Here is a 922746-nt window from a genome sequence, read left to right as displayed (position 1 = left end):
GAGTTTTACTTTAAGGCCAATCAGGAACAATTGCATATCTTTTCGGATGGGCAGTACGATCTGGAATTTCGCCTGGTTCCGGTGTTAGGCGTTAACTTCTCGGATGACAACAAATTAGAAGCCGGCCTGGATTACCGTATTGATGGTTTTATTGAATCGGCGGCTACCAATACTCTATTCACCACCCTGAGCTGGTTCAGGGCTTTCTGAGTCGCCCCCTTTGGCGCAAGGGTATAGATATGAGGGTCTTGCTTGTGTCGAGCGCATCACGCAGTGAACTCTCTAGGGTGCAACCCAACAGACTGTAGCATATATCCCCAACATCAGCGCCACCTCCGGCTTGAGCAGGAGCACATTAGCCATGAGTATGATCTGATGGCTTTGGGGCAAAAATAAAGGGATGCATTCCGGCACCCCTTTTTCCAATACATTCTGAATTAAAATAGATCACCCATTCGCCACATTGTAGTCATACACATGGGGGCTAAGGGAGCTTATGGGGTTGTAACCGGGGGAGTTAAGGCTTCCACCCAGTGACTGCACGACGGCGCAGCAGGCATTCATGGCGGTCTGCAGGGCGCCTTCTGTCCAGCCTCCTGTCCAGGAGATGCTGTCGCCGGCGAGGTATACCTGGCCCTGGGTGGCTTTTGCCGCCTGCTGGTAGTGGTAGAAGGCGGTTTGTACGTAGTGGTCCTGACCGGGGCGGTTTAGCTTAAAGGCACCGTAGTAGTAGGGCTGAAGCTCCCAGTCGATCATTTGTACATTGTTCTCATAGTCGTTATTGAGTGGGTACAGGTTTGCGGCGAAATCAGGCGCAAAGGGCATGATGGCCTTGCGCAGCATAGCGAGGCGCTTTTCGGGGTTTTGGAAAGAAACCTGCTTGATGGACTGGTCGCCCCATACGTATGATACGAGTACGACACCGTACTGTCCGCCATAGTCGAGGGTGTATAGGTTGGCGGAGAGTGAGTCGCTGAGGATACAGCGTGTCTGATCGCTTAGGCCTTCCCAGAATTTTGTCTCTGTGCGGATGAAGGTCTTGGAAGAGTTCATGATATGGATGTCACGAATAGATTGGGCAGCCTCAGGGGGCAGTGTGGGTTGGTAAGGAATGTTGTTCTGAGTGAATTCCGAAAAAAGCCCGAGGTTGGCGTCGATCTCCATGGCGCGCTGGGTGGTGGCTACTATGACGCGGTCAAATGTGCCGAGCTGCTCACCACTGGGTGATAGGATGGCTATTTTGTCTCCCTGCTTATAGACTCCGCCGACGGGGGTATTGGTCTGGCAGTGGCTGGCAACGGTGGTAGTGCCGCCATGGGGCAGGGAAACTTCGGTATTGTACAGGTTATAGGCAACTTCTTCTATACCGCTGGGTACGAAAACCTGGTTGGACTCAAGGCCATTGATTACCAGCCGGATAATTTCGAGGAATCCGGCTTCATACAGGGGGCCGAAGCCTCCGAATCCGGCTCCTAGGGAGGCGAAGCGCTCGTAGTCTTCGGGGTAGTTCCAAGTGGTGCCACCGGGAGGGTTGGGCCCGTTGAAGATGGTAACGAGGCCATCGAAGAGGCTTTTGTTGTTAAAGACATCGAGGTACTTTTTCCACTCAGCTACAGGGTCGAGGGTGGTGTTTAGGGGGGTGCCTTCTTTGTCCAGTTGCATGGCCTTTTCAAGCTCAGCGGGGGCGGCGAGGACTACGGTTTGCTTATTGCCAGCGGCGTCTGTATAGGTTACTGTAGCGCCATTATCGATGAGGGCATTCCAGCCGGTATAGACATTGTCAAACTCATCGGGTACGTTTCCTCCGGCAGGAATACTATGGGTACTGTTCTTATAGCTAATGATGGTATTTACTGAAAGGGGATCCGGAAAGTTGGGGGTTGTCGGGATGTTAAACTCTTTGAAGTAGTCAAAGAGCAGTTCTTCGGAAGGGGGAAATCGCATGGCGCCCAGCTCGGCTATTTCGGGGCTACCTTCTTCAAACTTTTTGCTGTAGAGGCGACCACCAATGCGTTGGCTGGCCTCAAAGAGGGTAACGTCTACCCCACACTTAAGTAGCTCATAGGCTGATGAAAGTCCTGCGAGTCCGGCGCCGATAATAGCGACCTTAGGGGTGGGAACTGAAGAAAAGCTGCCTATTTTTCCTTGTGATAATGATTTCCACCTGCCGTATGAAAACTCAGGGGTGTCTATGTATTTGTAAAAGGCGGGCTGTTGGTCTGCCTTTAGCAGGTGGGTACGTCGTCGGTTGGGAATTAACCAAGCCATAGTGATTTAATATTTTTTGGTGTCAAACTATGGGGGTTAATTGTGTGGGCTGGCATAATATAACCGGGAAGTACAGGGGGTGTACTGTTTTTTTAATTATTTGACGAAGGAAAGGAAGTGAGGGTCAAAAAAGCCCCCCTAATTAAAGTGGAGGGGTTTTTACTGCTTATTTGTTTAGGGTTACTGTAGGTAATATCCCTGGATGCGGCTGTCAGTGCGAGCAATGGCACGGCCGGTGATGCAGCTTCCGTTCCAGTTGCCTTCATTTACATGGATCTGAAATATTTATACAGGCTGGTCATGGGTAAATGAAGCGTATGTTACTGTGTGGATATTTTTTCATGTAAGAGTAACCCGGGCTTTATATTGCTTATCCACTGAGTTTGTATCTTTCTTGTGTTTAGCGGCACCTGAGGCGACTACCTGCCACTATCTGTCTGTGATTTTTCTCTCTGCCTCGCCGTTGAGCTATTTCATTTTTTCAATTATACAATCAACCACAACCTCATGAAAAAGAGTTTTACCTTTTTGATGGTGGCTGCTTTAACGGCGGTTACCACAGTTGCCAGTGCCCAGGAATTCTGGAGTGGCACAAAAAACACAACTTCTAATATCAGCCGGACGGGCGATATCTCTGTCCGGGATATTACGGCTACGGGTGGGGACCTGAGGCTTGGGGCTACTCTGATTCAATCATCGGGTTCTGATGACCAGGATTTACGGTTTTTCCCTGAAGACGATGTCGTGTTCGACCTTACCTCCAGTCCTAATCCCGGTTTTATCATTACGGATAACGGGTCTACGACCTTTTTTGTCGAAACGGATGATGATGTAGTAGGAATCAACACCTTTCAGCCACTGGGTACGCTGGACGTACGTGGGGATAACCTGATCCTTACCCGGCCGGGAGTGAGTGGCTTTAACCTGGCCTCTAACCGCTTCACCGCTCTTGGAGAGTCCGGGGGGACGCAAGGGGCTATAAACGGATGCGATATATATGGCTTCCGGTCGCAGCTTAGCACGAGCAACTTCATCAATGTAGGGGTGACATCTTTTAGCGCACCTACTATCTCGTGGGAAACGACGCGTTTTGGTGACCGGCTGGACTTACGGGTGGATAACTCTACGACATCCTGCGGTACGCTGGTGGCACAGTTTGGCACAGGCACCTACGAGCTTATTGTATACGGTAATGTACTGGCGAGCGGAGGAAGCTTCATTACGTCTGACGGCAGGCTGAAGCGTAACGTAGCTGCAATAGAAAGTCCGCTTGATAAGGTGCGTAAGATGGAGGGTACTACGTATGAATACAAAACGGATGAGTTTGCAGAAAGAAGCCTGCCGGAGGGACTGAAGCATGGCTTTATCGCTCAGGACCTGCGTAACGTGCTTCCGGAAGCTGTAATAGAGGATGAGGAGGGCTACCTGGCGGTAAATTATGATGCGGTGATCCCGGTATTGGTAGAAGCTGTAAAGGAGCTGGATAAGCAAATGCAGACTAATCGTGACCTGCAGCTTCAGCTAACGGAGCTGAAGGCGGAAGTAGAGGCCCTGCGTGAGGGGGGCTCTTCGGATGAAAACGCGGGGTTTGGAAGGGCCAAGCTGTTTCAGAACACGCCTAATCCCTTTAATGTGGAAACGACGATAGCTTATGAGCTGCCAGCGAGCACGGGCAATGCGGAATTGTATATATATGATATGCAGGGTAAGCAGGTGGCTTACTTCAATAACCTGAAGGCTGGTGCTGAGGGGGTGAGAATAGAGGGTAGCCGCCTGGAAGCAGGCATGTACCTGTACACGCTCATAGCTGATGGCAAAGAGGTGGATACGCGCCGCATGATACTGACCCGATAAGAGAACAAGACAGACGCATCGATAAGAAAGGCTGCCCCGGGGTGGCCTTTTTCTATGCTACAGTAGTGACATGTGGCCCTGCCTGCAGAAGGCAGGGGTTAATATGCTATTCTTTATTACGTACCATTGCTTAAATGCATAGGGTCAGTCTACTTGGCAGGCTGATCAACTGTATGTGCTATGCTTCGTACCTTATTTAAACGTTCTATTGGCTGTGTAATACTATCTGGTGGTATACTGGCCTGTAGCCAGCCCAAGGCTATGGCCCTTGAGGATACCTCTACCCAACCCGATACTGTGACGGACAGTCCTACCCGTCCTTATGAGGTGCCCGATACGGTGCCTTTTCGTAAGGGCGACCGGTGGGGGTTTGTGAATCAGGCGGGTGATACGGTGATCCAATTTGAGTACGGTTTTACAACCCCCTTCGTGGAAGACCGCGCCTCGGTTTTCGATCGTAATGTGTGCTTTGGTACTTACCTGGACCGCGAGGGTAAGCCCATTACTCCGTTTATCTATGACAAGGTGGTACTCTTTCAGCACGGTCTTGGACGGGTAAAAGCAGCGGGTAAATGGGGTGTTTTTTTAAGGGGAGTATTTTAGCAGGCAGTAGTTTCATAAAAAATATGCAACTATTCAAGCCCTGAAGGCTCCTTACTTTTATTGATTGACTGACCGAAACGGGAAGGTGGTTTTTGACCTATCTGGAGAATTATGATCTGGTGTTGTATCGGGAAAATGGTATGATGGGGCTTATGACGATAGATCAAAAAGATATTTATCCAGCCACAATCAAAGGAATTGAACTTGATATAGATGGTGATTACGGGCTTCTTCTAACTGACTTTCCGAACGGAAAGGCTGGATATATTGATAATAAGGGGAAGGAATATTTTTATGACTGACAGGCAAGGTTGTGAGATAATAATTACCTCCTGATGAGAGGCTCAAAACACTTATCTTTATTACGTCCGGTTGTTCGGTTGGCCTGATAGGTTGTATTTTGTCCCCTTAAAAATTAGACCCTGTATGTACTCCGGCTTAATAAAGGTCTCTGTGATAATGCTCACGCTGCTGTGCAGTGTGATTGCCTGTAGCCAGCCCAAAACAGAGGCTTCAGAAAATTCTACCTCTACCCAAACTGATACTGCCATGGAGAGATCGACCCGCCACTACGATGTACCCGATACTGTTCCTTTTCGTAAAGGTGACCGCTGGGGATTTGTAAATCAGGCGGGCGATACGGTGATCCCCTTCGAGTACGGCTTTGCTTCTCCTTTTGTGGAAGACAGGGCCTCTGTATTAGATCGTAATACTGGCTTGGGTACCTACCTGGATCGCGAGGGTAAGCCCATTGCTCCGTTTATCTACACCAAGGTTGTTCCTTTTCAGCATGGCTTGGGGATCATTATGCTGGATGGCAAATGGGGTGCACTCAATAAGGATGGGGAAGAGGTGATCACGGCGGAGTATGAGCGGCTATTTTTACATGACATCCCTATGCATGGCTATATCTATGCGAAGCATGGAGGTAAGTGGGGGGTAATTGATCAGCAGGGGAGAGAAGTAAAGCCGTTTATTTATGATGAGATAGGTCAATTGAAAACTGGTGATGATGATCTTATCTCCGTTAAATTAAATAGCTCATACGGGTTTATGGGTAAGAATTTAGAATGGGTAATTCCACCAAAAGAGGGCCGGTATTTCCCGGGACAGTTTAATGATGGCCTTATCCCTATAAGAGAAGGAAATCTTTCCGGGTTTTTAAATGATAAAGGACGGGAGGTGATACCGCCTCAGTACTATGAAGTTGGCAACTTTGGGGAAGGCCTTGCTCCTGTAAAAGTTAATCTTAACGATAAGGTGTGGTATTTCATCGATACTCAAGGGGAGAGGGTTAAGGAAGTGGAAGTTTACAGCATGGGGTACTTTAGTCATGGAGTGGCTCCTGTAGAATTTCAGGATGAGACGGAGGGCTATCTGAACAAAAACTTTGAAGTTATTTTTAAAGGTAATTACTGGCTTAATGATTTTGAGGATGGGTATGGTGTGATCAGCCAGAAGGACGGAGACGGTCTTTTCGGGGCAGTTGATGAAAAGGGTGATACTTTTCTCGAAGTAAAATATGAATATTTACAGTATAGGAAGGAATATGATTTATTTGTTTTCTGGGAAAATGGCCTAAAAGGTTTAATGACTCCAGACAAAGAAATTGTTTTTCCTGCGGAGGCCAAGAATATTGATTGGACAACGAAATGGTATGAGAACCTTGTACTGATTACGACTCCTGATAATAGGGAGGGGTATATAGACTTAAATGGAAGGAAGTATTACAGTAACTAGCTCTTTTCTTTTTATAAAATACTCTCTAGAAAATCCCCGAGTCCACCAGGTTGTTGCAACACCTCTTTCATCAGGTTATCCAAAGAGGCTTCTGACGGAGTATTGGTTAGCATCTCTCTGACAAATTGGTTGTTTACGAAACTTTGAACGACAGATAAAATATTCTGCTCGTAGGTTACTCCGGCAGTAAGACGCGCATCAATTTTAAGTTTGGCGCCTACGGCAGCGGAAGCTCCACCAGCTATGCCACCTTCTATGGAGAAATAAGCACTCCCATCGACTATCTTATCAGGGCCAAAAAGCTGGCCTACCAGCCTATTGAGAGCCCTATTATTTAACCCTCTTAGCTCTTGTTCGGCACCGTTAACAATCATTTGCAGAAGTGTAGTAGCTTTATTAAAAATTGACCCTTCTGTATTTATTGTCTGTTCTGCTATTCGTGTCAATTCGGTAATCATCCTATCCGACAAATTACTGAGGTCAAAGGTAAGAGTCAGGTAGCCATTGACAGTGAGGCCAAAGTTTTGATAGCCTTCCCTGTTTAGTAAAGCATTGAAGCGGTCCTGCCCTCTTAGGGCCCGCTCAAAAGGTGCACTGAACAGGGCGTGGTTCAGGGCCATTCGTTTTGTGATCCTGGTACTTTTTACCAGGTCTTTAAAGGTGTCCTCTGTCAGTGTGAGGTTCCTTAGCGCCTCGGTACCAGCCTGCATGGCCTCTCCTCCGTCCATTTCTATTTCAGAGCCTGAGCCGGCATAGTAGTCGAGCTCGCCACTCATGGCCACGAGGCTCACCTCGGGGCTGGACCAGGCTGGGTTGTCTGAGGTATGGTCTATGGTGGTCTTGATTTTCACCCCCACGCCCTGCTGCAGCCCAACAGTGGGCAGGGGGATAAGGGGCAGGCTGATGTTGAGGTTGGCGAGGGCGCTGCCTTCAATGAAGAAGGTGGCGGACTCCTTTTTGGGTTCGTATGTACCGGTATCAGGGTTCCTGTGATTCTCGCGGCCATACTCTACGCCAAAGCGTCCCTCGAGAGCCAGTTGGGCATCGGCACCGAACTCCGGACCGAATAGGCTCTTGAGGAAGTCCATCGGTTTGAAGGGGTTGAGGTCGTACACGCTGGCCTGCCCACCGGGGGCTCTATCCTGCTGATTCCAGGTCTCGGAGTAGTTTCTGCCACCGCTTTTCCTCAGTCCGGCAAATACCCCGGCATTGGCTTCGCCCCTTGCTCCTACGGCCACCTTGGCTTTGGTAATGTAGTCGGCGGGGTTTATCTGCAGATAACCGAGGGTATCGAGGAAGGAGGCGACCTTCATGGCCATGCTTCCTTCGGTATTGGTGATGGTGGCGAGGGCAGAGATGACGGCCTGGTCTTCTTTAAAAGGAAAGTGATACTCCAGCAGCCCGTAAAGGGTGCCATAGGCTCCGGCGTTTGCCGAAGCGGAAGCACCTACACCTGTACGGCCTTCTTCTCCTTTATTTCTTCCCATAAAATAGCCTGCCCCTACGCCTACCTCTACACCGGCGGCAAGGTCGAGGCGCTTTTGTACCATGAGGGTATCTTCGTCTTTGCGGTAGAAATAGGTGCCAAGCCCTAAGTCACCGGAGGGGGCTCCGAAAGTGAGGCCTATGCCTGCATCCAGTGTGAGGCCCAGGCCTACCGGCCAGTACGTGTCTACTGCTTCTACTACTTCCTGGGTAATACTGCCGGAAACACCAGGGAGTAACTCCCAGCGTGAACCACTGCTCACGACTCCTTCGAGGCTATTGGCAAAATCCTCGCCGGGTATCCAGATGTCCCTTCCTTCGAGGATCACAATTTTGTCGTAGTTGACCATTCGCCGGGTGGCGTAGGTCTCTTCTCCTTCTACATATATGCTGATGTTGCCCTCCTGGTCATTATGAGGGTTGTTGAATTTCAGGATGACATTGGCATAAAACCTCCTGTCTTTATCGCTGCCGTAGTAGGCATTGATGATAGCCTCGAGGGTTTCGCCGGGTTGTATGTGGTGCAGCCGTGCGCTGGGGTCGGGCATAGGACGGTTCATGGCCAGGTTATTAAGCTGGGTAAAACCTGTACGGCCATCGGGTAGCTCAACTTCTGCCCAGCCCGGATAGGTAATGCGCTTGAAAAATACGCGGTCATTCCGTTTGAGGGTGGCTATCTGGGTGCCGCTGGCATCCTCTTCGTGGTATATGGTGCCGTCCGCCCTCATGACTGTATTGCGGGGTTCAGGGGCATTGGCTGTCACGACTACTGTTTCCAGCAGATGCTGTACCTTATTATTGTCAACATAGCCGCTTACTTCGCGGCCTTCCACCTGTACCCTGACGTAAATAAGACCTGCTGTGCCGGCTCTTATCTCTAATAGTCTGGCGGGGGCATTGATCTCTTCTACCACCTGATCACTCATGAGGCTTTTGAATACGAGTATAGATGCTCCATCGGGGACGAGGTAGGCGCCAGGGGCTTCCTCATCCAGCGTATCACTTGGGCCGCTGGTATTCTCGGCCTCACTCATCTGCTGGCGGGAGGTACTTTTTAGTTCAGCGAATGAGGCTGGTGTGATGAGACGGGATACTTCTCCCTGGCTGAAGCTTCTTTGCCACTTTTCTATACCTTCTATTATACCGGGAATGTTACTGGCCGGTACGCTGCGGTTGGTCATAACCAACTGCCCGCGGTAGTAATCGGCCATGTATTTTTCCTCCCAGTAGGAGTCGCTATCGATGAGTCCGAGGGCGTAAAGGTGATTTAATAAGAGGGTGACATCATCGGGGTCATTGTCTCCTCCTAGCCCGACGGAGCCCCGGAGTGTATTGAGGCTAGTAAAATGACTATACCTGCTGTCTAATTCAGCCCTGCCCTCTCTTGCAGAGGTTTCGGCCTGAGCGAGGGCATTTTCCTGCTCGGCATAGCCTGTTTCAAACTCTTTTGCGGGTTCTCCCATAGCCGGATATCAAAAATTTCTTCTGTATACATTGCCCAGGCGCTTCTGGGGGCTTTTCTGCACCATGTCATCGGTGGTGACTTCGTATTTCATGCCGCGCTTCTGGAATTCTGTTTTCAGATAAGGCTCGACCATATCAAAGGTTACCATTTTCGTGTCCTGGTCGAGGGCCTCAATGATCACATCTGAAGTTATATTATGGATGTTGGAGCCGGTAAGCTGATAGTTGCGGGCGAGCTTTTGTGCCAGGCTCTCTTCGTAGGCGAAGGGGGCAGGAAGGGTTTTCTCCCAAAGCAGAAGCCGTTCTGCCTCGGTAGGGAACTCAAATTTTATTTGCCTGCGGATACGGCGCTGAAATGCTTTGTCAAATGACTGCTGTACATCGTTTACATTGGTGGCGAGTATGACGATGCCCTCAAAGGCTTCTATCTTTTGAAGCAAAAAGGCGACTTCCTGGTTGGCGTAACGGTCTTTGCTGTCTTTTACTTCTGTTCTTTTGCCGAACAATGCATCTGCCTCATCGAAGAACAGGATGCAGTCCTGGCCATCAAACCGGTCGAATACGCGCTCGAGGTTTTTTTCGGTCTCCCCGATGTATTTGCTTACAATGCGGCTTAGGTTTACGATATACACGGGCATGCCGTATTTTTTGCCGATGGTGCGGGCGGTTACCGTCTTACCTGTGCCGGGTTCCCCGCTGAATATGACGACATAGCTTGTTTTAAGTCTTTTGCGAATATCACCAAGGGCTCTGAGCTTATGCCTGTTACGGATGAACTTGGTGAGGTCTTCGAGCTCTGCTTTTACCTTGTCCGGTAGCACTACATCCTCAAAGCTTAGCGGTGTTTCGGATAAGGTAGCAGGAAAATCGGTTTCATTGTCCAGGCGGGGATATGGCTCACCGATGAAGTAATCCAGAAAACGGTCGTCTATTTCAACCTCACGATGGGGAAGGGCCATTGATTCCGTACTCCCGGTAAAACGTAAAATGTCATCACGGAAAAGGCGATGCTTACCATGAAGTACGTGCCGGTAATGTTGTATGAGAACAGGGTCATTTCCTGAAAGTAGAAACCATATGGTACGTACGGTGGGTGTAAAGCTTATGCTGCGCTCCCGGACGTTGCCGCCAAACCGGTACTGCAGGGCTGTATCCTTAAATTTTTCAGTGAAGGGGAGTAATACTTCAGGCTTATACACTGCGGCGATACCGAGGGCCAGGGCAAGCCTTTCGGAAGGGCCCCACTCGTATTTTTCCACAAAGGCCATGTAATGGGTACCTTCTTTTAGGTCAGGAGCATGGGCTATGTCTTGAAAATCGATCTTTGCTTCCGGCTTAGTGAGGCGAAATACGATTATACGGGATAGCCAGTCCAGTTCGGACTCGACCTGTAAAATGTCTTTTTCTGCGAGATGATGAGTCACCGTTGAACCATATTAAGGTATGCAATAGCCTACGAAATTACGTTTAATACCATTTGGAGGAAGGTGAAAATGTGACTTATGTAATGAAAATCTAACTATTTATGAATTGCGGGATATGCTAAAAGGATGGCTGAAGGGTGTAATGAGGGCTTACGCTTTCATATAATTAGCAGGGCCTGACTTGCTTCATTTTACTGTTTATTAGCCATTAATAGTCAACTATCTGTATCAAATAATAGTACGTTTGGAAATGTACTTGCATGATTTTGATGTATGACTTCTCCGTATCGAACAGGATGGAAAAAGGGTAGGTTTTTATTGGATAAAAAAGTTGTATTTTAGCAGGTGAAATATCGTACTGCTATCTTTATTATCTGCTATTTTTTTAACTTTTTCTTTTATAGTATGGCATACTGCCTTTTTTAAAAAAAATTATAATGCCTATCACTCAAGCCTCTTTACGCACGAAAAACATAACCGGCTATTGCTTCGTAAGAATCATGATGAATGCTTTATCGCTTAACCAGTGAAAGATCATGATCGGATGTCTGGTAGTAGCCCCCATGTACCCACGTTAGGACCGCTGTTTAACTATGCAGATGAAGGTATGTGCCTTATCAAAATGGTTTTTGATGAGGAGGGTGAGCCTGTGGACTTTATCTTTTTAGAGGTAAACCCCAACTTTGAGTCACATACAGGGCTGAAGGGTGTAGCGGGTAAGTCTATCCTTGAGTTAATTCCTGACTATGACGCTGATTCGCTTATTACCTATGGCCGGGTAGCTGAAAAGGGTGAGCCCGTTAAGTTTGAAAAATTTTCAGAGCACCTAGGTAAGCGATGGTTTTCCATCAATGCCTTTCCGGTGGGCTCCCGGGATTCGGGGCTTGTTGGGTTAGTGTTTAAGGATATTTCGGAATCTAAGTCAACTGAAATTGCTCTTGAGCAGAGCGAAGACCGGTTTCAGAATCTTTTTAATTCTATTTATGAAGGGTTTTGTGTAATCAAGGTACTATTTGATAAGCACCACAATGCTTATGATTATCAATTCATAGAATCAAATCCTGCTTTTACGAAGCATACGGGGCTGATAGATCCTGTAGGGAAAACAGCTCTTGAATTGGTTCCGAACCTGGAAAAACACTGGATAGAAACCTATGGAAGGGTGGCTACTACGGGGGAGCGCATTCGGTTTGAGCAGGGCTCTGAAGCATTGGGGAGGTGGTTTGATGTAGAAGCCTTTAGCGTGGGAAATGAGGGTTATGTAGCCCTGTTATTTACGGATATCACTAAAAGGAGGAAAGCTGAAATCGCACTGAAAGAAAGTGAAAAGCGATTTCGGACTTTTGCGGATACTGCACCGGCTCCGTTATGGGTCACAAATGCTCAAAGCAAGTGTACATTTATTAGCCAGGAGTGGACTGAGATTACGGGTATGCCTTATGAGGAATCACTGGGGTTTGGGTGGCTTGATGCTGTTCATCCGGATGATTTTGAAGAAATCAGGAAGGATTTTCTGGAGTATAACAGGCAGGAGGTTCCGTTTCGGCTGGAGTATAGGTTGAGGCTGAAGAGTGGTGAATACCATCATGTGATAGATGCAGGTAAGCCTACCTGGGATGATCAGGGAAAGTTTTCTGGGTATGTGGGATCTATCATAGATATAGACGACCGAAAAAAGGTGGAAGAGGCCCTTCGTGAAAATGAGGCACTGGTGAATACCACCATGGATCAATTACCGGTAGGTGTGTCAGTAGCCGCGGCGCCGAGTGGCGAACTACTCTTTCAAAATGAAGCAGCTAAGCAAATTCTCGGTCATGACAAGATCGAAACAAAAAATATAAGCGGATACTCTCGTTACCATGCTCTGCATAGGGATGGTACTCCCCTGAAATATAACGAATACCCTTTGGCAAAAGCTCTTAAAGGCATCGTTACTCAGCAGGAGGAGGTATTATATAGAAAAGGGGATGGCTCTCTGATTACCTTGATTATAAATTCTGCACCGGTACATGATGATAAGGGCCGGATCATAAGAGGGGTTAGCACTTTCCAGGATATTACTGAATTAAGACGTGCACGGGAGTCGGTAAAGCTTAGTGAGGCACATTTGAAGTTGATAATGGAAAGTGCGACTGACTATGCCATATTCACCATGGATACTGATCTTTACATAACGGATTGGAATGCAGGGGCTGAGCAGATAATAGGTTATGATAGGGAAGAGGTGATGGGTAAAAGTGGAAATATCATTTACCTTGATAATGGTGGTGAAGATAAACTAAGTAATAAAGCCAGAATAGCCCAGACAAAGGGAAAAGTAGAAAGTGAAGGTTGGTACCGGCGCAAGGATGGCAGCCGTTTTTATGGCCGGGGTACTATTATGCCGCTTAGAATTAAAGGGGAAGACTATCCTGGATATCTCAAGATTCTCACGGACTACTCAGAAAGACGGGAAATGGAAGAGGCACTGCGTCGGGCCAAAGAGGAGGCGGAAAAGGCCTCTAATGCCAAGGATGAGTTCCTTGCTCATATGAGCCACGAGATACGCACCCCTCTCAATGCGATCATAGGCTTGTCAAATCTTCTTATGCATAAAAATCAGGAAGGCCAGTTGGCAGAAGATATTAACACAATCAAATTCTCCGCTGATAATCTGCGTATGCTGGTGGATGACATTCTTGACTTCAGTAAAATACAAGCCGGCAAGATAGATATTGAGCATACTCCATTAGACTTAAGAAACCTTCTTCATAGCCTGGAAAAGGCGCATTCTCTTCGTGCAGATGAGCAGAACAACAAGCTGGTTCTGACTATTACTGATGATGTACCGGAGATCATCTGTACGGATTCCCTCAGGTTATCTCAAATAATTAATAACCTGCTTAGTAATGCTATCAAATTTACGGAAAACGGTCACGTATGGCTGAGTGTGAGGGTTTCCGCACAGGAAGATAAAACTGCATGGCTCGACTTTGAAGTAAAGGACACCGGATGTGGGATACCCGCTGATAAACAATCGCTAATTTTTGAGAAGTTTATTCAGGCAGACATCTCTACGGTACGTAATTATGGAGGCACCGGTCTTGGCTTGTCTATAACTAAGTTGCTTCTGGAGATAATGGGTAGCAGTATTCATGTTTCCAGTACTGTAGGTGAGGGCTCGTCATTTTATTTCAAGTTGCCAGTAGAGATTTGCCAGCCTGTCGAGAACCGTGATACTGATACTAAGGGACATGGGGAGGAAGCATCAGGAAAGCTGCGTCTCCTGATAGTGGAGGACTCTGAGATTAACCGGATGGTGCTTTTACAGTTCCTTGAACTTTGGGGTGAGTTTGAGACAGATGAGGCGATTAATGGTATGGAGGCGATGAATAAATGCGCCGCTTCTGTATACGATGTTATTCTCATGGATGTGCGCATGCCCATCATGGATGGATATCAGGCTGCGCAGAAAATTAAAAGTCAAAAGGATAACGCCAATGCCAGTACACCGATAATTGCTCTTACTGCTGACACCCCTGCCGAGCTAAAGAAGAATGCAGAGGCAAACTATTTTGATGATGTCATTACCAAGCCATTTGACCCCGAGGATCTGAGAGCAAAGATCTTTGCGCATGCGGCAAAAGACAGGGTTTCTGTTCCTGTGATTGCGTTGCCGGAGACCTATCCTTCCAGCAGAGGCTTTTTTAGCAAGAGGGTTACGCCAGAGCCTTCCTTACATAAGATAAATGAGCTGTTCAGGGGGAATATAGAAGGTATGAAGAGGTTAATCAGAAATACGCTTCATGATTTTGAAAGCTTGTATGATGAATACTTGCTGGCTTTGGAACAACAAAACCCTGGCTTGATGAAAGAGCTATTACACGTAAGGAAGCCGATGCTTGATTTGCTCGATTTGACCCAGGTTGTTCACCGGCTTGATAGCATAGAGGTAAGTGTCAGCCAGGGAGTAGACCAGGCTGGAATGGAGATACTAGTGGAAGAAAGTAAAACGCTTATGCGGAATGTAATCGACTCGGTTAGGTTGAAATTGGAGAAGCTTGAAGAAAGTTAGAAGGTAGGTCGTGGGTGAGGGAAAAATGATATGTCGCCTTGGGATTGAAACAGAGCAGCCCGCTTAGATAAGCGGGCTGCTCTGTTCATATAGATAATAAGGTTTTAACGACAGCCGATAGTGTAACTTCTGCCACCATAGCTTACGGTACCGCAACTGCGGGGGGCGCTACCACGCTGGTGAAGCACACCGGCAATGACGGGAGAGGCCATTGAAGTGCCGCTTATAGTCGCATATCCACCACCGCGATAAGTGCTGGTAACACTACTGCCGGTTGCAATATAATCCACAGGGGTGCCATAATTTGAAAATGAAGACCACCCTTTGCTGCATGTCATACTGGCCACTGTAAATACATTCGTCAGATTCTGACATCCCGGATCATAGTAAGCTGCGTCATCTGCAGAGTTACCGGCAGCCAGGGCGATAAGTGACTGGTCATTCAGCCTTTCCAGCGCACTGCGGTAGGCACTAGTACTAGAGCATCCTGTGCGGTAGCGCGGCCCGAGGCTCATATTAACGACATCTCCGGTTATATCATTTTGAGCGACATAATCCATACCACTAATAATTGTGGAAGTACTGGTGCTGCCTGAAGAGCCGAATACATCCACGGGTACTACAGGAGCCCCTGCAGATACACCAACTACGCCTATTGAGTTGCTTATGGCGCCTGCGATACCTGCTACATGAGTACCGTGTCCGTTGCCATCATCCGGGCTGCCATCCACGAAAGCTCTGCCATATTGTGTATTTACATTCAGGTCCGGGTGGTCTAGATCTATCCCGGTATCTACAATCCATATAAACAGGTTGCTTCCGGCACCGCTACCAAAGCCGCCGGCATTAGATATAGCACAAGTCGTCGTTTGAGCAGCGTTGGATGAGGCACCAGATGCTTTTACATACTCCTCTGCAGTATATACAGCTTCAACGTCATGGTCCAGCGTGACTACGCGGTCTTGTTCTACATAGGCTACGGCAGGGTTGTTACGAAGGCTCTCTACTTCTTCTGCAGTGAGTTTTGCGGAGAATCCGCTCATTACGGCTGAATAACGCGCCAGTATATTCTCCTGTCGGATGTTGGCTTCGGTGGCTACCTTTTCAATGTGGGCATTGACCGTACGGCGGCGATCTGAAGCATATTTTTTCTTTTCTTCCCTGTCTGTAAATGTTGGTTCTCCAATCCGGCTACCAGGCGTACTTTGATCTTTAAACACGACAATATATTGGTCAGGAATTACCGAATTGTCCTGTAATACAACCGGCTGTTCTACCGGTGAAACATTTTCTTCGCTACATGAGGCAAAGCCAAATGATGCTGTGAGTCCGGCCAATAACCAGCCCGTAAGTTTTGTTATTTTCATAGCATTCAAAATAATGTTAGTTGATGCTATCAAATTATTAGCGGGTTCCTTTATTTGCAAATAAGTCGCATTAAAATGAGGTCTTTAAACAAAAAATGAGGGCTATCACTCAATATTAATATAACTATAAAGCTAAAATGCATTAAATTTATATCATAATTTATTTTTTAAAATGCAATTGGATTGCATTTTTGGATAGAGAGGTGATCTCCTGTGGTCTTGCAGAAAATGATTTGTATCTGAGGGTGAGAGAATTGTATAGATAGGGAAATAAAAAGCTGACTAATATCGGCCTTTTTTTAGTAGTGGGAACAGGACTCGACCCTGGGTCTGTCCTTCGACCATAGCCGTCAAGCTAGGGATGTAAAGAGTTTTAAAAATAGTCTATTGGCCTATCCGAGCCCTCTTGGAGGAACGGTTCAAAAAGGACGTAATGCTTCATGGGTCAAGATTGGGCCGGCATTCCGGCCATAGCCGTCAAGTTAAGAATGTAAGTGGCTAAAAAATAGAATGTTAGCCATTCTCCATCAGTCAGCTGACTGACGGGGACGGTTCAAAAAGCCAGAGTATTTTTTGAACCAAGGTTGGACCGGCATTCCGGTGGAATAGCATTAGAAGCTGCCGTAACTGGCTGCTTTAAGAAGCATTCTGCAATACATGCCCTCCCCTGATTAGAAAACGCTGGAAGGTTTTCTAATCTGTCCCCGAAATTCGGGCCTCTCCCACGGGAGAGGAATCGCTGCTTAGCTATACCGACTCAGCTCTCACAAATCCAGCTAATCAGGGCTAGATTTTGCATAAATGGGCGCCGGTACGTTTTGCCGATAGGTAGTTTAAAGGAGTCAATGTCCATATGAGAATGGCTTATGCTACCTATGCTGTTCACCCATACTAGTGCGGGGTTGAGCAGTAATATAGGCCCTTAGCTTGACGGCTATGATCCTACGACGGGTAATAGCCTTTGTGCTAATCATTGGATTCTCTGATGAAGCTTCTACCCCGGCTGGACTTCAGTTGTTTTTTCCTCAGCATTGCTATTAAACTGTTCGGTATGTATGATTTCCCAAGGCCTGAACTTAATAGTCCACCTTTTTTTGCCAGCTTGTTATGAGAGAGAATTCTTTGCCGTAGATCAGACGTATAGCCTGGCCGATGTAGATTTTATCGAAAGCTTTTGCGTAAATAACGTAAACGGTGAACATCAGTGTAGAGGGTATAAATGCAAAAAGGCCGACCAAGTCGACCTTTTCTTAGTAGCGGGAGCAGGACTCGAACCTTCGTCCGTCCTACGACGGATAAGAGCCCTTTGTGCTAGTTTTTGGGTAAAATGGATTCTCTGATAAAGCTTCTTCCCCGGCTGGACTTCAGTTGTTTTTCCCTCATCATTGCCTCGGCTTTAGTACTGAACTGTTCAGTGTGTATGATTACCCATGGCCTGAACCTAATAGTCCACCCTTTTTTTGCCAGTTTGTTATGCGATAGGATTCTTTGCTGAAGGTCAGACGTATAGCCGATATAGATTTTATCGAAAGCTTTTGCGTAAATAACGTAAACGGTGAACATCAGTGTAGAGGGTATAAATGCAAAAAGGCCGACCAAGTCGACCTTTTCTTAGTAGCGGGAGCAGGACTCGAACCTTCGTCCGTCCTACGACGGATAAGAGCCCTTTGTGCTAGTTTTTGGGTAAAATGGATTCTCTGATAAAGCTTCTTCCCCGGCTGGACTTCAGTTGTTTTTCCCTCATCATTGCCTCGGCTTTAGTACTGAACTGTTCAGTGTGTATGATTACCCATGGCCTGAACCTAATAGTCCACCCTTTTTTTGCCAGTTTGTTATGGGATAGGATTCTTTGCTGAAGGTCAGACGTATAGCCGATATAGATTTTATCGAAAGCTTTTGCGTAAATAACGTAAACGGTGAACATCAGTGTAGAGGGTATAAATGCAAAAAGGCCGACCAAGTCGACCTTTTCTTAGTAGCGGGAGCAGGACTCGAACCTGCGACCTTCGGGTTATGAGCCCGACGAGCTACCAACTGCTCCATCCCGCGATGTTGTTTTCCCTAATGGGATTACAAAAGTAGGAAAATGTTTCTACTTTCAAAAATTCTAACGTGAAAAATTAAATAAAAGTTACGTACATCGGTTAATTATCTTGTAGGTAGGTTGTTTCACTCTTGAACACTCTGGCATCTACCCAAAATGTTTGTAATTTTCATATTGCAATTCCTAAACAGGTATCCGTATATACTAATCGCATTTATCTTATGTCGGACATAATGACACCGCAAGCTTCTTCAAAAAATAAAGTGCTGCATGACTACTCGCCTAGTCTGAATTTTTACCGTAGTGATGTGATCTTCCGGCATGTGATCTCTAAAGAACTTAAACCTGGTACGTTAGAAGAGATTAATGACCGACTGGAAGAGTTAGGTGAGAGGGCTGCCACTGAAATGGACGCCCTGAGTCTGCAAGCGGATAAGCATGGTCCTGAACTGGTGAAGAGGAATTTTCTGGGTGAAACAGTGGATGAGATACGTTTTCATCCGGCTTATGAATCGCTGACGCGCCTGGCTGTGAAATCAGGTATGTTTTCCCTGAAGTGGGACCCTCAATACAGGGAGCGTTTTGGGCCTGAGAGGCACCGGGTAGGCTTTGCGCCGGGCTTTTTGTTTACGCTGGTGGAAAATGGCCTTTACTGCCCGCTTTGCATGACGGACGGGGCGGCCAGGCTGGTAGACAAGTACTGTGCCGATGAGGACCGGGAGCGTCTTATGCCGCATATCTGGACAGAAAATGCAGAAGACCTTTATACGGGGGCTATGTTTCTCACTGAAAAGGCAGGTGGATCGGATGTAGGGGCCAACCTTGTTAAAGCGGTGCATGAAAAGGATGACTACTACCGCCTGTATGGTGAAAAGTGGTTTTGCAGTAATGTTAATGCTGAGGTCATATTTGCCCTGGCGCGTACGGATGATAGTGTGCAGGGGACCCGGGGTCTTTCTATATTTCTTGTGGAACCGACCCTGCCTGATGGTTCTAAGAATGACCTAAATATTGTACGGCTCAAAGACAAGTTGGGTGTACGAAGCATGGCCAGTGCGGAATGTGTCATGCAAGGTACGCTTGCCAGGCGTGTGGGTGCTGAGGGTGAAGGTTTCCGGATAATGACCGATATGATAAATCTGTCACGGCTGTATAATTCTATGTCAGCTATAGGAATGACGCGCAGAGGACTGGTAGAGGCCTATACTTTTTTGAAGCATCGCCATACCTTTGGTGCGGAAGCTCTGGACCATGCCTTGGTCAGGGGTAAACTGGCTGAGCTGGCTGCACTCTATAATGCAAACTTTTATATGACCTGGCGTGCTATCAGGGCACTTGACAATGCTGATAATGGTAATGAAAGCGAAACTCATTTGCTCCGGCTACTTACCCCTATGCTTAAGCGTTGTACGGCGGCTAACAGCGTGTACAGCATTCGTGAAAGTATGGAGCTGATGGGAGGCATGGGGTATATAGAGGATGGGGTAATCCCTAAGTTTATGCGGGATAGTATGGTATTGCCTATATGGGAGGGTGCTGGTAATATTATGCTGCTGGACATGCTACGGGCAACAGCCAAGTCGGATGGCTTTAAGCATCTGTGCACAGAAATAAGTACTACTCTTGCTGGTTGGTCGCATCCCCAGGCGGCTGAATGTCTTAATCTGCTTCAGAATCTGATTAACTTAGCTGCTGCTCTTACGGATAAAGATGCTGATACCATGCAGTATTCGGCAAAGCCCCTATTCGAAAAGCTGACCCTTCTTATGCAGGTCAGTGTGCTGATTTCCTATAATGATGAGGTCAGCTCAGCGTGGATTGAGCCTTCGGTAAATACCTTGCTAAGAATGCTTTTCCCGGAGGGGCTTGGCATTCAGAGTCCGCCGGACAGAGGGACTGTGGAAAAAATGGTTGGCTGGGACATTTATAAATAAGGGTTGGTGGTAGCGGCTGATCTGGCTAGTTTTTGGCAAAAAGTTTCCTAACTACGAATTGAAGTAGATAGCTTCAAAAGTGGGGTTGTGCCAGATTGGGAATAATTTCTGTAGTAACAGGCTCTTGCTAAAGTCTATTTCATATTGTCGTTGTGAGTCTTCAGAAGATTTACACAAGTCACCTTTTACTTTATATGGTGAAGGGAGATCGTGTGCTAATTGGTGAAAAATTATTATTTTATCACAGCATTTAGGTTTTAGCGGAAAAGCATTCCTGAATAGAAGGGTGGCGAGGCTTTATTAAATAAATGTGATCAGAAATTTCAGAGGAAAAACTGTCGTGACCTGACCGTAAACTTAGCCGTCTAAATTTTACATAGAGGTTAATGAGGCTTTATCGCTAGTTTTTACTATCGGAATACATTTAGGAAAACCTTATTATGTATGTCTAACGCACCTCGGGCCCGGCAACTCCATCTATCACTTTATTGGTTTGCCGCCGGTATTTTTCCCCTTACCTTTTTAACTAAAGGGGATATTGTTTTGTATCTGAACGGATTGCACACGCCCTTTACAGATTGGTTTTTTAAGAACGCTACCTACCTAGGTGACGGAATAGTTTTCGCTCCCACCATCATCGCTTGTCTATTTATCAGGTTCCGGTACGCTATCATAGCCGCCGGTGCAGGTCTGGTACACTGTGTCCTGGTAGCATTGTGTAAGCGAATAGTATTTGGCGGTGTGCCTCGGCCGGCAGCATGGTTCACTAATGCCGATGCGCTTCATTTCGTGCCTCATGTGCAGGTTCATACCCACATGTCTTTTCCCAGCGGGCACACTGCCACTGCATTTGCACTCGCTCTCTTTATTAGTTTGATAGGGCAAAACCGCTGGCTTACATGCTTCATGCTCAGCATGGCTACTGTAATAGGCATTTCACGGATCTATTTGCTACAGCATTTTTATGTGGATGTGTATGCCGGTATGGTGCTGGGTACTTTCTCTACCCTCTTGGTATGGCAGCTTTGTCATGCTTTTTCATTTTTCAACCGTACTGATGCAAGGCTTACACTTGGTGTGAGCATGCCCCGTCCTTCTCACTTATCTGAAACCAAGCCCTGACCTTCTTTTGGTCTGCCTTTAAATATTATGGTGGTATGCAAATCGAAAAGGTCTTTGCGCCTGAAGACTTCCACGGCAGGCTTATTCTGAAGTAAGTCGCCTAGCTTGTCTTTTCGGCTTATGATAAGCGCTTCCGGATCCGCCCTGAGCAGCGAATCCAGTACAGTCTCGGAGGGTATTCTAGGTATAACCTTTCCATAATGAAAGGCGTATGCTGCATTCATTCTTTCGTAATAATATATTTTCGGGGCGTAGGCCTCTAATATTTTACGCGAGTGGTATACGGGATTGGTGCGATCTATAGGAGGAAGCACCACGTACATGATGATCACGAACGTGGCAATGAAACTTCCTGCAAGTACATATATTGTTCTCTCGACTTTGTTTTTCTTATATAACACCAGTGCGACAATAGCCCCAATAGGTAATAGCAGGAGGTAAAAAGCCAGATGGCTCAGGTGATTGAGGCCTTTATCCTGCTCCAGACCAAAATAAGCAGCGAGGGGCAATATCATTGTCAGAAATACCAGTGCATATAAGGCTGTTGCTATGTTTTTTGGTTGCTTAATTCGCTCCGGAATTCTATTCAGGTAGCTTCCCAGTACTATAGCAAAAAATGGTATTGCAGGTGAAAGGTAACTGGGTAATATGGTTCGTGAGAATGAGAAGAATAGAACAATGGCTGTACCACAGGAAAGTGCAAAAAATGTAAAATGGTCGTATTTACGCGCCTTCCATAATTCAATTACCGCCTGTGGAATGAACACGCTGAAAGGCAGAAGCGCAGCAAAAAGTATGACAATGGCCGAAAATGGAAAGCCTCCATGACCTTCCATAGTAGAGGTAAATCGCTCAACATTCTGCTTAAAAAAGAATTCCCTAAGCCATTCGCCATCTGTTTTAAGGCCTACGAGATAATACCACGGAAATGTAACAATAAGGATGATGAGTAAACCCCACCAGGGTGCCAGTTTCTTAACGTTAGGCCAATTGAACTCTTTACGGAACAGAAAGAACAATAATATGCCGAAGGCCGGTAACATCACAGCAATAGGCCCTTTTGCTAAGAAGGCAAGCCCGAGGCAGGTGTAGCCAGCTATCATATAGCCGGCATGTTCCCGTTGCCAGGCACGGTACAAAAATAGAGTACCCAGCATCATAAAAGCTATAAGGTAGGGGTCTGGCACGGACAAGTGAAACTGTATGCCAGCCATTAGAGATGCGAGCATTATCAGGGAGGCATAAAAAGCTGAGCGTTCGTTTCGGTAGTGCTTCGTGAAGAAATAGACGATCAGAACAGTGAACACACCCATGAACGCTGAAAAAAATCGTGCGGTAAATGGAGTGGTACCACTGACTGCATAAGCTGCCATCATAAAGTAATAGTGTAGAGGAGGCTTTTCAGTTCGCAGGTCACCATTGTAAGTGGGAACGACTAAATCGCCACGTTCATACATTTCGCGGGCGCAGGTAGCGTTTTTTGCCTCATCTAATATGTAGATAGAAATACCGTTGATATTACTGTAAAATACCAAAAGGCTAAGCGATATAATAATGGCTATTCGAAGCATACATCAGACCTTAGTGAGTGAAAAGGTAATGTTAACCAAAATGCAAAAACAACTCTGACCACTGGGTATGATGTTATTGTAAATTGTATTTAATAATTATATAACTGCTGGCTTTTAGCGGCTTAAGGTAGCATGTGTAGTTTTAAGCATGGTATCATTATAGCGAGCTATACCGGTTTATATTTATACTGTTTTACGCAAAGGGAGTTCGTAGTGTAAAGGTTCAGTTGCGTAAGCTTGGTGCCTTTCGATACGGTGTAGGCCATGTCTTGAGGGTTATGTGTGTCCTGATCCCGTTTATTCAAAAGCTTTACAGAAGACCTATTCATCTTTTCGCTCTTAAGGGTCTTATCATACTGAGGATGAAAGATATGAATTTTTATCTTCCTATATTAAAACACTTAGGAAGGGTGTATGGTAGTGGTCTATCCTTTTTCTTCGCTTTCTTTTCTGCTAGCAGGAATCCGGTCTACCCCTTCTGGCTTCTAGCCGGGCTAGTTAACAGCTTTAAATAGGTGGCTCTTAAACAAAATAGGAAATATCTAAAACCAGGGCTTAAAATAGCAGGTACTATTGCTTGTCTGGCCTTTGTCGCATGTAACATACAATGGCGGCAGAGTATTGATATTCTGCGTCGTGCAAATTTATGGTGGTTACTATCGGCCCTGATCGCTCTCAACCTTTCACAGGTAGTTAGTGCAAGGAGGTTGCAGTTCTTTTTTGATCTGTTATATATAAGGATTACTGCTTTCCAAAACTTGTTGCTTTACTATCGCGGTATGTTTTTTAACCTATTGCTGCCTGGTGGTATAGGCGGGGACGGATACAAAGTATTTTACATCAAAAAGTGGTTCGGCCAGCGGCCCGGGCCGGTTATCAAAGCCCTGATCACAGATAGGCTTAGTGGCCTAGTAGCAATTATAGGCATCATATTACTATTGGTAAACTGGCTTGCCGTATCCTTTGAATGGCGTCTGCTTTCAATCGGAGGCCTTATTCTGATTTATCCTCTCTTTTACCTGTTTCTCTGGCTGTTCTTCAGGAAGTTTTTGCCCATATTCGGCAGGGTTAACATTCTTGCCATCTGTGTCCAGGTGCTTCAGGTTCTTAGTGTGATATGTTTATTGGCTGCACTTGGCAATCCCAATGGCATTCATATCTATGTGCTATTATTTCTCGTTTCAAGCATCGCTTTTGTAATACCTATATCCGTAGGGGGTCTTGGATTAAGAGAAGTGGTATTTTTGTACGGGAGCCGTTTTTTTATGTTCGATGAAGAGCTGAGCGTGACCGTTAGTCTGATGTTTTTTATGCTAAATGCGCTGAGTTCCCTGCCCGGTGCTTTTCTCAGTATGGAACCTAAGGATAAATCGTCTGGTACAAATGTAGTTGCAACTGATCACTGAAGTCTGGGAAGATAGGAAAATAAAATAGCCCGGCCTGGCCGGGCTATCAAGAACGGAATCACTCCGATTCTTTTCGATTCACACCATTACTAAGATAGTAAATTTCCCGGTATTCCAAACACCTGTTAGGATTAAGGTGCGTAAGAATGGGTGTCTTCTTACTTGTTCTGATATGTTTCAAATCTAATGCTCGCTACCTTTCGAAGTCGTATCGCATCTTAAAGCCGCTATTTTTCAATGGGTCGCCAGGCGTAAGTTTTATCAGGAATTGGCGGGTTTTGGCGGGTACGTTAAATTCCAGTGGAAGAGGTTTGCCAGCAGATAAGTTAGTCAGATCCAGGTGTAGCGTGCCTTCAACTGTTTTGCCTTTACCATTTTCCGCATACAGCAATATGGTATTATCTATTCGCTCGGCTTTTATGGTGAAGTCACCGGTAGCGGCGACCATTTGGTTATTTTTCTCAAGTTCTTCCACATCAATTTCCTCCTCCGATACCACCTCAAAAGATGGTTTTCCGGGGTGGGTGGCGTAATAGAACTTACCCTGTTTTACTTCCACCGGCTTCCCGGCATGGCTTCTGAACTTTACGGGCACTGTAGTGTGAAATAGCTTTTCGGCCTTGTATACCATGAAATGAAGGTGTGGGCCACTACTAAAGCCTGTATTACCACTTTTAGCGATTAGCTGCCCTGCTGATACTTCTTCACCTACCTCTACTGTTACCCCATATTGCTTGAGGTGGGCATACTCGCCAAAAGTGCCGTCTTCGTGCAGGATAATCACTTTGTTACCATGCTTTTCATATGCGGGATTAGCACCGCCCCGATTGCTGTCTTCACGCACCTCCACCACCAGGCCACCGCGTGCGGCGTATACAGGCTCGCCTTCTTTCATATGAAAATCAACGGCATGAAGGTTCGCATGGCTGAATTTGCCAAAGTATCCCTGATCCACTCTTCGTTTTTCGCCATGCGCAAATGGAAAATGGTAAAGATACCCGTCAGGCTTGGCTGAAGGGTCGCCTTTGAGAAAACTGAAAGAATACTTAAGGCGCATAGTGCCTTCGCCGGTAGGTACGGCCTTAAAGAGAAATTTTTGTTTTTCTTTTCCGTCCACCACAAAGAAGTAAGGGAGGGGGACGCCTACTTTCAGGTTCTCCTTTTGGGTAAATGATATTTCTACCTGGTAGGGGCTATAGCTTTCATTATCCGCATAGAAAAGGTAGGCTCCATCTTCACTTTTTTTATAATAAACTTCCGGCTCATCTGTGGCAAATGCAGGCAGGCTTAGGAGGGTAAAGACTATAATTGTATAAAAGGCTTTCATAGACCATTGCTTCTGGATTGCTAACAATAAAAGTGCACCAATTATTTCTTTTTCAGGACATTAAATTACCCAAAACCTTACTTCTCCCTATCTGGAAATGATATCATTGACTTATTTTTCCTGTATACATTTACTTTTTGGCCGGTGGATAATCTCTTATTGGTGGTTCTGATAAGGAGAGTGACATCTTCGGAGATTACCTCTATTTCTGAAAATGCGCCCTGATAGGTGATGCGTTCAATGGTAAAGGGGCCGTGGGATAGTGGCTTAACAGTAAGTGATTCAGGCCTGTAGCCGCTTACCTTGCCAGGCCCTGCAGGTAGTGCCTCACCCTTGGTAAGGCTAAGCCATCGTTCATTCTCTAGTATTGAAATACCCCCCATTAGCCCCGCCACTTCTTCCGTAGCAGGCTGTTCATAAAGTATTTGTGGGGAGTCTGTTTGTACCAGCTTCCCGTCTATAAGCACCCCCACGCGGTGGCCGACAGCCATAGCTTCACGCGGGTCGTGTGTAACGACTATCATCCCTTTGCCCGCCATGCTTACTTCATCACGTATTATGTGATAAAGGTGTGCCTTCAATAGGGCGTCCTGCTGACTTAGAGGCTCATCCATTAAAATGAGAAGGCTTTCGTCGGCAAGTGCTCTGGCTAAAGCCAGTCGCTGCTTTTCACCACCACTCAGGGTATGCACCGGTTGTGTAGCAATGTGGTTTAGTCTCACTGCCTTCAGTAGCCGGGCCGTTTCTTCCCTGCGGTATTCTGCTGTGTAGGCTCTTAGGAGCATGTCTACATTTCCCTCTACCGTGCGGTTAGCCGCCAGGTCAAAACTCTGGTGTACCATACGGATTGCCTTATTCCCCGGGATGAGTTGTTCAGAAGGATCTTCCAGCTTCTGGCCAGACAATGCTATCCAGCCTCTATCAGGTGATTCTAATCCGGCCAGCAAGCGCAGGAGTGTTGTTTTCCCGGCACCGCTTGGTCCTACTATCGCCATACTTTCACCTGGCGGGAGGGTCAGGCTCAGGTTTTTTATGGCTTGTGTGCTTGAAAAGGTTTTACTGACTTCTCTTGCGTCCAGCAATGGTGTTTCCGGCATGGTTACAAAATTACGAATTAGCCGGCACAGAATGGTAGTATGCTAACGGATTCTAAGACGGTAACGGGCACGGGAAGGTACAGCCATGCCCTGTTCAAAAGCAGGTTGCCACCTGGGGCCGTTTTCCATAGCTTCAATCAGTTCTTTGTCAGCTACCTCATTTATTCCTTTTATGACCTCAAAGTCTTTAAGTTCCCCGGTTTCAGTCACAGTAAACTCCAGCACGATACGGCCGTCCGGCAGATTGCTTAGCTTTTGACGCAGATACGTTTTGTAAGCGCTATACCCTCCGCCAGGGGCAGCATTAGACCTGGCAGGTAGCTCACGACCATCCTCGCCTACCGTTTTCACTTCATTGCCCCGAGCACTCAGGGTGACTACGAGGTGCTCCCTGTTCGCTACAGGGACATCCAGGTCGCTAATACCGCGGTAGCTAAAACGGAGTATGTCGGTAGGTTCGTCTACTGTAATTTTAAAGTCACCTTGCCGGTCAGTGGTAAATGACTTATCCGTCCCTAAAATGGAAATGGTGACATCATATAAGGGAGCTCCGTTGCCGGATAGTACGGTGCCATACACAAGATGTACCGGCACCTCATCTGTAGCCTCCGCCACCAAAGCCTCTTCTGTGTCGAGGGCGTCCTTGTTCCGGGCCATGGCCATCGCCTCCTGGTGCTTTTCTTTTCGGGCCTGCATCATGCTATCAGCATAGAGGGCCAGGTCGGCGGCTGCAATTTGTGGCTCTTCATGGGTACTAAAGGAAGCAGAAGAAGCAGTTTCCTCCACAGGCTCCAGTTCTTCCTCTATACTATTAGCCGCTATGAGCAATTCCTCCTCAACTTTTTCGGTTACGGATGGGGCTTCTGTCGGCTCATCTATTTCCTCTTCATCAGGAACTTCGATAATTTCTCTTACGTCCCTGGTTTCCGGACCACTGGCGGGGGGACGGTTATTTTCTACAGGTTTCGCCCTTTCTGTCTGTGTGACAGGGGCTTCCTTTTCAGGGGTTTGCATGGCCAGCATGCTATCCGGGCTTCCGTAGCGGCTTTCTAATATAAAGAGGGAAGCAGCAAAGGCGGTAAGCATGATAAGTACTGCTGCTGCGGCCTGCCAATAAGGTAGTTTGACGTGAATCGGGTGAGAGGTGGCTCCGGGTATGTGAGTACGCAGGTCTTTTCGGAGCGCGGCCAACCCTTTGTCAAATTCTGCGTCACCTGCTTGGCTTATGCCCTCCAGTGCTTCAGCCTCAAAGGGGTTTGCATCGAGGTAAGCTTGTACTTTTTCCTTATCAGGAGATGGCAGTGCCCCCTGGCTATACAATTGCATGGCCCGCAGGGTCAGCTCTCCGCTGGTAGTGAAAAGTTGTGTTTCTCCCGTACTCATGCCCTTTTCTCCAGGTAAATTTTAAGGTTTCGTTTACCGTTTTGAATATAGCTCTTCACCTTTTTCAGGTCATACCCAGTCATGTCCGAAATGTCTTTATAACTCTTACTTTCCAGGTAAAAAAAGCGCAGACAGGTTGCTTGCTCGGGGGGCAATTCCTGAAGCCCCGACTCAAGCTGCTGCAACATGGCCTCCTTCTCTTCTGCCTCTTCCACCCCTGCGGTATCCTCTTCAGGGTAATACATATGCCTTAACTCTGCCTCGTCATGCTGCTTTCTTTTTCGTAGCAGGCCCAGGCAGTAGTTTTTGGTAAGCACATGCAGCCACGGCTTAAAGCGGTCTACCTCGTGCCGGGCAGCCTCCTTAAGCAGCTTTTCGAAGATTTGCATGCCTGCATCGCGGGCGTCTTCCTCGTTTTTCAGGTATTTCAGACACACACCATACACCAGGTGCAGGTACCTGTCAAAGAGCCTTCCGAGGACATCCGCATCACCTGTTTTTTTAAACAGGGCCAGCATCTCTTCGTCGCTTGCGTCTTTTTCCTTTTTAAACCTATTCCATATAAACATGTACGGACCGGGTTCTGGTAATCAGATCATGGGTTTTTGCCCTGGTAAGATGCACGGTTTTCTATATTCCATAAAAAATACGCTGAAAAAGTTTTTTATGGAATCTTGTTTTCGCCTGCATCTTCCTTCCAAAGATCACGCACTATGAAAACATTAAATCACGCTTTTCTTCTTTTTACAGCCCTGGCACTTAGTATCCCGGCTGCTCTGGCTCAGCATACCGTTACGGGCACTGTCACCGAGGCAAGTTCAGGAGCTGCCATGCCTGGCGTTTCTGTCATCATTAGAGGTACGGCTAATGGTGTCATAACCGATACGGCAGGACGATATGCCATTCAGGTGCCCGCAGATAGTTGCCACCTTCGGTTTATGTATGTGGGGTTTAAAACAATTACTAAGCCGGTAAAAAAGCGAAAAGTAATAGATGTAAGTCTGGAAGAAGATGTGGAACAGTTGCAGGAAGTTGTCATAACAGCTCAGCGTATAGAAAGGGAGCAAAAGGCTTTGGGCTATGCTATAAGTGAAGTGGCTGATGAAGAAGCTGTTTTTGATCAGTCCTTGTCGGGAAGAGTTGCCGGGGTGAATATATCCGGAGGCCCTCACAACACAGAAAGCTATGCGGAAGTGGAGGAAACAGGTTTTCGTACGGCCCTCCGGCAGCCATTAAGTACCTTTTCTGCCGATGTGGATGCGGCATCTTACAGCAACATGCGCCGCTTTATCAATGATGGCATGCTGCCTCCTCAGTATGCTGTAAGGGTAGAGGAGATGATCAATTATTTTGACTATGAATATAACCAGCCGGAAGGGGAGCACCCGTTTGCTGTGAACCTGGAGCAGGCGGAGTGCCCCTGGGCGCCAGGTCATCGGCTTGTAAAGATAGGCGTTCAGGGCAGGGTTATGGAGAATCAGTCTCTGCCCCTTTCCAACCTGGTTTTTCTGCTGGATGTCTCCGGCTCAATGGATGAACCTCACAAATTGCCTCTATTAAAGTCTGCATTCAGAATGCTGACTTCCCAGCTCAGGCCTCAGGACAGGGTATCGATAGTGGTGTATGCAGGAGCTGCAGGGGTGGTGCTGCCGGCTACAGCCGGTAATAATAAAGATGCTATAGTTAACGCTCTGGATAGACTGGACGCCGGCGGCAGTACAGCAGGTGGCCAGGGTATAAGGCTGGCGTATGATATTGCTGAGAAAAACTTTATTAAAGAAGGTAATAATCGTGTGATCCTTGCCACTGACGGGGACTTTAATATTGGGGAAAGCAGTAATGGGGCCATGCAGAAGCTTATAGAGGAAAAGAGGGAAAGTGGTGTTTTTCTGACGGTACTGGGCTTCGGAACAGGTAATTATAAAGATGACCGGATGGAGCTGCTAGCTGACAAAGGCAACGGCAACTATGCTTATATAGACAATATACTGGAGGCAAAGAAAGTGCTTGTGAATGAGATGGGCGGCACGCTGGTGACGATTGCCAAGGATGTGAAGTTTCAGGTGGAGTTTAACCCTGCCTATGTAGCCGGCTACCGCCTGATAGGATATGAAAACCGTCGTTTAAATGATGAAGACTTTAACGACGATAAAAAAGATGCCGGTGATATCGGTGCCGGCCACAGTGTTACCGCTCTTTATGAGATCATCCCTGCCGGGGTGGCGTCAAGCTTATTACCCGAAATAGACGCTCTTAAATACCAGAAAGAAAATAAGGAGGGTGCACGTAATGGCGAGTGGATGAATATAAAGCTCAGGTATAAGCAGCCCGAAGGGCATAAGAGCGCCTTGTTGGAAATGCCTCTTATGTGTGGGAGTGAAAAGCCTCTAAGTAAAGTAAGCGAAGACTTCCGGTGGGCAGCGGCAGTAGCTGAAGCCGGACTGTTGCTTAGCGGCTCGGAGCTTGCCGGAACAGCCTCCCTTATGCACGCCATTAGTATGGCACGGTCAGCCAGGGGGGCTGATGAGCACGGCTACAGGATAGAATTTATCAACCTGATGGAAGTGGCCTCAGGACTTTATGAGAGCGAACTGGAAGCGAAGAAGTAAAAAAGGGCTTCTTTACATAAAGGCAGCGGCTACTCCATAAGGGGAGTAGTCGCTCTTTTTTTTAGTGCGGGCTGTTTTCGTTAGTGCCTTTCACCTTATCGTAATCCATATTTTTTCCCGGAATGGTGTTTCCTGGTCCCTGTGCATTTGTTACCTGAGAGCTGCCTTCGTATGAGTCATGGTTTTGGTCAGAAAGTCCGCCCTCTCTCTTATTAATATCATCCTGGCTGGTGCCGTGTTTTAGGTTACTCACGCCATAGTATGTAAGCATTTCGTCACGATCTTCCTGACTCCATTTACTTACCTTGTCTTTATCAAAGTGAGGAGCGTTTTCAATCTTTTCCTTAGTGGTGTTGATGTGAATTTTCCCTGTATTAGGGTTGATATCCACACTTTTGTAAGGGACTACAAAATAATCTTTACCTATGCCCAGTATGCCACCGGAGCCTACCACCAGAAACTCCACTTTTCCAGATGTACGGTCCAGGATTATTTCTGAGACAGAACCGTAGGTGTTGCCTACTGAATCTTGTATGCTTGATGATTGGAGGGTTGCATAATTAATTAGGTTATCTGTACTCATGATTGGTTTCTGTTTGGTTATCATTCTATTAACCCTTTAGCCAGGATTCAGTTTGTTTATCTATTGCTTATTATTCCTTAACAAAGTATTAGTGCTTGTGAGTATTTGTTTATCTATAGTTGAACAAAATAAAAAAGCACCGAAAAATTTCCGGTGCCTTTTCTAACTACCACTATACGCATCAAAATTCTTACTAAACCTATATTTGGCTATTTAAGCCGTGTTGTTCTTTTAAATCCATCTGATATTTCTAACGGGAGCTAGCCGTAAAGAGTTTACAAAAGCAGGTAAAATTTCAAAAAAATGTTTAAGTTTTTGTTAAACAAGCTAAACAGGATTCTTGGTCATCTACCTATATTTGTGCAGCGTTCCCTTTAAAATTCGTCATTAACCATATTTTTACGATTTTTGCCCCGGAACACAGATACCCTTACATGAATTGGCTACAGTTACTTACCGGGGACGAAAAGCAAAACGGAGAATCATTCGGGACAGGGCGAAGTGCCTTTGAACGGGACTATGACCGCATCGTTTTCAGTCACCCTTTCCGGCGGCTTCAGGACAAAACACAGGTTTTTCCTCTGCCTGAGCATAGCTTCGTGCATACTCGTCTCACACACAGCATAGAGGTAAGTAGTGTAGCGCGCTCACTTGGCAAAGAAGTTGGAGAGAAAATACTGCAAAAAGAGCATGAACTGACAAATAAAGGGATTAACCTGTATGACTTCGGTGCAATTACAGGGGCAGCCGCTCTAGCACATGATATAGGTAACCCCCCTTTCGGACACAGTGGAGAAGATGCTATCTCAGATTTTTTTCGGCATCACCCCAAGGTTTCAGACCTGAGCGGGCTCTACTCAACTGCGCAGTGGGAAGACCTTTGCAACTTTGAAGGAAATGCTCAGGGTTTCAGGCTACTGAACCAAAAAGGGTATCAGGGGCTGAAGCTTAAAGCCCCAACTCTTGCGGCATTTACAAAATATCCTCGCGAATCACTGATGAATGAACAGGATAAGAAGCGCCGTAGCCAGAAGAAATACGGGTTCTTTCAATCGGAGAAGGAGATTTTTGCCGACATAGCGCGCTCGCTTGGCCTGAGAAAGCTAGGAGGAGAAGAAGAAATGGCCTGGTGCCGCCACCCTTTGGCATTTTTGGTAGAAGCAGCAGATGATATATGTTATAATGTCATAGACCTTGAAGATGGTTGCCGTCTGGGTTTTGTGTCATTTGAGGAAGCCCGGGATCTTTTGGCTGACCTGTTGGGGGATAGTTATGACGCATCCAAGCTGGAAAGGTATCGCAGTGTCTCTGAAAAGATAGGTACGTTGAGGGCTCTTGCTATCGGTCGTCTTATCGGGCAGTGTACAGACTTATTTATAGAAAAGGAAGGTGACATTCTGAGCGGAGCTTATGACACGTCGCTTACAGATGATATCCCTGCGAGCAATACATTAGGCCGTATCAGTGCTATTTCAGTAGAAAAAATATACCGGGCCCAACCAGTAAAAGAGCGAGAAATGGCAGGGTTTGAAGTTTTGGGCGGATTGCTAAGCGCTTTTATCCCTGCTGCGTTTAGCACGGCCGGCCTTAAGGACCTGTTTGGTAACAGCAAAAAGCATACTGTCGCTGCCCGCTTGCTTCCTGAAGAGGTACACTATGCCATAAAAGAGGCGGACAAAGATGCTTACCGCATTACATTGGCTATAGTGGACTATGTAAGCGGTATGACTGACCGCCATGCTGTTAGTGTCTACCGCAGGCTCATGGGGATCAGCCTGCCGGTAGTCTGAAGGAAACTTTAGCGGGTTCCCTGTGTTTGATTGCTGTGTTTGTTGTTGCTATACTACAGCCATCAGGCCTTTCTCAAGCACAGAAGACGTATTTTACCTCACCAATGGTACATGCCAGCACGGAAACTCCCTGTGGAACAAATAAATTTGTACCTTTGACGCCCTTAACATAAATGTGGACAAAACTCGCCCATATAGTATTTAGCTACAGGCTCTACCTGATCCTTCTTTTGGCAGCTATCACTGTCTTTATGGGATTTCAGGCCAGCCGTATCGAGCTCAGCTACGATTTTGCCAAGATCGTTCCTTCCAACGATCCTGACATGGTGTATTTTCAGGAGTTCAGAGACCTTTTCGGCGAAGATGCCAATATCCTGGCCGTGGGGGTTAAAGACAGCGCACTATATGAAGCTGACAATTTAAGGCGATATAAGGCACTGAGTGATGAGATTACTGCTGTAGAAGGGGTCAAAAGCGTGCTTAGCCTACCTTTACTGCAACGCCTTGAGCGAAACTCTCAGGAAAAACGGTTTGATCTTGTGCCTCTCTTCCCCACTATTCCGGAGAGCCAGGGGGAGGTTGACAGTTTGCTTCGCGATGTACGTGATCAGCGGTTTTACACGTCGCAGGTGGTGAACCTTGAAAATGGGGCCACACTCATGCTGGTAGCCATAGAAAAGGCGACGCTTAACTCTGAAGACCGGCTAAGGCTGGTGCAGGATATCGTAGACCTGGGAGATGGGTTCACTGAAAATACCGGCATAAAGCTGCACTTTGCGGGGCTGCCCTTTGTTCGGTCCATCATAGCGAGTAATGTAAAAGATGAGCTCAACATGTTTCTCATGCTGAGTGTGCTGATTACAGGGCTTATTCTCCTCTTTTTTTACCGCTCATGGGATGCTGTTATCTTCCCTCTCATCATGATCGGCATCATGATCGTTTGGTCATTGGGCACCATAGTCTTACTCGGGTATAAGATTACTCTGCTAACAGCCCTTATTCCTCCCCTGATAGTCGTCATAGGCATTCCCAATAGTGTTTACCTGCTTAATAAATACCACCAGGAGTTTAACCGGCATGGTAATAAGATGCGGGCTCTTAGCCGGATCATACGGAAGATAGGACTTGCCACGCTGATCACAAATAGCACCACCGCAATAGGTTTCGGTGTACTTGCCTTCACGGATATTACTATACTGCGGGAGTTTGGTGTAGTGGCAGGCATAAACATTTTCGCCACGTTCTTTGTAAGTATCATTTTTATCCCGGCCATCTTCAGTTACCTGCCAGAGCCTAATACCAGGAAACTCAAGCACCTCCATTTTAAGGGGCTTGATAAGTTCCTTACGGCTATAGATTTGCTTGTTCACCGCTACCGCTACCGCGTGTTCTTTATTACTGCAGTGCTGGTCGGGGCAGGGGTGTACGGTATGTACCAGATACAATCTGTATCATATATGGTAGATGATATTCCGGAGGATAGTGAGATCAGAACGGACCTTGCTTTTTTTGAGGCGAACTTTAGCGGCGTTATGCCTCTGGAAATTATTGTGGATACGGGTAAGCGCCGAGGGGTCCTTAGGTTAAGTAATTTGCGTAAGATCGAGGAGCTGGAAGATTTTCTTGCCGATCAGGAATATTTGAGTACACCCGTGTCGGTAGTAAGCTTTATTAAAGCAGCTCGCCAGGCTTTTTATAATAACAACCCCGCTTTTTACGCCTTGCCCACTAACCAGGATAAAAACTTTATACTTCGATACCTGCGCGAGCAAAGTGATAGCTCAGGTCTGCTCAGCTCATTCGTAGATAGCACCGGTCAAAAGATCAGGGTAAGCCTTAAAATTGCCGATATCGGCTCGCTAAAAATGGACAGCCTTATCGGGAGGGTTGTTGAGCCTAAGGTGGCAGAAATATTTGAAGGTACGGATATAGAAGTAGGTATCACCGGTACCACCCCGCTATTTATAAAAGGCAATAACTTTCTCATTGATAACCTTCGCACCAGCCTGCTATTAGCCTTTGCTTTGATCAGTGTAATCATGGCCATGCTCTTTGGCAACATCCGGATGATACTGATATCTCTGGTACCAAACCTGGTACCTCTTATACTCACTGCGGGTATTATGGGCTTCGCAGGTATTCCTTTGAAACCAAGCACAGCCCTTATTTTTAGTATTGCATTCGGTATTTCAGTGGATGACAGTATTCACTTCCTGGCTAAATACCGGCAGGAGCTTTTTGCTAATAACTTCTTTGTTCCCCTTGCTATTAGTAAGAGTGTCAGAGAAACAGGTGCAAGTATGATGTACACATCGATCATACTCTTTGCGGGCTTCATCATTTTTGCCTTTAGTGACTTCGGCGGTACGGTTGCCCTTGGTTTTCTCACAAGCACCACCCTGCTTATAGCCATGTTTACCAATCTTATTCTGCTGCCTATACTACTCATGACTTTCGATGATGGAAAAAGACGCAAAGACTTTCATCCCCTTATCGAGCATTATGAGGAGTTCTATCATGAGGCAGAAGACGAGGAGATAGATGTGGACAAGATAAGGGTAGAGAAAAGTGAGCAAGGAGAGGGTAATTCCTGAAAAGGCATTATTTCCTGCCAAAGAACACTTTGTCTTAAGTTTTCGTATAGCCTGAGATAGGCCGGAACCCATCCTCTGTTTATCTGCTTACATTAAGGGTGTAAATTTTCTATATTTGTCGGGTTTTTGATAAAAGCGATCTCGTGAAATATCCTGAATACAAGAACATAGACTACGCAGCACTGGCAACAGACGTGCTCAGGTACTGGAAAGAAAATGATATTTTTCAAAAGAGTATCGACTCCAGAAGTGAAGGCGATGCCTTTACTTTTTATGAAGGCCCCCCCTCTGCCAATGGTACGCCGGGTATTCACCACGTAATGGCGCGTGCAGTCAAGGATGTATTCTGCCGGTATAAGACGCTGCAGGGTTTCCAGGTGAAGCGTAAAGGTGGCTGGGATACTCACGGACTTCCCGTGGAACTGCAGGTTGAAAAAGAGCTGGGTATCACCAAAGAGGATATTGGTAAGAAAATTACCGTTGAGGAGTATAATCGCCACTGTCGTGAGGCGGTCATGAAATTCAAAGATCAGTGGGATAAACTCACTGAGCAGATGGGCTATTGGGTAGATCTGGATGATCCGTACATTACCTTTGATACGGACTACATGGAAAGCCTGTGGAGCCTGCTGAAAAAATTATATGAAAAAGGCCTCCTGTATAAAGGCTTCACCATTCAGCCTTACTCACCTGCAGCCGGTACCGGACTCAGCTCCCATGAGCTGAATCAACCAGGTGCCTATCGTGAAGTCAAGGATACCTCCGTTACCGCCCAGTTTAAAGTTAAAGGGAGCAGCCAGGATTTCTTTATTGCCTGGACTACGACCCCATGGACACTGCCCAGCAACTCTGCGCTGGCGGTAGGCAAAAACATTACTTATGTGAAGGTGCGTACCTTCAATCAATACACTGGTGAGCCCATCTATGTCATCTTAGCGAAGGATCGCATATACTCGTACTTTAATAAAAAGCACGAGGACCTAACGCTGGAAGACTACACGCCAGGCGATAAAAAGATACCTTTCGATATACTGGAAGAAATGAAGGGCAGTGACCTGGTAGGTATGGAATACGAGCAGCTTATGCCGTATGTAAGCCTTCCTCACCCTGCCTTTACGGTGATAGCCGGTGACTTCGTTACTACAGAAGATGGCACCGGTATTGTGCACCTTGCCAAACCTTTCGGGTCAGATGATTTTCGTGCTCTGGAGCAAAATGGCATCCCGGGTATGTTCCTCAAAGATGAGGAAGGGTATGAGGTGCCACTGGTAGATAAGCAAGGTCGCTTTCGCCCGGAGGTCAAAGACTTTGCCGGTATGTACGTGAAAAATTACGACGGCCAGGATGAAAGCGACCCTGACTATAAGTCTACTGACGTACTTATTGCCATAAAACTGAAAGAAGAAAACAGGGCGTTCCGCGTTGAAAAATACGAGCACAATTACCCCCACTGCTGGCGTACTGATAAGCCTGTACTATACTATCCTTTGGATAGCTGGTTTATCAAAACCACTGAATACAGGGATAAGCTCATAGCGCTGAATGATACTATAAACTGGAAGCCAGAAGCTACCGGCACGGGCCGCTTTGGCAACTGGCTCAAAAACCTGGTGGACTGGAATCTTAGCAGAAGCCGTTACTGGGGTACACCCCTGCCAATCTGGCGTACTGAAGATGGTAAGGAAGAGGTTTGTATCGGAAGCATAGCCGAGTTAAAAGATGCGGTGAATAAAGCCAATGAGGCTTTCCCGGCTGACTCGGAGCTTATTGATAAAAATAACGAGGCCATTGCCAAGAATGACCTTCACAGGCCATATGTAGACGACATCGTTCTTGTGAGCCCATCAGGCCAAAAAATGCACCGTGAGGCTGACCTCATCGATGTGTGGTTTGACAGCGGTGCCATGCCATATGCCCAGTGGCACTATCCGTTTGAGGGGCATGATGCCTTTGAGGGTAATTTCCCCGCGGACTTCATCGCTGAGGGTGTAGACCAGACCAGGGGGTGGTTCTTTACCTTGCACGCTATAGCAGGTATGCTATTTGACAGCGTGGCTTACAAGAATGTAATCGCCAATGGCCTTGTGCTTGATAAGAACGGGAATAAGATGTCCAAGCGTCTGGGCAATGCCATAGACCCTTTCAAGACGATAGGCAAATATGGGCCTGATGCCACACGTTGGTACATGATCAGCAATGCCAATCCCTGGGATGATCTTAAGTTTAACTTAGAGGGTGTTCAGGAGGTGCAAAGGCGCTTCTTCGGTACGCTACAGAATACTTATAACTTCTTTGCTCTTTATGCGAACCTTGATGGCTTCAGGTTCGAGGGTGGTGAAATACCCTACGAGCAGCGAACCGAGTCTGATCGCTGGGTTCTTTCCCGGCTCAACTCATTAATAAAGACCACCGCGAATGCGTATGATGATTATGAGCCTACGCGGGCAGCAAGGGCCATTCAGGACTTTGTAACGGATGAACTTAGTAACTGGTACGTCAGGCTGAACAGAAAGCGTTTCTGGAAAGGAGAATACAACGAAGATAAAAAAGCAGCTTACCAGACGCTCTATACCTGCCTGAATACCATGGCCAGGCTCATGAGCCCCATTGCCCCATTTTATGCTGAGAATCTCTACCGTGACCTTAACGGCGTAACCAGTCAGGATAATGCTGAGAGTGTACACCTTACGAGGTGGCCGGAGGTAGCAGATGCACAAATAGATAAGGCGCTGGAGACCAAAATGGATGGTGCACAAAAAATCAGCTCACTTGTACACAGTCTGCGCCGTAAGCATAACCTGAAAGTAAGGCAGCCTCTCTCACGGATTCTCATTCCCGTTTTAAGTAACGAGGATAAGGAAATGCTTCAGAGCGTAGATAACATAATCATGAATGAGGTAAACGTGAAAACGGTGGAATACATCGACGATACCTCCGGCATCCTTACCAAAAAGATTAAACCTAACTTCCCGAGGCTTGGCAAAGAATTCGGGCCTAAGGTTAAAGAGATAGCGGCTGCTATTGGTGATTTTGGTCAGGAGGAGATTATACAGCTAGAGCGTAATGGTCAGATAACTCTTCAACTATCAGATGGGGATCTGGTTCTTATGGCAGACTATGTGGAGATATCGTCAGATGATATCCCGGGGTGGTCTGTGGCTAATGATGGCCGGTACACGGTAGCTCTTGATATTACTCTCTCCGATGAGCTCCGTCAGGAAGGAATAGCACGGGAGCTTGTAAACCGGGTTCAGAATCTTAGAAAAGATATGGGGCTCGATGTACAGGATAAGATCAAAATCAGCGTTGAGAAAAACCAGGACCTTGTGAATGCGGCTCTTGATGCGAATAAAGAGTATATCTGTCGTGAAACCCAAGCGCTCAACCTTGATATGCCGGAAACCTTGAACGACGGAAAGGTGTTGGAAATGGACGACCTCGTATTAAAGGTGAGGATAGACGTCTAAATATTCACTATTTTGTAAGGAAAAACAGGCAATAGATGGCGGGAAAATTTAAGTACACCAAATATTTTATCCTCAGCTTCGTCGTGATCCTAGTAGATCAGGTAGTTAAGTTACTGGTGCACTATAATATGGTGCGTGGTTCTGCTGGCGAGATACCTGTCATTGGAGATTGGTTCAAGCTTCATTACACTCTCAATCCTGGTATGGCCTTTGGTATAGAACTCGGCTTTGAGTATGATAAGCTCGTTCTTACCCTGTTTCGTCTGGTGGCAATGTGTTTTATCGCCTTTTACCTGTATCTGCTTGCTAAACGCCGCGTACATTCAGGTTTGCTTTGGAGCATAGGCCTTATTTTAGGAGGCGCTGTAGGGAATGTGGTAGACAGTATCTTCTACGGTAAATACCTTGGGCTTACTTCCAATGATGCCCCTACCCCCTGGTTTCACGGTAAAGTAGTCGATATGTTTTACCTGGATATTTGGGAAGGACAGGTAGCTTCCTGGGTGCCTTTCATCGGTGGCGATTACATGTCACTCTGGCCCATATTCAATGTGGCCGATGCCGCTATTTTTGTAGGCGTTGCCACGATTCTGATTATGCAGAGGCGTTTCTTCTCTGAGCCATCATCAGCAGATGAAGTTGTTGCAGAGTCTGTGGCCGAAGGGTCAGATACTAAAGAAAATGTTGGGGCCGGCTCTGTAGCCTGATAATATTAATCAATGCCCGCAGATTCTCTATCTGCTGCAAAAAAAAGCTCCCGGACAGGCCTGTCCGGGAGCTTTTTTTATTTAAAGGTTTTATGCTTTACTGGACAATCAGCCTAAGGGAGTCTGATTGCGTACGCACCTTCAGCCATTCCTCCATCTTTTGTAATACTGTCCGCCGCTGCCTGGTTGCAAAGTTCGCATAGGCAAACGTAACCTGGCTCACGTTCAGTGAATCAATGGTGGCTATGGGCGCGACTGACAGGCTAAACTCCTTCAGGCCCGGGTACTGCACCTTTACCTCCCGGCAGATGTCATCAAAAGCCACCTGGCGCCCTTTCAGCAGCGTAATCTCTTTCTCCAAAAAAGCGATCTTATCATTCTTATCATTTAGTGCCTGCTCATTTTTTCGGTATAGCTCCTCTATGATGCCTGCTTTCACGCTCTGATTATATTTTTCCAACACATCCTGGCTCAGGTTATCTTCTTCGTCCTCATAGCCCTGATGCACTACCAGGGTAGTGCCCTCCAGGCTATAGGTGCCTAGCTTCTGACTGGCGTGGTTAATAATCTCCTTCGATACCGGCGCACCGAACAGCGTAATCTCTATTCGGCTGGTATCATCTGAAAAGGTAAACTCCCGGCTTATTACCGGAGAATTGTCAAATGCCAGTTCGTTTGATACAAAGAGCTGTGCATTACGTTCGAATATACTTCGCCTCACCACCTGATAAGCTGTAAAAAAGCTCGGTAATATGGTAAGCAATACAAAGAATGAGATAATGGACTTCACTCTTCTTTCTCTTGCCTCGTCTACAAAAACCTTCTTGGGGTACTTCAGATACCTTACGATCAGGAAAGTGGAAAGGCTTATGAATACAGTATTTATGAAAAACAGGTAGAAAGCACCGAAGAAGTAATATAGGTTGCCTGTAGCCAGGCCATAACCAGCCGTACATAAAGGAGGCATCAGCGCTGTTGCTATAGCCACCCCTGGTATAGCATTACTTTTTTCTCGCCGTGACCCGGCTACAATACCCGCCAATCCACCAAATACAGCTATCATCACATCCCATAACGTAGGGGTGGTTCGTGCCAGCAATTCTGACTGGGCATCGCTAAGCGGGGAGATCATAAAATAAATAGTAGAGGTAAGTACGGAAATAACCACAGCCACAGCCAGGTTCATTACCCCCTTTTTTATCAATTCCAGATCATTGATTCCCATACCTAGCCCGATGCCCATTATCGGCCCCATGAGGGGAGAGATAAGCATGGCCCCGATTATTACCGCCGTGCTGTTAACATTAAGGCCGATGGAGGCAATAAAAATGGCAAAAATGAGAATCCACAGGTTTGCGCCGCGAAATGGCACCCCCTTTTTGATCTCTTCGATCGTTTTTTCCTCATCTGCTTTGTCCTCTTCCAGGTTTATTAACCTTTTGACAAACCTAAATACCACCCCCGCAGCGCCGTAGCCCGGTCTTCTTGTTCTTTGAGGGGTTTCAGACGGTTTTTCTTTAACTAACGTCAAGTTTTAATTATTTAGCTAGGTATCATACGTAAAAAAAAGAATAGGAGTGCTTTACTGAACGAATTAAATCGTAAACCGTGTTTATCCTCCTGGTAAAAAGCCGTAAATTCAGCTGCCAAAATCTTTTACTTTTATGAACAGACTTGCATCCAAAGGGCTACTTCTATTCCTTCTTATCGTACTATCATTTCAATCCAGCCACGCCGTAGAGGGCATGTGGCTTCCGCACCTTCTTTCCAATCTTAATGAAAAGGAGATGCAGGATTTAGGCATGAAACTTACCGCAAAAGATATTTACGATATCAACGAAAGCAGCCTCAAAGATGCTATTGTAAGTTTTGGCGGGTTTTGTACCGGAGAGCTTATATCACCAGAGGGCCTGATACTTACTAACCACCATTGCGGGTATGGTCAGATTCAGTATCATAGCTCTGTGGAAAATGACCTGCTTACAGACGGCTTTTGGGCTATGAGCAGGGAGGAAGAGTTACATAACCCCGGCTTGTTTGTGTCCTTTATTGTAAGAATAGAGGATGTGACCGATCAGGTGCTTGAGGGTGTCACTCCAGGTATGTCTGAAGAGGACCGGGCCACTCTCATAAAAGATAAAACCCGAGCGATTACAGGTCAGGCTACGGAAGGGACTCACTATGAGGCCCGGATTAAGCCTTTTTATTATGGTAACGAATATTACATGTTTGTTACCGAGACCTATAGGGATGTCCGCCTTGTAGGAGCGCCTCCCAGCTCTATAGGCAAGTTTGGTGGCGATACAGATAACTGGATGTGGCCGAGACATACTGGTGACTTTAGCCTGTTCAGAGTTTATTCCGGACCTGACGGAAAGCCGGCTGAATACTCAGAGGATAATATTCCCCTTAAGCCCCGCCACTTTCTCCCTGTGAACCTCGGTGGTGTAGAGCCAGGTGATTTTACTATGGTGTTTGGATTCCCAGGCACTACAGAGCAATACCTGACCAGCCATGCGGTAGAACAACTCACCAGTGAGATAAACCCTACTCGGATTAACATACGGCAGGTAAAGCTCGATATACTGGATGAAGCAATGGCTAACAGTGACGAGAACAGGATTAAATATGCCAGCAAATATGCCGGTATAGCCAACTATTGGAAGAAATGGATAGGAGAAAATAAAGGGCTTGAGCGGCTGAATGCCACCCGGAAGAAGAGGGAAGAGGAAGAAGCTTTTGATGAATGGGCCAATAGTGGGGGTCGCTCAGGTAAGTATGGAAATGTCATTACTCGGTTTGCCGAAATATATGATGGAGAGAATGAGCTAAATATGGCATACAATACCATTCGCGAAGCCATCCTGAGGCTGGATATTGCCGCCCTTTCCAGGCGTCTGGATCAATATGCTAGTGATGAAAGCATGTCGCGCGAGGATATAGAAGCCTACATAGACCGCTTTTATAAGGACTATGATGTAGCGACCGAGCAAAAGCTTACGGCAGCTATGCTGGCTAAATACCGGGAAAATGTGGTGGGCCAGTTCCAACCTACTACCTTTACTGAACTTCTGAATGAGAAAGATGGCGACTATGAAAAACTGACGGCTTATTTATTTAATGAGTCAGTTATCGACGAAAAAGAAGAACTGCTCGCATTTCTGGATAAAAATAAGAAAAAGAGAGTAGGCAAGAAACTCAGGAAGGATCCGCTGTTCAGCTTATACAGGGACTTTGCATATATATACAACGAAAAAATTCAGCCCAGGAAAAGAACAACAGATGCCGAGCTGGACGAGCTGTACCGGACATACATGGCCGGTCTGAGAGAGATGCAGGAAGATCGACGGTTCTACCCTGATGCCAACGGTACACTCAGAGTCGCATATGGTCAGGTAGAAGGGTATGAGCCTGCGGATGGAGTAGAGTATCTGCACTACACGACTTTGGAGGGAATTATGGATAAGGAAGATCCGGACAATGCAGAGTTTGTGGTGCCGGCAAAGCTTAGAGAGCTTTACCTTAAGAAAGAGTATGGCCCCTATGGACAGGATGGTATGATGCCGGTGTGTTTCACTGCCTCCAATCATACTACCGGAGGCAATAGTGGTAGCCCCGTTATTGACGCTGAGGGTAGGTTAATAGGTATTAACTTCGACAGGGCATGGCAAGGCACGATGAGTGATATAATGTTTGATCCAGAGATGTGCCGTAATATCTCTGTGGACGCGCGCTATATTTTATTTATCATCGATAAGTTTGCCGGGGCCGGCCATCTTATAAAAGAGATGAGTCTTGTGAATACCGGAAGCCCTGTGCCAGCCGATTCTGCTGAGTAAGTACTCAGGTGGGTATTTAAGGGTATTCCGTTAGAAAAATACAATTTTAATTTTATATTTAAGCGGTATAACCTTTACCAGCACATATTAAGTGATCAATTTAATTAAGGTGTTTTTCCCTCCAAAGACAGGTTATAAAACAGGCTATTTGCTTGAAAATCAGCCATGAACAAAAGGTTGCTGACATGTTTTCTTGCCCTCATGCTGGTGGGGCAGTTTCTCCAGGTCAAAGGCCAGGTAGACAGCCTATATTCTATTCTGCATTCTTCAGATGATGAGGCAAAAGTAGAGGCGTACCTTGCATTGACTGAGTATTTCAGGAATGTCAATACTGATTCAGCCTTATTATATGCAAGAAAAGCGCTTGATCTGGCGGTTTCTTCCAATAAAAAAGGCAAAGAAATAGAGGCGCTGTATAATCTGGGGCTTATATACAGGTACAAGGGCGACTACGAAGCGGCAGACAGCAGGCTTAATGCCGGGTTGAAAATGGCTCGAGAGGAAAACGACACTACCTACCAGGCTTACATATTAGGCGGGCTGGGTGTGGTTTATTATAACCAGGGGGCCTACGAGGAGGCAATTGATTATTACAATGAAGCCATTAGCCTATCCAAAGAAATCAATGATATTAGTTCCGCATCATTGTATAATAACATTGGGCTGATTTACGAAGAAAAAGGAGAGTACGACGAAGCCATTAAGTACTATGAGCAGTTGCGTGACATATCTGTGCAACTGGACAATGAGAGAGGCTATGCAACTGCACTTAATAACATAGGCCATATATACAGCAAAAAGGGTGATTATAATACGGCTCTTCAGTACTTCGGTGAGGCCCTTGATAGCCGGAAAGCGGTAGGCAACGAACGGGGCTACGCTAAAACTCTGGGGTATATTGGGGAAACGTACTTTAAGCAGGGGCGCTACGCCGAGGCACTCTCTACGCTGGAAAGTTCCCTGAGGCTTAAAAGAGAAAATCAGGATTTGCAGGGTGAAGCCACAACGCTGCAAACATTGGGTGAGTTGCACCTGCGTCTTGGTAACTCTAAGGTTGCTCTTGATCATTACCTGCAAGGTATGTCCATTGCTGATGAGATCAACGCGAGGACTAACCTTCTCCACATTTACGATGGGCTCTGGCAACTTTATGAAGACCTTGGGGATTATCAGAATGCCTTCCAGTACCAGTACCGGTATATGAATCTGAAGGATAGCATTCATAATGAAGAGCTGGAACTGAAGGTAAATAAGATGGAGTCCCGCTTTGAACTTGAGAAAAGAGAAAAGGAACTGGAGCTTAAAGAGCAAGACATACAAATCAAGCAACTTCAGATAGAGAATAATCAGTTCATTATCTACCTTCTTATCATAAGCGTGCTTCTGCTTGGAGGGCTAGGCGCCTTGTATTTTAGCCGGTACCGTATTCGTACCCGTACTAATGACATGCTCCGGAGACAAAATGAAGAAATTATTCTCCAGAAAGAGGAAATAGGTAACCAGAGGGATAAAATTGCTGAAACTCAGAAGATCATTGAAGAGAAAAACGAAAAGCTTAGCCGTATCAATCTCGAACTGGAGGCCAAGGTACAGGAGCGGACTAGGGAGCTACAGAAATCGTATCATGATCAGCTTATTGTAAACCAGGAACTGGATACCTTGGTGTATAAAACCTCCCATGACATTCGTGGACCTCTCGTAAGTATGAAGGGCCTTTGTAACACCGCCCTGATGGAAATCACAGATGATACGGCTAAGTGTTACCTGCAGCTACTGGATAAGACCAGTAAGCAGATGAATAAAATACTGGATCGTCTCATCAGCTACAATTATATCAAGAATAAGCTACCTGAAGGTGAGCAAGTCGATGTAGTTAGTCTTATTCGGAAAACGAAAGATTCTCTCGCCAATCTGGACAGCTATTCAGATGTGACCTTCTTTCTGGACATGCCAGATGATGTGAAGTGGTTTACGGATAAGCAGCTTATTACCACTATAGTAGAGAACATTCTTGAAAATGCCATTATTTTCTCAAGCCAGCTTCATGACTCTCCAAGTAAGGTAAAAGTAAAGGTTAGTGTAGAGAAAAACCTCCTGTATGTTACTGTTTCCGATAATGGAATAGGCATCCCCGATGATATCAAGGAGCAGATATTTACTATGTTTTTCAGAGGAACAGAAAGATCCTCAGGTTCCGGTATGGGGCTGTATATCTCCCGGCTGGCAATAGAAAAACTGGGAGGGGATTTAAGGCTGGATACCGAAGGTCAGTGGACTACATTCGAGATAGCCATCCCTCAGCTATATGTAGGGTCTCAGGTAGTACTATAATCTCAATTCAGATACCCTCGTCTCCTGCTAGTTCTTCGTTTCCTTCTCTTCCCTGGCGGTCCGGGTCCTCACTGTCAAACTGATCATCAAGACGATTACCTATAAGTCCTTCAAGATCTGTTAGCCGGTCATGATGCCCGCTGACAATTGATAAAAGGTTACGAATAAGCTCAGAACCAAAAAATGATGAGAAAATATGTGTAGCCGGTCCCATTGTTGAGTTACATTTAGGTATGTGTGCTATATCTGATCCAAAAATACCCATACCGTAGCCCTGCTCCAAATCCGGGTTTCCGGTATAATGTTACATTGTTCTACTGACTATATGGTTGGTTTGATGCACTCTATACAATTTAACAGAAATTAAATTCTTATCAAGAATTCATATTCTAAAATTGCATGTTATCAATACGAGCAAAGTTTCTCCATTATTGCCTCTCCGTTGGTTGAAAATCAATTTTTCATACTCCTTCCGGAGACAGTATTCAAAATTCCCATACATATAAATACCATGAGGAAAGGGTATGTATCATTCAAGCCAATATTGGGTGACATAAAGGCATTGCAACTCAGGAATAGCCATAAGAGCCCTACTGCGGCTAATACCCTTGACCTTGGTACTTCCATACCATTATCCGCTATAACCCGCTCCTTGAGGTAGTAAAGAATAGTAGGTATGGACAGTAGCGTCACCACGGCTATGAAGTATAGCTGAAGCTCCTTTGGGTAAACAGAAATATCTCTGGTGACCAGACTGGCCGCCACTCCTGTGATAAGCGCCATTAGTGCGAAAAGGTAATGAGATAATCTGCGGTCAGGCAGCCGTGCATCCAGCCAGAAAGCCAGGCCCACTATCGCGCCAGCATATACTGAGCCGCTCCACGTCAGCCACGCTGTTAAAAATAAAATAAAGGCTGACTCTGGTAATGTTGCCCTCTTGCCTGTTGAGCGATTGATTACTCTCAGGCTCATAAGTGCCACCAGTAAAAGCATGAAGTCCGGATTGTTAAATAAACCCCATGAAATAAGGCTGACAAAAGCAGCTATCAGAGCCGACCACGGCCTTGCCGGATCGCCCTCACGACCTATAGCCCAGGTTATAAATACAGTTACGGGGGCACCAGCCGAAACCCAAATAATATCCCATAACCCGGAGGGTTCAGTGAAATACTTCCAGAAAAATGCCAGAGGAAAAGCAGCGAGGGCAAAAAGGGCAATGATTCTGTTATGTGTATCAGACCAAACCAGGGGGCGTCCAAGGGCTGGGCTGAACCATTTTGAATTTTTACTCATAACCTACAAAACAGCCTGCTCGGTGGAGGGTTCAGTAAAATTATTAAAGTAAGATTATCTCACTAACAAGATCCGGCCCATACTTTTCTCTTATACGGTTAAGCAAAATATCCTTTCCATAGCCCATTTGATGCTTTAGCGGTGCAGAGCCAACTTCCACGAACATCACATCTTTTTTAAAGAAAATCTTAGTAGTACGTCTGGCAATAGTATTACCGGCTATTTCATGCCAGTTTGCTTTGAGATGAGTTTGAGAATAGCGGCTATTCAGACGGTAAGCATCAAGCAACTCATTCATCGCATCTTTAAGTGATACCGTATCTGATTTTCTTGCCCCGAAACCCTTTTTGTTGCCTTTTTGCATAGCTTCAAATATACGGGTTTTCCCTGCCGGCTCTTTCTTCCCGCAAGGTTTTTATATCGAAGAAGAGGGGGGATTCACTGATGTGTTCAAATACCTTCTTAGTTCGCTCAGGGCGGGCTTCTGTCAAAAATACCTGTCCGAACCTCCGGGCTGTGATCATACCCACGAGGTGGCTGATCCGGGAGTCATCCAGTTTGTCGAAGATGTCATCTAGTAGTAAAAGTGGTTTGAAGCCCTTTTTGTCAGTTAGGACATCAAATTTTGCCAGCTTCAATGCTATCACAAATGATTTCTGCTGGCCCTGACTACCAAATTTTTTTAAGGAGTGATCATCTGTCAGGAAAGTGAAATCATCTTTATGTATCCCTTTATTCGTACGTTGCAGCATCAGGTCACGATCGCGACTCTTCCTGAATTTTTTTTCGAAGTCGTCCCCTGTCACCTCTGTTTGGTAGGATAAAGCTACCTTTTCTTTGCCGTCTGACAGTTCCTCATAGTGCCGTACAAACAGCGGAGAGAACTCTTCGATAAAATCCCTTCTTCGTGCCCCCAGCCTGATAGCCCCTTCTACCAACTCCCTATCATATACATCCAATAACTCCCCGTCAAAGTATTTTCTGTTTTCAAATTGCTTGAGCAACTCCTGCCGGCGTTTCAGAACCTGGTTATATCGGATGAGGTCATCAAGGTAGCGTGCATCAATTTGTGAGATTAGCGAGTCAAAAAAACGTCTTCGCCCTTCACTACCTCCCTTTACAAGCTCTGTGTCGTCCGGGGCGATAAGAACGGCAGGAAACCTGCCGATATGTTCACTAATCTTTTCATACGGCGTTTTATCATGCAACACCTTTTTTTTCTGGCCGGATTGTATCTGGCACTGGATCGTCACAGCCTTTTTATCCGAGGTAAACACCCCTCTAAGCATAAAATACGATGAGTCGTGCCTTATATTTGAAGAGTCAGTGCTGCTAAAGGCACTCTTTGTGAGAGATAAATAATAGATAGCATCCAGAAGGTTAGTCTTACCGGAGCCGTTAGGTCCTGTGAAGCAGTTTATTCCTTGGTCAAAATCGAGTGCCAGCGATTCGTAATTCTTGAAGTTGAGCAGTTCGATCTTTTCCAGATACATTAATTTTATAAGTTGGGCCTATCTATTATTTTCGCGAGGCGAGCCCCGCGGGGCGAACTATTCGCAATACCGTCAGTTTTTGAAAAGGTAGTGAATTTTTAATCACCGTATTATGGCAACTGAAACCGGATCAAAGTCCAAAAGTAAGAAAACAGCAGCGAAAGATAAGTTCTCAAAAGAGACATATATGAATTGGTTTGAGAGCATGCTGCTCATGCGCCGGTTCGAAGAAAAAGCAGGCCAGCTTTATGGTCAGCAAAAAATCCGAGGGTTCTGCCATCTTTACATTGGCCAGGAAGCCTGTGTGGCAGGTGCCGTATCCGCTCTGAAAAAGGGAGATAAATACATTACTGCCTATCGTGACCATGCTCACCCTATTGCCCTTGGGTCTGACCCAAAAGCAGTAATGGCAGAGCTTTTTGGTAAGGCTACAGGTATTGTAAAAGGTAAGGGTGGATCCATGCACATGTTTGATAAAGAGAACCATTTTTACGGAGGACATGGCATCGTAGGCGGACAGATTCCTCTAGGTGCCGGAATTGCTTTTGCAGAGAAGTATCGTAAATCAGACAATCTCTGCATCTGTTACATGGGGGATGGAGCAGTTCGCCAGGGAGCCTTTCATGAAGCCCTTAACCTGGCCATGACCATGAAATTACCTGCTATTTTCGTTATTGAAAATAATGGATACGCCATGGGAACCAGTGTTAAGCGTACCTCTAACGTGACTGAATTACATACCCTGGGCGAGTCTTATGATATGCCAAGCGCTGCAATAGATGCCATGAGTGTGGAGGATGTTCACAATGCTGTGGAAGAAGCAGCCGAAAGAGCCAGAAAAGGCGAAGGACCTACTCTTTTGGAATTTAGAACATACCGCTACAAAGGCCACTCTATGTCTGACCCTGCAAAATACCGCACAAAAGAAGAAGTTCAGGAGTATAAAGACCGTGATCCGATAGAGCAGGTCAGAAAAGTCATACTTGACAAGAAGTACGCCACAGAAGATGAATTAAAAGAAATAGACTCTAAGATCAAGGATCAGGTAAAAGAGTGCGTTAAGTTCTCAGAAGACTCAGATTGGCCTGATCCTTCTGAGGTGTTTAAAGACGTTTATGCTGAAAATGACTACCCATATATCAAGGATTAAAAAGCATAAGGTTCATAAATTATATTTTTCTGTTAAATTTGCAGCCTTAAAGCTGTGAATGATGGTGAAGAAAACCTCTAAAACGTCTTCTAATTCCGGAAATGAACTTCTGGAAAACCCCGAAGCCCTGAGAGAAGGGATCGGTCGTACAGAATCTTTTCTTAAAAGTAATGCAAAGCTTGTAGGCATTATCGGCGGAGTTGTGGCTCTTGCTATAATAGGCTACTTTGTATACCAGTACACTATGGCGAGCAAAAGCCAGGAGGCTGCGGAAAAGATGTACCGTGCTGAGTATTACTTTGGCGTTGATAGCCTTGACCAGGCGCTGAACGGAGACGGTTTCTACCTTGGGTTTATCGATATAATTGAAGATTACGGCAGTACTAAAGAGGGTAACCTTGCCAGATTTTATGCCGGATCTATCCTCCTGCAACAGGGAGAGTATCAGAATGCGATCAGCTACCTGGAGGAGTTCTCTGCCAGCGATCTTCTGCTGCAGGCAAGAGCTTACGCCCTGATCGGTGATGCTAATATGGAACTCAATAAGTTTGAAGAGGCTGCTAATGCTTACGAAAAGGCTGCCAACTATAAGCCTAATGAGTCTTTTACACCCATATATCTTGCCAAGGCAGGTTTTGCCTATGAGAAGGCAAATAATAATACCGCTGCTGTAGATATGTATAAGCAGATACTGGATGAGTATCAGGGCTCTGCAATCTATCAGGATGCCCGAAAACAGCATGCGCGTCTTCAGGCAATGGCATCAGAATAAAAGTCTATCAAAGCAATATTCAAAGGGATGCAGGTGCCAAAGCCTACATCCCTTTTTTTATATATTTTTTATGGCTAGCAATCTCAAAAACCTCAGCGAATATTCAGATAAGAACCTTTCGCTAGATCTCCGCAACAGACGTTTTGCTGTAGTGGTATCCGAGTGGAACGAAGAAGTGACGGAAGCGCTTTATAGCGGGGCTGTAGAGACCCTTAGAGAGCATAATGTTCCTTCAGAAAACATTCTTCGAAAAAATGTCCCAGGTAGCTTCGAGCTAACTCTTGGCGCCCAGCTTATGGCTCAGCAGGACCGTATTGATGCTGTGATTTGCCTGGGCTGTGTCATTCAGGGTGAAACCAGGCACTTCGACTTTATATGCCAGGCAGTGGCACATGGAATAACCAATGTAGGGCTCAAATACAATAAGCCTGTGATATTCGGTGTACTTACTCCTGATACAATGCAGCAGGCCCTGGACCGGGCAGGAGGAAAGCACGGTAATAAAGGAGATGAAGCGGCTATTACAGCCATAAAAATGCTAGGATTTAATAGCGAGGCGGTATGATGAAGGTGATGAAATTCGGTGGTACTTCAGTAGGTAGCCCCGAACGAATGAAATCAGTAGCTAAGCTGATCACGGAATCTCCGGAGAATAAGATTGTAGTACTTAGCGCTGTTTCAGGAACGACCAATGCACTTGTAGAAATTACAGCCGCTCATAAGAGTGGTGTGGATGCTAATGCCCTGATAAATAACCTTAAAGAGCAGTATGACAAGTTTTGTATTGAGTTACTCCAGACAGAGCCATACAGGAATGAAGCAGCGAGGATTATAGGTGAGCATTTTGGCCGAATTCAGGCAATCCAAACCGGTCCTTTTTCCGGTACAGCCGAGAAGGAAATATTAGCTCAGGGTGAGCTTATCAGTACCAGGCTTTTTGATCTGCTTCTAAAGGAAACCGGGATAGCAGCCAAGTGGATTCCGGCGTTGAGCTTTATGCGGCTTGATGAAGAAGGCGAGCCAAGGATAGGTTACCTAAACGAAGAGCTTACAAAGATTATCCGGAATAATCTGGAAAACCAGATATTCCTGACACAAGGATTTATCTGTAGAAATCATGAAGGGGAGATAGACAACCTGAAGCGCGGGGGGAGCGACTACACGGCGTCCCTTATAGGTGCTGCTATCAATGCCACGGAGGTACAAATATGGACTGACATTGACGGGATGCATAATAATGATCCCAGAATAGTGGATCGGACCTTCCCTATTGCCGAATTGTCCTTCGATGAAGCAGCAGAGCTTGCCTATTTTGGTGCAAAAATTCTACACCCGAGTAGCATTTTGCCGGCACAGAAATACAACATTCCGGTCAGGTTGCTGAATACGATGGCCCCGGAGGCTCATGGAACCAAAATCTATGCGCGTAAAAAGGACGGGGGTAGTCAGATTAAAGCTATTGCTGCAAAGGATGGTATCACTGCTATAAAAATTAAAAGCAGCCGGATGCTACTGGCTTACGGCTTCCTTAGGAAAGTATTTGAAATATTCGAGCGTTACAAAACGCCTATCGATATGATCACCACTTCAGAAGTGGCCTTATCGGTTACGGTGGATGATAACACCCATGTCAAAGCCATAGAGCAGGAGTTAAACTACTATGGAGCTGTTAACGTAGATCACGACCTGTCGATAGTGTGTATAGTAGGTGACTGCGTCGCAGAAGCCCACGGGGTGGCAAGTCAGGTCATTCAGGCCCTTGATGATATTCCCCTGAGAATGATTTCTTACGGTGGTAGTAAAAACAATATCAGCCTGCTTATTGAAACATCCTATAAAAACAGGGCGCTTCAATGTTTGAACGAGCAGCTATTTACCTTTCCAGAAAAGTAAACCTATCAGGTAAACGCAAAGAAGATAAGCCATACCACTATATATAACGGTACGAGGATAATCAGGCTAAAGCGGAGTATGTAACCAAAGAAGGAAGGCATTCTGATACCTACCTGCTCCGCTATTGACTTCACCATGAAGTTAGGGCCATTGCCGATATAGGTCATAGCCCCAAAGAATACTGAAGCAATACTGATTGCCTTCAGGTAAAGTACCGAATCATAATATTCGCCCGCGGCAAAGTTGCGGACCTCTTCTACATTTTGTATCGAGGTATCTACAGAAGCCATAGCTGCAGCCAGGAAGTTCAGGTAAGTAGGTGCATTATCCAGGAACCCTGAAAGAATCCCCGTACCCCAATAAAGTGTATTGTGAGAAATGAGCTCACGGCCTCCCTCCGATTTGGCAAACTCACCTACTAGTTCCAGGGCCGGCATCATGGTACCAAAGATTCCTATAAATATAAAGGCCACTTCCCGGATAGGTTCAAAATTGAATTCATTGCCGTTGATAGCTTCCTTATTAGCGAAACGGTAGGAGAGGTAAGCGACCGAAAGCATAATTACCTCCCGGATGTAGGAGAACTTCACCCCGTCGTATTCAATACCAGGGACCCAATCAAATACATTTGGGTCAATGAACACGCTCACAATGACTACTGCGAGCCAAAAAAAGTTTTTTGACCCTGTTATGCTTAGCTTACCGGAGTAAGGCTTTACAAGCTCCGGATCTTCCAGATCTTCACCCTTGTTGCGCTTATCTATGATATAAAAAATTACAGCAAGAACTGCCAGGGCGAATACCCAGGCAACTACATTATGAGTAAGCGTCCAGAAGAAGGGTACTCCTTTAAGGAAGCCTAAAAATAGCGGGGGGTCACCTATTGGAGTCAGTGATCCACCGATATTACTCACCATGAATATGAAAAAGACAATATGGTAAGCCTTTATTCTTCCTTCATTCAGGCGTATGAATGGCCGGATTAGTAACATTGAGGCACCCGTAGTGCCGATAAGGTTAGCGATCACTGAACCAATCAGAAGCAGGGCCACATTAGTCATGGGGGTAGACTTACGGTCTACCTTGATCATGATGCCCCCCGACGCTACATAAAGTGATGCCAGCAGACTGATAAACTGAACATATTCAGCCAGGGCGTGAATAGGCCCATGTACATTATGCAGGGCAAACAAATAGTAAATCACTACTAATGTTGCCAGTATTACAGAAATAAGGGGGTATCTCTTGTGCCAGAAGTGCTCATAAAAAAGTGGTCCTGTCGCGATCATGAGCAGAAGCAGGACGAAAGGGATTACCAGCCAGCCGGGAGGGCCGTGGTGTTCTCCTTCTTCGGCAGAATGATCGCTGCTCTCCGCTTCATGCGCCTCTTCCTCATTGTAAAGGGAATATACATCCCCTTTTTCGTCTGCCTGTTGTGCTGTATCCGGATTGGTTTGTGTTTGGTTCTGTGCAATGAAAGCGCTTTGCTGTACCTGTGCCTCTGAGGCAATAGGTGTCAGATGAGCTACTAATACACAAAATAAGAAAATAAATTTCCTCATCAGGTCTGTTTTAATCCTTTGCTCTGCAATGTGAAGAGCAATATAGCTGGCAGCAATGTTTGACGAACTATGATGCCGTACCGATCGCAGGCAAAATACGAGGATTATGCCTGCGATCCACCCGGCAAACAAAATTTATACTAACTGGCGAAGGGCCACTTCGTAGGAAGCATTTGTGAGCATGTTTCGCTCCGGGTTACTCTCATGAGTCATGAGTAACGCTTTCCTAATGACTTCGGAAGTATCGTGAAAAATACTTTCGTCAGTGGCTATCGACTGATCCTCCATCAGGTAAGCAAATACCCTGGCCATGCCGCAGTTTGCGATAAAATCCGGAATAAGTGACATTTTTTCATCTGCCATCTCAGCCGTTTCCCCATAAAAGATTTCAGGATCTTTAAAGGGCACATTTGCCCCACAGGAAATTACTTCTACCCCCGCCTTTGCCATACGCTCCACCTGGTCAGCGGTTACTAACCTTGAGGCAGCAGCAGGTATGAAGATATCCGCCTGTATGTCCCAGATTTTTTCATTAACCTCCTCAAAGGACAAGAGGTTTGAACCTTTTAGTGTATTACCTACTCTATTTATAAAGAGTTGCCTTACTTCTTCGTAAGGAATGCCCTCTTCCCGGATGATTCCTCCATCCCGATCAATGATGCCTACTACCTTTACCCCACGCTTGGACAGGTAGTACGCGGCAGAGGCTCCTACATTTCCAAATCCCTGGATGATGGCTTTTTTACCCTCCGCATTCGATTGCTGCCAGATATCATAATAATGAAATACGGATTCGGCTACACCAAATCCAGTTATCATATCAGCAACCGTATATTTCTCCTCTACAGAAGGGCTAAAGTTTCGATCTTCGAGAATTTTTGAAACTCCATGCCTGAGTTGACCAAGCTTTCTGATTTTTTCAGGTTCGGTAGGGGTGAAATGTCCGTTTACGACGCCTTCCTGGGGATGCCATAGCCCAAAGCTTTCCGTAATAGGAATAACTTCATCTATTTCATCCACATTCATGTCCCCCCCCGTACCGTAGTAATTTTTCAGGAGAGGAATCACTGCCTTGTACCATCTTTCCAGCACACCCCGTTTGCGAGGGTCATGCGGATCAAAGTTGATACCTGATTTTGCGCCGCCGATCGCAGGTCCGCTAACCGTAAACTTTATTTCCATTGTTTTAGCCAGAGACTCCACCTCCCTGCGGTCCAGTCCCTTCCTCATGCGGGTACCACCACCGGCTCCACCGCCCCGAAGGCTGTTTATTACCACCCATCCTTCAGCTTCGGTTTCAGGGTCGTTCCATTCAAAAACAATTTCGGGTTTACGTTTTTCAAATTTTTCGAGTAAGTCTCTCATTCGATAGGAATGCAATTTTTCGCCCAAATCTACAAAAATTATTTACGAGGAAAGAAGCGGGCTTATTGTACCTCCGCTGCATGCCTGTCTTGCTCCGGTTACAGAAGGCAGGCAATTTATCTCTCCGCGTTGTCTGAGCACAGCCAGAAAAGCGAAGACAATTGCTTCTTTGTACGATATAAGGGTGTCTTCAGGTTTAAAAACTTCTACTCGTGTGCCTTTACGGATGCAGGTCATTAAGAAATCGTTAAAAGTTCCCCCTCCTGTGCAAAGCATTCGGGCACCTGTTTTGCGTTTAGTGGTAGCAAGCCCGGTTTGCTCTCCTATGTGCAGGCAAAAAGTATGCATGCGGTCTTCCAGGGGAATATTCTGATCGTCAGTCAGCGGGAAAACATGTTCACTAACCCACTCATACCCCAGGCTTTTGGGAGGTCGCAGGCTGAAATATTGTAAAGAGTTTAATTTTTTCAGTAAACCGTAATCGACCTGACCAGAGGCAGCTTTTTTACCTTTATCATCATATGGCATTCCTGCCTCCCCAGCCAGGCGGTTCAATACCATGTTAGCGGCACAGAGGTCAAAGGCTATTCTTTGTCCGTCTTTTTGAAAACTGATATTGGCAATTCCTCCAAGGTTCAGGCAATAGTCCATATTGCCAAACAATAATTCATCGCCAATGGGGACTAGGGGAGCACCTTGTCCTCCCAACGCTACATCCATCCCACGGAAGTCACTTATCACCGGCAATGAGGTAGCTGCGACAATTTCTGCGCTATACCCTATCTGATACGTAAGGCCCTTATCCGGTTCATGAAATACTGTATGGCCATGACTTCCTATAAGCTCAGGCTCAAGATTATGCTCTGAAATGAAACCCTTCACCTGTTCCCCCATCCATTGGCCCAATTTACGGTCAAGCCTCACAAGATCAAGCCCTTGCATAAACATCGCCTCTTTGAGCTTTCCTGCCAGATCCTCTGGAAAAGAACATGTATTGACCGCCTCTATCTCAAAATTCCATCCACTGCGGTTTTTCACAAAAATGCAGCATGCCATATCCAGCCCGTCCATCGAAGTACCAGACATCAGGCCAATCGCCCTGTATACCATAAAAAAACCTTTATATTTACGCTGCTAGAATTAAGTTCGATTGCTGAATATGCATATTGTCGTAGATATCGGCAACACCAGGATAAAAACCGGAGAGTTTATTGGGCAGAAGATGTCCGTGACTCACATATTTGACACCTTAGATGAGTGCAGGATCTATCTACAGACAGTGAAATGGGATGCTGCAATTGCCAGTTCTGTGTCTACGGACAGCAGAGAACTGTTCGCCTGCTTTTCTGAGAGTCATAAGGTCATCTATTTTGATCATACAACCCCTATCCCGCTTACGGTAGCTTATCGTACGCCTCACACGCTAGGGCTTGACCGGTTAGCAGCGGCCTGCGGTGCTGCTACCCTCCACCCTGCAGAAAATAGCTTAGTGATAGATGCAGGTACGAGCATAACCTATGAAATAGTTGAAAAAGGGAGGGTTTATCTTGGAGGAGCTATTTCCCCGGGATTAAATATGCGGGCCAAAGCCTTACATAATTTTACAGCCAGATTACCGTTGATAGAACTCCCGGAGGAGGCACCACTGATAGGTAAGGATACTAAAAGCTGCCTGGAAAGTGGGGTTTTAAATGGTGCCAGGGGAGAAATCAGGGATTTTATTCGGATGTACCGCGAAAAGTTTTCAAATTTGCGAATTATTATCTGCGGGGGTGATGCCAAATATTTCGAATCTGTATCCGAATCTCCCGTTCTGCTAGTCCCCGGATTAGTTCTGTTGGGTTTAAATGCAATACTGAATTATAATGTACAAAAAAACGGTTAGGCTTGTCATACTGGCGGTCCTATCGGTCACCTTTTGTGCCCAGGCACAAGTGGCTAATTCGCCTTACTCTATTAGAGGGTTAGGCAGTCCGCAGTCTGCTAATCTTATTCATAACCGTGGTATGGGTGGTGTAGGCCTTTCTTCAGGGCGTGCGTGGAATCTTAATCTTAAAAACCCGGCCCTTTTACCCGTAAACTCCCTTACTACCTTCGAAGCCGGCGTAAGCGCTGAATACAAAAGGCTTAGTAATGTTAACACAACTAACGAAGAGACCAGTGGCAGGTTAGACTACCTCGCTGTGGGCATTCCAATTAAACCAGGCAAAGCCACGCTGTCTCTTTCATTGCTTCCTTACACGATTACGAACTACAGTATAAATGCCACCAGTACCGTAAGGGGCACCAATGAGCCTGTAGACCTCGAATTTAACGGGGAAGGCGGTGTGAATAAGGTGTCAATTTCCGGAGGGTACCAGCCTTTTAGCTTTCTTTCCTTCGGCCTGACAGGTTCTTATCTCTTCGGTACAATAAACGAAGAAGCCCTCACCGAGCTGCCTGATCAGCAAACCTTCAGCAATATTGCTGTTAATGAGCGAACAACGGTATCCGATGTAACCATGGGCTTCGGAATACGCGGCATCATACCCGTTGGGGAGAAAAATTCTTTTAACATCGGTGCTACGATAGATAGTGAGTCTGACCTGAAGGTACGCAGACTGCTCACAATTGAAAGAAGAAGACTTACTTCTCTGGTAGTAGATTCCGATACAGTTTTCAACAATACTGAAGGGTCTGTGGTTGTTCCTCCTCGTATAGGTATCGGTTTATCCTATCAGGTAGGGGCTAAGTGGACATTTGGTGCTGACCTGGAATACCAGGATTGGTCTGAGTACCGGAACGCCAGCGGTGAGAATGAGGACATGAGAGAGTCTTACAGAGCCGCCGCAGGTCTGGAGTGGACCCCTGATCCGAGTTCGGTAAACAGGTACCTGGAAAGAGTAACCTATCGCCTCGGCGGTAACTTTGAAAATACACCTTTTAGCTTTAATGGGAGACAGATCGAAAAGTTTGGCATCAATTTTGGCGCTACATTCCCAGTGAGCAGGGTATCCAACCTGAACATGGCTTTCGAATACGGAAGACAAGGCAGTACGGATAACAACCTCATTGCTGAGGAGTTTTTTAAACTGAGCATTGGCGTTACGTTTAATGACAACTCTTTCAGCTTCTATAAAAACATCAGGAAATTCGACTAAAGGGAAAAATCATGAGACTAAAAGTAATCCTAAGTACAGTTGTAGCCTTCATGATGCTGCAAAATGTACAGGCGCAGAATGGCTGGAACTGGCCTGAAGATGAGAAACTTCGCAAAGAAGCAGAGACTAAAAACGTTCTTTATTCAGATCATCTGAGGAACGATAACTATAAAGCGGCTAAAGCACCGCTGGTATGGCTATTGAAAAATACGCCTGACCTGAACGCTTCTATTTATATAAATGGGGCTAAAATATACGAAGCACTTGAGGCAGAAGCCTCTTCTGAAGAAGAGAAGTTTGTTTTGCAGGATTCAGCATTGTTGATGTATGACCTCAGGATCAAGTATTTTAATGACAAGTCCAATGTGATGAACCGTAAGGCTTATACTGCCTATAAGTTTTACAAGGACAGACAAGACAAGTATCCTGAATTGTATTCAATTCAGAAAGAAAACTTCGACCTGAATAAAGAAGAGACTCACCTGAATAACTTTATCGGTTATATGGATGCCATCAGACGGTATAAAGCAACTGGCGGTGAAATAACCGACGAAGAAGTGATCCAGGTTTATGATGAAGTAAACGAAGCCCTTAAAGCTAAAGGTGGTCACGAGAAAATTCAGGAAGGCGTGGATAAAATATTTGCAGCTACTGTAGATATTGATTGTGACCTGATAGAGAATAAGCTTGGACCAAGATTCCTTGAGGATACTTCTAACATTGACCTGGCTACAAACATCATCAAGCTTTCTTTTGTAGGTAAATGTCTGGACAGCGAAGTATTTCTTCAGGCTGCTGAGGTAGTTCACAGGAATGCTCCTGAGTACGCTCTTGCTAAACTCATTGCTGTAAAAGCACTGCAGGCAGATGACTACGACAAAGCTGAAGAGTACTTTAAAGAAGCGATCAGCCTGACTGAGGATAATACCAAGAAAGCTGATATTTATGTATCAATGGCTGAAATGTCAGCGAAAAGAGGTAGAAAGTCCGATGCAAGATCATATGCGATGGATGCTGTAGAAGCAGACCCTAGCAAGCGTGAGGCTTACAACCTGATCGGTACACTTTATTTCAATAGCTTTGATGCCTGTAAAGGTGGCCAGAGTCGTGTACAAGACCGAGCAGTATTCCTGGCTGCATACGATATGTATCGCAAAGCCGGAAACTCTCAGGGTATGGCCAATGCAAAAGCTCAGTTCCCTAGCAAAGAGGAGGTATTTACTGAAAATATGCAGGTGGGTCAATCAATAAGCGTAGGATGCTGGATAGGAACTACAGTATCTCTGCAGACAAGAGACTAGTTATATTATAAGCATAAAAGTAACGGTCAGGAACAACTTCCTGACCGTTATTCGTTTGTGACAAAAATATTCGAATGTTTACGAGTAGACGACATACATTTCTATCATTGATGCTCATGGCAATAGTTGCTGTAGCTACTGCCTGCTCAGACGACAGCAAGGCCTTGGAAGAAATGAAGCCTTATGAAGGGCCTATGCTGGAAATGGACAGCGTGGAAACGCTATTTAGCGATTCAGCAATTGTGCGGGTCAGGCTGGTGGCGGGCAAAAGGCTTGACTTTCGTAATGGAGACAGTGAGTACCCAGAAGGCGTTTACATTGAGTTTTTTGGCCCCGACGGGAATTTACGATCCACACTCAGATCGAACAAAGGCTTCTACCATGGGGAAACTAACCTGTACCAGGTAGATGGTAATGTTGAAGTTATAAACGAACAATCAGAAAAACTTAATACTGAACAGCTTTTCTGGAATCCTGCCGATGAACAGGTTTATACAGAAAAATTTGTCCGAATTCAGAGTGACGGACAACTTCTCATGGGAGAAGGTTTGCGGGCTGAGCAGGATTTCAGTAGTTATGAAATCATGAAGCCCACTGCCAATATCGATATGGAGCAACAATGAAACTTTTAGATGCGATTTTGCTTGCCCTTGCCGCAGGTTTCTTTATTATTGGTGTTCATCAGACTATAACTGCCGGCATAGCCTATTCCTACTGGCCTCTTATGCTGGCGTTGGGCATGTTATACCTTTTCCAATACAGAAAAAAGAGTGGAAAATCATGATGAAAATTGCCATGCAATGTCAAGTGGCCTAATTTAGGTCTGGTACAAGCCAATGGAATACAGTTACCTCATCATTATCCTTATCACACTGGCCTTCTCCGCCCTGTTTTCGGGTATCGAGATTGCTTTTGTATCTGCCAATAAGCTTCATATTGAACTGCAAAGTAAACAAGGGGCCCTTGCAGGGCGTATCTTGTCCCGTTTTATGCAGAGGCCGAGTAAATTTATCGGTACTACTCTGGTAGGAAATACTATAGCCCTGGTAGTATACGGCATATTTATGGCTCGCCTCCTCGAGCCCTATATAGCTGAGGTTTTAGCAGGCTCCGCTGTATTAAGTAACGACATTGTTATTCTGCTTACCCAAACCTTTATCAGTACAGCAATAGTACTTGCCACTGCCGAGTTTACCCCTAAGAGCCTATTCATGCTCAACCCTAATCTATTACTGGCTGCTTTTGCTCTCCCTATGCTGGTAATATACTACCTGCTCTATCCTATAGTGTGGATAGTGACAGGCCTTTCCCGTTTCGTTATCACCAAAGTGTTTCGGTTGCCATATAGTGAGGATAAGCCGGTTTACAGCCTGACGGACCTTAACCACTTTATTCAGCAACAGACCTCAGTACCTAATGAGGAGACTGAGCAGGAGGTTAATACTAAAATATTAAATAATGCTCTTGAATTTAAGACGGTACGTGTGCGGGAGTGCATGATTCCCCGGACTGAGATTGTGGCTGTGGATATTGAAGATGATATTGAGGTGCTCACCAAAGCTTTTGTGGAAAGCGGTCATAGTAAGATATTGGTTTATCGTGAAACCATAGATGACGTTATCGGCTATTGCCACTCACTGGAGCTATTTAAAAAGCCGAAAGAGATCGGAAGCATTCTTACCCCGGTGATAATAGTGCCGGAAACCATGCTGGCAAATGAGCTTATGATCCAGTTCATTACAGAGAGGAAGAGCATTGCGCTGGTAGTAGATGAATTTGGCGGCACCTCCGGGATCGTCACGCTTGAGGACATAATCGAAGAAATATTCGGAGATATTCAGGATGAGCATGATGTGGACGATTGGATAGAACAAAAAATTGATCCTAATACCTATTTGCTGAGTGCCAGGCATGAAATTGACTATCTCAATGAGCGGTACGAATGGCAGATACCGGAAGGGGATTATGATACACTGGGAGGCTTTATCATCAATACTACAGAGAATATTCCCTCGATTGAGGACATTATCGTAATCCCTCCATTTACATTTACGGTGGTGGCTATGGAAGATAACCGCATCGATATTGTAAAATTATCCCTGGATGACAGCGTTTCGGAACTTTAGACGTCCCGGGAGGTATTTTGATTTTACCTTTTAATGTTCTTATTTTGCGGGCTCTTTTACGGCAAAAAAAATGGCTTTAATTAACAAAATAAGGGAAAAGACAGGTTTGGCAGTAGGTATTATTGCCTTCGGTTTGATCCTGTTTCTATTGGGCGGAGACTTACTCAGCCCCAATTCAGCACTCATGGGTGGCGGGCAGGACCGCACTGTCGGCGAAATAGCCGGCAAGGAGATATCCTATGAAGAGTTTCAATCAGAGCTTGACGTGCAGATTGCTGCTTTTCGCAGCCGTATGCAGCGTCAGCCTTCCGAAGCTGAAATGGCCTCTCTGCGTGAGCAGACCTGGACCAGAATGATCAATCGTTATGGTTTTGGTGGTGAATACAGAGACCTGGGTATTCAGGTTACGGAAGATGAGCAAATTGACATGGTGCAAGGTGAAAATATTCATCCCTATGTTAAAATGCAGCTCGGTGTTGAGAGTGCAGAAGAAGTAAAGCAACTGCTTGCCAGTCTGCCACCTGAATATCAGCAACAATGGACCATGATGGAACAGGAGATTGTGGCTGCCAGGCTTAGAGAGAAATATGAGAACCTCTTCCTGAAAACTAATTATGTGCCTTCCGCAATGGGTAAGGAGGAATATGCCAAACAAACTGCCACGGCAGAGGCTAAATATCTTTACGTGCCATTCTATGCTGTTGCAGATTCATCTATGAGTGTATCGGAGCAGGAAATGAGGCATTACATTGAGGAACATCCCAGCGACTTTGAAGTAGAAGAGTCACGCTCTATAGAGTTTGTAACTTTCAGCCTTCAGCCTACTGCCCAGGATTCTGCCCTTGCTACGGAAGAGCTATCACAGATAGCGAGTGAGTGGGCTAATGCAGCAGATGACAGCCTGTATGCTATGGGCCGTACCGATTCAGGTAATCCTGTAGAAGTATTTAATCAGGGCAATCTTCCTGCGAACCTCGCAGATGAAGCCCCTCTTGAGGATGGCCAGGTTTACGGGCCGTACTTAAATGCGGGTAATTTTGTTCTGTATAAGGTTCTTGACCAATATGAAGATACAGTATCTGCTGCACGCGCCAGTCATATCCTTATTCGTACTCAGGGGGATGAAACTGCTGATGCTGCTGCTCGTGAAGAAGCACAGACATTGTTGAGAAGAGCCCTGGACGGAGAAAACTTTGCTAACCTGGCCAGACAGAACAGCGATGACGGCTCTGCTAGTAATGGCGGCGATCTGGGCTGGTTTACGGAAGGTCAAATGGTTCCCGCCTTTAACGATGCTGTATTCAATGCCAGTGAAGAAGGTGTGATAGGAGAGTTGATAGAAACTAACTACGGCTATCACATCATCAAAGTTAATAACCTGAAGAGTAATGCCGCCTACAAAGTAGGCGTGATCAACCGTGAGATACTTCCCTCTGCGGAGACTCAGGATGATGCATATATGAGAGCAAGCCGTTTTGCTGCCAGTGTTGAGAATTACGACCAATTTGTGCAAGCAGCAGAAGAGGAGGGACTCAGAGTAATGAAAGCGCCTCGCGTAGGTAAGAATGACAGACGCCTTGGTGCAATAGACAATGCCAGAAATGTTATCCGGTGGGCATTCCGCGATGCTTCTGTAGGCGACGTAAGTGCTGAGTTTGAAGTAGGTGATAATTATGTAGTCGCTGCCGTAAAGGGTAAAACAGAAAAAGGCCTGGCTCCACTTGCTGATGTTGAGATTCAGGTGAAAAAGAAAGTGCAGGATCAGAAAGCTGCACAGCAAATAATAGAGAACCTGGAAAGTCTGAATACCGAAGATCTCGATGCCATGGCTCAGGAATATTCTGATGCGAAGGTATATTCTAATAGTAACATCAAGCTGAATAGCAGTTCACTGCCTTCTGTAGGGTTTGCTCCGGTAGCTATTGGTAAGATATTCGGACTGAATGAAGGAGAAGTAAGTGAGCCATTCCAGGGAGAAACCGGCGTGCTTGTCGTAAAGCTGGAAGCAAAGACTGAAGCTGGAGAAATTGCTGACTACACTAACTACATCAATGAAATAGCGCAACAGCGTGGTGGACGTATCTCATTTGATATTGCAAACGCAGTTAAAGAGCTGTCAGATGTAGAAGATGAGCGTTACAGGTTCTATTAATAGCTAAAAGAACACGATTATATAGGAGAGCTGCCATATGGTGGCTCTCTTTTTTTGCATCAGCTAATTGAGGAATTTAATTTAATACAGAGCTGTTAGGACTTATGCAGAACCTCCGGGTGAGGTTTGTCGTAACTCCTTCAGGCAAGTTTAGAGAAAGGAAGCAAATATGTCTGCCAGAAAATTTGATTTTGACTCTTTCCAGCAAAAGCTGGATGACCAGTTTAGCTGGCCAACCTTATACATGTTTAAATTTATAGTGCCGGCAGGAAAAGAGGGGGAAGTGGAAGCGCTTTTTCCTAAAAACGAAAGCACTAATAAGCCTAGTAAAAATGGTAACTACATCAGCGTAACGACTAAGGCAATGATGCCAAGTAGCGATGAAGTTATAAGAATTTATAAAGAGGCTACAGGAATAGAAGGGCTGATAGCCCTTTAAAATAATAAAGGCGGATAAACATCCGTCTTTTACTTTTATAGATGAACTTCAAGAAGCTCTTTCAATTCGTTTCTTACTTCATCAGCCGATATACCATCAGCCGGAGCTGTTACGATTGCCTTCAGTAAGTCGCCGACAATGTAAGGAGGTAAGTCCAGCTTCTCGGCGTACTCAGAGGTGACCTTCAACTCATCGTCTTCAACTACTCCATCCAGATAAATCATGTACACCAGATCGTATACTCTCTCCAAAGCTTGCTGCTTATTAGCAGGCGGAGTATAATCCGGTTGTTGTTTTATTTCCTCTAGCCGGGCAGGGTCTACGTCTAGCTGCATACTCCATTTTTCCAGGCACTTCAGAGAAACTTCATTTCTAAGAGACTTGTCTATCAGAAACAGGGAGTATATGTTAAAGAATGTGGAGGCGATCCTCCCGTAGTTCTGTTCCAGTGGAGTCATAATTTAGTGCTAGGTTATTAAACAAATTTAATAACTTCGCTGGGTTATATAGCAGAATTGTATAATTAAATTAACGAACAGAAGCACCTGGAGGTGTCCTTCATGTAAATATGTCAAATGGCTGACCGGTTAAAAGTCCTATTGTGCATTAGTAAATTGCTGCTTTTTATGGCGTGGTTTTTCTCATGCGGTCCTAATGAAAAGGCAGGACAGGATGAGCGGATCCAGAAAGTTAAAGTAGATTCCCTACCTCTGGCAATTGATAATGCAATAACTGATAAGCCGGATACTACCCCTGGCCAGGCAGCTCCTGATTTGATGGCAGAGGACAGCACCATGTTTAACCTTCTCGTAGATACCTACGAGGATCCTGATCGTAATGCTTGGCAAAACCCTGAGTTGGTTATTAATAAAATTGAGTCTCCTTTTGATAAAACAGTTGCCGATATCGGAGCCGGTACCGGATATTTCACATTTCGCTTAGCCCGTTGGGCCAGGAAGGTGATTGCACTGGAAGTAGATCCTGATTTTGTGGCCTATCTTGAGGAAAGAAAACAGGACGTTCCTGAGGCTATTGCTGATCGTATAGATATCAGGCTTACCCCTGCTGACAGTGCAGCCCTCGAGCCAGGGGAGGCAGATGTGGCCCTGGTCGTTAATACGTATTACTTCCTGTTTGACAGGGTGGAGTATTTTCAGAATATTCGTAAGTCCCTTTCAGATGATGGTATGGTGATAGTGGTTGATTATAAGGATAAAGAACTTCCTGTAGCATCTGCATATGTGCGTCGCATAAGCTGGGAAAAGGTCAAGACTGAGTTGCAGGATGCTGGTTACCAAAACATCCGTGTGGATACTGTAAGTCTGCCTTATCAATACATAGTGGAGGCCTTTCGGTAGTTGGAACAAAGCCCGCAGGGCGGGGTTGTATGACTGTTCTAATCATCAAATCATTTACAGATATGTGGAAAGAAGAAGATAACAAGCTAAAGAAAACCTTTGAGTTCAGCGACTTTGTAGAAGCTTTTGGTTTTATGTCGAGCGTGGCGATTGTGGCAGAAAAAATGAACCATCATCCAAACTGGAGTAACGTATACAATACGGTTAGCTTTGAACTGAACACTCACGATGCCGGGGATAAAGTCACTGACAAAGACCACAAACTAGCCAAGGAAATAGATAAGATAGCAAAACAGTAAGTGTGAACTTGAGAGTCCTTCGATTCTGACCGGACAATAAAAATTCCGTACATTTGGCCGTAATGCAGGAGGACACTTCATTATATTTAGTACCTACCCCCATAGGAAACCTGGAGGATATCACCTACCGCGCCGTACGGATACTGGGTGAGGTGGACACCATACTGGCAGAAGACACCCGCACCAGCGGAAAACTTTTAAAGCACCTTCATATCCGAAAACCCCTTCAGAGCTATCATGCCTTTAATGAACATCAAAGTGCTGAACGCTTTGTGGAACGTATGAAGGGAGGGGAAAAGCTGGCGCTTATTAGCGATGCGGGTACTCCGGGTATTTCTGACCCTGGTTTTTTATTGGTGCGTCACTGCCTGGAGCATGATTTGAAAATTGAATGTTTGCCCGGGCCAGTGGCTTTTATACCTGCCCTCGTAAAATCCGGCTTACCTAATGATCGATTTACATTTGAAGGATTTTTACCTCATAAAAAAGGCAGGCAGACACGGATAAAAAATCTGGTAGAGGAAGAACGTACAATGGTGTTTTATGAAAGCCCTCACCGTTTGCTTAAGATGCTGCAACAGATGGCTGAAGCTATGGGGGCAGACAGACCTGCTTCGGTTAGCCGTGAACTCACCAAAATGTATGAGGAAACGAAAAATGGCACCCTGCAGGAGCTAATCGAATATTTTACCGAACACCCTATAAAAGGAGAGATCGTTGTTTGCGTCCAAGGTAAGAAGTAGCCAGGTATACCCGCTTGTACTGGCCCTTTCGTCGTCCCTTATGTTCTGGCTGGCATGGCCTACCATGCCCCTTACATTTTTGTTGTTCATAGCATATGCCCCTTTATTAGCCCTGGAGGACTTTTATGCGCAATCAGAAAAGCCTAAGGCAGGACGTAAGTTCTTTTGGTACCTATATCTGAGCTTTTTCTTGTCAAACCTCCTCACCACCTGGTGGGTGTATTATGCTACTTCAGTAGGCATGGTAGCTATGGTGCTGGCAAACAGCCTGCTAATGTGTCTGCCCTGGCTTTTATTTCGATATACCAAAAGAGCGGCGGGTGCCGGATGGGGGTATTTTGGCCTCATTCTTTATTGGATCACATTCGAATACATACACCTGAACTGGGATCTGAGCTGGCCTTGGCTTACGCTTGGTAATGGTTTTGCCATGCGGGTATCATGGATACAATGGTATGAGTACACGGGAGTATTCGGCGGGACGCTTTGGATTTTACTCGCTAACCTGGCTTTTTACTTTGTGTTCTTTTATGGGGATGCCATTTTCAAGGGTATTATTCGCTGGCGAAGCCTGATTTATACCCTCATCTGGATTATGATTCCGATGGGCATAAGCTTGTATGTTTACTATGGTTATGAAGAGCAGGGTACCCCTACTGAAGTAGTGGTGCTACAACCTAACATAGATCCATACACGGAAAAGTTTGTGGGTACAGTCAACTTTATCCCCTTCGATGAACAGGTAAGGCGCTTTACAGGCTTATCTGAGTCAAAGATCACCCCTGAAACGGACTTTGTCGTATGGCCTGAAACAGCCATAGATAAACAAATTAATGAAGATGCGCTTGAAATAGACCCTATCATCAGGCAAATCAAAAGGTTTAAGGCCAGGCATCCGCAGGCTGCGATGGTGACGGGGGTTACCACACAGATCGTTTACCGGTCACAAGCCGATGCCCCTCCCACAGCAAGACGTTCGCGTAATGCAGACATTTATTATGATGTGTTTAACACAGCCCTCTTCGTAGGAAATAAGAACGAGAGTGTAGCTTATCATAAATCCAAGCTGGTACCAGGAGTAGAAATTATGCCCTACCCACAGGTACTGGGTGTTATCAGTGAAGTTATTTTTGACCTTGGCGGTACCAGTGGCGGTTTTGGCCGCCAAAAAGAGCGTACGGTGTTTTATAACTCTGATAGCATTGGTGTAGCCCCTTCTGTTTGCTATGAGTCTATCTATGGTGACTTTATGAGCCGTTTCGTAAGGAATGGCGCCAATCTTATCTTCATCATTACCAATGATGCATGGTGGGGTGATTCGGATGGGTATAAGCAACACCTGCATTATGCTTCCCTGCGGGCTATAGAAAACAGGCGTAGTATCGCCCGCAGTGCTAATACAGGCATCAGTGCTTTTATTGATCAAAAAGGGGACATACATAAGCCTACAGAATTTTATACGCAGGCTGTGATCAAAGATACCATACTGGCAAGGGAAGACCTGACATTCTATAGCAAGCATGGTGATTATCTGGCCCGCACGGCAGCTTGGCTGTCAGTGTTTGTATTTCTGGCCGCATTTGTAAGAAAAAGAATAGTGTAGCATGACGATACCTTCTATAGATATACTGCATAAAGTAGTGGCTGTAGCCAAAGAAGCCGGTTCTTTTATCAGGAAAGAAAGTGAAAGCTTTGACCGGGATGCCGTAGAGCATAAAGGCTTTAATGACCTGGTAAGCTATGTGGACAAAACGGCCGAAAAGATTATAGTAGAAGGGCTGAAAGGTGTGCTTCCCGGAGCGGGATTTATTGCAGAAGAAGGTACTGGTGAGCAAAACCCTGAAGGACCTAACTGGATCATTGACCCCCTGGATGGCACGACAAACTTTGTGCATGGTATCCCGGCCTTTGCGGTAAGCATTGCCCTCTATGATGCTGGTGAACTCACCCTTGGTGTTGTTTATGAAGTAATAGGAGACGAATGTTTTTCTGCTCTGAAAGGGTCAGGTGCCTGGCTTAATGATAAGCCCATCAGGGTTTCTCAGGCAGCCCGCCTTGAGTCCGGCCTTATTGCCACGGGGTTTCCTTATGCAAAATTTGATCATATGCCCCAGTACCTGGATGTACTTACCGAATTTATGCGAAGTACTCACGGGGTTCGGCGAATAGGTAGTGCTGCCATAGACCTGGCCTATACGGCTTGTGGGCGCTTCGAAGGTTTCTTTGAGTATGGACTGAAGCCATGGGATGTAGCAGCCGGAATACTGCTGGTAAAGGAGGCAGGTGGAGAGCTCTCCGATTTCACAGGGGGAGATCAATATCTGTTTGGAGGTCAGATCGTAGCCGCAAATGCCCTGCATAATGACATTCTGTCTGTGATCAGGAAACAGTGGCCCGAAGATGAAACCAGAATGAAAAGCTAACCGTTCATCACGTATATGATCCAGGAAATAGGCGTATTTATTCTCTTCGGCGTAGCACTTTTCTACTTATTGCGTACGTTTTTTGCCAGTGTACCCTCTGGTGATAATGACAGCCCTTGCGGTACCGCTTGCAAGGGATGTGGGGCTGTGGACTTTAAGTCCCTTGAAAAGAAGATGGAGAAGGACCGGAAACTTCAAAAGGCAACAGCCGAGGCCTGAGGCGCTTCAGGCCCATACTTTGGTGCCCTCTGTACAGTTTTTACAGATATCAATTTCGCTTCTGGAGGTGAGCAGGGCCTTTCGGAATGCATCATAAGATCCGGATTGCCATATCTCTTTAAACGTAGAGTTCTCTTCCACACTGCCGAATACGTGAGTAGCGTCTTTATCAAAGCAACAGGGAACTACGCGGCCATCCCAGGTAACCACTGAACTGTGCCACATTTTCCAGCATTGGTTAAGCATTTTATTTTTTAACTCCCACCTACCATCATTCTTCCGCTTATACCGGCTGTATTTATCGATGGTGGGAATGAGGGGTGACCCATTTTCATAGTCATAGATCTGGGCCGTTTTAAAGCGTATTTCATCAACGCCCGCCTCTGATGCCAGCCTTTTCACCTCTTCCGTTTCGTGCTCATTAGGTTTAACCACCAAAAACTGAAAGATTATATGTGGGGTGTTGCTTTTGAGCTTCCTTTTCCATTCCACCAGCCTTTTCGTCCCCTCCAGTACTTTTTCCAGAGATCCTCCGATCCGGTAAGACTCGTAGGTCTCCTGGGTGGCGCCGTCTATGCTTATGATTAAGCGATCCAGCCCTGATTCGATTGTACTACGGCACCGGGCATCAGTAAGATAGTGGGCATTAGTGCTGGTAGCAGTGTATATGCCTTTGCGGCTGGCATAATTCACAAGTTCGGAAAACTGTGGATGAAGGTAGGGCTCACCTTGAAAATAGAGCAACAGGTAAAGCAGGTCCGGAGATAGCTCGTCTATTACCTTCCGGAAAAGATCGACAGTCAGCATACCGGTAGGGCGGCTGAATTTTCGCAGACCGCTGGGGCACTCAGGGCAGCGCAAGTTACAATGCGTCGTCGGTTCTACAGACAGGGCAACAGGCATACCACTCAATATGGGCTTGCCGGATAGCCTTGACCGGTAGTAGCTGCCCAGCACCTTTGCGGCATTAAGCACGCGTCGGACAGTAAGCTTGCCCCCCAGATTAACCATGTCATGAAATCTTCCTTTCACTCCTGAAAGATATGGTGTGAGATACGTATCGCCAAGCGGGAACCAGCAAAATGGCCATTTAGTTGGGAAGTAGTATATTACCAGGAGTTTTACCCTTACATTTCAGATATGAAAACCCCTGAAGACTTTGCTATACCTACCGAGCTGACGAGGATGCTGGATATCAAATATCCCGTTATCATGGCTCCGATGTTTCTGGTATCTAATGCCGCTATGGTGAAGGCTGCTGGTAGTGCGGGCATTACAGGGGCCATGCCTGCACTGAATTACCGTAGTATTTCTCAGTTAAAAGAGGCCTTACGAGACATGAAGGAGAACGGTGACGGCCCTGTGGGCATTAACCTCATCGTAAATAAGTCTAACTATAAAATGCGGGAGCAGCTTCATGCCTGTATAGACGAGGGGGTAGACTATTTTATCACCTCTCTGGGAAGCCCCGCTGAAGTCATAGAAGAAAGTAAAAGAGAGGGAGTCAAAGTGTTTTGTGATGTGACAGACACTGCCTATGCCACCCGGGTGGAAGACCTGGGGGCTGATGCCCTCATCGCTGTAAATAACGAAGCCGGTGGGCATGCAGGCAAGCTATCGCCGGAGGAACTGATCCCTGCTTTGAGAGAAGTATGTAGCATCCCTGTTATTTCCGCCGGAGGCGTGGGCACAGGAGCCGGGCTGGACAGAATGCTTAAGCTTGGGGCATGTGGCATAAGCATGGGAAGCCCTTTTATCGCTACTGTAGAAAGCCGGGTGAGTGATGATTATAAGCAGGCAGTAGTAGACTATGGGGCCGGTGACATTGTTATGACCACTAAGTTAAGTGGTACACCATGCACAGTGATTAATACACCCTATGTACAGGAGATCGGTACCAGCCAAAACCTCCTCGAAAGGATACTTAACAGCAATAAGAGACTGAAGAAGTGGGCAAAAATGCTGACTTTTTATAAAGGGATGAAACTGCTCCAAAACGCCGCATTTAGTGCTACGTATAAGTCCGTATGGTGTGCCGGTCCTTCTATTGCTCACGTGAACAGTATAGAACCAGTGGCAGCAGTAGTTGACAGAATTGTAAATGAATACTATCAAATACGAACCGCCAGTGTTATAGACACCAAATAACTGTACAGCTTCAGCTATAGCGCATGAAACTTATACGTCTCATTATAAAGCTTTTTCTCATTGCCGGAATTCTCTTCCTGTTATATCTGGGGTGGGAGTATGTGAAAGTTACCCTGGGTAATAACCGTAGTGAGGACCCTACTACGGTTGAGACAGGTACCATACTCAGGAGAATGGAGACAATGGGTAAACTAGAACTGGTAAAATTTACCATGCAGGAGGTGGTTGAGGTCAAAAAAAGGAATGATTCCTATCTTGGCATATTCCCGGTTCCGGATAGTAAGATTCTCGTAGTTACTAGTGGAGAGGCGGCTGGCTGTGTAGACCTTACCCGCATTATAGCTTCGGATATTTACCAGGAAGGCGACACCATGATCATACAGTTACCTGAGCCTGAGCTTTGCTATTTTAAAGTTAACCTTCAGAACTCAAAGGTATACTCGCTGGATAAAGCCCTATGGATGGAAAATCCCTCCGGTAATTTGGTGCAGAGAGCCTACCGTGAAGCAGAACGGCAGGTCAAAATATCTGCCATAAAAGGCGGAATACTCGAACAAACAAAAACCGGAGCCGAACAGGTACTGGTGCCATTACTGGAACAAATGACAGGTAAGCATGTGATACTCCGCTTTCCTGAACAAGTGGCGCCCACCTACCTGGAGCCACCTGTGAGAAACTGACCTATGGCAGGTGATTATCCATAGCCTCACGGATAAGCTCGTTCTCAAACCCCCGTTGAAGCAAAAAGCGGGTTACCTTCTGCTTTTTTTGTAATGCCGGTTGGCCCTTCAGAGTGGCGGCTTTTTTTATTAATAGCTCATTGAGGAGCTCTTCATAGGCTTCATCCGGTGTGGCATTATACAGTGAGGTCTCCAATACGGTCGGCTCTACCTTATGGGCCCGCAGGTGCTGACGAATCTTAATACGGCCCCATTTCTGTAATCTGAATTTATCGTGCACAAAGGCAGAGGCAAACCGTTCCTCATTCAGAAAGCCCTCATCACGAAGTTTTTCCACGACCTCTTCAGCTACCTCCTGTGAGACACCTTCCTTTTTAATTTTATCAAAAACCTCCCGGGGCGATCGCTCACGATAAGCACAATATGATGCCATACGGTCGCAAAGCTGGGCGATTATTTTGTTATGGTTTTCTTCTGCTTTACTCATGCGGTTGGTCATATGAGTGGTTTGCGTAAATTAGCGCTCTTAAAATTGATGGTTACTTGAAGAATAAGAAAGCGCTAGCCCTACTTTTTACTGCCAACGGCATCTCCGGCTTTGCGCAGGGAGTATCATTACTTAGTATTCCCTGGTATTTTGCTCAGCAGGACCTTTCTAATAAGTTTAATCTGGCCTATGCTATTATCACCTTCCTCACCATGTTCTGGGGCCTGGTGGCCGGCACTATCGTAGATCGCTTCCCGCGAAAAAGGGTTTTTTTAGGCACTAATTTGACGGAAGGCCTTATTGTCGGGGTCATTGCCCTGTATGGCTGGTACCTCGGTGATCTTCCGGAGATTTTCATTCTTATCGTATTCGCCATAACGCTTTTTGGCTTTTATATTCACTATCCTAATCTCTATGCCTTTGCCCAAGAGATCAGCCCCCCTGAGCAATATACCCGTATTACTTCATGGATTGAGATTGTCGGGCAGTCCACTAATGTCGTGGCCGGTGCACTGGCGGCCGTTCTGTTGGAGGGGGTAAACCTGCATACGGAAGTGGCCCTGCCAGGTATCACCATACCCGTGAACATCGTAATTGAAAAGTGGACTATCTACGAGGTGTTTACTATGGATGCCTGTACATATGGCCTTTCCCTTATCCTGATAGCAGCCATGAAGTATGTGCCCTATGATGAGCGCGAGGTAGAGCTGGGGTCATTTGTAAAACGGCTCAGGAGCGGTTTCAGCTACCTGATGGCGAATAAGCTTATCCTGCTTTTCGGGTTTTTCAGCTACAGCGTTTTTGTAGTAATGCTGGTTAAGCTCAATGCCATGATGCCCATTTACATAGACAAACACCTGAATGAGGGAGGAGATGTATATGGCATAATGGAAATGCTCTATGCAGTAGGTGCCTTAAGTGCCGGTATTTTCATTTCGTCACTGGTAAGGGGTATGAAAGTAACCAAAGCTATTATTATGCTGATGCTGCTCGCCACCACAGCGCTGTGGTTGAGTGCATTCACTCAGAGCACGAAGATATTTTTTACCGTGGGCCTTATGATAGGCTTTGCTAATGCCGGAGCCAGGGTACTTCGGCTAACGTACATATTCAACCATGTGCCCAACTACATTGTGGGCCGGGTAAACAGCCTCTTTAGCCTTACCAATGTATTGATGAGAACCATCTTTATCTCAATATTCTCTTTTACCTGGTTCTCAGAAGGGAGCAATATCACATGGGCCTACTTTATCATGGGCTGCTTCACCCTGTTTTCAGGCCTAATGCTGGCACTGAATTATAAAAAGCTGGTGACAAAGGACTGAGATCAAAGAATAAAAAAAGCGGCCTCATAGCCGCTTCATTTTACTTCGTTTTTTCTGCCGGGGCATCACTTTTTATATAACCCTTTCTTTTTAAGATTGTCTCTGTGAATTTCCGCTCATTGTCCGTATTAAATATGCGGAAAGGCAGATAGATCATTTGCGCCTTACTGATGATAAGTAGAAAGTGATCCCCCCCTTTTCGTGCTTTCTTGATATTGTCCCAGGTGATAGGCATCCCCTGGCGGGGGTTTATCTTCATAAGCACCTGACGACTGTCTATCTCGTAGCTCATTCTTTCAAACAGTATTTTAGACTGTTCCATCTGAGTTACCCCTGCAAACTGTATAAGCCAGAACAGGAAGTAAAGGATCAGGCCAATAACCGCACCGGTTATCCACCAGTGGCTGGGTACAAAAAAGTATCCGCTGCAAATAGCCAGGAATATTAACCCTACCCACCACTGCTCCCGCAGAATATTGGCCATAGCGGCTTTTATATAGGTACCAGGCTCGAGTTTATATTTTTTCGTTTTAACGATCATCGTAAAATCTGATATTTAAAATGCTTTAAGGCTCATGTCCAGTACGCCCGCCGAATGAGTTAGGGCGCCAACAGAAATAAAGTTCACACCTGATTCGGCTGCAGCGCGAATGTTTTGCTCCGTAATCCCGCCCGAAGCTTCAGTCAGGCAGCAGCCATCAATAATCTTAACAGCTTCAGCCATAGTTTCAGGTGTCATATTGTCCAGGAGAATAGTATCTACCTGGTTCGTTGAAATTGCTTCACGTACTTCATCCAGATTGCGCGTTTCCACTTCGATTTTCAGGTCCAGGTCATTCTCTTCCAGATACTCGCTGGTAGCGGCCACCGTCTTCCTTATGCCTCCACCAAAATCAATATGATTATCCTTTAACATGACCATATCATACAGACCGAACCGATGGTTTGTTCCGCCACCAATAGCCACAGCCCATTTTTCCGCTATCCGGAAGTTAGGCGTGGTCTTGCGGGTGTCCAGCAGGCGTGCACCGGTACCGTCAATGAGTTTTTTGAGGCCGCGGGTATAGGTAGCGATACCACTCATGCGCTGCATGCAATTGAGGGCCAGTCGCTCAGCGGTGAGAATACTGCGCGCGGGGCCGCTAATGATAAATGCAATGTCACCTTTGTTGACATTTTCACCGTCTTTTTTGTGCACCTCCATGCTCAGGGTACGGTCCACGTATCTGAAAATAGCGCGGGCCATTTCCACTCCGGCAAGTACACCGTCCTGCTTTATGATCAGGCGCGCTTGGCTGGCTGCACCGGCAGGTACGGATGCCAGAGATGAGTGGTCTCCTGCTCCTGACCCTGTTCCAAGGTCTTCTTCAAGTGCCTTTTTAATGAAGGCATTGAGGGTGTCGTCTTTTAAGTAGGGCAATTTCACGGTGCAAAAATAAAAAAGGCACTGAATATTTCAGTGCCTTTATACTATTTAGCGTTCAGAACAGCTACATCAGTCCTGTTCATCTATAAAATCGATCTTAAAAATCCTTAATTTACCTTCGAACTCCTTTATCCTTAACAAGATACTGTAGGTGCCGTTGTCATAGGTGTATTCTCCGATGGCATAAAGCTGGCCATCTTTGGAGCTACCCTGATGTTTATAAATGAAATTTCGGGGAGGATTTTCTTTAAAAAAGTCCTTCAGGACATATTCTGCCTGCGTACGGCTGTAGCTTGACATTTCTCCGTAGAAATAAAGCTCTACTACGTCATTCAGGTACAGGCTAAGCTCTTTGGAAGAGCCTGACTTTATGGCCGCCCGGATATCATTCATCACCTCGCTCTGTGCCTGTAACTGCATGGGGAATGCCCAGGCAGCGAATATGAGCATCAGAATGGTTCTTTTCATTACCTTTATGGTCATTGCACCTATGGTTGCTTATTACACGAAAGGATTCGCTAAAACTATGCCAATTCCTTTTAACTCTCAATTTTTAGAAGGAAAATTGTACTCAAAATACTACATCGGGTAATTACTTACAATTTTTTGCCACACCAAACACGCTCTCACAATGAATAAAAAGGTCATACTTATCATAATGGATGGATGGGGAATAAGCGGTAATGATGAAGTATCTGCTATTTCGAAAGCCAATACGCCATTCGTTGATAGCCTCTATCACGATTATCCGCATTCTCGCCTCGAAGCATCCGGCAAGGCCGTGGGCCTCCCGGCAGGGCAAATGGGAAACTCTGAGGTGGGTCATATGAATATAGGGGCCGGCCGCATCGTTTACCAGGAGCTGGAGCGTATACATAAGTCCATTTCAGAGGGAGATATGGCACGTAATGAGATCCTGACCAAAGCGCTGGATCATGCAAAAGATAAAGGAAAGAAAGTACACTTTATCGGATTAGTATCTGACGGAGGTGTGCATTCCCATATTGATCATCTGAAAGGACTCCTGAGTATAGCCGCGGATAAAGGGCTTGAGGACAACGTATATGTGCATGCTTTTACAGATGGCCGTGATACTGACCCTAAAGGGGGGACTGGCTACCTCCAGGACCTGACCTCCCATATGAAAAATAGTACCGGCAAGCTGGCTACCGTAATAGGAAGATACTATGCCATGGACCGTGATAAGCGATGGGAGCGTGTAAAGCTGGCCTATGATGCTATGGTAAAAGGCCAGGGAGATGTGAAAGCCACCGATGCTGTAGCCGCCCTCAAAGAAAAGTACGCAGCAGACGAGACAGACGAGTTTATCAAGCCTATCGTCATGACAAATGAAGATGGCAGCCCGGTAGCTAAGATAGAAGAAGGTGATGTAGTGATCTGCTTTAATTTCCGTACCGATAGGGGGAGACAGATAACCATGGCGCTCACCCAGCAAGACTTTCCTGAGCAGGACATGAAAAAGCTGGACCTCTATTATGTGACCATGACCCGCTACGACCAATCGTTTAAAGGCGTGGAAGTCATCCTGGAAAAATCTAAGGCTGAAAACACATTGGGCGAAGTACTTGCCAGGCATGGTAAAAAACAGATCCGGATAGCCGAAACAGAAAAGTATCCGCATGTGACCTTCTTCTTTAATGGCGGTCGCGAAGAGGAGTTTGAAGGCGAGGAAAGAATACTCTGCCCGTCCCCCAAAGTAGCTACCTATGACATGAAGCCTGAGATGTCTGCGTACGAAATTCGTGATGCCATAGTCAGCAAGCTCAGGGAAGGTGAAGTAGATTTTGTTTGCCTTAATTTTGCCAACCCCGATATGGTAGGTCACACCGGTGTGTTTGAGGCAGCCGTTAAAGCCTGCGAAACCGTAGACCAGTGTACAAAAGCAGTGGTAGAAGCTGCTATGGATAACGGCTATACCAGCATAATCTTCGCTGACCATGGCAATGCAGACTACATGATCAATGATGACGGAAGCCCTAACACAGCCCATACCACTAACCTTGTGCCCTGCTTTATCGTAGACAGTGAGCTGAAAGATATTAATATGAAGGACGGCAAACTCGGAGATATCGGGCCCACCGTTCTGAAGCTGATGGGTATAGAGGCGCCTGCAGATATGACAGGCGAAATATTATTTGAGTAAAAGCAATGAAGAAGTTAGCCCTCGTTTTTTTAGGAGTAGTGTTCTTTACAGTTCTAACCAGCGGATGCAGTGCCGAAAGCAGCCGGGACAAGGAATCAGGTAAAACCTATGCTGATATAGAAGGGCTGATCATGAGCCAGGTGCAGCAGTTTACCGAAGAAGGAGCTACCCTTGAAAAAACGGCCATGGTAGATGGTAGTGAGGAAAGCCAGGTATACCAGCCCGACTCTATGGGGTGGGTGCGTGAGCTTGGCTTTTTCAGGCAGGTGGATATGAATAAGCCTGCTTACCGGCTGGCATATGACAGTGTGGTAAATACCGCTAATGGTCGCAGAGAGGTCACTTATAATGCCCGGTATCCGGAAGAAGTTCCTGTGCAAAAACTCCGGGTAGTTTTTGCGGGCAGTGAGGTACGAAAGCTGGAAGCCGAGTTTCTGGAACGTAATGAACTGTACAGTACCTTCAGGAGAATGGAGGCCGAGTTTGACCAGGCAGAAGTAAAAGGCCTGCCCGGCCGCCTAAACCGGTATTACCTGGAAGGGGGGCACAAGATCATTTTCCGCGACTCCATCACCTATCAGATTGAAGGGCGAATTCGTTAGAGTTTCAGGAGTGCCTCGAAAAAGCTCAGGTTTTCTTTTTTATCCTTTACCACCAGCAGGGGGAGTGTCCGCGTATATCCGGCAAGCTTATCAGCCACACTACCTAATAGCAGAGAGGCAAGTGCTGTACGGCCTTTGCTCCCTACGATCATCAGGTCGGCATTAAGCTCCTTGCTGGCATCATAAAGCTTATCAGCAGGCGACTTATCATCGTCCAGCTTTATCAGTACATTTACTTTATCCTGGTAATCCGGCAGGTACTTTTTCAGAAACTTGTCAGCATCCTTTCGGGCGTTCTCTACCATGATCTTTCCGAATTCCTCGTACGATTTTCCCGTTTTATGATAACCCGGAGGCACATGGGTCACATGCACCAGGTGCAGTTTTGCACTGCTGGATTTAGCCAGATCATAGGCCTCCTCCAGAGCAATAGCAGAGTGCTTACTATAGTCACTGCTTACAGTGATATCCTCCAGCTTGGCTTCAAAGTTTTCCGGCACAAACAAAATACTGCAGGGAGCAATGCGTGAGAGCCTGCTGCCCAGAGCGCCGGTTCCCTTCATTTCCTGCTTGCGGCCTACTATCACCAGGTCTATGTTTTTTACCTTGATCCATTTCAGGATGTTTTCACCCGGATTACCCTCCTGCGCCTCCACCTCAATAGTACAATCGTAGTCAAAGTAGCGATCCAGCATGTCTTTGATACTATGTTCCAGAGTCTCATCTACCGGAGCTATTACATCACGGTACTCCGCACCAATGTCATCAGGTAGCTCCAGCGAAGGGGAAACATGCAGGAAGTAGATTGCATCTGCATTGATATTCTTTGCGAGAAAGGCGGTATAGCGGACGAGGGTATCGTCCATGGCAGTCAAATCAAGGGCGACAAGCAGACGTTTGTAGGCGTACATAAGTAAAAAAATTAGATCATGTGCAACTAAACATTAACCAATGTAAATTCAAAACGGCACTGGAAAATCGATATTGAATTAAGAGCCGGTACTAAAAAAGGCTATTCGCATTGCGAATAGCCTACTAATTAATTTATCGTAAAGAGGCCCGCTCTAAAAGAAATAGCCTACTGAAAGTCCTGCATTATTCAGGTCAAAGCCGAAGTCGAATTCTTCCTCTACTAATTCTTCACTGTCAAATTTCTGTACATCCACCATGTAATTGATGACAGCCATTTTGGCTTCCAGGGTAAACCGATCGCCCAGTACGAATACCAGACCCATACCAGCATTGAATCCCCAGCGATTTCTATCATACGTGGTAGTAGATTCCTGGTTGTTAGCCAAACCCTGTGTATCAGTAGTGGATCCGAATAGAAGAGGAACCGATACTTCTGGTGAGAAATAAACCTTTTCGCCCACCGGAGTGAAGAACTTTATCTTAGGAGCTATTCCGTAAAGATTAGTGGTTTTGATCTGGTATGGGGAGTTAGCCATAACTTCCTGCTGATATTTTTCATGAACCAAACCCGCAGCAAGTCCAATAGAAAAATAATCCCCGGTCATGAAGTTAATCTCCGGCATTACGGTGACCTGATGTGTCCTGTACGTCTCAAATCTGTCCGTGTTATACATCACGGTACCCGAAACGTACTTATATCCCTGACTTATCTGGCTAAAGCCTGCTTGTGAGAGCAATAATAGACTGAAGAGAAGTAGAAGTTTTTTCATCAAAATGATCTGTTTTAAATAAAAGACACCCCTGCACAACTGGTCATCGCTCAGTCGAAAAAGGTTCATTCAGAATGCAACAATAATATTATTAGACGAGGGGCTGGTTGAGGATTACAGGAATGGTAGAAATAGTTTATTCCTGGTAAAAACGGCACAAATATACAACTCTTTTATTTTACTTCCGTAAAAATTGGCTTCCGGGTAACATTATCACTTATTTTGCACCCTGTAAACCAAACCACCTGTAATTGCTGTTAACTCAGGTATGGGAAAACGACGAGGGCAGACTCTGCCAGAGGCTGAAAAAAAGCCCCTTAATAAGGAAGGATTTAAGAAACTAGCCGGAATATTCCGTTACATGATGCCCTATAAATGGGCTTTTCTGGCTGGAATGGTTTTTCTGTTCGTGTCCAGTGTATCAGTATTGGGCTTTCCTTATCTCTCCGGTGAACTTGTAGATGTTACTGAAGAGGACATTGGCCGGTTAAACACTGTCGGTGGATATTTCATCGGTGTATTAGTTATACAAGCTATAGCATCCTACTTTAGGGTGTACCTTTTTAGTTATGTGAGCGAGAACTCCATGGCTAACCTTCGCTCAGACCTTTATCAGCGTTTAATGACCCTGCCCCTCTCTTTTTATGACGAGCGGCGGGCAGGCGAGATCATCAGCCGCATCACCTCAGATGTCTCTGCCCTCCAAATGACCTTCAGTACTACCCTGGCAGAGTTTTTCCGGCAGATTATTACCCTGATCGGAGGCATTATCCTATTACTTCTGATCTCTACCAAGCTTACCCTATTCATGCTGGCCACCTTCCCGGTCATGATTATTATTACACTGGTTTTCGGAAGATTCATTCGTAAGCTGGCTAAAAAAACCCAGGACACCCTGGCAGACTCTAATGTGATCGTAGAGGAAACACTACAGAGTATACAGGTCATAAAATCATTTACTACAGAACTATTTGAAATAAACCGTTACCGCAACAAGCAGAATGAAGTAGTAATGGTGGCTATGAAAAATGCCAAGTACAGGGCAGGTTTCATCAGCTTTATTGTATTCGCTCTGTTTGGTGGCATTGTAGGAGTTATGTACTACGGTGGGCGCATGGTCCAGCTTAACGAAATATCCATTGGCGAGCTCGTAAAGTTTGTCCTTATTACCCTGTTTGTTGGCGGATCCATGGCAGGCCTCGGAGATATCATGGGGCAGATTCAACGCGCCATAGGCTCCTCAGAAAAAGTTCTTGAGATTATTCATCTGACTCCCGAATTCAAAGCATCCCTGGCAGATAAGCCCTCTTTGAAACTGCAGGGTGGCATTAATTTCAGGAATGTTCACTTTACCTATCCCACCCGCCCCGATGTAACAGTATTATCAGGTATAGACCTGCGCATAGCCCCCGGTGAAAAGGTGGCCCTGGTCGGGCATAGCGGCGCCGGTAAGTCTACCATCATTCAGCTTCTCCAGCATTTTTATAATCTGAATGAAGGTGAGATCATCGTTGATGGACGTAACATCACCGAATACCCCGTGTGGGAATACAGGCAGCACTTTGGCCTCGTGCCCCAGGAAGTTATCCTGTTTGGGGGTACCATCAGAGAAAATATCGGATATGGTAAGCCCGATGCCAGTGAGGATGAAATCCGTGCGGCGGCGGCAAAAGCAAATGCCCTTAGCTTCATAGAGTCATTTCCTGAGGGGCTGGATACAGTAGTGGGAGACAGAGGCATTAAGCTGTCCGGTGGGCAACGTCAGCGCGTAGCAATAGCCCGGGCTATACTTAAAGACCCTACCATCCTTATCCTTGATGAAGCCACCAGTTCCCTCGATGCAGAAAGTGAGGCACAGGTTCAGGAAGCCCTGGATGAGCTCATGAAAGGCCGCACCACCATAGTGATTGCCCACAGGCTGGCCACTATTCGTAAAGTAGACAGAATCTATGTCCTCGATCAGGGGCGTATTATAGAAAGCGGCACCCACGAAGAATTGCTGGGAAGTGGTGAAGGAACTTACAGTAACCTCGTTAAGCTTCAGCTTCAGGAAGAATGACCCCTGGCCCTAAGCCACTCCTCGATCTCAACGTAATTTTCAAAAATCTTATCCGCAGGCAGGCCGCTCAGGTCTTCCAGTTCCTGCCCGCTAAATGTGCCCGCCAGCCCTATCACCATCGCATCCGCATGCCTTGCCGCCAGTATGCCGTTAGGTGAATCCTCTATGGCAAGGCAGTCTTTTAAATCAACCCCCAGTTCTTTAGCCGCCTCCTGAAAGAGTGAAGGGTCCGGCTTGCCCTTGCCTGAGGAAGCAAAGAGCACCGGCGCCTGAAACTGCCTGGTGAAAGAAATTTTTTCATCCATTTTGGTAAAGAGCTCCCGGTCCATAGAGGTAGCAATAGCCAGTTTGAAATTATTTTCGGCATAAGCATAAAAAGACTCAAAGCCCTCTTCATACGCCAGTCCTTTATCAATCAGATCCGCCAGAAAGTCGCGGATGCGTTTAGCTATGTACGTTTCATCATCTTTAATGTACTCCGGGTATCGTTTCTTTAGTTCAGCCGCACATTCCTCCAGCGTTCGACCGGCCATTTCAGGCTTAAGTCTGACACGATTGTAATCGACTCCATATTCGCTTAATAGTAAGCGTAGGCACCTGTCCCAGGAGTTTTCTGACGTGATGATGCTTCCCTCAAGCCCGAAGATAATCGCATCTATATGACCGGTCTGTTCTTCCATACAAAGATATAGTTAACTGGCAATCCAGGTTTTAAAGTGAGGTACCCGTTCCCGGCTCACGATTAGTTCATAGTCACATGGTGTGTCGAGTATGACCTTCAGGCGACTATTTACATAACTCTTGGCCTCAACTATGTTCTCTGCACAGACAAAAAACTGCCTGTTTATTCTGAAAAATTTTTCCGGATTTAACAAGCTTGTTTCGAGCTCCTCCATTGTATGATCAATAAGGTACTTTCTTCCATCCGGCTTAGTATATATATAAACCGACCGCCCTTCAGCCCTAATATAGGCTACCTCATCAACGTTCCTGACCTTGAAGTTGCTGCCGTTTCGTATGACAAACCGTTTACGATACTTCCCAAACAATCCGCTCCGTAAGGTTTCCACCATACCCTCAGAAAACCTCGCGGGCTGGTGGTATATATCCTGATATTTTTTAATAGCTAATTCCAACTCCTTAGGATCAATCGGCTTTAACAGGTAGTCAACACTGTTAACTTTGAAGGCGTCCAGGGCATAAGTATCATAGGCCGTAGTAAATATGACCGGCGATGGTACGCTGGCCTTTCTGAAGATATCCAGGCTCAGCCCGTCAGACAGTTGTATGTCCATAAATGACAGATCAGGAGTAATACCGGATTCATTGTAGAACGATACGGCATCTTCTACAGAATCTAATTTTGCCACTACTTCGACATCTTCCCGGGTAGCATTGATCATTTGCTCCAGGTGATCCGAGGCCAGTGGTTCATCTTCTATAATGACAACTTTCATTGGTCTTTGGAAATAAGCGGAAGTTTAACCTTAAAGGTATCAGGGCCCGACTGTACAGATACCTCTCTTTGACTTATAAACTTATAGCGCTGTTTTATGTTGCTCAGGCCTAGGTTCGTCGACTCCGGTGGTGTTTCTTTCAAATTCAGCGTGTTTTCCACCACAAGCCATGCGGGTAAGGCATCATTACCTTCCAGGTATATCGATATAGTCATCGGGTGTTTAGAAGAGACCACATTATGTTTTATTGCATTTTCAATAAGCATCTGAAGAGACACCGGTGCTATATACACCTCCGCAATGTGACCCGCCACCTCGTTATTTATCCTCAGGTTTTCGCCGAACCGGATACGAAGAAGATACAGATAGGCATCTATAAATTCCAGCTCCTGGCTAAGCGACACCTTCTCACCCTCCTGATGATATAGCAGGTACCGGTATACTTTAGATAACTGCCTCAGAAAGGTAGCAGCAGTATCCGGGTCAGCATATACCAATGAAGAGAGAACATTGAAGCTGTTAAATAAAAAGTGGGGGTTTATCTGATTTCGGAGTGATTCAAACTGAGCCTCTGCCGTAGCTTTATGCGCCTGCTCAGCCTGCAACTGACTTATCTTATACTGTTTCATATAGTACACAATCCCATGAATACAGTTAAGAAAAAGATTTATCCGAAAGGCAAAGCTAAAGGCTAGCTTAGCCTCCGTTAATACACTCGGCAATGCCTCACCGGTAAGCACTATAAAAAAGCTGAGCGTGAGGATAGTAATAAGTGTTACAGAAATAAGGGATAGTAGAAAAAATATGATAAGCGGGTTCGCCTTTCCTCTGAAAGGCACCTTATTATTTCTAAGGCGCCACTCTATATACCTGTTTCCTTCCCAAACCGTGAGTACTATACCTGAAATAATAAAAAATAGGATTACCTGATCCAGCATGCGGTTATCCAATAGCTGATCTCCTTCCGTAAACAAGATGTTAAAGTAGGAGTAAACAGCCAGTGCAAGAACCAGTAAGTATCTGTATTTTATATAAAACATGTCAGATAGTAATCAGGCTGTGGTAAATCCATTTGGGTATAAAAAATAGCCCGCACGCATGCACGGGCTATTTAATATGAATTTTAATAGATCACTAATTTGATCTCTTAATTCTCATCATCTTCTTCTCCGCCATTATCTACCAGGTCAAAAGGTAGCAGCACATTATCTATCGCATGGATCACACCATTAGTAGCCTTTACATCGGCAATAATAATGTTCGCATCCATATTATCATCTTCCCTGTCTACAATCGTCAGATTATCGGTTACCTGGATAGAGATACTAGAGTATAGGGTTGCCGGAGCATTATTGTTAAGCAAATCTACACTAAAGAAAGGTACTATAATCACATGGTATTGCAGTACATCCGTTAATACCTCCACAGGTATATCCTCCAGTTGTGAAAGATTAGTAATATTCAGAAGCTTCATAAACGCCTCATCCGTAGGAGCAAATACAGTCAGGTTGGCTTCAGGGTTAGATACCGCGCCCAGGAAGTCAAAACCACCCTCATTAGTAGCACGGGTGAGCGCAGCAAGCAATACATTAAACTCACCATCCTCATCCGTTCCTTCAGCTTCACCACTGGCATACATCTGAACGATTTCTGCTATGGTCATAGTAGGCGGCATCAGTACTCCTTCAGGAAGCACATGAACCGTTCCCTGGTCTGTCATAATATTAGCCGGATCCAGTTTCGTATCACCATTTATGTAGAACATACCGTTCAGCCTGCTGAAGTACAGCTCATAATTATCACCTAATAATGTATGTGCCGACACCTGGTTTACAGGAGCCTCATAGTCCGCATCCAGCATAGCTACAAGGTCACCCGCAGGAACATTAACAGGCAGTACATGGTACTTTAATACCCTTGCCAGAGTTTCCCCGTCAAGATCATCTACATTAATACCTGCATTCTCAAATGCCTGGTTAGTTGGCGCAAATAACGTAACACCATCAGCCGCCAGCAGAGCGCCAAGCAAATCTGCTTTTACTACCGCTGCTACCAGCGTCGTAAAATCTTTACTGAAGTAAGCAGGCTCAACTACAGTACCTAATATACTCTGTACAGAAGGAGGCACCAGTACACCGCCAATCTGATGGATTACACCATTGTTCGCTTCAATATCAGCTTCCTCCACCATCACAGCAAAGTCACCTGGGTTAAGCGTTACCATGCCGCCGTCTATCATAACAGTAATATCCTCACCCAGCATAGTTGTAGCTGCAGTACCATCCATCAGTTCACCAGACATCACACTTTCACCCAGGATATGATACATCAGAATATCTTCCACCACACCCGTAGGAATGTCGCCCAGCTCTACATCCAATAGCATAAGCAGGTTAGCAAATGCCTCATTGTCCGGAGCAAAAAGAGTAAGGTCTGCAGACGGATCAGATGCTGCATTCAGCAGAGCGTCATAATTGCCACTTGTCAGTATAGCTTCCAGAGTAGACAGATTGTCTCTGTTTACCACCTCTTCGGCAATAGAACCCATAGACATATCCTCCTCATGATCCATTACAGCATTTACCACATGGATAATACCATTACTCGCCTCAATATCTGCTGCCAGTATACGAACGTTACCATTAAGTAAAAATGAATCTCCCTGGCGTGCAACAGTTATATCACTTCCGCCAAGTGTAGTCAGTGTACCATTCTCCAGATCACCTGCGCGGAGCTGACCTGCCACTACATGGTTAAGTAATACATTTTTGAGTACGTTTTCAGGGATATCATTTAGTGATCTTCCGTTAAGGAATGTGTTAAACGCCTCATTGTCCGGTGCAAATACTGTGTAGCTTTCAGTACCGCGCAGTAGTCCCGATACCTCTTCTATATCAGCAGAAGCAGCCTCAAATGAAGATAGCTCCGGGTTCTCAGCAATAACTTCCGACAGGTCATTATCCTGAGTTAATGGTGAGTCATTATCATCATTACAAGAAGCCAAAAAAAATAGTCCTGCCAGGAGGGCCAGCCCGTAGCCCCGGGTGCAGACATGTGTTAAAGAGTCGATGACTTTGTTCATTGCATTAGTTTAATTTTAAGGTTGACATTAGATACTGCATCAACCTTACGTGTACCCATTTGTATGTCAGTAACTTAAAAAACACCAGGCCCAACGGCATGAACGGTAGTCCTATCGCTATGAGTTGTAGTGTATACGTTTTATTTTGGAATGAGAGAGTGCAGAAGTAGTAAAAGAGGGATAAGTATTAATCTTAGTACCCCAAAAAACATAACCTTTTAAAAAAATAAGGGCTGAAATAATAACAATTCCTATCCGTGTTAGCTTTTTCATATGAATATTATTTCAAGAAATATATGCTTAAGAGCTATTCTTGTCGAGAATTATTATGAGTTCGTAGAAAATATATATTATATTAACGGCCTGATAGTGTTAAGTAATTTTATTTTGGAAATATTTACATTCATACTTTAATATTTTTTCGCCGATGACTAACGAAGATTTACTTAGCCAATTGTATGAGAAGCGGGCTGAGCTTATGAAGCAGCTCGAAGCTCTCGAAAATGCAATTGTTGGCTTTGGTGGCGACCCGGCCACCGGCAAGGAAAAGAAGCCTCGCAGAGGCCGTACACCTGGTAGCACAAGTACTGCCAGTAGCGGAACCTCCACAGGAGGTAAGGTAGGCCGTCCTTCTAAAGCTAACAAACCTATAAAAGTACCTTCAGAATACAGTGAATCACTGACCTGGAAGGGCAAAATCATTTATGTGCTCGATGAAAAGGGCGCTATGATTACTAACGATATTGCCGCAGAGATTGTAGATAAGGAGCCTAAACTGGACCTTGAAAAAACAACCGCTGCCATTCGTATCGCCGCTTCTGATCTTAAGAAAAGAAATCAGATCGGTTACCAGCAGGTAGGTAATAAATACAAATACTTCCTGTTTGATAAATAATCAAACCTCACCCGGAGACATCTGATCTCCGGGTTTTTTTATTTAAAGTATTTCTTATACCAGTATTGAAACACAATCATACCCCATACCCTCGCATGTATGTCTCCCGGGTTAGCTGAGTATAATTGTTTTTTCATACCCTGTATCGCCTCAGTATTAAATATCCCCTGATCAGCTATAAAGTCATCCCCCAGCAGATCATTATCAATCATCCCCCTTAGCTCCCCTCTAAACCATTTTAATAAAGGTACCTCAAAGCCATGCTTTGGTCGCTTATATAATTCAGCAGGTAATATATCCCTGAATGCATCCTGAAGAATACGCTTCTTCATTCCTGCCCCAATCTTATATGATTCAGGAAGACCAAAAGCATACTCCACTACCCTGTGATCCAGAAACGGTACCCGTACCTCAAGGCTGTTAGCCATTGACATACGGTCCACCTTTACAAGCATGTCATCCGGCAGTACCAGGTGCACATCCGTGTATAGTATTTCGTTTATATCCCTTCCCTTTTTTATATGCTGCAGCAGTTTTTTCTGCCGTTGCAGAGCTTCATCCCTGTTCAGGTGGCCTTTACTCTCTTCAGAAAGCATATTCATTGCTTCCCCCTCCTCTGTAAAAATCGCCCACCGCCAGTATCGTGTATCAGCTGGTAACTTCATACCCTCAGCAAACCGGCGCAACTGCCTCACCCTATTAGTAAGCTTCCCTTGTCTGGACTGAGGCATCAACTTCCACAGAGGCAGCAGCGCTTTAATTAAGTCCGGTGCCAGCCCCCCCTTGGCAGCCCTGTAAAAAGCCATATGCTTATTATAACCCGAAAAAAGCTCATCAGCACCATCCCCCGAAAGCGCCACCGTGGCAATTTTCCGTGTTTCCCGGCTCAGAATATACACCGGTAAAGCCGAGGAGTCAGCAAAAGGCTCATCCAGGTAGTCCAGCACCCCATGCAGGTGCGCATACAGATCATTATTCGTCAGCGAGAATACAGTATGTTCAGTCCTGAACTTATCCGCCACCAGTTTCGCATACTTTGTCTCATCAAAAAACGGCTCGTCCCTGTACCCGATGCTAAATGTATTAAGGCCCTGTACATGGCGCGAAGCGAGTGAAACGATGGCCGAAGAGTCTATTCCGCCACTCAGAAAAGCCCCAAGGGGCACATCAGCAACCAGCCTCTTACATACTGAATCCTCCAGCAGGTTCACCAGTTCCCTCTGGCATGCCTCATAGCTTCTCTCTGTGTTAGTCCTTTCCCCCCCGTATGGTACAGTATAGTACCTTTCTGAGGCTATCTCCCTTCCCCCTATGGTTAAATAATGTCCCGGCTCCAGCTTATACACATCCTTTAGTATAGTGTGAGGAGAAGGGATATAATTTAACTGCAGGTAGTGATAGAGAGATTCAAAATCAATAGAGCGGGGGATATGGTAAGCAAGCAGGCTTTTAATCTCTGAGGCAAAGACCACCTTATCCTCATCAGCATAATAGTATAGAGGCTTTATGCCCATTCGGTCCCTCGCTATAAATAGCGAGTCATCAGATTTATCATGAATAGCAAAGGCAAAAAAGCCATTCAGTCTATCAAGGCAGCCCCTCCCTTCATTAATATATAAGTATAGCAGCACCTCAGTATCAGTGTGAGACTGAAAAGCCTGCCCCTTATTCTCCAGGTCCTTACGAAGCTCCCGGTAGTTAAATATCTCACCGTTAAAAACGATAGTATACCGTCCCGATATATCCGACATAGGCTGATGCCCGTCATGACTGGTGTCTATAATCGATAACCGCCTGTGGCCTAACCCCACATAGTACGTATCAAAAAGCCCCTGATCATCAGGTCCCCTTGAACTTAGTTCCCTCGTGGCAGAGGAGAGATTAATCATATGCACTCTGCCTACTTCATTGAATGCTCTTATTCCGGTGATCCCACACATAGCAGGCAAAAATAGGAAACCTTTTTTTGGATAAGGCATAACTGTATAAAATACACCATGGTAAGCGTTGTAACAACGGTCAGATATCAGTGGAAAGCCTTTAGATCAACGCGTTAAAGAGTTTCCCGAAATTGTAAGGGGAAACCCTTAATTTTGGTGTATGTTTTGGAATAAAAATGCAAATAGCTGCATATATCCCTCTTCAGGTCACAGGTCAATCCATGTTTTACTTATTCTGAAGTAAATTAAGTGTAATTAAAATCAAATTCACTTAATGCTATGAGAAAGAATGTTTTGAGGTGGCTAGTGCTACCCATGAGTATGGTTCTGGCCCTTGTTTTAATGCAGCGCTGCCAGTTTAATGAAGAAGATTTTTCTGAATCCGGCCAGCCCGGCCCCCAGGAAAGTGCGGTAGCAGTATCAGACGAATTACGGCAGAAAGTCAACCTCACTTTCGTAAATGCTGATAAAAGCGCTACAAACCAGCCCTACAAAGCCACAATTAAACTTAATGATCCCGCCGGGCAAGTACGCACAGCAGGCGGTCAGGCACAGGCCAGTATCACTACCGATCATGGCCTCATATCACTAGCCCTTACGGATAAAGCCAACCTACCCTATTCATTTTCTATAGATGTCAGTTCGTCAGGATTTGTTCCCCAGACCAGAACGTTTATCATCAGTGATAATAAACCGGTGGCAGTAGAGGTACGTATGATCGAGGTAGACACTAAGATGGAAGGGATAAGCACAGCCAGTGGTAGCTTCCCTATCCTTAACGGTCAGGCTCAAAACCAGATCATTTCACGTACCCAGGGAGCCAGTCGTGAGTTCTTTACTATCAGAATTCCTGCCGGCACGCGGTTCCTGGATGCAAATCGTCAGGTAATACCAGGTAACAACCTGCAGATCAATAGCCGCCTCTTCGCCTCAAGCAGCTCGGCTGCCATGGATGCTGCCCCTGCTCCACTTTCCACACCAAATGTTTTTGCCAGAGGGGGCCAGGAGCCTATCGGTAGTATTGATAGCCCTGTACCCTTCCGTTCCCTCGGTATGACCGATGTAAATATGTGGGTAGACGGGGTGGAGGTTAAATACTTCTCCAACGCCATTAACTTTGAGTTCGAACTGGATCAGAAAACCACAACCGGTCCTAATGGACAGCCCCTTAAAGAAGGTATGACCGTAGACTTCTGGAGCTTTGATGAAGAACGGGATGCCTGGGTCAATGAAGGCCAGTCCATGGAGTTTCGCCGTAGTGAAGAGACCCAAAAACTGGTAGCTATTGCCAGAGTAACCCACCTTAGTACCTGGAACCTGGATTATAAAGGGACCGTATGCCCTGATCTGACGTTTAACTTCACCGCCGCCCCCGGAACCTATAAGTTTGAGATCCGGAGTGCGTCTAACGGACAAAAAGTAACGGCATATGCTCAGCGCAATATTACGGTAGGTGCTTCCGGAACCGAGAGTATCACCCTTCGTAACCTTCCTGCCGACCTTGGTAACCTCGTTATCCTTGTTTTTGACTCTAGTGGCAATTTACTTGAATCCAGAACATTCACCCCCTGTGGCAGCTTTGGTGATATCGACGTGACCAGTGCACAGTGTGTTAACCCTACTAACGTAACCGTGGTGTGTTCAAATGGTGCCAGCCCCGCCGGCATTGCTATTGGTTACAATACCTTCCCTGGTAGTGCCACTAATATACTAGGAGTAACGAATGCCAGTGGCCAGTTCACCGCCTGCGGATTGTTGAATGGCAGTCCTATAAATCTGCATGCCTTTGTTAATACCCCCGTCAGCCTCAATGGCTACTCTTGGGGCAGTAACGGCAGTAACGGTACCATCAGTGTCACAGTAAACGCATCCGGCGACCTTACCATCACTTTACCTTGCCTGTAATCTCCGGATTACAAAACCTAGTACAATATTCAGGCCTGCATATGCAGGCCTGTTTTTTTATTGCCTTTCTATCCTGCTGGTTCTCTGCCTATAAATCCGTACCTTTGCCGCTCATTTGCAGTTAAGACATGATCGCAGCTAATAACATAAGGCTTCAGTTTGGGAAGCGCATTCTATTTGAAGACGTCGATATACGCTTTACAGAAGGCAATTGCTATGGCGTTATAGGGGCCAATGGGGCTGGTAAAAGTACCTTCCTCAAGATTCTTGCCGGTGAAGTAGATGCCAACTCTGGCCACGTCACCTTAGATCCCGGCAAACGCATGGCCGTACTAAAGCAGGACCACTCCGCTTTTGATGAGCATCTTGTCATACACACCGTAATGATGGGCCATGAGAAGCTCTGGAACCTTATCCAGGAAAAAGACGCCGTCTATGCCAAGCCCGACTTCTCCGAAGAGGACGGTATCCGCGCCTCAGAGCTGGAGGCCGAATTTGCCGAGATGGACGGCTGGAACGCCGAACCCGATGCTGCCGCCCTGTTAAGTGGACTCGGTATCAACGAGGCCGATCATTACAAAAAGATGGACGACCTCAGCGGTAACCAAAAAGTTCGCGTGCTACTTGCCCAGGCTATTTTTGGTAATCCCGATGTCCTTATTCTCGATGAGCCTACCAACGACCTTGACATCCATACCGTAATGTGGCTTGAGGACTTCCTTCTTGATTTCAAGAATACAGTAATCGTAGTCTCTCACGACCGTCACTTCCTCGATACCGTTTGTACCCATATCGTGGACATCGACTTTGGCAAAGTCAAGCTATATACCGGTAACTACAGCTTCTGGTATGAGAGTAGCCAGCTTGCCGCCAAGCAGCGCAATGCTGCCAATAAGAAAGCCGAGGAGAAGAAAAAAGAACTGCAGGAATTCATTGCCCGCTTTAGCGCCAACGCCGCTAAGAGTAAGCAAGCAACCAGCCGCCGTAAGTTGCTGGATAAGATCAATGTTGACGATATTCAGCCCAGTACCCGCCGTTACCCTGCCGTTATCTTTCAGCAGGAGAGAGAGGCCGGTAACCAGATATTAGAAATTAAAGGGCTGACAAAATCAATAGAAGGAGAAACCCTCTTCAAGGGCCTCGACCTCTTCGTTAATAAGGGAGATAAGATAGCCGTACTCAGTAAAGATAGCCGGGCCATTACCGCCTTCTTCGAGATTCTCATGGGCGATCTCCAGGCCGATGCAGGAGAATTTAAGTTCGGACAAACCATCACCACCGCCTATCTGCCCAATGAAAACGGAGAGTTTTTCGAAGGCGTCGACAAAAACCTGATGGATTGGCTGCGACAGTATGCCGAAGGCGAGGCAGATGACGTATTCATCCGCGGCTTCCTCGGCAAAATGCTCTTTACAGGCGAAGAAGTAATGAAAAAAGCCAAGGTGCTTTCCGGTGGTGAAAAAGTAAGGTGCATGCTGTCACGCATGATGCTTTCAGGCGCTAACCTCCTCATACTCGATGAGCCTACCAATCACCTTGATCTCGAGTCTATCCAGGCCCTCAATAATGCCCTCAGCGATTTCCCCGGCACCATCCTCTTTACATCGCATGACCACGCTTTTACACAGACCGTGGCTACACGTATCATAGAGATCAGCCCCAAGGGAATGCTCGATAAGCTTATGGAATTTGATCACTATATTGAGAGTGAAGAAATAGCCGCCCAGAGGGAGGCTCTATACGCCTGATTTAAGGCAAATAGAAAAACCTCAACTAATCCGCATAAAATGCCCATCAAGGCTGTTTTATGCGGATTTTTTTTAGGGCCAGACCTGCATAGCCCCAGCCGGCAGTTCAGCTACCGCAACGGTAAGTCTAACACAGCCATTAGCGCCTTTTCCAAGCCCCTCAAGGCCACGTTTTAGCTATACCTGCGCCCGTGATATGAACCCCGGCGGTATATTCCCTGATCAGCCCATCTACCTGCCCCAAACAGAATCAGAAATAATCCTTGTCAATATCGTAGACGGTGACCGCAACCTAGTCATTTCAGCCTCCCCCCAGTGGAACAGACTCAATGCCTATATAGAATAGAGCAGGCCGAATACCTGAGCCAGTAAAGTGGCGGATATGCCCACCGGAACCATCAGCCCCTGGTTTAACCTGCTTAATGTAAAGGTTCTGCAGAACCTCAACTTCAAGCAGGCGCTAAGGCCAATACCATTCAGCTAAGCTTCGATATCCTCAATGTAGGCAACCCCACAGTCACTGGCGCATACGCCAGACATTTGCTTATTACAGCCCCCTTACCTGGACTATGGCGAAAATACCCCGCAGTTCCAGTAAAATGGAGCCCATGCTACCTTCGTCAGTGCCGTCGGCCTTGCCAGTCCCTGTAGACCTCAGGTCCGTATCAGGCATTGGTACAATCAGTAGCACATAATTACAAGCCGGTATAACCATAAATAAAACTATATGGCCGTTGATGATATTGATAAATATTTTTTCCGTTTACAATGTTCTTTTTTACTTTAAATCAACCCTAAACATATAAACATGAAAAAACTATTTTAATGTTAACCATCGTGGCTATTCCTGCACTGGCAAGTGCGCAGGTAGGAAAAGGCAGAACCTTCCTTAGCGGATCTACCTCCTTTAATAGCTCCTATTACTATTGCAAATGAAGGTGATACAAAAGGATTTGATATTTCTATTTCACCCAAAGTAGGAAAAGTAGTCGCTGAAAACCTTATTCTGGGTATAAATGCCGATTTGGGGTATTCTAATTTCTCCACTTCAAATCAAAGCAGTGATGCTATAGCCATTCTCGGAGGTCCCTTCATCCGGTACTATTTTTCCGACAGTTATGTGACCCCCTTTTTTGAAGCGGGTGCCGGTATCGGAAAATCATGGAGTGGATTAGATGCCAATCTCTTCTCAGCAAATGCTAGAGGCGGCCTAGCCGTATTTGTGAATGACAATGTCGCTATTGATATCGGACTGGGATATACCTACTTTAGGTCAAAAGTGTTTATAGATGCAGATTTTATTGATGTCGAACCCGCTCACCAGGGTAATATCAATTTGTCTCTAGGAATTTCCGTCTTTGTAGATTAAGGAAAAACCTTTTCAAATACATCAAAAGCAGAGTCACTGGCTCTGCTTTTTCGTTTTCCATTACTTTCTGGAAAGCTCTCCATCAGTTTTTGACATATTAATCCTGATAGTCAATACCTATAGCCCCACAATTAATACCCGTCAGTTATTGATACTAACGTTAGGTATTTGTACTTTTACAATATAGTATTCCCTCTAACCCGTCTATTGTTTCCGGTTTTCCGCCAATTTTACCCCTATAAACCTTCGCTTCTGATTCGCTACTCCTTCGCTTATTGTTTATGTAGCGTTCAGCTTAGGTTTTACTAGCGTTCGGTCAGGCATGGTAGCATTACCAATTTTGTACTATTTTTATGCGTGTGCTGTTTCCTGGTTTTTACTCTTACAACACGATTCCAGTAAATACCCTTAGTAAACCACACAATTAGGCATTTCAGGATAGAAACCAATTCACTAAATTTGCCTCCGTAAAATTAAACCTGAAATTAACTATGGGAAGGGCGTTTGAATACCGTAAAGCCGCCAAAATGAAGCGTTGGGGAAAAATGGCAAAACTATTCCCCAAGCTGGCCAAAGCAATCACCATTGCTGCAAAAGAAGGCGGACCTGACCCTGAGATGAACCCCAGGCTCCGCACCGCCATACAAAACGCCAAGGCAGAGAACATGCCTAAGGATAACATTGATAATGCGATCAAACGCGCAGCAGGGCGTGATGCCACCGATTACACAGAGGTAAACTACGAAGGCAAAGGGCCCCATGGCGTGCTCATATTTGTAGAGACCGCTACGGACAATACCACACGCACCGTAGCCAACGTCAAGAGCTACTTCAATAAGTCCGGAGGCACTATGGTCCCCACAGGTTCACTCGAGTTCATGTTCGACAGAAAAGCCGTGTTTGAGTTCGAAATGCCAGAAGGTATGGAGCGTGACGACCTCGAGCTCGAGCTAATCGATGCAGGTATGGAAGACATGGAAGTAGAAGAAGACGGTAAAGTATATGCCTATTCAGACTGGACCGAATTTGGTGCGATGACCAAAGCCCTCGAAGGACTTAACATCGAGATACAAAAAAGTAACCTGCAGCGCTTTCCTACTACCCCCGTAGAGTTCACTGATGAACAAATGGAGGACATAGCCAAGCTACTTGATAAGATTGAAGAAGATGATGACGTACAGGCCGTGTTTACAAATATTCAGTAAATACCCTGCGGATCACATACCAACCGCTGCCCCCGGCAGCGGTTTTTTTTATAAGAAAAAAAAGGGGATATTAAATTACAGGTGTCTTACAGTCAGATGGTTTGGTGATTTATTTAACGGGCTGCATAGGTGCCGCCTGCATTGGAATTTCTAATTTTTCACTAAACACTATATGCCATGAAAAAGACAGTTTTCATTGCCTTTTTAGCCTTGCTTTTCACCGGGGCTTCCCTCAGTTTTACTACATCTGAACCCAGTCCCCGGGAGGAAGGCAACGCCACATTTTATTCCTGTCCCAGCGGGCAATCCACCATTCAGGGGTGTGTTTTTGAAGTAGACGGGTGCTATTTCGTAAATACAATAAATGGACGGACCATTTCCGTAAGCCTGTACAATTTCCCCGCTATTGGCGCAGGAGATCAGGTGTCACTCACCGGCAATTGGCAAACAGATGCAGATTGCAGCAATTGCCTCCTTAATGCTAATAGCGTAACAGACCTTGGAGATTGTAATTAATCTTTGGTCAGATAGCAGTTGATCTTTATAAAGAGCCATATGATAAATTGGCTCTTTATTTATTTTAAAATTACAATCTCCTGAGAAAAAAATTATTCAAAAATGCGTTTGATTAGCATTTGCCCCCTTCCTCCCAAATGCGACAGGCAAGGTAAATGCCTGTTAATTATATACTTGCAAATGAGCGAATTATTCAATAATTTGATTAAGTTTGAAATATAATTGCAGAGGCATAAAAACGGCCGCTTATAACATTAATACCAAATAAGTGTTTCCCAGTCCGGTAAAAATCACCGTACAACTTCGCAAAGCCCGACAGGAGCTGGAACGGAAGTTGCTTAAAAGCGACCTTATAGGCCTGCTCAGACTGATGGATTCCGATGAGCTTTATTCTGATTTGCTGCAAAAGCATCAGTCCAGGCTTATCAGTAGTGATTATTTCGTTTCCTGGTACGCACGGAAAAGAGCCTCCCTCTTGTACACCGACTTTGATAAGCGCGAACTCACCCGTCTGCTGGACCATCCCGACTACCAGCACCTGCAGCGCCATATTTATTACGCCCTTTCGCACATGTGTAAAAACAGGTGCGATCAGCAATTATATCAGTTTCTGTTAGAGCGCCTCCAGCACGAAGAACATATCCCAAATAAGCTTGCCCTTCTAAGCGGAATGGGAGAAATAGGCAAAGGCAGAAAAGAGTTTCCCGAAGCCATTGTAAGCCAGATGAACAGTCGCAATGTAGCTCTGAAGCTGCAGGCCATTGGCGCTCTCCGTAATTGCAAGCACCCTAATATTGAGAGCCTTCTTATAAGGAAGTTCAAATATAGCCGTAGCTATAAAGTAAAGATGGCTATCTGCTTTACCCTCGAAACCATCGGTACACGTCACTCCCTCACCGTCCTTAGGGAATCTGCCCAGCATACCACCGACATGCATTTCAAAGGAATCCTCACACAAAGCATAGAGAAGATCAAAAGTCGCGTGGTGAAGGCTAACCTTAGTGTCGCATAAAAAAACACCGGCAGCAATACTACCAGTGTTTTCCCATAAACCGGTTCGTTAATTACTTGCGAATAAGACGAACTACCTTATCCTCTGCTTCCCCCTCCTGCTCTATCCGGATTAAATAAGCCCCCGGGCTTAACTTGCTTACCGCTTTTGATAAATCCTGCTTGTAATCCCCTGCTGCCAGGTGTTTTTCCAGGATCATTTCCTTTCGTTTGCCCGACAGATCATAGAGCGCCACACTCACCTTACCCTCTTTTCCTACACTAAACATCAGGTCTACTTCTTCCCCTCCTGAAGGGTTCGGCACAATTAGCGCTTCTATCCGGGCCTTTGTCCCTTCGCCATCCATGCGGCAGTTGTTTACCGGGTTCACGGTCATATCCAGGTTGCCCGGGCTACTCCAGTTGTCTGCCGCATCTTTAGCCAGGCTCTTTACCTTACAGCTTGCAGAAACCCCATCTGGGGAAGGAAAGCGCGCGTCTCCACCATACTGGCCACATGCAAAGCTGCTTACCGTTACCGTCCGGTTTCCCGCGCTTCGTGATTTATACACCTTCAGGTCATCAAATTCCACCCCCGCTTCACCAGTCCTCAGCGAAATATAATTACCCGAAGATATAGGAGAGGGATCCGTCCATGTCAGTGCAAACTTGTTATTAATATACACCCTCAGCACACCGCTTATAGGGTCATAAATGATCTTATAGTCCACCCACTGGCCCGTAGCCACATTTATGCCTTCCTTTTTCACAAACGTCAGTTCAGGCGCCACATCATTCGTTTTGTAGATCAGCACCTCCTGCGTGCTCAGGTTAAACCACACCAGGTAGCCCTTACCCCGCTCACGGTGCGTATTGCTGCTCGACATAATGTGCATACCAAACTTCTGCGGTCCGCTCGTGCTCACCATGCGGCTCGCAAAGTGATACAGGTAAGGCGCAAGAGCCGTCTGCGAAAGGAAAGTCGTCAGCCCCGTGTTAGTAGGCGTTGCATCCGACTGGTACAGCCTGCCAGTCGCCGTCTCCGACCAGCTACCCCGCCAGTCACTGTTAGGGTCATTCGCTGCACCTATCGTATAATCACTGAAGATAGATTCGTCCCCGAAGTTATCATTATAGAAACCATTGCCCCGGTTCGCCCTCCAGGCCTCTTCACGCCACTCCAGTACCTGGTAAAAGCGGTCCGTGATCGTACCCGCATCGCTGTCTGTAAACGTGACTGAAAAGTTAGACGTCACACTCGTACTGCTCGTTGAGATAGTCGCTACCGGCGCCGTGTTATCAGGCTGTCCCACTGTAATACCATCCGTCAGGATGTAGTTTTCTATCTGAAAGTCCACACTCGTGATCGCATTATCACCGTTCACATCAAACCAAAGCGAAAGCTGAAGATCATACGTACCCTGGCTGGCGCCGGAAGGTACCCTAAAACTGCGGCTATGGCTGCTCGTGCCATTAGGCACACTCACCTTCTTATCGTTAGCCGCATCACCCCCTATCCCTGCTATACTTGCCCCCAGCATTATTCGCGGCTGTAACGTAGAGTAATTTCTCAGGTTGTATGTGATCGTCGTGCTGCTGCCCGGGGCCACCGTACTTGCACTCAGACTCCCACTCTGTATTTCGATAGGACCCGTCAGGTAAGCAGACCCCGGATTGTAGTAGTGGTTACAGATCCAGGCAAAGTCTTTGCCGTCCTGCGACCAGAACTGCGTACCGAACTGACACATGCCCCGGCCATGGCCAAAGCTCGCCCGTCCCGAACAAAGCGGATCATAGATACACGGCCATGATGAGCCTGTGCCCGCATAGCCATTACCACAACCACTATTGTTATTCTCAGAAGAGTACTCCGCAAAAAAGAAGCTGTTATTCTTCTCTACCATAATACCCGCCGTATAGGCAGCCGCATCTACCGTGCTTTGAGCCACGTCACTGTCCCAGGCCTGGCGGCATGTGTTGTTCACTATATCCCAGTTCGTCGCTACCGGATTGTATACATGATAGGCACCGTAAGTACGGTAAGCCACCGCCCCCGCACGGTGCGAGTTGGGCGTCCAGCTAGGGTACCATTCGTCATTTACACCGCTGCCTACGTAATCCTCCAGTGAGTATACCACCACATTAGAACAGCTTGTCCGGCAAGAGCAGCCAGTACCAATCCGGATAGATGAAGGCGGTGCCTGAAAGTAAATGCGACCATTACTGTTCGCAGTAATCTCATCCATTTTGCGCTGTTGTCTTTCCTCATAAGCCTGCTGGTCTGTCGTTTTACCCATATTGCCTTCATGGTCCAGCTCTATACCAATCTTGTCGCTGCGGCTATCCATCACTCGGCCGTTATCTTCCCGGCCAGCTTTATTCATGCCTATCTTAAATATAAAAGCCTCTGCAAAAGGGCGAAAGTCCGCTATCCGGTACCCACGGTAGCCCGGTTTGGTCAGCAGTATCTCCGTTTCATCCGGCAGGCCGTTCTCATTACGCTTGCCAGGTACAGTTTCCAGCTTAAAGTAGCCGCTTTCATCCGTAGTCGCTACCCCCCCTTTCAGGTTTACCTTTACACCCCACAGCGGATTGCCTGTGTCCTCGTCTCGCACGAAGCCTTCTACCATCGTTACCTCTCGTTCCCTGGCACTGCGGCGTTCATTTACCTCACGCCCCGGCTTCCCCTCGCCCTCCGGGCGGCTCATCTGTATATCCGCATTGATAGACTCCTCACCCCTCAGCGTAAAGTGCGTTCTCATTTCCTCATGGCCTGGTGCCACTATAGTAAAGTCATATGCCCCTTCGCTCCCCGAAAAAGTTGCCGTACCATACGGTGCCGGTAGTTCCTCTATCAATTGCTTCCCCTGCCATACACGTATTGTAGCCTGCTTTAGACGGAAGCCTGTAAATTCATCATTTACCCGGAAAGTAATGCCCCCTCCGGATTGTGCATACCCAGACAGTGTGAGTAGCCAAAGCGCCATCATGCCCCATAGGCCGTAAAAGATATGTTTCATAGCTGTATGTTTTTAGAAAAATGATTTGATATAAGAACAGACCCCGGAGCCACCAAGGGCTCCGAAGTCTGTTGTGGATTGGTTGAGGTCAGGCGGTTATTCCTTTATCAGCCTGATAACCTTATCCGGTGAGCCCGCTGCTTCCATACGGATCAGGTACACCCCTGGCTGCAGTCCCGATACCGGCTCGCTCACATCCAGGCTGTGCTCGCCCGCACTGAGGTAGTCGCTCAGTAGTTGTACCTTTTTGCGTCCCGTCATGTCAAACAGTGTCAGCGTGATAAGACCTGCCTCCTGCTGATGGAACATCACGTTTACACGACTGCCATTATCCGCCGGGTTAGGCATGATCTGCATGTCTATGCCTTCATCCTCACTGTTCAGGCTAAGGCGGCAGGTGCTGGAAGGCGTCACCACCACATCCAGGTTACCCAGGTTACTCCAGTTGTCGCCACAGTCCTTGCTCAGGCTTTTCACCTTACAACTTGGCGAGGTGCCGTCCGGTGAAGGAAAGCGGGCATCACCACCATATTGGCCACACCCAAAGTTACTTACCGTTACCGTCGCACTGCTACTGCGCGACTTATATACCTTCAGGTCATCAAACTCCACAGCCGCTTCGCCCGTACGCAGCGAGATATAGCTACCCGTCTGAATAGGTGAGGAGTCCGTCCAGTTCAGCACCTGGTTATTATTTACAAATACATCCAGCCTGCCCGATATAGGGTCATACATAATCTTATAGTCTGCCCAGAAACCCGTGCTTACGCTTATAGCTTCTTTCTTGACAAAAGTCAGCTCCGGCGCCACATCATTCGTTTTGTAGATCAGTACCTCCTGCGTACTCAGGTTAAACCACACCAGGTAACCCTTGCCCCGCTCACGGTGCGTATTGCTGCTCGACATTATGTGCATGCCGAACTTCTGAGGGCCGCTCGTACTCACCATACGGCTCGCAAAGTGGTACAGGTACGGAGCCAGCGCCGTTTGCGAAAGGAAAGTCGTCAGACCCGTGTTCGTAGATACCCCATCAGACTGGTATAATCTTCCGCCTGAAGTTTCAGACCAGTTCCCTCTCCAGTCGCTGCCAGGGTCGTTAGCCGCTCCTATCGTGTAGTCGCTGAATAGAGACTGGTCACCGAAGTTGTCATTATAAAAACCATTACCCCGGTTACCGCGCCATTCGTTATTCCTCCACTCCAGTACCTGGTAGAAGCGATCCGTGATATCCCTATTATCAGAGTCAGAAAAGCTTACCGAAAAGTTAGAAGTCGCCGATGAAGGTCCTGTGATAGAAGTAACCGGATTCTGCGCGTCATTTGCACAACCACCGCCACACACCACAGGCACATTGCCACTCGTATAGCGGTAAGCCTGGCGGGGAGTACCCTGTGCTTCTACAAAACTAGGATAGTGCAGGCTGCTGCCCCCCGGCGAGCGCCATTCAAAGTGCAGGTGGTCACCCGTGCTATTACCCGTAGTACCGCCGTCGCCTACCACTTCACCTTTACCCACACACTGGCCCACGCTTATATTGGCATAAGAGGTAAGGTGCGCATAGTACGTTTGAGTACCATCTGCATGTTCCAGCACCACCAGGTTTCCATAGCCCCCCGTATACGCCTTTGTGATCACCGTGCCTTCCGCTGCCGCACGTATCGCATCATACACACCATTTGGCGTGTCAAAGTCGATAGCCACATAACTGTGAGGAGTAAAGCCCGTATAAGGAGAGCCGCAATAACCCTGGCTCGTTTGCGAGCCCGTAGGCGCCGGTGAGCCGTGGCGAGACACACAGTAAGACGTGCCGTTGTCCCACGGCAGGTAAAAGTCTATCGTTTGCGTAAGCGCATTTTCAAGAGAACCTTTGCGACCTGCCATATCCTTTTTATCAGGATCCTCCTCCTCCAGGCGCAACAGTTCGTCACGGTCTGTCTTGTCTGCCACCCATCCGGTGACAAAATGCGGCACACCAGCCTCACGGCTTAGTACCTCCACAGCTTTTTCCTCCACCGAATACCTCAGCACCTCGTCTGCCGTATAGTGGATTTCATTTTTTTTGTTCTCAGTCGTACCCAGGTACAAAAACGCTTTTCTATCAGGGCTTATCACCGGTGTGGATACCGTATTTTCCCCTGAAATAACCTTTTCAGCCTCACCCGTGACCAGGTTGTAGCGCCAGACCCCTTCGTGATTCCAGGGGCTATTGAGTATTACCGCCTCAATATATACCTCATCTGGGGTGGAAGACCATGCAATAGGGCGAAAAGCATATCCTTTATCCGGCGCAGCCCCCTCGTCAAAGACCTTCACCTTCTCTCCGGTGGCAGCGTCAAACAGGTATAAGCTGTAATTTGTACCCATTTGCTCGCGCTCCATGTAAAGCCACTCATCAGCATACGGGCTTTTCAGCGCCTGAAAAAAAACGTAACCCTCAGCCGTTACAGGCTGAGTCCTCATTTGAGTAGGGAAGTGGGCCACCTCTGACGTTTCCACTACGGCAGACCGCCTTACTTTCATGCCTGCACCCAGTGCGGTAAGGCTCGCATCATCACCTGTTGTGGAATATAACACGTCCCCCTTGTGAAAGATAGCCCGGGGCTTTTGAGCTACCGCGATGGTACTTGCCATAGCCATTAATAGCACCAGCAGCATGCTGCCCGCATAATAAAGATGTTTCATAACTGGAATGATTACAATGGTGAATAAAAAAACATGTCCGGGCAGTGTCCCGGACATGATGATTGGTATGTTTTTAACGCTTTACCGCGCGGATTACACGGTAACCGTTGCTTGTTTCAATTTGTATCAGATAAGTACCTGCTGCCAGCTTGTCGAAGTAGCCACCTATTTCTACTGCATGCCTGCCACCTTCCTGTGTTTCTTCCCGCACAGTAGCCAGGCGACGACCATTCGTATCCGTGATCCGGATTGACACCTTACTGCGGTCAGCAAGGACATAGTGTATGCTCGAGTGACCTTTCACCGGGTTCGGCATCAGTTCAACCCTTTCACTTACCTCATCGCCCATTTTGCACGTAGCACACGGCGTAACCCGCACATCCAGATTACCGAAGTTGCTCCAGTTATCTGCCCCATCCTTCACATAGCTTTTGACTTTGCAACTCGGATCCGTGCTGTTTGGCGGAGCAAAGCGAGCATCACCCCCATAATTACCTGCCGCAAAATTGCTGACCGTTACCATAACATTACCGCTGCTGCGCCACTTGAACACCTTCAGGTCATCAAACTCTACAGAAGCCTCCCCTGTACGTAGCGAGATATAATTACCTGTTTGCACCGGTGAGCTGTCCGTCCAGTTCAGCACCACCCCGTTATTAATGTAAACCCTCAGGTTGCCACTTATAGGGTCAAAGTAAATCTTGTAGTCGTTCCAGTTTGTCTCCGTCACACTGATCGTCTCTTTCTTTACAAAAGTCAGTTCAGGTGATACATTACTCGTCTTGTAGATCAGCACCTCCTGTGTGCTCATGTTAAACCATACCAGGTAGCCCACCCCACGTTCACGGTGCGTATTACTGCTCGACATAATGTGCATACCAAACTTCTGTGGACCGCTCGTACTCACCACCCTGGCCGCAAAGTTGTACAGGTAAGGCTTCAGAGCCGTTTGTGATAAGAAGGTCGTAATGCCTGTATTAGTAGCCGTCGTATTAGACTGCCTCAGCCTGCCATCACTTGTTTCCGTCCACGTCCCCCGCCAGTCGCTGGTAGGGTCACTGGCATCACCTATCGTATAGTCGCTGAAGATAGACTGGTCTCCGAAGTTATCATTGTAGAAACCATTACCACGATTACCGCGCCACTCGTTATTTCGCCATTCCAGTACCTGGTAAAACCTGTCAGTCACCCCCACATTATCATTATCCGAAAATGTAACCGTAAAATCATCCGTAGGAGATGTTGCCGATGTAGATATGTTCGTCGTAGGAGCTTGGGTGTCATTGGAGTTACAGCCGTTATTTATGATCGATTGAATGTTGTTCCGTATCGTAGACATATAAGCATACAGGTTGCCCCCCGGGCATGTAGTACACCCATCGTTGTCCCGGTGTCCGCATACATTCGCCAGACTGCCCCCCACACTGTAGTGATAAGAAGACCCCGTAGGGTTTATACCGTTCTTACTCGCTTTCCAGGCAAAAAGATCCTCTATAGCCCGCATGCCTGCCGCAGCAGGTGAGTAAATAGAGTAATCCCCCATGTAGCACACAGCCATGGTATAGCTGTTTTCACCACAGAAGTGTGCGCCGATTACGTTCTCGCCACGGCCTTCATAGAGCGTACCGTCAGGAGCCGCCAGGAAGTTGTAGCCAATATCCGACCACCCGTTATTATCCATGTGGTAATTCTGGATACTGCGTACCACAGCCGCCCAGTTAGACCGGTAAGGCGAGGCCCCGCCACCCTCGTGGTGGATGACCAGGTGAGTCACGTTCGTATAACTGTAACCACTTCTCGGCGCACGCGCACCCCACCCACTCCGGCTCACCGTGGCAGGCTTAGGGCAAGTCGCGCTTGTGCGCTGTCCCCTAGGTGATTCCGCTTTTTTAAAATCCTCCTCTTGCTCCCCGGGGCTGTACAGGTTAAACTGCATCTTTTCCAGCACAGGGTTCATATCCCCAAATGCCAGGAGGGTGATTCTGAAGCGAACCTCCTCCGTAGTAGGATCGAGGTACTGTAGCTGAGTTACCAGCTTGCCACCCTCATCACCATCAGCATGGCCATCGAAGCCAGCCTCTTTCCAGTCCGACCATTCACCATTTTCCGCATGCTGGTATTCAAACTTCAGCGTGTAGTCCTCAAGACCTGTTCCCCACAGCGTGGCCGCCAATGTGATAAACGGCTTGGCATTCGTAATACCTACCGCAATAACCTCAGAGGTAAACTGGCCAGCCGCCTTATCTGATAAAGCCAGGCGATTGGCCGCAACTTTACGCCCGCTCTCCGTGCGTACATCCTGGGTAAAGTCGATCATCTTCTCCATTTTGCCTTCCCCGGGGATCGTATTTTCCTGGGCCATAGCCTGTCCGGCCACCAGCAAAATCAATATGACATAGCGTAGTTGTTTTAACATAACATCTGTTTTGGGTTGAAAATATAATACAAGGGTATACGCCCCCGCTTATGGGGCTCAAAATGCGTTCAAGGCAGGTTTCAGGTCCTCAGATCAGGACTATGTAGGCAAAGACCTGTATGCAGACCTTCTTCAGAGAGTTATGAGAATAAGCTCTTTTTAGAGTTTGTGGAGATCATAGCGGTTTGAGTTTGTTGTAATGCAAATATAAACACAATATTTCTGTATAATAAAATTCAAAATATGATATTCTTTATATAGTTCAATGTTTTGTTTATTTCATATTGAAAATAAGTGAATTACGCGATTAGTTAATTTAATTAGCCAATAATAGTAATCGGTATAACGGTATTATATTTACTTGTTTAATGCATTATTCAAACGTTTTCGGAGATCGAATTAAATTTAATATTAAATAATTATTATAATCAACATTAACCTTTTTTATAATAGAGTCCCTCCTGCTCCATGAAAGGCATAGCCATTAAGCTAAGGTGTAAAGACCTGTAATTAGCTAGCAGTACTGCAATTCCCCTCCCCCAAGGCATAGCCGTCAAGTTAAGCACACAAATTACTGTAAATCAATTAATAAGAAGTTAGTCCCCTTTTGGGACTGGGGACGCACACGTCGGGCAGGCGCAGAAATTTACTTTGGAATGGCAATAGCTCACGCCGGGGTGGGTCCAAAGCTGGAGCAATAATCCATTATTTCAGCTTAGACCTACAGTCTAACCCAGTCGCCTGCGTACTCCATCTGAAAGACCCCAGCTCCGGAATCTTTATTTGAGTTCCAAATGGCCATTTGAGGCCGAGTCGGTCGCGACCCCGGCTCCCAGGAGGGTAATTTACATTGGATCAACTCTTAGCTTGACGGCTATGCTCCCCCAGGGAAGAGGTCCGACTTTCGGGGAATGGGTGGTTAACTTGACGGCTATATCATGTAAGGGGCTTTTTATCTTTACTCTCCTGAATACGATTTACAACCCTTATCCACAAGTCAGACCTGCTATATTTGCCCTTGGTCCTTTCATACATTCATAACCAAGCCACCAGTGAAAGAAGACATTCAAGTAAATAATGTAAGGCTAAAAGTCTGGCGTAAGCCCGGGAAAACACAAAAGCCCACCATCGTTTTCCTGCACGACTCCCTTGGGTGCATCCGCCTCTGGCGCGATTTTCCCCAAAAGTTGGGAGAAGTTACTGGCTGCAGCATACTAGTCTATGATCGCCAGGGGTATGGCGGATCAGCTCCTTTTGCAAACGTGGAGCGGCAAAACGACTACCTCGAAAAAGAAGCCGATTTGCTCCGGGATCTTTTGAATAAATGTGGTATTCACGAGGCCATTTTATTCGGCCATAGCGATGGGGGAACTATTGCGCTTATCGCAGCCGCAAAATTTGCTTCAACCGTTAAAGCCATTATTACCGAGGGAGCCCATATTTTTGTAGAGGACTTAACGCTGAAAGGGATACGCGCGGCTGTGCAACAATACAATAGCACCGACCTCAGGCAAAAGCTTCAAAAATACCATGGTGATAAAACCGAGGCTGTTTTTCAGGCCTGGACCCGCATCTGGCTAAAGGACAGTTTCAGGAACTGGACCATTGAAAATTTTCTGCCTCACATACAATGCCCTTCTCTCATCATTCAGGGCAAGAAAGATGAGTTCGGAACGCTGCAGCAGGTAGAGGGTATACTGGATAATGTAAACGGCCGTGCAGAAAAGCTCATTATACCCGATGTGGGTCATACCCCGCACCGCGAAGCAGAATATGTCGTGCTTGAGAGTGCCTTACGATTCATCAATAGCCTCGACCTGCCAAAAGAATAAGGTTGCGCCTCCCTATGAGACGTGCTGATCAATCAGGATCACATTCCCATCCGGGTCAGCCAGCATCAAACTCGCCGGGCCGGATTTCTCTTCGTCTGCCTCAGCCATCAGTTCCACACCTTTTGCTTTAAGCGACTGCTGGATCGCCCTGATGTCATCGAACCCATCCACCAACTGGGCGTTTTGGTCCCAACCCGGATTGAATGTAAGCAGGTTGCCCTCAAACATTCCATGGAAAAGGCCGATAAGCGTCTCGCCGTTTTTCATGATCAGGTAGTTCTTTTCTTTTTCGCCCGCAAACACACTGAAGCCGAGCTTTTCATAAAAGGATTTACTCTTTTCGAGGTCTTTTACACTAAGACTAATAGAAAATGCGCCTAGTTCCATGGGGTAGGTAGGTTAGTGGTAATGATTTTTGGCATGCCGGGCATTGCCTGATACGTTAAGATAGGCATTAGTCGGTGCCTACCCTAAAAACTTCCCTAATTCTGCAGGTTGGTATAATAACCATCCGGTGAGGCTATACCTGTCTTTGAAAGACTTACGTACTGCGTGTGGCACCACAGCACTTTTAAACATCACGCACCGCCCCCCGATGGGTTCTACAATTACTGAGCTACCGTCTGCGACAAATATTTCCAGTTCACCCCCGTCGCCCTTTTGCCAATCGTCATTCAGATAAATGATCATCGAGATCATACGGTTGTTACGGCCCTGAAACTGGTCCAGGTGCTTATCATAATGACCACCAGGAGGATAATTGGCAAAATGAAACTCATAACCTGAGAGACTCAGAAAGCAGTACCTGTTAAGGACATAAATAGATTCATCCACCACTTCCCAGAACGGCTGCAGTGCAGTATCCCGCTTCCTGTCCAGCCAGTACGTCTGGTCACCCCTGATTTCAGTATGCAATGATTTCTGCGCCAGCGCTCCGATACGAGCCTGCGAAAAGTGAGGAAGCTTAGCCTGAAATTCCGCACGGACCTTTTCGTATGTGTCACCGTCAAAAAATTTATCGATGATCACATAATCCTGGTCAGCAAGCTCATCCATCCAGGAAAGCCACAGATCCAAATCTTTTTTTATTTCCAATCTCTTTATATAAGCCCGCCAAGTTAGCCCTAAAAGCAATACCTGCTACCAGTTGCATGTCTTTTAAATCTTCTATCCATACCCTAACCGTATCACCCTCCTCTATAATAGTACTTTTCCCTTTTTCCTCTCCATTACCCTCCTATAGCCATCCTCTAGTCATCCCATAGTCATCCTATAGTCAGACAGTGCATAACCCGTACCTTGCATAATTGTACTATAGATTGATAGCCTCTAAAGACTTCAGTTTCCTCACGGCCTTACATAAGAAAAGCCAGTCTCCAGATAAAGACCGGCTTTTCCCCACGCCGCATGGGCTATAGGTCAGTTTCCTGCTAAATCCCACTCGCAGAAACTACCTCTACCGAGTAAGTCGCCACAATCCTGCCCTTCACCGTTATATGCACATCATAGTGTCCTTTAGAGCCGAATGAGTGCGACAATATAAAACCACCTTTTCTCTTCTGAATGATTGGCTGCATATCCCTGTCAGCTATCCTCAGCCCTACAGCCCCTTCCAGTCCCGGCGCCACCTCAAAGCCCACCTTCCAGGGAGTTCCCTTGGCCACTTGCTGCCTCATTTTGTCCCGCTCCGGCTTAAAACCAAATTCACACGCCGGTTTATAACTCAGCGGCCCGCTCAGAAAGTCCTCCAGCGCAGGAGGCTCATTCAGCAACGTCCACCCCACATCTTCAGGATAATGATTCAGAATAAATAATTCCGGCTCTACCAGAAAGTACACATCATCATCATAGGCAGACACAACACCGCCCTCCCGGATATAGCCACTAGACCATGTAGGATCACACAAATACCACACCCCATCCAGCCGGATCGCATTCCACGAATGATTTACCAGAGCCTCCCCATCCACATTCGAGTTTGCCGTGCGGCCATATCCATTGATCAGTTCCGCTTCCAGGCCCACATGCCTCGCTAGTTCACGGAGTATATAGGCATACCCCGTGCATAGCGTCGCATGGTGTTTTCGCAGGCGTTTAAACACAAGAGGGGCAAATTTCCGCTGCCACTCCGCCAGCTTCTCCGGTTCACTCTGCCATTTTACCTGCTTACGGCGGTTCCGTAAGTACAGCCCGTAATCATTAGTGATATTCGTACAAACCCACCTATATAGCGCACGAAACCTCTCCTTATCCCCCTCCAAACCCTGCGTAAGCTTATGCGCCAGCAAGGCAGGGTGGTCCAGCGAATGCCCCGGGAATAGCCCCGCCATACTATCCGCCCGCGCATAGTCAGCTTCCCCCTGGCCCTTCGCCGGAAGCATGCCCATACAGCCACAAAGCCATAATATCAACAGGGCTATCTTCCTCATCGCACCCTAGTCAAACCACCCCTTCACCATGCTCCAAAACCCTCCGGAGGCCGAACCCGAAGCGTACACCTCATCACTCGCCAGGTCACCCGCGATCTCATTGTACATTGCCATCTTCACCTCCAGGCTCTCAGGCACCTCACTTCCTATCACATACTCCTGAGTCTCAAAACCTACAAAACTAAATACAATCACATCGCCCTCCGATAACTTTCGCGGAAACCTGAACCCGCCCGAAGCATCCGACACAGTACCCACGCCGGGCTCATCTTTCAGGAAAATATTTGCAGCCGGCAAAGGTTCCCCATATTCATCCAGTATCACCCCTTTAACCGTTTCAGAGCCTGGGCTCCCCGGCTGTTGTGCATACACATCCGCAGTACCTCCCATACAGAGCATTGCCACCAGTACGGCACAGAGCAATTTCGCAGAAGCAAGGACAGAGAATGATCTGTTAAGTGAGGCAAAAAGCATTGATGCCCCGGACCTAATTAGCAGTAAGCCTGCTGAAGTTTTCATAGTGTTCTTCATATCTTTTATGTTTTCTTTACAGACGGACTATTCCGCAAGATTCCATAAGCCTTGTGCAGATTTTTCCTGTGTAAAGTCAATACCGGAAGAGACCAAAACAGGAATGACTCCTTAACTTTATCAAAGGCCAGGCGAATCGCCACATGGCAATCGCTCCTTTTTACCCGATAAATATGTACGTAAACCTTGAAACAGAACGGCTCAGGCTCAGACCCATAGACCTCACTGATGCCCCCTTTATGCTAGACCTGGTCAATTCCCAAGGGTGGCTCGAATTTATTGGTGACAGAAAGGTCGCTAATGAGAATGATGCCAGCAGATACATCCAAAAAATGCTCGATAGCCCAGAGTACTACTACAATCTCTTTGAAGATAAACACACACGCCAGCCACTCGGTATAGTCACCTTTCTTATGCGGGCCAATCAGCAGTTTCCTGATCTCGGATTTGCTATTTTGCCGGAATACGGTAAAAATGGCTATACACTCGAGGCCAGCCGCGCCTACCTCCACCATATACTCACCTCAGGAGCCTACCCCAACATTATAGCCATCACCATTCCCCAAAATCAGAGTTCCATTAGCCTGTTAAGAAAGCTCGGGTTCTCCTATAGGCACCCATTCCAGGACGGCCAGCATACCCTCTCCCTTTTTAGTTTGAAATAAACCAAATGGCAATTTCAGCTTGGCATAAACCCCTGGGCAGATATTCTTCGTGTATTAGAACAATACCGATAACTGCATATAATAGCGAATACCTTCATGAAAGGAGAGTGGCTTAGTACCTACACGAGCCAAGCATTTTAATCGGTTTATTAGCCTGAATTGCAGACATATTGGATTCCCTTTAAAGGATGCCGCACATTTAAATAGTTGGTCCGCCACATCATTATTTCCCCTCATAAGAGAGAAATAAAAGCCTGCAGCCGTACACCCGATTCGCTTCCAAAAAAACCATTATCTTATTAGTTTTAGCCGAAGAAATACAATCGAAATACACACGGTTAGTTTATCAGGTTGTTGTAAGCATTGCCTGAAAAGCCAGATCCCATAAATAGCTTATTTGGCTTTTGCCAAGGCTGACTAATAAGAGAAATGATAATGAAAAATGAAGCTCATGCAAGAATTAGAATAAATCAACTACTTCAAGAAGCAGGATGGAGATTCTTCGATAATGAGGAAGGGGAAGCAAATATTCTACTTGAGAACCGAGTAAAGATTACACAAAAAGAAATTGACGCCTGGGGAGAGGATTACGAAAAGACTAAAAACGGTTCGCTTGACTTTCTGCTGGTAAACAGCCAGAACAAACCCATTTGCGTATTAGAAGCCAAAAAGGAAAGCCTGCACCCCCTGGTCGCCAAAGAACAAGCAAGAAAATACGCCAAGACCGTTGGTGCACAATATGTAATTCTATCTAATGGGATCGTCCACTACTTTTGGGATGTAACCAAAGGTAACCCCGAGCCGATTTACAAGTTCCCTTCTCCTACAGAAATCGGTGCCATCAAAGCATGGAATCCCGACCGGAGTGCGCTGGCCAGTGAAGAAGTTACGAATGATTATATCGCTTCCATACAGATGCCTGACTATGCGGAGGGGCCGGAGTGGAAGGGCACACCTGAGGCCAGCAAAGATTTTGTCTGGACCAACCAACTCCGGTTTTTAAGGTATTACCAAATCAATGCCATTGAAGCACTGCAAAAGGCGGTGGCAGAGGGTAAAGACCGTTTTCTTTTTGAGATGGCTACCGGCACCGGAAAAACCCTGACCTCTGCTGCGGTGATCCGTCTGTTTCTGAGAACCCAGAATGCACGGCGGGTTTTGTTTCTGGTAGACCGTTTGGAACTGGAAGACCAGGCCTGGAAAGCCTTTACCCAGTACCTCAAACCCGATTACAGCACCTTCATTTATAAAGAACACAAAAGCGACTGGCACAAAGCGGACATAGTGGTGACGACTATTCAGTCGCTGATGTTTAATGACAAATACCGCCACGAATTCTCACCAAGGGATTTTGACCTGATCATATCCGACGAGAGCCATCGTTCCATCTCAGGAAATGCCAGAGCCGTTTTTGAATATTTTCATGGGTACAAATTAGGACTCACTGCCACACCCAGGGATTACCTGAAAGGCGTAGACCACGATAAGGTAAAGGAAAATGATCCGAGAGAAATAGAGCGGAGGATGCTGCGGGATACCTACGCCACTTTCGGCTGTGAGGGCGGCGACCCGACTTTCCGCTATTCACTGCTGGATGGCGTGAAAGACGGCTATCTCATTAACCCCCGGGTATTGGATGCCCGGACAGAAATCACCACCCAACTGCTTTCTGACGAAGGCTATGCCGTAGCCATTACCACTGAAGAAGGGGAAGAGACGGATACCTTTGTCTCCCGCGATTTTGAAAGGCGATTCTTTTCTGAAAAAACCAACCGCATTTTCTGCCAGACATTTTTGGAAAATGCCCTTCGAGACCCCATCACCAACGAAATAGGCAAGACCATCATGTTTGCCGTAAGTCAGAACCACGCCCGCAAGCTCACGGAAATACTTAATGAGTTTGCCGAGCAGCTTTATCCTGGCAGATACAACTCTGACTTTGCCGTGCAGGTAACCTCACAGATAGATGATGCCCAGCAGATGACCATCAACTTCACCAATAACAACCTGAGCGGTAAGACAAACTGGCTGGAAGGGTACAAGTCTGCTAAGACCAGGGTTTGCGTAACGGTGGGTATGATGACCACGGGTTACGACTGCCCGGATCTGCTGAACATCTGTATGATGCGGCCTATCTTTAGTCCTGCAGATTTTGTGCAGATAAAAGGCCGGGGCACCCGCAAAAATACATTTGAATACACCTTCAAAAACGAGCTGAACGAAAAAGAAACCCGGCGGCATGAGAAAGAGGTATTCAAACTTTTCGACTTCTTTGCCAACTTCGAATACTTCGAAGAGAAGTTCGACTATGACGAAAAACTAAAACTACCCAAACCAAAAAGGCGGGGCGGTGAAATCATTGACAGTGGTATAGACATAGACAAATACACCAGTTACCGGCCAGACCCTTTGATGACGGTCAGGGAAGAGCAGATCGGTTATGAAGGCATGAAGATCGACCGCATGTTGTTCAAAAAATTTGAGGACCGCATCAAAATGGACGACATCATCAGGAAAAATGTGGAGCTTGACAACTGGGAGTACCTGATCAGCCATATCCAGCACGAGATCTTTGACAAACCCGAAGAATACTTTAACCTGGAAAAGCTGCGCAAAGCAGCCAAGATCGACCGTAAAATTTCTATCCGTGAAGTGGTGGAAAAGATCTTTGGCATCATCCCAAAATTCAAATCCAAAGATGAATTGCTGGAAGAAGAGTTCGATAAATTCATTTCCATTTATCCGCCGGAAGAAGACGTAAACGTGAGAGCATTAAAATATTTCTTCAAGGCCTACATTATTGATCAGGACATTAGAAAGATCATTACCACAAAAGACTTTCATGCCTTGCAGACTAATCCGACTCTGAATATTTCCCAATTCAAAGAAGTGACCCCTAAGTACCGGGAGGTAATTCCGGTTTACATTAAAGATTATGTAAACCTTGACGGATTTGCCGCCTGATGAACCAGAAAAACAGAAAATCGCCCAGATTAAAAAATTGGGATTACGGCAGAGACGCCGCCTATTTCATCACCATCTGCACCAAGGATCGCGAAAATTTTTTCGGTGAAATAGTAAACGGCAAAATGCATGTCTCACCTGCAGGGGCCATCGCCCACGTGTTGTGGCATGAAATAAAAAACCATGCAAAACACGTAGAATTGGGTGAATTTGTGGTCATGCCCAATCATATCCACGGAATTTTGATATTGGACCGGAATGGCGGGGATTTTGGTAAAAATATCGGTAGGGACGTTGCCGGTTTTGGTGGGAACGTTTCCGTTGATGGTAGGAACGTTGGCGTAATTGGTAGGGACGTTGCATGCAACGTCCCTACCAATTACGTTCCCACCAATAATAATGACAACGTCCCCACCAATACCAATACCCCCACCAACCGCCCCACAGAATCAGGAATGGACCCATTGAAAAATGAACGAATGGCCGCCATTTCCCCGAAATCAAATACCGTTTCATCCATTATTCGATCCTACAAATCGGCGGTAACCAAATATTGTAACCGGTTGGGGTTGGCATTTGCCTGGCAATCCCGTTACCACGACCACATTATACGAAACGATGAATCCTTTCATCGCATTGCTGAATACATCATTAATAACCCCCTGAATTGGTCTGATGACCGGTTTCATAGATAGATCATATGCTTGATACCTCTACCAAAAAAAGAATAGATGACTGCCGGGATATTCTGGTGGGTAAACTGCCGGACCCAAAGGCACAGATAGAGCAGATTACCATAGGCCTCATCTATAAGTTCATGGACGACATGGACAAGGAGGCTATTGACCTGGGGGGCAGGGCAAAGTACTTCTCTGATTTTACAGTGCCCGACCCGGCGTTTCCCGACGACCGGACAAAAGATAAAACGGTTGAATTCAGCCGGTATGCCTGGGATAAACTGTTCGACACCCGGGTAACGGCGGCCGAAATGCTGCGCCTGTATTCCGATGCCATAGAGGGCATGGAGAAGAATCCCAACATACCCCAACTGTTCCGCGATATATTCAATAATGCTTATCTGCCCTACCGGGACCCGGAGACCCTAAAGCTGTTTCTCAAAACCATCGGCGAGTTTGAATACACCCACAGCGAAAAACTGGGTGATGCCTTTGAATACCTGCTTTCCGTTATGGGCAGCCAGGGCGATGCCGGGCAGTTCAGAACGCCCCGGCACATCATCGATTTTCTGGTGGCGATCATCGACCCTGATAAGGGCGATACCATCCTGGACCCGGCCTGCGGTACCGCCGGATTCCTCATCTCCGCCTACAAACACATTCTGCTTAAATACACCAAAGCCAACAAGGAAGGCCTCAGCATTTATGAGTATAATAAGCTGGAGAAAAAGCCTTTCACCAACCTGGGGGATCGCTTAACACCCGACGACCGAAAAAAGCTGATCCAAAATTTTACGGGCTACGACATATCACCCGATATGGTGCGGCTGAGCCTGGTAAACCTCTACCTGCACGGCTTCACCACCCCGCACATAAATGAATACGATACCCTGAGCAGCGAAGAGCGATGGGATGAAAACGCTGATGTGGTACTCGCCAACCCACCCTTTATGAGTCCGAAGGGAGGTATACGGCCGCATAAGAGATTTACCATTGACAGCAAGCGTAGTGAAGTGCTGTTTGTGGACTACATAGCCGAGCACCTGACCCCCACGGGCAAGGCCGGCATCATCGTACCCGAAGGCGTCATCTTCCAAAGTGGAAAGGCCTACAAGGCGCTGCGCAAAATGCTGGTGGAAGATTACCTCTATGCCGTGGTGAGCCTGCCCGCCGGGGTGTTCAACCCTTACAGCGGTGTGAAGACCTCCATTCTACTTATGGACAAAGTCCTGGCTAAACAACGCAACGAAATCCTGTTTGTCAAAATCGACAATGACGGCTACAACCTGGGCGCTCAACGTACAGCGGTAAAGGGCAGCCAGTTGGAAGAGGCCATTGCCCTGACGCATGAATTTGCCGCATCAAAGGAGATTCCCGACTCTCTGCTCGCCCACGCCGTTTTAAAAACCGAAATAGCGGCGAATGGAGATTATAATTTGAGCGGGGAGAGGTATAGAGTCCAAAATATTATTAACTCTAATTATCCATTTACGAACCTCGGGAATATATGCTCAAATTATGATGGTAAAAGAGTTCCTATAACTCAATCAGTTAGGCAAGCAGGTGATTATCCGTATTATGGTGCATCAGGTATAGTCGATTATGTTTCAGATTATTTGTTTGATGAAGACTTATTACTCGTATCAGAAGATGGGGCAAACTTATTGACAAGAGTTACACCTGTTGCATTCTCAGTTTCAGGCAAGGTTTGGGTTAACAATCATGCGCATGTCTTAAAGTTTGAGTCCCAATCCACCCAGAAATATGTTGAATACGTATTAAACTCAATGTCTTTAGAGCCCTATATCACAGGATCTGCTCAACCTAAACTAAATCAGAAGGCCCTTAAATCAATAAAAATCCCCCTTCCGCCCTTATCCATACAGGAAGAAATAGTAGCCGAAATAGAAGGCTACCAAAAAATAATAGATGGTGCCAAAGCCGTAGTCGCCCACTACAAACCCAAAATAGACATCGACCCGGATTGGAAGATGGTGGAGTTGGGTGAAATTTGTGATAAATTTCAATATGGCAGTTCAAAAAAATCTCATTCAATAGGTGAGGTGGTTTGTCTTCGAATGGGGAATATTCAAAATGGCGAAATTGATTGGTCTGATTTGAAATATGCGCCGGATGATGAAGAGTTTGAGAAATATCTCCTGAAGTCTGGCGATGTACTATTTAACAGAACTAACAGTCCAGTGCATGTAGGTAAAACGGGAATATATAGAGGGGAAAAAAAGGCCGTGTTTGCTGGTTATCTAATTCGTTTAATATATAAGAGAGAATTAATCCTAGGAGATTACTTGAATTACTGTCTTAATACGAAAGAAGCTAAAGATTTTTGCCAAAGAGTTAAAACTGATGGAATAAATCAGTCTAATATAAATGCAAAAGTGTTAGCTACGTTTCAAATACCACTACCCAATATCGAAACCCAGCACCAAATCGTTGCTCAAATCGAAAAAGAGCAAGCCTTAGTGAATGCCAACAAGCAGCTCATTGAAATCTTTGAGCAGAAGATAAAGGATAGGATTGCCAAAGTCTGGGGTACTTCCGCAAGCTCAGAATAGGGTAGGTAATGGCAGAGCATTTTGACATATTGGACTACCTGTCCACTAAGTTTAAGATCATAAACGAGCAAGAACTCATAGCAGTAAATTTACCGAGGGTATATGCAACCACTAATACTCAGAATGATCAATAACTTGCTGGGCTCCCCCGAATATATGACAACTCAACGCCCCTGGTGTGTTTATTTAATTGGTATGCAACATTTAAAAAACCCCGTACATGACAATAAACAAGGCTGAATTTTGGGATTTAAACTATTATGAAAATCCACCTTTGACTGATAAAATGATTAAGCAAGCGGAAGCAGAGTTAGGAGTAAAACTACCTGATTCTTTTCTTGATTTACTTAAAATCCAAAACGGTGGATACACAAAAGGATTTGCCTTTCCGATGACTAAAAAAACTACATGGTCCGATAATCATGTGCCTTTGACTGAATTGTTCGGGATTGTGTTGGACAAAGGATCAGAATCAGCTCATAATATTATGCAATCTGGCTATATGACTCAGGAATGGGGACTGCCAGAGAAACAGATTTTATTAACAGGTGATGGACACTGGTGGATTACCCTTGATTACCGACAAGGCAGCATTCCGACTGTTAGGTGGATTGACTGTGAATGTGGAGAAGATATTCACATTGCCGATTCTTTTAACGATTTCTTTAATGGGCTATTAAGTGAAGATAAGTTTGCTGATTAAATAGATTAAGTAGAAGGGGAAAAAGGTAAACAACTAAGTTTTAAGCTACCTTTCATATCCCTCCAAAACAAAAAAGCCGATCCCCTTACGAGAATCGGCTTTTGTTCTAAGTGGAGATAGTCGGAGTCGAACCGACGACCTCTTGCATGCCATGCAAGCGCTCTAGCCAGCTGAGCTATACCCCCAATTGCTAAATGGTTGGCAAATATAGAGATATTTTTAAAATATCAAAAAGGCCTCCGGGCCCTCACAAAAATCTTTTTATAGTAATCAGAGAAGATATTGTTCTCAGTAACCCCAAGAGACGTGCTCGCATGGATAAATCGTACATCGTGGCGTCCGTTTACCTCAGTAACCATACCCGCGTGAGTGACCTTGCGTCGCCCTTTTTTAGCAGCAAAGAACACCATATCACCCGGTTTAAGCTCGTATATACTCACCTTCTTTCCATATTTACTTTGAGCTTTTGCCGTGCGCGGTATGGCTATCCCTGCTGCCCCGTAAGAAGTGATCAGCAGACCCGAGCAATCCATTCCCGAGCGTGTGGTGCCTCCCCATCGATAAGGAGTGCCAGTGTATGAGCGTGCTGTGGAGATAGCCGTATTGACCTTATTATCCCTCACCCGTGCCTTTTTGCCTGCACCACACCCAAAGCTAAAAACCATCAATAGTATCAGCAGCCCATTTAGCCACCCGCCTTCCTTAGTATATCTCTCCATTTCCACACTGTTTAATGATGTTCCTCTTCCTGCAGCTACTACCCCAGCGCATGTATTTCCGGGTGGCTTATTTGCCCCCCCGTCGTAGCCACCTTCACCAATACAATACCGATAGCCACCGACCCAATCAGGCATACCATGAACAGCAAATCGGCCAACTTCCTGTTTTTACCATCCGCAATAATTGAGACCAGAGCCAGGCCACCCAGACATACCATAAGCCACTGAGCAGTCTCTGCCTGCTCTTCGTGCTCGTGGATCAGTTCATGAGATACCCCCTGTTTTTCCACGATCTCTTCTGCTTCCTCACCAGTGGCTACCACCGGTATCACCATTCCTGCAGACAATAGCAGGACAATCAGCCCCGCCTTTTTTATAGGTTTACTACTTCCAAAAATACCCGCCACTAGAAAGCCGGCGGCAAAAAACGTACCTAATACAGGAATATGGTTTAGTACCAGGTGCCAGTGTGCTGCATTCATATATAGTCAGGTTTTTGTTCGAAATATAGCCTAATATTAAATCAGTGTCCAGTTATCATTAAATTTACCCCTGTAAACTATAGCTAGATGCATAACCTGCCCCAAGAATTTCTATCCCGAACCCGGCAATCCCTACAGGAAAAATCTCCGGCATTTGTGCAGGCCCTGGAGCGCCCCTGGCGATTGGAGTATAACCTAAACGGAAAGCCGGCACGCTTATGAGTACAGGTTCTTCCCTCATAAGGTGCTGGCCGAAGGCCTCTTCCTCACCGTATTGAGAAAGCATTCAGGCCCAAGAAAAGATGCCATACCCAGGAATAAAAGAAAAAGGCCGCCTCTCAGGTCAGCGTTGCTTCACGTGCAGAATACGAAGAAGTCCCTCCCTGGCTCAGTACCCCATACCGCAAGCCCATGCTAAAGTTTATGGATAGGCTGATCCAGCCTGCAGCTCCGCCCGAAGCCATTGAAATACTTAACTGCAAAGCGTCTCAGAATAAGATCAGCAAGCATTACCGTGGCCGAGGTAAAGAAAAAGAACATCGCCCTCCCTCATAGCCTGGCCCTTTCCTTAGTGGTTCAGGATAATGCTTTTGACCGCCTACCCCTTAGCCAGTAAGCAGCCGTTGATTACCTGATGAAGAACGACACCTTTTTAGAAGAGGTGTCCACAGCCCCCTACAAAAGGTAGTTTTACCCGCCTATCAAAGGATACCCCTTGGCTTTGCCAAAAAAGGTCGGCAATCGCGCCAATAATTATTTCCCAAAGGAGTGGCGCATCCGGAAAAGCGTTGATCCGGACCGTTTTTTTCACCCTTACAGACCTCGGAGAGACTATTCTGTAAGCTGAAACAAAATACTTACCTTTGGATTAAGTGCCGGCAATAAGCAGCCGGATATCCTAACCACTGTGCTGAAGAATATGAACAAGATCAACCTGGGAATAATAAAGGAAGGAAAAGTACCTGTAGACCATCGCGTCCCTTTTACACCCCAACAGGCCGCTAACATAGACCAGACCTACCCCAATGTTTCCGTCTGGTGCCAGAAGTCCGATATCAGATGTTTTGAAGACAAAGAATATCAGGAAGCCGGCATTCAGGTAGTTGAAGACATGAGCCATTGTGATATTCTCTTTGGCGTAAAGGAAGTGCCCATCCGGGAGTTAATAGCCGGTAAAACCTACTTATTCTTCAGTCATACCATCAAAGCCCAGTCCTACAACCGCGAGTTGCTACGCGAAATACTTAAAAAGAACATAACCCTTATTGACTACGAGGTTCTGACCGATACCACTGCCAGGCGATTAGTGGCCTTTGGGCGCTATGCCGGTATAGTGGGCGCTTATAATGGTATACTCACATTTGGCAGGCGGTTTGGCTTGTTCAATCTGAAAAAAGCCTCTGATGCCTTCGACCTTCGCGAACTTACCACCGAATATAGCAAGGCAGCATTGCCACCCATTAAGATTGCACTTACAGGCAGTGGCCGGGTGGCAGGAGGAGCCATGGAAGTGCTAAATGGCATGGGGATTAAGCAAGTCACCCCCCAGGAGTTCTTAGAGCAAACCTTTAATGAACCTGTCTATGCCCAGCTTAAAAGCCTGGACTACAACCGCCGAAAGGACGGGCAGGAAAGAGAGAAAGGCGACTTCTACTTAAGCCCTGAGGCCTATACCTCCGACTTTGGCAAGTATGCTAGGGTGGCAGACATGCTTATTGCTTCTGCTTACTGGGATCCTGCAGCTCCGAGGCTCTTTACTGAAGAAGACACCACCAACCCCGACTTCGCTATTAAGGTCATTGCGGATATTACATGCGATATAGAAGGCAGCATACCCACCACTAAAAAAGCCACCACCGTTGCCGATCCGGTCTATGACTATGACCCGTCAACCCGTGAGATTAAACCCGCCTATAGTGGCAAAGAACATATTTCGGTGATGGCCATAGATAACCTGCCCTGTGAGCTACCCAGAGATGCTTCTGAAGACTTTGGGAAAGACCTGCAGCTGCATATTCTGCCTCACTTATTAGGAAGTGACGAGGATAGTATCATCGAGCGCGCAACCATTGCCAAAGATGGCCATCTCACATCCCGGTACGCTTACCTTGAAGCATATGTCAGTGGAGGGAGCGGCGATGCCGTGCCCGTATAAATAAAAAAGGAGGCCACCCTGGTGGGCAGCCTCCTATAAAATAGTACATCCTTTTAGCTTAAGCGTTGACCAGACGGTTGTCCTTCATTTCCTCCTTAAGCTTCTGTATCTTCTCATGATCAAATTTTGAGATCACATAAGAGTTTCCGGCCTTATCGTGCCAGCTTCTCCTGCTGTCGCTGAAGTGTGAAAAAGCCTCAAAGGGCACCAAACGTACCAATGACCTGATAATTACCTTGCCGGTTGAAAGCTTTTCACCATTTTCATCAACCACAATAGATTTTGTGATCATCTTACCCGGAGTCTGCTGGAACAGTCCCTCAAAAAGCACATAAAACCCTATGAATATGCCGTATTCCAGAAGTAAGCTTATCGGTCCTTCTGACAGGGCATATAATAGTCCATCTATATCGAAGCCTAATACCTCCGATAATATACCCAGGCCTACCCCCAGAATCAGAAAGCCCATATAAAACACAATACTGTCAATGAGAAAGTGCGCAAAACGTTTGCCCCGGCTCACCTGCTGCACCAGGCCCGAAACACTTGAGGAAAGTATGGAGCGTTGCTCTGTTTCCGATGACAGATAATGGTCGCAGGATTCCATAAAGTCCGGCTTCTCATTAGTAAGCCCGCATACTAAACCCGTTTCCGGATTAAACTTCTTGTTCTGACAGACCTTGCAATAGCTTAGTCGATACTCCTGATTCATGTTTATTTAAATTTTTACATAAACCTAAATTTAAGAATCCTTTACCGGGCGAAGGGTGCATTTTTAAACACGATCTTACAAAACGCTGATTTACAGAAAATTTATACCTATAACCATTTCTTCTTCTTGAACACGAATATCATCCCCGCAGTGATCACTATGTTTAGTACCCATACCATCGTGTAGCCGTACTCCCAGTCCAGCTCAGGCATATGCTGAAAGTTCATGCCATATATACCCGCAATGAACGTTAGAGGGATGAAGATAGTGCTTATCAGCGTCAGCACCTTCATTACACCATTCATTTGGTTGCTTAAAGTACTCTGGTACAGATCCAGCATAGAGTTTAGCACATCGCGGTACGTCTCTACTGTGTCAATTACCTGTATCGTGTGGTCATATACGTCCCGCATAAATAGTCGTGTCTCCTTTTTGAGAAGAGGCAAAGGGTCCCTCTCCAGTTTGTTCACCACCTCACGTAGCGGCCAAACCGATCTGCGCACATGCAACATCTCCCGTTTTAGAGTATAGAGAGTATTCAGATCCTCCTCTTCCGCCTCATGCAGTAGCTCACCTTCCAGCTCAGCCATCAGGTCACCAAACCGCTCCAGGATCACATAGTAGTAATCCACCACTGTATCTATCAGCACATATAGCAGGTAATCCGATCCTGACTTCCGTATCCTGCCCCTGCCTATCCGCAGGCGGTTACGTACCGGACCAAAGTTATCACCTTTTCTCTCCTGGAATGAAAGTACAAAATCCTTACCCAGCACAAAGCTAACCTGCTCCGTGTGTACCATTTCCTCCTCGTCCAGTAAAGTGAACATTTTCAATACCACAAAAATGTAGTCGCCATTATCCTCCACTTTTGGGCGCTGGTCCTGGCTCAGTATGTCCTCTATGGTAAGCGGGTGAATATTATAGGCTTCACAAAGCTGACGCACCTCATCCGTGTGTGCCGTGCCATCAAGATTGATCCACACCTTACAGTTAGTCTTTTTCTCGTGGACCAGTAATTCGGGGACTGACGTGAAGGTAGTCTCCTCCAGTTTATCCACATTATACTCGTAAAAAGAGATGTGAAGCGGCTCCCGGGCTTCGTCTCCGGTGTACACAGCAGTACCGGGCGGAAGCCCCACCTGCTTGATGGCATTTTTAAAAAAGTTCTTCATTAAGCTAAGGTCACAGGCAAAAAAAAAGCGATGGAGTTAATCCATCGCTTAAATATATTGGTTACTTACCGTTTATCCATTCATAGATATAAGGAATTCTGCATTGTCGCGGGTGCCTTTCATCCTGTCGAGAAGGAATTCCATAGCCTCATTAGAGGTCATGTCTGCCATGAACTTGCGAAGTATCCACACACGCTGCAGTTCTTCTTTGTCCATAAGCAGGTCTTCGCGCCGAGTACCGGAAGCAGGTACATCAATAGCAGGATAAACACGCTTGTTGCTGAGCTTACGGTCAAGCTGCAGTTCCATGTTACCCGTACCTTTGAATTCCTCAAAGATCACCTCATCCATTTTAGACCCAGTCTCGATCAGAGCCGTAGCGATGATCGTAAGTGACCCGCCGTTCTCAACGTTTCGGGCAGCTCCGAAGAAGCGCTTAGGCTTATGCAGTGCATTGGCATCCACACCACCGGAAAGAATCTTTCCACTGGAAGGTACCACCGTGTTATAAGCTCTTGCAAGTCGTGTGATAGAATCCAGCAGGATGACCACATCATGTCCGCACTCCACCATTCTTTTCGCTTTTTCCAGTACGATGCTGGAAACCTTAACGTGGCGTTCCGCCTGTTCGTCAAATGTAGAGCTGATTACTTCAGCCTTTACACTGCGGGCCATATCCGTTACCTCCTCAGGACGCTCATCGATCAGCAGGATCATGAGGTATACTTCAGGGTGGTTTTTCGCAATCGCATTCGCGATCTGCTTAAGCAGCACTGTCTTGCCTGTTTTAGGCTGGGCTACGATCATACCACGCTGGCCTTTACCGATAGGGGAGAACAGGTCCAGAATACGGGTAGAGAAGTTATCCGGCTTGTGGCTCAGGTTAAGCTTTTCCTCCGGGAACAGAGGAGTCAGGTACTCAAAAGGTACTCTGTCACGTATTTCCTCAGTTGTCTTGCCGTTTACAGACTCCACGCGAAGCAGGGCAAAGTATTTCTCTCCCTCTTTTGGTGGACGAATCTGCCCTTTCACGTTATCACCCGTTTTCAGGCCAAAAAGTTTTATCTGGCTGGGAGATACGTAAATATCATCAGGGCTCGCCAAGTAGTTGTAATCACCCGAGCGAAGGAAGCCGTAGCCATCCTGCATGATCTCCAGTACACCCTCATTAGTGATGATGCCGTCAAATTCTTTTACGCTGACGGGGCGTACCTTCTTATCATCGTCACCTTTAGACCCTCTGCCACCCTGGCGGTCTCCTTTGCGGGAGTCACCACGATTCGAGTCGTTCTGACGTGACTCATTTTTGTTATCGCCTCTTCCACCATCATGCTGGCTGTCATCGCCTCCTTTGGCGTCGCTCCGACTGGAGTCACCCTTGTTAGAATCGCCTCCCTTGGCGTCGCCTCTGTTGGATTCGCCTCTGTTAGATTCGTTCCGACCGGAGTCGCCTTTGTTAGAGTCGCCTCTGTTAGAGTCGCTTTTTTTAGCTTCAGACCTGCCTGAATCATCGTCACGTGATTTCCTGCGGTCATCACCCTTTTTAGCCTCGCTTTTGCCACCATCCTCTGCTTCAATATTAAAACTGCTCAGCAGATCCTCTTCATCTGACCCCTTACCAGAGTCTTTTTTAGAGGGCTTGGTTTCTTTAGCGGGTTTTTCCTCTGAAGGGCTCTCATCAGGTGTACTGGCCACGTTTTCACGCTTTACGCGCTTTCTGCCTTTGCTTTCTGATTTACGAGGTTCTTTCTCCTCCTTTTTCTCTTCTTTGGACTGGTCGGAGTCATTAGAATTAGAAGGCGTGTTGGTGGGCTTTTTGGGAGGGAGGTCTTTTTCGGGAGTTACGGCCTGCTGATCAAGGATTTTGTAGATAAGTTCCTTTTTTGGTAGCCGCTTATAGTTTTTTACACCCAATTCTTCGGCAATTTCCTTGAGTTCGGAAAGAAGCCTGACATTCAGTTCTTCAATATTGTACATAAATGATTAATAAAGACTTACCGTTAGCGCGGATGGCTAGCGTGCGAAATGCGTTAAAACGAAGTTAAATCTTAACTAAAAAAAAGAAAAGTAAGAAAAAGAGATTAGTTAGATTGTGAACGGGTTTAAACCGTGTTTGACCCTGCAATAATATAGATAGACCTAAAAAATAGCAAGGCTTTACCCATTTATAAAATTTTACATGCCTGCCATAATATCGTCAATCATTCCGATTTTACCATAATTGACTTATTTTGCAGATCAAAAACGTAACCGATTTTACATGCTTGTAGTTTCCAATATCAGGGAAAATAAAGAGAAAATTATCCGAGGTCTGGAGAAAAAAGGTGTAAAAAATGCCTCTGACCAGATTAAAAAGGTACTTAATGCCGATCAGAATAGGCGCGAATCGCAGGCCAAACTGGATGAAGTATTGGCTGAATCTAACCAATATGCCCGTTCCATAGGCAAACTCATGAAGGAGGGTCGAAAGGATGAGGCAGAAGAAGCCAAGAAAAAGTCCGGAGAACTTAAAAAGTCAAGTAAAGAACTTGGCGAATCTCTGAGCAAATGGGAAAACGAGCTGAAGGAACTGCTTTATGCCCTGCCCAATACAGCACATGAAAGCGTACCAGACGGTAATTCCGAGGAGGATAATGAAGAAATAGAGCGCGAAGGCGATACAAATGATATGGGCGATGATGCCCTTGCACACTGGGACCTGATCAGAGAGTATGATATCATTGATTTTGATCTTGGTGTAAAAATCACCGGCGCTGGGTTTCCTGTATATAAAGGTCAAGGCGCCAGGCTGCAGCGGGCCATGGTTAACTATTTCCTCGACCAGGCCACGGAGGCAGGTTATATGGAGGTACAGCCCCCTATTCTCGTTAATAAAGAATCCGGATACGGCACGGGTCAGTTGCCTGATAAGGATGGCCAGATGTACCACATGCAGGACGACGACCTCTATGTTATCCCTACCGCCGAAGTCCCCATAACGAATATGTTCCGTGACCTCCTCATGGATGAAAAAGAACTTCCCATAAAGTGCGTGGGCTATACCCCATGCTTTAGACGGGAGGCAGGTAGCTGGGGTGCCCATGTACGGGGATTGAACAGACTCCATCAGTTTGACAAGGTCGAGGTCGTTCAGATAAGAAAGCCTGAAGAGAGCTACCAGGCCCTGGAGGAAATGAAAGATCATGTAGCGAAGCTTCTGCGCAACCTTGGGCTGCCCTTCCGGATATTACGTCTGTGTGGGGGCGATCTGGGCTTTACCTCTGCCATCACCTACGACTTTGAAGTATACAGCCGCGCACAGAAGCGGTGGCTCGAGGTCAGTTCAGTAAGTAATTTTGAAGACTACCAGGCTAACCGGCTTATGCTTAGGTATAAGGGAGAAAGCCGTAAACCTGTCTTGCTGCATACCCTAAATGGTAGTGCCCTGGCACTACCACGTGTGCTGGCCGCTCTTCTGGAAAATAACCAGGTAGAACAAGGCATCACAATACCCGAAGTACTGCGCCCATACTGCGGCTTCGAAAAGATTACCAAATAATCACTGGTCTGAATAACCATTTCATTATTCACTCAAAGATGAAGAAAAACAGATTATTAACGTACAGTCTCCTTGCCGGCTTGTTTGGAATTTATTCCTGCCAGTCCGTTACAAACGAGACCACAGAGACTGATATATCATTTGAACCGATAGAGGTGTCATACCCCGAAACCAAAAAAGTAGAAGTAACCGATGAGTACTTCGGTACTGAGGTGGCAGACCCTTATCGCTGGCTTGAAGATGATCGTTCTGCCGAAACCGAAGACTGGGTAAAAGCTCAGAACGAGGTCACATTTAACTACCTTGAGCAAATTCCATTCCGGGAGGATATCCGTCAAAGACTCGAAAAATTATGGAACTATGAGCGCTATACCACTCCCAGTAAAGTAGGAGACTATTACTACTTCTACAAGAACGATGGCTTGCAGCAACAGAGCGTGCTTTATCGCTCCACAGAAGTCGACGGCCAGGGTGAAAAAGTGCTGGACCCGAATAACTTCTCTAACGAAGGCACTATTTCCCTGGCTGGTACAACCTTTTCTCCTGACGGGGAAAAAATGGCCTTTTCAGTATCTGTTAGCGGATCAGACTGGAGAGAGATCTATGTAATGAACATGGAAGACCTCACAGTAATGCAGGATACCGTCCGGTACGTCAAGTTTTCGAATATTGCCTGGACCAATGATGGATTTTACTATAGCCGCTACCCCAAACCAAGCGAGGAAGACCGCCTAAAGGGGCGTAATGAATTTCATAGTGTCTTCTTTCACAAGCTGGGTACTCCCCAGTCTGAAGACAGGCTGGTATTTGAGGACAAGGAGCACCCCCTCAGAACTACCACCGCTTACGTTACAGATGATGAGCGCTTCCTGATCGTATCGTCTTCGGAGGGCACCAGTGGTAATAACCTGCGCATTAAAGACCTTACTAAAGAAAATGCTCCCTGGGTACAGGTAGTGGATGATTTTGAAAATGATCACTACGTAGTAGGTAATAACGGAGACAACCTTATGCTCCTTACTACCAGAGAGGCCCCTAATAAACGTCTGGTAAATTTCACACTTGACAATCCTGAAGAGTGGAAAAACCTTATTCCAGAGCAGGAAAAATTACTGCAAAGCGTTAATGCCATAGGAGATAAGCTTTTTGCTGTTTTTCTGGAAGATGCCCATAGCGCCGTATATCAGTATGATAGTGAAGGTAATATGGAAAAGCAGGTGGAATTGCCTGGACTTGGTGTAGTATCAGGTTTCGGAGGAGATAAGGAAGACACCGAAACGTTCTATACCTTCTCTTCATTCACCGTTCCGTTTGAAATATACAGGTACGACCTGGGTACTGGTGAAAGCAGCATGCTACGCAAGGCAGACCTTGATTTCGATGCAGACAAATTCGTTACCAAGCAGGTATTTTATACCAGCAAGGATGGGAAGAAAGTCCCCATGTTCATTGTGCATAAGAAAGGGCTTCAACTGGATGGTACCAATCCCACCTGGCTATACGGATATGGTGGCTTCGATATCAGTGTAACCCCCAGATACAGCACCTCCACACTCGTGTGGCTGGAAAATGGTGGCGTATATGCCCAGGCCAACCTCCGCGGAGGAGGTGAATATGGTCAGGAGTGGCATGAAGGAGGCATGAAGCTCAACAAACAGAACGTATTTGATGACTTCATCTCCGCTGCAGAGTATCTGGTGGAGGAAAACTATACCAATAAAGATAAGCTCGCTATCAATGGCCGCAGTAATGGTGGTTTGCTTATCGGTGCTACAATGACGCAGCGTCCTGATCTTTTCAAAGTTGCATTCCCGGCCGTAGGCGTACTCGATATGCTTCGGTATCATAAGTTTACTATTGGGTGGGCTTGGGCCACAGAATACGGGGCCAGTGACGACAGCACCCAGTTTGCTAATCTTTTTAAATACTCACCCCTGCATAATCTTGAAGAAGGTGTGGCTTACCCTGCCACTATGATCACCACTGCCGATCATGATGACCGCGTGGTACCTGCACACTCATTTAAGTTTGCTGCTACACTGCAGGAAAAGCATGAGGGCGAAAACCCCGTACTTATCCGTATCACTACTGATGCAGGGCATGGGGCAGGTACGCCTACCAGCAAGCTAATAGAGGAGGCGGCTGATATGCTCTCATTTGCCTGGTACAATATGGAAGTTGCTCCTTCTTTGAATGATAATTCAGAAAACCCGGAGACCACAGAATGAAAGTAACCATTAGAAAAGGCGTACAAGAGGATTTGCCTGCTGTAATGGGGCTTATTCAGGAGCTTGCTGTTTATGAGAAAGCTCCCGATGAGGTAGAAAACACTATTGAACAAATGCAGATCGAGGGCTTCGGCCCTCAGTCTGTTTTTGAATTTTTAGTGGCAGAGAAAGAAGGTACCATTATAGGCCTGGCATTGTATTTTTACAGTTACTCTACCTGGAAAGGCAAGTGCCTTTATCTGGAAGACCTGGTCGTAACCGAATCAGAAAGAGGTAGCGGAGTTGGCAGGCGGTTATTTGATGCAGTCGCAGAGGTAGCAAAAAATGAAAATGCAGGCCGCATGCAGTGGCAGGTTTTGGACTGGAACGAGCCAGCAATAGGCTTTTATAAACAACTAGGGGCCGAGTTGGATGGCGAGTGGATAAACTGCAAACTGCGGAGAGAGCAATTGCAGAACTATACACCCGCCCCGGCCAAAGATTAATCCACAGACTCAAGAATAGTGCGGAACGCCATGGCTTTTTCTCCATAGCGATCTGTCACATCTTTTTGCAGCCGCGGCCCATGTGTCGCCATATATTGCTGCAGTTTGCTTAGAGAGTCCGTAAAGTATTGGATGCAGTAAGTAGAGCCGTCAGGCTCTTGCTTTACCAGGCGCAGAAAACGGTGGCCTGTAAATGTTCCTGTGTTCATCACATCAGGAATGTGGGTGTCCTTCATATAAGACATCCAGTCATCGTGAATGTCGTGGTTCACACTTACCGTCACATTGTAAATAACCATAGAGGGTAATTCTTTGCTTTTCTGCAAAACTACAAGAATTTACCGGAAACGATTTTCCCTCATAACCGGCCTTTTGAAAACAGGTGTAAAATATGGCTGCATATTATTCTGAAAATAAGACTGTTTCAACCCGGGGAGGCACAGATAAAAAGCTCTTTATGGGGGCTGTTGCCTTGTTGGTTGCCATGCATCTTGCAGGCCTGATAGGATATATGCACGAAGACCTCAGAGGACTGTTTTTATTACTCACCCCATTCAACCTGCTGTGCATGACGGGTATTTTACTTTTTTTTCAGCAGGAAAAGAACAGGCAATTCGGCCTCTTCGTCATCTCAGCATTCGTTATTGGTTTTTCCGCGGAAGCTGTCGGTGTAAACACCGGTATACTGTTTGGTGACTATCAATATGGAGCCACCCTTGGGCCGGGCATTAAGGGTGTTCCCATAGTCATAGGGTTTAATTGGGTAGTACTTACCTGTGTCAGTGGGGTGCTGTGTCAGTCACTCCCCGTGCCCTCCACCGTAAAGGCACTTTTCGCTTCTGCACTTCTGGTACTGCTGGACGTTTTCATAGAACCCGTAGCGGTCTTTTTTGATTTTTGGGCCTGGAAGGGAGGCGTCATTCCATGGGGAAATTATGCAGGATGGTTTGCGGTAGGGTTTGTTATTTTGCTTATCTTCTACAAGCTAAAATTCAACAAACAAAACCCTGTGGCTTTTCCCGTGTTTGTAATACAGCTTTTATTCTTTCTGAGCCTCTTTATTTACGTGAGTATTGTTTAAATAGCATTAAACAATGGCTAAAATCTCAGGTTATGCAACTAATTAATGGTGTTGGTATTTTGCTGTTGAGCTTCATTGGTATGGAGCTGTTTAGTTGGGCATTTCATAAATACGTCATGCATGGTTTGCTTTGGAGTATCCACAAGACACACCATGTGCCTGGCAAAGGGTTCTTTGAGTTAAATGATTTGTTTTCCCTGCTATTTGGCTCCATTGCTGTAATAATGATCGTTTCAGGTATTAGCGAGCTCAACGCCTGGTTCTGGATAGGTTCAGGTATTACCCTGTATGGAATAGTGTATTTCGTCCTTCACGATATGATCATTCATAGAAGAGTAAAAACGGATGTAAAGCCTGGCGGTACCTACCTGCGTGGTATTGCTAAAGCACATAGAGATCATCATAAGTCGCCGGAAAAGAACGGAGCCGTATCATTCGGATTGCTCGTCGTGGCAAAGCATTATTTTGGCAGAAGGAAATAAAGTGAAGCAATAAAGACCTGGTTATAAAAATTTCTGGTAGTGAGTACATATTCTATAAAGGACTTAGAACACCTTAGCGGGATCAAAGCCCATACGCTAAGAATATGGGAGCAACGGTATAATTTCCTGAACCCCAAACGGACCGATACAAATATTCGCTACTATGATGATAAAGACCTCAAACTCATACTCAATGTTTCTCTGCTGAAAGATTATGGGTTTAAGATCAGCAAGATCGCCAAAATGGATGAGGAGCAGATGCTCGTCGAAGTTATCAAGATCACTGAAAAGAACCTCAAGTACCCTGATCAGATACACGCCCTTACACTTAGTATGATCGATCTTGATGAAGATCGATTCGAAAAGATCATGTCTACCAACATATTGCATCTTGGGTTTGAAAGTACCATGATCAATATAATCTACCCCTTCCTTTCCAAGATCGGGGTACTCTGGCAAACCGGCGCTATTAATCCGGCTCAGGAGCATTTCATAAGCAATCTGGTGCGACACAAGATTATTGTCGCTATCGATGGGCAGTTTGTTTCCTCATCCAAAGAAACCAGTAAGTATCTGTTTTTTCTTCCGGAAGGAGAACTGCACGAGCTTAGTCTTTTATTCTGTTATTACCTGGTTAAGAGCAGGGGTTACAAAGGTATATACCTCGGGCAGACACTTCCTTTCGAAGACCTGGTTTCAGTTTATGATATTCACAAGCCTGAATATATCGTCAGTATTTTTACCTCTTCTCCAAGGCAGGACGAGGTTCAAAATTATATAAACAAACTTTCAGATTCATTTTCCGAAAGCCAAATCATTCTCTCCGGATACCAGGTAGCAGCAGGCCCGGTAAACCTGCCTGATAATTGCCAATCCTTTTCCAGGATCGAAGAATTCATTAGTTATATCTCGGAGATTGAACAAGTTTTGGAGTCTGACAATGAGCGGGCTTAAAACAATGTAAGATTTTTCTGCACTTTACACGGAATTGAAAATTTTGTTTAAGGTTTTTTAAAAAAAACTAACCAAAACAGTAACCCTGTCTCAGTTGCTCCCGTAAATATGTATGAAAGCGATCAATTATATTTGTTTCGTTAATTACTCTGAGAAGGAGTAATTTAATTTCAAAAAAATATTATTTTGAATAGACCTTCATAGCCTTAGGCTAAATTTTTTAATTGAGGTCATTTTTTATTCGTTAGATAAACTTTTTAACCATGACAGCACTCGAATTCAGTTATTCAATCAACAAAATGTGTCGTTCTCTAAAGCCATTTGCCCTTAAACTTACTAAGGATATGGAAGAAGCTAACGACTTACTTCAGGAAACTGTTCTAAAAGCTTTTACTAATCGCGATAAGTTTACAGATGGTACTAACCTGAAGGCGTGGTTATACACTATCATGAAGAACACCTTCATTACCAATTATCAGAGAATGGTAAGAAGAAATACCTTCATTGATACTACGGATAATCTACACTACATTAACTCTTCTAATAATACTACGGATAATCTGGCCTACAGTAGTTTTGCTCTGAAGGATATTAATGATGCCATTAAAAGTCTGGATGATGCGTACCGTACGCCTTTCATGATGCACTTCCGTGGATTTAAGTATCATGAAATAGCTGACAAATTGGAAATACCTATTGGTACTGTTAAAAATAGAATTCATATTGCCCGTAAAGAGCTTAAAGGTCAGCTTAAGAATTATTCAAGGCGGTGAGTTCCCCTCATATTAGATGAGTAAAAAACATAATCTAATTGTTATTGGGTCAGGTTTCGCAGGCTTATCAGCCGCGACAAGCCTGGCCCAACTTGGTTTTGATGTAACCCTGATCGAAAAGCATAAGGTACCCGGTGGGCGCGCCCGAAAGTTTAGTGAGGCAGGGTTTACTTTTGATATGGGGCCCAGTTGGTATTGGATGCCCGACGTGTTCGAAGAATACTTCGGACGCTTCAATAAAAAACCCTCCTATTATTATGAACTCATAAGACTGGACCCTTCTTACTCAGTATTTTTCGGCCATGATGAAGTAATGCACGTGCCCGCCGATTATGCCGAACTTCTGAAGATGTTCGAGAAATACGAGAAAGGCAGTGGACAAAACCTTGACCGTTTTCTTAATCAGGCAGCATATAAATATGAGGTGGGCATGAATAAGCTTGTAAAAAAGCCCAGCCGCTCATTGACCGAATTTGCCAGTCTGAGACTGCTATACGACGTTCTGCGTATGGATGTCTTCAAATCCTTTAGCTCTCATGCACGGAAGTTTTTCTCAGACAGTAAATTATTGCAACTGGTAGAGTTTCCGGTACTGTTTTTAGGAGCTACCCCACAAAACACCCCTGCCCTCTATTCACTGATGAATTACGCAGATATGAAGCTGGGTACCTGGTACCCAGCCGGAGGGATGCATAAGATCGTAGAGGGGATGGTGGCCCTTGCTGAGGAAATGGGTGTAAAATTTAAGTTGGGGCAGGAGGTCAAGTCCTTTATTTTTAATGAAAATAAAATAACCGGTGTCGAGACCGATCAGGAGACCCTTTCGTGCGATGGCGTGATCAGCGGGGCTGATTATCATCACACTGAGACAAACCTGCTGCCCGGCTCCCTGCGAAACTATTCTGATAACTACTGGCAGAAGAGAACCATGGCGCCTTCATCTCTTATTTACTACCTGGGAGTGAATAAGCGCGTTAAAAACCTTCTGCATCATAACCTGTTTTTTGATCAGGACTTCGGTAAACATGCCAGGGAAATATACGATCAGCCCCAGTGGCCGGAAAACCCGCTCTTTTATGTAAGTGCACCGGGTAAGACCGATCCTACTGTGGCCCCCGATGGCATGGAAAATATGTTTATTTTAATACCCGTAGCACCTGGATTGAATGATACCCCTGAGATCAGGGAGAAATATTACCACATGGTGATGAGTCGCCTGGAAGCCCTGACCGGTGAACGGATCAAGGAATACGTAGTGGTAAAAAAGACCTATGCGCACAGAGATTTTATAAATGACTACCATGCCTTTAAGGGCAATGCTTATGGGTTGGCCAATACCCTTAAACAAACCGCGATACTAAAGCCTTCGTTTAAAAATAAGAAGGTGGCCAATCTATACTATACCGGACAGCTCACTGTACCTGGCCCTGGTGTGCCTCCCAGCCTTATATCCGGGCAGTTAGTTGCCGGTGAGGTTGCTAAGGAGAGCAGGCATTGGTAATTTTTTAGTTTTTAACTGTAGCCATGGATCTATACTCACTGACCACTTTCAAATGCAGTAAGCTCATCACTGAGCACTATAGTACATCGTTTACGCTTGGTATAAAGACACTGCATAAAAAACTACATTATCCCATTTTTGCTATCTACGGTTACGTGCGCTATGCTGATGAGATCGTAGATACTTTCTATGACCATGACCAGGCCGGCATGCTCACCCGCTACCGTGAAGATACCATTCGTGCATTAAAAGATCGAATCAGTACCAACCCGGTATTGCACTGTTTTCAGGAGGTAGTCCATAAGTACGATATTGAGTTCGAGCTCATAGAGGCATTTCTGGATAGTATGGAGATGGACCTTCACAAGACCCAGTACAGTAATAGCCAGTACGAGAAGTACATTTATGGGTCTGCAGAGGTAGTAGGACTCATGTGCTTACGCGTATTTTGTGAGGGAGACACGGAGCTGTTCGAAAGACTGAAAGAGCCCGCAAGAAAACTCGGTGCAGCCTTTCAGAAAGTAAACTTTCTCAGAGATGTCCAGTCTGATTTTGAAGAAAGAGGACGAGTATATTTTCCCGGGGTGGACTTTACTCAATTTTCCCTGGAAGAGAAATGTAGAATAGAAGAAGATATACAAAACGATTTTAACCAGGCTTTTGAGGGTATTCTTAATTTACCAAAAGAAGCCCGGTGGGGTGTGTACCTCGCGTATAATTACTATCTCAATCTCTTTAAAAAGATTAAACGCTGCAATGCCTCCCAAATCCTGAGCGAGCGTATCCGTATCCCAAACCAGCGTAAGTTTGCGCTACTCGTTCAGACCTATTTCCGTCACCAGTTCAACTTCATGTAATGAGCATTTCACCAATGAAAAATCTGCGTGTGGAAATAGACGCAAATAGCGGGTTTTGCTTCGGTGTAGTCTATGCTATTGAGATGGCAGAGGATATACTGGAAGAAGAGGGCAGGCTTTACTGCCTCGGAGATATTGTGCATAATGATGCAGAAGTGGAAAGGCTGCAACGAAAAGGCCTTGTTATCATTGACCATGAAGAATTGCTTAGTCTGCGCAATGAAAAAGTCCTGATCCGGGCTCATGGAGAGCCCCCCTCTACATATAAACTCGCCAGCGAAAATAATTTAACCCTGATCGACGCCAGCTGCCCCGTGGTATTGAAGTTACAGAACCGGATCCGTAACAGCTACAGCCGGGGAGAAAAAATCTATATATACGGAAAGCATGGACACGCTGAGGTCAAAGGACTACTAGGACAGACCAAAGGAAAAGCTACCGTATTTCAGGACGTGACTGAGCTCAAGGGCAAAGATATTCCTCAAAAAGTTACCTTATACAGCCAGACCACTAAAAGCACAGACAGCTTTTACAGCATGGCCGAAAAGCTGAAAAGTGCCGGTACCGAAGTTAATGTGAATGATACCATATGCCGTCAGGTAAGCAACAGAGATAAAGAACTCAGAGATTTTGCCGACAGGTTCGATAAGGTGGTATTTGTAAGTGGTACCAAATCCAGCAATGGCAAAGTGCTCTACCAGGTATGTAAAGACCGGAATGATAATACCTTTTTTGTATCTTCCAGCGGTGAGCTTGACCCAGAGTGGTTTCAGACCAATGAATCTGTGGGAGTGTGTGGTGCTACCTCCACCCCCATGTGGCTGATGCAGGAGGTACGTGACAGGCTCCATACCTTATAGAGTAAGTCTTAATGAAAGCATACTGGAAGAGACATACCGGCGCATGGATCGGCCTGGCTATCATAGCCCTGTGGGTACTCTCTCTGTCCGTATGGCTGACCATCCCGGTGAGCTTTAGCTCGCCATGGATATATATTGGTATTTTGGTGCAGACCCACCTTTATACTGGCCTGTTTATCACCGCTCACGACGCCATGCATGGCGTCGTTTCGGCCAATCGCCGCGTGAATAAAATCATAGGCTTCACGGCCGCCCTCTTATTTGCCTATAACTGGTATCCCAGGCTTCACAGGAAACACCACCAGCACCATCGTTTTGTGGCTACCGAAGAGGACCCGGATTATCATAAGGGAGGCTTCTTACCCTGGTACATCAGTTTCGCCCGACAGTATGTGGTTATCTGGCAGATAGTTGCCATGGCAGCGACCTATCACACCCTGTTGCTCTTTTTTGATAGGCCAAATCTCATCCTTTTCTGGATCATACCTTCAGTATTGTCCACTTTGCAGTTGTTTTACTTTGGTACCTACCTGCCGCACAAAGGAGAGCACAGCGAGAATAATAAATACAAGAGCAGGTCGCAATCCAAAAACCATGTGATCGCATTCTTTACCTGCTATTTTTTCGGGTATCACTATGAGCATCACGCAAGTCCCGCCACACCCTGGTGGAAGCTATGGAAGGTTAAAGAAAAGTTCCATACCCACAAATCATAAGGTATTATGTCAAAAGATCTGACCTGGAAGGATTTTCAGAAAGTAGATATCAGAACAGGGACCATCATCAAGGCTGAAGTATTTGAAGAAGCCAGAAAGCCTGCTTACAAAATGGTCATAGATTTCGGTGAGCTGGGACATAAGAAAACCTCCGCGCAGATCACCGATAAGTATCGTCCCGAAGACCTCATCGGAAAGCAAATAGTAGCGGTCGTCAATTTCCCCCCTAAGCAAATAGCCAATATCATGAGTGAATGCCTTATACTTGGTGCTATGGAAGACGATGGAGTAAACCTACTGCAGACCTCACTACCTGGCAAGAACGGTACCAGAGTTGGCTAAAAGAAAGACTACCCTCGCGAGTAGCCTTATACGTTTTAGTTCATACAAGGTACAGGACCGCTGCATCCCGGTCCGGCCACGCTGTGGCATCCTGCCGAATCATCGCAGTCCCATTCCGTACACGCATCCCCTGCGCGGGTAGCACACGAAGTAGAATTTGCACAGATAGGATATGCCGTACATCCTACCTCAACAGTAGCTCCACCGCGCATTCGTGTCATACTCGATTGCGTAATGAAGCTATTGATTTCCAGTTGCTTTAGGCTTAGCTTCTTCTTCATAGACTTTAGATGGTTAGGTTTAAAATAATATTATAATATAACTAATTATCCGGCTTAGCAGGAATCCTATCCGTAGAAATTCCGTAAAAACACTTTGAACCAAAACCGTGAAATCAGGTATTTATACCCATATATTTTTTGAATAAATTCATGAGCAACCAAGCCCCCTACATCCCCCGGGACCTGAGCTGGCTTTCATTTAATTATCGTGTATTGCTGGAGGCAACCGATAAGTCTGTTCCCCTTTTTGAACGTATCAAATTTCTGGCTATCTATTCATCCAACCTGGATGAGTTTTTCAGAGTGCGCATAGCAAGTTTGCGCCAGGTAGATGCATTAGATAAGCCCGATATCAAAAAAGCCCTATACCATATGCCCCAAGAGGTATTGGATAGCATATATGAAGAGGTAAATAATCAGCAGGATGAATACGGCAGAATATTCAGGGAGGAAATCCTGCCCGAATTGTTTGATAATGATATTCATCTCTACCAGAATGAAAATATTCGCCCGGAGCACAGGGCCTTTGTCGTCAGGTACTTCCGTAGTAAGGTGCTTTCATATCTCCAGCCCACCATTCTTAGCCAGGGTAAGAAGGCTCCCTTTCTGGAAAATAGGGCTATATACCTCGCAGTGAAGTTACAAAAGCCCGGTAGTAACCATGTGACTTACGCCCATCTCAATATTCCATCCGGTGAGTTGCCGCGTTTCATAAGTATTCCCCAGCCCGGCCATACACAGTACCTCATCATGCTGGATGATATCATCAGGTATAACCTGACGGCCATATTTCCCGGATACATAATACTTGGCTGCTACAGCATAAAGCTAAATCGCGATGCAGACTTGGCTATTGAAGATGAATTTAGCGGAGACCTCGTCAATAAGATCCGCACCCAACTCGATCAGCGTGAAATCGGACCCCCCTCCAGGTTTCTTTATGATTCTGAGATAGATCCTGACCTGCTGGACTTCCTGGTCGAAAAGTTCAAGCTGAATGAAAAAGACCTTGTCTCAGGAGGCCGGTACCATAATCTTTACGATCTTTTCAGCATACCTGAGCCTAAGAAAGAATCTCTTACCTACCACCCCCTTGCTGCGCTACATAAGCCTGCACTGGAAAATATTGTTTCCCTCTTTGATGCCATAGACAGTGAAGACAGAATGCTTCACTTCCCCTACCAAAGCTACGACTATGTGCTCAGGTTTTTTAATGAGGCCGCCATCGATCCTGCTGTCACCCATATCAAGGTCACCCTCTACAGGATAGCCCACAACTCCTTTATAGCGAATGCACTGATCAGCGCTGCGCGTAATGGTAAGAAGGTTACCGTCTTTGTAGAGGTGAAGGCCCGGTTTGATGAGGAAAACAACCTCCGCTGGGCAGAAAAGATGGAAAAGGCTGGCGTAAGGCTTATCTATAGCATACCCGGACTTAAAGTTCATGCCAAGGTTGCCCTGGTACGCCGCAGAGATGAGGAAGGCAATAAGAAGCACTACGCATTTTTTGGCACCGGCAACTTCAATGAAAACACGGCCAACATATACGCAGACCACGGCCTTATGACCTCACATGCAGGTATGACTGATGAACTAAATAATGTATTCAAATACCTGCACAAGCGTAAAATACCTAAGGAAGAATTCCGGCACCTGCTGGTATCACAGTTTAACCTGGATACCCGCTTCGTCAAAATGATCGATAAAGAGATCGCCGCGGCAAAAGAAGGTAAGCCCGCCTCTATCATCATTAAGCTCAACAATATAGAAGAGCGCCATATGATCGACAAACTATATGAAGCAAGTCAGGTAGGCGTGGATATCCAGCTCATTGTAAGAGGCATTTGCTGTCTGAGGCCTGGGGTGAAGGGGCTCAGCGAAAATATCAGAGCCATACGTATTGTAGACCGCTTTCTTGAGCATGCACGGATCTTTATTTTCCATAATGGTGGCTCAGAAAAGATGTATCTTTCTTCAGCCGACTGGATGAGGCGTAACCTGCATGATCGCATTGAAGTAGGCTTCCCTCTATATGATCCAAAGCTAAAGGCTGAAATACGTAAGCTGATAGATCTGCAGCTACAGGACACCTGTAAAGGGAGCCTGCTGGATAAGCACCTGGTCAATCACCCTATTGTAGGTAGAGAAGACTGTCAGGTGCGCTCTCAAATGGATTTTTACGAATGGCTCAGGAGCCAGGAGGATAACACCCTGCCAGACCTGAACTAGTAAGCAGGGAAGAAGCCGATCGCTATGGCAAAAGACAATACAGCTATCACGAATCCATACATAAATATAGTATAAGACACCCGCAGAAGCTGGTATTTCCTGCCCAGCACCTTGCCCAGGAAATAGATGTCTTTAATCATGCTGCCATACAGAAAGTCACGATCCTTCATGATCTCATTAACCCCCCAGTGGAAGTCATCCAGCTGCATCCGGTGAAAATTACCGAAGAATAACAGGTTTGTGCGCCGCTGGTGGATATCATCTTTAGTAAACCGGCCCGATGTAATATTAGGCCTCGTGGCAAGCACAGAAAAAATGATTGTCAGCAGGCACACCGTAGTCATGATGATCGTGGGAATGATCAGGTTCGGATAGTCTTCGAACTTACGGATCAGTACCGACACCAGTATAGAGACTATGATCGCATTTATTGAGATCATAATGTTCGCCTTATTATCCGCTATTGCACTCAGGTCTATGTGGTTTCTTGAGGTAGTCCTGAACATCGTTTCTATACCCCTGTCCGGTCTTTTGTCCTTTTTCGCTTTGAGCTTGGCTACCTTTTTCTCCAGCTTTTTGACCTTCTTCGACTGCTTCTTTTTCTTCTTCTTTACCTTACTTTGTAAGTCCTCCAAATTCTGCCTCTTGCGCTCAGATAGGATATTACGGCCGTAATCCGTGAAGTAAGAATGAATCTGAAAAAACTCCACATTCTTATTTAACCACTCCTTTTTCTTCAGCTTTTTGCCCAGTACCGTATCCACCTCCTTGCGCAGCAGCTCCGACTTCTCCTCAAAAGTATCCGTGCTCAGGTGGTACAGGTCTGCATCGCAGAGCACCTCCTCCAGTTGGTTTTTAGGGTCGTGTGGCATGCGTGTAGCCCTGATGCACCCTGAAACTTTTTCTATTAGCTTTTTATCCGCCTCCTGCTCTTTAAGGAATTTGCTTCCTATCTCCACACTTCGCTCCTCATGGTCATCGCAGCTTTCTGCATACCCCAGGTCGTGGAGCCATGCCGCTATCAGTACTATTTCAAACTCATCCTCTTTCAGTCCGGTATGCTCGCCTATTTCCTTTACTGCTTCTACCACATCTACCGTATGGTCCAGGTTATGATAGGAAAAATCACCACCCACTTTCTCTTCAAAGTATTTTTTGCTGAATGACTGAGTTTTGTCTAATAGTTCCGTTTCTGGGATCATACAAGTCGTTAAGTCGTTGATGGCATTTACAACAAATCACTTTTTGTCAGGGTATTTTGTAAACAAAAGCGCTTTTTACACGTAGTTGCCATTATGTAAATTATCGTAATTTAGGCCTTTCAGGCTAGAATTCACCCTCAATTCTTTTACGTAACTATTTTTATAAGGATATGTCGGGCCATCCAAGAAAAAAAAATATGTACCTGATCGTAATCATTCTCACTACATTATTCACCCCTTCCTGCCACGAACGAGTGAATCATAAGGGGGAGTTTGATTATGAGGAAGTTAAGGATTCATTCTTCTATGATCTCAATGAACCGGACGACCGGTTTGAACTACCTGCTGATCTTGAAGAAATAAGTGGCCTTACCTGGCTGGATGACGGTATGCTAGGTGCCATTCAGGATGAAGTCGGACATATGTTTTATATCAGTGCCACTACCGGGGAAGTAGTCAATGAGATCAAGTTTGGTACCGAAGGCGATTATGAAGGGGTTGAAAATGTAGAGGACATTCTTTTTGCCATCAAAAGCAATGGTAAGCTATACCGCTTTCCAGTAAGCGATGAGGATGTGGAAGGCGAGCTTTTTGATAACCCCCTCAACATCAAAAATAACGTAGAGGGCCTCGGCTACTGGCCTGAGCGCAACATGCTGCTGATAGGCTGCAAGGAAGATCAGAAGATCGATGAGGACGATCTGGAGGACTATGAAGATGAACAGGGAATTGAAGAGGATGACGACGACGAAAAAGAATACAAAGATGATTACCTCATTTATGGATTTGACGTATCAGAAAACCGCTTTATCACCAACCCAATTCTGGCAATAGATGAGGATGACATCGAAGACTTCTTTGAGGATCGCTACAAAGGCGAATTCGAGGGAGATAAATTTGCCATCTCCGGAGTAGCCTTCCATTCTTTGGAAAAAAGGCTCTATCTCATTAGCTCCGCCGCCAGAATGCTAATGATTGTAGATATGGAAGGCAATGTAACAGGGATGCATCCCCTGGACAGAGACGTACTCCGCCAGCCAGAAGGCCTGTGCGTGGCACCTGATGGCACCCTCTATATAGCAAGCGAAGGCAGGGGAGGTGATGGCTATTTTGTCCGGTATCGTTACCGTAAGTAATAGATCATATCAGGGCCGGAAGGCCCTGACCATACGTGGCTTGCCTTGCATATCCGGCAAGCATTCCACCATCTTATAGCCCTGCTCACGGTACAATGCCACCACTTCCATGCCGTATGACTCGTGTATTTCCACGAAGAGCCCGCCACCCTCTCTGAGGTGTAAAAGAGCTAACTCACCTATGCGCCTGTAGAACAGTAGCGGGTCCTCATCCGGTACAAATAGAGCCATCTCTGGCTCATACACCGTTACCCGCTGCTCCATACTCTTTTTTTCCTTCACCGGAATATAAGGCGGATTACTCACCACAGCATCCAGCTCACTGGTCGGCAGAGGCTCTGCCAGCACATCCAGTTGCACAAACTGTAGCTTAGCTCCCAATCGGTCAGCATTATCTTTGGCCACCTCCAGCGCCGCCTCTGATACATCAAGCGCCATAATCTCCGCCGCGGAGTGCTCCAGCGCCAGGGTGATACCAATACATCCGCTACCCGTGCCTATATCCACCGCCTTCAGAGACCTACCCTTGTAGGTACTCAATACAAGGTAAACAAGCTCCTCGGTCTCCGGACGGGGTATCAGTACATCCCTGCCTACACGGAAATCGCGGCCATAAAAAGCTCCCGCACCCAAAACATGCTGTACCGGTATATGTGCCAGGCACTTTTCTACAGCTTCCCGGAGCTTATGTTGCATGCTTGCATCTATCTCCATTGACTCATCCAGCAGGATATTCCTCCGACTAATACCTAAAACCCCTTCTATCAATAACATTGCCACACTGTCATTTTCGGGAGATTCATAAACCCCTTTCAGACTTTTCGCTGTGTCACGGAATATTTCCCCGGCCTTTATTTCCAATGCGTAGGTGTTTAATGATTAACGGATCATTATCGTCAGGTAAAGGGGTAAGGGCGTCTTTGCCACTTAAGAAGAAGTTATGCCTTACCTTCTCCGCAAAAGTACATACTTTATTTTGTCAAATCCTCCCCAATAACTTATCCTCAGGGAAAAACAACAGATACCAGAAGCAGGGCAGCAATGCGGTTCTTCCAAAAAATAACCTCATCCTGCTACCATTTTATCTGTAGCCTTCTAGTTTTGCCCTATGGATATGAGGCCAACTGATGAAAGGTATATGCAACGGGCGCTCGACCTCGCCATTCTTGGTCTGGGTAGTGCGCGCCCCAACCCTGTGGTAGGGTCTGTTATTGTGCATGACGACCGCATAATCGGTGAGGGTTGGCACCAATCCTACGGTGGCCCCCATGCAGAAGTACACGCCGTCGCCAGTGTCGCCGATCACGCCCTGCTACCCCATTCCACTGTTTACGTTACCCTCGAGCCCTGTGCCCACTATGGCAAAACCCCTCCCTGCGCCGATCTCCTGATTGAAAAAAAGGTGGGTAGGGTAGTAGTTTGTAACGAAGACCCTAACCCCTTGGTAGACGGAGGAGGTATAGCACGTATCCGGGCCGCAGGCATACCCGTAACCGTAGGTGTACTCGCTGAAAAGGGAGAGTGGATTAACCGGCGGTTTTTTACTTTTATGCGTAAAAAACGCCCCTATCTGGTGCTTAAATGGGCTCAAACCACCGATCGCTTCACTGCCAGAGAGGATTATTCCAGCAAATGGATCAGTAATTCCCTTTCAAGAAAAATTGTACATAAGTACAGAGCTGAAGAGCAGGCCATAATGATCGGTAGTAAAACCGCTGCTTATGATAACCCGCGCCTGGATATACGCGACTGGACAATGATTTCCTCAAACCCCGTACGAATTGTAATTGACCGTCAAAATCGCTTAAGATCAAGCCATCCCGGGTTGCATCTTTTTGATGGCAACGCCCCTACCATTCTCTACCATTGCGGTGAACCTGCCCCCCAGGCTGAAACCTATACAGAAGTAGCCCTGCCGGCCCGTGATTTTATACAGGAGATGATGACCGATCTGCACCAGAGAAATATTCAGTCCATTCTGGTAGAAGGGGGCAGTACCCTGCACCAATTACTCCTGCAGGAGAACCTTTGGGACGAGATGCGCGTATTTACCGGCAGGCAATCCTTTGGTAAAGGAGTTGCCGCCGCTCCGGTTAAGGGCACGGTAGCAGGCATACAGCACCTGGACGGTGACCAGTTAACAATCTATATAAACGATAAAACCGTACCTGCATAAGGATAAGTATATGGCAGAAACGCTGATTTTACCTGAGAGTAAAGAAAAGAAAGAAGTCTACGAGACCATTATTCCACAGATAGAGGCACTGATAAGCGGCGAAACTGATTACGTAGCCAATATGGCCAATGTTGCTGCAGCCCTGAGAGAGGCTTTTGGCTTTTTCTGGGTAGGCTTTTATAGTGTGAAAAATGGCGAACTCGTCTTAGGTCCCTTTCAGGGCCCCATAGCCTGTACCCGCATCCGTAAAGGAAAAGGGGTGTGCGGTACCTCCTGGGACAAGGCAGAAACCATCGTTGTTGAAGACGTCGATGCCTTTCCTGGCCACATTGCCTGCAGCAGTGCCTCACGCTCCGAAATTGTGGTACCTGGCTTCAATCAGCAAGGAGAGGTCGCTTTTATTCTCGACATAGATAGCGACGAGCTGGGCAGTTTTGACGAAGCTGATAAAGAAGGACTGGAAAAGCTTATGCGTAGAGTAGAAAAGCTTCTTCAGTAACAGTGCAGATGCCTGTAATGTAAAAGAGCGCAGGGCCGACAGGCCCTGCGCTCTTTTACTTAAATGCTTTAAACCTTTATTAGGAAGTAAGTTCCGCAAGTACCGTGCGGCCACCTTTAGTCTTATCTCCGATATTTACAGTTACTTTTGAGTCTATCGGTAGCAGCACATCCACACGCGAGCCAAACTTAATAAAGCCAAACTCCTGTCCCTGCTCTACCTTGTCCCCTTCATCTATATACCATTTGATTCGGCGAGCCATAGCTCCTGCTATCTGACGCATAAGTACCTCTACGCCCGAGGGTGTATTGATCACAATAGTAGTTCGCTCATTATCCGTACTACTTTTGGGGTGCCATGCCACCAGGTATTTACCCGCGTGGTATTTAAAATACTTTATCACCCCGGCCACCGGGTTGCGGTTCACGTGCACATTTACAGGCGACATAAAGATTGAGATCTGAAGCCTGCGCCCTTTAAAATACTCCGGTTCTTCCACCTCCTCTATCACCACCACCTTTCCGTCCGCAGGAGCCAGTACGTGTTTTTCATTTACCGGCGAGGTGATGCGTGGGTTACGGAAAAACTGCAGTACCAGTAAATAAAGAATGATACTACCTATGGTGACAAGGCCCTCTACCGTTTCATTTGAAGAGTAAATATATACTACTGCGTTGATGATTAGTAGCAAAGTAAACATGGCCAGTAATAGTGAACGGCCTTCCTTATGTATGGTCATGGTATTCTCGGTATAAAAATAAAATAGCGCAAACTCCGTAAGCCTGCGCTATAATACTGTCTCGGGAGTTATTATTAAAAACCTCCGCGGAACTTATATGTTTTGGCTACTTTATCGATGGCTACGATATAAGCCGCTATTCTCATTGATACCTTGTATTCAATTGATGTGCGGTACACATTGTCAAAGGCTTCCTTCATAATCCTGTCTGAGCGACGGTTTACACGCTCGCCAGTCCATTTATAGCCCAGTCGGTTCTGCACCCACTCGAAGTAGCTTACAGTTACCCCTCCAGCATTAGCCAGAATGTCGGGGGCTACCATAATGCCTTTATCATTGATGATATTATCAGCACGGGCCGAAGTAGGGCCGTTGGCACCCTCCACAATAAGCCTCGCCTTAATGCGCTCGGCATTCTGTATAGTGATTACATCCTCCTTAGCCGCAGGAATCAGCAGGTCCACGTCCAGTTCCAGAAGCTCGTCACCACCAATTTTTTCTGCACCTTCCATGCCCTCCAGCGAGCCGTTGTTTTTATTACGGTACTCTATGGCCTCATGGATCTGAATGCCTTTAGGGTTATAGTAGGCTCCTGAAAGGTCAGAGATAGCGACTACCTTCAGCCCGCGCTCTTCCAGCAGCAGGGCTGCGAAAGAGCCAACGTTACCAAAGCCCTGTACAGCACACGTAGCGCGGTAAGGGTTAATCTTCAGTTTCTCCATAGCAGCCAGGGCCGACACCATCACTCCGCGACCGGTAGCTTCCTGTCTTCCCAGTGAGCCTCCAAGGACCAGAGGTTTACCCGTAACCACGGCGTTTTCCGTACGCCCGTATGAGCGGGAGTACTGGTCCATCAACCAGGCCATTTCTCGGGGCCCTGTTCCCATATCAGGTGCAGGTATGTCACGATCCGGTCCGAATATCTCTATGAGGGCGGAGGTAAAGGCACGAGTGAGGCGCTCTATCTCGCCCGCAGACATCTGACGCGGGTTACAGCGAATACCCCCTTTGGCACCCCCGTATGGTATATCCACCACCGCACATTTCCAGGTCATCCAGGCCGCCAGGGCCTTTACCTCATCCAGGTTTACACCCATGTCGTAGCGAATGCCACCCTTAGATGGCCCCAGAATATTTGAGTGAATGACGCGGTACCCTTCAAATACCTGAATGGAACCATCGTCCATGGTGATAGGGAGTGATACCAACACCTGCTTGGCAGGTGATTTCAGTACGTTATAAATCTCATCGTCCAACCCCAGCGTTTGTGCTGCGATGTGAAACCTGGACATCATCGATTCAAAAGGGTTCTCCTTATCCTTAATAGGAGCAGGTTCGATATAGGCCATACAGACTCTTTCAGTTGATTACCGAATACGTTTGCAAAGTAACGAAATGCTCATGAAATAAAAGCGAAATCAATGAACAATGTAACGGCAGTATTTCAGAATAATTTTAAGAATGTGGCAATGAATGGCGCTGCCAGAAGTAGCCCGTCAAAACGGTCCAGAAAGCCTCCGTGCCCCGGGATACCGCGGCCAGAGTCTTTTATCATAATACTCCGTTTAAAGAGGCTCTCAACCAAGTCACCGTAGGTGCCGGCCACTACTATTATGCCTCCTATACAAAGCCATTGCCAGTCAAACAGATCCAAATAAAAATACGCTACGGCAAAAGCCATCCCCATAGCCGTGATAGCACCACCAATACTACCCTCCCACGATTTTTTGGGAGAGACGCGCTCAAACAGCTTCGTACGCCCGAAGTTTACCCCGGCGAAGTAAGCCCCTGTGTCACTGGCCCATAGGATCAGCAGACAGCCAAGTATGATCTCATGGCTGTAATAACCCTGGCTATATGCACACACATTGAGCAATGAAAAAGGCAGTGCTACGTAGATTATACCTAAAAAAGTAAAAGCAATGTTAGTAAAGGGCTTTTTATCAGCCTTGCGATAAAGTTTAATAAAATAGACGAGACTCAGGGGAGGGAATATGAGAAAGTAATAAGAGGCAGGTAGCGTTTCGCGTTCTACCAGAAAGCTCAGCGAAAAAAGACACATTCCGGTAAATGTCCCCCACGTTTTGAGAGGGATCATCCCATCAATACCTACCAGTTTATAAAACTCTAATTGAGTTAGAGTGCATAGCGCCAGCAGTGTAACAAAATACGTCCACTCGCTGGTGATCAGGGATACCACCACTATGATAACACCCACTATGGCCGATAAAAGCCGCTGTTTTAAATTACTTAAATTACTAAAACTCGATATCATTCTTTATGATTTGGTGAGCTCCATCCGCCTCATTTCGTATTACAGAGACCTCGTAGTCACCTGTAGTACCGTAAGCTGACTCTTTTTTATTAAGCAGCACCGGGTTGAGCCCTTTTTTTTCCAGGATGTCGGTGACCATCTGCGCCCGGTATTCTTCCGGCGAGCGGTACACAGTTTCCCAGCTTTCTTTATCATTATGTTCCCCAAAAAGCCTTTTGAAAAAGACGGTACCTGCTATAGCCAGTACAGCCGCTATAAGTAGGGAACCCGTGGGGAGCGTTTCGGTTGCAGAAAAGTCAACATCTATAACCCCTTGCTGCACCAGGTACAGTGCAAGCAAAGACAAAAAGTTGTTGATAAAGTGGGCCAGCATGGCATAAACCATGTTTCCTGACCAAATATACAGATAGCCAAAGAGAGCCCCTAATAGCAGTCTGGGCACAAACCCGTAAAACTGCATATGCACAGCACTGAATAGAAAGGCCGAAGCCCAGATACCCACATGGATATTGCCAAACCACCGGGCTATCAGATTCTGAAAAATTCCTCTGAAAAGCAACTCTTCACCTATCGCAGGTAGTATAGCCAGTACCAGAACCGTCAGTAGAAAATACCCCGGACTGCTAAAGTCCGTTAGAAATTCCGTCATACGCATGGCCGTGTCTTCTGCATTCTTCATCCACGCCTCCACAGGCGCAAGGCCCTCCGGAAGAGTAAGCCCGGCATTCCATTCGATAAAGACACCATTCACCTGCATATAGAAAAACGTGATAGCTGCACAAAGCAGTAAGGCTCCCGGTTTTGCATTTCGCGTATTAAAGAAATACCCCGGATGAACTTTATCGGTCACAAGTAAGTATAGCAAAGGGGCGATGATGAAAGCACCGAATGAATTAATTCCCTGGAAAAGCAGGATTCCCGTTTTGGCCTCAGGAAAGGCCGAAGGGTTGGTCAACATCTCATTCATAGTGTTGACATCCAGGCCTGAAAGGGGTAATAGGGCCAGTATACCCAGCATGGGGCCTATAAAAATAATGCCTCCTACAAAGAACAAAATCGCCACTATTAGAGAAAGCCAGGGCGGTCTGTGCATAGAAAGCGGTGCAAGGCTGTCCATTTTAATCATATTGGCGTAAATTTACTGGAAAAAAGGAAATATAAAATTGGTACGAATAGCTGACCTCGAACTGGGAGAGTTTCCCCTGCTGCTTGCTCCGATGGAAGATGTGAGTGATCCGCCTTTCCGGGCCGTGTGTAAAGAGAACGGTGCAGACATGATGTATACGGAATTCATCTCCTCCGAAGGGCTGATCCGTGATGCGGTCAAAAGTGTGGAAAAGCTTGATATTTACGATTATGAGCGACCGATAGGCATTCAGATATTCGGCGACAAGATAGACTCTATGCGGGAGGCGGCAGCCATTGCCGAAGAAGCCCGTCCCGAGCTGATCGACATCAATTATGGCTGTCCTGTAAAAAAGGTAGCCTGTAAAGGCGCCGGAGCTGGCATATTACAGGACCTGCCAAAGATGCAGAAAATGACTGCCGAGATTGTAAAGCGCGTAAACCTGCCCGTAACTGTTAAGACACGCCTCGGCTGGGATGACAGTACCATCAAGATCAAAGAAGCAGCCCTGCGACTGCAGGATGCCGGCATCAAGGCCCTTACCATTCATGGCCGCACGCGCAAGCAAATGTACAAGGGAGTCGCTAACTGGGAATACATCGCCGAAGTAAAAAATATGCCTGAGATAGAGATCCCCATCTTTGGCAATGGTGATATCGACAGCCCCGAAAAAGCCCTGGAGTATCGTAATAAGTATGGTGTGGATGGCATTATGATTGGCCGGGCCGCTATCGGGTACCCCTGGATTTTTAACGAGATCAAGCACTATATGGCTACCGGTCAGAAACTGCCCGCTCCCACACTGGAAGAGCGTGTAAATGTCTGCAAAAAGCACCTTGAATTCAGCCTTGAGTGGAAGGGGGATAAAAAGGGCCTCTTTGAAATGCGCCGGCATTATACCAACTATTTCCGGGGCCTGCCTAACTTCAAACCTTTCCGTATGGTGCTCGTAGAATCAGAGTCACCTCAGGAGGTGATCGATACCCTTGACAAGATCAGGGAGGCATACACGTTTGAAGCCGTTTAGTAATGAACATACCTTTTCTGGGCAATAGCCGCAACGGCCTTGCCTGGTTTTTACTCATTTTTCTTGCCCTCATCTGGGGCAGCTCCTTTATTCTTATCAAGAAAGGCCTGCAGATCTACAGCCCCGGTGAAGTAGGGGCATTACGTATATTCAGTGCCGCCATCTTTTTAATGCCTCTAGCCCTCAAGCCACTAAGGAACCTTAGTGGCAGAGAGTTCTTCCTGCTATTTGTGGCAGGCCTGGTGGGTAGTTTCTTCCCTGCCTTTCTGTTTGCAAAGGCCCAAACGCAGCTAAACAGCAGCGTTACAGGCGTACTTAATGCCCTCACGCCACTGTTCACCCTGATATTCGGTGCCCTGCTCTTTGCAAAGCCTATAAATCGCCAGCAATCAGTCGGCTTATCGTTAGGTTTTATAGGTACCGCTATCCTGGTGCTCGCCGGATCAGGAGGTGACTGGTCAGACCTGAATTATTACGCCTTTTTTGTCGTGATGGCCACCATCTGTTACGGCATCAATGTCAACTTCATCAAATACAACTTTGAAGGCATGAGGCCACTGGTCATCACATCCGTGTCCCTCCTTTCCGTGGGGCCTATTGCCGCCATTTACCTGTTTGGCTTTACAGGGTTTTTAGCGAAGACTACCTCCACCCCGGGCGTTTGGCTGCCCCTTGGCGGTATTTTAGCCTTAGGTGTGGTGGGCACTGCCCTTGCCCTTATCATTTTCAATAAGCTTATCAAAATGAGTACCCCTGTTTTCAGCAGCTCAGTTACCTATATCATCCCAATAGTCGCCCTTTTATGGGGCGTATTAGACAATGAGCAACTTCTTCCTGGTCACCTTCTGGGTACAGTGGCTATCATACTCGGCGTATGGCTGGCCAACCGGCCAAAGAAAAAAGCGCAAAAGGCCATAGTATGATCTAGAGTGTGAAACCGCTCGTGATAATTGCCCCGGCATGTCCCAGTCAGTCAGGCGCGACCAATTAAATGATTAAAAGGCCTACCCATAGCCGGATGACCCCATGCTATTTATTGCCTCTTAATCACCCTCCTTTTCCGAGTACTTTTGCTTCAGCTCCACCGATTTCGCCGCCTTACGGCTTGTACGGATATTTAAGAATTCCACAAACAGGGAGAAGAAGATAGCAAAATAGATATACCCCTTAGGGACATGCTCCCCCCAGCCGTCAAGGATCAGCATAACCCCGATAAGAAGCAGAAAGGCAAGAGCCAGCATCTTTAAAGTAGGGTGTTTGTGTATAAAATCGCTTATCCTCTTAGCAGCCAGCAGCATTACGCCTATAGAAATGATTACGGCCGCCACCATTATCCAGATGTTGTCTACCAGCCCAATCGCCGTAAGGATACTATCAAAACTGAAGACTATGTCCAGCAGAATGATCTGAAAAATAACCTGGCTAAACCCGCTCACCCGTACATTCTTCTCTTCCTCCGTTTCCCCTTCCAGCTTACCGTGTATCTCAGTGGTGCTTTTGTAGAGCAGGAACAGGCCGCCCGCCATCAAAATAAGGTCACGCCCGCTAAAATCATGATCGAATACCGTAAACAGGGAAGACTGCAGGCCTACAAGCCAGCTTATAGCAAACAACAGCCCGATCCTTACCAGCAGCGCCAGTAGCAGACCTATCACCCGGCCCCTTTGTTGCTGGTGCTCCGGAAGTCTCGCAGTGAGTATAGAGATGAAAATAATATTATCAATACCCAACACGATCTCCATGAGGGTAAGAGATAAAAAACTGATAATAACATCACCGGAGAGCATGGTTTCCATATCAAAAAAGCATTAGTGGCTACAATGATAAACAATAGTGCTAAAAACAAGTAATGGATTGCACCTTCTGAAAAGGGTAATAGCAGAAAGCCCGGAATGTTTTCCGGGCTCTAACTGACACTAACACAATGAAGGTAAGTGTGCTTCGGGTGACAACAAATAATCGTGTTCCCCATCCCGAAGTAGTCTTACAAAATTGGATACAACTTATCCATTATTCGAATAATAATCATCGCAAAAGATGAATTTTATTCGTTGAAACGCATATTTCCTTAATAATTTGATAGGATATGAAAAAAGTGCTATATCCGAAGCAGATTTAACCCCTGGACGGGACTACTTAATGCTCAGTACGGCTGGTAAAGTCTGAAATTATGCCTAACCGATCACAAGCTTCTGGCCCGGTTTGATCTTATTTGTCTTCAGGTTATTCAGCTCCTTGATCTTTTCGATGCTTAGCCCCTGATACTTTTTAGAGATACTCCACAGAGAGTCCCCGGGTTGTACATGATAATACTTTTTCCCACCTGAGGAGGTGGTCACAGGTTTAGAAGAAGATGTAGATGCGCTGGCAGTAGACATACTGCGTCCGGGCCACACGTAAATATTCAGGCGTTGGTTTACACGGATCAGGTTTCCCCTGATGTTGTTCCAGGCACGTATGTCTGCCACACGCACCCCGTATCGCTGTGCAATAGAGCCAAGCACCTCACCGCTACGTACGCGGTGCGTCATGTGCTTACGGCCATAAGTGCTACCAACAGAGTGGCGGGCCAGGTACTCCAGCCGGTCACGTCCTACCCTGGATGCACTGTCCAGAAAGGCTACACGGTTACTGTCCAGCAACTCCTTTACATCACTTGGTATACGGATAGGGTATTTACTTATGTCGTCCGGCACGGCTGCACGGTAAAGCGCAGGGTTCATTTCCTTCAGGTCATCCGGGCACAGCCCCACCAGCGATGAAAGCGTCGCCAGGTCAACGTAGTGGTCTACCAGTATCGTGTCCTGCTCCATAGCATAACGGTACTCCTGAGGGTGCAGGTTATGCTCTTCATGATAGTTCATCATGTACGTTACCGCCACAAACTGAGGCACATACGAGCGGGTTTCTCTAGGCAGGTAATCGTATATTTCCCAGAAGGTCTTCTTATAGCCTGAGCGGCGTATAGCCCTTCTCACATTACCCGGCCCGGCATTGTATGAAGCCAGAGCCAGCTCCCAGTCATTAAACTGGCGGTAAAGGTCCTTCAGGTAGGCACAGGCAGCCCGCGTGGCCTCATCAGGGTCCATACGCTGATCAATATAGAAATCCTGGTGAAGCTGAAAGTAACGGCCTGTAGCCGGCATGAACTGCCAAAGCCCGACAGCACCTACACGCGATACAGCGCCGGGCGCCAGTCCCGATTCCACTATGCTCAGGTACTTAAGCTCATCCGGTAGCCCATATTCAGCCAGGTATTTCTCAAATAATGGGAAGTAAACCGTGCTGCGTTCTATCATCAGGCGAGAGTAGTCGCGGTCACGGACAGTAAAATAATCAACGAATGATTTAACGCGCGGGTGAAAATTAAGTGGAATTTCATTCTCTATACACTGCAGGCGATCTTCCACCAGGTCATAGCTGGCATCAGGTATATAGTCGTAATCATACTCCGGATAATAAAGCTCCTCATCCTCTTTTGCTTCTGTCATGAAGTCATTTTCGGCAGAGGGCAGTTGCGCCAAGCCTGTCAGATGACTAAATACGACAAGAGAGAAGATGATATATAGTTGCTTCATTTACAGAGAGTATAGTTACTGGTTTTATCACTTACGCTTACAGCGCCTAAATATTTTGCAAAGGCGAGCAAATCCTGCTCTTTAAAAGAACCGGCCATTACCTGCAGCCCTATCGACAGTCCATCACCGTCCCGCCCGACGGGAACAGATATGGCAGGTATGCCGGAAACAGAGGCCTGTACCGTATAAAGGTCAGCCAGGTACATCTCCAAAGGATTATCTGAATGCTCACCCAGCCCGAAAGCCGTCGTAGGAGTCGTGGGGGAGATAAGAAAATCATATTCCTCCAGTAGCTTTGCCGTTTCATCACAAATAAGGCGACGCACCTTCTGGGCTTTGGTATAATACGCGTCGTAGTAGCTTGCACTCAATACGAAAGTGCCCAGCATAATACGCCGCTTGACTTCTTCACCGAAACCTTCGCTCCGCGTCAGCTTATACATAGTTTCCAGGTCATGCCCGTTTTCACTCCGGTAGCCATACTTTACTCCGTCATACCGTGACAGGTTAGAACTCGCCTCGGCCGTCGTAAGTATATAGTAGGTGGGCAATACATAGTCCAGTAAGCTAAACTCGACCGGCTCTACTGAATGCCCCTGTTCCTTCAGGAGGGCTATTTTCCGCAGAGTAGCATCCTTCACCTCTTCGCTGAGCCCATCATGGTCAAGCGTATTGGCTATATAGGCGATACGGTACGTGCGGTTGTTATCCAGATGCCTGCTGTAAGCTGGTACCCCTTCACGTGATACAGTACTGTCCTGCTCATCTGCCCCGGCGATCACCTCCAGCATCAGAGCACAGTCCTGAATACTTCTGCTAAAGACGCCAATCGTATCAAATGAAGAGGCATAGGCCACCAACCCATAGCGGCTTATGCGTGAATATGTTGGTTTAAGGCCGTATACACCACAGAAGGCAGCCGGTTGTCTTACAGACCCTCCCGTATCCGAGCCAAGCGAGAGCAGGCACATATCAGCCTGTACACTCACCGCAGAAGCTCCGGAACTCCCTCCCGGTACACGGCTTTCATCGTCAGCATTAAGAACCGCGCCGAAAGCCGAGTTCTCATTTGACGAGCCCATGGCAAATTCATCACAACTCTGTCTGCCTATGACAATCGCATCTTCTTTCAACAGACGATCTACCGCTGTGCCGTTAAACTGAGATACGAACCCATCGAGTATGCGGCTGCTGCTTTGCAAGCCGTGATCCTTGTGGCAAAGTACATCTTTAAGGCCCACTACCATACCCGCCAGTTTACCGGCGGTGCCGTCAGCTATCCGTTGGTCTACCCGGCGGGCAGCCTCACGGGCCTCTTCTGCATATACTTCCAGAAAGACATTGAGGTGCGCCTTTTCGCGGATATTCTTCAGGTAGTGTTCTACCAGCTTCTCACAGGAAGTAGTACCTGCCTCTATGTCCTTCCGGATCTCACTCAGGGAATCGTAACGCATGTATCAGTTCGCTGTTTTTTCGGTCTGAGTCGAACCGGTGCTAGCCTGGTCAGCATGAGTAGTGGCAGAAGGCGCGTGCTTTCTGTTACTATTATTACTGCTGCTGTCCTCATCCCCCCTGTAGTCGATCTCATCTTTGATCTCCTTGGTGGCATCCTTAAACTCACGAATGCCGCGGCCCATACCACGCGCAAGCTCAGGGATCTTTTTGGCCCCGAAGAGCAGTACGAGCACAGCAATGATCAGGAAGACCTCCCAGCCGCCTAACCCGCCTAGAAATAAAAAGACCATTTGCATAATTTAATTATTATTCTGGTGTAAATCGTCTAGTAAACGAATGGTAAAGATACGGAGAAAGCACCTGAACCCAAACGGGATACAGACGCATTTTCTCTTATGACCTTACAAAGGATTTGGGTAAGGAAAAGTTCGCCTAAACTCGCTTATTTAGCATTAAGCCAGTCCTGAGGGTTCAGGTTGCTGTTGTTTTTCCAGACCTGAAACTGTACCTCAGATACCCCGTCGCGGTCAGTATATACCTCCCCTATGGCCTGGTTTGTGCTTACCGTTTCGCCTGTTTTTACGTTTGCCGTCTTCAGTTTAGCATAAACCGTATAATAGTCACCATGCTGCAGGATCACAATACTTCCCATGCCCGGCACATAGGCCACTTTCGTTACTTTTCCATTAAAAACAGCACGTACAGGCTCGCCTTTATTTGTCTGAATATCAACACCTTGGTTTTCTATTGTGATCCCTTTCAGCACCGGGTGCGGCTGCTTGCCAAACCGGCCGGAGATGAACCCGCTCGATACAGGCCAGGGTAATCGCTTCTTGTTATTAGCAAAAGAGGCGCTCAATGCCCTCGATTCAGAAGCTGAAGAGGCTACGGCATTCTTCTTTTTGGCCATTTCCTCCTTCACAATCTCCGCTATGAGCGTTTCCAGGCGTTGTACAGCCTTTTTGCGTTCGGCCACCTCTTTTCTCAGCTTATCTTCCTGTCTCGATAGCTGGCCTACCACCGTGTTTTGCTTATTGCGAAGCGCCATCATATTAGCGTTTTCCTGAATCTGCTCGTTCAGCAGATCGTTCTTTTCTTCAGTTTTCGCAACGATCGTGTTTTGCTGTGAGGCAAGGGTTTTCTGTACCAGCTTGATCTTATCAGCCTGCTTCCGGCGTGCCACACCGTACTGCTCCATATACTTCAGCCGCATGTAAAACTGCCTGAAGGTAGAGGCACTGAACAGATAAGCCAGGCGGCTATTATTGTGGCGCGCCTTTTGAGCACTGTACAGCATCATAGAGTACTCCTTCTTTAAGTTATCCAGGTCACTCTCCAGGGCTTCCAGTAATATCTCTATCTCCCCGATCTCCTCCCTGAGCAGGTCCAGCTCCTTATTAATCGTACGGATCATCTCCTGCCGTACCTCAAGCTGCCTGTTTAGTGCATTAAGCTGGCCCAGTGTAGCCTGCTTTTCACTAGCCGTTTGTTTCAGGATACGTTCCACCTCCTGAATCTTAGTGAGGTTTTCTTTTTTCTCCTTTTCCAGCTGCGACTTGGATTTTTTTTGAGAATAGCCATCCAGGGGCGTCAGAAATACCGCCAGAAAAATAAATATGCCGCACGTGATCAGACTTTTCTTAAAGCCGCTCATATTTATTCGGAACGTTGAAGGGAAAACGTAAAGGCTTTTCTTCTATAACAGCCTTATTATGCTCTATAGTGATCTGCAGGTTAAGCAGGTCCCCGCTACCCTTATTGTAAGATAAGGAAATCATTCCGGAAAAGGGAAAGGCATGATCATCCAACATCGAAAAGTCACCGTAATTAAGCACCAGGCTATTAGGCGAGTTATCCTCTACCACCATCACCTTTTCCACTTTCATAGTTTTGGCGCTCACATAATTCTGTATTCTGAGGCTGTCCTGGCGCTGCTCCAGAAAGAAAAAATCCTTCTGCCGTGTGACATCTTCAGAGTCCACAGAGTCCCGGTCTACAAGTAAATTTCCCAGAAACGCCGACTGAATGATATTATAATCAATGCGCATTCCGAATTTTTCGCTCAGCTCATCATAATCATACACCAGCAGCTTTTTCTCCAGTCGGTTAAGGATCACCATTGAGTCTTTGGTGATAAGGCCGCGGGCAGCCTCTATACCCAGTGCAGCGTTGACCGATAGCCAGATAACGCTGTCCTTCTTAATCCGTACGTTAGCATTGGTATTCAGATCCTGTTCGTTGTCCTTAAACCGGATCTTTGTTTTGGTAGAAAAGTAGTCGAAGTCTATTTCCTGGACCTCAAGCTTGTTTCGATCCAGAAAATTCCAGTTGATGCCAGTAAATTTCTTGCCGCATCCGCTTAGTAAGAGAACACAAAGAGCAAGGCACCACAGGCTGTATTTATTCATATAACTTTCGGTCAGCTATCTTTTTGTCGATCAGGTCAGAAGTGTCATCCATACCTTTGGCTTTCTGCCATTGTATCACCGCTTTGTCAGTTTCACCGAGCTTGAATAGCACATCCCCGTAGTGTTCGATAATGGTGCCGCTAAGGCTACCGTCATCTGCTTTTATTGCCCTCTCCAGAAATCCGCGTGCCCCTTTATAGTCCCCCTGTACATAGAGTACCCAGGCATGCGTATCCAGAAACGTAGGGTTTTCCGGGTTTCGCTTTACCAGCTTAGCCGACATTTTTCGTGCCAGATCGAGCTTATCCTTTCGCAAAGAAAGGTAATAGCTGTAGTTATTCAAAACGTGGTCATTGTCCGGATTATAGTCCAGAGCCGCCTCATAAGCCATGTCAGACTTATCATAGTTACCCATGAAGTGGTACACATCACCAAGCTGGCTGTTGAAGATGCTCTGCAGGTCCAGGTTAGACGATGACAGCTTCTTGCCTCGCTCCAGTGAGTAAGCCGCCTCGTCATAGTTCTTACTCATTAAATGAGCAGAGCCATTGAAAAAATAGAAGTTGGCCTGGTTAGGGAAATATTCCAGCGCATCTTCCGAGTAGTTGATCAGGCTGTCAGTCTCCCCAAGTTCATACTGTATACTCAGTATGTTCTGCCATACATTATAGTTGCTGTTATCCAGCCCTATAGCCTTTTTATACATGTGCAATGCCTTCTGCTTTTCATTCAGCGCAAAGTACATGTCGCCGTTGATCGTCCAGGCATCAGCTTCTTCCGGGTGTGACTCTATAAGGCTTTCCCCTATCTGAGTGATCAGCTCTGTATCCTCCTGAGACTCCATGCGACTCAGGTAGTAAGCCAGTGTCTGTACCTTGGTATCAAGGGGCACCTGGTCGCCCTCAAGCGCCATTAGCATCTGCTGTCCCGCCTTTTCCTCTTCCCCATTCTGGCGGTAAGCTTCTGCAAGCGCCAGGCGTACCTGGTTTTGTTCAGGGTATTCCTGCAGGTATTCTTCCAGGTAAGTCGCAGCTTCATCCGCACGCTCATTAGAAATAAGCACATCAGCAAGAGCATTTACAAACTCAGGCTCCCCTTCGTACATTTCCACCAGTTGCTTGCCTATGCGCACAGCCTCATCCAGCTGGTTAGTCTGCAGGTACAGGCGCTGCTTTTGTATAAGCAGTTCGGGTGAGTCTCCGAATATGTTGCCTGCCTTTTCATATGTGCTGAGAGCGCTCTCAAAATCACGCTTCATAAGGTAGAGCCCGGCCAGTTCGAAGTAGTACTCCTCCGTATGGTCAATCGTCTCCATCATCTCTTCTACCAGGGCAATGGCTTTACCCAGATCACCCTGCTTGCCGGCCACATCTGCAGCCAGCAGGTAGAAGTACTTATTGTTCTTTTCAAGAGAAAGAGCCTTGTCTATATGGTAAGAGGCTTTTTCCAGCTCCTCCGTTATAGTAAAGATCTCAGCTATTTTATAGTGTACGGCTGCATTATCCGGAGACAGTTCCAGTGAGCGCTCAAACAGCACCTTAGCCTTTACATAGTCTTCCAGGATAAAATATTTCTCCCCTTCCACAAAGTAATACTCTGCCTCCTGCTGTTTCATTTCAGGAGTTTCCTTGCTCTTTTTGCGTTTTTGCGCACTTGCAGGAGTAATAGAGACACTTAAAAGGAAGAAGAGGGCCAGCACCATGCTGGCCTTTATTAAGCCGTTTATCATATTAAATCAAGTTCACTGGATGATCTTGTTGTAATCTCCAACGCTAAAATCATCCGGTCTGGTTTCGTACGTTACGAAATTTCCTATCATTGAATTCTCCATATTAGCATTTCGTACCGTCGTGTTCGTCTGCACGATCGTGTTCCGTATGCGGGAATCTTCTATGACCGTATCATCTCCAATAGAAACGTGCGGACCTATCACGCTGTTGTGTATACGTACGTTTTCTCCTATATACACAGGAGGTATGATTACGCTGTTCTCAGTAGAGGCACTTTTGGCTATCAGATCCTTATCCTTAATAAACTCCAGGTAGCGCTGGTTAGTGTGAACCGTCACGTCTTTATTGCCACAGTCCAGCCATTCGCTCACTTCTCCTGTGGTAAAAGTAGCGCCCTTCTTAAGCATATTATCCAGCGCATTCGTAATCTGGTATTCCCCCTTGTCCTTTATATCGTTATCCAGCAGGTAGCGAAGTTCCTTACGCAGGAAATCCCCGTCCTTGAAGTAATAGATCCCGATGATAGCAAGGTCTGATACAAACTGTTCAGGCTTCTCCACAAAGTCAGTGATCTCCTTTTGCTCATTAAGCTTTACTACGCCAAATGCCTTAGGGTCTTCCACCTTCTGCACCCAGATGATGCCATCCTTATCAGGGTCAAGGGTGAAATCTGCCCGGAAAAGAGTATCGGCAAAGGCCACTATGATGTTGCCCTGCATGATCTCCTCTGCGCACAGGATCGCGTGAGCCGTACCAAGAGCCTCTTCCTGGTAAAAAATATGGCCTTTGGCACCTACCGAAGAAGCTATCTTCTTAAGTTTTTCCTCTATCTCCTTACCAAAGCTCTCTTTAATAATAAACCCGATCTTCTCGACCTTCTGATTTACCACTTCCGCGATGTCCTCTACCAGGCGATGCACGATCGATTTGCCGGCGATGGGTACAAGAGGTTTGGGGGTGGTAAGGGTATGTGGCCTTAGGCGACTGCCCATCCCGGCCATAGGAATAATAATGTTCATTTGTTCAGAGGTTGTATTTCCTAGTTTTCAATTAAAAAATAAAATAGAGGCTGTTTGTTTACCTAGTTTTTACCCGTACTGCCGTATCCACCGGCTCCGCGCACGGTATCACTCAGGGCCTCAACTGGTTGCCACTCTATAGTTTCGTGTTTGGCCACTACCATTTGCGCGATGCGCTCACCGTTTTCCACAGTATATGGTGCATTGCTCAGGTTTACCAGTAACACCTTTATTTCGCCACGGTAGTCCGCGTCTATAGTGCCGGGGCTGTTCAGTACAGATAGTCCATGTTTATAAGCCATACCACTACGCGGCCTGATTTGTGCCTCGAAGCCATGGGGAAGTTCTATAAACAAGCCAGTGCCCACCAATGTGCGCTCCAGGGGCCCCAGAGTAACAGGCTCCTCCAGGTTAGCCCGCAGGTCCAGGCCCGCAGAGCTTTCCGTCTGGTAAGCTGGCAGCTCATGAGATGAGCGGTTAATCACATTTACTTGCATAAAAAAAGGATATGTCTTTTACAGTAAAAATCGCTAGGATGTGGCTCCGGCTTTACGCAGATTTTTCCTTTCCAGTAGGTATAAGGCAAAAATATACGCAATCGTAAGCAGAATATTTAAAGTATAGTCGTAAAGCTGGTTTTCCAGTTCAAAGAAAAACTCAAATGCCGCCAGCCCGCTGGCAGCAAGCAGATGCCAGAATAAGGGAGCCCAGCGGTAGGGGATAGGGTAGTACTTTTGGCCCAGATAGTAGCAAGCCACACACATACTTACAAAGCAGAGAATAGCTGCTACCGCAGATCCATAATAGCCTATGACAGGGATAAGGGCCAGGTTTCCTGTCACAGTAACCCCTGCCCCCAGCAGGCTCAGCCAGGTGCCGTAGTGCGTCCGGTCAGATAACTTAAACCAAATGCTCAGATTGATATACACCCCGTAAAACAACTTGGCAAAAAGCAACAGGGGAACCACGTTCAGCCCTATCTTAAACGCCTCACCTTGCAGGAAAAAAGACCCCAGTAACTCACGGTTCAGGCTTACCCCGATAAACAACACCAAAGACGTAAGGAAGAAGTAGTGCAGAACCCTCGCAAACAATTGAGGACTGTCTTTCTCCTTGGCCGTACTGAAAAAGAAAGGTTCACCGGCAAACCTGAAGGCCTGCGTGGCCAACACCATCAGTACACTGAGCTTAAATGCCGCGTAGTATATACCCAATACTTCCCTGCTCGTAAAGCCAGGCATAAAATCCGCCGGCAACAACTCTTCCAGCAGGATCTTGTCAAGCTGGTCATTAGCTATACCCGCTATACCCATCAGAAAGATCGGAAAAGCATAAGGAAGTAATGACCGCAGCAGGTTTTTAGGTAAAGTAAAGCGAAAGCGCAATACCTCCTTATACAGCATGAACAGGACAAGTACAGAGCCTACCAGGTTAGCAATGAATACAAAGTCCAGTTTGCGGTCATAATTCAAAATGTAAGCTGCCAGGCCCTCCTTTTCCAGCCAGTGCCATTCCACCATTTTAGGAATCAGGTATAAGGGCAGCAGGTTGAGCGCTACCATCACCCCTATACTGATCGTGCGGATGAGAGCAAACTTAAGTGGGCGGTTTTGCTGTCGAAGGCTGGCAAAAGGTATGGCCACCATGGCATCAAACAGTAATATGATGCCTAGCCACGTCACCAGATGAGCACTCTGAGGAGTGTCCAGCCAGTTCGCTATTCCCTGGGCATTGAGCAGAAGCAGCGTAGTGGAAATCGCACTAATGATCAGGATCACACTCCCTGTCGTACGATATATCTCGTCATGGTCCGTATCATCCCGCGACACAAAGCGAAAATAAGCCGTTTCCATCCCAAAGGTGTACAGGATATTAAAAAAAGCGACATAGGCATATAGCTTCGCCATGATACCCATCTCGCTTTCAGCAAGTACTTCTGTATGTAGAGGAGTAAGGAAAAAAACGAAAACCCTGGCTAAGATGCTGCTGACTCCATATAGCGCGGTCTGTCCCGCCAGTTTTTTCAGTGCACTCATACCAGGGACCCCTCAGGGAATGTGATTATTCTCCTTTGAATTCGGCCGGTCTCTTTTCCAGAAAAGCAGCAGTGCCTTCTTTAAAGTCTTCGGATTTGCAGCAGTTAGAAAAGCTGTTGGCCTCCGTCTGGTAGCCGTTCTCATCACCGCTGAAGTAAGCGTTAACACAGTTTACAATCATGCCCACTGCCAGAGGCGCTTTGCCCATGATTTTTTCCAGCATTTCGCGGGTACGGCTCGTAAGAGCCTCTCTGTCTTCCACTACATGGTTTACCAGGCCCAGCGCTCTCGCCTCCTCGGCACCGATCATATCCGCCGTCATCATAAGCTCCAGTGCCTTCCCCTTACCTACAAGTTGCGTAAGGCGCTGAGTGCCTCCATATCCCGGTATAATGCCCAGGTTTACCTCAGGTTGGGCAAATTTTGCATTTTTAGTAGCCACGCGAATATGACAAGCCATAGCCAGCTCGCAGCCTCCACCCAGTGCATAGCCGTTTACGGCAGCAATCACAGGTTTGTGGCAATTTTCTATGAGAGAAAAAACCTCCTGGCCATTTTCTGCAAATTTACGGGCGTTCATTTCGTTGAGCTCAGATATTTCGCTGATATCAGCCCCCGCCACAAAAGCCTTTTCACCGGCTCCTGTTAAGATCACCCCCTTTATCTCTTTCTCATCGTACACGCGCTGGAAGATATTCCTGATCTCCTCCACGGTAGCCAAATTTAGGGCATTTAGCTTGTCCTCACGGTTAATGATGATGGTGAGAATGCCATCTTCCTCCTGGATCAGTAGATTTTGATAGTCTGCCATGAGATTTTTTATGCGATAAAATTTACCCAAATATAACAGGTGGCCTAAACATCACAAAGGACCGCGCCTCTTCCTGCTCCTGAGTGCACATAACAGAAGCATCCGGACCAAGGCCCCACCGGAGAGCCCTACCCCTGTTACACAGCCTGTTTTCCTTTTTTAAAGGGTTATTTTAAAATTAAGCCTTCTTTACGGATCAAAATGAAAGTGGATTTGTTATATCATACCACAAGTACCTAAGTATGCCGGGTATCCGGCCATTTTTTAAACTATAATGAAAAGACAGCCACAGCATCTTATTTTTTGGGTAGGACTATTGTGCCTTATTACCGTTTTCGAAAGTCAGGCCCAGCCCCACAGTTATTTTATAGGGGTCAAAGGAGGGCTTAACTTTGCTTGCCTCACCTACTCCCCCGAAGCCGAGGATGAAAGCATTCACACCGGCTTCTCAGGTGGGTTATTTGCTGAGATGAGACACACTGATAATTTTTCCATCCGTACAGAATTGCTATACTCTGAAAGAGGCAGCCGCTCCGAATGGGAGATGGGGGACGAACTCATCATTAAGAATATAAACCTGCAATATGCTGACTTTGTCCTCCTCGCCTCCATTGACCTGGGAGAGAGCGGTTACTTTGAAGCAGGCCCCTATGCAGGGTGCCTTATTCGCGGCAGAATGCGTGTAGAACCTGGTGGGTTAGATGATCCTGTGCCCCTTCTCTCAGATCATGACTTCCGCCGCATTGATTATGGAATCGCTGCCGGGCTGGGGTTTCGTTTTGGTCAGCTAATGATTGGAGCAAGGTACTATTACGGTCTGGCTGATGTAGCAAGGTCCGCCACGGCCAGGTCTATGCTGGACAGTGGGAGAAACAGAGGTATACAGCTAACAATAGGGGTAGGTATTTAGCCTTAAGGCACCCCATTAATGAAATACCTTATGATCATAGGAGAAGGCCATCCCTTCAGGCTGATCCAGATTATTTTCAAACTTAGTGCCCCGGATATCCTCCCAGGAATAGCCATTCTCTCGAATATTTGCAAGCCAAAGGCCCCTTCTCTTCTTTAAGCCCTTATAGATAGTGTTTATGTCAGAGTCCTCCCTGTTACGTAATGCTATGCCCGTACCTTCTGCCACCACATCCAGATCGGGTAAGGGAGGCGTGTCATCTGCAGGCGCCGTATACTTCAACGTACTTAGATACTGCGTAAGCGCTCGCCTTATCACCCGCAGGTCAGTCATTTCAGGTCTTTTATCCTCGGGAATGTGAAACAGGAATATATTCAGCGCCTCATCCAGGCTGCACATCTTCAATACAATATTATCATGAGGGCTATTATTATGCATATAGTGCAAAATAGGGTACGAGAGGTGGTTACGCGAATATTCGAACACCATCGCAGCCAATGATCCCAGGTGATTCCCCAGAGACTTGAAATCCTCACCATTATAGCTCTGAACCACTATCTGCTCAGGACTTTCCCCCAGGGAGGCAAGGTAGATGCTCACCTTCCTTTTTTGGATCATATTCGAGATCACCGGCACCAGGTACGTAATAGACATTGTTATCAGCATGATTCCCACCACGCTCGCCAGGGCAGTCACTATCCGCCAGAATTTGGTAGAAGCCACGAAGTCCCCTAATCCGCTGGTAGACAAACTGAACCCTACAAAATAGACCACGTCCCAGAATTCCGCCGGGTACTTCTCCGTACCATGGATAACAGAGTAAGGGTCCGAGAGAAAGATAAGAGTAAAACCTGCCCAGCTGGAAAAAATCCACGTCAGCGACATGCAGAACATGATCGCAAAACCCATGTAGTTTAGCACCGGGGAGGTCCCTTTTTTTCCTGCCAGCAGAAACATGATACCATACACGCCACGGCTAACCTTACGTGTAAGCAAGCCCTCCTTATTCGGGATAAAGGCGGTAAAACAGAAATCGATCAAAGTAAGCAGTACGAGCGCTACCCCACTTATGTGAATAAGTATAGAGAGAGGTTCCTGTGGCATATAGTAATAGTGATAACTATATGGGAAAACGCCTTTCCTTCCACATTGTTAAGGGAGACTCGCCAACACGATGGCTTGTAGCCGGAATTCATATTTGAGCCTGATTCGTATATTTAAGTAAAATGTCACCCCGCAGATGCTGGATACTTCACTAGAGTCTTCCAATTTTTACTTTCTGATGGCCGTAATCCAGGGTCTCGTTCTTGGTACGATACTTATCAGCCGGTCAGTGCGGGTCGCAGGCAAGGCAGATAGGGCCGGTAAGGAGACCCCTGTGCCGCAGTTTCCCGCCTTGTTTCTCGGAGTGCTCATCATACTTTTTTCCCTGATCCTGCTCCACGCCGTGTTGGAAGAGTCCATTCATATGTACAATGCCCGGTTCCCTGTCCCTATCTCCTTTGGTCTGGCAGTGGGCCCGATTGCATACTTTCACATCCGGTCGCTTGTACACCCGCGGTTCAGGTGGCAGCCGGCCTTCCTGCTTCACTTCATTCCTTCCCTATTGGTAGATGGAGTTCTCTTCATGGCTTTTTTCACTTATACAGCCAATCATGTAGAGTGGGCGCTCGCTCATATTCCGGCAATACAGATGGTTTCACTGGTCATTAACGCTTTTGGCCTCATTCAACTATTTGCCTACCTGGTGGCCGGCATCCGGCTGCATACCCAGGCTGGTGATCTTCGCCCCAGGGCATACCATAAAGGGGTAAAGCGTTGGCTTAAAATCTTTATAAGAGTGTGGGCGGCCATACCCGCATTTTTACTCCTGGTAATTCCCCCGGCCATGATTTTTATTCAGGAACTTGACCAAAACACCTACCTCATTTACAAGCCCATGGGCCTTTTACTTAGCCTCGCTATATATGGGCTAGGCTATCACTACCTCATCAGCCACTTTGATGAGGTGGGCCAATATCTATCCAGAGCTCGCAGTATGAAGTATTCCGTGGCCGAACTGGAAGACCGAAGCTGCCAACTGACCCGTTTTTTGACCAATGAAAAACCCTACCTCCGGCAGGATCTCACGGTGAAATCTTTATCCGGGCTATTGGGCTGGCCCGAAAAGGAGGTTTCCCTGGTGATCGGCCAAGGTCTGTACACCACATTTAATAACCTGATAAACCAGTATCGGGTAAACGAATTTCTCCGCCTGGCAGGAAGGGATGATACCACCCACCTATCTATTATGGGTATCGCCTTTGAGGCAGGCTTTCGTTCCAAGGCCTCTTTTTACCGGGCCTTCAAAAAGGAAAATGGCCTCACCCCGACGGAGTTTTTAGCACAGAAGGCAGCCTCTTAGGTGTCAAATACTGTTTTGAAACCTCTTCAATTGGCGTGCATCGCTTGAAAACGCTTCATTTGACCATTATCATTTTCACTCAAACTACACAATCGATGATGGTCAAAAGACTCATATTTTTCTTCGCATGCCTATGCCCTCTATCCTGTTATTGTCAGGCGCAGGAGAACAGACTCACAACAACCGATACGGTCGTTACCTCCTCTGAGGGAGTAAAAGTGAAGGTACAATTCGGTATCCTGAAAGTGCCTGAAAACCGGGATGCTGCTCATTCAAGGCTTATCGATATTCATTTTGCCTTAATGAAAACCACCAGTGCGGGCATCACCCCGCCGCTTATTTACCTGGAAGGAGGCGGTAGCCCATCTTCTTGGCAGGCTAAGGATCCCCATTACCTCACGGACTGGTTACCTTACCTGGCCCAATCAGATGTGTTGCTTATAGACCAGCGAGGCACCCATGATCGAGACCTGGTTTATATTTGGGAGGGTGAATTCCCTACTGATGTACTGGTAAGTGAAGACAAGGCAGCCCGGCATTACCAGAAGATGGCCACCCGGGCCCTCGAAGTATTCCGGGAGAGGGGGGTAGATGTGACAGGCTACCATCTGGCTGAAAATGCACGGGACGTGGAGGAAGTCACTGCAGCATTAGGTTTGGAAAAGTTCGCCCTATTTGGGTACAGCTACGGTACCCGAATCAGCCTCATGCTGCTGCAGGCCCTGCCCCGCCGCATAAGCCGGGCTGTGCTCGCTGCCACAGATGGCTTAGATCAGTCTTTTAACCTTCCGGCAGATGCAGACGCCCATTTTGCGAAGTTGTCCGCAATGGTAGCAGCCGATACAGCCCTCAGCCGGGATATTCCTGATTTGGCCGCTTTACTTAGACAGGTAATGCAAAATCTCAAAAATGAGCCCGTAGAGGTTACAGTCACCCACCCCCTTACAGGTACGAGCCATCAAATTCTTGTAGGTCCGCTGGGTCTTGCTCTTATCCTCCGGATGGACATGGACGATGCGACCGATATCCCTGTGATACCCCGCCTGCTGTATTCCCTAAGTAAAGGCAATACCAAAATCCTCCGGTGGTTCGTACAGAAACGCATCGTTTACTTTCTGGCTGTGCCGGCAAATGGACTGAGCCAGGGGATTGAAAGTGGTGTAGCGCCTAATCGCAGGCAAAAGATCAGGCGACAAGCCCACAGTAGTTTGTTCGGAAATTCGGTAAACTTCCCCTTTTATCTGGTGCTGGATACATGGCCTAAAACCCGCGAACCACTTATTTCTTATGTCGATACTCTGACCGTACCGGTATTATTCATTAGCGGTGAACTGGATGCAAGAACCCCACCCTCCCAGGCACAGGAAATAAGAAAACGCTACCCCAGTTCAGCCCATCTCGTAGTAGAAAATGCCGGGCATGAACAGTTGCTTTCACATCCGGAAATAAAGAAAAGGGTCATGCAATTCCTGAATGGCAAAGGTCTGAAAGATGAGCAAATCCATGCAGGGTCGATTCTCTTTATACCTCTTACGGGGAGTGATTTACCTGAGGCTCACCCTTCACTGGAGTAAGGGTTACCCCTCATACTGCCCCGGGTGTATGTATCAATAAGGCGGGGCTAATCTCCCAAATAGCCCTTGCCAAGTCTCTTGTAAGTTGGTTTTAAGTACATTATAAGGGATTTGCAGCGTGTGATTCTGCACTCTCAGCCAGTCTGTCTGGTATTTTTTGACCTTTGAATTAACAACTAAACTCATGAAACATCCTTTGACCAGCCTCTCTCCATTTTGGCGAGACTTTTCTATTCGTACAAAAACAATTGTCATAACCCTAAGCCTTATTATAGGTAGTTGCTTTTACGCCACAGCCCAGAATCTGATCTGGGAAGAAAACTTCGACGGCACTACCTTAGACCCGGAAGTCTGGACCTACGATGTAGGCGTGGGCGTGTGGAACTGGGGAAATAACCAGGAACTGCAGCTCTACACCGACCGCAGCGAAAACGTTTACCTTGAAAACGGCAACCTCGTCATTCAGGCCCTGCGCGAAAACCGCGAAGGATACTCCTTTACCTCTGGCCGGGTAAAAACAGAAGGCCGTGTAGAGCTGAAATATGGTATCATAGAGGCCCGGATCAAAATGCCTGACCTGGCAAATGGGCTCTGGCCTGCTTTCTGGCTGCTCGGTAGTGAAAATGTATGGCCAGCCTCAGGTGAACTCGATATTGTGGAGATGGGTACCGCCGACGCCATAGCCGCCGGCAAAGTAAATAACCGCGTAGGCGCTACTGCCCACTGGGATTATGAAGGCAACTACGCCGGGTATGGCGAAACCTATGATGCCGCAGCCGACCTTTCCCAGGACTACCACATCTACAAAATGTACTGGGATAGCACAGTGGTAAAAGGCTACATCGACGATGTCGAGTACTGGTCTTTTGACATAAGCCCCTCCGGTTCTTCACTGGAAGAGTTTAAGACCCACCCCTATTTCATTATTCTTAACCTCGCCGTAGGTGGTATCTTCCCCGATATCTACGACCCCGCAGGCATCACCGCTCCCCTGCCTGCTAAAATGTACGTGGACTACGTGCGCGTATATGAAGTGCCCGGAGCAGAGATTTACACCCCCGGCGCCAATAGCTACACAGGCACCTTTGGTATCTATACTGAAAACACACCCGTAGATAACTCCCTCACCTTCGGTACCGATGCAGACCTGTTCCTGTGGAACAACCTGACCGCTACCACTACAGCCCCTTATGAAGGCAGTGAAGTAATGAGCTTCCGCGCCGAGGCCGGTAACTGGTTTGGCATGGGCATAGCCTCAGACCCCTTAAACATGTCAGCCTTCTCTGACGGCTATTTGCGTATGCACGTAAAGACCACCAGCACCGCCACCTTTGACATAGGCGTTAGCAGTGGGGCAGGAGATAGCTTCATTACCTTTGTAAATGGCGAAAACCTATACGGACTCGTACGTGACGGGCAGTGGCACGAAGTAGCCATACCCCTCAATGCCTTTAATAATGTAGACTTTGTATCCGTGAGCCAGCCCTTCATGTTCAAAGGAGACCCTCCCGGCGCCCCCGTTGAGATAGCCTTTGACAATGTCTATTGGGAAGAAGGCCCTGCACGCCCCGTGCCCACAGGTACCAACTTCGGTATACTAACCGAAACAGCCTCAGTAGCCTCCGAACTTAGCATGCCACAGGATGCTGACATATTCGTTTGGGAAAATACCCTGCAGGAAGTCAGCCAGGCACCATACGAAGGCAGCGAGTCACTGGCCTATACCTCTGCCCCCGGCCTTGCCTGGTTTGGTATGGGAATCAAAGCCGCTATCAAACATGACCTTAGCGGATTTGCCGATGGCTCCCTTCATTTTGCCCTTAAGACATCCTCCACCACCCCTTTCAGCATAGGCATGAAAAGCGGTAATGTAGATGGCATAGGACAAGGCTGGGTAGAGTTCCGGAATGGCAGCGACCCCTATGGATTCGTTCGTGACGGCCAGTGGCACCTTGTCGAAATCCCCCTTTCAGACTTCTCCAATGTAGACCTTACCGCCGTTAATCAGTTCTTTCAGCTACTGGGTACCGAAGGCGCTATTGGCAATATCGAAATTGATGACATATACATAAAAGGCACCAGTACAGGTAGCCAGAACCCCGACCCTGATCCCGACCCCGAAACCCCTGTTAACATCGCCCTTAATAAGCCTGCTACCAGCAGCAGTTCCGAAGGCGCAGGCCTGGGGGCTGCCAATGCAGTAGACGGAGACCTTGCCACCCGCTGGAGTAGTAATTTTTCTGACCCCCAGTGGATACAGGTCGACCTCCAAAATACCTACGACATCAGCAGCGTAGCACTACAGTGGGAGGCAGCAGCAGCAGCCAGCTACCGCATAGAAGTCTCTGCCGATGGCAGTAACTGGAACCAGGTGTATAGCACCACCTCCGGCGATGGTGGCCTTGACAGCCTTAGCCTAAGCGGGACAGGGCGCTACATCCGCATGTACGGCACCAGCCGCACCACCCCCTATGGCTATTCACTTTATGAGTTCAGAGTATATGGTACCCAGGGAAGCACCACACCACCTTCGCCACCAGCTACTACCTGCACCGGTAATGGGCCTAATAGCACCGGCAGTGGGGTGGACTATACCTACGAGCTGGACGGTAAGACCCTTACCTTCAAACCTGCTCGTGCAGGCGTAGGGAGCAACCTGGTTATTCTCTATCTGCGCAAGAACAGCAGCTCAGCCACCTTCCCAGGATATGCACTAAGTGCAGATGGTAGCGGAAACTTTGTCAGTGAGTTGAATGCTGTCGACGGAGATCAGATAGACTTCTACTACACCTATAGTGTCCCCGAAGGCGGTGAGCGCAATAGTGCCGCCTCCTACCATGAAGAAACAGTAGGGCAATGCGGCAGCGTGGCACGGCTTTCGGCGCCGGGCACCCCTGCCGATACATTTGAAATATTTCCTAACCCTGCGTTAAACCAACTGACAGTGAGAGCCCCCGCAGGTAATGATAAAGCCACCATACTCATACTGGGCGCTGATGGACGTCACATCAGAACCCACACGCTTAACAGCACACAAAAGCGTATGGATGTAAGCCAGCTACAGCCCGGCCTGTATTTCCTGCGCATCATTTGCCAGGAGGGCACCACCACCAAGAGTTGGGTGAAGGAATAAGTACCCGGTTCCTAGCCTGATCTACAGGCCGGCCATTGGCCGGCCTGTTTTTTTTATCCGGCATCTGAGTAAGCCACCTGTTTCTATCATTAATACCAATACTACAAAGAACCGTGAGCCTCCAAATCGCCCCTTATAGCGGAAAGTAATAGAGTTCAAAAAGAATCATCTATATTGTATATTTCTAATACTGATATTTTTCTTATTTTTGAAATACCCCCAACTTTCTCTCCTCATCACGTAGTCTATCTCCGTTCCAAATCCGTCGTAGGTCCGTTGCTTCTCCGTTACGAGTAGAGGCATTCCACGTATATCCCTTAAGGATTCCTTATCGAACCTTCCTACTGTAATTTAATTGTATTATTCTAATGATGATGCGTTCGTTCAATGGGCCCCCTGTTTTAATTGATCTCATTTTTCCGTATAATGCTTAACTGATTTCAACCCTATTTTTTGGCAACAGCATAAACCCGACCCCTCGGCTGCCATTTTGTGTAAGCAGCCCTGTAAACAACCCCATAATGCTTTGCCATGTCAAACGATCATACCAAGGGACTATACTGTCCCCAGCTAGAGCATGATGCCTGCGGTATCGGCTGTATTGTTAATATAGACGGCCGCCGGGAGGCACGCACCATACAGGATGCGCTCGATATGCTGGAAAATATGGAGCACCGCGGTGGTACCGGTGCCGACCCTGAAACAGGCGACGGCGCTGGTATTCTATTGCAAATGCCCCACGACTTTCTTTCTGAAGAATGCCGGAAGCAAGGACTGCAACTTCCCCCGCCCGGTCGCTACGGTGCCGGCACCATCTTCTGGCCCGTCATGAAAGAAGTACGCGAAGCCTGCCGCGAACTATTTGAAAAAGAAGCAACCGGCATGGGCTTTCAGGTGCTCGGATACCGAGAAGTACCCGTCAATAAAGCCATACCCGGAGCCGGTGCCGCAAGAGTGGCCCCTTTTATCGAGCAGGTATTCCTCACCCATCACGACGGGCTCACCTTCGATGACCTCGAGCGTAAGCTTTTCGTCCTGCGTAACCACATCACCCACACCATCGGGCGAAACCACATTCATGGGAATAACGGAGAGTTCTACATGGTAAGCCTCTCCCACAAAACCCTCATCTATAAAGGACAATTGCGTACCAATCAATTGCGCCCATACTATACAGACCTGCAGGAAGAGCGCATGGCCTCAGCTTTTGCCCTCGTACATTCACGCTTTAGCACCAATACCTTTCCAAACTGGAAGCTAGCCCAGCCCTTCCGCTACCTGGCCCATAATGGCGAGATCAACACCATCCGGGGTAATGTCACCAAGATGAAATCCAAAGAGGCCATGATGCGCTCCCGCAGCTTTACCGATGAAGAGCTCAAAAAGCTCCTCCCCGTAACAGACCCGGAGCATTCCGACTCCGCCAACCTCGATGCCCTCGTAGAAATGCTCGTGCTTAGCGGCCGTTCCCTGCCCCACGTAATGATGATGCTGGTACCCGAAGCCTGGCAGGACAACAAGCTCATGGACACCAAGCGTAAAGCCTTTTATAAATACCATGCCTCCCTTATGGAGCCGTGGGACGGACCTGCTGCCCTCATCTTTACCGATGGCAAAATGGTAGGTGCCACCCTCGACCGTAACGGACTCCGTCCTGCCCGCTACTGCATCACCACCGACAACAGACTTATCGTTGCCTCAGAAGCCGGCGCACTCCCCGTCAGAGAAGGCCAGATACTGAGAAAAGGACGAATTCAGCCCGGCCGCATGCTCGTAGCCGATTTAGAAAGAGGCCGTGTGCTCCATGATGAGGAAGTAAAACGCGAAGTAGTTACCCGGCAGCCCTATGGCCAGTGGATAAAAGAGCAGCGCATTAAGCTACGTCTGCTTCCCGGACCCATCCATGTGCCTTCCGGTGTAGATGATAATATGCTCGAAACCTACCAGAAGGCCTTCGGATATACCCGCGAAGACCTCAACACCATACTACTACCCATGGCTGCCAGTGGTAAAGAACCTGTCGGTTCCATGGGAGCAGATACCCCCCTCGCCGCCCTTTCCGATCAGAGCCAGCACCTCAGCAGTTACTTCAAACAGCTTTTTGCCCAAGTTAGTAACCCGCCCATCGACCCCATACGGGAGCGGCTCGTTATGTCCCTTTTTACCCGCGTCGGAGAGAGCCTCAACATATTAGATGAAACACCCGAGCACACCCGCCAGGTACACATTTCCCACCCCCTCCTTCTCAATGGAGATCTCCAGAAGCTCAGAAACCTCTCCAACAGAGGCTTTCCCTATGGCATTATAAACGCAACTTTCGATGTGGAAGACCCTGATGGCCTCGAAGCCGGAGTTAATGCCATTTGTCGCAAAGCCGAGCACCTTGTGCTGGATGGAAAAAAGCTCTTGATCATCAGTGACAAAGCCATCTCACCAAACCACGCAGCCATACCCTCCCTCATGGCCACCGGTGCAGTCCATCACCACCTCGTCAGAAAAAGACTGCGTACCAAGGCCGGCATAGTCGTAGAAGCCGGTGATGTGCGCGAGACCCACCACGTAGCCACCATCATAGGCTATGGCGCCAGTGCCGTAAACCCCTACCTCGCCCTGGACACCCTCGCCAGGCTTAATGCAAAAGGACTGGTAGAAGGGTCTCCATCCACTGAGGATGTGTTTTCTAAATACAGGAAAGCCATTGGATACGGACTGCTCAAGGTACTCTCCAAAATGGGTATCAGCACCCTCGCCTCCTATCAGTCAGCCCAGGTATTTGAAATACTCGGCCTCAACAGCCGCGTCGTAGACAAGTGCTTTGCAGGAACAGTCAGCCGCATAGAAGGGCTTGGCTTTAAAGAAATTGCCCGCGAAATCATCGTACGGCATAAAAAAGCCTTCGGGCAGGAGACCGAATCCGCCGGCCTTAACACCGGCGGCCTCTACCAGTGGAAAAGGCGCGGTGAAAGGCACCTGTTTAACCCCACCACCATTCACCTGCTACAGCATAGCACCCGTACCAATAACTTCCAGGTATACCAGCGCTATGCCCGGCATATAAATGACCAGGTCAAAGAAGCCTTTACCCTTCGAGGCCTGCTGGACTTTAAAGAAGTACAGAGCATCCCCCTCCAGGAAGTGGAGCCCGCCAGCGAGATCTTCCGCCGCTTCGCTACAGGTGCCATGTCATTCGGCAGTATCAGCCATGAGGCCCACAGCACCCTAGCCATAGCCATGAACCGCATAGGCGGTAAAAGTAATAGTGGCGAAGGAGGAGAGGACGAAGCCCGCTTCGAGCGCCGTCCCGATGGCGACTGGGAACGGTCCGCCATTAAACAGGTAGCAAGTGGGCGCTTCGGAGTCACCAGCTACTACCTCACCAATGCCGAAGAGCTGCAGATAAAAATGGCCCAGGGCGCCAAGCCCGGAGAAGGCGGTCAGCTACCCGGACATAAAGTAGATGACTGGATCGGCCGTGTACGCCACTCCACCCCCGGGGTCGGGCTCATTTCCCCTCCGCCCCATCATGACATATACAGCATTGAAGACCTTGCTCAGCTTATTTTTGACCTTAAAAATGCCAACCCCAAAGCCAGGATCAATGTAAAACTTGTTTCCGAGGCAGGCGTAGGCACTGTCGCCGCCGGAGTCTCAAAGGCCAATGCCGATGTAGTGCTCATATCAGGAGCAGACGGAGGTACAGGCGCCTCCCCCCTCAGTTCCATACGCCATGCCGGGCTACCCTGGGAGCTTGGCCTTGCCGAAGCCCACCAGACCCTCGTTAAAAACGATCTGCGGAGCCGCATCACCGTCCAGGCCGATGGCCAAATGCGTACCGGGCGCGACCTTGCCATAGCCACCCTCCTCGGTGCCGAAGAGTGGGGCATCAGTACCGCCGCCCTCGTAGTAGAAGGCTGCATCATGATGCGTAAATGCCATCTCAACACCTGTCCCGTAGGCATTGCCACCCAAAACCCCGAACTGCGCAAACTATATACAGGCGACCCCGATCACATTGTAAACTTCTTCACCTTCCTTGCCGAAGACCTGCGACGCATCATGGCCAGTCTCGGCTTCCGCACCATCAACGAAATGGTCGGCCGCTCCGACCTCCTGCGCATGCGGCCGGACGTAAACCACTGGAAATATCGCCACCTCGACCTTTCCCCCATCCTATACAGAGAGTTTGTCCCCGATAACATCGGCGTCTACAAGCAAATAGCCCAGGACCACGGCATTAGCGAAGTGCTAGACCGCAGGCTTATCGCCCGCGCAGAAGAAGCCCTCGAGCAAGGAAAACCTGTGCGGGAAACCTTCCACATCCGGAATACAGACCGTACTACCGGCGCCATGCTCTCCCATGAAGTATCCCTTAGGTATAAAGGAGAGGGGCTCCCCGAAGACACCATTGACTATGCCTTCTATGGTTCCGCAGGGCAGAGCTTTGGCGCCTTTTTAGCCCCCGGCATCACCTTTAGTTTAGAGGGAGAGGCCAATGATTACTTCGGAAAAGGCCTTTCAGGAGGTAAGCTCATCATTCGCCCCGCTCGTGAGGCCACCTTCCCCGCCGAAGACAACATCATAATCGGAAACGTAGCCTTCTACGGAGCCACCCGTGGCAAAGCCTTTATCCGTGGTATGGGCGGTGAGCGCTTTGCCGTACGTAACTCCGGCGTAGAAGCCGTGGTAGAAGGCGTCGGAGACCATGCCTGCGAGTACATGACCGGTGGGCGCATTGCCGTGCTTGGCCCCGTAGGCCGTAACTTTGCTGCCGGCATGAGCGGAGGCATCGCCTATGTGTACGATAAAAAAGGCATATTCAGCACCCTCTGCAATAAAGAAATGGTCAGCCTCGACCCTGTCGAAGACAGTGACGCTACCTATCTGCAAGACCTCATCAGAGAACATAAAATGCACACAGAAAGCACGCGGGCAGAGGAGCTCCTGGCAAACTGGACCCAAGAGGTACGCCACTTCGTCAAAGTAATCCCCCATGAGTATAAAGCAATAATAGAACAGAGCAAAGACAACGTAAAAATGGCAGTGTAATGAGTAAAGACGGATTTTTAACCTACGACAGAGAATTGCCACAGGCACGCCAGCCTAAGCAGCGAACCGCCGACTTTAAAGAGATATACCAGCCTTTTCCAGAAGAAAAGACCCGGCAGCAGGCTGCACGATGCATGGATTGCGGCGTACCCTTCTGCCACAGCGGATGCCCCCTCGGCAATATCATCCCTGAGTTTAATGAAGCAGTTCATGAAGAGCGCTGGGGCGAAGCTGCCGCCATCCTGCTGTCCACCAATAACTTTCCCGAGTTTACAGGCCGCATATGCCCCGCCCCCTGCGAGGCATCCTGCGTATTAGGTATCAATAAGCCTCCCGTAGCCATAGAGCATATAGAGAAAACCATTGCCGAGAAAGCCTTCGCCATGGGCCTCGCCGGTTCCGGGGCTCCCCGTACACGCACCGGTAAAAAAGTAGCCGTCATCGGTAGTGGCCCCGCCGGCCTGGCAGCCGCTGCACAGTTAAATAAAGCAGGCCACTGGGTCACCGTCTTCGAGAGAGATGACCGCCCCGGTGGACTCCTAAGGTACGGTATCCCCGATTTTAAACTGGAAAAGTGGGTTGTCGATCGTCGCATCAGCCTCATGCAACAGGAAGGGATCAGGTTTCGGACCGGCACACACGTAGGCATAAACCTCCAGCCCGCAGAGCTGCTCGAAAACTTCGATGCCATAGTGCTCGGCACCGGAGCCACCAAACCCCGTGACCTCCCCATTCCCGGAAGAGAGCTTAGCGGCGTTCATTTTGCCATGGATTTCCTTACCCCTCAGAACAAGCTTATCGCCGGAGACAATCAGGCAGGCATCAGCTACATTTCCGCTAAAGATAAAGACGTCATTGTCATAGGCGGTGGTGATACCGGCGCCGATTGCATTGGCACCTCACACAGACAGGGCGCTTCATACGTTGCCCAGTTAGAGATCATGCCCAAACCAGCAGCCCACAGAGGTGACCAAGACCCCTGGCCCCTCTGGCCCATGACCCTCCGTACATCCAGCAGCCATGAAGAAGGCGGCAGCAGAGCATGGAGCATTACCACCCGCTCCTTCATCGGCAATGAACACGGCAAGCTCACCGGCGCCGTTGTAGCCGACCTCGAGTGGTACACCGAAGATGGTAAGCGTAAATTCAGAGAAGTACCCGGCTCCGAGCGAACAATCCCCTGCGATCTTGCCCTCCTCGCCATCGGATTCACCTGCGGTGAACCCACCCTGCCTCAGCAATTGGACCTGGAACTGGATGAACGCGGGAATATCAAAACCCAGCGCTACCAGACCAATATTCCCAAAGTATTTGCCGCCGGTGATGTCCACCGTGGCCAGTCCCTCGTCGTTTGGGCCATATCCGAAGGCCGCGAAGCCGCCTGGGAAGTAGACACCTTCCTCACAGGCAGTTCTTCCCTCGAGCGAAAAGATGACTCCTATATGATCATGAGATAAGTTCTTTAAAATACTCCGCCTGATAATAATACCCCCTTGGTGTGGCATAGCCGTCAAGCTAAGCACCTTCCCCTCCTGTGGTAATAGGAGAGGTCCGGCTTCCGGTGGTCCGGCACACCGGTGGTTCGGCACACCGGTGGTACATGCAGCAAATGGCAAGAGAGTAATCATTTCAGTATACTACTACTTTTAACCTGATGCCGGCGTGAGGAAGTATTCGTAGCCTCCTAAAGCCAGCGCACCAAGGATTAACAAGGGATGTCCCTGATCGCTGGTGTCTTCAGGCCAAAAGCTGTATTGAGGCTTAACCCCGGAGGGGTGCCGCCTTTGTAGCTAAAAAACCATTGGTAATATTGAGTCCCATAGGGACTCAGCCCTGCACCCAGGCCCCTTATTAATCTACCCTATCAAAAAGGTAATCCGGATTATATTCTATATTAAATTTGTCCAACAGCTGGATGTACTCCTCCCGGAACGTCCTTTTCGCATGATGTTGAGGCTGGTTTCTGATATATTTTGCCACTGTATCGATCTGGCTACGGCTATAGCTAAACGCCCCATAACCTGACTGCCAGGCAAATTTTTGGTCGTAAATCCTTTTTTCATTTATCCATTTAGAGGTATTTGACTTAATTTTCTGGACCAATGAAGAAATAGATTGGTCGGGATTGTGTCCGATAAGAAGATGGCAGTGATCAGGCATACAGTAAATTGAAATGAGCTTACTGCCGCTTGAATGAACGATTCCTGTCATGTATTTCTGTACCTCTTCTCTTTTCCCCTCAACAATAATACTTTTGCGGCCTTTTACAGCGAAGACAATATGTATATAGAGCTGCGTATAAGTGTTTGGCATTGCATAGCTGTTTTATAAACTGCGAATGTAATGCCCTTTACAATTTCACGCCAGGATTTGTAAGATACGCCGTCCCGCTGGGACTTAATAAAGCCAAAAACGATGTGATATCTACAAACACATCGACCCTCCGGGTCTTGTGGAACGATCGTTATTATTATGGCCGGGGCATATTTCACTTCGATAAAACCCCATAGGGGTGATATATTTGTAGCTAATAAAGCTACAGTCCACAAGTTCCATAGGAACGACATGTCTGCAACGCTTCCGATCGGTTTGCCCATTGTCACAGAGATGTTGCAGGAAACATGTTGTCCCGCTGGTACTATAAAGTCCGTATAATAAAAACTCTATAGACATGGCAGCCCTCCGGGCTTTTAAAAAGTGTCTTTGAGCCGGACTGGTCTGATACCTAGCGAATCCCGTTAGAGGTGCCGTCTTTGTAGCTCATTAGGATATCAGTTAATCCTAAGCCCCGTAGGGACGAAGCTCAACATCCATATTTCAAGGGAAGACGATAGACAAAAGAGGACACTCAAACGAGGAGCCTCTTTTTGATAAATTGCTTTTAATAACAATTTGCATTATCTACCGAATAGATCTTTTTCCCTGCCGGACAAAGTCCATTATCTCCTTTGCCTTTATAGGCTTTTCATTTCGATAAGACCTGGTTCCGATTTTTGTAAAAATAATTTCACTATTCCCCCGCTTGGCTGCCGCAATGACATTTTAGAATAGAGGCACTTTTATTTCCATAGGTTAACTATGTTAATTGAGAGAAAGAACCTTTAAGCTAAACCCCGGAGGGGTGCAGCCTTTGTAGCCCAATAATCCATCGGTAATATTGAGTCCCATCGGGACGCAGCCCTGCAGAGAGCTTTATTACCAGACCAACCACACCCGAAAACAAAAAAACCTCCCGGCAGGGGAGGCTTTGATAAATTTTATTCAATAACGAGAATTAACCGGCAGGTAAATTCTTCCCGAGCTGCAAAATCATCTCCTCCGACATTCTATCCAGGTCATACGCCGGCTTCCAGTCCCAGTCCGCCGCCGCCCGGCTGCTGTCGATACTGTTTGGCCAGCTATCCGCTATGCCCTGCAGCCGCGGCTGCAGATCATATCCCATCACAAAATCAGGGATATACTTACGGATACTTTTGGCAATTTCATCCGGCGTAAAGCTAAAGGCCGAAAGATTATAACTGGACCGTACCGAAATGCGGTCCGGGTCAGCCTCCATCAGCTCAATAGTAGCACGGATTGCATCATCCATATACATCATCGGCAGGCACGTATTACTCTTCAGCGGGCACAAGAACTCCTCACCTCTCACCGCCTTATGGTATATATCCACTGCATAATCCGTAGTGCCCCCTCCCGGGAGTGCCTTGTAGCCAATCAGGCCCGGATAGCGCAGGCTGCGTACATCCACCCCGAATTTCTTATGAAAATATTCACACCAGCGTTCACCAGCCAGCTTACTGATTCCATACACCGTATCCGGATCCATAATGCAGTTTTGCGGCGTATCCGTGGCAGGCGTGTGGCTACCAAATGCCGCGATAGAGCTGGGCCAGTATACCTTACTTAGTTTAAGGTCCCGGGCCATTTCCAGCACATCCAGCAGCGTCTGCATGTTTAGCTTCCATGCCCCCATCGGGTTTCTTTCTCCTGTAGCAGAAAGAGTGGCTACCAGTTGGTACACCTGGGTTACCTTATTAGAGCGGATAGCCTCTTCCACCCCTTTCGTGTCCGTGGCATCAAGCTTGATAAAGCGACCCCGGTCCGTTTCAGGTTCACGGATGTCCGAGGCAATCACCCGGTCTTCCCCGTGCTGCTTCCGCAGCGCGTCTACAAGGTCCGAGCCCACCTGGCCAGAAGCGCCTATTACTAGGAGAGTTTGCATGTTGCTTATTCGTTTTTTGGGTGTGCGAAATTATAAATAATCCTCATCATCCGAAACAACCCCTCTTTGTACCAGTACTCAAATGTGTATATTTGCCTGCCATGAGTGAAGAGTTCGTCACATACCTGACTAAAAAGCGCATTGATGCGGAAGTTTTTTTTCGTGAAGAGCCTCATGTAGCCGCTGAGTGGGAGCGTCTGTTTATGCAAATGCACCCCGACAGCTTTACCGCCCAGAAACTCTTTCTCATTAATGGCATACGCAGGCAGTTTCCCCTTTCCGAAGAATCCGGAGAGAAACCTGCTGCCACTAAAAAAAGCATAACTCCCAAGATTAAACGATCCTGACGATATGTTCGATACCTTAAGACCCAAACTGCAAAAAGAGCTGGCCGAGATTAAAGAAGCCGGTCTTTATAAAGACGAGCGGATTATCACCACCGAGCAAGGCGCCGTAATCAAAACCACTGCCGGCCGTGAGGTAATCAACTTTTGCGCAAACAACTACCTTGGACTTTCCAGTCACCCCAAAACCCTGGAAGCAGCCCAGAAAACCCTTCAAACCCATGGCTATGGCATGTCATCCGTACGCTTTATTTGCGGCACCCAGGACATCCATAAAGAACTCGAAGAAAAGATCAGTAAGTTTCTTGGCACTGAAGACACCATCCTGTACGCAGCCTGCTTCGATGCCAATGGCGGCGTATTCGAGCCCATCCTCGGCCCCGAAGATGCCATTATCTCCGATACCCTAAACCACGCCTCTATCATAGACGGCGTCCGCCTCTGCAAAGCCAAACGCTTCCGTTACGTCCATAATGATATGGCCGACCTTGAAGCCAAGCTTAAGGAAGCCGACCAAGCCGGTGCTGAAAATAAAATCATCGTAACAGATGGCGTTTTCAGTATGGATGGCACCATTGCCCAGCTAGATAAGATCGTCGAGCTTGCTGAAAAATATAAGGCCCTCGTCATGACCGACGAGTGTCACTCCACCGGTTTTATGGGTAAGACCGGCCGCGGCGTGCACGAACACTGTGGTGTAATGGGTAAGATAGACGTAATCACCGGTACCCTCGGCAAAGCCCTTGGTGGTGCCAGTGGCGGATTCACCAGCGGGCGTAAAGAGATTATCGATATACTGCGCCAGCGCAGCCGCCCCTACCTTTTCTCCAATACCCTCGCACCTGCCATTACCGGCGCGTCCATCGCCGTGCTCGATATGCTGAGCGAGACTACCGAACTTCGGGATAAGCTCGAAGAGAATACCCTCTACTTCCGGGAGAAAATGACCGAGGCAGGCTTCGACATCAAGCCCGGTGTGCACCCTATTGTCCCCGTTATGCTCTATGATGCCAAGCTTTCCCAGGAGTTTGCAGAAAAGCTGCTTGAGAGAGGTATTTACGTAATAGGCTTCTACTATCCCGTCGTACCTAAAGGTCAGGCACGTATCCGTGTGCAGATCAGTGCCGTACACGACCGCCAGCACCTCGATAAAGCCATCAACGCCTTCAAAGAAGTAGGCGCCGAGCTTGGTGTGCTCAAGTAATTAGTCAGAAATCAAGTATACATGAAGCTGCCTCAGACACGGGGCAGCTTTTATTTTTTTATTGATCGTCCCATTCGAAGAACTCTTCCTCCTCCAGCTCTACAGACTCCTTTTCCCGTCCCTTATTTTTAAAGGCCGCTTTCAGTTCCTCACCCTCACGGCGGATATCCTTCTTGATCTTCTCCTCCACCGCTTCCGTATCATACCCTATCCGGTAGTCGCTCGTCGTACCCCGTATAAACAAAAACAGGTGGCTGCCCCGCTGCTCATTCGCTACCGTTTGCCTGTATTGCTGCCTTCTCCCTCCCAGTATCCGGCGCAGCGGCACCTTTACATGGTAGTCTATATGCTGATCAAATGTATGTGTGCCGTCTATCGTTAGCGTAGATACATTAGACCTCACCTCCATACTCGGTATGTGGATCGTCTGATTATTAATAAAAATATCGTTTTCTATATCGCTGAATCGCAGATTTGAAAGACTCTCTTCCTCTACAAAGGCCGAGAGGCGCTGCATAGGCTCAAAGTCATTCAGCTCCCCATTACGGATACGCGCCCGCACCTGCGACTCAAAGGCCTGCTGGTTAAAATGCAGCTCACTATCAAACACCATATGAGACAAAGCCGTCGCATATAACTGGCCCTTCAGGTTTTTATCCACCAGCCAGTCCTGGTTAAAGTTTTCAAAAATGTAGAAGATGCTGTCAATATCTATCCTGTCAAACCGTGCATCCGTATCCACCACCACATACTGCGGCCGGCGAGCGTCCACCGTCCCGTTCAGCCTCATAGTACCTCCGGCCGCCTTCACCTGTCCGTTCGTCAGTGTCGCCCGGCTATTTCTCACCCGCAGGCCACCCTTTATCTGCTGGCCATGAAAGCGCCTTACCTTCAGGTTGCCCACCTCACAGTTAATGTCCAGGTCCAGCTTTGGCGATATCTCAAAATGATACTTAGGCTTATCAGATGCCTGATAGTCATCCTGCACCAAGTGCCCCGAGAGCAGCTCGTTCAGGTCCAGCATGTCAGACACCATGTCCGCCTCTATTCGTAGCGACTGGTTATCAAATAGCAGGAACGAGATGATATTCTTAAAAAAGCCATTCAGCTCAAAATTACTACTGCCTATGCCCCCCGTAAAGTCACTGACCGCTATGTCATGTTTATTGAAAAGAAAGTGTCCCGTAAATTTCTCAAAAGGCAATTCACTTCCCTCCAGCCTGAAGCCCACATCCTTTAGGCGCACGTCCCCCGATAGCTTCACCCTGTTCACCCGCTGTATCTCCTCCATATCCGCCAGACGTCCGTCAAAGTCCACGTCAAGCCGCACATCCCCTTTTGCGTGATGCATCCGTTTAGGCTTAAACGTATTGACAAGCTGCCCCGCATCAAATAGCCCCTCAAGGTGACACTTCAGGTAGTAATCATCCAGATTGCTAAGCTCCATCCAACCACTAAAAGGCTCATTATCCACCGTGCCCTTCAGAGGGTTTATTTTCAGTACGCTGGATTTATTATTGCGTCCCGCCCCATTAGTAAAGTGGCCCTCAAAGGCCATATTTTCTATCCTCTTACTGTATTCCGGGTGAAAAAGAGATGTGTTTTCCGCAGAGAAGTCCACATTTACCTTTGGTGTCTTCCCACCAGACATATCCCCCTCAATAAGCGCCACAAACTTTACGTTTCCCTCACTCTCATAAGCCTTTAGCTGCTCATAAGTCCTTTGAGGAAGAAGGGAAAACAATGCCTTTAATGTACTATTAGTCGCCTCAGCCCTGATGTTTATCAGATCAAGAGAACCCCACTCGTACGTGCCGTTTACCGTAAACATCGCATCATTCACCTGGATGTCCGAGGGCAGGATCTGCAGGTGCTTCAGGCTGTCTTCATAGACCAGGTTCGCCGTCAGACGAAGAGGTTTTTCAATAAAAAATGTGTCCTGGTCCACCCCGATACCCGAACAAAGCCAGTGCCCGTTCGTCGCTATCCTGTATTCAGATCCGTTAATGTCAAGTTCAGCCGCCGCCTGCTCGGCAAAAAGACGATGATTTTGCCCACCGGCGGGATCAAGATAAGTCACTGATATACGGTCCAGGCCTATATCACTCAGCCGGAATGCACCTCCCGATGCACCCCCCTCTGTTTTTTTAAAGATCAGATAATTCTCCGTACCGTCCGGAGCCCGGTGCAGGTATACCTCACCCTCCTTCAGCATTACCTGATCGATCACCATCTCCCCCTGAATAAGCTTCCAGAGATTCAGCAGGCCATAGATCCGGTCTACCTTAGCCAGCGGCTTTTCCGTTCTCGGGTCTGCACCCTGTATCAGTACATCTTCAAGCGTTAGGCTTACTTCGGGAAATCTGTCAAAAAGGGAAAGGCTGATTTTTTTAACCTCGACAGGGGAGGAGAGGCTCTTATTCGCTTCCCTGATAAAATAAGCTACCACCTTGTCCTGGTTGTACCAGACAAGCGTTGCCGCTACACCCACTATCATAAACAGGGCAAGCACCGTCCAGAGAATAATCCGCTTAAGCTTTTTCAGAGAAGGAAGAGTGTTTAAATATCACTTGTCTTACTAATAAACGGCCTAAAATGTTCTTCAATTGTGGCCGTTATTGGCAATTTACGCAAAAAATAAGGCCTGTTTTCCATTCTGTAAGAAATCAGGGTGAATTCTTCCTCACCAAAGCCTGCCATTCAAAAGTATATAGCTGGTATACTATTCATGAGTGACTTATTTTTGCATGAACCTGAAACCCCCTGCATGAAGTTCCTCCTCATTTCAGCTGCTGTACTTTTCGGAGCATACAAGCTCTATTACAGCCTCAGACCACGTCATACTGCTCCGGCCGTTTTTCCTCTAAAGCCCGAGTATAAGCGAATATTAGCAGAAAGCTTCCCCTACTACCAAAAGCTACCCTCCCGGCTCAAGGGAAAGTTTGAAAGGAGAGTAATGAGCTTTATACTCCGCAAAAGATTTATCTCCCGCAGCAAACAGATACCCGTCGTAACCTCCGAAATGAAAGTCCTGATTGCTGCTTCGGCTGTGCAGCTTACCTTTGGCCTGCCATACGTCGAACTCATCCATTTTTATAAAATTCTGATTTATAGTAACGACTACTACAGCCATATCAGCAGAAGGTACCATAAAGGAGAAACCAACCCTATGCATGGCATCATTGTATTTAGCTGGAATAATTTCTCACACGGCCTGTTTCCTCATGATGGCATAAACCTGGGATTGCATGAAATGGCACATGCACTCCGGCTTGAGAACAGCATACGTAACGGTGAGCATAACTTTCTTGACAGCAGGGCCCTGAGCCACTGGGAGAAGCTTGCTGCTAAGAAAATAGCAGTCATTCAGCAGGGAGACAACAGGTTTCTCAGGGATTATGGCGGAGTTAACCAGGAAGAGTTCTTTGCCGTTTCTGTTGAGGCCTTTTTTGAAGTGCCCGACGCCTTCCTCTCCAACCTGCCCGAACTTTACCATGCCATGGTAAAGTTACTTAAGCAAGACCCCCTCAATCTTGAAAACCTATATCTGAAATAGCCCCCTATACCCTCTTGAAACCGGTATCCATAATTACTTATCTTTGCCTTTTTGTCTGAATATGGAAATTACAGGAGATAATAAACTTAAGAAAATAGTCGTCATAGGCGATAGAGTACTAATCCGGCCTAAGAAAGACTCAGAGAAAACCGATAGTGGCCTGTTTTTGCCCCCCGGTGTGCAGGAAAGAGAGCGTGTCAGAAGCGGCTATATTATGAAAACCGGCCCCGGTTACCCACTGCCGGCCCTCACCGAAGACGAACCGTGGAAGGAAAAAGACGAAACCGTAAAATATATTCCGCTACAGGTTAAGGAAGGAGACCACGCCCTCTTTTTACAGAAAGACGCCATAGAGGTAGTATACGAAGGAGAAAAGTATTTTATCGTACCCCAGGCCTCTATACTCATGCTTGAGCGTCACGAAGACCTGTTCGATTAAGCTAATACAGAGGCATTTCTTTATCCACTGCCCTCGCCCACGCATCAATACCTCCGTCCAGGTTATATAAGTTGTCAAAACCCCCGTTTTCCTCCAGATACATGATGCAATGGGCGCTGCGGATACCATGGTGGCAATATACCACCACCGGACAGCCCGTTTTGATTTGTGCCGCAGCCTTAGGTATTTTGTGCATTGGTATCCAGTCCGCATCAGGCAGGCGACATATGTCCCACTCATCCTGTTCCCGGACATCGATGAGTTGTACATCCTCATTTTTCTCTAGCCAGTCGTGCAGGGTCAGGGGGTCTATGCGTTTCATCCGTAAGAATTCTGCCTTTTAGGTAAGTTAGTTTTTTTAAAATGAATTTTGAAGCTATTTCCCAAGCTATTGCAAAAGCAGCCTCTGCCATGACCTGGGTAGAAGCCGTTGCCGTCGTTCTCGGGCTGTTGTACCTTATCCTCGCCTCCAGAGAAAGTCTCTGGTGCTGGCCAGCCGCACTTCTTAGCGTCTGTCTCTATATATACATATGCCTTAATGCAAAACTCTATAGTGAGACCGGCCTGCAGTTCTTCTATTTAGCCATGGCCATATATGGGTGGTATTCATGGAAAAATGGCAGTCAGTCCCGGAATGAAGAGTTGCCAATCACCGTCTGGCCCCTACGCTACCACATAGTGATTATTCTGGCAGGTTCACTTATTACCATTCTGGCAGGGTACATTATGGATAACCAAACAGATGCCGCTCTGCCCTATATGGATGCATTTACCACCGTGTTCAGTGTCATCACCACCATTATGGTCACCAGGAAAGTACTCGAAAACTGGCTTTACTGGATTATAATCGATGGGGTAGGGGTGTACATGTATTTCCAGCGGGAACTGTTTCTTACCTCCCTGCTCTTCCTCATCTATGTAGGGATAGTCATCTACGGCTATTTCGATTGGCAAAAAAGAATGCAGACTGCCACCGCATGATCAAAGTTGTCATTACAGGTCCCGAGTCTTCAGGTAAGACCACTCTGGCCAGTTCATTAGCTCACCATTACCAGGTACCACTCGTTCCGGAGTATAGCAGGCAATACCTCTCCCGTATTTCCGGTCCATATACTGAAGAAGATTTGCTGGTTATAGCCAAAGGCCAGGTGTTTAATGAAAAGCAAAAAGCCTCCCTTTGCCCCGGTCTTCTTATTTGCGACACTGATATTACCGTCATCTCTATCTGGAGCTTGGAAAAATTTCGCCGCATAGCTCCTTCCCTTGCCGACCTGGAAGTTAGCACCACCTACCACCTCACCTTCTTGTGCCGACCCGATATACCCTGGGAGCCGGATCCCTTACGGGAAAATCCCCATGACCGGGACCGTCTTTTCATCCTTTACAAGCAGAGACTCAAAGAGCTCAGGAGGCCATTCACAATTTTGGAAGGTAGCGAGGCAGAGCGGCTTCATACCGCTCTAAACATCATAGATAATTTGATTTAACCCTGCTTCCTACATACCTTTGCCGAATAATTCAGGGGTGTCCGCGTCTGCGGGCTGAGATTATACCCATTGATTGCCTTCTAAGGCAGTCAGGAACCTGATCCGGGTAATGCCGGCGTAGGGAGTTAACTCTTTTCAGTTCGCCATCCGGCACGTCTCGGTCGCGTTCACCCCACATGCCATAAATGACTATACTATGGATACTGTCAGGGTAGCGCTGGACTGGACACCGAATACCATACATTCAGGCTTATTCTTAGCTAAGCATAAAGGCTATTACAAGGCTGAGGGACTTGAGGTGAATCTGGTTTCTCCTTCAGCAGATGAATATGCTCTTACTCCCGCTAAAAAACTGGCCCTGGGTCAGGCCGATGTAGCCATTGCCCCCTCAGAGTCCGTAATCAGTTACTTTATCCATTCCGAATACGAAAAGCTGGTAGCCATTGCTGCCATTCTTCAGCAGGATGTCAGTGCCATCGTTACCCTCAGTGTTAGTGGCATCGATAGTCCTGCCCAGCTTGATAATAAAGTTTATGCAAGCTACAATGCCCGCTATGAAGGGCTGATACTCAAAGAAATGATCCGTAATGCCGGTGGCAAAGGGGAGGTGAAGGAAATTACCCCTCCCAAACTCGGCATTTGGGATACCCTGATCACCGGAGAAGCCGATGCCACCTGGGTGTTTATGCCCTGGGAAGGCCTCAAAGCCGAACGTCGCGGAGTTAGCCTCCACCCCTTTCGTATGGACGATTACCAGGTGCCCTATGGCTATTCACCTGTTTTACTGGCTTCTTACTCTGCCCTTAGCAGGGACAAAGAAAAGCTTTCACGCTTTATTCGTGCTACCGCAAAGGGATATATAGAGGCAGCTTCCAATCCTGAAGAGGCTGTGGACAGCCTGCAGCAACTTTCAAATCATCCATCCTTGCAGGACAGAGATTTTCTACTTGAAAGCCAGCGTAGGATATCCTCCTATTATTTAAATGAAAAAGGCCGCTTTGGCATCATGGAAGAACAGAGGTGGGAGCGATTTATCGATTTCCTTTTTGAGAAAGGCATGCTGGAAGAGCAGGCCTACGCTACCATGAAAAAAGAAACCTTATATACAAACGAACTACTGGAGGGCTGAAACAACCTTCCGGTAGGGACATTCTCGGGGGTGCCCGGTACGGGCTGAGAGAATACCCATTGTCCTTAACACGGACAAACACCTGATCCGGGTAATTCCGGCGTAGGGAATGAGAAACGGCAGAGTACTCCCCACTCCTGCCATTGTCGTACTTCATTTTATACTAAACTATGCAAATGTGCATTCGAACGAAGGCTGCTTCAGCCTTGACACTTCTATTTTTAATAGTTGCCACTGTGCCTTTATTGGCACAGAAAGGTAGCTTTAAGGTTACCGGCCGTGTGCTTGATGCCGGCGATAACCAGGGTCTTCCCGGTGCCACACTGGTGATTCCTGAAACAGGTCGCGGACTAGTCACCGCTGCCGATGGTAGCTTCTCTTTTAGTCTGCCCGCAGGACAGTATACACTGGAAGTCCGCTTTATCGGGTACCAAACCGTTACCCGTAGCCTTACTCCTGGTAAAGCGCAGGATCTTACCATCACCTTGCAGGAGTCAGATATCCTTACCGATGAGGTAGTCATTACCGGCGTAAGGGCATCAGCCAAAACCCCCGTTACCTATACCGAGGTAAGCCGGGAAGAACTGGACAAGCAAAACCTTGGGCAAGACATTCCCTACCTGGTGAATCTTGAGCCTAGCGTGGTCGTTACCTCTGATGCCGGGGCCGGAGTAGGCTATACAGGCATCAGGATTCGGGGTAGTGACCCAACCCGGATCAACGTCACAATAAATGGTATTCCCCTCAATGATGCCGAGTCACAGGGTGTATTCTGGGTAAACATGCCCGATTTTGCCAGCTCCGTAGAGAACGTACAGATTCAGCGTGGAGTAGGTACTTCCACCAACGGCGCAGGAGCCTTCGGAGCCACTGTTGACCTCAATACCCTGGACCTTAATCGCCAGGCCTATGCCGAACTACAGAACGGCTTTGGTAGCTTTAATACCTGGCGGCACACCGTAAAGGCAGGTACAGGCCTGCTCAACGACCGCTTTGCCGTAGATGCCAGGCTCTCAAAGATCACTTCAGATGGCTACATAGACAGAGCCTCTTCCGATCTGCAGAGCTATTACCTCTCAGGAGGCTATTATGGTGAGAAAAGCCTTGTGAAACTTAACGTATTCAGTGGCAAGGAAAAAACCTACCAGGCCTGGTACGGAGTACCCGAGTCCCTCGTTGAGTCAGATCCTACCTTTAACTTTGCAGGTACGGACAATTTTCAGCGTGAAGATCCTTATGATAATGAGACAGATAACTATCAGCAGGATCACTATCAACTCATCTATTCCTACGAGGCCAATCCAGAACTCAGCTTTAATGCCGCACTCCATTACACCTACGGACGTGGCTACTACGAGCAGTTTAAGGTCAGCGACGATCTAGCCGATTATGGGCTCGATTACCCGGTGATCGGTGATTCTATCATTACCAACTCAGACCTCATCAGGCGTCGCTGGCTTGATAATGACTTCTACGGAGGAATTTTCTCTGCTGACTACCGGCCAACTGAAGCCCTGCAGTTTATTGTAGGCGGCGGATGGAACCGTTATGACGGCGACCACTTTGGTGAGATTATTTGGTCGCAGTTTGCCGCCGGCAGTGAGATCAGAGACCGTTATTATGATAATAATGCCGTCAAGGAAGATTTCAATGTTTATGGTAAAATGTACTACGAGTTCACCCCTGGTCTCAATGCTTTTATTGATCTCCAGTATCGTAGCGTAGACTATTCCTTCCTTGGCTTTGATAATAACCTCAACAACGTTCAGCAAAATGACCAGTTGAACTTCTTTAATCCCAAAGCCGGTGTCACCTACCTTTGGGATGACAGAAACCGTGCCTATGTCAGCTTTGGTATCGCTCACCGCGAGCCAAACAGGGATGACTACACACAGAGCACCCCCGACAGCAGGCCACGTGCTGAACAATTGCGCAACCTGGAGCTTGGCTACCAATACCGTGACGACAGGCTCATGTTCAATGCCAACTATTACCTGATGGATTACAAAGACCAGCTTGTACTTACCGGAGAGGTGAATGATGTGGGCGCCTATATTCGTACCAATATCGCCGACAGCTACAGGACAGGAATAGAACTGCAGGCAGGCTACCTGATACTGCCCAACCTTCAATTGAATGCCAATGCCACATTCAGCCGTAATGTCATCGATAGCTTCACCGAGTTTATCGATAATTATGACGAAGGAGGCCAGGAAGCATCCGAATATAGCGAAACAGCCATAGCCCTTTCACCAAACGTGATTGCCGGTTCCCAGCTTACCTATTACCCACTTGCAGGCCTGGAGCTTAGCCTCCTCAGCAAGTACGTAGGCAAACAATACCTCGATAATACAGAAACGGAAGCCCGTTCTATTGACGCCTACTTTGTGAACGATCTGAGAATTCGTTATTCCATCAAGCCTAAGTGGATGGAAGAAATATCCTTCTCCCTGCTCATCAATAACATACTTGATGAGCAGTATGTATCCAACGGATACACCTACGGCTACATAACAGGGGGGCAGACCATCTACGAAGAATACTATTACCCACAGGCAGGTACGAACTTTTTGTTCGGTACCACCTTTAGGTTCTGATGAGTAAGCGGTTTATACCCTTTTATGACATACGTAAATACGACCGGGTATTGGTAGTCGACAGCTACCACCCGGCCGCATTTACCCTCTCTCACTGGCGTGGTGCCCCCATCCACCCCGGTATTCACGATGATACCAGCACCGGCATCGTCCTTAATGCCCTCAAAGCAGGTATCCCCCAATTAGACTACCCCCATATCACCAATAATCACTTCGATATAGATGGATTTTTGGGCGTGTGGGCCCTCTTTAATCCAAGCCTTGCCCTTCAATATGAGGAAGTGCTAAGGCAAATGGCCCGCCTTGGCGATTTCCGGGAATTATATCCCGCTGCACCACAGGCAGACATTTCCCTGAAGCTGGTCTGCTGGATCAATACAGTAGAAAAAAGGAAATTCTACGGACCCTTTGAGGCCCCTGAGCACCAGGACAAAGAAGCCATTCTCTGTGTGCCTAAATACACCTATTTCCTGCAGCACTTCCGTGACGTCCTGTTAAATACAGAGCATTACATCAGTGATTATCACCAGGAATACCAGCGGGTAATTGCCGATATGCAAATGATTCGTTCACAATCCAGTAATTGTAGTGATTATCCGGAGCTCGGCCTGCGAATAGTTCAAACCCCTCAGCCGATACATTATTATGCTTTATTTCACGAATCTATACCCTACTCCATTATTGTGAGTATATATGATGAGGGCAGATACGAACTGGAATATAAGTATATAACCTGGGTTGATACCGGAAGGAATACCTACCCCCGTCTTAAGTTAAGCCCTCTGGCGCAAAGGCTTTCATGCCTGGAGCCGCACGGGAAAACCTGGCGGGCAGATAGCATTTTTGACACAGGGCCGATTCTCAGAGTTAATGCAGGAAAGCTGAGTAAAGCACAGCGCTTTGATCATCCCTACAGGCGTGTTATAGCACCTTCCGATATTCCCAAAGACGTATTTATTAAAGAAGTAACAGGTTATTTCTCCCGTTACCTTAGTGGTCTCCCTAAAAAAGACCTCTGGACCTGGAAGGAAATGCGGGAAATAAACGATAGCTTATCTTTGAGCTGAATTCATCGTTATGTCCAGTCACCATTTCGTAAGGGAAGATCAGGAGCCCGCACTGCTTGTCTATGACTTTCACATCACCAGTGACCATTATCTGCTTGGTCAGCTTTTAGAATGGAGCCCCCATGTATTTGCGGATGTTCCGGTGGCCGAACGGCTGCTAAAAGCTGGTTTTAAAGTCGATACCATCCTTTACAATACCCTGAAAGAAAAGGAAAAAGCATCAGCGTTACAGGATACGCAAAGACATATTACCCTTAACCAGGTTCCCGGTGTCGCATCAGCTTCCGGTAAACTCTCCGTCCACCTGCAGCATATACCTCAGGACGATATCAATGTATTAAACCCTCCTATTTCATCTTTACCCGACCTCTTGAGGTCCACCCCTAAGGGAACACTCGCTTTATATTGGGACAAGAAGAAAGCCGTGTTAAACAATAGGGGGAAATATAGAAAATGGCTGCCAGAAGGCACCAGGCTTGAAGTTGGTATAACGGCAAAGGTAAATAGCTCTATCCAGGTCACAAACCTCGTGAGTGTAGGTATGGAGGGAAGCTTTCCTTCTGCGAGGGCCTATCGGGTTAAAAGAAATGGGATGGTAAGCATCCACTGTCACCATGACTTTGTAGTGCTTGAGACAGGGCCATAAAAAAAGCCTCCTGCTGTTGAGCAGGAGGCTTTTAAATTCTTAAGAGGATAAAATTAGTTGAATTTGTATCCTACAGAAACCTGTATCACACCATTTTTGATGTCAGCGGTTTCACCTTCTACATCTTCAAAAATGCTTGAAAGACCAAGGTCATAACCTGCTGTGATGTTCAGGCCGCTGGGAAGCTCATATCCAAGACCAGCATTCAAACCTAATGTAAGAGTTCTCAGGTCTTCTATGTCTTCTTCTTCGCTCTCGCCATCAGCCTCAGCTTTGTAAGTACCACCCAGGTTAAGTCCTAGTCTGGGGCCTACAAATACGTTAAAACCTTCAGCTACATAAATTCTTGCAAGAACAGGAACGTCGATGTAGCTCAGGTTTATTGACTCTTCTACAGTAGTACCGAATATTTCAGTCTCAGCAGAAGCACCTTTCAGAGAGAAAAGTACGTTAGGCTCAAGAACAACCATGTCGCTAAGAGCGAACTGTGCGAAACCACCTACGTGGAAGCCGATTTTAGAATCCAGGTCGCCTGCATCATCACCATTAAGGCTGGCAATGTTAACTCCACCTCTAAGACCGAAGCTAGCGTCCTGTGCGTTAGCGGTAGCCACAGCCATGAAAGCAATAGCTACTACAAGAAAGATCTTCTTCATGTTTAAAAACTAATTTGATTTTTGATGTTGCAAATCAATAGATAACCGAGGTGCCGTACAATTTTAAATTTCAGCAAAACTTACGGACGGTCAAATGCAGCAATATCCACTAATAATCGTTTAGTGTTTAAACAACTATAAAATAATCAATTATTAATCGAGGGATGATACTTTTATAATAAGCTGTAAACCAGTATGATGTATGATTTCATGTGAATTATTCAGTGAAGTAAAAAACGTTTGAGATGATTTCATCTTATTGATTTTATTGTCATTACATGAAGAAAAAAGACAAATAGCACATCATAAAATAAAAAAAGCCCCTCTTTCAAGGGGCTCTTACTTAAATATTATTACCTGGTTTTACAGGAGTAAAATCAGTAATAGAATAACAATTAATGCTGTACCACCGATATAAACACCGCCGCTAACAGCCTCAGCCTTCATGGCTTTTTCAATGTCTTTGACCTCTCTTCTTAGTTCACGTTTCTCTGACCTGTCAAGATCATCTTTGTCCATGGCCTTGATTTCAGTCAGGCGCTCGTTCCATTCAAAAAACTTTTCCTGGCTTTCTGCCGGCATGTCTTTGAATTTCTCTTTGTCGATAAATTCAGGCAATGCCTCCACCTTATCCTCAATAGTATTAGCCAATACCGGTGAAGCGAAAAGCATCAATGTGAAACATAGTGTAAAAAAATATTGAGCCGTTTTTTTCATGGTTCTAAATGTTTTATGAAAAGTCCCTCAATTAACCTGCGCTTGTCAAAAAATGTTATAGGTTATTCTGCTCTTGTTTTAATTTTTCTGAGAATATTTGCTTTAGTTTTTTCACCTTAGGGAGTATAACTGCCTGACAATAAGGCTGGCTAGTGTAATTGTTGTAATAATCCTGATGCGCGCCCTCCGCAGCATAAAAAGTTTCTAAGGGTGATATCTCCGTTACTATTGGTGCACCGAATATATCTTCCTCTTCCAGCTTTTGTTTATAATACACCGCCTTCTTACGTTGTTCTTCGGTGTGGTAGAAAACAGCAGAGCGGTATTGAGTACCTACATCGTATCCCTGCCTGTTAAGCGTGGTAGGGTCATGAGTTTTCCAGAATACTTCCAACAGCTCATCATAAGTGATTACTTCCGGGTCGTAGGTTAACTGGACTACCTCGGCGTGTCCGGTTACACCATTACATACCTCTCTGTAGGCCGGGTTCTTTATATGTCCGCCGGAATAACCTGATACAACCTTCTCTACACCCTTCAGGCGTTGAAATATAGCCTCAGTACACCAAAAGCATCCCGATCCAAATGTTGCCTTTTCCATTACTACCGTATTTCTGTTAGTTTCTTATTAAACGGACCGCAAATGATAGGGTTAATAAAGGGATGGTTTTCAAGCAGTAATGATCGGCGTTGAACGGTCATTTATGTAGATTTCAAGTGCTCCTAGGCAAACTATTTACGCTCGTAGTGGAACAGTTTTATTTGTAGGTTCAAATAATTTTGTATCTTAGCCTATCAAATCAGCTAGTATAATGCAGAAATATTTTTCAAAAAACCTCCGCTTTTTAAGAAAAAAGCAAAATCTCACCCAATTAGACCTTGCCGAATTTTTAGGCAAGACTAAAGGACTAATAAGTTGTTACGAAAAGGGTACCGCAGAGCCTGGCATGGATGTCCTGCTGCGAATTTCCCATAAGCTCGGAGTGAACCTTCACGACCTCTGCACTAAGGACTTGTCTACGGATGAGAAGTTCCTTACTCAGGGTGAGCTTACCCCTAATCTGGATGACTTCAAGGAAAGGCTAAGTTTAATAAAACAGAGAAACGCTAAGACAGATGTTAATGGGAGCTATAGTGAAGCTGTACATCTTTCAGAAGAAGTAATAGAGTTTCTTCAGAATATGGATAAGAGGCTTCTTGATGCCAGCTCCGAATTAGAAAGCGTATTAAACGCCCTTCGGAAGTAATCTTTTTCCAGGAATATTTATTTCTACTTTTCCGATTTTCCTCTCCCAGGAGGTACTGGGTCATACCCGTGTCCTCCCCAGGGGTGGCAGCGTGAGATACGCTTTATCGCCAGGATAGTACCCCTGCCAGGCCCATGAATCTTTATGGCTGTAAGGGCATACTGAGAACAGGTAGGAGTGTATCGGCAGCTTGCCGGAAAGTAAGGTGAAATACCATATTGATAAAATCGTATGGCTGCATTAAGCAGCCATACGATTAGTCTTTTGAGTAGGTGGAATAGCCTCATTCAGAAAAGTATCATTTGAAGTGCGGTTGCCTGATCATAGCAGCATAAGGCAAAATATCTTCTTCCTCGATACTTTCAAGCGGTTTGTGTACATTAAATGTCACCACAGGATTATAGCTGAATACATCCAGTACGCATATCTTGGTCACTTCTTTCAAACGGCCGCCACTATCTACATAAGATTGATAGCTTACCATGATATTCCTGGCGTTAAACCGTGGTTTCCCCTTCAGCTTTCTCACAGCTTTTTTTATCCTGCTGGCTGCTTCTGACTGCTCTAGAGAGTAAAACTTTTCAGGCTCGTTATACATCGTTTTGTAAAATTGACTCGGTAAGACCTCCTTGTTTTGTACTATGTTGCTTTAACGCCAAAGCCACCCCAAAAAATCCCACCCTTCCGAATTTTTCACATAAAAAAAGGAATGCACACAAGCGCATTCCTCCAGACTAATCTCTGTATCTGCTTATCGTTCAGTACCTTGTTGCTGGTAGGTGCTGGCATTATTGTCCCCTGTCCATAGATTATTTTCCTTGTTTATATCCGCCAGTCTTTCCGTAGGGTCTATTTCTATACTCTCAATCTGAGATTTAGGCTTATTGATAGAGATACTGTAATACGGATACACCCATGGCCAGTCCTCCAGGGTTGTCCGCTTCAGTCCCATGGTTTCGTTCTTCTCTCCACGCATTATCTGAAGAGGCATGTAAAACAGTTCTTTACTACCGTCAGTATAGGTAACCACTACATCAATAGGCATGGGCATTTTGCCAATACGCTCCAGTACAACCTCCGTTTTATTGCCGGCCTCGTTTACATCACTTATACCATAGTCTATCGAATTAGTGGTGGATAGCCAGTGCTCCAGGTACCAATCCAATACCATTCCGCTTTCCTTCTCCATCAGGCGGATAAAGTCATCGGGAGTAGGGTGCTTGAGCTTATAAGTATTAAAATACTTCTTGAAGGCCTCATCAAAGGTGTCTTTTCCTATTACATAACTAAGCTGGTGCAGGAATACATTGCCCTTTGAATAAGCATTCGTTCCGTATCCACGGTTAGTGCTATAATAGTCACTGGGTGTGCTCAGTGGCTCCTCTTCATCAGTACCCACTATATTAAAGTAACTGCGATAAGCCCCTGCATGAGGGTTGTTTCTCGAGCCAGTTAATAACTGATCCATAACCACATCTTCAGCAAAACTTGTGAACCCCTCATCCATCCAGGGGTACTTAGCTTCATTAGTAGCCAGTGCCATCTGGTACCAGCTATGGGCTATTTCATGTACAGCCACATTGACAAGGCTTTGGATCTGGCGCTCACCCGTAATCAGGGTAGCCATGGCATATTCCATGCCTCCGTCACCTCCCTGTATCACTGAGTATTTGTCCCATGGGTATTTCCCAAACTCCTTATTCATTATCTGAAACGTCTGCGTTACAGCCCCTTGTAGCACCTTCCAGTTTTGAGTGATGGTGTCATTTTCTGGCTGGTAAAAGAAGTGTACCTCCGGACCATCAGGCACCTGTACCACCTCGTGCGTGTAGTCAGGGTCAGCCGCCCAGGCAAAGTCATGTACATCAGGTGCTTTAAAATGCCAGGTCAGCTCCTTGCCCCTTCTTTTCACCTCGCCCTCAGCATATCCGTGGCCTACCTCATCAGGGTTTTGCAGGTACCCGCTTGCAGCCACCACATATTCAGAGTCCAGTGTGATCTTTACATCAAAATCACCCCAGACACCATGAAATTCCCGGGCTACATAAGGGTCAGGGTGCCAGCCCTGGTAGTCATATTCAGCCATTTTAGGGAACCACTGCGTCATGCTATACCGAATGCCTTCACTATTGTCTCTGCCAGACCGTCGAATCTGCTTAGGTACCTGCCCGGCAAAGTCCAGGGAAAAAGTAGCCTTCTTACCTGGCAGAATGGGCTTGGTCAGCGTTACCTCCAGCACCGTCCCTGATACTTCGCTCGTCAGCTTTTTGCCATTCATACTCAGAGAGGTCACATTCAGATATCCGTATTCATCCTCCTCCAGGTTATAGATACGATCCTGTACCCGGCGATCAGGATCTGGCAGGTTACGGCTGCGCACATCCATCATACTTCCCGGCTTAAATGCATTCGGGTATAGGTGGAAATATACATTGAATAGTGTGTCAGGGCTGTTATTGTAGTATTCGATCTTTTCAGAGCCCTCATACCGGTTCGTGTTTACATCCAGGGAAACATCGATATTGTATTCTGCACGCTGTTGCCAGTATGAGTCGCCAGCTGCCATGCTGGCAAAAGTAGACATCGCAAGCGCAAGCGCCGTTAGAAAAGTCTTATGCATCTCGACTTTATATTTTTTAGTAAGTAATAAGCAAAAAAACACTTCAAATTAGGGGAAAGTATCATGCTTTCAAATCCATTTACAAAAATGGACAGAATACAAAAAGGTTGGCTGGTCAAATGTTTTAGCGGAAATACAATAATTCTATCTTTGAAAGCAGGCACCGGAATTACCCCGGGCCATTTTGCGTTAGCAATGGAAGACACAGATTTAAATGAGTAAAGCAGCTACTATACTGGATCATTACGATCTGAGAAAAACAAAATGCCGGGAGGATGTACTGCGGTTTTTTATAAGTAATGCCGAATTAGCACTTTCCCAGCAGGAGATATTCTATCATCTGCAGCAGCACTACGATCGCGCTACACTCTACCGAACGCTAAAAGCATTTGATGAAAAGGGTATGATCCATCGTGTCAACCTCGCTGGGTCTGAAACCAAGTACGCGCTGGATCAGGCTGTACTAAAAGAGAAAGATCGTTTTCAAAGCCACATTCATTTTCAGTGTGAGAAATGTGAAAAAACTGTTTGCCTCTCAGAGTTTCCCATTTATGAGCCCTCACTTCCTGCAGGCTATGAGAAAACTAAAAGTGAATTTTTAATCACTGGTACCTGTAAAGAATGTAACTCAACAGCATAAAAGGAAAAAGGCCCTCACCGAGGGCCTTTTTCACAAATAAATTCCAAATCTATCTTAATTGATATAACAAATATAGTCTAGCTGCAATTGATATGCAATAATTTCAGGCAGTAATAAATCAGTTGACAGTGTAAAGTTTGTTTTAGGGCTGATATGTGACCCAAAATGAATTTTTTTAATTCAAAACTACTTTATACATTTGCAACAATGTCGCATTTATTTACGTACATTGTAAAAGACTTTCGGGTCTGAAGGGGATAGTAGCAGCCTCATGTTTGGCTATCAAGTGCTCACCCCGGAAACTATTTTATCATAGTTTCGGTAAGCATGCGACTTAATTGCAAACGCTATATGCAGAGAAAAGGACGTTCGGACATTATGGGAATAATCAGTTCAGGCTTGTGTATCATGCATTGTCTGGCATTCCCCGTTTTCCTTGCTGCCACTGGTAATTCAGCCGCCTGGCTTGAGCATTCCTTTCACGGGCTGGATTACCTATTCGTAATTCTTGCCCTCATCGCCATTTACTTTTCCACACGCAACCTGGATCGGCAGTGGCTTCAGTATGCCATGTGGTCATGCGGCCTTTTGTTTTCAGTTATGGTTGTTTTACATACATACGGTGCGGCATTCCGTGTGGTTGGCCTTTTCGCCTCACTTCTGCTGGTAGTGTTTCACCTGATCAATGTTTTCTGTTATCGCCGAAATAAAGCCTGTTTCAGATGAAGGTTGCGGGTAATGACTGCATAAGTCATTAACCAGTTCAGACACCTTCCTGGCTAATTCAGGTAATACGTCGTCAGGGTCGCGAAACTGCACATCCTGTACCTGCCAGTAATGCACCTTGTCAGTATATTCAGGAAAATAATGAGTTACCATCGGCCGATGTTCAGCCTCGTCCATAAATATCAGAGCCCGGTACCCTCCGAAGTCCTCCTGCTTTAGCTGAACCGGTTCCCGAACTACCTCAGGCCACGGAATATTCAGTGCATCCAGATAGGCCAGCGTATGCGGGGATATAGGTCCCGTATTACGTTTAATAAAAGCCTCAAGTCCTTTGCTATATGCTCTTAGCGAAAGCCCTTCTTGTTTGGCATAATGATTAAATAGTATCTCAGCCAGCCTGCTCCGGTAGTAATTGCCCGTACAAATGAATAATATATCGCCCATAGCCAAAATATTTTTCAAAAGGTAAGGACACTACCGGCAAATGCTAGGCAGCTAAATACGATTACCCTATCTATGTAATATAATTGTATTATTTACAGAGATGAAATGATTCAATAGTCATCGTCTTCATCCTCGTCGTCAAGGCCGGGAGCATCCATAGAGAACATGCTACTCAATAAATCCTTGAATTGAGTGCCTTTTAGTATTTGCTTTTTGCTTAATTGGCTATATTCTGATAAACCATGGAGCGCAAATTCCATGAGAAAATACCTGAAGTTTCCTTCCTCCTTTTTGTGTATTTCCTTTACCAGGTTAGAAAGGCCTGGGACAGACTCAAGCTTTTCATGATAAGTCTCCTCACTATCATCGTACATCAGATCCAGCACATTGCCTTCTCCAAACCACTCGACCACCTCCCGGTAAGGGTTCTTATCCTTTTGCTTTCTGAATTCATCCGGGTCCGGAAATAAAGTAGCAAAGCGTGTCCTGATTGCCTTACCAATGAGGTTATGCGCCACGATGCCTGCACCTTCCTGTTCACCCTCATATACCAGCTCTACCTTTCCGGTGATAGCCGGTACCACCCCATGAAAATCAGTAAGTCGCACATGCGTATTACCCTCATCATTTACCAGGCGCCTTCTTTCGGCAGCAGCTACCAGGTTTTCAAAAGCAGAAATGGTGAGCCTGGCCGATACCCCGCTTTTGGGGTCAACATATTCACTGTCACGGGCCTCTATAGCCACCTGCTCGATAAGGTCACGGGCCTCGTCAAACACAAAAACAGCCTCTTTTTGCTCTCCCTGCAGATTAGCCTCTTGCTCTGTGATCTTTCGGCTTATATCCAGGCTCATAGGATAGTGCGTTATGATCTGACTGTCAATACGGTCTTTCAGAGGAGTAACTATACTACCCCTGTTCGTATAGTCTTCAGGGTTGGCTGTAAATACAAACTGGATATCCAGGGGTAGACGCAGCTTAAATCCCCTGATCTGCATGTCACCCTCCTGAAGTATATTAAAAAGGGCTACCTGTATCCTCGCCTGAAGGTCAGGTAGCTCATTTATTACAAATATCCCTCTGTGAGAGCGTGGGATAAGGCCATAATGCAGTACCCTTTCATCAGAATAAGGCAGCTTAAGTGTGGCTGCTTTTATAGGATCCACATCACCCACCAGGTCCGCCACACTAACATCCGGGGTGGCAAGCTTCTCCGTATACCTGTCGCTGCGGTGCAGCCAGCTTACAGGAGCATCATCACCCATCTCCTTCACCATGTCATGTCCATGACGACTCAGAGGTTGCATAGGATCATCATTGAGCTCTGAGCCCTTCAGCACGGGGATGTATTCATCCAGCAAATGCGTCATCATGCGGGCTATCCGCGTTTTGGCCTGGCCACGCAGTCCCAGCAGGTTCATGTTGTGCATGCTGAGTATGGCGCGTTGTATATCAGGTATTACCGTATCTTCATATCCCCAGATGCCCTCAAATACATTTTCTTTTTTTCGCAGTTTCTCTACCAGGTTGTCCCGGAGTTCCTTTTTAATTGACCGGGGCGAGTAGCCTGTGGCCTTTAGCTGACCCAGCGTATTGATCCTGTGCAGTTGGTCGGCATTCAGATCCTTATATTCTGTCATAAAATGAATTGGCTCTTAGCGGTGTGAAATGTGTTAAAAGTTCTTTCGGCGGTTTCGTCGGTAGTCTTCAAAAATCAGGTCGCCCAGGCCTTTAAGGCTGCTATAGTAAGCATTTCCATTGTTTACCTCTGTAAACTCCTGCACAAATTGCTTTAGATAGGGGTCGCTGGCGATCATAAACGTAGTAACTGGAATATCTAGTCTGCGGCACTGTGCAGCCAGATTCAGCGTCTTATTAAGTATTTTCTTATCCAGGCCGAAGCTGTTTTTGTAGTACTTAATACCCACTTTCAGACAGGTAGGCTTCCCGTCCGTGATCATGAATATTTGCTTGTTCGGGTTCTTCCGTCTTCTCAGCAAGTCCATTGCCAGCTCAAGCCCTGCCACCGTATTCGTATGGTAAGGGCCCACCTGCAGGTAGGGAAGATCTTTGATCTCTATTTGCCAGGCATCGTTTCCAAATACAATAATATCCAGGGTATCCTTCTTATATTTCTGAAGAATCAGCTCCGATAGTGCCATTGCCACTTTCTTGGCAGGAGTAATGCGATCTTCCCCGTAAAGTATCATCGAGTGACTGATGTCGATCATCAGTACAGTGCTCGTCTGCGTTTTGTATTCATTCTCCATCACTTCCAGGTCATCCTCCGTTATCCGGAAGTCACCCAGCCCGTGGTTAATCTGAGCATTTCGCAGCGAGTCTGTCATAGATATCTGATTCAGCGTATCGCCAAATCGATATTCCCTTCGGTCTGTGTTTGTTTCATCACCAGAGCCGCTGTAAAATGTTTTATGCTGGCCTTTCCCTGACTTTTTTAGCTTGCCAAATATCTCCTCCAGGGCACTCCTGCGTATGGTTTGTTCACTTTTGCCGGTAATCTCAAAGCGACCCTCCGGATTTTCATCCGTAATATATCCTTTACCCTTAAGGTCATCGATAAAGTTGCCCATGCCGTACTCATCAGACGTGATATTGTACTGTTTGTCCAGGTTATTTAGCCAGGCAAGGGCTTCGGACACATCACCGCCGGTAATGGTCACCAGTTGAAGAAATATTTTCAGAAGACTCTCGAAGTCCGCATTCTGACCCGATTCTTCAGGAACGAACTCACTAAACCTGTATCCTAACATACTCCTTTGAACGATATTCGGTGTCCTTTGTTACCCCCGCTTTTAACTACCTGACCCGCAGCCCTTATTTTTCCATTTGAAGATTTTGAATTAAAAGCTGAATAAAATATAGGAAATCGCCATAAAGTAAATGGATGTAATAAATGGATATTTTCCGAACGGGTGGAATCATCTGTCAGGCTTACTTTTGTTAATGTGATTCGGGATGTTGATAGCGAGGAATGGTTGAGCCGGATCATATTAATAAAACTGATTCACTGGCTATTTAAATTAAGATCATTATGAGGAAGTTTATCGTATTCGCGGGGATTATCGGATTGTTTGCAGTTTCTTCTTGCTCTTTCAAAACTTGTCCCACCTACACAAAACAAAATGTAGAGCCTGTAACTGAGACTTCGCAGGAGCGCGTTTAAAAAATATTATTGTACACTCAAAGTAGTGTATCCGGTATCTATTTTTTGCTGGTATTCTGATGGATAGAGACGGACGCAGCATCAGGCTCAGTCTCGTTTCTTGATTGGTAGTACATGCGTCTCACCCCCTTGTGAGCGTACGTAGTAGTCACACTGACCGTCCTTACCATTCCTCGTCTGTCCATCATAATCGCATTATCTGGATCACGGGTACCTTCATCGTAGTGAAAGGTGCGGGCCGTCCGCACCATATATCTTTCACTATCCTCATTTTCGGAAAGGTTATGGATTGCCGGTATCCACTCTGCCTCATACCAGGCTTCAAACCAGCTTTCCCTTTCCATCCGGATATCTGCCGGGTATAATGGCACAGAAGACCATATTTTGGGCTTATCCAATGCAAAACCTGATGCATGCATAGTCTGACCATCCCATACGTATACGTTACCCTCCGGCTCTTCTATTGATACTATCGTGAAAGGCTCTATTCCCTCAAACCGGTACTCATGGGTAAAGGCAAGGCTGTTACTGTGCTGTAACGCGTCAATCATTACCAGTCCCCGGCTCTTCTTATAAGGAGGGTTTCGTTCATGAGGCTCAAAAGCCCCGTTAAGTACACACATAGTTCGCCCCTTTGCTGACAGCCCTATCCACGTACCTCCCGCTTCCATATCTTTCGGATACACTGTTGCCTCATTATCCAAAAAGTGAGGAAATGTAGCTGGCCTTCTCAGCGGAGATTCATCACGGCTTTGCGTGAGTATGTAGCCCCCCTTCAGAGGTAGGTAAGTTATAGTACACACAGTCCTGTTTACGTAGAGTTAATACTACGGTTGCTGCGCGGAAGGCTCATACGTAAAAGTAAGTGGATCCGGATACTCAAACGTATAGGTAAGCTCATCCCTTAATTTATCCCCGTTTACCACCTTATAATCCGACCGGCCGTCAGCATTAAATTCCGGTTTTTCAAATCCGAACTGCTCGCTGTTCCGCAAGTAAACCTCCTTTCGGGTCGGGTGCTCCGGAGCTACTGCATTAAATGTGCCGGGAAAGCAGCAATCACCTTCACAGAACTTTGCCAGTATGTTTACCAGGTCCCTCCGGTGGATATAGTTCACCGGTACCTGCCCCGTAGTAAGGCCCTTCTTGCCGGTAAAGTACTTACCCGGAATCCGGTTTGCCCCCATCAGCCCCGCACTTCTGAGTATAATGCTTCGTTCAGGAAAGGCGTTACGCCAGGCCTCCTCCGCCCGGTATAGCACTTGCGATCTGTCGTCTGTAGCAGTGGGTGTCTCCTCCGTGACCTTACCATTCGTGTCAGGGTATACCCCTGTACTGCTTATCATAACTACCTGTCGGGCCTTATCCTTAAGCGCCTGCCTGGCAGCTCTGGTCATGGCCTCTACATAATCATCCCCCGCCACACCCTTCCGTAATGAAGGAGGTACGGAGACAATAAGGATATCACAATCATAAAACCCACTGCTGTCAGCAGGTGGGTTATGGATATCCAATAAGTAAGGTTCAATACCTTTGGCAGAAAGCAACTGTATCTTTTCAGACGAGGTAGTGCTGCCTCTGACAAAGTAGCCCCGGCTTATAAGTAATTCAGCCAGAGGTAGGCCTACCCAGCCACACCCCAGTATGCTTACTGTCTTTTTATAGTTAGTTGGTTCATGCATAATAAAAAAAACCACCGCTGGGGTGGTTTTGATTTTATTTATTCTTTTTAGGCAAAGTGCCAAATACATAGTCCCAGAGAGGAGTACTTACACCAAATGCCCGGTCCGGATCTTTATAATGGTGAATGCCATGGTTGATCCAGAGTATTTTTAGGAAGTTTTTTGGGGGCTGGAAGGCGTGAACTGAATAATGCACACCCAGATACATGGCATAACCTACCAGAAAACCAGGGAGAAACGCAAATACAAAGTCACCTATAAAGTAGTGTAACACAAAGAAGAGGGCTGCACTGATGGTACCACTAAGGAGGGGCGGCATAGCCAGGCGATCCTTATCTCTTGGGTATTCGTGGTGTACACCATGAAACTTATACTGGATCATTTCTTTGCGTGGAGTGTCAGTAAGCATGTGGAATACATACCTGTGCACCTGATATTCGATAAACGTAAATATAAGTAACCCAGCCAGAAATATGCCTATAACCAAAACCGGGCTAAGAGAGGTAGCCGTAAATGCGTGATAGAGCATCCATGTAGAGAAACCACCAAAAATAAGCAGAGGGATAGAAATATGAGTCCGTGATAGCTGCTCCAATAAGGGGTTATTGAACAGCTGCTTACTCCCCTTATTACTTGGTTTGATTTTTTTATGTAAGTCTGTTTGTGCCATGTTTACCAGCTAGAGAATCGAGTTCAAATTTAAAAAATTGATCCGGTTAAAAAAGATATTTTAAAAACATCCGGTCAGCTACATTCACTACTGGCCATATTCCGGGGTTAAACGGCCGCCACCTGCCCTGTAACATCTTCAAAAACGCGGCGATACATTTCTTCATACAAAGGTAGCACATTCTGAACATCAAACTCTTTCGCCCTTTCCAGTGCGTTGTGCTTAAACGTGTCCAGGTTGGCATCGTCCAGTATAAAAAGGGCTTTTTCGGTCATGTCATCTATGTCACCTACTGCGCAGGCAAAGCCAGTTACACCATGAATATTGAGCTCCGGCAGCCCCCCGGCATTTGATGATATTACCGGCACTTCACACGCCATGGCTTCTAATGCCGCCAGGCCAAAACTTTCTTTTTCACTGGGCATAATAAATAAGTCAGCCACCGAAAGTACCTCCTCCACCGCCTCCAGTTTGCCCAGAAAGCGTACGTCCTGGCAAGTGCCCATCTCACGGCAGAGTTTTTCTATCCGTGGACGCTCAGGGCCATCCCCCACCATCAGCAGTTTTACCGGCATTTGTTGCCGGATGTGATAAAAGATGCGGATCACATCATCTACCCTTTTCACTTTCCTGAAGTTAGAGGTGTGCACTATAAGCTTTTCACCCTCCGGACATATAGCCGTTTTAAAATGATCTTTCTTCTGTTTTTTAAAGCGATTCAGATCAATAAAGTTAGGGATTACATCAATATCTTTAGTGATATTAAAGTGGCGGTAGGTGTCCTCTTTGAGGTCTTTTGATACGGCACTGATGCCATCACTCTGGTTTATGCTGAATGTTACCACCGGTGCGTATGATGGGTCCTTGCCCACCAGCGTAATATCCGTACCGTGCAGGGTCGTCACCACGGGTATTTTTATGCCGTGGGTAAGAAGAATCTGTTTGGCCATATAGGCCGCAGAAGCATGCGGTATCGCATAATGTACATGTAGCAGTTCCAGGTTTTCGTGGCGCACCACATCCACCATCTTGCTCGCAAGGGCCAACTCATAAGGAGCATATTCAAAAAGCGGATAACTGCGAATATCCACTTCGTGGTAGAATAAATTTTCGTTAAAAAAGTCAAGTCGTGTCGGCTGAGAGTAAGTGATGAAGTGGACCAGATGTCCCTCTTTTGCCAACGCCTTACCCAACTCGGTGGCTACTACACCACTTCCGCCAAAGGTCGGGTAACAAACGATGCCTATTTTCATTGTACATTATTTTCCCGGAGCATTTCGTAGCTCATCATGGATTCATAGATCACATCCTGGATTCTAGTACGGATATTCTCCTTGATAAGTTTTGTATTGGTGGCATCAGGGTATATCCGGTTAGATAAAAATACATAGATAAGCCCATGCTGCGGGTCAGCCCAGGCGGCAGTGCCCGTAAAGCCGGTGTGGCCAAAGGTGGCCGGAGAAGCGTACCGCCCCGTAGGACCATCATCCGTTTCCAGGTTAGGTTTGTCCCACCCAAGTCCGCGGCGGTTATCCTCTTTCTGCTTTTTCGAAAACTCCTCAATAGTGGCACCGCTCAGGTAATTTACCCCTCCGTACATGCCACCCTGCAGGTTCATCTGCATCAGTATAGCCAGATCCATCGCGTTGCTGAACAGGCCCGCATGGCCGGCCACGCCCCCTATCATAGCCGCTCCCTGGTCATGTACAAAGCCTCTTACCAGCGTATTGCGGAAATAAGTATCATTTTCAGTAGGAGCTATTCGCTCTACAGGCATTTTACATAATGGCTGATAAGTAAGAGTACTCAGGCCAAGAGGGTTATAAAAGTTTTGCTCAAGAAAGCTCTCCATCGGCTGGTTAAGCTCCCTTTCCACGATCTTTTTCATCATGTAGTAACCCAGGTCACTATAGCGGTACGTATAAGATTTAGTCTTTCGGTCCTTGGGCAGAAGGTCAGATTTTATCGTCCACTCATATACAGAATCCTCCAAACTGGTAGAAGCGTATATGCCATTGCTGACCGCTTTTGGAAAACGCTCATTAGGGTAGATGCTATAAAATCCTGGCTTGGGCCCGAAGTTGTCTACCGTTTCCTTCCAGTAAGGAATATAAGGCTGTAGCCCTGCCTGGTGTATCAGCACATCCCTTAGCCGCGTATTGCGCTTATTGGTTTTTTTAAGCTCAGGCAGGTAGTGGCTAAGCTTCTTGTCCGTATCCAGGCGGTCACGGCCGTGCAGAAACATCATTGCCTGCAATGTGCCCGCTACCTTAGTGATAGAGGCCAGGTCATATACCGTAGCATTCGTTACCGGGTTCAGCCGCTCATAAGTCAGGTGCCCGTAAGCTTTTTGATGCACTACTTTGCCATTCCGGATGATCACTATCTGGCAGCCGGGCATAGCCCCCATTTCAATACCCTCTTCCACGATATGGTCGATGTTCTTAAGTACGGCCGAATTCATGCCAGCGTCTTCCGGCATACTGAATCCTATCCGGCCTATCGGGTCAGTCATTTGCCCCTGGTTCACTTCAGCATATTCACTCGCAGTCACCGGCAGGACCCCTCGTGCGGGTAAGGCTCCGAATATAACCTGTGGCACAATACTGAGAGTATAAGGGTTGTCTTCGTAAGCACAGATGAGGTGATCAAACGTATCGAATTGCTCCAGTGCGTAGGGATTACCGAAAGTGGCCAGTATCACCTTCGTTTCCTTACCCAGTTGCCTCAGGAAAAAGATGTCAGCAGAATCCAGCCCGTAATTTTGCCTGCGTGAGTTCCGCATGTCCCGTAATCCTACAACTACAGTTTCATATTGAGACAGCTGCTCAAACAGCGAGGTATACGCCTCCATATCGTCCCCTCCCTTCTTCATATGGTAATGAGTAAAAGGAGCATATTTACCTAACGTCTCCTGGAAGATATTTTCCTCATCACCTCCTACCGTAAGGCTCGCAAAAGTCAGCGTGTCCAGGTGAGTAACAGGCAGAAAATTATTACGGTCTCTTACAAGTGTAATAGACTCCTCCAGCAACTTCTGCTTCAAAAGGTATGCTTCAGGAGTATTGAGTCTTTCTAAAAGGCCCTGAGTCTCTATGAGCTTATAAGGCCTATGCAGGCCGGCCCAGTATTTTGCTGCCAGCACCTTTTTCACGCTCTTGTTAAACTCTTTTCGGTTTACCGTGCCACGGCGTAGTCCCGTCTTGATCTTTTTAATAGCATCAGGCACATCCTCCACAAGTAACAGCACATCGTTGCCCGCTTGTAATGCCTTAAGGGCTACCTCCCCCGGCTTAAAGTATTTGGCAACCCCTTTCATGTTGAGCGCATCCGAGAACACCAGACCGTCGAAGCCAAGCTCCTCCTTTAGCAGGCCCTTAATAATCTTTGGGCTCAAAGTGCTGGCCTGGTTAGGTGTGGCATCAAGGGACGGGATATATAAATGAGCCACCATTACACTCATGATACCCTCATCAAATAACTCCCGGAAAGGGTACAGCTCCAGGCTGTCAAGCCGCTGACGGCTACTTCGAATCACAGGCAAAGTCAGGTGTGAATCAGAATTAGTATCTCCATGACCGGGAAAATGCTTGGCCGTAGCGATAATACCATTATCCTGCAGGCCACGCATATAAGCCCCGGCCAGGCGGGCCACCTTGTATTTATTTTCGCCAAATGAACGGTAGTTAATAACCGGGTTTTCCCGGTTGCTATTAATGTCCACTACCGGGGCAAAGTTGACATGAACACCTAGCTCCTCGCATTGCCGGGCCACTTCCGCACCCATTTTATAGACCGGGCTTTCATCACGTAATGCACCCAGGGTCATCTGGTTGGGGTAACCGATAGTGCTGTCCAGCCTCATTCCCAGCCCGTACTCCAGGTCCATGCTGATCATAATAGGGGTCGCGGCAGCCAGTTGATATCGGTTGGTAAGTTTTGCTTGTGAGATCGGATCACCTTGAAAAAAACAAATTCCTCCTATATTGTAGGTGCGTACCAGGCTCTCGATTTCCTGGTAGTGAGACTCAGACCGGTTAGAATAGCCGGCCACTGTAATCAACTGGGCAATTCGCTGGTCATCACTCAGCTCATTGAATACACTGTCCACCCAGCCGTTTTGTCTGGCAGTATCGGTATTTTCAGCATCATTAGCTGGAAAGATAAAGGCGGAGAGGAATGCCACTAACAACACCAGCAACACACAAACTTTTTTCAACATACAGGCGTTTCCAATTTACCGTCTAACGAATATGGTTTAAATTTGTAACGATCGAATTTAAAAAAAATGTTAAAATTTCCCTTTCAGGGCCGCCTTCCTAGAAATCAACGGTTTAATATTGATCCCAGGTTCTATGATCCTGTAAAAGAGGATATTCATAAGCGTAAGATGGAGATTAAACGCGAATTAGAACAGAAAAAATCCCCGGATCAATACAGGGAAAGTATTATTGAAGATAGTTTTCGCCAAAGAGCAAGAGAAAACAGGAAGACCAGCACCCTTCAGATCGTTTTGATGGTGACCCTTTTGGTTTTCGCCGTTCTTTACTTGTATTTTTAAGCAAAATTTGTGCTTTAGACCTAAGCCTTGGGTAAGTAATTTTTTCCTGGCTTTTTCAACCCCTTGTTCATGTCGGACATTATACGCCTCCTCCCAGATGCGCTAGCCAATCAGATTGCGGCAGGAGAAGTAGTCCAGCGCCCTTCCTCAGTACTGAAGGAGCTTCTGGAGAACGCAATCGATGCAAAGAGTACTCAGATTCAGGTGATCATTAAAGATGCTGGTAAGTCACTCATCCAGGTGACTGATAATGGCATTGGTATGTCTGAAACAGATGCCAGGCTCAGCTTCGAACGGCATGCAACCTCCAAAATTCGTGAGACAGAAGACCTGTTCCGCATTCGCACAATGGGCTTTCGTGGTGAAGCGCTCGCTTCCATAGCCGCCGTCGCTCAGGTAGAGATGAAATCACGCCGCAGTGAGGATGAACTCGGCACATGCATTGCCGTAGAAGGCTCCGAAGTGAAAAAACAGGAGCCTGTACAGCTCACCCAGGGCACCACTATTTCCGTAAAAAACCTTTTTTTCAACGTCCCGGCCCGCCGTAACTTCCTGAAGAGCAACCCGGTGGAAATGCGCCACCTGAATGACGAATTTCAGCGTGTGGCACTGGCCAACCCCGAGGTGTCCCTGTCCATCTATCATAATGATCTGGAGATATACAACCTGCCAGGAGGCAAGCTTAGCCAGCGGATTGTAGGCCTGTTTGGTAAAAACTACCGTGAGCAATTGGTGGCGGTAACCGAAGATACCACCCACCTGAATGTACACGGATATATAGGCAAGCCGGAGTTTTCTAAGAAGACACGCGGCGAACAGTTCTTTTTCGTCAATAACCGATACATTAAGAATAACTACCTCAACCACGCAGTGGTCAATGCCTTTGAAGGGTTAATGAGAGATGATCATTACCCTTTCTACGTATTGTACATCGAGATTGACCCTACACATATTGATATCAATGTTCATCCCACCAAGACCGAGATAAAATTTGACGATGAGCGCACCGTCTATGGCGTAATTCGGGCAGCCGTAAAGCAGGCCCTGGGTACCCATAATATTGCCCCTTCACTGGATTTTGATCAGGATGTTAACTTCTCCGCGATCGGTAGCGGCCCTTCAGCCCCTTCTTTTAGCGATAAGGACTTTGACAGCAGGGGAGGAGAGTCCCCCTTCCGGTCTGCCCCCAGAGAAGTCTCCATGCCCCGCTTCCCCGATAAGCGTGGCTTCGATAGAGAGTGGCAGAAACTATACGAAGGCCTGGAGGATGAACCCGCACAGTCCGCTCCCCGCACAGAGGGAATGAGCCTTACCCTGGAGAGTGCGGCCAACCGCATGGAGGGTGCCGGCGGAGGCTCAGAAAAAACCCATGCAGATGCACAGGTGGTTTTTCAGATACACCGCCGGTATATCTGTACACAGGTCAAGTCAGGCATCATGCTGATAGACCAGCAGCCTGCACATGAGCGTATCATGTTTGAGAAATACCTCGAAACCTTAAGCAGCCAGTCCGGAGCCAGTCAGCAATCCCTGTTTCCGCAGACAGTCACATTAAACCCTTCTGACTTTTCTCTCGTAATGGAATTGTCGGATGAGATACACGCGCTAGGGTTTTCATTTGAGCCTTTTGGCCACAATGCACTTATTATCAATGGGGTACCTGCAGATGTGCAAGGCCAGAATGAAAAGGAGCTATTTGAGGGGCTGATAGACCAGTATAAAGACTTCAGGTCACAGCTTTCCCTGGATAAGTACGAGAACCTGGCACGGTCTATGGCAAAGCGGGCAGCCGTAAAACCTGGCCAGACGCTGCAACCCGAAGAAATGAGAGCCCTGATAGACCAGTTGTTTGCATGTTCTAATCCCAACTACAGCCCGGATGGCGGGCAGACGTTTGCCTTATTATCGATGGATAAGATAGGTAGCTTTTTTAACGCATAACTACCATAGCATAAGCCTATGTTCAGATTTACTCCTGTTGTCAAAATGCTCCTTATCATAAACGTGGCCATGCTGCTGCTGAATTTGTTTTTAGGAGGAGCAGTTAATAAACTTTTTGCGCTATATACATTCCGGACCGAAAACTTCGCCTTCTACCAGTTCTTCTCCTACATGTTTTTGCATGCAGGATGGTGGCACCTATTCACCAATATGTTTGCCCTTGTCATTTTTGGGCCTCTCCTTGAGCAGAAATGGGGGGCTAATCGCTTCCTCGCCTTTTATATTGCCGTAGGGGTAGGGGCCGGTGTACTCTATGGGGCATGGAACTACCACGAGCGGCAATCTTTTGAAGAAGATGTGCAGACATACCTCGCAGAGCCCACTCCCACTAACTTCTACGCCTTCCTGTCTGAAAATGTCCCCAGATACAGCCAGGACCCCCGCCTGAGTGGCCTTGCTAATGAATATGACAGAAATCCTGAAAGCCTCCAACTAAGGCAACAGACGAAGCAGGTAGCCACTCAGCTATTTAATGTGCTTGGCCGTACCAGTGGCATGGTCGGAGCTTCCGGGGCTGTGTTTGGCATATTGGCCGCTTTTGGCCTGCTATTTCCAAACCTCATGCTGGTATTGCTGTTTCCTCCTATACCCGTCAAGGCCAAATACCTTGTCATTGCCTACATGTTCTTTGAAGTATATGCAGGTCTGCAGCGTGCGCCGGGTGATAATGTTGCGCACTTTGCACATATTGCAGGCGCTATTGTAGCGTTTGTAGTAGTGAAACTAATCTGGAAAGAAAAACGAGTATACTAACCATGTTCAGTGGTATTTTTAATAGTGTAAAAGAAAATTTTCGCAGGCCTAATAATGCGATCATACAACTCATCATTATCAATGTGGTAATGTATGTATTGCTCGGCGTACTCGGTGTCGTACTCCGGCTCAGTGGCGCAGGAGGTATATTTGCTGTAATCCACGACCAGTTCGTCATCCCTCCCCTGTTCGAAGAGTTTATCCTCAGGCCATGGACCATACTTACCTATGCCTTTGCGCATGACCTGTCAGGTATATTCCACATCCTCTTTAATATGCTCTTCCTATACTGGTTCGGGCAGATCGTGCAGGAGTACCTTGGCGGACAGCGCGTCATTAACCTCTACATCCTGGGAGCACTCGCAGGGGGATTCCTATACCTCATAGCCTTCAATACCATCCCTTATTTTGTAGGCAGGAGTGGTTTCCCCGGCATGGTGGGAGCTTCTGCAGCCGTATATGCCGTTACTATCGGCGCAGCCACCCTCCGTCCCGATCATTCTTTCTTCCTCATATTCCTGGGGCCTGTTAAGATTAAGTACATAGCCCTCTTTTATGTGATTATCAGCATAATGGGCCTGGTAGGGCCTAATGAAGGAGGTAACCTCGCCCACCTGGGTGGTGCGTTTATGGGCTGGCTTTATGTGTCGCAGCTTCAGAAAGGGAGAGACTTTGGTAGCTGGATCACCCGTATCAGCGATTTCTTCCGCGAGCGCTTTGGAGGCAGGTCCCGTATCCGCGTTACTCACCGTAAGCAAAAGAAAAGCAGCAATAGCAAAAGTAGCTCACGCACTTCCTCTCGTTCCTCAGCAGGCTACAATACTCCTCAGGATGAGATAGACGCCATACTGGATAAGATCAATGATTCAGGATACGAAAGCCTCACTAAAGAGGAAAAGCAAAAGCTATTCAATGCCGGCAAATAGACCGTATTCAATTGAGGGCTCAAAAAAAAAAGAAGAGGCTGGCCGCGGGAGCGGTCAGCCTCTTTCCATTTACGAAGTTGCACTCAAATAGGATTAGTACCTGTTCTCCATCTTTTCCATTTCGTCCTCAAACGTCTTCTTGAACTTCTCGTAATCATAATCGATACGCAGTTTCTGGTCCTCAGTCAGCCTTTCATTGATGGCCTGTACCAGATCATCACCACGAAGTTCAATAGCCATATACGTCTTGTATGTATTAGACTCAGTCTTAGTCTGCTTCTCGCAGATAGTACGGGTACCTGACAGCACCTGATTGATTACCTGACGGCTAAGGCCTTCGAAGCGCTCCTCAATGTCCTCTACATTGTTGGCTTCCCGGCTGTTTACATAGTTATCCAGCACCGCCTTCATCGTCACCTGAATGCTACCTGCAAGTTCCTCGCGGGCATTGGCCGTTGCCTTTTTCTTAGCGGTCATCTGATCCATGCTTTCACCAATCGCGTTAGCACGGAAGTGCTTCTTGTCGCTGAAGTATTCATCGCCTGAGCAGTATACGCTCACCAGCTCCTCACCCTTAGGCAAAGCTTGTTTTTTGCCACATCCTGCGGCTACGGCCAAAAGCACGAACAGGGCCATGCCGCTGAGAGTAATGTTGAAGATAGAGTTTTTCATGTCCGTTGAATTTAAAAATGATTAATTACTTCCCCTGCTATAATCACCTGAGGGGCTAGTTCCTTTATATGTCTGATATTTTATGCGCTGTTCCACTTCTTTTGCTGCAAGCCGTCTGGCTTCGCTCAGAGAAGTGTGCACACCTTTTGCTTCGTTCATATCCCATTGTCTCGGGTATCCGTTGCCCCCTACAGGGCTTAGCACCACCGATGGGCTGCACCATACCGTGTACATACCATACCTCACATCCTGTCGCCAGGCTATTTGCAGATCCGCTATCCACTCCGCTTTTTCCGGCGATGGTGCGAGTACAAACCCCGCTCTTTCCAGTGCCCTGCTAACTTCACCTGTCAGCCTCACCGAATACGTATCCGCCGCCGGCTTCAGGTAGATAGCACTTTGACTGGCGGGTATGGCCACCTGTTGGCTATGGCGCAGGTTAGAGAGTACAGGAAGCAGGTGAAGGTATTCACCAAAGTCATACCGTACTTCTATCTGGCTGGCTGTTTCGCTAAGGTTCACCTCTCCATTGGTAGGTATACCATAGCGTTTGGTGCCCAGTGCATCACGTACTACAATTTTCAGGCCACTTGCAGGCATCTCCACATTTTCCGTTCGGAAAGTTGCCTCAAGTACCAGGGCTGCCGGCTCTCCCGGCCAGCGAGGACCATTATCAATGTGTCTGGCGCTAAGTTTCAGCCCTCCTGCCAGTCCTATGGCCCTATTATCTACCGACTGCAGGCTCACCCCCTCACGGTTAGCTTCCGGAAACGGGAGCAGAGCCTCGCGGGCCTTTCCGAGAAAATTGAATGCCTGATGCAGCTGGCCGTTTGCCACTGCCTGTGCCGACTGGTCTATCCACTCCGAGGCAGAGGTGAGCGCGTTCGCCTTTTCCCGCGCCCGCCAGTCTTCATAGTCCGCCCGTGACAGGCGATAGTAGACCCAGAGATGCGTAGCGTCCTCCCAGCTATCTACCGGCTCGTAGTCACGCAAATGCTCCAGACTTTTTGTTCGTACCAGTGACTGCCACTGTTCTTCAAAGTAACGCCTGTTCGTTTCACTCACATAGTGCGTGGTAGTACTCTTTACCTCCACACTTATCTCACTCGCCATATCCTCCAGGGCAAGTTGCTTGGCCACGCGGTAGTTATCCTCACCCGGTCGCTTGGCTACGGTTGCTATGCCTATGTAGTAGGCTGCATCCATAGGCCTGCGCTGTACCCATGCCGGGGCTGGCCTGCCATCTCCCGTTCCCGTACTGGTAAGGGAGGGAGCGCAGGCCCCCGCCCATAGCAGAACCAGGAAACTGAGAAGAATTATGTCATTGCCTGGACCTTTCATATTTGTCTAATTGCTTCGCTACATCGGCAGATACCTCCTCGAATAAGCCCGTGGAGAGTGACTCCATATGCAGCCCTTTGCCTCCGGGGTGCTCGATCATGTCATCCAGACGGCTCTTTTCCTCACCACTCAGCAGTACCCTGCCGTTTTTCTTAGGGTAAAGACCGTCTTTATCCCCCTTATAAGTAATGTAGCCCTCTTCAGCCTTTGTTTCCTTTGTGAGGATGTCACTCCCCAGTATCTCGCCTGTTTCTGACGATATCAGCAGGTACTGAAAGCTCATTCGGGCACTTGCCACGCGCACATTCTCCACATAGGTGGTATCCCTGAATTTCCTTTGCTTATCCTTTGTATAAGGGTCAGTAGTGTAGTATTCGGCATACCCCTCCTTCTGGCTCTGCTGCCAGTTTCCCTTCGATACTGAAAAGGAGATCACTTTGCCGATAAGCACACTTTTCACCCCGATAAGTCTGCCCGCCTGGGCGGCTGTTTTCTGATCGAAGAGACCAGACATACCCATCTTTTGCTCCTGTAGTATGTACTGCGTATGCTGGCGGTCCACCACCTTTATGTAGGGGTTTCGCTTATCATTGATGCTACCCAGCACATACGCCGCAAGCTTGTCCTCTATCATGCGCTCACGGGTAAGGTTATGAAATGGCAGCATAGCCACCGTTAGCATTAGCTGGTCTTCCGCCTCTGTTTTGATGGCAGAAGCATCCTTATAGGCAGGGTCTATGCCTTCTATTCTGTCCAGTGCTGACACAGCTTCGCGGTAGCGGCCGTATTGCATCGCCTGTGAGGCCTGCATGTACAGAGGTTCCAATACCACCACCTGACGCAGTTTAGGTGTGTCACGGTAGTCGCCATCCAGTGTATACAGTTCATTCAGTACCTGCTTGGCTTCATCAAACTGGCCGACATCCATTCTGGCCACCGCCCTGTCATATAGCTCCTGCTTATACTCTTCAAAAATATCATCGTATAGTGTCTGGTAGTGAGCCGGCCTTTCCAATCTTACAGATACGTTAGCAGCACTTTTGTACAACTCGTCCGCCGTGCGGTAAGCATACACGGCCGTAGCCCGGTCACCTGAAGCACTCGCCTTGTAAAAATCTCCTAAGATGACATCCAGGTACTGCTGGCCACTTCGGCGCAGACCTCTGCGGGCCTCTTCATTATGTAGCTCCTTTTGCAAGGCTTCAAGGTAATACTGGGACGCTTCCTTATATAGTCCCTCCCTGTTGGCCAGGTCGCCCCTCTCAGTAAGCTTTTTTGAGCTTACACAGCCTGCACAAACCAGGAGAAGAATAAGTGCAGCGAGACGATAATTTAATCCGTTCATGATTGAAAAGGGTATAGGTTCAACTCATATACAGTTTTTTTCCGATTCGCTTCCGAAGGGGAAGCGGCCTGCGACCAGCGTTGCGCAACCCCGAGGGCCTGGCCGGTCATTCATTGAAGGGACGTCCGTTTGTGTTTAACTAAAAACAAATTGTATGCCACAACCGCGGAAAGTTCCCTCAAAGAGTAAAATTTTTTAGAAATTATATCCTTCCTTTAGCAGGCCAGCCGCCTGCTTCGCAAAGTAGGTTAGTATAATATCCGCCCCTGCACGGCGTATGGCTAGTAATTTCTCCATCATACACCGGTTTTCATCCAGCCAGCCCCGTTCAGACGCAGCTTTGATCATAGAGTATTCACCACTCACGTTGTAGGCCGCTACCGGCAGGGTAGTAGTTTCGCGCAGCAAGGCGATGATATCAAGGTAAGCCAGCGCAGGCTTCACCATAAGCATATCCGCACCCTCCGCTTCATCCAGCATCGCTTCGCGTATGGCCTCACGGCTATTCGCCGGATCCATCTGGTAAGTTTTCTTATCACCCGACTTCGGTGCAGAGTCCAGCGCATCTCGGAAAGGGCCGTAGTATGCGCTGGCGTATTTAGCTGTATAAGACATGATGCTCACCTCACTGTACCCTGCCTCGTCCAGGGCCTGGCGTATGTGTCCCACCCGTCCGTCCATCATATCACTGGGGCCGATGATATCTGCCCCCGCCTGCGCCTGAGCTACGGCCATTTTACCAAGTATGTCCAGCGTTTCATCATTAAGTATGCGGCCATCCTCCACGATGCCGTCATGGCCATCCGAGCTATACGGGTCCATCGCCACATCAGTCATGATGCAGGCCTCAGGAAATTCTTTTTTTACGGCGGATAAAGCATGCAGGTAAAAGTTTTCCTCAGCGTAGCTATAGGTGGCATACTTATCCTTATGCTCATCAGGTACAGCAGGGAAAATATCGAAAGACATGACCCCCAGTTTCATGCACTCTTCGATCTCTTTCAGCATCAGATCTATCGATAGCCTGTAGATGCCGGGCATGCTGGCTACCTCCGAGCGCTGGCCTTTTCCGGACAGCAAAAACATGGGAAATATGAATTGTGAGGCAGAAAGGCTGGTTTCGCGCACCATGTTTCGCACAGCGGCAGACTTGCGGTTTCTACGGGGTCTTTGAAGCATAGTTTGGGCCTGATCTTGGTTTTAACGCAAATTAAAGCCTAATGCGCTGGTACCCAAAAGTGTAGTGTAATTTGAAAGTAAGGAATTGATATCAGTAGACACATTCAGATAAATTATTGCAGGATAGAGAGGCTTACCACATGCTGCGGCAGACAAAAAAACAGGGAGGAGCAATAAAAAAAGCCCGGGCGATGCCGGGCTGTACAATTCGTTATTTTAAAAATCGGATAGTAAGAGGATATCGGTAAAAATTGCCCTTATCCACCTCCACAGCCGCTACTATCGTCAGTATTAAGGATACGATACCCACCGCCATCATGGCAAAGATACCTATAACCACTATAATCAGGATAGAGGAAATAAAGATATATAGAGTCATACTTAGCTGAAAGTTCATTACCTCCTTGCCATGTTCATCAAGGCTGGCATATTCATCCTTCTTTGCCTGCCAGATAATTAGCGGGGCAATGATATTGCCAAAGGGAATAATAAACCCGGCCAGGCCGGAAAGGTGGCACCACAGCGCCCACTGCTTTTCATGAGGGGGGATAGGGCTTCTACGCTGGTCCTCTTGGTCGGTCGTTATAGGGGTAATTCTTTCCATGGTCTATTTTACGCAGAATATACAAAAGTGGTACCGGATTTTTACCTAACCCACTCTTCCTTTTGTAGCCGGGCCTCAAAGGGTAAGAATGGACCCTACCGGATCCGGTCTACAGAGCGCACCAGCCGTTCATCACGACGGATGAAGCGGTTAGCAAAGCTATTGAATAGCATAGCCACAAATACACTATAGAATGCAACACCAAACGTGCCGAGCTGATCAGGCAACAGCGCCGGCTCGCCTATTCTCAGAATTATATAAATGCTGATACCAATTATAGCCATAAACAAAATCGTGTTCGCAAAGCCAATCTTGATCTGTAGCAGCCGGTTATCATATCGGAATACCTCATAAAGCGCCAGTGCCCCTGCCAGTATCGAAAGCCCCATCAGGTACCATACCGATGTCGTCTCTTCGGTCATGTCCCCGGATGCATCCATAAAGGCAAGCGTAAGACTCGAAAGGGTGATCATTTCACCCGTCTGAGGATCTGCTTTTTCCCAGATGAGAAAGAGGTTAAATAAAACCATGCATATCACTATGCCTATTAGAAAGAGCGATTGGACTCTTTGGATCATTATCTTATCAGGTTAAATTGCGCCGTAAAGTAAACATAAAAGGCAGGAAAATGAAAGACGCTTACATTGCAGATATCATCCGGACACCAGTGGGCAAATTTGGCGGCACCCTCGCAAGCGTACGCCCTGATGACCTCGCCGCGCATGTTATCAGAGAGATCGTGGCCCGTAATCCCGGCCTTGACACCTCCGCTATTGAGGATGTGATCATGGGCGCAGCCAACCAGGCTGGTGAGGATAACCGCAATGTAGCCCGCATGGCCCTTCTTATGGCAGGCCTGCCTATGGAAATTGGTGGCGTGACAGTAAACAGGCTCTGCGCCTCAGGCCTCCAAAGTATTATGGACGCAAGCCGCGCCACCATGCTTGGTGAGGGAGAAGTTTACCTGGCTGGCGGTGTCGAGAGTATGACCCGCGCACCCTATGTCATGAGTAAGCCCGAGCAGGCCTTTGCCCGTGATCAGAAGGTATATGATACCACCATTGGCTGGCGTTTTATAAATCCTAAACTCGCAGAACTGCACCACCCCTTCGCCATGGGCGAAACAGCCGAGAATGTAGCCGATGAGTGGAAGATCAGCCGCAAAGAGCAGGATGAGTTCGCTCACAGCTCTCAGGTAAAATACCAGCAGGCCTTTGAAGCAGGTAAGTTTAAAGATGAGATCGTACCTGTTCAGATTCCCCAGCGCAAGAAAGACCCCATCATCTTCCAGGCTGATGAGCACCCTCGCCTTTCCTCAGTGGATGTGCTTAGTGGTCTCAGAGCCGCCTTTAAAAAAGACGGTTCCGTTACAGCAGGTAACAGCAGCGGCGTCAATGACGGCGCTGCCATGAGCATAGTCGCTTCAGAAGATAGCCTTAAGCGATTCGGCATTAAACCTATGGCGCGGGTGGTTTCCGTAGCCATAGCCGGTGTAAGGCCGGAAACAATGGGCATAGGCCCCGTCCCTGCTACACGTAAAGCCCTGAAGCGGGCCGGCCTCACTATTCAGGACCTCGATCTGATAGAGCTTAACGAAGCCTTTGCCAGCCAGTCCATTGCATGCATGAGAGAGCTGGAACTTGACCCTGCAAAAGTAAATGTAAACGGCGGTTCTATTGCCATAGGGCACCCCCTGGGAGCCAGTGGCACCCGTATATCTGCTACCCTTCTTCATGAAATGAAGCGACGTGGCGCCCGCTATGGACTGGCCACTATGTGTATCGGAGTAGGCCAGGGGGCGGCTATAATCTTCGAAAATGTATCTTAATTGCCAAATTCAGTAGTAAACAGGCCACTAGCTGCCGGTTAGTGGGCAATTTTTTCTCCGGAAAATAAATATGCCGGAAAAAAGGAAATTAATTATCCACTTACTTCGTTACACATTTTTCCCGGGGCATGTAACAGCCTCATGCCCGGGCTTCGCAAAATCAGGAATTTACCGAAAAAAGGCACTTTCATCCACAAACCCATTTAAATGCTCTTATATTTAAGGGCTTAACCATATCACACTATATGAAAATGCAGGCCGTAAGGTTTAATAATCATAATCAACCCGAGTTTTTCAGTGCATTGAGAAAAAGGGTAAATAGCTACTTCAAAGAAAATAATATCTCAAAGTATGCAAACCGCAGCATGAAAGTAAAAACTGCCTTCATGCTGGCGCTGTACTTTGTGCCCTTGCTGGTACTCGTCACCGGTCTTGTAAGCTCCTTCTGGAGCATGATGGTCATGTGGGTGCTCATGGGCTTTGGTATGTCAGGTATAGGTACCTCTATTATGCACGATGCAAACCATGGGTCTTACAGCAAGAAAGCATGGGTCAATAATGCGCTCGGCTATATGGTAAATCTCATCGGGGGCTACCACGTGAACTGGAAAATACAGCATAACGTACTGCACCACTCCTATACCAACGTGCACGGCCATGATGAAGACATCACCAATGCCGTGATGCGATTTTCCCCGGACCAGGCCCACAAGAAAATGTACCGGTTTCAGTTGTACTATGCTCCCTTCTTTTACAGCATCATGACATTATACTGGCTGGTCAGCAAAGACTTTGAGCAATTGGTCAGGTATAAGAAAAACAGCCTGCTCGATAAGCAGGGCGTTTCCTTTGGCGGCGGACTTACCCATGTGATACTCAATAAAGTCGGATACCTCGTGATCACCCTCGTCGTACCTATGCTTGTGCTTTCCGTAGCGTGGTGGCAGGTACTTATTGGTTTTGTAGTGATGCACCTTATTTGCGGTCTGTTGCTTGCGCTTATATTCCAGCCCGCTCACGTACTTGAGGAAACCGAATTTATGATGCCCGATGAGGCAGGGAGCCTTGAAAATCACTGGGCCATACACCAGATGCGTACCACTTCAAATTTTGCTCACCGCAGTCGTATCTTTAGTTGGTTTATTGGTGGGCTCAATTACCAGATCGAGCATCACCTGTTCCCTAATATCTGCCACGTCCACTATAAAAAAATCTCCAGGATCGTTAAAGAAACAGCTGAGGAGTACGGTATACCATACTACCAGCATAAGACCTTCGTGCATGCACTAGCCAGTCACTTCAGGTTACTTAATGATCTCGGCACCGGTCGCTATGACCGCAAGCTTGCCACTGCAGGCGCCTGATAGCCAGGCAGCACAGCCATAAAATACAAAACCCCGGCTCCTGTAAAGGGCCGGGGTTTTTCTATATGCTACGTATAGAGTTCGGTTATAAATAGCTTTATTTAAAGTTCCTTAGGTAGTGGAATTATATTATTAACCGTATAACCTGGTGATTGTTTGCTGACAAGTCTTCAGTATGGGAAATGACTCCGTAAAGGCGGGTGGGTCAGAGGGTGTTGGTAGGTAGATAAAGAAAAGATCAGATATCCTGTTGCATTCTATTATTCTATAACTCAATTACCCTATTACTCATCAATTCCCCCCTTCAAAATTCACCTATTAAAAAAGGCACCCGCCTTCCGACCAGCACCCCGTCTCCCTATCCAACTCATAACTAAACACTCAAAACTCTATTATTCAATAACGCTGTTACTCATCAATTCACTCACTACCCAACCCTCTGCTATCCGCCACAAGTCGCGATTAATCGCGCCTCTACGGGTATACAGCATAACTTCTTAACTCAACACTCTCTCATTAAACAGGCACCACCAGCCGCAGGCACAAGCCTTCAGTATAGTGCTGTACCATGTCCGAATATCCATTATACTCTTTGGCCATGCGTATAGCATACACCGCCGAGTCTGGTATCACGGGCAGGTTGGCCCCCCATAAGTCTACATTAGCCTCCGAAGGGTCATTGTCCCTCACCGTCGCCTCTATCCGGTCATCATAGTAGTCCAGGTGTACTACTATTGCCGTAGGCGTCCGGTCAAATATCATGTGCATCATTACCTGCAGCACCGCCAGTGTTATGTCCTCTTCCACACGCAGCGGGTAGCGCCTGTCCGGATCGCTGCAGTATACCTCCACTACATCCAGCGTCTCTTTTATGATAAACCTGAAGTATCCGTTTACCGAGCCATATATCCCCCGCTCCGCCACTATATCATCATGTAGCAGGTGGCGCATTGCCTGCATCGCCTTCCCTCCGCGCGAGGTCAGTATGATCGCATCCTTCACCGCCAGCACCTCTTCTACAGGCAGGTCCTGCACCAGGTCAAGCAGCCTCATCGCATGGACGAATAGCTTACGCTGTGGCTCTACCAGGGCCAGTGCCGTTGTTTTTTCCAGCAGGGACCGGTTACAGCGATATAGCGTACGTTTCAGTTCGTGCTTTCGCTGCACATAGTATCGTACCGCCAGGCCGCGGTGCAGCTTTTCCGTAGCCGCCATTACCGCCCGGGTATTGTGTATCGCTGTTTGCAGTTGCCGCGCCCGTACATACGTTAGCGCAACATACACACCCAGTGCCACGGCCGGCATAGCCCATATAATCAGGGGAATGGTAAGAAAAGTACCCATTGCAGGGAGAGTCAGTTAAGATAGATCAAAGAGTTTTTGCTACGCCTCAGGCATCTGCGGGTCATTCCCCCTCGGTGCCGCCCTTTTGGTTGCGCTTACGGTGTATGTCATGCTCATCGGGCGGGGCAGGTTTATGGATAGCATTCGCCAGGGGAAAAAGCTTATTCAGGCGTTCCATGCTTTTGCCCACCTCGTCATACATGTGCATCATGCGCTGGTGCATTATACCCAGCAGCTTATCATAGCGGCGCATAGGGCCCTGGTTTAGCAGGAACATCACCAGCACACAGGCCATCAGCACCACGCTGGCCAGTATCGCATAGCGCTTGAGGTCATAGGCAAACCTGTTTTCCTCATGGGTCACCAGCAGCTCATCCAGTGCCCGGTCTTCCAGCATGGTACGGTAGTCCAGCTCTGCCTTGTGCACACCCACGTGGTGGCTGTTTTCAAGGCTTGTTTTCTCCATTCTCAGCGCCTCGTTTTCATAGCGAAAGTGGTTCAGTTGGTCATTATTCAGTTGGGCGATAGTGCTCAGATTATTATAAAGCTGCGTTTTGGTCTGGTGGCTTATATTCTCCAAAGCCGTACCCTCCAACCCTGCGGCCAGAGCCTTTTCATACTCCCCTTTCAGTTTATGTAGGTGAGATAAGTCCAGTTGTACCATAGCCATACGCTCTTGGTTGCCCGCATACCTGAATAAACCACCTGCCGTTTTATTGGCCTCTATTGCCCGTTCATAAGCTCCCAGCCGTTCATACAGCAGGCCTTCTTTTTGTAGTACCTCTCCCAGCTTTTCTCTATCATTAAGTTCCTGCGCCAGGGACTTGCCTTCCCCTATGATTCGGCGCGCTTCATCGTATGCTTTCGAATCTATAAGGGGCAATGTTAGAGCATTCATCAGCTTAAGAGTGGCTACCTTGTCTCTTTCCGCTTTAGCAACAGACATCCCCTCAGTATAGCTACTTATTGCCTTATCATACTGCTGGAGCTCATAGTAAAGTACCCCTTTGAGCTTTAGTACACTTACCTGAAAAGAAGCAGGTATTTCATCTAAGTGTATCTTATTAAGGTATTGAATACCCTTTTCCGGCCAGCCAGTCTGTTGAAAAATAAGTGAAATAGTGTAAAGACTATAGCCTGCTTTTTCAGGCTCTCGAGTCTCTAAATAGCTTTCATAAGCTTCAAATAAAAACGGAGTGGCCTCAGTATACTTCCCAAGAGCATAAAGGTGATGACCCTTGGAGTAGTTTAGTGCCCCAATATCCTGTACTTTTTCTAGCTTATGACTGGCAATCTCATATTCTTGTTGGTGATAAGTAGCTTTTGTATTGTCTTGCAGTCTATAAAGATAAACCCATTGCAACACGTTATGGCTGTTCTGTATGCCCTTCAGGTAGTATTCGGCTTTGGCTATTTCCAGTGCTTTTAAAGCAGCTTGTTCTGCCTCCTTAGGGTCGGTCTCGTATGTGGCGCGGGCAGTGCTTATCAGGTGATCAACCCTGGCATAGGGGTTATCGAGCGCTTCCAATGGGCTTATGGCTTCCTGATCAGCGCAGGCCAGGCTTAGAAGCAAAACACCAAGGAGTGCAGGAAGTAGTAGTCTCTTCATTATCGCTGGTTGGTTTCTGATCGTATTTAAGATATAGGTAAGCGCCTAGCGTAGGCAGACGTATCATCCGGCCATACTGGTGGCGGGGTTGGTTCAGTCCCCATTCCTCCACCATCTCCTCCGGTAGTACCCCCTTCACCGGTTCCGCCAGTAAGGGCAGGTATAGTTTCCGGCCTTAGCCGGTAGCTGTGTAGTGTGCTGATTGTTCGCATGGAGTGTAGGTAAATTAAGCTGGTGGTGAATATAATCGGGCTGAACTAGTGTCATCCGGCCATATAACGGGCGGTAAATCCGGTTCACCTGAACCACCTCCGTTACTGCCGGTAGTACCCCCTTCACCGGTACCTCCGGTAAGGGCGGGCATAGTTTCCGGCCTGAGCCGGTAGCTGTGTAGTGTGCTGATTGTCTTCGTTTTCATGGCATTATCTTAGCTATACAGTATTTTTTCCTTTCTAAATATAAAGAAAATAGCCCGTATCGCGCACGGCATGCAGGGCATTATTCAGATACCGCAGCCGCATATTAGCTCCCAATCTATACATATTTTGCCTATGCTTCAAGCTACGCGGGTGGAAAATATCCCGCCTATTTAGCACAGGGTGCTAATAAGCTACACAAGGCATTCATTTTTAGTATATCATCTGGGTGCGGTCTTATGCTATTATTCTATTCACCAGTTGTCGCTTTTCTGCTATACGCTACAAGTCGCGATTAATCGTACCATAGGCATCCCCAAGGGGACGCCTCTACGGGTAAACAGCATTGAATCATTCCCCCATTCAACATTCACTCATTAAAAAAGGCACTAACCCTCCGGCCAGCACCTTACTTATTTACTCTGTTACTCAATTACTTCATCAATTCAATCACCGTAGCTATTCCGAGATTAACGAATGACTCTGAGGTCAAACCGGTCATCGGTTACCCGTACAGTATCACAAGTCTCGTTCACGGCGGTGTATTCAAAGGTGCCCGACACATATTTTTCAAAAGGATTGTACTCCACAATCTCCACCCAGCCCTCGATATTGTCCCAGGCGCGGTAGTCGCAGACATTTTCGCCGCTACCAATTCTAAATATCATATCAGAAGAAGGCAGATGAAAGGCTTTTTCTTCAGCATTATAGGGTAGTATACCAATACTCAAATGAGCCTCGGCATCTCTAAAATTAGCACTGATAATCATGCTCTCCCATACACTATAACCTGCCAAAGCATCCGGGTAATAACTCACAAAAGCTTCCCCATTCACCAGGCAGCCAAAGGTGCCTTTGCCTTCGGTGGTAAGCGGGGGCAGTTGCTCTATGGGGGGATAGGCGCGGGCCTGGGGTTATCGTCATCGCCTCCGAACAGGAAACAGCCGGGGAGTATAAGCAAGACGACAATGAAGCAGATGCTGGTATGCTATAGGGTTGATGGCGGGTAAGCAGAGAGTATTTGAGCGAGGCCCATTCAATTAATCAATAACCCTGTTACTCAACAGTTCTATTACTCAATTACCTCGTCACCATACTAAGGGCAAGTCAAACCGGCCATCCGTTACGCGTACGGTATCGCACATCTCGTTCACAGCCGTGTACTCAAAGGTGCCCGACACGTACTCATCGAATGGGTTGAAATCGCTTACTTCTACCCAGCCCTCGATATTGTCTACCTCACGATAGTCACATGCTTCCTCAGCATTACCCATACCAAACTGCATAGCTCCATCTGGTGATATAAATCTAATTTCTTCCCTATTGTATGGTTCAATGCGGATACTAATACTAGCATCTAGGCTTCTGAAATCAGATTTAATAATCAAACTTTCCCAGGCGCTGTAATCAGCTAAGGCATTGGGGTAATAACTCACAAAAGCCTCTCCATTGACCAGGCAGCCAAAGGTGCCTTTGCCTTCGGTGGTGATCGGGGGCAGTTGCTCTATGGGGGGGATGGGCGCGGGCGCGGGGTTATCGTCATTGCCCCCGAACAGGAAGCAGCCGGGAAGTATAAGTAAGGCAACAATGAAGAATATGCTGGTCAATCGGTACATGGCTATGCTGAATTAATCGTGGTAAATATACGGGTATTTTTCCGATAGGTATGACACGTAAAGAATAGGGAAGCCCTTTAGACTACCCTATTCTACTGCTAGTATGCTTATTCAATAATAAGTTGCTCGGTCACGGAGCCGCCCTTCCACCATAGCTCGATGGTGTACAGGCCTGCGGGCAGGTCGCTCACGTCCAGGGTGCTTGTGCGCTCGTGGTTCTGCTGCTTTAGTACCGTCTGCATGCGGTTATCGCGTATCCGCACGCGGTAGAGGTTACGGCCGGGCTGCTGCTGCGCCTCCGGCGGAAAGCGTACCGTAATCACATTCCCCGCCGGGTTGGGGTAAAACTCCGGCAGCACGCTGCGCTCGGTGGGGTTGCCCGGCCCTTCGCAGGGGTCTGTGACCGTACCGCAGGGCCCGGAACTACCTCCGCAGCTATAGCCATTGCCGCTGACGCATACATCGATGTAGTCGGTAGCGAAGTTGCAGCCGTTGCGCAGCTTGACCATGACCCGGGCGGTGCCGGTGGTGGTGGGGGTGATGTTGGCCTTCCAGCCCAGGTTTTGTACCTGCCAGCCTTCGGGCACCAGCCACTCGTAACTCTCCACATTACTCACGGTAGAGACGTAAAAGGTGGTCTCGGAGCCCAGCGAGAGGGTCCTGCTGCCCTGCAGCTCGCCACTCAGGGCCTGCTGGTCCAGGTCGCCTACGCTCAGGTAAGCCGTAGGGGTACGGTAGGTGCCGCAGTCGCCGGCATTTAACCTTACATTTATGTCATAGACCACTCCTGTCATGCCTTCGGGTGTACGTACAGTGAGGGTATTGCCGCTTTCGGCAATGAGCTCCAGGCGCTCATCGGCGATCCAGGTGAGAGGAAAGCCGAAGGGATTATTGACGGACAGGGTGACCTCATCACCGCTGCACACGGTGCCGGGCAGGCTTACCTCCGGCCGCCAGCCGCAGCGGCCCGCGCAGGGCTGGCCCAGATTCAGCCCCTCCAGTTCGTCCGCCAGCCACCTGCCTTTAGTCTGGGACAGCAGCAGGTGAGGCTGGTTGGTGACGTTCTCGGTGATGTAGTTGACCATGGGGGTTTGCAGGCCGGTGGGCATGGCCGCCGTGCCGCTGTAGCGCAGGTAGAGCGCCTCCTGCGGGGGCAGGCTGCCGTCCGGCTCCTGTACGTCCAGCGCGCTTACGGTAGGCACAAAGCTGAACTCGGTGACGGGCAGCAGCTCCAATACCTCTTCGGGTACTTCCTCATCCACGGCGCTCATGCCCATGGTGCCTCCGGGGGCATTGTCCAGGGGCAGCATGCCGGCCTGGCTGTTTATATTCACATCCGTTAGCGCCTGGCTCACAGGTATGGTCCACAGGATCTTTTTCTCCATCCATACCTTATTGCGGTAGATGCGCGCGGGGCCGTCATCGGGCAGGGCATTGAGTTTGATGTCCCACTTCAGGTCGTTTTGGGTGGTCACTGGCCCCAGTACAAACAGCCCCGGGCGGTTAGTGAGGGGTGTCAGGGCCGTACCGAGCAGGTTCCACAGATAGGGCAGGCTGTAGGTGCCGCTGAGCTGAAAAAGGGAGGTACCGGCGGCAAAGGCCTGGCGGTCGCCGCACTCGTGCCCGTTAGCCAGGGCGACCATGCGCGTGCGGGCGGGATCTACAAAGGGATACTGCCGGGTAAACTCAAGTCCCCTCAGGTCAATGGGATCAGCATCGAGGGCCACGGTGTTGCCTTCGTTACGGGCCTGGTAGCGGAGCAGGGAGTTGGCGCCGTAGGAGTTCAGCACGTCCATGCCCGTTTGTATGGCGGGAAGCATTTCGCGTACCAGCAGCTTTTTGCCCAGCAGGCCAAACACCGGCCCTACCTTGAGCTTGAGGCCGGCGACGTGCTTGAGGCCAAGCTGAAAGGCGACGGGTATGTTTGCTCCCTGATAGGGCACATCGTTATTGATGAAGAGGCTTATCTGGTGGTCATAGTCCTGCTCTTCGGCGAGGAGCATGGCATTAGCGCCCTGTATGCCGCCCATGCTCAGGCCCAGCATGACGTTGGGCTCGGTGCTGCCTGCCGCGGCTTTGTCGTCGTTGACGGCCTGTATCACCTGCAGCAATATGTTCATATTGGGGCTGTAGATGTCGCTGCCGTCCACCCAGTCCACAAACACAATGTCGTAGCCGTTCTCTTCGAGAAAGTCGGAGAGTAACTGCCCTTCATAGTCAATATTAATAATCCTGGCCAATCCTCCATTATTCTGATTTTCGATAAAATCATCTACGTCATAATTCTGGGTGGGGTCGTCCGGTGCGATCAGGTGCCAGGGGTCGAAGCCCTCTACGACAATGAAGGGCTTGCGCAGCACGCCGTCATTATTGGCGTACACGCGCGTGACGACGGCCTCGGGCTCCAGGAAGCTGAAGACCTCCACATCCCGGGGGTTGCCGGCGTAGCGGGTGGCGGGGGCACTCTTGGCCAGGGCGGGTACCCCGCTTATCTGCACCTGGGTATAGGCCTCGCGCAGGGTGCCGTCAGCATGGCTCATGCGCAGCCGTATGTCCTTGCGGCCGTCGGCCCCATACCAGGCATGCACGGGGCTGTTCCAGCTTACCGTCCGGTAGCCGCTGCCGTCGCCCAGGTCTACGCTGAGGGCGGGCAGGGGCGTGCCGGTGTTAGTAAAGTAGAGGCTGTCCACAAACACAAAGGTCTGGGAGGGGCCGCGGAGTTGGTTGCGGCGGGGCACCATGGCCACGGCGTGCGCGGTGGTAAACGGATTGCCTTGCTTATGGACCACCTGCTCATTGATGATTTCCACATAGCCTCCCGGCAGGGCATCGGTGCGGAAGCGCTGGTAGGCATAGTCCATCACGGGCATGGTGACCGGGCTGCTCACACCGTTATCGCCCAGGGTTTCAGTGACGGCTATGGCACTCTGCATGATGCGCTGGTGCACGACGGCGGGCTCCTGCATGGTGTAGGTGCTGAACTGCATGCTGTACAGGGAGGCGTAGAGGGCCTGCCAGCCGAGGTAGTCGGTGGCGGCGGTAGTGCCCGCCTGGCCCTGGTAAGGGGTGACATCGGCGAGGTTATAACCATAGTCATAGAGCAGGTTGCTGGGCACATAGGCCGGGTCTACCTGCGCAAAGATGTGGCGCATGCGGTCGTGCACGTCATCTTCTGCCTGGGCCAGGGCGGTGAGGCTAAAGCACAGCCCGGCCACCATAGCCAGCAGGCTACGTGATAAATTTCTCATTTTAATGATTTAGTTAATATTAGAATGTATGTAGTTTCAGGATAGGGGACCTATATCGCCTAGCGGCTTTCATGTTAAAATCCGCAAGGCGATATAAAGGATTTGCCTCATTAATGATAAATCGGCATAATAATATGCGGTCGCAGGTTACTGAACTTAATTATACTGACATAGCTGCTGGCTCGAGTAATGATTACCAGACTAAGCGCAGGTCAAAGCGCCCATCGGTTACACGTAGGGTATCGCACCGTTCATTTACAGAGGTGAACTCAAAGGTACCGGATACAAACTCTCCTGCAGCGTTGAAGTCTGATATATTAACCCACCCTTCTATAAAATCGTAGAAAGGATAATCACAATCGGGATAGTTGGAATCCCAAATTGAATAAAAAGCAGACGAATCAGGTAATTCGCGATACCCTTCTTCTCTATTATAGTCTCTTAGAGGAATACCGATCGTACTTTCTGGAGAGCGTGAATCTGCACTTAATATCATGTAATCAATCACAGTATAATCCGCCAAAGCATCCGGATAATAACTCACAAAAGGCTCTCCATTCACGAGGCAGCCAAAGGTGCCTTTGCCTTCGGTGGTGAGGGGGGGCAGTTGCTCTATGGGGGGGATAGGTACGGGCTTGGGGTCATCGTCATTGCCTCCGAACAGGAAACAACTGCTTAGCATACTGCCTGCCAGGCAGATAAGGAGGTACAGGCTGGTCTTCTTTATCATAGCTTATTGGTTCTGAGGTAAATTTACTCATTTTTTTTCAATAGAGTTGGGGAGTGGTTAATGAGTGAATGATAGAGTAACAGAATAATAGAGTAATTGAGTTGGGGGTGGTAGATGGATGGGGTGGCGGATGGCTGAGAAGTTAATGAGGGAATGAGTGAATGATAGAGTAACAGAATAATAGAGTAATTGAATTATTGAGTGATGAGTTGTGAGTTTTTAGTGGAGAGTAGCAGATTGATGGAGATTGGAAAGGTAGAATAATAGAGTAACAGAATTATTGATTAATAGAGTAATTGAGTGGGGTGTGTTGAGTTATGAGTTTTTAGTTGGGGGGTGATAGATAAATGGAAGGGGCTAGGAAGCCACTTGTCCTTTGGAGTCGAGCTAATCCGGTTTCATTCGTAGGCATCAAAAATAAACCCTTGGGAGTGCTTACTATTGTGCCCCATTTCGCATGGACCACCGAGAGTCGGACCACCCGGATGCGGGCCACCGGAATGCCGGCCACCGAGAGTCGGACCACCGGAATGCGGGCCCAGCGAATGCCGGACCATCGAGAGTCGGGCCACCGAGAGTCGGACCACCGAGAGTCGGACCAAGAAATAAACAGGCCTTAGTTTTGACGGCTATGGTATACGAAGGGGGGCTTGGTGCCACTTGCGTGGTCTGTTCTGATGATGATGAGTAGCTCGCCTGTGCGGCCAGTCCTGGCTTTTATACCGGGTATATTCAAAACCCAGCGCTTGCACTGCCTTTAATAACGTATCTGGCTCTATGGTCATGGTGTTTGGGTCCATGGCGATCAGCCCTCTATTTACCTTGCTCGCCCATAGGTGGTGCGTGTAGCCCCCGGGCTTAGCTACTGTTCCCCCCTCTGCGTAGTGTTTATGAGCTTCCTTTATCATTAAAGGGGTAGTAAAGGCTTTTGATATCGTTTCTGTCAATATTATTTATACTCCCCAGCCTACGCCATTTTTCGCTTCTATGATTGTGCAGGGGCTTATTTATATAAACTCTATCACCAGCTTTACTATTAGAAAAATTCAATTTGGGTTCTTCGCTAGCCTTGGTACGAGGGAGGGACGAACCTACGATGAACTCACGTAAGACTCATAGCGAAGGAGAAGCGAAGCAGAAGCGTAGAAATAGCGAACCAGAAGCGAAGGATAAGAAGGGGGAATGGGGCGTATTCTTTTGGGGAGAAGGGTTTGGTGAATTCTTTCAGTATGGTAAAAGTACAAAAAAAGTGGGTGCTTTACAATGGTGGGCCGGTAGGGCGTGAATAGGATAGGGATGGGTGGTAGTCCTTGAGCCATAGGATAATCTGCCGGAGGGAGCACGTGGCGATAAATCGCGTCTCTAGGGGTACAGTAATCATCTTATAGCCCACCGGAACGGGTACAGACCTGGATTATTTCATTGTTTAATGACTCTATTAATTATTTAATCATTCTCCTACCTCTATTTCCTTGACAACGACATTTCCGGGGCGGTCCATCACCACCACCTTTATGTGGTTTACTCCTTCGGGTAGCTCGATCGTAAACATGTCGTACGCTTTGTTTGCCTTCACTATCAGGTTGGTATCCTGATGGAGGCATCTGAAGGATGATATAGCGGTATCATCTTTTGCGAAGATGACTAACCTGCGCTTTCCATTATCAGTTGCTTCTACAGTTATCTGCCCTATTTTCGGTGCGCGCTGATAGTCCCGCATCGCTGCATTGAAGGCTGAGGCAGCTTTTTTCTGATAGTGGGTATAGTATGCTTTCATTTCAGCATCTTCTTTAAGCTGTTTGGCGTATGCTGTGGCTTTTCCAAACCGCTCACGCATATTTAGCTGTGCTTCACTGGGTGGTTTAAGGCTCTTTTCCGCTGCCTGGCTTACATAGGTTTCACCGTTACGGTTTTTAAAAACCACATCGCCAAGCTTGCCGCTCATTCCATAGAAGATACTTTTCCTGTTTATTTTGGCCATTACATGTTACGTTAAGTTCATCTACAATCATACGCCTATTTTTTTGGAATTATGAGGGCAATTTTTCCCGTCATATTACCTCCTTATGGTAGTCGCCTCTCTCATTGCAAATCATTGCCTTTTACTATGCGGTAAGAATCTGCTAAACGTGCCTTTTAAAAAGGGGGCGCTTTATTTTCTCACTTATGGTTTGCTATGGGTTTACAGGAGTCTGTAGCTTAACTCAGCCATACCTGAAGCCGAACAAGAAAAACTCGTTCTTATTCATTGCTTCCTGTTGTTCGCCGCAAGCCGCGATAAATCGTGTCTCTACGGATGTGAGGCTCACCATTTTCTCATTCAAAATTGACTCATTCTCTCATTGAACAAGGCTAAGGGTATGGGATATAAGCGGATTTTACTATTTTGGCCCGACTGGTTTCGATCCTAATTTTTTTCCCTGACATTCGTATGACTTTTCACGATACACTGAAGGACAGTATTGCGGCCGAACATGATGCTACAGAAAAGGTCTTCCAGCCTTCTCTTTTCAGCGAAGCGTTCTCTGCCGAAGATTATAAGCGGTACCTTCTTTCCAATTACCTTTTTTTTAAAGCGCACGAAATGCGCGTAGCAGAGGTAGAGCTACCCTCCACCGTACACCACCTGCTTCATCCTTCCCGGGCAGACATGCTCCGGGAAGACCTCCATGACCTAAGTATAAAAGGCCCCCTGCCAGACCCGCCCCTCCGGGAGCTAAGCCACCAGGGGAGCCAGCACACCGCCGAAGCCTCCGCCCTTGGCCATGTATACGTCCTGGCAGGCTCTGCCATGGGCGCAAGGATGATCTCAAAGCACCTGCTGGAAAAACCCTTTATGACCCAAGGCGTCGCCGATCGATTTTTGCAAAGCTATGACCGGTTTGATGGAAGATCCTGGAATGCCTTTAAAGAAACCCTCAATCAGATTGATGCCCCGGACAGGCAGCAAGCCACCATCCAGGCCGCTCGCACATCATTTGCCCTCTTTGCCCAATGCTACAGGCAGGCCACCCATTTTTTAGATCATCAAAACGCATAGCAGATCATGGAAGAGCTGAATACAAACGTAAGAGGCGGAGACCTTCAAACGTGCGATAAAGAGCCCATTCATATACCAGGAGCTACCCAACGCTACGGCCTGTTGCTGGTAATGGACCCCGATACCTTTCAGATATTACAAACCTCCGATACCGTACACGAAATACTGGGTCGTTCCCCCGAAGCGCTACTCGATACCTCTTTAGCCGACCTTATCGGGCAGGATAGGCTGGATGAAATTATAGCCGAAATAGAAAGAGAAAAACTACCCCTGGCTAATCCTTTCCTGAATAATATTAACCCCCTCAGTTTTACCATAGACGTAGGCGGTGAGCCCCTAGACTTTAGCGGCATTATTCACCGTAGCAACGGGGGTGTTGTATTAGAGATCGAAAAAGGGCGCAATGAAAATAATATTTCATTTCCTCATTTTTATGAGCTCTCACGCAAGAGCCTGCTGAAATTCCAGGGAGCCGAAACCATGGAAGATCTTACCGGCATTGCCGCACGCGAGGTTAAAGCCCTTACAGGTTTCGACCGTGTCATGATCTACCAGTTTGATGATGAGTGGAATGGCGACGTCATTGCCGAAGCGCGTAACAGCTATGCACCCGGATACCTCGGGTTACATTACCCTGCCTCCGACATCCCCTCCCAGGCCAGGGCTCTTTATCTCAGAAACTGGCTGCGGTACATACCCGATACCACCTATCAGCCTGCGAAAATTATTCCGCAAACCACCCCACTGACCCAGGGCCAGCCCCTGGATCTGAGCAATACTATGCTGCGCAGCGTGTCCCCCATACACATCGAATACCTGCATAACATGGGGGTAAAAGCCACCCTTACCATCTCGCTTATTAAAGATGGTAAGCTATGGGGGCTTATTGCCTGCCACCACCTTTCTGAGCATTACGTACCCTATCATGTACGTATAGCCGCAGAGTATATTGGTCAGATTCTTTCACTGCAGCTCAGTCTTAAAGAAAAGAGCGATACCCAGGTAGTAGAAAGTCGCCTTAGGAGCATCCACAGTGCTATTCTGGAGAGTGTATCCCGGCAGCAGGATTTTATGGCAGGTATGCACCGGGTAAAAAGCGAGCTACTTCAGCTCACCGATGCCCTCGCCTTCATACTCGTCTCTGAAGGCGAGGTCCTGTGCCACGGGCCAGTCCCCGATAACCAGGCCGTTATTGAGATCATTAACCTGGTCAAAGCCAGGGTTACAGACGAAAATTTTCTCTTCTACACCAATCACCTGAGCGCTCTGCTGCCGGAAGCACAGAAATATAAAAATATTGCCAGCGGCCTCATGGCCTTTACTATCACCAAAAGCACCGATACCTACGTCATCTGGCTCAGGCCCGAAGTAGTGCAACTGGTAAACTGGGGTGGACAGCCCGATAAAATTGAGATAAGAGAAGAAGATGGCAAGGTAAGGCTCCATCCCCGTAAGTCATTTGAAAAATGGCAGGAAGAAGTACGGATGAAATCCATCCCATGGGGAGATAAAAATATCTATTTCGCCAAGGAGCTCCGTAATGCCCTCAAAGATTATTTCCTTTTCAAAGCCGAAAAGATCAGGGAGCAGAAAGATGAGCTGGAAAACCTAAACCTTCAGCTTCAGCAGGAAGTAAAACAGCGAAAAGAAACTCAGCATAAGCTGGAGCATTATATGGACGAACTGAAACGCTCAAATAAAGAGCTGGAGCAGTTTGCCTATATCACCAGTCATGACCTGCAGGAACCCCTGAGAGCTACTTCCAGCTTCTCCCGTCTGCTTGCCAAGCGCTATGCAGACCAATTGGATGAGCGGGGCAGGCGCTACATAGATTTTATCGTGGATGGTACCGCCAGGCAGCAACAACTGATAGAAGACATCCTGGAATTCAGCAGAAGCGGAAGCCGCAAGCTGGAACCCGAGCCCCTTAGTGTATGTAAGATGGTAGACAGGCTCAAAATGTCCCTTTCACATGCTATTAGCAGAGAAGGTGCCCGCATAAAATGTGATGTGCCTTTTACGATGAAGGGTGATCACACATTGTTAAACCAATTATTTCAAAATCTGATTAGTAACGCCATGAAATACCGCAGGCAAGACGCTAACCCGGTGGTAAAAATTGGGGGTACTGAAAATGATACCCATTGGGAACTGTTTGTAAAAGATAATGGTATAGGCATAGAGGAAAAGTATTTCGATAAGGTCTTTGTCATTTTCCGTCGCTTACACACCGTGCAGGAGTACCCCGGCACCGGCGTTGGGCTGTCCATATGCAAGCGAATCGTAGAAAAACACGGTGGGAAGATTTGGGTTAAGTCTGACCTGAACGAGGGTACAACTTTTTATTTTACCATTGCCAAAGACCTTTAATCGAACTAACCCCTATGCAGGAGATTAATATTTTTTTGGTTGAAGATAGCATAGCAGATATAGCTATGCTGGAAGAGGTACTGTTAGATAGCCGCCTCGATATAAACCTGGAAACCCATCTTAATGGGGAAGAAGCGCTGGAAGCTTTAAGGGTAAAATCACCCGGTGAATTACCAGACATGATTCTGCTGGACCTTAACCTTCCCAGAGTAGATGGACTCGATGTACTGAAAGAAATTAAATCACACCCCAGCCTTATGGTCATCCCTGTAGTAATTATGTCCACCTCCTCTAATCGGGACGATATCATAAAAAGCTACCAGGGGCACGCCAACTGCTTTATTACCAAGCCCAGTGACTTTGATCAGTTTGAGAAAGTTATTGAGGCGATTGAAAATTTCTGGTTCTCAATTGTTAAACTTCCAAAAGAGAAAAACAGTGATCAAACACCTACCTGATGTGTGGCTGGTAGAAGACAGCCCTGCCGATACGGTGATCATTGAAGAAATGCTTGCGGGTTATTGTAGCACAAAAGCATTTGTGAGAATATCCGATGTGCTCCACGCCCTGCAGACCACTACACCCGGTTGTCTTTTATTGGACCTCTCCCTGCCGGATAGTCAGGGGCTGGAAGGCCTTGAAGCCATTCAGTTACATAATCCCTTTTTGCCTATAGTCATACTTACCGGTATGCACGACATGGAGCTGGCCCTGCAGGCGATAAACCAGGGGGCTGAGGACTTCCTGGTGAAAAACATGCTCTCCGAAGAGTTATTGTATAAAACAGTGACCTTTGCCGCTGAGCGCAGCAGGCTTAAGAAGGAGCTGCTTAAAACTAACGAAGAGCTGACTCAGAGTAAGCGCAGGGTAGAGGACCTTACCTATGCCCTCACCCACGATATTCGCTCCCCCCTTAGTAACCTGCGCATCTGCATGAAGCTTATCAGCGAGCATCAAATAGCCCATACTGAAGTAGAAAAGCTGCTGGGCATAATGCAGAAGTCCCTCGCCCAGATGAATTCCACCATCGAAGGATTTAATGAAGTACTGCAGGTTAATGAACGGACCAATGACCTCCGGGAATGGGTAGAAGTAAGAGACCTCTGGCACAATCTCAAAAAGTACTATACAGAGCATCTCTACGATATTGACGTCACATTTAACGAATCCTTTAAGCAGCCAAGGCTATTTTTTACACCTTTCATTCTCAGAAGCATACTTCAAAATCTGCTCAGTAACAGCATCAAATACCGGGATCACCAAAAACCCCTTCATATAGGCCTCGAGCTATATAAAGAAAAGGATAAAAGTATGCTTATCTTCTCTGATAATGGCATTGGAATGGATATGAATAAAGTTGGCAAAAAGCTGTTCGAGCCCTTTAGCCGCTTCCATACCAGCCTGGAAATAGAGGGCACCGGTATAGGTCTCTATATTATAAAAGCCATGATAGAGGTTCAGGGCGGTAGTATTCTCGTTACCAGTGAGGAAGGAAAAGGCACCACCTTTAAAATCACATTCGAAGATCTGCAGGAAAACGAATTGTCTCTTAAAGGACAGGCCTGATACAAAATACCCGGGGGATACACATCCCACCGGGTAATCAACATCTATTGAGAAACAGGAATTATCGCTTATTTTAGTCTATTACCAGTTTTTTGCAAATCCTGTTGCCATCTATCTGGCAGTGAAGCAGATAAATGCCAGGCGTAGTACTTTCCGGTAAGATAAACTCCACTTGATTACGGTAGCCGGATTCACCTATTAAGACCGAAGGAGCATCGTCACCGTCATATTTACTTAGTGATATCCTGTTAATGTTACCTGGCTTATCAAGCCTTAGGTTCACCTTACCATATACGGGTGCAGGATTTGGGTATATTACCACCCCCTCCGATAGTTCATCAGGTCGGGCAATTTCCTCTCCGCGACTAACATGGATAGTTTTGGAAAAAGCCTCTTCCCCGTCCACATTCACCACCTTTATGCGGTAATAGTTGATCGTCCGGGGGTAAGGGTCAAGGTGCTGATAATGGTTTTGTGCATCCTCATTGCTTGCCGTTACTTCAAAGTAGTCTCTGAAATTTAAGGAATGATCCGCCCTTTGTATGACAAATTTAACCACATAATACTCCTGAGTGGATGACCAGTTAATCTCTGTACCATTTTCTAGTGAAGTACCCGACAGGGCCAGGCTTTCCGCATATACCTGCAATGGCCCCCTGATGCCTTCTCCACGCACAGGCTTCGCTGTAAAGACACTGAAAACCAATAGAATAAGAAGAGTGTAAAATGATTTTCCCATACTAGCTGTTTGTTTTATACAAACCTACAGCATATGCGAAAAACCCGGTAATAAGATATGAAAGGGATTTGAAGGTGTAAGGTTTTAATGTTTCTTTATCAAAAGAAATCTAATGTTCCACTTAAAATGGCTGTTTAGGTTCTAATAGAAAATAGAAGTTGATTAAAACTGTTAATATAATTCCACTAAACGTGGAGATATGAGGATTTATTGAAAGATAGTCTGTGAATTGTTTACTTTTGTCTGTGAATACTACCTTTTCGTAGACGAATGGATAAGCTTCGTCAACTTATCGCTACATTCAGGTAGTCATTAAACGCACGCTGCGTACGAAAAATACCCACCAGGTATTCGTGAATATTTTGTGAGCGCAGCTCCTCATCAGATAGCCCCTTCGTCACCACAAAGCTCTTTAGCCTTAGCAAGTCAATATTAGGGTGATCCTTAGGGTACCCCTTAGGCGCCGTCTTTAATTTCTCACCTTTGATAGCGCCAAACGTACTGCGAAACTCCGGCTCCTCCACAATCCTCTTCAGCTCACCCGCATTGTAGTCCACCTCTTGCCGGATCTTAGCCAGCAGAGGAGACGGAGGCATATATATACCACCCCCCGCAAAGCTTTCATTGCCCGCCTGCATGTGTAGATAATACCCCGCTCCCGGCGTTTTACGGCCACCCTCAGCCATAAAAGCCCCGAAGTTATTTTTGTAAGGTCGTTTGTCCTTACTAAAGCGTATGTCCCTGTTTATCCGGAATATACTTTCCTTCGGCGTTACCGTCCGCAGCCCCTCATCAAAAGAGGCCATTTCCTCCAGCAGATACCCCACCAGTTTTTTAAACTCCTCCCGGGCCTCTTCATACCACTCCCGGTTAGCGTCCATCCATTCCTTTGAATTATTTTTTTCCAGTTCAGACAAAAAGTCCAGTATCAGCGCAGTATTCATCGGTTATCGGGCATTTATGTGTTCAGTAATGGATTCAAGCTTCATGCCGCGGCTGCCTTTGACCAGTAAAGTCACATTATCAAAGGTGTGCGTCTTCAGAAAATCCGCCAGCCCTTCACGCGTCTTGAAATAGTGCGCACCCGGCACCTCCTCAGCCGCAGCCGCCATAGCCTCACCGCATAGCATAACCTCTTCTATTCCCAGGAGTTTCAACATTTCCCCTATTTCACGGTGTCTATCCTCACTTTCCGGCCCCAGCTCAAACATGTCCGCCAGGATAGCCCCCTTCCTGTCGCCCGGCATGGCCGACAGATTCGTCAGGGCCGCCCTCATAGAGTCGGGGTTAGCATTATAGGCATCCATAATGATCCGGCTCTTACCCCTCGTCACTATCTGTGAGCGATTCATAGAAGGGATGTAGGCTCCCAGGTTTTCCGCCGCATCCTTTTCAGGTACCTCAAAATATTTACCCAGGCAAAGAGCCACCGCCACATTACCAAAATTATAAGAGCCGATAAGGTTCGTTTCAACCTCAAGTCCCCCTTCAGTACGTATCTTTATATAAGGAGCTTCGCCGCTCAGGCTACAGTGGTAATAGTCTTCCTCTCCCGGGTAGGTTAGGGCCTGCTTATCCTGAAAGCGCTTGACCATATGCTTCAGCTTTTCATCCTGCGTATTAATGAATACCTGCCCCTTATTTTTCAGTAAAAAATCAAAAAGCTCAGTTTTGCCCCGCAGTACCCCCTCTATGCCACCAAAGCCCTCCAGGTGAGCCCGCCCAATATTCGTTATCAGACCATGTGTAGGCTCAGCTATTTCACATAGCTCACGGATGTCACCCACCTTATTCGCCCCCATTTCCACCACCACTATTTCCGTTCCCTTCGGCACCCTCAGCAGCGTCAAAGGCACCCCTATATGATTATTCAGGTTGCCCTCCGTAGCATACACAACATATTTCGCCTTCAGCACCTCCCTTATCAGTTCCTTTGTGGTCGTCTTACCATTACTACCCGTCAGGCCTATCACCGGTACCTCAAGTTGGCGGCGGTGGTGGCGGGCCAGCCCCTGTAAAGTTCCCAGTACATCGTCCACTACCAGATATCTGCTATCTTTGGCATAAGCTTCGTCATCAATTACCGCCAGGGCAGCCCCCTTGTCCAGGGCATCCCCGGCAAAGACATTGGCGTTAAAGTTAGGACCCTTCAGAGCAAAGAATAAGTTGCCTTCCCGGATCTGGCGGGTGTCCGTACTGACACCTGTGCTATTCAAAAAATGGGTATAGAGCGTTTCCATCATGATGGCAATATAAGTTTAGATACCCATTCAGGTAAAGACCCGTTAAAGGAATATGAATTTACATACACCTACTCCACCCGAAAATTTCATTCCCCCCTATGGGAACACCCCTTTTCAGGTGTCATTTACATGAAAGTTTTTTTGCCTATGCGTAGTTGTGTCCTTCTTTTCAGTATGCTGCTTAGCCTGTCATTTTATACAGCTCACGGCCAGCAACCCCTGTTTGGGTACGACACCACTCCCCGCTTTCTCAATACGGAAGGACGGGCTCTCCGGCACGGGCTATCCGGTGGACTCAATGCCCCCCAGTACAGCACCATCGATCTTAATGCAGATGGCATTCAGGACCTGGTCCTCTTTGACCGCACCGCAGACAGACTGCTCACTTTTCTGCGTAGCGGAGACCAGTGGCAGTACGCTCCGCAGTATGAGCACCTCTTCCCTGCAGACCTGCGCTACTGGGTCCTCCTCAGAGATATGAATTGTGATGGCCGTAAAGACCTTGTCACAAGTGCCGGCTTTGGTATTGATGTTTACCTCAATATACCACAGGCTAGTGGTAGCATCACCTGGGAGAAGCAGGAAACCCTGAGGACAGAAACTCAGAGCGGTGACTTTGTCATACCTGCCACCAGCGCAGACCTGCCGGCTATAGATGATATTGATGGGGATGGTGACCCCGACATCCTCGTGTTTGATTTTAGCACAGGCACTACCATCAACTATAACCGTAACCTGAGTGTAGAAACAAGCGGAAATTGCGGTAGCCTACGTTTCCGGCGTGAAACCCGTGAGTGGGGAGGCGTTCGTGAATGTACCTGTGGTGTGCTGGCATTTGAGCAGGCATGTGCTCCCTCCGATGGGAGACAGGGAGCCAGGCTGCAGCACGCCGGGGGCAAATCGCTGACTACCGCAGATTTTGACGGTGACGGCGACAAAGACCTCATGCTTGGCGACGAAACCTGCCAGGTATTTTACTACCTGGAAAATGTGGGTACCACAGCCACCGCCCGCTTCGATAGCTTTACCACCACATTCCCACGGGACACACCGGCCAGGCCCGGCTTTTACCCCTCAGGCTACGTGGAAGATCTGGACGGTGATGGAGTAAAAGAATTAATCGTGTCCTCCGGCCTTCCACGCCGGATAGAAGTAAATGCAGCCTATCGCCAGAGCAACTGGCTGTACAGTATACAAGGAGAGGAACTCAGCCTCCAAACCAAAGAGTTTTTGCAGGGAGAGATGGTCGACCTCGGCGAACAAGCCACCATTATGCTCGCAGACGTAGATGGCGATGGTGACCAGGACCTTTTGGCAGCAAGCTACGGTACTATGCACGACGGAGCCTTTGTCTCCACCGTTTCCCTTTTCCAAAATAATACTGAAGCAGGGGGGACTACTTACCGGCTCATTGATGATGACTACCTGGGCTTTTCCTCGCTGGGCGTTCGAAACCTTAAAATTGCCAGTGGGAGGGTGAATGACGATGGGCTGGCCGACCTGGTATTTATGGCCAGTGACACCACCGGCTTTGTTACCAAATTATACTACGTACCTGCCACTGAGAGCAACTTCTCATTTGACCTCGCCCTGGCAAGAGAGCTTAGCGCAGAGGCGGGCTTTAATACCACCTTTGCACTTGAAGATGTGGACAGTGATGGCCTGGATGACCTTATCGTAGGCAGGCAGTTTGGCAGTGTTGCTTATTACCGTAATACCGGAGGCGCTTTTCAGCTTCAGGCTGATCCCTTCCTGAACATAGATGACGACGCCACCCGCTCAAGGCCCCACATGGCCTTTGCCGATTTTAACGGCGATGGGGCGCGGGACATGATCGTCGCCGACTTCAGTGGGCACCTCACGTACTATAGTGATTACCGCAATTATACTCCCTCCTCCATCTCAGCATTACCTGTAGCAGAGCCAGCCGAAGCGGGAGAAGTACGCCTCGTCCGTACAGATAACCGTAGCTGGCTTGCAGGAGACAATTCAGCGGACCTGCCAGGCCTGATGGTAGCAACCGCACGCGGAGGGTTCACCCGCCTCCAAAACCGTCTTGAAAGCAGCGAGCCGGGATCGTCCGGTCCACTGACCGTACAGGCCTTTCCCAATCCTGCCCGTGCCGGTTTCATTCGTATCAGAGCCAGCCAGACCTGCATCATAGACATTATGGATGCCGCCGGGCGTGAAGTACTGGGCGACTATCAGGTGTCGGCCAATGATATAAACCTGCTGCCGGTAAACCTCCTGCCCGATGGCCTGTACTTTGTGCGCGCCAGAACCAATGAAGAAGTCGCCATAGAGAAGTTTCTGAAATATGAGTAAGCCACTCGTACTGTATGTGCAGGTAGCACCGCCAGCTAAGGTCTGCTACGGACACCCCTTTGCCGGCTGTGAAGAAAAAGCAGATATCTTTGAGTTTGACAACCACTCCGGCGAGCCAATGGCCGGGTACGCCACCCGCCTGGTACAGCAGGCATCCTCTCTCTTCGTGTGGGTGGAAGCTGCCGGAAGCGAACAGGAGGCATTGGGGGTTGTAAGGCCTGTTCTTTCCGGGCTGCTAGCTGTGAAGAAAGATAAAATGATGTACATAAGAGGACATCACCCGATGCTTGAGCGCATGAGCGGCCCGCTGGGTGCGAACGTGCCGCCTGAAGGAGTGGAGCCAGCCACCTTGCTAAAAAAGTGGCTTAGTCCCTCAGATAGATAAAGTAAAATCGTCAGCATCCAGGTAAGCAGGGAACTTGTCCCGGTACCGTTGCAGCTCGCTGCCACTTAGGGTTACCGTAGCCACATCCTCCCTGTCCTCCATAAAGATCACCGTTTCCCCCTTAGGGTCATACACACCGGAATGGCCAGAGTAGGGCACCCCGTTGCCGTCTTCACCAATACGGTTCACACCCGCCGTGTAGCACAGGTTTTCCACCGCACGGGCTTTTAGCAGAATGTCCCATGCCCCCACCCGGGGCGCAGGCCAGTTAGCTACATATAGCAGCAGGTCAAATGCCATTTTCCCCTCCCGATCAGATAAGTTACGGCTCCATACCGGAAAGCGCAGGTCATAGCAGATCATAGGGCATATCTTCCAGCCCTTCAGCTCACACACCAGCCGCTTCTTCCCTGCCGTATACGTGTGGTGCTCATCCGCCATACGGAACAGGTGGCGCTTATCATACGTTTCGAAGCTTCCGTCAGGCCGCATCCATATCAGGCGGTTAAAAAAACCTTCCCCATCCCGGATCACTACAGAGCCTGTCACCACCGCCCCGGACTGAGCAGCCATCTGCTTCATCCAGCGAAAGCTGGTGAGGTTCATTACCTCTGCCACTTCTTCCGCCTTCATGGTAAAGCCGCTGTTGAACATCTCCGGTAAGATGATGAGGTCCGCCTTGTCCTCTATCTGCCAGATTTTTTCCTCCAGCGTGTTCAGGTTGGCCTCCGTATTATGCCAGTGCAGAGGCGTTTGAATAAGGCTTATTTTCAGATCCTGCATAGTCTTTCTGCTGCTTGTGCCAGGGTCTGCTCCGTTTTGGCAAAGCAAAAGCGAAGCATATGGCTGTTCTTGTTGTCATGAAAAAACGGGCTGAGAGGAATAGTCGCCACCCCTATTTCCTTAGTAAGCCACTCGGCCATCTCTCGCTCAGGCTTGTCAGAAAGCCCCTCGTAGCTGTATACCGCAAAGTAAGTTCCCTGACAGGGCATGGGCTTAAAGCTGGTAGCCTTCATCTTCTCTGCAAAGTAATTTCGTTTCTCCTCGTACATGTCGCTTACATGCATGTAGTTTGCAGGCTCCTGCAGGTAGTCAGCAAGGGCATGCTGCACTGGCCGGTTCACGGCAAACGTAAGGTACTGGTGCATCTTCCGCAACTCACGCGTCAGGGCAGGAGGGGCCACCGCATAGCCCACCTTCCAGCCAGTGGCATGGAACGTTTTCCCGAAGCTGAACACCGCTACGCTTCGTGCGCGCAGAGAAGGAGAGTTTAGTACGCTTACCTGCTTTTTGCCATCAAACACAATGTGCTCGTATACCTCGTCGCTCAGTATGATCAGGTTATGTCTCTCAGCCAGCTTTTCCAGCCGCAGGATGTCTTCCGGTTCCCACACGCTCCCCGTAGGATTGTGGGGCGTGTTGATCACCATCATAGCCGTCCTGTCCGTACATGCCCGTTCTATCGCCTCCCAGTCCGGCCGGAACGTATCCGACCTGAGAGATACATACACCGGCCTGCCCCCCTGCAGCCTTATCGCAGGCCCGTAGCTGTCATACGCCGGTTCCAGCACGATGACCTCGTCTCCCGGCCTCACAAAGGCACTGATGGCCGCATACAATGCTTCCGTGGCTCCCGCTGTCACCGTTATTTCCTCTGAAGGATTAGTGGCTACACTGAGATACACACTGATCTTTTGCGAAATAGCATCCAGTAAGGCAGGCACTCCCGGCATGGGAGCGTACTGATTGTGGCCCGTTTTCATGTAGTGGGCCACCCGGTCTATCAGTTCTGGGCTTACCTCAAAGTCGGGAAAGCCCTGGCTCAGGTTGATCGCCTCATGCTTCTGCGCCATGGCAGACATGACAGAAAAAATGCTAGTACCTATATCGGGAAGTTTACTTTTCAGGTCGGGTGAGTTCATGCAGCTTGGTCGGGTTTTGTAAAAAAAAAATGAAGGGAAAACAAAGCGGGCAGGCTTTTGTAATTGCCTGCCCGCCTCTTTTATTATCGTTTTGCCTGGGGTACTCTCACGCGGTATTCTGCGTCTACCTTACCCTTGCTTATATTAGTTAGCTTACTTTTAAGCAGGCGCTTTTTCAATGGAGCTAGGTGGTCAGTAAATAGCACCCCCTCTATATGGTCATACTCATGCTGCACGATTCGTGCCGCCACACCCTCAAGCGTCTCCTCATGCTCCTCCCAGTTCTCATCAAAATAGCGGATGCGGATGCGCTCCGTGCGAAACACCTCTTCCCGCACGCCCGGAATACTCAGGCAGCCTTCGTCAAAGCCCCATTCATCGCCCTCCTCTTCCAGTATCTCAGGATTAATAAATACCCGCTTGAACTGCTCAGTCTCCGGCTCCTCCATAGGGTCACCGTCCACCACAAACATGCGAATGCTTTTGCCTATCTGGGGAGCTGCCAGCCCTACACCATTGGCCTGGTACATGGTTTCAAACATGTCTTCAGCCAGTTGTTTTACATCGATTTCGTCCTTCTCCAGGTTTTCCCCTTTTTTTCTCAGCACAGGGTCGCCGTACAGTACGATAGGATAGATCATATTCCTCTACTTTCCAGAAAAGATTGCAAAATAATAGTTGCGCTCACTTTATCAATATTTCCCTTCTCCCGGCGGTCCTTCTTCTTCATGCCTCCTGCTATCATTGCATCCAGCGCCATTTTAGAAGTATACCTTTCGTCTTCCAGGTGGATCGGTTTTCCGGGAAACTTCTTTTTCAGGTGTTTAACAAAATTCTCCACCATAGCAGTGGCGTTAGTAGGGCTTCCGTCAGTATTTATGGGCATGCCTACCACGATCGCCTCCACGTCCTCCCTGCTGTCATACTGTAACAGGTACGCGATTATATCTTTTGAGTGAACCGTCTCCAGGGGCGAGGCAATGATCTTGAGCGGATCAGTAACAGCCAGTCCTACACGTTTACTGCCATAATCAATGGCGAGAATTCTGCCCATAAAAGGTCTTTGCTAATTCAGTCGGGTAAGATTGTCCCAGCGACGCTTTACCTCTTTTTCAAGCATAAGCGCTTTAGGGAACAGTATTTCATTTTCTACACGGGCGTGTGTGATCAGTTCTTTCTCAAAGTCACTTAGTTCCGCGTATAGCACCTTTAATAATATGTCTGATGTGTTCTCAGTAGAATAGTTGCCCGTAATCTTCCGGATACCACTCATCTCATCATCATGCACATCATGAGCTATCGCAAAAGCCTGTATGGAAAAGTCCTCCATCTTCTGGAAAAGCTTTCCAGGCGTAACGTTGCCGTCTACCGCATCCTGAAGCATCAACACATAAGAGAAGAGCGTATCTTCCTCTTCATAAATATGATGGATAAAGTCCTCTACGAATAATGGGAAGATGAATTTGAGATCTTCAAAAAGCTGACCCTTTTCCGGCAGGCGCTCTATGAGAGTGGAAAGATAAGGTAGTTTCTCTTTAATGAACAGGTAATGAGTGTGCTTAAGGTAAGCTACGATCAGATCCGCAGGGTACGTAAATAATGACAGGTCCTCATTATCCCTGCGATCACCAACAGACTCCAGCCTGCTCACCACAGCCTCAGCGTCCAGCCCTTTCTCCTCACATACCTGGCCCAGCGTCTTTTCCGAATAATCGTAAAAGCCGATGCCTAGATAGTAGAGAACCGCTGCGTATACGTGGTTTTCGCCTACCAGATCATGTATTTTCCTGTCATTGATTCTCACAGCACATTAACCGGTTTTTACTCAAAGATAACGATAATTATCGAACATCGCTGTTTCCTTTACAGCAACGAAGGTAAAGCCCCGATATTTCTTATATACCCTTTCAGTCTTAATCAGGGTCTGGTAAATGAACAGTTTTTTCGCTAAATAGTGCCTCATTTTGGATAAATGAAACCCAAAGCACCTTTTTAGCGATTAGGTTAGTAAGAAAACAGAAAAGTCCATTCGTGTTTTCTACATGAAAAATACATTCTTCAGTGGGAAAAAATTCAAGCAGCTTATACATTAAACTGCCCGTCATCATAGCGCTGGCAATATGTGTAGGCATTATCATAGGGTCCAATTTTGCGGATACAGCCGTTCCCGGTGGCGGCAACACCAATAATTATATGAAGCTCAGGCAGGTGCTCACGGCTATTGAGCGTGACTACGTTGATGAGACTGAGTCAGATGAATTAGTAGAGGCCGCTATTAACAGCGTGCTGGAAAAGCTCGATCCTCACAGCGTTTACATCAACGCAGAAGACCTTGAACTTACCAAAAGCCAGCTCGAAGGCGAGTTTGAAGGAATCGGCATAGAGTTTAACCTGGTAGAAGATACCATTTTTGTCGTAGCCACACTGCCCGGTGGCCCTTCAGAGAAGGTCGGTATACTGCCCGGAGACAAGATCGTAACCGTGGAGGATGATACAATAGCCGGTGCCGGGCTCAGCACCGCCGACATCATTACCCTGCTGCGTGGTCCAAAAGGCTCCGAAGTGCTGGTAGGCGTAAAGAGGAAAGGTAAGGACCACCTCCTGCCTTTTACCATTAGCCGTGACAAAATTCCCCAGTATTCAGTGGATGTATCCTATATGATTGACGATGAGACCGGATACATCAAAGTGAGCCGTTTTGCCGCCACTACCTATGACGAATTCAGGGAAGCCCTCGAAAAGCTCAAAGACAAAGGCATGAAAAACCTGATGATAGACCTCCAGGATAATCCCGGCGGCTATCTCGATCGTGCCGTAGACATGATAGATGAGCTGCTGGAAGACGAGGCCATGATCGTATATACCGATGGAAAAGGCGACCGCTATGACAGCGAGTACCGTGCTACTGATGAAGGTATTTTTGAAAATGGCCCCGTGGTGGTGCTTATCAATGAATACAGCGCCAGCGCCTCAGAGATCATGGCGGGTGCCCTGCAGGATAATGACCGTGCCCTGGTCGTAGGGCGCCGATCATTTGGTAAAGGACTGGTGCAGAGTTCTGTACCACTGAACGACGGCAGCCAGCTACGCCTTACCATCTCCCGCTTTTATACCCCAAGCGGCCGCTCCATACAGAAGAGCTACGAAGAGGGACTTGAAGACTACAATAAAGATTTTACCCGCCGCTTAGAAGGCGGTGAGCTCTTCAGTGCTGACAGCATACAGTTTGCCGACTCGCTGGCCTTTGAGACACGCTCCGGCCGTACCGTATACGGCGGTGGAGGCATCATGCCAGATTATTTTGTGCCATTGGATACCCTCGAGTGGTCAGACTACTACTCAGAATTGCTCTACTCCAACGCCATCAGAGAGTATGCCCTCGACTATCTTGAAAAAAACCGGGACGATTTAGAAGCTATGTCGTTTAAAGAATACTTCCGTTCATTCGAAGTAAATGCTTCTATGCTCGACGCTCTGGTCAATGCCGGCGAGGCAAGGGAAGTGGCTTTTGACAGCACCGGATTTGCAAGATCAAAGGATTTGATCCAAATTTCGCTCAAAGCCACTATCGCCAGGAATATCTGGGGGGATGAAGGTTACTATCCCATACTAAACCAGGCAAATGACACCTATGTGCGTGGGCTGAAATTGTTTAAAGAAGCTGGTGAACTGGCCAGTGTAAAGTAAACCCTATGGCATACTACCATACCCTGGGAAAGATCCCTCACAAACGACATACCCAATTCAGAAAGCCCGACGGCTCTTTGTACGCCGAAGAGCTTGTTAGCTCCAAAGGCTTCAGCGGCATCTACTCCATTCTATACCATGAGCATCCTCCTACCAAAGTAAAAGAGGTAAGGAAGCCCGTGCCTCTGAAAACAGAGATTGCGCATGAGTACGGCCTCCTGCAAACACACCTGAATACAAGCGGACTAAAAAGTACAGGCGGGGACTTTCTCGAAAGCAGAAAAACCCTGCTGATGAATAACGACGTGTCCATGGCTATCTGCATACCCACAGAACGCAGCATGGACTATTACTACAAGAATGGCGAGGCAGATGAGTGCCTGTTTATTCATGACGGCGGAGGGTGGCTCTACAGCCAGTTCGGCAAACTGCGTATGGAAAAGGGCGATTACGTAGTCATTCCCCGTACCACCATCTACCGTGTAGAGTGGGATAAAGGTCCCATACGTATACTCGTCATCGAGTCCAGCGGCCCCATAGAGACCCCCAGGCGCTACCGCAATGAGCTGGGTCAGTTGCTGGAGCATAGCCCCTTTTGCGAGCGCGACCTGCGCCCCCCCGGCGAACTGGTAAAAGAAGAAGAAAAAGGCGAGTACCTGCTGAAGATCAAAAAAGGCGGTTATCTCCACCAGTATGTATATGAGTATAGTCCACTCAACGTCGTAGGCTGGGACGGCTACCTCTATCCCTACTGCTTCTCCATCCATGATTTTGAGCCCATTACAGGCCGCATACACCAGCCACCGCCGGTGCACCAGACATTTCAGGCAGAGGGCTATGTGATATGCTCATTCGTACCCAGGCTATTTGACTACCACCCAGAGTCCATTCCCGCCCCGTATAATCACAGCAACATAGACTCAGACGAGGTCTTGTACTATGCCGAAGGTAATTTCATGAGCCGTAAAGGAATAGACCGCGGTAGCTTTACCCTGCATCCCGGCGGACTACCCCATGGGCCCCATCCCGGTACAGTAGAAAAGAGCATCGGTGCTAAAGAAACTGAAGAGTACGCCGTTATGCTTGATACATTCAGGCCACTGTACTTAACCAAAGAAGCACTGGAGTTTGTAGATGAAAAGTATCCGGCCAGCTGGAACGAGTAATGGTACAATCTGCCAAATATTTGACAATGCCTCCCGCAATCAGCGGGAGGCATTTTTCGTTTTAAATACCTATACTAAACCACTCACCAACCTTCTTAACCATGCGGTACCATTCTTCCCTCATTGCCCTCCTGCTGATTTGTATTCCCTCCGTTCTGTCTGCACAGCAAGTTCCTGATTCCACCTATAGCGTAAGTCTGGCTAATCCGTCATACCCTACAGGAAAAGGGCCCCGTGTGCTCATTGATGGGGCACATGGCAACTTTCATACCCTCCACAGCCGCTTTGCTGCCTTTGGTAATGTGTTACAGGCAGATGGATATACTGTGCATTCCCTCGATACACTCATTACCCCATCCGCCCTGGCAGGTGCTGAGGTTTTCGTAATAGCAAACTCTCTGCATCCCTCAAACCTTCATAACTGGGCCATACCCACCCCATCAGCTTTTACAGAAGAAGAGATCAGTGTGATTATTTCATGGGTAGAGCAGGGGGGTAAATTATTTCTGATTGCTGACCATATGCCTTTCCCCGGCGCCATTCAAGAGCTGGCAGAAAAGTTTGGCGTACAATGGGAAAATAACTTTGCCCTGGATCAGCGCCGCCGTAAACCAGAGATATACTCCAGGGCTAATGGGCAATTGACCGATCATCCGGTCGTAGCCGGGCATGCTGATTATCTGGAGGTAGATTCGGTAGCTGTATTTACCGGAAGTGCCTTTATCCCTCCTCCGGATGCAGAGCCGGTTATGCTGGTAGATCAGCACTATACCCTTATGTCGCCTGACAAGGCCTGGGAGTTTTCCGATAAGACCCCGCACAAATCAGGCAAAGGGTATGCCCAGGGGGCCCTGCTACCGTACGGCGAAGGCAAAGTGGTCCTTTGGGGTGAGGCAGCCATGCTTTCAGCCCAGTTAGCCGGTCCCGGAGGACAATATAAAATGGGTATGAATGCACCTGAGGCAAAAAACAATTATAAACTTTTAATAAACCTGATTCGCTGGCTCGATAAGTAACTTCCACTTGTCAAATCAGGATTTCCTTTGCTGAATAATATCCTATTTTTGCAAAGCAATTCTTTTACACGTGAGACTACTAGCCAAACTACCCCTCTGGTTTCTTTATGCTTTTTCAGACTTTTTATTTCTGGTCCTTTTTTACATATGGGGCTATCGTAAAAAGGTGGTCACGGATAACCTGGAAAAGTGCTTTCCAGATAAAAGCCAGAGTGAACGACGTATTATAGCACGAAAATTCTACCGGCACCTCTGCGATGTCGTGGTAGAAGTCATCAAAGGCCATCATATCTCAAAGAAAGAGCTAAAAAAACGAGCACGGATAACCAACCCGGAAGTTCTCCGGGAAGTGATAGACAAGGGGCAAAGCGCCCTTGCGCTAACCTCTCACCAGTGCAATTGGGAATGGATCATCCTGGGCTGTTCGGCTGAGTATGATTTTCCTCTCGACGCACTCTATAAGCCTTTGAGTAATAGGTATTTTGATCAGTTCATGTTAGAGGTCAGAGGCCGGTTTGGGAACACCCCCGTAGCTACCCGTAACATTGTGAGGGAGATCATCAGGCGGAAAAGTGTTCAGCGGGCCTTCGGTATACTGGCAGACCAAACACCTACTAAGGGCCAGGAAAAATTTTGGTTGCAGTTTATGGGGCGTAATACTCCCTTTTTTACAGGTAGTCAAAAGCTCGCAGAGCTGACGGGCTATCCAGTGCTTTTTGTATCAATGTGTAAAAAGAAGAGAGGGTATTATGAAATTTCTTTTCAAAAACTAGCTACCCCGCCTTATCAAAAGGGGGGCGATTTTATCGCCCGTAGCTATGCCTCAAAAGTAGAATCACAAATACGCAAACAGCCGGAATGCTACCTTTGGTCCCATAGAAGATGGAAGTTTACCAAGTCTGTGCAGGGTGAATCATAGCGAGGTTTTCATCTGTATTTAATCTTATTTCCATTTTTAGTAGCCTCTAGCAGTCAGGTAATTGGCTGTTTCTTTCAGTGTAGTTTCCCAAAATATTTCATGATGTGAAAAAATATATTGCCCTATCCTGAATTGAAATAGTCATATGGTTTTAAGGAAAAATCAAGTAATTGACTGGCTTTCAGTGACTTTTTATTAAGTGTATTTCAATAATCACCGGATAAAAGATAGTCTAACCGCGTAAAACTTACATGAGTTATAAAATTCAAAATTGTTCAAACCCTATTAAATGTTCATTTTTGGTCAATGCGGGAAAAGAAAATTATTCCAATCCTGCTTTTTCCACAACTATCAACTCAACAACCATGAATTTACCATTTACTTTAAACTGCCTCGAAGTACTCGACTTGTCGGGTATGGAAAAGGTCCGTGGAGGACTGGCTTATGAGGAAGACGGCCAACCTATTGGAGAAACAAAGGGTGATCCTCCGCCGCTGATCTGATCAACCTGTTCGTCGTTAATATTGTGCTGTATAAACCTTACCTACTAGCAACTAAATCACAATGAGCATTCGGCCTGCTATTATATTCTTTACGTCACTTTTCCTTTTTGCTTCATGTACCCGGGATGAACCCGGCACAGGGTCCTACCATGATGTAGTCGCCTTCGAGTTGCAATACGAAGCAGCTAAAAATGCCATGAGTGAAAGCCCTCAGGAGGCAGTTTCACTGCTGAAAGAAGCCAGACAGACCGCTATCACCTATAATAATGATGAGGGGGTGGCAAAAACCTGGTACCTGGAGGGGTATGTAAACGACCTGTATAACAGGCCGGGTGATGCCTATAAGGCATTTCTGGAAAGTGAGCTTGCTTATACAGCACTTAACGACTCCCTGTGGATTGAAAAAAGCCTGAGGTATCAGGCGGCGATACTTCTGCGCCTGCCTGATACTGATCGTGCCATGGCTGTACTGGATCATGCGGCACGCTATTCTAAAGATGAGCAGTCTGCTTACCGCCGGCAATACCTGACCGGAGTGGCAGCCTTCAGTGATAGCCGCTATGAAGAAGCCGCAGAAGTATTTCATGCTGTGGCTGTTAGGTGTAAAGAAAATGAAGATTATGATTACCTTGCACAGACCCGTAACTACCTCGGGCTTATTGCCTTAAAGAATAAGCAATACGAAGAGGCTGCAGATTATTTCTTTAAATCGGCCAATACGAATAGCAATGACCCGCTTCGCCGGGTAGTAGCCTACAATAACCTGGGCCTTCTGCAGGAGCACAAGCAAAACCTCGATAGCGCCTCTTACTATTACGAGCAGGTACTGGCCATGCCCGTATCCACAGGCGGACTGGCGCACCATATGGTGGCAGCGATTAACCTCGCCCAGTTGCATCTGTCACAGGATCACTACGAAGAAGCCGCACAGGTTATTGAAGAAAGTCTGATGCTGAATCGCCATCTGCAAGATGCGGATCAGTTGGAAACAGCTTATGGTATTCTCATTCAGGCCTACGAGAGTTTAGGCAACATGCCCAGGGCCAAGAAGGTATGGAAGAAGATGGAACTCGTGAAAAACGAACGCAGCGATCTTCTTAAAAAGCATAATAAGCTTGAAGTACAATTAGCCGAAATAACCATACGCCAGAGAAATGCGGAAAACAAAGAGTTTTTATCTCAAATAATCTGGCTGCCTTACCTGCAGTTGGTATTAACCATTTTGGTTTTATTAGCCGGTACATTGCTTACCATACAGTTTTTCAGACAGCGTAAAGCCCTTCGTATCTTTCATGCTCACTTTCAATCAAAAGATGGTGCAAATGTCAGAAGAAGAAAACCAGCCGTAAAAAAAGACATGACCTCTGTTCCTCGCTAGTAGTGAGGGTTAGTTTTGTTATATTTTTCTCCTTTTGATGCAATTATTTTCCGGCAGCTCTGTTATACTTCAGAATCCCGAATGTAATTTTGTGTGTGTATGAAGATGATCAACCTTGTAGTAGTCTTTTTGCTGCTATTATCTACTGCCTGCTCTAAGTCTACCAGTTCCTTCTCTACATTTGGTAGCAAAGACGGTTTCGAAATACAGAGTACGCCTAACTCCCAGACCCCCGGCGAGGAGAAACGTGGGTTTTGGGGCACCCCTAAGCCTTCCGGAGCAAAATACGATGCCAAGTATTATAAAAAGCATCAAAAAGAGCTGAAAAAACGGCAAAAGGCACTGGCTAAAAAGTATAAGAAACAGGCCAAAATGGCTGAGGACCCACAATACTCTGATCCCATGTATTTTGGTCATAAGAAGCCACCAAAGAAACGAAAACCAGGCAAAAGGAAGTTTTGCAAAGTTTGTGAAATCGTTCACTAAAAGATCAAACCGCTTTACATCAAAGCGGTTATTTTTTTATGTTTCACGCAAAGAACTAAAAAGCCCCGCATGAGAGATATTCAACATTATCTGGAGCACACCGATCTCAGAGCTGTTATTACCGATAAAGATATAGACAGGCTGGTAAGAGAAACCATTGAATACAACTTCAAAGGCTTATGTATACCACCTTTCTGGGTAAAAAAGGCCAAGAGAGAGCTGGGTAAGTCAGAAGCTCAACTGGCTACTGTAGTTGGCTTCCCCCTTGGATACCACATGACAGAAACCAAGATGGAAGAGATCCGGCAAGCCATAAATACCGGTGTGGATGAGGTAGACCTGGTTATGAATATCAGTGCCTTTAAAGCGGGACTTCCTTGGGTAAAGATCGAGTTGGCTAAATGTGCAAGCCTTTGTCATGAACATTTCCGTCAACTGAAAGTAATCATAGAGACAGCCTACCTGTCGGATGATGAAATCGTCACTGCCTGTAAACTCTGCAGTGATGCGGGAGTCGATTTTGTTAAGACCAGCACAGGCTTTGCCGGAGAAGGTGCCAAAGTGGAACATATTAAACTCATGCGTGAGGCTCTTCCGTCTAATGTCGGGATAAAGGCATCGGGAGGTATCAAAGACCTGGAAATGGCAAGACTCATGGTCCAGGCGGGAGCAGACCGGATTGGGACATCATCCGGAATAGCCATCGTTAAACAAGCTATGGAAGAAAAATGACAGAAGGAAAGCATTTAAGTATTTATATCACCGGAAGAGTCCAGGGAGTATTTTATAGAAAAAGTACCCTTGAGAAGGCCCGCGAGCTGGGCATAAAAGGGTGGGTTAAAAACCTGGAGAATGGCTCGGTACAAATTGAAGCCGAAGGCGACCATGATAAGCTGGAATCACTGGTAGAGTGGGCAAAACAGGGTCCTGACAATGCAGAAGTACTGCAGGTAAAAGCGAATGAAAGCGAATGGGAAGGCTACGAAAACTTTGAGATCAGACACTAAGCTGATTTCAACACAGGAAAGCCTTTTCTGTGACACACATTAATGTCAAAATACTGCTTCAGGAAAACCTTCAGGCGGCGCCCTACCATATGCATGGCATTGTCCTCAGGGGCAAAGACAGTAGCTTCGAACACGGCCGTCAGAAAAGACTTTTTCATACAAAACTCCTCCAGCCAGGCAGTATAGCCCTGCTCCCAGTCCGTTTCATATTTTTGCTGATGTGAGGCACCGTCAAATAATAACTCCAGCTGATTAGATCCGAACTGGTACCGGTATATGCCTGAAAGAGTCTCATAAAACTCATCCAGGAAAGACAAGTTAGCTCCTTCCACTTCATAAGCCTTAATACGCATCACAGTATCATCTATCAGCCCCAGGGGGTTATAATAGTCGAAATACCGCTGACGCACTAACCCAACAGTTTTAGCCAGCAAGTGCTGTTTTTGCTGCCTTTGTGCATCGCGCAGGATGTAATTCTTATCAAGTGGGAAAAACTTTCTCTCCATTTAATCAAGACGGTTCAAGGAATTCAGAATATAATTCCGTCGTAAATATACATATTAGATTAAATATATAGACTGCCAAATTTTACTTATTGCTTACGTAACCCCACAGGGGATTTTTGGCGTCTTCTCGTTTCAGTATTTTGAATGGCCTCATCATCTTTTCCATCTTCTTCTTTCTTATCCTTCTTTTTATCATCCTCGTCTCCGCTGAAAAAATTACTGATGGTGTCAAAACGCCTGATGTAAAGTAAAGAGGCTCCTGATATTTGCTGAACCTGCTGTGTAAATATGTCTAAGTCATTGTCCTGGTACAGCTTGAGTGTCAGGTTTCCGTCCTTATCCAACCGATAATAAACAGTGAAGCTACCCAGGAAGGCGGCATTGGAATTAGCGGCTGCATTACCTCCTATGTCACTTGTTCCACCTACAGAAACAGTCATTCGTTCATTAAACAGGTTGCGGCTCAGGCTAAGGTCTACTACCCGGTTATCCACCGCCGTACTTGTGGCATAAGGACTGGAAGTTACATCGACATCAAACTCTACACCCCCCAAAAAATCTGTTCCCAGCCTGTTTAGCTGTGCCGTAAGCAAAGCACTTACACTGGCATTGATCCGTGCATTTACCGTATTTGCGAAGTTACTATCACTTTCCCCAAAGCCCTCTTCAGGAAGGAAGCGCCCTAATACCACCAATCCGAATATCTGACGGTATAACTCCGATTCGTTTTGCCTGATCGATTCCAGCTTTTGTACCACCTGGTTGCCTATCATACCCGACTCTTCCTCAGGTACCTCAATGTCAAAGGTCAGGTCTGGCTCCAATAGCGATCCTCTGATTCCCAGTACCACATCCACAGGCATTTCTGCACTGGCTGCCTGGGCCTGAGTGCCGGCAGGGCCATCCACCTGTGTATTTATTAACGCCGAACGGCTGGCCATAGTCGTGTATTCCGCCGTAAGGTTCATTTGGGCTTTAAGTGGATCACCCGACCAGGTAATCGAGCTACCTTCCCTTATACTGAATTCACGCTTTATCAGCCCACCGAAGTTAAGAGTATAAGCGCCGGAAGAAAGAACCAGCGTACCCTGCAGTTGCATCTGACCATCTTCATCCATGCCAAAAATGAACTCGCCTTCCCCCACAGCACGTATCACATCATTGTTCTGAGGATCTATAACGATATTTACCTGCGTACCCTCACTCAGCTCTATCCGGCTTGTTATGCGCACACCGCTTATATCAACTTTATTATAATCAGCCGCGTTCTGTCCTTCCTGAGCCAGCGTATCCTCAGCGATAAAGGCGTTAGAGTTAATATAGGTCACCCAGTCCGGCTTAAGGATCGTAGCCGGGTCCTGTGGAAGATTGAATGTAAAGTTTGTCTCGGACAATGAAGTAAAATCACCGTCTACCACCAGGTTATCCAGCGGACCTGTAATGGAAACATCGGCATTAGCAAGTAGCTCACCATAAAACAGCGCCTCATCATCCTCTATTTTGTCAATAAAAGTAAAGGACTGGGCCGTCATCTTATTGTCAAGGGTAAAATTGGTGAAGTTCTCATGAGAAATACTGCCTGAAAGAGTGGCTATTTCACCATTTTCATCCTCAATCTTTATCTGATTCAGGTTTATACTGGTATTCGTTAGATCTATTTTTTGGTCCCTTATCGTATAGGATTCACCCAACATCACAGGCCTGAAACTCAGGTTGTTTTTTAGTTGTAAAAAACCTGTTATCTGAGGCGTTAGCGGTGTGCCCTGTATGTCAAGTTCTGCGGCCACCCCACCATTCACCTCTTTTACCATCTCATTAGCAAACACAGACCACTGGCTGATGTCCTCGAAATTCATGGTAAGGTCGAAGTCCAATGCATTCAGAGAATCCGCCGCATTATATACCCCCGCAAGAAGGAATTCATTTTGAGATTCCACCAGCTCAACTTTTGTTTCGATATGTTGAGGTGAACGTGTAGAGGCAGTTAAAAGCAGGCGACCCGCAGGTTGATTGTCCATTTGCAGACTGTCAACCGAAAGGTTAGCTTCTGCAGATTTCATTTCCATGGGGTCTACTATTTCGGCATGGCCATTCAACTTACCCTCGATGCCATATTCACCCAGGTCAAACAGGTTGAGGAATTGGCCAACACCTAATTCATTAATCTCTGCTACCAGCAAGGGATCCGTGCCACCACCTTCAGTGAATATTCTCAGGCTTTGATCGCCCTTTGCCAGTAAGAAGTCATCTACCAGAAGATACTCAGGATGATACTCCACGTAGGCCTCCTGAGAAATGTTCCATCTTTCATTATTTAGAAAAACCGAACTGCTTTGAATATCCACCCGTACCGTATCTCCAGCTATAAATAGCTCCGAATTAAGCCGCAGGCGGTTAGGGCTTTCCTCGTCAGCCAAAGCCAGCGTAAAGTCAAGCTCATCTCGCCTTATCTTACCCGTAGTGGCCATATTAGGAATTTTCAGACCGGCTACATTCAACATCTCTGCTGCAATGCTAAAGTCGATCTCCTTATTATTAGTCGTACTGTATACTCTCAGGTTATAGATAGAATCCTGTGCAAAATAGACCCTCGGGGCGTCCAGTTGTAAGTCTATCATGCGCTCATCCATTCTGAACTCAAACCTGAAATCCAGTGGCTCAGGAATCTCCAGTTCCGGAAGGAAAACCTTTGCCAGTACAGGTTCCTCCTTTATGTGCAAGTCCAGGACAAACTGCTGGTTGGGCAGCACTTTAGACGTATCACTGGGGTAATTAGAAAGATAGTAATGTAAATTATCTGCAAATGCTTCTGCCATACGGCTGATTTTATAATCACCGTAAAGATCCATGTCCACAAAGTCCGATCGCATCCCGATAAGTCGCCCGCTGTCTGTATTTTCTGCAAACAGGCGGAGCGTGTCAAGGTCATATCGCCTCGCACCCTTAACTATCTCCGTGTTATCAAGCACAAATTGGCCCGTCATCTCATCAGGGATACTACCACGGAAATCCATGTCAATAGATGACTTCAGAATAATACTGTCCGGGCTCAGGTTTAGACGAAAAAGATTAGCCTCTTCCACTTTACCCTGCAGGCGGTACTGCTCATTGTTTTTTGCCAGGTTCGCCCATCCATTCAGGTCAAATATCAGCATGCTGTCCGTGTACTCTGCACGGAAGTTAGCAATAGAATCCTCCAGGCTGGCAGCTACTGTCAGGTCCTTATAGGCATAGTCGTTAAAGTCCAGGTAAGCTACCTGCACATTTGCCGTGTCAATAGTCAGGCTGGTAGGCGTGCTCCTTAATGCTATCTCTGCCGCCAGGGTTGTCTGTCCGAAACCACTGCTGTCTCCCAGGATAGGCCTGAGGTTAAATTCATCAGCATTTACAAGTCCGTCTACACTAAAGCTACCCTCTGATGGCATACGGAACACCACATCTGCACTCAGCTTACCTGTGGTGCTTCTCAGCACGGCTTTTATATCAGAGCGTTTCAGGGAGCCCTTTGCGGAAGCATTCAGCCGCAGTCGCTGATTCTGCATTAAGGCTGGTGGCAGTGAGTCAGCCTGCATATAGTTACGCAGGAAAGCCGAGCTGACAGAAAGATGATGTAAGTCCAGCGAGTAGCGCAGATTATCCATATCCGTTACCTGGCTGGCTCTCCCATTTAACCGCATGTCCAGTGCATTGCCAAGCGCCAGGGATAAATCCTGGATAGTGGCTGTTCCTTCATTGTACACCACCTGGCCGGAAATATCAAGATCCCTGCTGCGAAGCGCCGGCATAGTGTCAAGCATGGGCAGGAATACTGAAAGTTCTTCCAGGTCAAAATGGCTCGACTGCCAATCTATTTCCGCACGGCTCTTCTGCATTAAAGCATCAGGATCCAACATATCGGTGAGCCCTACCTCTATCGTACCGGCCATATGGCTTCGGGCAGTTTTAAGCTGACTGATAGTGCCTTCAAGTGATGGGTAGCGCATGTTCAGGGTAAATGCCGCATCCGAAAGCCTGAAATCCGAATGGGCTTCGTAGGCCGCTATTTTAGTGGCCTCACCCGCTACAGTATCCCCGGCTACTTTAATGTCCTGCAGTTTTATGGTAATGTCCTGCAGGTCCAGGTAAGTGAAATCCATCTCCCCTGTAGAGGCGCGTTCCGGCCCCTGACGAAAGTAAAATGAACTGTTAGTGATACTTAATTCATCTGCCAGGTAACTAAGCCCCGGTATCAGAACTGATGTATCAGCGATAGCGTCCGCCTCTGCCACCGTAGTGGTATCCGGTGAAGGTTCAGACAGAGGCAAAGTCATACGATATGAAAGGCCATCCACTCTCAGGTATTCTGCCTCTACCACGCCAGACTCTATTCCCAGGGTTTTGAGGTCCCCTTCCAAAGAACTCAGAGAGGTATAAATGTAAGTGTCTGCCGAATCATCATCCATCAGGAAGCGAATGTTCCTCAGATTGGCCTGATTCAGGTCAAAGTCCCATGGTTTGGATTGTTTGGTAGTATCTGAAGGCTGGCTGTTCAGTGAGTCCAGAATGAACTGATAGTTCCAGGGCCCGTCAGCCGGACGCTTAATTTTGGCAACTATATCCTCCAGTGAAACCTCATCAATCATGATTTTTCGCTGAAATAGGTTGAAAAGGCCTATGTCTACCGTTAGTGAGCCTGCATACAGTAGCGTATCCGCTTTATTATCTTCTATGTAAACCTCTTCTACATTCACCTGCTCAAAGAACTGCAGGTTCACCCTGCCCACGGAAACCTCCGTTCCCCATTGCTTACTTAACTTATCTGCCACCATGCTCGTGACCTTGGTTTGAATAGCGGGAAACTGAAGAGCGCCTATTATGAGAACTAATAACAGTAAAAGGCTACCGATAACGATCCCTGTTACCTTGAGCGTCTTCTTCAGAAAGCGGGTGTATGAATTGGAGGTTGAGATAGGTAAAAAAATTTAATAGATAGTGTACTTCATCTGAAGTCCCCTATTACAACGAAATGAATTGGGCTGGTGTTATAAAAAATGCGGCATGCAATAAACTAATTACATGCCGCATGCATAAAAGCCAATTTTTAGGCTATCTGGATGATCTTCTGTTGATTACGGGCCCGAAGAAAAGACTGTTCATAAACAGCTTATTGGTTCCGTACCAAAACGCCCGGAAGTTTGGGTTGTCAGCAAAGGCTATGATCTTACCCCTTCCCGCATTTTTCACAATGAGTGCAGCCGTGTTTTTGAGCATCTCCTCGTTTTCCTCGCTGATGTAGCCACTGGCCAAAGGGTTAGCGGTGTACATAATAGGAGTGGCATAAGGATTGTCCCCTTTAAGCATAAAATCAGTATGGTCCCGGAACAGCGATATACGTGATCGGTTATAGCCATATCCTATGGGGTGTGTGAGGTCAATTTCTCCTTCAAATATGGCTCCTCCGATTACCTGTGCCCCCATTTTATTTGACATATCCGCGTACGTGACCGCCTCGTTAGAGTCTGCAGGCTCACCTTCTTTATATGATATATCCAGCAAGTCGCCCTGGCTCAGCCACCTGGCAGAGCCTTTAATAGCTACCAGGGTGCCGCCGTTACGAACCCATGCAGCAAGCTGGTTTTTCAGCGACTCTGAACCACCATAGTACATATCCGGCATAATGATCGTATTGTACCTGCTCAGATCCATCCGGCCAATGTTATCCGCTGACAGCAGACTTACCGGAATATCCATGCGCTGATCCAGCAAGTGCCATATCTCCCCGGCCTCGTAGCTGCTAAATCCACCTTCTACCAGTACCGCTGCCTTAGGCTGCGTCAAGGTCTCAAATGAGGGGCTACCCAGGTTCACCCCTCCGGTCAGCCCCGTGGATACCGCGTACACATCAATCCCGTCTTCCCGGGCAATTTTCTCCACCAGGCCTTTCACCTCTTCCTTACCCATCTCCTGAGTACCCAACCCTACTAAGATAGTACCTCTGTCGAGAGTTTTGCCTGAAGGTAATGTTACCGGGCTGGTAGCCACACGCAGGCGCAGTCCCTCCTCCATAAGCCGGTATGCCGCTCTTGGTGCATAGTACCCGTCCCACTCAAAAAGATAGCTGTAAGCATCATCCGCATCACCTATTATCTCGCCCTCAGGAAAGTTCAGCTCTTCGATCTTTTCCCCGAGAGACACCTGGCTTACTTCTGCATACGGCAGGTTAAAAGCCAGCGGGAACGTCCAGGCTGAAACGTCATAAAAAAGGCTATCGGTAAAGCTTGTGCGCTTCTCAAATATCGCACGGATAAGCTTGTATTGAGGCTGAGACATGGGTACCACATAGCTATCATCCGGATCAAAGTCATTGCCATTGGCGGATACCCTGGAAGCAGGGCGGTAGATATCTATCTTGTGCTGTCTGAGAATGTCTGCCAGATGGTAGGCTTTCGCTTCATCATTATCACTTCCAAATACATAATATCCGCCAGCACGTTTACCCTCTTGCAGGGCATCTTTATAGAATGACTGCTGATAAGAAAGCAGCTCATCCTTCATGGCAAGCGAACCCCTGAGAGTAGATAGTGACGTGTTGAATTGGTTACGGATAGTAAAGGGGAATGTGATAATCCCGAAGTCATTTTCCTGAGCATGCCCTCTGCTGGAGGCCTGCTCGAAGAGAATACCCACACCGCCGTTCACATCCGGGTAAGTACTGCCCTTACCATAGTAAAAGTCATCAAAACTTTCCTTTGAATAGTAAAAACTGCCGATGCTGTCAAGTGCTTCAGCATGATACTCAGCGAGCTTTCCTGTAAGTTCCTGGTTTTTATTTGGTGTACGCGGGTGAGTTCGTGACGGAATACCCGGCTGAAAGAAATAGGTAGAGTTGCTTCCCATCTCATGAAAATCCGTCAGCACATTTGGCTTCCATTCATGGAACAGCCGGATACGTCCCTGGCTTTCAGGGTGCTGTACAGGCAGCCAGTCTCTGTTCAGGTCAAAAAAGTAGTGATTGGTACGGCCCCTTGGCCACATTTCGTTGAATTCCCGGCTTTGAGGGTCGGTAACCCCTGCATACGTTTTGTGCGTATTGGCCCAGCTTGCAAATCGGTTCAGACCATCAGGGTTGATGCTCGGATCTATCAATACCACACTTTCAGACAGTAAATTGTCTATAAAAGAGCTGTTGCCGGCCGCAAGGTGATAAGCCACTAGTAGAGAAGCATTGCTTCCCGAAGGCTCATTGCCGTGCACGCTGTAGCCCATCCACAGGACCAGGGGCGTATCTTCAAGCGCTGGCGATGATTCACCCGGAGATACCCAGTTCATATGAGTTTGTCTCATCTGCTCCAGGTTCCCTTGGTTGTCCGGGGATGTAATGGCGAGCATCACCAGCGGCCTTTTCTCATACGAGCGAGCGTATTCAATAATGCTTACCCGGTCAGAGGCCTCCGCCAATCGGTACATGTATTGCACGAGCTGGTCATGCCGTACATGCCATTCGCCCACTTCATACCCCAAAACCTCTTTTGGGGTGGGTATAGATTCATCATATTCAGTATCATCCGGAAGGTAATACGACAGGTCTATTTCCTGCGCGCCGGTGAACATTGGTTGTAAAAAGAATAGTAAAGTAAAGACTGTTATGTAAAAAAATCTCATGTGATATGGTGCTTTTCTGGGCTGCAAAATACGTATACAGGCATTAATTCAAAATATTTGAGAATGAAGGAGCGTAATTGGCTATTTATTCTTCCGAAACACAGTGTTAATTTAATGTTAAGAAATGTTAACAATGGTAAAGCCTAGGTGTAGGTACCTATATTTGCCCCATGAAATCTCCTACGGTAGGTTTTGCTATATGGATGGCAATGATTCCGTATTTGGCTTTTGCACAGGCTGAAAAGCTTCAGGCAGGGCCTATGGTTGGCTATTCCACTATGCAGGAGGCCGGTGTTTGGGTACAGACTGACCGCCCTGCAGATGTAAGCATTAGGTACTGGTCTGAAAATGACTCCACGCACCTTTACCAATCCTCCGTTATATCCACTAATGCCGCTCAGGCATACACAGCTCACTTAATAGCAGATTCGTTACAGCCTGGCCATCGCTACCGTTACCTTCTTTATATCGATAATATAGAGATAGAACGCCCATATAAGCTATCATTTACCAGCCAACCCCTCTGGCAATATCGCAATGATGCCCCCGACTTCAGTTTTGCCCTGGGTAGCTGCATGTACATTAACCAGCCGGAATATGACAGACCTGGTAAACCCTACGGCCGGGGTTATCATATATTCAATAGCATTCTTGAAAAGCAGCCCCACTTCATGTTGTGGCTTGGTGATAACGTATACCTGAGAGAGGCCGATTGGAACAGCCGGGCCGGCATTTACGGTCGCTATACCCACGACCGCTCTATTTCCGAATTGCAGCCCTTGCTTGGCTCAGTACATCACTACGCTATTTGGGATGATCATGATTATGGTCCCAACAATTCAGACAGAAGCTTTTGGAATAAAGAAATTACTGCCGAAGCATTTCGCCGGTTCTGGTATAATCCCAATTACGGACAGTCCGGTGGTAACGATATAAGCGGAACGTTTTTCTGGAATGACGTGCAGTTTTTTTTGCTGGACGACCGCTGGTACCGTGCCCCCAATAGCATGGAAGATAAAAATAAGCCCCTGTTAGGTCAAAATCAGATGCGCTGGTTAAAGGACGCTTTACTTTTTAGCCAGGCTCCATTTAAGATAATCGTAATGGGCGGACAGGTAATTAATCCTGCACAGGATGGTGAAAATTATGCATCATACCCCTCTGAAAGGCAGCAGCTGCTGGACTTTATAAAAGAGGAGAATATCCCCGGCATATTATTTCTCAGTGGTGACCGTCATTTTACAGAACTCTCCATGCTTCAGCACGATAGCTACCCCTTGTACGATCTTACCGTGAGCCCGCTTACATCAGGAGTTGTTTCACCTGATGAAGAACAGAATACCTGCAGAGTAAAAGGAACCCTTATTAGCCAACAAAATTTTGCTGTAGTACAAGTGTCTGGAAGAAAGGGGGATAGATCGCTAAATATCACCGTGTACGATGATGAGGGAAGTACACTATGGCAAAAAACCATAAATCAAAATCTCCTTAATAAGAATGAAACTGAGGGTGGTTGATGTTTTTGCAAAATAATATGTTGGTTTATCGGGCTAAGTGTTGGTTGATTTATTACTAAACTGAGTTAAAATTATAGTATTCAGACGAATATTAACCTTTTGTTAAACTTGAAAGATGCAATTTTAGCATAAAGTTAACATGTGAGAAAATAGCCGGGGCTAACTGTGTATTACTTTTGCAGTGGTCAAAAAAACGGCTGAATCCTAACTGTAAAACGGAATCAGATTGTATTCAACATTTCTACTATGAGACAAAAACGTTTACTAATTAATTTCTTCCTGACAGCGATGTTCGTCCTCGTAGGACAACTTGCAATTGGACAGGGAGTCACAACCGGTACAATCACTGGGGTTGTACACGATGCTTCTGGTGAAGGACTTCCCGGTGCAAACGTTGTGGCTGTACACCAACCTTCAGGTACAACCTATGGAGCATCTACCCGTCTGGACGGACGCTTCACTCTTCCTAACGTACGTGTAGGTGGCCCTTACAAAATCACAGCAACCTTTGTTGGCTTTGAGGACCAGGTAATTAACAACATCAACGTTGCGGTTGGACAGAACCTTTCGCTGGATATCAATATGGATGAGACTGCTACTGAGCTGGCAGAAGTTGAAGTTTATGGTGAGCGTGATAATATCCTTAACAGTGAGCGCACCGGAGCTGAGACGAAAGTAAGTGAAGAGGATCTTACCAACCTTCCTACTATCTCAAGGGACCTGAATGATTTTGCCCGTCTTACGCCACAGGCCAGCACAACGGGTAGTGGTATTTCTGTGGCTGGTATCAACAACCGCTTCAACTCTATATATATTGACGGTGCGGTAAACAATGACGTATTCGGTCTTGCTGCTTCCGGTACTAACGGCGGTCAGACTGGTATTTCTCCTATCTCACTTGATGCTGTTGAAGAACTTTCTGTAGTTGTAGCCCCTTACGATGTTCGTCTTGGTGGTTTTGCCGGTGGTGGTCTTAACGCCGTTACCCGTGCAGGTACTAACGAATTCGAAGGTTCTGCTTATTACTTCTTCAGAAACCAGGACTTTACCGGTAAAACTCCCGGTGAACTGCTTGAAGATGGTGAAGAAGGTGAGAAAATCGCTGATTTCACTTCAAAAATTTACGGTTTCAGAGTAGGTGGTCCAGTTATTAAGGACAAGCTTTTCTTTTTCGTGAACGGTGAGATCGAAAGAAGAGAGCAGCCTAATCCTTTCAGCCTCGACAGATACAATGGTAATGCCACCCGTGCAGAACTTGACAACCTTCGTAGCTTCCTGATCAACAATTACAATTATGATCCGGGAACATATGAGTCAAATGTAGAAGAGACTAACAGTGACAAGATTCTTGCTCGTCTTGATTGGAACATCAATCAGAATAACAAACTGAAGCTTCGTCACAGCTACACATACGGTGAAAACTATTCACCTTCTAACTCAAGCAACAGTAGCATTAATTTTGCTAATAGTGGAGTTTTCTTCCCTAGTACGACTAACTCTACTGCTCTTGAGCTTAACAGTACCTTCGGTAACTTCTCTAATAACCTTATCCTGGGTTACACAACTGTTCGTGATGACAGAGACCCAATCGGCGGAGATTTCCCTAACATCTTCTTCGATGATGAGAACGTAACAATTGGTAGTGAGCCTTTCTCTACTGGTAACCAGTTAGACCAGGACATCTTCACTATCACTGATAACTTTACCTGGTACAAAGGTAACCATACAGTTACTGTTGGTACTCACAACGAGTTCTACAGCATCTACAACCTGTTCATCCGCAGAGCTTATGGTAACTACACCTACTTCAGCATAGATGAATTCCTTGCAGGCGTAAGCCCCACAGAGTATCGTCGTCAGTACTCTCTTCTTGATGATGTGCCTGGTGATGGTTCTGCAGCAGGTGCTGAATTCAACGCCTTCCAGCTTGGATTCTACGTACAGGACGAATTTTATGCTACTGATCGTCTGAAACTGACAGGTGGTCTGCGTATGGACATTCCTGTGTTCAGTGATGAGCCTGTTGTTGATGAGAACTTTAACAACAATGTTCTTCCTGAGCTTGCCCAGTACTACGACCTGAACGGCGCACAGGCTGGTCAGCTTCCTTCTTCAAAAGTAATGTTCTCTCCCCGCTTAGGATTTAACTGGGATGTGAACGGCGACAGATCTACTCAGGTTAGAGGTGGCCTTGGTGTATTCACCAGCCGTCTTCCTTTCGTATGGCTGGGTGGTGCTTTCACCAACAGTGGTGTGATTCTGGGTGAAGTTCGCGAAAGAGGTGACTTCAACGGTGGCCGACGCGATCCTATTTCATTCCCTAACGGTGACCCGGTAGCTTTCCGTCCTGACGTTAATAATCAGTACACAAATGGTGATTTCGGCGGATCTGATGTTGCCGGTGGACAGATTGACCTTTTTGCTGAAGACTTCAAACTTCCGCAGGTATTCAGAGCTAGTGTCGCAGTAGATCAGCAACTTCCTGGTGGTATTATCGGTACCCTTGAGTTCCTTTACACTAAGACCATCAACAATGTTAATTACACCAACATTAACAAGCTGCCTCCTACGGAGCTCATGAACGGTGAAGATGACCGCCCTGTATACGGGGGTTCTATCACCGGTGAATATGAGGATGTGCTTCTTGCTACTAACACTAACCGCGGTTACACATACAACCTTACGGCTCAGTTGCAGAAGAACTTCGAGAGTGGTCTTTCACTGAATACTTCTTACACATTTGGTAGAGCAATGGCCCTTAACGATGGTACTTCTTCTCAGAACTCTTCTCAGTGGAGATACATGGAGAACGTCAATGGTCGTAACAGACTTGATCTTTCATACTCTGACTTCGACTTGGGTCACAGAGTTATCGCTGCTGCATCTTACAGCAAAGAGTATTTGAATAACTTCCGTTCTACTATCTCAATGTTCTACAATGGTCAGTCAGGGCAGCGTTACTCTTATATCTACGAAGGAAACGTAAATGGTGAAGACTTCAGCAGTGCTGACCTGATCTATGTGCCTTCTTCGCTTGAAGATTCTCGCCTGGTTGACATCCTTGACAGTGATGACAATGTAGTAGTTACTGCCGAAGAGCAGTGGCAAGCGCTTAACAAGTTCATCGATGGTGATGACTACCTAAGCTCAAGAAGAGGTCAGTATGCTGAAAGAAACGGAAGCAGACTTCCTTTCACTAACATCCTTGACCTTCGCTTCCTGCAGGACTTCTACATCGAACTACCTAATGGTAAGCGTAACACCCTTCAGTTTAGCGTGGATATCTTTAACTTCACTAACCTTCTTAACAAGGACTGGGGTACAAGATACTTCACCAGCAATGACAACTTTGAGCTAATCAGAGTAGTAAATGATGGTGAGGATGCTGAGTTCAACTACATCTATGATGGTGACCTGGACATCAAAAACGTTAGCGATAACGGTTCAAGTGCCTATGGCTCACGCTGGCAGATGCAGCTTGGTCTTCGCTACATCTTTAACTAAGATATAGGTAGAATACCTTACTAGATAGAACCACCCGCCAGCTCGCGGGTGGTTTTTTTGTGTCTATTACAGTAATTAGACACATGGATACCGTTTTAAAATGAAAAATATAGTCGTATCAACCAATTTTCCCTTATTTGCGTTACAATTCCTGATTAGGGAAAGATCAAATGCTATATCACAAAGTATATAATAAGAACGAGGCCGCCGATTGGGTCGTGTTTGTACACGGCGCAGGGGGGAGCAGTTCCATTTGGTATAAGCAGGTAAGAGAATACAGAAAGGAATTTAATGTACTGCTTGTTGATCTCAGGGGCCACGGACGCTCCCAGAACCTGATGGAGGAGTACTTTAAGGACCCCTACAGCTTTGATGTTATCAGCCAGGATGTACTCCAGGTGCTTGATTATTTACAAATAGAAAAAGCCCACTTTGTTGGCATCTCACTCGGCACCATTATCATCCGTAATATAGGGGAGATAGCACCGGAACGGGTGGCATCCCTTATCATGGGCGGGGCCATTGCAAGGCTCAATTTCAGAAGCCGCTTTTTCGTGTCTCTTGGTAACCTCTTTAAGAAGGTAGTGCCCTTCATGTGGCTCTATCGGTTTTTTGCATGGATTATCATGCCTAAACAGAATCATAAAGAGTCGCGAAGCCTGTTCATTCGCGAGGCACAGCGCGTAGCCCGCAAAGAATTTTTGAGGTGGTTCAGGCTCACTGGTGAACTGACCCCATTGCTACGGATTTTCCATGAAAATGAACTTAAAGCCCCTATTCTCTACATCATGGGGAGTGAGGATCATATGTTTTTAGGTCCCGTTAAAGAGTTGGTGAAAAATCAGAAAAACTCCGCATTGAGAGTTATTCAGGATTGTGGACATGTTGTCAATGTAGAGTGTCCGGATATTTTCAATGAAGCCTCTATGGCATTTATCGGGCAGAACGACTCCAATAATACCCAATGGGCATGAAAGAAGGGCAGCATTTATAGCTACCCTTCTTTAAAGGTTAAAAAATGACTATCCACCAAAAAGTTTAGAGATCTACCAGTGGCTTGAAATGTCAGGTTCAACTTTCACTGGTAGCCTTCGAAAGAGCAGGTGGTGATTTAATCCCCTGAAACCTTCCATTATCCCTTATTAATTTGAGCTAACTTAAGCCATGCCAGCTATGCTTAGTTTTAATCATTTCTTTTTATCGACTTCTGGTTGAATATACGTTGAGAGTAAGCCCTACGGATCTACTATCTTCTTTTATAATTTATATCTGTCTGAGGGTGAGTCGATAAATATACATTTAGAAGTTGAGTCATTCGGACTGGTAACTATTTGCCGCACCGGACTATACCGTTCATGTAAATTCAACATGCGAAAAGAGGCTGGTGACAATCTTATTTACCTTGCAATGGATTAAAATAGCGGTGAAAACCCCCTGTTATAGGTAATGCAACTCTCCTTAAGGAATTGCGATAAAGGAAAAAAGGCTGTACATACATTTATCCCTTTATACATTTAACTTTTAATTGGGTGAGTTACATCCAATATTCTTTCTCTCCGGCTATTGGTTGTTAAGCAAAGTTGACAGCGGATACTTTTTATCACGATCAGTACTTTTTACTCTAACCCCAGGGCTGTTTGATCGTAGTTATCGTTATCCATATGTCCAGATTCTGCATATTAATATGAGTAAAGCAGTAAAAAGCACCCTGACCGTTCTAATTATTCTGGTCGTTTTATTTTTGATCGCATGGCCCAAGCTTGATTTCCTTCATGGAGAAGACAAGGCACAAGAGCCTTCCGGAAACAGCAGTATGAAGGCCGAACAGATTCCGGTCAATGTGGTCGTGGTAGAAGAACAAACCGCCAATCAGAATATCCGCATTACCGGCACTATTCAGGCCAATGAGTCAGTAGAATTACGCAGTGAAGTTAGTGGCAAGGTAACCAGGATATATTTTGATGAAGGGCAGCCTGTGAATCGTGGTCAAATGCTGGTTACAATCAACGACGAAGAGCTAAGAGCTCAGATGGAGAAGCTCAAATACACCCAGCAACTTTATAATGAAACTGAGCAGCGACAAAAGAAACTTCTCGAGAGAGAAGCCATCAGTCAGGAAGAATACGACATCGCCCTCACCGAATTAAAAACAGCTACCGCAGATATTAAGCTTCTGCAGGCTCAGATAGCCAAAAGCCAGTTGAGAGCACCATTCTCCGGTATAATTGGCCTCAGGTTTATAAGTGATGGTAGTTACATAACCCCTAGTGATCCTATTGCTACACTTTACAATCTTAATCCTGCCAAGATAGAATTCAGTATTCCCGGCAAGTATGCCGAAAAGGTGCAGGAGGGAGATAGTATCCGTTTTAATGTAGAGTCAATGGAAGGAACCTTTAAAGGTCAGGTCTATGCCATAGAGCCACGCATCGACCCTTCCACACGCACAGTACTGGTTAGAGCAAAGAGCGATAATACAGATAAGCGCCTGCTACCAGGTCAGTTTGCAAGAATAGAACTTACGCTCGGCCGCACAGAGAATGCACTTATGGTACCTTCCCAGGCCGTGATTCCAGAACTGGACGGCCACAAAGTATTTGTGGTGAAAGAAGGAAAAGCACAGGCTAAAAAGGTGACATTGGGCACCCGTACAGAACTGGCTGTTGAAGTTACCGAGGGGCTTGCGCCAAAAGACTCGGTAATCACCACCGGAATTCTTCAGATTCGTGAAGGCTCCGAAGTAGATCCATTCATAGAAGCAGCAGATTAACATGGCCTCATTATCATCCATAAGTGTAAATCGTCCGGTATTGGCTATAGTGATGTCCATCGTGATCATCATTTTCGGAATTATCGGGTTCTCCTTTCTGGGGGTACGTGAGTACCCCAGTGTTGACCCGCCCATCATTACCGTAAGTACCTCTTATACTGGTGCAAATGCAGAAGTAATTGAGAGCCAGATCACCGAGCGGCTGGAAGAAAGCATCAATGGCATTGCCGGTATTAAGAGCCTTACCAGTGTAAGCCGCGAAGGACGTAGCACCATTACCGTAGAGTTCGAGTTGGGTGAAGACCTCGAAGCAGCAGCTAATGACGTGCGTGATAAGGTGTCCAGAGCCAGGCGTGAACTTCCCGAGGACGCAGACCCTCCTATTGTGTCAAAAGCAGATGCCGATAGTCAGCCCATCGTATTTCTAAATGTGAAAAGTAACCGGCGGAATCTGCTGGAACTATCAGACCTGGCAGAGAACGTCTTTAAGGAGAGATTTCAAACCATATCCGGGGTATCCGAGGTGCGAATCTGGGGAGAACGTCGCTACTCCATGCGCCTTTGGATGGATCCTGAAAAAATGGCCGCTTACGGCCTTACCCCCCTGGATGTTCGAAACGCCGTGGACAGTGAAAATGTGGAGCTACCCAGCGGCAGGGTAGAGGGGCTAAATACCGAGCTTACCGTTCGTACCCAAGGTAGGCTTGCTGAGCCTGAAGAGTTCAACAACCTTATTATTAAAGAGGATAATAATAACATTGTAAAGTTCAGCGATATAGGCTATGCCGAGCTCGGGCCGGAAAACTTCCGTACCATTTTAAAGCGTGACGGTGTACCAATGGTAGGCGTGGTCCTCGTACCTCAACCCGGCTCCAACAGCATCGATATTGTCGATGAGTTTTATAAAAGACTTGAAGATATTAAGAAGGATATTCCTGAGGACATAGAGCTGGGTATCGGGTTTGATACTACAGAGTATATCCGCGAGTCCATTTCAGAGGTGCAGCAAACTATTGCCGTCGCCTTTATCCTCGTGTTTGCCGTTATATTCATCTTCCTGCGCGACTGGCGTACCACCATTATTCCGGTTATAACCATCCCTATTGCCTTAATCGGTACCTTCTTCATTATGTATGCCGCCGACTTCTCCATAAATGTACTTACCCTACTCGGCCTGGTGCTGGCCATTGGCCTTGTGGTAGATGATACCATCGTGGTGCTGGAGAATATCTATACAAAAATTGAAGAAGGAATGCAGCCCCGCAAAGCAGCCTTTGAAGGAGCCGAAGAGATATTTTTTGCTGTTATATCCACTACTGTGGCCCTCGCTGCTGTGTTTTTGCCTGTTATCTTCCTTCAGGGATTGACCGGCAGGCTCTTCAGAGAGTTCGGTGTTGTCGTGGCCGGGGCTGTAATCATTTCCAGTTTTGTGGCCCTTTCACTTACCCCCATGTTATGTAGCCGGATCCTTAAAAAGCGCGAGCGGCATAACGTGTTTTATCGCAGAACTGAAAAGTACTTTAAAGGACTTAATGAACGCTATAACCGCTCATTGGAAGCGTTTATGGCGAAGCGGTGGCTGGCTTTTGTCGTGATGGGAGTATCCATAGGTGTTATGGCCTTACTCTTTGTTACCCTCGATAGTGAACTCGCTCCCTTGGAGGACCGTAATGGCTTTCGGATAATGGCTAGCGGGCCGGAAGGCACTACCTTTGATTTCATGGACCGCTATGTGGATGAGGTCATCAACAGAATTGATAATGATATTCCGGAAGCCAAAGCAGTCATCTCAGTAACATCCCCCGGTTTCGGAGCTAGTAGCTCAGTGAACTCTGCCTTTTGGCGTGTAATGTTGATCCCTGCTGAGGAAAGAGATCGATCACAGCAACAAATAGTAGACGCCTTTACCCCCGTTATCGGCTCCATGACAGCTGCCCGTGCCTATGTCTCACAAGAGCAGTCTATAGGTAACCGGCGAGGAGGCCTGCCTGTACAATATGTACTGCAGGCTCCGGATATAGACAGGCTTAAAAAAGTCCTGCCCCAGTTTATGGAAGAAGTAAGAGCCAATCCTGCCTTTACGTTTGCAGACCTGGATCTTAAATTCAATAAGCCGGAGTTGGAAATAAAGATAGATCGGGAAAAAGCCCGCAAGATGGGTGTGAGTGTGCGCGACATTGCCAGTACGCTCTCACTTGGCTTGAGCGGTCAGCGCTTTGGCTATTTTATAATGAACGGTAAGCAGTATCAGGTTATTGGACAGATGCTGGACCGTAACCGGAATGAGCCCCTTGACCTTAAATCTATTTATGTCAAAAATAACAGAGGTGAACTGATACAAATGGATAATCTGGTATATATGGAAGAGCAGAGTGCCCCCCCTCAGCTATACAGGTTTAACCGTTTCACTTCTGCCACCGTCTCCGCTCAGACTGCCGCAGGTGTTACCATTGGGGAAGGAATAGCTATTATGGACGAGATTGCGGCAAACCTGCTGGATGAGAGCTTCTCCACTTCACTGGACGGACCCTCAGCCGAGTTTCAGGAGAGCAGTAATAGCCTCTATTTTGCCTTTGGCTTCGCACTTATACTTATATACCTCGTACTTTCCGCCCAGTTCGAGAGTTTTCGTGATCCTTTCGTGATCATGTTTACCGTGCCTCTGGCCATGGCAGGAGCTCTATTGACGCTATGGTATTTCAATGAGACACTAAACATCTTCAGCCAGATTGGTATCATCATGCTGATAGGTCTGGTTACTAAGAATGGTATTCTGATCGTGGAATTTGCCAGCCAGCGAAAGGCAGAAGGTATGAGCAAGAAGGAGGCCATTATCGGAGCTGCAGAGGCCAGGTTCAGGCCAATTCTCATGACGAGTCTTTCTACCATCCTCGGCATTCTCCCCATTGCGCTGGCTTTGGGCGCAGGCTCCGAGAGCCGTGTTTCCATGGGCATCGCGGTTATTGGAGGACTCATTTTCGCTACTGTACTTACTTTATATGTTATTCCTGCCATCTACACCTACTTTTCCAGCAGCGAAAAGAGAGTGGCAAGGACCTAATACTGACTTATGCATTCAACGTATATCGCCTGCATACTCATCTTTCTGTTTTCTGGAGTGGCACAGGCCGGGAGTATATATTCTTCGGACGAAATAATACCCGAAGCCGATACCCTTCGCTTTGATGAAGCAATGGCTTTAGGCCTTGAAAACAACTATGGCATCCTGCTGGCCAAAACGGATGCCGAGGTGGCCGGAACAAACTATGACTATGCCAAGTACTCCTTCTTTCCGGAAGTAGAGGCTAACGGCAGGAGAACATGGACCCGGGAAAACCTGACTCAGCGCTTCAGTGAACAGACTGATAGTACTGAAGGGATTGTAGTACGCGAAATACCTAATGCCCGTAGTAACCAGCTCGCATATAGCGTGGATGCTACATGGCGTGTTTTTGATGGCCTGGGAATGTTTATTGCCTACGATCGCCTGGAATCGCTAAGGGATATGTCCGACCTGAATGTTCGCATGACTGTAGAGAATACGGCGGCCTCCATAGCCGAGCTATATCACCTGGCTGTGGCAGAACAGACCGTTCTGGAAGTTCTGGAGAATAATGTCCAGCTAAGCCAGGAACGCCGTGACATAGCCTATTATAAATATGAGGTGGGCAGAAGCAGTAAGCAGGAGTACCTGCAGGCCCAGGTTCAGGTAAATGCCGATAGTTCTGCCGTGCTGGATCAGGTAGCCCGGTTACGTACAGTTAAGGTAGATTTGAATAACCTCCTTGCGAGAGACCCTCAGGCAAACTTCTACGTAACCTCAACTATTGACCTTGATTCTCTTCCTCCTTTGGATAACCTGCGAAACACCTTGGTTTCTGAAAACCCCTCTTATCAGCGGGCCCTGCATATGCAGGAGGTAGCAGATTTCGAAAAGAAGGCTGTTCGAGCTGAGAGGTATCCTACCCTTGACCTGATAGCCTCATACAGCCATACCGAATCCGAGTCTCAGGGCTTCTTCAGAGGTACTGCATCAGATGGTTTTACCTATGGTGCCCAGATAAGCCTCCCTGTCTTCCGCCGGTTCGATATCAGAAGACGTGAAGTAGTGGCTGACCTGAATATTCGTAGCGCCAGACTACAGACTGAGCAACTTGAGCAGGAATTGCTAAGTCAATTGCAGAACGCCTGGATAGACTATCTGAACAACCGTAGTTTACTTGCCCTGGAAAGAAAAAACCTCGAACTGGCACGCGAAAATGCAGCCATAGCACTGGACCGGTATAAACTTGGTAATGCCACCGCATTGGAAAGCCGTGAGGCACAGGTTAACGCCGTAGAGGCGGAGAGTCGGTTAATTTCAGCAATATTTGATACCAAAATGGCTGAAATTTCCTTGAAAAGGATCAGTGGCACCATTCTAAGATAATCCCTCATTTCTGGCACGGTATTAGCACTATTCCATGATAATCTTTTAGCCGCTACCTGGGGCGGATTGATAAAAAGGGAACATGGGTTACTTTTTTATTACATCATGCATTAAGTAGCAAGTCCCCGGATTAGGTGCTATACAGTTACTTTTGTTATCGGGGACATAGGGTGAAACATCCTATGTGTTTTTCCGTTTAGTTACTATTGTGCGGAAATTGTTAGTTTTTTCTAAAACTAAGTTGTAATTTTCTTTTTCCGCCTCAGCCCTGCGCTGATAAAAAGGCAGAATTATGAGATTTATCTCAATAAAATATCGAATCAAACAGCATAGCAAGAGGGCGGTTTTTTGCCTATCGGCGATGTTTATTACATTAATGCCAACCTCTTGTAAGCAGTCAACCAGGGAAAGTCGTAGTGACTCGGAAGTAGCCGAGGAGCGTGTAATAGACCCGGTCGCCTTTGATTTAGAAAAAATTAAGGAGCGGGGAACCCTGAGAGCTATCATAGATAATAGTTCCACAGGATACTTTGTATACAAAGGTCAACCCATGGGATATGAGTATGAACTACTCACCTTACTGGCAGATCATCTCGAAGTCAAGCTCGAAATCCTTCCCACTGTAGATATTGATGAAGCTTTTACCAAACTAAATAAAGGCGAAGGCGATATTATCGCGCACAACCTCACCATTACTAAAGACCGTAAGGAAAAAGCTGAGTTTACTGACCATCTCTACACGGTAAAACAGGTACTCGTGCAGCGCAAGCCGGACAACTGGCGTAAAATGAAACGCCACCAGATAGAAGATGCCCTGGTTCGTAACCCCATCGACCTTATTGGCAGAGAAGTATACGTGAGGAAGTCCTCAAGCTACTTCACGCGTTTAGAAAACCTTTCTGAAGAGGTTGGCGGAGATATTATCATCGTAGAAGATTTTGCAGATGTAGAAACAGAGCGGCTTATACGAAAAGTGGCCGAGGGTGATATTGAATATACTGTAGCAGATGAAGACATAGCTATGGTTAATGCTACCTACTACTCTAACCTGGATGTCAAAACAGCCATCAGCTTTCCTCAAAGAATTGCCTGGGGGGTGCGTAAAAATGCTCCCGGACTTTTAACAGAAGTGAATGCATGGCTTGAGAGAATGAAGAAAAAGCCAGAGTTCTACGTTATTTACAAGAAGTACTTTAAGAACAATAAGGCCATCCAGAAGAGAGGACAAAGCCAGTATGCAAGCTTTGCAGGTAATAAAATATCCCCTTATGACAGCCTGATCAAGGATGCCGCATCTACCATAGGGTGGGACTGGCGTCTGCTTGCTGCCCAGGTTTACCAGGAAAGTAAATTTGATCCATATGCCCAGTCATGGGCCGGAGCGGTAGGACTCATGCAGCTTATGCCATCTACTGCGGAGACATACGGTGCCAAAAACCTGTACAACCCTAATCAAAGCCTGAAGGCAGGAACTAAGTATATTGAGTTTCTGCAGGATATGTGGCTTGAGAAGGTGGCTGACTCTACCGAAAGGGTTAAGTTTGTGCTGGCTTCATATAATGTAGGTGCCGGTCATGTACTGGATGCTCGCGCCCTTTGCCGTAAGTATGGTAAAGACCCTGAAAACTGGGAAGACGTGGAATACTATCTGGTAAGAAAAAGCAAGCCTAAGTACTTTAAGGATCCGGTCGTAAATCAGGGATACTGCCGTGGAGAAGAGCCCGCCCAGTATGTGCGTAACATCCTGGAATATTATGACCACTATAACCGCCTCACCAGTAGTAACCAGCAGGCCTCACTACATCAGTTGCACCCTGTCCTGGCAGATGCAGGCTAGAGCTTCTGCGTATTAGTTTTTACGAATCCCTTTCTACTGCCTCAGCTGCCAGCCTGGCTGAATTAAGACATAACGGAATGCCTCCGCCCGGGTGCACACTTCCGCCACAAAAGTATAAGCCCTTGATATTCTTACTGAAATTAGCATGGCGTAAAAAGGCTGCGTATCGATTATTTGAGCTATTTCCGTATAACGCTCCCTGGCTGGAGCTGGTCTTAAGCTCAATGGTACGCGGATCCAGGACCTCCTCACAAGCTATCAGTGAAGCAATATTCTGCCCCAACATTCTCTTTAGTTTTTCCTGAATGCTATTTCTGGCCTGATCTATCAGTTTATCCCAGTTCTGCCCGTCATTATGTGGTGCATTAATCATAACAAACCAATTCTCACACCCTTCCGGAGCATCATCCTGCTGGTATTTAGAAGTGATATTAACGTAAATAGTCGGGTCTTTGTACAAAGTTTTCTTATCGAAAAGATTGTGAAACTCTGCCTTGTAGTCCTGACTAAATAAAATATTGTGCAGGTCCAGTTCATCGAATTTCCTGCGTATTCCCCAGTAAAAAATAATGGCAGAGCTACTTTTGGGTTGTCTTAAAAGCTTTTCAGGGTGTTTCTGGTCAGGCAATAGCTTACGATAAGTATTAACTACATCCATGTTGCTAACCACTGTATCGTAGTGCTCACCGCCTGCTTTTGTTTCCAAACCTGATACCTTTCCATTCGTCACCGATATACTATGTACAGGCGTGTCAAACCTGAACTGTACACCCTGTCTTTTTGCTAACTTAAATAGGCTTTCCGTGATACTATACATGCCCCCCTCAGGAAAATACGTGCCTATATTAAACTCCAGGTGAGGAATGATATTCATGGTGGCAGGAGTTTTGTACGGATCACTGCCATTGTAGGTCGCATAGCGATCAAATAGCTGCACCAGGTGTGGGTCTGTGAATCGCGAAGCATTTGCCTCATGCATGGTGCGAAAGAAGTCCATCTTATGAAGGCGGGTATAAGCATGTAATGCCTCTTTGTTCAAAAATGTAGAGGCCCTGTGCAGGCTGCGTTTCATGAATAAGTCGCCCAGCATACTGTATAACTTCTGGCTCTTATCCAATGCCTGGATCACTGCGGCAGGATCGTCCTTTACTTTTCCCTGAAGTTCCTGTAACAGCTTTTGCCTGTCAGTATAGGCGTATATATTCAGCCCATCTTCAAAAAAGTAATGGCAGGTGACTGGTAGCTGACGATAGGTAAAATGGTCCTCAGGATTTTCATCGCAGAGGATAAATAGTTCATCTACCAGCATGGGCATGGTAAATAAGCTAGGTCCCGCATCAAACCGGTAGCCCGCACAGTTAAAGGCTCTCAGTTTGCCTCCCGGGCCGTCATTAGCCTCATAAACAGTAACCTCATTGCCAGCTCTGGCCAGCCTTACAGAGGCTGCTATTCCTGCAATGCCTGCTCCTACGATCGCGACTTTCTTCTTTAATTTCATCCGTGCTGAGTGGTGCGCTGCAGAGCAGGCTCAGGCATGCTTTCCATCTCGTCTTTCAGGCGCGCCAGCATGGCTGAGTAATTGAGGCTCTCATAATTCTCAAAGGTAGCATTCATGTGCTTCATTACCACCTTCATAGCCCTGTCCTGTTGTACTCCCTTTTGCATAGCCTCCGAGTAGGGCATATGACTGAATGTAACCATTGAGTATAATGGCATCCACTGGTCGGGAAAGCGGTCGTGTAGTTTTGCCTCAATCTTTTTCTGAAGTAAAAACTGAGGGTCGGCCACACGGTCACGCATTTCGATGAAGTTGCTTAAGGCCAGCTCGGCGATTGCGTCTGCATCAGGTTTACGCATTAGCTGAAATTCCCGAAGTACCTCATCCAGATCCTCGTGCTTGTCCATCATTTTGTCCAGCAGATAGCAATCTTCAAACCCCGCATTCATTCCCTGGCCGTAAAAGGGTACGATCGCATGTGAAGCATCGCCCAGGATAAGAAACCTGTTAGCCACCCAGGGAAAGCACCGGATAGTGACCAGGCTGCTGGTAGGGTTTTCAAAATACTGCTCGGTCAGGTTAGGAATCAGCTCCGTTGCATCTGGAAAAGTCTCTTTAAAAAATAATTCTACCGCCTGTTGAGTAGTAAGGCTCTCAAAAGAGGGTTCTCCTGAAAAGGGAAAGAATAATGTACAGGTAAAGCTCTTATCCGGGTTAGGCAATGCAATAAACATAAAGCGCCCACGGGGCCATATGTGAAGTGCATTCTTTTCCATTGCAAAATGTCCCTCTGCTGTAGGAGGAATTGTTAGTTCCTTATAACCATGTTCAATGTAAAATTGCTCATAGTTAAAACGGTCCGTTTTCTCCATGGCTGATCGTATGGCCGAAAAAGCACCGTCTGCTCCAAGAATAAGGTCTGAGGTAATTTCGGTAATTCCTCCCGTATCAATATCCTCTATAGTAACCGTATTAGACGTAAGGTCCGCCGCAGTGCATCGTTTACCGAAATGAAAGACAGCCCCTCTTTCTTCTGCCTCATTGATCATAAGTTCATTCAGAAGCCCCCGGGGAATAGAATTAATATGTTGACCTGCTTTTCCATAGGGCTGAAAGCGTATGTCATTATCCGGACCATGAAGCATACGTCCTTTCATAGGAATCATAAGACTTCTGACTTTTTCATCCAGGCCCACATCATTGAGAGCCCTAAGACCCCGGTCGCTAAGGGCCAGGTTTATAGACCGGCCGCCATCCTGGCGGATTCGTCTCATGTCCTGACGTTTCTCATACACCACTACACGATAGTCCCTGCGTATCATGTAAAGGGCCAACAGGGAGCCAACGAGACCGGCTCCCATTATGGTTACTTCTTTATTTTGCGTGCTAGTCAAGCCTTATTTTCTAATTGTGCTACCGTATTTTTAATAATCACTCCAAGTGTAAATACGTCCATGAAGGTATTATATAGCGGGACCGGGGCTAGTCGTATCACATTGGGATTTCGGTAATCGGCTATGACACTGTTTTCAGTTATGCTGTCAAACATAGCCTTTGCGCTTTTTTCAAAGTACAGGCTAAGCTGGCATCCTCGTTTTTCCGGGTCGGCAGGGGTTATAATGCGGAAGATTGGGTGCTCCTTCCTGATTTCCTCCAGGATGAATTCCATAAAGCCGGTAAGCCTCACGCTTTTTTCACGAAGTCTTTCCATGCTCGCTTCATTGAAGATTTGCAATGAAGCTCTGACCGCTGCAGCTGACAAAATATTCATATTTGCCAAACGCCAGCCATCAGCCCCATATGAAGGGATAAAGCCTTTTTCCATCTTAAAGCGCTGTTTCTCATCATAGCCCCACCAGCCTGCCAGCCGGGGAAGGTCCGGGCGTTCTGCAAAACTCTCATTGATAAAAGCACCAGCCATAGACCCAGGGCCACTATTCAGGTACTTATACGTGCACCAAACAGCAAAGTCCACATCCCAATCATGCAATTGCAATGGGACATTACCGACGGCATGAGCCAGATCGAAACCTACCATAGTCCCTGCTTCATGACCGGCTTTTGTGATGGCCTGCATATCAAATAGCTGTCCCGTGTAATATTGGAGGCCACCAAACAAAATCAGCGCAGTAGAATCGCCATGCTTCCGGATAACTTCAAGTATGTCTTCATCATGAAGGGTAAATTCACCATCTCTCGGGCCTACTTCTATCACTGCCTCTTCCGGATCAAATCCATGCCATTTTACCTGTGACTCTATCACATACTGGTCTGAGGGAAAGGCTCCGGCTTCACAGATGATCTTGTAGCGCCCCGCAGTAGGACGGTAAAAGGTCACTAACATCAAATGGAGGTTAGTAGTGAGGTTGTTCATCGGTACTACCTCAGCTTCGCGGGCTCCGACGAGTTTGCTCATGGGGCCTTTCATGCTTTTATGATAATTATACCAATTATCATCTGCGTCACGGAAATGCCCGTCCACCGCTTTTTCTCTCCACACTTTCATTTCTGCTTCCAGGTAAGCGGAGGTGGATTTAGGTTGCAGGCCCAGAGAATTGCCACAGAAATAGATGGCTTCCCTGCGGTTTACTTCCGGGATGAAAAACCTGTCGCGAAAATCTGCGAGAATGTCCTCTTCGTCCAATTGGCGGGCAAGTTCCGCCGAAAAGCTATATTCCATATAAATTTTTGTACCTGCTAACAGCCAGTGGCTATTGCAGGAATTACTTCAATATGCTTATAAACTTATTTTCCTTAATGCCCAGCCATTCCATAGCATTGGCGGCAAGCATTTTCCTTTTGTCACTTTCGTTGAAGTCGGCATCATGAATTATGCGGCCCGGCTCGTGTTCACCCAAAGGAAAGGGGTAATCACTACCCATAAGTATCGTATCAGTACCCACTATCTCCGCAAGGTAGCGTAGCGTCTGCTCATCATGTACAGCAGAGTCTACGTAAAACTTCCCTATATAGTCAGCCGGGCTGATGGGATTGTCGATGGCACAGAGATCAGGGCGTACATTAAAGCCATGTACAATACGGCCGAGAGTAAAAGGAAAGGACCCGCCACCATGGGCAAAGGCCACCCTCAGTTTGGGGAGTCGCTCAAACACGCCTCCGAAAATCATAGAGCAAACGGCCAGACAGGTCTCAGCAGGCATACCTACAAGCCAGGGGAGCCAGTATTTGGGCATATTTTCTTTACCCATCATGTCCCATGGGTGCACAAGGATACAAGCCCCCAGTTCCTCAGCCGCCTCAAATATGGGGAAGAGCTCAGTTGAGTCCAGATTATGATTATTTATATGGGAGCCTATTTGCACCCCCGCCATATCCAGATCCTTTACACATCGCTCAAGCTCAGCTATGGCCAGGTCAGGCGATTGCATAGGTATAGTGCCAAGCCCTACATACCTGTTAGGGTATTTCCTGGTAATATCCGCAATATGGTCGTTTAGTATCCTGCTCAGGTCAAGGGCATCTTCGGGTTTGGCCCAGTAGCTGAACATAACAGGCACAGTACAAAGTACCTGCACATCCACGCCCAATTTATCGCACTCCTCTATCCGTACTTCAGGGTCCCAGCAATTGGCCTGTATTTCCCTGAAAAACTTTTCGTCAGCCATCATCCTGGCCGCCGTTGGCTTATGATGTTCAAGTCGAATAAATCCGCCATATCCATATCGCTCCCTCAGGTCCGGCCAGGTTTTAGGGAGGATATGCGTGTGCATGTCTATAGTTAGCATATTCCCCTTCATTTAATCCTGCGTTTTTGCCGCTTCCGGCTTTTCCATTACTGTACCACACTTATCACAGGTCCGGTGCTCTATATTTTCAAAAAAGTTATTCATGATAGCAGGTAGCTGATTTACAATATCCGAAACGTGAGCATATTCCTCGTACAAAAGGTTGCCACAGTTTTCACAGTACCATTGAAAGCCATCTTCCTGGCTTTTATCCCGGTATACTTCCATTACCAATCCTATACTGCCTGTTGTACGCTGCGGGCTGTGAGGCACATTTGGAGGTAATAAGAATATCTCGCCTTCTTTGATAGGGATGTCTACCGGTTTGCCATCTTCAATGATCTTAAGTACAATGTTACCTTCCAACTGGTAAAAGAATTCCTCTGTTTTATTAACATGATAGTCTTTACGGGCATTGGGTCCGCCAACCACCATTACAATAAAATCATCATTGGCTTTGAAAACCTGCTGGTTTCCCACCGGCGGCTTCAACAGGTGCCGGTGTTCGTCTATCCACTCTTTGAAGTTAAATGGTCTTCTAATGGGCATAAGCAGGGGTTTATGTTCGGTTAATCGGTTGACTAAATTAACAAAAAAGGATGGTAAAGGTATGATGAAATACAGAAACCATCATTTCCTTATATATTTATGGATTGAAAAGGACGCAAAGATTCTATGAACACAGACCTGAGTGGAAAGCGAGCCCTAGTCTGCGGTAGTACGCAAGGTATCGGAAAGGCCACAGCCCTTATGCTGGCCCGGTTAGGAGCTTCAGTTACCCTTATCGCCAGAAACGAGGAAAAGCTTAAAGCGGTAATAGACCTGCTGCCCGGAGATTCAACATCACATAGCTACCTGGTGGCTGATTTTGTAAACCCTGAGGAGGTTGAGCAGAAAGTAAAAGCGTATGTGGCTGGTAACCCCGTACATATTCTTATCAATAATACCGGGGGACCAGCTGCAGGCCCGGTGCTGGGGGCCGAATCTGCCGCCTTTGAAAAGGCTTTTCGCATGCATCTTCTGTGCAATCACGTGCTGACTCAGGCGGTGGTGCCAGCCATGAAATCCGATGGTTATGGCCGTATTATCAATGTGATCTCAACCTCTGTTAAGGAGCCTATTCCTGGCCTTGGAGTTAGTAATACCATCAGGGGAGCAGTGGCTAATTGGTCTAAAACACTCTCAAAAGAAGTTGCTCCACATGGTATCACTGTAAATAATGTACTTCCAGGGGCTACATCTACCGACCGCCTGAGTAATCTGATCAAAAATAAGTCTGAAAAGAACGGTACTTCCGAAAAGGAAGAAGAGGAGGCAATGCTCAGCAAAATACCAGCCGGTCGTTTTGCCCACCCGGATGAGGTCGCCTCGGCCATTGCCTTTCTTGCGTCACCTGCCGGCTCATATGTTACCGGTACTAATTTACCTGTAGACGGTGGCCGGCTTGGCTGCCTTTGAAATAGAAAAAATTTATATGAAAAGATATCCTGTATTCGACCTTCACTGTGACCTGCTTTCCTACCTGGCATCCCGGCCAAACTCCAACCCTTCTGATGCTGATGACATTGGCTGCGCCATTCCATTTCTGCAACGAGGCAGGGTAAGGTGGCAGGTGCTGGCTATATACTCTGGCACGGAAAAAGGAAGTGCGCACATGGCCGGAGAACAGGTTAATGCCTACCGGAGACTGATCAATAATTATGGGGATGTATTCACCCCGGTAACGTCACTGGATGACGCCAACGCCCTGACGGCAGGCTCTAAGATCGGGGTTACAGTAAGTATAGAGAATGCAAGTGGTCTTTGTGAGGAGGACGAAACCCTGGAAAGGGCTTTTGAACGGCTGGAAAATATTATTGAGGCTACCGGTAGGGTGATTTATATAGGCCTCACCCATCATGGTGAAAATAGATTTGGCGGAGGTAATACCACAACTGCCGGTCTGAAAGATGATGGTAAGGCCCTGCTGGAGTATCTAAATGGTAGAAAGATAGCGATAGACCTGGCGCATACCAGCGATGCTCTGGCTCATGGCATACTTGACTACCTCACCAAAAAGAGCCTGGATGTTCCTGTCATCGCCAGCCATTCTAACTTCCGGCAGGTATTTGAGCACCCAAGAAACCTGCCTGAAGAACTAGTAAAAGAGGTTATAAGCAGAAAGGGGCTTATCGGTATGAACTTCCTCAGGGCTTATGTAAATAACGATGATCCTGATGCGCTGAGGCAGCATATCCTTCATGGGTTTAACCATGGGGCTAAAAATGCCATAGCCTTCGGGGCTGATTACTTTTATACTAAGGATCATCCGGACCCTACCCGTATACCTTTTTACTTTCCGGAGCACGCCAGTGCCGAACGTTACCCCAATGTACTGGAAAGTCTGCAGGGGGACCTGAGTGATAAGCAACTTACAGACCTTGCCTTCGGGAATGTGCTGCAGTTTGTAAACCGTGTCTGGAATGAAGGATAGGAAAAACTATATCGGAGGCAAATTTTTGCCGGCTGTAAATGGCGGTCTTCTAGATGTGGTGGCACCTGCCACAGAAAAAGTTTACGCACGCATACCTGATTCCGACGATCAGGATATTGCTCTGGCAGTAAAAGCAGCCGAGGAGGCTTTCCCCTCATGGTCAGGGTTATCTGCAGAGCAGCGGGCAGACCACCTCAGAAAAGTAGCCGATTCAATAGAAAGCTGTCTTGATGAATTAGCGGAACTGGAAAGCATTGATACTGGTAAGCCCGTATCCCTAGCTAAGCGGGTAGATATACCACGTGCTTCGGCTAACTTTCGTTTTTTTGCCAGTGCTGCAGAGCAGTTTTCTTCTGAGGCCCATATAGGATCTGCTATGCTCAATTATACCCACCGTCATCCATTGGGAGTTGTTGGGTGTATAAGCCCCTGGAACCTGCCTCTTTACCTGCTTACCTGGAAGATCGCACCGGCCTTGGCTGCAGGCAATACCGTAGTGGCCAAACCTTCAGAGGTTACTCCGCTAACTGCAGCCAGGTTAGGAGAGATCTGCCGTGATGCCGGCCTGCCTGATGGGGTGTTGAATATTGTTCACGGGCGTGGGACAAAAGCCGGCCAGGCCCTTGTGACAAATGCCACCGTAAAAGCTATAAGCTTTACGGGGGGAACAGCCACAGGCAGAGCAATAGCCACCCTGGCGGCACCTATGTTTAAAAAACTAAGCCTCGAACTGGGCGGTAAAAACCCCAGCCTGGTATTTGCTGATGCAAATTTTGATGAGGCCGTAGAAACCTCTGTACGCGCTGCCTTTACTAACCAGGGAGAAATATGCCTCTGTGGTTCACGTATATTTGTACAAGGGGATATTTATGATGAGTTTAAAAAGGCTTTTGTAAATAAGGTGAAGGTACTAAAAGTGGGGAATCCTTCGGAAAAGGATACGGATATAGGAGCTTTAGTCTCTGAAGAGCACCGGCAGAAGGTAATGAATTATGTGGACCTGGCGATAAATGAAGGTGGCAGAATACTTACCGGAGGAAAGGTGCCTGATCAACTAGCCCGGGGGTATTTCTATGAACCGACGGTAATAGAGGGACTCGATGCTTTTTGCCGTACCAATACCGAAGAGATTTTTGGCCCTGTGGTAACGATACAGCCGTTTTTTGATGAAGATGAGGCCGTGCGGTATGCTAATACTACCGAATACGGTCTTTCCGCCACAGTGTGGACACGTGACCTCGACCGGGCTCACAGGGTATCTTCCCGGATAAAAAGTGGTATAGTATGGATAAACTGCTGGATGATGCGTGATCTGCGCACCCCTTTCGGCGGAGTGAAAAATAGCGGGGTTGGCCGCGAGGGTGGCTGGGAGGCCATGCGGTTTTTTACAGAGCCTCAGAATGTCTGCATTAAAAGAAACTAAAAAAGGCCATTCACCTGTCGGCAAATGGCCTTTTCATTTATCATGTACTTATTAGCTCATACTTAGGGTAGGGTTTTTGGAAGGCACTATATTTCGTGGTTCTGTAAGCCTGGCTACACGGAAAGACCGCTTCACCTTATGACTGCAGTACCCACACTTATAATACTTTATTAACTCCCCTTCATCCTGAACGGAAGGCGCCTGCAGTATTTCTTCACGGGTCACTTTCAATGTCTGATAATTACATTCAGGGCATTTCAGTGCATGCAGGTGTCCTGCATACTTTTCAATCTGCGTATAGTTATTTTCCTCATCTATCCATACGTCATAGTCTATTGAGTAAATGTTTTCCTCAGCTTGCATACCCTCATCCAGGTATACATCCTCCTCATCTTCACTCAATAGTTTCATAGGCTTTCCACTCTTAGGAGAAAGACGGGGTTGGTAACGTAGCCTTTTCAATCGCTTCTCGATGTAGAAAGGGTAGTAGAAGCGAAGCATATTTGAGATGATCACCCCAATGATAAGTCCCAGCATTACGCTTACGAATATTCTAACGAAAAACCAGATGGTACCTGATTCATCGATTAGGGTATTAGCGTATACAGCAGCACCGATGATTAATAATATGCTGGCGTACCAGAGATTACTAATTTCATTACGGTTGATAAAGTCATATTTAGCCTTGGGGTTAGGCTGTACGGCAAGGCGAATGACATAAGCGAGTAAAACCAATGCAGCCAGTCCAAACACCACGAATGATGTTATCTGACCCCATTGATTCCAAATGCTAAGAGCATTTGCAGTATCCATTTCCATAACATTAAAATTTCTTAGATGGTAAAATCAAATCAATAGGCAGTAATTTTTTCTATAATATCCAGTCGCTTTCGCGAATAGGGTAACCTTTAAATTACAAAATGTTACCTTTTTCTGATGGATGTAAGTTAACATCCCTATCGCATGCTTATCAAATCACTAAGTATTGATAATGTGTGATTTATGATTACGAGGTATTTATTTATACCGAAAAGAAAGATTAGGTAACCACTTTCTTTATAAAATTTAGATAATTTTTATCAAAAAGTACACATGTTGATGGTGATATAACGCTGCACCTTATCACCTTCTGGTAGGCCTGAAACAAAAAAAGGGCCTCCGGGCCCTTTTAAGATCGTGATTAGCTATCTACAGGTTTTTCTTTAAAAACTCCGTCATCATCCTAAACAGGTGGTAACGCGTATTACCCCCGTATATGCTATGGTCCCGATTAGGGTAGTAAAAAGACTCAAACTGCTTACTATTGTAAATTAGCTGATCTTGTAACGCTACAGCATTTTGGAAATGTACATTATCATCACCAGTGCCATGGATAAGCAGATAATTGCCTTCAAGCTTTTCAGTATGGCTTAACGGGGAGAAGTCGTCATATCCGGAAGGGTTATCCTGAGGGCGCTGCAGGTATCGTTCTGTATAAATAGTATCGTAAAAACGCCAGTTAGACACAGGCGCTACAGCTATAGCCGTTGAGAATACGTCACTTCCGGTGAATAGGCAAAGACTTGACATGTAACCCCCATAGCTCCAACCAAAAATGCCTATTCGATCACTTGCTACATAAGGTAACTCAGCAAGTTGTTTGGCAACGGCTATCTGGTCCTCGCTCTCATATTTCCCCAATTGCTTGTAGGTGATATGTTTGAACTCCCTGCCCCTGGCACCGGTACCGCGGTTATCTACGCTTACTACGATGTAGCCCTGTGTGGCAAGGTAGTTAAGCCATAGTTCACGGGAACCAAAGTAAGTGTCAACCACAGTCTGTGAGCCAGGCCCCCCGTACACATACATGAAGACAGGATACTTCTTAGACTCGTCAAAATCATGTGGCTTTATCACATAGGCATTAAGCGGAGTACCATCAGCGGCTTCGAATTCTGTGAACTCATGTTGGCCGAATTGAAAACGGTCTATAGTATGGCGAAGGGTTTCGTTGTCCTCCAGCACCTTAATTTCCTTGCCTGAGGGCGCGCGGTGCAGGCTCTCTTTTATAGGCTCTCTGACAGACTCTTTGGTCTGAATATAATATTGAAAGTCAGGGCTGAAGTTTACAGATACTGTGCCATCACCTTTGCTCAGTTGCTTCTTTCCCTTTCCGTTCAGTTTAATACTATAAAGATGACGTTGCAGCGGACTGTTTTCAGTTGATATATAGTATACCAGAGCCCTTTTCTCATCCACGCCAATAAACTTGTCAACCACCCACTCGCCTTTTGTGATCTGACGTACCAGGCTACCATCCATCTTATGAAGGTAAATGTGTTTGTAGCCATCTTTTTCGCTTGTGCGTAAGAAATGTTTGTTATCAGAGAGATAAGTCAGATCATCAATGAAGTTAAGGTCTACATAGGTTTCAGACTCTTCAGAGAGGACTGTTTCAGTTTTTCCGGAGGAGGCATCTGCATGAAGTATATCAAGTTGATTTTGCAGGCGGTTCATACGGATTACAGACAGGATTTTGCTGTCCGGTGCCCAGTATATTCGGGGAATATACATGTCAGTTTCCTTGCCAGCATCTACCTTCACACTTTCACCCGCTTTGGTATCAAATATACTTATAGAAACTACAGAGTTGTCTTCCCCTGCTTTAGGGTATTTCAAAAGGTAGTCAGAAGGGTACAGGCCTCCCCATACCTGCATGTTATACTCCCTCACGGCGCTTTCATCAAAGGTCCAGTAGGCAATTTTGCTGCCATCAGGTGACCAGGCAAACGCTTTCGACATGCTAAACTCCTCCTCGTATACCCAATCTGCAGCCCCGTGTATTATCTTATTACGTTCGCCAGTAGTAGTTATGGCTGTGGTTTTACCTGAGGCCAAATCCTTCACATAAAGGTTGTTGTCCCTTACGTAGGCTACCATGCTGCCATCGGGTGAAAACGTAGCGTATGACTGTCTTCCCTCATTATCGAGTTTTTCCAGGCTGCCTTTTTCGAGGTCATATACAAAGTAATCGGCAATAGTCGAACGCCGATAGATGCTTTCAATGTTGCTTGCAAGAAGTACCTTACGCTCGTCTGCACTAAGGTCATATTCCCCATAGCGAAGAGGCTCCCCTTTATTTTCCAAGGTGTTTCCCTTTACAAGTGTTTGGACGCTTTCACCGGTTGTGATGTCATATTTATCAATATTTTCCCCGGACTCGCTACCGTTCTGGCTTGTGTAGTACCGACCATCTTTCATCCAGTTAATACCACGTATCTGCTGCTGACGAAAGGTTCCGGATAGAAAAATCTCCTCCAGCGTGAGTAGTTCCTTGTCCTGACCCACCACTGGCAGGCTAAGTATAATAATTGCAACCAGGGATAATAATCTCTTGGGAAATGTTAAAGTCATAGTATGTATGAAAATTTACTTCATCGTGCGCCCGGCCACTAAAAGGGGGCGGGGTTCACAGAAAGCCTAAATTTGCGAATTATCTAATAATAAACGAACTGCACTTGCTATCATTGAGTGGTGGCTAATTTTCCTGCGTCTCATAATAAACTGTTTTAAATACTATTTAATGTGATTTTTTAATGACCTATTGGTATTTAAATAAATAAAATATTAGCAAACAATTACCCTGTAACCATGTTTTACATGTGATTAGGTTGATATTTTAGCCTTTTCAAAATCAGTATAAAGGAATATATTTTTTTAACTATTTTCGAGAAAAACCTCTGACAGCTTTCTTTGAGGTTTATTTTTAGGAAACTCACGTATTCAATCAGTTAATCCATCTTTTAAATTTTATTTAGGTAATGAGAAGACTCACAAATTATGCCGCCCTTTTGGCAATGATGGGCGCTATTTTTCTATTTAGTTGCGGGGATGATGAAGAAATTGATCCGATTGGGGTAGGCGATAGCCCTGCTTTTACTTTTACTGGGGAAGATGCGGATAGTATCAACCGTACGGCTCCTGTATTCAGAGGGGCTGTGGGCGAGTCATTTGATGTAAATGTGGCAGTAAATGCTCCTAATGGCTTTAATGTACTCAGAATATATAAGGTTGTAGATGGCACCCGTACAGAAACACTGGAAGAGTACGTAAGGACCACTTCTGGTCAAACTGATTTCGATGCCAACTTTAGTTATGTTATTGAGGCAGAAGATGCAGATAATCTGACTGAAATCGAATTTGAGGCAGTGGATGACGAAAATGAAACTACGACCGAATCTATCGAGATCATTGTAAACGAACCGGCAGTGAATATGTACTCTGCTGTCCTATTAGCAGCGCCACTGGCTGACGGATCCAGTAATACGTTCTTTAGTTCAGAGAATGGAAATATATACTCTGATGATGATGTAACCGGTACTACTGAGGACATTAGCAGTACGATTGACTTTGGCTATTACTACGGTAATACTGATGCTGCCACCCTTGCCTCACCTGCTGCTTACCCTTCAGAAATTCTTTCGCTTAGCGGATGGAACACGTTAAATAACACTGAGCTACGCATAACCGCCCTTAGTTCAAGTCAGTTTAACGAACTTAACACGCCATCTTCGATACAGAATGCCTTCACTAACGCTACCGCAGGCGGAGATCCTGAAATCGCTTCAGGTCTTACTGCCGGTACGGTAATAGCGTTTATGACAGATACTGATAAGCCAGGTGGTGCCAACTATGGTGTGCTTATCGTGGATAGTATAATTCCCGGCACTGGTGCTGATGGTGAGATTCAGTTAACTGTGAAAGCTGTAAACTAATCTGACACATATTCGGCTTAGCGCTGAAAACCAAAAGGCCGCTCTACCTGGTAGAGCGGCCTTTTGGTTTTTTTGGGGGAATGGGTAATCAGGAAGACGTCGTATTGAGCTCTTTTTCTTCATTGCTCTTAACTGTACCATCTTCTTCTGTACCTTCTTCCTTAGCCTTGCGACTTTTTTTACTGGCACGCTCTTCGAAGAGGTATTCATTGATCATTTTTCTGAGTTCCGGGGCCGAAAGGTTATGATGTAATCGACCATCATGCACGATAGACATTTGCCCGGTTTCTTCAGAGACCACCAACACCAGGGTGTCGGTCACTTCTGACATGCCGATAGCTGCCCGGTGGCGCAAGCCTAGCTGTGCGGAGATGTCCTCACGCTCCGTTACAGGGAGTATACAGCGAGCCGCCTTTATCTTTCCTTCATGTATAATAACCGCTCCATCATGGAGAGGGCTGTACTTGTTAAATATGGAGAGTAGCAGGCGCTTACTTATTCGTGCATCGAGTAAGTCTCCGCTTTCAGCATAGAACTTTAGTTCGGAGCTTTTTGAGATGACTATAAGCGCTCCGGTATTACTCCCACCCAGGGACTTTGACGCCTCAATGATGGGGGTGATATTAACGTTTTCTACAGGCTGATTCCGGCGGAACGAGAAGCTCTTGAAAAGGTTTTCTCTGTCGAAAATGGTTGTCTTGCCGATGAGTAGAAGGAATTTTCTGATCTCCTGCTGAAAAAGAATGATCATGGCCAGTACACCCACACCCATAAACTGACCCAGAATATTGGATAACAGCTCCATTTGCGCTGCACGAACCACCAGGTAGATGAGGTAGAGAGACAGAAACCCGATAAAGATCTTTACCGCCACGCTGCCTTTCATCAGCTTGTACACCTGGTACAATAGGATGCTTACCAGGGTGATATCTATAAAATCTACCCAGGTGACATTAAGAAATCCTATGCTGATAGCAAACGTTAGCATCAATTAATTGTCGATCTCACCAGTTTAATAGCCTGCGAAGCCTCCTTTACATCATGAACCCGCAGGATAGAAGCTCCTTTTATCAACGCAATGGTATGACACACAGTAGTTCCGTTCAGCGCTTCTTCCGGGGTGACCTGAAGAGTACGGTGGATCATAGATTTACGAGATAGCCCTGCCATCAATGGCAGTCCAAAGATATGGAAATGTTCGAGCTTGTTAAGTAATTCAAAATTATGGTTGATGGTTTTTGCAAACCCAAAGCCCGGATCCAGAATAATATCGGCTACACCCATGCGAGTCAAAACGCGAACCTTCTCGCTGAAATAACTCATTATCTCCTCCAAAAGGTTTTGATAATTAGCTTCCGATTTCATGGTTTGGGGAGTGCCTTTCATGTGCATAAGCACGTAAGGAACAGATAGTTGTGCGACGGTTTCAAACATCCTTTCATCCAACGTTCCGCCACTTACATCATTGATCAGAGCTGCGCCTGCTTCTACTGCTTTTCTCGCCACCTCTGCCCGAAAGGTGTCTATCGAAATTACCGCCTGGGGAAAAGCCTTATATATGGCTTTAACGGCCGTTACAACCCTTTTTTCTTCTTCTGCAGGTGAAATATCCTGGGCGCCCGGGCGTGTGGAATAGCCGCCTATATCCAGAATGTTTGCCCCATCCGTCAGCATTTGTTCAGCTCTAAGCAGCAGGTCTTTCTCCTCGTTTACCCGGCTACCGGTATAGAAGGAATCGGGTGTTACATTCACAATTCCCATTACCAAAGGTGCCTCAGTACCTGTGAGTTTTCCCCGGAGGTTGAGTGTTTTTTTTTGGTAAAATGGTGTATCTTTCGCGTCCAAAACCGGCTCGGAGGGCATAAATTCAACTAAAAACCAGATAAAAATTGGTCGGCCAAACGGTAAGCGAATATAAGGAAGTCATAAGCTCCTGCAAAGAACTTTTCGAAAAGAAAACCAGCGATTACGGCACAGCCAGTTGGCGTATTTTACGTCTTCCTTCCGTGACGGATCTGATATTTATTAAGGCAAACCGCGTACGCTCTATCCAGGAAAAGGGAAAGCAAAAAGTAGCAGATAATGTGCAGGGTGAGTTCATGGCCATCATCAATTATTGCCTTATTGCGATGATGCAATTGCAACTTGAAGGTGATACCCGCCTGGAACTGCCAGTGGCAGAAGCAATTGATTTGTACAACAAGGCCGCGGAAGATACGTTGGAGCTTCTGTCTAATAAAAACCATGACTATGGAGAGGCATGGCGTGACATGCGGGTAAGTTCTATTACGGACATTATCCTGATGAAGCTTCTCCGCATTAAGCAAATCGAAGATAACCAGGGAAAAACCATTGTGTCGGAAGGTGTAAGGGCTAATTACCAGGATATGCTTAACTATGCCGTGTTTGCGCTTATCCAAATGAAAGACGAAAAAGAATGAAAGCTATATTCAATGTTTCCAGGATACTGGTAGGGGGACTTTTTATTTTTTCAGGGCTTATTAAGATCAATGACCCGGTTGGTACTGCCATTAAACTGGAGGAATATTTCCACGTATTTGCAGAAGATTTTGGCGATTTATTCCTCGCCTTTGTGCCCTATGTACTACCCCTGAGTATCTTTCTGTGTGTGTTAGAGGTGATACTTGGCGTGGCTCTCCTTATAAAGTACAGACTGCGGATCACAGTGGCTTTGCTTATGCTTACCATTGTCTTCTTTACCTTCCTCACATTTTATTCCGCTTACTTTAATAAGGTCACCGACTGTGGCTGTTTTGGAGATGCGATTAAGCTTACCCCCTGGGAATCTTTCTCAAAAGATGTGATCCTGCTTATCCTTATTTTCATCATGGCTCTTTATTTATATGCCGGTGGACGTAAAGGAATTACTTTCAACAAAAGCAAGGCTGCGGACTTTGTCATGCTTGGAGTTACCGTCGTTTGTGTAGGTATTGCCATTTACGCGGTAGAGCACTTGCCTTACCTGGACTTCCGCGCTTATAAAGTGGGCACCAGCATCCCTACTGATATGCAGGCCAGCGAACCACTGCAATACGAGTACATTATGGTGAAGGATGGTAAAGAGGAGGCCTTCAGGGACTATCCTACGGATCCGGCATATGAGTTCAAGGAAATGAAGTTGCTCAATCCGGAAGCGCAGGCTAAAATCACGGACTATAATCTGTGGAATGACGAAGGCGATTTTACAGAGCAAAGCTTTGTTGGCAGTAAGCTGGCATTTATCATGTACAATACTGACAAGACTGATGCAGAGAGCCTGGAGGAAATCAAGAGTCTGCTAGCCCGCCTGCCTGCTAATATTGAGCCTGTCATCCTTACCTCAACGAGCGGACAGAAACTGGACTCATTTCTCAAAGAAAAAGGGCTGAATGTGCCTTATTATTTTGCTGATGCCACCGTATTGAAAACCATTATCAGGTCTAACCCGGGAATAGTGTTGCTGGATGAGGGAACGGTTAAAGGTAAATGGCATTACAATGATCTTCCCTCCGTAGCTGAAATAAACAGGCTGGCGGCCAGGTAAGTAAAGCTGATTTAATGTTAAAATTCATATTTAAACGTTTATTCTACGGACTCCTTGTTGTTTTAGGAGTTGTCCTGGTCGTGTTCTTCCTGTTTCATGCCCTGCCGGGAGACCCGGTAGCGATGATGGCGGGGCAGCGGACTGATATCTCCACACAGGAGGCGATTAAAAAAGAGCTTGGCCTGGATAAGCCCCTCATGGTGCAATTAGGTCGGTACCTTAATGACCTGTCGCCTGTTTCTGTTCATGAGGATACGCCGGAGAACGAAATGAAATATGAATACACCATCCTATTCGGAGTGGGTGGTGATGACGTACTGGTAGTTAAGGCCCCCTACCTGCGCAGAAGCTTTCAGACAAACCGCCGGGTGGGAGAGGTTATTCTTGAAAATGTAGAGGCTACGCTTTGGCTTGCCATTGCGGCTATGGTACTTGCCACCGCATTAGGGGTTATGTTCGGGCTTATTTCTGCCCTTTACCAAAACTCCTTCTGGGATCATTTTCTGGTTTCAACATCGGTGCTAGGTATCTCGGTGCCTTCCTTTGTGAGTGCTATTATCATTGCCATGATTTTTGGTTACTATCTCGCGGACTATACCGGCCTGAACCTAACCGGACAATTATGGGTGAATGATGCTATTTATGGCAGGGAGCTACATCTGGAAAACCTCATCTTGCCTGCATTTACCCTTGGTATCAGGCCATTGTCGATAATAGTACAACTCACCCGAAGCTCCATGCTGGAGGTGTTGAGCCAGGATTACATACGTACCGCTCAGGCTAAAGGGCTTCGCTTTTATAAGGTGGTTACCAAACACGCCCTCAAAAATGCACTAAACCCTGTGATTACAGCCGTATCCGGCTGGCTGGCCTCCCTTATGGCGGGTGCCTTCTTCGTTGAATATATCTTCGACTGGAAAGGCCTCGGTTACGTAACTATCAGTGCTGTCCAGAGCCTTGATTTTCCTGTAGTTATGGGAGCTGTATTATTCATCGCTCTCGTCTTTGTGGTCATTAACATTTTCGTGGATATTGTATATGCCCTGCTAGATCCCCGGGTAAGACTAAGCTGATATGAACCCTAGGCGAACCTTTCTGACCGGCATGCCTGGTAGTGGAAAATCCACCACCGGTAAACTTATTTCCCGGGAATGGGGAATTGATTTTATAGACCTTGACGACCAGATAGAGGCCGCATGCGGAATGCACGTCACTCAAATTTTTAGTGAAAAAGGGGAGGACTATTTTCGAAGGAAAGAAGCCGAAGTGCTCAGGCAGGTAGTCGTACGATATCCTACTTCCGTTATTGCTTGTGGAGGAGGCACCCCCTGCTTTTATAATAATATAGAAGTAATGCAGACGAGCGGTGCCATTATCTACATTGAGGTAGATCCTGCTGAGATTTTCAAGCGTCTGGAAAAAGAAGGGAAGGAGAAGCGGCCTTTACTTAAAGAACATAGTGGGGAAGAGCTTATTAAGCTTCTTTCAGATAAATTAAAAAACCGGGTTCCCTACTACGAGAGAGCCCGGCATATCATAGCTGCCACCGGTAAAAGCCCTGAAATGGTGGCTGAGGAAATTCTCAGAAGTTTTTAGAAAGTAAAACCTGCGGTAATTGAAGCTGTAAGGCGCTTGTTTTCAAAAGTAGCAAAGTTATTACTCAGCGTTTCAGGTAAAGGATAAGGAGTTATGGCCGAGTTATAATTGGTTTGAGTCAGAGCAAAGTCAACATAAAATGTTTCTGCCCTGAAGCCTACCCCTCCGCTAAACTCAGTACGTGAACGGTCCAGGTCATCCACTCCCTCAGTAGGGTCTCCGTAGTGGGCATATCCAAGCCGGATACGGAACGGGTCTAACCTTACTTCACCCCCAGCTCTGATATTCAGTGCATTCTGTGCGATCAGGTCTATTTCTTCATTTTCAAATCTGAAAGGATCGGCCCCTGCTCCTGAAAGGTTTATGGATGAATAGTTTTTATAATCAGCATCTACTGATAAAAAGCCATAGTTACCGAAGAAATACGTTACACCACCACCAATCTCCGCTGGAGTACGCAGATTGTATTCATAGGGGTTAAAAAGGTAAGTTTGGTCAAACGACTCCTGCGTTGGGAAAAGGAAGTCAGCGATTAGAGTCGTTTCAAAGTTTTCTTCGATAGTATACCATGTAGGTGTTTTACCCCTTACCCCAATGGTTAGCGACTCTATCGGGCGGTAAATAATGCCTGCTGAGAAGTCAACTCCTGAACCGCGAATGTCCAGATACTCAGTAAGCGTGAGTTGATCCAGCTCTGTTTCAGTATGTATTTCTGAGTAGGTACGTAGCTGCTCATAGTCTATTGAGTGAAAGCCTACGCTTAAACCTACATATAATTTGTCCTCATAGTTAGCTCCGTAGGCTAGTGAATAGCGATACTGCCCGCCGCGTCTTTCAATGTATTCGGACTGTTGTACAGGAAATTCTTCTGTGGGAGGTGCAATGTAAGTTGTGTCCACCTGGTCGCCGTTACTATTGGTAACGGTTTCAAGTATAAACGTATCAAATGCCAGATCTATCAGGTAGCTATCCTCGCCATCCAGGGCACCGAAGTAGGCGTATTCCACAAAGCTATCTTCCGGATTAAGGCCGCTGTAAGCAATATCCCGGCTAAAATTATTGATGCGATCCACGCTAAATCCAAACGTGCCAGAGTACCAGCCATTTCCCAGGTCTGCACTGTTAATCGCCACGCCAATGTTACCGATATTGAACCGGCTCAGGTTTGCATTAGAAGAGTTGTTAAGATAATTGGCATCTGTATCAAGGAAATCCACCGCAGGAGTGATACTGAAGTCGCTGCGGTTATAGAAGCCCAGGCCTGCAGGGTTTAGGTTTATGGTGCTGATATCGCCTCCAAATGAATAACCTACTCCTCCAAGGCCTCTCGAACGGGCCGTACCCCATGAACTGGTATTGCTAAATGTCAAGGCATTATCGATCACATCCTGGGCCATGCCCAGCACCGGGCAAAGGACTCCCAGGCTTATGATCATAAGCTTTTTAATATTCTTCATTTCAAAAAAATTAAGGCAAATAGGAAAAGGGAATTACCGACGTGAAAGGGAGGGGGAGGAAGGTTATTCCCCTCCTCCTCCGCCTCTTCTGCTGCGTGAGCGGCTGCCACCGGAAGATCCGCTACTGCCACTGCTGCTTCTTGAGCGGCTTGGGGTGTAGCTTCCGCTACCGGATGAGCTTCTGTTAGGTGAGCTAAATGTAGAGCCTCCACCTCCGCCGCTGCTGCTGCGGTTTCTGCTGCGCTGGTAAGTTCCACTTCCACCACCGCTGCTGTTACTATTCGAGCGTCTACGCTGGTAGGTACCGCTATTACTTCGGTTATTCCGGCTACGCTGATAAGTATTGCTTCTATTAGAGTTATTATTGGGCGATACAGCGCGGTTAGAGCGGTTGTTGCTGCGATTCATCTCTGATGAACGGCTACGGCTCCTAGGGCTTTCCTCGCCTCTTTCTCTGCTATATTGATAACGATCAGGAGTTACTATCCTGTTTTCGTTGGAATTATCCACTGAAGAAGGCTCAGGATTGATCCTGCGATTGGTCCTTGTATTTTCTTTAGATACGCCCATTGTATTACTACGTGAGCCTCTGTATCCGTCAACTCTGCGTACGTTTCCGCTCAATCCAGGCTCTGAAGGCCTCACGATCACTACCTGGCGGGTAGGATAGTAAGGACGGTAGGCTACAGGATAATATGAGTTGAAGAAAGGGTCATATCCCCATCCGCCCCAACGGCCACGGTATGGATTCATCCAGGGGTCATTCCATCCGAAGCGGCTATAATAAGGGTTCATCCAAGGGTCATTAAAACCGTAGGGGTTACCCCAGTTGTATCCTATAGACCATCCGAAGTTACTTCCGTATGGGCCCCATCCGCTATGCATGCCGAAATTCCAGCCACTGTTAAAGCTAGGGTTCCAGCCGGGATAGCGATTGTATCCGGCATAGTAGGGGTTGTTTTGCCAGGCGCCATTGTTACGCCAGTTATTTGGCTGTGAGTATGCATTGCCACCGGTATAGTTACTATAGGTGGTGTTCTGCTGGTCATACTCTTCCTCAAAGTATATATCTTCGTCAGAAGCTTGCTCTTCCTGTCTGAGGTTGTCCTCGCCTTGTTTTCTGTACTTGGCTATGTACTCAGGATTCACGTCACGCGCCGTGTATTCTTCGTCCCCGTAATCCAGGTCCGTTTCACGGTTAGCTGCGTAGTCTTCTGAGTAACCTACAGATGATGAGGCATATTCTTCCTCATATTGATCGTAAACTTTTCTGTCGCTTCTGCTGAAATACAAATCGTCCGAGCTTTGCCGGGCATATTGATCCCCGGCGCAACTGAACAATGTCAGCGGCGAAGCCAGTATTAGAGAGAATTTAATTATGTTAAGGGCTTTCATATCGGTAGAGGTATTCTAAGCATATAAAATAAGCTTCTATTTACTATAAAACTAACGTGTATCTATGTAAATAGATTGAGAAACCCGACAAAAACTTATATTTGTCATGGTTTTTCTATCTTTATAGCAACAAATTTCATACCAAAGAAACGGTTTTTCGATAGATGAGTAAGGGAATTACAAAGAGGAGTGAAGATTATTCTGCCTGGTACAATGAACTGGTAAAGAAGGCGGACCTGGCAGAGAGCTCTGCGGTGCGTGGCTGTATGGTTATCAAGCCCTACGGATTTTCTATCTGGGAAAAAATGCAGGCTTCTCTCGACAAGATGTTTAAAGATACAGGGCACACCAATGCCTATTTCCCACTGTTTATTCCTAAATCTTATCTGAGCCGTGAGGCAGACCACGTCAAAGGCTTTGCGAAGGAGTGCGCTGTGGTTACACACTACCGGCTGAAAAACGCCGAGGATGGCAGCGGAGTAATTGTGGACCCGGACGCGAAGCTCGAAGAAGAGCTTATTGTCAGGCCTACCTCTGAAACGGTCATCTGGAGCACCTACAAAAACTGGATTCAGTCTTACCGTGACCTGCCTTTGCTTGTGAACCAATGGGCCAACGTGGTTCGCTGGGAGATGCGCACCCGCTTATTTCTGCGTACGGCTGAGTTTCTGTGGCAAGAGGGGCATACGGCACACGCCACCAAGGAAGAAGCTATAGAAGAGACTGTTAAGATGATGAACGTATATGCTACGTTTGCAGAGGAGTTCATGGCCATGCCTGTATTGCGCGGAGTGAAAACGGAAAGCGAACGCTTTGCCGGTGCCCTGGATACGTATTGCATTGAGGCGCTTATGCAGGACGGCAAAGCACTGCAGGCGGGTACCTCCCATTTCCTTGGACAGAATTTTGCTAAAGCATTCGATGTTAAGTTCGCCACTAAAGACGGCGGACTGGAGCATGTGTGGGGAACTTCATGGGGAGTCAGTACGCGGCTTATGGGAGCTCTCATCATGGCACATTCTGATGATGATGGTCTGGTGTTACCTCCAAAGCTAGCCCCTATACAGGTAGTGATCGTGCCTATTTACAGAAGTGAAGAACAGGCGGCTGCCATATCCGAAAAGGCGAATGAGCTGAAGAAGCAACTGCAGGATGCCGGATTCTCTGTGAAGTATGATGATCGCGATACGCATAAACCAGGGTTTAAATTTGCTGAGTATGAGCAAAAGGGAGTGCCAGTACGCATTGCAATCGGACCTAAGGATCTTGAGAAGAATACGATAGAAGTGGCCCGCCGTGATACAAAAGAGAAATCTTTTTTTAGCCTGGAAAATGACCTTGTAGCTCATGTTAAAGGGCTGATGGAAGATATCCAGCAAAACATATATAAGAAGGCCTTTGACTTCAGGGAGGAAAATACCCGTAAGGCAGATACCTATGATGAGTTCAAAGCTCTGCTGGATGAAAAAGGCGGCTTTATCCTGGCTCACTGGGACGGCTCTGCTGAGACAGAGGAAAAAATAAAAGAAGAAACCAAAGCCACTATTCGCTGCATACCTCTTGAAGCACCGGAGGAAGAAGGAGCTTGTATCTACTCAGGCAAGCCTTCGGGCAGGAGGGTAGTATTTGCCCGTGCCTACTAGGCCGGCTTTTAAGTCTTAAACTACTTATATGGCTATAACCATTGCCTTACTCATCTTTACAGGCTTGCTCCTGGTAGCGGTAGAAATTTTTCTGACGCCGGGAGTGGGGTTTGCCGGGATTGGAGGCATAGGTGCGCTGGTCATTGCGGCTGTCTTTTCGTTTATGACTTATGGGCCCCTCGTGGGTTCGCTGGTGCTTATGGTAGTACTTGCCGGTGTGGTGCTGGCAGTTATTTACGGATTCAGGAAAAAGACCTGGGAAAAACTGGCGCTGAAAGATGTGAATGACAGCAGGGTAAATGAAGACAACAAGCCTGTAATCACCCTGGGAGAGGAAGGACAGGCGGTCTCTAACCTGCGACCCTACGGTACGGCGGAGTTTTTCGGTAAGACGTATGAAGTGCGTACCCACAGCCGTTATGTGGACCGCGGCGAAAAGATTAAAGTTATTATGATTGATAACCATACCATATTTGTGGAACCAGTAAACAAGAATTTATGAACCTATTAACCCTCATTGGAATAGGTGTAGTTGTACTCCTGTTCATCTACCTGTTCTTTTATCTTATCCCTGTAAGCCTCTGGATCACGGCCATATTCAGTAAAGTTAAGGTAAGCCTTGGCTCTATGATAGGTATGCGCTTCCGCCGTGTGCCCCCAAGGGTAGTAGTAGAGTCGCTGATTACTGCTACTAAGGCAGGCCTGCATATGACTACCAATGACCTGGAGACTCACTACCTGGCTGGTGGTAATGTGCCTAATGTCATCAGAGCGCTTATATCTGCAGACAAAGCCAATATCAACCTTACCTTCAAGCAGGCCACAGCCATTGACCTTGCCGGGCGTGATGTATTTGAAGCTGTCCAGATCTCCGTTAACCCCAAGGTGATTAATACACCTAATGTGGCTGCGGTGGCTGGTGATGGCATTCAGCTTGTGGCCAAGGCCCGCGTGACCGTAAGAGCAAATATCGAGCGCCTGGTAGGGGGTGCCGGTGAGGATACCATCCTGGCCAGGGTAGGTGAAGGCATTGTGACCTCAATTGGTTCTGCCGGTACGCACAAGGAAGTACTGGAAAACCCGGATAAGATATCCCGGTTGGTGCTACAGCGTGGCCTGGACGCCGGTACGGCTTTTGAAATTCTTTCCATTGATATTGCCGATGTGGATGTAGGAGCCAATATCGGTGCGAAACTATCCATAGACCAGGCGAATGCTGACTTGAAAGTGGCTGAGGCTAAAGCCGAGGAGCGCCGTGCAATGGCGGTAGCTACGGAGCAGGAAATGAAAGCCAGAAGCCAGGAGATGCGCGCTAAGGTAATTGAGGCAGAAGCAGAAGTACCGAAGGCTATGGCTGAAGCATTTCGTAGTGGCAATATGGGCGTGCTCGATTACTACAAGATGGAGAATATCCAGGCTGATACAGGCATGCGGGAATCCATCTCTAAAGGAGGAGAAAAAGGCAATAAGAAATAAGTATTGCTCAGAGTATAAAATAAAAGCTGCACACCTTACCGTGTGCAGCTTTTATTTTAGGTGCTGTATTGAATAAGGGTTTGTATTTTGTGTTAAACATGAAGTATTGACCTGGTGTACGAGGCGTAAGGCAGCTAGATAAGCTATATGCTATATCGTAAAAAAGGACCGGCCCGTACACATTGTTTCTTTAGAGTCTGAACAGTACTTAATGCCGTGAAAAACGAGCAAGGATAAGACTAAAAGGATAGACGAAGAAGAATTAGTCAATACGATTAACCTCTTTTTCTATGACTATCATCAAACAATGTGTCGGTATCGACATCTCCCAGACAACCTTTGCAGTATGCATCTGCTTTTTAGAAGATACTCATGATCATCACTTCAGTGAGACAAGGCATTTCAAGAATGACAAAAGTGGCTTTAATCAACTGCTCCGCTGGGTGCGGAAGCAATGCAAAAGCTCAGTAGAAACAGTGTATTTGATGGAGGCTACAGGGGTTTATTACGAAAACCTTGCCTATCATTTGCATAAGCTAAAGCAGACAGTGCATGTAGTGCTTCCTAATACCTCTAAGCATTACTTTTCAAGCCTCAACATAAAGACTAAAACCGATGCTTTGGATGCAAAGATTCTTAGCCGTTTTGGTGTGGAAAGGAAACATAAGATCTGGGCTCCGCCTTCACCAGTATTGCTGGAACTAAGGAACCTGACTCGTTATTATGTACAGCTCCAGGAAACAAAGACAGCACTCAACAATATCAAACACAGTAAGGAGGCCGCTTATGAGGTACAGTCTATCATATTGAAGAGCAACCGTAGCCTGATCAAGACTATAGATAAGCAAATACAGGTGTGTAAAACGAGTATTGAAAAACTTATCGCCAATGAGCCTCAGCTTAACGCAAAAGTTAGAAAGGTTTTGACTATCAAAGGGGTAGGCCTCATCACAGTTGCAACCATTATTGCCGAAACCCTGGGTTTTGAGCATTTTAAAAGCATCAGGCAAGTGGTAAGCTATGCAGGGTATGATGTGGTAGAAAGGCAGTCAGGGAGCTCTATCAAGGGTAAGACTAGAATATCTAAAAAGGGCAACCGCTATATCAGAAATGCGCTCTACTTCCCTGCTATGGTTAGCTGTAGATTCAACCCAAGCCTAAAATCTACTTACCTGAGAATCATTCAGAAAAAACCATCCAAAATGATTGGCCAGGTAGCCATACAAAGAAAGCTCTTGGCTTTGATCTACACACTTTGGAAGAATGACTCTGAATACATTGAAGGGTACAAAAAAGAAGTAGCTTCAGCTATAAAGACCGAAGCTACACTGGATAGTTCTAACTAGAGAACTTCCTTCAGACTTAAAAATACTTTTTTCCAATTAAACTTGGAATCTATAACAGTACCTTTTTTGTTTCCTGTTAAAGAGTAACTGCTTTACTCACCCTCCTGATTGGGCAGGTTTTCCCACTCAGGCTCAGTGACAGCGAGGAATATTTCATTAATGTCATCATAAGTGATGGTATCATAAATGGGGGGGATGGTACTACGGCCTGCTTTTGTCGTAACACCATACTTACCATGGCGGCGAATAATCACATACTCCCCCGGGAGGTCTGTGATCTTTTCATATTTAGGTATGATAAGAGTCTCACCGCTCGAACTGAAGAGGCCGTAACGGTCACCCAGACGTACGACGATTCTGCCACTGGGTCCACGATGGATCTCATCATATTTAGCCTCTATGACGCGGTCACCTTCTTTATTGATCATTCCATATTTGCCTTTCATTTTGATAATGGCCATCCCATCATGAAAGGGGTAAGCCTCATCATAAAGCGGCTGGACCAGCAAGCGTTCGATTTTGTCTACATACCCCCAGCGACCCAGTAGCTTGATAGGAGCCATGCCTTCCGTAAAGTGGCCAATGCTGTCGTATCTGTTAGCGATACGCAGATCACCATTTACATCGACGAAACCATACTTTCCGCCTATTCGCACGCCGAAGAAGTCATCGTGCATGTCATGAAACTCTTCGAACTCATTTTCGATGGGAATCATCACTTTTCCGCTTTTACTAAGCAGGCCACGCTTTTCCCCTTTATCAAATATATATACCGTATCCTGCATCAGCGGTGACACCGCATCATACATGGTGGATAGAACCATGTTTCCGGAAAAGTCGAGCAAGCCAACTTTTCCCTCATCAGTAGTGGCCAGCAAATGCAGGCTGTCAAAAGGGCTCAGTTGCTGCTCTGTCTCATAGACTGGTCTGCGATGCCGATCACAGATGTGATTCCCCCATCGGGTTTTTACTAAAAAGCGATTTTCAGAAAGGATGTCCACACGGCCTTCTTTGGGAGAAATGACCCATTCGCCGTCGCGATCGATCACTCCCTGTGCCCCCATATAGTCCACTACGGCCATGTCAAAGCGATAGGGCTCCACTTTCTGGTAAATAGCGGGGATCACTTCCTTGCCTTTCCGGTCTATATAGCCCCACAGGTTGCGTCTTTTTACCGGTATAAGGCCGCTTTCGGAATAAATCATCGTCTGGTACCCATACTCGGATAACTCTTTGCCTGATTCGTCCAGCATATGCCACTGGGTAAGGCGGGTGGCCGTGGTGGATGAGGCAAGATAAAAATCCTTGCCAACTATGAGGGAATCATATGATGGAGGAAGCACCCAGGTACCCTCCCGGTCCAGCAGCCCATATTTATCATCGCGTCTGACCAAAGCATATTCCGGATATACGCTGGCTATGTGACAGGAGCAATAATCTGTAAGGGCCTTGCCACTACCGTTCATGATTAACTCTCCTTTAAGACTTCTTGCACGGTAAAGGTTTTTGCCTGCTGGTATTACAGAGTCGTATTTGACGGTAGCCAGTAGCTCATTTTGTCCGGTTAGCAGTTTCCACTCAGGAAAGGGCATGCCTGTATTTTCTCCAGGTTTCATGCGGCGGTAAGCAAAGGGAATTACAATGTTTCCGCCGGTATCTATCTGACCTAATTTTCCATCTTTTGCTGCTTCGGCCAGTGTACCGTCGAATGGGTTGATAAACTGAAAGGATGGGCCTGTCAGGTCATTTCCGTCAGCATCATAGAGTGCTACCGCATTTGGTTGAGTTGTTACTGCATAACGAGAGGCCCCGAGGTAACTGATATCAGAAAATTGTAAAGAGATAAGGGTTCTCTGTTTGGCATCTACCAAGCCGAATAGCTGTCCTCTCCCTCTGTTATTTGCGGCGATCAGCCGATTTCCCGCAGCGGCCAGGTAGTCGTATCGCTGTTTACTTACAGGCTTGCCGCTTTCATTTATAAGGAAATAAGTAGAGCGGTTAGTGCCGTCTTTTCTGATACCGGCAATAATTAACTGCTTATCAAACGGCACCAGGTAACTGTAAATTGCCCGGGTAAGCTTTTCATTTTTAGTACTGATCAGTCCCCAGTTGTTACGCTTTCTATAGCCGATTACCCTTCCTACCACATGCGTTGACCCCCTGGACCATCCGATGTCATCATACTCGGCAGGTATGATCTCATTTCCTTCATTATCTACCAGTCCTTTCAGATTATTCTTTACAAATACTGAGTATTCTGTAGCATTAGCTCCCAGTGTAAACAGGCTTAAACAGAAAGATAAAATGATAGTCTTCAATACCAGAGGCATGTATACGTTTTGAGTTAAGGTTTAAAAGATCTCAGATCCTGATCTATATAGTTTCTCAAACTTAAAATTAAGCAAAAATATTATTTGTAAATGCCTGATTGACAGGCTAAAGGTACATGAGACGGTTGGTGTTTATGAGAGTTTCACGCCAAGCACAAGCACATCATCAGTCTGTTCGTTTTCACGTATCCATTCTTCAAAGGCTTGGGCCATATTCTGCTGCTGGCTGTCAACAGGCAGGGCAGCAAGAGAGGTGAGTAGCTTCTTGAACCGGCCAGTCATAAATTTCCTGTCTGCTGGCCCGCCAAACTGGTCAGCAAAACCATCTGATGACATATACATCATACATCCATCATCATAAGGTAGCGTATGCTGTTCGTACCTTTTACTACCGGATTCTATGCTTCCTCCTATGGAGTTTCGACTCCCCTTTATTTCCTTCATTTCCCCATCACATACGAGGTATAAGGGCCTTCTGGCCCCGGCAAAGGTTAGTGTTTTGGACGCAGTGTCCAGCATAACAAGTGCCACATCCATGCCGTCCTGGGTCTCCTGAGTCAAATCATCCTGCCTGAGAGCAGCCATTACCTCGCGGTCCATATGTTCCAGTATATCAACGGGTGATGGACGGGTATTGGTATTTATGGCCGTATTAAGCTGATTGTACCCAATCATAGACATAAATGCACCGGGTACACCGTGGCCCGTGCAGTCAACTACTGCCAGGTAGACGATGTCACCCTTGCGATGAGTCCAATAGAAGTCCCCGCTCACAATGTCTCTGGGCTTGTAAAAAATAAATGACTCTGAAAGTTCCCCCTTCAGGTCGTTTTGGGAGGGCAGAATGGCTTCCTGTATACGCTTTGCGTAGCTGATACTACTGGTGATCTGATAGTTTTGCTTTTCTAACTCATCTTTCTGCTCCTCTATTTCAGCCGTTCTTTCCTTTACTTTTCTGGCCAGTAAGTCACGGCTTTCTTCCACCTTCCTCAGTTTACGCCGTGTATAGGTAAAAGCGACCATACCAAGTGTGCCGAGCGCAATTCCGATAAACCACCAGGTAGTGTAAAAGGGCTTTCGGATAATAAAGGAGAAGGTGGCCGGCGAGTCATTCCACGCAGTGCCCTCAAGGGTAGCTTTCACTACGAACCGGTATTTGCCAGGCGGAATATTTGCATACACAGCTTCGCGCTTAGCAGTAGCAGGTGACCACTCATCTTCCAATCCTTCCAGCCTGTATGCGTAACGTACCTTACGGCTGCCGGCTAACTGTGGAGCTGTATAATGAAAGGTCAGGTGATTCTGGTCATGAGGTAGTGTTAAGTCTTCCGGAAGGCTGAACCAGCTAGAAACATCATCTGCATAATTCGTCCAGTCTGCTTCTCTGTAAAACAGGTCAAGCCTGGTGAGTAGTACATCAGGAGGTGTGGATGCCTCTCCTGCATAAACGGGGTTATACTTTGTGACTCCCCTTATGGTGCCCCACCAGATGTTACCGTTTTCATCTGTTGTTACCGCTTTGTGATTAGCTTCTATGGCTGTAAAGCCCTCGTCACCAGCATAATGCCTGACTTGCTCAAGCTTCTGATAGGGTAGCTTCAACTTGTTTATGCCGTTCTCAGTCCCTAGCCAGAGAACCGAATCACCGGAGAGTATTATGCTATAGATATTATCACTGGCAAGTCCATCCTGCTTGCTAACAGAGGTTAATATATGATCTTTTGGATTTTTTACATTATTCACCTTCATGAAGAACAGACCATGACCTGAGCTGGCAAGTATAAAGGTGTTTGGCTCAAGCGGGAGTATTTGGTTTAATGGCTGCCCCTCTAGTATGTGAGAGAACGTACCGGAATCGGGGTGTACAATAGATAAACCAAGGTCGTGGGCTACCCAGATCCTGCCATACTCATCTTCCCGTATATCATTAATTTCTTCAGGGAAGCTCACCAGTTTTCCGGGGTTAGAAAGCTCATGTTCTTTATCATCCCAGTCAAATTGAACCAGAGTATAGCCATTCAATACGGCATATATCCGCTGCTTGTCTTTAGAGCATATTACCTGAAAGAAGGGCTCGGAAGTATAAAAAGGCACCTGTCGGAATTGTGGGTTCTCAGCCTCCGGGTCTTCACAGATATACAGGCCCTGCCTTGAACCGGCCAGAATGATCTCTTCGGTTACATACAGGTCCGTTCCTCCCGATTGGCTATAACCATTCTGATCCAGGTTTACCAGTCTGTTGTTGTCCAGGTAACTGATACCGTCGAAATGAGTGATATAGAGTCGGTCCCCTATTATATCTAAGTCCCAGACGAGGTTGTTCTTTAGTCCTTGTTCTTCTGTTATGTGTGTGAACAGCTTGCCGTTGAAGCGGCTTATACCTGCTGAGGTACATATCCAGACTTCCCCCTCTGAGGTTACAGTGAGGTCCCGGACATGGTTATTCGAGAGACCATTCTGTTGATGGAAATTATAGAGCTTTCCCTTTTCATACTGAAAAATACCTTGTTGATAAGTGGGTATCCAGAGGCTGCTGTCACTTCCATATATGATTTTATGAGGCTGCACACCTTTCAGTTCCTCTTCGAACATGGGGCTGAACGTACCACTCCTGAACTCGTATAATCCATAGGCAGGGAGAGCCACCCAGAGGTTACCCTCCGGGCTCATGGTTATTTCCTGAAACTCCACATTTTCACTATTGCCCCCGGGAGTAATATAACCTGTGTGCACGGGGCTTGGCTCGAAGGGGGCATCAAGCGGCATTTGAAATAGGGAATCCGTTCCGCCGGTCCATAATGTTTTATTGGGGCTATCAATATATAAAGCCCTCAGAGGCCTGCCTTTAAATGGGGGGTAATACTCAGGGGAATAATTATTCTGTGCACGAAGGCGTATCAGGCCGGATGAAGATACGATCCATATATTGTCCTGGCTGTCTACCTGTAATTCGCTTACGATGACCTTATCCAGCAGGGTAGTAAAGGTCTGACCATTAAAAATAGACACCCCTTGTCCGGTACCTACGATAAGCTCACCCTTGCTGGTTTCGTCCAGGTCTTTTATGGAGTTATACACCAGGCCATCTCTCATGGTATAGGTTTTATAGGAATAACCGTCATACCGGCTCAGCCCGCCTTCATAAGAGCCAATCCATAGAAACCCTCTTGAATCTTCGAATATGACCTCGCTCTGGGTTTGAGGAAGACCATCGGCTACAGTAACCGGTCTGAAGTAGTAGTATTGACCTGATGCCTGGTGGGCGGCCAGTGCCAGCAGGAATATCAGCAGAGAATGAGTAAATTGGGTATACCTTCTTTGGAGCACCTTGCAGGGTTAAGACTTGACTCCAAATATATAGATAATTCCTGCGGTCGTGGATGAGAGATAAGCAAAAAGCACGGATTACAAAAAGAAAAGGCCCTGAGGGCCTTGTTTTTTTTAGCTATCACCGGAAGTTGAGGTGGTGCTGCCTTCGTTATTAGTTTGTTTTTTAGCCATAATAGAAATCTGTTGATGATCTGTGTAGTCTAAATTTACAGGCTAAAAGTGGATAATAATAATGATTATTAGTGCTTTGGTAATCAGATGTGTGGGGTTTATGCAAGTTAACCAATGGTAATGTGATAAAAAGGGGCAAACCTTACCTGGTATTTCAATCATTGAAAATAAAAAAGCAGGCATGTTGCCTGCTTAAATCATCTTGGGAGTCAAAAAGATTAGTTTAATTAAACTTTTCTTTCAGCCTCATTTTCCAGGTTGAATAGATCGTTTAGCACATCGATCAGGTTTTCAGCATCGCCACGACGGCATGCTGCCTTCAGGTTGAGCACAGGCATCTTAATGATTTTTTGCATCATGCTCTTGGTGACCTTATCCATACGCCTGGCTTCCTGATCAGACATACCCTTTTTTAGGTAGCGGGCCATTTCCTCTTTGCGTATTTCCTCCAGGGCATTCTTGAGCTTATTGATAGTAGGGGACACTACCATGTCGCGAGCCCAGTCTTTAAACTCAAGAAGGGCTTCTTCGATTATGGCCTCCACAGCGGGGATGGCGGCAGACCGGCGCTCCAGGGCTTCGGATGCCTTGGTGCGAATATTATCAATATTATAAATGAGTGCTCCGGGCTGATGCTCCACTTCGGCAGCCACGCTGCGGGGTACGGAGAGGTCTATGAAATATTTGAAGGTAAGAATATTCATCTCCTTTACCTTTTCTCCCGATATAAAAGGCTCCTGGCCTGATACGGAAGATATAATTACATCGGCCTCCTGCATAGCTTTATCCACCTCTGCAAAAGTGACCGTTTCAAAGCCCGTCTCAGCAGCCAGAGCGTCCGCCTTGCTGGCTGTACGGTTAGTGATACGTACGTCTGCACGAGGCATCTTATCCAGGTTCCGGCATACGTCGGCTCCTATCTCGCCGAGGCCAAGTACAAGTATCCTGGGGGCGTTGATCTCTGACGTGAGTTCATCCACCAACTCTACGGCTGCATAGGATACAGAGGCAGCCCCATCTCTGAAGGGGGTTTCCTGTACTACGCGCTTATTCGTAAAGAAAATAGTATGCATGAGCCTGTGCAGGTAAGGGCCTGCCATATTCAGGTCGGCACTTAGCTGATAGGCTCTTTTTACCTGATTAGTGATCTGCATATCACCCACTACCATAGCTTCAAGTCCTATGGCTACTCTGAACAGGTGCCGGGCAGCCGACTGGCTGTCATTAATGATAGTGAAGTATTCTTTGAGGGCAAGCAGGTTGTTGTGACCTTTTTCTATGCCGATGAGCTTAATGATCTCATCGCTGCGGTCATCATCAGCAGAGTAGTATACTTCGGTACGATTGCAGGTAGATAATACCATGACATCGTTCATCGAAGTGTATTCACTAAAATAATCGAGAAGCCGCTTACAGCCATCATCTCCGAGGGATACCATCTCCCGGATCTTGAGTGGTGCGTGGCGATGTGAAATACTTACTACCTTAAATCGTGCTTGCATAAGAACGGTTTCAGAACTGCAAATTTAATGCTACCGGTAATAAAATTGTAGTATCCGGCGTCCCATAGATTAATTTAAAACGATTCTAAATAGGGGTTGAGGGGTGTTTTCACGCCCAAAGTGTAACGCAAAGACCTCACTACAAGTTCGTCAATTACCTGATTACAAATATGGTGGATGGGGTTCAGTGAAAAAATGACATTCATCATGCTTTCCGAACATGAGATAGGATATAAGGTGTAATGCAAGTCAACATATAATTCCCCCTGCCCGGCGAATATTTCTATTTTGCTTTGACTGAGAACATTCTTAATTTCCGGGCCTGTAATATCAGAATATGCCTGTCTGGCATCTATACCATTACCTATGAGTGAAAATAAGGAATCTTGGGGTACCCGTGTTGGGCTTATCCTGGCAATGGCTGGCAACGCAGTTGGCCTTGGTAACTTCCTACGCTTTCCTGTTCAGGCCGTTCAGAACGGCGGCGGAGCGTTTATAATACCCTACCTGGTCTGCTTCCTGATTATGGGCATTCCCCTGCTTTGGATAGAGTGGTCTATGGGTAGGTACGGAGGCCGCTTTCAAAACCACTCCACACCCTTTATTCTTGATAACATGACCAAGAGAAGGTTCTGGAAATACTTCGGTGTATTCGGAATCTTCACTAATGTGGCGGTAGCAGCCTATTACTGTTACATTGAAAGCTGGACCCTGTCTTATGTTTTCCACTCACTGGGGCAGACCTTCGCCGGGTTGGGTCAGCAGGAAGTAGCCGACTTCTTTAACCGGTATACTACCATAGGGTATTCTACCACAGGAATTCCCTATGAGGCTGTAGTGTTCTACGTGCTTTGTCTTATCCTGAATACCTATATACTTTCCCGTGGCTTACAAGGTGGCGTGGAAAAGGTAGCTAAGATAGGGGTACCCTTGTTGCTTATCTTCGGGGCTTTCCTGGCTATAAGAGGGTTTTCGCTAGGTACGTCAGGCTCACCTGAAGGGTGTACGGATTGTAATTCGCTCCTTGGTCTTAACTTCCTTTGGGAGCCTCAGTTTGATAGCCTGGCCAACCCTAAGGTATGGCTGGCCGCGGCAGGGCAGATATTCTTTACCCTTTCCGTAGGTATGGGTACTATACATTGCTACTCATCTTATGTAAAACCTAAAGATGATATTGCCCTGAATGCCATGTCGGCAGGTTGGATGAATGGCTTCGTGGAGATTGTCCTTGGTGCCTCTATCGTTATTCCTATTGCGGTAGGATACCTTGGCCTTGACTGGGTAAAAGAAAATGCCGGATTCTCTATGGCTTTTCAAACGATGCCCTACCTCTTTGACCAGTGGGGTACGGTTCTGGCTACCTTTGCCGGGGTTGCCTGGTTCGGACTTCTCTTCTTCGCCGGTATTACTTCCAGCCTTGCTATGGGTACTCCCTGGATGGGCTTTATGGAAGATGAATTTAGCTGGAGCCGTAATAAAGCGGCCTGGTCTTTCGGTGGCCTTGTATTGTTGATGGGACTGCCTACTGTGTTCTTTTACAAGCAAGGCGTATTCGGTGAGTATGACTATTGGGCAGGTACCGTTTCGCTGGTGATCTTTGCCCTTGCCGAAACCATCATATTTGCCTGGATATTCGGTATTAATAATGGATGGGATGAGCTGAGAAGAGGTAGTGATATTCATGTGCCGGGTATCTTTAAGCCTATCATGCAATTCGTGACGCCGGTGATCATCCTTATCGTATTTTTAGGTAGCCTGATTCAGCCAAAAGATAATAACTGGGAGGCTGCCTTTGCCGGTAACTGGGAGCTTGATCCTTCGAGTATCATAGGTAAGATCCAAAATAAAGGCGTGATAGCTAACAGGTCTTATTTTGCGGATGAGTTTGAGTCTGAGTTCGATGGCCGCGTATTAGCTATTGGCGATGGCGTCAATGGCAGAAAGACGGTAGTCATTGGCTACGACCAAACGTATTACAGGGATGCCCAGGGCGTTGCCAGAGCTTACAGTGATGATCTTGATCAGAATGCTTTAGGAGAGCTGGTTACATTTGACAGTACTGCTGTATCCACTACGTATGTATTCAAAAAAGATAAGGAATTGCTGGTCGCTGTAGGTGATGATGTTAAAACACTGCAGCCTATAGCCAGTGGTAGCTTTGTCAATAATATTTTTTACACGGACATGTCCCGGTTGCTTATGATGAGTCTTTTCATCTTTGTTTGCTACCTGGTACATCGCGCCACCAGTATCCGAAGAAAAACAGGGAGGGAATAATGTCTACTAGTGCACTTATAACAATGATCCTCGTTCAGGTGACCGTAACGGTTGTTACGGCGTACTTTTTCTTCAAAGTACTGAGAACACCGCCCAAGCCTGAGCCTGATTCGTTTTCAGAGAACGATGACGAAACGGTAAGGCAGAGCAACTGATTATCATATCACACTTTTTCTTAAAGAAGTAGAATGTTCAACCGGCTTTCCTACTTTTTCAGGAACTACTTTGGCTTTAGCAGGGCAGAGACCAGAGGCAGTATCGTATTACTTATCATACTGCTTTTCACTCTGTTTATTCCGGCTGCAGTGAGGCAGGTGCTTCATGAGGATATAACTGAGGAAGACCTCAGTATGATAGATGAACCCTGGCTGGATAGCCTTTGTATGGCCCTGGCAGCTAAGGAGTCCTACCAAAATAACAGCTATTACGCCCGGAGCAATGTGGCTGAAACTGCTGACGAAAAGGAGGCAAAGGCTGCCCGCCTGTTTCCCTTTGATCCTAATACAGCTTCCGTAGAGCAATTGATGGAGCTGGGCTTGCCTGACTGGCTTGCTGAGCGTATAGAAAAGTACCGCAGTAAAGGGGGTGAGTTCCGGATAAAGGATGACCTGGCGAAAATATACGGCATGTCAGAGGAGCAGTTTGCCACCTTAGAGCCTTATATTCAGCTTCCTGATACCAAACCTAAGCAGGCATACACGGCATATAAGAAGCCCTGGGCATCTGATAGTCTTGCCCCCCTGAGTCCGGCGGACTCAGCCTGGCGAGCCAGGCGGGAGCTTTTTGCGTCAGTGGAATTTCCTTTTGATATTAATACGGCCGATAGCATCCAGTTAATGGCTTTGACAGGAATAGGCAGTAAGACCTCAGCCCGCATTCTTGAGGAGCGGCAAAAGTTGGGAGGGTTTATAGAGCTCAGGCAATTAGAAGATATTTGGGGTATATCGGATGATGCTTTGGCCGAACTGGAGAGTAAAACATTCATTGCAGTGGACTTTACCCCGAGCCGAATTCGTATCAATGCTGCTACTCCTGAAGAAATATGGGAGCACCCCTACCTGAACCGTAAGCAAGCCCGCGTGGTAGTAAACTACCGAAAGCAACACGGCCCCTACAGATCGGCAGATGATCTGAAGTTAATAAAAATCATTGATTCAGAGACTATTGAAAAACTAAGGCCTTACCTGGATTTCACTATGCCGGCCGGTCAGAAAAGTGAAGATAAGCCATCAAATACTACACCGGGGAAATAAATACCCGTCCTGAAGTCTGTATTTTTCTTTATTTTATTTTTTCAACGTAAAATTTTTTCATGCAACAGGTGCTACGTGCGTATTTGCGGCGGCTTACCGACTTGTCTACCAATAACAGGTCTCTGCTTCTGAATCGCCTTCTGACGGGGCAGATGGTGGATGTCCATTCCTTTGACATGGAATTAGGTGAATCATCATACACCATCATTGACAGCCTTATTGCCGGAAAGTCAAGTATAGCACTGACCTCTGAAGTGGATGCCCGTGACCAGGAAGCGAACAGGCTAAGCCAGAAGCTTAAAAAGATTGACAGGCTGGATCAATTTCTTTGGGAAGAAAGAGGCTCGCGAGATCTGTGTATTGGATGGCCTTTTGTCAGAGGTAAGTTCATGGATGATACCATGGTGCGATGTCCCTTACTTTATTTTCCTGTAAGCCTGCATACAGATGGCGGGCGTTGGTATCTGGAGCCTCGTACAGAAATCCCCATTGTATTCAACAAGACCTTTTTGCTGGCCTATGCGCTGTATAATGATGTAAAGCTGGACGAAGAACTTGTAGAAATGACTTTTGAGGACTTTGATAAGGACAGCCGGGTTTTTCGTACCAATCTTTACCAGGTACTTAAAGACAGCCCGGTCACACTGCATTTTAATCAGGAGCTTTTCGTAGACCAGCTACAGTCATTTCACGACCTAACCCGCAAGGAGATGGGGGCAAGTGAGGAAACTGGTAAGCTCAGGCTTTTTTCTGAGGCCGTCCTGGGTATTTTCCCCCAGGCAGGCAGCTTTCTTGTGCCTGACTACCTCGACCTTATGGAGAAAGGGCATTATGAAGATGTTGAAGAATTCTTTGCCTCACGTACTGCCGTCAATCGGCCGGAGTCGGCCGAGAGGGAGAAATTAGCCCTGCAGCAAATACGGGAAGAGCATACCTTCACCCCTCTGAAACTGGATGCTCACCAGGAGAACGTGATAAAAGCGGTGAAGACGGGACATAGCCTGGTCGTACAGGGACCTCCCGGCAGTGGTAAGTCTCAGCTCATTTGTAACCTTATTGCAGATTTTGCAGCCAGAGGTAAGCGGGTGCTGCTGGTTTGTCAGAAGCGCGCTGCCCTGGATGTAGTACATCAGCGCCTGAGTAATATAGGCTTGGGTGATTTCTCCGCGCTGGTACATGACTTCAAAAATGATCGTAAGGCATTATATGAGCAGATCAATAGTCAGATAGAGCGGATCAGGGAGTATCAGCAAAAGAACAATAGCCTGGATGCCATACAATTAGAGAGAGGTTTTCTGCAAGCCAGCAGGCAGGTAGACCAGATTACGGAAGAGCTTGATGAATTTCGTTTTGCCCTGTTTGATGAGAGTGAAGCAGGGGTGTCTATCAAAGAACTATACCTTAGCTCTGACCCCACAGAGAAAGCCATTCACCTGAAGCAGGAGTATAAAAATATCAGGTTTCCGGATGAGGCGGCTGCCTTTTCCCGAAAACTGAAGGCGTACGGCCGCTATGCTTCACGGTTCAACAGGATCGGTTATGCCTGGTATGACAGGATAAGCTTCAAAGACCGGCAGGTTAGTGACCTTTCAGTAATGAGAGAGATGATTGCTGAAATACCTGCTTATCAGGCTCAATTGAAAGAAAGGACTTCACCCATAATCAAGGGAGGTATTGACTTTGTAGAGGCGGAAGTAATCCTGAGCCGCTGGAAGCAACTGAGAGCCCTCGTAGAGACATTGGAGACCCCGGTAGTTTACGAGTATTTCCGGTATATGTCCGATTTTATGGACAGGGACACCGATTTGCTTTGGTTGGCTAATATGGAGCGCGTAATTTCTGAGTGCTTCCGTGGTGCCGGACCTGAAACAAGCCTGTCTACCAAAGATCTGGGGCATTTTCAGGGGGTTTTAAATCAACGCAAAGAGGCAAACAATAATGCCCTGAAGATGGCCAGGTGGTCACTATTCTCGAAAGAAAAGGCATACCTGAAGCAGGTGAGGGGGGCGAATGGACTGGCAGATAACCCGGACTACCTCAGCATACTTGAAGAAAGGATAGATAACAGGCTTAACCTGGAGCATAACCTCAGTAAGCTCAAAGCAGCTAAGTGGCTGAAGGAAGTTCCAGAGGTTTATGACCTGAAGCAGATACAGGAGTGGTTTTTCCTTCAGCGCAAAGCCGCCGGTGCCAAGGTAATATTTAGTGGCCTGCGTAACTTCAAAGAGTATTTTCCTGTAAAGCAGCTTAGCTATGAGCAGCTTAGTTCGAAAATAGAGCAGTTACTGGCTGCAATAGATGGGCTTGTCGAAGTAAAGGCGGGCTGGCTTGCCTATTTGTCTCATTTTCAGATTCACCGGCTGCTACAGAATGAAGAGCTGCGTGATAAACTGATAAAGTCGCTTAACGAGGATTTCGACAGCCTGACTGAATTTGATAGGCTTAAGGAAGAGCTCGAAGCAGATGAGCGCCGAATCATTGAGAAGATAGAAGAACAGGTAGGTAATGAAGACATTGACCTGATGCTACATGTCTTTGATAATAGCCTGAAGCTGGCCTGGATAGAGCATATTGAAACAAAATATCCTGTGCTGAGGGCTGTGTCCTCCCTTCGTCTGAGCAGCCAGGTTAGCGACCTGCAGCAGCACCTGTCTGACAAGTACGCGGCCAGCAAAGATATGGTGCTGATGAAAGTGCGGGAGCGATCATATGAAAATGCTGAGTACAACCGCCTGAATAATATGGTGACATACCGTGATCTCCAGCACCAGGTTACCAAAAAAAGGCAGATTTGGCCTCTTAGAAAGCTGATGGAGCAGCTTTCCGGTGAGATATTTGAGCTGGTGCCCTGCTGGCTGGCTTCGCCGGAAACGGTGAGCGCCGTATTCCCCATGGAGCAGATGTTTGATCTGGTTATTTTTGATGAGGCTTCACAGTGCTTCGCTGAAAAAGGTTTGCCTGCCATGTACCGGGGGCGGCAGGTGGTCATTACCGGTGACTCGCAGCAGTTACAGCCTAATGACTTATACCGGGTCAAGTGGGAAGAGGGCGAAGATGTGGCTGAGCTCGAGGTGGAATCACTCCTCGATTTGGCCCGTCAGCACCTGTGGCAATTGCAGCTTAGCGGCCACTACCGCAGCCAGACCCTTGACCTGATCGATTTTTCCAATCGTAAGTTCTATGGGCGCAAATTAAGCCTGCTGCCGGCAAGAGCAGATGCCAATCGTAATGAGCCAGGAATTTCATACCTGAAAACGGAAGGTAACTGGAATGGGCGTACCAATGCGGAAGAGGCGACCAGGGTAGTATCGCTTATCCGTGAGCTTAAAAAAACAGATCCGGAGGGCAGCATTGGGGTGGTTACCTTCAATACCCACCAGCGTGAGTTGATCCTGGACATGCTCGAAAAAAACGATGTGAATACCACCGGCCTGTTCGTAAAGAATGTGGAAAACGTGCAGGGTGACGAGCGGGACACGATCATATTCTCTATCGGGTACGCAGCGGATGAATCCGGTCGTGTGCCCCTGCTGTTTGGGAGCCTGAACCGGCAACATGGTGAGAACCGCCTGAATGTAGCCGTCACCCGGGCCAGGAAGAAGGTATACGTGGTATGCAGCTTTCTGCCCGAACAACTTAAGGTAGAGGATAGTCATAGTGCAGGGGCCAGGATGCTTAAAGCCTACCTGCAATACGCCCATGAAGTTTCCGAAGGACGTTTTGTACCATCACAGCCTGCTGCTGAAGAGCACCGCCGCGGCTGGTTCCTGAAACAAAAGCTGCAGGAAGCCAACACCAAAACCTCAGGCTATGAGCTTACTACCGAACTGCCCTTCTCAGACCTGACGGTGAAGGGGGAGGACGGCAGATACCATGGCCTGATCCTCACAGATGATGACTTATACTACCAAAGCGTTTCTATCAAAGATCCACATGCCTATACTCCATTTACCCTTGATAGAAAGGGGTGGAGGCACAGGAGGGTATTTAGCCGGGAATACTGGATGGGCCGTGATAATCTGGAGGTAAACCTGCTTCGTTTTATTGAGCAAAAGTAAGGTTACTCTGTGGTAGCTTGTTCTATCCGCAGGCCAACGGATACTACTTCAGGAAGGCTATCATACCGCATGTATTGCTTAATGGTAAAAGAATATGGCCCCGCATAGGGAAGCTCGTAACTTTCCAGTGCTTTAATGCGGTGGGTGAAGATGTCCCCAAGCCCGTCACCCCTTGGTTCTCCCGTTTTGGGATCAAAGAGGGTCATTTCATGCAATTCAGACGATAAAACCCTGCCTGTACTGTCTTTTAGAGAATACGTCAGGTACAAGTTATATTTGGGGTAAGACAAGGTATTACGCAGGTTATAATAAAAATCATAACTACCTGGCTCTGCTATAGTGAAGTCATATGTTAGCACACTATCCTCCCGCCAAAGCTTATCAGGCAGGTCATAGTTTGTCTCATATACCCGGTTCTCGTCGCATGAAGTAAACAGGAAGAGGGCCAGCACGGTCACCCCTAAAATCTGCTTTAGGTTAGTCATTCCCCTTTTGCTTATTTTCATTGCCATTGTTTTTAGGCCTGTTTCTCCCAGGCTTTCTCTTGCGCCTGGCTTCCGGGTTTTTACCGCCTTCATTACCGGGTTGATTTCCCTCCTGATTGTCTCCGGGAGCAGACCTCTTTCCTCCACGCCTGGGTGATTTTTTACGGGCAGGTTTTTGCTCGCCCCCTTCAGCACCCTGCTGCTTTTGATTCTGAGGCTGCTGCCTGTTGCCGCTACCGCTGCCTCCTTTACGTCTCCTTCGGGAAGGCTTTGCCTCTGTATCAGGCTTGTCAGATGCTTTTGGTTGATTTCCGGAGCTGTCCGAATCAGAGGCAGGGCGTTCCCGTTTTTTACGTTTCTTTTTCTTCCTGCCTTTGCTCATGTACTTCTTGTCCAGGCGTTCCAGATCTATGTTGTTAGACTGGTCATCATCTTCCTCCTGGTTATCGTCTGCAAGGCTATGCGGCAGTTCACCCGCTGCATTCATTTTTAGTATCTCGTTTACCCGTTCCACACTGATTGGGTACCAGGTACTTTCACTCTCAAAGCCAAACCACATGATTTTCCTGAAGATATCCGTTTTTTGAAGCCGGGCTTCCCCCTTCTCTGTTTTAAGGGGTTGGTTTATCTCTGGAATATCCTCCAGCGCATCCATATATGTTTCCAGCTCATAGTTCAGGCAACACTTGAGCCTGCCACACTGGCCGGAAAGTTTGCTGGGGTTAAGCGAGAGGTTTTGATAGCGGGCTGCCGTCGTAGACACCGCTTTGAACTCGGAAAGCCACGTAGAGCAGCAGAGCTCGCGTCCGCATGAGCCGATGCCGCCGAGGCGTCCCGCCTCCTGGCGAAGGCTAATTTGGCGCATTTCCACCCGGATTTTAAATTCCGAAGCCAATAGTTTGATCAGCTCGCGAAAATCCACCCGGTCATCGGCTGAATAGTAAAAGGTAGCTTTTGTATTATCGGCCTGAAACTCAATGTCGGTGAGTTTCATTTCCAGCTTCAGGTCATCAATGATCTGCCGCGTGCGGTACAGGGTGGGCATTTCACGCTTACGGGTCCTTTCGAACTTTTCCATATCGCGCTCTGTGGCTATCCGGTATACGGCCCGGATATCATCATCATTGGCCACCTTCTTTTTCTTCATTTGAAGGCGTACGAGTTCACCCTGCAGCGATACATGCCCTATGTGATGACCATTGGGTACGTCAATGACGACAGCATCACCGGTGATAAGTTCAAGATCGTTAATGTTGCGGAAAAACTCTTTGCGGCCATTCTTAAACCTGACCTCAACTATGTCAAACCGGGCTGTCACAGGCAGGTCCATGTTTGACAGCCAGTCAAAGACATTCATTTTATTGCAACCTCCCGTTTGGCAGCCGCCATTGTTCTTACAACCGGCCACCTCACCATTGGAGGAACAGCTATTACATCCCATTATATTATCCGTTTAGGTGCCCCGGCCTCAGTTTGCCTTCTTCATACACGATGCACACGGCCGGGGATATATGGCTGACCAGATGCCGGCGTGCTTCGAGGTGGCTGCCGGGGCAGCGACGGACTCGGGTGGCCGTGTCAGTTAAGGTCAGCGAAAAACCAGGATGCTGAAATTTCAGCTCCCGGGGCAATTGATAAACAAGCCAATCTAGTAGAATTGGCTAAATATACAAGGGCAATTTACGGATAGATTCGATATGATCACGGTATTAGCCGGAAAAAGCCTCCAGGTCCTTTCCGATGTCTTTTCGGTAGGTAATACCCTCCCAGCTTACTGCATTGGCAGCCTCATAGCTTTGTTTCAGTGCCGCTTGCATCGACTTTCCGAGACCGGTCATTGCCATTACGCGGCCGCCGGAAGTAAGCACATGTTCATCCTTTACACGGGTGCCGGCATGAAATACTACGGGCCCCTGAGGAACAGCATCGAGTCCGGTAATCTGTTTTCCCTTTTGATATGGTCCGGGATACCCGCCGGAGACGAGTACCACGGTAGAGGCTACCTCCGGCGATGTCTCTATGATGGCAGATGCCAGTTCACCGTCGGCAGCAGCCTTCAGAAGCTTAAGAAGGTCAGAGGATATTCTTGGAAGTACCACCTGCGTCTCAGGATCGCCCATGCGCACATTATATTCGATTACGTAGGGTTCTCCGTCTACATTCATAAGCCCAAAGAAAATAAAGCCTGTGTAGGGAATGCCCTCAGCTTTTAGTCCCGATATGGTAGGGCGGATAACCTTTTCCTCCACCTTTCGCATGAACTCTTCATTTGCAAAAGGTACAGGACTTACAGCGCCCATGCCGCCTGTGTTAGGGCCTGTATCGCCTTCACCTATGCGCTTATAGTCCTTGGCGGCTGGCAATATCTTGTAGGCTTCACCGTCGGTAAGTACAAATACGGAAAGCTCGATCCCGTCAAGGTATTGCTCGATAACCACTTTTGCACTGGCCTCACCAAAACGTTCGCCTACGAGCATATCTTTGAGGTTGCTCAGGGCATCTTCATGATCGGGTGATATGATAACTCCTTTACCTGCAGCAAGGCCGTCTGCCTTCAGTACCACAGGCAGGCTATGTTGGCGTACATAAGCTTCAGCCTGTTCTATTTCTATTGCAGTAAACGTACGGCTGGAGGCAGCAGGCACACCGTTGCGCTCCATAAAACCCTTTGAGAAGTCCTTGCTTCCCTCCAGGATAGCGCCTGTCTTGCCAGGGCCTATGACGCCTACCCCAGAGAAGCGATTATCTCCTTCCATGTAGTCACGAAAACCATCTACAAGGGGCGCTTCGGGGCCAACGACCACCAGGTCAATATCATTTTTAAGGACAAAGTCCCCAATGGCTGAGAAATCAGAAAGGGACAGTTCGATATTTGTCCCTTCAGTGGCAGTTCCCGCATTTCCAGGGGCAATAAACAGGCTTCCGCATTCGGGGCTTTGCTTGATCTTCCATGCAAGGGCATGTTCTCTGCCCCCAGCACCCAGTATAAGTACGTTCATAAATAAATTATTGCAACAGGGCCCCGCAGTTGGTGTACTACAGGGCCCTTTATAATCAGTTTGCGTATTCTGACAGGAATTTTACGCGCATCAGTCTCAATTCTTCCTCTGAGTAATCTTCCTCACCCAGATAGGTATGTGCATCGGAAATTTTATCTGATTCGGCGCTCATGAAATAGTCATAGACCTCATCCTGTCTGTCATCATCCATGATCTGATCTATGTAGTACTCCAGGTTAAGCTTTGTACCTGCATAGCAGATATGTTCGATCTCATCTATCAGCTCTTCCATCTTGAGATTTTGAGCCTCAGCGATCTCTTCCAGGTCTACCTTTCGGTCTATCTGCTGGATAATGAAGATTTTGATTTTAGACTTGATACCTGAAGACTTCACTACTACATCAGAGGCCGTCACGATATCGTTTTCCTCTACGTAGCTTTTTATAAGTCTGAGAAATGGTTTGCCAAATTTGACAACCTTACCCTTCCCGACACCATTAATCTGAGCAAGTTCCTGCTCTGAGGTGGGGAAGGTAGTAGCCATTTCTTCAAGACTCGGATCCTGAAAGATGACGTAAGGAGGCAGGTTCTTTTGTTTGGCGATACGCTTCCGCTCCTTTTTCAGCAGTTCAAAGAGGGTTTCGTCGTATGATTTGCCTGCTGCATCCTGCGCCTCGGTCTCTGCGGCTTCCTCCTCCATTTCAATATAGTCATGGTCTTTCATGAGCATAAAGGAGTGAGGTTCTTCCAGGTACTGCCGGCCCTTGGCCGTAATTTTCAGTACGCCGATGTTTTCAATGTCCTTTTGCAGGAATTCATAAAGCAAAGCCTGCCGGACGACACTGATCCACAGGCCTTCCTCTTCTTCGGAGCCTACACCAAACACCTCAGCCTTATTGTGCTTATAGCTCTGGACGTAATCATCCTCTACCCCTCTTAGTACATTAACGAGGTGATTGAGACCGAATCGTTGTTCTGTTTGTATGACTGCTTTAAGCACATTTTGAAGATACTGCTGTCCCTCAAACTGTGCTTTTGGGTGCTTACAATTGTCACACATTCCGCAGTTAGGGTGCTCTTCAAGCGAGTACTCTTCTCCGAAGTAATGGAGCAATTGTCTGCGTCTGCATACTGCAGATTCAGCAAAGCTTGCCATTTCCATTAAGAGGATACGGCCATTTTCACGTTCTGTGACAGACTTATCCTTATTGAATTTCTCCAGCTTAAGGATATCGTCATAGCTATAGAACATGATACAGTTACCCTCCAGGCCGTCACGCCCTGCCCGGCCGGTCTCCTGGTAGTAGCCCTCCAGACTTTTGGGCGTATCATAGTGTATAACAAAGCGTACATCAGGCTTATCGATGCCCATACCAAAGGCAATGGTGGCCACGATGACATCCGTTTCCTCATTAAGGAAGTCATCCTGGTTGCGCATGCGAATAGCTGCATCAAGTCCCGCATGATAGGGCGCGGCTTTCACGTCATTTACCTGTAGTAAATGCGCTATTTCCTCTACCTTTTTACGGCTCAGGCAATAAATAATGCCGGATTTACCCTTCTGACTTTTGACAAACTTAATAAGTTGCTTTTGCAGGTCTGCCGACTTCTTTGGCTTATTCCGTACCTCATAATAGAGGTTTTCCCGGTTAAATGAGCTCTTGTAAAGGTCAGCATCTTCCATCTGCAGGTTGCGCTGGATATCCAGCTGCACCTTGGGTGTAGCCGTAGCCGTAAGCGCTATGATGGGCAGATCGCCCAACTGGCCTATAATGGATTTGATGCGCCGGTACTCGGGCCGGAAGTCATGACCCCACTCTGATATACAGTGGGCCTCATCTATTGCTACAAATGAAATATTTGCCTGCTTCAGAAAGTTTACATTCTCCTCTTTTGTGAGGGACTCAGGCGCTACGTAGAGCAGTTTCACATCGCCGCTTATCACTTGGTTCTTTACACGCGTCATCTCCGCCTTTGTAAGGGTGGAGTTTAAGAATTGTGCATTTATCCCCAGGGCATTAAGCTGATCTACCTGATTTTTCATCAGGGCAATCAGAGGAGATATAACAATAGCTGTTCCCTCGTTCATAACGGCGGGAAGCTGATAGCATAGTGATTTTCCGGCTCCGGTAGGCATGATCACGAAGGTATTTTTACCATCCATGATATTGCGGATAATGGCTTCCTGGTTACCCCGGAATTTGCCGTATCCGAATACTTCCTTGAGCTTATCTTTTAGGTGTTCTACTTGATCAACCAACATCATATCAACGAAAATCCTCAGTTAAGAAAATTCCCTTTTTCCCTTATCTTTGGATCAAATTTAAAGAATAAGGATTCATATTTTGAATTTAGTGCGAAATATTCAGCAAACTGCCAGGGAAGTTCTTCTACAAGAGGCAGAAGCGATAAAGCACCTAGCCGAATACATCGACGATAGTTTCCAACAACTGGTCATAGAGATACTTTCCCTTCGCGGCCGTGTGATCGTAACCGGTATAGGAAAGAGTGCAATAATAGCTAATAAAATAGTAGCTACACTAAACTCAACAGGTACCCCTTCGATATTCATGCACGCTGCCGACGCCATCCATGGTGACCTGGGCATGGTGCAGGAAGGAGACCTTGCCATTTGTATCTCTAAGAGTGGAAATACACCGGAAGTAAAGGTTTTAGTTCCCTTACTCCGGAGGCAAGGTATAAAGATAGCCGCTTTAGTTAGCAATACCGAATCTTATCTGGCTAAACAATCGGACTTTATTCTCAATGCCACTATCGGGGAGGAGGCTTGTCCTAATAACCTTGCGCCCACTACCAGTACCACAGCCCATTTGGCTATGGGTGACGCCCTGGCTATCTGTCTTTTAGAACAAAGAAATTTTACTTCCCGTGACTTTGCCAGGTACCACCCGGGTGGTGCACTGGGCAAACAACTCTACCTTAAGGTTGACGACCTTATTACACTTAATGACTGCCCCAGAGTTTCCCCGGAGGCTTCGGTCAAAGATGTGATTGTCGAGATATCAACTAAAAGGCTGGGAGCCACCTCTGTTACGGATACTAACGGCAGGCTTGTAGGAATTATTACGGACGGGGACGTAAGAAGAATGCTTGAAAAACATTCTGACCTTTCATCGATTAAAGCTAGGGATATCATGACAGTCTCTCCAAGAAGAGTGGAAACCGGTACGTATGCTGCCAAAGCGCTTAAAATAATGGAAGATTTTAATATCACCCAGCTAGTTGTGACGGATGGCAATGATTGCGTAGCGGGCTTTGTTCATCTGCATGATCTGCTTAAAGAAGGAATTGTATAAAACTTATGGATAACCAAAACTACCTTGTGATAATGGCCGGCGGCATTGGCAGCCGCTTCTGGCCCTATAGCCGAAATGATCATCCTAAGCAGTTTAAAGACGTACTCGGTACAGGCTATTCCCTTCTTCAGCTAACCTTCCAAAGGTACGAAGGTGTGGTGCCGGCCGGGAATGTGTATGTGGTGACTAGTGATCAGTATGCAGATGAAGTAAAAAAGCAACTGCCTGAGCTTACGGACGACCAGATACTGACCGAACCTGCAAGACGCAACACAGCCCCCTGTATAGCTTATAGTTGCTACAAGATCTATAAAAAAGATCCTGAAGCCAGGATAGTGGTTGCCCCGAGCGATCATGCTATATTTAAAGAAGAGGTATTTAAGGATACTATACGTAAAGCATTGGAAGCCTCGGCCAAAGGGGACAATCTGATTACAATGGGGATCAAGCCCAATAGCCCTAAAACCGGGTATGGCTATATCCAATTCATGCCTGATAAACAAAACGGACCTCTGAAGAAGGTAAAAACCTTTACAGAAAAACCCGAGCTGGACCTGGCTAAAAAGTTTCTGGAAAGCGGCGACTTTGTGTGGAACAGCGGAATCTTCATTTGGTCAGCTAAAAGTATCATCGAGGCATTTGAAAAGCACATGCCAGACCTGTCCGAGGCCTTTGAAGACGGCAGCCAGCACTTTTACACAGAAAATGAAGAAGGCTTCATCAAGAAAGCATATAGTCAATGCAGAAATATCAGTATTGACTACGGGATCATGGAAAAGGCGGAGAATGTATATGTGATCCTGGGAGCCTTTGGTTGGTCAGATCTTGGCTCCTGGAAGGCGCTTCATGAAATCCGTGATAAGGATGAAAACGGCAATGTAGCAGACGGGAATACCCTTCTTTATGACGTAGATAACTGCGTGATTAAGGGTAAGGAAGATAAGCTGATAGTAGTACAGGGGCTCAAAGATTATTTGATTGCTGACTGTGGTAACGTGCTGCTGGTTTGCGAAAAAGACCAGGAAGGTAAATTCAGAGAGTTTGTTAACGATGTTAAAAAGGAGAAAGGGACGGAGTATCTCTAGCGCATAACCCTATTTCTTCCTTTAGAAAAGCCTCCTGCATCGATCCGGTGCAGGAGGCTTTTTTATTTAAAATACCATGGGGCAGGCAACTTGGTAACTATACCTAATTGTATTTTTCCTTAATATAAGCTGGTGCTTACCCTGTAGTAATCCTGTAGTGATCACATAGTCATTCTATAGTCAAACTGTGGATAACCTCTATCGATCCTAATTATATTATTCTACTGACTTTGGTTTAAGCCAATAATAGCTTCCGCGGCCATACATTCATTGGCTGCCCCGATATTCCTCCCCTCACCTTTATATCACCCCCTCCCCCCTCTAAGTTGGTTCCCAAATTGAGATCGCATGATGTTTCAGGTATCTTCTGTTTCCCAAGCGATTTTTAGTGACCCGTTGGCTTTTAAATTCCTTGCTTATCAATGTTGGTAAATAATGACTCAATTACCTGATCTAAGAGGTAATAAAGAGGTAGGTTCGATGGCATTTGAATCCGCTGAAATCAGATAGACTGAGGGGGTAATGTAATGTTTTTATAGTGCATACAGATTGTTTGTCGACTTGCAGTTGATAAGTGAGGCTTTCATTTGCAAGAAACCTCATATTCTATTTGTAAAAGTTAATATAAATAGACGACACGTTAATAGAAAATTAACTTGCGGTTGCTTTTTTCTTAAAAAATTATGGCTATCTATGCATCACAGACCCTGATAATTGGGATGTAAGATTTTGGGTTTGTATTAAGAAAATGCAGGTCTGTTGTCGTGTTTGATGTGGTGAATATAGTTTACTTAAACTTTGGAAAAATGGCTTAATCAGCCTATTATTGTTTTGACTTTCGGCAGAAATGTGCAACTATTTTCTGCGATTTGCAGGAAGAATCAACCGGTATTGTGAAATCAGTTATATCTCTGGTCTGACCAACCAGAGTTCCCTCACAATATGCTGGTGATTGCTCTGGCAGAAAACCTAAAAAGAGAAAAAATTATGGAAATGGAGAGGACGGACTCCGATTGGTATGCTGTGTATACCTATCCACGTATTGAGAAAAAAATATTCTCCCGATTAAGCAACTCAGGGGTAGAAGCATTTCTTCCCCTTACTACAGTCATCAGACAGTGGAGCGACAGAAAAAAGAAACTCACTGTTCCCCTTTTTCCCAACTACATCTTTGTTCGTATAGACCCTAAGGAAAAGTACCGGGTACTTCAGGTAGAGGGTGTGGTCAAGTTTGTTTCTATACAGGGTAATCCTTGCAGGATGCCTGAGGCTGAGATAGAGACGATCAAAAAACTGGCCTCCTCAGGTAGTGATATTACCACAAACGAAGAACTGGTGGAAGGAATGCCTATACGTATTGTGGATGGCCCGCTCACCGGGGTAGAGGGCGTACTTGAAGAGAAAAAAGGTAAAACCCGCCTATTGGTCAGGATAGACTCGCTCAGACAAACTGCCTGTGTGGACGTGTCAGCTGCTATGATCGAAAGGCTCAGCCCCAGCCTGGCCGGGTGATCCTGAGCGAGCTCAACCGTACCTGATTGTCAACCTGCTAATACCGGCCGGGAATGCCACACCCTGCTCACCACCCTCTGTCTTTTAAAGACTATACGCTCACCGGGTTATTGCAACATGCAGCAGGCTCATCTACGAAAGGGGTCAGTTTCGTAGATGGGGCTGATGATGAGCATAGCCTGAGTTATGCCGAACTGTACCGTACTGCGACGTGTACACTCGGAGCCCTGCGACGCCTTGGGGTGCAGCAGGGCCATGAGCTAATTATTCAAACCGATGATAACCGCCGTTTTCTGGTAGTTTTCTGGGCATGCCTGCTCGGTAAAATCATCCCTGTGCCTGTATCTACGGGAAACAGGGAAGATCACCGGCTGAAGCTGATCAAAATATGGGAGGCGCTGCATAATCCCTGGCTGGCAGCAGATGAGGCTAACCTTGCCCGACTGGAAAAATATGCGGCGGACCATGGCGCTGATTGGTTCTCAGAGGCTACCGCAGGGCGTACACTTACATTGGGTGCCTTGCTGCAGGAACATGAGCCTGCAGTCCTTTCAAGTTGAAAAGCATTGAAATATGTATCTTTAGCCTGTATCTTCAATCTCGAAAAATACCTCTAAAAGATTTGGCCTTTCTGCACTTTATATCTGTATGCGAAGCTGATTAAGCTTTATTCAGGAGAGTGATCATCGTATATTCTCTATATTCATAATATTTACTTCTTTATAAAGACTATTCAGTATGTACACTCTGCTAAAATTCTTGATTGATGGAGACCTTTCTGCAAAGGCAAGCTCTGACTATTATATATTCTGTGGGTGCACAGCAGGCAGCAAGTACCTGACTTTACATTAGATGAAGTGTATCTGGAAAATACTTCTTTATCCTTAGGTCAGAACAGACTGAATCAGTGATAATGTCTGATTCTCCTTATAGAAGTAAGTCCTTTTTTACATAGGGCATGTCAAATGCATAATCACTGATGATGGATTAATAATTTATGAGCTAAAGATCAACGGATACCGCGCAGAACCTGGTGAGGTAGGGACCGTCCTCTCTGCCCACCAGGTGGTGTCCGCTACTGCAATATTATATAATGTGGTGAATAAATAACACAAGTGTAAGGGACGGTTTTGCATTTGCCGATTACATTCTGAAAAACTCGGCCTGGATTATTTTTTCTTTATTCAGAGATTAACTGGAACAGCAAAGCTTTCACCATAGAGAATACTGTTAAAGACATAAACATGTGAGCAAATACCGTAGCTTTTCGACGGCCAGCTCTTCGAGCGTGATGAGGTAGCTTACAGCCTACCACACGTCCTTACCTAGGATGATGGGTTCCTTGATTTACCCAAAATTAATCCCGCTTTTATTACCAATATTCTAAAAAGCGCCGTCAGATGTATAAGCGATATCCGGTGTAATGAACTGTAATAGATTGTGGAGGACCCAACGAAGAGTTCCTTCGCTCTTTGCAGATGCGGTTTGGTATACGTCAGGCAACCTTTAATAACCTCAAACGTGCTGAAGTCCTCACCTTACGAACCAATCAGCTCGACACCACAGGTAAACGATACAGCTTTGAAGAGTTATGCCTTCAGGAGTCTCCGGACCACCTGTTACTAGTCGCTGAATTTGAAGATCAGTATGGTACCAGCGGAAAGATTGGTCTCGCCCTTATAGAAAAAACTTTTTCAGGTGAGTGGTAGGTCAGGTTATTCCTGATGTCGTGCCAGGTCATGTCGCGTGGTGTTGGAAATGTTTTCCTCTCCTTCACAATAAGCAGCGCAAAAGATGAAGGTGTAAGGCATACCAATGAGTTAGTGGCGAATGACCGGAACCGGATTATGTGCATAACCTACTATTTTGAAGGCTTTAAAGAAGTAGAAAAGACAGCAAATTCTACTATTTTAGAGCATACTTATGAGATGATTCCTCCTTACCCGGATTACCAGGTTCTGGAGACAGAATCACTGACCCGGAAAACTAACTAAACACCTATGCTCAGTATACTCCAGGTATTTCAGCAGAAGTCCAGATACTTCTACGTGTTTCTGATCCTTTTAGGAGGTATAAGTAGTCTGCTTTATAGCGGGATCCTGTTTTTCATAAACAATGCTATAGGAGCAAAGACATTTCCCTTTTTACATGATAAGGTTGCAGAGTATGACTGGGCGATATTTATAGCCTTGGTTATCCTGTCACTGGTGATTGGCAGGATTTTTCAGACTTATATTGTACGGCTTACAAACGACTTTCTTCTCATTTTTGAACTGACAGTGCTTAACAGGGTACGATTCGCCACTTTTCAGGCCTACGCGAAAGTAGGTGAGCAGCGGATATATACAGCTATTCAGGATGTGAAAGTCCTGGGCCAGTTTCCCGCCACCTTCGTAAATGGGTTTAACAATGCTATTATACTGGTGTGTGGCCTTATCTACCTTTTCATTATTGCCCCCTTGGGAGGCGTGGCAATTTTGAGTGTCATGCTCATATTGCTTGCCGTTTATCTCATCAGGAATAAAGCTATAGACAGAGACCTCAACACCCTGCGTGACCTCCATAATGATTACTACCGGTACCTGCGTGACCTTCTCGGAGGCTTTAAGGAAGTCAAAATGAGTATCGACAGGAACGATAACATGTACGAAGGTTATCTTAAACGTAATCTTTCCGAAAGCAAAGACCTGAATGTTAGTGCATCGGTGAAGTATGTAGACAATGAGCTTTTCGGGAGCTTTAGCTGGTATGTCGTGTTAGGTACAATCATTTTTGCGCTTCCCAGACTGTTAGAATACACCAACGCCCAGGTAGCTTCTTTAGTGGTGGTTATCCTTTTCCTGATGGGCCCTGTGGCTACCATGATATCCCTTGTGCCCTTTGCCACTCGATACAATATAGCCTATCAGCGCCTGAGAGGACTTGAGCGCGATATAAATGCAGCTTTCTACGGAAAGCTTGCTCATGGTGACCGCACGGATATCAACCAGGATTTCCATAGCATCCGCTTCGACGGGGTGGAGTTTGAATATAAAGATGCCCAAAAAGATACCATCTTTAAACTTGGACCCATCGATCTTGAAGTAAGACAAGGAGAGGTAATATTCATAACAGGAGGTAATGGAAGTGGCAAAAGTACGTTTCTTAACCTGTTGACAGGACTAATAAGACCCACCGCCGGGAGAATCTACCTCAACAACCATGAAATATCCGAAGAAAGATATCCCTATTATAGCAATCAGATTTCCGCTATCTTTACAAATCCTCATCTGTTTGGGGAGAATTACGACCGATTCCCAATCCATAGCGGAAACGAGGTACTGCAGCAGTTCATTCAAAAGATGGAACTTAATGGTATAGTAAGAATAGACGATGACCGCAGTTATATAGACGGAAATTTGTCACGCGGGCAGCAAAAGAGGCTGGCTATGATTTTTACTATGATGGAACAACGTGATGTGATTGTTTTGGATGAGTGGGCCGCTGAGCAGGACCCTGAATTCAGAGCCTTCTTTTACAACCATCTTTTGGATGACTTTAAGAAGGCAGGTAAAACTATACTTGCTGTAACCCACGATGATGCTTACTTCGACAAAGCCGACAGAAGAATTCGTTTCGATTTCGGGAAAGTGGTGTTAGATGAAAAACTGGATGGATCAAAAGCTGTAACTAGCCTATGAAAGGAGAAAAAATAACTGTTTTCTTTTTGCCATTTGCCGGTGGTAGCCGGTACTCGTACAATCAGTTCAAGCAGAACGCCCCTGCATGGATAAAAGTGGAACCGCTTGATCTGCCAGGCAGAGGCTCACGATTTAAGGAAGATCTCCTTAATACCATTGAGGAGGTAGTGGATGATTTGTATGATCAGATAAAAGACAAGCTCGATAAACCATATGCAATCTATGGACATAGCATGGGAGCCACTCTGGGATATCTGCTCACCAGGAAAATTAATGATTTAAATAAACCCATGCCTCAGCATGTGTTCCTGACCGGAACTTGCGGGCCGGCTGCTGACAGGGAGACAAAAATTCGCTCCACTATGCCTAAGGATGAGTTTATTGCTGAAGTAAAAAATATGGGCGGTAGTCCCGATGAGATACTGAATGATGACCAGTTGATGGAATTCTTTGAACCCATACTCCGGGGTGACTTCAGGATACTTGAAAGCTATAACCATATACCTCAGGAACCCCTCGAGGTGCCCTTTACTGTAGTAATCGGTGCTGATGAGGAGGTTACTGAAAAAGAGGGTAAGGCCTGGGGACAAGAATTCTCCACCCCTCTGGATTTCCATATTATGCCTGGAAATCACTTCTTTATTTTTGACCAATACAAAGATGTACTCAGGTTACTTGCCAGACGTCTGTCTGCATTGCAGCCTATGCCCTGAGTATTTCAAAAACTCTTACGATTAGAAATGACTACTCAAGAAACCGTTTATCTGAAGCCCAACGTAGTATTCGAGCCCCTTGTGGATCGTTGGTACGCTTGGTCTCACCTTCTATCTCCTGCTACTGCCGCCTTAAACATAACCGGCAGGCACCTTAAGATTATTAATAGCTACATCCAGGCTCCTCAAATTCATGCAGCAGCCTGTAAAAACCCTAAAATGCTGGGCGGTCCCTTCATGGACCTGCAGGGTAAGCGTGTAGACGATGTTAAGGCTCTCCGCGAAAGAACCATGAGTGAGCAGGCCGATCTTATAGAGCTATCGGAAGCTTTACAGGAACTAAACAGTACCCTGCAGTCAAAAGCAAAAGGGTACTCACTCAATGAATTATATGATGAGGTACCCGAGGCCCTGAGAGGCTTTGTGGAGCTTACCTATGATCTTAATAATAATGCCAATTTCAGGTTGTTTGAGGCATTGCTATATCATAGTAAGTACTACCGTCCTGAGTCACAGTCGATAGCCATGTGGATTACTGAAAACGACGAAAGACCATTCGTGCTCAGCACCCCGAGGTTAGAAGAGGAAGACATATTACACTTTCAGATTCCTTTTAAAGACTCTGCCATCGACAAGATAGCCGCCATGAAGCGGAACGGTGGAAAGCTGGAGGATGTAATTCCTTTGCTTCCTGAAATGAGCGAGAAAGAACTAGACCTGTTCAAATCTTTCTTTACCACTGAGGCACCCCCTGCTTACGAGCCATACACTGGCGACAAGATTCGCATGCGCTATTTCGGACACGCTTGTATTCTGGTGGAAACCAAGGATGTGAGTATTCTCGTTGATCCTCTCATTAGTTATTATGGCTATGAATCCAGCGTAGACCACTTCTCTGATGCTGATCTTCCTGATAAGATCGATTATGTGCTGATTACCCATAATCACCAGGACCATATTCTTTTCGAAACTCTGCTACCTCTTCGTCATAAAATTGGTAAGATCGTAGTGCCACGCAGTGGATACGGATCACTTCAGGATCCTGATCTGAAGCTGATGTTTAATAATATCGGTTTTGACAACATTGTAGAGATCGGCGATCTGGAAGAGGTCAAATTTGAAGATATTACCATTACCGGTGTGCCTTTCCTGGGTGAACATGCTGACCTGGATATTCGCTCTAAGGTTTGTCACCATGTCAAAGCAGGTAAATTCAGCATGCTATTCGTAGCAGATTCCTGTAACGTAGCCAAGGAAGTGTATGAAAAAGTCCATGACATTTTGGGAGATACTGACGTAATCTTCCTGGGCATGGAGTGTGACGGCGCACCACTGAGTTGGTTGTACGGTCCGCTTATGCCGCAGGAACTCTCACGCGACAGGGATGGTAGCCGCAGACTTGCCGGCTCTAACTATGAGCGGGGTAAAAATTTGGTGGATAAATTTAACCCTAAAGAAGTATACGTTTATGCCATGGGACAGGAGCCCTGGTGCGAATTTATCAGTAGTATCAAATACACCGCTGAGTCACATCCTATCGTCCAGTCAGACATGCTGGTTAAGGACTGTGGAGATCGCGGCATAGTCGCTGAAAGGCTATTTGGTGAGAAGGAGCTACTGTATAACAAGTTTCCTGAATCAGTGGAAGCCTGATCCTGGCTTACAGAATATAAGAAGAAGCCCCGGAATTTTTTCCGGGGCTTTTTTTATAACCTGATATATGTCCTGTTTTTAGAGCTAGCTGCCGGCTACTTTGCGTGCAATATAATGATACAGAACAGATTATGTCCATAAAGTACACTACCGCAGAGGAAGCTGTTAAGGTGATTAAAAGTGGTCACAGGGTTTTTCTACATAGCGCAGCCGCCACACCCGTAGAGCTTGTGAAGGCCATGACGGCGCGACATGAGGAGTTGCGTAATGTAGAGATAGTGAGCATCCATACAGAAGGCCCTGTGCCATATGCTGAGGAGCAATATAAAGACAGCTTTAATATCAATACCTTTTTTGTAGGTAAGAATATCCGCCCCTATGTAAACAGTGGCCGGGCCAGTTATATCCCTATGTTTCTGAGTGAGATTCCGGATATGTTCAGGCGTGGTCTCATGCCTGTAGATGTAGCCATGGTAACGGTATCACCTCCGGATAAGCATGGCTTCGTATCGCTTGGCTGTTCAGTAGACGTGTCCAATGCCGCAGTAGATACTGCCAAATACGTCATTGCCCAGGTAAACCCGAATATGCCTAAGACTATTGGCGATGGTACAGTACATATCTCCCGGTTTCATGCCCTCGTGGAATCTGATGACCCCATTTTTGAGCTGCATGCAGGAGATTTGTCAGAGGTGGAAATGGCAATTGGCAAAAATGTAGCCGGGCTCATTGAAGATGGTGCCACCTTGCAAATGGGTATCGGCGCCATTCCTAATGCTGTTCTTGCTACCCTGGGTAATCATAAAGATCTGGGTATACATACTGAGATGTTTTCCGATGGCATTATAGAACTGGTAGAAAAAGGAGTGATTAATGGCGTAAAGAAAAAAGTCTATCCGGAGAAAATTGTCAGCGGATTTGTCATCGGCAGCCGGAAGGTGTATGATTTTATTGATGACAACCCTATGGTCATGATGCTCGATGTAGGAGAGGTTAACGACACCAAGGTAATTCGTAAGAACCCCAAAGTTACCGCGATAAACTCCGCTCTTGAAATAGACATCTTTGGTCAGGTCTGTGCGGATTCAATCGGACCGCGTCAGTATTCCGGTGTGGGAGGGCAAATGGATTTTGTGAGAGGCGCCAGCCTTAGTTCAGGGGGTAAGCCTATAATTGCTTTGCCCAGTGCTACCGGTAAAGGAATCTCCCGGATCGTAAGTACATTGAAGCCTAATGCAAGTGTGGTTACTACCAGAGCCCACGTTCACTACGTCGTGACAGAATATGGCGTCGCCTACCTGTATGGAAAGAATCTCAAGGAAAGAACCAAAGCCTTAATTGATGTTGCTCACCCTGCCCATCGCGAGCAATTAGAGAAAGAATCCTTCCAGATCCTTAATGGAGGAAAAATGTAAGTAGAACAAAATAAAAGGCTGTCCATCCGCATCAAAGCGAACAGACAGCCTTTTTCTAATCTATCTAATTCAGACGTTAAGAATTACTTCTTATCCTTATCGTCTACCTCTTCGTATTCTACATCGCTCACATCATCATCCGCACCCTCAGTTGAGGCATTAGGGTCTCCTCCTGGAGCTCCGCCTGCTTCTGCGCCGGGTTGAGGTCCTGCACCTTCGCCACCAGTAGCCTGGTACATTTCCTGACTGGCATTCTGCCATGCCTGGTTTATTTCCTCCATTGCAGCGTCGATGCCACTCAGATCCTGCGACTGATGAGCTGTTTTCAGTTTTTCCAGTGCACCTGTGATGGCCGATTTGTTGCCTTCACTTAGTTTATCACCGTACTCATTGAGTTGTTTTTCAGTCTGGAAGATCATAGAGTCAGCTGTATTCATCTTCTCTACCTTCTCTTTCTCAGCTTTGTCAGAATCAGCGTTGGCCTTCGCTTCATTACGCATCTTTTCAATTTCTTCCTCAGTAAGTCCGGAAGAAGCTTCAATGCGGATTTTCTGCTCTTTACCAGTACCTTTATCCTTGGCTGATACATTCAGGATACCGTTAGCATCAATGTCGAATGTTACCTCGATCTGAGGCACGCCGCGTGGTGCCGGTGGGATACCATCAAGGTGGAACCTACCGATCGTGCGGTTATCCTTAGCCATAGGACGCTCACCCTGTAGCACATGAATCTCCACACTTGGCTGGTTGTCACTGGCAGTAGAGAACACCTCCGATTTGCGGGTAGGGATAGTGGTATTCGCTTCGATAAGCTTAGTGAACACACCGCCCATGGTTTCAATACCCAGTGAAAGAGGAGTCACGTCCAACAGAAGTACATCTTTAACTTCACCGGTAAGTACACCACCCTGGATAGCCGCACCTACAGCAACTACCTCATCAGGGTTTACTCCTTTAGAAGGCTTTTTGCCGAAGAATTTCTCTACTTCCTCTACAATTTTAGGGATACGGGTAGAACCACCTACAAGAATCACCTCATCTACGTCAGAGGCTGACATTCCAGCGTCTTCCAGTGCTTTACGGCATGGCTCCAATGTGCGGCGTACAAGGTTGTCGCTTAGTTGCTCAAATTTAGCGCGGGTAAGCGTACGCACAAGGTGTTTGGGAATGCCATCTACAGGCATGATATATGGTAGGTTCACCTCCGTGCTTGTCGAGCTTGAGAGTTCAATTTTAGCTTTCTCAGCCGCTTCCTTCAGGCGCTGTAGAGCCATAGGGTCCTTACGAAGATCGATGCCTTCATCTTTATTAAATTCTTCTGCAAGCCAGTCAATAATAACCGAGTCGAAGTCATCACCACCCAGGTGTACATCACCGTTAGTAGATTTTACTTCAAATACTCCGTCACCTAGCTCCAGGATTGAAATATCGAATGTACCACCACCAAGGTCATACACAGCAATCGTCATGTCTTGATTTTTCTTATCAAGACCGTATGCCAGTGCAGCCGCAGTAGGCTCGTTGATAATACGTTTTACGTCCAGTCCGGCAATCTGACCGGCTTCTTTAGTAGCCTGACGTTCAGCATCATTAAAGTAAGCAGGTACGGTTACTACTGCTTCCTTAATTTCAGTGCCGAGGTAGTCTTCTGCCGTAGACTTCATCTTCTGCAGGATCATTGCTGATATCTCCTGAGGAGTATATAGCCTGTCACCAATACGTACACGTACGGTGTCGTTATTGCCCTGCTCTATTTTATAACTAACATTTTTGCGCTCTTCACTAACTTCTGTGTGCTTTTTACCCATGAACCTCTTCACAGAAGACACAGTGTTGTGAGGATTGGTAATTGCCTGACGCTTGGCAGGATCACCCACTTTCCTTTCACCATTTTCCAGAAAGGCCACGATGGAAGGGGTTGTGCGCCTTCCCTCGCTATTGGGGATCACCATAGGTTCGTTACCCTCCATTACTGCCACGCAGGAGTTAGTCGTACCTAAGTCAATACCTATAATTTTTCCCATGTGATTGCGTATTTATAAATTCTTTAAAATTCAGATCGTTTCGTTCGTCCATACAATTAACAATGTGTGTGCCAAGTGGTTTTTTGATGATTTTTCATGACACAATGACAGTTTTTCTCATGTCTGTATGTCAAACCTTTCTATAATATGTGTGTGTGGAATGTTCTGTGTGTGAGGGGGTTGGTGAAAGGAAATTTTGTAAAAACCGGATTGTCTATTTTAATATTTTTACAAAAAATTTGATCACCGGAAAATATACGGTGTCAGTGGCCGTTTTATAAGTACGAATGTGTACAGTGTGTATGGGTATATAACCTAAAACAGATCTCTATGGAACTCAGAAAACACCCTGAGAAAGAACTTGACCGTAAGCGCCCCCTATTTTTCGGCATTGGCCTGGTCATAGCTCTGAGTAGTACAATGATCGCCTTTGAATGGAAATTCACTGGTGAAACAGCCGGACCGAAGGATCTTGATCCACGTCAGAAAGCGGAAGAGATTATTAATGAACCTATACTCCTGCGCCCTGAACCTAAACCACAACCTTCTAAGCCTCAGCCTGCAGAACCTGAGATGCCTAAACCATCTGCCAGTATTGAGATAGTAGCTGATGATTTGCCGGATATTATCATTGACCCAGTAGTGCCGGATCAGTTGGATAATGAGATTAATAATATAGATGTTGCTGCTCCCAGTGAAGAAGATGTTTCCAATGAGCCGGTACCTTATGCAGAGAAAATGCCCCAATTTCCCGGGGGAGAGAAAGCATTCCTTCAGTACTTGGGAAAGAATACACGCTATACCCGCTTAGCTCAGCGCATGGAAATAGAAGGGCAGGTAGTGGTAAGCTTTGTCGTTGAGCGTGACGGCAGTCTTACCGACATTAAGGTGATAAAAGGACTCGGTGCCGGGCTTGATGAAGAGGCCGTTCGTGTACTGGAAAATAGTCCTGGATGGGAACCGGGCAGGCAGGGCGGTCATGACCTGCGGGTGCGAATGATGGTCCCTATCCGCTTTAAGTTAAACAGATAAGAATCTTCTCAATCATTTATAGTGCAAAGGCCGCAGGTTCAATCGAATCTGTGGCCTTCTGTATTAGCTGCCTTACCCGATATTAATCCTCCAGGGTATCCTCCCTCTTTTATTAGCCCCTTAACAAATACAAGGGAATTATGTACCTTTGCATCTTGTTTCCAACCAGGAATTTGAGCGGCAAAACATGAGCAGCATAAAAGAAGAGATAAGCAAGAGACGCACGTTTGGAATCATCAGTCACCCTGATGCCGGTAAGACAACCCTTACTGAGAAACTGCTACTATTCGGAGGGGCTATTAAAACAGCCGGTGCGGTAAAAAGCAATAAAATTACCCGTCATGCTACTTCCGACTGGATGGAGATAGAGAAACAGAGAGGGATTTCCGTTGCTACCTCTGTAATGGGATTCAACTATCGTGACCTGAGAATCAACCTACTCGATACCCCCGGTCACGAAGACTTTGCAGAAGATACCTACCGCACCCTTACCGCAGTAGATAGCGTGATCCTGGTGATAGACAGTGTAAAAGGTGTGGAAAAACAGACCCGCAAGCTTATGGAGGTCTGCCGCATGCGGGATACTCCTGTTATTGTATTTATCAATAAGCTTGACCGTGAAGGACAGGATCCTTACGACCTTCTTGATGAGATCGAAACTGAACTCGACATCCAGGTAAAGCCTCTTACCTGGCCCATTGGTATGGGTAAGACCTTTAAGGGGGTATATAATCTATACAAAAAGAACCTGCTCCTTTTTAAGGGCAGTCAGCGCAAGCTATCCAATGATGCCATAAGCCTTACTGACCTAAGTGATGAACGGCTTGACGCTGAAGTAGGCGAAACGGCTGCCAATCAGCTCCGTGAAGATGTGGATCTGGTAAATGGAGTATACCCGGAATTTGAAGAAAGTGATTACCTCGCAGGTAAATTAGCTCCGGTATTTTTTGGTAGTGCGGTAAATAACTTTGGTGTGAGAGAGCTGCTCGACTGCTTCGTTGAGGTTGCTCCAAAACCTAAGGACCGGTCTACTGAAATACGTGTAATTGAGCCCTCTGAGGATAAATTTTCAGGCTTTGTATTTAAAATCCATGCAAACATGGACCCTAAGCACAGAAACCGGATAGCCTTCGTCCGCGTATGCTCAGGGTGTTTCAACAGAGGCAGCAACTACCACCACGTGAGGCTAGACAAGAGCTTTCGCTTTAGCAATGCTACCGCTTTTATGGCACAGGAAAAGGAAACGATCGATGAGGCATTTCCTGGTGACATCGTTGGCCTTTACGATACCGGAAACCTCAAAATAGGCGATACCCTTACCGAAGGAGAAAAGGGAATGTTTAAAGGAATACCCAGTTTTTCGCCTGAAATGTTCAAGGAGGTGATAAACCTGGATGCCATGAAAACGAAAAAGCTGGAGAAAGGCCTGAGTCAGCTTATGGATGAAGGAGTGGCACAGCTATTTACATATGAGTTGGGAGCCAGGAAGGTGGTAGGTACGGTAGGAGCACTCCAGTTTGAAGTGATTGCTCACCGGTTACTGCAGGAATATGGCGCATCAGTTCGCTTTGCTCCCTTGAATCTGTACAAAGCCTGCTGGATCAGTAGCAATGACCCTAAGAAGCTTAATGCCTTTATTGATTCCAAGCAGCGCTACATCGCCCGGGACAAAGAAGGTAAGCTGGTTTTTATGGCCGAAAGCAAGGCTTGGTTACAAATGGTGGAAGACAACTTCCCTGATATTAATTTCCACGAAAAATCTGAATTCTGATGGACGCCCTGACCAAAAAATATGCCCGTTGGTTTACTGTCGCTTACGAGGATAACCACATCATTATTGTTAATAAAAAAGCAGGGATATTGGTGCAGGGCGATCAAACAGGAGATACCCCACTGGCTGACCGGGTAAAAGAATACATAAGAGAAAAATACGATAAACCCGGCAATGTATTTTGCGGGGTGATTCACCGCCTCGACAGGCCCGTAAGTGGACTGGTAGTACTTGCCAAAACCAGCAAGGGGCTGGAGCGGATGAATAAGTTATTCCGAAATCGCCATATAAATAAAACCTATTGGGCTATTGTAAAGAAAAAACCCCCTTATGCAGAGGGCAAACTGATACACTGGCTCAAAAAAGATCCCTCCCGCAATGTGACCACGGCTTATGAAGAGGAAGTACCTGGCAGCCAAAAAGCTGAGCTGAAATATACCCTTATGGGCAAGCTTAATGACCACTTTTTACTGGAAGTAAACCCCATTACAGGTCGTCCTCACCAGATCAGAGTTCAACTGGCCACTATCGGATGCCCTATCCGAGGGGATATCAAGTATGGCTTCAGTAAGCCCAATCAGGATGCCAGTATTAACCTTCACGCCAAGCATCTTGACTTTATCCATCCGGTAAAAAAAGAGCCGGTTAAAGTAAATGGAGGAGTACCGAATACTGAATTTTGGGAGCAATTCCTCACCCTGGAGAAAACACAGGTTAAGGATAAAAACCTCAAGCATCTGTATTAATGCCTATTAGGGTAAATTAACATTTGTTTTTAATGGTGTAACTGCGTTTTTTTGGTATCAAACCAATTTCATCAGATTCCTCAAATGAAGCAGTCATTATACATCCGCGTCATCACGGCACTTATTTTTGTACCATTGGTATACGCCTGTCAACCCTCCTATAAAGTTTCCCGTGATAGTTATGTGTTCAAAACTGAGACGCACCGTCCGACAGAAACACAATCTGCAGTTCCAACTCAAAGTAAGGCTGAAGACCTTAATGCGCAAAGCATAGAGCCTGTTGTAAATAAGACTGCAAGCCTTTCTGTTTCTACAGATAATGATCCCGTGTTAGAAAGCGTGGATGAGCGCATTGACCGCACCAAGGATGCTCCTGAGTTTGTAAAGGATATTGCAGCAGGGTCAAAAACCCGCGAAGAGGCCGTAGAAGCATTTAAAAACCTTAGCAAAAAGGAGAAGAAAGAGGTTAAGAAATGGGTGAAGAAGGAGGCTAAGAGCTATAAAAAAGAAGTGCTTAAGGCTGAAAAAGCCGATGCAGTAACGCGGGATATGCGCACAGGCATTATACTTGGCGCGGTGGGCCTCGTGCTGCTTCTTATAGCTGGTGGTGGTGTATTAGGAGCTATAGGCGCTATTCTGTTTGTAGTAGGCCTGGTATTTATTCTCCTTGAAGTTCTGTAAGGATTCAATACGTAATTACAATACAGAAAGGAACCTCAGGTTATGGGGTTCCTTTTTTATTAATCGAATTAAAACCACCGTCTTAGACGGTGGTCATGTTTGAGGGCTATGCCAGTAGGGGTATATTGTGGAATGAGCAAGTATCGTAAGCTATCGCATAGCTTTTACTATTGTGTCTATCATGTAGTATGGACCCCGAAGTACCGCCACCGTATACTTCGTGATATTGTTGCAGATACGTTGGAGAATAAGATAAAGACGATATGTGAATGGAAGGAGGTCAAGGTAGAAGAGTTGAACATTCAGCCAGATCACGTTCATTTGGTATGTAGTATACCTCCGAAACTTAGTGTATCAGACTTCATGGGTATTCTCAAGGGTAAGACAGCGATCATGATGTTTAAGAACTTCAAGAGTCTTCGCAGAAAACCCTATTGGGGCAATCATTTTTGGTCACGAGGCTATTTTGTAAGTACGGTAGGCATAGATGAAGAAAAGATAAAGCGGTATGTTAAGTATCAGGAGAAGGAAGATAAGAAAGAGGATGGGGATATAGATATCCCGCTATTCGATAACTGACTATCCCCCTTTGGGGGTAATAACCATTGAAAACCCCCTCCTTTGGTGGGGGTAATTTATATTTTTAAAGGGTATGTCTGATTCAGGTATCATTAATAAGCTTAAGAGGAGATGGGGAGTTACCTCTGTCTGGCAGGTGCTGTTGATTCTATGCGTTTTTGCCGCTACAGGATTTACTATTCTGGAGATAAAGAAGCCGGTGATAGCATTCCTTGAGTACCTGGGAATAGGGGAGGGGTGGCTTCGGACCACTCTCTATATTTTACTGATTCTGCCAATATACCAGGTGGTATTGATTGCCTATGGAGCCTTGGTCGGACAATACCGGTTTTTCAGAGACTTTGTACTAAGAATGATCTACGGAATACTCAGGTTATTCGGTTTTAAGCGAAAGCCATAAAAAAAGCCTCGCATAAAAAATATGCGAGGCTAATTTGTTTACAATAAGATATCTGTTTTACGCTTCCGCGTCAATTACTTTTTCAGCCAGCACAATGATCTTATTGTCCAGTACTTCTACGATACCGCCATCTATGGTAACTTCAGCTCTTCCGCTACCCGTAGCATCGTACACGATGGGGCCTTTTGTAAGAGAAGAAATGAGGGGTGCATGATTCATGAGAACCTGGAATGATCCTTCACTACCGGGAAATGTAGCAGAGCTTACCTCACCCTGAAATACCTTTTTGTCAGGCGTTATGATTTCAAGTAACATGTTGCTCATATTTTAAAGGCATGGGCGGCTATTCACCGCCCTGTATTGACCTTATGTCTTTTAGCTGGCTTCCGCCATTAATTTCTCACCTTTCTGAACAGCTTCGTCTATCGTACCTACAAGGTTAAAAGCTGCCTCAGGGAGATGGTCATACTTACCGTCCATGATCTCATTAAAGCCACGGATGGTTTCCTTAATGTCTACAAGTACGCCTTTCAGGCCTGTAAACTGCTCGGCCACGTGGAAGGGCTGAGAAAGGAAACGCTGCACACGACGTGCACGGTGTACAACCTGCTTATCTTCTTCAGAAAGCTCATCCATACCAAGGATGGCGATGATATCCTGAAGTTCTTTATAGCGCTGCAGAAGCTCTTTTACGTTCTGGGCACAAGTATAGTGCTCATCACCTACCACCTCAGGAGAAAGGATACGGGAGGTAGAGTCAAGAGGGTCCACTGCAGGGTAAATACCCAACTCGGCAATCTTACGGGAAAGTACCGTAGTCGCATCAAGGTGAGCGAAGGTAGTGGCAGGAGCAGGGTCAGTCAAGTCATCCGCGGGTACGTAAACAGCCTGTACAGATGTAATTGAGCCCCTTTTAGTTGAGGTAATACGTTCCTGCATAGCACCCATTTCCGTAGCCAGCGTAGGCTGGTAACCTACCGCAGAAGGCATACGGCCAAGAAGGGCCGATACCTCAGAACCTGCCTGGGTAAAGCGGAAAATATTGTCAATGAAGAAAAGGATGTCACGTCCCTGACCCTGGCCATCACCATCGCGGTAATATTCGGCAACAGTCAACCCTGAAAGGGCTACACGGGCACGGGCTCCGGGAGGTTCGTTCATCTGTCCGAATACGAATGTTGCTTTCGATTCTTTCAGCTTCTCATTGTCAACCTTAGTAAGGTCCCATCCACCTTCTTCCATGCTGTGCTTGAACTCATCACCGTAAGTAACGATACCTGCTTCGATCATTTCACGAAGAAGGTCATTTCCTTCACGGGTACGCTCACCTACACCGGCAAATACGGACAGACCTGCGTAAGCCTTTGCAATGTTATTGATAAGCTCCTGGATAAGTACGGTTTTACCTACACCTGCACCACCGAAGAGACCAATCTTACCACCTTTTGAATAAGGCTCGATAAGGTCGATTACCTTGATACCTGTAAACAGAACCTCGGTAGAAGTGCTGAGGTCTTCAAACCTGGGAGCAGAGCGGTGGATAGGAAGGCTCTGAGTACCTGAAGGCTGGGGAATACCGTCAATGGCTTCTCCCACTACATTGAAAAGACGACCTTTGATGTCATCGCCGATAGGCATTGCTATAGGAGTGCCGGTATCTGTTACCTTCATTCCACGAACAAGACCCTCGGTACTATCCATCGCAATAGTTCTTACGCGGTCCTCACCCAAGTGCTGCTGGCACTCGAGTACAACCTTCTGGCCGTTCTCTTTAGTTACTTCGAGTGCATCAAGAATATTAGGTAATTTGGCTGCCTCTGCGCCGAAACTAACGTCGACTACAGGCCCGATCACCTGTGTAATTATCCCGGTATTTGCCATTTTATGCTGTATTATTAGCCGAATCTAGCATTCAAAAATTCGAATGCAAAACTAAGGCATTAATCCTTTTAAACAAAGCAGTAGAAGAAAATTTGGCCCCGCATATAATCTCCCGCCGGATGGTTCATTTAAAGCCCTTTTTGATTAGCTGACGGCTTCTTTTACACCATTGGATGTACCCTGGAGGACAATGCGGAAGCTGGTGCCTTTACCAGGTTCAGATGATTTTACATAGATTCGGCCCCCATGATAGTTCTCCACTATCCGTTTCACCAGGGTAAGCCCCAGACCCCAGCCTCGTCGCTTTGTGGTATAGCCGGGGTTAAATACCTGCCTCACCTTATTTTTGGGTATACCTTTGCCCGTATCTGTCACATCCACAAAAACGCGGTTATCGTTACCTTTAAGAATACTAATACTTATTTTACCCGTACCGTCCATAGCATCTACCGCATTTTTACAAAGGTTTTCAATAACCCAGTCAAATAACGGACGATTCATTAGCGCCTCTACGGATGCCGGGTGAGAAGTAACTGTCCACTGAACCTTTCGGCTGATTCGTTTCTGCAGATAGCTCACAGTTGAATGGATAATGTCAGGAACAGACTCCTCCTTCAGTACCGGTACAGAACCGATATTACTAAAGCGGGAAGTGATCATCTCCAGTTTGTAGATGTCCTTTTCAAGTTCACTTACTATTTCATGGTCATACAGTTTTTCATCAGCACGCATATATTCCAGCCAGGCCATAAGGCTACTAAGGGGTGTGCCCAGTTGGTGGGCGGTTTCCTTTGCCAGACCCACCCACACACGGTTCTGTTCAGCACGTTTACTGAAATTAAATGCCAGATAAGCGAGCAGCCCGAAGACTGCAATCACTGACAACTGGACAAATGGGTAGTACTGAAGTTGCGTTAGGGTGAATGAGTTTTGATAATACACATACCCAAAGGTACCCTCCCGGCCATTTTCATCAAGGTAAGTAATAGGTATAGGCTCATGCTCCTCACGCATGGCATCTAATTCTTCAAAAAGCAATTCCTCTTTTTCTTCCTCGCTGATCCCATCCGGAAGCTTCAGGTTCTTATACTCAACAGGGTAACCCGCCTCATCTGTCCTGATGACCGGGATATCCTCATTACTGACAATAATCTCTTGGAACAGCAACAGGATATTTGTACTGTTACTTTCCTGGATGGTGTATTCTATTGTTTTTGCAAAAAGGTCAATCGTCTTTTGCTCACGTTCTTTTAAGGAGGATACCAGGTTATTCGTATACCACAGAGAGGCAAGAGCAATGAGGGCAGCAATTCCTGTAATGACCCACTTCAGAGGCCCTTTCTTTTCATAAAGATCTATACTTCCTACTTCACGCAGAGGGTTTTGCATGCGGCAAATTAAAAATTTCCCTGTTTATAAAAGATATCCGGGGCTCATAACGCCCTTTTCTTAAGTTCTGATACTTCATTTAAGGGAGCCCGCATCATTTTTTCACAATATATAATTAATGGTATTTGCAGAATGAAAGCATGCCAATTGATAAAATAGTTTTTCTTATGAGTATCTAGGGTAAATTTATCGCTTTGTTGTCCTCATTTAGTAACACACCAATACCATTATATCTTGAGAAAGTTACTGCTCTGCCTGATAATTTGCACCCTAACCTCCATTGCATATGGACAAAGACAGTCGAATTTTACAGGTACGTTTAATAATACCCCTCTGAGCGAAGTATTCAGTCAACTTGAGGCTCACTTTGGTATTCGCTTTTTTTATCAGTCAGGATGGCTTGAAGGGCAGACCCTGTCTTTAAAGTATGAAAACGCCCCCCTCGATCTGGTGTTGGAGGAAATGTTCAAGCGAACTGAGTTTGCCTTTTTACAGCCGGAACCGTATGCTGTGGTTTTGCTTAAAAACCCTGAGGAGGAGAAGGAGAGGCAGGAGATGGAAGACTATGTGACTTCCTCAAATATTGAACGCGTACTGATCGGTAATCCGGCTGACTACGTGGCCGGTAAAGAAGTTACCCTCAGTGGAGTGGTACGAGAAGGAAAGACGGCAGATCGTATACCCGGGGCCAGTGTGGAAGTGAGTGATAGCGGTACAGGCTCCGTAACCGATAACCGTGGCCGGTATACTGTGAGGCTAAAATCAGGAGCATATCTGCTGAGATTTAGTACCCTTAACCTGGAAGCGGAAGAATACTATGTTCAGATATATCAGGACGGCACGTTGGATGTCAACCTTTTTGAGAAGCCAGTGGAACTAGGGGAGGTTGTAGTAGAAGGTGAGAGGCTTCAACAAAATGTGGAAAGCACCAGTGTAGGCAAGCAAAAGCTAACTATAGAAACCATCGAGAACATGCCAGCCTTTCTTGGTGAAGTGGATGTCGTAAAAAGTATTACGTTGCTTCCCGGAGTCAGTACAGTAGGTGAGGGGTCTGGCGGATTTAACGTAAGAGGAGGCTCTACCGATCAAAACCTTATTCTTCTGGACGATGCTATCATTTTCAATCCCTCGCACCTCTTTGGTTTTTTCTCTGTCTTTAATAAAGATGCCGTTCGTGACGTGACCTTTTATCGTGGTGGTGTACCTGCAGAATATGGGGGGCGGGTATCGTCTGTACTTGACATACGCCAGCGTGAAGGCGATAAGCAAGCTATCCATGCCCAGGGTGGTATAGGGCTTGTCACAAGCCGCCTGGCAGTAGAAGGGCCTATCATTAAGGACAAAACCAGTTTTCTGGTAGCAGGCAGAGCTACTTACTCTGACTGGCTACTGAGAGCCGTTAAAGACGTAGATATACGCAATAGTTCGGCAGGGTTCTATGACGGTACGGTTAAACTTAGCCATGATTTCAACAGCCGGACTAAGCTTAATCTGACCTCATATATCAGTGGGGACCGTTTTTCTTATGCATCCGATACAACCTACCGGTGGCGTACCTTTAATAATACCTTAAGCTTCAGAAGGCTGATAAATGAAAATCTGTTTACTGAGCTCGCCCTGACAGACGGTAACTACAGCTATCAGGTAAATAGTCCGGATGAAAGCCTCGGGTTTGATCTCGAATACCGGATTGATTACCAGAAGGCAAACTGGCGAATGGTGTATAGCCTGGCAGGGCATGATATTACCGGGGGGCTTGAAGGGCTGCTATACCAGTTTGAACCCGGTTCTATTACTCCCAGTGGCAGCGAATCAGCCGTAAATCCTTTCTCATTGGACAGCCAAAAGGCTCTGGAAGCTTCAGCATATATTCAGGATGATTTTGAGATAAGTGAGAAGTGGGCCGCTATGGTTGGGCTGAGGTACTCCCGGTTTAACGCCATGGGGCCAGGAGAGATAACGTTATATGAGAATAATGAGAACCGTACCCTTAATACTATAGCCGGTACTCAACTATTTAGTGACTGGGAAACTATTGCCAGCTTTGGCGGTATAGAGCCTCGCGTTTCCCTTCGCTACAAACTCGGAGCATCTTCCAGCCTTAAAGCCAGCTACCAGCGCATGAGGCAATACATACATCTGGTGTCTAATACCCTGGCCATATCACCGCTGGATATTTATCTTCCCAGTAGTAAATATTTCAGGCCACAGGTCGGAGACCAGTATAGCGTAGGCTACTTTAATAACCTTAAGGATAATACTTATGAGGTTTCACTGGAGGTATATTATAAGGACATTCAGGATGTAGTAGACTTTAAGGATGGGGCAAACCTGATTTTGAACCCCTACCTGGAAACTGACCTACTGCAAGGCCAGGGGTGGAGCTACGGCTCAGAGTTATTGTTAAAGAAGAATAAGGGTAGACTAACAGGTTGGGCCAGTTACACCTATTCACGTACCTGGAGACAATTTGACGGTCAAAATCCTGAATCAAGGATAAATGACGGGAATAAATATCCGGCAAATCAGGACAGGCCCCATGACCTTAAAGTTGTGGGTAACTATCAGATATCCAGGAAGTGGACCTTGGGAGCAAATGTCATTTACAGTAGTGGTAGGGCTTACACAGCACCTGAAGCCAGGTATGAAATAGAAGGGTTTGTGATTAATGACTATTCTGACCGTAACGGCTACCGGACCCCGCCTTATCACCGGCTTGACATTTCATTTACTTATGAGCCTAATTTAAGGTTAAGTAAAAAGTACGAGGACAGCTGGACCTTTGCAGTATATAATGTATATGGTCGTAAGAATCCATATTCCGTGTTTTTTCAGGATTTTGAAGGTAGCCCTCCCCAGGCATACAAGTTCTCTGTGCTGGGTGTGCCATTTCCATCAGTCACCTATAATTTCAAGTTCTGATCAGCATACCGATTCTTTGACAGCTATGTTTTTTTAAAACACTAAAGCCACACAAGATGAAGCAGTTTTTTAATCTGATAGTAAAATCGTTTCTGCTTGTCAGCCTTATATTCCCTTTAGGTTGTGTGGATGAGCTGGATGGAGTCAACAGTAAAGGAGAAAGGAAGCTAGTGATATATGGCCGTGTGACAAATGAGCCGCCACCCTATGAAGTAAACATTACCAGGAGCTCTCCGTATATCGAAAACCTGAATGGTATTCCCCGGGTCAGTGGAGCCAGGGTTACCCTGCATTCCGGGAGTGGGGAGAGCGAACTGCTACAAGAGATTGAAGAAGGTGTATACCAGACAGATACTTTTGGTATGCAGGGACGGGCAGGAGAGGAATATTATATTACTGTCCAGCTTGAGAATGGTAAAAGTTATCATTCTGAGCCTGAGGTGATAAGGGAGGCTCCCGAAATTGACGAAGTAAGTTATGAATTCAGAAAAGTACCCAGATACAGTGAAGCAGGTATCTTAACTGATGTAGACGGCTTTCAGGTTGAGGCCAGTTTTCAGGACAGCCCGGGGGAAGACTACTTCCTGCTGAACTGGGAGAGAATTTATAAGCTGATTACCCAGCCGGAACGAAAAACCATACAGGCCCCATGGGACAGGAGGCAGATTATACCTGCTCCGCCTCCTTGTAGTGGCTGGGTAAGAGATTATACTGTCTTCGCCATAGTGTATCGTCCTGCGTTCGATTGTACATGCTGTGAGTGCTATGTTACGAAAAAGGGAAATACATTCGGTCTCGTAAATGACCGGTTTATTGAAGGAAATACCATCACGACAGATGTAGGGTTCGTAGAAATCAATAATGAGTTTATCGATAGAGTCTATGTGAAGGCAAGCTTGCTAAAACTGTCCGATCGCAGTTACGATTACTGGTTCAGGATAAAGCAGCAATTAGAGAATGCAGGTACATTATTCGACTCGCCTCCGGCCAATATTCAGGGAAATATTTTCGCTGATGATCCTGATGAAGGGCAGGTGCTAGGGTACTTTATGGCAGCTGGCTCCTCTACTTCAGGAGTATCTATTGACCCTTTTGACATTCCTTTTCCATTCTATGTAGAGTACTTTATTCCGGAAGACTGCCGGATACCGGTGGCTAACAGTACAAATGTCAAACCTGATTTTTGGGAATAATTGATTTTGAGATTTATATCAGTGATAAAAATAGTGAAAGAGCTAACTATCAGAATATTTACCTTAGGGGTAATAGCTTCCGTAATTTACGGCTGTACCACCCCCTTAGATAATGAAGTGGCTACAGGTGAGCAAAAGTATGTGGTATATGGGTATATCCACAATGGAGAGCCTCCCTACACCGTCGAGATCAACCGCAGTCAGTTATACTCTGGAAGGCTCAATGGGATAATATCTATTTCCGGAGCTATCGTTACCCTGCATGAAGAAGGTGGTGCTGAGGAAATACTACAGGAAGTGGCTCCGGGTCAATATCAATCCTGCACCAAGGAAATTCAGGGGACACCCGGTAAAGCCTATTGGGTCTCTGTTTTTCTTCCGTCCCGGGGCTTCTCATACGTTTCTGCCAGGGAAGTAATGCCAGAACCAGTAGTGATAAATGACTTAGAGATAGAGCCTGCCGTTAGAGACATCATTTCTCCCGGAGACTTCCAGGTAGAGCAGGAAGGCCTGATTGTAAAAGTAAGTTTTGATGACGATCCTGAGCAAAGTAACCAATACTTTATTAAGTATAAGGGTACGTATAGCGTTACCACCAGACCCCAGGATGCGGTAGCCGGTGCAGGAGGACAGTTCACTGTACCTGCCCCCGAGCCTTGTAGTGGCTACATCTACAATGAAAACCAGGGCCTGATCCAGGTGGAAGAATGCAAATGCTGTGTCTGCTGGATAGTAGAAGATTTAGCAGACCCCATTTTATTAGATGATGACCGTTTTGCAGGGAACACCATTCAGGGATTAGAAGTGGTATTTGTCCCTAACGGGGCAGGCAGCCAACGCGTGGGGAATGATTACTGGATAGGCGCCGAGCTCAGAAACATGACGGCCGGCGCCTGGGACTATTGGGATGTCTTACTAAAGCAAAAGAACGGAGATGGAACCATTTTTCAGCCTCCGCCATCACCACTACCCGGTAATATTATAGCAGAAGGAGAGGCCCCTCAGGCTTTGGGGTATTTTTATGCTGCTTCCAGGGATATCTATGGGATTTCTGGAGAACAGTTAATTCCTATGGGGCCCTCTGAAAATGAACAGGACTTCAGTTGCTTGCGGTACGATAATAGTGTCAATGTAAAACCTGATTATTACCCCTACTGATAAGTCGAGAAATATACTTCTCTGCATGTTAAGCTTATTAAAACCTGAGATATGGGACTAGTGAAAAATATTACTCACATGACCGTGGCAGGCGTGCTGCTGGTACTTTCCATGATTCCTGCAATAGGAGTGGCCCAGGTGCCATCTTTAATTATGCAAAAATATAACCCGGAAGGATACCCCGATGTGAGTGAAAAGGTATTTCTCCAACTTAATCAGGATTTATTTTTGCCGGGAGAAACCATGTTTTTCACTGCCTATCTTATAAACGGAGTCACCGGGCAGCCTAGTGGCTTGAGCCGTTTAGTTCACTTAATGGTACATGATGCTACCGGATCACTCAGAGAGCATATAAAAGTCATGGGCGACAGTGGTGTGGTAGCCGGTAGCTACACTTTTCCCCAAAACCTTCCTCCCGGTAATTATACATTGACAGCCTTTACCCGATGGATCGAGGGCTTCGACCCTGTACCCTATTACCAAACTTCTATTCGCATAGTAGATGAGGACACAGAGCCCATTGCTTCAGTCAAGAAAGGTTCCACAGTTACATTTTATCCCGAAGGAGGCGCACTCGTAGAGGGTCTTACTGCCAAAGTGGCTTTCTTGCTTAATGGCGATGCAGAAAGTTATACTGGTGAGGTCGTAGATGACCGGGGCGAGCAGATTGCTTCAGTAAAATTCAATAAGCTAAAGGAAGGTGCCTTTACAGGCGAGTTTATGTTACAGCCCAGGGCTGAGAAGCAATATAAACTCAGGTACAGGAAGGACTCTGCGGAGGGAAAAACCGTTCGTTTACCAAATGTACAGGAAGAAGGCGCCCTGCTTACCTATAGAGGGCAGGCAGGTGACAGGTTCAGGTTTGCCGTACAGGCCTCACCCAAACTCCTTAAGAATAAAGACAACGATTATCATCTTTTAGTCAGAAAAGGAGGGGTATTAGTGTCCTATGCAAGCTTAGGTAATATAAAGAGAAATGGCTCTTTAGCGGAAATTCCTGTGACAGACATGCCCCGGGGGCTACTTGAAGCCATTCTGACAGACGATGCCGGAAATCGCCTGAGCACTCGTTGGTTTCTGAATAGCATGACTACGGCCAACCTGCAGGTAACCGGGCTTCAAAAAGTTCATCAAACCAGAGAAGGCATAAGGCTGGATATCAGGATTAGTGGAACAGGTGGGCAGCAGGGCACATTGACAGCTGCTATTACTGATCGGCCTATGACATATAGCCCCAACCTTGAATTTAGTATGGCAACTCCCGGTCGGGTCTCCGGCAATAGTGAAACTGCTATGTTGAAAGAATTCGATACAGCTACCTGGCTTTTGGCCTTACCTCCTGCACAGGAAGTAAAAGTAGTACCAAACGAAGAAAATGCAGATGCCCTGGAAAGCTATATCAAACTTAATGGCCAGATAACGGATACATTGGGAAACAAGGTGAATGAATCTCTCCGAATAATGGCCTATTCTACCAGACAGGATCAGCTCTATGCTTTTGACACGGATGAGAACGGCTCATTTTCCATCCCCGTATTATTTCGTCACACCGGCATAGAAGAGTTTAGCTATCAGATAGAAAGTGATCGTAAAGACCTTATGTTACGGTTTTTTGACACCCTCCCCCAGTTTGAAATATCAGCTCCGGCAGTACCCATCCCTGCCAGGGAGGTGATAGAGACCATGCTCAAAAGAAAAGAAATCGAAGAGATTTACTCCTTTTTTGATTCATCACCTGCTGATGTAGATACCACTGAAAAACAGTCAGAAATCTTTTACGTACCTGATTTTTCTGTCAGCCTTGATAAGTATATGCGGGTACCCAATTTCAAAGAAGTTATTCGTGAATATGTTAATCCAGCCGCTGTGAGACGCCGCAACGGAAAGGAATATATCAGGATATTTAATAGAGAGACAAAGGCATTTTACCCTAAAGAAGCCCTAGTATTCATAGATGGTCATCCTATTTATGATATGGACAGGGTGCTCAATCTGGAAATGCGAGATCTGGAAAGAGTTGATATCGTACAGAACTCTGCAAAACTTATCAAATACGCAGAAGGACCGGAAAGAGGAGTAGTATTTATTTACACAAAAGGAGGAGACTACAAACCCGATAAAAACAGGGACCAGTATGTGGCCAAATTTTCCGGACTTAGCGAGGTGCAGGAGGTTAATATTCCTGAAATAGAGAAGTCGTCCCCTAAGCCCTATTTTCGGTCTCAATTACTCTGGGAGCCATATATTAGTACTGATGCATCTGGCTCGGCTACAATAGAATTCGAAACATCAGATGCTACAGGCACTTATTACCTTACCATATCCGGGTTTACAAAAGACGGGCAGCCTGTCTATTATTCGCAGCCTTTTGAGGTGCAGTACAGTCCTGCGCAATAAGCGGCTTGGCGGGCATTAAAAATAAAAGAGGCTGTCTCAAAAGGCAACCTCTTTCTTTTTGTTCAAAATATAATTTTGCATTCCTCGTAACTACCGAGAGGTTGTACCCGGTCGCGTTCGACCGGGTCGCGTCCGACTTCGCTATGCAGAGTGGTTGAGGTGATTTTCAAAATATTGTTTCGTAGAAAAAGATGTCCCGCTACTTTTAAGACAGCCTCTTTGCTGTTTTTTTATTGCTTCTGCATAAACCACTTAGCCAGCACCTTGTAATTTACCTTAGTGCCATGCATCAGAATGCCCACCCGGTAAATGCGGCTGGCCACCCAGGTCGTAAATACAAAGCCCCCGATCAGCATAACCATACTTAGGACCATCTCCCACGGCGGTACGCCAAAAGGCTGACGGGCCATCATAATTACCGGACTGGTAAAGGGAAAGACTGACAGCCAGAAGGCCAGTGTGCCATCAGGGTCATCCAGTACAAAAGCCAGGGCAAATACCGATAGTATGAGCGGGATGGTAATAGGCAGCATAAACTGCTGCGAGTCCGTGTCGGAATCTACCGCTGAACCTACAGCGGCAAACAAAGCCCCGTAAAGCAGGTAGCCGCCAAGAAAGTAAAACAGGAAGACCCCCACCAGGCTGGTGAAATCAATGCTGTCTATGGCTGACTGTAATTCTACCAGGCTTTCCGCGCTGCCACTGGCCCCACCTGGCCTGGCTGCCTGTACCTCCTCAAACTGCTGTTTTTGCTCATCTGAAACCTGGCCACCCAGTAAAGCGGCTCCGGCTGACGAAAGGCCTACTATAAGTACTATCCAGATAATAAACTGAGTAAGGCCTACTGCCGCCACACCCAGTATTTTGCCATATAATAACTGGAGAGGTTTTACAGAAGAAATAATGACCTCCACGATCCGGTTCGTCTTTTCCTCCATTACCCCGCGCATGATCTGTGCACCATACAGGAATATAAAGAAATAAGTAAAGAGCGAGAGAGCATAGCCAGTGCCAAAAGCCGCAGCTGCATTACTTTCCTTTTCCTCATCCAGAGGGAAAGTTTCCAGGCTTACATTCGGCTTTAGGTCCCGGATCAGTTCAGCATCCAGGCCCGATTGCTGCAACTTCACATCCTCTATAACCTGCTCAATATTTCTTTCTATCGACCGGATAGTACTCATACTCGGGCTACCAGAAGTATAGTATTTTATTCCCTCCGGTTTGTCTATATCAATGGCAGGGATATACAGGATTCCATCAGCGTCCGACTCCTCCAGGTTCTTTTTAGCATCATCAAGCGTGTTGCTGATATATAAATAATGCACCCGGTCAGACTCCTTAAACGTTTTGGTAAACCGGCCACTTTCATCAATAACCTGTATCACCTTTGTATCGGCAGAGTTTACTGCCAGGTAACCAAAAAGGCCAAATATTAATACCAGGGCGATCGGCGTAGCGATGGTTATGATCAGAAAAGACTTCTTCCTGACCCGGGTCAGGTACTCTCTGGCGGTGACTAATAGTATTTTATTCATGATCAGGCGCTTACTTCCTGGATAAAAATTTCATTAATGCTAGGGATCTTTTCCCTGAAGCCGTTTATCTCCGTCTGGCTGATAAGCCGGTTCAGAAGTTCATTAGGCCCCGACCCGTTAAGGATTCTTACGGTAGTCTCCTGGTAGCCCTGCTCCGTCTCTCCCTTAGCCACTACTTCAAAACCATCAGCATCCAGGGTAAACTCACCTCTGTGATCCACGATATAGGTATTCGTGCGGTGGTTTTCTTTAATAGTTCGCTTAGGGCCATCCAGTATCTTCTTAGACTTATTGATGAGGGCAATGTGGTCGCACAGTTCCTCTACCGATTCCATCCTGTGCGTACTGAATATGATACTTGCTCCCTTTTCCCTCAGTTCCAGTATTTCGTCACGGATAAGGCTCGCATTTACAGGGTCAAAGCCACTGAATGGCTCATCCAGAATAATCAGCTTAGGTTCATGCACTACTGTAGCTATAAACTGGATCTTTTGCTGCATACCCTTGCTCAGGTCCTCGATGTTCTTGTTAGCCCAGGCCCTCATGTCCAGCTTGTCCAGCCAGTGTTTTATACGTGTAACAGCGTCCTTTTTTTCGAGTCCTTTCAGCCGGGCAAGATACAGGAGCTGGTCACCCACCTTCATCTTCTTATACAGGCCCCTTTCTTCCGGGAGGTATCCTATCGTCCTGATATGTGCTGGTTCCAATGGCTTACCACTGATATATACCTCACCATTATCCGGCGCTATGATCTGCGTTATGATTCGGATAAGGGTGGTTTTGCCTGCACCATTGGGGCCCAGCAGTCCGAAAATGCTGTTTTTAGGCACCGAAAGGCTTACATCTGACAGCGCCGTATGTTCCGCATACCGTTTAGTCAGGTGTTTTACATCCAGGATATTCAAGTTCTTATTATTTAAGTGATCCCTACCGGGCGCTTAACCCGGTGGATAAGATGCACTTAAAATAAAACCCTGTCATTGATTTATCTAAATTTTTTTTAAGAATGGGAGTCCCAGTCTGACAAGCGGTAAAGTCCCCGTGGTATCAACCCACCATAAAGTGAGCCCTCGGGTATTTATAGTTCTTACTGCTCGCTCTTGTACTGAGTGCCAAAGCAAAAGTTAATGTACCCACCCTGCCCAGGAACATGCTGATGATTATCATGATACGTCCCCCCGCAGACAAGTCAGCCGTAATCCCTGTACTCAGGCCTACAGTCCCAAAGGCAGAAACATGTTCAAAGGCAAGATCCAAAAGGTCAAGCCCCGGCTCTGTAAGTGTGAGAACAAATATGCCGATCAGGTTAATTGAGGCCGCAAAAAAGAAGATAGAAAGTGCCTTGAAAAGCATTTCATTAGGAATGTAGCGACGCCCGATCTCGATCTTTTCCCGGCCCCGTAGGGTAGAGGCTACTGAGACCACGATGAGATAGAAGGTAGACGTCTTAATACCACCCCCTACCGAGCCACTGCTGGCACCTATAAACATCAGGAAGATCATAACCAGGAGTGTAGGCTGACGCATTTCGCCTATATATACCGTATTGAAGCCTGCGGTCCGTGCCACCCCTGACTGGAAAAAGCTGGTGATAGCCTTTTCCGTAAAATTCATGCCTTTCAGTGTATTGTCATACTCCAGTACAAAAATTACAATCGTACCGAAAACTAATAGTCCAAGCGAGGTAAATACCGCTACTTTGGTCGCCAGTCGCCAGTCCTTCCACGGGTTTTTAAAGCGGTCCCTGAGACGCTGAATGCTGAAAAGATCCTCCAGCGAGGAAAAGCCCAGGCCGCCCAGGATTACAGAAGTTACCACCACCATATGCAGTATATAGCTGGTGCGGATCACCGGCTCATACAGATTGTTAGTAAAGGTGCTGAATCCGGCATTACAGAAGGCACTTATAGCATGAAACAGGCTGAAGAACAGCTTGTCAGAGGTAGAGTCAAAATACCCATCCGCATTCCACGTATGATATATGAAGAAGAAAGTCCCCGCCTCTATCACCAGCGTGATTAAAATAATCTGCTTTAGCAGGCCACGGGCAGAAAAGAGGCTTTCACTGCTAAGGAAGTCCTGGATAAGAAGTTGCTGTTTTATACCTACCCCCTGTCTCAGAAAGGTAGCAAAGAACGTGGCGAATGATACAATACCCAGCCCGCCAAGCTGTATTAGGATCATGATGATCAGCTGCCCCTTGAAGGTAAAATACGTAGCTGTGTCCACTACAATGAGCCCCGTAACACAACTGGCGCTGACGGAAGTAAATAACGCCTCCAGAAAGGGCATACTGCCTTCCCGTACCGTCATAGCCGGTAGCATCAGCAGGCCCGTACCTACCGCAATCAGCAAAAGAAAGGAAAGAATAAATGTCGTTGCTGGCTTAAGCGTCACCTTCGCCAGGTTCAGGCTCGCCTTGGTTACCTCAAAACCAAGGAGCAAAAACATGAAAATGGTAATAAATACCTGATAGAACGACTCATAATTGTTGAATCCCAAGGCAGAAAACACCCCCTCCAGCAGCAGGTTTCCAAGCAAGTAGTTACTCACCCCGTTAAGAATGATAAACGAGACAAGCAGCGACTCAAACAGGTTATCTTTCAGGAATTCCCGCCGCCTGAATGCGTATATTATGCGTACCCCAAATGAGATTACAAAGATCACAAAGATGAAGTCCAGCCAGTTGAATATCCGCGTTACCTCTCTTTCGCGCGGTTCAAACCCATACACATAAATGAGCAGACCCAGCGCAGCGATGGAGGCCAGAAGTGTGATAGCCCTCGTAAGGGCATAGGCTGTTTGCCGGCTTCCGTACAGGAAGTTATTCAGGCTTTCCGAGAATTGATTTTTGAGGCGTTTAAGCTTCATAGTTCTTCATGCAGCTTACACCGCCGGGCTTCATCAAAGAGTCGACTTTTATTAATAGGTACTACACCCAGATGCTCGCACACCAGCCCGCCCCCCAGGTTACTCAAGGCCGCTATCATTCGTACCGGCAGGTTCAAAGCCAGAGCCAGTGAGGCTATACTTACCACTGTGTCCCCCGCACCACTCACATCGCTGATATCGCGCACATGGGCAGGTAAAAAATGCAATCCCTCTTCACGGTGGTTTATAGCCACCCCTTTCTCAGATAGTGTGACCAGAGTGTGTTGTGCCTGGATCTTGTCAGCCAGCGTTTTTATAGCCTCTCCAAGTCGGGTACGGTCTCCGTGGTCAAACTCTATTTTAAGCCCTTCTTTCAATTCTTTCAAATTAGGCTTAAAGAGTGAGACCCCGCGGTAAGCCATGAAATTCCTCTTCTTCGGATCCACCACAGTAGGTATGCCCTTCTCTCCAGCCAGTTTTACAGTTTCCTCTATGACCGTTGCATTCAGACACCCCTTATCATAGTCTTCAAATATCACCACGTCACAATCACCCAGTAATTTCTGTATCCTGTGAAGAAGGGCTGCCTGTTCCGTACCGTCCAGGTTTTTATCAGACTCATTATCCACACGGAGCATTTGCTGAGAGCCTGATAACACCCGCTCTTTCATCGTGGTAGGGCGTGCCTGACTGGTAATAATGCCTTCGTCAGTCAGCCCATTATCCGCCAGTAACCCCCTGAATTCCTGTCCTTCCGTGTCATCCCCTACCAGCGCACACAGCACTGGGGTGGCCCCCAGTGCCTGTACGTTAAGAGCCACATTTGCTGCCCCACCCAGTCGCTTTTCACGGCGTGTAACCGTTACTACCGGCACCGGTGCTTCCGGCGATATGCGCTCAACTTTACCCCAAATGTAAGAGTCGATCATTACGTCCCCTATTATGAGGGCACGCAGTCCGTTTAGCCTTTCAAATAACTCTTCCAGTGATGAAACTCTATCCATTAATTCAGTTTTCCAAGCGCCTCAGCTATTCGGCGGAAAGCCTCTTTGAGCTCTTCCACAGAGGCCGCATAGCTTATCCTCAGGCAGTCAGGTGCGCCAAAAGCCTCTCCGGTAACCAGCGACACATGTGCCTCTTCCAGCAAATACATGCACAGGTCAGTAGCATTATCTATTTTTCTTCCTTCGTATGACTTGCCAAAGTACGAGCTCACGTTAGGGAATACATAAAAAGCCCCCTGAGGCGTATTAGCCTGTATCCCCGGTATGTCTGCGAGCAATTTCAAAACCATATCACGGCGCTCAAGGTAAGCCTCAGCCATCTTTTTCGTAGGCTCCTGGTCACCCCTGAGTGCTGCCAGTGCAGCCCGCTGCGCAATGCCATTCGTGGCAGAGGTAAACTGCCCCTGCATTTTATTACAGGCTTTTGCTATTTCCAGCGGGGCAGAAATATAGCCTACGCGCCAGCCAGTCATCGCATAGCCTTTACTAAAGCCATTGACCGTAATAGTCCGGTCACCCATGCCCGGTATAGCCGCCATGCTTGCATGTCCTCCGCTAAAGTTAATCAGCTCATATATTTCGTCAGCTATTACATACACGCCTTCATGTCTTTTCACTACCTCCGCGAAGGCTTCCAATTCAGATTGCGTGAATACCGTACCTGTGGGATTACACGGTGAGCTGTAAATGATGGCCTTAGTTTTAGGCGTGATCGCCTCTTCCAATTGGCCGGGAGTTACCTTAAAGTCATTTTCAATGCCGCCATGTACAAACACCGGTGTCCCCTCAGCCACCTTAATGATTTCGGCGTAGCTTACCCAGTAAGGGGAGAAGACTACAACCTCATCACCCGGATCAAGCAGACACAGCATAACATTAGCTATGGACTGCTTAGCCCCTGTAGACACCACAATATTAGCCGCAGTGGTTTCTATCCCATTATCACGCTTTAGTTTTTCAGCGATAGCCTCTCTCAGGTCCTGATAACCCGGCACAGGAGGATATGAAAAATAGCTTCCGTCATTAATGGCGTCAATAGCCGCCTCCCGGATATAGTCCGGTGTTTTAAAATCTGGTTCCCCCAGGCTTAAGCTTATCAGGTCAATGCCCCGAGCTTTAAATTCACGGGCCTTCTGGGCCATGGCAATGGTGGCAGATTCTGCCAGTCCGCGTATACGCAACGAAAGGTCGCTCATAGGTCTATCACATTTTGAATGCGTCCAAAAATAACGATTGTTCTTTTCAGATACCAAAAGAATAGCGCGCCTTGCAAAATATTCCCGTATCGGGGAGGATACTTTACCCGGTGTGGGGAATTATTCCACACTCTGGAATCGTCAAATAGCCCTTTTTTGCGTTTGTGGTACGTTTTTAAGCTTGGTACGGAATTAGTAATTATGAGAGCGTAACGACAGCACAACAACTGTTTATTAAACCTTAACAATAACATTTTTACGTCATGAAGAAGACTTTTTTAATAACTGCATGTGCACTGATGACGACTGGTTTTGTAAGCGCACAATCTCTGGCAACAACTGAAGCTGCATATAATAACACCGAAATTGAAGTAGTGGACCCCCTCAAAGAGGCAGAAGTGAAAAGGACTCCTGTAGGAGTAGAAGAACTTCCTGAGCAGGTGGTAGTAGCTTATAGCGAAAGTCAGTATGCTGACTGGGATATCTCAAAAGCATATAAAGTTGAAACTAAGGAAAATGAAACCATGGTCGTAACATACGAGCTACACTTAGGGGAAGGCGAAATTGAGATGACCGAAGGTGAAACAATAGAAGAACCCGCTATGGGAGAGCCCTCTACTGAGACCGTACTGGTAATTGATGAAGCCGGTACTTCTGTACAAGAAAAAATCGACGACTCAATAGAGTAATCCCTTTTAAGTACAGTGTAAAACAGTACGATCATAAAAGCCACCTGCTGCCAGACAGCAGGTGGCTTTATTTATATAGGCCGTTCAACATTGCTCTTTTTGTTTATTTAGGGTAGTGAAATGGCATTTAAACGGAATACCCCGATTTCCGTTATTCACCTTGATAATCATATTACACAGCGTAATTATCAAGTGTGGCACGAATATTAATTGTCGAAGATGACAGGGTTTTTTCAGGACTTCTGGAAAAATTTCTTAGTAAGAATGGCTACCAGCCAGAGACGGCACGGAGTGCTGCCAATGCAGCCGAACTAATGGCACAGCATGCCTATGACTTTGTAATCAGTGACTACAGGCTGCCTGATACAACTGGTATAGAGCTCATGCATCAGTTGAGAAAAGCTCAGCCAGAACTTCCCGTGCTGTTAGTGACCGGGTATTCAGATACCCGTGTGGCTGTCCAGGCCATGAAGCAGGGGGCAGTAGACTACGTCCTTAAGCCCGTTAATCCTGAAGAAGTGCTACATACCATCCGTACAGCTCTCGCCACTTCTGCCAATTTACAGGAGCAGCCGCCAACCCAACCCCAAAACACACCAGCTCCCCCTCATGCAGGCCAGTCATCAGACAATTCCTTTATCAGTGGCACCGGGCCAGCCATGCAGCAGTTGATGAAGCATGTAGACCTTGTAGCCCCTACAGAATTATCCGTGATTATCCAGGGCGAGAGCGGTACCGGTAAAGAATACCTTGCCAGGGAAATATATCGCAGGAGTAAACGAGTTCACAAGCCCTTTGTAGCCCTTGATTGCGGGACACTCACCGGTCAGCTTGCCGATAGTGAATTATTTGGTCATGCCAAGGGAGCATTTACTGGTGCCTTAAATAGCAAAAAGGGCCAGTTTGAACATGCTTCAGGTGGGACCCTGTTTTTAGATGAAGTGGGCAACCTCTCCTATGAGGTACAGGTAAAGCTTTTACGAGCCTTACAGGAAAGAAAAATCAGGCGTATAGGGGAAAATGATGATATACCGGTAGACGTTCGCATTATCACCGCCACCAATGACGACCTCAGAGATAAGGTCGCGAACGGAGCCTTTCGTGAAGATCTTTACCATCGACTAAACGAGTTCTCCCTTCTCCTTCCTCCAGTTCGGGATCGTGGGCAAGATGTCTATCTTTTTGCAGGGCATTTTTTAGAAAAAGCTAACCAGGAGCTGGGAACCCAGGTAAGCGGGTTTAGTGATGATGTAGAAGCCCTATTTGCCGTATACAAGTGGCCAGGTAATCTGCGCGAAATGCGAAATATTGTCCGCAGGGCCGTACTCATCACCGGCAGCGGCCCAATTGGGCGAAATGCCCTGCCTCAGGAAATGTTTTGCAATACCGCCATAGCCACCGCAGAACCCGCTGCCCCCCAAAGCCAAAACTCTTCTGCTTCACTTCATAAAATGAATGAGGAGAATGAAAAAGAGTTAATTATCAAAACCCTTAACGATACCCGGTTTAATAAAAGTAAAGCAGCCAGAATCCTTAAGATCGACCGCAAAACACTCTATAATAAGATGGAGAAATATGGTCTGCTTTGATCAAACCACCGCGTAGTCTTCACGCAATATAGCCAGAACCCTTTCCGTATGAATGATCACTTTTTCCGTCTTTGCCTTCATATCAGAGGTTAGCTTTTTGTTCTCCACGTCAGTTTCTATTTCACGCAGCAGCTCAGCCGCAGGATGGATATTAAAGTGAGAGTATCCGGGAAACATCTTGTGAGAAATATTCTTAAGCCCCGGCACATCACCCCGCTCCAATACACGGATCAGTTCTCGCAGGTTTTCCTCCGTTTCTTCAATAAAGTCCTCCACTATCTCGCGTATAGCCTCCGGATCATCACCCGTAAAACGCTTAAGGTCATTGAGGTCATATACAGGTAACTTATCATTAGCAGGGGCATTAGCCTTCTCTCTATCATCCATATTCCCTGCCCTATGTCTCGCTTTTTCAGTCAGAGGCACTTCACCCATATAAAGCAAAAGCTTTTCTACCAGTTCAGTTTCTTTATAAGGCTTCAGCAGATGATCATTCGCCCCCTCATTATACATAAGCTGCAGGTCCTTCTTCAGTACATTCGCCGTAAGAGCCACCACAGGGACGGCGCGCCGTTTGGTGTCCTTCATGCCCCTAATCGCCCTCACTACCTCCACCCCGCTTACCTCCGGCATTTGCATATCCAGTAGCATAAGATCCCAGTCCTCTTCATTAGCCAGCCTTATAGCATCAGCGCCATTATTTACCAGCTTATAGTCCAGCTTGTATTTGTCCAGGATTACCCGCAGTAGTTTGAGGTTAAAAGCATCGTCGTCCACACCCAGCAGCCGCTTTCCTTCCAGCGAAGCTTCCGAGGCTTCAGTAAACACCGTTTCGGTAGTTTCCACAGGCATGTCCGTTTTCTGGTAAGGAATTTCCAGCGTAAACGTACTACCCTTTCCTACCTCACTCGTCACTTTAATCCGGCCATCGTGCATTTCCACCAGACGCTTGGTGATTGCCAGCCCAAGTCCCGTACCGCCATACTTGCGGGATACCGTACTGTCTGCCTGCTTAAAGCTGTCAAAGATATTCTTCAGGCTTCCGGAAGAAATACCCGCACCCGTATCTTTTACATCCAGCCTTACACGCATTTTCTTCTCAGACTCCTTTATAAGCTTGCAATCGATAAAGACCTCTCCGTTGTTAGTGAATTTGATCGCATTACCCGCCAGGTTTATCAGGATTTGGGCAAGGCGGTGAGGGTCCCCCAGAAAGGCCTGGCCCAGCCTTTCATCCACCTCATAGTAGAAGTTCAGGCCCTTTTGTCGGGCCTTGTTCTCCAGGCTCAAAAAGACCTGGTGAACAACTGATTTTATGTAGAAAGGTATTTCCTCTAGAGGTAATTCACCTGCTTCAATCTTCGAGTAATCCAGTATATCATTGACCAGGTGAAGCAGATGCCCGCTGCTATGCTTAAGAGCATCAATGTATGGTTGCTGAGCATGCTGCACACCGCTCTTCTCCAGTTGCTCCGTAAATCCCACAATCGCATTTAGCGGCGTCCTGATCTCATGACTCATGTTGGCCAGAAACTCCTCCTTTACCCTCGCAAGCCGTTCGCTTTCTTCCTTAGCCCTTACCAGTTGCTGCCTGTAAAAAATACTCTTTCGTATATCGCCGCTGATAAGGCTTACAAATAACAGGCTCGTAAAGAAAAACACACCAAGTATCACCGCTATCGTGCGGGTGCTGCTCTGAGCGATATTCTTTGCTTCTTTACTATTAGTTACCGCACGGACTATCTCATCCTCCTCTACCTCGCTGATGATCGTCTGGATTTTATCAACGATCTTGGCATTGGTCTGAACCAGATCCGTTTCCCTCACCTCAAGCAGGCGGCGGTAGCGGAGCTCATCCTGCGTAAAGCCGGATAAAATCTTTTGAATGTCCTGCAATACCGTGTCCTTTTTAGCAAGGGCTATAGTATCCGTTACCGTCCGGACCTTCTTACGGACCTGTTGCTTCTCATTTGCCCGTTCCTCCTCAGCGTCTTCCTCATTGGATTTTTTGGTAAAGAAGCTCCCTATATTTCTAAAAAAGCCTTTGTTCTCTTTTTCTTCCTTCTCGGCAGACTCAGGCTTAGGCTCAGCATCTTCTACCTTCACCTCAGTAGTAATATGCCTGAGCACATAGGCACTATCCTGTTGTGTTTGCTTGTTTTTTGCTACCCGGCGGGATATTTCACGGAAAGCCTTTTCAGTGAAAACCTCATTTTCATATTGACTTCTTAGCGCAGTCAGATCCTCCATCTTTTTCATCCGCTCACCCAGCAGCAGCGAGATAGAGTCAAGGCGTTCCTGCTGCACCGGTTGGCTGGCAAGCATATCATACATGTCCGTCAGCTTGCTTTGCAGTTCTTCCGTTTTTTGCCTGTGCGTTTGCAGGTAGGTAGTGTCAAAATCCCGCAAAAACTGATTCGAGTTATACTCAAGCCGGGAGATGTCCGCCAGTATCCTGTTTAGCTGGATCAGTTTATTATTTGGTGCAGCTAGCCTTTCTACACTATCCTCCAGGCGGTTGAAACTGGTATATGCGATCACTCCCGCCACAGCCAGCATAACAAAGGCCACCATAAACCAAAGGATTACTTTATTTTTGGCTGTATGTTCCGGTAAGCGTTCGGGCTTTCTCAAATTGATCTGTTTGCTTTCAGACAGGAAGTTAAAAATTGAAAATTTTCCCTGTCAAACCATTTAAAAATACGCGGATCAGTCCCTTTTATTTTGTAAATTAAGAGAATAGAACAACATTCTATATAACTCAATTACTGTAATTTCAGTTTAGGCGCTAAATTTTTTTCGATATCCGGACAGAATACTTATTCAATAATGTCCCCTTTGTACTTTTTATGGAAACAAGCAGTAACAAACCGGGTGCGTACCACGATGCCACTTATTCATCAGAAAAGCTAAGGCTGGAAAAGCTTCTGTCTGCCTATCCCCATTGTATTGTCGACATTGGCCAGGCAGCAAAGCGTGAAGTGACCCCCGCCTTTAATTCCAAAGAACCCCTAAACATTATGATAGGACTGGAAGAGCCGGGAGACCTTCCGCGAGTATGTGAAATATTGCAAAAAGATGGTTTTGTCAGAGTGAAAGACCATGAAAAGGTTTTTCCCGACCAGCGTTATTTTGTCAGGCTCAAACCCAGGCAAGCCTATACAGAACTGGAGCCGGGACAACCCCTGCCTTCCCCCGAGAGGATCAAGCAAACCCATCATATGCATGTGGTACCACTTGGCTGTCGCTTTTGGCAGCACCATATCGGCCTCCATAAAAACGTCAGACGCAGTACCTCAGGCTCTTCTTCCTGACCTTTTTCAGCGCAGAGTCGTACTGTACTCCTTTACCGTGTCAATAAAGCAACGGACTTTGTCAGGGTCCGTATCCGGATAAACCCCATGCCCCAGATTTGCGATATGTCTGTAAGGCCCAAAGGCGTCCAGCATCTTCTTTGTAGCTTCCCTTACCTGGTCATAGCTGCCATATAGTGCACAGGGGTCCAGATTGCCCTGCAGAGTCTTTTCCTTACCTACCAGCTCTCTGGACTCCTGAATGTCCATGTTCCAGTCCAGGCCTACCGTGCGGCAGTCCAGCTTACCTATCGCTTTTCTGGCAAAGTAAGCTCCTTTTGCAAATACAGTAACCGGCACCTCCGTAATAGCGCGGCATATTTTATCGATATACTTCAGCGAAAATGCCTCATACTGATCCGGTGATAAAATGCCCGCCCAGCTATCAAATACCTGCACAATATCTGCCCCTGCGGCTATCTGCGCTTTAAGGTAAGCAATTGTGGAATCTGTGATTTTCTCCAGCAGAGCATGAGCCAGTGCTGGGTTACGATACAGAAGTCCCCTCGCCACGCTAAAGGTTTTACTGCCGCTACCCTCCGTCATGTAAGCAAAAATCGTCCAGGGGGCTCCCGCAAACCCGATAAGTGGGACTCTGCCATTAAGCTCCCTCTTAGTGATCCGTATAGCTTCCAGTACATACCCAAGGTCAGATTCAGGATCTGCCTGCCTCAACCCCTTCATGTCCTTCTCACTACGGATAGTGTCAGGAAAGAAAGGCCCCTTTTTCTCCACCATTTCATAGGGCAGGCCCATAGCCTCAGGTATCACCAGGATATCTGAAAAAATGATCGCTGCATCCACCCCCAGCAAGTCTACCGGTTGTATAGTTACCTCAGCTGCCAGTTCAGGTGTCTGCACCAATTCGATAAAGCCACTCAGGCTGTTACGGACTGCGCGGTACTCAGGAAGTATCCTTCCGGCCTGGCGCATGAGCCATACAGGAGTTCTTTCAGTCTTTTCGCCTCGGGCTGCGCGCAGCAGCAGATCATTTTGTAATTGCATGGGGCAAAGATAGGGTAAAATTTATTTTCAACCGGAACATTTGGGTAAGGACAAAGCAATGTCGAATTTTGTTATCTGAAAGCAGGAAATTGCCTGCCTAGTGAATCAGAAAACCCAAGAATTATGAGCCTACTGTTTGACGACTTTGCCGGCTGGAAAACCTATTGTCAGGAAAATAGCAGCAAGCTGTATGAGCCTGTGCTAACCTATGAAAAAGAACAGCGTGGGCATGAGGAAGCCGAAGTGTGGGCCCACCTCCAAAAGGCCTATGATGTGATGAAGGAGGCCGTTCATGCCGGACTCAATGAAGAGATGTCCAGCAGGAGTGGCATGATTAATAATGGCGCTAAAAAAGTCTTTAACCATCCCGTTTCCGTTCTCTCCCCCGAATTTCAAAAGCTTATCAGCAGAGCCCTCGCAGCCAAAGAAGTGAATAGCTGTATGGGCCGTATTGTAGCAGCACCCACTGCCGGTGCCTCAGGCATTCTCCCCGGAGTGCTCGTCACCCTGCAGGAGTTGCACAAGCTCGAAGACAGGCAGATTCACGAAGGACTACTCGTTTCCGCAGGAATTGCCCTCATTATCGAACGAAAAGCCTCACTGGCTGGTGCTGTAGGAGGCTGCCAGGCTGAGACAGGCTCCGCAGCAGCAATGGCAGCCGGCGCTATAGTATACTGCCTCGGAGGAGATGTTGATCAGGTATTTAATGCAGTGGCCATCACTATTCAGTGTATGCTAGGCTTAGTTTGCGACCCCGTGGCCGGCCTCGTCGAAGTACCCTGTGTGGTACGTAATGCCAGTGCCGCTGCAATCGCCAATTCTTCTGCACAGATTGCCCTCGCACAGGTTAGTGCCGTTATTCCGGTAGATGAGTGCATCGATGCAATGGGAGAAGTAGGGCAAAGCATGGAAGAGCGCTACAAAGAGACAGCCATGGGCGGCCTGGCAGCCACCATTACCGGAAAGTCTATTGCCAAAAAAGTCCTTATTCAGGACATTGAATTGTTAGATGACGACCAGGGGCAGGAATAATAAGTTCCTGTCTGCTTTCAGTAGCCTTCAAATAGAGTTCCTTCAGCTATATCGCATGCTTGATAGCAAAGTGAAATATAGTAGACATGGCCGAAGACCACAGTATGGCGCTTAGCAGCATGTAAATCAGGGTTTTGCGAACCTCCCCGCCCAGAGTACTTACCAGTAAGGCACCACCGATTGGTGTAAAGATGAGAGGCGTAAGTAAAGCCACCCCGGCAATACCATACTTCTTCCAGATAAATACAAAGCGGCGATTTCTTTTGGTAAATCGCTTAGGCTTTTTGTTTCCCCGCCGTTTCATGTACCAGGCCCTGATCTGTTTTCCGAAAAAGGTAAATATCAGAACACTCGTCATCATCCCCAGAATAGTGACTATAACTGTCTCCAGCCAGGTAAATCCCATGGCCGGGCCCATAGTAGGGCCGGCGATGAATTTTAGCATACTCAGAAGATAGACAGATAAGTATTTACCTATTTCCATTTAAAACATAATCAGGTACGTGTAGAAAAAATAAATGCCCAACAGGATAATCCCTTCATAACGAAAGATTTGCCGCCTGTGCAGCATCATAAGGAAAACTAAAAAAGTTATGCCCAGCATCCATAGCATGTCTATCTCCAGGATAGCATCACTTACAGAGACAGATTGAATCACACTGGTCACGCCTAATATCGAGAGAATGTTAAAAATATTTGAACCCAACAGATTGCCTAGCGCGATATCCGTTTCCTTCTTAAAAGAGGCTATACAGGCTGTTACCAATTCTGGTAAGCTGGTACCCAGAGCCAATACAGTAAGACCTATTATCCGTTCCGTAACGCCAAGGTAAACGGCCAGTGACTGAGCACCACCCACAAACCATTCAGCTCCATAGTAAAGCCCGATACATCCTATTAGTATAAACATCAGATCCTTCCATAAATGTTTGGATGGAGCCGCAGGAATATCAAGTTCTTCCTCTAATAATTTCATCGCTTTGGTTTCCCGGCGCGATCTGCGGATGATATACCAGTTATAGGCAATCAGGATCAAAATGAAGCAGATCCCTTCCCAAATAGTTATCAGGCCGTTCTGTGCAGTCAGATAAAGCAACACACTTGCCCCGAACGTCATCGGCCAGTCTATCTTTAGGCTCGTTCCCTGTACTTTTACAGGGTTTATGATCGTGGTGATCCCAAGCACCAGGGCCAGGTTACAAATATTACTGCCTACCACATTGCCCATAGCCAGGTCAGGGCTGCCAGCCAGGGCAGATTTTATACTGATGAGCATTTCTGGGGCGGACGTACCGAAAGCCACTATAGTCAGGCCTACAACCAGAGGAGAAAGGTGCAGCCGCAACGCTATGCTGGACGCACCGCGTACAAGCAACTCACCTCCCACTATCAGGATCACCAAACCGGCTAATAAGAGTCCAATATTTTCAAGCATGGAAATAGCTTAGTTAGTTTTTCGGGCCAAAGGCCAGGTCCCCCGCATCGCCCAGGCCAGGCACAATGAAGGCATTTGCATTCAGCTTTTCATCTACTGCACCTACCCACAGGCTGAAAGGCTGGCGGATATTATCTTTCAGGTAATTCACACCTTCTGGTGCCGCTATCGCTGAAGCAATATACAAGTGAGACGGTTTGCCCTGTTTATTAATAGCCTCTACCGCGTAGAGTAGCGACTTTCCGGTGGCTAACATAGGGTCTGCCAGAAGTACCGGGCGCCCAGCCGTGTCGGGGAGGGCGGCATACTCCAGTGCCACACTTACTTCACCATCCGAAGACTCTTCTTCACGAAATGCTCCGATAAATCCACTTTCCGAACGGTCAAAGTAATCCAGAAAACCATCGTAAAAGGGTAGGCCGGCACGCATCACCGTTACCAGCACCGGAGACTCCGTCAGCCTTACTGCTGCCGTTTTTGCCAGAGGTGTCTGTACCGTAGTATCTTCAAAGGGCATACGACGGCTAATTTCATAGGCCAGTATCTGACCTAATCTGCGCAGATTCCTTCTGAATCTGGATCGGTCAGTTTGTACCTTTGTGTCTCTCAGTTGAGCCAGAAACTCACTGGCCACCGAATGCGTATCCGTTAATATAAAGGTGCCGTTGGTCACGTCAGGCTTTCTGTTTAGCGCGTAGTTGAATAAGCGTGCAAATTCAAACCCTAAATATAGCTGAATTTATCAGCGATTATATAGGATATTGGCCAAAATATGCCCGCAAATGCGGCTGTCAGTTTCTGCTCATCGCGGCCCGTTAGGATTATCCCCTTAAAAACCGGTAGCTTTGTGCCCTTCTTTACATTCGATCCTAATACTAATGGAGCTACTTAAAACCCTGTGCGAGATACATGCACCTTCAGGCAATGAATCAGCCATGACTGATTTTGTGCTGGATTATGTGAAGTCCAATAAGTCAAAATGGACCGTCCAGCCCAAAGTCATAAGCGGAGATAGTTTTCAGGACTGTATTATCCTCGTCTTTGGTGAGCCCCGGACCGCCATTTTTGCTCATATGGACTCTATAGGGTTTACCGTTCGGTACGAAGATCAACTGGTACCCATAGGAGGCCCGCAGTCTGAAAGCGGCTACCGCCTTACCGGACAGGATGCCCTCGGTCCCATAGAGTGTGAGCTCCTAGCCGACGACGAAGGTGGACTCAGCTATAAATTCGGCCGCGCTATCCAACGAGGCACCGATCTCGTGTTTAAAACCAACTTCCGCGAAAGCCAGGAGTACGTTCAGTGCTGCTATATGGACAATCGCCTCGGAGTTTATAATGCCTTGAAAGTGTGCGAGACACTGGAAAACGGCTGTGTCGTATTCTCCTGCTGGGAAGAGCATGGAGGGGGGTCCGTTCCCTTTCTCGCCCGTTACATTCATCATAACTATGGCGTAAAACAAGCCCTTATTTCCGATATAACCTGGGTCACCGGTGGCGTGCATCATGGCAAAGGAGTGGCCATCAGCTTGAGAGACCGCCACATACCCCGTAAAAAGTATGTAGATCGTATTCTCGAAATAGCTGAGGAGTCCGGTATAGACTATCAGCTTGAAGTCGAAGGAAGTGGAAGCAGTGACGGCCGTGAGCTTCAGCAGAGCCCTTACCCCTTTGACTGGTGCTTTGTGGGAGCCCCCGAAGATAACGTACATTCACCTGATGAAAAAGTGCATAAGCATGACATTGAATGTATGATTGCCCTGTATAAAGAGCTAATGGCAAAGCTGTAATAAGGTTTCTTGCCATACTCCGGTGACCCTTCGCCGGTTTTTTTTATATTTGCGCAAAGCCCTGACCGGCCGGTTGCAGGGCATTTTTTATTTTTACTACGCCCCATGACTATCAGGGACAAGGAATTTGAACCGTATATATTTGAGGAGCAGATTCTGACACGTATCAGGGAAATCTCACGGGATGTCAATAAAAGCTATGCCGAGAAAAACCCCCTTTTTGTCAGTGTGCTTAACGGCTCTTTTATGTTTGCTGCCGACCTCATGAAGGAGATATCCATCAGGTCGGAAATTTCTTTTGTCAAGTTCTCCAGCTACCAGAATATGGACAGTACAGGAGAAATTAAAGAACTCATTGGCCTTAATGACGAGGTAAAAGGCAGAGATATTATCATCATAGAAGACATCGTGGATACTGGTCACACAATGCACCATCTTTTAGGAGACATTGAAAAGTTCAAGCCAGCATCTGTTGCCATCTGTACCTTATTATTCAAGCCCGATGCCCTTAAAAGAGACATTGACCTGGAATACGTGGGTTTCTCGATTCCTAATAAATTTGTGGTGGGGTATGGACTTGACTATGACGGCTATGGCAGAAACCTCCGGGATATTTACCAACTTTCTGAAAGTTCTTCCTAGGCCCCATTTTTAAATCTTTGCCTATATTGAATTTTATTTATCTCTTTGACTGACTGGTAAACCTATATCGATAATGCTTAATATCATATTATTTGGCCCTCCCGGTGCCGGAAAGGGTACACAGAGTGCCAAACTGATTGACAAATATAACCTCACCCATATTGCTACCGGTGATCTTTTCAGAATGCACCTTGGTGAAGGTACCCCCCTCGGACTTAAAGCCAAGGAATACATGAATGAAGGCCTTCTCGTACCCGATAGCATTGTTATCGGTATGGTAGAGGAAAAAATAGCCACTACTCCGGATCCAAAAGGCTTCATCTTTGACGGATTCCCCCGTACAGTGGCCCAGGCAGAAGCTCTTGATAGCATGATGTCACGTAATGGCATGAGCATAAATGGTATGATCGCCCTGGAGGTGCCCGACCAGGAGCTCAAAGTTCGTATCGCCGAGCGCGGTAAGACCTCAGGTCGGGTAGATGACCAGGACCCTGCCAAGATCGAAAAAAGGATACAGGTATATAAAGACGAAACCCTTCCCGTAGCCAATTATTACGATAAAAAGGGCAAGTTCGTATCCATCAATGGGGTAGGCTCTATTGAAGATATTTTCTTCCGCATTATTCACGAGATAGATAAGCTATCCTGAACCGTGAACTTTATTTCATGATAAAATGCTCATTAACGTGTATTCGTTAGTGAGCATTTTTTATTCCCCTTACTTATGGCACAGTCCAACTTTATCGATTACGTAAAATTTTGTTCCCGCTCAGGAGCCGGCGGCGCTGGTTCCGCTCATTTCCGCAGGGAAAAGTTCGTTCCTAAAGGAGGCCCCGACGGAGGCGACGGCGGTCGTGGCGGGCACATTATTCTCAGAGGTAATGCCCAGCTTTGGACATTGCTCCACCTTAAATATAAAAAGCATGTGATCGCCGGTAATGGAAAGCCCGGTGAGGGAGGCAAACGAACCGGTGCCGATGGAGAAGATATTATCCTCGAGGTACCCCTGGGTACCGTCGCACGTGTAGCCGAGACAGGCGATAAACTTCTTGAAATTACAGAAGACGGTCAGGAGGCAATACTTACCCCGGGCGGCCGCGGAGGGCTCGGCAACGACCACTTCAAAAGCAGCACCAACCAGGCCCCCAGACATGCACAGCCCGGTGAACCCGGACAGGAAGTATGGATTATTCTGGAGCTTAAACTCCTTGCCGATGTAGGACTCGTAGGCTTTCCCAATGCTGGTAAATCCACCCTCCTCAGCGCTGTTTCTGCAGCCAGGCCTGAAATAGCTGACTATCCATTCACCACCCTCGTCCCTAACCTCGGCGTAGTGGGATATCGCGACTTCAAGTCTTTCGTAATGGCCGATATTCCCGGTATTATCGAAGGAGCTGCCGAGGGGAAAGGGCTCGGACTAAGGTTTCTCAGACACATTGAGCGAAATTCCATCCTCCTCTTTCTCGTACCCGCCGATGCGGATAATGTAGCTGAGGAATACCAGGTTCTGCTGAAGGAACTCGGAAAATACAATCCCGAGCTACTCGATAAAGATCGTCTCCTAGCCGTATCAAAGGCAGATATGCTGGACCAGGAGCTGATAGAAGAGATGAAAGCAGAACTTCCCCAGGGCATACCGGCATTATTTATTTCCTCTGTTACAGGCAAGGGAATAGATTCACTGAAAGACCTCATATGGGAGACACTCACCCGCTACGATCAGGCGCTGGAAGATGAGTAAGGTGCCATCTTGACAGGTATAATCAAGTTGGCAACATAATTGAGAAAATTGAATCGACCTATTAAAAAGCGATAGGATATGAGCAAAGAGAAAGTCGAGTTTAACGAACAGGAAAATATGAAAGCGGCAGAAAACACCAGTGTAGAAGAAAACGACGCTGCTGAGGACGTTGCCGGTAAAGCTACTGGCGAAGAAAACGAAGAGACTGCCGAAAAGGCAGAGAGTGGTGACGAAAAGACAGAAACAGAGAAACTGCAGGTAGAACTGACGGAATTCAAAGACAAGTACCTGCGCCTCTATTCTGAATTTGAAAACTTCAGGAGAAGAACCAGCCGGGAAAAGCTCGAAATGGTCAAAACAGCCAACGAGAGCCTCGTAGTATCCCTTCTGCCTGTTATTGATGATTTTGAGCGGGCGCAAAAAGCCCATAAAGAAAAGGGCGAAGAGCTGGATCAAGGCATGGAGCTCATCATCAATAAGTTCAAAAAAGCCCTTGAGTCTAAAGGCGTAAAGCCTATGGGCACAAAAGCAGGAGACGACTTCGACCCCGAAGTGCATGAAGCCATTACCCAAATACCCGCACCTGAAGAAAAACTTAAAGGAAAGATCGTAGACGTTATCGAAAAGGGCTATACCCTCGAAGAAAAAGTGATACGCTACGCAAAAGTGGTAATCGGATCATAAATTATGACCAAAAGAGACTATTACGAAATTCTGGGACTGGAGCGCTCTGCTTCTAAGGATGAGATTAAGAAGGCCTATCGGAAAATAGCCATCAAGTTTCATCCCGATAAGAATCAGGGAGATCCATCTGCTGAAGATAAATTTAAAGAAGCTGCCGAAGCCTACGAAGTTCTCAGTAACGATGAGAAGCGCCAGCGCTATGACCGCTTCGGTCATCAGGGTGTAAACGGAGGTGGCTTCGGTGGAGGAGGCGGCATGTCCATGGATGATATATTCTCCCAGTTCGGGGATATCTTCGGTGGAGGCGGCAATCCCTTCGAGAGCTTCTTCTCCGGAGGTGGCCGTGGCCGCAGAGTGCGTAAAGGGACCAACCTGCGTATAAAGCTAAAGCTTACCCTCAAGGAAATGGCTCACGGAGCCGATAAAAAGATCAAGGTAAACCGTATGGTTATGGCCGACGGAGTTACCTTCAAGTCATGCCCTACCTGTAACGGCTCAGGCCAGCAGCGCAAAGTAGTTAATACCATGCTCGGCCAGATGGTCTCAGCCACCACCTGTACAGCCTGTAATGGCAGCGGTCAGGTAGTAGACCAGCGTCCTAATGGAGTCGACCCCTCAGGCCTGAAGCCACAGGAAGAGGTTATCAATGTGAAGATTCCTGCCGGTGTAAGTGACGGGATGCAGCTAAGCATGTCCGGTAAAGGTAATATGGCTCCCGGTGGAGGTGTACCCGGTGATCTTCTCATTCTTGTAGAAGGTGTAGAAGACGATGAGCTCAAGCGTGAGGGAAATAACATCATCTTTGATCTGTACATTAACTTCGCCGATGCTGCCCTTGGCACCCAGGTCGAAGTACCTACTATTGATGGTAAGGTCAAGATCAAGATAGAGCCAGGCACTCAAAGCGGTAAAGTTTTAAGACTTAGAGGCAAAGGCATTAAAGAGCTAGATGGCTACGGCACTGGTGACCAGCTCATATATGTGAACGTCTGGACACCCAAAAGCCTCAGTAAAGAGGAGAAGGAACTCCTTGAGCGCCTGAGAGAATCACCCAATTTCACCCCTAAACCGGGGAAGAACGAGAAAGGATTCTTCGAGCGTATGAAAGAATTTTTTTAGATCTTTATTGAAGATAAATAAGATTATACCCCGGTTTACCGGGGTTTTTTTGTGTTTTTTCAAGTATGCTGTAACCCCTTATCAATCAGACCGTAATACAATCAGTAGTCCGGGTGCCTGCTAGGCTTATCCCGGAACGCCTATAAGATTTATTTGCTATATACCTATGGGTAAAATTTTAGGGGTCCTCTGCTGTTTTAGCTTACTTTACGCACATACCGGAAACGCTCAGAATCAGCGTGTCCAGTTTACCGTAGACAACGGCAACCATTACGAGGACATTAACCTCCAGCTAAAGTCCACCACCGGGCGCTGCGAGATTGTTCCCTCTGCTAATTACTCCCCCGTGTATGTGATTAGCAAATCCACCGCCCCATCCCTTAACCCCACCTTCGTTTCCGAAGTACGCCGCCAGACCAATTTTGTATCCGTAAGCCTTGAAGAAGCCCCCATAGATGGACTAGGCCGCAATCTGCGCAAAATTTTCGGCAGTGAAGAGGATGATATTCATTGGAAAGTATACCTCAGCAAGCATAAGCCTTTTAATCTCAACCTCCAATACGTGATGGGCGATGCGGATATCGACCTTACAGGCCTGCCTATCAGAAACCTCGCCGTTAATACCGGGAGTGCCGATGTCCAGATCAGCTACAATGAAGGTAGCGAAAATACCGTCGACATGGATACATTTTATGCCAAGGTAGACATGGGAAGCCTTCGTGTAAATCGGTTCAACCTGAGTCGTGCCCGTGAAGTAACAGCCGATGTAGGCTTCGGCAGTCTTTATCTTGACATGAGCGATGAGATAGAAAACCAATGCACCGTTACCGCCAGCGTAGGAGCAGGCAGCATGGAAGTGTCTCTGCCCGCAGAAGAAGTGCCCACCATCGTCTACATCAATAATTCCGCTCTTTGTAAGGTCAAGATGTGCAAATCCTTCAAACTCCTTCGCGAAAATGTATACGTGAACCAGGCCTACAGTGAAGAAGCAGATAACCTCCTCACATTTGATATTGATGTTGCCATGGGCAGCATACGCTTTACCTCCAATGAGGAAGAGTAACCCCCTTTAAATATCGACTCACTGCAGGTATTATCCCGCGTACGCTACCCGGCGGAGCAGATACCTCCCTTTCCTCTCTCAAGCATCTACCTAATACAGACCCTATTGAACACTGGGAGCCAGCTTTGCACCCCTGCGCCTGAGGCTGTTGTATGTTAGATGATCATGACTATCCGGCTTTTTACAAATAGCAGGTTTTTTTATGAGGCTCACCTTTAGCCACAACCTTTTGCCCTCCCTTCCGATTAATCAGATATAAGCTCTGTAATTAAACCCATGCACCTTGGCAGATAAAGAATATAACAAACTCAGTCCGGAAGAAGAATACGTCATCTTACGCAAAGGTACCGAGAGACCATTTACCGGTAAGTATACTGATAATCAAGCACAGGGTACCTACGTCTGTAAGCAGTGCAGAGAACCACTCTATTACAGCGAGCATAAGTTCCCCAGCCATTGCGGGTGGCCCTCATTTGATGATGAGATACCCGGTGCCGTCAGGCGTGAGACCGATGCCGATGGCAGACGCGTAGAGATACTATGTGCTAACTGTGGCGGTCACCTCGGACACGTATTTTGGGGAGAGCGTTTTACCGATAAGAATATCCGGCACTGCGTCAACAGCATCTCTATGGATTTTGTGCCTGAGAAAAAGCTGCCGGGACGCTCTCAGAAAGTATACCTTGCTTCAGGCTGCTTCTGGTTCAGAGAGCATCAGTACAGACAACTCCACGGCGTGGCAGGCACCAGAGTCGGTTATATGGGAGGACACAGCCATACCCCCACCTATATACAAGTCAGCGGCGGCCAGACAGGCCACGCCGAAACCGTAGAAGTCGCCTACCTTCCCGATATACTACCCCTCGAGGAGCTGCTCAGGTTTTTCTTTAACCACCATGATCAGGATAATGATAGCCTCAAAGGCAAAGAGGAGGGAGGCAAATACAGGTCCGCCATTTTCTACCAGACCGGAGACCAGGAGAAAGCTGCCCGGGACGCCATGGATCAGCTCACAAAAAAAGGCTACAGTCCCAAAACCCAACTGGCACCGGCCAGTGAGCACACCTTTTATGTTGCAGAGGACAAACACCAGGGCTACTATACCAGGCACCAGCTCAGCCAGGAGTCCAGGTATTTTGAAGAAAAATTTGAAAATGCCGGCAAGACGGAAGAGTAGAAGGTACGCCTTAGCGTTTAGCTATCCACTTCACAAAATTGCCCAGTTTCGGATGCTCCAGGAGCCGCTCTATCGTGTTATACTCACGGCCCAGTTGCTTGTGAGGAATAAATTTATGTACCGTGCGGTGGCAGTCCCGGCATAGCGGTTCCGTGTGCTGCATTTCTTCCCGGCTGAAGTTCTTACGAAACCATTTATTCTTATGGAGAGTCACCGGTATCAGGTGATGCCGGGTCGTACGCGTCACCCTGCGTTTACAAAGCGCACACCTGCTTCCCTCTTCCGTGTTATCGTATGTGGGGTTATTCCGAATCGTTAGGGTCCTCTTTTCGTTCGTAAATAAGCTTACCATCCTCATTCCACTCCCTTACCACATAAGGGATAAAATCCTCATTATACGGATTATCACCATATTCGATCTGCTTTTTACGGCGCCTGCGAAATTTAAAGTATTCCGTCCATGTGCCCACCTTTCTGCCATACTGGTATTCACCCTGCACCGCCACCTGGCCATTATCATGGAAGTAAAAATAATTACCCTCCTTTTCTCCATACTCAACAGGGATTACCTCCTTTAGCTTCGTCGCCTCGCGGTCATAAAAATCCATTTCAGACTCCTCGCCCCAGCCCTTACGAAATGTCATCTTGTCCACAAGTATATCACTGCGCGTAAAGCTCATCCACCGGCCATGGCGCAAGCCATTAATAAAATAGCCCCTCTGTACCACCTGGTCACCTATTCGTTTCTCATACGGGCCATGTAGTATAGCACCCCTCTGCGCGTCAAAGCTCTTGCTGTTCTTTATTTTACGCTCCTTATAGTCTATCCAGAAAAAGTCCCTCACATACTCGTCCGGTTTCACAGGCTCCTTCAGTACATGAAAGATCTCATATGTGATCTTATCCCCGTACCCACTCTTCGTAAAGGCCTTCTTAGTTTTTTTGCCGAAGTAGAAGTTCCTTTTCTTCTTCTTTTTCTTGTCGTCCTCTTCCTCCTCTTCTTCTTCCTCTTCATCTTTATTGCCAAGGTTCAGCGTCAGCGGGATTGTCACCCCTTCTTCCACATACACCACTGAATCAGAGTTTACATCCGTTGTCAAAGGTGCAGGCTCAGCCTTTTTTCGTTTTTTTGGTTTTTTAAACTGCGCCCCCGCTTCATTTTGCCAGGCCGTTAGCAACATACACAGGCACACCATTAGCCACACCTTCAGAAAGGACGGATTAGCACATAGTAAAAGTGATCTCATGGATTGGGTAAGCATAAAGCGTAATTTTGTCACCTTTCCTTAAACGCAACGATGTTAAAAATAATTTAGCTATTATAGAAAAAGCCGGACATAAAATCATGTCCGGCTTTCATTTATGCGTTCAGCTATTAATTCTTAGCGTGAGGCAATGTCTACGCTACGGCCAATAAAGGCCGTAAGGTCACTGCCTTTAAGCAAGTTCTGAGAGAGCAGTGCCAGGTCATATGCCTGCCTTGCCAGCTCAGTCTTTTTCTCCTCTTTTTTGCTGCGGATGATCTTGCCCATAAGCGGATGGTTCACATTCACCACCACATTATACTGGTTAGGCATATTCATCATGCCCATGCCACCACCCGTTTTAGCCATATCCTGCATACGGCGCATAAACTCAGGCAGCGTAATAGATACCGGTGCTTCATCAGAGCCCAGATTTTCAAGCTGCAGATTAGGCTTCTTATCTTCCAGTGCCTGTTCAAAGATCGTTTTCAGTGACTCTCGCTCGTTTTCTGATAGCACAGAGTCCTGCTTTTCGTCCTTGTCGATCAGCTTATCAATCGTGTCACTGTCCACACGCTTCAGGCTTACCTTCTCCAGCTTGCTCTCCAGCATGTTTATAAAGTGACTGTCAAGCACACCGTCCATGATCAGCACATCGTAGCTGCGCTTTTTGGCCGTCTGGATATACGCGTCCTGTAGCCCCTGGTCGTCAGTGTACAGCATCACCACCGTCTCATTCTTGTCCGTCTGCAAAGGCTTCACCTTATCCTGGTATTCATCCAGCGTATAGAATTCGCCTTCCGTATTTTTCACCAGCACAAAGTCCTTCGCCTTCTCATAGAACTTGTCCTCCGACACCATGCCGTACTTCACAAACATGCCTATGTTGTCAAACTTCTCCTCAAAACCCTTACGGTCATTTTTGAAGAGCTCGCCCAGCTTATCCGCCACCTTCTTCGTAATGTGCGAATTGATCTTCTTCACATTACTGTCAGCCTGCAGGAAGCTACGCGATACGTTCAGAGGGATATCCGGAGAGTCGATCACCCCGTGCAGTAGCATCAGGAATTCAGGCACCACATCCTTCACCTCATCCGTAATGAACACCTGGCGGCTATAAAGCTGAATCTTGTTACGCTGTACTTCAAACTCATTCTTCACTCGGGGGAAGTACAGGATACCCGTCAGGTTAAAGGGATAGTCCACATTCAGGTGTATCCAGAACAGCGGATCTTCAGCAAAAGGATAAAGCTTTTTGTAGAAGTTCAGGTAGTCCTCATCCTTTAGCTCACTCGGCTGCTTCGTCCATAGCGGCTCAGGATCATTGACTACCTCCTCTTTAAATTCTACCTCTATCGGCAGAAAGCGGCAGTACTTGTCCAGTATAGTTTTCAGACGGGCTTCTTCCAGAAACTCCTCAGAGTCCTCTGCTATATGCAGTATAATGTCCGTACCCCGGTCCTCCTTCTCTGCAGTAGCTATCTCAAACTGCGTATCCCCTTCGCCTATCCAGCGGGCTGCTTCTGATCCCTCTTTATGGCTCAGTGTTACGATCTCCACCTTCTTAGCCACCATAAAGGCCGAGTAGAAGCCCAGGCCAAAGTGACCGATGATCTGCTGCTCATCACCCTTGTCCTTATACTTCTCCAGGAACTCCGTCGCACCCGAAAAGGCAATCTGGTTAATATATTTCTTGATCTCCTCTGCAGTCATACCCACGCCACGGTCACTTACCGTGATCGTCTTCGCCTCTTTGTCTACAGAGACCTTCACCTTCAGGTCGCCAAGCTCTCCCTTAAATTCATCTATGGAAGCCAGTCTTTTCAGTTTCTGCGTAGCATCCACTGCATTGGACACCAGCTCTCTCAGGAATATCTCGTGGTCCGAGTACAGAAATTTCTTAATGATCGGAAATATGTTCTCGGTATGGATGGATATAGTACCCTTCTCTTGCATTGCCTAATTATTTAGATGGTTAGCCAATTTTCTTCTGTCCCTCTTATTCAACTACTGTTCCAATCCGTCTTTAAGTGACACAATGACAGAAAATCGATCAATTTGGCAGATAGTAACGCGTTGCAGTATGAAGGCCCCGTTGCAACTCATAACTAAACACCCACCACTCAAAACGCTATTACTCATCAACTCTGTAACTCAATTACTCTATTATTCTGTAATTCCCCCCAACTCATAACTAAAAACTAACCACTCAAAACTTTCAATGACTCTATTATTCTGTTATTCAACAACACTCCCTAACAAAGCAGGCCATTGCGTCTTGTTTAACCCTGCTTATTTTGTACTTTGGCGATATATTGCAACTGAAGGAAAGCCCTCTTTTTTCTAGAGGCAGCCCTATTGCCCCATAATTTCCTACGCCTCTCCTTCGCTTATTCTACGCATCTGCTTCGCTTCTCCTTCGCTATGAGTCTTACATGAGTCCGCTGTGAGTTCGGCCATCCCTTATCATAAGCCTCTTTACCTGCATGAATTGTATTATTTTTATATGGCTGCACGGCCAGACACCAGTGATTGATTCCTTTACCATCCGAAAGCTTCATTGATTTGACCATGTTGCATCTTGATAAGCTTTAGAATCAAACAGTCATTATTCAAATCGATTGCCCCCTTGATAATCTAATAAACTATGAGTGAATTAAATAGTCGTCATGCCTCCTAGACTGAGCATCATTAAGTCAATGCCGTGTTCTTATCATGTTGTCCAGGTGAATAAATAAAAAGACCGTAGGCACCGTCATGTAAGCCGGTATGCCAGGAGGTTTTTCCCAGAAATCCCCGTCAATGATTTCAGAGGATTGGGACAGTAAAAAGGCCGAGATCGTTAATAAAAGAGCGATAATAAATTTCTTGCCAAATCCATCCTCTTTACCAATAAGGGCTATGTAAACCACGGCTACCAGTAGATACGCCCAGAAGGTGTAATAAAAAAGAAAGACCGTTCCGCCAATAATTCCCAGTTGTCAGCCGGAAGACTCACCGTCATCCGGAAGTATTAGGGAGAAGAACACAATCAAAATGATATGACTTAAAAATAAAGTTACTGATAATAGCAGCCATATTTTAATAGTTTTCCACAATGAGGAAATCATATATACATTATTTGAGTGCCTTTTTCCTGATTAAGCTGTCAAGGATAATCAAGACAAAAATAGTGGGTACAATCAGCCAATAATCCTTGTTTAAATCCTTATTAAAAAATGTACCTCCTGCAATATCAGGGTATCCGGCTACAGCATAGCCCCCTATCGTCAGTATCGTGGCTATTAAAGCCTTTTTCCTTAGTGAATCTCCTGTTTGGATTACAATCTGGTATATAGTCGAAAAGAGAAGGTAAGCCCAGAAACCAACGTACGCCAGATAGATAGTAAGGCCATACAAACCTATAAGTAGATCACCGATATGTGCTCTATCCAATAAAAGGTTTTTTACTGCCAGCATCACCGAGTGGGATAATAATAGCCCAATGGCAAGCAGTAATACACGTAGGACTTTGTTCATGGGGTTTTAGCTTATTTCTGTATTTTACTAAGTGTTGGTTTCTACTATTCGCGACTCAATTTTACTCAAGTCGCGATTTTTTTAAGGTTTAGTCACACCCTATTTCCGTTGCAGGCAGTTCACCTAAAAGTACTTTTTCCACTTTTTCCCAGTCTGGCCTTTCTGTCGTGGGTGTAATTATTTCAGCAGAACCATCTTGGGTACTATTAACAAACTCAGCTATATTTTTTTGAAAGGTTGACCATAGATGATCAGCACCTTCAAAGGCTGAAGTGGCTATCGGTAAATTACCTAAATACTCCTCTATTCCATTCGTTACTCTATCAACTCCTCTGGTATAAAGTGAATAGGTACCATCTTCATTCTTTATGATACCAAACTGTCTGGTGCCGCTGACAGGATGATCTTTATCTTCTGGGGTTCTAATGGTCGTAAACCTCCATTTGTCTATATTTTGATATGAACATACAACACTTCCATCTTGAGATATTGATTGACCGAACACTTCAGGAAATATTTCAAACCGCATTACAGCCCCAACATAAAAATTGGTTTGCCAAATGGAGTCTTCATATTCATTGTAAGGGCCGAAACTAGTTTTGTCGCCTTCGAAAAAATCATTCAGGTTTTTTCGAATGTAATTTAAAAATGCTTCAGGAGTATATGGTGCTTCTGTTTGTGGGTTAATAGGAAATTGTTTAATTTTCACAGGGAAATAGTCTAAGTTCACAACTGGCCCATAGGCGTCTTTTAGATTTTGTATTTCATAGGGAGTAAAATTCCAGTCATTATTAGATAGCTCAACGAGTTTATCCACTACGGCAGCCGGTGGTGTATACTGCGCCACCTCTATCCATTCCTCTAGTTGGTCGCAGTTTTCTATCAGTGCTAGCGAATCCTGCTCTATGTAGCGCTGAAAGAGCATAAGCCGTATCTCATATTCCTCTTCGTCTGCCGGATCAGGGCTCGAGGGGTCGGGACCTCCGCTGTCCCCGCCAGTACTGCCTCCGCCACCGCCACCATCTGGGTCCAGGGAGTCATCGCAGGGGCTATGCAGACTTTCATGACTTACCCTTTTTATCACGCCTACGCATATCTGCCATAAGTTCCACTGCCCCGTCGTGCTGCTGAGTTTATATTCATAGTAGCAGCCATCACCATTACTGCCACCTCCGGCACTTCCCCCACCGTCACCGGGCATAGGGGCAGGATATTCCCAGAAGTCTCCACCGATAGGCTCTCCGGGGTCATAACTGCACTGCTGGGCAGGGCCATATTTAGTTATCAGTACATCCTTTCCTTTTTTCCTTTGTACCATAAACTGACTGCGCCCATCAAGGCCGGTATAGTCTATATGCCCGGTGTATGTCTCGTAGCTAAGGGTGTGGTCGTAAGCGACCCAATCCAGTGATGGCCTGTAGTGCCAGATATAGCCGTTGAGGGCCTCGCCATCCTTTACAAATAAAACCAGGTCTTTTCACTCTCCGTTTGCCTCTTCTGGTGATATATGCAATAGATATTGTATCCTACCCTCCTTGCTCGTTTCAGATTTATATACACGACTAAGCAGTATTCTTCCAAACTTCGTTTCCCAATATAAATCATCCTTACCCGGCAGGGTAGTATAGTGAGGGGTTAGCTTTTTCAGTAACAACGTTTCTTTAGCTAGATTAGCTACCTGCTCCTGCTTAGCCGGTCCCCTGTTGGCGGTTACTTTCTCCCCTGGAATGTTTAACTCCTCCTTCTGGCATCCCACTGCAAACAATACTATAAATAGGAGAAGTATTTTTAGTAAATGCCGGGCATAATGACGCATGAACGAGCGCTCCTTAAGGGTAATGAGCTGAAAAATTTAATCATATTATATATTATAAAGAGTGATTAAGTGGGATTTATCCATTAAGTATACAATATGAATGGAATAATTACTATTATAATGATGTGAATTATAAAGGACAGAAGTGGCAAAATAAGGGACAGTGAGATAAGTTATGCCGCTCTTCAATACTTACGCTAAGGATAGGCAGGTCGTTTTACGGTGTATTCACACTCGCCAAGAGGTAATCCACCACCTCTTTAAAAGTATTCAGTTTACCCGCCTCCGTATCCGGTATTCGTACCTGAAAGGCATTTTCAAATTCCATTACCAGCTCCGCATAGTCAAGCGAGTCCACCCCCAGGTCACGCGTTAGGTTAGCATCCGGAGTCACCTCCGTAGGCTTCAGGCCAATCTTTTCTATCAGGATCAACCGTACTTTTTGGGCAATTTCTTCTCTTTGCATAAGGAGAGGCTAGGACAAACCTTCTCAAATTAGGTAATTGAGCAGGATATTCAAAGAGAGTTCAGGCGCACCCTCAGAACTTCATCAAAAACTCCGTACCCTCATCCATACGGCTCCGGGCAGATATACTCGCCTTATGCTGACGCATGATCTGTCGGGACAAGCTCAGGCCTATGCCCGACCCGCTCTTCTTTGTAGTAAAGAATGGGATAAAGATCTTATTCAGAGCCTCTTCATCTATCCCAGGGCCATTGTCACGCACCTTCAGTATAGCTGTCCCCTTTTCATCATAGTAAGCCAGCAGATTTATCCGGGGCTCCTCCTGCTCCGACTCCGACAAAGCCTCCAGCGCATTTTTTACCAGGTTGATCAGTACCTGCTGGATCAGCTCCCTGTCCACCATTACCACCATGTCCGCCGGGGTAATATCTACCTCTATATGTGTATGCGAATTAGTAATGTCCTGTCTCAGTAGCATCAGAAGGTGATCAAACATCTCCCTTACCGGCACCTTTTCCACCTTCGGTACTGGTATACGCGTCAGATTACGGAAGTCACTTACAAAACGTATAAGCCCCTCGCTGCGGCGCTGTATCGTTTGTATAGCCATATGCACATCCTCCATATCACCCACCGGTATAGAGCATGTCACATCGTCACAGTCCCGGATATATTGCATCAGCTCATCGTCTACCGTAGCCGCCAGTGAGCTGATAGGCGTCACAGAGTTCATGATCTCATGCGTAAGCACACGTACCAGGTTTTGCCACGCCTCCATCTCCTTTTCCTCAAGCTCACTTTGTATGTTCTGCAGAGATATCAGCTTAAAAGGCTCCCCCTTCAGCCACAGCTCTATAGCATATATAGAAAGCTGTATCATCTCACCGCCACGCTCCAGTTTTACCAGAGCACGCCCCCCCGTCTTCAGTTCCGTAAACATCTCCACCAGCGGCGCACTTTGTGTACGCAGGCTCTCAATATTTGCCAGATACGTCACATTCAGCAGTTTCTTTGCCGCCGCATTTATGATCTGCACCTCACCCGCCCGGTTAAACGTAACAAGGCCTATACCCACATGCTGCACGATCGTCTTCATGTACTGGTACTCCGCCTCCTTTTCCTGCCGGATCTTCTGGAAGTTCTCCAGTACCTTATTAAACTCCCTGTTTAATATATCCAGGTAAGTGCCCTGGTCCGTTACCGGGTAGCGATGATCTATATCATCATACCGTATGCTACCCAGAAACGTCGCAATATCCTTATTCTTTTTATCCAGAAAGTTAATCAGCGAGATCACCTGAATCACCACCAGTGCCAGTACAGCCAGGATAGTCAGGATAAACTCATCCCGAAACACCAGCGTCGTAAATACGAAGATGGTGATCGCTATGAGAATAACCTTCAGTATCAGGTTTACGCGGAAATTATTAAAGCCCATGTTTTTCCAGTCTGCGATACAGCGAAGCGCGGGTCAGTCCCAGTTCCTTGGCCGCTTTGGATATATTGCCCGAGTGCTTATTAATAGCCCTCAGAATCGTGTTTTTCTCTACCTCGTCCAGGTTGAAGTTGTCCGACTGCTGCTCCAATGAGTCCTCCTTGTGCGAAAGGAAGAAGAAGTCTTCCGGTGACAGCACATCCCCCTCACTCATAATGATCGCCCGCTCTATGGCATGCTGCAGCTCACGTATATTACCTGGCCACGGGTATTTCTGGAGCTTTTTCATCGTCGCCCCCGAAATTGACTTTTCAGGCTTACGGTATTTTTTACCATATACCTTCAGAAAGTGATCCGCCAGCAGCGGAATATCCTCCGTACGCTCCCGCAGGCTGGGGAGCGGGATCTCCACCGTATTAATACGGTATAGCAAGTCCTGCCGGAAGCTATTGTCCTTCACCATATCATAGACCGGCATATTCGTAGCACATACCAGCCTTATATCGATCGATTTCGGTTTATTACTACCTATGCGCGTCACCTGGCGCTGCTGCAGGGCTGTTAATAACTTACTTTGCAGAGGAAGGTTGAGGTTGCCGATCTCATCCAGGAATAGAGTGCCACCGTGAGCCACCTCAAAGCGTCCCGCCCGGTCCTCCTTTGCATCAGTAAAAGCCCCTTTTTTATGGCCGAATAGCTCAGATTCAAACAGCGTTTCCGTGATCGCCCCCATGTCCACACTGATAAAGGCATTGTCCTTACGGTGCGAGCGCTGATGAATAGCCCGCGCCACCAGCTCCTTACCCGTACCGTTCTCACCTAATATCAGTACGTTAGCATCCGTTTCCGCTACCTTATTGATGATATTGAAGATTCGCTTTATGGCCGCGCTTTCTCCTATGATGTCCTTAAAAGGCTGATTGATCGTTTCCTCCAGGCTGCGGTTCGTCTCCTTTAGCTGGTTTACCTCATCGTAACTCTGACGCAGTTTTATGGCCGTAGAGATAGTCGCAAGCAGTTTTTCGTTTTGCCACGGCTTCAGCACAAAGTCCGTAGCCCCTTCCTTCAGTGCTTTTACCGCCATTTCCACATCACCAAAAGCCGTGATCATGATCACTACAGCCTTAGGGTCACGCTCCAGTATCTCCTTCAGCCAGAAAAAGCCCTCTTTGCCACTAGTCGTGTCCTTACTATAATTCATGTCCAGCAGGATCACATCAAACTGATGGTTATTCAGAAGGAACGGTATCTTTTTAGGGTTCTTCTCGATCGTTACATCATGTGCATGCTTCTTCAGCAGGAATTTCGCTGCCAGCAATACATCCTCATCGTCGTCGATGATCAATATTTTACCCAGTTCCTTTTCAGCCATATGTCATGTTTATTAATCTGATATGATAAAATTGTGCCACTAGCCCCAGAACCTTCTAAAAGCCTGAGACGTTATTAATTAGAGGGTTTATTCATATACACTTTGACCCTAAAATGCACGAATATGTACACAATGTGTTCATATTCGTACGCAATTTCACTCTTTTGAGGATAAATTTTTAATCGAGTCAAAATTTTAAGACCTTTGCACCTTAAACTTTGGTGCAGAAAGTCTGTGCACGTAAATAAAATCAGATAGAAATTATGAGCGGAGCTAAGCAAGGAGATAAAGTAAAAGTACATTATACGGGAAAGCTTCAGGACGGCACTGTGTTCGACTCATCGGAAAACCGTGACCCTCTTGAGTTTACACTCGGTAATGGTCAGATGATCCCCGGCTTCGAACAAGCAGTGAATGGTATGGCTATCGGTGATGAAAAAACCGCCGAAATAGCCGCAGACGATGCATACGGCCAGCGTCAGGATAACATGATGGTGCGCGTGCCAAAAGAGCAGGTGCCTTCAGATATCCAGCCCGAAGTTGGTCAGCAGCTCGCTATCAACCAGGGTGGGCAGAACATTCCTGTGGTAGTTACGGAAGTTACTGAAGCAGAGGTAGTACTTGATGCCAATCACCCCCTCGCCGGTAAAGATCTGGTGTTCGATATCAAACTGATGGAAATCAGTTGATTACACAAGTAATTAGAGAAGAGTATATATAACCGTCCGCTCGTCAGCGGGCGGTTTTTTTATGCCTTTTGTAAAACGGAACCATGTCCTGTTCCCCTCATCTTATCCCAAATCCCTTCAGTATTTTTTAAATTAGGTGTAACCTTTGAAGGTAACTATCGTTTTCGATAGTAATACTTCTATTTCAGTATGAACTTTCGACAATCGAGGCTTATAATCAAAGAGTTTGGAGATATTTTGAATATCTCTCCCGACCCTTTTGCACTGGACAGCGAGGAATACGACCATGCAGGGCTTACCTATTCCAAACCAGATAACTTTTTGAGGGACCTTATTGAGACAGGAGGTAAGTATGGGATCATTTTTACCCGGTCAGCAATTACCCGAAAGGACCTTTCCGAAACCCTGGCCGATCTCAATTTTCCAATACTTATTTTTGAGAAAAGAGATGGCGAGGTAATTCCTGTTATTATCAAACCCCGGAAGAAAGAGAGAGGGGCCCCCTATGCGGTCGTTCAGGATATAGATAATGACAGCGCATACCTCGAGGCATTACCCGAATTCGACTGCCATAGTGACCTCATCGTTTGTGAAGAAGGGGAGCCAATTATCGTTACCGCCGTGCCCTACCGTAGCCTTGTGAGTGAAGAAGGAGATAATGAGGAAAAGCCCGGTCCTGTTAAGCGCTTTCTCAGGCTGCTACAGGCCGAAAAGCAGGACATCATCTACATCTACATCTACGCCATATTTGTAGGACTCATAAGCCTTGCTCTGCCCCTCGGCATCCAGGCCATTATCGGTCTTATAAGCGGGGGTATGCAGCTAAATAGTATATTACTACTTACCATTGGTGTGGTAGTGGCCATTCTGATAAGTGGTGGCCTGCAGATTATGCAGGTAAGCATGGTCGAGATTCTGCAGCAACGCATTTTTGCCAAGGCTGCTTTCGAGTTTGCCTACCGCATTCCTAGGCTGCGTACCGAAAGCCTTCGCATGTATTACCCCCCCGAGCTAATGAACCGCTTTTTTGATGTCATGACCATCCAAAAAGGGCTACCAAAGATACTCATAGAGATCAGCGCTGCCGTATTACAGATATTTTTCGGTCTTATTCTTCTTGCCTTCTACCATCCCTTTTTTATCGCCTTTGGCTTTTTCCTTGTGTTTGTCCTTACAGTGATTTTTTACATTACCGGCCCTAAGGGACTTAAGACCAGCCTGGTAGAGAGTAAGTATAAGTACAAGGTAGCCTACTGGCTGGAAGAGCTGGCCCGGGCCTTACATTCATTTAAGATCAGTGGTACCTCCTGGTTACCCATACGACGTATGGATAGCAACGTTAATTACTACCTTAAAGAGCGTAAAGCCCACTTCCGCGTACTTATCTCTCAATTCTCCTATATAGTATTATTTAAGGTAGCTGTCACCGGAGGCCTCCTCATCATAGGTGCCGTGCTTGTGATCCAGCAGCAGATAACCCTGGGACAATTCGTAGCCTCAGAGATCGTCATTATCCTTATCACCGGGGCCGTTGAAAAGGTTATCCTCAATATGGATACTGTGTATGACGTGCTCACTGCCGTCGAAAAAGTAGGAACAGTCACAGACCTGCCCACAGAAAAGTGTGCCGGCGTAAAGCTGGAAAATGAAAACAAAGGACTAAGTCTGCACGTAAAAGATCTTCACTACACATACGAACAGGACCGGGGAAAAGCGCTGGATGGGCTTAGTATAAATATACATCCCGGAGAGCGGGTAGGTATTACCGGCGTTTCCAATAGTGGCCGTACCACTTTTCTCAATATCATATCCGGCCTGTTTATGAACTATAAGGGCATAGTCTCCTATGATGATGTGAACCTGCGCGACCTGGATATACCTATTTTACATGACCAGTTAGCTAAAAATGTCACCCAGGAAGATATCTTTGATGGGACCATTCTGGAAAATATCCTCGTAGGAAAACCTGATCGTAATTACCGTGATGCAGTGGAAGCCCTCAAAAGCGTTCATCTGCTTGATTATGTCAATGCACTGCCGGACGGACTCAGTACAGTGATGATCAGTGGAGGGAAGAACTTCCCTAAATCCATATTATCACGCATCATCCTCGCACGTTGTCTTGCCAAGAAGCCACGGATGATGATCATTGAAGACTTTTTTCAAAATTTTTCCCCTTCGGAAAAGCTCGAACTCCTGCAGGTAGTATTTAACAAAGACCGGGCCTGGTCACTCATTGTTGTTTCTTCAGACCCTGGCGTACTGGCATACTGTGACCGGGTTGCCGTAATGAAAGAGGGTAAGATCTGTAATGAAGGAACATTTGATTCACTGCTAAAAGAAGGTAAACTGAAAGACATATTGCCATCAGACTCCAGTCATGCTTAATCTATCTAAAAACAACGACATACAGATGGAAGAGCGCCCCCTTCATTCAATGAAGATAATGGGGACTCCCCGCAACGGCCGGCTACTGGCAAGGTGGATGACTGGTATAATGATCGTGTTATTCATCGCCATGTTTCTTCCCTGGCAGCAAAACATCCGTGGTACCGGAGAGGTAACCACCTTTAACCCCGAAAACAGACCCCAGACCGTGGAAACCGCTATTGCCGGCCGGATAGAAGACTGGATGGTACGCGAAGGTGACAAAGTGGAAAGGGGAGATACTATACTGATCATATCCGAAATAAAGGATAAGTTTTTCGACCCCAATCTCGTAGAACGTATTGGGGAACAGGTGGATGCAAAGCAGCAAAGCTTTGAATCAAAGTCTGACAAAGCGGAAGCTTTACGTGACCAGATCGATGCACTCGAAAGTGAAATTGGTTTCAAGCTGGAGCAGGCCAGAAATAAAGTAGAGCAGACACGCCTTAAAGTCATAAGCGATAGCATGGACCTGCAGGCTGAAATGACTAACCTCGATATAGCACAACAGCAGTATCAGCGGCAGGAAAGACTGTACGAACAAGGACTTAAGTCCCTGACAGAACTGGAAACCAGGCGAATGAAGTTACAGGAAGCCACCGCCAAAAAGGTAAGTGCCGAAAGCAAACTTCTCGCCAGCCGTAACGAATTCCTCAATGCCAAGATCGAGCTTACCAGGCTCAATGCAGAGTATCAGGAGAAAAGGAGTAAGGCACGCAGTGAACTTAACGCTACTATGGCCGATATGTACGAAACCAGTGGTCAGGTAAGTAAGCTTCAGAATGAGCTTACCAACATGGAGATACGTAATCAGCAATACGTCATTCGGGCCCCCCAGTCAGGTTATGTAATGCGTACCCTAAAAGCCGGTATCGGACAAACCATCAAAGAAGGCGAGGCCGTTGTAACCATTATGCCTGAAAACCCGGACCTTGCTGTCGAAATGTATGTTCGCGCCATGGACGTGCCCCTGCTTTACCAGGGAGCTCCTGTTCGTATCGAATTTGACGGATGGCCGGCACTTGTTTTCTCCGGTTGGCCCGGACTAAACGTAGGTACGTTTGGAGGAGAAGTAGCTATGATAGACTATGCCAATAGTACCAATGGCCTCTATAGAGTGCTTGTTACCCCCTCCGAAGAATGGCCCGAACAGCTAAGGCAGGGTAGCGGCGCATATGGCTACATCATGCTTAGCGAAGTACCGGTATGGTGGGAGATTTGGAGACAGCTTAATGGCTTCCCGCCGGATCTGGTAAAAAATAAGAAAGAAGAACCTAAAAGCACCAAATAGCATGAGGTCGCTATTCTTCTTCCTGATCATATACACAATGACAGTATCCGGCCTGAGGGCTCAGGCCCCCGCGGATACACTGGAGACACTCGCCTATGAGGAATACCTTCAGCGCGTACTCGCCTATCACCCTGTAGTGAGTCAGGCAGATCTGCTTACTGATCAGGCAGAAGCCAGGCTATTACAGGCAAGAGGTAACTTTGACCCCAAGGTAACCAGCGATTACCTGTTCAAGCAGTATCAGGGCACAGAGTATTACGATAACTGGTATAGTACCCTCAAGATACCCCTTTATGTGCCCGTAGATCTAAAAGTAGCCTATGAGCGAAATCAGGGAACCTATGTAAACCCTGAAAATAACGTACCGGACGAAGGTTTGTGGTCAGTGGGAGTTAGTGTATCCGTATTGCAGGGCCTCATTACCGATGAACGACGCACCACCCTCAGGCAAGCCCGACTGTATACCGAAATGGCACGGGCAGAACAGCAAAAAGCTGTTTCCAAAGCCCTGCTTAATGCGGCTAAAGATTACTGGAACTGGTACTATGCCTATAATCAATACATCCTGCTGATTGAGAATGAGGAACTCGCCGCCTTTCGCTTTGAAGCCGTTAGGCAGCAGGTCCTTAATGGCGATAAGGCTGCGATAGATTCCGTAGAAGCAAAAATAGCATTGCAAACCCGGAATATCAGTACCCGTCAGGCCGCAGTGGACCTGCTTAATGCTATACTTCAATTAAACCTCAACCTGTGGGGCGAAAGCCGTGAGCCCATATACCTCAGTCAGCAAGCGATCCCCCAGATTGTAGGACCCTCTGGCCTAGAAGCCGATATACTTAGCCAGCTACTGGAAAGCGCGATGGATAACCACCCTGAACTGGTCAAAGTCAGGCTCAAAGGGAGTGCGCTCGAACTGGATAAAAGACTTTACCGGAACCAGTTACTTCCCGAGGCCAACCTCGAGTATAACCTTCTTTCCAACTCAGACCATGAATTTGAGGGAGGAGAAGAACCCCTTTTCTTCAATAATTACAAATTAGGAGCCAGCGTATCGTGGCCTATCTTCATGCGTAAGAGCCGGGGCAAACTCGCCGAAACTCAAGTGAAGATAGACCAGAACATACTGGAAAGGTCATACACCAGCCGTGATGTAATTAATGAGATTACCATGGGATATAACAGCCTGCTCACCCTAGACGAGCTCATTCTGCTACAGGAAGAAGCCGTAGATAACTATGAAATAATGGTGAGAGGGGAAAATATTAAGTTTCAGAACGGTGAGAGTAGCCTTTTTCTCGTTAACAGCCGCGAAAATAAGCTCATCGAGGCCAGGTTAAAACTGTTAAAAATCAGGGCTGATAAAGAGAAAGCCCTGGCCGAACTATACGCGGCTACTGGCGACCCTTCCATTTGGCTCGATGAAAATGATGACTAAGCCTTAAATCCCGGCACCTCTCAGCCCGTCTTTACATTTTGATATTTCCCGGATTGTCCTATATTGCAGTTGTTGTTGCGGATTATAGTTTTTAGTCCAAATTATTTTGAGTTTTTGACCTTGGGTTCGATGGGAGCATCGAACCCTTTTTTATGAGAGTCTTTCAAAAGTCTTTTTAGGGTTAGGAGCCTCTTCATACTCCGCCTCCGGGTTCGTGACAGACAGGTCCGGTAAGTGCAGGAAGAACTCCGTGCCCTCGCCAAATCGACTGCTCACGCTGATTTCCCCGCCAACTTTACTGATGGCATTTTTCAGAATATAAAGCCCCAGGCCAGAACCTTCCGATAGCTCAGTGGCCCGGTAGAACATCTCAAATATGCGATCCAGATAAGGCTCTTCTATACCAATCCCGTTATCCGCCACCCGTATTTTGCATACATTATGCTCCGCCTTTATATCTATCTGAATAAACGGCTGCTCTTTCTTATCGTCATAATATTTGATGGAATTTGAGATCAGGTTATTAAAAATCACCTGGAGCCTCATAGGGTCAGAGGTAAAGTCAGGGCCTACTGAGATATTACGGATGAAAGTGATATCATCTGCAGGGTTCATGAACTGAAGGTTCCCGATTACTTCATCTATTAGTTTTTCAAAGTCAATGGCTTCGCGTTTGAGCTCCAGCCTGTCACTACGGCTAAACTGTGTGAGATCGTGGATAAACTGATCCAGCTTAAATACACTAGTCCGCATCAGATCCAGGTAAGTAAACACCTCATCCGGTGTACTGCTGGTGGCAATATTAATCAGGCCCAGTACAGAAAGCAGCGGCGCCCTCAGGTCATGACTGGCCTTATACACAAAGCTGTCCAGCTCAAAGTTAGCCTTCATTAGCTTCTTCTCCGTCGCCTTACGGTCAGTGATATTGTGCAGGTTCAATACGATACCCCCCACCACATCATCCTGCAGATAGTTAGTTACCACTGCATCAAAACATACCTCATTACCCTCCGCATCACACATGATGATATCCTTCAGCTCACAGTGATGACCGTAGTTCACAATCTCCCTTCGCAAGCCGTATTGCAGTGCCTCATGGTTTGCTTTATGGATGAAGTCAAATATATTCCTGTGCATCAGCTTGAAGCTCTTAACCTTCAGTATACGCTCCACTGATGAACTGATGTACTGAACGGTATATTTGTCATCCAGAATTACCACAATGTCAAACGACCGGTCGATTAGCGCCCGGAACTTGCTTTCACTACGTATAAGGGCCTGTTCTACCCGTTTGCGGTTCGTAATATCCCGGATAATAAACTGATAAAAGGCATTATTAATAACCTTGGCACTGATTTCTGCTGCGAAGACCGTACCATCATTCCGCATAAAGTATCGCTCAAACATGAGCTGCCCCTTGCGGCGCAGCATGTCAAGGTCCAGTACAGCCGGAGTAGGCTCCTCGGGGGCCAGTATATTTGGAAGGCGCTGACCTATAAGCTGTTCATAGCGCATTCCAAACAGCTCACATGCCCTTGTATTTGCTTCTATGATTATACCGTTCTCATTTGAGATATAAATACCGTCCGAGGCCTCCTCCATGAGCACCTTGTACTTTCGCTCATTTTCAAAAGCCATTCTCTCCGACCGTATACGGTCCGTTACATCGGTGATCCGTACATAAAAATGCTCTTTACCCGCCATTCGGATGATCTTCACCACCTGATGACCCCATCGGGTATGTCCCGTGCGGGTTAGGATCTCCCTGTCTTCCGAAAGCAGTCCTCGCTTTATCGCTTCACTTTTTAAGTCGCCTAAGTGTTCTGGGGAGAAAGTTGGTCCAAATAGGTCCGCAAGCGAATTAACACCCTCTTCCTCTTCCGTACGGAATAGCGTACGAGCCCGCTCGTTACTTAATAAGATTTTACCCGTAGTTACTTCTGCTACTATAAGTGCATCATGACTCTCTTTAAAGAGACTTTTTAGTAAGTCACGAGTGACTTCAAGGTGGTTTGTAGTATCAATTTGGCTATGCAAAAATTGATATATGAGGAAGATTATGCCGAATACGAAGAGAAATTTTGTAGCTGCTTCAGTGAATGTGACTTGACTTGTAAAACACGCTAATCCGGATAAAATCAGTACATAGGACAGATAGTAAAATAACTGTCGTTCAGACCCCAAAAACAAGCTTGTAATCAGTACGGTATTGCTCAAACCGATCAAAAGTGCAAAATCAAGCCCATTGAGGTAAAGTAATAGACATATGTGAGCACTTATGGCATAGAGACTCAGGTAGATAACCCTAAGCCTGACGTGCTCCTCCACCCGTTTGAACCAACTGAACCCTAAGCCTGCTAGTAGTATGAGCGAGCTGCCATACCGGGCAAAATCCGGGTTATTCAGGTCGGTGAATTCATAGCGCAGTCCTATATTAAAGATGACCCATACGAACAAGCCAAGGGCTAGTAAGACTCTGATTTGCTGAACCTTAATATCCCTCTTAGCAATAGGTGCTTGCCAGTTTGTATCTCCCTTCATGGTTTTCTTCCGATGCATAGGTAAAAGTAGCTCCTGCAACCGGACTATTTAAGGCATATAGAGAGGAAACCCTTTACGTGCCGGATATTTAGAGGATTACCCGAAGAGAGAAAAAATGCAATATTGTTTAAACAAACATTACTGCTATTTGCTGTGCATTATTCAATTAAAAAATAATTTATTCCTAAAATCAGGAGGCTAAATTGCTGTAAAAATGCAAGTTTGGAGAAGAGGTTTTTTACTCCTCAAAAGTGAGAAGACTGACGTCTCTGCCGTCAAAGGTGGCATAGGTGAATTGTGTCACCCACTCACCCAGGTTAATGTAACGCGAATGCCCGCTTACCTCAAGGTCCAGCGGCAGATGACGGTGGCCGAAAATATAATAATCATGGTGGGAAGTAGTCTCCTGTTCTTTACACCACGTATAAATCCACTCATCATCACCTTTGAATGTTTCTTCCCCTCCGCTGCTAAGCCGGCTCTGCTGTGACCAGGCCGTGGCTACACCTATGCCCAGATTAGGGTGTAACCTGGCGAAGGCCCACTGGCAAAAGCGGTTACGGAATATTCTTTTTAACACTTTATACATCCTGTCCCCGGGACCCAGGCCATCTCCATGCCCCACCAGCAGGCGTTTGTCATTGCTTAGTAATAATATGGGGTCTCTGTGTACCGGTATCCCAAATTCAGAGGTAAAGTATCCGAACATCCACATATCATGATTGCCCGTAAAGAACACCACCTTAATGCCCTTCTCCAGACACTCCAGTAGCTTAGCTTTAAAGCGGACGTACCCCTTAGGTATTACCGTACGATACTCAAACCAAAAATCGAATATGTCCCCTACCAGGTAGATAGCATACGCATCATGCATAATACTATCCAGCCAGCGTACAATCTTTTTTTCACGGATCAGGCTCTGTTCCTTATTCGGTGCTCCAAGGTGAAAATCTGATGCAAAGTATATTTTTTTCCCCATGGGGACATCATCGTGCTCTGTATACATCCGGCACTTTGTAGGTTTCCAATTCTGCTAAAACTGCAAAGGTAAAGCCTTTGCTCATATTCTTATGGTCAGGTCATAAAAAAGGACCGGGCAAAAATGCCCGGTCCCGTATTTTATTGCGTAAGAGAATGCTTAGTTGGTTGAAGAGGGGCTTTCCTCTTCCTTTTTCTCCTCTCCGTCTTCTTCCCTCTCTTCTACTTTCGTTGCATCGGGCACGCCACCCTCTTTGATATACTCACCGTTTGTATATGCCTGGTAAGTAGTTTGTTTTTCAAATGGGCGTTTACCTATCAGCCTTTCAAGGTCATTTTGGAAGATTATCTCTTTCTCCAATAATTCCTTGGCTATGATTTCCAGCTCACTTTTACGTTTAATGAGCAGGTCTTTGGCGGCATTGTAGGCCTTTTGCACAATAGCCCTTACCTCATCGTCAATTGTCTCCGCTGTTGCCTCAGAGTAAGGTTTCTGAAACTGATAGTCGCTTTGCTTACTATCATAGAAGCTTACGTTACCAATCTTATCATTCATGCCATATACGCTTACAATATTGTAAGCGAGCTTCGTAACACGCTCCAGGTCACTAAGGGCACCCGTTGAGATTTTACCGAAGATCAGCTCCTCAGCAGCACGGCCACCCATAGTCATGCACATTTCATCAAAGAGCTGCTCAGTCTGATAAAGGAACTGCTCTTTAGGCAAGTATTGAGCATATCCGAGTGCAGCCACTCCACGAGGGACGATACTCACTTTTACCAAGGGGTCTGCGTGCTCCAGGAACCATCCCGCTACCGCGTGACCCGCCTCATGGTACGCCACAATCTTTTTCTCTTCCGGGCTGATGATCTTGTTCTTCTTCTCAAGACCACCGATAACCCGGTCTATAGCATCCTGGAAGTCCTGCATGTCTACCTTTTCCTTATCCCGGCGGGCGGCAATAAGAGCGGCTTCGTTACACACGTTAGCTATTTCAGCACCGGCAAACCCGGGGGTTTGAGCAGCAAGCTTTTTATTGTCTACGTCCTCAGATATCTTAATAGGGGCAAGGTGTACCTTAAAGATGGCCTCACGTCCTACGATGTCCGGTTTGTCTATACTGATCTGGCGGTCGAAACGTCCGGGACGAAGCAAAGCTGAGTCAAGTACATCAGGACGGTTGGTGGCTGCCAGAATGATGACACCACTATCCGTACTAAATCCATCCATTTCTACCAACAGAGAGTTAAGCGTATTTTCCCGCTCATCATTGGAACCCGGCATACTACCACGTCCGCGGCTACGGCCAATGGCATCTATCTCATCTATAAAAATGATACAGGGTGCTTTATCCTTTGCCTGCTTAAACAGGTCACGTACTCGCGCAGCACCTACACCAACGAACATCTCTACAAAGTCAGAACCAGACAGGCTGAAAAAGGGAACACCTGCCTCACCGGCTACAGCTTTAGCAAGTAATGTCTTACCTGTACCGGGAGGGCCCACAAGTAATGCACCCTTTGGGATCTTACCACCAAGCTTAGTGAATTTGCCAGGGTTCTTCAGGAATTCAACTATTTCTTTGATTTCCTCTTTGGCTTCATCCAGTCCCGCTACATTATCGAAGGTGATCTTTACCTTATTCTCAGCATCAAATAGGGCAGCTTTGGACTTACTGATATTAAATATCTGGCCTCCGGGACCTCCTCCGCTGGCCATACGGCGCATAAGAAACCAGAAACCAAAGATGACAAGCAGTAAAAGGCCAAACTGGAATATGTCTGAGAACAGCTCCTGTTTGGTCTTTAGGTTGTATACAATGTCATTATCCAGCTCCTGATTAATCTCCTTAATGTTATCCACTACATTTTCAGCCGTAGCTATATTGGTAGTGAACTGAGGCTCATTATTGAGCGTAAGAGGGCTTTCGTTTCCTATCTCTCTTTCATATTTCTGGCGTGCTTCGCTGTTGAGAAATATCTCGAGATATTTTTGGTTAGTGATGATGTTTACACTTTCAATCTCGCCATTTCTCGCCATGGTCTCAAAGCGGCTGTACGAGATATCGGTAGGACTCCTGAAGCCCTGCATGACATATACCCCGACCACCAAAAAGGCCAGCGCCACTAACCCCCAAAGGGGATAGCTTGGCTTCTTCGGGTTTTTAGGCATCAGATTCCCTTTCTTTTTGTCACTCATTTTTATCTATTCTCTGTATAGAAATTGCGGTCTGCTACATGTACGTCCGTAACAGACCCGGTGTTGTCTTTCACGACTCTATTATTGTGGTTTTGGCATCGCCCCACAACTCTTCCAGTCCGTAGAATGATCGCTTATCGCCTTTAAAAATGTGCACAACGACATCTACATAATCCAACAAAATCCATTCCCTGTTTTGTTTCCCTTCCTTGTGCCAGGGATCCTGTTTGGCGTGCTTATAAACCTCTTCTGCCACTGCATCAGAAATAGCATCCACCTGTGTGTCTGAGGTGCCGGAACATACCACAAAATAGTTGGCAACAGCATTATTGACATGAGTCATATCCATTACCACTATGTCTTTGGCTTTCCGCTCCTGCATGCCCTTCACCACCAGTTCGGCAAGGTCTCCCGATTCCAAGGCACTTTTGTTTTCCTGCATGCTCTATATTTAAATTGGCATTAAAATTACGAAAAATATTTTGCACAAAATTCTTACCAAAACACTGTTTTTAGGTAAAAAGGTCATTTACCTGCCAAGTTGTCATTCAACCAATGATATTGCTCAAAATCTGGCAGCCGATACCAGGGTGATAGAAGGTACCCTGGTGGTGACGGGTAATCAGCTTAAAGGCCGGGGGCAGAGGGGCAATACCTGGGTATCTGAGCCTGATGCCAACCTGACCTTTTCGCTCATACTTACACCCCGCTTTCTTCCTGTAGCAAGGCAATTTTATCTAAATATATGTTTTTCGCTGGCAATCAGCGACCTGGTGCGTAATACTATTCCTTATTCAGAGGAAAAGGCAGTAGCGGTAAAGTGGCCTAATGACGTCTACATCAGTAACAACAAGACGGCGGGGATTTTGATAGAAAACTCACTCAAAAAAAGTAATCTGGAGCAGTCTATTGCCGGCGTGGGGTTAAATGTCAACCAAAAGGCCTTTGGCTTTAAAGGGCCTACTTCCCTTTACTTAGAGTCTGGTGAAATTTATGATCTGCCAGTACTGCTTGAAGAACTGGTCAGGTTAATTGAAAAGCGTTATCTTCAACTACGAAACGGAGAGTGGCACACACTGAAGGATGAATACCTTCAGAGACTTTACTGGAAAGATGAGCTCAGGCTCTTCCGCTCCGAACACCTTTTCGAAGGACGTATCAGAGGAGTCGATAATGAAGGGCATCTGCTGATTGAAACTGAAAGAGGCCTTCGCTCGTTCGGCATTAAGGACGTACAGTTTATAGAATAATAACCCACCTTGGGGTAAGTTATGCTTTGAAAACAGTACGGCTTATTTTAATTTTGTTGAGAAATACTCAAAAAAAACTTATCGAAGATGATCGATACACAAGTTAATTACAAGGTCAAAGATATCTCTCTGGCCGACTGGGGACGCAAGGAAATCAGGCTGGCAGAAGCTGAAATGCCTGGTTTGATGTCTGTTCGTGAGGAATATGGTTCCCAGCAACCTCTTAAGGGTGCCCGTATCGCTGGTTGTCTGCACATGACCATTCAGACGGCTGTTCTCATCGAAACGCTGGTTCACCTGGGGGCAGAAGTACGCTGGGCTTCATGTAATATTTTTTCGACTCAAGATCATGCTGCTGCTGCTATTGCTGCTGCAGGTATTCCTGTTTTTGCCTGGAAAGGACTGACTGAAGAGGAATATGACTGGTGTATCGAGCAGACTCTCTTCTTCGGTGAAGGTGAGGACCGCCAGCCACTTAATATGATCCTGGACGATGGTGGTGACCTCACTAACATAGTACTGGATAACTACCCTGACCTGGCAAAAGGTGTACGTGGTATCTCTGAAGAGACTACTACTGGCGTACTTCGCCTGTATGAGCGCATGAAGAAAGGCACACTTCCTATGCCTGCTATCAATGTAAACGACTCAGTAACCAAGTCTAAGTTTGATAACAAGTACGGTTGCCGTGAGTCTCTTGTAGATGCTATCCGTCGTGCCACTGATGTTATGCTTGCTGGTAAAGTAGCCGTAGTAGGTGGTTATGGAGATGTGGGTAAAGGTTCTGCACAGTCACTCCGTGGTGCCGGTGTTCGCGTGATCGTTACTGAGATTGATCCTATTTGCGCCCTTCAGGCAGCCATGGATGGTTTCGAAGTGAAGAAAATGAAAGACGCCGTACAGGAAGCCGACATTGTGGTGACTGCTACAGGTAACAAAGATATTATCACGGGTGAGCACTTCCAGCTCATGAAAGATAAGACCATAGTTTGTAACATAGGACACTTTGATAACGAGATCGATGTGGCCTGGCTGAACAAAAACTTTGGTGATAGCCGTGATACCATCAAGCCTCAGGTTGACCTTTACAATGTCAATGGTAATGATATCATTCTTTTGGCTTCTGGCCGTTTGGTAAACCTTGGTTGTGCTACAGGTCATCCTTCGTTTGTAATGTCTAATTCATTCACAAACCAAACCCTGGCTCAGATCGAACTGTGGACTGCTTCTGACAAGTATGAGAATGCTGTTTACACACTGCCTAAGCACCTTGATGAGAAAGTGGCCAGGCTTCACCTGGAGAAAATCGGGGTAGAGCTTGAGGAGCTTAGCACAGAGCAGGCCGAGTATATCGGTGTAGAAAAGGCTGGCCCTTACAAGCCCGAGTACTACCGCTACTAATAGCGCGTATAGGCTGAATATTATAGAGGCTGTCTCAAAAGGCAGCCTCTTTCTTTTTAGTCAAAATATAATTTTGAATTAGGGAAACTACCAGCGGGTTGTACCGGGCCGTCTTCGGTCCCGGGGTTGCCATTTAGGCGAAGTTGGTACCGGGTCGCGTCCGACTTCGCTATGCAGAGTGCCTGGAAGTAATTCTCCAAATATTGTGTGGCATCAAAAAAGGCCTTACTACTTTTGAGACAGCCCCTTTTTTGTAAAAGCCTCAGTGAAACACAAAAAAAAGAGGCCAGTATTTACCAGCCTCTCCCTTTATGCCGCAGAGAGAGTTACTGAGCAGAAACACCCGCGGCAATTTCCTTTAGATCATCTGGAGATAGTTTAAATAGGCAAAGCCTGGCAAACCTGCCTGCCACATACGTGCGGCCCTGCACAGCCAGTCCTCCGTCATCTGTAAACACCACTCCCCCCGCCTCAAAGCGGTTGCCACTTCCCAGGTAGCGCGTGCCTAGCAGCGTGCCCCCTTCATCATAGGCAAATAAGCTGATACGCCCGTTTCGGGTAGTCGAAGCATAGAGCACTATTTTTTGGTCATCCACTGAACCCTTTTTTATAAATACCTGAGCGTAAGGGCTAAGCTCAGGCAGGGCATTGCCCGGCAGGTCCCTTGCTGTAGCCGTGCCTCTCGTATCTACCGGAGCCGCGGGGGCATACACCATACTTCCGTCCTCACGGTAGCGGGCCAGGGCGAGTTTATTTTCGGCCATCGGCGCTATTTGCATAATGCCCGAGGCATAGCGTGTTCCATTCAGCACACCTATCTGGTCGCCGGTATTGGCATCTACGAATGTAAGTGAGAGAGTGAAATTGTTATAGCCGTTAAAATAGAAAACCCCGCTGGTCACAGTTCCGGTACGGAAAGGCACCACCGGCTGGGTCTGGCGTGTCAAATGAGCCATGATTCGAGCCTCCACATCCTCATAAATATCGTAACTACGACTCCATTGCACAGTAGAACCGTTGAGCCGGGTAAGCTTCATCGAGCTTTTGCTCTCCTGGTCCCAGTGCAGAAAAGCGTATCCACCACCTACCTGGGCTGCGGCAAGGGGATATACCATTTCAGGATAATACGCTACTGAAGTCAGAGAGGCCCCTCCGCTTACGTCCACACTGAGCAGATGAGTGCCCAATTGCAGCTTGTCCATAGCTACCAGTCTGAATAAAGTCCCGTTTGAGCCGTCCGGAAGCAGCTCCGATACGGGGTTTACATAATTATCCGCCAGGTGTTCCCATTCCACCAAACCTTCTTTGTCTGCTTTAAATAAGTATATGCCCTGAAAGTCAGAGTCCGCCAACGCCACAGAAGCTAGCATCAGATACCCACCGTCAGGTGTCTGGCGAATATCAATAGGTACGTAGTTACGTTCGAAGTCTCCCGTCTCGAATATTCTCGTTACCGGATCTGTGGGCTTTACCTCATTATCGCTGATCTCACAAGCCTGTAAGGCCAGAAACAAAGCAGAGGTAAGAATAAAAAGTAATGTCTTTTTCATGATCGTTAGGGTCTTCCGGGAACAAAGGAACCGGTATCCAGAAACTTGAGTGGAAAAGTCAGGTGAAATGATGCGTCCCAGCTTTGCAGTGTCATGTCATCCATTACATCCCCTACACCTGCCAGCCGGTCATCCGTAAAGCGGTTAGGCCGGTTTGTGATATTTTCTAACCCCTGCCGGTAGTTGACCTCAAGGCCTACGCGCATGTTACCCAGATCATAGCTAAAGCCACCGCCAGCTATCCAGCCGACGTTATCTCTGATAAACAGATGTTCTGCCCCAATACTTGGCGCGCTATTTTCCAGTATGTCCTGTCCTCCTGATACCACGTCACGGCTTTTTACCTCCATGCGTTTATCTGCCTTAACCAAGTGGCCATAATAAGCTCCTGCCTGGATATAAGGCCTTACTTTGCCCCGGTACAGATCATAACGGACCAATAAGGGAATCTCCAGGTAGCTGAGAGAGAGGTAGTGGGACTGCTCTATCCACACATCCAGGTTATTCTCATTTCGCCACAGGTATTCATTCTGATAGGCGGCATTGTAGCGCGAATAAGAAGGTTGAAGGCTCAGTGTAATACCTTTCCAGAAAGAAAAACTGCCGATCAGCCCGATAGTGGTGCCTGGTTGATCAAACAGGTAGCTATCGTAGTTTTTGGTGAAGTCCGTAAGCAGACCATCACTGCTGCCCGGTGTAGCAGTAAAAACAGAGTGCCGCTTACCTGGCACCATCTTAGAAGCCGTAAGGCCACCCTTGAATCCTATCCACCACTGTTGGTCAAAAAACGGACTCTTTTGCATCAGACGCTGGTTGGAGCTTACGGTTTTACGGCTGTTTTTCCTTGCTTGGCTATGAGAAACATGAGCACCCAGTAGGAAACAGATAAGCAGGGTAGTCAGAGATAGACTATATTTAATAGATAATTTAACTTTCATCGCCCTCATGCTTAGTGCTTAATAAGTTTTTTCGTGTCTTGAAGAGGTCCTGCACAGATGCGATACAGGTAGGTTCCTGGCGGCAGGTGACTCAGATCCGAACGGTATTCATGATCACCAGGTGGAAGAGGCTTGTTAACGACATCCATGAGTTTCCGGCCCTGCAAGTCATATAGGCTTAACTGTACAGGCAAACTATTATTAATCCGGAAAGAAAATACCGTTTCAGTTTTCACAGGATTTGGGTAGCAGGTGTTTAGCTTATAGCGTCCCGCTATAAAATCATTGGTGCCGGTAATGGTCTGGCTAAACAATAGCTGCTTATCTTCCACACCCGGTTGCGAGCCATTAGCCAATGAAGGCAATACCAATGGTATTTGCGATGAATCTACTTCAAACCACTCCTGCAGGATCGTATTGAATACTGTACGGTAATCAATCACGTCCTCGGCTCCGTCAGGCAGGTTGCCATTGTTTTCCTGCACCCGGTTCAAGTCAGCGTTGTTACCGATCACACCAGGGTTTACCCGGTTACCAAAGACCATCATAGGGGCGACGGTACCGTGATCACTGCCATAACTGTTATTAGCGAGTGCACGACGTCCAAACTCAGAGAAGGTTACACTCAACACCTTGTCTTCCAGTCCCCTGGCACGCAGATCATCCTGGAATGCACGCATGGCACTGGCGACATGATGCAATAAGGCGGCATGCTTGCCCATTGTATTATCGTAAGGAGTCACCTGATTTACGTGCGTGTCGAAGCCCCCGATTCGTACCAGGAATACCCGGGTCTGGCAGCCCCCTGCCAATAGGCGAGCAATAATCTGAAGGTAGGCCGAAAGCGGGTTGTTTCGGCTGTTGCCCGGAGCGGAGAAGGGGTATTTTGTTGGGTAGTTTACCGTGCTGTTTCCTCCGGCGAGGTAGGCTTGCTGAAGCCTTTCTGCGTACTTATCCGTGTCTTTTTCAATATTAAGTATCCACTCCAGTTCACGGCCGTATAATGTATCCCGAATCCCATCAGCGGGAAAGCCCCTGGGATCGGACATCAACTCTTCGTTATAGCCGGGAAGCTCCTGTACCAGGTTCAGGAAGGTGGCTGGATTAGGGATGCTCAGTCCAGCAGGTACGGTGTCATCCGTATGGAAGCCCAGTGATACCTCATTGGCAAATTCCAGTCCTAGTGGGTCAGGCATGCCATCATGCGGAAAGTCGGTAGGCCAATCCAGCCCCTGGTTCTTTGCATGCTCCAGTTCCAGATAGCGGCCTATCCATCCGCCGGTTACGGGGTCATCAAAGCCCCCGCCTCCAAACCAAATATCACGGCTTTTGAAGTGTGAGCCATTTACATTTTCATACCCCACATTCTGCAATATGGCTACCCTGCCTTCATCATAAAGCTCCTTTAGCGCCACCATATCAGGGTGCAGTCCCAATTGCTTCTCGTCTGGCAGCGTGCTGTCCAGCGGAATATAGCCTCGATTGCCTGAGTCTGGTATGGCCAGATTAGGCCGCATGTTATAGTATTCGCTATATTGATTCAGCGGGATGAAGGTATTAAGCCCATCATTTCCTCCATGTAGCTGCAGCAATACCAGGGCGCGGCCATTGCCACTGAGCCGGGCTGTATGCGCTAGCTTGGGAGTGCCACTCAAGGCTTTAAGGGGAATGCCATTCAGCAGCAGTGTACCTCCTGCAGCTATCGAGATATTTCGTAAAAAACTCCTTCTCTTCATATTGCGGAATGGTTAAGTTCTGCCTAGAATAGCTGATATTCAGGTGATTGCATCAGTGCATTAAACAGGTTTTTCAGTCGCTCCGTAGCGTCCGTCATGATGTCCATATTGCCTCCGTTACGGTTTTGCCAATTAAAAACCCAGTTTTCCCACTCCAGGCCGCCCAGGTGATATTCACCAAAGTAAGTGTAGCGTTCAGCGGTGATGGCTGTGTCCCGATCGGAAAAAGGCAATAATTGCCCTGCCAGATGTTCTACTAATTGTAGGGCATAGTTACGCCCGTTTATGTCCACTGCTGTAGTAGCCATGGTATCGGTGATTCCGCTTCCGGGGTCATCTGCCCAGGCCAGCAGGTCTATCACTAGCGGCATCTGTCCGGAAAGTAGCCTATGGATAAATGCGTAGCGCTCTGCCAGTGTATTCGTCGTGATCCAGTTGCGGTTATAACCGGGAGCCTGATGGTAAGCCTCATAGCCTGCCACATCATAAGGGTTCATCAGGTGCAGTCCCATGTCCTCCATTTCCCCTATTACGGTGCCCATTACCTCATTATGTTCGACTGTATTTATTTCCGGTATTTCGACATCAAAATACCGTAATGTGCCCAGAGTTAACTCCAGGGGAGATTTGATAAGGGCGCCGAATTTATCATCCCCCTGGCCAGGGGCTGCCTGAAAGAAATGTTCGCTGGAAAAGAGCTCATCAAGAACAGGTCGTAGACGATACCCACCCGACATAAAAGTTTGCGCGAGCGGCCCAATAACCGTCTGTTCGGTTTCCTCGGTTACATCCCAGTACACAAAAAACCTGTACAGTCGCCTGATAAAATAGCGGGCCGCTGCCTCCTGGTTATAAATCATCTCCACCAGTTGGCGAATTTCATCCTCCATGCTTTCCGCGGTGGGTGGATCAGCCATAGGTGTGATGATGGTATGATTAAATGAGGCGGAAAAGATTTTTTCCTCATTATCGTGATTGGTAGCGTTACCTGAGTCCTCATTTATCCGGGCTTTGCCTGTAGGAAGGCCGGTAGCTACATCAGGCTCAAAAGCTTCCGGTGTGCCCCAGTTCACACTTGTCCAGCCCGTCAGCACCCTGGCCGCCTCCCGGATATCAGCCTCAGTATAGGTTGTATAATCACCGGCTCCCCGTACAGGCCCTTTCCCTATGGTAAATAATTCGAACATTTCACGGGCAAAGTTCTCGTTCGGTCGGCCTCTCACATTCAGTCTGCCATCCAGAAAGTGCAGCATGCTGTTATCCACTATCACCTTAGCTATAAGATGAGTGTAGCGGTTAAACTCAGTGCTCGTATTAGTCAGGTCATTAATCAGGTAGCGACGAAAAAGAGCGTTCTGCCAGTACAGGTCCCGGCTGCTGCCTCCGGTTTCAGATTTTGTGGTATGAATGGTGTGAAGAAAAAAAGCCAGTTTTTCAAGGGCAGTATCGTCCCGGTACATTTGTCCTGTCCACCAGCGTAAGAGAGCGCTTCTTAGCACGTGGTCCCTTTCAGTATCTGCACGCGTTATAGTTACCCACTCGTATTCAGACGGCATGCCCCCCTCCGGATCCTCAGGTAACCGTGGATGTGCAGGTTCCTGCAGCCCGTCCATCAGGCGTGAGAGGGCGTCACCGATCTGCAGTGAAGCGAAGGCTTCTACCTGGCCAGGCCGGAGGCCATAGGTAAGACGCCGGAGCAGGTGCCGGGCCCGTTCCTGACCCAGCGTCCCGGATATTGCTTGTAGAGGCATATTTCTTCCGCTTTTTTTAGGTTCAGTATCGCCTGGCTCAAGTCAGGTAATACTTTTCATTTGAAAAATACAAATAATGATATCTTTCTAATGCTTAAATATAAAGAGGGTTTAGTGGGAAAATCGATATAGGAACTCCTTTATATGGATGTGTGTAAGAATTTCATTCAAAAAAGTGCAATTAGCACAAAGGGATTGGGTGTTTAGGTTTACTAAGAAAGATTATATATGAAGATATGATGAAAGTCGTGCAGGGGAGGGATTACACACGAGTTGCATTGGTGTAAGTCTTTTCAGAAAGGAGAGAGAAGTACAATGTCAATTTACTTTCTTCGGAATCTGCCGGGGCTATATGGGGGTTTCTTACTTGAAGCAGACCCCGGTAAATTGAAAAAGGCTACCCTGTAAAGAGTAGCCTTATGTTAATATTCTTAAATACAGTGTTACATTTCCTGTTTTCTGAATCGCATGGCTTGTTTGAAAAGCGATCCGCGATCCCGTACAATCAAAATGTAGTATCCGGGCCTGATACCTCTTACATCTATGCTGTACGTACCATTAGGATTAAGCTCATAATCTAACTGTAGATTGTTACCAATAATGCTATATACCTCAAAGGTAGGGTCCTGCAAATCCAAATCTTCCAAAGAGACCTTCAGAAAATCTTCAGTAGGATTGGGGTACAGCATGACACCACGTGTTTCCTTCACCTGCGAATAGGGAGCTTCGGGTTGGGGAAAAACTTCCTGCGCATGGGATACAGATGTGCCTGCGAAGAGGAGTACAAACCCGAATGTAAGCGAAAGTAGTATTTTCTCGATACGCATGGTCGTTTAATATTATCCTGTTTATTTAGGAGCAAAAACCGAACCGGATTTCATAAATTCTGCAGAATTTTTTTCCCTCCGATCTGATATGACTGCTGCACGATCCAATTTTTTCTACGGTTAATATAGGATGAAGGTTGTGCTGCAGAGAACCTGACGGGATTTGGCAGCACTGCCGCAAGCAAGGCAGCTTGCTGAATGCTAATATCTTGCGCCTCCCTTTTAAAGTATTGTTCGGATGCTTTTTTAACTCCGAAAACATCAGGCCCCATTTGGGCGATGTTTAAATAGACCTCTAAGATACGTTCTTTAGGCCAAAGCATTTCAATTAAGACAGTATAATATGCTTCTAACCCTTTCCTGAAAAAGTTTTTTCCATGCCAGAGGAATAAGTTTTTTGATACTTGCTGTGAGATGGTGCTTGCCCCGCGGCTTCCTTGTCCCTTGCGGCGCTTCTCTATCTCCTCCTTTATGGCCTCTATGTCAAATCCATTATGCTCAGGAAACTTCTGATCCTCAGCGGCTATTACAGCCACTCCCATCCAGGGCGAAATGTCGTCCATTGGTAACCATGCATATTCCACCGAACCCTGCTCTATCCATACGCCGACCATATGCCAGGTGTAAAGTGGCGGAATATACCTGTAGATAATGACCTGCCACAGGCTGTGCAGTACAAAACATAACAGGGCAAACAGTACGAAGCGGAAAAGCGAGCGTAGTATTTTCATCAGGACCACAGGACTTTATAGGCACTGCCAATATGGTCAATCATATCGGTTGGCAGAAGAGATTCCTGGCTTTGTTCTTTCAGAGCCAGGTCTGCTGCCAGGCCATGAAGATGTACTCCCAGAATAGCTGCCTGCCAGGGTTCGTATGTACCCAGCGCAGCGGTAATAATGCCTGTGAGAGCATCTCCAGATCCACCTGTGGCCATGCCAGGGTTTCCTGAATTGTTAAAGAAAACCCTGCCGTCCGGAATACTCACTGCTGTATGGGCTCCTTTTCGCACTACGATGACCTTGTGTTTTTTAGAAAACTCCTTTTGACGTTCCAGTTGCTCGAAGCCATTCTCAGTTTTTCCGGCTAATCGCTCAAACTCTTTAGGATGGGGAGTAAGGATAGTGTTTTCCGGCAGTAGCTCTAATAGCTCCCTGTTTTCACTGAGTATATTTAAGGCATCTGCATCTAATACCATCGGCACGTTTACATTGGTGAGTAACTCACGGAGCGCTTTGCAGGCGGCAGAGGAAGTGCCGATGCCGGGCCCGGCACCTATGACCGTATAAGGTTCCAGATCGGGAAGACAGCTGAAGTGATCCGAAGAAATATCACAACTAGCCATTGCCTCCGGCAGGCTGGTCTGGATAATATCATAACCACAGCAGGGAATATGTAAAGTGAGCAGGCCTATCCCGCTGCGCAGACAGGCCAGTCCGCTGAGTACAGCCGCACCCATAGTACCTTTACTGCCTGCTATAATGCATGCCTTACCGTAGTTACCTTTATGACTGAATGTACCTCTGGGTTGCAGGAAGCTTTTTATCTCAGCCCGGGTGATTAGCACCTTGTCAGTCTCCGCCTTGGCCAGGGCCTCGGGATGGAGACCTATTTCTACTACTTCCCAGTGGCCTGTATAAGGGCCGTTTTCAGGAAGCATAAAGGCGAGCTTTGGCACCTGAAAGGTAAATGTCTGACTGGCCCTGACTATGGCACCGTCAGGCGAGGGCTCGTCACTGTACAGGCCTGAAGGTATATCAATACTGACGGTAGGGGAGGGACTGCTATTCATACGCTCTACCACTAAGGCAAAAAGCCCTTCTACCGGCCGGGAAAGGCCTGAACCAAAGAGACCATCAATGAGTACATCGAAAGCCGACAGGTCCGGCAGATGATCTTCGTCCCGAATTTCCTTTACAGGAGATATATCCTCCAGCCGGCGCAGGTTTATGCTAAAGTCCTCAGAGCCTTTATCGCTGGTGCGCACAGCATAGGAAGTGACCTGGTACCCAAGCCTGGTAAGCATGCGCGCAATGCAAAGCCCGTCTCCGCCGTTATTTCCGGGCCCGCAAAGTACAGCCACTTTGCTGTCCGGACCATAACTCAGGGTAAAGCGGTCTGTAAACCTTGCCGCTGCCCTCTCCATCAGGTTTGTACTGCTGATGGGTTCATTGGCTATCGTATATTCATCCAGCTTCCGTATTTGTGCCGCAGTCAGTATTTTCATGTATAAAAGTGCTAGTGGTTTATCCTTCTATTATAAGCTGAGGCAGGCTGAAAAGTTGCGTCTTAGCGATCTACTTCACCCAGTACCATGTCCAGGGAGCCCACAATGGCTATGAGGTCGGCCACCATTGAGCCGCGGCTTATTTCCGAAAGTACGCTCAAGTTAACAAAGCAGGGGCTGCGGGCCTTACAGCGAAGGGGGATATCAGATTTGCCATCTGCCCTGAAGTAAAAGCCCAGCTCACCTTTAGGGTTTTCAGCCCTTACATAGAGGTCTTGCTTTTTAGGCCTGATCTTTTTTGGTACCAGTGCCCTCGGGTCAAAGTCCCTCGTGCGTTTCAGGTCCCCCTGCAGCCGGTCCAGGCACTGCCTGATGATACGGATAGACTCATGGCACTCTCTTACCCTTACCCAGGTACGGTCCCAGCAGTCACCTAAAGTACCCATGGCTCCTTCCCCCACCGGTATGTCAAAGTCCAGTTCGGGGTATACAGAGTACTTATCCACCCTTCGGAGGTCGTAGCGAAGGCCACTGGCCCGCAGCATAGGGCCGGAAACTCCGTAATTGATAGCTAGGTCCCGGGAAAGCACCCCCACATTAGCAGTACGCTCGACGAATATCTTATTCTCAATTACCAGTTTTTCCATTTCTGCCATCTTAGGCAAAAGATACTGGCAAAATTCCCGCGTGCGCTCTTCAAAGCCCACGGGGAGGTCATAAAACAAGCCTCCTACCCAGATGTAATTATAGAGCATCCGTGCTCCGCATGTCCACTCCAGTAGGCGGAGAATATGTTCCCGGTCGCGCATCAGCCACAGGAAGGGGGTAAAGGCGCCGATGTCGAGGCCATAAGTACCAATGGCCACAAAGTGTGAGGCCAGGCGATTCAGTTCTGAAACCAGCACACGGATATACTCTACGCGCGCCGGAATTTTATCTGCAATACCCAGCATTTGTTCCACCCCCATGGCAAAAGCGTGTTCGCTATTCATGGCTGCCAGGTAGTCCATCCTGTCTACAAATGGGATGGTCTGATTATAGGGCATGTTTTCTGCATGCTTTTCAAAACACCGGTGCAGGTAGCCCAGATGAGGCACTACTTCAGTAATGATCTCACCGTCAGTGATCACCTCCAGCCGTAGTACGCCGTGCGTACTGGGGTGCTGTGGCCCGATGTTGATGAGCATTTCACCATCCTGTAAATGCCCCTCTGTAAACTTATTAGGCTCCGAGTTATTCAGATGCCTTTTGTCGTAGGTGTACTGGATCGGGTTTGCCATCAGTATTTAACTTCAATGCCATGATAATATTCCTGCTCATCATAATCTTTGCGCAGCGGATGACCTTCCCAGTCTGAGGGTAGCAGGATACGCCTTAGGTCAGGATGCCCTTCAAAGTGAATACCTACCAGGTCAAAAGCCTCCCTCTCATGCCACAGGGCTGATTTCCACAGATGACTTACTGAAGGTACGGCAGGTAACTCCCCGGGCGCGGCTGGTCTGGGTACCTCTACACGCAGAGCTACGGAATGATCGAATGGTATGGAATACAAATGGTAGATCACTTCCATTGTACCTGCGGAGGGCCCATTATCCAGGGCAGTCAGGCAGCTCAGGAAATCGAAATAAGTGTCCGGATGGCGGTAGAGGCAGTCTGCTGCTGATAGTAGCAGCGCAGGAGGTATCGTGATGGTGGGCGGTGTTGAAGTAGTGTCGGTGGCCGTAATGGCTTCCTGGCCTGCTTCCCGCTTCAGGAGCTCACAAATGTTGTCGAATTGCATGATCAAAAATAAGGAATGCAGGCCAGCAAATAAACGGAGTGCGGCATGAATGCGCTTCTGAAGCCGGAATAATCTCAATTCAAGCTAACTAAAAGTAAGAGTGAGCGGTTAGCAAGCCATGGAAAGAGAGTTTTGGCTTACCTTCTCCGGAGCAATTGTGCTGGCACTGGTACATTTATTTGCTGGAAAGCTAAGGTTCATATCCATGATTCCCCGTAGCAAGTGGCTTTCATTTGGCGGGGGTATTTCAGTGGCTTATGTATTTATCCACGTGATGCCGGAGTTAGAAGAGTGGCAGCTTCACTATGAAGGCAAAGGCTTCCTCCAGCACCACCTCTACCTCCTGAGTCTGGCTGGCCTTACCATCTTTTACGGATTGGAGCGTGCGGCAAAGTTGAGTAAAGTATCTGCACGTCAGGATGATCAACGAGAGGTGTCAGGCCGCGTATTTTACATCCATCTTGTTAGTTTTTCTCTGTATAATGCGCTTATAGGCTACTTACTTGTGCACCGGAATGAGCATACCCTTAAACAGCTAATCTTTTATCTGCTGGCAATGGCCTTTCATTTTGTAATAAATGATTTTGGGCTGCATGATCATTATCAAAAACGGTATAGAAGAGTTGGCAGGTATATACTAACCTTATCCATAATAGCAGGCTGGGTTGCGGGGCAGTGGGTTAACCTCCCCCCATTGGGTATAGGGGCTGTATTTGGCGTTGTATCAGGAGGCGTGATATTAAACACCCTTAAAGAAGAGCTGCCCGAAGAGCGGCGTAGTAACTTTCTTGCCTTTATGGCTGGTTGTGTACTTTACTCTGCTGTCTTGCTGCTTGCCTGAGCTTCCCTTTTCTTAGCCAGAATAGCCTCTGCGGCAGCGGGAGCCATCAGGGTTTCCGTGCGTATTTTTTCCTGCAGTTTCAGTATGCCTCCTATCAGGCTTTCCGGCCGCGGCGGGCACCCTGGCACATAAACATCTACCGGAATGATACGGTCCACTCCTTTTACCACATGGTAGCCATGTTGCCAGTAAGGACCTCCGCAGTTAGAGCATGAGCCCATGGAGATCACATAGCGTGGCTCTGCCATCTGTTCATATAGCCTCCGGATACGATCGGCCATTTTAAATGTAACCGTACCTGCCACTATCATGACATCTGACTGCCTGGGCGAAGGGCGGGGGATCACGCCAAAGCGGTCCAGGTCATAGCCACTGGCATAGCTGCTCATCATCTCGATGGCGCAGCATGCGATACCGAAGCCCATAGGCCACAGACTGCTCAGGCGAGCCCAGTTGATAAGGTCGTCCACCCGGCTTACCACTACGCCGCCGCTATTAAATTCCTTATCCAGTAGGCCCATCTTCCTTAATTTTTTCTGCTTCGTACTGCTTATTCAGGTTGTCGTAAAGCTCGGCAGGTACCGGTGAGTCATGTGAGGTTTGCTTTACGGCAGGCTTTACCCAGTCAAGAAAGCCATTAGCCCATACATAAGCCAGACCAAGCAGGAGGATACCGATAAAGAGGAACATTTCAACTAATGAAAACCATCCCCAAAGGCCGTTGGTCTCGCTTATGAGTTCCTTTTGGCCAAATACTACCGACCAGGGAAAAAGAAACACGATCTCTACATCAAAGAGAATAAAAACGAGGGCAATAACGTAAAACCTGACATTGAACCGGCCCCATGCGGAGCCAACAGGATCTTCCCCACACTCGTAGGTGGTAAGCTTTTCTTCATTAGGCCGGTGAGGGCGCACCAGCCAGGCCGTAACGAGGCCGCCTGCCACGAAAATAATGGCACCTACTATAAATAGAAGGACCTCGCCGAATGCGGATATCTGATTTTCCATTTCCTACTCAAAAGTAGCGGGTGAAAGGCAAAAAGAAAAATCCTAAAAATCCAGCGGGTCAAAGGTGCGAAAGTGACCATTCATTCTAATGCGCTCTTTGGTCCGTTCAATATCCATCAGCATGGGAATGGCCTTTTTGAGATGAGCTATAATAAATAGCTGGCGTATTTCTTCTTTTTCTATTTGGAGCAGGGCGAATTCCTGTTCTACAGACAAACCTATTTTATGACCAAGGTCAAAACTGTTCACGTCATCTGATATGCTTACTTCCTGTACCACATTCAGGTTTTGGTAAAGCTCTTTAGCAAGCCTGATCATTTCCTGTGTTGTTTCCGGGGAGGCTTCCATGTCAGTTTCTACAAATTCTACTTCGCCTCCGGCATAGAGCTTGCCTTCTGCAGGATTATCAAAAGACAGTACGTGTAAGACCCTGTTGCCTTTAGTCTTTACATCCATTCGGCCGTCCGGGTATACTTTTTCTATGGCATTAAGAGTCACTTCCGTGCCGTAGCTGATTTTACTGTCCTGATACAAAGGAATGCCAAATGGCTCCTGGTTTTCATTACATTCATTAATAAGCTGCTTATACCTTGGTTCAAAGATATGCAGGTTTACCGCCTCACCTGGAAAGACGACAATATTGAGAGGAAACAAGGGTAAATAACTTTTCATTACCCCCAAAACACCCCGATTGTAAAGTGGTTTGAGAGAATTCCGGATATCGTTAAAAACACGATGGCCATAGGGTTCGCCTATATGTATATTTGTACAATATCATGAATTAGCTTGATGTTAAAGTGGCCATTTGTTTGGCGGCACTGGTAAGAGTGTTTGTGACCGGAGGGCTCAACATGGCTAAGGGATATTAACGTGGCCATAGTAATTAAAGTCATGCACCTGGGGGGTATTTGCTAGTCTTTGCCTCTACCGTTATACACTAATTCTATTTCAATTTGGCCCCTGAAATAGAAAAGGCCACCGGGTCAGGTGGCCTTTTCCTTACGATATTATCCGTAATTACATGTTATTCACTACTTCCTGGCCAAATTCGCTACACTTAAGTAGTGTGGCATCGTCCATAAGTCGCTCGAAATCATATGTCACACGCTTGCTGGCGATGGCTGCCTCCAGTCCTTTGTAGATAAGGTCTTCGGCCTCATTCCAGCCCAGGTAGCCAAGCATCATAGCACCTGACAGGATTACAGAGCCGGGGTTAACCTTGTCCTGGCCTGCATACTTAGGAGCTGTACCATGAGTAGCCTCAAATATTGCGTTACCTGTATTGTAGTTGATGTTAGCCCCGGGTGCGATACCGATACCACCGACAATGGCAGCCAGTGCATCAGAAACATAGTCGCCATTCAGGTTAAGTGTAGCAATTACACTGTATTCAGCAGGGCGAAGAAGTATCTGCTGCAGGAAAGCATCCGCGATCACATCTTTAATTATGATCTTGTGGCCGTCTTTCTCTATCACCTGCCAGGGGCCTCCTTCGTAGTCCTTAGCGCCATACTGCTCTTTAGCTACTTCATAGCCCCAGTCACGGAAAGCACCTTCGGTAAATTTCATGATGTTACCCTTGTGCACAAGGGTAACGCTGTCGCGCTTAGTGGTGAAAGCATAGTCGATAGCCGATTTCACCAGGCGACCGGTTCCTTCTTTTGAAACGGGCTTTATGCCATAGCCTGCTGTATCAGGAAAGCGAACTTTCTTGTAACGGTCGGCAAAGTTCTCTTTCAGCAGAGAAGCAAACTTCTTCTCGTCTTCAGTTCCTTGTTGAAACTCGATTCCTGCATAGATGTCTTCAGTGTTTTCACGGAAGATTACCATGTCTGTCGCGCCGGGGTCTTTTACAGGGCTGGGTGTGCCTTTAAACCATCTTACAGGACGCACACAGGCATACAGGTCCAGTTCCTGGCGCAGTGCCACATTCAGTGAACGAATGCCGCCGCCCACAGGGGTGGTAAGGGGGCCTTTTATACCTACCAGGTACTCACGGAAAGCAGCCAGAGTGTCTTCAGGAAGCCACTCGCCACTGCGATTGTAGCTTTTTTCACCAGCATACAGTTCCTTCCACTCTATTTTCTTTTTGCCATTATAGGCTTTTTCTACTGCACTATCGATTACATTTTTGGCAGCAGGCCAAATATCAACACCTGTACCGTCACCTTCGATAAAAGGGATTACGGGGTTGTCAGGTACCTGCAGGGTACCATCTTTGATGGTAATTTTTTGCTCACTCATTCTGTTCGGTTTGCTTATTGAGTAACGTATAGCCGCCACCTGCAAAAGGGCGGTACTCTTCTCACTTATTTATAACTTTCTGTATCCTTTGGGAAGTCGTGGCTTTTGACATCCTCTATGTAATGACTAACAGCCTCGGTTATGGTTTTGTGAAGGTCTGCGTACCTTCTCAAAAAACGTGGCTTAAATTCCTGGGTGATGCCCAGCATATCATGCACTACCAGCACCTGACCATCTACATGCGGGCCGGCACCAATGCCGATAACGGGAATATTTACCTCACTCGCTACGCGCTTGGCCAACCCTGAGGGTATTTTTTCCAGCACGAGGCCAAAACACCCGCACTCTTCCAGAAGCTTCGCGTCATGTATCAGTTTAGCAGCTTCCTCCTCCTCTCGGGCACGTACAGTATAGGTGCCAAATTTATAAATGCTCTGAGGGGTCAGGCCCAGGTGCCCCATCACAGGTACGCCGGCGCTAAGTATCCGGGTGATACTCTCTTTTATTTCCGAGCCACCCTCCATTTTTACCCCGTGTGCCCCACTCTCCTTCATTATACGAATGGCCGAGCGCAGTGCCTCACTACTGTTACCCTGGTAGGAGCCGAATGGTATGTCCACAATCACCAGGGCACGGTCTACAGCTTTTACCACAGAAGTGGCATGGTAGATCATATGGTCAAGAGTGATAGGAAGTGTAGTCTCGTTTCCTGCCATGACGTTACTGGCCGAATCCCCCACCAGTAAAACATCTATTCCTGCCGCGTCCAGCAGGCGCGCCATCGAATAATCGTAGGCAGTAAGCATGGAGATCTTCTCCCCACGGTTCTTCATTTCCTGAAGCTGATGGGTAGTGATCTTTTTGATATCGGGCCGGTGTACAGACATGACAGTAACGTTGTGCTTAAAAACGGCTCAATCTACAAAAAAATGATAAAAACAGGGAAAAATGCAGCTAAACTATGCGTTGGTCTCTTCGTCCTCTTCTGAATAGGCGGGCAAAACCACTGTAAAACGGGTCCCCTCGGAAACCTTGCTCTCTACTTTAATGTCACCTTTCATTTTGTCAATGACATTTTTGACGATATACAGGCCCAGCCCGCTGCCCTCGCTACTCTCTGAGGCGCGATAGAACATCTCAAAGATATTCTCCAGCTTTTCTTCAGAAATACCCTCTCCATTGTCACTAACCGTGATGGTGACTTTTTCCTTTTCCACCTTCACCACTATTTCCACATAGGTATAGTCCTTTTCTCGGGAGCGGTATTTAATCGCATTGGATATGATATTGTTCATCACAATCCTTATGCGGGTAAGGTCACTTCTGAATTCATATGGTTGATAAACCCTGGTAAGAATTTCAGGCATGGGACCTTCTTCCGCCGTATAGAAGCTGGTTAGCGTATTGTTGATCTCCGTTAGGAAATTAATGCTGACTTTAGGGTCATTGACCCGGTTATTTCTTGAAATACTAAGCAGATCAACCACAAGGCTGTCCAGACGGTGAATACTACCTTCGATCATTTCGATGATCTTTTCCCTGCCCGATGGATCGGTTTCGCTACGCAGCAGGTGGATAAGACCAAGGATAGACCGCAGGGGAGAGCGCAAATCATGCGAGGCATGGTACACGAAGTTATCCAGCTCAAAGTTTACCTTCTGCAGCTCTTCAAAGTTCTGCTTGGTGTCAGTAATATCTTTCAGGACAGCCTCTATGCGGTTTTCTTTGGGGTAGTACACACTACTGTAGTTTACCCAAAAAGTGGTTCCGTCATTGCGCTTCAGGAGCATTTCCTCATTTTCCACTTTTCCGTGGCTGAGGAGTTTTTCCATCATCTCCAGCCGCTGCGTCTCGCTCGTATAAAAGTTGGTGGTGTAAAGCTTGTCGCCCTCACTGGCATTGAACAGCTCCAGCGCTTTGGCATTAGCTTCCAGTATCTCGCCTGTGTCAGCTGCTGTTCTGAACATGCCTACCAGGCTGTTTTGAAAAAGATTCCTGTACTTGTTTATACTGTTCTGGATTACCTCTTCGGCTCGTTTACGATCGGTAATATCCGTATGGGATCCGCTTATTCGGTAAGCTATGCCATTGCGGTCACGCAACGCAGTGCCCCGGCTGGCTATCCACCGGTATGTGCCGTCCTTATGGCGCAGCCGGAATTCCAGGGAGTAATGGTCAATTCGATTTTCAAGGTAATCGTAAAAGGCTTTGATGGCCCGTTCACGGTCGTCGGGATGGAGCAGGGTCTCCCAGGCCAGGATGCTACTGTCAATTTCCCGCTCCGTATAGCCAAGCATTTTTTTCCACGGCTCGGACACGAAAACCTCGTTACTGACTATATCCCAGTCCCATAGGCCGTCATTAGCTCCATTAGCAGCGAGCTGGTATTTTTGAAGGTCGTTTTCAATTACGTGAATGTAGGCCGCCCGGGAAGCCTCTCGTTCTTCCAGCTCTTTGATTTGCTGTTTAAGCTGCTTTATCTCCAGTTGCAGATCGGCTTGGGAACTCACGTTCATTATAGGATAATTAGTAGGCCTTATGTAAAATAGGAAAACTATTGCTGGAAAAAAAGCAATAAACTGGATGCCAAATTATTCGATTTACTTCGACTGGCAAGCAATTTTTTCACTTTTTTCCCTCCGAAAAAAACAGATGTAACATGAGCATTTGGAGCTATGTCTTCCTCTCGTGAGAAATTGTTTATCAGTCTGTTAGCTAAATAGTGGCCCTGGATTGAAGCCTTAGGTAAAGATCAAATCAGCTTCCCTTTGGGAGGTTTCAGGCAAATTGCCAGCCATTATGAGTGGATTATTCAATATTCCATTTGGCTAAAAATACCCCTATAGACTGATTGTAATATAGCCGGATTTTTGAAAAATCAATGTTCCCTTTGGTTATACCAGTATTTTAATGCCACTTATCTTAAGAAAACACCTTTTGGTTCTTCTTCAAATGACACATGAATATGCTCTTCCAATGTGGTGGCAAGCTCATAACCTGTGTACTGCGGATAGACGCCAAAGCAGGCATGGCTTCTGTTTACCAAGACAGCAATCTCCAGTTTTTGGAGGCTGATATTCATAAATGGCTCCAATGCGTAAAACAACGTTCGGCCGGTGTTCAACACGTCATCTACCAGAATTACCCGCTGGTTTTCCACCGTAGTTACAGGCTTATCCATTTTTACTTCAGAAGACACCGGATCCTGCTTATCAATATCGATACGTAGCAGATGAGTTTTTATCGGGCTTATCTCCGTTAGCTCTCTGGCCATCATTTCGGCAAGGTGATACCCACGGTCCCAGATACCGGCAATAAACAGGTCAGTCTCTACAGCGTTATTCTCATATATCTGAAAAGCAATGCGCTTGACAATCTTTTCGATCTTATTGCTATCTAGTATCAGGGTCTGTTGGTCTTTCATGGTCGTGTACTTTATTGAAAGCTTCCGGCAGGGCTATTTTAAAACATATTTTTCAGAATAGTGAGACTGGTTCACTTTTTTAACTATACACATGACAAAAACGCAACGATTAAGGCAACTGGAATGGGCAGAAAAGGTGGCCTACTTCCTCGACTCCAAGTACCGGCTGCCAGGTACAAAATTTCGTTTCGGGCTGGACCCTATACTCGGTTTATTGCCGGTACTGGGTGATGGAGTCTCGTTCATTATATCATCACTGCTGGTGGTGCAGGCTGCCCGCACGGGAGTAAGCGGCAAGGTACTGCTTAAAATGACCGGTAATGTACTGCTGGACTTCATCGTAGGGAGTGTACCCGTGCTGGGAAACATTTTTGACTTTGTATATAAAGCCAATACGCGTAACATACGCCTATTGAGGGAGTACTATAACGAGGGAAAGCATAAAGGGTCAGGGATAGGTATACTGATTGTGCTATTGCTGACCTTTATCCTCATCATTGCAGCCATTGCAGCTATCATAAGTCTTGCTATCCGCTGGGCTGCAGATGGGTTTGCCGCATAAAAAAGGCTGCTCTTAAAGTAGAGCAGCCAAATTATCTACGGCGAAATAGAGGTTATCAGGGAACAGGCAGTGCCTTGCTGTCCTTGAAAGTAGACAGAATCACCATGGTCTGCAGATTGTCTACTACTTCTATCTCAGATACCTTTTCAAGCATTAGTTTCTGATAAGAAACGATGTCTTTGGCAATTATCTTAAGGAAAAAGTCACCGGAACCAGTTATGTGATGACACTCGATCACTTCTTCGATCTGGTTAATTTCCTTTATGAAAACATCAATATTTTCTTTGTTATGGCCTTTGAGGCTCACGTGCACAAATGTGCTGACGCCAAGCCCGATCTTTTCCATGTCCAGTTTGGCATGGTAGCTCTTGATGATGCCGCTGTTCTCGAGCTTCTTTACCCTTTCGAGAGTAGGGGCCGGAGAAAGGCCTATCTCCTTTGATAGCTGGGCATTCGTGATACGACCATTGTTCTGTAGTATCTCGAGTATTTTACGGTCTATTTTGTCAAGCTTAACTGTTGCCGCCATTAGTCATTGTTTTTTCGGAATAAAATTCGGCGCAAAGATAGTGTTTCTTCATTTTATTTTAAAATGAAGCCATATTACCTTAATGTTAACAAATAATTTTTGGGGTAAATTGCTGGCTCCACTCTCAAATGAACTGCCTACCTATATACCATTACTTTGAACGTACGTTTAAGGTTCTTAGTTTGCATTTGCAGGTAATAGATGCCGGGAGCGTAGTCACTGGTGGCTATTTTGAATAGATTTCGCCCCTGATCAACCTGTTCGTTGACAACTGCCATTACAGCCCCCTTACTATTTATTATACTGATGCTTACCTTGCTGTTTTCCATTGAGATCAGGCCTGCGATAACCTCATTTCCGGCAGGATTGGGTGATGGAGGAATAAATATTATTTCCTCTTGTAAAGGCAGACAGGCCGAGTTGTCTCCCGGGCTCAAATCAGTAAAACCCGGTTGGGAGACTGTTGCACAAACGTAATCTGTTGCCGACAGTGTTCTGGGGTTCAGGCTGATGGATGGCACTATCGTGGTAGTCTCGCCCGGGCTGATCGTGCCCTCCCAGGTGATGGATAGGGAAAGACTCGCAGTCTCTATTAGTATTTCGGGAGACTCTGCAGGTAGCTGGCTGTTGTTATACACTTCAATATTTATACCTGCACTTCCATCTGAGTTATCCGCAAGTGATACTGATCGTACCTTCAGGTCCCGTGCTGGATCTATCACCTGTACGGCCCGGCTAAGGCTGTCGGTACAGCCACTTCCATTAATAGCTACCAGGGTGATAGTATTCAGACCTTCTTCAGTAAGGGTGTAGACAGGCTCTTCTTCTACAGAAAAGCGGGTTCCGTTAATGTACCACTCATATGAAATAGCTCCGGTACTGCTGTTAAAGAACCTCACCGATAAGGGTGGCCTTCCTTCAGTAGGAAAATAGGAGAAAGCAGCCTGCGGAGCTGGTACGATAGATACGGTCCGGCTGCGGCTTATAACACAGCCTCGTGGTAAAGTGGCCGACAAGGTGATGGTATAATCCCCTGCGTCTGGAAAGGTAAAAACAGGACCGGGGGTATCACTGGTGCCTACTCCCTGTACGTCCCATTCAAGGTTCAGAGGGTTTACCCCGTCAGGAAATTCTGCCTCTAAGGTTACCGGCTGGCCACTGCAGGTTGATGAAAGGCTGAAGTCTATATTCGGCACATCTGCTATGACTACCTGCCTTGTGACGGTGGCTGAACAGGCATTGTCTGCATCTACACTCAGCGTTACATCATAGGTGCCGGGTTCGCTAAATACTACGCGCGGATTTTGCTCATTAAAAAGCCTCCCGTTGATAATCCACAATCTGCCTGTGAGAGAAGTGGAGGGATCTGTGGTGGTACGATCAAAAAACTGCGTGGCATCTCCCGGGCAGTCTTCTATTATATCAAATGCCACCTGGGGAGCAGGCAGTACCGTTACATTTTGAGTAAGAGAATCGGCGCAGCCTGCATCATTTGTAACCACCAGCTTTACCCCGTAGGTACCTGGGTTGGTGAAAATATGCTCGGGAGATGGCTCCAGGTAGGTAATAACTTCGTCGTCCTGACTCTCTACCTCCCAGCGCCATTGAGAAACGTTCGAATCGCCGGCGTCTGAGCGGTCAAAAAAGCGTGTAGAGGTACCGCTACATGCATTTTCATAAATGAAATCCACGAAAGGCGGTTCAAATACTCTAATATGTTTGGTCAGCGTGGTGGCGCAGCCATTGCCGGAGGTAACCGTAAGGTCGACAGGGTAGGTGCCTGACTCCTCGTATGAGTGCACCGGGTTTTGTACTGAAGCCGTCGTACCATCCCCAAAGCTCCAGAAGTACCCCGTTATATCTGTCCCGGTAGACTGATTGGTGAATTGTATGATATCCCCCTGGCAGGAGTTACTGAAACTGAACGCTGCCTCGGGACCTTCCTGCACGATAACCTCTCTACTAATCATCGCCGTGCAGCCACTGGAGGAGGTGATTGTGAGGCCTACCTGATAAGTGCCTGCTGCTGAAAAACTATGAAAAGCTTGCTGGCCGGTAGCTACATTCGAATCCCCGGAGGCCGGATCATCAAAGTCCCATCCCCAGGCTATTACCGTCTCCCCCGCACCAGCGGATGAAGTATCTGTAAAAGAAAGCTCACTATTACTGCATAGCGGGCCGCTTTGATATATGAAAGCTGGACTGAGAGATGAGGCTGCTTGTATACTTATTTCCTCCTCATAAGTAAAGGAACACCCTGCTTCATTTATAGCAGTGACCGAAAGTCTATAGGTGCCGGCAGAAGCAGGCTCAAAAACTGCTTCTTCACCGGATGCGAGAAAGCCGCCATCTACCTCCCACTGATAAGAAACTATCCGCTGTTCTGTCAAAGAATTGGCTTGTAGCTGTACAGGGGTGTCAAGGCACCTGCCGGAGATGCTATAGTTTACAGCCGGCACATCCTGTACTATTATCTCTACATTTTTTTTAATGTTGCTTCCGTCACTACCAGTTAAAAGTGCGTCGAAGAACAGGGCACCCGGTTCACTAAAACTCACGGTGGGGGAGCTGGCTTCCGTATACGCCACCGATGCCGTACACGCTACTTCCGGCCATACGTAGCTGATGATCTCGCCACTGGTTGTGTTGATGGCATAGCCGTAGTATCTGGACTCTTCTTTGGCAAGGTCTATGCCAAATAGCCCCCTGGCTTGTGATGGTAATCCGCTAAGAGCGCTTGCATTTGGGGAGGTGTTAAGTGAAGATCCAAAATCCAGCAGGTAGGTGCCGGAGACGGTGGACGTAATCAAGCCATAATAGTGACCGTCATCATAGGCAAGCTGAATGCCTGCCGGCTGGTCTGCCAGACTACCCTCAGGAGTAATGTCAGATATCACCGGATCATTGAGGAGGCTATTGCCGAAGCTGAGGTAAAAAATACGGTTGTCGTTTTTAGATACAGCTACTGCTTTCCATTCATCACAATCTTGTATAAACGCCACCTCCTGTAAGTCAGTACCGGGGAGCGGTACTGTTGAAATATTTCCTGATGATATACCTGCAGTAATATCTGTTCCAAGCGTAGCGATGCTCAGCGTATTTGTAGAAATACTGGTTACAGCAAGAAAGTAACCGCCATTATCCTTAATCAGATCAAAACCTCTCGGGTTGGTGAAATACGAATCTGTATTCAGGCTGACCAGCGTTGGACTCAGATTAGTCAGGTCTGAACCAAATTCAAGGCGGATAATATTGCCCGTATTAAAATCAATAGTGAATCCATACCAGTTGCCGCTGACTTCCACTAGCTCTATAGCCACTGCACGGTTTATGGCATCCATGCTATTCAGATACACAGGGTTACTAAGGCTGCGGTCAGAATTAATACGTGCTCTGAAAAGAGAGCTTTGGCCAGGTATGAAGAGGTAGCTATCATTGCCATCCTGTGCTATCTCCGGTTCTTCGGCCCGGCGCAGTTCAGTCGTTAGTGGGCTATAAACTATTGGTGAGTTAGCTAAATCACCAGGGCAAAAGTCCCATTGATAGTTGGTAATATCTCCTCCGGCCGAAAAGTTACCCTCTTCGCCAGTACAAAGCGTTGTAGGTGCGGTCAATGCCGGGTCGGGACATTGGGCATGAGCTAATGAGCAGGCCAGGCAATAGATAATAAAAAGTATAAGTATTGACTTCTGCATTTATTTGCCCCCCTTGTTAAAGAGATCAAAAAAATAGTCATATACCTCAAGCGACTGTTTATAATTTCTATGTTTTTCGGCTAGTCTCATAGCTTGTTCTCTGACTTTATTATCTGCTTTCAGGCAAAGCAAGTCTCTTTTGTCACTAAAAAAGTCTTTTGCCTTTGCCGGGTTAAATAAAGCACCCCCTCCCTCATCAGGGATAATGTACGACTCGTCACCTACGCCCTCAGTTAGCACCACAGGTAAGCCACTGGCCCAGTATTCACCTACTTTTACAGGGCTAAGATATTTTTTAGAAGGTCCGGGTTTATAAGTGGCAAAAGCTAAATCAGCTGCCGAGAGATAGCTTGCAACCTGTGTGTGAGGTGCTCTGGTCACCGTTAAATCGGATATGGGAAAGCCAGCTTTTAAGGCAAGCCCTTCAACTTCTTGGCGACTCTGGGGAGAAAGTACGATTAGATGAAAGGCCCCACTTAATTCTTTATGGGCAGATAAAAAAAGCTCAAAAGCTTCATTTTCCAGGTATAGCCCACCAAACTTGCCTACATATATACCTGTAACCTTATCTTCAGGAATGCCTAAGCTTTTCCTGGTCTCGAGACGGGCTTCTTTGTTAAAGGCAAATTTTTCAAGCTGGACATTACAAGGAATAACCCTTACCTTTTCACTATCCACCTGCTCATTTTCTACCAGTCTGTTAGCAAATTGGTGGCTTACCGGTATCAGACCGGCCGCCTTTCTATTAAGTTTCTTTTCCTTTTTTAGCTGAAATTTATAGCGACTACCCCCTCTCCTCCAAACGCCGCTTTCAGCCATATATTCCGCGTGAGGTTCATACGATTCTACGTACAGGGGGATTTTGTTTTTCTCTGCTGCCTTCAAAGCGATAGCTCCGGCCATGGCTGTTCGGGCCAGGATTATATCCGAACCAAGGCTTTTAGCCAGAGTAGTTATTTTTTTAGGAATGGTGATAAAATCAACGGCTTTACCTAAATGGAAAGGCCAACTGGCTTTACTCGGAATTAGATGAATGGAGGTTTTCTTGCCCAGCACCTCTTCATAGTGCGTAATATCCGGTAACTCCTGAGTCCGTTCCACTGTGACCAATACGATGGATTCAACGGCATCTGCCTCACTGAGTATCCTTATATGCGGAAAAATAGTAGAAACAGTCAGGTTGTTTTCAAGCTCCCAGTAGGATACGAAAAGTATTTTCATACGCTTTGCCAGAGGTTGTCAGGTAAGGCTTGTTCAGGTGATTATCATCCTCAATGCCGAAGTTAGCGCCTGCCGGAAATTTCCAGCGCTCAAATTAGACAAAAAAAGCACCCTTGCCTGTCTGAGCTTGAATCTAATTAGAAACCAGGTCTTTACCTTCAAGTCATTTTTTAAGGTGCGGTACAAGTGAATATAGCCATTTTCAAGGCCATAAAGGTTAGTCATGGCAGAACTGCCATGCACCCTGGTTTCATAAATTACTTCGTCCACGAAAGTATAAAGGGTCGCAGGGTCTTGAGCGAGCCTCGTGAAATATAACCTGTCCTCTCCATGAGTAACGCCCTCGTCCATAAATACCATAGGGTTCGGCTTCTTTATCATCCACGTGATAAAACCAAAGCATACTTCAGGTTTAAGGATTAGTGATTCGAAAGGATTACCTCTAAATACGGGCGTGTAGGTTCTGATGAGGTTTTGGAGTTTCTGGTCCTTCTGCAATACAGTGCCGTCCACAAAATTCACCTCCGGGTTTTCTCTGAAAATGCGTACCCGTACCAGCAGGCTTTGCCCGGGTAATATATCATCAGCATCCAGGAAACAAAACAGCGTCCCTTTCATTAAGCCCAGGGCCTTATTGCGTGCCTTGGCGACACCTGCATTTTCCTGCCTGTGATATACTATTCGCGAGTCATCAAAGGATAAGATAACCTCCTCTGACCTATCTGTACTGCCGTCATTAATAATAATGAGCTCCCATTGCCGGTAGGCCTGAGAAAGGACAGACTGAATAGCCTCTTTCACATACAACTCCCCATTGTATACGGGCATAATGATCGATACCAGTGGCTCATTAGTCATAGCTGATGGCGGGTACCGGATCCTCTGAATAGACTTTTATTCCAAAATGCTGCACTACCCCCATAATCTCAGCGATCTGCTTGCTACTCAGAGTTTCCTTCCATTTTCCTATCTGGTCCGCCCCTTTAATAGCCGAAGTATCTTCTACTGTAGTAAAACTTGGTTTCGCCACATCATCCAGTACATCCTTAGCCAAGGGCACCTTCCACCGGTCCCGAATCCTGGATAGCTGCTGATGGGGGTTCATGAGCAGATCTTCATAGCAGATAGATAGCCAGCGGTGGTTGTTATGCGGACTTTCCAGTGTCCTCCGGTTTGCCATACACCATATCAGTGCCAGGCGTTTTTCCACGGTATTAATTGTGTTTAAATAGTCCGGATCTCCTACCTCTTGTTCAAAATCAGGTTGGTCTTTAAATTGGATAGTTGAAGGTAGCCTGTCCCATCCACCCTGTTTTAACTGGCTGGCTACCACCGCACAAGGATGGCGTAGTAGGTAAATCGGAGGGTTTGTAAATTCGAATGTTGCTGTAAGCCACGGTAATAGTTGGTTAGCTCTGCAAAACTTAAATAACAGGTGACTGGACGAGGTTATCTCAGCAACACTCGTAAATGAAATTAAATTACTATTGAGGTCCTTACCGCTGAATAAGTCCCTGAAGAGACCTTCGGCCTCTGGCCAATTTTCCTGCTCTGAAATATACTGTCTGTAGCTAAATCCGATGTTTTTAAAAGAAGGATTCTTAGCCAGCCATAGCGGCTCCCATATCATGGCGGCTTTGGTCGCTTGCACAAGTAAAGAGCTCAGCCATGTCGTGCCACCACGTGGATCACCGGTAAGAATAAGCGCCTCCTCAGGGGCAAAGTGTATTTTGTCTTTTGCCCGGTGAAGTTGCCACTCACTGACCAGCTGTCTGTACTTATTTTTTATCCGATAAAACATGCCCTATGTGTGACTCGATCTCATTTAGCTTATCCTCGTAGGTCTGGCTCATCGCATAGTCAATGCGCTGCTTCATCCGTTCTTCTGCAGAGTGCCTCCTTAGGTCCCTCACCACTGAAGTAAATAGGTCAGCATATTGCCCGTTTGTATCAGTCATAAAGATCAGGTCCTGAAGGTGAGCATACTCTCCGGCATGAGTGGAAACTATGGGTTTGCCAGATGCCAGGTATTCCAGCATTTTGTGCGGATTAGCCACATGCACCGGGTCATCCTGTACATAGACCACCATCAAAATATCAGCCTGGCTTAAAAATGACATGATTTGTTCAGAAGGAACCGGGGGCAGCTTATAAAAATTGTCCTCAGCCATTACAGAAAGTTTCGCCCCCGCAGGTTTGTCGCCTGAGCCGAGGTTATCCCCTTCCGGACCCATGAAAAGAAAGTCCACATCAGGGTTTTGATGTATGGTTTGCCCTATAGTCTCCCAGTCAATTATGTCCCTTGAAAGGTTCCCCACGTATAGCGCCTTTACTTTATTTTCCCCCGGTAGCGGATCAGCCAGTGGGGTAGGCGCTACAGGCGAGTAGCCATGCCTCACCTTATAGGTTTCCGGATTGTGCCTGATAAACCGGTCTACCACCTGGTCTGATATTCCAAGGCAAAGGTCGGCAGAAAGAGCCATCTCCACTACTTTGAAAGATTCACTTATATCCACCAGGTGCGCGATTTTTATCCTGTCTTTGCCCAGGCTATCCAAGTCATAAAATACTGAGCTATCAAAAGACCAGACTACATCAAATGCTTTCCCAAGTCGCTTTTCAAGTGGCTTAAGCTTGCGTTTTTGAAAGCTTCTTCTTAAAAACGAAGGAAAGTAGCCTATCCCCCTGAAGAACGGCTTATAGGTGGCCCGGTACAGGTTTTCAATACCTGTTTTGTACAATTGACAGGTGCTTCCGTCAGAAGACAAAAAAACCACTGTATTGCCCAGCCTGGCCAAAAGTCTTGCATAGTGATGCTTACTCACAAATGAATCTCCCCAAGGCTCAGGCGAGATAATAAGTATGGTTAGGTTCCTAAATTTAAAGTCACTCATTAGGGTAGTCTTCTATAACCTCATCCAGAGCATGTGAATATAACCTGCCCACCTTCGCCATGGCAAATCTTCCGGATGCCTGATTGGCTATTTGCTCGTAATGAAACCGGCCTTGCATTTGCTCAAACCGTTCTATTGCGTCAAGCCATGCTGAAACCGTGTTGTCCACTAACAGACCATTGTTCTCAGTGATAAACTCCTTAATACCACCTACTGAGGAAGCCATAACAGGGGTCCCGCAGCAAAGAGCCTCAGCACATACTACCGAAAAGGTCTCATACTGGCTGGGGTGTAAAAATAAAGAAGCTTTTTTCATTTCTCGGGCCATTTCCTGTTTATCCAGCTTGCCGATAAATGATATGTGATTCTGAAGCCCGTTCTCTTCTACAAATAGCTCCATATCGGGGAGTAAAGGGCCATATCCCGCTACACGGAGTCTGATGTCACTTCCCTGTTTTATTCGTCTACCTATGGCTTCCAGTACCAGAAAGGGGTTTTTAGGAAGCTTCCAATAGCTCGCCATTAGAAAATGACCCGCCTTGTCATGAGTTAACGTAAAAGCCGACGTGTCGATAACATTCGGAACAATCAGCGTTTTGAGTGCCCTGTTTTGGGAAAAGGCAATTATATCAACAGCCAGCGCCTGCGAAACACATATTACCGGTACCTCATTGTAAAATATCTTCCGTATTCGGTTCAGTGCATCACTACCCTTAATATTAAAACTAAAATGGTATGCACTCCAATGCTCAGTGATCACCATCGGCTTTTTTATATACTTTCTGATAGTATGCAGGTAAGTACATAAGGGGTAGGCAATATGAAAATTGATCAGTGAATACCTTTGCCTTCTTTCTTTAACAAACAGAACGAAAAATAAGAGCAGGGTAGTCAGGTACTCCACCAGGCGCCATTTGTACAGCTTGTCTGGCAGCGTCATTATATACGAAAAGCCAAAGTCATTTTTGTACCTGTGAAATCCCGGGCGCCCGCGCCGTACCTCAAGGTGATATAATACCTGCTCGGCATATGGAGTCAGTGAAGTTAGATGATTACCCACCCACATGGCTTCCTTTTCTTCAAACTTATTAGGATACCAGTTAGTAATGTGCAGGATACGGCGTGTTTTGCTCATGGCAGGGGAGGGCAACTCAGTAGTAGTTATATTTAGTGAGGAACCGTGCCATTAAGTGCTCAGCCTGATTGACCTGTTCTGGTGAAAGATGCTTTTTCCACTTATCAAGCGAGTCAGTATTTATATTATTAAATACATTGGCATGATGGGGTAACACAATATCACCCTGAATATCTGACTCTTCCGACAGCATTGATGGTTGAAAGTCCAGGGCAAGAAACTGGCAGACCTGCCGGCAGATTTGTTCAGGGTTGGCCACCAGGTCCTCATATTTAACTGTATGCACATTGCCTGGTCCATGCTTTTTTTCAAATCGCTGAATCAACTCCAGGCTTTCATTCCAGCGGTGTGCTGCTGGTTCGAGGGAGTTATACCTTTTAGCTTTTAATTTACTGCTGACCACAGCCCGTCCGTCGCGAAGCATATGAATAAACCGCGCCTGGGGAAAGACCATTTTCACCCATTCCATACCAAAAGTGAGATAGGGCGTTTTGTCCCCCCAGCGAAAAGCCCCGGGCTTAAATTGGGCAGCGTACTGCAAATAAATAGCATGAAGAATATAGCTCAGTGAATGGGAAGAAGTATCGGCCTTTTCAAATTTGCCCAAAAGCGGTTCTAACTCTATATTCCAATAGCTAAAACTTGAGGCTTTCTGCCACATAGAAATGATTTCCCGGGCTCGTACAATCCAAGGCAGTTTCCGTTGATCCAGGTAATACTTTACACTATCAATGATCAGACTGTCCGTTTCAGGGGGGATTATAATGGAAGCGTGGTTACTCAGAACCTTTCTTAGTAAAGTCGTGCCAGACCGTCCGGAACCTATTATGAAAAACGGAGGGAACTGGTTATTTGCTTCAGCTTTTCCACTCAGAGGAGCCTTAGTAGTAAGAGGGTGAACGACCTTTTGTAGATATAGTTCCTTTACCCTCTTTTTAAAATACTTCCTTGATACCATCACAGCTCCATTCCTAGTAATTGCTTAGCAAAAACAAATATAGCTATGATAGCCCCAATAGACAACATCGCCGAAACGGCGAAGCGAAGGCTGGCAAGACGAGCTCTCACAATAAGATAAAAAATGTAAAACAAGTAGACGCCCAGGTTGTAAAAGGAAAGGATGTGAAGTAGCTGGAGAGGTTCCAGCTTATCAATCAAAAATATCAGTATGCCAAACCTGCCTGCTAGAGTTACCAGGCTAATGATCAGTCGGCTACGCTCCATGTTAAGCACGGTGAATAAGCTGCTTAAAGGAGAAAAGATCATATATGGAGCAAAGTAGATGGCCAGAATGGAGGCAATCTCCCCACTCAATTGCCAGTCTTCTCCAAGAGCAATCGGGAACACGGTGGGAGCCAGAAAGATAATACTACCGTACCCAATGAGAGAGATGGCGGCTAACCTTACAAATAGCTTATGGAACAGACCGGAAAGCTGGCTTATATTGTGACTTTTTATTTCTGCCGCCTTTTGCAAAAAGACAGAGTAGATAGAATTACCAATCGTCTGAATAGGAATGCTTAAAAGGCTGATAGAAAGTGAATAAGCACCAATTACTCCGAAGTCGTATTTTAAAAAGAACATCGCCGGGAGCTGGCCCGCCAAGAGGTTCAGATAATTTCCGGGAGTCACATAAAGTGGAAACTGCCTGTATTTTATTGCAACCTGTTTTAAAGACGCAAGATTAGGGGAATAACCCTGGATAGAAAGGCTCCTCTTTTTAAAGTGCTGCCTGGCCAGGATGGTAAAGTGAGACAGTTTCCCAACAAGCTCCCCTACTATAAGGCCGTAAGATACTCCGTTTGTAGCCAGCCCAAATACAATATGAAATGCCCTCGTCCCTACACCAACACTGCTTCTTGTCTGCGCATTAATTTTAAATTCTTTATAGCGTACATTGGCACTCGTTAGCAGGTAAATAATGGATTGCAATAATACCCCGAACGGGATGAGGTAAAATAAGAACCCCATCTTTTCCAGGGTGAATCTGCGGATTAGAAAATCATCCAGAATCAGGGTAAGGAGAAGAAAAAGCAGAAAAAATCCGAATGAAGTGTACAGAGCATACCTGAATAAGGTCACGAATTCCTTTTTTGTCTCAGGCAACACAAGGCTCTGGTTTAGGCTGAGTGTTGCTATAGCACTTAAGTTCAGTACCAGTATGTTGAATATCGAGAAAACCCCATAATCAGCCGCATCAAATATTCTGGTCACAATAGGGGTCAGGAATAATTGAGAGGCCACCACCACCATTGATCCGCTAAACATAATGGCCAGGTTTTGCCCAAAAGACCCTTTTGATTTAAGCGACCTCAGGTCCGAGGTAATTATTTCACGTAGCTTTTGTAGCATGTAGAAGGGACTTGAATCCTGATAAGGATGTAAGGACGCAATTTATCTGGTTTCTGCTTTGGGAAGTATTCACACCCAGTCTGCTATTATTTTTTGCAAACTTACAAATTGGCGGGACTAATTTTTAAGCCTCTGTCTTTTAGGTAAATAATAAATGATGGCTAACGCAATAAAGTAAAAGGGCAACAGAGGGATCTTATACCGCACCAGTGAACCGAAGTTATAGGTGGAAATTCCAATGGCGAACGCAAAAATGATACTGAACGCCAGTCCGAAGAATACCTCAGGGTTAGTGAATATTCGCCGGAAAGTCCTCATGATTCCCACCTTAAACAGGATATATAAGCTAAGAATCATTGTAAAAAAGCTCTCTATGGATGAAAATAGCATCAAAATATTATTAGACTCCCACGGAAATGGACGATACAAGGTAACTGCCACTGCCTGCGGGGACTTTCTCAGCATGCCCATAGGAGTAAAATCAAAATCCCCGAGGTTATATCCCGACCCCTCCTCCACAGTGCTTACATAATTTAGCCAGCGTGCAGTGGCTTCCGCTGTTTTAGCAATCTGATCCAGATTATATCGCCGGTTACTCTCCCCTATGCGTGCCAGGGCAAAGTAGCTTCCCACTACCGTCAGTACTACCAGTACAGGAGTAAGTGAAGCCCTGATGAAGGGGCTACGTATATTTTTTGAGGTCATTACTGACCACCAAAGCAGCAGCGATGGTAGTATGCTGAGCAAAATATAGATTTTAACCTGGTAAAGTAAGAATATGCTGGCAATACCTGCAGTGATTGCCACTACCCCAGGCCTTTTAAGTATGACAAACTGGTAAAAGGCATACGTCAGCCAGCCTACAGCTCCGAACGTAAGCGTATCTTTTAATAAGCCTGACCCCCACAATATGACTGAAGGAACGAAGAAAATAGCCCAGCCCATAATCCGGTATAATCCCGGGTATATTCTGTAAAACGTCAGGTACATAGCCCAGCTTCCTGAAAAAGCGAATACAGCAAAAAGCACCGCAGTGGAGGAGTAAGTATGAAAGGTGATAATATCAAGTATACCTGCCACCCTGATGACAAAATAGCTCGCTTGATCCCTATATAGCCATATTTTGCTCGCATAGAGATATATGGAAGGGCTGTATTCGCCATTGGCTGTTATAAGCTGAAACGCCTTGAGAGGGTCATCCAGCCAGGCCTCATAGATATGTGCGCTACCATGGGTGAAATACGTAAAAGTATCTCCGCCATCATAATAAAACTGGTATATAAGACCCACAGCAATAGCCCCTATGATCTTAACAGTAAGGGCAGGAATAAAAAAAGATTTCGTGCGCCTATCAGTAAGGTAAGGCCGTACGATAAAGGCCGTGAAGTAAATAAGCGTAAGAAAAATTGGCGTAATAACCAGGTCTTTAAACCCCATGCGACAAAATTAGAAAAAATATCTGCTTGTTTAGTCCTATCGTTCGGGCATCTCTCTATGAATGACTACTTTTGGAGTGCTTTTATCCATCAAATTAACGCCAGTCTGAAGCTTCATGCCTATCAGGATATTATTTGTAGACATGCACCGTCCTAACCGGAGCCCTTCTCAGCGCTTTCGTTACGAGCAGTACATTACCCACCTTGAGAATAACGGGTTTCAGTGCGATCACTCATACCTTATCTCCGCCAATGATGATAAGGTACTGTATAGCCCGGGGAGCTACGTTGGGAAAATGCGCATTTTTTTGAAAAGCTACATAAAAAGGCTGCGGGATGTAATGCGCGCCTCTTCCTACGATATCGTTTTCATACAGCGTGAGGCATTTATGACCGGAAGCACCCGGTTTGAAAAGGGCTTTGCCGATTCAAAGGCAAAAGTAGTGTTTGATTTTGACGATGCTATCTGGCTGCAGAATGTAAGTGAAGGTAATAAGGCACTGGGATTCCTCAAAAATGCCGGGAAGACCAGCAATATCATCGGAATGGCAGACCTCGTGCTCGCAGGTAACAGGTACCTGGCCAACTATGCCGCTAATTTTAATGACAATATAGCCATCGTACCCACCACCATAGATACCAATGAGTATGAACCAGACCATACCCGGAGAGAAGACGCACAGGTATGCATAGGGTGGAGTGGCAGTGTAAGCACCATTCAGCACTTTCAGCATGCCATTCCTGCCTTGCGCAGGGTAAAAGACCGCCTGGGGGAGGGAGTTACCTTTAAGGTGATGGGTGACGGCAGTTATGTGAATCAGGAACTAGGTGTGCAGGGCATTCCCTGGAGACCCGATACCGAGCTTCAGGAGCTAAACAGCTTTGATATAGGCATCATGCCCCTTCCTGATGATGAGTGGGCCAAAGGTAAATGCGGGCTTAAAGGGCTGCAGTATATGGCGCTCGAGATAGCGACCATTATGTCACCTGTAGGAGTGAACCGTGAGATCATACAGGATGGCTTCAATGGTTTTCTCGCCGATGGTGAAGACGAGTGGGTTACCAAGATGGTCATGCTTGCGGAAGATATGACGCTGCGTAAGTCCATGGGTACACGCGCAAGACAAACAGTGGAAGAAAAATATTCTACTGAGAGTCAGAAGAGCGTGTATGTGAAACTTTTGCGTGAACTGGCAGAGAGCTAGTGAGATCGCCTCACCTGACTTGTTTCTGTAAAACCAAAGGACAAAAAAAAAGGCAGACTCATGGCCCACCTAATTTTTATTGTGATATGTCAGTTACATAACTAACGTCACTTTTCGTGCCAGAAATATAATAAGAGTGTAAAAAGTGATCTATTTTAAGATATGGTGCTGAAATTCAGAAACTTGCATCATTTTAATTTATCATTTTGATAATTAGCTTATCAAAATAAATGCATCACCATTCTTTCAGGTAGTCCCTGGCCTGCTCATGCGCAGGATGACTTCTTTTTGCCTCCTTTTTTACTTTTCTGAGAATTTTTTTTGCTTGTCGCGTATTCCCCTGTTTTTCATGGATTTTTGCAAGTTGTACAAGAGAGTATAGGTAATACCCTGATTCTGTGGCTTCTATCTTTTCTGCGAATTCTACAGCACGCTCATAATAGTGCCTGGCCTTATCATACTCCTTGTAGCGTTCATTGATTTGCCCCAGAAAGAAAGCCGCATACCGTCCGCTTACCGGTTCGTAGCCCGTCATCCCACTGTCTATCTTAGCCAGCAGGCTCTCACTCACCAGGCGCGCATCATACATATTTCCGTTGGCGTATAGCAGCCTGGCATGATACCGGTGAAAGTATGGGTTGTCAGGAAAGGTCTGGTGCAAGTATTCACTTATTTGTAATGCACGGCGTGGATCCTCTTCATCCAGCAGCAGAATCCGCATCAGAAAATACTGCGCCTCCGTACGGGTATAAAAAGCATTACCCGCCACCTCCTTTAGCTGCTCCAGCCCAAGGTCCTTATCGCCGTCAGGGAAGAAAGCCAGGATAGGCCGTAAAAGAGGATAGTTTTCAGGCACCCATTCCACATAATAGTTATAGAGCGCATCACCAAATAAGAACTCCGGACCAAAGTTATTGTCTGTTTTATCTTCAATATCCAGGTAATCCAGTGCCTTCTTACTCATAGAGGCCGCTTTACGCCAGCTTTTCCTTTCACTGTACAGCCGCCCCTTAAACGCATAAGCTGCTGCCAGAAAAAACTTCGCCTCTACATTTTTCTCATCCATCTCATAGCGCCGCTCGGCAAAATAAAGAGCCGAATCCATGTAAGCGTGAAACGTATTATCATAATTGATTCGCTCCACATCCGGCATCATTTTCCACCATTGGCTCAGGCCCAGTAAAAAGTAAGGCAGGGGATGAGTAGGGTATTTATACTTAAACCATTGAAATTCCTTTTCAGCCTCACTGAATTTGAAGTTATACATGTTATTCACCGCATTGGTCACATCCATCTGGACATTCATATCCGTAAGCAACATGTAAGGTACCGAATCCGTGCTCACAGATGGGTCACCTGCCGCTTCCGTATAGGTGTATTGTCTACCTAAAGCATGGCCTGGCAGGCAACCGAGCGCAGCCGTCAGTAGCCAGGCACATCCCATGATATATTTTAAAAGCCTTTTATTCATTACTTACTTTTCGCTTTTCCTGTTAGTGTGAGGCACAAACCAGGCCAGAGATTTAATCCCCTGCCCTAATATCTCAAAAAAGGTAATATCCTCCCTTTATTGTTCCCCCGAATACGTAAATTTCTATTTTATGTACCGGAATCAGCAAAGATTCCCCAATTTATGAAGAGAGTCCAAACCAATGAAGCATACAAAGAAAGGGGATCTGCCACAGAAGATATGCGCTACATGTAATAAGCCATTCGCCTGGCGCAAAAAATGGGCTGATTGCTGGGAGGAGGTGAAATACTGTAGTGCAAGGTGCCGCAGGCAACGCCCTAAAAACGAAGACCCTGAAGAATGAACCGTAAATAACCCAGGGCACCCTTCGGCAGGCTATGTGAATCCACAGGTTTTTATTTAATTTGCAGCGATGGAAAAGTTTGTCGTATCTGCCAGAAAATATCGCCCGAAAGATTTTGAGGAAGTAGTAGGCCAGGAGCACATTACTACCACTCTGAAAAACGCGATCGATAATAACCACCTGGCGCAGGCATTTTTGTTCTGCGGTCCGCGTGGGGTAGGTAAAACAACCTGCGCGCGTATCCTTGCACGGATGGTCAATGATTTTGACCCCGATGATCCGGCAGCTACTAACTCCATGAATATCTATGAGCTGGATGCTGCCTCCAACAACTCCGTAGACGATATCCGCAACCTGACCGACCAGGTGCGCTTCCCTCCACAGTATGGTAAGTACAAGGTCTATATCATAGATGAGGTTCATATGCTGTCCAATGCAGCCTTTAATGCCTTTCTGAAGACCCTCGAAGAGCCACCTCCATACGCTATTTTCATCCTCGCCACTACGGAAAAGCATAAAGTCATACCCACCATACTTTCCCGCTGTCAGATATTTGACTTTAACCGCATACAAGTAAGCGATATCTCTAACCACCTGGCTAAGATCGCCGAGAGGGAGAACATCGATGCCGAAGAGGAAGCCCTCCACCTCATGGCCCAAAAGGCAGACGGAGCCCTCCGGGATGCGCTTTCTATTTTTGACCTTATCGTAACCTTCTCCGGCGATAAGATCACCTACAAGAGCACCGTGGAGAACCTCCACATTCTCGACTACGATTATTTCTTCGATGCCACCGATGCCCTGCTGGGCGAGGACATCTCTAAGTGCCTGCTGCTGTTTGACGATGTGATCAATAAAGGCTTCGATGGCCATAATTTTATACTTGGCCTCACCGAGCACTTCCGCAACCTGCTCGTGTGTAAGGACGAAGCCACCATCCAGCTTCTGCAGGTGACAGAAAACATCAAGCTGCGCTACAAAGAGCAGGCAGGCGTAGCCCCTATGGCGTTTTTACTAACCGCCATGAATATTGCTAACCAATGCGACCTCAGTTACAAGAGCAGCAAGAACCCCCGCCTCCACGTGGAGCTCACACTTATGAAGATGGCCCGCATACGTAGTGCCGTCAAGCTCGCCCAAAATGGGTCTGCTGAAGGAGAGGTAAAAAAAAAAGTGAGCTAAACGCAGACACTGAAGCCAAGCCTGCCCCCCCCAGGCCCAAACCTGCTTTAAAAAGTACCCAGCCTCCCATTACAGCCGGTACCCTCTCAGGTAAGGGTAAGCTATCCCTTAATCTGGATGAGATAAGCCAGAGTGTAAAAAAGGAGCGTTCCGGAGCTGCCTCTGCACCTGACCCGGAAGCTGCAGCAGGAGAGGAGCAGGAAACAGCGGCCACTACAAATAATGGCAATGACAAAGAAGTCGATCCGGCTGCCTTGCAAAAGTACTGGGCCGAGTTCGCCCTCAGTGTAAAGCAGCAGGGTAAAGACATGTGGTTTAGTATGCTGAACCAGGAGGTGGCCCTGGAACCAGATGGTGTCACGGTTAAAATGACCCTCACTAACCCCATACTGGTAGATAAGGTGGAGGAGTTCCGCCCTGAGTTGATGCAGTTTCTCAAAGAAAAACTGCAGAACAGCCGCATGATGCTCAACCCCGTACTGGAGCAGGCTAAAGCCAGCGAAAAAGCCTACACCGACGAAGAGAAGTTCAGAAAACTCGCTGAAAAATATCCCTACCTCCTTGAACTGAAAAATCGCCTGGGACTGGATTTTACCTGATCCTCTTTTCCTTCATTTATTGGCCCCTGTGTTTTTCCAATGCAAATGCCTTATTTTTGCTATTCACTTTACTAAAAGAGTGTAATGCAAAGATTGATTCTTAACACTTCTTTATTGCTTTTTATCGTTCTGGCCAGCGCTTGTAATAACGACGATGATGTTCCTGAAGGTACTACAGGCTTTGGGAAAGTAGAAGTAGATGGGGTAGAATATCAATTTACCGAGGGGTTGATCTATGATCTAGGCACCGGCTTCATCCCCGAGGGTGAGGCCAACCATTATCTGTATGAAATACTGATAGCAAACGGAGACTTCTATTTCGATGCTCAGGAGGGGTATTTCGACCTGGAAAACTTTAATCACCTGCTGTACATCTCGGCCTTTTCATATGATAAGAATGAATTTGTAGTAGGCGAATTCAATGACAACCCACGGTATAGCCCCGGCTATCAAAACAACATGTTTGAGCTCGCCGCCCTCGTGGTTGATATCAACGAAAATGGGTTATGGGACGAGGGAGACTCAGTAGCCAGTGCAATAGAAGGTACCATCCTTATCGAGGGGGAACGTCCGGAATACAAACTCACCTTTGACCTTGATTTTGATAAAGGAAGCATAATGACCGGCACCGTAGAGGGAGACTTCTTCTTCGCCGACCTTAACGGGAATACCATCAAAGACGACGAAGGGCAAAGATCAGAGAGGATGAACAAATTGCTGAAAAGGCGGCTTACTGAATAAACCCCGGATAGTAAATGAAAAGACTCCTTCTAATCTTATTCCTTTTAAGCTCCTGCCCGCTGTATGCCCAATACGGCGTGCGGGTGGGGCCCTCCCTTTCTACCTTCCGTACTGACGCCGCCGACCAGGGCTACCTGCTTGGCTATCGTTTCGGTACCTACCTGGAAGTAGCCGAAATAACCAAAAGAGTCGTGTTTAGTCCCGAGATAGCCATGTCATTATTGGGTAGTGAAGGCGAGGAAGACAATGAGATCAGCCTGCTCTACCTCCAGGCCCCTTTGCTCTTACGGTATTATATCCAGAGCCCGCGAAAAGGCTTGTATGTTGAGTCTGGCCCCGCCCTGGGCTATCTGCTCTCAGCAGAAGATGAAAGCCGAAGTACTACTGATGATGTCGAGGATAACTTCACCCCCTTTGAGGTGTTTTTGCCCGTAGGTTTAGGCTATAATGCAGTAAACTGGGGTGTTACCGCCACCTACCATATCGGCCTGCAGGATATCTCAGATGTAAATAGCGTATCCGTCAGGAATAGTAGCTTCTCCATACTCGTTACCTTGCCACTCTTTAATGGCTCATTTGGCGGGTACTAATGTTTATACCTCACCCAGGTACTGGTGCACCATTTTTATCGCCATAGCCCCTTCGCCTACGGCCGAGGCTATCCGGTTCATAGCCCCTGATCGCACATCACCTGCTGCAAATATACCCGGCACCGAGGTTTCCAGTAGAAAAGGCTCCCTTTCCAGCTTCCATACCTTAGGGAAGTCACCGCAACGCTGCAGTTCGCGGCCCGTGATAAGAAAGCCCTTATCACTTGTTAGTACCGTGCCGTCAAGCCACGCAGTATAAGGTTTTGCACCAATAAAAATAAATAATGAGTCGGCAGCCTCCTCCCGGTTCTCGCCCTTGCGATTGTCCCGCAGTACCACCTTCTCAAGGTGCTCCTCTCCGCAAGCCTTTACCACCTCCGTTTCCCCCAGCACCTCTATGTTCTTAATGCGGTTTATCTGGTCTATCAGATAATGAGACATACTATCCGTCAGGTCAGGTTTACGTATCACTATATACACCTTACGCGCATACTGACTCAGGTACACAGCCCCCTGTCCGGCAGAGTTTCCCCCCCCTACTACAAACACCGTCTTTTCCTTGCAGCTATTTGCCTCAGTAGTGGCAGCCCCGTAGTACACCCCCGCCCCTGTAAAATTGTCCACACCTTCTGCTGGCAGTTTACGGTAGTTTACCCCGGTGGTAATCACTATACTACGGGCAGTAAGCTCACTGCCATCGTTCAGCTCCAGCACCTTGTACTTATCTTTCAGCCTTATGGCCTTCACCTCCTTCGGAGATATAAACTCAATCCCGAAGCGCGTAGCCTGGCTGATAGCCCTCCGCGCCAGTTCAGAGCCACTAAGTCCGTTAGGAAATCCTAGGTAGTTCTCAATACGCGAGCTAGTCCCCGCCTGCCCGCCGGGAGCCCTTTTTTCGATCATGGTCGTATTTAGCCCTTCCGACCCACCATATACAGCCGCAGCCAGCCCCGCCGGCCCGGCACCTATGATAGCCACATCGTACAGGTCCTGGCTAGCCTCCGTATTCAGCCCTATTTCAGACGCCAGGTCAGCTATGGAAGGCTGTTTCATAGGCGTACCGTCCTCTAGTAGCACCACCGGCAGATCCGTAGCCTCCATTTTCAGCGTTTTCAGCCACTCCTCCGCCTTATTATTCATACCATAGGCATACCATTGATAGGGGATCAGGTTGCCAGCCAGAAAGTCCTTGATCTCATGAGACAGCGGGTTGTACTGATGACCTATTACCTTTATCCCTGCAAATTCCGGCCGGTAAGACAGCTGCCAGTCCTCAAGCAGTTCATTCAATACCGGGTACAACTTCTCCTCCGGCGGGTCCCATGGCTTCATCAGGTAGTAATCCAGGCGCACCTCATTTATAGCCCTTATGGCGGCATCCGTATCCGAATAAGCCGTAAGCAGCACACGCCTGGCTTCCGGGAAATGCGCTTTCGTTTTTTCCAGAAATTCCACCCCCAGCATTTCAGGCATTCGCTGATCCGAGACAAAGAGCGCTATCGTATCACCCCTTTGCTTAAGCTTCTCCACCGCTTCCAGGGCTTCCTCTACCGAGTCCGTTCCCATGATCCTGTAATCTTGGCGGTATTCACTTCTCAGGTCACGCTCAATGGCCCGCAGCACCTGCGCGTCATCATCTATGGCAAATATGATAGGTTTATTGGCAGCCATGGTTTATGTTTTAATTTCCTTGGGCAGGCACACCGTAAAGCAGGTTTCGCCTTTGCGGCTTTCTACCGTAATATCACCCTTGTGCAGCCTTACTATGCGCAACGCAATATCCAGTCCCAGGCCCTGCGCCCCCGTATTTTTTGTCGTGAAAAATGGGTCGAAGATCTTAGATCGAATCTCAGGTGCTATGCCCCGGCCTTCATCCTTAATATTAACATGAATAAACTCCCCTTTATCCGTAGTTTCTATTATGATCCTCCCCCCCGGCTCCATCGCATCCACTGCATTGTCCAGCAGGTTCGTCCATACCTGGTTCAGTTCGCTCACATATACCTTCAGCTTGGGTAGCGATTTGTCATATTGCAGATCCAGTTGAATATCCTTTTCATGAAGCTGATTACTCAGGATCGTCAGCGTATGGTTTATGCCCTCTTCAATATTCATAAGCTCCATCTCCGGAGAGCGGTCCATATGTGAGTAGCTTTTCACAGAAGCTATAAGGTCAGATATCTTTACCGAGGCATTCTTCACCTCTTTGATAGTAGCCTGCAGCGTAGCCAGTTGAGTCAGCAGGCCTATTGCTTCAGGGAGCGCTTCTTTATTTGCCTCTCCGGCCAGTAAGTCTACGTCCTCCGCCTTCAACCCCATTTCCACCAGTTCGTCCGCCATCGCATAGCTGTTTTCTATCCCCCAGTCCTCGAAGAGGTCCTCCAGGCGGTCCTCCTCATCCGATCGCTCCAGCACGCTCAGGTCCTCCTTCTCCCCATGGTCTATCTCGTCCAGCAACACCCGGAGGCGGTACCAGGCATCCTTATTCAAGCCGCTTTCCCCGGTCTTTTCCAGCGTTTCCACCGCTTTGTCAAAGGCATCTTTCAGCGTAGTGGCTGCCCTGTTAATGGCTGAGGCTGGGTTATTAAGTTCGTGAGCAAAACCCGCCGATATTTTCCCCAGGGAGATCATTTTTTCCCGTTGCTGCTCCGTACGCGTGGAGTCGCGGGTGCGGTCCAGCATGATTTCCACCAGCCGCTGTATCAGCGCGGGCGCACGTTTGGCCATTTCAGGGAAGCATGATTTTGGCAGCAGCATCAGGCGCGTATACCCTTCTGCGCGGGCCTTCCCCTGCACATGAGTCATGCGTGAGTAAGGTAGCAGGCCCGTTACCCCCCCTTTCTCATACCTGGCCATTAGTAAAAACTGGCCACCTACGCTGTTATACACCTCCAGCATGCCCTCAAGTATGATGTGCGTGTGCTCTATCTTATCCCCCGGATCAGCCAGATGTTCCCCGTCCTGCAATTCTACAAAACGGCTGATACTGATAAGCCACTCTGCCTGTTCCAGCGTCATTTCCTCTGTCAGGTTCAGGTCCAGTAAGTACTGGGCATTTATCGGGTCTGTATCTTTCACTCAGTTTACCGGGTTGTTGGTTTGTTTTTGTTCCGGATCCGCCGCAGGGAGCTTTACGCAAAAAGTTGTTCCTGACTCGTCAGTATCAAAAGTAAGCCTTCCCTTATGTCGTGATACCACTATACGGTAGCTTATATCCAGCCCCAGGCCGGTACCTTTGCCTACCTCCTTTGTCGTAAAGAACGGATCAAAAATATTCTTACGGATCTTTTCCGGGATACCATGTCCATTATCAGCAAAAGTCACAAGGGCATATTCCTGCCGGCCCTCTCTATAAGGCATTAAGCCCACCCTTATCTTTCCGCCTTTATCCACCGCATCTATGGCGTTGTCCAGCAGGTTCGTCCATACCTGGTTGATCTCGCTGCCATACACCGGAACAGCGGGGGCACTTTCATCAAAGTGTTTTTCCAGACTAATGTTCTTCTTCTTTAGTTTAAAGTGCAATAATGTAAGTGTATCTTCTAACCCCTCCTTCAGACCCGTTTTCTTTTTTTCCATAGAACGGTCCATGAAACTGTATGACTTCATAGCAGCTATCACATCCGAAATGCGGATAGTACTTTTAGCCAACTCATCCGCCAGGCGGTGAATTTCCATCTCCTGGTACACCCAGGTAATGAAGTTGGGGACCTCTTCAGCTATGAGTTTTTGAGAAAAACCCTCCATCACCTCACGTTCATACCCACAGTCCACCAGTGTGCCCGCTATTTCATACGGGTCCCCCATGCCCATCTCTTCCAGCCAGTCAGCCATCTCGTCCTCACGATCCCTGCGGGCCATCATGTCCAGCTTTACCCCCTCCAGCTGCCTTTTATCTTCTATTTCTTTAAACGGGTATCCCTTTTCGGATGCAGCCTCCGGATTTCGAAAGATGTATTTAGCCAGTATGCTGGCCGAACTCCTGTCAAAGCGGGACAGCGTGGACTGCAGATTACGGGCTGCGCGCCGTGCCGCCGCCGCCGGGTTGTTGAGTTCGTGGGCCAGGCCGGCAGACATAGTGCCCAGGCTTATCAGCTTTTCACGCTGAAAGGACATAATGCTTAACTCGCTGCTTCTGTTTGCATTATCGGCTAGTATTCGCTCCCTGATAGTGCGGCAGTTGCCCATCATTTTCCAGAAATGCTCCTTATCCAGACAAAAAATGGTAGTGTCTTCCCTTGCCCGGCAATTTGCCAGATGAGGCGTGCCCCCAAGCAAAGGTACCTCACCCCCGGTGGTGCCTACGGTGAATTCGTTGATCGTAAGCTCATCCCCCTTTATTATACGGTATAGCTCAAGCCTGCCTTCCAGCACCAGGAAAAAGAAAGTAGCCTCTTCGCCTTCTCTGAAGAGAATATCACCTTCCTGCAATACCTTATGGGATCCTTCTACATCACAGGTAAATTCCTGGTCGGAAACGCCTTTAAAAAGTTGAATGTGTTGTAGTTCGCGGATATGCATGGATTGGAATATGGTAGCCGATTAAGTTAGCCAATCGCCCGCATAAAAAAAATAAAGGGATCACCTGCACCAGTGGCAGATCATCCCCGTAAAGTTTTTAACGTATCGTTATTGCTTAAAACAGATCCTTGATCTTAATCGATTTAAGATAAGGTGATAAGCTTTCTTTGTCGCTAAATGTCTTCAGTTTTAGCAAAATGTTATCTCTGTCCTTTTCACAATCCCGGAACCACGCCTCTACATAGAAGTTTTCCATGTAGTACAGGCATACCCGGTTCTCTCCACTCTTCCGGGCGTGCAGGTACGTGCCATATCTCCAGAGGTGCTGCACGCGCTCTTCGAGAGATAGCGTGTTAAATGTCATGTATGAAATCATAGCTCTTGGGAAAATCCAAACATACCGTAATAGCTACATGCTAAAACTGTGCCGAAACAAAAGAACCATAATCCATAAGTAACGGCAAGTCAATAATATGTAAGTCCTTACACCCGTATGAAAGCCCTCCCCGCCATAAGTTTAAGTTCATTTAACCTATGAATTTACCTGTTTCTAGCCACCTAGGTCCCCCGGATTCAAGGGCAGTATTTATCATCAGAAATAGATGTTAGGGAAGAATCCTTCAACAGGTTTTATAAAGAATATGCTTAGGGTAGGTTTCGCTGGTCTTTTTTGCGTGATTATCACTCGCTAAGAAATACACCCTGCATCACGATCAAATACAGCCTAATGATCAGGTGCCTGAAATTTTTTTTAAAAACCTCTACCTACCATTCATCCGGTTTAATTCTGTTTTGCAGACGCTTTATTAATCGGCAAAAAGTACTGAAATCAGCTTTAGCGCTGTAAACCTTACCTGCTGGCGGTGGATTCAGGCTCTCAACCCCCCGGTGCTCAAGCCCGGATAGCTTACTTATTCAGTGTCCAATTCCGATAAGCGATCTATCGCTGCCCCCATATCCAACCCTTCCTGCAGTACGGGGGCGGCCAGGTCACCGGTTTTCTGCAGCCTGTCCGGCATATTAAACAGCGTGAAGTCGGAGATCTTAAGCCCTGTTTTTACCTCATCCCATTGCAGGGGGGCAGATACCGGCGCCCCCGGCTTTGGCCGTACAGAATAGGCACACGCCAGTGTGGCCCCTTTTTTGTTTTGCAGGTAATCCAGATAAATTTTCCCCTTGCGCTTAGAGGGGCTTCGCTCCATACTCGTAAGCTTTGGTAGCTGGTGCATAGCAATCATGCAAATGACACGTGCAAAATCCCTTGACTGCTCATAAGTATAAGAGCCACCAAGGGGGATGAGTATGTGAATCCCCGTACTACCCGACGTTTTTGGGTAACAAGGAATTTTTGCCTTTTCCAGTATGCTATGAATGACCTGTGCCACCTCTATCACCTCTTCAAAAGTGTTTTTCTCCGAAGGGTCAAGGTCTATCACACAATAATCCGGCATATCCGCTGCCACTGTGCGCGACAGCCACGGATTTAGTGCGATGCACCCCAAATTTACGGTAAATAGAAGGCCGGAAAGATCAGAAATAGTAAGGTAGCATATCTCTTTATTAGCCGAATCAGAGTCCACACCATACGTTTTCATCCAGTCAGGCGCCAGGTCACCAGCATCCTTGTGGTAGAAGTTCTTTCCCTCAATCCCGTCAGGATACCGGTGCAGGCTTTGAGGCCGCCCCTCCAGGTGAGGCAGTAAATAAGGAGCTACTTGTGCATAGTAAGCCAGTAAGGCACCTTTCGTAATCTCTTTTTCCCCCCGCCAGTATACCTTTTTCAGGTTGCTTAGGCTCACCTCCCTGCCTTCAGGTTGTAGCTTTAGTTCTTTAGCAGAGGTCAGTTTCTTCACCAGTTCATCCGCTTCCCCCGTTTGTTGCGCAGGAGTGCTCTTTTCTGCCACTACCTCCTCAGGGTCCTTATCTTTTCTCAGGCCTTTATATACCGGGTGCCGCAGTGAGCCTTCATCAGTACGTTCGCTATAGCCCACTTCCGCTATAAGCTTAGGTGTCACCCAGTAAGTGGCACGGTCCGTTTTAGGTTTTGGTGTGACAGGACAGGTTTTTCGGCCTATTCGGTCAAGCTTCTTTTTTAGATCCTCCAGCGTATCCTCGTCAAAGCCCGTACCTACCCGGCCTACATATTCCAGCTCACCATCTATATCATGGACAGCCAGGAGCAGGCTGCCAAAGTGCTTCCGGCTTCCTGTTGGCTCAGTGTATCCTATGATAATCGCGTCCATCTGCTTCACCAACTTGATCTTCAGCCAGTCACGTGAGCGTGAGCCAGTACGGTAGGGGCTGTCCGCCCGCTTAGCTATGATACCCTCAAGCCCCTTTTTGTCCGCCTCTTCCAGCAGAGCTTCGCCGTTACCCTCCACATGATCACTTACACGTATGCGTTCATGGACAGCCGCCAGCTGCTCCAGTAGCTTTTTGCGCTCACGCAGCGCAAAACCACGCAGGTCATAGCCATTAAAGAACAGCACATCAAAAATGTAGTAATACAGGTTAGGGTCCTGTTCGTCCTCGTAGTTCTGCAGCTTCTGAAAGCTCGAAACCCCATTTTTATTAAGCACTACGATCTCACCATCCACCACCAGGGGTCCCGGCAGCGTAGCCAGTGCGTCAGCAAGGGGCGGGTAACTTTTTAAAAAGCTATTGCCATTACGGCTATATAACTTCACATCATCCTCCTTCACTTCTGCTATCGCACGGTAACCGTCCCATTTTATTTCATAAAGCCATTCCGGGTCATCAAACACCCCCTCGTGCAAAGTCGCCAGCATAGGCTTCACCTCATGCGGCATCTTGTCCTTACCCTCCGGTAGTTTTTCAGTCGCTTGCCTATCCTTATTCGCCGCCTTCTTCTTTTTCTGCTGCAAGGCCATGGCAGGGGAGAGGTGGTCCTCGCTGTCATATTCCTTGCTGGCCGCATACTTGTCCTTCTTTTTTATAAGAAGCCAGTGGTTCTCCTCCCGGCCCGTACGTACCAGCGCAAAATCCCCCTTCAGCTTACTGCCCTCAAAAGTTAGCTTCAGGTCCCCTTTTTGGTAGGCCTTCCTTAGTGCCGACTCATTACTTTCCCCCTCAGCATTGGTCGCTGTAAATGTACCCGTGTCCCACACGTGCATAAGCCCTGCCCCGTACTGGCCTTCCGGTATTTCTCCCTCAAAGTGCAGGTACTTCATAGGGTGGTCCTCCGTAGCCACCGCCAGCCGCTTATCCGAGGGGTTCATGCTGGGCCCCTTTGGTACTGCCCAGCTTTTCAACACACCCTCTATCTCCAGGCGCAGGTCATAGTGTAGCCGGCTCGCCTGGTGCCGCTGTACAGTGAAGCGGTGCATGTCTTTAGCAGATGACGATATTTCACCCGCAGGTTCCGGAGTCTTAGAGAAATCTCTTTTGGTGCGATATTTGGACAGGAGATCCTTGTCAGCCATACCTTATGAGGCTTTTTTCTGTTGCAGGCTTGCTTTTAACTGGGCCATAAGGTCCTTTGCTTCTGTGGGAGCCACTTCCATCTTTTTCACCTTCGGCTTCTTGCCTTTGGCCTTGGCCTCTATTACCTGCATCAGCGCGTCAGTATAGGTATCTTTATACTGGCCCAGGTCAAAGTCCGTGCTGTAATTTTCTATAAGCTGAACAGCCATGTCCAGCTCCTTCTTCTTCAGCTCTGTGTCATCAGATACATTAAGCTCATCCGGGCTTCTAACCTCTTCCGCAAAGCGGATTTTCTGCAGGTAGAGCACATTTCCCGCCGGGCGTATCACCGCCAGGTCCTCACGGCTTCTGAGCACAAAAGTAGCTATGCCCACCTTTTCAGTCTTTGTCAGCGCCTCACGTAGTAGCGCATAAGCCTTTTGCCCGCTTTTTTCTGGCTCTATAAAGTATGGGTTCTTGTACAGAATGCCATCGATGTTACCCTCTTCCACAAACTCATTGATCTCTATGATCTTTGATTTCTTTGCGGCCGCTTTATCGAAGTCCTCATCCTCCAGGATGATGTAGTCATCCTCCATCAGGTAGCCCTTTACGATATCATCCCAGTCCACCTCTTTGCCCGTCTTCTGGTTCACACGCTTGTACCTGATCCGTTCATGGTCACTCTTGTCCAGCATGTCCAGATCCAGACGTCTGCTCTCAGTGGCGCTGTATAGTTTTATAGGGATGTTAACAAGCCCGAAGCCAATAGCACCTTTCCAGATTGCCCTCATAATCCATAGTTTGTATGTCACATAGCGGATACAAAATCCGTGTCATATACAACTGCGTAGCGCCCTTACAGTTAGGTCCGGCCCCACTTTAATGTATAGGAAGAGCAATACGTACCGTCGTGCCTTGATCCTCGTCACTTTCAAAAGCTATCGTTCCGTTCAGGTTTTCCGTCAGCTTTTTCATGATAGGCAGACCCAATCCATAGCCTTTTTCCCCTCGCAGCCCCTTCCGGCTGGAAGTAGGTAGTTTATTCAGTAACTGGCTCGCCTGCAAAGCAGGCACCCCTATACCCTCATCCACGCATGCAAGGATCAGGGCAGAGCCTTCCTTTTTCAGGCTAATAGTTATTCGCGTATGAGTTTCCGAGAATTTGATGGCATTATTCACCATCTGTTCAAATATGTTCCTGATAGCAGGCCTGGAGGCTTTTACCTCCTCGTTGCGCGCCTCATCTTCTACCTCTAGTCCAATATGCCTTTCGGTATGCTGGGCTTTTTTCTGTGCGACCAATGCCTCCAGTTCCACATCCAGCACCAGCGGCGTCAGTTCCTGTTTTTCCTTATCAGACATAATGCTGAGCAGCTCGCCTACCTTATCAGCCATATTCATAGCCTCTTTGCTTACCTCGGATATGAGCGCGGTATAATTAGAGAAGTTCTCCCCTTTACCTTCCAGCTCTAACAGCCTGCCTACGTTCATAATGGTCATCAGCGGATTTTTTATATCATGGATGATCATTTTTGAAAGTGCCAGAGCCTCGTTCTTTTCACCTTTCAGGCGGTCAGTAAGTTTTTTGCTCTCGCTAATGTTTGTAAGTATGACCATCACCTCATCCCGTGAGTGGGATATGCAGGTAGAAGGGCAGGAGTGGACCCTGAACCACCTTCCCTCTTGCGGCTGAAAGCAGAAATCAAAATCCTGCCGGAACGTCTCTTTTTCAAAAGCCCTGTCCAGTTTATCAATGAGTACATCATACGGAGAGGGCAGGTCCTTCTTTTTGGTTCCTACACGTAATACATCCGGTTCACCGCTGGACGTCACCATTTTATCCTGAGGGTCCCAGGTAAAAAACATATACCTTGGATCAGCAGGTAAATCATCCGGTATCGGGTTCTTAGAAGAGGAAATCATCAGATAAATAAGTCTTTCGGTCGATAGAGTGTTTTAGTGAGTACCCCTGGGCGGATAATCATTTTCTATAATATAGCGCATGTCCTTCACTAATTGTTCAATACTTGGACGTGAAAAAGGCATGGTTTGTATGACAGAAGCATATAATGTACCATCAGAGTTCAGGATAAATATGCCAGGCTCACTGAACAAGTCCGGCTCAAGGTTACCCCGGCCATCCGATAAGTACAGGCCCCACTCCCTGGCAGAGTCCGGGTCCATACCGTAGCCAATAGTAAGATCAGGCATATGCCACTCGTCCCTCGCCAAAGCTGCCCGTTCAGCAGTGTCACAACTTACAGCGATCACCTCAATGTTCATTTGCCTGAAATCATTCAGTTTTACCTGTATGTCATGCAGATAAAGCCTGCACACCGGACAATGGTAGCCCCTGTAGAAGAAAATGATCTTAAAGCGTGCCTGAGTCCAGGCTGATAAGTCGGTTTGTCCGCCCGGCAAAAGTTCCACTGTAGTAGAAGGAGTCTTATCCAGTGGTTTAATTCTATTCATCCTGAATGATAGGTTTTGGTTTGCAGCCCTCTGAGTTATTATACGGCAAGGGTAATCAGGCTGTTGAGCTTAAAAAAACAGGCAGCTAAAAAAAGGGATTACCAAATAGGGCAAAAAAAAGGGGCCCCGGCATTTCTGCGCGAGACCCTTTTCAACCAGCTATGTAATTCAAAGGTAGACAAAAGTTTGATAAGTGCAAACTACTTTTCGAAAAAAAGTCATAATTTTTTCTCAGGCAGATTCTGGGATGAGTGCTTCCCCTTAATAATCAGCCGTATACGTGTTTATGTAAGGTTGGCGCCAGTGACATTGGCTTGTCTGTTGCCAGCCAGCTAGCCCCATCCCCGGTAAGCTCCAGGTTGGTCAGGTAAAACCTCTCACGGTTATATACCATACCTTCCGTTCCGCTTATCTCAATATCTTTCAATGGTATACTAAGCCCTTTACCGTCAGCTTTAATCACCGCTTCCTTTCTTGCCCAGTAATGAAAAAATACCGATAAGGGACTTTCAGGAGCATAGATATGCGCGTACTCAGCCTCCGTCCACAAGTTCTTAAAGTCATTGAGGTCAATATCGCTGTATACCTCAATGTCTATTCCTATTCTACCTTCCGGATTGATAGCACAAGCCACCATGTTGCCCGAATGCGTAATATTAAAGTCCGCATGACCCGGCAGGTAAGGTCGCTGATATTCCGTATACTCCAGTTTGCGGAGGCTGCTTTGGTCCAGGCCCTGAGGCTTCCATGCCTCCAGCAGGAGAAGCTTACCAATAAGGCTTGCCTGCGCATCCTGCCATCTGTGAAACCGCCTTATTCTATCCTGCATTGCTTGCGGTAACAGAGCCAGGTACTTCTCATAAATAGAAGCAGGCCACTGGTGGTCATTGCGGGCATAGTGCACCGCTATCTGCTGTGCCGGTTGTTCAGACATCTCTTTTATATAGTAAGGCAAGCGAGCCAAAGATAAACAGGGCCGCATAAATAGCACTTAGTGCAAGCGCAGTTTGGTCTATCCCCGTTGCTTCAGCCTGCCCCAGTGCCTCCATCACCGGGTTAGGGATGATATTCCCCATTGTACTCAGGGGAAGATACTCCCCCAGCGGCTCAGGCAATACCCACCTGAAGATGGGCTCCGCTATAAAGCCGTAAAGAAGAAAGAGGATGAGCCCCAGATAGCTTTTTCTTACAAGTATCGCTATGAACATAGCCAGGCACAGGTAAGAAAAGGTCTGCACAAAAAAGGGCAGCATGATAGACATCCCCTCCGTAGCCTGCGCAAAGTCCGCCCCGCTCGTATTCTTAAATCCAGATATAAGAGTCAGTACAAATAGTAATAAAGAGGCACTCAGGCAAAGCAATACCACCGTCACCATCTTAGAGGCAACAAAGCCCGTGCGGCTCATACCCTCCAGCAAGTGCTGCCGCAGCGTTTTGTACTGGTATTCCTGGGCCACCTGGCTGATTACCAGCAGGGCAAGAATGATATTGAAAAACCTCCCACCGTAAGCAAAATAGCCCCAGATATCAGGAAACTGAATAATATGTAAAATCGGAAGTTGCTCCCCGTTTACCTCCAGGTTAGAGATAAAGTCATCCACAAAACTCAGAAGAGCGATAATCTCCAGCACGAAGAATACGCCCAGAGTAATATAAAAGCCCTTCGACCGGCTTATCTTGAAAAGTTCGAGTTTGATTACGTTCATATCAGGTTCAGGATACGAGTTTCAGGAAAGTTTTCTCCAGGCTTTCTCGCTCCGTCTCCAGGTGGCTGAGCGAAAGCCCGTTTTCAAAGAAGTGCCTGTTTAAGGCAGCCCCGTCAAAGGGCGGGTCAAAAGAAGCCACCGCTACATTATTCCTTATTTCATGCGCTTTGTAGCCAGCATAGCTTTCCAGGAGTGAGACCAGCAAGCCCATGTCCGGCGCCGCCAGTTTTACCGTCACCATCTCCGAGCGCAGACCGTCCACATTACCCTGGTACAGCAGAGACCCTTTTTTCAGTATAGCCACCTCCGTGCACACCCTTTCCACCTCGTCCAGCAGATGGCTTGCCAGCAACACAGTTACACCGCGGGAGGCTATTTCCTTAATAAGCTCCCTCACTTCAGCAATTCCCTTTGGGTCCAGCCCGTTAGTAGGCTCATCCAGTACCAGCACCTCCGGTTCGTTCAGCAGAGCAGCAGCAATAGCCAGGCGCTGCTTCATGCCCAGTGAGTAAGACCGGAAACTATGGTGCCCGCGGCCTTCCAGACCCGTCAGCGTAAGTACTTCCCGTATACGATCATAAGAAGCACCTTTGATCATGCAGCTGATCTTAAGGTTATTCTCCCCACTCAGGTGAGGGTAAAAATTCGGTGTTTCCAGTAAAGTGCCCACCCGCTTATAGGTATCCGGAGAAGGTTGGCTGCCAAACCAGGTAAAGGAGCCGCTATCTGGCCTTATTACCCCCAGCACCATGCTTAGCAGCGTCGTCTTACCGCTTCCATTGGGGCCTAGCAGGCCATATACAGTACCTTTTCTTACCGAGATCGAGAGCTGGTCTACAGCCGTGACGGCACCATACCGCCGCGTTAGTGATTGCGTATTGAGTATTTCTTCGCTCATATTAGTTGAGGTTCCCCCCTAATATGAGAAAAATGATACGTCTCTCTAAAAAATGTTTCGCGGGACGGGCAGGCACAGGGATGAGTGGTAATAAAAAAACAAGCCCCGGGATCTCCGGGGCTATGTTTTCCCCTTGCGGGGCTCCATGAACAAGCGATCAAACTAATCTTAAAATTTTCTTTGCTACACCTCTGCCAACAGTCGCTTGTTCACCTTACTATTAAACCTATTCGATTATAAAGGTAACCTTCCTGTCTGATCGGCCATAATGATATGATCACCTAAAATGACCCATGTAATTATCTTTCTGTAATCTTAAAAAAGCACATTGTCAGCTTGTTACAGCACTATTCTTTCTTTATAAAATTCTGTATAAACCTCCTTTGGAGAGTAACCCGCACTTTTGTAATATGGCCACTTCTTTATAATGCCCCGAAAAATGACCAAGATCATAGACCTGAGAAGCGATACCGTGACCAAGCCTACTCCAGGCATGCTGGAAGCCATGATGCATGCTGAAGTAGGAGACGATGTATGGAATGAAGACCCTACCGTACATGAACTCGAGCGGAAAGCCGCTCGCCTCTTCGGTATGCAGGCAGGTCTCTTCTGCCCCAGTGGCACCATGACCAACCAGATTGCTATCCGCCTCATGACCAAACCACAGGATGAGGTAGTTTGCGACCAGCGGGCACATATATACAACTATGAGGGCGGCGGTATCGCCTACAACAGCTTCTGTAGCGTACGCCTGCTCGATGGCGACCGTGGACGCCTCTCAGCTAAGATGGTAGAGGAAAATATCCTGGCCGATGATATCCACTACCCCCGCACCAGCCTCATTGCACTCGAAAATACAGTAAATAAAGGAGGCGGGAGCATCTATACCGTAGACCGTATAGGCACCATAAGCCAGGTCTGCCGAAGGCATAAGTTAGGCCTTCACCTGGACGGCGCCAGAGTATTTAATGCCCTCGTAGAAACCGGTGAGGACCCCGTAGAGTATGGCCGCTATTTCGATACCATATCCGTATGCCTCAGCAAAGGCCTCGGCGCACCCGTCGGCTCCGTGCTCTTATTGCCTGCCGATAAAGTTCAGGAAGCCAAACGCATCAGGAAAGTATTTGGAGGAGGTATGCGTCAGGCCGGCTTTCTCGCTGCAGCAGGCATCTATGCCCTGGACCACCACGTAAAAAGACTGCGTGAAGATCACAAAAGAGCCCGCGAGCTGGGTCAGACCCTCGAAAAACTACCCTTTGTAGAGCATGTATTGCCTGTAGATACGAATATCGTCATATTCCGGCTGGCAGCAGACCTGGAGCCCGCCCCCCTACTGCAGAAAATGAAACAAAAAGGCCTCATGGCCGCACCTTTCGGGAAAAAGGAGATCAGGTTTGTTACCCACCTCGACTATACAGGAGAAATGCACCAGCAAGTCATCCGTATACTCAAAGAACTGAACCCCTGAGAAGCATCACTTCCGGCTGCGAATCACAAGGAAAACACCCGCGAAGATCATGAGGCTGAAAAAGCCCTTGAGCCACGTAAAGGTCTCATAGCCCAGCCCTACTGATATGAGGGTGGCAAAAACAGGCTGCAGGTAAATAAAATAGCCTACTATAGCCGATGACACATGTTTAAGCGCCCGGGCATTCAGCAGGTAGGCAATAAAAGTAGTCCCTATTATCACAAAGCCTATTGCTCCCCACGCCTGCCACGGGAAGCTGGCATAGTCTGTAGCCAGCGCCTCCCCCAGCCCGAAAGGCAGTACCATGAAAAAACCGAAGAAAAACACCCATTTTACCACCGTAGCCGCATTGTAGCGGGCCATTAGAGGACGTACCACCACCAGGTACGTACCATACGATGAGGCGTTGAAAAGCACCAGCAAGTCCCCGCCCAGCGAGTCTGCCGACACCGCCGCATTCTCATTGAAAATTAACAGAAATGCACCGATAGAGCCCAGTAGTATGCCCAGCCCCTGCACACTGCGCAGCTTTTCCTTAAGGATAATCGCAGAAGCCACCACCGTTATGATAGGAGTAATCGTCATGATCAGGCTCGCATTAACCGCACTCGTCATGCTCAGCCCTTTAAAAAAAGCCAGTTGATTACAGCAAACCCCCAAAAAACCACACAGCGCCAGCTTCAGGTAGTCCCGGCGATGTTTTACCGGCTCAGCCACCGTAAGCGCGTGGTATATCCAGAAGAGAATGGTAGCTACGAATACCCGTAACACAATGAACCCGAAAGGCTGCAGGTAAGACGTCATGGCCGCCTTTGCCACCACATAATTAGTGCCGTAGATCAGACTTACCAGCCCCAAAAGGGCATATACCCGCACGTTGGAATTCATGCCGCAAAAGTATTACTTTACAGCCGAATCCCGCGGTTTTATACATTTTTTATATGCAATTCGAACACAACCATCCCCTCCCCGAACGCCTCCGCCCCGTCACCCTCGATGACCTCATCGGCCAGGAACACCTTACCGGCGATGGGGGCGTACTCCGCCGGGCCATTAAAGCCGGTCAGATCCCCAGCATGATCCTGTGGGGCCCTCCCGGCACCGGCAAAACCACCATTGCCAATGTCGTCGCCAACTCCCTCAAGCGGCCTTTTCGCTCCCTCAGTGCCATAAGCAGCGGCGTCAAAGAAGTACGTGAAGTAATAGCCGAAGCCAACAGGCACCGCGGTACCATCCTATTTATTGATGAGATACACCGTTTCAGCAAAAGCCAGCAGGATGCCCTGCTCGGTGCCGTGGAAAAGGGTACCGTTACCCTCATAGGCGCCACTACAGAAAATCCCAGTTTTGAAGTAAACTCAGCCCTCCTTTCCAGGAGCCAGGTATACACCCTAAGGCACCTGGAAGAAGAGGACCTCCTTAAGCTCATGAACCGCGCCTTGAAGCAGGACGATAAGCTCAAAAAAAGGGAAGTGGAAATTAAAGAGCACGCCGCCCTCTTAAATATCAGTGGGGGAGACGCCCGTAAACTGCTCAACCTGTTTGAGCTCGTGATAGACTCCATCCAGGAAGACCCCGCCGTCATTACCGACAAGGCCGTGATGGACATAGCCCAGCAGCGCGTAGCCGTATATGACAAAACCGGCGAGCAGCACTATGATATCATCAGTGCGTTTATCAAAAGCATGCGGGGCAGTGACCCCAATGCCGCCGTATACTACCTCGCCCGCATGATCGAGGGAGGTGAAGATGTCAAGTTCATAGCCCGGCGTATGCTCATACTAGCTTCCGAAGACATTGGTAATGCCAACCCCACAGCCCTCGTCATAGCCGCCAATACCTTTCAGGCAGTCACCTACATCGGCTACCCCGAAGCAGAGATCGTACTAAGCCAGTGCGCCACCTATCTCGCCTCTTCACCCAAAAGCAATGCCAGCTACATGGCCATCAAGCAAGCCAAAAAGCTCGTACGAGAAACCGGCGACCTGCCCGTACCCATGCACCTGCGCAATGCCCCCACCAAGCTTATGAAGAAAGAAGGATACGGCAAAGGCTACAAGTACGCACACGACTTCCAAAACAACTTTGTCCATCAGCAGTACCTGCCCGACCAGATCGGGGATTTTAAATTATACGACCCTGGCCAGAATGCGCGCGAAGCCGAGCTACGTAAACGGCTCAAAGCCCTGTGGGGCGATAAGTACGGATATTAGGTCTCTTTTCACCGCTCAGGTGCGTTATACCCGTAAATCACCCTGCACCGGTAACCTAATCTTCGTAGCTTTACCACATGTTGGCCCAACTTAGTGCCCGGCGGGTGCACAGACGTATACTAGAAACCCTGGCTTATCACCCGGAGGCATCCGCCCCCGGGCGTCACCTGCGTGAGCTGCTTGCCTTCGGCTATCGGCAGGCCATTAGCTGTATATTTCCCGTCTTTATATTCGGTATGCTCAGTCTGTCCCATGTGCTGAGCCCCTCCTGGCTGCCCAGATATGATTTTCTATTGCTCGCCTGTATAGGCATGCAGATTTATATGTATCTGGCTGGTCTCGAGAGCAAGCGCGAGGTGCTGGTAATAACCGTATTCCACCTGCTCGGCCTCATTATGGAAGTGCATAAAGTAAATGTAGGCTCCTGGTCCTATCCCGAACAGGCCTATACCAAAATAGGAGGCGTACCACTCTACAGCGGGTTTATGTATGCCAGTGTAGCCAGCTACATCTGCCAGTCATGGAAGCGGCTGGACCTGAAAATGATTCGCTGGCCCGTAGCATGGCTCTCCACCCTGGTCGCTATCGCCATCTATGGTAACTTTATGACCAATGCCTACCTGCCAGATGTCCGCTGGTACATCACAGGCGCAATAGTCATTGTGTTCTGGCGTACAAAAGTTAGTTACGCCACCATCTGTCGTAAGAGGCAGATGCCTATGATTGTCGCCTTCCTGCTTATCGGTTTTTTCCTGTGGCTCGCAGAAAACATCGCCACATTTCTCGGTGCCTGGAAGTACGCCTACCAGCATGCCGGATGGCAGATGGTTGACTGGCATAAGTACACATCCTGGTCCCTCCTCATCATTGTCAGCATCATCATCGTCTCACAGTTAAAGATCAAGAAGTATAGCCTGTTGAACTGGTGGAGCACTGTCAGAAAAGAGAAAAAGGAAGATGAGGCTATGCAAGAAAAGGCCTGATGTACGGTGTGATCCCCCCCTTGTTGATCTCACTATCAACAATACGATCCATCTCCCGGAAGCAATCACCTATCTTTCCCTCAGTATACCGGGCAGATAACGTTTCCAGGTGTTTTTTCATCTTATACATCACCATAGCATCCCCTTTCCCGTATATAAGTATTTCCATCAGGCTTGCCTTTATCGCCTCACATACCGGCGTTTCATCATATATTATGAAGAAGTGTCCGTCCTGCATGACCGTCTTATGCCCCTCCAAAGGGATAAGGTGAATATAAATATCCGCCAGATAGTCCAATGCCATCAAGGCCGTACCCGGGTCGTTGATGCCAGGGCTCAGAGCTTTCAGAGCTATTTCTGTAACCTGCTTTATGCCATCCAGATGGTTTTGTGAGATCAGTTCCTCATTTCTGAAAACAACACAGCTAAGGATAGCATCCTTTGCCTCATCATCCAGTGGCTTGTTTACTTTCAGGAACGGAGATCCCTTTAATGTATGCATCCCCTTCGTTACCAGTAACCGGATAGTCACATCATGCTTTTTAGCCAGTTTGATCAGGTTCTTATCAGAAAGTGTATGAAAGAACCCACTGTCTTTCATATGAACCACATGCTCCTCCCCCAGGTCAGGCAGCAGATCCGGAGATATATATTGCCCGTTCTCCTTTTCGTGCCGTAATACCTTAAGCGTTTTATGATGAAGTTCTAAAAGAATATTGCTAACCTGAATCGAACGGCTGATATGGTGTATAAAGTAGATAAAAGCTATAAAGCTGACGGCACCCGCTCCTGCATTGATCACAAGCGCCAGTTTTGGTACCACAAACTCAAAGTAATCACTGTCTATATTACTAAGCACAGTGATCGTGTACGTAATCGTTCCAAGGAATAACCCCAGTACCACCTGGTGCGGCTTACTGCTTATAAGGCCGGGAAGCACACGGGGAGAGTAATTAGTAGAGGTCAGATTCAATACCACCATCACCATAGTAAATGTAAATACCATGAGAGAGATTACCCCACCCGCCAGCGTAGTAAGCATGCTGCGGGCCGTGTCGGGGTTGCCCACTGCCAGGTAAGGCACCTCTTCCACCGCTTCATGCAGCCCGAACTGCCCCTCCGCGTACATAGCCCCAATGGCCAGTAAGAAAAAACCCACCGCTATTATAGCCGGATAAAAGGCAATACTGTGGATAATGGCCAGGGTGAGCTTTTTGATCTTGTAAGGAGAGAGCAGACTTTTCAATGGATATTGCCTTATGGTATGTGTGAAAAATACCTCTGGCGGGTGTTTTGTTCAAAACCACTCTTACAAGTACTGACCCTGTCCCCATTCAAATTAAAGCTAAGGAACATAATTTGGTTTATATCGTAAACTACTTTATATTAGATGTAAATTCTTTCGCTTATGAAATCTACCAGGCAAATGACCGGAGAAGAAAGCCTCCAGCTTATCTCCCGTATGATCAATACCGCTAAAGGAAATGTAAAAGGGAGTAGCTTTCATCTGTTGCTATGGGGCTGGGTGGTCATGCTGGCCAACCTGGGACACTTCTACCTCATGGAATTTACCAGCTATCCCCATCCCTATATCGTCTGGCTCATCACCATACCCGCCTGGATAGTCAGCTTTATATACGGATACAGGCAATCATCCAGGGCCACCGTGCGTACCTATACCGATGACATCGTATTGTGGACCTGGGTAGCCATGAGCTTTAGTCTCATCGTGCTCATTTTCAGCGGACAGTTAGGTAACCTTATTACGCCAGTTGTTCTGCTCTTTGCCGGCATGGCCACCTTCATTTCCGGCCTATTGCTCCGCTTTAGGCCCCTCATTTACGGCGGTAGCTCATTCTGGCTCTTCAGTGCCGTTGCCTTCCAGGTAAGTCCCTCATACGCCCTGCTCGTATCGGCTATTGCCATAGCATGCGGCTATCTCATTCCCGGCTACATGCTTAAGTCTGCCTGATATGTCAGACTTTAAAGACCTGGACCCCCTGCTGCATTCCCAGCTTCGCCTGGCCATTATGTCCCTGCTCATGAGCGTGGAATCAGCAGAGTTTGTCTATCTCAAAGAAAAGACCAGCGCTACTGCCGGTAACCTGAGCGTGCAGCTCGATAAGCTTAGCAATGCCGGCTACATCGCTGTGAGTAAAGGATATAAAGGAAAGAAGCCCGTCACTACCTGCAGCATCAGTAAGACCGGTATTCACGCATTTGAAAACTACGTTAAATCCCTTCAGTCATACATAAAAAAATAATATTATGAGTCCCATCGGATGGTTACACACCCTCGCAGCCACTATCTCCCTGATATCCGGCACCTATGTACTTATAGCAGATAAAGGCGGAAAACGACACAAGCAGGCAGGCTATGTTTATACCGCCGCCATGGGCATTATGCTCATCACTGCCTTTATGATCTACCGGCTGTTCGGTGGGTTCGGTATATTTCATATCGCTGCCGTAGTAAGCTCAGCTACCCTTATACTCGGTATGGTGCCCGCCATCAGGCGATCCTCCCCTAAGTGGGTTATTCACCACTTCTCATGGATGTACTGGTCCGTATTCGGGCTATATGGAGCCTTTGCCGGTGAGGTACTTACCCGTCTGCCCAATTCCCCCTTTTTCACAGCCGTTGGTGCCTCCACAGCAGCCGTAATGCTCACAGGCAGCATCATCTGGCGTAAAATGAAACCCAGGTGGGAAGCTCAATTCATGCAGAGGCCTAAAAAAATTTAGCTCACAGGTTTATATAATAAACTTGTTTATGAGTGATCTGAGCTGGTGTCAGGATAGCTTTTATAAACATGAGAGAATCTCCCGGGGATTACCTGCTGCTAACAATGGTATACGTTACTCCGGAGATTCCCGTAGCCTGCCCTCTTCCTGCCTCGTGCAAATTGTCTTATTCCGTAGTTTCCGCCTTCAGCTTGCCCATAGTGATCCTATAGTCATCCCATAGTCATCCTATAGTCATACTGTAGATATCCTATAGCCCTCCATTTTGCATTATTCTGCTATCTCCAGGAAAGCCATCAGGCCTTACCAGTGGTGGTACTGCCTATAAATAATAGTCTTTAAGTAATGGATTGATTTACCCACAGAAAAGGGGGCAGTTAAGATCATATTAGCCCGGCCCTCCATAAGGCCTATTCTTTCTCTACCAACCGGAACCCCACTCCATATACATTCACAATTTCTATAGAAGGTTCATCTTTGAGATATTTTCGTAAGCGGCTGATAAATACATCCATGCTGCGCCCTACAAAATAGTCATCTTCTCCCCACACCGCTTTCATCAGCGTGTCCCGTTTTACCACCTGTCCCTTGTTTTCACACAGCACCCGGAGCAGGTCAGCCTCCCTTTGTGTCAGGCACTTTATCCCAGCCCTCGTTTCCACCTCAAGAGTAGTATATCGAAACACAGCCGATCACACCCTGTATTCCCTAGCAGGGCTCACATCCATATCATTAGAGCCTGTCCGCCGTAAGAATACCCGGATGCGGCAAACCAGCTCCTCAATACTGAAAGGTTTCGTGATATAATCATCCCCGCCAGCTCTGAACCCATTGATCCGGTCATCCTTTTGCCCCTTGGCCGTAAGAAAAAGGATAGGGATGGCTGAGTCCTCAGCCCTGATCTTCTTTGCCAGCGAGATACCATCCATTTTCGGCATCATCACATCAAGTATACAGAGATCAAACGCCTGCTCCGTAAAAGCCTTCAGCCCCGCTTCCCCATCCGCACAGCCTGTTACCCGAAAGCCCTCCATTGCCAGGTTGTCCTCCACCAAAAAGCGCAGGTTGTTGTCATCCTCTACAAAAAGTATGTGTGCCTTCATTTTGCCCTGAAAAATAGCGTAAAACCATTGCCCTCATGCTCCCCGCTACGTACCCCGGCCTTGCCATTATGAGCCTCCATCACTTGCTTTACATAGTATAAGCCCAGGCCAAACCCTTTCACATCATGCCTGTCACCCGTAGGGATCCTGTAAAACTTTTCAAAGATCCGGCTCCTGTGCTTTTCAGGTATGGCCTTACCATTGTCATTCACGGCTACATAAAACCCCCTGCGGTCCCTCCAGGTATGTAAGTCCACCTTCACCCCATGCCCATTATACTTCAATGCATTCTCCAGCAGGTTTGCCAGTACATTCTGTATGTGGTGAGGGTCAACCATTAAAGCACAGTCATCAGCATTAAAATGGAGCCTTAGACGGCCGCCCTCCTCCTCAAACTTCGACCTGAAGCCACCAGCCACCTCATTGATCAACTCATGGATATCCGTAGGTACCGGCTTTACCGTAAAGCCCTTTCCTTTCGGGTCAGCAATTTGCAGCACCCGCTCCACCTGACCCTGAATCTTTACAGCCTCTGTCCCTATAATATCCGCGTAGCGACGTATCCGCTCCGGGTCCGTCATCGATGATCTTTTGAGCGTCTCCGCAGCAACCGTAATAGAAGACACAGGCGTTTTAAACTCATGGGTCATGTTATTAACAAAATCATTCTGGATTTCAGATAGCCTCCGGTGTCTCAGTAACGCGATGACGGCATAGCCAAAGAATGCTGATACCGTCAGCAACAGGATACTGCTTACAATCCATAGCTCGAGGTTACTGAGCAGGAAAACATCCCTGCGGGGAAAGTACACCCCGAAGTAATAATTTTCCTTATCCAGTTGAGGCAGGCTGCCGCTCGGCTCAGCCGCATCCGCCGTGCCCAGCTTCACAAAATTCCCGTACACCATCTGCTCCTCATTACAGTCATAGATGCCATACTCAAAATCCGTAGTGATATTCCGTTCACGAAATTCATTCTGCAGGAAAAACTCAAGCAGGTTTGCATCGATCCTGTCATTCACCATCACGATAAAATAGCTCGATGAGAGCTGATCTACCGGATCAGGCAAGGGAGACGTATGGCCGTTGTACTCAAGTAACCGGTCAGCCGTATTTTGTAGCGCCAGGTGCACATTGTGACTGAACTGTTTCTCCTCAAGCGTATAAGCCCGCTGAAACCAAAACACCTGCACCGTAAGAATGCCCGCTATAGATAGCAGGCCCAGCATGACCACTATGCGTAATGTCCGTCTGCTCATAAGGTGATGTATAAGCCTAAAGGAGCCCCTTTACCTAGGCTCCGGACCTAAATCTACCCCATTCCCATCTTAATTGCCCGGGTTTAACATTTCATTAACAATTGTTAGGAAGTCATTAACAGCTATTACGCCTGTCATTCCTCACATTTGATACATACACAATCTGATCACTTAATGTATTTAGAAAATGAAAAAAGGATTTGTATTACTGACCGGGCTGCTGTTTGCCGTATTCATTACCGCTGGTGCAGCCACATTTGAGGACATGCTCCGGGAGTCCGCTATTAAATTTGCCAAACGTACCCATGATTTTGGTGCAGTTGATAAAGGTGAGCCCGTTACAGCAGCCTTTTCCTTCCGGAATGAAGGCGACACACCCCTTATCATAACAGAAGTAAAAACCTCTTGCGGGTGCACTGTGAGCGAGTATCCTAAAGAAGCCATAGCCCCCGGGGAGGCAGGCGTAATCAAAGCAACCTACAACGCAGCAAAAACAGGCGCATTCACCAAGACAGTCAAAGTCTTCACGAATGACCGCTCAGAGCCTATGCTGCTAACCCTTAAAGGCGAGGTCAGATAGCTACCCACCTCTATATCACATTCAACGGCCGGCTATTCCATATAGCTGGCCTTTTTTATGATGTGCTAGACCCCGTTCCAGGCATCCATGTGAATAAGCCACTTCCCGTCCACTTTTTTCCATACGATCAGGTATTTCCCCTTCCAGCTACTTTCGGTCCCGTCCTTTTTCACCGTCGTTCCCTCATAGTACCCTATATCATAAGCGAAGTCCCCACTCACCGTTATTTCAGTCGGTGTACTCCTGTGATGGCTGATGGAAACACCTTCTGGTAGCGTCCATCGCTTTTCGATCGCCTCTCTTCCCTGGATAATGTCCGCCCCTGGAGGTAGAATGGCCCCGTTCAGCGTGTAGCTTGCTGCCATTTTATCAAAATCCCCCTTCATATAATGTTGAGAAAAAGCCACCGATGCAGCAATGATAGCATCAATTTCCTCCTCAGGACCATCATATGTTTGCCCCTGACATACCGTAGAGGCTGAGCCAAGAAGGCAGAGGATAAATAAAAGCGAGAGGCAGGTAGTCTTCATCATAGAGAGGGGTGGGTGTTTAGAGTAACCGTATCTACACTTGTAGATAATTTCGTAGCTTAAGTGCATAATAACCAAAACCAAGTATAATGAAAAACCTCTATTTCATAGCACTGCTGCTCGTGCTTTGCCTTGCCTGTGGACCTGATGACCGGCAGGATAATAAGCCTGAGGATTCTAACCGCTCTGAGGCAGCCTACGGCAATCCGCCGGCTGATGGCTTTGATAAGGAAAACTCATCTGAAAAAGCCATCGCTATAGCTGATACCGTCATGGCCACGATGGGCGGACGCCAGGCCTGGGATGAAACCGAATTTATAGAGTGGACCTTCTTCGGGCGCAGAAAGCTATTATGGGATAAAGAAAATAAGCGCGTTCGAATTGATTTCACAGAAAGGCCCCTCACCATCATTACCAACATCGAAGGTGACCCCGCAGGAAAAGTTTGGAAAGACAGTACCCTTGTAGAAAATGCTGACACCCTGCAAAAATACCTTCAGCAGGGAAGGAGCATCTGGATAAACGATGCCTATTGGCTTGTCATGCCTTATAAGATGAAAGATAGTGGAGTTACCCTCACCCACCTGCGCGAAGACACCCTGCAGGGAGGCGCACCGGCAGATGTTCTGGAAATGACTTTTAATAATGTAGGTGATACACCCGAAAACCGGTATGAAGTATGGGTTAGCAAAGAAGAGCCCCTTGTCAGACAATGGGCATATTTCCCTACTGCAGAGGCTGATACGCCGAGGTTTGTAACGCCATGGCAGGACTATCAGCAATATGGCGAGATAAGGCTAAGCAGTGACAGAGGCATGGCCCGCCTTACAGATATTGCTGTGTATGACAGCCTTCCTGCGGATCGTTTTGAGGAACTTTAGCGGTTGATAGCCAACATCTTAGGTTTTTAATAGTTGTTATTACGTAACTAAATGAAAGACGATGAATAATTACGTAATGATATATCGCCTGTCTGATGGCGACACAGAACAGTTTAAGCACGACCTGGAAGAGACCTTTAATGAAAACCTCCAGGAAGAAAGTGAGAATATCCGTTACTTTGGTTTTACTGCTCGCGAACAGCCTGAAGTAGAAGATAAAGTAGGAAATATCATTCACCGCTATGGCCTTTCAGAGGATGATTACGTGGCACTGTACTATACCCGGCCAGAACAGCCCGATCAGATCATGAGACATATGATTGTGGGGCATGACACCTACCTCTCTGACCACATGGAAGAGGAAAAAGCAGGTAAGGAAGAGCATACCGACCGCCTCAGCCGCTTACTCAATTATGACTTCATCAAAGCCCGAACCCGGACCGGGGCCAAAGCAGGAAATTAATCATTAAAATAAAAGCGTCCCCTGATTGCCAGGGGACGCTTTTTTGATATTACTGTAGCGCTTATTGCACGTGATCAAACTCCCTGATACAAAGCTCCTTATCCGTGTTGCAGAAGGGGCATACAGTGTTAAACTCGCTCTCGCCAGCCGCTGCCATTACCCCGCCTTTGGTGCCATTTACTTCCGTTATAAAACTTTGGACCTTCAGGTCGTCAAGATTTAGCTTTTTCATATTACTATCTTTGTTTAAAGTTTAATAGTTTTAAACTATCCAATTTTATTATTAATTAAAAGTCCCACCCTTCATGAATAGTGAAGTTAAATCGGATAAGTGGCTTCAAAGAGCATTGTACCTGAGTGTTTTTACCATAGGGTATAACCTGGTCGAGGGAGGCGTTTCCACCTGGTTTGGGGCATCTGATGAGACACTGGCCTTATTTGGTTTCGGGGCCGACAGTTTTGTAGAAGTCCTGTCAGGTATCGGTATCCTTCATATGGTCATGCGCATGAAGAGGTCACCTGTTACCTCGCACGACCGGTTTGAACGTGTAGCACTCCGCATTACCGGCATAGCCTTTTACCTCCTCACCTTCGGTTTAATAATTGGGGCCGCTTTAAGTGTGGTTAGTGCGGCTACGCCTCATACCACATTACCAGGCATAATTATTAGTGTGCTCTCTATCCTCATTATGTATGCACTATATAAAAGCAAGCTTCGCGCCGGGCAGGAGTTAGATTCTCCAGCTATTGTAAGTGATGCCCGGTGTACCCTAACCTGCTTTTACCTGTCCTTTATTCTTCTGGCTTCCAGCCTTCTCTATCATCTCTTTAAGTTGCCCTATATAGATGCGCTGGGAAGCCTCGGTATTGCCTGGTATGCATTTAAAGAAGGCCGGGAAGCCTTTGAGAAGGCCCGGTCAGGTAATATGACCTGTAGTGACGACTGCTGTTGAAAATTTGGCAAAAAGAAATCCCGGCATTCGCCGGGATAATACTTAGGCAAATTTTAATGTGCCTTCCTCTTCATCGCAGGGAGGACAGGTAGAATTAAATTTGCTCTCGTGAGCTAGTCCGCCCTGTACACCATTCTTATGATCGATCAGTGTGACAAAACTTTTAACTTCCAGGTTTTTCAGATTAAGTTTTTTCATGACATAGAATTTTTAGATGAAAACCAATCTAATACATTCCTGCCAAAGATGGAGCCCAGCACCTCGCCTGGATACTAATAAATACCTATGTACGGATTATACAGGTAGTTTAGGTCAAAACTGCCCAGGTTTTTGAAGTATATATCCGTAATATTTGCCGGATCGGTCGCCAGCTCTCCGGCATAGGTCGCTCCATCATTTCCATCATCCCAGCGCCAGGGAGGGTTCGCACTTCCGTTACCTACTGATTTGCGGAAGCTGCTGGCCGGGCTGTCAAAACAAGCCGTATTAAACCGTTGACTCCAAAGCCCCCCGCTGGCAAATATGTCAGTTAAGCGGTAGCGCACAAAACGGTCATCCGCACTCGATGGTACTTCTGCCATGCTGGTACTGGGGTAGTATATGATTCCGTCCCCGTTCAGTTTGTAATACGGCCACGCTTTGAGGCCATGACCCTTCGCTTCCTGTGCCGTCACCGGTCTGCTTACCCCATCATACGTTGTCATACTCAGGGTGCCGTCAATATCTTCCCCATTTGCCTGGAGCGGGCTACCGGCAGGCACGTAGCTGAAAAAGTCCGAATGCGCCACCGTGATCATGCCCTGCAAGTCACCATACGTACTCCCATCTTTTTTGATGATGCATAACATGCCTTCCAGGTCATTTTCATGTTCGTCCCAGTTATAAAGCAGCCAGTTGTCCGTCCAGTCCCGGGGGTGAAAGAAAGCATATACCACAAACCAGTGAGTTCCCGTTTCAGTCACTGAGTAATAGCCATGACCTGATAGTGGATATCCCGAAGCCGCATTGCGCCAATTGTTGGTAGCGTTCCAGTCCCCGTCAAAGTCTATCGCTGTGATATAATCCCCTTTTCCACTCAGGCCATGCGAGCCGGTTACATCCGTATCCTGGTGATGTACAGGAGCCCAGCGGTAGGCCAGTTGCCGGTAAAAGGTAGCATCACCCGGTACGGCGCTTTCACCATTCATTAATAAGGGATCCCCGTCCGGTTGACCAAGGTCGTCCGTACAGGCTGCCAGCCATATAAATGTCGCCAGCATACAAAAAGTAGTTAGTCTGATAGGCATAGTTTGGTTGTATTTGAAAGGGGAAAATTGGGGAAATACAACCACGTACTCAAGCACCGGCAGCCCCCTTCACGATTATTTAATAGCACTTGTTACACTGGCGTATCTGATGCGGGTGGCTTAACAAAAGGATAATAAAAAAGGGCCTGTCTTGCGGCAGGCCCTTTTAGGTAGGTTATCGTGGTTTTATTGTACCACGTCTATTTCGTAATCAGTACCATTGTACGTTAGAGTCACAATTTCATCACATGCCCCGTTGCCGTAGTCAATGCTGATATCACCAAGCTCAGCTACGCTGGCAGACCAGATTCCTGCTACAGGAAGTCCCTGTATGCCACACAGCTGATTCACCTCAAGCGCTTCGTCGATAGAGGCAGAGAAGCGAAGGCCAATACGGGTTTTGCCCGAAGAAGCACCCGTAACCCGGAATATATTGCCATCATTCTCGTCAACATCCATACGCCACTCACGGTTGAGCAATGTATGGGTGCCGTCAGGGTAAGTGTGCTTCGCATCTACCATCGCCAGGTTATATCCGAAGTTAGTAGTTTCGCTCATATCAGCGTTAAACTCCAGACCGTCGATAATAAGCTTACCGCTGAAGATGTGTCCGTCCACTTCATAGTTCAGGAAGTTGTAAGTGGCCGCCATGCTGATGTTTGACTCATCAATCACAAAGCTCATGTCCACCTGCAGTGCACCACGGATCGTTTGACCGTCAGGAGTAGTACATCCATCCCCGAAGTCAAGTGTGTACGCTACAGATGACTCACTCACATTGTAGGTCATTGTATAGCAGTCCTGATTCATACGTCCGCCTTCTGCTGCTTCAAGACCTTCGTCGGCATACATCATCCCAGACTCGAACCCTGCATAGGTTTCGTACTGCTCAGAAGCTATGTCTATGGCGATTGCCTGCTTTTCCTCTTCGGTTTTACCCTCGAGCAGGAGTGTCTCTTCGTCTTTATTACAGCCTGTGATCATGATCATGGCAGCAAAACCACCCGCCAGCAGGCCTCTGTAATTCTTTTTCATTGCATTCGTATTTAATCTACCAGCAAAATACCGATATACTTACCTGTAAGACCAAACGTAATAATCCTCTGCCTACGCGTGTAAGTTCACTATAAAAAAAGCCTTCCCGCAGGAAGGCTTTGGTTCGGTATTGATATGAATGAAGGTGAAATTTACCATACAAATCCTCCTGAAGGAGGAGGGTAGGCAGAGAGTAACTGCCTGAGTAACATAATCTGTCCAAGGTGATAGCTGCAATGTGACGCCATGCTTTGAATAGCATCATAGCCGGAGCCATAGCCCCCGCTGGCTTCTACAAATTCCGTTGTAGGGTCGTCCAGTAATTCCTTAACTTTATCCAGGCTTTTTATAAAACGGGCTATTTCCTTTTGTAACGCCGTTTCTGATTCCGGAGCTTTATCGCATGACCATCCCAGGGCAGCGTGTGCCACCGGACGCACCGTCTGGTTCAGGAAATTTTTCATAAACCTGTCCTGCCAGTAGTTTAAGTGCAGCAAAAGTTGCCATATAGTATAGGGTGAACCAGGCACCTCCTGACCTGCTACGCGGGCAGTAAGTCCTTCCAGTACAACTTCAGGCTTTAGATGAGCATTGGTGCCCTCAAGCGCGTTAAACAGGATTTTGTGAGAATCTGAGCATTCTTCAGCAATTGGGAAAGCATCCATATCTGCGTTTGATTAAGGTGATTGAAGTTGTGATAAAAAAATACCCTTGGCGGGTACAAGCATCCAAAATAGTACTTTGGCCAGGTGTTTTATTGTGTACACCCAATAAGCTGTTTCCTCAATAAAATATTTAAATTTTGAGGGAACGATAAAAATAATAATAAAATTCTGATTTTAAAACACTTAACAGTTTGTTGAACTGATTTTGTTTGTAAATCAGGATGGTGTGCTTTGCCTGACGGGGCTGTAAAGAACTGTTGGGTTGAATAAAATTATAACAAATCAAATAAGCCTTAACCGGCGTTTCTTTCGTACTCCTTCTGCCTGTCTGTGGCTACGCTGTCCTCTACAGTGTAGCCCTCTGCGGCTTTTACTACTGTAATCCGAACCTCTGCGGTGCCATCTTCAACCATTCCCAGGCTATCCGCCGCAGCGCGGGATAAGTCCAGCAACCGGTCGTTGGAATAGGGACCGCGATCGTTGATTACTACTTCCACCACCCGGCCGTTATCCAGGTTTTTCACTTCTATAATAGTACCAAGCGGCAGATAAAGGTGAGCAGCCGTCAGGCTATCCATTTTATAAATATCTCCGGAGGCTGTTTTCTGTCCATTGAATGCCCTTCCGTAAAAGCTTGCCTCACCGGTGGCGGTGAAAGGGTCCGGCCCCTGCTCTTCTGAAGTACAGGATAAGGCGGGAATAAGGATAAAAAGGAATATGTATAGGCGAGTCATAAAAAAAAGACCCCGATAAGGGGTCTTTTGTTATGATTTTTATTCAGCATCCTTCATAAAGGGGTACCTGTAATCGGTAGGCGTAACGAATGTCTCCTTAATAGTTCTGGGAGATACCCATCGAAGCAGGTTTAGCATAGACCCTGCCTTATCATTAGTGCCACTGGCCCGTGAGCCACCAAATGGCTGCTGACCTACTACTGCGCCCGTAGGCTTATCGTTTATGTAGAAGTTACCTGCCGCATGACGAAGCTTCTTCATAGCCATATCGATGACATAGCGGTCACGGCTGAAGATGGCCCCTGTCAGGGCATATTCTGAGGTCTGGTCTACCAGGTCAAGCGTCTCATTGAAGTTCTCCGGCTGATAAACATAGATGGTAAGTACAGGGCCGAAAATTTCCTCGCACATCGTCAGGTACTGCGGGTCTTTTGTCACGATGACAGTAGGTTCTATAAAGTACCCTTTTGACTTATCATATCCGCCACCGGCTACTATTTCCGTCATATTAGATTCCTTGGCCTTATCTATATAACCGGCAATCTTATCGAATGATCTCTCATCGATTACCGCGTTTATAAAGTTGCCAAAGTCCTCTACGCCTCCCATTTTAAACGATTTCACGTCTTCTACCAGGTAGTTGCGTACATCGTCCCACAGGTTTGCAGGAATATAAGCACGGCTGGCGGCGGAACATTTCTGCCCCTGAAATTCAAATGCACCTCTGGCCAGGCCTGTCGCTACCTGCCTGGCATCCGCACTGGCATGGGCAATGACAAAGTCCTTACCGCCCGTCTCACCCACGATCCTGGGGTATGTTTTGTATTTATGAATGTTCTCGCCGATTGTCTTCCAGAGTTGGCGGAACACACCGGTACTGCCCGTAAAGTGCAGGCCGGCAAAGTCAGGGTGGTTAAATACCACCTCGCCAGCTGCAGGACCATCCACATAAATAAGGTTGATAACCCCGTCAGGAAGGCCTGCTTCACGGAATACCTGCATAATCACATCAGCAGCGTACACCTGAGTATAGGCAGGCTTCCACACTACTGTGTTGCCCATCATAGCAGGGGCGGCAGGCAGGTTACCCGCAATGGCTGTAAAGTTAAAAGGAGTGATAGCAAAAATGAATCCTTCGAGGCCACGGTGCTCCAGCCTGTTCCATACACCGGAAGCCGACTCAGGCTGCTGGGCATAGATTTCAGTCATGTAGGCTGCATTGAACCGGAGGAAGTCCACTATCTCACAGGCAGAATCAATTTCGGCCTGGTAAGCATTCTTTGACTGCCCCAGCATGGTAGCCGCGTTAAGCCTGGCGCGCCATGGCCCGGCGATCAGTTCCGCAGCTTTCAGGAATATACCTGCGCGGTGCTCCCAGGAGAGATCAGCCCAGTGTTCACGGGCATTAAGCGCAGCTGTTACTGCTTGTTCTGCGTGAGACTTGTCGCCTTCATGAAAAAATCCCAGTGTATGCTGGTGGTCATGAGGAGGGCTCAGACGGATCTTTTTATCTGTACGCACTTTGTCTCCGCCGATATACATGGGGATATCGGCCTCTTCGCCACGTAGTTTTTCCAGCATGGCTTTAAGCTCCTTGCGCTCAGGCGTGCCGGGAGCATATGAGTTAACCGGCTCGTTATGAGGTACGGGTACCTTGAATAATCCGTTAGACATAAGGAAGGTCTGTTTTTTCGGTTTTGAATATCGCCCGTTCGGGCGGCGTAAATTTAGTCATAAGACCCCGAAAAGCCATCCCTGCAAACGATTGATTACCGGGCTGCCTGATTATAGGATTTTCTGAAGTTCACTCAGGCAAGTGATCTCAAAATTAGGGCTTTCTTTGTGCTTCAGGTTATGCCGGTTATAGTATACCTGGTCAATCTTCATATTCCTGGCCCCGAGTATATCCGCTTCCAGGTTGTCGCCTACCATGATGCACTCGCCCTGCTCAGCCTTTGCCTTATCCAGTAGAAAAGCAAAGATCTGCTTGTGAGGTTTTTTGAAACCTGTGCAATCGCTCGTTACAATCTCTGTGAAATAATCCGAAAGGTTGCTTTTAGATAGCTTGATGTGCTGTACATCCCGGAAGCCATTGGTGATAATGTGTAGCTTATACTGCTTCTCCTTCAGGTAGTCCAGCATTTCCAGGGTGTAAGGAATGAGATTCGTCTTTGTAGGACATAACCGCACATAATCATCTGTAAATGACTCCGGTACTACCGCCCTGGCCAGTCCCAGGCTATCGAATACATCAAGGAAGCGCTTTTTGCGGAGATAGCTTGCCGTGACCTTTCCGTCATTAAATTGCCTCCACAGCTTTCGGTTTATGAGGCTGAACCGCTCAATCAGCTCATCCGCTGTAAACCGGTTAAATTCATACAATCTATAGTGATAGTAAAGCTCAGTCAGGGTTTCATGAGAGTTTTTCTCGTAGTCCCACAGGGTGTGATCAAGGTCAAAGAAGATGTGCTTATAAGTCTTTCTCATGAAAAAAATATGTCTGTCGGAATTACCTTTATCTGAACGCAGATAGGTGGTTTAAGTTCACGGTAGCCTGCGGTTATCAGGATCCACTTTGTTTTTGGCCAGCTCCCGGTTGGATTCCAATATGTCGTGGATTTCCAGGTCTTTTTTTAATCTTCCATCGCTTTGCACGTATTTCAGCATTTGCCTCACAAAGTTTTCTACCTCCTCCTTAATATAATAAAAAACATATTGGTCGGCTTTCCGGCTAGCCAAAATGCCTGCATTTCGCAGGTAGGTGATATGACGGCTGGTTTTAGTCTGCGTGAAGTCCAGAATCAATTCAAGGTCGGAAATACACAGATTCCCCTTTTCCTGTAATAATACAAGTATCCTTACCCTTGCCTCATCACTGAGGGCCTTGAAAAGCTGTACAGAAAAAGGAAGATTGAAGTGTTTTAATCGCATAAAAAGCTGTCTGCAATTATACGCAAGGAACTATTTTTTCGTAAGTTAATTATTATAACATAATTCGAAGTCTTAAATTCACGGTGCAATTGCCCGGATCTGGAGGCTTATAAAGAAACGATGGCTTTGATAAAACACACCCTACATACCTTTCTTATCTTTTCGCTCACAGCTATTTGTGTCATGGTAGCATCACAAGCCCATGCCCAGGATAACGGAGATGAGCAGCAGGAAAAGAAAAAAGTAATTCAGTTTAGCGGTGTGGTAATCGACGCGGTTACTGAAGAGCCCCTCCCCGGAGTTCACGTGTATGTACCCCTGGCAGGGCGGGGTACCACCTCCAGTAGCTTCGGCTACTTTTCCATGCCGGTACTCGAAGGCGACAGTGTAGTTATCAGTTCAGTTGGCTTTCGTAAAAGAGGGCTTATCATTCCTGCAACGGAAAAGGACACTTATTCGGTGATGATCGAGCTGAGTGAAGATACCACTATGCTGCCTACCGTAGAGGTATTGCCATACCCTACTGAAGAATTATTTAAAGAAGCGGTACTCGCCATGGAGTTACCAGATGAAGGTAACTATGATAATCTGGCTGAAAACCTTAATGAAGAGTTGATGGCCAGCATGTTCAGAAGCACGCCCATGGATGGCGAGCTTAACTATCGTGTGTATCAGCAACAGCAGATACAGTACATGAATGACCGCTTCGGCCCCCGCCCCAACCCGCTTTTGAACCCCTTCAACTGGGCTAGATTTATCAAGAGTCTGAAGAAGGAAAAATAACCCCTTTCTGTATTCAATGCTTTTCAGGCGGGTACTTAACAGAGATTTAATATTCAATAATTGATTATAAGGCGGGAATTTAAGCCGGTATCATTACTTTTGCGGCAAAATTATATCTTATAATTCCGGATTCTGTCGCTAATTTGATACCAAGGCATACTACCATATATAGCCGTTTGCTATTCGCATTCCTTTCTTTTACCAGCCTCATCGTATTCATTGCTATCGTGTCTGTCTGGTACTTTCGTGAGACTGATCAGGTCAGGCAGACCCGTAATCAGGTGGGAGAGGTTTATGTAAGTACACTCAGACTTACTAAAGCTGATGCTGATTTTCTGGCTACGGATATTACGAATAATCAGTTTTACCAGGATGGCACCAGTTTGCTTTTGCGCCACAGGTATGACCTTTCTGATTTAATTTCAGACAAGATAGACTCTCTTTCAGCTAATGAATCATCCGGTCAGTTTGGTATTCGCCAGGCACTAGGAAGCTTTGACAGGAAACGGCTGGCCTATGAGGAAAAATTTGCCCAGCTCGTTAAAGCCTTAAAAAATCGTGGCTTTAAAGACTACGGTGTTGAAGGGGATATGAGAGAATACGCTCACGAACTGGAAAGGCACTCCCCCGCTATTCCGGAAAAAGACCTCTTGATGTTGCGAAGGCATGAAAAGGATTTTCTTATGAGGGGGGAAGCTGAGTATATCTTTGCCTTCAATCATTTAGCAGACGTGCTTCTTTCCCGTATGTCAGGTAATGATAATAAAGCCGCCCGGGCCCTTACAAATTATAAGAAGGCTTTTAATACATTAGCTAAAGCCAAGAGAGAAATTGGCCTGGCAAACCAGGGAGGACTCATAGCTGAACTAAGTGACCTGGGAGAGCTACTTGATGATACATTTCACGAGATAGATGCCAAAGCCCAGCTCAAGGAAAATGAGATCCTGGACACTATTAAATCCACCTATATGTACCTGGTTGGGGTTTGTGTACTATTGGGCCTTTTGCTGAGTCATGTACTATCCCGTCTTATTACCAGACCGATAGTATCACTGAGGCTGGCCATGAAGGAAGTGGAGTCCAGAGGCTTTACGGCAGATCACCTGAATATAAGTGCTTCCTCTTCTTCAGTAGAGATTCAGCAGCTATATGAAGCTTACAATGAGATGCTAAAGCGCCTGCATAGTCAGCTGAGCCTTATCCGGCAAAGCAGCCAGACGCTGAAAGACCAGAATAATAACCTGAAAGAAATTAACAATAAGCTGCATGCCTCAGAATTCAGACTTAAGCAGCTTAATAATACCAAAGACAAATTTTTCAGTATCATCGCTCACGATCTGAAAGGCCCGATGGCTACGCTGTCCTCATTTCTCAAGATATTTATCACCTATGAACAGGGCTTTTCGAGGGAAGAAATGAGGGGGCTGGCCAGCCGCATGTATGATAGCACCACTCAATTGAGTGTGTTACTCGAGAACCTGCTGGAATGGAGCCGAAGCCAGATGGGGGCTATTCGCTACGAACCTGTTCAATTGGTTCTTAATGACCTCATACATAATAATATAGCTCTTCATCGCCAGCGTGCTATGGAGAAGGAGATAAGCCTTGATGTTTCTTGTGAGTCCGGGTTAAAGGTGAAGGCAGACACTTATATGCTCGACTTTATTATACGAAACCTACTTTCAAATGCACTGAAATTTACCCCTGCGGGAGGTAAGGTTATGGTTTGCGCGAGTAGAGAGGAGGACCTTGTACACCTGTTTGTAAAAGATACCGGGATAGGTATCCCTTATGAGGATCAGAAGAAGCTATTTGAAGAAAGTCATCACCTGACAAAGAAAGGTACGGCTAATGAGACCGGCACAGGCCTGGGGCTACTGCTGAGCAAGGAATTTGCCACCTACCACAAGGCCACTATCCAGGTTAAAAGTAAGCCAGGGTACGGCACTACCTTCACACTGGCTCTTCCCGTGGTGGAAGAAGAGGCGGTAGCGTGAAGTGATGCTTTTATAAGCGTGTCACTTTCTGGTAAAACAAATGCCGGTTTAGTTTTAATATTCAGTATAATATTCTGATAAGGTGCTATAAAACGCCTATCACTAAGCAGGGTAGTATGAAGCCAGCCTTCACACGCCTGTCTCCCTATGTTATATTCGGCAATATTGTTTCCTTGTCCCTGAGGCTGGCATACCCTTTATTTGTAATAACAATAGCACGATACCTTTTCAACCAGCAAAAAGCCCGGTCTTTCATTTAAGGCCGGGCTTTATTTATTATTTACGTTTGCTATCTGCCTCTGACTAGTCGAATGATAATCAGAACCAGGGCAATAACAGCTAATACGTGGATAATTCCTCCTATATTAGGGAATGCAAAATAACCCAGTAGCCATAGTATAAAGAGTACTACCGCTACAATCACTAACAGGTTTTTCATAACGTTTCAGGTTTGATAAGAACTTTGGGTAGAACCTGAATGGTGCTCAGAATGTTCTAAGCTATTTCTCTTGGGTTAATTTTCTTTCGTACCGCATCCCCCAAGGTATGGATAGACAGGATAGTCAGAAAGATGGTGAGCCCAGGGAAAACGACGAGCCACCAGGCAGCAGCATCATACTTAATGTTAGAAAGTAGCTTCCCCCAGCTTGTTACCTCCGGAGGAAGGCCTACTCCTAGAAACGAAAGGGTTGATTCTGCCATAAGGATGGCGGCCACCCCGAATGTAAAGTCAACCAGTACCACAGCGGCACTATTTGGGAGGGCATGCCTCAGCCATATCTTTCTTCGCGATATGCCCAGAGCGTAAGCGGCCTCAATATATTCCTGCCTTCTGATACGTAACATCTGTCCGCGGACCAGCCTGGCTGCGCCTATCCATGAGGTAGCTCCCATAAGTAATACAAAGGTCCATACGCCCGGCTTTACGACAGCTACCAGTGAAAGAACGAGGAACAGTCGCGGAACGCTGGCAAAGATCTCTGTAAATCCTGTAGACCAGGTATCAATAGGCAAGGGGAGTCCCTTTCGGAACCAGGGAATATAGCGGAACAGGACCAGCAGAGCATAGGTAATGATGAGAATACATAGCCAAAAGAGCAGGATCTGTAAAAGAAACTGCAGTGAGCCGAACAGACCGGCATCAGGGAGGTCTTGCCAGGTATACCGTGGCACATAGATAAGGTAGAACCACACCAGTAACAGATGGATGCCTCCGGCCATCCAGGCTGCGCGGCTAATGATAATCTGTCTGTCGCCGAAGAAGCCTGCCAGGCCCCCTAATAAGGTGCCCAATACAGAGGCGAGGGTCATCGCAGCCAGGGCCACGAGCATGCTGCTTCTGGCACCGGTCACAATGCCTGAGAGCAGGTCCCGGCCCAGGTGGTCTGACCCGAGGTAAAACACTCTCCCGTCAGGCTCTATCGTGCTGAATGGTGGTAAAAAAGAGGCGGAAGGGTGAAGTTTATCAGCATTAAAAGGCAGAATGCCTCTGCTTCCGTTTTCACCAGTGATGAAAGGGCCGAATACGGCAAAAATAACCATGAGTAAAAGCCATACGGCTGACAGGAAGGTGTCTGTCCTGAAAAATGTATAGTATGTTTTTCTGCTTCTAATGATCATTCTCTAAGTCTGATCCGTGGATCGCTCGCAAAATAGGCGATATCTGCCAAAATATTGGCTCCAATACGGATCAAAGCAATATAAAAAACGATCCCCATCACTACAGGAAAATCTCTGGCGATAACCGAATCGGTCAGAAGCTTGCCTATACCTGGAATAGCGAAGAGTGCCTCTACTACCAGCGATCCGGCAAATACTGCGGGTAAAAACAGGGAGATCAGGGTGATCAAGGGAAATATTGCATTGCGGAAAGCATGTTTCCATGTGACCTTTGACTCACTCAATCCTTTTGCCCTGGCGGTGGTGATGTATTCTTTGGGGTAGACTTCTTTAAAGGCGGATTCCACTTGCTTGGTGACGTATGGGATAGAAGACAGTGCAAGGCAGCTTATAGGAAATATTAGCTGCCTGAGCTTAGTGAAGACCTGCTGAGGCCCGGATGATGGTACACTGATCACATCATAAAAAGGGAGTAACTCGTATAGATCGAGGGTCACAAGCGCCATGATAAATAAAAGGCAAAGCCAGAATAAGGGCATGGCATCTAACATGTATAACGCAGTGGAAGACAAGTTGGCCGGTATAGAAAAGCTGTTCTGCGAAAGGAATTTTCCAAGCCACAATGAGAGCAAGAAGGTCATAAACAAAGCGGGAATGGTCACCCATAGTGTCTGGCTGACTGCTGTGCTGATTTTGTCATTGACAGCTTCGCCATCCCTGAATGAGGTCCCGAAGTCGCCTTTTATCAATGATGTGAGCCAGAGGTGGTAGCGGTTATTGATGCCGTGCCATCGTATTTTCGGAATAAAGTTCTTCCATGGAGTGGCTGTTCGCTCCAGATTATCCAGTGTTACCAACGCCTGTCTGGTCAGCGACCTCGTTTTGGTTGTGATACCGGGAAATTCAGCCAGGGCCATCCATTGGCGTTTCGCAGTTGAGACATCATGCCATTTGTAAAGGGGGCCTATGAGTGAGGCTACGTCGGGGTTGTTGAGGGTAGCAGTCTCCGCCTCCATTACCAGTGAGGTGTAGTTAGCGGCCGGCTCCCAGTTACCATAGTTATATACTACGCGCCCGGCCAGCTCGCGTAGTGCAGAGGGGTAAAGGCTCCTGAGTGTATCGGGCTCTGCAAGGGAGGTGATGCTAACGTAAAATATCGGCAGATCAAGTCCGTATTGGCTCCTTATCCTGCGGTAGACCGTTTGCCGCATTTCTGCCGTATTTTTGTCAGAAAACCGGCCTGCTGTGCCCTCCAGCCGGCCGGCCACCCAGTCCTGCGGGGCTAGCTCACCGATAAGCAGTACGAGCAGTGCTACTGCCAGTACAGCAGGAATAGCCCATAAAAGCCTTCGGAGCAAATACCTGAGCATACTAGTCTTCTTCTTTCAGGGTGAAATTAGTGAGTTCATACCCTGGTTGCAAGGATGAAATGGTCACATTAGTAAACCGGCTGTGGATAGCGATTTTATCCTGAATGAAATAGAGGTAGATAATATTGGCTTCTTCGTGCAGTATTTCCTGCAGGCGGTATAGGTAGTTTACCCGGTTGGTTGCCGAAGTGTCTTTGACTATGGTGTCTACCAGCGAATCACTTTCGGTTGTGCCAAAACCTGTATAATTGTATCCTCCCTTTCCACTGGCATCAGTATGAAGAATAGGCCTGAAGTCATACGCAAAGGGATTGCCCCGGAGGGCGCCAATAAAGATTTCAAACTCGTGATTACGCAAAGATTCGGAGAGCACGGCCCCTTCGACCGGTTTGAGTTCGGTTTTAATGCCAATAGAGGCTGCAGCCTCCTGCAGGATGAGGGCAATGGTTTCGTATGCCGGAGTTCCGCTTTTGTAGGTAATCACGAATCCAAGTTCCTGTTTGGTTCCTCTTTTTTCGCGCGTCCAGGTACCGTCTTTCTGTTGCCAGCCTGCATCCTCCAGTATCGCTCTTGCCCTTTCCGGATTATAAGGATAAGGCACGATATTATCGTTAAAATGTGCCGAATCTGCTGGTGAAATCATTCCTGTGGCGGGCTGAGCTATGCCATATTCGTTTAACTCGATTATCTGGGAGACATCCAGCAAATGCGCCAGGGCTCGTCTGGTGTCGCTGTCAGCCAGCTTAGGGAGGCGGTCATTCAGACCGAGATAAATGAATTTATAGGTAGAAGGAGAGTAGAGGGAATAATTCTGCAGGAAGGCCTTATCTTTTTTCAGCTGGCGGAAGTCAGAAGAGGTAATATTATCCATTAAATCAATTCTTCCGGCTTTAAGCATGAGCAGACTGGTGTTGTAATCCGGAATAATGCGGAAGATGATCTCATCCGGCTTTGCTGAAATCCCGGAAGAGGCCGGTAATTTATCTCCCCACCATTCTTTCTTACGCTTCAGGGTAATGTATTTGTCGGTTTCCCATGCTACAAGGTGATAGGCGTGACTGCCGGTTATCATAGTGGAATCTCGTGAAGTGGCGGGGTCGTTAAACTTCCGGACGAACCGATCATAAGGGGCATTGCCCTGGGTGTCGATCTTGCCTGCTACGAGGTCATGCAGGGGCCATTGACCGGTTACATTCTCGTTATCAAACAGGTGCCTGGGTAATATCAGAAAGTCGCCGGTAAGCAGCTTGAGGTCATCTGCGCCCGATTCGCAATAAATAGCAAATTTTTTAGGGTTAGTAGGGTGGGGTACGAGTCCTCTAATAAACTGGTAATCCACGCTTGCCTTGTCATTATTGAGGCGTGGGAGAAAGAAAAGCTTTATGGTGAAGGCCACGTCTTCAGAAGTAACAGGATGTCCCGGACTCCAATTTGCCTCAGGCCTGATCTCGTAGTGGTATAGAAATCCGGAGTCAACAGCCTCCACTGTGGGGAGGTCCACTGCTAGCTGAGGTCTAATGCCGTTATTCCTATGGTCGATGGTAAGGAGGGATTGATAGATGTAGTTGCTTACTCTGAACGTGTACTGATCCACATAGCTTACCGGGTTTAGGGTTTCCGGATTTTGAGCGAGTCTTACTGAAACCGAATTTACTGATTCAGCGCCTTCATCGGATGAGAAACACCCGGAAAGGGAGAGAAAAGCAAGCAGAATCAGGACGGTATGTAATCGCATAGAATCGTTCCTTACCATCAAAAGTAATATTGACAGGCATAAAACGCTTACAATAACAACATTTTAGTTTGAAAAAATAACTATTTACAGAAGGGGATATAAAAAAAGAGGCCATTTGGCCCCTTTTTAAATATATTGTTTCCGAAAATTAGCTTCCGGGAGTAGGCTCATTTTCTTCCATCCATGTACCTGCACCACCATCATCATTGGTGATTACGGTTTTGCTTATTCCGTCATCATCCGGCTGAGTAGCAGGTGACGAAGTAAGCAACATGGAAAAGTTCATCATTAAAAGTGCAATTAAAGTCATCATGGCATTTAAAGATTTTAGGTTAATGATGCTAAGATGATTAATTAGGTATAGGAAAAACAGGAAATTTTAGCCATGAAAATAACATTAAAATTTTTTATATTTTATTGGTTTTATCTATATTTAAAGAAGTGAAAGTTACTTTAACCGGCCTATTGGGATGGAAGAGATTGCTAGACTTGTAAAAATTGTAACAAAGAGAGGTAAGAAAAATATACAATTATTAGATCTGAAGTCTGATAATGATCTCAATAGCAAAGAAATGCAGCTTTTCAATAAGATCAAAGAAGGAAAAGTTGGATCTGATAAAGACGCTGCATATGAAATTTACGGGGAAGAAAAGGTCGACTATCGCTATAGAATGCTCAAGAGTCGGTTGAAGCAAAAGCTACTGAATCACCTGTTTTTTCTCGACTTTAACGATAGCCAGATCAAGGCTTCCCACCACGATGAGCAGGAATGTCTGAATTTTCTTCATCAGGGGCGTATGCTGCTGAAATTCGGTGATCTGGGTATCGCGGAGAAAATCCTGAATAAAGCCATAAACCTCGCCAAAGGGTCTGAATTCAACTACATCATTCTGGATTCCCTCAAGCTGCTCCGGTTTATTTATGCAAGCCGGGTAAGGCCGGTGATGTATGATAAGAACAAGGAAAAGCTGGAGCACTACAAAAAGCTTATCAAGCTGGAAGAAGAGGCGGCTGAGCTGTACTTTAAAGTTAAGGTGGAATTGAACCGCAGCGTCAGCAGCCGTAAAGAGAACCTGCAGTTTGCTGAGGACGGTATCGAGACTCTGAGGAAGTTGTGGGAAAAAACGGATAGCTACAATATCTTTGAACACTACCACCTGCTCAATGTCTGGTTTCATGAACTCACCGGTAATTATGCGAAGGTGATCGAGATCACGAACCACATTGATGAGCAGTATAAGAAGACCATCATTAACCGGAAACGCTTCGATGACCGGTTCAACAAGTTTGCGAAGATATACGCTTACCTTCGTATTAAGGACTATAAAAACGGATTGGCCCAGGCTAAGGAATATGTAAAGAGCTTTAGCCGTTACTCCACAAACTGGTTCAGCTTTATGGAAAACTACTTTCTGCTGGCCATGCACTCACGGGACTACACTCTTTCCGGGGAGTTGTTGCAGGAGGTGGAACGGAATCCGAACTATAATAAGATCAGCGAACTGGCTAAGGAAAGGTGGAATTTATATACGGCTTACCTGCAGTTTATTAATCCTACGAACCGGGTAAACCGCTCCTTTAATTATTATGACTTTGTAAGTACGGTGCCTGAGTACTCTAAAGACAAAGAGGGCTTTAATCTGGCTATCCTGGTGCTTCAATATCTCTATTACCTGGAGAACAAGGACCTTGATGCACTGATGTTCCGGGTGGAATCGCTTAAAAAATATATGAGCAGGCACTTTAAAGAAACATTCAGTACCCGCACGGTAATTTTCTTTAAGCTACTTATAAACCTGGTGCAGTATGATTTTGATCTGAAGACGTGCCGTAAGAAAAGCAAGTATCTGTATGACAAGCTTAAATCGGCAGATGTGCCGGGTGATGCCTACGCGGAGATAGAGATTATCCCCTATGAGCACTTGTGGGAATGGCTGATGAATAAGCTGGAAGAGTTTGAGGAGAAAGGGGATCGAATGAGCCTTGCCTGAAAGGAATTAAGAGACTGTCTCAAAAGTATCGGGGCCTCTTTTTCCACCAAACAATATTTTGAAAATTACCTCAACCACTCTGCATAGCGAAGTATAACTTCGTGGAAATGGCAACCACGAGACCGAACGCGGCCCGGTACAACCCCGCGGTAGTTACGAGGAATACAAAATTATATTTTGAACAAAAAGAGGTTGCCTTTTGAGACAGCCTCTTTTTTTTTGTTACTGCCGTCTTACTCCCTTACAGGCTCTACGGTGTAGCCTTTATCCTGTAATAAGGAGATTACCCCCTTTTGCCCACCGAGGTGGCCGGCTCCGACTGCTATGAACGCTGACTGTTCCTTTACGATCTGCTCGATCCTGGGTATCCAGTTTTGGTTTCTCTGATAAAGAAGCAGGTCCGCATAGTTGAGGAACTGTTCGCTTTCAATAGAAATCTCCAGAAGCCTTTCCACATCTTTGGCTTTATAGGCTTCAACCATACGGCTAAATTCATTTGCAGTAGAGGCGCTATCATTGATCATATCTTCTATCCAGGCGATCTGCTCTTCCTGGGGGATGCTATCGAATACGGAGAATTGATAAGCCACTGTTTCCAGTCCTATGATCTCCTGCTCCTGTTGCTGTGAGAGCTCTATAAACCGGCCCTCATAGCTTTCCGGTGCGGCACAAGGGAGGTATTTCAGCAATAGCATATTCTGTATGACAAATGGCTTCATAATACCGAGCTGCTGAACTCCGGCGCCGTATTGTTTTTTCAGGATCTGATCGAGTTTTGTGCGGCTTTCCTCATCCATGTTTTCTGTAAAGTTCATCAAACCGGGATTGATCATGCTCTGCTGCATTTGGGTTTGCAGGTCAGGGTCGTCCATATCCAGTTCAAGGACGGTCAGGCTTGTTTCTTTTACTGCCTGCTCGACGTATGGGGCCAGGGTAAAGTCTGCCGGGCAGATAATATGAATGGTGCCATACAGGTAGCTGGGGCGCTCCAGTCCGTTGCCGGATATCTTATACAGGAGACTGGGCTCAGTGTTGGTTTCTGCGGAAGCCTCTGCGCTCATTTCTTTTCCCCCTGTCTGGTTGATCCGTGGGCGGGCACACATGGTAAAACCTATAAGCAACGCGATGCCTATGGTCACATTTTGCAGTGTTTTTTTCATCAGCTCAAGTTAATGTAGTCTGCGAATTAAGGTAAAAATCGATTTAGTCCATTAAGTATTAAGGTTAAATTACACTAGGCCTGCATTTGAGCTTAAAGAAAATGAGATGCCTTGTTTTGGGGTAAGAAAAAGTTTTTTACATTTGCAGTCCTATTCGCAAGCCAGGCACTGGATGCGGATAAAAGAACGAAAGTTCGGACGGGATGTGGCGCAGTCCGGTTAGCGCACCACGTTAGGGACGTGGGGGTCGCTGGTTCGAATCCAGTCATCCCGACACCAAGAAGCTTCTCAGATTATCTCTGAGGGGCTTTTTTTATGGTTAGCGCACCACGTTAGGGACGTGGGGATCACTGGGCTGGGCGCCCCCGTTCCAATTCAGTCATCCCGACACCAGGAAGCCTCTCAGATTATCTCTGAGGGGCTTTTTTTATGGTTAGCGCACCACGTTAGGGACGTGGGGATCACTGGGCTGGGCGCCCCCGGCTAGGCGCCCCCGGCTAGGCGCCCCAGCTAGGCGCCCGCTTTCGCATTCGGTCATTCGGAAAGGGGGGCACAAGCGATTGCACTTATAAATAGCGGCTTTCAGGCCACTTTTCTGCGGGTAACGCCACCCTGACCTGGTTTTATATTTCCTGTCACTTTCTTTTAACGTGAGGGAATAACCTCCCTTGAAGAAGGGATAGCTCCATGTTGATTTTACCTGCTGTCAGTTCAGCTTACATCTTTCGGCTACTTGAAGGGGGCGGTGGTGGGTGGTTACCCTGAAATTTTATAATAGCCTGAATATCACAAGAGGGGCTTTATTGGTGGTTTGTTTTTGTATGAGGGTGTTTCATGGTTCTTCCCATTGAGGTATTGGGATTTCACCACATAAAATTTTTAGTTCGCAAGTTAATTTAGTTCAATTGTTTGGTTTGGGGTAAGTTTTACTAGCTATTGCTATCTGGCTGTGGCTATCGAACGACATAACCCAATGTATATGAAACATTTTAACCAACTATTTGGCCTGGGGCTCTTAATGATGCTCTTTTGGCTGCCTGTCTTATCTCACGCCCAATCTCTTAGCAGAATATCTTCCTTTGGGTCTAATCCGGGTAATCTGGATATGTATCTGTATGCTCCATCTAGTGCAGGTGCGGGCGCTCCCCTGGTGGTGGCTATGCACGGATGTACCCAGGATGCTGCGGGCTTCGCTGCTGAAAGCGGCTGGAGCGACCTGGCGAGTAAGTATGGCTTTTATGTGGTTTATCCCCAGCAAAAGTCGGGCAATAACTCCAGTAAGTGTTTTAACTGGTTTGAAAATGGTGATATTAATCGCGGACAGGGGGAGGCCTCCTCTATCAGGTCGATGGTGAGCTACATGAAGTCCTCGTACGGGGTTGATGGCTCTTCTGTATTCGTTACCGGTTTTTCGGCCGGGGGGGCTATGACTGCAGTAATGATGGCTGCCTACCCTGATGAGTTTAGCGGCGGTGCAGTAATGGCGGGGCTTCCTTACAAGGCGGCTACTTCTTTGACCTCCGCTTTTTCGGCGATGAGCCCCGGAGTAAATAGAAGTCCCTCTCAGTGGGGGAGCCTTGTACGTAATGCGTATAGCAGTTATAGCGGACCATACCCCACGCTGAGTGTGTTTCATGGTACGTCTGATTATACGGTGAGTAACTCTAACCTTACGGAGCTGATGGAGCAGTGGACGAATGTGCACGGTACTGACACAAACCCTGAAACCTCTCAGGGTAGCTACGAGGGTAATAGCCGTATTACCCGTAAGGAGTATCGTAATAGCGGTGGCTCACCTGTAGTGCTTACCTTTGACATAACGAGCATGGGCCATGCAGTGGCTGTAGACCCCGGCAGCGGGGATAAGCAAGGAGGCTCCACCGGCGGTTATGCCACGGATGTGAATTTCTTTGCGGCGTATTATGCTGCTGAGTTTTGGGGGATTACCGGAGGAGGGGGGTCGCCTGACCCTGGTGCTCCGGCTGCACCTTCTGCGCTTACAGCCTCATACCTTTCTGCTTCCTCCGCAATAGCGCTTAGCTGGTCGGATAACAGCTCTGACGAAACCTCTTTTTCTGTGGAGCGCTCATTACAGTCTTCAGGTGGATTTGCGGAAGTAGCGTCACTTTCGGCAGGCAGTACTTCTTACTCTGATGCTTCAGTCAGTGCAGGCAATACGTATTATTACAGAGTCCGGGCCCAAAGCAGCGGAGGTTACTCAGCCTATTCCAATACGGCCTCAGCGGCAGTCCCCGGATCCGGTGGTGGCGGAGGTGGCGAGACTTTCACGATTGAGCAGCCACTGGCTCAGGGCTACCTGTCTTATGTGAGTACGTCAAATTCTGCACAGTCATTTACTCTTGATCGTGCGGCCCTGTTAAAGACGATAGAGGTTAAGTTCAGAACAGCTATTTCAAACAGTACGCTTAAGGTATTTGCGGGTAATACGGTGACTGACACACCTATATATACCCAGCAGGGAGTGTCTAAGGGTTCGGGCTGGCAAACAGTGGCGCTTAGTAGCCCTCTAAGCCTCCAGGCGGGTCAGTATACTTTTCAGGTTACCAATAGTGTGTTTAGTTATAGCTATACGAATACTTATAGCGGGGGAAATATTTACCTGGACACCTATGGCTATACGGTTTTCGATGCTGCTTTTAAACTGACATTTGAGGCGTCCTCTTCTTCTGCCCGCTATGCGGGGCCTGAAGCGAATGCGGCGGAGAGGCCTCTTTATAGTGTCAGTAGCTTTGGGTATAACCCGGGTAACCTGTCTATGTATCTCTATGTGCCTGCTAATATGCCTGCCAACGCACCTGTAGTGGTGGCTATGCATGGATGCTCACAGACGGCTAGCAGCTATGCTAATAACACGGGCTGGAATGAGCTGGCCGACAGGTTTAAGTTTTATGTAATCTACCCCCAGCAGAGTAGCTATAATAATGGTGCCCGTTGCTTTAATTGGTTCAATTATTATGATTATACCCGCGGATATGGCGAAAACCGCTCTATCAGAAGTATGGTGGATTATGTGAAGAGCAATTACAGCGTAAACGCGGGGCGTGTATTTGCCACGGGCTTTTCTGCAGGAGGGGGTATGACCACTACTATGCTGGCTACCTATCCGGAGGTGTTTAGTGCCGGTGCTGTCCTGGCAGGGGTGCCATACCATGCGGCGGCTAATGCTTATGCGTCGGGTTATGCCATGAACCCAGGGTATAACCTTTCTCCGGGCGGATGGGGGGATCTTGTGCGTGGCGCATCTAATTATAGCGGCCCCTGGCCCGAGGTGGCGGTATTCCATGGGACAAGTGACTATACGGTAAATGATAATAACCTGAGGGAAATAATGGAGCAGTGGACGAATGTACACGGCACGGACCGATATGCGGACGCAACTGACTATTCCTTTGCGGGCAATAGCTCGGTTACCCGCCGGGATTATCGCAACAGTCGCGGTAGCAGTGTGGTAGTGACATATTCTATAGCTGGTATGGGTCATGATGTATCTGTTGATCCCGGCACAGGGAGCAAACAGGGGGGAACCACGGGTACCTTTGCTGCAGACGTGAATTTCTTTAGTTCTTATTATGCTGCGGAGTTTTTCGGACTTACAGGAAGCGGTTATCGTGTTGAACCCACAGCAGAGGAAGCATCTTCTGAAATGACCTGGAGGAAGATTCAGGGAGGTGTGGAGTTGTCTCTGGGTAGTGAGTACCAGGAAGCGACTATCAGGGTGCTGGATATGATGGGCCGTGAGGTCTACAGCAGGCCGTATGCGGGGGTGTCTGTGGTAGATGTGGTACCGGGGCATAGCCGGGAAGGTGTGTATTTCATTCAGGTATCGGGTTCAGGCGGTGAACGGATGCTGAAGGTTTACCTGGATTAGCCCACTCTTTACTTAGACTGATGATAAATTAGTCTTTGTGAGGTGATTTGCCCAACAATCTATGGTGGTTCTATCGTTTAATTAGTAATTAATAGGAAAACAAGTATTTACTAAAAGAATTTATAGATATGGACGCAACTTGTGATCATTGTTCTCACTGGGAGCAGACCAGTACCATGGATAGCTCCAGCGCTGAATTTGGAAAATGTAATGAGCTTACTGAGGAGCACCGGGACCCGGAGTATATTATACCGGTACTGAATAATGGTAAGCCTGTAACTGATAAGGTGGATCATTATGCATTTATGACAGGTGCTAAGTTTGGCTGCAATCACTTCGCACAAGCCTGATTAAGGATATACTATTTAAGTAATGAAAGCCCCGTAAGGGGCTTTTTTTATGTGAAATATTTACGAGAGGCTGTGGGGTATGAAGCTGCCTGTAATAAGCATGACCATCAAGTTGAGGGGGGTGAGGCACTATTGATTAAATCACTAACTGTGTATTTTATTTCGAATTATAATAACTACGGCGGGGTTGTACCCGGGGGTTGCTGCTCAGCTACCAGCCCCTTGAGGAGTGCGGTCTGCAAGACTGTTCAGTTACAAACTAACCTTAAATAATAGATCCAATCTACTCCGGACGGGATTGGGCTTCGCTAATCTCTGACGAGTTGTTTTAAAGTAATTTGTGTGATTAGTTTGACGGCTATACATCCTGGGAGGGGCAGGCGCAGAAATGTACCTATGGAAAACAGATGATTACGCCGGAGCTGGGTTGGCATTCAAGTGGGTCCACGCTACTGCTGAACCCACCCCGGAGTCATTATTATATGTTCAATGAATATCGTCTGCCGACCCTCCCAGGAGGGTATTTAGAGTAGTGCCTTTAGTGGTTTGAGGGTAAAGGTGTGTTTGCAGAGTACGCGCTTTCATAAAGCACCCTGCATGTACCTCCGAAAGTCTGACCACCCTGCTGAGAAAACGCGGGTACGTTTTTTCGGTGGTCCCTGCAGAATGTATCTCCATGCAGCCAGTTACGATAAATTCTAACGTCGGCCCCGCCCCCGGTTGGATAATTTCTTCGAAATTTATCCATACGGGGGGCTGTCTCAAAAGTAGCAAGGCCTCTTTTTCTGCCAAACAATATTTTGAAAATCACCTGAAACACTCTGCATAGCGAAGTCGGACGCGACCCGGTCAGGCGCGACCCGGTCAGACGCGACCCGGTCAGGCGCGACCCGGTACCAACTTCGCGGAAGTGGCAACCACGAGACCGAACGCGGCCCGGTCGAACGCGACCCGGTACAACCCCGCGGTAGTTACGAGGAATGCAAAATTATATTTTGAACAAAAAGAAAGAGTCTGTCTTTTGAGACAGCCTCATTGCTGTACTGCTAGCTAATTACAGGTCTTTACATCCTTAGCTTGACGCCTATGCCCTCAGGAGGGAAATTTTAGTGCTTATCGCTTCAGGTAGCCACATTTTTAAAAGCCAACCATTCAAAATGAGCAAAATAGAGCCTTAGCTTGACGGTTATGCTGTAATGAGGGGAGGGGGGTAATGCAGGAGATGCAGTGGCCTATTGGTGTATGTTGTAAAAATACAATTTTAGTAAAAGGAAAGGCTTAGCCAAAGGAGAACCGAACGCAGGATGAACGATAGTAAGAGGGTAAGCGAAGGAGAAGCGAAGCAGAACCGAGGGAGAAGCGAATCAGAAGCGAAGGATTAGGAAGGGAAATTCAGCTGAAATAGATTGATTTTTTGACCGATGTCAAAAAATGGTATGGTAATAGTACAAAATATGGGGTGTTCAGACAAGGCTTGGGAGCCATGAAATACTAAATAGGTATAAAGATTTAATTACCCATAGATAATGGCGGTTTCTTTTAAGATAGAAAGTTGATTAAGAGCTGTATTATGTAATTTTAATCTATTTTTTGAATCGTTTCGTCGTGTTTTATTGGCTTTCTGTGCGTGTATGTGGTTTTTAACTAAACAATTATTGTGTATTATTTGACGGGTATTTGATTACGTTTGCCCGTTTTTTTATAGGAACTTTGAAGGATACTTTACAATCCTGTATTGAACCTATAAACTAAACATGATTAAACTGCTCTTACCTTGCCTGATCCTGGCAATTTTCTCTTTACCTGTTTATGGCCAGAACGCAGTCCCCGACTCGGTGGAATATGCAGCCCTGAAAGCACTGTATGATAGTACCAATGGTGCCGGATGGACAAATAATAGTAATTGGTTAAATGGAACTACTTCTGCTGACTTTGCTACGTGGCATGGTGTTACTGTGAGTAATGGGGATGTTACTCAACTGAATTTATATAGTAATAACCTTACAGGGAGTATACCTGTAGAGATTGAAAATCTTTCCAAACTGATTAAAATCGGTTTATATCAAAATAGTCTTACTGGTGGGTTGCCTCCTCTTAATAATCTACCTGATCTGTATTTCCTTGACCTTTCTAATAATTCCCTTACAGGGACTATTCCAAGCTCATGGGGAGGCCTGACTGATTTACAATATTTAAAGGCAACCAATAACAATCTGGGAGGTGAACTGCCTGACAGTCTCAGTAATCTTGCAAGCCTCGTTGATTTACGGTTGTCTGGGAATGGTTTTTATGGAGTACTGCCGGATTGGCTGGATGCGCTGCCGAACCTTGTCTATTTGTATTTAGACCATAATTATTTTAATGGCGCTTTTCCTCAGAATTGGCAGTTGAGCTATATCAGGTTTTTAAACCTATCTTACAATAACTATGATGAGGGTACTATCCCTGCGTGGGTATTTGGGCAGCCTTCAATGGCACATATTACCCTGACAGCCTGTAACTTCACAGGTAGTATTCCTGTAGCGCCAGCTCCTATAACTAATCTAAGGTCTTTGCAGCTTGCTGATAATAACCTGACAGGATCAATTCCCGGGTGGCTGGGAGAATGTCCAAACCTTACTACAATTACGTTATCGAAAAATCAACTGACGGGTAATATACCTGACTCCTTTCAATTCTTATCTTCGCTCACCTCGCTAACATTAAGCGTAAATCAACTGTCCGGAGCTATCCCATCGTTTTTGTCTACGCTACCTTTAAAGTATCTGTATTTAGATGAGAATAATTTTTCCGGCTTGATTCCGGAATCGTTGGGTAATTCTCAGACCCTATTCTTTTTAAAGCTTAACGATAATCAGCTAGAGGGTACCATACCTGATGCTTTAGGTAATTGTTCCAATATCAGATGGCTACATTTTGCTAATAATAGGCTGACTGGAAGTATACCGGAGAGCCTAAATAATGCCTCTAACTTAAATAATTTTAGTATCTCATTTAATGAGATTAGCTCCCTGCCTGATTTTACCAGTCACCCTAATGCCGCTAATCTCCGGCTATATTTCGGTAATAATCGCCTGCCCTGGCATGAAATAGCTAAGTTACTTGAGCCAGACGGCTCACATGGTTTTCTGGTATATGAGTATGGTAACCAAGCTCCTGAACAGGCGCCTCCCCAGGTAGAGTATTACCAAAATGAAGATACGCTGAGGTTGGTTGCCGGACCTGATGATCCTGAAGTGAGCTACCAATGGCAGGTAGACTCAGCCGGTACGTGGGTGGATTTAACTGGGGAAACTAACTACGAGTTGGTTATCAGCGACCCACCGTCGACCTTATTGCGGTACCGGGCAGAGATTATTACCTCCAAATTGGAAGGTACTAACTACAGCCGTACATATGAGCTAAGAAGCGGAAAGGGCGCGCCAAATGAATCGCCTCTGGAGCAGTTCTTTCCGGTAGACCTGAATACGGGCACTATGAGCATGGTGCTTCCGCTGGGTACGGTGAATAGCCGGTCGCTATCTCATAGCGTAAGCCTGCATTATGCTGCAAGCGGGGTAAAGGTGAGCCAGGTCAGCGGGCTCTATGGAATGAACTGGAACTTGTCCGGTGGTGGTAGCATACAAAGAGAGTTGAGAGGGCTACCGGATGAACTGAATGAGGCGAGTGCGCCATACCGTAAGGGGTGGCTGCATAATAATAATGCTTCTTTAGCTCAGCAGTTCAATCCGGATTCTTACACGGAAGATAATCAATATAGCTATCTGAATAATGGCTTTACGCAGGATACGGAACCGGATATATTTCATATAAATATCCCTGGCTATAGTGGCTACTTCGTATTTGATAATAATGGTACTCCCCGCTTTCAGCCTATGACTGAAATGAAAGTGGAAATGGGTACCGAGTTCGGTGATACCTATACGGAAATGACCCTTACGGATAACAATGGTGTGAGGTATCATTTTGACTTTCTGGTAAGGACGAGACTGCAGGCGAGTGATATCCCGTACTATGCCTTTACGAATGACAGGGCATTGAAAGCTTCGGCAGATCCTTTCAGGCAAGCCCTTACTTATGGCTCCGGGTGGTATCTGACAAAAATGGTTCATCCTGATGGGAGTGAGCTGGCTTTTGAATATGAGCGGTTCTACCCAAAAGAAAATGTGCCGGGGGGACTGGGTTTTAGCCATGAGTTTAAAAAAGGAAATGATTTTGAAAGTGTTTACCTTCCAAATTATTCACTATCCAATAAGACTCCGGAAGTACGCCTTGAGAAGGTAATAGGCGTGAATGAGGAGATGAGGCTGCAGTATGAAGACGCTCATGAATACTTTCTTGCTTACCTGGAAGAGTTGAAGCAGAGGACCTATGTACTGCAAATAGCACCAGATCTTTATAAGCCAAACAAGCTGTTTTTTGATGGCAGTCACTCTATTCACCTCACGCAGGTAGAGAAGGTTTATAAGTCGCCGGTAAAAGGGAAGGTATTTACGGATCAGTTTCGCTTATCATACAAGTATACGCCTATAGATGTGGATGATAAAGTCCACCATGTGGAGTTTAAAGAGATACGGTGGTTTTTAGAGAATATAGAACACAAAAAGGGTGATGTCGTATTTGGGGATTACCAGTTCACATATAAACTGAACATGACGCTGCCTGACAGGAATAGTAATGTAAATGACCTTTGGGGGTATCTGGGTTATTATTATGGTGAGTCGGTCCAGCCCAAAACATGGATATATCAGCATGCTGACGGGCGTTTTGAGGCAACTCATTTTCCTTATGCAGATGATAGTGACCTTCTTTTTATAAAAGATGGCGCTGAACTTAGTACTAATCCTAATAGCATTGATGTAGGAACGCTTACCAATGTGAAATTCCCTTCCGGAGCCACAGCAAGTTTTTCTTATGAGCCTCATACCTCGGTAAGAGCTGACCGCACAGAGGAATATACGGGTGGCGGACTTCGTATCAGTGCTACACGCTTTCATGATGGGCTAAGTAAAGCTAATGATGCGCTTAAGTATTATGATTATACGCTGGATGACGGCTCAACGTCGGGTAAGATGATGTACGAGCCTAAGTATGCCTTTTTTAATCCCGCCCCTATATCCAGATATGCTGAGCCGTATGAGCCGGAGGTGGACCGGTTCGCCTATCTGACTACGGATTCGATCAATACGCTACAGCAAACAGACATTAATCACCTGATCAGAAGGAGCCTGGTAAGCATGCCATGGTCTTTATCTGTGCCGGGTGATGGGGTGTATCCTGCTGTGCGCTATAGCGAGGTAACCGTAAGAAAACCTGGCTCAGGGTCCAGAAAGCTGCACTTTGACGTACCTGTGTATGTGGGTAAGTATGACCACCCGGATTATGATAGGGCGACCACTCATTTTGTAAGGGAATCCGGCGCACTGAGGGATACGACTTATATGTATGGAAAGGATGCGTATGACATCTATCCATATGTCCCATCAGTAAATATATCTGATAAGCAAGGCCGTTTGCTGAAGGAAGAGCTTTATTCTGATGCGGGAGACCTGGTGGCCAAAACGGAATATAGCTACCAGGATCTGGGGCAATCAGGGGCCTCTTCTGCCGGCAATACCATTTACGGCGTGCTATACGACGAGTGGCGCACGTCTCAGGGTAAGCTATTTGTCTGTGGTAAATATGGTATACGGACGGGAGTTAGCTACGCGCCGGACTCTGTGGTGAACACAGTATATGATAGCAATGGGGGGGCTGGAAATACCAGGTCGGTAGTAAGGAGACATTACCGGGAGAATGGATTCCCTTATTTGAAATCACAGGAAACAGTTGATGAAAGCGGTATTAAGACCATTAGTAATATGGTCTATACGGATGAGCTAAGTCTAACGGGCCTCTCAGGGGAGTATGTAGATGCGGTGAACCGCCTGAGGGACACGCATCAGAAAGGGGTGGAGGCAGAAAGCTTTACGGAAAGGGTAGTAAACGGAGATACCTTAGTGGTGGGGGCCGGCTATAGCCACTTAAGCTTGTTGCCACAGGGAGATAGTAGCATTGTGGTGGCGGAGGCCTCATATGCCTTACCTGCAGGAGCCGGATTATCTGATTTTCAGCCTGTATCTACATCCTCCGGGCTCACCCGGGACTCGCGTTATATAGAGCTTAACAGGGTGAAAAACTATCAGGCCTACGGAACGCCTAAGGAGGTTACTGACAGGGGGCAAAGCGAAAGCGGTGTTTTACTGGGATATGATTACACCCTGCCGGTAGCGAGAATCATGTATGGTCCTGTTTCATCTGTAGCTTATAGCCAGTTTCCCAGAGAAAGTGAGCAGGACTTCAATACTGATATTGCGCTTTATGACAGTGACTACCAGAGTAAAGCGTACCTGGCGATAGATAACCATGCGGTGGAAATTGACGGGAAAGTAGCGCGAAATGGGTTTGGTTCGTGGCTGATCAGCGGTATAGCTACGGCAGATGGCACGGCTACAATGAATGTTGTTATCTCTGATGGGACTAACCAGGTAAATGAGTCATTTACAATAGAACCCTCTGAAAGCGATGCTTATTTTGAGCATGAGGCGGACTTATCCAGCCTGGGGGATACGCTCTACATTACCCTATCGAGAAGTGGGGGCACGGCCTCCACACTTCAGGTATCGGAACTGGCCTTCAGGCCGGCTGAAGTGGCGCTGACTACTATGGTGTATGAGGATGGGTATGGCCTGAAAAGGAGCGTGAATGAAACAGGCCGGTTTAGTACCACTACTTACGATAGGGCAGGAAGGCCTGTGGTAGTGAGAGACGACCAGGGGAATATCCGGCAAACGTATGATTACCAGAAGAGAAAGGCTAATAAAGAGCTGGAGGTGTGGCTATCGAGGGTGGACGATGGATCGGGCTCATACTACCAGGTTAAAGCCGAAATACCTTTCGATGGTGTATTTAGTATTCAATGGCGTTATACGACACCTTCGGACCCGACACTTCGGGAATTTACCCAATCGGAGGCGATATGGTCATCTGATTCCCGGCAGATAGACATACTTAAAGATTGCCGGAAATTTACTTTATTCTGTGAGGTCACTTCTGATCTTGGAGAGGTAGTAAGAGAGAGCTACTCCTTTATTAATACGGCTGGTTTTATTTTTACGGGTATAAACGGTGAGGCGAATCCGGAGGTAAATCAGCAGGAAACATACGAAGCAGATCAGGAAGGTGTTTTTTGCGGCACGCCTACTTTTAAATGGGTGAAGATTTCAGCAGATCGCAGCACTGAGCAATTATTATCTTCTACTGACAGTACGGTTACACTCGGATCAGGAAGTGATGACTTTTACCTTCAGTACACAGTATCTGATGCCTCCACGAGTGTTACCAGTGAAGTGTTTGTAGACGTTGGTGTGCCAGTACTCACTATCGAAAGGGATATTACAGGTGCCTACGGAGGCGGATGGGTCTACACTGACGAGACCAAGCCTATTAAGGTAACGACTACGGGTGGAATCGGACCATTTGAATACAAATGGTATTATAAAGATTCAAATGAGGGGAGTTATCAGTGGCAATTGATCGGGGAAACAACGGATACATCTGAGTACCTTTATACACATGCCTATAGTAACTGCTATGATATAGATGTTGCTGTAGTGGCCATTGACTCTATCGGGCAGCAGGACTCGATCTATTTCCAGGTGCCATTACTCGAGCCTTCCCCTTCTCCCTTAATCGGGGATTATCTTTATCTTTCCTTTTCCCCTGATAAGAAGGACGGTAGCCAATACCCCACAGGCTATGATAATGAACCGGTGACATTCACGGCTTCAAGTAATGGCCTGAGGGGAGCGCCGTATTATACCTGGGAGGTGTATGATCATGCTTCTGCGCTTTGGACAACGATAAGTGCCGGCACGACTAACACGATTACACAAACCAGAGCAACCTCATACACCATAAAGGTGACGGTGGAGGATGATTGCGACATTGTCCGATCGAAAACGGTCTACATTCCTGTAGATACTGATGGCAATCCTGAATAACCGACAGAAAAAGAAAAGACAATGTTTAGAATTTTACCCCTATACATAAAGCTGTCGGTACTTTCACTTGCGGCTATCCTGACTTTTAGGCCTGAGCTTGCCCGGGCACAGACTGATACCCTTACGCTTAACGGTGCGGCCGCTAGCTTCAGGCAGGCCACTTCGGTGCGCATAGAAGGCGTGACGGAGGTGGACTCGGTAGAGAAACTGACTTCTTCTGAAAGAAGCATTGTAAAGGTATTCAGCGATGGCTTTGGCCGGACGGTGCAGCAGAGTATGCTGGATGTGACACCGGATGGCCGTGACATTGTGCAGCCTTACCGCTACCTGAATAATGGTACGCCGGTGCGGGGTTACCTGCCTTATGTAGATGGCAGCGGGGAGTTTTTCCGCACGCGCGCTACGTATAATACCAGCTATGAGGAGAGTGAGCAATACCTCTTCTACCAGGCGCAGGATGCGGACTACGCTACGGATGAGGCACCCTATGCGGAGGCACGCTATGAAAACAGCCCGCTGGGGCGCATGGTGATCAGCGGCAGTGTGGGCGGGGCCTGGCAGCCGGATAGCGGCCATGCGGTGCTATATGACTACCGGGTAGCCACTGATGCGGATGACATACGCTACTTCGATCCGGCGAACCCACACCTGAGCTCACGGGAATATACGGCTGCGGAGCTGCAGCGAATTCGGGTGACGCAGGTAACGGATGAAGAGGGCCGCGTCGTGCGGAACTTTACCGGCAATAGTGGTCGCACGATAATGACGGAGCAGCAGTATGATGATGGCCTGTTTTACCGGACGTACTACAGCTACGACCTGGCCGGTCGACTACGCTACACCGTGCCGCCCAAAGCCCATGAAATACTGGAGGCTGCCGGGGGCACCTGGGACCTGACCTCCTCTACGGTCAGCGAGTTGCTGTTTAGTTATGTATATGATGAAGAGGGCCGCATCAGCGAGGCCAGGTTTCCCGATAAGGCGCCTGTGTACTATCTGTATGATCCGCTGGGACGTACCGCCCTGGTACAGGACGGCCGTCTGCGGCAGGAGGATAAGTGGACCTTTATCAAATATGACCGCAGGCAGCGGCCTGTGTATAGCGGGATATGGACAAGTACGAAAACCCGCAGCCAGCTACAACAGGACATAGACAGCTACTACAGCCAGGGCGGCATCCGCTATGAAAGGGAGAGTGCGAGCGGGCTGCACGGGTATACCAATAATGTATTTCCGCAGGTGCCTGAATCGGCTGTGCTGACGGTCTCTTACTACGACCACTACGATACGGACCGTGACGGTAACGGCCGCCTGGCATCGGACTACTACGAGCCGGGCATAGTAGAGGGACAGGAAGCTACTGCCCATGAGCGTATACGCGGTATGGCCGTAGTCTCTAAAGAACGTGTGCTGGGAACGGATGACTGGCTTATCAAGCGCCTCTTTTACGATGAGTGGGGCCGGGTGATCCAGAGCCAGTCTAATAATCACCTGAACCTGCAGGTACAGGACATTAGCACGGTGGCTTATGACTTTGAGGGCAAGCCCCTGCGCCAGGAGACGACGGTGTACGGCGCTGCGGACTCGGTGACGACCCGCGACCGCTTTAGCTATGACCATGCGGGCCGGGTGCTGCAGGTGCACCACCAGGTAAATGAGCAGCCGGAAGTGCTGGTAGCGAACTACCGCTACAATACGCTGGGCCAGCTTATCGGGAAGGACCTGCACGGCTACCAGGACAATAGCCGCTTCTTCCAGGCAGTGGACATGCGCCACAATATCCGTGGCTGGCTCACTGCGCTCAATGATGCTTCATTAGACTCCGTACAGACCAATGCGCTGAAAGATGTATTCGGCTTCGACCTGCGGTATAATGAGCAGGAGGCGGGGCTGAATAATGAAGGCCGCTATGATGGAAACATCAGCGCGATTGTGTGGAAAGCGAATAACGAAATAAGCGACAACCAGCCGAAACGTACGCGTAGCTATACCTTTGCCTACGATGATATAGGCAGGCTGCTGAGTGCGGACTATAAAGGCTATGAAAATGGTGCCTGGAACGCGGAGGCGGATGCTTATGATGTGAATGGCCTGAGCTATGACGCGAATGGTAATATCGAGGGACTGACGCGGTACGCTCAGTTAAGCGATACGAGCGCGGCCACGGTGATAGACCAGCTAACGTATAATTATAAGGCGGGCAGTAACCGCCTGCTAAGCGTATCTGATGCTTCGGCCAATGCGAAAGGCTTTATAGACGGTGCGACCCTGTCGACTGAATATACGTATGACCAGGACGGCAACCTGACGCAGGATGAAAACAAGGCCATCGATATCACCTATAACATTCTAAGTAAGACCGCAACGGTTACGAGTGATAGTGCTACCGTCACCTATGTATATAGTGCGACGGGCCAGCGGCTACAGGAGCGGGTGGTGATTAATAGTGACAGTGCCATTATCAGGGATATGATAGGAGGTATGGTTTGGGAGCATAAGGAAGGGCTGACACCTGCGCTGAGCTACCTGCCTATGCCGGAGGGACGCCTGGTGAAGCAGGACACAAGCTACCGCTATGAATACTTCTACACCGACCACCAGGGCAATACGCGCGTAAGCTGGACGCCGGTGGAGACGAGCCAAAACCAGCACCTGCTGACCATGGAAGCCGGTGCAGATGAAGAGGGTGACTACCCGAAATTCAAGAACGTGACTACTTTCCGGGATGGCACCCAGGCGCTTAGCGGCGCATCATCTGCCAAGGTGACCAACGCGACGGGCCCCTACATCTCGATACCGGTGATGAAAGGCGATACCATCGATGCCTCGGTATACTATTACTATGATGACCAGAGCACGAGTTCATCCAGCCAGCAGATGCTGACTAGCGAGCAGGAGACAGGTGGGTCTGGTAATGATTTCACCTTTACGGCTCCGCTCTTTACTACGACCCCGCGAATACCGGGCACGGGTGACAGCCAGGCGGCTGGCGGAGGTGTCAGGTTTAACCTGGCGGCCCTGTACCCGATCGGTAAGGCGCTGTTTGGGAATAAGAAGGAAAGTACCAGCAATCTGAGTATTTCGGAAAGTACACTCAGTACGGCCCCGGCGGCTTACCTGGAGCTACTGCTTTATGATAAAGACAGTGCGCTGGTATCTTCACAGGCCGTGCCTGTAGGTAGCAGTACCTTCTGGGCGCAGATAGAGGGTACACTGACGGCTTTAGATAATGGCTATGTAGTGGTGCAACTCCGCAGCCAGGATACACAGGATGTGTGGTTCGATGATCTGCAGATCGATCACCGAAAGCCTGATAGGGCGGTAGTTTTGCAGGAGAATCACTACTATCCATTTGGTCTCCAGATGGAAGGAGTGGCTGTTAACACAGCCCTACCTACTGACCCGAATCGTAAGCTATACAATGCTGGCAGCGACTGGCAGAAGGAAACGGGTTTCTATAGTACGCAGTATAGGGAGTATGATCCGGCGTTGGGGAGGTTCCATGCGATAGATCCGTTGGCGAGTAAGTTTGCTACGTGGACGCCGTATATGTTTGGGTATAATGATCCGGTGAATGCTAATGATCCGGATGGGGCTCAGGCGGCTTGGCGAAACCTCAATAACCCCGTACCTATAGAGATGCAGTTTTTCAGTCAGGATCCTATTGGAGGAAGTCATGATGCATGGCGATCGAATAGAGTAGGCTTGGGATCAGCTAATCATTGGAGTAACAAATTACACCTAGAAGCAAAAAACTACAATGTTTTGTCGCAGAGAATGTCAATTAGAGGTTTCTTTCAATTCTCTGGAATTACCGATATTTATGGGAGGGTAGATGAAAAACGTGAAGAGGAGGTAATAAGAGCAACAGGAAAAACTTATAGATTTCGATGGAATCCTCATGGTGGTGGTGATGCAACATACGAAGAGTGGGTAGCTGCAGGCGGTGATAAGGGCAGGCTGAAAAAGGGTGTAGATTATCAATATTCTTTAGGAGCTTGGGAGCTTATTGGGGTTGGTCAGCAGGATGAAGTTCATTTGAGTAAATCAGATTATTATGATATAATTGATGGTTTAGTTTTGAATGATGGTTCGATTCTTAGCAAAGACGACGTACATTTGACTTTTCAAAAATTGAATTATGCTAATGCTGAATATAGAGGACTTATTGAAGGGAGGCATCATATTAATTTTGACATTAAGTCATATGAGAAAACTAAAGCAAATATTCGTGCATTAACTATTCATGAGGCTTATGGCCATGGAATCATGAAATATGGTGATGACACAAAAGATCACCATAAAGCCTTTTTTGCTGTTATAGATAGTAGATATTGGGCAGATACTACTGATTCATTTAAAGATAATTCTGTTAGTGTCATGTGGATATACTATCATAGAGAGGTAGGTTTTAAAAGAATGCCGGAAAAGTACCATTCAATGTACGATAAATATCACAAAAATGAATAAAGTTTTCTTAATACTTATAATGTTTTTTTGTTCTACTACAGCTTATTGCTGTGATTGTGTCTCGCATGTTGAAAAGTCTGATGACTATGAAAAATCCGATTATGTTTTCATAGGAAGAGTTTTAGAAAATGATATTGAGGTAATTGAAGTATTTAAGGGGAAGCTACCTTCTTATATTAAACTATTTGATAAATTCTCATGTTCTATTTCTGTCCAAAAGGGAGAAAAATGGCTTTTTTATGCTAGTGAATCGAGTCATGGAATTACTGTAAGTAGTTGTGGGTGGTCTCGTAATTTCAATAATCCACTTAATTCTAATTCTATTCATTTCCCACTACCTGATTCAAAATTAATGGAAATTGATCCTGTATTGGCACAGGAACTTATATCTATCAAATCTTACAACGAATTATATAGCGATATTCAGTTCCTTAGGCAGGAACAAGTAGTCCATCAAATATCATATATTAAACACTTGAATTTGGGAATAATTCTAACCCTAGCTATAATTCTAATTGTGACGAGTATTTTCTTAGTAAAGAAATAGCTTTCTCAAGATAAATATTAGACTAGTATCAACTGGCAGAGAGACGGTTGGGCCGCGTCGTGCGGAACTTTACCGGCAATAGTGGTCGCACGATAATGACGGAGCAGCAGTATGATGATGGCCTGTTTTACCGGACGTACTACAGCTACGACCTGGCCGGTCGACTACGCTACACCGTGCCGCCCAAAGCCCATGAAATACTGGAGGCTGCCGGGGGCACCTGGGACCTGACCTCCTCTACGGTCAGCGAGTTGCTGTTTAGTTATGTATATGATGAAGAGGGCCGCATCAGCGAGGCCAGGTTTCCCGATAAGGCGCCTGTGTACTATCTGTATGATCCGCTGGGACGTACCGCCCTGGTACAGGACGGCCGTCTGCGGCAGGAGGATAAGTGGACCTTTATCAAATATGACCGCAGGCAGCGGCCTGTGTATAGCGGGATATGGACAAGTACGAAAACCCGCAGCCAGCTACAACAGGACATAGACAGCTACTACAGCCAGGGCGGCATCCGCTATGAAAGGGAGAGTGCGAGCGGGCTGCACGGGTATACCAATAATGTATTTCCGCAGGTGCCTGAATCGGCTGTGCTGACGGTCTCTTACTACGACCACTACGATACGGACCGTGACGGTAACGGCCGCCTGGCATCGGACTACTACGAGCCGGGCATAGTAGAGGGACAGGAAGCTACTGCCCATGAGCGTATACGCGGTATGGCCGTAGTCTCTAAAGAACGTGTGCTGGGAACGGATGACTGGCTTATCAAGCGCCTCTTTTACGATGAGTGGGGCCGGGTGATCCAGAGCCAGTCTAATAATCACCTGAACCTGCAGGTACAGGACATTAGCACGGTGGCTTATGACTTTGAGGGCAAGCCCCTGCGCCAGGAGACGACGGTGTACGGCGCTGCGGACTCGGTGACGACCCGCGACCGCTTTAGCTATGACCATGCGGGCCGGGTGCTGCAGGTGCACCACCAGGTAAATGAGCAGCCGGAAGTGCTGGTAGCGAACTACCGCTACAATACGCTGGGCCAGCTTATCGGGAAGGACCTGCACGGCTACCAGGACAATAGCCGCTTCTTCCAGGCAGTGGACATGCGCCACAATATCCGTGGCTGGCTCACTGCGCTCAATGATGCTTCATTAGACTCCGTACAGACCAATGCGCTGAAAGATGTATTCGGCTTCGAGCTGCGGTATAATGAGCAGGAGGCGGGGCTGAATAATGAAGGCCGCTATGATGGAAACATCAGCGCGATTGTGTGGAAAGCGAATAACGAAATAAGCGACAACCAGCCGAAACGTACGCGTAGCTATACCTTTGCCTACGATGATATAGGCAGGCTGCTGAGTGCGGACTATAAAGGCTATGAAAATGGTGCCTGGAACGCGGAGGCGGATGCTTATGATGTGAATGGCCTGAGCTATGACGCGAATGGTAATATCGAGGGACTGACGCGGTACGCTCAGTTAAGCGATACGAGCGCGGCCACGGTGATAGACCAGCTAACGTATAATTATAAGGCGGGCAGTAACCGCCTGCTAAGCGTATCTGATGCTTCGGCCAATGCGAAAGGCTTTATAGACGGTGCGACCCTGTCGACTGAATATACGTATGACCAGGACGGCAACCTGACGCAGGATGAAAACAAGGCCATCGATATCACCTATAACATTCTAAGTAAGACCGCAACGGTTACGAGTGATAGTGCTACCGTCACCTATGTATATAGTGCGACGGGCCAGCGGCTACAGGAGCGGGTGGTGATTAATAGTGACAGTGCCATTATCAGGGATATGATAGGAGGTATGGTTTGGGAGCATAAGGAAGGGCTGACACCTGCGCTGAGCTACCTGCCTATGCCGGAGGGACGCCTGGTGAAGCAGGACACAAGCTACCGCTATGAATACTTCTACACCGACCACCAGGGCAATACGCGCGTAAGCTGGACGCCGGTGGAGACGAGCCAAAACCAGCACCTGCTGACCATGGAAGCCGGTGCAGATGAAGAGGGTGACTACCCGAAATTCAAGAACGTGACTACTTTCCGGGATGGCACCCAGGCGCTTAGCGGCGCATCATCTGCCAAGGTGACCAACGCGACGGGCCCCTACATCTCGATACCGGTGATGAAAGGCGATACCATCGATGCCTCGGTATACTATTACTATGATGACCAGAGCACGAGTTCATCCAGCCAGCAGATGCTGACTAGCGAGCAGGAGACAGGTGGGTCTGGTAATGATTTCACCTTTACGGCTCCGCTCTTTACTACGACCCCGCGTATACCGGGCACGGGTGACAACCAGGCGGCTGGCGGAGGTGTGAGGTTTAACCTGGCGGCCCTGTACCCGATCGGTAAGGCGCTGTTTGGGAATAAGAAGGAAAGCACCAGCAATCTGAGTATTTCGGAAAGTACGCTCAGTACGGCCCCGGCGGCTTATTTGGAGCTGATCCTTTATGATAAAGACAGTGCGCTGGTATCTTCACAGGCTGTGCCTGTAGGTAGCAGTACCTTCTGGGCGCAGATAAACGGTACACTGACAGCTTCAGATAATGGCTATGTCGTGGTGCAACTCCGCAGCCAGGATACACAGGATGTATGGTTCGACGATCTGCAGATAGATCACCGCAAGCCGGATAGAGCGGTAGTTCTCCAGGAGAACCACTACTATCCGTTTGGCCTCCAGATGGAAGGAGTGGCTGTTAACACGGCCCTACCTACTGACCCGAATCGTAAGCTATACAATGCTGGCAGCGACTGGCAGAAGGAAACGGGCTAGGCGCCCCCGCTTCTATAGTACGCAGTATAGGGAGTATGATCCGGCACTGGGGAGGTTCCATGCGATTGATCCGATGGCAAGTAAGTTTGCTACGTGGACGCCGTATATGTATGGGTATAATGATCCGGTGAATTTTAATGACCCGAATGGGGCGCAGGTGGCTTGGCGAAGCCTCAATAACCCAGTGCCAATAGAGATGCAATTTTTCAGTCAGGATCCTGTAGGAGGAAGCCAAATGGCGTGGCGAACTACAAGAGTAGGTTTAGGATCTAGTAATCATTGGAGTAATAAATTACACCTAGAAGCAAAAAACTACAATGTTTTGGCACAGAGAATGTCTGTCAGGCAGTTCTTACAGTTTTCAGGAGTATCAGATGTGTATGGTCGTAAGAATGAAGAAAAGAGAAAAGAAATAGCTGAAAGTGTCGGTTTTACAATTCGAAGTAAATGGAACCCAATAGGTGGCGGCGCAATATCTTATGAAGAATGGCTCGCAAAAGGTGGTGATCCAAATGACCTTGATCCTAACAAAATCTATACATTTTTTCCTGGTTCTTGGGAGTTTGTGGGAGTTGATATTCAAAAAAGATCTAATAATAAGATAGCAAGCCCCGCGGCTATTTTTTGGATGGTAGCAGCTGCCGAAGAGATACTTGCAGCACTTGGTGTAATATCAGGAGCAACTTATCATGCTAATGACAGAAGAAGTCGAAAACCTAATTATCTTTATGAAATTTATAGATATAAAGGGGTGACTAGCTTAGAAGAGATAGAAGACTGGAATAATCATGAGTGGGAAAATTATGAGATTGTAAAATATGGAATATCAAGTGATCAAGGTCAACGAGTTGAGAACCAGGTAGCATACTTTAATAGAGAAGCTAAAGCATTAGGACAACCCTATGTTTATGGGTATAATATTTTGCACAACAATATCCCAGGTAGATATGAAGCTTTATTGTTAGAAAAGTGGTATGTTACTTTTTACAATTATAGACATCATAGATTACCTGTATTTCAACGTAGGCCTGTACCATGGTATTAATTTTTAATTATGTGGATAAGTTTATACACTAAAAATCAACAGTCGAGAGATGATAGTAAGCTATTTGATGAAAGGGCTCATGTAATTACAGACTTCTTAAATATGAAATTGGCAAACTCAAAAATCAAGACTTCTGGAATTACTAAAATTGCAATGATAGCTGATGGTGAAGTAAATAGCAAACAGGTGTTTGGCCCTATAAAGGGGTATCTTTCTGTTATAGAATATGTTGATCGATTTGATGCAACAGACTTCTCCAGCTTATCATTTGAACACAAAAATGAAGAAATATTAAAATATATTTTACAAAGCGTGAAAAACCTTTCTGACAAATTTGAAGGAGATTTAACTAGTTACTTCCAAGGCCTTACAAATGAATTTAGACAAAATGGATATAGGCATTCATACGACTTACATCCTATAAAGTTCTCACATAATAGGAAATATAAAGTTGGAATTGGGGTTATTGTAGAGGATGACAGGGAAGTTCTTCAATTTAAGGTTATTAATATTTTAGAAAAAAAAGAATATTTTGTACCATTTTTAGACTTTCAACCAAATCGTATACTATTTAAAGATTTAATAAAATACACCAAATGGATTAATGGAATATATACTATAATTAGCGACACTAAGGAGATTGTATTTAAGTTTCACCCATTAACAAACAAAACACAACTCATCTTAGTTCCGAAGTTTTTTACTGAAGAGCAATTATTTGATAATCTTAATATGGTTACTAAAAACTCTGAGGAATATCTAAAAAATATGCTTTTTTAAAGTTTCGAAGAATTTAACAAAGTAATAGCAAAAATTCATATGGTATCACATGAATACATTATTGTGTTAACAATTGCTTAGTAAACATTAATTGTTTTCTTTGAACTCACCATAAAATACACCAGCACCGTGGCCCACGACTTTGAGGGTAAGCCGCTGCGCCAGGAGACGACGGTGTACGGCGCTGCGGACTCGGTGACGACCCGTGACCGCTTTAGCTACGACCATGCGGGCCGGGTGCTGCAGGTGCACCACCAGGTAAATGAGCAGCCGGAAGTGCTGGTAGCGAACTACCGCTACAATACGCTGGGCCAGCTTATCGGGAAGGACCTGCACGGCTACCAGGACAACAGCCGCTTCTTCCAGGCGGTGGACATGCGCCACAACATCCGTGGCTGGCTCATTGCGCTCAATGATGCTTCATTAGACTCCGTACAGACGAATGCACTGAAGGATGTATTCGGCTTCGAGCTGTGGTATAATGAGCAGGAGGCGGGGCTAAATAATGAAGGCCGCTATGATGGCAACATCAGCGCGATTGTGTGGAAAACGAATAACGAAATAAGCGACAACCAACCGAAACGTACGCGTAGCTATACCTTTGCCTACGATGATATGGGCAGGCTGCTGAGTGCGGACTATAAAGGCTATGAAAATGGCGCCTGGAACGCTGAGGCGGATGCTTATGATGTGAATGGCCTGAGCTATGACGCGAATGGTAATATTGAGGGCTTAACTAGGTACGCCCAGCTAAGCGATACGAGCTCGGCTACGGTCATCGATCAGCTAACCTATAATTATAAGGCAGGTAGTAACCGCCTGCTAAGCGTATCTGATGCCTCGGCCAATGCGAAAGGCTTTATAGATGGCGCCACCCTGTCGACTGAGTATACGTATGACCAGGACGGCAACCTGACGCAGGATGAAAACAAGGCTATCGATATCACCTATAACATCCTGAGCAAGACATCTACGGTTACCAGCGATAGTGCTACCGTCACCTATGTATATAGTGCCACGGGCCAGCGGCTACAGGAGCGGGTGAAGATTAACAATGACAGCACTATCATCCGGGATATGATCGGGGGAATGGTGTGGGAGCATAAGGAAGGGCTGACACCTGCGTTGAGCTACCTGCCTATGCCGGAGGGACGCCTGGTGAAGCAGGACACAAGCTATCACTATGAATACTTCTACACTGACCACCAGGGCAATACGCGCGTAAGCTGGACGCCGGTGGAGGCGAGCCAAAACCAGCACCTGCTGACGATGGAAGCGGGTGCGGATGAAGAGGGCGACTACCCGAAATTCAAAAATGTCACCGCTTTCCGTGATGGCACTCAGGCGCTTAGCGGTGCCTCTTCTGCTAAGGTGACGAATGCGACGGGCCCCTACATCTCGATACCGGTGATGAAAGGCGATACGATTGATGCCTCGGTATTCTATTACTACGACGACCAGAGCACGAGCTCATCGAGCCAGCAGATGCTGACGGAAGAACAGCCTTCGGATGGAGGAAACAATACCTTCACCTTTACGGCTCCGCTCTTTACTACGACCCCGCGTATACCGGGCACTGGTGACGGCAAAGCGTCTGGCGGAGGTGTCAGGTTTAACCTGGCGGCCCTGTACCCGATCGGTAAGGCGCTGTTTGGAAATAAGAAGGAAAGCACCAGCAATCTGAGTATTTCGGAAACTACGCTCAGTACGGCCCCGGCGGCTTATCTGGAGCTGCTGCTTTATGATAAAGACAGTGCGCTGGTATCTTCACAGGCTGTGCCTGTAGGCAGCAGTACCTTCTGGGCGCAGATAGAGGGTACACTAACAGCTTCGGATAATGGCTATGTAGTGGTGCAGCTCCGCAGCCAGGATACACAAGATGTGTGGTTTGATGATCTGCAGATCGACCACCGCAAGCCTGATAGAGCGGTAGTCCTGCAGGAGAATCACTACTATCCATTTGGCTTGCAGATGGAGGGGGTAGCTGTTAACACGGCCCTACCTACTGACCCGAATCGTAAGCTATACAATGCTGGCAGCGACTGGCAGAAGGAAACGGGCTAGGCGCCCCCGCTTCTATAGTACGCAGTATAGGGAGTATGATCCGGCACTGGGGAGGTTCCATGCGATTGATATTGCAGCCAACCTATACAATAGCTGGACTCCATACCAATATGCCGCAAATAATCCAGCTTTCTTTAATGACCCAAAAGGCGATAGAGTCTCATTAATGAGGGTAATGAAGGAACGAAATTACGTGGTTCCTTGGGATAGGACCGAGGTTGCGAAGGATCCTGGGGGGTATGGCGTTTATTCAGAGGGTGGATGGGGAACCCGGGAAAGTGTTGAAAACAACAATAAATATAGTCCTGATTCACAGCCCATACATTTCAGGGGTAGATATGGCTATTTTGTGACGACACATATGGATTGGTATAATGAAGAAGGTGAATTAACGGACTCTTATGTTACTGGGGTTAGGTTTGAGGAAGAGACGGGTGGCGACAATACGAAGCATGCAGGGTATACCCCACCGCCTAGAACACTGCCGGGATTTCCAGACGCAAAACCGGCAAAACGAAAAAGTAAAAGAAAAAGATGGAAATTACCGAATGGTGATATTTTAGAATGGGATGGATTACATGGAGAACTTGAGAGGTACAATCCTCGAGGAAAACATGTAGGAGTATGGGATCCAGAGGGCAATCAAACTGGTGACCCTATTCCTGGTAGGAGGATTGACCCTATAGTAAATAGTCCTAATCCTAAATCTGACCCTTGGTATGCACCTAGCTCCGAAACTGTTGAAGATATATTAGTAGGAGGTGTAGTACTTGTTGGGGTTGGTATAATAATTTTTGATATTGTCACAATTCCTAGTGGAGAGGGTATGATTGGTGTGCTTATGATAAAAGGAGTTATAGGACAATAATATTAATTAATAAACATGCTTAAAGAAAATTGTTGCAAAGATGCGTGTAATCACATTGGATTAATAAATGAAATAGATAATCCAGATGTATTGGTCGTTTATAATAGTAGGTTTGATGAATATGGTATTCCTGTCAGAGATGGAGGAGAATCATATGTTCTTATCAATTTTTGTCCTTGGTGTGGGATCAAGTTCCCTGAATCAAAAAGAGATCAATGGTTTGATGAATTAGAAAGACTGGGATATAATTCGGATGATTTCGACATTCCTGATAAGTTTAAGTCAAATGATTGGTTTCTCAAATAAATAGAAAACCTGGAGTCCAGCTCCGCAGCCAGGATGTGCGGTGAACGATCTGCAGATCGTTCACTGCAAGCCTGATAGGTCGTCCCAGAAGTGGGCGGTAATCCTGCAGGAGAATCACTATTATCCCTTCCGTCTCCAGATGGAGGGCGTAGCGGTGAACACAGCCCTACCTACTGACCCGAATCGTAAGCTATACAATGCTGGCAGCGACTGGCAGAAGGAAACGGGCTAGGCGCCCCCGCTTCTATAGTACGCAGTATAGGGAGTATGATCCGGCACTGGGGAGGTTCCATGCGATAGATCCAATGGCAAGTAAGTTTGCTACCTGGACGCCGTATATGTATGGGTATAATGATCCGGTGAATGCGAATGATCCGGATGGGGCTCAGGCGGCTTGGCGAAACCTCAATAACCCAGTGCCTATAGAGATGCAGTTTTTCAGTCAGGATCCAATTGGGGGAAGTCATGATGCATGGCGATCGAATAGAGTAGGCTTGGGATCAGCTAATCATTGGAGTAACAAATTACACCTAGAAGCAAAAAACTACAATGTTTTGGCACAGAGAATGTCGAATAAAGAATTTTTTGTATCCTCAGGTATTACCGATATTTATGGACGGGTAGATAAAGAGCGAGAGGAGGAGATAGAAAAGGAAATGAATAGAGAAGCCTATGCAGTAACAACTGATGATGGCGTGATTATCTATTTAGACAAAAGCTTTCATGAGGATTTTAAGGATCCCAAGGATTGGTACATGGCTCAGCCTCTTGATGTTTTCTTAAACATAAATCGTGCCTTTGGTTTACAGCCTGAATCATTTAAGTGGCACAAGGAGTTAACTGATGCTAATGTCAATAGTGCTTATGTAGCAAATATTCCCTTCGGTATCATGGAAAGGAAAGGTTTCTTTGATAGGGTAAAGAGAACAATAAATATCGATATTACAGTTGATATTCCTGGTTATAATAACCCAAAAGTTCGATCTCGAATGGCAGCCAAATCTGCTAATTGGGCATTGAGGCAGGTTATGAGTAATACTTTTAAAAAACCAAGCTATGATGAAGTTGATTTAGTGTTTAGAATAAGACGAGATTTTATTAAATACATGGAGGCAGATCTTCAGGAAGAATACCCTGGTTCTAGAGTAACTCTTGGGCTTAGACAACCTGAAAAAGCTGTAATAGCAGTATATTATGGATCAAACTAACATTATCCGATCATTCGAGGATTGCTTTAAAAAGCTGGATTTAAACCAGAAGCAGTCTTCCTATCTTTTAAAAGTACAGAGCCTTGTGCATGAAAATGATAGAATTTTGCCTTGGGAGAAAAGCGAAGTTATAGTCGCTCATATGGGATCGATTTTAAATAAATATCAAAATAAAAAGCTGATTGATAATTTCAATAAATGGAATGAAGTAAAAATTGAAGCTAATGTAAGAGCCTTTCAAATAAAATGGATAGAACTTGATTTGGATTATCAACAAGCATTTAAATTATACAATTATGAAAGAAATAAAACTAAGTTGCAGTTATTGTCTAATCACACGCTATCTCTAATTGATGAAGCTAATACTGACAGACAGTTTTATGGTGAGATGTTAAATAATGAACAATATGATGTTTATAACGAAATTAAGGAGAATGAGATAAGAGAATATAAAAATAAGATTGAGTTTGAATATGATTTGTATTTTATCTATTTGTCTGATTGTAAAACACAGGTCCATGATTTAGTGGCTCAAATAAAAGATGATTTTTCAAGCCTAAAATTTAAGTATAATAACATGTCTAAGTCTTTAGTGTCAGAGTATGTAAATTACGTTAAAGATAAAAAAATTGAATATACTGCCTTAGCAAAACGCCAGATTGGGTATTTACCAAATGACCTAATCAAAGCTTTATCAATAGAAGAAGAAATTTTTTTATTGTTTCCACTCATATCTATTTGCGATAATAGTTTGATTAATATTATTGGCGATAGTAATATTTCAATTAACTCAATCGATTTTATGCCATATATCAATCAGTTTGCTGATATTTTTAGAAACCCTGATATAACGCCATCATTTCCTAGATTTTATACTGAAAATTTCGAGCCTAACGATAACTTTTATACATTACAAACCTCCCTTATGATAAATTTTTTCATAAGTAAATAGACCCTTGAATAGTTACATAATTCCTAGAGAGACTAAAGTGGTTTACAACTATTTTTCTCCTTCCATATGGACAGGGAAAATTGATGGTTATTCTATTCTAGACAAGAATACTGATGAATGGTCCATGGCCGAGCCATTAGAAGTTTTTATAAAAGAAAATTTTGGAATTGAAGATATGTCAACAGCTTTATATAGGTATCTGCATGGCAATGGTTATTCTCAAAGGATAGGACCTGAAACGACTTTACTACTTTTAAATACACCTGAATTTAAGAAAGCTCATAACTTAATTGTTAGAGGTAAAATAAAACCATCCGGTACTTTTGCCGTAGATATGACAGAAGTAGTATTCCATATTGGAAGAACTCCAGTCAAATATACTGTTAACCCTAAAGATGAAACTATAACCTATACTTTATATGAGGGAGATGGCTTTTGGGATACTGATTTTATAAACGAAAGATATAATGATAGTCCAAGTTCTAGCCCTGATGGACCAGGACCAAATTTAGAAAGACTCTAGGGAACTCCGTACCCATATGTACCTACGAAGGTAGTAATACCTATGAAGATCATTGATGGATCGATTATTAGAAAAAAATGAGATATTTTAAGATTATTTTATTAGCTATACTGTTAGTTGGCGCTATTATAGTTATGTATGCATATTGGACATCAAAAAGTCAATCAATACAAAAAATAGATGGTAAGGCATTACCACAAAACCTTAAAATAGGCTATTGGGGTACTGATATCAAGTATCCAACAATAGGATTAGTTGTGGAAAATGATTTTGGGTTCATATTAATAGGTAAAGAAAGTAAATTTCCTATTAGTGGTGATACCATTGAGGTGGATAAGATAAATAGAATATGTTTTAATGATAAAATACTAATCGCAGAGGTAAATACCTATGAAATGGGCGAATATTACATTAAGTGCATTGGTAATAATCATTCCGATTCTGGTAAAGAATATAGGCTTGTGGCAGTTAAGAATATTGATGCTTCAGAAGCAAACAATTGTAGTTGGATTGATGCCAGTATTTTAATAAAAAAATTAGAATAAGGTTCTCTTAGAGTCTTAAGTATGCTAATATTTATTTTCTTAGAATCAACGGTAGATGACAGAGATAGATAAGCAAAGGAGATGCATACAGAGCAACATCGAAAGCCTGACGCGGTACGCTCAGTTAAGCGATACGAGCGCGGCCACGGTGATAGACCAGCTAACGTATAATTATAAGGCGGGCAGTAACCGCCTGCTAAGCGTATCTGATGCTTCGGCCAATGCGAAAGGCTTTATAGACGGTGCGACCCTGTCGACTGAATATACCTATGACCAGGACGGCAACCTGACGCAGGATGAAAACAAGGCTATCGATATCACCTATAACATACTGAGCAAGACGGCCACCGTTGCACGGCGCCCGTCACCAGCGATAGTGCCACGGTTACTTATACCTATAGCGCCACCGGGCAGCGCCTACGTGAGCGCGTGGTGATCAATAGTGACAGTGCCATTATCAGGGATATGATCGGTGGAATGGTCTGGGAGCATAAAGAAGGGCTGACACCTGCGTTGAGCTACCTGCCGATGCCGGAGGGCCGCCTGGTGAAGCAGGACACAAGCTATCGCTATGAATACTTCTACACTGACCACCAGGGCAATACGCGCGTAAGCTGGACGCCGGTGGAGGCGAGCCAGAACCAGCACCTGCTGACGATGGAAGCGGGTGCGGATGAAGAGGGTGACTACCCGAAATTCAAGAACGTGACTACTTTCCGTGATGGCAATCAGGCGCTTAGCGGTGCCTCTTCTGCTAAGGTGACGAATGCTACGGGCCCCTATATCTCGATACCGGTGATGAAAGGCGATACGATCGATGCCTCGGTATACTATTACTATGATGACCAGAGCACGAGTTCATCCAGCCAGCAGATGCTGACTAGCGAGCAGGAGACAGGTGGGTCTGGTAATGAGTTTACCTTTACGGCTCCGCTCTTTACTACGACCCCGCGTATACCGGGCACGGGTGACAACCAGGCGGCTGGCGGAGGTGTGAGGTTTAACCTGGCGGCCCTGTACCCGATCGGTAAGGCGCTGTTTGGGAATAAGAAGGAAAGCACCAGCAATCTGAGTATTTCGGAGGGTACACTCAGTACGGCCCCGGCGGCTTACCTGGAGCTACTGCTTTATGATAAAGACAGTGCGCTGGTATCTTCACAGGCTGTGCCTGTAGGTAGTAGTACCTTCTGGGCGCAGATAGACGGTACACTAACAGCCTCAGATAATGGCTATGTAGTGGTGCAACTCCGCAGCCAGGATACACAGGATGTATGGTTCGACGATCTGCAGATAGATCACCGCAAGCCGGATAGAGCGGTAGTTCTCCAGGAGAACCACTACTACCCCTTCGGCCTCCAGATGGAAGGAGTGGCTGTTAACACGGCCCTACCTACTGACCCGAATCGTAAGCTATACAATGCTGGCAGCGACTGGCAGAAGGAGACCGGTTTCTATAGCACGCAATATAGGGAGTATGATCCGGCACTGGGCAGATTCCATGCGATAGATCCGTTGGCGAGTAAGTTTGCTACGTGGACGCCGTATATGTATGGGTACAATGATCCGGTGAATGCGAATGATCCGGATGGGGCTCAGTCAGTCAGGAAAGGTTCTGTTGCTGAGCAAGTACAAGATAGGAACAGGAATGGGAAAATATTTGAAAGTCTAGATCCAGGAGGTCGACAGGCGTGGTTATTGCCAGAAAGGTTAGGGGCTTGGAGGGAGACTCAGTATGCTAATGGAAGTGGAAATTACGAAAATATATCAATAGAGTCTGCAGTTAATACTTTATTGAAGTCAAAGCTTGGTGGTACCTATAGGCCTGGTAGTGGTTTTACGTATTTTAAGTCTGACTATGAAGTAGCTTTCGCTGGCATAAGCTATAATATAGAACATGGAACTTTTCATACTACAGAATTAGCTAGGAGTCTAAGAAAATTAGGTGAATCATTCGCGGAGGCCTATCATACTCCTGAAAGCTCAAATTAACAGCTTGTAATGGACCAGACTGTTATCATAATGTATCAGGTGTCAATTATCGGGCTTTTAAATCTGCTGGTGCACTAAGTTTTTTTCTGATAGCAGATGATGTAACTGTTATTGGAACAGTTGATGATATTGCGATTCCGTTTATATGGGCGGGAGCTACTTTGGTCTTTTTGTCTGATAATAAGGAGATAATTAATAAAATGGCTAAAGAAGTTGAAGGTCTTTTATCGAGAGCTGCCGGTCCTCCTGGCGTACAGTATTCTTTGGTTGCTCAAAAAGATGGTGAATACAATATTTATTCTCATGGTTCTAAACTTCCTACTGGAAAAATGCATTTAAACAGAGGTGAGGTATGGAAGTATGGTGAAACAACTTCCAATCAAAGGTATGACCAGGGGTACTTAAATCAGGAGGGCGTTATTTTTGTTGGGGAGTATTACGGTAATCAAGCTCAAATAAAAGTAGCTGAAAAGATCAAGATTTATAGTTACTACCTAAAACATAGACATTTGCCTCCAGGCAATAAAATTTTTAGATAATATGGAATTAGCCCTAACTCAAGAAATAAGCAGAGAAGTATTGGAGTCAAATAAGAGTGATATTATCCAAGAATTATCTGATAAAATGAATTTTCATTTTAAGGATAAATTCTATGGTGAAGATATTCAATCTATATTGATTGGAGTAATATGTGTTCCTGCTGAGGCTGAGTTTTTTTTTAAAAAAAGAAAACCAAAATATAAAAAAGGGAGAGGTAAAATAGTGGTTGATGGAGTTGAGGTTTTTCTCGAAAATTCTTTAAGGTATGATATTAAATTAAGTTATGATCATTTTATGAGTGGTGATATGGTTTCGGCTTATAATATGATTTCTGATGAGGTTTTAAGTTCAATTGCGATAATAAATAGTGTTAAGGAGATAAAAAAATTTCAAATGGATTGTTTTTATTCTGATCTCTATCGTCTTTTGAAGAATACAGACCTTAAAAAGTGATTGAATATTTATTAGGTGACCTTATAGTTATTTTATTTGTAATTATGCTCAATTTTCATGCGATTAATTTAGTAAGCTTAATAATGATGTTTGAGTAGTAATAGAGTAATTAAGCTAGAACTATGACTGTGAATATTTAAGAAGGTTATGATTATGTAATAGTAAAGATGCTACAGCCTTTTAGTGAGTAATTGTGATCCTCCCACTTTATAAAATGGTTTTTAAGGGTACGTATGAAGGTATTGCCTAATCTCTGTGGTTTTATAAATACTTCTACACCGACCACCAGGGCAATACGCGCGTAAGCTGGACGCCGGTGGAGGCGAGCCAGAACCAGCACCTGCTGACGATGGAAGCGGGTGCGGATGAAGAGGGTGACTACCCGAAATTCAAGAACGTGACTACTTTCCGTGATGGCAATCAGGCGCTTAGCGGTGCCTCTTCTGCTAAGGTGACGAATGCTACGGGCCCCTACATTTCGATACCGGTGATGAAGGGCGATACGATCGATGCCTCGGTATACTATTACTATGATGACCAGAGCACGAGCTCATCCAGCCAGCAGATGCTGACTAGCGAGCAGGAGACAGGTGGGTCTGGTAATGAGTTTACCTTTGCGGCTCCGCTCTTTACTACCACCCCGCGTATACCGGGCACGGGTGACAACCAGGCGGCTGGCGGAGGTGTCAGGTTTAACCTGGCGGCCTTGTACCCGATCGGTAAGGCGCTGTTTGGGAATAAGAAGGAAAGCACCAGCAATCTGAGTATTTCGGAAACTACGCTCAGTACGGCCCCGGCGGCTTATCTGGAGCTGCTGCTTTATGATAAAGACAGTGCGCTGGTATCTTCACAGGCTGTGCCTGTAGGCAGCAGTACCTTCTGGGCGCAGATAGACGGTACACTGACTGTTTCGGATAATGGCTATGTCGTGGTGCAGCTCCGCAGCCAGGATACACAAGATGTGTGGTTTGATGATCTGCAGATCGACCACCGCAAGCCTGATAGGGCGATAGTGTTGCAGGAGAATCACTACTATCCATTTGGCCTGCAGATGGAGGGGGTAGCTGTTAACACGGCTTCACCCACTGATCCAAACCGAAAGCTCTATAATGCCGGTTCGGACTGGCAGAAGGAGACCGGTTTCTATAGCACGCAATATAGGGAGTATGATCCGGCACTGGGGAGGTTCCATGCGATAGATCCGATGGCAAGTAAGTTTGCTACCTGGACGCCTTATATGTATGGGTATAATGATCCGGTGAATGCGAATGATCCGGATGGGGCTCAGGCGGCTTGGCGAAACCTCAATAACCCAGTGCCAGTAGAGATGCAGTTTTTCAGTCAGGATCCTATTGGAGGAAGTCATGATGCATATCGAACTAACCGCATTGGGATAGGTTCTGGTAATCACTGGAGTGATGCAGTTAATTTACAAGCTGGAAACTATGGTACTCTTTATCAGCGAATGACAGGTAGAAGGTTTGCTACCTTCACCGGGGCACGAAATATTTACGGGCATATAAACGAGCAAAGAGCGGCAGAAGTGGCGAAGGGTATCGGTCCTACATTCGCTGGTGAATCTGCGAAAGAAGTATTTAATAAGTTGAATAAGAGAAGATATGCTTTAATAACTTCAAAATATTGGAGCTACCCAGATGGGTCTAGGAGTGTAGGACATGATTTTGAAATTGAGTTAATTTCAGGGGCTGAAGCAATTGATTTTTTGGTTGATCAGGCTGGGTCAAATGCATGGGATTTTAATAATGATTTGTTATCTAAACCACCAACAATATACTTTGGTGATTGGTTTGTAGATCCCTACTCTTTTAATTTGAAAAAAATAGGAGACGCTTATTATGCAGATGTTAAATACGAAGAAACCTTTCTACTTCTAAACTATAGTAGAGGAATCAAAAGTATGAAATTAAAAATTCCCAGTATCAAATTGCTTATTAGTGCAGTTGGAAGAGATGAAGAACAAGCGCGATTACGGCTCGCATTTAGTTTTCAGCAAGCTAGAGTGAAAGTTTTTTCTAATTATGAAGACGGCCTTATTATTACGCCTGCCGAGGCTAAGAAGGAATTTATTCAAACATTAAAAAGAGAGTTGAGAGGTTTTGGAGGATCAATATTTCCCGGATATAATGTTGAGTTACCGATATCAGAAATTAATTTTATAGGATGGAGAATGTACCCAGATTATTGATTGCACTCATAATGTTTTATTATAGCGTATCATTTATTTCATGTCATAGTAGTAAAACTCAAAATTCTAATAAGAATAAAGTATTAAATATGAAACATAGATATGGCAAAAACAAAGTATCATTATCAGTGGACTATGGTGGTCTTAGTAATGAAACGAGCTTAAATTATTTTGATGAAAATTATGTAATTGTAAATTACAGGAACGAGCCATATCTACTTGGTATAGTTAGGGATTTCGATGAGATTATTTTAAAAAATTATCCTACTATAAAAGCTGTTTACCTGACAAAGACAAAAGATTCTGTTTCTACAGCAAATGATGAGCTATCTATATCATGGCTGAATGCTTTACCTCAACTTAAAATTTTGAGAATAGATGGTTTTACTTTGGAGAATAAAATGTACAGCTATTTTAATAAACTTGAACATCTAATATTTGAAGACAATTCTCCTCAGAATAAAAAAATTTTAATGAAAAATCGTTATAATTTTTCCTCTCTGAAATACTTAGTAGTGGGGTTTGAACTTTCTGATTCAGAAGTGAAAGCCCTTAAGACGGATAATCCTCAACTAACAGTTTATACTCCAGAAGAATATTCATTAAAAATTGAAGTAAGAGAGATTGATATATTTTATTAGTAGAAGGGAATTTATACAACTATTTAAAACTACTGTAGGATTTACCTACCTAGACCACATCAAGCCCGAACGGGCAGTGGTGTTGCAAGAGAATCACTACTATCCGTTTGGCCTGCAAATGGAAGGAGTGGCAGTCAACACCTCCCTGCCGGTCGGTCCCAACCACAAGCTCTACAATGCAGGGTCAGATTGGCAGAAGGAGACGGCTGGGCCCGCCTTCGGGTTTCTACAGTACGCAATATAGGGAGTATGGTGCGGCGTTGGGTAGGTTCCATGCGATAGATCCAATGGCAAGTAAGTTTGCTGCCTGGACGCCGTATATGTATGGGTATAATAATACGGTAAATGCGAATGATCCGGATGGGGCTCAGGCGGCTCATAGAGCCTCAGGCGGCCAGTATGATCTTACTAATCCTGTTCCTGTTGAGTATCAGATATTCTTCCATGATCCGGTAGGTGGCACAAGAGTAGGTAAAAGAAACTCGACTATGCCAGCATCTGGTAACCATTGGACTGATCGAACCCTTACCGACCCTGATTATTTGGCGCAAAGGGATTATTTTTTATTGCCAAATAGAGAATTTGGAGATAAATATGGAATTGATCAAAGTCAAGTAGTGTTTGTCGATGGGAAAATCCACATAAAAGAATGGGACTCAACGGGTGGTGACCCAATTACCAAAGAAGAATGGCTTAAACGAGGTGGTAATTTAGAGGACTTAGAAGAGGATGTAGCCTATACGTTTTTTGGGGGTGATTGGAAAATCACTCCAGTTTTAGACTCAAATGGTAATAAAGTCACACTTTCTCCTTGGTTCGGTGTCGGGCTGGGTCTCTTTGAAGAGGGAATGGATATATACGGAGAATTCAAAACCGTAGTTATTCCAATTTATGGCAAGTCAGGTAAAGCAATAGCTGGCTGGAATGTGATGCTGAAAAGCACTGGAAAAACATTAACTATTTTAAAGACTGGTGCCTCCAAAGGAGGGTATATTTTGGCAGGAGCTGGTTTCGTGCTCGACACAATGGATTTCGTTGATGGGGATATATCAGCGGCTAGGTATGGTTACCGTACGACAGGAACTGCAGCAGCTATTGTTGCGGGTGCTTTTATATCAGCAGGTGTTGGGGCTATAGTAGGAGCTGTCTTCGTTGTAGGGGAATGTGCGTATGATTGGTGGATGGATGATGTACAACCTGTAATTGATCAGGGTAACAGAGATTTAATCAATGGATTAAAAGGTGGATGGAGGCCGTTCAGGAGATAACAATGAAAGTGTATAAAATAAAAAGATCTGCCCATTTACGGGCTCTAAAATCCATAGTTGTGACTATTTTGTTTTTTTCTATCGGATTGTCCTTATTGGTGGTATATAGGTACGGCTATTTGGATTTGAAAAAAGTATTTATTGCTGGTAGTGTTTCATTTGTGATTTTTGTTTTACCTATGCTTTTATTGCATTTACAGTATTATATTATTAATCGTTATGATTCATTTTCATATGATGATGTCAAACAGGTGATAATTTATAGTAGTAAATACAATGATATTAGGTTTCATGAAAAAGATATTACTGAAATTATAGTTTATAAAACGAAGCCCTTGGCGGAAAATAGAACTGCCGTATTTACATGGGATGAGTACAACTATGCATTAATCAAATTAAGCAATAATGTTGTTATCAGAATATCATGCCTGCTAGTCGGAGAACTTGATAAAATTTTAAAATTGAAAAATGTCCACGTCAAAAAAACTTTCTATCCTTGGATCACTTGAGAAATCATTTATTTCTTAAAAGATTTGCTTAGTAAGATATGAACTGTGCCATACTATATTCTAATAGTTGATACTATTCTGAGTAGTATCGCTACAATAGACTTAATAGTTGAAATCAACAACAAAACCGCACCACCGCACCGGTTGTCAGCAGTACCTTCTGGGCGCAGATAGAGGGTACACTAACAGCTTCGGATAATGGCTATGTAGTGGTGCAGCTCCGCAGCCAGGATACACAAGATGTGTGGTTCGACGATCTGCAGATCGACCACCGCAAGCCTGATAGGTCGTCCCAGAAGTGGGCAGTAGTGTTGCAGGAGAATCACTACTACCCCTTCGGCCTTCAGTCGGCCTGAATAGGTCAGCTTGAAAAGATGGAGGGGGTAGGCTGGGCGCCCCCGCTTCTATAGCACGCAGTATAGGGAATATGATCCGTTAGGAATAGCGCTGACTGTGGGAGTAATTACTTACGAAGTAGGTACAGATACGTGGGATGCTCATACTATTGTTAATGGCGCTTTATTGGTTACAGCAGGTATAGCAACAGTTTTCGCCGCCCCCGCGGTATTGACAGGCATAGCTGTATATGGAATTGCAGATTATGTATTCGATGTAAGCGGGATGATTGATGCCAATGTTGGAAGAAACTCCGGCCTCTGGGGAGATTAGTTTCAGATTGATTACGAAATTATGATAAAGGATATTTTAAAAATTGATTACATACTTTCTTTATGGTTTTCAGGGTCTAAGAAAGATAGGATTGTACCAGGAACGGCATTTCTGTTTCTTAACAAAGTTGCATTTTTTTGAGGGTCTCTTATCATTATTTTAATGTCAGTTCTCGAAAATATCACAACTACAAAAATCTGGGTTTGCATAGCGGTGGTCGGGGCTTTAATTATTTTGTATGGGTTTCAAAAAAGTATAGTACGCTATATCGAAAAACTAGGATTTAAGAAAATGTATTCTGGACTTTCAAAGCGTCAAATTCGAAAGAACCGCATACTTGGCTTGGTTACATTTTCTATGTGCTTCTTTCTTATTTTTGTAATGGTGATATTATTGCATTAGCAAAATGGAATCCCTTTCTCTGATCTTAGCGTCTCCCTATGACCTGTCGTACTCTCTCGATTACATGCAGAGGGAGTGAGATATAAAGAGGTCTTATATAGAACAGAAAGCCTCTGAAAAATCGGAGGCTTTTTTAATGCTATTATATAGCACGAATGTGTAGTATATGATAGATATAAGTGTCACTGAAAAAAAGTGAAAAAATTTGATCAGACATCTTGAAGGACAATCGAAAGGGTGTCCTTTAGTTTTTTCTTACCTATGAATGCATCTATCATGGTGTAGATAGTTTTTCGATACCGGTGATGAAGGGCGATACGATCGATGCCTCGGTATACTTTTACTACGACGACCAGAGCACGAGCTCATCCAGCCAGCGGATGCTGACAGAAGAACAGTCTTCGGATGGAGGAAACATATATCCCTGTAATAGGGGCAGGATTGGATTCTTAAGATGCTTTTGCCCGAGGAGACATTTCAAGGGGTGTTTTGTATGCAGCTTTAGCTATTTCTGATATCTTCATGGTTAAGGCTGCGGCAACTGGGGTTGTTAAGTATGGTGCAAAGGCAACGGTATGCGGTGGACGTAAAGCTAAGAGTATTAAAATCCCTGCAATTCAGGCATCTGCAGGTTTCGCTGAATATATAAATGCTTAGTAAAATGAATAAAGGTTGGAGTTCTGGTGCACTCCAGTATGGAGAGCCCAAATGGTAATTTTATGAAATTTTTGAGAATACTTATTGGAATAACATTTGTTCTAATCCTTTTACAAGGTTATGGCTACATAAATTTGACGGTAAGTGAAAAATACGAAACTGACAAATCAATTGTTGAATTATCCGAACTTAGCCACGATGCAAAACAAGAAAGATTAGAGGAGATTGAAGCTAGACAGAATGAAATAAATAAGCAAAAGCAAATTGCTCTAACTACAGTTGCCTTTTTAACTGTTGTTTTTATAGTTCTTGTATTTTTTTTATTAAAAAATGGCAATAAGGCATAAAAAACATCTTCTCTTAAAATGCGGTCCTCTACCTTATCGGCAAATCCTTGTTCGGTAAAAAGGCCGCTTACCTGGAGCTGCTGCTTTATGATAAGGACAGTGCGCTGGTATCTTCACAGGCTGTGCTAGTAGGTAGCAGTACCTTCTGGACGCAGATAGACGGTTCACTGACGGCTTCGGTTATGGGTATGCCGTGGTGCAACTCCGCAGCCAGGATACGCAAGATGTATGGTTCGACGATCTGCAGATCGACCACCGCAAGCCTGATAGGTCGTCGTGATAATGCCTGGATTGACAACGCCACAGATAATTGAGGGAGGAATGTGGTATATAGTAGTGAACCGAACGGTAAATAGAAAGGTAAAATGATTTTTGCGGATATACTTTTTAAGTCTTTTTATATTTATCTGGTCAAGTTTGGAACTATGGGAAAAGGAGGGGCTTTGATTCCTTTGAGTATGTCAATGAGTTGTATCTTGTTATTCATTAGCTCATATTTATTTGCCTTGGCAGGGTCAAGTTTCTTTGATACAATTTCAATTTTAGGATTTGTTATCTCAGAAGTGCTATTTTATGCTCTCAGTATGAAGTTTTTTCATGACATATACATTAAAAAAGGAAGGGAAGTAAGTTTCCATTCGTTTAGACTAGTATATTATGTGATAGGTTTTGTTTTGTTGTTCGGCGGAGGCTTTTTACTTGTTTACTCTTTTAAATATGCTTGACTTAATAGCATAGCCTACAAGGCAAAGCCCTTGCATACTATCTATACCGGGCACCATTGGCAGCCTGAAGCGTGTCCTTATGCTCTTGTCATGATCTTATTCCCGGCTACGCCACTAGCCGTGGGCTTCTTAAACTCGTAGCTCAATAAATTTTCCTACCTTTGACCGCTGTAGAGGGGGCGGTCAATCCACTCCCTGTTCGAGGAGGGATTGTCATCATCAGCTAATGATAAAACGGTGCTTTTTACAGGATGCGGAGCAGCAGGCATTTTTTGAGCTTTCCTGCAATACCCAAGGGCAAGAGGCCCATATCAGTCTGTCAGAAAAAATTAAAGGAGAGGTAAGCGCTCTGTCTTTTTGCATAGAGTTCGACCAGCCCGTAAAGGCATACAGAGATGTCACCTATCAGTGGTGTGACATAGCACAGGGTGGAGAATATGTAGCCAATGAGCACTCCCCAAAGGTGCTGGTGCTTGCTGATGGTACCCATGTGGTGAGTACCCGCAATATCGGCCTTTGGTCACTGGGCGGAAGCAATAACACCCTCCTTACCTGGGTGCTTAACGATATTCAGCTCACTCCCCTCTTTCAGTTCGACCATAAGGGAGCCCACAGGTTCACCCAGACCTTTACTACAGATAGCTACCAGTTAGGGTTGCTGTTTTCAAAAGATGAAGTGCCTGAGTTTAGCCGTTCAGCCATACCATTTACCCCTATCGTCTGCTTCACTGACCACTGCGACTTTGACACCGAGGCCGACCTCAATAAGCAATTGGCTTTCTTTAAAGAACATGGCATTACAGTCACTAAAGGGTTTTTTCTCCACCACTACTCCAAGCGTGCAGACAATGCCTCTTATGAAAGAGAGCCCGGCCCCGTTACCGCATTTAAGGCTGCCGGACATGAGCTTGCCTATCATTCCCTTACCCAGTCCCTCCGGAGCAAAGAAGCCGCAAGAGAAGAATTCAGCTCCTTTCGCAGCCCTGTAGAGCCTCCTGTGAACACCTGGATAGACCATGGCAAACAACCCTACAACTATACAAAGCTCCACTCCTCAGGCTTTTCCCCGGCCCAATGGGCCGATAACCTCTCTGCGAAGGGGATACGCCACTTATGGAACTACCTGGATGCGGGCCAGGCCCGAAAGGGCTGCCTGAATCAGCTAAACCCACAGCACTTCACCATTGCCAGGCTACAGGCCCATAACAAAACGGGTCTTTTCTTTCTCTTCCGAACCATCCTGTTCTACCACGGTGGAGAAAAGGAAATAGAGACCTATAAAAGCATTTCAGGCCGTATAAAGCAGGTGTTGCAAAAGAAGAAAGCCAGACTCATACCCCGTCTTCTCAAAGACCTGTTTAGTACCCTTGGCTACGTGATGTCCTTCCTCGTAAATCACAAAAAGAGACATCAGCCCTTTCGCTGGGCAAGATTTGCCCCCTATATCTTCACCCATAAGGTAGGGGATAAACTATTCTACTTCTTTCAAACCACCGAGGTAACTGATTTTGAGTCCGTTTTCTCCCCCGAAAATATTGATCTCCTCATACGCGAAAAGGGGGCAATCACCGTACATTGCTACTTTAGCTCCCCCCTCTCATACCAGCAGGGGCGACTCTTTGCCGGGGGAAAGGTTTCCGAAAAAAATAAGGAGAACATTGCATACCTCGGTAAAAAGATTAGCAATAGGGAGCTTTGGAACCCAACCTTGAGTGAGCTTATCGCTCACTACAAGAAGGTGCTGGAGATGGAATACTTTCTCGATCCGGCAGATAATAAAATTAAAGCACGAAACAGCGAACTACCCATACGGTATATCAGGCATGTATAAGTTTGAGTGGACAAAAAGTAAGAAAGAACTTGATGAGTGGGACAGCTTTTTACAGGCCACACCCCGCGGGCATTACCTGCAGGTAAGTCATTGGCTAACCTCCTATACCCGCTATGGCTTCGGCTATGAATTACTCACTGTGCGTGATAGTGACGGTAATCTCGTAGCAGGGCTCGGAGTCGTCATCTCTAAAGTGGCTATGTTCAAGGGCTATTGCTGCCCCTGTGGCCCCGTCATTGCAGATGGGTATGAAGAGGTGTTAAACGATATCCTTGAAGCCTTTAAGCAAAGGGCTATTGAGAAAAAAGCCATCTTTTGCCAGGTAAATATGCCCCTGTTCACCGATCCGGGAACGGCGCTTATTCAGCACGGATTGAGCGTCGATACCAGTGCACTTTCTGCCCTGAGGGGGGCATACGAAGGCGATAAAGCCCGTGGCATCTCTTCCATTAATGGTTTTCGTTCCGTCCTTATCCGATATGACCAGGAAGGCGAGCCCTACGACTATGTATACGGCAGCTTTAATAAAAATACCAAACGGAATGTTAAAAAGGCCAGCAAAAACGGCCTGGAGTTGAAGTTTGCCACCACCCCCGAAAAGGTAGAGGAAACCTATCACCTGCTCGAGCACAATGGCGAAACCCAGGGCTATAGCGTGAGAGCCTGGGAAGACTTTAAAGACACTCTCCTCGGCATGATGGAAAAGGGAATGTGTATGATGCCTTACTGCGAATTTGAAGGCAAAATGCTCGGCGCCCTTATCATTTTTAATGTCGGTAAAAGGCTTACCTACGTTTCCGGAGGTACCATCAGAGAAGAAAGAGACCTCAAAGTGGGCCACTTTCTGCATAACGAAATGCTGAAGCTTTCCATAGAGAAAGGCTACAGATTTTACGATATTTCAGTAGGAGGTAGCCCCGGCGTTACCCGCTTCAAAGAAGGCTTTAATGGCCGCCATGTAGCGTTTTATGAGCCCAGATATTGGGTGTTGAGCCCCCTGCTCTTCAAGGCCTACGACAAAGCGTTGCCCTACTTTAAGCGCCATAAAGTATTGGTTTCAAAAGCACTAAAGCTATTCCGATGAATGCCCTGGTAAGAAAGCTACGCCCTGTAAAGATAGATCAGCTCATCTATGTCGTCACAGCCGCAGATAATCATCCCAGTCCGGCCGTCAGGTTTGATAAGGATACGGCTAAAATCAGGCTAGTGCAGGATAGTAAGGATAAAGTTTCTTACCGGCTTTTTCTGGATGGCAACCAGGTGCATAGAAGTAACGTGTTTTATGCCACACATTTTCTCAAAACTATCGGGAAGTACGGATTTCCCGTGATAGGTGACTGCCATACAGATGATAGCTGTCGTGGCATGGGCATCTATCCCTACATGCTTGTGCACATCTATAAAGAGCTGCTGCAAAGCCATAAAGAAGTATACATTCTTGTGAGTCCCGAAAACACCCCCTCCATCCGTGGTATAGAAAAAGCCGGTTTCAGAAAAACACACCGTGTGCGTACTACCCGTATAGGCCCCCTGTATGTAGGCAAAAAAGTCGAGCGCTTCTAAGGCAACATTTACAGCGGTAAGCAATTACCAGCCTCTCCCGCTCGTCAAAGATGACAGATTGATCGTAAGCCACTGAAACATGAGTAGAATAATCATTGTATTTTGTTTGTTTGCTTTCTCCTGCGAGCAGAGTGAATATACTTATCAATATGAAAGATATATAGACTCAGTTTATAGTGAGCCGTTTAATAGTGATGGGTTTGTTCCGGATATGAATGACCCGAAAAGGCTATATGAAAAATTTGAAGCCGTTCTTCTGGAGGCCGGCTACATCCATTCAATAGCCAGGGAAGCCTACCTAATCTTAATAAGACAGTTGATTGCCGATAGCCTTAGCCTCGACATTAATCAGATAAGTGAAAAACTAGGGCAGAAATCATTTTACTTTGAGTCACCTTCCTATTCATATTTGAGTTTTGAGGCGTATGAAAAGGCCTCGAAGAAATATTACCATGAGGGTAATATTGAAAAAATAAATGGCGCTCTTCAAAATATCGTAAGTAATGGTGACTTGACAAGAGATGTGGAGAGCATGAAGGGTTTCCTGTACAGTATTGACGAGAGTGATTTTCAGGGTGACATCATCTATAGAATTCCGATAATTCAAATAGTATATCTGCATGGTGTTGATTGAGGTGTAGCCATAGACAACCGAGTGAGCTGAAGACAAGTGAGTTTACTTTTACGGTGCGGTCTATTCGTCTCAGGAGATTGAGCTTGGTAGAAGCTGTTAATAATTCTTTTGCTTCGTAAAAATTTAGGGGATGTTGAGAGATTTATGTTAATGAAGGTTTTAGATTGGTTCTATCATAAATTTTATTGCGCAACTTTAAAGCGAGGGCACAGAGATGAAAGGGCTGTTTTTCTTTTTTGGATGTTTTCTTCATTTATCTCTGTGGCGTTTGTGTATTCAGTGCTAATTGCCATGCAGTTAAGCATTTATAAGGTTTTTTCCTTCCCATATGGGCTGGGCTACTTTGTAGTAATTATTTCTTTTTAAGGTCCATTTACGTGAAAACGAAAGATCGAAATTAGTCGTCGAGTCCAAAGGACAGTTTCGAGACCTTATCTCGTTCTGAGCGCAGTTTTATCGATATTCTCAGTGTTTGCCTCATTAGCTATTGTAATCATATGTATGTTCTATTATGGCAAACACATCAGCTTTATCTAAGGTAAGTTGAAGGTGTAGTTCTTTTTAAAAGAAACCTTAATTGTTAGAAGGGCTTTGAGGGCATGAAAATCCAGTTTGGCGAGGTTTTGCCTTTGTACCATATAACCAAAGGCCTTACTCCCTATATTATGGCCCACGGACCAACAAATAACCTCATTCCTTACATACTAGAACTTCATGCATAAGTTTTCCGTGAGTTATTAATAGTAAAGACCTAATTCACATGAAAAATAAAAACAGCCTGATTTTATCCACATGGCTTTGCCTGGTACTATTTAGCCGTTGCAGTCCCGGCGCGGTCAGCTTAGAAGGCTCCTGGTACTTCTTCGATAAAGACAGCGTATATCACGAATGGTTTTTTAGGGATGATAGATTTACCTTCTACTTTGATGAAGCAGGAGAATACCCCTCCATGAATTATGTGTTAGATAGGCAGATGGTCAACACCTATGATAACAACCTTCAGGACAAGTCCCCTCTATGTAAAGTACTCGAATTTTCAACAGATTCCATTCTGATAGAATTCAATAATCAGCCGGTTGTAGCTCATAGGTTCTATCTGGAATACCACCCTTTCCAAAAGAATGATTTTATTGATGTTGAAGAAAGGGAAGCAATGTTCGAAAACAGAAAAATGAACAGGGAGCTGGTCAGAGGCTACCTAAATCTTTCACCAGATACAGGAACAGATCTCAGTGAGTATGAAACAGATTTCGAAAATATAGATTAACCCTCCTTCAGTGGCTCACTGCCCTTGAATGATAACAAATCCGCAGAAGGTAAGGATAACCCCGGCCGTATTAGTAAATACGTAATTGCAGTTCCCGAAGACGACTTTGAAAATAAACTTTTTTGCAGTGCTCCCATGCTTTTCATTCATTCTGCTTACAAAGGTTTTAAAAGAGGACTTTAGCGTATAGGAAAGAATGTTATTATTGGACCTTTTATTTAAGATATGCTACGGCCCTTTTCAAAAGTTTAAAAATGGCCGGACTGCAGCCATATTGTGGTTGATGCAAATTCTTGGCTATATAATTCTTGCGTTGGTCAATGCTGTTTTTTTCTCCCTGGGAATTAACCTTTCTTCATTTAGTGTCGCAGTAATAGGCGCATCAGCTGGCATAGGGGTTCTTTTGTTTGATAAAGTTTATGTCAAGAGGCATAGAGAGGTTGGTAAAGTCAGGTTCCCTTTGTTAATGGGTATTCTGATGGGTAGTCTAGTATTCGCATCAATATTCTTTATGATATTTTCACTTTCAAGGTATTGAGAAAAAAATACTCACTAAGGGGGACCCTGCCAATAAGACCCCTTAAAGTAAGTTTGCACTTTTCTAATAAATACCCTAGCTTCACATCTTCTCGCCATACACTCCACTGGAGTTATCCACATCGAACTGCTTCGTTTCTCCTTCGCCTCTTCTCCGTAACTACTTCGTGTATCCTATACCATCCCTATACCCATCCTATAAGGTTTCTGTAACAGTACCCCGTAAGTATATTAAATTTTTTCAAGATAGGAGAGAGGTTTGCCCCGATGGCCGATAAGCCTAATACACCTCATCCACCACCATCACCTCACGGTCCTTCGACATCAGGAAACTGAATGATGAGCCCTCACCCTCCCGGCTCTCCACGCACAGCACCGCTCCATGTTTTTCCAGGAACTCCTTCACCAGCAGCAGGCCCAGGCCCGTACCAGGCTCCTTATGCGTACCCCGCGTACTGTACGTACTCTCCGGCTCCATTATCCGGTCCAGCGTCTCCTGTGGCATACCTATGCCCGTATCCGTCACCATCACCTGCACCTGCTCATCCGCCATAGCAGCCGATATCTTCACCGTGCCATACGGTTTCGTAAACTTGATCGCATTACTCAGCAGGTTACGGATAATAAAGTCCGTCATGCTTCGGTCCGCCACTACCGCCAGTTGCGGGTGCACATTAGCCACCAGCGTGATCTTCTTCGTCTCCGCCACCGGCGTGTGCAGCTCTATATTTTGCTGCACCACCTCCCGCAGCGTAAAGCTCTCCGGGTTATACACCAGCGTCCCCATCTGCGAGCGAGACCAGTTCAGCAGGTTATCCAGTAAAAAAGACAGGTTATTTACCGACTGCCGCGTCTTGCCGCTTAGCAGCAGCAGCTCCTCAGGCGTCACGCTCGCCGCATGGTGCGTAATAATATTGATAAAGCTGTCCAGCGTAGCCACCGGCCCACGTAAGTCATGCGATACCACCGAAAACAGCTTATCCTTCACCTTATTCAGTTGCCGCAGCCCCGTTTCAGATTCCTGCAGCCGGTCGATAGACTCCCGAAGCTCCTGCGTCCGCTCCGCCACTGTCCGCTCCAGTTCAGCCTTCTGCTTTTCGATAAGCTGCTTTCTCTCCGCCTCCTTTTCCAGCTCCATCCGTTTCGCCGCCAGCTTCTGTTCCGCCGCCTCCTGCCGTGCCCGTTTCAGGCGATAGGCCAACCCCAGGCTAAACAGCACCACCTGCGCGATCACCCCCACCTGCGCCGCATAGCGACTTACAAAGTTGTCCTCATACAGCCCCATCTCCTTAAAGATGAACACATTTGTCCCCAGCACAAACAGCACATTCGCCAGCGTGAAAAACAGCGCCGGCGTATAGCCCCCGTACCACGTTATCACCCCCGCCACCAGCATCGTAGCCAGCACCATCGTGCCCAGTACCCCTATCACATCAATGATCCCCTCATACCACGGCAAGCCTAGCAGCAGGCAGCCCCCCCCCATCCCCAGCGGCACCATGTACAGCACAAAAAGTAATTTCAGAAACTTATCCGCCAGGGGAAGCAGCCTAGACGTATGCAGGTAACTCCGCGTAAACATGATCCTTGCCAGCCCCGTAAGCGGCACAATGAAGGCAAAACTATACGCATCCCACACAGGAGCCCCCGGCCACAGATACTCCCGCGTAAAGCCATAGTAAAACATAAAGTATAGCCCTATGCCCATGATCGACAGCACATAGTACAGGTAGCTGATGTCCCGCACCGTCAGGTAAAGAGAGAAATTATACAGCGCCATCACCAGGATGATCCCGATAAACAGCCCCTGGCTAAACAGCCGGTTGCGCTCCGCCTGTAGCTGCGCCTTTGCCGGTATCAGCTCTGCCGTAAATGACTGCGGGGGCGCTATCCGTCCCTTAGTCTGCAGCTTCATAAAGTATGAATGCCTGCCAGGGGCTACCGTAAAGCTGAATATAGGACTGTGAAAAGCGTAACTTCTTTCTTCCACAGGCAAAAACACTCCCGTACGCAGCTTCCTTCCATCCGGCAGGTAAAGCACCGCCACCGGTATGTTTCCCACCGGCAGCACCACCTCCGCATTCGTGTTGCCCTCATTCACGATCTCCATGGCTGTCCATACCGACCCCTCATGCGTATACGGGTACCCATCAGACCACCCCTCTGCAGGGAGAGATTCCAATCTCATGGTATCATTTGCATCATGCAGATACTTTACGCAGGTTATTATAGCCTCCCCATCAGCCTCCGTTTGTGCATAGACAGGATCCAGGCCATAAGCCCAAAGTGCCAGGGTAAACAGTAAAATACGGACCGTAATAGACAAGGGTGACACAAAATTTTTATAAAATAATGACCGTAGAACGCGTAAAATACAATAGTTTTAGAGTGATTTTATGAAAAATGCCGGAATATTCATCGTTGAAGACGACTACGTAGTCGCGAAGAACCTCCAGCTCATGCTGGAAAAAAGCGGGTATAATGTGCTCGGTACTGCCGATTCCGGAGAAGAAAGTCTCCCCGCCATAGAAAAAGAGAAGCCCGACCTTATCATCCTCGACATAGACCTCGCCGGCGTCCTCAGCGGCATAGAAGTCGGCGGTATCATCAGGCAGAAGTTTCAAACACCCTTCATCTACCTCACCGCCCATGGCGACAGCGATACCATGAGCAAAGCCCTCCCGACCGAGCCCGGCGCCTACCTCGCCAAACCCTTCAATGAAGACACCCTCCGCTCCTCCATCGAGCTTGCACTATACAAAGCCCGTAACCCCGGCCCCGGAGAGTTACAGCCCGCCGAAGCCCGGCTACCCCGCGAAAAAACCAGCTACACCATCAACGACGCCATCTTTATCAAGTCCCAGAAAAGACTGCAGAAAGTGTTTCTCAAAGATATCCTCTTTGTAGAGGCCAATGACATCTACGTCAATGTCTATGCCGGTAAGAGCAAGTACCTCGTCAACTACAGCATGAAAGCCATTTCCGAGAAGTTTCCCTCCGATACCTTCCTCCGCGTCCATCGCTCCTACATTGTCAATAAAGACAAGATAGAAGCCATGGAGTACAACACCCTTTTCATAGACGGCCACAGCATACCCGTAAGCAAAACCCACCGTGACGACCTTATGAAGTACTTCGATGTCATTTAGATACAGCCTCGCTAAAGGTTTTCCCCGCACCCCTTCATTCACCTAAAAAATCCATCCGTTCACAAGTAATTTTAGGCACCCTCCCGGCGTGTGCTTACGTTTAATGCGGCTCTACGGTCATTGTGTGAAAGATCGTTTCGCCTTGAATAAATAAAACAGCATAAACCGCCTAAATGGCTTCACAGGAACTCGTAACCGCAGGCTGGGTACTTATTACCCTCTATCTGATCATGACCCTCTGGTTCGTCATCAGAGGAGCGCGAAGCACCAAGAGCATAGCCGACTATGCCGTTGGGAGCATAGCCTTCTCCCCCGTGGCAGTAGGCCTCTCCCTTGCCGCCTCCATGACCAGCGCCGCCACCTTTATCATCAACCCCGGCTTCGTCGCCTACTACGGCATTAGCGGCATCATCTCCATGGCCATCATGCTCCCCCTGGGCGCACTCATCAGCCTCGTCATCTTCACCAAAGGTTTCAAAAAAGTAGGGAACGCCATCAAAGCCCTCACCATGGCCCAGTGGATTGGCGCCAGATACAATAACAAAGCCTTCGCCACCTTCTTCGCCTTCCTCAGTCTGCTGCTCATCACCTTCGTAGTCCTCATCTGCGTAGGCCTTACCAAGGTCCTCTCCGGTATGCTCAATACCCCCGAGACCTACACCCTCCTCGCCATCGTCGCCGTTATTTTCGGTTACATGATGTTTGGGGGCGCCAACTCCATGGTCTACACCAACATGATACAGGCCCTCCTCATGATCATCGTTGCCGTCGTGCTCCTCACCTCAGGCCTTGATCACTTCCGCGACGGTATCAACGGCTTTATGGATAAACTAGCCGCTATAGACCCACTGCTCGTAAAGCCCCTCAATGAGCAAAGCCCACTCTTCAGAGATCTTTTCGAGGTAGTCTTCTGCCAGATAGTCGTAGGCATTGCCATCGTTTGCCAGCCACACATCATTACCAAGTCACTTCTGCTTAAGAGCGACGGCGACGTCAATAAATTCCTCGTTACCGGTATCGTTGTCGAGGTCCTATTCTTCTTTGTTGTAGCCGCAGGCCTCTACGCCCGCATCGCCTTTCCCGATCTCACCATTGCAGGAGAGACCATAGGCGTTGACGGCATTATATCAGCCTACGTTGTACAGGAATTTACCGTCGCCGTCGGACTCCTCGTCATCATGGGGCTTATCTCTGCAGGTATTTCCACACTCGAGGGCCTTATCCAGTCCCTCAGTACCACCGTCACCGCAGACATACTTCTGCCCGTATTTTTTAAGAATAGAAAAGAAAACGTACCCGTTCCCGAAGTATTCATCAATCGCCTCGTCATAGTAGGCCTCGCCCTCCTCGCATTCTTCTTCAGCTACCGGCAGCTGATGGCCCCCGACCTAAGCGTCGGCATCTTCGCACAAAATGGCGTATACGCCTATTTCTCCGCTGCATTCATTCCAGTCCTCTTCGGCACCTTTGTCAAAAACGTCCGCCTCATTGTACCCGTTGCAGGCGCTATCACCGCCGTAGTCGTTCACTTCAGCGTATACTACGGCCGCCTCACACCCTACATGCAGGAAGGAGTCCGTAACCCGGGAGTGGCCGCCGCACTGGCCATTTGCAGCTCAGTACTTGTATCCCTGCTCATACATGCAGTTGTTCGCACCCGTAATAACGCCCCCTCAAAAACAACTGTAAACGCATGAAAAAAACACTCATAACCCTCCTAACTCTTGTCCTTATGCATTGTGCCTCTGCCCGTATGTTCACACCCGACTATGGCTACCAGGTTCATGAAATAAAGGTTAACGACCTCAACATCGGCTACATAGACGAGGGAGAAGGCCCACAGACCATCATCTTTCTCCATGGCCTCGGCGGCTACATAAAACACTGGCAGCCTACCCTCGACACCCTTACACACCACTACCGCTGTATTGCCGTAGACCTTCCCGGCTACGGCTACAGCCAGAACGGCGACCTCACCGCCCGGCTTGGCGATCAAAATATTCTCAAGTTCTTTGGCGAGACCGTATTCGCCCTCATGGACAGCCTGCAAATAGACCAGGCCGTACTCGCCGGGCACAGCATGGGCGGCCAGACCGCCATACTCATGGCCCTCCGGCATCCCCAAAGAGTCAGCAGCCTCGTACTTGCCTCACCTGCCGGCTTCGAGACCTTCACCCCCCAGGAAGGAGCCGCCCTCGCACCCTATAGTACCCCCGAATTTCTGAAAAACCAGAACGAGCAGGCTATCCGGCAGTCATTTGCCCTCAACTTTCATGAAGAAATGCCCCCCGGGGCCGAAGACCTTATACAAGACCGGCTGGACCTACGCAGCACACCCCTTATGGACCACTATGTGAACGTAGTCTCCGCCGGGGTACGCGGTATGCTGCAGGCACCCGTTTTCGATAAACTTTCTGCCTTGCAAATGCCCGTCCTTATCGCCTACGGAGATGGCGATAAGCTCATACCCAATCGATATTTACACCCCACCCTCACCACCCGCAAAGTGGCTGAGCAAGGGGCCGGCGAGATACCCAACAGTACCCTCGTCATGATACCCGAAGCAGGGCACATGATGCCCTTCGAAAAGCCGGCAGAATTTGCCACTACCGTAATCAAATTTTTGAATGAATAACCTGTTCCATAGACCATCATCATTAACCCAAACGACATGAAGTATATTTTACCATTATTCCTGATCCTGCTCCTTATAGGCACGCAGGCCTACGCCCAGGAGCGCACCGTTTCCGGCCGGGTATCAGTGGACGTGGTAGACGAAGGGCTGCCCGGCGTCACCGTCACTGTTAAGGGCACCCAGCGCGGTGTCGTCACAGACAACACCGGTCGTTATGAAATAGTCGTCAATGACCCCGCCACCATACTCGTATTTCGCTTTCTGGGATACCAGACCGCCGAAGTACTCGTAGGAGACCGGGCAGTAATAGACATTACACTTGAAGAAGACCTCGCCCAGCTCGATGAAGTAGTGGTATCAGGTACCCGCCGTGCTGAGAAGATCACCGAGACCCCCGCCACCATCGAGACCATCAGTGCACAAGACCTCCAGAACCTGCCCACCTTCAATCCCGGTGAGCTGCTCGCCCGTCTCAAAGGCGTTGAATTCGTCCGTGCAGGTGTTGTAGGTACCGGTATCAACGTGCGCGGATTCAATAGCAACTTTAACAGCAAAAACCTCCAGGTAACCGATGGCCGCTTCAGCTCACTCATTGCCACCGGCCTGCCCATGGGACCCCTCAATACCGTTATCAAAGAAGATATTGAGCGCGTAGAAGTCGTACTCGGGCCCAACTCCGCCCTCTTCGGTCCCAATGCACACAACGGCCTTGTAAACACCATTACCAAAGACCCCCGCACCAGCGAAGGCCTTACCGTTGCCCAGACCGTAGGTAACCAGAGCACCTTCTCCACCCGCATGCGCTATGCCCACGTATTCAATGACCAGTGGGCCTTTAAAGTCACCGGCGAGCATACCACCGCCGAAGAGTTCGAGTACGTAGACTCCGTATACATCAACCGCGATACCATACCCGGTACCGAAGGCTATCCCGAGTACATGCTCGATCGCGACATAGAGTTCAACCGCGGAGAAGCCGCCTTCTACTACACCCCTGTAGACGGAACAGACATTATCTTTCAGGGAGGGGCGTCTAACAGCACATACCTCAGCCCTACCAATGTAGGCCGTAACCAGATCATCGACTGGAACATCTACTACGCCCAGGCAAAGCTCGTAGCAGACCATTGGTTTGCCCAGGTATACCACACATGGAGTAAGACCGAAGACACCTACTCCATAGATGACCGTACCAAAGCCTACTACACCTTTACAGACCTTGGTTTCCCTGAAGACCTTGTGCGTGACTCCCTCAGCTACACCACAGGAGCACTCTTCAAAGACGATAGCCGCCGCTGGAACGGTGAGATTCAGTATAACAACCAGATAGAAGAGTCATTCTTCTACACCATTGGTGCCCAGTACCAGCGCGACATGGCCAACTCCAAAGGCACCTACCTTCTTGATGAAAATGAAGAGGATTACATCACCATCGACCAGGTAGGCGTTTACGGTCAGTTTGACTATAAATTCGGCAATGGCCTCAAGCTTACCGGTGCTTTCCGTGGCGATAACCACGAGGTGTACGGATTTAACTTCCTGCCCAAGGTAGGCGTCGTCTACAGTGGAGACTTTGGCGGTGTGCGCCTCACATATGGACGGGGTATCGCCGCACCCACCATTCTCAACATGTACGGTGACCTCTTCAATGGACTCATCCTCGGTAATGCAGAAGGCTTCACCCTCGCCGACGGTACCGAAATAGAGAAACAAACCGTAGAAAAACTGCAGACCATCGAGCTCGGATACAAAGGCGTAGTTGTCAAAAACAAGCTATTTGTGGATGCCAACGCCTACTACAATATTTCCGAAGACTTCCTTAGCCCCGTAACCGTAGTAGGAGTAACCACCCAAAGAGGCGATACCCCCATCGAAGACGTACAGTCAGGCTATGCGGCATACGGCGGCCTTGTAGCCACCTACATCAACTTCGGTAAGTTCAACACCTACGGATTCGACCTCGGCCTTAGCTACTTCTTCAATGATGCACTCAGTGCCAACCTGAACTATAGCTACTTCGGCTACGATACCGACGAGAACAACCTCGAGAACGACTTCAATAACGATGGCGTCGTGAATAAGCTCGACCTACTCGTAAACGCCCCCCGCAACAAGGCAAGCTTTGCCCTTAACTATGTCGGCGACCGCGTTTTCGGTTCCGTATTCACCCGCTGGGTACAGGAGTTTGACTACTTCAGCAGCTTCCAGATTGCCGCCGAAACACAAGACCTCGTATACCGTGGCGTACCCATCGTAGAAGATGCCCGCAGTGCAGACGCCTATAACTACGGCCCCCTTGGCGGCTTCGTCACATTCGACGTCAGCCTTGGCTACAAGTTCAGCGACCAGGTACGCCTCAGTGGTCAGGTAACCAACCTGTTCGACACCGAGCAGCGTGAGTTTACCGCCGCGCCTCCTACAGGCAGACTCTATTCACTTGAGCTAAGAGTAGACCTGCCACCCATCAATAAGCAATAAAATATTTCCGCTAATAGCAGATACACGATTTCATGAAAAGACTTGAAAATAAAGTGGCCGTGATAACCGGTGGAGCCAATGGAATAGGTAAAGCCACCGCCGAACGATTTGCAGAAGAAGGCGCCACTGTGGTCATATGGGACCTTGATGAGAGTAAAGGAAACGAACTCGCTACCTCATTGGCTTCCGCCCATGCCGTAGAAGTTCAGTTCCAAAAAGTCAATACGGTCGAATACGAGGCAGTAGAAAAAGCTGCTGCTGAGGTCAATGAGAAATTTGGCCGTATTGACATCCTCATCAATAATGCCGGCATCACACGTGATGCCAGCCTCAAAAAGATGACACCAGAGGTATGGCAGCAGGTCATCGATGTGAACCTCACAGGCGTCTTCAACTGCACCAAAGTCCTCTCCCAGTATATGGTAACACAAGGCAGCGGCCGCATTGTAAGCGCCAGCTCCGTCGTAGGCCTATATGGCAACTTCGGCCAGACCAACTACGTCGCCACCAAAGCAGGCGTCATAGGCATGACCAAAGTTTGGGCCCGGGAGCTCGGCCGCAAAGGCGTTACCGTCAATGCCGTAGCACCAGGCTTTATCGCAACTGAGATGACACAGAAAATACCCGCAGAGGTACTTCAGCAGATTGAAGCCAAAATACCCACTGGTAAAATGGGTAGCGTGCGCGACATCGCAAACGCCTACCTCTTCCTCGCATCAGATGAGGCAGCCTATATCAATGGCGCCACACTCAGTGTAGACGGAGGCGTTATCAGTTAAATCTTCTCATCACCCATAAATCAATAGATTATGCGAAATGCCGTCATACGATCAGTTGGCGCCTACGTTCCTGAGCGGGTGGTGCCCAATAGCTACTTTAATGAGCTATTGGGACAGGACGTGGACACCTGGCTGCGTGAAAATGTACAGATCTACGAACGCCGCTGGGCTGCCGAAGACGAAAGTACTGCCGACCTTGTCGAAAAGGCCGCCCATCAGGCCCTGGAACGCGCCGGAGTAAAAGCCGGAGAGCTCGACCTCCTTATCGTTGCCACCGATACCCCTGAGTACATCAGCCCCAGCACCGCCAGCAAAGTGCAGCACCGCCTCGGGGCCAAAAAGGCCGGCACCTTTGACCTCAATACCGCCTGCGCAGGCTTCGTTACCGCACTCGACGTGGCCTCCAAGTACATCCGGTCAGACGACCGCTACAATAACGTACTTGTCGTAGGCGCCTACGTCATGAGCAAATACCTCGATAAATACGACAAAAAAACCGCCAACCTCTTTGCCGATGGTGCCGGCGCCGTCGTACTCACTGCCGAGGAAGTGCCCGGTGAAGGCCTCAAAGCCCAAAAAGGATTCCTTGCCAGCGAGCTGCGCACAGAAGGGCAGTACTGCGACTGGATGGGTATCTATGCCGGAGGTACCGCCACCCCTGTAGACCAGGAAGTGGTAACCGCAAAAGACCATAAACTTAAGTTCGTCAAGCGCTTTCCCACCGAGCTCAACCCCGACATGTGGAGCGGCATGATCCGCGACCTCTGCCAGCGTATCGGTGAAAAGCCCGAAGACGTTGACCGCTTTTTCATTACCCAGATCAATATCAACAGCATATACGCCACCATGGATCTGCTGGGACTTCCCAGGGAAAAAGCCCCCACCATCATGCACTACTACGGGTATACCGGCTCCGCCTGCATCCCCATGGCCTTTAATGAAGCCTGGGAAAAAGAGCAGATCAAGCCCGGTGATCTTGTAGTCTTCATAGGCTCCGGCGGAGGACTGTCCTTTGCCAGTGCAGCCTTCAGACTTTGATTCATTAACCCAATATAAATACCGGCGGGGCCCGTGCTCCGCCGGTCATTTTCTACCCATACCCGCTACACCCACATGGCCCAATACCGAAAAGACTGGATAGAAAGGTGGACAGACTACCTCCCCGAGAAGATTGCCGTAAAAGAATATGGTAACGGCCGTACCCTTACCTACAAAGAGCTTAACCAGAAAGGCGCCCGTGCCGCCTCCTTCCTCACCCAACACCTCGGCCTTACCAAAGGGAGCCGTATCGCCATGCTGGCCGACTTCTCCCTCGAATACGCCATACTCCTTTCTGCCGCACAAAAGACCGGCATCGTACTCGTACCACTCAATTACCGCCTGGCAACCCGCGAGCTTGCCTACATGCTCGATGACTGTACCCCCGGCCTCTTCATGGTCGATGATCACTACCTCCCCCTTCTCGAAGGCCACGAAAGCCTCGGAAAGATACGGCACGTCATGAAGCCCGATACCTTTTTGCAAGCCATAGAAGAAACCCCCGGCGTCCCCTTTCCTCCCGCACCCATAGCAGAAGATGATCCCCTCCTCATCCTCTACACCAGTGGCACCACCGGCTTCCCCAAGGGCGCCCTCTATACCCACGGCATGGCCTTCTGGAACTCCATCAATACCGCCACCCGGCTTGATATCACCTCAGCAGACCACACCCTCGTTTGTATGCCCCCCTTCCACACCGGTGGCTGGAACGTACTCTTCACCCCCTTTCTCCACCACGGCGCCTCCGTCACCCTCATGAAAAAATTTGATGCAGCAGGCGTACTCAATACCCTCGAGCAAGAGAAAGCCACCCTCTTCATGGCCGTTCCCACCATGCTCAAAATGATGTCCGACGACCCCGCCTTTGACCACGTGTCACTGCAAAGCATACGCTACTTTATAGTAGGAGGGGAGCCCCTCCCCATACCCACCATAGAGCGCTGGCATAATAAAGGCGTACTTATACGCCAGGGCTATGGCCTTACAGAAGTAGGCCCCAATGTCACCAGCCTTCACCACAGCGATGCCGTCCGCAAAAAAGGCTCCATAGGCAAGCCCAATTTCTACGTAGATTATCGCGTAGTAGCCGATGATGGTACAGACTGCTCACCCAGCCAGGCCGGCGAACTCTGGCTTAAAGGCCCCATGGTCACCCCGGGTTATTGGCAAAACCCCAGCGCCACCGCAGCAGCGCTCCAAGACGGCTGGTTTAAGACAGGCGACGTAGTGCAGGTAGACCCCGAAGGCTATATCTACATCGTAGACCGTAAGAAAAACATGTATATCAGCGGCGGCGAGAACGTATATCCAGCAGAGGTAGAGCATTTTCTGCGTACCCATCCCCATGTAGAAGAAGTAGCCGTAGTAGGTGTTCCTGATCCCAAGTGGGGAGAGACAGGCAAGGTGTTTATCGCCCTTAAAGAAGGAGCCATGCTTACCGGGCAGGAAGTGATCCAATTCTGTAATGGCAAACTTGCCAAATATAAAGTACCTAAGCATGTCGTATTTATGGATGAGCTACCCAAAAATGCTGCCGGGAAAATAGCCCGTAAAGAGTTAGAGTAAAGGAGAATTACTATATAGTCACCCCTTATCATGGGCCTATTATCAGAAATACATCCCTTATACATGGTCAAGCCTTGTTAGCCGCACATTTTTGCCTAATTTCGTTTTTCGGTAAGAGACATGGCAAAAAAAATAAGCTTACACCAACACATACGCAGCCTGATATACGATCAGCTACTTGAGGGCACCCTCAAGCCTGGCCAGCGTGTATCCCTTACCGAGTTTTCAAAGCTTACCAAGTCCACCCCCACCCAGGTGAGAGAGGTATTTGCAAGGTTTGAGCAAACCGGTGCCGTCAAGTTCGTACCCAAGAAGGGGTTTACAGTAAATAACCTGAACAAGGTCGAAGCCATCGCCTCCTATAAGTTTATAGGCACCCTGCAGGAATTTGCCATGGGAGAAACCGTTTATTCTGAACAAAACCTGAGTAAACTGAAAAAAGCCTATGCAGCCATCCAGGCAGCAAAGGCACCCGCAGATGTCCTTAAAGAAGAGCTCGCCTTTCATGAACTGTTGATCAGCGACTGCAAAAATAAGATAGCCCCCGAGCTTATTCGTAACCTTAAACTTCCCCTCTATAAGTTCGAACTAAGATTTATCAAGGCAGGTCAGAAAAGCCGCTCCTCTCTACTCACCTATAACCAAATCGTCTCATTGATAGAAGATGAGAACTACGATGAAGCCGCCGAGCTAGCCCGTGCCCACTGGCGCCTCAGCAGCATGGAGCTCAGTGGGGAAGAAGACAGGCATAAAGACCTTATTGATTAATTCCCGCCCTGTCTCCATTAGGGGTTACCCCTTAAATATAAATTTTATTAAACCATAATGCCGATCAGGGGGAGCCTGGGTGGGTTTATTCATATTATACTTTATGTGTCAACTATAAATGAATCCCTCGAGGTAAGCTTTTGATCTTTAGTATGGCAGTTGCTTAAGGAGTAACAAAATATGTTATACCAGCTAATAAGGTTGTTCGTTTTTTTTACTTAAAAAGCCCTTTTTTAGGGGGTTGGGCCGTGTTTTAGCAATTTTCTCAATTCGGAATACACTCCGATTATATGTAGGTTTGTCCCATCATGATTCATAAGTATGCAGGCCTGTAATACTAAATAGAAAAAGAATAACTTATTAAAATCTCCAACTAACTATGTTGAAATTAAGATTAAGCACGTTCGTGGCTGCGATCCTCTTCGTAGCTTTCGGCTGCCAGAGTGATACCGAAAACCCTCAGCCTGCAACAGGCGTCCCCGCTGACCAGACAACCAATACTGAAGAAGCCACTAAAATATCTGAGTACAGATTGGATGGTGAAGTAGTGCCCGAAGGAGCCTACCAAATGGAAGATCCTGAGCTTCAGTTTGCTATAACACTTCAGCCCAATGAAGAAGGTACTGCTCAGAGCCTTGTGGTTGATGCCTTTACAAATGATGATGCCTACATTCAGTGGGGTGATAAAAACGGCTATGATGTAGCCAGTACCCTTGAGTACGAAAGAAATGTAGCCAAATTTGCTGAAGAGTCAGGAGCCATTCGTCAGTACGAGGAAACCGGCGAAGTATCTCAGGAGTTCCTTGAATTCCAGGATGCCGAGTATGAGCGTATCTTCCAAACCAAGGCCCTCGTTTACGAGAGAAGCATGGGTAGCGGATACCTTTCAAAGAATTGTTCAGGTGGCTCATACCGTCGTATGAGTAGTGTAAGAGCCTGGATGTGGTGGGGATGGAACAACGCAGTTTCCAATTACTACCAGAGCGGTGGACTGAGATATACAGCCATATACAACCGCACCTTCTTCAGAAGCAGAATCGCCACTATCTACGGGTGGGGTTCATATAGCATTAACTTCTGTGGTTACTCATGGCTAAACGACCGCATGTCTAGCTACTGGACAGTAGGTTGGTAAATCAACCGGGGTAAATACACCCAATAGTTGAATGAGGATAAATAAAAAGGCACCCATCAGGGTGCTTTTTTATTATGAGGGTTTACCCTCATTTTACTTAAATTTTTAAGGCTATATTAATATAAAATTCCCCCTGTAATCTCCTTCCCAAACAGAGTTATGATATATTATTTAGGTGTTTAGCCTTTCATCTACCCTCAGAAAAACATCAGGTTACCATGCGCCTCTGTATTTTCAGAAGGATAAAAAGAGAATAAATGCCATTCCGTTTGGTCGTGTTCTTTCGCCAATAGATCATGTTTATCGTATGTCTGGCGGCTCACAGAGTGTTTTCACCGTTTTTTATTAGTGGTATACATAATACATTTGTCCTACTGAAAAGAGTATACAGGAGGCCTCCAAATATACCCTGCAGCTATATACCCAAATAATTAAACTAAACATGATTAGGAAAACTATACTTGCTGCGTTCGCCGCAGCCACCCTCACCTTTGCCGGATGTAATAGTGAAAGCGAAGCCCCGCAGCCTGCCGCTCCCGCTCCCGCAGACCAGCAAAGTGCAACCGATGCTCCCACCGAGATATATGAGTATAAACTTGATAATAGAATAGTAAAAGAAGGCGCGTATAACCTTGAAGACCCCGGACTCCATATTGCAGTCACTGGCAAACCTAGTGACGACGGAAATGAGATATACGTAACCATCGATGCCTTCTCATCAGATCAGCTATACATACAGTGGGGTGACCAGCATGGCCATAATGTAGCCGGCATGCTCGAATTCGAGAAAGTCATGAGCCAGTATGCCGAGGCCAGCGGAACCATCAAGGAATACGAGGCCACCGGTAACGTAAATCAGGAATACCTCGACTTCGAAGCACAGGAATACGAGCGCATCTTCGGCAAGAAGCCCGAAGCTGGTCAAACCGGAAGAGTAAATAGCCTCGCTATGCTGCACAAGGATTACGTCGGTGGTTCTTCATGGCTTATGGGATCAACCAGCCCCTTTATGATGCCTGGTTGGAATAACCGCGTAAGCCGCTACCACCCTTTCTACATCTATGGCGTGTTCATTATGTATGACCGCTCCTTCTACCGCAATCGCTTCTTCACCCTGTGGAGCTGGGGATGGCAGAACATCCGCATGTGGGGGCCTTTTAGCTATGCCAATGACCGCATGTCAAGCGGATTCTGCTTCTGATAAAGTACCTTTTTCATAATCAGATAAATGAAGGAAGCCCATCACGGGCTTCCTTCTTTCATTTTCCTGCACCTGATATTACCTGTACTTTACCCCTTCATCATTTAGTAAAATAGACTTCATACTCCCAAAACAGAAAAATCTGTTTAACCACCCACCTTTCGGTTTCTTTAGTTGACATCAAACCGAATGCCTGAGATGCGATCTTTTGTACTATTACTTATGTTATGTCTGCCTGCCCTTACCACATTAGGCCAGGTCCACGGCACGTCATGGAATACCGGCCGTACCATGGATGGCCACCTTCCCTTTGAAGAATCGTTGGCTCCTTTTTACCACGGTGTTGCCAGTGGCGATCCCCTGAGCAGTGCAGTGATTATCTGGACCCGCGTCACACCACCCGATAACCTGCAGGAGGTAGAAGTAGGGTGGCGTATGGCCACCGATCCCCAATTTACAGACATCGTTAACTCCGGTACCGTGTTTACCGGTGCAGACCGCGACTATACAGTAAAGATAGATGTGACAGGACTACACCCCGCCACTACCTATTACTACTACTTTTCAGCCCTCGGGGCCAATTCCATCATAGGCCGTACCCGTACCACCCCCCATGCTGACACTGATAAGCTAAGGTTTGCCGTAGTAAGTTGCAGTAACTATCAGGCAGGCTTCTTCAATGCCTATGCCCGCATTGCGGAGCGTAATGACCTCGATGCCGTCATTCACCTTGGTGACTACATTTACGAATACGGAGCCGGTCAGGGTACTTACGGCTATTCCGATTCCGTAGGCAGGCTTAATGTCCCTCAAACAGAGATCATAGAACTCGTGGACTACCGCACCCGCTACAGCCTGTACCGTCTCGACCCCGATCTTAGGGCCGCTCACCAGCAGCACCCATTCATTCCCGTATGGGACGATCACGAATCCGCTAATGATGCCTATAAGAACGGTGCTGAAAACCACAACCCCGAAGAGGGAGAAGGTACCTGGGAAGACCGCATTTCCACAGCACGCCAGGTATACAATGAATGGATGCCCATACGGGAAGGTCAGCCCCTTTACCGCACCATCTCCTACGGCAACCTCGCCGACCTTATCATGCTCGACACCCGTATAGTTGGTCGTGAGGAACAGATCAACGACATCACAAATCCTGCCCTATACGCGCCCGGCCGTACCATCCTCGGCCACGAGCAGAAAGCATGGTTCTATGATCAGCTAAAGGCCTCCCAAGCCCGGTGGAAGATCATTGGCAACCAGGTTATTTTTTCCGAATTCCACGTTGGGTGGGCTGCTAATCCTGACCTCAGCCAAACCTTTGAAAGTGTAGAGAGCCAGTTTCTCGATATCTGGGATGGATATCCTGCAGAACGTAATGCCATCATCGATACCATAGCCATCAACGGCATCGGCAATGTGATCATACTCACCGGTGACTTTCATAGCTCATTTGCCTTCGACGTCGCCAGGTTCCCCAGCGTTTTCAGCCTTAACGATCCCCTGTATGCTGCCCACCCCATCTCAGAGACCGGCTTGCCCGGGTATGATCCTGTGACCCAGGCCGGCTCTTTTGCCATAGAGTTTGCCACGCCCAGCATTACTTCTGCTAACTTTGACGAAAACCTTGCCCAGATAGCCGGTAGCTATGAGGCCGGAGCCGCCTTATCTGCCCAGCTCGAAGCACAGATCAATACCCCCCTGCCTGCCGCGGTGCCACAGGTTGGCGGCTTTTCGCCAAATCCACATATGCGCTATGTAGATCTTGATCGTCATGGCTATTTTCTTCTTACCCTTACCCCCGACCAAGCCCAGGCCGATTACTACTACTCCGATATTTACAGGCCGGCTACCGATGAACAGTGGGATGCAGGGCGCTACGCTCAAGATGGCGATAACCGGCTAAGCCCGGCTGAAAGTGAGGCCGCTCCCAAACAAGATCCTCCATCTCCCGCCCCCGAAGGTCCCGCCCCCTACCAGGTCACCGGCATTGAGGATAAACCAGCAGACCTCGTCATATTCAGTGTACATCCTAATCCCCTGGGTTCTGAGAACTTCGTACAATATGCCGTGAAAAAGAAAGGACAGATACGCGTCATTCTGCTGGACGTAAACGGAAAAGAAGTCAGTACCCTGCTCGAGCAGCAGCAGGCACCCGGCACCTACCTTTTCAGGTTTGAAAAGCCAGTGGTAGATCACGCCGGGGTGTACTTTTTACGCTTCGAGACAGAAAGCGGCGCCACAACCAGAAGGCTTATCATCAGATAACCCCCGGTTTTGACAGCGTACAAAGAGGCTTTTCCGAAAACAGGGAAAGCCTCTTTTTTTATTGCTGCACAAACAAACAGCAAGGTGTCGCCAGTAAGTAGGTCTCGCTATCACATTAAAGGTCAGGTAAATACATTATATCTGGGAAGGTCGGGTAGTTCTGTTAGCGACACATTATTTGCAAATGTGAAGGCGAAGAAGGAGAGGAGCCTGACGAAATACCCCTAGAGTCGACCCCCGGTACCATCGAGCACTTCTACACCCATCCCCCGCAGCCCGGCCATCTTCACTACGATGAATACAGAGAGTTTATATAACAATAAAACCACTGGCCCGAATTTGGTCTCTTCCAAAAAGGAAATTGGATTCCGGCCGCTTATTTCCAATATTCACCAGCGCAAAAAAAATAAACAGATGAGCCGGAAGAAATTTAAACTCGGAACCTTCTTTTTTTACTTCATGGTACTCCTCTATGTCGGCCTCGGCATCCTGCACCTTATTTCCCCTGAATCCTACTTGCCCGCCATGGCAACCTGGCTTCCCGAGCCCATCTTACTGATATATGTAAGTGGCGTAGCCGAGATCATTCTGGGTCTTCTTCTTATTCCCCGCAGCACACGGCCCGCCGCAGCCTGGCTCATTATTGCCATGCTGGTCGTTTACCTGTTCGTCATCCATATACCCATGGCCATAGATTACGCCGACGAACCCACCTGGAAGTTCATTGCAACCCTGCTGCGCATACCCCTGCAGTTTGTACTTATCAGATGGGCATGGCTATACACCCGTCCCCGTAAGAAAAGCACACCAGCCAGTGCGTAACCTTTGTTACCTAGCTTATAAGCACTTAACTGCACTTTGGTAAGGCAGCTCCGGACCCATGCCCGCGCAGAACTCATTCGCCTATGGAACGAGTAAAATGGCTTTTTGCACTTACAATGAGCTTATTCCTACTGTTTGCCCTGCTCTCTCGGCTTCCTCTGGAAGGTAACTGGCTGCCTGGCATAGACTGGAAAAAGTCTCTGAAGGTCATAACCGGCTTTGTGTTCGTGGCAGGTGTCATTATTATCTATCTGCGGCATCGCAAAAAGTCATAATTACCTTGGGACAGGACCTGCCTATTGAGTAGCTTAAAAGACAAATACACGAATTGCCATGGATTGGGATGTAGAAGTGCTATCGAGGATACAGTTCGCCTTTACCATCATGTTCCACTATATCTTCCCGCCCTTTAGTATCGGTACAGGCCTCCTCCTTGTCATCTTCGAGACCTTCTACTTTGTCACCCGCCGGAAAGTATACGAAACCATCACCCGCTTCTGGATAAAGATTTTTGCTGCCAACTTCAGCATCGGCGTCGCCTCCGGCATCGTCATGGAGTTTGAGTTTGGCACCAACTGGTCAGCCTATAGTCGTTTCGTTGGCGATGTGTTCGGCAGTCCCCTTGCTGCAGAGGGTATTTTTGCTTTTTTTCTTGAGTCAGGCTTTCTCGCCATACTCCTCTTCGGCTGGAACAGAGTCCGGCCCGGCATGCACCTTTTTGCCACCATCATGGTGGCCCTCGGTAGTATACTCAGTGGCTGGTGGATCATCGTAGCCAATAGCTGGCAGCAAACCCCTGTCGCTTACCAGCTCGTCACCGAGGCAGATGGCTTCACCCGCGCCGTCATCACCGACTTCTGGGGAGTCGTTTTCAATCCCAGTGCAGGAGTTCGTTTTGCCCATAGTATCATCGGAGCCTTCATCCAGGGAGCCTTTCTGGTCCTGAGCGTTTCTGCCTATTACCTGGTAAAAAACAAGCACATACAGTTCGCCAGGAAGTCCTTTTCCATAGCCCTCATTGTTGCCCTTGTCAGCTCCCTCCTTCAGCCCCTGCTGGGGCATATGAGTGCAGGCATAGCCTACGAATACCAACCCGCAAAGATGGCCGCATTCGAGGGCTTATATGAAACACAGGAAAACGCCCCCCTCTACCTTATAGGCTATTCCTATCCCGAAGAGGAAAAGACCTACGGCATAGCCCTCCCCGGCATGCTCAGTTGGCTTCTTTCCGGCGATACCGCCCATGAAGTCACCGGCCTGGACGCCTTTCCTGAAGAAGACAGACCTCCCGTGGCCGATGTATTTCAAAGCTACCACCTCATGGTCGCACTAGGTATGTTCTTTATAGCCCTTACCCTGCTTGGTGTTTTTATGCAATACCGCGGCAGGCTTTGGCAAAGCAAGTGGGTACTACGCCTTTTCCTTTTCTCCGTCATTCTTCCCGTCATTGCCAACCAAGCCGGCTGGTACAGCGCTGAGCGCGGGCGCCAGCCATGGCTCGTGTATGGTCTGCTGCGTACCAGTGACGGCGTCTCCCCCTCCATACATGCAAGCGAGGTGTGGATCAGTCTTACCCTCTTCTTTCTTGTATATGGACTTCTCTTCTTCGTATGGCTCTATGTGCTCGATAAAGAAATAAAACATGGCCCCGGTTCACACACCCCCATGGAGACCGACTATCACGGCCGTCAGGAGCGCAGCGAACACCTGCCCCGGGCCATAAATGATCAAAACAGCTAATTGCCATGGACTATAACGTACTCTGGTTTCTTATCATTGGGTTTTTGCTCGTAGGGTATGCCATACTTGACGGGTTTGATCTTGGAGTCGGTGCCCTGCACCTTTTTGCCCGAGGAGACCATAACCGTCGTCTGCTGCTTAACAGCATCGGCCCCGTATGGGACGGGAATGAAGTATGGCTTGTCACCGCCGGGGGCGCTTTGTTCGCTGCCTTCCCCCACGTGTACGCGACCGCCTTCAGCAGCTTTTACCTGCCTTTTATGCTCCTGCTCGTAGCCCTCATATTCAGGGCCGTTTCCATAGAGTTCAGAAGTAAAGAACCCGGGGCCGCCTGGCGCAATGCATGGGACCGCGGCTTTTCCATAGGCAGTATTGTAGCTGCTCTACTCTTCGGTATAGCCATTGGTAACGTTATCCTCGGTTTCCCCATCGGCGCCGATAAAGAGTTTAAAGGCACCTTTTTTGATCTTATCAGCGGATACTCCTTACTTACAGGCTTATTCAACCTTGTCATGTTTACCATGCACGGTGCTATCTACCTCACCCTAAAGACCGAGGGCAAGCTGCGCGAACAGGTCAGAGGCTGGGCATGGCGCGCCTACTTCCTCTTTGTGTCCCTCTATGCCATACTTACCGCTATCACACTCTACCTCAGACCTGAAATGCTCGCCAATTTTAGCTTTGGCTATATTGAGCCTACCGGCACCATCCACCCCCTTATTAAAGAATATCAGGTGCTCATCTCCCTCATCGCATGGATAGTCGTAGCGCTAAACTTTCTGGCCATTCTCAACATCTCCCGTACCCTTTCCAGGCACAAATACATGCAGGCATTTATCAGTAGTGCTCTCATGATGGCCTCAATCATCTTGTTTTTTGCCCTGGGGCTTTTTCCTAATATGATGGTGTCAAATATTGACACACTCTACAACCTGGACATCTATAACAGTGCCTCATCAGCCTATACACTGCGGGTCATGTTCATACTGGCACTCATAGGTCTTCCCTTCGTGATCGGCTATACCTCCATTATTTACTGGACCTACCGGGGAGTCACCAGACTTACAGACAGTAGTTACTAGCCATATGCGGTCATATAGAGAGCTAAGTGCTTAATAGTTTGGGGGCTAGGTTAAATATGCAGGAGTAAATGGCTGGAATAAAGGTGAATAAACTGCATAATTAGGATGTTTATTACATCACAAATAAAAACTAGTACACCGGTGCTTAATGTAAGCTTATGGTATCATATTATTGGAATAAAAGACTGGATAAGTTAGATTGGGCGTTATTCGTCAGGATTGTTTGATTGGCCATCATTTTCTTCTGGAGAGTCATTCTCGTCCACCTGCTCCCATTGGTCCCATTCTTCCGGGGGGAGCATAAAAAAGGCATCTGCGTCTATTTTGTCCTTTTTTTTCTTAAAATTTCCAGTCTCATCTGAATTCATGATGGCAAAGTTCTCTGAAATCTCCGCTTATGCAAAATCTGAAATTCAACAGATAATTAATGAAATTGGGCATAAATGCCAAACAATCAACCAGGAACAGGTGTGAATGTTAAAATAACTTACTAAATTGAGAGGCTATTGGAAATTATTTTTATCCGTTGATGTGGCTAATTGTTTATAATTTGGTAATCTTTTAGGGAGGTACGAAAGAGGTAAAAATTTTCAATTTTGCCTTACCCCCCCTGCCTGTACATCAGGGATACGTGTTAAACCCATTGCTGACAGAAGAAATATTACTGCATGATTCCCGGTAAGGCCTGGAAAATAGTTATACTTTATCTGATAGGCGGAGTCCTTCTTCTTGAGACCCTGCGCTATTTATTGCTACAAGTGTTTCCTTTCGGAAGCCCCGTGTTGCTATACCTATGTGCCATGGTGCTCATCGTACTGTTTCTTACCATGGCCATACGGTACCATTTTTCCCTTCTGTCCTCATCCCCGCCGTGCACCCGCAATACCCAAAACAATAATGCCACCAGCGCCTACGCTGCTATCTATGATTCAGATATGCCCTTTTTCTGGATCAGTGAAGAAGGCAGGTTTACCAATGCCAACCTTGCTTTCTGCAACCTATTCGGTTATTCAGTAGAAGAGTTGCGGGCCGTGGATCCTAACACCCTTCATAAATATAACGGCTCAGACTTCGAAGAATTATGGCGCCTCTGTGAAAAAAAGACAAAGGTTCAGCTTGAGCTGGAAGGTATCCGAAAATCTGGTGATGTTTTCCCATATAGTCTCAGCGCCTTCTTTATAGAAGACAACCACATCAGACTCATGTGCGGTTTTTGTCAGGATATTTCCGAAAGAGTCAGGCACGAGCAAGCCATTGAAGAGAATGAGAAACGGATGAAGCTCTCTATGGAAGCCGCCAATGAGGGACTATGGGATTGGGACCTTCAGAAAAAGTCCATCTACTACGACGATCGCTGCTTCAGAATGCTTGGCTTCGCTCCCAATGACCTCTTGCCTGCTAAGAATATTTGGGCAGCCATAGTACATCCGGCAGACCGGTTCAGAGTGCTGCGGGAAATAAACGGATATCTCGATGCTGACCACTTGTTCAGTATCGAGTTTCGCGTCAAATCCAATGAAGACACATATAAATGGGTAAACTGTCGGGGTAAAGTAGTAGAGCGCAACCCGGAAGGACGCGCCATCAGGCTTATGGGAACCTATGTGGATATTTCCCTCAATAAGAAAAATGAAAATGCGGCCCTGGAGGCTGCCGTTCACCTTAAAATTGCCATGGAAGCCACCCGGCAGGGTCTTTGGGAATTTGATCCGGACACAAAGGAGCTTTATTACAGCGACGAATACTACCTCTTGCTTGGCTACCAGCCAGGCGGCTTTGAGCCTACCCCCGAAATGGCCCGCAAGATGATCCACCCCGACGATATTATCCAGTTGGATTCTGATTACCATGACTTTATCAACGGCAAAAGCGGTAGCTATTCAAGTACCTACCGGGTCAGGTGCCATAACAATACATATAAGTGGGTCCATAGCCGCGCCAACTTTATGAATACAGAAAATGGCACCCGTAAAATGGTAGGCATTATTGTAGACATTCATAATCAGAAAGTAAATGAGATGCGCCTGAAGCATCAGAACCAGCAGCTTATTGATTATGCTTTCTTTAATTCCCATAGGCTCAGAGCACCACTTGCCCGCGTGATGGGCCTTGCCGAGCTGATTAAGCAGGATGTGGAGCATCCCCTCATGCCTAAGCTACTTGAATCTGCCAGCGAACTGGATAATGTAACCAGAGACATTAACCACATCCTGAGTCACGATTTTGCGGCCGAGACGTTTAATGATTACACCCAGGACCAGATCAGGAACATACTGCTTGTAGATGATGATAAAGTCAGTCACTTCCTGCATGAGCGTATCATTAAATCCCGGAAAGCAGATGTGGAAACCCTGGCCTATGACAGGCCACGTGAAGCACTGGAGCACCTCATAGAAGGTAAAGTAAACCCCGATATCTGTCTGCTCGACATTAATATGCCGATAATTGATGGGTTCGATTTCCTCGAAGAAATGAAAAAGTCCGGGATCGATCTGCCGGTTTATATGCTTACATCCTCCATCAATACCGAGGACGTGCGTCGTAGCAAGGCTTTTAAAAATGTGAGAGGCTTCATCACCAAGCCCCTTACCCAGGAGACAGTAGACAAGATATTCAATATGACCGAGGCCCATACCACTGCAGGACAGTAGAATTAGCAGCCGTTACGGCCCCCTTCATTTCCTGTGTGATTGCTACAGCTTCTCCTGCCTCCCAACGCCACTTCAACTACATGGCTAAAACAAAGTCCACTTCTGTTGGTCATACATAGATACCGTTAACGACCGCATTTATGGACCAATTTGACCTGATAATTATAGGTACCGGTCAGGGAGGTGTGCCCCTGGCCTCAGCATTTGCCAAAAAAGATAAAAAAGTAGCCATAATCGAAAGATACCTCTTTGGCGGATCATGTGTCAACTTCGGCTGTACCCCCACCAAAACCATGGTGGCTTCTGCACGGACCGCATGGAGAAGCAACCACGCTTCACGCTGGGGAGTACACACAGGCGAGGTGACGGTAGACTTCTCCAGGGTCATGGAGCGGAAGCAAGAGCAGATAGACCAGGGCAGAAATGGAGTAAAAAAGGCCATGGAGGATGAGGGAAATATTGAACCCGTAGCCGGCCACGCCAGATTTCTCTCCTCCGACACCGTAGAGGTTACCCTAAGCGATGGCGGAATCCGTACCCTGAAAGCCCCTAAAATCGTGATCAACACAGGTACCCGAGGGCTTATACCCGATGTGCAGGGACTGGATTCAGTCCCCTATCTTACGGCATCTTCATTAATGGAATTAAAAGAACAGCCCCGGCACCTGATTGTCTTCGGCGGGGGATTCCTCGCCCTCGAGTTTGGGCAGCTATTTCGACGGCTCGGATCCAAAGTAAGTATAGTTGAGCAGAGCCAGCAGGTTTCTGACCGGGAAGACCGTGAAATCGCCGACCTCATCCAGGAGGCATTGACCGAAGAGGGCGTCGATATCTATTGTAACAGCAAGCCCGAAAAAGTAAGCCATGCCGATGGTATGTTTAGTGTAGAAGTAAAGAGGGAGGGGAAGAGCATAAAATTATCAGGCTCTCATTTGCTGGTAGCTACAGGCAGGCGACCCAATACGGATGACCTTGGGCTGGAGGCTGCAGGCGTAATCACCGATGACCATGGCCATATTAAAGTCAGTGATAAACTTGAAACTAACGTGCCGGGCATATATGCCATTGGTGATGTTAAAGGAGGTCCCGCTTTTACCCACGTCTCCTATGACGATTTCAGAGTGGTGAGCGCTAACCTCCTTGAGGGTGCTAATAAAACTATAGCAGAAAGGACGGTACCATACGCCGTTTTCACAGATCCGCAACTTGGCAGGGTCGGGCTTTCCGAATCCCAGGCCAGGGAAAATGGCATGGATTATAAAGTGGCTAAACTACCCATGAGTAAAAACTCAAGAGCCGTTGAAACCGGGCTTACCAGGGGACTGATGAAAGTCATTATAGACCCTGCTGATGATAAGATAATAGGCGTAGCCATGTTGGGAGACCAGGGAGGAGAGATGATGACCGCTTTGCAAATAGCCATGCACGGGGGCGTACCCTATACCGATATTCGTGATATGATGATTGCACATCCCCTGTATTGCGAAAGCTTCAATAACCTCTTTCAGCAAGTAAAAAGCCCTGGCGAGGACTAAACCTGTGACATGACATAAAACATCTCTGTGGCAATCTGGCGGCAGCGTTCATCATAAGCAATAGCTTCCCGGTCCGTGCCGTCAAATGCCTTAGGGTCCTCGTACGTTACAGGCACCCTCTTTTCTGCTCCCGGTATGATCGGGCAGTTCTCGTCTGCGTCAGAGCAGGTCATCACTGCCATAAAACCGGATGATGGATTAGCCATATCATCATATTTCTTAGAAAAGCAGATCATCTCCGGTCCATTTTCCGAAAAGGTGACTTCATATGGCGGATTCTCACCTCCCGGATTATTGATAGTAAATCCTGCCCGCTGCATGGCAGCTACTGCCCTTGGGTTAAAAGCAGTAGCCTCCGTTCCTCCAGAGAAGGTCGTAATGATATTGTCAATGCCATAATGCCTGGCTGCAGTGGCCGCCCATATCTGGCTCATATGGCTCCTTCGGCTATTATGTGTACATATAAATGTTAGCCTGGCTGCCTCACCCTCTTTTCGCTTAGAGCGGATATAGTCAGATACTTCTGTCAGGAGATTTTTTCGTTCGGCAGATATACTATCGAAGTCCCCTGTGATCTCCCCAATATATTTTTCCAGAGGCGGATACATTCTCATCTCACTTGAAGATTGCTTGTCATCTGCACGTGTGCTCATTTTTTCTTTCGAATCACCGGAGCTACAACTCCACATACATAGCGCCATTAATACGGCAATTACTGACAGAGAGTATTTCATTAGAATGTTGTTTATCAGCAGCAACCGGGAGCCTCATCCGGAGAGAAGCGGCTAAAGAGCCTGTTAAATTCCCTACTCATTAATTTCCACCCCTCAGGGTCCAGACAGTAGCTTACCGAGGTACCTTCTATTGTGCCCCTGATAATGCCTGCTTCTTTCAGTTCGCGCAAGTGTTGGCTTACCGTTGCCTGCGCCAAACCTGTTTCCGTTACCAGGTCACTGTTAATGCACTGTTTGGATTTCAGCAAGTGCTCTATTATAGCCACCCTCGCCGGGTGACTAATGACCTTTGCCAGGCTTGCCAGCTTATTCTGTCCTTCTGTAAAGAGCTCTTTTCTGGTTACTCCCATCTCTAATCTTATTATTGCAATATTACGATGTTATATAGCTAAAATCAACCCTATTGAATATTTCTGCTGCAATGGCTGTATGGTTCAGTGTCTTAATGAGGAGGGTTTATTTGGGTAATTTTAAAAAATACCGCAGTAATTATTGAAAAACTGAGATCAAACAATTAGTTTGTGGATGTTTCAACTAATCTATAATCTATCTTAATCAACTAGTACTATGAAAAAACTAAATTTCACAGCTATGTTCGCACTCATCGCGGGTGTGTTCTTATTTTCATGCTCTCAAACTACCGAGGAAGAGGTTCAGCCTCAAAACGAGGTTTCTCCCGAAGTACTTGATCAGCTTAGCCAGCTAGGTTTCAATGTAAATGACAACGGAACCTACAAAATTGACAATGGCTACATCGTAGAGGGTGATATCCTTCTTACGGAAGCTGACCTGGCGGGTAAACTCAATGCCTCTTTGGTGCCTACCGCAGCAGAGGAGCAGTACCACACGGATTTTCTTGTAACTGGCCTGCCACGTACTATTGATGTATTCGTTAGCACCAGCTTCTCAAGCAAGTATTTTACGGCTGTTGATGCGGCTATCTCGCGTTACAATGCTGAGAGCCTTCGTCTTAGCTTCCGCAGAGTAACAAGCTCTTCAGGTGCTGATATTTCTATTAAGCCTTCTCCCTGGTACTACAGCTGGTATGGTATCCTCGGTTCTGCCGGTTTCCCTACTTCTGCTGGTAACCCTCACAACGAGATACTTCTTACTCGTGCGTACTATGATGGTGTTTCTGATATTGGAGCACTTACTACTACTATTGCTCACGAGATGGGTCACTGCATAGGATTCCGTCACACAGACTACTTCGACAGAAGCTATAGCTGTGGCGGTTCTACTAATAACGAAGGCGACGGTGGCGTAGGTGCTAACCACATTCCTGGCACGCCTACTGGTGCTTCTGTCAGGTCTTGGATGCTTGCCTGCTCTGACGGTACTGATCGTCCTTTCAACTCAGCAGACAAAACTGCTCTGGCTTACGTTTACTAATAACAACGCCGGATAAAGAAAAACCCCGTTTGCCAAATGGCGAACGGGGTTTTTTATGTTCTGACCTACCGGTTACAAACCGGCGGCTAAATTAGTACCTTCTGTTCTGATTGAACCGGCCACCACCTTGAGGACGACCACCGCCGTTCTCTCTGGGACGAGCTTTCTTAACCACAATTGTGCGGCTCATAAAGTCTGTTTCATTGAGTTGGTCGATAGCGTTGTATGCCTCGTCGTCATCTGACATCTCCACGAAACCGAAACCTTTAGAGTTACCAGTCTCTCTGTCAAAAATAACGTTGGCTGAACTTACCTCGCCAAACTCCTCGAATAATCCGCGTAAGTCATCGCTGGTAGTGGATGAGCTTAGCTTTGCTACGAAAATGTTCATAAAAAAGAATAAATAATAAGAATAAAGTGCGCGAAGATATTGAAGCAAGCATCGATATAAAGTCTACGAAAATATAAGAAGCTATACTACAAAGTCAGCGACGCATCCAAAGGTAAGGATTAATCATTAAGAAACTCTGGGAATCAGCAATTTTTAATAAATAAGCCTTCTTTAGAATATTCTTTCACAATTGCTTCTGGCTGAAAAAAGTTCTTTCCCTGATGAAATTTTTTTCAAAATGGGTTGATTGATTTTGCTTGGTGATTGAAAATCAAAATAATAGTTCAAAAGGATAGGTTAGTTAGATTTTTTGGAGTGTAAAAAGTGATTTTTAGAAAATATTATTACGGCGTTTGTTTTTTCTTGAAATGATGGATTCCCATTGATGGGAAAATCCTGTGTCTCTTCTTTTAATTATATTTTTTTAACCCTGGGAAAAATCACCTAAAGCTGCATTATTTCGCTTCAGTGGTGTAAAATGGGATAATTATCGCTCGGAAGGTATAGTGAAATTAATTAATATATTCTTACTTTTAAAAAAGTTCATTTTTTCATCTATAGCCATATAAAGTGATTTCATTTTCCATAATTGGATATATAAGATTTGGAAACTGTTGGTATTTGCCATACATTTGCGGTGTACTTATTCCATTCTATTCTTAATCAAATTAGATTTATGACAAGATTCTTTAACACCAAAAATCTATCAATTGTAGCTGCTGGCTGCATGACTTTTTTCTCTTGTTCTGAAGATGCGGAGAATGTTACTCCTTATGAGCTTCCTCAGGACGTTCTATCTCAGATTGAGCAAGCTGGCTTTAGCACCGAAGGGGCCATGTCTTTCCGTGATGGATATCTTGTAGAAGGTGATATTTACCTTACCGGTGCAGATCTGCAAAATATGAGCCCTGCTACTCCTATAGCAGCTGCTGAGCAGTACAGCACTAATAATCTGGTTAGCACCAATGGATCACGCGTCATCACTGTTTATGCTGCCGAAGGTGGAAGCAAAGGATATAGCGCTGGTATGATCGCCGGTCTTGACGAGGCTATTCGTCGCTATAACGCTGAAAACCTTGAGATTACTTTCCAGCGTATTTCTACTGATAATGCTGACATTACAATGACTCGTCTTCGCAAAGGTGAAGAACGTCGTGGTATTCTTGGTTCTGCCGGTTTCCCCACTTCTGCTGGTGATCCTTATGGAGAAATCAAGATGAGCGGTATCCTTGAGTCTTCTTACGGACTGGGAACTAACGGTATTGCAACTATCATTGCCCACGAGATGGGGCACTGCATCGGTTTCCGCCATACTGACTTCTTTGACCGCAGCATATCTTGCGGTGGTTCTACTTCTAATGAAGGGGCAAGCACAGTAGGTGCAAATCACATCCCAGGTACACCTACTGGTGCATCTGCTTCAGCCAAATCTTTCATGCTTGCTTGTACTGACGGCGGTGACCGTCCTTTCAACAACGATGACAAGACGGCCCTGAACTACCTGTACTAATCAGGAAATAAGACGTAAAAATGCTAAAAGCCTCCCAGCCGGGAGGCTTTTTTTATGTATCTTCTTTAACTGTGATGGGGCTGTTCTTAAGGTTTTCGTTATCCAGAATATGATCTGCATTATCCAGACCCAGCAGCGCCTCATTTTGTGTCTCGTGCAGTTCTGAGATAATGCTGAGGCTGCCATCTGCCTCCAGCACAATTGCTGCCACATCGTCCATTCGGGATATTCCGTGCTGCCTTACAGCAGAGCGCAGTTCAGCTTTTGCCATTCTCTCCCCCCTCAATGCCTTTTCAAGATAATGCCCCCTGTAATACAGCAGGGTAGGCGAGCTTTTAATAAGCCGCTGAAATTTTTTTGTACGAACCGATAAATACGTCAGCAGATACTGCATGTAAATGAGTATCCCGTATGTTAGCACCACTTGGGCTACGCTTATCGTACTACTAAGAAAACTGGTGGCCATCACTGACCCAAAAGCAATGGTCACTACAAGATCGAAGGCATTTAGCTTGCTCAGTGTCCGTTTACCTGAGACCCGTAGCAGAATGACAAGGAATACGTAGCCAATGAGCCCTACTACCAGTGTTTTAAGTAGGGTTTGCCAGTCGGAAAAGAACCAGGAGGCAGGTATTTCTGTGATAATAGGCATAAGTGATCGTTTGTTCTGTTGTTAAGCTTATAAGTTGACGTGTGCTTCTCCTGTTCAATTGGGAACCAGGGTCCACTTTTTATAATAAGGTTTCTCTGCACGGATGGCCGCCAGCAATTCCTTATCGTCACGAAAAGATAGTTTCTCCAGGCCCCGCGCTTCTGTATATACTTCCACCTCTTTTTCCTCAAAACACCAAGGGGTTACTACCAGGAGACTTTCTTTAGCATACACCCAGCGCGATGTTCCGTCAGGGAGTTTACCGATCTCCAGCTTTTTCCCTCCTTTAGGAATCCGGTCCTGGCATAGGATCAACGAAAATTCATCACACCACCGCATAAGCTTATAGTGCTTTTCTACCTCCTCTTTGGATATGCTCAGGTAATGCCTCAGCTTTTTCTGGTGAGCCTCCTGTTCATTTAAGAAAGTGGCTACCTCTTCACGATCTGCAAAGGGAGCATAGAGGGATGAAGTGTGCATTGAAGTAAGCAGGGCAATCCACTTACTTTTATAGATACCATTTTGTACTACCTTTCTTGCCTGCTTCAGGTCTACCCCGTGAAATGTGAAATTCAGTGGGGCCCCAGTGTCAGAAATATGATTCTTCCCCTCCCAGCCTGGCTGACCGTCATCGTGCTCAGCTATGGCTGCGAGTGTATCTACACGGTACTGAGGCGGAGGCCATAGCTCTTCTCTGATTTTGTCAGCCAGCTTAGCAGCTAATAAGCCATGGGCTCGCTGGAATATTATTTCCCAGCCTTTCTCTTTCATATTGACAATCATGCAATGGTAGTCTTTTGGGGTATAACAGCCGGTACCCTCTCCTGTTTTATTTCATGACAGCGAGGTGCGGCAAGGTGGGAGAGAATGATATTATGTCATCTATGATAAAGTTTGTTTAAGTCATATTGGCAGTTTAATTTTCCATTTAACATGAATTAATGACAAGTCGTCAGATTTATTGGATTGGCATATTCATTGAAGATTTTCAGGTGTAAATCATTTAGTCAACCCTTAAAACTTTGGAGAAAATGGCACTTGTTAAATTCAACAACGACAGGCTCTTTCCTTTCGGAACTGCATTCGACGACTTCTTCAATATGGAGTTGGGCAACTGGAAGAACAGAAACTTTTCATCTACTGACACCACCCTACCCGCGGTGAATATTAAAGAAGATGATGATGGCTTTACCGTAGAGATGGCTGCTCCCGGGATGAAAAAGGATGATTTTAAAATAGACCTGGAGAATAACCTGCTTACGATAGCCTCTGAAAAGAAAGAGGAGAAGAAAGAAGATAAAGGAAAATACAGTAGAAAGGAGTTTTCATACTGTTCATTCCAGCGGGCATTTACCCTGCCTGATAGCGCTGATAACGACAAAATCGGGGCGAAATATGAAAACGGTGTATTGTTTATTAGTATTCCTAAGAAGGAAGAAGCAAAGCCGGTGCCGCCTCGGCAGATCAGTATTGCGTAAAAGATAGCAATTAATAAATATGGCCTCTTTCCTGCAGGGAAGAGGCTTTTTTTGTATCTCTTTAAAACTCCAGCGTAAGCTGATAGCCCGGGAGTTGGTCATTAATATTAAGGTTAGAAATACCCACTCCTAATAACCTTACCGCTAGCGGCTCACGATCAACCTGTTCCAGTAGCTCAAAGGCCATACTCTGCAGTAGATTCCTTGATTGTATATAGGTATGTACAGTCTTACTTCGCGTGATGAGCTCAAAATCTGAGAATTTCACCTTAATAGTAACCGTCTTGCCATATATCTGGCGGTCCTTCATCAGTCCATACACTTTATCAATGATCGGATCCATCGCCTGCTTCATGGCAGGTAGGTCTTCCAGGTCCTCATCGAATGTACGCTCTGCGCTCATGCTTTTTCGAATTCGGTTCGGGTTTACCTCACGATGATCAATAGCGCGGGAAATATTAAAGTAGTGCCTGCCGGATTTTCCAAAGCGTCTCACCAGTTCCTCCTGCGTATACTGCTTAAGGTCTTTGCCATGAAATATTCCTATGGAATGCATCTTAGCTGCGGTGGCCTTGCCTATGCCATGGAATTTTTCAATAGGAAGCTGCTCCACGAAGGCTTCTGCTTTGACAGGGTGTATAAGGAAGATTCCGTCTGGCTTTCGATAGTCCGACGCTATTTTTGCCAGAAATTTATTCATGGAAATACCCGCTGATGCTGTTAGACGGGTTTGCTGTTTTATGCGTTTTTTGATTTCCCTGGCAATGAGCGTGGCGGAAGGAATGCCAGGTTTGTTTTCAGTGACATCCAGGTACGCTTCATCCAGTGAGAGGGGCTCTACTAGGTCAGTATATTCATAAAAAATCTCCCTTATCTGATGGCTGACCTCTCTGTATACATCAAAGCGGGATTTTACGAAGATCAGATTAGGACATTTACGGGCAGCTATGGCCGAGGGCATAGCAGAATGTATGCCAAAGCGACGGGCTTCATAACTGGCAGCCGCCACTACCCCCCTTCGTTTAGAGCCTCCTACTGCTACAGGCTTACCGCGCAGCTCCGGATGGTCTCGTTGCTCCACAGATGCATAAAATGCATCCATGTCCACATGAATTATCTTCCTGTATGGGGTGTCTTCAGCCTCTTTGGTATCCATTTTCACTCTATATTCGGAAAACGGATTGCTGTACGTTAGGTTTTGCTTAGTTCTGCCTCGTGAAAGGAGCCTTTAGTTTTCAGCTTCCTTCTTAAGATTCATGGAGTATAAATGTTCTTCCTGGTGCGTGATAGGAAAAACTATAGTGAATTGAGTGCCTTTACCTTCCTCTGACTCTACGAATATATCCCCCTGCAGCTTCAGGACAAGCGTTTTTACAATGCTTAAGCCAAGGCCAGAAGAGGATTCTCCGCCGGTAGGGCGGGCAGATAGCTTTTTAAATTTTTTGTAGAGCTGCTGCAGGTCCTCTTTTGATATGCCAGGGCCCTGATCAATAACACGAATACCGAATGTGCCCTTCTCATGAAAGCAACTAATTTTTACTTCAGTATCAGGATCACTAAACTTTATGGCATTAGAAATAAGGTTATCAAGTATGCGGGTCAGGAACTTTTCGTCAGTAGTAACAGTAAAGTCACAATCGCTTTTATCAAGAGTTAAGGTGATTTTCTTTTTCCAGGCGTAGCTTTCATGTTCATTTAATAAACCGCAGATGTATGGCATCAATTCTAGCTTTCTATAGTCTGCCCTTACATCATTATCTTCAAAATATATGAGGCTATTGAGGTCTGAGATGAGCACACGGCCGCCTTCCACTACGTGGTGGATCTTTTTTATGGCATCTTTTTGATCTTCATTGAGCGGGCCCGACATTTCTAATACATGCATCAGGCCTTGTATTTTATTGAGAGGGGATTTTAGATCGTGAGCGACTACCGAGACAAGTGATTTATGTTCATTATAGACTTCTGAGATCAACTCATTATTCTTAGAGATGCTCTTTTTCTGCAATGTAATTAGCTTGCCTTTGTCTTCTAACTCCTGATTTACCAGGTGCAGATCCTGTCTTTGCTTTTCCAATAGCTTGTTGATTTGGTTCCTTTTCCTGCCGGCCAGGGCCAGCAATACGACAAGAGTGAGCGATAACAACAGGCTAGCTATCAAAATTAACAGCAACATATTCTGGTTTTCCTCGCTTGCATTAAGCCAAAAGGCCAAAATAGGGTGTGCGGTTAAAGAAGGGTAGCTTTTCAGGATCGATAAACCCATTTTCTCCAAGGGTTGAAAGAAAGATAGCAAAACCTCTCCCGGTAAACTCTTAGCATATTCAAATATGCTGTCATAGTTTACTAGCGAACGATTTGCTATGGAAAAAAATACCCTCATGCAGGCCTGTAATTAAACTATTTCACTCCTGCTAATTTTAAAGCATACTAATATAGCAACAGATCAGGGAGAAAAACACAATAAAAATTTAAAAATAGTACGTTAACTTAATTTAAGTTTTTTTTTCTAACTATTGCAAATCAAGGTGTTGCAACGGTAATTGAAGTTTATTTTGTCTTGACTTGGTGGCGTATATCCTGAAATAATAAAGCAGGACATACATCTCAGTTGCCCTGTTTAATAAGTATAATGAAAATATACTCTATTTTTTTCTGGAAGGATACCAGTCCCTAAGCCTTACTTCCACTTTATCGGTTTCGCTCTCCACCATTTCTTTAAAGGCTGAGACGTCACTGAGTCCGTTTTTGCCCCTGTAATGGTAAGGGTAAACAATGGCAGGCTCAAACTCTATAACAGCTGATGTAGCTTCGTAGATATCCATGGTATAGGGTAGGTTCATACAGACGAAAGCTACATCTATGCCCTCCAGGTCACGCATGTCACCAGTGCCCTCAGTATCACCAGACAGATAGATCTTTTTTCCACCCATTTCTAAAACATACCCGTTGCCGCGGCCTTCCGGGTGGCCTATCTGGGTTTCTCTCGGCAGGTTATACATGGGTACGGCATGAACCGTAATCTTACCCATCTCATTTTTGTCACCATTGGCCATTACCACCAGGTTTGAAGTAAACATGCCCTGCAGGCTATCCGCTACTGATTGTGGCGTGATAATCGTTGCCTTTGATGTATTTATCTCCGATAGCGTCTGCTTGCTCAGGTGATCTCCATGAATGTGGGTAATAAGAATTATATCAGGGTCAGGAAGTCCTTTGAATGCTTCACCTCCACCCACAGGGTCTACGTAGATTGTCTTACCCTGCCACTGCATAGCCATGGTAGCATGAGAGATTGGCTTTATATGGAGCACTCCGTTATCGGTCTCTATCTTATCTCCGTCCCACTGGGCAAGTGCCGGCAAGGCTACAGTCAACATAAGCGCAAGGCTTAGAAATAATCTGTAATGTATGTTCATACTTGTAATTTTCTTTATTGAACCGGGAGGAGGACGGTTGGTTTAACCTGAGTCGCATCCGGCGGTGATTTTCTGCTGATTACTACCTCTAGCAAGCCATAATTCCTATTTTTACCGAAAAAAAATAACCCTATGAGTACTGCAGACTGGAAGACCGTAAAAGAATATGAAGATATCACCTACCGAAAGTCCGGTAAGGTGGCCCGGATTGCCTTTAACAGACCTAATGTTCGCAATGCGTTTCGACCGAAGACTGTTGGGGAGCTTTATGAGGCATTTCTCGATGCCCGGGAGGATACATCAATTGGGGTGGTTTTGCTGTCTGCCGAAGGGCCCTCCACTAAAGACGGGGTGTATTCCTTTTGTAGCGGGGGAGACCAGAACGCCCGCGGTCACCAGGGCTACGTGGATGACGCCGGTATGCCCCGTCTCAATATTCTTGAGGTACAGCGACTCATTCGTTTTATGCCAAAAGTAGTGATTGCCGTGGTACCAGGCTGGGCAGTAGGTGGCGGCCACAGCCTCCATGTGGTTTGTGACCTGACCCTTGCCAGTAAGGAGCATGCCATTTTTAAACAAACGGATGCAGATGTAACGAGCTTTGATGGTGGGTATGGGTCTGCTTATCTGGCTAAAATGATAGGTCAGAAAAAAGCCCGGGAGATTTTCTTCCTGGGTCGCAACTACTCTGCACAGGAAGCTGTGGACATGGGCATGGCTAACGCCGCCATTCCTCATGATGAATTGGAGGATACTGCCTATCAGTGGGCCCAGGAAATACTGGCCAAATCGCCTACCTCTATTAAAATGCTCAAATTTGCCTTTAACCTGACTGACGATGGAATGGTAGGACAGCAGGTATTTGCCGGAGAGGCTACCCGGCTGGCTTATATGACTGAAGAGGCAAAAGAGGGCCGTAACGCCTTTCTGGAAAAACGAAAGCCTGATTTCTCGGATATTAAGTGGATACCTTAATTAATTGACCTGAAGCCCGGATGACACCGGGCTTTTATTTTTTTTACCCTTGCGTGTAACAATATCCGGGTGGCGGTATCCAATGGGTAAAAATTAATTATTATGAAGCATTTTATTCTTTTGATCGTAATCGCATTCGGAACCCTGCAGGTACAGGCACAGCCGCAAGCTATACAAGTGGATGTAAGCGGAGAGGGGAGTCCGGTGATATTCCTTCCCGGCTTTGTCTCGCCCGGTAGTGTGTTTGATGAGACAGCAGCAGGCATAGAGGGTACTTATGAAAAGTATTTTATCTCTTACGCAGGGTTTAATGGATTAGCCCCTATTGATACGCCATGGTATAGTCAGATCAGGGAGAGTGTGGTACAGTATATTGTAAAACAGGACCTTGAGGAAGTGGTGCTGATAGGCCACAGTATGGGAGGCATGCTGGCGGCGGATGTGGCTGCAGAGTTGCCGGACCGTATGCATAAGGTGGTGTTTGTGGATGCGCTGCCCTGTATGCGTGAAGTGATGATGCCAGGCGTATCCGCTGAGCAGATCAGCTATAGTAATCCCTACAATGATCGTATGCTGCAAATGGACAGTGCTACATTCAGCCAGACGGCCAGGCAAATGGCTATGGGGATGACAGAAGATACTGAAAAGGCGCAGGAAGTGATTAGCTGGATGCTTGAGGCTGACAGGAAAACCTATGTATACGGCTATACTGATCTGCTAAAGCTGGACCTGCGCGAAAGACTATCTCAGATCGACGTATCTGCTCTGGTTATTGGGGCTCCCTCCTTTGGTGCACAAGTGGTCAGGGAAAATATGGAGAAGCAGTATGCTAACCTAAGCGATAAGCAGATAAAGATTGCTCCGGGAGGCCGACATTTTGTAATGTTCGACGAGCTGGAATGGCTTACAGACCAGATAAACGGATTTTTGGCAGAATGACAGTCAAAAAAAACAGGAAAGTATTTGACAGACTGTACCAGGAGTATTATGCAGTAGTGCGCAAGATGTGCCTGGGTTATACCAAAGGGGATGATGCTGCGGCAGATGACCTTAGTCAGGAGGTATTTATGAATGCCTGGGGTGCACTGGATAAGTTCCGGGGAGACTCTTCTTACAAGACCTGGATATACCGGATCACGGTAAATACCTGCCTGCTCCACATTCGGTCGGAGCAGCGCAGGGCAAAAAGGATGAATGAACTGGTAGAAGAAACAACTGTAGTCAGTGAAACGCCCAAAGACGGTGAGTTCAACTCCCTTTACAAGGCAATAGGTATGCTGGAAAAGCTGGATCGACTGGTGATCATGATGGTGCTGGACCAGCTTAGCTATGAAGAAATAGCCAAGGTCAGTGGTATCTCGGAGGGTAACCTCAGGGTGAAAATTCACCGCATCAAAAAACGATTAAAAACACACCTGGAATACGTAGAAACTCATGGATGATCTATTTAAGCAATGGCAAAATGCTCCTGCTGAATCTTCAGGAAAGTCGCCCGATCCCGGCCGGATCATTGAGCAGGCCGAGCAGAAGAAAAGAAAGAGCAGAAGATTTCATACTGGTAATATCGCTGTGTTATCGGCTACTATTGTTGGTCTGCTGGTATTCTTTAATACGGTGGCCCCGGTGCAGGAGCCACTCAGCCTGGCGTCGGTAGGGGTTATGATCGGCGGGCTGCTGGTGAGGATCATAATAGAAGTGATCAGTTACCGTAAACTGCAGCAGATAGATATGACGGAGGACACCTTAAAAGCTAACAGTCAGGCGAGGCAATTTTACACATTCAGAGACCGCATACACGGGCCGGTAACGATAGCCATAGTGTTAGCCTATTGTGTGGGCGTGGCCATGCTCATACCCGAATTCAGCCGGTACCTAACCATCAAGTCCTTGCTCATCTACTATGCAGGCTTCGTGGTGTGGGGCCTGATTATGATCGTGGTGATCCGTAAGCAAATAAAGAAAGAGGCGGAGACTCTTCGCGAGCTGAAGGGGCTGACTAGAGAAGGGTAGGGTGTCTGCCGGGAAACATGCCTTTACGCTGTTTTTCGTATTATTACCTTTACAATGAACCCATAGCCCTGAGTGTAATGAGAAATACAGGTGTATTGCTAATAATGATCGCAGGCTGGCTGGTTGTGGCCTGCCAGTCGGATATAAACGAAACAGAACAAATGGACCCACTTTTAATTTCAAACCGGCTGGAAGAGAAGAATAAGGGTGAAAAAATTGCCGTGTACCAGGTGTTTACGCGGTTATTCGGTAATAAGAACAATGCCAATAAGCCCTTTGGAACGATAGAGGAGAATGGGGTGGGTAAGTTTAACGACTTTACCCCCACGGCGCTGGATGCCCTTGCGGACATGGGTTATACACATATCTGGTATACCGGAGTGATCGAGCATGCGGTAGTACGTGATTACAGTGAATATGGTATTCGGATAGATGATGCGGACGTGGTAAAAGGCCGGGCCGGATCACCCTACGCGATCAAGGACTACTACGACGTGAACCCGGACCTGGCAGTGGTAGTGGAAAACCGCATGGAAGAGTTTGAAGAACTGGTGGAGCGCACTCATGAAGCCGGGCTGAAGGTGATAATCGACTTCGTGCCAAATCATGTGGCACGGGAGTATCATTCGGATGTGAAGCCTGAAGGGGTAACGGACCTGGGGGAGAATGATGATAGCTCAGTGGGCTTTGCGCGTGATAATAACTTTTACTACCTGCCCGGGGAGCCATTCAGCGTACCGGCGGGCTATGTGCCCCTGGGCGATCAGCCTTTTCCTACTAAGGACGGGCAGTTTGATGAGAATCCTGCGAAAGTGTCGGGTAATAATGCGATCACCCCCCAGCCCAATGTGGATGACTGGTTCGAGACGGTGAAAATCAATTACGGGCTGGACATCTTTAATAATGATACGAAGCACTTTGATCCGATACCGCAGACCTGGCACCAGATGCTGGAAATCCTTCAGTACTGGGCAGATAAGGGGGTAGACGGCTTCCGCTGTGACTTTGTGCAGTTTACGCCTTATGAGTTCTGGGGATGGGCCATACCGCAGGTAAAGGAGCAGCACCCCGGGGTGATCTTTCTGGCAGAGATTTATGTGCCTGAGTGGTACGAGGACTATCTGGAAAAGGGCAATTTCGACTACCTGTATGATAAGGTGCAGCTCTACGATACCCTGCGTCACCTGATGACGGGCTCAGGCAGTACGGATAATATCCCGCCTATCTGGAAAGACCTGAGCGGCATGAACCACACGATGCTGCGTTTCCTGGAAAACCATGACGAGCAGCGCATTGCCTCACCATACTTTTCCGGTGATCCGGCTTATGGCAAACCGGGCATGCTGGTGAGCTCGACCCTATATACAGGGCCGCTGATGGTGTATTTCGGGCAGGAAGACGGCGAGCCGGGTGCCGGAACTGAGGGCTTTGGCGGTGATGACGGCCGCACCACGATCTTCGACTACTGGGGGGTGCCGCAGCACCAAAAGTGGATGAATGACGGGGTCTTTGATGGCGGGCAGCTTAGCGAGGAACAGAAGGAGTTAAGGGTGTTTTATAAAAACCTGATCAACCTCTCGGTAAAGGAAGCGGCCCTGGCAAAAGGCGACCTGCTGGATATACACGAATACAACCGCAAAAATGGAAGTCCGGGCTATACGGATAAGGTCTATGCTTATATCCGCTATACGGATGGGCAAGCGATGCTGGTAGTGGCTAACTTTGGTGATGGTGAAGGGCGGGAGCTTACCGTGATGGTGCCTGAAGAAGCCTTGGCGCTGGCGGGCCTGAAACCCGGGGGAAGTTACACCCTTGAAGGCAAATTATCCACATCGGAAAGTTACCCCCTGGATGGAGGAAAGGTGACTTTCTCTGTTGAGCCGCTAGGGGCTTATATTTTTGAGTTGGTGAGGGAAAAAGGAGAGGAATGAGAAAACGACTTCAGTTTTACCCTGACCTCTGCATAATATCAATTTCTGCCCTGTTGCTATGTTAGCACTCAGTTGAGGCTATGCCATAGGGGCATTAAACTATTTCGCTATAAATGTGGCGTAGTGCCGATTAGGATTTAGAAGGTTTTAGAGGGGGTTTTTGACGTGCTTTTTGAAGAACTATTTCGTCTAATAAAGTAAGCTTCCGGATTAAATAGAGGTTTCAACTCTTTATATTTGCATTTTTAATGCACCAACTATATCCTTCATAAAAATGCTAAAAACTGTTGCAGAAACACCACAATACAAGTTAGAGGTGAATCTACTGAAAAACCGTGCTTATCTTACTATAATTGGCTTTTGGCGTGGTAGAGATGAAGTGTCGACTTATTTAGATGACTGGTCGAAAGCGTTAACGAGTTTAAAACCTGGCTTCACCCTTCTTACAGACACCAGAAGCATGAAAATCCATCCGGCAGATGTGCGGGCATTGCACGAAAGGGCCCAACAAATGGTTACCGAAGCCGGTGTAAAGGCAGTGGCTGAAATACAGGAAAATGGTGCCGCAAAACTGCAGCTTGAAAGCTTATCTCAGGAGACAAAAATGCCAAAAAACTCTTTTGATTCTGGGGAATTAGCAGAAGAGTGGTTGGATAATCAGTGATCCATCCGGATATCGAAACCTGTAAAAAGGCCCGGCTTTCCCTCAATGGACTACCGGGCCTTTTTCATTTTATTGGACGTGCTGTAAATCAGGTAATGCCCTGCCGTTCGCAGATCGGCGTACCCCTGGTTAGTACGGTCAAAAGTGGCCCCCTCCTCCTGCAGATTACTACTGCTGAAATCCATTGAGGGAGGCACCCATACGGGCTTAGAGGGTTCTGCTCAGCTCTACCTTCAGCACCTTGCCGGCGGAAGAGGTCCAGGTGCCTGTGGCTTTAGTATGGTCTTCATTCAGGATAAGGTCAAAGCTTCCGGTCTGCTCAGAGTCTTCATTATATTCCCTGAGAGTTAGAGTTTTGCCTTCCAGGTTGCCCGATATTCGAATGCCCTGACCCACTCTTTCGTAATAGTATTTGCCTCCCAGGGAATGATCGTTATATAGCCGTTCGATTAGTAGCCTTATGGAGTATTTTCCGGCGATGGTGCCTGCAAAGAGTTTGCCCTCCATGTGGCTGGCTATGGCATCGTTTTCTTCTCCCAGAAGTATTTTCCGGCCATAGGCTGAAAGCAGCGGGCTTAGCTGGTTATAGGTATAATTGGTATAAAGCCTGCCTACATTGTCTATGCCGCGGTTATAGTGAGCACTGCACCTTTCCCGAATCAGGCTCAGGCTGTTTTCCTCTTCGTTTATTTTAAATTGGCTAATGGAATGTACGGAATGGATCACCTCAATACACCGCTCGTATATTTCGCGCTCATCGGCATTTATTTCCAGGTCGCTTAAGAGGCTGTTTCTCATGTCCTCATCCTGCTCATCGGTAAGGGCGTCTTTCAGCGACTCGGCATACTGGTCGCACTTATTTATGGCTTCCTTCAGCATTCTTAGCCTTTCTTCCCTGGCCATTGCACTCAGGCGGTCGTACCCGTGGGGGGTAAACAGGTCACGCAATGTGAATTTTTCGCCTGTCTGCGCGTCGAATGAGTGGAAGTCGATATAGTATTCGCAGTACGCGCCACAGTATTCAGCATCGGTGTTAAAGCTCAGAATGTGCTGAGTGTTAATATCGGTTTCTAAGTGCATCATGTAGGCACCGGAAGGCCTGTCATGAGATGGCCCTATGGTGCTCATGGCTATGCTGGTATCCTGCACGTTGCCCAGAATCTCCAGTCTAAGTATGGTATTGATCTTATCGGCCGCAGGGGTATGACCCTGCACTACAGGAAAAGTGAAATCATCTCCATCCTCAATTTTTTCAATAATAAGCTGGGCACTGCTTAGACTAAATGAGAGGACAAACAGGGCGGATAGCAGGGCTTTTTTCATGATTTCTGATTCAAAGGATTGCCATTTATTAGGCATCACAAAGAAAGCCATTATCCATTTAACAGAAGCGTTGTTTTACCAGGCGATCATACATGTGGCTGTGTGCCATAAGCCACCCTATGCTTAATCGATCCGGATATCGAAGCTTGCCAAAAGGCCGGGCAGCCCGGTGAGGGAAAATCTGGCTTTTTTTATTTTATTGACCGTAGGGTCGATCACGTAATTTTCCGCTGTGCGCAGATCGGCGCCCTCCAGGTCAGTACGGTCAAAAGTGGCCCCCTGCAGATTGCATCCGCTGAAGTCTGCTTTTTTGATAGTGGCGGCGGTAAAGTCGGCTTCTGCCAGGCTACACTCTTTAAATGAGGTGCCGGGTAGCTTCAATTCATAGAATGAACTCAGGTCAAGATGGCAGTGATTGAAGGCAAATGATAGCAAAAGGGTGCGGCAGTCTTCAAAGCGCAATCCCATAAGCTTGCAACTATCAAAGCGTACATCCTGAAATCCGGTGCCCAGCAATTTGACATTGTTGAGGTCACAGCTTTTAAATTCACACTCAATAAATATACAGCCGGATAGGTCTGCAGCGGTGAACCGGCAATTGGTAAAGGTGCAGAGCTCATAATGGCCCTTTTCCAGGGGGTGGGCAATGAAGTCTTCGTTTTTAAACTCCTTTTCTTCTATATATACTTTTTCCACTCGGCAGTTATTTACGTTTCACCATTTGTACCTGCAGCGCTTCATCAGGGCGCAGGGTCAGCAGAGGATTAAACCCGGGGTGTAACCGGGAAAGGGGCAGGACCTGCCATTCACGAACCACCTGACTGAGCAGTATCATGATCTCGAAGAGGGCGAAATTATTACCGATGCAAAACCTGGGGCCACCACCGAAGGGCATGTACTGCAACTTGTGCTTTGGGGTGAGGTTTCTGAATCGCTCAGGATTAAACACGTCCGGCTGGTCCCAGTAGGCGGCATTGTGATGCAGGAGGTAGATGTTGCACATGACCTGCTTACCTTTAGGTAAGTGGTATCCGCCCAGTTCATCGTCTTCTGTTGCCAGCCTTACGATATTCCAAATAGGCGGATATATGCGCAGGATCTCTTTTACTACCAGTTGCAGGTAATCGAGGTTAGAGAAGTTCATCAGGTCCATTTTATCCAGGCTATCCAGTGCCTTTACCTCTTCGTAGAGCCGCTGCTGTATGTCCGGGTGGTGGGCCAGCAGATGCAGGCCCCAGCTCAGGGCGAGAGCGGATGTCTCATGACCCGCCACAAAAAAGGTAAGCAGTTCGTCCCGGATTCTATAAAATTCACGGTCAGGGTCGTGCTGCTTCATTAGCACCGTCAGGATGTCTTGTACAGCATCTCCGGTAGTTTTTCGTTCCTGTACGCAGCGATGGAGAATGGCATTAACATCGCGCATCATATTGTGATACCGGCGGTGGTTTCGGGTGGGGACCCAGGTAGGTAGCTTGAAGGGGGATCTGATACGGTTTACAATAAATTCCTGGCTAAAAACGATATTGCTGATCATGCGGTCTTTGAGTTCCTCATCCTGGTAGTGAATGAGTGAGTTTAGCAATACCGTAAGGGTGAGGTAGCCCATTTGCTTTTCCAGCGCCAGGTGCTCACTATCCTGCAGCTCTTTTACAAAATCTGCCCCTGTGTCCCAGATAGCAGGTAGCAATGCACGGAGCTCGTTTTTATGGAATGATGGCTGCAGTGCCTTCCGCTGGCTATGCCATTGCTCACCTTCGGCAGTAAGCAGGCCATTACCCAGCACACGGGCTATCTCCTTATAGCCTTTACTCTTCCGGTACTTGTCTTTGGCGGTGTTGAGTACATGGTGGGCGTGGCCGGGTTCATCGGTAAGTACGAAATCTCCCATAGGCAGATTCAGGTCCACGGGAGCTCCAAAACTTTTCACCGCCTCTTTCATATAGTCTACGGGTGAGGCCTGGAACTTTTTAAGGTTGGCAAATCGTGCGTTATCGGGAAAGGCTAGGGGAAGCTTCATAGGGTTTTGTATGGGCTAAAATTACACAGACGAGTTATCTTTTGAAAGTCAGGCGGGGTGTGGATTCAAGATGAGAAGAGAGCAAAATATCAGTGGGAAATTTATAAGAACAGGCAGGCCACATTATCTTTACCCTGAAGGTAATTCTAAGTCAGGTTTGTAAGCCTGCCTTAAGGTTACTGATTTACTAGACCTAAAAAAAGAAAAACTAAACGACCCATGTCTGACCAAATTAAACGTGTAGGGGTTATCGGTGCCGGAAACATAGGCCTCGGTGTGGTAAGTGACCTTCTGTTTCATGGCTTTGATGTGACACTTGTGGACAAGCAGGAAGCGATACTTTCGGATGCGCGAAAGGAGATCACAAAAACCCTGCGATTTGCCTCTATCATTGATAAAAGGCTGAAGCCTGTCACGGATGAGAAAGAACTGGCTGAACGCCTGGTGGTTACTTCTGATCTGAATAAGGTGAGTGAGTGTGATTATGTCATTGAAAATATCACTGAAAAGCGGAATCTGAAGCTGGGGCTGTACCAGGAGCTGGACAAGATATGCAGGGAGGAGGTATGCTTTGCAGCCAATACATCCTGTATCTCGATCACAGAAATCGGCGGCTGGACTAACCGGGCGGGGCAGATTCTGGGTATCCATTTTATGAATCCATCTTACCTGAAAATGACGGTGGAGGTGATCCGTGGAGATTATACTACAGAAGAAACGCTGGGCGTGGCGGACATGGTACTTAAAGCTATGGGTAAAGACTACGTAGTGGTCAAGGATTTTCCCGGTTTTGTAAGCAACCGTGTATCACACCTGTTTATGAATGAGGCGGCCTTTGTGGTGCAGGATCAGCTCGCTTCTCCGGCAGACGTAGATAAGATTTTTAAGGAATGTTTCGGGCATAAGATGGGGCCTCTGGAAACAGCCGACCTCATTGGCCTGGATACGGTAGTATTTTCCTTAGAGGTACTGTATGAAAGCTTTCAGGACCCAAAATACCGCTGCTGTCCGCTGCTTAAAAAGATGGTGGCCGGTGGGCAACTTGGTAAAAAAGTGAAGCGTGGCTTTTTCGATTACAAGTAAGCGTTAAAAATTATCTGATAGTGGCAGGGCTGTTTCTTAGCTGGTACAGTCCTGTTATTCTTCAGGTACCGCGTCATAGGTCTTTTCCACCTGGAGTGTCTTATCCAGAATGACTACCTGGCCTTTGCCGCTGGACGTTACCAGTTTGTCTCCGGCAGGGTTCCATGAGAGTCCCCAGAGAGGAGCCCCCAGCCCTTTTTCTTTCAGTATCTCTCCTTCGCTGGTCCATAACCGGATTTTGTCACTGGTGGTGGCTAAGGTATTGCCGTCCGGGCTCCACTTTACGGAGCGAAACTCTCCTTTGCCTTTTTGAACTTCTCTGATCTTGTTGCCCTGCTCGTCCCGGAATTGCAGCAGGGGGGGCAGGTCATTTTCCTTATCCCCATAGTCTCCGGTGACAAAGAAGTTGCCGGAAGGGTGCCAGTCAACACAAAGCATCAGTACTTCGTGTTGCCGTGGTTGCACAGTAATAAGCTCTTCGGATTCAATGTTATATAAGGAAATACGGGAGCCGGTCATGGCTAGGAGGGGCTTAGTTGGATGCCAGCTCAGGCCGGTCAGGGCTTTTGGGTCAATCTTTACCTTACTGATAAAGTGACTCTGCCTATCGTATATCACAAGATTCCCCTCGTTATCTCCGAGTGCCAGTAAGGTGCCGTCAGGGTTCCAGCCGACTGCTCTTGCTCCGAATGGTGAGAGGCTGTCCAGTGGGGTTTGCTCTCCTGTCTCAAGATTGATGAGATGGCTACGGCTACCGGATAACTGGATGGCTACTGCCAGCAGGGGATCTGTGGGGTGAAAAGCAGTGGAGGTGATGGTTTGGGTAAATGCAAAGTGGTTCTGCTTTACCAATTCGGGTGCTCCGAGTATAAGCAGGCCACGGTTATTTCCACCCGTAGCAATTCGCCCCCCGTCGGGAGACCAGGCGGCGGCCCACTGGATAGTATCGTAATTATTATTTCTGAAGGCCTGCTGGCACGCGGGCAGGCATAATAAAAAATAAATAGTAGATAGTAGGGGTAAAAGGGCTTTTAAGCGATATATCATGAGAACCTAACTTAAACAATAAGTCCTTGGTTAAGGTCTTTCTTTACATAAATGCTCCGGTGTCTCTCTGGCGGTTATGTCACAGAAGCCGGACTATTTGATTAAGAATATAATTAAGGATTTATTTCAAAGTAAATATGAGATCACTCATCATTTTTATTACTGCTGTCCTGACCTCCATCCAGGTGCTTGCTCAGGATGTTCGCCTGGGTATTCGTGGAGGCGGTAGCTTTGCCAACCAGGAATTGCAGAGCGATGCGCTCGGTGCGGCTGACCTGAGCTACGACCCTGAAAGCCGTCTGGGTTGGGAGGTCGGCCTGGTAATGGATGCATCCATTTCTCAGGTATTTGCTTTTCAGCCTGCCATTTTACTAAGCAGCAAAGGCTACCGGTATGAGGAAACCAATGTGCTGTTTGAACTGGACATTGAATCCAGGCCTTTGTATGTTCAGCTACCTATGCCTTTTATCATCCGGTCGGCACCAGGCCCTATTCGCTTCCTGGCCGGGGCAGGTCCGTATGTAGCTTACGGGGTTGGTGGTAACATAGAATCTGAGGGTGTAAGCGGCGGTGTTGAATTTCTTAGTGAAGGAGATATCGAATGGGGTGATGATATAGAAGATAACTATCGTCCCTTTGACGCAGGTGCCTACTTTATGGCTGGCTTTGAGGTGTCTAACCTGCAGTTAACCGTGAACTACGAGCTGGGGCTGGCCAATATCCTGCCGCAGGGTGATGATAATAACTATGTTCACAACCGGGTCTTGTCTGCCGGAGTAACCTTCTTTATACCTTAAAATGATGGTATTTTCAGGCAGGGTTTGTTGTAATGTTATACATAGACTCTGCCTGATCTTTTAGTTTCTCATTCATTTGCCTGAAGCCTGGCAGGGTGTCTTTCTCAAGCATACCGCTAAAGAGGGATGTTAGTAAACCGGTGAATTTTTCCCTCTGCTCAAAAACAACACTCCCGTCGCCCTGGTCGGTTATAAGAAAGGCGTGCTCTCCATCAAAAATTCCTTTTATGCCCAGGCTGCCCAGCCATCTCAATTCACGGGCTGAATCACATACCAGAATGACTGGCTTGAAGGTCATCTTTTGGATCTTCACCTTTATTCGATTGCCTACTTTCAACTCTCCTTCAAGCCGGGTAATAAATGGATTCCATTCGGGATAACGGGCGGTATCTGTTACTACCTGCCATACTGTTTCAGCCGAAGCATGGATGCGGATACTGGTACTGATTACTTTTGCCATAATTTATTTGTTTATGACAAAGATGAGGGGGTGTAAAGCTTTTCCTCTTGACAAAAATCAAGTTCTGATTTTATTCCGTATGCGGCTGAAGGTCTCGGGGCTCATGCCGAGCATAGAGGCGATGTAGTTTAGGGGCACATGCAGAAAAAGGTCTTTATTATGCTCAAATAACTGTAAATACCGCTCTTCGGCACTGAGGGAAAGGTGACTGAATACACGGTTCTCCAGGGTGATAAAGCAGTCGGAAATAAAGCTTTTTTCTATCTCATTCCAGTTGGGTACCAATTGTCTCACCTCCCGGAGGGCCTCCTCCTCCAGTACCAATATTTCTGTGTCGGTAAGTGCATTGATATTCCACCTGGCTCTTTTTTGAAAAACAAAGGCATGCAGGTCTGTCATAAAATAGCCCTGGTATCCTATCCACTGGGTAATTTCTTTGTTACCATGGGTGTCAAACACGCGGAGGTAGCCGCTTCTGATGTAGCCAAGTTTGCCGGTGTGCTGCCCTTTCCGGATGAAATAGTCTCCTCTGGATAGTTTCTGTAGCCTGAAGAGTGCGGCCACCTCCCGGACGAGGTGTGTGGGTATGCCTAAGTATGATTGAAGATGATGAGTTAATTCCTGCACCGGCTATAGGGGTTTTTGCTTTGTCAAAAATACTATTCTTTCCGCATGTATGCAGCCTTAGGGGATGGCGGCGGATATGTCTTCCATAGCGGCTTTCACCATGTTCAGCCGTGAGAGCCTGCCCTTAGAAAGCAGGCGTACATACGAATACTCATTAAGCTTCATTTTCCTGAATATTTGTCTGGCAGGCAGGCCTTTTGCGTAGCCTTCCTGTACTTCGGCATAGAAGCGCTCAAAGTAGTCGAGCTTTTTTCGAAGCTTCTTTTTAGGGTCTTTAAGCTGTGGGTTATGGCCACAAAGCATAACGTTGAAGTCGAGTTCAAGCACCTTTTTCATGGAGTTTATTTGCTGGAGCATGCTTTCTCCCCGCAGAAAAAAGCCAATATGGGTATTAATGAAGAGGTCTGAAGAAAAAAGCCAGTGCTTTTCCGGCTCATACAGGGCCACCATATCGGGTGCATGGCCGGGGATAGGAATAAGCTGAAAGCGGTAGTGGTCTGTTTCTATATAATCAACTTTGGGTATGAGGTTGTGGCTGGGTGGCCGGTTGCCCCAGGTTACCTTCTGAGCCAGGCTTAGCGAAGGTGGGTCTTTCATGATCTCACAGCAAAGGGGGGAAGCATAGGCAGGCCTGTCATAGTGAGGTTGCAGTATATGGAGGTTGCCGGTATGGTCTTCGTGGTGGTGTGTAATAAACAGTTGCTTTACACGGAGGCTGCCTACAGCGGCCATTACCTCTCTTCTTACCCGGGAGTGGCCTGTATCGATTAGTAATCCATCTATATAGTAGATATGTGAGACCATGCCCGGCCTGCCTATAATGCCTTTGCCAAACCTGAAGCCTTGTATGTCCTCGTGGGTAAAACTGTCGGTGATAGTCATGGTATGATAAACCGGTTCTGCTAAGTGGTCAAATGTATGGATTTAATAGGCGCAATACTTAATGAATTGCAGGACTTGGCTCTGATAGGGTGATCCAGTATATTGATGCCTTGTCTAACCAAACCCTGATCATGAAGCGATTTGCCGTTTTTGTACTCCTGACTTTTTGTATCTCTGCCGCGGCTACGGCGCGGTCTTACGATAACCTGGTGTCTTTATTTAAGGAATGGCGTGCCTTTGAAAAGCCTCCTATGACTGACGGGGTTCCGGATTATTCTGCAGTCACCTTTGAGAAGCGTTACCCGGAGTTTAAGAAGCTGCAATCCAGGCTTACTTCAATAGATACGGCCGGCTGGTCCGTAGAAGATAAAGTGGACTGGATGATCGTTTGGGCGGAGATGAACGGCTATGATTTCAACCATCGCGTATTGAAGCCATGGGTGCGTGATCCGGCTTTTTATAAGACGGTATGGACCTACCGCAGTGATGTGCCTGCCCACGAGGGGCCGACTCATCACAGCACCCTTGAACTCTGGACGTATGATTTTCCCCTGGATAAGGATGCCCGGCAGCAGATGCTGAATGAACTACGGGTGATCCCGGCGCTGAATGAACAGGCAAAGGATAACCTTACCGGTAATGCCCGCGACCTGTGGGTGACGGGTATAAGGGACATTCGCATGCAAAGCGAAGACCTGAAAGGAATACTGGAAATGGGGGGAGTGGCTAAAGACAAAAAGCTGAAGGCAGCCCTGCAGGAGGCAATAAGGTCTACAGATAGCTTGGTCCAGTGGCTGGAGAGTAAGGCAGATGGTAAAACGGGCCCCTCCGGGATAGGAAAAGAAAACTACACGTGGTATCTGCAAAATGTGCACCTGGTGCCGCTTACTTGGGAAGATGAGGTAATGCTGCTAAAGCGGGAGCTGGCGCGTGCCTGGTCATCGCTCAAGCTGGAGGAGCACCGTAACCGTGACCTGCCTGAGCTATCACCTGCTGATAGCCCGGAAGCGTACAAAAAGCTTGCTGAAAAGGGGGCTGAAAGCCTGCTGACCTTTCTGGATAAAGATGAGATGGTAAGTGTGAAGGGGTATTTTGAACCGGCCCTTAACGCCCACCTGGGTGAGTATGTGCCGGAGGAAAAGCGTAATTTCTTCTGGATTACGGCCCATCATGACCCTCGGCCCCTGTTTTCGCATTTCTACCATTGGTTTGAACTGGCACGGATGGATAATGAGCCGCACAGCAGTGAGGTGCGCCGCGGGCCTTTGCTGTACAATATTTTTGACTCACGTAATGAGGGGATGGCCACAGCGGTGGAAGAGATGTTTATGCAGGCAGGCCTGTACGAGGATAACCCGAGGGCCCGTGAGATTGTGTATATACTGATTGCACAGCGGGCGGCCCGTGGGTTGGGATCATTGTATGCACACGCCAATGAGATGACGATGGAAGAGGCTGGGGGTGTTCACTCGGAGTGGACGCCGCGCGGCTGGATGAAGACTGAGAAGGATCTGCTAATATTTGAGCAGCACCTGTACCTGCGTCAGCCAGGGTATGGCACCAGCTACATTACGGGTAAGTACCTGGTAGAGGCTGCACTGGCGGACTATGCGCGCATGCAGGAGGGGGAGAGTGGTGAGTTTAGTATCCGCTCATTTTTTGACAGGGTAAACGCTATAGGCAATATTCCGATCTCACTAGGGCACTGGCAACTTACAGGTAATGGGGAGCACCTGGCACCTATAAAGGATAGTGAGGTGCTAAAGCCCTGATAATCGTTGGTGTTCACAAATTTAATCTACACAGAAACGGTAGGCATGCCTGCCGTATGACAAGAAATATCAGATGGAAAATATAGTATTATTCGGGGGAGGCTTTCAGGCTAACTCGTGCATAGATATCATTGAAAAGGAGGGCAAATATAAGGTAGTGGGTATCATAGATTCAGGGGCTGAAATAGGTTCTGATCTTTATGGGTATCCCGTTATCGGCCGGCAGGAGGATATAGTGGCATTGATGGAGACGTACGATATCAAGGGCGGACTGGTCTCCATTGGTGACAATTACGCCAGGAAGTTCGTTAGGGACTTTATTATCTCTAAAGTGCCTGATTTTAACTTTGTGAACGCCATACATCCATCGGTACCGATAGGGCGCAATACAAAGATTGGTAAGGGTGTGGTGGCTATGGCCGGGGTGATCATAAATGCCGAGACGGAAATAGAAGACTTTTGCATTCTGAGTACGGGGGCACAACTGGAACACAACTGCTATATGGGGGAGTTCTCTCACCTTTCGGCAGGCTCGGTGACAGGGGGCAAGGTCAGGATAGGTAGGTTTGCCACCATTACTCTGAATGTAACAATAATAGACAGGCTGAGCATAGGAGAAAACACGGTGGTGGGTTCGGGTGCGGTAGTGCTAAAAGACCTGCCGGATAATGTATTGGCTTACGGTAACCCAGCACGTGTTATCCGCTCGCGTGAACCGGGCGAAAAGTTTTTAAAGTCGCTCTGACCTTTTACATAAATACACAATTCTAAAAATAGCCCCCTGGTAGAGATGCTTCCAGGGGGCTATTTATTTGTAGGTATCTCTACTATCGAGGCAGATGCTGTGGCATTATTCGCGGCTCTACTAACCAGCGTACGCTTTTCTTGTGTAGTTAAGAAACCTGATACTTTCAGTTGAATACGTGATCAGAGGGTTTGGATAGGTTGGCGTCCGTTGTTTTTATTTTTTAAAAAGGAAAAAATGCGGTGAATAATAATGCCATTGGGCAGGTATTTTTTTGTCCATTTAAAGGTTGTTTAATAGCAAATACTTTTAATAGCTATGCCTTAATCCGGATTATGCTGCATGTTCCCTGTTTATAAAGGAAGAGTCCTTTGCTCTTTACCAGGCTGTTTTCTACAAAAACACACTATTTATTACATCGAATTTTACATAGAGTTGAATGGGGGTATACCTAAATCTATTTTTTGTTTAACTTTTATTTATTGAAAATAAACAAAATAGGAGATGTATTCTAGTCTGTTTTTGGAGAGGTGATTAGCTGACAAACTATATAAAGCGGTAATTTTTAGTGAAAATATACAATTGATCCGCAGGGGAGTTTTTGATGTGTTTCTTTAATAATACCTGCCTAAGTTTGCACAGTATATTTTTTTCAACTTTAGTTAAACAAATTTTAGAATGCTTTCAAATCTTGTATACGTTAGCAACAGAAAACCAAACTGCAGCCCGCAAGATATCGACCAGATACTCTCTGCCTGCATACGTAATAACAAGAAGCAGGATATTACGGGGGTACTACTTTACTCTGAACAAAAATTCGTGCAGTACCTGGAAGGAGACTATAAAACGATCATGTCTCTGTATGATAAAATAAAACTCGACCAGCGTCACAGCAATGCGGTATTGATTTCCAGCGGACCTATAACTGACAGAACTTTCCCAAGCTGGCAGATGGGGTGTAAAAAGCTGGATTTGAAATCTGTAGAATTTGATACAGCGATAAGTAAAGATGATAGAGTGGAGTTTCAGAATGTACTGTCTGGTAAAGAGAGTAATCGAGCCATGACTATTATCAGTAAGCTGTTTTATTAATAAGCCTCTGCCCCTGAAGGGATGATTGTATTATCTCTTGCTTATAAACCCGGTGAAGTTATCGCCGGGTTTTTTTATTAGGTAGGACTAAGAGGATTTATCGGCCTAAAAACCTTTTTTCTGTTGAAAAGCCGGCGACATATTGGATGACCACATAGGCGAGGGGGCAAACTTCAAGTAGAGAGATATGTCACAGGGGTTTTCTGTAGCTAGGCGCGGTGCCTTAGGGCTCTATTTTGCGTCCTGAAAAAATTATTGGGTGAGTGGATATTCACTAAATACTTCTTCAACGAGCCTGGCGATTCCTTCGCTAGTATTATTCCGGTAGATGTCATCGGAGGTGATGCCTTTCCATACGGTTTTTTTGGATTCGCGCTCAACGATGTCAATAACGAGTGTGCCTTCCTGATACTGATAGGTGTCTGTGTTATAGCCAATGACATTATTGTAAGCCCCGTAGCCTCTATAGTAGTAGGTGCGGTAATAGGGATTAACGGTAGTAGCTCCGGCAGTGTAGGGATAGGCTGCATAGGGTTCCCTGGTTACGCCGGTTTCTGTATCGGTCTTTACGCTGATTAGTACGAGGAGATCGGGATTGTCGCGGTCGAGGGTGTAGCCTTGCTCCATCATGTTGGTATTAATGGTCTGTATGACTGTCTGATTTACTTCCTCGTTATCGTAAGACCTGTTCTCGGCGATATTACTGCTATTGGGCAGATAGGCAAAGGTCTGGTACTGACTGAGGTCTTTATTGTTTGGCTTAAAGGTGCGTACCTGGGGGGCGCAGGCTGCTGCAGTGTATAAAAAAGCGAATGATATAATTATTGAAAGTGTATACTTCATTAGTCTGCTTTTGAATTCGTTGTCTTCCTACTTTAACCGCGGTTCCTGATACTTGTTTGGCGGGGTTGTAAGCTAATTTATTGATATTCAGGTTTTTTTGGTGTTGGTGACGGCGCTAAAGCCCGAAGCTCCTGATGCCAAACAATATTTGGAGAATTACTTCACATACTCTTCCTAGCGAAGTCGGACGTGACCAGGTACCAACTTCGCGCAAATGGTCACCACGGGGCCAAACGTGGTCTGATACAACCCCGTGGTAGTTTGCCAAACACAAAATTATATTTAAATAAAAAGAAAGAGGCTGCCTTTTGATGGCAGCCTCTTTGGTATTTAGCATTTACTGTATGGGTATTATTCCGGACATGCCCCAGGGGTATAGAATAGTACGCCATTCTGGCGTGCCACGCAATCGTTGCTGTAGGTTTGGCCATCACACCCGCACACGGGGTCGTATTCAAGGGTGCATACGAAGTTTTCGCTGAAGAATTCGGCGACGGCTTCACTTTTACAAATTGAACTGGTGTTTTCACACGCCCCATCGGTGGTGTTGACAAAGCCATACCTACTGGCCTCACAGGCATTATTAAAGGTAAAAAGGCCGCAGGCACATACGGGATCGAGGACGGCAATACATACTCTTTCAGGATCAATAACAGAGGGATCGAAGCAATTTCGCAAGGTGTTAAGTATACGGGCGTCTTCTTCGGTTTTTACATCGATTTGGATGTCGGCGGGATCTTCAGGGCCTATGTACTTAACATGTGATTGTTGTTGTGTTACCTCGTCCCGGGGAACTGGTTCTGAGGCATTCTTTTCACAGGCAAAATTCACCAGTAAGCATACAAGAAGAGCGGGGAAATTTAAATGGTTTTTCATAGGAATTATTGTTTTAGTGGTGTTTTGATTACCACTTTAAGTGGGTATTGTTTGAGTTTCTGTGTGTTTTATTTCTTATTATAAGACATTTTATTCCATCATTTATGTTTTTATTGACGATATGCGGGTAGTAATCACTTTTTGGGAGGAGTACCCCGGGATTCCCCAATATTTTTTTAAAATGGGGCGTGTCACCTTATTGAGGCTTGAGTGGAAAGGTGAAGGTATTTTTTCCCTTACCACTTGAAACCGCTGCAGTAAAGAGGTCTCGTATCAAGCTATGGAATGCTCGTATTTGTCTATAAAGATCAGGGAATATTCGAGGATCAGTAGGCTTGCCGGGTGATAAGGATACGCTGGCTTATGTAACTTTTATTTTTTCTGGTAATATTTATGTCCTGTGCTATACAAGTATGTCGCTGATCATGCTAAATATTACTAGTTGAAGGTATGATAATAATGTACTTTGTTGGCTGTGTGTTTTATCCCTTAATATCATGATCTAATAAAGAAGAAGGTGTTTTGTCTTGTGGCCTTATGTTTAAAGGCCTGGCTTAAGTATAGTTATACAGCACAATTGACCCGGATAGTTAGCTATATCAGCCATTATGGTTGGTCTCATCTATCTTCTGTATGGTAATAGTATGATGTGCCTTATTAAATCGAGGTGTCTTCGGTAATATTGGCATAAGAACTACCGAATGATAAGATTTATGAGATCAGCCAGTATCAAACTCACCTTTGGGTTTACATTTCTTGTGCTTTTCGTTGCTTACGTAAGTGGAATCATGGGCTCTCAGCTCTTGTATTCAGATAAAGCAGGAGAGGACTTGCTTGACGTAATCCGGGAAAGTAAATATGACGCAGCCAGGCTTGCCTTTCTACTGGAGGCGGCCCGAACGGAAGGCGGTACGGTTATCTCCGAGATTGAGAAAGTGTCAGGAGGGCTGGACCGCCGGTTTAATGCGATGAAACAGGGTGGAGCTATTCAGTTAGGTAATGAAACTATCATGATGGGGCCTGCCCCGGAGGCACTGCGGCCGGAAATAAAAAACCTGCTTACCTCGTGGCAAACCTACCAGGTAACTATGAGCGGGGAAGGAGAGGGTGAAACAGTGGGTAACCGGGCGCCCCGTCAGGTTAGCGAGCAGCTACTTGAGAGCCTGAGTATGATGGAAGCCTTTATTAAGGAGGAGCAGAGAAGGCTAGCGAGTGCCCACCAGACTTTTATCATCGTGTACTCCCTGGCGTTTGCCATCCTTTCTATCGCCGCCTTTTACTTTATTAACAGATATGTGTCAAGCCCTATTGAGGTTATAAGGCATACTTCCGCAGCTATGGCTTCGGGTAAGCTTATGAAAATCATGTGGCGTAAAGCTCCTGTAGAGATCAGTGAGGCTATGGAAAACATAGACCGCTTACGGGATAACCTGGAAAAATCGGCGGCATTTGCGGTAAGTATTGGCAACGGAACTTTCGATAAAAACTTTACTCCGGCGGGAGAGGATGACGAGTTGGGTGCGGCTCTGCTTACTATGAGTGAGCAACTACAGCAGGTAGATGTTGAAGATACCAAAAGAAGGTGGGTGAATGAAGGCCTGGCAAACTTTGCAAATATACTTCGTGAGGAGCGGGACGACCTTGCTCAGATGTGCCATACCATACTGTCTAACCTGGTGAAATACCTGGAGGCAAATCAGGGTGGCTTGTTTGTGGTAGAGGATTCTAATGGTACGGAGGCTTACCTGGAGTTGATGGCGGTGTATGCCTATGAACGTAAAAAGTATCAGACCAAGACTATAAAGAAAGGTGAAGGTCTGGTAGGGCAGGCATGGCTGGAAGGAGATATCATATACATGACTGAGGTGCCGGAGGATTATGTACTAATTACCTCGGGTATAGGTGAAAGCACTCCCCGTAGTATGGTTATCGTGCCTCTTAAACTAAATGAGGAAGTACTTGGTGTGCTGGAAATTGCCTCTTTCAGGGAGTATGAAGAGCACGAGCGCAATTTCTTACTGAAACTCTCAGAGAGTATAGCTTCTACCCTTTCATCAGTAAAGGTAGCGGAGCGTACACGTAACCTGCTGGTACAGTCTCAGCAGCAGTCTGAAGAGATGAGGGCGCAGGAGGAGGAGATGAGGCAAAACATGGAGGAACTGCAAGCGACGCAGGAAAACATGGAACGTAAGGAAAGGGAGCATTTGTCGGAAATTGACCGCTTGCAGAAGCAGCATGAAGAAACGGTAGAGAAGTTCAAGCGGCTGTCTGTTGTGGCGGATAATACGGACTCTGCTGTGGTTATTACCGGCGCGGATGGCCTGATACAGTTTGTAAATCCGGGCTTTGAGCGCCTAACGGGATATGGAGAGGAGGAAGTACTTGGTATGAAACCTGGAAAACTTCTGCAGGGGCCTGATACAGACCTGGCCTCTGTAAAGAGAATGGGTGAGCGGCTGGCAAAGCAGCAGGGCTTTTATGAAGAGGTGCTGAATTACAGAAAAGATGGAAAAGAGTATTGGGTGGCACTTACCGTAAATCCTGTCTTTGAGAACGGCGTGCTGACTAATTTTGTGGCGATCCAGGCGGACATCAGTGATTCTAAAAAGGTGTCACAGGACTTCACAAACCAGCTTAAGGCGATCAATATGGCGAACCTGGTGGTGGAGTTTGATACTAACGGGTATGTGCTGGATTGTAATGAGAACTTCCTGTCTACTATGGAGTATGATAAGGCTTCTCTGATAGGACAACATCATTCTACGCTGGTGCCTGAAGATGAACAGGATGAGGCGTACCGGCAGATGTGGCAAGGCCTGGCAGCAGGGAAACCAGCGGAAGGTACCTTTATGCGTATAAAGGCTGATGGCAGCCTTGCCTGGCTGAAGAGTGTGTATACGCCAATTATGGACTTTAAAGGCCGTGCTTATAAGGTGATGAAATATGCCCAGGACGTAAGCGGTCAGGTTACGAAACAGGAGGAGATGCGGCAGACGCTGGAGCAGGCGGTAGATGCGGTGATCACAATTAATAGCCAGAAGGAAATAGAGTATATGAATTCGGCTGCCGTAAAGATGTTTGGCTACACGTTCGATGAGGTGAAAGGTCAAAATGTAAAGATCCTGGTGCCTGATGAGCATAAGGGAAGCCATGACGGCTATGTGGACAGGAATATGCACACGGGTGAAAATAAGGTGGTAGGTAAAACCCGTGAGGTGGAGATGCAGCATAAGAATGGTAAGCGCTTCTGGGGCTTGTTATCTCTGAGCAAGATCAACATTGGAGGAGAAATCCGGTATACGTCTTTCATAAAGAACATACAGGAACAAAAAGAACTGGAAATCCAGGTCAGACAGCAGTTTGAAGCCATGCAGGAGTCTGAAGAGGAGATCAGGGCATCTGAAGAGGAGCTACGTCAGAACATGGAAGAGATGATGGCGATACAGGAGGATATGGAGCGGGTGACGCGTAATTACTCTGCCATTCTGGATCAGGCGGTGGATGCAGTGATTACGATAGACACTCATAAGAATATATCCTTCTTTAATGAGGCGGCGGAGAAAATGTTCGGTTTTACGGGGAGTGAAGTAAAAGGGCGAAATGTGAATATGATTGTGCCGATGGAGCATCGCGAGCAGCATGATGGGTATATTGACAATAATGTAAAAACGGGTAAGAATAAGGTGGTAGGAAAAGGTCGCTTTATAAAGGCCCGCCATAAAGATGGAAAAGAGTTTGAGGCGCTGCTTACTTTGAGTAAAGTAAAAACGCCGGAAGGGTATCAATTTACAGCTTTCATTAAAAGTATGGATGAACTAAGGAGTCTGCTTACTCAAATGGAAGCTGCTAAGAACGACATGTAGAATTGTTAGTATATATATAGTTTAGCAAAAGGCGAGGCCCGGAGGGTTTCGCCTTTTTTATTTCACACCTGTCCTAAATAGACTGTAGAGGAGGGAAAAGACTGGAAGCCAGCCGAAGTTGCCTTATATTATATAGGTAGTGAATCAACACTATATCCAGTCATGTCAAAAGGAACACTTTTCAGTCAGATAATCAGTCTGCCTCCCACGGCTACTTTTAAAAGAATAGGTCAAAAATACCAGGTCAACAAGCTGGGTAAATGGCTGAGCACTCATACCACCTGATTGCGATGCTGTTTTGTCATCTTGCTAAAGCTGACTCAGTATGAGATATATGACAAGGCCTGAAGGCTATGTCAAAGCACATCGTCCATCTTGGTGTCGATCGGGCACCTCGTAAGTCCTCCATAGCCTACATGAATAAGTATCGTTCCTGGAAGGCTTTTCGAGACTTTTATTAGGCGTGGCAGGCATGACAGCCCTTCAAGCGGACTGGTATGAAACGCCTGAAGTGCAAGGTGTTAATTTGGGGACAGCACCACTATTCCCCTATTGTTACAGGCCTTTGATTGGGCCTATTTCCGCAGTGGAAAAGGCGCTGTCAAGCTCCATACTCTGCTGGACTATGACGGGTGTCTTTATTCCTTTATTGAGATGGCAGGAGGCAGATAGTATATGAATGTACCTGGTGGTAGTGTATTAGTGGCAGACAGGGTCTGCCTGGACTTTAAGTGGCTAAATGTTTTGGACAGCACCGGGGTCTATTTCGTGATCAGGGCCAAAAGTAACCTGAAAGCTCAATTGATGGCTGATTATGCGGTCACCGGTCAAGGCTGATTGATTTCAAATCGTTTCGGACGGGTGTGATATATTTTAAGAAGTGGGGGAGGTAGGTTGCCTATTAACCAGCGGAGAAGAATGCAATGGAGTAATCTGTGTATCGGACGCCAGTATTTATTATATTAGTTGCAATTAATTCAACCTGCTAATGCTGAACTGTGTCATCATTGAAGACGAGTTGCTGGATATTACACTACTCTCTGCCTACGTGAATGAGGCCCCTAATCTACGCCTTCAGAAAACTTTTATGAATCCGCTGGAGGGTATCCAATATCTTTCCCAAGAGAGCACAGACCTGCTGCTGCTGGATGAAGAGATGCCGGATATCAGTGGCATACAATTGGCTAAAAGCCTGGCAACTCCTCCCCCCGTCATAATGGTGACGTCTCACCTAAATATCGCTGCTGAGGCTTATGAAATAGATGCGGTGGATTTTCTTTCGAAACCGATTACGTTCGAGCGATTTTTGAAAGGCATAAGTAAGGTTTATCGCAGGCTACAGTTGCAAGCTCACCATACAGGTTCTGAAAGCTCAGCGCCTGATAGTAAGATCACGATTAAAAGCGGCTGGGAGCAGCACAGGGTGTCACCTGCCGACATTTTGTACCTGGAGGCGAAGGGTAATCAGGTAGTAGTCCATATAAGGGACTCTTCGCCTATAACCTCCCATATGACTTTAGGCAAAATGATGGACCTGCTGCCCGGTAATAGCTTTTTCAGGGTCCATCGTTCATTTGCTGTTAATAAATGGGCGGTAAAGAAAATAGAGCGTCACCAGCTATTACTGAGCAAGGCAAAAGTACCGGTGGGACGTAGCTACCTGCCAGTAGTACAGCAAAAATTTGCCTAATCACCTTCCTCATTTTATGTATTTACCTGCTATGGATAAAATGGTATTCCTGTTTCTGCTCATAAGCGGAATGTTCTGCACCCCTTCTCTCAGCCAAAACCATAAGAAAGAAAGAGACAGCCTGTGGTTTGCTATGAGGAGGTACGATAAAATTCCGGAGCAGGGGCTGGATGCGGTGGAAAGATATAGAGCACAGGCGGCACCTTCAGGAATGCCCCGGGTATGCTATTTAGGGTTGCTGGATGCTAATACGCGTATGTTCCGCTATTATGCAAATAGAAAAAACAGAGAAAGCATTAGGTTAGATGATATCGGTGCATATAAGCAACGATGTGGGGCCCGGTGCCGGGGCTATGCAGCTATAGCCGGGGCGCGGACCAGTGCTACTGAGATAAAGGATTCGCTATATGCGGCCCTCAGCCGTGAGGCAGTGGAAGCAGGCGATAGTAGTATGGCCAGTTATGTTATGGCTTTAAGGGGCAGGCAACTTACGTACCTGGCAAAGTTATATGAGGCAGATCAGGTGATCGACAGCTCACTTATGTACTTACCGGATGATGGTGGCTACCTGGCTAGTCTTTGCTATAGCTACCAGTCTATCTTGCTGGAGCGTGAGGGGTTGAATAAGGAGGCGCTTCATATGGCAAACAGAGCCCTGGCTATTGCTACTCACCGGCAGGATACGGGAAGGATGATAGGTATATTACATGGTATGGGTATTCATCTGGGCAGAATGGGGAACTCTGACTCTTCGGGCCACTATTTCATGGAGGCCATCAGGTTGCAGGAGACCTTTATAGGTGAAGCTGACCCTGCTACCCTAAATAATATGGCGAATACTTTTGCTGATATCCATGATGATAGTACGGCACGTCATTATTTCTTCAAATCACTACGCATTAACCGGCGAAGGGGTGAGCATCGTAATCTGATGTATAATTTCATCAATCTGGGGGTGAGCTATAGGAAGTCGGCTCGCTACGACTCTGCCCTGGTCTATCTGGATAGTTGTAAGCACTATGCTTCTATGATACCAGACTCAATATTTATGGCATTGGTGGATTTTGAAAAGGGTAAGGTATACAACCGGATGGGGCAGCATAATAAAGCTCTGGGATTTACCCGGGCGGCCTATTCACAATTGAAAGATCGCGGAGCGGTTCATTACCTTAACCGGTGCCGGGTGTTGCTGGCAAGGCTTTATTATGAGATGGAGAACTTTGCCAAAGCCTTGCAGATGGTAGCAGAACTGAATGCTGACGATCATGAAGCGAGTGATTTAGCGGATGCTTATGCCCTTGCTGCTTTAAAGGCAGATATCTATGAGGCTACCAGCAATCATACGAGTGCGGTAAAGCATATCCGCCAGGCCATGGAGCTACAGGATAGTCTGAACCGGCAAATTAGAGAGGAGGGTATTTTAAAGCTACAGGCCGCTTTTGAGACCAAAGAAAAGGAGGCAGAGATAGCCCGGCTTGCTTCGGAAAGTGCAGAAAAAGAGCGTGCCCGCAGGCGGTTGATTTTCATCATAGCCATCATCTCTCTGCTTACTTTGGCGCTGGGCTGGTTTATGGTTAACTATTATCTGGCTCAGCGCAGGCTTAGGGCAGTAGGGAAGGTGAAGGATCGCATACTTTCCCTACTGGCTCATGATGTGCGTAATCCGCTGCAAGGCCTTCTCGGGTTGATCTATCTGCACAAGCTAAAGCGTATGCCGGCCAATGAACAAAAGGAACACCTTGTGGACATCGAGGATAAGGTAAAGTCCCTGCTTAAACTCACTGATGGGATGTTATTATGGTCGAAAGGGCAGTTTGAGGGTAGTAGCCTGGCTCCCACTAAGGTAAGAGTGGCCGATCTTATGACCGAGATAAAAGAGGAGTATGATCACGAACTGAAAGAGCGGAAGCTGGAGCTCAGGGAAACTTTGGAGGTGAGAGAGGTAATAGCTGATCCTGACATACTGAGATTAGTATTGCGTAACCTGGTTGGCAATGCCGTACGGTACACGCCTACCGGGGGGCAGATAATAATAAGCACGGCCTCTGCGGGCAGGGGCAGGGTCCGTATATCAGTGCAGGATAATGGTGCCGGCCTGACAGATGAGCAGATTGATGCGGTAGTACGTGGTAAAATACAGGCGCCGGGTGAGGGGGCTCAGGGAGCAAAAGGTAAGGGCATGGGTTTGAAACTGGTGCAGGAGTTCCTGGCGCTAATGGGTAGTCGCCTGCACGTGAAAAACAATAAGGAAGGAGGGGGCAGCTTTAGTTTTTATGTCTGAAGCTTTACCTCCCCCTCCTTGCAGGTGTTTATCGTATAATCGGTTGGTTCGAATACAGAGAGCTATACCAGATTATTTACCCTTTAGGACGGCAGCTTCAGGCTCAACCATAGCCTTGACCGTTAGCCGCCACTGAGGCTGTGCAGGATCGTTGAGAGCTACGAGGCCTATATAGTAGTGCTCTCCCAAAAGGTCTGCAGGTGCCGTATAGTCCAGCCTCACTACGGCTTTATCTCCGGGTATTACCTTATCCGTAGAGGAGGTTATTTTCAGGCATGAGCAGGTAGATTTTATCTTTCTGAGAAGCAAGGGGGCCGTTCCTGTATTTTCTATGGTTAGGTCATAAGAAGTCTGCTCGCCAGCCGCTACCGTACCCAAATCTACCTTACTGGCGGGAAGCTTGCTTGCCGGTTTGTCCCTTCCCGGCAGGGTGGAGGCAAAATTTTCTTCGATATTTGCTTTAAAGTAAAATTGCTGGTCCAGTTTGCTTACACTCTCAGCGCTTATAGGCAGTGTAAAGTGATCTGCGGTTTGTGTCCAGTAGTTACCGGCCGCCACATCCCATACCAGCCCTATTTGGGCCTCTTCTCCGGGGGCCAGTTGATGAGGCAGGTTTATGAGCCGGGTACCTATGGGCATGGCTTCAGGCTTGCTTATGGTAAGCGTTTCTTTCTGGTCATTTTTCACTTCTATCCAGGCAGTATCTGTCTGGTCATGCCAGAGGCGGCCAAAGTCCAGCATCCTTTGCTTTAGGTAGAGAATGCCGGACTTAACAGGGTAAGCATCAGGAATAACCTCTCCGGTAATGTAGACGGTATACACCGTGTCCAGTCCGGGCCCGCTCAGACCTATGGCCCGGGTAAACGGCCCCGGCCTTCCGTCAGGATCGAATTGCACCAGCATGTCGGTACTTTGTCCCGGGGAAAGCCACTCATTATCGATAACCGGGGTGGTGCATCCGCATTCTTTGTACACTTTGCTGATATGGATGGTATCGGTATGCAGGTTTTGAAGAGTAAACCGCGTACTGATCAGGCCATTTTCTTCTTTGATCTGCCCGAAGTTGTGCGTGTCTCTGTCAAAGCCCAACCGGGAGCCTTGACTCAGCGCCACATGACTGAAGGTGATATGGGCTATTAGCACAAGTAATATGAATCTGATTAATGAGTTCATTGCCCTTATTCTTTAATGATTTTACTGGTTAGTAGTGTGCCCTGCTGCCCTTCTACTCTTATAAGGTAATAGCCCTCTTTTAAAGAGGTGAGGTCCACATCCAGGTTATAGGGGCCGGCTGGTAGTTGCTTATTTACCAGGATTGTTTGTACTACCCTCCCCTGATTATTATATACTCTGGCCGTCAGTTTTTCCGGCCGGGTCAGGTCCAGTGCCAAACGGGTGTGGCCTCTGGTAGGATTTGGGTAGACAATGCCTTGCTGCTTTTCTGCACTCTGTGCCTGAGCTATGCGGCTGGACGGGCTGCCTATCCGGCTGTTACATCCGGACAGTGAGGGGGCTATATGAAGGGGGCGGTTATCCAGCCGGGGGCCGCCTATGATGGCTCTTTTGCTGCCAACTGGTTTAAGGATGGTTCGCTGAGTGCTGTTGCAGGCACTTACCTGGTACTCAGGGCCGGTGTTGCCGGTGTAGTTTTTAAAATCAAACATGTACAGGTTGCCGGTGATAGAGAGGTTTTGAAAGCCCCTGACAAAAGGGTGTTTCTCCCAGTAGCAATCGAACCCTTTATCCAGCCGGGCGATATCGGGCATTTCATTGCTGTAGTTTTGGTTGAATAGGACCTGGCGTGCATCTTTCCATATGCTTACCTGGTAGTTTTTGGCAGAGGTGGAGCCGGTGGCGTATATGTCGATACCGGCTTCATTGTTTCCGGCATCCACGGATTCGAAATTGCCGTTACCTTTGAAGTAGTCCTGGCCTATACGGTAAAAGTTGCTGCTACCGTAGTCGAAAAACCAGATGCCTCCTGTGCCCATGTAGTACTGGTCATTACTTCCGCCGTTACTGTAATTGATTAGGATAACCTTAAAGGTTCCGGACAGACCCTGGCCGGCATACTGGGGTGGGAGGTTAGCAGGAGGCGTGCCGCAGCTACTGCCACAGGCAAAGAGGGTGTAGCGGTTGCCGCCATTCTCTAGTATGACGGCATCGGCCCATGGTCTGGCGGCATCTGGTGTTAAGGTGCTTTCTTCAAATGACCGGTAGAAGTTAGTTCCGTTGACTCTTATATAATCAAAGATCCAGCATGCGCCAGGGGGCAAGTCGCTCTGTACCAATACTTTTTCTTTATACCCAAGACTGGAGCCAGAACCCGTATAAGCCTCCCAGGTTCGGAACTCAGGAAACAGGCTTTGGGTATTGCCATAATATGGGAGGGCTAATATTATGATCAGGTATATATATCGCTTCATATTTATCTGATTAAATGGTGGTTGTAGTCCCTGTAAATATAAAAGGCTTATATCCATAGGGTGAAATGTAAGTAAGGCTGAATTTAAATAAAGACAGCCTTACTTTTTTGAAATCTGTATCTGCAGCACTATTTTTTAATGAACCTGACGGTTTTTTCAATCCCGCTAAGGGTATTGACTCGCAGGATATAGGTGCCGGGTACAAAATTTGTTACGTCTAAAGGGACTACTGATCTACCGGCATTTAATGTGCTTTTTTGTAACACTTCTTTTACCATATTGCCATTTACATCATATACCCTTATTTCTGTTTCTTCATCATTAATAGAGGATATAGATATATTGGTTTTGGTATCAGCAGGATTAGGGTAAACCCTTACATCGTAATTATAAGATACTTCCGATAGTTCTCCAGAGGTGGTATCAGTTGCAAGTCTATTACCTGTAAATGGAACTTCTACATCAGAACAATCAAATGGTTCACTTGAAAAAATGCCAAATAAATCATCAAGACTTATAATTTCTACAGCCGTGTTTGCAGCGTTCCTCAATATGTTATTGGTGCTTCCGTCACAAGGGCTACACCTATAACCCAATTCCCCTGAAGTAAAGCTTGGGTCGGTTTGAGCTTGACATCTATATCTCCTGTCGCCATCTGTGACATAAAAATCATATATTTCTGCACCTAAATCATTATAATCCCTCCAATTACAAAAAGAGTAACTTTGAGACCGCCATTGTATCTGTGGCAAGTCCCCTACGTACTGACGCCTAAAGACTTCTTCACTATTACCGAGTTTGCCCACCACCGTATATATATTATCCTCAGGAGTAGCTTGTGGGTCAACTACTGCTCCAAATCGTGGCCTTGAGTCAAGACAGAGGTATGTAGAGAACGAACTTTCTATAATGCGGATTTGAAATCCACAATCAGTACATGGTTCAATAAGCGTGTATTTCCAAATTGCTGAGTATTTTGCTTTAATAGAACTCTCATTATCTCTTATCGCATTATTATAACTAATGATGACTTCGTCCGGAATTTCGCCATACTGTAAGGCACTAGGCGAAACATTAATCGTCGTACTCCCACATGCACTTGTAGAGCCCGTTCCCATAACCTGACCCTGGTTAGATATAATTTTAAATTGAACATCATCAGCACTACAGTTTACTCCACCTGATAAAAAGGAAAATTTGACGGATAGAGTCTCGATCCTTCCTTTCGTAAAATCCAATGAGCCCGGTGCCGCATGTGAGGAAGAGGTTGAACCTGTGTTTCGGTTATCATAATCATGAGTATAGCTACTTTCACTGGTAAATGTTTGACCTGCTGCCAAGTAACTTATGAGCGTACATAATATTAGTAGAGCAGTTTTTTTACCTATAGCACATCTCGAATAGAATTTATTAATTAAATATAACATATCAATTGCTTATTTAAGCTTAGCCTGGATTAACTGCTCTATCTGGGCCTGCTGCTGCTCCAGTCTGCGCTCCTGGTCTATGGCGTGCAGGGTCAGCTCTTCTATCTTTTGAAGTAACAGCTTATTCATGTGGGCCAGGTCAAAGCCTTCGGCCTCTACTTCGGCGGCGCTGGGTATACCGGGCAGGTGGTGGTTCTCCTTTATAAAGCTTTCGGTAGCATCCAGGCTAAGCAGGTCATAGTCTTCATCGAAAACGAAGTCAGGCCAGTAAGCGCTGTTTTGTACGTGCACCTCTTCGGCCATGATCTTACCATCTACAGAAAGGCGGTAGCCTGCAGGTACCCGGGCCGTAGACCAATCACCGCTTATGGCAATTTTTTTAGACCAGAAATGGCTTCTTTTAATTGCAGCTACCCATGACCAGCCAGCTGTCGTACTTGTACGGTTACCAAAGAACAAGTGGTCCTTGGCATGAGAAGCGGGACTTGTATGAAAGTACCATTCATGCTGCCCGGTCGCCCCTTGAGTAAAGTGAATACCGTGCCTTGTGGCCAGGTTGCTGTCCCATACATGAAAGCTGGATCCCTGCAGGCGTAGCTCACCATCGGAGACCAGTCTGAGTCGGGCATCATAATCAACATTATTGTTTTTGAAGTCAATATAGGGACCGCCGGACCAGTCGAGTTCAAGGCTGGTCTGAGCCTGTGAAGAGGCTGATATGAGAAGTATGGCCAGTAGCGTGAAAGCCGATAGGCATAGTTTGTTAAAAGTTTTCATAGGAATGTGTGATTAAAGGGTAAAAAATAATTTCATGCTTCAATCAGTAAATTCCTGTCATTTATATCCAGTGTTTAGTGCAGACAACCACCTTTAGGGTGTAAACAACATGATATATGATGTGAGTGGATTTAAGGGTAGTTATGCATATTATGTAGCTTAATAAGAAATGATAATTATTGCTTTGAATGAGTGGGTTTTTTTATTATATATGCATTGTCATTATATATACACCTACCGTAAATAATAAATACCAACACACGTGAACAAGGTATTTCAGCATCAATGGTAGGCCGGATAATTCCATCTGAAAGTTTGAGATAATGTGATAAACAGGTTGCCTGGTGTGATATGCATCAGGTTGCAGCCAGTGCATACTTTTTCAGCCCTTATTGAGTGGCTATAACCTTTGTTAATAAATGAATCTTATCAATATTATGACCTGACCTATGAAAAAACTATTCGTAACCTATCTCTTCCTGCTGACAAGTTTCTGTTCACTGAAAGCTCAGACCATGATGTTTGATACAGAATCGGTTGCGGAAAAATTATCAGCCAGGCAAACCAACTATTTCGAAAGGATACAGGCCCGTAAAAAGGTGGATAAGGTTTATTCACTAAGTGTAAATCCGAATATCTTACATGCAGAAAAAATCAGTTTTAAGGTTGGTAATGAACTGGTTACGGCTTATCGATTGAAAGAGAACATTCGAAACGCAGAAAATTTTTCCTGGTTCGGGAAGACCACCGAAGGAGAGGGAGTCTTTTTCTATGTTAATAATGGCAAAGTAGCCTCAAAATTTAATGTGGGAGAATTCTCGTATACATTAGTTCCGTTAAATGAGGGGGCTCACTCGCTCATACGCTTTAAAGATACTCATATTGGGGTGTGTGGTACTCCGGATGTAGCAGAATCCAACGCCGGTCGCTGGTCTCAAAACCACAAATTAGCTAATGACGGAGGATGTACGCTAAGGGTGCTAGTGGCTACTACGCCTGGCGCACGGCAACAGATCTATAGCAGTGGGTTTGATCTGTCTACCTTTGCACAAGTAGCCATAGATGAGGCAAACCTGGCGTACATTTCCAGTCAGATCAATGTTACCATGGAGCTTGCTGCTTTAGTTAATACGGGCTACACGGAATATACAGGAGATAAGCACGTGACTGATGTAACGAGGTTTCGAAACGGTACTAATGGTCTGGAAATTACCCACAGTGCCAGAGAAAGGTATCAGACGGATGTGCAGGTGCTGGTAAGAAAGAATGAATCGGGCATATACGGCAGGGCCTTTTATATTCCTACCGTCAGTGAGCCGGTGGATGGGTCAAAAGCATTTTGCACCGTTTCAGTTGATGGGGTTACAAACGGGCGGTTTTCTTTTACACATGAAGTCGGGCATTTACAGGGGGGAAGGCATGAAAACCATAGCACAAGCCCCTCCTATGCCAGGGGCTTTTTATCATCGAACAGTACGAATGCGTGGCGAACGATTATGACGAGAACGGGTGCGGCTCCCTGTAATCAGTCAAATTCGTGCCGGACCGGACTGTTTTCAAACCCTGCTGTTGCCGGACCGGGGGGTATACCTGCCGGAACGAGCGACCGGGACAATGCCCGAAGGATAAACGAGACGTCATTAGCCATGAATAATCTGAGAACGAGCCCTTCTACACTTCTGCTAACCAGCGAAACGATCACTTCTGAACAGGTCTCGCATCATCTGGGTAATTCTGTGGTAGATACTGACAATAGAAGCATCATCTATCAAAGTGGTAGTCTCAGCACCATAAGGGCACAAGACAGGATCATATTACGTGGGGGCACTCACATCCGGCAAGGAGCTGAGTTTCGCGCTTATCTCACCGGCAATCCCTGCGAAAGTTTACCTGCCTACATACAGGTGCAGGAGGTTATCGGCCAAAATACAGAAGATGGAAAGTATATAGGTAGCGATTTGGCCTTAGCAGATGAGTTACAGTTGGCCATTTATCCTAATCCTTCAAATGGAATTGTGAATCTTCATTTTAAAAATGTAAATCTATCCACCTATAACGTAACTATTTATTCTATGCAGGGTGGGGTGGTGTTTGAAAAAGCGTATTCGGGGGCAGAGACTAAAATAGATGTAAGCCATTTAAAAGCTGGTTATTATTTCATTGGCATTAGAAATGACACTATGAAGCTGATAAGAAAAATAATACGGAAGTAATCAGGATTTATTTGCGCTCATTTTATTGAAAAGCACAAAGGATTATGTTTTACGCTTTCAGTGAGGTAAAACTATATTAAGTTATTCGGCATGCATAGAACTGGCGCTTTTAACCGCGCGGATACAAAGAAAGGCGGGAAATTGATTGAGCTCTTTATAATGGTCAGGGTCGAGCTTCTCAAACTCTTCTGTGGGTAGAGGCTCCAGTAGCTTGTCGATAAGGAAGCCATTATTAGTGAGGGGGGTGATGCATTGATCAAGAGGTCGTCTGTAGCTATGAACTTCCACGGGGCTGCCAAAGCCTTTCCAGGTACCTTTCACATTTTCTATGGCAAAGTAGTTTTTTGCTTTGAAGTAGATGTACTCAAAGAAGGGGTGCTCGACAGAGATGATGAGCTTTCCATTTGGCTTAAGTACTCTGTAAAACTCCCGGATGGCGGGGTTCCAGTCGGGGATGTAATGGAGGGCTAGTGCTGATAATACAAAATCACAGGATGCGCTGGGTATACGCTCTGCTTTTTGGGTAAGGTCATGTACAAAGAACTCCCCGCGACCTTCGTTTCTTTCCCGGGCGAGCTGTATCATCTTGGGGCTCAGGTCGAAGCCAGTGACGGTAGCTCCTTTTGCCATGAGGATGCCGGCGTATTTGCCGGGACCGCAGGCAGCATCCAGTATGACTTTTCCCTGCAGGTGAGCAGGAAAAAGGCTTAGGGTATTGGGGCGGTCGTAGTGGGCATTGTGTGGTTTGTGGTCTATGAGGGCATTATAGCGTTCTGCCATTTGCTCATAGGCGGCAAGTATTTTCTCTTTCATGTGTCTGAGGGCAAGGGGGTATTTGAGGGTAAGATGAAACGGTGAGGTCTAGTCTTTGTTTAGCCACTGCTCAAAATAGAGGTTCTTGATTTTTTGACGATTGGCAGCGTCTATGATTTCTGTACAGCTCCACTGCTGGCCAGTGATGGTGGCTGTGTACCAGATGGTTTCATCATCATTTTCAAACACCCGATCATTATTGGTGTCTCTGAGCGTCTTCATGATGATCTGACTTTATTTCCCTTTAACACTTCATAGTAAAGGAGGTGCTCGTGTGGCGGGGATACGCGCATGAAGTTACGGCCATCCATACCTGATACAAACAGGAAGTGGGGGTCTTTGCCGTCGAGCTGGCCGTCGTTATTATAATCCTGGTCACTTATAGTATACAAAACCTTGTGGGGCAGCCGGGTGGTTTTCTCTTGTGTATAGTCTTTATTACCAGCTACGTCTATCACTGAAATTCTTACCTTTTCTTGGGTGAGCAGCCTGGTATCCATGGTGGTAGGGTTATAGAAGAGTACGTTCCAGTAGCGGGGGTAGCTCCGTGCATAGTAGCCATCTTTAGTAATGGAGATTCGCTTATCCATAATTCTGGTAGATACAGGAATGAGGATATGCTGGCTGCTGTCGGGAATGATGGGCTCTTCGTAGAGAAATACAAACTCTGTGAGCACAGAGTCGATCTGGGCTTGTGAGAGATTCTGGTTTCTGTTCCGCTGAATAAGTGGCTGGTCCTCCTGGCAGGAAATGAAGGGTATGATGACGATGAGCAGGGTGATAAACCGGTGCATTGTATGTGTGTTTGGTATAACGGGTAGTTAGGACCTGAGTATTTTTTCCATCTTTCGGCCTTTGGCAAGTTCGTCTACGAGCTTATCGAGGTAGCGGACCTTTTGGGTGAGTGGATTTTCTATTTCTTCTATACGGTAACCACAGATGAGGCCCTTGATTAGCGGGGCATGAGGATTTAAAGTGGCATGTTCGAAAAATGTAGTAAAGGTTGCTTTCTCTTCAATTAATTGCCGTAGCCTGGGTTCATCGAAGCCGGTAAGCCATTGGATGACCTGATGTAGTTCTGCAGTAGTCCGTCCTTTTTTCTCCACCTTGGTGACGTAGTGTGGATAAACGGAGGCAAAGGTCATTTTAGCGATGCGTTCATCGTGGCTTGCGGTGGTTTTCATACGCTTTATTATAGTGTGTCTTTGATACTCAATGTAAGGAGTAATTTTGTTTGAGCAAGGAGGTCATTAAAAGAGATGCATAGGCCTTTGATTTTGGGGATTAAGGCACGTGGGGTTTTATATATGTCCCTGAGGAATTGGTTATGGTTCTGCTGTTTTAATTTCTTCTTATAGTTCAATAATATGATGCTACAGAAGTTGTCCACAGCGCTTATAGGATACCCACGGGATACCCACGGAAAAGGCACAGGGTGCCCGGAGGGGTGATATGGGTTATATTATATTTAGTGATGATGTCTGTGAACGGCATATGGGTGCGGGGTGTGCTTTTGCCTTACATGTATGGTTTGGAAACGTTGGAATCAGCTATTTTTAGCGGACTGAAAAACATGAAATGAAGGCTGTTTAATCATGGCGATCATAGAGAATAACCCGTGGATAGAAGGTGCGCGGGGTATGGTGCGAAATGCGATTGTGTACCGGCAGCGGGCGGGAAGGACTATTGTGTCAGCCAGGCCGGCGAAATCATCGAAGCCGCTTAGTGACAAGCAAAAAGCGCATCACAGGCGGTTTAAAAGGGCGACTGGCTACGCAAAATCGGTTGGGAGTGACGAACGTATGTATGCGTTGTATAAAGCAGGTGCTCATGGGTTTAATTCCTGGCAAAATGTCGCGGTAAAGGATTATATGCATGCGCCGGTGGTGGATGATGTGTTTGTATCAGAAGTGAAGGACGGCAGACCGGCATGTATTCGGGTGTATGCGCACGATGACTTTCATGTGGCTTCGCTGAGTATCACGCTAAGGGATGCGGAGGGGGTTGTACTGGAAGGTGGTGAGGCGAGTACGGTGATAGTGAATGGTGTATATGAGTACCGGCTTACCGGTGAGCTACCAGGGGCAAAGGGGCTATGTGTTACGGTAGTGGCAAGGGACTTGCCGGGTAATGAAACGGTATATGATAAGGTACTGATAGAGGCTGAGGAAAAGCCTGCCGCTGAGGTGCCGGTAAAAGAAATAGAAGTAGCGATGGGGGACGGGGAGCTGCTTTCCGGAATAGTGACTGATAAGGGTAATGCTGCTAACTATGGGAAGAGGAGGAATCTCTCTGGGTTTACGGGGGTGAAGCAGTGGGTGTGCAGGGCACCAACATAGGGGGGTATAGCCAATATGGTTTTCGAATATACCCTGCAAGGCTACCCATTGGGCTTTGCCTGTCAATGATGAAGGGCTCATTACGAAGACTTATGAACAGGTGTCATTGGCCTGATGTTCTTATGTGATAGGGGACTGCCTGGTCAGCAAGACGGGTATGAGGATGTGGGGTATAATATTATTGCATAAGGGAATGACACTCATTTAACGGCCCCAGGTTGTGTGCTGCCGTAAGAATATTGAACTAATGAATGATGAAAAATTTTCAGGGTAGGTATACTCTTACTGATGGTGGCAGGTGGCTTATGGGCATACTATGGAGGGGAAGTAGGGGCTGTTTTTGATCCGGTTTTTTTTTAGAAAGCCGGGTATGCTAGTTTTAGGCAGAAGGATATAACCATTTAGCCCGATGAAGGCTGATAATAAAGGAAACGTAATACGGCTGCTGAGGACCATGATGCCTTTAGTGGCGGTGGTATGCCTGGTGGTATTTCCGCCGTGGATGCTGATATGGGCGTGGCTGGCTCCGTTACCTGATACGGTGCAGGACCAGGTAGAAGATGCTGTGGGTTATGGAATGGACGGGATCATTGTATATGTGGACCGGAAAGGGGAGCGGCCGGTGTCTTATGCTGCGGGCTATAAAAACAGGGACGAAAAAGAGCCTGCGGATGCGGATGGGTTATTTAAGATAGCCAGTATCAGCAAGCTGTACATGGCGGTAGCGGCTGTAAAGCTGGTTAATGAGGGGGAACTTTCTCTGGACGAAACTCTTGCGAAACTGCTGCCTGATCTTGCCGGCCGAATAGCGAATGCAGAGGAGATTACGCTGCGCATGCTGATAAGCCACCGGAGTGGCATTCCTAATTATAGCGACCACCCGGATTATCCATGGACGAGCCCGTACAAGGAGGTGGATGAAACCTATGACCTGGTGCTGGATATGCCGGCGGATTTTGCACCGGATGAAAGGTATAGCTACTCAAACACTAATTATCTGCTGCTGGGGGAGATCATGGACCGGCGGCTTGGCTATAGTCATCATGAGTATATCAGAAGCCGGATACTGGAGCCCCTGGGTCTGAATGATACGTATAGCCTGTTGGGTGATGTGAATGCTGATGAGGTAATGAGCGGCTACTTTGTAGGTTACGGTCCGGATATTAAAGGAAATGATTTCATACAGCCGGGCGGTTCTATGGTCTCAACGGCCCGGGACGTGGGCGTTTTTTTACGTGCGCTAAATGACGGAACCCTATTGAGTGCCGTGGAGCAGGAGATCTATACGTCAGTATATGTGTATGAGCATACCGGGCTGCTGCCAGGGTACCAGAGCATAGCTACTTATGACAAGAATATGGATGCAGTAGTGGTGCAGTTTGTGAATACGAGTGGCGGAGATATGTGGGCGCTTTCGGAGGTGGTTCATGAACGAATCTTAAAAATACTGAGAAGAGGCGGTGATAATGAGTAAGGTAATTTGCATCCGGTAATGGAGGGTGAGAATAGTCACTAAGAGGGAAACGGGTATCCACGCTACTACCTGTAGCAGATCACAGAGATGGTTATGGAACGGCAGGCGAACACATGAGAATGAGAGAATAGGGGGCGCAGGCCTCAGTTTTTTTTCTCTTTTGGTCCACTCAGGAATTTATTACCTTATAGTCAGGTGTTTGCCCAAAGGTACTGCCTGGCTCAAATGCCTTATATATTTCGGTACCACTAACCACTTAATGTATATGGACAAGGCTCTACAAACCATGATTGACAATATGCCTGAAAAAACGGGCAGATCACTGGAGGAATGGACTGTAATACTTACAACAAAAAGCTTTAGTAAGCACTCAGAGGCGGTGAATTTTTTAAAAAAGGAACACCATGTAAGCCATGGTTTTGCCAATACGATTGTGAGTCTCTCGAAGGGTGATGAAAAGGCACCGGAGGATCTGGTAGCGAGCCAATATGAGGGCAAGGAGCATTTGCTGCCGATCTATGAAAGGCTGGTGTCGGTAGTGAATGAGTTTGGCAATGACGTAAAAATTACACCCAAAAAGACTGAGGTGAGCGTGGACAGGAAGAAAAAGTTTGCGGTAATAAAGCCTTCTACAAAAACCAGGGTGGATCTCGGGCTTAAACTAAAAGGTAAGCCGGAGGCGGGGCGTCTGGAAGGTTCAGGCCCCTTCGGTACTATGTGTACACACAGGGTGCAACTCACTGAAGTGAGCCAGGTGGATGGAGAGGTGCAGGCCTGGCTGCGGGAAGCCTATGACATGGCGGGGTGAAAAGGGGGTACTGCAGGATGTGTTTTGCCTTTATTTTAGAGTTTAACTTACAAGGGGTGTAAGACGATATTTTTTTCTTCATTTCTCATTTGGGAATATGTAATTAGCTGATATTAAGATGGGTTAATCTTAACATTCAGTGAATGAATTGACTTAAATAAAGATTTTTGTGTTGAATAATGAAGTCAACCTCACGTTTGTGCTTGGGGTTTTATAGAGGTTCGAACAAATCATACATCATTAAAAGATCACTTCTTTATCTACTGGTAAAGTACTTTAGCCCCGGTTTTGAAAGCAAAGTATAGTGAGACTGAATCGGCGGTCTCCAACAAAGAGAAATTTTATTTTTGAAAAAGTTTATTTTATATCATAAATTTAGCGGAAACTCGCGAAGCTTCAGTTAGAAGTTTTGAGGATTGTCAACCAATCAGCTAGTTCATGATGGGACTTAGGTCAGCGGAGCTATATCTCTATTTAAGCTCTTTTTTTTTGTAATACTCTCAACTTAAGGGGCTTAAAGTTACATGGGACTATTACAAATCATTTCACTAACAGCCTTCCACAGCTAACTATTAGGATCAACTACGCTATTTCAAAAAGGTAATGTTCAAGAATCTGGTTTTAATTTCACTCAGAAATTTTCTGAAAAACAAGCTGTATGTCTTGTTGAATCTCTTTGGTCTTATTTCCGGCCTTGTAGCCTTCATTTTGATCTTTATCTGGGTTGACTACGAAAGAAAAATAGATTCTTTTCATGTTAACGATAATCAACTTTATAGGGTTTTAAGAAATAATACCAGCTCTAGCGGGCAGCTTCTTACTGACTTTGTGATGAGTAAGCCCCTGGCTGAAGCGCTGGAGGATGATTATGAAGAAATAGAAAACACGGTGCTTGTTTTCTGGGAAGAAGAGGTGCTTTTCAAATACCAGGAGAAAGCCATAAAAGACAACGGATTTTATGCGGGAGATGACTTTTTTAAGGTGTTTTCATTTGATCTGGTGCAGGGTACTCCGGGGGATGTACTCAAAGAAATAAACTCGATTGCCATATCTGAGTCATTATCGGAAAAGCTTTTCGGTACGACTGCGAGCCTGGGGAATGTGCTGGAGATAAAAAATTATGGGCAATTCAGTGTGTCTGGTGTGTTTTCTGACGTGCCTGATAATTCTACGCTGGAGTTTAACTACGTTCTGCCTCTGGAACATTACTATAAGGATAATGAATGGGTGGAGCAGTGGGATAACTATGGCTTCAAGTTGTACGCGACGGTTCGCCCCTCTACTGATGTGGCTGCCCTGGAGAATAAGATACGTGATATCACTAAGAGGTATGCTCCTGAAATGGAGGATGAGATTTTTCTTCAAAAATTCAGTGATTCGTATCTCAACTCTGATTTCGAGAACGGGGTTCAGGCGGGAGGCCGCATTGATCAGATATACCTGATTCTAGCGGTAGGTGTATTCTTGCTAATCATATCAGGTATCAACTTCGTAAACCTCTCTACGGCCTTAGCTACAAGACGCGCTAAAGAGGTGAGTATTAGAAAGGTGCTGGGGGTAAGTAAAGGCTACCTGATCTTTCAGTTTTTAATGGAGACATCGATAATTGTTTTGTGCTCCATAATCCTGGCTAATGTCATCAGCTCGCTTATATTGCCTTATTTCAGCCAGGTAACCAATACTCCTCTTTCTTATAACTTACTGAGCCCTGGATTCTGGCTTATGCAGGCAGGTCTGTGGATCCTGGTAACGGTAATTACAGGCATATATCCTGCTATGATCCTGTCCGGGTTTAATCCTGTAGAAATACTTAAGGGACACTCTTCGGATATGAAGAAGAACGATTTGCTTCGGAAAGCCCTGGTGGTGATACAGTTCAGTATTTCGATTATTCTTATAATCGGTACTTTTGTTATTCTTAGACAGTACAATTTTATTCAGGAGCAGAATATAGGTATCAATAAGGAAAATGTTATTAAGATTCCTCTTGAGGGCGGCCTTAAAAGCAATTATGTTACCCTGAAGCAGCAGCTACTCAGTAACCCTAACATTGAATATGTTTCAGCTACAGGTCAGAATCCTATGGAGGTAACCTCGAAAACGTCTGATCTGGAATGGAACGGAAGCAACCCGGATGAAAAGGTCACGTTCACTATGATCACCTCGGATTTCGACCTGTTAAAGACGCTTGGTATTGAAGTGATCGAAGGCAGGGACTTTTCCCGGGAGTTTTCAACGGACTCATCTAACTTTATTGTTAATGAAAGAGCGGCTCAGATCATAGGCAGGCAAAATATTATTGGCAAGGAATTACGGATGAATGAGGAGTCTGGTACCATAGTAGGTATGATCAAGGACTATCATAATGCGACTCTATATTCTCCTGTGGAGCCAATGATCATACGAATAAGGCCGCAGGAGATCAACCGGGTTCTGATCAAAACCAATGGAAATGATACTAAGGGTACTCTGGCCAGTATTGAAACTATTGTATCCCGCTATAATACTGAGTTTCCTTTTGAGTACTCTTTCATGGAGGATAACTTCAAAAACCGGTATAGAAGGGAGGCTGTTACCAGTACGCTCATACAATCTTTTACTTATCTGATTATTATTATCTCCTGTTTGGGGCTATTCGCACTGGCTACCTATGTGGCTGAGCGTAAGAACAAGGAGGTCGGCGTAAGAAAAGCGCTGGGAGCATCTGTGTCTTCTATCCTTATATTTATGTCCTGGAAGTTCTTAAAGCTAATCCTGGTAGCGTATATCATCGCTATACCTATCGCTTATTTCGCAACAGATAAGTACCTGGATGATTTCTCATACCGTATAGGTTTTAATATTGACATTTATATATTATCAGGTTTATTGATCTTTATTATATCAATAGCCACTACTGGTTATCAGGCCCTTAAGTCAGCTAACCTAAATCCTACAAAAGTACTAAGTGATAGCTAGCATAGGCTATCTTCAATAAGGGAAAAGCGAGGGGTACTCACTATCCTTCGCTTATTCACTCCCGATCTCTCTATATCTTTTCTATTATACCTTATTACGTAGCCAGTTTTTCTGGTTATGCAAAATGACCTGCCCTTCAGGTTGTTTTAGTTAGCTATTTATTACCAGTTTATACATTAATTCATGTCCGAGTCATTAGTATCCCTAATGGAGAAGAATATCTCTGCCAAAAGAGGTATAACCTTTATTTCTTCAGAAGTAGATGAACAGTACTGCTCATATGCTGACCTTTATGACAAGGCCCGGCGATTGCTTGGTGTGTTTCAGGAAAGAGGAATCGGCGAAGGGGATGAGGTTGTCATCTTTATAGATGATAATCAGTCATTTCTTATTGGTTTCTGGGCATGTTTGCTTGGTAAGCTGATTGCCGTGCCGTTATCTACCGGAAATCAGGCCGACCGGTATGATAAGTTCGGGCATGTATGGAAGACGCTGAATAACCCTTACCTGTTCACCTCGGAAAACCACTTAACAAGGCTTAAGGAACACTTCGGGAAAGATGCAGGGATAAATAATAAACTGGAGGGTGTTTCGCTCATCTTCTCAGATGAACTTATTAACCGGGCGGACTCTGCGGTACTGGTAAAGATAGAGGAGTCGGACATCGCTTATATTCAATTCTCTTCGGGCTCGACAGGGGAACCTAAGGGGGTGGTACTTACTCACCGGAACCTGGTAAATAATGCAAGGGATATAGCGAGCCGTTCTGAGGTAAGCGAAAAGGACAGCATGCTTAGCTGGATGCCTCTGACGCATGACATGGGGTTGATCTGTTTTCACCTCACCGGTGTATTTGCAGGGATTAACCAGTACCTTCTGCCTACTACCTTATTTGTAAGGAGGCCGCTGCTATGGCTGACGAAGGCAAGCGAGCATCAAGTGAGCCTCCTTTATTCTCCCAATTTCGGTATTCAATACTTTCTGTGGGCTTATGAAAAGGCGGCGGATATTAAGCTGGACCTTTCTTCTGTAAAGCTTATATATAATGGTGCGGAGCCTATCTCAGCGAGCCTTTGCGAGGAGTTTCAGTCTACTCTGGCTCCCTGTGGCTTACGTAAACATGCCATATTCCCAGGCTACGGCCTGGCGGAGGCTTCTGTGGCGGTAACCTTACCCAGGGTAGGCTCCGGCCTGGTGAAACATGTGCTGGATAGGAATAAGATTAGCATTGGTGATGAGGTTGAGTTCATTTCTGATGAAGCGCCGGAGGCGGTTACCTTTGTACAGGTGGGACACCCTATTTCCACTTGTGATGTTCGTATTTGTGACGAGGAGGATGTGCCTGTTTCTGATAAGAGGATAGGCCATATCCAGATAAAGGGAAATAATGTAACAAGCCGGTATTATAATAATGAATCTGCTACTAATACTTTATTCTCAGAGGACGGATGGCTGAAAACGGGTGACCTTGGGTATATGCACGAGGGTAACCTGGTAATCACAGGCCGCCTGAAGAATATTATCATCATTAATGGCCAGAATTACTATCCGCATGACATCGAGCGGGTAATTTGCGAACAGCTGGATATAAAGCTGGGCAATGTAGTGGCCTGCGGGGTTAAAAAAGATGACCTCTCTGAAGAGGAGCTGTTTCTGTTCATAGTGACCAAGAGGCTATCACCAGCGGCATTAAGGAGTATTTCCCGGATACCTGAAGTGGTGGCCACTGTATTCGGGTTTACGGCGGCTAAACTTGTTCCTGTAGATAAGATTCCCAAAACGACAAGCGGTAAGATCCAGAACTTTAAGCTGATTGCCAATTACCGAAAAGGGGTTTACGATAGCGGGCTTTCTGCTCTTGAGGACTACCAGATGGAAGGTGGCTCTAGTGGGAATGATGATGTAAAGCATTATATCCTGTCTGAAATCCAGGATGTACTTAGTAATAAGGAGGTGACGGCGGATGCAAGCTTCTTTAAGCTGAGTCTGAATAGTATCCTGGCTACTCAACTGGCATTTCGTATCCAGGATAGGTATGGTGTAGAGGTAACGGTATTGGATATATTCAGAAATCCTTCTGTCGCACGAATGGCTGCCTTTGTGGAGAAGAAGGCTCAATCGGATCAGGCTTCATTGGCCATCCGGCGGGTGAAAGAGGCGGATTCATATCCTGTGTCACTTGCTCAGCGCCGGCTGTGGGGGGTAGAGGAATTAGACCTTAACGGAAGTGCTCTGAATGTGCCGGTGGGTTATAAGCTAACCGGCGCACTCGACATGGATGCTTTAAATAAGGCACTGAATCTGCTTATCGAAAAGTACGAAATACTACGAACGTCGTTCATGGTTATCGATGATGAGCTGAGGCAGGTGGTGGATAGCCATGTGGATTTCCACATTTCTTACTCGGATTACTCTGATGATCCTGAGCGGGACTTAACGTCTCTTATTACGCTCAGGAAGAAAGCGGAAAAACGCTTTGACCTGGAGGCTGCTCCTCTGATGGAGGTGATACTTCATAAACTGGATGAGGAAACGCATCATATTCTGTTCAATTATCATCATACGATAGTAGACGGCTGGTCAGTTTCATACTTTCTAAAGGAACTGGGCAAGGTATATAATGCCCTGATAGAGAAGAACGAGGTAGGGTTAAGTCCGCTACCGTGGCAGTTCAGGGATTATGTATGCTGGCAGCGCGATAGTGTGCTGAATGGGCACCTGCAAAAGCAGCGTGATTACTGGCTAACTGAGTTCAGGGATGAGGTGCCGAGGGTGGAGTTTTCTCACCATGAGGAAGAGACGGCAGGGGAAGAAGCCCTTAAGCGCTATGAAATAGGTGACAGGGCTTTTGCTGAACTCAGGAGGTATGCTGCTGAGCGGGAGTGTACGCCATTTGTGGCTGTGATGTCGCTGGTGAATGCTCTGATATATAAGATCACGGGCGAAAGTGATATCGTTATAGGTACTGATGCATCGGGTAGAAATTCGGAGGCTTTTAATGAGCAGATAGGCTATTTCCTGAACACGCTATGTATCAGAACTGCGGTGGCTCCTGAGCAGTCTTTTGCGAGTCTGCTAAAGCAGGTTAATAATAAGGTGCTGGCTGGCTTTGAGAACCAGGAATACCCCTATGACCAGTTATTAAAAGATCTTTCCATAAAAAACACGACTGGCAGAGAGTCTTTATTTAATATCCTGCTTGTTTACCAGAATTTTGATATTACCGGGCTTGAAAATGCTCTTAAAGGCGTGAAGGCAGAAACGCTGGCGATTGATTCTGATGCAGCCCTTGTAGACCTTCATTTTGAATTTATCGAATCGGGTAGTGGCCTTGAGCTGGTAATCAGGTATGATAATAGGGTATTTACCGGCGCTGAGGTGGATAAACTCTATGCACAGTTCCAGTCATTACTCAGGCAGGTGACAGAACAGGATACTATTCCTGTTTCTCGCCTGGCGGTACTGACTTCAGAAGATGAGAAGCTTCTGGCGGCGTTTAATGATACGGCGGTAGTATATGAAAACTTTATGCCGGTGCATGAACTGTTTGAGCAGCAGGCGGCTGCTACTCCTACTGGTGAAGCCATAGTATTTAATGGTAAATCACTGACCTATGAGGAGGTAAATGTACGGGCCAACAGGCTGGCAGTCATGCTGATGGAAAGGTATGCAGCGGGGCGGGGCCACCGGATAGGGGTATTACAGGATAAGTCGGAAGAGCTTATCATTTCTATTCTGGCGATTCTGAAAACGGGTGCTTCGTATGTGCCGATAGATAAGGACTACCCTGATGCGAGAGCACAGTTTATCATCAAGGATAGTGGCCTGGAGATTGTTCTTTTTGACGATAAAAATATAGGGAGGGGAATCAGGGAGTATGTGAAACACCCTGTTCAGGTAAGTAAGGCAGTTGATGAAAGCGTTTCCGGGCAGAATCCCGAATTGGTGATTGACCCGAAGGCACCTGCTTATACGATCTATACATCGGCCACGACGGGTAAGCCTAAGGGGGTTGTGATATCACACCGCTCGGTTACAGACTATGTACTGACGTTTGAAGCATATTTTGCTGTCAATAATAGGGACAGGGTGGTACAGCAATCTTCTGTGGGGTTTGACACTTTTGTAGAAGAGGTATTCCCTGTATTAAAAAGCGGCGGAACACTGGTGATACCTAATGATGTGAGTGCGAACATAGAGGAGCTTACAGCTTGTATCAGGGAAAACAATGTTACGCTGCTAAGCACGACTCCTCTGGTTATCAATGAGCTGAATAAAACTGAGTGGGAATTTCCTTCGCTTACGAGAATAATAAGTGGTGGGGATGTACTCAAAGGGGCTTATGTAGGAAATATATTAAACCACACGCGGGTATATAATACGTACGGACCGTCTGAAGTAACGGTGTGTGCGACATTTCATGAGGTAACTGATGCTGCTACGGCACACCACATTGGCCGCCCGATCGCGAACCATAAGGTGTTTATTGTGGACAGTGATGAAAATCCGGTATCTGTAGGTACAACAGGGCAGTTATGTGTAAGTGGTGCTGGCCTGGCGAATGGTTACCTGAACCTGGATGAGCTTACGAAGGAAAAATTTAAGCCTCTGGCGGGTGTGCCGGGTGAGGTGGTATACCGCACGGGTGACCTGGCCCGCTGGACGAAAGATGGCACTATAGAATTTGCGGGCCGTAAGGATTTTCAGGTTAAAATAAGGGGGTACAGGGTAGAGCCACAGGAAGTGGAGAGCCTGCTGACAAGCTTACCTTATATAGAAGATGCCTGTGTAATAGGGGATACGGAACGTGACTTACTGGTGGCCTACTACGTAGGGTCTGAAGATAACTTAAAGGGGGTGAAGGAATACCTGGCCGAACATCTGCCGGTTTATATGATCCCTCATGAGTTTCATGCCGTGCCGGGCTTCCCCCGGAATGCTCATGGCAAGGTGGACAGGGGAAAGCTGAAAGGGAGGACGTACCTGAATAAGAAATCTGCGGATGAAAGACCGGTGACGCTACTGGAACTGAGCCTTATCCGTGTATGGGAGGAGGTGCTTACCTACTCGGGTATCGGAAGCACGGATAATTTCTTCCAGATAGGAGGCGACTCTATCAGGGCTCACCGTATAGTTTCTGAAGTGAAGCGCCAACTGGGAATCAGTGTGGAGATAAAGGATATCTTCCTGAACCCTACGATAAAGAGTCTGCACGATGTGGTGGTTCAGAAAAAATCTGAAGGGTACACAAGCATTCCTGCAGTAGCAGAGGCGGCTGACTATCCGGTGTCTAATATACAGAAGAGAATATGGATACTGGGCCAGCTACCTGAAAGCTCTATCGCCTATAATGAATTTGAGAATATTGAGATAAAGGGTAGTGTGGAGCAGGACTACCTGAACCGCTCGTATGAACTGCTGGGTCGTAAATATGAAATATTACGCACGACCTTTATTTATAGGGAGGGTGAGCCCCGCCAGGTAGTCCATTCCTTTGATCCGGAGCAGTTCAGGATTGAGACATTTGACCTGAGGGAGGAACAATACCCTGAGATTGTGGCGCGGATGAAGGTGAATGAGATCACCCGTACGCCTATGGATATGGAGAAGGGGCCTCTGATGAAGCTGATATTGTTCAGGGTGGATGAGTTCTCTTATCAGCTTACTATTGTGATTCACCATATTATTTCTGACGGACTGTCGGGCCAGATACTGGTCAATGAGTTCTGGGAGAATTATACTAAGCTATGTATAGGGGAAAGCCTCTCTGCCACTCAGCCTGCTATCCAGTACCGGGATTATGTTGCCTGGCTACAAAAGAGGCTTGAATCAGATGACCTGAATGAGCATAAGGCTTACTGGCTGAGTGTATTTGAGCAGCCGGTGACTGCGCTGACCTTGCCTACGGATAGGAAAAGGCCGGCTGTAAAGCAGTTCAATGGAAAAACGCTGAGCTACACGATTGATGGTAGCCGGTTTGATATAATTGATACCTTCTGCCAGAGAAACGGGTCTACTAAGTTTATCTTCCTGATGTCGGTACTGAACGTGCTGCTAAGCAAGCTGGCGAACCAGGAGGATGTGGTTATTGGTACGCCGGTAGCGGGGCGCGATCATCCGGATCTGGCTTCGCAGCTTGGCCTGTTTATCAACCTGATCCCTATCCGGACTAGGGTAGATCAGGAGGCTTCCTTTGCTGCCTTATTAGAAAGGGTTAGAGGAGCTGTACTGGAGAGCTTCCAGCATCAGGTGTACCCGGTTGATTTACTGATCGAGGAGTTAGAGGTGCCTGTTGTCAGAAACAGGAATCCTCTGTTTGACATATTCGTGGGGTACCAGACGAAGGAGTCACGGCTTATCAGCCAGGCATCCACTAATGTTTATGCGAAACGGATAGAGAAAGAGGTAAGTACCAGTAAGTTTGACCTGTCTTTCTACTTCGAGGAGTTCAAAGGGGATATCCAGCTTACGATTGAGTACGATAGTGACCTTTTTGTGGAGGCGACTATTAACAGGTTCTTTAGCAGGCTGGTACATCTTATAGATATGGCTGTTCAAAGCCCTTCACGCCCCCTTAAGCATTTGTCTGTGATCCCTGCGAGGGAGCAGCAGCAATTATTGAATGCCTTTAACAATACGTATGCAAATCTTCCTGAAGTGGAGGGTATCCATACTTTAATTGAAGGTAATGCAGCCTCATTCGGGGCTCATAGGGCTGTGACGTGCAACGGCACTTCATTTACTTATAAGGAGATTGAAGAAAAGGCAAAGGCCCGTGCGAAGTTCCTGAAAGATGGGTGCAAGCTTAATGAAGGGGATTATGTAGGTGTACTGCTGGATAGATCAGAGGAGGTTATTATCTCTGTTTTAGCGATATGGAAAGCAGGAGGGGTCTATGTGCCTATCGATACTCAATATCCTGAAGAAAGGATAAAATACCTTCTGGAAGATACGGGCCTGAAGGTGCTGATCTCTGCTGAAGATAACCTGACTAAGCATGGCTGGCTTAGGAGTGAGGATGCCGCATGCCCGGTGGTATGCATAGATGCAGGCAAGGGATCTGAGACGCTGGCACATGAAGGAAAGGCAGTAAGCCTGAACGGTCACAGTCGTATAGGTGTGCAGCCGAAAGGCCTTGCATATGTGATCTATACCTCAGGATCTACAGGTAAGCCGAAGGGGGTGCAGATTACGCATAAGTCTCTGACGAACTTTATGCTGAGCATGAAGAAGGCGCCGGGCATGACTTCTGAGGATAAGTTACTGGCGGTTACTACGTATACGTTTGACATCTCCCTGCTGGAGTTGTTCCTTCCCCTGGTATCTGGTGGGGAAGTGCTACTGGCTACTAATGAAGAGAGCCGTGACCCTCAGGCGATTATCGATCTTATTACCGAGCACGGCCCTAGCCTTATCCAATCTACTCCTAGCTTATTGCAGCTATTGGTAAATAGCGGATGGGAAAATACGCAGCGAATAAAGGTGCTAAGCGGTGGAGAAAGGCTCAACGAGGAGCTTGGCAAGCGCCTGCTGTCTATGTCGGGTGAAGTATGGAACATGTATGGTCCAACGGAGACTACTATATGGTCGACGATTAGAAAGGTTGAGGGAGATAGTGTAAGTAATGTTGGTAAACCGATAGATAACACTCAGGTGTATGTGCTGGACGGTGGCCTGAACCTATCGCCTTTGGGGGTAGTGGGAGAGGTGCACATCGGGGGGGCGGGCCTGGCTGCTTCTTACCTGAACAGGCCTGACCTGACGAAAGAAAAGTTCATCGAACTGGCCTTGCTGAATGAACGCCGGGTGTATAATACGGGGGATTTGGGCAGATGGCTGGAGTCTGGTACGCTTGAGATCATCGGGCGAAATGATGACCAGGTAAAGGTGAGAGGACACCGGATAGAACTGGGAGAGATCGAAAACGCGCTCATTCAGCATAAAAACGCAAATGAAGCGGCTGTGATCGTGAAGGAAGATGAAACAGGTGATAAGTACCTGGTGGCGTTTGTGGTGGCTGCTGATGGAGACGAGGTCTCAGTTTTCAGAACTCACCTGGCTGAAAAGCTACCGGCTTACATGGTGCCGTCGGGCTTCCATCTATTGGAGGTGATGCCTAAGACGTCTAATGGAAAGATTGACAGGAAGGCACTGGCTGCATTGGAATCAGGGGCTTCTAACCAAAGAAGCGGTACGCTTGAACAGCCGGAAACGAAAACGGAAAAGGCACTGGCTGAGCTATGGAAGGAGATACTGAACGAGGAGGTGGTAGGTGCTACGGAGGACTTCTTCATGATGGGGGGGCACTCCATAAAAGCGATAAACCTGATCGGTGCGATAGAAGGTGCATTTAATGTTCAGCTTAAGCTCCATGAGGTATTTGCTAATAGTACGGTAAGAAAGCTGGCTGCTCTGATCGATGGCGGGGACAAGGTAGCGGGCAATAAGCTGCTGCCTATACCTGATCAGGAATACTATGCGGTGAACCCTTCGCAGAACCGCTTCTTTATGCTGGACCAGTTGGACGACGGGGGGATCTTCAACCTTACCGGGGTTCATAAATTTACGGGTGATGTAAAGGTTGATATCCTTGGAAAGGCATTCGATGCGCTTATTGCCCGTCATGAAAGCCTGCGGACTACCTTTGAAAAGGTGGATGGTTTGGTGATGCAAAAGGTGCATTCTGATACACTTGGGTTTAGGATAGAGTCTATAGACCGGGTGAATGAGGAAGGTATAACGGCATTTCTGAATGAGCTGCTGGCGAAGGAGGTAAAGGCTCCGTTCAGTCTTTCGGAAGGTCCGTTGCTGAGGGCGAAAATCATTGATAATGGAAATAGTGAGTACTATTTCATTTTCACTATTCACCACATAATTTCTGATGCATGGTCAGTGAATGTACTGATAAGGGAGGTGCTGGAGTATTACAAGGCCTTTGCTAATAATACTGAGGCTCGTTTACAAGACCTGAAGGTACAATCAAGGGACTATAGCCACTGGCTTAATAATGAACTTAGCGGTCCTCAAAGTGGGATCAACTCTGCTTACTGGCTGGATAAGTTTAAGGGGGGCATTCCTACATTGGAGTTGCCGCTGGATTATCCCCGTCCTGCAGTAAAAACTGATAATGGGGACAGGATAGGGTTCACTATACCGGGTGAGCTTAAGGATGGATTGCTGGCCGTATCGCATAAGCACGGTACTTCTCTTTACATGACGCTTATGGCGTGCCAGGTACTGTTGTATTACAGGTATACCAGCCAGAGCCGCCTGGTAATAGGTGCGCCTATCGCAGACAGGGATAATGAATTCCTTAAGGATCAGATTGGCTACTATGTGAATAATATTCCGTTGCTGTTCGATTTTGATAAGGAGGTGTCATTTGCTGAATTACTTGAGCACACGAAGCAGGTGGTACTGGATGCTTATGAGCATAAGTCTTATCCATTTGACCGGATAGTGGATAGTCTGGATATCCGCAGGGACCTTAGCCGCTCGGTACTATATGACGTAGGGTTTACCTGGGACGGTAACAGGCATTCGTACTTTGACGATTTTGATTTTTCGATCGAGGATTATGACCTGGGGCAGCATTTTGCTCATGCAGATATCTGGTTCTACGGGCTGGAGCGGGATGATGCTATATCCTTCGATATTGAATATAATACTGACCTGTTTAGTAAGGAGAAGATCAATAGCCTGATCGGGCACTATACGGAGATACTGAAGCGTATTGCGGGTAAGCCGGAGATATCGATCAATGCTATAAATTACCTGCCGGCGGCAGAGGAGCTTCAGCTTACGGAGGCATTTAATCAGACACTTGAGTCGAACGACTATAATAAGACGATCGTAGAGGAGTTTGAGAGCCACGTATCGGCGCAGCCTGACATGGCGGCCATGGTATATGATGGGCAAACGCTGACGTATGGTGAACTGAATGCGCGTGTGAACAGGCTGGCGCATCACCTGCGCGATGAGCTTTCGGTTGGTCCTGATAAGGTGGTGGGCATTATGCTGCCGCGCTCTGAGTGGATGGTGGTGAGTATACTGGCGATCATGAAAGCGGGCGGGGCTTATGTACCGATCGACCCGCAGCTTCCGGCTGACCGGATAGCTTATATATTCGCTGATACGGCTATCAATACGCTGATTGTTGACAGTAGTAACATGTTTGGCCTGACCGGATATGAAGGTGGCCTTTTCGCGATAGACATTGAATTTGACATGCTCCCTGAGCGTGTTGAGAACCCTTCGCGGGTGAATGTGCCTGATGATCTGGCTTATATCATTTATACGTCGGGCTCCACGGGCCGTCCTAAGGGTGTGCTGTTGGAGCACCGCGGTGTGATCAACCTGACGCAGTGGCAGCGGGCTAACTTCAACCTGAAGGGTGGCAGCCGTATCTTCCAGCACTTCTCGTATAACTTTGACGGTGCTGTGGGTGAGACGTTCATGGCGCTGCTGAACGGGGCGACGCTGTGCATGTACAGCGGTGAGCTGGAAGCGGAGAAGGTGACCAACTTCATCAATACGCATGAGTTGAATGTGGGGGTGTTTGTGCCGTCGCTTCTTCGCCAGATGGATCCTTCTAAGATCAGTCACAAAGGCTTCCAGGTGGTATCGGTTGGCGAGGCCTGTCCTTCAGGACTTGCGGCGGAGTGGTCTAAGTACGTGCGCTTTATGAACGCGTACGGTCCTACTGAGTACACGGTGTACTCGCACCTGCAGGATGTGGCTCATGATAAGGTATCTGAAAGGGCTACGGTGCCTATCGGTACGCCGATCTTCAACACACATACTTATATACTGGATGCTTATGGTAATCCTTGCGGCCTCGGCATTCCGGGTGAGTTGTATCTGTCGGGTCCGGGGCTTGCGCGCGGTTACCTGAACAACCGCCTGGCGACGCTGGGTAAGTTTGTGGCTAACCCTTACTTTCTGTCTTCGCACTACCGTGAAGAGGGGCTGCTACGCCTGGAAGAGACTGACCGGCAGATCAGCGGATTCAAGTCCGAAGGTTTCTCGCTGTCGGTACTGAGCAAAGGGGAGGAGGAATACCTGTCGGGCGACCGTGACAAGCTGGTAAGCCTTAGTGCGGAACTGGATAAGGACATTCAGGGGGCTATTGATAGCTACCTGGACAAGCACAGCGAAGACGTGGACAAGTGCAAAGGGTTTATCCGCTACTTCTTCGAGGCCTACTACCACAGCTACTCTTCAGCGGGCATTAATGCCTCGGTACTGAGCGAGCTGCTACCTATGGCTGACTACAGTGGAAAGCAGGGCGTAGAGCTGGGCTTTGGTAATGGCGAGGTGATGGAGGTACTGGCCGGCATGGGTGCTGAAGTATGTGGTATAGAGCTTAGCCCTTACTTTGTGCAGCAGGCGCGTAACTCAGGGCGCCAGGCCTATATGGGTGAGGTGGATCTGCCTCCTGCTACCTTCTATGCGCATTATGGCATAGAGAAGGGCAGCCGTGACTTCAGTCTGTCGACGCTACTGATGGACAGGGTAGAGAAGCCTGCGCACCTGGTAGCGAACCTGCTAGGTGTACTGAAGGATGGCGGTCACTTTGCGCTGCAGACGCTGCTGCCTGTGATACCGGTAGATGACGGGGACGTATCGGAGAAGATTGTTTATACGCAGGATGCGGACCGTATCAGCCTGGGAGAGGATGTGCATGCTGATAAGCTGGAGCTGATCAGGCTGCTGTATGAGCTTGGCGGCCGTGAGATAGTGGTGCGTCAGCTACCGTATGTAGTGGCCAGCCGTGACGGGATCCAGGATTACACGCTGTGGAGTTTCTCGGGCGTGAAGAGTGGTGCTGCTGATGAGGTACACAGCTACACGCGCATGTACCGGAGTGGTGACGTAGGGTATTACCTGCCTGATGGCTCGATAGAATTCCAGGGCCGTGTGGATGACCAGATCAAGCTACGTGGTTACCGGATAGAGCTTGGAGAGATCAGCCGTACGCTTGAGCAGCATGAGCAGGTGGCAGAAGCGGTTGTTATTGTTCATGAGGACGATAACAAGGACAAGAGCCTGCATGGCTTCTACCGGGTGAAGGGGAGCGTGAGCGAGGAGGAGGCACGCAGCTACCTGAAGGGCATCCTGCCGGTATACATGGTGCCGACTACCCTGACGATGGTGGAGAGCTTCCCGCTTAACTCAAGCGGTAAGGTGAATAAGCATGCGCTGCTGGAGCTGGTAGGTGAGGAGTGGGCGACGCGGACCACGTATGTTGCTCCGCGTACGGAGACGGAGGAACTGCTGGTAGCCCAGTGGGAGGAAGTGCTTGGCCGCAAGGGCATAGGTGTGCTTGATAACTTCTTTGAGGCAGGGGGTCACTCGCTTAAGGCTACGCGGATGATCTCTAACCTGTACAAGCTTACGGGAGTGCAGCTGGACATCGGTACGATCTTTAAGTACCCTACGATCGAGGAGCTGGCGGTAGAGCTGGAGGCGGACCTACAGCGTCCTTCGTATCCTGCGATAGAGCCGGTGGAAGAGGCGGCAGACTATGAGCTGTCGGCAGCGCAGCGCCGGTTGTGGATACTGGACCAGATGGATGATGCGAAGGGTGCGTACAACATAGCGAGTGCACACCGGTTCAGGGGCAAGCTGGACAAGGAGGCGTTTGGTCAGGCGTTTACCACGCTGGTGGACCGCCATGAGAGCTTGCGTACGACGTTTGAGGTACGCGGGGGTGAGCCCAGGCAGGTGATACACTCGCTTGCGGGGATGGGCTTTGCGATGGAGTACATCGACCTTCGTGAGCGTGATGATAAGGAAGCGGCGACTAAGCAACTGGTAAGCAGAGAGACTGGTTATGGGTTTGATCTGTCAGCGGGTCCGCTGTTCCGTGCGACGCTGGTGCATGAGGATGATGATGAATATCTGTTCCTGTTGACGATGCACCACATTGTCTCTGACGGCTGGTCGATGAAGGTGCTGGTGGAGGAGGTGCTGTCGCTGTACGAAGCGTATAGCCGCGGCGAGGGTAACCCGCTGGCAGCACTGGAGATCCAGTATAAGGACTATGCCCACTGGCAGAACGAATTGCTGTCAGGCCCTGAGGCGGACAGGTACAGGGAGTTCTGGATGGGCCAGGAGCTGGATAAGGCGCCTGTGCTTGAACTGCCTTCCGATTATCCCCGGCCTGCTGTAAAAACATTTAATGGAGCGGAGCTTAGGTATGTCTTTGGTAAGGATACTTACGAAGGGCTACAGGCGCTTAGCAAAGCTAATGAAGTGAGCTTGTTTATTATGCTTACTTCACTGGTCAAGGTGTTCTTATATAAGTATACGGGTCAGAATGAGATAATCATTGGTACACCGACATCGGGCAGGGAGTTTAATGACCTGAATGATCAGATAGGTATATATATCAACACCGTACCTCTGTTTACCCGCCTGGAAGCAGAAAGGAACTATGAGGAGAACCTCAAGGCTATTAAAGAGACGTGTGTAAACTCTCTGGCTAACCAGATTTATCCATTCGATACGCTGGTGGACGACCTGGATATCAAAAAGGACCTGAGCAGGTCAGCGCTGTTTGATGTTATTCTATCCTTCCAGAATGAGGACCTCCAGGGAGAAACTGTTCATGAGTTTGGCGGCATTTCTGTGGAACCGTATCCATATGATAATCATACCAGTAAGTTTGATCTGTCATTCAGCTTTACCGAAGCGGACGGAAAGCTGGAACTGGAGATGGGTTACAATACGGACCTGTTTACAAAGGAGCGGATTGAAAGACTGTTTGAAAATCTTAACAAGCTGGCAGGGTCGGTGATAGGTGACCAGACTCAACCGCTGCACGCTATCGATATTCTGCCGGCCGATGAGCAGGAGAAGTTACTGAAAGAGTTTAACAGCTCGCCGGAGATTGATGTGGCTCCGGACTACTTATTTAAGCAGCTAGCTTTACATGTAAATGGTTCGCCACAGGCACCGGCCGTTTGCCATGGGGAGGAATGTGTGAGCTACCAGGAGCTGGACAGCCGCTCTAATCAGGTGGCTAACTACCTGCAGGCATGCGGCGTGAAACGTGGAGAGGCTGTAGGGCTTTTCGTTCACAGGTCTGCTGACCTGATCGTTGCCATGATCGGTATACTGAAGGCGGGTGCTATCTATGTGCCGCTGGATGATGAGGTACCGCAGGAACGTTTAAAGTTTGTTTGTGCTGATGCCGCTATTCATTATGTGATTACTCATAATGACTTGAAGGAATCTGTTCCTGCAGATCTGAATATTATTCTAATCGATAATAATGAGGAACTGAGTAACTGCTCGGACAAGCTTACGGAACACGCTGTGGAGGCTGACTCAGGGGCTTACATTATCTATACTTCAGGGTCTACAGGTAAGCCGAAAGGGGTACTTGTATCCCATGGAAACCTGAGCCATTTCCTCTTTAACTTATCCGCCTATGGGCTTGAGGAGGAAACGCTACGCATGGCTATGGTGGCGTCGCCTTCTTTTGATATCTCGATATTCCAGATATTCACTCCACTGCTAAACGGTGGCACGCTCAACATAATTGACAAAGCGGAAATCGTAAACGCGGATAAACTGGTGGATCACCTCCGGAAGGTCAACGTGCTGGATACGGTACCCGCGGTATATTCCCAGATAGTGGAGACTATCATGGAAAACGGAGCGGAGAAGGACTATGCACATATCCGCAAGGTATTCATAGGAGGGGATAAGGTTTCGGATCAGATACTGAACCGATTATCACAGGTATTCAGGGGCGCTGAAATCAATGTAACGTATGGCCCTACAGAAGGAACGATCTTCTGTACTTCGATCAGGTATACGCAGAACAGCTTTAACGGGCCTGTGAAGGGTGCGGTTATTGGCAGGCCTCTCACAAACACAAAAATTTCCATACTGGACAGTCATGCTAACCTGGTACCTATAGGGGTAGCGGGTGAAATCTGTATTGCAGGCAAGGGTGTTTCCCATGGTTACCTTAACCGGGAAGAGCTAACGAGGGAAAAGTATATCCATACGGCATTCCATGAAGGCAGGGTATACAGAACGGGTGACCTGGGTAAATGGCTGCCGGATGGCAGGATCGAGATATTAGGCCGGACTGATAACCAGGTAAAAATCAGGGGTTTCAGGATTGAGCTTGGTGAGATAGAGCATGCGCTGACTGCTCTGCCAGGTATTGAAAAGGCTGTAGTGATGGCCAAAGTGCATGAAGGGACGGGAGATAAGGTGCTGTGTGCTTATTATATACCTGAGCAGGATGCGGATAATACTTCGGACGGGATCAAGGGTAGCCTGGGTGCTATGCTGCCTCAGTATATGGTGCCTCAGTATCTGTTTGAGATGGAGGAGTATCCTCTTACGAGCAACGGTAAGGTGAATATGGCTGCTCTGCCTGAGCCCAACTCGGCGGAAACTCCTGATACTTACGTAGCTCCCTCGGGATATATCGAAAGTAAACTCGCGGAAATCTGGAGTGATGTACTGGCTATTGAAAAGGTAGGAGCAAATGCTAACTTCTTTGAACTGGGGGGACATTCACTAAAGGCAACGAGACTGCTTTCCCGCATACACAATGAGCTTGGAGTTAATCTTTTACTAAAGGATCTCTTCACTTACCCTGAGTTGAGCCAACTGGCAAATGTGTTAAAGTCTTATGAGCCGGAGGATACTTACGAGGTAATTACGAAAACGGAGGAGGCTGGATACTATGAGCTTTCTTACGGACAAAAAAGGCTTTGGATCCTGCATCAACTGGAAAACTCTAAGATAGGGTATAACATGCCCGAAGCTTATGAGCTGACCGGGGACCTGGATGTGGCGCTACTGGAGCAGAGCTACAGGAGGCTTGTGGAGAGGCACGAAATACTGAGAACGCGGTTCAGGCTGGTAGATGGTGAAGTGAAGCAGTTTGTTGACCATGGTGACCGGGTGAGGTATGACTTTAACTTTACCGATGTGTCTGATAAGCCGGATGCGCGTGAGATGGCAAGGGGTATGGCACAAGCCGAATCGGCTAAGCCTTTTGATCTGGAAAACGGCCCGCTACTGAAGGTACGCCTGGTGAAGGTGAGCGATAAGGGGTATGTTATGGCGGTGATCATGCATCACATCATTTCTGATGGCTGGTCGATGGAGGTTTTCTTCAAAGATATACTGGCCTTCTATCATGGACTGCAGAAGGGTGAAGAGGCAAACCTGCCGGCGCTGAGTATTCAATACAAGGACTTCGCCAGATGGCAAACGGAAAAGCTGCTTAGCAGAGGGCAACATGAGAAGGCGTATTGGCTGGATACTTTCCAGGAGGGTGTGCCTGTACTGGAGTTGCCTGCTGATTATGCAAGGCCACCTGTGAAGAGTCTGAAGGGAAGCAGTGTGAGTGTTAATGCCGGCTCTGAAATAGCCGGAAAGATCGACCAGTTCGTTCAAAGTCATAATAGCTCTCAGTTTATGTTCCTGATGGCTGCGGTGAATGTATTGCTGCATAAGTATACGGCCCAGGAAGATATCGTGCTGGGCACCCCGGTGTCGGGAAGAACGCACGCTGAGCTGGAGGATCAAATAGGATTTTATGTAAATACCCTGGCGATCAGAAATGGTGTCAACGCAAGGGGTACGTTTGAAGAGCATCTGGCGGGCGTGAAAGAGCAGGTGCTGGCAGGATACCAGCATCAGTCTTATCCTTTTGATAAGCTGGTGGAGGATCTTGAACTGGACAGGGACCTGGGGCGTAACCCGCTGTTTGATGTGATGGTGGCCCTGCATGAAGTAAAGGAGGGAACGGCCATTGCAGAAGGGCTTACTATCGATGTATTGCAGGTCGAAAATACGACGAGCAAGTTTGACCTGGTGTTCAACTTCTATCAGTATGAAAATGACCTGAAAGTTGAGCTGCTATATAGTACTGATCTATTCGGGGAGCCGAGGGTATCTGCTATGCTGGTGCATTTCATTCAGCTACTGGATAATATACTAAGCAACCCGGGGCAGGTGATATCAGGTATTACCTACCTGCCGGCGGCAGAGGAGCTTCAGCTTACGGAGGTATTTAATCAGACACTTGAGTCGAACGACTATAATAAGACGATCGTAGAGGAGTTTGAGAGCCATGTATCGGCAGAGCCTGATATGGCGGCCATCGTGTATGATGGGCAAACGCTGACGTATGGTGAACTGAATGCGCGTGTGAACAGGCTGGCGCATCACCTGCGCGATGAGCTTTCGGTTGGTCCTGATAAGGTGGTGGGCATTATGCTGCCGCGCTCGGAGTGGATGGTGATCAGTATACTGGCGATCATGAAAGCGGGCGGGGCTTATGTGCCGATCGACCCGCAACTTCCGGCTGACCGGAGGGAGTATATATGTAATGATGTGTCGATGGATATCATCCTTACACAGGGGGGAACTGAGCTTAGTGATTTTACAGGTATAATTTACCATCCGGATACTGAATTTGACATGCTCCCTGAGCGTGTTGAGAACCCTTCGCGGGTGAATGTGCCTGATGATCTGGCTTATATCATTTATACGTCGGGCTCCACGGGCCGTCCTAAGGGTGTGCTGTTGGAGCACCGCGGTGTGATCAACCTGACGCAGTGGCAGCGGGCTAACTTCAGCCTGGAGGGTGGCAGCCGTATCTTCCAGCACTTCTCGTATAACTTTGACGGTGCTGTGGGTGAGACGTTCATGGCGCTGCTGAACGGGGCGACGCTGTGCATGTACAGCGGTGAACTGGAAGCGGAGAAGGTGACCAACTTCATCAATACGCATGAGTTGAATGTGGGGGTGTTTGTGCCGTCGCTTCTTCGCCAGATGGATCCTTCTAAGATCAGTCACAAAGGCTTCCAGGTGGTATCGGTTGGCGAGGCCTGTCCTTCAGGACTTGCGGCGGAGTGGTCTAAGTACGTGCGCTTTATGAACGCGTACGGTCCTACTGAGTATACGGTGTACTCGCACCTGCAGGATGTGGCTCATGATAAGGTATCTGAAAGGGCTACGGTGCCTATCGGTACGCCGATCTTCAACACACATACTTATATACTGGATGCTTATGGTAATCCTTGCGGCCTCGGCATTCCGGGTGAGTTGTATCTGTCGGGTCCGGGGCTTGCGCGCGGTTACCTGAACAACCGCCTGGCGACGCTGGGTAAGTTTGTGGCTAACCCTTACTTTCTGTCTTCGCACTACCGTGAAGAGGGGCTGCTACGCCTGGAAGAGACTGACCGGCAGATCAGCGGATTCAAGTCCGAAGGTTTCTCGCTGTCGGTACTGAGCAAAGGGGAGGAGGAATACCTGTCGGGCGACCGTGACAAGCTGGTAAGCCTTAGTGCGGAACTGGATAAGGACATTCAGGGGGCTATTGATAGCTACCTGGACAAGCACAGCGAAGACGTGGACAAGTGCAAAGGGTTTATCCGCTACTTCTTCGAGGCCTACTACCACAGCTACTCTTCAGCGGGCATTAATGCCTCGGTACTGAGCGAGCTGCTACCTATGGCTGACTACAGTGGAAAGCAGGGCGTAGAGCTGGGCTTTGGTAATGGCGAGGTGATGGAGGTACTGGCCGGCATGGGTGCTGAAGTATGTGGTATAGAGCTTAGCCCTTACTTTGTGCAGCAGGCGCGTAACTCAGGGCGCCAGGCCTATATGGGTGAGGTGGATCTGCCTCCTGCTACCTTCTATGCGCATTATGGCATAGAGAAGGGCAGCCGTGACTTCAGTCTGTCGACGCTACTGATGGACAGGGTAGAGAAGCCTGCGCACCTGGTAGCGAACCTGCTAGGTGTACTGAAGGATGGCGGTCACTTTGCGCTGCAGACGCTGCTGCCTGTGATACCGGTAGATGACGGGGACGTATCGGAGAAGATTGTTTATACGCAGGATGCGGACCGTATCAGCCTGGGAGAGGATGTGCATGCTGATAAGCTGGAGCTGATCAGGCTGCTGTATGAGCTTGGCGGCCGTGAGATAGTGGTGCGTCAGCTACCGTATGTAGTGGCCAGCCGTGACGGGATCCAGGATTACACGCTGTGGAGTTTCTCGGGCGTGAAGAGTGGTGCTGCTGATGAGGTACACAGCTACACGCGCATGTACCGGAGTGGTGACGTAGGGTATTACCTGCCTGATGGCTCGATAGAATTCCAGGGCCGTGTGGATGACCAGATCAAGCTACGTGGTTACCGGATAGAGCTTGGAGAGATCAGCCGTACGCTTGAGCAGCATGAGCAGGTGGCAGAAGCGGTTGTTATTGTTCATGAGGACGATAACAAGGACAAGAGCCTGCATGGCTTCTACCGGGTGAAGGGGAGCGTGAGCGAGGAGGAGGCACGCAGCTACCTGAAGGGCATCCTGCCGGTATACATGGTGCCGACTACTCTGACGATGGTGGAGAGCTTCCCGCTTAACTCAAGCGGTAAGGTGAATAAACATGCGCTGCTGGAGCTGGTAGGTGAGGAGTGGGCGACGCGGACCACGTATGTTGCTCCGCGTACGGAGACGGAGGAACTGCTGGTAGCCCAGTGGGAGGAAGTGCTTGGCCGCAAGGGCATAGGTGTGCTTGATAACTTCTTTGAGGCAGGGGGTCACTCGCTTAAGGCTACGCGGATGATCTCTAACCTGTACAAGCTTACGGGTGTGCAGCTGGACATCGGTACGATCTTTAAGTACCCTACGATCGAGGAGCTGGCGGTAGAGCTGGAGGCGGACCTACAGCGTCCTTCGTATCCTGCGATAGAGCCGGTGGAAGAGGCGGCAGACTATGAGCTGTCGGCAGCGCAGCGCCGGTTGTGGATACTGGACCAGATGGATGATGCGAAGGGTGCGTACAACATAGCGAGTGCACACCGGTTCAGGGGCAAGCTGGACAAGGAGGCGTTTGGTCAGGCGTTTACCACGCTGGTGGACCGCCATGAGAGCTTGCGTACGACGTTTGAGGTACGCGGGGGTGAGCCCAGGCAGGTGATACACTCGCTTGCGGGGATGGGCTTTGCGATGGAGTACATCGACCTTCGTGAGCGTGATGATAAGGAAGCGGCGACTAAGCAACTGGTAAGCAGAGAGACTGGTTATGGGTTTGATCTGTCAGCGGGTCCGCTGTTCCGTGCGACGCTGGTGCATGAGGATGATGATGCGTATCTGTTCCTGTTGACGATGCACCACATTGTCTCTGACGGCTGGTCGATGAAGGTGCTGGTGGAGGAGGTGCTGTCGCTGTACGAAGCGTATAGCCGCGGCGAGGGTAACCCGCTGGCAGCACTGGAGATCCAGTATAAGGACTATGCCCACTGGCAGAACGAATTGCTGTCAGGCCCTGAGGCGGACAGGTACAGGGAGTTCTGGATGGGCCAGGAGCTGGATAAGGCTGCTAAGCTGGAACTGCCGGTAGATCTTGAACACAATGGTCAGGCGTATTTAGGTAAAAACCATTCGTTTGAGCTGGACGGTGATATGAGTGCGGCCCTGGTATCTAAGGCCAATAGCCTGAACATGTCTACTTTCTCATTATTGGTATCTGCCTTTAAGGCATTAATGTACAGGTATACCGGACAGAGTGAGATCGTGGTAGGTACCCCTGTTTCGGGCCGTGAGGTGGGTCACCTGGAAAACCAGATCGGGTTCTACGTGAATGTGCTTCCGGTGATGACAAAAATAGGGTCTTCCGACACGCTTAATGATGTACTACTTAAGGTGAAAAGCTCAATAGTCAGCGCGTTCAACAATCAGCTATATCCATATGACCTGATAGTGAAAGAACTGAATCTGACAGGGGAAAAGCGTAATTCATTATTCAATGTGCTCATGACTTATGCTTACGAGGATGATGAAATTACTATTCCGGGCATAGCGTTCAGCTCTGACCAATTGGGCGAACAGTCCGGTGATTTCCCTCTGGACATTAAATTCTCTTCGGGCTCAGGATCAACCACTATTACCGGCTCGGTGAATTATGATGGTTCCAAGTTTTCTTCGGAGATCATTGAGGAGGTCTTTGACCATTACCAGACCATACTATCAGCTATCATTGAAAAGGATGAAACGGCCCTGATAGACCTTGACCTTACCAGTGGTGAGATAGAGTCGGGGTCGTCGGAGAATTCAGAATTTGAAGATGAGATCACTTTCGACTTTTAATTGATATCTGAACTAGCTATTACTATAACCACCCATGAAAAAATACGATTTAGAAGACCGCCTTTCCTCAACTAAAAGAGAAGTTGTTGAAAGTCGCAATTACTGGATCAGTGAACTGGCAAAATTTGAAAGTGAGAAGGGTAATGTACTTTTTCCACCTTCTGATGAGCGGGGGAGCAAGTCATATCCGGTGCCACCATCTATCTCTGAGCGTATACAAAAGATATGCAAGGGGAGCGATGTGGCTATGCTCGTATTTATGCTGGCATCAGTTCAGGTATTGAAGGCGAAATACCTGGGCGAAAACCAGGTATTAGTAGGTATTCCCAGGTTTGGAAGCAGGGAGAGCACAGGTCTTCTGCAGGATGACGTCCTTCCTTTAAGGGGGGAAATAGAAGGAAATAGTCCATTCAAGGCACTGGTAGGGAAGGTACAGCAGGCGGTAGTAGGTGCCAAAAAATATGGGTCTTTCGATTTCAATCATTTGGAAGATGAGATCAAAGAGATTGTTTTTCGGCAACACCTTGATCTGATAGTGTATTCTCCCGGAGTACATTATCTGCCTTTTGCAGAGCAGGTTCATGCCCCATTTAAGATTGGTGTAATCACTGATGGCGGAATTCTTAAGCTAAAGGTGGATACGGCCTGCCAGGATATAGTACCGGCAGGTCAGTTTGCAGATCATTTTCTTTATGTGCTTGATCAGGTTACAGCTAACCCTGAGGTAAGGATCAGTGATATCAGGATTCTGAATGAATCTGAGGCGAGCGGCCTACTTTCTTATGGGCTTGGAGCGAAGCGGGAGCAGGAACAGCGAAGTGTGTTTGAGTTAATGGGGGCTCAGGCTGACCTTTATCCGGATGCTGATGCGGTATTATTTGAAGGTACTCGCCTGTCTCACAGGCAACTTAAGGAGATGAGTGAGGGAATTGCTGCTTACCTGACAGAGGTTTGTGGCATTACTAAAGGGGATTATGTAGTGGTTAATATAGATAGGGGGGAAAAGCTGGTACCTCTTATTGCCGGTATATGGAAGGCGGGTGCTATTTATGTGCCTGTGGACGGTGACCCGTCAAATGCGAGGAATAGGCACATAATCGATGAAGTGCAGCCGAAACTGGTAATAGGTGGGCATACAGGATATTATGAAGAGAACGGCTATGCTTCTCTGGATATAGCGGCTCACTGGGAGGATGTAATCATATCCCCTAAGGTGTCTCTACCGGAGGTTAAGGGGGCTGACGTAGCCTACATTATCTATACATCCGGCTCCACAGGGAAGCCTAAAGGTACCGTACTGACGCATGCAAACCTGGGGCATTTCCTAAGCAATTGTGCGGGTGCTCTTGGAATGGACAATGGCACTATGATGCCATTCCTGGCCTCTATCGCTTTTGATATTTCCATCTTTCAGATCTTTGCCCCTATTGTAAACGGGGGGAGTGTGCGGGTGCTTTCAAAAAGTGCAATATCTGATACTGTGCAGTTGGCTGAGAATCTTAAAAAGACAAATACGATTGATACAGTGCCTGCTCTGTACGGACAACTCTGCGAGACGATCTTGGTGCATAGTAATCCGGAAGCTTATGACCATGTACACCACTTGTATATTGGCGGGGACCTGATCCAGGATAGCCTGCTGGCCCAACTGAACCGGGTATTTCGCAACGCCAGTATAGTGGTGACGTATGGCCCTACAGAAGGAACTGTCTTCTGTACTTGGGTTACTTACAGCCCGGCAGAGCTAAATGAGAGAACTCCAAAAGGAACCATCATAGGCAGGCCGATGCCCGCCTGTAAGGTGATGGTTCTGGACCTGAATCACAAACCGCTTCCAATCGGTGCGGATGGTGAAATCTACATAGGGGGCCCGGGGGTTGCGGCTGAGTACCTGAACAATGAAGCCCGTACAAGTGATAGCTTTTTGATGCTGGAAGGTGAGCCTGTTGGCAGGTTCTATAGAACCGGTGATCTGGGCCGCGTACTGAGTGGTGGCCTGATAGAATTTCGGGGAAGGAAGGATAGCCAGGTAAAGATAAGGGGGCACAGAATAGAGCTGGGAGAGATAGAGTCTGGTATCGGTGGGTATAATGGCATTAAGGATGTGGTGGTAATCGCCGGGGAAGTACACGGCGAGAAACAATTGATTGCCTACTATACCTCCACCGGGACAGTGGACTTAAGTGAACTAAAGGCTTTTTTGAAGGACAATATTCCTGCCTATATGATGCCTGCATTTTATGTGCAGTTGGATAATATCCCTCTGAACGTAAATGGTAAAGTGGACCGGAAGGCGCTTCCGGCTCCCGAGCTGAATGATAAAGAAAGGTATTACGCACCTGAAACGAACACGGAGAAAACCCTCACCGCTATCTGGGCTGAGATACTGAAACTGGAGCCTTCTGAGATAAGCGCTACGGCTAACTTCTTTGAATTGGGAGGCCATAGCCTGAGGGCTACTATTTTGGCTAATAAGATCCATCAGCAGCTACAGGTGAAGGTACCTATCAAGGCGATATTCCTTCATCAGGATATCCGTAGCCTGGGGGGTTTTATAGACCGGGAAGAAAAGAGTGCCTACACTCAAATTCCTGAGGCTGATATCAAACCTTATTATGAACTGTCTTCCGCCCAAAGGAGGATGTATTTTCTATACCAGTTTGATAAGGAGTCTACAAGCTATAATATGCCTCAGGCAGTAAGGATCAGGGGTAAGCTGGATACAGAAAAGCTATCCGGCACCTTTGCCAGGCTGCTGGAAAGGCATGAAAGCCTTCGTACAACCTTTGAAACGGTAGATGACCGGCCTGTTCAGAAAGTGGCGGAGAACCTACCACTGGATATTACTTTTCTTTCCGCGGATGAGCAGTCGGAGGCTGAGGTACTTAAGGCATTCATTCGTCCTTTTGACCTTACAAAGGGCCCTCTTATCCGTGTAGGGGTTCTCCCTGTACAGGAAAACGAGGAGAATATTCTTATTGTGGATATGCATCATATTATAAGTGATGGTGTATCACAAGGCATCTTTATAGATGAATTCATGTCTTTATATAATGACATGGAACTGCCTGCCTGCAAATTACAGTACAAAGACTACGCAGAGTGGCAGCAGTCAGATCAGCAACAAGAGGTGCTGAAGGCACAAAAAGAGTTCTGGCTGAAGGAGTTTCAGGATGTGCCTGATCCCCTTCGTTTGCCATATGATTATGACAGGCCTAATGTAAAAAGTGATCGTGGTAATCTCTTATCATTTGATATTGATGAAGAAACCACGCGTAGGTTAAAAGAGATAGCCGCTAGGAATGATGCTACCATGTATATGGTACTATTATCTGCATTCTATATTCTGCTTAGCAAACTAAGTGGTCATGAGGATGTGGTGGTAGGTACTCCGGTGGCGGGCCGCCATCACGATGACCTGGATTCGGTGATAGGTCTTTTTGTAAACACGCTGGCGATACGTGCCGGAATAGACAGGAAGAGTAGTTATAGTGAATTATTAGCTGATATTCAGTCAAGGACACTTTCGGCATTTGCTAATCAGACTTTCCAGTATGAAGAGCTCATCGACCTGCTGAAGCTGGATCGCCAGACGAACCGTAATCCTCTGTTTGATGTCATGTTTGCTTATGACGGTATAGAGGAGCAGGGTGTGGAGTTGCCCGGACTTGAGTTTAGTGCCTACGATACGGGGTATGTAATCTCTAAGTTTGACCTGTCGTTAAATGCGTCTGAGGCCTCCGGCAGGTTACACCTGGCATTTGAGTATTCCACAGACTTATTCAAAGAAGAGTCGGTTGCCAGGTTTGCTCACTACTTTAAGCGGATTATAGAGAGCATTGCGACTAAGCCACAGGCTGCAATATCTGACATTGATATACTACCGAGGGAGGAAAAGAATGCGCTGCTGGAGTTAGGGAAAGGTATCCGTGCGGATTATCCAAGGGATAAAACGCTGATACAACTATTTGAGAAGCAGGTGCTTGAGTCTCCCGGTAATGTGGCATTATCTTTTAACGATATGTCGCTTACTTATGGGGAGCTTAACGAAAGAGCCAATCAGATTGCTCATTACCTGATGAGCAGAGGGGTAATGCAGGGATCTGTAGTAGGGTTAATGACTGAAAGGTCGTCTGAGATGGTGACGGCCATGATCGGCATATTAAAGGCTGGTGCTGCCTATCTTCCCTTAGATGTTTCTTCCCCGGCAGAAAGGATCTCGTTTCTTGTACGGGAAAGCAAGGCTTCTTTACTTTTAAGTAATTTTGAAGTAGGGTCAGCGATAAATGACTGTATTGAAGTAGTTGATATACACTCGATAGGCTCCGATTATAACACCACTAATCTGGAGGTGCCATACAGTGCTGACGATATAGCCTATATCATTTATACCTCAGGGTCTACCGGCACTCCTAAAGGCGTGCAGGTACCTCACCGACCGGTAGTGAACCTGATGTATTATCAGAAGCTGGTCTATGATATTGATGCGTCAGATAACGTGCTGCTTTTTGCAAACATTGTATTTGATGCTTCGGTAGAGCAGCTTTGGATGGCTCTGTTGTTCGGAGCTACCACCGTGCCAATTGAAAAAGATATCCTTATCGATGGCAATGGGTTTAATAAATATATAGCTGAGCATAATATTACCTATATGGATGTTACGCCCTCATTCCTTGAGAATGTGGAACACAACTTCCATAAAGGGCTTAAATGGATCAGTTGTGGAGGGGAGGCGAGTAAGCCGGAAACCGTTCGCAAATTGTCTGAAAAGCATACTGTCTGTAATGCTTACGGACCAACTGAAACTACGATAACGTCTCTTTTACAGGTAATAACTGACACGAGCCAGGTTAAAACCAGGGTACCAATCGGCAGGCCGGTCCAAAATACGGAAGTCTATGTACTTGGGCCTGATATGGAATTGCTGCCATCTGGTGTGGCTGGTGAGTTGTATATCGGGGGGGAGTCGATGACCCGCGGATATATAAATAATCCGGAACTGAATGCGCAAAAGTTTGTCGCAAACCCCTTCAGGGAAGGAGAGAAGATGTACCGCTCCGGTGACCTGGTCAGGTGGCTTCCTGAAGGCAATCTGGACTTTTTAGGAAGGATTGATAATCAGGTAAAGATCAGAGGGTTCCGCATAGAGCTGGGGGAGGTGGAAACTCACCTTAGTAAGCATACTGCTATAAAGGATTGCGTAGTCCTGGCTATAGAAAATGATAATGATAAGGCCTTAGTTGCTTATTATACTCAGAAGCAGGAGGTGACGGTAGATGAAGTAAGGCAGTTCCTCTCTGACCGGATTCCTTCTTATATGGTGCCTTCGGCTTTTGTGCCTATGGAGAAGTTTCCACTAAGTGCAAGTGGTAAGATAAACCGTAAACTACTGCCTGAGCCTCAGACATACTACACTGTGGACTATGTGGCGCCTGCTACTGATACGGAAAAAAGGATGGTAAATGTGTGGAGTGAGGTACTGAAGCTTCCTGCTGATCAGCTAAGTACCACTACAAACTTCTTTGAGGCCGGGGGGCATAGCCTTAAGGCTACTGTTCTTACCAATAAAATTCTCCGGGAGTTTAACACAGAAGTACCCTTAAAGGCCATTTTCACTCATCAGGACCTAAGAAGTCTTGCAACATTTGTTGACAGCCTGGAAGCAAGTGGTTATTCGGGAATCGAAAAAGCAGATAAGAAAGATCACTACGCTGTATCATCTGCCCAGCAGAGAATGTACTTCCTGCAGCGCCTTGATCCGGAGTCTTTATTATATAATATGCCGCAGGTGCTTAAAATGGAGGGAGACCTGGATGAAGTCCGCCTTCTGAGCGCCTTTAAAGAATTGGTCAAACGACATGATATACTGAGAACACGTTTCGAGGAAGTGGATGACGAGCTGGTTCAGTTAATCGATGAAAATCTGGAGTTTGAGTTTGACTATTATACGGCCGCGAATGATGATGAGGCTTATAAGATAACGGAGGAGTTTGTCCGCCCATTTGACCTTAAAACCGCTCCTCTCTTACGTGCAGGCTTGGTTCGTTTGGGTTCACCCGGTCAAAACCTTCTGATGGTGGATATGCATCATATCATTACGGATGGGGTCTCTCAGGGCATCATCGTGAGTGAGTTTATGCAGCTTTATGAGGGGGTGAAGCTGCCGGAGGTAGATATTCAGTACAAAGACTATGCAGAAAGGTGGCATAGTGAGGAGCAACAGGCGATGCTTGCGAGGCAGCAAGACTACTGGCTACAGAAATTTACTCCCTTACCTGATGCTCTGAATCTTCCTACAGATTACGTGCGCCCCCAGGCAATGACCAGGGAGGGGGGTAATTATGCCATTGAGATAGACAGCAAACAGACTAAGGAGCTTAAAGGGCTTGTGGCAGAGCAGGATGCTACGATGTTCATGGTGTTGTTTACCTGCTTTAATGTGTTATTAAGCAAAATATCTAATACTGAGGATGTCGTAGTGGGGGCCCCAGTGGCAGGCAGGGTACACCCTGACCTGGAGCAGGTAATCGGTATGTTTGTTAACGTACTGCCTTTACGTAATTCACTCAACAGAGATCAGGAGTTTGCACGTATTCTACGGGAAATCCGCCAAGAGACTGTTACCGCTTTTGATAACCAAAGCTATCCCTTTGACTCTTTAGTGGAGGCACTGGATATGAGTGGAAATGCCGGTAGAAATCCTCTTTTTGATGTGATGTTCTCCTTCCAGAACTTTGAGTCAGAGGATTTGCAGATTCCCGGGCTGACGCTTTCGAAGTTTGGAGAGGAAAGTACGTCGTCTAAGTTCGATCTGATGCTGACGGCCACCGATAAGGGAGAGGTGATTAGCCTGAACTTCAACTACTCTGCTGAACTATTTCACGAAAAAACGATCGAGCGGCTTGCAGGGTACTTCCTCAAAGTAATAGAAGAGGTTATAAAGAATCCTTCAATCAAGATAGCGGATGTGAGCCTGGCATCCCGGGAAGAGGAACTACAAATCCTTACAGAATTTAATGATACGACAGTAGCGTACCCTCAGAGGGAAACAATCGGGTCATTATTTGAAAAAATGGCAGATGCTTCTCCCTCAGCAATAGCTATCAGCACAGGGACGGTTGAACTTACGTACGAAGAGCTTAATCATAAGGCTAACCAGGTTGCCCATCTTCTGCAGCGCAAAGGCGTTTCTCCTGAAGAGCGCGTGGGAATATTAGCAGGCAGGTCAATAGAGGCTGTTATAGCTACGCTGGGAATAGTAAAGGCGGGCGGGGCTTACCTGCCGCTTGATCCGGATTTTCCTATTGACAGGCATAAATATATGCTTCAGGACGGGGGCGTTAACGTGGTGCTGAGCCACCCCCAACATGCAGACATGCTGAGCGAGTATGCAGAGGTACTTACTCTGGGTGCTGCGGAGTCTGGTATGGCTACAGAAAACCTGATTAGTGAAGCTAGTGCCGATAGCATGGCTTATGTGATCTATACATCAGGTTCTACAGGCCAGCCTAAGGGGGTGTGTGTATTGCACCATAATGTTACCCGTCTAGTGTGTAATCCAAACTATGTAGAGTTAAATGATAACACAAGGATCCTTCAGACGGGAGCCCCGGTGTTTGATGCTACCACCTTTGAGATCTGGGGGGCTCTGCTGAACGGAGGCAGGTTATACCTTGCTGAGAAGGATGTTATACTGAAGTCGTCCCGACTGGAGCGTTTTATCCAGCAACATGCTATTAATACGCTATGGCTTACTTCGTCTTTGTTTGATCAGCATGTAGGAGAAGATGCCAATATTTTTTCCGGTCTAACTTATCTGTTGGTAGGAGGTGATGCGCTTACGGCCAAATCTGTTAATAAGGTGAGGGAGTTGCACCCTCACTTGCAGGTTATTAACGGCTATGGCCCTACTGAAAATACCACTTTCTCTGTTTGCCATAAGATCGATAAAGCATACAGCCATAATATTCCGATAGGCAGGCCAATAAGTAATTCTACAGCTTATATCTTTAGTAAGGGAGATGCGCTACAGCCAATAGGTATACCTGGGGAGCTGATAGTGGGGGGCGATGGCGTGAGCCGTGGCTACCTGAATCAACCTGAACTTACCCGGGAGAAATTTATTGATGATCCCTTCTCACCGGGAAAAAAGATGTACAGGACGGGAGACCTGGCCCGCTGGCTGGAAAATGGCACCATAGAATTCCTGGGCCGTATAGACAAACAAGTGAAAATGCGTGGGTATCGCATTGAACCAGGGGAAATAGAAACGGTGCTGAATAAGTATGAGGGTATTCGTGACGTAGTGGTAACCGTAAGGGTGGTCAATGAAGAAGACCATCTGGTGGCCTATTATGTTTCGGATAAGGCCATTCAAAATTATGCGCTTAAGGCGTTTCTTTCTGATGTGCTACCAGATTATATGGTGCCGTCATTCTATGTATACCTGGAGACTTTACCTCTGACATCCAATGGTAAGACAGACTATAGAGCGCTGCCAGACCCTGAACTTTCAGACCAGGTAGACCATCAACTACCTGCCACTGAGATGGAGGAAAAACTATTATCCATCTGGGCAGATGTATTAAAGTTAGATGCAGCCGCCATCAGTGTTACCACCAGTTTCTTTGAGTTGGGAGGGCATAGCCTCCGGGCCACTGTGCTGGTAAATAAAATTCTGAAGCAGCTTCAGATTGAAGTACCACTGAGAACTGTATTTACACACCAGGATATTCGCAAACTGGCCGGATACGTAGAAAGCCTGGAAAAATCGGGACATGCGGCTATTCCTGAAATTGAAAAGAAAAAATACTACGTGATGTCTTCGGCGCAGCAGCGAATGTACTTTCTGCAGCGCTTTGACCCGGTATCAGTAGCCTATAACATGCCGCAGGTCATCAGGATGGAAGGTGACGTCGATCAGGAGCGCTTGGCGTATGTGTTCAAGGCGCTGATTCAGCGACATGATATACTGAGGACCATCTTTGTGGAAACGGATGAAGGTCCCCGCCAGCAGGTTCTTAATGACCCCTTATTCCAGCTTGAATATTACGAGGCAACCGAGGAAGAAGCCGGTCCGATCATCAGTGACTTTACCAGGCCTTTTGACCTTGAAAAGGAAATGCCTATTCGGGCAGGCCTGATAAAGCTGACAGATGCTAACCATAATCTGATGATGGTTGATATGCATCATGTCGTCAGTGATGGTATTTCGCAGGATATCCTCTCCGGCGACTTTACTGCCATTTACGAAGGGAAGAAACTTCCAAAGGTTGGCCTTCAGTACAAGGATTATGCGGTATGGCAGCATAGCGACAGGCAACAAAAAATCATCAGGGAGCAAAAGGCCTTCTGGATGGAGACTTTTGCTGATCTGCCGGCAGTGCTAGACCTTCCTACGGACTACTCCCGTCCGGTGGTCAATAGTCATAAGGGGGGCTCCTATACGTTTGAGCTGAGTTCTGATAAAACCCGAAAGCTGAAAAAGATCACTCAAAGCCATGGTGCTACATTATTTACTGTGCTCTTGTCAGCTTACCAGGTACTACTTAGTAAACTGTCCGGTCAGAATGATCTGGTAATAGGCATACCGGTTGCAGGCAGATACCACCCTGATCTGGAGCAGATGGTAGGTATGTTTGTGAATACTATACCGTTCCGGCGTGTAATGGATAACACGATGCCATTTGCTGCATTTATGGAAGGAAATCAGAAGACGGTACTTAGTTGCTTTGAAAACCAGGCTTTTCAGTATGAAGAGCTAATTGACGCACTGAAGGTAGAACGTAACACAAGCCGTAATCCTCTATTTGATGTAACCTTCAACTACCAGGATTTCGAGAAGTCAGGGCTTGAGCTTTCGGATGTGGATATGACAAGCTATGGCACCGGGCCCCAGACTGCAAAGTTTGATCTGAGTCTGACGGCCTCCGGCTCTAATGGGAAGACCCTGTTACATTTTGGTTATTCCACAGACCTGTTTAAGGATAATTCTATCGAGAGGTTTGCAGGGTTTTTCACAAGGATCATTGATCAGGTAATCGAGGATCATTCAGTCAGCATTAAGAACATCAATTTATTATCTCAGGACGAGCAGGAGGGCCTTCTGGATTCCTTTAAAAGCTACAGAACTGAAGTGACCGGCGAGATACCCCATGTACTTGACCGGTTCAGAGAACGGGCTTCGGGTACGCCTGAGTCCATGGCTATCAGCAGCCAGGCGGATGCGGACTACACCTACGGTCAGCTACTGAAGGCATGCGACGGGCTGGCCAGCTACCTGGTGCATCATGGTGATGAAGGGCAGGAGCTATGTTTTGTGCTTGCGGATTCACCACAAGCCATGGCTATAAGCGTGATAGGGGTGATGACAGCCGGTAAAGTGGTGGTTCCGGTAGGTATTTCCCAGCCGGAAGAGCGTATTCTGGATCTGATCGAAGCGTACAAGCCGGGGTGGGTGATAGTAGATGATAACGGAGAAGAGCATTACAAAAAGCTGAGAGACAGGATAAGGGATGATTCACTCCAAACCTGCAGATACGACCTGAAGGGGGTAGAGGCTGACGTGGAAAGCAGGGATATTAACCTGCCTGAAGCGTCTGCAGATCGACCCTGCTATATTTACTTCACGTCAGGATCTACAGGTAAGCCTAAAGCAATATTAGGTTCTACCAGGGGGCTGAACCATTTTATTCATTGGGAAACGGAGTATCTGAATCTTGAAAAACCCAGGGTGAGCCAGTTTACGTCACCTACTTTCGATGCCTTCCTCAGAGACCTGTTTCTGCCATTGTGTAATGGCGGTGTTCTATGCCTGCCTCCTCGTGAGAATGGCATGGTAAGAACAGAAGGCCTTGCCGGCTGGCTGGTAGAGAGCCGGGTAAATGTAATCCACTGTGTACCTACGCTGCTTCGTGAAATACTCCAGGGGCACCAGGGTGGCCAGGAATTGCCTGATCTGCAATATGTATTGTTATCAGGAGAGACTTTATATCCGCAGGATATCCGTACCTGGCAGTCACACTTTGGCAACCAGGCGCGGTTAGTGAATATGTACGGGGCTTCTGAAACCACCATGGTTAAATTTACTTATGAGGCAGGTGCGGAGGATAATGAAATACCGATAGGAAAGCCTATGTCGGGGAGTTATGGTCTTGTCCTAAACGAGGGTTTTGAACCCTGCTTTCCAGGCCAGGTAGGGGAGTTGTATATCAGCACCCGCTATGGTACGCTGGGATACTATAATGATGAGGAGCGCACTGCTGCCAGTTTCGTACGGCCTGATTGGCTTAAGGAAGCTGAGGAACCTTCATTATATAAAACGGGTGACCTGGCCTACATGCGCGAAGATGGTAATCTGATGTATGTTGGAAGAAAAGACCATCAGGTGAAAATAAATGGTGTACGGGTAGAGCTGGGAGAAATAGAGACTCACCTTAGGTGCTACCAGGGAGTGGAAGAGGCTGTGGTTTGCTATCATGAGAGTGAGAAAGTCCTTTCTGCCGCATTACGTTCCTCAGAAGGAATAAAGGATGAAGCTATTATGACATTTCTGCACCGTACGGTACCGGTCTACATGATCCCGACTGTATACGAGGTACGGCATGAACTGCCCCGAAACCGGAATGGCAAGCTCGATAGAAAGCAATTAAAGAAAGAGCTGCAAGCGTTATTAACCTCCAGGCTGGAGCAGGTGGTGGCGCCTTCTAATAAGACAGAGAAAGAGCTCTTGGATATTTGGTATACAATACTCAAGGCTGAGCCCGGAAGTATCGGCGTAAGGTCAGGCTTCTTTGATGTGGGGGGTAACTCACTCAAAGCAAACCTGATGGCCGTTAAGATAAGAAAGGTCTTTGAGGCCGAGATTCCCCTTGTGGAGATATTTAAGGCTCCTACGGTAGAGGCCATCGCTGCCAGGATTGAGGAAAAGCGACCTGGCGAAGAAGGAGCAAATGATCAGTTGGTCCTTTTAAACAGTCAAAAGAATGACCAGGACAACCTATTCATGATCCATGATATTGGTGGAGATGTAAACGGTTATATTGAACTGGCCAATAGCATGAATGGGTATACCTGCTATGGTATCCGGCGAGCCGCCATGCATTCATATGCTCCGGCACCTTTAACGATAGAGCAGGTAGCTGCTGACTATATAGCTATTATTAAGCAGGTGCAGCCAGAAGGTCCATATCACCTGGCAGGCTGGAGCCTCGGGGGCATCATTGGTTATGAGATGGTGCGCCAATTGGAGGCCGCCGGTGAAAAGGTGGCTTCCCTGGCTCTGATCGACTCCAGATTCAGGAACAGCTCTGATGAACTCTATCAGGAGTTCACCCTGGAAGGGGAGCGCGAAACCCTCCTGGTTATCGGAGGTGATGAGCTTGCAGGCATTCAATCGGCTACTACAATTGAAGACCTGTGGGCAATGGCAGTAAAAAATATCAATAGTAAAGGGATAACTGCCGGAGAGTTACTGCAAAAGATACCGGAAAGCGTAAAAAGGATCGTTCCTGCTCTTCAGGGAGAAGAAACAGAAGGAATAGTTTCCATATATAATGCATTCAGGTCCTTTAAACATGCATTGGAAGCTTACAGAGTTGATCACGAGATATCGGCACCGGCCATTTATATTAAGGCTTCTGAAACGGTCAATAACATGGATAGTCTACAAGGCTATTTTAAACACCCTGTTACCGTATCTGAAGTAGAAGGTGATCATCTATCAATTCTAAAACAGCCGGCTATCAGTCATTTATCGGAAGTACTGAATGCCTTTCTTGACCGAAGTAATAAGGCTGTATAATACTTAAATGAAGGGCGGGCCTGAATACCGGTATATGCCGGAGGGAGGTACCGACAAGAATACTATTCCAGCAATCACACATTAAAGTTAGAAAACCAGGTAATGCTTAAAGTTTTAAAAATCTTTCAAAAACAGTCTAAACTGTTTTACTTCTCCATTATCATGCTTGGGCTAATAAATAGTTTGATTTATAGCTCATTACTGATATTGATCAATAATACGGTCAGTGGAGAGTCACTGCCTTTTTACCCTGAGTACGATTGGTTGATCTTTGTATTTCTCATAGGTTTTTCCTTTGTCACTACTAAGATTTTTCAAAACTACATGGTCCGGATATCTAATGATATTCTCTATGATCTGGAGTTGTCCATCGTAGATAAGGTAAGGCACTCCAATTTTGAGAACTTTGAAAAATTAGGGTCGCAATACATCTATACCTCTATCAGCGATACGCGGAAGTTAGCTCAGTTGCCTGATGCTTTCATTAACCTGATAAACTCCTCGCTGATCATTATCTGTGGCCTGGCTTACCTGCATTATATTTCCTTCTGGGCAGGTTTGTGTGTGCTGGGTATACTGGTGGCCCTGTTTATGTTCTATGCAGTGCGCAATAGCAGCATTGAAAGAGAGCTGAACTCTGTACGTGATCTGCATGATAAATACTACGGATACCTGAAAGAGCTCCTTTATGGCTTTAAGCAAATGAAGATGAGCAAGCAGAGGAATGACAATATTTACCACTCCTTTCTACGCGCAAACAGGCTTAAGGGTAAAGAGAAAAGTATCCGTGCTTCACAGAAGTACGTGGACAATGAGCTTACCGGCACATATAGCTGGTACGTTGTACTGGGTGCGGTCATGTTTTTGCTGCCGAATATTGCTGCCTTTGATAAGGAGCTAACCTCTATGTTCATTATGGTTATCCTATTTCTGATGACCCCAGTGGCCAATCTGGTTATGTTCCTGCCCTTTTACACGGATGTGAAGATCGCCCTGGAGCGGATATACAGACTGGACAGGAAGCTACCAATGGAAAAGCTGGAATCCGGTGAAAGCCAGGAGACAGACAAAAGCTTTAGGTATAATACCATTACTCTGAATAATGTGGTCTATTCCTATAAGGATGAAGAAGACAGGTTATTTACTGTTGGGCCTTTGAATATTGAGCTGAACAAAGGACAGACAGTCTTTATTACCGGAGGTAACGGAGCGGGTAAATCTACCTTCATCAATATTATCACCGGGTTGTATAAACCGCAATCCGGCACCATGCTGGTAGACGGTGAGGAGTTGTCAGATGATAGCTTCCAGGCCTACCGTGATCAGATATCTACCATCTTCACAGATCATCAGCTTTTCGACGAAAACTACGATAAGTTTGAGCTGTCGGATTCCAATAACATCCTCGCCGAATACATTGAACTGATGAGGCTTCAGGATAAACTAAGCTTTGACGAGGAGAACAACAGCATAAAGAATAAGCTATCGAAGGGGCAGCAAAAACGGTTAGCACTGATCTATGAGCTGCTATCAGACAAACCCTTGCTTGTATTGGACGAATGGGCTGCAGAACAGGATCCTCAATTCAGGGCATACTTCTACCAGACGTTACTTCCTCACTTTAAAAGCATGGGTAAGACGGTCATTGCCGTTACGCACGATGATGAATATTTTAACTGTGCTGACAGGGTAGTGAAGTTTAATTTTGGAAATATTACCCATGATGAAGTGAAGGTAGCTGAGAAAGAAATGACAGGCATACAATAATTACCACTTGCACAAGACTATCTGATGCCACCAATAGAGAGAGGGTTCTAATTATCGTAATTCACCCTCTGTCCCCTATACTTCCATTGCTGATTAGGACTGTGGGTAGTAATACTTTTTCGAAAGTTTTACCCGCTGTCTGATTATCGATTGATCATTTATTCAAAGAGTTATGTACGAATTAAACTTTAGTAGTGTACAATCAAGTAACGAAGTTAAACTAAAGCCGGAAGAGGTAAGAAAAGTAATTCTGGTAATCGATCTTAAGAATTTCGGGATAGGTGATTCGGTAGTTGCCTTTGGGAAATTACGTGCACTGCAGTCTTTCCTCTATAATGCGCGGATTGAAGTTTATACCAATAAATTTCATTATGCCATACTGAAAAATAACCCATGTGTAGAGGATATTCATTTAGACGATGATGATCTGAGTTATGATGTATATGATCTGATACTCCTGTTTTCGGATAAGGAGGAGGATTACAAAGAATATTTTCAGCAAAAGGCGGGGGACAATATGTCCAGGGTATTGTCTCTGTATGGCTATAGCGAGGTGTTTCCTACCTACATTGATTTCCTTGCTTATTCTGAAAGTGATGACTTTCAGGAAAATCACAAGCAGTTTAAGCAGGAAATGTACATTTCTGAAGAGGAAAAGGCAGAGAGCGATAAGTGGTTTAGGGAAGCAGGAGTGGCTGACCATGAAAAAGTAGTGGTCTTTCTTGATACCAGTTCCGGCAAGGAGAAAATACTTCCAACTACTGTATTAATTGAAATGGTAAAGTACTTCAAGGCTTTTCCAAATACCAAAGTTCTCATCTTTGATGAGCGTAACAGTGGAAAGGAGGAATTCTATAAAGAGTACCTCCAGGCAGATTTCACTGATGATATTATGTTTTGCACTAACCCTTCCTTAAGGAAGAATATCAATTTGCTCAGCAGTGATTTTGTCAAAGTCATATTCGGACCTTGTACGGGCTTACTTCACTGTGCGGCCGGAGCATACGAAATATTTAAGTACACCGGCAGAGGCTTTGAAGACATACCTGTCATGATCGCATACTTTGGTACGGCGGTAGCAGGTTTTGAAACAAATGAATGGGATTGGTGGGGGCACTCCCTCGTAGATGCCATTTATAATACGATGGGAATGTCTGGTCAAAAGGAGATAAAAAAGCTGGAAGGGTATCATTATGACTGCCTTCGCTGTAGTGAGTTTGAAACAGATATGCTTACTAATTATCTCGAAAAACACTATGGCGAGCGTTTCAAAGCGCTTAATCTGTAATACCTGCTGCAGGCAGAATATGCATAAATGATATTAGCCCAAACTACTAATAGATAAATAAAGGCAATGAGTAATTCAACTAAATACCAACTTCATATTGAAGGGAAAAATGGCGAAAAAGTTATCAGTACATATGATAGTATAGAAGCTGTACTTGCCGATGAAGTACTGAAGGAGCTGGAAGTAGGTCACGTAGTCGATGGAGCCTTCCAATTCACCCCGAACCCTGATAGGCATACCTATTTTTATGCAAAATCAATCATTGAGGGTCAGGAAAAATTTGTGTTTCAAAACTGGGGCTCTTCTAACTCTTCACCCTTGTCGCCACCGGTACCTCCGGCACCTGCTGCGTTTGGCGAGAAAAAGAAGCCCTCTGAAGAGTCATGTGATTCATCTCTCTCAGCGCCTGCCCCACCACCACCTGTGCCTGTAAACAAAGAAGTGCTTAAGAAAGAATTAAAGCAGGATAAGCTGATTTCTGAAAATGGAACGGGTGAACTGCTAATAAAGGAGGGTAAACTTTACTTTAACGGGGAGTTACTGGCAGATAGCTATTACAGGAAGTATAAACAGCTATTGGAAAATAACGGTGTGCGCTTTGATGTGTGCTTTTCCTATCAGGTGTCTGGTGACTAACGCTCTCTCACTAACCTCTTTCATATAGAATACTGCTATGTCATATAAAATAATTCAAAGCTTCTGGACTAAGCCGTTCTTTCAGAATAAAGCTGAAAGTGCTGAACATCGCTTAAAAGGAGGCTGGCCTTCAGAAAAATATAATTATCTGAGCTGGGCTTTTAGCTGCCTTCAGCTAAAGAAATTCTATAACCAGGTAGAGCTGTATACGGACGATTATGGCAAATATCTTTTGATAGATCAACTACAGTTACCCTATGATAAGGTATCTACCAGGCTAAACGATTTGGATGAGTATGGAACGGATCTTTGGGCTATAGGAAAAGTCTATACCTACAGCTTACAAAAGGAGCCTTTTATCCATGTGGATGGGGATGTTTTTTTATGGGAAAAATTGCCGCATCATCTGGATAATGCCCCTCTGGTTTCTCAGAATATAGAAAATGAGCCGAGACTATATGGGGATATGATGAAGAGCATCATAGAGTCCTTCGATGATATTCCCGAAGAATTACTGGCCGTAGATGTGAGCCAGCAAAGCATTTATGCGATTAATGCAGGTGTAATCGGAGGATTTGACATAGCCTTTTTTCAGGATTATACTAAGAAGATATTTGCCTTCATAGAAAAGAATAAGGAGAGTATTTCAGGTATTAATTCCGGTTTATTCAACTGCGTGTATGAGCAGTTATTATTTTATATGATGGCCACTCTGAGGGATATTGATATTGCCTGTGTGTATCCCGGTATAAAAACTATTCCTGAAGTAATTAAGACATTCAGGCTTGCCGGTCATGCCACTAACTATGTGCACACCTTTGGCATCAATAAGAAGGACAAGTTCTCCTATCCGTTTCTGGAGGATTACATGAAGCAGTTGTATCCTGAATACCTAGAAAGAATTGAAAACCAGCTATTGACTTACGAATTATAAAGAAATGCATACCGATCCTGTTCAGCAGACGCTATCTCCCGATACTAAGGTACTAGTGCTCATTGATCATATGTTGGTCCGTGCCTGTGACAACCCTTCTGCCCCTTCTGCGGACATCAGAGGAAGAAATTGGAGTAATACTTTTTCAGGGAAATGCCTGGAGGCCAATCTTTTACTTATATCAAGGTATAGCGTAGAAAGTAATGCCTCTGATCTAAACAAACTGAAAGAGAATATTGCGGAGTACATGGATGTTTTCAAACGTGACAGGTCTCATAACTATAGCCTTTACCACGGCTATATGGGAATTGCTTACCTTAACCTACTTGCCTTTTCTATAACAAGTGAACGGCCTTTTCTGGATAATGCGATTACTATATCCAAAAGGTGTGTCCAAAGTCAATTTCATAAGCTGGAGGCCCTTCGGCCTTCTTTCAATGATGGGCTTGCAGGATGCCTCTATGTATTTACCCTACTCAATCGCTATCACAGTGAAGACTGGGTGATGAGTCATATTGATGTGCTAAGCCGTAAGTTGCTTGCCTTTTGTGATCTGACTGTCGATGGGCTAATAGAGGATGGAAGTGAGGCCTTGCATTCATTTGAATATGGCCGTTCCGGCATTGGCTGGGTGCTAAACCAGGTAGGACAGGAATATGGTAATACTGTACTGGTGAGCCTTGGTAACCATATCATTGAAGCTGAGCTAAGCCGGTTCAGCGCTATGGAAAAGGCCTCTTGCCTGCCGGCACCTTATCTTGACCAAGCCTATTTTAAAGCAGTTGATCCTTATGACCAGCTCCAGCTTTCTGATGAAGGTACTAATGGTAATACCCAGTCCATGCTTCGTGGAATAGCCTATTCTGTACATAAGGCTGAGCAGCGGGAAAACGTAATCACCCCTGATGCTATTCGGGAATATGCTGATAGAATAGCAACGTACCTAACAGCAGGTGATGAAGGAAATGAAAAGCTGGAAGCCGGAGCTGTTTACCTGAGATTGCTGAGGCTTGATGCTGATCGTTTAAATAAAGGAGAGATACAGGCTTCCGTTCCGAATGATTCTGTATTCAACTACAACAGACAGGCTCTGCTTGAGATTTTGGCCGATAAGTGGTTTATGACATCACGCCAGGTGAATGAGGACCTTGGTTTGGCAGAGGTGGAAGAGGTCTATAAACAACCGGTAAGTGAGGTTGGGGATAGGTTTGCAGAGGCGTATGAGGAAATGTTGGAAGCTCTCGGCTCAGCAGCGAATGGTGAAAAGGTAGATCCAACTTTGCATAAGGCCACTATCGAAGTAGCCAAATACCGCTTAAGGAAAGCGCTGATTAAAAACGGGCTGTCGACCTCCATAGATTATAAAAGCCTGATCGATAAATTCATTGGTAGTCCCAGTCCATTTGTCAATAATGAACTTGTCCGGAATCCTGATATCAAAATCGTATCAGTAGGTGAAAAAGTCGATCTGGGTACAAGCTTTAATGCGGGATCATTCCAGGAGTTCTGGTTCAACTATGGGCGATACACCTGCGTGCTTACACCGAAAGCTGATGGTTCGATTGAAGAATATGTGCCTGGCGTATTTAAGATCATTTTAGATTCTTTTGAATCACCGGCAATAGTAAGCGATGTGTTGGACAAGCTTACAGGCTTCTTCCTTAGTCAGAATGAGGAAATAATTAACGGGCTGATGTTTTTTACGGAAAGCCAGGACATTGATGACCTTAAGAACAACCTGAGATTTGCTGTTGAGAATGGCGTTTATGAGTTGATAATGGAGGGGATCTTACTGGTACGCTAAGCCTGCCCTCTCATAAGATCAAGTTCATCACCCAGTCTTCCGATCCTCTGTATAAGACACCTTAATGATTACTATTGCTATAAACTTCATCCGGCTATGATTACCACCGTGAAAGAATTACCCTTTCAGTCCGTATATAATGAGCTAACTGCTATCTGCAATGCCTCCCAGGTTCATCTTCTCTCCCCTGAGAACAGGCATTATGGGAAAGATGAGACGATGGATAAGGAGTACTCATTTGATATCCTCGTTAAGCCTGATTCAAGCGAGCAGATTGCTGATATCCTGAAGGTGTGTACGAAGCACAATATGCCTCTGACTGTGAGAGGGGGAGGAACCGGTGTGACTGGTGGAGCCTTGCCTGTGAACGGCGGGGTGGTCCTGTCGATGGAGAAGCTTAACAAGGTTATTAAAATTGATAAGACTGACCGGATTGCGGTGGTTGAAGCCGGCGTAATTTCAGCCAATTTATACAAAGAGGTTGAGGCGAATGGGATGTATTTCCCAATTCAGCCCGGAAGCTCAGGCAGTTGCCAGATAGGGGGTAATGTGTCGGAAAACTCAGGCAGCATAAATTCCTGTAAATACGGGGTGATGGCTGACTATGTATTGAACCTTGAGGTGGTATTGCCTTCAGGTGAGATAATCTGGACGGGCACCGACATGAGAAAAGATACTGCCGGGCTTAACCTTACCCAGCTATTCGCAGGAAGTGAGGGTATATTGGGTGTGATCACTAAAGTGGTATTACGACTAATACCGAAGCCTGCCACGGAAATACACTTGCTGGCAGGCCTTGAAAGTATAGAAAGTGCCATAGCGCTGTGCCATGCCATACGACAGTCTGACGTAGAGCCCAGCGCCGTGGAGCTTTTGGATCGTGAGGCGATCCTGCTTTGTGAAGGGCATTATGGCTATTCCATGTTCCCCCAACATGCTAACAATGCCCACCTGATCATTAAGCTGGAAGGCCATTCAGAAGATTATATTTTTTCTCTTGTAGAGCAAATAAACAGCCTGGCACAGGATATTGTAAAGGAGCCTATCCTTATAGGCCGCAGTACGGAAGAGATTAATAAAATATGGGCCTTTAGAAAAGGGCTAGGGGGTATACTTAATACAGGGAACAGGTTTTACAGGGATATCGATGCGGCTGTTCCGCTATCCAGATTAGGGGAGTACGTACAGCATATTGATATGCTTGCTAAAAAATATGAATGCAACATTGTGAAATTCGGGCATATAATAGATGGCAACCTACACACTATGTTGATTCTTGAAAAAGGAAATGAAGCGTCTTCAGAGGAGGAATTAGTCAGAGACATGTTTCGCGAAGCCAATAAACTGGGCGGAACGATAACAGGAGAACATGGGATTGGCCTGATTCAAAAGCAGTTTTTGCAAAATCAAATCGGAGACGTAAAGTATAATATTCTGCTTCAGCTTAAGAAGTTATTTGATCCTGGCAATGTACTGAATTCCGGGAAGGTTATCGCGTAAAATCCAATTGGAAACATCACTTCCTTTCTGCTTTAAAGACGATAGTAATCTATGTCTGAGGAGAAGAGAGGGTAAACTCTTTATATGTTATGGGCAAATCCTATATGTGGATAATAGCTAATTCACTGAAATTAAATATTGGTTTAAATTAAAACTGAGCTATGCTGATTGAACAAGATTACTCTATGTATACCGAAGAGGATCATAGCACATGGGCCTCTTTGGTTAATCGTCACCTGACGGAAAATCTAAGTCTTACGTCGAAAGAATACCAAAACGGATTCGACCTGTTAAGGCTTGAAGGGAATGATAAAGTAGCGAACATTCCTTCACTAAGTGAAAAACTAAAGGAAGTGTCAGGCTGGAAGCTTATTCCTGTAACCGGACTAATTCCCACAAAGGATTTCTTCTATCAGCTTATCAATAAGGAATACCCTGTAACCGTATATTGCCGGAAACCGGAAGAACTCGATTTCAGTGAATTGCCGGATATTTTTCATGATATATATGGTCATATTCCTTTATTGACTAATGAGAAATTCTTCAGATTCCTCACCAAGTTTAGTATTCTCGCACTGAAGTATGCGGAAGATCCCATGGCTGTTGAGTTTCTGGGGCGCCTTTACTGGTATACTTTCGAAATGGGCGTAATATGGGAAGGCGGTGAGCTAAAGCCTTATGGAGGAGCTATCGTTACCTCAAAAACAGAAATAGAAAACCTTAATTCCAAGGAAACTTCTATTTATCCGTTTGACATACACCACATTCTGAATACTCCGTATAACCCCTACGCGTTACAGAGCCAGTACTTTGCTGTCAGAAGCTTTGATGAGCTATTCTATAGCCTGGAGGATTTGGAAGAGCAATTGATTAAAAATTTGGTTTACACCTCTCAAACTTCACAAGTGCCTGAACATCATAATATTAAGCTTAATACAGCCCTCAGTACGAACTTTAAGAATGTTATTGGCTTCCTTAACGACATTCAATTTAAGTTCCCTAAAGCGGTTTCTCTGGCGGCTGGGCAGCCCGACGAGTCCTACTTTAAAATAGATGAAATCAATGAGTACTTTGAGTCTTACATTGATTACCTGGAAAGTAAATCTAACCAAAGCCGGGATAAAATAGCCAATAGTGTGGGGCAGTACGCCAAAACACAGGGTATAATCAATGAGATCCTTTGCGAGTTTCTTAGAAAAGACGAAAATATTACTGTAAAGGAACACCAGGTAATCGTGACCGTGGGTGCGCAGGAGGCTTTTGCAGTTATCACGGCTACTTTATGCAACCGGGAAGAGGACGTGATCCTGATGGAAGACCCTACCTATATTGGTCTGGGAAGCTTCTCCAAGACCTTTGACTATGAGACCGACTATGTGGGTACCAGCGATACAGGGATAGACCTCGAAGCCCTGGAAGAAAAAATACTGGCTCACCGGGAGAGAAAGAAAAACGTCAAGCTGGTATATGTAATTCCTGACCATCAGAATCCTTCTGGTGCATCTATGCCAGTGGACAAAAGGTTATCTCTTCTCAGACTGGCTGAAAAGTATAACTTCTATATTATTGAGGATAGTGTGTACAACAGCTTCACTTACCTTGATAAAACCCTTCCCACACTCAAGTCGCTGGATAAATTCAGGAGAGTACTGTTTGTTACCTCTTTCTCCAAGTCAGTTTTCCCTGGCTTGCGGGTAGGATTGGTAGTGGCTGATCAGCAAGTCATGGGGACCGATGGAAATGTGATAAGCCTGGCTCATGAAATGGTAAAGGTAAAGGCCAGTCTGACGAATAGCACACCTACTATCACTCAGGCTATACTGGGTGGTCTGTTGTTAAGGCAAGACTACAGCCTCAGTAAATACAATTACGAGAAGCTGCAGAGCTATCGTAATAAGCTGAACACAACGCTTGAATGTCTCGATAAATACATTGGTTCTTTCACCAGCACATGGGCAAGCGATATCTCATGGAACAGGCCTAAGGGTGGCTTTTTCCTTAGCCTGAAGGTGCCTTTTGAATTGTCTGACGCTGAAGTGGTAAAATGCGCCGAGGATTTTGAAGTGATCATTTGTCCTATGGCTTACTTCCACCAGAAGGGCGGGGGCAAAAATGAGATAAGACTTACCTTCTCAAACCTCACTCCTCAGGAAATTGAAACTGCCATCAGCCGGTTAGCTAAATACCTGGAAGCCTCCATAGCGGTAAGGTCACAGGGCGCTAAGGCTGACGCTAAATAATCTATCAACTTTAAATAATTATCATGCTAGATCATATTGAAATTATTGTGCCATTAGCCAAGCCACTGGCATACTGGCACACGCAGGCACTGGGCTTTCAACAGACTGCCGTATACAATGAACAGGGAAAGGTTTCTTACCTGCTGGAAAAAGGCTCTATCAGGTTGCTGATAACGAGTGCTTATGACCGCTCGGATAAATCGGAAAGTGTTCTTTCCTTTATTGGTGCTAATCATACCGGTGTGCGTCGCATTGCTTTTCAGACAGATGACGTAGAAAAAACCTGGCATGAGGCAATTAAGAAAGGAGCGATTCCTCTGGCATCACCGGCTAACGTAACAGATGACGAGGGCTCGGTGGAAACGGCAACTGTAAGGCTATATGACAAGTCTGAAATCTGCTATATCTCCCGCAAAAATTATAAGGGTCACTTTATGCCAGGGTTTGTCCCTACGGCAACCGGTAAGGGCAATCCTGGGATAAGCTTTGAGAAAATTGATCATGTAGCCAGTGAGGTAAGGGTTAATGAGATGGCTTTTTGGGCTAAGTACCTAAGCCAAAGCATTAATACTGAGCTGATACAGGAAATACCAAGCGGGCCCGAAAATACCACAGGTATTGCCCTGATGATCAATAAAATACCTTCCTCAGACCTCACTTTTGTGATTGCGGAACCAGCCCAGCCCGGATTAGATAACAAAATCCAGGGTAATATAGACCAGTATGGTTCTGCTGTACACCACCTGGCTTTTGCATGTGGCGATCTGCTGTCTACGGTAGAGACCCTTCATGAAACAGGTGTTGAGTTTGTGGAATTCCCTTCGGCCTACTACGATCTGCTTCGGGAGAATGAAGATCTGAAGGACCTGGATATTGACAGGCTTGAACGCTTGGGTGTGCTGGTGGATAAGGAGGGAGATGGCTACCTTCTACAGAAGTTCATTAAACCTTTCAGTGATATGCCCTTCCTGTTTTATGAGCTGGTGGAGCGAGTGAATGGCTACACAGGCTTTGCGCTTAAGAATATTAAGGTGCTGAAGAAGGCAGAAGAACTTCAGATCATGAAGCAGCGAGAGCCGGAAAAGGTATAACATGCCATTTTAATCCTTATTTGGGGGCTAATACCGCATTGGTATTAGCCCTTTTTTTTATTGCTGGTAACGGGTTTGCTTCCCAGGCTTCCCTGGCGTAAAGAGACCAGGGGTGGCAAGGTGGAATAATAGATGGTATAAGAAGCGGTGCGCTTTGGCTTTTTGCCCGGAAGTCTGCCTAAAAAATGGCTTTATTCTAACCTTCGGGTGTTTGCGACTTCTCTGTGAAGCTTCCATTTGCCATCGGTTTTATCTTTTTTAAGTACGGCAAGAAAGGTTGCTGTGAGCTCCACAGGTTGACCTGCTTCATTTGTATAGTAAGTTGAACTCATGCCAAAATCGTAGGCTACGCTGTCGCTTACGATTATTGTTTCCGTAGGCCTCATTACTAAGCTGTCATAATGAAACTCCCCTGATGGATTGCTACGCAATGCCTTAAATGGCTCCCATGCACCACAGTCCGGGGTGAGTGATTTTACATTCTGTGTTGAATATTGCCTCAGGTCGCTAAATCTGCCTTCCTTTATGGCCTGCTGAAACCCGGCCCTGGTTTCTTCAATGGATGCCAGCTCTGCCTGTACATCAATCTCTTTTTCTGGCTGAAGGTCGGGCTCCCGGTTTTCACTTGCTTTGGCACAGGCCATTAAGCCGGCCATTATTAACAGGTATATGAGGTTTCTCATTTGCTTATGGGTTAGGTTGAGTTAATAGGTTTACATCAGGTATGACTGACATAGACTTAATTTAGTGAATTAAATTTAATATTACGATACTGGTTTTCAGATTTATGTGGCTTAAGCCACAGGCACTTTGTGGTGCTAGGGTTGTGAGGGTTGATGGTGTTATATTACATATTTTATATGTGCTGTTCCGGTTTTTAAATCTGTAACAGGTTGTGACCAAAAACACGTGCTATGCACCCGTACTTAGCGATTCTTGTAAATTGGAATGGTTAAAATCCGAAGGGTAATAAATAAATCACGCAAATTCATTCATAGTTGATTTGGCTAAATGGCAGGGTGTTTTTGAATGTAATTTATTCAAATGGTTCAAAACAAATCGGGGGATTTGTCCTTGCATTTACACCGATATTTAATAGTATATGTATTGCACTAATTCAACAGTTATGAAACATACCTACTTATCTGTATTCTTTTTATTACTCATTAACTTATCGGTACACGCGCAGTGTCCTAGGCTGGTGTGGAATGATGAGTTTGATGGCGCCTCTCTTGACCTGACAAAGTGGGAGCCTATGATAGGCGATGGTTGCCAGGAGGGCATCTGTGGCTGGGGTAACAACGAACTGCAGTACTATCAGTCTGAAAATGCTGTAGTTAACAATGGTACACTTAAGATCACTGCCAAAAAGGAGAGGGTGAAAGGTAAGGCATACACCTCTGCCCGCTTACGTAGCAAGGGGCTGGCGGACTTTACTTTCGGCCGCTTCGAGGCACGCATCAAATTGCCTACAGGCCAGGGTCTGTGGCCTGCCTTTTGGATGCTCTCTACTAATGAGCCGTATGGGGGATGGCCTCAAAGTGGTGAAATCGACATCATGGAGTACCTGGGACAGCATCCTGATGAAGTATTTGGCACGATCCACTACGGTGAGCCTTATCCTGATAATCAATTTACAGGTACGGACTATACGAAGTATGATGGCTCTACCTTTGCCGAGGACTTTCACGTGTTCGCTATCGAGTGGGAGCCTGGTGTGATCAGGTGGTACGTGGACGATGTGTTGTATCAAACGCTGACCAGCAGCGACGTAGCGCCTTTCAACTGGCCTTTTGATGCTACTAACCAGATGCATTTTCTGCTGAATGTGGCCGTAGGAGGTAATTTGCCAGGAAGCCCGGACGAAACCACTCCTTTCCCCAGCACGATGGAAGTTGACTACGTAAGGGTCTATGAGGGAGGCTTTAATCCGTCTGTTTCCGGGGATCGTCTGGTAGCTTACCAGGCTGCTGGGGAAAGCTATACTGTAAATAACGCCGGTAGCAACGCTACCTTTAACTGGACGGTGCCTGCGGGAGCTACCATAAGCAGCGGTGCCGGAACCTCTGCGATTGCCGTAGACTGGGGAGACACTGGCGGGGTAGTAAGCTGTGAGGTAACTAACGGCTGTACGACAACAGTTAAAAGCATCAATGTAACGGTAGCGCCTAACTACGTGTATGATTTTACTTTTGAAAACTTCGATGCGCCAGGTACAGTAAGCCTAAACTCTTTCACGGGCTCATTGACGGAAGTCAGTAACCCGGATGCCTCCGGTGTTAACACTTCTGCTATAAGTGCAGAATATATTCGTAATAGCCAGGAGCAATATGATGTGATTGCCTATAGCACGTCAGCTATAGCAGATGCAGATGTATACAGCGAACGTCTGGAGAAATTCTATATGGATGTGCTGACGCAGGCTCCTGCAGGTGCCGAAATTCTGATACAGCTTGAGAATAGTGCGGTGGCTACGGCTACCAACTATCCGTCAGGCCGACATAGCCGCTATGTGGGTAAGGTTACTCAAAACGGCTCGTGGGAGCGAATAGCGTTTGACCTTCTGGACCAACCCGATGGTACTACAGACCCTGCGGCTGTAGATCGGATCATTGTGCTGTTTGCTTCTAACTCTTTCACGGGGGATACTTACTACTGGGATAACTTTGATAGTTATATAGCAGATACGGGCTCAGGGACGGATAATGTGTCGCCGGTTGCCTCTTTTACCTTCAATGCGACTGACCTTGCAGTAGACTTTGACGGGGGAGGCAGTACAGACAGCGATGGAAGCATTACGGCGTGGAGCTGGGACTTTGGAGATGGTACTAATGGCAGCGGGGCTAACGTGAGCCACACGTATGCTGCGGTCGGTGACTATACAGTAGCCCTTACCGTTACTGATAATGAGGGTGCCACAGGCCAGACGAGCCAGGTTGTGAGTGTTACTTCCTCTAATACAGGAGGGCCTGTATCCATGCATGTGCAGTCCATAGTGACGGGTACTGCCAGCGCGGGCCGTGGCTCTAAGTCGGGCACGGCTGTGGTAACTATCCATGATGACCAGGAAAACCCTGTAGCGAATGCTACTGTGTCGGGCAATTTCTCTGGAACTATCGCTGAATCGGTATGGGGTGTTACGGGGGCTGACGGGACAGTAACCCTCAACACTACGGCAACAGCCAGCGGAAATGTGATGGTGAATTTCTGTGTGACTGATGTGACGCATGCGTCGCTGGCGTATGATGCGGGTATGAACGATATCACCTGTACGGGAGCAGGAGCGCGCCTGAGTCAGGACCAACGTGTGGACTATGTGTTAGAGGCGTTCCCTAACCCTGCATCTGAGCAGATGCACATAGCGCTTACCAGCGAGCGGGAGGGTACGGTGCAGCTTAAAGTCATCAGCACCAGCGGTGAGGTATGGAGTGAGATTGAAAAAGATATCCGGAAGGGTAATAATACCATACAACTGGATGTGCAGCAGTTGCCAGAGGGGCTATATTTTATCAGCGGAACCCTGAATGACAGATCAATGAGGTATATGTTTATGAAGCACTAGTCAGGTAAGACGATAGTAAAACAAAGAGGCTGTCTCAAAAGGCAGCCTCTTTTTTTTGGAGTTGGCCATAAAAAAAGCGAGGGCATTACTACCCCCGCTTTCCAAGATGTGATATCTTGAGTTGTGTCAATAAGCGAAAAGATAGTTTTTAAAGACTACAACCCCAAGCAAATTATGCTTTTACCTCCGAGCCTGGAGGAGTTAATAGAGGCAGACCATCCAGTTCGGGTGGTCAACGAAGTGGTCGATCGTCTTGATATTGCCCCTCTATTGACTGGTTATAAGCCTGGCGGTACATCAGTATATCATCCAAGGATGCTGCTTAAAATATTGATTTACGGGTATATGAGTAATATCTACTCTACCCGCAAGTTGGAGGCAGCTATTGGTCAAAACGTTCACTTCATGTGGTTGGCAGGTATGAACAAGCCTGACCATAACACTATTGCCCGTTTTCGATGCGATCGGTTGAAAGATAGCCTGAAGGTGATCTTTGCTCAGATTGTAATGTTCTTAGTTGATGAGGGCCTACTGGACTTAAAGACAGTTTACACCGACGGCACCAAGATAGAAGCCCAGGCTAATCGCTACACGTTTGTGTGGGGCAGGTCTATTAAGACCAATACCGAAAAGATAAGCCAACAGCTTGAAGAGTTGTGGGACTATACCCAGCGGGTGGCAGAAGACGAGTTATATCAGGAAAAGCCTGATTTTAGCAAAATCGATGCTCGAAAGGTTAGTGATACTATTGATAGGATTGACCAGGCACTCACGGGCAAGAAGATAGCAAAAGGGAAGAGGCAGAAGCTTACCTATGCACGAAAAAACTGGCCTGGGAAGCTGGCTGAATACCAGCAGAAGCAAGCTATACTGGGACAACGAAACAGCTATTCAAAGACTGACCACGATGCAACCTTTATGATGATGAAGGAAGACCATATGCGAAATGGACAGCTCAAGCCGGGCTATAACCTTCAGATCAGCACCTCCAATCAATACTTGGTAAACTACACGATCCATCAAAATCCTACCGACACCCTAACGTTACAACCCCATCTTAAGAACTATCAGCAGTTATATAACACCCTGCCTGACACTATATGCGCTGATGCAGGATATGGTAGCGAAGAGAACTATGACTATCTGAAAGATAAAGTAGAGAAGGCCTATGTAAAGTATAATTACTTCCATAAGGAGCAAACCAGAAAATGGAAGCAAGACATATCTAAATCTCAGAACCTGCATTACAACGAAGAGCAGGATAAGATCTATTGCCCGGCAGGCCAGCCAATGGATCATATAGGAAAGCGAAAAACAAAAACTAAGTCGGGTTATGAACAAACTTATGCACAATATCAGGCCAGAAACTGCCTGGAGTGTCCATTAAGGAGCGGTTGTTTTAAAGCAAAAGGCAACCGGATAGTTGAGATCAATCATAACCTTAGAACTCACAAGCAAAAAGTGCGGGATATGCTTATGAGTGACCAGGGAATAGCTCATCGCAAGCAGCGACCGGCAGATGTAGAAACTGTGTTCGCAGCCATCAAACACAACCGGGGCTTCCGCAGATTTATGATGCGGGGAACAGAGAAAGTCGAAATAGAAGCCGGACTACTGGCTATTGCACATAACCTGCTCAAAAAGGCTTCATAGAGAGCCTGTTTTCTTCGCCAAAAGAAAACAGATCATCAATAGCATTTACAGCAGATGAGCCTGGAAAGAAAAAAGTAAAGGCTGCCTCAACACTTTTGAGACAGCCTCTTTTGTTTTAAAGGGCTTATTTGCTCCAATATTTTATCGTTTCTCCAGGTTGGTGGTCACCTGCCTTCATGGTAATAGTAAGCGGGTAGCTATCATCACTATAAAAAGTGCTTATATCAAAGTGGCTTAGTGCCACGCAGTCTCAACTTATTCCTGCACTAAGGTGAATTTAGTGGTTTTCTTAGCATTCATGGCACCACTGGCTTTCATACTCATGAGTGCATCATAAGTGAGCCAACGCCCTTTATCGATAGAAAACTCAGCGACCCCCTGACACGAAAACATGAGCATGGTGGGTCTTTTGGCCCCTGCCCCCCATAAGGAAGGATAAAGTCACCATCTACATACTCTACTACATTATACTTTAATACAGCGACTGTCTCCCCTTCTACTTCTTTGATTTCTGTAAGGGTTACTTCATTTACCCTATAGGCACTATCGCATGCAAAGTTCTGGTCATTGGAAATCAAGCTAACATCCAGAGGCCACTTGTCTCCCACTTTTACCGGGCCAGCAGGTAGCTCAAAAAGCAGGGCAACCATATTCTTTTGCTGACTCTTCAGCCAGAAGCTGTGAACACCGCCTGACTCATATACCGAGCCGCGTAACACGACTCCCTGGCCTATTGACTTTGATCCTTTCGCCGTTTTGCCGGCTTTTGAGTCCGTCTCATCCGTGGTGCTTGTGGGCTGGGCAGACATGAGTATGTCTACCACACCCTCCTCATTAGCGGTAAGAGTGGTTACATAGTCCAGGTTCCTAATGCGTTCATTAAGCTCCCTGAACAGTGGTTTGCTATTGTCAATGCCTTTAGAGGTACTATCTGAAAGTGAGCGGAGCAAGCCGCCAAAGTCCATTTCTACGGATGAAGGTTCTATGTCCTTCATTACGGTGCCGTAGGTGAGGGTGTCATTATTATCGATCTTCCATCTAAGATCAATCGTTTGGCTTTGCTGGCCTATGGCGACAGAGATAACAAAAACGAATAAGAGTGTAAGACAGGATCTCATGGGAATCATATGATTTTTCGCCAGATAGTAGCGTAAGACCACGTTCCCGGAGGTGTTCGCTGTTCATCGGCTGCTGTTCTGACCGGAATTCGTGTTTATTTGGCGTGTAAAAATAGTTAAATGGCATTAATTTACCGAATTAGGGCTATGATACGCTAATACAGGTACCGCAACTATTTACATGGCCACATCAATAAAAGCAACTGAATCTGCCGGCAGAATCCGCTCTCTGGACTTCCTGAGGGGAATAGCCATCCTTGGGATTCTGTTTATCAATAGTGAAAACTTCGCTTACCCCAACCCGTGGAGTCCCTGGAAGTACGGTTACGAAGGAGCCATAGACTATTCCACCCGGTTTTGGGTCTACTTCCTAACTCAGGGGAAGTTTTACACCATGTTTGCGCTGTTATTTGGCGTGGGTTTTTACATTTTTCTTGAACGGCTAGAGAAAAAGCAGTTAGGGCTTCGCGCCATGGATATTTATGCCCGGAGGCTACTCTGGCTATTCGTTATCGGGGTTATTCATGCTTATTTTATCTGGGATGGTGATGTTTTATATCATTATGCCCTATGCGGTTTCTTGCTGTTTCCGTTCAGGTCCTTTAAGACTACGAGCTTACTGATAATTGTGGGCTTCTTATGCGTGCTGCAGCTAGGCGGGTCTTACGAGCAAACTCAAAAAGTGAATAAATGGCAAAGGGATTACAGAGCAGCAATCAATATCCCGGTAGCTGAACGGACAGGCGCAGACCTTAAGAAGATTAGTTTTTGGGAAAGCCGCACCCGTCAAAAAGAGCCTGACACTACCCGGGTGGAGGCTAAAAAGGAAACGTATTTGACCGGGGTAATGGAAACATATGATCATGCGAGTGTACACAAAGGGCTGGTTTATTATCAGAGCCTGTTATTCCCTTCATTGATTGTTATGATCCTGGGCATAGTGCTTTACCGGTCCGGTATATTTCATGATTATCACCATTGGAAGCACTACTGGGCCATATCTCTGGCGGTACTAGGTATTGGCTTGATCATTAATTATGTAAGGTATTATCATTGGACGTATGAATATTTTGAGCCAGTAACGGATGTCTGGAAAGGCTGGCTTTTCACCTTCCCTAAAGAAATACTAGGTGTAGGCTATGTACTGACCCTAAATGGGCTGTATCAGAAATTTCTTGTTTCTTCCCGGTTGGACATGATCTCTAAAGTGGGTAGAGCGGCTCTTTCTAATTATATCTTCCAGAATATCTTGTTAGGGCTGCTATTCTATGGGTATGGCTTAGGGAAGTACAATCAGTTTTCCAGGGTGGAGCTATTGGGGGTTGTAGTCATCATTTGGTTTATACAGATAGGACTAAGCTGGTTATGGATGAGCAGGTTTGAGCAGGGGCCTTTGGAGTGGGTATGGAGAAAGCTTACTTACAGGAGCTTTAATGAGGCTAGGGATAAAAAGTGAGGGACTGCCTGAGACATTAATATTGTACCACCCGAATACAGGATGCAGAAAGCCGGACCACCGAGTGTCGGACCACCGAGTGTCGGACCACTGAAAGCCGGGCCTCTCCCACAGGAGGGGAATTACTGTTTAGCATGATAGCTATGGCTACCTTAAGGGTAATAGCTGTTAATATTCCGTGTCTATCTCCTGGAGCAAGCCTTTCAGTGCTTGTATTCTCCGGATGTAAAACACCCACATATAGGCAATGAGAAGTATTTTTTTTATTGGTAAAAGATTAGTGGGTTCTATGATCACTTGTTGAAATTTTTCATAAAGGTATCAGAATGACTAATTTTGATACCTTATATACTACCTAATGGTTTTCTACAACTATAAAAAAGAGTTGCAACAAATCGTACAAAAAGATTCAGAATACTATGAAATCAAATTTTGAAAAGGCACTGCAAAATATTATCCAATTTGGGGATACAGATATTTTTCCTTTCCCTTTTGAAAGGTACTTATTTGAAGAGATGTATGACGAGGTATTGAAATTATTAGGTTCATATCATGCTGATTTTGATAAAGCCATAAATCAGTCACCACCCCTAACGTTGGTCAAATTGAGTCAGGTAGGGTATTATGGGTTTAGGAAAGCAACTCTGATAGAACCGTTTTGGAATGCGTATTTTTTAGGCCTTGTAATTTCAATGGCCGAAAAAATTGAAAGCTCTAGATTAAAGGAAGAGGAAAAAATTGTTTTTTCCTATAGATTTGAATGGAATAAGGAGAAAGGCGCCCTTTTTAAAGATTCTAATTGGATTGATTATAAAAGGCAATGCGTTGAGCATGCGAAATCTCACTCATTTGTATTACAGACTGACATCTCTAATTTCTACCCGAGGGTTAATCATCATAAGTTGGAAAATGAACTAAAAAGACTTGACCCATCTAGCGATACGCCTAAAAAGATAATTAAATTACTCAGTCACTTTTCTAGAACAATTTCATACGGACTTCCAGTTGGGGGGCCAGCTTCTAGACTATTAGCTGAATTAGCATTGAATCATGCCGATTTTCATTTATTCTCAAGACGTATTGTTTTTTGCAGATATGCCGATGATTATACAATTTTTTGTAAAAGTGAATCAGAAGCTTATAAAGTTTTAATATTATTATCTGAAAAGCTATCCAATGATCAGCTTGGACTTCAAAAGGGTAAAACCAAAATATTAAATTCAGCCGAGTTTATTGATATTCATAACTTCCTTGATCCTAGTCCAGTTGATGAAACGGGACTGGAAGATGAACAAAAGCTTTTGAATATTTCAATTAGATTCGACCCTTATTCTGCCTCTGCAGTTGAAGATTATGAGGAATTGAAAAATGCAATTCGAGAAATTGATATTATAGGTATCCTTTCTAAAGAAGTAAACAAAACCAGAATTGACCAAACAGTAACTAAGCAAGCAATTAGTGCTATTAAAGCCCTCTCAAAAAATGATCAATTACAAGCACTACGAATCCTTTTGGACCATAGTAACTTAATAACTTTATCTCCGGTTTTTACAACTATTATGAGGGCTGTTCGCAGTATATACGAGGGACTTGAGGAATATGTCCAAGATTTAATTGATAATAGCTTGATTGAATTGTTTATAAATGAGAGTTATCTAACTAAGATAGAATTAAATTTGAATTATATAATTCAAATTTTGTCTCTTAAATATTCTTCAGAAAAGGAATCCCTCTTTATTGAGCTATTTGAAAGTGAAACAAGTCACCTATTAAGGCGTCAAATAATTGTTGCAATGACTAATTGGGATTGCCACTATTGGCTAGTAGATGTTAAAAATCAGTTTAATACTCTTACAACTTGGGAAAGACGGGCTGTAATATATTCATCTTATTTTCTTGCAGATGAGGGAAGACATTGGAGAGAACATAATAAAAAATCTTTTGGTGAGGAAGAAATAATAGTAAGGGACTGGTTTAAGGAAAGGAAACAGAAAAATAAACAAGTTTTGGTATGATTAATGAAAGGGATATTGCTGAAAAATTCAGTGCTGTTTGGAAGTCAAATTTCCCGCTATTAACTCCTAATTTTATCAGGGTTTATAATGAAACTCAAGTTATTAAAATTAATACTAATTCTATTCTGAAATCAGGTGAGTTAAGATATGATTTAGTATCAGAGGTGGCTTTTAATATCTCAGCAGAGATATATAGAAATGAATGTAAGGTTGAGGAATTCTTGACTGATATTGATAAAATGAGACTTATTTTAAGAAAAGTTGTGAAATTAATTTGGAGGTCTGAAGGCGATAGTGGCATTGACGTGATTTTGAGTAATGATGAAGAGGATGATGTTAAAAAAATCACTGAAAATATTTTAGAATTTCTCAATAAATTTAGCGGCGATAAAGTTGAGTTCAAGCCTGAGATAAAAGGTTTTGGATTTATCCCAAAGCTGGAGGCAGATTTGTCAATTGGCACCACATTATTTGAAATAAAAACTGTCACTAGAAATTTTAAATCTAGTGACTTTAAACAGCTTTTTCTTTATTTGGCTTTAAGGCAGGTTAGCAACCAAAGTAATTGGGAGTATGCTGGGCTATATAATCCTAGAAGGGGAGTTTATTGTCGTTTTCACATAGGAAATATGGTTTCTAGCCTTTCAGGTAATAAAACCCCAAACGAGGCTTTTGATAATCTCTTAAATAGCCTCGTCAGGGATGTTGAAATTGATACTAAATTTTGAAATTCGAAATTTTTGGCCGTAAAGAGGCAGACCTGATCCTGCTAAATGGGAATCCATTAGAAGACATTCGCCACAGCCGGGATATCGAGGTGGTGTTATCCAATGGTGAAATAATGAATTAAGATCAACCAAAAGGGACTGGCGCATGGCCCTGTTGCCTGATCGGCTTTTATCGGGGCATAAAGTCAGCAGGGACATGGCATTATTTCCTTACCCAGGTCGCGGGAAATTGGGAGGGCCCTGTAGCGAGGTATATCCTTAAGGAGGATAAAATAAGGTCAGACCTTTTACTAACCTTCTTTCAAGGGTTACCATGGTCCGCCTTCTGCCTGAAGGGCACCACAAATGAGCCTGTCTGATTTGCTTATGGGGCTGATTATGATATTTTGGAAGCAAAACCATGGTAAGATGGAGCATTCAGACCCTGAAATACAAAAAGATATAGAGCATATCCTGCAAATTCCGTCTATGCCTTTAATGCTAAACGTTATTTGTAAATCTACAGGAATGCGATTTGCTGCTATAGCAAGAGTCACTGATGAAAAATGGGTGACGTGTATCTCCCAGGATGAAATCAATTTCGGATTGAAACCAGGGGATGAATTAGAATTACAAACCACTATTTGTAATGAAATAAGACAACATCATAATCCTGTTGTCATCGATAAGGTCTCAAAAGATGCCACATACTGCACCCATAAAACGCCTATAAAATATGGCTTTGAGAGCTACATATCATTTCCTATATATCTAGCTAACGGGGAGTTTTTTGGCACATTGTGCGCTATTGATCCTGAGCCAGCTTCTTTGAAGAATAAGGAAACAGCGGATCTATTTAAGCTATATACAGAGTTGATTTCATTTTATCTGGATTCTGCAGAACGGTTACGTAAGACCAAGGAAAACCTCATAGAAGAAAAGGAAATTGCCAGGCTCCGGGAAACGTTTATTGCCATACTAGGGCATGATCTCAGAAACCCTTTGTCTGCCACCAAATTAAGTGTGGATCTTCTGGACAGGCTTGATCTTCCTGAGGAGGCTTTAAAGCCTATAAAAACGATAAAGACCTCTTCTTCCCGCATGCAGGAGCTTATAGATAATCTGTTGGATTTTGCGAGAGCCGAATTAGGAGAAGGGATAAGTTTAGAACTAGCCAACAACCCCAGGGGGTTAGACGAGGAACTAAAGGGTATCATTAAAGAGTATCAGGCAGTTAATCAATCCCACGTGATTAAGCCCAATATTTCAATAAGCAAGCCGTTTGCATGTGATATACGCAGGATCGGGCAGTTGTTTTCGAATTTATTGGGCAATGCTATTAAACATGGTGCAGCAAATGAACCAATCGATGTGACTGTTATAGTGGGTACTGATAGCTTTTCTATAGCTGTAGTAAACACCTCTAATCATATCAGTAAATCGAAACTGGAGAATATTTTCAAACCCTTCAAAGGAAACAGCACAGAAAATAATTCAAATGGGTTGGGGCTAGGGTTATATATTGCTTCAGAAATAGCCAAAGCCCATAAGGGCAAAATTGACGCCTGGTCAGAAAATGGTAAGACAGGATTTGAGTTTACTATGCCTATATGATATTGTCACGGCGGCCTTTTGGGCCCTTGATGATCTCTGTATACCAACCCCAGTACATTCTCGTCAAAATGTAGCCCGATTGTTACCACTAATTTCAATGTACTCTTCCTGAATCATGCGTAATGGATTCGTATATTGAGCCTTAGGTACAACCTGATAAACATGAGAATGGGAGCCAAAATATTCATTGGAGGCATAGCGTTTATGGCCCTGTTAGTGGCAGGCTACCTCTATTTGGATGGCCTATTGTTTGATGGGGTAAAGCCCAGGGAGGTCAGCGAAAAAGGCTTTAAGGGGACTCTGTTCGCTAAAAACGAGATACAAAACCGGCCTGCCATCGTGCTAGTAGGGGGAGGTGACTGGGGTGATTACTGGGGGCAGGAGTTTGCAAAAGCCAACTATGCAGGTCTGTCACTACCCTATTATCGTATGGAAGGGCTGCCTGAACGTATGGAGGAAATTCCCCTGGAATATTTCGAAAAAGCCATTAGCTGGTTACAGGAGCAGCCCGAAGTGAATCGGGATAAGGTAGTGGTAATGGGCGCCTCAAGAAATGCCGAACTTGCCCTGCTGGTTGCTTCTTACTATCCCGAATTAGTTGATGGGGTTATAGCTTACAGCCCTTCGGCTGTGAGTTGGTCAAATACAGTGCTTCCATTTAACTCGGATGAGATCAAACCAAGCTGGACATTTAATAATAAGCCTGTGCCCTATATCGCTATGGCTAAGTTAAGGGGTGGTGAGACGGACATCATTGAGACCTTACCTTATTGGAGAAAGGCCCTGGCAGATAGTAATACTGTGCGTAGCGCTGCAATTCCTGTGGAGAATATAAACGGGCCTATACTACTGCTTTCCGGGCGTAAGGATGCTGTATGGCCTTCGGCAATGATGAGTGATATGATAGCGAATAGAATCGGAGCCAGCTCTTTCGGTTTTCCCCTTGAAAACATTCAATATGATAATGCGGGCCATTTACTATCTGTTAACCCTAACAACTCTTCACCCATGAGACATGGACGTATGATGGTGGATGGTAAGGAGTACAGTTTCAGCTTTGGCGGCACGGAAGAGGGGAACCGTGTGGCCCGGGAAGATGCGCTAAGGCAGGTCTTTAATTTCTTATCAGCAATAGCGAGTGAATGAATACCGTAGGCAGGACTTACCGGTATTGGCGGACTCTGGCTTTTAGCGGCTCTGTAAATTTACCCTTACGTGGCTTATGATACTTTCAGGAAGTACAATCTATTGCTAGATTCACCCCTGCTTGTTTAACAATTAGTAAATGGATGAGAATACTTAAGGGCCTGTTGACATTTGTCCTGGGACTCACTGGAATACTGCTACTAACGGTGATAGTCATACATTGGATTGATACATCAGGGACGAGCTACCTGGATATTGATAAGAATGAGCCCTCACTTGATAATTCCTGCCTTATAACTCATGTGAATGTAATTCCGATGAATGCAGACACTGTTTTAGAAAATAAAATGGTGTACATAAGGAATGGGGTCATTGAGAAAATTGCTGATAATATAGCCATCAGTGGCGTTGAGGTTTTTGATGCACAAAACAAATACATGGTGCCGGGCCTGATAGACATGCACGTTCATATTTGGGACAAATATGAGCTGGGTCTTTACTTATCCAACGGAGTCACTGCGGTGCGTAACTTATGGGGCATGCCTATGCACCTTAGGATCAAAGAAGAGGTGATGAGGGAGGATATACTGTCTCCTATGTTTTTTACGACAGGTCCAAAACTAACGGGCACCGAATTTATTGGTGACGACAATCTGAACGTGAATAGTCCGGCTGAAGCCAGAGAAAAAGTGATCACCTATAAGGACAAAGGCTACGATTTTATAAAAACATACTACGGGCTGGATAAGGAGCTTTTTGATGCTGTCATTGAACAGGCGGGCGCTTCGGAAATCGACATTGTTGCGCACCCTTCTCAGAGAGTGCCCTTTGGGTATCATTTGAACCCTCAGATAAGGTCTATCGAGCATGTGGAGGAGATAGTGCAGCAGCCTTTGGCGTTTGATTTAGACAGCGGCAAACTGCAGGCTGTTGTTGACGAGATCTCACGGGCTGATCATACCAGGTATTGCCCTACTATCACTGTGTTTAATAATATCTATCAGATGCTGATTGATGATGGTATACTGGATTCGGATTCATTAGCCTATATGAATCCGCTGATCAGGAAAGTGGATAGTGAAAATGAATATAAACGCTGGTTTAGGAGTAAGCAAAAGGATACTGGTGTAGTGAGCAGCATAAAAAGCCAGCATGATTTTCATATAACCATTGTACGGCGGCTGCATGAGGCCGGGGTAAATATAGTGTGCGGTACAGATGCGGGTATTGGTATTACTCTCCCGGGGTTCTCTGTACACAGGGAGCTGCAATTCTATAAAGAAGCAGGTCTTTCTAACTATGAAGTGTTGAAAACCGCTACTGTATATGCGTCTCAGACACATGCTATCATGAATAACATGGGGACTATAGAACCGGGGAAAGTGGCTAATTTACTGATAACGCAGGAAAACCCTCTTATTTCATTGTCTGCCCTGGAAAGGCCTGCTTTCGTTTTTATAAAAGGGCGTAGATTGAACAGGAAAACGTTAGACTCTTTTAATGAAAAGGCTAAGAACAGGAGGAACCTGCTGGCCACGGCACTGAGGTATGCGGAGAACCTGGTAGTGGAAAGGTGAATGCTTGATTAGGTGAGGGTGTTAGAATAGATTGAATAGTAATTCTTCCGGTACCAACTGATGCCTGGAAGTACCGGGCAGGTAATGAACCGTCTAAAGATATCCCTGGATCAGGCTGATGGTTTACCACACGTATATGGTAATTGGCTCAATGGTGTAGGCCATTGGAATGAATAAAATAATGGAATATTCTGAAGTAAACAGGCTATCCCGCTTAACAGCGATTTTAATTCAAATACAGACAAAGAGAATTGTCACGGCTTCTGCATTATCCCGGAAATTCCAGGTCAGCACCAGGACTATTTACCGGGACATTAAAGCATTAGAGAACGCTGGGGTCCCTATTCTGACCGAAGAAGGAAAAGGCTATAGGTTAATGGAGGGGTATAAGATTCCGCCCGTAATGTTTACAGAAAAGCAAGCCAATGCGCTGATCCTTGCAGAACAGTTAGTGTTGAAAAATAAAGATGCCTCTTTCGTCAAAGATTATACGGAAGCGATTGATAAAATAAAGTCAATACTGGGGTATACTCTCAAAGATAAAGCGAATATACTTGCGGGGAGGACTCAGTATAATGAAGTTCTCCATCAGGAGCGCAACAGCAATAACCTGTCGGATATCCAGTTTGCACTTACCAATCACCAGCTGGTAAGTATAGAGTACATTAATAAGGACCAATTTAAAACCTGCAGGGTGATAGAGCCATTTGCCCTGTTAAGCTCGGAGAATTGGTATCTGATTGCCAGGTGCCGTTTACGCGAGGCGTTTCGCTTTTTCCGGTTAGACAGGATTCAAGGCATAGAGGTACTCACTGAAACCTTCACACCCCATAAAATGACGCTGCAGGAGTATTTTGATAAATACCACTAATTCCTTCCTACCCTTGACATAGGGCTGTCACAGGCTGGCTTTACGTTTGTGTCTCATTAACTATAAATAAGATGACCAACGTAAGCGAAACACAGCCGGATGTAATGGCTTTTCCTGAGCCCACCCTCATTCCTGTCAATGGCATTCAGCTGGAAGTATTTGAAGCAGGCAGCCATAATGCAGGCAGGCCCATTGTACTCTGTCATGGTTTTCCCGAACATGCCTTTTCGTGGCGGCATCAGATCCCGGCACTTGTTCATGCGGGCTACCATGTGATCGTGCCAAATCAAAGGGGCTATGGAAACTCATCTTGCCCTGCGGAGGTGACAGATTATGACATAGAACATCTGACGGGTGACCTGGTTGCCCTGCTGGACTATTACGGCTACCAGGACGCTGTTTTCGTGGGGCATGACTGGGGGGCAAATGTGGTATGGAACCTTGCTCTTTTGCATCCTGAGCGCGTTAGCAAAGTGATAAACCTGGCCTTGCCTTACCAGGAAAGGGGAGAAAAGCCGTGGATAGAGTATATGGAAGAAGTATTTGGCGAAGACTTTTATTTCGTACACTTTAACAGGCAACCCGGTGTGGCAGATGCCATACTGGAGGAGAACACAGCCCGGTTTCTGCGCAATCTGTTTCGTAAGAATACCCCTCCTGTACCCCCGGGGCCGGGCATGGTAATGATTGATCTTGCCACAACGGATGAACCTCCCGGTGAGCCTTTAATGAATGAGAGAGAGCTGTCGGTGTTCGTTTCTGCCTTCGAGTCATCAGGGTTTACCGGCAGCATCAATTGGTACCGAAACCTTGACCGCAACTGGCATCTGTTAGGGGATGTAAAACCAATGATTCTGCACCCGGCTTTAATGATATATGGTGACCGTGATGTAATCCCTAAGTCTGAAACCTTAAAAGACTTCGCCCCGAATGTAGAGGTGGTCAGGCTGGATTGTGGACACTGGATCCCTCAGGAAAAACCTGAAGAAACCAGCCAAATAATTATAAAATGGTTACAGTAATAGAATGGCTGAATGAGTGGCTAATATGTAAGTCTGGCAAAATGGCCTACAGTAGGGGGCTTTACTGTTTTGGGTAGTCCCCCTGAACCGGGCCACCCAGGCTGAATTTACCCGGTGTACTTTTCGCTTGTACCAGAGGTATAGGAGCCAATTATCTGCCAGGAGAAACATATGTATTGGGGGCTCCATTCAATGGGCGTGATACGCAGTGTGATACGCTATCGAACGATTTTGGTGCGGATATGTCAGTAAGAGGCTCATGCCTGTGTTTGGTGTATAATGCCGGACGTAGCAGAAGGGTCGTTGGAGTTTCCCTCCGGTGTTTTAGTTTTTCTTTTTTCACACATCTACGGCAAAAGACAAACTTTAAAGCTCTACCAACCGGATAGGAAAAATCTTAATAGGGTTTCCTTTAGTAATTTGAATTACACTAAATTAAAATCTTAATACTATATAACCAAGCTACAAAAACCAACTATGTGGAGGATAATTAGCTGCTGGCTAGTACTGGCTATGCTGGCGGGCTGCCAGCAGGATGAAGTAATAAACCCTGCCAAGTCAGAAAAGGATAAAGGGCCAATTGCTCTATATCAGCAAGATTACTTTAAGCCGGTGGAGGATATAACTAATGAGCCTCACCTGCTCAACGCGCTAAGGGAGCTGCGACCGGAAACACTAACAAGTGAAAACTTACTGCTCACAAAATATGGCCCTATAGCCTCTGATAAGATCAGAAAGGGTCAAATGACAGGGTCAGATAAAATTACGTACTACCTTTATATAGACAACCTGAGACGGAACCTGACGTGGACAGACCTGGTGCTGAAAATAGCTCCCGGCAAGCCGGTAACTGGCTACACGCGGCATTACCAACCCACCCAGAATTGGCTTTATGATACTAAAAACCTACGAGGCAATACCTTTAGCGGAACGGTCACTACCCAGCGGCTGCATGGGAAGGTGCAGCATAATATGGTATATGAAAGGGGTATTCCTAAACGCGTGTATGCCGTTACGCCAAACAGCCAGTGAGATGACGACCTTGGGGAACCAATAGGGGGTGACTATGGAGACTATCCCGCCCCGGGTGGTGGTGATGGAGGTGGAGACGGGGGTGGTAGTGTCCCAGGGCCTGGTAACGGGTGTATATACTTTACCGCCCCCAGCTTAATACCTAATGTTACGAACCTGTGGGAAGATTGTGGCTCGGGACCCCGGATAATATCTACCTTCTCCGGGGCCTGTGACGATTACGTAGACCCTGACGCGGGGGGCTATGGAGGAGGTGGTGCGGGTGATGATACCTCTGACCCACCGGGTGAGCCTGAGCCGGATACCGAATATAATCCTGAAGGACTGAGGGCGGCAGTACTGGCCCTGACGCTGGAAAATGATCCTGATGCGCTGATAGACCTGCCCTGTGAAGCCCTGGAACACTACCAGGCAATAGCTACTATGGAGATGCCTGCTGAGGTGATAAACAGGCTGCAAGCGCTGGAACAGAACAGGACAAAATGGGAGAAGCTGGCGCCTTATACTGCATGGGAGATCCAAAGCCTGAATGATGCCAGTGGCTTTCAGGTAAATCTGGACCACTACGGTGTGACAATAAATGAACTACCAGGCGGGATGAGCGCTGAACAACTACTGAGCCACATACGCAGGAATATTAATGACTTTGTGAATTCGGATATATCGGTATTTACTCCACACCCGGACCTGCCGGGTGAGGAACTGCTATGGCATGGGAGTCCATTGGCCTCTATAATACAGATTGATATGTATAATTTTTTTGGTAACGTAGATGATGGTACGGTTATTTGCTCTGACTATCAACCTGCCTCCTGGACGTTTTCTACTATCAAGTGCCCTGCTGACTTTCAGCATCCTGTAGCGGGTAACCGGAAATTTGCCATAGAGCAAAACCCCGACGGAAGCTATGAAGTATATACCTCCGGCGTAGACAGAATAATGGCAGGGTCAGATGAGGCTGTTGCAAATTTATCAGAAATCCTTAGAGGATATAATGCAGTATTTGATTCAGCAGATGATCTCTGGTCGAGCTTTCAGGATAAGGTGAGTGAATTTGTGAATGAACATGGAGGTACAGCCACAGTTCCGGAGATTAGGAACAGTGGCGCAAGGATAGATTACTATAAAATTGAGGCTTACCTAAAGGGGGAAATTGGGCTATTAGAGTTAAGGAATGATTGCGATTGAAGAATTCAAGTAGAGCCATTATATAATGTTGTCTTATGAAGCTAAAATATCTTATTTATGTGTTTATTGCTTATTACATATATAGAATTGGGTTTGTGGGCTATTTGGCGCTTAGTATCTTGAATGAAAATAAGTTTGAGGATCAAAAGTCAACATACCTATCTGCGTTGGGCTACAATTCAATATATTTTGGAACATACGTTTTAGGAGTACTTGTCATTTTTTTGCTACTTTATCGGCTTTTTGTAGGAAGGATTACTGATGGGGTGTTTAAATTATTGTATGTTTTGATGATAGCCACATACGCTATTGAGCTAATTGCAGGCAGAACCATTTTCTCAATTGGGTACCCATGAAAGCTAGTAAAATCACCTATCTATTTACATTTTGTTACCTCTATAAAATATGTTTTGCATTGTATTTATTACTCAAATTAATATTTACAGACAAAGCGAGTTTTGAACGATCAAAGTTTATTCTGCCCTTGGTAATGAGTGCTGACTATGTCGGTTTTTATCTATTTTTAGCCACCGCCTTATATCTGGTGCTTTATCGCTTTTTTGCGGGTGAAATTAGCAGCAGGCCATTTAAGGTACTGTACTTTACGTTTGCTCTGACTTTTGTGATAGAGTTTTTGGTGGGAAAAGTTATTAATACCTACTAGGGGGGGTGGAGAATAATAGAATTGTTGAGTAACAGAGTAATTGAGTTTTGAGTGATGAGTTTTTAGTTACGAATTGTGAGTTAGATAGGGAGACGGGGTGCATACAACCCCTGGAGAGCGGCCTGGTGGGGTTTTAGTTATGCCACATATAATATGCCACATATAAAAAGAATAGTTTTTTTAGTAATAAAGAGAAGCCGAAGGAAATATATTCTATTCGGTGTTTTTGGCATGGTGCTTAAATCGCCTTGAGAGTAATATATAAAATTATAAGTTAGATTCTCACTATCTTATAATCCGTTAGAAGAATATTTATCGTTACTTTGAATCTAAAAACTGCGCTATGAGACTAATATCCCTGCTTATCGGGTTGTTTTTCACTTTGTCAGCTTTTGGACAAGACTCCAGGATGAGAGAATTAAATGAGTTAATAAATGAAAATGACCCAGGTTGGCCAATTGTAAAAGGTTGGATTTCTAATGCCACTAATCATGTGGAGGTTCTACCAAAAGATAACACACGGGCTGATTCTGCTTTATATCAATCCCAAGTGACTACACGTTCCCCTATGGGAGCAGTAATCTATGAGACTGGTGGTATATTGGTTGAAAGTGGGTGGATTAGAATACTTGGATCTGGTTCTGATGAACTTAACAGGAGTATTATGGACTGGAATAAAGGAAAGTCATTTTCTGAAATCGGAAACCCACCATCGTTTTTATTAATAGCAGACGATGTACTTGGAGGTTTTTATGCAATCAATGGTGGAGGCATTGAAAGTAAAAATATCGGCAAGGTATATTATTTTGCTCCCGATACATTGACTTGGGAAAATACCGGGTTAGGCTACTCCGATTTCTTAATATTCTGTTTTCAGGGAGATTTACAGGAGTTTTATAAGGGTCTGCGTTGGGATAATTGGGTTGATGATGTTTCAGCACTGGATGGAAATCAAGGCATATTTTGCTACCCTTATTTATGGAGTGAAGAAGGGAAAGACATTAATAAGGTGCGGAGGAAGCCTGTGCCAGTACAAGAATTGTGGGATTTTTACATCGCAAATACTCATAAATAATGATGGCCTTTGTTCGAGCAAGGGTTTTATATCAGAACCAGGTTTAATGATAGGTGAAGGGAGGGTTCAACTGATCTTTCAGATGGATATCTACTCCTTTTAGTGCAAGCGTCCGCTTGCACTGCGCTCCCTAGAGCGCAACGCTCTCCCAGGATAAGGGCCAAAATAAAAAAGCGAGTTCCACATGTGGAACTCGCTTTTTGTCGTTGTGAACCACTTTGAGGGTGATTTTGTAGATTTGGCGAATCTATTAAATTTTTAAAAGAACAATAAAGAAACATATATTGATTTCATTTTTGTAGTTACAACGGTGAAATGATACACTAAAGTAATAGATTGATTGAAAGTATAATGACACATGATAGAGAAAAATTCTATATCGGCTAGAGGAGAAAGAGCAGCAATAGGAGGTTATTTGCCTCAGTTTGATGAATTTGCTTGGTTTGTCTATTTGAATCTTATAAATAAGGAACTTGAATGGATACGAATAGCAGACCCAAAGGCCGAAAAACTAGATGATATACAGTATTCTACTCATTCGGAGATTCATGCATACCAAGTAAAATGGACTATTACTGATGCGAACATAACATTCGCAAATTTTACAGAGTTGTTACCTCTTATAACCTCAAGTTGGAAGAGTTTAAAAATAGTAAATCCTGGCAAAAAAATAATTCCTCATTTAATCACTAACAAGCCTATTTCCTCCCATGACAGCTTGAAAGAAGGCGATACTAAAATTGGTTCATTTCAAGATTTCTTTTCAGAGGTTTGGACTAAGATAAAATCAAATCAACCAATTGATGTTAAGTGGAATTCAGTTCTTGGGGAGTTCAAAAAGAGTTCAAAACTCAATAATTCTGAATTTGATGAGTTTGTAGCCAGTTTTGATTTTCAACCCGACTATAAACAAAAACTGTTTAGTGTTGGAAATATTAAATATTCCAAGGAAGACGAAGACCTTCAACAGATCAGCCGATTTATAGTTGAAAAGGTTGCCAGCCCAGAAAGAGTCGTTGAATTTACTCGACTAGAAATTATTAAAGAACTAGGATGGTCTGACAGATTTAAAACAATTTTTAACCATGAGTTAATAGTCGATAGACAAAGATACCAACCGATTCAATCAACAATTGACTTATTAAATTCAAAGTTAGTAGAGCATAAAAATGGCTACCTGTTTTTGCTGGGAGGCCCAGGTACAGGCAAATCTACTTTATTGAATCAATGGTCGAAAGGTCTAAAAATCCGAATAGTAAGGTATTACGCCTTTGATTTCGTTAATCCATCTTCACACTTAAACTTTTATGAAAGAGGTAATGCCACCCATCTTTTTTTCGATTTAGTTTTTCAATTAAAGGAGGCTGGGATATATAAAAGAGACATACTTCCATATAAAGACTTACTTTTTCTAAAGGATGTATTCTATGAGCAATTAAGAGCAATCGGAGAAGATTTTGTGACAAATGGTCACCCGACCATAATCTTGATTGATGGTCTAGATCATGTTCCTAGGGAATACAAATCAACAACAAATAGCTTCCTACGTGAACTTCCTTTACCATCTACTTTACCTGATGGTGTGTTCATTATTCTTGGTAGCCAATCCTATGAACTTGAAGACATTCAACAGGAAATTAAAACTGAATTTCAGAATGGAGATAGAACTATTCAAATTGATTCACTAAAGAAGGAGGAAGTTTACAAGTACATTGATAATCTTGATTCTTCAATTCAACTTACAGGTGCTCAAAAGTTGCAATTGTTTGAGAAATCACAAGGACATCCATTATACCTGTCGTACTTAGTTGAAAAAATTAATAAGGCAGATTCGATTGACGATACAATCGAATCTTTTGAAGTTATTGATGGTAGTATTGATAATTATTATAAAAGAATATGGGACCCTATTCAGAAAGAAGATAGCCAGATTCAATTCTTAGGTTTAATTGCTAGAATTAATGGTTCGATCAATCTTAAGTTCATTCAAGAATGGGGGGTCCAATCTAGTGTACTAAAGTCCTTTCGTGAAAAGGCTAGGTTTCTTTTTAATGAAACCGAAAGAACTTTGTCTTTCTTTCATAATTCATTCAAGCAATTCCTTCTTCATCATACCTCCCTAAATTATTTAACTGGAGAATATGACCCAACAGGTAATATCAAATATCATAATCTGCTGGCTGATTATTATATAAAATCAGAGATTGAGAAATCTTGGAAACAGAATCATCATCTATTTCAAGCAAAGCAATATGATAGGTTTATTTCAGTTGTTACACCAGATAGTTTTACTGAACAACTACTTAACTTCCGACCAGCAGAAGAGATTAAGCAAGATGCAAAATTAGGTATTGAAATAGCTAGACAAAATAGGGACATCAATACTCTAGTAAAATATCTGTTCTCACTGGCAGAAATTGAAAGAAGGTTGTTCAATATTGACCCTGCATCATTTACAGAAGAACTCTTATTCTTAAATAAATTTGACTTAGCTAGAGATTATCTAAGAACTGGTAACACCTTATACTGTAGGAAATCTTATGCATTCAAAGCATGTCGCTTGTTTATTGAATTTGGACACAAATCTGAAGGAGCAATTTTATACAATTTAGCTTATCCAGAAATCATTACAGATTCGGGAATACAAATTGATGATTCTCACAGATACGAAGAAATAAGGAACTCTTTAGAAGAATGGATTTATACATCTCCTTTTTTTGAAACGACTGAGAATATTTTCTCAATAATTGATAAAATTCAATTCTCAGATAGCATCCGAGAAAACAGATTTGAAGAAAACGAATCTGATTTACAGCTAAGATTGCTCTCAAATCTTGGTTATAGTTTAGTTGATCAAAATAAGTGGGGTGATTTCAATAAAGTCACGGAAAAAATAGATCCCACGTCTTCGAGAGGAAGGAATTCTCTTTTCCAACTTATAAAATATGCTATCGAGCAATGCCTTGACTTAAAAGATAATAGTCGAGCGAATGAATATTTGTCATTGTTAACTTCTCATTTTAAGAGAGAGGATATGAAACCCAATGGCAAAATACTTATCGCTGACTTAGTCTATAAGGTCACTAGAGATACTAATGAAACATATAGTTGGATTGAGGATGTTGAGCAACCATCTATGGTGGGTGAACATTTAGGATATGACGATTTGTTGGACCCCTTTATACCACTAATTAAGCTTAATAAGCTACTTAATCTATGTGGAAAAGGTATTTTAATTACATCCGCGATACCATCTGTTGAGCAAGGTACTGAGGAGGAAGTTCTTGTTGACTTTGAAAGGATGTTGTGTCTAATTGCACAAATTCAAGCGGATGGAATTCTTCATAAGGCAACACCTGATAATCTGATATTAAGAATCTTACCAATTATACGATTTTATTATAAAGAACTACCTGCACGACACATGTATTGGTATAAATTAACCCAAGCCAAGGGTCAATATTTTGATTTTCTAATATCTGCAGTTTCTGAATTGGGCTATGAAAAAATAGAATTATTAGGAAATTATCTATTTGGTGAGTTTCAAGCTTATCCAAAATTTTGGAATAAAAGTGTCCAAAGAAAAATCATTAAATCCCTTTCAAATAAGGGGTTTGATGCTGCAAAAGCAGTAATACAGTTGAGATCCTTAGAGAATTCAATGTTAGATGATCATGATATAGATGGTCGAATAACCGAATGTTTAGCTCACTCGAAAGTGTGGTTCATTTTAGACGAGTTGGAAGAAGCTGAAAAATGGCTCAAACAGGCAATTCAAGAATCTATTGGAGTAGGTTATAGAAAAGATTATCAATTTAGTACCTGGATTGAATGGTTAAGAAAAATAAACCATAAAGACCCATCAGAAGCTACTGAAAGAATAAAGTGGTTCTTATCTCATTTAAACCATATTAAAGAAACCACGGAGGGAAGAGCTTATTGGAATGCTTCTGAAGAATTATTAGCAGTCACGTTTGAACATAATCTAAATGATGGCCTTGAACAGGCCATCTGGCAACTAGAAAATGATCTGATTGATTTTAAAGATACCATCACCCTTTTTATCAAACATTTCGCCATCCGAACAAAAAGTAAGGAGGAGTACAAAAGTATTGTTCAACTATATAGCCATCTATATTTGCTTTTTGCTGAATCTGCCGATTCTTCTCTGCTCAAATCTATCTTAGAAAAAGGGTATGAAATTTTAAAAGAAGATTTTTTAGTAGACCATGCTCAAGCCATTATTTCGGCAATAGAAATTAAAGCTTACGAAGAAACCAGACATTACTTACTATCTGAAGTTCGTGACTTTTATACATCAAAAGGACTAAAAGCAGAAGACTATTATTCATCATTTAATGTACCTGCAAAAAACGAAAGAGGCAGTTCTTCAAACTCTTCTAATACATTGACTTTAAAAACAGACCATGAAAGTATTGATGAAAATGAAGTGCTAGAACGTGTTACAAATTTTGATGATTTCAAGAAAATTATTCAAGAAGAAGATCAGGAAAATTCATTTTTTAATTGGTCAAAAGTTATAGAAAAAATAACTCCATTATTGACTTCAAGTCAAATTGAAGAAGTTGCCAAACTAGCAAGAATTGGAAGAAGAGAGTCGGATTTCTATGCTAAACTAAGTGAAGCCGCCTTAAGGTTAGGAAATACTGAACTGGCAACTAGTTTAGCCAATAAAAGTATTGAGCTATCAAGCGAATCGGGTTGGGTAAAATATTATGATGGAGGAACAAGAATCAATGCGTTTAATGCACTAAAACAAATCAATCCCGTAATCTCATCTAATAAGGCATTTGAAGTATTTGCCCATGACACTGTAAGCAGTAATTATCCAAGTTCATATATTGAACATCTTGAAGACATTGTTCCACTTCTAACAGAAAATTATGATGAGGAAAAACTTTGGCCTGAAATATATGGATACCTGCAAAGACTGATGTCAAATAGTAAACAGGTTACGGATTTACCTATTCTCCTATCATTAAATCGGCCAATCATGGAAACGTTAGTCGATTACTTGGTGTATTTATCAGAATGCCCTGTTTCGTTGGTAAAGGAACAATCCTTGTTGCTGTTAGCAAACTACATAACTCATGATAATGACTATGCTTTAGCTCAATTATTGAACGGCCGTTTAGATAATTACTCGTGTATGGATGTAATAATGAATTTATTTACGTTCAACTCTTCAAAAATTTATGAACTGAAATCAAAAATTAAGGATTTAGCTCTCTCAAATGACTATCAAATAAGGAAAAATGCAGTAGACATTCTTTCTTCGATAGAAGAAGAAATTCCAACTCCGAAAAGTATTCAATTACCTACAGTATATACTTTACTTATTCCGGAAAGCAGAAAACCAGATCTTAAAAAAGAAATTGACCCTTATTTTCCAGAAGTTGATGTTAATAACCCCCGAGACCTTATAAGACCGTTTGAATTTTTTATCAAAGTTTTATCAGAAGAGTCTGGAGTTAATGAATCTAATCTTATCTACAGAGTCTATTCATTAATGAAAGAACTCGGACGAGAAGAGGAGTGGACGCTTGAATATGAGATGAAGCTAAGAAATCATTTGGAAGAGATTTACTTAAAATATTCTTACCCCAGGCCAAGAGTGATTGCAGCTCGTAGAGCTATAATGTATGTCGTCAATGAGTTAATAGACTCTGAAACAATAGATGATGGAAAAATTAAGGATCTTTTTATATCCCATGATTATGCTGTCCAGTTTTATAATGAAATAGCTAAACCTGAATTTATTCAAACCATTAAAGAGAGAGATTTTGGAGGTGTTGGCAATAATTGGTTAGATCGAATAGGTGAATCAGAAAGATTAAACGAGTTACTTATAGACTACAACGAAACTTTTAAGATCATAGCAGAATACAATCAAGTGGTAAATTTAGATTGGGGTTCTCCTACTGAAGAATACATGTATCAAATTGCTGTTAATGAGAATATTGATATAGAAGATGATTACATATTTGGATCTGTTTACCATCAATTAAGCATTGACTATCACAATTTAGGAGGGGGAGGCCGTTCCATTGTTGTTATCAGGAATCATCAATTCGATCAATTTGATATAAAATCTAAATGGATTGCTATCAACCCTGTTCTAGCAAGGCATTTAGGCTGGGAACCTGAACCATCTAAACTATTTGCATGGAAAACCACTAAAGGAGAGTTGATGGCAGAATCTATTTATTGGTCAAATGGAAATATTAGTATGGTGCCCCGTAAAGATGGAGAAGTTGGAGAAGGGTGGTTTGTAATAGTTTCCAAGAAAGGATTGGAACAGATCAGATATGTAGAGAATAATTTATTTCTTCAAAAAAAATTAACTCGAATTAAAATTGAAAGCTCTTATAGAGAGCCCAACACTGTAATTAGAGCTTTCAGAATATAAATAGGCCATTCGTGCTAAAATTCCCCTCTAGCGCAAGCATACATTACATAGTTCAAGGCTCACTCTTATCCGGAAGGGATTGGAATAAGAAAAGACAGTAAAGGTCGGATCAACTTTCACAACGATATGCGGATCTTCGACTCGCCCCTACTTTTGCTGTAAAGCCTTAAAATAAAAAACCGACCCTCTACTGAAGGTCGGTTAAATCTGTGAACCACTTGGTGCGTTTCTCGAACCATTTTGAGGAAGATTTTAAAGTATTAGCCGATTCCGGGTAACAGTGACATGCTATCTTCCTGGCGCAAATCTTCACCACTGAACTCATATAAGTAAGTATTGCGCTCATTTTGTCCCTTAATAGAGGACAAGCACCTGTAACTTGCATGCTGGTAGAAAATACTATTTTATCAGCGTTGAGTACAATGAGTTATTTTGGTCTGAGAGGATCTGCTTTTAAGTGGTTTATTTGGGTTTTAGCTGGCTTACTGCTAAGCTTTACCGTTGCCCATGCCCAGTCCGCCGTGCAGGCCAGCCTGCAGGTATTCCCTCCCCACAGCGTCTATCTGAGCCACTACAGCCAGCCCGGCAGCCTGCAGGTACAGCTCCTGCTGCGTGACCTTAGCGAGCCCAGCTACCCCGTGCAGCTCCGCTGGACCATCGAAGGCCCCGGCATACGGATCAGCACCCGGCAGGGCTATCAAGGCAACGTCATCACCCTGCAGGGCGGCATGCCCCGCCTGCTCTCCGCCCCCGAACTCGCTGGTGGCCTTTCACCCGACGCACTTGACTTCAGCGGCTACGACCGCGGGCAATTTGCCCAAAGCGGCGGTCAGCTCCCCGAAGGCTTCTACCGCTTCACCGTGCAGGCCTACGACTTCCGCCGGCCCGACGTCCCCCTTTCTGCTCCCGCTACCGCCACCGCCTGGCTCGTACTTGCCGACCCGCCCCTGCTAAACCTTCCCGCCTGCAACAGCCAGGTCAACTGGCAGCCCGGCCAGCCTTTGCTTTTCCACTGGACCCCCATGCACCGGGGCAGCGGCCTTAGTGGCATCGCCTACGAATTCACCCTGGTAGAAGTGCGCGGCGGCCTGCCGCCCGAAGAAGCCATGCGCACCCTGCCACCCCTCTACCAGACCGTCACCCGCCAGACCAGCCTCACCTACGGCCTCGAGCTACCGCCCCTGCAGGAAGGCATCACCTACGCCTGGCGCGTGCGGGCGCAGCTGGATGATCGAACTGGCTCTCCTCTAAATAGCTCTTCCGGTGATTTATTTAAAAACCAGGGCTACAGCCGGATCTGCGCCTTCGTACCCGGTACCCCCGTGGCCGACCTGCCTCCCCTAAGCGACCTTACTGCCGAGGCCCTCAGCCACGTCCACGCCAAATTCTCCTTTGCCGGCTACCACAGAGACAACCGCCGTAGCCAGACCACCACCTACCGGCTGCAGTACCGCCCCACCCACCAGCCCGACTGGCCCTGGCGCAGCGTCGATATCACCGACACCGTCTACATCGCCCGGGAGCTTGCTCCCGACACCCCCTACGAAGTAAAGGCCGGCGTGGTGCGCAACGGCATCGCCTCCCAGTGGAGCCAGGTCACCCCCTTTACCACCCAGGCCCCGCCTGAGCAGGCCTGCTATGACGATGAAGGCCCCCTGCCTGAGATCACCAACCGGGAGCCCCTGCCCAATGCCCTGGTCGGTGACCAGATCGCCGTAGGCAAGTTCACCATGCGCCTGCAGGAAGTCCGCGGTGGTGATGGGGTGTTCAGCGGAAGAGGTACCATTTACGTCCCCTGGATGGGCCTTACCCTTCCCGTACAGTTCGACCGCATCGCCATCAACACCGACTACCGGATGACCGACGGACTCGTCCATGCCCTCAGCAAGCCCCTCGATGAGTGGCGGGAAGGCATAGAAGAATTTTGGGAAGACCGGCAGCAACTGGCCGATACCACCATCACCGTCTCCGGCTACCTTGAAGCCGTCACCATCAAGAAACAGGAAGGCCAGGAGGACGCAGAGGAAGAAATTACAGAAGGCCCCCGCACCTACGTCGTCACGCTCGCCAGCGGTGAGACCATTGAGATTCAGCAGCCCCCCGGCCAGAGCGTAGCCGTGACCGACAGCCAGGGCCGCACCATCGTGATCGATGAGGAAGGCCGCATAGGCCCCATCCTCGAGCCGGAGGCAGACACGCCTGTACTCGCCACTGGCGACCGCATCAGCCAGCCCGTGTACTTCACTGCCTACGATAATCAGATTTACGGCTTTGATACCCAATTGCATGACGCCTACACGGAGCACTATGAAAGCCTGCCACTGAGCGAGGATGAAAACAGCGAATACCCTATCGCCTGGAAAGCCCTGGCCACCGGGCAGACTGACAGAGTCATCCTTAAAGGTGATACCACCGGCCTGAAGCTCTACACAGAAACCGGCCAGCCCGTACCGGTGCTTGAAAAGACCGGTGACGACCTGTACACCATCCTGCTCACCGGCCAGGGTGATAAAGAAGAAAGCTACCTGCAGGCCATACGCACCAATGCTGAAGACAGCACTGAGAGCCTCAGTGGGAAACTCAACACCGTCAGCTATACCCCCGAACACCTAACCCTGAAGGTAGTGCCCGTCAACGGCGCAGGCTATATGAAGCCCGGCCGTGGAACAGATATAAGCCAGGCCCTGAAGAAAACCTACGGCCCGGCCGTAGTCAACTGGACCGTCATTTACGAGAAAGCCTTTACCGCCGACTACGACACCGATGGAGACGGCGCTTTGGACGACGGGAGTACCGGTATGCTCTCCAACTACACCCCTGAGATGAGGAAGCTCATCAGGAGCTATGAGCAGGCGCATAAGACAGCAGAAGGCACCTACTACCTCTTCCTGGTCCACACCCCCAAAAGCGCCATAGACGAAGACGGAACGGACAACGCCAGGGCCGGCTTTATGCCCTACAAGCGTCAGTTCGGCTTTATCTTCACCTCCCGCATCGGTAACTCCGACCACTTCGACAAGACCATCGCCCACGAGCTCGGCCACGGCGCCTTCCGCCTGCAGCACACCTTCGTGGAGACTCCCGCCCTGGAGGAGTGGGCCACAGACAATCTGATGGACTACACCTTTTTCGGCACCCAGCTTCACAAACACCAGTGGGACCTCATCCACAACCCCCGGCCCGTATGGGGCTTGCTCACCGATGATGAGGAGGTTTCTGCCTACAGTAAAGTCAGGGAAGAATATGTAATTGAGCTTATCAATAGTTACTACTGTGCGAGAGATAATGGCGAAAGAGCCTTTCCCTTTTACCACTACGAAGATCCGGCAAAATTCTGGGCAGCTCCTTTCAAATGGTTTTCAGGTGTTGCCGATAAAAGTCTGCTGGAAGGCATAAGTATTGAAGACATCCAACTTCCCAATACAGCCTATGGCCTGCAATACTTTGACCGCTCTTCTATAGAGTACTTCCATGTAGGGAGGCAGGAAAGGCATAGTGTTGCCGAAAAAGGAAATGTATATACAGCCCCCCGTTATGGCGTCAGGTTTACCAGCCCCGGGGGAGGGGCTATCGAGATTGATACCGAAAACAAGGAACAGGCCGAAAAGCTCATCCAGATATTTGAAAGAACCAATACTTCCTACAGTAACTACATAAAAGGCAAAGTAGATGCGATCAAAAAGCTACTCACAGAAGAAGATGAAGACGAAGTCTTCACCATACTGAGCTCATCTCCTGTCTGCGTTTATGAAGAGTTTGCTGCTGTCACCAGGGTCGAACTCATCAATTTACTTTTAAGTGAGGCTAATACGGACATCACCCAGGAGACCATGCTGGTAAAGTTGCTGGAAAGTGTATCGGATGTCGAGACCTTTGTGCCACTTTTTGAGAAAGATGTTGACCAAATCGCTATGCTTAGGGCCATAGACGATTCCGACACGCGTATGGGGCTGTTACGAGCTATTATTAGGATTGCCGATCTATATCACTCACCTGGCAAAGTCGCTTTTATATTCTCCAGCCAGGATGAATCATTTTCCAATCACTGGCAGGTATCAGAGTTGGGAAGCCATCTGCACTTTGAGCTTATTTCGAGCTTATCTCTCCATAGCCCTGGACCAACGCATACCCTCACGCTAGATACCCTTAACCTGAGGCCATTTGAAATGGTAGGGCTTAGGATAAACCATAGTCATAAAGATGTAGGTTTATCAAAAGGCACCGTGCTGGAAAGCGTTCCTGCTTTACTGGCAGCATTTATCATTAATAAGCAAGAGCAGGAAGCACAGGAAACAGTCATGTCTCTGGCCCTGGATATTACCCTGCTGTCCGTGGGCATAGGTGAAATCTCAGCGGCCTACCGGGCCTATCAAAGTTCCAGAACCTTGCGAGCCCTATTTAGGCTTACGCTGGCCGTAGGTGATAATCTGGCAGCATTCACCGATATCGCTTGTCAGTCCACTGACACCGAATTATGCGAGAAATGGAAAGAAGTGAGCTTTTACATCCAGATAGGCCTGCTGTCCGTGTCTGCTGCTGACGGCATTGAGAGTTTGATAAGGAGAACCAGGGAGGTGGCTGATAATCAATTGGCCCTCTACAGACACCTTGATGGTATTGAAAATCAGTCCTTGAGAAACAAAATAGTATCATCTGGCTTCGATGAAGCTACTCTCAGCAGGCTCGACGATCTCCTTTCAGATGCCAATATTTTAATTAGACTTGAAGCCAATCCGGGGTTGATTGAGGCGTGGAAGGTTTTGGAGGAAACTAGAATCGACGGGCTTGCGAGCAAAGTTGATAATCTTGAAATAGCAGACGATTTTGTTAAAAAGTACCCTCATAAACTGGATGTATTTAAAATCACATTAAAGGAGGCTTTTGACGCCGAAGGAATACTCCAATCGGTTAAAAAGTTTGATGAGGTACTCGCTATAAGTAACAGTAATGACCTGATCAAGGTACTGGAAAATGTTACGGAAGTGAATACAGTGATGCAACTGGAGCAAAAGGGTGTAAAGTCACTTTTCAGGGGGACGACTAGGAGTAAAGCGGACGGATTTCTGTTCCCAGGAAATACTAATACACAGGCCGGAGGCATCTCAACATCTACAGATCCGGTTAGAGCTACGATTTTTGCAATCGAAAGTACGTCTGCAAACCAGAGCTTTAGGGGTGTTATCCAAATGGGTTTGCCAAAAGACTTAGGAGACCTGAAGTTGCTTGCTCCAAATAATCGTGCTAACATAGAATTGGAAGCAATTTTAAAGATCTCAGCGGACGATTTTTCCACCTTGTCCAAGGTTGAGATAGCTGTAGATGATGCAAGGGAGCTTGTCAAAGAAGTTTTTAATATTGATTTGCCAAATAATATTCCTGATAATACAGTAAGTAATGAACTACTTGAAAGCTTGGATGTGTCTGGTTTAGATAAATCTCTAGAGTTCTATCAAAAAGCGATTAAATATAGCACGAAATGAGAATCAGTGACGAAGTATATAATAAATTAAGGGAAGAAGGTTGCTACGAAAATCACAGCCACCTTCTCCTACTAGACTTGCCAAGTAAACAACAAATAGATTCTATCTTAAGGGGGTTGGATAGACTTGGGAAAAGAGATTTGGTAAAGGAAAACTCAATATTTGTTTCAGCCAATCCTTATAGAGACATACAGGTAGGGACAACATTTGATTCACTTTTCCCTGTGGATAAACCGTTTGATTTTGAGGGAGTTGAAGCGTCTGTGCGATTCGTTTATGTTAACCCATCACGACTAACCGATACTTTGTACAAAGGACACCGTGGGATTTGCTTGCTTGAGTTTGCTAAGCAAAAGCCAGAAGTATTGAGGAGATTAAAAAAACACAATGAAAAACGAGTTAAAGGTATTCATGATATGTTTTATCTCTCACAGCGGCCGGTACTAAGCAGGATATTAGAACTAATAGAAGAAGAAAAGTCAAAAGACGCTTAGTGCCTAGGAAAGAAAAGCCAATTCTGAAGCAGCTCTCGGCCAACTCGATGATCTCCTTTCAGATGCCAATATTTTAGCTAGATTTGAAGGCAATCTGGGGTTATCTTATAATAAAATTGGATAAGTTCTACACACTGTATTTGCAGATGTATAAAAAATGACCAAACTACCCTAAGCCCATAATAAATGATTAAGATGTCCTAGGATTTTCCATTAAAGCCCCCACCTTGTGAAAACCTTTCTACTCCCCTCCCCACCTTATCAGCTCATCAAAACTAACAGACATGAAGCTGATAAAAGAAAGGCCCCATTGCCTAACCCACTCTAAAAGTGCATTCCCAACAGATCAATATACCCTAAGTACTTACAGGCCCTTAGCTTATCAACCAGAAGGGCTAAGCCTATTGCAGCCGAAAGCTCACGAATCCCATCCCAATCATTTCCAAGCCACACTTTTCCAAACTCAAAACTCTCACTTTTCAATAGGATTCAGATTGCCTTTAGTGCAATCAGCAAGATGTACAATTGTGGGACAATTGGGTATTTACACCCTTTCGCTGCCAAAGTTGCTGAGGGGTAAATTCATTCTCGGAACTCGAATAAGTGGGCTATGAAAAGGGAGAAAAAGAACCCCCTGCAAGCCCGTGTGCACGTTCGCATGAGCCAGTCCGAAAAGGAGAAGCTGAAGCAAATGCTTTCAAAAAGTCACTGCCACAGGTCAATAAGTGAACTGGTCAGGCACCTGCTTTTTCACAGCCACATTACCCTGGATTATCGCAATGCCAGCCAGGATGAAGCCAGGGCTGAGCTGATCAGGCTACGCAATGACCTGCGCAAAATTGGGGTAAACATCAACCAGATGGTGCGCTATTTCCACAGGCAGGACGGTCCGGCTTTTCGACAGGCACAAGCCGAAAAAATCATACGCCTATACGAGCAGGCACACACCCAGGTAATCACCGTATTAAAAGGAATTAGTCACCTGCTAAAAGGATGATTGCCAAGATCAGTACAGGCAGGAGTATTCAGGGCATGCTTAACTACAATGAGCAGAAAGTGAAAAAGGGCGCCGCCAGTCTTATCTTAGCCAATGGCTATGCGGATGAGGCCGGTGCCCTTAGCTTTTACGATAAGCTGGGAGGTTTTTCTGAGCTTACCCATAAAAACCAGCGTACTAAAACCAATGCCGTGCATATCTCCCTGAGCTTCTCTGCGAATGATAAGGTGGACACCCCTACCATGCAGGCCATCGCGGATAGCTACATGGAGCAAATAGGCTTTGGCGATCAGCCTTATCTCGTCTACCGTCATTTTGACACCAGCCACCCACATATTCACCTGGTCACGACCAACATCCGCGCCGACGGCAGTCGCATCAATATGCACAACCTGGGAAAGACCAAATCAGAAGCAGCCAGGAAGTGGATTGAGGAGGAATTCAGGTTGGTAAAAGCCGAAGAGCAAAAGCCTAAAACGCTAAAGCCTTTGCACATTGAAAAGGCCCAATACGGTAAAGGGGAGACTAAAACTACCATAGGAGACATAGTAGAGCAGGTAGTAAAGAACTATAAGTACGCCAGCCTGCCGGAGCTAAATGCCATACTGAGCCAGTTCAATATAAACGCAAGTCGTGGAGAACCCGGCACCCGCCAGTATGAAAACGGGGGTCTGGTTTACAGTATCACAGACGATAAAGGACATAAGCTGGGAGTGCCTATCAAGGCAAGTGCTTTACAAGCAAAGCCTACCTTAAAGAACCTGCAGAAACGCTTTGCCAGAAATAGAGAACTAAGGAAAAGAGACATTCCGCGTTTGAGAGGGGCCATTGATCAGGTATTATCCTCCGATCAGCTTCACACAAAGGAAAGCCTGCAACAAGCACTGAAAAAGAAGGGTATAGTGGCCATCTTCCGCACCAATGCAGAAGGCCGCAACTATGGCATCACCTTCGTAGACAATGTAAACAGAGTGGCCTTTAAAGGGAGCGATTTAGGCAAGGAATACGGCGTAAATGCTATGATAAACCGAATGGAAGGCAAACCAGCGGCGGAGAAGGAAGCTTTATCCATTAAACAGAGTGATAAAGCTTTTAGTATGGAGCCTAATAAGTACGAAACCCCGGACTTATCAGGATTGAGAAACCTATTAGAAGCCCTTACTTCCGGTTATGCCGAGGAAGAAGTAGCCTATGGATTCAGAAAGAAAAAGAAGAGGAGAAGCAAAAACCTGTAATTCAGAATGGTAAGTATTTGGGCGTTCCCTGCGGGCGGGCCTTCACCAGTCGCCAGTCCACCCGCAAAAGCCACCGGGATGCCGGTCCAATTCGGGCTCCGACAATGGCTCAGTCCCTAACGCGGAGTGATATCAGCCCCCGTCCGCTTCCTGCTCCGCCAACGGTATGCACGGGCGGCACAGTGGCAAGGCCGGTGCCCTTTGGGGTTTCGGCGAAAACTGTCCCCTTCGGGTAAACTTTTCACCAAAAGCCTTGCCCTAGTCCCGCCCTTAGCGATGGGGGCGGCTTAACAGGAAACGGCGGGGTGGTGGGTGCTGCAGGTCGTGCGGAGGATTAATACCCGCTCTCAGAAATCCTTTTTACCGGCTGATACGGCACCACTATACGATACCTCAGCCCGCTGGAAAATGCAGGGTCCGCACCTGCCATGCCACCGTATAACCTTGCAAAGGTATAAGCTTGTTCGAGTGCATCCGGCCAATGGTCTAATGACGAGTACTGTAGGCTGAGGCCATCCGTACTATCAGGGTCATTATCTTCTATGGTAAAGGTGACCTCTTCGTCTCCAAAAAACAGGTCCATGCTGATAGCAGAGGGTGTCCGGTCAAAGGCATAATAGATAAAGATTAATAGATAAATCACTATCAGTTCTTCCTCTAATTCCAGCATAAGCCGACGCTCCTTATCATTGCAGGTGAAAGCAAGGTCATCAAAATCCTTTTGCATCATCGAAACACAGAATATGTCAAGTACCCCCGAAATGCCGTATTTTATAAACGTGTCCGAGGCCAGGCAAGATTTAAGCAACCGGCTAACTTTGCCCCCGCGGTCAACTTCATCCACCAGATCGCTAAAATACTGATGGCTTTTTGTATTCTCAGGAGATAGTTCCTCAAAGATGCCACCTAAAAGCAATATCAGGTTTTCAAACCGCTTAATGATCCTGTCTTCTACCTGATGAGCTATCTGCCTGCGATTTTGTCGTTTTGACTGAAAGATAACCTGCTGGATATATCTATTGTCATACGGCACCTGCATAACATTTAATGCCACCAAAGCCTCATTAAGCTTATGGTGGCAAACGTTCGTCATGCGGTTCACCCGGCTAATGACCAGCACATTAGCAAAAATGACCAGCAATAAGGCAGCGCCCATTAAAAGCAAAATGATATCCTCCATTAAATAATCCATGAGTCAGCTGCTTTATTAGTCATTATCCTTACCCGATTCGTTTTCATCGTCAGGGTTACCACCTTTACGCTTATTTTTCTTTTCGTTCAGGCGGTCCCACATATTATGGATATCCCGCTCATCGGGAGGTCCTGGTACTTTCTTTTCCTTGAGGGTGGGAAATATAGCCGAATAGCCTGCTAAGCGCTTTTGAAATGCCCTTTGTAAATCATCGGTTCTAATTAATACCTTTTTGGAGTTGTCCATATATAGCCGGTAGGGCTTGTAAAGGACCATGACCAAAATGGCAAGGACAAAAAATCCGATCAGGCATAGGGTATAAAAGTCATAGCGTCTTTCGCTTTCAGCCATTTCGTGGTGAATGTTTTCGATATATGCCTCATGTTCCTTTGTATGGACCTTATCCCGGTAAGCCAGCTCAGCTTTATGCACCCCAACATATTGGCTGTTTTCAAGCTCTTCATTTTTGATTTTTTCCGCCTCATATAGTGCATTAAACTTTAAGGCCATATCCCCTTTGGAGTTAGCTAATTCAGCCTGATGAAGAAATATTTCTTTCAGTAAAGGGGCATTAAGTTCTTCTTTGTCAAGAGCTTCCTTCAGATGAGTTTCTGCCTCACTATGATTATGAAGGGAGAAGTAAACCCTTGAAATATTCAGGCTCATTTTAGCTGAAAGGTTGGTTTCCTTTACTTTTTCAAAGTATTCTTTTGCTCTATTGTACTGGTTCAAACTCTTTTCAACGCCGTGTTTTTTTTCAAATAGAAACCCTCTATTCCAATATAACTTACCCAAATAATAGGGCTGGTTTAGGGAAGTAGCCTTTTCAATACCCTCCGCAATTAAATGACTGGCCTCGTCTAATTCTCCCATGGTGATGGATAAAGAAATCAGATCATTAAGTACTTTAAGTTCCTTTTCTGGATTATTAATATTCCTTATTACTTCCAAGCTTTTCCTGAACCTTGTCTTTGCTTCTTTATGTTCGTTTAAGGCCCAATGCAACTTTCCCTGATGATGATATATCATCCAAAGAAAGGACTCATCTATTCCCTCTAACTGAGCTTTATTTAAATAGAAAAGCCCTTTTTCATGCTTTCCAACTTTCTCAAATATCTTGGAGAGAGTATACAATGGATATACGGCCTTTTTAGATTCACCATTACTCAAAAAAAGTTCGTATGCCTCGAAAAGGAAAGGCATTGCATCTGCCAATTCATTATTTTCATAGTGCAGTGCACCTTGTTTATAATTAGCATAGGCTAAATCCTTTGCCTTATCTAACTCTTTAGTAAGCGATAGAAAAGCATTAGAGTGGTACTCTGCCTTATCTATATCTTTAATCCGGTTTAAGTAGATTAAATATAGAGTGTTATGGCTCTGCTTTTGTCCTTCAAGGAAGGCCTTTTCTGTAGCCAGGGTAAGTGCTTTATTGGCAATTTCTATCGCCTCTTCAGGGTTACTTTCACTAACCTTTCTAGCCTTTTCATTTAAGTAAACTATAGTTTTAAGGGTAGAGGGGGCATTTTGCTCCCCCTCTAATATTTGTTCCTTTTCACAGGCGCAAAAGGTTAAAACTAACAGTATAACTGGTAAAAGTCTTTTCATTATTCATCAGTTGGTTGGCATAGCCATTCGGCTACTACTTGTATCGTCCGGATTATACCAGAGAGGAGGAGTTTCCTCTGATTCACTTGGGTCACTACCTGTATTTCCACTGCCTCCGGTTCCACCGAATAATCCGGCTGCGTGTACATTTTTCAGGCCGTATTGCCTGACACTGTCGAAGTTTTCTTTTCTGGTTTTCATCATATCGATAAATTTTTTGAGTAGTGCTTAGCAGGCCTTTAGGGGCTTTTTAAGCTTCATAAATTAAGATATGACAAAATACGATGATTTTTGTGACAGGGAAAGTTTAGCAATCTGCCTTGCCTGCAGTAAGGGACAGGTTAAACTCTGCTGGCGAAATTGCCGCGATCTTGCAAATATTCGATCTCTGTATTTTTTCATCTTTCTCCATTAAAAAGCAAATGGGCGTAGCTTACCCGTATTCGCCCAATCGGGCTAATCTGAAAGATGACCTGAGTTAACCTACTAAGACTTCCCACGCAGAAAGGGAGATTGTGTAGGTCAGTATTTCAGCTGGTTGTAAATACGGGGCTCATCGCCCGCTAGCAGTAAAATTTTTCTTTTGTCAGAACGAGTAGCAAAATATACATTTTTAGTAATCATTCAAAGCCCAATATATACCTTCATAGCTGATTAAGAATGCCAGGTAGCCACCATCCATGGGCATAGGCATTCAAATTTGACCTTTTTAAGCCTCAATGTAATGGCGCCGGAGTCAAACAGACTAGCTCACGAAGCATGAACGCGTTCGACGCTTCGGCCTTCGATACGGAGTTTCAATCCTTATTGTAATGGATCCGGGGTTGCGTTCAACTAGCTCACGAAGTCTACCGTCTGGCCTTGCCGGGTAAGACGTAGAGCATGTTTCAATCCTTATTGTAGTGGACCGGGGTCACGACCGACTAGCTCACGAAGCGAGGTTCAGGTTTTGGACCTGGACAAACTCGTGATGTTTCAATCCTTATTGTAATGGATCCGGGGTTGCGTTCAACTAGCTCACGAAGTCTACCGTCTGGCCTTGCCGGGTAAGACGTAGAGCATGTTTCAATCCTTATTGTAGTGGACCGGGGTCACGACCGACTAGCTCACGAAGCGAGGTTCAGGTTTTGGACCTGGACAAACTCGTGATGTTTCAATCCTTATTGTAGTGGATCCGGGGTTGCGTTCAACTAGCTCACGAAGCATGAAACGCTTTTCCACCGGTGCCATAACCGACTGTTTCAATCCTTATTGTAATGGACCGGGGTCGCGTCCGACTAGCTCACGAAGATTGGATTATGATTGGAGGGATACAGTAGCATTACGTTTCAATCCTTATTGTAGTGGAACCGGGGTTGCGCTCAACTAGCTCACGAAGTAGGTAGTATCATCTGATTCGTTCTAGGTTCTTTTGTTTCAATCCTTATTGTAGTGGATGTAGCTCACGAAGCGGTCTACTTTTGGTACGGCTTACCACGCGGTAATCGTTTCAATCCTTATTGTAGTGGATGTAGCTCACGAAGAACTACACGAAAGTATATTTATTTCTCCGAATCTGTAGTTTCAATCCTTATTGTAATCCACCGGGGTCGCGTCCGACTAGCTCACGAAGATGGTGCCTTCCATGTAATAATGCCATGCTCCGAAGTTTCAATCCTTATTGTAGTGGACCGGGGTCGCGTCCGACTAGCTCTCGAAGTCCAGACTATAATTGGGTTATATTTGATGTTTTGGTGTTTCAATCCTTATTGTAGTGGACCGGGGTCGCGACCGACTAGCTCACGAAGTCTTAATGGATTCCTTTCTTAGGCATGGGACGGGATGTTTCAATCCTTATTGTAGTGGATGTAGCTCACGAAGCAGGTGAGCCTTTCGAAGGAAGGACCTACTAACAACGTTTCAATCCTTATTGTAGTGGATGTAGCTCACGAAGTGACAAACAGCTTAATCGTAAGATGGTTCCTTGTGGGTTTCAATCCTTATTGTAGTGGATGTAGCTCACGAAGCAAGGATGGGTGCATGGGACTTGGATAAGGTAACTAAGTTTCAATCCTTATTGTAGTGGATGTAGCTCACGAAGAATGTTGTACTTCACCTTCGCGCCCCATAAGTTCCAGTTTCAATCCTTATTGTAGTGGATGTAGCTCACGAAGCGATCACCGGTTGAACTGAGACGAAATAGGACGAGAGTTTCAATCCTTATTGTAGTGGATGTAGCTCACGAAGTGGATCAGTTGGGCGCGGCGGCGGCGCGCGGCGAACTGTTTCAATCCTTATTGTAGTGGATGTAGCTCACGAAGGAAAGCTGGATAAGCTCATGATCAATCACTGTCACCTGGGTTTCAATCCTTATTGTAGTGGATGTAGCTCACGAAGGCGCCGCCAGTGCATTCGCCGCCGTCAGCAGCTCAGGTTTCAATCCTTATTGTAGTGGATGTAGCTCACGAAGTGAATGTCCATTAATACAATCATTAGTAATAATAATGTTTCAATCCTTATTGTAGTGGATGTAGCTCACGAAGATTATGTAGTCGATACAATTCACTGCATGGAAGTAGGTTTCAATCCTTATTGTAGTGGATGTAGCTCACGAAGACCAAGTGGGAAGAGATTAATGCAGAAATACCAAAGTTTCAATCCTTATTGTAGTGGATGTAGCTCACGAAGAGAGTATTTTAAGAATGCTATTGCCTCCTTTAGTGAGTTTCAATCCTTATTGTAGTGGATGTAGCTCACGAAGACCGGTCGCCACTCATCACCTACCTTCCCCATCAAAAGTTTCAATCCTTATTGTAGTGGATGTAGCTCACGAAGCCTCCTCCTTTAATTCATCCAAAAGGACTCCTTTCAGTTTCAATCCTTATTGTAGTGGATGTAGCTCACGAAGTTCAATTTCCATTTCTATAAGTTTTGGGTGGGGTTATGTTTCAATCCTTATTGTAGTGGATGTAGCTCACGAAGTCTTATTCCGGCCTACAACCCAAACACACAATGATGTTTCAATCCTTATTGTAGTGGATGTAGCTCACGAAGTCGATTTTGGAGCTAAGTGGCTGTAAGCTAGTGAGAAACATGCTTTTTACTATCGGCCTTTTTCTCAATTTCAGTACGTCAAAGAGCAATATTTTACCTGTTTTTGGCAAATTTGCGCAAGCAAAAGTAATTGATAGTCAATTTGTTATAGCCTGTTTTCGGCCTTCTCCAAATAAATTGCCACCCGGAAAAGTGATTTGGTTGCGTCTACCAAAATTAAAAAATATTGTTTAAAAGGCTAATCCCTCAAAGCTTCCTCTAAAGTTAGATTAAGCGCATTTAAAACCTTATAGGCTAAAATCACATTCGGTACTGTCTCGCAGTTCTCAATCTTACGGTAAACCCTAAGATCTGCACCTATTTTTTCAGCCACTTTGGCCTGAGTTAAGCCCAGTTCTTTACGCCTCTCTTTGAGTCTGGCAGCAAATTGCTTTGCTAATTTTGGTTTATTATCAGCCACAGTCAAAAGTCATTGATTTAAGGCTTGACAAAAAGGCCTAATTAGGCCTATATTGTAAGTGTTTAAACTTATCAATGACTATGAATGCACGAATGAAACTAAAACAAGCTATTCAGGGGCTAGGTAAGCCTGAGTTGCTGCAGCTCTACCAGGAGGCGATTAGCGAGTACTGGGAAAGCACGGGCTACACCTTGCCGGAGGAAGCTACCCTGATTCTAGGCCAGGAGGTATCCGTAATTTTACCTGAGGCTATTCATCGCGCCGTTGTGACCGGCACCAAGATTACAGGAGATACCGAACTCTATGATCTTGAACTTGAAGGCGACAAATGCGGCCTAAAGACTCTCTCCAACATTCCCCTACAATTCATCAAACACGAAGGGCTCAGGCGGGCCTGATAACGGCACTACGCCGTTTACTGCTTCTTACTCCCGGGTTTCCGGATTCCTTACCTGCTTCTACTCTCATACCTTCCTACTCAAAAGACTGTCCTTTTCCTTTTGCAAGGTTCATCCCTTAATTCATTCTCTATCAATTTGGCGCAAATATCCGGTTAGGCCTCCTGTCTGGCCAAAAGACTTCGGCATAAACACAGCCCCGCCCGCATACCCTTCATTTATTCCGATTCCTTTTGGCCCTGAGTCGGCCGTAACCGTAAGCGGGCCCCATAATTAATTTTTCACTTATCAAACGATTTTGATTATGGATTTAACAGCCAAAGAACTAAGCAACATCACCGAAATTAAGCTTAGCTACTCGAACACCGTTAACCCGAACGAAAGGCCTCAGATTAATAACTCATGGGAGGCCTACCAGCTATTATTAAAATGCTGGGACCACGAGAAGATTGAAATGGTGATGCAGTATAAGGTACTGCTGATGAACACGAAAAGCAGGGTCTTAGGACTGGTTAATATTGCTTCCGGTTCTGCGTTTTCCGTACCGATCGATTACAAGCAGATATTTGCTGCCACTATCAAATCAGGAGCTACCAGCATGATTGTCGCCTATAACCATCCATCAGGAGACAGTAAGCCGGACAATGCTGAATTAGCGGTGGGTAAGAAGTTGGAAAACGCAGCCAAGCTTCTGGACATCAGATTACTGGACAATCTCATTATTACACTGGATGGCTATTATTCCTTCCAGGACGAAGGAATTACATCTTACAAATTGCCCGATTCCCATCTTGATTGTAAGGGCTGAGCAAATAGGTAAAGGTTCTGCCAGCTTATAAGCTAACCCTTAGGCGTATGGCTGGCAGAAAACACCTCACACCACGGCAGGTACAGAAGGCACTAAGTGAAAAGGGTATTCACCGTGATCTGGATACCTGCCGTAATCTTCTTAATTTAATGAAAGAGATAGCTGAAATAGCTGTCACAACCGTACTGAAAAATGACAACAGCTGATTTATACATACGCGTAAGTACTGACGAACAGGCAGACAAAGGTTACAGCCAGCGTAACCAGGAAGAAATGCTTTTGAAGTACTGCGAGATAAATAACCTGATACCCGGGAAGGTGATCTTTGAAGACCATTCGGCCAAGAGCTTTGAGCGCCCCGAATGGACACACTACCTAAACTACCTGAAGAGCCGCAAGCGACTAAGCAGCACATTAGTATTATTTACTAAGTGGGACAGGTTCAGCCGCAATGCCGGTGATGCCTACATGATGATAAGCAAGCTCAGACGATTAGGCGTAGAACCGCAGGCAATAGAGCAGCCACTGGACCTGAACATCCCGGAAAACAAAATGATGCTGGCCTTCTACCTGGCAGCCCCGGAGGTGGAAAATGACCGCAGGGCACTGAATGTCATCCATGGCATGCGCAGAGCGAAGAAAGAGGGTAGGTACTGCCATTCAGCACCACGAGGCTACAAGAACACCCGTGACGATAACGGCAATAAGGTGATTGTTCCCAGGGAGCCGCAGGCCAGCCAGATCAAGTGGATATTTGAACGCGTCGCAGAGGAAATCTATTCCAGTGAGCAGGTACTAAAGTTAGCCCGGAAGGAGATCGGCTTTAAGTGCAGTAAAAATGCCTTCTACCATGCTTTACGGAATCCGGTGTATTGTGGGAAGATATTCATTCACCAGTATAAGGATGAAGAGGCCCGAATAGTTAATGGCCAGCACGAAGGCCTTGTATCAGAACAGCTATTTTATAAAGTGCAGGAGATACTGGAAGGCAGAAGACCTAAACGTAAGACAAAGGTAGTCACTCACGAAAACATACCGCTGGTGGGCTTTTTGAAGTGTCCTAAGTGCACACGGATGCTAACAGGTAGTGCAAGCAAAGGTCGCAATAAGTATTACTATTATTACCACTGTACTTCACAATGTGGGGAGCGTCACAAAGCCGGAGAGGTAAACAAAGCCTTCGTAAATGAGCTGGCGAAGTATACCATCAACCCCGTATTAGGTGATATATTAAAAGGGGTCATAATAGAAACCTATAATAAAAAAATTAAAGCTTCTACTGACGGCAGGGCAGAACTTATAAAAGGGATAGAAGAACAAAACGAGAAGCTAAGCAAGGCACGTATGCTGCTGCTTGATGATGCCATAGACCAGGAAGATTACAAGGCGATAAAACTAGCCTGTAATCAGAAGTTGGTAGACCTGGAAGGCAAACTTGCCTGCTACAAGACCAAGCAAAAGAAGGTGCTAAAGCCACAGCTTGAAAAAGCCCTGGATATAGCTTTAAACATAGAAAAACTCTACGAAGAGGCTGATTTGGAGAGGAAGCGAAAACTGATTGGTTCGATATACCCGGAAAATCTGGTGTATACAGATCGCAGACATCGAACCACTCGCGTCAATGAAGTATTTCGCCTTCTATACGCTGTAAACCGCGAAATTGAGGACAAAAAGAAAGGGACAAGCCAGCAAAATAGTGACTTGTCCCAAGTGGTGATTCAGCTGGGGCTCGAACCCAGGACCCTCTCCTTAAAAGGGAGATGCTCTGCCAGCTGAGCTACTGAATCCTGCAAGTGGAAATTGCATTTCGGATGCCGTTTTCCTTAATTGCAGTGCAAAGGTATGAAGGATTGCCAAAATGTCAAACGCCAAATGAAAAAACTGATCTTGTTCCTTTTCCTCTACGGCATAGCAGGCCTCTCCGGCCTCGCTGCACAGCCGGCAGATGCACTGGAAAGGGCCGATTCTTTATTTGAGCAAAAGAAATATGGACAGGCCTACGAACTGTACGCGCAGATAGACGAGGAGGGCTACACCTCACCCGCTATGCTGCTGCGGATGGCTTTTATCAAGGAAGGCCTCAAAGAGTATAGCCGGGCATTGTACTTTCTAAACCGGTACTACCTGCTTACCTATGACCGGCAGGTGCTGGATAAAATGGCCGAGGTAGCAGAAGCCCAGGGTCTGCAGGGCTATGCACTCAATGATTTTCGCCTCTTTCGTAATGCCTTTGCCCGCTATTACGATGTAGTGATAGCCTGCCTTGCAGGGCTGGCACTCCTTTTCATTGTACTGGCAGGCTGGAAGCGCCAGCGTAGCCGTAAGCGGCCCGTAGGTCTTGTAATCGCCTCATGGGTAGCCTTTGCCATAGTACTGATACTCATTAACACCGATGGCGCACGCAGCGACTACGCCATTGTGGAAGGCACCTCCGTCTACCTCATGGAAGGCCCCTCGGCAGGTGCGCCGCTCGCGGAGCTTATAGGGCCGGGGCACAAAGTCAGCATAGAAGAAGCCGGTGACATCTGGACCAAAATAGCCTGGGGCGAGCGTGAGGTATGGGTACGCAGCCGTCAGCTTTTGCCGCTGGCATCCCGCTAGCCAGGTTTATTTCCTGCTTATTTTCGTCAAATACAGGTGACCTGGCCTCATTCTGCCACCTATAGCGGCCTACTTAAAGGGGCTGTCCTTTTCCTTGGCCATGTGGTTATAGACAATATTGTCCATCATGCCCGGCATCCACTTATTCAAAAATACTGCTAGCTTACCCTGCCGCGTAAGCACCACGTCCCTTTTCCGTTTTTTCACTGCCTTGTAGATCGCCCCGGCCACCTCTTCCGCAGTCATCATTTCCTGCTCATCGCGCGGAGACTCCCCCTGTGTGCTACCATCTGCCGTAAGCGCCACATTGCGGATATTAGAAGCCGTAAAGCCCGGGCAGGCCACCAGTACATGAACCCCCCGCTTCATCACCTCTGTGCGGAGGCTTTCCATAAAGCCATTCATCGCATGCTTGCTCGCCGTATAAGCCGTGCGGGCAGGGGTACCCCGGTACCCGTTGATAGAAGAGACGCCCACTACGCTACCCTTGCTTTCCAGTATATGCGGCAGCGCATACTTAGTAGCGTAGATAGTGCCCCATAGGTTTATATCCATCACCTTACGGAACACCTCCAGGTCCATGTCCTCAAAGAGCGCGCGCATAGAGATCCCCGCATTGTTAATAAGGACATCTATACGGCCGTATTTGGCTATGGTCTCCTCCACCATCCGGCGGTTATCCGCCTCGCTGCTTGCGTCCAGCGTTAGCGGCAGGTGGTCTATCCCTTCCGCCGTCAGCATTTGGCTTACCTCATCCATCCGCTGCTGGTTACGCCCCGTGTACACCACCTTAGCGCCATGGCGGCCAAATACCTCCGCACAGGCTTTGCCGATACCTGATGAACCTCCCGTTACGATGACCACTTTATCTTTCATATCACTGATATTTGCCACAAAAATAAAGGAATTTGCCTGAGCGCCTTCCTGCGTTTGAGGAAAAGACGTTTTTTCTGCAATATGCAGTCTGAATACTACTTGATACTATGGACTACGATAACCTCAGCTATATACTGAACCATACCGGAGAGGAGCAGCGTGTACAGGGGGCAGCGGTGCCGCCTGTATTTCAAACCTCCAACTTTTTATTTGACACCATAGACGCTATGGCCGAGTGCCTCAGTCATGAGGACGAGATGCCTTTCTACAGCCGGGGCGTGAACCCCACCGTGGATGTGCTGCGTAAAAAGATGGCCGCCCTGGAGGGCACAGAAGACTGCCTCGCCTTTGGCAGCGGCAGTGCCGCCATAGCTGCCGGTATTATGGCAAATGTGCAGCAGGGAGACCATGTGGTATGTGTGCAAAAGCCCTATAGCTGGACAGCCAAGCTGCTGGACAACCTGCTCAGCCGCTTCGGAGTAAGCACTACCTATGTAGATGGCAGGGAGACAGCGAATATCCGGGCCGCGATACGGCCGGAAACGAAGATGCTCTTCCTTGAGAGCCCCAATAGCTGGACCTTTGAGCTGCAGGACATAGAAGCCGCCGTAGCCGTTGCCAAAGAGAAGGGCCTGCTTACCCTTATGGATAACAGCTACTGTACCCCCCTGAATATGAAGCCCGCCCAACTGGGAGTGGATATCATCATGCACTCAGCCACCAAGTACATAGGCGGCCACAGCGATGCCGTAGCGGGTATACTTTGCGCCAGCAAGGCCATGTGCAAAAAGATCTTTGCCGGGGAGTTTATGACCCTTGGCGGCATATTAAGCCCCATGAATGCCTGGCTGCTGGTGCGGGGACTGCGCACCCTACACCTGCGCATGGAGCGGGTAAGCCATACCGCCGCGGAAGTGGTCAGGTTCCTGGAGGCGCATGATAAGGTAGCCGAAGTATACTACCCCTTCCTGCCCTCACACCCCCAGCATGAGCTGGCCATGCGCCAGATGAAGCGGGGCGGCGGGCAGTTTACCATCACCCTGGCTACGGAAGATGAGGAGAAAGTGAAGGCCTTTTGCGAAAGCCTCACCTACTTCGGGATGGGCTGCTCGTGGGGTGGCCATGAGTCGCTGATCTTCCCGGCACTCACCCTGCACCGCTCACAAAACTATAAATCCACACTACCAGCTAATATGATCCGTTTCTATACAGGCCTGGAAGAAGCAGATGAGCTTATCGCAGATCTGCGCCAGGCATTAGACGCTATTTAAGACGTATTTTTTTACCGGAAGATGAAGACCCTGCTCAAGCTATTGTGCACCAGCTATGTGACCCTGCTTTTGCTCGCGGTACACTCCCCTGCCACGGCGGGGGAGAGGCAGGCGGCTACCAGATTGTACGGGGTGGTGAGCGATGAGGAGGGGCGTGGCCTGCCCTTTGCCACAGTCCATATTAAAAACACCTCCACGGGTACCACCACCAACCAGGACGGCCGCTACAGCATAAGCCTGCCCCCTGGTACCTACCGCATTTTATACCAGTTCGTAGGGTACAAGACCCAGGAGAGGGAGGTGCGCATAGCCGCTACGCCCGTAGCGCTCGACGTCAGCCTGGAGCCGGAGACGTATGAGCTCAGTGAGGTGGTCATCAGCAGCGGAGACGAAGACCCTGCCTATGCAGTCATCCGGGCAGCCATAGCGAGGAGGAAACAACACCTGAATGAGGTGGAGGCCTTTAGCGCAGAGGTATATATAAAAGGCCTGCAGCGGCTGGACAAAAAGCAGGACAAGATATTAGGGATAGAAGTGAATGTAGATACAGGCATCGTGTATCTCTCCGAGTCCGTATCAGAGTACCATGTACAACGGCCAAATAACGTCAAGGAAGTAATGATATCCAGTAAAGTGAGTGGTAACGACCGTGGCTTTAGCTGGAACCAGGCCTCCGATATGCGCTTTAATTTCTATGAAAACCTGCTGAGCTTTCCCGGCCTCAGTGAGCGCGGCTTTGTCTCGCCCATAGCTGATAACGCTCTCTTCTTCTATGACTATGAGCTGGAGGGTACCTTCCGCGAGGACAACTACCTGATCAATAAGATAAAGCTCATACCCAAACGCCAGCATGATCCTGTATTCCGGGGGCACATATACATAGTGGAAGACCTGTGGCGTATACACAGTACCGACCTGCAGCTTACAAAAGAAAGCCAGGTGGAATTTGTGGACACCCTCAACATCAACCAGGTCTTTGCCCCCATCGAAGACAATGCCTGGATGGTGCTCTCCCAGTCGTTTACATTCAACTTTAAAATATTCGGCTTTGAAGGCAGTGGTTACTTCATAGGCGTGTACCGCGACTATGAAATAGCCCCTGATTTTGAAAAAGGGTTTTTTAATAACGAGGTGCTGCGCGTAGAACGTGAAGCCAATAAGCGCGACAGCAGCTACTGGGACAACGTGAGGCCCGTGCCCCTTACCCAACTTGAGGTATCTGACTACGTGCGTAAAGACAGCATACAGCAGGTAAAGGAAAGCAAGCCCTACCTGGATTCCGTAGACCGTAAGAATAACCGCATTAGCCCTGGCGATATTTTCCTGAGTGGCTATACCTGGCGCAATAGCTTTAAGAAACGCGAGGTGCGATTCCCCTCCTTGTTCAGGCTGTTTCAATACAATACCGTAGAGGGGTACGTGCTTGATATAGCCCCCTCTTTTCGCCAGGAATATGAAGACCGGCGCAGCTACACTATTACCCCCGTGGTGCGCGTCAGCTCTGATGATGGCGTGCGCGGTAAGGTAGAGGCTACGTATAATTACAACCCGCGTAAATTTGCCTCAGCCTCATTCAGCGCCGGAAAGTACATCGCTCAGTATAACTACCAGGACCCGGTACCGTACTGGCTCAATACCTTTTACACCTTGCTAAATGAGGAAAATTACCTCCGTATCTACGACCATACTTTTGCCAGCTACACCCATGGCATAGAACCGGTAAACGGCATATACCTCAGGGCCACCCTGGAGTACGGCCAGCGCCGGGAGCTTTTTAATAAAGCAACCGATGTGTGGGTGGACCGTGAAGACCGGGAGCTGCAGCCTAACCGCCCACAAAATGCGTTCACAGACACATACTTTCCGGAGCATGAGGCACTGACCCTCAGGTTTACGGCGCGCTTTCGTTTTGCACAGAAGTACGTATCACGGCCAGACTTCAAATACATAACTGAGAGCCGCTATCCCTCCCTGTACCTGACCTATATGAAAGGGATAAAGGGGGTTTTTGGTTCTGACACAGACTTTGACCGCCTAAGCCTGTCCGTAGTGGGAGAGCAGGCGTTCGGCTTGTTGGGTAAGACAGACTACACCCTTGCCGCAGGCACCTTTTTGCGTGCGCCCGTACTCTACTTTATGGATTATAAGCACTTTATGGGAAACCAGTTTATTCCTACCGACTTTGGTCCCGGCAAGTTCCAGCTACTTGACTATTATACCTACAGTACTAACGATACTTATTATCAGGGACATTTCACCCACCACTTCAATGGCTTTTTACTCAATAAAATACCCCACATTCGCAATCTGAAGTGGCAGACAGTACTTACCGCCAACTGGTTTCATACCCGGGAGGCCGGGCATTATGCCGAACTAGGGCTGGGTATAGAGCATATTTTCAAAGTAGTAAGGGTAGACGGCTACCGTAACTTTGAGCCTGATGGCAGCAACAGATACGGTGTACGCGTGGGTATTGGCTTTTAATTCCAATCCAACCCGCAGGGGCTTTGGAGCGAGCATATTTTTCTTTATCATTGTTTAGCAGGTCCATTTTTTAGTCACCGGGCTAAACTATGCCCCAAGAGGCTGGTTATAAGTCTGTACCAAATAAATTTTTATCAATTTGGGTTTTTCAGAAGATATCTCCCCCTCTGCCTCTTTGCAGGCCCTCGATCATAAAGAACTGGCCGGACGTTTTCTGCGGGTACGCAAGCAAACCGAGCACCTTTGCGAAACGCTCGAAACCGAAGATTACGTGGTGCAGCCTATAGTGGATGTGAGCCCCCCCAAGTGGCATCTCGGCCATACAACCTGGTTTTTTGAGAATTTCATTCTTAAGGAATATAAACAAAACTACGAGGTGTTTCACCCCGAGTACAGCTACCTCTTCAATAGCTACTACGTGACCGTAGGTGACCGCTGGGACCGCCCGAAACGCGGCATGCTTACCCGCCCCACCGTGGAAGAGGTCTATGCCTATCGCAAGCATGTGACCGAGCACATGATCGAGTTTCTGCTCAGTGATATACCTGATGAGGAGCGGGTACGCTATATCCTTACCATAGGCCTGCAGCATGAGCAACAGCACCAGGAGCTCATGGTATATGACATAAAGTGTATACTGGGCAATAACCCTCTGCAGCCCGTGTACAGGCCTGAGAAGAAAGTCTCCCAGCCGGCCCCTAAGCGCACTGTGCCTGCCGAAATGCTGGAAATGCCCGAAGGGCTCTACGAAATTGGTGCCCAGGGCAAAGATTTTGCCTTTGATAATGAGTATGGCTTTCATAAAGTATACCTGGAGCCCTACCGTATCGCCAATCGCCTCGTCACCAATGGGGAATATATGGAATTCATAGAGAGTGGTGCCTACAAGACAGTACGGTTATGGCTGTCCGACGGATGGGACTGGGTGGAGAAAAACAACCCGCGCGCGCCCATGTACTGGTACAGACAGGATGGCGAGTGGTGGCACTACACGATGAACGGCCCTGAAAAAGTAAAGCCCGAAGAGCCTGTGACCCATATCAGCTATTATGAAGCCAATGCCTATGCGCTCTACCGTGGCATGAGGCTACCCACAGAATTTGAATGGGAGGCGGCCTGTAAAAAATACCAGCCCATTGCTCCCGAGGAAGCCAACTTTGTCGATAGCGGAAACTTCCGGCCCACTACAGCCCGGGAAGGTAATTACCAGTTCTTTGGCGATGCATGGGAGTGGACGCAGAGTGCCTACCTCCCATATCCATACTACGAGTGCGAAGATGGTGCCCTGGGCGAGTACAATGGCAAATTCATGATCAATCAAATGGTGCTTAGAGGGGGCTCATGTGCCACCTCTCCCGATCATATACGGGTGAGTTACCGTAACTTCTTTCACCCGCACCTAAGGTGGCATTTTACCGGGATTCGCCTGGCTGAAAATATTAAATAAATCTGATTAGCATTTTTACATGACCGTGACCAAAGCACCCCTGGAAGAGGAGGTACGACAGACATTTGCCCGCGAGGTGCTGGAAGGCCTGAAAGCCGACCAGAAATCACTTCCCAGTAAGTATTTTTATAATGAAAAGGGAGACCGTCTGTTTCAGCAGATTATGGAAATGGACGAGTACTACCTCACCCGTTCGGAATATGAAATAATGAAGCAGGGCCGCGAGCGTTTTCTCGATATTTTCTCTGCTAAAGGTTCCTTTCAGCTTATAGAACTGGGTCCCGGTGATGGCATGAAAACCAAGGTTTTACTGGAGCATTTTTCCAAAGCGGATACAGATTTTGAGTATATGCCACTTGACATTTCGGGCAATGTGCTGGACATACTCGTGGCGGATGTAAATCAGCGCTACCCAAACCTCAAGGTAAAGCCCTTGTGTGACGATTATTTCCGTGCCCTGGACTGGCTCAGCACCCACAATAAGGGGCGTAAAGTGGTCCTGTTTATGGGTGGCAACATTGGTAACTATGAACCCGGAGCCGCACGCGACTTCCTGAAAGAGGTAAGCCGTTACCTCGTACCTGGTGACCTGCTGGTCATCGGGTTTGACCTCAAAAAGCAGCCATCCAAGATACTGGCCGCTTATAATGACCGGCAGGGGATTACGGCAGAGTTTAACCTAAACCTGCTGGACCGGATGAATGAGGAACTGGGTACAGATTTTGACCGCAATAACTTCATCCACTACCCGGTATATAACCCCGCGTCGGGTGCCTGCCGCAGCTACCTTGTATCTAAAGAAAAGCAGCACGTAACCTTTCCCGGCGAAGACGAGACCATCCCTTTCGATGCCTGGGAGGCCATCTACATGGAGGTGAGCCAGAAGTATAGTCTGGGACAAATCGAGGCCATGGCTCATGAGCTTGGCTTTGCCGTGCATGAGCATATGTTCGATAGCCAGAAATACTTCGTAGACTCCGTATGGGAGTGGCAATAGTCAGAAAAAATCTCACAGTAAGCCGCCGGCCCTCATGGCCTGCGGTTTTACTTCACGTACCGTTTTCCCTTCAGGTTGCGATACAGAAAGTTAAGGCCGTTGGCCACCTCTCTTAGCTGTTCCTGTTGCATGCCTGCCAGTTGCAGCGACCTTTGTACAAGGTTGTATAATCTTTCTTTCGGTTCTTTGCTGTCGGACTGCCCGCTAAGGCTATATTCCTCACGCATGCTCACGCTCTCTTCCTTAAGCTGTTCCAGTGAAGACCGGTCAATGACCACCTCCGGTGAGGCATCCTCATTTTTGACCGCTAGCTCTTCCAGCACAAAATCATTCAATGAGACATTGAATATTTCTGTGAGCTCAAGCAATGCGGACAGACCCGGCTCCACATTTCCTTTTTCATAGCTGCTAATGAGACTTTTCGTTTTTCCGACTTTTTCCCCCAGCTCCTCCTGGGTCATGTGGTGCTTCTTTCGCAAATAGCGAAGGTTCACTCTAAAATTGTTTGCGATTCGTTTAGCCATTTATCAGTAATATGCATTTTTTGTGTAATAAACTTATGTAATATCCAACTCATAATGAAGTCTTATTGTTGCTAATGTCGTTTAGCCCAATATTTACTCCAAAAATTCATTTATTATTGACCGTAAAAAAGTTAAATATTCACACTTGTATTTTGAATATTAATCCTTTTCTATAGTAAAACATCCTCATTACTTGATATATAGAGAACAGTATAAGAATTACCGATAACGGAATAATCCGATTGAGGGATATTTTGGTTGATTTATTCTTTATTGTGTCTTTTTTGGCTGAAAATCCGCTCTGAGCCATGAAAATGAAAGAGCCACGCACTCAAAATTAGTACGTGGCTCTTTCCGGCATTACCGTTCGTGTAAAAAGTACTTTTATCTTATTACCCTAAACAGCAAAACTCTCTCCGCACCCGCAGGTACGTGAAGCGTTAGGGTTAATAAACTGAAAACCTTTTCCGTTTAGTCCGTCTGTAAAGTCCAGGGTGGTACCCAGCAGGTAGAGCAGGCTCTTCTTGTCTACAAGAATCTTTACGCCCTTATCTTCGAATACTTCGTCCGCATCCCGGATCTCATTGTCAAAATCCAGATCGTACATAAGGCCGGAGCAGCCACCACCTTTCACGCTAACCCTGATATTGTACTCAGGTGACTTGCCCTCTTCTTCCCGAAGTTTGGTAATTCTGTGCTTAGCGGAATCCGTTACGCTGATCATGCTTCTCCTCTTTTATTATTAGCTTATTGGATTTAATACTACGCTAAAAACCGTGATTTGGTTCATGTCGCGACCGTAATATAGCTTCTCCAGTGCTCCGTAAATATTTGGTGCACTGAAATAAGAAGTATGCAAGTCGCGTTCACCGCGTATCGCCCATTGGATGGTGTAGCTGCTTTCCTTCTCTTTGTAGTCCTTTACGTAGTCCAGCATCTTGTTGAGCGAGTCGATCTTATCATACCCTGTCGTGCTGTGAAATAAAAAGGACTGGCTGTGCCGGGGGTTGATCGTGATCATGTCCAGCTTGGTACGCCCGCCATCGGCCGCATGAAACTCAAACACTACCGAACTGCTTCCCAGCCCGAGATAATTCCGTATCTCCTTTTGGATGCGGGCCGCTTCTACGTGTATGTCTGTAGATGAATCCATCCTTTGGTCAGTAACTATAATGTAATAATTTGCCTACGCATAACCAAAAACAGCTAGCGAACCTTTCGGCCTCCCGAAAAGTTTGGCACCTTTGCAAAGGTAAGTAACAAAGCGGTAATAAACATACGTGAAGCCATATATGAGGAAGATCGAACACATAGGCATAGCCGTAAAGGACCTGGAAAAGGCCAATAGCCTGTATACAGCCCTGCTGAATACTGAGCCCTACAAAACAGAGAAGGTGGCATCCGAGGGAGTAAGCACCAGTTTTTTCCGGATGGGAGATAGTAAGATCGAGCTTCTGGAGGCCACAAGCGAAGACAGCGCCATCGCTAAGTTCATAGAAAAGCGCGGAGAAGGCATACACCACATTGCCTACGATGTTGAGGACATACGCGCAGAAATGGCCCGACTGGAAGGTGAGGGCTTTCAGCTTCTCAACACCGAGCCTAAAAAAGGGGCGGATAACAAACTCGTATGCTTTTTACACCCTAAAAGCAGCGGAGGTGTACTGGTAGAACTGTGCCAGGAGATTACCTCCGAAGAAAACTAACGGTTGCGGTTCCAGTTCTTTTTGTCATACTGGATAGAGTTATAATGCGTGTTTTTCTTTTTGCCTGAGCGTGTTTTGTACTGTGGACGCGGTCCGCAGCTAGCCAGTACCATTAGACAAAGAACCGTAAACAGGATCAACTTCTTCATACCTTCTTCTTTTTGAGGAAGATACATGCCAGATGGCTGCAAGCCAAAAAACGCCGCCCTTAGCCGCTACGGATGATGTGCTTTTTCCATCCGTCAGGTAAAGAAAGGCAGCGTAGCGGCTATACCATTTTTACGTTTATTGAGAAAATACAATGTCAGAAAGTCCCAAACGTACAGAGATCGGCGAAATCGGGGAGTTTGGCCTGATAGACCGGCTCAAAGCCCTAAGCCCTGTCACTAATCCCTCTACCAGGGTAGGGATAGGTGACGATGCCGCCGTTATAGAAGATGGCGGTAAGCTTACCCTGGTCACCACAGACATGTTGCTGGAAGGGGTACATTTTGACCTTAGCTATATGCCTCTGCCCCACCTGGGCTACAAGGCCGTATCCGTAAATGTGTCGGATATAGCGGCCATGTACGGCTTGCCAAAGTATATCACTGTCAATATTGCCCTTAGCAACCGCTTTTCCGTAGAGGCCGTAGAGGCCCTGTACCAGGGCATACACCAGGCCTGTCAGGACTATAATGTAGACCTGGTAGGAGGAGACACCACCAGCAGCCACTCGGGCCTCGTAATCTCTATCACTGCTGTGGGAGAGACCACCCCGGAACAGCTAGCCTTGCGCTCTACCGCTAAAACGGCCGACATACTCTGCGTCACCGGTGACCTGGGTGGTGCCTATATGGGCCTGCAGGTGCTGGAGCGTGAAAAGGCCGTATTCAGGGAAAACCCTGAAATGCAGCCGGACCTGGAAAAATATAAGGAAGTAGTCGGCCGGCAGCTTAAGCCCGTGGCACGGATGGACGTGATATTTGACCTGCGTGACCTGGGCGTGGTGCCTACCGCCATGATCGACATCAGCGACGGCCTTGCCTCTGAAGTGATGCACCTGTGTAAATCCTCCGGACTGGGAGCCGTGGTATACGAAGACAAGCTACCCATGACCAAGGACGTATATGAAGTGGCAGACGAGTTCAAGATAGGTGCACCCACCGCCGCCCTCAATGGCGGAGAAGATTACGAGCTGCTGTTCACCATAGGCCAGGAGGATTACGAAAAGATCAAAAACCACCCTGACATTACCACCATAGGCTACATGCAGGAAAAGGAAAACGGCAAGGTACTCATTACCCGCGGCCAGCAGAAAGTACCCCTGCAGGCCCAGGGCTGGAAGCACTTCGACTAATAAAAAAAAGAGCTTGTCACCTGTTGTGGCAAGCTCTTTTTTTATAACCACGCTAATACTACCTCGTCAGAATCATACGCTTGCTATCGATGGCCTTACCATCCGCCACCAGCGCGTAGATGTACATGCCGGCCTCCAGCTCACCCGCACTGATGCGTGCGCTGACCGCGCCGCGCTCCTCCAGGCTTAGCTCCTTGATCTGGCGGCCATTCATATCATATACATACAGCACCGCATTTTCCACATCCTGAGGTAGGTTCAGGCGAATGTTTGTCTCCCGGTTAAAGGGATTCGGCTCGTTCTGAAACAGCTCAATGCGCTCAGGCACATTGTTCAGCCCCTGCGCAGGAGCATTATTACGCATTGTAGTCAGTTCTTCACGCAGGCTGGCAATCTCCTGGTTCTGCTCCTGCAGTGCAGCCACCAGCACAGGGATAACCGCACTGTAGTTTATGCCCAGGTAGCCGTCCTCCCCTTCGCTCACTGCTTCTGGTAGTATAGTGCGTAGCTCCTGTGCCTTAAAACCAATATTACGCTGGTCCTTCAGATTTTTCGCCTGGGCTACACCGCTGTTCCACGCGTAGCTTACCGGGTGCATTGCATCTATTTTGTCGCGGGCGTTGGTCACCTCTCTAAAGTCCTTCTTCAGCCGCTCATCAGATGTCTGAGTAAGAGTCACCACCCTTACATCCCCTGCCACATCCAACTGGTAAGTTGCCGTGTTGCTCGACCACGTGGCTATCCTCACCGGACAGCCATCAGGGTCAGCATCATACTCCATAGCTAAAAAAGGGTAATAAGAGATCACCGGCGTTACTATATTAAAGGAAAACGTCCCCGAGGACCGGATAGTCTTAGCCCCCATATTGACAAATACATCCGGGTTCGGGTCCCCTACGAAGGTGAGGCCTTTAGGCTTTTGCACCCTCACCCCGTATATATCACATTGCCCGAACGACTCGCCTATGCCGATAAACTGACGGGGAAATGAAGTAGTGGAAGATGAGCTTAAGGGTGACTGAAATATATTGCCCTGCCGCACATCCAGCTTGGTCCCTGCCAGGGGAAAAGAGGTGCTTATGCCCACCGTGCCGCTAAAGGGGGAGATCAGGGTATTTCCCCCGCTGTCCACCCAGCGGTCTACCGAAGGATCCTGAGCATACAGGCTCGCTGTACTTACCAGCATACATAGCATGATTGCAGGTAAAAAAGTAAATAGCTTTCTCATAAAAGTGAGTTTAATGGTTAATATTGGTTGTTGAAAAAAGTATTCCTGGTAGGTAAGTCAGCGGGTAGCCTCATGCTACCTCGTCAGGATCATCCGTTTGCTGTCGATGGCCTTACCATCCGCCACCAGCGCATAGATGTACATGCCAGCCTCCAGTTCGCCCGCGTTTATACGTGCATTGACCGTGCCGCGCGCCTCCAGGCTCAGCTCTTTGATCTGGCGGCCATTCATGTCATACACATACAGCACGGCGTTTTGCACGCTCTGCGGCAGGTTCAGCCGGATACTCGTTTCCCGGTCAAAGGGGTTCGGCTCGTTCTGGAACAGCTCGATACGTTCCGGGACAGGTACACCACCGGGCGCCAACTCCGGACCTGCAGCCACCCGCTGCTCTAATTGCTCAATGCGGGCCTGCTGCTCCTGCAGCGCCGCCACCAGCACAGGGATAAGGGCATCATAATTGACCCCGAGAAAGCCGTCCTCACCCTCATGCACCACATCCGGCAATATGGCCTGAAGTTCCTGCGCTTTAAAGCCCATTGTACGTTGCTCCTGTAGGTTTTTACCCGGAGCCGCTGCAGGGTTAAGCGTATAACTCACCGGGTGCATCGCCTGTATGAGAGCCGCAGCGTCCGTTAGCTCCCGGAAGTCAGCCTTTAGTCTTTCGTCGGAGGAAGTCACGAAAGCATTAGCCGTGACAGATCCGCTCACCGTCAGGCCCGAAGATGTCCAGCGGCCCACCTGTGTGCCGCAGCCGTCGGGGTCGCCATCATACTCTATGATAAGCGAGGGGTAGAAGCTCAGCACAGGGATAGGGTTGATGCTGTTTGCCGCCGGCGCTTTAATGCCCAGGTTTGCGAAAGCAATCGGGTTGTTAATCGTGGCAATAACCAGAGGCTCCTGCACCCTGATGCCGTAGATATCACACTGCCCGAAGGAATCGCCTATTCCGATAAACTGGTTAGGTACATCCAGCGTAGAGCTGGAGCTGAGCGGCGACTGAAAGATATTGCCCAGCCTTACGTCCAGCTTCGTGCCCTGCAGAGGGAAGCTGGTTTCTATGCCCACACTCCCCACATTGGGCGGGTTGATGATGGTGTTGTTAAAATTATCCACCCAGCGATCTGTGGAAGGATCCTGTGCCAGGACGCGTACGCTTATACATGACAGACCCGCCAGGGTAATCAGTAATAGAAGGTTTTTCATAGGTGAAAAAGAGTTTAGTGATTGGTAGAAGGAAAAAATGATATGATGGGACCACCCGCAAGGCGGGTGTAACAGGTAGCTGGCATAGGCCAGGGGGAGGCCTATATTGCCATAAGCTAATTTATTGAATAATATAACCGTAATAAATCCCTATTTATTAGGATTAATATTTCAACTAAATAACCTGTAATGGTAAGCTATATATGCCCTTAAAAAAATAAAGGTGACACCCCGCATGGGATGTCACCTAGTAATATGCTTATTTAGCTTATGGCTAAATCATAGTCCCTGCGCCGGGCTGTCCTCAGGGTAGGGGATATAAACGTAACGCGTAAAATCCCCGTCTACCACAAAGAGGCAACAGAACTCCTCCGGGTCCTTATAGTTCTTTTCAAACTCCTCTACCCTCTCCTGGTCTATCAACTTGCGCTGCACAAACTCGTCAAGGTAAGTAATGTAGTAATTCCACTGCAGGGCCAGTTCCTCCTTAGCCAGCAGCAGTTGCCCTACCGGTAGCTGCGTTTTACTCACCGGAAAGATAGGGTACTCTGAAAAGCCCCTTTTGCGTACCTGGTAAGAGCTCTCCCTCAGTATGTTCGACACTACTGCAAAGTCCTCCGTGATGGTGCCCAGGTATTTAGGATCTAATTCAGGATCGTTTTGCATCGTATTTCTTCTGTTTTCAGCGTTATTAAGATATTTTATCCAGCCGCACCACATTCTCCACATGGTGAGTATGCGGGAACATGTCCACCGGCTGCACAGCCGTCACCTCATATTGCTCACCCAGCAGCGCCAGGTCCCGGGCCTGTGTAGCCGGGTTGCAGCTTACATAAACGATACGGTCAGGCGATACGTTCAGCAGCGTTTGTATCACATCCGCATGCATGCCCGCGCGGGGAGGGTCCGTAATCACCACATCCGGGCGGCCCTGCTCATTCACAAAGTCTTCGGTAAGCAAGTCTTTCATGTCACCCGCAAAGAAGCGGGTATTATCTATACCATTTTCCCGGCTGTTAACTTTCGCGTCCTCAATCGCCTCCGGCACATACTCCACGCCTACCACATGGCCCGCCTGGCGGGCCACAAAGTTAGCAATCGTACCCGTGCCCGTATACAAGTCATATACCGTTTCACTGCCCGTAAGTGCCGCCATGTCACGAGCCACCTTATACAGCTCATAAGCCTGCCCGCTATTGGTCTGGTAAAAGGACTTAGGTCCTACACGGAAGCGCAGCCCCTCCATTTCCTCCTCTATATAGTCGCGGCCCGCATACGTGATCACCTCCTGGTCATGGAACGTTTCGTTCTTCTTCAGGTTCACGATGTACATAAGGGCAGTCAGGTCAGGAAAAGCCTCTTTCAGGTGAGCCATTACACCCCCTATAGCCTCCTCCTGCCGTTCGCCAAACTGCACGATGACCATCGTCTGCCCCGTATTAGCCGTACGGATGATCAAGTTACGCAGTAGCCCCGTATGCTCTCTCAGGTTGTAATAAGTGAGGTCATTTTCAAGAGCGTAGGCCCTTATCGTCTGCCTTACCGCATTGCTCGGGTCTGGCTGCAGGTAGCACTTCCGGATATCGATGACCCGGTCAAAGCGTGCCGGCACGTGAAAGCCCAGCGCCTCACGGCTGATTTCCGCCCCGCTATCGATCTCCTCCCGGGTCAGCCAGCGGCTGTCACTAAAAGTAAACTCCAGCTTATTGCGGTAAAAGCGGGTTTCGGCAGAGGGCAGTATCGGGCTTATCTCAGGCAGGGGCACTTTAGCGATGCGCTCCAGCGAGTCGATCACCTGCTGGTGCTTATATGCCAGCTGAGTCTCATACGTGATATGCTGCCATTTGCAGCCTCCGCAGTAATCAAAGTGCTCACAAAAGGGCTCAGTACGTCTGTCCGAATATTCATGTATGCGCTCCGCCCGTGCCTCAAAGAAGTTTTTCTTCTTTTTGGTAATGCGAAGGTCCGCCACATCTCCCGGCGCCACACCTTCTACAAAAACCACACGGTTATCCACCCGCGCCACACATTTACCTTCCACTGCCATAGCACCGATAGGCACCTTCTCCAGCGTTTCCTGCTTAAATTTCTTGCCTCTTCCCATAATAAGCTGCAAAATTACGGCATTTTTTCGGATTGCCCGCACCTTACCCCTCCTTCATCCGTTTCACCCCCCCTGCCCTATCGCCTTCAGGCCACCGGTATGCCACCTATCATAAAGTGATAACCCCTTTGATCTGCTGCCATAAATTTGTATTTTTACAAGGAGGCCCACTGCGGCCATTACACCTTTTTTTAGTTCATCTCTTTCCGCCCTTCCACCCACTACTGAACCGTCTCTTAACCGTCTTTAAACCATGTATGGTAGGGGTATCCTTCGCCTTTCGTTCCTCTCCCGTTCCTCTCGACCGGGCGCTGTATTAATTGAATATTTTAATGAATATGGCTGTGGCTCAGATCCCTTGTATTTTCCTCCGTCCTGTTAGTTTTGAAGGATTACTGAAACTACCCGGACAAGTATGTCCATTCCGGCGAAGGGATTCTTACCATTGAAGTGTCAGACATATGTAGGGAAGACGGTAGGCGGAGGTAATTTTTACTATATTGATTATTCAGACCTTAAGGCTAACGCATGCGGCACGTTACTATTTGTCTATTCCTGTTCTTAGTTTGCACCGGTGCCCGGGCTACCCACATTGTAGGGGGAGAGATAGAGTTGGAGCATACCGGAGGGTACTATTATACCCTGCGCCTCATTCAGTACTTTGACCGTGTAAACGGGAGTCCCGGAGCAGAAGACCAGGACGCCACCCTGGTGATCTTCAGTAAGGCACGAAACCGCCGGGTAGACGCCTGGCGGCTAAACCAGGTACAAAAGACAGAGGTAGAGTACACACAGCCGGAGTGTGCCATAGCCGAACTGGAAACCAATAAACTCGTCTATGAAAGAAGGATCTACCTGGATCCCACCATCTATAACGACCCCCAGGGATACTACGTAACCTACGAGCGCTGCTGCCGCAATAACATCATCAATAATATCGTATTGCCCGAAGGTACAGGACAGACATTCTACCTGGAGTTTCCCCCTGTCCAATTGGACCAGCAACCTTTCGTGAACAGTACCCCCCAGCTATTCCCGCCCCTTAGCGACTATGGATGCGTGTTTAAGCCCTACTATGCCGACTTCGGCGGCACTGATCCGGATGGCGATTCCCTCGTATATTCTCTGGTTGATCCGTTGAACAGCTCCACCGGAGAGCCTATCCCCAATCCGAGGCCAGCACCACACCCCAGCGTCACCTGGGAGACAGGTTATGATACAGATAACCAGATAAGAGGTATTCCGCCGCTTAGCATCAGTACCGACGGACTGCTTACCGTTACCCCCACCCAGCCAGGCCTGTTCGTATTTAGCGTTAAGTGCGAGGAGTACCGCAATGGCCGGCGCATAGGAGAGGTAAGGAGAGACTTTCAGCTACTCGTCATCACTGACTGTAATGCAGGCCAGCCACCGGTTATTACTGCCAATATTAACGGGGACAGCCGCCGGTTAGCCAATAATGAGTTGATCACCATACGTGAGCAGGATGCCAGTTGCATAGACTTTAAGGTAACAGACGGCGACACCCAACTCAGGGGAGAGCAGGTAAGTATACGTGCCCGTGCCGTAAACTTTGACCCCGCCGACTATGGCTGGTCCTGGGGGCAGCAAAGTAAGTTTCTCGCCTCCATACAAGACACCCTTTCCACCAGTGTGTGCCTGGATAAATGCCCCGTGCCAGGCGTGGACCCCCTCATCATTGACTTTATTGCCGGAGACAACTCCTGCCCCAAACCCCTGCTCGATACCCTGCGCGTACGTATTCATATAGATCGCGACATAGGTACCCCCGCCTACTTTTCTGCCCCTGTGGCTGAGCGGGTAGAGCGTCGCCTCCTTACCGGCCAGTCCTTCAGTATGGAAGTAGTGGCCCGTGACGATGATCTGGACAGCCTGCTGGTATGGAGGCAGGCAGAGGGCATATCACCCGAATCAGTAGGCGTAGCCATAGACCTGCTGGAAGAAAGCAGAGGCTTTGCCCGCTACAGGGTAAGCTGGACACCTCAGTGTGAGAAGTTTGTGGATATGCCCGTAAGCTTTGCCATGCTTGCGGATGATATTGACTCCTGCGGTCACCTCACCCCGCCCGATACCGTCTATTTTGACCTGATGCACGTAGCCCCCGAGCCCTCCCAGCCGGTGCTTACAACGAACGCCCCGGATAACCTGCTGCAGGTCAGGGTGCGGGAAAGCATCCGCTTTGACCTGTTCGGTAATGACATCGACAACGATTCACTCTACCTTACACTTGATAACGCAGATGAACTACCACCGGATTTTATCTACCAGTTTGCAGGAGCCAGCGGCACTGGCAGCATCACCGCCCCCTTTGCCTACACACCCGGCTGTGAAGCACTCCGTATATTAGATGATACCCTCCAGCTACGCTTCGTGCTCAGAAGTGTCTACGACTGCGGCATGGAGTTTCCTGATACCGTAATCAGGAACCTGCTAGTACAGCCTCCTGTAAATAATGCTCCCGTCATCAGTGTGGCCGGTGAACCGGGCCCCGTGGATTACCGGCTCACCGTCGGTGAAAGCCTTACCCTCAATATACAGGGCAATGAGGCAGACAACGATGAAATGTACATGGCCATGCTGCCCGCCGATGCCGAGCGCTACGAGGGGTTATTTACCTTTGAGCCCGTCACAGGGCGCGGACAGGTCAATTCCCCTTTTATCTGGACTCCCGGTTGCGAGCAGCTATCCGGCTTACCCGAAGAGAACCGCTTCACCGTACGACTGGTGGTGAGAGACCAGTACTGTGATGGAAGCCTGATCGATACCCTCACCCTTAATCTCGAACTGCAGGACCTGGAGGTGGATTATAATTTCGATATTGCCAACGCTTTTACCCCCAATGGCGATTCCTTCTCTGAAGAATACTTTATTAAAGAATTGCCACCCGATAACTGCGCAAGTCAGTTTGAATCATTCACCGTCTACAATCGCTGGGGCAAAGAGGTGTTCTTTACCCGCGAGCGGGACTTCCACTGGGATGGCGGGGGCGTAGCCAGCGGCACCTATTACTACCAGATCAAATTCACCCACAATGAGTTCAGGGGGCCACTGCACATCATCTTTTAAGTAAACCTTTCGCAGCAGAGGCCTCATCCGTCAATTTTTTTAACAAGCCCATCCCGCCCCGGTTATATCAACTGAAATGGGAAATGAAATGAGTGATAGTGAGATAAGGCCGCAGGAGCAACCCTTTTGCCTGCCTGAAAATGACCTGCCCCGAGTGGTAGTCATCGGCGGAGGGTTTGCCGGGCTTAATGCAATAAAGAAGCTGAAAAATAAACCCGTGGACGTGGTGCTACTGGATAAGCACAATTATCACCAGTTTGTACCCCTCATCTATCAGGTAGCCACCAGCGGCCTGGAGCCAGACTCCGTTTCTTTCCCGCTACGTAAGCGCTTCAGAGACTATAATAATGTCACCTTCCGCCTGGCAAATGTTGAGCGAATAGATCATGCTCAAAATAAGGTTATTACCAACAAAGGCTTCCTTACCTATGATTACCTCATCATCGCTTCAGGTAGTGTCACCAACTTTCTGGGTAATAATAAAATAAAAGAGCATTGCTACGGACTGAAAACCGTAGAAGATGCCATACACATTCGCAGCCTCATGCTGAGCCACCTGGAGATGGCCGCCCAGACATGCATACAGGAAGAGAAGGATGTTCTGACCAATTTTGCCATAGTCGGCGGGGGGCCTGCCGGTGTAGAGCTGGCTGGCGCGCTGGCAGAGTTCAGAGACCATATCATTCCCAAGGATTACCCTGAGTACAATGGCGACAACATCACCATATACCTGCTGCAATCCGGTTACCAGTTGCTCAAAGGCATGTCAGAAGAGAGTAGTAAACAGACCCTGAAGGACCTGCAGAATATGGATGTCAAAGTCCTGTTCGGATGTAAAGTGACAGGCTATGATGGCCGTACCGTACAGATAGAAGATGCCAAAATGCAGCTAAAAGCCGCTACCCTCATATGGGCCGCCGGCGTTAGAGGAAGCTTTCCCGGAGGATTAAACGAAGACATAGTAGTAAAGGGTAACCGCCTGAAGGTGTCCGAAACCCTGGAAGTAGCCGGCATGAACAATGTATTTGCCATTGGGGATGTGGCCGGCCTGATAACAGAAGAGCATCCAAAGGGCCTCCCTATGCTTGCGCCCGTAGCCATACAGCAGGGGAGTCATGTAGCCAAATGCATACTGAAGCTTATTAAGGGAGAATCGGCCGAACCCTTTGACTATCTTGATAAAGGCCACCTTGCTACCATCGGGCGCCGCCGCGCCGTGGCAGACATCAGAGGCCTTAAGCTAAGTGGCTTTACCGCATGGGTGATCTGGGCCCTTGTCCATATCTTCTACCTGGCCGGATTTAAGAACCGCACCTTCGTCCTTATAAACTGGCTTTCTAATTACATGTCCTACGACAAAGGGGACAGGCTCATCACCCGAACCACCTTCAAAGACCCATACTCCACCCATTCAAATACACAGCGCTTTGAGGCCTCAAACCCTGCCGCTGAATAGAGGGCTAACATGCTTTACTTATCCTGAATAGATCAGAAGCTATAACTCGCACTGATAAGGAATATGCGTGACTGGCGCTTGTAGGTGAACTCCTGGAAGAAGTCCTCGCCTTCATTCTCACCCTGAAACTGGCGGGTATTGAATATATCTCTCAGGCTTAGGCTCACTTTGGCCCTGTCCTCCAGAAATGAGCGTTGCACACTGGCATCCACATAGTAGCGTGCCAGGTCCCGACCCTGAGCTTCTATCTCCGGGGCTGTGTAATTACCCGTTAACTGCAGACCCACATCTGCCGGCAGGCTAAAATCCGTCGTCAGTTTAGTGTTCCACGCCACACCGGAGTTAGTGAAGTTCCCGTCAATATTAGTACCATCCACTTCCGTACGGAACAGCGAGAAGCTACCGTTCATTTTCCACCACGGCGTTACCTCCGTATTGTTAATGATCTCAAACCCATACGTCGTGCTACTGTTCAGGTTTTCAGGTCGGCGGTAAGATATGCCATTCTCCACCTGTACCAGAAAGTCAATCTGCCCGTCTACATGGCGGTAAAAAGTGTTAGTAGTGAATTCCACCTTGCCCAGGCTTATAAAATAGCCGAACTCAAGGCTTTGGATAAATTCCGGCTGCAGGTTAGGATTGCCGGAGCGTACGTTCAGTGAATCCGATACATCAGGGAAAGGGTTCAGGCGCCACGCATTGGGACGGTCTATACGACGGCTGTAGGTAAATTTCAGTGACTGATCATTATTTATCGCGTAGCTAGATTGGAAGCTCGGGAAGAGGCTCAGGTAGTTCTGGTTATTCGTTTCACCGGTAGTCACCAGCTCCGTATCTATCAGCGTCTGCTCCAGCCGTGTACCGGCAGACAGGTTCCACTTACCCTTTTCCAGGCTATAAATACCATAGGCAGCATACACCTGCTCCGAATATTTAAATTGGTTGCTGATCTCGTCCTGCAGCACAAAAGTACCGCTCTCGTCCTGTATCTCATAGCGGTAGTCATTATCCAGCAAGCGGATAATCGTTTTCAGTCCCGTTTCAAACTTACCCGGCCCAAGGTTTTGAGCATAATCAGCCTGTCCGATAATGTTATGGCGGCTTTCATCCGTAAGCGCACGTTCCTGACCAGACATGTTTTCCCCTTCCGTATAGTCAGTATTGGGGTAAACATCAATATACTGGTTTTCCACACCCGTTCTGAAGCTGTGGCTCATCAGCGCACGGAAACTCCGGTCCTCATCATCAAAGGCGCGGTCGTAGATCAGCGCATTATCGTACGTGTAGTTTTCCTCTATTTCATTATTAACCCTGGCGTAGTCAAGTATCAGGTTATCCGTATTCAGGTCGAATACCTCCGTCAGGTTCTCCTCAAAGTCATTCTCATTCTCAATGTTCATGGCCCCTTCATAGCTGAACTTGTTTTTTCCCGCAAAGATGGACCCGCCCAGGCTAAACGTGTGTTCACGGTCATTACGGTCATTGTCCCCATACTGCTCCAGGCGCTCATCATTATCAAAAGTCAGGCGTGTCGTACGCGAGTAGCCCTCCCGCGGCCAGCGGCGGAAGTTGTATCCGCCATAGATATTATACTTTTCCGTTTTATGGTTTACACGTAGCGAAGTGCCCAGGCGCATATTACTGCCAGCCGTTACCTGCGCCTTGCCATTGGTACCCATGTCCTTACCTTTTTTCAACTTGATGTTGATCACCCCGCCGGCCGCTTCCGCATCGTACTTGGCATTAGGATTATTAATGATCTCAATGCTTTCCACTGCGCTGGCAGGTATCTGCTCAAGGTCCGTAGCCAGGGCAGAGTTACGGCCATTGATCAGAATATTGGTGTTGCCGCTGCCCCGTATTGAGATGCCCCCGTCCTGGCCCACATCTATACTCGGCGTGTTTCTAAGGACATCCAGCAGGTTGCCACCCAGGTTGGAGATAGTTCGGTCAGGGCGTACCGTCATACCCTCCATAGTAGTTTCCACCGGGCTGGTCTGCATATCCTCCGCTGTCACCACCACTTCATCCAGTTGCTCAGCAGCCGGCGTAAGCCTGATCTTTCCCAGCGCCTTATTACCGCTGTTCAGAGTAACCTCCTGGCTACGGTCAGCAAACCCCAGAAACTGTATCGTTAACTCATATACACCCGGTTGGGCGTCGATCTTAAAAGAACCGTCAGCCTCCGTCACGCCCCCGCTCACCGGCCTACTACCCCCCGGCTTATATAGCGCCACCTGGGCAAAGGGAACCGGCTCACCTGTAGATTCATCCACCACCTGTCCGGTGACAGAGGGTTTTGAGAGGTTATTGCTTCCCGGCTCGCTGTTTTGAGCAAAAAGTTCGGGAGAAGTTAAAAATGAAATGATCAGAAGAAAGTAAGCTATACCCTTTTGCACAGACCTGTTATTAATGATGTTTAACTTTTGATGGGCGACCATTAATCAAAACTGCAAAGGCATGGCTAAGGTTACAGTTTTTCTTCTTTTCAGTTAAAATAAATGTACACACACCTAATTTCGGGGCTACTATTTAGGTGTGTGTAATTATTTGTTATTCAGTAAATTAGTGTTTTATCACGATCCTTTTTCGTACCGTGCTTCCTGACATTTCCACAATCAGGAGGTACAGGCCACTGTCAAATCCGCTTGTATTTAGCCTGAGTACACCTGCGGGTTCAGCTTCCGTTTGCCACACCGTTCTGCCCGTAGCATCCACCATCCTTGCCCCCTTTGCACCTTCTATGCCAGATAGGGTAAGGCTGGCGTCGGCAGGCACAGGGAATACCTCCACAGACCGTTTTAGTTTCTTTACAGAGGATTGTAAACTTGTGCGTGCAGCAGGCGCGCCAGCATCATTGTACACACGCAGGTGGTCTATATTACCTCCGCTATACCCTATGGCCGTGGTGCGGATGGTATTTTGCCCTGCCGGGAGAGTCACCGTTGTTTCCACTACCTGCCAGTCATTCCAGCCGGCAGTAACAGGAAAGTCCTGTGCAGGGTCCGTCACCATATCATTTATCCTGAGCTCCAGCGGTCTGCTGGCCGATGCTCCCAGCACATACCGGAACTGCAACGTATATTCTCCGGAGTCAGGTACGTTGGCCACCCATTCGATGTAGTCATCATACTGCCCCGAATAGTCCACATAGCCGCTGCCTGTATAGCGCGGAATCCATTGGAGAATGTTGGCCCCGAATACCGTAGCCTCTTCTGCTTCCAGTAGTAAATTTACCGGATCAGGGTCCGGGCCAGGGGCCGGTCCTGTAGTGTCCGCACTCACCCGGTACCAGGCGCTGGCCGGTATTTCACCCTTTGGCTGGCCGGGACCGTCGTAGCTTACAGTCAGCGTTTGTCCTCCCGTTTTTTCAAAATACTCTATACGTACCGCATGCTTCCCTGCTTGCAATCCTATGCGGCCCGACCTTTCCTGCAAGGCATGCAGCCCGCCATTATCCACCACCAGGCTATCTCCTATATAAAGTACGCTACCATCATCACTGGCCGTGTAAAATGTATACTCACCATCCGCCGGCACTTCCACATACCCGGTGTACTGCATGCCGAAGTAGTCCTCACGCTGGCGTAGCGCCAGGTCTGGTACAGCCGTAGTGCCGGTATCTGCTGGTATATAGGCGCTAAAGTCCGGCTGGCTGTACCACGTTTGTTCATAGTAGGCATAGTCCAGGCCATTTACAGTATTCGCCGGGTCTTCCGGGATTCTCAGAGAATCTTGTGCCGTCGTATCCACCACATACAGTGCCGTATATACCGTGTTGGTCTCCGGCGTGGTGATGTCATGCGTGGCCGCACCTCCGTCGCTCCAGCTATCGAATACATAATTTACTCCATTCAGAGCCTGCTGCTGCGGTGCTTCCACCGTGCGCGTTATGCCCACCACCCCCGTCACCGTATAGGGCGTTGTGTCCGCTTTTCCATCCAGCAGTAACTCCAGGCCCGGGGGGTCGGTAGCCAGTGTGATATCCGCCTTTTGCGGGTATATTTCCCGGTATGTCACTACAGAGGCACCGTCGCTGTCCGTGGCCCTCAGATAGATGCGATACCATACATTGTCCGACGTTTCATTCGTACGGGAAATGGTAAGGCTGCCGCTGGTTATGCCACTGGTTTCGTCCAGTGCCGGGTGTGTATGGCTATCATGGTGAAAGTCTATCCACCACGTATAGGCCGAGTCCGGCAAGGGGCCGTCTTCCGCGTCCGTAGCCGTACCGCTAAACGTTATTGTCTGCCCTGCCTGGTACAGAAGAGTAGAGTCCGGTGAATCAATGGCTAAGGTAGGAGGCGTATTACTGTTTATTCTGAGCAGTGCTACGTCGCTTACGACCGTATCCACACTGTTATATACAAATACCCTGAAGGCGGCACTGTCATCCGCCACCGATACATCCTCCAGCAAGTAAGAAGACGAGGTGGCCCCCGCTATGTTTGCGCCATCTCTAAGCCACTGATACTGAAGGCTACTGCCCGAGGCTGCTACCGTAAACAGCACATCATTGCCTGCATTCGTAGTCACACTCTCCGGCTGTACCGTGATCACAGGAGCCGTACTGCCGGTATAGTCCATCCGCCACAGTTCGCCGTCACTACTGGACGTATTGTCCTGCTGTGAGCCTCCTCCCAGGCCCTGCCTTACCAGTACATACAAAATACCTTCGTCGTCCACCGCTACATCCAGTGGTCGTTTAAAACCAGTGCCGAACGTAGTAAGCTGGCCGGTTTGGGGGTCCAGGGCCTTAATGTAGTTAGCACAGTAATCCCCGAAAAAATACTTCCCCTGCCATTCCGAAGGGTAGGGTGAGGAAACAGGATTATAGAAACCGCCCACTGTAATGCTGCAGCCTTCCGTGCGACCATAAGCGTATACAGGATCCTGGTAGTTGTCAGGGGGTGTCTGTCCGGCAATGGGGCCTTCCACGTATGGCCAGCCATAGTTGCCACCCGGCACCACCTCGTTCACCTCTTCATAGGCAGCCTGTCCCACATCATTTAAAAAGATCTTCCCCGTTTGCGGATCTACACCTCCCTTAAATGGATTGCGGAAACCCAGCGCATAAATAGCCCGCAGTTCGCCCGTGGTTTCATTGTAAAAAGGGTTATCCGCAGGAATGCTTCCATCAGGATTAATGCGGATGAGCTTACCCAGGTTAGAAAGTAAGGTTTGCGAGTTAGGGCCATAGGCATTGTCCCCGTGCGAGGCGAAAAGGTAGCCATCTCTAAAGAAGAGAGCCCCTCCATTATGTATGCCGGCAGATACCCTGTGAAAGTCGTATAGTACCTGCTCGCTCGCCGGGTCCGCCGTATCCCCATTGGCCGTGAAGCGGCTTACCCGGTTGTGCACCTCTTCATTCGCCGATTCAGGCACAGTATAAAAAACATATACATAGGAGTTGTTTTCAAAATCAGGATCGAAGGCAATAGACATCAGCCCCCGTTCATTGAAGTTGTCCACATCCAGCGTAAGAAATGGTGTGCTAAGGTGCATCCCGTCTTTTACAATAGTGATCCGGCCATCCTTTTGGGCGATAAAAATCCGCCCGTCAGGGGCAGCGGTAATACCGGTAGGGTCAAGGTCTTTGGCGACCCTGGTCTCTACAAAACCAGCAGGCAAGTCAGCCCCTTTAAGCAGAGGGGAGAGCAACAAGAGTGGAAATAGAAAAATGACAGGATGATATCCTGTGATTTTTAGCTTTATCATGGTGGCTTAAGGTTTTTGGTTAGGTTTATAAAGTACTTATTTATAGATAAATAAGTAAGGTTTAATAAGTTATAAAAATTGCCATGGTATTCATATTTATAATGATGAGAAATATTATTTTTCCATAATACAAAAAAAGAGGACTGCCTTATTAAAGCAGTCCTCCCGGTTGTAAATAATGCCAGTACGATCAGGCATCTTCTTCAAATGTACCCGTGATCAGCAGGTCACCTGGTACATAAGCGTCACTAAGCTTTATGTAGTTATTAGAAGGGAAAAGCAGGTTCTTCAGGGCAAAGACCGATACGCCGCTGAAACTTATATTGAACTTAGAGCCTAGCGTCTCTTTCACCTGTGGCTGTAACTTGGCATTGATTTGAGCCTGCAGGTCATCCGATCCGCAAGGCCCTCCCCCGGAGGTACGTGCTTCCGCATTAGGGTTAATCTGCCCCGCGTTGATCTGTATCTCCTGGTTTCTGCCGGTGCCACTCACCTTAGTAGGTAGTGAGGCTGAGACGACAAGAGTGATGTCCGTGCTCTGTTTATTGTCCTTCCAATCTGAACACCAGAATGAACAGCTTCGCGTCTTCTCATTAAAGTAGAACGGATTCTTCTTGCTGTAATTCAGGCTCATACGGCCATCAGTGCCAGGCGTAATTTTCATACCGTCCAGGCTCCATTTTACCGGGTTGCCTCCCCATGGCTCATACTTCCAGTAGGATGTGGTAAAGCTCCTCGGAGCAGTATAGCTTCCATCCAGCGAACTCAGGTCCACATCACCTTCAATACTTGCCTGCGTGGCTTCCGCAGACCAGGCCTTATTCGTGTCCCCGGGATTATCGCCTTTCAGGCTCCATCCTGAGGTAAGACTGGAGGGCATTACACTGCCGAACATAATGCGGCTGTTGATCATAAGGCTGCACTCTGCGCCCTCCGGGATCGGCTCCGGCACATCCGGACTTATGTACGTCTGGCTATAGTTAAATACCGCCCGTTTATTAGTCTGAATAAAGAGCTGTAGCAGTTCGTTGCCTCCCTGGGTTTTCAGGGCTTTAAACAGGAACTGGTTAGGCTTCATGTCCGGCAAAGTAGCTATACCCGACAGATCCAGTGAGTTGATAATGAACATAACAGGGTGCTCCTGGAAGTAGGCCTTAACCGCATCGCTAAAGGCGACCTTCTGCTGGTCACTCATATCTATCTCGATATTTTTAGCCGAGAAGCTACCCTTCTGCATGTCCAGTACCACACTAAGTATATCCTGGTTGTCATTTACCAGCCCTTTTACCTTATCTATTTTAATTACCGCCCGGAGTGTGGCCGTACTGCCTATAGGTTCAGGGTCATTATAGTACTCAAGCACCAGTTTTTTCACTCCCCCTATCGTCTGCTCTTTTACCGCATCCGGTGGCAGGTTATTCGCCCTGGCCAGTACCTCAAGCGTATTGCGGTCATCCTGAGTGTCCGAGCCTACGTACCGTGAGCCTTTTTGTACCGTACCCGAGGTAATCTCCATATTCAGATCCCCGTTACTGCCGTCATTCACCAGGAAAGTAAGCTGCGGATAGCCATAGCTCAGGTTAAATTTCTGAAGTACGTACGTGAGAATGTCACCAATATTGGCACCCTGTACCGCTGAATCTGCTGTGATTTTGCCACCATACTCCCTGTCATTGTTTTTGAGTTTGTCATATTGGCTCGCCAGCACATTATTGATCTTGGCCAGGTCCATGTTAAATACCACGTCCCAGTTATTCATGACCGACTTTTCAGCCATCTGGCCTACCAGCTGCTGTACCGAAGGCTTTTGGTTTACCGACACACCGTCTGCCGTAAGTCGGAAGGCCTGCAGCAGCCTGCTGCGGGTATCATGGATGCGTGTATTAAGCACAAACGTCAGTACTACCTTTACCGTCAGGTCCTCAAAGGCCATGTTCTTATTTGTCCGCGTCTTAGGCAATGAGAGTTCCCATACTGAGAAAGGCGTAATAGGATTTACCCCCTCTGACCAGGAATCACCCTTGTCCGAGAATTTTGGTTTATTCCCTTCCACTTTATACTCATAAGTACGCTCCCGCTGCAGGGTATTAAAGACGATGGTCTGCCGGTCAGCATTACGGTCATAAAAAGGCCGCCCCGTGTAGTCCAGTTTTACTAGGTACTCCCCGCTATCCGTGCTCTTTATCCCATCCACGCGGGCCACTACTGCCTTCACCCTTACGTCCACATACTTCAGAAATTCTGTAAAGTTAGGTTGAATGTTAAAGTGATATATTTTACCGTCACGTAGTTCCTCAACCGGTACTTCCACCTCCACATCCAGCGGCGTAGTAGTAGAAGGCTGGAACTGCCTCCAGGCTGTTTCGGCAGCCAGCGTATTATTACCCTGTGTAACTATTGCAGACTGTATACCCAGCGTATCGAATGAATGGATAGGCGTAGGGGGCTGCAAATAAGTGTACTGCAGTGCCTGATCCTGCAAAGTAAAGGCCCGTGCCAGCATGCCCAGCATTTGTGACCTTACCATGCTGAGGGTACCCGTAAGCCCCATCAGATCTATCGCATTTTTATCCAGGTCATTGATAGTCGCCGGGTTCAGGTCAGTATCCAGCTTTTCAAGCCGGCCTATCTGCTCGTCCAACAGGTTCTTTTGCTGCTGGCGGCTATAAATGTCCTGTGCCGTCTGCCGTGTGGAAGACATGGCCGCTGAGAGAGCCTTGCCTTTGAGTACATAGATCTTGAAGGCCGCTACCAGCGCCGCCTTTTTCTCATTCACATTCGGGTCATTGGGTCCCGTTGAGAGCACCTGGTCCATCAGGATTGACATCTCATCCCATGGAAGATCTGCCGTCACGGCGTTCTCGATACCATCAAATGCCTCCTGCGCTTTCACAAACTTGTCTACTCCCGTAGAGGTGTCAGTGAATAGCTTCATGGTCGCATTGGCCACATTCAGAAACTTCTGGATGCGCTGTGCCAGCAGTCCCAGGTCCTTAACTGCACTAATGGAGCTGGCAGGTATCAGAAACGATGTACCCAGTGAGAAAAGGTCCGTAGCCACCGTAAGGCCAAACTTGATGGCTTCGGTAATGCGCCAGTCCTCTATAGCCTGCTTGTAGTTGGCTACCGCCGTGCCTACATCTGCCTGCTGGCTGGTAACCTCCGAACGCAGGTTGCCTACCGTATCCTCCTGCTTTTGCAGCTCCTGTTTCTTCTCATTAATAATAGAACCGTAATACCCCGAGAGCGACTTTTGCTGCTCAATACTGGCATCTACATAGCCCGAAAGCAATTTGCCGGATGCGATGATGTTTTTATTCAGATCCTTGCCTACGTTAATGATAAGCTCCTGCGTTTTACGGATCTCAATATCCTGGTGGTAGCGGTCTATCGTAAAGTCTATGTCACGAAGCAACGCCAGGATTTTTTCTACCTGTGCCTGGTACCGGTTAAAGGGTAGAAGGGGCACAAAAGAACCCAGGGAGCGGTCATCATCCACATGCGCCAGGTCCAGCGCCTGCACCCGTATGTTCAGCAGGTCCGCATCACGGTTAGTAGCCGGTATGATCTCCGTGATCCACAGCAGGCTGTCATGCACAAAGTTTTCTACCTCACTTCGCTCAGGCTGATTAGCCTTCAGCGTATTATCCGCCGCCTGGGCAAAGGTAAAATTAAACTGCAGGCTTTGCTTTAGCTTGTCCAGGTGCTTTTCTGCCGGCGCCTGACGGATGTCTCCGTCTACCGTCACATAGCTGCGACTGCCGGGTGTAGTGATCGAAGAGCCGTTTGTTTTAGCCTGTGATGGTTTAGTAATATAGCGAAGACCGTCTACCAGCGTGTAATGCTTACTACCGGCCTGATTTTGCACCCGTAGCGCACCGTAGAACTGTTTCGCATTAATCACAAGGTTATCATACCCCTCATCCGTTAGCTCGATGGCAGGAGTGTAGTCTTTTTTCTCTACTGCAAATAGCTGACCTGTTATCATTACCTCTTCACCAGGTAAGTGCAGAGGCTTTTCAGAGTTATGCTGCAGGTAATTGATATAAAGCGTAAGCGCCTTTACCTCATCTTCTGCCACAAACTTCAGTTCCTTCAGGTCCAGCGCTGCTTTGTACGTATTGATAAAGGGCGTAGCAATATTAGACAGGAAGCCTGGGAGTTCGTTTTGCGAGAGCTTCTTAGCCAGACCGGATTCAGAACCGTATGGACAGTAGCTCACAAAGTTAGGCTTTATGGCATCCCCATACTTCTGTACCGCCGCTGCCTTAAATACCCTGCGCCATATCTGCTTGCGGCTGTGCTCTGTATATAGCGTAAGGCTGGTCAGGTAAGTGCGCAGCGCTGTTACCTCCCTGAAGTCTGCGTTCATTTTCTGCAGGCTCACAGGTGATTCCGTATTAAATGCTGCAAATAAGCTGTTATGCTCTGCGTATTTGTCGTCCATCCAGTCACCGGCTGTCACCGTATCCTGTATCTTACTGCTCAGGCTCAGGCTGAGTATGCGGCCATACTCGCTAACGTAACCGAACGCGCCCGTATTGGCATCCGTAGTATACTGCCTGAATAGCTCTGCCTGCGGGCCGCTAAGCTTATCCTTCTGGTCGGCATAGATCTTTTTTACCCGCTCAAATCGTGCAGAGGGCATGGCATATACCTGAAAGATCATATCCCCCAGCTCCATGCGGGAAATAAAATGGGTGCCCAGCTGTCTGAAGCAGTCCAGGTAGCCATTGGCATCCTCCGCACTTACTTTGTCCGGAGAAAAGGCAGCACCGCGGGGTTTTACTCTTTTCAGAGAGCCCATAGCTTGCGTGTATTCATCGCTAACTCCCAGCTCATCCGGAATACGGGAGGGGTTGGGGTGAATAAGTACGCCCATGTCCCGGCTGCTGTGAGAAGCGGTATCGTCCTTCCGTACCAGTTTTACAAGTACAAACCCCGTATCGGCAGCCGCCAGGTTTACACCCAGCGTATCGGAGAGCCGGCTGATGGCCTGGTCATGGTCACTGTCGCCCAGCATCAGGGCTCCGGAAGGCAATGCCGGGCTATCTATCCCGTCAGAGGGGTCGTCTATCTCATACGGGAGCAACTCATCCATAAGAGAGGTGGCGGACTCGTGCAGGGATATATACGGGAAGCTCCATTCGGCCGTAACAGACGGTGCAGGAGCTTCCGAAGCTGTCAGGGGGTTGCCCGGTACCGGAAACAAGGCATTGTTGCCCTGTCCCTGGCTTAACCAGGCAGGATTATAGCCATATAGTAAATTTGTAGCGGTGCCGATGAGGGGGATTACGGGTCTCGACTCGGCTGGCGAGGGTAGGGTTTCGGTCAGCATAGGGTTTGGTTTATAGGTGTGAAGTAGTATTGCCCGGACGGGCTTGTCCTCCTTGATTGCTTATGCCGGAAAAAGGTAATAGGAAAGCGTGCTTTTTTTCAGAAAGGTGCTGAGAAAGAGAAGTTTGCGGAGGGCTAAAAACAAAAAAGCCTTGCAGATATCTGCAAGGCTTTGTGCTCCTCCTCTTGGGCTCGAACCAAGGACCCTCTGATTAACAGTCAGATGCTCTAACCAACTGAGCTAAGGAGGAATATGGTATCAAAATCAGCTTTTCTGACTTTGTTTCCCCGAATGGGATTGCAAATATGCAACACGTATTTTTTTTTCACAATACCCTACCCAAATTTTTTTCTACAAATTTATAAATCTGCCATAACAAGACAATATGACATGTCGTGGCTTATTTTGGTTGTCTTTTTATGACAAAATGACATTAAATAAGGTGGTTTTTGCGGCTTAGGCCAGTTGGCACACTTTTCGTCTATGCCCTTTCAGCAATTATTCACAGACACAAAACTTAAAAACGTATATAGCTATGGCACTTGTTAAATATCAAACCGTTCCTACTTTCGACCTTTTTGATCGCTTCTTCGGACAGGAGGCTTTTCAAACTAACGGACACAAAGGATTCTCCCCTTCGGTAGATGTGGCTGAGACTGAAAACTCATTTGAACTCTCATTTGCCCTGCCCGGCTTCACCAAAGAGAGCTTTACCATAGATGTGGAAGAGCGTAACCTCGTAGTAAGTGGTGAGCGCAGCCGTGAAGACAGGGAAGGGGTGATCTACCATAGTGTAGGTACCGGATACGGCAAGTTCAAGAAGTCTTACATCCTCCCCGATAATGCAGACGCCGAAAACATCAAAGCAACCTTTGAGAACGGTATCCTGCGCGTGGAGATCGCTAAGAAGCAGAAAACCCTCAGAAAAATTGAGGTGAAATAAGGTAACTCAATTAGTGTTTAAGGAAAAAAGGTGGCTCAGGTCACCTTTTTTTATAACCCGACACGATCTCAGTACATTCTCCTGCTGCCCCCGTCCGGGCAGTCTGTTAAAAAATGTTAACCGCGCATCATTCAATAAAACATTGCGTTAATTAAACCAGAAAGCCCCACCGGGGTTTAATTATACAGAGCGCAGAATTAATACAGATATGAGTAGAAAGCAGTTTTTTACAGGCATTTTCCTTGCCTCCCTGCTCAGCGGCGTGATCGCCGTGGGAGGCTACCGCCTACTCACCCCCCAGCCGCGGGTGATAGAGGTAAATGATGATGAGCAGCAGCCCCTCCTGACCAAGTACCTCGAAGACACCACCTTTGTGGTGCCGGAAGGGCTTAACTTCGTTTTTGCAGCCGAGAAAGTAACCCCTACCGTGGTTCATATACGGAGTACTTATAACGGGAGTGGCGATGATGCACAGGCAGGCCGCAATCCCCTGGAAGAGTTTTTCAGAGAATACTGGGGCGATGGGCAGCGTGCGCCCCGTGATCCTCATCAGAGACGTGGCCCGGCCCGTGCATTTGGCTCCGGCGTGCTCATTTCTGAAGACGGATACATTGCCACAAATAACCACGTAGTGGAAGACGCCGACGAAGTGCAGGTGACACTGGAAGATAATCGGGTATACGATGCCAAAGTGATCGGTACAGACCCTACTACCGACCTGGCCCTGCTGAAGATAGAAGAGGATGATCTACCCTTCGTGAAGTTTGGCAACTCTGATGTGGTGCGCGTAGGTGAGTGGGTGCTGGCCGTAGGTAATCCATTTGACCTTACCAGTACCGTTACAGCCGGTATTGTCAGTGCCAAAGCACGTAATATTAATATCCTTCGTGACCAGAGCGGCCTGCAGATAGAGTCATTCATACAGACCGATGCAGCTGTAAACAGAGGCAATAGCGGGGGTGCCCTTGTAAATCTGAAAGGTGACCTAATCGGGATCAATACTGCTATTATCACCCCAACAGGCGTTAATGCCGGATACAGCTTTGCCGTACCCAGCAGCATTGTAAGCAAAGTGATGCGCGACCTGAAAGAATTCGGTACTGTACAGCGTGCCCTGCTCGGTGTGCAGATCCGCTCAGTAGATGCCGACCTGGCCGATCAGTTTAACCTCAATACCCTCAATGGCGTGTACATTCTGGGGGTAACGGAAGGCAGTGCCGCCCGTGATGCCGGCATAGAGGACGGTGATGTGATCGTAAGTGTAAACGAAGTACAGATCAATACCGTATCCGAGCTGCAGGAGCAGATCGCCCGCTACCGCCCCGGTGATGAAGTGGACGTAGTCGTGATTCGTAATAATAAGCGCCGCAACTTTGAGGTGAAACTGAAGAACAACATGGGCGATACCCAAATGGTACGCAATGAGTCCAGCATCTCTATAGGAGGGGCCCGCTTCCGTGAAGTGTCCGAAGAAGAAGCCAATGAGCTGGAAATCCAGGGCGGTGTACGCGTGATAGACCTGAGCACTGGCAAGTTTAAAGCAGCCGGTGTGGAAGAAGGCTTCATTATCACCAGCGTGAACAAGCGTCCCATACGTTCTGTCAATGACCTGATGGAGGCCCTGCAAAATAACAGTGGGGGTATGCTCTTCGAAGGGGTGAACCCGGATGGGTCAGAAAGCTACTATGCCATAGGATGGTGATATGATAAGTTAGTGAATAAATAGATTTTGGAATGATAAACCGCTCGTCTGCTTCTGTAGATGAGCGGTTTTTTTTTGGTGAAGGGTGTGTTGAGTAATTTAGTAATTAAATCATTGAGTGACAGGGGAGTATTCCCGACTGTGTGGTGTACATCCCGTCTGTAGGAGAATGATAGCCATATAGCGCGCCGGCAGATGGATAAGACAATCCGCTCAGCCAGAGCTGTTTGCCCCTGCCATTAGATTTAATTAAATTCCATGATGAGAAAATTTGAAAAACTTACCGATGCGACCTTTGAAAGGGTTGAGCGAATAGGAAGAGAAGGACTGAAGGGTGGCTGTGCCTCCTGTGTCCAGACTTTTGGTACAGGTACTGTTAGCACGCCCGCTACCAATGGTGAATTGTCCTTGATGAGCACTTCCACGACGGATACTATTTACGAAGAGGATAGGAGTAACGGCCCTTATCCGCCTGCCTAATCAGGTATCTATTCTTAGGAGTTAGCTTTCTTTCAAATTCAAAAAGGGCTGTTTCTCTGGAAGTAGAGGCTTTGCCCTATCCATCTAAATGACTAAATTCCATAATGAGAAAATTTGAAAAACTGACCGATGCGACCTTTGAGAAGGTTGAGGGAATAGGGAAAGAGGGGCTGAAGGGTGGCTGTGCTTCCTGTGTACAAACTTTTGGTACCGGTACCATAGGCACACACTCTACGAATGGTGAATTATCTATAATAAGTACTTCCACCATGGATACTACTTACGAGGAAGATGTTATAAGTGGCGGTTGGCCCCCTAAAGGTTAATGTTATCAAATAACTTCAAGAGGCTCTTTTCGGTGACGGGAAGAGCTTTTTTAGTTATAGAGTTATTGAGTAATAGAATCATTGAGTGACTTTGGGAGTATCCATATGTGGTGGTTTCATTCTTACCTGGAGAAGATGTTCGGATAGGCCCGGGCTTTTGAATGTGCTTAGAATGAAAAAAGGCAGGAAGCTGGCCATAAGATAGGGCAGGAACTGCCTGTTAGAAAAGGACTTTTGGTTAATGGGATTACACAATTTGAAGCGATTTTCGGCCCACGTGCTACTTTTTCAAAAAACCTGCTCCTCAACTTGCGGTAAAACCACCTGATGGTTATCTTAAAAACTAAACTAATTAACTGATTAATAAATAGTTGACCTATGCATAATTTCGAAAAGCTAGATCAGAAGACTTTTGAAAAACTGGACCGTGAAGAGAAGAACAATGTAAAAGGCGGTAGCCTCACAGCCGTGAGTATCATGACCTATGACCCTACCACCCCCACCCAGCCCGGTGATACAATCGCCACGGGCTCTCCCTCACTGGTAGTGGAGGAAAGCGTATCCGGCAGTTCGCTCGATACCAGCTACGTAGACGATAGCTCCGGCGGTGGCGGTTGGGTCTGATAAATTTTCCCCAATATCCTGATAATTTAAAGCCCTTCCCTGTTTTGGAAAGGGCTTTTGTTATATAGTACCGGCTAAAAATACGTTTAAACGCTATTATTTGGTGGAAAAAAACAATTATTACCTATTGACAACAAAGTTGCATCTGGTTAAATTTAGGATGGATTTATAACTGGTATATAATTTTTGATCCTATGAAGACTAAATTCGAACGATTAAGCGACAGCACCTTTGAGAAGCTGTCAGACGAACGCAAAAATGATGTAAAAGGTGGGGGAGATACCTACATGAGCATATGGACTGCCGATGGCGGCGGTGGAGGAGGGGGTACTACTATCGCTTCCGCCGGTAGCCTCACCGTTAGCGAAGAGACCTACGCCATGGCCAGAATGGACACCGTAAAGTCCGATGACTCCCCATCAGAGCCTGTATTGGTCTGATAGATATCTGCCGGCCGGAACCATCCGGCCGGCTTTTTTTATATTCTGCCCGCCCTGACCAGTCCGGACAGAGTCCCATTTGAGTTTCCATCTATAAATTTTTATACCTATGAAAAAAAAACCTGCTTTTGAGAAGATCAGTGAGGCATCCTTTGAAAAACTCTCACACGAGGAGGCAAATGACCATCGGGGCGGATGCCACACCTATCGCTGTTACCCTGTCCTTACCGATACCGGTGGAGGCGGAGGGGGCATCGTGAGCGACCCTGGTACGGCTCCCACTCTCGAGGGAGGCGAAACCATATCGGGTCAAACCGATTATGTATGCGGCTATGAGTACGATTGCCAATATGTTTGATGCCACTTGGCAGACTCAGACAATACCTCCCCGCCTGCCGTAAAGCAGGCGGGTTAATTTTTTGCCTATGATCCTTATAATCAGTCAGCCGATGGAGTATACCACCAGTGAAGTATGTCGCTGGTTGCGTCACTGGAAGGTACCACATGTACGGCTGCATCCGGAAGACCTGCAGGAAGGCGGTATGCATTACGAGCTAGGGGCCGGTAGCAGGACGGAAGAGCCGGAAAAGAACCGCACCGTGCAGGTCGATCCTGTTGGTGCTGAGCGGTGGCAGTCTGATGAAGTAAATACAGTATGGTACCGCCGGTGGAGTCAGCCCAGGCAACTGATGCAGCTCTGGAAAAATGCAGGGGAGCCGGAGCTGGATAAGGTGCGGCGGCACCTTGGCGGAGAGTTTGCCACCCTTACCCAAACGCTGATACGCCACCTCGGCGATGTGAAGTGGCTAAACCACCCTTCAGATAATCACCTGAATAAGATAGACGTGCTCGAGAAGGCTCTTGAGGCCGGGTTTGATGTGCCTGAAACTCTCATTACCGGCAAAAAAGCAGCGCTTAGCCGTTTCATAGACCAGCATGGTGCTGTTATATCCAAGCCAGTAAAGGAGGTGGATTTTTTCCCTTACCACGGGGATGAATTCAGCCTGTATACCGTGCGGTTTACTGCCGATGAACTGGAAGACCTGCCGGATACTTTCTTTCCTACGCTTTTTCAACGACAGATACCTAAGCAGTATGAGATACGAACCTTCTACCTGGGTGGTGAATGCTATAGCATGGCTATATTCAGTCAGGCAGATAAGATGACTGAGCTGGACTTTCGCCGCTATAACCACGGCAATATGAACCAGATGGTGCCCTTTAATCTGCCGGCGGAGCAGGAAGCCGCAGCTGACCGCCTTATGAAGGCCCTGAATATGGACTCGGGCAGCCTGGATATCATCCGGGATACAGAGGGCCGCTATGTGTTCCTGGAGGTGAACCCGGTAGGCCAGTTTGGCATGGTCTCTCGACCGTGTCATTACCAACTGGAGGAAAAGGTAGCCCGCTTTTTACGAGAAAGAACAGCGAAAACAGAGACGACATGAGTGAGAGAGAGAAAAAGCTATTTTTTGACCACCTGAAAGAAGAGAAAGACAAAATACCTGCCTACTACCACTATATGGGATCTGTATCGCGCAGTGAGCAGGTCCGCCGCATCACCTATATCAAAGGCACCACTGAAGTGCTGGAGTGCACTTCCTTTCACCGTCCTGTCAGTACCATAATCCCGCCTGTAGATGAGTAAGCCGAAAGAGGTATTCAGATTGTATGCAAATTGTAAGGTTACGGAAGGAGCCCGCCGTAGCATCGTATGTGACCTGTGGCATAGTCGCTACGACTTTATTCCTAATATGCTCGCTTATCTGCTGAAGGAACATGATGGTATGAGCCTGGAGGAGATCAAGGCTCATTATGATCATGAGCATGACGATGTGATAGAGGAGTACTATGATTTCCTCCTAAAAAACGGGTACGGATTCTACACGGATGAACCTCATCTTTTTCCGGCGCTGCCAGAAGGGTACCGCCACCCCGGCCGTATAAGCAATGCCATAATCGATATGGACCGGCAGTCCGGGCACGACTACAAGAGTCTGTTTGGCCAACTGGAGGCACTTGGTTGCAAGGCTGTGCAAATCAGGGCATATGATCCCTGCCCGCCTGCAGAATGGGTGAGGATAATGGATTGCCTGTTGGATACGCACATCCAGGCAGTGGAAATCCTTACGCCGCATATGGACAATGTGCCTCCTTCCGAATGGATAAAGGTGGTCAATACCTACCCGCGTATAGGCAGCTTTGCCGTGCATGGCTCTCCGGAAGATGAGGTAAAAGAGACCCCCGGACAGGTGCCAGTGGCGTTTATAAAGCAAGTGATTAGTGATGATACGCACTGCGGCCTGGTGCATCCTGCTTTTTTCAGTATCAATATCGATGGCTATACTGAGAGCCGGGAGGCTAATAACTGTCTTAATGGCAAAATCAGTATAGACAGGCAGGGGCAGCTATGTAACTGTCCCAGCCTGCCCGAACGCTATGGCCATGTCAGTGAGGTTAGCCTGGCGGAGGCGCTGGCTATGCAGGACTTTGTCCGGTATGATAGCATCACAAAAGACAGTGTCTCGGTATGTAGCGATTGTGAGTTTCGCTACATCTGTTCAGACTGCAGGGCTTTTACCCATGAAAAAGACTACGGAACAGAAGCGCCCAAAAAGTACGGTAAGCCAGCCAAATGCACATACGATCCGTATACGGCCACCTGGCAATCCGACGTCTCCTGAGGCAGATTGGCCGATTATCATTTACAGGGCAAGGGTTCTGGCAGAATATTTCTTAATTTCGCGCCTTTGGAACAGATAACACGAACCCATGTCAGACACTTTCGGAATCCGGCAGGCGCTGGAGCAACTAGGTATCGCAGAAAAAAATAATGGCACCGGCACCGGTAGCCAGTGGTGGAGTAGCGGAGATGAGACCATCTCATCCTATTCGCCTGTTGATGGTGAGCTTATAGCCACTACCACCGTTACCACGGCGGAAGACTATGAGAAGGTGGTAGAGACTGCCTCGGCTGCTTTCCAGGAGTGGAGAAAGATACCCGCCCCCAAGCGTGGTGAGGTGGTACGCCAGGTAGGCGAGGCCCTGCGTAAGTACAAAGAGCCACTGGGCAAACTGGTGAGCTATGAAATGGGCAAGTCACTTCAGGAAGGTTTAGGCGAGGTACAGGAGATGATCGACATCTGCGACTTTGCGGTAGGCCAGAGCCGTCAGCTTTATGGTTCCACTATGCCCAGTGAGCGCGAAAACCACCGCATGTTCGAGCAGTACCATCCCCTCGGTATTGTGGGCATCATCTCCGCCTTTAACTTCCCCGTGGCGGTGTGGTCATGGAATAGCGCCCTGGCCTGGGTATGTGGTGATGTCACTATCTGGAAGCCTTCTGAGAAAACCCCTATCACGGCTGTGGCTTGCCAGAAAATTACGCAGGAAGTGTTTGCTGCCAATGAGGTGCCTGAAGGCGTGAGCTGCCTGATAAACGGTGACTACCGGGTGGGTGAGCTCATGAGCCAGGATAAGCGTGTTCCTCTGGTGTCAGCAACAGGTTCTACCCGTATGGGCCGCGCCGTAGGTGAAACGGTAGCCAAGCGTATGGGCCGCGTACTATTGGAGCTTGGTGGTAATAACGCCCTCATCATAAGCCAGCATGCCGATATGGAAAAAGCCATGATCGGTAGTGTGTTTGGTGCAGTAGGTACTTGCGGACAGCGCTGTACCACTACGCGCCGGTTACTGGTGCATGAAAGCATATTCGATAGCTTCACACAGAAACTCAGGAAGGCCTACGGTCAGTTAAAGATCGGTAACCCGCTGGATGAGAGTAACCACATAGGTCCGCTTATTGACAAAGGCGCAGTGGCAATGTATGAGGACGCTATCAAAAAGGCGAAAGAAGAAGGTGGGAAGGCCATAGTAGAAGGCGGTAAGCTGGAAGGCGAAGGCTACGAAAGCGGTTGCTATGTCAAGCCTGCTATCTACGAAGTGGAAAATCACTACGCTATAGTACAGCACGAAACATTTGCCCCCATCCTGTATGTGATGAAGTACAGCACACTGGACGAGGCGCTGGAGCTGCAAAACAGCGTACCTCAGGGTCTCAGCTCGGCTATTATGACCGAGAACCTGCGTGAGGCTGAGCTCTTCCTCTCAGCGGCCGGGTCTGATTGTGGGATTGCTAATGTGAATATTGGTACCAGCGGAGCGGAGATCGGCGGCGCCTTTGGAGGTGAGAAAGAGACCGGCGGCGGTCGCGAATCCGGCTCCGATGCCTGGAAGGTATATATGAGACGCCAGACCAATACGGTGAATTATGGTACCGAACTTCCCCTGGCTCAGGGCATTAAGTTCGATATTTGATTTTAATATTCCAGCGGTTTACCGCTTTTCAGGCAGGAAAGCCGCTGGAATTTTTATATTTTTTTACGACCAAATAAGCTTTGGTATTACGTATAAAAGCCTATATATTTATAGCCGGTGAAACACAGCAACTATGGCAGACAAAAATAAGGCGCAGTATAATGCAGTGATGCTTATCGATGATAATGAGATAGACAACCTCATTAATCAAAAAATGATCGAAGCAGCGGATATGACTAAAAACATATATACGCATACCGGTGCTAAAAGTGCGATCGAGTTCCTTAAGAACATCGAAAAAATGGAGGGCGTAGCCGAGCAGGTGCTTCCCGAGATCATTTTCCTCGATATCGATATGCCGCTGATGGACGGGTTCCAGTTCCTGGATGAGTTTGATAAAATGGGTGATGTAACTAAGAGCAAGTGCAAAATCGTAATGCTCACGTCCTCCATTAACCCTCAGGACATGAATAAGTCTAAGAAATACAACTACGTGAAAAAATATATAAATAAGCCTCTTACGCAGGACACTCTTTCCAAGCTGTCCGTGTAAGTAAGTCACCTTAATACAGGATATTTTATATGCAGGCCTCCGTGCCTGCATTTTTTTTGTCTATACAGTTTCTTTTAAACAAAAAATGCGGCTCAAAGGCCGCATTTTTAATGTATCGCATGTAATTGTTATGATCAGGTGCTGAGCTTGCTCATAAACACTTCGTCCATCTTGATTAGGGTAGTGGGCGCGAAGATATTTCTCTCCGTTCGGTTAAACTTGTCCACCAGGGCCTTTATCTTAGGATACTTATTCTTCTTAATGTCGCTGATGCTGATCTTCAGGATCTTAGTGAACAACTGAACGTGCTCGCAATTATCCTTACCCAGCAGTCTTATCTGACGCTGGATACTATTGATGAGCTGGTTGAACAGATCAAAGTCGTTCATCAGACAGTACTGGAGTGCCAGCAGGGTCTTTATCTCCAGTTGTGCATAAGGGTACTTCTTCAGGCTGATGTCGTTCAGCAGGTTATTTATCCAGCGGGCAGCCTCATCGTACTTTTCTGCATAGTAGCAGGAAATGGCACGGTAGGTAACGTACGTTACATATTTAGGGATGTCCTGTTTATCCATCTCGAAGTCCATGAAGAGGTTTTCATTCTCCTCGTACATTTCGCCTTCTGTCTCCATACGGATGTGGCGCTGGATCTTGGTTACCAGGAACTGTGCCGGGTAGGTATACAGGCTGTAGTTGCTCAGCAATACGTCCGTAGCCTCATTTACCTCTTCAAAGTACTTCTCCGCCTTGCGGTACACCTTGTAGTGGTTGTAATACTCGAGTTTCAGGAATTCGAACACCAGGTTCAGGTGGTAGTAGATAGAATCCAGGTGGTAGCTGTTAAATATCTTTTGTACCTGGCTTAGTACATCTTCGATAGGCTCACCCTCTTCGTCCATGCCCCCGTCGTCCGGCTCTACAAACAGGCGGTGGAAGATGTTCATGCAGCTATGATATACATACAGCCTGTGCGATTCGTACAGGTTACTTGTGTTGGTCATTTCCTGCAGGAGCAGGTTTAGCTCCATCTTTTCAATATCACCACCTGTCAGGCTGTAGTTACCGTACTTCTTAAAGTAGTCGGCCAGCAGGTCCTCCGCCTTGTCTACGGCCAGCATATAAGCCACGTGCTTGTTATAAAGCTGTGAGTAGGAGAAGTGCTCCTCTGAGTTTACATGCAGTTTTTTCAGTGACTTATATACGATCGTCAGTTCGTTGGACAGGTCGTAGTCAAGCAGTTCTTTTTCCAGCTTCTTCAGCGTGGCAATGGCGATAGCTCTCTTTTTGGTAAAGATGATCTCATTTATGTTGGCCACCTTTTTCAGAATGTCCGTGCGGGGGCTTTCCATCTGCTGCAGAAGGTATTCCTCTATCTTTTGATTGAGGCGGCTTCTTAGCGTATAATAAGCATTTGTATTTACCTCCAGCTCCTGCATGATCTTATTATCAGACAGGGACCTTTCGCGCATTGCCTTTAGCAGATACGCTGATTTTTCAGCATTACTTTCTATGAGTGAGGTGTAGATAGCCTCATAGTCTACATCTGAAAGCTGCTTAATAATATTTTTAAGCTTCGCCATGCGTTACATTTAAGGTTAGTTTCGTAAAGAATCCTCGGCCGAATATACAGAAAATTTGCAAAAAGCCTTTCTGAAACCTTACGTAAGATAATCTTAAAAATACGCATTTATGACTCAGGTAAGTTTTGATGCATTTCATGTTAAAATGGATTCCTAGTGAGTTTATTTCCAGTTTTTTAAGGGGGTTGGGGTATCTATTTTGGTTGGTGAATTTTAATGGATTTGGTTCTTTTTGATGAGTTTAGGGCTTGTTTTTAACTCGGTTTCTTTAACAATCGGGTGACTTTACGCTAAAATCCGGGAGGGGCTGTAATGATTTTATATTGCCTGATGTATGCCAATAGACGTAACGTTTTCACTTTATTTGGTGCTATTATGTAGGGTGTGGGCGGTAAAAGCATTTAGGTAGGGTGAATTTTCACCTGAAATCCTTCTCTTTTTCCACCTGAGACTACTGCTTTGAGTCATCTATCTATGGGCTGTTAACCATTATACTCACCCCCATGGCAGCCACCGCCCCTTCTTCCGGTCACTAAGGTATCCGGTGTTATTCACCGAAGTAGGATAGATAAAAGGTGAGATGCCGTTTAAATGATCGGGATTGTTGCAGTATCTTTTTGGGCATATTATTGGAATGACTTCTTCGCATAGTATTCCATATGATCAATAGATTTCTGCCACTAGGGCAATCTGCTGTTTAAAAAGCTAATAGAAGGCTGTGAGAATGGAAAAAAACGCCATGCTGTTATTCGGGTACGTGTTCCTTTTGGTATCCTGTCAGCCTACTAATATTAGTCAGGTAGAAGTGACCTTAAGGATGATTGTTATAGACCATCAGGTGAATTATGAGGATTATCTGGCAGTTGAGGGGTATAACAGGAAGCCGGAAAATATACGGTTTGACTTTATGGTCAGTAATTGCTGCATGGAAGAAATGGCCATACAGCCAGGCAGTGAAAACAGTACGGCAAAGGAGTGGTCACTGTTTGCCTGTGTCACAAATGATAAAGATACTACCTAGCTGCAGCCTCTCAAAAATGAACTCATTGTAAAAAAGGATGCGCCTGAGCTATTGTCTATATATGTTGCTGTGGACGCGATTGCAAATTTCAAAGATGCCCTCCGGCAGGGAGGTGAATTTTCCATTTCAAATAAGCTGTATGAGACTGCCCTATATTATAAAACGTATAGTAGTTTGGTGAACCAGATACCGGTGGAAAGATCATATGTCTATTTTTCCTTTCTGGATACCGCCTTTACTGTTACCGGGCGGGGCGAGGCTCTCGCGGACTTCGATCCGGCCAGGCCGATAGAGTAGCAGCATGTGTTATGAATATGTAAATTATGGATTTTGAGATTGTAGCCATAGGCATCACAGTGTTTCACGGCATAGGAATTGTGATGTCAATTTTCAGCTTCCTGTTTTTCAGAGATATATTCACGCAAAAAATCTTATTCCTGAATGAGAAGTTAGAGCCGCTGGATATTGAAAGCCGCCGGCACTACAAAATCCATCCGTATATTTCATTTGGTGAGAGTTGGAAAGGTTTTGGCTATCCGCCACCGTTTAAAATTCAATATATGATTAACCCTACCTATGCCGGCCTGCACTGGGAGCTGGAGGAGAGAAGGAAGAAACTGGGTGTTCGTATTATTAAATTAATGATAAGCTTCCTGGTGATCATGTCGGCTTTAGGTATTGTCTACCTGCTAGCCGGATAGGCCCTGGTGCCGGCACATATTACTTATATTCCCGGAAGTAAGGCTCTGCTTCGCGTCTTATAGCTTTGGCATAGGTGTATACATGCGGGCTCATAAGGGTGCCAACAATCATGAAGAAGGGGCCTGCTGGCGCGTCACTTAACAGATAGGCAAGTAAAGGGGCCAAAAATAAGAGAAGAGCCAGTAGATATGAGACCCAGACCAGAGCATATATGAAGTATTTAGCCGGTTTGTAATACCAGCGGCTTTTAAAGGCCTGGTTCCTCTTTACAAAATTTTCATAGCGCATATGGGCATATTCTCTGGCTCGCTGGCGGCGTGCTTCTTCCGGGTTGACAGTGGTGGTTGCCTGCCTGAAAGCTTCCGTCCACTCGTTTACTTCCTGCTCCGGCCCCTCCAGCAGTGCTTCATAAGCTTCTGTAGCCAGTATAAAATTTTCTTCTGCATCATGCTCCTTACTAATGTCCGGGTGATACTTCCGGGCCAGCTTGCGGTAGGCCTTTTTTATTTCCTCTTCCGTAGCTGAAGGAGACACTCCCAGTACTTCATGATAATTTTGTGTCATTTTTATTGATATAATTTCCTTTGACTGTATGAGATAGTATTGCCCATAATATCGACAGCGAAGACGTAAAATAAGGATTTTTTTCTTTTCCTATATTAACGATGTGGCATTCAAAAGTAGTGTAATCAGCAAGCATAAGAAGCTGTCATTCTGAGGTTGAGCTTCTGAATTGGCACGGTATTTTCTTTCAGTAAAGAAACATCAACAACTGAATAGCCATGAATAAACTTACACTACTAATACTAGCTTTTATGGGAATGAGCCTGGGGGCGTATGCCCAGGGTACTCCTTCGTTTGGTCTGCGTGCAGGGTATAGCTTGTCTACCTGGGGCGGCCAGTCTGTAGAAGATTTTGCTAACCTTGGCGAGGAGTTCGGCGCCTTCAGTACTGAGCCCACTTCCGGCTTTCATGCAGGAGCGTATGTGACTATACCTGTTGCGCCTAATTTTGCCATAGAGCCCGGGGTGCAATATAGCCAGAAGGGCATGCGTGTATCGCAGAGCTTTTTGGGGGATAGCAATTTCGGCTTTCTGTCTCCCCGGATAGACGTGACGAGTAATATGCATTATGTAGATGTGCCCATACTGGCAAAATACCAATCGGATGGTGGCTTTCAGCTTTATGCGGGACCTCAGTTCAGCTACCTGATAGATCAGAGTGCGGTGGCAGAAGGCGGTATATTGGGCTTCAGCTATGAGCAGGACTTTGACATGAATCGGGGCTTTAGAAAAGTTGATGTGGGCATTACCGCTGGCATAGGGTATCAGATGCCTAATGGTCTGAACCTGAGTGCCGGATATGATTATGGCCTTAGCTCACTGGATGAAGGTAACAGCAATGTAGAAGCATATAACCGCGTAGCCAAGGTATCTGTAGGCTACCAGTTTTAAGTGATAGATGACACCCCATTTCGTTTCCAATAAACCATCTGCCATACGGCAGGTGGTTTTTTTTATACCTTTATTTCAAAATGGAAATACCGGGTGCTGTGTCCTTTTGTTGTCCTTACTTATAAATACTACTAAATGAACCCTATGAATATGAAGAACCTGGTAATGCTTTTACTGGGTGTATGCCTGCTTACCTCCTGCAATGATGATGATCTGGAATCGTGTAATGATGAAATGATTTTGGGTACCTGGCAGTATTCGGGATACTTTTTTTCAGATGGTAGTACTACCTCGGGCCCCTGGACGCCTGTATTGAACGGGTTTAGGCTTACCCTGGACGAAAACGAGATGTTTACTTCTACTGACGCGGGTGACTGTGATGAGGGAACTTATCGCTGGTTTACTAATGGTTTGCTTGTCCTAGACTATTATTGTGAGGATTTCAACTCCCGCTCGGGTGTAGGCGAGGGGGCTTTTTTCTGGGAAATAGATAACTGCAACCTGATCCTGATTCCTGATGGAAGGTGCTTTGAACCCTGCTATTACCTGTTTAGCCGGGTATCTTATTGATATTATTATGATGGTCAGGTGGGGGTTAATCCAGTAGGGCGTTGCCGATACTGGTAGCGAGATCAGCAGGGTTATGGCCCCGCTGGTTGCTAAGTATGGCAATGACGAGTTCATCATCACGGTATACCCTGAGGTGCGCCCTCGCGCCGGAAAATGAACCGCCGTGCTCGGCCACACGTCGACCGCCTAGGGTATTTACTTCCCAGGCCAGGCCATTGCGGCTGTTGGGCTGGCGGGTCCACAGGCGATTATCTCTTGTAAGGGTGTCTACTATGGTGCCGTTGCGGACTTTTTCGCCAAACCAGGCGAGGTCTACGGGGTCTGCCTCTATGCCGCCGCCGAGTACCTTCCAGCTATTATCTGAGTAACTTGTTTCACTGCCGCCGTCGGTGTAGGGGGCGGCACGCTCGTACTCGGAACGGAGGGAGCGGTTGCGGAACTGTACCTTTATGCTATTGAGGCCGTATTGCTCACCTATTTCTTCTTCTATAAGGCGGGCAATGTCGCGGTTACTCACGCTTTCCATTACTGCACCAATGAAGGTGAAGGCATGGGTGGAATAGTTGCGGTTGCTACCGATGGTACAACCGCTGAGAGGGGAGGTATTCCATATCTCTTCGGTGGCATCCTGTGCGCTGCTAAAATGCCCGGATGGTTCGGGGCCGGTGCTATAGTGCCATATGCAACCGGTATGGGAGAGTAGCTGCTGTAGGGTATGGGTATGGCCGCTGGCAGGTATTGCGATGTAGTTGGTGGTGGGCTGTGTAAGGTCGAGGGTTACATCGGTGCCGTCGCTCAGCTCGCCTTCGCTCTCCATTTTGGCGGCTAGGGTGCCGCCGATTACTTTAGATACGGAAGCGGTGAGGTAAATGGAGCGGCCATGGGCGTCCTTGTTCCGGTCTTCTTCTGCAAAGCCGAATCCGCGCTGATATTTTAGCTCACCGTTTTGAATAATGGCTACAGAGATGCCCTTTATGCCATTGTTGTTCCGGAAATCTGTGATGAGGTTATCTACTTCAGTCTTATCGTTCCAGCGATAACGGGGTGAGTTTTCTGTCCATACGCCGGCGTAGCGTGTACCTGAGGGTGTTTCGTAGCGCTCAAAGTCAATAAGCCTATAGCCCTGGTCACGGTACAGGCGCCAGTAGTTGGCAAATTCCGATTCGGTACGATTGCTCCTGACGGCATTGGCATGGTTGTACAGGTTCTTCTCCCATATAGCGGCATATTTCTGGCTGCCGTTCAGGGTGTATGACTCAAAGTCTATGACGCGATACCCGTCTGCAGAGAACTGGTCGATCTTGTCCTGGTAGGTCTCGCGTGACATATCGCGGTACTCTGCCCACTGTATGTTGTTTTTGTTCTCATGCCATATGGCGGCGTAGCGAATGCCTGAGTTGGTCTCATAGGCTTCTATATCCACTATGCGCATGCCTGCTTCCTGCCGTTCCTGGAAGTAGTCACCAAACTGTTGGGAGGTAAGGTTGCGCTTGGATGACCAGGCAAGGCCTTCTTTATTCTCTTCCCATATGCCGGCAAAGCGGAGGTTATTACCGGACATGTAGCCTTCCACATCAGTGGGGATGTAGCCCTGGTCCCGGTATTGCTCCCATTTCTCATGGTAGCCATCACTGGTCAGGTTGCGCCACTCGGCCCAGCCACGATTATCCGGGTTGGCCTCCCATATCATGGCGTAATTAAGGCCGTTGCCGTCCGGGTAGGCGTCTACGTCTTTGATGATCCAGCCCCGGTCGCGGTACTCCTGGAAGTATCCGGAGAATTGGCTGTCTGACAGATCGCGCCGGCTTGCCCATGGGAGGTTAGGTGGGGCAGCCCCATCGGCCAGGTCTTTGAGTACAGTGGGTAGGTTAGAGCAGGCAGAAAGAAACAGTATGAACAGGAATAGGGGGGCGGATGTGCCCGGCCTGAGATTAGGGTGTCTCATTGTTTGGTGGTTTAGTGAAACGGATGCTTCGCCTTGCATGGTTCAGGTAAAGGCAGGATGATTGCTTCCGTCTCTTAGTAGCCGGCAGGCAGGGATGGTAACCCTGCCTTGGTGACTTATGGTGAACGGGCTTTTAAGGATAGCGCGTGGTGAGGGCTGGAGGGGTTTTAACATGAAAAAAGCAAGCCGGAAGGGACTTGCTTTTTTTGATTAATCGGTACTGAGGCTTTATCCTTCCTGAGGAAATAAAAGGATCATCTGTGTGAGGGCTCCTTCTTCACTGTAGCCTGCCATTACTTTTACGGGGGCTGTCCTGTCCTTTGAGGCACACATGATCGGGATGGGGCAAATGATCTCTACTTTTCCGGAGCCGGTAAGGTCCTCAGGGGTGGTTTCTCTGTCTACGGAAATATCTCCCAGGTGGAGTTGTCCGGTAAAGGGGGTGGCGGAAAATTTATCGTCTCCGTCGTGGTTAAAGGTGATGCCCACGCCCTGCACCTGGCCGCCCGTGGTCATGAATACCAGCCCGGCTTCATCATAGTAAAAGCTCTTTTCGCCGCTGATGAAGTCACGGGCCTGGGTGGGTGCCCCCAGTAGTGCTACGAGTTGGGTGGTGTCCATACCTTCCAGCGGGTTGGTGCTCTTCAGGACCACTCCCTCCTCCGGGGTATAGGTGATCTTCATGTCGCTTTGGCCATAGGAGGCGGTGCAGGTGACGATCAGGGTCACGAGTAATGACATAATCATGCGCATAGTGCTTTTCTTCATGGTTGTTTTATCTGCAGGTATTATGATGGGTGTAAAAGTAAGGGGCTATTACCTTACATAAGGTGCTATTTTGGGGGAAATCATGCATGGCGCTTAGGTGTTCGATGGTTTTTAAACCCTCTTATTATTAGTAACCCGTTGGGTTGATAGCTCCTTGGTAGAGAAAGACCGGGGTAGCTTTCTTATCAGGCGCTATTCAAAATAGTAAGCCCCCCTGCTTATGGGTTGATCTCATACACGAGGGGATAGTGTTGGTAAAGGAAAGGGCTTGCCTTTTCCTATGTATTAGCAGAACGAACAGGGGTAGTAGTAGCTAGGCCACTTCCAGTTCGAGTACGTCGCCGGCCCGGAGTATTTCGCCGGGGGCGGGGGTCTGGGCGGTTATTTTTACTGCCTGGCCTTCCTGGGGCTCGGTCGTGAGGCTGTATTGCAGGTTAAGCCGTTGGAGGATTGTGGCCGCCATATTCAGCTCTTTGCCTACGAGATTCGGGGCGACCCGCAGGTCGGTAGTGCCTTCTGCAGGGGGGACGGGTACGATCTTGAACTTCAGTGTGGCACTTGCCTCAGCGTTGAGGTTGTACTTATTGTTGGTGTTAGCGTTTACTGGGGTGGCATAGGCTCTGGCCTTGCGGGGGTGGGCTAGCTGTCCGGTGCCAGGTGCGGATGTGGTGCCGCTGGCGGTAAGGGCGAGCGATACTTTTGCCTCTACCTCTGTTTCGGGCAGTACATAAAAGGTGGGCTGGTAGCCTATTGCGCGCAGCTTATTCATCATGTCGTCGCCTTCCTCATCGCTGTAGATGGCCAGGGTCTGGGCCAGCGAGGCGGCATCGAGTGCCTTTTGTGCTTCTGCCACGCCTTCGCCAATGGAGGCGATAAGGTTACCAAGGGGGGCAGAGAGTATGTCTTTCATGTCTGTGCTCATTGCTCTTTATTTCCTTTTGCAAACCATACTCTTACGGTGCCTGATTCGGGGATTTCTTCACCGGCTTCCGGTATCTGGCGGAAGGCAGCGCCGAGGCGGCTGGTTTGATTAAGTTCGTACACGGGTCGTAATTTGAGGCGGTGCAAACCGGCCTTTTTACGTGCGGCCTGCTCTGTCATGCCTGAAAAGTCGGGCACGGCCACGCTGGCCGATCTGGTAGCAGGCACGGCCGGGGCGATGTTCATATTGAGGTTACTGACGGTGGCCTCTCTCAGGGATAGGGCGGTAGCCTTGTCCACGAGTTGTACTTTCAGGCCTTCCTGATCATTCAGTAGGTGCGTTTTCAGATCGAGTGTGACGTTGCTCAGGGTGTAACTACGCCCTTCCAGTTCTTTAGAGGCTTCGTCGACACTTACGACCAGGTCCCGGTACAGGTCGTTGATGGTGGCAGACTTAGAGGTGGTAGCGACGACCTGGTCATTCAACTGCGCTATTTCCTGCTCTTTTTCCGCGAGGGAGGCGGTGAGGGTTTCGTTTTTTTGCAGGAGTTCGGTGGTACTTGCTTTTTCCTGCTGCAGGGAGGTGTCCAGCTTGCTGATCTTCAGGTTGAGGCTGTCTATCTCTTGGTTTTGGGTTACGGACAGTTGCTTGAGGGTGTCTATGCGGTGCTCTTTGAGGCTGATTTCATCCTGTAGTAAGATGACTTGCCGTTCGGGTTCTGAGAGGTCTTCCAGTGACACTTTAAAGTCTCCGCCCTTGAGTATGAGGCTTTCTATGGGGGAGGGTCCTTTTAGCGCAGGGTCTTCAGTAATGGTTTTTTCTTCCGGTGCTATAGCGGCTGCGAGGCCGTCGAATAAGCGACTGTTGCCCATAGGACGGGGCATGGCCACGATGGTGTATTCGAAGCCGGGCATGTCTTCTGGCAGGTTGCGGTTTATGCTGCCTTTTTCTATCAGCCAGAGGTCGCCGAAGTCCAGCCTTACCTGCCCTTCTTCCACCTGGGCGATGAGTCCGCCAAATGCGAGTACTTCGGTAAATTGGGTTTTAGCACTTTCTGCCACGATCAATCGTACCATTGGAAAGGTGCCAACCTCTAGGGCACGGCGGATGATGTCGGCTACCTTGGTTCTTGCTTCCAGTTTAAAGACTTGCTTTATCTGTCCGTCCTTTGCGGTAAAGGCCGGCACGAGGGTGTTCCATCGCTGCTCGAGTGCGTGATAGTATTCTAGAGCCAGGGGTGGCGGGGTGGTGTATTGGTCCCGGGTGTTACGGGTACTTCCGAGGAAGAGTAGGTGCCTGCCCATAGTTTCTGTTGTTGATCTCTTGTTTGCCATTGCCGTCCTGGTTATTTACTGATGGAAATGGTTTGTGTGGATAGGCCTGCCGTTATGGTGAATACGGTGGTGAGGCCGTTATTATAGTCTTCCTTAGGGGTGCTAAGCTGTACGGTTACCTGCCCGTTGCTATCTGTAGGCGCTTCGGCGGGCTCAAAGGCCGGCTTTAGGCTGAGGGCTTTTTTATTGACGGCTTCGGCGGTGTCCTGGTCGTAGTCAAAGTGCACCATGTGGTTGGTTACGAGTTCTCCGGCGGAGTTCAGGAGGGTTACGGTTACGTCTGCAAATAGCCGGTTGCTGTTGCCTTTGGGCTTTGGGGTGCTTACCTCTACTTTGGGCTCCAGTTGGGGCAGGCCTTCATTGGGCACGGAGGCGACAAAGCGACCGCTTATGGTACTGAATACTTCGGTGCGCGTGTTTGTCTGGCCGCCGGGGGCGCTTTCTGCGGCACGAAATCGCAGGAAGCCTCTCTTTTTATCAGGAGCGGTGCCGGTGGACAGGGGCGCTTCCTGCTCAAACTCTGAGGTGACCTGCAGCCTGAAATCCAGGTAGGGTAACTGATAGATGGTATTGGGCCTGCCGAGTTCGTCTACGGGGGGCACGCTGCGCAGTTCTTCCTGTGCCTCGTTGAGGCCGTCTGCCAGGGATAGCAGTATGTCTTTAAGAGCCAGTCCGTTCTTATTGGCGGTGTTGTCGCTCATTCCTCTTTATTACGTCGTTTATTTCGTTGCTTATCGCGTTTCTCTTCCTCCTTACGCTCTTCGCGTTTCCTTTCCAGCAGTCTCTGGCGTATCCGGTTCTGCTTTTCGGCCAGGTCTTCGAGGCTGCCGGTGTCTACCTTCAGTTTTTCTTTGACCATGGCGTTAAAGCGTTCGCTTACTGATACGCCCATGCCGGAACCCTTGACGGGTATGTGCTCACCTACCTTTCGGCGCAGGGTATTTAGTTGCTCCTTTTTCTGGCGGGCGGTGGCCATTATGTTTTTGGCCTTTCCCATAGGGCTTTCCGGTTTACCCTTATCGTTTTCTTTCTGAAAGCTAAAGGCTTTTTTAAGGGCCATGCCACGGCTACTAAGGCCATTCTCATTATCCAGAGGGTTGGTGAAGTTTCCGCGGCGGCTAAGGCCGGGGAAGGCGGAGGTTTCAGGCTCTGGCTTGTCTACTGAAACGGCCCAGCGTGTAGCTTTGTCTATTCCTTTGTTGCCGGGGTCTGTCTTCAGTACTTCTGGCTCAAAGGGCTTGCTGAACCGCTCTTCTACGGAGCGGGCTTTTTCTTTGGCTTTGCCGGCCTTTTTCAGGCTTGCATCAAGTGCCCCGGGCTTAGCCGGGTCCGGGGTAGTCATGCCAAGGCCTTTTTTATCGGGAGCGGGCCTGTTTGGCTGCTCCATCTGTGCCTTCTTTACCTTTCTTTGCTGCAGGGACTTTTTTTCTGCAGCGTGTTTTTTCCGGGCCCATGCCTGATCGCGCTGCTGCCTGGTGCGGTAGGAGGGGATCTCGCCAGTAGTAAAGCGCGGGTCGTCCTGGTAGCCTCCGCTGTTAGGGCCGCCACTGGTAAGCTGAGCCATCTGCTGCTCCAGTTGCTGACGCTCCTGCATCAGCTCTTTGAGCACTTCATTCTGCTCGACTATCTCACCGGCCAGGGTAAAGGGGTCCAGGGAAGCCTCAGGAGAGGGTATTCCGGCATGGGGCTTAAGCCCCTCCGGTATGGAGGGGGTCTCTTCTTCTTTTTCCCTGGCCCGCTTACGGGCAATCTTTTTCCAGCTTTTGGCCATCTATCCGAACGTTTGAATGCTGTGATTCCGTGGCTTACTGACCGTCTACCAGTTCATTCCGGATGATCTCTTCCAAGAGGGGTGGCGGGGGCACGGTGACTATCTTGGTGCGCATAAGGGAGCTGCCTTCTGCGGAGTACTGGTACTTTTGTGAGTAGGTGGCATTAACTGATGCGGCCCGCACCCCGCCGCCAAATCCGAAGAAGCCTCCGGCCAGGCGGGCGCTTTTGCGTTTGGTGGTGGAGGTGAACTCACGCTTCATGCTTATGGCCATTTTAAGCTCGAGCACGGTATCTACAAACTGGTAGAAGGTGGGTGTGAAGCCGAGGGACAGCAGGCTGCGGCCGCCGTCGCCTGTCTTAAGCTCAAAAAGGTTGTCCGGGGTGGAAGACATGGTCAGTTTGCCGTCCTGGTCTTCTGTAAAGCTGTAGCCGGCCATCATCTGTAGTATACGCATGGATACCTGGTCCATGGCGTACTGTGCTTCGGCTATACCTGTGCCCAGTTCCACCACAAAGTCGGGGAAGGGCGCATTAAGCAGGTCTGATCCTACGCTCATTTGCTTTTGTGTTTAAGTGATGGAATAATTAATTGGTGGTGGGTGTACTGGCCTGTTGTTTTGCCTCTTCGCGCTCGCGCTGCAGTTCCATTTGGAGGCGTATGCGCTCTTCGAGTATGGCTGGCGGGGGGACGGGGCTAAGTTTGGTGCGGAGGAGGCTGGAGCCTTCAGCGGAATAGTTGTATTTGGTGGAGTAGGTGGCGTTTACCTGGGTGGTGGTCACGGTGGTGCGGCGGTAGCTGCGGTAGCCGGAGTTCCAGTTAAAGCTGGCGGACTGGTAGCGTGAGCGGGACTTGATGTTGCTGTCTACTTTAGTTTCGGAGGAGAACTCCTGGGTGTAGCTGATATTGATCTTTACTTCTATGATGGTATCTACAAACTGATAGAAGGATGGGGTAAAGCCGAGCTCCAGCATGCTGAGGCGTGTGGGTACCAATACCATGGTGTCGCTGGTGACACCTGATTCGGCTGCGAGCTTGCCACTGGTTTCAGTGGCTACCTTACCTTCTCCGTTGAGTACGCTGAGCATGGTGCCTTTGAAGGTGTCGTCATCGGAGGAATCATACAGGGTTTTGGCTACGCTAAAGGGTACTTCGTCGCGGCCAAAGAATACGCGGCTGTCCTCGAATGTGACGTTGCCTTCTTCATCACGGATGGTCTTGAGGCCGCCCATCATTTCGGCTACTTGAATGGAGTTCTCATCCAGCTTAACCTGGGCCTCGGCTATGGCAAAGGCCATGTCTCGGATCATGTCGCCCATAGGGACATTGAGCAGGTCGTGGCCGATATTTCTGCTATTATACATTTTCTATAAAGGGATATTGCGGTTTAGATAATTCGATTTCATGTGGTGGACCGCTTATTGATTGTTCTGGTCCTGTTCGATAATGCTGTCAATGACCCGGCTCAGTGGCTCGGGTGGTGGCAGGGATACGAGCTTGGCACTGATGGATGATGAGCCGCTGGACTCTATGCCGAACTTACGGGCATAGGAGGCGGTAACGGATGCGCCGAAGACTTTATAGTCTACCCCTACGGTGGCGCTAAGGCCTACTTCGGTGGACTCGCTAATGCTAAAGTCGAGCTTTGCCTCTACCATGGCTTCTGTGAAAGCGTAGAAGGTGGGGGTAAAGCCGAGTGCGATGAGGTTATACTCTGTGCCGTTCAGTTCTACTTTAGACTCCATCATTTCTGCCACTATGCTCATGCTATTGCGGTCGAGTGCGCTTTGTGCGGTGGCAATAGCGAGGCCCAGCCGCTCGATGATATCGGGCAGCGGGGCACTGAGCAGTGATTTGGCTACTTTGGGCGTCTGTGCCATTAGTTGCCGCTATTATTGGTAGAGCCGGAGCCAAGGTTGGCCTTGATCTCGTTCAGTAACTCGGTAGGGGCAGGGAGTGATACGAGCCTGGCGGATACGGAGGCGTTGCCTTCCATATTGATCTCGAACTGCCTGGCCATGCGGAAGTCTATGGAGCCACCAACGGCAAATGAACTGCTGGTGTCCAGCTCGGAGGCATCCTGCTTGAAGTTGCTGAGGAAGTTCTCATTTTCGGAGATGAGGTAGGTCTCTTCCTCGCCCTGTTCTGAGCTGCTGCTTGCACTGGCACTCTGTATGTCTATGGAGTCTTCACTTTTGGAGTAGGTGACGTAGCTGATCTTGGTCTCATCATGTAGGGCATAGATGATGTCGTTACGGTACTCGGCGGAGTATTTGTTGGTAGAACGGCTGTCATTGATCTCCTTCACGATGTCGTTGTAGCTGGTCTCGTTTATGCTGAGATTGGCTGAGGTTGACTCCAGCAGTATGGCGGGCCATGTTTTGGATGCTTCGGTGGCTTTGGTATAGATAAACTTATTCTTATCGGCGGCCTGGTCATCAGGGGTAGCATCCTGCTTAAAGGCACCTCCTTTAAAGAAAAGGTAGTCGGATGCTGAGGTAAGGCGCACGCGGGCAAAGCGGTAGGCACGGTCTTTGGTGCCGTCGGCAATGTTCTGTATGGCTATGGTTTCGCCTTTTTTCTCTGTTTTGATCTGATTTTCCGGCACGCCTACGGACGTAAACCAGCACTTTAGGGCCTTGGCTCTATCTTCAGAAAGTCCCTCATTGTAGAGGTCGGTGCCGCTGGTATCGGTAGAGCCTGTGATGGTGATCCTTGCGGAGGGGTCATTTATAAGGATCTTACTCAGCATGTGGAAGTAGGACTTGTTGGTGTTATTGTCTCCGGCGCTGAAATCAATATAGGCTTTGTCAAACTCAAAGTAGTGGGTGAGAATTGATTCATCGGGGGCGCCTCCTTTAGTGGTGAGTACACCAGCGGGTGAGAAGCCGGTCACGCCCTGGTTTCCGTTTTTCGTATAGGCGGTATCGAAAGTGGTCTGGAAGTCGGCCGCTACGTTGAAGTTATCGCTGGCACCGCCGCTGGGATCAATGTCTATGGCTGTGCTTTCGCTATAATCGGTCAGCTTCAGGATGCCTTCGTCATCGGTGACCTGGGCAGGGACGTAGATGCTGACAAAGCCGCCGGCATTACGTATGACGAGGTGGTCTTCAGAAGCTTCGGTTGCCTGTTCTTTGGCACTGATCTGTGAGCGGACGCGGTCTACATTTTCGACCTCACGCATGTCCTGCTCAAAATTTTCCAGACGGGTGTAGCTGCCCTCTTCCTGGTCCATTTTTATCTCCTGGCTGGATATGCGCAGTGAGTTGGACTCGGAGGCTTCCATGACAAAGCTGCGGCTGCTCTTAAACTCGCTTCGCTCTTTTGAGCGGTCGAGTTGCTGGAGGGTGTCCATGCGGTCCTGGTTAAATCCTTTTTGGCTGCTATAGGAGCCTTGCAGGGATATGCCAAAAGAGGTCTCCTGCTTCAGCTTCATCTTTAATGAGATGGAGGCAGACACGTCGGCATGCTGGAAGTGGTAGAAGGCGGGGGTAAAGCCGAGTTCGATGAGGGATTTACCATTAAATCCATTGTTCGGATCGGCGAGTTGTATCAGTTGCTGTACGCTGTTATTATCCAGTTGGCGCTGGGCATCGGCTATGCCCATGGCAAGGGAGCTGATGATCTCGGTTACGTCTACCTCCTGTAGCACAGCGGCGGACTCTCTAAGTTTATCTACGGCACTCATAGGTGTTTATTGGTTTGCTTTTTCTTTATGCTTCTCAGGCCGGTTACAGGGCCTGGCTGGTGTCGGTTACAAGGTTTTTAAGGTCAATGGCTATTTCGGGCTTTACTTTGTCTTGCTGCACGATGAAATAGCGGTGTTTCTTCTGCGCGTCTCTGATTTGGCCGGGCCTTATGGTGTAGCCACGCTGCAGCCAGTTCAGCAGTTGGTCGGCGAGGGGCTGTATGCCTGGGCCGGCTATGTTTTTTATGCGCTCGAGGTGTTTCCGGGCTTCTTCTTTTTCTTTTTTGAGAAGGTGCTGCACGGCGAGACGCTCGAGGGTGGCTGCCATATGTCTCATGAGAAATGGTGATTCTGGCTTTTCGGGTCCCATTACCTGGAGTAGGCGATGGCAGTAGGTTATGACTTCGTCATATGCGCCGCTGAGCTCGAGGCTCTCCATGGTGCACTGGAGGTAGTGCTGGGCAAACAGCTCATGGGCCTTGTGGTCGCTCACCATTTTGAGGGCTTCGCGGTAGTGGCGGAGGGCCTCCTGGTGGTTGTTTTTAAGGGCATAGAGCTTGCCTTGTTCGGCTATGCCCAGGTGGATGATGTCGGCTTTATTCTGGTTCATAGGGTGAAGTCTTCATAGTCTGCATCGCATCCGGCTGCTTCGAGTTCCTGCACGGCGTAGCGGGCCATAAGGTCTGAGAGGGGTACGGGGGCCTGCCAGGGTGTCCTGATGGGATGGGGTAGTTGGTCGGCCGGGACGAAGCGGCTCAGTACTTTGCGTGCCTGTTCCTGGCTCTGTATCTCATCTACCATAAGCTGGCGGGGGGTATTAGTCAGGCGTCTGCTGCTGCACAGGAGACCGGCGGTTTGGTAATCTTTCAGCTTTTGTTCTATGTGCTGAGCACTTACGGAGGCCTCCAGTTGCACGGGCAGGTTTTCCAGCACTTCGTCTACTATTTCTTCGGGCATGCCGGTGAGGTTTACGAGTTGCCGGCGGTGCCCGGGTACGGATTGGTCGAGGGCATCGAGGAGTACTTCGTAACGCTCAAAGGATTGGTTCATGAGCAGAATGGCGCCTGTGGACTGAAATTTTTTCCATACGGTCTGGCCCTGGGTATAGGTGAGGCCGCGAAAGAGTTGCTGGCCGGGCTCGAGGGCTACGCCCATGGTACTGAGTGTGCGGTGCACCTGGTGGAGTACCATCCGGTCGGTGCCGGCTACCTCGAGCGTATAGGCAGATTGAGTAGGGTCAGCGTAGGTGACCTCGGCATTGACGCGGCTTGCGAGGGCTTCGGCTGTGGCGGGTGATACGCCTCCGAGCACGAGGGCGGGGTAGTTGTTGAGTACTTTCATTGCCTCCTGGTAGGGGCATCCGATAAATTCGGCGAGGCTTTTGACTGTGGCTGGTAGCTGGAGGACATCGTGGAGGTAGAGGCTTACATCTACGCGGGGGTTTTGGTATACGGGTACCTCTTCAGCGGGCATGTGGGTGGCTTCGAGGCCTATCTGCCTAAGCAGGGCGGCTGCCTTGGGGGCGGACTCTGCATCAAGGTTGCGTACGAATACGACGGGGGCATTGTATATAAGGCGCAGCATGAACTCATAGGGCATCTCGAGTTTTTCCGCTACGGGTTTAATACGGGCTGGGCTGGCATTGCCAATAGATGTTATAACAACAGCATATTGGGGGTTACTGGCTGACATGGGTTATACTGGTTTGGTTCTCAATTTGGAGAATCCATATCTAAAAGACAATGTGTTGTAAGGGTTTATTTAAAATTAATATTTGAACATGCTGGATGGTGGGGTGTAGGACTTTTTGACCTGGTCCTTGAGGAAAAGTAAGCGGGCTGTTTTCTGCAGAACCAGTGAGCATCCTCAATGAGGAAATTCTTAAAAGGTGTTATAGGCTGTTTTATGGCGGTTTTATTGAGGGTTTTCCCTCTATGGATCTAATGTCTTCTTGGTGAATGGAAGGGTGGGGTCTGTAGGAGGATTTGTGAAAAGTGAAAGTTAGTATAATGTATGTACTATTTTTGAAGATTTGGGATTTGGGGGTTGCGACTCTTCTGTGGGGTGGAGTAAATTGAAAGTATACATTTACATAATATGTTTAACCGTATAATGGTGTGCGGGGAATGTGGTTTTGATGCTGACTATATATTCAATATATATTATTCTTTTGCTGGCATGGGAGTGGTGTTTGGTAACCTGATGGGAAGGGGCACTGGTAGGAGTATGTAAAAGGGGGTACAGGAGGGAGATACTGACTAACAAAGTAGGAGGGGAGGAGGTTATCATGGAAAATTACTATAAATACTATCCATGAGTAAATATACCTTACCTACCATTCCTAAAATTGCTGTTGTCTTTGACTTTGATGAGACGCTGGCACCTCCGACCCATAAAAAGCTCCTGGAAAAGACGGGCATAGATGCTGAAGAACGGGAGGGATTTGTAAAGAAGCTTTTGGATGATGGATGGGAGACGTCACTGGCCCGGGCTTACTCATGGATCAAGTATTCGCAGGCTGGTAATCCGACGATAAAGCGGGAGGTTTTTACTGAAGTAGGAAGGGAGATTGAGCTTTTTGAGGGTGTGGATACGCTCTTTGACAGGTTGCGTGGTTTTTGTACGGATGATGATGTGGAGATGCAGTTTTACCTGCTTACGGCGGGTTTTCTGGAAGTGCCTGAAGCGACTTCTATTGCTAAAGAATTTCATGATATGTGGGGTGGTGCCTATGCATTTAATGATGATGATGAGCTCATATTTGTGAAGAGCCTGGTGACGCATGAGGAGAAGCGTGAGTATATCCAGCAACTGGCGAAGGGTACGGGCACGTCGGGGCCTAATGCTCCCTCTGATTCTCACCAGCATGTGGATGAGGAGGACATGCATATACCTTTTGACCAGATCATTTATGTGGGTGATGGCTCGAGTGACCGCCCGGTGTTTTCACTACTCCACGGAAAAGGAGGCATTACAATAGGGCTGGCAAAGGAAAACGCGGCGCACTGGAAGGAGGATGATGATCTGACGGAGGGGCAGAAGGTGGATAACCTGCTGGAGACGGACTATACGGAAGGGTCTGACCTGATGAAATGCCTGCAATATGCTGTGGAAAGTATATGCAAGCGAATTTCGCTACGTAAGCTATCGGGCCATTAACTCTACTAAGAATTATTAAACAATACTACTCCTGACCGTACTATGAAAGCATTTAAGCATGTATTCACTATCTTTTTACTCATTATTCTCCTGCTGGTGATCTACGGGGGGGTGATAGAGCCTCGTCTGCTGCTGGATGAGCAAAAAACAGAGGCCAGGCTGCCTTACCTGCCGGCTGAATGGGAGGGGCGAAGGGTAGCGCTTCTTGCGGACTTTCAGGTGGGCATGTGGTGGGATAATACGGGGATGGTGAGTAAGGCGGTGGACCGGATTATCTCATGGGAGGCTGATATGGTACTTATATGCGGAGACTTTGTGTATAAGCCTGATACGGCTGTGGTGAATGAAGCGGTGGACCTGGTGCGCCCGCTGGCGGAGGCAAATATTCCGGTATATGCGGTGTTGGGTAACCATGACTATTCGCTAATGAAAAAGGAGAGCAATGGCCGGCCGGAGATTGCGCGATACCTGGCGCAGCAACTGGAAGAGGCGGGGATAGTGGTACTGGAAAACGAATCGGTGAATGTAGGCTCTGGCACAGGCCCGCTTTATGTAGTGGGGATAGGTAGCGAATGGGCGGGTAACAGTTTGCCTGACCAGGCGATGGCGGGTATTTCGGCTGATGATGCGCGTATCATATTCATGCATAACCCGGTGGCGTACCGGGACTTTGCGCCGCGCACGGCTCCACTGACCCTAGCGGGGCATACTCATGGCGGGCAGTTGCGGCTTCCGCTGTTGCCCTCGGAGAGCTGGCTGGACATTGCGCGTGATCGTGAGGTGGTGGCTGAAGGCTGGTCTTCTGAGAAAATAGACAAGCCGGGTAACAGGCTGTATGTAAACCGGGGTATAGGGTTTAGCCTGATCCCGATGCGGCTATTCTGCCGGCCTGAGCTGACAATGATCACGCTGAAAGGAGCGGAAGGGTATATGGAGGATAAGGATCCGGGGGAAGCGGAATAAGGGATAAAAAAAGGGCGGTCTTCACAGTAGCAAGGCTTTTTTTGATGCCGGACAATATTGGGAGAATTACTTCACACACTCTGGATAACGAAGTCGGACGTGACCCGGTCAGGCGTGACCCGGTCGAACGCGACCCGGTCGAACGCGACCCGGTCGGACGCGACCCGGTCGGACGCGACCCGGCACCAATTTCGTGGAAATGGCAACCATGGGACCGAACGCGGCCGGGTATACGCCCTCGATAGTCGCTCATATGCCCAAACCTTTTTTTAGTGTCATGCTTATGACATGGATGATAGAGTGGTTAAAGCAATTTTCCCCGGTATGGCAAGCTACGATTGCTACTTTATTTACGTGGGGAGTCACCGCCCTTGGGGCTTCCATTATCTTCTTTTTCAAAAAAGTAAACCGGAAGGTCCTTGATGGCATGATGGGCTTTGCGGCGGGTGTGATGCTGGCTGCGAGCTTTTGGTCACTACTGGCGCCGGCTATAGAGATGGCTGAAGAGGCAGGCCAAACGCCGTGGGTGCCGGCTGTGGTAGGGTTGCTGCTGGGGGCTTTTTTCCTGGCCGGTATAGATAAGTTGCTACCTCATCTACATATAGGTTTGCCCAGATCGGAAGCAGAAGGGGTAAAGACTAACTGGCACCGTAGTATCTTGCTGGTGCTGGCGATTACGCTGCATAACATACCGGAAGGGCTGGCTATTGGCGTAAGCTTTGGGGGTGCGGCTGCAGATACTCTTTCTAATGCGACCTTTGGGGGGGCAGTCGCTCTTGCTATCGGAATAGGGCTTCAAAACTTTCCTGAGGGCCTGGCGGTGTCTGCTCCATTGCGCCGGGAGGGCTTTAGCAGGCGAAAAGCTTTCTTTTACGGGCAACTTAGCGGGGCTGTAGAGCCTATAGGTGGCGCAATAGGGGCTGCTGCGGTGATGGCTGCGCGGCCTATTTTACCTTACGGCCTGGCCTTTGCGGCAGGGGCAATGATCTTTGTGGTGGTGGAGGAGCTAATTCCGGAATCACAGATGCACGGCAATAGTGACCTGGCAACGCTGGGGGCGATTTTGGGCTTTGCGGTTATGATGGTGCTGGATGTGGCCCTGGGGCAGTAAGGTGAAATTCTGAATTATATGTATTCGCTTTCGGGGGTGGTTGTGTTCTTTTACCTGGTTTGGGAGAGGCATATCTTACGGGGCGTTTCCTATCTTTCCTTTTCTAATTTTTCTGCCAGATCAGTGGCTTTCCTGAGGCTGCTTTGGTAGCCATTTATCTGCTGCTGCAGGAGTATATCGTAACCAAATACGAGGTTCTCGAAACGAGGGTCCTGCAGGGTGGCTCTGTCCATGGAGTTGGGTGATGTAAACCGCATTTTATTGAAGAAGTAGGGGATGAGGTATGATTCTACAAAATCATACAGGAGTCCTTCCATTTGACTGGTGGCTTTGTAGTCGTTATAGGTGGCGATGATACTGCGCCTCAGTTCATTGTCGGGGATGAGCTTAAAGTCACCGGTGGCGGTGATGTTTTCCATGGTAGTGAGGGAGGGTTTGAAAGAGGAGAGGCTCATCATAGCTACTGCCTGCCGCTCTATGTGGGGGCCATGATATTTTGCTGCCAAAAGGCTGTTTTTGAGAGAGTCTATCAGGGTTTTGGTCTGCTGTGCATGCCTGATGGCCACCTGCAGTTGACTGATATTGTCCTTATTTTCCAACCTGAAACTTTTCAGATAGGTGTGGAGGGTGTGGCGGTTGTTTCTGCTTTCGTTCCAGTTATTAAGCTGAAAAGCGATGGTAATGCCCAGAATCACAATGAGCAGGTCGACTAGTTTTGACTTCCACTCTATACCGGAAGTAGTCTTTTTTTCATCCACTGAAAATATAAAAAATACTACGAGCAGGACAGGTGTTTATGATGACAGGCAGTATGGTTTACGTGTAAGCAATTGCCTGACAGAGGGTTACTTTTGCTACTTTCATTAATCGATAAGTGACCGGTCGGGCGAAAATTCCTGAAAAGCCCTGATAGAGTAAGGAATAACTAAACTATTTTTTAAGAATGAAAAAGAGTAAGATCAAACTAAGCGATCTCAAAGTGAGCAGTTTTGTGACTGAGGAAAAGAAGACAAAAGGAGGTACTATACTGGTGACGTATGTGGGGTGTAATACTTTTAATTGTCCGATCCTTACGGCTGACGGGTGTAATAACTCGTGGGTGGATGCCTGTCCTTCGGCGATGTATGACTGCGGTACTATAAATTGTCCAATAGATACGATCGACTGCCCGCGGCAAACCTGGGTTTGTTAATCATTTGAATGCTAAAGACCGCTCTGAGGGGCGGTCTTTTATTATATGAGGCTCTGTTGTCTCTTGGTTCAGGCTGTGGCGGTGTTCCTTTCTTTAAATATTGTGATATGCCGTTATTACCGGGCCGGGCATGATTAGCGGCTCTACGTAACATGGTGGGATTACATGGTGCCCCTATGTAATTAAAAAGGGGGGGGTAAATGGTGTATTTAATTAGTACTCCCTGACGAGCATATCTGTCAAGCTAAGGATGTAACAGGCTATAAATCAACACATAAAAAGTTAGTCCTCTACTTGGGACTGGAGTGGCATTCGATGAGCAGGCACAGAAATTTTCTTTGGAATGGAAAAGGTTCATTCCGGAGCTGGTCCGGCATTCCGGTGGTCCGGCATTCCGGTGGTCCGGCATTCCGGTGGTACCTGCAGTAAGTGGCAAGAGAGTAATAATTTCAGTGTAATTCTACTCTTAGCTTGACGGCTATGCTCTGAGGAGGGGAGGATTGCTTCCTGTCAATCCCAGTCGCCGGTGACCGCGAAGCCTGCTACGGCGCTAACCCATAGAATGACTATGAAGGCTACGAGGCTTATGAATATGGCCAGGGCTCCTATCCAGCCTCTTCTGGATCTCAGGTAGCCCAGGAGGCTATAGAAAAGGCCGCCTGCTACTCCGCCGAGGGTAGTGGTAATGGTGGGGAAGTATACACGAAAGCCGAACTCAAAGGGAGGGCCATCTCCAAAGAAAAAAAGAGTTATAAGTATTAAGCCTAATAATCCGCCCGCCAGGGCATGTTTTACGGAGATGCCTGATATAGCTTTTTGCGATAGTTTACTCTCATGAGTCATAGTCTTTCGGGAGATAGTTGGGTTTATAATATACTGAATATCAAGTGTAATTCGATGAGGTGCTATGTATTTAATTACATTTGATAAAAGAAAAGCGACGGACCTGTATGGCCAGCCGCTTTTGCATGGATCGTCGCCAAAACGATCTTATTGCTCGTTCTGCAGATTCCAGTAGGCGGCTGCCTGGCCGTACTGGAAGTGGATGGGGGTGTGGCCGGGGTCTTTTTTAAAGAGGAAAAGACCGGGGTTTTTCTGGAAGAGCATGATGATGTCTGAGCCTCCGAACCTGAACTTGCCAAATTCCTGCCCTTTGAGGACGTTTTGCCCTTTCAGGTTTGTATACATATCGACGCCTGATACCTGGCACATGCCTATGGGGAGTATGGCTACTTTGCCTACCTGACCTCCGGCATCTATGATGACCATGCCGCGGGCCTGCACAAATTCATAGCCGTTTTCGCCTCCGTCGGGGGCGTCGAACTGATCACCGCTGATGTTGACGTTGAGATAAACCTTTCCTACTACAGGCTTAATGTCGAGTACCTTGCCACTGACGGGGGTGTGGAAGCGGTGGTAATCGAATGGGCTGAGGAAGTAATGTACAAATGTGCCGCCGTTAAAATCGTCTGCGTATTCGCTTTGGTCCAGCAGTTCCTTTACGGTGCCGATGGTATGGGTGTGCTTCAGGGTTATCCTGGCGTTGCGGCCGTCGGTATGCACGACGTTGCCGCTGTCGTCTATGTTATACTGCATTTTATAGGTGCAGTCGGCAGGTGATACGATGGTGGTATTGTTATCAGGGTCGGCAATGGGCCTGAGGGGGGTAATGCCGGTTTCCGGGGCTGATCCGTTAAACTCTCGATAGAAGAAGTTATTGAACGTCTTCCAGCCGGGCTGGCTATCGGAGTAGAGATGGAAGTTGTACATTCTGTCTCGCTTAAAGGACTGCAGTGACTCTGTGGTAAGGGACTCTTCTGTATCGAGGAAGGAGCCCCAGGCCCGGGCAAACTCTACGAGCCATTCTGCAAAGTCTTCATTGCTCTGCATGGTCTGACCCTGGTCGTCTTGCTGGTCAATGAGATAGTAAAACTGGCATAGGAGGTCATATACCTTCTGGTTATAGCCGTTTCTTTGGTCATTGCTTTTCCAGGCATGGGGGTAGTTGGGGTCATTACTTTCGTTGGGGATAAGCCTTACGTATTTCTCGATGTAGTCGTAGTAGGCTTCTATGGTAACGGGCCACCCGTTTTCTTCAAAGGTATTGTCGATGGCGTGGTAGAGGTCTTTATTAAGGTTGGCCCGGGCCTGGTCTCTGGCTTTTTGAAGGGATGCAATAAGTCTGTTCTGCAGGTCGGGGTCCTGGTTAAGGATGCTTTTAAGGTCCTCTACTACCTGCACGTGTGCCTGGGGTTGTATGATGGTTTCCATATTCCGTTGTGGTTTATTTGCCCTTAATAGCCTGGTGGCATGCGGATGTTAGCGGCATGTAATAAATGTTTTGGGTTTGAAGAAGTAACAGGGTTGGGGCGCTGGAGAAGGGCCTTAAGGTGGTGGTATGTAGTGATGGCTTTTCTGAAGGGGGTAGTGTCCGGGGTTATTTGAATAGTACAAAAATCTGGTTTTAGGGTGCCTGATTGGAGTAGCAAGGCCAGGATATAGGATTCCTATAGGCATGGTACAGGCATAGCGAAGTAGTTGCGAAGCAGTAGCGTAGCAGAGACGAAGCAGTTCTATGTGGATAAGTCTCCCAGTGGTGGGGGTGTTGTTGAGGGAGTGATGCAAAAGTACAATTTTTTAGATTAGTTTCAGGTAGGCTGCTGCTTTTTGATTTGAAGGGTATGGGTGATAGAAGAGGGACTTGCCGGGGTGGGTAAGCATTACTTCAAACAGGCTGTTTGGATACGGAGTAAAAGAAAGGGGGCGCCAGTCCGGCGGTCCCTGTTAGTCTATTATTTGGTGAGGCTGTTAAGCCTCTGTATGGAGTACGTTGCCTGCTTTAGGGTTTGGCTGAATTATACTTCTTTACGATTGTTTCAAGATCGTGGTATTTGAGTTTTCCGGACTTTACTGTGGTGGCTAGTGCTGCATGGTCGTGAATGAGTGGGAGTATATGGCCTCTGAACTCTTTCTTGGGAATAAGGGGGATTGACGGTCTTTATTGATCACGTACAGAATAGCGGGGGCAGAAAAGTTTGTGACGGTGCCTCGGCCTTTGATCTCCTTTTTTTTAGTTTCAGTTGATGCTTCTACGACAACGCTCTTGAGAGCGGTTTTTATTCTATCCGGGGAAGGTAGTTTAGCTTATTATTTAAGGTTTTATTGCCTTACGCGTATAAAAAAAGCCGGGATGCCCCGGCTTTTCTGTATGGTGATATCTATGCTTAGCTTACCACACAGATGGTGTGTTCATTTACACATACGGTCATCTCTTCAGAGGCGGTACATCTGTGATCACTGGTTGGACATAGGGTGGAGATGGCTCCGCCTTTTATTTCATGAGAGGTGGTAAAGCTTGACACGTTAAGCTCTTTCAGGTTTAATTTTTCTTTTTTCATAACGATTAAAAATTTACGTACTGACCAATATAGTCATTTCACGATAGATATTTGCGGTTGGGGAGGGGTTTTGGTGTTTAGACACTTATTGGGGGCTTTTTTTAAGTGGAGGGGCGCTTCCGGCTGTTAAACAATATTCGTAGTTAATGCCTTGGCTAAGGCCAATGAGGCTGTCATTACGGATGAGGTACCTATCAGTAAATGGTGCTTCTGCCTTTTTATCGGCCGACATGTACAGTGTGTCATTACTTACTCTATAGCTGCCCCTTACGGTACCGTAAGCCTGGCTGCAACCGGCGTAATGATGTGCAAAGGTAAAATCATCCATAAGGGAGATGGATTGCCCGTAAAACCCAAAGTCTGCACGATACCTGGAGATTACCTGGTCATTATGAACCTTACTAAACCCTGCCACAAGGAGGGAAAGTAGTATGATGTTGGCAGTGACTAGTCCGGGCTTTTGGGCGGGTGTTTTTCTTATACGGGTATGTCGCCTTCTTCTGATCATTTATATTCTAACGGGCTTTCGGGCATATTATCATACCTATGGTCGATTATGGGGTAATGCTATGAGCAACAGGCTAAGGGGCAATGGATTATATCTTATTTACTTTTATAGTTGCCGGCTACACTACAAGGGATGGGATGGGGAGAATATTTTGCCTGAAAAAAAAATGATGGGATGTGTGATTTTTCGGGAGGCTATACGAATAATGTATCAAAGGGTACCCGCTGACACTGAGAGAAGCCGATACAGATGAGCACTAGGTCTACAGATAATACGCAACAACGCTTTGTGCAGGTGATAGAAGAGCACAGGGGGCTGATTTATAAGGTGGCACATGCTTATTGCTATGATGGAGTGGAGAGGGAGGACCTGGTGCAGGAGATCATCCTGCAGTTGTGGAAGGGCTACGGGAGGTATGACTCTACCTACAAACTAACTACGTGGATGTATCGTATCGCGCTCAATGTGGCCATCACGCACTACCGGAAGCATGAGGTACGTACACGGCACCGGGTGACGGGAGGGGAGGACCAGTGGGTGCATGTGGGTGCTGAGGAACCTGCTGAAACGGACGAGAGGGTGCTGATGCTGAGGGTGTTTGTGCAGCAGTTACGCAAGCTGGATAAGAGCCTTATGCTGCTGTACCTGGATGAGAAATCGCACGGGGAGATAGCGGAGATCCTGGACATATCGGTATCTAATGTGGGCACGAGGATCAGCCGCTTAAAGAAACAATTGAAAACTTATTTTAACAAGATACAGCCATGACGAACGGAGATGATATACTACAGCTATGGAGGACACATGAGAGGAAACTTGAGGGTCAGTTTACGATAAACTTTGCCCTGCTCAGGAAGATGAATCTGGATAAGGTGGCGCGTAAGGTGAATAGCCTGGTACTGGTAAAAGTGGTGACGCTGGTCTTTGCAACTGTGACGGCTATAGCGCTTATGAAGTATACAGCTAATAACTGGCAAAGCACATACATAGCTATAGCGGGTGGTGTGCTTTCTGTGTGGACGGTGGGGGTATGTGCTGCCTTGGTACATGAGCTGTACCACCTGCTGACTATCGACTACGGCCAGTCGCTGGCTGCCTTGCAGCGTCAGCTACTTAACATCCGCACGACTATGATCGGCTACCTGCGCCTGGGGGTGTGGCTGGCGCCGTTGCACCTGGCATGTGTGGTGCTGTTCTTCGACCTGTGGTTTGGTATAGATATCATTATGTATGGGGATAAAATGTGGCTGGTGACGCAGGTACTGATAAGTGTGGTGATCATGCTGCCTCTTGCGCTCTATGCTCACCGCAAACTGATCCCGGAAAATGCGGATAAAAAATGGATGCAGAAGCTGCTGCAGGGTAACGGCACGCAGATAAGGGACTCGCTAAACCTGATACGCGAGGTGGAGGAGATGAGGTAGGGGGAAGGCGGGATGCCCTTATCGCGTTGTTTTCAGTTATGCTAGGGAAATAATATATTGGCGGCTTACAGTAAGCACATGAGTTATATTAGAGAGGCCCAGGTACTAAAAGGAGAATTGAATGCTTTGCGTCCGCTGGACAGTGCAGCGGAGATGCGCATTATGCAGAAGTTCCGTATGGACTGGAACTACCACTCAAATAACCTGGAGGGCAATAGCCTCACCTATGGGGAGACTAAAGCTCTCTTATTGCATCATATAACGGCGCAGGGAAAACCGCTTAAAGACCACTTTGAGATAACGGGCCACAATGAGGCTATAAATTGGGTGATGGATGTGGTAAAAGAGGGCCGGCCGCTTACCGAAAATTTTATCAGGGAACTTCACAAACTGCTGCTGAAGGAGTCGTATGAAACAGACGCCATAACGCCGGAAGGCCAGCCTACTAAGAAAAGAGTGAAGGTGGGAGAGTATAAGAGCTCACCTAATCATGTGAAAACCAAAACCGGAGAGATATTTTATTTTGCTTCTCCGGAGGAAACCCCGGCTGAAATGCATGACCTGATCAATTGGTACAGGGAAGAAGATGAAAATGAGGAGGGGGTAAATGCCATACTGCTAGCGGCAGAGTTTCACTATAAATTTATCAGGATACACCCCTTCGACGATGGCAACGGGCGTGTGGCCAGGATAGTGATGAATTTCATTCTGATGAAATACGGCTACCCACCGGTAATCATCAAAACGGAGGATAAGGAAAACTACTTTGCGGCCCTCAGGCAGGCGGATGCCGGAATGATTGAGCCTTTCATAGCGTACATCGCTCAAAACCTGGTTCACTCTCTTGATCTGATGATCCGTGGTGCAAAAGGAGAGAGCATCGAGGAGCCGGATGATATAGATAAGGAGATAGCCCTATTGAAACACATGTTTGAGGGGGAGGGTAAAGACGTCAAGCTGACAAAGAGTAAACAAGTGCTGGAGGACTTGTTTGAGAAGTGTCTGATAAAGCTAATTGAGAGCTTTATTAGCCGGCAGCGTGTATTTGATGACTTTTATGTGGATAAAGGGGCGTCAATTTTTGTTGAGGGCATAGGTACGAGTGATATCGATGATGTATTATCATTCCTAAATAACCGACTAGAAAATCACACTAATCGCGTAAAGATAGAGTATTCCTTCAGGCATTTTGCGAAGCAGGGGCTGGAAAATGGATGGTTTGATGCTTATCTGCATATAGAATTCGATGATATAAAATACAGTGTCACAGATGGTGAAAATGAATTTGTTAAAAAATACTATGATGCATGTTTATCTGATGAGGAAATAAAAAGCATCGTTGATTACTATATGAAAGAGCATAAGGAAAAGATAGCGAAGGCTATGAAACAGGGCGGGTAGCAAGAACTTTTTTATATTGCTTGGGAAAAATGATATAAGTATGGCAGGTAAACTGGATGCTATTTTCACGACGGATGTTATAGAAGCCCTGGAAAACTTCATGGCGAGGAAACGCCCTGCTGAAGAAATAAGAGATCAGCTTGACCTTGATTACAGAATAGAGGGACAGAATGTGTACATTTTTGAAGTAAGACCCCAATGGGATGATAAATCAAAGATCATGCATATGGATGTAGCCAAAACTACTTATGTGAAAAGTAAAGACAACTGGAAGGTCTACTGGATGAGGGGAAACCTGAAGTGGTATCCCTACGACCCAGCTACAGCAGACACCCTGGAGCAATTCATCGATATGGTGGATAAAGACAGGCACGGGTGTTTCTTTGGGTAGGTGGTTGCCTCACCATGTGAGGGAGCTAATATTCATATAGGGCTAAGAAGATTATAATCCGAAGCGCCGGGCCAGGCACAAGGGTGAGGCTACCATATTATTTTTATTCATAGTAGAATAATAGGTGCTTTTGTAGGTCCCCATCAATTATCAATTTGATTAGATTACCGTTAGTATCATATATCATTTTGTAATTGCTCGAGCCGTTATTAGTCATCTTAATTACCCTGTCTTTTTTATCATAAGAATAGCTATAAGAACTCATCGTACCACTACCTTCGACCTTCATTTTGATAACTCTACCTTTCTTATCGTATTCATAGCATTTTACATTGGCGGGATAGGTTAACCAGTTGCACTCTTTGTCTTTAATGCTATCCTTATAATTGCTATTAGTCGGGATGTAATAGGGTATCCGGAAGTTTATGTGGCTGAAATATAGGTCAACCTTTGTTTTGGCCAGGTCAAAAAGTTTCGAGTTGATGAGTGTATCGGTCTTAAACTCAAATCCGGGGTTCTGATTATCGTATTTTACGACTGTTAGTTTTACCGTACTATCCATCGTCGGCTTGTTAGCCGAAAAGGCACAGGCAGTCAACATAATTATCAGTATGATCAGGTAGTATCTCAAGTCAATGTTGTTAAATGTCACGATCCAGCCAAATTGTTAATGTAACCTTATACTCATTCCGAATGAAAAGGTCAGTCCAATAGACACCAGCAACCCTAATGAAATACTGGCTGCTGCTATCTCCGAATGTATACTTCCGGCTCATGCTGGTTGGGTGTTTGGGTGGTGAAGATAGTTAGTAGAATCAAACAATTCCACTTAGTTCAAGGGCGCAATGCAATTGGTCCTGCTCGTCCAGAAAGGATTGGACTAAAACTAGCAGACTGTTGGTATTTACTTACTAATGGTTGGGGTACCCACTACATTTTGCAAAGTTGCGCTCTAGGGAGCGCATTGCATGCCGCGCCAGACACAAGCGCGACGCTTGCGCCAGAGGGGGCTTGTCCAGAAAGGATTGGACTAAAACTTGCAGACTAGTGGCGGTTATCTCTGAAAGTAGGGTTATCCGCTACGGTCTGCTATGTTGAACTCTAGGGAGTGCATTGCATGCCGCGCCAGGCACAAGCGCGATGCTTACGCCAAGGGGGGCTTGCGCCAATGGGTGGGCACCTGCCTCATCACAAGTTGTTTGATACACTAATGAGTTGATATTCAAAAGGGGAGAGGTTTTCTCCTCTTTTTTATGTTTCTGTTCAGATGCATAAAGGAAGCAAGCAAGCCTATTTTGCAAATTTACTTTTGAGCAATGCTTTCCTGAGCGCCTTCTTTTCTTTTTCTTCCGAGTACGCCAGCATTACCCCCAGTTCATAGTTGTTAATGCATCCGTGGTACATCTCCTGCGTAAGTGGTACGCCCGAAGGGGTAACTGTTGTCGCTATAAAGACGTGGAAAGGAATCTTATCTATCTGTACGGTATAAGATGTAGTGTCTACAGGTATACCCCCACGCTTATAAGCCTCCATCATTATGTATTTGAAATTATGCATTCTCTCTGCATAATTTACCTGGTTCATAGAGTCAATTATTTCAAGGTTAGCGTCAAAAGCATTATTGCGGCCTTTATGAAAGGCCAGAATATGAGAAAGTTTTTCAGGATCAAGCTCTACAAAATCTTCCAGGAGGTCAATGCCTATTTTTTCCACCCGTTTTTGCTCCTTCAGGGAAGTTATTTCCCAGCCCGGCGGAATCTTTACCGTCCAGCCTATCAGTTCATTCGTGTATTTTTTTGGAGATGTTTCGAATTGTTTTACCTGGTAGGATGATAGGATAGTGAATGCCATTAGCAAAAGGAAGATGGGCTTTTTCATGCTTATTAGTTTGGTTTAGATCAAATTTAGTGGAAAAAAATAGTATTCAAAGGATGAATATCGTATTCGCTTAGGCAAGCTTCATAAAACCTGCTGAAAAGGTTGTTCCTTTTACATGAGCTATATGTTAAGTATTAAGCTATTGCCGCCAGTCTATAAAGTGAATGCCAGCGTTGGTAATAATGAAATGATGATCAGGATGCCAACAAAGAAAACCCTGACCATCTCATCATCTCATATCACTCCTTGGCGCAGGTATGTGCCCGTGCATACACTAATGACATGAACCATGGCAAGTAGTAAGAACTTTTATATATTGCTTGGGAAACAATGAGATAAGTATGGCAGGTAAACTGGATGCTATTTTCACTACTGATGTTATAGAAGCCCTGGAAAACTTCATGGCGAGGAAACGCCCTGCTGAAGAAATAAGAGATCAGCTTGACCTTGATTACAGAATAGAGGGACAGAATGTGTACATTTTTGAAGTAAGACCCCAATGGGATGATAAATCAAAGATCATGCATATGGATGTAGCCAAAACGACTTATGTGAAAAGTAAAGACAACTGGAAGGTCTACTGGATGAGGGGAAACCTGAAGTGGTACCCCTACGACCCAGCTACAGCAGACACCCTGGAGCAATTCATCGATATGGTGGATAAAGACAGGCACGGGTGTTTCTTTGGGTAGGTGGTTGCCCTCACCATGTGATGGAGCTAATATTCATATAAGGCTAAGAAGCTTATAATCAGAAGCGCCGGGCCAGGCACGAGGGTGACGCTACCATATAATTTTTATTCATAGTAGAATAATAGGTGCTTTTGTAGGTCCCCATCAACTATCAATTTGATTAGATTACCGTTAGTATCATATTTCATTTTGTAATTGCTAGAGCCGTTATTGGTCATCTTAATTACCCTGTCGTTTTTATCATAAGAATAGCTATAAGAACTCATCGTACCACTACCTTCGACCTTCATTTTGATAACTCTACCTTTCTTATGGTATTCATAGCATTTCACATTGGCGGGATAGGTTAACCAGTTGCACTCTTTGTCTTTAATGCTATCCTTATAATTGCTATTAGTCGGGATGTAATAGGGTATCCGGAAGTTTATGTGGCTGAAATAAAGGTCAACCTTTGTTTTGGCCAGGTCAAAAAGTTTCGAGTTGATGAGTGTATCGGTCTTAAACTCAAATCCGGGGTTCTGATTATCGTATTTTACGACTGTTAGTTTTACCGTACTATCCATCGGCGGCTTGTTAGCCGAAAAGGCACAGGCAGTCAACATAATTATCAGTATGATCAGGTAGTATCTCAAGTCAATGTTGTTAAATGTCACGATCCAGCCAAATTGTTAATGTAACCTTATACTCCTTCCGAATGAAAAGGTCAGTCCAATAGACAACAGCAACCGGCTCATGCTGGTTGGGTTTTTGGGTGGTGAAGATAGTTAGTAGAATCAAACCATTCCACTTAGTTCGAGGGCGCAATGCAATTGGTCCTGCTCGTCCAGAAAGGATTGGACTAAAACTAGCAGGCTGTTGGTAGTTACTGTGATAGTGGTGGCATCTGCTACAGCCTGCATGGTTGCAATCTAGGGAGTGCATTGCATGCCGCGCCAGGCACAAGCGCGACGCTTGCGCCAGTTGGGGGCAATTGGTCCTGCTCGTCCAGAAAGGATTGGACTAAAAATGCAGACTATTGGCGGTTATCTCTGAAAGTAGGGTTATCCGCTACGGTCTGCTATGTTGCAATCTGGAGATTGCATTGCATGCCGCGCCAGGCACAAGCGCGACGCTTGCGGCAAGGGGGGCTTGCGCCAATGGGTGGGGCATTGGTTAGTCAAGTATTTTTTTCTTGTACTGTTCTTTATAGGATTGTTTCATTAGTTCGTAAATTTCAGTTTGTTGTTTTATAATAGCTGTATTATTTTTTTGCGGGCCGTCGTCTAATAAGTTGATAAAGGTATGATATCCCGATATGATCTCATTCTTATACCTTTCGTCTGTTAATTCCAAAAATAACTCAATGTCTTCAATCACTGTATTGGTTGTTTTATACTTATTTATAATGTTTCTGGACACTAATAAACCGGCTTCTTCCTCCTGAATATCTTCTTCTACTTCTTTAAGATCTTTCTCATAATAAATATCCAGCGTGTCTTCCTCTATCATGACTTTGTGTTCATGTAATGTGCCTATAATATTTTCCCGGCTCTCTGCCATGGAATAGGCAGTGTGAATTTGAGAAAGATTAGCGCTAACTGTATGCATCAGGTCAGATGCCTCAGATTCAAATAATTTGAGGTCTTTGCCTTTAGCCTTTTCCAGGGCCTTTTCGGACTCTGCTTTTTCTCTTTTTCTATATTCTATTGAGCTATTGGCTATCAATGCAATAAGCAGTATCAAAATGGTGATAATTCTTATCCTGTAGCCCTTGTTATCGCTTCGGGTATTTTTTGAGAAAGTATCGGGTAGTAGACCTACTATGCCAATTATGGCAGTTAGTATGATTTGTATTATGTCCATAGGTGAAAATAAAATGACTTATTCAATTTCTCCAGATTAATAGGCGGTATTTTTCAAGTGGTCTGGTCCCCAAAGGTATTGGGCTAAAGGGTGTTGGTTAAACCATATAACTCAATACCACAAACCCCTTTTTGTCACCATAAAAGTCTCTGGCACTACTGTAGAGGTAGTCTTCGGGAAGGTCTACTGTGCCGGTAACTACAGGATTCTGATGAATGTATTCCAAGGCCTCATAAAACCGGTCATGAGTAGCGAGTTCGAGTGGTTTGTTATGCTGCTGCCAGAGTTGCCAGTCATGGTTATTGCTGTTTACACCTCCGGCCCTTTGCATCATCTCCAGCAGTCACTCGCGGCGACTTTCCTTATCGTTGGATGTGATGACTTTCCTAAGTTTGCGTGAGGTGTAGCTTTTCATTTCACCAATGGTCTTTTCCAGTGGCCTGCCTTTAGACCGCACTATCATATGTATATGGCTACTCATAATACACCAGCCATGTATTTCCAGGTCTTTTTCCTTCTGGCAATACTCCCAGCTCTCTAATATGATATCCTTATACTCCTTGCGGATGAAGAGGTCTATCCAATAGAGGACGGCAAAACTAATGAAATACTGGCTTCTAAATGTATACTTCCGGCTCATGCTGGTTGTGTTTTTGGGTGGTGAAGATAGGAGTGCCAGACAAAAACTCTACTTAGTTCAAAGGGGGCTCGTCCGGAGTGTAGTGGACTAAAACCGCAGACAGTTGGCTGTTATAGCTGATGGTGGAGGTGTCTGTCACGGTCTGCCATGTTGAGCTCTAGGGAGCGCATTGCATGCCGCGCCAGACACAAGCGCGACGCTTGTGTCAGGGCTGATGATCACATCAGCCTTTTCTGTTCTATCAGGTGGATAGGGGATAGGGTCTATTCAAAATTTTTTATTCCTAATTCGAAATAAAAGACAATTTAATAAACAAATTTTCATTTACACAAAATAAATAATTGGCTTTTTATTAAAAACAGTTGCAGAAGGCTCATGAAGTTTTTATTTTATACCATGTTGAATTAAAAACTAACCATTATGAAAAAGAAAAAAATGAATTTAGAAGAAATCAAAGTAAAAAGCTTTGTTACAAAACCTAATCCGGAAATAAAGGGCGGATATCCTCTTGTTCTCACCATTCCTTTTATTGGATGCTACACAGTAATTTTTACCTGTGACCTAGGATGCCAAACACAACAGCCCGAAGACTCTGTATGTATTTGCGTGGCCTAAGCCTGATGTAAATGACCAGGGGCTGTTTCACATGTTATGGAGACAGCCTTTATTATTTTGTCTAAAATTGTAAGGAAGCTTAGGCTTTGACAATACTCCCAGCTTTCTAATATGATATCCTTATACTCCTTACGGATAAAGAGATCTATCCAATAGACGACGGCAACTGATAAAATACTGGCTGCTGCTATCTTGGAATGTATACTTCCGGCTCATGCTGGTTGTGTTTGTGGGTGGTGAAGATAGTAGTGCCAGACAAAAACTCTACTTAGTTCAAGCGGGGGCTCGTCCGGAGTGTAGTGGACTAAAACCGCAGACAGTTGGCGGTTACCGCTGATAGTAGAGGTTGCTCTTACAGTCTGCTATGTCGCGCTCTAGGGAGCGCATTGCATGCCGCGCCAGACACAAGCGCGACGCTTGTGTCAGGGGGGGCAGTTGTGATGGCGCAATAGCCACGGTGAGGTCTTTTCTGGTTAAAAGAGTATTACTTGACAGGGTCTTCAATCGCACAAGGTACAGGGGGCTTGTCTTTTAGGTTTTTATACACCTTTATATCATGCTTTCCCTGGAGGTATTTGAGTATATATGTTAGGTCTTGCTTTGCCCTGTCAAATTCATTCCTGAACTGATCGTTCCAAGCATCCATATTCTTAAAGCCATCATACCTTGAGGTCATACAAATATTATATAACCTGTTATAGGCCTTGTAACACTCTATATTTACGGGAGAGGATGCATTTTTCCGGTGGTTGATGACAGACCTGATGTCTTCGTGGCTGGACGTAGGAATTCCTTTACTAACCAGCATGGCCTTAATTGCATGCAAAGCACAGTAGAAAGCGATGGTGCACTTCCAGTCAAAAAATAAGGAAGGTTGCTCAGATTCTAGTGTGTCAAGGAATTTTAAATTATAACGGGATTGCTTAACGTGATTTTCCAATTACAACAATGTGCGTTTAATATCCAGACCTTTTACTACTCCTTCCTGTACGAAGCTAACCACCACAGGGCGAACCTTGGAAGACAGCTCTTCCAACTCATCTAAAAAGTCGTAAAATACGTCCCTGTTCTCGTTGGTATCCTCTTTCAGCAGTAATGCAATCACCAAAGCATCCGAATTGGTATTGAGGAGATAGGCACTGTCCAGGCGGCTTTTCTGAATTGTGATAAAAGAGATAACAATATTATCAATAAGTCCGGCAAGTCTTTCTTGAGAGCGTTCATAGTCTTGAACTAAGAACTTGAAAGGGTTATTTTCAAACTCTTCTATTTTTTGAATCAGCTCATTTTTAACTCCTAGTCTAGCAAGCTCCGAAGCCGTTTCCACTTCGTTAGTGGCATCCTTTAATGACTTGTAAACTCTTTCAAGTACAGATTTTACCTTATCTCCGTCCTCTAATGATGATATGGGAGTAGCTTGACTCATTTATTCCTTTAAAATCTAGAATCGCTTTAATTAGGTGCATTACAGCTTGTAATGCGTTAAGTTAACGAATCTAACTTAGATTTCGTTTTCTCGACTTAAAAAAATGCCTTTTCCTGCCAATTTCACCATTGTTTCAATAGTTTAAGCTGGTACCACAATACCACCTGCCGCGCTTCGAATTGCTATTTCGCTTTTGACCTGAAAAGTGGCTGCAGGCGTACCCAGCTTGATCGAAAGGGGGGAGGGCGTAGAATGATGCTTAGAAACGCTGAAGCATACCCCGGGGACGTGTGCGTTTACCAGCGTATGTCAAACGGCTCACTTAAGCTACTGTCAAAGTACATGACTCAATTACGCCACAGTCCCCAATATGAAGACCAGGATTAAAATAGATAAAATGATGGTCAGGATGGACAAATCCTGACCATCTCATCATCTTAAACAATCCTGAGCCGAGACAGTACCTTTCGCCAAAGGGGGGCCTGAGCCCGAGGAGTGAGGAGCCTACGTACAATAGTTCGAAATTAAGTTATAGAATTAAGCTATTATATTTCATTTTACAAATAAGAATAGCAGTAAGGGCACTAAGCTAGCTGCTTGTATCTTACTGCTATTGAGAGGTTAAAGCATTATATGCTTGTAATCAATTATTTATTGCTTTATGACCTTGGCTTTATCGCCCTCACTATCCTGAATAATATATAAACCATCCTGGATGGTATGGAAAGCTGCTTTTTCTTCCTTTTCGTTGTTAATTTTTATTCTGTAAGAATTATCTAAGCTGTAAATGGTTTTTGGGTAACTCATTAAAAATAGACTTTCTCTGTATCTTAGTCGAAAATAAAAGGTGTTATTGTTTTCATTCTCTTCATTAATAATATTCTCTCCATCGACTTTTACGATTAAATAATAAGTACCAAAACTGACGCCATAAGGAATGTTATTACCAAAAATAGTAAATGCAAAACCATCCGAACTGTTGCCAGAAATCGGATTCACATTTTCGGAATTTGTAATTACTAGTTCTGTATCATTGTTATCTATGTTTGTGTTCGAAGATAAATATGCTTTTATTTTATTGTTACCTGCTGAGCCATCTCCCGTATTTTCAATAAGACCCTGGATAATTATTGATCCGGATTGTTGAGATAATATGTGTATACCACTTCCTAAAAAGGATAAGCTATTTGAGCAAGATGAACACTCACTGAAAATAGCAATTGAATTGTATACAAATTGCAAATCAGGATTACCTAAAGGACAACCGTTATTAGAGCTTGGTCCGGCTATATTTGGGCAATCATCCTGTGAGTCAAAAACGCCATCATTATCCGAATCGGTATCCGGAATCGTATATGAAAAAGTCCTGGAGCTGCCTTGGTATTCGACAACGAGATAGAATTTTTTCAAAGGACTAGTGGTAAAGCTTCTATTATCCCAACGATAGGCAACATTTACCCACATCTCTTTTGTAAAATATGAAGGGAAATTAAGGTCGTAGTCTCCTTCTCTATTCCATCGAATCAGCCCGACAAGATTGTCAAATGTTATAGATTCATAGTATACACTGAGTTTGATTTCATCGTATCCGTAATCGCCTCGTATATCAAAATCATAGTCGAAACGTGGCCCACCCCATGTGAATGTTTGGTTGACTGGTGAAGTGACCTGGAAATTTTTAATATCTATTTGCGAAAACCCTGGATAACTAAATAACAATACAGTAAATAAAAGTACTAATTTTTTCATAGTCTAGTCGATTAAAATATAAATTTAGTTTTTACAAATTTTTTAATTAGTAATTTTGGTTTTGCCCTAACCCCTTAAACATGCTAATATTTTAGAGATGATATGTGATTTGCATATTATCTCTATGTGTTATTAATGTGAAGTTTTACAAGGTATAATCCGGCTAGATTTTAATATGCTTAAAGAGTTGATTGCAGTGTGTAAGGTTGTTAAAAATAGTCTGATTACATTTTGAGAGGTGCCATCAAAACAAATTATGCCTACCTATTTTCCAGTAGTTCGACGCAATGCTCGTTCGGAATGGATTGGACTAAAACTTGCAGGCTGTTAGTAGTCATCTCTGAAAGTAGGGTATCCGCTACGGTCTGCATGTTGCACTCTAAGGAGTGCATTGCATGCCGCGCCAGACACAAGCGCGATGCTTGCGCCAGAGGGGGGCCAAACGAGGGCGCCAAAGGGGGTAGAATTAGGATGCCGCGGATCTTTTTCACTGTTTGATAAATTCATAGCTTAACTGAGAAGGGTCAGAGAAGATAGTATCATACTTTAAGTGAAAATCACTTGGGCCAGAGGGGGGCGATGCTTGCGCCACAGGGGCTTGCTCCAAGTGGGAGTAGTGTGTAAATCTATACAAATTCGCTCATCCTTTCCTTTATTGCGTTCATTTGTTCCGATTTTAGGTTAAACCATTCCCCACGTTCTTTTTGGTGAAAAAACATCTTATGAAGCTCTTTTTCAACTTTTCGGGGAGCAGGCCAAATTGAAATTAAAAATACCTCCGGCTCCTCTCCCTGGAGAGTTTTTTCTCTATATTTAGGTTGTATACTTGTGCCTATTTTTGTTAATCCATTTCGCTTATTCAGCATTAAGTAAATATAGTTTTCATTCTCATTTGAGACTTGATCTTCATGTCTATTCCCGAAAAATTCTCGTAGAAACTCTACTTTGTCAATAAAATTGATCTTCATTACTCCTTTGGCTGAAGGAGATATTATAATCGAATCCTTTCCTTTAAACCTTGCCATCTCTTGAGAAGAAATTGTGAAATAATTCGCCTTCTCTAAAATCGATCTTGTGAATTGTTGGAAGGTATTGAAAGTATCAATGAAATCAAGATGAGGGAACTCTTGTGATAAATGCATTGCAAAGAAAAAAACTATCTTATCCCTTTGATGATGATCAATAGTCATGTTTAAGAAAAGTCCCTTTAAATCTTTATATCCATTTATGTATAATAACTGATAAGTTATTGTTTCAGTGTTATCTGCAATTCTTAGCCCAAAGCACTCTTTACTTAACCCTACAATGACGTTGTTGATATTATGGTCATTTGTAACATCATTCATATCAAAAATAGTCTGCCGATCAGCTCTGAAGCACAGTTTGTAAAATTCTTCTAATGCTTTACTTTTTTTACTCATTGTATTATTCAGCTGTTTTTCTAGTACAAGGTGGTTTAAATTACAAATTATCCCGTATGCTAAAAAGCGATCTTATATTTTAGTCTTTTACTTTTTTATAAAAGGATAGATTTGGATTGAATCAATAGCTGTGCCCCCACTTAGTTCAAGGGTCCCCTTGGACTAAAACTTGCAGGCTGTTGGTAGTTATCTCTGAAAGTAGGGTATCCGCTACGGTCTGCATGCTGCACTCTGGGGAGTGCCTGGCACAAGCGCGATGCTTGCGCCAGAGGGGGGACTATTACATCATCAGACAGTAATCCCTGAGCCAGGATAGCACTTTGTATCTTTAGTCGTAGTAAAATTCCAGCAGCTTTTTCAAATCACCTCCATCAACAGTCAGTTTGATCAGGTTACCGTTGGCATTATATCTCATTTTGTATTTGTCTAAACTATTGTCCGTCATTTTATTTATCCTACCGTATTTGTCATACGAAAACGTATAGGAACCCATCGATCCGCTACCTTGAATCCCCATTTTAATAACCCTGTCTTTTTTGTCGTATTCGTAGCATTTTACATTCGCCGGATATTTTGACTAGTCGCATTCTTTATCTTTAATGCTATCCTTATATATGCCACCAGACGGCATGTAGTATGGTATGTCAAAATTTCTTTGGCAGAAAAATATGTCAACCCTGGTTTCAGATAAGTTAACGATTTCTGAGTTCATAAGCGTGTCAGTCTTAAACTCATATCCCGGGTTCTGATTATCGTGAAGGACAACCGTTAATTTCACTACTCCATCCGCTGTCTGCTTGGTAGCCGGGAAGGAACAGGCAGTCAAAATGATAACCGATATAATAAATAAGTATCTCAAATCAATTTTTGTAAATCAATCAAGGGTTAGGCCAATCAAAGGTAATCCAAATGTAGCATACCCCAAAGCTTAGGAAATTAGGCCCCCACTTAGTTCAAGCATCCGCTTGGACTAAAACTTGCAGGCTGTTAGTAGTTATCTCTGAAAGTAGGGTATCCGCTACGGTCTGCATGCTGCACTCTAGGAGTGCCTGGCACAAGCGCGACGCTTGCGCCAGAGGGGCAGTTTTAACCCTGAATGATTCCTTAGCTTGACGGCTATGGCCAGATGGGGGACTCAGTAGTATTCAATAAAACGTTCAATTATATTGAGAGGCTTGTTATTTACGGATACTACTTTATAAATCCAGTTATTGTATTTATCGTATTTGTATTCGTATTGGACTTTGGAAGTAATATTATTTTGTTCGTTATATCTCGATACTAATGATATATCCCCATTTTCATTAAAAAAGTAACAGGATTTAATAAATAACCCTTCTGATAATAAAAGCGACTCTTTTATCTGACATTTATCGTTATACTTATTAAGTAATTTACTGATTAATATTCCTTCACTATTATATGTAAGGCTTTCTATTTTTCTGTTAAAGTCAGTAAATTTAGATACATTTTTTTTGAAATAGAACCCGTAGAATCATAGTGATTCCATACCACTGTATTAAAGTGATCTAAAGTATCAGTGTAGTAATCAGCCCTTTTAATTATTTTTTCTCGGTGATCTAAAATGATAATCTTCTTTAATTCACCTGCAAAATCGTAATAATTCTTTGCATGGTATTTTATTCTTCCTGAGGAAAAGAATTTTCTTTCGAATAATGTTCTGCTTTTATTAAAAATTTCTTCTTCAATTAAAGAATCGCATGGCTTAAATGTTTTGGAATTGACTTTTTCTTCCTTACCGTTGTAATGATGCTCATAAAATAGTTTACATTTACCACTAAAATCGAAGTGCTTTTCTTCAATGATATCACCTAGGGTATTGAATTTAATTTCAATCACAATTGAATATGTATTTTTTTTACCTTTATAGGTTTTTCCATCAACTTTAGTTGCTTCGTATTCTGTTTCTCTTATAAATTTTATAGGGCCTGAGTATTCATTATATTTGATACATTCTTGATCAGAATTAAATGGATTAGACCAATTAAAAAGGCCACTAAGTTTAATGCCCTGTAAGTGTTTTGCAATATTTAAGCTATCGGATATTAATCCTGTAATTGCAGCAATGATTATAACTACTGCTGATATTTTTATTCCTTTTATCATTTTTTGTTGATTTTAACCTCAACCCCATCCCACTCCTCCGGTACTCTTTTCTTCTCCTGCACTAAGCCTTCATCCGTGATATTAAGGCCGGCGAAGCCGACTAGTACCGCTTGGAGCATGCCGCCGGCGCCGGTGGCGAAGTAGGGGTTGGTGCCGCCTGCGGTTTCGGAGAGTACGCCGAAGGGGGGTACTTGGTTGGGGCGGTAGCTTTTGAGGAAGAGGTCGTAGGCTTTGTCCATGTTGCCGAGGCGGGCGTAGAGGAGGGAGAGGACGCTGTTGCCCATGGCGGGGCCGTCGGGGGCCATGCGGGGTTCGTAGTAGGCGAGGTCTTTGCGAATCTGTTCCTCATCGGTGATGAACTGGAGGGGGTAGGCGAGGAGGTTTACGTCTGCCTGCTTGATGGTGACGCCGTGGTAGGTGGCGTTTTCGCGTGTGGTGCCGTCGGCAAAATGCAAAATCGGGATATTATCGGCTACGTGGGCCCAGTGGGGGTCTGCTTTTATGTCCAGGGCCTCGGCGGCCTGGGTGGCGTAGCGCAGTACGGTTATGGCCATGGCGTTGGTAAAGGCATTGTTGTCTATGTTTTCTTCCCATTCATTGGCGCCGATCACATTATTGATATTATACTTTCCGGGACCCTCGCGCTCGACGCGGCTGGTCCAGAACTCGGCCGCAGCTTCCAGCACGGGGTAGCCGCGTGTACGGAGCCATTCTTTATCGCCGGTGCGCTGGTAGTACTTCCAGAAGGCCCAGGCGACGCTGCCGGTAATGTGGTGCTGAAAGGGTCCGGTTAGTGCCCAGACGGGGGTATCTTCGCTGCCGTCTTCGCTGCTCTCCCAGGGGTACATAGCGCCGTCATAGCCATGGGCAAAGGCATTCTGCTTTGCCATTTCGAGGCGCTGGTAGCGGTACTCCAGCAGGCTCTTGGCAATCTCGGGCTGCAGCATGAGCAGGGGCGGAAACATCCACAGTTCGGTGTCCCAGAATACGTGGCCGTTGTAGCCCAGCCCGCTGAGGCCCATGGGGGAGAGGCTGTAGGCGGTGCCTTGGCGGGCAAAACTGTACAGGTGGTAGAGGGCGGAGCGCACATCTTTCTGCACCTGCAGGTTGCCTTCTATGATGATGTCGCTCTGCCACAGGTCGTCCCAGGCGGCGGTGTGGCGGGCCAGGAGGCGCTCGGTGCCTTCGAGCATGGCGAAGATGGTGAGGCGCTCGGCTTCATTGAGGGGGTCGTTATAGTCGGCGGTACTGGTGGCAGAAGAGACGACTGCAAAGCGGTAGGTTTCGCCCCGGCGCATTTGCTTATGAAACTTGGCGAGGTGCATATTATAGTCCCAGTCCTCGTGTATAATATGGGGCTCCTGCCCGTGCGGCTCGGTAAAGATGAAGCTGTTGCTGGCGGCTACTGTGTGCTTGCCGCTGGGGCTTTTGCCTACGCTGCTGAGCAAGGGGATCCTGACATGGGGCCGGTCTATCTCGCTGTAGGTATTGCGTACGTCGCTGAGGTGATTGGGCGCGTGTATCACGCTCATGGGCGTTATGTTGACGTCCTTCCTGGCGGTTATCTCCACGATGCTGAGGGCGGTGTAGGGGAGGTGGCGCAGGCTCATGAGCTGGTGGCTGACGGTTACTTTGTCCTGTACATGGAAGGTGGTGGTGAGTATGGCCTGCTTCATGTCCAGCACCTGGGCGTAGTTGCTGATGTGCTGCCGACCTACACGGCGGCCGTCTACATCCAGGTTCATGTTCACGTGGTTAAAGCTCTTCAGGATGTTGCTTACCCGCCCGCGCTGGTACTCGTCATACACGCCATTGAGCACCACGTCGCTTACCTGCATGGGCTGCGGACTGCTTACCAGGCCCACCATGCCGTTGGCGACGGTGATGCCGTAGTAGTTATTGGGGTCTATGTCCTTTGCTACAATGTGCCAGGGGCTTTTCTCAGGGGTTTGGGCCGGTAACAGCGTGCTGAGGCTCAGGCCAAGGAGGGTAAGGAGTGCTCTCATACGGGTTGGGTTGTGTTTACCGTAATAAGATAAGGAGACGGGGGGTATTGGCAAAGTAATTTTACTTATAGCGAAAGCCACACCTTGTGCTTCCGGCTGATTGTAGCAAGGTGGACTTTGTTTGTACTGTAGTCTCATGCTGAAACAGGATTCAGACATGCCATTTTGACTCTCTTATGAGACAGCGGGCAATTTCGCGATAGAGGTATGCGAGCCTCCTTTTTACTTGAATGTATTCATTCAATAAATGAATAGTATCGAATAGTGCGCCAAAAGGGCTTTATTTGTATTTTAATTGATAAATAGGTGGTTAATGAGAAAGTAAATCATTCTAAAACTGGGTGAAAATATTACTAAAAAGTATATTTATGCTTTCAATGAGCATGAGATGCGGCTTAGTACATGACTAACGAAGAACTCAAACAACTGGAAGACAAACTCTGGGACGCGGCTAACCGCCTGCGTGCCAGCGGTGGCATCAAGGCCAGCGATTACGCGGTGCCGGTGCTGGGCATTATCTTCCTTCGCTTTGCGGATAATCGCTACCGCGAGCATGAGGAAGAGATTGAGACTCTCTACGAACAGTCTAAAAACAGCCGGGCCAGGCGGAACAGGGAAGATATTGCCATTGCCAAATGCGGCTTTTACCTGCCCCCGCAGTCCCGTTATGATCACCTGCTGCAGCTTAGGGATAAGGAGAGTATGGCGGAGGCGCTGCGGGAGGCGATCAAGGGCATAGAGCAGTACCAGGACGAGAGTTTTCGTGACCTGGTGCCCCACGAGGCCTATTTTGCTATTGAAAAAAAGAATAATGAGTTGCTGCCCGGTCTGGTGCGTGCCTTTTCTGACATTCCACAGGATGCCAGCGGCGATATTTTCGGCAAAATATACGAGTACTTCCTTGGCAAGTTTGCCCTCAGCGAAGGGCAGAAGGGGGGCGAGTTCTTCACGCCCACGTCTGTGGTGCGGTTTATCGTAGAAGTGCTGGAGCCGTACCACGGCACCATTTACGACCCTGCCTGTGGGAGTGGGGGTATGTTCGTGCAGTCGGCCTCCTTCCTGCGCAAGCGCCAGCACAACCCGCAGGAGCTATATGTATACGGACAGGAGCATATTGGCGAAACCGCCCGCCTGGCCAAAATGAGTCTCATTGTTAACTCACTGCGGGGCGACATCCGGGAGGTAAACAGCTACGAAAGTGACCCCTTCGGCAGCCTGGGTAAGTTTGATTTTGTGATGGCCAATCCGCCGTTTAACGTGAAGACGGTAAAAGAAAGCACTGTCAAAAAGGATCCTCGCTTTACGGCCTACGGCCTGCCCAAAACCAAGGGCAAGAAGGATGACCGCATCAGCGATGCGAACTATCTGTGGGTAAACCTCTTTGCCTCTTCTCTCAATGAGCAGGGGCGCGCCGGTTTCGTGATGGCCAACTCCGCCTCGGATGCCCGCCTTACGGAGTACCAGATCCGAAAGCGCCTTGTAGATAGCGGCATAGTAGACTGCATGGTCAGTATGCCCGCTAATATGTTCTACACTGTGACCCTGCCCGCTACCATCTGGTTCTTTGATAAAAGCAAACAAGGCACGGAGCGCGAAGGGAAGATCCTGTTCCTGGATGCCCGCAATGTGTACCGGCAGGTAGACCGTGCCCACCGCGACTGGACGGAGGAGCAGCAGCTAAACCTTGCTACTGTGGTGCGCCTGTACCGTGGCGAAACCGAGCGCTTTACTGAGCTTATTGCCTCTTACCTGCATCGTGCGGCTGACATGCTGGCCGGGGCGGGCCAGGCTCATGCTGCTCTGGATAGCTTGGTGTCAAACATAGCTCAAGCGCTAAAGCCGTACGCCGAAGCGAACAAAGCCAAGGCTAAGCCTGCCAAACGTAAAAAGCTCCTGGAAACGGACTTTTACGAAGAGCTGGCACGCTGGCAGCCGGCTGGGGTGGATGAGCCGAAAGCTATGCCAACTAGCGAGGTTATTTCTGCGCCGGAAGATAACGAAGCCCAGCACGCTGAGGCAGAGGAACTACGGAAACACGCGAGCCTGCACAAAGCCCGGTTGAAGGCTCTGAAAACAGATGTGGAAAGGCTAACTATGCTTTGGAAGGTTGCGGATAAGTACCTGAAGCAGAAAAACGATAAAGCATGGAAGGACAGCTCTCTTCAGGCGGCGCATAAGTCGCTGGACGAAGCCCTGGCTCTATATGCGGCCAGGGTGGAGCAGATTGGCTACTGGTACCAAAGCATGCACTGGCTGCAAAAGCGCTTTCCCGATGCTACCTACCGTGATGTTACGGGCCTCTGCAAAGTGGCTCACCCCCGGGAGTACGCCGAAGAGCAGGACTACTCGCTTAACCCCGGCCGCTACGTGGGTGTGGACATGGAGGGTGATGACATGACGGAGGAGGATTTTATCGATATACTGAAAATAAAGCATCAAAAATTTATGATGTTCTCAAAAATGGCTATGAAGCAAGAAGAAATAATAGAGGATAATATATATAGCATAATAAAATGAGTTGGCAATATTTAAAGTTAGGAGATGTCATCTCCCTCAAGCGAGGTTATGATTTGCCAGCAAATAAACGGGTCGAAGGTGAAGTTCCGGTGATTTCCTCTTCAGGTACATCCGGTTGGCATTGTGATTATAAATGTGACGGTGAAGGCGTGGTTACAGGCCGGTACGGAACATTAGGTGAAGTCTTTTATGTAAATGGTCAATACTGGCCCCTGAACACTACATTGTATGTGAGTGATTTTAAGGGGAATCACCCAAGGTTTATATTTTATTATTTAAAAACAATTGGTTTAGAGCGGTTTAATGGAGCTGCTGCGGTTCCAGGTCTTGATAGAAATATTCTTCATAGAGTTAAGGTTAAGTTTCCAACTCAGCTCTCAATACAAAGGAAAATTGCCAGTACGCTTTCCGCTTATGATGAACTGATTGAGAATAACAATCAGCGCATTAGCCTGCTGGAAGAAACTGCCGAAGAGTTGTACAAAGAATGGTTTGTGCGTATGCGCTTTCCCGGCTATCAGGAGGCTTCTTTCTTAAATGAAAATGGTGAAGAAGTGCCATATGGTACTGAAGGTGCTTTGCCGGAGGGGTGGGTATTATCACCACTGAAAGATTGGTTTTCGTATTCACGAGGTAAATCATATCGCTCCGAAGACCTAAGTGGCGTGAATGGAATACCATTTGTTAACTTAAAGAATGTAAATAGACAAGGTGGATTTAGGTATGATGGCACTAAATTCTATTATGGTAAATATGCTTATAAAAATATTGTAGGTCCAAATGATGTAATAATGGCCGTCACTGATATGACTCAGGAACGGGAAATTGTTGGTAGAGTTGCAAGAATCCCTGAGGGAGCATTTGAACTAGGGGTAATGTCAATGGATTTAATAAAAATTACATCAGATGAATATTCTAACCTTTTCGTTTATTCATTTTTTAACTATTCAAATATTGGTCATGTGCTAAAGGAATTTGCTAATGGCGCTAATGTATTACATCTATCACCTGATGTAGTACTCTCGTATAAAATGTTGATGCCTCCAACTTCTTATACTAATGAATTTACTGATATAACCGAACCTATTTTCAAAGAAATAGACATTCTCTCCCAAAAAAACCAACTCCTGCGCGAGACCCGCGACCTGCTCTTACCGCGGCTTATGAGCGGCAAACTGGATGTAAGCCGCATCAGTGAAGACCAGCATGAACGGCGGCGGCAAGTAAAAGAAACCGCCGTAGCCTAACGCATCTTTCCAAATCTATCCCTATCTGCTATGGCCCATCTATACGAAAGCGACATAGAAAACGACAATATCAGGTTTGTAGAAAACGAACTTCAATACAAATTTATCAATGCTGATAACCGGGCACTTCTTGGCCGTAAGCGCCTGAAGGACGTGGTACTGCCTGACAGGCTGCAGGCTGCCCTGCAAAAGCTTAATCCCGACGTGCCTGCCGAGTCCATTCGTCAGTGTATGGAGGAGCTTACCCGCAGCCGCGCCGGTATGGAGCCTGTGGCGGCCAACCGTGAGGTACACTATTTGCTGCTACAGGGCTTTGCTGTAAAAGTGCTCCGCAGCCAGGGCAGGGAAGAAGATGCTTACGTACGGATCATTGACTTTGATACGCCCGAGAACAATGACTTCCTCATTGTGTCTCAGCTCAGTATCAAGTACCTGAACACGACCCAGACCCGGCGGCCCGACCTGCTGCTGTATGTAAATGGCCTGCCGCTGGTGATGCTGGAACTGAAAAACGCAACCGAGAAGGTCAGGCGGGGCTATGATGATAATCTTATCAACTACAGGCGGGACATTCCGCAGCTCTTTTGGTATAATCTTTTTGTAGGCATCAGCAACGGCATAGAAACCCGGGTTGGTGCCTTCAGTGCTTTATGGGAGCACTTCTTTCACTGGAGTAAGCTGCAGGATTTTACCGATAACCCGGGGCAGCCCGGCCGCCTGGAGGTAGAAGAGGAGGGAAGGACCACGGCCCGCCCCATAAGCCTGCAACGGCTTTGCGAAGGCCTGCTCAACCAAAAGACGCTTATTGACTACCTGGAAAACTTTGTGCTCTACCACCGTGGGCGCAGCAAGATCATCGCGAAAAACCACCAGTACTACGGGGTAAACAAGGCGGTAAAGGCACTGCATGGGCGTGACGATAGCGGCAGGCTTGGGGTATTCTGGCACACCCAAGGCAGTGGTAAGTCTTACTCGATGATCTTCTTTACCCGTAAAGTGAGGCGGCGGGTGCCCGGCGACTGGTCTTTTCTTATCATAACTGACAGGCGGGACCTGGATGAACAGATCTACCGCAACTTTACCGATACCGGCACCATTCGGGAGATACCTAAGGGCAGCCACAACCCCTACCGGCCTTACACGAGCACTCAGCTCCGGGACTACCTCGCTGATAACCGCGACTACCTTTTTACCCTTATCCATAAGTTTCAGCTACCACAGGGCAAAACCTTCCCTACTCTGAGTACCCGCAAAAGCTGGGTGGTGATAGTGGACGAAGCGCATCGCACGCAGTACAAGAGCCTGGCGGAGAACATGCGTACGGCCCTGCCTCATGGGCAGTACATTGCGTTTACGGGTACGCCGCTGCTGAAGGGTGAGCTAACGGAGGAGTGGTTTGGCCGCTATGTGTCTGAATACAACTTTGCTCAGAGCATAGAGGACGGTGCCACGGTGCCGCTGTACTACAAGAAGAGTGTGCCGGAGGTGGAGCAGGTGAACGAGGACCTGGTAGGGGAGGCGGCGGAAATACTGGAAAGGGAGGACCTTGATGATGAGCAGAGGGGCAAGCTGGACAGGGAGTATCACCAACTGCTGGAGGTGGTGCGGCGGCCGGACAGGCTACGGGCGATTGCGAGGCACATGGTAGGGCATTTTCCCTACCGGCTGGATCAGTATAACGATAAGGGGGAGCGGCGCCCTATGAAGGCGATGGTGGTGTGCATAGATAAGTTTACGACGGTGCGTATGTACGACTATGTGCAGGAGGCGCTGAAGGAGGAACTAAAGCGGCTGACGCGGGAGATAAAAGAGACGGCTGACCCGGGGGTGAAAACGCGGAACAGGCTGGCGATCAAGTTTATAGAAGAGAGCAAAATGGCGGTGGTGATAAGCCAGGAAGGCAGCGAGGAGGAGGAGCGGAAGAGGTTTGACGAGCAGGGGCTGGACATTCGCCCGCATCGGGCGCTGATGGAGGATGCAGACGCAAACGGGCAAAATATAGAGGACTACTTTAAAGATCCTGCGAACCCTTACCGGATCGCGTTCGTCACCTCCATGTGGCTTACGGGCTTTGATGCCCCGGCGGTAAGCACTCTGTACCTGGACAAGCCGATGCAGAACCACACGCTGATGCAGGCGATTGCCCGGGCTAACAGGGTGATAGAGGGAAAGGATAATGGGCTCATCGTAGACTACTTCGGGGTGTTTCGTAAGCTGACGAAAGCGCTCGCGAACTATGCCGAAGGCTCGAAAGGCAAAAAGAAGAGGGGGGAAGGTGAGCACCCAGGTATGCCGGTAAAGGAGATAAGTGAACTGCTGGACATGCTGGAAGAGGCGATACAGGAGGCGAAATGCTACCTGCTGGGCCTGGGCATAGACGTGGACATCATCCTGCAGCAAAATGAAAAGGGCTTTGCGCAAATAGCGCTCTTTAAGGATTATGCGGAAAGGGTGCTTGAAAAGGACGACTACCGCAAGCAACTGGCCCTGTATGTGAATACGGTCAATAGCCTGTATGACAGCGCACGGCCCGAAATCTACAGCTACCCCCGCTACCGTCGCGACCGCGATGCCTTGCAGTACCTGCGCCAGGTGGTGGAGCGCCACCGTGACATAGATGAGGTGCTGGATGCGGTACGCGAACGAGTGGATGACCTGCTGGACCGCAGCGTGCTGGTAAAGGAAGATGGTAAACGGCCGGAACCTTATGTCTATAATATTGCGAATGCGGAGGCGATAGACCTCAGTGACATGAACTTTGGCAAGCTGCGCATGGCTTTCCTGCAGGAGCGGCACCCCCGGCTGGCGTTCGCAGACCTGAGGGAACTGCTGGAAACGAAGCTAAAGCAGATGATGGCGCAAAATGCCAGTCGCGTTACGTTCCTGGAACGCTTTGAAGATATCATACACCAGTATAATACCGGTCACGAGGACATCGCCGAGCTGTATGAGCTGCTTGCCGGGCTTGGCGAAGACCTCACGGAAGAGCAACAGCGCGCCAGAAAGGAGGGCCTTACGGAGGAGGAGCTCGTATTTTTCGACCTGCTCATGATAGACGGCCTGAGCGAAGCGGAGCGGGATGGGGTAAAGAACACTGCTGTGGCCCTTACGGAAGCACTACCCTCCGTCACTATCCTAAACTGGCACAAGGACAAACGGACGCAGCTACAGGTAGTGGGAGCTATTGGGACGGTTCTGAACCAGGGTTTGCCTGAGAGATACGATGAAAAGCTTTTTGAGGAGAAGGTGGGGGGTGTGTATGAGTGGCTGTTGGGCCGGGTAAAGAGTAAATAATATCATACTAAAATTCTGACAGGCTGAGTAGTCAGGTTAAGCATAAATTCCCTGTCAAATATCTACGGTAAGGGTCCCTTTCCCCTTGACAACGCCATCGCAATTGATAAGCAGGTAGGTGTAGGTGCCGCGTGCGAGTATCAGCTTTTGGGCCCGGCCCACTACCATGTTGTCTACGGATACAGCACCATGTGGTTCTCCCTGCTTATGTACCTGCATCAGGTAGCCAGACCAGTTACTTAGTAGCTCTTCCGGCAGGTCTACATCATGCTTACCCTTCTCGGCGAGCCAGTCAGGGCGCCCCTTAGTAAAGCGGGTAGGGGGGTGATGAACCTGAATATCTATCCCGATTACATGTACGGGGTCTACCAGGGAGTTACCTTCATCATCCAGCAGCACCGCTGGTTCAGTGATATTGTGGTAGTGTAAGGTCTTTCTATACCAGTCATGCAGTTGCGTGCTATCCGGCAGCCAGTTCATTCTTTCCTGATCTACCGTAAGTATGTCCTGTCCGGTAAGGGTTTTTAATTGGATGCCCATAGGTCTGTTTGAAGCATCACCATATTCATTAATATGGCTATAACCAGCATGTATCAATACTTTGCCTTCTTTATCTTTTTTCAGGGTGTTTTCATAAATATTAATTGCTGATATAGAATCTCTCTCGTTATTAGTTCTGCCACCTTCGTCATAACTTATCAAAGTATAACCAAGACGGATTGCTTCTCTCACCAGATTAGCAAATACAGGATCTTTGGTATAATATCCTGTTGTCATAAGAGGGTATTTGACACCATGCAGTTCTTCATTGCTTGCCTGGAATGTCTCAAGAGCCAGGTAGCGATAACCCTGCTTATATAGGGGTGCCAGTAGCGACTTTGTAAACTGCCGGTGCTGGCTGCTGAAGTGTGCTTCATTAATAAGGGTAAAGTGATGTTGGTGCGCTTGTTCCACAATATAGGTGCGCGCATCTGCCACCTGTGCCTTACGCAATATCGAGTCTGCATATGTCGGCTGGGTATAGCGCATTATTTTTAGGAAGGTTTCCAAATCAGACCGCTGCTCATCCGGTATTGATGTATCTGAAAGCCTTTTCAAATATTGTTGCTCGATTTTCGCCATTTCTTCGGCGGGAGGGGACTCTATTGTGACCTCTTGATTGTTTGATCTCTCGGCAATAACCGTGTATTCCAGAGCTGTTCTATAGTCGCCTGCAAAGGTGCTGGCTACGGCGTAAAGCTCTGGGTTGCTTTTAAAGTTTTCATCGCAAAACTGCGCTATGTATTCTATCTGCAGGGTGCTATCTGCCTGACGTACCTCGGAGAAAGTTACGTCTGAATGATCGGAGGTGCCATTGCATGCCAGCAGGCCACAGACAAGTAAACTACTGCCAAGTGCACGTATAAGGGTCATAGCTACATTTTGAAGGTTTGGCGTACAGGTCTTCATTTTCGCGAAATACCCGACAGTCCGTACAAATATACCTGAACTCACAGTCTTTGCATATGGTAATATCATCTTTCCTGAGTTTCCAATATTTGGTAAAGGCTGCCGGTATACAGTCCCGCAATTATCGGCTCTTTTTTTGATGAGGCCCCACTTAGTTCAAGGCACAATGCAATTGGCGCAATGCAATTGGCGCCATGTAATGGGTAGTGCTTTTCCGGGTTGGATTGGACTAAATAATCAGGCTGAAGTGTTTTTTGCCTACTGTGGAGTTGTTCTCTACCTTCTGCGCGTTTGCACTCTGAGGAGCGCATTGCATGCCGCGCCAGGGACAAGTGTGACCCTTGCACCGATGTGGGGCGGTGGGGGTACTAAACTTGCAGACTGACGGGGGTTACCACTGATAGTAGGGGTGTCCGCATCATTTTGCAGGGTGGCACTCACTTTGTGTTTGAAATGTGTTATATTGATTTGGGAAGTATAAATAATGTTATTATACATGAAAAAGAATACGATAATATTGCCTTTTACAATTATTGGGATATTGGCATTTTTGTCTTTCGCTTGTTCAAGGGAAGAACATAATAACCCGTTTTACTTCATTAATAAACATAAGCCTCAAATCGGGTTTGTGGATTTTAATATAAAGGAAGCTCCCGATAGTTTAGGGGAAGATAGCTTTCTAATTACATTGAAGGACTGTTCTTTGTCTCTTTCAGAAACGGAAACCTATAATGACGTAAGCTGGGAGATGGCTGAGGATATTAACGAGGCCTTTGTCAGTAGTAATAATAAAGATGTCTGGATCCGGTTTGAATTTACTGATCCTCAAACTCTTCACCCAAAAATAGGAGAGTCTAAAGATATGACCGTGCTTATTAGAGCTAATGAACTTTAGTTCTCTTTTGCTTTGTCTCTAAAAGCTTAATCTGTCGACCTAACCCTAGCCTCAATTTGTTTTGCTTTGCTACTGGCTTTGGCACAAGCCCCAAAGGGGTTAAAACAGAGACGCTTGCGCCAAAGGGGGGCTACAGGCAGACCTTATTTCTGGATATCGGGTAGCTGGTTGGGTATAGTGTTATAGTAGCCTGTCTTATTTGCTAGAGTTATCATATTCCCCCGTATTAAATTCAGGGTATTCCTGTATTACCTCCACCACTTCGTCGAACGTGCGGTCGTTTTCTTCCAGGTTTTGGTAGTAATAGTTCCAGAAAAGGTAGTTTATATGCATCGAATCACGGGCGTAGAGAAAAATCTCTTCCATGGTCAGGTAGCCCTCTTCCGGTACCGGCTCCTTGTCTGCTAATCGTATATCATTTTTATGGTGGTGGTAGGAGTCGTCCTGTGCGGAGCAGAACAGTTTTATCTTCCCCTTGTACTCCCTGTATATCCTGTATGTATACCTCAGCCACCTTCTGTGAGGCAGTATATCCGGCCCGCCCATTACTACATTTTTTCCCGACATAGTGTCCGCAATTTCCTTCAGGTGGCCATCATTTTCGTGTATGCCGTTCTGATACCAGAAGATCTGGCAGTTAGGCATGGCCTCCCGCATGCCGTTTAGTATAGTGATAAGCGCATCGCGGTACTTCTCCGGCGTATAGCCGAATTTTGCATAATCTTCCTCTGTAAGGCCCAGTGCTGACTCCTGTATGGCCAGACCCTCAAAGTTCGGGTGGTCATTAAACCGCTCGCCTATCGCCTCACCCAGCGCGATGAATCGGTCTATGTATTCCGGTTCCCAGCGTACAGGGTTAAAGCTGCCGTCCGGGTAGGGCAGCTCGTACTGCTTCAGGTAGTGAGGCACAGCCCCCCTTTTCCAGAAAGATTTATCGCATAGGAATACCACCAGTTGCTTATTCTGCGCTTCGCAGTACGCCAGGTCTTTCTCTATAGCAGAGAAGTCATACACCCCTTTTTCAGGTTCCAGTATCCGCCAGTGGTACCGCTTGTTTACCCCACGCAAAGCAGGCTCCTGCAGGTGCTTTATCTCCGGCAGGTTTATATGAGGGCCCATCGCTACGTAATGTCCGGGGTTATACTTAATGCCTGCACTGTTTGCCGTAACGGTACCCTGGGCCTGCGCCCTGCCAGCCAGACCTATTAGCATCCATGCTATAAGTATCGCCTGGGTTAACTTTTTCATACTCAACTGTTTTTTGCCATTTAAGGGTGAAACCTATTTGCTAGATGCTATTTGTACTTCTAAACTAAGAGATAGATGGGGAAAATTACAATCGGGAGGGGTATTTACTGTCAGGCTAGTTGCGCTAGAAGGAGTTCATTTTATGGCGCGCTTGGAATATGCGTAACCCTTGTGCCAAACGTATCTCATCCGGAGGACAAGCGCTGCACAGGTTTTAGTAGACTAAGAATACATATTCATAAATGATTAAATAATTTATCGGTACCTGAACGTATAGATAAATAGTTGCCTTCTTCTTTTGCAGGAATAAGAGTAATACATTCTGAATAATAATACATTGTAGTAAAATGAGTACATCCTTCTCCTCGTATATCCCACGTGGATTATTAAATTGAAAGATATTGACTGCAAACAGTGCTATGGTGAAACTGGCCAGAGCATTAGCAATAACGAGTAGTACAGTCTTCAGAATAGGGATAATACTTGATGTCTTCATGATGCTATAGGCCGCTTGTTGAGCGAATGGGGTTGAAAATGATTGCTACATGATTATTACTCTTCGTCACCATATCCTTTATCTATAAATTGTGAATAGTTGATGTTGCCGGTAAATTCATTAGAATACACCTTATCCTCATCTCCCAACCGTAGTCTCAATTTGGTTTGCTCTTTTCCTTTATACAGTTTGTAAGCAGTTAGTACCAGGTTATCCGGAGGTAGTAGGATGTACCTTAATCCTGTGCCGCAAAGTATACGGGGCCTCTGGATGGGTCTCCATGCTTCTGTACTGTCTTTTGCTTCCAGTATTAAAGGAATATATTCTCCATACCCGATGTCCAGCGTATCGGTTGACTGATTGATTAAGTAAACAGGATAGGCGAAGTATCGTGGTGCCTCATATACATTGAGAGAATCTTCCTTCGCGACTCGTGGTGGGGGAGGAACACGATCGGCATGCGATATACATTGAGATGTGTCTACAAATATCCTGAGGCTAGCTGAATCGGGCTGGCTATAATTGCTCCAATCATCCACTTGATATTCTCTAAAATCAAATAAATGATCTGCTAAAACAGTATCAGCTTGCGTACCTATGTACAGAGGGCTGTATGCTGCAGTTGTTATGTATTTTGCCCGGGCAAATTTGGCCTGGGCATCGCTCTGTTCTACAAGCGTGATTCTATTCCATATTTGTTCAGCTTCACGAGACCTATTATTTTCCTTATGACAGGCGTAAAAAATCAAGCTTAGAAATAATGTGAATAAAATTCTCATGGCTAAGGTTTACTATTTACAGTCCACTTAGTTCAAGGGTAGCACTCGTCCGGACTGGATTGGACTAAAACTCGCACGCGGCTGACTATTCTTGGTGATGATAGAGGTTTTTCTTGTAGCCTGCGTGTTTGCATTCTAAAGGAATGCATTGTATGCGGCGTGCAACGTGCCGCGCCAGGTATAAGCGAGACCCTTGCGCCAACGGGGAGCCAAAAGGGGGCTACACATCATTCATTTCAATATCTCTATTATTGTTTGTTACTATAGTTTGCGTATGACCAGTAATACTATTGTCTTTAATATCCTGATTATTAAGGCGTACTTTGGCTCTATTTACAAGTTCCTTAGTCAATTGATGAGAACCATCAAAATTAAAAAAATCAAGGTAATGCAAAAAAAGGCTAACAGCCTCAGTAGTTTTTTTAAATAACGGCTTTAAATAAATTTTTTGTATTTGGCCATTTTTATCTAGTTCAAAACATTTATCTCCCTCTTTGCCTATATATAGAAAGTTGTTTTCTGGTAAGGAGTTATTATGTGTTAATTTGCATCTATATGTTTCGTAGAAGTCTTCGACAGCTTTTTTCGATAAAGAAAATTTAAATAATTTCTCATGATTTAAGATATAGAAATGGTGTCCTGCTTTTTCAATTTTATATGATTCTTCATTGAAGGTTATAGTGGTTTCAGTGCCTCGGAAATAACTGCCAATTGCATCTATAACGGAACAAATAAGAATAAATGCTGGTACCCCCAGGATGCCTTCTCCTCCATATTCCCAATTATCGTTTTCTTTTTTAAAGTTGATACAGTGTTTTATAACAGTTATGTTCTCTATTATTGAATCAATAAATAAGCTTTTGTTTGATGAGTGTAATGCCATGATGTTATAAGGTAATTTAATAATTATTTTCTTTGCGTCGCTGCGTCTTTGCGTGATATAACCCCGCCGAAATTATGACAGCCGTTTTCAGTCAATAGCAGATACTAAACCTTGCCCTGACCATCCATTGCATGGCGCCCATCATCCTTAAAATCCTGCTTCAAACCTACTCCACCCCAATCACCTGCAGTGGGGCATTATTTCTTGCTACCAGCAGGTGCTTTTTGCCGTTGATGGTGATCTGGGCCATGTCTCGGATCTGGCCCTGGAGGTAGATGCCGGAGATGGTGTTGGGGATCCATTCGAAGGTGCCGTTACCCTCGTATTGCAGCAAGGTGCCGTAATCTGCATCGTAGCGGCCGCGCTGTATGTTGACTTCGTAGAAGTTGCCTCCGGTGAGTATCTGTAAGGGGGCCTTTTCATTTACTACAGCCATGGCATTGATAGGGGATAGCTGGGCATGATCGGGAAAGGGGTGGAAGGTGAAGCTGAGGTCACCGTTATTCAGGAAGAGGCCGCTGCGCAGCTCGTAGGCCTCGCGCTCTTCGGCGTTTTCCCTCTTTTCGATAAATAGCTTGCCCTGGTCGGCATAGGCAAAGTCCTCGTAAGTGGTGTATTGCGCCTTTACGGCGGTCAGTTGCTTCACGAGTTCGTCGCGTGTGGCAAAGAGGTATTCTTCCCCTTGGGAATAGTGATAAAGCAGGGGGTCGGGCCGGCCGTTATCGTCAAAGTCTTTAATGACGAGGCGGATGGGCTCGTCTTTACTTGCCTTTATTTTGGAGTTGAGGCCCAGATTACCGGCCAGCAGGTCATTATCGCCGTCGCCGTCTATATCGGCTACCTGGAGGGCGCTCCACCAGCCTTCCGTGCCTTCCAGGGTACTGAGGAGGGTAAAGCGGTCGTCTTCAAAACCGAATATGGTGACTGGCATCCACTCACCGGCGAGGACCAGTTCCGGCTCGCCGTTACCCGTTACATCTGCCCAGCGGGCGTCGCGTATCATGCCGGCGTGGCGCAGGCCTTGGGTCTCTTCGGTTACGTCGGTAAAGTTGCCGTTGCCTTCATTGCGGAGCAGGTAGCTGTCAGGGGCCATGCCATAGTTCCAGGGAAGTATGCGGCCTGCCACGAACAGGTCCTCATCACCGTCGCGATCATAATCAGCAGCGCGTATGACGGAGGCATTTGTAAATACGACTGGCTTACCGGAGGTATCGCGGCTAAACTGTCCATTGCCATGATTGAGGTAAAAGCGCAGGGCGAGTTGCTTCGCGGTGCCCTGCCACTCGTTTCCACCGGAGGAGACCACGAGGTCCTGGTCGCCATCACCGTCATAGTCAGTAAATAGCAGGCCTGTATCTTCGGCTGTGCTGTCCTCGCCGAATACAGGCTGTGCGGAGCGCTCAAAGCCCTGCGCTGTCTGCAAAAAGAGCTGGCCGGGCTGGTGCTTGGCGCCTCCGGCATAGAAGTCCTCCAGGCCATCGCCGTTGACATCTGCCACGGCTATGCGTGGGCCTTCGGTACTGCTCATGTGGGGGAGGAGGGCTTCACGGTTAAACTCGATGTACTTATTTTCTTTATGGGTAAAGTCGATCGGGACAGAGTCCGTCAGGTCGCGGTACATGCCCGGTTTTACCTGTTTCTCAAAACTATAGGTACCGCTCGCCTCAGCCTGTTTTACGGTAATGGTCTGGTTAGCCTGTACATTTGTCAGCCACTGGCTGCGCAGGTCGGGCCATATCACCAGCAGGCTATCCACCTGCGCTTCATGGCCAAGGCCGAGGGTGAGGTCGTCGGTTACAGCCGACTGGTAGCCGCGGGTGCTGTAGTGCTCCCAGATGCGGGTTTCATTTCCTTTCGGGTAAATGACCTTGGTGCCGATACCGTCAGGGTTGCCTGCTGCGCCTTCCAGGTGCAGCTTGAGGTAGTTGGCCAGCTTCTTATCTCCTTTGATGGTCAGGTTTTCGTAGATAAAGGCAGGCTGATCGATGTTATTGGTCACGAGGTCCAGGTCACCGTCGCCGTCCAGGTCGGCATACAGAGCCCCATTGCTAAAGGAATTTTCATTAAGCCCCCAGGCCTCGGAGACATCTGTAAAGCGCAGGCCGCCGCTATTTTTAAAGGCATAGTTGGGCACCTTCACCACGGGCATTTTTTCGGTCAGGGCCAGGTCCTCTTCGCTAATGTCACCGTTTAGCTTAGCCTGTACAGCCTCATTGCTCACGTAGTTGATGTAGTCCAGGTCCGTGGTGCGGCGTTTGATGCCGTTGGCGATAAAGATATCCTTATAGCCGTCCAGGTCCAGGTCGGCAAAGAGGCCTGCCCAGCTCCAATCGGTAGCGGCGGTGCCTGCGATCAGGCCTATTTCGCTAAAGTGGCCGTTGCCCTGGTTGAGTTGCAGGGTGTTTCTGGCAAACTGGTGGGCATATCCGTACTGTAGCTTATAGTTGTACACATCGTAGGCATCTTCAGCGGCACTGGCTTTGAGCATTTTCGGGTCGGCCGGTAGCATGTCCAGCGAGAGGATGTCGGGCAGGCCGTCATTATTAAAGTCGCCGATGTCATTGCCCATACTGAAGCGGCTGGTGTGCTGTATCTGCTCCTGCAGGGCCTCGCGAAAGGTGCCGTCGCCGTTATTCAGGTAGAGGTAGTCGTTTTCATGAAAGTCATTTCCAATGTAGAGGTCGGGGTAGCCGTCCCAGTTGATGTCGCCCACTGCCACGCCCAGGCCATAGCCGAGGGCACTGGTATAGATGCCGCTGCTGTCTGTGACGTCGGTGAAGGTGCCGCCGTCATTGCGCATGAGCCTGTCGCCTGCCAGCTTGTGGGTAGCCTCACGCAGGGTGCCCCTGCCAAAGGTGCCGTTGCCGTGCACGGAGTGGTTGAGCATGTACATATCCAGGTCGCCATCGAGGTCATAATCCAGGAAAGCGGCCTGTGTGCCAAATCCTTTAATGTCGAGCCCGTACTGCCGGGCTTCTTCTTTGAAAGATATGTTTCCCTCGCTATCTGTTCCCTGGTTGATGTAGAGCTGGTTTTTGCCTTGTATGTTTTGGTAATCACCGAGTTGGCTCACGTAGATATCCAGCCAGCCGTCGGCATTGATGTCTACCATGGTCACGCCTGTGGTCCAGCCGCGTTTACCCGCCATCTGTGTCTGCTCGGTGATATCCTCAAAGGTAAAATTGCCCTTATTCAGATACAGCTTGTTTTCGTGGAGGTTGCTGGTAAAGTAGAGATCAGGCAGCCCGTCGTTATTCAGATCACCTGCTGCCACGCCACCCCCATTGTAGAAGTAGAGGTAATTGAAGACGTTCATGGCAGGCGTTTCTTCCAGGTTATTGGAAAAGGTGACGCCGCTCTGCTCAGGTGGGATCAGGGCAAAACGTTTGGGCTCCTTTGTTTCTTCGCCCTGGTCTCCCCCGCAGGAGAAAAGGCTGAGGGCTAGCAGGCTGAGTAGCGTTTGGGTTAGTCGTGTTTTGGTCATGTGGTTTTTTCACTTCCACTCTAATGATAGCAAATATTTGCGAGTTTTGGGTATAGGTGGGTGTTGGTATCACTTAACCATAGGGTGGGAGACGCATGACGATGTTTCTCTAGGGGTGGTGTGAAGCTGATGGCAGATGGTTTGTGTCTTGAAATATTACAATTGATGGGTTGGTGAGGCTATAACGGGTCTTTAGTGAAGGAAAGGTAAGGGATGGATAGATTCATAACGGAGAAGCAACGGAGGTAAGACGGTGTAGGGACGGAGCTGAAAAAGGGGTATGAAGGCCCGAAATGAGGGTGCCGGGAGTAAGAAGGCTTAAAATAATACAAAATAAGTGATGGTATGTGCCTTCCTAATTATAGGAATAAATATACAGATATTGGCGCGTACAGGGCAATGGGTGGTCCTATTTTCGGGGCATAGCCGTCAAGCTAGCATGGCATAATCCCTCCTGGGAGCTGGGCTCGCAGGCGACTGGGTTGGATTCCCTTTCCGTCCGCGAATCAATTTTTTGAGGGAAAGTAACTACTTCTCTTCGATATTACTTCCTGCAGTACTTATGTTTACCACCGCGGCCACCTTTCCCTAAGTAGCCTTGTATTTCATTCGGCTTCACTAAGGGGAAAGGAATTTTGCGGAAGGGAGGGCAAATACTCTATCGCCCGATAGTCGGGCCTCGAAATTCAGACCTCGAAAGCCGCACCTCCGGAATGCCGGGCCACTCCTATTACCACAGGAGGGGAATTGGTGCTTAGCTTGACGGCTATGATTTTCGGGGGGCTCGCAGTACGTGTATTACAATGTTATTCGAACTTGTATAAGCCGTTTATAGTACGCTTCCCTGCTACGGCGAAGTTTTACCAAAGGAATCTCCATGATTGAGCATATGTAAAAACTCTTAAACCACACTTGCCAGGTGAGCGGGTCGGATGCAGGCTCTGGCATTTTTTACTATCTAATAAAATTCATTTAGGAGCTTTCTAATCTCAGGGAAGCTTTCGTGATAAATACCGGCCTCTTCAAGGTCATCCAGGTCGGTGATAAAGGCAATTAATAAGGTGTTATTCAATATATACCTGTTATAAATTTTCTTTGCTTCCGGAAGGTTGCCCAGCATTAGGTGGCTTAGGGCCAAATTGGTGTTGATCCACTTTTGCGAACGATCTGTTTTTAGCCCTTTCAATGCAGCCGTTTCGGCCTGATCATATTCACCGGCAAATATTGAATACCATGCCAGGTTTCCATATTCCTTTGCCAGTCTGGATTTTACGTCCTTATGATCGGGATATTTCTGATAGGCCTCCTGGTATGCGGCTATCAATTCTTTTTGATTAGGTATTTTATCTGCTTTATATCGAGTTTGTTCGATGCTTTTTTCCAGTGTGGCAGTGGCAGCCAGCAATGAATCGTACAGAGCATCTTCTTCCGTGTTTATCAGATTTATCTCTTGACGTAAGGCATAAGATTCACAACAATCCAAGTCATTTTCATCCATGGTGGCGATGGCTTTTTTCAGCCATTTTGCTGCCTCTGTTTGGCGGCCGTAGAAGGACATTAGTTCTCCTTTAGTAGCATAAAGCTCAGCGACCTGATAATAGTGTTCGTCAGATTTATCGGCCTGTTCCAGTTTTTTTGATAGTAAGCTGTCGATCAGAGCTATTGCCTCATCCCAATACCCGTTTTTAGCGTATAGCCTGGTGAGTAAAAAGTCCAGGGTGTCCGTGCGAAGTGCTATCTGTTCTTGTGGCAGTCCGGTGTTTTCATTATAGAATCGCCTTGATTTCAGAAAATGATCTAAACTTTCTGCATTATCTTCATTTATTAAAGCAACATGCCCAAGCCCATAATGGCTGTTCGCAAGGTGTAAGGTGTTTTGTGAGTTAGTTTGGTAGCTAATACACTTTTCATAAATAGTTTGCGATACTGTATAGGGCTCACCCATATATATCGGTATGTGCAGCCTTTTTTCTATAAATACATCTTCTGTAGCTAACAATCCCGGACCTGCCAAAGAGAGGGTAGGCACAATTGCCTCAAATAGCTTCTCTGCCGCTATTTTGTCTCCCTCCTTACTTTCAAGTATTGCCTTCATCATGTCAATTTCCTTTACAAAAGTCTCCCCATTGTCAGGCAGGTTAAGGTAAATATCCTTTGCTGCAACCAGGTTTCGTACAGATTGATAATAATCATCCGCTTTCAGATATGCTAACCCTAGCGTCAGTCTGATTTTTGCCAAAGCAGGCAGGTATCTCTCAGGATTATTTTCTGAAAGCTTTATTGCCATTTGCAGTGCTTCTAAATAGTACTTGGGTGTTTCGGTATAAAAGAAATCCAGTTTACCCAGATCCACTGTGGTGAGGAATGCGTGGTGAAGTGTTTTTACATTTTTATGATCAATTTCAGCGTAAGCTACAAACGCTTTCAGCCAGAAATCATGGGCTTTTTCAAACTCTGACATCGCGTTGTAGGCTATAGCGGTCTGGCTCAGAAGGTAAGCTCTTTTTGCTGGATTTTTTTCTCTTTTTAGTGACCGTTTGAGAGATTTCCGATACTCGGATACGGCATAAAAGTCATTTTTGTCGATATATTCGTCGACTTGATTTGTGTACGGAGGTATTATTTGTGAGTCATACCTCAGTTGAGCTACACAGGTTATGGAAAGACAATTGATTATTAACAGGAGTATCAGCTTATTCATCTCTTGCCGTATTTCATTCCTTGGGCTGCGGCATCAAATTTATTACACAAAAGTAATTAATTTAAGATGAGATGCCTTTTAAGTAAGAATCATAGCTTGCTTATCTGGCCGGCATGGTAGTTAGAAAGTAGAAGCAGTATAGACATGGGAGGCTCCCTCAGGATAGTGGAGTCTCTGCCGGCGTGACATCCAACGGGCACGACTTTTAGGTGGCATGGCAGCAATTATGCCATGCCGGAATATTAATAAACAATACCTTCCCCTGGAATGAAGTATCTTTCCACAAAGCCAGATTATCTAACCAAGGAGGATATGAGCTGGTAAATGAAGACTGGGGCGTACATGAATACATTGGCAATCATAGATTGTGTGAGGTTGCGGTTTTTAAAGAATAGCAAGGCCAGCAAAATGGATCGGGGCAGGACGACGCCGAAGAAAAAGGCAGAAGGGAAAACATCCAGGAAAAGCAGGTTGTAGGCCACTACACTAATCGATAGGGTGAGCCCTGGGGAGAGTCCGCTGTCAATGAGTCTGGGAATAGGGTATGCGCGTATCATGAACTCATATACGAGGGGGTAAATAGTAAAGTAAATTATAAGATAGAGCGGGTGATTGCCCGGACTCCCTGGTCCGGTTGGGCCTAGTTCAGGGAATTTGATGCTGATGATCGAAAAGATGGTCATTATAATAAGAAAGCCATAGACACCGAGGCCAATGGCTAACATGGTTTGCTTAAAGGTAAGCCGCTGCAAGCCCACAGAGCTTAGCCCTTTGCCTTCCACCTTCTTTATGTAAAAAAACAGCAGCAGACCCATCAACAAAAGTCCGGATATACTAAGGAATTGATCTATAACCATGGTATAGCCGGACACTGAAGAGTGTAAAGCGGTTTGGAGTAAACTGAACAGTACAGGAAGGCCCAGCGCGAGGGCGATGCCAGGCCATTGGGGTTTCTGTTGGATTGCTGCTTTCATCAGGGGTTTATCAGAAGATGGCAGAATAAACCCTCAAATATAGGTATTGTATCTCATTTCTAACGGAAGTTAAGTAAGGTCTGCTTATGACCATGCGGATGTTCTGAACAGCAGAATTATGCTAAGACTTTGTCAGATGCCACTTTGCATTAAGGTTTGCACTGATGCTAATTATATTCCCGGGAGTGTATGCTGCGTACCTACGGCACTCAGGGTTGCTTTAGCTTATATGGGCTACAAAGGTGACGTGCCGCTGGGACTGGCAAGAGAATTTGCCGTAACTGGCTTCTTTAAGAAGCATTTTGCAATGCCCCCGGGATGCCGCATTGTCGGACCACCGAGAGTCGGACCACCGAGAGTCGGACCACCGAGAGTCGGACCACCGAGAGTCGGACCCCCGAAAGTCGGACCACGGACCCCTCCTGGATTCAGGAGGGGAATTTTGGTGCTTAGCTTGTGGGCTGTGCCCAAGAGGTAAAGGCTATTTACCGATAGAGGGTATGGTCCGGGAAATGAAGACGGACGCGCGTACATGACCACCTTAGCCTTCATGCATCGAGTAAGTTTCTAGTAATTACTGGATGTCTCTGTTTTTCCCGGTAATCTTATACATCAGCGGCTCCTCATTATTTCTGCCAATAAGCAGGTAGCGGCCGTTCTTTGCCTTCATGACGCGGCTTTCATTCACTACGCCACTTATATTAAGGCCGGTGCCCTGCACTTCTGTGAACGTTCCTTCTTTGTATTTATACAGCAGCCCGGTATTGGCATCGTAGCGGCCCTCTTCGGGCTTGGTACCGTAGTAGTTGCCTGCGAGGAATAGCTCCTTCTGCCCGTCGCCGTCAAAATCCTCTGCGATGATGCTGCGTACAGGAGCCCACTGGGCCCGCCCGGGCAGGGGTTGATAGCGGTAGCTGCCGTCGCCATTGTTGATGATGACGCCAGTGGTGAGAATTTTAGCCTCTCTGCGGATGGCCTTTTTATCGATGCTTTCTCCGAATACGGCCTGGACTGGCTCACCGGCATAGCTGGCATAGTTGGTGTACTTCTTCTTCACGTGAGGAAGCTGCTTAACGAGGTCGTGCCGCAGTACCATGGGGTAGAGGGTATCGGCCTCGTAGCTGGCGTATATTTGCTCTACTGTCTGGTTATCGTCCAGGTCGCCTACGTACATGACCATGGGCTGCTCCGGGCTGGCTTCAAACTTGGTGTTCAGGCCCCAGTTGCCGACGATGAAATCAGGGTAACCGTCATGGTTAAGGTCGGCGATCTCTATGGCCTGCCACCAGCCTTCGGTGCCCATAAGGCCGGGGGTGTTATTGAGCCTCTCCAGGTTTTCGCCATTATTTTTAAAGACGACTATGGGTGTCCACTCCCCGGCTACTACGAGGTCCAGGTCGTCGTCGTCGTCCACATCCGCCCACCTGGCATCGGTGACCATGCCGAAGTTCTGCAGGCGGGGGGCTACTCGTGTGGTCACATCGCTAAAGTGGCCTGTGCCGTCGTTTTGCAGCAGGTAGCTATCGGCATTAAGGCCGTATTGTCCCGGTACGGCGCGCGCTCCCACAAAGAGGTCTGTATCGCCGTCGCCATCATAGTCGGCTGCCTGCACGGTGCTGCTCATCGCTATCAGGTTTGGGAGGCAGTCGTTGCAGCGTGTATAGCGGGGGCTGGTGGGGCTACCGGTGTTTTGGTAGTAGCGGTCTCTGAGCTGCTGCCGCTGATAGGCAAATTCATTGCCTCCGCTGGCTACATAGAGATCGAGGTCGCCATCTCCGTCTCCATCGAGGAAGGTAGCGGCTACATCTTCATAGGCTGCATCTGCGACCAGGCTGCTGGTAGCCAGCTTCCGTAAGGTGCCGTTTTGTTGCAGGTAGATGGTGCCGGCCTGCTCACTGGCGCCGCCAATGAATACATCGTCTTCACCGTCACCATTGAGGTCTGCCACGGCCAGGGCAGGGCCTTCCTCGCTGAGTTTATGGTAGATGAGGCGCTGCTGATGAAAGTCGACAAAGGTATTTTCCTGATGGGGGGGTAAGTCTAAAGGGGCAGATACGAATAGTCCGGAGGGTAGGGTATTTTCCTTCGTGTAATCGGAAGCCTCTATAAAGTTGAGCACCAAAGGCTCGGCCGGTGATACTCCTGTCAGTGTTTGGGCTTTTCCGTAGCCCCACTGTACGCGCAGGCTGTCCAGGGTGGAGGTTTCCCCCACACCAAGGAGCATTTTATAATCCATGCTGCTTTGAAAGCCTTTAGTGGGTACATTTTCCTGCATTATTACCTGACCATCTGTATACGCATAGACGCGTGCACCGACACCGAAGGGGTTGCCTTCGGGTCCTTTGAAGGTAATGGTCAGGGCTTTGGGCTGGCCGAGTTCATTGGCATTATTTCGGTAGAGAAAAAAGGGCTGATTTACATTGTTGACCACCATATCCAGGTCGCCGTCGTTATCCAGGTCTGCGTAGGCGGCTCCGTTAGAGAAACTGCTGTCTGCCAGGCCCCAGCTTTCTGCGACATTCCGGAATTGCAGGCTGTCGGGGTCATCTCTGTGAAAGAGGTAGTTCTGTAGTTTGGTGCTGGTCATCTTACTTACCAGCTTTTTAAAGTCTGCCTTGCCGGACTTCATGTTGGCCATCAGCGTCTGTTCGTTTGCCAGGTAGTCGATAAAGTCCTGGTCTATGAGGTCACGCTCTATGCCATTGGTTACGTAGATTTCTTTGAGGCCGTCATTGTCAAAGTCGGCGAGCAGGGTGCCCCAGCTCCAGTCGGTGGCCTCTACTCCGGCGAGCTGGCCTACCTCTGCAAAGCTGCCTTTACCATCGTTGAGCTGCATGGTATTGCGCATGTATTGCTCGTAGTAGTCGTTTTGCTGGCGAAGCAGGTAGGTGTTATAGTCCTCGTACTGCACCATTGTTTTCAGACGGCGCTCGTCTTCGGGCAGCATGTCTGTTACGAAGATCTCCGGGGCGCCGTCATTATTGAGGTCGGCTGCATCGGTACCCATACTGAAGGCGCTGGTATGGCCTATGCGTTGGGGTAACTCATCGCGAAAGGTGCCGTCCTGTTGGTTGATATAGAGGTAGTCGCGTTCGAAGAAATCATTACTGATGTAGATGTCCAGCCAGTTGTCCTGGTTTACATCGGCCACGGTTACGCCAAGCCCGAAGCCGATGACTGAACCGTAAATATTGGCCTCTTCACTGACGTCAGTGTATCGTCCGGCATCGTTGCGATACAGCTTGTCACCGCCGGTGCTGTCGCGCTCATGGCGGATATTGCGCATGCCCAGGCTGCTGACGGGGCGGAAGGAGTTATTCAGCACATAGCAGTCGAGGTCGCCATCCTGGTCATAGTCGAAGAAAGCGGCGTGGGTGCTGAAGCCCTTATCTGCGAGCCCGTAGGTAGCGGCCTCTTCTTTGAAGGTGCCATCCTGTTGATTGATGTAGAGCTCATTATCGCGCTTGCCCCCAAATACGTCGCCGGAATAGCAAACATAGATATCGAGCCAGCCATCGGCATTGATGTCAGCCATACTTACTCCGGTAGCCCATTCTTTTTCATGCTTTAGCCCGGCGGTTTGGGTAATGTCTTCAAAGGTCATATTGCCCTTGTTGAGGAATAGCCGGTTAGGGAGCATGTTGGCGGTGAGGAAGATATCGGTGAGTCCGTCATTATTGATATCGCCCAGGGCGACGCCGCCGCCGTTATAGTAGTTACGGTAGCGGAAGACGTCCATATCTTGGGTAAGGGTAAGCTCATTAGTGAAATCTATGCCGCTTTCTTGGGGTGAGAGCCTGGTGAATTGCTTTAAGGAGGTCTGCTCATTATTATCTGAGAGGTTTTCCTCCGCCGCAGGGTCGCAGGAGAATAATAAAGCAGCCAGAATAAGGGGGTATCGTAGTCTGATGAATCTCTTCATTCCAGTAATTTCCGCAAATGCCAAAAAGAAAGCAAGTAACCTCCCGGCTACTTGCTCTCATCACTTAATGGGTATATAAATTGGGTTAATATCCGGGGTTTTGCTCCAGGTTGGGGTTCAGGGCCACAGCGTTTGCAGGAATGGGGAATAGCGTTCTGTACTCTTCAGAAGTTCCCCCTTTCAGGTCCCATTCTCTGGTAAAAGTACCGAAGCGAATCTGGTCGTTACGTCTCCAACCTTCTGCATAAAGTTCCCGACCTCTTTCATCAAGGAGGTCAGACTCCGATAAACTCGATAGGGGCGAAGCATCCCGTATAGTACGAAGTTCATTTACCAAAGCAAGTGCTTCGCCGGTATTACCTTTTCTCAGTTCTGCTTCAGCCTTCATGAGATGAGCATCTGCAAACCGGAAGAGGATATAGTGACCGACAAATGATCCGTTTTCGGGATGGTACTTTATCACTCTTACGCCTGTGTTTTCACGGTTACCGGTCAGGCCGGAAAAGTCTTTGGTAAACACTAGAGGTCTCCCGGCCCGGTCGTTAAGTGGCGCGCCGGACTCGTCATACTGCTGGCCGAAGAGCATGCCATAACCGATGCCAAAATTCGAACCATCCGTAGGTACATAACCACGTCGTTCCTCCTGGTTACTTCCGGGAGTATTCGATTCGGCATCGCCTTCAAAGAGGGCATAGAATTCAGCGGTGGTAGAGAATCCATTCCATCCGCCACCTTCGTTACCAGGAGCATCCTGAAAATAGTGCAAGCCGTTCCATATGCGGTTACCTACACTACCATCTGTGTATAAAATGGTTTCCGTGTCTTCTGCCGGGGCAAATACTTCAAAGTATCCTTCTTCCAACTCATAGCCCAGCGCTTCGATCTGATTGACGCTGTTAATGACCACATCCATGTCTGCTGCATCGGCAGTGCTGTTGCCGAGGAAGACGTGCTTATTCAGGTGTAATTTGGCATTGATAAAATGGGCCGCAGCTTTTCCAGCTCTTATATTATCAGCCGAGGGGCCTAATTCCGGCAGATTGGCTATGGCGTCGTTCAGGTCGTCCTGAATGAAGCTTATAGCCTCTTCCGTAGTCAGAACCTGCGGTTCCACAAGAGGGCCCTCATCTACTTCCCTGAATGGCACCTGGCCAAAAAAGTCTACTACCAGATACATAGCATAGGCTCTCAAAAACTTCGCTTCAGCTAACTGCTGCGCATTTGCATTTGAGCGGGGGTCTATGATCTGCGTCGCTTTGAAAACCAATGCATTAAACTGGTTCCAAGAGGACAATACATAGGGATGGGTAGGATCCCAGGTATGCTGGTGTAGTGTACGCCAGATGCCGTTGTCTCCCCAGTCGGTGCCCCTGGTGGGCACCAACAGTTCATCAGAAGTAATCTCGTGTAGGGCGTATGAATTAGCCTGATCGGTAAAGGCGCGCAGATCAGCGTATCCACTCGAAAGTGTGGGTCCGGGCTCAACGCCAGTGAACTCTCCGGATGCTGATGCGATAAAAACGGAGTCCGACTCCTCGACCTCGAGGTCAGTACAGGCTGTAATACCAATACTGGCTGCCAGGGTTAAAGAAAGAAATGTATATAATTTACGTGTCATGGTTTCAAGTCTTTAGAATGAAAGATTTAATCCCAAAGTATAAGTACGTGCCCGTGGGTAAGCCGTATAGTCGATACCTGCAGAAGGGATATCGTCGATGCTCTTATCCACATTGATTTCCGGGTCTAAGCCAGAGTAGTCTGTTATAACAAACAGGTTCTGTGCACTGGCGAATATCCGGAAATTTTTGAGAAACGAACCGTCCTCTACGGGCAGATTATAGCCGAGGTTCAGATTCTGCATTCTCCAAAAATCCCCACTTTCAAGATACCTTGTAGAAGCATCAGGTGTGTTGGATGGGCTTTCACCATTTTCTAAGGCATATTCCAGGGCTTCCTGGGTAATATTACGCGCATTCGCGAGTGAACCATAAGAGAAGAAAGCATTTGCCGTATTATTATAAATGTAGTGCCCAAACTGGCCATACATAAAGGTAGAAAGGTCCCAGTTCTTATAAGTAACAGAAATGTTTAAGCCTGCATTGAATTTTGGCAAAGGGCTTTTGCCTATAAATTCCTGGGCATCCACATTGTACTCGCTAAGGCCATCTTCGTTAATGCCTCTGAAATCTCTTAAGAAATAAGCAAATAGTGGATACCCGTCCTGGATACGCTGAGCGAAGGCCCCTGTCAGCCCTTGTCCGTTAATTGTGGCGGTGTTAATAGGCGGACCAGGGAAGTTTTGGATTACGTTATCATTATATGCACCGTTTACACTTATATCTAAACTCAGGTCTTTGGTTGCTATCGCCTGATAGTTCAGGATAAGCTCTATGCCCTTATTTATCACGTCTGCATCCAGGTTCACAATAGCGAACTCGTTAGGTGCAGGCTGTGACCTGATTACTTTTAACAGCAGGTCAGTTGTATTTCTTCGATAGAAGTCCAGGCTACCGGATAATCTGCCACCGACAAAAGCAAAATCAAGACCCGCATTAGCCTGTCTTGTTTCTTCCCAGCTTACTGCATCATTACCGAAGGCAACGTTGGCGATTTCACCCCCTAATATCTCTCCCCCTTCATTAATAGTAATGTCTGTATACTGCTGTCTTTCCCTGTGTTGGTTATGGGGTATTTCCTGGTTACCAGTGATACCGTATCCGATCCTGAATTTCAGATCATCGAAAAAGTCAGGGACGAAATCTTCATCGGCAAGCCGCCAGGCAAATGCTCCTGAAGGGAATATACCATACTTATTGTCTCGACCGAATTTTGTTGATCCGTCTACTCTTACGGTACCTGTAAACAGGTATTTGTCATTCAGAGTATACTTAAGCCTGGTAAAGAAAGACTGCAATTCATCAGAAAAATCAAACATGTTACCGGTTACTGTGCTAACCGGCACACTGACGTTTTCGTTGATTTCTTCTTGTGCTGGTGATGGAAAGAGCCTGTTTGTATAAAACTCTACACCCTCGCGGTATCCGAACTGCTGGTACTGACCATCTATAGCTCCCATGAGCCTATTGGCAGATGCCTCCAGATCGCTGATCATGGCGGCTTCATCAGTGGGTGTAAATCCCCATCCTCTGACTGTGATGCCTTCCTGGTTAAATTTCTGGTATGAATACCCTAATAGTGCTTCCAGTTTTGAGTTACTGCCTACATTGATCTTATAGTTACCAAAAACTTCGAAAAGGTATGAATCCAGGTCTCTTTCGGTATAAGCCCCACGCCCGTTACCGTTGATACCACCTCCTATACCTAAAAGGCTGGAAAAGGCTGCACCTCTGAAGCCAGAGCTTCTGTCATAACCCCCGTTGACTGTAACAGCCAGGTTGTTAGTGATATCATATTTGGCCGATGCGCCAAGAAGGTATCTGTCCGTTTCGGCCTCATCGAGGAAGTACTCCAGGTATGAGTTAGGGTTAGCGAAGTTGTTACTAGGCTGTACGGTTGGGTCAGCAGGCCATGTGGGGTTACCCGAATAGGCTGATGAAAGCAAGTCTCCTTCAAAACCTGTGTCATTGAAAATAGGGGGTGCCTCGTCGTTCAGGCGGCTGACCGTACCCTGAAAGTTTATCGTCAATTTATCGTTGAGGAAGCGGTGCTGGGCATTCAATCGGGCGTTTAGCCTTTCCAGTGAACTGTTTTCCACAATACCGACCTGATCCTGGTACCCGAGTCCTACCCTCACATTACCATTATTATAAGTAGTGGCGTAAGAAAGGTCATGCTTTTGAGATATGGCTGTTCTGAAGATTTCATCCTGCCAGTCTGTATCGGCTCCCAGGTCACCTACTGCCAGGTCGCCACCTGCATTTTCGTAGGCTTCTAAAAACTCATCCCTCTCAAGTAAATCATAAGTATTGGCGGCTCTGGAGACGCTACCTTGTGTGGAAAAGGTAATCCTGTTTTTGGCCCCCTGTCCGCTTTTGGTGGTAATCAGGATAACCCCATTTGCGCCTCTACTACCATAAATGGCTGTTGCAGAGGCGTCTTTAAGGATGTCTATACTGGCTATGTCATTAGGGTTTAGGAAGTTAAGTGGGTTTCTTGATGATCCGGTTCCACGGCCTATATCCACACCGCCCCCTGTGATGGCATCTCCTGCAAGGGGGATACCGTCTACAACAAAGAGAGGGTTATTACCGGCCCTAACGGATGAGGTTCCCCTGATTCGCACGTTTACACCTGCCCCGGGTTCGCCACTTGCCTGCGTGATCTGCACACCAGCTGCTTTACCTTGTATCAACTCCTCAGGACTGGAGATCACGCCCTTGTTAAAATCCTTGGCCTTAACAGTTTCCAGTGCTCCTGTGGCGTCCCGCTTTTCTTCCTGCCCGTAACCAATTACGACGATCTCCTGTAATTGAGATAGTTCTTCGGTAAGGGTAACATTGATGTTTGTTCTGTTTCCAACGGTTACAGTTTTTTCGCCGTAGCCTACAAAGGAAAACACAAGTTCATCGGTGGGTTCAGCCATGATGGAATAGTCTCCATCCAGGCCAGTAGCCGTACCAGTGGTGGTCCCTTCCACTCTAACATTAACACCGGGAATTCCCTCACCTGAAAGTGAGTCGGTAACAACCCCGGTTATCCGGCTCTTCTGTGCAAACAGGGGTTGCCACATGGTGGCGCCCAGTAGCACGAGCATAAGTAGAATATTCTTCATATTGACAAAAATTAAGATGTGGTTTTTTGGTCTTTGCTTACCATGCTGGTTAAAAATTTTGTTTTACCTATAATATACAACTTTTAATAATTTGACAACTAGTGGGGAAGCTGCAAACGTTTGCGGTAAGAAATATTCATTGAGATTGCTAATTTCTTAGAAATAATCACCTTAGTGCTATTCTCCGTTTACTATGAGACAGGGGACAGAAATCGATTCCAGAAGATGGCTTTAGGGTCTTATATTGAATTAATGCAATAAAATAAGTGCAATGGTATTTGTTGAATAATGTAATTATATTAAGATGACTGAGATGAAAACTAAATCTAATGAGGGAGATGTGATAACCTTTATTAGGTCTATCGATCACCCTAAGCGAATGGAGGATGCGCTTTTTCTATTGGATATGATGAGAAAAGCAACCGGTGAGGAGCCGAAAATGTGGGGGAAGGATATAGTTGGCTATGGTTCTTACCACTATGTCTATGAAAGTGGGAGAGAGGGAGATTGGTTTCTGGCGGGTTTCAGCCCCCGCAAACAACGCATGAGCGTATACATAATGGATGGGTTTAAGGAATATGGAGCCCTCCTTAATAAATTGGGAAAGTACAAGACGGGTAAAAGCTGCCTGTACATCAATAAGATGGAGGACGTGGATACTGCGGTGCTGGAAGAGCTGGTGCGTGTCTCTGCCGATCAGGTTCGTGAAAAACATGGTTAGTAGCTACGGCTGGGTAAGGCAGTGTTTTCCGGAGGTATAGAACTGTTTTTTATTTAATGTTGTGAACATTAAAGGAGTAGTGGCCTTCATGTTATGAAGCTAAAGAGCTAATAGGTTTATGAGTAGAGCATTTGTAAAAGAAGATGACAGTGGCGAACCGCCGATTATCCCACCGCGGGCAGCCTTACCGGCCGGGGCCACAAACTATGTGACGCCTTACGGGCTGGAAATGCTCCGGAGTGAGCACACTGAGCTTGAGACTGAGCGTAACAGACTGGAGGTGATGCCGGAAAAGGATAGCGATGCCCGGCGTGAACTGGGCATTATTAAGGCTAAGATCGCCCAGCTAAACGAGCGCATCGGTAGTGCCAGGGTGGTAGACAATTCGGGACAGGATGGGGACGAGGTTCGCTTTGGGGCTACGGTGGAACTGAAAACCAAAGAGGGGGGCAAGCCAGGGATGAAACGAAAGTTTCAGATAGTGGGGGTGGATGAAGCGGATATAAAAAAGGGTAAAATCGGGTTCGTAGCCCCGATTGCAAAAGCGGTAAATGGTAAGAAGAAAGGAGAGGTAGTGGAATTAAATTTCGGGAGGAATAAAGAATTAGCTGAAGTTACTTCTATTAAGTACAAGTAAGTATACTGGGTATGTACAGTTGCTCGTAGTCTCTTTCTTCCACAAAAGATGGGCTATGCGTTAATACTGTCCTCACTTTAACTTATCTACCAGCTCCCGCTGGCTCCGCCACCTCCGAAGCCTCCGCCGCCAAAACCACCGAAGCCTCCGCCTCCGCCCCCTCCGCCAAAGCCTCCACCGCTGCCGCCTCCAAAACCGCCACCTCGGCCTCCGCGGTTGTTGAACATACCTAGCAGAATCAGTGTGAGCAGATCGGGGTTTTTGCCTCTTCTCCCTTTCATGTGAGAGCGCCGAACCTTCCGGGCGAGTATCCGGGGCAGAATGAGGAAGAAAAAGATGAAGCCTAGTATGAGTAATATTGATGGGATGGGGGACCCTTCAGAATTATCGGGGCTTTCGGCAGGCTCGTATTCACCGGCAGTCAGGTCCATAAGGGCCCGTACACCTGCTTCTATGCCTCTGTGATACTCTCCATCACGAAAGGCAGGTAATATGCGGTTATTAATAATCCGCTTAGCTATTGCATCAGGAACGGCGCCTTCCACGCCGTAACCGGTACTAATATTGACGTCCTTATCATCAACAGCTACCAACAGCAAAATGCCGTTGTCCACATCCCTGCGTCCTATGCCCCATTGGTGGGCTAGCTCCACTCCATATTGAGCAATGGCCTGGCCGCCGGTGGTCTGTATGGTTACGACCACTATGGCATTTGAAGTGGTATCGTTAAATTGGCGTAGCATGCTTTCCAGTTGGTTTTCTTCGGTTCCGGATAGTATGCCTGCAAAGTCGTTGACGGCCCTGGGAGGGTTGGGTTTTTCGGGAAATTCCTGTGCCTGGGCACCTGTGCTAACTATGAAGAATAGTAAAGTTACCACCCATGAAGGCAGACTCTTTCTCATATCTGATATCCTGTGTCGTGTCATTTGCCAAAAGATATGTCGTCAGGGAGCTCGTTTTTGTCGCCTGATTGAAAAGGGAAGTGTTGCCCAAGCTGTTTGCCTGCCATTTCTATGCCCTCAACCAGTCCCTCTGCGAGGCGGCCCTGTCGGAAGTGGGCTTCCATATGCTCGCGGATATCCTCCCAGAAGTTGTCAGGTACTCGGTGGTTGATGCCTTCATCACCAAATATAGCAAACCGGTGATCTTTTATTGCGAGGTAGAACAACACTCCGTTGCGCAGAGTGGTCTTATGCATGTTGAGTTTTTCGAATATTTGGAGGGCACGTTCGAGGGTTTCACCCTTACAGTGGTTCTCCAGGTGTACCCGGATTTCTCCTGAGGTGTTTCGTTCTGCCTTTTCTATGGCAGATAATACTGCCTGCCGGTCCTCATTTCGTAGCGCATCTTTAGGCATAGATCTAAAATTCTACAGTTGGCGGAGTTTCTGCACCTTCGGAGGCCTCGAAATACCCTTTTTTATCAAAACCGAACATGCCTGCTGTGATATTTTGAGGGAATCGTCTGATATAGGCATTGTACTCCTGAACGGCCTCATTGAAGCGTCCTCTTTCTACTGAAATGCGGTTTTCTGTCCCTTCCAACTGGGCCTGTAGTTCGCTGAAGTTTTGATTGGCTTTTAATTCAGGATAGCGTTCCACGGTTACTAACAACCTTGACAGTGCACCACTCAATTGTTCCTGAGCCTGTTGAAACTGCTGAATTTGATCAGGGTTCAGATTGTCAGCATCCACGTTTATGCTGGTGGCTTTGGACCGCGCCTCTATTACGTTTGTGAGTGTTTCCTGCTCAAAGTCTGCATAGCCTTTGACTGTATTTACCAGATTAGGAATAAGATCAGCACGGCGCTGGTACTGGTTTTCAACCTGTGACCAGGCCTGGGCAACCTGCTCTTCCTTAGTTACCATGCTGTTATAGCCGCATGAGCTTAGTGAGGCCACTATTATGAGGCCCAAAAGAAGTTTGATCGTTGTTTTCATTATGCGAGTAATAGGTGTTTGTTAGAACGGGGCACACGCCATAAAGTTAGGGGATGTGTTAAAGGCCGTATTTGTCTATGAGATAGATCATGGCTGTCATAGTAGCGGCGCCTTTGTGCAACTCCCGGTCATCTACGGCCTCGAATACATCTGCTGCTGTATGGTGGTAGTCAAAATACCTCTGCGAGTCAGGCCGGTAGCCTATCAGGGGTACTCCCTGTTCCTTAAGCGGACCAATATCGGCCCCTCCATATCCCGGTACAAACAGAAATACCTGGTAGGGGATAAACAGGTCTGCCCATGACTGCATTTTGACCACGTGCCTGGGTGAGCCATCTATACTAAAGCCAAGCGGGGTAAAACCTCCGCTATCAGACTCCATGGCTGCTATATGGACCTCTCCTTTTTCTTTGGCCACCCGGGCATATTCACGGCCTCCGCGCAGGCCGTTTTCTTCATTCATGTACATCACGGCCCTGATTGTATGTTTAGGCTGAATGTCGAGCTTTTTCATTATGCGTAATACTTCCACGGCATGGACCACGCCTGCCCCATCGTCATGTGCTCCCTCGCCGACATCCCAGCTGTCCAGATGGCCACTCACTACGATGATTTCCTGAGGCTTTTCCGTTCCCCGTATTTCACCTATCACATTGTAAGAGAGCTTTTCGCCCATCATCCGGCCATGCGTTTCCATATGGAAGCTGACCTTTTCGTCATTCTGCATCAGGCTGCTTAGCAGGTCGGCGTCCTCGGTACTGATAGCTACCGCGGGGATAGGCTTCACTTCATCCTGGTAGCGTGTGCTTCCGGTATGTGGTACGTCATCATGCCCTACGTGCATGCTGCGAACCACTACGCCGACGGCACCGAGTTTTGCCGCTTCGGCAGGGCCGGAACCACGCTGGTCTACTGCGCCGCTGTAGGCCGTAAAGGTTGTGACGTGCTTAGGATCCATGGGCCGGTTAAAAAATACGATCTTACCTTCCACGGTTTTTTTGCCAAGCTTTTTAAGCTCTTCAAAATCCTGCACTTCCACCAGGGGGGCTGTAATGCCTCCCTGACCGGTGCCAACGGTATTTCCCAGGGCTATAACATCCACGTCCATGTCGCCTACTTTACTGGAGCCAACAATACGTGCCTTATCTTCACCGCCGCGTACCCAGTGGGGCACCATCACGGGCTGTAAGTATACGGTGTCAAAGCCATAGTCCTCCATGAGCTGCCGGCCCCATTCCACGGCAGCAGCTGCCTGGGGCGAGCCACTTAGCCGGTGGCCTATCCCTTTGGTCAGGCTTCGGAGGTTGTCATAAGCTTCGCCATGTGCCAGGGCTTCCTCATAAATCTTTTTTAGTATGACAGAATCTTTAACCTGGTGACGGCTGCTCTGGCCCCATGCGAGGCAGGATGACAAGAGAAGGGTAAAGAAAAGTGCGGAACGGCGTATGCTGAATGATGTCATTAGGGGATTAGTATCGGGGGTTACGTTTGGTATATTTAAATCAGTAAAATCGGGCAGCGTAGAGAGCTCTGCCCTTATAATCTTCACCAATATGATAAAAATAGAGCACATAGCCATTTGGTGTAATGATATTGAGCGCCTAAGGTCCTTTTATGAAGAATATTTTGCGGCTGCTTGCAATGAAACATACCAGAACCCGGGAAAGCGGCTGGAGACCTGCTTTCTGACGTTTCCTGGCGGTGGGGTGCGTATAGAGCTAATGCAGCGGCCGGATGTACACACGCCTACTCCTGATGACAGGCTATTGAGAATGGGCTATGCTCATATCGCCTTTTCGCTGGGTACCAGGCAAAGGGTGAATGATCTAACGGCTAGATTAAAGAAGGCTGGCTATGTGCATCTGGATGGCCCCAGAACCACAGGGGACGGTTATTATGAAAGTACGTTTCTGGACCCGGAACGAAATGTGATCGAACTTACGGTATAAAAAAAGCCACGGCTCTGTTACGATGCCGGGGCTTGAATAGGTGTGAACCAAACTATCTGCTAGTCACGGCCTACGCGAAGGCGTACACCGTTGTACGTTGCTTTTTTAAAGGCCTTTAAGGCATCTTTTTCGAAGCGGCTGTCAATCTCAAAGAAAGAGTAGTGGTCTTTAATACCAATCTCTGCGACTTCTACCGATTTTTTAGGAAGATGCTTATTTATTAGGCCCAGTATGGTGCCTTTGTTGATCCTGTCCTGACGACCCACGTTAATATTCATGCGGGTATATGTCAGATCAGTGCGCTTTTTATTTTTTTGCTGTTTAGCTGGGCGGTCATTTCCGCGGTCTTCACCACGGCCTTTATTGCCGCGCTCTTTACCTGTAGCGTTAATGTCTGCACTCAGCTTTCTCAGGTCACCCATACGTTCCATTTCCAGAGCGATGAAACGGGAGATGATCTCCTCTTTAGGCATCCAATCCAGCTTTTTTACGATCTGTTCTACTGTCTCGGGAAGCAGTTCAGCATCCGGCTGTAAGTTTTCTACCTTGTCTGCCAGGGCAAACAGGCGCTTACTATAGATATCACTACCGGTAGGTACCTGGCAGTAAGCGAACTCTGCGTTACCCTTTTTCTCGATCATACGCAGCTTACCTTTTTCTGAGGGGCTGATGATGGATACCGCACACCCCTTATTACCTGCCCGACCGGTACGTCCGCTACGGTGTATGTATACCTCGGGATCGTCCGGCAGGTTGTAGTTGATGACATGGGTAAGTTCAGTCACATCCAGGCCTCGGGCAGCTACATCGGTGGCTACCAGTAGTTGGGTGATGCGCTTGCGGAACCGGCCCATGGCCTCGTCTCGCTGTGCCTGAGACAGATCACCATGCAGTGCTTCTGCATTGTAGCCGTCTGCCATCAGCTTATCCGCTACTTCTTTGGTTTCCCTTCTTGTGCGGCAAAATACAATGCCATAGATTTCGGGGTGCATGTCGGCAATGCGGCGTAGTGCGGCATACCGATCAGAGGCTTTGACCATGTAGTAGGAGTGAGATACATTGACAGACCCTGTATTTACCTTGCCGGCAGATATCTCATAGGGATTGTGCATGTACTTCTTTGCGATATTAGCTATGGCCTTAGGCATGGTGGCAGAGAAAAGCAGTGTTTGCTTGTCCTGCGGTGTAGTAGCCAAAATCGTGTCCAGCTCATCTTTGAATCCCATGCTCAGCATTTCATCTGCCTCGTCCAGTACCAGGCGGCTGATGTTTTCAAGGTTAAGCTTCTTACGATTGATCAGGTCAATTACCCGGCCGGGAGTACCTACCACGATCTGGCTGGGGCCCTGCAGTTCCTTAATTTGCTTACGGATGTCCGTACCTCCATATACCGTAACGATATTGATTTTCAGGTACTTTGCAAAGCTTTCCAGGTCTCTGCCAATCTGAAGGCAAAGCTCACGGGTAGGACACAATACCAACGCCTGCGTTACCGGGCTGTTCTCATCGGTTAACTGAACTATGGGAAGTCCGAATGCAGCCGTTTTGCCTGTACCTGTCTGGGCAAAGGCAATAAGGTCGGTAGTAGATTCTAGAATACAGGGGATGGCTTCTTCCTGAATGGGAGTAGGGGTTGTATACCCCAGTTCGCCGATAGCCTGCTGCAGTTCACTGCGCAAAACCGGCTCATTGAATATGTTCATCAAAGATCTTCTAAGAAGTAAAGCGCGAAGTTACAACAATTTTCCGCGACACTCGAAATAGAAGAGATTTATTTTGAAATAAGTTCATTCTGTTCCCTAACTCAGAATAATATTTCAGCAACCACAGTCACCTTCCGCACCAGGCAGTAAGTTTTGATTTATTGGGTCTGCCAGGTGTTGCAATGGATTGCAATGGGGTTTTATTGAATATGACACCGGTCTGCCCCGTCTGTCAGACTCTATCCAAATGCACTCTGAAAATAGCTCTTTTAATTTTTTCCGGCCGCGCTGAATGCGACTCTTAGCTCCCGACAGGCTGATGTTTAGTTTGTCAGCCACCTCCTGTTGAGATAATCCTTCAAGATCGCACCACATAACTGCTGAGCGGTACTCTTCAGGCAGCAAATTGACCATGGCGGGTACCAGTTGTGACATCGATTGATAAATATCCTGTTCTACAGGTACTTCTATGTTTCCGGCAGCCCTTTCACTTTCCTGTTTTTTCTGACGGTCACGGTAATAATCCATCGCAGCGTTATAGGTGATCCGGTACAGCCATGCCCGTACATTATCTACCTCTTCAAGCCGTTCACAGTTTTTATACAGCTTCATCATCACATCACTCAGTAATTCTTCGCTGTCCTGGTCATTGCCGAGCTTCTTGCGCAAATACCCATGGAGTTGCCGGGCATATTGACCGAATACATGGCCGGCCCCCTCGCATGCATTAGTGTGTTCTGTGATCTTCATAATCAGGAAAATATTAAGAGTGGCACTCCAAAGTACCACTCTGATAGTAATAGGTTGCTTTAATAATTTAGTTAGCCGGAATACAGCAGGTTTGCTTGCTTTCTTTTTTACTATACGTATCAGACGATCCGTAGGTGTGAAAAATTTCCCACTCTACTCCCTGGGGATCGGCTATCCATTGTTTATGGCTCTTTGCATAGCAGCAAACTGTATCTCCTTCTTCATGCTTTTTACCCTCCAGTTTTTCTAACCTGTTATATAAGGCGTAGAGTGCCTCGTCAGAATCTGCTTCTATGCCAAGGTGGTTAATCCCTTCCTGAGTGTCAGAGAGGCTGATGGAGAAATTCACCAGAGGGTGCTCGCTTTCCCATTTGGCATAGTCGTGTTTGACCACGGATGGCTGTGCGTCAAATAGAGTTGAATAAAATGCGACTGATCTCTCTATGTTCTTTACGTGAACGTTAATATGTAATCTTTTCATTTCAGTGAATTTTTGCCCTTATGACGGACAGCTTTGTGAAAAGACGCACGATTCACCATGTTTTTTTTATTGGAAGGTTATTTTTTGGGAGAGTTTTTTTCTTACTTATTATTGCCTATGTATCAGTCTTTCGGTCAGTAAAACCGGAAACTTAAACTTAAGGTAAAATAGTTAACCGGGGGTTTAATTATATTTAGCCGCTGGTAACATACTGGTCATGATGACCTGGATGTGTACGCACAGACTAAATCGTAACTAAACTACAAAAACGCATGGGCAGCAAGCAGCTTCAGAAGGTATTAGTCATTGATGACGAACCGGACATTATCGAACTGCTTAAGTACAACCTCAAAAAAGAAGGGTACGAAGTAAAAACGGCTACGGATGGTAAAAAAGGGGTTGAAATTGCCCGGGACTTTGAGCCTGACCTGATTCTGCTGGATATCATGATGCCTCATCAGGATGGGGTGGAAACCTGCCGGCAACTACGTGAGGTGCCGGATCTCCATGGTACTTTCATCATTTTCCTGACGGCCAGAAGTGAAGAATACAGTGAAGTGGCAGCTTTTGACATTGGGGCAGATGATTACATCACTAAGCCTATCAAACCGCGCGCACTGATGAGCCGTATAAGTGCTCTATTCAGAAGAGAAAGCAAAAAGAAAAAGGACACTAATAAAATCAATATCGGGGCCCTGACTATTGACCGTACCAGCTACACGGTCACCATAGAAGGTGAGCAGGTTACGCTTCCTAAAAAAGAGTTTGAATTGCTTTATTTCCTTGCCCAGAACCCCAATAAAGTGTTTAGCCGCGACGAACTATTGCAAAATATATGGGGTTCCGATGTATATGTGCTGGCCCGGACCGTAGACGTTCATATCCGGAAAGTCCGCGAAAAGATTGGTGAGGGCTATATTACTACGGTAAAAGGGGTAGGTTACAAATTCGACCTTAATTAATATATGCTAGTAAATTCCAGAGGGCTTGCTTTGCTGCTTGCTGCAGCCATTGCGGTGGTTACCACCGCTTTTTTGTCATTACTTGATAATGTTAAGGCAGATGCCCTGCTGGTAGCTTTTATTATTTCTTTTTCTTCCGGTTACCTTCTTACTAATGTGATCCTTGAGTTTCTCATTTTTAAAGAGATAAACAAGATCTATAGTGCTATGGAAAAGATCAGGAAAAAGGACCTGAGCTTCATTAGCAGTGAGAAGAATAATAGCCTCAATCCGCTGCGCCGGATCAACCAGGAGATTCATAATTATGCTACAGTCAAGCAGCAGGAGATAGAAGACCTTAAGCGGCTGGAGGTTATCCGCAGAGAGTTTCTGGCGGACGTGAGCCATGAGCTGAAAACACCCATATTTGCCGCTCAGGGGTTTGTACACACCCTGCTGGATGGGGCTGTAAAGGATAAGTCTGTGAGAATGAAGTTTCTGAAAAAAGCAGCGAAGAGTCTGGATGGACTTGATGCGCTTGTACAGGACCTTCTTACGATCAGCCAGATGGAGAGCGGACAGATCAAAATGCACCCCAGGCCGTTTGATCTGGTGGAAATGGTGAGCGATGTATTCGATCAACTCGAAAATAAAGCCGAAAAACGGGATATAACCCTCCAAATGTCTACGGATGTACCACCTGAAGCATGGGTCAAAGGCGATCCTCAGCGAATTTCTCAGGTGCTGACCAATCTTATTTCTAATGGTATCAAGTATTCCGGTGAAGAAACGGTGGTAACGGTAGGAATTAATGTGGGGAAAAAGGATGTCTCTATCTATGTGAAGGATAATGGACAGGGCATACCACCGGAACACATCAGGCGTATCTTTGAACGCTTCTACCGGGTAGAAAAAAGCCGCAGCCGTGACAAGGGAGGAACGGGGCTGGGGCTTGCTATCGTAAAACACATAGTTGAAGCACATGGCAGTACGGTAAGTGTTACGAGTGCGATAGGTAAAGGGTGCACCTTTAGTTTTAAGTTACCTAAGGTTACCCAGGCCTCAGTACTGGCAGACTTTGAGGAAGAGGCAGAAAAGCCATTGGCTGAATAATCCGGTAATATCCCCGGCCGGGGATGCCATTGCCTCTCTATTTTCTTACCTTTGCCCTTCACTTTTACCCTAATATGAAAAAAATCAGGTTCGAAGAGCTTATTCTTTTTGAGAATGAGGACTACATAATTATCAATAAGCCCCCGTTCATATCGACACTGGATGACCGGGCCGAACCCGATAGCGTGCTGGCCCTGGCGAGAGACTACCTGCCCGAGGCACAAATTGCTCACCGTCTGGATAAGGAGACCAGCGGCGCCCTGGCAATAGCCAAAAACCCTGCGGCATACAGGCACCTGGCCATTCAGTTTGAAAGGCGTAAAGTTGAAAAACTGTATCATGCAGTTTGTGATGGCATTCATGATTTTGACGAAGTGGAAGTTAATCTGCCACTTTACAGCCTGAATAAAGGTGTGGTACGTATAGACTACGGTAAGGGGAAAGAAAGTAAGACCTATTTTACTACCAAGGAGGCGTTCAAAATGCATACGCTGGTGGAGTGCCGTCCTATAACAGGGCGTATGCACCAGATACGTGTGCATTTAAGTTCCATGAAGGCTCCTATCAGCGGGGATGAAACTTACGGAGGGCGCCCGCTGTTCCTGTCAAAGCTCAAAAGGCATTATAATCTGAAGCGCGATACCGAGGAGCTCCCTATTATAAGAAGGTTTGCGCTTCACGCCAGCAATCTGGCATTTGATGATGAAAAGGGGCAACGCATTGATGTTCAGGCTCCTTACCCTAAAGATTTTGCGGTTGCTATCAAGCAGCTTAGCAAATACAGGTAAGTATTAATATTCCTGAGGGAGTATTGCAATTGCAATTTTATTGCTCTATCTTTGTGTCCCTTTTTGGGGGGAATGAATTCGTATTGACTAAAAAGTAGCTTTAAGGTGGATACTCTTAGTTATAAAACTGCTCATGCAAACGCTGCATCAGTAGAAAAAAATTGGTTGATCGTGGATGCAGAAAATGCAGTCCTTGGTCGCTTGGCTAGTGAAGTAGCCAAAAGAATACGTGGCAAGCACAAAGCTTTGTTCACACCAAACTCTGATTGTGGTGATCACGTGATCGTGATCAATGCTGATAAGGTTCGCCTGACAGGTAAAAAATGGACTGACAAGCAGTATATTCGCCACACGGGATATCCGGGAGGACAGCGTTTTGCCACGCCTCTGGAGGTGAAGAACAAAGATAGCCGCCGTCTTATTGAAATGGCTGTAAGAGGTATGCTGCCCAAAAACAGACTTGGACGCAAGCTGTTCAAGAATCTGCATGTTTTTGCCGGAGACGAGCATCCTCACGATGCACAGCAACCTAAAGAACTTAAACTCTAACCGAGAGATAATGGACGTAATAAATACTATCGGTAGAAGAAAAACATCCGTAGCCCGCTTGTATCTGAGCCAGGGTAACGGAAATATCACTGTTAATGGTCGTGAGCTGAAGGAATACTTTCCTTTTGAAATCCTTCAGACTATTGTTAAGCAGCCTCTGAACAAAGTAGAGGTTGTTGGTGATTACGATCTTAAACTGAATGTTAACGGTGGTGGCCTGAAAGGCCAGGCTGAGGCTATCCGTCTTGCCGTATCACGCGCTCTTTGTGAAGTGAACGAGGAGTTTCGCAGCCCGCTGAAATCAGAAGGTTTCCTTACCAGAGACCCTCGTATGGTCGAGCGTAAGAAATACGGTCGTCGCAAAGCGAGAAGAAGATTCCAGTTCAGCAAGCGTTAATCTTTTTCAAATATATTTTGATGAAAAAATTAGAATACAAGGACCTACTGGATGCTGGTGTCCATTTCGGACATTTAACGAGAAAATGGGATCCCCAGATGAAGCCGTACATCTTCATGGAGAAGAACGGTATTCATATCATCGATCTCAACAAGACCCTTGCGTCTCTCGAAGAAGCTTCCAACGCGGTTAAGAACATTGTTCGGTCCGGCCGCAAAATCATGTTCGTTGCTACCAAGAAGCAAGCGAAAGAGATCGTAGCAGAAGAAGCAAAAAGGCTCAATATGCCTTATATCGCTGAGCGCTGGCTTGGTGGTATGCTTACCAACTTTGCCACCATCCGCAAGTCACTTAAGAAGATGAGCACCATCGATAAGATGATGAAGGATGAAGCTTATACTAACCTGGCAAAGCGTGAGCGTCTGATGATCTCTCGTGACAGAGAAAAGCTGGAAAGAGTACTGGGTGGTATTGCCGACCTTACACGTCTTCCTTCTGCCCTCTTCATTGTTGATATCAAGCGTGAGCACATTGCTGTAAAAGAAGCGCAGAAGCTTAATATCCCTGTGTTTGCTCTTGTGGATACGAACAGTAACCCTAATCAGGTTGACTACGCTATTCCTGCAAACGACGATGCATGGAAATCGATCGACCTTCTTGTAAGAGCTTTTGGTTCGGCTATTGAAGAAGGCCTGAACGAGCGCAAGAAAGAAAAGGAAGATGCGAAGATGAAAGAAGAGGCCGAAGCTAAGAAAAAGGCCGATCAGAACGAGTCAGCCGAAAGTTAATTCGATTCAATTCCCTTGAGATATTCTGAAATTGAACATCGGACATTCGGTACGGTGTTCAATTTTTTATTATAAGCTAAAGATATTACCAACCAACAAATTTACAGTTGACCATGGCGATCACAGCAAAAGAAGTTAATAAGCTGAGACAAATGACCGGTGCCGGCATGATGGATTGCAAAAAGGCACTGACTGAAGCCGAAGGTGACTTCGATAAAGCAATAGAATTGCTCCGCAAGAAAGGTCAGAAAGTTTCTGAATCACGTTCAGACAGAGAGACCAGCGAAGGTGCGGTTTTCGTTCGTACCAGCGACGACAATACCGAAGCCGTACTCGTTGCACTGAGCTGCGAAACTGACTTCGTTGGTAAAAACGAAGAGTTCCAAAGCCTAGGCAAAGAGATCCTTGACAAAGCTTATGCTGAAAAACCTGCTACTGTTGAAGAGCTTAAAGGCCTGAGCCTTGGCGAGCAGACTGTAGAGTCTAAAGTGGTGGAAATGATCGGTAAGATCGGCGAGAAGATCGAGATTGGTGCTTACGAGCGTATCAATGGCGAGACTGTGGTTTCGTACATTCACGCAGGTAGCAAGCTTGGTGTACTTGTAGAGCTTGCCGGTGGTACTGGCGAGGCTGTAGAGCAGGCGGGACGCGACGTAGCTATGCAGATTGCGGCTATGAAGCCTGTAGCGGTTAGTGCTGACGATGTAAGCGACGACATCAAGGAGCGCGAACTGAAGCTTGGCCGTGAGCAGGCGAAGGAAGAAGGTAAGCCTGACAATATCATCGAGAAAATTGCCGAAGGTAAACTGAATAAGTTTTATAAAGACAATACGCTTCTTAGCCAGCCTTACGTGAAGGATTCTTCTATGTCTGTGCAGAAGTACCTTGATAGCGTAAATAAAGGACTTACGGTTAAGTCATTCAAACGCATCAGCGTAGCTGACTAAGTCTAGCTAAAGCATATAAAAAGGGCTGTCATCCGTTAGTGGTATGAAAGCCCTTTTTTATTGCCGTAAATACAAATACCTTCAGTCTATAGTAGCCATGCACTTTAGCTCAATGGCAATATCCGTGGGCAGGGCATTTACCTCCATCGTGGTACGGCAGGGTTGGTTTTCCTTAAAGTATTCTGCATAAAGCTTATTGAATACCGGAAAGTCGTTTTTCATATCCGTCAGAAAAACAGTCACATCTATTAATCTGTCCCAGGAGGAGCCGCTGTCTTCAAGTATCATCCGGACATTATCAAATACATTGCGGCATTGCAGCTCCATATCGTAAGCTACCACCCGGCCCTGATCGTCACGCTCAACGCCTGGTACGTCATTTGCGCCCAGTTTGCGAGGGCCGACGCCCGACAGGTATAGCATGTTACCTACCTGCCTGGCATGGGGATAAAGGCCTACCGGACGTGGGGCACGCTCACTATTATATGTTTTTAGCTTCATACTGGATTGGTAGTTTAATTCTTCCGCTAAAGAAAGCCTATTCAAGGTGTAAAGCAATCCCTGAGGGGTGCTTTAGCTCAAAGCCTGTGCGTAGTGTTTCTACTTCAGAGGGTTTCAGATTCAGACTCCAGGTGACTGTACCCTCTTCTTCATCATAATCCCCACTCTCACCAATACGCTCCACTTTAATACTCTCCATCATGGGTTTTGGGATAAGGTCAACTACTTTAACGGAGACGGGGAATAGGCGATTGTTCTTCACTTTTATCTCATACACGCGGTTTTCCTTTTTCTTATTGCCGAAGAACTGTGTGCCACTGAGATCTTTGACGGTTTCGTACCCCACCTGCACTTTTGGATCTGGCCCGAGGTCTATTTGCAGTGTGTCATCCAATTGGTCTTTCATGAAGGGAATTCGGCCGAGGAAGGTGTTTTCAAGAAAAAGGTTTGCGGTGCCGTCCAGCATGTTAAGACGCTGCCAGTCCGTAATATTGGCCTGCAGGTAGGCGCGCTTATCCTTCCGGGGTAGAGCAAAGTAGCTGTATTCAGCATCTACCTGGTAGCTTTCAAGTCGTATCTTCTTAGGTTCAGGGTGACTTTTTAAACTAAATGTTTGCTGGATTTCGAATTCTTTGGGAGAAGGAGAAAAGCTCAGGCTTTCGGTAGTCCCGTCTAAGTCCTGTATGTTATCTTCCATACCATAGCTTCCGCGAATACTGGTGTGATGTGATGAGCCTGCGGCTAGTGTAGCATTTCCCCGTATTCTTATGGGGCCTCTATTGAGGGCTCGTGTATTTATTCCACTGGCACTACCTGCCATCCCGGTGACCACTACCTCGCTTAACTGTGTCACATCCTCCTCCATCTTCACATTTATGAGATTTCCATCAATAGGGTGTGTTACGGATTGCATGCCCACAAAAGAATAAGCCAGGTTGTTGCTGCCCTGAGGTACCTGAAGGCTGTAGCGACCTTCCACATCAGTTACCGTACCAATGGAAGTGGAGGGGACCATAACGGTTACGCCCGGGAGAGGTTCACCATTTGAATCGACTACAATGCCAGATACTGACCCATCATAGTAGTCTGTAGAGCCGATACTCACTTGTTTCTGCCTGTAAGTGGGGCTGTAAGGTCTGATCCACCACGTACTGGCATGTGGTGCCTGACTTGCCTGGTTTGGGGAGCCTGTATTTACCACCATCTTTACATTTTTCCAGTCTTCTCCGGTTTGCTGACTTATGCTGGCCTTGTACTCTATTTTGAGTGGACTACGCAGGTCATTAACTCTGAAGTCATATTCAGGAAACCAGCGGGCCTGAGCCACCTGGTAGCTAAGTTGCAGTGTATCTCTGATCATGCGATTGACTCTTATTTCAAGATAAACCTCTGTTTTTTCTACCGGCTTCTCGGTTGGCAGGGTAACCAGCCTCTTCTTACTGAGCGCTATGACACGACCTATACTGTCTATTTCAAGCCTCACATCCAGGCTTTCGCTACTTATATCTTTAAGTCTCTGACGGTAAAAGTTGGCTGCTTTCTCGAGGTTTTCAGCCCATGAATCGCTGCCCTCACTGGGCAGTTCCTTATTTTCCAGCAGCATGGCCTTTTCCTCTTCTAATATCTGAAGGGTACTTTCTAATAAAGCTAACCGGTTCTTGCCCTCATTAATTTTGGCATTTATAGAGTCCTCTTTATGAGAATGCTCTTTCTTTTCCTCGTAGCTTTTGCCTGTTTTTACGGACACGATGTCTATGTTATCCGTGCCCTTTGTCTGCAAGGTTCCGGCAGAGAGTAGGGGGGTAAGATCAGGAATGGTTACTTCGTGCATGCCTGGTGTGAGATACACAGGAACCTTTCTGTCCACCTGGGCACCTTCTATAAACACCGTAACCTTTTGTATATGACTGGTAAGTGTAATTTTGTCCTGAGCACGAGTGAAGCCTGTTATCAAAGGCAGGCTTAGCAGGGTAAGCAATAATCTCTTCATAATGTAAACCGGGTTTTACGAAGAGATGCGGAAAAGGGGGTAATTACATAAAGCAGTATGCTTATTCTTTAAACTTTTTCTTTTCCTTTTGTAGTAAATGATGAAACACAAAGGCGACTCCCCACGCAGCCAAAGCTGCTATTGTATACTCGAGGTTGTTATACCGGCTGCGTAGCGACAAATAAAATATGACGAGTGCTATTCCCATAAAAATCCAGGATAGCACCCTGAGTGTTTTCATTTTTTGATTAAAGTGCGGAGGCTGATCATTTTCCATTCCTGCGATATTAAGACTTTTCCCTTACATATTTATCCTCCTTTTTTGATAATCCCCTGCCAGGCAGGCTATTAGCTTCAGGTAATATTTATACGAAGTCTATCTAAATTATCACCTATCTAATTGCTTCTCAATGAATTAACCTAAAAGTTATCCGACTTTACCGTGAAATAATTGAGTATTTTTAAGAATGGATAACCGCCCCGGGTTACAACTCCATCTTTAGGATGCTTGTAACGGGTGAAAGGTATTTACTCATATTAAACAGTTTGATGGGAGAGGTATGCTTAACATTGTGATTACCTGCATTTGAAAACTGCGGATCATATGTTTGAAAATTATTATTCATCCTCTTCTGTTAGCGACCAGTCTATACTGGAGCAGCATTTCAATTTTCTTTCTCCCTATCTGGTGAGGATAGTTCGTGAGCCTGGTCAGGCGACTCCATCGCGGGTGAATCTTTCTTCTTTTGAAGAAATGCCTACTGAGATGATAATGGAGGAGGGAAAGCTTGAGATAGCTACCAAAAATTTATTTCTGACCTACGATTCGGAGGCCTCCGATTTCTTCAGGGGGATACAAGCTTACTTCCGTATAAATGGGCGCAACTGGAAGATCAGTGATCTGCGTGAGAAGGATACACAAAACCTTGGCGGCGTCATCGAGGATCTGGACAGGGTAGGCGGTCATATTCGGTATGATAAAGACAATGGCACGGAATACAAGGTAGAAGTACCGGAGGGCTTACTTAGCCGAAGAGGCTGGACAGCCCTGTTTGTGGATGAAGATGGCTTACTTAAGCAGTTTTCGGGCAATGATGTGCCTTCTGAAAAGGTTAATGAGATTTACCTTTTCCTATATGGGCAAAACTACGCGGAAGCGCTGAGGTGCTTTTTTAAGCTAACTGGAGATATTCCCATGGTTCCTGCTTACACATTAGGAGCCTGGTACAGCCGCTATATGCCTTATAAAGAGAAGGACTACCACACTATTGCTGCACGGTTTAAAAAGGAAAAGCTGCCTTTGGATGTGCTGATCTGTGATATGAACTGGCACCCGGACGGCTGGGCAGGTCTGCGCTATGATAAGAACAACTTTCCTGATATGGCTCGTTTTCTGAAATGGATACACGAATCAGGAATGCGCATAGGGTTTAATCATCATCCGGGTGAGATAGCCATACAGGACCCGAGGGCAAAGGAGTTCTGTGATAAAGTAGGGCTGGATTTTGAAAAAGATCAGGCCCCAAGGACAGAGTATTTTCGTGAAGGTGAGGTAACGATACCTTTTGACCTTACCGATGATCATACATTTTCAATCTATTGGAATATGTTCCTGAGGCCATTACTGCAGGATGGGGTGGATTTCCACTGGATAGACGGTGATGTAGAACTGCAGGAGCTTGAAAAATATTATAAGCTCACAGGAAGGGAGCAGAATACCCGCCCTGTGGTGCTATGCCGACAAATAGCCGGTAGCTTCCATCATCATACGCTCCCTCTGGCCTTTTCCGGCGATACCTATATTGAGTGGGAGTCTATGGCGTTTACCTTGGAAATTCTGCTGGCAGGTCAGAATAATGGCATACACTGGTCACATGACATAGGTGGATTCCGTGATGGGAACCCCAGTGGCGAGATGTACGCACGCTGGCTGCAACTGGGAGCGCTGTCACCGGTATTTCGGCTGCATGGAGGTAATAATGATGGGGAGTTGTTCGAAAGGTTACCATGGGCGCATGGGGATCGTGTACTTGAATCCAGCCGTACTGCCTTCCAGCTTCGTTATGCTTTGTTGCCTTATCTTTACACGCTGTTCCGGGACTTTTCCATAACGGGTGAACCTGTATGCCGTGGCATGTATTTTCAGTACCCCGATCACGAAGAGGCTTATGACCACTCTCAATACATGGTAGGGGACCGCATGCTGGTAGCCCCTATTCTGAGCCCCGCTCTGGATGGAGAAAAAGGCAAGGCCAGCCGGATGGTGTGGATTCCCGATGGTGCATGGTATGATTACTTTACCGGGCGTAAGACGGAAGGTCCGGCACAGGTGAGGGTTGATAAAACATTGAACGAATGGCCGGTATTTGTCAAAGAAGGGAGCGTAATTCCTATGCGGCCATACATGAATAATACGACAGAAGAAAAGAAAGATAAACTACAGGTTGAGCTATGGCCATCGGATGGCGAGACGGAAAGTAGTTTTACCCTCTATGAAGACGATGGAAACACCCTGAATTACCTAGATAATAGTTACAGTACCACTCTTATTACGGCGCGTAACGGAGCATCCGACTCCGGGGGCTACCGTAGGGTTGACCTTGACGCCACCACAGGCAGTTACCAGGGGCAGCCACAAAGCCGTGACCTGACTTTTTCTTACAGGCATAGCGCAATACCTACTGAAGTAAGGCTTAACGGAAACCCTATTTTCGAAAAGCCTGCTAATGGAAGTCCCGGATGGACTTACTGTAAGCGTACTAACAGCCTGAATGTAGATGTACCTGCTGTAGGGCTGGACAGACATGTAAAGGTGGAAGCTTACTATTGATCCATCAGCGGATAGGTGTGGGCCATTACCTGGCGATACAGGTAATAGCCTATACCTCCGGTTAGCAGCAGGGCCACCATCCAGGGAATATACCAGGAAACGCCTGATATAAAACCTTCTGTTCCCCGCAGCATGCCTTCTATATAGGCATCATCGTAAATGAACCGGAGAATATAGTTGCCGAAGTTAAACGCTACGTGGGCGAGAATACCTGGTATGAGGCTGCCCGTCTTGTAGCAGATCCAGCCAATGGCTCCCCCTACGATAAGGCCGCTCAGCAATTGCGGTGGTGTGGTGTGGCTAAAGGCAAACAGCAGGCTTGAGAAAGCAATGGCTTTAAAGGGGGAGAATGCGTTTAGAGAGCCTTTCAGAATAAGTCCGCGGAACAAGATCTCTTCCAGAATGGGTCCGGTAATGAGAAGGGCGGGAAGGAGAAAAATACTGCGACTGGTATAAAACAGTACAAACATTTCCATGGCTCCCGGGGGAATGAGCCAAACCAGGCAGGGCCAAAGCAGAATGACTGCCAGTAATGAAAGGATTATAATGGAGCCGGTCATACACCAGCAGAAGTCGTTTTTTTTGAAAACGTTTCTGATTGAGTTTCCCTTTTTTCTATAAAAGAAAAGCCCTGTAGCTACTGTGAGCCCATAAGCAAACAGGTGGTTTGCCCAGGTATAAGCTTCTAACGGAATAAGGTCTATCAGAAACCTGCCTGCTATTAAGGCAAATAAAAAATTTAAGCCAATAGCCAGCAAAAAAAGAAACGCAGACTCAAAGGGTTTGGGAAATACCCGTGACGATTGATTGTTCATAGGCAACAGGAAAAAACAAAAGGGCCCCAGGCCCTTTTGCTAAAATACTCATAATGCAGGATGATTATGAACGGCTGTTCATGATCTCCTCGATCTCTTCAGCTTCGAGAGGAATATTCTCCATGAGGTCTGTAAAGCCGTTTTCACGTATCACTATATCATTCTCCAGTCGAATACCGATATTTTCTTCACGGATGTAAATACCCGGTTCTACGGTGAATACCATGCCAGGCTTGATCTCTTTGTATATATTGCCTACATCATGTACATCCAGTCCGATATGGTGTGATGTGCCATGCATGAAGAACTTTTTATAGGCAGGCCACTCAGGGTTTTGGGTGCGGATATCTGTAGTGTCTAATAATTTGAGACCCAGTAATTCGCGTTCCATGAGCTTACCCACTTCTCTGTGATACTCAGGAATAGTATTCCCTGGCGTCAGCAATTGCATTGCTTCTTTCATTACCCTCAGTACGGCATCGTAAACTTTGCGCTGTCTCTCAGTAAACCGGCCGTTTACAGGGATAGTCCGGGACATGTCGGCATTATAGTTACCGTACTCAGCTCCTACATCCATCAGCATGAGGTCGCCATCCTGTAGTTCCATACTGTTATCCGTATAGTGGAGTACACAGGCGTTAAATCCACCGGCTATAATCGGGTCATACGCAAATCCCCTGGAGCCACGGCGGACAAACTCGTGAAGGTACTCAGCCTCTACTTCATACTCTTTTACGCCTGGTTTGGTAAAGTTGAGGACTCTGCGAAAGCCTTTTTCAGTAATATCACAGGCTGTCTGCATCATATCCAGTTCGCCTGGTGACTTCACTGCCCTCAGATCGTGCATGAGAGGGGCTATGCGGCGATAGTTATGCAGGGGGTATTGTTGCCTGCACTCTTTGATGAAGCGGGAGTCGCGTGTTTCTACGTCGGGAACGGCTCTGATATGCTCATTCGTATTCAAAAATACGGTGTCCGCTTCCATCATGATGGTGCGAAAAACCTTTTCAAACTCAGACAGCCACTTTACTGTCTGGACACCGCTTCTTTTGGTTGCCTGTTCCCTGGTAAGCTTAGCACCTTCCCAGATAGCGATCTCGTCATTCGTTTCTTTCAGGAAAAGAATTTCGCGGAGGCTTTCATTAGGAAAGTCAGGAGCAATCACCAGAATAGACTCTTCCTGATCTACCCCTGAAAGGTAATATTGGTCGTTATTCGTACGAAAACGCATATTGCCATCCGCATTGGTAGGCATGATGTCATTGGCGTTTAATACCGCAACGGCATTTTTGGGCAATAACTTGCGCAGCCTTGAACGGTTATTAATAAAAACTTCTTTATCCAGAGGCTTATATCTCATGGTTGTTTTTCTTTTGATACGAGTTCCTAAATTTATATAATGAAAAAGACTTTGCTGCATTTACTTCTGCTTTTCCTTAGTATTTCTGCCGCCGCACAACAGAAGTACTGGGTGTTTTTTGACTCGAAGCCAGCAGATGTCAAACAGGTAGTAAGCCAGGCTACACTTGATAATCGTGCTGCTATGGGATTATCCCTGAAGCAGTACACAGATTTGCCTGTAGATACAGCCTACATTCGTATTCTTTCCAATTCGTTAAAACACCGTAAGCCTCATGTGGTTTCGCGGTGGCTCAATGCAGTCACAGTGCCTGTGTATCCTCACGAACTTGATCTCGTTGCCGCTCTGCCTTTTGTTACCGGATATCGTGCGGTTGCCACTCCTCTCTACTCTGCCGGGGATGCAACAAAAAGGGAGCCTGCCACCTATGCTATGGGGCAAATTGGTGCAGGATATCTCCAGGGGAATAAGCTGGATGGCAGCGGTGTGTCTATTGGCGTTATTGATGCAGGCTTTTTCAAAGCTGACAGGAAAAAGGAGCTTGAGCATCTGTTTGCCCAAAACCGGGTATTAGCCGAAAGGGACTTTATCAAACCTGACAGGGGGGACTTTTACCGCCCCATGCTCACTGGTTCAGATACTCATGGTACACGGGTGCTTGAAAATATTGCCGGCCTGGATCGCGATGGTAACCTCATAGGGGTGGCGTTTGGTGCGAGTTTTTACCTGGCACGCACGGACCACGGCTCTCATGAAAACAGGATGGAGGAAGACTACTGGGTGGCCGCGCTAGAATGGATGGATAGCCTGGGGGTACGTTTGATCAATAGCTCCTTAGGATACTCCGATGGGTTTGACGATCCGTCAGAAAACCATAAGCCGGTGGAAATGGATGGAAAAACGGTCCCGGTAACCCGCGCGGCCCAAATAGCCACCACTGAGAAGGGTATGCTGATCATAGCCTCGGCAGGTAATGAAGGTGACCGTGACTGGAAGGTGCTCTCAGCTCCAGCAGATGCCCCGGGTGTAATAGCGGTGGGGGCTTGCGGTCTGGCTGGTGAGCGGCTTTCTTTCAGCAGTATGGGACAGGAGGGTAACGGCATAAAGCCAGAGGTTTGCTGCTACTCAAATACCGGCACTTCATTCAGTACGCCTGTTATTACGGGGCTTGCGGCCTGCCTCATGCAGTACAACGATACCCTTACCGGACCTGAAGTAAAGACCATAATTGAGAAAAGCAGCACGCTGTATCCCTATGGAAATAACTATGTAGGCTATGGGATACCCCAGGCAGCTGACGCCATTAAACTGGCCGGAGGGGAAACACTGCAGCCTGCCGCCTTGCTGATAGAAATTGACAGTGATCAATACGCCATCAGTCCTGATTGGATGGGTGAGGAAGCAGTGGTAATATTTAACAAGAAGAACGCCATAATGGTAGAGGACCAGAATGTGGTACGCACTGCCGGCAAACCCCTCACCCTGTTCAGAAAAGAGGGTGTCGAGTATACTACCGTAGTAGCAGGCCGGAAAGTACTTGAGATCAAATGGTAGTAGCGGCTACTTCCGGGCTTAGCTTCCGGTATACCCTCATCAGGTCAGCAGCGATTCTTTCTTCCTCAAAGTTTGCCGCATAGTGCAGGCCATGGTCTATCATCCGGTTAGCCTCCTGGGGGTTGTTCAGTATTTTTAATATAGCTTGCCCCAGCTCCTCGGGAGACTCCGGGTCTACATACATGCTGTCCGGGCCTCCGGCCTCGGCGAAGCAGCCGCCTTTACTGGATATTACGGGCACCTTACTATTCAGTGCTTCTACTATAGGAATGCCAAATCCTTCAAACAGGCTCGGGTAAATGAAAATCCTGGCCAGTTGATAGATCTTAGGTAAGTCTGAAAAAGGCACGTTTTCCAGGAAAATCACCTGTTTGTTCAGCTTATTGATATTAATAAAGGTCTCAAGTTCCTTTTTATAGGCGGTGGATTTGCCTGCAATCACCAGGGGAACGTCAAGGTTATGCTTGGACATCTCAAGGGCCCTCAGGATCAGCATGGCATTTTTGCGCGGCTCCATAGTGCCTACGGTTAGTAAAAAGTCAGCAGGAAGCCGGTAATGGTCTTTCACCTGTTGCAGGATGTAGGGATCATATTCGTGCTTAAACTGCTGGTGGCATCCCTGGTACACCACGTCTATTTTACTGCGCCATTTTTCACCAAAGTAGGTAATTATGTCATCTGCCGTCTGTTGGCTCACCGCTATGATCCTGTCCGCCACCTTGCAGGCATGCTTTGTTTTCCGCTTGTAGATCTCCTGGTCAACCGGATTATAGAGATTAGGGTAGCGCATGAATAGCACATCGTGTATCGTTACTACCTGCTTCATGCGTGAACCTGTCCTGAAAGGTAGCTCATTACTCAGGCCATGAAATATATCGGCTCCCTGTTTGTCTGCCAGCGAGCCCATCATGTATGAACGCCATACACTGCTCATTTTGAGCTTTGCCACCATGCTGTTTGGCGTGCGTACATGCACATTATCCAGTTGCCTTATCGTATTTACGTCGGGGTGTGATACCACCTTTGGGGTGTATAGCAGGTAGTCATTCTCAGGGAAAGTCTGTGCGAGAGCCCTAACTACGAAGCGGCTGTAATTACCCAGCCCGGTAAAGTTTTTGAATACCCGTTTGGCGTCGAAACCTATTTTCATGCGAACAGATGGCAAAAAAGTACAAAAGGTGCCCTTAAAAGAGTCGGACAAGCTACACAATTAATCTTGTTTGAGACTTCCTTTGTTTTCACACTTTTAAAAAATGTAGGGAAAACCCTCATTTATCTTTTAAGAAAAGAGAAGGCTAGGTGATTTGGAAGTGATTTATTATTTTAAGTGCATGAGAAAAAGTATACCAAGGGTGGTGGCATCCATACTTCTGATTTTCTCTTTTTCAGCCTGTGATAAAGAGTCTCTCAACGAACACCCTGAAAATTTACAGGGCGATTTTGAGGTGCTTTATTTCGTGGAGAGGGCTGGTGATAGCCTTGTTATTCACCAAGACCCTGATCCTGAATTACCCATTTTAATTCACTTTGGGGTGGCTGGTCTCATTGCTGATACGCTCATGGTAAAATACCAGTCTCAGGCCAGGCCTAATAGCCTATGGGGTGACCTCAAGGTGTATGACCGAAATTCTTTCCATATGGGAGACGTGAGTGCCACCAGGCAGCTTCCTACCCAGTGGGAGCGTCTGTTTCACCATGCCCTGAGTCAGGGACAGTCATTCAAGATGGAAGATGATCGCCTGCTCATTATGTATGGAAATCCCGAGAGTATGGTCGTGCTTGGTCCTGCAAAAAAATAGTCCCTGCCTTTTATACTTTATTTCGTAATTTTGCGCCCCTGATTTGGTAGCGCCGTTTAATTCCTCATACCGGTACTACCCGGCACCCAGGTGGATTTTTTACGCAATGGAAGATTACGAAATATATACCCTACCAAACGGCCTTAGAATTGTTCATAAGCAGGTAAGTAATACCCGCATAGTACACTGTGGCTTCATTATGGATATTGGCAGCCGGGATGAAAAACCCGAACAGCAGGGTATCGCTCACTTTTGGGAACATATGGCTTTTAAAGGTACCAAGCGTAGAAAGGCCTTCCATATCATTAACCGGCTGGAGAGCGTAGGCGGAGAGCTTAATGCCTATACCAGCAAGGAGAAAATTTGCTTTTACGCCTCGGTGCTGGATAATTACTTCGGCAATGCCGTAGAGCTGCTGAGTGATATTACGTTTGATAGTATTTTTCCTGAAAAGCAGATAGAAAAAGAGCGGGGCGTGATTCTGGAGGAGATGGCGATGTATCATGATGCTCCGGAAGATGCTATACAGGATGACTTTGATATTTCTATTTTTGGCAGTCATCCCCTTGGGCATAATATTCTTGGTACCGCAGACACCGTGAGGTCTTTTCACCGGGAAGACTTCCGTAGGTTTATCCATGAAAACATGAATACCGGCAGGGTTATTTTTTCCAGTGTAGGCCCGCTACCAATGAAAAAGGTCATCAGGCAGGTAGAAAAATACGTTAAGGACGTGCCTACTATGAACGCGGCGCCGGACCGGGTTCTTTTCAAGGGGTATCAGCCAAATAATAAAACAGTACATAGAGAGCTTACCCAGGCACAGTGCGCGATAGGAAGTACCGCTTTTGCCGCCGATGACGATCAGCGCCTTCCCTTTTTTATGTTGCTGAATATCCTGGGAGGGCCGGGAATGAACAGCAGGCTCAATCTTGCACTCAGGGAAAAGTATGGGTTCGTCTACTCGGTGGACGCTACGTACACCCCCTACACTGATACCGGTATGTTTGGTGTGTTTTTTGGCACCGAGCCTCGCCAGGTCAACAAAAGTATGAAGCTGGTACTTAAGGAGATGAAAAAACTCAGGGAAGTCCCCCTTGGGACACTGCAGCTTCACCGGGCTAAGGAGCAGCTAATAGGGCAGTTGGCCATGGCTGAGGAAAACAATATGAACTTTATGCTTATGATGGGTAAAAGCCTGCTGGATCTCGATCGTATTGATAGCCTGGAGGATGTATTTATGTCCATTAGAAATGTGAGCTCAGCCCACCTGCAGGACCTGGCCAATGAAATTTTTAATGAGCGTACCCTTAGCTATCTTACTTATTTGCCCAAGTGACAGACTTTAAGTACTTTTTGCTCGTTTAGTCCCCTAAGACCCAATCACTAATGGAATTTTTAGACGAAGAACTCAACCAATACGCAGAAGCACACACCTACCAGGAAGATGAACTTCTGGAAGACCTGAACCGGGAAACCAATGAAAAAATCCTCAAGCCTCGCATGCTCAGCGGGCATATGCAGGGTAGGGTGCTTAGTACATTTTCACATATGATACGCCCGCACCGTGTGCTGGAGGTAGGTACTTATACCGGTTATTCAGCTCTGTGCCTGGCTGAAGGGCTGCAGGAAGACGGGAGGTTATATACGATAGACGTTAACGAGGAACTGGAGGAGATGGTACGCAGGTACCTGGCCAGAGCGGGTGTAAACGACAAGGTGGATTACCGCATCGGTAACGCACTGGACATAATTCCCGCTATTGATGAGGAGTGGGACCTGGTTTTTATTGATGCCGATAAGGTCAATTATGCCAACTATTTTGACCTAACAGTGGACAATGTACGTCCCGGAGGGTTCATCATAGCCGATAATGTGCTTTGGAGTGGCAAGGTTCTTGAAAAGAATCGTAAAAAGCTGGATGAGGACACAGAAGCCATTATGGCCTTTAATGATAAGGTCCACAGAGATGTGAGGGTTGAAAATGTCCTGTTTCCGGTGCGTGATGGACTTATGGTGATGCGAAAACGATGAATAAAAAGCTTTCTCTACTACTTCTAGCACTTTTTTGTTTTTCCGGAATAGTACTTGCACAGGGGCCTAAAGTGCCTTCGCGTATCGAATTTGCCGGTATGGATCTCAGGATCAATGATGCGGCACGGCGTACTATCCAATCTGATGTGGATGCCATTCACCGTAACCGGCGGTATCTTGATATGAAGCTGGAACGGGTCAATATGTATTTTCCTATCATAGAACGCATCTTTCGTGAAGAGGGCCTTCCGGAGGATTTTAAGTTTCTTGTCATTCAGGAAAGTTCTCTTGTGTCAGATGCGATCTCCAGTAGTGATGCTGTTGGTTTCTGGCAGTTTAAGAAACCCTCTGCAGAAGAAGTAGGCCTCCGGATCAGTGGACCGGTAGATGAGAGAAAGAATATCGTTTCCGCTACCCGTGGTGCCGCCCGGTACCTGAAGCGAAATAACAATTACTTTGACAACTGGGTGTATGCGCTGCTCTCTTACCATCAGGGAGCGGGTGGCGCTATGAAGCTGGCCAATGAAAAATACTATGGCTCAGATAAGTATACTATTACTAAAAAGGATCACTGGTATATTCTGAAGTTTCTTGCCCACAAGATAGCCTACCAGGATGAATTGTATAAATCAAAACCCCCATATCAATTAGTGGAATATACGCGTGGAGCGGGGAAGTCGCTAAAAGATATTGGCAGGGAAACCGGTGTGGATGATAACCTGGTGGAGGAGTATAACAAGTGGCTTAGCCGGGGTAAAGTGCCTGATGATAAAGTCTATGCAGTGATCCTTCCTATGCGTGATAAGCCTTCCCGTGTGATTGCCGATGTCAGCCGTCCGGCCAGGCCTAAGGTGGATATGAAGAGCCGGTTTAGTGACTCCCGCTTTGGTAAAGATGATCCCGGGGCATTCCCTAAGCTAGAGGGCTATGACCGCACATCTGCATCATCCACTTCAGTGAGATTAGAAGCCAACGGCCGTGATGCTGCCGTTGCTGGCTCCGGCGCTACAATAGAGAGCCTGAGTCTGCTGGGAGGCATTTCGGAGAATAGATTTCTCAGGTATAATGACATGTCTGCCACCACGCCTATAGAGCCGGGGCAGGTGTATTATTTTAAAAGAAAAAAAGGGAAAGCCCCTGTCTATCAGCATGTGGTATTGCCAGGAGAAACCTGGTGGAGCATATCACAGAAATACGGAATCCGCGAGAAGTCTCTGCTGAGAAAAAACCGGGAACGAGAGCCGGTGCCTTTAAAGACGGGAAGAGTCCTTTGGATGCGGTTTACCCGTCCATCTGATGAGCCTGTTCAGTACCGAAATGTCAAAAATGTAGAGGTGGAAAATGCAGGGGAGGAAACACGCCCGATCGACAGGCCGGTGGTAAATAAAATCTCAGAAAATACCGGATTACAGGAACACACCATTTCTAAAAACACACCCCCCTCTCAGGAAGAGGATACATACGAAGAGGTTACGGAAAGTGTGGATGCCGATGTGGCGCAGCAGCCTGCCGGAGCTGATATTGAGGCACAAACTGGCCATGAAGAGAGCGGAAACCCTCAGGATGAATCTGAGGAGAATACGGAAAATTCTGCGTTGGAACAAGTAGGTGAGGCGAGTAAAAATGGCCAGGAAAGCGATGTTAGGTGGGTGGAAGTTGAGTCAACCAACTTGCCTAAAAATACCAATTCAGCACAAAAGCATACAGTGCAGGCCGGCGAAACGCTCTATGGTATATCCCGAAGCTATAATGTGACGGTAGATGACCTTAAAAAGTGGAATAATCTCGGTGACAACGGCCTGAAGCCCGGCCAGGAGCTTATAGTAAAAAAACCTGACGTAAAACAGCCATCTGATAAAGTGAAGTCCATAATTCATGTTGTTCAAGCTGGTGAAACGCTCTATGGAATTGCCAGGAAATACAACATAACCCTCCAACAACTGATGGAGGCGAATGACATGAAAGAGTTTGATCTAACGGTGGGTAAGGAATTAAATATACCACGATAGAAAGATATTATTTGCGTAGAGTAACCCCTGTTTTTTGTAAATAGTCCTGTTTTTATTACTCGTATCAGGATTATTTACGATAATTCATTTATAATGGGGTCAGGTTCGTATCTTTGATACAGTGATTTTAAACAGGTGTTTGAATATTTCCCTTCTGAGTAAGGGAAACAATACTACATAGAACAAACAGTAATCAGGGGGATCTTTATTATACCTCTGACAGGAGATTCAAAGAGAAAGATAAAGGGCGATTAGATGATAACCGATACCAAAAGCATAGATCTTGTGATGCTTGTCGATGATAACGACACTGATAATTTTATAAGCAAGCGCATCATTGAGATAACTAAATTTGCCAAAGAGGTAGAAATAAAGAACTCAGGTAAAAGTGCTCTTGAGTACCTTGAGGCCAATAAAGAAAACCCGGAGCGGTTACCCGATATCATTTTCCTCGATATCAATATGCCTATAGTGGATGGATTCGTATTTCTGTATGAGTTTGAGAAATTTAATGAGTCCGTGAAAAATAAGTGTAAGGTAATTATCCTTTCCAGTTCAGATAACAAGCGCGATATAGACAAGATCGTGAATAATGATCATGTCATTAAGTTTATCACCAAGCCGCTTACTGAGAACGCTCTCAATGACATAAAGGCTACCATCGCCTAAGCAAGAAAAATTTTAGCTATTAAAAGCCTTCCACCACGGGAGGCTTTTTTTATTTTTGCCTCATACTTTTACGCTGAATTACTATTACCCATGAAAAAGCTTTTTACAGCTATTATGCTGATGGTTCTTCCGATTGCCGTATGGGCGCAGGATGACTCAACGGAAGAGGTAGATACAACCTGGATCACAGGTGGCGATGTGGCTCTTAATTTTTCGAATGTTAGCCTGTCAAACTGGGCAGGCGGTGGCCAAAGCTCTATTTCCCTGGGGGGGATTTTTAATACGTTCGCCAAGATGGAGGATGATCGTAACCTGTGGCAAACAGACCTGCAACTGGCCTATGGGCTTATCAAGCAGGGAGATAACGAACTAAGGAAGTCGGATGATGCCATTCTCCTGATTTCTCAATATGGCTATAAGCTTACCAAGCACTGGCATCTGTCTACTAAATTTGATTTTCGTACTCAGTTTGCACCCGGCTATAACTTTCCCGAAGATGTGGACGGCCTGGAGCAAAAACAACTGATCTCTGAATTTATGGCCCCCGGCTATCTCCTTTTCAGCCCAGGTATTACCTACACCAAAAAGAAATTCAGCGCCACATTGTCTCCTGCTACTGCTAAGTGGACTTTTGTGCTTAACGATTCCCTGGCTACTGCCGGTGCCTATGGAGTAGACCCGGAAAAAAATGTCCGCACTCAGATAGGTATGAACTTTGCCGCTGCTTACGAGAAAGAGATCGCTAAAAATGTAACCTTCAGCACCTTACTGAACCTGTTTAATGACTACGAGACATTTGGCCTTATCGACGTGAACTGGGAGACCCTTTTTATTATGAAAGTGAATGAGTGGCTTAGTACCAGTTTCACCACCCAACTGATATATGATGATGACATAGATGTCATTCGCAATGAAGATCCTAATGATGTAGGCCCTGCCGTTCAGTGGAAGAATGTCCTTAATGTAGGGGTTATCGTAAAGTTCTAAACAACTTTTCATTCCATAGCCTGTTGGCATCATACATTCCGATACATAGTAATATGAAAGATATAGGCGTATGGGTTGCTAACGTGCAGATACTTAGGCTTACGGGTGACCAGGAGGATTTTTATAAGCTTACCAGGCACCGTCACGAAGAGGTGTGGGTTGTATTATCTGACTCACCCGTGAAAGGAAGTGTGAGAGATCCCTTCTCTATAGCCGTTCGTTCGGCTATGATCCGTGAGGTGTTTCCTGAAGCCACGGTACTCAGTTTAAAAGAATCCCCAAAAGCAGAAGACTGGAGCACAAGGCTGGAGAGTTTACTTACTGAACGTGATGCAGCGGGTGACTTCACCTTATACGGTACGACGGACACCCTTACAGGACGATACACAGGAAGCTGGAAAACGGAGGAGTTGAATCCTGAGCTGGACTCTGATAATGCCGAAGCCGCAGAAGGCTTTTCACCTGAGTTGATTCAGGGAGAGGCCTTCCGTAAAGGTATTATATATGCCTACCAGCAATTATACCCTCAGGTTTATGCTACAGTGGATATTGCCGTACATCGTAATGAGGGTAGTGAATGGCTCATTGCAAGCAAGGCTTACACCCAGGAGTGGAGGCTGCCCGGCGGCTTTTCAGATCCGGAGGATGCGCACTTTGAAGAAGCTGCTGCCAGAGAGTTAAAAGAAGAAACTGGTGTGGAGTGTGGCGCTCTCAGCTACCAGATGTCTATGCGGGTAGATGACTGGCGTTACCGAAATGAACGTGATAAAATCATTACTCTACTATATACTACACCATACGTTAGTGGAGAGGCTTCGGCCAATGATGACATCGAGAACCTCAGATGGGTGTCAGGGGAAAAACTGAAGGAGTTACTTCAGGAAGACATGATTGCTGCTGAACACATCCCTTTATTCAGGCATATTCTCGAAAAGTTTGCGTAGGAAAGCCTTACATCGCTATGTTTGCAGAAGGCTTAACTCATAAAATTCCAAACCACATTATACCATGCAGCAGGATTTTAAACTTTTCGCTACCTCACATGCCCGCCAGTTAGGCCAAACCGTCGCTTCTGAATTAGGCATTGAGCTGGGGAAACTCCATAGTGAAACGTTTAGTGATGGGGAGGTATTTGTGCGGTATGAGGAGTCCGTACGCGGCATGGTTGTGTTCCTGGTGGCTTTTGCCAGTATGCCCTATTCCAATCTTTTTGAGCTGTTTATGGCTATCGATGCGGCCCGCCGAGCCAGTGCAAGGGAGGTTATTTGCCTTGTGCCCTACCTGCCTCATAGCCGGCAGGAGCGTAAGGATGGTCAGCGTGTATCCATTGCCAGCCGCCTTGTGGCTGACCTGATCCAGCAAGCTGGTGCCAATCGCATGATTTCTATTGACATGCACGCCAATGCAATAGAAGGCTTCTATAACATTCCGTTTGATCACCTGGGTATGGGCCGCGAGTTTAGCGCACATATTTCTGAGCAGCAGCTTGATAACCTGTGCCTCTGCAGTCCCGATTTTGGAGGCTTAAAGCGTATAAAGAACTATAAGGAAAGAATGGATTGCGAAATTGCGGTAATCCATAAGGAAAGACTTAGACCTAATCAGGTTAGCCACATGGAGATCATCGGTATGGTAGAGGGACGTCATGTGGTTATTATTGATGATATGGTGGACACAGCAGGTACCCTGTGCAAGGCATCAGAACTAATTATGGAAACGGGTGCTAAGAGTGTAAGGGCCTACTGCACGCACGGGCTGCTTACCGGAAATGCCCTGGAACGAATAGAAAAAAGCCCCCTTGAAGCACTTATTGTCAGTGATACTGTATATCCCCTGCCTGAAAGCCCCAAGGTTAAGGTGATAACCTGTGGCCGTTTACTGGCGAAAGCCGTCAGAAGTTTGCTAAGCAACCAGAGCCTTACCGCTATGAATCCCGAAAAGCTGTAAGGAATCTTCTCGACTTATCTAATAACATTAATCCTTAGCCTTCAATTATTTAGCCGAATAATGTTCGTGTAACTTTTGAAGTGCTTTTGCCTGCTTAATATTCCCTTAACATAAGAAAAACTTATCAGGGGTAAATTTTTATTACTTTTATGGCGCTTAACTGGACAACCCATAAATGTAAGTTATGATTAAAAATTTACTTTTAGCATTCTGCTTTATGGTATTGACAAATAGTGTGCTGAGCTCTGCTCAGGCCCAGTCTGTGTTTATCAATGAGATACACTATGACAATGTCAGTACCGACACCAACGAGGGGGTAGAGGTAGCGGGACCTGAGGGTACCGACCTGTCTGCATACTCCATCGTCCTTTATAATGGAAACGGCGGCGGTCAATACAATACCGTTCCCCTTTCAGGTACCCTGAGCAACCAGGAGGGAGGCTTTGGAACGGCCTTTTTCGGTATATCAGGCATCCAAAATGGTGGCCCTGACGGCATAGTCCTAATAGAAGGCTCCACTGTCATACAATTTCTGAGCTATGAAGGCTCATTCCAGGCGACGGATGGTCCTGCCTCAGGAATGACCAGCACCGACATTGGCGTGGCTGAAACTTTCGAAACACCTGCCGGCCAAAGCCTGCAGCTCGAAGGTAGCGGTACAGTCTACTCTGATTTTACCTGGACAGGACCTATCGAGTCAACATACAACATGGTCAATACCGGCCAGACTTTCGGAGATGGTACTCCCGGTGGTGGCGGAGGTGACGATGGCGGTAGCGATGTGCCTGCCGTGGCTTTCATCAATGAAATCCACTATGATAATAGCGGGTCAGACATAAATGAAGGTGTTGAAATAGCCGGCCTTGCCGGTCTTGACCTGAGCGGTTGGTCGCTTGTAGCCTACAATGGTAATGGGGGCTCACCCTACAACACCATAAGCCTTAATGGCGTACTGGCTGACGACAGCAATGGCTGGGGCTTTCAGTTTTACGCTATCAGCGGCCTGCAGAATGGCAGCCCTGATGGTATTGCCCTGGTAGATGGAGAAGGCTCTGTCGTGCAGTTCCTGAGCTACGAAGGCGCGTTTGTCGCTGTAGGAGGCCCTGCTGATGGCATGAGCAGCGAAGACATCGGTGTTTCTGAGTCTTCAGGAACAGATACTGGTTTTTCATTACAATTAGAAGGCACCGGAGCCGCATATGCCGACTTTACCTGGGGGGGCCCTGTTCCTTCAACATACGGAGCTATCAACTCAGGCCAGACCCTTATTGCGCCTGAGCCTGTACTTTTCGTAAACGAAGTACATTATGATAATAGCGGCTCTGACGTGGGTGAGGGTATAGAAGTTGCCGGTACAGCCGGAACCGACCTTGCCGGATATAGCCTTGTCCTTTACAATGGTAACGGTGGAGGTCCATACAACACAGTGGCTCTATCAGGTACTATTCCTTCACAGGATAACGGATATGGCACACTTTTCTTTGCCATCAGTGGCCTGCAGAATGGCAGTCCTGACGGTTTTGCCTTGGTTGATAGCGAAGGCAGCGTAATTCAGTTTTTGAGCTACGAAGGCGCGTTTGTCGCTGTAGGTGGTCCTGCTGACGGACTTACCAGTGAGGATCTTGGTGTTAGCGAAAGCTCAGGCACCGAGGTGGGTTTTTCGCTACAGCTTACCGGAACGGGGTCTGCGTATGTAGATTTCGTATGGGACGGCCCGTTTGCAAGTACCTATGGTGAAGTAAATACCGGCCAGTCATTTGGCGGTGAAGTTGATCCCGAGCCAGAATCTGACACTGTGTCTATTGCCACAGCGCGTACCCTCACTTTCGGTACGGAGGTGGTTGTTTGCGGTACCCTTACCGCGACTGATCAGTTTGGTGGTCCTGCGTTTATAGAAGATGCCACTGGAGGAATAGCTGTATTTGACAGCCAGATTCACGGTGACGGTAATTTTGCTATCGGTGACAGCATTTGCATCAAAGCCTCTGTTGGCGCGTTTAACGATCAGGTGCAGTTAGTAGATGTAACTGAACTGACAGATCTTGGTGCAGCCACACCGGTTCAGCCTGCTGTGGTAACAATCGATCAGCTCGGCGCAGTAGAAGGACAGCTCGTAACCCTCGAAGGAGTTACATTCAGTAATAGCGGTGTGTTCTTCCCTAATAGCAATTACTCTATCAGTGATGCCACAGGCACTACCGATGTGAGAATTGACGCGGATGTGGAAAGCCTGGTGGGTACTGTAATTCCCGAAGCAGGTACCACAGTAACTGGTGTGGTAGGTAGCTTCCGTGGTAGTCTTCAGGTACTGCCCCGGTTCGAATCAGACATACCTGAGGCAATGCCTTACGTGCCGGAAGGAAGCAACATTGATCCTGCGCTTACGCTGGATGTAGCTACCTGGAACATGGAGTTTTTCGGTGCTACTCAGAATAACTTCGGTCCTAATAATGTACAGCTTCAGTTAGAAAATGCCGTTACGATTATTAATGAGCTGAATGCTGATATAATAGCCGTACAGGAAGTGAGTGACGATGCCCTTCTTGCTACCCTCGCGTCTATGCTAGAGGGCAACTTTGCGACTATGTGCTCTGACGTGTATTCGTTCAGCTTCCAGCCTGACGACGGTACCTTCCCTCCTCAGAAGCTATGCTACATCTATAATACGGATGTGGTAACAGTACTCAACGACCGCGTGGTGTTTGATGAGTTTTACACAGAACTACGCACCAGCGGTGACACCAGCCTGCTGCCTGGCTACCCTGATGACCTGGAAGGCTTCTGGGCCAGTGGTCGCCTGCCTTACCTGCTTGAGGTAGAAGCCAATGTAGCCGGAGTAACCGAAGAGGTAACTCTTGTAAACATTCACGCGGTATCTAATAGCCGGGGACTTCAGAACCTTGCACGTCGTACCTATGATGTGCAGGTGCTTAAGGACACACTTGATACTTACTACGGTGACGATCAGGTAATTATCCTTGGTGACTACAATGATGATGTGGATGAGCCCGTACTTGATGAAGCCACTACGGAGCCTTCTCCTTATGAGATCTTTGTTAACGATCCGGACTATAAAGTGGTGACTAAGTCACTTAGTGAAGCTGGCCTCCGTACGTTTGTATTCCAGGATAACGTGATAGATCATATCACTATCAGCGATGAGCTGTACCCTGACTACATAGAGGGAAGTGAGCAGATACTCATACCTTTCAACCTGGTATTCAACTATGCTAATACCACCTCAGACCACATCCCTGTACTAACCCGCTTTGAGCTTATTGAGCCCCTGGAAGTTAGTATTGACGGAGACCTGATCGTGTATAGCGGGTATGGACCTGAAGAGTGTACCACCCTTACTGCCAATGTTACTGGCGGAAGAGGTGAGTACAGCTATAAATGGAGTAATGGAGATACCACTGCCAGCATTCAGGTTTGCCCTGAAACGACTACCACCTACACCCTTGTAGTAGAAGATGAGCGTGGTAATATCCAGGAGGTTTCGGTTACGGTATGTGCTATTGATGCAACCTGTGGCAATGGCCGTGGTAAGCAAAAACTCAACCTTTGCTGGAATATCAAAAACTTCCTGTATGTGCAGCTTTGTCTTCCTGAGCATCTGGCAGACTTCTTTATTAGCAGAGGTGCAAATATTGGTGCATGTTTTGCAGAAGAGCAGTGCAGTGGTGACCTTATGATGGCCCGTACCGGCGCCAGCGTGGATTACCTCGATATAGACAGTGAGCTAAGCATTACACCAAATCCGGTGTCAGGCAAAGCAGAAATTCAGTTTGTCGTCCTGGAAGAGGGTCGTACAACTATCTCGGTGCTTGGTTCCGATGGCCGGGTGGTGCGCACACTGCATGATGCTGCCGAAACCTTCGGTACAGTATCTACAGTAGAGCTACAGGCTGGAGACTACAAACCAGGTATCTATTTCGTACAGATGGCTACGTCATCAGGTGAAGTATTTACCAGTAAGTTTGTAGTAACCCGCTGATAATTAGATTTTTAGCATATCAAAAGGCCATCTGCATTTTAGCGGATGGCCTTTTCTTTTTTCTTTTCTGTAAAATCCCACGTCAGTAAAAACAGGTACTCTGCTTTGTGATTCCTTGTAAAATATTGATTGTCAGTTTATTAAAATATATAAGTGAAGTGTGACTGAATAAAAGTCTTTGGAATACAATAATATAATCTGATTTAGTACAACACCTGCAATCCCCACTATTCCTTTTTTATTTTTGTAAGGTAAAATTGTGTGAGTGGCTATGTCACCATTAGCCTCCCTGCACACAATGACCTTTGAAATGAAAACTAAACGATTAAAGGATAATAGGTTCCGGCTTAGCTATCGTGCCGTAGGAAATTATTTTGTTTCCGTACGTACGGTTTTGTCTGCTGTATTGCCATTTGATGCCTTTTTCGTTTCAGGCCTGCGCCTTTCTAATCATCATACTAATCCCATATCGGTAATATCATGGTAAATCAGCTACTTTCCATATGTGTAGGGCTGCTCTGCATGCTTGTCTCCGTTACTTCTTTTGGAGCTAAACCCCTTGGTAGCGGAGACCCCGCACCTGTATTGTACTTGCTGAAGGACGGTATCCCGATCACTACACCTTCAGCCTCTGACCGAGAGGACGTCTGTACTTCTGACTCCGTCACTATTTTTGTGACAGGTGGTGTGTTAGATGAGCTGCAGGTATTCAGAGGAAATGGCTCTGACTGGACGGATGACATATACCCTAAAGAAGTCAATGGGGGAATCACCTTTAAGATATGGGCCTCTTCGGGTAATTTTGGGTTGCGAGTGAAAAACTGTAAGGATGATGGAGAAACAGGCGGGACCGATCCTTGCGATGACGAAGCTTTCAGCCTCCTGTACCTGAATGGGGTAGACGCCCCAACGGTCAGTTTTGATGCAGCTCCATATGCTGTTACCGCAGGACAGTCAATAGACCTGAATGCCGAGGTGACCACCAGCGGCGGAAGCGGGGACCTTGTATTCTCCGGCTATGGAGTGTCTGATGATGGTGCGGGCAATTATACCTTTTCCTCTGCCGCCACGGGATCATTTGATGTCGCTGTAACATACACCCTGAATGGTTGTGTTTCTGCTGAAGCTACGGCCACATTTACAGTCACTGCCAGTGCGGGAGATCCTGTATTATATATTATAGATGAAAACGGCAACTTCATTACCAACGATTCGGGTAGCAGAGAGGTGTTGTGTGTAGGGGGTACCAGGAACTTTGCTGTGGCAAACGGCATAAATTCTGAATTGAGATGCTTCGTGGGAGGCTCTGAGATTACCAAAACGTTTACCGAATCAGGCGACTATAATTACTTTACGCTAACGGGGGTTAATACTGGTAATACGACCGTAACAGTCAGAAATTGTAATGATGATTCCGGAGAGTCTGATATCTGCAGTGATGAGACAAATAGCAATACCATATATCTTTCGATTGAAAACCCTCCCTCTCTTTCTTTTTCTTCCACCACCCATAACTATACTACGGGCAGCGCGGCAATCACGCTGGATGAGACAATTGTAGATGAAAGCCCTACAGGGGGGGACCTTACCTTCAGCGGTAATCTTGTACAGTATGATGGCACCAATTATTTTTTTGATCCCGTCAAAGCAGGTACGTATGCTATAACTGCTACTTATTCTGAAGGAGGCTGTACTTCTACTGCCACGCAGAATTTTGTGGTATCTGACGGCCCTGAACTGTTCTTCCTTAATAAGAACGGAACTCTTGTTTCTAATAACAGCGCTGTAAATAGAGAAGAGGTATGCGTAAGCGAGCAATTGACATTTCTGGCAAAAGGTGTGGTTGAGTCCAGTGTGAAAATTTATATCAACTACCTGGGGACAGACTACGAGCTTACTCCGGACAGCAAAGTAGAATCAGGGGAATACGTATACATAAAAGTTACCCTCAATAATAATGATGGTAACCGCTATATTTTTGTAGAAGACGGGGGACTGGAAAGTAACTACATCTACTTACATAAGAACAATAACCCTACGGCCAATTTTAAGTCAGGCATCAAAACCTCCTATGCTTCCACAGATGGGAACGAGAACCTGACTGCCATGTCTGACGATGACCTTGCGGCCGGTACAGCTTCGTTTAGCGGTAATGGTGTATACGAATCCGGCGGAATTTATTACTTCTCTCCATCCGGCCTATCCGGTGATCACACCATCACCTATACCTATACGGATAATACCACTGGCTGCTCAGATACGGCCACAAGAACATTTAACGTAACCAATGAGCAAAGTGCTGATCCGGAGCTGTATATCCTGAAAAATGATGTACTGATATCCAATACTGCAGCAACTGCTACAAGCTATTGTAAAGGCGATGTACTGACACTCATGGCCGTGAACGGGAACTCTACCAATACTTACCTCTACAGGAATGGTTCTCAGCGATCCAGCCTAAGGCCTACTGATGTGAGTGGCGGTGCTATCTTCACACTGACACTCAATTCTGCCACGAATTATGAATTCTTCGTAAGAAACTGCGAAAACAGCGATGGTACCAGTTGTGGCAGTGCCGTATCTTCAGATACTGTACATGTAAGTATAAATGATTTGCCCCCCGCATCCTGGGACGCCAGTCTGCAAGGCACCTATGCTGACACAGAGTCACGGATTACCTTAAATAATTTTGCGGTTGTACCTACGGGGGGCACTTTGTCGTTTACCGGCCCTGGTGTTTATCAGGATGGTAATACTTACTATTTTTACCCTAATGTGGTAGGAAACCATAGTGTAACGTTGGTATATACTTCAGATTCGGGTTGTACTAATACGGCCGATCAGGTCTTTAGCGTGTATGATGCTGATGCTACCACCTCTGCGCCTAACCTTGCATCAGATTACTGTATCACCTCAGTTACGCCTCAGTCCATTGATGTGATCCTGTCATCGGATTTTGCTTTTATACAGTATGACTGGAGCAGCTACTCCACCACCTGTGAGCGCAGATACAGCTACACCCGGGTAGTTAATAGCATATATATATATGATCAGAATGGCTCTCAGCGTACCCTTCCGGGAGGTAGCTGGAATAATACCACCAAAGCATGGGAAGGGGCTACCCTTGATATAGCGAGTCTGGGGCTGGTGCCGGGCAGATCTTATTCACTCTATGCCAACTATACCCGGACTACCAGCTATGATTTCAGAAATAAATCTGGCCAAATTTGTTCTACGACTCAGTCTGATGCAGCCACTACCTACGATACCTATGTGAAAGGGTTCTATCTGAAGGAGCAGCCTGTTGTAGACTTTTTCGTAAATGATGGCTCTGTCTCGGGTCCTTTGGCTGGCACTTACTGTTTTGGTTCTACTGATACGTTTATTAATCCGACACTAAATGGGGGGACAGAAACCTACGATCCATCTTACTGGTCATTCAGCCTGATAGACCTGGCTGATACCTCTGATCTTTCAACTTATATCACAGGCAACCGTCTTTCCTTATCTACCCTGCCTCCTGGCGACTATGGTCTTACAGTAAATTATGCCGGCTCGCAGATACTATGTGACGGTACCTCCGGGCAACGAAACTTTTCAATTTCGGCTCAGCCGGCAACGGTCGTAAGTGATATTACGGTGACTAACACTTCCATTACCCCCGAGGTGGAATACTGCGAAGGGGAAAGTACCCGTACCTGGGGGATAGAAGTAGCTGGCAGCCCTTTAGTACTTAGCGACCTGAGCGGATTCAGCATTAGTCCTGATCCGGGAACACAGGCCCTGGAGCTGATCAGTGATACACTCTATTTTCACCCTGACAGCCTGAAGGCAGGGTTTAATTACATCTTTACGTATGCTTACATGTATGGAGGATGTAATTGGGAGCAGGATTGGGAAGTGTTTATCAACCCAACGCCAGTGCCATCATTCTCAGGATTGGTGAGCGAATATTGCCTGGATGAAAACCCACTGGTACTTTCACCTGGTAAAGGGTTTCTAAATGGGGACTTCAGCCTGTATACTGCAGGGGACAGTGCCATTACTACAGTAGACGGGAACCCTGTCTTCGATGTCATAAATGAGCTTACCTACTTTTTCCCTGAATATCTTTCTGTAGGTGAATATAAGATTACCTATGCTATACAGGATCAGAATGGCTGCTATGGAGTGTCAGAACCGCAGGCTTTCAGTATAAGACAGCCACCACAGGCCACCTATACTTATGAGAATGTGTGTTTTAACGATACGCTGGTATTCACCCCTGATATTCTGATTAATCCTGACCCTGCTGATACTATCGGCTACACGTTCCGCTGGGATTTTGGTGACGGAACTTTCTCAGAGAGTCCGATTGCAAGAAAACCGGTGGATTTTGTCGGAAATAAGTTTGTTACCCTGTATGTAAATGATGACTTAGGGTGTGTTGGGTCATTCTCACAGGAGGTAACTACCTTTCCACTGCCCGAATCTGACTTTACGGCCTTTGGCTTCTGTAGCGGTCATACTACCTACCTGGATGCTACTGATGCCTTTAATCAGAATTTGAGCGATGGCCTTACTGTAGTGAACTACATCTGGGATTTCGGAGACGGCACTTCGCTTGCCACTGCAGAGCCTACGGTTACTCACACCTTTGCCACTGCCGGTAGAAAGGACATAAGCCTGACTGTTGAAACGGAACAGGGATGTATTGGCTCCAAAACGAAAGCCTATTTCATTTATCCTGTCATAAGCGGGCTATCGTATTACGAAGATTTTGAAGCATACGATGCGGCCACCACAGGCTGGGTAAACAGTAGCATAACGCAGACTGAGGAAAATAGCTGGCAACTACACTATGCTGATTCTACGGGCTATGTGTGGCAAACCAATGCTAACAATACGATTTACGCTAACAATGAACAGTCATATATTGAGAGTCCTTGTTTCGATGGTAGCGGACTGACAGATCCGGTTTTGGCGCTGGACATCTGGAGGGATATTGACGAAGGGGCGGATGGCGCCATATTACTGTATAGTGTCAACGGGGGGCTCACCTGGAATATCCTGGGAGATACTGATAGCGGCATCAACTGGTATAATGGCGAAAGTATTCTTGGCGTGCCTGGTGGCGAGGTAAATGACTCCCGCCGAATTGGCTGGACGGGTACGGACAGTACCTGGTTTCGCAGTCGCCTTAGCCTTATAGATGTATTAAATGCGGGCACCACCGATACCCTGTATGACGGCACATTCAGATTCCGGATGGCTCTGGGTACCAATGCGGATAACCCGGGCAATGATTTCGATGGCTTTGGCTTCGATAATGTCTACATGGGCAATAAGAACCGCCGGGTAGTGCTCGAGCACTTTGCAGAAAGGAGCAACACTGCGGCCGTATCTGATGCCGCCACCGTAGCTGCCTATGCGGATAGCCGTTCCGATATTATCCACATGCAGTATGCCATACCCGACGGCACCGGTAGCCATGTGGTTCGCGATGGTAGCCAGAGCGCACGAGCTTATTACTATGGTATCTCTGATGGCCCCGTTTCGGTAGTAGACGGCCGTTATATGGATATAAGCCGTTCGTTTATGGATTGGGGCTTGAAAAACTACAGCCAGGAAAGTCTTGTGGCAGCCCCTTACGATCTTAGCATAAGCTATTCAGGAGGCACCGGCGGTGATCCGCTCACTATAGATGTAAACATACTGAGAAATGACCAGCAGGAGGCGCGCGGCACCGTTGTGGGGCCGGTATATCTACATACTATGCTGGTGAAAAACAGTGAAGTAGTTGATGGTGAAGAGCTTCGAAACCTGTTTATGGCCGCTGTACCGGATGCCGGTGGCGTTAGGATAGAGGGTGACTGGCTGGAAGGTAGCGCCCGTAGCGAAACCATCACCCTTGAATACACCCCCGAAGAAAATATTGGGGCCGGCGAGTGGAGTATCCTGGTCTTTGTGCAGGGCGGTGATAATTTTGGCGAACTTAATCAATACGGAAGACCAGTGTACCAGGTGCATCAGGCGGCTATAGAGCCTATAGGTCAGAGCCTGGAGCCAGCCGTGGTAAGCGGTCTTGATGACGAGGTAAACAGCGGAAAACTAAAAATCTATCCTGTACCTGCCCGCGATCAGCTTATTCTGGACTTTGGTGATATTCTGGAAGCAGATATTAGCTACAAGCTTACGGACAACCTCGGGCGCATACTGCGTGAGGGTCATGGGAGAAGAGGCCTGGATAGTCATGAGCTTTCCGTAGCGGACCTGGATAATGGTACTTACCAGATCTGGATCGCCCAGGAAGGCAAAAAGTCGGTCATGCGCCAATTACTTATATTACGATAATTCGACCACGTCTATTTATACTTGAACCAGATGCCCGGGACCGGAAGGTTTCCGGGCTTTTTTTTGAGATGGCATGAGAAAGCCCTTCTGTATGGTGGCAGAAGGGCTTCGGTTATCTGTTGCTTGTTGCGGTTATTTACTCATATCGAACAGCGGTACCACTGGCTATCACCATTAGCATGCCGTTATTACTGCCCAGTGTTTCGTAGTCCAGGTCCACCCCGACTACTGCGTTGCCACCCATCGCCTGAGCCTTCTCTTTCATCTCAGCTACGGCAGTATCTTTCGCTTCACGTAGTACTTGCTCGTAAGAGCCTGAGCGACCTCCTACAATGTCTCGTATACTTGCGAAAAAATCACGGAAGATATTAGCTCCTATTATCGTTTCGCCTACTACCAGGCCTTTATATTCGGTGATGGTTTTACCCTCTATGGAATTGGTTGTAGTTACAATCATGGTATTTTTTATTTAAGTTCTTCAATCACTATGTACGGTAACGATCAGCCCTGGATATGTTATTTCTATAAGCGGATAAATAAGCGTTCCAGTGGAGCTTATTCGTACTGATCGAAAAGGATCGGGTTGCCGTCAGGGTCATTGATCACGAATGAGCAGGGGCCTTTGGTTGCCTTCATGCCTTCGCCCATATACTCTATATCGATGGTGTCCTTAATAGTACTATGTATTTCGCGAGCGTCTTTAGGATGGAAAGTGAGCGTGTTCTTAGGAAACATGCTTTCAAACAGGCCGATCTTAATGTCGCCGTTGGACATCACCAACCACTTTTCTTTTACTGAACCGCCGTTGGGTATCATAGAAAAGCCGAGCTTTTCATAAAAGGCTTTCGATTTTGTAATGTCCTTTACTACCAGTGAGGGATAAAATACGCCTAAATCCATGTCCTTGTGAGGGTAAAATATAATTATACAGCCTTTGCCGTCCTTTTTTCCTTTCCATAAAGGCCTGAGAGTTGATTTTGTTATATTCCTGCCGGTTTAAAATAAATAAACAAGCGGGCAGGCACATGGATGGCTTTGGTGAGCCAGGTGCATAGAAGTATTCATTGCTCCACCTTTGCCTTTGCGGCCTGTTCATCTTATCATCGGGTATATGCAACACCACCACACCTATGCGCTGGCTATTCACGGAGGAGCAGGAGCTATCCTGCCTGAGCGAATGAAAGCGGAAAAGAAGGAACGGCTTGAAAAAGCTCTTCACTTTGCCCTGGAGAAAGGCTATGAGGTGCTTGCCCGCGGCGGGTCTGCCCTGGAAGCGGTGGAAAGTGCCGTACGCGCATTAGAGGATGAACCTTCCTTCAATGCTGGACGCGGCTCTGTTTTTAACCATCATTGACACCAGGAGATGGAGGCTGCCATCATGACCGGGCATGACCTTCAGGCCGGTACAGTGACAGGAGTACGCTCTGTCAGAAACCCCGTCACCCTGGCCAGGCATGTGATGCATCATTCAGATTTTGTCATGATGAGCGGAGAGGGAGCCGAAGAATTTGCCTCACGACAAGGGCTTCCTCTGGAGCCGGATGAGTATTTCTTCTCTCAGCTAAGACACGATCAGTGGCAGCGGGCCTTGAAGAGGGATCAAGTGACACTGGATCATTCGGACGATAAGAAATTTGGTACGGTGGGAGCCGTTGCCCTGGATAGCCAGGGCAACCTTGCTGCAGCCACCAGTACAGGCGGCCTCACTAACAAGAAATACGGCCGCATAGGTGATAGCCCTGTCATTGGGGCTGGCACCTATGCAAATAATGCTACATGTGCTGTGAGCTGTACGGGTTATGGGGAGTATTTCCTGCGTGCGCTCGTGGCTCATGATATTTCCAGCCTTATGGAATATAAAGGCCTTACCCTACAGCAGGCCTGTGATGCAGTGGTGCAGCACAAACTGGTGGAAATGGGGGCTGAAGGGGGCCTGATTGCAGTAGATAAAACAGGTATGCCAGTGCTTTCTTTTAATTCAGACGGGATGTACCGGGGCTGGGTCAGAAAGGGTGAAGAGCCTTCCGTAGCAATGTTCAAATAAGTGACTGCCGGCTGATGATTACTCCTGGCTTTCCCGCCATTCCGTAACAGGCATGGTCTCATTTTGAGCCTCCCAGGTAAGAAATGTGATCCGCCACTGCCCGTTTACCTGTATCAGATGGTAAATATTGATGCCACGCATAATTTCTTCGCCTTCCATGTTAAACTTAATGGCGTACGGCTGCCATACCACCGCGGTTTGTCCGTAGGTATGTACTACCGGATCAGTAACAGGGTATTCGTAAAAGCCGTTTTTAAGGTAGTTAGCCCCCGCTTTTTCTATAAACTCTTCAAGCGTAAGGTGACGTACTTCTTCCTCTCCATCCGTAGACTTGCGAAGCAAACTGATCCGGACGTCCGGCGTGAAGTAAGAACGAAAACTATCCCAATCTCTTTCCACTCCTTTGAGGCCTTCCAGAGACTTCAGAGAGTTTTCAGCTACCTCCGCCGGAGACAGGGACATGTTTTGGGCCTTAGCAGACAGACAAAACAGGAGGCATACAGTTAATAGCAGGTATTTCATAGATTAGTCTTTGCTTTGATACCTAAAGTAGGGAATGAAAGGAATGTCTTCACAGTAATTCCTGACAGAGGGTGTAATTCTTTGACTAAAGAACATGGGGAGGTTTTAATCAGTCAGCGACCGTTTCCGATTCGATCACAAATACCGATAGATTTTTTACCTTAGCCAAACTATGGCAGCACGCAGAAAAAACAGGCTTTCACTTGAAGAGTACCGCGAGGGAATACTAAATGGCGACCGCATCACACTGGGCCGGGCCATTACCCTGGTAGAAAGTACCCTGACTGAGGACCGGGAGATGGCTGAAGAGCTGCTGGACAGCCTCATGCCTGAAACAGGCAAAAGCATTCGTATAGGAATTACCGGGGTGCCGGGAGTAGGCAAAAGCACCTTCATTGAGTCTTTTGGCACCTTGCTTACCGGCCATGAGCACAAAGTGGCTGTGTTAGCGATAGACCCCAGTAGCCGAAAAACGGGGGGCAGCATCATGGGGGATAAGACCCGTATGGAGGAATTAAGCCACGACCCTAATGCATTTATCAGGCCCTCCTCTACCGGCACTACATTGGGTGGAGTGGCAGGCCGTACCCGGGAAGCCATGCTTCTCTGTGAAGCGTCAGGTTTTGACATAATATTTATTGAAACAGTAGGGGTTGGGCAGTCTGAAACTGCCGTGCATGGCATGGTCGACTTCTTCCTGCTCCTTATGCTTGCCGGTGCTGGGGATGAACTGCAGGGCATTAAAAAGGGTATTATGGAAATGGCCGATGGCATAGTGATCACCAAAGCGGATGGAGATAACCTTAAGACTGCTAAAAAGGCAAAACAAGAATATCAGAATGCGCTGCACCTGTTCCCAACTAATGAATCAGGATGGTACCCTAAGGTACTCACCTGCTCTGCTATGAAAAGCCAGGGCCTTACGGAAGTATGGGAACTGATAGAGAAGCACCATAAGGCCCTTTATCAAAATGGCTTCTTTGATAAGAAGCGAAAAGATCAGCAACTGCAATGGATGCAGGATGCGATCGAACATCAGCTTATCGTCGATTTTTATGCGAGCGAGCAGGTAAAGGGCTCTATTGACCGGATTACCTCTGATGTGCTGGCCGGCAACACCAGCCCTGGCAAGGCCGCCAGAGACTTGCTGAGGCACTACCGCAATCATTGACCCTGGCCGGAGAGGCGCCTGCTATCAGATCCCATTACTTATATAGCAAATACTTTTTACGCATCTCCTTATATGCCTGTAGCTCTTCCTGCCAGCTCATACGTATATCTTCCCCATTGAATCCCTGCTTGATTTGCTCCGCCAGTACATCCGTACCTGCCAGCAGGTTGAAAAAATCAGTGAAAAAAGGTTTTGAGCCTTCCCATTTATTGTGATAGTCGATGAGGTAGGTTAGGTCAAGACCCTCCGGCTGCTCATCACTATTGCGAAAATCAATTCCGTAGCAAGTTTTACCCTCCAGCTTGGGGCTCTTAGCCATCCCGGGAATACTTTTCGGTGTGAAGGTAAACACTCCGTATGATGGCTCAGGGTAGCCTATTGCCTGAAAAGGGAACACCGTGCCCCGTGCTACACTGATGGGAGTGCCTTCAAAGAAGCATAGGGAAGGATACAACTGAATGCTTAGGTCATTAGGCAGGTTGGGAGAGGGCTTCACCGGTAGCGTATACGACATATCGTGTGAATAGTTGACTACAGGAACTACCTCCAGTTCGCAAGTTAGTCCCCCGGCCAGCCAGCCTTCACCATTTATCATCCTGGCCAGTTCACCCACTGTAAGTCCGTGGAGCACAGGAATAGGGTGCATCCCCACAAAGCTTCTGAACTTTTCCTTCAGGATAGGGCCATCGATGTACATTCCGTTAGGATTTGGCCTGTCCAGCACCACCAGTTTTTTGCCGTTTTCGGCACAGGCCTCCAGGGCGTAGTGCATGGTGCTGATGTAGGTATAGAAGCGTACGCCCACGTCCTGCAGGTCAAAAACCACCACATCGATATCCGCCAGCTTATCCGCAGACGGCTTTTTGTTACTTCCATAAAGGCTTATGACAGGCAGCCCGGTTGCCGGATCCACCCCGTCCTGTACCTTTTCACCGGCATCAGCCGTGCCGCGGAAGCCATGCTCAGGCACCATGATCTTTTTTAGCGCCACCCCTTTTTCCAGTAGCAAGTCCACCAAGTGCTGTTCGCCGGTGGTAGAAGTCTGATTTACGATCACCGCTACATTTTTGCCTTCCAAAAGAGGGATATAAGCCTCTGGCCTGGCAGCAGCGGTCATGATAGATTTTTCTTGCGGGTATTCCTCTGCAGGGGGCCGAGCCTGTTTTTGCCGGTCGTCACTTGCTGCGCAGGCGGTGACTGGCAGTAGCGCTAAAAACATTATCACCAGCAGAAGGTAGTTTCTCATAGTTTCGTAATTTGCAGCTTCAATATTTAACGGCAGGAAAGGCTTTGCAATTCCCTTACTTCATTTTCAAGCGACTTAATTCCTCAGAAAACGGTTCGTTTTCCCGCACCATACACAAGGTAGCCGTAGCCAGCGTTGGGTTTGGCCTGGCCGCCGTCCTTATCTCCATCATGATACTGGATGGGTTTCAGAACACTATCCGGGAAAAAGTTTTTGCCCTGGGCGGTCACCTGCAGGTCATCAAATATACTATGGGTAATTCATACGAAGAAGAGCCCATCTCTCTCAATGTTCCAATATATCAAAACCCGGACCAGTTTTACCAGGTCACCCATGTGCAGGAGTTTGCTAACAAAGCAGGCTTGCTCAAGACGGATGAGGATGTATACGGTGTGCTGCTAAAGGGGGTCAGCCATAGCTTTGATATGAATCGATTTGGTCCGAATATAGTCGAGGGCCGCTTTCCCGAGCTGCCGGACTCCGGCTACAGCAGGGAAGTAATGATAAGCCGGAAGATAGCCAATAAGCTTAAGCTCGGTGTGGGAGATAAGGTGCTCATGTATTTTATCATGAACCCTATCCGGTATCGTCCCCTTACCATCAGTGGTATATATAACACTGCCCTGGAGGATTTCGATGAAAAGGTCATACTTGGTGACCTTAATATGATCCGCAGGCTGAACGACTGGCCCGATTCGCTGGCAGGGGGGCTGGAGCTGTTTGTGAAGGACTTTAAGGGCATAGATATAGCCCAGGAAAAAGTGAGAGACCAGGTTAATTATGATTTCAATGTACTGAAAGTCACAGACCGCTATCCGCAGATATTCGACTGGTTTACCCTCTTAAATCAGAACGTGGTCATCCTAACCACCATTATTGTGACGGTGGCCCTGTTTAACATGATCTCGATACTGCTTATTCTCATCATGGAGCGCACCCAGATGATTGGCTTACTTAAGGCTATGGGGGCTAACAATAAGCAGATAAGGCAGATCTTCTCCTATAACGGTATGAGACTTACCATTCGCGGCATGGTGATAGGCAATGCCGTGGCCATCGGCTTCGGGCTTATCCAGCAGCAATTCAAACTGATACCCCTCGATCCGGAAAACTACTACATGGAGTTTGTTCCCATTGCCTGGAACCTCCCTATTATGATTGGGTTAAATGTCGGCATCTTCCTGCTTACCTCGCTGGTGCTCGTATTACCTACCTGGCTCATTACCCGTATAAAACCGATCAAAGCCATACGGTTTAGCTAAGGGAGCTTTTCGTAAAATGTCAGCGTGTCTGCATTTACTCCTGTAGCTGCCATGTCCGGCTGCAGGATCAGGATCAGGTCTTTCAGCACAAGATCAGGCCTGGCATAGCCTAGCTCATAGTACAGGTTTCCGTTAGCAGTGCCATTACTTTTAAGTGGATTATAGACCTCGCCTTCTTTCCAGGGGGCAAAGTACGTATAGCGCACATCAGCCGCTGCCATGTCTTTAAGGCTCGTGTAGTTACTGGCATTGAGCCACACATCTGCATGCTGGGCTTTTTCCAGCACCGGCTCAAAGGCCATCTGCAGGCTGCCGGCCCCTTCAGTATCCTTCCAGAGGTACCTGCCTCCCGCATCATGGATAAAAGTAGCCACCCAGCTTTCACCGGCCGGAACGTACCACGTATCTCCATACAGATTAGAAGCCATTACGGCCGGCTCAGGATCATTCTGTGTGGCTCTTTGCCTCAGCGAGTCATAGCGCTCACTGATAGTCGTAAACAGGCTGTCAGCAAGGGCCTCTTTATCATAAAAAGCCCCGAAAAATTTGATCCATTCGGCCCGCCCCAGGGGGTGCTTTTCCAGGTAGTCTGTATTGTACACCATGCGATGCCCCGCCGCATTCAGTACCCTTTCGATAGAAGATGGTTCACCTACACCAAATCCGAATACCACCTCAGGCTCAATCTGCAGTAGGAGTTCCCGGTCTATCTGTGTGCCCTGGCCCAGGTCGTAGAGGATGCCCTCTGAAGCCATTTGCCGGTATATGCGGGTGGATATAAGGCTTGTATCCGGAAAACCCCTGACTGTGGAGGCTACGCCGAGCATGTTCAGCATAGGCAGGTATGAGGTCGATAATACGGCTGTGCGGCTCACCGGGGTGCGAATGACATCTTCCTCACCCAGGTGATCAGGCACTGGCTCACCTTTAGGCACCAGGTAATAGCGGGCAGGTCCGGCAGCCCCCTGCCAGGGCTCGTTTATCGTAACTTCAGTATAGGTCTGGTGCCGTATGAGTTTAAAGGTTTCCGCATAGGCCATAAGAAGGCTGTCGCCCTCAGCAGGGGTGAGCGCAGGCTCCTTCTCCGGCTTGTCAGGGCTGCAGGCTTGCACCGCAACACACAGTAATAGCAGTAAATAAGAGATACGGGTATACATGTATGCAAACCTACGCTATCTGATGAAAAAATATAACTTGCAGGTATGAAGATAAGTCTGAGCTGGAGCGGAGGAAAAGATTCTGCCATGGCCCTGTACCGTTTACTCCAAAGCGGACAGCACCATGTAGTTAATCTACACTGTGTGGTAGGTGAAGACACCGGGCAGGTGCCTATGCATGAGGTGCCGGTAGAGCTTATTCAGAAGCAGGCCGAAGCGATAGGTTTACCTCTGAAGCTGATTTACATGCCTTCGGTGAGAAGTAACGATGCCTACCGGAAAACCATGGAGCAGTTTGTGAAGGAGTGTCTGAATGAAGGGATTGAGGCCCTGGCCTATGGCGATATTTTCCTGGAGGACCTAAAGGCTTACCGTGAAAGTATGCTGCACGGCTCAGGGTTAAAGACTGTATTTCCCTTATGGAAAGAACCTACCGGCGAGCTCATTAAAGAGTTTGTACAGAGCGGATTTAAAACCTCTCTGTGTGCTGTGAATAGTAAGCATCTGCCGGAAAGCAGGCTGGGAGAGACGATAGACGAGGAGTGGATTAGTAGCCTGCCCAAGGAGATAGACCCTTGTGGGGAGAATGGGGAATACCATTCCTTTACCTTCGACGGTCCCGTTTTTAATCATGCCGTTTCCTTTGAAAAAGGACCGGTTTATTCACAGGAATACCCGGACCCTGAAGGAAGTGAGGCTCCCGTTAAAATTTATTTTATGCCCTTTTTTACTGGAAAGGAAAAATAATCAACATCAATCTGCAACCCTTCCCAGTATTTGTTGTCCTTAAGGAAATCAACAACTGCACTAACATGAGAAGAACTATGCTTTATATATCAATGGCCATGATTGCATGCGTCATGCTGTTTTCTGCCAAAGCAAATGCGCAGCGCACGCCCGATATTCAGGCGTTCAAAAAACTGAAGGTTTCCGGGGCTTATACCCTTTCCCTGAAGCAGGGTAACGAATACTCGCTAAGGATGGAAGGGCCTGACGATAAACTTGATAAGGTGGAAATAAGTAACCAGGGGAATACCCTCGAGATTGGTACTAAAAGAAATACCAGCGAGCGTTGGACCAATTTCGATGACGTAAAGATTTTTATTACCTATCGTGATCTGAGTGAGATCAACATCAGCGGAGCATGTAATATAACTACCGATGGACAGATGAAGGTAGACGACCTCAAGCTGGATATTAGTGGTGCCGGTGAACTTACAATCGACCTGAAGGCTAACTCACTTGATACTGATATTAGTGGTGCGGCCTCTGTTGAGCTTCGAGGTTCAGTGGATACCCATGACATAGAACTTTCCGGAGCGGGTACCTATTCTGCTTATGAGCTGGAAAGTAAGGATGTGGATGTTACCAGCAGCGGAGCAGGTACTGTAAAAGTTCATGCTTCCAACAGGCTGAATGCCAATGCCAGCGGTGTGGGTAGTATTTATTATAAAGGAGATCCCTCTGACACTCATCTGAATACCAGTGGCATGGGCAAAATCAAGAATAAGAACTGATCATTTGTTTGTCATAATAAAGGAGAAAGCTGTCTGCAGGTAAGCAGGCAGCTTTTTTGGTTTCAGACCACTCCCTTATAAGACCTTCTTCTCCGGTAGGCTCTCAGGTACACCATCAGGTCCGACAGGTGAGAGTAGATCACTATAGGTACCACCACAGCGGGTAACAGTACATAAGGGAAATATAATACGGCCCTGTTTGGCTGATCAAAGCCAAACTGCTGAATGGGGAGTTCTGTGGACAGTACACCGTGTACTAAAATAAACAGTACAAGACCCAGGCAGATGATATTCCAGAAGATCATGAAGATGGGCTTTGCCAGTTTTCTGGAAAGAAGCCAGGCTACCAGTGGAGCCGTAAGACCGGATAATATATCGTAGTTGCGCCCGCCGAAGGTCATTATTTCAGGCACCGCGCCGTACAGGAACAGCGCATAAAGCGTAACCTCCACAGGTATGCGGACAGTGTGCATGACTGTGCTTGTTACCAGGTTTTTCTCCCGGGCCATTTTGCGGCTTTTCCTTCCTGCCAGACCTATAATGATGAGTAGTGCCGCGCCTATGAGTGGGAAGGTAAATGGAGGAGGCAGTACATTCATATTCTGGTATACTCCCATGAGCGAGAGCACCGAATGAAGCCCGGCCCAGCCCAGGGTCAGAATTAGCAACCCCGTCTTTTGGCCGTTTGCCAGGTAAAAAATGAATACGGTAGCCAGTACAGTCAGAATAAAAAATATATCCAGCCAAAGGGGAGTGTATTCTAACATAGTGTATGCGGATAGCGATAACAAAATTTACATAGTACAACGATACATATCAAGCTGATTAAGCGAAGGTCATGATCTGGTTCTCTCTTTATCAACAGAATAATACACGCAAGGCTGCAGATGAGGTGCATCCTTTAGTCGTGGGTGCATGAAGGTGCCCTGCCGGGACATGCCTAGTTTCTTCATGACCCTTTCCGATGGCGTATTCACCTGCGGGCAGGTGGCATAGATGGTGTTCAGGCGACAGTTTTCAAAGCCAAAGGTAAGGCATGCGCGGGCCGCTTCCGTAGCAAGCCCCTTTCCCCATACAGATTTATCCAGCCGCCAGCCTACATCCGTGCAGGGCATAAACGGCAAGCCTTCATATGTTTGGTAGAGAAGGCCTGTAAAGCCTATAAGCCTTTTGGTGGCTAATAAAAAGACAGGGAAATAGCAGTAGCCCCGGTCAGTATAGCTCTTCTGCATGCGGTGTATAAACTCTTCCGTCTGCTTGTATGTAGCTGGTGCAGGAAAAAACCTCATTACCTCCCGGTCGCCGCTTATAGCCGCCATAGCCGGAATATCCCCCTCTAGCCAGGGTCTGAGGCCTACCCGCTCTGTGGTAATTAGAAAATCTGCCTGCGCCATCAGTTAAATTTACTATGGCCCACCACCCCTGCATACGTTAAAATAGTAGAGTGGAAGTATAGCTATCTGGCCGGTAAGCGGGACATGTAAATTGCTCAAGCACTGGCCTTATGGTATGAGTTCCTGGTAGAGGAATGAGGATGTATTATTCAGAATGGGGTAACTGTTCGCTATTTTTTCTAGTTTTATCCCCGTTCACACTAAGACTTTTTTTGCATGCATGACCTCCGTATCATTTTTATGGGCACCCCAGAGTTTGCAGTGCCAAGCCTTCAGATTCTTGTCGAGAATGACTTTAATGTAGTGGCCGTTATCACCGCCCCGGATAAGCCCAAGGGCAGAGGCAGAAAGGTGGCTACCAGTCCTGTCAAGGGCTATGCCGTACAGCAGGGTATCCCCGTACTGCAGCCAACTAACCTTAAGTCTGAGACGTTTCAGGCAGAACTGAAGTCATATAATGCTAATCTGCAGGTGGTGGTGGCTTTTCGTATGCTGCCTGTAGCCGTCTGGGACATGCCTGAGATTGGTACCTTCAATCTGCATGCATCCCTGCTACCCCAGTACAGGGGAGCTGCCCCTATAAACTGGGCCATTATCAATGGTGATAAGGTAACGGGTGCCACCACCTTTTTCCTGAAGCATGAGATCGATACGGGGAATATCATTTTTCAGGAGAAGGAGCCCATCCACGAAAATGATAATGCGGGCACGCTGTATGAACGCCTGATGCATATGGGGGCGGGGCTGGTGCTAAAAACGGTGAAAGCAATAGAAACCGGTGACTATCCGCAGGAGCCTCAGAGCGCAGAGGGTGAACTGAAAGCTGCGCCGAAAATATTTAAGGAAACCTGTGAAATAGACTGGAAGAAGAGCGCTTCTGAATTATATGACTTTGTCAGGGGCCTTTCCCCTTATCCAGCCTCATGGACCAGAATCAATGACCGGCAGTTGAAGGTATTCGCCAGTCAGGTAGTACCTGGAAATATAGAAGGCCTGGAGGCCGGTGAGTATAAGACCGACGGCAAAAGCTACCTGCACTTTCAGACCGGCAAGGATACCCTGGCCATTACTGACCTTCAGATAGAGGGTAAAAAGAGAATGAAAATAGAAGACTTTTTGAGAGGAAACACACTATGATCCGATCCATAATCGTCGCAAAGAGCGAAAACAATGTGATAGGCAAGGACAATGACCTGGTTTGGAAAATGCCCGCCGACCTGAAGCATTTTCGCACCACCACCACGGGGCACTTTATCGTGATGGGACGCAAGACCCTGGAAGCTACCCAAAAGCCGCTACCCGGCCGTACAAGTATCGTTATCACCCGGCAGCAAGACTTCAGGGCTGAGGGCTGCCTGGTCGTTAACAGCCTGGAAGAAGCTTACGCCCTGGGGGAAAAGTACCGCCAGGAGGAGCTTTTTATCCTGGGGGGAGGGGAGATATACAAGCAGGCGATGACGTCTGCCGATAAGATTTACCTGACGGAGATAAAAGAGACCTTTAAAGGCGATACCTATTTTCCAGAGATCGACTATACCATCTGGAAAGAGGTAAAAAGGGAAGAGCACAAGGCAGATGAGAAAAACCCGCACGATTACGCCTTTATTGAGCTGGTAAGAAAATAACGACCTCATGAGCCACTTCCGGGATAAAATAGTATGGATAACAGGTGCCTCCGGCGGCATAGGGGAGGCCCTGGCCTATAGGTTTGCTTCGGCAGGGGCAAAGCTTATCCTTTCTGCCAGGCGTGAAAAGGAACTGCAGCGCGTGAAAGATGCTTGTGAGGGCGATGGGGAAAATATTGCCATACTGCCGCTGGATTTGGAAGCTACATCTTCTTTTTCTTCCAAAACGCAAGCTGCTATTGAAGCTTTCGGCCACCTTGATATTCTCATTAATAATGGCGGCATAAGCCAGCGCTCGCTGGCAAGCGAAACCAGCCTTGAGGTAGACCGCCGCCTCATGGAGATCAACTATTTTGGTACCGTAGCCCTTACCAAGGCATTGCTACCTCATTTTACTTCGCGCGGACAGGGGCATATTGCCGTGGTATCCAGTCTGGTGGGCAAGTTTGGAACGCCCTACCGCTCGGCCTATGCCGCAAGCAAACATGCATTACACGGCTTCTTTGACTCCCTTCGTGCTGAGCTTTATAAGTATCCTATCCATATTACAATGCTATGTCCCGGCTTTATCCACACCCAGGTCTCTGTAAATGCCCTGACTGCCGATGGGTCACCGCTAGGCGAAATGGACGATGCCCAGCAGCAGGGCATGGACCCCGATACCTGTGCCCGCCAAATGCTGGCCGCCATTGCCAGCAAAAAGGAAGAGGCCTACATGGGAGGTAAGGAAAAATACGGTGTTTTGGTAAAACGCTTTATTCCACGACTCTTCAGCCGGATAGTCAGAAAGACTAAGGTGCGTTAAATCTGATTGTACCTTTTTGCCTGTAAATCACTTTTAGCTGTCGAAATTGCCTTCATATCAGGCTCTTAGGCTGTTTTTTCTGATTGGTAACAGATAAGGCAAAAAGAAAATTGGCGTGCATTTTTCAATATCAGGCAGTAGTTTTGCTCTGCCTAAATTGAATGATAGCATGAAAATCACTGTAAAGCTCCTTCTGGGGCTGGCCACCTTTTTCTTAATTTCCACTTCTCTTATTGCTAAAAACCCGTCCAAATGGGGCGAACTCACCAGCCAGGAGATTACCCTGAAGGAAGTGCCTTTCGATAAGGATGCGCATGCCGTAGTGCTTAATTACTACGGAGAGTTACGCTATATGCCAGGTTCACAACCGCGGCTGGATGTGCATAAGCGCATTAAGATTCTGGACAAAGAAGGGCTAGATGCGGCCAATGTCGCTATCTCATATTATGCTGACGAGAATATAGAAAATGTGGTAGGCTTGAAAGCACAGGCCTTACTTATCCGCAATGGACAAGTAGAAAATGTGAAGCTTGGCAAAGATGAGATATATGAGGTAGAGACCGGCAGGTTTACCAAAGAGATCCGGTTTACCTACTCCGGCGTACAGCCGGGTGATGTCATCGAGTACAGCTATGGGATTTATACAAAAAACAACGTCTCTCTGTGGGATATTATGTTCCAGCACGAGTACCCGGCCTTACAAAGCGGCCTGCAGGCCTTAATCCACCCTGACCTGGGGGTTAGGATTTTCTTTCATGGTGAAAGGCTAAACCGTAAGTATGGCGGTGAAGCCACGAATGAATGGGTCCTAACCAACGTAGCAGCCTTGAAAGATGAGCCTTATACCTGGAATCTGAAAGACTACGCCGAGTGGGTGGAGTTCCAGCTGGATGAATATTACTATCGAAGTGACTATGCCGGCATAGACAGCAAAACGATAAACCGGAGCTGGGAGCAGATAGCTGGTGAGCTTAATGAGGATTATGATTTCACGGGGTATTTTACCAAAGGCTACTACCTGCGCAGGATGCTCGAGGAGTGTGGTGCCGATACGCTAAGCGGGCTGGCCAAAGCAAAGAAAATCTACAGGTATGTGCAGACTACCTATAAGTGGAACCATGTAAATTCGCGCTATCCCGACAGGTTTGTCATTTTTAATGATAAAAAGGAGGGCAACATTGCCTCTATAAACATGCTGCTTGCGGCCCTGCTACGCAAGGCAGGTTTTGAGGTGAGTCCGGCCCTGGCCAGTACTAAATATCACGGCCTTATCATGGAGCATAATCCCGTGATCAGCCAGTTCAATACAGTCCTGTGCCTGATGCACTATGAGGGTAAGAACATTTTCCTCAATGCGGTGAATCCTTACCTGGGATTTGGCTATCTGAGAGATGAGGACCAGAACGGTAAAGCCTTCATGGTTAATAAAGCCAACCACGGATGGGTAGAAATAACGTCGCTGAACCCTTCTGTAGATATTGTGATGGAACAGGTATCCATTGCAGATGGCCGGATCACACGCAAAATCTCCCTGAAGTCGGAAGGAGTACAGGCGTCGGATTTGAGAGAGTTTTTTAATTCCATTGAGGAAGATGAGTTAGCGGGGAAGTATGAGACCGGTATTTATGAGTTTAGCGATGCAAAACTGGAAAACCTCGATAACCCGGATGAGCCGCTAAAATTCTCATATACCATGACAAGCCCTGTGGATGAGGCCGGCGATCTTATCATTCTCTCCCCGGTACTCTTACATTCATACGATGAGAGCCCCTTTGTAAATGAGGAGCGCAGCCTTCCGGTAGACTTCGCTAGCAGCTACTCTGAAAAATACATTGTGAATATTCAAATACCCAATGGGTACGTGGTAGAGGACCTGCCGCAGAGCGAAAAGGTGGTGCTGCCAGATCAGGGCGGGTCGATGTTATTTATGAGCCATGCGATAGGCAGTATGGTGCAGGTCCAGATTTTGGTGGAGATTAATAAAACCTTTTTCAGTGTAAGCGAGTACCCCGGCCTGCGGACCATGTTTGAGAGAGTGGTAGCTAAGTTTGCTGAACATATTGTATTTAAAAAGAAAGAGGAGGCCCAGAAACCATAAGGTATTGAGGCCCCTTAAAGAAAAAGGGCTGCAGATATTGTCTGCAGCCCTTTTTATATGTTTAGCTGAGTTCTATCTCTGCGAAAGGTAGCGTTGCTGTATGTCGTCCATGCCATATACATCCTCACGAAAGTTAAGCGTGCCGCTCTCGTCCACAAAGGCCGTCAGGTACAGAAAATACACCGGAATCTTGGATTCCAGCACTACATTTTCCGGCTCAGGCATATTCATGTACTCATTTATTTTGCGCATGTCCCAGCTTGGATCCTGCTTGCTCAGCAGCTTCATGGCCAGCTCTGCAGGTTTCTCCAGGCGAATACATCCATGGCTGAATGACCGCTGAGGCTGACTGAATAGGTGGTCTGCAGGGGTGTCATGCAGGTAGATGGCGCGCTTGTTAGGCATCATGAATTTTACCTTGCCAAGGCTATTGCCACCACCGGGTTGCTGCTCTATAAAATAAGGGAAGTTATCCGCCTCCACATCGTCCCAATCTATATCATAGGGGTCCAGTTCCTCAGCCTTATCGTCCCAGCTTGCATATAGCTTAAAGTTTCTGGAAGCCAGGTACCCAGGGTTTTTCCTCAGGATAGGCAAAAACTCCTTGCCGGCGATACTCGGCGGAACCGCCCAGGTAGGGCTAAAGGTCACATACTCAAGGCTATCTATTATTACCGGAGTAGTATGCTCTCTGTCGCCGATTACTACGTTCATTTCCAGCTCTTTACTATTATCGCTATAGTAGCGGAGTTTATATTCCGGCAGGTTTACGATGATAAAGTCTTTCTTGTTAGAAAAAATAGGCTGCCAGCGTAGCCTCTCCAGGTTTAGCCGAATGCGGCTTATTAATACATCAACCGGTTCATTTAACCTCTCCAGGGTACTACCCCCTACCAGTCCGTCCACCTCCAGGCCATGGCGTACCTGAAACTCTTTCACCTTTTCAGTCAGCTCTTCTGTAAAAGCCACAGCCTCCAGCGAGTCATCCTCTACTCCCGGGTAATCTCCGGTGATCGTAAGTCTTTTTTTGAGTCGGATCACGGCCTGGTTTGAGTCCCCCTCTTCCAGCAGATCTACACCGGTAATGCGGGGCCATCCCCCTTTTTCTTTTATTTCTTCATACTCGGCGAGAGCCTCTTTCATCTTTTCATAAGCGAAGAAAGGAGGCCTGTTTGCCTCTACCAGCTCATCCAGGTCACCCTCTCTGAGGGCCTTATTCATCTGAGTAGCCAGGGTCATTTTTTCACGGATCACTTCCCAGTCTTCCCTGATTTTTTCGGGCCGGATCTTGCCATAGTGCAGGTCCGATAGGTATCTCAGGGCAAGTGTGCTCAGAAAGATGTCATGACGGAGTATATCTGTAAAGTTCTTATTTTCACCTTCATACAGGTTTTTGGCCCACTTTTTGGCCTTTTCTACCTGATAGTCAGAAGGCATCAGCCCCTCTTCATCTGCTTTGGAAAGCAGGGCCAGCAGGTCCTCCTGCGTGTCTCCACCCTCTGCATAGGTGGTCCACACCGTGCGATAGTCCCGTAGTTTATAGAAGTTCTTCACCTCTTCCCTTATCTCATTGCTATACCCTGAGCTGCCGATCCAGTCTTTTCGCGGAAGCGTGTCGAGCAAATTCTTCAGGTAATGCTGTTCCAGTTTGGCTAGGTCATCCGAGTTGCCCGTGTTTACCTGCAGGGTGTCCGGACCTTGTGCAGACAGCGGGATTATCTGCTGTTTATTGTTCTGACAACTTAGGGTTACAAAGAGTATAGAAAGAAAGAAGAGAGTAATGGTAGATCTAAAAAAGTCGTTAGATGTCATATAGGTAAAAAAATAATCTATTGATTATAAATAACCCGCAAGACTGTACGATTGTTGGTTTTAATTGTATGTGAAAAATATAAGTATCAGGTATGTAGTTGGTTATGGTGATTTTAATCTACGGCCAGGATAATCTTGCCCTGGTTACGATTATCTTCCATATACCGGTGGGCATCTGCCACATCCCTCCAGGAGAATGTACTGTCCACTACGGGTTTTATTTCCCCCTGTTCCAGCAACGGCAATAAATAGGCTGTCATTTCCATATTGAGCCGGATTTGGTAGTCCTGGTCGCGTGAGCGCAGGGTAGAGCCCGCTATGGTCAGCCGTTTGGCCAGCATACGCCTCAGATTCACCTCATTGGCTTTTACTCCCCCGAGGAAAGCGAGCATCACCAGCCGCCCATCCCGCGCCAGGCTGTCGAGATTATGGCTAAAGTAAGGCGCCCCAATAAAGTCTATGATGATATCAGCCCCCTTGCCCTCAGTATGCTCTTTGACAAAGTCAGTGAAAGGACCCTTATGGTAATCATAGCAGGCGGTGGCTCCCAGGCTGCGGCACAGCTCATGTTTGCGAGCGCTGGCGGTAACCAGTATGTTCATGTCCATGCTTCTCGCCAGTTGAGTGGCAGCCGTACCCACCCCGCTGGCACCGGCGTGCACCAGCACTGTTTCTCCTTGCTGCGCGTGGCCTATCCATACCAGCGCCTGATAAGCGGTAAGAAACACCTCCGGTACAGCGGCAGCTTCCTGCAGGCCGAGGTGGGAGGGGAGCGCGATAGCCATATCCTCATGTATGACAGCTTTTTCTGCATAGCCTCCGCCGGGAACGAGGCCGAATACCTTATCCCCTTCAGCATGCCGGGTCACCTCGGGCCCTGTGGCGATTACTTCGCCCGCTATCTCCAGGCCGAGTATGGGGCTGGCGCCCTCAGGAGGAGGGTAGTTTCCTTCCCGCTGCACTATGTCTGCCCGGTTCAGGGCAGTATAGGCTACTTTTACCAGAAGCTCCCCGGGGCCGGGTTGCGGATCGGGAGCCTCTCCCATAGTAAGTTGCGAGGCATCACCGGGCTCTTTTACCAATATGGCTTTCATGGTGCAATTTTTTTAAACATGGTTATTTTAGAGGAAGATCAATTATTTCAAAAAACTATGAAAAAGAAAACCTTCAAGCTGAACGCTCTTAGCGTAACCAGCTTTATTACTGACGCACAAAAGGCCGAACTGTTTGGTGGCGAGCTTCAAAGAGTTGACAGAGACAATACTGCCTGGAGAGATTGCAGTTATATTAACTGTGAGGAGACCTTCAAAATAAAGTAAAAGCCCTGTACCGGATGGCACAGGGCTTAATTTTTTGTATCTGCCCAAAGCGGCTGCCGCTATTACTGCTAGCTTACTTCCTGCCTCGCGCCGGTATGTAGCTGCATGGCCGGACAGGTAACTGCCAGCACCTCATTCATTTGTACAAGGTGGCGCTCGTTATGGGCCGCTATTACCTGTATGGCATCACCCAGCCTGAAGCGGATGATGCGGCCAATGGCCGAAGCTACTTTCACCCGGTTCAGGTCATAGTTACCACACTCCTGTATCACCTCACGGAAGTTGCGAAGGGTGGTAAGCAGGTCATCCACGTGTTCAGAAGGGCGGTAGCTTTCCTCACGGGGAGGCACCATATTCCCGAAGGTGGGTACCTTCCACTTTACCTTGCCGTTTTTAGGAGCCAGCATTTTCACCATCATCCGGCCGTTAAATCCCATACGGTAAGGCTTGGCCTGATCGCCCTGGTCATTGGCCCGCATACCTTCCTTGATATTGGCCAGGTAGATGGACATCACCAGAGTCGTATGTGCTGCCACCTCACCTATGCTCCATTTGGCAGGAGCAGGCCGTGTCATAAGCACTTCTTCGGGCTGGTGAAGAAATTCGCTCTTCACCTGTGCCTCCATATGCTCCATGCGCTCAATCAAATTCCGGATCAGTTCCTTTCGAGTCTGCTCCATAATCAGGTGGTTATCGTGTTTGCTTAGCGAAGATACACAAGCCCTTGCAAAGTCTCTGACACTTGGGCGAAAATTATCTGTCTTTCGCAGAGATAATATCAGGCATTGCCATATACCTTATAGACAGGTTCGCGAAGGACATCCCCCTGCTCACCACAGGCAAAAGATATCACCTGTGCGATGTCTTCGGGCTTTACCCATTGGCTGAAATCCGCGTCCGGCATCCCTTCACGGTTAGGGGGCGTGTCTATAATGCTGGGTACTACCACGCTTGCCACAATGCCGTGTTCTTTGCCTGCCTCATTAAGGTACTCCGCCAGGTGTATCACCAGGTTTTTACTTAGTGCATAGGGTAGCACATCCTTACCGGCAGAGGCGTCCAGTGCAGGCCGCGCACCAATAAATACCAGTCGCCCGCCCTTACCGCCTTCCTTCATTTTTTCAAAAACCGGCCTTGCCGTATGGTAGGCGGTAAGGAAGTTAAGCTTATACATATCCATCAGCGATTTTTCGTCCGTATCAGCGATATTGCCCATGGCAAATCCTCCTACCAGCATAACGGCAGCGTCCGGCGCCGTGCTGGCAGTGGCCTTCTCCACAGCCTTTCGGGCACCATCTTCGCTCATAAGGTCAGCTTCCAACTCATTCAGGTGGCTGGTGTCTTCCTGATGCTCAGCGGCTGAATTGCCTGGTTCGGCTAAGGCCGTTACCTGCCACCCTTCTTTCAGGAAACGGGCGACTACAGCCCTGCCCAGGTTACCGGCTGCGCCGGTTATCAGTACGTTTTTCATTTTCTTAGTGTCGGTTTTATAGTATGCGGGTAAAAGTAGCCAACACCGGCGGGTAATACAAAAACCTTAATGCGAGTGCGTTTTCACTCCATTTTTACAAGAAAAGGGAAGCCCTGCCCCTTACCTTTGCCTTATGAAAAACTTGATACTTATCTGTCTGGCAGGTCTTATGTTTGCTGCCTGTGAGCCGCGTAAGCCGGAAGCTCCCATAGAGCCACATCTGGAGCTGGGCCAGCGTATTACATTTCCGGGTGCGGAAAAAAACATACCGTATATCGTACTTGGTTATAAGTCTGAACTGGATGGCCGCGTAGAGAAGGTATGGAAAAATCAGGACTACATCGTCTTTCTGTACGAAAACAAAAATGGCGACCTAAATCAGGCGGTTATTCACCAAAATGCTATATTAAAAGACTGATACCCCGTATATTTGGCCTAAGTGTATTAAATTAATTACCTTTTCCTTAGGCTTTTGCTGTAACGAGCCTTTTTAACCTTAGTTGTCAAATGAGTATCAACCTGAACCTACTTAAAAAAATATGTGAAACTCCCGGTGCGCCCGGCTTCGAACAGCGTATCCGGAAGGTGGTCATCGACGAGGTGACCCCCCTGGTTGATAGTGTGGAAGTTGATAACATGGGCAACGTCTATGCCCTGAAAAAAGGTAAGCCTAACCCTGATGGCAAGAAGGTATTGGTGGCTGCTCACATGGATGAGATCAGCTTTATCGTTACGCACATAGACGAAAACGGCTTCGTGCGTTTTCACACCTTAGGAGGCTTTGACCCTAAGACCCTCACAGCACAGCGCGTCATCGTACATGGTAAAAAGGACCTCCTGGGCGTGATGGGTTCTAAGCCGGTGCATGTAATGACACAGGAAGAACGTGCGAAAAACCCCCGTACCACTGATTACTTTATCGACCTCGGACTGCCCCGCGAAGAGGTGGAGCGCCTCGTGACAATCGGTGATCCCATCACCCGCGAGCGTGAGTTGATCGAGATGGGTAACCTGGTGAATGGCAAGTCCCTGGATAACCGCATTTCCGTGTTTATCCTCATAGAGACTCTCCGTAAGCTTAAGAACTGCCCTTATGATGTGTATGGTGTGTTTACTGTACAGGAAGAGGTAGGTGTGCGTGGCGCCCGCGTAGCGGCTCATCGTATCAATCCTGACTTCGGGATAGGCCTGGACACCACCGTATCATACGATGTGCCGGGCAGTAACCCGCACGAGCATGTGACCAAGCTTGGCGATGGTGCCGCTATCAAGATCATGGATGCCTCCATCATTTGCGACTACCGCATGGTAGACTTCCTCAAGGCCACTGCAGATAAGAATAGCATCAAGTTTCAGCCGGAAGTACTTACTGCCGGTGGCACAGATACCTCCGCCTTGCAGCAGTTTGGTAAGAACAGCGCTATCGCAGGAGCCATCTCTATTCCTACTCGCTACCTGCACCAGGTGATTGAGACCTGCCACAAGCAAGATGTCCAGGACTGCATAGAGCTGCTCACCGCCTCGCTGGAAACAATGGATAAGTACCACTGGTACCACTGATCCGTAGGGGCATAAATCATTTTCCTGCAAAACAAGTATGGCCTGTCAGGGGTTTTCTGAGTAAAAGTCCCTGATATATGAAAGCCTGCCTTTATCTTGTCCTGTTTAGTTTAGTTGCTTTGGTGGTTTCGCCTGCTTATGCACAGTTTACCGATCCGGCAGACAGTGTCACTATATACGGCGCTGTGCTTGATGCAGAGTCCATCACCCCCGTGCCTTATACTTCCGTGTATGTGAAAAACAAGCCAAAGGGGGCTGTGACAGATAGTGCAGGGTACTTTACCATACAGGCCGTAAAGTCCGATACCCTGCTGTTTTCTGCCGTAGGATATAAGCGGGGTACGATGGTACTGCCCGGCGATCTTCCGGAAGACCGCTACTCCATGATTCAACTCATGCTACCCGATACCCTCCTGCTGGACGAGGTGGTTATTACCAGCTACCCTACCTTTGCTGAGTTCAAGGAAGCCTTTGCCAACACAAAAGTCTCTGATGATGAGCCTACCTCGCCTATGGCGCTGCAGCGTGAGCTGGATAACCTTTTGTACGAAACGTATAAAAATGACCGGTACTACTACGATTATATGCGCTATAACCGCCTCTATCGTATGACCGGCATCTTTCCGCCCAATAACTTCATCAACCCCCTTACCTGGGCCAACTTCATTCGTGACTGGCGCGACGGCCGCTATGAAACAGAAGCGCCGCTGCCCGAGCGTATGCCCAGGCGCGGCGTCAACCTGATCGATGACGATCAGTAAATAGCGTATCCTTCTGTTATTCAGGGAGTACTGTCACTTCCATGCGGGTACCCTCAGGCGATGAGTGGTACACCGTATGAGTGGCTTTGATAAAGTCTTCCTCATCCGCTTTCCATATGTTGGGCACGTACTTTTGAGGGTTACGGTCTACTATAGGGAACCACGTGCTCTGTACCTGTATCACTATCCTATGCCCTTTCTTAAAAGTATGCAGCACATCCTGCAGGGGCAGGTCTATCTCAGTCATTTCATTTGGCGTGAAAGGCTCAGGGTTTTCATAGCTGTTGCGGAAGCGGCCGCGGATCACCTCACTGCGTACCATCTGCTGGTAGCCGCCCATCTTCACACCCTCAGGGTTATGCGCGTAATCCTCATGATCGGGAGGGTATTCGTCAATCAACTTTACCACCCAGTCCGCATCCGTGCCGGTCGTAGCCACCTTCAGGTGCGTCATCATGCCACCCGCCAGAGTCACATCCTCTTCCAGAGGCTCCGTGCGGAACATCAGTACATCCGGCCGGCGGCCTGCAAAGCGCTGGTCGTCCGTCATATACTCACGTGTCATACCCGTAGCCGTTTCTTCAGTAAAGGGTACCGGCTTATCCGGGTCACTGATAAATGAAGTAGAGTCCATCCCCGCGGCAGGCGCTTCAAAGGTCAGTCCCTCTTCTGTGAAGTAAAGCGTACGCTTCTGTACATTTTCCGGTGGCCAGCTATCAAACTCTCTCCAGCGGCCACCTCCCGTTTCATATACCATAGCCGTGCTCAGGTCAGGCTCAGGACCACCATGCAGGTGGTGCGTAAAGAAGGGGTACTCAATCTTCTCCTGATAGTACCATGATACACTGTCTGAGAAATAAACCTTGCCCAGCGTGCTGCCGTCGTCGCGGTTCCAGCCGCCGTGGCGCCAGGGTCCCATCACCAGATAGTTTGTCCGTGGGTTTACCTTTTCTATCTCCTCATAGATCTTCAGCGGGCCATACAGATCCTCCGCATCATACCATCCGCCTACTACCAGCGTGGCCGGTTTTACATCTTTCAGGTGAGGCAGCAGATTACGGCGCTGCCAGAACTCGTCATAGTTCGGGTGAGCCACCAGGCTGTCCCAGAAGCCAATCCGGTCGCCAAAGTATTTCGTTTTCGCATTTTTAAGGGGGCCCATGTCCAGGAAGAACCGGTATCCGTCAGGTGTACCGTGATCAAAGCGCGGAGGCCACTCCGTAGTCAGCTCCGGGCGCTCCTGCCCGAAGCGCGCAATGAAGTTAAACGTATGCGGCAGGAAGAATGCCCCGTGGTGGTGGAAGTCATCCCAGAACCAGTCGGCAATAGGCGCCTGGGGCGATACCGCCTTCATAGCCGGGTGGGCATTGATAGCGCCTGCGGCCGTGTAAAAGCCCGGGTAGCTGATGCCCCACTGCCCCACACGGCCATTGTGGTTGTCTATGTTATTCATGAGCCACTCCACCGTATCATACGTGTCCGAGCTCTCGTCTATGTCCGTGCTGTCTTCCTTGTCCGCCACATGGGGAGTCATGTTTACAAAGGTTCCCTCAGACATGAACTTACCCCTTACATCCTGGTACACAAATATGTAGCCGTCATACACATAACGCATATTCGGACCCAGGCCCGTTTTGTATTGGTCTTCGCCATACGGCGCATTAGAGTAAGGCGTACGGAAAAGCATAATCGGGTACTCCTTCGAGTCATCCTTAGGTGAGTACACCTGCGTAAAAAGGGTGGCCCCGTCACGCATCGGCACACGGTACTCCTTTTTTGTGTAGTTGGTGACTATGTAGAGAGAGTCCAGGTTCAGCCCCTCAGAGCTGTTCGTCTCCATAGTAGGAGGCTCCGGCCGGGCCGCCGTGGTCGCCGCAGAGGTACCCGACTGGCAGGCAGTAAGGCACGTGCCGGCTGTGGCTATCATTGCCAGCAGGCATAGTAATTGGCGCATGTATAATTTGGTTTTATTGGTTAAGCGCAAAATATACAAAGGAAAACCTGTTTGCTCCCACCCTCCCTCCCTCAGCGGTCTATTTGGCTGAAGAGAGGTAAGCGAGTGGCCAGGTAAACCCCACTGAGAAGGGTAGGGGCTCGCCGTTGGTATTCTATGGGCTGCCTTTTACAGGCTGATTCCATAAACCGTGCCAAGAGATATTCCCTGAATAGTTTAAAAATGCTGTAGGTATTATAAGGGTTGGTGTTAGAAATGTGCAATTTGGGGTGGTGGCGTGGTTGCTTAAAGGAAGTGCGCAGTGAGGTGGGTTGGGCTGGCCAGTAAGCCTACCTGCTTTTCCGTGTTCCCCAATAGAAACTGTTTCCCCAAGGGATTTACGTTAATTGATTTGATGAGACTTAAGGGGATCAGATTTTGCTTCTATCATGCTACAGCATAAGACTTTTCTCTATCCTTTGCGCTGCTTTTACTTAGGGCTTCGTTTGTAATACCCTTTGAAGAATAGGGGATAGATCAAAAACACTAGTAGTCCCATTAAAGTCATGGATATAATTTCAGACGGCTTAGACACAAGCTCAAAACCCACCCATCTTCTCTGATACACTGAATCCAATATATCAAAAGCGCTTCTTAGTAAGAGGGCTAGTATTACTGACATAAAGGCATACAAAACCCAGTATGTATACCCCTTCTTGCGCAGGTATTTTATGGAGTAATGGTAAATTAAAGTGCATGCAAAATAAGATGACACGATCTGAGGGAAGGCCAGTATGAATATGTACTTAAAATACTGAAACATCTGATCCGGATAATAAATTGCCACTAGGGAAATGGCCATTATGAAGTGACAAATTACTGATATGTAAAAGACTCTTTTAATAATCAATTAGAATTTTGGCAGCAGGTTCGCTCACTTCAATTTAATATGGCCATTTCCAATACTATTGCCCCTGCTTAGTCAGGATAAACATCAAATTGGATTTCGTTTGTATTGTCCTTTAAAGAAGATGGGGTAAATCAAAAACACCAATAACCCCATCACGAGTAACGAAAATAGATTAGAAGGCTTTTCAACTATCTCAAAACCTGCCCATATTCTCTGGTAGAGGGAATCTAGCATGTCGAATGAGCATTTCATAACTAGAGGTAGGGTAATAGCTGATATTAAATACAACACCCAGTAGGGTTTATTAACTGATTGAAAGTATTTAATGATGAAATGGTAAATCAAAGTACCTGCGAAAAAGGACAAAAAAGCTTGTGGAAAGGTGAATACAGTAATATACATGAAATACTCACCCATTTCATGAGGAAAGTAAACGATTGCATATAAAGTAGTCATTATTAAATGACAAATCAGGGATATGAATATGATTTTTTTAATCATCCAGTGTGCTAAGTTAGTAGAAAATCTTTTTTCTAACTCAACGAATAGCTTTATAACTACCAGGGGCAGGTAAAAGGGCCAAGACTAAGGTTTTCTTGCTCCAAATGTCTTTCAAAAGAGTACCTGGTTTAAGTAGGCCGGTACATGGGCAGGGGCAGCAGCGGCACTACTTGTAGCTAAGTGGTCAGTCCGTCAAAGGAAGTAGGGGTCAGCCTCGTTTCATGTTCGCAGCATATGCAGGTATATCACTCAGGTAATTGCTCGTCAGTATTACTAGTGGGGCATGTGCCTTACAATAATCTAAGACTATTCAGTTGGTAGTCTAATAAATGGGGAGTATTACCCTGTTATCCCGCGTCTAAAGATGAAAGTTTGCTAGCATATAAAATCATTATCATGCCGGGAAATAAACATATTACATATGAAGATGAACCAATCGAGCATATAGAAGCCTCTCAGATAAAACTAAGGCTCATAGATATGCTTAATGATGATGAAAAAAATCCATCTTTAATATCGTAGACGGATTGATCGCCAAAAAGAAGCTCCGGGACAACCTACAGAACTTACTGGCTCAGTAAACTATTCTCTATCGTATACATGTAGCGTACCTTCATTATCCAGCACATAAAGCTTATTTCTGTAAACAATGGGTGCGTGTGGCAGGGTTACTTTACCTTCTCCAACTTCTACTGACCAGTCTATTTTACCAGTACTGCAGTTGATACAGCCCATTTTAAAACCCATTGCATCTACAATAAAAATATGGGTGTCAGTGATAGTAAAATTCCTATTTGTACCCATAAATCTAAACCCATGCTTTTCATATTCTGGCTTCATTTCATACTCTACTAAAGTTTCTCCTGTATCAGGGGATATTTCTCGGTAATAACTCGCATCTACATTGATTATCTTGTCCTTGTAAAGCTGCAATAGGTGATTGGTAGAGCTCCTTTCCCACAAATTAGTGCCATTTTTTGCATTAATTCCAAAAAAATTAGATTTCCCAACTACTAGAATCATCTCTTCATACGATATGACTTTTCCAAAAAGGTCCGCTCCAAAATCATTTTGCCAGTTGATGGAACCGGTAAGAGGATTGATTGAATATAGTTCTTGCCCTCTCCCGATTTTCACGCCATAGACGTCATGGCCATTGCTCCCCCAAAGCCTAAAGGGTTCTTCAAAGAGGCTGCTTAATTCATTGGTTTCCAAATCCAGCCTTGCCAATTTCTTATTGGAGGATCCATCAACAGAGATTCCTAGCAAATTATTATTGACAAGTATTTCAGGAGCAAATTTTAACCCTTCAGTGGTGCTGCTTTCTCCTGTTTCCAACCTCACCTTCACCAATCTTTGTAGAGGGAAATAAGCCAATATATATTCATCTGGATAGAAAAAGATATTGAAGGTTTTACACCCTAAATTAATTTCATGCTCCTTTTTAAATTTATCGGCATCATAGCCACTAATCACTGTGTTACCTGATGCATCCAAAAAAACTGTAAGTAGTTGGCTGCCCTTTTGATGGTAGTTTTTAAACTGGTTTCTTACGCTTTCTGAGTACTTATACATCATTTCAGCCTATTTAACTATAAAGACTTTATCAAAATATTTTGGACTGACCAAGTTATCAATGAAATCAGACGGACTTAAAATGTCTTCATTTGGCATCAGATTTTGAAGTTTGCCGCTGGACATCAATTCGTCAAGCAGGAAGGCTTTACCCTGCAGGGCTATTTTAAATTGTGATGAGGTAGGCTTCCATCTGGAAGGGTTGAAGATAAATTTCATCTCGTCCAAGCTGCGAATCACACCCATTGTCCTTGCCCTCATCAATCAGGATGTTCCCCGCTGCGGCAATAACATCCGGGATGAAGATTCCTAGTTCATTTTCATTTCCGGTCGCACAATCTACCCCATTGCCGCAGTCCTCATTCCACCAGCGTTCATGAACCTGGATTTGCTCCAGTATTTCTCTCATAAGTCGTAAAGGCACCATTGCCTTCTCGTAGAATGTGAGAGCTGGTGTCGCCAGATCAGGAACATCATGTTTAGTAGGTACTTCCTCTATTAAACCATATTTATAGTTAGGGTTAGTATCCCAGTCAGCAGGCCTCTCTAGCTGATTGGCTGATAACGCCAACTCATTTGCTTTTTGCTCCAGTTGTTTAGCAGGAACTTTAGAGTTTGGTCCATAAACGTAGGGCTGATAAAACTGCCCGTCAAAGGCGATGTAATGATCGACAATTTCATCGCCCTCTTTTACCATGTAAAATTCCACATCGGTTTCGGTAGTTCTTTGCCCGGTTTCGTACTGATTTTTCCGATATTCCAGAAAGTTCTGATCGCAAATTATCGCTTTTGAGGAAAACCCCTGAGAAGCATAATCTCCAACAGCATTGTTAAGTGCTTTTAATTTTTCTTGAGTCTATATGCACTAGAGTTATGTCTGGTAGATGTTAATTGTTGTGATTGTGTCGCCAAAAGAAAATTTTATAAGCTAATCCCGATATAGCTCCGTAGCTCATAAAGAATACAATTTCCATTGGATCAACTAGAGTATATTCCAATATGGAGTATCCATCTTTATCCGTAAATAAGCCAACTAATAGTAAATACAATAAAAAAGAAACAATAAGTGAAATTAGTATTACAGAGTTGCCAGTATTAAAAAAAGATTTTTTAATTAAGTTATTAGATATAATATTAAGTACAACTAAGCTTACTGTATAAATGACATACGAATACCCAAACGACACTACTATTCTGTAGAGAAATAAGGTTGAATATCTTTCAGGATTAACAATATAATATAGTATAGGTACTACTACACCACTAATCAAAGAACAGTAAAAAGAAACCTTTATTAATAATTTAAAACTCATCATCTAATTCAATTTGATTATATGATTTTTCTAAAATTATTGAATTTCCTTCATTTATATTAATGAATTCTACCAAATTTGTTCTTAAGCCTACAAAAGGTAACACTCCCCATTTATTAGACCACCAGTTGGTTAGTCTTAGTTGAATTAGGCAGCCTGTTTGAACAACTCGACAGGTTTTATTCTGCCGATACCCTGATGCCTTCTTTTGTTGTTATACTTTTCGATAAACTTATTTATCCCCTTGTATAGGGTTAGTCCATCGTCTGCCGGATGTAAGTATACATGTTTGTATTTTAATGTCCTGAAAAACCGTTCAATAAAGGTATTGTCTGTGGCTCTGCCCTTTCCATCCATACTTACTCTTATACGCCACTCTTTCAAGGTTTCTACCCAGTGTGAACAGGTGTATTGGCTACCTTGGTCTGAGTTAATGATTTCTGGCTTACCATATTTTTCTATACAGGCTGTCAAAAGGGTTGTTTGGGTTTCTTTGTCCAGGCTGTTGGATAATTGCCAGCCTACTATATAGCGGCTATATACATCGATTATCCCCGTCAGGTACATAAACCCCTTTGCCATGGGAATATAAGTTATGTCAATAGCCCAAACCTGGTTCCTTCTGTTCACAGTCAGGTTTTTCAGCAAATAGGGATAGACATACTTTGCCTGCCCCAGCTTACTTAAATTACGTTTCGGATAGATCGGTTCTACGCCCATTTTGCGCAACAGCCGACGGATACGCTTGACATTATAAAATAAACCCTGCTCACGTAGCTCATCCTGCATACCGATAACACCCAGGGTAGGATCTTCGGTAAACAATCGATCCATGATTTCCATCAAGTCCAGATTCTCTATAGACTCGCCCACAGGCTTATAATAAAAGCTGCTACGGGGGATATTTAAAACCTCACTCTGATGGCGTATGCTGAGCTGGTGACTAGGGTCAACCAGAGCCAATCGCTGTTTTAAAGGCCGGTTTTCTTCAAGGGGGCGGCCCCCCGCCTTTTTTTTAGAAAGTCATTCTCAACCTGTAATTGCCCGATCTGCTGATAAAGCTGATCCACATTAATCTGAGGCTCCTCCTTTGAGCTTTTCTCTCCAAAAGCCTTATCAGCATTTTCCTGAAACTCACGTTTCCACAACGAGATCTGATTGGGGTGAACTTCGAAACGCTGAGCTAACTCAGATAAGGTCTGTTGCTCTTTAAGGGCTTCTATAGCCACTTTTGCCTTAAAGGCCGGTGAAAATTTTCTCCTACTTCTTTTCATTACTATCAGTTAAAGGTAACTAAAAATTATCATCTTAACTGATGGTCCCAATTTTGGGGAGTATTACATTCTTTTATTTGTTCTTAATGACAAGGATCTAGTTAGATGAGCTGTTAAATATTCAGGGCCGGTAGCGGCCAAGTCCGTTAAAGGTGTTGGGGTTTATACCGGTATCGGTCCGTAGAGTGTACCGGTGACCAGCAGCAACATGATGTTTAGAGCACACTTCTGGGTGATTGAGAACTAAAATATGTTACAGAATGTCAATTAATAAGCAGTTTTAAAAAGGGGAAGCTTATAAACCAGTTGGTGAAATAAGTATGTGAATTGAGAATGCGAGGTTTCGGGCGTTCAGGTTATACCATCAGTATATATCAGTACAAGTTATAGATTGGACATCCTTTAAAATAATATCTACCTTCTGAAGGTAATAGCTGAAGTCGGTAGAGTTATCTCCTATTTTTCTTCTGTTTATGCTAAGCGATAATGATAGTTCTCTATCACTGTTTATGTGAAGAGATATTCCTACTTTATTATCATCTACGATTACGAGAGCAATTTTATTACCACCTTTAAAAAGTCTATTCAAGTAATCTTTAATTTCCTTAATATCCTCTAAATGACCTGACCTCCAGTCAAAATCATTGTTGTTTAAGTATGTAATATTCCCATAGTCACTATAATTCATGCCACTCTTCTCAAGAGAGGTCAATAATTCAATAAAGTTTATCTTTTCATTATAGACGATATCAATATTTGATTGAACTGACATTAATTTAAAATTTCATAACTTTGGCGTTTATCCTATCAGTTCACAAGAAGGTGTTGGGATATTGAAAAAATATCAATACGTTATCCTCATTTATTGGTACGAACATCACTGACTATCTCTTTAATAAGAAATCCAATTGGGAATTCATAGTAGAGGCAATAATTAGCTCCATAAACTCATACTTAATTCTTTTATCTAAAAAATCCCTATCGCTTATGTATTCAATAAATTCTTCTGTCCTATTACCGCCCGCATGGATTATGCCCCAATCAGGGGTGAGTTCAAGCCCTAATTCATGGTTAACCTGTTCAAAGGTAATAGCCTTATCTATCTTCTTCATAAAACCACTTTAAGGTAAATAAGCCCCCCAGCTTATTCAGTGCTTGCACAGCCTAGTTAATCGAAAAAGCAGCATAAATATATGATCCTTTCAGTGTAAAGCATCAAGAGTACGTATTATTTTCTATATACGGAAATTTAAACACTCTCAATAATTTTCAGTTTTTTCACTTATAGGGGATAAAAAAGTATCGATAGACTTTTCAATTATACCTTTTCTAATTATCCATACTTGCCATATGTTACTATGTATGGGATCCTCATCATTATGAAGGTATATAATCCCATGTAAATCTGGGTTTTCTTTTGATAACTTATTCAATTTTTGGATTAGCTCTGTTATTCCCTTGCCTAAATGATTTCTACAAGTAAAGAAGCTACATGAGGTTATTCCGTTCATCCCCATAATTCGAGATTCAATGGCGTAATCATTTTTCAATTCCACTCTAATGGCCTCTACTTTTTTTATATTATCAATCGCATTAATCCAACCCTGTAAAATAATCATATTTAAAATGTTAAATCGTGTACTAGAACTCCGTTAATTTCAATCTTTGTATTCACGCCATACTCATTCGCATACTGAATCGCTTTATTAATCCAGTCATCATTCTGAACTCCTTCGAGTATTAGATAATTGTCCTTTCCTGATATTTTACAGGCTTTCATATGATATTTCATTTGTGTTCTTTTAGCCTGAGACATTGGATTTGTCGAAGTTAAGGCTTTATGTTCTACATAAAACTGATCGGTTATGGCATCAAATTCTTTTCCAGTAGGGTCTGTATCAAACTTTTTACTTGTATGAGTGTTTGAGCCAAATTTTTCTTTTAGCCTACTGGAAAGTTTTGGGTCTGGATCAGGTAATTCTATCAGTTTGCCAGATAATATTTGATTCCATTCTGCATCCGTAGCATTATCTAAAATTGACTTTTTACCTGTACCAAAAGGAAACCTATCAAGCATTTCTAAATAATCAGGATTATTCCTGATTATATCGTCAATACCCTCATCTAAAGCCTTCTTCCAAGCTCCCGCCTTATCCGGATTCTTTTTAATCCAATCGGCAAATTCGGCATCTTGCATGTCTTCGCCAAGCCTTTTTAATAACTTCGGATTTTTGTCGAATGTTTCCTCAAGACCACCTTCAGCCAATACCTCAAAGGCCTCTGCTAGCTCAGGGTTGTCTTTGAGCTGATTCTGGAGGAATTTATGCGCGTTATTGTTACTTCCACCGGAACCATTGAAACGCTTTTTAAGCCTATCATAGGTTGCTGCTTTTATCCTTTGCTTTATGTTACCCCAAGCTATTTTTGATAGCTTTTTGAACTTATTAATCCACTTAATTAATTTTTGGACAACGCCAATTGCAGCAATTCCTCCTGTTGCTAAACCGATAAGCCCCTCGATACTATAGTCCGTAATGAAATACATACCATGATACATAGGGTTTTCAGCTACATCAGTCGCCTGGGTTTGTATCATGTCCACAACATTTGACATGGTGACTTCTGACAGGGCGTCCCATACCTGGGTGTACATTTCCTTATCAAAGGCTGACATGGCCATGTCCATCATTTCGGTGATGCTGTTGAGCTTATCCAGCGACGCATTAGCACCTCCAGCCAAAGGATCTGGAACACCGAAATATCGGGGGTCGTAATCTTCTGAATTTTCGTCCCATAGCATACGTACTACACTACGGTTATCTAAAATTACTTTTCCTGTTTCAGCCACCATCATTAGTTTTTCAAATGCTGAAAGGTTTTTTTGCGTCTCAGGAATCTCAATCAGATTGCCCTGGCTATCCTTAATTGGTAATTTTTCCGGTACCTCCAGGTTTGTAGATAGGATCTTATCATAAGCGAGCGCGTGATCACCGTACTTACGAATCAGCCCCTGAACCTCCTGTTCAGTACCAGTCGGAACGAATGCTTCTCCTGTTTGAGTGTTATAAGCCTGTGCTGGGATAGTATAAAAGCCTTCGCGAAAAGCCATATGCTGTATTTGATTCCCGTTTTCATCCTCAGATAGCAGAATTTCCACATCTTTGTCCGGGACGTAATCATCACTTAGATAGTATTCTTTTAGCGTTTCGAAATGTTCCTTCTTAACGATTGTTATCCTACTAGAGACACCACGTTGTTCGTATTTTGCGACTGCGGTTTCCAGTCCAGCCCGTTCTTCAGGCGTTATACCTGTAAAATCTAGAATCGTACTCTCCGTATCTATTGCCGTAGATATTTGATCTAATTCTGCCTGTATCTGATTTGCCTTCTCATTTACCGCGAACAGGAACTGGTCTTTAGCAATAGGTCCATTGCTGAATGTTTCATCTATAAAATCCTGCAGCTTTGTTTGAGCCAGATCAATGAGATACTCCTCACCAGCAATCTGAGTTTTCTTCCTTTCCTGAATGCTCATAATAGCATTCTTCAATAGGGTTTTCTCTTCATCAGCATATTCAGGAGTAAACGAGATTGTTTCTAATGAGGCATATATTTCATCCCCATCAGTATCTACCCTTATGCCATTACCTCCATCGAATTTGTCTTCTGCATTTATTTTATTCTTATCCTCCACCTGCTCGTCTGCCTCGCTTTCCCGCGACCCTCTCTCATTAGCTCTGCTGTACTTGTTATTCAGGCTATTATCCTGGTCATATGACATAGCCGATATGGCTACTCGCTGCTGAAGGCTGGCGCTGTTAGTCGCTTCAGAGAAATTCTTATTTTCACTTAATTTATCACCCCAGGGGAACATATTTCTGGGTTTTCGATTCCAGCCTTTACTGTAGGCCGTGGTGGGTTTACCGCCTCCACCTGCTACGCCATTGTTTATTTGGGCCCGGCTATTGGGTTGGAAGGTGTTGTTACCTGGTACCGGAGAAGGGGAGTTATTAGTGAACAGTCCACCGCTCAGTAGTTTCTTTGCCTGCCTGTCATGGGCAAAGGCTCTGGCTAAGGGAATTACTTCTCCACTACTATCTCCATCAGAAGTATTCTTATTGTTTGTAGTATTTTCGGTAGTTGGAGGGGTGTTTGAGCTGCCGCGATAGTATGCCGATCCGCCGACCAAGAATTTTACTTTTCCGGGTTCCTTGGCAGTATCAGGGGTTACAACTTTAATTATTTCTGCCTTAGTGTTACTTCCGTTTTTACCATCATCAGAGCCGCCATTTGTAGATCCGGCTTTACCGGAAGAACCAGATTTTTTTGACCCGAATCTTTGATCGAATGGCACAAACATTCCTTCTACTCCCTTAGGTACCGACTGTTGAGTCCTGTTCACCCCCTGCATTCCCTGAAGGCCCAGTGCATCTATGTTGCGGATGGGGTTATTAAGGGCGTAGTGGTAGGGGCTATGGTCTAGCTGTAGTTCCGCCAGCGGATCCGTCATGTAAAAGCGGCCCGTGGCGGGCTCGTAATCACGGAAGCCCAGGTCGCGGAAGCCTGATCCGGTACCACTGACCGTACCGGTGTAGCGATCGTCGCCGCGCTTAAAGCCATCGAAGGTAAGGCCGAAGGGATAGTAAGCCTCCGACTGGATAATGATATTCGGCGTGTGCGTCACCTTGAAGTCATCGAAGTATACCTCCAGTCCTTCAGGGCTTTCATTAGATACATAGATGAATATATACCCCCTTACCTCAATATCTATCGACAGATTCAGGCGGGTCGGCGTACTGCCCCCCGAGGCAGAAAGCTGGATAAAGCCAAGGTCCTCCTGCTCCATATTTTCATCAAAGAGCACATAGTTCAGGTAGGCCGGTACGTAGGCAGGGTCAGCAGTGGCCCCGCCGGAAGCCCCCGCCGCCAGTCCGTCAAAAGCAGTAGCGTCCAGGCCCGTCTCAGGGCCGTAGGGTATGCCCATAGCCTGCAGGAACATCGCCCCAAAGGTAAGCCCCTCCCGGTCAGGGTTGCTGGCGGCATAGCCCCCGTAGCTCGCATACACCTCCATGTCTATCTTATCGCCGGGGTATACCTCCAGGCTTTTCGATATTCCTACCGCCTCATCATATTCATAACCAAGCAGTCGCTGGCTTACACTGCCCCCTTCCGTATGGTTATGTACCGGGGCGCTTATCAGGTTGCCCTGCTTACGGCTTTCGCCGAATTCGTACTCCTCTTCCGTCTGTTTATCCGCCTCAAAGGTCGCCAGGTAGTCTACAGGGTCATTTTCAGCAATAGTGACCCAGGTATTGCCCAGGTGGTCCTTCAGGTCATAAGTGTATAGCCACCCCGTGGGCTGGTCCGGGTCCGCCTGCAGGAAGCCGTCATCATAAACCAGGTGGCTAATCTCTCCATTATCCAGCATCACAGACCCTACGAAGGTAGTCGTGTTTTGCAACTGCCCGTTCAGGTAGTATTCCGTCCGCTGCTTGGCCCCGTCACCCGTGTAGTGGTGCACCACCTCACGCCCGTCCCGGTAGGTAATCCTTTCCGGCATGTTGAGCTGGTTGTAGGCTATTTTGGTGATGTCCTTATCAAAGGAGTCCGTCATGCGGCCCTCCTCATCGTAGTGGTATTCCTCTATGCCCGTTTCTTTAAACACCCCGTCGTCCTTATACCCCTCACGCGCCTCAGACCAGTCACGAATATTTTTCAGGCGTGTGCCGTCATAAGTATACTCAAGGTCATCAATCAGGCCGGGTTGCAGCCCGTTTGCCTCCGTTTCCGTTAGCCCCTTACGCTTCAGGCGCGTGATGTTGCCATACAGGTCGTACGTTACTTCCGTACTGTATTCGTCTGTGTGGGCCGTCCAGGTATCATCCTCCGCTTTGGCAATGTAGTCAGCCCTCGTCAGGCGGTTCAGGCCGTCGTAGCGGTACCCATACGCCTGCTCTTTCTGGCCCAGTATCTTCCAGCGCATCCCGCTGATGCTGCCATTGTACTGCGGGTTTGTAAAGCCATGGTTAAAGCTGAAAGACATGCTCAGTGCCTTGGCCGGGTCCTCCGTAGCTGCCTCAGGATCATTTACCCTTTCCAGCCAGCCACGGATATGGTAGCGGTAGTCCGTGTCCTGCAGGAAAGTCTCCCCCTCATCACGGCTATGCAATTTCTTGTTCACCAGTTGGCCCAGCGAGTTATAAGCCAGAGCAGACATCAGTACCTCTTCCGACGGTTCCGGCGCCTTGCCCCGCATATCGATACGCTCAAAGTAGTGGTTGCCAAAGCGTAAGCCCACGGCCGTCCGCAAGGCCCCTGCTGCAGGGGTGGTGCTTTCCTTCAGCAGTTCCCCATTGCGGCGGTAGTACACCCTGCCCTCTTTCCGCTCTATCTCAAATACATCACCCGGCTGCCAGGTGCCGATTATGCTACCCGTTGCACCGTTATCAATAAGCCGGATATCCTGGTTGGGTTTGTGGTTTCTATAAAACTACTATGTAATTTACTATTATATAATGCTTTCTAAAAGTTGAAGAAGCCAAGGTTGCATAAAAAAATAATTTCCATGGCTGGTATTCTATTTGCCTATACATTGTGGACTTTGTAAATTCCAGATCACATTATGCTCCTCGTTATCTCTGGTGTTAGGTGGTTTAGACTCTCCTGTGAAAATTGTGTTTACGATTTTTGATTCTGTTAAATACGATTTATCAAAGTTGCAGTTTTTAAAAATGCAGTTGTTCAAGCTACCATCAATTGAACTTGCAAAAAAATTTGACTCCTTGAATGTGCAAATATTAAAATTTACTTTCAGTATTTCCGCTTTTATAAATGAGCAATTTTCAAATATACAGCTGCTGAAAATTGTCTTGTAAAACTCAGTTCTACCAAAATCTACATTCTTAAAGATACAGTTTTGAAAAGCTGAATTTTGGATTGGATATGAACTTAAATCCTCAACACCTTCCATCATAAAATTATTTAATTTTTTTTCATAAAAGGTGCCCATATCCAATCTTTTGCAATTAAAGTCGCCACCTATGGCCTTTTTATGAGAGATAATATTCTCTTCTAAAACATCATTATTTATAACATCCATTATGGCAATAAATTAGAATTAATCTCAACTACTCTATTTAAATCAGTAGACGATAAAGTATTACTCATCCAGTTTCTTAAGTCACTTAATTGAAGATCATTTATATAGCTAGTATCTAATAAGATTTTTGCATCAGGGACATTTCGTAATTGTTTTTTAATGGAGTCTCCAACTTGAACCACATCGAAAAATTTACCATTTGGTGCTTTAACATCCCAATACTTTCCATTACTGTCAATAAATTCTAATCCACCTGAAGGATCTCTTGAAATAGGCCCCTCAATTAATCCCTGGGATTCGGCTTCCAAGCCTGCCATGGCTTCTTGCCTAGTTTCCGGCTTAATTTTACCTTCTGCCGGATCATATGCCAAATCATTAAATTTTGAATCTTCGGTATACCTAGAAGGAACCTTATCATTGGAGTCAAATGATTTATATTTGTCGGCATTATTTCCCGCCCTCCTAACCTTTCCATCTACTGTACGCTTTTCTAAATGGTTTATCCAGGCTCTTTGTTCAGCTTCAGGTAGGTCATTCAACTCATCTTTTATATCGTCAAATTTACCATTTGTCCCACTATCGAAGGGACAAACCATTTAAGTGGCTGACCAGGAATTCTTTCGAACTGAGTCGTTTTCAATTCCTTCTGAAACTTCTGGTCTAATCAAATAATAGTTAATACAAATTTATTTACTGGTGGAAAAGCTGATCTACTAAATTACAATTTCAGTTGCCTTATCAAGAAGTTGCTGCTTAGTGGGTATGACTCCAACAGCGTCGGAATCATCCCAAAGTTGACGGATCTGACTTAAATTAATATATTACCTGTTGTTTAATAGTATTGTACTATAGATTGCGTTGTGTAATGATTTTTTTTAAAAAGCATAAAAACATCCAAAGTAATAGATGTATATTATATAGTTTAATCTTATTTAGTTATTTTTTATATTTCAAATAGCCAATAAATCGGTCCTTCTCATCTTTTACCTTTCGTTCTATATTTAGCTTATTGTATAAAATTTTATCTAAATAAACTTGCCATAGATGGTAAGACTGAGCTTTCAAAAATGGCTCCCTTTCATTTACTAATTCTAATAGCTTTTCGGATGTCACCCATCCCTCATTAACATCCTTATTGGAATTAAGTACCTCGACCAAAGTCTGTTCAAAAATCTCGCTTTGTCCATCTGTCAGCTTTAGTTCTGGATATATATAGAGGGTAAGCAGATTTTGAACATGCTCTCTTAGTTCTATATTACTATAATTTTCCAGTGACATGAAAAGAGCGCTTTCATTAGCTAATTTTATCCAATCAAATTCAGGGTTTCTGACAGCAATTTGTAGCTCCTGTTCCAGCCCTTTTTTATCTATCACCCCCCCGTCTATTTCTACACTTATACTTCCTAAACTATCCTCATAGGTAGGCCATAAATCTTCCCTAAAAGCACTTAATGCTCTAATTAAATTCTTCTTTTTCATAATTAAAAATCAGGAAACATGGTTAATAACTGAAAATTACCTGGAGTAATCTTTATAAACAGCTCGGACCTTTGTTGATTGCAGAAAAGAACTCCCATCCTTGGGAACTCTTTTTCCATAGGTAGCCCCATTTGTCACCGTATGATATACTATCTTGGTCCCATTATTAATAGGGGCATTTTTAAAGGCTGCTGTACCTGGGCCGGTGTTATTAAGTGCTTTTTTAACTTGATCAGGCTTTATTATCGTTAATTTCTTAAAATATCGATCTGTTTTTTTATTCTATCTATTAGAATCTCAGGGGTATTCAAAACTTCACTCAATGAATACTCAACGTATTCTACTGCTTTTGATGAATCATTAGGCAAAGATAGTGTTATTGTACTGTTTTGATCATCTAAAAAAACCGACACTTTATATATCCTATTAAGAATAGAAAATCTTAAAAATGGGCCTTTTATATCCACGCTTTCTAGTTCTATTACTTTCAGTTTACCTAATAGCCTGTCAAAGATTCTTTCCAGTTCTAATAATTCCTTAACAATAAACTCTTTGCCTGATACTGTAATTTTATATGATTCCATTTGACCATCATTCGGAATGATTTTTTCTAGCCATCCCGAGTCCAAAAAGGATTTCAAAAAAAAGCTTGGCAAAATATCTGACCTAAATGAGTAAACTATCATTCGATCAAATTTATAGTGTGATACTTGCCCACCTATTGAGTGCAAATAACAAAGTATCATCTTTTTAAGTGATTCTGATATTTTCATTTTTTCTGGTGCATCAGGTTGGTAAATAGGTGATGTTCTTATGAACGGTGCGACTGATGATTGGGCCAGTTCTCAACTACAAGATAAGGAAATACTCAACCTCTTTAAAATTGTGGAGCAGCTCAACAGTGAGGATGAAAAAATGATTAAAATATTTCTCGATGCCCTGGTAGCAAAGAGAAAAATTCAGTCTCTAGCGTAAAAAACCAGCACTATAGCTGATTTTTTTTATGTCTTAAATAACCTATTTCCTGATATTTCTGCACTATTGGCCTTCTTTCAATATTTGATTTATAGAAGTTTAGCTTCCATAGATCAAAATATTCTAAGTCTTGATAATTCTCCTTTTTCTTTAATAACTCATAAAGATCATAAGAAAACATCCAGCCTTCATTGACCGAATATCCATTCAAAATACCTACAACATCTATCTGCATCTTGCTAATCTGTTCTTGGGTAAGAACATTTTCCGGATAAACAAAATCCATTAAAGCTAACTTCACATAATTGATAATCTCTTCATTGTTGTATGACGAAGGTGACAAGAGCAGAGAATTTGATTCAGCAAAACCTATCCAATCAAAACTGCTATCAGAAAGCGCTTCTTCAAGTTCAAGCTTCAAATGTTCTACATTCACAAACCCACCTTTTACATTATCTTGAAGCCAATTAAGTCTTTGTTCATCATCCAAATCCAATCCTTCTTGATATGGCTGAAGGGCTGCTTCTAAATTTTTATTTTCCTTATTTATCATAGCTCAGGATACATTGTAATAAGTTGATAATTTCCACCTCCGACATCCCTGTAGATAGCTTTAACATTTTGCATGTTTATAAATGTGCTTTCATTTGCAGGTACGCCCTTACCTAAGACTTTTGTCGAATTATATGTCACAACTCTAGTATTGCCTTGTTGAACTCCATTACACCTATCTTCTTCATGTACTATTATATCACCCTTTCCTATTACAGCATCAATTGCTGAAAAGAAATTAAGAATAGTGCTATGTATTTGAACAGTTTCATATGAATGTATAAGCCCAACCAAACAACGGCTGGACTTTTCTGTTTATTTTTCTTCAGGGAATAAAGTATCCCACATTAACCATTTAACTTGCCTAAGAACATCTTCTTCACTATACCTTTCTTCATAACCATAAAATTCAACCTCCTTAGCCGCCTCTTTCCAGCTCCATTCAGGATCATTCAATGCTTCCTTTATGTCCTTTCTTATTAAGTCTGTATATGAAGGCTCGCTATTATATAAAAATGCTTTAAAACGTTTTTTATACTCATCTTCTGAAAAGCCAAAATGAATTGGACAAATGGATAATGCTACTATGGCATATTTATAATTTTTCATATTTAGTGATTTTCTTTATATCTCAAATAGCCAATAAATCGGTCCTTCTCATCCTTTACCTTTCGTTCTATATTTAGCTTATTGTATAAAATTTTGTCTAAATAAACTTGCCATAGATGGTAAGACTGAACTTTCAGAAATGGCTCCCTTTCATTTACTAATTCTAATAGCTTTTCAGATGTCATCCATCCCTCATTAACATCTTTATTGGAATTAAGCACCTCGACTAAAGCCAGTTCGAAAATCTTCCTTTGTCCATCTGTCAGCTTTAGTTCTGGATATATATAGAGGGTAAGCAGATTTTGAACATGCTCTCTTAGTTCTATATTTCTGTAATTTTCCAGTGACATGAAAAGAGCGCTTTCATTTGCTAATTTTATCCAATCAAATTCAGAGTTTCTGACAGCACTTTGTAGCTCCTGTTCCAGCCCTTTTTTATCTATCACCCCCCCATCTATTTCTACACTTATACTTCCCAAACTATCCTCATATGGAAGCCATAAATCTTCCCTAAAAGCACTCAATGCTCTAATTAAATTCTTCATTTTCATAATTAAAAATCAGGAAACATGGTTAATAATTGAAAATTACCTGGGGTAATCTCTCTATAAACAGCTCGGACCTTTGTTGATTGCAGAAAAGAACTCCCATCCTTAGGAACTCCTTTTCCATAGGTAGCCCCATTAGTCAACGTATGATAAACTATCTTGGTCCCATTATTAATAGGGGCGTTTTTAAAGGCTGCTGTCCCTGGACCAGTGTTATTAAGTGCTTTTTTAACTTGATCAGGGCTTTCAAACTTTGAGGCATATGGAGGCTTGAACCCAGGGTTGTTCCCATCTGGGGCGGTCCCTGTATTTGCTCTCTTAATCAAAGCCTCATCTGTCACATCATGTCCGTGTCTCTCAAGAACGTGTGCATCTGGATGTTCTGTAAGCTTTTTAAGGTCATCAGCATCATAACCTGAAACATCAGGCGTACGTTTCATCTTTAGCTCTCCAGCATCGTCAACCAGTTGGTACCCATTTTTAGGTTCACCTATAGGCGTTCCATACCCATATTTTTCCGGAAGTATCTTGCCGTTTTTAATTTCTGCTATTTTACTTCCATTTACATCTGTCAGTTCAAGATTACCATCAACATTTCTTGAAAATTTAGCCCCACTTTCGTCCCACTTATTAACGTTTTTTAAGAATTCAGCATCATTCTTCAGCGCATCTTCTACATCCAAATTGTCTAACTCTTCCCATTGATCTATCAGATCCGGGTTTTCATTTATAGCATCAGTTAGCTCTCGGCCCTCAGGTGTAGTATCATCAGTCGCTTTTTTGAACCTGTCCCACTGACATTGACCAAAGCTACTGAACGTAAGTAGACTTAGAAAAAGTATAAATAATAGCCTCATCATCAAATCAATTACATTTAAAACTTTTGGCTCTTTCTAATACTGCCGGATTCTTTTTTAGTCTGTCGCTAACCCCGGCATCATCCAGCTTCTTATATCCATCAACAAGTGAAATATCTCCATCAAAGGCATTCAGCAAAGTTTTGTCTCCATTAATATCTAGTTTCATTAATTTTTTTTGAGCGGCCTCAAATTCATTTGGGTCGGGATATAGCTGCTTCAGATTACCAAATTTCATGTCTTTAAATCTTTTGAGCTTCTTTAGAGCTCCCATTACTTCAGTGGCCAGCGATGCCCCCCCTGTCACCAATAGAGCAAAGGCTAACTCCCCAAAATTATAAGGCACATAGTAGTAGGGATAATCATTCATCTGATCAATAGAATCAAAAAACATTTGCTTAAGCTGCTCAAAGGTTAGATTTGTGACTGCATCCAGCATTTGATTACGAAATTTTTCATCAAAAATCAGACTGGCCACCATAATGACAATCTCAGGAATATCTTTGCCTTGATCAATCAGGATGTTCCCCGCTGCGGCAATAACATCCGGTATGAAGATTCCCAGTTCATTTTCATTTCCGGTCGCACAGTCTACCCCATTGCCACAGTCCTCGTTCCACCAGCGTTCATGAACCTGGATTTGGTCCAGTATTTCTCTCATAAGTCGTAAGGGTACCATTGCCTTCTCGTAGAATGTGAGGGCTGGTGTCTCCAGATCAGGAACATCATGTTTAGTAGGTACTTCCTCTATTAAACCATATTTATAGTTAGGGTTAGTATCCCAGTCAGCAGGTCTTTTAAGTTCATTTGCTGATAAAGCCAGCTCGTTTGCTTTCTGCTCCAGTTGTTTAGCAGGAACTTTAGAGTATGGTCCAAAATCATAGGGCTGATAAAACTGCCCGTCAAAGGCGATGTAATGATCGACAATTTCATCGCCCTCTTTTACCATGTAAAATTCCACATCGCTTTCGGTAGTTCTTTGCCCGGTTTCGTACTGATTTTTCCGATATTCCAGAAAGTTCTGATCGCAAATTATCGCTTTTGAGGAAATCCCCTGAGAAGCATAATCTCCAACAGCGTTGTTAAGTGCTTCCAGCTCTCTGGAGTCGGTGTCTACCAATGCTATAACCTCAGAATCTGAATTGAGAGTGTTTTTCAGGTCTTCTATCTCAAGTTGTATCTCCTGGGCTCTATTATTAATCTCAAGTAGTAATTGATCCTTGTCGTGAGTACTTCCATCCCTGAATTTATCGGATATAAACTTTTGCAATTTAATGGCGGCTATATCGATCAATATATCCTCCTGGTAGTTGCCACTATAGATCGGACTGATCTTGGGGGTAGCATTTTTTAATAATGTCTTTGATTCTTTATCTACATACTCTGGTGCTAATGCGATTTTGTCAATTACCGCATAGTTTTTATTTCCATCCACATCTATACGGATACCTTTGAGTATATCGATTAGTGCGGTGTAATCTACCTTATTCTTATCCTCCACATGCTCGTCTGCCTCGCTTTCCCGTGAAGTAACCTCATCGCCGGAAGGGGTGATAGCATTCTTCTTCTGACTTTGAGTTTCTTTAAGTGCGGTAAGTGCTCCTGCCTGGTCACCTGGCACTTTTTTGGCCGGTGAATTTTGATCATCTCCCTTTTTATATGCCTCGTTGGCCTTACCTACCTCGGTAGGATTAGGAAAATCCCTAGTCCATGCTTTACCGTACTTATCCGAATTGTCATCTTCACTTGATCCGGATCCGGTACCTACCTTATACCAATTATTAGCGCCTTCTGCAGGGCCGTTTTCCTTTGAGTTGGTTGCTGGTTTTTTGCCTTTCGCCGACTTATACCCCAGGGTAATCGTTCCTTTGCTTTCGTCTGCTTCGTCTTCTTGGTCCTCTTCGCCGGTGTCATTGCCGGCACCTGTGTCAGGTTTCGTTTTGGAACGCTTATTTTTGTCCTTTTTACCCTCCTTACTGTCCTTGTCCCCATTATCCGTTTCAGTGGAGGTATTATCACTTGAAGAGGAGGTAGAGTTGCTATTGCTGTTTGAATTGTTACTCCCGGATTTGTTTTTACCTCCGAATAATTTATCAGCCCAATTCTGCAGTTTACTCCCGAGACGTTTTCTATTTAGCTTCTTACATTGTTTTTTGGCGTTCTTAGGGGCCTTTCCAGATTTCCCACCGAAGACGCTATTAACAGCCTTCTTCAATATCTGCCCTATTTTGTTCACCCCTTGCATCCCCTGCAGGCCCAGTGCATCTATGTTGCGGATGGGGTTATTAAGGGCGTAGTGGTAGGGGCTATGGTCTAGCTGTAATTCCGCCAGCGGGTCCGTCATATAAAAGCGGCCCGTGGCAGGTTCGTAATCACGGAAGCCCAGGTCGCGGAAGCCTGATCCGGTACCACTGACCGTACCCGTATAGCGATCGTCGCCGCGCTTAAAGCCATCGAAGGTAAGGCCGAAGGGATAGTAAGCCTCCGACTGGATAATGATATTCGGCGTGTGCGTCACCTTGAAGTCATCGAAGTATACCTCCAGTCCTTCAGGGCTTTCATTAGATACATAGATAAATATATACCCCCTTACCTCAATATCTATCGACATATTCAGGCGGGTCGGCGTACTGCCCCCCGAGGCAGAAAGCTGGATAAAGCCAAGGTCCTCCTGCTCCATATTTTCATCAAAGAGCACATAGTTCAGGTAGGCCGGTACGTAGGCAGGGTCAGCAGTGGCCCCGCCGGAAGCCCCCGCCGCCAGTCCGTCAAAAGCAGTAGCGTCCAGGCCCGTCTCAGGGCCGTAGGGTATGCCCATAGCCTGCAGGAACATCGCCCCGAAGGTAAGCGCCTCCCGGTCAGGGTTGCTCGCGGCATAGCCCCCGTAGCTCGCATACACCTCCATGTCTACCTTGTCGCCGGGGTATACCTCCAGGCTTTTCGATATTCCTACCGCCTCATCATATTCATAACCAAGCAGTCGCTGGCTTACACTGCCCCCTTCCGTATGGTTATGTACCGGGGCGCTTATCAGGTTGCCCTGCTTACGGCTTTCGCCGAATTCGTACTCCTCTTCCGTCTGTTTATCCGCCTCAAAGGTCGCCAGGTAGTCTACAGGGTCATTTTCAGCAATAGTGACCCAGGTATTGCCCAGGTGGTCCTTCAGGTCATAAGTGTATAGCCACCCCGTGGGCTGGTCCGGGTCCGCCTGCAGGAAGCCGTCATCATAAACCAGGTGGCTAATCTCTCCATTATCCAGCATCACAGACCCTACGAAGGTAGTCGTGTTTTGCAACTGCCCGTTCAGGTAGTATTCCGTCCGCTGCTTGGCCCCGTCACCCGTGTAGTGGTGCACCACCTCACGCCCGTCCCGGTAGGTAATCCTTTCCGGCATGTTGAGCTGGTTGTAGGCTATTTTGGTGATGTCCTTATCAAAGGAGTCCGTCATGCGGCCCTCCTCATCGTAGTGGTATTCCTCTATGCCCGTTTCTTTAAACACCCCGTCGTCCTTATACCCCTCACGCGCCTCAGACCAGTCACGAATATTTTTCAGGCGTGTGCCGTCATAAGTATACTCAAGGTCATCAATCAGGCCGGGTTGCAGCCCGTTTGCCTCCGTTTCCGTTAGCCCCTTACGCTTCAGGCGCGTGATGTTGCCATACAGGTCGTAAGTTACTTCCGTACTGTATTCGTCTGTGTGGGCCGTCCAGGTATCATCCTCCGCTTTGGCAATGTAGTCAGCCCTCGTCAGGCGGTTCAGGCCGTCGTAGCGGTACCCATACGCCTGCTCTTTCTGGCCCAGTATCTTCCAGCGCATCCCGCTGATGCTGCCATTGTACTGCGGGTTTGTAAAGCCATGGTTAAAGCTGAAAGACATGCTCAGTGCCTTGGCCGGGTCCTCCGTAGCTGCCTCAGGATCATTTACCCTTTCCAGCCAGCCACGGATATGGTAGCGGTAGTCCGTGTCCTGCAGGAAAGTCTCCCCCTCATCACGGCTATGCAATTTCTTGTTCACCAGTTGGCCCAGCGAGTTATAAGCCAGAGCAGACATCAGTACCTCTTCCGCCGGCTCCGGTGCCTTGCCCCGCATATCGATACGCTCAAAGTAGTGGTTGCCAAAGCGTAAGCCCACGGCCGTCCGCAAGGCCCCTGCTGCAGGGGTGGTGCTTTCCTTCAGCAGTTCCCCATTGCGGCGGTAGTACACCCTGCCCTCTTTCCGCTCTATCTCAAATACATCACCCGGCTGCCAGGTGCCGATTATGCTACCCGTAGCACCGTTATCGATAAGCCGGATATCCTGGTTAGAAAGGTAAATGCCATGAGAAAGGCTCTGCATGTGGTAGGTAAACTCCCCTTCGTCCAGTCCGAAGAACCGGCGGAAGCCCGTACCATCCTGTCCTGCCGTAAAGCGCACCGCACCGTCCTCTCCGGCAGGAATTACCCGCGTGCTAAGCCCTCCCGCATTGAAGGTGGCATAGCTGTAGTTTTCACTGATTATTTTGGTTATCTGGGGTCCGAAGGCTGCTGCCTCCTGCAGGTCCGTCCACTCCACCGGGCTGTAGCCGTCGTTTTCCACCCGGTGCCAGGTCTCCAGCAGGCGGCCCGTATGGTCATAGGTCATCCGCTGGTGCTGTACCAGCGTCTTGGTGCCCACAAATTCATCCCGGTACTCCGTTACATTACCCGCCCAGTTATATGTCAGGGAAGATACAGAGTATCCACCGTGGGGCGTATCCGCACGCGCATGCTGTTCCAGTACCTGGATGGGCCGCAGCTTTTCATCGTAGTAAAATACCCGGTACAGGTGCTCTCCCGTACTCAGGTCTTTCGCCATAGTGGCAGTCACCTGTCCGGTAGGGTAGGGCTTATACTTCTGTTCAAAGCCATATCGGGGCACAAAGCTCAACTCACCGATACACGGCACATTGTAATCATCATAAAAGAGGATAGTTTCAATGTCATCGATCTCCACCTGGGTAGGGTAGGAGGCTTTATAAGACCACCCGACGCCCGTAACATTGGTTTTGAACTCATAATCGTAATGCCCGGACTCAGCCGCCGGCCGGGCAGCTTCTTCCCTTATCTGGTCCGGGGGCAGGTCTATCACCACCGTACCCGTCATCACCAGGCGGTTCAGCGGGTCAAACTTAGAGAAGCTCCACTCATTGGCCCTTCGCTGCGAAGGAGTCTGGGACAGTACCGGCAGGTCGCGGCTGTTGTAGACTATGTACTCCCACTCTTCTTTACCCGGCAAATACTTACGGATCAGGTAGCCATCATTATCATAGCGGTAGCGGTAAGCGTACATACTCAGGTGCTCTTCCCTTACATACACACTCGCCGCCGGGTCGTGCACCTCCATAAAGGCAGGAGGTAATACCGCCATCAGTTGCTCCAGCTCATCAAATACATATAGCGTAGTAGCCCAGCGACCCGGTGCTTCCTCCACCCTGCGCATAACAGGCAAGCCCGCCAGGTCCAGAAACTCCTCCGTTACATGACCGTCCGCGTCTTTCGTCCGGGTCACCCGTAGCCGGTTCGCCGGATAGTAAGCCCCCGGTTCCTGCACCACCATGTCCGGTAGCCCCTGGTAGGCAAATAGCGGAACCTCATTAGCCGTATTATAGCGGTAGCTCTTTTCCGTCGCGTGCGCACCGTCCACGTCCCAGTCCTGCCCCGGGGCCCCTTTCTTTAGCAGCCTCCCCATAGGGTTAGACTCAAACACACTTTCCGAAAAAGGCTGTATAGAGTTAGCTGTTTTCTCATCCTCATCCTGATAAAACAGACTTTGAGCCGTCAGCGCATTTGCCCTGAAGCTGCCCGGCTGTAAGCTCGCAGGCAGGTCCGCATAAGGCAGGTAGTTAGTTGTTTTCCGGCCAAAGCCATCATAAACGATGGCATTCACCAGGTCATGCCCATCAGTACCGGCCATTCGCTTCACCACCTGCGCATCCCTTCCCAGGCCGTCGTAGAAGACCGTTTTGAGCAGTACCTTATCGCCCGGCTCGTTTATCACCACATCCGGATGGGTATAAGGCAGGCGGGGCATATATTCCCGTACCTCGTTTATAGCCGGGCCAGACTCAGACTCTTGCGGAATATACACGCCCGTCTCGCTGCTTCCGGCAGTCGTTACAGGCCGGTTAGGTAGTTGCGCCAGTGTACTGGCTGCTGTAAACAGCAATATGATTAAAGAAGCTATATTTTTCATCTCTAAGGTAGGTTCAGTGGATTATTGTTGGCCGAAGTCGCCGTTATCGAAACAGGGGTGTTCACCCGTAGTGTCGGGGCAGGGGTCGGGACTGGTATTCTCACAGTTCCAGCTAAAGGACACCACCCCCTCTCCGGTACGACCGAGTTCGTCCGTTACCACCAGCGTAGCGTGGTTCACATCTTTTATATAGAGCTTGTTGCCCGTAGCACCGTTGATAATGGTTTTCGTACTTCCGCTGCCTGAATACCACTGATAAGATACGATGGCCGCATCGCATGCCGGTACCCCGTAGCCCTGGAAGTAGACGTAGTCACCCTTACATACATTCGGGTCCTGCCCGTCATGAAGTATCGTAACGCCCGGTCCCTCTATACCCAGTATGTACCTATGAATGGTGACCGAAGTGTTCTGCCTGTCAGTTACCGTAAGCCTGATGCTGAAGTCCTCACGGCATGCACCCGGCAGTACCATGGCAGGGCCATGCCCCCCGTCCTGCCATACACCCGCCTCGTCCTGGTATTCCCAGTGATACGCGTAGCCCGGGCACCCCCCGTTCACTACAGAGCTATAGGCATTGTCCTGTCCGTATATAAACTGATTATTACCCCCTATCTGTACCTGCAGCGGGTCCGTGTCTACCGTCACCGTAGTGGACGCCACCACCTCCCGGCCATCCGCAGTAGTAGCCGTTACCGTAATGATAAAGTCATCGCAGGGCACCTGTAGAGTCACAGATGAGCCTTCTCCCACCACATATTCCGTAGCCCCTCCGTCTTCTGAGACAGACCATTGGTAGGTGAAATGAGCACAATCTTCCGGTACAGAAGCCGTATAAGTCGCCGTCTGCCCCGCTTCCGCCGTCGCCGGGCCATCTATCACAGGCACTATCCCCGATATATCACCCCGGGTAGTAAGCGCCAGCTCCTTAAGCTGGCCCGTATTATTCGTTAGCCTTACCTCCACATAGATATCCCCGCAGCCCGTGGGCGTAAAATCAACCGATGAGGTATTACCATAGCTCGTGTACGTCTGCCCCATATGCCTTATGGTCCAGTCATAGCGGCTTACCGGCTTATCAGACAGTACATAATAGTTTATCGACTGTCCGATAGTAGCAGCTTCCGTATCCGATTCCAGTGAGGCATTCCAACTGTCCTGACCGGCATAGCGGTAGTAGTAGCGTTTGATAATCTCCCGGTTATGGTCACGTTCCAGGTACAGCCTCCCCAGGCGGTCATAGTCATAGTAGGTAACCACACCATCCTCACCCGTAGCGTCGCGTGTGCCTATGCCCGGGTAAAACGTGTTAGTGGTAAACATAGCCCCTTCTTTGGCAAAGCGTAGCTCATCTATATACCCTGAGCTTTCAGGGAGTACAGGCACATCACCCGCTACATAGTTTCTTACCACATACTTCTCTTCCCAATCCTCCTGCAGAGTAGCTTTGTAGAAATAGCGTATCACATATTTCCCTTCCTGCCCCGCTTGTATGCCCCCTGGCAATACCTGGTACCCACCCGAAAGCAGGGCCAGCACGCTGCCGCCCGTCTTTGCCTGGTCGTCAGCCCTATTGGCTGGCTCTTCGAAGCTGGAGTACACCACCGCTCCACCCTGGTAATTTGTCACCTCTGCCACCGGGTACTGCTTATTGTATCCATAGAGGAAGTAATGATCGATCCCGTCATCCGTTACAGCCTCCGCTATATTGAATTGGGCATCATACCTCACATAGTCCACCTGCTTTTCGTAGAACGCTTCCGGCGTTTCCAGGCCCACCTCTTCCTGTGCCATAGGGCCTTCGTATGGAATCCGGTTATTTACCACATAATATTCCAATATACCGCTGGCCGGCATAGAGGCCGTATAAATAGCGTCAGGCAAAGCAATGGTGACAGGCAAGCCCTCGCTCGTACCATTATAGACACCATACGTAGTCGCCTTGCCGTCTATCAGGTACCACTCCTCATCCCTTTCCGCAAATACCTGGCTTTCTATTTCCGTATAAAGTTTATGCTGAGCATCCAGCGTAGCTAGGCCCATACCCGCTCCCGGAGCGTAGTCCGCAGGGTATTTTCTCCTGATCTCAAAGGCCTGCCCCTTGCTGTCCGACAGCCTGATGCGCGTAGGTTTCAGGTGGGCGGGATTATCATAGTAATGGTACTTCACCTCCTCCAGCGTGATGGCCCCCGTCGCAGCATCATATTCTTTTACGATAACGCTGTCCAGATAGCTCGTGTGGGCTGTGAGGCTGTAAGAGTTTTTCAGATGTACGTTAGTGTATACCTTAGAGGGAGAAGAGCCGTCCGCACAGCTTGGGGTCAGGTTATACTGTGTTATATCATACTTAACGTAGCTCGTGCCGTCATAGCAGAAGTAGTATTCGCGGTTTTCTCCCGGCCCCACGTTCAGGCCATACTGGCTTATGCCGGATACTACCCTGTAGTAATAGTCCGTAGAAGCCAGCCGGTTACCCTCGTTATCAAATATTTCATCCTTTTCCAGGCGGCCGTTAGACTCATTACCATTGGAAGAGGGTACCACAGGAAACCCACCCCCCGATGTGTTGCGGCTGTTTCTGTAATGATATACCTTACTGCCCAGGTATTCGCCCGTGACGGGGTTTTTCTGCTGCTCTGTCACCCGGCTATATCCTATATGGCTGCCGCCTACCACAGACATACCATACACCCCCTGTGCCGTACGGTTTACGTACTTTATCGTTTCTACCGGAGGCTTACTAATGTCAATGCTCCCTTTGTTAAGTATATTCGATATTGATAAATAGACGTAGTCCGGTTTATACATGAGTTTGCCGGAAGAGACCTCGCTTGCAGGCAACTGCCCTTCTTCCGGTGTCTGTTCTTTGATATAGCTGAACTCACGGGTGATCGGCTCGGCACTGCCCGGCTGACTATAATCCTTAATGCTTTTGATACGTAGTCCGCCAATGGAGCTAAGCGCGTCAGGTACCTTTAACGACTTGATTTTACCATGAACCGCTACCTTAAACTTAGTGTCAGACTTGCCGTTCAGTACCACTAACTCATATGTTCCTGCCTCCAGCGAAACCTTATTATAGTACCCTGCAGAATACACCTCGATAGGATCCATAACACCCACCTGATCGGTTCTGCTTAAGATGCCATAGCGGTACTCCGCCCGGCTCTCAATGCCTGAAGAGATAATTTCTACCTCCTGGTCATGATTTACCGTAAAAGGATATATCAAATAGGCAGGGCAAGCCATCAGTAGCCCATCACCTTCAGCGTCTATTATAGCCGTTATCTTAGCATCACAGTTAGCAGCGTCCTCTCCACCGTCCACATAACTGTTTCCCCAGATCACATCATCATACACATACTGCTTTTCATTCTCTGTATCTATGCTGTGAGGCTCGTAAGTAAATTCCGTGTAACCCCCCGTAGGGTAAGTCACCTTTTTCAGCACCGCAGCCAGGCCATGGCTAAAGGAGGCATTTCTGTCACCACCCCGCATAGTAAGGTCTCCTATCGTATATACCGGCAGCAAGCTCTGATCATCCGGCTTTCCATTATAATACCCCCAGTGGTCCTGCCCGTTAGAGTCCCTTGCAGGGAGCTCCCTGGAGTGATAAGTAAATGTATGCGGAGGCTTGGAGTCAAAGTTATCATTATACCCGTCCGTACGGGTTGGTAGAAGTCCCCTTTCCTGTACCTTATCCAGTCTCAGTCTTTTTTCCTTAGGATCAGCCTTGCCCTCTCCAAAGTAAGAGTAAGTGAACTCCTGCTTTCGCAGCGGCATGCCGTTTACCTTATCATACAGAGTAACAGACTCAAGCCTCCTGCCAGTAGTAGCCATATCAGCCCTTAGAGAGGATAGCTCAAACCCTGCCACCTTTACACCATTCAGATAAATCGCCTTAAGGTACTTCTTGGTGTTGCTCACCGTAGCCGAGCCGCTACTGCCGTTCGTATTGATGATCTTACCGTAATCCCGCATACCCTGCTCAGACCCCGTCGTATAGCTATAGGCCATTCTGTCCGCCTGGCTTTTATCAAAATTCACCTCATCATACTCATAGTCGATTGTCTCATATTCGAAAGTGTAGATATCCTGATAGTTCGGACTTATGATCTTAGACAGGTTCCACCCGCTGTGGTAGTCACCCGCCAGTACATTTTCCCCTTCTTCCCTTCGCTTCGTAGCATCGGCTGCTTCAAAGAAATACTGCGTGCCATCAGGAGCCACAATCGTCCACCTCCATGTAGCACCGGGGTCGGTCGTGATCTGTAGGTCCGCACGGGGCGTCTCCCGGGCATATACCGTAGTACCGTCCCCATCCAGTATGATCTTCCCTGCCATACCGTTAATGTTGTAAGAGAAGTAGTCCGGCTGTGTTTCATACCGGTTTCCCTGCATCACGTCCAGTTCAAAATCATGATACTCCGTAGCGCTCCAGGGGCCTGCATTGTAACCGTCCCGATAGTTTTGAAGCGCCTGCTTAGACTCCAGGTAGCCCAGGTATCCCGTGCCGCTGTCGTCATACTTACCAAAGTCCGGCTTGCCTACAACAGTCCGTGATATCACACCCTGGCCCTGAAGCGTCCAGCCCAGCCCCACCCAGGTGGCCATTTCTTCCACCCGGATGCCACCCGCCCCCGTATAGGCAAGCGTGATGGGGTAATTCATTTCCATGCCCTCTATCGTAAAGATCGGTATGGAAAAGTTCGGACTACCGGAATAGTAGTTCACCGGCGTATTGCCAAATTTGCCCAGAGAAGCGATCTCCGGTGTGGGCAATAGCACTTTTAAGGGCTTTATTTCTGTGGCCTGGCCCGTTTCGGATTCCTGGGCACCGGCATGGAAGAATGAAATGAAAAGCAGAGCAAGAAGCAGGCAGGATCTCTTCATAGAGTTTATTCACATTTATTAGGTAATGCCTGCAAATCTACACCCCTTGAGCCTCATTAACCCGGAAAAACCACTTCCTATCTTGCTTCTATACTAAACATATAATAAGGTGACAAATGGCGCCAATTAGTCGACTATGTTGGTTTTCAGGTTTGACATTAATTCATTTTCGTGTAAAAATATATTCTTTATTACATGAATAGGGTTATGAATAAATTTTCTTGTAAGGAGTATGTAATATGCTGCTATAAAGAGTTTTATAGTGGCATAAAGTCCTTGTGTTGAATAAAAAATTCTGTCATGTGCTCATGATTGATGTTTAAACCTGCTTTAAAGTTAATCCAGATTACATATAACTAGACTATACATCTGTACATACACTATTGAGCTCAAGCAGTGTACCCTTCCCGCCATCAACTGCCTTCTTTAGCTTGTATTGAAATTGTGCTTCATTCTCAGGGAACCGCTATGATGATTTGTGCAGGTAGAGATAGGGCATCGATGATATACAGGCCATGCCCCGGTTATAGTCTGAGGGCAGGCACGTTCCCGAATGCAGGCTCACCTACATGCAAGCCACCGGGATGTAAGCCTAAAAATTCCTTCCCTGTTTTAGGGAAGGTGGCCGCGCGTGCACAGATTTATTCCCTTAATACGCCTGTTTGATAGTCAAACGCGCCCCGGGTGCTGCCCCTATCTCCTTGCGGACGGAAGGGTGCCCCGCAGTATGGTGGCACATTTCCCCAATAAGTTCAAGCAGCGTACTCGTCCGGAAAGGTTGGGCTAACACATACAGTGAGGTTCCTTATTTGCCAGTTATATACCCTTAGCTGGGTGGCAATCCTCTTGACGGCCATGGGCCGGAAGGGAGGGGCTAAGGTGGTAGTTTCCTTTTACTATTCTTTCTGGCGTGCTGCGGTGCATGGTTTCTCAGGCAACCTTCTTCCTTGCATCAATTGCCTCAGTTTTACCCTTCAGTTTATGGAGGATAGCCGTATATCTATAGCTATGCCGCCCCGTCCGGAGTATACGTGGCAGACTGTACCGGCACAGATGCGGCTTGTGATGATCTTTCTCCCCTTACCCATAACCCTGTCTTTTCGTTGTCAGTCCCGCGTGGTGACATTTTTTTTGTGACAAATAATTTGTCACAGGTCTGTGACAATTTTTCGCCTCTATGCATTTCGTCACAAAACGCTTTCTTTTTTATAGGGGCGGCGGCAGAGACTTCCCCATAGGCTTAAGGGGCCGCAGTTGTATAATAGACGGTTAACACATTACGTGGGCAGTCAAAATGCTTAACAGTTTGCATTTGCGCTTACTTTAATTGTTTACGGCCTATTCTTAAATGCAGGCTCAGGTTCAACGCCAAAAAGTGCGACTACCGGACATAGCCGTCAGGCTAAGCAGTAAAAAGGGGCTGTCTCTAAAGGCAGCCCCTTTCTTCTTAATCAAAATATGATTTTGTGTTTGGTAAACTACCGTGGGGAAAATAATTTAATATCGATGGTACTTCCACTCAGACCACTCTCCGTTAGCATATCTCCTGTAAAGGCCCTCTTTTTCTTCTAAATATACTTCCCCTGTTGCCCGAAAATACCTCATAAGTATATTTATCGTGTAGTTTGCTATATCATCAGACTCCGCATCATCACTTACATTATAAGTATAATGCATCTGCTTGGTTTCTCCCTTCGTGCCATCCTTATTCGTATTTTGTTCTGAATTAATTTTAACCCAACCACGGTCATCAAGATACAGGTGTATATTTGTTACTCTCCCACTAGCAATATCATTCACTACATATTGCTTTTCATTTTGATTAATATTCTTTAAAAAGTATTCTTTTTTCAATTCTCCCTCTTCATATACATCAATTTGGTTATCTTCATCATTCACATGATATTTTAATTGTGACGAGGATGTCATAATGTCCGGGTCTTTATCATTATTTTTATCTCTATAATATTTTAAAGAGACACTGATGCTTGCCTCCTCATAACTATACATTCTTTCGCATTTAACATATGTAACGGTAGGTGTTACCCTTGCTATTGATTTGCCTTGTCCTTCCTGTCTTGTTTTAATAACACTTTTTAACCTTTCACTAGTGTCATATTCAAAATCAAAAAAATATCTTTCGTATTCCTTTCCATAGTGATGCCACGATTGGGTTAGTTTTATAACCCTCCCTTTTTCGTCATACTTTACCGAATAGCCATAGGATCTCCCTCTAACAAAATTTATTTTATCATTATTTACGTAAACATAATATACATGATCATTTGTGTTCATTTTACGTACCACCTGGATGTTATCTTTATTCTTCTCAGCCATCAACGTGTTTCCGTCAGCTTCCGGAGAAAATCCACTCTCATAACCATGAAATCCCGCTGAATGCTGGATTATAGTTTCGCCAGCATATTCACCATTAGCTAAAATGGGTTCAAGTCTTTGGATTAAATTAGGGTACGTCGTGTTTTCTGCTTCCATAACAGAAATAACTACGTCAATAGCATCTTTATAATCAACCGATTGAGCTACTACAAAACCTATATTTAAAACAGAAAAGAGTAATATTAATAAACCTCTCATAATGGATGTTAAATGATTTTCACAAACACAAAATTATTTTCCCTGGATTGTTTTTCTTGTTTTCAAACGAACAAACTCAGACGCGTGTAATTTTTTTGATATAAAACATAGTTGAGTAGGTGCCCCATTAAAAACAATGCATCGCAAAATCACGACATAGCCACAATTTGGTGCAAGTATATCTCCATTTAGGTTGAGTAAGCCGTACTCATTCGGAAAGGGTGTAGACTAAAACATACAGGGAGCTCTTATGTGGCAGTCTGCTTGACGCTAACAGCAGTGTCTGCCAGTTACCCTTCCGTCAGCGAAGGAGCGGTGGATGGTGAGATTCCTTTTATCTTTCAGATGTACGTGATGCTAGAGTGAATTCTTGTACACGTGGCCACCTTCTCTGAGAGGGAAGGAATTATGGCCCACTAAAAAATCCTGTTTATCACAGTATACTGATTATCCTGAGCCAAACATGCACTACCGATATTCCCCTTACTGCCAAGGATAATAATGTGCAAAAATGATGATGCGAAGGGGTTGGACTATAACATACAGTGAAGCTCCTTGTCTGCCAGTATGCGGCCTTACATCCTGAAACGCCAGCCCGGCCTGGGGAGGCATTTGTTTACTACAAACAGCTTCCTACGCCCCTTCTGGTAAAGTGAGCCAAATATAATGCCTTCCTTTTACTATTCTTTCTGGCGTGCTGCGGGGCATGGTTTCTCAGGTAACCTTCCCCCTGGCATCTATTTCCTCAGTTTTATCCTTCAGTTTATGAAGAATCCCTATAAAGTCTTTATTACGCTTCACTTTAATCACAAAGTCTTTGGAGCCATCCTCTTCACCCTCATAGGCTATAGAGATGGAGTGAAAAGGCGTTACCCTGGAGCTACGAAACTTAACGAAGGTTACAGTAGATAAATCGATAGTGAAATGATGCTCTTTTGACGAAAAATTTGACGTATAAGTAAGATGCAATTTGTCCTCTTCAGTAGTAAACCCTGAAAGATAGTTATCTATACGTAAAAACGTAAAAAGACTCACAGCCCCCGTAAAAAGAATAAAACGAAAACTATGCCAAAGCAATCCCCCATGTAGGTCAAAATTAAAAGTGGTTAAGAAAAACCCCAGTATCAGAGGCCATACCAGTTTGTCCCTTAAGATTTCCTTTTTCATGATTCAGCTTATGTAAGTCAGAGAAAAAACCACGGTTTATTTCCTGTCAGCCTGCATTTTTGCCTTATTTAATCCTTTATATATATTATCAAAGTAAACCCCCGACAAAAGGCTACTGCCATTTTCATAAAGGTCGAAACGCATCCCCTGCCTCATAGTGCCACCACTTTTTCCATTGCCAGAATGAAAATCAGTAATGATCCTCAATCCCGGTGTGTTGAAGTTAGAAGTAATAAGCCGGGTGTGATAACCTATCTTCTCCTGCCCCCCAAGCTAAACCACATAACCCGTCTCCGAGACACCACAATGATAGAAACTTTTTGCATTATGCCTAATGTCAGTTTCCCCGGCTATTTGCCTTTTTAAGCTGGTAGCGAATAAGTTAATTACACGCTAACCTTTTATATAAACCCGGAAGTGAAAGCTTTAGACACATATCCAGAAACCCTGAATGAATTCAGGTCAGCGGCTGATCCTTTGGCAGATAGTGTCGTTGAACAGATCCTCACATCCGGATTCGATAAAGAAATCAGCCAGATCTTTGTCGCTTTCAGTGAAGCAGAAAGTATAAACCCATCGTCCTTTTCCGGCCTCTCTCCTGGCCTCGCCGCTATACTTATCGAGTACTTCCAGACCACCCGGTCACTCCCCCCATGGGTGGATGAAAAGCGCATACTCCTCGGCAGCAAAGTGTTCAGCACATACGGCCCCGCCATCTTTATGCTCTTAAACATCAGTTCACTGCCCCTGTGCTATTCCTGCGCCAAGGGCGCTAAGGTGCTGTATGACACCGGCAGGCTATTACACCAACCCAGGGGCATAGACCCCATGAGCAGAAGGCTGATGGATACCGCCCAGATGATCCTGGATGTAATGTTGCCCGGCGGACTGATCGAAGGCGGCAAAGGAATTGTCACTATACAGAAAGTGCGGCTCATTCATGCAGCCATCCGGTACTACCTCAAAGAGCATGCCCCCACCGGGGCCTGGGATACTAAACACTACGGCGAGCCCATTAACCAGGAAGACATGGCCGGCACCCTGCTCGCCTTCTCTGCCGTAACCCTTACCGGACTTAAGCAACTCAATACCGAACTGTCGGAAACAGAGATGGACGCCTACATGCACGGCTGGAAGGTAGCAGGCCACCTCATGGGCATTCACCAAAGCCTGCTGCCCGATACCTACCAGGAAGGCTTTGAGCTCGCCGTCAAGATCATACAGCACCAGGCAGCAGAATCCGCCGAAGGAAAAGCCCTCACCGGCTCATGCATTGAACTCATAAACGCCATGGTTCCCGGTAAAATCTTCCATGATATACCCAAATATCTCATCAATTTCTTCATGAAAGAATATGCAGATGCCAGCGGAGTCGACCTATCCAAATGCATTGGCGTCCATATACCCGCAGGCACCAGAGACAATATCGCCATGACCGTGGCAAAATTCGCATTTGGCACATTCAGCCGGCTGGACAATAAAGTATGTATTACTAAGATAGTCCCCACCTTTAACCGCCTCATGCTGCAGGGACTTATCAACCTATTTAATAGCCGTAAATCCACACGATTCACCATACCCCCCTCTCTGCAAAGAGACTGGGTAGTAACCGGCAGCAAAGGCACTTATAAACTCATAACGGCAAAATAATATAACCATATACCTATGTCAGGAGTAACACTAACCAAGACAAGCCATAAGGCCACCGAAATACCCGGCCTCGATAGCAGAACAAAGAAATATATACTCGCCTCCACCGGAGCCCTAACCCTGTGGTCCATCTTCAGCTCGGTACTTTCTGCAGGCGCTATTTCCGCTATCATCATCACCTTTATATTATACACCTTCTACTGGGGCTATGCGCTTGTTACTAAAAACCCCCTCGTGCTACGCCTCCTCATTTTCGGCACCATAGCAGGCCTGCTCGAGCTATTTGCAGACAACTACCTCGTGCATAACATCGACAGCCTCGTATACCCCGAAGGCGAACTCATGATCTGGAGCTCCCCCGTCTATATGCCCTTCGCCTGGTCCAATGTACTCACCCAGCTCGGCTTTATAGGCATACTGCTCAGCCGTAAATATAACCTCTGGGTCGCCTCCGCCCTGCTCGCTATTGCCGGAGGCATGTACATACCCCTATACGAATACCTCGCAGAAGGCGCCAACTGGTGGGTCTACAAAAACAACGTCATCATGATCTTCAACGCCCCCCTCTACGTAATCCTCTGCGAAGCCTTCATCGCCTTCTCCCTCCCTTTCCTCATCACCTACGCCACCCGTCACCACTGGCAGCGCACCATTCCCCTCGGCATCGCCGAAGGCGCCTGGATTATGCTCGGCGTGATCGTGACCTATGCGATAGCGGGGTAAAGAAATATGCAGAAATAACCTTAATGCCCCATTCCCGGCCCTTGAGCCGGGATCCGTCACCTACTTGCACAATGCTGCCTTAAAGCGACCCTAGGCGTTTGGCATGCGGGGTGCAATTGGCAGTGGCGGGTATGGCTACCTTTCTGCCAGACGATGGGCGCCATGCAATGGAGACCCCGGGTCTAAGCCCGGGGATTAGTGCGTGACCGGAACAGGTCAGTAATTGAAGCACTTAATTCTGTGCTTCTATTTGGCTTTTTTTCATTGTTATTGCACTGCGGTTATTCCCCCTTTGGCTCGAAGTGTGGCTATGAAATGACAATACTTATTCCAAGGGTGAGGGCGTAGAATGCTGCTATGAATCGCTGAAATTGACCCCGGGGGATGTCTAGGCAGAGGCAACCTTAATGCTCCATTCCCGGCCCCCGAGCCGGGATCCGTCACCTACTTGCACAATGATGCCTTAAAGCAACCCTGGGCGTTTGGCAGGCGGTTGGTGGTGGACATCCCTGGCAGTCAGCATTTCCACTTATCTCAACAGCAGAGGGCCTGTCCTTGAATGCAAGCCCAGCTTCAAAGGGACAATGGCTGAAGCAACCTTAATGAGCCATCCGGGGACGCCTAGTCCGGGCGTTTGGCAGTCAGCGGGTGGTGGACATTGAGCCAGTAGGCGCGTGCGGCCCAGGTAGTTATCAAGATTTTATCATTAATCAGTTAATATGGATTTAGGCCCGGTAATAGTCACCAGGAAGAACGGCGAAGAACCTTTCACCAACGGTTCCGGCCCGGCTATTCAATTAATAGACTTTTGGAAATGGTCCGTATCAGACCTTTTGAGTAATGCTACACGAGGCAAGCTGGCCGAATTTATTGTAGCTAATGCCCTGCAAATATGTAGCAGTGTCAGGGTAGAATGGGATAATTATGATATGGTAGACCATGATAAGATACGTATAGAGGTTAAGTCATCCGCGTACCTCCAAAGCTGGCACCAAAACAACCTGTCTGCCATATCCTTTGATATAGCTGAGAAACGCTCCTATTGTTATGAGACCAACAAATTAGGAGATAGTGTCTGCCGCAACAATGACTTCTATATCTTTTGCTTGCTACATCACAAAGATAAAAGTACGGTAGACCCGATGGACCTCGCCCAATGGACCTTTTACATCCTACCCACTTCAGTACTAAATGAAAAACTCGGCACACAACGTCGTCTTTCACTAAAACGCCTGAAATCGTTACACCCTGTCATTTGCTCCTATCAAACCCTACGCACAGAACTTGACCGCTTGAAGAGTGACGTTTTTAGCTGAGCTGGGTGTTATTGTAGCCGGGGCCACAGACTTAGAATGATACTATGAAACACTGTGGCCAACTCGCGCAGAGCCGGCCCCTCATTAGGCCCAAGCATACAAACTCATCTTAGTTCTAGCGTTCTGCAAGACTGTTCAGTTACAAACTGAACTTAAATGATAGGTCCGATCCACTCCGGACGAGAGTACCCTTCGCTAATCTCGAACCAGTAGAAAAGTACCTACAAACCTAATCCTGTCAATCAGAATATCCTTAAAAATCCTGAGCTAAAACATGCAGTGAAGTTACTTATCCGGCAGCGTGCAAGAGCCAGTTGGGGGTATGGCTACTTTTCTACCAGACGGTGGGCACCATGCAATGGGCGCCATGCAATGGGCGCCATGCAATGGGCGCCATGCAATGGGCGCCATGCAATGGGTACCCCGGAATGCGCTATCGCTTATCCGGAGATATGTGCGTGATAGGGACGAACCTGTAAACCCCTATCCTGATCATCTATTCATCCTTAAAAATCCTGAGCCAAAATGTGCCGCAAGGGGGACTTAGTACGGTGCTTCTATTTGACTTTTCATTTGGTGGCATCAGTGCACTACGGTTATTCCCCCTTACGGCCTATAGCCGTCAAGTTAAGCACACAAATTACTGTAAATCAATTAATAAGAAGTGAGTCCCCTTTTGGGACTGGGGACGCACACGTCGGGCAGGCGTAGAAATTTACTTTGGAATGGCAATAGCTCACGCCGGGGTGGGTCTAAAGCTGGAGCAATAATCCATTATTTCAGCTACCTACAGTCTAACCCAGTCGCCTGCGTACTCGGTCTGAAAGACCCCGGCTCCGGAATCTTTATTTGAGTTCTAAATGGCCATTTGAGGCCGAGTCGGTCCCGACCCCGGCTCCCAGGAGGGTAATTTACATGGGATCAACTCTTAGCTTGACGGCTATGCGCCCCCAGGGAGAGGTCCGACTTTCGTGGTCCGACTTTCGGTGATCCGGCATTCCGCTGGGCGGCATTCCGCTGGGCGGCATCCGCAAGTACATGCAGCAAATAGCAAGAGAGTAATCATTTCAGTGTACTACTACTTTTAACTTGACGGCTATGCTTCCATAACGCACCATCCATATGTCAAAAATAGCCATTACCCCCGCCAATCAGACACTTTTACATTTCCTTATTTTTTGTACTTTTACCACATCGGGCATTTGGCCACCAGCCTATTTTACACCTGCCTTTCACCCTATCCATCTCTCTTCTCCTTCGCTTCTACGACGGTTCTGCTTCGCTACTCCTTCGCTATGAGTATAGCTTGAGTCCATCCTCGCTAGGGGGCAGGCCTACTCAGCATATACCATACAAAGATATGGCATTTTTCTAATCGTGGCACAGCCACTTCATCTCACCCTACAGAGCATAGACGTCAAGCTAAGCACCAATTCCCCTCCTTTGGTAATAGGAGTGGCCCGGCATTCCGGAGGTCCGACTTTCGGGGTCCGACTATCGGGGTCCGACTATCGGGGTCCGACTTTCGAGGTCCGACTATCGGGTGATAGAGTATGTGCCCTCCCTTCCGAAAAAATTCCTTTCCCCAAGAGAAGCCGAATGAAATACAAGACTACTTAGGGAAAGGTGGCCGCCGTGGTAAGCATAAGTACTGCAGGAAGCATATCGAAGAGATGTAGTTACCTTCCCTCAAAAATTGATTCGCGGACGGAAAGGGAATCCACCCCAGTCGCCTGCCAGCCCGGCTCCCACCAGGGTAATATGCTATTGTGCCATGCTAGCTTGACGGCTATGCCTTACGGCCTGGAAAAACATCCTTAATGCGCTATTCCCCGACTTGATCGGGGGCGGCCTGCACAGGATCCGTCAGCTACTTGCACACTGCTGCCTTAAAGTGCCCCCATGTGTTTAGCGGACTGTCTACAAGGAGCAGCAGCGGGTTTAGCCACGCCCTACCATCCGCCGGGGACCCCGGTATTCTCCTTAGGTCGAAACCGGGGATTATCGGTGACCGGAACGCCCCCGTGAGGTATAGAACGGCGTGTTTGAGCTGGGGGCGCCTAGCTACGGCGATAGCTGGAGCGAGTAGTGATAGCCCGACCCGCCTAACCGGGGCACGCCCAAATTTAAACCCATCCACCAGCCGTAGAGACACGATTAATCGCGTCTCTACAGATATGGCACATTTTACCAAACCCACCAAACCTAACATCCGTAATCAGGGATTGACACCCATTAACAATTAACCATTCACAACTAACAATTAGTAAAAAACCCTTGACTTTGATCAAAACCTTCGCGTAGCTTTGTATTTCATATGCCTAAGGCTATAGCTAAATATCTCCTGCCACTGTGCATCCTTCTATGTGCCGCCCTTGGCGTGGCCCTGCATGCTCAGGCAGAACAGCAAGTGCATACTCCCTCCGGGGAACATGTACAAGCTAGCTATGCCCCTGCCCGTCAGGCGCAGCAAGCCCCCGCATATCAGGTATCCGATCTATCCAGGCTTACCCTCTACGGTGAGGCCTTCGATTCGGAAGAAGAAGAGGAGGACAAGAAACTCTTTCTCAAAAGAGTCCTCGAAAGGAGCCACTTCCTTTCCGCTATTGTCTATGACCCCCTCACACAGTTCATTGCCTCCCTTACACCCAACCGCTTATCCCTGAGCAGGCACTATACCCAATTCTCTGCTCTCAACCCCCTCTACCTCGTAGTCCGCGTACTGAGACTGTGATACCCTGTGCGGCTTTGCCCGCCCATGTCACCCCATACCTCCGCCTGCATGCAGTTTACTTCTGCGCGCATTAGCGGCACATTCTCACTTACACGATACCATCGAGTACATGGCTAAACAGACCATTACCTGTTTCATTTGGTTTTGCATCCTGCTCATGCTGAACGGCGGATACCTCCCCGTGGCAGCCGCCCAGACAGCCTCAACCCATACGGAAGGCAGCCCTACCGCATCCACCATTGCGGCTAAAGGTCCTGACCAGCCCGGCGAGGCAGATAAGCTTTCCCAGGGACAGGACACCGATCCTTATCTCCACCTTTTCCTTTCCGAAAGCGAAGGCGAGGAGACAGAGACCGAAGGCGGTGCCGATAGCCTCTGCACCCCACAGTGCCTTTTCGCGCCACTATACACATTTACACCCTCTGCTGGCCCTTGCCCGCAGCACCAATACAGCCACTTTCACCGCCGCTACTCCGGCCTGTCCCCCCCTTATACCCCTGAGCCAATCCCCTGATCACTAAGGGGCGGCCTACCAGACCAGGCTAAATCCGGCCTGACACAATCACTATCATCCTTACACAAACCGGCACGCCACCTGTAGCCGCGCTGCCACCCATGTTTTAACCTCAGTTTGTAATCATTTTAAGACAATGAGAAATATACTCATGATCATCAGCCTCTGCGCCCTCGTCGCCCATGCAGGCTGTGAATCACACCGTGAACATCACGTAGAAGAGACCACCTTTATCGTCACCAGTCCCGTCAGGATGGACACCACCATTACCGAAGATTATGTATCACAGATACACTCCATACAGCATATAGAACTCCGTGCCCAGGAGCGCGGCTTCCTCGAAAAAATCTATGTAGACGAAGGCCAGTTTGTCAAAAAAGGCCAGCTACTCTTCCAGATCATGCCCCGGCTCTACGAAGCCGAGCTCAAAAAAGCCCAGGCCGAAGTAAACTTTGCCGAAATAGAATACCAGAACACCAAGCAACTCGCCGATAAGAACATCGTCGCACCTAACGAGCTCGCCATGGCCCGGTCCAAGCTCGAAAAAGCCAAAGCCGAGAGAGCCCTCGCCCAGGTCCACCTGTCCTTTACCCAGATACGTGCCCCCTTTGATGGCATCATAGACCGCTTTCATGTGCGCCAAGGCAGCCTGCTCGAAGAAGGCGAGCTCCTAACCACCCTCAGCGACAACAGCAAGATGTGGGTATACTACAACGTCCCCGAAGCCGAGTACCTCGACTACCGCGCCAAGGTTAAAAAAGACAGCAGTATCCAAGTAGGCCTCCTTATGGCCAACCACAAGATGTTTCCCTACCCAGGCGTCGTGCAGACCATAGAGGCCGACTTTAACCACGAGACCGGAAATATCCCCTTCAGAGCCACCTTCCCCAACCCCGACGGCCTCCTGCGCCACGGCGAAACCGGCAACATACGCATGACCGTCCCCCTGAAAGGCGCCCTCCTCATACCCCAGAAAACCACCTACGAAGTCATGGACAAAAAGTACGTGTACCTCGTAGACGACCAGGGCATCATCCATGCCCGCCAGATCACCGTCAGTGCCGAAATGCCCCACCTCTACGCCGTACAGAGCGGCCTTACCGAAAAGGACCACATCCTCCTCGAAGGCCTGCGACTCGTGCGTGACAATGAGCAGATCAAATACAATGTCGTAGCCCCCCAAAAGGCCATCGCCCAACTCCACCTGTACGCAGAATAAAACCCCCGACAAGACATGTTTAAGAAATTCATACACAGACCGGTACTCGCCATCGTGATCTCCGTGATCATCGTATTTGTCGGTACCCTCTCCATAAAGCAACTGCCCATATCACAGTTTCCGCAGATTGCCCCTACTACCGTCAACATCTTCATAGCATACCCCGGCTCCAGTGCCGATGTGCTCGTCAAATCCACCCTTATCACCCTCGAGCAGGCCATCAACGGCGTGCAGGACATGCGCTACATAGCCACCGACGCCACCAGCGCCGGTGAGGCCACCCTCCGCGTCATCTTTGAGCCCGGCACCGACCCTAACGATGCCGTTATCCGCGTAAAGACCCGCGTAGACCAGGTCATGCCCCTGCTCCCAGAGCTCGTACAGCGCGAGGGCGTCATCATCACCCCCATACAGCCCAGCATGCTCATGTACGTCAACCTCTACTCCAACGACTCCACCATGGACGAGAAGTTCCTCTACAACTACGCCACCGTGCAGATGATCCCCGAGATCTCCCGCACCAAAGGCGTCGCCCGTGCCCAGATACTCGGTAGCCGCCGCTACGCCATGCGCGTATGGCTCAATCCCGACCGCATGCGCGCCTACAACCTCGCCGTAGAGGACGTCATGGAAGCCCTCGAAGAGCAAAGCATAATCGGACGCCCCGGCCGCCTCGGCCAGAGCTCCGGCATCGCCGCCCAGTCACTCGAGTACGTACTCACCTACCAGGGCCGGTACAACGAACCACAGCAGTACGAAGACATCATCATCCGCGCCAATGCCGAAGGCCAAAGCATCCACCTGCGCGACATCGCCACCGTAGAGCTCGGCTCCGAGTTTTTCGATATCTATTCCAACCTCGACGGCCACCCCTCTGCCGCCATCGTCCTCAAGCAAAACTACGGCAGTAACGCCAGCGAAGTCATAGAAGAAGTAAAAGCCAGGCTGCAAGACATGAAAGGCACCTTTCCTCCCGGCATGGACTACAAGATCAGCTACGACGTATCACAGTTCCTCGATGCCAGTATAGAGCAAGTCGTCCACACCCTCCGCGACGCCTTCATACTCGTCGCCATCGTCGTATTCATTTTCCTCGGCGACTGGCGGTCCACCCTCATCCCCATCCTCGCCGTGCCCGTCTCACTGATTGGCGCCTTTTTCGTCATACAGATCTTCGGCCTATCCATCAACCTCGTCACCCTCTTCGCCCTCGTCCTCGCCATCGGTATCGTCGTAGATGATGCCATCGTCGTCGTAGAGGCCGTCCACGCCAAGTTCGATGAGCAGCCCCGCATCAGCCCCTACAACGCCGTCAGGCAAGTATTAGGAGAGATCAGCGGCGCCATCATCGCCATTACCGCCGTCATGGTATCCGTATTTCTGCCCATCTCCTTCATGTCCGGCCCCGTCGGCACCTTCTACAGGCAGTTCAGCATCACCATGGCCAGCAGCATCGTCATCTCAGCCCTTATTGCCCTTACCCTTACCCCCGTCCTCTGCGCCATGCTGCTCAAAAACCACCATGGTCAGCACAAAAAGCACAACATCCTTACCCGCTCCCTCGACAGCTTCAACCGCGGCTTCGATAAGATCACCGGTAAGTACTTAAACCTCCTCAGGCGCATCGTCAGCCGCAGGTGGCTCACCTGGGCCATACTCGCCCTCTTTGCCCTCGGCATCTTCCTCGAAAACCAGATACTCCCCTCCGGCTTTATCCCCAGCGAAGACCAGGGCACCATCTACGCCATCATACAAACCCCTCCCGGCTCCACCCTCGAGCGTACCAATAAAGTATCCCAGGAGCTCCAGAAGATATGTGAAGAAATAGACGGCGTAGAGTCCGTCTCCTCACTCGCCGGCTACGAGATCATGACCGAAGGCCGCGGCAGCAATGCCGGCACCTGCCTCATCAACCTCAAGCCCTGGTCACAGCGCGAGCATAACGTCCACCAGATCATGGAAGAACTCGAAGAAGAGACCCGCGGCCTAGGTGCCGTCATCGAGTTCTTCGAGCCACCCGCCATACCCGGTTTCGGTAGCTCCGGCGGCTTCTCCCTGCGCCTGCTCGACAAGACCAACGACACCGACTACCAGGAGTTTGATAAGATAAACCAGGACTTCATGGACAACCTGCGCGCCCGTCCCGAGCTTAGCGGCCTATTCACCTTCTTTGCCGCCAACTACCCCCAGTACGAGCTGCAGATAGACAATAACCTCGCCATGCAGAAAGGCGTCTCCATCGGCAAAGCCATGGAAAACCTCAACATCCTCATAGGCAGCACCTACGAGCAAGGCTTTATCAAGTTCGGGCAGTTCTTCAAAGTCTACGTCCAGTCAGACCCCCGCTTCAGAAGACTCCCCTCCGATATCCTCAAAATGTACGTGCGCAACGAAGACGGCGAAATGGTTCCCTATTCCTCCTTCATGAAACTCAGGAAGACCCAGGGGCCTAACGAAGTCACCCGCTTCAACCTCTACAACTCCGCCGCCATACAAGGCCTCCCCGCCAAAGGCTACACCACCGCCGATGCCATACAGGCCATCCGCGAAGTAGCCGCCCAGACCCTCCCCAAAGGCTACGACATCGCCTGGGAAGGCCTCAGCTACGACGAGTCCAATCGCGGCAACGAAGCCCTCTACGTATTCCTTATCGTACTCACCTTCGTATACCTCGTCCTCGCCGCACAGTACGAGAGCTTCATCATACCCCTCGCAGTCGTATTCTCCCTGCCCGTAGGCGTGTTCGGCTCCTTCATGCTCCTCCAGCTCATGGGCCTCCAAAACGACATCTACGCCCAGATAGGCCTCATCATGCTCGTAGGCCTCCTCGGTAAAAATGCCGTCCTCATCGTAGAGTTTGCCGTACAGAAGCGCCAGCAAGGCCTCACCATATTCCAAGCCGCCATAGAAAGCGCCAAAGTGCGATTCAGGCCCATACTCATGACCTCATTCGCCTTTATAGCAGGGCTCATACCCCTCATCATCGCCAGTGGCGCAGGCGCCATCGGCAACCGTACCATAGGCGCCTCCGCCCTCGGCGGCATGCTCCTCGGTACCATTTTCGGCGTCATCATCGTCCCCGGCCTCTACTTCATTTTCGCCAAACTGGCAGACGGCCGCCACCTCATCAAAAACGAAGATCAATCCCCACTATCAGAAGAAAAACACCATGAAAACATATATGTATAAAGCACTGGGCGTGCTCGCGGTAATACTCATGTTTACCGCCTGCTCCGTGCCCTCCATCACCAACCGTAGTGCCAATACCCATGTACCTGCCGCCTACCACGGCCCTCAGGACACCACCAATACCGCACGCATAAACTGGAAGGAATATTTTGCAGACCCCTATTTGCATGCCCTCATAGACAGCGCCCTCAGCAATAACCAGGAGCTCCACATTACCCTACAGCAGCTACAGATATACAAAAATGACATAAGCGCACGCAAAGGCGAGTACCTCCCCTCCGTCACCCTCGGGGCCCGTAGCGGTGTAGAAAAGCGCGCCCGCTACACCCCCCTCGGTGCCATGGAGGCCACCACCCACATAGAGCCAGGCAAAGAGATGCCCGGCATGGAGATGCCCGAGCCCCTACCCGATTTTATGATAGGCGCCTTCGCCACCTGGGAAGTAGACATCTGGCGTAAGCTCCGCAACGCCAAAAAAGCCGCCACCATGGAATACCTCGCAAGCCTCGAAGGCCGTAACTTCATGGTCACCAACCTCGTCGCAGAAATAGCCGATGCCTATTACCAACTGCTCGCCCTCGACAGTGAGCTTGCCATCATACAACAGAACATCCGCATCACCCGCAACGTCCTCCAGATCGTACGCTACCAGAAGCAAGCCACCCGAGCCACCGAGCTCGCCGTCAAGCGATTCGAAGCCCAGTTGCTCAACATTCAAGGCCTGCAGTACGACATACAGCAGGAAATCATAGAGGCCGAAAACCACATCAACTTCCTCGTAGGCCGCTTTCCACAGCCCGTGCAGCGCAGCAGCCAGGACTTCAACAACCTCACCCCTCCCGCAGTACACGCCGGTATACCTGCACAACTACTGCAGAACCGCCCCGACATACGCCAGGCCGAGCTCGAACTTGAAGCCGCCAAGCTCGATGTAAAGGTCGCAAGGGCACAGTTCTACCCCAGCCTCGGCATCACTGCCGGTGTTGGCTACCAGGCCTTTAACCCCAGCTACCTCCTCCGCACCCCCGAAAGCATGCTCTACTCACTCGCCGGTGACCTCGTTGCCCCACTCGTAAACCGGAACGCCATCAAAGCCGGGTACCGCAACGCCAACGCCCGCCAACTGCAGGCCGTCATCGACTACGAGCAGACCATCCTCCGCGCCTACATCGAAGTCGTAAACCAGCTCTCCGCCATAGACAACCTCGCGCAGAGCTACGACCTCAAGCAGCAGCAGGTACAGGTCCTCAACACCTCCATCGACATCAGCAACGACCTCTTCCGGTCCACCCGCGCCGACTACATGGAAGTCCTCATGACCCAGCGCGACGCCCTCGAGTCCAAGTTCCAACTCATAGAGCTCAAAAAGCGCCAGCTCACCGCCATCGTCACCATCTACCAGGCCCTCGGCGGCGGCTGGACCAGACAGTCCACCCAGTAGCAGCCCAAATAGGAGTGTAAAGACCCTAATTGAAGCAAGTCTAATAAGCAACCTCCTCACCCAACTGAGGTTAGTGATTGATAAAAACCCACCCCGCGCGTGCAGGGTGGGTTTTTTGTTTTAGGGGTGGGGTGTGATGCGTTTTGGTGTGGTGGAATGAATATGGTGCGTTTGGCTTTGAAGCCGAGTGATGCGTTTTTGATTTTTGGGCGTGTCCTGTCTGCTTATCAGCATCCAGGCCGGGCTTTCGCTACTCGCCCCGCACCTCCTTCGTCGGCATGTGGCTCAGACATGCCGCTCTATCCCTCACGCTGGGGGTAGGGTATAAACCTGATTTTCCTGTAGCATTGAATAATCTAAAAATTTAACTTTGTTACATGGATATTTTGAAGGACAAGATAAAAAAATTAGCCGAGAGGTATTCTGCAAATCTTGGTGATAAAATCGCTAGGCGGAAAGAAGAAATGAAAGGTGATGACAACTCTCATTATCTTATTTACAGAGTACTAGGAATCACTGTAGAGGAGGGTGAACTAATAGATATTTACCAAAATACGGGTCGATTTTTGTATAAATATGCAGGATCGTTTTTAGAAGAAGCGGCAACTTTGTGCTTTAATTTTAAATACCCTGATGGGATAAAGACAAAAATAGAAAATACCTTGGGCAAAAGGCCTAAAACATTTGAAATTGATTTTTTAAATGGCAATGACGCTATTGAGGTGAAATGGAGGGATGCCACTACGGATGGCGATCATATTACAAAAGAGCATACGAGAGTTAAGGTAATAAAAGGCCATGGATATACACCAATCCGAGTTATGTTTTATTATCCCCAAAGACAACAAGCGATTCGAATTCAAGAAACTTTAAAAACACTTTATACCGGTGTCGAAGGAGAATACTATGCAGGAGATGAAGCATGGGACTATCTTAAAAATTATTGTGGAGTAGACTTAAAACAGATTTTAATTGAGATAGCAAATGAAAATGAATCAAAATTAACTCAACAAATAGAAAATGAGGTTAAAGATAAAAGGAAAGATTGATGGAGTTGAATAAAATTATTAAAGGTGACAGTGTACAAAGCCTTGCAAATTTTGAAGAAAGTCTCATAGATTTGATTTATTTTGACCCACCGTTCTTTACGCAAAAAACCCATTCACTTAGAAAAGGAAAGGATAAACTCTATAAGTTTGACGATAAATTCAATTCCCTCGAAGAATACTTAAGTCTTATTGAAAATGTTTTAGTTCAATCAAAGCGAGTTCTTAAACCAACAGGTAGCGTTTTTCTACATTGCGATAAAACTGCTTCTCATCATATAAGAGTAATCCTAGATAAAGTTTTTGGTCATAATAACTTTCAAAGTGAAATAGTATGGACATATAGAAGATGGTCTAATTCAAAAAAAGGATTACTAAATTCTCATCAAATAATCTTCTTTTATTCTAAAACTAATAACTTTAAATTTAATCCTATTTTTACAAACTATTCCCCAACCACAAATATTGATCAAATACTACAGGATAGAGAACGTGATAAATTTGGCAAGTCTGTTTATAAAAGAGATAGCCAAGGTAACATAGTATTGGGTAAAGAAAAAAGAGGAGTTCCGCTATCCGATGTTTGGGAAATTCCATATTTAAACCCTAAAGCAAAAGAAAGAACAGGCTATCCAACTCAAAAGCCAGTATTATTGTTAAATCGAATTATTGAACTTGTAACTGACGAAGGTGACTTAGTTGTCGATCCTTTTTGTGGGAGTGGAACTACCTGTGTTTCTGCGAAAAACCTAAATAGAAATTATTTAGGTATAGACCAATCTTGTGATGCTGTCGAACTTGCAAAATGCAGACTGGATGATATGGTTATTACCCAATCTAATTTATTGAAAAATGGGGAGGAAAGCTATATTGAAAAGTCTGAAAAAGACTTAGCAATATTACAGACTATAGGAGCTGTTCCAGTCCAAAGAAATTCTGGGATCGATGGTTTTTTAAAAGAACAAATAGACGGCAAGCCTGTACCTATCAAAATTCAAGGAAAACATGATTCCTTGGATGATAGCATAGAAAAAATTGAAAAGGCATCAAGAGGAAAGGGCTATGATTTAAAAATTGTTATTCAAACGAGAGAAGCAGGTGTGAGAAGGTTATTTGGGATAAATTCTAATGTAGAAATAATTAAATCATTAGACCTTCTCACCAAAGAGAAGTTAAATAGTCATTTTAAAAAAACTGATGACTTCGAAAAGAATTCAAACTAAATTAGCCCCGTTTGGCGCAAGCATACTAACTCCACTTAGTTCAAGCGGCCTGCTCGTCCAGAAAGGATTGGACTAAAACTTGCAGTAGGTTGGTGATCCGAAGTCTGTTTACACTAGCAGCAGTGCCTTAAACGACCGTTAGCCTCTCTTGGGAGCGCGGTCTGCAAGACTGTTCAGTTACAAACTGAACGTAAATGGTAGGTCCGAGATACGCTTCGCTAATCTCGAACCAGTAGAAAGAGTACATCTAAACCTGTCTATCCTTTAATCCATTTAATCCTGAGCTAAAATGAGCCAACAGTCTGCTAGGGGCAGTGGTGGGTATAGCTACAATTTTGCCGGAGGATGGGCGCCATGCAATGGGGACCCATTGCATGGCGCCCACGGGTCAGGCCCGGGGATGGTGCGTGACCGGAAGTGTGCTTAGGGCTGTACTTCTTTTGGCCATTCTCTCTGGTAGCCTCAGTGCACTGCCATTATTCCCCCTTACGGCCTACAAATGATGGGTAGACGTAGAAGCCTCACTGCGAAGGGGACGGGGGCAGAATGTACCTATTAAACTCTGGGGTACACCCCGGGGGATGTAACCAAAGAGCGAAGTCACACTAATTGCCCCTAGTACATTTAGCCCACGATCTGCCAGATACCCTTCCTTCCGCGAAAGAGCGGTGGTTGAGCTATGGCATTTGTTTTTCAAATAGACATATGATGCGAGTGAATCATTTCAGGCGCGGCCACCTTCTCTAAAACAGAGAAGGAATTTTGGAGGTGGCTCTTCTGGATTGATACGGATAAAACCAGAAATAATAGCGATAAGAAAATCCTGACCATCACCAAATCAATAAAAATCCTGATCCAAACG

The 922746-nt window shown here is 46.9% G+C and carries 738 protein-coding genes, 5 tRNA genes, 3 pseudogenes, 1 CRISPR repeat array and 2 riboswitches (1 of these 749 running past the window's edge); of the genes and pseudogenes, 392 read left to right on the top strand and 354 right to left on the bottom strand.

Translation table 11 applies throughout. From position 1 onward, the window contains the following. Nucleotides 1-210: the 3' end of a DUF2490 domain-containing protein gene (locus AB9P05_RS07595; protein WP_371908217.1), read on the top strand. Its footprint begins 483 nt before the window's first position; the window shows 210 of its 693 coding nt (coding positions 484-693); its start codon lies off the left edge, out of view; its stop codon occupies nt 208-210. Nucleotides 211-447: 237 nt separating this feature from the next. On the opposite strand, the gene AB9P05_RS07590 is transcribed toward AB9P05_RS07595, so the two are convergent. After that, entirely contained in the window at nt 448-2268 is a 1821-nt protein-coding gene (locus AB9P05_RS07590) for a flavin monoamine oxidase family protein (RefSeq protein ID WP_371908216.1), read from the bottom strand. A 507-nt stretch (nt 2269-2775) separates the two neighbouring features. Between AB9P05_RS07590 and AB9P05_RS07585 the strand changes: the two genes are divergently transcribed. The 4 genes from AB9P05_RS07585 (at nt 2776) to AB9P05_RS07570 (ending at nt 6465) form a co-directional block, all read left to right on the top strand. Continuing rightward, nucleotides 2776-4122 (top strand): tail fiber domain-containing protein, encoded by a 1347-nt coding sequence (locus AB9P05_RS07585; protein WP_371908215.1) that lies wholly within the window; start codon nt 2776-2778, stop codon nt 4120-4122. A 180-nt stretch (nt 4123-4302) separates the two neighbouring features. Beyond that, complete coding sequence (locus AB9P05_RS07580) at nt 4303-4725, top strand: WG repeat-containing protein (protein WP_371908214.1); 423 nt, start codon at nt 4303-4305, stop codon at nt 4723-4725. A 92-nt stretch (nt 4726-4817) separates the two neighbouring features. Beyond that, a complete protein-coding gene (locus tag AB9P05_RS07575; protein WP_371908213.1) occupies nt 4818-5027 on the top strand; it encodes a hypothetical protein in 210 nt (69 codons plus the stop codon). 247 nt (nt 5028-5274) lie between these two features. Then, entirely contained in the window at nt 5275-6465 is a 1191-nt protein-coding gene (locus AB9P05_RS07570) for a WG repeat-containing protein (protein WP_371908212.1), read from the top strand. 11 nt (nt 6466-6476) lie between these two features. On the opposite strand, the gene AB9P05_RS07565 is transcribed toward AB9P05_RS07570, so the two are convergent. Continuing rightward, on the bottom strand, nt 6477-9413 hold the full coding sequence (locus tag AB9P05_RS07565) for a hypothetical protein (RefSeq protein WP_371908211.1): 2937 nt from the start codon (nt 9411-9413) through the stop codon (nt 6477-6479). A gap of 9 nt (nt 9414-9422) precedes the next feature. Continuing rightward, entirely contained in the window at nt 9423-10838 is a 1416-nt protein-coding gene (locus AB9P05_RS07560) for an ATP-binding protein (RefSeq protein WP_371908210.1), read from the bottom strand. Nucleotides 10839-11364: 526 nt separating this feature from the next. Here AB9P05_RS07560 and AB9P05_RS07555 point away from each other — a divergent pair. Beyond that, a complete protein-coding gene (locus AB9P05_RS07555) occupies nt 11365-14892 on the top strand; it encodes a PAS domain S-box protein (RefSeq protein WP_371908209.1) in 3528 nt (1175 codons plus the stop codon). Between the two features lie 104 nt (nt 14893-14996). On the opposite strand, the gene AB9P05_RS07550 is transcribed toward AB9P05_RS07555, so the two are convergent. The 5 genes from AB9P05_RS07550 to AB9P05_RS07530 all read right to left on the bottom strand — a co-directional run bounded on the left by AB9P05_RS07550 (nt 14997) and on the right by AB9P05_RS07530 (nt 18308). Then, on the bottom strand, nt 14997-16259 hold the full coding sequence (locus AB9P05_RS07550; protein ID WP_371908208.1) for a S8 family serine peptidase: 1263 nt from the start codon (nt 16257-16259) through the stop codon (nt 14997-14999). A gap of 1076 nt (nt 16260-17335) precedes the next feature. Continuing rightward, nucleotides 17336-17461, bottom strand: coding sequence for a hypothetical protein (locus tag AB9P05_RS07545; RefSeq protein ID WP_371908207.1), 126 nt, complete (start codon nt 17459-17461; stop codon nt 17336-17338). Between the two features lie 109 nt (nt 17462-17570). After that, on the bottom strand, nt 17571-17822 hold the full coding sequence (locus tag AB9P05_RS07540; RefSeq protein WP_371908206.1) for a GIY-YIG nuclease family protein: 252 nt from the start codon (nt 17820-17822) through the stop codon (nt 17571-17573). A gap of 109 nt (nt 17823-17931) precedes the next feature. Next, the gene (locus AB9P05_RS07535; RefSeq protein WP_371908206.1) at nt 17932-18183 is read right to left on the bottom strand and encodes a GIY-YIG nuclease family protein; all 252 of its coding nucleotides are present in this window, start codon (nt 18181-18183) and stop codon (nt 17932-17934) included. 52 nt (nt 18184-18235) lie between these two features. Further along, nucleotides 18236-18308: transfer RNA gene (locus AB9P05_RS07530), tRNA-Met, on the bottom strand. Between the two features lie 216 nt (nt 18309-18524). Between AB9P05_RS07530 and AB9P05_RS07525 the strand changes: the two genes are divergently transcribed. After that, nucleotides 18525-20237, top strand: a complete 1713-nt coding sequence (locus tag AB9P05_RS07525; protein ID WP_371908205.1) for an acyl-CoA dehydrogenase family protein — start codon at nt 18525-18527, stop codon at nt 20235-20237. A 444-nt stretch (nt 20238-20681) separates the two neighbouring features. Then, nucleotides 20682-21359: a phosphatase PAP2 family protein gene (locus AB9P05_RS07520; RefSeq protein WP_371908204.1), complete on the top strand. Its 678-nt coding sequence runs from the start codon at nt 20682-20684 to the stop codon at nt 21357-21359. On the opposite strand, the gene AB9P05_RS07515 is transcribed toward AB9P05_RS07520, so the two are convergent. After that, nucleotides 21335-22930, bottom strand: a complete 1596-nt coding sequence (locus tag AB9P05_RS07515; protein WP_371908203.1) for an ArnT family glycosyltransferase — start codon at nt 22928-22930, stop codon at nt 21335-21337. The genes AB9P05_RS07520 and AB9P05_RS07515 overlap by 25 nt on opposite strands. Nucleotides 22931-23445: 515 nt before the next feature. Between AB9P05_RS07515 and AB9P05_RS07510 the strand changes: the two genes are divergently transcribed. After that, nucleotides 23446-24336: a lysylphosphatidylglycerol synthase transmembrane domain-containing protein gene (locus AB9P05_RS07510; protein WP_371908202.1), complete on the top strand. Its 891-nt coding sequence runs from the start codon at nt 23446-23448 to the stop codon at nt 24334-24336. 193 nt (nt 24337-24529) lie between these two features. Here the strand turns inward: AB9P05_RS07510 and AB9P05_RS07505 are convergent, their stop codons facing one another. From AB9P05_RS07505 to AB9P05_RS07490, 4 genes are all read right to left on the bottom strand, one after another. Further along, a complete protein-coding gene (locus AB9P05_RS07505) occupies nt 24530-25663 on the bottom strand; it encodes a M23 family metallopeptidase (RefSeq protein ID WP_371908201.1) in 1134 nt (377 codons plus the stop codon). A gap of 77 nt (nt 25664-25740) precedes the next feature. After that, entirely contained in the window at nt 25741-26760 is a 1020-nt protein-coding gene (locus tag AB9P05_RS07500) for an ABC transporter ATP-binding protein (RefSeq protein ID WP_371908200.1), read from the bottom strand. 42 nt (nt 26761-26802) lie between these two features. Continuing rightward, nucleotides 26803-28143, bottom strand: coding sequence for a carboxypeptidase-like regulatory domain-containing protein (locus AB9P05_RS07495; protein WP_371908199.1), 1341 nt, complete (start codon nt 28141-28143; stop codon nt 26803-26805). After that, nucleotides 28140-28712: an RNA polymerase sigma factor gene (locus AB9P05_RS07490; protein WP_371908198.1), complete on the bottom strand. Its 573-nt coding sequence runs from the start codon at nt 28710-28712 to the stop codon at nt 28140-28142. The genes AB9P05_RS07495 and AB9P05_RS07490 overlap by 4 nt, the downstream gene beginning before the upstream one ends. Nucleotides 28713-28856: 144 nt before the next feature. Between AB9P05_RS07490 and AB9P05_RS07485 the strand changes: the two genes are divergently transcribed. Then, entirely contained in the window at nt 28857-30752 is a 1896-nt protein-coding gene (locus tag AB9P05_RS07485; RefSeq protein ID WP_371908197.1) for a von Willebrand factor type A domain-containing protein, read from the top strand. A gap of 61 nt (nt 30753-30813) precedes the next feature. On the opposite strand, the gene AB9P05_RS07480 is transcribed toward AB9P05_RS07485, so the two are convergent. Next, nucleotides 30814-31335, bottom strand: coding sequence for a PRC-barrel domain-containing protein (locus AB9P05_RS07480; RefSeq protein ID WP_371908196.1), 522 nt, complete (start codon nt 31333-31335; stop codon nt 30814-30816). Nucleotides 31336-31769: 434 nt separating this feature from the next. Between AB9P05_RS07480 and dgt the strand changes: the two genes are divergently transcribed. The 4 genes from dgt (at nt 31770) to AB9P05_RS07460 (ending at nt 39893) form a co-directional block, all read left to right on the top strand. Then, nucleotides 31770-33125, top strand: coding sequence for a dGTP triphosphohydrolase (dgt, locus tag AB9P05_RS07475; RefSeq protein ID WP_371908195.1), 1356 nt, complete (start codon nt 31770-31772; stop codon nt 33123-33125). Nucleotides 33126-33298: 173 nt separating this feature from the next. Then, nucleotides 33299-35719 (top strand): RND family transporter, encoded by a 2421-nt coding sequence (locus AB9P05_RS07470; protein ID WP_371908194.1) that lies wholly within the window; start codon nt 33299-33301, stop codon nt 35717-35719. Between the two features lie 143 nt (nt 35720-35862). Further along, on the top strand, nt 35863-39186 hold the full coding sequence (gene ileS, locus AB9P05_RS07465; RefSeq protein WP_371908193.1) for an isoleucine--tRNA ligase: 3324 nt from the start codon (nt 35863-35865) through the stop codon (nt 39184-39186). A 35-nt stretch (nt 39187-39221) separates the two neighbouring features. Beyond that, entirely contained in the window at nt 39222-39893 is a 672-nt protein-coding gene (locus tag AB9P05_RS07460) for a lipoprotein signal peptidase (RefSeq protein ID WP_371908192.1), read from the top strand. A gap of 97 nt (nt 39894-39990) precedes the next feature. Here the strand turns inward: AB9P05_RS07460 and AB9P05_RS07455 are convergent, their stop codons facing one another. Further along, nucleotides 39991-41424, bottom strand: coding sequence for a TIGR00341 family protein (locus tag AB9P05_RS07455; protein ID WP_371908191.1), 1434 nt, complete (start codon nt 41422-41424; stop codon nt 39991-39993). Nucleotides 41425-41557: 133 nt separating this feature from the next. On the opposite strand from AB9P05_RS07455, the gene AB9P05_RS07450 reads away from it, so the two are divergent. Together AB9P05_RS07450 and AB9P05_RS07445 are read left to right on the top strand one after the other, a co-directional pair. Next, a complete protein-coding gene (locus tag AB9P05_RS07450; RefSeq protein WP_371908190.1) occupies nt 41558-43732 on the top strand; it encodes a S46 family peptidase in 2175 nt (724 codons plus the stop codon). Nucleotides 43733-43897: 165 nt separating this feature from the next. After that, nucleotides 43898-46063 (top strand): tetratricopeptide repeat protein, encoded by a 2166-nt coding sequence (locus tag AB9P05_RS07445; protein WP_371908189.1) that lies wholly within the window; start codon nt 43898-43900, stop codon nt 46061-46063. 7 nt (nt 46064-46070) lie between these two features. On the opposite strand, the gene AB9P05_RS07440 is transcribed toward AB9P05_RS07445, so the two are convergent. The 4 genes from AB9P05_RS07440 to AB9P05_RS07425 all read right to left on the bottom strand — a co-directional run bounded on the left by AB9P05_RS07440 (nt 46071) and on the right by AB9P05_RS07425 (nt 48849). After that, nucleotides 46071-46277, bottom strand: coding sequence for a hypothetical protein (locus tag AB9P05_RS07440; RefSeq protein ID WP_371908188.1), 207 nt, complete (start codon nt 46275-46277; stop codon nt 46071-46073). A gap of 239 nt (nt 46278-46516) precedes the next feature. Next, nucleotides 46517-47356, bottom strand: a complete 840-nt coding sequence (locus tag AB9P05_RS07435; RefSeq protein ID WP_371908187.1) for a hypothetical protein — start codon at nt 47354-47356, stop codon at nt 46517-46519. A gap of 43 nt (nt 47357-47399) precedes the next feature. Continuing rightward, nucleotides 47400-47720 carry a DUF721 domain-containing protein gene (locus AB9P05_RS07430; RefSeq protein WP_371908186.1) on the bottom strand — a complete coding sequence of 107 codons (321 nt, stop codon included), beginning with the start codon at nt 47718-47720 and terminating at the stop codon, nt 47400-47402. 4 nt (nt 47721-47724) lie between these two features. Then, complete coding sequence (locus tag AB9P05_RS07425) at nt 47725-48849, bottom strand: DNA replication/repair protein RecF (protein WP_371908185.1); 1125 nt, start codon at nt 48847-48849, stop codon at nt 47725-47727. 112 nt (nt 48850-48961) lie between these two features. On the opposite strand from AB9P05_RS07425, the gene pdhA reads away from it, so the two are divergent. From pdhA to AB9P05_RS07405, 4 genes are all read left to right on the top strand, one after another. Beyond that, complete coding sequence (gene pdhA, locus AB9P05_RS07420; protein WP_371908184.1) at nt 48962-49999, top strand: pyruvate dehydrogenase (acetyl-transferring) E1 component subunit alpha; 1038 nt, start codon at nt 48962-48964, stop codon at nt 49997-49999. Between the two features lie 58 nt (nt 50000-50057). Beyond that, nucleotides 50058-50771, top strand: a complete 714-nt coding sequence (locus AB9P05_RS07415; RefSeq protein ID WP_371908183.1) for a tetratricopeptide repeat protein — start codon at nt 50058-50060, stop codon at nt 50769-50771. A gap of 70 nt (nt 50772-50841) precedes the next feature. Further along, nucleotides 50842-51336, top strand: coding sequence for a 6,7-dimethyl-8-ribityllumazine synthase (gene ribH / locus AB9P05_RS07410; protein ID WP_371908182.1), 495 nt, complete (start codon nt 50842-50844; stop codon nt 51334-51336). Continuing rightward, nucleotides 51336-52664: an aspartate kinase gene (locus AB9P05_RS07405; RefSeq protein WP_371911338.1), complete on the top strand. Its 1329-nt coding sequence runs from the start codon at nt 51336-51338 to the stop codon at nt 52662-52664. The genes ribH and AB9P05_RS07405 overlap by 1 nt, the downstream gene beginning before the upstream one ends. A 5-nt stretch (nt 52665-52669) precedes the next feature. Here AB9P05_RS07405 and AB9P05_RS07400 read toward each other — a convergent pair whose 3' ends face one another. The 3 genes from AB9P05_RS07400 to AB9P05_RS07390 all read right to left on the bottom strand — a co-directional run bounded on the left by AB9P05_RS07400 (nt 52670) and on the right by AB9P05_RS07390 (nt 56701). Continuing rightward, nucleotides 52670-54226, bottom strand: coding sequence for a sodium:proton antiporter (locus AB9P05_RS07400; RefSeq protein WP_371908181.1), 1557 nt, complete (start codon nt 54224-54226; stop codon nt 52670-52672). Between the two features lie 135 nt (nt 54227-54361). Next, on the bottom strand, nt 54362-55591 hold the full coding sequence (locus AB9P05_RS07395; protein ID WP_371908180.1) for a Glu/Leu/Phe/Val dehydrogenase dimerization domain-containing protein: 1230 nt from the start codon (nt 55589-55591) through the stop codon (nt 54362-54364). A 42-nt stretch (nt 55592-55633) separates the two neighbouring features. Further along, nucleotides 55634-56701 (bottom strand): anhydro-N-acetylmuramic acid kinase, encoded by a 1068-nt coding sequence (locus AB9P05_RS07390; RefSeq protein WP_371908179.1) that lies wholly within the window; start codon nt 56699-56701, stop codon nt 55634-55636. Between the two features lie 49 nt (nt 56702-56750). On the opposite strand from AB9P05_RS07390, the gene AB9P05_RS07385 reads away from it, so the two are divergent. The 8 genes from AB9P05_RS07385 to AB9P05_RS07350 all read left to right on the top strand — a co-directional run bounded on the left by AB9P05_RS07385 (nt 56751) and on the right by AB9P05_RS07350 (nt 64749). Continuing rightward, nucleotides 56751-57476 (top strand): type III pantothenate kinase, encoded by a 726-nt coding sequence (locus AB9P05_RS07385; protein ID WP_371908178.1) that lies wholly within the window; start codon nt 56751-56753, stop codon nt 57474-57476. Further along, nucleotides 57457-58731 (top strand): hypothetical protein, encoded by a 1275-nt coding sequence (locus tag AB9P05_RS07380; protein WP_371908177.1) that lies wholly within the window; start codon nt 57457-57459, stop codon nt 58729-58731. Before AB9P05_RS07385 ends, AB9P05_RS07380 begins: the two co-directional genes overlap by 20 nt. An 11-nt stretch (nt 58732-58742) precedes the next feature. Then, the gene (locus tag AB9P05_RS07375; RefSeq protein WP_371908176.1) at nt 58743-60032 is read left to right on the top strand and encodes a tetratricopeptide repeat protein; all 1290 of its coding nucleotides are present in this window, start codon (nt 58743-58745) and stop codon (nt 60030-60032) included. A gap of 74 nt (nt 60033-60106) precedes the next feature. Continuing rightward, entirely contained in the window at nt 60107-60655 is a 549-nt protein-coding gene (lptC, locus tag AB9P05_RS07370; protein WP_371908175.1) for an LPS export ABC transporter periplasmic protein LptC, read from the top strand. Next, on the top strand, nt 60652-60816 hold the full coding sequence (locus AB9P05_RS07365) for a hypothetical protein (protein ID WP_371908174.1): 165 nt from the start codon (nt 60652-60654) through the stop codon (nt 60814-60816). The genes lptC and AB9P05_RS07365 overlap by 4 nt, the downstream gene beginning before the upstream one ends. Before the next feature lie 52 nt (nt 60817-60868). Further along, on the top strand, nt 60869-62158 hold the full coding sequence (locus AB9P05_RS07360) for a hemolysin family protein (protein WP_371908173.1): 1290 nt from the start codon (nt 60869-60871) through the stop codon (nt 62156-62158). 70 nt (nt 62159-62228) lie between these two features. After that, complete coding sequence (locus AB9P05_RS07355) at nt 62229-64310, top strand: peptidylprolyl isomerase (protein ID WP_371908172.1); 2082 nt, start codon at nt 62229-62231, stop codon at nt 64308-64310. Between the two features lie 169 nt (nt 64311-64479). Further along, nucleotides 64480-64749, top strand: a complete 270-nt coding sequence (locus AB9P05_RS07350) for a DUF493 family protein (RefSeq protein ID WP_371908171.1) — start codon at nt 64480-64482, stop codon at nt 64747-64749. Between the two features lie 35 nt (nt 64750-64784). On the opposite strand, the gene AB9P05_RS07345 is transcribed toward AB9P05_RS07350, so the two are convergent. After that, on the bottom strand, nt 64785-65207 hold the full coding sequence (locus AB9P05_RS07345) for a hypothetical protein (protein ID WP_371908170.1): 423 nt from the start codon (nt 65205-65207) through the stop codon (nt 64785-64787). A 117-nt stretch (nt 65208-65324) separates the two neighbouring features. Between AB9P05_RS07345 and AB9P05_RS07340 the strand changes: the two genes are divergently transcribed. The 6 genes from AB9P05_RS07340 (at nt 65325) to AB9P05_RS07315 (ending at nt 69791) form a co-directional block, all read left to right on the top strand. Then, a complete protein-coding gene (locus tag AB9P05_RS07340) occupies nt 65325-66107 on the top strand; it encodes a class I SAM-dependent methyltransferase (RefSeq protein ID WP_371908169.1) in 783 nt (260 codons plus the stop codon). A gap of 62 nt (nt 66108-66169) precedes the next feature. After that, entirely contained in the window at nt 66170-66406 is a 237-nt protein-coding gene (locus AB9P05_RS07335; protein ID WP_371908168.1) for a 4a-hydroxytetrahydrobiopterin dehydratase, read from the top strand. A 62-nt stretch (nt 66407-66468) separates the two neighbouring features. Then, nucleotides 66469-67149: a 16S rRNA (cytidine(1402)-2'-O)-methyltransferase gene (gene rsmI / locus AB9P05_RS07330; RefSeq protein ID WP_371908167.1), complete on the top strand. Its 681-nt coding sequence runs from the start codon at nt 66469-66471 to the stop codon at nt 67147-67149. Beyond that, on the top strand, nt 67124-68752 hold the full coding sequence (gene lnt / locus AB9P05_RS07325; protein ID WP_371908166.1) for an apolipoprotein N-acyltransferase: 1629 nt from the start codon (nt 67124-67126) through the stop codon (nt 68750-68752). The genes rsmI and lnt overlap by 26 nt, the downstream gene beginning before the upstream one ends. 1 nt (nt 68753) lies before the next feature. Further along, on the top strand, nt 68754-69572 hold the full coding sequence (locus tag AB9P05_RS07320; RefSeq protein WP_371908165.1) for an inositol monophosphatase family protein: 819 nt from the start codon (nt 68754-68756) through the stop codon (nt 69570-69572). 15 nt (nt 69573-69587) lie between these two features. Further along, nucleotides 69588-69791 carry a hypothetical protein gene (locus tag AB9P05_RS07315; RefSeq protein WP_371908164.1) on the top strand — a complete coding sequence of 68 codons (204 nt, stop codon included), beginning with the start codon at nt 69588-69590 and terminating at the stop codon, nt 69789-69791. Nucleotides 69792-69797: 6 nt separating this feature from the next. Here the strand turns inward: AB9P05_RS07315 and AB9P05_RS07310 are convergent, their stop codons facing one another. Next, nucleotides 69798-70823 carry a radical SAM/SPASM domain-containing protein gene (locus tag AB9P05_RS07310; protein WP_371908163.1) on the bottom strand — a complete coding sequence of 342 codons (1026 nt, stop codon included), beginning with the start codon at nt 70821-70823 and terminating at the stop codon, nt 69798-69800. A 108-nt stretch (nt 70824-70931) separates the two neighbouring features. On the opposite strand from AB9P05_RS07310, the gene AB9P05_RS07305 reads away from it, so the two are divergent. Both AB9P05_RS07305 and AB9P05_RS07300 read left to right on the top strand, forming a co-directional pair. Continuing rightward, a complete protein-coding gene (locus tag AB9P05_RS07305) occupies nt 70932-71939 on the top strand; it encodes an NAD(P)H-dependent flavin oxidoreductase (protein ID WP_371908162.1) in 1008 nt (335 codons plus the stop codon). Between the two features lie 23 nt (nt 71940-71962). Next, complete coding sequence (locus AB9P05_RS07300; protein WP_371908161.1) at nt 71963-72619, top strand: DUF4230 domain-containing protein; 657 nt, start codon at nt 71963-71965, stop codon at nt 72617-72619. Between the two features lies 1 nt (nt 72620). On the opposite strand, the gene AB9P05_RS07295 is transcribed toward AB9P05_RS07300, so the two are convergent. Further along, on the bottom strand, nt 72621-73106 hold the full coding sequence (locus tag AB9P05_RS07295; protein WP_371908160.1) for a regulatory protein RecX: 486 nt from the start codon (nt 73104-73106) through the stop codon (nt 72621-72623). Nucleotides 73107-73162: 56 nt separating this feature from the next. On the opposite strand from AB9P05_RS07295, the gene AB9P05_RS07290 reads away from it, so the two are divergent. Then, on the top strand, nt 73163-74431 hold the full coding sequence (locus tag AB9P05_RS07290; RefSeq protein WP_371908159.1) for an MFS transporter: 1269 nt from the start codon (nt 73163-73165) through the stop codon (nt 74429-74431). A gap of 40 nt (nt 74432-74471) precedes the next feature. On the opposite strand, the gene AB9P05_RS07285 is transcribed toward AB9P05_RS07290, so the two are convergent. From AB9P05_RS07285 to AB9P05_RS07275, 3 genes are all read right to left on the bottom strand, one after another. After that, nucleotides 74472-74972, bottom strand: coding sequence for a YcxB family protein (locus AB9P05_RS07285; protein WP_371908158.1), 501 nt, complete (start codon nt 74970-74972; stop codon nt 74472-74474). A gap of 15 nt (nt 74973-74987) precedes the next feature. After that, nucleotides 74988-75857, bottom strand: a complete 870-nt coding sequence (nadC, locus tag AB9P05_RS07280) for a carboxylating nicotinate-nucleotide diphosphorylase (RefSeq protein WP_371908157.1) — start codon at nt 75855-75857, stop codon at nt 74988-74990. 69 nt (nt 75858-75926) lie between these two features. Beyond that, the gene (locus AB9P05_RS07275; protein ID WP_371908156.1) at nt 75927-76325 is read right to left on the bottom strand and encodes a DUF4783 domain-containing protein; all 399 of its coding nucleotides are present in this window, start codon (nt 76323-76325) and stop codon (nt 75927-75929) included. 163 nt (nt 76326-76488) lie between these two features. Here AB9P05_RS07275 and gpmI point away from each other — a divergent pair, with 163 nt between their 5' ends. Beyond that, the gene (gene gpmI, locus AB9P05_RS07270) at nt 76489-78021 is read left to right on the top strand and encodes a 2,3-bisphosphoglycerate-independent phosphoglycerate mutase (RefSeq protein ID WP_371908155.1); all 1533 of its coding nucleotides are present in this window, start codon (nt 76489-76491) and stop codon (nt 78019-78021) included. A gap of 5 nt (nt 78022-78026) precedes the next feature. After that, the gene (locus AB9P05_RS07265; RefSeq protein ID WP_371908154.1) at nt 78027-78623 is read left to right on the top strand and encodes a hypothetical protein; all 597 of its coding nucleotides are present in this window, start codon (nt 78027-78029) and stop codon (nt 78621-78623) included. Here the strand turns inward: AB9P05_RS07265 and AB9P05_RS07260 are convergent. Together AB9P05_RS07260 and AB9P05_RS07255 are read right to left on the bottom strand one after the other, a co-directional pair. After that, on the bottom strand, nt 78620-79534 hold the full coding sequence (locus AB9P05_RS07260; protein WP_371908153.1) for a universal stress protein: 915 nt from the start codon (nt 79532-79534) through the stop codon (nt 78620-78622). The genes AB9P05_RS07265 and AB9P05_RS07260 overlap by 4 nt on opposite strands. A gap of 153 nt (nt 79535-79687) precedes the next feature. Continuing rightward, nucleotides 79688-80305: an outer membrane beta-barrel protein gene (locus tag AB9P05_RS07255; protein ID WP_371908152.1), complete on the bottom strand. Its 618-nt coding sequence runs from the start codon at nt 80303-80305 to the stop codon at nt 79688-79690. A 268-nt stretch (nt 80306-80573) separates the two neighbouring features. Between AB9P05_RS07255 and AB9P05_RS07250 the strand changes: the two genes are divergently transcribed. Then, on the top strand, nt 80574-82364 hold the full coding sequence (locus AB9P05_RS07250) for an ABC transporter ATP-binding protein (RefSeq protein ID WP_371908151.1): 1791 nt from the start codon (nt 80574-80576) through the stop codon (nt 82362-82364). Here the strand turns inward: AB9P05_RS07250 and AB9P05_RS07245 are convergent. The 4 genes from AB9P05_RS07245 to AB9P05_RS07230 form a co-directional block, all read right to left on the bottom strand. After that, nucleotides 82352-83044 carry an HAD family hydrolase gene (locus AB9P05_RS07245; protein WP_371908150.1) on the bottom strand — a complete coding sequence of 231 codons (693 nt, stop codon included), beginning with the start codon at nt 83042-83044 and terminating at the stop codon, nt 82352-82354. The genes AB9P05_RS07250 and AB9P05_RS07245 overlap by 13 nt on opposite strands. Nucleotides 83045-83056: 12 nt before the next feature. Then, nucleotides 83057-83821 (bottom strand): LytR/AlgR family response regulator transcription factor, encoded by a 765-nt coding sequence (locus AB9P05_RS07240; RefSeq protein ID WP_371908149.1) that lies wholly within the window; start codon nt 83819-83821, stop codon nt 83057-83059. Beyond that, nucleotides 83818-84861, bottom strand: a complete 1044-nt coding sequence (locus tag AB9P05_RS07235) for a sensor histidine kinase (RefSeq protein WP_371908148.1) — start codon at nt 84859-84861, stop codon at nt 83818-83820. Before AB9P05_RS07235 ends, AB9P05_RS07240 begins: the two co-directional genes overlap by 4 nt. A 107-nt stretch (nt 84862-84968) precedes the next feature. Then, nucleotides 84969-86903, bottom strand: a complete 1935-nt coding sequence (locus tag AB9P05_RS07230) for a fasciclin domain-containing protein (protein WP_371908147.1) — start codon at nt 86901-86903, stop codon at nt 84969-84971. Between the two features lie 427 nt (nt 86904-87330). On the opposite strand from AB9P05_RS07230, the gene AB9P05_RS07225 reads away from it, so the two are divergent. Then, nucleotides 87331-87798, top strand: coding sequence for a hypothetical protein (locus tag AB9P05_RS07225; RefSeq protein WP_371908146.1), 468 nt, complete (start codon nt 87331-87333; stop codon nt 87796-87798). 38 nt (nt 87799-87836) lie between these two features. On the opposite strand, the gene asnB is transcribed toward AB9P05_RS07225, so the two are convergent. Beyond that, the gene (asnB, locus tag AB9P05_RS07220; RefSeq protein ID WP_371908145.1) at nt 87837-89738 is read right to left on the bottom strand and encodes an asparagine synthase (glutamine-hydrolyzing); all 1902 of its coding nucleotides are present in this window, start codon (nt 89736-89738) and stop codon (nt 87837-87839) included. Nucleotides 89739-90017: 279 nt separating this feature from the next. On the opposite strand from asnB, the gene AB9P05_RS07215 reads away from it, so the two are divergent. The 3 genes from AB9P05_RS07215 to AB9P05_RS07205 all read left to right on the top strand — a co-directional run bounded on the left by AB9P05_RS07215 (nt 90018) and on the right by AB9P05_RS07205 (nt 93737). Then, nucleotides 90018-91643, top strand: a complete 1626-nt coding sequence (locus AB9P05_RS07215; RefSeq protein WP_371908144.1) for a hypothetical protein — start codon at nt 90018-90020, stop codon at nt 91641-91643. A 128-nt stretch (nt 91644-91771) separates the two neighbouring features. Then, entirely contained in the window at nt 91772-93391 is a 1620-nt protein-coding gene (locus AB9P05_RS07210; protein ID WP_371908143.1) for an ABC-F family ATP-binding cassette domain-containing protein, read from the top strand. 196 nt (nt 93392-93587) lie between these two features. Next, entirely contained in the window at nt 93588-93737 is a 150-nt protein-coding gene (locus tag AB9P05_RS07205) for a hypothetical protein (RefSeq protein WP_371908142.1), read from the top strand. A 201-nt stretch (nt 93738-93938) separates the two neighbouring features. On the opposite strand, the gene AB9P05_RS07200 is transcribed toward AB9P05_RS07205, so the two are convergent. Then, the gene (locus AB9P05_RS07200) at nt 93939-94064 is read right to left on the bottom strand and encodes a hypothetical protein (RefSeq protein WP_371908141.1); all 126 of its coding nucleotides are present in this window, start codon (nt 94062-94064) and stop codon (nt 93939-93941) included. 351 nt (nt 94065-94415) lie between these two features. Between AB9P05_RS07200 and AB9P05_RS07195 the strand changes: the two genes are divergently transcribed. From AB9P05_RS07195 to AB9P05_RS07180, 4 genes are all read left to right on the top strand, one after another. Then, nucleotides 94416-94760 carry a hypothetical protein gene (locus AB9P05_RS07195; protein ID WP_371908140.1) on the top strand — a complete coding sequence of 115 codons (345 nt, stop codon included), beginning with the start codon at nt 94416-94418 and terminating at the stop codon, nt 94758-94760. A 491-nt stretch (nt 94761-95251) separates the two neighbouring features. Then, nucleotides 95252-95965 carry a YebC/PmpR family DNA-binding transcriptional regulator gene (locus tag AB9P05_RS07190; RefSeq protein WP_371908139.1) on the top strand — a complete coding sequence of 238 codons (714 nt, stop codon included), beginning with the start codon at nt 95252-95254 and terminating at the stop codon, nt 95963-95965. 177 nt (nt 95966-96142) lie between these two features. Then, nucleotides 96143-96481, top strand: a complete 339-nt coding sequence (locus AB9P05_RS07185) for a hypothetical protein (protein ID WP_371908138.1) — start codon at nt 96143-96145, stop codon at nt 96479-96481. A gap of 268 nt (nt 96482-96749) precedes the next feature. Next, nucleotides 96750-97493, top strand: a complete 744-nt coding sequence (locus AB9P05_RS07180) for a HEAT repeat domain-containing protein (protein WP_371908137.1) — start codon at nt 96750-96752, stop codon at nt 97491-97493. Nucleotides 97494-97545: 52 nt separating this feature from the next. Here AB9P05_RS07180 and AB9P05_RS07175 read toward each other — a convergent pair whose 3' ends face one another. The 3 genes from AB9P05_RS07175 to AB9P05_RS07165 form a co-directional block, all read right to left on the bottom strand. Further along, nucleotides 97546-100491 carry a T9SS type A sorting domain-containing protein gene (locus AB9P05_RS07175; protein ID WP_371908136.1) on the bottom strand — a complete coding sequence of 982 codons (2946 nt, stop codon included), beginning with the start codon at nt 100489-100491 and terminating at the stop codon, nt 97546-97548. A gap of 96 nt (nt 100492-100587) precedes the next feature. Further along, nucleotides 100588-103173: a peptidoglycan DD-metalloendopeptidase family protein gene (locus tag AB9P05_RS07170; RefSeq protein WP_371908135.1), complete on the bottom strand. Its 2586-nt coding sequence runs from the start codon at nt 103171-103173 to the stop codon at nt 100588-100590. 73 nt (nt 103174-103246) lie between these two features. Further along, complete coding sequence (locus tag AB9P05_RS07165) at nt 103247-105589, bottom strand: N-acetylmuramoyl-L-alanine amidase (RefSeq protein ID WP_371908134.1); 2343 nt, start codon at nt 105587-105589, stop codon at nt 103247-103249. A gap of 1052 nt (nt 105590-106641) precedes the next feature. Here AB9P05_RS07165 and AB9P05_RS07160 point away from each other — a divergent pair. Next, nucleotides 106642-107421 carry an alpha/beta fold hydrolase gene (locus AB9P05_RS07160; RefSeq protein ID WP_371908133.1) on the top strand — a complete coding sequence of 260 codons (780 nt, stop codon included), beginning with the start codon at nt 106642-106644 and terminating at the stop codon, nt 107419-107421. A gap of 12 nt (nt 107422-107433) precedes the next feature. Here the strand turns inward: AB9P05_RS07160 and AB9P05_RS07155 are convergent, their stop codons facing one another. From AB9P05_RS07155 to AB9P05_RS07140, 4 genes are all read right to left on the bottom strand, one after another. After that, on the bottom strand, nt 107434-107808 hold the full coding sequence (locus AB9P05_RS07155; protein WP_371908132.1) for a VOC family protein: 375 nt from the start codon (nt 107806-107808) through the stop codon (nt 107434-107436). Nucleotides 107809-107886: 78 nt separating this feature from the next. After that, on the bottom strand, nt 107887-108516 hold the full coding sequence (locus AB9P05_RS07150) for a 2OG-Fe(II) oxygenase (RefSeq protein WP_371908131.1): 630 nt from the start codon (nt 108514-108516) through the stop codon (nt 107887-107889). 335 nt (nt 108517-108851) lie between these two features. Beyond that, a complete protein-coding gene (locus tag AB9P05_RS07145) occupies nt 108852-109850 on the bottom strand; it encodes a transglutaminase domain-containing protein (RefSeq protein WP_371908130.1) in 999 nt (332 codons plus the stop codon). A gap of 6 nt (nt 109851-109856) precedes the next feature. Continuing rightward, complete coding sequence (locus AB9P05_RS07140; RefSeq protein WP_371908129.1) at nt 109857-110381, bottom strand: carboxypeptidase-like regulatory domain-containing protein; 525 nt, start codon at nt 110379-110381, stop codon at nt 109857-109859. Nucleotides 110382-110554: 173 nt separating this feature from the next. On the opposite strand from AB9P05_RS07140, the gene AB9P05_RS07135 reads away from it, so the two are divergent. The 5 genes from AB9P05_RS07135 to AB9P05_RS07115 all read left to right on the top strand — a co-directional run bounded on the left by AB9P05_RS07135 (nt 110555) and on the right by AB9P05_RS07115 (nt 117963). Further along, the gene (locus AB9P05_RS07135; protein ID WP_371908128.1) at nt 110555-111046 is read left to right on the top strand and encodes a GNAT family N-acetyltransferase; all 492 of its coding nucleotides are present in this window, start codon (nt 110555-110557) and stop codon (nt 111044-111046) included. Between the two features lie 435 nt (nt 111047-111481). Further along, a complete protein-coding gene (locus AB9P05_RS07130; protein ID WP_371908127.1) occupies nt 111482-114010 on the top strand; it encodes a DEAD/DEAH box helicase family protein in 2529 nt (842 codons plus the stop codon). Further along, nucleotides 114010-114705 carry a transposase gene (locus AB9P05_RS07125; RefSeq protein ID WP_371908126.1) on the top strand — a complete coding sequence of 232 codons (696 nt, stop codon included), beginning with the start codon at nt 114010-114012 and terminating at the stop codon, nt 114703-114705. The genes AB9P05_RS07130 and AB9P05_RS07125 overlap by 1 nt, the downstream gene beginning before the upstream one ends. 5 nt (nt 114706-114710) lie before the next feature. Next, nucleotides 114711-117260: an N-6 DNA methylase gene (locus AB9P05_RS07120; protein WP_371908125.1), complete on the top strand. Its 2550-nt coding sequence runs from the start codon at nt 114711-114713 to the stop codon at nt 117258-117260. Nucleotides 117261-117480: 220 nt separating this feature from the next. After that, nucleotides 117481-117963, top strand: a complete 483-nt coding sequence (locus tag AB9P05_RS07115) for an SMI1/KNR4 family protein (protein ID WP_371908124.1) — start codon at nt 117481-117483, stop codon at nt 117961-117963. A 111-nt stretch (nt 117964-118074) separates the two neighbouring features. On the opposite strand, the gene AB9P05_RS07110 is transcribed toward AB9P05_RS07115, so the two are convergent. The 3 genes from AB9P05_RS07110 to AB9P05_RS07100 form a co-directional block, all read right to left on the bottom strand. Then, nucleotides 118075-118148, bottom strand: a tRNA-Ala gene (locus AB9P05_RS07110). A gap of 42 nt (nt 118149-118190) precedes the next feature. Further along, nucleotides 118191-118682 (bottom strand): C40 family peptidase, encoded by a 492-nt coding sequence (locus AB9P05_RS07105; protein ID WP_371908123.1) that lies wholly within the window; start codon nt 118680-118682, stop codon nt 118191-118193. Nucleotides 118683-118720: 38 nt separating this feature from the next. Further along, nucleotides 118721-119164: a hypothetical protein gene (locus tag AB9P05_RS07100; protein ID WP_371908122.1), complete on the bottom strand. Its 444-nt coding sequence runs from the start codon at nt 119162-119164 to the stop codon at nt 118721-118723. 463 nt (nt 119165-119627) lie between these two features. Between AB9P05_RS07100 and AB9P05_RS07095 the strand changes: the two genes are divergently transcribed. The 3 genes from AB9P05_RS07095 to AB9P05_RS07085 all read left to right on the top strand — a co-directional run bounded on the left by AB9P05_RS07095 (nt 119628) and on the right by AB9P05_RS07085 (nt 121319). Next, nucleotides 119628-119780, top strand: coding sequence for a hypothetical protein (locus AB9P05_RS07095; protein ID WP_371908121.1), 153 nt, complete (start codon nt 119628-119630; stop codon nt 119778-119780). A gap of 99 nt (nt 119781-119879) precedes the next feature. Further along, a complete protein-coding gene (locus tag AB9P05_RS07090; RefSeq protein WP_371908120.1) occupies nt 119880-120011 on the top strand; it encodes a hypothetical protein in 132 nt (43 codons plus the stop codon). Nucleotides 120012-120083: 72 nt separating this feature from the next. Further along, nucleotides 120084-121319, top strand: coding sequence for an NAD(P)-dependent oxidoreductase (locus AB9P05_RS07085; RefSeq protein WP_371908119.1), 1236 nt, complete (start codon nt 120084-120086; stop codon nt 121317-121319). A gap of 58 nt (nt 121320-121377) precedes the next feature. Here the strand turns inward: AB9P05_RS07085 and AB9P05_RS07080 are convergent, their stop codons facing one another. The 3 genes from AB9P05_RS07080 to rho all read right to left on the bottom strand — a co-directional run bounded on the left by AB9P05_RS07080 (nt 121378) and on the right by rho (nt 125183). Beyond that, nucleotides 121378-122031 (bottom strand): RDD family protein, encoded by a 654-nt coding sequence (locus tag AB9P05_RS07080; protein WP_371908118.1) that lies wholly within the window; start codon nt 122029-122031, stop codon nt 121378-121380. Nucleotides 122032-122138: 107 nt separating this feature from the next. Then, nucleotides 122139-123206, bottom strand: coding sequence for a magnesium/cobalt transporter CorA (gene corA, locus AB9P05_RS07075; protein WP_371908117.1), 1068 nt, complete (start codon nt 123204-123206; stop codon nt 122139-122141). A 72-nt stretch (nt 123207-123278) separates the two neighbouring features. Beyond that, nucleotides 123279-125183 (bottom strand): transcription termination factor Rho, encoded by a 1905-nt coding sequence (rho, locus tag AB9P05_RS07070; protein ID WP_371908116.1) that lies wholly within the window; start codon nt 125181-125183, stop codon nt 123279-123281. A gap of 283 nt (nt 125184-125466) precedes the next feature. Between rho and serS the strand changes: the two genes are divergently transcribed. Genes serS through AB9P05_RS07055 form a run of 3 tightly spaced genes read left to right on the top strand, consistent with a single transcriptional unit; the run spans nt 125467 to nt 129457 of the window. Beyond that, a complete protein-coding gene (gene serS, locus AB9P05_RS07065) occupies nt 125467-126744 on the top strand; it encodes a serine--tRNA ligase (RefSeq protein ID WP_371908115.1) in 1278 nt (425 codons plus the stop codon). A gap of 38 nt (nt 126745-126782) precedes the next feature. Beyond that, entirely contained in the window at nt 126783-128972 is a 2190-nt protein-coding gene (locus AB9P05_RS07060; protein WP_371908114.1) for a prolyl oligopeptidase family protein, read from the top strand. Then, entirely contained in the window at nt 128969-129457 is a 489-nt protein-coding gene (locus tag AB9P05_RS07055; RefSeq protein ID WP_371908113.1) for an N-acetyltransferase family protein, read from the top strand. The genes AB9P05_RS07060 and AB9P05_RS07055 overlap by 4 nt, the downstream gene beginning before the upstream one ends. Here the strand turns inward: AB9P05_RS07055 and AB9P05_RS07050 are convergent. After that, nucleotides 129454-129783 (bottom strand): DUF4286 family protein, encoded by a 330-nt coding sequence (locus AB9P05_RS07050; protein WP_371908112.1) that lies wholly within the window; start codon nt 129781-129783, stop codon nt 129454-129456. The two genes, AB9P05_RS07055 and AB9P05_RS07050, sit on opposite strands and share 4 nt — an antisense overlap. Before the next feature lie 65 nt (nt 129784-129848). On the opposite strand from AB9P05_RS07050, the gene AB9P05_RS07045 reads away from it, so the two are divergent. From AB9P05_RS07045 to AB9P05_RS07005, 9 genes are all read left to right on the top strand, one after another. Then, nucleotides 129849-130538, top strand: a complete 690-nt coding sequence (locus AB9P05_RS07045; protein ID WP_371908111.1) for a carotenoid biosynthesis protein — start codon at nt 129849-129851, stop codon at nt 130536-130538. A 32-nt stretch (nt 130539-130570) separates the two neighbouring features. Further along, nucleotides 130571-131020, top strand: coding sequence for a sterol desaturase family protein (locus tag AB9P05_RS07040; RefSeq protein ID WP_371908110.1), 450 nt, complete (start codon nt 130571-130573; stop codon nt 131018-131020). A gap of 39 nt (nt 131021-131059) precedes the next feature. Next, nucleotides 131060-131974 (top strand): MerR family transcriptional regulator, encoded by a 915-nt coding sequence (locus AB9P05_RS07035; protein WP_371908109.1) that lies wholly within the window; start codon nt 131060-131062, stop codon nt 131972-131974. A 263-nt stretch (nt 131975-132237) separates the two neighbouring features. Continuing rightward, nucleotides 132238-132747, top strand: coding sequence for an RNA polymerase sigma factor (locus tag AB9P05_RS07030; protein WP_371908108.1), 510 nt, complete (start codon nt 132238-132240; stop codon nt 132745-132747). Nucleotides 132748-132763: 16 nt separating this feature from the next. Then, complete coding sequence (locus AB9P05_RS07025) at nt 132764-134248, top strand: phytoene desaturase family protein (protein WP_371908107.1); 1485 nt, start codon at nt 132764-132766, stop codon at nt 134246-134248. Nucleotides 134249-134271: 23 nt separating this feature from the next. Next, on the top strand, nt 134272-135105 hold the full coding sequence (locus AB9P05_RS07020) for a phytoene/squalene synthase family protein (RefSeq protein WP_371908106.1): 834 nt from the start codon (nt 134272-134274) through the stop codon (nt 135103-135105). Between the two features lie 14 nt (nt 135106-135119). Continuing rightward, nucleotides 135120-135965: a 4-hydroxy-3-methylbut-2-enyl diphosphate reductase gene (locus AB9P05_RS07015; protein WP_371908105.1), complete on the top strand. Its 846-nt coding sequence runs from the start codon at nt 135120-135122 to the stop codon at nt 135963-135965. A gap of 11 nt (nt 135966-135976) precedes the next feature. Next, nucleotides 135977-136681, top strand: coding sequence for a fatty acid desaturase (locus tag AB9P05_RS07010; RefSeq protein ID WP_371908104.1), 705 nt, complete (start codon nt 135977-135979; stop codon nt 136679-136681). Nucleotides 136682-136687: 6 nt separating this feature from the next. After that, nucleotides 136688-137023: a tRNA-binding protein gene (locus tag AB9P05_RS07005; protein WP_371908103.1), complete on the top strand. Its 336-nt coding sequence runs from the start codon at nt 136688-136690 to the stop codon at nt 137021-137023. A 35-nt stretch (nt 137024-137058) separates the two neighbouring features. Here the strand turns inward: AB9P05_RS07005 and AB9P05_RS07000 are convergent, their stop codons facing one another. Beyond that, nucleotides 137059-137304, bottom strand: coding sequence for a hypothetical protein (locus tag AB9P05_RS07000; protein WP_371908102.1), 246 nt, complete (start codon nt 137302-137304; stop codon nt 137059-137061). A 150-nt stretch (nt 137305-137454) separates the two neighbouring features. Between AB9P05_RS07000 and ppk1 the strand changes: the two genes are divergently transcribed. Beyond that, nucleotides 137455-139533, top strand: coding sequence for a polyphosphate kinase 1 (gene ppk1, locus AB9P05_RS06995; RefSeq protein WP_371908101.1), 2079 nt, complete (start codon nt 137455-137457; stop codon nt 139531-139533). Here the strand turns inward: ppk1 and AB9P05_RS06990 are convergent. Then, nucleotides 139530-140735, bottom strand: coding sequence for a Pycsar system effector family protein (locus AB9P05_RS06990; protein ID WP_371908100.1), 1206 nt, complete (start codon nt 140733-140735; stop codon nt 139530-139532). The two genes, ppk1 and AB9P05_RS06990, sit on opposite strands and share 4 nt — an antisense overlap. A 197-nt stretch (nt 140736-140932) precedes the next feature. Here AB9P05_RS06990 and AB9P05_RS06985 point away from each other — a divergent pair, with 197 nt between their 5' ends. Further along, nucleotides 140933-141871, top strand: a complete 939-nt coding sequence (locus AB9P05_RS06985) for an SdiA-regulated domain-containing protein (RefSeq protein WP_371908099.1) — start codon at nt 140933-140935, stop codon at nt 141869-141871. Between the two features lie 9 nt (nt 141872-141880). Here AB9P05_RS06985 and prmC read toward each other — a convergent pair whose 3' ends face one another. Beyond that, entirely contained in the window at nt 141881-142732 is an 852-nt protein-coding gene (gene prmC, locus AB9P05_RS06980; RefSeq protein ID WP_371908098.1) for a peptide chain release factor N(5)-glutamine methyltransferase, read from the bottom strand. A 247-nt stretch (nt 142733-142979) separates the two neighbouring features. Between prmC and ribD the strand changes: the two genes are divergently transcribed. Both ribD and AB9P05_RS06970 read left to right on the top strand, forming a co-directional pair. Further along, nucleotides 142980-144047 carry a bifunctional diaminohydroxyphosphoribosylaminopyrimidine deaminase/5-amino-6-(5-phosphoribosylamino)uracil reductase RibD gene (ribD, locus tag AB9P05_RS06975; protein ID WP_371908097.1) on the top strand — a complete coding sequence of 356 codons (1068 nt, stop codon included), beginning with the start codon at nt 142980-142982 and terminating at the stop codon, nt 144045-144047. Nucleotides 144048-144057: 10 nt separating this feature from the next. Further along, complete coding sequence (locus tag AB9P05_RS06970; protein WP_371908096.1) at nt 144058-144546, top strand: GAF domain-containing protein; 489 nt, start codon at nt 144058-144060, stop codon at nt 144544-144546. 79 nt (nt 144547-144625) lie between these two features. Here AB9P05_RS06970 and AB9P05_RS06965 read toward each other — a convergent pair whose 3' ends face one another. The 4 genes from AB9P05_RS06965 to AB9P05_RS06950 form a co-directional block, all read right to left on the bottom strand. Beyond that, nucleotides 144626-145285, bottom strand: a complete 660-nt coding sequence (locus AB9P05_RS06965) for a phosphatidylserine decarboxylase family protein (RefSeq protein WP_371908095.1) — start codon at nt 145283-145285, stop codon at nt 144626-144628. Between the two features lie 74 nt (nt 145286-145359). Then, on the bottom strand, nt 145360-146634 hold the full coding sequence (locus AB9P05_RS06960) for a Glu/Leu/Phe/Val dehydrogenase (protein WP_371908094.1): 1275 nt from the start codon (nt 146632-146634) through the stop codon (nt 145360-145362). A 95-nt stretch (nt 146635-146729) separates the two neighbouring features. Continuing rightward, complete coding sequence (locus AB9P05_RS06955) at nt 146730-147560, bottom strand: phosphatidate cytidylyltransferase (RefSeq protein WP_371908093.1); 831 nt, start codon at nt 147558-147560, stop codon at nt 146730-146732. Next, nucleotides 147544-148686, bottom strand: a complete 1143-nt coding sequence (locus AB9P05_RS06950; protein WP_371908092.1) for a lysostaphin resistance A-like protein — start codon at nt 148684-148686, stop codon at nt 147544-147546. Before AB9P05_RS06950 ends, AB9P05_RS06955 begins: the two co-directional genes overlap by 17 nt. 37 nt (nt 148687-148723) lie before the next feature. Between AB9P05_RS06950 and dusB the strand changes: the two genes are divergently transcribed. Both dusB and AB9P05_RS06940 read left to right on the top strand, forming a co-directional pair. Further along, nucleotides 148724-149713: a tRNA dihydrouridine synthase DusB gene (dusB, locus tag AB9P05_RS06945; RefSeq protein WP_371908091.1), complete on the top strand. Its 990-nt coding sequence runs from the start codon at nt 148724-148726 to the stop codon at nt 149711-149713. Between the two features lie 2 nt (nt 149714-149715). Continuing rightward, nucleotides 149716-150636 (top strand): DMT family transporter, encoded by a 921-nt coding sequence (locus tag AB9P05_RS06940; protein WP_371908090.1) that lies wholly within the window; start codon nt 149716-149718, stop codon nt 150634-150636. 120 nt (nt 150637-150756) lie between these two features. Here AB9P05_RS06940 and AB9P05_RS06935 read toward each other — a convergent pair whose 3' ends face one another. The 11 genes from AB9P05_RS06935 to AB9P05_RS06885 all read right to left on the bottom strand — a co-directional run bounded on the left by AB9P05_RS06935 (nt 150757) and on the right by AB9P05_RS06885 (nt 162750). Then, nucleotides 150757-151509, bottom strand: coding sequence for a TerC family protein (locus tag AB9P05_RS06935; protein ID WP_371908089.1), 753 nt, complete (start codon nt 151507-151509; stop codon nt 150757-150759). Nucleotides 151510-151887: 378 nt separating this feature from the next. Then, complete coding sequence (locus tag AB9P05_RS06930; RefSeq protein ID WP_371908088.1) at nt 151888-153291, bottom strand: LysM peptidoglycan-binding domain-containing protein; 1404 nt, start codon at nt 153289-153291, stop codon at nt 151888-151890. Further along, nucleotides 153288-154745 (bottom strand): Asp-tRNA(Asn)/Glu-tRNA(Gln) amidotransferase subunit GatA, encoded by a 1458-nt coding sequence (gene gatA / locus AB9P05_RS06925; protein ID WP_371908087.1) that lies wholly within the window; start codon nt 154743-154745, stop codon nt 153288-153290. Before gatA ends, AB9P05_RS06930 begins: the two co-directional genes overlap by 4 nt. 3 nt (nt 154746-154748) lie before the next feature. Then, a complete protein-coding gene (gene tatA, locus AB9P05_RS06920) occupies nt 154749-155042 on the bottom strand; it encodes a twin-arginine translocase TatA/TatE family subunit (RefSeq protein ID WP_371908086.1) in 294 nt (97 codons plus the stop codon). Between the two features lie 146 nt (nt 155043-155188). Next, nucleotides 155189-156400 carry a murein hydrolase activator EnvC gene (locus tag AB9P05_RS06915; RefSeq protein WP_371908085.1) on the bottom strand — a complete coding sequence of 404 codons (1212 nt, stop codon included), beginning with the start codon at nt 156398-156400 and terminating at the stop codon, nt 155189-155191. Then, nucleotides 156387-157154, bottom strand: coding sequence for a DUF4292 domain-containing protein (locus AB9P05_RS06910; RefSeq protein ID WP_371908084.1), 768 nt, complete (start codon nt 157152-157154; stop codon nt 156387-156389). The genes AB9P05_RS06915 and AB9P05_RS06910 overlap by 14 nt, the downstream gene beginning before the upstream one ends. Beyond that, the gene (locus tag AB9P05_RS06905) at nt 157147-158883 is read right to left on the bottom strand and encodes a tetratricopeptide repeat protein (RefSeq protein WP_371908083.1); all 1737 of its coding nucleotides are present in this window, start codon (nt 158881-158883) and stop codon (nt 157147-157149) included. The genes AB9P05_RS06910 and AB9P05_RS06905 overlap by 8 nt, the downstream gene beginning before the upstream one ends. 12 nt (nt 158884-158895) lie before the next feature. Then, entirely contained in the window at nt 158896-159903 is a 1008-nt protein-coding gene (locus AB9P05_RS06900; RefSeq protein WP_371908082.1) for a sugar phosphate nucleotidyltransferase, read from the bottom strand. 62 nt (nt 159904-159965) lie between these two features. Next, a complete protein-coding gene (gene dut, locus AB9P05_RS06895; RefSeq protein ID WP_371908081.1) occupies nt 159966-160400 on the bottom strand; it encodes a dUTP diphosphatase in 435 nt (144 codons plus the stop codon). Between the two features lie 33 nt (nt 160401-160433). Next, nucleotides 160434-161939 carry a lipopolysaccharide biosynthesis protein gene (locus AB9P05_RS06890; protein WP_371908080.1) on the bottom strand — a complete coding sequence of 502 codons (1506 nt, stop codon included), beginning with the start codon at nt 161937-161939 and terminating at the stop codon, nt 160434-160436. 25 nt (nt 161940-161964) lie between these two features. Next, nucleotides 161965-162750, bottom strand: a complete 786-nt coding sequence (locus AB9P05_RS06885) for an enoyl-CoA hydratase/isomerase family protein (protein ID WP_371908079.1) — start codon at nt 162748-162750, stop codon at nt 161965-161967. A 274-nt stretch (nt 162751-163024) separates the two neighbouring features. On the opposite strand from AB9P05_RS06885, the gene AB9P05_RS06880 reads away from it, so the two are divergent. Continuing rightward, a complete protein-coding gene (locus tag AB9P05_RS06880) occupies nt 163025-163660 on the top strand; it encodes a porin family protein (protein ID WP_371908078.1) in 636 nt (211 codons plus the stop codon). 15 nt (nt 163661-163675) lie between these two features. On the opposite strand, the gene AB9P05_RS06875 is transcribed toward AB9P05_RS06880, so the two are convergent. Next, the gene (locus AB9P05_RS06875) at nt 163676-164764 is read right to left on the bottom strand and encodes a potassium channel family protein (protein WP_371908077.1); all 1089 of its coding nucleotides are present in this window, start codon (nt 164762-164764) and stop codon (nt 163676-163678) included. Between the two features lie 178 nt (nt 164765-164942). On the opposite strand from AB9P05_RS06875, the gene AB9P05_RS06870 reads away from it, so the two are divergent. From AB9P05_RS06870 to AB9P05_RS06850, 5 genes are all read left to right on the top strand, one after another. Beyond that, nucleotides 164943-166064, top strand: coding sequence for a helix-turn-helix domain-containing protein (locus AB9P05_RS06870; RefSeq protein WP_371908076.1), 1122 nt, complete (start codon nt 164943-164945; stop codon nt 166062-166064). A 95-nt stretch (nt 166065-166159) separates the two neighbouring features. Continuing rightward, nucleotides 166160-167638, top strand: coding sequence for an alpha/beta hydrolase (locus tag AB9P05_RS06865; protein ID WP_371908075.1), 1479 nt, complete (start codon nt 166160-166162; stop codon nt 167636-167638). Between the two features lie 184 nt (nt 167639-167822). After that, on the top strand, nt 167823-170771 hold the full coding sequence (locus AB9P05_RS06860) for a discoidin domain-containing protein (protein ID WP_371908074.1): 2949 nt from the start codon (nt 167823-167825) through the stop codon (nt 170769-170771). A 531-nt stretch (nt 170772-171302) separates the two neighbouring features. Further along, the gene (gene gltB, locus AB9P05_RS06855) at nt 171303-175817 is read left to right on the top strand and encodes a glutamate synthase large subunit (RefSeq protein ID WP_371908073.1); all 4515 of its coding nucleotides are present in this window, start codon (nt 171303-171305) and stop codon (nt 175815-175817) included. Beyond that, entirely contained in the window at nt 175817-177274 is a 1458-nt protein-coding gene (locus AB9P05_RS06850) for a glutamate synthase subunit beta (RefSeq protein WP_371908072.1), read from the top strand. The genes gltB and AB9P05_RS06850 overlap by 1 nt, the downstream gene beginning before the upstream one ends. Nucleotides 177275-177668: 394 nt before the next feature. On the opposite strand, the gene tnpA (AB9P05_RS06845) is transcribed toward AB9P05_RS06850, so the two are convergent. After that, on the bottom strand, nt 177669-178130 hold the full coding sequence (tnpA, locus tag AB9P05_RS06845) for an IS200/IS605 family transposase (RefSeq protein WP_371908071.1): 462 nt from the start codon (nt 178128-178130) through the stop codon (nt 177669-177671). Between the two features lie 961 nt (nt 178131-179091). Further along, a complete protein-coding gene (locus AB9P05_RS06840; RefSeq protein WP_371908070.1) occupies nt 179092-180039 on the bottom strand; it encodes an NAD-dependent epimerase/dehydratase family protein in 948 nt (315 codons plus the stop codon). Between the two features lie 101 nt (nt 180040-180140). Here AB9P05_RS06840 and AB9P05_RS06835 point away from each other — a divergent pair, with 101 nt between their 5' ends. Together AB9P05_RS06835 and kbl are read left to right on the top strand one after the other, a co-directional pair. Then, nucleotides 180141-180386 (top strand): hypothetical protein, encoded by a 246-nt coding sequence (locus tag AB9P05_RS06835; protein ID WP_371908069.1) that lies wholly within the window; start codon nt 180141-180143, stop codon nt 180384-180386. A 4-nt stretch (nt 180387-180390) separates the two neighbouring features. After that, on the top strand, nt 180391-181587 hold the full coding sequence (gene kbl / locus AB9P05_RS06830; protein ID WP_371908068.1) for a glycine C-acetyltransferase: 1197 nt from the start codon (nt 180391-180393) through the stop codon (nt 181585-181587). 58 nt (nt 181588-181645) lie between these two features. Here kbl and AB9P05_RS06825 read toward each other — a convergent pair whose 3' ends face one another. Further along, a complete protein-coding gene (locus AB9P05_RS06825) occupies nt 181646-184099 on the bottom strand; it encodes an AsmA-like C-terminal region-containing protein (protein WP_371908067.1) in 2454 nt (817 codons plus the stop codon). Nucleotides 184100-184354: 255 nt separating this feature from the next. Here AB9P05_RS06825 and AB9P05_RS06820 point away from each other — a divergent pair, with 255 nt between their 5' ends. Both AB9P05_RS06820 and AB9P05_RS06815 read left to right on the top strand, forming a co-directional pair. Continuing rightward, complete coding sequence (locus AB9P05_RS06820) at nt 184355-185143, top strand: zinc-dependent peptidase (RefSeq protein ID WP_371908066.1); 789 nt, start codon at nt 184355-184357, stop codon at nt 185141-185143. Between the two features lie 61 nt (nt 185144-185204). Continuing rightward, nucleotides 185205-185582 (top strand): co-chaperone GroES, encoded by a 378-nt coding sequence (locus AB9P05_RS06815; RefSeq protein ID WP_371908065.1) that lies wholly within the window; start codon nt 185205-185207, stop codon nt 185580-185582. Nucleotide 185583: 1 nt separating this feature from the next. Here the strand turns inward: AB9P05_RS06815 and AB9P05_RS06810 are convergent, their stop codons facing one another. Then, nucleotides 185584-185904, bottom strand: coding sequence for a rhodanese-like domain-containing protein (locus AB9P05_RS06810; protein ID WP_371908064.1), 321 nt, complete (start codon nt 185902-185904; stop codon nt 185584-185586). A gap of 41 nt (nt 185905-185945) precedes the next feature. Between AB9P05_RS06810 and pnuC the strand changes: the two genes are divergently transcribed. The 6 genes from pnuC to AB9P05_RS06780 all read left to right on the top strand — a co-directional run bounded on the left by pnuC (nt 185946) and on the right by AB9P05_RS06780 (nt 192508). Continuing rightward, nucleotides 185946-186563, top strand: a complete 618-nt coding sequence (gene pnuC, locus AB9P05_RS06805; RefSeq protein WP_371908063.1) for a nicotinamide riboside transporter PnuC — start codon at nt 185946-185948, stop codon at nt 186561-186563. Next, nucleotides 186560-187069, top strand: a complete 510-nt coding sequence (locus tag AB9P05_RS06800; protein ID WP_371908062.1) for an AAA family ATPase — start codon at nt 186560-186562, stop codon at nt 187067-187069. Before pnuC ends, AB9P05_RS06800 begins: the two co-directional genes overlap by 4 nt. Nucleotides 187070-187094: 25 nt before the next feature. Next, nucleotides 187095-187210, top strand: a riboswitch (TPP riboswitch). Nucleotides 187211-187265: 55 nt separating this feature from the next. After that, nucleotides 187266-188198 carry an ABC transporter substrate-binding protein gene (locus AB9P05_RS06795; RefSeq protein ID WP_371908061.1) on the top strand — a complete coding sequence of 311 codons (933 nt, stop codon included), beginning with the start codon at nt 187266-187268 and terminating at the stop codon, nt 188196-188198. An 18-nt stretch (nt 188199-188216) separates the two neighbouring features. Further along, nucleotides 188217-188324: riboswitch (TPP riboswitch) on the top strand. A 50-nt stretch (nt 188325-188374) separates the two neighbouring features. Further along, the gene (locus tag AB9P05_RS06790) at nt 188375-190795 is read left to right on the top strand and encodes a TonB-dependent receptor (RefSeq protein WP_371908060.1); all 2421 of its coding nucleotides are present in this window, start codon (nt 188375-188377) and stop codon (nt 190793-190795) included. Next, nucleotides 190795-191862, top strand: coding sequence for a DUF6687 family protein (locus tag AB9P05_RS06785; RefSeq protein WP_371908059.1), 1068 nt, complete (start codon nt 190795-190797; stop codon nt 191860-191862). Before AB9P05_RS06790 ends, AB9P05_RS06785 begins: the two co-directional genes overlap by 1 nt. A 10-nt stretch (nt 191863-191872) precedes the next feature. Beyond that, nucleotides 191873-192508 carry a hypothetical protein gene (locus AB9P05_RS06780; RefSeq protein WP_371908058.1) on the top strand — a complete coding sequence of 212 codons (636 nt, stop codon included), beginning with the start codon at nt 191873-191875 and terminating at the stop codon, nt 192506-192508. 53 nt (nt 192509-192561) lie between these two features. Here the strand turns inward: AB9P05_RS06780 and AB9P05_RS06775 are convergent, their stop codons facing one another. From AB9P05_RS06775 to msrA, 3 genes are all read right to left on the bottom strand, one after another. Beyond that, entirely contained in the window at nt 192562-193164 is a 603-nt protein-coding gene (locus AB9P05_RS06775) for a porin family protein (protein ID WP_371908057.1), read from the bottom strand. A gap of 363 nt (nt 193165-193527) precedes the next feature. Further along, complete coding sequence (locus tag AB9P05_RS06770; protein ID WP_371908056.1) at nt 193528-193881, bottom strand: hypothetical protein; 354 nt, start codon at nt 193879-193881, stop codon at nt 193528-193530. Nucleotides 193882-193936: 55 nt separating this feature from the next. Next, on the bottom strand, nt 193937-194482 hold the full coding sequence (gene msrA, locus AB9P05_RS06765; protein ID WP_371908055.1) for a peptide-methionine (S)-S-oxide reductase MsrA: 546 nt from the start codon (nt 194480-194482) through the stop codon (nt 193937-193939). A gap of 211 nt (nt 194483-194693) precedes the next feature. Here msrA and AB9P05_RS06760 point away from each other — a divergent pair, with 211 nt between their 5' ends. Continuing rightward, the gene (locus tag AB9P05_RS06760) at nt 194694-195128 is read left to right on the top strand and encodes a helix-turn-helix domain-containing protein (protein WP_371908054.1); all 435 of its coding nucleotides are present in this window, start codon (nt 194694-194696) and stop codon (nt 195126-195128) included. 23 nt (nt 195129-195151) lie between these two features. Here AB9P05_RS06760 and yidD read toward each other — a convergent pair whose 3' ends face one another. The 3 genes from yidD to AB9P05_RS06745 all read right to left on the bottom strand — a co-directional run bounded on the left by yidD (nt 195152) and on the right by AB9P05_RS06745 (nt 197748). Then, entirely contained in the window at nt 195152-195415 is a 264-nt protein-coding gene (gene yidD / locus AB9P05_RS06755; RefSeq protein ID WP_371908053.1) for a membrane protein insertion efficiency factor YidD, read from the bottom strand. 11 nt (nt 195416-195426) lie between these two features. Further along, entirely contained in the window at nt 195427-195726 is a 300-nt protein-coding gene (locus AB9P05_RS06750; RefSeq protein WP_371908052.1) for a hypothetical protein, read from the bottom strand. Nucleotides 195727-195879: 153 nt separating this feature from the next. Beyond that, on the bottom strand, nt 195880-197748 hold the full coding sequence (locus AB9P05_RS06745) for a M1 family metallopeptidase (RefSeq protein WP_371908051.1): 1869 nt from the start codon (nt 197746-197748) through the stop codon (nt 195880-195882). Nucleotides 197749-197962: 214 nt separating this feature from the next. Between AB9P05_RS06745 and AB9P05_RS06740 the strand changes: the two genes are divergently transcribed. Beyond that, nucleotides 197963-198388 (top strand): Fur family transcriptional regulator, encoded by a 426-nt coding sequence (locus AB9P05_RS06740; RefSeq protein WP_371908050.1) that lies wholly within the window; start codon nt 197963-197965, stop codon nt 198386-198388. Between the two features lie 327 nt (nt 198389-198715). Further along, complete coding sequence (locus tag AB9P05_RS06735; RefSeq protein WP_371908049.1) at nt 198716-199114, top strand: MerC domain-containing protein; 399 nt, start codon at nt 198716-198718, stop codon at nt 199112-199114. Here AB9P05_RS06735 and AB9P05_RS06730 read toward each other — a convergent pair. The 8 genes from AB9P05_RS06730 to AB9P05_RS06695 form a co-directional block, all read right to left on the bottom strand. Continuing rightward, a complete protein-coding gene (locus AB9P05_RS06730) occupies nt 199043-199558 on the bottom strand; it encodes a hypothetical protein (protein WP_371908048.1) in 516 nt (171 codons plus the stop codon). The two genes, AB9P05_RS06735 and AB9P05_RS06730, sit on opposite strands and share 72 nt — an antisense overlap. Before the next feature lie 110 nt (nt 199559-199668). After that, a complete protein-coding gene (locus tag AB9P05_RS06725; protein ID WP_371908047.1) occupies nt 199669-201198 on the bottom strand; it encodes a magnesium chelatase in 1530 nt (509 codons plus the stop codon). A 33-nt stretch (nt 201199-201231) separates the two neighbouring features. Next, entirely contained in the window at nt 201232-202329 is a 1098-nt protein-coding gene (locus tag AB9P05_RS06720; RefSeq protein WP_371908046.1) for a VWA domain-containing protein, read from the bottom strand. Nucleotides 202330-202780: 451 nt separating this feature from the next. After that, a complete protein-coding gene (locus AB9P05_RS06715) occupies nt 202781-203545 on the bottom strand; it encodes an NRDE family protein (RefSeq protein WP_371908045.1) in 765 nt (254 codons plus the stop codon). 24 nt (nt 203546-203569) lie between these two features. Next, a complete protein-coding gene (locus tag AB9P05_RS06710; RefSeq protein WP_371908044.1) occupies nt 203570-204424 on the bottom strand; it encodes an SDR family oxidoreductase in 855 nt (284 codons plus the stop codon). 34 nt (nt 204425-204458) lie between these two features. Next, nucleotides 204459-205094, bottom strand: coding sequence for a sterol desaturase family protein (locus AB9P05_RS06705; RefSeq protein ID WP_371908043.1), 636 nt, complete (start codon nt 205092-205094; stop codon nt 204459-204461). 107 nt (nt 205095-205201) lie between these two features. Next, nucleotides 205202-206347 (bottom strand): N-acetyl-alpha-D-glucosaminyl L-malate synthase BshA, encoded by a 1146-nt coding sequence (bshA, locus tag AB9P05_RS06700; protein ID WP_371908042.1) that lies wholly within the window; start codon nt 206345-206347, stop codon nt 205202-205204. Then, nucleotides 206344-209316 carry a glycoside hydrolase family 3 N-terminal domain-containing protein gene (locus tag AB9P05_RS06695; RefSeq protein ID WP_371908041.1) on the bottom strand — a complete coding sequence of 991 codons (2973 nt, stop codon included), beginning with the start codon at nt 209314-209316 and terminating at the stop codon, nt 206344-206346. The genes bshA and AB9P05_RS06695 overlap by 4 nt, the downstream gene beginning before the upstream one ends. Nucleotides 209317-209382: 66 nt before the next feature. Between AB9P05_RS06695 and AB9P05_RS06690 the strand changes: the two genes are divergently transcribed. The 4 genes from AB9P05_RS06690 (at nt 209383) to AB9P05_RS06675 (ending at nt 213335) form a co-directional block, all read left to right on the top strand. Next, nucleotides 209383-209655: a hypothetical protein gene (locus AB9P05_RS06690; RefSeq protein WP_371908040.1), complete on the top strand. Its 273-nt coding sequence runs from the start codon at nt 209383-209385 to the stop codon at nt 209653-209655. A 69-nt stretch (nt 209656-209724) separates the two neighbouring features. After that, nucleotides 209725-211596 carry a DNA mismatch repair endonuclease MutL gene (gene mutL / locus AB9P05_RS06685; protein WP_371908039.1) on the top strand — a complete coding sequence of 624 codons (1872 nt, stop codon included), beginning with the start codon at nt 209725-209727 and terminating at the stop codon, nt 211594-211596. Between the two features lie 18 nt (nt 211597-211614). Next, nucleotides 211615-212409: a rhomboid family intramembrane serine protease gene (locus AB9P05_RS06680; RefSeq protein WP_371908038.1), complete on the top strand. Its 795-nt coding sequence runs from the start codon at nt 211615-211617 to the stop codon at nt 212407-212409. A 2-nt stretch (nt 212410-212411) separates the two neighbouring features. After that, nucleotides 212412-213335 carry a rhomboid family intramembrane serine protease gene (locus AB9P05_RS06675; protein WP_371908037.1) on the top strand — a complete coding sequence of 308 codons (924 nt, stop codon included), beginning with the start codon at nt 212412-212414 and terminating at the stop codon, nt 213333-213335. A gap of 93 nt (nt 213336-213428) precedes the next feature. Here the strand turns inward: AB9P05_RS06675 and AB9P05_RS06670 are convergent, their stop codons facing one another. The 6 genes from AB9P05_RS06670 to AB9P05_RS06645 all read right to left on the bottom strand — a co-directional run bounded on the left by AB9P05_RS06670 (nt 213429) and on the right by AB9P05_RS06645 (nt 219054). Then, on the bottom strand, nt 213429-214007 hold the full coding sequence (locus AB9P05_RS06670; RefSeq protein WP_371908036.1) for a hypothetical protein: 579 nt from the start codon (nt 214005-214007) through the stop codon (nt 213429-213431). Between the two features lie 21 nt (nt 214008-214028). Further along, the gene (locus tag AB9P05_RS06665) at nt 214029-215348 is read right to left on the bottom strand and encodes an LPP20 family lipoprotein (RefSeq protein WP_371908035.1); all 1320 of its coding nucleotides are present in this window, start codon (nt 215346-215348) and stop codon (nt 214029-214031) included. Then, nucleotides 215329-216693, bottom strand: a complete 1365-nt coding sequence (locus tag AB9P05_RS06660) for a CsgG/HfaB family protein (protein WP_371908034.1) — start codon at nt 216691-216693, stop codon at nt 215329-215331. Before AB9P05_RS06660 ends, AB9P05_RS06665 begins: the two co-directional genes overlap by 20 nt. Nucleotides 216694-216888: 195 nt before the next feature. Then, a complete protein-coding gene (gene hemB / locus AB9P05_RS06655; protein WP_371908033.1) occupies nt 216889-217872 on the bottom strand; it encodes a porphobilinogen synthase in 984 nt (327 codons plus the stop codon). Between the two features lie 211 nt (nt 217873-218083). Further along, a complete protein-coding gene (locus AB9P05_RS06650) occupies nt 218084-218476 on the bottom strand; it encodes a DUF4870 domain-containing protein (protein WP_371908032.1) in 393 nt (130 codons plus the stop codon). A gap of 95 nt (nt 218477-218571) precedes the next feature. Further along, on the bottom strand, nt 218572-219054 hold the full coding sequence (locus AB9P05_RS06645; RefSeq protein WP_371908031.1) for a DUF4293 domain-containing protein: 483 nt from the start codon (nt 219052-219054) through the stop codon (nt 218572-218574). A gap of 50 nt (nt 219055-219104) precedes the next feature. Here AB9P05_RS06645 and AB9P05_RS06640 point away from each other — a divergent pair, with 50 nt between their 5' ends. Continuing rightward, entirely contained in the window at nt 219105-220304 is a 1200-nt protein-coding gene (locus AB9P05_RS06640) for an acetyl-CoA C-acyltransferase (RefSeq protein WP_371908030.1), read from the top strand. Between the two features lie 245 nt (nt 220305-220549). Continuing rightward, complete coding sequence (locus AB9P05_RS06635) at nt 220550-221668, top strand: fatty acid desaturase (RefSeq protein WP_371908029.1); 1119 nt, start codon at nt 220550-220552, stop codon at nt 221666-221668. 516 nt (nt 221669-222184) lie between these two features. On the opposite strand, the gene AB9P05_RS06630 is transcribed toward AB9P05_RS06635, so the two are convergent. The 9 genes from AB9P05_RS06630 to AB9P05_RS06590 form a co-directional block, all read right to left on the bottom strand. After that, a complete protein-coding gene (locus AB9P05_RS06630) occupies nt 222185-223012 on the bottom strand; it encodes a hypothetical protein (protein ID WP_371908028.1) in 828 nt (275 codons plus the stop codon). Between the two features lie 61 nt (nt 223013-223073). Then, nucleotides 223074-224621 carry a hypothetical protein gene (locus AB9P05_RS06625; protein ID WP_371908027.1) on the bottom strand — a complete coding sequence of 516 codons (1548 nt, stop codon included), beginning with the start codon at nt 224619-224621 and terminating at the stop codon, nt 223074-223076. Nucleotides 224622-224647: 26 nt separating this feature from the next. After that, the gene (locus tag AB9P05_RS06620) at nt 224648-224833 is read right to left on the bottom strand and encodes a hypothetical protein (RefSeq protein ID WP_371908026.1); all 186 of its coding nucleotides are present in this window, start codon (nt 224831-224833) and stop codon (nt 224648-224650) included. 14 nt (nt 224834-224847) lie between these two features. Continuing rightward, nucleotides 224848-225039, bottom strand: a complete 192-nt coding sequence (locus AB9P05_RS06615) for a hypothetical protein (RefSeq protein WP_371908025.1) — start codon at nt 225037-225039, stop codon at nt 224848-224850. A 468-nt stretch (nt 225040-225507) separates the two neighbouring features. Then, entirely contained in the window at nt 225508-225834 is a 327-nt protein-coding gene (locus AB9P05_RS06610) for a hypothetical protein (RefSeq protein ID WP_371908024.1), read from the bottom strand. A 291-nt stretch (nt 225835-226125) separates the two neighbouring features. After that, nucleotides 226126-226653: a hypothetical protein gene (locus AB9P05_RS06605; RefSeq protein WP_371908023.1), complete on the bottom strand. Its 528-nt coding sequence runs from the start codon at nt 226651-226653 to the stop codon at nt 226126-226128. A 107-nt stretch (nt 226654-226760) separates the two neighbouring features. Continuing rightward, a complete protein-coding gene (locus AB9P05_RS06600) occupies nt 226761-229901 on the bottom strand; it encodes a T9SS type A sorting domain-containing protein (RefSeq protein ID WP_371908022.1) in 3141 nt (1046 codons plus the stop codon). Between the two features lie 193 nt (nt 229902-230094). Continuing rightward, complete coding sequence (locus tag AB9P05_RS06595) at nt 230095-230631, bottom strand: hypothetical protein (protein ID WP_371908021.1); 537 nt, start codon at nt 230629-230631, stop codon at nt 230095-230097. A 629-nt stretch (nt 230632-231260) separates the two neighbouring features. Beyond that, the gene (locus tag AB9P05_RS06590; protein ID WP_371908020.1) at nt 231261-231539 is read right to left on the bottom strand and encodes a hypothetical protein; all 279 of its coding nucleotides are present in this window, start codon (nt 231537-231539) and stop codon (nt 231261-231263) included. 188 nt (nt 231540-231727) lie between these two features. Between AB9P05_RS06590 and AB9P05_RS06585 the strand changes: the two genes are divergently transcribed. After that, nucleotides 231728-231916 (top strand): hypothetical protein, encoded by a 189-nt coding sequence (locus tag AB9P05_RS06585; protein WP_371908019.1) that lies wholly within the window; start codon nt 231728-231730, stop codon nt 231914-231916. Nucleotides 231917-232081: 165 nt separating this feature from the next. Here AB9P05_RS06585 and AB9P05_RS06580 read toward each other — a convergent pair whose 3' ends face one another. Beyond that, nucleotides 232082-232612 (bottom strand): hypothetical protein, encoded by a 531-nt coding sequence (locus AB9P05_RS06580; protein ID WP_371908018.1) that lies wholly within the window; start codon nt 232610-232612, stop codon nt 232082-232084. Between the two features lie 450 nt (nt 232613-233062). On the opposite strand from AB9P05_RS06580, the gene AB9P05_RS06575 reads away from it, so the two are divergent. Genes AB9P05_RS06575 through AB9P05_RS06560 form a run of 4 tightly spaced genes read left to right on the top strand, consistent with a single transcriptional unit; the run spans nt 233063 to nt 237607 of the window. Then, complete coding sequence (locus AB9P05_RS06575) at nt 233063-233671, top strand: biliverdin-producing heme oxygenase (RefSeq protein WP_371908017.1); 609 nt, start codon at nt 233063-233065, stop codon at nt 233669-233671. 6 nt (nt 233672-233677) lie between these two features. After that, a complete protein-coding gene (locus AB9P05_RS06570) occupies nt 233678-236041 on the top strand; it encodes an ATP-binding protein (protein WP_371908016.1) in 2364 nt (787 codons plus the stop codon). 14 nt (nt 236042-236055) lie between these two features. Then, on the top strand, nt 236056-236499 hold the full coding sequence (locus AB9P05_RS06565) for a response regulator (protein WP_371908015.1): 444 nt from the start codon (nt 236056-236058) through the stop codon (nt 236497-236499). Beyond that, nucleotides 236480-237607, top strand: a complete 1128-nt coding sequence (locus AB9P05_RS06560) for an ATP-binding protein (RefSeq protein WP_371908014.1) — start codon at nt 236480-236482, stop codon at nt 237605-237607. The genes AB9P05_RS06565 and AB9P05_RS06560 overlap by 20 nt, the downstream gene beginning before the upstream one ends. A 73-nt stretch (nt 237608-237680) precedes the next feature. Here the strand turns inward: AB9P05_RS06560 and AB9P05_RS06555 are convergent, their stop codons facing one another. The 3 genes from AB9P05_RS06555 to murF form a co-directional block, all read right to left on the bottom strand. Next, nucleotides 237681-238346, bottom strand: coding sequence for a hypothetical protein (locus AB9P05_RS06555; RefSeq protein WP_371908013.1), 666 nt, complete (start codon nt 238344-238346; stop codon nt 237681-237683). A 284-nt stretch (nt 238347-238630) separates the two neighbouring features. Further along, nucleotides 238631-239290: a DUF2461 domain-containing protein gene (locus tag AB9P05_RS06550; RefSeq protein WP_371908012.1), complete on the bottom strand. Its 660-nt coding sequence runs from the start codon at nt 239288-239290 to the stop codon at nt 238631-238633. Between the two features lie 3 nt (nt 239291-239293). After that, entirely contained in the window at nt 239294-240589 is a 1296-nt protein-coding gene (gene murF, locus AB9P05_RS06545) for a UDP-N-acetylmuramoyl-tripeptide--D-alanyl-D-alanine ligase (protein WP_371908011.1), read from the bottom strand. A 129-nt stretch (nt 240590-240718) separates the two neighbouring features. Here murF and AB9P05_RS06540 point away from each other — a divergent pair, with 129 nt between their 5' ends. Together AB9P05_RS06540 and AB9P05_RS06535 are read left to right on the top strand one after the other, a co-directional pair. Beyond that, nucleotides 240719-242914, top strand: coding sequence for a T9SS type A sorting domain-containing protein (locus AB9P05_RS06540; protein WP_371908010.1), 2196 nt, complete (start codon nt 240719-240721; stop codon nt 242912-242914). After that, the gene (locus AB9P05_RS06535; protein ID WP_371908009.1) at nt 242907-243299 is read left to right on the top strand and encodes a hypothetical protein; all 393 of its coding nucleotides are present in this window, start codon (nt 242907-242909) and stop codon (nt 243297-243299) included. The genes AB9P05_RS06540 and AB9P05_RS06535 overlap by 8 nt, the downstream gene beginning before the upstream one ends. Here the strand turns inward: AB9P05_RS06535 and AB9P05_RS06530 are convergent. The 5 genes from AB9P05_RS06530 to AB9P05_RS06510 form a co-directional block, all read right to left on the bottom strand. Continuing rightward, nucleotides 243288-244082, bottom strand: coding sequence for an amidohydrolase (locus AB9P05_RS06530; protein WP_371908008.1), 795 nt, complete (start codon nt 244080-244082; stop codon nt 243288-243290). The two genes, AB9P05_RS06535 and AB9P05_RS06530, sit on opposite strands and share 12 nt — an antisense overlap. After that, entirely contained in the window at nt 244070-245221 is a 1152-nt protein-coding gene (locus tag AB9P05_RS06525; RefSeq protein WP_371908007.1) for a methionine aminotransferase, read from the bottom strand. Before AB9P05_RS06525 ends, AB9P05_RS06530 begins: the two co-directional genes overlap by 13 nt. Before the next feature lie 83 nt (nt 245222-245304). After that, the gene (def, locus tag AB9P05_RS06520; protein ID WP_371908006.1) at nt 245305-245862 is read right to left on the bottom strand and encodes a peptide deformylase; all 558 of its coding nucleotides are present in this window, start codon (nt 245860-245862) and stop codon (nt 245305-245307) included. Continuing rightward, nucleotides 245859-246275 (bottom strand): Holliday junction resolvase RuvX, encoded by a 417-nt coding sequence (gene ruvX, locus AB9P05_RS06515; protein ID WP_371908005.1) that lies wholly within the window; start codon nt 246273-246275, stop codon nt 245859-245861. Before ruvX ends, def begins: the two co-directional genes overlap by 4 nt. 12 nt (nt 246276-246287) lie before the next feature. Next, complete coding sequence (locus AB9P05_RS06510; RefSeq protein WP_371908004.1) at nt 246288-247025, bottom strand: iron-sulfur cluster repair di-iron protein; 738 nt, start codon at nt 247023-247025, stop codon at nt 246288-246290. Nucleotides 247026-247282: 257 nt separating this feature from the next. Between AB9P05_RS06510 and AB9P05_RS06505 the strand changes: the two genes are divergently transcribed. The 9 genes from AB9P05_RS06505 (at nt 247283) to AB9P05_RS06465 (ending at nt 255383) form a co-directional block, all read left to right on the top strand. Next, nucleotides 247283-248908 carry a S41 family peptidase gene (locus AB9P05_RS06505; protein WP_371908003.1) on the top strand — a complete coding sequence of 542 codons (1626 nt, stop codon included), beginning with the start codon at nt 247283-247285 and terminating at the stop codon, nt 248906-248908. A gap of 5 nt (nt 248909-248913) precedes the next feature. Continuing rightward, nucleotides 248914-250074: a homogentisate 1,2-dioxygenase gene (locus AB9P05_RS06500; protein WP_371908002.1), complete on the top strand. Its 1161-nt coding sequence runs from the start codon at nt 248914-248916 to the stop codon at nt 250072-250074. Nucleotides 250075-250175: 101 nt separating this feature from the next. Then, a complete protein-coding gene (locus AB9P05_RS06495) occupies nt 250176-251090 on the top strand; it encodes a hypothetical protein (RefSeq protein ID WP_371908001.1) in 915 nt (304 codons plus the stop codon). Between the two features lie 70 nt (nt 251091-251160). Then, a complete protein-coding gene (locus tag AB9P05_RS06490) occupies nt 251161-252009 on the top strand; it encodes a lysophospholipid acyltransferase family protein (protein WP_371908000.1) in 849 nt (282 codons plus the stop codon). A 365-nt stretch (nt 252010-252374) separates the two neighbouring features. After that, the gene (locus tag AB9P05_RS06485; RefSeq protein WP_371907999.1) at nt 252375-252512 is read left to right on the top strand and encodes a hypothetical protein; all 138 of its coding nucleotides are present in this window, start codon (nt 252375-252377) and stop codon (nt 252510-252512) included. A 61-nt stretch (nt 252513-252573) separates the two neighbouring features. Continuing rightward, nucleotides 252574-253890, top strand: a complete 1317-nt coding sequence (locus AB9P05_RS06480; RefSeq protein WP_371907998.1) for a tetratricopeptide repeat protein — start codon at nt 252574-252576, stop codon at nt 253888-253890. A 99-nt stretch (nt 253891-253989) separates the two neighbouring features. After that, nucleotides 253990-254376 (top strand): hypothetical protein, encoded by a 387-nt coding sequence (locus AB9P05_RS06475; protein WP_371907997.1) that lies wholly within the window; start codon nt 253990-253992, stop codon nt 254374-254376. 69 nt (nt 254377-254445) lie between these two features. Continuing rightward, a complete protein-coding gene (gene deoC / locus AB9P05_RS06470; RefSeq protein ID WP_371907996.1) occupies nt 254446-255108 on the top strand; it encodes a deoxyribose-phosphate aldolase in 663 nt (220 codons plus the stop codon). Further along, entirely contained in the window at nt 255105-255383 is a 279-nt protein-coding gene (locus AB9P05_RS06465; protein WP_371907995.1) for an acylphosphatase, read from the top strand. The genes deoC and AB9P05_RS06465 overlap by 4 nt, the downstream gene beginning before the upstream one ends. Here AB9P05_RS06465 and AB9P05_RS06460 read toward each other — a convergent pair. From AB9P05_RS06460 to AB9P05_RS06450, 3 genes are all read right to left on the bottom strand, one after another. Continuing rightward, nucleotides 255380-255889, bottom strand: coding sequence for a hypothetical protein (locus AB9P05_RS06460; RefSeq protein WP_371907994.1), 510 nt, complete (start codon nt 255887-255889; stop codon nt 255380-255382). The genes AB9P05_RS06465 and AB9P05_RS06460 overlap by 4 nt on opposite strands. 86 nt (nt 255890-255975) lie before the next feature. Continuing rightward, complete coding sequence (locus AB9P05_RS06455) at nt 255976-260808, bottom strand: translocation/assembly module TamB domain-containing protein (protein WP_371911337.1); 4833 nt, start codon at nt 260806-260808, stop codon at nt 255976-255978. A 166-nt stretch (nt 260809-260974) separates the two neighbouring features. Further along, nucleotides 260975-263530, bottom strand: a complete 2556-nt coding sequence (locus AB9P05_RS06450; RefSeq protein ID WP_371907993.1) for a M14 family metallopeptidase — start codon at nt 263528-263530, stop codon at nt 260975-260977. Between the two features lie 170 nt (nt 263531-263700). On the opposite strand from AB9P05_RS06450, the gene AB9P05_RS06445 reads away from it, so the two are divergent. The 7 genes from AB9P05_RS06445 to AB9P05_RS06415 all read left to right on the top strand — a co-directional run bounded on the left by AB9P05_RS06445 (nt 263701) and on the right by AB9P05_RS06415 (nt 277587). After that, nucleotides 263701-265047, top strand: coding sequence for an alkaline phosphatase (locus tag AB9P05_RS06445; protein ID WP_371907992.1), 1347 nt, complete (start codon nt 263701-263703; stop codon nt 265045-265047). Nucleotides 265048-265293: 246 nt separating this feature from the next. Next, on the top strand, nt 265294-268551 hold the full coding sequence (locus AB9P05_RS06440; protein WP_371907991.1) for a carboxypeptidase regulatory-like domain-containing protein: 3258 nt from the start codon (nt 265294-265296) through the stop codon (nt 268549-268551). Between the two features lie 170 nt (nt 268552-268721). After that, nucleotides 268722-269525 carry an alpha/beta fold hydrolase gene (locus AB9P05_RS06435; RefSeq protein WP_371907990.1) on the top strand — a complete coding sequence of 268 codons (804 nt, stop codon included), beginning with the start codon at nt 268722-268724 and terminating at the stop codon, nt 269523-269525. A gap of 710 nt (nt 269526-270235) precedes the next feature. Next, nucleotides 270236-271321 (top strand): efflux RND transporter periplasmic adaptor subunit, encoded by a 1086-nt coding sequence (locus AB9P05_RS06430; protein ID WP_371907989.1) that lies wholly within the window; start codon nt 270236-270238, stop codon nt 271319-271321. 1 nt (nt 271322) lies between these two features. Beyond that, nucleotides 271323-274382, top strand: a complete 3060-nt coding sequence (locus tag AB9P05_RS06425; RefSeq protein ID WP_371907988.1) for an efflux RND transporter permease subunit — start codon at nt 271323-271325, stop codon at nt 274380-274382. 9 nt (nt 274383-274391) lie between these two features. Then, entirely contained in the window at nt 274392-275750 is a 1359-nt protein-coding gene (locus tag AB9P05_RS06420; RefSeq protein WP_371907987.1) for a TolC family protein, read from the top strand. A gap of 361 nt (nt 275751-276111) precedes the next feature. Then, entirely contained in the window at nt 276112-277587 is a 1476-nt protein-coding gene (locus tag AB9P05_RS06415) for a transporter substrate-binding domain-containing protein (protein WP_371907986.1), read from the top strand. A 19-nt stretch (nt 277588-277606) separates the two neighbouring features. Here AB9P05_RS06415 and crtD read toward each other — a convergent pair whose 3' ends face one another. The 5 genes from crtD to AB9P05_RS06390 are packed head-to-tail and all read right to left on the bottom strand — an operon-like array spanning nt 277607 to nt 283380. Further along, on the bottom strand, nt 277607-279085 hold the full coding sequence (gene crtD / locus AB9P05_RS06410) for a 1-hydroxycarotenoid 3,4-desaturase CrtD (RefSeq protein WP_371907985.1): 1479 nt from the start codon (nt 279083-279085) through the stop codon (nt 277607-277609). Next, nucleotides 279082-280479, bottom strand: a complete 1398-nt coding sequence (locus tag AB9P05_RS06405; RefSeq protein WP_371907984.1) for an FAD-dependent oxidoreductase — start codon at nt 280477-280479, stop codon at nt 279082-279084. The genes crtD and AB9P05_RS06405 overlap by 4 nt, the downstream gene beginning before the upstream one ends. Then, complete coding sequence (gene kynU / locus AB9P05_RS06400; RefSeq protein ID WP_371907983.1) at nt 280476-281765, bottom strand: kynureninase; 1290 nt, start codon at nt 281763-281765, stop codon at nt 280476-280478. The genes AB9P05_RS06405 and kynU overlap by 4 nt, the downstream gene beginning before the upstream one ends. Nucleotides 281766-281808: 43 nt before the next feature. After that, nucleotides 281809-282843: an amidohydrolase family protein gene (locus AB9P05_RS06395; protein WP_371907982.1), complete on the bottom strand. Its 1035-nt coding sequence runs from the start codon at nt 282841-282843 to the stop codon at nt 281809-281811. Then, entirely contained in the window at nt 282844-283380 is a 537-nt protein-coding gene (locus AB9P05_RS06390; RefSeq protein WP_371907981.1) for a 3-hydroxyanthranilate 3,4-dioxygenase, read from the bottom strand. A gap of 126 nt (nt 283381-283506) precedes the next feature. On the opposite strand from AB9P05_RS06390, the gene AB9P05_RS06385 reads away from it, so the two are divergent. The 3 genes from AB9P05_RS06385 to AB9P05_RS06375 are packed head-to-tail and all read left to right on the top strand — an operon-like array spanning nt 283507 to nt 286727. Next, nucleotides 283507-284289, top strand: coding sequence for an SDR family oxidoreductase (locus AB9P05_RS06385; RefSeq protein WP_371907980.1), 783 nt, complete (start codon nt 283507-283509; stop codon nt 284287-284289). Between the two features lie 16 nt (nt 284290-284305). Further along, a complete protein-coding gene (locus AB9P05_RS06380; protein WP_371907979.1) occupies nt 284306-285304 on the top strand; it encodes a dipeptidase in 999 nt (332 codons plus the stop codon). After that, nucleotides 285294-286727, top strand: a complete 1434-nt coding sequence (locus AB9P05_RS06375; RefSeq protein ID WP_371907978.1) for an aldehyde dehydrogenase — start codon at nt 285294-285296, stop codon at nt 286725-286727. The genes AB9P05_RS06380 and AB9P05_RS06375 overlap by 11 nt, the downstream gene beginning before the upstream one ends. A gap of 51 nt (nt 286728-286778) precedes the next feature. On the opposite strand, the gene AB9P05_RS06370 is transcribed toward AB9P05_RS06375, so the two are convergent. Both AB9P05_RS06370 and AB9P05_RS06365 read right to left on the bottom strand, forming a co-directional pair. Next, complete coding sequence (locus tag AB9P05_RS06370) at nt 286779-287546, bottom strand: hypothetical protein (protein ID WP_371907977.1); 768 nt, start codon at nt 287544-287546, stop codon at nt 286779-286781. 369 nt (nt 287547-287915) lie between these two features. Continuing rightward, the gene (locus AB9P05_RS06365; RefSeq protein WP_371907976.1) at nt 287916-290120 is read right to left on the bottom strand and encodes a S9 family peptidase; all 2205 of its coding nucleotides are present in this window, start codon (nt 290118-290120) and stop codon (nt 287916-287918) included. Between the two features lie 407 nt (nt 290121-290527). On the opposite strand from AB9P05_RS06365, the gene AB9P05_RS06360 reads away from it, so the two are divergent. Continuing rightward, complete coding sequence (locus AB9P05_RS06360) at nt 290528-291481, top strand: hypothetical protein (RefSeq protein ID WP_371907975.1); 954 nt, start codon at nt 290528-290530, stop codon at nt 291479-291481. A gap of 88 nt (nt 291482-291569) precedes the next feature. Here the strand turns inward: AB9P05_RS06360 and cdaA are convergent, their stop codons facing one another. After that, entirely contained in the window at nt 291570-292469 is a 900-nt protein-coding gene (gene cdaA / locus AB9P05_RS06355) for a diadenylate cyclase CdaA (RefSeq protein WP_371907974.1), read from the bottom strand. Continuing rightward, on the bottom strand, nt 292469-293242 hold the full coding sequence (folP, locus tag AB9P05_RS06350; protein ID WP_371907973.1) for a dihydropteroate synthase: 774 nt from the start codon (nt 293240-293242) through the stop codon (nt 292469-292471). Before folP ends, cdaA begins: the two co-directional genes overlap by 1 nt. 128 nt (nt 293243-293370) lie before the next feature. Here folP and AB9P05_RS06345 point away from each other — a divergent pair, with 128 nt between their 5' ends. Genes AB9P05_RS06345 through AB9P05_RS06330 form a run of 4 tightly spaced genes read left to right on the top strand, consistent with a single transcriptional unit; the run spans nt 293371 to nt 296621 of the window. Continuing rightward, complete coding sequence (locus tag AB9P05_RS06345) at nt 293371-293922, top strand: DUF1599 domain-containing protein (protein WP_371907972.1); 552 nt, start codon at nt 293371-293373, stop codon at nt 293920-293922. Then, the gene (locus tag AB9P05_RS06340; protein WP_371907971.1) at nt 293919-295025 is read left to right on the top strand and encodes a BT_3928 family protein; all 1107 of its coding nucleotides are present in this window, start codon (nt 293919-293921) and stop codon (nt 295023-295025) included. The genes AB9P05_RS06345 and AB9P05_RS06340 overlap by 4 nt, the downstream gene beginning before the upstream one ends. A gap of 14 nt (nt 295026-295039) precedes the next feature. Next, a complete protein-coding gene (locus AB9P05_RS06335; RefSeq protein ID WP_371907970.1) occupies nt 295040-296098 on the top strand; it encodes an ABC transporter permease in 1059 nt (352 codons plus the stop codon). Between the two features lies 1 nt (nt 296099). After that, nucleotides 296100-296621 (top strand): shikimate kinase, encoded by a 522-nt coding sequence (locus AB9P05_RS06330; RefSeq protein ID WP_371907969.1) that lies wholly within the window; start codon nt 296100-296102, stop codon nt 296619-296621. Here the strand turns inward: AB9P05_RS06330 and AB9P05_RS06325 are convergent. Next, a complete protein-coding gene (locus tag AB9P05_RS06325; protein ID WP_371907968.1) occupies nt 296618-298078 on the bottom strand; it encodes an OmpP1/FadL family transporter in 1461 nt (486 codons plus the stop codon). The two genes, AB9P05_RS06330 and AB9P05_RS06325, sit on opposite strands and share 4 nt — an antisense overlap. 63 nt (nt 298079-298141) lie before the next feature. Continuing rightward, on the bottom strand, nt 298142-299473 hold the full coding sequence (locus AB9P05_RS06320) for a hypothetical protein (RefSeq protein ID WP_371907967.1): 1332 nt from the start codon (nt 299471-299473) through the stop codon (nt 298142-298144). 164 nt (nt 299474-299637) lie between these two features. Between AB9P05_RS06320 and proS the strand changes: the two genes are divergently transcribed. The 4 genes from proS to AB9P05_RS06300 all read left to right on the top strand — a co-directional run bounded on the left by proS (nt 299638) and on the right by AB9P05_RS06300 (nt 303938). After that, on the top strand, nt 299638-301116 hold the full coding sequence (proS, locus tag AB9P05_RS06315) for a proline--tRNA ligase (RefSeq protein WP_371907966.1): 1479 nt from the start codon (nt 299638-299640) through the stop codon (nt 301114-301116). A gap of 28 nt (nt 301117-301144) precedes the next feature. After that, nucleotides 301145-301618 (top strand): NfeD family protein, encoded by a 474-nt coding sequence (locus tag AB9P05_RS06310; protein ID WP_371907965.1) that lies wholly within the window; start codon nt 301145-301147, stop codon nt 301616-301618. Next, nucleotides 301615-302592: a flotillin-like protein FloA gene (gene floA, locus AB9P05_RS06305; protein WP_371907964.1), complete on the top strand. Its 978-nt coding sequence runs from the start codon at nt 301615-301617 to the stop codon at nt 302590-302592. Before AB9P05_RS06310 ends, floA begins: the two co-directional genes overlap by 4 nt. 290 nt (nt 302593-302882) lie before the next feature. Further along, the gene (locus AB9P05_RS06300; protein WP_371907963.1) at nt 302883-303938 is read left to right on the top strand and encodes an IS110 family transposase; all 1056 of its coding nucleotides are present in this window, start codon (nt 302883-302885) and stop codon (nt 303936-303938) included. Nucleotides 303939-304030: 92 nt separating this feature from the next. On the opposite strand, the gene AB9P05_RS06295 is transcribed toward AB9P05_RS06300, so the two are convergent. From AB9P05_RS06295 to hemA, 3 genes are all read right to left on the bottom strand, one after another. Beyond that, nucleotides 304031-306268, bottom strand: a complete 2238-nt coding sequence (locus AB9P05_RS06295) for a WG repeat-containing protein (protein WP_371907962.1) — start codon at nt 306266-306268, stop codon at nt 304031-304033. A 132-nt stretch (nt 306269-306400) separates the two neighbouring features. Further along, a complete protein-coding gene (locus tag AB9P05_RS06290) occupies nt 306401-309595 on the bottom strand; it encodes a SpoIIE family protein phosphatase (RefSeq protein WP_371907961.1) in 3195 nt (1064 codons plus the stop codon). Nucleotides 309596-309996: 401 nt separating this feature from the next. Then, the gene (hemA, locus tag AB9P05_RS06285; protein WP_371907960.1) at nt 309997-311271 is read right to left on the bottom strand and encodes a glutamyl-tRNA reductase; all 1275 of its coding nucleotides are present in this window, start codon (nt 311269-311271) and stop codon (nt 309997-309999) included. Nucleotides 311272-311637: 366 nt separating this feature from the next. On the opposite strand from hemA, the gene AB9P05_RS06280 reads away from it, so the two are divergent. The 4 genes from AB9P05_RS06280 to AB9P05_RS06265 are packed head-to-tail and all read left to right on the top strand — an operon-like array spanning nt 311638 to nt 318859. Beyond that, nucleotides 311638-313548 carry a sodium-dependent transporter gene (locus AB9P05_RS06280; RefSeq protein ID WP_371907959.1) on the top strand — a complete coding sequence of 637 codons (1911 nt, stop codon included), beginning with the start codon at nt 311638-311640 and terminating at the stop codon, nt 313546-313548. Then, nucleotides 313548-313703, top strand: coding sequence for a hypothetical protein (locus AB9P05_RS06275; RefSeq protein WP_371907958.1), 156 nt, complete (start codon nt 313548-313550; stop codon nt 313701-313703). Before AB9P05_RS06280 ends, AB9P05_RS06275 begins: the two co-directional genes overlap by 1 nt. Before the next feature lie 33 nt (nt 313704-313736). Next, the gene (locus AB9P05_RS06270) at nt 313737-314801 is read left to right on the top strand and encodes a ComEA family DNA-binding protein (protein WP_371907957.1); all 1065 of its coding nucleotides are present in this window, start codon (nt 313737-313739) and stop codon (nt 314799-314801) included. A 59-nt stretch (nt 314802-314860) separates the two neighbouring features. Then, nucleotides 314861-318859 carry a DEAD/DEAH box helicase gene (locus tag AB9P05_RS06265; protein WP_371907956.1) on the top strand — a complete coding sequence of 1333 codons (3999 nt, stop codon included), beginning with the start codon at nt 314861-314863 and terminating at the stop codon, nt 318857-318859. Between the two features lie 2 nt (nt 318860-318861). Here AB9P05_RS06265 and AB9P05_RS06260 read toward each other — a convergent pair whose 3' ends face one another. From AB9P05_RS06260 to recQ, 4 genes are all read right to left on the bottom strand, one after another. Continuing rightward, entirely contained in the window at nt 318862-319344 is a 483-nt protein-coding gene (locus tag AB9P05_RS06260; protein WP_371907955.1) for a gliding motility lipoprotein GldH, read from the bottom strand. Continuing rightward, nucleotides 319337-320785, bottom strand: a complete 1449-nt coding sequence (gene ricT / locus AB9P05_RS06255) for a regulatory iron-sulfur-containing complex subunit RicT (RefSeq protein WP_371907954.1) — start codon at nt 320783-320785, stop codon at nt 319337-319339. Before ricT ends, AB9P05_RS06260 begins: the two co-directional genes overlap by 8 nt. A gap of 268 nt (nt 320786-321053) precedes the next feature. Further along, the gene (gene purD, locus AB9P05_RS06250) at nt 321054-322343 is read right to left on the bottom strand and encodes a phosphoribosylamine--glycine ligase (RefSeq protein WP_371907953.1); all 1290 of its coding nucleotides are present in this window, start codon (nt 322341-322343) and stop codon (nt 321054-321056) included. 55 nt (nt 322344-322398) lie between these two features. Beyond that, nucleotides 322399-324606, bottom strand: coding sequence for a DNA helicase RecQ (recQ, locus tag AB9P05_RS06245; RefSeq protein WP_371911336.1), 2208 nt, complete (start codon nt 324604-324606; stop codon nt 322399-322401). Nucleotides 324607-324688: 82 nt separating this feature from the next. Here recQ and AB9P05_RS06240 point away from each other — a divergent pair, with 82 nt between their 5' ends. The 10 genes from AB9P05_RS06240 (at nt 324689) to AB9P05_RS06195 (ending at nt 335718) form a co-directional block, all read left to right on the top strand. Next, nucleotides 324689-325660, top strand: a complete 972-nt coding sequence (locus AB9P05_RS06240) for an SIS domain-containing protein (protein ID WP_371907952.1) — start codon at nt 324689-324691, stop codon at nt 325658-325660. A 5-nt stretch (nt 325661-325665) separates the two neighbouring features. Continuing rightward, nucleotides 325666-326745, top strand: coding sequence for a mannose-1-phosphate guanylyltransferase (locus AB9P05_RS06235; RefSeq protein ID WP_371907951.1), 1080 nt, complete (start codon nt 325666-325668; stop codon nt 326743-326745). A gap of 993 nt (nt 326746-327738) precedes the next feature. Then, nucleotides 327739-328257, top strand: a complete 519-nt coding sequence (locus AB9P05_RS06230; protein WP_371907950.1) for a UpxY family transcription antiterminator — start codon at nt 327739-327741, stop codon at nt 328255-328257. A gap of 53 nt (nt 328258-328310) precedes the next feature. Further along, nucleotides 328311-328817 carry an AMP-binding protein gene (locus AB9P05_RS06225; protein WP_371907949.1) on the top strand — a complete coding sequence of 169 codons (507 nt, stop codon included), beginning with the start codon at nt 328311-328313 and terminating at the stop codon, nt 328815-328817. Between the two features lie 918 nt (nt 328818-329735). After that, nucleotides 329736-329966 carry a hypothetical protein gene (locus AB9P05_RS06220; protein WP_371907948.1) on the top strand — a complete coding sequence of 77 codons (231 nt, stop codon included), beginning with the start codon at nt 329736-329738 and terminating at the stop codon, nt 329964-329966. Nucleotides 329967-329996: 30 nt separating this feature from the next. Next, entirely contained in the window at nt 329997-330251 is a 255-nt protein-coding gene (locus tag AB9P05_RS06215) for a hypothetical protein (RefSeq protein WP_371907947.1), read from the top strand. Nucleotides 330252-330257: 6 nt separating this feature from the next. Next, nucleotides 330258-331937, top strand: coding sequence for a cyclic peptide export ABC transporter (locus AB9P05_RS06210; protein WP_371907946.1), 1680 nt, complete (start codon nt 330258-330260; stop codon nt 331935-331937). Further along, nucleotides 331934-332650: a thioesterase II family protein gene (locus AB9P05_RS06205; protein WP_371907945.1), complete on the top strand. Its 717-nt coding sequence runs from the start codon at nt 331934-331936 to the stop codon at nt 332648-332650. The genes AB9P05_RS06210 and AB9P05_RS06205 overlap by 4 nt, the downstream gene beginning before the upstream one ends. Before the next feature lie 27 nt (nt 332651-332677). Then, on the top strand, nt 332678-334303 hold the full coding sequence (locus AB9P05_RS06200) for an MBL fold metallo-hydrolase (protein WP_371907944.1): 1626 nt from the start codon (nt 332678-332680) through the stop codon (nt 334301-334303). Nucleotides 334304-334434: 131 nt separating this feature from the next. Further along, nucleotides 334435-335718 carry an acetyl-CoA hydrolase/transferase family protein gene (locus AB9P05_RS06195; protein WP_371907943.1) on the top strand — a complete coding sequence of 428 codons (1284 nt, stop codon included), beginning with the start codon at nt 334435-334437 and terminating at the stop codon, nt 335716-335718. 83 nt (nt 335719-335801) lie between these two features. Here AB9P05_RS06195 and dnaK read toward each other — a convergent pair whose 3' ends face one another. Beyond that, a complete protein-coding gene (gene dnaK / locus AB9P05_RS06190; protein WP_371907942.1) occupies nt 335802-337742 on the bottom strand; it encodes a molecular chaperone DnaK in 1941 nt (646 codons plus the stop codon). Between the two features lie 330 nt (nt 337743-338072). On the opposite strand from dnaK, the gene AB9P05_RS06185 reads away from it, so the two are divergent. From AB9P05_RS06185 to AB9P05_RS06160, 6 genes are all read left to right on the top strand, one after another. Beyond that, complete coding sequence (locus AB9P05_RS06185; protein WP_371907941.1) at nt 338073-338774, top strand: energy transducer TonB; 702 nt, start codon at nt 338073-338075, stop codon at nt 338772-338774. Nucleotides 338775-338961: 187 nt separating this feature from the next. Further along, nucleotides 338962-340545: a peptide chain release factor 3 gene (locus tag AB9P05_RS06180; RefSeq protein WP_371907940.1), complete on the top strand. Its 1584-nt coding sequence runs from the start codon at nt 338962-338964 to the stop codon at nt 340543-340545. Further along, entirely contained in the window at nt 340545-341291 is a 747-nt protein-coding gene (locus AB9P05_RS06175) for an RluA family pseudouridine synthase (RefSeq protein ID WP_371907939.1), read from the top strand. Before AB9P05_RS06180 ends, AB9P05_RS06175 begins: the two co-directional genes overlap by 1 nt. An 84-nt stretch (nt 341292-341375) precedes the next feature. Next, a complete protein-coding gene (locus AB9P05_RS06170) occupies nt 341376-341972 on the top strand; it encodes a hypothetical protein (RefSeq protein ID WP_371907938.1) in 597 nt (198 codons plus the stop codon). A 132-nt stretch (nt 341973-342104) separates the two neighbouring features. Continuing rightward, nucleotides 342105-342551 carry an IS200/IS605 family transposase gene (tnpA, locus tag AB9P05_RS06165; protein ID WP_371906921.1) on the top strand — a complete coding sequence of 149 codons (447 nt, stop codon included), beginning with the start codon at nt 342105-342107 and terminating at the stop codon, nt 342549-342551. 73 nt (nt 342552-342624) lie between these two features. Further along, nucleotides 342625-342951, top strand: a complete 327-nt coding sequence (locus AB9P05_RS06160; protein ID WP_371907937.1) for a DUF6787 family protein — start codon at nt 342625-342627, stop codon at nt 342949-342951. Between the two features lie 57 nt (nt 342952-343008). Here the strand turns inward: AB9P05_RS06160 and atpC are convergent, their stop codons facing one another. From atpC to AB9P05_RS06145, 3 genes are all read right to left on the bottom strand, one after another. Further along, on the bottom strand, nt 343009-343266 hold the full coding sequence (gene atpC / locus AB9P05_RS06155) for an ATP synthase F1 subunit epsilon (RefSeq protein ID WP_371907936.1): 258 nt from the start codon (nt 343264-343266) through the stop codon (nt 343009-343011). 60 nt (nt 343267-343326) lie between these two features. Next, nucleotides 343327-344832, bottom strand: coding sequence for a F0F1 ATP synthase subunit beta (gene atpD, locus AB9P05_RS06150; protein ID WP_371907935.1), 1506 nt, complete (start codon nt 344830-344832; stop codon nt 343327-343329). 144 nt (nt 344833-344976) lie between these two features. After that, nucleotides 344977-346221 (bottom strand): PAS domain-containing sensor histidine kinase, encoded by a 1245-nt coding sequence (locus AB9P05_RS06145; protein ID WP_371907934.1) that lies wholly within the window; start codon nt 346219-346221, stop codon nt 344977-344979. 234 nt (nt 346222-346455) lie between these two features. Here AB9P05_RS06145 and AB9P05_RS06140 point away from each other — a divergent pair, with 234 nt between their 5' ends. From AB9P05_RS06140 to AB9P05_RS06125, 4 genes are read left to right on the top strand one after another with little or no spacing between them, the layout of a single operon-like run. Further along, entirely contained in the window at nt 346456-349143 is a 2688-nt protein-coding gene (locus tag AB9P05_RS06140) for a TonB-dependent receptor domain-containing protein (protein WP_371907933.1), read from the top strand. A gap of 56 nt (nt 349144-349199) precedes the next feature. Then, nucleotides 349200-350336 carry a DUF4249 domain-containing protein gene (locus tag AB9P05_RS06135; RefSeq protein WP_371907932.1) on the top strand — a complete coding sequence of 379 codons (1137 nt, stop codon included), beginning with the start codon at nt 349200-349202 and terminating at the stop codon, nt 350334-350336. 6 nt (nt 350337-350342) lie between these two features. After that, nucleotides 350343-351494 (top strand): DUF4249 family protein, encoded by a 1152-nt coding sequence (locus AB9P05_RS06130; RefSeq protein WP_371907931.1) that lies wholly within the window; start codon nt 350343-350345, stop codon nt 351492-351494. A gap of 51 nt (nt 351495-351545) precedes the next feature. Continuing rightward, nucleotides 351546-353891: a hypothetical protein gene (locus AB9P05_RS06125; RefSeq protein WP_371907930.1), complete on the top strand. Its 2346-nt coding sequence runs from the start codon at nt 351546-351548 to the stop codon at nt 353889-353891. A gap of 230 nt (nt 353892-354121) precedes the next feature. On the opposite strand, the gene AB9P05_RS06120 is transcribed toward AB9P05_RS06125, so the two are convergent. The 5 genes from AB9P05_RS06120 to AB9P05_RS06100 all read right to left on the bottom strand — a co-directional run bounded on the left by AB9P05_RS06120 (nt 354122) and on the right by AB9P05_RS06100 (nt 360497). After that, a complete protein-coding gene (locus tag AB9P05_RS06120) occupies nt 354122-355426 on the bottom strand; it encodes an ABC transporter permease (RefSeq protein ID WP_371907929.1) in 1305 nt (434 codons plus the stop codon). Nucleotides 355427-355428: 2 nt separating this feature from the next. Continuing rightward, the gene (locus AB9P05_RS06115; RefSeq protein ID WP_371907928.1) at nt 355429-356331 is read right to left on the bottom strand and encodes an ABC transporter ATP-binding protein; all 903 of its coding nucleotides are present in this window, start codon (nt 356329-356331) and stop codon (nt 355429-355431) included. A gap of 142 nt (nt 356332-356473) precedes the next feature. Further along, the gene (locus AB9P05_RS06110; protein ID WP_371907927.1) at nt 356474-358297 is read right to left on the bottom strand and encodes a TrkH family potassium uptake protein; all 1824 of its coding nucleotides are present in this window, start codon (nt 358295-358297) and stop codon (nt 356474-356476) included. Further along, the gene (locus AB9P05_RS06105) at nt 358294-359301 is read right to left on the bottom strand and encodes a bifunctional heptose 7-phosphate kinase/heptose 1-phosphate adenyltransferase (protein WP_371907926.1); all 1008 of its coding nucleotides are present in this window, start codon (nt 359299-359301) and stop codon (nt 358294-358296) included. Before AB9P05_RS06105 ends, AB9P05_RS06110 begins: the two co-directional genes overlap by 4 nt. Then, nucleotides 359301-360497 carry a pyridoxal phosphate-dependent aminotransferase gene (locus AB9P05_RS06100; RefSeq protein WP_371907925.1) on the bottom strand — a complete coding sequence of 399 codons (1197 nt, stop codon included), beginning with the start codon at nt 360495-360497 and terminating at the stop codon, nt 359301-359303. Before AB9P05_RS06100 ends, AB9P05_RS06105 begins: the two co-directional genes overlap by 1 nt. Nucleotides 360498-360760: 263 nt before the next feature. Here AB9P05_RS06100 and AB9P05_RS06095 point away from each other — a divergent pair, with 263 nt between their 5' ends. Beyond that, nucleotides 360761-361186, top strand: coding sequence for a hypothetical protein (locus AB9P05_RS06095; protein ID WP_371907924.1), 426 nt, complete (start codon nt 360761-360763; stop codon nt 361184-361186). Between the two features lie 194 nt (nt 361187-361380). Then, nucleotides 361381-362775, top strand: a complete 1395-nt coding sequence (locus tag AB9P05_RS06090; RefSeq protein WP_371907923.1) for a sigma-54-dependent transcriptional regulator — start codon at nt 361381-361383, stop codon at nt 362773-362775. Here the strand turns inward: AB9P05_RS06090 and AB9P05_RS06085 are convergent, their stop codons facing one another. Then, a complete protein-coding gene (locus tag AB9P05_RS06085; protein ID WP_371907922.1) occupies nt 362776-365409 on the bottom strand; it encodes an ATP-binding protein in 2634 nt (877 codons plus the stop codon). Nucleotides 365410-365624: 215 nt separating this feature from the next. On the opposite strand from AB9P05_RS06085, the gene AB9P05_RS06080 reads away from it, so the two are divergent. Beyond that, nucleotides 365625-366089 (top strand): hypothetical protein, encoded by a 465-nt coding sequence (locus tag AB9P05_RS06080; RefSeq protein WP_371907921.1) that lies wholly within the window; start codon nt 365625-365627, stop codon nt 366087-366089. A gap of 6 nt (nt 366090-366095) precedes the next feature. On the opposite strand, the gene hemE is transcribed toward AB9P05_RS06080, so the two are convergent. Continuing rightward, entirely contained in the window at nt 366096-367133 is a 1038-nt protein-coding gene (gene hemE, locus AB9P05_RS06075; RefSeq protein ID WP_371907920.1) for a uroporphyrinogen decarboxylase, read from the bottom strand. A 123-nt stretch (nt 367134-367256) separates the two neighbouring features. Here hemE and sdaAA point away from each other — a divergent pair, with 123 nt between their 5' ends. Further along, the gene (sdaAA, locus tag AB9P05_RS06070; RefSeq protein WP_371907919.1) at nt 367257-368165 is read left to right on the top strand and encodes an L-serine ammonia-lyase, iron-sulfur-dependent, subunit alpha; all 909 of its coding nucleotides are present in this window, start codon (nt 367257-367259) and stop codon (nt 368163-368165) included. Nucleotides 368166-368211: 46 nt separating this feature from the next. Here sdaAA and AB9P05_RS06065 read toward each other — a convergent pair whose 3' ends face one another. From AB9P05_RS06065 to upp, 3 genes are read right to left on the bottom strand one after another with little or no spacing between them, the layout of a single operon-like run. After that, nucleotides 368212-368649 (bottom strand): hypothetical protein, encoded by a 438-nt coding sequence (locus tag AB9P05_RS06065; protein WP_371907918.1) that lies wholly within the window; start codon nt 368647-368649, stop codon nt 368212-368214. Then, nucleotides 368650-369600: a calcium/sodium antiporter gene (locus AB9P05_RS06060; protein WP_371907917.1), complete on the bottom strand. Its 951-nt coding sequence runs from the start codon at nt 369598-369600 to the stop codon at nt 368650-368652. It lies immediately after the preceding gene. Nucleotides 369601-369613: 13 nt separating this feature from the next. Next, nucleotides 369614-370273, bottom strand: a complete 660-nt coding sequence (gene upp, locus AB9P05_RS06055) for a uracil phosphoribosyltransferase (protein WP_371907916.1) — start codon at nt 370271-370273, stop codon at nt 369614-369616. 205 nt (nt 370274-370478) lie between these two features. On the opposite strand from upp, the gene AB9P05_RS06050 reads away from it, so the two are divergent. The 8 genes from AB9P05_RS06050 (at nt 370479) to AB9P05_RS06015 (ending at nt 377816) form a co-directional block, all read left to right on the top strand. After that, nucleotides 370479-371390: a M20/M25/M40 family metallo-hydrolase gene (locus AB9P05_RS06050; protein ID WP_371907915.1), complete on the top strand. Its 912-nt coding sequence runs from the start codon at nt 370479-370481 to the stop codon at nt 371388-371390. Between the two features lie 105 nt (nt 371391-371495). Next, nucleotides 371496-372032 carry a hypoxanthine phosphoribosyltransferase gene (gene hpt / locus AB9P05_RS06045; protein ID WP_371907914.1) on the top strand — a complete coding sequence of 179 codons (537 nt, stop codon included), beginning with the start codon at nt 371496-371498 and terminating at the stop codon, nt 372030-372032. A 73-nt stretch (nt 372033-372105) separates the two neighbouring features. Beyond that, nucleotides 372106-372681, top strand: a complete 576-nt coding sequence (locus tag AB9P05_RS06040; RefSeq protein WP_371907913.1) for an adenylate kinase — start codon at nt 372106-372108, stop codon at nt 372679-372681. Nucleotides 372682-372756: 75 nt separating this feature from the next. Beyond that, nucleotides 372757-373773, top strand: coding sequence for a GTPase ObgE (gene obgE, locus AB9P05_RS06035; RefSeq protein WP_371907912.1), 1017 nt, complete (start codon nt 372757-372759; stop codon nt 373771-373773). Nucleotides 373774-373851: 78 nt separating this feature from the next. Next, entirely contained in the window at nt 373852-374457 is a 606-nt protein-coding gene (locus AB9P05_RS06030; protein ID WP_371907911.1) for a nucleotide exchange factor GrpE, read from the top strand. Between the two features lie 3 nt (nt 374458-374460). Beyond that, a complete protein-coding gene (gene dnaJ, locus AB9P05_RS06025; RefSeq protein WP_371907910.1) occupies nt 374461-375576 on the top strand; it encodes a molecular chaperone DnaJ in 1116 nt (371 codons plus the stop codon). A 166-nt stretch (nt 375577-375742) separates the two neighbouring features. Continuing rightward, nucleotides 375743-376639, top strand: coding sequence for a hypothetical protein (locus AB9P05_RS06020; RefSeq protein WP_371907909.1), 897 nt, complete (start codon nt 375743-375745; stop codon nt 376637-376639). Nucleotides 376640-376922: 283 nt separating this feature from the next. Continuing rightward, nucleotides 376923-377816, top strand: a complete 894-nt coding sequence (locus tag AB9P05_RS06015) for a bifunctional methionine sulfoxide reductase B/A protein (RefSeq protein ID WP_371907908.1) — start codon at nt 376923-376925, stop codon at nt 377814-377816. 10 nt (nt 377817-377826) lie between these two features. On the opposite strand, the gene AB9P05_RS06010 is transcribed toward AB9P05_RS06015, so the two are convergent. The 9 genes from AB9P05_RS06010 to AB9P05_RS05970 all read right to left on the bottom strand — a co-directional run bounded on the left by AB9P05_RS06010 (nt 377827) and on the right by AB9P05_RS05970 (nt 387668). Continuing rightward, entirely contained in the window at nt 377827-378063 is a 237-nt protein-coding gene (locus AB9P05_RS06010) for a hypothetical protein (RefSeq protein WP_371907907.1), read from the bottom strand. 55 nt (nt 378064-378118) lie between these two features. Continuing rightward, a complete protein-coding gene (locus tag AB9P05_RS06005; RefSeq protein ID WP_371907906.1) occupies nt 378119-379063 on the bottom strand; it encodes a toxin-antitoxin system YwqK family antitoxin in 945 nt (314 codons plus the stop codon). Between the two features lie 135 nt (nt 379064-379198). Continuing rightward, on the bottom strand, nt 379199-381016 hold the full coding sequence (gene htpG / locus AB9P05_RS06000) for a molecular chaperone HtpG (RefSeq protein ID WP_371907905.1): 1818 nt from the start codon (nt 381014-381016) through the stop codon (nt 379199-379201). Between the two features lie 1161 nt (nt 381017-382177). Then, nucleotides 382178-382579, bottom strand: coding sequence for a hypothetical protein (locus AB9P05_RS05995; protein ID WP_371907904.1), 402 nt, complete (start codon nt 382577-382579; stop codon nt 382178-382180). 88 nt (nt 382580-382667) lie between these two features. After that, entirely contained in the window at nt 382668-383897 is a 1230-nt protein-coding gene (locus tag AB9P05_RS05990) for a hypothetical protein (RefSeq protein ID WP_371907903.1), read from the bottom strand. Nucleotides 383898-384056: 159 nt separating this feature from the next. Then, nucleotides 384057-384344, bottom strand: coding sequence for a hypothetical protein (locus AB9P05_RS05985; RefSeq protein WP_371907902.1), 288 nt, complete (start codon nt 384342-384344; stop codon nt 384057-384059). A 268-nt stretch (nt 384345-384612) separates the two neighbouring features. After that, complete coding sequence (acpP, locus tag AB9P05_RS05980; RefSeq protein WP_371907901.1) at nt 384613-384861, bottom strand: acyl carrier protein; 249 nt, start codon at nt 384859-384861, stop codon at nt 384613-384615. A gap of 73 nt (nt 384862-384934) precedes the next feature. Further along, entirely contained in the window at nt 384935-386299 is a 1365-nt protein-coding gene (locus AB9P05_RS05975) for a PAS domain-containing sensor histidine kinase (protein WP_371907900.1), read from the bottom strand. Continuing rightward, nucleotides 386289-387668 (bottom strand): sigma-54-dependent transcriptional regulator, encoded by a 1380-nt coding sequence (locus AB9P05_RS05970; protein ID WP_371907899.1) that lies wholly within the window; start codon nt 387666-387668, stop codon nt 386289-386291. Before AB9P05_RS05970 ends, AB9P05_RS05975 begins: the two co-directional genes overlap by 11 nt. A gap of 263 nt (nt 387669-387931) precedes the next feature. Here AB9P05_RS05970 and AB9P05_RS05965 point away from each other — a divergent pair, with 263 nt between their 5' ends. The 4 genes from AB9P05_RS05965 to AB9P05_RS05950 all read left to right on the top strand — a co-directional run bounded on the left by AB9P05_RS05965 (nt 387932) and on the right by AB9P05_RS05950 (nt 393510). Continuing rightward, entirely contained in the window at nt 387932-388357 is a 426-nt protein-coding gene (locus AB9P05_RS05965) for a peptidylprolyl isomerase (RefSeq protein ID WP_371907898.1), read from the top strand. 189 nt (nt 388358-388546) lie between these two features. Further along, nucleotides 388547-390745 (top strand): peptidase domain-containing ABC transporter, encoded by a 2199-nt coding sequence (locus AB9P05_RS05960; protein ID WP_371907897.1) that lies wholly within the window; start codon nt 388547-388549, stop codon nt 390743-390745. Next, nucleotides 390738-392075 (top strand): HlyD family secretion protein, encoded by a 1338-nt coding sequence (locus AB9P05_RS05955; RefSeq protein WP_371907896.1) that lies wholly within the window; start codon nt 390738-390740, stop codon nt 392073-392075. Before AB9P05_RS05960 ends, AB9P05_RS05955 begins: the two co-directional genes overlap by 8 nt. 1 nt (nt 392076) lies before the next feature. Then, nucleotides 392077-393510, top strand: a complete 1434-nt coding sequence (locus AB9P05_RS05950) for a TolC family protein (RefSeq protein ID WP_371907895.1) — start codon at nt 392077-392079, stop codon at nt 393508-393510. 150 nt (nt 393511-393660) lie between these two features. On the opposite strand, the gene AB9P05_RS05945 is transcribed toward AB9P05_RS05950, so the two are convergent. The 4 genes from AB9P05_RS05945 to rsfS all read right to left on the bottom strand — a co-directional run bounded on the left by AB9P05_RS05945 (nt 393661) and on the right by rsfS (nt 399671). Beyond that, entirely contained in the window at nt 393661-396069 is a 2409-nt protein-coding gene (locus AB9P05_RS05945) for a PAS domain S-box protein (protein ID WP_371907894.1), read from the bottom strand. Nucleotides 396070-396289: 220 nt separating this feature from the next. Next, the gene (locus AB9P05_RS05940) at nt 396290-397057 is read right to left on the bottom strand and encodes a UDP-2,3-diacylglucosamine diphosphatase (protein WP_371907893.1); all 768 of its coding nucleotides are present in this window, start codon (nt 397055-397057) and stop codon (nt 396290-396292) included. Between the two features lie 132 nt (nt 397058-397189). Continuing rightward, complete coding sequence (gene ftsH / locus AB9P05_RS05935; protein WP_371907892.1) at nt 397190-399229, bottom strand: ATP-dependent zinc metalloprotease FtsH; 2040 nt, start codon at nt 399227-399229, stop codon at nt 397190-397192. Nucleotides 399230-399299: 70 nt separating this feature from the next. Continuing rightward, the gene (gene rsfS / locus AB9P05_RS05930; RefSeq protein WP_371907891.1) at nt 399300-399671 is read right to left on the bottom strand and encodes a ribosome silencing factor; all 372 of its coding nucleotides are present in this window, start codon (nt 399669-399671) and stop codon (nt 399300-399302) included. Nucleotides 399672-399711: 40 nt separating this feature from the next. On the opposite strand from rsfS, the gene AB9P05_RS05925 reads away from it, so the two are divergent. Together AB9P05_RS05925 and ahcY are read left to right on the top strand one after the other, a co-directional pair. Further along, nucleotides 399712-400479, top strand: a complete 768-nt coding sequence (locus tag AB9P05_RS05925; protein WP_371907890.1) for a biotin--[acetyl-CoA-carboxylase] ligase — start codon at nt 399712-399714, stop codon at nt 400477-400479. Between the two features lie 87 nt (nt 400480-400566). After that, nucleotides 400567-401880: an adenosylhomocysteinase gene (gene ahcY, locus AB9P05_RS05920; protein WP_371907889.1), complete on the top strand. Its 1314-nt coding sequence runs from the start codon at nt 400567-400569 to the stop codon at nt 401878-401880. A 326-nt stretch (nt 401881-402206) separates the two neighbouring features. On the opposite strand, the gene AB9P05_RS05915 is transcribed toward ahcY, so the two are convergent. The 9 genes from AB9P05_RS05915 to AB9P05_RS05875 form a co-directional block, all read right to left on the bottom strand. Then, complete coding sequence (locus tag AB9P05_RS05915; protein ID WP_371907888.1) at nt 402207-403430, bottom strand: hypothetical protein; 1224 nt, start codon at nt 403428-403430, stop codon at nt 402207-402209. Between the two features lie 5 nt (nt 403431-403435). Beyond that, complete coding sequence (locus tag AB9P05_RS05910) at nt 403436-404368, bottom strand: outer membrane beta-barrel protein (RefSeq protein ID WP_371907887.1); 933 nt, start codon at nt 404366-404368, stop codon at nt 403436-403438. An 11-nt stretch (nt 404369-404379) separates the two neighbouring features. After that, on the bottom strand, nt 404380-406104 hold the full coding sequence (locus AB9P05_RS05905; protein ID WP_371907886.1) for a DUF1501 domain-containing protein: 1725 nt from the start codon (nt 406102-406104) through the stop codon (nt 404380-404382). 23 nt (nt 406105-406127) lie between these two features. Further along, nucleotides 406128-407855: a DUF1800 family protein gene (locus tag AB9P05_RS05900; RefSeq protein WP_371907885.1), complete on the bottom strand. Its 1728-nt coding sequence runs from the start codon at nt 407853-407855 to the stop codon at nt 406128-406130. A 443-nt stretch (nt 407856-408298) separates the two neighbouring features. Next, nucleotides 408299-408682, bottom strand: coding sequence for a T9SS type A sorting domain-containing protein (locus tag AB9P05_RS05895; protein WP_371907884.1), 384 nt, complete (start codon nt 408680-408682; stop codon nt 408299-408301). 50 nt (nt 408683-408732) lie between these two features. Next, complete coding sequence (gene mtgA / locus AB9P05_RS05890) at nt 408733-409413, bottom strand: monofunctional biosynthetic peptidoglycan transglycosylase (protein WP_371911335.1); 681 nt, start codon at nt 409411-409413, stop codon at nt 408733-408735. After that, complete coding sequence (locus AB9P05_RS05885) at nt 409413-410909, bottom strand: NAD(P)H-hydrate dehydratase (RefSeq protein WP_371907883.1); 1497 nt, start codon at nt 410907-410909, stop codon at nt 409413-409415. The genes mtgA and AB9P05_RS05885 overlap by 1 nt, the downstream gene beginning before the upstream one ends. A gap of 62 nt (nt 410910-410971) precedes the next feature. Continuing rightward, on the bottom strand, nt 410972-412189 hold the full coding sequence (locus tag AB9P05_RS05880; RefSeq protein ID WP_371907882.1) for an NADH-quinone oxidoreductase subunit D: 1218 nt from the start codon (nt 412187-412189) through the stop codon (nt 410972-410974). After that, nucleotides 412189-412689 (bottom strand): NADH-quinone oxidoreductase subunit C, encoded by a 501-nt coding sequence (locus tag AB9P05_RS05875; protein ID WP_371907881.1) that lies wholly within the window; start codon nt 412687-412689, stop codon nt 412189-412191. Before AB9P05_RS05875 ends, AB9P05_RS05880 begins: the two co-directional genes overlap by 1 nt. Before the next feature lie 118 nt (nt 412690-412807). Here AB9P05_RS05875 and AB9P05_RS05870 point away from each other — a divergent pair, with 118 nt between their 5' ends. Then, complete coding sequence (locus AB9P05_RS05870) at nt 412808-413530, top strand: hypothetical protein (protein ID WP_371907880.1); 723 nt, start codon at nt 412808-412810, stop codon at nt 413528-413530. Here AB9P05_RS05870 and nuoB read toward each other — a convergent pair. The 7 genes from nuoB to AB9P05_RS05835 all read right to left on the bottom strand — a co-directional run bounded on the left by nuoB (nt 413503) and on the right by AB9P05_RS05835 (nt 420209). Next, entirely contained in the window at nt 413503-414051 is a 549-nt protein-coding gene (nuoB, locus tag AB9P05_RS05865; RefSeq protein WP_371907879.1) for an NADH-quinone oxidoreductase subunit NuoB, read from the bottom strand. The genes AB9P05_RS05870 and nuoB overlap by 28 nt on opposite strands. Then, on the bottom strand, nt 414035-414541 hold the full coding sequence (locus AB9P05_RS05860) for an NADH-quinone oxidoreductase subunit A (RefSeq protein WP_371907878.1): 507 nt from the start codon (nt 414539-414541) through the stop codon (nt 414035-414037). Before AB9P05_RS05860 ends, nuoB begins: the two co-directional genes overlap by 17 nt. Before the next feature lie 42 nt (nt 414542-414583). Then, entirely contained in the window at nt 414584-415213 is a 630-nt protein-coding gene (locus tag AB9P05_RS05855; protein ID WP_371907877.1) for an LON peptidase substrate-binding domain-containing protein, read from the bottom strand. Nucleotides 415214-415558: 345 nt separating this feature from the next. Further along, nucleotides 415559-416785 carry an NADP-dependent isocitrate dehydrogenase gene (icd, locus tag AB9P05_RS05850; RefSeq protein ID WP_371907876.1) on the bottom strand — a complete coding sequence of 409 codons (1227 nt, stop codon included), beginning with the start codon at nt 416783-416785 and terminating at the stop codon, nt 415559-415561. A 65-nt stretch (nt 416786-416850) separates the two neighbouring features. Then, nucleotides 416851-417672 carry a 3-methyl-2-oxobutanoate hydroxymethyltransferase gene (gene panB / locus AB9P05_RS05845; RefSeq protein WP_371907875.1) on the bottom strand — a complete coding sequence of 274 codons (822 nt, stop codon included), beginning with the start codon at nt 417670-417672 and terminating at the stop codon, nt 416851-416853. Nucleotides 417673-417744: 72 nt separating this feature from the next. After that, nucleotides 417745-419301, bottom strand: a complete 1557-nt coding sequence (locus tag AB9P05_RS05840) for an ATP-binding protein (protein ID WP_371907874.1) — start codon at nt 419299-419301, stop codon at nt 417745-417747. A gap of 401 nt (nt 419302-419702) precedes the next feature. Then, nucleotides 419703-420209, bottom strand: a complete 507-nt coding sequence (locus AB9P05_RS05835) for a phosphoribosyltransferase family protein (protein ID WP_371907873.1) — start codon at nt 420207-420209, stop codon at nt 419703-419705. A 91-nt stretch (nt 420210-420300) separates the two neighbouring features. Here AB9P05_RS05835 and AB9P05_RS05830 point away from each other — a divergent pair, with 91 nt between their 5' ends. Further along, a complete protein-coding gene (locus AB9P05_RS05830; protein WP_371907872.1) occupies nt 420301-420771 on the top strand; it encodes a DUF4112 domain-containing protein in 471 nt (156 codons plus the stop codon). A gap of 55 nt (nt 420772-420826) precedes the next feature. On the opposite strand, the gene AB9P05_RS05825 is transcribed toward AB9P05_RS05830, so the two are convergent. From AB9P05_RS05825 to AB9P05_RS05780, 10 genes are all read right to left on the bottom strand, one after another. Then, on the bottom strand, nt 420827-421300 hold the full coding sequence (locus tag AB9P05_RS05825) for an Lrp/AsnC family transcriptional regulator (RefSeq protein WP_371907871.1): 474 nt from the start codon (nt 421298-421300) through the stop codon (nt 420827-420829). 137 nt (nt 421301-421437) lie between these two features. After that, nucleotides 421438-424995 (bottom strand): PKD domain-containing protein, encoded by a 3558-nt coding sequence (locus tag AB9P05_RS05820; RefSeq protein WP_371907870.1) that lies wholly within the window; start codon nt 424993-424995, stop codon nt 421438-421440. Beyond that, nucleotides 424996-426216: a glycosyltransferase gene (locus AB9P05_RS05815; protein ID WP_371907869.1), complete on the bottom strand. Its 1221-nt coding sequence runs from the start codon at nt 426214-426216 to the stop codon at nt 424996-424998. It lies immediately after the preceding gene. A gap of 33 nt (nt 426217-426249) precedes the next feature. After that, nucleotides 426250-427074, bottom strand: coding sequence for a glycosyltransferase family 2 protein (locus tag AB9P05_RS05810; RefSeq protein WP_371907868.1), 825 nt, complete (start codon nt 427072-427074; stop codon nt 426250-426252). After that, a complete protein-coding gene (locus AB9P05_RS05805; protein WP_371907867.1) occupies nt 427067-428017 on the bottom strand; it encodes a sulfotransferase in 951 nt (316 codons plus the stop codon). Before AB9P05_RS05805 ends, AB9P05_RS05810 begins: the two co-directional genes overlap by 8 nt. Beyond that, on the bottom strand, nt 427995-429110 hold the full coding sequence (locus AB9P05_RS05800; RefSeq protein WP_371907866.1) for a hypothetical protein: 1116 nt from the start codon (nt 429108-429110) through the stop codon (nt 427995-427997). Before AB9P05_RS05800 ends, AB9P05_RS05805 begins: the two co-directional genes overlap by 23 nt. After that, nucleotides 429103-430245: a glycosyltransferase family 4 protein gene (locus tag AB9P05_RS05795; protein ID WP_371907865.1), complete on the bottom strand. Its 1143-nt coding sequence runs from the start codon at nt 430243-430245 to the stop codon at nt 429103-429105. The genes AB9P05_RS05800 and AB9P05_RS05795 overlap by 8 nt, the downstream gene beginning before the upstream one ends. 16 nt (nt 430246-430261) lie before the next feature. After that, entirely contained in the window at nt 430262-431203 is a 942-nt protein-coding gene (locus AB9P05_RS05790; RefSeq protein ID WP_371911334.1) for a sulfotransferase, read from the bottom strand. Next, nucleotides 431203-432597 (bottom strand): lipopolysaccharide biosynthesis protein, encoded by a 1395-nt coding sequence (locus AB9P05_RS05785; protein WP_371907864.1) that lies wholly within the window; start codon nt 432595-432597, stop codon nt 431203-431205. The genes AB9P05_RS05790 and AB9P05_RS05785 overlap by 1 nt, the downstream gene beginning before the upstream one ends. Nucleotides 432598-432714: 117 nt before the next feature. Further along, nucleotides 432715-434034 (bottom strand): hypothetical protein, encoded by a 1320-nt coding sequence (locus AB9P05_RS05780; protein ID WP_371907863.1) that lies wholly within the window; start codon nt 434032-434034, stop codon nt 432715-432717. A gap of 115 nt (nt 434035-434149) precedes the next feature. Between AB9P05_RS05780 and AB9P05_RS05775 the strand changes: the two genes are divergently transcribed. Further along, on the top strand, nt 434150-435238 hold the full coding sequence (locus AB9P05_RS05775) for a glycosyltransferase family 4 protein (protein WP_371907862.1): 1089 nt from the start codon (nt 434150-434152) through the stop codon (nt 435236-435238). Between the two features lie 235 nt (nt 435239-435473). On the opposite strand, the gene AB9P05_RS05770 is transcribed toward AB9P05_RS05775, so the two are convergent. Continuing rightward, nucleotides 435474-436709, bottom strand: coding sequence for a tetratricopeptide repeat protein (locus tag AB9P05_RS05770; protein ID WP_371907861.1), 1236 nt, complete (start codon nt 436707-436709; stop codon nt 435474-435476). Nucleotides 436710-436890: 181 nt separating this feature from the next. On the opposite strand from AB9P05_RS05770, the gene AB9P05_RS05765 reads away from it, so the two are divergent. The 5 genes from AB9P05_RS05765 (at nt 436891) to AB9P05_RS05745 (ending at nt 440164) form a co-directional block, all read left to right on the top strand. Then, nucleotides 436891-437052, top strand: a complete 162-nt coding sequence (locus AB9P05_RS05765) for a DUF2256 domain-containing protein (protein WP_371907860.1) — start codon at nt 436891-436893, stop codon at nt 437050-437052. Nucleotides 437053-437121: 69 nt separating this feature from the next. Further along, a complete protein-coding gene (gene dnaX, locus AB9P05_RS05760; RefSeq protein WP_371907859.1) occupies nt 437122-438234 on the top strand; it encodes a DNA polymerase III subunit gamma/tau in 1113 nt (370 codons plus the stop codon). 254 nt (nt 438235-438488) lie between these two features. Then, nucleotides 438489-438833 (top strand): hypothetical protein, encoded by a 345-nt coding sequence (locus AB9P05_RS05755; RefSeq protein ID WP_371907858.1) that lies wholly within the window; start codon nt 438489-438491, stop codon nt 438831-438833. Nucleotides 438834-438917: 84 nt separating this feature from the next. Next, nucleotides 438918-439574 (top strand): hypothetical protein, encoded by a 657-nt coding sequence (locus AB9P05_RS05750; protein WP_371907857.1) that lies wholly within the window; start codon nt 438918-438920, stop codon nt 439572-439574. A 14-nt stretch (nt 439575-439588) separates the two neighbouring features. Next, complete coding sequence (locus AB9P05_RS05745; RefSeq protein WP_371907856.1) at nt 439589-440164, top strand: outer membrane beta-barrel protein; 576 nt, start codon at nt 439589-439591, stop codon at nt 440162-440164. Between the two features lie 3 nt (nt 440165-440167). Here the strand turns inward: AB9P05_RS05745 and AB9P05_RS05740 are convergent, their stop codons facing one another. From AB9P05_RS05740 to AB9P05_RS05690, 11 genes are all read right to left on the bottom strand, one after another. Further along, nucleotides 440168-441835 (bottom strand): FAD-dependent oxidoreductase, encoded by a 1668-nt coding sequence (locus tag AB9P05_RS05740; protein ID WP_371907855.1) that lies wholly within the window; start codon nt 441833-441835, stop codon nt 440168-440170. Between the two features lie 3 nt (nt 441836-441838). Then, complete coding sequence (locus AB9P05_RS05735; protein ID WP_371907854.1) at nt 441839-443242, bottom strand: ATP-binding protein; 1404 nt, start codon at nt 443240-443242, stop codon at nt 441839-441841. Then, on the bottom strand, nt 443243-444685 hold the full coding sequence (locus AB9P05_RS05730) for a sensor histidine kinase (protein WP_371907853.1): 1443 nt from the start codon (nt 444683-444685) through the stop codon (nt 443243-443245). 115 nt (nt 444686-444800) lie between these two features. Beyond that, nucleotides 444801-445061 (bottom strand): hypothetical protein, encoded by a 261-nt coding sequence (locus AB9P05_RS05725; protein WP_371907852.1) that lies wholly within the window; start codon nt 445059-445061, stop codon nt 444801-444803. Nucleotides 445062-445596: 535 nt separating this feature from the next. Continuing rightward, nucleotides 445597-448128 (bottom strand): DNA ligase D, encoded by a 2532-nt coding sequence (gene ligD, locus AB9P05_RS05720; protein WP_371907851.1) that lies wholly within the window; start codon nt 448126-448128, stop codon nt 445597-445599. A gap of 3 nt (nt 448129-448131) precedes the next feature. Further along, nucleotides 448132-448902: a Ku protein gene (locus AB9P05_RS05715; protein ID WP_371907850.1), complete on the bottom strand. Its 771-nt coding sequence runs from the start codon at nt 448900-448902 to the stop codon at nt 448132-448134. Nucleotides 448903-448990: 88 nt separating this feature from the next. Beyond that, on the bottom strand, nt 448991-449977 hold the full coding sequence (locus tag AB9P05_RS05710; RefSeq protein WP_371907849.1) for a sensor histidine kinase: 987 nt from the start codon (nt 449975-449977) through the stop codon (nt 448991-448993). A 90-nt stretch (nt 449978-450067) separates the two neighbouring features. Continuing rightward, nucleotides 450068-450583, bottom strand: coding sequence for a peroxiredoxin-like family protein (locus tag AB9P05_RS05705; RefSeq protein WP_371907848.1), 516 nt, complete (start codon nt 450581-450583; stop codon nt 450068-450070). Nucleotides 450584-450851: 268 nt separating this feature from the next. Next, nucleotides 450852-451517 carry a 4'-phosphopantetheinyl transferase superfamily protein gene (locus AB9P05_RS05700; RefSeq protein ID WP_371907847.1) on the bottom strand — a complete coding sequence of 222 codons (666 nt, stop codon included), beginning with the start codon at nt 451515-451517 and terminating at the stop codon, nt 450852-450854. After that, nucleotides 451510-452289, bottom strand: coding sequence for an ABC transporter permease (locus AB9P05_RS05695; protein ID WP_371907846.1), 780 nt, complete (start codon nt 452287-452289; stop codon nt 451510-451512). The genes AB9P05_RS05700 and AB9P05_RS05695 overlap by 8 nt, the downstream gene beginning before the upstream one ends. A gap of 7 nt (nt 452290-452296) precedes the next feature. Further along, on the bottom strand, nt 452297-453187 hold the full coding sequence (locus tag AB9P05_RS05690; protein ID WP_371907845.1) for an ABC transporter ATP-binding protein: 891 nt from the start codon (nt 453185-453187) through the stop codon (nt 452297-452299). Nucleotides 453188-453626: 439 nt separating this feature from the next. Between AB9P05_RS05690 and AB9P05_RS05685 the strand changes: the two genes are divergently transcribed. Beyond that, nucleotides 453627-454655, top strand: coding sequence for a low specificity L-threonine aldolase (locus tag AB9P05_RS05685; protein WP_371907844.1), 1029 nt, complete (start codon nt 453627-453629; stop codon nt 454653-454655). A 6-nt stretch (nt 454656-454661) separates the two neighbouring features. Here the strand turns inward: AB9P05_RS05685 and AB9P05_RS05680 are convergent, their stop codons facing one another. Further along, nucleotides 454662-455543, bottom strand: coding sequence for a DMT family transporter (locus AB9P05_RS05680; RefSeq protein ID WP_371907843.1), 882 nt, complete (start codon nt 455541-455543; stop codon nt 454662-454664). A 53-nt stretch (nt 455544-455596) separates the two neighbouring features. Here AB9P05_RS05680 and AB9P05_RS05675 point away from each other — a divergent pair, with 53 nt between their 5' ends. Together AB9P05_RS05675 and AB9P05_RS05670 are read left to right on the top strand one after the other, a co-directional pair. Further along, a complete protein-coding gene (locus AB9P05_RS05675) occupies nt 455597-456868 on the top strand; it encodes a replication-associated recombination protein A (RefSeq protein WP_371907842.1) in 1272 nt (423 codons plus the stop codon). 77 nt (nt 456869-456945) lie between these two features. After that, complete coding sequence (locus AB9P05_RS05670; protein WP_371907841.1) at nt 456946-457851, top strand: DUF817 domain-containing protein; 906 nt, start codon at nt 456946-456948, stop codon at nt 457849-457851. On the opposite strand, the gene AB9P05_RS05665 is transcribed toward AB9P05_RS05670, so the two are convergent. After that, nucleotides 457832-459097, bottom strand: coding sequence for a DUF2254 domain-containing protein (locus tag AB9P05_RS05665; RefSeq protein WP_371907840.1), 1266 nt, complete (start codon nt 459095-459097; stop codon nt 457832-457834). The two genes, AB9P05_RS05670 and AB9P05_RS05665, sit on opposite strands and share 20 nt — an antisense overlap. Before the next feature lie 162 nt (nt 459098-459259). On the opposite strand from AB9P05_RS05665, the gene AB9P05_RS05660 reads away from it, so the two are divergent. The 3 genes from AB9P05_RS05660 to AB9P05_RS05650 are packed head-to-tail and all read left to right on the top strand — an operon-like array spanning nt 459260 to nt 460596. Then, nucleotides 459260-459823 carry a hypothetical protein gene (locus AB9P05_RS05660; RefSeq protein ID WP_371907839.1) on the top strand — a complete coding sequence of 188 codons (564 nt, stop codon included), beginning with the start codon at nt 459260-459262 and terminating at the stop codon, nt 459821-459823. 1 nt (nt 459824) lies between these two features. Further along, a complete protein-coding gene (locus AB9P05_RS05655) occupies nt 459825-460115 on the top strand; it encodes a winged helix-turn-helix domain-containing protein (RefSeq protein WP_371907838.1) in 291 nt (96 codons plus the stop codon). Nucleotides 460116-460119: 4 nt separating this feature from the next. Beyond that, nucleotides 460120-460596 (top strand): DUF2306 domain-containing protein, encoded by a 477-nt coding sequence (locus AB9P05_RS05650; protein WP_371907837.1) that lies wholly within the window; start codon nt 460120-460122, stop codon nt 460594-460596. A gap of 410 nt (nt 460597-461006) precedes the next feature. Here the strand turns inward: AB9P05_RS05650 and AB9P05_RS05645 are convergent, their stop codons facing one another. Genes AB9P05_RS05645 through AB9P05_RS05635 form a run of 3 tightly spaced genes read right to left on the bottom strand, consistent with a single transcriptional unit; the run spans nt 461007 to nt 462958 of the window. Further along, nucleotides 461007-461282, bottom strand: coding sequence for a winged helix-turn-helix domain-containing protein (locus AB9P05_RS05645; protein ID WP_371907836.1), 276 nt, complete (start codon nt 461280-461282; stop codon nt 461007-461009). A 6-nt stretch (nt 461283-461288) separates the two neighbouring features. After that, the gene (locus tag AB9P05_RS05640; RefSeq protein WP_371907835.1) at nt 461289-461699 is read right to left on the bottom strand and encodes a response regulator transcription factor; all 411 of its coding nucleotides are present in this window, start codon (nt 461697-461699) and stop codon (nt 461289-461291) included. Next, nucleotides 461696-462958: a sensor histidine kinase gene (locus AB9P05_RS05635; protein WP_371907834.1), complete on the bottom strand. Its 1263-nt coding sequence runs from the start codon at nt 462956-462958 to the stop codon at nt 461696-461698. The genes AB9P05_RS05640 and AB9P05_RS05635 overlap by 4 nt, the downstream gene beginning before the upstream one ends. Nucleotides 462959-463145: 187 nt before the next feature. Between AB9P05_RS05635 and AB9P05_RS05630 the strand changes: the two genes are divergently transcribed. Continuing rightward, nucleotides 463146-463538, top strand: a complete 393-nt coding sequence (locus AB9P05_RS05630) for a DUF1573 domain-containing protein (RefSeq protein WP_371907833.1) — start codon at nt 463146-463148, stop codon at nt 463536-463538. Nucleotides 463539-463603: 65 nt separating this feature from the next. Here the strand turns inward: AB9P05_RS05630 and AB9P05_RS05625 are convergent, their stop codons facing one another. Then, nucleotides 463604-464071 carry a DUF4440 domain-containing protein gene (locus tag AB9P05_RS05625; protein WP_371907832.1) on the bottom strand — a complete coding sequence of 156 codons (468 nt, stop codon included), beginning with the start codon at nt 464069-464071 and terminating at the stop codon, nt 463604-463606. Between the two features lie 86 nt (nt 464072-464157). On the opposite strand from AB9P05_RS05625, the gene AB9P05_RS05620 reads away from it, so the two are divergent. Further along, nucleotides 464158-464949: a hypothetical protein gene (locus AB9P05_RS05620; RefSeq protein WP_371907831.1), complete on the top strand. Its 792-nt coding sequence runs from the start codon at nt 464158-464160 to the stop codon at nt 464947-464949. A 61-nt stretch (nt 464950-465010) separates the two neighbouring features. Beyond that, nucleotides 465011-465412 carry a hypothetical protein gene (locus tag AB9P05_RS05615; protein WP_371907830.1) on the top strand — a complete coding sequence of 134 codons (402 nt, stop codon included), beginning with the start codon at nt 465011-465013 and terminating at the stop codon, nt 465410-465412. A gap of 61 nt (nt 465413-465473) precedes the next feature. Here AB9P05_RS05615 and AB9P05_RS05610 read toward each other — a convergent pair whose 3' ends face one another. Next, nucleotides 465474-465644, bottom strand: coding sequence for a pinensin family lanthipeptide (locus AB9P05_RS05610; protein ID WP_371907829.1), 171 nt, complete (start codon nt 465642-465644; stop codon nt 465474-465476). 73 nt (nt 465645-465717) lie between these two features. Between AB9P05_RS05610 and AB9P05_RS05605 the strand changes: the two genes are divergently transcribed. Next, nucleotides 465718-466365, top strand: coding sequence for a cation transporter (locus AB9P05_RS05605; protein WP_371907828.1), 648 nt, complete (start codon nt 465718-465720; stop codon nt 466363-466365). A gap of 42 nt (nt 466366-466407) precedes the next feature. Here the strand turns inward: AB9P05_RS05605 and AB9P05_RS05600 are convergent, their stop codons facing one another. The 8 genes from AB9P05_RS05600 to AB9P05_RS05565 form a co-directional block, all read right to left on the bottom strand. Beyond that, complete coding sequence (locus AB9P05_RS05600) at nt 466408-466563, bottom strand: pinensin family lanthipeptide (protein ID WP_371907827.1); 156 nt, start codon at nt 466561-466563, stop codon at nt 466408-466410. Nucleotides 466564-466637: 74 nt separating this feature from the next. Continuing rightward, nucleotides 466638-467651, bottom strand: a complete 1014-nt coding sequence (locus AB9P05_RS05595; RefSeq protein ID WP_371907826.1) for a hypothetical protein — start codon at nt 467649-467651, stop codon at nt 466638-466640. A 186-nt stretch (nt 467652-467837) separates the two neighbouring features. Next, entirely contained in the window at nt 467838-468686 is an 849-nt protein-coding gene (locus tag AB9P05_RS05590; protein ID WP_371907825.1) for a hypothetical protein, read from the bottom strand. Nucleotides 468687-468838: 152 nt separating this feature from the next. Continuing rightward, nucleotides 468839-469351 (bottom strand): DinB family protein, encoded by a 513-nt coding sequence (locus AB9P05_RS05585; RefSeq protein ID WP_371907824.1) that lies wholly within the window; start codon nt 469349-469351, stop codon nt 468839-468841. Between the two features lie 293 nt (nt 469352-469644). After that, nucleotides 469645-470085, bottom strand: a complete 441-nt coding sequence (locus AB9P05_RS05580; RefSeq protein ID WP_371907823.1) for a septal ring lytic transglycosylase RlpA family protein — start codon at nt 470083-470085, stop codon at nt 469645-469647. Nucleotides 470086-470124: 39 nt separating this feature from the next. Continuing rightward, the gene (gene pruA / locus AB9P05_RS05575) at nt 470125-471759 is read right to left on the bottom strand and encodes an L-glutamate gamma-semialdehyde dehydrogenase (protein ID WP_371907822.1); all 1635 of its coding nucleotides are present in this window, start codon (nt 471757-471759) and stop codon (nt 470125-470127) included. A gap of 111 nt (nt 471760-471870) precedes the next feature. After that, nucleotides 471871-472572, bottom strand: a complete 702-nt coding sequence (locus AB9P05_RS05570) for a YjjG family noncanonical pyrimidine nucleotidase (RefSeq protein ID WP_371907821.1) — start codon at nt 472570-472572, stop codon at nt 471871-471873. 57 nt (nt 472573-472629) lie between these two features. Next, the gene (locus AB9P05_RS05565; protein WP_371907820.1) at nt 472630-473016 is read right to left on the bottom strand and encodes a metalloregulator ArsR/SmtB family transcription factor; all 387 of its coding nucleotides are present in this window, start codon (nt 473014-473016) and stop codon (nt 472630-472632) included. Between the two features lie 183 nt (nt 473017-473199). Here AB9P05_RS05565 and AB9P05_RS05560 point away from each other — a divergent pair, with 183 nt between their 5' ends. Beyond that, nucleotides 473200-473799, top strand: a complete 600-nt coding sequence (locus tag AB9P05_RS05560; RefSeq protein WP_371907819.1) for a carboxypeptidase-like regulatory domain-containing protein — start codon at nt 473200-473202, stop codon at nt 473797-473799. Between the two features lie 176 nt (nt 473800-473975). Continuing rightward, nucleotides 473976-475796: an ATP-binding protein gene (locus tag AB9P05_RS05555; protein WP_371907818.1), complete on the top strand. Its 1821-nt coding sequence runs from the start codon at nt 473976-473978 to the stop codon at nt 475794-475796. Between the two features lie 289 nt (nt 475797-476085). On the opposite strand, the gene AB9P05_RS05550 is transcribed toward AB9P05_RS05555, so the two are convergent. The 5 genes from AB9P05_RS05550 to AB9P05_RS05530 form a co-directional block, all read right to left on the bottom strand. Continuing rightward, nucleotides 476086-476235 carry a lmo0937 family membrane protein gene (locus AB9P05_RS05550; protein ID WP_371907817.1) on the bottom strand — a complete coding sequence of 50 codons (150 nt, stop codon included), beginning with the start codon at nt 476233-476235 and terminating at the stop codon, nt 476086-476088. A 56-nt stretch (nt 476236-476291) separates the two neighbouring features. Next, nucleotides 476292-477416, bottom strand: a complete 1125-nt coding sequence (locus AB9P05_RS05545) for an ABC transporter permease (RefSeq protein ID WP_371907816.1) — start codon at nt 477414-477416, stop codon at nt 476292-476294. Further along, complete coding sequence (locus tag AB9P05_RS05540; RefSeq protein ID WP_371907815.1) at nt 477413-478786, bottom strand: ABC transporter permease; 1374 nt, start codon at nt 478784-478786, stop codon at nt 477413-477415. Before AB9P05_RS05540 ends, AB9P05_RS05545 begins: the two co-directional genes overlap by 4 nt. A gap of 1 nt (nt 478787) precedes the next feature. After that, nucleotides 478788-480521: an ABC transporter substrate-binding protein gene (locus AB9P05_RS05535; protein WP_371907814.1), complete on the bottom strand. Its 1734-nt coding sequence runs from the start codon at nt 480519-480521 to the stop codon at nt 478788-478790. A gap of 148 nt (nt 480522-480669) precedes the next feature. After that, nucleotides 480670-480834 carry a hypothetical protein gene (locus AB9P05_RS05530; RefSeq protein WP_371907813.1) on the bottom strand — a complete coding sequence of 55 codons (165 nt, stop codon included), beginning with the start codon at nt 480832-480834 and terminating at the stop codon, nt 480670-480672. Nucleotides 480835-480991: 157 nt separating this feature from the next. Between AB9P05_RS05530 and AB9P05_RS05525 the strand changes: the two genes are divergently transcribed. Further along, nucleotides 480992-482512, top strand: a complete 1521-nt coding sequence (locus tag AB9P05_RS05525; RefSeq protein ID WP_371907812.1) for a hypothetical protein — start codon at nt 480992-480994, stop codon at nt 482510-482512. Nucleotides 482513-482745: 233 nt separating this feature from the next. On the opposite strand, the gene AB9P05_RS05520 is transcribed toward AB9P05_RS05525, so the two are convergent. Beyond that, on the bottom strand, nt 482746-483672 hold the full coding sequence (locus tag AB9P05_RS05520; RefSeq protein ID WP_371907811.1) for a TraB/GumN family protein: 927 nt from the start codon (nt 483670-483672) through the stop codon (nt 482746-482748). Nucleotides 483673-483871: 199 nt separating this feature from the next. Between AB9P05_RS05520 and AB9P05_RS05515 the strand changes: the two genes are divergently transcribed. The 3 genes from AB9P05_RS05515 (at nt 483872) to AB9P05_RS05505 (ending at nt 487911) form a co-directional block, all read left to right on the top strand. Then, nucleotides 483872-483946, top strand: a tRNA-Pro gene (locus tag AB9P05_RS05515). Between the two features lie 705 nt (nt 483947-484651). Continuing rightward, on the top strand, nt 484652-487561 hold the full coding sequence (locus tag AB9P05_RS05510; protein WP_371907810.1) for a PHB depolymerase family esterase: 2910 nt from the start codon (nt 484652-484654) through the stop codon (nt 487559-487561). Between the two features lie 128 nt (nt 487562-487689). After that, nucleotides 487690-487911 carry a hypothetical protein gene (locus tag AB9P05_RS05505; protein WP_371907809.1) on the top strand — a complete coding sequence of 74 codons (222 nt, stop codon included), beginning with the start codon at nt 487690-487692 and terminating at the stop codon, nt 487909-487911. Between the two features lie 486 nt (nt 487912-488397). Here the strand turns inward: AB9P05_RS05505 and AB9P05_RS05500 are convergent, their stop codons facing one another. Continuing rightward, on the bottom strand, nt 488398-488589 hold the full coding sequence (locus AB9P05_RS05500) for a hypothetical protein (RefSeq protein ID WP_371907808.1): 192 nt from the start codon (nt 488587-488589) through the stop codon (nt 488398-488400). 1076 nt (nt 488590-489665) lie between these two features. Between AB9P05_RS05500 and AB9P05_RS05495 the strand changes: the two genes are divergently transcribed. The 31 genes from AB9P05_RS05495 to AB9P05_RS05345 all read left to right on the top strand — a co-directional run bounded on the left by AB9P05_RS05495 (nt 489666) and on the right by AB9P05_RS05345 (nt 528289). After that, nucleotides 489666-495953: a leucine-rich repeat domain-containing protein gene (locus AB9P05_RS05495; protein ID WP_371907807.1), complete on the top strand. Its 6288-nt coding sequence runs from the start codon at nt 489666-489668 to the stop codon at nt 495951-495953. Between the two features lie 21 nt (nt 495954-495974). Further along, on the top strand, nt 495975-500423 hold the full coding sequence (locus AB9P05_RS05490; RefSeq protein WP_371907806.1) for a DUF6443 domain-containing protein: 4449 nt from the start codon (nt 495975-495977) through the stop codon (nt 500421-500423). Continuing rightward, nucleotides 500416-500970 (top strand): hypothetical protein, encoded by a 555-nt coding sequence (locus AB9P05_RS05485; protein WP_371907805.1) that lies wholly within the window; start codon nt 500416-500418, stop codon nt 500968-500970. The genes AB9P05_RS05490 and AB9P05_RS05485 overlap by 8 nt, the downstream gene beginning before the upstream one ends. Before the next feature lie 47 nt (nt 500971-501017). Continuing rightward, on the top strand, nt 501018-503759 hold the full coding sequence (locus AB9P05_RS05480; protein ID WP_371907804.1) for a hypothetical protein: 2742 nt from the start codon (nt 501018-501020) through the stop codon (nt 503757-503759). Continuing rightward, nucleotides 503725-504804: an RHS repeat-associated core domain-containing protein gene (locus AB9P05_RS05475; protein WP_371907803.1), complete on the top strand. Its 1080-nt coding sequence runs from the start codon at nt 503725-503727 to the stop codon at nt 504802-504804. Before AB9P05_RS05480 ends, AB9P05_RS05475 begins: the two co-directional genes overlap by 35 nt. A gap of 9 nt (nt 504805-504813) precedes the next feature. Beyond that, a complete protein-coding gene (locus AB9P05_RS05470; protein WP_371907802.1) occupies nt 504814-505584 on the top strand; it encodes a hypothetical protein in 771 nt (256 codons plus the stop codon). A 129-nt stretch (nt 505585-505713) separates the two neighbouring features. After that, nucleotides 505714-507648: a hypothetical protein gene (locus AB9P05_RS05465; RefSeq protein ID WP_371907801.1), complete on the top strand. Its 1935-nt coding sequence runs from the start codon at nt 505714-505716 to the stop codon at nt 507646-507648. Continuing rightward, the gene (locus AB9P05_RS05460; RefSeq protein ID WP_371907800.1) at nt 507614-508516 is read left to right on the top strand and encodes a colicin E3/pyocin S6 family cytotoxin; all 903 of its coding nucleotides are present in this window, start codon (nt 507614-507616) and stop codon (nt 508514-508516) included. The genes AB9P05_RS05465 and AB9P05_RS05460 overlap by 35 nt, the downstream gene beginning before the upstream one ends. A gap of 15 nt (nt 508517-508531) precedes the next feature. Next, the gene (locus AB9P05_RS05455; RefSeq protein WP_371907799.1) at nt 508532-508822 is read left to right on the top strand and encodes a hypothetical protein; all 291 of its coding nucleotides are present in this window, start codon (nt 508532-508534) and stop codon (nt 508820-508822) included. A gap of 40 nt (nt 508823-508862) precedes the next feature. After that, nucleotides 508863-509054 carry a hypothetical protein gene (locus AB9P05_RS05450; RefSeq protein WP_371907798.1) on the top strand — a complete coding sequence of 64 codons (192 nt, stop codon included), beginning with the start codon at nt 508863-508865 and terminating at the stop codon, nt 509052-509054. After that, entirely contained in the window at nt 509020-510030 is a 1011-nt protein-coding gene (locus AB9P05_RS05445) for an RHS repeat-associated core domain-containing protein (RefSeq protein ID WP_371907797.1), read from the top strand. The genes AB9P05_RS05450 and AB9P05_RS05445 overlap by 35 nt, the downstream gene beginning before the upstream one ends. Continuing rightward, on the top strand, nt 510017-510982 hold the full coding sequence (locus AB9P05_RS05440) for a hypothetical protein (RefSeq protein WP_371907796.1): 966 nt from the start codon (nt 510017-510019) through the stop codon (nt 510980-510982). Before AB9P05_RS05445 ends, AB9P05_RS05440 begins: the two co-directional genes overlap by 14 nt. Nucleotides 510983-510986: 4 nt before the next feature. After that, entirely contained in the window at nt 510987-511505 is a 519-nt protein-coding gene (locus AB9P05_RS05435) for a hypothetical protein (RefSeq protein ID WP_371907795.1), read from the top strand. A gap of 77 nt (nt 511506-511582) precedes the next feature. Beyond that, on the top strand, nt 511583-512050 hold the full coding sequence (locus tag AB9P05_RS05430; RefSeq protein ID WP_371907794.1) for a hypothetical protein: 468 nt from the start codon (nt 511583-511585) through the stop codon (nt 512048-512050). A gap of 55 nt (nt 512051-512105) precedes the next feature. Next, a complete protein-coding gene (locus AB9P05_RS05425) occupies nt 512106-512486 on the top strand; it encodes a hypothetical protein (RefSeq protein ID WP_371907793.1) in 381 nt (126 codons plus the stop codon). Continuing rightward, a complete protein-coding gene (locus AB9P05_RS05420) occupies nt 512480-514039 on the top strand; it encodes an RHS repeat-associated core domain-containing protein (RefSeq protein ID WP_371907792.1) in 1560 nt (519 codons plus the stop codon). Before AB9P05_RS05425 ends, AB9P05_RS05420 begins: the two co-directional genes overlap by 7 nt. Nucleotides 514040-514239: 200 nt before the next feature. After that, nucleotides 514240-514578: a hypothetical protein gene (locus AB9P05_RS05415; RefSeq protein WP_371907791.1), complete on the top strand. Its 339-nt coding sequence runs from the start codon at nt 514240-514242 to the stop codon at nt 514576-514578. Nucleotide 514579: 1 nt separating this feature from the next. Continuing rightward, entirely contained in the window at nt 514580-515032 is a 453-nt protein-coding gene (locus tag AB9P05_RS05410) for a hypothetical protein (protein WP_371907790.1), read from the top strand. A 316-nt stretch (nt 515033-515348) separates the two neighbouring features. Next, nucleotides 515349-517238, top strand: a complete 1890-nt coding sequence (locus tag AB9P05_RS05405) for an RHS repeat-associated core domain-containing protein (protein ID WP_371907789.1) — start codon at nt 515349-515351, stop codon at nt 517236-517238. A gap of 89 nt (nt 517239-517327) precedes the next feature. Next, nucleotides 517328-517879, top strand: a complete 552-nt coding sequence (locus AB9P05_RS05400) for a hypothetical protein (RefSeq protein ID WP_371907788.1) — start codon at nt 517328-517330, stop codon at nt 517877-517879. A 176-nt stretch (nt 517880-518055) separates the two neighbouring features. Next, entirely contained in the window at nt 518056-519147 is a 1092-nt protein-coding gene (locus AB9P05_RS05395; protein ID WP_371907787.1) for an RHS repeat-associated core domain-containing protein, read from the top strand. A gap of 2 nt (nt 519148-519149) precedes the next feature. Then, nucleotides 519150-519656 carry a hypothetical protein gene (locus AB9P05_RS05390; RefSeq protein WP_371907786.1) on the top strand — a complete coding sequence of 169 codons (507 nt, stop codon included), beginning with the start codon at nt 519150-519152 and terminating at the stop codon, nt 519654-519656. A 453-nt stretch (nt 519657-520109) separates the two neighbouring features. Then, on the top strand, nt 520110-520325 hold the full coding sequence (locus AB9P05_RS05385; RefSeq protein WP_371907785.1) for a hypothetical protein: 216 nt from the start codon (nt 520110-520112) through the stop codon (nt 520323-520325). A 1121-nt stretch (nt 520326-521446) separates the two neighbouring features. Further along, nucleotides 521447-521731, top strand: a complete 285-nt coding sequence (locus tag AB9P05_RS05380; RefSeq protein ID WP_371907784.1) for a hypothetical protein — start codon at nt 521447-521449, stop codon at nt 521729-521731. Nucleotides 521732-521778: 47 nt separating this feature from the next. Continuing rightward, complete coding sequence (locus tag AB9P05_RS05375; protein ID WP_371907783.1) at nt 521779-522045, top strand: hypothetical protein; 267 nt, start codon at nt 521779-521781, stop codon at nt 522043-522045. A 637-nt stretch (nt 522046-522682) separates the two neighbouring features. After that, a complete protein-coding gene (locus AB9P05_RS05370) occupies nt 522683-524287 on the top strand; it encodes a hypothetical protein (RefSeq protein ID WP_371907782.1) in 1605 nt (534 codons plus the stop codon). Further along, nucleotides 524280-525371, top strand: a complete 1092-nt coding sequence (locus tag AB9P05_RS05365) for a lipid II:glycine glycyltransferase FemX (RefSeq protein WP_371907781.1) — start codon at nt 524280-524282, stop codon at nt 525369-525371. The genes AB9P05_RS05370 and AB9P05_RS05365 overlap by 8 nt, the downstream gene beginning before the upstream one ends. Continuing rightward, nucleotides 525368-525850, top strand: a complete 483-nt coding sequence (locus AB9P05_RS05360) for a hypothetical protein (RefSeq protein WP_371907780.1) — start codon at nt 525368-525370, stop codon at nt 525848-525850. Before AB9P05_RS05365 ends, AB9P05_RS05360 begins: the two co-directional genes overlap by 4 nt. Nucleotides 525851-525929: 79 nt before the next feature. Next, a complete protein-coding gene (locus AB9P05_RS05355) occupies nt 525930-526484 on the top strand; it encodes a hypothetical protein (protein WP_371907779.1) in 555 nt (184 codons plus the stop codon). 760 nt (nt 526485-527244) lie between these two features. Beyond that, nucleotides 527245-527751 (top strand): hypothetical protein, encoded by a 507-nt coding sequence (locus AB9P05_RS05350; RefSeq protein ID WP_371907778.1) that lies wholly within the window; start codon nt 527245-527247, stop codon nt 527749-527751. Nucleotides 527752-527947: 196 nt separating this feature from the next. After that, nucleotides 527948-528289, top strand: coding sequence for a hypothetical protein (locus tag AB9P05_RS05345; RefSeq protein WP_371907777.1), 342 nt, complete (start codon nt 527948-527950; stop codon nt 528287-528289). A 279-nt stretch (nt 528290-528568) separates the two neighbouring features. On the opposite strand, the gene AB9P05_RS05340 is transcribed toward AB9P05_RS05345, so the two are convergent. Next, complete coding sequence (locus AB9P05_RS05340) at nt 528569-530614, bottom strand: 7TM diverse intracellular signaling domain-containing protein (RefSeq protein WP_371907776.1); 2046 nt, start codon at nt 530612-530614, stop codon at nt 528569-528571. 70 nt (nt 530615-530684) lie between these two features. Here AB9P05_RS05340 and AB9P05_RS05335 point away from each other — a divergent pair, with 70 nt between their 5' ends. The 15 genes from AB9P05_RS05335 to cydB all read left to right on the top strand — a co-directional run bounded on the left by AB9P05_RS05335 (nt 530685) and on the right by cydB (nt 548952). After that, on the top strand, nt 530685-531437 hold the full coding sequence (locus AB9P05_RS05335) for a LytR/AlgR family response regulator transcription factor (protein WP_371907775.1): 753 nt from the start codon (nt 530685-530687) through the stop codon (nt 531435-531437). A gap of 173 nt (nt 531438-531610) precedes the next feature. After that, on the top strand, nt 531611-533134 hold the full coding sequence (locus tag AB9P05_RS05330; RefSeq protein ID WP_371907774.1) for a sodium/pantothenate symporter: 1524 nt from the start codon (nt 531611-531613) through the stop codon (nt 533132-533134). Next, nucleotides 533131-534072: an alpha/beta fold hydrolase gene (locus AB9P05_RS05325; RefSeq protein ID WP_371907773.1), complete on the top strand. Its 942-nt coding sequence runs from the start codon at nt 533131-533133 to the stop codon at nt 534070-534072. The genes AB9P05_RS05330 and AB9P05_RS05325 overlap by 4 nt, the downstream gene beginning before the upstream one ends. A gap of 36 nt (nt 534073-534108) precedes the next feature. Further along, nucleotides 534109-536550, top strand: coding sequence for a TonB-dependent receptor domain-containing protein (locus AB9P05_RS05320; RefSeq protein ID WP_371907772.1), 2442 nt, complete (start codon nt 534109-534111; stop codon nt 536548-536550). Between the two features lie 32 nt (nt 536551-536582). Beyond that, entirely contained in the window at nt 536583-537329 is a 747-nt protein-coding gene (locus AB9P05_RS05315) for a beta-ketoacyl-ACP reductase (protein WP_371907771.1), read from the top strand. A gap of 30 nt (nt 537330-537359) precedes the next feature. Then, the gene (locus AB9P05_RS05310; protein WP_371907770.1) at nt 537360-538367 is read left to right on the top strand and encodes a 3-oxoacyl-ACP synthase III family protein; all 1008 of its coding nucleotides are present in this window, start codon (nt 537360-537362) and stop codon (nt 538365-538367) included. A 75-nt stretch (nt 538368-538442) separates the two neighbouring features. Then, nucleotides 538443-539933: a class I adenylate-forming enzyme family protein gene (locus AB9P05_RS05305; RefSeq protein WP_371907769.1), complete on the top strand. Its 1491-nt coding sequence runs from the start codon at nt 538443-538445 to the stop codon at nt 539931-539933. 120 nt (nt 539934-540053) lie between these two features. Further along, nucleotides 540054-540701: a GntR family transcriptional regulator gene (locus tag AB9P05_RS05300; protein ID WP_371907768.1), complete on the top strand. Its 648-nt coding sequence runs from the start codon at nt 540054-540056 to the stop codon at nt 540699-540701. Between the two features lie 379 nt (nt 540702-541080). After that, complete coding sequence (locus AB9P05_RS05295; protein ID WP_371907767.1) at nt 541081-541836, top strand: hypothetical protein; 756 nt, start codon at nt 541081-541083, stop codon at nt 541834-541836. Between the two features lie 442 nt (nt 541837-542278). Continuing rightward, complete coding sequence (locus AB9P05_RS05290) at nt 542279-543037, top strand: hypothetical protein (RefSeq protein WP_371907766.1); 759 nt, start codon at nt 542279-542281, stop codon at nt 543035-543037. Between the two features lie 198 nt (nt 543038-543235). Next, on the top strand, nt 543236-545308 hold the full coding sequence (locus AB9P05_RS05285) for an alkaline phosphatase D family protein (RefSeq protein WP_371907765.1): 2073 nt from the start codon (nt 543236-543238) through the stop codon (nt 545306-545308). A 414-nt stretch (nt 545309-545722) separates the two neighbouring features. Continuing rightward, nucleotides 545723-546130, top strand: a complete 408-nt coding sequence (locus AB9P05_RS05280; RefSeq protein ID WP_371907764.1) for a DoxX family protein — start codon at nt 545723-545725, stop codon at nt 546128-546130. Between the two features lie 83 nt (nt 546131-546213). Beyond that, on the top strand, nt 546214-546405 hold the full coding sequence (locus AB9P05_RS05275) for a hypothetical protein (protein WP_371907763.1): 192 nt from the start codon (nt 546214-546216) through the stop codon (nt 546403-546405). A 58-nt stretch (nt 546406-546463) separates the two neighbouring features. After that, a complete protein-coding gene (locus AB9P05_RS05270) occupies nt 546464-547870 on the top strand; it encodes a cytochrome ubiquinol oxidase subunit I (protein ID WP_371907762.1) in 1407 nt (468 codons plus the stop codon). A 5-nt stretch (nt 547871-547875) separates the two neighbouring features. Next, nucleotides 547876-548952 carry a cytochrome d ubiquinol oxidase subunit II gene (gene cydB / locus AB9P05_RS05265; RefSeq protein ID WP_371907761.1) on the top strand — a complete coding sequence of 359 codons (1077 nt, stop codon included), beginning with the start codon at nt 547876-547878 and terminating at the stop codon, nt 548950-548952. 206 nt (nt 548953-549158) lie between these two features. Here the strand turns inward: cydB and AB9P05_RS05260 are convergent, their stop codons facing one another. Beyond that, a complete protein-coding gene (locus AB9P05_RS05260) occupies nt 549159-549320 on the bottom strand; it encodes a hypothetical protein (protein WP_371907760.1) in 162 nt (53 codons plus the stop codon). Between the two features lie 300 nt (nt 549321-549620). Here AB9P05_RS05260 and AB9P05_RS05255 point away from each other — a divergent pair, with 300 nt between their 5' ends. After that, entirely contained in the window at nt 549621-551603 is a 1983-nt protein-coding gene (locus AB9P05_RS05255) for a PAS domain-containing protein (protein ID WP_371907759.1), read from the top strand. A 140-nt stretch (nt 551604-551743) separates the two neighbouring features. Next, nucleotides 551744-553138, top strand: coding sequence for a mercuric reductase (locus AB9P05_RS05250; protein WP_371907758.1), 1395 nt, complete (start codon nt 551744-551746; stop codon nt 553136-553138). Here the strand turns inward: AB9P05_RS05250 and AB9P05_RS05245 are convergent. Further along, the gene (locus AB9P05_RS05245; protein ID WP_371907757.1) at nt 553135-553872 is read right to left on the bottom strand and encodes a protein-tyrosine-phosphatase; all 738 of its coding nucleotides are present in this window, start codon (nt 553870-553872) and stop codon (nt 553135-553137) included. The genes AB9P05_RS05250 and AB9P05_RS05245 overlap by 4 nt on opposite strands. A gap of 14 nt (nt 553873-553886) precedes the next feature. Then, nucleotides 553887-554222, bottom strand: a complete 336-nt coding sequence (locus AB9P05_RS05240) for an ArsR/SmtB family transcription factor (RefSeq protein ID WP_371907756.1) — start codon at nt 554220-554222, stop codon at nt 553887-553889. A 217-nt stretch (nt 554223-554439) separates the two neighbouring features. On the opposite strand from AB9P05_RS05240, the gene AB9P05_RS05235 reads away from it, so the two are divergent. After that, nucleotides 554440-555264 (top strand): M57 family metalloprotease, encoded by an 825-nt coding sequence (locus tag AB9P05_RS05235; protein WP_371907755.1) that lies wholly within the window; start codon nt 554440-554442, stop codon nt 555262-555264. 91 nt (nt 555265-555355) lie between these two features. On the opposite strand, the gene AB9P05_RS05230 is transcribed toward AB9P05_RS05235, so the two are convergent. Then, entirely contained in the window at nt 555356-555655 is a 300-nt protein-coding gene (locus AB9P05_RS05230) for an RNA recognition motif domain-containing protein (protein WP_371907754.1), read from the bottom strand. A gap of 676 nt (nt 555656-556331) precedes the next feature. Here AB9P05_RS05230 and AB9P05_RS05225 point away from each other — a divergent pair. Further along, entirely contained in the window at nt 556332-557165 is an 834-nt protein-coding gene (locus tag AB9P05_RS05225; protein ID WP_371907753.1) for a M57 family metalloprotease, read from the top strand. 52 nt (nt 557166-557217) lie between these two features. On the opposite strand, the gene AB9P05_RS05220 is transcribed toward AB9P05_RS05225, so the two are convergent. Continuing rightward, nucleotides 557218-557817, bottom strand: a complete 600-nt coding sequence (locus AB9P05_RS05220) for a DUF421 domain-containing protein (protein WP_371907752.1) — start codon at nt 557815-557817, stop codon at nt 557218-557220. A gap of 54 nt (nt 557818-557871) precedes the next feature. Further along, nucleotides 557872-558600 carry a DUF3891 family protein gene (locus AB9P05_RS05215; RefSeq protein ID WP_371907751.1) on the bottom strand — a complete coding sequence of 243 codons (729 nt, stop codon included), beginning with the start codon at nt 558598-558600 and terminating at the stop codon, nt 557872-557874. Nucleotides 558601-558848: 248 nt separating this feature from the next. On the opposite strand from AB9P05_RS05215, the gene AB9P05_RS05210 reads away from it, so the two are divergent. Next, nucleotides 558849-559295 carry an Hsp20/alpha crystallin family protein gene (locus AB9P05_RS05210; RefSeq protein ID WP_371907750.1) on the top strand — a complete coding sequence of 149 codons (447 nt, stop codon included), beginning with the start codon at nt 558849-558851 and terminating at the stop codon, nt 559293-559295. A gap of 61 nt (nt 559296-559356) precedes the next feature. On the opposite strand, the gene dinB is transcribed toward AB9P05_RS05210, so the two are convergent. The 3 genes from dinB to AB9P05_RS05195 form a co-directional block, all read right to left on the bottom strand. After that, the gene (dinB, locus tag AB9P05_RS05205) at nt 559357-560451 is read right to left on the bottom strand and encodes a DNA polymerase IV (RefSeq protein WP_371907749.1); all 1095 of its coding nucleotides are present in this window, start codon (nt 560449-560451) and stop codon (nt 559357-559359) included. Nucleotides 560452-560523: 72 nt separating this feature from the next. Continuing rightward, nucleotides 560524-561561, bottom strand: a complete 1038-nt coding sequence (locus AB9P05_RS05200) for a sensor histidine kinase (RefSeq protein WP_371907748.1) — start codon at nt 561559-561561, stop codon at nt 560524-560526. 379 nt (nt 561562-561940) lie between these two features. Then, on the bottom strand, nt 561941-562714 hold the full coding sequence (locus AB9P05_RS05195; RefSeq protein ID WP_371907747.1) for an MBL fold metallo-hydrolase: 774 nt from the start codon (nt 562712-562714) through the stop codon (nt 561941-561943). Between the two features lie 132 nt (nt 562715-562846). Between AB9P05_RS05195 and AB9P05_RS05190 the strand changes: the two genes are divergently transcribed. The 6 genes from AB9P05_RS05190 to AB9P05_RS05165 all read left to right on the top strand — a co-directional run bounded on the left by AB9P05_RS05190 (nt 562847) and on the right by AB9P05_RS05165 (nt 568294). Further along, nucleotides 562847-563689, top strand: a complete 843-nt coding sequence (locus tag AB9P05_RS05190; RefSeq protein ID WP_371907746.1) for a 1,4-dihydroxy-2-naphthoyl-CoA synthase — start codon at nt 562847-562849, stop codon at nt 563687-563689. 102 nt (nt 563690-563791) lie between these two features. Continuing rightward, nucleotides 563792-564628 (top strand): alpha/beta fold hydrolase, encoded by an 837-nt coding sequence (locus AB9P05_RS05185; protein ID WP_371907745.1) that lies wholly within the window; start codon nt 563792-563794, stop codon nt 564626-564628. Continuing rightward, nucleotides 564625-565131 carry an RNA polymerase sigma factor gene (locus tag AB9P05_RS05180; RefSeq protein WP_371907744.1) on the top strand — a complete coding sequence of 169 codons (507 nt, stop codon included), beginning with the start codon at nt 564625-564627 and terminating at the stop codon, nt 565129-565131. Before AB9P05_RS05185 ends, AB9P05_RS05180 begins: the two co-directional genes overlap by 4 nt. After that, entirely contained in the window at nt 565124-565699 is a 576-nt protein-coding gene (locus AB9P05_RS05175; protein ID WP_371907743.1) for a hypothetical protein, read from the top strand. The genes AB9P05_RS05180 and AB9P05_RS05175 overlap by 8 nt, the downstream gene beginning before the upstream one ends. A 77-nt stretch (nt 565700-565776) precedes the next feature. Continuing rightward, nucleotides 565777-567630, top strand: coding sequence for an alpha-amylase family glycosyl hydrolase (locus tag AB9P05_RS05170; protein WP_371907742.1), 1854 nt, complete (start codon nt 565777-565779; stop codon nt 567628-567630). Nucleotides 567631-567904: 274 nt separating this feature from the next. Further along, on the top strand, nt 567905-568294 hold the full coding sequence (locus AB9P05_RS05165; protein WP_371907741.1) for a hypothetical protein: 390 nt from the start codon (nt 567905-567907) through the stop codon (nt 568292-568294). Nucleotides 568295-568344: 50 nt separating this feature from the next. On the opposite strand, the gene AB9P05_RS05160 is transcribed toward AB9P05_RS05165, so the two are convergent. The 4 genes from AB9P05_RS05160 to AB9P05_RS05145 form a co-directional block, all read right to left on the bottom strand. Next, nucleotides 568345-568479, bottom strand: coding sequence for a hypothetical protein (locus AB9P05_RS05160; protein ID WP_371907740.1), 135 nt, complete (start codon nt 568477-568479; stop codon nt 568345-568347). A 22-nt stretch (nt 568480-568501) separates the two neighbouring features. Next, nucleotides 568502-569617: a hypothetical protein gene (locus tag AB9P05_RS05155; RefSeq protein ID WP_371907739.1), complete on the bottom strand. Its 1116-nt coding sequence runs from the start codon at nt 569615-569617 to the stop codon at nt 568502-568504. Nucleotides 569618-569740: 123 nt separating this feature from the next. Further along, nucleotides 569741-570313 carry a pentapeptide repeat-containing protein gene (locus AB9P05_RS05150; protein ID WP_371907738.1) on the bottom strand — a complete coding sequence of 191 codons (573 nt, stop codon included), beginning with the start codon at nt 570311-570313 and terminating at the stop codon, nt 569741-569743. Nucleotides 570314-570320: 7 nt separating this feature from the next. Next, nucleotides 570321-571634, bottom strand: a complete 1314-nt coding sequence (locus AB9P05_RS05145; RefSeq protein WP_371907737.1) for a cytochrome P450 — start codon at nt 571632-571634, stop codon at nt 570321-570323. Between the two features lie 219 nt (nt 571635-571853). Between AB9P05_RS05145 and AB9P05_RS05140 the strand changes: the two genes are divergently transcribed. Continuing rightward, the gene (locus tag AB9P05_RS05140) at nt 571854-572717 is read left to right on the top strand and encodes a 3-hydroxyacyl-CoA dehydrogenase family protein (protein WP_371907736.1); all 864 of its coding nucleotides are present in this window, start codon (nt 571854-571856) and stop codon (nt 572715-572717) included. Nucleotides 572718-572771: 54 nt separating this feature from the next. On the opposite strand, the gene AB9P05_RS05135 is transcribed toward AB9P05_RS05140, so the two are convergent. After that, nucleotides 572772-573764, bottom strand: coding sequence for a WD40 repeat domain-containing protein (locus tag AB9P05_RS05135; RefSeq protein ID WP_371907735.1), 993 nt, complete (start codon nt 573762-573764; stop codon nt 572772-572774). A 137-nt stretch (nt 573765-573901) separates the two neighbouring features. On the opposite strand from AB9P05_RS05135, the gene AB9P05_RS05130 reads away from it, so the two are divergent. Continuing rightward, on the top strand, nt 573902-574561 hold the full coding sequence (locus AB9P05_RS05130) for an outer membrane beta-barrel protein (protein ID WP_371907734.1): 660 nt from the start codon (nt 573902-573904) through the stop codon (nt 574559-574561). 13 nt (nt 574562-574574) lie between these two features. Here AB9P05_RS05130 and AB9P05_RS05125 read toward each other — a convergent pair whose 3' ends face one another. From AB9P05_RS05125 to AB9P05_RS05115, 3 genes are read right to left on the bottom strand one after another with little or no spacing between them, the layout of a single operon-like run. Continuing rightward, a complete protein-coding gene (locus AB9P05_RS05125) occupies nt 574575-575021 on the bottom strand; it encodes an SRPBCC family protein (protein ID WP_371907733.1) in 447 nt (148 codons plus the stop codon). A 57-nt stretch (nt 575022-575078) separates the two neighbouring features. Next, a complete protein-coding gene (locus tag AB9P05_RS05120; RefSeq protein ID WP_371907732.1) occupies nt 575079-575648 on the bottom strand; it encodes a Crp/Fnr family transcriptional regulator in 570 nt (189 codons plus the stop codon). A 57-nt stretch (nt 575649-575705) separates the two neighbouring features. Further along, on the bottom strand, nt 575706-576530 hold the full coding sequence (locus AB9P05_RS05115) for an MBL fold metallo-hydrolase (protein ID WP_371907731.1): 825 nt from the start codon (nt 576528-576530) through the stop codon (nt 575706-575708). A gap of 131 nt (nt 576531-576661) precedes the next feature. On the opposite strand from AB9P05_RS05115, the gene AB9P05_RS05110 reads away from it, so the two are divergent. From AB9P05_RS05110 to AB9P05_RS05100, 3 genes are all read left to right on the top strand, one after another. Beyond that, nucleotides 576662-578302, top strand: coding sequence for a hypothetical protein (locus AB9P05_RS05110; protein WP_371907730.1), 1641 nt, complete (start codon nt 576662-576664; stop codon nt 578300-578302). 73 nt (nt 578303-578375) lie between these two features. Beyond that, entirely contained in the window at nt 578376-579047 is a 672-nt protein-coding gene (locus AB9P05_RS05105) for an acetyltransferase (RefSeq protein WP_371907729.1), read from the top strand. 678 nt (nt 579048-579725) lie between these two features. Next, nucleotides 579726-580139: a BLUF domain-containing protein gene (locus tag AB9P05_RS05100; protein ID WP_371907728.1), complete on the top strand. Its 414-nt coding sequence runs from the start codon at nt 579726-579728 to the stop codon at nt 580137-580139. A 252-nt stretch (nt 580140-580391) separates the two neighbouring features. Here the strand turns inward: AB9P05_RS05100 and AB9P05_RS05095 are convergent, their stop codons facing one another. Together AB9P05_RS05095 and AB9P05_RS05090 are read right to left on the bottom strand one after the other, a co-directional pair. Next, on the bottom strand, nt 580392-580982 hold the full coding sequence (locus AB9P05_RS05095; RefSeq protein WP_371907727.1) for a DUF4136 domain-containing protein: 591 nt from the start codon (nt 580980-580982) through the stop codon (nt 580392-580394). Nucleotides 580983-581333: 351 nt separating this feature from the next. Next, the gene (locus AB9P05_RS05090) at nt 581334-581858 is read right to left on the bottom strand and encodes a Kazal-type serine protease inhibitor (RefSeq protein WP_371907726.1); all 525 of its coding nucleotides are present in this window, start codon (nt 581856-581858) and stop codon (nt 581334-581336) included. A gap of 713 nt (nt 581859-582571) precedes the next feature. Between AB9P05_RS05090 and AB9P05_RS05085 the strand changes: the two genes are divergently transcribed. The 5 genes from AB9P05_RS05085 (at nt 582572) to AB9P05_RS05065 (ending at nt 589692) form a co-directional block, all read left to right on the top strand. Then, a complete protein-coding gene (locus AB9P05_RS05085; protein ID WP_371907725.1) occupies nt 582572-585721 on the top strand; it encodes a PAS domain S-box protein in 3150 nt (1049 codons plus the stop codon). A 162-nt stretch (nt 585722-585883) separates the two neighbouring features. Then, nucleotides 585884-586006 (top strand): hypothetical protein, encoded by a 123-nt coding sequence (locus AB9P05_RS05080; RefSeq protein ID WP_371907724.1) that lies wholly within the window; start codon nt 585884-585886, stop codon nt 586004-586006. A 390-nt stretch (nt 586007-586396) separates the two neighbouring features. Then, nucleotides 586397-586558 carry a hypothetical protein gene (locus AB9P05_RS05075; protein WP_371907723.1) on the top strand — a complete coding sequence of 54 codons (162 nt, stop codon included), beginning with the start codon at nt 586397-586399 and terminating at the stop codon, nt 586556-586558. 151 nt (nt 586559-586709) lie between these two features. After that, entirely contained in the window at nt 586710-587411 is a 702-nt protein-coding gene (locus AB9P05_RS05070) for a LytR/AlgR family response regulator transcription factor (RefSeq protein ID WP_371907722.1), read from the top strand. A 31-nt stretch (nt 587412-587442) separates the two neighbouring features. Continuing rightward, nucleotides 587443-589692, top strand: coding sequence for an ATP-binding protein (locus AB9P05_RS05065; protein WP_371907721.1), 2250 nt, complete (start codon nt 587443-587445; stop codon nt 589690-589692). Nucleotides 589693-589764: 72 nt separating this feature from the next. On the opposite strand, the gene AB9P05_RS05060 is transcribed toward AB9P05_RS05065, so the two are convergent. From AB9P05_RS05060 to AB9P05_RS05045, 4 genes are all read right to left on the bottom strand, one after another. Then, entirely contained in the window at nt 589765-590865 is a 1101-nt protein-coding gene (locus tag AB9P05_RS05060) for a DUF1573 domain-containing protein (RefSeq protein WP_371907720.1), read from the bottom strand. A gap of 5 nt (nt 590866-590870) precedes the next feature. Then, on the bottom strand, nt 590871-592118 hold the full coding sequence (locus AB9P05_RS05055) for a T9SS type A sorting domain-containing protein (RefSeq protein WP_371907719.1): 1248 nt from the start codon (nt 592116-592118) through the stop codon (nt 590871-590873). A 128-nt stretch (nt 592119-592246) separates the two neighbouring features. Then, complete coding sequence (locus AB9P05_RS05050; protein WP_371907718.1) at nt 592247-593545, bottom strand: T9SS type A sorting domain-containing protein; 1299 nt, start codon at nt 593543-593545, stop codon at nt 592247-592249. A gap of 9 nt (nt 593546-593554) precedes the next feature. Then, entirely contained in the window at nt 593555-594322 is a 768-nt protein-coding gene (locus tag AB9P05_RS05045) for a hypothetical protein (protein WP_371907717.1), read from the bottom strand. A gap of 449 nt (nt 594323-594771) precedes the next feature. On the opposite strand from AB9P05_RS05045, the gene AB9P05_RS05040 reads away from it, so the two are divergent. Next, nucleotides 594772-596535, top strand: a complete 1764-nt coding sequence (locus AB9P05_RS05040; protein WP_371907716.1) for a T9SS type A sorting domain-containing protein — start codon at nt 594772-594774, stop codon at nt 596533-596535. A gap of 81 nt (nt 596536-596616) precedes the next feature. On the opposite strand, the gene AB9P05_RS05035 is transcribed toward AB9P05_RS05040, so the two are convergent. From AB9P05_RS05035 to AB9P05_RS05020, 4 genes are read right to left on the bottom strand one after another with little or no spacing between them, the layout of a single operon-like run. Continuing rightward, nucleotides 596617-597348, bottom strand: coding sequence for a class I SAM-dependent methyltransferase (locus AB9P05_RS05035; protein ID WP_371907715.1), 732 nt, complete (start codon nt 597346-597348; stop codon nt 596617-596619). A gap of 48 nt (nt 597349-597396) precedes the next feature. Continuing rightward, nucleotides 597397-597570, bottom strand: coding sequence for a hypothetical protein (locus tag AB9P05_RS05030; RefSeq protein WP_371907714.1), 174 nt, complete (start codon nt 597568-597570; stop codon nt 597397-597399). Next, a complete protein-coding gene (locus AB9P05_RS05025) occupies nt 597567-598142 on the bottom strand; it encodes a hypothetical protein (protein WP_371907713.1) in 576 nt (191 codons plus the stop codon). The genes AB9P05_RS05030 and AB9P05_RS05025 overlap by 4 nt, the downstream gene beginning before the upstream one ends. Before the next feature lie 27 nt (nt 598143-598169). Then, nucleotides 598170-598532, bottom strand: a complete 363-nt coding sequence (locus tag AB9P05_RS05020) for a DUF2200 domain-containing protein (RefSeq protein WP_371907712.1) — start codon at nt 598530-598532, stop codon at nt 598170-598172. Nucleotides 598533-598943: 411 nt separating this feature from the next. Here AB9P05_RS05020 and AB9P05_RS05015 point away from each other — a divergent pair, with 411 nt between their 5' ends. The 14 genes from AB9P05_RS05015 to AB9P05_RS04950 all read left to right on the top strand — a co-directional run bounded on the left by AB9P05_RS05015 (nt 598944) and on the right by AB9P05_RS04950 (nt 650124). Next, complete coding sequence (locus AB9P05_RS05015) at nt 598944-599687, top strand: hypothetical protein (RefSeq protein ID WP_371907711.1); 744 nt, start codon at nt 598944-598946, stop codon at nt 599685-599687. Between the two features lie 409 nt (nt 599688-600096). Beyond that, nucleotides 600097-601161, top strand: a complete 1065-nt coding sequence (locus tag AB9P05_RS05010; protein WP_371907710.1) for a serine hydrolase domain-containing protein — start codon at nt 600097-600099, stop codon at nt 601159-601161. A gap of 265 nt (nt 601162-601426) precedes the next feature. Further along, on the top strand, nt 601427-601969 hold the full coding sequence (locus AB9P05_RS05005; RefSeq protein WP_371907709.1) for a DUF5655 domain-containing protein: 543 nt from the start codon (nt 601427-601429) through the stop codon (nt 601967-601969). Between the two features lie 603 nt (nt 601970-602572). Next, a complete protein-coding gene (locus AB9P05_RS05000; protein ID WP_371907708.1) occupies nt 602573-604927 on the top strand; it encodes an ABC transporter permease in 2355 nt (784 codons plus the stop codon). Nucleotides 604928-605110: 183 nt separating this feature from the next. Next, nucleotides 605111-626062 carry a non-ribosomal peptide synthase/polyketide synthase gene (locus AB9P05_RS04995; protein WP_371907707.1) on the top strand — a complete coding sequence of 6984 codons (20952 nt, stop codon included), beginning with the start codon at nt 605111-605113 and terminating at the stop codon, nt 626060-626062. Between the two features lie 34 nt (nt 626063-626096). Then, nucleotides 626097-638864, top strand: a complete 12768-nt coding sequence (locus tag AB9P05_RS04990; RefSeq protein ID WP_371907706.1) for an amino acid adenylation domain-containing protein — start codon at nt 626097-626099, stop codon at nt 638862-638864. A gap of 102 nt (nt 638865-638966) precedes the next feature. Then, nucleotides 638967-640631, top strand: coding sequence for a cyclic peptide export ABC transporter (locus AB9P05_RS04985; RefSeq protein ID WP_371907705.1), 1665 nt, complete (start codon nt 638967-638969; stop codon nt 640629-640631). 172 nt (nt 640632-640803) lie between these two features. Further along, the gene (locus tag AB9P05_RS04980; protein WP_371907704.1) at nt 640804-641919 is read left to right on the top strand and encodes a glycosyltransferase family 9 protein; all 1116 of its coding nucleotides are present in this window, start codon (nt 640804-640806) and stop codon (nt 641917-641919) included. Between the two features lie 66 nt (nt 641920-641985). Continuing rightward, nucleotides 641986-642555: a hypothetical protein gene (locus tag AB9P05_RS04975; RefSeq protein ID WP_371907703.1), complete on the top strand. Its 570-nt coding sequence runs from the start codon at nt 641986-641988 to the stop codon at nt 642553-642555. Between the two features lie 37 nt (nt 642556-642592). Then, nucleotides 642593-643489, top strand: coding sequence for a DUF6734 family protein (locus AB9P05_RS04970; protein WP_371907702.1), 897 nt, complete (start codon nt 642593-642595; stop codon nt 643487-643489). 4 nt (nt 643490-643493) lie between these two features. Further along, nucleotides 643494-645293 (top strand): lanthionine synthetase LanC family protein, encoded by a 1800-nt coding sequence (locus AB9P05_RS04965; protein ID WP_371907701.1) that lies wholly within the window; start codon nt 643494-643496, stop codon nt 645291-645293. 96 nt (nt 645294-645389) lie between these two features. After that, nucleotides 645390-646793: an FAD-binding oxidoreductase gene (locus AB9P05_RS04960; protein WP_371907700.1), complete on the top strand. Its 1404-nt coding sequence runs from the start codon at nt 645390-645392 to the stop codon at nt 646791-646793. A 161-nt stretch (nt 646794-646954) separates the two neighbouring features. Beyond that, complete coding sequence (locus AB9P05_RS04955) at nt 646955-649033, top strand: aminotransferase class I/II-fold pyridoxal phosphate-dependent enzyme (protein ID WP_371907699.1); 2079 nt, start codon at nt 646955-646957, stop codon at nt 649031-649033. Nucleotides 649034-649056: 23 nt separating this feature from the next. After that, entirely contained in the window at nt 649057-650124 is a 1068-nt protein-coding gene (locus AB9P05_RS04950) for a VOC family protein (protein ID WP_371907698.1), read from the top strand. Nucleotides 650125-650315: 191 nt separating this feature from the next. On the opposite strand, the gene AB9P05_RS04945 is transcribed toward AB9P05_RS04950, so the two are convergent. Continuing rightward, entirely contained in the window at nt 650316-650807 is a 492-nt protein-coding gene (locus AB9P05_RS04945; protein WP_371907697.1) for a DUF4440 domain-containing protein, read from the bottom strand. 443 nt (nt 650808-651250) lie between these two features. Here AB9P05_RS04945 and AB9P05_RS04940 point away from each other — a divergent pair, with 443 nt between their 5' ends. Then, nucleotides 651251-653686, top strand: a complete 2436-nt coding sequence (locus AB9P05_RS04940) for a family 16 glycosylhydrolase (RefSeq protein ID WP_371907696.1) — start codon at nt 651251-651253, stop codon at nt 653684-653686. Nucleotides 653687-653815: 129 nt separating this feature from the next. Beyond that, nucleotides 653816-655339 (top strand): IS1182 family transposase, encoded by a 1524-nt coding sequence (locus tag AB9P05_RS04935; protein WP_371911333.1) that lies wholly within the window; start codon nt 653816-653818, stop codon nt 655337-655339. Nucleotides 655340-655659: 320 nt separating this feature from the next. On the opposite strand, the gene AB9P05_RS04930 is transcribed toward AB9P05_RS04935, so the two are convergent. Next, complete coding sequence (locus tag AB9P05_RS04930; RefSeq protein ID WP_371907695.1) at nt 655660-656457, bottom strand: hypothetical protein; 798 nt, start codon at nt 656455-656457, stop codon at nt 655660-655662. A gap of 181 nt (nt 656458-656638) precedes the next feature. Between AB9P05_RS04930 and AB9P05_RS04925 the strand changes: the two genes are divergently transcribed. The 17 genes from AB9P05_RS04925 to AB9P05_RS04845 all read left to right on the top strand — a co-directional run bounded on the left by AB9P05_RS04925 (nt 656639) and on the right by AB9P05_RS04845 (nt 685460). Then, a complete protein-coding gene (locus AB9P05_RS04925) occupies nt 656639-657913 on the top strand; it encodes a DUF418 domain-containing protein (protein ID WP_371907694.1) in 1275 nt (424 codons plus the stop codon). 419 nt (nt 657914-658332) lie between these two features. Continuing rightward, nucleotides 658333-659928, top strand: coding sequence for an RNA-directed DNA polymerase (locus tag AB9P05_RS04920; protein WP_371907693.1), 1596 nt, complete (start codon nt 658333-658335; stop codon nt 659926-659928). Continuing rightward, nucleotides 659925-660656, top strand: a complete 732-nt coding sequence (locus AB9P05_RS04915) for a hypothetical protein (RefSeq protein WP_371907692.1) — start codon at nt 659925-659927, stop codon at nt 660654-660656. Before AB9P05_RS04920 ends, AB9P05_RS04915 begins: the two co-directional genes overlap by 4 nt. After that, a complete protein-coding gene (locus AB9P05_RS04910) occupies nt 660653-660778 on the top strand; it encodes a hypothetical protein (protein ID WP_371907691.1) in 126 nt (41 codons plus the stop codon). Before AB9P05_RS04915 ends, AB9P05_RS04910 begins: the two co-directional genes overlap by 4 nt. Before the next feature lie 286 nt (nt 660779-661064). After that, nucleotides 661065-662249: an ATP-binding protein gene (locus AB9P05_RS04905; protein WP_371907690.1), complete on the top strand. Its 1185-nt coding sequence runs from the start codon at nt 661065-661067 to the stop codon at nt 662247-662249. 168 nt (nt 662250-662417) lie between these two features. Beyond that, complete coding sequence (locus AB9P05_RS04900) at nt 662418-663395, top strand: acyl-CoA thioester hydrolase/BAAT C-terminal domain-containing protein (protein WP_371907689.1); 978 nt, start codon at nt 662418-662420, stop codon at nt 663393-663395. A 143-nt stretch (nt 663396-663538) separates the two neighbouring features. Next, complete coding sequence (locus AB9P05_RS04895; RefSeq protein WP_371907688.1) at nt 663539-664972, top strand: amidohydrolase family protein; 1434 nt, start codon at nt 663539-663541, stop codon at nt 664970-664972. Nucleotides 664973-665153: 181 nt separating this feature from the next. Next, nucleotides 665154-665843, top strand: a complete 690-nt coding sequence (locus AB9P05_RS04890; protein ID WP_371907687.1) for a helix-turn-helix transcriptional regulator — start codon at nt 665154-665156, stop codon at nt 665841-665843. 71 nt (nt 665844-665914) lie between these two features. Continuing rightward, complete coding sequence (locus AB9P05_RS04885) at nt 665915-666865, top strand: alpha/beta fold hydrolase (protein WP_371907686.1); 951 nt, start codon at nt 665915-665917, stop codon at nt 666863-666865. Nucleotides 666866-667342: 477 nt separating this feature from the next. Next, nucleotides 667343-667897 (top strand): hypothetical protein, encoded by a 555-nt coding sequence (locus AB9P05_RS04880; RefSeq protein WP_371907685.1) that lies wholly within the window; start codon nt 667343-667345, stop codon nt 667895-667897. A gap of 423 nt (nt 667898-668320) precedes the next feature. Further along, nucleotides 668321-669085, top strand: coding sequence for a hypothetical protein (locus AB9P05_RS04875; protein WP_371907684.1), 765 nt, complete (start codon nt 668321-668323; stop codon nt 669083-669085). Between the two features lie 1007 nt (nt 669086-670092). Then, the gene (locus tag AB9P05_RS04870; RefSeq protein ID WP_371907683.1) at nt 670093-670824 is read left to right on the top strand and encodes a DUF2625 domain-containing protein; all 732 of its coding nucleotides are present in this window, start codon (nt 670093-670095) and stop codon (nt 670822-670824) included. Between the two features lie 358 nt (nt 670825-671182). After that, nucleotides 671183-677254: a hypothetical protein gene (locus tag AB9P05_RS04865; protein ID WP_371907682.1), complete on the top strand. Its 6072-nt coding sequence runs from the start codon at nt 671183-671185 to the stop codon at nt 677252-677254. A 422-nt stretch (nt 677255-677676) separates the two neighbouring features. After that, on the top strand, nt 677677-682734 hold the full coding sequence (locus AB9P05_RS04860) for a fibronectin type III domain-containing protein (protein WP_371907681.1): 5058 nt from the start codon (nt 677677-677679) through the stop codon (nt 682732-682734). Further along, nucleotides 682731-683228 carry a hypothetical protein gene (locus tag AB9P05_RS04855; protein ID WP_371907680.1) on the top strand — a complete coding sequence of 166 codons (498 nt, stop codon included), beginning with the start codon at nt 682731-682733 and terminating at the stop codon, nt 683226-683228. The genes AB9P05_RS04860 and AB9P05_RS04855 overlap by 4 nt, the downstream gene beginning before the upstream one ends. Nucleotides 683229-683838: 610 nt before the next feature. Then, entirely contained in the window at nt 683839-684225 is a 387-nt protein-coding gene (mobC, locus tag AB9P05_RS04850; protein WP_371907679.1) for a plasmid mobilization relaxosome protein MobC, read from the top strand. Further along, nucleotides 684222-685460 carry a relaxase/mobilization nuclease domain-containing protein gene (locus AB9P05_RS04845; RefSeq protein WP_371907678.1) on the top strand — a complete coding sequence of 413 codons (1239 nt, stop codon included), beginning with the start codon at nt 684222-684224 and terminating at the stop codon, nt 685458-685460. Before mobC ends, AB9P05_RS04845 begins: the two co-directional genes overlap by 4 nt. 334 nt (nt 685461-685794) lie before the next feature. Here AB9P05_RS04845 and AB9P05_RS04840 read toward each other — a convergent pair whose 3' ends face one another. The 4 genes from AB9P05_RS04840 to AB9P05_RS04825 all read right to left on the bottom strand — a co-directional run bounded on the left by AB9P05_RS04840 (nt 685795) and on the right by AB9P05_RS04825 (nt 691753). Further along, nucleotides 685795-686652 carry a hypothetical protein gene (locus AB9P05_RS04840; RefSeq protein ID WP_371907677.1) on the bottom strand — a complete coding sequence of 286 codons (858 nt, stop codon included), beginning with the start codon at nt 686650-686652 and terminating at the stop codon, nt 685795-685797. A gap of 15 nt (nt 686653-686667) precedes the next feature. Next, nucleotides 686668-688260, bottom strand: coding sequence for a tetratricopeptide repeat protein (locus tag AB9P05_RS04835; RefSeq protein WP_371907676.1), 1593 nt, complete (start codon nt 688258-688260; stop codon nt 686668-686670). A gap of 6 nt (nt 688261-688266) precedes the next feature. After that, entirely contained in the window at nt 688267-688464 is a 198-nt protein-coding gene (locus AB9P05_RS04830; RefSeq protein WP_371907675.1) for a hypothetical protein, read from the bottom strand. 590 nt (nt 688465-689054) lie between these two features. Then, nucleotides 689055-691293: a CRISPR direct-repeat array (repeat unit 23 nt; unit sequence GTTTCAATCCTTATTGTAGTGGA). 238 nt (nt 691294-691531) lie between these two features. Further along, a complete protein-coding gene (locus AB9P05_RS04825) occupies nt 691532-691753 on the bottom strand; it encodes a helix-turn-helix transcriptional regulator (protein ID WP_371906972.1) in 222 nt (73 codons plus the stop codon). 80 nt (nt 691754-691833) lie between these two features. Between AB9P05_RS04825 and AB9P05_RS04820 the strand changes: the two genes are divergently transcribed. The 4 genes and pseudogenes from AB9P05_RS04820 to AB9P05_RS04805 all read left to right on the top strand — a co-directional run. Continuing rightward, the gene (locus AB9P05_RS04820) at nt 691834-692151 is read left to right on the top strand and encodes a hypothetical protein (RefSeq protein WP_371907674.1); all 318 of its coding nucleotides are present in this window, start codon (nt 691834-691836) and stop codon (nt 692149-692151) included. A gap of 304 nt (nt 692152-692455) precedes the next feature. Further along, entirely contained in the window at nt 692456-692959 is a 504-nt protein-coding gene (locus tag AB9P05_RS04815) for a JAB domain-containing protein (protein WP_371907673.1), read from the top strand. 47 nt (nt 692960-693006) lie between these two features. Further along, on the top strand, nt 693007-693165 hold the full coding sequence (locus tag AB9P05_RS04810) for a hypothetical protein (RefSeq protein WP_371906975.1): 159 nt from the start codon (nt 693007-693009) through the stop codon (nt 693163-693165). Continuing rightward, nucleotides 693152-693940 (top strand): annotated as a pseudogene (locus tag AB9P05_RS04805) (recombinase family protein); the annotation flags it as partial. The gene AB9P05_RS04810 and the pseudogene AB9P05_RS04805, both read left to right, overlap by 14 nt. Nucleotides 693941-694670: 730 nt before the next feature. Here AB9P05_RS04805 and AB9P05_RS04800 read toward each other — a convergent pair. Beyond that, nucleotides 694671-694746, bottom strand: a tRNA-Lys gene (locus AB9P05_RS04800). Between the two features lie 85 nt (nt 694747-694831). On the opposite strand from AB9P05_RS04800, the gene AB9P05_RS04795 reads away from it, so the two are divergent. Continuing rightward, nucleotides 694832-695560 carry a hypothetical protein gene (locus AB9P05_RS04795; protein ID WP_371907672.1) on the top strand — a complete coding sequence of 243 codons (729 nt, stop codon included), beginning with the start codon at nt 694832-694834 and terminating at the stop codon, nt 695558-695560. A 69-nt stretch (nt 695561-695629) separates the two neighbouring features. Here the strand turns inward: AB9P05_RS04795 and AB9P05_RS04790 are convergent, their stop codons facing one another. Continuing rightward, nucleotides 695630-696436 (bottom strand): SDR family oxidoreductase, encoded by an 807-nt coding sequence (locus AB9P05_RS04790; protein WP_371907671.1) that lies wholly within the window; start codon nt 696434-696436, stop codon nt 695630-695632. 107 nt (nt 696437-696543) lie between these two features. Here AB9P05_RS04790 and AB9P05_RS04785 point away from each other — a divergent pair, with 107 nt between their 5' ends. The 4 genes from AB9P05_RS04785 to egtD all read left to right on the top strand — a co-directional run bounded on the left by AB9P05_RS04785 (nt 696544) and on the right by egtD (nt 702635). Next, nucleotides 696544-697707 (top strand): PLP-dependent aspartate aminotransferase family protein, encoded by a 1164-nt coding sequence (locus AB9P05_RS04785; RefSeq protein ID WP_371907670.1) that lies wholly within the window; start codon nt 696544-696546, stop codon nt 697705-697707. Nucleotides 697708-697728: 21 nt separating this feature from the next. Next, the gene (locus tag AB9P05_RS04780; RefSeq protein ID WP_371907669.1) at nt 697729-700191 is read left to right on the top strand and encodes a DUF5686 and carboxypeptidase regulatory-like domain-containing protein; all 2463 of its coding nucleotides are present in this window, start codon (nt 697729-697731) and stop codon (nt 700189-700191) included. Nucleotides 700192-700330: 139 nt separating this feature from the next. Then, nucleotides 700331-701638 carry an ergothioneine biosynthesis protein EgtB gene (gene egtB, locus AB9P05_RS04775; protein ID WP_371907668.1) on the top strand — a complete coding sequence of 436 codons (1308 nt, stop codon included), beginning with the start codon at nt 700331-700333 and terminating at the stop codon, nt 701636-701638. 19 nt (nt 701639-701657) lie between these two features. Next, nucleotides 701658-702635, top strand: a complete 978-nt coding sequence (gene egtD / locus AB9P05_RS04770; protein WP_371907667.1) for an L-histidine N(alpha)-methyltransferase — start codon at nt 701658-701660, stop codon at nt 702633-702635. 47 nt (nt 702636-702682) lie between these two features. Here egtD and AB9P05_RS04765 read toward each other — a convergent pair whose 3' ends face one another. From AB9P05_RS04765 to AB9P05_RS04755, 3 genes are all read right to left on the bottom strand, one after another. Continuing rightward, a complete protein-coding gene (locus AB9P05_RS04765) occupies nt 702683-703159 on the bottom strand; it encodes a helix-turn-helix transcriptional regulator (protein ID WP_371907666.1) in 477 nt (158 codons plus the stop codon). 397 nt (nt 703160-703556) lie between these two features. Beyond that, nucleotides 703557-703883 (bottom strand): HesB/IscA family protein, encoded by a 327-nt coding sequence (locus AB9P05_RS04760; RefSeq protein ID WP_371907665.1) that lies wholly within the window; start codon nt 703881-703883, stop codon nt 703557-703559. An 18-nt stretch (nt 703884-703901) separates the two neighbouring features. Then, the gene (locus AB9P05_RS04755; protein ID WP_371907664.1) at nt 703902-704312 is read right to left on the bottom strand and encodes a hypothetical protein; all 411 of its coding nucleotides are present in this window, start codon (nt 704310-704312) and stop codon (nt 703902-703904) included. Nucleotides 704313-704451: 139 nt separating this feature from the next. Between AB9P05_RS04755 and mce the strand changes: the two genes are divergently transcribed. Next, the gene (mce, locus tag AB9P05_RS04750; protein ID WP_371907663.1) at nt 704452-704865 is read left to right on the top strand and encodes a methylmalonyl-CoA epimerase; all 414 of its coding nucleotides are present in this window, start codon (nt 704452-704454) and stop codon (nt 704863-704865) included. Here mce and AB9P05_RS04745 read toward each other — a convergent pair. Next, nucleotides 704862-705014, bottom strand: a complete 153-nt coding sequence (locus AB9P05_RS04745) for a hypothetical protein (protein ID WP_371907662.1) — start codon at nt 705012-705014, stop codon at nt 704862-704864. The genes mce and AB9P05_RS04745 overlap by 4 nt on opposite strands. A gap of 152 nt (nt 705015-705166) precedes the next feature. Between AB9P05_RS04745 and thiL the strand changes: the two genes are divergently transcribed. Next, nucleotides 705167-706204: a thiamine-phosphate kinase gene (thiL, locus tag AB9P05_RS04740; protein WP_371907661.1), complete on the top strand. Its 1038-nt coding sequence runs from the start codon at nt 705167-705169 to the stop codon at nt 706202-706204. Nucleotides 706205-706262: 58 nt separating this feature from the next. Here thiL and AB9P05_RS04735 read toward each other — a convergent pair whose 3' ends face one another. The 4 genes from AB9P05_RS04735 to rlmD all read right to left on the bottom strand — a co-directional run bounded on the left by AB9P05_RS04735 (nt 706263) and on the right by rlmD (nt 710742). Then, the gene (locus tag AB9P05_RS04735; RefSeq protein ID WP_371907660.1) at nt 706263-707432 is read right to left on the bottom strand and encodes a tail fiber domain-containing protein; all 1170 of its coding nucleotides are present in this window, start codon (nt 707430-707432) and stop codon (nt 706263-706265) included. A gap of 75 nt (nt 707433-707507) precedes the next feature. After that, nucleotides 707508-708638, bottom strand: coding sequence for a tail fiber domain-containing protein (locus AB9P05_RS04730; RefSeq protein ID WP_371907659.1), 1131 nt, complete (start codon nt 708636-708638; stop codon nt 707508-707510). Between the two features lie 279 nt (nt 708639-708917). Further along, the gene (locus tag AB9P05_RS04725) at nt 708918-709304 is read right to left on the bottom strand and encodes a hypothetical protein (protein ID WP_371907658.1); all 387 of its coding nucleotides are present in this window, start codon (nt 709302-709304) and stop codon (nt 708918-708920) included. Between the two features lie 25 nt (nt 709305-709329). Next, entirely contained in the window at nt 709330-710742 is a 1413-nt protein-coding gene (gene rlmD / locus AB9P05_RS04720) for a 23S rRNA (uracil(1939)-C(5))-methyltransferase RlmD (RefSeq protein WP_371907657.1), read from the bottom strand. A gap of 528 nt (nt 710743-711270) precedes the next feature. Between rlmD and AB9P05_RS04715 the strand changes: the two genes are divergently transcribed. Together AB9P05_RS04715 and AB9P05_RS04710 are read left to right on the top strand one after the other, a co-directional pair. Beyond that, entirely contained in the window at nt 711271-713829 is a 2559-nt protein-coding gene (locus AB9P05_RS04715; RefSeq protein WP_371907656.1) for a gliding motility-associated C-terminal domain-containing protein, read from the top strand. A 76-nt stretch (nt 713830-713905) separates the two neighbouring features. Continuing rightward, a complete protein-coding gene (locus AB9P05_RS04710; RefSeq protein WP_371907655.1) occupies nt 713906-715285 on the top strand; it encodes an NAD(P)/FAD-dependent oxidoreductase in 1380 nt (459 codons plus the stop codon). A gap of 32 nt (nt 715286-715317) precedes the next feature. Here the strand turns inward: AB9P05_RS04710 and AB9P05_RS04705 are convergent, their stop codons facing one another. The 4 genes from AB9P05_RS04705 to AB9P05_RS04690 form a co-directional block, all read right to left on the bottom strand. Beyond that, on the bottom strand, nt 715318-717684 hold the full coding sequence (locus tag AB9P05_RS04705) for a TonB-dependent receptor domain-containing protein (protein WP_371907654.1): 2367 nt from the start codon (nt 717682-717684) through the stop codon (nt 715318-715320). A 166-nt stretch (nt 717685-717850) separates the two neighbouring features. Further along, nucleotides 717851-721003 carry a PQQ-dependent sugar dehydrogenase gene (locus tag AB9P05_RS04700; protein ID WP_371907653.1) on the bottom strand — a complete coding sequence of 1051 codons (3153 nt, stop codon included), beginning with the start codon at nt 721001-721003 and terminating at the stop codon, nt 717851-717853. Between the two features lie 190 nt (nt 721004-721193). After that, nucleotides 721194-726341 carry a hypothetical protein gene (locus tag AB9P05_RS04695; RefSeq protein ID WP_371907652.1) on the bottom strand — a complete coding sequence of 1716 codons (5148 nt, stop codon included), beginning with the start codon at nt 726339-726341 and terminating at the stop codon, nt 721194-721196. Between the two features lie 176 nt (nt 726342-726517). After that, a tRNA-Asn gene (locus AB9P05_RS04690) sits at nt 726518-726591 on the bottom strand. A 285-nt stretch (nt 726592-726876) separates the two neighbouring features. On the opposite strand from AB9P05_RS04690, the gene AB9P05_RS04685 reads away from it, so the two are divergent. From AB9P05_RS04685 to AB9P05_RS04630, 12 genes are all read left to right on the top strand, one after another. Beyond that, a complete protein-coding gene (locus AB9P05_RS04685; protein WP_371907651.1) occupies nt 726877-727284 on the top strand; it encodes an Hsp20/alpha crystallin family protein in 408 nt (135 codons plus the stop codon). Nucleotides 727285-727492: 208 nt separating this feature from the next. Beyond that, nucleotides 727493-728986: a Do family serine endopeptidase gene (locus AB9P05_RS04680; protein WP_371907650.1), complete on the top strand. Its 1494-nt coding sequence runs from the start codon at nt 727493-727495 to the stop codon at nt 728984-728986. A gap of 258 nt (nt 728987-729244) precedes the next feature. After that, nucleotides 729245-729466: a hypothetical protein gene (locus AB9P05_RS04675; RefSeq protein WP_371907649.1), complete on the top strand. Its 222-nt coding sequence runs from the start codon at nt 729245-729247 to the stop codon at nt 729464-729466. A 104-nt stretch (nt 729467-729570) separates the two neighbouring features. Next, complete coding sequence (locus AB9P05_RS04670; RefSeq protein WP_371907648.1) at nt 729571-729792, top strand: hypothetical protein; 222 nt, start codon at nt 729571-729573, stop codon at nt 729790-729792. 378 nt (nt 729793-730170) lie between these two features. Then, nucleotides 730171-730416 carry a hypothetical protein gene (locus AB9P05_RS04665; protein WP_371907647.1) on the top strand — a complete coding sequence of 82 codons (246 nt, stop codon included), beginning with the start codon at nt 730171-730173 and terminating at the stop codon, nt 730414-730416. A 194-nt stretch (nt 730417-730610) separates the two neighbouring features. Next, nucleotides 730611-730856, top strand: coding sequence for a hypothetical protein (locus AB9P05_RS04660; RefSeq protein WP_371907646.1), 246 nt, complete (start codon nt 730611-730613; stop codon nt 730854-730856). Between the two features lie 109 nt (nt 730857-730965). Further along, the gene (locus AB9P05_RS04655; protein WP_371907645.1) at nt 730966-731214 is read left to right on the top strand and encodes a hypothetical protein; all 249 of its coding nucleotides are present in this window, start codon (nt 730966-730968) and stop codon (nt 731212-731214) included. Between the two features lie 67 nt (nt 731215-731281). Continuing rightward, nucleotides 731282-732304: a grasp-with-spasm system ATP-grasp peptide maturase gene (gwsG, locus tag AB9P05_RS04650; RefSeq protein ID WP_371907644.1), complete on the top strand. Its 1023-nt coding sequence runs from the start codon at nt 731282-731284 to the stop codon at nt 732302-732304. Further along, nucleotides 732301-732504: a hypothetical protein gene (locus tag AB9P05_RS04645; protein WP_371907643.1), complete on the top strand. Its 204-nt coding sequence runs from the start codon at nt 732301-732303 to the stop codon at nt 732502-732504. Before gwsG ends, AB9P05_RS04645 begins: the two co-directional genes overlap by 4 nt. Further along, nucleotides 732497-733540: a grasp-with-spasm system SPASM domain peptide maturase gene (gene gwsS, locus AB9P05_RS04640; RefSeq protein ID WP_371907642.1), complete on the top strand. Its 1044-nt coding sequence runs from the start codon at nt 732497-732499 to the stop codon at nt 733538-733540. The genes AB9P05_RS04645 and gwsS overlap by 8 nt, the downstream gene beginning before the upstream one ends. Before the next feature lie 88 nt (nt 733541-733628). After that, complete coding sequence (locus tag AB9P05_RS04635; protein WP_371907641.1) at nt 733629-735173, top strand: aldehyde dehydrogenase family protein; 1545 nt, start codon at nt 733629-733631, stop codon at nt 735171-735173. A 133-nt stretch (nt 735174-735306) separates the two neighbouring features. Then, nucleotides 735307-735726 carry a response regulator gene (locus AB9P05_RS04630; RefSeq protein WP_371907640.1) on the top strand — a complete coding sequence of 140 codons (420 nt, stop codon included), beginning with the start codon at nt 735307-735309 and terminating at the stop codon, nt 735724-735726. Nucleotides 735727-735860: 134 nt separating this feature from the next. Here the strand turns inward: AB9P05_RS04630 and AB9P05_RS04625 are convergent, their stop codons facing one another. Further along, nucleotides 735861-737306 (bottom strand): hypothetical protein, encoded by a 1446-nt coding sequence (locus AB9P05_RS04625; protein WP_371907639.1) that lies wholly within the window; start codon nt 737304-737306, stop codon nt 735861-735863. 724 nt (nt 737307-738030) lie between these two features. Between AB9P05_RS04625 and AB9P05_RS04620 the strand changes: the two genes are divergently transcribed. Then, a complete protein-coding gene (locus AB9P05_RS04620) occupies nt 738031-738327 on the top strand; it encodes a hypothetical protein (RefSeq protein ID WP_371907638.1) in 297 nt (98 codons plus the stop codon). A 323-nt stretch (nt 738328-738650) separates the two neighbouring features. Then, nucleotides 738651-739028, top strand: coding sequence for a hypothetical protein (locus tag AB9P05_RS04615; protein ID WP_371907637.1), 378 nt, complete (start codon nt 738651-738653; stop codon nt 739026-739028). 400 nt (nt 739029-739428) lie between these two features. Here the strand turns inward: AB9P05_RS04615 and AB9P05_RS04610 are convergent. Next, nucleotides 739429-739593: pseudogene (locus AB9P05_RS04610) on the bottom strand (DnaJ domain-containing protein); the annotation flags it as partial. Between the two features lie 218 nt (nt 739594-739811). Here AB9P05_RS04610 and AB9P05_RS04605 point away from each other — a divergent pair. Next, a complete protein-coding gene (locus tag AB9P05_RS04605; RefSeq protein ID WP_371907636.1) occupies nt 739812-740483 on the top strand; it encodes a porin family protein in 672 nt (223 codons plus the stop codon). A gap of 150 nt (nt 740484-740633) precedes the next feature. Next, nucleotides 740634-741053 carry a hypothetical protein gene (locus tag AB9P05_RS04600; protein WP_371907635.1) on the top strand — a complete coding sequence of 140 codons (420 nt, stop codon included), beginning with the start codon at nt 740634-740636 and terminating at the stop codon, nt 741051-741053. 25 nt (nt 741054-741078) lie between these two features. Here AB9P05_RS04600 and AB9P05_RS04595 read toward each other — a convergent pair whose 3' ends face one another. The 12 genes from AB9P05_RS04595 to AB9P05_RS04540 form a co-directional block, all read right to left on the bottom strand. After that, the gene (locus tag AB9P05_RS04595) at nt 741079-742998 is read right to left on the bottom strand and encodes a serine hydrolase (protein ID WP_371907634.1); all 1920 of its coding nucleotides are present in this window, start codon (nt 742996-742998) and stop codon (nt 741079-741081) included. Nucleotides 742999-743226: 228 nt separating this feature from the next. Continuing rightward, complete coding sequence (locus tag AB9P05_RS04590) at nt 743227-743766, bottom strand: hypothetical protein (RefSeq protein WP_371907633.1); 540 nt, start codon at nt 743764-743766, stop codon at nt 743227-743229. 313 nt (nt 743767-744079) lie between these two features. Beyond that, nucleotides 744080-744688 (bottom strand): PASTA domain-containing protein, encoded by a 609-nt coding sequence (locus AB9P05_RS04585; RefSeq protein ID WP_371907632.1) that lies wholly within the window; start codon nt 744686-744688, stop codon nt 744080-744082. Further along, nucleotides 744685-745992: a PASTA domain-containing protein gene (locus AB9P05_RS04580; protein WP_371907631.1), complete on the bottom strand. Its 1308-nt coding sequence runs from the start codon at nt 745990-745992 to the stop codon at nt 744685-744687. Before AB9P05_RS04580 ends, AB9P05_RS04585 begins: the two co-directional genes overlap by 4 nt. Nucleotides 745993-746033: 41 nt before the next feature. Further along, nucleotides 746034-746723 carry a hypothetical protein gene (locus tag AB9P05_RS04575; protein WP_371907630.1) on the bottom strand — a complete coding sequence of 230 codons (690 nt, stop codon included), beginning with the start codon at nt 746721-746723 and terminating at the stop codon, nt 746034-746036. After that, nucleotides 746720-747793, bottom strand: coding sequence for a hypothetical protein (locus AB9P05_RS04570; RefSeq protein WP_371907629.1), 1074 nt, complete (start codon nt 747791-747793; stop codon nt 746720-746722). Before AB9P05_RS04570 ends, AB9P05_RS04575 begins: the two co-directional genes overlap by 4 nt. A 34-nt stretch (nt 747794-747827) precedes the next feature. Continuing rightward, on the bottom strand, nt 747828-748352 hold the full coding sequence (locus tag AB9P05_RS04565; RefSeq protein WP_371907628.1) for a hypothetical protein: 525 nt from the start codon (nt 748350-748352) through the stop codon (nt 747828-747830). Between the two features lie 28 nt (nt 748353-748380). Then, nucleotides 748381-749157: a hypothetical protein gene (locus tag AB9P05_RS04560; protein ID WP_371907627.1), complete on the bottom strand. Its 777-nt coding sequence runs from the start codon at nt 749155-749157 to the stop codon at nt 748381-748383. A 54-nt stretch (nt 749158-749211) separates the two neighbouring features. Continuing rightward, on the bottom strand, nt 749212-749673 hold the full coding sequence (locus AB9P05_RS04555; RefSeq protein WP_371907626.1) for a hypothetical protein: 462 nt from the start codon (nt 749671-749673) through the stop codon (nt 749212-749214). Further along, entirely contained in the window at nt 749673-751481 is a 1809-nt protein-coding gene (locus tag AB9P05_RS04550) for an OmpA family protein (RefSeq protein WP_371907625.1), read from the bottom strand. The genes AB9P05_RS04555 and AB9P05_RS04550 overlap by 1 nt, the downstream gene beginning before the upstream one ends. Nucleotides 751482-751524: 43 nt before the next feature. After that, nucleotides 751525-752091, bottom strand: a complete 567-nt coding sequence (locus AB9P05_RS04545; RefSeq protein ID WP_371907624.1) for a hypothetical protein — start codon at nt 752089-752091, stop codon at nt 751525-751527. Then, nucleotides 752088-753173, bottom strand: a complete 1086-nt coding sequence (locus AB9P05_RS04540; protein ID WP_371907623.1) for a hypothetical protein — start codon at nt 753171-753173, stop codon at nt 752088-752090. The genes AB9P05_RS04545 and AB9P05_RS04540 overlap by 4 nt, the downstream gene beginning before the upstream one ends. 621 nt (nt 753174-753794) lie before the next feature. Between AB9P05_RS04540 and AB9P05_RS04535 the strand changes: the two genes are divergently transcribed. The 3 genes from AB9P05_RS04535 (at nt 753795) to AB9P05_RS04525 (ending at nt 756714) form a co-directional block, all read left to right on the top strand. After that, complete coding sequence (locus AB9P05_RS04535) at nt 753795-754640, top strand: hypothetical protein (protein ID WP_371907622.1); 846 nt, start codon at nt 753795-753797, stop codon at nt 754638-754640. 42 nt (nt 754641-754682) lie between these two features. Continuing rightward, nucleotides 754683-755603, top strand: coding sequence for a metallophosphoesterase (locus AB9P05_RS04530; RefSeq protein WP_371907621.1), 921 nt, complete (start codon nt 754683-754685; stop codon nt 755601-755603). A gap of 277 nt (nt 755604-755880) precedes the next feature. Beyond that, on the top strand, nt 755881-756714 hold the full coding sequence (locus AB9P05_RS04525) for a ZIP family metal transporter (RefSeq protein ID WP_371907620.1): 834 nt from the start codon (nt 755881-755883) through the stop codon (nt 756712-756714). An 89-nt stretch (nt 756715-756803) separates the two neighbouring features. On the opposite strand, the gene AB9P05_RS04520 is transcribed toward AB9P05_RS04525, so the two are convergent. Next, nucleotides 756804-757472: a DUF6090 family protein gene (locus AB9P05_RS04520; protein ID WP_371907619.1), complete on the bottom strand. Its 669-nt coding sequence runs from the start codon at nt 757470-757472 to the stop codon at nt 756804-756806. 185 nt (nt 757473-757657) lie between these two features. Here AB9P05_RS04520 and AB9P05_RS04515 point away from each other — a divergent pair, with 185 nt between their 5' ends. Further along, entirely contained in the window at nt 757658-757906 is a 249-nt protein-coding gene (locus AB9P05_RS04515; protein WP_371907618.1) for a pinensin family lanthipeptide, read from the top strand. A 510-nt stretch (nt 757907-758416) separates the two neighbouring features. Here AB9P05_RS04515 and AB9P05_RS04510 read toward each other — a convergent pair. The 4 genes from AB9P05_RS04510 to AB9P05_RS04495 form a co-directional block, all read right to left on the bottom strand. Further along, entirely contained in the window at nt 758417-758749 is a 333-nt protein-coding gene (locus AB9P05_RS04510; protein WP_371907617.1) for a hypothetical protein, read from the bottom strand. 147 nt (nt 758750-758896) lie between these two features. Next, entirely contained in the window at nt 758897-760177 is a 1281-nt protein-coding gene (locus tag AB9P05_RS04505) for a phosphatidylserine decarboxylase (protein ID WP_371907616.1), read from the bottom strand. Nucleotides 760178-761130: 953 nt separating this feature from the next. Further along, nucleotides 761131-761304, bottom strand: coding sequence for a pinensin family lanthipeptide (locus tag AB9P05_RS04500; protein ID WP_371907615.1), 174 nt, complete (start codon nt 761302-761304; stop codon nt 761131-761133). Nucleotides 761305-761389: 85 nt separating this feature from the next. Beyond that, a complete protein-coding gene (locus AB9P05_RS04495) occupies nt 761390-761812 on the bottom strand; it encodes a hypothetical protein (protein WP_371907614.1) in 423 nt (140 codons plus the stop codon). Between the two features lie 249 nt (nt 761813-762061). Between AB9P05_RS04495 and AB9P05_RS04490 the strand changes: the two genes are divergently transcribed. From AB9P05_RS04490 to AB9P05_RS04475, 4 genes are all read left to right on the top strand, one after another. After that, nucleotides 762062-762580, top strand: coding sequence for an RNA polymerase sigma factor (locus AB9P05_RS04490; protein WP_371907613.1), 519 nt, complete (start codon nt 762062-762064; stop codon nt 762578-762580). After that, entirely contained in the window at nt 762577-763236 is a 660-nt protein-coding gene (locus AB9P05_RS04485; protein WP_371907612.1) for a hypothetical protein, read from the top strand. The genes AB9P05_RS04490 and AB9P05_RS04485 overlap by 4 nt, the downstream gene beginning before the upstream one ends. Nucleotides 763237-763314: 78 nt before the next feature. After that, nucleotides 763315-764637, top strand: a complete 1323-nt coding sequence (locus AB9P05_RS04480; protein ID WP_371907611.1) for a Fic family protein — start codon at nt 763315-763317, stop codon at nt 764635-764637. 40 nt (nt 764638-764677) lie between these two features. After that, the gene (locus AB9P05_RS04475) at nt 764678-765028 is read left to right on the top strand and encodes a DUF3024 domain-containing protein (RefSeq protein ID WP_371907608.1); all 351 of its coding nucleotides are present in this window, start codon (nt 764678-764680) and stop codon (nt 765026-765028) included. 103 nt (nt 765029-765131) lie between these two features. On the opposite strand, the gene AB9P05_RS04470 is transcribed toward AB9P05_RS04475, so the two are convergent. Next, the gene (locus tag AB9P05_RS04470) at nt 765132-765659 is read right to left on the bottom strand and encodes a hypothetical protein (protein ID WP_371907610.1); all 528 of its coding nucleotides are present in this window, start codon (nt 765657-765659) and stop codon (nt 765132-765134) included. A 659-nt stretch (nt 765660-766318) separates the two neighbouring features. Then, entirely contained in the window at nt 766319-766906 is a 588-nt protein-coding gene (locus AB9P05_RS04465; RefSeq protein ID WP_371907609.1) for a hypothetical protein, read from the bottom strand. A gap of 341 nt (nt 766907-767247) precedes the next feature. On the opposite strand from AB9P05_RS04465, the gene AB9P05_RS04460 reads away from it, so the two are divergent. Next, nucleotides 767248-767598 (top strand): DUF3024 domain-containing protein, encoded by a 351-nt coding sequence (locus AB9P05_RS04460; protein WP_371907608.1) that lies wholly within the window; start codon nt 767248-767250, stop codon nt 767596-767598. 104 nt (nt 767599-767702) lie between these two features. On the opposite strand, the gene AB9P05_RS04455 is transcribed toward AB9P05_RS04460, so the two are convergent. From AB9P05_RS04455 to AB9P05_RS04440, 4 genes are all read right to left on the bottom strand, one after another. After that, complete coding sequence (locus AB9P05_RS04455; protein WP_371907607.1) at nt 767703-768230, bottom strand: hypothetical protein; 528 nt, start codon at nt 768228-768230, stop codon at nt 767703-767705. Nucleotides 768231-768750: 520 nt separating this feature from the next. Then, complete coding sequence (locus AB9P05_RS04450; RefSeq protein WP_371907606.1) at nt 768751-769440, bottom strand: hypothetical protein; 690 nt, start codon at nt 769438-769440, stop codon at nt 768751-768753. A gap of 97 nt (nt 769441-769537) precedes the next feature. Further along, a complete protein-coding gene (locus tag AB9P05_RS04445; protein WP_371907605.1) occupies nt 769538-769774 on the bottom strand; it encodes a hypothetical protein in 237 nt (78 codons plus the stop codon). A 9-nt stretch (nt 769775-769783) separates the two neighbouring features. Continuing rightward, nucleotides 769784-770080 (bottom strand): transposase, encoded by a 297-nt coding sequence (locus AB9P05_RS04440; protein WP_371907604.1) that lies wholly within the window; start codon nt 770078-770080, stop codon nt 769784-769786. A 420-nt stretch (nt 770081-770500) separates the two neighbouring features. Here AB9P05_RS04440 and AB9P05_RS04435 point away from each other — a divergent pair, with 420 nt between their 5' ends. Further along, nucleotides 770501-770695, top strand: coding sequence for a pinensin family lanthipeptide (locus AB9P05_RS04435; protein WP_371907603.1), 195 nt, complete (start codon nt 770501-770503; stop codon nt 770693-770695). Nucleotides 770696-771179: 484 nt separating this feature from the next. On the opposite strand, the gene AB9P05_RS04430 is transcribed toward AB9P05_RS04435, so the two are convergent. From AB9P05_RS04430 to AB9P05_RS04405, 6 genes are all read right to left on the bottom strand, one after another. Beyond that, nucleotides 771180-771635 (bottom strand): HEPN domain-containing protein, encoded by a 456-nt coding sequence (locus AB9P05_RS04430; protein WP_371907602.1) that lies wholly within the window; start codon nt 771633-771635, stop codon nt 771180-771182. After that, nucleotides 771636-772121 carry a hypothetical protein gene (locus tag AB9P05_RS04425; protein ID WP_371907601.1) on the bottom strand — a complete coding sequence of 162 codons (486 nt, stop codon included), beginning with the start codon at nt 772119-772121 and terminating at the stop codon, nt 771636-771638. Nucleotides 772122-772772: 651 nt separating this feature from the next. After that, a complete protein-coding gene (locus tag AB9P05_RS04420) occupies nt 772773-773870 on the bottom strand; it encodes a thrombospondin type 3 repeat-containing protein (protein WP_371907600.1) in 1098 nt (365 codons plus the stop codon). Nucleotides 773871-774496: 626 nt separating this feature from the next. Next, nucleotides 774497-775291, bottom strand: a complete 795-nt coding sequence (locus AB9P05_RS04415) for a GIY-YIG nuclease family protein (RefSeq protein ID WP_371907599.1) — start codon at nt 775289-775291, stop codon at nt 774497-774499. 1434 nt (nt 775292-776725) lie between these two features. Then, nucleotides 776726-777418, bottom strand: a complete 693-nt coding sequence (locus AB9P05_RS04410; RefSeq protein ID WP_371907598.1) for a hypothetical protein — start codon at nt 777416-777418, stop codon at nt 776726-776728. Continuing rightward, the gene (locus AB9P05_RS04405; protein WP_371907597.1) at nt 777415-779424 is read right to left on the bottom strand and encodes a glycoside hydrolase family 65 protein; all 2010 of its coding nucleotides are present in this window, start codon (nt 779422-779424) and stop codon (nt 777415-777417) included. The genes AB9P05_RS04410 and AB9P05_RS04405 overlap by 4 nt, the downstream gene beginning before the upstream one ends. A 402-nt stretch (nt 779425-779826) precedes the next feature. Between AB9P05_RS04405 and AB9P05_RS04400 the strand changes: the two genes are divergently transcribed. Genes AB9P05_RS04400 through AB9P05_RS04390 form a run of 3 tightly spaced genes read left to right on the top strand, consistent with a single transcriptional unit; the run spans nt 779827 to nt 786482 of the window. Next, entirely contained in the window at nt 779827-781941 is a 2115-nt protein-coding gene (locus tag AB9P05_RS04400) for an N-6 DNA methylase (protein ID WP_371907596.1), read from the top strand. Then, nucleotides 781938-783188, top strand: a complete 1251-nt coding sequence (locus AB9P05_RS04395; RefSeq protein ID WP_371907595.1) for a restriction endonuclease subunit S — start codon at nt 781938-781940, stop codon at nt 783186-783188. Before AB9P05_RS04400 ends, AB9P05_RS04395 begins: the two co-directional genes overlap by 4 nt. A 30-nt stretch (nt 783189-783218) precedes the next feature. Then, nucleotides 783219-786482: a type I restriction endonuclease subunit R gene (locus AB9P05_RS04390; RefSeq protein ID WP_371907594.1), complete on the top strand. Its 3264-nt coding sequence runs from the start codon at nt 783219-783221 to the stop codon at nt 786480-786482. Between the two features lie 54 nt (nt 786483-786536). Here AB9P05_RS04390 and AB9P05_RS04385 read toward each other — a convergent pair whose 3' ends face one another. After that, entirely contained in the window at nt 786537-787895 is a 1359-nt protein-coding gene (locus tag AB9P05_RS04385) for a hypothetical protein (RefSeq protein WP_371907593.1), read from the bottom strand. A 532-nt stretch (nt 787896-788427) separates the two neighbouring features. Here AB9P05_RS04385 and AB9P05_RS04380 point away from each other — a divergent pair. Further along, the gene (locus AB9P05_RS04380; protein ID WP_371907592.1) at nt 788428-788826 is read left to right on the top strand and encodes a hypothetical protein; all 399 of its coding nucleotides are present in this window, start codon (nt 788428-788430) and stop codon (nt 788824-788826) included. Nucleotides 788827-789021: 195 nt separating this feature from the next. Here the strand turns inward: AB9P05_RS04380 and AB9P05_RS04375 are convergent, their stop codons facing one another. The 10 genes from AB9P05_RS04375 to AB9P05_RS04330 form a co-directional block, all read right to left on the bottom strand. Next, the gene (locus AB9P05_RS04375) at nt 789022-790074 is read right to left on the bottom strand and encodes a hypothetical protein (protein WP_371907591.1); all 1053 of its coding nucleotides are present in this window, start codon (nt 790072-790074) and stop codon (nt 789022-789024) included. A 214-nt stretch (nt 790075-790288) separates the two neighbouring features. Continuing rightward, the gene (locus AB9P05_RS04370) at nt 790289-790570 is read right to left on the bottom strand and encodes a hypothetical protein (protein ID WP_371907590.1); all 282 of its coding nucleotides are present in this window, start codon (nt 790568-790570) and stop codon (nt 790289-790291) included. A 56-nt stretch (nt 790571-790626) separates the two neighbouring features. Next, nucleotides 790627-791349 carry a hypothetical protein gene (locus tag AB9P05_RS04365; protein ID WP_371907589.1) on the bottom strand — a complete coding sequence of 241 codons (723 nt, stop codon included), beginning with the start codon at nt 791347-791349 and terminating at the stop codon, nt 790627-790629. A gap of 220 nt (nt 791350-791569) precedes the next feature. Then, nucleotides 791570-792232 carry a hypothetical protein gene (locus AB9P05_RS04360; protein WP_371907588.1) on the bottom strand — a complete coding sequence of 221 codons (663 nt, stop codon included), beginning with the start codon at nt 792230-792232 and terminating at the stop codon, nt 791570-791572. Between the two features lie 166 nt (nt 792233-792398). Then, nucleotides 792399-795716 carry a VCBS repeat-containing protein gene (locus AB9P05_RS04355; RefSeq protein ID WP_371907587.1) on the bottom strand — a complete coding sequence of 1106 codons (3318 nt, stop codon included), beginning with the start codon at nt 795714-795716 and terminating at the stop codon, nt 792399-792401. A 958-nt stretch (nt 795717-796674) separates the two neighbouring features. Beyond that, entirely contained in the window at nt 796675-798177 is a 1503-nt protein-coding gene (locus AB9P05_RS04350) for a tetratricopeptide repeat protein (RefSeq protein WP_371907586.1), read from the bottom strand. A 533-nt stretch (nt 798178-798710) separates the two neighbouring features. After that, nucleotides 798711-799391 (bottom strand): hypothetical protein, encoded by a 681-nt coding sequence (locus AB9P05_RS04345; protein ID WP_371907585.1) that lies wholly within the window; start codon nt 799389-799391, stop codon nt 798711-798713. Nucleotides 799392-799965: 574 nt separating this feature from the next. Further along, the gene (locus tag AB9P05_RS04340; protein WP_371907584.1) at nt 799966-803313 is read right to left on the bottom strand and encodes an FG-GAP-like repeat-containing protein; all 3348 of its coding nucleotides are present in this window, start codon (nt 803311-803313) and stop codon (nt 799966-799968) included. Between the two features lie 85 nt (nt 803314-803398). Beyond that, nucleotides 803399-804931 (bottom strand): RagB/SusD family nutrient uptake outer membrane protein, encoded by a 1533-nt coding sequence (locus AB9P05_RS04335; RefSeq protein ID WP_371907583.1) that lies wholly within the window; start codon nt 804929-804931, stop codon nt 803399-803401. A gap of 12 nt (nt 804932-804943) precedes the next feature. Beyond that, nucleotides 804944-808045, bottom strand: coding sequence for a SusC/RagA family TonB-linked outer membrane protein (locus tag AB9P05_RS04330; RefSeq protein WP_371907582.1), 3102 nt, complete (start codon nt 808043-808045; stop codon nt 804944-804946). 313 nt (nt 808046-808358) lie between these two features. Here AB9P05_RS04330 and AB9P05_RS04325 point away from each other — a divergent pair, with 313 nt between their 5' ends. Both AB9P05_RS04325 and AB9P05_RS04320 read left to right on the top strand, forming a co-directional pair. Continuing rightward, nucleotides 808359-808766 carry a DUF1801 domain-containing protein gene (locus tag AB9P05_RS04325; protein ID WP_371907581.1) on the top strand — a complete coding sequence of 136 codons (408 nt, stop codon included), beginning with the start codon at nt 808359-808361 and terminating at the stop codon, nt 808764-808766. A gap of 118 nt (nt 808767-808884) precedes the next feature. Further along, nucleotides 808885-809403, top strand: coding sequence for a GreA/GreB family elongation factor (locus AB9P05_RS04320; protein WP_371907580.1), 519 nt, complete (start codon nt 808885-808887; stop codon nt 809401-809403). 86 nt (nt 809404-809489) lie between these two features. Here the strand turns inward: AB9P05_RS04320 and AB9P05_RS04315 are convergent, their stop codons facing one another. From AB9P05_RS04315 to AB9P05_RS04300, 4 genes are read right to left on the bottom strand one after another with little or no spacing between them, the layout of a single operon-like run. Beyond that, nucleotides 809490-810305 carry a YgcG family protein gene (locus AB9P05_RS04315; protein WP_371907579.1) on the bottom strand — a complete coding sequence of 272 codons (816 nt, stop codon included), beginning with the start codon at nt 810303-810305 and terminating at the stop codon, nt 809490-809492. A 20-nt stretch (nt 810306-810325) separates the two neighbouring features. Next, complete coding sequence (locus AB9P05_RS04310) at nt 810326-810760, bottom strand: TPM domain-containing protein (RefSeq protein WP_371907578.1); 435 nt, start codon at nt 810758-810760, stop codon at nt 810326-810328. Between the two features lie 4 nt (nt 810761-810764). After that, complete coding sequence (locus AB9P05_RS04305; RefSeq protein ID WP_371907577.1) at nt 810765-811343, bottom strand: LemA family protein; 579 nt, start codon at nt 811341-811343, stop codon at nt 810765-810767. A gap of 58 nt (nt 811344-811401) precedes the next feature. Then, complete coding sequence (locus AB9P05_RS04300) at nt 811402-812805, bottom strand: M28 family peptidase (protein WP_371907576.1); 1404 nt, start codon at nt 812803-812805, stop codon at nt 811402-811404. A 91-nt stretch (nt 812806-812896) separates the two neighbouring features. Here AB9P05_RS04300 and AB9P05_RS04295 point away from each other — a divergent pair, with 91 nt between their 5' ends. Continuing rightward, entirely contained in the window at nt 812897-813292 is a 396-nt protein-coding gene (locus AB9P05_RS04295) for a VOC family protein (RefSeq protein ID WP_371907575.1), read from the top strand. Between the two features lie 59 nt (nt 813293-813351). Here AB9P05_RS04295 and AB9P05_RS04290 read toward each other — a convergent pair whose 3' ends face one another. The 3 genes from AB9P05_RS04290 to AB9P05_RS04280 all read right to left on the bottom strand — a co-directional run bounded on the left by AB9P05_RS04290 (nt 813352) and on the right by AB9P05_RS04280 (nt 816226). Further along, nucleotides 813352-814995, bottom strand: a complete 1644-nt coding sequence (locus tag AB9P05_RS04290) for a DEAD/DEAH box helicase (RefSeq protein WP_371907574.1) — start codon at nt 814993-814995, stop codon at nt 813352-813354. A gap of 114 nt (nt 814996-815109) precedes the next feature. Next, complete coding sequence (locus tag AB9P05_RS04285; protein ID WP_371907573.1) at nt 815110-815745, bottom strand: sigma-70 family RNA polymerase sigma factor; 636 nt, start codon at nt 815743-815745, stop codon at nt 815110-815112. A 67-nt stretch (nt 815746-815812) separates the two neighbouring features. Further along, the gene (locus tag AB9P05_RS04280) at nt 815813-816226 is read right to left on the bottom strand and encodes an ArsI/CadI family heavy metal resistance metalloenzyme (RefSeq protein ID WP_371907572.1); all 414 of its coding nucleotides are present in this window, start codon (nt 816224-816226) and stop codon (nt 815813-815815) included. A gap of 272 nt (nt 816227-816498) precedes the next feature. Between AB9P05_RS04280 and AB9P05_RS04275 the strand changes: the two genes are divergently transcribed. The 7 genes from AB9P05_RS04275 to tsf all read left to right on the top strand — a co-directional run bounded on the left by AB9P05_RS04275 (nt 816499) and on the right by tsf (nt 821749). Beyond that, nucleotides 816499-817188 carry a response regulator transcription factor gene (locus AB9P05_RS04275; RefSeq protein WP_371907571.1) on the top strand — a complete coding sequence of 230 codons (690 nt, stop codon included), beginning with the start codon at nt 816499-816501 and terminating at the stop codon, nt 817186-817188. Nucleotides 817189-817191: 3 nt separating this feature from the next. Next, nucleotides 817192-818280, top strand: coding sequence for a sensor histidine kinase (locus AB9P05_RS04270; RefSeq protein ID WP_371907570.1), 1089 nt, complete (start codon nt 817192-817194; stop codon nt 818278-818280). Between the two features lie 74 nt (nt 818281-818354). Next, entirely contained in the window at nt 818355-819068 is a 714-nt protein-coding gene (locus AB9P05_RS04265; RefSeq protein ID WP_371907569.1) for an RluA family pseudouridine synthase, read from the top strand. Between the two features lie 105 nt (nt 819069-819173). Then, nucleotides 819174-819617 (top strand): 50S ribosomal protein L13, encoded by a 444-nt coding sequence (gene rplM / locus AB9P05_RS04260; RefSeq protein WP_371907568.1) that lies wholly within the window; start codon nt 819174-819176, stop codon nt 819615-819617. A gap of 10 nt (nt 819618-819627) precedes the next feature. Further along, on the top strand, nt 819628-820014 hold the full coding sequence (gene rpsI / locus AB9P05_RS04255; protein ID WP_371907567.1) for a 30S ribosomal protein S9: 387 nt from the start codon (nt 819628-819630) through the stop codon (nt 820012-820014). A 20-nt stretch (nt 820015-820034) separates the two neighbouring features. Further along, nucleotides 820035-820802: a 30S ribosomal protein S2 gene (gene rpsB / locus AB9P05_RS04250; RefSeq protein ID WP_371907566.1), complete on the top strand. Its 768-nt coding sequence runs from the start codon at nt 820035-820037 to the stop codon at nt 820800-820802. A 113-nt stretch (nt 820803-820915) separates the two neighbouring features. Continuing rightward, nucleotides 820916-821749, top strand: a complete 834-nt coding sequence (tsf, locus tag AB9P05_RS04245) for a translation elongation factor Ts (protein WP_371907565.1) — start codon at nt 820916-820918, stop codon at nt 821747-821749. 81 nt (nt 821750-821830) lie between these two features. On the opposite strand, the gene AB9P05_RS04240 is transcribed toward tsf, so the two are convergent. From AB9P05_RS04240 to AB9P05_RS04230, 3 genes are all read right to left on the bottom strand, one after another. Next, a complete protein-coding gene (locus tag AB9P05_RS04240; RefSeq protein ID WP_371907564.1) occupies nt 821831-822250 on the bottom strand; it encodes a RidA family protein in 420 nt (139 codons plus the stop codon). Nucleotides 822251-822287: 37 nt separating this feature from the next. Next, nucleotides 822288-824240 carry a mucoidy inhibitor MuiA family protein gene (locus AB9P05_RS04235; protein ID WP_371907563.1) on the bottom strand — a complete coding sequence of 651 codons (1953 nt, stop codon included), beginning with the start codon at nt 824238-824240 and terminating at the stop codon, nt 822288-822290. Between the two features lie 61 nt (nt 824241-824301). Further along, a complete protein-coding gene (locus AB9P05_RS04230) occupies nt 824302-824517 on the bottom strand; it encodes a hypothetical protein (RefSeq protein WP_371907562.1) in 216 nt (71 codons plus the stop codon). Between the two features lie 327 nt (nt 824518-824844). On the opposite strand from AB9P05_RS04230, the gene AB9P05_RS04225 reads away from it, so the two are divergent. After that, nucleotides 824845-827070 (top strand): TIM-barrel domain-containing protein, encoded by a 2226-nt coding sequence (locus tag AB9P05_RS04225; RefSeq protein WP_371907561.1) that lies wholly within the window; start codon nt 824845-824847, stop codon nt 827068-827070. On the opposite strand, the gene AB9P05_RS04220 is transcribed toward AB9P05_RS04225, so the two are convergent. Both AB9P05_RS04220 and AB9P05_RS04215 read right to left on the bottom strand, forming a co-directional pair. Beyond that, entirely contained in the window at nt 827064-827885 is an 822-nt protein-coding gene (locus AB9P05_RS04220) for a lysostaphin resistance A-like protein (protein WP_371907560.1), read from the bottom strand. The genes AB9P05_RS04225 and AB9P05_RS04220 overlap by 7 nt on opposite strands. 64 nt (nt 827886-827949) lie before the next feature. Beyond that, nucleotides 827950-829245, bottom strand: a complete 1296-nt coding sequence (locus AB9P05_RS04215) for an aminopeptidase P family protein (RefSeq protein WP_371907559.1) — start codon at nt 829243-829245, stop codon at nt 827950-827952. A 39-nt stretch (nt 829246-829284) separates the two neighbouring features. Here AB9P05_RS04215 and AB9P05_RS04210 point away from each other — a divergent pair, with 39 nt between their 5' ends. Beyond that, complete coding sequence (locus tag AB9P05_RS04210; protein WP_371907558.1) at nt 829285-830799, top strand: S8 family serine peptidase; 1515 nt, start codon at nt 829285-829287, stop codon at nt 830797-830799. Here AB9P05_RS04210 and AB9P05_RS04205 read toward each other — a convergent pair. Continuing rightward, complete coding sequence (locus tag AB9P05_RS04205) at nt 830789-831949, bottom strand: glycosyltransferase family 4 protein (protein ID WP_371907557.1); 1161 nt, start codon at nt 831947-831949, stop codon at nt 830789-830791. The two genes, AB9P05_RS04210 and AB9P05_RS04205, sit on opposite strands and share 11 nt — an antisense overlap. A 181-nt stretch (nt 831950-832130) precedes the next feature. Here AB9P05_RS04205 and AB9P05_RS04200 point away from each other — a divergent pair, with 181 nt between their 5' ends. The 10 genes from AB9P05_RS04200 to AB9P05_RS04155 all read left to right on the top strand — a co-directional run bounded on the left by AB9P05_RS04200 (nt 832131) and on the right by AB9P05_RS04155 (nt 850574). Further along, nucleotides 832131-832598, top strand: coding sequence for a hypothetical protein (locus AB9P05_RS04200; RefSeq protein WP_371907556.1), 468 nt, complete (start codon nt 832131-832133; stop codon nt 832596-832598). 106 nt (nt 832599-832704) lie between these two features. After that, nucleotides 832705-833937 carry a M16 family metallopeptidase gene (locus tag AB9P05_RS04195; protein ID WP_371907555.1) on the top strand — a complete coding sequence of 411 codons (1233 nt, stop codon included), beginning with the start codon at nt 832705-832707 and terminating at the stop codon, nt 833935-833937. A gap of 50 nt (nt 833938-833987) precedes the next feature. Further along, on the top strand, nt 833988-834632 hold the full coding sequence (locus AB9P05_RS04190) for an O-methyltransferase (protein ID WP_371907554.1): 645 nt from the start codon (nt 833988-833990) through the stop codon (nt 834630-834632). Nucleotides 834633-834730: 98 nt separating this feature from the next. Beyond that, nucleotides 834731-836641: a LysM peptidoglycan-binding domain-containing protein gene (locus tag AB9P05_RS04185; protein ID WP_371907553.1), complete on the top strand. Its 1911-nt coding sequence runs from the start codon at nt 834731-834733 to the stop codon at nt 836639-836641. Nucleotides 836642-836896: 255 nt separating this feature from the next. Further along, entirely contained in the window at nt 836897-837310 is a 414-nt protein-coding gene (locus tag AB9P05_RS04180) for a response regulator (protein WP_371907552.1), read from the top strand. Between the two features lie 90 nt (nt 837311-837400). After that, entirely contained in the window at nt 837401-838297 is an 897-nt protein-coding gene (locus AB9P05_RS04175) for a DUF3078 domain-containing protein (protein WP_371907551.1), read from the top strand. A gap of 53 nt (nt 838298-838350) precedes the next feature. Then, a complete protein-coding gene (locus tag AB9P05_RS04170) occupies nt 838351-839241 on the top strand; it encodes an NUDIX hydrolase (RefSeq protein ID WP_371907550.1) in 891 nt (296 codons plus the stop codon). A gap of 64 nt (nt 839242-839305) precedes the next feature. Next, nucleotides 839306-840244, top strand: a complete 939-nt coding sequence (locus AB9P05_RS04165) for a ribose-phosphate diphosphokinase (protein ID WP_371907549.1) — start codon at nt 839306-839308, stop codon at nt 840242-840244. 184 nt (nt 840245-840428) lie between these two features. Continuing rightward, complete coding sequence (locus tag AB9P05_RS04160) at nt 840429-844241, top strand: DUF5689 domain-containing protein (protein WP_371907548.1); 3813 nt, start codon at nt 840429-840431, stop codon at nt 844239-844241. A gap of 480 nt (nt 844242-844721) precedes the next feature. Further along, the gene (locus tag AB9P05_RS04155) at nt 844722-850574 is read left to right on the top strand and encodes a PKD domain-containing protein (RefSeq protein ID WP_371907547.1); all 5853 of its coding nucleotides are present in this window, start codon (nt 844722-844724) and stop codon (nt 850572-850574) included. A 136-nt stretch (nt 850575-850710) separates the two neighbouring features. On the opposite strand, the gene AB9P05_RS04150 is transcribed toward AB9P05_RS04155, so the two are convergent. Together AB9P05_RS04150 and AB9P05_RS04145 are read right to left on the bottom strand one after the other, a co-directional pair. Continuing rightward, the gene (locus AB9P05_RS04150) at nt 850711-851031 is read right to left on the bottom strand and encodes a heavy metal-binding domain-containing protein (RefSeq protein ID WP_371907546.1); all 321 of its coding nucleotides are present in this window, start codon (nt 851029-851031) and stop codon (nt 850711-850713) included. A gap of 98 nt (nt 851032-851129) precedes the next feature. Then, a complete protein-coding gene (locus AB9P05_RS04145; protein WP_371907545.1) occupies nt 851130-851474 on the bottom strand; it encodes a VOC family protein in 345 nt (114 codons plus the stop codon). A 211-nt stretch (nt 851475-851685) separates the two neighbouring features. On the opposite strand from AB9P05_RS04145, the pseudogene AB9P05_RS04140 reads away from it, so the two are divergent. After that, nucleotides 851686-852618 (top strand): annotated as a pseudogene (locus tag AB9P05_RS04140) (isoaspartyl peptidase/L-asparaginase family protein). Between the two features lie 18 nt (nt 852619-852636). Here the strand turns inward: AB9P05_RS04140 and AB9P05_RS04135 are convergent. Beyond that, nucleotides 852637-853140 carry a nuclear transport factor 2 family protein gene (locus AB9P05_RS04135; protein ID WP_371907544.1) on the bottom strand — a complete coding sequence of 168 codons (504 nt, stop codon included), beginning with the start codon at nt 853138-853140 and terminating at the stop codon, nt 852637-852639. 172 nt (nt 853141-853312) lie between these two features. On the opposite strand from AB9P05_RS04135, the gene meaB reads away from it, so the two are divergent. Beyond that, complete coding sequence (gene meaB, locus AB9P05_RS04130; protein WP_371907543.1) at nt 853313-854311, top strand: methylmalonyl Co-A mutase-associated GTPase MeaB; 999 nt, start codon at nt 853313-853315, stop codon at nt 854309-854311. A 34-nt stretch (nt 854312-854345) separates the two neighbouring features. Here the strand turns inward: meaB and AB9P05_RS04125 are convergent, their stop codons facing one another. Then, on the bottom strand, nt 854346-855557 hold the full coding sequence (locus AB9P05_RS04125) for an exo-beta-N-acetylmuramidase NamZ domain-containing protein (RefSeq protein WP_371907542.1): 1212 nt from the start codon (nt 855555-855557) through the stop codon (nt 854346-854348). 44 nt (nt 855558-855601) lie between these two features. Here AB9P05_RS04125 and AB9P05_RS04120 point away from each other — a divergent pair, with 44 nt between their 5' ends. Then, nucleotides 855602-856819 carry an ABC transporter permease gene (locus AB9P05_RS04120; RefSeq protein WP_371907541.1) on the top strand — a complete coding sequence of 406 codons (1218 nt, stop codon included), beginning with the start codon at nt 855602-855604 and terminating at the stop codon, nt 856817-856819. Here AB9P05_RS04120 and AB9P05_RS04115 read toward each other — a convergent pair. Continuing rightward, a complete protein-coding gene (locus AB9P05_RS04115; RefSeq protein ID WP_371907540.1) occupies nt 856816-857931 on the bottom strand; it encodes an ABC transporter substrate-binding protein in 1116 nt (371 codons plus the stop codon). The two genes, AB9P05_RS04120 and AB9P05_RS04115, sit on opposite strands and share 4 nt — an antisense overlap. A gap of 90 nt (nt 857932-858021) precedes the next feature. Between AB9P05_RS04115 and AB9P05_RS04110 the strand changes: the two genes are divergently transcribed. Together AB9P05_RS04110 and AB9P05_RS04105 are read left to right on the top strand one after the other, a co-directional pair. Further along, the gene (locus AB9P05_RS04110) at nt 858022-858723 is read left to right on the top strand and encodes a diphthine--ammonia ligase (RefSeq protein WP_371907539.1); all 702 of its coding nucleotides are present in this window, start codon (nt 858022-858024) and stop codon (nt 858721-858723) included. Between the two features lie 65 nt (nt 858724-858788). Next, on the top strand, nt 858789-859493 hold the full coding sequence (locus AB9P05_RS04105) for a head GIN domain-containing protein (RefSeq protein ID WP_371907538.1): 705 nt from the start codon (nt 858789-858791) through the stop codon (nt 859491-859493). Between the two features lie 62 nt (nt 859494-859555). On the opposite strand, the gene AB9P05_RS04100 is transcribed toward AB9P05_RS04105, so the two are convergent. Together AB9P05_RS04100 and AB9P05_RS04095 are read right to left on the bottom strand one after the other, a co-directional pair. After that, a complete protein-coding gene (locus AB9P05_RS04100; protein WP_371907537.1) occupies nt 859556-860260 on the bottom strand; it encodes a hypothetical protein in 705 nt (234 codons plus the stop codon). Nucleotides 860261-860329: 69 nt separating this feature from the next. Continuing rightward, on the bottom strand, nt 860330-860887 hold the full coding sequence (locus AB9P05_RS04095; RefSeq protein WP_371907536.1) for a GNAT family N-acetyltransferase: 558 nt from the start codon (nt 860885-860887) through the stop codon (nt 860330-860332). Between the two features lie 216 nt (nt 860888-861103). On the opposite strand from AB9P05_RS04095, the gene fmt reads away from it, so the two are divergent. From fmt to AB9P05_RS04075, 4 genes are all read left to right on the top strand, one after another. Next, nucleotides 861104-862024, top strand: a complete 921-nt coding sequence (gene fmt, locus AB9P05_RS04090; RefSeq protein WP_371907535.1) for a methionyl-tRNA formyltransferase — start codon at nt 861104-861106, stop codon at nt 862022-862024. Then, on the top strand, nt 862021-862512 hold the full coding sequence (locus tag AB9P05_RS04085; RefSeq protein ID WP_371907534.1) for a dihydrofolate reductase: 492 nt from the start codon (nt 862021-862023) through the stop codon (nt 862510-862512). Before fmt ends, AB9P05_RS04085 begins: the two co-directional genes overlap by 4 nt. A gap of 7 nt (nt 862513-862519) precedes the next feature. Next, nucleotides 862520-863317, top strand: a complete 798-nt coding sequence (locus AB9P05_RS04080) for an SDR family oxidoreductase (RefSeq protein ID WP_371907533.1) — start codon at nt 862520-862522, stop codon at nt 863315-863317. A gap of 169 nt (nt 863318-863486) precedes the next feature. Next, a complete protein-coding gene (locus tag AB9P05_RS04075; RefSeq protein WP_371907532.1) occupies nt 863487-865415 on the top strand; it encodes a DUF3857 domain-containing protein in 1929 nt (642 codons plus the stop codon). A gap of 72 nt (nt 865416-865487) precedes the next feature. Here AB9P05_RS04075 and AB9P05_RS04070 read toward each other — a convergent pair whose 3' ends face one another. Then, nucleotides 865488-867227: a murein L,D-transpeptidase gene (locus tag AB9P05_RS04070; RefSeq protein WP_371907531.1), complete on the bottom strand. Its 1740-nt coding sequence runs from the start codon at nt 867225-867227 to the stop codon at nt 865488-865490. Between the two features lie 113 nt (nt 867228-867340). Next, nucleotides 867341-868321 (bottom strand): NAD(P)H-quinone oxidoreductase, encoded by a 981-nt coding sequence (locus AB9P05_RS04065; protein ID WP_371907530.1) that lies wholly within the window; start codon nt 868319-868321, stop codon nt 867341-867343. Nucleotides 868322-868378: 57 nt separating this feature from the next. On the opposite strand from AB9P05_RS04065, the gene AB9P05_RS04060 reads away from it, so the two are divergent. Next, nucleotides 868379-868546, top strand: coding sequence for a hypothetical protein (locus AB9P05_RS04060; protein ID WP_371907529.1), 168 nt, complete (start codon nt 868379-868381; stop codon nt 868544-868546). Between the two features lie 68 nt (nt 868547-868614). On the opposite strand, the gene AB9P05_RS04055 is transcribed toward AB9P05_RS04060, so the two are convergent. Both AB9P05_RS04055 and AB9P05_RS04050 read right to left on the bottom strand, forming a co-directional pair. Continuing rightward, the gene (locus AB9P05_RS04055; RefSeq protein WP_371907528.1) at nt 868615-869226 is read right to left on the bottom strand and encodes a DinB family protein; all 612 of its coding nucleotides are present in this window, start codon (nt 869224-869226) and stop codon (nt 868615-868617) included. 98 nt (nt 869227-869324) lie between these two features. After that, nucleotides 869325-870017, bottom strand: a complete 693-nt coding sequence (locus tag AB9P05_RS04050; protein WP_371907527.1) for an SDR family NAD(P)-dependent oxidoreductase — start codon at nt 870015-870017, stop codon at nt 869325-869327. A 133-nt stretch (nt 870018-870150) separates the two neighbouring features. On the opposite strand from AB9P05_RS04050, the gene AB9P05_RS04045 reads away from it, so the two are divergent. The 3 genes from AB9P05_RS04045 to AB9P05_RS04035 all read left to right on the top strand — a co-directional run bounded on the left by AB9P05_RS04045 (nt 870151) and on the right by AB9P05_RS04035 (nt 872338). Further along, nucleotides 870151-870435, top strand: a complete 285-nt coding sequence (locus tag AB9P05_RS04045) for a hypothetical protein (protein WP_371907526.1) — start codon at nt 870151-870153, stop codon at nt 870433-870435. An 89-nt stretch (nt 870436-870524) separates the two neighbouring features. Beyond that, the gene (locus AB9P05_RS04040) at nt 870525-871577 is read left to right on the top strand and encodes a M42 family metallopeptidase (protein ID WP_371907525.1); all 1053 of its coding nucleotides are present in this window, start codon (nt 870525-870527) and stop codon (nt 871575-871577) included. A 77-nt stretch (nt 871578-871654) separates the two neighbouring features. Beyond that, the gene (locus tag AB9P05_RS04035; protein ID WP_371907524.1) at nt 871655-872338 is read left to right on the top strand and encodes a carboxypeptidase-like regulatory domain-containing protein; all 684 of its coding nucleotides are present in this window, start codon (nt 871655-871657) and stop codon (nt 872336-872338) included. 16 nt (nt 872339-872354) lie between these two features. Here the strand turns inward: AB9P05_RS04035 and AB9P05_RS04030 are convergent, their stop codons facing one another. The 13 genes from AB9P05_RS04030 to AB9P05_RS03970 form a co-directional block, all read right to left on the bottom strand. Beyond that, nucleotides 872355-874292 carry a CocE/NonD family hydrolase gene (locus tag AB9P05_RS04030; protein ID WP_371907523.1) on the bottom strand — a complete coding sequence of 646 codons (1938 nt, stop codon included), beginning with the start codon at nt 874290-874292 and terminating at the stop codon, nt 872355-872357. Nucleotides 874293-876264: 1972 nt separating this feature from the next. Continuing rightward, the gene (locus AB9P05_RS04025; protein ID WP_371907522.1) at nt 876265-877260 is read right to left on the bottom strand and encodes a PQQ-binding-like beta-propeller repeat protein; all 996 of its coding nucleotides are present in this window, start codon (nt 877258-877260) and stop codon (nt 876265-876267) included. Between the two features lie 163 nt (nt 877261-877423). Next, complete coding sequence (locus AB9P05_RS04020) at nt 877424-877966, bottom strand: hypothetical protein (RefSeq protein WP_371907521.1); 543 nt, start codon at nt 877964-877966, stop codon at nt 877424-877426. A gap of 751 nt (nt 877967-878717) precedes the next feature. Further along, entirely contained in the window at nt 878718-879533 is an 816-nt protein-coding gene (locus AB9P05_RS04015; RefSeq protein WP_371906925.1) for an IS3 family transposase, read from the bottom strand. Between the two features lie 8 nt (nt 879534-879541). Next, nucleotides 879542-879844 (bottom strand): transposase, encoded by a 303-nt coding sequence (locus AB9P05_RS04010; protein ID WP_371906924.1) that lies wholly within the window; start codon nt 879842-879844, stop codon nt 879542-879544. A 364-nt stretch (nt 879845-880208) separates the two neighbouring features. Continuing rightward, the gene (locus tag AB9P05_RS04005) at nt 880209-880616 is read right to left on the bottom strand and encodes a hypothetical protein (protein WP_371907520.1); all 408 of its coding nucleotides are present in this window, start codon (nt 880614-880616) and stop codon (nt 880209-880211) included. Nucleotides 880617-880728: 112 nt separating this feature from the next. Beyond that, nucleotides 880729-880956 (bottom strand): hypothetical protein, encoded by a 228-nt coding sequence (locus tag AB9P05_RS04000; protein WP_371907519.1) that lies wholly within the window; start codon nt 880954-880956, stop codon nt 880729-880731. A gap of 147 nt (nt 880957-881103) precedes the next feature. Next, entirely contained in the window at nt 881104-881463 is a 360-nt protein-coding gene (locus tag AB9P05_RS03995) for an Imm7 family immunity protein (protein ID WP_371907518.1), read from the bottom strand. Nucleotides 881464-881465: 2 nt separating this feature from the next. Then, the gene (locus AB9P05_RS03990) at nt 881466-886214 is read right to left on the bottom strand and encodes an RHS repeat domain-containing protein (RefSeq protein ID WP_371907517.1); all 4749 of its coding nucleotides are present in this window, start codon (nt 886212-886214) and stop codon (nt 881466-881468) included. Nucleotides 886215-886421: 207 nt separating this feature from the next. After that, nucleotides 886422-886943: a pentapeptide repeat-containing protein gene (locus AB9P05_RS03985; RefSeq protein WP_371907516.1), complete on the bottom strand. Its 522-nt coding sequence runs from the start codon at nt 886941-886943 to the stop codon at nt 886422-886424. Further along, on the bottom strand, nt 886943-887482 hold the full coding sequence (locus AB9P05_RS03980; protein ID WP_371907515.1) for a hypothetical protein: 540 nt from the start codon (nt 887480-887482) through the stop codon (nt 886943-886945). The genes AB9P05_RS03985 and AB9P05_RS03980 overlap by 1 nt, the downstream gene beginning before the upstream one ends. 397 nt (nt 887483-887879) lie before the next feature. Continuing rightward, entirely contained in the window at nt 887880-888422 is a 543-nt protein-coding gene (locus AB9P05_RS03975; RefSeq protein WP_371907514.1) for a hypothetical protein, read from the bottom strand. 248 nt (nt 888423-888670) lie between these two features. Continuing rightward, nucleotides 888671-889195, bottom strand: coding sequence for a hypothetical protein (locus AB9P05_RS03970; RefSeq protein WP_371907513.1), 525 nt, complete (start codon nt 889193-889195; stop codon nt 888671-888673). A gap of 40 nt (nt 889196-889235) precedes the next feature. Here AB9P05_RS03970 and AB9P05_RS03965 point away from each other — a divergent pair, with 40 nt between their 5' ends. After that, a complete protein-coding gene (locus AB9P05_RS03965) occupies nt 889236-889397 on the top strand; it encodes a hypothetical protein (RefSeq protein ID WP_371907512.1) in 162 nt (53 codons plus the stop codon). A gap of 10 nt (nt 889398-889407) precedes the next feature. Here AB9P05_RS03965 and AB9P05_RS03960 read toward each other — a convergent pair whose 3' ends face one another. From AB9P05_RS03960 to AB9P05_RS03935, 6 genes are all read right to left on the bottom strand, one after another. After that, a complete protein-coding gene (locus tag AB9P05_RS03960; RefSeq protein ID WP_371907511.1) occupies nt 889408-889950 on the bottom strand; it encodes a hypothetical protein in 543 nt (180 codons plus the stop codon). Between the two features lie 314 nt (nt 889951-890264). Next, nucleotides 890265-890558 carry a hypothetical protein gene (locus tag AB9P05_RS03955; RefSeq protein ID WP_371907510.1) on the bottom strand — a complete coding sequence of 98 codons (294 nt, stop codon included), beginning with the start codon at nt 890556-890558 and terminating at the stop codon, nt 890265-890267. 2 nt (nt 890559-890560) lie between these two features. Beyond that, nucleotides 890561-891103 (bottom strand): hypothetical protein, encoded by a 543-nt coding sequence (locus AB9P05_RS03950; protein ID WP_371907509.1) that lies wholly within the window; start codon nt 891101-891103, stop codon nt 890561-890563. A gap of 8 nt (nt 891104-891111) precedes the next feature. Further along, the gene (locus tag AB9P05_RS03945; RefSeq protein WP_371907508.1) at nt 891112-891966 is read right to left on the bottom strand and encodes a hypothetical protein; all 855 of its coding nucleotides are present in this window, start codon (nt 891964-891966) and stop codon (nt 891112-891114) included. 4 nt (nt 891967-891970) lie between these two features. Continuing rightward, nucleotides 891971-898174, bottom strand: coding sequence for a DUF6443 domain-containing protein (locus AB9P05_RS03940; RefSeq protein WP_371907507.1), 6204 nt, complete (start codon nt 898172-898174; stop codon nt 891971-891973). Between the two features lie 21 nt (nt 898175-898195). Then, nucleotides 898196-903067 carry a hypothetical protein gene (locus AB9P05_RS03935; RefSeq protein WP_371907506.1) on the bottom strand — a complete coding sequence of 1624 codons (4872 nt, stop codon included), beginning with the start codon at nt 903065-903067 and terminating at the stop codon, nt 898196-898198. 834 nt (nt 903068-903901) lie between these two features. Here AB9P05_RS03935 and AB9P05_RS03930 point away from each other — a divergent pair. Beyond that, on the top strand, nt 903902-904204 hold the full coding sequence (locus AB9P05_RS03930; protein ID WP_371907505.1) for a hypothetical protein: 303 nt from the start codon (nt 903902-903904) through the stop codon (nt 904202-904204). Nucleotides 904205-904564: 360 nt separating this feature from the next. On the opposite strand, the gene AB9P05_RS03925 is transcribed toward AB9P05_RS03930, so the two are convergent. Next, nucleotides 904565-905662, bottom strand: a complete 1098-nt coding sequence (locus AB9P05_RS03925; RefSeq protein WP_371907504.1) for a hypothetical protein — start codon at nt 905660-905662, stop codon at nt 904565-904567. Nucleotides 905663-906376: 714 nt separating this feature from the next. Then, on the bottom strand, nt 906377-906829 hold the full coding sequence (locus tag AB9P05_RS03920) for a hypothetical protein (protein ID WP_371907503.1): 453 nt from the start codon (nt 906827-906829) through the stop codon (nt 906377-906379). 417 nt (nt 906830-907246) lie between these two features. Between AB9P05_RS03920 and AB9P05_RS03915 the strand changes: the two genes are divergently transcribed. The 10 genes from AB9P05_RS03915 to AB9P05_RS03870 all read left to right on the top strand — a co-directional run bounded on the left by AB9P05_RS03915 (nt 907247) and on the right by AB9P05_RS03870 (nt 921884). Then, complete coding sequence (locus tag AB9P05_RS03915) at nt 907247-908479, top strand: oxygenase MpaB family protein (RefSeq protein ID WP_371907502.1); 1233 nt, start codon at nt 907247-907249, stop codon at nt 908477-908479. Nucleotides 908480-908494: 15 nt separating this feature from the next. After that, nucleotides 908495-909202, top strand: a complete 708-nt coding sequence (locus AB9P05_RS03910; RefSeq protein ID WP_371907501.1) for a hypothetical protein — start codon at nt 908495-908497, stop codon at nt 909200-909202. 719 nt (nt 909203-909921) lie between these two features. Then, nucleotides 909922-910518 (top strand): hypothetical protein, encoded by a 597-nt coding sequence (locus tag AB9P05_RS03905; RefSeq protein WP_371907500.1) that lies wholly within the window; start codon nt 909922-909924, stop codon nt 910516-910518. Nucleotides 910519-912835: 2317 nt separating this feature from the next. Further along, entirely contained in the window at nt 912836-913252 is a 417-nt protein-coding gene (locus AB9P05_RS03900; RefSeq protein ID WP_371907499.1) for a hypothetical protein, read from the top strand. Between the two features lie 109 nt (nt 913253-913361). Next, nucleotides 913362-913766, top strand: coding sequence for a hypothetical protein (locus AB9P05_RS03895; RefSeq protein WP_371907498.1), 405 nt, complete (start codon nt 913362-913364; stop codon nt 913764-913766). 136 nt (nt 913767-913902) lie between these two features. Continuing rightward, complete coding sequence (locus tag AB9P05_RS03890; RefSeq protein ID WP_371907497.1) at nt 913903-914985, top strand: efflux RND transporter periplasmic adaptor subunit; 1083 nt, start codon at nt 913903-913905, stop codon at nt 914983-914985. A 15-nt stretch (nt 914986-915000) separates the two neighbouring features. After that, on the top strand, nt 915001-918174 hold the full coding sequence (locus AB9P05_RS03885) for an efflux RND transporter permease subunit (protein ID WP_371907496.1): 3174 nt from the start codon (nt 915001-915003) through the stop codon (nt 918172-918174). Beyond that, on the top strand, nt 918155-919615 hold the full coding sequence (locus AB9P05_RS03880) for a TolC family protein (protein ID WP_371907495.1): 1461 nt from the start codon (nt 918155-918157) through the stop codon (nt 919613-919615). Before AB9P05_RS03885 ends, AB9P05_RS03880 begins: the two co-directional genes overlap by 20 nt. Nucleotides 919616-919992: 377 nt before the next feature. Beyond that, complete coding sequence (locus tag AB9P05_RS03875; protein ID WP_371907494.1) at nt 919993-920664, top strand: ApaLI family restriction endonuclease; 672 nt, start codon at nt 919993-919995, stop codon at nt 920662-920664. Continuing rightward, complete coding sequence (locus tag AB9P05_RS03870; protein WP_371907493.1) at nt 920664-921884, top strand: site-specific DNA-methyltransferase; 1221 nt, start codon at nt 920664-920666, stop codon at nt 921882-921884. The genes AB9P05_RS03875 and AB9P05_RS03870 overlap by 1 nt, the downstream gene beginning before the upstream one ends. The last annotated feature ends 862 nt before the right edge of the window (nt 921885-922746 follow it).

It is taken from the genome of Roseivirga sp. BDSF3-8 (assembly GCF_041449215.1).
GTDB lineage: Bacteria > Bacteroidota > Bacteroidia > Cytophagales > Cyclobacteriaceae > JBGNFV01.
This window is presented reverse-complemented; position numbering and strand designations above follow the sequence as displayed.

What these genes read in the sequence shown, in the direction of transcription:
- AB9P05_RS07590 (WP_371908216.1), bottom strand. Translation starts at nt 2,268, where the DNA reads ATGGCTTGGTTAATTCCCAACCGACGACGTACCCACCTGCTAAAGGCA.
- AB9P05_RS07585 (WP_371908215.1), top strand. Translation starts at nt 2,776, where the DNA reads ATGAAAAAGAGTTTTACCTTTTTGATGGTGGCTGCTTTAACGGCGGTT.
- AB9P05_RS07580 (WP_371908214.1), top strand. Translation starts at nt 4,303, where the DNA reads ATGCTTCGTACCTTATTTAAACGTTCTATTGGCTGTGTAATACTATCT.
- AB9P05_RS07570 (WP_371908212.1), top strand. Translation starts at nt 5,275, where the DNA reads ATGGAGAGATCGACCCGCCACTACGATGTACCCGATACTGTTCCTTTT.
- AB9P05_RS07565 (WP_371908211.1), bottom strand. Translation starts at nt 9,413, where the DNA reads ATGGGAGAACCCGCAAAAGAGTTTGAAACAGGCTATGCCGAGCAGGAA.
- AB9P05_RS07550 (WP_371908208.1), bottom strand. Translation starts at nt 16,259, where the DNA reads ATGAAAATAACAAAACTTACGGGCTGGTTATTGGCCGGACTCACAGCA.
- AB9P05_RS07545 (WP_371908207.1), bottom strand. Translation starts at nt 17,461, where the DNA reads ATGTTCACCGTTTACGTTATTTACGCAAAAGCTTTCGATAAAATCTAC.
- AB9P05_RS07540 (WP_371908206.1), bottom strand. Translation starts at nt 17,822, where the DNA reads ATGTTCACCGTTTACGTTATTTACGCAAAAGCTTTCGATAAAATCTAT.
- AB9P05_RS07535 (WP_371908206.1), bottom strand. Translation starts at nt 18,183, where the DNA reads ATGTTCACCGTTTACGTTATTTACGCAAAAGCTTTCGATAAAATCTAT.
- AB9P05_RS07525 (WP_371908205.1), top strand. Translation starts at nt 18,525, where the DNA reads ATGTCGGACATAATGACACCGCAAGCTTCTTCAAAAAATAAAGTGCTG.
- AB9P05_RS07520 (WP_371908204.1), top strand. Translation starts at nt 20,682, where the DNA reads ATGTCTAACGCACCTCGGGCCCGGCAACTCCATCTATCACTTTATTGG.
- AB9P05_RS07515 (WP_371908203.1), bottom strand. Translation starts at nt 22,930, where the DNA reads ATGCTTCGAATAGCCATTATTATATCGCTTAGCCTTTTGGTATTTTAC.
- AB9P05_RS07505 (WP_371908201.1), bottom strand. Translation starts at nt 25,663, where the DNA reads ATGAAAGCCTTTTATACAATTATAGTCTTTACCCTCCTAAGCCTGCCT.
- AB9P05_RS07500 (WP_371908200.1), bottom strand. Translation starts at nt 26,760, where the DNA reads ATGCCGGAAACACCATTGCTGGACGCAAGAGAAGTCAGTAAAACCTTT.
- AB9P05_RS07495 (WP_371908199.1), bottom strand. Translation starts at nt 28,143, where the DNA reads ATGAGTACGGGAGAAACACAACTTTTCACTACCAGCGGAGAGCTGACC.
- AB9P05_RS07490 (WP_371908198.1), bottom strand. Translation starts at nt 28,712, where the DNA reads ATGTTTATATGGAATAGGTTTAAAAAGGAAAAAGACGCAAGCGACGAA.
- AB9P05_RS07485 (WP_371908197.1), top strand. Translation starts at nt 28,857, where the DNA reads ATGAAAACATTAAATCACGCTTTTCTTCTTTTTACAGCCCTGGCACTT.
- AB9P05_RS07480 (WP_371908196.1), bottom strand. Translation starts at nt 31,335, where the DNA reads ATGAGTACAGATAACCTAATTAATTATGCAACCCTCCAATCATCAAGC.
- dgt (WP_371908195.1), top strand. Translation starts at nt 31,770, where the DNA reads ATGAATTGGCTACAGTTACTTACCGGGGACGAAAAGCAAAACGGAGAA.
- AB9P05_RS07470 (WP_371908194.1), top strand. Translation starts at nt 33,299, where the DNA reads ATGTGGACAAAACTCGCCCATATAGTATTTAGCTACAGGCTCTACCTG.
- AB9P05_RS07460 (WP_371908192.1), top strand. Translation starts at nt 39,222, where the DNA reads ATGGCGGGAAAATTTAAGTACACCAAATATTTTATCCTCAGCTTCGTC.
- AB9P05_RS07450 (WP_371908190.1), top strand. Translation starts at nt 41,558, where the DNA reads ATGAACAGACTTGCATCCAAAGGGCTACTTCTATTCCTTCTTATCGTA.
- AB9P05_RS07445 (WP_371908189.1), top strand. Translation starts at nt 43,898, where the DNA reads ATGAACAAAAGGTTGCTGACATGTTTTCTTGCCCTCATGCTGGTGGGG.
- AB9P05_RS07440 (WP_371908188.1), bottom strand. Translation starts at nt 46,277, where the DNA reads ATGGGACCGGCTACACATATTTTCTCATCATTTTTTGGTTCTGAGCTT.
- AB9P05_RS07435 (WP_371908187.1), bottom strand. Translation starts at nt 47,356, where the DNA reads ATGAGTAAAAATTCAAAATGGTTCAGCCCAGCCCTTGGACGCCCCCTG.
- AB9P05_RS07430 (WP_371908186.1), bottom strand. Translation starts at nt 47,720, where the DNA reads ATGCAAAAAGGCAACAAAAAGGGTTTCGGGGCAAGAAAATCAGATACG.
- AB9P05_RS07425 (WP_371908185.1), bottom strand. Translation starts at nt 48,849, where the DNA reads ATGTATCTGGAAAAGATCGAACTGCTCAACTTCAAGAATTACGAATCG.
- pdhA (WP_371908184.1), top strand. Translation starts at nt 48,962, where the DNA reads ATGGCAACTGAAACCGGATCAAAGTCCAAAAGTAAGAAAACAGCAGCG.
- AB9P05_RS07415 (WP_371908183.1), top strand. Translation starts at nt 50,058, where the DNA reads ATGATGGTGAAGAAAACCTCTAAAACGTCTTCTAATTCCGGAAATGAA.
- ribH (WP_371908182.1), top strand. Translation starts at nt 50,842, where the DNA reads ATGGCTAGCAATCTCAAAAACCTCAGCGAATATTCAGATAAGAACCTT.
- AB9P05_RS07405 (WP_371911338.1), top strand. Translation starts at nt 51,336, where the DNA reads ATGAAGGTGATGAAATTCGGTGGTACTTCAGTAGGTAGCCCCGAACGA.
- AB9P05_RS07400 (WP_371908181.1), bottom strand. Translation starts at nt 54,226, where the DNA reads ATGAGGAAATTTATTTTCTTATTTTGTGTATTAGTAGCTCATCTGACA.
- AB9P05_RS07395 (WP_371908180.1), bottom strand. Translation starts at nt 55,591, where the DNA reads ATGAGAGACTTACTCGAAAAATTTGAAAAACGTAAACCCGAAATTGTT.
- AB9P05_RS07390 (WP_371908179.1), bottom strand. Translation starts at nt 56,701, where the DNA reads ATGGTATACAGGGCGATTGGCCTGATGTCTGGTACTTCGATGGACGGG.
- AB9P05_RS07385 (WP_371908178.1), top strand. Translation starts at nt 56,751, where the DNA reads ATGCATATTGTCGTAGATATCGGCAACACCAGGATAAAAACCGGAGAG.
- AB9P05_RS07380 (WP_371908177.1), top strand. Translation starts at nt 57,457, where the DNA reads ATGTACAAAAAAACGGTTAGGCTTGTCATACTGGCGGTCCTATCGGTC.
- AB9P05_RS07375 (WP_371908176.1), top strand. Translation starts at nt 58,743, where the DNA reads ATGAGACTAAAAGTAATCCTAAGTACAGTTGTAGCCTTCATGATGCTG.
- lptC (WP_371908175.1), top strand. Translation starts at nt 60,107, where the DNA reads ATGTTTACGAGTAGACGACATACATTTCTATCATTGATGCTCATGGCA.
- AB9P05_RS07365 (WP_371908174.1), top strand. Translation starts at nt 60,652, where the DNA reads ATGAAACTTTTAGATGCGATTTTGCTTGCCCTTGCCGCAGGTTTCTTT.
- AB9P05_RS07360 (WP_371908173.1), top strand. Translation starts at nt 60,869, where the DNA reads ATGGAATACAGTTACCTCATCATTATCCTTATCACACTGGCCTTCTCC.
- AB9P05_RS07355 (WP_371908172.1), top strand. Translation starts at nt 62,229, where the DNA reads ATGGCTTTAATTAACAAAATAAGGGAAAAGACAGGTTTGGCAGTAGGT.
- AB9P05_RS07350 (WP_371908171.1), top strand. Translation starts at nt 64,480, where the DNA reads ATGTCTGCCAGAAAATTTGATTTTGACTCTTTCCAGCAAAAGCTGGAT.
- AB9P05_RS07345 (WP_371908170.1), bottom strand. Translation starts at nt 65,207, where the DNA reads ATGACTCCACTGGAACAGAACTACGGGAGGATCGCCTCCACATTCTTT.
- AB9P05_RS07340 (WP_371908169.1), top strand. Translation starts at nt 65,325, where the DNA reads ATGGCTGACCGGTTAAAAGTCCTATTGTGCATTAGTAAATTGCTGCTT.
- AB9P05_RS07335 (WP_371908168.1), top strand. Translation starts at nt 66,170, where the DNA reads ATGTGGAAAGAAGAAGATAACAAGCTAAAGAAAACCTTTGAGTTCAGC.
- rsmI (WP_371908167.1), top strand. Translation starts at nt 66,469, where the DNA reads ATGCAGGAGGACACTTCATTATATTTAGTACCTACCCCCATAGGAAAC.
- AB9P05_RS07320 (WP_371908165.1), top strand. Translation starts at nt 68,754, where the DNA reads ATGACGATACCTTCTATAGATATACTGCATAAAGTAGTGGCTGTAGCC.
- AB9P05_RS07315 (WP_371908164.1), top strand. Translation starts at nt 69,588, where the DNA reads ATGATCCAGGAAATAGGCGTATTTATTCTCTTCGGCGTAGCACTTTTC.
- AB9P05_RS07305 (WP_371908162.1), top strand. Translation starts at nt 70,932, where the DNA reads ATGAAAACCCCTGAAGACTTTGCTATACCTACCGAGCTGACGAGGATG.
- AB9P05_RS07300 (WP_371908161.1), top strand. Translation starts at nt 71,963, where the DNA reads ATGAAACTTATACGTCTCATTATAAAGCTTTTTCTCATTGCCGGAATT.
- AB9P05_RS07295 (WP_371908160.1), bottom strand. Translation starts at nt 73,106, where the DNA reads ATGAGTAAAGCAGAAGAAAACCATAACAAAATAATCGCCCAGCTTTGC.
- AB9P05_RS07285 (WP_371908158.1), bottom strand. Translation starts at nt 74,972, where the DNA reads ATGATCGTTAAAACGAAAAAATATAAACTCGAGCCTGGTACCTATATA.
- AB9P05_RS07275 (WP_371908156.1), bottom strand. Translation starts at nt 76,325, where the DNA reads ATGAAAAGAACCATTCTGATGCTCATATTCGCTGCCTGGGCATTCCCC.
- gpmI (WP_371908155.1), top strand. Translation starts at nt 76,489, where the DNA reads ATGAATAAAAAGGTCATACTTATCATAATGGATGGATGGGGAATAAGC.
- AB9P05_RS07265 (WP_371908154.1), top strand. Translation starts at nt 78,027, where the DNA reads ATGAAGAAGTTAGCCCTCGTTTTTTTAGGAGTAGTGTTCTTTACAGTT.
- AB9P05_RS07260 (WP_371908153.1), bottom strand. Translation starts at nt 79,534, where the DNA reads ATGTACGCCTACAAACGTCTGCTTGTCGCCCTTGATTTGACTGCCATG.
- AB9P05_RS07255 (WP_371908152.1), bottom strand. Translation starts at nt 80,305, where the DNA reads ATGAAAAAACTTCTACTTCTCTTCAGTCTATTATTGCTCTCACAAGCA.
- AB9P05_RS07250 (WP_371908151.1), top strand. Translation starts at nt 80,574, where the DNA reads ATGGGAAAACGACGAGGGCAGACTCTGCCAGAGGCTGAAAAAAAGCCC.
- AB9P05_RS07245 (WP_371908150.1), bottom strand. Translation starts at nt 83,044, where the DNA reads ATGGAAGAACAGACCGGTCATATAGATGCGATTATCTTCGGGCTTGAG.
- AB9P05_RS07240 (WP_371908149.1), bottom strand. Translation starts at nt 83,821, where the DNA reads ATGAAAGTTGTCATTATAGAAGATGAACCACTGGCCTCGGATCACCTG.
- AB9P05_RS07235 (WP_371908148.1), bottom strand. Translation starts at nt 84,861, where the DNA reads ATGTTTTATATAAAATACAGATACTTACTGGTTCTTGCACTGGCTGTT.
- AB9P05_RS07230 (WP_371908147.1), bottom strand. Translation starts at nt 86,903, where the DNA reads ATGAACAAAGTCATCGACTCTTTAACACATGTCTGCACCCGGGGCTAC.
- AB9P05_RS07225 (WP_371908146.1), top strand. Translation starts at nt 87,331, where the DNA reads ATGACTAACGAAGATTTACTTAGCCAATTGTATGAGAAGCGGGCTGAG.
- asnB (WP_371908145.1), bottom strand. Translation starts at nt 89,738, where the DNA reads ATGTGTGGGATCACCGGAATAAGAGCATTCAATGAAGTAGGCAGAGTG.
- AB9P05_RS07215 (WP_371908144.1), top strand. Translation starts at nt 90,018, where the DNA reads ATGAGAAAGAATGTTTTGAGGTGGCTAGTGCTACCCATGAGTATGGTT.
- AB9P05_RS07210 (WP_371908143.1), top strand. Translation starts at nt 91,772, where the DNA reads ATGATCGCAGCTAATAACATAAGGCTTCAGTTTGGGAAGCGCATTCTA.
- AB9P05_RS07205 (WP_371908142.1), top strand. Translation starts at nt 93,588, where the DNA reads ATGAACCCCGGCGGTATATTCCCTGATCAGCCCATCTACCTGCCCCAA.
- AB9P05_RS07200 (WP_371908141.1), bottom strand. Translation starts at nt 94,064, where the DNA reads ATGCCTGATACGGACCTGAGGTCTACAGGGACTGGCAAGGCCGACGGC.
- AB9P05_RS07190 (WP_371908139.1), top strand. Translation starts at nt 95,252, where the DNA reads ATGGGAAGGGCGTTTGAATACCGTAAAGCCGCCAAAATGAAGCGTTGG.
- AB9P05_RS07185 (WP_371908138.1), top strand. Translation starts at nt 96,143, where the DNA reads ATGAAAAAGACAGTTTTCATTGCCTTTTTAGCCTTGCTTTTCACCGGG.
- AB9P05_RS07175 (WP_371908136.1), bottom strand. Translation starts at nt 100,491, where the DNA reads ATGAAACATATCTTTTACGGCCTATGGGGCATGATGGCGCTTTGGCTA.
- AB9P05_RS07170 (WP_371908135.1), bottom strand. Translation starts at nt 103,173, where the DNA reads ATGAAACATCTTTATTATGCGGGCAGCATGCTGCTGGTGCTATTAATG.
- AB9P05_RS07165 (WP_371908134.1), bottom strand. Translation starts at nt 105,589, where the DNA reads ATGTTAAAACAACTACGCTATGTCATATTGATTTTGCTGGTGGCCGGA.
- AB9P05_RS07155 (WP_371908132.1), bottom strand. Translation starts at nt 107,808, where the DNA reads ATGGAACTAGGCGCATTTTCTATTAGTCTTAGTGTAAAAGACCTCGAA.
- AB9P05_RS07145 (WP_371908130.1), bottom strand. Translation starts at nt 109,850, where the DNA reads ATGAGGAAGATAGCCCTGTTGATATTATGGCTTTGTGGCTGTATGGGC.
- AB9P05_RS07140 (WP_371908129.1), bottom strand. Translation starts at nt 110,381, where the DNA reads ATGAAGAACACTATGAAAACTTCAGCAGGCTTACTGCTAATTAGGTCC.
- AB9P05_RS07135 (WP_371908128.1), top strand. Translation starts at nt 110,555, where the DNA reads ATGTACGTAAACCTTGAAACAGAACGGCTCAGGCTCAGACCCATAGAC.
- AB9P05_RS07130 (WP_371908127.1), top strand. Translation starts at nt 111,482, where the DNA reads ATGAAAAATGAAGCTCATGCAAGAATTAGAATAAATCAACTACTTCAA.
- AB9P05_RS07125 (WP_371908126.1), top strand. Translation starts at nt 114,010, where the DNA reads ATGAACCAGAAAAACAGAAAATCGCCCAGATTAAAAAATTGGGATTAC.
- AB9P05_RS07120 (WP_371908125.1), top strand. Translation starts at nt 114,711, where the DNA reads ATGCTTGATACCTCTACCAAAAAAAGAATAGATGACTGCCGGGATATT.
- AB9P05_RS07115 (WP_371908124.1), top strand. Translation starts at nt 117,481, where the DNA reads ATGACAATAAACAAGGCTGAATTTTGGGATTTAAACTATTATGAAAAT.
- AB9P05_RS07105 (WP_371908123.1), bottom strand. Translation starts at nt 118,682, where the DNA reads ATGGAGAGATATACTAAGGAAGGCGGGTGGCTAAATGGGCTGCTGATA.
- AB9P05_RS07100 (WP_371908122.1), bottom strand. Translation starts at nt 119,164, where the DNA reads ATGAATGCAGCACACTGGCACCTGGTACTAAACCATATTCCTGTATTA.
- AB9P05_RS07085 (WP_371908119.1), top strand. Translation starts at nt 120,084, where the DNA reads ATGAACAAGATCAACCTGGGAATAATAAAGGAAGGAAAAGTACCTGTA.
- AB9P05_RS07080 (WP_371908118.1), bottom strand. Translation starts at nt 122,031, where the DNA reads ATGAATCAGGAGTATCGACTAAGCTATTGCAAGGTCTGTCAGAACAAG.
- corA (WP_371908117.1), bottom strand. Translation starts at nt 123,206, where the DNA reads ATGAAGAACTTTTTTAAAAATGCCATCAAGCAGGTGGGGCTTCCGCCC.
- rho (WP_371908116.1), bottom strand. Translation starts at nt 125,183, where the DNA reads ATGTACAATATTGAAGAACTGAATGTCAGGCTTCTTTCCGAACTCAAG.
- serS (WP_371908115.1), top strand. Translation starts at nt 125,467, where the DNA reads ATGCTTGTAGTTTCCAATATCAGGGAAAATAAAGAGAAAATTATCCGA.
- AB9P05_RS07060 (WP_371908114.1), top strand. Translation starts at nt 126,783, where the DNA reads ATGAAGAAAAACAGATTATTAACGTACAGTCTCCTTGCCGGCTTGTTT.
- AB9P05_RS07055 (WP_371908113.1), top strand. Translation starts at nt 128,969, where the DNA reads ATGAAAGTAACCATTAGAAAAGGCGTACAAGAGGATTTGCCTGCTGTA.
- AB9P05_RS07045 (WP_371908111.1), top strand. Translation starts at nt 129,849, where the DNA reads ATGGCTGCATATTATTCTGAAAATAAGACTGTTTCAACCCGGGGAGGC.
- AB9P05_RS07040 (WP_371908110.1), top strand. Translation starts at nt 130,571, where the DNA reads ATGCAACTAATTAATGGTGTTGGTATTTTGCTGTTGAGCTTCATTGGT.
- AB9P05_RS07030 (WP_371908108.1), top strand. Translation starts at nt 132,238, where the DNA reads ATGACAGCACTCGAATTCAGTTATTCAATCAACAAAATGTGTCGTTCT.
- AB9P05_RS07025 (WP_371908107.1), top strand. Translation starts at nt 132,764, where the DNA reads ATGAGTAAAAAACATAATCTAATTGTTATTGGGTCAGGTTTCGCAGGC.
- AB9P05_RS07020 (WP_371908106.1), top strand. Translation starts at nt 134,272, where the DNA reads ATGGATCTATACTCACTGACCACTTTCAAATGCAGTAAGCTCATCACT.
- AB9P05_RS07015 (WP_371908105.1), top strand. Translation starts at nt 135,120, where the DNA reads ATGAAAAATCTGCGTGTGGAAATAGACGCAAATAGCGGGTTTTGCTTC.
- AB9P05_RS07010 (WP_371908104.1), top strand. Translation starts at nt 135,977, where the DNA reads ATGAAAGCATACTGGAAGAGACATACCGGCGCATGGATCGGCCTGGCT.
- AB9P05_RS07005 (WP_371908103.1), top strand. Translation starts at nt 136,688, where the DNA reads ATGTCAAAAGATCTGACCTGGAAGGATTTTCAGAAAGTAGATATCAGA.
- AB9P05_RS07000 (WP_371908102.1), bottom strand. Translation starts at nt 137,304, where the DNA reads ATGAAGAAGAAGCTAAGCCTAAAGCAACTGGAAATCAATAGCTTCATT.
- ppk1 (WP_371908101.1), top strand. Translation starts at nt 137,455, where the DNA reads ATGAGCAACCAAGCCCCCTACATCCCCCGGGACCTGAGCTGGCTTTCA.
- AB9P05_RS06990 (WP_371908100.1), bottom strand. Translation starts at nt 140,735, where the DNA reads ATGATCCCAGAAACGGAACTATTAGACAAAACTCAGTCATTCAGCAAA.
- AB9P05_RS06985 (WP_371908099.1), top strand. Translation starts at nt 140,933, where the DNA reads ATGTACCTGATCGTAATCATTCTCACTACATTATTCACCCCTTCCTGC.
- ribD (WP_371908097.1), top strand. Translation starts at nt 142,980, where the DNA reads ATGGATATGAGGCCAACTGATGAAAGGTATATGCAACGGGCGCTCGAC.
- AB9P05_RS06970 (WP_371908096.1), top strand. Translation starts at nt 144,058, where the DNA reads ATGGCAGAAACGCTGATTTTACCTGAGAGTAAAGAAAAGAAAGAAGTC.
- AB9P05_RS06965 (WP_371908095.1), bottom strand. Translation starts at nt 145,285, where the DNA reads ATGACCATACATAAGGAAGGCCGTTCACTATTACTGGCCATGTTTACT.
- AB9P05_RS06960 (WP_371908094.1), bottom strand. Translation starts at nt 146,634, where the DNA reads ATGGCCTATATCGAACCTGCTCCTATTAAGGATAAGGAGAACCCTTTT.
- AB9P05_RS06955 (WP_371908093.1), bottom strand. Translation starts at nt 147,560, where the DNA reads ATGATATCGAGTTTTAGTAATTTAAGTAATTTAAAACAGCGGCTTTTA.
- AB9P05_RS06950 (WP_371908092.1), bottom strand. Translation starts at nt 148,686, where the DNA reads ATGATTAAAATGGACAGCCTTGCACCGCTTTCTATGCACAGACCGCCC.
- AB9P05_RS06940 (WP_371908090.1), top strand. Translation starts at nt 149,716, where the DNA reads ATGAACATACCTTTTCTGGGCAATAGCCGCAACGGCCTTGCCTGGTTT.
- AB9P05_RS06935 (WP_371908089.1), bottom strand. Translation starts at nt 151,509, where the DNA reads ATGGAAACCATGCTCTCCGGTGATGTTATTATCAGTTTTTTATCTCTT.
- AB9P05_RS06930 (WP_371908088.1), bottom strand. Translation starts at nt 153,291, where the DNA reads ATGAAGCAACTATATATCATCTTCTCTCTTGTCGTATTTAGTCATCTG.
- gatA (WP_371908087.1), bottom strand. Translation starts at nt 154,745, where the DNA reads ATGCGTTACGATTCCCTGAGTGAGATCCGGAAGGACATAGAGGCAGGT.
- tatA (WP_371908086.1), bottom strand. Translation starts at nt 155,042, where the DNA reads ATGCAAATGGTCTTTTTATTTCTAGGCGGGTTAGGCGGCTGGGAGGTC.
- AB9P05_RS06915 (WP_371908085.1), bottom strand. Translation starts at nt 156,400, where the DNA reads ATGAGCGGCTTTAAGAAAAGTCTGATCACGTGCGGCATATTTATTTTT.
- AB9P05_RS06910 (WP_371908084.1), bottom strand. Translation starts at nt 157,154, where the DNA reads ATGAATAAATACAGCCTGTGGTGCCTTGCTCTTTGTGTTCTCTTACTA.
- AB9P05_RS06905 (WP_371908083.1), bottom strand. Translation starts at nt 158,883, where the DNA reads ATGATAAACGGCTTAATAAAGGCCAGCATGGTGCTGGCCCTCTTCTTC.
- AB9P05_RS06900 (WP_371908082.1), bottom strand. Translation starts at nt 159,903, where the DNA reads ATGAACATTATTATTCCTATGGCCGGGATGGGCAGTCGCCTAAGGCCA.
- dut (WP_371908081.1), bottom strand. Translation starts at nt 160,400, where the DNA reads ATGCAAGTAAATGTGATTAACCGCTCATCTCATGAGCTGCCAGCTTAC.
- AB9P05_RS06890 (WP_371908080.1), bottom strand. Translation starts at nt 161,939, where the DNA reads ATGAGTGCACTGAAAAAACTGGCGGGACAGACCGCGCTATATGGAGTC.
- AB9P05_RS06885 (WP_371908079.1), bottom strand. Translation starts at nt 162,750, where the DNA reads ATGGCAGACTATCAAAATCTACTGATCCAGGAGGAAGATGGCATTCTC.
- AB9P05_RS06880 (WP_371908078.1), top strand. Translation starts at nt 163,025, where the DNA reads ATGAAAAGACAGCCACAGCATCTTATTTTTTGGGTAGGACTATTGTGC.
- AB9P05_RS06875 (WP_371908077.1), bottom strand. Translation starts at nt 164,764, where the DNA reads ATGCCACAGGAACCTCTCTCTATACTTATTCACATAAGTGGGGTAGCG.
- AB9P05_RS06870 (WP_371908076.1), top strand. Translation starts at nt 164,943, where the DNA reads ATGGCCGTAATCCAGGGTCTCGTTCTTGGTACGATACTTATCAGCCGG.
- AB9P05_RS06865 (WP_371908075.1), top strand. Translation starts at nt 166,160, where the DNA reads ATGATGGTCAAAAGACTCATATTTTTCTTCGCATGCCTATGCCCTCTA.
- AB9P05_RS06860 (WP_371908074.1), top strand. Translation starts at nt 167,823, where the DNA reads ATGAAACATCCTTTGACCAGCCTCTCTCCATTTTGGCGAGACTTTTCT.
- gltB (WP_371908073.1), top strand. Translation starts at nt 171,303, where the DNA reads ATGTCAAACGATCATACCAAGGGACTATACTGTCCCCAGCTAGAGCAT.
- AB9P05_RS06850 (WP_371908072.1), top strand. Translation starts at nt 175,817, where the DNA reads ATGAGTAAAGACGGATTTTTAACCTACGACAGAGAATTGCCACAGGCA.
- tnpA (WP_371908071.1), bottom strand. Translation starts at nt 178,130, where the DNA reads ATGCCAAACACTTATACGCAGCTCTATATACATATTGTCTTCGCTGTA.
- AB9P05_RS06840 (WP_371908070.1), bottom strand. Translation starts at nt 180,039, where the DNA reads ATGCAAACTCTCCTAGTAATAGGCGCTTCTGGCCAGGTGGGCTCGGAC.
- AB9P05_RS06835 (WP_371908069.1), top strand. Translation starts at nt 180,141, where the DNA reads ATGAGTGAAGAGTTCGTCACATACCTGACTAAAAAGCGCATTGATGCG.
- kbl (WP_371908068.1), top strand. Translation starts at nt 180,391, where the DNA reads ATGTTCGATACCTTAAGACCCAAACTGCAAAAAGAGCTGGCCGAGATT.
- AB9P05_RS06820 (WP_371908066.1), top strand. Translation starts at nt 184,355, where the DNA reads ATGAAGTTCCTCCTCATTTCAGCTGCTGTACTTTTCGGAGCATACAAG.
- AB9P05_RS06815 (WP_371908065.1), top strand. Translation starts at nt 185,205, where the DNA reads ATGGAAATTACAGGAGATAATAAACTTAAGAAAATAGTCGTCATAGGC.
- AB9P05_RS06810 (WP_371908064.1), bottom strand. Translation starts at nt 185,904, where the DNA reads ATGAAACGCATAGACCCCCTGACCCTGCACGACTGGCTAGAGAAAAAT.
- pnuC (WP_371908063.1), top strand. Translation starts at nt 185,946, where the DNA reads ATGAATTTTGAAGCTATTTCCCAAGCTATTGCAAAAGCAGCCTCTGCC.
- AB9P05_RS06800 (WP_371908062.1), top strand. Translation starts at nt 186,560, where the DNA reads ATGATCAAAGTTGTCATTACAGGTCCCGAGTCTTCAGGTAAGACCACT.
- AB9P05_RS06795 (WP_371908061.1), top strand. Translation starts at nt 187,266, where the DNA reads ATGGATACTGTCAGGGTAGCGCTGGACTGGACACCGAATACCATACAT.
- AB9P05_RS06790 (WP_371908060.1), top strand. Translation starts at nt 188,375, where the DNA reads ATGTGCATTCGAACGAAGGCTGCTTCAGCCTTGACACTTCTATTTTTA.
- AB9P05_RS06785 (WP_371908059.1), top strand. Translation starts at nt 190,795, where the DNA reads ATGAGTAAGCGGTTTATACCCTTTTATGACATACGTAAATACGACCGG.
- AB9P05_RS06780 (WP_371908058.1), top strand. Translation starts at nt 191,873, where the DNA reads ATGTCCAGTCACCATTTCGTAAGGGAAGATCAGGAGCCCGCACTGCTT.
- AB9P05_RS06775 (WP_371908057.1), bottom strand. Translation starts at nt 193,164, where the DNA reads ATGAAGAAGATCTTTCTTGTAGTAGCTATTGCTTTCATGGCTGTGGCT.
- AB9P05_RS06770 (WP_371908056.1), bottom strand. Translation starts at nt 193,881, where the DNA reads ATGAAAAAAACGGCTCAATATTTTTTTACACTATGTTTCACATTGATG.
- msrA (WP_371908055.1), bottom strand. Translation starts at nt 194,482, where the DNA reads ATGGAAAAGGCAACATTTGGATCGGGATGCTTTTGGTGTACTGAGGCT.
- AB9P05_RS06760 (WP_371908054.1), top strand. Translation starts at nt 194,694, where the DNA reads ATGCAGAAATATTTTTCAAAAAACCTCCGCTTTTTAAGAAAAAAGCAA.
- yidD (WP_371908053.1), bottom strand. Translation starts at nt 195,415, where the DNA reads ATGAGGCTATTCCACCTACTCAAAAGACTAATCGTATGGCTGCTTAAT.
- AB9P05_RS06750 (WP_371908052.1), bottom strand. Translation starts at nt 195,726, where the DNA reads ATGTATAACGAGCCTGAAAAGTTTTACTCTCTAGAGCAGTCAGAAGCA.
- AB9P05_RS06745 (WP_371908051.1), bottom strand. Translation starts at nt 197,748, where the DNA reads ATGCATAAGACTTTTCTAACGGCGCTTGCGCTTGCGATGTCTACTTTT.
- AB9P05_RS06740 (WP_371908050.1), top strand. Translation starts at nt 197,963, where the DNA reads ATGAGTAAAGCAGCTACTATACTGGATCATTACGATCTGAGAAAAACA.
- AB9P05_RS06735 (WP_371908049.1), top strand. Translation starts at nt 198,716, where the DNA reads ATGCGACTTAATTGCAAACGCTATATGCAGAGAAAAGGACGTTCGGAC.
- AB9P05_RS06730 (WP_371908048.1), bottom strand. Translation starts at nt 199,558, where the DNA reads ATGGGCGATATATTATTCATTTGTACGGGCAATTACTACCGGAGCAGG.
- AB9P05_RS06725 (WP_371908047.1), bottom strand. Translation starts at nt 201,198, where the DNA reads ATGACAGAATATAAGGATCTGAATGCCGACCAACTGCACAGGATCAAT.
- AB9P05_RS06720 (WP_371908046.1), bottom strand. Translation starts at nt 202,329, where the DNA reads ATGTTAGGATACAGGTTTAGTGAGTTCGTTCCTGAAGAATCGGGTCAG.
- AB9P05_RS06710 (WP_371908044.1), bottom strand. Translation starts at nt 204,424, where the DNA reads ATGCATGAACCAACTAACTATAAAAAGACAGTAAGCATACTGGGGTGT.
- AB9P05_RS06705 (WP_371908043.1), bottom strand. Translation starts at nt 205,094, where the DNA reads ATGGCACAAACAGACTTACATAAAAAAATCAAACCAAGTAATAAGGGG.
- bshA (WP_371908042.1), bottom strand. Translation starts at nt 206,347, where the DNA reads ATGAAAATAGGCATCGTTTGTTACCCGACCTTTGGCGGAAGTGGTGTA.
- AB9P05_RS06695 (WP_371908041.1), bottom strand. Translation starts at nt 209,316, where the DNA reads ATGTTGAAAAAAGTTTGTGTGTTGCTGGTGTTGTTAGTGGCATTCCTC.
- AB9P05_RS06690 (WP_371908040.1), top strand. Translation starts at nt 209,383, where the DNA reads ATGTTAAAATTTCCCTTTCAGGGCCGCCTTCCTAGAAATCAACGGTTT.
- mutL (WP_371908039.1), top strand. Translation starts at nt 209,725, where the DNA reads ATGTCGGACATTATACGCCTCCTCCCAGATGCGCTAGCCAATCAGATT.
- AB9P05_RS06680 (WP_371908038.1), top strand. Translation starts at nt 211,615, where the DNA reads ATGTTCAGATTTACTCCTGTTGTCAAAATGCTCCTTATCATAAACGTG.
- AB9P05_RS06675 (WP_371908037.1), top strand. Translation starts at nt 212,412, where the DNA reads ATGTTCAGTGGTATTTTTAATAGTGTAAAAGAAAATTTTCGCAGGCCT.
- AB9P05_RS06670 (WP_371908036.1), bottom strand. Translation starts at nt 214,007, where the DNA reads ATGAAAAACTCTATCTTCAACATTACTCTCAGCGGCATGGCCCTGTTC.
- AB9P05_RS06665 (WP_371908035.1), bottom strand. Translation starts at nt 215,348, where the DNA reads ATGAAAGGTCCAGGCAATGACATAATTCTTCTCAGTTTCCTGGTTCTG.
- AB9P05_RS06660 (WP_371908034.1), bottom strand. Translation starts at nt 216,693, where the DNA reads ATGAACGGATTAAATTATCGTCTCGCTGCACTTATTCTTCTCCTGGTT.
- hemB (WP_371908033.1), bottom strand. Translation starts at nt 217,872, where the DNA reads ATGCTTCAAAGACCCCGTAGAAACCGCAAGTCTGCCGCTGTGCGAAAC.
- AB9P05_RS06650 (WP_371908032.1), bottom strand. Translation starts at nt 218,476, where the DNA reads ATGGAAAGAATTACCCCTATAACGACCGACCAAGAGGACCAGCGTAGA.
- AB9P05_RS06645 (WP_371908031.1), bottom strand. Translation starts at nt 219,054, where the DNA reads ATGATCCAAAGAGTCCAATCGCTCTTTCTAATAGGCATAGTGATATGC.
- AB9P05_RS06640 (WP_371908030.1), top strand. Translation starts at nt 219,105, where the DNA reads ATGAAAGACGCTTACATTGCAGATATCATCCGGACACCAGTGGGCAAA.
- AB9P05_RS06635 (WP_371908029.1), top strand. Translation starts at nt 220,550, where the DNA reads ATGAAAATGCAGGCCGTAAGGTTTAATAATCATAATCAACCCGAGTTT.
- AB9P05_RS06630 (WP_371908028.1), bottom strand. Translation starts at nt 223,012, where the DNA reads ATGGGTACTTTTCTTACCATTCCCCTGATTATATGGGCTATGCCGGCC.
- AB9P05_RS06625 (WP_371908027.1), bottom strand. Translation starts at nt 224,621, where the DNA reads ATGAAGAGACTACTACTTCCTGCACTCCTTGGTGTTTTGCTTCTAAGC.
- AB9P05_RS06620 (WP_371908026.1), bottom strand. Translation starts at nt 224,833, where the DNA reads ATGCGAACAATCAGCACACTACACAGCTACCGGCTAAGGCCGGAAACT.
- AB9P05_RS06615 (WP_371908025.1), bottom strand. Translation starts at nt 225,039, where the DNA reads ATGAAAACGAAGACAATCAGCACACTACACAGCTACCGGCTCAGGCCG.
- AB9P05_RS06605 (WP_371908023.1), bottom strand. Translation starts at nt 226,653, where the DNA reads ATGTACCGATTGACCAGCATATTCTTCATTGTTGCCTTACTTATACTT.
- AB9P05_RS06600 (WP_371908022.1), bottom strand. Translation starts at nt 229,901, where the DNA reads ATGAGAAATTTATCACGTAGCCTGCTGGCTATGGTGGCCGGGCTGTGC.
- AB9P05_RS06595 (WP_371908021.1), bottom strand. Translation starts at nt 230,631, where the DNA reads ATGATAAAGAAGACCAGCCTGTACCTCCTTATCTGCCTGGCAGGCAGT.
- AB9P05_RS06590 (WP_371908020.1), bottom strand. Translation starts at nt 231,539, where the DNA reads ATGATAAAGGAAGCTCATAAACACTACGCAGAGGGGGGAACAGTAGCT.
- AB9P05_RS06585 (WP_371908019.1), top strand. Translation starts at nt 231,728, where the DNA reads ATGAACTCACGTAAGACTCATAGCGAAGGAGAAGCGAAGCAGAAGCGT.
- AB9P05_RS06580 (WP_371908018.1), bottom strand. Translation starts at nt 232,612, where the DNA reads ATGGCCAAAATAAACAGGAAAAGTATCTTCTATGGAATGAGCGGCAAG.
- AB9P05_RS06575 (WP_371908017.1), top strand. Translation starts at nt 233,063, where the DNA reads ATGACTTTTCACGATACACTGAAGGACAGTATTGCGGCCGAACATGAT.
- AB9P05_RS06570 (WP_371908016.1), top strand. Translation starts at nt 233,678, where the DNA reads ATGGAAGAGCTGAATACAAACGTAAGAGGCGGAGACCTTCAAACGTGC.
- AB9P05_RS06565 (WP_371908015.1), top strand. Translation starts at nt 236,056, where the DNA reads ATGCAGGAGATTAATATTTTTTTGGTTGAAGATAGCATAGCAGATATA.
- AB9P05_RS06555 (WP_371908013.1), bottom strand. Translation starts at nt 238,346, where the DNA reads ATGGGAAAATCATTTTACACTCTTCTTATTCTATTGGTTTTCAGTGTC.
- AB9P05_RS06550 (WP_371908012.1), bottom strand. Translation starts at nt 239,290, where the DNA reads ATGAATACTGCGCTGATACTGGACTTTTTGTCTGAACTGGAAAAAAAT.
- murF (WP_371908011.1), bottom strand. Translation starts at nt 240,589, where the DNA reads ATGATGGAAACGCTCTATACCCATTTTTTGAATAGCACAGGTGTCAGT.
- AB9P05_RS06540 (WP_371908010.1), top strand. Translation starts at nt 240,719, where the DNA reads ATGAAAGTTTTTTTGCCTATGCGTAGTTGTGTCCTTCTTTTCAGTATG.
- AB9P05_RS06535 (WP_371908009.1), top strand. Translation starts at nt 242,907, where the DNA reads ATGAGTAAGCCACTCGTACTGTATGTGCAGGTAGCACCGCCAGCTAAG.
- AB9P05_RS06530 (WP_371908008.1), bottom strand. Translation starts at nt 244,082, where the DNA reads ATGCAGGATCTGAAAATAAGCCTTATTCAAACGCCTCTGCACTGGCAT.
- AB9P05_RS06525 (WP_371908007.1), bottom strand. Translation starts at nt 245,221, where the DNA reads ATGAACTCACCCGACCTGAAAAGTAAACTTCCCGATATAGGTACTAGC.
- def (WP_371908006.1), bottom strand. Translation starts at nt 245,862, where the DNA reads ATGATCTATCCTATCGTACTGTACGGCGACCCTGTGCTGAGAAAAAAA.
- ruvX (WP_371908005.1), bottom strand. Translation starts at nt 246,275, where the DNA reads ATGGGCAGAATTCTCGCCATTGATTATGGCAGTAAACGTGTAGGACTG.
- AB9P05_RS06500 (WP_371908002.1), top strand. Translation starts at nt 248,914, where the DNA reads ATGGCATACTACCATACCCTGGGAAAGATCCCTCACAAACGACATACC.
- AB9P05_RS06495 (WP_371908001.1), top strand. Translation starts at nt 250,176, where the DNA reads ATGCGGTACCATTCTTCCCTCATTGCCCTCCTGCTGATTTGTATTCCC.
- AB9P05_RS06485 (WP_371907999.1), top strand. Translation starts at nt 252,375, where the DNA reads ATGAATTTACCATTTACTTTAAACTGCCTCGAAGTACTCGACTTGTCG.
- AB9P05_RS06480 (WP_371907998.1), top strand. Translation starts at nt 252,574, where the DNA reads ATGAGCATTCGGCCTGCTATTATATTCTTTACGTCACTTTTCCTTTTT.
- AB9P05_RS06475 (WP_371907997.1), top strand. Translation starts at nt 253,990, where the DNA reads ATGAAGATGATCAACCTTGTAGTAGTCTTTTTGCTGCTATTATCTACT.
- deoC (WP_371907996.1), top strand. Translation starts at nt 254,446, where the DNA reads ATGAGAGATATTCAACATTATCTGGAGCACACCGATCTCAGAGCTGTT.
- AB9P05_RS06465 (WP_371907995.1), top strand. Translation starts at nt 255,105, where the DNA reads ATGACAGAAGGAAAGCATTTAAGTATTTATATCACCGGAAGAGTCCAG.
- AB9P05_RS06460 (WP_371907994.1), bottom strand. Translation starts at nt 255,889, where the DNA reads ATGGAGAGAAAGTTTTTCCCACTTGATAAGAATTACATCCTGCGCGAT.
- AB9P05_RS06450 (WP_371907993.1), bottom strand. Translation starts at nt 263,530, where the DNA reads ATGAGATTTTTTTACATAACAGTCTTTACTTTACTATTCTTTTTACAA.
- AB9P05_RS06445 (WP_371907992.1), top strand. Translation starts at nt 263,701, where the DNA reads ATGAAATCTCCTACGGTAGGTTTTGCTATATGGATGGCAATGATTCCG.
- AB9P05_RS06440 (WP_371907991.1), top strand. Translation starts at nt 265,294, where the DNA reads ATGAGACAAAAACGTTTACTAATTAATTTCTTCCTGACAGCGATGTTC.
- AB9P05_RS06435 (WP_371907990.1), top strand. Translation starts at nt 268,722, where the DNA reads ATGCTATATCACAAAGTATATAATAAGAACGAGGCCGCCGATTGGGTC.
- AB9P05_RS06430 (WP_371907989.1), top strand. Translation starts at nt 270,236, where the DNA reads ATGAGTAAAGCAGTAAAAAGCACCCTGACCGTTCTAATTATTCTGGTC.
- AB9P05_RS06425 (WP_371907988.1), top strand. Translation starts at nt 271,323, where the DNA reads ATGGCCTCATTATCATCCATAAGTGTAAATCGTCCGGTATTGGCTATA.
- AB9P05_RS06420 (WP_371907987.1), top strand. Translation starts at nt 274,392, where the DNA reads ATGCATTCAACGTATATCGCCTGCATACTCATCTTTCTGTTTTCTGGA.
- AB9P05_RS06415 (WP_371907986.1), top strand. Translation starts at nt 276,112, where the DNA reads ATGTTTATTACATTAATGCCAACCTCTTGTAAGCAGTCAACCAGGGAA.
- crtD (WP_371907985.1), bottom strand. Translation starts at nt 279,085, where the DNA reads ATGAAATTAAAGAAGAAAGTCGCGATCGTAGGAGCAGGCATTGCAGGA.
- kynU (WP_371907983.1), bottom strand. Translation starts at nt 281,765, where the DNA reads ATGGAATATAGCTTTTCGGCGGAACTTGCCCGCCAATTGGACGAAGAG.
- AB9P05_RS06395 (WP_371907982.1), bottom strand. Translation starts at nt 282,843, where the DNA reads ATGAAGGGGAATATGCTAACTATAGACATGCACACGCATATCCTCCCT.
- AB9P05_RS06390 (WP_371907981.1), bottom strand. Translation starts at nt 283,380, where the DNA reads ATGCCCATTAGAAGACCATTTAACTTCAAAGAGTGGATAGACGAACAC.
- AB9P05_RS06385 (WP_371907980.1), top strand. Translation starts at nt 283,507, where the DNA reads ATGAACACAGACCTGAGTGGAAAGCGAGCCCTAGTCTGCGGTAGTACG.
- AB9P05_RS06380 (WP_371907979.1), top strand. Translation starts at nt 284,306, where the DNA reads ATGAAAAGATATCCTGTATTCGACCTTCACTGTGACCTGCTTTCCTAC.
- AB9P05_RS06375 (WP_371907978.1), top strand. Translation starts at nt 285,294, where the DNA reads ATGAAGGATAGGAAAAACTATATCGGAGGCAAATTTTTGCCGGCTGTA.
- AB9P05_RS06370 (WP_371907977.1), bottom strand. Translation starts at nt 287,546, where the DNA reads ATGGAAATGGATACTGCAAATGCTCTTAGCATTTGGAATCAATGGGGT.
- AB9P05_RS06365 (WP_371907976.1), bottom strand. Translation starts at nt 290,120, where the DNA reads ATGACTTTAACATTTCCCAAGAGATTATTATCCCTGGTTGCAATTATT.
- AB9P05_RS06360 (WP_371907975.1), top strand. Translation starts at nt 290,528, where the DNA reads ATGAGAAGACTCACAAATTATGCCGCCCTTTTGGCAATGATGGGCGCT.
- cdaA (WP_371907974.1), bottom strand. Translation starts at nt 292,469, where the DNA reads ATGCTAACGTTTGCTATCAGCATAGGATTTCTTAATGTCACCTGGGTA.
- folP (WP_371907973.1), bottom strand. Translation starts at nt 293,242, where the DNA reads ATGGGAATTGTGAATGTAACACCCGATTCCTTCTATACCGGTAGCCGG.
- AB9P05_RS06340 (WP_371907971.1), top strand. Translation starts at nt 293,919, where the DNA reads ATGAAAGCTATATTCAATGTTTCCAGGATACTGGTAGGGGGACTTTTT.
- AB9P05_RS06335 (WP_371907970.1), top strand. Translation starts at nt 295,040, where the DNA reads ATGTTAAAATTCATATTTAAACGTTTATTCTACGGACTCCTTGTTGTT.
- AB9P05_RS06330 (WP_371907969.1), top strand. Translation starts at nt 296,100, where the DNA reads ATGAACCCTAGGCGAACCTTTCTGACCGGCATGCCTGGTAGTGGAAAA.
- AB9P05_RS06325 (WP_371907968.1), bottom strand. Translation starts at nt 298,078, where the DNA reads ATGAAGAATATTAAAAAGCTTATGATCATAAGCCTGGGAGTCCTTTGC.
- AB9P05_RS06320 (WP_371907967.1), bottom strand. Translation starts at nt 299,473, where the DNA reads ATGAAAGCCCTTAACATAATTAAATTCTCTCTAATACTGGCTTCGCCG.
- proS (WP_371907966.1), top strand. Translation starts at nt 299,638, where the DNA reads ATGAGTAAGGGAATTACAAAGAGGAGTGAAGATTATTCTGCCTGGTAC.
- AB9P05_RS06310 (WP_371907965.1), top strand. Translation starts at nt 301,145, where the DNA reads ATGGCTATAACCATTGCCTTACTCATCTTTACAGGCTTGCTCCTGGTA.
- floA (WP_371907964.1), top strand. Translation starts at nt 301,615, where the DNA reads ATGAACCTATTAACCCTCATTGGAATAGGTGTAGTTGTACTCCTGTTC.
- AB9P05_RS06300 (WP_371907963.1), top strand. Translation starts at nt 302,883, where the DNA reads ATGACTATCATCAAACAATGTGTCGGTATCGACATCTCCCAGACAACC.
- AB9P05_RS06295 (WP_371907962.1), bottom strand. Translation starts at nt 306,268, where the DNA reads ATGCCTCTGGTATTGAAGACTATCATTTTATCTTTCTGTTTAAGCCTG.
- hemA (WP_371907960.1), bottom strand. Translation starts at nt 311,271, where the DNA reads ATGCAAGCACGATTTAAGGTAGTAAGTATTTCACATCGCCACGCACCA.
- AB9P05_RS06280 (WP_371907959.1), top strand. Translation starts at nt 311,638, where the DNA reads ATGAGTGAAAATAAGGAATCTTGGGGTACCCGTGTTGGGCTTATCCTG.
- AB9P05_RS06275 (WP_371907958.1), top strand. Translation starts at nt 313,548, where the DNA reads ATGTCTACTAGTGCACTTATAACAATGATCCTCGTTCAGGTGACCGTA.
- AB9P05_RS06270 (WP_371907957.1), top strand. Translation starts at nt 313,737, where the DNA reads ATGTTCAACCGGCTTTCCTACTTTTTCAGGAACTACTTTGGCTTTAGC.
- AB9P05_RS06265 (WP_371907956.1), top strand. Translation starts at nt 314,861, where the DNA reads ATGCAACAGGTGCTACGTGCGTATTTGCGGCGGCTTACCGACTTGTCT.
- AB9P05_RS06260 (WP_371907955.1), bottom strand. Translation starts at nt 319,344, where the DNA reads ATGACTAACCTAAAGCAGATTTTAGGGGTGACCGTGCTGGCCCTCTTC.
- ricT (WP_371907954.1), bottom strand. Translation starts at nt 320,785, where the DNA reads ATGGGATGTAATAGCTGTTCCTCCAATGGTGAGGTGGCCGGTTGTAAG.
- purD (WP_371907953.1), bottom strand. Translation starts at nt 322,343, where the DNA reads ATGAACGTACTTATACTGGGTGCTGGGGGCAGAGAACATGCCCTTGCA.
- recQ (WP_371911336.1), bottom strand. Translation starts at nt 324,606, where the DNA reads ATGTTGGTTGATCAAGTAGAACACCTAAAAGATAAGCTCAAGGAAGTA.
- AB9P05_RS06235 (WP_371907951.1), top strand. Translation starts at nt 325,666, where the DNA reads ATGGATAACCAAAACTACCTTGTGATAATGGCCGGCGGCATTGGCAGC.
- AB9P05_RS06230 (WP_371907950.1), top strand. Translation starts at nt 327,739, where the DNA reads ATGGAGAGGACGGACTCCGATTGGTATGCTGTGTATACCTATCCACGT.
- AB9P05_RS06225 (WP_371907949.1), top strand. Translation starts at nt 328,311, where the DNA reads ATGCCACACCCTGCTCACCACCCTCTGTCTTTTAAAGACTATACGCTC.
- AB9P05_RS06220 (WP_371907948.1), top strand. Translation starts at nt 329,736, where the DNA reads ATGCGGTTTGGTATACGTCAGGCAACCTTTAATAACCTCAAACGTGCT.
- AB9P05_RS06215 (WP_371907947.1), top strand. Translation starts at nt 329,997, where the DNA reads ATGTCGCGTGGTGTTGGAAATGTTTTCCTCTCCTTCACAATAAGCAGC.
- AB9P05_RS06210 (WP_371907946.1), top strand. Translation starts at nt 330,258, where the DNA reads ATGCTCAGTATACTCCAGGTATTTCAGCAGAAGTCCAGATACTTCTAC.
- AB9P05_RS06205 (WP_371907945.1), top strand. Translation starts at nt 331,934, where the DNA reads ATGAAAGGAGAAAAAATAACTGTTTTCTTTTTGCCATTTGCCGGTGGT.
- AB9P05_RS06200 (WP_371907944.1), top strand. Translation starts at nt 332,678, where the DNA reads ATGACTACTCAAGAAACCGTTTATCTGAAGCCCAACGTAGTATTCGAG.
- AB9P05_RS06195 (WP_371907943.1), top strand. Translation starts at nt 334,435, where the DNA reads ATGTCCATAAAGTACACTACCGCAGAGGAAGCTGTTAAGGTGATTAAA.
- dnaK (WP_371907942.1), bottom strand. Translation starts at nt 337,742, where the DNA reads ATGGGAAAAATTATAGGTATTGACTTAGGTACGACTAACTCCTGCGTG.
- AB9P05_RS06185 (WP_371907941.1), top strand. Translation starts at nt 338,073, where the DNA reads ATGGAACTCAGAAAACACCCTGAGAAAGAACTTGACCGTAAGCGCCCC.
- AB9P05_RS06180 (WP_371907940.1), top strand. Translation starts at nt 338,962, where the DNA reads ATGAGCAGCATAAAAGAAGAGATAAGCAAGAGACGCACGTTTGGAATC.
- AB9P05_RS06175 (WP_371907939.1), top strand. Translation starts at nt 340,545, where the DNA reads ATGGACGCCCTGACCAAAAAATATGCCCGTTGGTTTACTGTCGCTTAC.
- AB9P05_RS06170 (WP_371907938.1), top strand. Translation starts at nt 341,376, where the DNA reads ATGAAGCAGTCATTATACATCCGCGTCATCACGGCACTTATTTTTGTA.
- tnpA (WP_371906921.1), top strand. Translation starts at nt 342,105, where the DNA reads ATGAGCAAGTATCGTAAGCTATCGCATAGCTTTTACTATTGTGTCTAT.
- AB9P05_RS06160 (WP_371907937.1), top strand. Translation starts at nt 342,625, where the DNA reads ATGTCTGATTCAGGTATCATTAATAAGCTTAAGAGGAGATGGGGAGTT.
- atpC (WP_371907936.1), bottom strand. Translation starts at nt 343,266, where the DNA reads ATGTTACTTGAAATCATAACGCCTGACAAAAAGGTATTTCAGGGTGAG.
- atpD (WP_371907935.1), bottom strand. Translation starts at nt 344,832, where the DNA reads ATGGCAAATACCGGGATAATTACACAGGTGATCGGGCCTGTAGTCGAC.
- AB9P05_RS06145 (WP_371907934.1), bottom strand. Translation starts at nt 346,221, where the DNA reads ATGCAAAACCCTCTGCGTGAAGTAGGAAGTATAGATCTTTATGAAAAG.
- AB9P05_RS06135 (WP_371907932.1), top strand. Translation starts at nt 349,200, where the DNA reads ATGAAGCAGTTTTTTAATCTGATAGTAAAATCGTTTCTGCTTGTCAGC.
- AB9P05_RS06125 (WP_371907930.1), top strand. Translation starts at nt 351,546, where the DNA reads ATGGGACTAGTGAAAAATATTACTCACATGACCGTGGCAGGCGTGCTG.
- AB9P05_RS06120 (WP_371907929.1), bottom strand. Translation starts at nt 355,426, where the DNA reads ATGAATAAAATACTATTAGTCACCGCCAGAGAGTACCTGACCCGGGTC.
- AB9P05_RS06110 (WP_371907927.1), bottom strand. Translation starts at nt 358,297, where the DNA reads ATGAAGCTTAAACGCCTCAAAAATCAATTCTCGGAAAGCCTGAATAAC.
- AB9P05_RS06105 (WP_371907926.1), bottom strand. Translation starts at nt 359,301, where the DNA reads ATGGATAGAGTTTCATCACTGGAAGAGTTATTTGAAAGGCTAAACGGA.
- AB9P05_RS06100 (WP_371907925.1), bottom strand. Translation starts at nt 360,497, where the DNA reads ATGAGCGACCTTTCGTTGCGTATACGCGGACTGGCAGAATCTGCCACC.
- AB9P05_RS06095 (WP_371907924.1), top strand. Translation starts at nt 360,761, where the DNA reads ATGAAGAAGACTTTTTTAATAACTGCATGTGCACTGATGACGACTGGT.
- AB9P05_RS06080 (WP_371907921.1), top strand. Translation starts at nt 365,625, where the DNA reads ATGGAAACAAGCAGTAACAAACCGGGTGCGTACCACGATGCCACTTAT.
- hemE (WP_371907920.1), bottom strand. Translation starts at nt 367,133, where the DNA reads ATGCAATTACAAAATGATCTGCTGCTGCGCGCAGCCCGAGGCGAAAAG.
- sdaAA (WP_371907919.1), top strand. Translation starts at nt 367,257, where the DNA reads ATGAGCCTACTGTTTGACGACTTTGCCGGCTGGAAAACCTATTGTCAG.
- AB9P05_RS06065 (WP_371907918.1), bottom strand. Translation starts at nt 368,649, where the DNA reads ATGGAAATAGGTAAATACTTATCTGTCTATCTTCTGAGTATGCTAAAA.
- AB9P05_RS06060 (WP_371907917.1), bottom strand. Translation starts at nt 369,600, where the DNA reads ATGCTTGAAAATATTGGACTCTTATTAGCCGGTTTGGTGATCCTGATA.
- AB9P05_RS06050 (WP_371907915.1), top strand. Translation starts at nt 370,479, where the DNA reads ATGGAGCTACTTAAAACCCTGTGCGAGATACATGCACCTTCAGGCAAT.
- hpt (WP_371907914.1), top strand. Translation starts at nt 371,496, where the DNA reads ATGACTATCAGGGACAAGGAATTTGAACCGTATATATTTGAGGAGCAG.
- AB9P05_RS06040 (WP_371907913.1), top strand. Translation starts at nt 372,106, where the DNA reads ATGCTTAATATCATATTATTTGGCCCTCCCGGTGCCGGAAAGGGTACA.
- obgE (WP_371907912.1), top strand. Translation starts at nt 372,757, where the DNA reads ATGGCACAGTCCAACTTTATCGATTACGTAAAATTTTGTTCCCGCTCA.
- AB9P05_RS06030 (WP_371907911.1), top strand. Translation starts at nt 373,852, where the DNA reads ATGAGCAAAGAGAAAGTCGAGTTTAACGAACAGGAAAATATGAAAGCG.
- dnaJ (WP_371907910.1), top strand. Translation starts at nt 374,461, where the DNA reads ATGACCAAAAGAGACTATTACGAAATTCTGGGACTGGAGCGCTCTGCT.
- AB9P05_RS06020 (WP_371907909.1), top strand. Translation starts at nt 375,743, where the DNA reads ATGGGTAAAATTTTAGGGGTCCTCTGCTGTTTTAGCTTACTTTACGCA.
- AB9P05_RS06005 (WP_371907906.1), bottom strand. Translation starts at nt 379,063, where the DNA reads ATGAGATCACTTTTACTATGTGCTAATCCGTCCTTTCTGAAGGTGTGG.
- htpG (WP_371907905.1), bottom strand. Translation starts at nt 381,016, where the DNA reads ATGCAAGAGAAGGGTACTATATCCATCCATACCGAGAACATATTTCCG.
- AB9P05_RS05995 (WP_371907904.1), bottom strand. Translation starts at nt 382,579, where the DNA reads ATGAACAAAGTCCTACGTGTATTACTGCTTGCCATTGGGCTATTATTA.
- AB9P05_RS05990 (WP_371907903.1), bottom strand. Translation starts at nt 383,897, where the DNA reads ATGGTACAAAGGAAAAAAGGAAAGGATGTACTGATAACTAAATATGGC.
- acpP (WP_371907901.1), bottom strand. Translation starts at nt 384,861, where the DNA reads ATGCAAAGAGAAGAAATTGCCCAAAAAGTACGGTTGATCCTGATAGAA.
- AB9P05_RS05975 (WP_371907900.1), bottom strand. Translation starts at nt 386,299, where the DNA reads ATGGGCTTTAATAATTTCCGCGTAAACCTGATACTGAAGGTTATTCTC.
- AB9P05_RS05970 (WP_371907899.1), bottom strand. Translation starts at nt 387,668, where the DNA reads ATGGCTGAAAAGGAACTGGGTAAAATATTGATCATCGACGACGATGAG.
- AB9P05_RS05965 (WP_371907898.1), top strand. Translation starts at nt 387,932, where the DNA reads ATGAGCGGAGCTAAGCAAGGAGATAAAGTAAAAGTACATTATACGGGA.
- AB9P05_RS05960 (WP_371907897.1), top strand. Translation starts at nt 388,547, where the DNA reads ATGAACTTTCGACAATCGAGGCTTATAATCAAAGAGTTTGGAGATATT.
- AB9P05_RS05955 (WP_371907896.1), top strand. Translation starts at nt 390,738, where the DNA reads ATGCTTAATCTATCTAAAAACAACGACATACAGATGGAAGAGCGCCCC.
- AB9P05_RS05950 (WP_371907895.1), top strand. Translation starts at nt 392,077, where the DNA reads ATGAGGTCGCTATTCTTCTTCCTGATCATATACACAATGACAGTATCC.
- AB9P05_RS05945 (WP_371907894.1), bottom strand. Translation starts at nt 396,069, where the DNA reads ATGCATCGGAAGAAAACCATGAAGGGAGATACAAACTGGCAAGCACCT.
- AB9P05_RS05940 (WP_371907893.1), bottom strand. Translation starts at nt 397,057, where the DNA reads ATGTATACAGAGCACGATGATGTCCCCATGGGGAAAAAAATATACTTT.
- ftsH (WP_371907892.1), bottom strand. Translation starts at nt 399,229, where the DNA reads ATGAGTGACAAAAAGAAAGGGAATCTGATGCCTAAAAACCCGAAGAAG.
- rsfS (WP_371907891.1), bottom strand. Translation starts at nt 399,671, where the DNA reads ATGCAGGAAAACAAAAGTGCCTTGGAATCGGGAGACCTTGCCGAACTG.
- ahcY (WP_371907889.1), top strand. Translation starts at nt 400,567, where the DNA reads ATGATCGATACACAAGTTAATTACAAGGTCAAAGATATCTCTCTGGCC.
- AB9P05_RS05915 (WP_371907888.1), bottom strand. Translation starts at nt 403,430, where the DNA reads ATGAAAAAGACATTACTTTTTATTCTTACCTCTGCTTTGTTTCTGGCC.
- AB9P05_RS05910 (WP_371907887.1), bottom strand. Translation starts at nt 404,368, where the DNA reads ATGAAAGTTAAATTATCTATTAAATATAGTCTATCTCTGACTACCCTG.
- AB9P05_RS05905 (WP_371907886.1), bottom strand. Translation starts at nt 406,104, where the DNA reads ATGAAGAGAAGGAGTTTTTTACGAAATATCTCGATAGCTGCAGGAGGT.
- AB9P05_RS05900 (WP_371907885.1), bottom strand. Translation starts at nt 407,855, where the DNA reads ATGCCTCTACAAGCAATATCCGGGACGCTGGGTCAGGAACGGGCCCGG.
- AB9P05_RS05895 (WP_371907884.1), bottom strand. Translation starts at nt 408,682, where the DNA reads ATGCGTATCGAGAAAATACTACTTTCGCTTACATTCGGGTTTGTACTC.
- mtgA (WP_371911335.1), bottom strand. Translation starts at nt 409,413, where the DNA reads ATGAAAATACTACGCTCGCTTTTCCGCTTCGTACTGTTTGCCCTGTTA.
- AB9P05_RS05885 (WP_371907883.1), bottom strand. Translation starts at nt 410,909, where the DNA reads ATGAAAATACTGACTGCGGCACAAATACGGAAGCTGGATGAATATACG.
- AB9P05_RS05880 (WP_371907882.1), bottom strand. Translation starts at nt 412,189, where the DNA reads ATGGCAAACCCGATCCAGTACACCTACGACAAAAGGCATCTGAATAAC.
- AB9P05_RS05875 (WP_371907881.1), bottom strand. Translation starts at nt 412,689, where the DNA reads ATGCAATTCGACAACATTTGTGAGCTCCTGAAGCGGGAAGCAGGCCAG.
- AB9P05_RS05870 (WP_371907880.1), top strand. Translation starts at nt 412,808, where the DNA reads ATGGAAAGAGAGTTTTGGCTTACCTTCTCCGGAGCAATTGTGCTGGCA.
- nuoB (WP_371907879.1), bottom strand. Translation starts at nt 414,051, where the DNA reads ATGGGCCTACTGGATAAGGAATTTAATAGCGGCGGCGTAGTGGTAAGC.
- AB9P05_RS05860 (WP_371907878.1), bottom strand. Translation starts at nt 414,541, where the DNA reads ATGGAAAATCAGATATCCGCATTCGGCGAGGTCCTTCTATTTATAGTA.
- AB9P05_RS05855 (WP_371907877.1), bottom strand. Translation starts at nt 415,213, where the DNA reads ATGAAAAGTTATTTACCCTTGTTTCCTCTCAATATTGTCGTCTTTCCA.
- icd (WP_371907876.1), bottom strand. Translation starts at nt 416,785, where the DNA reads ATGAGTGAGCAAAAAATTACCATCAAAGATGGTACCCTGCAGGTACCT.
- panB (WP_371907875.1), bottom strand. Translation starts at nt 417,672, where the DNA reads ATGTCTGTACACCGGCCCGATATCAAAAAGATCACTACCCATCAGCTT.
- AB9P05_RS05840 (WP_371907874.1), bottom strand. Translation starts at nt 419,301, where the DNA reads ATGAACGTGAGTTCCCAAGCCGATCTGCAACTGGAGATAAAGCAGCTT.
- AB9P05_RS05835 (WP_371907873.1), bottom strand. Translation starts at nt 420,209, where the DNA reads ATGAAAGACCAACAGACCCTGATACTAGATAGCAATAAGATCGAAAAG.
- AB9P05_RS05830 (WP_371907872.1), top strand. Translation starts at nt 420,301, where the DNA reads ATGACAAAAACGCAACGATTAAGGCAACTGGAATGGGCAGAAAAGGTG.
- AB9P05_RS05825 (WP_371907871.1), bottom strand. Translation starts at nt 421,300, where the DNA reads ATGGCGGCAACAGTTAAGCTTGACAAAATAGACCGTAAAATACTCGAG.
- AB9P05_RS05820 (WP_371907870.1), bottom strand. Translation starts at nt 424,995, where the DNA reads ATGCAGAAGTCAATACTTATACTTTTTATTATCTATTGCCTGGCCTGC.
- AB9P05_RS05815 (WP_371907869.1), bottom strand. Translation starts at nt 426,216, where the DNA reads ATGAAAATACTTTTCGTATCCTACTGGGAGCTTGAAAACAACCTGACT.
- AB9P05_RS05810 (WP_371907868.1), bottom strand. Translation starts at nt 427,074, where the DNA reads ATGACTAATGAGCCACTGGTATCGATCATTATGCCCGTATACAATGGG.
- AB9P05_RS05805 (WP_371907867.1), bottom strand. Translation starts at nt 428,017, where the DNA reads ATGTTTTATCGGATAAAAAATAAGTACAGACAGCTGGTCAGTGAGTGG.
- AB9P05_RS05800 (WP_371907866.1), bottom strand. Translation starts at nt 429,110, where the DNA reads ATGAGTGACTTTAAATTTAGGAACCTAACCATACTTATTATCTCGCCT.
- AB9P05_RS05795 (WP_371907865.1), bottom strand. Translation starts at nt 430,245, where the DNA reads ATGAGCAAAACACGCCGTATCCTGCACATTACTAACTGGTATCCTAAT.
- AB9P05_RS05790 (WP_371911334.1), bottom strand. Translation starts at nt 431,203, where the DNA reads ATGGTATCAAGGAAGTATTTTAAAAAGAGGGTAAAGGAACTATATCTA.
- AB9P05_RS05785 (WP_371907864.1), bottom strand. Translation starts at nt 432,597, where the DNA reads ATGCTACAAAAGCTACGTGAAATAATTACCTCGGACCTGAGGTCGCTT.
- AB9P05_RS05780 (WP_371907863.1), bottom strand. Translation starts at nt 434,034, where the DNA reads ATGGGGTTTAAAGACCTGGTTATTACGCCAATTTTTCTTACGCTTATT.
- AB9P05_RS05775 (WP_371907862.1), top strand. Translation starts at nt 434,150, where the DNA reads ATGCCTATCAGGATATTATTTGTAGACATGCACCGTCCTAACCGGAGC.
- AB9P05_RS05770 (WP_371907861.1), bottom strand. Translation starts at nt 436,709, where the DNA reads ATGAATAAAAGGCTTTTAAAATATATCATGGGATGTGCCTGGCTACTG.
- AB9P05_RS05765 (WP_371907860.1), top strand. Translation starts at nt 436,891, where the DNA reads ATGAAGCATACAAAGAAAGGGGATCTGCCACAGAAGATATGCGCTACA.
- dnaX (WP_371907859.1), top strand. Translation starts at nt 437,122, where the DNA reads ATGGAAAAGTTTGTCGTATCTGCCAGAAAATATCGCCCGAAAGATTTT.
- AB9P05_RS05750 (WP_371907857.1), top strand. Translation starts at nt 438,918, where the DNA reads ATGCAAAGATTGATTCTTAACACTTCTTTATTGCTTTTTATCGTTCTG.
- AB9P05_RS05745 (WP_371907856.1), top strand. Translation starts at nt 439,589, where the DNA reads ATGAAAAGACTCCTTCTAATCTTATTCCTTTTAAGCTCCTGCCCGCTG.
- AB9P05_RS05740 (WP_371907855.1), bottom strand. Translation starts at nt 441,835, where the DNA reads ATGGCTGCCAATAAACCTATCATATTTGCCATAGATGATGACGCGCAG.
- AB9P05_RS05730 (WP_371907853.1), bottom strand. Translation starts at nt 444,685, where the DNA reads ATGCATATCCGCGAACTACAACACATTCAACTTTTTAAAGGCGTTTCC.
- AB9P05_RS05725 (WP_371907852.1), bottom strand. Translation starts at nt 445,061, where the DNA reads ATGATTTCATACATGACATTTAACACGCTATCTCTCGAAGAGCGCGTG.
- ligD (WP_371907851.1), bottom strand. Translation starts at nt 448,128, where the DNA reads ATGGCTGACAAGGATCTCCTGTCCAAATATCGCACCAAAAGAGATTTC.
- AB9P05_RS05715 (WP_371907850.1), bottom strand. Translation starts at nt 448,902, where the DNA reads ATGAGGGCAATCTGGAAAGGTGCTATTGGCTTCGGGCTTGTTAACATC.
- AB9P05_RS05710 (WP_371907849.1), bottom strand. Translation starts at nt 449,977, where the DNA reads ATGTTTTTTACCTGGGACCCTCAGGATAAAATGGTGACGTCCAGCGGT.
- AB9P05_RS05705 (WP_371907848.1), bottom strand. Translation starts at nt 450,583, where the DNA reads ATGAATAGAATTAAACCACTGGATAAGACTCCTTCTACTACAGTGGAA.
- AB9P05_RS05700 (WP_371907847.1), bottom strand. Translation starts at nt 451,517, where the DNA reads ATGTCTGAACAACCGGCACAGCAGATAGCGGTGCACTATGCCCGCAAT.
- AB9P05_RS05695 (WP_371907846.1), bottom strand. Translation starts at nt 452,289, where the DNA reads ATGAACGTAATCAAACTCGAACTTTTCAAGATAAGCCGGTCGAAGGGC.
- AB9P05_RS05690 (WP_371907845.1), bottom strand. Translation starts at nt 453,187, where the DNA reads ATGAGCGAAGAAATACTCAATACGCAATCACTAACGCGGCGGTATGGT.
- AB9P05_RS05685 (WP_371907844.1), top strand. Translation starts at nt 453,627, where the DNA reads ATGACCAAGATCATAGACCTGAGAAGCGATACCGTGACCAAGCCTACT.
- AB9P05_RS05680 (WP_371907843.1), bottom strand. Translation starts at nt 455,543, where the DNA reads ATGAATTCCAACGTGCGGGTATATGCCCTTTTGGGGCTGGTAAGTCTG.
- AB9P05_RS05675 (WP_371907842.1), top strand. Translation starts at nt 455,597, where the DNA reads ATGCAATTCGAACACAACCATCCCCTCCCCGAACGCCTCCGCCCCGTC.
- AB9P05_RS05670 (WP_371907841.1), top strand. Translation starts at nt 456,946, where the DNA reads ATGTTGGCCCAACTTAGTGCCCGGCGGGTGCACAGACGTATACTAGAA.
- AB9P05_RS05660 (WP_371907839.1), top strand. Translation starts at nt 459,260, where the DNA reads ATGAAATCTACCAGGCAAATGACCGGAGAAGAAAGCCTCCAGCTTATC.
- AB9P05_RS05655 (WP_371907838.1), top strand. Translation starts at nt 459,825, where the DNA reads ATGTCAGACTTTAAAGACCTGGACCCCCTGCTGCATTCCCAGCTTCGC.
- AB9P05_RS05650 (WP_371907837.1), top strand. Translation starts at nt 460,120, where the DNA reads ATGAGTCCCATCGGATGGTTACACACCCTCGCAGCCACTATCTCCCTG.
- AB9P05_RS05640 (WP_371907835.1), bottom strand. Translation starts at nt 461,699, where the DNA reads ATGAAGGCACACATACTTTTTGTAGAGGATGACAACAACCTGCGCTTT.
- AB9P05_RS05635 (WP_371907834.1), bottom strand. Translation starts at nt 462,958, where the DNA reads ATGAGCAGACGGACATTACGCATAGTGGTCATGCTGGGCCTGCTATCT.
- AB9P05_RS05630 (WP_371907833.1), top strand. Translation starts at nt 463,146, where the DNA reads ATGAAAAAAGGATTTGTATTACTGACCGGGCTGCTGTTTGCCGTATTC.
- AB9P05_RS05625 (WP_371907832.1), bottom strand. Translation starts at nt 464,071, where the DNA reads ATGATGAAGACTACCTGCCTCTCGCTTTTATTTATCCTCTGCCTTCTT.
- AB9P05_RS05620 (WP_371907831.1), top strand. Translation starts at nt 464,158, where the DNA reads ATGAAAAACCTCTATTTCATAGCACTGCTGCTCGTGCTTTGCCTTGCC.
- AB9P05_RS05615 (WP_371907830.1), top strand. Translation starts at nt 465,011, where the DNA reads ATGAATAATTACGTAATGATATATCGCCTGTCTGATGGCGACACAGAA.
- AB9P05_RS05610 (WP_371907829.1), bottom strand. Translation starts at nt 465,644, where the DNA reads ATGAAAAAGCTAAATCTTGACGACCTGAAGGTCCAAAGTTTTATAACG.
- AB9P05_RS05605 (WP_371907828.1), top strand. Translation starts at nt 465,718, where the DNA reads ATGAATAGTGAAGTTAAATCGGATAAGTGGCTTCAAAGAGCATTGTAC.
- AB9P05_RS05600 (WP_371907827.1), bottom strand. Translation starts at nt 466,563, where the DNA reads ATGAAAAAACTTAATCTGAAAAACCTGGAAGTTAAAAGTTTTGTCACA.
- AB9P05_RS05595 (WP_371907826.1), bottom strand. Translation starts at nt 467,651, where the DNA reads ATGCCTATCAGACTAACTACTTTTTGTATGCTGGCGACATTTATATGG.
- AB9P05_RS05590 (WP_371907825.1), bottom strand. Translation starts at nt 468,686, where the DNA reads ATGAAAAAGAATTACAGAGGCCTGCTGGCGGGTGGTTTTGCTGCCATG.
- AB9P05_RS05585 (WP_371907824.1), bottom strand. Translation starts at nt 469,351, where the DNA reads ATGGATGCTTTCCCAATTGCTGAAGAATGCTCAGATTCTCACAAAATC.
- AB9P05_RS05580 (WP_371907823.1), bottom strand. Translation starts at nt 470,085, where the DNA reads ATGACTCGCCTATACATATTCCTTTTTATCCTTATTCCCGCCTTATCC.
- pruA (WP_371907822.1), bottom strand. Translation starts at nt 471,759, where the DNA reads ATGTCTAACGGATTATTCAAGGTACCCGTACCTCATAACGAGCCGGTT.
- AB9P05_RS05570 (WP_371907821.1), bottom strand. Translation starts at nt 472,572, where the DNA reads ATGAGAAAGACTTATAAGCACATCTTCTTTGACCTTGATCACACCCTG.
- AB9P05_RS05565 (WP_371907820.1), bottom strand. Translation starts at nt 473,016, where the DNA reads ATGCGATTAAAACACTTCAATCTTCCTTTTTCTGTACAGCTTTTCAAG.
- AB9P05_RS05560 (WP_371907819.1), top strand. Translation starts at nt 473,200, where the DNA reads ATGGTAGCATCACAAGCCCATGCCCAGGATAACGGAGATGAGCAGCAG.
- AB9P05_RS05550 (WP_371907817.1), bottom strand. Translation starts at nt 476,235, where the DNA reads ATGAAAAACCTGTTAGTGATTGTAGCGGTAGTACTCTTTATACTATGG.
- AB9P05_RS05545 (WP_371907816.1), bottom strand. Translation starts at nt 477,416, where the DNA reads ATGATCATTAGAAGCAGAAAAACATACTATACATTTTTCAGGACAGAC.
- AB9P05_RS05540 (WP_371907815.1), bottom strand. Translation starts at nt 478,786, where the DNA reads ATGCTCAGGTATTTGCTCCGAAGGCTTTTATGGGCTATTCCTGCTGTA.
- AB9P05_RS05535 (WP_371907814.1), bottom strand. Translation starts at nt 480,521, where the DNA reads ATGCGATTACATACCGTCCTGATTCTGCTTGCTTTTCTCTCCCTTTCC.
- AB9P05_RS05530 (WP_371907813.1), bottom strand. Translation starts at nt 480,834, where the DNA reads ATGATGACTTTAATTGCACTTTTAATGATGAACTTTTCCATGTTGCTT.
- AB9P05_RS05525 (WP_371907812.1), top strand. Translation starts at nt 480,992, where the DNA reads ATGGAAGAGATTGCTAGACTTGTAAAAATTGTAACAAAGAGAGGTAAG.
- AB9P05_RS05520 (WP_371907811.1), bottom strand. Translation starts at nt 483,672, where the DNA reads ATGAAAAAAACACTGCAAAATGTGACCATAGGCATCGCGTTGCTTATA.
- AB9P05_RS05510 (WP_371907810.1), top strand. Translation starts at nt 484,652, where the DNA reads ATGAAACATTTTAACCAACTATTTGGCCTGGGGCTCTTAATGATGCTC.
- AB9P05_RS05505 (WP_371907809.1), top strand. Translation starts at nt 487,690, where the DNA reads ATGGACGCAACTTGTGATCATTGTTCTCACTGGGAGCAGACCAGTACC.
- AB9P05_RS05500 (WP_371907808.1), bottom strand. Translation starts at nt 488,589, where the DNA reads ATGGAGATACATTCTGCAGGGACCACCGAAAAAACGTACCCGCGTTTT.
- AB9P05_RS05495 (WP_371907807.1), top strand. Translation starts at nt 489,666, where the DNA reads ATGATTAAACTGCTCTTACCTTGCCTGATCCTGGCAATTTTCTCTTTA.
- AB9P05_RS05490 (WP_371907806.1), top strand. Translation starts at nt 495,975, where the DNA reads ATGTTTAGAATTTTACCCCTATACATAAAGCTGTCGGTACTTTCACTT.
- AB9P05_RS05485 (WP_371907805.1), top strand. Translation starts at nt 500,416, where the DNA reads ATGAATAAAGTTTTCTTAATACTTATAATGTTTTTTTGTTCTACTACA.
- AB9P05_RS05475 (WP_371907803.1), top strand. Translation starts at nt 503,725, where the DNA reads ATGCTGGCAGCGACTGGCAGAAGGAAACGGGCTAGGCGCCCCCGCTTC.
- AB9P05_RS05470 (WP_371907802.1), top strand. Translation starts at nt 504,814, where the DNA reads ATGTGGATAAGTTTATACACTAAAAATCAACAGTCGAGAGATGATAGT.
- AB9P05_RS05460 (WP_371907800.1), top strand. Translation starts at nt 507,614, where the DNA reads ATGCTGGCAGCGACTGGCAGAAGGAAACGGGCTAGGCGCCCCCGCTTC.
- AB9P05_RS05455 (WP_371907799.1), top strand. Translation starts at nt 508,532, where the DNA reads ATGCTTAAAGAAAATTGTTGCAAAGATGCGTGTAATCACATTGGATTA.
- AB9P05_RS05445 (WP_371907797.1), top strand. Translation starts at nt 509,020, where the DNA reads ATGCTGGCAGCGACTGGCAGAAGGAAACGGGCTAGGCGCCCCCGCTTC.
- AB9P05_RS05440 (WP_371907796.1), top strand. Translation starts at nt 510,017, where the DNA reads ATGGATCAAACTAACATTATCCGATCATTCGAGGATTGCTTTAAAAAG.
- AB9P05_RS05430 (WP_371907794.1), top strand. Translation starts at nt 511,583, where the DNA reads ATGAGATATTTTAAGATTATTTTATTAGCTATACTGTTAGTTGGCGCT.
- AB9P05_RS05425 (WP_371907793.1), top strand. Translation starts at nt 512,106, where the DNA reads ATGACAGAGATAGATAAGCAAAGGAGATGCATACAGAGCAACATCGAA.
- AB9P05_RS05415 (WP_371907791.1), top strand. Translation starts at nt 514,240, where the DNA reads ATGGCTAAAGAAGTTGAAGGTCTTTTATCGAGAGCTGCCGGTCCTCCT.
- AB9P05_RS05410 (WP_371907790.1), top strand. Translation starts at nt 514,580, where the DNA reads ATGGAATTAGCCCTAACTCAAGAAATAAGCAGAGAAGTATTGGAGTCA.
- AB9P05_RS05400 (WP_371907788.1), top strand. Translation starts at nt 517,328, where the DNA reads ATGAAACATAGATATGGCAAAAACAAAGTATCATTATCAGTGGACTAT.
- AB9P05_RS05395 (WP_371907787.1), top strand. Translation starts at nt 518,056, where the DNA reads ATGCAGGGTCAGATTGGCAGAAGGAGACGGCTGGGCCCGCCTTCGGGT.
- AB9P05_RS05390 (WP_371907786.1), top strand. Translation starts at nt 519,150, where the DNA reads ATGAAAGTGTATAAAATAAAAAGATCTGCCCATTTACGGGCTCTAAAA.
- AB9P05_RS05380 (WP_371907784.1), top strand. Translation starts at nt 521,447, where the DNA reads ATGAAATTTTTGAGAATACTTATTGGAATAACATTTGTTCTAATCCTT.
- AB9P05_RS05370 (WP_371907782.1), top strand. Translation starts at nt 522,683, where the DNA reads ATGATAAAACGGTGCTTTTTACAGGATGCGGAGCAGCAGGCATTTTTT.
- AB9P05_RS05365 (WP_371907781.1), top strand. Translation starts at nt 524,280, where the DNA reads ATGTATAAGTTTGAGTGGACAAAAAGTAAGAAAGAACTTGATGAGTGG.
- AB9P05_RS05360 (WP_371907780.1), top strand. Translation starts at nt 525,368, where the DNA reads ATGAATGCCCTGGTAAGAAAGCTACGCCCTGTAAAGATAGATCAGCTC.
- AB9P05_RS05355 (WP_371907779.1), top strand. Translation starts at nt 525,930, where the DNA reads ATGAGTAGAATAATCATTGTATTTTGTTTGTTTGCTTTCTCCTGCGAG.
- AB9P05_RS05350 (WP_371907778.1), top strand. Translation starts at nt 527,245, where the DNA reads ATGAAAAATAAAAACAGCCTGATTTTATCCACATGGCTTTGCCTGGTA.
- AB9P05_RS05345 (WP_371907777.1), top strand. Translation starts at nt 527,948, where the DNA reads ATGTTATTATTGGACCTTTTATTTAAGATATGCTACGGCCCTTTTCAA.
- AB9P05_RS05335 (WP_371907775.1), top strand. Translation starts at nt 530,685, where the DNA reads ATGAAAAATGCCGGAATATTCATCGTTGAAGACGACTACGTAGTCGCG.
- AB9P05_RS05330 (WP_371907774.1), top strand. Translation starts at nt 531,611, where the DNA reads ATGGCTTCACAGGAACTCGTAACCGCAGGCTGGGTACTTATTACCCTC.
- AB9P05_RS05325 (WP_371907773.1), top strand. Translation starts at nt 533,131, where the DNA reads ATGAAAAAAACACTCATAACCCTCCTAACTCTTGTCCTTATGCATTGT.
- AB9P05_RS05320 (WP_371907772.1), top strand. Translation starts at nt 534,109, where the DNA reads ATGAAGTATATTTTACCATTATTCCTGATCCTGCTCCTTATAGGCACG.
- AB9P05_RS05315 (WP_371907771.1), top strand. Translation starts at nt 536,583, where the DNA reads ATGAAAAGACTTGAAAATAAAGTGGCCGTGATAACCGGTGGAGCCAAT.
- AB9P05_RS05310 (WP_371907770.1), top strand. Translation starts at nt 537,360, where the DNA reads ATGCGAAATGCCGTCATACGATCAGTTGGCGCCTACGTTCCTGAGCGG.
- AB9P05_RS05305 (WP_371907769.1), top strand. Translation starts at nt 538,443, where the DNA reads ATGGCCCAATACCGAAAAGACTGGATAGAAAGGTGGACAGACTACCTC.
- AB9P05_RS05300 (WP_371907768.1), top strand. Translation starts at nt 540,054, where the DNA reads ATGGCAAAAAAAATAAGCTTACACCAACACATACGCAGCCTGATATAC.
- AB9P05_RS05295 (WP_371907767.1), top strand. Translation starts at nt 541,081, where the DNA reads ATGTTGAAATTAAGATTAAGCACGTTCGTGGCTGCGATCCTCTTCGTA.
- AB9P05_RS05290 (WP_371907766.1), top strand. Translation starts at nt 542,279, where the DNA reads ATGATTAGGAAAACTATACTTGCTGCGTTCGCCGCAGCCACCCTCACC.
- AB9P05_RS05285 (WP_371907765.1), top strand. Translation starts at nt 543,236, where the DNA reads ATGCGATCTTTTGTACTATTACTTATGTTATGTCTGCCTGCCCTTACC.
- AB9P05_RS05280 (WP_371907764.1), top strand. Translation starts at nt 545,723, where the DNA reads ATGAGCCGGAAGAAATTTAAACTCGGAACCTTCTTTTTTTACTTCATG.
- AB9P05_RS05275 (WP_371907763.1), top strand. Translation starts at nt 546,214, where the DNA reads ATGGAACGAGTAAAATGGCTTTTTGCACTTACAATGAGCTTATTCCTA.
- AB9P05_RS05270 (WP_371907762.1), top strand. Translation starts at nt 546,464, where the DNA reads ATGGATTGGGATGTAGAAGTGCTATCGAGGATACAGTTCGCCTTTACC.
- cydB (WP_371907761.1), top strand. Translation starts at nt 547,876, where the DNA reads ATGGACTATAACGTACTCTGGTTTCTTATCATTGGGTTTTTGCTCGTA.
- AB9P05_RS05260 (WP_371907760.1), bottom strand. Translation starts at nt 549,320, where the DNA reads ATGAATTCAGATGAGACTGGAAATTTTAAGAAAAAAAAGGACAAAATA.
- AB9P05_RS05255 (WP_371907759.1), top strand. Translation starts at nt 549,621, where the DNA reads ATGATTCCCGGTAAGGCCTGGAAAATAGTTATACTTTATCTGATAGGC.
- AB9P05_RS05250 (WP_371907758.1), top strand. Translation starts at nt 551,744, where the DNA reads ATGGACCAATTTGACCTGATAATTATAGGTACCGGTCAGGGAGGTGTG.
- AB9P05_RS05245 (WP_371907757.1), bottom strand. Translation starts at nt 553,872, where the DNA reads ATGAAATACTCTCTGTCAGTAATTGCCGTATTAATGGCGCTATGTATG.
- AB9P05_RS05240 (WP_371907756.1), bottom strand. Translation starts at nt 554,222, where the DNA reads ATGGGAGTAACCAGAAAAGAGCTCTTTACAGAAGGACAGAATAAGCTG.
- AB9P05_RS05235 (WP_371907755.1), top strand. Translation starts at nt 554,440, where the DNA reads ATGAAAAAACTAAATTTCACAGCTATGTTCGCACTCATCGCGGGTGTG.
- AB9P05_RS05230 (WP_371907754.1), bottom strand. Translation starts at nt 555,655, where the DNA reads ATGAACATTTTCGTAGCAAAGCTAAGCTCATCCACTACCAGCGATGAC.
- AB9P05_RS05225 (WP_371907753.1), top strand. Translation starts at nt 556,332, where the DNA reads ATGACAAGATTCTTTAACACCAAAAATCTATCAATTGTAGCTGCTGGC.
- AB9P05_RS05220 (WP_371907752.1), bottom strand. Translation starts at nt 557,817, where the DNA reads ATGCCTATTATCACAGAAATACCTGCCTCCTGGTTCTTTTCCGACTGG.
- AB9P05_RS05215 (WP_371907751.1), bottom strand. Translation starts at nt 558,600, where the DNA reads ATGATTGTCAATATGAAAGAGAAAGGCTGGGAAATAATATTCCAGCGA.
- AB9P05_RS05210 (WP_371907750.1), top strand. Translation starts at nt 558,849, where the DNA reads ATGGCACTTGTTAAATTCAACAACGACAGGCTCTTTCCTTTCGGAACT.
- dinB (WP_371907749.1), bottom strand. Translation starts at nt 560,451, where the DNA reads ATGGATACCAAAGAGGCTGAAGACACCCCATACAGGAAGATAATTCAT.
- AB9P05_RS05200 (WP_371907748.1), bottom strand. Translation starts at nt 561,561, where the DNA reads ATGGGTTTATCGATCCTGAAAAGCTACCCTTCTTTAACCGCACACCCT.
- AB9P05_RS05195 (WP_371907747.1), bottom strand. Translation starts at nt 562,714, where the DNA reads ATGAACATACATTACAGATTATTTCTAAGCCTTGCGCTTATGTTGACT.
- AB9P05_RS05190 (WP_371907746.1), top strand. Translation starts at nt 562,847, where the DNA reads ATGAGTACTGCAGACTGGAAGACCGTAAAAGAATATGAAGATATCACC.
- AB9P05_RS05185 (WP_371907745.1), top strand. Translation starts at nt 563,792, where the DNA reads ATGAAGCATTTTATTCTTTTGATCGTAATCGCATTCGGAACCCTGCAG.
- AB9P05_RS05180 (WP_371907744.1), top strand. Translation starts at nt 564,625, where the DNA reads ATGACAGTCAAAAAAAACAGGAAAGTATTTGACAGACTGTACCAGGAG.
- AB9P05_RS05175 (WP_371907743.1), top strand. Translation starts at nt 565,124, where the DNA reads ATGGATGATCTATTTAAGCAATGGCAAAATGCTCCTGCTGAATCTTCA.
- AB9P05_RS05170 (WP_371907742.1), top strand. Translation starts at nt 565,777, where the DNA reads ATGAGAAATACAGGTGTATTGCTAATAATGATCGCAGGCTGGCTGGTT.
- AB9P05_RS05165 (WP_371907741.1), top strand. Translation starts at nt 567,905, where the DNA reads ATGCTAAAAACTGTTGCAGAAACACCACAATACAAGTTAGAGGTGAAT.
- AB9P05_RS05160 (WP_371907740.1), bottom strand. Translation starts at nt 568,479, where the DNA reads ATGGATTTCAGCAGTAGTAATCTGCAGGAGGAGGGGGCCACTTTTGAC.
- AB9P05_RS05155 (WP_371907739.1), bottom strand. Translation starts at nt 569,617, where the DNA reads ATGAAAAAAGCCCTGCTATCCGCCCTGTTTGTCCTCTCATTTAGTCTA.
- AB9P05_RS05145 (WP_371907737.1), bottom strand. Translation starts at nt 571,634, where the DNA reads ATGAAGCTTCCCCTAGCCTTTCCCGATAACGCACGATTTGCCAACCTT.
- AB9P05_RS05140 (WP_371907736.1), top strand. Translation starts at nt 571,854, where the DNA reads ATGTCTGACCAAATTAAACGTGTAGGGGTTATCGGTGCCGGAAACATA.
- AB9P05_RS05135 (WP_371907735.1), bottom strand. Translation starts at nt 573,764, where the DNA reads ATGATATATCGCTTAAAAGCCCTTTTACCCCTACTATCTACTATTTAT.
- AB9P05_RS05130 (WP_371907734.1), top strand. Translation starts at nt 573,902, where the DNA reads ATGAGATCACTCATCATTTTTATTACTGCTGTCCTGACCTCCATCCAG.
- AB9P05_RS05125 (WP_371907733.1), bottom strand. Translation starts at nt 575,021, where the DNA reads ATGGCAAAAGTAATCAGTACCAGTATCCGCATCCATGCTTCGGCTGAA.
- AB9P05_RS05115 (WP_371907731.1), bottom strand. Translation starts at nt 576,530, where the DNA reads ATGACTATCACCGACAGTTTTACCCACGAGGACATACAAGGCTTCAGG.
- AB9P05_RS05110 (WP_371907730.1), top strand. Translation starts at nt 576,662, where the DNA reads ATGAAGCGATTTGCCGTTTTTGTACTCCTGACTTTTTGTATCTCTGCC.
- AB9P05_RS05105 (WP_371907729.1), top strand. Translation starts at nt 578,376, where the DNA reads ATGGAAAATATAGTATTATTCGGGGGAGGCTTTCAGGCTAACTCGTGC.
- AB9P05_RS05100 (WP_371907728.1), top strand. Translation starts at nt 579,726, where the DNA reads ATGCTTTCAAATCTTGTATACGTTAGCAACAGAAAACCAAACTGCAGC.
- AB9P05_RS05095 (WP_371907727.1), bottom strand. Translation starts at nt 580,982, where the DNA reads ATGAAGTATACACTTTCAATAATTATATCATTCGCTTTTTTATACACT.
- AB9P05_RS05090 (WP_371907726.1), bottom strand. Translation starts at nt 581,858, where the DNA reads ATGAAAAACCATTTAAATTTCCCCGCTCTTCTTGTATGCTTACTGGTG.
- AB9P05_RS05085 (WP_371907725.1), top strand. Translation starts at nt 582,572, where the DNA reads ATGAGATCAGCCAGTATCAAACTCACCTTTGGGTTTACATTTCTTGTG.
- AB9P05_RS05080 (WP_371907724.1), top strand. Translation starts at nt 585,884, where the DNA reads ATGTCAAAAGGAACACTTTTCAGTCAGATAATCAGTCTGCCTCCCACG.
- AB9P05_RS05075 (WP_371907723.1), top strand. Translation starts at nt 586,397, where the DNA reads ATGAATGTACCTGGTGGTAGTGTATTAGTGGCAGACAGGGTCTGCCTG.
- AB9P05_RS05070 (WP_371907722.1), top strand. Translation starts at nt 586,710, where the DNA reads ATGCTGAACTGTGTCATCATTGAAGACGAGTTGCTGGATATTACACTA.
- AB9P05_RS05065 (WP_371907721.1), top strand. Translation starts at nt 587,443, where the DNA reads ATGGATAAAATGGTATTCCTGTTTCTGCTCATAAGCGGAATGTTCTGC.
- AB9P05_RS05060 (WP_371907720.1), bottom strand. Translation starts at nt 590,865, where the DNA reads ATGAACTCATTAATCAGATTCATATTACTTGTGCTAATAGCCCATATC.
- AB9P05_RS05055 (WP_371907719.1), bottom strand. Translation starts at nt 592,118, where the DNA reads ATGAAGCGATATATATACCTGATCATAATATTAGCCCTCCCATATTAT.
- AB9P05_RS05050 (WP_371907718.1), bottom strand. Translation starts at nt 593,545, where the DNA reads ATGTTATATTTAATTAATAAATTCTATTCGAGATGTGCTATAGGTAAA.
- AB9P05_RS05045 (WP_371907717.1), bottom strand. Translation starts at nt 594,322, where the DNA reads ATGAAAACTTTTAACAAACTATGCCTATCGGCTTTCACGCTACTGGCC.
- AB9P05_RS05040 (WP_371907716.1), top strand. Translation starts at nt 594,772, where the DNA reads ATGAAAAAACTATTCGTAACCTATCTCTTCCTGCTGACAAGTTTCTGT.
- AB9P05_RS05035 (WP_371907715.1), bottom strand. Translation starts at nt 597,348, where the DNA reads ATGAAAGAGAAAATACTTGCCGCCTATGAGCAAATGGCAGAACGCTAT.
- AB9P05_RS05030 (WP_371907714.1), bottom strand. Translation starts at nt 597,570, where the DNA reads ATGAAGACGCTCAGAGACACCAATAATGATCGGGTGTTTGAAAATGAT.
- AB9P05_RS05025 (WP_371907713.1), bottom strand. Translation starts at nt 598,142, where the DNA reads ATGCACCGGTTTATCACCCTGCTCATCGTCATCATACCCTTCATTTCC.
- AB9P05_RS05020 (WP_371907712.1), bottom strand. Translation starts at nt 598,532, where the DNA reads ATGAAAACCACCGCAAGCCACGATGAACGCATCGCTAAAATGACCTTT.
- AB9P05_RS05015 (WP_371907711.1), top strand. Translation starts at nt 598,944, where the DNA reads ATGGCGATCATAGAGAATAACCCGTGGATAGAAGGTGCGCGGGGTATG.
- AB9P05_RS05010 (WP_371907710.1), top strand. Translation starts at nt 600,097, where the DNA reads ATGAAGGCTGATAATAAAGGAAACGTAATACGGCTGCTGAGGACCATG.
- AB9P05_RS05005 (WP_371907709.1), top strand. Translation starts at nt 601,427, where the DNA reads ATGGACAAGGCTCTACAAACCATGATTGACAATATGCCTGAAAAAACG.
- AB9P05_RS05000 (WP_371907708.1), top strand. Translation starts at nt 602,573, where the DNA reads ATGTTCAAGAATCTGGTTTTAATTTCACTCAGAAATTTTCTGAAAAAC.
- AB9P05_RS04995 (WP_371907707.1), top strand. Translation starts at nt 605,111, where the DNA reads ATGTCCGAGTCATTAGTATCCCTAATGGAGAAGAATATCTCTGCCAAA.
- AB9P05_RS04990 (WP_371907706.1), top strand. Translation starts at nt 626,097, where the DNA reads ATGAAAAAATACGATTTAGAAGACCGCCTTTCCTCAACTAAAAGAGAA.
- AB9P05_RS04985 (WP_371907705.1), top strand. Translation starts at nt 638,967, where the DNA reads ATGCTTAAAGTTTTAAAAATCTTTCAAAAACAGTCTAAACTGTTTTAC.
- AB9P05_RS04980 (WP_371907704.1), top strand. Translation starts at nt 640,804, where the DNA reads ATGTACGAATTAAACTTTAGTAGTGTACAATCAAGTAACGAAGTTAAA.
- AB9P05_RS04975 (WP_371907703.1), top strand. Translation starts at nt 641,986, where the DNA reads ATGAGTAATTCAACTAAATACCAACTTCATATTGAAGGGAAAAATGGC.
- AB9P05_RS04970 (WP_371907702.1), top strand. Translation starts at nt 642,593, where the DNA reads ATGTCATATAAAATAATTCAAAGCTTCTGGACTAAGCCGTTCTTTCAG.
- AB9P05_RS04965 (WP_371907701.1), top strand. Translation starts at nt 643,494, where the DNA reads ATGCATACCGATCCTGTTCAGCAGACGCTATCTCCCGATACTAAGGTA.
- AB9P05_RS04960 (WP_371907700.1), top strand. Translation starts at nt 645,390, where the DNA reads ATGATTACCACCGTGAAAGAATTACCCTTTCAGTCCGTATATAATGAG.
- AB9P05_RS04955 (WP_371907699.1), top strand. Translation starts at nt 646,955, where the DNA reads ATGCTGATTGAACAAGATTACTCTATGTATACCGAAGAGGATCATAGC.
- AB9P05_RS04950 (WP_371907698.1), top strand. Translation starts at nt 649,057, where the DNA reads ATGCTAGATCATATTGAAATTATTGTGCCATTAGCCAAGCCACTGGCA.
- AB9P05_RS04945 (WP_371907697.1), bottom strand. Translation starts at nt 650,807, where the DNA reads ATGAGAAACCTCATATACCTGTTAATAATGGCCGGCTTAATGGCCTGT.
- AB9P05_RS04940 (WP_371907696.1), top strand. Translation starts at nt 651,251, where the DNA reads ATGAAACATACCTACTTATCTGTATTCTTTTTATTACTCATTAACTTA.
- AB9P05_RS04930 (WP_371907695.1), bottom strand. Translation starts at nt 656,457, where the DNA reads ATGAGATCCTGTCTTACACTCTTATTCGTTTTTGTTATCTCTGTCGCC.
- AB9P05_RS04925 (WP_371907694.1), top strand. Translation starts at nt 656,639, where the DNA reads ATGGCCACATCAATAAAAGCAACTGAATCTGCCGGCAGAATCCGCTCT.
- AB9P05_RS04920 (WP_371907693.1), top strand. Translation starts at nt 658,333, where the DNA reads ATGAAATCAAATTTTGAAAAGGCACTGCAAAATATTATCCAATTTGGG.
- AB9P05_RS04915 (WP_371907692.1), top strand. Translation starts at nt 659,925, where the DNA reads ATGATTAATGAAAGGGATATTGCTGAAAAATTCAGTGCTGTTTGGAAG.
- AB9P05_RS04905 (WP_371907690.1), top strand. Translation starts at nt 661,065, where the DNA reads ATGGAGCATTCAGACCCTGAAATACAAAAAGATATAGAGCATATCCTG.
- AB9P05_RS04900 (WP_371907689.1), top strand. Translation starts at nt 662,418, where the DNA reads ATGGGAGCCAAAATATTCATTGGAGGCATAGCGTTTATGGCCCTGTTA.
- AB9P05_RS04895 (WP_371907688.1), top strand. Translation starts at nt 663,539, where the DNA reads ATGAGAATACTTAAGGGCCTGTTGACATTTGTCCTGGGACTCACTGGA.
- AB9P05_RS04890 (WP_371907687.1), top strand. Translation starts at nt 665,154, where the DNA reads ATGGAATATTCTGAAGTAAACAGGCTATCCCGCTTAACAGCGATTTTA.
- AB9P05_RS04885 (WP_371907686.1), top strand. Translation starts at nt 665,915, where the DNA reads ATGACCAACGTAAGCGAAACACAGCCGGATGTAATGGCTTTTCCTGAG.
- AB9P05_RS04880 (WP_371907685.1), top strand. Translation starts at nt 667,343, where the DNA reads ATGTGGAGGATAATTAGCTGCTGGCTAGTACTGGCTATGCTGGCGGGC.
- AB9P05_RS04875 (WP_371907684.1), top strand. Translation starts at nt 668,321, where the DNA reads ATGGAGATGCCTGCTGAGGTGATAAACAGGCTGCAAGCGCTGGAACAG.
- AB9P05_RS04870 (WP_371907683.1), top strand. Translation starts at nt 670,093, where the DNA reads ATGAGACTAATATCCCTGCTTATCGGGTTGTTTTTCACTTTGTCAGCT.
- AB9P05_RS04865 (WP_371907682.1), top strand. Translation starts at nt 671,183, where the DNA reads ATGATAGAGAAAAATTCTATATCGGCTAGAGGAGAAAGAGCAGCAATA.
- AB9P05_RS04860 (WP_371907681.1), top strand. Translation starts at nt 677,677, where the DNA reads ATGAGTTATTTTGGTCTGAGAGGATCTGCTTTTAAGTGGTTTATTTGG.
- AB9P05_RS04855 (WP_371907680.1), top strand. Translation starts at nt 682,731, where the DNA reads ATGAGAATCAGTGACGAAGTATATAATAAATTAAGGGAAGAAGGTTGC.
- mobC (WP_371907679.1), top strand. Translation starts at nt 683,839, where the DNA reads ATGAAAAGGGAGAAAAAGAACCCCCTGCAAGCCCGTGTGCACGTTCGC.
- AB9P05_RS04845 (WP_371907678.1), top strand. Translation starts at nt 684,222, where the DNA reads ATGATTGCCAAGATCAGTACAGGCAGGAGTATTCAGGGCATGCTTAAC.
- AB9P05_RS04840 (WP_371907677.1), bottom strand. Translation starts at nt 686,652, where the DNA reads ATGGATTATTTAATGGAGGATATCATTTTGCTTTTAATGGGCGCTGCC.
- AB9P05_RS04835 (WP_371907676.1), bottom strand. Translation starts at nt 688,260, where the DNA reads ATGAAAAGACTTTTACCAGTTATACTGTTAGTTTTAACCTTTTGCGCC.
- AB9P05_RS04830 (WP_371907675.1), bottom strand. Translation starts at nt 688,464, where the DNA reads ATGATGAAAACCAGAAAAGAAAACTTCGACAGTGTCAGGCAATACGGC.
- AB9P05_RS04820 (WP_371907674.1), top strand. Translation starts at nt 691,834, where the DNA reads ATGAATGCACGAATGAAACTAAAACAAGCTATTCAGGGGCTAGGTAAG.
- AB9P05_RS04815 (WP_371907673.1), top strand. Translation starts at nt 692,456, where the DNA reads ATGGATTTAACAGCCAAAGAACTAAGCAACATCACCGAAATTAAGCTT.
- AB9P05_RS04810 (WP_371906975.1), top strand. Translation starts at nt 693,007, where the DNA reads ATGGCTGGCAGAAAACACCTCACACCACGGCAGGTACAGAAGGCACTA.
- AB9P05_RS04795 (WP_371907672.1), top strand. Translation starts at nt 694,832, where the DNA reads ATGAAAAAACTGATCTTGTTCCTTTTCCTCTACGGCATAGCAGGCCTC.
- AB9P05_RS04790 (WP_371907671.1), bottom strand. Translation starts at nt 696,436, where the DNA reads ATGAAAGATAAAGTGGTCATCGTAACGGGAGGTTCATCAGGTATCGGC.
- AB9P05_RS04785 (WP_371907670.1), top strand. Translation starts at nt 696,544, where the DNA reads ATGGACTACGATAACCTCAGCTATATACTGAACCATACCGGAGAGGAG.
- AB9P05_RS04780 (WP_371907669.1), top strand. Translation starts at nt 697,729, where the DNA reads ATGAAGACCCTGCTCAAGCTATTGTGCACCAGCTATGTGACCCTGCTT.
- egtD (WP_371907667.1), top strand. Translation starts at nt 701,658, where the DNA reads ATGACCGTGACCAAAGCACCCCTGGAAGAGGAGGTACGACAGACATTT.
- AB9P05_RS04765 (WP_371907666.1), bottom strand. Translation starts at nt 703,159, where the DNA reads ATGGCTAAACGAATCGCAAACAATTTTAGAGTGAACCTTCGCTATTTG.
- AB9P05_RS04760 (WP_371907665.1), bottom strand. Translation starts at nt 703,883, where the DNA reads ATGATCAGCGTAACGGATTCCGCTAAGCACAGAATTACCAAACTTCGG.
- AB9P05_RS04755 (WP_371907664.1), bottom strand. Translation starts at nt 704,312, where the DNA reads ATGGATTCATCTACAGACATACACGTAGAAGCGGCCCGCATCCAAAAG.
- mce (WP_371907663.1), top strand. Translation starts at nt 704,452, where the DNA reads ATGAGGAAGATCGAACACATAGGCATAGCCGTAAAGGACCTGGAAAAG.
- AB9P05_RS04745 (WP_371907662.1), bottom strand. Translation starts at nt 705,014, where the DNA reads ATGAAGAAGTTGATCCTGTTTACGGTTCTTTGTCTAATGGTACTGGCT.
- thiL (WP_371907661.1), top strand. Translation starts at nt 705,167, where the DNA reads ATGTCAGAAAGTCCCAAACGTACAGAGATCGGCGAAATCGGGGAGTTT.
- AB9P05_RS04735 (WP_371907660.1), bottom strand. Translation starts at nt 707,432, where the DNA reads ATGAGAAAGCTATTTACTTTTTTACCTGCAATCATGCTATGTATGCTG.
- AB9P05_RS04730 (WP_371907659.1), bottom strand. Translation starts at nt 708,638, where the DNA reads ATGAAAAACCTTCTATTACTGATTACCCTGGCGGGTCTGTCATGTATA.
- AB9P05_RS04725 (WP_371907658.1), bottom strand. Translation starts at nt 709,304, where the DNA reads ATGCAAAACGATCCTGAATTAGATCCTAAATACCTGGGCACCATCACG.
- rlmD (WP_371907657.1), bottom strand. Translation starts at nt 710,742, where the DNA reads ATGGGAAGAGGCAAGAAATTTAAGCAGGAAACGCTGGAGAAGGTGCCT.
- AB9P05_RS04715 (WP_371907656.1), top strand. Translation starts at nt 711,271, where the DNA reads ATGCGGCACGTTACTATTTGTCTATTCCTGTTCTTAGTTTGCACCGGT.
- AB9P05_RS04710 (WP_371907655.1), top strand. Translation starts at nt 713,906, where the DNA reads ATGGGAAATGAAATGAGTGATAGTGAGATAAGGCCGCAGGAGCAACCC.
- AB9P05_RS04700 (WP_371907653.1), bottom strand. Translation starts at nt 721,003, where the DNA reads ATGATAAAGCTAAAAATCACAGGATATCATCCTGTCATTTTTCTATTT.
- AB9P05_RS04695 (WP_371907652.1), bottom strand. Translation starts at nt 726,341, where the DNA reads ATGCTGACCGAAACCCTACCCTCGCCAGCCGAGTCGAGACCCGTAATC.
- AB9P05_RS04685 (WP_371907651.1), top strand. Translation starts at nt 726,877, where the DNA reads ATGGCACTTGTTAAATATCAAACCGTTCCTACTTTCGACCTTTTTGAT.
- AB9P05_RS04680 (WP_371907650.1), top strand. Translation starts at nt 727,493, where the DNA reads ATGAGTAGAAAGCAGTTTTTTACAGGCATTTTCCTTGCCTCCCTGCTC.
- AB9P05_RS04675 (WP_371907649.1), top strand. Translation starts at nt 729,245, where the DNA reads ATGATGAGAAAATTTGAAAAACTTACCGATGCGACCTTTGAAAGGGTT.
- AB9P05_RS04670 (WP_371907648.1), top strand. Translation starts at nt 729,571, where the DNA reads ATGAGAAAATTTGAAAAACTGACCGATGCGACCTTTGAGAAGGTTGAG.
- AB9P05_RS04665 (WP_371907647.1), top strand. Translation starts at nt 730,171, where the DNA reads ATGCATAATTTCGAAAAGCTAGATCAGAAGACTTTTGAAAAACTGGAC.
- AB9P05_RS04660 (WP_371907646.1), top strand. Translation starts at nt 730,611, where the DNA reads ATGAAGACTAAATTCGAACGATTAAGCGACAGCACCTTTGAGAAGCTG.
- AB9P05_RS04655 (WP_371907645.1), top strand. Translation starts at nt 730,966, where the DNA reads ATGAAAAAAAAACCTGCTTTTGAGAAGATCAGTGAGGCATCCTTTGAA.
- gwsG (WP_371907644.1), top strand. Translation starts at nt 731,282, where the DNA reads ATGATCCTTATAATCAGTCAGCCGATGGAGTATACCACCAGTGAAGTA.
- AB9P05_RS04645 (WP_371907643.1), top strand. Translation starts at nt 732,301, where the DNA reads ATGAGTGAGAGAGAGAAAAAGCTATTTTTTGACCACCTGAAAGAAGAG.
- gwsS (WP_371907642.1), top strand. Translation starts at nt 732,497, where the DNA reads ATGAGTAAGCCGAAAGAGGTATTCAGATTGTATGCAAATTGTAAGGTT.
- AB9P05_RS04635 (WP_371907641.1), top strand. Translation starts at nt 733,629, where the DNA reads ATGTCAGACACTTTCGGAATCCGGCAGGCGCTGGAGCAACTAGGTATC.
- AB9P05_RS04630 (WP_371907640.1), top strand. Translation starts at nt 735,307, where the DNA reads ATGGCAGACAAAAATAAGGCGCAGTATAATGCAGTGATGCTTATCGAT.
- AB9P05_RS04625 (WP_371907639.1), bottom strand. Translation starts at nt 737,306, where the DNA reads ATGGCGAAGCTTAAAAATATTATTAAGCAGCTTTCAGATGTAGACTAT.
- AB9P05_RS04620 (WP_371907638.1), top strand. Translation starts at nt 738,031, where the DNA reads ATGGAAAAAAACGCCATGCTGTTATTCGGGTACGTGTTCCTTTTGGTA.
- AB9P05_RS04615 (WP_371907637.1), top strand. Translation starts at nt 738,651, where the DNA reads ATGGATTTTGAGATTGTAGCCATAGGCATCACAGTGTTTCACGGCATA.
- AB9P05_RS04605 (WP_371907636.1), top strand. Translation starts at nt 739,812, where the DNA reads ATGAATAAACTTACACTACTAATACTAGCTTTTATGGGAATGAGCCTG.
- AB9P05_RS04600 (WP_371907635.1), top strand. Translation starts at nt 740,634, where the DNA reads ATGAAGAACCTGGTAATGCTTTTACTGGGTGTATGCCTGCTTACCTCC.
- AB9P05_RS04595 (WP_371907634.1), bottom strand. Translation starts at nt 742,998, where the DNA reads ATGAGACACCCTAATCTCAGGCCGGGCACATCCGCCCCCCTATTCCTG.
- AB9P05_RS04590 (WP_371907633.1), bottom strand. Translation starts at nt 743,766, where the DNA reads ATGAAGAAAAGCACTATGCGCATGATTATGTCATTACTCGTGACCCTG.
- AB9P05_RS04585 (WP_371907632.1), bottom strand. Translation starts at nt 744,688, where the DNA reads ATGAGCACAGACATGAAAGACATACTCTCTGCCCCCCTTGGTAACCTT.
- AB9P05_RS04580 (WP_371907631.1), bottom strand. Translation starts at nt 745,992, where the DNA reads ATGGGCAGGCACCTACTCTTCCTCGGAAGTACCCGTAACACCCGGGAC.
- AB9P05_RS04575 (WP_371907630.1), bottom strand. Translation starts at nt 746,723, where the DNA reads ATGAGCGACAACACCGCCAATAAGAACGGACTGGCTCTTAAAGACATA.
- AB9P05_RS04570 (WP_371907629.1), bottom strand. Translation starts at nt 747,793, where the DNA reads ATGGCCAAAAGCTGGAAAAAGATTGCCCGTAAGCGGGCCAGGGAAAAA.
- AB9P05_RS04565 (WP_371907628.1), bottom strand. Translation starts at nt 748,352, where the DNA reads ATGAGCGTAGGATCAGACCTGCTTAATGCGCCCTTCCCCGACTTTGTG.
- AB9P05_RS04560 (WP_371907627.1), bottom strand. Translation starts at nt 749,157, where the DNA reads ATGTATAATAGCAGAAATATCGGCCACGACCTGCTCAATGTCCCTATG.
- AB9P05_RS04555 (WP_371907626.1), bottom strand. Translation starts at nt 749,673, where the DNA reads ATGGCACAGACGCCCAAAGTAGCCAAATCACTGCTCAGTGCCCCGCTG.
- AB9P05_RS04550 (WP_371907625.1), bottom strand. Translation starts at nt 751,481, where the DNA reads ATGAGTGCCGTAGATAAACTTAGAGAGTCCGCCGCTGTGCTACAGGAG.
- AB9P05_RS04545 (WP_371907624.1), bottom strand. Translation starts at nt 752,091, where the DNA reads ATGAACCAGAATAAAGCCGACATCATCCACCTGGGCATAGCCGAACAA.
- AB9P05_RS04540 (WP_371907623.1), bottom strand. Translation starts at nt 753,173, where the DNA reads ATGTCAGCCAGTAACCCCCAATATGCTGTTGTTATAACATCTATTGGC.
- AB9P05_RS04535 (WP_371907622.1), top strand. Translation starts at nt 753,795, where the DNA reads ATGAGTAAATATACCTTACCTACCATTCCTAAAATTGCTGTTGTCTTT.
- AB9P05_RS04530 (WP_371907621.1), top strand. Translation starts at nt 754,683, where the DNA reads ATGAAAGCATTTAAGCATGTATTCACTATCTTTTTACTCATTATTCTC.
- AB9P05_RS04525 (WP_371907620.1), top strand. Translation starts at nt 755,881, where the DNA reads ATGCTTATGACATGGATGATAGAGTGGTTAAAGCAATTTTCCCCGGTA.
- AB9P05_RS04515 (WP_371907618.1), top strand. Translation starts at nt 757,658, where the DNA reads ATGAAAAAGAGTAAGATCAAACTAAGCGATCTCAAAGTGAGCAGTTTT.
- AB9P05_RS04510 (WP_371907617.1), bottom strand. Translation starts at nt 758,749, where the DNA reads ATGACTCATGAGAGTAAACTATCGCAAAAAGCTATATCAGGCATCTCC.
- AB9P05_RS04505 (WP_371907616.1), bottom strand. Translation starts at nt 760,177, where the DNA reads ATGGAAACCATCATACAACCCCAGGCACACGTGCAGGTAGTAGAGGAC.
- AB9P05_RS04500 (WP_371907615.1), bottom strand. Translation starts at nt 761,304, where the DNA reads ATGAAAAAAGAAAAATTAAACCTGAAAGAGCTTAACGTGTCAAGCTTT.
- AB9P05_RS04495 (WP_371907614.1), bottom strand. Translation starts at nt 761,812, where the DNA reads ATGATCAGAAGAAGGCGACATACCCGTATAAGAAAAACACCCGCCCAA.
- AB9P05_RS04490 (WP_371907613.1), top strand. Translation starts at nt 762,062, where the DNA reads ATGAGCACTAGGTCTACAGATAATACGCAACAACGCTTTGTGCAGGTG.
- AB9P05_RS04485 (WP_371907612.1), top strand. Translation starts at nt 762,577, where the DNA reads ATGACGAACGGAGATGATATACTACAGCTATGGAGGACACATGAGAGG.
- AB9P05_RS04480 (WP_371907611.1), top strand. Translation starts at nt 763,315, where the DNA reads ATGAGTTATATTAGAGAGGCCCAGGTACTAAAAGGAGAATTGAATGCT.
- AB9P05_RS04475 (WP_371907608.1), top strand. Translation starts at nt 764,678, where the DNA reads ATGGCAGGTAAACTGGATGCTATTTTCACGACGGATGTTATAGAAGCC.
- AB9P05_RS04465 (WP_371907609.1), bottom strand. Translation starts at nt 766,906, where the DNA reads ATGAAAAAGCCCATCTTCCTTTTGCTAATGGCATTCACTATCCTATCA.
- AB9P05_RS04460 (WP_371907608.1), top strand. Translation starts at nt 767,248, where the DNA reads ATGGCAGGTAAACTGGATGCTATTTTCACTACTGATGTTATAGAAGCC.
- AB9P05_RS04450 (WP_371907606.1), bottom strand. Translation starts at nt 769,440, where the DNA reads ATGGACATAATACAAATCATACTAACTGCCATAATTGGCATAGTAGGT.
- AB9P05_RS04445 (WP_371907605.1), bottom strand. Translation starts at nt 769,774, where the DNA reads ATGATGCAAAGGGCCGGAGGTGTAAACAGCAATAACCATGACTGGCAA.
- AB9P05_RS04440 (WP_371907604.1), bottom strand. Translation starts at nt 770,080, where the DNA reads ATGAGCCGGAAGTATACATTTAGAAGCCAGTATTTCATTAGTTTTGCC.
- AB9P05_RS04435 (WP_371907603.1), top strand. Translation starts at nt 770,501, where the DNA reads ATGAAAAAGAAAAAAATGAATTTAGAAGAAATCAAAGTAAAAAGCTTT.
- AB9P05_RS04425 (WP_371907601.1), bottom strand. Translation starts at nt 772,121, where the DNA reads ATGAGTCAAGCTACTCCCATATCATCATTAGAGGACGGAGATAAGGTA.
- AB9P05_RS04420 (WP_371907600.1), bottom strand. Translation starts at nt 773,870, where the DNA reads ATGAAAAAATTAGTACTTTTATTTACTGTATTGTTATTTAGTTATCCA.
- AB9P05_RS04415 (WP_371907599.1), bottom strand. Translation starts at nt 775,291, where the DNA reads ATGAGTAAAAAAAGTAAAGCATTAGAAGAATTTTACAAACTGTGCTTC.
- AB9P05_RS04410 (WP_371907598.1), bottom strand. Translation starts at nt 777,418, where the DNA reads ATGATAAAAGGAATAAAAATATCAGCAGTAGTTATAATCATTGCTGCA.
- AB9P05_RS04405 (WP_371907597.1), bottom strand. Translation starts at nt 779,424, where the DNA reads ATGAGAGCACTCCTTACCCTCCTTGGCCTGAGCCTCAGCACGCTGTTA.
- AB9P05_RS04400 (WP_371907596.1), top strand. Translation starts at nt 779,827, where the DNA reads ATGACTAACGAAGAACTCAAACAACTGGAAGACAAACTCTGGGACGCG.
- AB9P05_RS04395 (WP_371907595.1), top strand. Translation starts at nt 781,938, where the DNA reads ATGAGTTGGCAATATTTAAAGTTAGGAGATGTCATCTCCCTCAAGCGA.
- AB9P05_RS04390 (WP_371907594.1), top strand. Translation starts at nt 783,219, where the DNA reads ATGGCCCATCTATACGAAAGCGACATAGAAAACGACAATATCAGGTTT.
- AB9P05_RS04385 (WP_371907593.1), bottom strand. Translation starts at nt 787,895, where the DNA reads ATGACCCTTATACGTGCACTTGGCAGTAGTTTACTTGTCTGTGGCCTG.
- AB9P05_RS04380 (WP_371907592.1), top strand. Translation starts at nt 788,428, where the DNA reads ATGAAAAAGAATACGATAATATTGCCTTTTACAATTATTGGGATATTG.
- AB9P05_RS04375 (WP_371907591.1), bottom strand. Translation starts at nt 790,074, where the DNA reads ATGAAAAAGTTAACCCAGGCGATACTTATAGCATGGATGCTAATAGGT.
- AB9P05_RS04370 (WP_371907590.1), bottom strand. Translation starts at nt 790,570, where the DNA reads ATGAAGACATCAAGTATTATCCCTATTCTGAAGACTGTACTACTCGTT.
- AB9P05_RS04365 (WP_371907589.1), bottom strand. Translation starts at nt 791,349, where the DNA reads ATGAGAATTTTATTCACATTATTTCTAAGCTTGATTTTTTACGCCTGT.
- AB9P05_RS04360 (WP_371907588.1), bottom strand. Translation starts at nt 792,232, where the DNA reads ATGGCATTACACTCATCAAACAAAAGCTTATTTATTGATTCAATAATA.
- AB9P05_RS04355 (WP_371907587.1), bottom strand. Translation starts at nt 795,716, where the DNA reads ATGACCAAAACACGACTAACCCAAACGCTACTCAGCCTGCTAGCCCTC.
- AB9P05_RS04350 (WP_371907586.1), bottom strand. Translation starts at nt 798,177, where the DNA reads ATGTCAGAGTTTGAAAAAGCCCATGATTTCTGGCTGAAAGCGTTTGTA.
- AB9P05_RS04345 (WP_371907585.1), bottom strand. Translation starts at nt 799,391, where the DNA reads ATGAAAGCAGCAATCCAACAGAAACCCCAATGGCCTGGCATCGCCCTC.
- AB9P05_RS04340 (WP_371907584.1), bottom strand. Translation starts at nt 803,313, where the DNA reads ATGAAGAGATTCATCAGACTACGATACCCCCTTATTCTGGCTGCTTTA.
- AB9P05_RS04335 (WP_371907583.1), bottom strand. Translation starts at nt 804,931, where the DNA reads ATGACACGTAAATTATATACATTTCTTTCTTTAACCCTGGCAGCCAGT.
- AB9P05_RS04330 (WP_371907582.1), bottom strand. Translation starts at nt 808,045, where the DNA reads ATGAAGAATATTCTACTTATGCTCGTGCTACTGGGCGCCACCATGTGG.
- AB9P05_RS04325 (WP_371907581.1), top strand. Translation starts at nt 808,359, where the DNA reads ATGAAAACTAAATCTAATGAGGGAGATGTGATAACCTTTATTAGGTCT.
- AB9P05_RS04320 (WP_371907580.1), top strand. Translation starts at nt 808,885, where the DNA reads ATGAGTAGAGCATTTGTAAAAGAAGATGACAGTGGCGAACCGCCGATT.
- AB9P05_RS04315 (WP_371907579.1), bottom strand. Translation starts at nt 810,305, where the DNA reads ATGAGAAAGAGTCTGCCTTCATGGGTGGTAACTTTACTATTCTTCATA.
- AB9P05_RS04310 (WP_371907578.1), bottom strand. Translation starts at nt 810,760, where the DNA reads ATGCCTAAAGATGCGCTACGAAATGAGGACCGGCAGGCAGTATTATCT.
- AB9P05_RS04305 (WP_371907577.1), bottom strand. Translation starts at nt 811,343, where the DNA reads ATGAAAACAACGATCAAACTTCTTTTGGGCCTCATAATAGTGGCCTCA.
- AB9P05_RS04300 (WP_371907576.1), bottom strand. Translation starts at nt 812,805, where the DNA reads ATGACATCATTCAGCATACGCCGTTCCGCACTTTTCTTTACCCTTCTC.
- AB9P05_RS04295 (WP_371907575.1), top strand. Translation starts at nt 812,897, where the DNA reads ATGATAAAAATAGAGCACATAGCCATTTGGTGTAATGATATTGAGCGC.
- AB9P05_RS04290 (WP_371907574.1), bottom strand. Translation starts at nt 814,995, where the DNA reads ATGAACATATTCAATGAGCCGGTTTTGCGCAGTGAACTGCAGCAGGCT.
- AB9P05_RS04285 (WP_371907573.1), bottom strand. Translation starts at nt 815,745, where the DNA reads ATGAAGATCACAGAACACACTAATGCATGCGAGGGGGCCGGCCATGTA.
- AB9P05_RS04280 (WP_371907572.1), bottom strand. Translation starts at nt 816,226, where the DNA reads ATGAAAAGATTACATATTAACGTTCACGTAAAGAACATAGAGAGATCA.
- AB9P05_RS04275 (WP_371907571.1), top strand. Translation starts at nt 816,499, where the DNA reads ATGGGCAGCAAGCAGCTTCAGAAGGTATTAGTCATTGATGACGAACCG.
- AB9P05_RS04270 (WP_371907570.1), top strand. Translation starts at nt 817,192, where the DNA reads ATGCTAGTAAATTCCAGAGGGCTTGCTTTGCTGCTTGCTGCAGCCATT.
- AB9P05_RS04265 (WP_371907569.1), top strand. Translation starts at nt 818,355, where the DNA reads ATGAAAAAAATCAGGTTCGAAGAGCTTATTCTTTTTGAGAATGAGGAC.
- rpsI (WP_371907567.1), top strand. Translation starts at nt 819,628, where the DNA reads ATGGACGTAATAAATACTATCGGTAGAAGAAAAACATCCGTAGCCCGC.
- rpsB (WP_371907566.1), top strand. Translation starts at nt 820,035, where the DNA reads ATGAAAAAATTAGAATACAAGGACCTACTGGATGCTGGTGTCCATTTC.
- tsf (WP_371907565.1), top strand. Translation starts at nt 820,916, where the DNA reads ATGGCGATCACAGCAAAAGAAGTTAATAAGCTGAGACAAATGACCGGT.
- AB9P05_RS04240 (WP_371907564.1), bottom strand. Translation starts at nt 822,250, where the DNA reads ATGAAGCTAAAAACATATAATAGTGAGCGTGCCCCACGTCCGGTAGGC.
- AB9P05_RS04235 (WP_371907563.1), bottom strand. Translation starts at nt 824,240, where the DNA reads ATGAAGAGATTATTGCTTACCCTGCTAAGCCTGCCTTTGATAACAGGC.
- AB9P05_RS04230 (WP_371907562.1), bottom strand. Translation starts at nt 824,517, where the DNA reads ATGGAAAATGATCAGCCTCCGCACTTTAATCAAAAAATGAAAACACTC.
- AB9P05_RS04225 (WP_371907561.1), top strand. Translation starts at nt 824,845, where the DNA reads ATGTTTGAAAATTATTATTCATCCTCTTCTGTTAGCGACCAGTCTATA.
- AB9P05_RS04220 (WP_371907560.1), bottom strand. Translation starts at nt 827,885, where the DNA reads ATGAACAATCAATCGTCACGGGTATTTCCCAAACCCTTTGAGTCTGCG.
- AB9P05_RS04215 (WP_371907559.1), bottom strand. Translation starts at nt 829,245, where the DNA reads ATGAGATATAAGCCTCTGGATAAAGAAGTTTTTATTAATAACCGTTCA.
- AB9P05_RS04210 (WP_371907558.1), top strand. Translation starts at nt 829,285, where the DNA reads ATGAAAAAGACTTTGCTGCATTTACTTCTGCTTTTCCTTAGTATTTCT.
- AB9P05_RS04205 (WP_371907557.1), bottom strand. Translation starts at nt 831,949, where the DNA reads ATGAAAATAGGTTTCGACGCCAAACGGGTATTCAAAAACTTTACCGGG.
- AB9P05_RS04200 (WP_371907556.1), top strand. Translation starts at nt 832,131, where the DNA reads ATGAGAAAAAGTATACCAAGGGTGGTGGCATCCATACTTCTGATTTTC.
- AB9P05_RS04195 (WP_371907555.1), top strand. Translation starts at nt 832,705, where the DNA reads ATGGAAGATTACGAAATATATACCCTACCAAACGGCCTTAGAATTGTT.
- AB9P05_RS04190 (WP_371907554.1), top strand. Translation starts at nt 833,988, where the DNA reads ATGGAATTTTTAGACGAAGAACTCAACCAATACGCAGAAGCACACACC.
- AB9P05_RS04185 (WP_371907553.1), top strand. Translation starts at nt 834,731, where the DNA reads ATGGATCTCAGGATCAATGATGCGGCACGGCGTACTATCCAATCTGAT.
- AB9P05_RS04180 (WP_371907552.1), top strand. Translation starts at nt 836,897, where the DNA reads ATGATAACCGATACCAAAAGCATAGATCTTGTGATGCTTGTCGATGAT.
- AB9P05_RS04175 (WP_371907551.1), top strand. Translation starts at nt 837,401, where the DNA reads ATGAAAAAGCTTTTTACAGCTATTATGCTGATGGTTCTTCCGATTGCC.
- AB9P05_RS04170 (WP_371907550.1), top strand. Translation starts at nt 838,351, where the DNA reads ATGAAAGATATAGGCGTATGGGTTGCTAACGTGCAGATACTTAGGCTT.
- AB9P05_RS04165 (WP_371907549.1), top strand. Translation starts at nt 839,306, where the DNA reads ATGCAGCAGGATTTTAAACTTTTCGCTACCTCACATGCCCGCCAGTTA.
- AB9P05_RS04160 (WP_371907548.1), top strand. Translation starts at nt 840,429, where the DNA reads ATGATTAAAAATTTACTTTTAGCATTCTGCTTTATGGTATTGACAAAT.
- AB9P05_RS04155 (WP_371907547.1), top strand. Translation starts at nt 844,722, where the DNA reads ATGGTAAATCAGCTACTTTCCATATGTGTAGGGCTGCTCTGCATGCTT.
- AB9P05_RS04150 (WP_371907546.1), bottom strand. Translation starts at nt 851,031, where the DNA reads ATGATTGTAACTACAACCAATTCCATAGAGGGTAAAACCATCACCGAA.
- AB9P05_RS04145 (WP_371907545.1), bottom strand. Translation starts at nt 851,474, where the DNA reads ATGGATTTAGGCGTATTTTATCCCTCACTGGTAGTAAAGGACATTACA.
- AB9P05_RS04135 (WP_371907544.1), bottom strand. Translation starts at nt 853,140, where the DNA reads ATGAAATACCTGCTATTAACTGTATGCCTCCTGTTTTGTCTGTCTGCT.
- meaB (WP_371907543.1), top strand. Translation starts at nt 853,313, where the DNA reads ATGGCAGCACGCAGAAAAAACAGGCTTTCACTTGAAGAGTACCGCGAG.
- AB9P05_RS04125 (WP_371907542.1), bottom strand. Translation starts at nt 855,557, where the DNA reads ATGAGAAACTACCTTCTGCTGGTGATAATGTTTTTAGCGCTACTGCCA.
- AB9P05_RS04110 (WP_371907539.1), top strand. Translation starts at nt 858,022, where the DNA reads ATGAAGATAAGTCTGAGCTGGAGCGGAGGAAAAGATTCTGCCATGGCC.
- AB9P05_RS04105 (WP_371907538.1), top strand. Translation starts at nt 858,789, where the DNA reads ATGAGAAGAACTATGCTTTATATATCAATGGCCATGATTGCATGCGTC.
- AB9P05_RS04100 (WP_371907537.1), bottom strand. Translation starts at nt 860,260, where the DNA reads ATGTTAGAATACACTCCCCTTTGGCTGGATATATTTTTTATTCTGACT.
- AB9P05_RS04095 (WP_371907536.1), bottom strand. Translation starts at nt 860,887, where the DNA reads ATGGCGCAGGCAGATTTTCTAATTACCACAGAGCGGGTAGGCCTCAGA.
- fmt (WP_371907535.1), top strand. Translation starts at nt 861,104, where the DNA reads ATGCATGACCTCCGTATCATTTTTATGGGCACCCCAGAGTTTGCAGTG.
- AB9P05_RS04085 (WP_371907534.1), top strand. Translation starts at nt 862,021, where the DNA reads ATGATCCGATCCATAATCGTCGCAAAGAGCGAAAACAATGTGATAGGC.
- AB9P05_RS04080 (WP_371907533.1), top strand. Translation starts at nt 862,520, where the DNA reads ATGAGCCACTTCCGGGATAAAATAGTATGGATAACAGGTGCCTCCGGC.
- AB9P05_RS04075 (WP_371907532.1), top strand. Translation starts at nt 863,487, where the DNA reads ATGAAAATCACTGTAAAGCTCCTTCTGGGGCTGGCCACCTTTTTCTTA.
- AB9P05_RS04070 (WP_371907531.1), bottom strand. Translation starts at nt 867,227, where the DNA reads ATGACATCTAACGACTTTTTTAGATCTACCATTACTCTCTTCTTTCTT.
- AB9P05_RS04065 (WP_371907530.1), bottom strand. Translation starts at nt 868,321, where the DNA reads ATGAAAGCCATATTGGTAAAAGAGCCCGGTGATGCCTCGCAACTTACT.
- AB9P05_RS04060 (WP_371907529.1), top strand. Translation starts at nt 868,379, where the DNA reads ATGAAAAAGAAAACCTTCAAGCTGAACGCTCTTAGCGTAACCAGCTTT.
- AB9P05_RS04055 (WP_371907528.1), bottom strand. Translation starts at nt 869,226, where the DNA reads ATGGAGCAGACTCGAAAGGAACTGATCCGGAATTTGATTGAGCGCATG.
- AB9P05_RS04050 (WP_371907527.1), bottom strand. Translation starts at nt 870,017, where the DNA reads ATGAAAAACGTACTGATAACCGGCGCAGCCGGTAACCTGGGCAGGGCT.
- AB9P05_RS04045 (WP_371907526.1), top strand. Translation starts at nt 870,151, where the DNA reads ATGAAAAACTTGATACTTATCTGTCTGGCAGGTCTTATGTTTGCTGCC.
- AB9P05_RS04040 (WP_371907525.1), top strand. Translation starts at nt 870,525, where the DNA reads ATGAGTATCAACCTGAACCTACTTAAAAAAATATGTGAAACTCCCGGT.
- AB9P05_RS04035 (WP_371907524.1), top strand. Translation starts at nt 871,655, where the DNA reads ATGAAAGCCTGCCTTTATCTTGTCCTGTTTAGTTTAGTTGCTTTGGTG.
- AB9P05_RS04030 (WP_371907523.1), bottom strand. Translation starts at nt 874,292, where the DNA reads ATGCGCCAATTACTATGCCTGCTGGCAATGATAGCCACAGCCGGCACG.
- AB9P05_RS04025 (WP_371907522.1), bottom strand. Translation starts at nt 877,260, where the DNA reads ATGATGTATAAGTACTCAGAAAGCGTAAGAAACCAGTTTAAAAACTAC.
- AB9P05_RS04010 (WP_371906924.1), bottom strand. Translation starts at nt 879,844, where the DNA reads ATGAAAAGAAGTAGGAGAAAATTTTCACCGGCCTTTAAGGCAAAAGTG.
- AB9P05_RS04005 (WP_371907520.1), bottom strand. Translation starts at nt 880,616, where the DNA reads ATGTCAGTTCAATCAAATATTGATATCGTCTATAATGAAAAGATAAAC.
- AB9P05_RS04000 (WP_371907519.1), bottom strand. Translation starts at nt 880,956, where the DNA reads ATGAAGAAGATAGATAAGGCTATTACCTTTGAACAGGTTAACCATGAA.
- AB9P05_RS03995 (WP_371907518.1), bottom strand. Translation starts at nt 881,463, where the DNA reads ATGATTATTTTACAGGGTTGGATTAATGCGATTGATAATATAAAAAAA.
- AB9P05_RS03985 (WP_371907516.1), bottom strand. Translation starts at nt 886,943, where the DNA reads ATGGATGTTATAAATAATGATGTTTTAGAAGAGAATATTATCTCTCAT.
- AB9P05_RS03975 (WP_371907514.1), bottom strand. Translation starts at nt 888,422, where the DNA reads ATGAAAAAGAAGAATTTAATTAGAGCATTAAGTGCTTTTAGGGAAGAT.
- AB9P05_RS03970 (WP_371907513.1), bottom strand. Translation starts at nt 889,195, where the DNA reads ATGAAAATATCAGAATCACTTAAAAAGATGATACTTTGTTATTTGCAC.
- AB9P05_RS03965 (WP_371907512.1), top strand. Translation starts at nt 889,236, where the DNA reads ATGAACGGTGCGACTGATGATTGGGCCAGTTCTCAACTACAAGATAAG.
- AB9P05_RS03960 (WP_371907511.1), bottom strand. Translation starts at nt 889,950, where the DNA reads ATGATAAATAAGGAAAATAAAAATTTAGAAGCAGCCCTTCAGCCATAT.
- AB9P05_RS03955 (WP_371907510.1), bottom strand. Translation starts at nt 890,558, where the DNA reads ATGAAAAATTATAAATATGCCATAGTAGCATTATCCATTTGTCCAATT.
- AB9P05_RS03950 (WP_371907509.1), bottom strand. Translation starts at nt 891,103, where the DNA reads ATGAAGAATTTAATTAGAGCATTGAGTGCTTTTAGGGAAGATTTATGG.
- AB9P05_RS03945 (WP_371907508.1), bottom strand. Translation starts at nt 891,966, where the DNA reads ATGATGAGGCTATTATTTATACTTTTTCTAAGTCTACTTACGTTCAGT.
- AB9P05_RS03940 (WP_371907507.1), bottom strand. Translation starts at nt 898,174, where the DNA reads ATGAAAAATATAGCTTCTTTAATCATATTGCTGTTTACAGCAGCCAGT.
- AB9P05_RS03935 (WP_371907506.1), bottom strand. Translation starts at nt 903,067, where the DNA reads ATGAAGAGATCCTGCCTGCTTCTTGCTCTGCTTTTCATTTCATTCTTC.
- AB9P05_RS03925 (WP_371907504.1), bottom strand. Translation starts at nt 905,662, where the DNA reads ATGAGAGGTTTATTAATATTACTCTTTTCTGTTTTAAATATAGGTTTT.
- AB9P05_RS03920 (WP_371907503.1), bottom strand. Translation starts at nt 906,829, where the DNA reads ATGAAAAAGGAAATCTTAAGGGACAAACTGGTATGGCCTCTGATACTG.
- AB9P05_RS03910 (WP_371907501.1), top strand. Translation starts at nt 908,495, where the DNA reads ATGTCAGGAGTAACACTAACCAAGACAAGCCATAAGGCCACCGAAATA.
- AB9P05_RS03905 (WP_371907500.1), top strand. Translation starts at nt 909,922, where the DNA reads ATGGATTTAGGCCCGGTAATAGTCACCAGGAAGAACGGCGAAGAACCT.
- AB9P05_RS03900 (WP_371907499.1), top strand. Translation starts at nt 912,836, where the DNA reads ATGCCTAAGGCTATAGCTAAATATCTCCTGCCACTGTGCATCCTTCTA.
- AB9P05_RS03895 (WP_371907498.1), top strand. Translation starts at nt 913,362, where the DNA reads ATGGCTAAACAGACCATTACCTGTTTCATTTGGTTTTGCATCCTGCTC.
- AB9P05_RS03890 (WP_371907497.1), top strand. Translation starts at nt 913,903, where the DNA reads ATGAGAAATATACTCATGATCATCAGCCTCTGCGCCCTCGTCGCCCAT.
- AB9P05_RS03885 (WP_371907496.1), top strand. Translation starts at nt 915,001, where the DNA reads ATGTTTAAGAAATTCATACACAGACCGGTACTCGCCATCGTGATCTCC.
- AB9P05_RS03880 (WP_371907495.1), top strand. Translation starts at nt 918,155, where the DNA reads ATGAAAACATATATGTATAAAGCACTGGGCGTGCTCGCGGTAATACTC.
- AB9P05_RS03875 (WP_371907494.1), top strand. Translation starts at nt 919,993, where the DNA reads ATGGATATTTTGAAGGACAAGATAAAAAAATTAGCCGAGAGGTATTCT.
- AB9P05_RS03870 (WP_371907493.1), top strand. Translation starts at nt 920,664, where the DNA reads ATGGAGTTGAATAAAATTATTAAAGGTGACAGTGTACAAAGCCTTGCA.